The organism is Actinocatenispora sera, from assembly GCF_018324685.1.
Lineage (GTDB): Bacteria > Actinomycetota > Actinomycetes > Mycobacteriales > Micromonosporaceae > Actinocatenispora > Actinocatenispora sera.
Genome location: NZ_AP023354.1, coordinates 1,309,922 through 2,205,095 on the forward strand (window position 1 = coordinate 1,309,922; position 895,174 = coordinate 2,205,095).

Here is an 895,174-nt window from a genome sequence, read left to right on the forward strand (position 1 = left end):
GTTCGGCGTCTGGCTGACCACCGTGCCCTGTTTCTGGCTGGACGCGGTGTCGGGTTGCACCGTGATGTCGGTGAAGCCGGCGTTGCGCAGCTGCTGCTCCGCCTCGGACTGCATCTTGCCGACCACCGACGGCACCTTGACCTGGTTGCCCTTCGACAGGTGCACGCTGACCGTCGTGTTGACGGCCAGCTCGCTGCCCTTCGGCGGGTCGGTGTCGACCACCGTGCCCTTCGCGTTCGCGCTGTCCACCTCGGTGAACCGGGCCTTCAGGTGATGCAGCTCGAGCGTGCTCTTGGCGCCCTCCCGGGTGAACCCGGTCACGTCCGGCACCTTGACCGTCTGCGGGCCGCTGCCGATCGTCAACGTCACCTGGGTGCTGGTGGCGATCTTCTTGTCCGGCTGCGGTGTCGGCACCTCCTCGATCACCTTGCCCCGCTGCGCCTTCGTCGACTTCGCAGAGCGCTGCTCGACGTGCCGGAAGCCGGCGGTGTGCAGGGTCTTGATCGCGGTCGCGGTCGGTTTGCCCTTGACGTTCGGCAGCACCGCCTTCGCGCTGTGATCCGACTGCAGGTAGAGGCCGATGCCGACCGCGGCGACGCCGAGCACCACCAGCAGCGCCAGCGAGACGAGCACCCACACCGCGCGGCGGCGGCGGGCCGGGTCGGTCACCCGGGCGGCCGGCTGGGTACCGGTGTCCCCGCCGGCGCCCCCGGCCCCCAACACCTGGGTACGGGCCTCCGCCGGCGGCGGCGGGGTGGCCAGCACCGGCCGGCCGTTCGCCGCCCGCAGCATGTCGGCGCGCATCTCCGCGGCGCTCTGGTACCGGTTGGCGGGGTTCTTGGCGAGCGCCTTCAACACCACCGAGTCGACGTCCGGCGGGACGTCGGGGTTGCGCTGGCTCGGCGGCTTCGGCTCCTCCCGGACGTGCTGGTAGGCGACGCTGACCGGGCTGTCCCCGGTGAACGGCGGCTGCCCGGTGAGCAGCTCGAACAGCACGCAGCCGGTGGCGTACACGTCGGAGCGGGCGTCGACGGTCTCGCCGCGCGCCTGCTCCGGCGACAGGTACTGCGCGGTGCCGATGACGGCGCTGGTCTGGGTCATCGTGGTGGTGGTGCTGGCGACCGCGCGGGCGATGCCGAAGTCCATCACCTTGACCTGCCCGGCGTCGGTCAACATGATGTTGCCGGGCTTGATGTCGCGGTGGATGATGCCGTGCCGGTGGCTGAACTCCAGCGCCGAGCAGACGTCCGCGGTGATCTCCAGCGCGGACTTGGGCGGCAGCGGCCCCTCGGCGGTCAGCACCTCCTTGAGGGTCCGTCCGCTGACGAACTCCATCACGATGTACGGCAGCGCCTCGCCGTCGGCGCCCTTCTCCTCGCCGGTGTCGTACACCGCGACGATGGCGGGGTGGTTCAGCGACGCGGCGTTCTGCGCCTCGCGCCGGAAGCGGGCCTGGAAGGTGGCGTCCCGGGCCAGGTCGGTGCGCAGCATCTTGATCGCCACGTCCCGGCCCAGCCGCTGGTCGAGACCCTTGTGCACCTCGGCCATGCCGCCGTAGCCGATCAGCTCGCCGACGTCGTACCGGTGACCGAGCACCCGGTCCTCGTCGGTCACGGGGAGTCCTCCCCGATGCCGAACTGCCCTGCCGCGCCACCGGTGTGGCCGGACAGCGAGTCGTTGTCGCCGGTGCCGCCGCCGGCATCACTGCCGGTGGGGGACGGGTTGCCGTTCGGGGTGGTCGGCGCGGTCGACGGGGTACCGGTGTCGCCGGACGGCGAGGACGGGTCCATGCCCGGCATGTGGTCCTTGTCGCCACCGTCACCGTGGCCGTTCCCATTCCCGTTGCCGTTGCCGTTGCCGTTCCCGAAGCCGCCGGTGGACACGTAGACGAGGACGTTGTCGCCCTTGTGCAGCGGCGAGCCGTCGTTGCGCGCCGGCACGCAGCTGACCACCTGCCCGGCCGGTGGCTGGAACACGGGCTTGTCTTTCTTGATCGGGTTGAGCCCCTTGTTCGTCAGTTCCTGCTGGACCTCGTCCCACGACTTGTTCTGGCAGGAGTCGACGTCGAAGTCGACCGTGTCGTTCTGCGACGCCTTGGCGCTGGGCGAGTGGGTCGTACCGCCGTTGGCCCGGTTGTTGTCACTGCTTCCGCTGGTCAGCGCGTAGGCGATGGCGCCGATACCGCCGAGCACGACGACCACCGCGAGCACGATCGCAGCGATCTTCAGCCCACGCCCGTTGCCGCCGCGCTGCGGCGTGGCGCCGGCGTACTCGTCGTTGCGTTCGTACCCGGTGTTCATCGGCGGCCCGGACGGCACCGAGGCGGCGCCGCGCGAGTAACCGCCGGCACCGCTGGTCGGCGCGTACCCGCCGGGGCCGCTGGTCGGTGCGCCGGCCGGCAGCACCGAGGTGTGCTGCGGGCCGCCGGAGGCGGCCGCGCCGGCGCCGAACGACGCGGTCGGCGCGCCGGACGCGACCCGGCGGGCGGCCTGCGCCATCGCCGACGCGCTCGGCCAGCGGGCCCCGACGTCCTTCGCCATCGCCCGGTCGACCACCTCGCGCGCGCCCTGCGGTACGTCCGCGGGCAGCGGGGGTGGCACGTCGCGGATGTGCTTCATGGCGACCTGGATCGGGTTCTCGCCCTCGAACGGCCGACGCCCGGACAGGCACTGGTAGCCGACCACGCCCAGCGAGTACACGTCGGAGGCGGCGGTGATGTTGCCGTTGCCGGTGGCCTGCTCGGGCGACACGTACGACGCGGTACCGAGGATCGAGCCGGCGGTGGTGAGCTGGCCGGACATCGCCGACCGGGCGATGCCGAAGTCGGTCAGCACCAGCCGCCCGTCCGGCCGGACCAGCAGGTTGCCCGGCTTCACGTCCCGGTGCACGATGCCGTGCTCGTGCGCCGCCTGCAGCGCCTCACCGGCCTGGGCGAGCAGGTCCATCGTGCGGGCCGGGGTGAGCCGGCCGACCCGGGCCAGCGTGGTGGACAGCGCCTCGCCCTCGACGTACTCCATCACCAGGTAGGCGATCTGGCCGCCACCGTCGATGTCGGTCTCGCCGTAGTCGTACACCTTGACCACGCCGGGATGGTTGATCGTGGCCATCACCCGGGCCTCGGCGCGGAACCGTTCGACGAAGCCCGGCTCGGACAACAGCGCGGATTGCAGGATCTTCACCGCGATGACGCGGCCGAGGACGGTGTCCTCCGCCTTCCACACGTCGCCCATGCCGCCGCTGGCGATCCGCTCGGTCAGCCGGTAGCGACCGCCCAGTGTGCCCCCGGGCGTCAGCATGTGCTCGGTCCCTTCGTTCTCGCGCGCGCGGTCGTGGTCACTTGCCCAGCACCGCCTTCATGATGTCGCCGCCGATCTGGGTGGCGTCCCCGCTGCCGTTCTCACCGGCCGACTCTAGAAACACGCCCACGGCCACCTTCGGGTCGCCGTTGTCGCGCGCATAACCCATGAACCAGCCGTGCTCGGGCGCCCCGTTGCCGTGCTCGGCGGTACCTGTCTTGCCGCCGACCTCGATCCCGTCGATCTGTGCGTTTCGCCCTGTACCGGACGAGACGACCGCGTTCATCATCTCGCGCAACTTGCTCGCGGTGTCGGCGCTGACCGGCTGACCGTACTTGTGTTCCTGCGCAGTCCGCAACGCAGAGTAGTCGGTGCCCTGGATCTCCTGCACCAGGTAAGGCGTCATCTCGGTGCCGTCGTTGGCTACGGCGCCGGCGATCATCGCCTCCTGCAGCGGCGTCTCCGCCACGTTGAACTGCCCGATCGACGACTGCGCGATCTGCGAATCGCCCTTCGGGTCGCCGGTGACGCTCTTCGCGACCGGCATGCCCTGGTCCTGGCCGAGCATCGGAATCGTCATCGACTTGTTCAGCCCGAACTGCTCCGCCTTGTCGATCACCGTGTCCGCACCGAGTTTCACCCCGAGCCGGGCGAACCCGGTGTTGCACGAGTCACGCAGCGCGACGAGCATCGTCACCTGATCCTGCGGGCAGATGGACGGCACGTCGTTGTGGATCTCGTTGCCCCCGTCGGACGGCTGGTAGCTCGACCCGGCCGGGATGTTGGTGTCCGGATTGTAGCCGTTCTCCAGTGCGGCGGCCGACACGATCACCTTCATCGTGGAACCGGGCGGCCACGGGCCGCCGCCACCCAGCGCCCGGTTCGCCATCGGGCCGGAGCCGCTGCTCGGATCGTACGAGTTCCACGCCTTCTTGATCGTGTCGTCGTCGTGGCTGGCCAGCGGGTTCGGATCGAAGCTCGGCGAGGTGACCAGGGCGAGGATCTTCCCGGTCTTCGGGTCCATCGCGACCGCCGCGCCCTTGCGGCCCTTCAACGCGTTCCAGGCAGCGTCCTGCGCCTTCGCGTTGATCGTGAGCAGCACGTTCGCCCCGGCCGACTTCTTGCCGGTCACGGTGGCGGACAGTTTCTGCGTGAGCAGCGTGTCGTCGGTGCCGTTGAGCATCGAGTTCTCGAACCGCTCGATGCCGGTGCTGCCGTAGACCAGCGAGGTGTAGCCGGTGATCGGCGCGTACTCCTCGCCCTTCGGGTAGTACCGCTGGTAGCGCAGCACGCCGCCGGTGTCCTTGCTGTACGCGACGGGGTCGCGGCCGACCATGATCGCGCCGCGCGGCGTGTCGTACGCGTCCTTCAGGATGCGCGGGTTCGCCGGGTTCTCCGCCAGGCTGCGGGCCTGGAAGAACTGCACCCGGGTCAGGTTTCCCAGCAGCGCCAGGAACAGCACGAACACCACCAGCGCGGAGCGTCGCAAGGTACGGTTCACAGCTTGATCACCTCCGTCGCGACGCTGTGCAGCTGCGGCGGTGGATTGCCGCGGCCGCCACCGGTCACCTGCCCGGGCGCACGCGCGTCGTTCGAGATCCGGATCAGCATCGCGATCAGGATCCAGTTCGCCACCAGCGACGAACCGCCATAGGACAGGAACGGTGTGGTCAGACCGGTCAGCGGAATCAGATCGGTCACCCCACCCACGATGACGAACACCTGCAACGCCACGGAGAAGGCCAGGCCGCCGGCGAGGAGCTTGCCGAACGGGTCGCGGGCCATCGTGCCCGCCTTCACCCCGCGCAACACGATCAGCAGGTAGACCAGCAGCAGCGCGGTCAGCCCGAACATGCCGAGCTCCTCGCCGATGGTGGCGACGATGAAGTCACTGCGCGGCAGCGGTACCGAGGTCGGGTCGCCGGCGCCCGGCCCGGTGCCGAGCAGGCCACCGACCCCGAGGCTGATCAGCGACCGGGACAGCTGGTACGTGTTGCCCAGCGGGTCGGACATCGGGTCGAGCCAGAAGTTGACCCGGTCGTGGAAGTTGCGGAACGGCCCGAGCCAGGTGCCGAGCGAGTACGCCACCACCGCGCCGAAGCCGAACAGGATGGCACCGATGATCAGCCAGCTGCGCCGCTCGGTGGCGATGTAGAGCATCACCACGAAGGTGCCCAGGTAGAGCAGCGAGGACCCGAGGTCCTTCTCCACCACCAGGATCAGCACGCTGAGCACCCACACCACCAGCACCGGCCCCAGGTCACGGGGCCGCGGGAACTCGATCCCGAGCACCCGCTTGCTGGCCAGCGACAGCACCTCGCGCTTGCGCACCAGGTAGTAGGCGAAGAACACGAACAGCGCGAGTTTCGCGAACTCACCGGGCTGCACGCTCGCCACCCCGGGGATCGTGATCCACACCTTCGCGTTGTTGACCTCGCTGAACCTGCCGGGCAGCAGCGCCGGGATCGCCACCAGCACGATGCCCACCAGCCCCAGCGTGTACGCGTACCGGGACAGCGTGCGGTGGTCGCGCACCACGGCGAGCACGATGCAGAAGCAGACCACGGCCACCCCGGACCACAGCACCTGCTGGATGCCGAGGCCGTCGAACGGCCCGATGCTGGCGAACTTGCTGAAGCTGTCGTCGGTCTCGCTCGGCACGTCGACCCGGTGGATCACCACCACCCCGATGCCGTTGATCAGCATCGCCAGGGGCAGCAGCACGGGATCCGCGTACGGCGCGAAGATCCGGACCAGCACGTGTGCCAGCAGCCCCAGCATCAGCACCAGGAACGGCAGCACCAGGCTGTCCAGCCGGATCGTGTCGATCAGCGCGCCCTCGCTCGCCGCGGACAGCACCACCGTGATCACGAAGCCGAACAGCAACAGCAGCAGTTCGGTGTTCCGGCCGGTACGCGCGCGTCCACCCGCCGCGGCACCCGATGGTGCCGCGGCCGGATAGGCGAGGTTGGACGAGGTCACCGGTCTGCTACCGGCCGGGTCGGCAGGCGCCGGACGGCACCGGGGACGGGGTCGGCGACGGCGACGGCGACTTGCTCGCCGAGTGCGACGGCTTCGAGGACTTGGACGCGGCCGAGCCGGTCGGCGTCGGCGACCGGTGCTTGCTCGGCGTGGCACTCGGCGCCGGTGTCGGGGTCTCGCAGACCGGCAGCATGTTCGGGTTGGTGGTGCTGTCGTCGGTCAGCTCGCGCAGGGTGTTCAGCGCGCTGGTGCGGTTCGGGCTGTCGATGCCCTGCGCGACCCGGTTGCGCACCAGCTGGGTCAGCTCGCTGGTCTTCGTGTCGCTCTTGACGTCCACAGTGGACAGCTGCAGGCCGACGACCTTGCCGGGCACGCCGCGGAACACCGCCACGTAGCCGTCGTCGGTGGCGCCCACGAAGTACTGCGCCTGGGTGTAGCGCCACACGCCGAATCCGCCGCCCGCGAGCACCACCAGCACCGCGAGCACGATCAGGCTGTTGCGCACCGGGTGCCGGCGCCGCGCCTCGGTCTCGGTCGGCTCGGCCGGCTCCGGCGGGGTGGCCGGCCGCGGCGGCTGCTGCGCCAGCGCCGCCCGGGCCGCCGGGCTGTTCGGGTCGGCCACCGTGACGTTGCCGCGGTCCTGTGCGGCGGCGCCACCGACGATCGGCGACTGCTCCGGGAACACGCCCTCCACCACGTCGGCGATGATCACCGTGACGTTGTCCGGGCCGCCGGCCCGCAGCGCCAGCTGGATCAACCGGTCCACGCACTCCTGGGTGTCCGGGATGGACCGGATCGTCTCGCTGATCGTCTCGTCGCTGACGAAGCCGTGCAGGCCGTCGCTGCAGACCAGGAAGCGGTCGCCGGCGTGCGCCTCCCGTACCGAGAACTCCGGCTCGACGTCCTCGCCCTGCAGCGCGCGGGTGATCAGCGACCGCTGCGGGTGGTTCGTCGCCTCCTCCGGCGTGATGCGGCCCTCGTCGACCAGCATCTGCACGTACGAATCGTCCTTGGTGATCTGCGTGTACTGCCCGTCGCGCAGCAGGTAGCAGCGCGAGTCGCCGACGTGGATGAGGCCGAACCGGGTGCCGGAGAACAGCAACGCGGTCAGCGTCGTACCCATGCCCTCCATCTGCGGGTTGGCCGCCACCGTGGCGCGCAGCCGCTGGTTCGCCTCGGACACCGCGTTGCGCAGCACGTCGACCAGGTCGGAGCCCGGTACGTCGTCGTCCAGCGGGGCCAGGGTGCCGATCACGATGTTGCTGGCGACGTCACCGGCGGCCATGCCGCCCATACCGTCGGCGACCGCCAGCAGCCGCGGGCCGGCGAACACCGAGTCCTGGTTGCCGTCCCGGATCAGGCCGCGGTCGGAGTGCGCGGCGAAGCGGAGGGTAAGCGTCATGAGGCGGCCTCCGGAGCGAGCATCGCAGCGAGCGCCAGCGAGCGAGGCGCGCACCGCAGGAGGGCGCCGGGGAGCACTGTCATCAGGCGGCCTCCGGAGCGGGCATCGGCGGGCGGAGGGCGACGCGGGGAAACACAGTCACGAGGGGACCTCCGCGCGGACCGAGCTGCGGGAGACAGGTCACCGCAGCGCCGGAGACGCGTTCACCGGGGGGACGGAGTGGAACGGGACACCGGAAGGTCATAGTCACGGCCGTAGCTCAAGGGCGGTGCGACCGATCCTGATCGGCACACCGAGGGGGACAGGAGTTGGTCCGGAGACCTTAGCGCGATCCAGATACGTGCCGTTGGTCGAGCCAAGGTCTTCGACGAACCAGTCCCCGTTGCGCGCCACCAGCCGGGCATGCCGGGTGGACGCATAGTCGTCGGTCAACACCAGGGTGGAATTCTCCGCCCGGCCCATCGTGATCGGGTGATCTCCCAAGGTGATCTGGGTACCGGCCAGCGGACCCTCGGTGACCACGAGCAACCGGGGCCGTCCCGGCGTGGCGCGCGGCCGCGCCGGCGGCGGCGGCACCGACGCCGGCTGCGCCCCGCGCGGCGGAGCCGCCACCAGCCGGTTGCCGCGCGAGGACGACCACAGGTCCCGCCGCACCACCCCGACGACCGCGAAGACGAAGATCCACAACAGTGCCAGGAACCCGAACCGGGCAACGACCAGGACGATCTCCGGCATCAGCCGTCCACGTGGAACGTCAGCGACGTCGTACCGAACTGGATCACGTCACCGGGCCGCAGTGCCACGGCCGAGATGCGCTGCCCGTTCACCACCGTGCCGTTGGTCGAACCGAGGTCCGTCAACACCACCCGGGTGCCGTCGAAGTCGAGCCGGGCGTGCCGGCGCGAGATCCCGACGTCGGCCAGCCGCAGCTGCGCCTGCTCGCCCCGGCCGATGATCGTCGAGCCGATCGCCAGCGCGAACTGGCGGCCGTCGTTCGACACCATCCGGGCGTTCGGCGCGCCCTGGCCCATCGGCGGCGCCGGCGGGCCGGACGTCTGGTACGCCTCCGGGCCCGGACCGGGCGGCGGCGGAGCCTGCTGGTACTGCTGCTGGTCGTACCCCTGCTGCTGGGGCGGCTGCTCCGGCTGCTGGCCACCGGTGTAGACCTCGGCGGTCACCCGGAACATGCCGGTGTCGAGCCCCTCGCCGCGCTCGATCTCGACGATGACGTCGCCGTACACCGTCCAGCCCTGTTCGCCGATGAACTCGGCCTGGGTCTGGGCCAACTCCTGCGCCAGGGCCGCCGCATACGGCGCCAGGCGACTGTGGTCGTAGGGCGAGAGATCGATCACGTACCGGTTGGGGACCAACGTGCGCCCACCGGCGAGAATCGCCTTGTGCGCCTCGGCCTCACGCTGCATGGCACTGGCGATCTCCACCGGGTGGACGACCCCCCTGAAGACCTTGGCGAAGGTGCCCTCCACCAAGTTCTCCAACCGCTTCTCGAAGCGTTGCAGAACGCTCACCGGCTCCTCCTCGGCATCCGTGACCCCGATGGTATCGGGCGAGACCACTCCCGTCGGCAGGAGCGTTCCTCCTCGTGTTAGGCTTTCGCCGCTGTCTGAGCTTGCACCATGTAGCTCGGAGAGCGGACCCGGGGCCATCGGCATCCTGGTCCGGCGGGCACTGTAACCTATGTACCCGCGAACGCCCCCGGAAATCCATGTGGATCACGGGTGCGGCCACGGGGAAGTGGCGGAATGGCAGACGCGCACGGTTCAGGTCCGTGTGCCCGAAAGGGCGTGAGGGTTCAACTCCCTCCTTCCCCACCGGATGGCGTTGGCGGTCTGTGCTCGCAGGAAGCGCGAGCGCAGGCCGCCATCCTTATGCCAGCCCGGGGGGCCGAGCCCCCCGGACCCCCGCGTTGCGAGTTCCTCGGCGCCCAGCCCTGCCGGGCGTGGTCTTCGACCAGCGACCGGCTGGGCCGGCCCGCTTCGCGGGCGGGCACCGTGGTGCTGCTGGGCGTGGTCTTCGACCAGCGACCGGCTGGGCCGGCCCGCTTCGCGGGCGGGCACCTTTTTGGTCTTCAGGCGGTCTTGATCGTGCCGCCGTCGATCACGAAATCGGAGCCGATGATGTTGCCGGCCGCCTCGGAGGCGAGGAACGTGACCAGCGCCGCCACCTCCGCCGGTTCGGTGATCCGCGGTGAGGCCATCCCGAACTGCTGCGGAATCGCGGCCAGGAAGTCCTGGTGGGCGACCCCGTTGGCGGCGGCCAGCTTCGCGCCGAACCCGTGCTCGCCGCGCCACAGCGAGCTGCCGACGACACCCGGCGACACCGTGTTGGCCCGGATGCCGCGCGGCGCGTACTCCTCGCTCAGCCGCTTGCTGAACGCGGTGAGTGCCGCCTTGGCCTCGCCGTAGCCGACCGGACTGGTGGCCGGCAGCCGGGAGTTGATCGACGAGATGCTGACGATCGCGCCGCGCCGGTCGAGCAGGCTCGGCAGCGCCGCGCGGGTCGTCCACACCGCGCTGAACAGGTTGAGGTCGAACATCCGACGCCACTGCTCGTCGTCGATGTCGAGCACGCCGCCGAGGGTCATCCGGTCGGCGTCGCCGCCGCCGACGTTGTTGACCAGGATGTCGATCCCGCCAAGTTCGGCCAGCGCGGCGTCCACCACGGACGTCGCGCCCGCGCGGGTGGACAGGTCGACGGCGACGGTCGCCGCCGCGTACTTCTCCAGCTCCGGCGTGATCGTACGGGCGGCGCCCAGTACCCGGACGCCCTCGCTGGCGAGCGCCTCGACGACGGCGAGGCCGATGCCGCGGCTGGCGCCGGTGACCACGGCGGTCTTCCCGGTGAGTGCGAGTTCCATCGGGGGTTCCTTTCTTGACCTACAGGACAAAAATTGAGGCACACGCCGGCCCGACCAGGGAGGTACGAGAGAGGTCAGAGTCCGGCGAGGGCCGAGTCGATGATGCGATGCAGCATGGGTGCGTCGTTCGTCTTCGCCATGACCCGCAGGCCGACGATCGTGTTCATCAGGAACTCCGCGTACGCGCGGGGGTCGACGTCGGGGTCGACGTCGCCGTCCCGGCGGCCGCGGGCGATCCGGTCGGCGAGTGCGGTGATGGTGTGCTCCTGCATCCGTTGTACCGCGCGCTGGATCTCCGGGTCCTGCGCGGCCAGCTCGACCGACGTGTTCACGGCGAGGCAGCCGCGGCGCACCGGGCCGGCCAGGTCCGCCTCGATCAGCGATCGCAGGAAGCCGGCGATGGCCTCGCGGGTACCCACCGGCTTCGACAGGTGCTGCTCGGCGAACTCGACGCCGAGCATGTCGTAGCGGGTCAGCGCGCGATCGAACAGGTCACGCTTGCTGGTGAAGGCGTTGTAGAGGCTGCCCTTTCCGATCCCGGTCGCCGCCGCAAGTTGGGCCGGCGAGGTGTTGAAGTAACCGTTGGTCCAGAACGCGTCCATCGCACGATCGATCACCTCGTCGTCGTCGAACTTCCGCGGCCTGGCCATGCCACCACGCTAACAGTTCTAGACCTAGGGGTCAAAAACAGGGCCGAGGCGCGGGACGACGCTCAGGCCAGGCAGCACCCCGCGGTCAGGCCGGTAGACCGACCAGTCGCGCCGATGTCGTCCACAGCCGGTCGCCGCGCGCGGGATCGGTGGTGTGCGGGGCGGTCTCGACCGGCTTGCGATCCACGAAGAACCGGCCGGTCACGCCGGCCAGCTCCGGCGCGGTCGCCAGCCAGGCCGGGGTGTCGGCGCCGACCTCCGGGCCGGGCAGCGACGCCAGGTCGAGCTCGAACGTACGGGCGACGATCTCGCGCACCTCGGGCGCCTCACCGGCGAGGCCGGTACCGCCGATGATGCCGGGATGCGCGCCGTTGACCGTGACGCCGGTGCCGGCCAACCGGCGGGCCAGCGCGAACACGAACATCGCGTTCATGTTCTTGGTCCGCCCGTACGCGCGGAACGGGCGCAGGCCGATCGGCTCCCCGAGCCGCTCCGGGTGCTCGAAGAGCAGGTCGTCCAGGTCGACCGGGGACCGGGCGAGCGACACCGGGTCGGCGCCGACCACGACGAACCGGGCCCGGTCGACCGCGTCGGCCAGCAACCGCAGCAGCAGGTACGGGGCGAGGTGGTTGACGGTGAGCACCCGCGGCACGCCGCCGGTACGGCGGTCCAGCGGCGTCACGAGGGCCGCGTTGCTGATCACGGCGTCCGGCGGCGCGGTCGCCAGCAGCCGGTCGGCGAGCGCGCGGACCTGGTCGAGTTCGGCGAGGTCGGCGCGCTCCAGGGTCAGCTCCGCGTCGGGTACCGCGGCGGCGATCCGGTCGCGCGCGGCCCGCAGTCGCTCGTCGCTGCGCCCGACCAGGGTGACAGTGGCACCCTCGCTCGCGAGGCGGCGGGCGACGGCCTCGCCGATCCCGTTGGTGGCGCCGGTGACGACTGCTCGCATGGGGTTCCTCCTCAGGTTGACGACGTCAACCTAACCGCACGAGGTTGACAACGTCAACCAGGGATAGGGTGGCGACCGTGCCCCGGACGACCCGCGATCTGCTGCTCGACGCCGCCGAACAGCTGCTCGACGCCGGCGGCGTCGAGGCGGTGACATTGCGCGAGGTCGGCCACCGGTCCGGCGTCTCGCACAACGCGCCGTACAAGCACTTCCGCAACAAGGAGGCGCTGCTCGCCGCGATCGCCGCCCGCGAACTGCGCCGCCGCCGGGACCGGCTCACCACCGCCCTCGCCGGCACCGAGCCGCCCGAGCAGGTACTGCGCCGCTCACTGCAGCGCTACGCCGAATGGGCGCAGGAGTACCCGGCCCGGTTCAAGCTGATCTACGGGCGCTGGACCACGTCCTCCGACGAACTCGCCGAGGCCGCCCACGCCGCCTCCGCGCAGCTGCTCACTGCGGTACGCGCGGCGCAGGCCACCGGCGCGCTCCCGCCCGGCGACCCGGACCGGCTGCTCGCGCTGCTCCGCGCCCTCGCGCACGGTGCCGCGGACCTCGCCCTCGCCGGCCATCTCGCCCCCGACGGCAAGGGTCACGCCGACGCCCCCGGCCTCATCGACGACCTCCTCCACTACCTCCGCCCGGCCTGAGACCCGGCGTCCGTTCGGATCGGTTCGGCAGCGGTGCCCGCTCATCGGCCGAGGGTGCGTGATCCGCTCGGCTACCGCTGGACTCGTGCGTTGCCCAGCGCCGTTGCCAGCGCCTTCTCGTAGGTCTTCCGGGCCGCGCGATGGCTGGCCCGACCGGCCTCGGTGATGCTGGTGAAGACGCCGCGCCGGTCGGCCTCGCAGAGGTAGCGGGCGAGCAGCCCGGTCGATTCGAGGCGGGCGACGAGCCGACTGGTCGTGCTCTGCGGCAGCTCGACCGCCTCCGCCAACCGCTGCATCCGAGCGTGCCCGTGTTCGGCGAGGACCGCCATGATCGCGTACTCGGAGATGCCGATCCCGTGCTGTTCCCGCACTGCGGCCTCGACCGCCGCCTCGACCTTGGTGTGCAGCCGGTGCAGTTCGTTCCAGCGCTCGCTGACGGTCGCCATCGGTACTCCTCCCGGTTCTTGTCAAAACTACATCCATGCGGAAACATCTAGGCGGAACTTTTTCACTTGGATGAATTTGAGGAGGCGGCATGCGCGCGATCGGCTTCACGGTCAACGGTGGTGAACTCGTGGAGTTCGACCGGCCGATCCCCACGCCCGGGCCGGACGAGGTCGTCGTCCGGGTCTCGTACGCCGGGGTGAACTTCGCCGAGCTCCAGCACTGGCGCGGCGACTTCGGGCCGGCCGAGCCCGGGGGCGACGTACCCGGGTTGGAGGCGGCCGGCATCGTGGCCCGGGTCGGCTCCGAGGTCACGGGGATCGCAGCCGGTGCGGCGGTGACCGCCTACCTGCCCGGCTTCGGCGGGTACGCCGAGTACGTGGTCGCGCCGGCCGCCTTCACCTACCCGATCGGGAGCCTCGACCCCATCATCGCCGCCGCGGCGCCGACGGTCCTGACCACCGCGTACGGATTGCTCGCCGGGGTCGGCCGGGTCCGGCGGCACGACAGCGTCCTCATCCACTCCGCGGCCGGCGGGGTCGGGTCGGTCGCCGCGCAGCTGGCCCGCGAGCTCGGCGCCGACTTGGTCCTGGGCACCGTCGGTGCGCCGGACAAGGCGGTGTACGCCGGGCAGTTCGGCTACGACGAGGTGCTCCCGCGCGACGCGTTCGCCGACCGGGTACGGCAACTCACCGGGGGTCGCGGCGTCGATCTCGTACTGGACCCCGTGGGCGGGCCGGCCCGGGCGACGAGCCTGGACGTGCTCGCACCGCTCGGGCGGCTCGCGGCGTACGGGGATGCCGGCGGGTACCCCGACCTGACGCTGCCCGTCCAGCCGTTGTGGAAGGGCAACCGGTCGGTCGGTGGGTTCAACATCGGCGACCTGGCTCGCCGCGCCCCGCACCTGGTCACCGAGTTCGGCCGCGCGGCCCTCGACCTGCTGGCGGCCGGCCGGATCCACGTGGACGTCACCGAGGTACTGCCGCTCGCGGACGCGCGGCGGGCGCTGGACCGGCTGGCCGCTCGGGCCAGCCGCGGCAAGCTGGTGCTCTCGGTCTGAGCCGGCAGGTCGTCGGCTCCGCTCAGCCGGTGGTCGGCGAGCGCCGGCAGCATCGGGGCTTGAGGCCGGGCATGGTCGGGTCAGCAGGTGGGGTCGGTGGCGTCGTGCAGGGCGACGAGGAGGCGGGTGAGTTCGGCCCGGTCGGTCGGGGAGAGGGCGAGGAACAGGTCCTCGGCGGCCTGCCGGCGGGTGTCCCGCAGTTGCTGGAGCAGCTCGGTACCGGCGGGGGTGAGGACGACGAGCACCGAGCGCCGGTCGTCCGGGTCGGGGCTGCGGGCGACGAGGCCGAGCTCCTCCAACGCGTCCACGACCGCGGTGGCGGAGCGCGGCACGATGTCGAGCCGGGCGGCGAGCGCGACGATGCGCAGCGGGCGGTCGCTGTGTGAGATGACCCGCAGCGCGCGGGCCTGCGCCGGGGTCAGCCCGACCGGGGCGAGGTGCTCGGCGGACCGATGCCGGATCCGTTTGCCCAGCCGGAAGAACAGGTCGGCGAGCTGCGCGGTCGAACTGTCGGGCGTGGTCACCGTCGACTCCTGGTGCTGCTGCTCGGGTGTCGGTAGTTTGACATCCTCCCTGCCCTAGAGGGCGGAGATTCCCTCCACGCTGCGCATGGAACACGCGGCGCCCGGGTGGGTTACCGCTTCACGGCGCTGCGCCGGCACGGATGCCGGTCTTACCTGCGCTCCACGGTCGTTTGAGTTGTCCGCCTGCCCGGCGGCCAACACGTTGATTGCAGCGTTGATGTCCCGGTCGTGGACGGCGCCACACAGGCAGGTCCACGACCGCATGTGCAGCGGCTTGCGTTCGGATACGACACCACACGTTGAGCACATGCGGGTCGACGGGAACCACCGGCCTACCCGCCCGAAGGACCGCCCGTACCGGGCGGCCTTGTACTCCAGCATCGCCGTGAACTGCGCCCAGCCCGCGTCGTGCACCGACTTCGCGAGCCGGGTCCGGCTCAGACCGGCCACGCACAGGTCCTCGACGTACACCGCTTGGTTGTCACCGATGATCGTCGTGGACAGCTTGTGGTGGTGGTCTCGCCGCGCGTCTGCCACCTTGGCGTGCGCCTTGGCGACACGAACGACGGCCTTCTTCCGGTTGTTGCTGCCCTTGGCCTTGCGAGACAGAGCGCGCTGCACCTTGCGGAGTTTTCGTTCGGCACGGCGCAGGAACTTCGGGGATGCGATCTTCCGGCCGTCGGAGAGCACAGCGAAGTGGGTCAGGCCCAGGTCGATACCCACCTGAGACTCAACCGGCGGCAACGTCTCGTCGTCGGCTGTGGTCACCACCAACGACGCGAAGTACCGGCCGGCCGGGTCCTTGATGACCGCCACGCTCGACGGCGCCGACGGCAGCTTCCGCGACCAGCGCACCGCAAGGTCGCCGATCTTCGGCAGCCGCAGCCTGCCGTTGTCCAGCAACCGGAACCGGGAGTTCTTGGTGAACCGGATGGCCTGCCGGTGGTCCTTACGTGACCGGAACCGGGGCGGAGCCAGCTTGCGGCCGTTGCGGCGGCCGGTGACCGAGGCGAAGAAGTTGCGGAACGCTGCGTTGAGATCTGCGAGGGCCTGCTGCAACACCACTGCCGAGACGTCGCCCAGCCACGCCCGTTCGGGCGTGGCCTTGGCCTCGGTGATGATCCGCTTGGACAGCTCGGCGTCCGAGAGGTACGGCAGCCCAGCCTCGCGGGCCTGTTGCCGTGCGCGCAGCGCGTCGTTGTACACCACCCGCGCGCACCCGAAAGCCCGCGCCAGCGCGATCTGCTGGCCGGGCGTCGGGTAAACGCGGAACTGGTAACGGAGCTGCACGATCGATACTCTACCATATTGGTTTATGGCTGAACTTGAAGACATTCGCACTGGCAGACACTGCATTTTTGTCATGCACGTCCACTTGGTTTTCGTCACGAAGTTCCGGCACAAGGTGTTCACCGACCGGCACCTGACCCGGACCGAACAGATCATGCGGGACGTCTGCCATGACTTCGAGGCCGAGCTGGTCGAGTTCAACGGCGAGAACAACCACGTCCACCTGCTGGTCAACTACCCACCCAAAGTCGCCGTGGCCCGCCTGGTCAACTCCCTCAAGGGCGTGTCCTCTCGGCGGCTGCGGCAGGAGTTCCCCGACCTTGTGCGCCACTACTACCGGGCCAACAAGTTGTGGTCAGGCTCGTACTTCGCGGGCTCCGTTGCCGGGGCACCACTGAGCATCGTGCGTCAGTACATCGAACAGCAGAACCATCCCGGTTAAGGCACTGCCCGGGCCTTCACGGCCCTCCGGTGCGGGCACTCACCCCCGGCCTGAAGGCCGGAGCACTGGCCGCACTCCCGGTAGCGGCCGGAACATGATTGCGAGTCTACCTCTTTAAGAGCTAGTCTCGTGATGGCCCGAACGTCCGGCCGTGCTCCCAGCGCGCCGCTGGTCCCGGGCCGATCACGTTCGTCAACCCCTCGGAGCGCTCCTGCTGTGACCGATGATTCCCGTACCGAACGTCCCTCGCTGGCGCGGATCGCCCGGTTGTTCCGGCCGTACCGGCGCCGGCTCTTCGTGGTCCTTGCCCTGATCGTGGCCTCCGCCGGCCTGTCCACCGTGTCGCCGTTCCTGCTCCGGGCGGTGCTCGACGACGCCATCCCGCAGCGCGACGTGTGGCTGCTGACCTGGCTGGTCCTCGGCATGATCGGGGTACCGGTGGTCACCAGCGCCGCCGAGGTCTGGCAGTCCTGGCTGTCCAACACCGTCGGCCAGCGCGTCATGCACGACCTGCGTACCGGCGTGTACCGGCACCTGCAGCGGATGTCGCTGGCCTTCTTCACCCGCACCCGTACCGGCGAGGTGCAGTCCCGGCTGGCCAACGACATCGGCGGCGTGCAGAACGTGCTCACCTCGACGATCACCTCGACCGTCGGCAACGTCACGACCGTCATCGCCGCGGTCGTCGCAATGGTCGCCCTGGACTGGCGGCTCGCCGTACTGTCGCTCGCGCTGCTGCCGGTGTTCGTCTGGCTTTCTCGCCGGGTCGGCGCCGAACGCAAGGCGATCCGCCGGCGCAACCAGCAGCAGCTCGCCGCGATGTCCGCGCTGGTCGAGGAGTCGCTGTCGGTGTCGGGCATCCTGCTCGGCAAGACGCTGGGCCGCAGTTCGGTGCTCGCGGACCGATTCGCCGGCGAGTCGGACCGGCTGTCCGGGCTGCAGGTCGACGCGGTGATGGCCGGGCGCTGGCGGATGTCCGCGGTGTCGATCACCTACGCGGTGCTGCCCGCCGTCGTCTACTGGGTGGCCGGGCTGAGTCTCGCGCACGGCGGCACCCTGGTGTCCATCGGCACCCTGGTCGCCTTCACCACGCTGCAGACCCGGCTGTTCCGGCCACTGGTCTCGCTGCTCGGCGTCGGCGTCGAGGTGCAGACCTCGCTCGCCCTGTTCGGCCGCGTCTTCGAGTACCTCGACCTGCCGGTCGACCTGGCGCCCGGCCCGCGGTCGCTGCCGGCCGTGCGCGGCGAGGTGGCGCTCCGCGACGTCTCCTTCTCGTACGAGCCGGATGGCGGCGCGGCCGCGCTCACCGGCATCGACCTGACCGTACCGGCGGGGTCGACGCTGGCGGTGGTCGGCGCGACCGGCTCGGGCAAGACGACGCTCGGCTACCTCGTCGCCCGGCTGTACGACGTGACCGACGGTGCGGTGACCATCGACGGCGTCGATGTCCGCGAGCTGGACACCGCCTCGCTGACCGGCGCGGTCGGTGTGGTGTCCCAGGAGACGTACCTGTTCCACGCGTCGGTGGCGGAGAACCTGCGGTTCGCGAAGGCCGACGCCACCGACGCGGAGCTGGTCGCCGCCTGCCGAGCGGCCCGGATCCACGACCAGATCGCGGCGCTGCCGGACGGGTACGACACGGTCGTGGGCGAGCGCGGCTACCGGTTCTCCGGCGGGGAGAAGCAGCGCATCGCGATCGCCCGGATGCTGCTGCGCAACCCGCCGATCCTGATCCTGGACGAGGCGACGAGCGCGCTGGACACCCGCACCGAGCGGGACGTGCAGCGGGCGCTCGACACCCTGGCCCAGGGGCGTACCACGATCGCGATCGCGCACCGGCTGTCCACGATCCGGCACGCGGACCGGATCGTGGTGCTGGACGGCGGCCGGGTGGCCGAGTCCGGTACCCACGACGAGCTGATCGCCGCCGGCGACCGCTACGCCGCCCTGGCCGCCGCCTGACCGTCCACTGTGGATCCCTGCCGCGCCGGCGGCCGAAACCCACTGTGGAGCACGGCACGGCACGGGGGCACGGCGCCGGAGACGATCGCCGCCCGGCCGGGACAGGGTACGGAGCTGGGCGACGAGATGACCGTCACCCGCCGTGGCACGGGGCCGGGCGACGAGACGATCGCCGCCCGGCCCCGCAACGCCGCCCCCCGTTACGCGGCGCCGATGTCGCGGCGGCGCAGGCCGACCAGGCCGAGCGCGGTCAGCGCGATCGCCACCAGCGCCAGCACGATCAGCGGGGTCGCCGTCACCGTGCCGCCGAGCACGGTCGGTGTGTGCGTGAACGGCGAAACGTCCCGCACCCGCTGGTCGAGCTTGAGCAGGTCACCGAACTGGCCGATCGCGACGAACAGCCCGAGCAGCCCCCAGGCGGCCACCGACCAGCGCGGCAGCAGGCCGATCAGCGCGATCGTGATCCCGGCCAGGACCAGCGCGGCCGGCAGCTGCGCCAGGGCCGCGCCGAGCAGCCGGCCGATCTGGTGGCCGACGTCGTCCCCGCCCCGGCCGAGCCCGGCGAACAGGCCCATCAGCATCAGCAGCCAGGTACCGCCGAGCGTCGCGACGGTGATGTGGCTCGCCGCCCAGCGCAGCCGGGCCACCGGCGTGGCAAGTACCGGCTCGGCCCGGTACGCGGTCTCCTCGCTGCGCATCCGCAGCAGCGACTGGATCAGGTACACCGCCACCACCAGCGCGGCGAGCGCCATGCAGAACGACAGGTACGAGTCGACCAGCGCCTGCTGGCCGCCCAGCGCCCGGAGCATGTCCCGGACGCCCTTGCTCGCGGCGAAGTCGTCCAGCCCGTTGGAGACGCTGCCGAGGGCGCCACCGAGCACCGCGAACCCGACCGACCAGCCGAGCAAGGTACCGCGGTGCAGCCGCCATGCCAGCCCGAACGGACCGGACAGGATCCGGCTCGCCGCCGGCCGTCCCAGCCGCGCCGGCAGCAGCCCGGCACCGAGGTCGCGGCGACCGGCCAGCAGGTATCCGACGACCAGCAGGGCGAGCAGCGCGACCACCGGCGGCGCGAGCAGCCACCAGTGGGGCTGCGGCGCGAACGCGCGGAACCGGACCAGCCAGCCCATCGGCGACAGCCAGTCCAGCCAGGAGATCTGGCTGGTGGTGTCGCCGAGCGCGCGGAGCAGGAACGCGACCGCGAGCACTGCGGCGGCGATCCCGTTGGCAGCCCGGGAACTCTCCGTCAGCTGCGCGGTGAGCGCGGCGAGGCCGGTGAACACGAACCCGACCAGCGCGAGGGCCAGCGCGTAGCCGAACGAGGGCCCGGCGCCGACGCTGCCGGCCATCAGCCCCAGCCCGACCAGCGGGATCGACACCACGTTGGTCAGCAGCGCGACGAGCACGCCGGCGGTGAGCGCCGAGTACCGTCCCGCCACGCCGGCGCGGATCAGCTCCAGCCGGCCCGGCTCCTCGTCGCCGCGGGTGTGTCGGGTGACGACGAAGATGCTGAGCAGGCCGAGCAGCACCGTGCCCATCGTGTTCATCTTCCAGGTGGACAGGCCGCCGAGGGTGCCCACGTCCCAGGAGGGGCCGTACATGGCGACGGTCGCCGGAGTGGCGCCGGCGCTGCCGGCCAGCTGGTCGCGGGACGCGGCCGAACCGAACAGGTCCTTGACGCTGAGCGAGGACATGATGGTGAGCAGGAACAGCACGCCGAGCCAGATCGGCACCATCAGCCGGTCCCGCCGCAGCGCGAGCCGGACCAGGGTGCCGGTACCGACGAAGGAATGCTGCCCGCCGCCGGAGTCCGTGCGCGGTGCGGCGGCCGGCGTGCGCTCGGCGGTGTCGGTCCCGCCGCCGCGGGCCGGTGCGCGTCGGGTGCTGGTCATGCCGTCACCGCCGGCTCGTCCTGCTCGTAGTGGCGCAGGAACAGCTCCTCCAGGGTCGGCGGCTGGCTGGTGAGGCTGCGCACGCCGATCGCGGTGAGGTGCCGGAGCAGCTCGTCCAGCTTGACTGTGTCGACCTCGCAGGTCAGCCGGTTGCCCTCGGCGACCAGGTCGTACACCCCGGGCAGCGCGGCGACGCCGTCGACCGGCCCGGCGAGCTCGGCGGTGACCGAGGTACGGGTGAGGTGGCGCAGCTCGGCGAGCGTTCCGGTCTCCACGGTGCGGCCGGTGCGGATGATGCTGACCCGGTCGCAGAGCGCCTCGACCTCGGACAGGATGTGGCTGGAAAGCAGCACGGTCCGCCCGCTCTTGCGCTCGGCCTGGATGCAGTCGGCGAAGACCTGCTCCATCAGCGGGTCGAGACCGGAGGTCGGCTCGTCCAGGATCAGCAGTTCGCAGTCCGAGGCGAGCGCGGCGACCAGGGCGACCTTCTGCCGGTTGCCCTTCGAGTAGGTCCTGGCCTTCTTGCGCGGGTCGAGGTCGAACCGGTCGAGCAAATCCTTGCGCCGCACCGGATCGAGCCCGCCGCGCAGCCGGCCGAGCAGGTCGATGACCTCGCCGCCGGAGAGGGTGGGCCACAGGTTGACGTCGCCCGGCACGTACGCGAGGCGGCGGTGCAGCGTGGTGGCGTCGCGCCAGGGGTCGCCGTCGAGCAGGGTGACGGTGCCCGCGTCGGCGCGCAGCAGACCGAGCAGGACGCGGATCGTGGTCGACTTGCCCGCGCCGTTCGGACCGAGGAAGCCGTGCACCTCGCCGGTGGCGACGTGCAGATCGAGCCCGTCGAGGGCCCGGGTGCGGCCGAACTGCTTCACCAGTCCGGTCGCCGAGATGGCGTTGTCCATGCCATCGACGCTACACTGAATTCATAATTTTGTGAATGTAGTGAAGGGCATAAACTCGCAGTACGACGATTCGAGGTACGAGGAGGCGACGTGACCAGGGCCGACAGCGACGAGCAGGCTGTTACCGCGGTGGAGCGATACCGGGAACGGCTCGGCTCGGTGGTCGCCAGCCTCGGCGTGCCGCGGATGCCGGCCCGGGTGTTTGCCGCCCTGTTCGTGGCCGAGACCGGCCGGCTGACCGCGGCCGAGCTGGCGGAGACGCTGAAGGTCAGCCCCGCCGCGGTGTCCGGCGCGACCCGTTACCTGACCGACGTCGGGATGGCCTTCCGGGAACGCGAACCGGGCAGCCGCCGGGACCACTACACGGTCCGCGACGACATGTGGCAGCAGGCGATCTCCACCCGGGCGCCGATCATGAAGCACGTCGTGGAGGCGCTGCGGGACGGCGTGGCCGTGGTGGGCACGGACACGCACGCCGGCCGCCGGGCGATGGAGACCGTGAACTTCTTCCAGTTCCTGGAGAAGGAGATGACCGGCCTGATGAACCGGTGGGAGGCGCACCGCGCCACCCTGACCGGTTGATCAGCCGGTCGGCCAGGAGCGGTCCCGGATCTCGACCAGCCGGGTACGGGTGGCGTCGTCGCAGGCCGCCCCCGTGATGCCCGCGTCGAACGCCGCGCGGCCGGTCATCCCGAGCTTCTCCGCCAGCTCGTACTCCCGGCCCAGGTCGGTGTCGAACATCGCCGGGTCGTCGGTGTTGATCGTGCACTGCGCGCCGGCCGCGAGCAGCGTCGGCAGCGGATGCTCGGCCGGGTCGGCGACCACCCTGGTGCGCAGGTTGGAGGTCGGGCAGACGTCCAGCACGATGCCGGCGTCGACGATCTCGGCCAGCAACGCCGGGTCCTGCGCGGCGCCGATGCCGTGCCGGATCCGGTCCGGCCGCAGCAGGTCGAGCACCTCCCGCATCGACTCCGGGCCGGTGGTCTCGCCGCTGTGCGGCACGATCGCCAGGCCACCGTCGCGGGCGATGTCGAACGCCCGCACGTACGGCTGGACCGAGCGGCCGACCTCCATCCCGCCGACGCCGAACCCGACGATGCCGCGGTCGGCGTACCGCACCGACCAGCGCGCGCACTCCTCGGCGAGGTCCACCGGGCAGCCGTTGCGGTACAGGTCGGGGGTGAGCCGCACCTCGACGCCGTGCCGCTCGCGGGCGGCGACGATGCCGTCGCAGTACCCCTCGAACATGGTGGCCCAGTCGATGCCCTGCTGGACCCGCTCGGGCGGGGAGAAGATGCCCTCCACGTACACCGCGCCGTACCCGGCGGCCTCGGCGGCGTAGTCGACCACGATCTGCTCGAAGTCCGCCGCGCTGCGGAGGCAGTTCGTGGTCAGCTGCCAGACTCGGATGAAGTGGGCGAAATCGGTGAACTCGTACAGGCCGGCCAGGCCCTCGACGGTGTCCGCCGGCAGCGTCTCGCCGTTGCGGCGCGCGATGTCGAGCAGCGTGTGCGCCCGGATCGCACCTTCCAGGTGCACGTGCAGTTCGATCTTCGGATAGTTCGGCACCCTGCAGAAACTAACGCGTCGTCCGCCGTCGACGGTGCCGGCCGGGCCGCCGCCAGCGCTCCCGCCGATCGACGGGCCGGCCAGCCGAGCGGGTTCGCGCCGGCCAAGGCCCGGGTCGCCCCGGCGGTTGTGGAGTCGGTCACAGCAGCGCCCCGTTCCCCGACGTCCCGGCGCGCCCGCCGCGCGCCCGCCGGCCCGGCGGGGAGTGAGATTCGGCAATGCCGTGGGCGCCCGGTGATCTTCGTTGGACGATGGAAACCGTGACCCTGACCGACGAAGCGGCGAAGGAGGGGACCGAGCCGGTGGCCCGGCCCCGCTGGTGGCTCGCGCCGGCGAGGTGGTGGCGGGAGCTGCTGATCATCGGCATCGGGTTCGGTCTCTACACGTTCATCCAGCACCAGATCAACGTCTCGCCGGCGCCCGCGGTACGGCACGCGAACGCGTTCCTGGCCGCCGAGCGGTGGCTCGGCATCGACGTGGAGGCGCCGCTGAACGGCGCGCTCGCCGGTCACCCGACGCTCGCCACCGTGGCCAACGACTACTACGTGCTGCTGCACGAGGTGGTCACGCCGGCGGTGATCCTCTGGCTGTTCCTGCGCCGCCGGGCCGCGTACCCGTACGCCCGGTTCCTGTTGGCCGTGCCGACGCTGCTCGGCTTCGTCCTCTACTACGCCGTACCGGTCGCGCCGCCCCGGCTGGTGCCCGGCGCCGGGATCGTCGACACCATGGCGGTCTTCCCCGGCATCGGGGACTACTCCAGCGGCCCGATGGAGCACACCGCGGCGCAGTTCGCGGCGTTCCCCAGCCTGCACTTCGCCTGGGCGCTGTGGGCCGGTGCGATGGTGTTCTGGCTGGTCCGGCACCGGCTCGTGCGGGCCCTGGCGGTCTGCTACCCGGCCTGTACCGGCCTGGTGGTGCTCGCCACCGGCAACCACTTCGTGATCGACCTGGCCGGCGGTGCCGTGGTCACCGCCTGCGGCATCGGCCTGCTGCGGCTGCTGCGGCCGGTCAGCGAGACGGTCGTCCTGCGGTCCGCGCCCGAATCGAGCTCCTGACCCGGCGGCCGTCACCGCCCCGGGTACTCGTGGAGCAGGTCGACGAGCGCGCGCAGCGCCGGCCGGAACGCGTGGTCCGGCGGGGTGCCGTACCCGATCACCAGCTGCGGCGACCGCCGGCCGGACCGGCCGTAGTGCGCGGAGAGCCCCTCCAACCCGAGCGAACGCCGCCGCGCCGCGTTCACCACCGCCGACTCGCTCACCCCGGCCGGCAGCCCGACCAGCAGGTGCAGCCCGGCGGCGATGCCGGTGGCCGGCAGGCCGGCCGGCAGCGCGGCGACCAGCTCGTCCCGCCGGCGCCGGTAGGTGATCCGGCTGCGCCGCACGTGCCGGTCGTACCGGCCGGACCGGATCAGCTCCGCGAACGTCAGCTGTTCCAGGATCCCGGTGTGCCGGTCGGTGTGCCGGCGCTCCCGTACCAGCGGGGCGACCAGCTGGGGCGGCGCCGCGAGCCAGCCGAGCCGCAGCCCCGGCGCGAGCGTCTTGCTCGCGGTACCGACGTAGACGGTCGACGCCGGGGCCATGCCCTGTAGCGCGCCGAGCGGCTCCCGGTCGTACCGGTACTCGCCGTCGTAGTCGTCCTCGACCAGCAGCCCGCCGGTGCGGCGGGCCCAGTCGGCCAGCTGCGCCCGCCGTGCCGGCGCGAGCGCGACGCCGAGCGGGAACTGGTGCGCCGGCGTCACCACCACGGCGCCGACGTCCGCGGTGGCGAGCCGGTCCACCCGGATGCCGTCCGAGTCGACCGGTACCGGGACGGTACGCAGCCCGGCCGCCTCGGCGACCTCGCGGTACGCGGGCAGGTACGGGTCCTCCAGCGCGATCGCCCGCACCCCGCGGTCCCGCAGCACCGCGCAGACCAGCGCCAACCCGTGCGCGAACCCGGCGCAGACCATCACCGCGTCCGGCTCGGTCCGTACGTCCCGGACCCGGCCCAGGTAGCCGGCCAGCTCGGCGCGCAGGTCGGGGTGGCCGCGCGGGTCGCCCCAGCCGAGCGCGGCGTGGTCCGCGGTCGCCAGCGCGGTCCGGGCCGACGCGAGCCAGTCGCGGCGCGGAAACGCCGACAGATCGGGCAACCCGGGCCGCAGGTCGTACCGGACCGCCGGGCGCCACGGCCGCTCCAGCGGTACCGGCCGCCGGGCCGCGGTGGCCCGGGGCGCGACGACCGTACCGGCGCCGGGCCGGGCCAACAGGTAGCCCTCCGCGGCGAGCTGCCCGTACGCGGCGGTCACGGTGCCCCGGGACAGCCCGAGGTCGGCGGCGAGCGCCCGGCTCGCCGGCAGCCGGGTACCCGGTGCGAGCCGCCCGGCCCGTACCGCCTCGCGCAGCGCGTCGGTCAGCCCGGCCCGGCGCCGGCCGGGACCGAGGTCGAGGTGCAGGTCGACGCCGCCAATGGACCATGGTTCGGACATCGAATTGGACCCTATCCGCGGCCGTTCGCCGACCTAGGGTCGAGGCATGACAACGCGGACGAGCATGAGTGCGACGCACCCGGAGATGTACGAGACGCTGCGCCAGCTGCACCGGCGCAGCGAGGCGGCCGGCCTGGACCCGTTCCTGATGGAGCTGCTGAAGATCCGCTGCTCGCAGATCAACCACTGTGCGTTCTGCATCGACATGCACACCAAGGACGCCCGCGCGCTGGGCGAGACCGAGCAGCGCATCTACGCGCTGAACGCGTGGCGGGAGACCCCGTTCTTCACCGACCGGGAGCGGGCGGCGCTGGCGCTGGCCGAGTCGGTGACCGTGCTCACCGACGGCTTCGTCCCGGACGAGGTGTACGACGCGGCCGCCGCGGTGTTCGAGCCGGCCGAGCTGTCCGCGGTGGTGTGGGCGACGATCGTGATCAACGCGTTCAACCGGCTCGCCGTCACCGGCCGCACCACGCCCGGCTCGTACGTGTCGCAGCGCAAGCCGCTCGACCGGGCCACCGCATGACGGCGTCGGCGCTGGCCGACGCGGCCGCCACGTTCCGGGCGCTGCACCGTCCGGGGACCCCGGTCGTACTGCCGAACGCCTGGGACGCGAACAGCGCCCGGATCGTCGCCGAGCAGGGCTTCCCGGCGGTCGCGACCAGCAGCGTCGCGGTCGCCGAGTCGCTCGGCTATTCCGACGGCGGCGGCGCGCCGCCCGAGCTGATGTTCGCCGCGGCCGGCCGGATCGCCCGCGCCGTGGACCTGCCGGTCACCGTGGACGCCGAGAACGGGTACGGGCTGCCCGCCGCCGACCTGGTCGCGGCGCTGGTGTCCGCCGGCGCGGTCGGCGCGAACATCGAGGACTCGACCGGCGGCGTACTGTCCGATGTGGACACTCATGCGGCCCGGCTGGCGGGCGTCCGCGAGGCGGCGGTGGCGGCGGGCGTTCCGCTGGTGCTGAACGCCCGCGTCGACGTGTTCCTCCGCTCGCCCGGGCTGTCCGAGGCCGAGCGGGTCGACGCGGCGATCGCCCGCGCCAACCGGTACCTGGCGGCCGGCGCCGACTGCGTGTACCCGATCCTCTGCCCGCCGACGGCGGTCGCCCGGCTGGTGAACGGGATCGACGGCCCGGTCAACGTGCACTGGCGGCCGGACGGTCCGAGCCCGGCGGAGTTCGCCGCGCTGGGTGTGGCGCGCATCTCCGCCGGCGGTCTGCTGTGGCGGATGGCGATGGACGCGTACCGGAACGCAGTCGGCACGCTGTCGATGTGACACGGCGCCGCACGACGGGTCGCGGTCGGGTCACCGAACGCGACCCGCGTTTCGTACGGTGATCCGCTGGTTCCGGCGACGGCCGTCGCTGCGAGGCAACCCGATGCTGGCATTCAGGTTCTTGGCAGAATCGATCGATAATGTCATCGGCGCGGAGCACGCCGCCGAAGCCGGCGGTTGGCCCGGGGTCGATGTTGGGGGCGTTGCCCCGGGCCGCTGCTCCGTCCATTCGTCCGTTGTGGACAGTCCGGTCGACCCGCCGCGCTGGCGTACCGCCGTCGACGGGCCGCCGTTCGCCTCGGCGCCGGGTGTAGAGCAGCCCCAGCCGGTTCGGCGCCGGATGCAGGGCAGCCCCAGTCGGCTCAGCGCCGGCCCCAGCCGCTTCGGCGCCGGGTGCAGGGCAGCCCCAGTCGGCTCAGCGCCGGATGTAGGGCAGCCCCAGCCGGTTCGGCGCCGGATGCAGGGCAGCCCCAGTCGGCTCAGCGCCGGGTGTAGAGCAGCTCCAGCACCGCGCGGGCCGCTTCCAGCCAGCGATCCAGCCAGCCCTCGGGCAGCCGCGCGTCGCGAGCCGGCAGCTCCGCGAGCAACCCCTGTACCAGCGGATGGTCGGCCAGTTGCGGGTCGTCGATGGCCGCGACGGCCTCGGCGGCGGCCTGGTCGGCCGCGCGGTGCGCGGCCCCGTTGATCGGGACCGGCTGCCCGGTCACCTGGTTGCGGAAGTTGAAGCCGTCGGCGCCGTCGCGGCCGACGTTGTCCGGCACGAGATCCATGCGGACAGCCTGCCGAAGTCGCCGAGTGTCCGCCACGGCGGGGTCGGCGGACCGGTGGCCGTGCTCCGCCGTTCGGGATAGCATATTTGATATGGCGACGGAGGACGAGGAGGAGCTGCCGGTCTTTCCCGGCTTCCGGGGCATGGCGCAGCGCCGTCGCGGCCTGCTCGCCGAGTTGGTGGCGCAGCGGCGGGCGGCGGGGCTGTCCCAGGCCGAGGTCGCTGCCCGGATGGGTACCTCGCAGTCGGCGATCGCCCGCCTGGAGTCCGGTTCCGTCGACGCTCGACTGTCCACGTTGGAGCGTTACGCCGGTGCCGTGCACCGGCGGCTCGACCTGCGGCTGCGCGACGGCGGAGCGGAGCCCCGGTGAGCGAGCGGGTCAGCGCCGTGCCTCGTCGGGCTCGCGGCGACGGCGGAAGTTCGGCGGGTGAGCGTGCTGCGCCCCGCGCCTCGTCGGGTCGTGGCGACGGTGGAAGTTCGGCGGGGTGAGCGTGCTGCGCGCCGTACCTCGTCGGGCTTGCGGCGAAGGAGGAAGGGCGATGAATAACGGCGCGACGGCGCGATACGGCGGGATCCCCGACTGGCGCCCGCCCGGCGACCCGGGCGACGTGCCGGGCCGGCGACCGGGGATGCCCGATCGGCAGCCGGACCCGTCCCGGTTCGGCGCGCCGGACCGTCTCGCCGCCGGCGGCCCGGCGTCCTGGCTGGAACAGCGGATGTTCGAACAGCAGACGGTCTCCGTGTCCGGCCCGATCACCCCCGAGCTGACCTCGCGGGTCAGCGCCGCGCTGATGACGCTGGACGCGCTGGCCGGCCCGCGCGGCTCGATCACCATGCACGTGTCCAGCCCGGACGGTGAGCTCGCCGCCGCGTTCGGGCTGATCGACGTGCTGGAGCTGATGCAGACCCCGGTCCGGGCCGTCGCGCTCGGTACCGTCGGGGGAGCGGCGCTCGGCGTCTACGCCGCCGCCGGCGACCGCCTGGCGTACCCGCATGCCAGGTTCGTGCTGGCCGAGCCGCGGGTCGACGAGCTGGCCGGTACTGCCGAGGACGTCACCCGGGCGGCCGGCGCCCACCTCCGGCTGCTGGAGGACTTCGCTGTCCGGCTCGCCGACCGTACCGGTCACAGCCAGTCAGAGATCGAGAGCGCACTGTCAGATCGGCGGGATCTGTCGGCATCGGACGCCATCGATTTCGGGCTGGTGCACCGGCTGATCCCGGGCCGGCCCGAGTCGGCGCCCGGCGACGGACGATAATCGAACCATGCGGCTGTCCGCCCGAGTCGATTACGCGTTGCGCGCCGCTGCCGAGCTGGCCGCCGCGACCGAGTCGCCGGTCACCTCCGAGCAGCTGGCCCGCGCGCAGGAAATCCCCGGCAAGTTCCTGGAGCACATCCTCAACCAGCTGCGCCGGGCCGGTCTGGTGCGCAGCCAGCGCGGCCCGGTCGGCGGCTACTGGCTGGCCCGGCCGCCGGAGGAGATCTCGCTGGCCGACATCATCCGGGCGGTCGACGGCCCGCTGCTCGGCGTGCGCGGCGAGCGGCCGGAGCACGTCGACTACACCGGCGCGGCCCGGCCGTTGCAGGAGGTGTGGATCGCGCTGCGGGCGAGCGAACGGGCGATCCTGGAGTCCGTCACGCTCGGCCACGTGATCGACGGCCAGCTGCCGCCGGCCGTCCAGCAGCTCACCGAGGACGAGCGCGCCTGGATCACCGTCGGCCAGTCGCACTGACCCAACCCACCGCTCCACTCAGCCCTCCCGCGTTGATCAAGGGCTCCGTGTGTCGATCAAGGGCACGGTGCGTTGATCAAGGGCACGGTGCGTTGATCAAGGGATTCATCCGGGACGTCCAGCGTCGACGTGTCCGAATCCCTTGATCAACGCGGGAGGGGACGGGGGCGGGGCGGGGGTCAGCGGCGGGTGGGGCTGGCGTGGCGGCGGCGGTTGATGCCGGTCAGCACCAGGATGCCGAGCACGGCCAATCCGAGCTGCAGTACGTGCTTCTTCCAGTCGATGCCGGGCGTGTCGCGGAATCCGAACACCGCGGCGATGCCGGTACCGACGAACGCCGCGGCCACGCCGACCACGATGCTGGCCCACCAGGACACCGGCTGCCGGCCCGGAATAAGCAGCCGGGCGAGCACCCCGATGACCGCGCCGCCGATCACCGCCCACGCCACCGTCGTCAGCATCGCCCCTCCTGCCTCGCACGGTAGCGTGCCGGGCATGGCACCGGCCGTACGGGACCTCCGACCCGACACCGACCTCGACTGCCTGCACGAGATCATCCGCACCGTGCACCCCTACCTGGTACGCAGCCGGGCCGGGCTGGCGTGGCAGTTCGCGCACGCACCGGCACAACAGCGGTTCCGGGTGTTCGTCGCCGAGCTCGACGGGACGCCGGTCGGCCTGGTGCGGTCCGGCCTGGACTGGGAGACGTCGGTGCCCGGCCAGGGGTTCGCGCACGTCTCGGTGCTGCCCGCGTACCGCGGTCGCGGCGCCGGCACCGTGCTGCTCGGCGCCGCGGAGGACCACCTGCGCGGTCTCGGTGTCCGGGACGTGCATGCCTGGGGGTCGACCGACCCGGCGTCCGAACGGTTCGCCGACAAGCACGGCTACCAGCGCCGACGCCGTGCCCGGTACCAGCGGGCGGTGCTGTCGGTGGCGCGGCTGCCGGAGCCGGCGGTACCCGCCGGGGTGGAGCTGCGGCCGTGGTCGGACTTCGCGGCCGATCCGCGCCCGCTCTGGTCGGCCGACGCGGACGCGAGCCGGGACGAACCGGGTGACGTGCCGGTCGACGCCATGCCGTACGAGGGGTGGCTGGCGGCCGCCTGGGAGCTGCCGGACACCGACCGCGAGCTGAGCATGGCGGCGGTCGTGGACGGCACGGTCGCCGCGTTCACGCTGGCCCAGACCGACCCGCCGCGGTACTGGTCGGGCATGACCGGCACCCGCCGGGCGTGCCGCGGCCGGGGTCTCGGCACGCTGGTGAAGGTGGCGTCGCTGCGGCGCGCGGTAGAGCGCGGCCTGACCGAGGCGTACACCGGCAACGACGAGCAGAACGCGCCGATGCTCGCGATCAACGCCCGCCTCGGCTACCGCGAGCACGCCACCCAGTGGCGCTGCCTGCACCACCTGTGACCTCGCGCCGCGTCGCCAAGAGCTCGGCGCGTTGATCAAGGGCTAGTGCGTCGATCAAGGGCTCGCCCCGTCGATCAAGGGCTCGGCGCGTTGATCAAGGGCTTCGTGCGCGATGTTCAGCGACGATGTGTCCGGATCCCTTGATCAACCGGGTGATGTGTCCGGATCCCTTGATCAACCGGGCGTGGCGGGGGTGGCGGGCGTGGCGGGCGTGGCGGGGGTGGCGGGGGTGGGTCAGCCGATGGGCCAGGTGTGGACCGGGTCTCCGCCGCGCATGTGCTCGCAGTAGCGCTGCAGCATCGCCGCCAGCGCCTGGTGCCGGTCGAGCTGCCGGTCGTCCTCCAGCTTCGCGACCGTCTCCACCTGCCACTGCGCGCCGTTCAGGCCGGTACGGCAGCGGCCCTCGATGATGCCGAGCAGCCGGTCGCGCACCGCGGCGTCGACGCCGAACTCGTCGAGTCCCTGGTACGCCAGCGGAAGCAGGTGGTCCAGCACCAGCTCGGTGGCCGGCACCTCGCCCAGTGCCGGCCACAGCAGCCGGGACTCGATGCCGTACCGGGCGGCGGTGTGGAAGTTCTCCTCGGCCGAGGAGAACGTCATCTGCGTCCAGACAGGACGGTCCTGCTCGCACAGCTGCCGGACCACGCCGTAGAAGAACGCGGCGTTCGCCACCATGTCGGCCACGGTCGGGCCGGCCGGCAGTACCCGGTTCTCCACCCGCAGGTGCGGCCGGCCGTTCATGATGTCGTACACCGGCCGGTTCCACCGGTAGACGGTGCCGTTGTGCAGCCGCAGCTCGCCGAGCTTCGGTACGCCGCCGTCGGCGAGCACCTGCTTCGGGTCCTCGTCGTCGAGGATCGGCAGCAGCGGCGGGAAGTACCGCACGTTCTCCTCGAACAGGTCGAAGATCGACGTGATCCACCGCTCGCCGAACCAGACCCGGGGGCGTACCCCCTGGGCCTTCAGCTCGGCCGGCCGGGTGTCGGTGGCCTGCTCGAACAGTGCGATCCGGGTCTCGGCCCACAGCTCCCGGCCGAACAGGTACGGCGAGTTGGCGCCGAGCGCGCACTGGACGCCGGCGATCGCCTGCGCCGCGTTCCAGGTGGCGGCGAACGCGTCCGGCGAGACCTGCAGGTGGAACTGCAGGGCGGTACAGGCGGCTTCGAGCACGATGGAGTCGGTCATCGTGGACAACCGCTCCATGCCCCGGATGTCGATGCTCAGGTCTTCCCCGCGCGCCCGAATGATCTGCTGGTTGAGCTGGTGGTACCGGGCTCCGCCGGACAGCATCTCGGGGCCGGTGTGCTCCTCGCGCAGCGTCGGCAGGGTGCCGACCAGGCACAGGTGCGCGCCGATCCCGCTGGCGGACCGCTCGGCGCGGGCCAGCCGCCCGCTGATGTCGCGCCGGTAGTCGTCGAAGCCGTCGCCGGCCAGCAGCCGGGGGGCCACGTTCATCTCGAGATTGAACCGGCCCAGCTCCGCCTGCAGCATCGGATCGTCCACCCGGGCCAGCACGTCCGCGTTGCACATCGCGGGGTTCGCGTCGTCGTCGACCAGGCTGATCTCGACCTCCAGGCCGGTCAGCGGCTTGTCCGAGTCGAACGCGAAGTCGTTGAGCATCAACGCGAAGACGTCCAGACAGCTGCGCACCTTTTCCCGGTAGCGCGCTCGATCCTGGCGGGTGAACGTGTGCGCGTCGAGCTGCTTACCCATCGGTCCTCCCGCGTCACCCGATGTGGTGCGAGTCAACCGTAACCGGACCGTCACCGGCACGCTACAGCCGTTCGATCATGCCACTGCTGGGCCGTTCCGGCAGGTTGGCGCCGGCCGGCCCGAGCGGGCGGCATTACCGCAGGTACGGATGGTGGCCGGGCGGCTCGGCGGGGCCGGCGTGCGGCGCCCGTACTGTCGGGACGCGGACAGTTTCGCCCGTGCCGCGCCCCCGGCCGCCCCTGTCCGGAGGCAAGCGGTAAGTCACCGGCTGGTAAGCGGAGACCCATCGGCGCCGGGGCCGGCGAGTTCGGCGGACACGACGACGGCGCCGTCGCGGGGGAGCGGCGGGCGCCGTCGGTGTCGGATCGTGGGTCAGGAGGCGGCGACCGCTTCGCCCTCGATCTCGATCTTGACGTTCTTGCCGATCAGCACGCCGCCGCTCTCCAGCGTCGCGTTGTAGGTCAGGCCGAACGCCTCACGGTCGATCTCGGTGCTGGCGGTGAAGCCGAACACCTGGTGCCCGTACGGGCTGGTGGCCACGCCCTCGAGCTCGACCTTGAGCTCGACCGGCCGGGTGACGTCCTTGATGGTGAGCTCGCCGGCCAGGGTGAAGGTGTCGCCGCGGTGCCCGGTGATCCCGGTGCTGGTGAACGTCATCTCCGGGTACTTCTCCGCCTCGAAGAAGTCGCCGGTGCGCAGGTGGTCGTCGCGACCCTGCTGGCCGGTGCTGACGCTGGCGATCTTGATGGCGGCGGTGACCCCGGACTGCGCCGGGTCGTCGGCGACCGTGATGGTGGCGTCGAAGTCGTTGAAATGGCCGCGAACCTTGCTCACCATCATGTGCTTGACGACGAAGCCCACCCGGGTGTGCGCGACGTCCAGCGTGTAGGTGCCGGGCTGCGGGATGGTCGTGCCGTCCCACTCGCGGGTGGCCAGGGTGCTCTCGCTCATGTCCTCGTCCTCTCCAGGCGCTGCTGTGTACTTGCCTCAACAACAATCTACGCAGCAAATATTTCGTTCGTCAACTACTGCTAGTCTGGAGGCATGACGAAGGAGGTCTTCGCGGACCCGCGGATCACCGCGATGGGGCTGCTGAACGAGGTGCACGCCGGGCTGAACGAGAAGTTCCAGCCGCTGCTGGCGGCGCACAAGCTGTCGCTGGCCGAATTCGACGTGCTGATCCGCCTGGCCCGTTCGCCCCGATACCGGCTCCGGATGAGCGACCTGGCCGCGCAGACGATCCTGTCCACCAGCGGTGTCACCCGGGTCGTCGACCGGCTCGAACGCGACGGTCTGGTCACCCGGGAGGCCTGCCCGAGCGACCGGCGCGGGTTCTTCGCGGTGCTCACCGAGGCCGGGCAGACCCGGGTGGAGCAGATCCTGCCGGAGCACAACGCGCTGATCGAGACCTGGTTCACCGGCCTGCTCGACCCCGACCGGCTGGCCGCCCTGGAGGACACGCTGCGCACCGTGCGCGACGCGGTCCGGCCCAGCTCCACCGCCGGCGTCACCGGCGAGGTGGAACGCGTCTGCCTCGAGCGTCCCGGCCAGACGGAGCGCCCCGGCCAGACGGAGCGCCCCGGCCAGACGGAGCGCCCCGACCAGGTCGAGCGCCCCGACCGGTCGGAGCCGGTCGCCGCCAACGAGTGACGGCGCCGGGGCGCGTCCTGCGCCGTGGCGGAGGGCTCAGGCCGTCGTACGAAGGTCCGCGGCCGCCCGGGACCAGTGCCGGACGATGTCGCGCACCGACAGGATGCCGACGACGTCGTCGTGGTCGATGACGATCAGGTGCCGGAACCCGCCCCGGATCATCGCCTCGGCGGCATCGATGAGCGTCCACTCCGGGCCGGCGAACACCAGGTCACGGGTGTGGTGCGACTCGGCGGTCTCGACGTCGGGGTCGAGCCCGGCGCCGATCGCGCGCAGCACGTCGCGTTCGGTGAGGATGCCCGGCCCGTACGCGTCCGGGTCGATCACCACCGCCGCGCCGACGCCCCGCTGCGACATCAGTGCGGCGGCCTGGCGGAGGGTGTGGCCGGGACCGATGGACACCAGTACCGGGTTCATGGCCTCGCGTACCTGCATGGCATCTCACTCCATTCACCGCAGCGCGGACGATTGCTAGCGAAGCTGACATGCCGGGCGTTGTACCCGCGCCTTACCGGTATTGTCCCGCCCGTGGCGCAAGTCACAAGGGTTTCGACACGATCGGGGCCGACCTGCCCGTTCGGGCGAGCCCGGGCGGCGGGCGGAGGTCGCCGCGAGCCGGGCGGTACCGTCGCGGGATACCGCCGTGGGCCGGCACCGAGCCGAGGCCGGCAGCGCGGACCGAGATGTACGGATGGTCACTGATCGGCGGGGATATCCTCGCCCGAGTGATCGGTCAGTCGAAGGGAGCCGGGACGTGCCGCTCAATGTCGTCATCCTCGCCGCGGGAATGGGCACCCGGCTGGGGCGACCGCACCCCAAGCCGCTGACCAGGCTCGCCGACGGGCGCACGATCCAGCGCCAGCAGCTCGACCACCTGCGCGCCACCTTCGGCGACGACGCACACGTCACGATCGTGGTCGGGTTCAAGAAGGACCTGATCATGGAGGAGTCCGGCGACCGGGCGAACTTCGTCTACAACGAGTCGTACGACCAGACCAACACCTCCAAGAGCCTGCTCAAGGCGCTGCGGCTGTCCCCGCCCGGCGGGGTGCTGTGGATGAACGGCGACGTGGTGTTCGTGCCCGGCCTGCTCGACGAGCTGCGCCCGGCGATCGAGGCCGACCGCAGCTTCGTCGCGGTCAACACCGAGAGCGTGGCCGACGAGGAGGTCAAGTACACGCTGGACGCGGCCGGCTACATCGCCGAGCTGTCCAAGAAGGTGGTCGGCGGTCTCGGCGAGGCGGTCGGCATCAACTACATCTCCGCCGCGCACAAGGCGACGCTGATCGAACACCTCGACCTGGTCGACGACCAGGAGTACTTCGAGGGTGGCATCGAGGGCGCCATCCGCACCGCCGGGATGCAGGTGTCGGCAATCGACATCTCCGCGTACGGCTGCGTCGAGGTCGACTTCGAGCCCGACCTGACCAAGGCCAACGAGCTCGATTCGACCGAGCCCGGTGTCCGGGACTGAGACCCGGCTCGTGCCCGAGCCGGAGACCGGGCCCGCGGCGCCGCCTACCGCGGCCGACTTCCTCGCCGTCAACCGCGGCGGCGGGCTGTTCACCGAGACGTTCGACCAGCGGCTGGGTGCCGTCTTCGCGCTCACCGCGTACCGGCTCGGGCTGCCGCCGACCGCGCTGACCGCGGCCAACCTGGTGCTCGGGGTGGCCACCTCGGTCGCCGTCGTCCTCACCGCCGGTCCGGTCGCGGCCGGTCACCTGCCGGCCTGGCTCGTCGGCGTGCTCGCGTTCCTGATCTGGCACGTCGCGTACGCGCTGGACTGCGCCGACGGGCAGCTCGCCCGGGTCGCCGGGTCCGGCAGTGCGGCCGGTGCCCGGGTCGACGTGCTGGTCGACGTCGCGGTACAGATCTCGCTGGTCGCCGCGGTCGGCGCGGTCGCGGTGGCGCAGCGCCCGAGCACGCCGGTCTGGCTGGTCGCGGTGTTCGCGTCGTCCTGGATGGTCAACCTGGTCACCTCGGTGATGGCCAAGGAGGGCACCAACGAGAGCCTGGTGACCTCGTCCTCGCTGCCGGTGCGGATCGTCAAGCTGATCCGCGACTACGGCGCGATGCTGCTGCTGATCGGCCTGGTGCTGGCCGCCTGGCCGGCCGGGATGATCTGGGTGATGGTGCTGTTCGCGCTGGTCAACTGTCTGTTCCTGGCGGCGAGTATCGCGGCGGCGGGGCGGGCCAGCCTGCGGTGAGCGGGCTGCGTGGCCGCACCGTCGCCGGCCTGGCCGACCAGGCGCTCGTCGCGCTGACCACCGCCGGCACCGGCCTGCTCGGTACCAGCGTGCTGCCGGTGCACGAGGCCGGCCTGATGCTGTACGCGGTGGCCGTGCTGGTGTTCGTGCAGGGGCTCGGCCGGGCGTTCGTCGGCGACGTACTGCTCGCGCACGTACCCCGGTTCGCCGACGCCGGTGACCGGCGCCGCCAGTTCGCCAACGCGCACGCCACCAGCGCGACGCTCGGGCTGCTCGGCGTCGTCGTCCTGCTGGCCGGGTGGCTGCTCGGGCCGCAGCACTACGTCGCGGACCTGGTGTGGTGCGCGCCGTTCGTGCCGTCGATCCTGCTGCAGGACCTGGCCCGCTACACCTACCAAAGCCGGGGCCGGCAGTCCCAGGCGCTGATCATCGACGGCTGCTGGGTGGTCGTCCAGGGCGCCTGCGTCGCGGCACTGCTGCTCACCGGGCACGTCGGCGGCGGACCGCTGATCGCCTGCTGGGGGATCGGCGCCACGGTGGGCGCGCTGGTGTTCTACGCGCGTACCCGGATCAACCCGCTGGGCGGACGGCCGGCGCGCTGGCTGCACGACACCCGGCACCTGCTCGGCTGGTTCACCGGGACGGGCGTGCTCGCGCAGCTGACCACGCTGCTGATCGCCAGCCTGGTACAGGGGATCCTCAGCGCCACCGCCTACTCCGGGCTGCGGCTGGTGCAGATCGTGGTGCTGCAACCGGCGCAGAGCTTCGTCATGGCGCTCAACGGACTGCTGGTACCGCGGGCGTCCGCGTTCGCCGGTGCCGGGGACGCGACCGGGCTGCGCCGGCAGACCCGTACCGTGCTGGCGGTCAACGCGGCGATCGGTGCCTGCATCCTCGCTGTCGCCGTCCCGCTGGCGCACCCGCTGCTGTCGCTGTACCGGTCCGGGGCGTACCTGGCGGTCGCGGCGATCGCGCTGCCCATCGCGCTGCAGGCCTGCCTGTACCTGCTGCAGATCCCGTTCACGGTGGCGATGCGCGGCATGCATCGGGCCCGGATGCTGTTCACGCAGTACCTCGCCTACTCAATGGCGGCGCTCGGCGGGCTGGTACTCGGCGCCGTGCTCGGCGGGTTGCCCGGGGCGGCGTGGGGGCTGATGTCCGGCGCCGCGATCGGTACCGCCGTACAGGCCTCGCTGTACCGGGTCGCGGTGCGGAAGCTGGTCGCCCTCGCCGGAAAGCCCGGTGCCGTGACCGGCTGACCGGACACGGCGGAAGCCCCGCGTCGGCCGGGAACTCCGCGTCGGCCGGGAAAGTCGATCGCCCGCCGGGCGAGAATCCTGGGGGTGGGAATCGAGCAGGTGTTGCCGCGGGCGTCGGCGAGCAGCCAGGGTGTGGCCGCGGCCGGGGTGTCGGCGTTGCTGGACCGGCTGGCCACCGCCGGGGTGGAGTGCCACTCGCTGATGGTGGTGCGGCACGGGCACGTCGTCGCGGAGGGCTGGTGGACGCCGTACTCGCCGGAGCGGCCGCACCTGCTGTACTCGCTGACCAAGTCGTTCGGCTCGATCGCGGTGGGGCTGGCGATCGAGTCGGGCCGGCTGCGGCTGGACGACCGGATCGTCGACGTGCTGCCCGACCACGTACCGGAGTCGGTGTCGCCGCGGGCCGCCCGGCTCACGGTGCACCACCTGCTGTCGATGGCGACCGGGCACCGTTCCGACACGCTGGAGACCGCCTGGGCGCTGGAGCCGGACGACCTCGTCCGCGGGTTCCTGCGGCTGCCGCCGGACGAGCCGGCCGGCGTGTGGCACGCGTACGACAACACCACCACGTACGTGCTGACCCGGATGGTCGAGCGGGCCCTCGGCCGCACCGTGCCGGACCTGCTGGCGGAGCGGGTGTTCGGCCCGATGGGCGTGACCGGCGTGGACTGGGAACGGCTCCGCGGCGGCGCGACGTTCGGCTTCCACGGCCTGTACCTGCCCACCGAGGCGATCGCGGCGTTCGGCGAGCTGCTGCTAAGGGGCGGCCGGTGGCGCGGTCGCCAGCTGGTACCGGCGGAGTGGGTCGCGCTCGCCACCCGGCGCCACATCGAGACCCGCCAGTTCGCCGACGGGGCCCGGGAGGCGGACTGGCTGGTGGGCTACGGATACCAGTTCTGGCGGTCCCGGCACGGCTACCGCGGCGACGGTGCGATGGGCCAGCTCTGCCTGGTGGTACCGGAGTCCGATCTGGTGGTGGCGGTCACCGCGGCGACCTGGCGGACCCAGGTCATCCTCGACGCCGTGTGGGACTGCCTGCTGCCGGCACTGGACGCCGGCAGCAGGCTGACCCTCGAACCCGGTTCGACACCCGGCGCGGGCCCCGGCTCGGCGCCGGGTGCGCCGGCGGGTCGGTCCGGGCCCGCGCCGGTGGCTCGGGCGGAGGGCGAGCTGGCCGACCGGCTGGCGCGGCTCACGCTGCGGCCGGCGTCCGGTGAGCACCACCCCGACCGCCGTGCCGCCGGGGCGGTCGTGGCCGACGAGGGCACGCCCGGACTCGGCCCGGCGGGGTCGGTACTGCCGGCGGGGTCGTCGATCGGGGTCGAACCGCGGCCCGGTGGCTGGACGATGCGGATCGACGCCGGTACCGAGGCGTTCGAGGTACCGGTCGGGCACGGCGACTGGTGGTCGAGTGCGCCGCTGGGTCGCCCGGTCGCGGCCGCGGGCGGGTGGCAGGGTCCGCTCTTCGTGGCCGACCTGGTCGTGGTCACCAGCCCCAGCCGGGTCCGGATCACGGTAGGCCGGGCCGGTGCGACCGTCGCATGGAACCTGGTACCGCTGGTCGGGCCGCCGCTGCTGCCGCAGTTGCGGTCCCCGCTGGTCACCCGCACGGACCGGTCCGGCGTACCCGACCTGCCGGCTACCCGGTAGCGCCGGATCGTCGGACCCGGCCGGTACGGTCGGCGGCATGGACGAGGAGGAGCGCAGCTTCGCCGACCAGGCGGAGTGGGCCGACTGGCTCGCGGCCGAGCACGAGACCGCGACCGGGGTGTGGATCCGGTTCGCGAAGAAGGCGACCGGTCGCCCCACGGTGCGCTACGACGAGGCGCTGGAGGAGGCGCTGCGGGTCGGCTGGATCGACGGCCAGGTGCGCCGCATCGACGACGAGGCGTACCGGCAGCGCTGGACCCCGCGCGGTCCGCGCAGCAAGTGGTCCAAGCGCAACCGCGCCAAGGCCGAGGCGCTGATCGAGGCGGGCCGGATGCTGCCGGCCGGGCAGCGCGCGATCGACGCCGCTCGTGCGGACGGCAGGTGGGACGCGGCGTACGACGGGCCGGCCGGCGCGACGATCCCGCCGGACCTGGCCGCCGCGTTCGAGCAGCAGCCGGCGGCCGCCGAGTTCTTCGCCACCCTCGACAGCCAGAACCGCTACGCGGTGCTGCACCGCATCCAGGACGCCAAACGACCCGAGACGCGGGCCCGCCGGGTCGAGAAGTTCGTCGCGATGCTCGCCGCCGGCGAGAAGCTCCACCCCTGACGGTGTGGATGCGTCGGGGCACCACTATGAGTCCGCGACATCGCACCGGAGCGTCTATGGTCAATGTTCTGACCAGCATGGTGTAATATTGTGACCATGACGATCGCAGCCACTCCCGTGCCTCTGTCAGAAGCCAAGGCCCACCTGTCTGAACTCGCCCGCCGGGTGCGTCAGGAGCACGAGCGCATCACCTTGACTCGCAACGGTGAGCCCGAGGCGGTGTTGCTGTCGACCGACGATCTCGAAGGGTTGGAGATGACCCTGGAGATTCTGGGCAACGCGAACGCGGCTGCGCGGATCTCCGAGAGCCTGGCTGAACTCGGCCGTGGAGACGATGGAGTGGATCTGGAAACGGTGCGTGCCGACCTGGCTCGCCGCCGGGCGACCGGCGCGTGACCTCCAACGAGCCGTACCAGGTTCGCTTCCAGTCTGCCGCTCGCCGCGCGATCAGCCAGCGTCTCCCCGAATCCGTGGCGGCAGCCGTGCTGGAGTTCTGCGCCGGGACTCTGGCTGCCAACCCATATCGGGTCGGCAGATGCCTGTTCGGACCGTTGACCGGATGTCATGGCGCCCGACGGGGCACCTACCGGATCATCTATCGCATCGAGGAAAACACCCACACCGTGCACGTCTTGGACGTGGACCACCGGGCAGACATCTACCGGTCTTCCTGACCTGGTGCCGTCTCAGCCCTGCGGGGCGCGAGCCGCGGCGACCTCCTCGTACAGCTCGATCAGCCGGCGCAACAGCACGTCCGGGGCGAACGCCGTCTGGTAGCGGTGCCGGGCCGCCGGCCGCAGCGGTGCCGCCCGCAGCCGGGCCATCGCGAGCGCCTCGGCCAGCGCGGCCGGGTCCGGCTCGACCACCCAGCCGGGCGCCGGGTCGGCCGGCTCGTGCGCCGGGTCGAGCCCGAGCAGGTACGGCGTGCCGCCGACGTTGGTGCCGAGCACCGGGCGGCCGCTGGCCAGCGCCTCCAGGATCACCGTCGGCAGCGCATCCGCGTACGTGGAGGGCACCACGACGACGCTCGCCGCGCGGATCAGCCCCGGGACCACCTCGGCGTGGTCGACCAGGCCGAGGTACTCGACGTCGGCGCGGGCGGCGGCGGCCGCCTCGACCCGGCCGCGGAGCGGACCGTCGCCGGCGATCCGCAACGTACCGGCGTCGCCGTCGGCGTGCCGCTGCCACGCGTCCAGGAGCAGGTCGACGCCCTTCTCGGGGGTGAGCCGGCCGAAGAACAGGAAGCCGTCGCCGGTGCGGTCGTCGAGCGGGCCGGGGTCCGGGATGCCGTTCGGCTTGATCGCGATCTGCCCGTCGGTGATGCCGAACGTCTTCAGGTGGTCGGCCAGGTGCGGCGCGAGCGCGACGTACCGGTCGACGCTGCGCCAGGTGGGCCGGTGTACGGCCAGCGTGGTCGCCATCACCGCCGACTGCGCGGTGGACCCCCGGTAGCAGGCGTGCCGGATCGCCGGCGTGGGGAAGCGCTTGCCGAGGCAGTCGTGGCACGGATGCCCGTCCCGGAAGTACGTCGCCGCCGCGCACACGTGCCGGTAGTTGTGCACCGTCTGCACGACCGGGACCCCGTGCCGGTGCGCGGTACGGACCACCCACGGGGACAGCAACGGGTACGGGTTGTGCAGGTGCAGCACGTCCGGCCGCTCGCGCCGGATCAGCCCGGCCAGCTCGCGCTGCGCGCCCGCGTTGTAGATCGGCGAGAACGGCAGCAACGCCTTGCGGGTGGCGGGCAGCGCGCCGATGTCGTCGGAGTGGCGCAGCAGCGGCAGCACGGTCACGCCGGCGGCGGTGAGCTGCCGCGACTCCGACTCGACGATCTCGTTCTCCCCGGACGGCTGCGCCGAAGAGTAGAGGTTGTGCGCGATGACAACCTTCATGCCGGTTTTCCCCTGCCCGCTGGCCGATCGGTACGGGACGCCGCTTTGGGCGCCGCCGCCCCCGTTGACGCCGGCGACGACCCGCGTCCCACCTCGGCTCAGACCCTACCGGCCCGTTTTGCCCGACCGGTTGGACGGCGCCGCGTAGACCTGCTGAACTGGACGGATGCCGGAGTTGCCGGAGGTCGCGGCGTTGGCCGCCTACCTCACCGAGCGCGCGGGCGGTCACCGGGTCGAGAGGGCCGACCCGGTCGCGTTCAGCGCGCTGAAGACCTACGACCCGCCGCTGTCGGCGCTGGTCGGCAGGGAGCTGCTCGATGCCGGCCGGCACGGGAAGTTCCTGGACGTGCGGTTCGCCGGCGAGCCGGTGCTGCACCTGGTCGTGCACCTGTCTCGGGCCGGCTGGCTGCACTACCGCGACGCGCTGCCGGCCACCCCGCCGCGCCCCGGCAAGGGGCCGATCGCCCTGCGGGTACGGATCGACGACGGGTCCGGGTTCGACCTGACCGAGGCCGGCACGCAGAAGCGGCTCGCCGCCTACGTCGTGACCGACCCGCTGGAGGTACCGGGGGTCGCGCGGCTCGGGCCGGACGCGCTGGAGGTCTCCCCGGAGCGGTTCGCCGAACTGCTGGGCGCCACGCACCGTCAGATCAAGGGCGTGCTCACCGATCAGCAGACGATCGCCGGCGTGGGCAACGCGTACTCGGACGAGATCCTGCACGCGGCGAAGCTGTCCCCGTTCGCGCTGTCCGACCGGCTCGACGAGGCGGCGGTCGCCCGGCTGTACGAGGCGCTGCGCGGGGTGCTGACCGACGCACTGAAACGAGCGGTAGGGCAACGCTCCGCAACCTTGAAGGCGGAAAAGCGATCTGGAATGGCAGTACACGGCCGGGCCGGACTTCCCTGCCCGGTTTGCGGTGATACTGTCCGTGAGGTGTCGTTCAGCGGCACCAGCCTTCAGTACTGTCCGACGTGCCAGACCTCCGGTCGGCCGCTGGCCGACCGCCGGATGTCCAGGTTGTTGAAGTGATCCGGTGAGCGAGGGGCGGCAGCGCCGCATTCGCCCGACCCGCTTCGGCGGACCGGGTCGGTTGCGGGGCTCGGACGGGTCACGGGGAGTGCACAGCACCACGTGGCACACTGATGGCCCTGACGATCACGGTGCGCGGGGTGCGGGAGGGCACACAGAGGTGACCACGAGCCTCGAAAGGCCGGACACCACACCAGGCCGAGCCAAGACGGAGCCCGCGCCGGTACGAGCGGCGCGGAAGATGTCACCGAACGGGCACGACAACAACGGCATCACCCGATCCTTCTGGCTGCGCGACCGCAAGCGCCGCCCGAGCTGGGACCGGACGTACGCGTTCGTGCTCGCCGCGGTGGAGCTGGTGCTGACCTCGCTCGGCGGCCTCACCTCGATCATGACGACCGAGTACCCGTGGCACGGCTTCAGCGACGGCTTCAGCGGCGACTACCCGCTGGCGATGTTCATCTGGGGCATGGTGGTCCTGCCGCTCGGCTGGTCCATCACGTTCTGGGGCAGCCGAGCCTACGAGCGCCGGTACCTCGGCATCGGGACCGAGGAGTTCAAGCGGGTCTTCCGGGCCGGGCTGATCGTCGTCGCGATCGTGTCGTTCGTCGTGATGGCGTTCAAGACCGACCTGTCCCGGCTGGCGGTCGGCACCGCGCTGCTCACCGCGTTCGGCTACGTGCTGTTCGCCCGTGCCGTCGCGCGCATCGTGCTGTACGTGATCCGCCGCCGCGGCGGCGCCTCCCAGCAGCTGTTGCTGGTCGGCACGCTGCCGGAGGCGATGGAGGTGTACCGGGCGATCACCCGCAACCCCAACGCCGGGCTGGTGCCGACCGGCATCTTCCTCACCGAGGGCCGGGCCGGGGCGCGCGGCGTCGAGGCGCCGGTCCCGCTGTACGCGGGGCGCGACCTGATCGAGGTGGTCGGTGAGATCGGTGCCGACACCATCGCGATGTGCGGGACGGCCCGGCAGGAGGAGGGCGGCCTGCGCAAGCTGGCCTGGCAGCTGGAGGGCACCGGCATCGACCTGGTGGTGGCGCCGCAGCTGACCGACGTCGCCGGCCCGCGGGTGCACATCCGGCCGGTCGAGGGTCTGCCGCTGCTGCACGTGGAAGAGCCGACGATCTCCGGCATCGGCTGGGTGGCGAAGAACATGCTGGACCGGGTCGCCTCGGCGCTCGGTCTGCTGCTGCTGACCCCGCTGTTCGCCGCGATCGCGATCGCGATCAAGATCTCCGACCCCGGCCCGGTGTTCTTCCGGCAGCCGCGGATCGGCCGCGAGGGCAACCAGTTCCAGGTGTGGAAGTTCCGCACCATGTACTGCGACGCGGAGGAGCGGCTCGCGCTGCTCGCCGACCAGAACGAGACCGACGGGCTGCTGTTCAAGATCCGCAACGATCCGCGGGTCATCCCGATCGGCCGGTTCCTCCGCCGCACCTCGCTGGACGAGCTGCCGCAGCTGATCAACGTGCTGTTCGGGGAGATGTCGCTGGTCGGCCCGCGGCCGCTGCCGGCGGAGGACGGCGACTTCCTCGGCGACGTGCGCCGCCGGCTGCTGGTGCGGCCCGGCATCACCGGGCTGTGGCAGGTGTCCGGCCGCTCCGACCTGTCCTGGGACGACGCGGTCCGGCTCGACCTGTACTACGTGGACAACTGGTCGCTCACCTTCGACCTGCTGATCCTCTGGCGCACCCTCGGCGTCGTGCTCGCTCGCCGTGGCGCCTACTGACCCACGGGAGAGCTCGGCCGAGGCGTGACCCCGCGGGAGACTTCGGCCGGGGCCGAAGGGTCCGCGCCCTAGCGTCGCGGTATGACCGAAGCACCCACCGCCGCCCCGGCGGCCCTCGAACCGCGCGCGACGCACCTGACCATCGAGCCGAGCATCCTGTACTTCGGCACCCCGGTGGTGCTGCTGTCCACCGAGAACGCGGACGGCACCGCCAACCTGGCGCCGCTGTCCTCGGCCTGGGCGCTCGGCCGTACCGTCGTGCTCGGGCTCGGTGCGGCCGGGCAGAGCGCCACCAACCTGGCGCAGCGCCCGGACCTGGTGGTCAACCTGCCCGACCCGGCGCTGTGGCAGGCGGTGGAACGGCTCGCCCCGCTCACCGGCCGCGACCCGGTGCCGGCGCACAAGGCCGACCGGTTCCGGTACGAGCCGGCCAAGTTCGCCGCCGCCGGCCTGACCCCGGCGCCGGCCGACCTGGTCGGCCCGCCGCGGGTCGCCGAGTGCCCGCTGCAGCTGGAGGCCCGGGCGACGCGGGTACGGCCGGCCGCGGACGGGTCGTTCGTCGTGGTCGAGGCCGACGTGCTGCGGGTGCACGCCGCGCCCGACATCGTCGTACCGGGCACCGACCACGTCGACCCGGCCCGGTGGCAGCCGTTGATCTACAACTTCCGGCACTACTTCGGCCTCGGCGCCGAGCTCGGGCACACCTTCCGGTCCGAGACGCCGCGCTGACCTGCGGCGCCCCGGGCCGGACCGCGGCGGCGTCGCACCGGCGTACCGCCTCGGCGGTGCCGGCCGGCGGCGAGAATGGCGGCATGGACGAACCCGGTGCGCAGATCCATGCCGAGCATCCGTACGCGACGCCGGCCGGGCAGCGCGATCCGCTGCGCCGGTTCCGGGGCCGGCTGGCGACGCCGGTGACGCTGTGGACCACCGGCACCGGACGCGACCGGGCCGGGCTGACCGTCGCGTCCACGCTGGTCGTCGACGGCGACCCGGCGCGGGTGGTCGGCATGATCGACCCGGACAGCGACCTCGCCGAGGCGATCGAGGCGACCGGCCGGTTCACGGTGCAGCTGCTCGGCGACCGGCACCGGGTACTGGCGGACCGCTTCGGCGGCCTCGCCCCGGCGCCGGGCGGGCTGTTCGCGCAGCAGGACTGGACGGACACCGAGTGGGGGCCGGTGCTCTCCGCGGGCACCAGCTGGCTCGGCTGCCGGTACGACGGGGCGGCGGACGTCGGCTGGAGCCTCCGGATCGACGCGATCGTGCAGCAGGTGACGCTGGCCGACGACGAGCCGATCCTGGTGTACCGCCGGGGCCGGTACCTGACCGTCGGTACACCCTGAGGCGGTGCCGGCCCGGGCGGGAAGAGTAGGCGAGAATGCGGGGGTCCTCCGAACATCGACGGTTTCCGGGACTTTGGTCCCTGCGGTCGACCGCTGCCCCTGATTAGGTTCGATTGCGTGCCCCCGCCGGCTCCCCGCGGCCGGTCGCCGGCACGGATCCGACGCACCAACGGGGGGACGCCCGCCGCTGCCGCGACGAGTGTGGGTGTGCCGACAGGTCGCCGCCAGGGCGGTCGGGTGGTCCGGGGGGACCGAGCACGGTGGGTCCCGGCCGCTCGGCGGCGACCGCCGCCCGCAGATTCGCAGCAACCTTGGAGATAGCGCTTGCCTCCCGCGTGTCTTGCCTCGTCAGGGTCATGATCGCGAGCTGCGGCAGGTGCCCGATCTGTCGGTACTGTCGTCGTGGCGCCATTCGTACCGGGCCAACTGCCCTTACGCTGGGTCCATGGCTTCCACTCCCCCGAACGCGCGCGGCTCCGCCCGGGTCCGCTCCGGCCGGACACCCGGCCGCGAGGGGATGTCGCACGGCACCGTGCCGCGCAGTTACCTGGGCGGGCAGTCCCGCCCCGCCCGTGGCTCGGCCCGACCGCGCAGCGAGGGCGGTGGACCCGGCGGGCCGGGCGGCCCGCGCCGACCCGGCGGTGGTGGCGGCGGTGGCGGCGGCAACCAGTACCGCGGCAAGCGACGGCCGCGCTGGGGCCGGCGCATCCTGGTGATCGTGCTGGCGCTGGTGGTGCTGGCCGGGATCGGCACCGTCGGCGTCTGGGCGTACGCGAGCTCGCTGGACGACAAGCTGCACCGGACCGACGCGTTCGCCGGGCTGACCGGCGGCCGGCCGGCGAAGAAGGTCGACGGCGCGCAGAACATCCTGATGCTCGGCAGCGACATGCGCACCAGCTGGGAGAAGAGCGGCGAGAAGCCGCGCACCGACACGATCATGCTGCTGCACATCGACGCCGACCACGACCACGCCTATCTGGTGTCCATCCCGCGTGACACCTGGGTGTACGTGCCGGAGATGAAGGGCGCCGACGGCGGCGGCACCAACGCGAAGATCAACGCGGCGTTCGCCTGGGGCGGCACCCCGCTGATGGTCAAGACGGTGGAGGGATTCACCGGGGTCCGGATCGACCACGTCGCGATCATGAACTTCCAGGGCTTCCAGGACGTCACCGACGCGCTCGGTGGGGTCCGGATGTACGTGGAGCAGACCATCACGTCGATCCACCCGCCGCACCGCAAGTTCACCAAGGGCTGGCACACCTTCAACGGCGCTCAGGCGCTCGACTACTGCCGCCAGCGCTACCAGTTCCCGACCGGTGACTTCGCCCGGCAGAAGCACCAGCAGCAGTTCCTCAAGGCGCTGCTGAACAAGGCGGCGAGCAGCGGCACGCTGTCCAACCCGAAGAAGCTGAACGACTTCCTGCAGGCGGTCGTCAAGGTGATCCAGGTGGACAAGAGCTTCCAGCTGGTCGACGAGGCGGTGCAGTTCCGCAACCTGCGCAGCAACGACATCACGTTCATGACCAGCCCGAACGACGGCACCGGCACGATGGACGGGCAGAGCGTGGTGCTGTCCAACAAGCAGAAGGCGTCCTCGCTGTACGACGCGGTCACCAACGACACCGTCGCCAAGTGGTTGAAGGAAAACCCGCAGAAGAAGTAACAAGTCGCACTTTGGATACGCAGCGCATCGGCCTCGGCACACAATGACTCGTGCCGGGGCCGACTGCCGCCCCGGCGACGGGGAGGCGGACCGTGGCCGAGGCGCGGACCGGCCGGGGCGGTCGGCGCAGGTCGCCGCTGTGGGCCCGGCTGATGGTGTGGGTGGGCGTGGTGCTCGTGGTGCTGTCCGCCGGCACGATGGCGGCCGGCGCCGTGCTGGAGCACCGGTACGACAGCAGCGTGCACCGGGCGGACCTGATCGACGGATCGGCCGGCCACGAGGTGATCGACGGCGCGTTCGACTACCTGCTGCTGGGCTCCGACAAGCGGCCCACCGACTCCACCGGCGACCCGGGCCGGTCCGACACGATCATGATCGCGCACGTCACCGCCGACCACCGGCACGCGTACCTGATCTCCATCCCGCGCGACCTGTGGGTACCGATCGACGACTGCGGCCAGGGCACCGGGTGCGAGGCGAAGATCAACGCCGCGTACGACTTCGGCGGGCCGAAGCTGACCGCCCGTACGGTGGAGCAGCTCACCGGCGTGGGGCTGGACGGCATGGTCATCGTCAGCTTCCGGGGATTCGACAAGGTGGTCGACGCGCTCGGCGGGATCCGGCTGTGCGTGGACGAGCGCACCAGGTCGATCCACACGGGACGGTTGTTCACCGTCGGGTGCCACCACTTCACCGGTGCCGAGGCGCTCGACTACGTGCGGCAACGCGAGGACCTGCCGGACGGTGACTACGGCCGGCAGCGGCACCAGCAGCAGCTGATCAAGGCGGCCGCCGCGCAGGCGGAGCACGAGGGCCTGCTGTCCAACCCGGCGAAGCTGGACCGGGTGGTCCGGGCGATCGGCGACGACCTGACCGTCGACACCAACGGCGTCGCACTGCCCGACCTGGTCTTCTCGCTGCGCCGCGTCTCCGGCTCGGACATCACCATGCTGCGGCTGCCCGAGATCGACGGGTACTCCTCGGACGGGCAGGCGATCCAGCAGCTCGACGACACCGGACGCAGCCTGTTCACCGCGATCCGCGAGGACGACCTCGACACCTGGGCGGCGGCCCACCCCACCCTGGTCAACAAGAACGCCACCTGACGGCGCGGTATACGTTTCGGGAGACGACCTTCAGGAGGGCTCCCATCGTGTTCGCACCAGAAGTTCCCACCGTGCCGGCGGCCGACGTCCCCCGCGGCGCGTACCTGCTCGACGTTCGGGAGGACGACGAGTGGGCCGCCGGGCACGCCCCGGGTGCCCACCATCTGCCGATGCAGGACGTGCCCGCGCGGATGGGCGAGGTGCCGATGGACGACGACGTGTACGTGATCTGCCGGTCCGGCGGCCGCTCCGCCCAGGTCACCGCGTACCTGCTGGGCAACGGGTTCGACCAGGTCCGCAACGTGGACGGCGGGATGCGCGCCTGGGCCGCCGCGGATCGCCCGCTGGAGGCTGACGGCGGCGAGTCGCCGCGCATCATCTGACCCGCGGCCGCCGACGGCCCGTCTGCCCCGATCCGGTACACCAAACCGGCGTATTTGAGGTATGAGCGGCGAAGTCGCCGCCGCGCGGTTGCGTCCTGCCTGCCGGCCGGCAAGACTGCACCGCGATGGCCGTGGACTTCCCCGTACTGATCGCCGGCATGCTGCGTGCCACCGACGCCGGCCGGCACCCGAAGCCCGCGGTACGGGAGCTGCTCATCGCGCTGTCCGACGCGCTCGGTGCGGCCGGCGCCGCGTTCGCCGTCCCGGGCGAGGGCACCGCCCGGATCGTCGCGGTGAGCCCCGGCGCGGCCTGGTCGCTGGGCCGCACCATCAGCGCGGGCTCCGCTGCGGACCCGCCCGCGGTCGACACCGCCGGCGCGGTCACCGTCGCCGTACCCGACGCCGAGGGCCGCCCGGCCGGTCTGGTGCGCCTGTACCTGCATCCCGACCGGCGGCTCGACCGGGACGCGCAGGACGCGGTACGGCTGGTCGCCCGGGCGCTCGGCGCGGTCTGCCCGCCGGCGATCGACCCGCTGGTCGCCGCGCTCGCCGACGGCCTGGCCGTGGTCGCCGTGGACGGTACGGTCCGCAGCTGGAACCCTGCCGCGCAGGTGATCACCGGTCGCGCCGCGGCGCAGGCGGTCGGCCACCCCATCCCGTTCGCGGTGCCGCCACCGGGCCGGACCGCTGAACTCGACCTCCCCGACGGCCGGGTGCTGTCGGTGTCGTGTACCGCGCTCTCCGGCTCGGCCGACCATGTGGTGACGTTCCGGGACGTCACCGAGGCGCGGCGGCGGGAACGGGCGAAGGACCTGTTCGTCGCCACCACCAGCCACGAGCTGCGCACGCCGGTCACGGTGATCCGCGGGTACGTCGACACGCTGCACCGGCGGTGGGACCGGCTCGACGACGACACCCGCCGCGACCTGGTCCGGGCCATCCACGAGCGCGCCGACCGGCTGGCCGTACTGGTGGACCGGCTGCTGCTGGGGGGCGACGAGGAGCGGGTCGACGCGCTGCTCGAACCGCGTGAGTTCGACCTGCTCGCGGCGCTGTCCGAGGCGGTGGCGCGGTTGGGCCCGGAAGAGGCGGCGCGGCTGCGGCCGGCGCTGCCGGACCGCTTGCCCCCCGCGTACGGAGATCCGGACAGTGTACCCACCGTACTGACCGAACTGGTCCAGAACGCCCACAAATATTCCCCTGGCGGCGGATTGATAACGCTGACGGCAGGTGCGGACGACAACACAGTGTGGTTCGAAGTAGCCGACAGCGGCATCGGGGTACAGCCGGAGGACACCGGTCGCGTCTTCGACCGCTTCTGGCAGGCGGAACGGACCGACCGGCGCCGGTTCGGCGGCGTCGGCCTGGGGCTTTACCTGGTGCGGCGGATCGTGGAGGGCCAGCATGGCTGGGTGTCGTTACGGCGGCGTAATCCGGACGGAACGGTCGCTGAGGTACGGTTGCCTCGCGCAGGCGTGTGACGTGTGGGGAGAGGCGTGAACGTGACAGCTGGCGTTGGGGAGCGTGCTCGGCACACCTTCGTGCCGCACCACGCCCGCGGCGCGAGCCTCGCCCGCACCCACCTGCTGTCCGGCCTCCGGGCCGCCGGCGTCGACGCCGAGTTGGCCGGCGACGCCGTGATGGTGGTCTCCGAGCTGGTCGGCAACGCCGCCCGGCATGCCCGCGCGCTGCGCGACACGCTGATCGAGGTGTCCTGGTCGGTCCTGCCGGACCGGGTTCAGGTGGCGGTCATCGACGGCGGCTCGGCCGAGACGCCGACGCTGCGGTCGGCCGACTGGGATGCGGTCGACGGCCGCGGCCTGCAGATCGTGGCCGCCCTCGCGTCCCGCTGGGGCGTGCAGACCGAGGACGGTCGGCGCCGCGTCTGGGCCGAACTCGTGGCCGCCACCGACGCCGGCCGCCTCGCCATCTGACGACACCGACCCTTCCGGGTGGGCCGCCTGCCGGGGTCACCGGCCCCGGAGTGGCTTCTCGGGGAGCGACCGGTCGGTCGCGTACCGTATGCCGGTTGTGGGTGACCCGGCGTAACCGCCTAGGCTGGCGTGCCGTGAGCAAGCGTCGCCGAAACAGTGCCTCCCGCGCCGAGCGCCGGGAGAAGGTGCGCGACATCTTCGTCGCGCGTCCGTTCGAGGGTCTGGCCAGCGAGGCCGATTGGGTGGCGCTGCGGGAGCTGGTCCCCGCGGCGACCGCGCCGCTGCAACTGTCCGCCGAGTACGCCGCGAAATACCCGGACCGGCAGGTCGTCCTGGCCACCGTGCTGCCGATGGCCTGGCCGGCGATGGTCCGCGGCGATGGCACGATCCTCGTCGGGCTGCAGCGCCAGTTCCAGTCCGGCGACGTCAGCCGCGACATCGCCGCCTCCCTGCTCAGCGCGCTGGACACCGAGGTCGGCCAGACCGTCGGGGTACCGGCGCTGCCCGGCCCCGGCCCGCGGCTGCAGGACGTGCTGGTCGACGGACCGCTCGACGTGACGATCGAGACCGGATTCGAGTTCTGGATCGCCCCCGGCGCCGACGAGGACCCCACCGTCAAGGCCAGCCTCGACCAGGCCAACGAGTCCATCTACCCCACCGAACACCTCACCGCGGCGCCCGGCGCCTACTGGTGCCGGGTACCCGACAAGGCGCACGTGCGCTGGGTACTCGCCGAGGACGAGGACCCGGCGCTCGACGCGCTGGCCAAGCTCGCCGCTGCCGGCGCGCTGACCCTCGGCGACGGCACCCGGTTCGCCGGGATGTTCCGCGCCCACGGGCTGCTCGTACCGGTGTGGGACGTGCCCATCGACCGGCCCGGCGCCGACTGGGAGGAGCCGCTCGCCGCGGTACGCGACGGGTACCAGCGGCACCTGGACGCCGCCGAGCCGCTGACCGCGGAGGAACGGCGGTCGCGCCAGGGTCTGCTGGGGCGTCAGTTCACCCTGCGCTGAAAAGGGGGGTGGGGCACCTCTTTGCGCTGAGGTGCTCCCGAAGCGCCGGTGCCCGGCTCGCGCGCGTTGCTGGCGGCGTCCCCCTGTTCGCGCTGCGTGCGCTCGTGCTGGTGGTGTAAAGGCCACCTCTGTTCCTTCTTTCACCCCTCGTGGGGGAACCGTGGGGAGCGGGCTTCGCCCCTCCCCACACCCCTCCCCATCAAGGGGGCAGTCGCCCCTTGACAATCCCCCACCGGAAAACCAGTGATCAGGAAGGACGCCGCCTGGCCGCTTCGGAGCTACGGGGTGTCGGTGCGGCCTACCCATCGCCGCCGAGCCCGCCACGCCAAGCCAACCCGCTTGTGGGCCGCCAGGACACGAAGCGACGCGACGCGTTGCGAGGCGGGCGTTGCCGTGATGGACATGCCCGGCCGGTTCCCCGGTCTTCTTCGACGCACGCTTGGCGTCGATGGGCATCGTCACCGGGCCTGCCAAGGGGATGGCCAAGGGGAATCCCCTTGGCGGGGAAGGAGCGCGAGGAGGGGGCGAAGCCCTCTCCTCGCATTCCCCACGCGGGGTCAAAGCGTGAACAGAGGTGGCCTTTACCCCCGCACGCCGAGCGCGCAGCGGCGAACACGGGGCTCACTCCGCACGCCGAGCGCGCAGCGGCGAACACGGGGCTCACCCCGTACCCCGCACGCGTAGCGGGGTCGGAGGGGCGGCGACGAGCGGGCATCGGCGCGTCGGGGGTGTACCTCGGCGCGTAGAGGTGCTGGTGTGGGCTAGCGGGTGAGGAGCAGCTTGCCGAGGTGGGAGTTGGACTCCATGACGCGGTGGGCTTGGGCGGCGTCCGGGAGCGGGAACGTGTCGGCGATGACGGGGCGGACCGCGCCGGCGGTGACGAGCGGCCAGACGTGGGTACCGACCTCGCCGACGATGGCGGCCTTCTCGGGCAGCGGCCGGGCGCGCAGTCCGGTGACGGCGAGCGAGGCGTTGCGGGCCATCAGCAGGCCGAGGTCGAGCTCGGCGGTACGGCCGCCCTGGAAACCGATGACGACCAGCCGGCCGTTGCGGGCGAGCGCGGTGACGTTGCGGGTCAGGTACTTGGCGCCGATGTGGTCCAGGACGACGTCGGCGCCGTGTCCGCCGGTGGCGTCGGCCAGCGCGGCGACGAAGTCGGTCGTCGTGTAGTCGAACACCTCTTCGACGCCGAGGTCGCGCAACGCCTGGTGCTTGACGGTACGGGCGGTCGCGTACGGGATGGCGCCGAGGGCGCGGGCGAGCTGGATGGCGAAGGTACCGATGCCGCTGCCGCCGCCGTGCACGAGCAGCGTCTCGCCGGCGCTCAGGCGGCCGACCTGGACCAGGTTGGACCAGACGGTACAGGCGATCTCGGGTAGCCCGGCCGCGTCCCGCAGCGAGACTCCGGCCGGGACGGGCAGCACGGTGTCGGCGGAGACCGCGACGCGCTCGGCGTACCCGCCGCCGGGCAACAACGCGCACACCTCGTCGCCGAGCTGCCAGTCGGTCACGTCGGCGCCGACGGCGAAGATCCGGCCGGAGCACTCCAGGCCGAGATACTCGGGCGCGCCGGGCGGCGGCGGGTAGAGCCCACGCCGCTGTTGGATGTCGGCCCGGTTGACGCCGGCCGCGACCACCTCGATGACGACCTCGCCCGGCCCCGGGGTCGGGTCCGGCACCTCGGCCCAGTCGAGTACCTCGGGGCCGCCGTCCGCGTTCCTGATCACCGCATGCACGCCGCCACCGTACCGCCGCGGGGGTGGCCGGTCCGCGCGGAGTGCGGCCGGCGACGTTCTAAGCTCGGCGACCGTGGAGACCATCGAACGTCGGGACACGCCGCGCGGCGAGCTGGTGTTGCGCCGGGACGAGCAGACCGGCCGGTACGAGATCATCAGCAACGGCACGTTCCTGATGGACACCTCGGACGGCCGGTCCGAACGGCTGCTGGTGACCGAGGCGCTGGCGGCGAGGACCGCGCCGCGGCGGCTGTTGATCGGCGGCCTGGGGGTCGGGTTCTCGCTGGCGCAGGCGGTGGCGGACGGGCGGCTGACCGAGATCACCGTACTGGAGCGGGAACCGGTGGTGCTGGAGTGGCAGCGCACACACCTGTCCCGGTTCTCCGGCGACGCGTTGGCCGATCCGCGCGTCACCGTACTGGTGGCCGACCTGGTGCGGTGGTTGGCTGCCGATGCGCCGGCCGACCGGTACGACGCGATCTGCCTCGACATCGATAATGGTCCACAGTGGACGGTCGTGCCGGGAAACGCCGCGCTGTACGACGTGGCGGGCCTCACCGCTGCCCGGGCCGCGCTCGCGCCCGGCGGTACCCTCGCGGTGTGGAGTGCGGCGGCGGTACCGGCGTTCGAGGCGACACTCGGCGAGCTGTTCGACCAGGTACGGGTGCTGCCGGTCGAGGTGGCCCGCGGCGAACCGGACGTCGTCTACCTCGCCCACCGCGCCGCCTGACGGCATCACATCGACCATCACTGCATCGATGCCAGAATGCGGTCGAGTGTCCGGCGTCCCATCCGGCTCATCGCCGGGTTACTCACGACGTAGTACCAGACGGCACCCATCGCCTGTTGGAACGCCCACGCCTTGCCCCGCTCCCACTCCAGATCGTCACAGGCCAGCGCTCGCCGGAGCACGTCCCGCGGGCCTGACTGCAACAGGTGCCAGGCAGCGACCAGATCCAGCGCCGGGTCGGCCGCGGCGAAGCCGCCGGTGTCGAGTACGCCGCTGAGCCGGCCTTCCGCGACCAGCACGTTGCCAGGAATCAGGTCGCCATGGCTCATCACGTCGGCGCTGGTGCGTGGCAGCTCGCGAAAGTGGCTCCACAACTGGCGCAGCCGGGGCACGTCGAGCAGCTCCGTACTGTGCTCGAAGCACTCCGCCATCCAGTCGTCGTGGTGCGCGAGAATGCCGCCACGACCCTCGCCGCTGAACAGCCGCCCCCGCGTCTCGGCCCCCCGCAGGGACGCGATGAAGGCCGCAAGGTCCTCGGCAAAAGCGGCCGACCCGCTCGGGTCGGCATCTGTGGCGACCGTTCCCGGCAGCCAGGTCTGGACCGACCATGGCATGGGGTAGCCCGCTCCGGGCTCGCCCAGCGCGACGGGTTCCGGGGCGGGAAACCGAGACACGTGCGCCAGTTCCGCGCTCGCCCTCGCTTCCTGTTCCAGTACCGCCAGCGTCTCGGCAGGATCGGCCAGGCGCAGCGGGAATCGCGCAGAGAGGTCGGTCCCGATGCGGAAGATGGCGTTGACCGTCCCTGTCGATGCCAGGGGTCGGATCGTCTCGCCGCTCCAGCGCGGGAACTGTTGTCGGACCAGGGCCGCGACGATTTCGGTGGTCACGTCCAGTTGGTCAGCGTGCATGGTCACTTGCGCAGGCCCTTCCACCGGCTCGATTCGAAACGCCGGGAGCAGGCTAGGCCAACCGCGACGACAGCCGGTATGGATTTACGCTGGAGCTACGGCGACCCTCAGTCCGCCAGCAGGGACTGGCCCCAGTACTCGTGGTCGCCGACGCCGCCCGGGCACGCGTACAGCCCGGAGCCGACGTGCGTGATGTACTCGTTCAGCGCGTCGTGCGCGCTCAACTTCCGTTGCAGCGCAACGAACTGCGACCGCGGATCACGCTGGTAGCAGAGGAAGAACAGGCCCGCGTCGAGCTCGCCGGACGAGGCGATCATCCCGTCGGTGTAGTTGTACGCGCGGCGCAGGATCTGCACGCCGCCGTTGTTCTCCCGGGCGGCCAGCCGCATGTGCGCGCCGACCGGGATCGTGGGCGAGCCGTCCGGGTTCTTCGCCGCGAAGTTCGGCTTGTCGAACTCGCTGCCGCCGGTCAGTGGCGCCCCGGTGTACTTGTGCCGGCCGAAGACGTTCTGCTGGTCGGTGAGGAAGTCCCGGTCCCACGCCTCGATCCGCATCCGGATCTTGCGCGCCACCAGGTAGCTGCCGTCCCGCATCCACTTCTGGTCGGTGTCCGCGCCGACGAACACCCAGCGGTCCATCGTCTTGGCGTCGTGGATGTTGCGGGTGCCGTCCTTGAACCCGAACAGGTTGCGCGGTGTCTCCTGCTTCGCGCTGGTCGACGCGGCCCGCCCGAAACCGAGCTGCGACCAGCGCATGACCACGGTGCCGCGGCCCAGCCGGGCCAGGTTGCGGATCGCGTGGAATGCGACCATCGGGTCGTCCGAGCAGGCCTGGATGGCGACGTCGCCGTTGCTGTTCTCGGTGTCCAGGTTCTCTCCGGCGAACTTCGGCAGGTCGGCGAGCGCCGCCGGGCGCTTGGCCGCCAACCCGAACCGCTGGTCGAACAGCGACGGGCCGAACCCGATCGTCACGGTCAGGTTCGCCGGCTTGCTGCCGAACGCCTCGCCGGTGTCCGCCGGCGGTGCCGTGCCGAGCTTGTTCTCACCCGGTACCGGCTTGCCCTCGCACATCGCGCGGGCTGCCGCCGTCCAGGTTTTCAGCAACTCGCGCAGCGCGTCCCGGTTCTGCGCCGGGGTCCCGTCGACGGTCAGGTCGTACGCGGCGAACGCCAGCCGGTCCTGCTGGGCGGTGGCGATCCCGGCCTGCCGGGCGCCGCCGAACGCCACCATCGCCGGTGCTTCGGTCGGCGCGTCGGCGTCCGAACCGCACGCGGTCAGCGTGCCCGCCGCGGTACCGGCCACGGCCGCGGTGCCGAGCGTCAGCAGCCCGCGGCGCGAGGTACGAAACCGGTCCGTCATCGGCGATCCCTCCCCAGAACGTCCACTGTGGACGGTCAGCCCGTCACCTTCGCGGCGACCTGGGACAGCGGCTCGGCGAGCGCGTCCACCTGCTGCGTCAGCGTCCGGCGCTGCGCCTGCGTCACCGTCGAGTAGTCCACGTACTTCGTTCCGCTGTAGTCGCCCGCGAGCGGCTTCAGCGAGTCGAACACCTGCGCGTACGCCGAGTCGACCTTCTTGGCCAGCGCCGGGTCGATCTTGTCCAGCGCCGGCTTGAGCAGCTCGAACGCCTTCTGCCCGCCGGTCACGTTCGCCTCGAAGTCGGTCAGATCCGTGTGCGAGTACCGGTCCTCCTCGCCGGTGATCTTGCTGGACGCCACCTCGTTGAGCAGTTCGGTGGCGCCGTTGGCGAGCTGCGCCGGCTGGTACTTCGCGGTCGCCACCAGCTTCTTCAGCTTCGCGACGTCGGCGTCCAGCTTGTCCGCGACCGGCTTCATGCCCTTGGTGGACTTGTCCTGCCAGAGCGCCTTCTCGATCCGGTGGAAGCCGGTCCACTTGCTCGGGTCGGTCACGTCGTTGGCGCGCGCGTCCACGTCCGGGTCGAGGTTGCCGAAGCTCTCCGCGACCGGCTCGACCTCCTCGTAGTAGTACCGCGCCGACGCGTACAGCTGTTTCGCCCTGGCGATGTCGCCGGCCCGGACCGCGTCGGTGAACTTCTTCGTCGCCGGTACCAGCTTGTCGACCTCGGCGACCACGTAGTCGTGGTACCCGGTGGTCGCCGACGCGAGCGCCTTGCGTACCGCCGGGTCCTGGCTGGCGTCCGCCGCGGTGCCGGTGACCGTGAGGTTCCAGTGCTCGGTCTTCGCGTTCGGGCAGTAGATCTGGTACTTGCCGGCCTTGAGCTTGAGGGAGAACGTGCCGGACAGCCCCGGCGTCAGGTTCTCCTTCTCGCCGACGATCACCCCGTGCTGCAGCAGTTCCGCCTCGCTGACCTTGCTGGCGTTCTCGTTCTTCACCTGGAACGTCACCGCGCCGGCCTTGATCTTGGCCGGGGACGGCTTGCAGCCGCCGTCGGTCAGCGACACCTTGACCGTCGTCGCGCCCTTCGCGGCGGCGTCGTCGCCGCCCTTCTGGCAGCCGGTGGCGAGCAGGCCGACGGCGACCAGCCCGGCCGGTACGCCGACGCTCAGCGCGCGCAGCGATCGGGGTCGAGGCATGACGGGGTACTCCTTGGGATGTCGTGTTCGAGGGGCGTGTTGCTCAGGCCGCGTCGACGGGCGCCGGCGCCGGCTGGGTGGACTTCTTCGCGGCGGGTGCCTTCCGGCGCCGCGGCCAGGCGACGTAGCACAGCATCGGTACCGCGTACACCAGCCAGCCGATCGCCTCGATCACCGCCGGCCGAGCCTGCCAGCCCAGTACGCCGGTGAACAGCGACTCCAGCACGGTGCCGGGCCGTACCAGCCAGGTCAGGTCGACGGCCGTGGCCTGGCCGACGTTGAGCCAGCCGGCCTCGTGCGCGGTGTGCAGCGCGGTCATCACCAGCCCGGCGGCGACCAGTACCAGCACCAGCCCGGTGGCGGTGAAGAACCGCGCCATGTTGAGCTTCACGCCGCCGCGGTAGATGCCGTACCCGATGGCGAGGGCGATCAGGATGCCGAGCACCGCGCCGATCGTGCCGGTCGCCACGCTGGTGGAGTTCTGCAGTACCGAGACGAGGAAGACCGAGGTCTCGAACCCCTCGCGGAGCACGGCGAGGAACGCCATCGCGACCAGCGCGCCCGCCGACCCGCGGGCCAGGGCGTCCGACGCCGCGCCCTCGAGGTCGCGCTTCATGTACCGGGCGTGCTTGGACATCCAGAGGATCATGAAGGTGACCATGACGACCGCGAACAGGCCGATCACGGTCTCCATGCCCTCTTGGGCCTGTTGCGGGAGTTCCTGCGACAGGGTGACCAGCCCGACGCCGATCAGCAGGCAGAGCACGACCGCGGCGGCCACGCCGATCCACATCTGCCGTAGCGCGTCGCGCCGGCCGTTCCGGCCGAGGAACGCGGCGATGATGCCGACGATCAGCGCCGCCTCGAGCCCTTCGCGCAGACCGATCACCAGCGTCGGAATCACCGCTGTCGCGCCTCCTTGCGCCGACGTGTGTGGTTCGCCCGTCCGGTATCGACCGGCGGCGATGGGCGAGCACCGCCCGCTCAAACGAGGTCAGGCTAGCCTAACTATCTCGACAGTACAACGTGGGGGTGCTGTGACGGCGCACTCCGTGACCTGCGGCCGCTCGCGGTCCGCGCCGCGACGCTGCAAGACTCGTACCCAGGCGGGACGATCTGGGGGGTATGCATGGGCGGGCACGAGCCGGTCGCCGAGGTCTGGCGCGGTGACTTTCTGGAATCCGAACACCACGGCTCGGTGGTGGCGCTCGACGCCGACAACCGACCGGTACTTGCCGTCGGCGCGCCCGACGTCCCGGTCTACCCGCGCTCCTCGAACAAACCGATCCAGGCCACCGCGATGCTGCGCGCCGGCCTCGAGCTGGACGGCGAACTGCTCGCCCTGGCCAGCGCCAGCCACTCGGGCGAGCCGTACCACCTCGACGGCGTGCGGCGCATCCTCGCCGGCGCCGGCCTCACCCCCGACGACCTGCAGAACACGCTCGGGCTGCCGCTGTCGACCGAGGCGCTCGCCGCGCACTACGCCGCCGGCCGCGGCCCCGAGCGCATCACCATGAACTGCTCCGGCAAGCACGCCGCGATGCTCGCCACCTGCGCCACCGCCGGCTGGCCGACCGAGAACTACCTCGACCCGGGCCATCCGCTGCAACGTGCCGTCCGCCGCACGCTGGAGGACCTCGCCGGCGAGCCGGTCGCCGCGGTCGGTGTCGACGGCTGCGGCGCGCCGCTGTTCGCGGTGTCGCTGGCCGGGCTGGCCCGCGCGTTCGGCCGCATCGCCACCGCACACTCCGGTACCCCGGAGGGCCGGGTCGCCGCCGCCATGCGCGCGCACCCCGAGTACGTCGGCGGTACCGGGCGGGACGTCACCGAGCTGATGCGCCTCGTGCCGGGGTTGATCGCGAAGGACGGCGCCGAAGGCGTGTACGCCGCCGCGCTGCCGGACGGCCGCGCCGCCGCCCTCAAGATCGCGGACGGCGCCGGCCGCGCCCGCCCGCCGGTACTGGTCGCGGCGCTGCGCGCGCTCGGTGCCGACCTCACCGCCGTGGATGCCCTGCCGGCCGAGACCTCGCTGGCCGCCCCGCCGGTACTCGGCCACGGCGAGCCGGTCGGCGAGATCCGCCCGGCCCAAGCTCTGGCGCCGCGCAGCATCGCCCGGCCGTGACGGGCTGGCCGTTCGACGCCCGGCGGCTTGCCCGGCCGTGACGGGCTGAGCGTTCGGCACCGGCGGCTCGCCCCCGCCCGGTGGCGCACCCCGCCGGGCCCGACCAGGTCGATGCCTGACGGTTTGGCCAATCTGGGGAACTCTGGCAACCGATACCGGGCCATTCGGACACCTTCCTCTCCGTAGTGTTCACATTGCTCGACGTGGTTTGCGTCGTAGGGGAGAAGAGCATGCCGCGCGTGACCGGCCGATGATCCGACCGCTGACCAGACTTGTTCGTACCCGCGTCGCGATCCTGGGCTGCGTCCTGCTCACCGCGGCGCTGGCCGGGGTGGCGAGCCATCCGGCCGGTACCGCTGCGGCGCCGGCCCGCGCCACACCGGAGACGGTGCCCGGCTCACCCGGCAGCCCGCAGCCGCCGAGCCCGGTGTTCACCGAGAACTTCGAGAACCGCCAGTCGACGCTGCCCGTACGCCTGGCCGACTACACGGGCACGACCGGCATGACGTACACGGCCGACCCGCCCTGGCCCGTCAACTGCAACGGGTGGATCGCCGCGTTCGACGACCCGCCGGGCACCAACTCCGCGGTGGCGCCGCAGGTACGGGACTGCACGCCGCTGCCGGGCGAGCCCGGCTCCTCGGGCCAGACCGCGTGGAACCAGGTGCGCCAACTCTCCCGGGCGCTCGGCCAGCTGAACGGGTCCACCGACCCGAACGCCGACCACGCCGTCAGCGCGTACACCAACGGACCGGTGAACAACGGAAACCCCGGCGCCGACAAGGTCGAGTTCCACACCGAGCAGCCGATCCCGATCACCGCCCGCGGCCGGTTCCTGACGTTCTCCGTGAACGCCGCCGAAACCGGCTGCACCGCCAACCACAACCACGCCCTGCTCAACTACTTCCTCGTCGACGGCACCACGTCGATCCCGGTGAACGACCAGCCGATCGACCCGTGCACCAGGGGAACCCAGGTCTCGCCCGGCTACTTCGCCGGCACCTTCACCTGGGACGAGCCGTTGCTGTTCACCGGCGACGCGGTCGGCCTGAAGATGGTCAACGCGCAGGGCAGCGGGAACGGCAACGACCACGCCTTCGACGACATCCGGCTGCTCGACGTGACGCCACAGCTGGGCAAGTCCTTCACCCCCGACCGCACCGAGGTCGACGGCAGTTCGGTGCTGACGCTGACCATCACCAACACCGACGACCTGCTCGCCAAGGAGGGCTGGCCGTTCACCGACACGCTGCCCGCCGGGCTGACGCTCACCACCCCGGCGGACGCCAGGACCGACTGCGCCGCCGGTACGGTGCACGCGACCGACGGCGGGTCGAGCATCGGGATCACCGGCGGCGCGCTGTACCGGCGGGGTCGGTTGGTCCCGTCGGCCCGGGCCGGCGTCGGCGCGCCCGACGATCCCACCCCGGTCGGGCACTTCTTCGTCGCCTTCGACCAGCCGGCGCCCGCCGGCGAGCCCGGGTACGGCCCGTTCATCGTGGTCACCTCCGCGCACTCGGAGGCGATCTCGGACTGGGCGGGCTCCGGCGACGCGGTCGTCGGCATCCGCGGGCCGCTCGGCGAGGACGGCCGGATCGGTACCGCGGGAGCCAGGATCTCGCACGGCTGCATCCGCCTGCACGACCGGTCGTTGCGCCGGCTGAAGGGGGTACCGCCCGGCACCCCGATCGACGTGCTCCGCTGATCTCCGTACCGCCCAGGCGGGCCGGGTTCGGTGCCGCCGCTCGGGCCGCCCGCCCGGCCGGCCGGCCCCGCACGGGGCCCGGTGAGACGCCCCCTGGTACCGCACGGCATCGCCCGGCCATGACAAACTGGATCCGGCGCCGCCCGCGGCGCCTCGGAGGGCTCGCCTAGTGGCCGATGGCGGCGGTCTTGAAAACCGCTAGGGCGGTATCCCCGTCCTCGTGGGTTCGAATCCCACGCCCTCCGCTCATCGGGCAAAACGCCCCTCTAGCCCCGGGCCGGCGCCGGCCCGGGATCCGGGGCCGTCAGCGGGCGGGTACGGCGGTCGCCGGCGCGGCGAGGTGGCGGGTCGGGCGGCGAAGGTGCCAGGCGACGGCGGCCAGGGCGGCGATCGCCAGGCACAGCACGGTTTCCAGGGCGGCGCCACCGGTACCGATGGGCGGCATGATCGCGTCGCTGAAGTTCCACGCCGCGTGCAGCACGATCGCGGCCCAGACGCCGCCGCGCAGGTGCTCGGAGACGAACAGCGCCAGGTACGTGATCGGGTAGACCATCACGAAGAACAGCGCGCCCTGGATCGTGAACAGGCCCGTGCTGTGCTGACCGGTACCGACGAGGAGGAACAGCGGCAGGTGCCACAGTCCCCAGGCGGTGCCGAGCACCGCGACGGTGCTGCCGCGGCCGAGGCGATCGCGCAGCCGCGGCTGGGCGTACCCGCGCCAGCCGAACTCCTCCGACAGCGGCCCCGACACGAGCGTGTACGCCAGCGCACCGAGCGGACCGCCGACACCGGCCACGACGACTCCGGCGTGCCGGACGAGCTGCGGCACGTCGCCGCCGTGGAGGAGGAGGGCGGCGAGTACCGGTGCGGCGGCGCCGAGCAGCAGGGCCGCGATCGGCCACAGGCCGAGCCGGACGCCGGAGGGCCGGCGGCGCCTCCCACCGGCCAGCCACAACACCAGTGCGGCCAGCGAGGGACCGCTCGCCGCGAAACCGAACACCATTTGCGCGGGGCCGTGGTTGACATCCACCCGTAGCACCGCGAGCACCAGCCACGGCACCCACGACAGGCCCAGACACACCAGCGCGAACGGCAGCAGCCGCCGCAGACTCGTTCTCAGCACGGTCATCTCCCTCGTTCGGCGTACCAGGATCACTCTGGCGTCCGCGAGGGCAGGCGGCCATGGCGGTAGCCGGACGACCGCGGCGGGGCTAGCCGGACGAGCGGGGCGGGGCTAGCCGGACGAGCGGGGCGGGGGCTTCCCCCCGACGTCGAGCCGCCGCGCGACACTCGACGTCGACGGGTGCCGCGCGGTGGATCGGTTACTGGCCCGAGTCTGCGGTACCGATGTCGACGAGCCAGGCGATGCCGTAGCGGTCGACGCAGGCACCCATCTCGTCGCCCCAGGGCTGCTTCTCCAGCGGAACGGTGATGGTGCCGCCGGCCGACAGCGCCTCCCAGTACCGGCGCAGGTTGGCGGCGTCCGCGGCCGGGCCGCTGATGCTGATCGAGATGTTCTGCCCCGGCCGGTACTCCATGCCGGGCGGGGTGTCCGCGGCCATCAGGTGGAAGCCCGTCGGTGTCTCGAGCTGGCTGTGCATCACCTTGTCCGCGGCCGGGCCGGTGTCGCCCATGTCGCCGAACGTGCTCACGGTCAGGTCGCCGCCGAGCGCGCTCCGGTAGAACTCCATCGCTTCGCGGGCGTTGCCGTCGAAGCTGATGTACGGGTTGAGGTTCGAGGTCATCGCGAGATCTCCCTCGCTGTCGAGTGACGTGTGCGTGCGTGCGTGTGCCGGAGCCGGCACGCCGGCCGGCCCCGCTCCCGGGGCCGCGCGGGCCAGTGGCCCCGGCGCCGATCCTGCCAGTACGGTCCGGCACCGCGGGCCGGATCGAGCGATCGTCCGCACTATTGTCAGCCCATGTGGTTGACGGTGGTGGGTTGTTCCGGCTCGGCGCCGTCGGCCGATTCGGGGTGCTCGTGCTATCTGGTCGAGATGGACGGCTTCCGGCTGGTGCTGGACACCGGTTCCGGCTCGGCTGGCCCGTTGCAGCGCTACGTGGCGCCCGCGGACGTCGACCTGGTGGTGCTGTCGCACGCCCACTCGGATCACTGGGTCGACCTCACCCAGCTCTGGTACCTGCGGGAACGCTCCAGTGACCGGCCGCTGGAGGTGGTCGGGCCGAGCGACCTGCCCGAGTTCGTGTACGCCGAGGCCGAGACGATGCACGCCCGCCGCGCCACCGCCGAGCCGTTCTGTGCCGGCCCGCTGACGATCCGGCAGGCGGCGGTACCGCATGGCGAGTGCTGGGCGACCCGGGTCGGCGATGTGTTGTGCTACACCGCGGACAGCGAGCCGTGTACGGCGCTGGACGAGCTGGCGGACGGCTGCCGCGTGGTGCTGGCCGAGGCGAGCGGGTTCGACGCGGCCGGGCCGCTGCGTGGCCACCTGACCGCCGGTGACGCCGGCCGGCTCGCCCGGCGTTCCGGCGCCGAACTGTTGGTCCTCACCCACCTGCGGTCCTGGCAGGAGGCGCCGGCGCTGCTCGCCGAGGCCGCCGCGATCGCCGACTGCCCGGTCGTCCTAGCGGCCCCCGGCCTACGCGTAGCCCTCTGACCACCGCCCACGCCGTTGATCACCGCCGCCACCGTTGATCAGCGCCGCCACCGTTGATCAGCGCCGCCACCGTTGATCAGCGCCGCCACCGTTGATCAGCGCCGCCACCGTTGATCAAGGGATTCGTGCACATCGTCGGGGAACGACGTGACGCGATCCCTTGATCAACACCAACGGCCCTTGATCAACAACTTCGGCCCTTGATCAACGGACGGGTGGGGCAGCGGTCAGTGGTTGACCTTGAACCAGGGTTGGGTCCAGCCGAGGTAGGGCTTGCCCCACTTCTGCTTGATCTCCTTGATCGTGGTGGTGGTGTACGTGCCGTTGCCGTGGATGTCGTTGGAGACGAACTTGCCGCCACCGATCGAGATCATCACGTGCCCGGCGCCGCCGCCGAAGAACGCCAGCCCGCCGGCCGGGACCTTCGTCGACCCGGCGTGCTTGTACTTCTTGGGCACCTGGGTCCAGTGCACGTACGCGGTGGTGGAGCCGGACGCCGAGAAGCCGTACGCGAGGGCCACGATGTGGTCGCACCGCCGGTAGTAGCCGCTGTGGTACCTGGTGGTGCGGTGGTTCTTGGCCCAGGTGACCGCCTTGGCGCAGCCGCGCGGGTCACCGGTGCCCTTGGTCGAGCACTTCGTCGAGGTGGACGAGGAGCCGCACAGCTTGGCGACCCGGCCGTCCGAGCCGGTGTAGACGTAGGTGTCGCTGACGTAGCCGCCGGAGACCCTGTCCCACAGGTCGCTCGTGCCGTACCTGCCGGTGACCTTGTCGCCGTGGGTCTGGCAGCTGATGCTCACCGTGGCGCCGTTGCGCACCGAGCCGACGATCTTCGAGCTGGTGTGCGGCCCGGACCGGACGTTCAACGACTTGCCGCTGCTGGTGTGCACGGTCGCGGCCGACGCCTGCCCGGCGACGAGTACCGCCGCCAGCGCTGCCGCGCCGACCAGGCCGGCCCGGGTGACGAGTCGGCGCATCGACCGGGGGTGACTGGATCTGCTCATGGGTTCCTCCACATCGCAGCCGAAGCACGACGACCCGCCCGTACCGACCCAGGGTCGGAAGGGCGGGCCGTGTCGGCAGCGTAGGAGAAGGATCTGCCTGATTTCTCCAGTGTCGGCGGGGCAGTCGGGCCGGCCCGTCACGGCAGGGTCAGCCCGGCGTCACCGTCAGTCGAGCATCAGGTTGTAGTAGGCGCTGACGAGGCAGAGGGCGACCGCGGCCAGGGTCACCACGGTGTAGCCGATCCGTCCCGGCAGCCGCCACCAGCGACGTACCCAGGCGAGTACCGAACCGGTGAGCAGCAGGGCGGTGAACCCGAACGTGACGCGCAGCAGGACCGGTGCGGCGTGCAGCACGGCGGAGTCGTTCAGCGTGATGTGCTCGTTCAGGGCCGCCGCGTCGCTCATCACCATGGCGAACAGTGTCAGGAACGCGAACGCCGACACGGTGGCGCCCCAACCACCCCAGCGTGCCAGGTTCGCCAGCAGCCCGGCGCGGCGTTGCACGATCGCCGCGATCGGCCAGGCGACCAGCGCGTACGCCAGGATCAGGATCGCGGCGATGAGCAGCTCCAGGTGCAGCATCGGCGCCTGGTACCAGGCGAGCCGCTGGTAGGCGGCGCTCGGGCTCTCGGAGTCGAGCAGCACGTCGCCGTCGAAGGCCAACCGCGCGTCCCCGTCGCGTTCGGCGAAAAGCCCGTGCCCCAACGGAATCCAGTGCTGCTCGGACACCGCCGGGTTGTCCGACAGCCCGGTGGTGGTCAGCTCGTCGTCGTGCGCGGTGACGGTTACCGGCGACACCAGCTGGGTCACCTTGGTCAGGTCGTGGTGGTTGTAGCGGGTGGTGCGATAGCTGCCGGCGTAGCGGGACAGGTCGCCGTCGGCGTGCCGGGTCGGCGTCGCCGGGTGCCGGTCCGGGTGCAGTGCCTCGACGACCCGGTCGACCAGTTCGCGCCGCGCGTAGCCGCCGCTGTTGTCCACCCCGTCGCCGTTGTACGCGACGTAGATGCCGAGGTCGTCGTCCGGCAGCAGCGCGACGTAGTCGTGATAGCCGGGCACGTCGCCGTCCTTGGCGATCACCCGGGTGCCGTCGTGCGGGTGCTCCTCGTAGATCAGCCCCATCCCGGGCAGCCGCTTGTCCGGCGTGAACTGCCGGTGCAGCAACGGATTGCCCGGCCGCAGCTGCTCGATCAGGTAGCGGCCGAGGTCGGTCGGTACCGCGGTGACGTTCGGGCCGGCCGGGGTCAGCGGGCCGCGCTGCCCGCCGGTGGCGACGGTGCCGTCGCTGCGGTACCCGGTGGCGAGGTGCTCGGTGCCGTTGGTCAGGCTGGTGTGCCGCATCCCGAGCGGCGCCAGCACGTGCTCCTGCACGTACCGTTCGTACGACTCGCCGGACACCCGCTGCACGAGGTAGCCGGCGAGCGCGACGCCGTAGTTGTCGTACGAGGCAAGGGTTCCCGGCGGGCGCACCCGCGCCGGCTGGTGCTGGGCCAGCCACGGCCCGAGCTTCGGCACCGGCGTACCGGCCGGGGTCGCGACCCCGAGCACCTGATCCTCGAACCCGGAGGTGTGCGTCAGCAGGTTGCGCACCCGGACCGGCCGTCCCGGGTAGCTGTCCCGGATGCGGAAGTCGAGGTAGGTGTTGACGTCCGCGTCCAGGTCGAGCTTCCCGGCGTCGACCAGCTGCTGCACCGCGGTCGCGGTGAACAGCTTCGTCACCGAGCCCAGGTAGAAGCGGGTACGGGCCGGGTCGACCGGGGTGCGCCGGCCCGTGTCGGCCACGCCGTAGCCCTTCGCGTACACCTGCTTGCCGTCGGCGACGACGACCACGGCGGCGCCGGGGATGTGGTCCTTGGCCAGCTGTGCGGTGATCACCCGGTCGGCGGTGCGGGCGACGGTCGTCGTGGTGTCGTCGGCGCGCGCGGGCGTCGCGATGCACAGGCACGCGGCCACCGCCGCGACGGTACCGCCGAGCGCGGTCAAGATCGCCTTCATGCCACCGAACCTAGGGCCGCGGCCATTCCGGACACAGCCGGCGATCCCGTCACTGTCGGGTGGGGGCAACCCCACCCGACAAGGTACGGCCGGGTGGCCGGCGGGTGCTCAGCCGGCGGCGAGCAGTTCGATGGCGCCGCGGCAGCCCCACAGCGGGGCACCGTGGGCCTGGTTGCGCACCGAAACCACGACGGAGCCGATGGTGAACCGGAACCGGTCCGGCGTCACACGGTCGGCCGCCGGGCAGTCGAGGGCACCTCGACTGCGCAGCGAGATCTGCAGCCCGACGGGATACTCCGCGTTGCTCGCGGGGAGTACCGCCTCGGTCAACGGCAGGCTGGTCGGACCGTTCAGCGAGAGGGGTCGACCGCCAGCATCCAGCGCGGTCAGCGTGATGGTGCCGCCCAGCTTGCACGGCTGCGCCGCCTTGTCGTACACGGTGAGGCCGCCGATCAGGTCCGGACCGCCGTGTTGCGGCGGCTCCAGTGCGGAGAACGCGGCCGCGAGATCGCCGGTGGCGCAGCGCGCCGGGCCACCGGGCGTCGTGTGCGGCCCCCCGCTCGGGGATCCACCGGACGGCGAAGGATCGCCGGTACCCGGCGTCGCGGGGGTACCTGCCCGCGGCGTGGCGGCGGTACTCGACGGTGTCGTGGCCAGCGCGCCGGGTGGCGGTGCCGGTGCGCGGGTCGCGACGGCCAGCGCGCCGCCGAACGCCAGCACGACGACGGCCGCCGCCGAACCCACCGCGTACTGCCGGTGGCGGCGCCGCCGGACCCGGTCGGCGACCCGGCCGAACAGGTCCGGTGCGGGATCGGGCCGGCGAGCGATCTCGCGCAACGCCCGGGCCAGCTCCGGCTCACTCATCGGTACCCTCCCCGGCCAGCTCCCGGATCAGCCGGTTGGTCCGCAACCGGGAGAGGGCCTTCGACGACTGGCTCTTGACCGTGCCGACCGAGCAGCCCAAAAGCTCGGCCACCGCTGACTCCGGCAGATCCTCGTAGTAGCGCAGTACCAGCACCATCCGTTGCCGCGGCGGCAGCGTCGGCAGCAGCCGTTCCAGCGCCACCCGCAGCTCCGTGTCCTCGGTCGGCGCGGCCGACTCCGGTACCACGGCGTGCGGTTGCTCGTTGCGCCAGCGGCGGCGCCCGGCGGTGTGGCTGGCGTTGATGAGCACCCGGCGTACGTAGGGGTGCGGATCGCCGCTCGCGTTCACTCGCGCCCAGTGCGGCCACACCCGCGCCAGCGCGGTCTGTACCAGGTCCTCGGCGCGCTGCCAGTCACCGACGAGCAGTCGGGCCAGCCCCAGCAGGTGCTCCTGCCGCGCCGCGACGTAGTCCCGGAACCCGTCCGGTTCCTTGCGCATCGCACCTCCTCGGGATGCCGCTGCCCTACACCACCACCTGGCGGCGGCGCGGGGTTGCCTCCGTTCGCCGCGTTCTTCCGGACGGTGGCACGGCGTCATCGTCCCGGTGCCCGTCGTCAGCCTCGGCAAGCCCGACGCCGGTACCTCTTGTGCGGCGGGCGCATGCCTCCATAGGGTGCGAATCACCGGATACGCGGATGGGTCGGGAGACGGAGGCCGCGATGCTGGTGTTGATCGGTGTGCTGCTGGTGGTGGTCGGTTTCGCGTTACGGCTCAACCCGCTCGTGGTGGTGACGGTCGCCGGCATCGTGACCGGGCTGCTCGGCGGACTGTCGCCGATGGAGATTCTCAACGCGTTCGGCACCGGGTTCGCCGGCAGCCGCTCGGTGACCCTGTTCATCATCGTGCTGCCGGTGATCGGCCTGATCGAACGGTTCGGCCTGCAGGAACAGGCGCGCCGGCTGATCGCCAGGCTCGGCGTGCTGACCACCGGTCGGCTGCTCACCCTGTACCAGCTGATCCGGCAGGTCACGGCGGCGCTGGGGCTCAACTCGATCGGCGGTCCGGCGCAGGCGGTCCGGCCGCTGATCTACCCGATGGCGGAGGGAGCGGCGGCCCGCCGGTACGGTCGGTGCCGCCGACGATGGCCGAGAAGATCAAGGGGTACGCGGCGAGCGCCGACACCGTGGGCGTCTTCTTCGGCGAGGACATCTTCGTCGCGATCGGCTCGATCCTGCTCATCACCGGCTTCGTCGATTCCACGTACGGGCTGAAGCTCGACGCGCTGCACGTGGCGCTGTGGGCGATCCCGACGGCGATCTGCGCGTTCGTCATCCACGGTGCGCGGCTGCTGTGGCTGGACCGGCAGCTCGATCGGATGGCCCGTGACCTCGCGCCGAAGCGTGAAGCGGAGGTGCCGCAGCCGTGATCAAGGTCGAGTGGTTCTACTGGCTGTGCGGCATCATCTTCCTCGGCGTCGCCGCGCTGACCGCCGGCGACCGCAGCAACCCGAAGCGGTACGGCAGCGCCGCGTTCTGGGCGCTGCTCGGGCTCTCCTTCGGGTACGGCACGTTCGTGGTGCACAAGACGGCACCGGCCTGGCCGCTGGGCGTCGGCGTCCTGGTGATGGCCGCGCTGGTGGGCACCCGGCAGCTGTCCCGCGGTACCGCCGGCGGGCCGAACGACGCGCAGCGCAAGGCCGGCGCGGACCGGTTCGGCAGCCTGCTGTTCGTCCCTGCCCTGGTGATCCCGGCGGTCGCGGTGCTGTTCGCCGCGGTACTGGTGAAGGTCCGCATCGGTGCCACCCCGCTGCTGGAGACCGGTTCGGAGACGCTGATCGGGCTCGGCGTGGCGGCGATCGTCGCGGTCGCGGTGGGACTCGTGATGCTGCGGCCGACCGCCGCCGACGGCGGCGTGCTCGCCCCGATGCGGGAGGGTCGCCGGCTGCTGGAGGCGATCGGCTGGGCCGCGGTGCTGCCGCAGATGCTCGCCACGCTCGGCCAGCTGTTCACCGCCGCCGGCGTGGGTACCGCGGTCGGCAAGGTGACCAACCACGTGCTGCCGCACGGCTCGCTGATCGGCGGCGTCATCGTGTACTGCCTGGGCATGGCGCTGTTCACCATCATCATGGGCAACGCGTTCGCGGCGTTCCCGATCATGACCGCGGCGATCGGCTGGCCGATCCTGATCCAGCAGTTCCACGGCAACCCGGCCGCGGTGTTCGCGATCGGGATGCTCGCCGGTTTCTGCGGCACGCTGTGCACCCCGATGGCCGCGAACTTCAACCTGGTCCCGGCCGCCCTGCTGGAGATGCGCAGCAAGTACGGCCCGATCAAGGCGCAGATCCCGACCGCGATACCGCTGCTGCTCTGCAACATGGCGCTGATGTACGTGTTCGCCTTCGGGGTCGTCGGGTGAACCACCTTTTCTCGTGGCCCGGTGAGCACGGTGGAGGCGCGGCATGAGCGAGCGTGAACGAGCGAGTCACGGGTGGTGCGCGTGCGTGCGCCGTGTCGTGGCGGAGTGCCGTGGGGGTGCAGTGTGAGCGTGTTGGTGACCGGGTTCGAGCCGTTCGGTGGGGCGAGCACGAACCCGTCCTCGGCTGCGGTGTCCACGATGGACGGTGTGCACACGGTGGAGCTGCCGTGCACGTTCGGTGGCTCGATTCCCGCGCTGCGCGCCGCGATCGACCGGTACCAGCCGGAACTGGTGGTGTGCGCCGGCCTCGCCGGCGGCCGGGCCGGGCTGTCGGTGGAGCGGGTGGCGATCAACGTCGACGACGCACGCATCCCGAACAACGCCGGCACCCAACCGGTCGACGAGCCGGTCGTGCCGGACGGGCCCGCGGCGTACTTCTCGTCCCTGCCGATCAAGGCGTGCGTCGCCGCGCTGCGCGACGCCGGCATCCCGGCCGCGGTGTCGCAGACCGCCGGTACGTTCGTCTGCAACCACGTGTTCTACGGCCTCGCGCACCTGATCGCCACCGAGTTCCCGGCGGTGCGCGGCGGGTTCGTGCACGTCCCGTACGCACCGGAGCAGGTCACCGACGGCTCGGCACCGAGCATGTCGGTCCCCGACATCGCCCGCGGCCTGCGCATCGTGGTCGACACCGCACTGTCGTCCACTGTGGACATCGCGGTTTCCGGCGGGGCCGAGCAGTGAGCGACCGGTTGGCGGAGCTTGCCGGAACCCTCGCGGAGACCGCGATCCGCAACATCCGCACCGAGTTCCCGTACGCGAGCCAGCACGTCACGACCGGCCCGGACGACACCTGGCGGCCCCGGCGGCTGCATCCGGCGTTCGGTGGCGCGTACGACTGGCATTCCTGCGTGCACATGCACTGGCTGCTGATCCGGCTGCGCACCGACTATCCACAGTGGATCGAGGTGGGCGCGGTCGAGGCGGTGCTCGGCGAGACGCTGACCTCGGCGGCGATCCGGGTCGAGGCCGAGTACCTGCGCGCCCACCCGGAGTTCGAGCGGCCGTACGGGTGGGCCTGGGCGTCCGTGCTCGCCGCCGCCGCCGACCGCTGCCCGGCCGGGGCACGCTGGTCGGCCGCGCTCGCACCGCTGGCCGACGCGGTGCCGTCACTCGCCCTCGGCTGGCTCGACCGCACCCCGGAGCCGGTCCGGCACGGTACCCACGCCAACACCGCGTTCGCGCTGTCGCTGCTGCTCGACGCCGCACACGCCCGCGGCGACGAGACGCTGGCCGCCCGCATCCGCGACCGTGCGATGGACTGGTACCGCGGGGATCGCGACTACCCGATCGGCTGGGAACCGAGCGGCCAGGACTTCCTGTCCGCCGGCCTGTCCGAGGCCGACCTGATGCGCCGGGTCCTGCCCGCCGACGAGTTCCCGGCCTGGCTCACCGGCTTCCTCCCGCCGGCCGACGGGGGTCCGGGCCGATCGCCCGGGCTGCGACCGGTCGTGCCGCTCGACCCCGGCGACGGCCAGCAGTCCCACCTGTACGGGCTGGGGCTGTCCCGCGCCTGGCAGCTGCGGGCGATCGCCGCCGCGCTGCCGGCGAGCGACCCGCGGGTGGCGTCGTTTCGTACCGGCGCCGCGGCCGAGACGCAGCGCTGCCTCGGCGCGCTGACCCACGGCAGCTTCCTCACCGCGCACTGGCTCGCCAGCTTCGCCTTCCTCGCCCTCGCCGACGACCCGGGTACCGTGGGGTCGGACCAGGAGGGAACGCGATGAAGCTCAAGCTCGACCTGCACGACATCTTCAACCGCGGTCAGGACATCGATCGCGCCCTCAACGACATCATCCAGGAAGCCCTGACGAAGAAGGCCACCCTGGTCGAAATCATCCCCGGCAAGGGCTCCGGCCAGCTCAAGAAGCGGGTGTTGCGCTTCCTCGACCGCCGTGACATCAAGCCGCTCTACCACCGCGTCGAAAAGGACTCCCGCAACTTCGGCCGCCTCTTCGTCCACTTCCGCCACAAGTAGGGGCGCCGCCGGTCGTGGTCCCGCCGGGACCGGACGGGCCGTCACGCGGCGGGCAGCTGCAGGTGCAGCAGCACGATCGACGGGACGTCCATTGCCACCGTGGCGGCGTCGGGCACCTGGTCGAGGAGTTCCCAGCTCACCTCGGTCGGCATCGGCGGCCGTACCGCGGTCCGTTCGGGCCGGGGTGCATGCGGCTCGGCACAGTGCCGGAGCTGGAAGCCGAGCGGCAGCGCGGCCGTCAGGTACGCGCTCAGGGGCCGGTGGTACTCGACCAGGATCGAGCGCCGGCCGTCCGGACCCGCCGCGCGCGGCAGCGTGGGACGCAGGCACGACAGCACCTGGTGCGGGTCCGACACGACGAGGTGCCCGCCCGGCCGGAGTACCCGCGCGAACTCGGCGAACACCGCGGCGAGGTCCGGCGCGTGGCAGAGGGCCAGCGCGCACACCACCAGGTCGACAGAGTCGGCGTCGAGCGGGAGCGCTTCGAGCGGGCCCCTGCGCAGATCCAGCTCGGGCAGCTTGGCCTCCGCGACCGCGAGCATCCGCGCGTTGGCGTCGACTCCGATGACCCGGTGACCGAGCCCGGCGAGGTACCCGGCGTGCCGGCCGGTGCCGCAGGCCGCGTCGAGAGCGGTACCGACGGGCAACGCGGCCAGGATCTCGCGGACCAGCGGCTGTTCGAGCTCGATCATCGAGTTCGCTCCGTCGTAGTGCGCCGCCCACTCGTCGTACACCTCGGCGGTGTCGATGTTGCCCGGCACCGCGTCCAGGCCGGCGTTGTCGCGCAGCGTCGGATCGGCGAGCAGCGCGCGGATCTCGGCGATCCGCGCCTCGACGTACGCCCGGTCGCCGGTGCCGTCCCGCATCCCGCGCAGCAGCGCGGCACCTTCCACCCCGAGCAGGTACCCCAGCGGGCTCAGATAGGTCACCCGCGAAACCTAGTGACCCGGCCCCGCCCCAACAACCGGTTTGACCGCCCTACCTTTCTCGCCACGGTTCGGCGGGGGTGGGGCCGGCGGGGTGGAGGGGATTGCCTTGCTGGCGGCGGTGGATGTCGCTGGCCAGGGGTGGCAGGCCGATGCGGGACCGCTCCCGGTCGATGTCAGCCAGCGCGACGTGGTGGCGGAAGACCGGGCGACCGTCCTCGATGTGATAGTCCGTGGAGAGGACCGCGTACACCGGGGGGAGGCGGTCGGCCTGGCGGAGGCTGTCGACGGTGGCGGCGAGTTGCCGTGGGCGCGCGTCCCCGGCCCGTACCGCTCGGGCCAGCAGTGGCATGCAGGACCGGCAGAACGCCAGGTTTTCCGGGGTTCCGAGCGTGGGGACGCCGGAGCTGGCGTGTTGGAGTACCAGCCAGGCGGCATCCGCGCCGTCCTCGCCGGCGAGGCTCCGGCCCGGCCAGCCGTGGTCGGCGACGATCCGTCGCAGTCGCGCCGCGTTGGCGTGCACCACCTCGACCACGCGGCGCACCAGCGGTGGCGCCGATTCGATCGGCGACCACTCCAGCAGGCCGAACGGCCAGGGGGTCGCCGGTACGATGCCGGTCGCGGCGAAGCGTTCGCGGTGGTCGCCGGCCTGGGCGTAGAACGCCGTCACCGCAACGGTGTCCGCCTCGAACATCGCGGTCAGCTCGGCGCGCAACCCGTCGTCCATGCGGCTCCGTCCCGTCCTGGCGTCAGGTCTCGGTGTCGTCCTGGTCGGCCAGCTTGTCCATGATGGCAGCGAGACGGCGTCGGCGGGTGGCGGGCGTGCTGGCCTTGAGCAGCGGGAGGACCAGCAGGTAGCGGGCGGTCCGGTCGAGCGCGTCGAAGCGTGCCGACGCGGCGGGGTCGGCAGCGAGGGCCGCGGTGAGCTCGGTCGGCACCGGTGCCTCGCGCTGCGGGGCGTACGCGGCGTCCCAGCGTCCGTCGGCGCGGGCGGCCTCGATCGCGGCGAGCCCCGGCTCGCGCATCCGGCCGGATGCGATCAGCGCCTCGGCCCGCTCCACGTTCACCCGCGACCACGGGCTGGTGGGCCGCCGGCGCGAGTACCGCTGCAGGAACGAGTCGGCGTCGTGCGCCCGGCGCTGACCGTCGATCCAGCCGTAACACAGTGCCACCTCGGCGGCCTGGTCGATGGTGAGCAGCGGCGCGGCCGAGTTCTTGCGGCGGATCAGCAGCCAGGCACCGCTGGCCTCGGCGTGGTGCTCGGCCAGCCAGGACTCCCACGCCGCCGCCTCCGCGAAGCGCATCATCGCGCCGCGCTCCCGCCGGTGGTACGTGCTCGCCGCATGGTGCCTCCTCGACGACCGGTGCCCCAACGTACGGCGCGGTGGCGCTCGCCGCCCGGAGTCTGGCCGATGGGCCAGCGTGGATCGGCCGTTCGGGGGAGGGCGGGATGGTCGGGTTTCGATAGCTTCAGCCGCCGTGACGACCGAGATGTCCGCTGCGTGCCCGGACTGTGCCGCCCCGTTGGTGGCCGACGAGCGGTACCCGTCCTGGTGCCCGGGCTGCGGATGGGGCGTCGACCCGAACCCGCCGAAGCCACCGCGGGGCCGGGTGAACCGGTGGGTCCTGAGGGTCGGCGACCGGACCATGGCGTCGGTGCACGAACGGCTCTGTCGCACCGAGGTGGCCCGGCCGAGCCGGGATGCGGCCTGGGTCTTCACCTACGTACTGGCGGGCTGCGTGCACGCGGTCACCGTCGCCGTCGCGGTACTGGGGATCTGGCTCTGCCTCACCGGCCGGCTGGTGCTCGTCCCGCTCGGGCTGCTCGCGCTGGCGATCGTGGTGTTGTTGCGGCCACGGCTGGGCAAGATCGATCCGGAGGTCGAGCTGCTCGACCGCGACGAGGCGCCGCAGCTGTACGCGCTGTGCGACGCCGTGGCCGACGCTATCGGCGCCCGGCACATCGCGCAGATCGGCCTGGACCCGGACTTCAACGCGTACTACACCGTCGCCGGCATCCGGCAGCGCCCGACCATGGTCCTGGGTGCTCCACTGTGGACGGTGCTGGACCGACAGGGCCGGGTCGCGCTGCTCGGCCACGAACTCGGCCACGGGGCGAACGGCGACAACCGGCAGGGTGTGTTCGTCGGCGGCGCGCTTCGTGCGCTGGCCCGCTGGTACGAGCTGGTCCGGCCCGGGCGGGACAGCGTCTTCGCGGCCCGTGGCAACCCACTCGGGATGATCGCCGGACTGCTGCTGCTGATCCCGCAGGCGATCGTCGGCGGCGCCCTGTACTGCGTGATCGTGGCGTTCGCCCTGGTCTCCCTGCGGGTCGGCCAGCGGGCCGAGTACCTGGCCGACGCGATGGCCGTGCGCGCCGGGGGCCGGTCGGCGGCTCGGGCGCTGCTGGAGACCTTTCTGGTGACCGGCACCCTGCTGCGGGCCGGCCGGCTGGTGCCCCGGAACGCGCCGGCGGGCGAGTCGTACGCCGCGATCGTCGCGCACGCCGCGGAACTGCCGGCCACCGAGAAGGATCGACTGGTCCGCCAGGGCCGGATGCGTCAGCACCGGGTCGACTCCTCGCACCCGCCGACCGCGATGCGGCTGGACCATGTCGCCAGCCGGCCGGACGAGCCGGCCCGGGTGGTACTCGATGCCGGACAGGCTGCCGCCATCGACGCGGAGCTCGCCGCACCGCTGGCGCGGCTGGAACGGCAGTTCCGCGACCTCGTCCGCGAGTACCAGGTCTGAGCGTCCCGGCCGTCCTTCGGCCCGGGTCGGGGAGCGGGCCGGTGGCTCCTGGGCCCGCAGCGGGCCAGCAGTTCTTGGGTCCGGGTCGGTGAGCGGGCCGGCGGGTCAGGTCGTCGAGGGGTAGACGTAGATGTCGGTCCTGGCCTCGTCGACGTCCTCCGGCGGGCCGTACTTGACCCGGAGGGACTGGTCGGACCAGCCCGGCGGGAGCACCACGTCGAGGCCGAGATCGGTCATCGTCGAGCCGCCGACGATGCGTCCCTTGGCGTTGCGGAAGACCGCCGTCACGCCCGCCCGGGACAGCACCGTCCGGTACGACGAGTCGACCCGGAACGTGACGTACAGGGTGCCGCAGTCGTTCCGGAACGCGCCGATCTTGCCGCCGCCCCAGTACGGCACCTGCTCGCCCTTGTCCCGCCAGTCGGTCCGGATCCGGCCGGCGGCCAGGGTCGGCGGCGTGCCGGGCTCGACCCACCAGCGCGTCGTGCCGACCCGGATCCGTACCGCGGCGACGGCGGGGTCGTCGAGGTAGGTGACGCCGCCGACGCCGGTGCGCCGACCGGGCAGCACGGCGGGGACCGCGGCCCGCTCGTAGAAGTCCTCGACCTTGAGTTTCTTGCCGGCTCGGTCGAGGTAGGTGATCCGCAGCTCGACCGCGGCGGTGGCCTTCCCGCTGGTGTTCTCGATGATGGCGCCCCAGGTGACCTGGGGCTCGCCGGCCACGTCCCTGATGTTCTCGAAGCCGGTCTCGTCGATCTTCACCGTGCCGTGGTCCGGCGGCGTCGTCAGCGGGGCGTACCGGCTGCCGGCGTTCGACGGTGACGCGGACGGTGACGGTGACGCCGCCGCGGTCGGCAGCCGGTGGTTGGTCCCGCCCTTGATGGCGAGCAGGACGATCAGCACCAGGATGGCGACGACCAGCAGCACCGACACCAGGTGCCGGCGCAGCGGCGATCGTCGCACGCCAACCGGGTCGGGCGGCGCGGCTCCGGCGTCGGTCATCCCCACTCCTCGACTCGCGGTATCCGGGCAGGTTAGCGAGGCGGCGCAACCCGCCCCGGCGTTGACGTGACCTCGTACGATCTCCGGCACGGCGAGCCGCGACCCGGAGGTACCGAGCCATGGACAGCGCAGCGGACCCGCAGCGTCCGGCGGATCCGTCGCGCGTCGATCCGAAGGGTCCGGAGGATCCGGCGGGCGCGGATCCGGGGCCCGCGGCGGGTGACGAGGCGCTGCCTGGCGCGGGGATGCTGGACGTTCGATCGGCCGTGCGTCTCGTCGAGCAGGCGAACCCGGGGACGGTGCCGGCGAGTCGGCGTTCCCGGTGGGGGCGGATCGCCTGGTACTCGGTGGCGGGCGCGGTGATCGTGCTGCTGACCACGCTGCTGGTGTGGCCGCGCCAGCCGACCCGCGCCGAGCGGCGGGTGCGGGACTTCCTGACGGCGATCCAGCGCGGCGACGCGGCGGCGGCGCAGCGGATGGTGGACGAGCAGCCGGACACCCGGGAGACCGACCGCTCGTTCCTGCGGGCCGATGTGCTGCGGCAGCGCTGGCACGTCACGTCGGTACGGTCGGACGACGACGCCGACGAGCGCTCGTTCTCCGCGGTCGACGCGACGATCTCGGTGCCGGGCGGGCGTTCGGTCTCGTACCGGTTCGAGCTGACCCGGGAGACCAGCGACGATGCCTGGCGCTTGCAGGATCCGTACGTGTATCTGACGTTCGGCGCGTTCCCGGTGAGCTACGTCGCGATCAACGGGCATCGCGAGCAGTTGCCGCGGCCCAACGGCAACGTCAGCTACGGCGGGCGCTACGTGCTGTTCCCGGGCGTGTACCGGTTCTTCTCGTCGGGGTCGGGAGTCACCCACCCGGCGTCGTCGTACCCGTTGATGCCCGGGCGCTACACCGTGCGGCAGGCCGGCGACGTGCCGGTCGCCACGCCCAACACCCTTGTCCTGCCCCGGATGCGGCTGACCGGGGCGGCGCAGCGCGATGCCCAGCAGGCGGTGTACGACTACCTGGACGACTGCGTGCGGCGGGCGAAGGCGGTGACGCCGGGCTGCCCGTTCGGCGTCGAGTCCGTACCCGAGCCGGGCCGGACCGACCGCATCTTCTCCGGGCGCGAGATCGAGTCCGCACGCTGGAGGATGCAGCGCCGCCCGGAGATCACGATCGAGCCGGTCGGCGACGAGTTCCAGGTGGTGGATCGGCGACCCGGAAAGCTGACGCTGACCGTCACCGGTGCCGACGAGGACACCGGCTTCCACGCCACCACGTCGATCTCCTGCCCGACCCGGGACGGCGTGCTGCGGGTCGACGTCACCGGCACCGGCACGTTCCGCGTCTATCCGGAGGGCGGCCGGTACGGCGAGGAGCACGTCGACCGTTCCACGATCCGGTGGCGCACCTGCTGATCGCCGTGCCCCGGCCTGCTCGCCGGGGCACGGCGGGCGGCGTCAGGCCGGCGCCGGTGCGGTACGCGGCACCTGCGTGTCCGGGATCCCGACCGCGATGTTCGCCTGCTCCGGCGCGCGAGTGCAGAGACTGACGACGACCAGTACCAGCGTGTTGACGGCGACGGCGAACAGGCCGAGCGCGATCGACGAGACGCCCGACCACCAGGTCGACACCTGCGGGATGCCGACCAACGCGATGCCGACGATCGAGCCGGCCGCCGCGCCGTACGCGGTGACGCGACGCCAGAGCAGCGACAGGATGATGGCCGGCCCGATCTGCGCGATCCCGCTGTACGCGACGAGCAGCAGGCTGACGATCGTCGAGCTGGAGCCGAGGGTGAGGTACGCCGCGACCGCGACGCCCAGCACCGTGGCGAGCCGGCCGACGAGCAGCCGGTGCCGGTCGGACAGGTCCGCGGTCGGCCGGTAGATGTTGCGGGCCACCGTGGTACCCAGGGTCAGCAGCATCACCGTGGACGGCACCAGCGCGACGAGGATGCCGGTACCGGCGGCGATCCCGATGAACCACTGCGGGAAGTACCGGTAGATCACCGAGACCAGCGCGGTGTTGGAGTCGGTCAGGTGCGGCAGGGTCAGCAGGGCGGCGAACCCGATCACGAAGATGAAGAAGTACGACAGCGTGTAGATCGGTTGCAGCACGGCGTTGCGCCGGATCGCGCGGTCGCTCTTCGCCGACAGGTTGGCCTGGAAGGAATGCGGCCACATCCAGTAGCCGATGTTGGTCATCAGGATCGACGAGCAGAACCACCAGGGACTGTAGTGCGTGCCGGACTGCATCCCGGGCAGGTTGGCGTAGTGGGGATGCTGCTCGGCCATGTGCCGGAAGATGCCGCCGATGCCGCCGAGCCCGGTGAGGGTGCCGATGGTGACGAACACGGCCACCACGACGGCGACCACGAACACGTCCTTGACCATCGAGGCGAACGCCGACGAGCGCAGCCCGGCGGTGAACGTGAAGGTCAGCAGCAACAGCACGCCGACCAGTACCGCGAGCGGCTTGCCGATCGACCCGTGGAACATGACGGTGAGGATCGTCGCCAGCCCGGTCAGCTGCACCTGCACGTACGGGATGAGCGCGAGGACGCCGATCAGCGCGATGAGCCCGGCGAGCCACCGGCGGCCGAACCGGGCGCGGATGTAGTCCGCCTGCGACATCACGTTGTGGTCGCGACCGGCCCGCCAGACCTTCGGCAGCAGCCAGTACCCGAGCACGTAGCCGAGCGGTGCGTTGGCGAGGATGTAGAACCCGGGCGCACCGTACGCGTAGGCCCAGCCGGCGGCGCCGAGGAACGCGAACGTCGTGTAGATCTCGCCGGCGGACAGGAACCACAGCAGGATGCTGCCGAAGCTGCGGCCGCCGACGGCCCACTCGCTCATGGTGACCCGGCGGCGCCGGCGGGCCAGGTAGGTGGTGCCGCCGGTGGTGGCGGCGACGATGAACAGCGCGATTGCCAGGGCGACGGTCATCGTTGCACCGCCGTCGGGTCGTCGGCCGTCGCGGCGTCGAGGGCGTTGTCGAGCCGCCACACCACGAAGATGCTGCCGGCCGTCACGAGCACGCCGAGCAGCGCCCACCACAGCAGCAGCGGCACGTCGAGTGGGCTCGCGTGGACCAGGTTGACGGCCGGTACCGCCGCCACCGTCCACAGGTAGGGGATCACGAGTACCAGTCGATGGCGTCGTCTGGTCGGTGCGGACATGCTGGTCTCACCTCCATCCGGGATGCGTCGACCGTCCCCCGACCGTCGCAGGACGGCACGGCGGGGGGTACGGCCGGCGCGAGCGCTGCCGGGCGGTCCGCCCGGCGGGGTCACGCGTGACTCACATGGCCACGGTCTGGTTACGTACCAAGGAATCCAGCAGGTCGACGGCGAGCGGCAGCGCTGCCTCGTCGAGGTCGAAGGTGCCGGAGTGGTGCGGTGCCGGGCTGCTCGCGCCGATGCCGAAGTAGCCGGCGACGCCGCCACGATCCTGGACCCGGCGCATGAACGCGGTGGCGTCGTCGCTGCCGATCCCGGCGCCGGGTGCGCCGACGGTGACGCCGATCCGGTCCGCCGCCGCGCCGAGGGCGGCGGTGACCGCGGGATCGTTGCCGGCGGTCGTCACCGCGCCGATGAGCTCCACGTCCACGTCGAGCCCGTACGTGTCGGCCGCGCCGGCGAGCATCCGCCGGACCCGGCGTTCCAGCTCGGCGTTGACGTCGCCGTCGTCGGCCCGGGTCTCGAGCCGCAGCTCCGCCCGGTCCGGCACGATGTTGCTGACCGTACCGCCGTGCAGGGCCCCGACGTTGACCCGCGTCTGGTGGCCGGAGAACGACGGCATCGTGTGTACCGCAAGGGTTGCCGACGCGGCACCGAGCAGCGCGTGCCGGCCGTGCTCGGGTGCCATCGAGGCGTGCGCCGCGGCGCCGCGGAACACCGCCCGCAGCTTGGAGTTGGCCAGCAACCCGGCCACGTCGGTACAGATGGTGCCGGTCGGCAGGCCCATGCCCAGGTGCGGCGCCACGAACACGTCCACGTCGTCGACGACGCCGGCCGACACCATGGCCGCGCCGCCGCGCCCGCCCTCCTCGGCCGGCTGCAGGATCAGCCGGACCTCACCGGGGAAGTCGCGGTCGGTGAGCCGCTCGGCGAGCGCCAGCGCGACGGCCACGTGCCCGTCGTGCCCGCAGGCGTGCATCCGCCCGGTCCACCCGGACCGGAACCCGAGCCGGCTCGGTGCGTGGTCGTCGGCGTCGGATTCGTGCAGCGGCAACGCATCCATGTCCGCCCGGAACGCGATCACCGGCCCCGGGCGGGCGCCGCGCAGCCGGGCCACCACGCCGGTGAGCCCGCCGCGCAGCGCCGGCAGGTACCGGGGGTCGGCGCCGCTGTCCGCGGCCCGCTGGTACGCCGCGGCAAGCTCGGCGCCGTCGGGCACGCCGAGCCGGGCGTCGGCGTCCAACACTTCCGCGCCGGCCGCGACCTGCCAGCCGAGGTCGGCCAACCGGCCGGCGGCGCGGCTCGCGGTGCGGAACTCGGTGAAGCCGACCTCCGGATGCCGGTGCAGGTCCCGGCGCAGCGCGACCACGTCGGCGGGCTCGGTCGGTACCGGATCGGTCATGGTCGTGTCCTTCCCAGGGTGGGGCGCAACGAGGGCAGCAGGTCGGATCCGCGCCCGGTGAGGCGGTACCTGGCCGGTCGAGCGGCCGGTCGCGTTGTGACGCGGGCCGCATTGCCGGGATTCTGCTGGGCACCGGAAGGCCCGTCAACGACTCCGCCGCCGGCATGCACGATCCGCATGGGCCCTCGAAATCCGGCATTGGACCGCCGGTACCGGTTCTGCTGTACTCGGCCGGGGACCTGACCGGCCCCGGTTTCGCCGATGGGAGGCCACGGATGCAGCTCGCTCGATTCCCCCGGTACCGGCTGGGGCACCTGCCCACGCCGCTGGAGCCGATGCCACGGCTGACGGAGGTGTTGCGCGCCAAGGGTTCGACGGTGCCGCACCTGTGGATCAAGCGGGACGACTGCACCGGCCTCGCCACCGGCGGCAACAAGACCCGCAAGCTGGAGTACCTGCTCGCGGACGCGCTGGCGCAGGGCGCCGACACGCTGATCACGCAGGGCGCCACGCAGTCCAACCACGCCCGGCAGACCGCGGCCGCCGCGGCCCGCGCCGGTCTCGGCTGCGAGCTGCTGCTGGAGCGCCGGCAGGTACGCGACGACGACTACGAGGCGTCCGGCAACGTGCTGCTGGACACGATCCTCGGCGCCCGGATCGCCGACCGGCTGCCGGCCGGTACCGACATGGCCGCGGCGATGGAGTCGCTCGCCGACGAGCTGCGCGCGAAGGGCAAGCGGCCGTACGTGATCCCCGGCGGCGGGTCGAACCCGGTCGGCGCGCTCGGCTACGTGGGCTGCGCGCAGGAGCTGGCGACCGCCGACGTACCGATCGACTGGGTGGTGCACGCGACCGGCAGCGCCGGCACCCAGGCCGGCCTGCTCGCCGGGCTGCTCGCGATGCGCAGCGGCATCCAGGTGCTCGGCGTGAGCGTCCGGCAGCCGGCGGCGGTGCAGCGTCCGCTGGTGCACGATCTCGCCGTGCGCACCGCCGAGCTGATCGGCGCGCCCGGCGCGGTGGGCCTGGACGACGTGCAGGTCGACGACGGCTGGACCGGGCCCGGCTACGGGGTACCGACCGACGAGATGGTCGCGGCGCTGCGGCTGGTCGCCGAGACGGAGGGCATCCTGCTCGACCCGGTGTACTCGGGCAAGGGGTTCGCCGGGCTGCTCGGTGCGATCGAGGCCGGCCGGTTCGGCGCCGACGAGCACGTCGTGTTCGTGCACACCGGCGGTAGCGCCGGCCTGTTCGGCTACCGCAGCACGTTCGCCCCCCGGTAGCGGCTGCGCCGCGGGCGTCCCGGCCGATCCGGCGGCGTCGGCTCAGCCGGTCCGGTCCTGGTTCGCGGCGGCACGCTCCCAGACCTCGACGGCGTGGCTGCTGGCCCGCTGCCGCCGGTTGCGGCTGAGCCGGATCTCCAGCCCGGCGGTCCACTGCCCGTCGCCGACCGGAGTCATCCGCCCGGCGGCCACCTGCTCGGTGGTGAGCAGGCCGGGCAGCCAGCCGACCCCGAGACCGGCGGCCACCAGCGCCGCGAGTACCGAGGTGAGATCGCTCTGCGCGACCGGGCGCAGCCGGGGCCGCCGGCCGGCCAGGATCCGGTCGGTGACCCGGCCGAGGAACGAGCCGGCGCCGTGGCTGACGTACGGCACCTCCGGGCCACCGCCGTCCGAGCGCCGCTGCGGGTCCGGCAGCCGGTACGTGCCGGGCCGGGCGTACGGCGCGAGCCGGTCCCGCGCGACCAGTACCGATTCGACGTCGCTGTCGCCCAGCTCCAACGGGTGCAGCGGGTCGACGTAGGCGAGCAGCAGGTCGCACCCGCCGTGCACGAGCGTGTCGTACGCCTCGAGCGTGTTCGCCGCGAGCAGCAGGCAGGTCAGCTGCGGCGCGTCCGCGGTGATCGCCCGCCACCAGCCGGCGAAGTAGTGGGTGGCGAGGCTGTGGCTGACCGCCAGCCGGACCGGGTGCGCCGGCATCGTCTGCCGGCCGCGCATCTCGTCGTGCAGCGCGGACAGCCCGGCCACCACGTCGGCGGCACGGGCCCGCAGCACCCGGCCGCTCGGGGTCAGCGTGATCGGCAGGCTGCTCCGGTCGACCAGGTCGGTGCCGGCCCACTGCTCCAGTGCCCGGATCCGCCGGCTGAACGCCGGCTGGCTGATGTGCAGCGACTCGGCCGCCCGGGTGAAGCTGCCGTGCTCACCCAGCGCCACCAGGCTCTCCAGCCAGACCACGTCCATGCCGCGAGGGTACGCAGCCGGCCGGCGCCGTGCCCCGGACCGCGGATACCGGCCGGTCAGTCCCGCCGGGAGTACAGGTAGACCTCGGTCCTCGCCTCGACCGCGCCGGCCGGCGGCGGGTACCACATCCGGACGGTCTGCTCGGACCAACCCGCCGGCACCAGCACGTCGGTACCGAGCGTGTCGAGCGGGGCGCCGCCGACGATCCTGCCGTGCCCGTCCCGGTAGATCGCCGTGACGGCGGGATAGGACAGTACGGTGGGAAAGCCGGAGTCGACCCGGAACGTGAGGTAGAGGTTGCCGCGCCGGTTCGCCGCCGCGGTCGGATGCTTCCAGTACTCGGCCTGCCGTCCCTGGTCCCGCCAGTCCGTGGTGAGGTTGCTCGCCCGCAGCGCGTGGCGCTGCGAGGTCACCGTCCACAGCACGCTGTCCACGCTGACCCGGACCGTCGCGGACACCCTGTTCGACAGCTGCGCGACGCCACCGACGCCGGCCCGGCTGCCGGGCATGATCTCCGCCGCCTTCGCCGTGCGGAAGAACTTTCGGACCCTGACGGGCCCTCCGTCGCGGTCGCGGTACGTGATCTTCAGCAGGACGGCGGCGACCGCGCGGTGGCTGCTGTTCGACAGGACGACCCCCCAGCTCACCGCGGGGCCGCCGGACGGCGTCGTGATGTTCGTGAAGCCCGACTCGGCGATGCGCAGCGTCCCGCGATCCGGTGCCAACCGCCCGGTCGACACCGTCCCGGGGGCGCGCGTGGACGCCGAGGGGGATGCCGCGGCGGCCGGGGCGTCGCCGGCGCCGGCGTGCCGCGCCACCAGAATCCCGGCCAGCACCAGGATCACCACCAGCAACGATGCCGAGGCGACGTGCCAGCCCGGCGCGAGCCGCACACCGCCGACCGCCGGCTCACCGGTGCCGGCCGGCACGTCGTCCTCCGGCTCGGCCGCGCGGTCCGGCGTGTCGTGGGCCGGCTCGGGTGCGGCGTCGTGCATCGGCTGCTCCCCAGGCTCGTGATATTCGAGCACGCTAGCGTTGTCGCGCAACGGAGTCGCGATTGACCGTCCCCCGTACGATCTCCGCTACGTCGGTTCCCCCGAACCGGCGGCCCACCCCGGCCCCAGGGATGGCAGCCATGGAACGTGCAACGGACGATCCCCGCCGTCCGCACCCTTCGGCGGGCGTGCCCCCGGCCGAGCCGGTGCTCGACCCGCTCCAGGTCGAGGCCGCAGCCGACGTGCGCCACGGGGAGGCCGCAGCCGACGTGCCGGACGCCGAGACCGCAGCCGACGTGCCGGACGCCGAGACCGCAGCCGACGTGCCGGACGCCGAGACCGCAGCGGGCGCGCCGGCCGTCGAGACCGCAGCGGGCGCGCCGGCCGTCGAGTCCGAGCACGACCTGCCCCATGTCGAGCCCGAGGACGACGTGCCGTACGTCGAACCGGAGGACGACGTGCCGGGAGACGACGTGCCGGGAGACGACGTGCCGGGAGACGACGTGCCGGGAGACGACGCGCCGGGAGACGACGCGCCTGCGGCTGTACCGGGCGGTGCGCGGTTGCGGAGCGCCCGGCGGCGGACGATCGCCTGGTACGCGGTGGCCGGCGTGATCATCGTGCTGCTGGTCGGGGCCCTGGTGTGGCCGGGCGCGCCGGACCCGGCGGAGCGGCAGGTACGTGCGTTCCTCGCCGCGATCCAGCGCGGCGACGTGGCGGCGGCCGGCGCGCTGGCAGCGGACGAGCCCGACCCGTCCGCGGACGACTCGTTCCTGCGGGCGTCGGCGCCGCGGCAGCGGTGGCGGATCACCTCGGTGCGGGCGGTACCGGGTGCGACCGGGGCGGGGGAGACCGCGGTCGACGCGACGATCTCGACGGCCGCCGCCCGGACCGCCTCGTACCGGTTCACCGTGGTCCGGTCCGGCGCGGGCGGCTGGCGGCTGCGCGATCCGTACGTCTACCTGAGCTTCGGGACCTTCCCGTTGCCGTACGTCGACGTCGACGGGCACCGCAAGGCGCTGCCCGAGACGGCGGCGAGGGTGGCGCGGGCCGGCACGCTCGTGCTGTTTCCCGGCGTGCACCGGTTCTTCGCCTCGGCCCCGGACACCGTCACGGTGCCTCGCGCCGGGTACCCGCTGATGCCGGGGACGTACGTGCTGCGGCAACCGGACGCGCCGGGGCCCGACGGCACGCCGGTCACGCTGCCCCGGACGACCCTCACGGCCAGGGCGCAGCGGCAGGCGCAGCGCGAGGTCGACGCGTACCTGGACGCGTGCGCGAGGCATCGCGCGCTGGTCACCGCGGGCTGCCCGTTCGGCGCGCGGTCGGTGCCGGTACCGGGCCATCCCGGCCAGGTGTTCCGCGGGGCCGAGGTGACCTCCGTGGCGTGGGCGGTGGTACGGCATCCGGTGGTCGCGGTCCAGCCGGACGGCAACGAGTTCTCGGTCGCGGACCGGCGGCCGGGCCTGGTCAGGCTCACGGTCACCGGCACCGACCGGCAGACCGGTGTGCACGCGACGACGACGCTGACCTGTCCCACCCGCGACGGCGCGCTGCGGGTCGAGGTCACCGACTCCGGCGGCCTGCGCATCTACCCGGAGGGCGGCCGGCACCCCGGCGACGACCTGGACGACCAGGACTTCCGCTGGCCGACCTGCTGACGCGGGAGCATCGGCCCGGCAGGTGGTGCACCGCGACGGGTGGGCACGCCGTTCGACGGCTGCTACGCCACCCGCGCGGGATCTACCGGGTCGACGGGCCGCAGCGGGTGGTGAAGATCCACTCGATCCGGCATCGGTCGGAGGTCGATCGGTGCTTATTTGTCCACAGTGGACATACAAGTCCACTGTGGACCTTTTGATCAGCGGCGGCGACGGTGGCGTGGGAGCAGGTGAAGCAGCTCCAGCACCCGGTCGAGGTTGGATGCCTCGTACTGTTCGCCGTCCACCAGGACCGACCAGCCCCGGCCGTTGCGGATGGCCGAGGCGAGGATCCGCCCGTGTGCGTGCACCTGGACGGTCTGGCCGCTTGCTACGGCCAGTGTGGGCAACTCTGTCTGGGTCATGCGTTCCCCCTGATCATGACCGGACTTCGGGTGCGCAAACCCCCTGCGCATCCGGTGCCACGACGATGGTCCCGGCCCCCACCGGCATCCCCCCGGTTGCCCGCCGGGGACCGGGACCCGCACGTGACCTCGGCGGCCCGCCCATGAGTCGGTTCGGACCCCGCAGTCATCGGAGGTCCGAACCGAGCTCGTGAGGACACGTGGTCGGTGACGTCGTGTACCGCAGCAAGCGTGCCAGCCCGCTCGCGCCGGGCGAAAACGGTACGTCATCACAACGGTTGACAGCCTTCATCGCGGTATGTGAAGACCCGATCAATCCGGTGTGCGGACCGAAACCAGGGTGTAGAACTCATCAGTGTCGATACGACGTCGATCGATACGTCGATCGATACGAGGCGTCGGGCGGGGCCGCATTGCCCGCGCGTGTCCTCGAAGCTCCACCGGGAGCAGCAGGGTGGCTGGCGACGAAGACAACCCCTAGCATCCCTCGGATGAGCGGAAAACCCGAATGGCCCCGGGTCGGTACCTGCGTCGCACACCGTGGTGCCTGCGGCACCGCGCCGGAGAACACCATAGTCGCGTGCCGTACGGCCATCGAGCAGGGCGCCCGGACGATCGAGGTGGACGTGCAGCGCTGCGGCGACGGTGAGCTGGTCGTGATGCACGACAGCAAGCTGCGCCGCACCACCGACATCGCGCAGGTACTGCCGGACCGGGCGGACGCGACGATCAACGAGCTGACCGTGGCGGAGCTGCGCAAGCTCGACGCCGGCGCCTGGTTCGACGAGCGGTACCGCGGGGAGCCGGTACCGACGCTGGCCGAGCTGCTGGCCGCGATCGACGGGCGCAGCACGCTGTTCATCGAGCTGAAGGTGCCGGAGCGCAGCCCGGGTATCGAGGAGCAGCTGGCCGAGGAGCTGCGCCGCTGCCTCGGCGACCGGCTCGACGACATCCACCATCCACCGGTGGCGATCCAGGTGGTCGACGCGGACCGCCTGTGGCAGCTGCACGAACTGCTGCCGACCGTACCGATGTGCCTGATGAGCGGGCTGACCTACATGCTGGAGCTGGACCGGTTCGCCGACCTGGGTGACTGGGTCTCGGCGTACACGCCGCTGGGCCGGCTGCTGACCGCCGAGCATGTCACCGCCGCGCACGAGCACGGGATCCGGGTCCTGCCGTGGACGATCGACGCGCCCGAGGCGGTCGCCGCGATGCGCGATCTCGACGTCGACGCGGTGATCACCAACAACGTGCCGTTCGTGCAGCCGATCCTGTCCGGGCAGCCGAGCCGCCTGTCGCGCACACCGGTACGGATCGAGTCGGCCTCGGCCGCCGACGAGCGCACGGTGCTGCGGGCGGAGTCCCCGGTGGACCTGACCGGCTGGTCGCTGCGCAACCACCTGATGCGCCGGCAGCCGTTGCCGGCCCGCCGGCTCGCCGCCGGCGACACGCTGGAGGTCGCCTCGGCGAGCAAGAAGTTCCTGGACAACTACGGGGACACGGTCGGCCTGTACGACGCCGACGACATCGTCGTCGACCTGCACCTGTACCGCGAGCTGGCCGCGCCGGCGATGGTGTGAGCGGCTGTCGCCCTGGCCACCGGTACTGCGGTGACCAGGGCGGCGACGGTCAGGTGCTCGGCGCCGGGCGCCGGAGCGTGCCGACGACCGTGGCGGCCACCGCCAGCACGACGAGCGCGGCGGCGGACAGGAAGCCGTACCGGATGCCGGTCGACAGCGGGTCCACCTCGAGCTGGTGCGTCGCGACGGCCGACCAGGTGATGCTGCCCAGCAGCGCGAGGCCGACCGCGCCGCCCAGCTGCCGGGCACAGCTGTACACCCCGGACGCGATGCCGGCGTCCCGCTCGCCGACGCTGGCCAGCGCCTCGACGGTCATCGGTGGTGCGGCCACGCCGAACCCGGCGTAACACAGCGAGCTGGGCACCAGCAGGTCGGTCAGGTACCCGCCGGAACTGTCCATCAGGGACATCCAGGCGACGCCCGCCGCGGCGAGCGCCAGCCCGCCGAGGATCACCGGACGGGTACCGAAGCGACGCAGCAGCGGGCCGCTCGCCCGGGAACAGATCACCAGCAACGCGGTCATCGGCAGGAAGATCAGCGCGGTGTGCATCGTGCTGTAGTGCCAGCTGCGTTGCACGAACAGGGTGAGGAAGAACGCGATCCCCTCCATCGCCATGCTGAACAGCACGATCGCGGCGTAGTTGCCCAGCTTGGCCCGGCCGGCGAGCAGCCGCAGCGGCAGCAGCGGGCGCCGACTGCGCCACTCCACCAGGACGAACACGCCCAGCAGCAGCGCCCCGCCGCCGAGCGCCGGCAGTACCGAGGGGTCCGCCCAGTGCACGGTGCCCGACGAGTCGGCCGCGGCCCGGGTGAGGCCGAACACCAGGAGGGTCATGCCGAGGGTGCCGGTGACCGCGCCCGGCAGGTCGAAGCGGCCCGGCTTGCGGGCCGGCTCGGCCAGCAGCCGCGACGCCAGGGCGACGATGGCGATCCCGAACGGTACGTTGACCAGCATGATCCAGCGCCACGACGCGACGCTGGTGATCAGGCCGCCGGCCAGCAGGCCGATCCCGCCGCCGGCGGTGCCCAGCGCGGTGTAGATGCTGATCGCCCGGCCGCGTCCGGCACCCTCCGGGAACGTGGTCGCGAGCAGGGACAGCGTCGCCGGGCTGGCTGCCGCCGCGCCGGCGGCCTGGAGGGCGCGGGCGGCGACCAGCTGCCACGGCGACTGGGCGAGTCCCCCGGCGAGCGAGGCGACGGTGAACAGCCCGAGCCCGAGCACGAAGATGCGGCGCCGGCCGAAGACGTCCCCGCAGCGGCTGCCGAGCAGCAGCAACCCACCGAACACCAGGGCGTACGCGTTGACCACCCACTCCAGTCCCGGGCCGGAGAACCCCAGCCCGGTCTGGATCCGCGGCAGCGCCACCGTCACGACCATCGCGTCGAGCACGAACATCGTCTGGGCGGCGCAGATGATGGCCAGCGCGGCGCCCCGGGTACGCGAGCCCGCCGCGCGGCCGGCCTGCACGAAGCGGGTCATCGCGGCTCCGCGGCGAGCTCCAAGCGTCGATGCAGCGGCGTGCGCTGGATCTTGCCGACGGAGTTCTTCGGCAACTGCCACACGAACTGCACCCGGTCCGGCCAGAACTCCCGAGTCAGCCCGGCGCGGTCGAGGAAGTCGTGCAGCTCGGTGAGCGTCGGCGGGGTGCCGTCCGGGACGACGACGGCGCAGCACAGCTCGGTGCCCGGTACCGCCGGGTCGGGGTAGCCGATCAGCGCCAGCTCCTTGATCCCGGCATGCTTCGCGAGCAACCCCTCGACCAGCAGTACCGGTACCTTCAGCCCGTCGGCACGGATGATCAGGTCGCTGCGGCGGCCGACGATGCGGATGCCGTTGCGCCCGTCCGGGCGGGCGATGTCCCCGGTGTCGAACCAGTCGCCTTCCAGGCACGCCTCGTACACGTCGCGCTGGTTCAGGTAGCCGAGGCACTGCGAGGCGCCGCGAACCAGCAACCGGCCGGCCTCCTCGCCCTCCTCGGCGTCGATGCGGATGTCCATCCACGGGACCGGCCGGCCGTCGCTGTGGGTCGCCCAGTCGGCCGGATCGTCCGGCCGGGTCATGGTGACCGCGGCGTTCTCGGTCATGCCCCACAGCGCGTGCACCGGCACCTGGAACGTGTCGCGCACCGAGTCGATCAGGTCCGGTTGCAGCGGCGCCGAGCCGGAGACGATGCGCTGCAGCGAGCTGACGTCGCGGGGCCGCTCGTGCTGCGCGGCGATCATGTCGACCAGGAAGCCGGGCGCCATGTACGCCCAGGTGACGGAGTGCCGCTCGATCGTGTCCAGCAGCAACGGCACGTCGTAGGGCCGGTCGTAGATCATCAGCCAGGTGGCGTTGAGCTGCAACGGCATCAGCGCGCCGTAGGTCATGCCGGCCATGTGCAGGTGCGGGTGGGGCGTGACGATCACGTCGTCCGGGCCCAGCCCGTACGGCTCCGCACCGGCCCGGGTCGCCGCGTACAGCGTGTTGCTGGTGTGGGCGACCGCCTTCATCTGGCCGGACGTACCGGACGTGCTGACCAGCGCGGCGACCTCGTCCGGCCGCAGCGCGAGCGCCGGGTCCGGCGTCGGATGCGCGGTGTCGAGGAAGTACTCGGTGAAGTCGATCGCGTCGGCGGTGGAATCGGCGCCGATCACCACCAGGTGCCGTACCGTCTCCGGCGCCGCGGCGGCCACCCGGGCGGCGACGTCCATGTCGTCCATCCGGTCGATGCTGATGCACACCGGCGCCCGGGTGGCGGTCATGGTGAAGCGCAGATCGTGCTCCTCCAGCGCCGGGAACATCGCCGCGCTGACCGCGCCGATCCGGTTGCAGGCCAGGCACAGCGGGGTGATCTGCCAGACGTTCGGCAGGTACATGGCGACCACGTCGCCGCGACCGACTCCGAGCGCGGCGAGCGCGCCGGCGAATCGTTCGACCAGCTCGGCGAGCTTGCGGTAGGAGATGATCCGGGGCGCCGTGTCGCCCCGGTACGCGATGATCGCGGGATGGTCCGGCCGGGTGTCGACCGCCCGGGCCAGGTCGTCGAGGAACGTCTCGTCCCGCCACCAGCCGGCGGCCCGATACTCGGCGGCGCGCTCCTCGCTCGGCAGCCGCAACGACTCCGCTCCGTACATCATGATCGTGGTCCCCCAACGCTCGTCGGTCAGCCGATCGTGTCGATCTGTTTCTCGATCCAGTCGAAGACGCCCGCGTGGCCCTCGGCGGCGGGCCCGTCGCCGAAGATGGTGAGGAATCCGGGCACCGTGTTCACCTCGAGGATCCGGTAGCCGTCGGCGGTCGGCAGGATGTCCAGCCCGGCCCAGGTGAGGCCCTGGTGCCGGGTCGCGCGGACCGCCAGGTCGATCAGGTCGTCCGGCGCGTCGAACCGCTCCCAGCTCGCGCCCTCCAGCGTCTTGCACCGCCAGCTGCCCGCGGCCGGCAGCTTGAGCATGTTGATCGGCGTCACCTCGCCGCACACCGTGATCCGCAGCTCGCCGTACTGGGTGGGGTAGAAGGGCTGGCAGATCACGGTGCCGTAGCGCGACAGCTGACTGTCCACGATGGACCGGTCGGCGTCCAGGTCGGTGACCCGCTCGACGTCGATGCCGCGCAGCCCGTACGACGGTTTGAGGATGATGTCGTCCCAGTCGGCGAGCGCCGCGGCCACGTCCTCGACCGTGCTGACCGAGCGAAACGGTGGCACCGGGAAGCCACCCGCGGCGAGCCGCTGCGCCATCAGGAACTTGCTCTCCGCGCACAACCAGTCGTCCACCGGATCGAACAGCCGCGGACCGAGCACGTCGCCGATCATGGTGAGCCGTTCCGTCCGGTCCCGGAACACGCCGGCGGTGGCGGCCAGATCGTCCTGCCAGACGTCGCCGATCAGGTTCGCCCGGGAGATGACCGCGTCGTAGCTGTTCACGTCGATGCCGTTGGCCCACACCGTGGCCGGCCCGTCGTCGCGGCGGTACTCGACCTCTTCCAGGGTGAACCCGGACATCTCGTGCCCGCGCCGCTTCCCGAACTCGAGCAGGGCGAGCGCGTCCGCGTCGATGCCGGTGCGGTCCCACAGCAGGATGCCGATCTTCATGCTGCCCCCTCCGTCGTCGGCATGACCTCGATGGCCGGCGGCACCGTCTCCGGCGCCAGTACCAGCAGGGCGAAGTGCTGCGGCAGGTGTACGGCGAGGCCGACCCGGCCGCCGGCCTCGATCTCGGCCAGTTCGCCGTCGCGGCGCAGCGTGAGGGTGCCGCCGTCGCTGCCGTCCAGCAGCGTGACCCCGGCGCGGAAGTCGCCCAGCAGGATCTGGTCGGGCGCGATCATCCGGGTCCGGGTGATGCGCAGCCCGGCCGCGTCCACCGTGGGCAGGGCGCCCAGCCCGACCAGCCGCCAGTACGTGCGGGGATGCAGCACCAGCGCGTCGCAGGAACCGCCCTGGTCCTCGACGTCGGCGGCGGCGGCCATGATGCTGTCCAGCAGGTCGGCGCCGCCACGCAGCCGGCGCAGGCCGGGCAGCCGGAGCAGGCCGGTGATGGCGCCGTCGGCGCTGCCGTGCAGCAGGACGTCGTTCTCCACCGTGCACAGCCGCACGATCACCCGGTGGTCGACGAACCGGGCCAGCAGCGCCGGGTCGTGGCAGATCTGTGCCGGTACCGGTACCCGCACCCGTACCTCGGTGAGCGCCGCCTTGATCGCCCGGGGCAGCTGGTGCGCCTCGGGCGTCGCCGCGTACTCGGTGTCGCGGGTGACCTGGTGCGAGCCGCGCCGCTCCTCGACGAACGACACCGACTCGTCCGTGATGGTGGCCGACTTGAGCAGGTCTCGTACCGGCGGGCGGGGGCGGGTGGCGGCGAGTGGGAAGTGCCGCGCGATCGCTCCCCGTACCACGGCGGAGGCGGTGTCGCCCGCGGACCGGCAGGCCGCCACGGCCAGCTCCTCGCCCGGTGTGCGGCTGGTCAGCTCGGGATCGTCGACGAGGTAGCGCAACGTACCTCCATCAGGTTGTCGAGGACCGGATGCCTTGGGCGCCAAGGCAAGCCGAGCCGACGAGTACGGCGCGCAAGCGCGTGGCGCACCGCTCGGCGACTCGAATCGAGACCCTAAGCCACCGGCCGGAGCGGCCCGGAAAGACTGGGGAAATCCCTCGTATCCGGTGTGGCCGGGTATGCCCCGCGGACGCCGATCCGATTTCGTATGCGAGCCCGACCTGTCGAATCCGTACGCCCGGCGATCGCTGCGTGGTCGCTGGTGCGTCGATCCCGCGCGGGCGCCCGCAGGAGTGGTGCGGCACCGACGCCGGCCACCGGTCGTGAAGGGAGCCGCCGATGGTCGCCCACACCACGGACGTCACGCTGGCGATCGACGGCGGTGCCCCGATCCGTACGAGCCCCTGGCCGGCGTACGACAACGGTGACGCCTACGTGGCGGACGAGGACATCGCCGCCGCGGTGCAGGCGCTGCGCAGCCGCCGGTACTTCCGGTACGACTCGCGGCCGCACGAGGCGACCGAGGCCGGTGCGTTCGAGGCCGCCCTCTGCCGGTACTTCGGTGCCACCCACGCCCTCGGGTGCGCCAGCGGTACCACCGCGCTGGCGCTGGGCCTGCTGGCGCTGGACCTGCCGGCGGCCTCCGGCGTGATCTGCCCGGCGTTCACGTTCGCCGCCACCCCCAGCGCGATCCTGCTGGCCGGGCACCGACCGGTCCTGGTCGAGTGCGACGACGAGCTGCAGCTCGATCTCGCCGACCTGCGTCGCAAAATGGCGGCCGGGGCGCGCGCGATCGTGGTGGTGCACATGCGCGGGTTCGCCGCCGACATGCCCGCCATCACCGCGATCGCCGACGAGTTCGGGGTGCCGATCGTCGAGGACGCGGTCCCCGCGCTGGGGGTACGGCTCGCCGGCCGGCCGCTCGGCACCTGGGGCCGGGTCGGTGCGTTCTCCACCCAGTCGGACAAGGCGTTGAACACCGGCGAGGGCGGGTTCCTGCTGACCGACGACGCCACCGTCTACTCCCGGGCGCTGGTCTACTCCGGTGCGTACGAGTCGCGGATGGCCCGGCACTTCACCGATCCGCCGGGCCTGGACGACCTGTCCCTGCCGCTGTTCAGCTGGCGGATGGACGAGATCCGCGCCGCGCTGGCGCGGGCCCAGCTGGGCCGGCTGCCCGGCCGGCTGGAGGCGCACCGGCGCAACTACGACCGGGTCGCTGCCGCGCTCGGCGGCCGGCCGGACATCGCGGTACGGCAGCCGGTCGCGCCCGGTGCCTACCTCGGCGAGGCGCTCCTGCTGCGGCTGCCGGACGGACCGTCGGCCTGGTGGTTCGCCCGCGCGCTGCGCGCGGAGGGGATCGGTGTGCGCGCCTTCGGCGACCCGGACGACGTCAACGTGCGCGCGTTCTGGAACTGGCGGTTCCTGTTCCCGGACCCGGCCGTGACCCGGTCCGCGTACCCGGTGAGTACCGCCGCGGTGGCGCGCACCGTCGACATCCCGCTGTCGGCGAACCTGACCGAGGAGGACTGCGCGCAACTGGTCGACGCGGTCGACAAGGTCGCGGCGGCGCTGCCGGGCCGGCTCCCGTGAGCGGCCGGCCCGTCGTCGTCTACCTGACCGGGTGGTGTCGCAGCGGTACCACCCTGATCGGGAACCTGATCGGCGAGCTGCCCGGCGCGGTGCACGTCGGCGAGCTCCGGTACCTGTGGCGGCACGGCGTGCTGGGCGACGGCACCAACGACGTGTGCGGCTGCGGCACCCGGGTCGCCGACTGTCCACTGTGGTCTGTGGTGCTGCGCCGGTTGGGCGCCCCGGACGTCGTACCCGACCTGCTCGACCGGCAGCGGCGGCTGCTGCGCACCCGGCACGTCGCCGCGAGGCTGGCCGAGAGTTCGGCCACCGCCGCCGCCCGGCGCGACCTGGAACGGCTCTACGAAGCCATCGTGGCCGAGTCGGGCGCCCGGATCGTCGTCGACAGCGGCAAGTTCCCGGCCGAGGCGGCGACGCTGTGCGGCAGCGGCCGGGTCCGGCCGTACGTGCTGCACGTGCTGCGGGACCCGCGCGCGATCGCGGAGTCGTGGCGCCGGCCCAAGGCGTACATCCCGGCCATGCCGGCCTGGCGCAGCACCGCCTACTGGGTGGCGTTCCAGCAGGCGTCGGCGCGGGTCGGCCGCGCCTTCCCGGACCGGTACCGGCGGCTGCGGTACGAGGACTTCGCGGCCGCACCGGCCGACACGCTGGGCGCGGTGCTCGCCGACTGGGGACTCGCCGACGCGGCCCCGGTCGGCGCCGACGGCACCGCCGTACTGTCGCCCAACCACACCGTCACCGGCAACCCGGACCGGCTGCGTACCGGGCCGGTCACCATCCGGCCGGACGAGCGCTGGCGGGCCACCGCGCCGCGCGCCACCCGGTACGTCGCCGCCTCGATCGCCGCGCCCTGGCTGCACCGGTACGGCTACCGCCTGCGCGGCACCGCCTGACACCGCACGACGAGAGGAGTACGCGTGGATCTCGGCATCGCCGGACGGGTGGCGCTGGTCTCCGGCGCCACCAGCGGGCTGGGGCTGGCCGTCGCGACCGCGCTGGCCGCCGAGGGCGCCCGGGTCGCGATCAGCGGCCGGGACGAGCAGCGCCTTGCCGCCGCCGCCGATCGGGTCGCCGCTGCGGCCGGCCGGCCCGATCCGAGCGGACGGGTCCGTGCCGACCGGGTCGACCTGCGCGACCAGGACGCGGTACAGGGCTGGATCGACGCGGTGGCAACGGATCTCGGCGAGCCGGGGATCGTGGTGAGCAACGCCGGCGGTCCACCCGCCGGCCCGGTGACCGCGTTCGGCCTGGACGCCTACCGGGACGCCGTGGAACTGTGCCTGCTCGCGCACATCGGGTTCGTGCAGGCGGTGTTGCCGCGGCTGCGGGCCGCCGGCTGGGGCCGGATCCTGCTCGTCGCCTCCGAGACGATCCGCCAACCGCGTCCCCAGTACGGGCTGTCCAACACGGTGCGGCCCGGCCTCGTCGGCTACGCGAAGTCGCTGGTACCGGAGATCGGTCCGGACGGCGTCACGATCAACGTGCTCGCCCCCGGCTACCACCGCACCCCGGCGCTGACGCGCCAGTTCACCGATCCGGAGGCCGGGCTGGCGCGGATCGCCGCCGGCATCCCGGTCGGCCGCCTCGGCGACCCCGACGACTTCGCCGCCACCGCCGCCTTCCTCGCCAGCGACCGCGCCGGCTTCATCACCGGCAGTACCGTCCTCGTCGACGGCGGCGCCACCCAGGGTTGGTGACCGGCCCACCCGCCGGCGTTCGGACAGGCGAGCGGCCGCTTCGCCGGAACCGACCGGCGGGCGGGGCGGCGTGGTCGGAGCCGGCCCGGCGCCGGACCGGGTGCCTGCGTCCGGTCCTGGTCACGCCCAGGAGGCGACGATCTCGCGCCCCTGCGGGATGACGAGGTCGAGCAAGCCGGGGAAGCGGGCGTCGAGGTCGGCCCGCCGGAGCCGGTTCAGCCGCCTGGTCCCTTCGTCCCGCTGGTGGATCACTCCTGCCTCGCGCAGGGTTCTGAAGTGACCGCTCTGGGTGGATTTGCTGACCGGCAGCGCGAACGTCGTGCAGGCGAGCTCGCCATCGGGCTCCACCTCGGCGAGTCGCGCCACGATCGCCAGCCGGACGGGGTCGCTGAGCGCGGTCAGCACGGTGGTGAACTCCAGCTCGCCGACGGCCGGGTGCACGAGTCTGGTCGCGGTCCTACTCGCCATGCCCTCCACCGTACCCGAGCATGTTCGGGATAGGTGAACATCTGCTATGTTCGGCAACCATGAACATGAGATCGGAGTCCATGCCGTACGGCCCCGGCGGTGCCGGGGTCACTCGGCCGCCCCGTCCGGCGGCGCCGGTTGGTCGCAGCTCGCGAGCCGGCGCCAGGTGGCCGTTCCGGGCCATGGCGTACACGCTGCTCGTCATGCTCACCGGGACCAACCTGCCGACCCCGCTGTATCACACCTACCAGGCACGGTTCGGCTTCTCACCGTTCGTCGTCACCCTGATCTTCGCCAGCTACGTCGCCGTTCTCATCCCGTCCCTGCTGGTGGCCGGGCCGCTCGCAGACGCGATCGGGCGACGACGGATCCTGCTCCCCGCCCTGGCACTGGCGGGTCTGGGGTCGCTCGGGTTCGCGCTCGCCTCGGGTACCGGTTTCCTGTTCGCCGCCCGGATCGTGCAGGGCCTTGCCGTCGGCGCCTCGTCCGGGGCGGTGACCGCCGCACTCACCGAACTCGAACCCACCGGCAACCGTCGTAGGGCGGCGCTGGTCTCCACGGTGCTCTCGGTGGGCGGGCTGGGCCTCGGCCCGGTGCTGGCCGGACTCATCGCCGAGTGGTCACCGGCTCCCGACGTGGTGCCGTTCGTCGTCGAGATCGTGCTGCTGGCCGCCGCAGCCGTCGCGGTCGCCCGCATCCCGTCCGCGCCACCGGTGGCGCGGTGGCGGCCGCGCCGGCCCCGGATCCCGGCCGCGATGCGCGCGACGTTCGTGACCAGCGGGAGCGCCAACTTCCTCGCCTTCGCGGTGATCGGACTCTTCCTCACGCTCGTCCCGACCTACGTCGCCACGCTCACGGGGAGCAGGAACCTGCTCCTCGGCGGAGGCACCGCCGCCCTCATGCTGGCCAGCTCGGCTGCCGTCCAACTCGTCGCCTACCGGCGACCACCGCGCCAGCCGCAGCTCGCCGGGCTGCCGATCCTGGCCGTCGGGCTGGGGCTCCTGGTGCTGGTCGGAGTCGTCCCTTCCTTCGCGCTGCTGCTGGTCACGACCATCCTGTCCGGAGTCGGTCACGGACTGGTGTTCCTCGGCGGCCTGACCACGGTGAACGCCAACGCCCCGGCCGCCAACCGGGCCGAAGTGCTCTCCAGCTTCTACGTCGTTCTCTACGCCGGCGTCGGACTGCCCGTGCTCGGCGTGGGCGTCCTTGCCACCGCCACCGGCCTCACCACCGCCGTGAGCTGGTTCGCCGGAACCGTCTGCGTCCTGTCCGTACTCGTCCTCGTCGCGCTCCGCCGCGCCCACCGCAACGGCGCTGCCGTCCCGAGCGCATGACCCGCACCGTGCGGCGGCGGACCACCTCACCCGCCCGGTAGCTTCGGAGCGGTCCGGGCGTCGACCCGAACCAGCGGTCAGAGGAGCGCGGAGAGCTCGGCGCAGGTGTCGCCGGGGACGGTCTTCAGCCGCGCCACCGCGTCGACCAGCGGTACCAGCTCGACCTGCGTGCCACGCAGCGCCGACATCGTGCCGTACTTGCCGTTCCGGATCGCCTCCACGGCACGCCCGCCGAGCCGCGACGCCAGTACCCGGTCGTAGGCGGTGGGCGTGCCGCCGCGCTGCAGGTGCCCCAGCACGGTGGTGGTGACCTCGCGGTCGAGCCGCCGCCCGATCTCGGCCTGCAGCTGCCGCGCGATGCCGGCGAACCGGCGGTGCCCGAACTGGTCGATGTACCCCTCGTCGAACGGCATGGTGCCCGGCGCCGGCGTGGCGCCCTCCGCGGCGACGAGCACCGCGAAGTTGTCACCCTCGTCGAACCGGCGGCGCAGTCCCGCGCACACCTGCTCGATGTCGAACGGCGTCTCCGGCGTGAGTACCTGGTGGGCGCCGGCGGCGAGCGCCGAGTGCAGCGCGATCCAGCCGGTGTGCCGCCCCATCACCTCGACGACCATCACCCGCTGGTGCGACTCGGCGGTGGTGTGCAGCCGGTCGATCGCGTCGGTGGCGATCTCCACCGCGGTGTCGAAGCCGAACGTGACGTCCGTGCAGTCGATGTCGTTGTCGATCGTCTTCGGTACCCCGACCACCGGGATGTCGTGCGACGACAGCCAGTGCGCCGCCTGCAGCGTGCCCTCGCCGCCGACCGGGATCAGCGCGTCGATGCCGTTCGACGCCAGTACCGAGCGGATCGTGTCGATGCTGGCCCGCAGCGTGTCCGGGTTGACCCGGGACGAGCCGAGGATGGTGCCACCGCGGGCGAGGATGCCGCGCACCCGGGCCGGCTCCAGCTCGACGTGGTGGTCCTCCAGCACGCCGCGCCAGCCGTCCCGGAACCCGGTGACCTGCCACCCGTGGTCGCGCACCGCGCGCAGCACCACCGCCCGGATCACCGCGTTGAGGCCGGGGCAGTCGCCACCGCCGGTCAAGATACCGATACGCACCTGGTCGTCCCTTCGTCCGTCGCGACTGCCGGCGGTCACCGGCAGATGCCAGGACGGCACGGCGCTGTACCGGTCTCGTTCGCGAACCAGGGTAAGGGCTGGCCGGGCGGTGCTCGCAGTGTGCCTGCCCACGTTCCGCGGGGCGTCGAACGAACGTCGAGCGGTCCCGGCGCCGACCGGACGAACCGCGGTCCGGCCGGCGCCGTCGATCAAGATCTTCCGGTACGCACCGGCTCGGCCCGGTCCACCGGCACCGGGCGTGGCGCGCCGCCGGTCCGGCGGAGGACGGTGACGGCGAGCGCCAGCGCGACCAGGACGAACCCGCCAGCGACCACGAACGCCACCCGGTACCCGCCGGTCTGCGCCGCCGCCGCTCCGGCACCGGCGGCGACCAGCTGCCGGGTGTGCGCCGCCGCGACGGTGGACAGGATGGCGAGGCCGAGCGCACCGGCGACCTGCTGCACGGTGTTGAACAACCCGGACACCACGCCCGAATCGCTCGGATCGGCGCCGGACATCGCCAGCCCGGTCAGCGCCGGCATCGCGGTGGCGAACCCGGCGCCGAGCACCAGCAGCGCCGGCAGCAGCATCGGGTACCCGTCCTGGCTGGGTAGCCGGGTCAGGATCGCGAACCCGACCGCGATGGTGGCCAGCCCGGCGGCGAGCACCCGTACCGGGCCGAACCTGGCGATGAGCCGGGCCGAGACGCCGAGCGACACCACCGCGATCGTCAGCGAGGTGGGCAGCAGGGCGAGGCCGGTGTGCAGCGGGTCGTAGCCGAGCACCTCGCGCAGGTAGAGCGCGATCAGGAACTGGAACCCGAACATCCCGGCGATCGCCAGCAGCAGGGTCGCGTTGCCGCCGGCGACGGACCGTACCGCGAAGACCCGCAGCGGCAGCAGCGGCGTCGCCGCCCGAGCCTGTCGCAGCACGAACCCGGCGAGCAGCACGACGGCGGCGGCCCCGGTACCCAGCGTGTACGGCCAGGGCTGTTCGGTGGACCGGACGATGGTGTACACGCCGAGCATCAGCCCGGCGGTCACCAGCACCGCCCCGGCCGCGTCCGCACCGGCGCGCAGGCCGAGACCGCGCTCGGCCGGCAGTACCCGGGCGGCGAGGACCGCGGCGGCCAGCCCGATCGGCACGTTGACCAGGAAGATCCAGTGCCAGCCGACCGTCTGGGTGAGCACCCCGCCGGCGATGATGCCGATCGACGCGCCACCGGAGCCGACGAACGTGAACGCGCCGATCGCGCGGGCCCGCTCCCGCGGCTGCTCGTACAGCGTGACCAGCATGCCGAGGACCATCGCCGAGGCGAGCGCGCCACCGGCGCCCTGCACGAACCGGGCGGCGATCAGCATCACCTGGTTCACCGCCGCGGCGCACAGCGCGGACGCGGCGACGAACGCGACCAGCCCGGTCACGAACACCTGCTTGCGGCCGATCAGGTCGCCGAGCCGGCCGGCCAGCGGCAACAGCCCGCCGAACCCGATCAGGTACGCGTTCATCACCCAGGCGAGGTTCGCCGGCGCGAAGTCCAGCGCGCCGGAGATCGTCGGCAGGGCGACGTTCACGATGGTCCCGTCCAGGATGACCATCAGCTGTCCGGCGCACAGCACCACCAGGGCGAGCAGCCGGCCGCGGGAGGTGGATGGAGAGGTGGACATCGGCTTGCCTCCAATGGTGCACGACTTGTTACAGAGGCCATCATGTGTGACCATCGAGTCGTGCGGAAGGAGGCACATCCATGTCACGGAGTACCAGCGATGTACCAAGCCAGGTCGCGCAGTGCCCCACCTGCACGGTGCGTGAGGTACTAGACAGGGTCGGCGGCAAGTGGAGCATCGGCGTGCTGGTCGAGGCGGTCCGCGGGCCGGTGCGGTTCACCGAGCTGGAGCGCATCATCACCGGCATCAGCCGCCGGATGCTCACCCTGACGCTGCGCAACCTGGAGCGCGACGGGCTGCTCACCCGCACCGTGCACCCCACCGTGCCGCCGAAGGTCGAGTACGTGGCGACGCCGATGGCGCTGGAGCTGCACGACGCGCTGTTCACCCTGACCAGCTGGGCCGAACGGCACCGGGACGACATCGCCACCGCCCGCACCGTGTACGACGCGGCACACTGAGCTGCGACCCGCCCGGCCCCGCGCCGCGGCGCCCCGGCCGCCGCGCGCCGCCTGGGTTGCTGCGGCAGGCGGCGACGACGGGTTCGCGGCGGGCGGGGCGGTCTCCGGGCGGGGTGCGGTCAGTTCCGGGCGAACAGGGCGGTGTGGTCGGCAGCCCACTGCCGGAACGTGCGGGCGGGGCGGCCGAGGACCGTTGCGACGTCGTCGGTGACCGGATGCGGCGTGTGGTCGTACCGCGCGTAGCGGGCCATCAGCGCGGTGGCGAACTCGGCCGGCAGGCCCCGCGCCACCATCGCGGCGTGCGCGTCGTCCGGTGACAGTGCCACGTAGCGCAGCGGGCGGTCCAGCACCTCGCCGAGCTGGTCCAGGGTCTCCTCGAGCGACAACGACTCGGGCCCGGTCAGGACCAGCCGGCGGTCGGTCAGCTCGGGGTCGAGCAGCGCCCGCACCGCCACCTCGGCCAGGTCCCGGTCGTCCAGGTGGGCCTCCTGGAACGTCGGGTACCCGTACCGGACCGCGTCGCCGACCTGCAGCTGCGGCCCCCAGGCCAGCCGGGTGTTGTCGGCGAACGTGCAGGCCCGCAGGCTCACCCAGGGCACGCCGCTGCCGACCGCGGCGGCTTCGGCCTCCCGGTTCCGGTCGCCCTGGAGCCGGGACGGCTGGTACGCGGGGTCGTCGTCGACGTTGATCGCCGACAGCGCGACGATGCGCCGGGCACCGGCGTCGACCGCGCGGGCGACCTCCGCCGCGGCATCGTCGTGCACCGCCCGCCCGTTGACGAACAGCGCCGTCGCCCCCCGGTACGCGGCCGGGCCGGGTGCGGCGACCTCGACGCCGGGCGGCATCGTCGCGTCCGGGTTGCGCGTCACCGCACGCACCGGATTTCCTTGTGCGGCAAGGGCTTCGACCACCTGGCGGCCGATCAGTCCGGTCGCCCCGGTCACCACGATCATGTCAACCTCCGGCTCTCTCATTTGATACGAGAACCATAGCATCTACTTTGATACTCGTAATATATGAGTCTCGTAATTCACGGTCGATCGCCACCGGGCGGACGGGTCCGTACAATCCCTGGCCGGAGGAACACGGATGTCGAGGGGCCGATGAGCACAGCAGCAGCAGCGGGCGGCGGGCGGCGCCGGCTCGCCGGCACCATCAGGACCCGGCTGCGCGCGCTGAGCAGCCGGCTCGGCATGCTCAGCCAGGCCGTCGGCGGCCGGCTCGACCTGCGGGCCGTCGACCTGGAGTGCCTGGACCTCATCGACCGGTACGCGCCGCTGACCCCGACCGCGCTCGCCCGGCACGCCGGGGTCCATCCGGCGACGCTGACCGGCATCCTCAACCGGCTGGAGAGTGCCGGGTGGATCACCCGGGACCGCGACCCGGTCGACCGCCGCGCCGTCGTGCTGACCCCGGTACGCGAACGCAACGCCGAGATCCTCCGGCTGTACGGGCCGATGAACCGGTCGCTCGACCAGATCCTCGCCCGGTACACGCCGGAGCAGCTGGAACTGCTGGCCGACTTCCTCGACCGCGCCACCCGGGCCGCCACCGACGCCGCCGACACCGTCGCCGAGAACAGGTAACCGGTACCGTCGCCCGGTCGGCGGTGGGTCGGGTCGCGGCACGGCCGCCGCCTATCATCCGGTGGTGCCAGTACCGGTGATCTTCGATCTGTTCAACACGCTGCTGCACGGCGCCGACGAGGGCCGGGACCAGGTCGTGCGGGAGATGGCCACGGTGCTCGGGGTCGCGCCCGGCGCGCTGGTCGAGGCGTACCACGACAGCTGGCGGGACCGGCAGGTGCGGTGGAGCCTGACCGAGGCGGTGCGCGTCCTTGCTCGCGGGCTCGGCGCCGACCCGACCGACGCGCAGGTCACCGCCGCCGCCGAACTGCGCCGAACGTTCGCCGGCCGGGTGCTGAACGCCGTCCCCGCGCCGACTCTGGCAGTGCTCGACCGGCTCCGGGCCGACGGCCGGCAGCTCGCGCTGATCAGCAACGCCACCGCCGAGACGGCCGAGGCCTGGCCGGACAGCCCGCTGGCCGAACGGTTCGACACCGCCGTGTTCTCCTGCACGGTCCGGCTGGTCAAGCCGGACCCGGCGATCTACCGGCTGGCCGCCGACCGGCTCGGGGTCCGCCCGGCCGACTGCGTGTTCGTCGGCGACGGCGCGGACGGCGAACTGGCCGGCGCCGCCGGCGTCGGGATGACCGCGCTGCGCACCGCGCAGTTCGTGGACCGGGACCCGGCGTGGCCCGGTCGCACGCTGGCGCACCTCGACGAACTTCCCGGCGTGCTGCGCGACCACCGCCCGCCCGCCGGCGACCGCTGACCGGCGGTGAGCAGCCCGGCGAGCGCGAAGGCGCGCGGCCCGCCGTTCGTCACCTGCACGTACAGCACCGGTGCGGTGGCCGCCGCGAACGCGAGCAGCAGCAGCCACGGCGCGAGCCGAGCCCGGTCCAGCCGGTCCACCACGCCGTACCGGGTGAGCGCCGCGCCGACCAGGAACAGCCCCGGGATCAGCGAGAAGAACCCGGTGCCGACGAGCAGCCCGGCGGCGAGCACCGGCACCGCCAGCGCCGCCGTCAGCCAGCGCGGCGCGAACGACAGCGGCAGCAGTACGGCCAGCCCGACGACCGCGTAGACGGTGAGGATGTCGCCCTGCCACAGCAGCAGGTGGTGCGCCAGCCCGACGGCGAGCAGCACCAGCAGCCTGCGCAGCAGTACGACCCGGGGCCGGGCGACGCGCTGCCCGGCCGAGCGCAGCAGCAGCGCGAACCCGATCCCGAACAGCAGCGAGAAGATCGGAAAGAACCGCTGGTCGAACAGCAGGCCGGGCCACTGCGTCGAGGTACCGGTATCGTCCAGCACCCGCGCGCCGGCGTTGGCGATCGGCTGCACGTTGACGACGAGGATCCCGCACAGGGCGAACCCGCGCAGCACGTCGAGCGCCGAGACCCGGCCCGACGGCGCGGTCGGCGTGGTCGCCGTGCGTTCGGGTACGGAGCGTGATTCGGTAGCCATGCCGGCCATCGTCGGCGGGAACCCCGCGAGCCACATCGGTCCGAAGCACGGCCGGCGCGGGTGCGCGTCGTACTTCTGACCGGTTCGGCCGGGCGGCCGACTGCGTACCGTGATCGACGTGGCGGAACGGACGGGGGCCGGTGCGCTGCGGTGGGCGGGCCGGGTGGCGCTGGCCGGGCTGCTCGCCGCCGGGCTCGGCGTGCAGGCGGTGGCGATCGGCACCAGCTGGGGCGGCGGGTACTGGATCTTCGACGTCGCGGTCGGCGCGGTGGTCGGCGCGGCCGCGGTGTGCCGGCACCGCAACCGTACGGTCGCCGCCGCGGTCGGGCTCGCCGCGGCGGCGCTGGCGGTACCGGTGGCGCTGGTGGCCGGGCTGCCCCGGGAGCCGAGCCCGACGCTGGCGCTGGCGCTGGCGGTCCTGGTCGCCGCCGCGGTACGGGTGCTGCCGCCGCGCCGCGCGACGGCCGTGGCGGCGTGCGGACTCGTCCTGGCCGCGGGCAGCTGGTCGGCCGCGCTGCTCGTCGCCCCGGGTGGTACGAACCTGGTCCTGCTGGACGCGGTCGGGGTCCTCGCCGCGGTCGCCGGCGGGCTGTTGCTGCGGCTGCTCGACCTGCGCCGCCGTGCCGCCGCCGAGCAGGTACGCCGGGACGAGCGGCTGGCGCTGGCCCGCGAGCTGCACGAGGTGGTCGCGCACCACGTCACCGGCATCGTCCTGCAGACCCAGGCGGCCCGCCTGCTGGTCGGCGGCGCCGGGGCCGAGCGGGCTGGTGGCGACGGGACCGGGCTGGTCAGTGCTGCCGGTCCCGGGCAGACCACCGGTGCCGGGGCTGGTCTGACCAGCGGTGACGAGGCCCGGCTGGTTGGCGTGGACGGGGCGCGGCTGGACGAGGCGCTGGCCCGGATCGAGAGCGCCGGCGCCGACGCGCTCGCCGCGATGCGCCGGGTGCTCGGCCTGCTGCGCGACGGTGCGGGGGAGACCGACCCGATGCCGGTCGGCGCGGCGCAGCTGCGCGAGCTGGTGGAGCGGTTCGCCGTGCACGGCCCGGCGGTGCGGCTGGTGCTGCCGGACCCCGAACCGGCCTGGCCGGTGGAGGTGGCCAGCACCGTGCACCGGCTGGTACAGGAGGCGTTGACGAACGTGGCGCGGCACGCGGCGCAGCCCACCGAGGTGGTGGCGACGGTGACCGACGCCGGGCCGTACCTGACGGTCACGGTGACCGACGACGGCGCCGCGGTGCGGGCCCGGCGCCGGCCCGGCGGGTACGGGCTGCTCGGCATGCGGGAGCGGATCGAGGTGCTGGGCGGCACCCTGCAGGCGGGCCCGCGGCCGGACGCCGGCTGGTCGGTCGTCGCCACCCTGCCGGTACCGGTGGGTGAGCCGCGGTGAGCATCCGGGTGCTGCTGGCCGACGACCAGGCGCTGGTGCGCGGCGGGCTGCGGCTGATCCTGGACGCGCAGCCGGACATCGCCGTCGTCGCGGAGGCGGCCGACGGCGTCGAGGCGATCGAGGCGGCCCGCCGGCTGCGCCCGGACGTGTGCCTGGTCGACGTGCGGATGCCGCGGCTGGACGGCATCGAGGTGACCCGCGCGCTGGCCGGCCCCGGGGTGCCGGAGCCGCTGAAGGTGGTCGTGGTGACCACGTTCGACCTGGACGAGTACGTGTACGGGGCGCTGCGCGGCGGTGCGGTCGGCTTCGTGCTCAAGGACGCCGGCCCGGTGCTGCTCGCCGAGGCGGTACGCGCGGCGCACCGCGGGGACGCGCTGGTGTCACCGTCGATCACGCTGCGGCTGCTGCAACGGCTCGCGCCGGCGGCGCGTGGCACCGACCGGCCCGGCCGGCCGCTGTCCGACCGGGAGCGGGAGGTGGTCCGCGCGATCGCCCGGGGCCGGACGAACCGGGAGGTGGCGGCGGAGCTGTTCATCTCATTGAGCACGGTGAAGAGCCACGTGTCCGGCATCCAGACCAAGCTCGGGCTGCGCAACCGGGTGGAGATCGCCGCGTGGGCCTGGGAACACGGCCACGTCGACCCGTCCTGATCCGGCCGGGAGACACCGGCCGCGACGCGTGCCGATCCGGGACCAAGCCGGGAAGTAACCCGGCCCTGCCCCGGATCTCCCCGGTCGGTCAGCCGCAGTGCGACCAGCCGCTGGTCCAGGTCAGCAGGGCGTACGTGTCGCCGCTGACGTGGTAGGTCGCGTCGCCGCCCCACTTGATGCAGGTACCCGCCGCCGACCGGCGGACCGGGCCGGCGTAGGAGTTGTAGTACGACTCGTCGGAGGTCTGGGTGGAGCCCTCCGGCTGCACCCACGCACCGGTGATCGTGCCGAAGCTGGTGAGCTGGTACTTCTCGGTCACCACGCAGTCGGTGGATCCGTTGTAGGACAGGTAGATCACCGCGACGGTGCTGCCGTTGTGCGACAGCGTGTGCGAGTCGATGTTGTGGTAGTTGTCGCCGCACAACGCGCTGGCCGAGACGGCGAGCGCCGGGGACGGAGCCACCAGGGCGCCGAGGCCGACCGCCGCCACCGCCGCCGCGCCGCCGACGGCGAGCTTGCGGAGCGTCTTGTTCATGGTTACCCCTCACTGTGATCCGGTCCCGTCCGTTGCATGATTCAGCACGAGTTATCGATTGGTTTCGATTCGCTCGTGTCGTAATCGCCACACTGACTGGTTTCTCGCACAGATCGCGGCGTGTCGCTGCTGGCGAGTCGGACCGCCGCGATGGCGTACCCCACGACCGCTTGCCGGTGTTGAAAAGTGGGGCAAGATGTGCGGAGACGTTCGATCAAGGAGTACGCATGGCTGTACGGACGACGCGAGTCGGCGATGACCGGGTTGGCGGGGACAGGGTCGGCATCGACTACGACGACGAGGCGCGGGTGTGGCTGCTGCGCACCCCCGGCACCGCCTACGCGGTCGCCTGCCCACCCGAGGTCACGGTGCACCGCCAGCAGCTGCCCGACGTGCTGCTGCACGTGTACTGGGGCGCCCCGGTGACGCTCGCCGACGCGGTACAGATCGCCACGGTGCAGCGGTCCCGGTGGAGCCGGCGCGGGTTCGAGTCGCCGCTGGACGGCGCCGAGGAGTACCCGGTGGCCGGCGGGCTGCGGTTCGCCCGCCCGGCGCTCGCCGCCCGGTTCGCCGGCGACGTGCGGTCGGTGGAGTGGCGACTGACCGGCAGCAGCGCCACCCACGACGCCGGCGCGCACGAGCTGACGCTGGAGTTCGCCGACGCGTACTTCCCGCTCGCGGTCGCGGTGCACTACCGGATCCAGGCCGGTACCGACGTGATCGAGCGGTGGGTCACCGCGACCAACACCGGCAGCGCCGTGATCGAGCTGGACCGGGTCGACTCGGCCGCGTGGACGCTGCCCGAGTGGGACTCCTACCGGCTGTCGCACCTGATCGGCCGGTGGGGCGCGGAGACCCAGCTGCGCCGCCAGGAGCTGACCGAGGGCACCTTCACCACCGGCAGCCGGCGCGGCATCACCAGCCACCACGCGAACCCGTGGTTCGCGCTGGACGACGGTACCGCCACCGAGCAGGCCGGGTCCGTCTACAGTGGAGCGTTGGCCTGGTCCGGATCGTGGGAGTTCGCCGCGCAGCGGCTGGCGCAGGGCGGCATGCAGGTGCTGGGCGGTCTGGGCCACACCGACTTCGGCCCGTACCGGCTCGCGGCCGGCGAGTCGCTGGACACCCCGGTCTTCGCCGGACTGTACACATCGGACGGGTTCGGTGCGGCCAGCCGCGGCTGGCACGAGTACACCCTGCGGCACGTGCTCGCGAACGCCGACACCAACCGCCCGGTGCTGTACAACTCCTGGGAGGCAACGGGTTTCGACGTCAACGAACAGAACCAGATGGCGCTGGCGGCGAAGGCGGCGCGGATCGGCTGCGAGCTGTTCGTGATGGACGACGGCTGGTTCGGCGCCCGGGTGCACGACCACGCCGGGTTGGGTGACTGGCGGGTCAACCCGGACCGCTTCCCGAACGGGCTGACCCCGCTGATCGACGAGGTGCACCGGCTCGGGATGGACTTCGGCATCTGGGTCGAGCCGGAGATGGTCAACCCCGACTCGGACCTCTACCGCGAGCACCCGGACTGGGTCTACCACTTCCCGGAGCGCACCCGGCACCAGATGCGCAACCAGCTGGTGCTCAACCTGGCCCGGCCCGACGTCGCCGACTGGATGTTCACCCAGCTCGACAACCTGTTGTCGGACAACGACATCCGGTTCGTCAAGTGGGACATGAACCGGGTCTTCACCGAGCCCGGCTGGCCGTCCAACGCGGACAACCCGGCCCGGCTGTGGACCGACCACGTGCACAACCTCTACGGCGTACTCGACCGGCTGCGCGCCGCGCACCCGGACGTGGCGTTCGAGTCGTGCTCCGGCGGCGGTGGCCGGATCGACCTGGGCATCCTCGCCCGTACCGACCAGGTGTGGACCTCCGACAACACCGACGGGCCGGACCGGCTGATCATCCAGGACGGGTACAGCCAGCTCTACCCGGCCCGCGCGATGTCGTGCTGGGTGACCGACGTGCCGAACTTCCTCGACCCGCGCACCGTGCCGCTGCGCTACCGCTTCCACGCGGCGATGGCCGGCGTGCTCGGCGTCGGCGGCGACCTGTCCGAGTGGTCGGACGCCGAACTCGACGAGGCGGCAGAGCTGATCGCGCAGTACAAGAAGGTCCGCTCGATCGTCCAGCATGGACGGTTGTACCGGCTGCGGGCGCCGTCCGACGGGCTGTCCGCGGTGCAGTACGTGACCCGCGACCGGGCGCAGGCCGTCGTGCTGGCGTACCTCGGTGCGCAGCGGTTCGGGCAGCGCCCGCCGGTGCTGCGGCTGGCCGGCCTGGACCCGACCGCCCGGTACCGGGCCAGCGGCTTCGACGTCGAGTTCACCGGCGCGGCGCTGCACACGTTCGGCCTGCCGGTGCGGCTGCAGGGTGACTACGACTCCGTGCTGGTGCACCTGACCCGGATCGACGACTGAGCCCGATCGCGCTTGACCTGGAGCGCGGTCCAGCACCCAGACTTCCCTCTCGAGGCCGGCGGTCGTACTGCCCGGCCGTTCGTGGCGGCGTCGCGCAGCCGGCGCGCGGCGCCGCCCCCGCACCACGACAGCGAGAGGGAACCACGCCATGAAGTACCGCACCATCGGGACGGACCCGGCCACCAGCCGCGAGGTCAGCGTGCTCAGCCTCGGCGCCATGCTGATGGGCACCCAGACCGACGAGGAGACCTCGTTCGCCATCCTCGACCGCTACGTCGAGGCCGGCGGCACGTTCATCGACACCTCGGACAACTACGCGTTCTGGATCAACGGCACGCAGGGCGGCGAGAGCGAGGCGCTGCTCGGCCGGTGGCGCCGCAGCCGCGGCATCGGCAGCGAGATCGTCATCGCCACCAAGCTCGGCGCCCGGCCGCTCGCCGCCGGCACGCACTACCTGGACAACGGGGAGGGGCTGTCCGCGCGGGTGATCCGCGAATCGTCCGCGGCCAGCGCCGAGCGCCTCGGCGTCGACAAGATCGACCTGCTGTACGCGCACATCGAGGACCCGGCGACGCCGATCGAGGAGACCGTCGAGGGCTTCGGGGAACTGGTGAAGGACGGCACCGTCGGGCTGCTCGGGGCGAGCAACCACTGGTCCTGGCGGGTGGAACGGGCCCGGAACCTGGCCGCCGCGCGCGGGCTCGCCGGCTACGAGGTGCTGCAGTACCGGCACAGCTACCTGCGCCCGCGCACCGACGTACCGCACGATTTGTCCCACCACGGCCAGATCGGTACGGCCGGGGCGGACCTGCTCGGCTACGCGGACGAGAACCCGGGCCTGGCACTGGTGGCGTACACGCCGCTGCTGTCCGGCGGCTACACCCGCGCCGACAAGCCGTTCGGCGCCGAGTTCGACCATCCGGGTACGCCGCGCCGGCAGGAGGCGCTGCGGCAGGTCGCGGCCGAGACCGGCGCCACCGTCAACCAGGTGGTACTGGCCTGGCTGATCGGCGGTCGGCCGGCGGTGATCCCGCTGATCGGCGCGTCGTCGGTGACGCAGCTCGACGAGAGCCTCGCCGCCGCCGACCTCGACCTCACCGACGACCAGCGCGCCCTCCTGGACAGCGCGCACTGACGCGGCGGCCGCGTGACCCGTCGCTGCCACGATGCGTCACGCGGCCGCCAGCCCGGTCCGGGCCGGCGGCCGGTCTGGTACGGCCACGCCGGCGCCAGTGACCGGCGGTCCCGGGTGCGGGCCTCAGCCCAGTGCCGGCCCGGGTTCGCGGTCGTCACCCCAGGTCGGTACGGGCCTCGGCGAGGTGGCGGGCGATGCCGGCGGCGCCGGCGGCGGCACACAGCCGGTCGCCCTCGTCGAGCAGGGCCGCCGCACCCTCGCGGCGGCCCTCGGCATACGCCAGGTACGCCAGGCCGACCAGGTTGGCGGCCACCCCGGCGTCGAAGTGCAGCTCGCGCCGGAGCAGCGTGGACCGTTCCAGCAACTCGCGCGCCGCGGTCAGGTTGCCCTCCTGGTGGGCGGCGATGCCGAGGTGGCGCAGCAGGTACGACAGGGTGCGCCGATCGCCGGCGGCCTCGGCGAGTTCGACGCCCTGCTCGAACAGCGGCACCGCGGTCGCGCCGTCGCCGCGTACCACCTGGTGCACGCAGCCGACCCAGAACAGCGCCTCGGCCTCGCCGCGGGGGTCGCCCAGCGCCCGGTAGGTGGCGAGTGCCTGCTCGAACAGCGGCAGCTCGCGCGGGTCCTCGCTCGGATCGCTGTCGCGCCGGGCCAGGTACCCGGCGTGCCGGAGCCGCCCGCGGTGCAGCGCGGCGTCCGCGTCGAGTGCGTCCAGGCCCTGCTCGGCCGCCGGCAACCCGCTGCCGTCGCTCTGGAACACGGATCGCTCGTAGGCCTCGGCCGCCGCCGTCAGTCGTTCGTCGGTCACCATCGCTCCATCCTGCGCCCCCGAGATCGATCGCGGACTCCCGGTCAGGAGCCGGGCGTGATGAAGCCCGATTCGTACGCGAGGATGACCGCCTGGGTGCGGTCCCGCGCGCCGAGCTTGGCCAGCACGTTGCCGACGTGCGTCTTGACCGTCTCGACACCCAGGTAGAGCTCGGTGGCGATCTCCGCGTTCGACAGTCCGCGCGCCATCAGCCGGAGAACCTCGCCCTCCCGCCCGGTCAGCTTGGCGGCCGCCAGCCGGTCGCCGCCGCCGGTGTGTGCCGACCGCCCGGCGAGGGTACGGATCGCGGCCGGGAACAGCAGCGAATCGCCGCGCGCGACGGTCCGTACCGCCTGCACGATCTCGTCCGGCCGGGCCCGCTTGAGCAGGAAGCCGGCCGCACCGGCGCGCAGCGCCTCGTACACGTAGTCGTCGTTGGAGAACGTGGTGACCACCAGGATGCGGGGCGGGTCGTCGAACCGTTCGACCAGCGACCGGGTGGCCTGGATGCCGTCCACGTCGGGCATCCGGACGTCCATCAGCACCACGTCCGGCCGGGTCGAGCGGACCAGCGGCAGCACCTCGGCGCCGTCGGACGCCTCGCCGACCACCGTCAGGTCCGGTTCGGCGCCGAGCACCGCGGCCAGCCCGGCCCTTACCAGCGGCTCGTCGTCGGCGAGCAGGATCCGCACCGTCATGCCATTCTCCCGGTGTTCGTCACGAAGGGTGCCGTCCCTGCGGTAGTCGTCACGGGGCGTGCCCCAGCGGCAGCCGGACCGCGACCCGCCAGTCGCCGTCGGTCGGCGCGGCGGTCATCGTGCCGGACAGCAGCGCGACCCGTTCGGCGATGCCGGCGAGGCCGCGACCACCGGTCGGCCGGGTCGGGGCGTCCACTGTGGACAGTCTGTTGGTCAGCTCGAGCTCCAGCTCGTCCGCGGTCAGCCGCAACCGGAGGGTCACCGGCACCCGGCCGGCGTGCCGCAGCGCGTTGGTCAGGCATTCCTGCACGATCCGGTACGCCTCGCGCGACACCACCGCCGGTACCCCGGTGATGCGGTCCGGCACGCTCGCCCGTACCGGGACGCCGGTCGCCGCCGACGCCGACAGCAGCGCGGGCAGGTCGTCCAGGGTGCGCTGCGGCGCCCGCGGCGCGGACTCCTCGCGCAGCAGCCCGAGCACGTGGTCCAGGTCGGCGAGCGCGGCCCGACCGGTCTCCTCGATCGCGGCCAGCGCCCGCCGGGCGAACTCGGGGTCCGCATCGAGCACCCGCCCGGCCGCGCCGGCCTGCAACGTGGTCACCGTGAGCGCGTGCCCGACCGAGTCGTGCAGCTCCCGGGCCAGCCGGTTGCGCTCGGCCAGCCGGGCCGCGCTCGCCTCGACCTCGGCCAGCCGCTCGGCCGGGGACGGCCCGAGCAGCGGTGCCGCGATCCGCGCCATCGCCGCCCCCACCCCGGCCACGAGGTAGCCGAACACCAGCACCGTCGGTATCACGAGCACCAGCAGCCAGGCCGCCGACGCGCCGGTCGGCAACCCGGGCACCAGCGGGCGGGCGGCGAACGGTGCGGCCGCCAGGCTGATCACCCAGGACGCCGCAGCCAGCAGCGCGGCGCCGACCACCGCGCCGGCGACCAGGTGCAGCAGGAACCAGAGCGCGGCGCGCCAGCGGGCGTCGAAGTCGCGCGGTGCGGGCAGCGACTCGGGCAGCGCCACCTGCAGCAGGTTGCGGGCCGCGGCGCCCTCGACCACCCGTACCGAGGGGAGCAGCCCGAGCAGCGCCGGCGGCGCCACGGTGACGGCCAGAAACACCGGGGCGGCGAGCGGCAGCGGCAGCCGGCCCGCCGCGATCGCGCCGAGCACCACCGCGTCCAGCGACGCGAACGCGACCGCCAGCCCGCTGCCGAGCAGCAGGAACACCAGCCGCTGCCGGGTGCTGTGCGCGGTCAGCGGCCGTACCACCGGTGACCTGGTCGCTCGCATGCCGCCATTGTGCCGGTACCGGCCGAGCGGGCGCCCCGCTACGACGCGGGACCCACCTCCCCCGCCCGGGGGAGGGGTTCCGGCCGCCGCCGACCGGGTTGCGGCGCATGCTGGGGGAATGACGACAATCGCGGTACTGGGTACCGGAATCATGGGTCTGCCGATGGCGGCCAACTTGCTCGACGCGGGGTTCTCGGTCCGCGCCTGGAACCGGACGCCGGCCCGGGCCCGGCCGCTCGCCGACCGCGGCGCGGTCGTGGCCGCGACCCCGAGCGAGGCGGTGCTCGGCGCCGAGACCGTGCTCACGATGCTCTCCGACGGGCCCGCGGTCCGGGAGGTGATGCTCGGCCTCGGCGCGGAGCTGGGCGGTGGCCGGCTGTGGATCCAGGCCAGCACCGTCGGCACTGCGTACGCGGACGAGTTCGCCGGCCTGGCCGCGGCGCAGGGCCTGACGTACGTGGACTCGCCGGTGCTCGGTACCCGGCAGCCCGCCGAGCAGGGCGCGCTGGTCGTCCTGGCGTCCGGTCCGGACCAGGCGCGGGAGCGGTGCGCGCCGGTGTTCGACGCGATCGGGTCGCGCACCCTGTGGGTGGGGCCGGCCGGCGCCGGCAGCCGACTCAAGCTGGTGCTCAACTCGTGGCTGGAGACGCTGACCGTCGGTACCGCCGAGGCGCTGTCGCTCGCCGCCGCGCTCGGCCTCGACCCGCACCTGTTCCTGGACACGATCCGCGGTGGCGGCCTGGACGCCGGGTACGTGCAGGGCAAGGGCGCGGCGATGCTGGCCGGCGAGTTCCCGCCGAGTTTCCCGCTGTCGCTCGCGGTCAAGGACGCCCGGCTGGTCGGCGAGGCGGCCGCGGCGGCCGGACAGCCCGCGCCGCTCGCCGCCGCGGTACGCGCCCGGTACGAGCAGGCGCTCGCCGAGGGCCACGGCGCCGCCGACATGGCCGCCGTCTACCGCACGTACCGCAACTGACCGGCTCGGACCCGGATCAGTGGCTGCCGGCAGCAGTCGCGCGCGAGCCGGACGAACTCGTCGGTGGAGACGACCCGGCGACCCGGTTCCGCCCGCTGCTCCGCACCAGGACCCGGCCGGAGTCGTCGGCGGGCAGCTCGGCGACGGTGAAGAAGGCGGACCCGACGAACAACGCGTCGTGGGGGTCGGTCAGGTCGAACCCGTAGCGTATCGCTTGCGGCACCGGGGATCTCTCGGCCACGCGGAAGCCACCTGCCGATCGGGGACCGCTTCGGTCGAGTGAACGCAACGCGATCGTACGGCCGATCAGGTGTGGCCGGGCGGGAGCTGGGACGTCGGTCAGTCGGTGATCAGGTAGCGGGGGCCGGGGCCGTCGGTGGCGAGCATGTCGTGCGGGTTGCTCAGCTCGCACTTCTTCAGCGACAGGCAGCCGCAGCCGATGCAGCTGGCAAGCCGGTCCCGCAGCCGTTCCATCAGCTGGATCTGGTCGTCCAGCCGGCTGCGCCAGGCGCGGGACAGCCGGGCCCAGTCGCCGCGGGTCGGAGTACGGTTCTCCGGCAGCAGCGCAAGCGCGTCCCGGATCTCGTCCAGGCTCAGGCCGACCCGCTGGGCGATCCGGATGAACGCAACTCGGCGCAGCTCGCTGCGGGAGAACCGGCGCTGGTTGCCGCCGCTGCGGTCGGACTGCAGCAGGCCGAGCTTGTCGTAGTAGCGCAGCGCGGAGGCGGCGACGCCGCTGCGGGCGGCCAGTTCGCCGATGGTGAGGGTCTCGGGTAGCTCGCTCATCGTGCCAGTCTTCACATCCGGGTTGACTTAAACCTGACTTCAGGTTGCAGGCTACCGACATGACGACCGCAACGGAAGACCTCCTCGGGTACGAGGACCTGCCCGCGCTGTTGACCCGGATGACCGGTGACGAGAAGCACGAGCCGAGCGCGACCTCCACCCTGGACGTGCTGTGGGTGCTCTACGACCGGGTACTGCGGGTCGATCCGGACAACCTGCACGATCCGGCCCGCGACCGGTTCCTGCTCTCCAAGGGGCACGGACCGGCCGCGTACTACGCGGTACTGGCGGCGAAGGGGTTCTTCCCCACCGACCTGCTGGACGACTTCGGTTCGTACGACTCGCCGCTCGGGTACCACCCGGACCGGACCCGGCTGCCCGGCGTGGAGATCTCGTCCGGCTCGCTCGGCCACGGGCTGCCGCTCGGCGTCGGCGTCGCGCTCGGCCTCCGCGCCCAGGGCTTCCCCGATGCGCGGACCTACGTGCTGGTCGGTGATGCCGAGCTCGACGAGGGCAGCAACCACGAGGCGATCGCGTACGCCGGGGCGACCGGGCTGGCCAGCCTGACCGTCGTGGTGGTGGACAACCGGTCCGCGACGCATGGCTGGCCGGGCGGCATCGGCGCGCGCTTCGCCGCGCACGGCTGGTCCACGGCGACGGTGGACGGCCGCAACCACCGGGCGTTGGAGTCCGCCCTGACCACCCCGCTGCCCGGCCGTCCGCACGTCGTCGTGGCTACCGTCGAAGACAAGTACTGAGCCGTCGAGCACCGAGAGGACAGTCCACAATGGACATGCGAGAGACGTTCGTGGCCGGCACGACGGCGATCCTGGACGAGGACCCGCGTACCGCGCTGGTGCTCGCGGACATCTCGGCGGCGGCGTTCGAGCCGGTCCGCGAGCGGCACCCGGACCGGGTGCTCAACGTGGGTATCCGCGAGTCGCTGCTGGTCGGCGTCGCCGGCGGGCTGGCCCAGACCGGGCTGCGGCCGATCGCGCACAGCTACGCGCCGTTCCTGGTCGAGCGCGCGTTCGAGCAGATCAAGCTCGACTTCGGCAACCAGGACGGCCACGGCGTGCTGGTCAGCGTCGGCGCCTCGTACGACAACGCGCAGGCCGGCCGCAGCCACCACGCCCCCGGCGACGTCGCGCTGATCGACACGCTGCCCGGCTGGGAGGTCCGGGTACCGGGCCATCCGGACGAGGTCGACCCGCTGTTGCGGCACGCGGTCGGCGGCGACGGTTCGGTCTACCTGCGGCTGTCCACCCGCAGCAACGACGGCGCGCATGCCGGTACCGACGGCCGCCTGGTACCGCTGCGAACCGGTCACCGCGCCGTCGTCGTGGCGGTCGGGCCGATGTTGTCCGCGGTGCTCGCCGCCACGGTCGGCCTGGACGTGACCGTCGCGTACACCAACACGGTCCGGCCGTTCGACGCCGCCGGGCTGCGCGAGCTCGCCGGTGCCACGGGCGACACGGTGATCCTGGTCGAGCCGTACCTGGCCGGCACCTCGGCCCGGGTGGTCGACGACGCGCTGCTCGACCGTCCACATCGGACGCTCGGGCTCGGGGTGCGCCGGGTCGACCTGCACCGGTTCGGTACGCCGGCCGATCACGACGACGCGCACGGCCTCACCCCCGACGCCCTCCGCCACGCCATCGCCGGGTTCCTGCTGCCGCGGTGACGCGACGAGGGCGGCCGGGTGGCTGCGGGCGGACGCGGCACGTGCAGACCGGACGCCCGACCGGGCCGTCGGACCGCCCTGCCCTGCGAAGACCGAGCGCCCTGCTTGTGGCAAGACCGAGCGCCCTGCCCGGTGGCGGGACGGGGCCTCCTGCCCCGCGGTGCGGCGGGGCCTCCTGCCCTGCGGCGGGCCGGAGCGCCCTGCCCTACGGCGGGACGGAGCCTGCTGCCCTCCGATGAGACGGAGTGCCCTGCGCTGCGGTGGGACGGTGCGCCGAGCTCGGCCCACCGTCCACTGTGGTCAGAGGTGTCGCCGTCGGGCGAGGAACGTCGCCGCGAGCGCGACGCCGAGCAGCACGAGCGCGACGTTCACCCCGATCGCGACCCGGACGCCGGGCAGCACCGCCGGCCCGCCGGCCATCGCCGCGGTGGCGACCGCGGACAGCACCGGCGTACCCATCGTGATGCCGACCTGCTGTGCCATGGTGGCGAGGCCGGACGCCAGGCCCTGCTCGGCGGCGGGCAGGCCGGAGGTGGCGGTGACCATGAAGCCGACGATGACGACCATGTTGCCGATCCCGCCGACGAACGTGGCCGGCAGCAACAGCGCGAGCCAGCCGGGGTTCGCCCCGATCGCCAGCAGTGCACCGGTACCGGCCGCCTGCACCAGGCCGCCGAGCACCAGCGCGACCGTCGGCGAGGTGCGGGCGATCAGCCGGGGCGCCGCGATCCCGCCCAGCACCGTACCGACGCCGAGCACGCCGAAGGACAGCCCGGCGCCGAGCGTGGAGAACCCGAGCGTCTTCTGCAGGTACAGGGTGAGCAGGTAGACGAGCGAGGTCTCGGTGCCGAACGCGATCAGCCCGGCGATGTTGCCCCAGGCCACGGTGCGCCGGGTCAGGATGCGTACCGGTACCAGTGGTTCCGGTACCCGTCGTTCCACCAGGTAGAAGACGACGAGCAGGGCGGCGCCGGCGAGCAGCGGAACCAGCGCGGTCGGCCGGGCGAAGCCGTGCTCGCCGGCCTGGGTGAGCCCGTACACGATGCCGAGCAGGCCGACGGTGACGCTCAGCGCACCGGGCAGGTCGAGCCGCGGGCGTACCGGCGGTCGAGACTCGGCGATGACGGCCGGCGCGACGAGCAGTACCGCCACCGCGACGGGCACGTTGAGCAGGAACGACCAGCGCCAGGACAGCAGGTCGGTCAGTACGCCACCGAGGATGGCCCCGGTGGTGAAGCCGGCGGACATCAGCGCGCCGTTGAGGCCGAGCGCCTTCTGCCGTAACGGTCCGTCCGGGAACGACGTGGTCAGCAGGGCCAGACCGGCCGGAGTGACGGCGGCGGTGGCGAGACCCTGCGCGACCCGGGCCACGAGCAGCATGGTGGGGCTGGTGGCGAACCCGCCGAGCAGCGACGCGGCGGTGAGTACCGCGAGCCCGGCGAGGAAGATCCGCCTGCGGCCGACGAGGTCGCCGACCCGGCCGAGCAGCAGCGTGAACCCGGCCGCGGACAGCGCGAACGTGGTCGCGATCCACTGCAGCTCGGCGAGCCGGAAGCCCAGCCCGGCGCCGATGACGGGAAGCGCGACGTTGAGGATCGAGAAGTCGACCGCGAGCATGAACTGGGCGACGAGCAGGACGACCAGAGTGATCCGGAGCCGGCCGGTGATCCGGTTCGCGGGTGCGGCGACCGCGGTGCGAAGGGCGGGTGTGGACATGACGGTCCTTCCTTGACCGGCGGCGGACCGCAGTTAAATGGCACTATGGTTCCATTAGTGCCACACGGTAGCATCGGATCCCGGACTAATGAAACAGGAGTCCCGTTATGACTCGCGGCACACCCACACCCGGCACGGTCCGGCCCGGCGGTCGCACCGCCCGCGTCCGCGATGCGGTACTCGCGGCGGCCGGTGACGCGCTCGCCGAGTCCGGGTTCGCGGCGCTGGACCTGGCCGACGTGGCGCACCGGGCCGGTTGCGGCAAGACGACCGTCTACCGGCGCTGGGGCAGCACCTCGGCGCTCGCCGCGGATCTGCTGCGGGACATGGCCGACCAGTCGGTACCCCGGTCCGACCACGGCAGCCTGGCCGCCGACCTGCGGGCCAACGCCCGGCTCGTGGTCTCGACGCTCACCGATGCCCGGCAGGGCGCGCTGTTCACCGCGCTGATCGCCGCGGCGGCCGGCAACCCGGCCACGGCGGAGGCGCTGCACGGCTTCTACCGGCGCCGCATCGACGAGTGGGCCGGCTGCGTCGTCGCCGCGATCGACCGCGGCGAGGTGCCGGCCGGTACCGATCCGCGGGAGGTCGTCGCGGCGGTCTCGGCGCCGCTGTACTACCGGCTGCTCAACACCGGGGAGCCGCTGTCGGAGGCCGTCGCCGACCGCGCCGCCGCCGCGGTGACCGCCGCCGCGATCGCCGGCGCGTACCGCACCGACCCCCCACCGACCCACACCGCCTGACCACGGGCCTGCCGCAGTTGATCAAGGGATGGGGGCGCGACGTCCTGCAACGATGTGTCTGGATCCCTTGATCAACGCGCCGGTCCCTTGATCAACGCGGCGGTCCCTTGATCGACGGGGCGGGCGGTCGCCGGCACGCTGGCCGGGCCGGGCGACGGGCTTGATCGACGCGGCGGGGCTGAACGGTTCGGGCCGTCAGTCGACGAGCTCGCGGAGGATGCGGCCGAGCTTGCCGTTGCCGAGCAGGCCGCCGTGCCGGCTGAGCGGTGCGCTGCGCACCTTCATCTCGCCGAACGTCACGTTGCAGTGCAGCCGGATCGTCGGCGTGCCCTGCCGGCGCGGCACCGCGGCGAGGTTCGTGGTGCGCGAACCGAACAGCGAGCGCCCGTAGACCTCCACCTCGACGCCCTCCGGCACGGTGATCTTCACCTCGCCGCAGAACGTGCGTACCTCGATGTCGACGACGCCGTCGCGCACCACCTCGGCGTCCATCGTCGCCTCGCGCAGGTCGAGCTTGGTCGACCCGAACAGGGCGCGGACCCGGGTGTGCCGGGAGACCCGCCACCGCCCGTACTGCTTGTGCTCGCCGAAGACGGCGGAGATGACGGTCACCGGCTGGCTGGTGCCGACCGGCGGTGCGGCGGCCAGCCCGGCGGTGACCTCGGCGAGTTCCTCGCTGGTGTCGGCGGCCCAGGCGGCGCCGGCGCGGACGCCGAACTCCTCCAGGGTGAGCCGGCCCTCGCCGCAGGCACGCTGCAGCAGTTCGACGGCCGCCTCGCGGTCGGCGTCGGTCAGCGGTGGCGGCGGTACCGGCCGCAGGGGTTCGGGCTGCATGACGGCAGCGTACCAAGCGGAGACGTCATAGTGAAGTCATTGAGACGTCGCTCTTGCGGGGGCTGATGCCGGTCAGGCGGCGCGGATCGTGACCGGATGCCGGCCGAGCCGGAAGGCCGCCGCGATCCGACGCATCTGCCCCAGGTCCGATCCGTCCGACACCTGCAGCGGGCCGGAGACCGGCCCGGGTACCTCCGGCGCGGACAGCACCGCGCCGGCCATCACGATCGCCCACTGTTGCCCGGCGTACCGGCTGGTCGCGTCGCTGATCGCCCGCTGCCCGGCGGCACTGAACCGGACCGTCACCGACCAGCCGGTTTCCGGGTCGGTACCGGTGCGCACGCCGGTCACCTCGCGGCCGGACAGCACCGGCGGGCCCAGCCGGTACCGTTGCCCGGACCGGTCGCAGGCGGGCGGATCGCCGGGGGTGCAGCCGGGCGACGGGCTGGTGACGTCGAGCACCGGCCGCACCGACAGCTCGGTACGCACCGGCATCAGTGAACGCAGCCGGGGCAGCGCCGCGGCCCGCGCCGGCGGGACGGCGAGGACGATCCGGTCGCCGTGCACCTCGTACCGGGTGCCGGTGCCGGCGAGCAGGGCCAGCAGCCTGCCGGCGTCCACTCGGGTCGAGTCGTCGCCGCTGACGGTGAACGCGGCGGTGTGCCAGCTCGCCGGCCAGCCCCGATCGTCGTCCCGGGCCGCGTGGTAGAGCAGGTAGCCGGACAGTCCGGCACCACCCACGACCAGCAGCAGGCACACCACCAGGGCCACCACCAGGCCGACGTGGTGGCGCTCGGGGCAGGCTCGGCCCAGGGCGGCTCGGTCACCTCAGCCGTCCGGCTCCGGCACGGTGATCGTGGCCGGCGCCGGTACGCCGAACAGCAGGCCGACGACGTCGGAGACGGTGTGCGTGCCGTACGCGATGGTCGAGTGCGGCTGCACCTGGAACATGATCGCGATCGCGTACCGCTCGTCCGGGCCGGCGAAGCCGACCGAGTTGAGCACCCAGTGCTTGCCGTACGAGTCGGTCTCGAACGACCAGCCGTTCTTGTCGCCCGGACGCTGGTCGTGGCCGGCGGCCCAGACCCCCCACCGCTGGTTCGGCGCCACCCCGCGCATCGCGGACACCAGGTAGGCCCGGTCGTCCGGCGCGGTCTTCGTCAGCACGTAGCTCATCAGGTGCGACAGGTCCTCGGTGGTGCACTTGACGAAGCCCCAGTAGGTGCCGTCGGTGAACCCGGGCACGAAGTGCAGCCCGGACATCCCGAACACGTCCCGGAAGCGGGCCAGCTGGGCGTCCCCGCCGTACCGCTGCCAGAGCCGGTCCGACGCGTTCTCGTCGGAGAAGTTCAGCATGTTCGCCATGTCGGTACGGTCCGCGTCGCTCAGCGTGACCTCGCCGGCCCGCTGCCGCCGCAGGATGTCGGTGGCCATCGCCAGCTTGATCGTCGACGCGGTCCAGCCCGGGTGCGTCACCGGGCCGTGCTGCCAGCTCTTGCCGGTCTTGCGGTCGACGATCTGCACGCTCAGGTACGCGTTCGTCGCCGCGTGATCGTCCATGTACTTCCTGGCCGCCGCGTACCGCCGCTGCTGCACGCAATCCGCGTCGCACTTCTTGCTCGGCGCCGCCGACGGTGTGGGTGAACCGCTGGTACGGACCGGGGTTGGTGCGCTGCCGCCGGCGGTGCCGCCGCGCTTCGGCTCCGCGCCGCTGCCGTGCCGCCACCAGGCCACCCCGCCACCGGCGGCGAGCAGCACCAGGACGACCCCGGCGGACGCCAGAACCAGGCGCCGGCGACCCGAACGCCGGTACCGGTGACTGCCACCTCGCTGCCCACCCATGACGCTCGGACGCTACCGCATCAGGCCCCACCGGCCACCCGGCCGCCGGCGGGCCGCCGCGCGTTGCGCGGACAGGGCAGAATCCCTGCAAGCCCCCACCTGAGGAGGTGGCTACATGAGCGCACCGGCCCCGTACCCGTCCCCGGCCATGCCTCCGGCCACGAACCCGCCCGTACCGGTGCGACCCGCCCGTAGCGGACCGCCCGGCTGGGTCGGCCTGCTGCTCGCCCTGCCGATGGCGCTCGGCTGGCTGTACTGGCTCGTCGTCCCGACCGTACAGACCGTGATCCAGGCGTTCACCGGCAAGGCGCCGGGCATCGCCGCCAAATCGTTGCCCGGCAGCGCGACCGCGCACGGCGGGGACTTCGGCGATCCGCTTGGCACGGTCGGTAACACCCTGATCGAGGCGGCGCTGCCCACCCTGGTGATGCTGATCGTGGTGCCGCTGCTGTCCTTCGCCGCCGCCGAGGCGCCGACCGTACTGCGTCGTGTCGTCCGCGCGCTGCTCGCCGTGCTGGCCGCCGGCTTCGCCCCGGCCGTGGTCGTCCTGGCCTGGGCGCACCTGAGCTACCGCCCGGACGGCTTCGGACGCGGGCTGCTGCAGTCGGCGCCGAAGCTGGCCGTCCTGGTCACCCTGGCGACGATCGGCCTGATCGCCGGGATCGGGGTCAGCGTGCTGCTCGCCGCGCTGCGCCGGCGTGCCACCGACCGCCCGGGCCGTACCCTCGGCGGCGCCGTCGTGACCTGGGCGGTGCTCGTGCTCGGCACGTTCGCGATCGGGCTGCAGGCGATCAGCCTGACGATGATGCTCGCGCCCGGTCGAGCCACCACCTCGCTCGGCATCCGCGCGTTCCAGGACGCGTTCATGACGTTGCGGTTCGGCCAGGCCGCCGCCGACAGCACGATGCTGCTGATCCCGGTCGCGGTGCTCGGCCTGGCCGCCGGTCTGATCGTGATCCTGACCCGGCCCCGGCTCGAACTCGACCGGCCCGGCCCGGCCGCCGGCCCGCTGGCTCGGCCCAGCTCGGGCCGCGCCGTGGTGCTCGGCGTGCTCGCACTCGCCGGCGCCGTCGCGCTGCTCGCGGTCGAGGCGTACCCCCGGCTCGGCCTGCTCACCGAGCAGCACACCTCGTCCGGCCCCGCCTCGTCCGGCGGCACGCTCACCGGCGCGCTGCTGCCCGCGCTGCTCGCGACGCTCGTCCAGCTGCTCCTCGCGTACCCGGCGGGGATCGGGATCGGCGCGTTCCGGCCGCTCGGCCGGCACAGCCACTGGCTGCTGCTGCCGTTCATGCCGTGGCTGTTCGTGACGGTGACGCCGCTGCTGACCGTGTCGGTGCAGTCGGCGATGGCGGACGACCAGCTGAACACGTTCCTCGGCGCCATCCCGCCGATCCTGGTCAGCGTGCCGGCGCTGCTGGTGTTCACGCTGTTCGGCGCCGGTCACGGGTACCGCTGGCGCGCCGCCCAGGCGGCCCGCCGGCCGGCCGCCTTCCTGCGTACCGTGCTGGTGCCGTCGCTGCCGCTGCTCGGCGTCGTGGCCATGGCCACCTGGCTGTACCAGGCGCACGACTACCTCTGGCGCTACTCCGTCGTCACCGACATGAAGCACGCCGCCGCGGACGTGGCGGTGCTGCGGCAGCTGAACGCGTACAGCGTGGGCTGGCCGAGCCCGGGACAGCTGCTCGCGGCCGCGCCGCTGGCGATCCCGGCCCTGCTGGTCTTCGCCGTCGCCCAGATCTGGTACCTCGACCGGCTCGCGCTGCGGCTCGGTGACCCCGACCAGGAGCCCGGTGCCGTCGCCGCGGGCGGCCCGTGGCGCGGCGGGCCCGGCCCCGCCTTCGGTGACCCACCCGGCGGGGCGGCCGGCCCGGCCTTCGGCGGGCCCGACCAGGCCGGGCCACGGCTCGGTGGCCTTCCCCCGGCCGCCTTCCCGCCGGGCGCCCCGCAGCCGCCCCCGGGTGGTCCGCAGCCTGCCCCGGGCATGCCACCCGGTGCTCCGCGGGGCCCGGGGATGTCGCCCGGCCCGGGGGCGTCGCCCGGCACGCCACCGGGACCGGGTGCGTCGCCCGGCGGGCCGGGGATGCCGTCGGCTGGTCCGGGCGGTCGACCCGGCACCGGGGCTCCGTTTCCGGGCCAGCCCGGCCCGAGCCTCGGCGGCGCCCCGCCGGCCTTCCCGGCACGCCCCGGCGGACCTCCGGCGCCACCCGCGCCCGGCGGCCCCTCGGGCACCCCGCCGGCCGCACCGCCGGGAACGTCGACGCCGGATGGTTCGGCCGGAGTATCGCCGTGGGAACGCGGCGCAGGGGACGACACACGGTGAGCGACGGGGCGACTTCGGTGTGAAACGTGTGTTTCGGGGCGGTCGTGGTTCCGGTAGCGTTTCACCCTCCCATCGACCGCCGACGAAGAGTGAGGCGTCGTGCCCACGCCCCGTCCTGCCCGAATCCTCGGCGCCATCCTGCTGATCCCCGCCGCCGTCCTGCTCGTCGTCGGGTTGCTGGTGCCGTTCCTCCGACTGCTCGCGGTTGCGGCGGTCACCACCTCGACCGCCGGCGACTCCCGGTTCACCGGCTTCGCCGCGTTCCGTGACCTGCCCGGCCGGTACTGGCACAGCTACCTCGGCGCGATCGCGCTGATCGGGCTGCCGCTGCTGGTGTCCCTGCTCGTCGCGCCGGCCATGGCGTACGTGCTGCGCCGCGCGGTCACCCCGGCCCGGCTCGCGGCCCGGGCGATCGCCGCCGTCCTGCTCGCCGGGTGTGCGCCGCTGGTGATCACCGTCGGGTGGCCGGGGCTGCGGCACCGGGTGTTCGCCGGCCCGCCCGCGCTCGACCTGGCGGTACTGGCCGGCACCCTGCTCGCGGTGGCACTCGGGGTGGCGCTGCTCGCGACGCTCACCGCCGGTACCGGCCGGTCTCTCGCCGCGGTCGCCGGCGTGCTGGTGCTCGCTACGCTCGCGCTCGGCTGGCAGCTGATCACCGTGCCCGGCCAGGTCGGCTCGTCGGTCACCGGCGGTTCCGGGGGCCTGTGGACACCCGCGTACGCGGCGCGGTTCGCGCTGTCCGCCGGCGACGAGCAGTACGGGTCGCGTCGCGCCGCGATGGCCGTCGTGCTGCTCGTCGTGGTCGGCGCCTGCGGCCTGGCGGCCTGGCTCGGTGGGCTGTTGCTGCGGCCACGGCTGGTACTGGCGGCGCGCCGATCCGAGCCGCTGGCACCGCCCGCCCACCGGCGCGACGCGGTCCATCTCGCCGCGGGCGCGGCGCTCGCGGTCCTGGTGGTGGCGGCGCTGGCCGCGGTGCTGATCCCGATCCCGGCGGCGAGTGGTCGGCCCGACCCGTTCGTCCGATTGCTCGGTACCGCGCTGGCCGGGCCCGCGCTCGTCTCGCTGGGCGCCGTCGTGATCGCCGCCGCGGCCGGCATCGCGATCGGTGCGTTGCGGCCGGCCGGCCAGCACAGCTGGTGGCTGCTACTGCCGTTCGCGCCGGCCCTGTTCGTCACCATGGGGCCGCTGGAGGCGCTGGACCGGCAGTTCGATCCGGCGCCGGCCGGGCTGATCTGCGTACCGGCGGTGTTCGGGTTCGCGCTGCTCGCCGCCGGTCACCGGGACCGGTGGCTGCGCCGGCGCGGCACCGGCGACCGGTTCGCCTGGCGTGCCCTGCTCGCCCCGGCCGCGCCCTTCGCGGTACTCGCCTGGTTGGCCGCGCTGCTGGTCGAGACGGTCGATCCGGCCGGCGCCGGCACGATGCTCGACCGCCTCGGCGTGACCAGCTCCACCGCGGTGCTGCTCGTCGCGCCGCTCGCGGTGCTCGCCGCGGTCCTGCTGATCGTCCTGCAGCTCGGCTACCTGGACCGGCTGACTCTGGTCGTGGCGACCGACACCACCGACCCGACCGGTCCCGAAGCTGACGCGCCGGCCGCGTCGCCCGATGGCGCGGACTCCGTTGTCCCGCATGCGAAAGACGACAGCGGTACGGAGACCGCCGAGGCGGCGCCGGTGCGCCGGGGCCGCGGTCTGCGCCGGTCGCGGCGAGCGTCCGGCGCCACGCCGTCGCAGGACGCGGCCGGCGACCCGAACGGCGCCGACGCGCCGACGACCGCCGGTCCGGATCCGGTACCGGCGGGGGCGGCCGCCGCGTCGCCGGCCGCCGGGCAGGCGCCGGCCGACGACGAGATGAGCGAGTGGCTCGGCTCGCTGCGCGGCACGGACCCGAAGCGCGCGCAGTCGGTGGACGAGATGCCGGCGAAGCGCGCCGCGACCCCGCGCCAGCGACGGGCCGGTGCTGCATCCGGTACCTCGAAGCCGGCCGCGAAACGGACCGGCACCGCCCGGGCGGCCGGCTCCGCGAAGGCGGCCGGCGAGCCGGACGCCGCCGACTCCGCGAACGTGGCGGGCGAGCCGTCGGCCGGCTCCGCGCAGGCGGCCGGTACGCAGGCGGCAAGCACCGCGAACGCCGAGCGCTCGGCCGGAGCGGCGCCGGACGCCGACGTGCCGCCGCAGCCGGGCCGGCCGGCGGCGAGCGACGGGTCGGCGCGCGGGGAGGCGGGTGACGACGGGCAGGCCGGCGTCGGCGCCGCCCCGAAGGACGCCGGCACCGGCAACCACCGCGACGCGGGCACACCGGGTCGGGCCGCGAAGCGGGCGGCGGGCGCCGGCAAGCGGCGCAACGCGAAGAAGCCGCCGGCACCACGAGCGGCCGAGGAGTCCATTGTGGACAAAGCCGGCCCCGGGGACGCCTGACCGGCCCGGCACCGCGGACGAACGGCGCCGCGTGCCCGGCCGACCGACCCCGACACCCAGCTTCGGTCCGGTCACCTGCGTGCGACCCCACCTACGATGCGGTCGCACGTGCCTGCGACTGACTCCATCCCACGCCTTCGTCCCGGTCACCCGGTACGACTCGCCGTCGAGGCGGGCGCGGGTGGTCAGCGTGGCCCTGCGGTGTGGTTCCACGTGTTCGCGGGTCGCCCCACCTGCGGTGTGGCGCCGCGTGCTTGCGGGTCGCCCCACCTGCGTGTGGCGCGACGTGCGGGGTGTGCTGGTGCGGTCGGGCGGGTCGTCAGGCTGGGGTTTCGGTGCGGGAGGCGGGCCGGTCGTTGCCGGGGCGGGCCAGGCTGGTGAGCGCCGTCAGTACCCGGGGCCAGGCCGGCGCGGCCGGATCGACCACGGCGAAATGGTCCGCGCCGTCCAGCTCGATCAGCCGCAGCCCGTGCCGGCCGGCGTAGTCCCGGGTCAGCACGATCGGCACCCGGCCGTCGCTCGGTCCCTGCAGCAGCACCGTCGGTACCTCCGGGGCCGGCAGTGCTGCCGGATCGGCCGCGGCGTACCGGTCCGGATGCTTGCCTGGACCGCCGCCCATCAGCGCGCCGGCGGCACCGAGGTCGAGGCCGCGCCGGTACGTCTCGGCCAGGTCGCAGACCGGCGCCAGCCCCAGCACCCCGCGTACCGGCGGGGCGGTGTCCCGGCGGCCGGGCGCGCCGGGCGGCAAGCGGTGCCGCAGCGCCCCCCACAGCGCCAGGTGACCGCCGGCCGAGTGCCCCGCGTACACGGCCGGGCCCGGCTCGACACGGCCCGGCGCGGCGGCGGCGAGCAGCGCCGGCGTGGCGTCCAGCGCCGCGGCGACGTCGGTGAACGTGGCGGGCCAGCCGCCGCCGTCGCCGGTTCGCCGGTACTCCGGGCAGGCGACCGCATAGCCCCGCCTGGCGAAATCGGCGGCAAGCGACGCCAGGTAGCCGCGGTCGACGTCGTGCCGCCAGTACCCGCCGTGCAGCACGAGCACGAGTTGCCCGGCCCCGCGCGCCGGCAGCCAGCCGTCGACCACCTGGTCGGGCAGCTCCCCGTACCGCATCGTCACGTCCGGTTGCGGGCCGGGACGTGACAGTATGTCCCGTTGCTCGGCCATCGCCGCCCTCCCGGATCCGTACCGCCGGGTAGGTCATATCACGTCCCGGCTGCCAGGGATGTCTTCGTAGCGCCCACCCGGCTGCGCCGGGCCCGTTTGCCCGGCGCCGGGTCGCGAGCCCACCCACCCGGCGCCGGGTCGCGAGCCCACCCACCCGGCGCCGGGCCGCGAGCCCACGCACCCGGCGCCGGGTCGCGAGCCCACCCACCCGGCGCCGGGCCGCGAGCCCACGCACCCGGCGCCGGCCGCGGGCCACCCACCCGGCGCCTGGCCGCGAGCCCACCCACTCGGCGCCAGGTCGCGAGCCCACGCACCCGGAGCCTGGCCGCGAACCGCCCACCCCGGCGGCGGCGCAGCCGGTCGCGGCCCCTGGCAGGGAGCTGCACCCCGATCATGAAGACACCCGCCAGGGCCGGGTTCGCGGATGGCGCGGGTCGTGCGTCAGGATGGAGGCATGACCGAGACACCGCGCGAGCAGCAGCAGTCCGACCAGGCGGAGTCCCGCACCGTGCTGGTGGTGGGGCCGGACGGTCGGCCGGTCGGCGCCGTCGACGTCGACCCGGCCGAGGCGGACGCGGCGAAGGACCCGGCCAGCCAGATCGAGCAGCCGGCCAAGGTGATGCGGATCGGCAGCATGATCAAGCAACTGCTGGAGGAGGTCCGGGCCGCGCCGCTGGACGAGGCCGGCCGGCAGCGGCTCAAGGAGATCCACGCCCGGTCGATCGTCGAGCTGGAGGAGGGGCTGGCGCCCGAGCTGCGGGAGGAGCTCGACCGGCTGTCGCTGCCGTTCAACGACGACGCGACGCCGACCGAGCCGGAGCTGCGGATCGCGCAGGCGCAGCTGGTCGGCTGGTTGGAGGGGCTGTTCCACGGCATTCAGGCGGCGCTGATGGCGCAGCAGATGGCGGCCCGGATGCAGCTCGACCAGATCCGCGGCGGCCAGCGTCCGGCGCTGCCCGCCGGCCAGGCCGGCATGATGATGCCCGGCGTCCCCGGCGGCGAGCACCCCGAGCCCCCCAACCGCACCGGCCAGTACCTCTGACGCCCCGCCGCCGCACCCCCTCCGGCCGTTGATCAAGGGATTCGTGCATAGCGTCCAGCAACGACGCGTCCGAATCCCTTGATCAACTCTCCGAGCCCTTGATCAACTCGCCGCGAGGGTCGGTTCGCTGCGGAGAGCTGTTCGACGCCGAGGGTCGGGGGTCAGTCGATCGGGGCGGGCGCGAACAGCCGATCGAGGTAGTCGGCGAGGCCGTCCTCGTCGTTGCTCGCGGTGACGGCGTCGGCGGCCGCTCGTACCGCCGGTTCCGCGTTGGACATCGCCACGCTGTGCCCGACGAAACCGAACATCGGCAGGTCGTTGGGCATGTCACCGAACGCGACGATGTCCTCCGGCGCCACCCCGTACCGCCGGGCGACCCAGGCGAGGCCGGTGGCCTTGGTGACGCCGGCGGCGGAGATCTCGATCAGGCAGTCGTGCGAGGAGCGGGTCACCTCGGCGACGCCGTACAGGCTCGCCGCCATCTGCTCGGCCACCGCGTCGGGTGCGCCGTCGAGCCGGGCCAGCAGCTTGATCGCCGGCGCCGCGATCAGCTCGGCGAGCTCGCCGGGCCGGACCCGGGGGGAGACCTCCGCGACCGGGTAGTGCCGCTCGTGCCGAAGCCCGTCGTGGGTCTCCGCGGCGAACGCGATGTCCGGGTAGCTGTCCTGGAGCCGGCCGACGACGTCGGCGAGCAGCTCCGGCGCGAGCGGCCGGTGCTCGACGACCCGGTCGGCGGCGGCGTCGTAGATCACCGCGCCGTTGGAGCAGACGGTCAGCGCGGACGGGGTGCCGGTCTGCGCGATCACCTCGGCCAGCCAGCGGATCGGCCGCCCGGTCACCATCACGAACGGCACGCCGCGCTCGCCCAGCCGGCGCAGCGCGGCGAGGGTGCGCGCCCCCACGGTCCGGTCGGTACGCAGCAGGGTGCCGTCGAGGTCGCTCGCGACCAGTGCGGGAGGAGTCATCCCCTCCATCTTGCCGGTCGGCACGCCCGGCCGCCGCTCGCTGTGGCCACGGCCATAGCCGCCGGTCGATGTCCGGTGCGTCGCCGGAGATGTCAGTTGTAGTACTTCGGGTCGCAACCCACGGACTTCATCACCTTGTCCGGTACCCGCTGGCCCTTCGTCCAGTCCGGCTGCCCACCGCCCGGGCCGGGTTCGCAGATGCTGGTACCGAGCACGAGCTGGATCCACCTGCCGTTCTTGTACTGGAGTACCACCACGGCCGGGTCGGTCGCCTGGCCGCCGTTCTGCCCGAACACGTGGACGCCGGCGAACCCGCCGGCGCAGACGACGTCGCCGTGCACCGCGACGTTCGAGCCGTCCGTCGTACCGCCGCCGCCATTGGTGTCCGGTGACACCGACTGCTGCACCTGTTCGTTGGTCGGGCACGGATCCGACGGGCCGGGGCTCGGGGTCTTCGCACCGCCGGCGGCCCGGTTCGGGTCGGCGCTGGGGCTGTCGCCCGGGTCGGCGCTGGCGCCGAACTTCTCCCACGGTTGCAGGATCACCGCGGTCGCACCGGCGGCCAGCAGGAACGCCGCAGCGGCCACCGGCGGCAGCCAGCGTCGCCGCCGCCGTTCCGGTACGGCCGGCGCCGGCTCCGGCTGCGGCACGGTGATGCCCGGGTCGAGCCGGTCCATCGCCCGGGCGACCCGCGGGGACAGCGCCGGCGCACCGGGCGAGTGCAGCGCGCCCTCGGCGACCGCCGTCTCCGGCTGCTCCAGTACGGTCGGGGCCACGGTCAGCGCCCGGTGCAGCGCCTGCCCGACGAGCGGGATCCGGCTGGAGCCGCCGACCAGGAACACCCCCGCCAGCTCGGCCGCCCCCGTACCGGACCGGCCGATCGTCGCGGCGGTCTCGGCGACCGCGGCCTGCACCAGCGGCGCCGCCAGCGCCTCGAACTCGGCCCGGGTCAGGTGCGTCGCGGTCGGCAGGCCGGGTACGTGCACGCCGGCCTGGCTGGCCCGGGACAGGATCTCCTTCGCGGCCCGGACGTCCTGCCAGATCAGCGCCCGGTCGCGCAGGTCGGCGGGGGAGCGTGGAGTGGACAACCGGGCCCACTTGTCGGGTGCCTGCCGCTGGATCGGCCCGGCGAGGTGTCCGATGATCGCCGCGTCGATGTCGATGCCGCCGACCGTGTCCAGCCCGCCGGTGGCGGCGACGACCAGCCGGCCGCCGGCCGGCCGGACCACCGCGACGTCCAGCGTGCCGCCGCCGAAGTCGAACACCGCGAGCCCCTGCCCGGCGACCAGCCGGCTGCCGAGCACGGTCGTGAAGTAGCAGGCGGCCGCGATCGGCTCGGCGACCAGCCCGGACACCGGCAGGCCGGCGCGCCGCGCCGCCTCGGTGAGCACGCCCCGCCGCGCCGGGCCCCACGCCACCGGATGTGTCAGTACGGTCGGGGGCAGGACGCCGGCGACCCGCCGCGCCTCGTCCGCCACCCGGCGCAGCACCGCGGCGACCAGCTCGACCACCGGTACCTCGCGGTCGCCGAGCAACACCGTCCCGTCGTCGATCCGCCGCTTCGGGTGCGGCTCGAACCGGGCCGGGTCGTCCCGGGACAGGTGGGCGGCGTCCCGGCCGACGAGCAGGCTGCCGTCGGCCGCGGCGAACACCGCCGACGGCAGCAGCGGCGAGCCGTCGAACAGCAGCGTGCGGCTGCGCCCGCCGGCGTCGCGCAGCAGCGCCACGGTGTTGGAGCTGCCGAAGTCGATGGACAGTGCGAGCGGCTCGGCCACTCGGTCTCCTCGGGGGTGGGAGGGGCGGAGTTCATGATCGACTGCCCGCGCCGGGGTTGTCCACCGAGCGGGTCAGCCCACCGGGTTGGAGAGCGTACCGACGCCGTCCACGGTGATGTCCACGATGTCGCCCGACCGCAACGTGAACGCCAGTTCCGGCACCACGCAGGTACCGGTGAGCAGCACCGCGCCCTGCGGGAAGTCCAGCTCGGTGTACAGCCAGCCGGCGAGCTCGTCCAGGCCACGGTGCAGCTGCTTGGTGTTGGCGTCGCCGGCGAACACCTCGACGCCGTCGCGCCGGATGGTCAGGTGGATGCCGAGGTCACCGGCGTCGGGCAGGGCGGCGACGGGCACGATGCCGGGGCCGAGCGCGCACGAGCCGCGCCAGATCTTCGCCTGCGGCAGGTACAGCGGGTTCTGCCCCTCGATGCCGCGCGAGGTCAGGTCGTTGCCGACGGTGTACCCGACGAGCGCGCCGGCGTGGTCCAGCACCAGCGCCAGCTCCGGCTCGGGTACGTCGTTGCCGGAGTCGGCGCGCACCCGCACCGGCTGGTCCGGCCCGACCACCCGCCAGGCCGGCGCCTTGAAGAACAGCTCGGGCCGGTCCGCCTCGTACACCAGCTCGTACACGTCGGCCTGGCCGGACTCCTCGACCCGGGCCTGGCGGGATCGCTGGTAGGTGACGCCGGCGGCCCACACCTCGGTACGGCCGTCGACCGGCGGCAGGTAGGCGAGCTGGTCTGCCGGGTGGGTCGGGCCGGACGGGTCGGTGACCGCGGCGGCGAAGCCGTCGGCGCCGCGGGCGAGCAGGTCGGCGATCGTCACGCCGGGCAGCGTGGTGACCGTGTCCCCGTCCCCTACGCCGACCTCCGGCTGGCCGGACTGCGGGTTGCTGAACCGTACGACCTGCATCTGGTGCTCCCTCCGCGGCGCCCCGACGGTACGCGGGGTGCGCGCCGCCCGCCGTCATGGTCGCGGCGCCACCCTGCACGACGCAAGCCCAGAGATCCGATGATTCGTGCGCCGGGCTGGAGGTCACCGGGCCGGCGCGGGAATCTGGCCTGACGGGAGGGAACCCGACCCCGAACGGGCCGACCGCGGGTGCCGGTGGCCGCGGTGGCGCCGGCGGTCAGCCGTCGAGCAGGCGCTCCAGGTAGGTGGCGACGCCGTCCTCGTCGTCCGAGCCGGTCACCTCGTCCGCGATCGCCAGCACCTCGCGGTGCGCGCCGGCGACGGCGACGCCGTGCCCGGCCCACGCGAACATCGGCACGTCGTTCGGCATGTCACCGAACACCAGCACGTCGCCGGGGTCGATGCCGAGCGCCTCGGTGACGAACGCCAGGCCGGTCGCCTTCGTCGCGCCGTGCGGCGCCAGCTCGACCATCCCGCCGGACGAGGAGGCCTCGCACAGCTGCGGCGGGATCACCCGCCGGCAGACCGCGAGCAGATCGTCCAGGCTCATCGTCTCGGCCATCAGGAACGCCTTGACCAGCGGACCGTGCAGCGTCTCGGCCCGCGGCCGGGTCTCGGTCGGCTCCGGGTACGGCCAGGCGAAGCCCACGTCCGTCCACAGTGGAGAGTTGACCGCGGTGCCGGCCTCGACGGCCAGCTGCACCGGCCCGATCTCGGCCTCCACCAGCGCGACCGCCCGCGCGATCGACGCACCCGGCACCGTCATCGCATGCAGCAGCACCGGCAGCGGGCCGCCGATGTCGTAGATGTGCGCGCCCTGGGCGAGCACCAGGTAGTCGGCCGGGCCGAGATCGCGCATGGTCAGCTCGATCAGCCGGGGGCCCCGACCGGTCGCGCCCACCAGGACGACGCCGTTGGCACGCAGCCGCGCGAGCACCTCGTGCGACCGGTCGCTGACCGTACCGTCGGAGCGCACCAGGGTGCCGTCCATGTCGGTGGCGACCAGCTTCGGGAGTGAACTGCGCACACACACCTCTCACCGTGGCCCGGGCCGTCCCCGCCCCGGGCGATCAAGGATAGATCGCCCCCTGCGCCCCGCCCGGCGCATCGCCGACGTCGACCGTGGGCCAGGCGTCACGAAAGGGTTTCACCGGGCGGCATCAACGCGTGGCGAATCCCATGATCAACAGGGGTCAGGGGCGCACCGGGGTCAGCACGTCGCGACCGAGGTACGACTGGAGCGCCTTCGGCACCCGCACCGAACCGTCCGGTTGCTGGTGGTTCTCCAGGATCGCGACGAGCCACCGGGTCGTGGCCAGCGTGCCGTTCAGCGTCGCCGCGACCTGCGGCTTGCCGTCGTCACCCCGGTACCGGACGCCGAGCCGGCGGGCCTGGAACGTGGTGCAGTTCGACGTCGACGTCAGCTCGCGGTAACGCTGCTGGCTCGGCACCCAGCCCTCGATGTCGTACTTGCGGGCCGCGCTGCTGCCGAGGTCGCCCGCCGCGGTGTCGATCACCCGGTACGGCACCTCGATCTTGCCGAGCATCTCCTCCTGCCAGGCCAGCAGCCGCAGGTGCTCGTCGGCCGCCTGCTCGGGCCGGCAGTACGAGAACATCTCGATCTTGTCGAACTGGTGCACCCGGATGATGCCGCGGGTGTCCTTGCCGTAGCTGCCGGCCTCCCGCCGGTAGCAGGACGACCAGCCCGCGTACCGCTTCGGCTCGGCCAGATCGATGATCTCGTTGCTGTGGTACGCCGCGAGCGGCACCTCGCTGGTGCCCACCAGGTAGAGGTCGTCGGCCTCCAGCCGGTAGACCTCGCTGGCGTGCGCGCCGAGGAAACCGGTGCCCTCCATCGTCCCCGGTTTCACCAGCGACGGCGTGATCATCGGCGTCAGCCCGTACTCCACCGCCTGCGCCAGCGCGCACTGGAACAGCGCGAGCTGCAGCAACGCGCCGACCCCGCGCAGGAAGTAGAACCGGGCGCCGGACACCTTCGCGCCGCGCTCCATGTCGATCGCATCGAGCAGCTCGCCCAGCTCCAGGTGGTCGCGCACGGTCGGCAGGTCGGGCTTCTCGCCCACCTCCTTGAGCGTGACGAAGTCGTCCTCACCGCCGGCGGGCACACCGTCGACGACGATGTTGGGCACCGCGAGGTGCGCGGCGCGCAGCGCCTCGGCGGCCTCGGTGACCGCGCCGTCGGCCGCCTTGACCTCGGCCGCCAGCTCCTTCGTGCGCGCCAGCAGCTGCTGCTTCTCGTCACCCTGCGCCCGCGCGACCTGCTTGCCCAGGCCCTTCTGCTCGGCCCGGAGCTTCTCGAACCGGACCAGCGCGGCGCGGTGCTGCTCGTCGGCGCCGAGCAGGGCGTCGACGGACGACTCGGACTCGCCCCGAGCCCGCTGGCTCGCTCGCACCACGTCCGGATCGTCACGCAACAGTCGCAGGTCAATCACGCCGCGAGCCTACCTGGCAGGGTCCGCCGCGCTCGAGCCGATATGCGCCCGCGCCCCGGGACACCGCCGGTGCTGCGGCGCGCGTACCAGGTCGGGCGGGATCGCTGCTGAGGCATCGCGGTCCGTGTGGCCGATCGATGCCCGGCGGGAAGTTTGCGCGCTAGCGTCGGGGTGTCCGACTGATGCAGGGAGGTCATGGCATGCCGGTACGGAAGGCTTCTGCCGAGTGGCGGGGCGGGTTGCAGGACGGCGCGGGTCGCGTCGCGCTGGGCAGCGGTGCGTACGAGGGCGACTACTCGTACAAGTCGCGGTTCGGCGACGGTTCCGGCGGGACGAACCCGGAGGAGCTGATCGGCGCCGCGCACGCCGCGTGCTTCTCGATGGCGCTGTCGAACATGCTCGCCACCGACAACCACCCGCCCACCGCGGTGCAGACCACCGCCGAGGTGACCATCCGGCCCGAGGACGGCCAGCCGACGATCACCTCGATCGCGCTGCACACCGTCGGCACGGTGCCGGGGATCACCGCCGAGCAGTTCGCCGAGTACGCGGAGAAGGCCAAGGCCGGCTGCCCGGTCTCCCGCGCCCTCACCGGCACCACGATCACCCTGGACACCCAGTTCTCGTCCTGACCCGGTCACGGTGAACGAAGCCCGGCCGCCGCGCGGTCGGGCTTCGTGCCGCCTCGTCACCGCGCCGCCGCGGTCGGCCGGGCACCCACCGACGCTGGTGTGCCGCCCTGCCAGTACTCGTACGTGCCCTCGGGCCGGCGCAGCGTCGTCCCGCTACCGGCCGCCATCGACCCAGTCCAGCATGGACCGGCGGCCGCAACAAGGCACCGCGGGGCGCTTCGGACCAGCCGGCGCGCGACCCGCCCGTACCGGACCGGGCGGAGAATCGGGTGATGGCGGTGACGATGTCGCGGGAGCGGTTCGAGGAGCTGGTCGCCGACGCGCTGGACAGCGTGCCGGAGCAGCTGCTGAAGCTGCTGAGCAACGTGGTGATCCTGGTCGAGGACGACTCGCCGGACGGCCAGCGGCTCCTCGGCGTCTACGAGGGGTACGCGTTGACCGAGCGCGGCGCCGACTACGGCGCGGTGCTGCCGGACCGCATCACCATCTTCCGCAACCCGATCCTGTCGATCTGCGACACCGAGGCCCAGGTGGCGCACGAGGTCACGGTCACCGTGGTGCACGAGATCGCGCACCACTTCGGCATCGACGACGCGCGCCTGCACCAGCTCGGCTGGGGCTGACGACCGCGGGGACCCGAACCGCTGGGGTCGGCACGGTGCGGGCAGCATTCCGCCCGGACGGTACGTGTCGCGCCGTGGACCCGACAATCCACGCGTCGTGGGGCAGCGGCACTACGCTTGCCGCGTACGCACACACACGGGGCTCGGGGTGTTCGAATGGGAACGCTGCGCATCCACTTCACGATGGAGGATCTGGCGCGCACGCGGCTGGCCAGGGGCGCCGACCCGATGTGGGAGATCGTGCTGAGCCGGTTCCGGCTCCGGGAAGGCAGCGTGCTGCCGTTCCGGCCGTGGTTCCGGCAGGTGCAGACCCGGCGGGCAGGGTGGCAGGAGCACCGGCGGCAGTTGTCGCTGCTGTCCGCACTGCTGCCGACGGGCGTCTACTTTCCCGACTTCCTCACCCCGGCCGCCGGGCTCCACGGGCTCGACGCGGGGCTGGATGCGTTGCGGTCGACGCCGCGCCGGCGACTGTCCGGCGAGCTCGCGCAGATGTCGCGGACCGCGCCGGTGCCGGTGGCGATCCGGGGCCTGGCCGACGGCGACGCCGAGCTGCTCGGCGCGGTCGCCACGGCGTTCCGTCGCTGGGACGCCGAGCTGATCGCGCCGTACCGCCCGGTGCTCGACCGGGCCGTTGCCGCCGACCTTGCGGTACGGGCGCACGCCCTGGCCACCGGCGGTCTGGAGGCGCTGCTCGCCGGGTTGTCGCCGTTGGCGCGGTGGCGGCCGCCGGTGCTGGAGGTCGACTACCCGGAGACGCGCGATCTGGTGCTGGACGGTCGTGGCCTGACGCTGGTGCCGTCGTTCTTCTGCTTCCGCAAGATGATCTCGCTTGCCGACGCGTCGCTGTCGCCGACGCTGCTCTACCCGATCGACCGCGGCCTGCTGTGGGCGGAGACCGTCCGCCGCTCGTCCGGGTCGCTCGCGACGTTGCTGGGCGCGACCCGGGCCGAGCTGTTGCGGGTCGCCGAGGCCGGCGTGACGACGAGCCAGCTCGCGATCCGGTTGGGCATCGCGCCGTCGTCGGTCAGCCGGCACGCCGCCACGCTCGCCGCGGCGGGTCTGCTGGACCGGATCCGGCACGGCGCCGCCGTCTGGCACCTGCGTACCCCGTTGGGACAGGCGTTGCTCGACGGCGCCGCGGACCGGGACCCGGTCAGCGCGACCAGGGCGGAGTGACCGGCGCGCCCTGCACCGTGGCGGTGACCCCGGCGGACGTGCAGACCAGCGCCACCGCCGGCTCGTCGCCGCTGTTGCCGACGGCGAACTCCACCCCCGGCGGTACCAGCAGCGCGTCGCCCGGGCCGGCGGCGACCGCCGCGCCGTCGATGTGGCCGCTCAGCACGCCGGACCGAACGACGAACACCTCCTCCCGGTCGACGCTGTGCTGCTGCGGGTCGGAGTGCGGCGGCACCGTCAGGTACCAGATGGCGAGTTCGGTGCTGCCACGGCTGGGCACCGCCATCGGTCGGGCGCTGATGCCGTGTGCCTCGACGGTCGGTGCGTCGGCGTAGCTGAGTGCGGGCACGGGATGGCCTCCGTATAGTCAAGTTGCTTGTCCATCTAGAAGTAGTAAAGCAGCTTGACCATCGGAGCGCAAGGCAGGCTGGGGGCATGAACGAGGGCGGGAGCGTACGGATCATGGGTGCTGCGCGTTCGTGCGCGCGCCGCGGAGTGCGGCGATGAGCGGCCGCGGTGCGCTGGCGGTGCTGCTGGCCACGGCGTACCAGGTGACGATGGCCGGGTTGACCGAGCACCTGGCGTCGGCCGGGCACCCCGGCGTCCGGCCGGCGCACGGCTTCGTCTTCCTGTACCTGTCGAACCATCCGGCGGCCACCTCGGTCGAGCTCGGCACGTACCTGGGGGTCACCAAGCAGGCCGGCGGGCAGCTCGTCGACGAGCTGGTACGGCGGGGATACGTGACGCGCGAGCCGCACCCGAGCGACCGGCGGGCACGCGTCCTGCGGCTGACCGAGCGGGGCTGGGACTGCATCGAGCGGGTCGTCGCCTACTGGGACGGGGTGGAGCGGCGCTGGGCCACGTTGGTCGGCCCGGAGCAGCTGGACGCCGCCCGGACCGCACTCGCCGCGTACGTCGCGGACGCACCGGACGGCATCCGCCCGGCCTGGTGACCACGCACTGTCCACTGTGGACAACACCGTGGGTGACACTGTGGGCAGCCTCTGGACAGCAAGGCGCGCCGACCCGGACCAGTCGGGTCGGCGCGCCCTCTTCCCCGTGTGGTGACGCCTGCCGGCCGGTGGGAGACGGCTCCCACCGGCCGGGCAGTCGCTACTTCGTCTGCGCGGCCGCCTGGTAGAGCTGTGCCGGGGCAACCGCGCCGGCCAGCACCCGGCCGTCGTCGGTGATCAGCACCGAGAACAGCTTGGTCTCGACCAGCCGGCCCGAACCCCAGGAGCCGTGCACCTTCGGCAGCGAGTCGAGGAACTTCGTCGCCGCCGCCGACGCCTTCTTCTGCTCGGCGGTCTTACCGGCCGGCACCGTCGTGTCGACGCCCTTGGCGACCACCACCGAGGTCCAGCCGGTACCGACGATCTGCGGCTCGTCGCCCTTCTTGCCCTGCCGGTGGTCGCGGTCCTTCGGCGCCACCTTGCTGTGGTCCGAGCTGCCCGGCTTCGCCTCGGTCACCTTCGTGCCGGCCGGCGGGTTGAACCGGAACTCCGACGCGTCCGGCTTGGCGAACGACACCGAGGTGAACCCGGCCTCGAACGCCGGATCCGCCGAGCCGCGGGCGAAGATCTGCACCCGCAGCGGGATGTGCTTGTCGCCGTCGATCGCGATCCGGATCTGCTCCACCCGCGAGTCGTGCTGCTTCGGCGAGATGACCAGCTCGTACGCCTTGCGGCCGGCCACCTTGGCGGTGCCGTCGGTGCCGATGTTGGTGCTCGGCGCCAGCTGGGTGAGCAGCTGCGTCACGCCACCGGACAGCGAACTCGGGCCGGTCGACGGCAGCACCGACGGGGCCGCGGACGGCCGCTTCGCCGAGTCGGCGGACAGTGTGCGGTGCGTCGCCGACTTCTTCGCGCTGTCGTAGAGCCAGACGTCCTTGCCGTTGCGGATCGCGTCGCTCTCGTCGACCCCGGTGCCCTGCACCGAAAGCCGCGCGTGCTGCGGCCCGTCGTACCAGACCTTGGCGGTGTGGCTGCCGGTGACCATCGCGTTCAGGTCGGTGCCGTCCAGCTCGGGCAGCTTCGGCAGGCCCAGGTCCGACTTCTGCACGATCGTGCCGGACAGGCTGTCCACGCGGGCCTGCGCCACGTCCATCAGCAACTGCTGCGGGCTGCGCTCCGGCAGCCCGGACGACGCGTTGGCGACGAGCATCTTGCCCGCGCCCGCGGCGCCGATCACGGCGACCAGCGCGACCGCCGGAATCGCCCAGCGCACCGCCGGTCGTGCAAACACCGACATGCCTACCCCCTTCACCGGCCCTGGCGGACACGCCGTCCGCCCCGACCCTTCACGAACCGTCCGGTCGACCGTCCCCATGCCGACCGGTTCCCAGAATGCCCCGGACGCACTGTGAGCAACCTGAGCGGAGCTGAGCAGCTCTCAGCCACCATGCGCAACCATGGGTGTCCCACAGGTACGGGAGGCACGATGCGGCTGCTGGTGGTCGAGGACGAGGTACGGCTCGCCGCCGCGCTGGCGCGCGGGCTGTCCGCGGAGGGGTTCACCGTCGACGTGCAGCACGACGGGCCGGGTGGGCTCGACGCGGCCCGGCACGGCGACTACGACGCGGTGATCCTGGACATCATGTTGCCCGGCCTCAACGGGTACAAGATCATTCAGACCCTGCGGGCCGAACGGAACTGGGTGCCGGTGCTGATGCTGTCCGCCAAGGACGGCGAGTACGACCAGTCCGACGGGCTGGACGCCGGCGCCGACGACTACCTCACCAAGCCCTTCTCGTACGTCGTGCTGCTGGCCCGCATCCGCGCGCTGCTGCGCCGCGGGGTACGGGAGCGGCCGGCGGTGCTGTCCGCCGGTGACCTGACGCTGGACCCGGCGACCAAGGAGGTGTCCCGCGGCGGCACGCCGATCGAGCTGACCCCGCGCGAGTTCGCGCTGCTGGAGTACCTGATGCGTCGCGGCGAGGCGGTGGTGCCCAAGATCGAGCTGCTGGACCACGTCTGGGACGCCCCGGAGGACACCGACCCGAACGTGGTCGAGGTGTACGTCGGCTACCTGCGCCGCAAGATCGACACCCCGTTCGGCCGGTCGTCGCTGCGTACCGTCCGGGGTGCCGGCTACCGTCTGGTGGCCGACCAGTGACCGGCGCGCCGACTGCGGGGCGCCTCGGCCGGCGCGGTACGACGGCCGGACGATGAGCGGCGGAGGGCAGCGATGCGGTGGTGGTCCCGGCTCGGCCTGCGCGGCCGGCTGACCCTGATCGCGGTCGCGGGCCTCGCGATCGGGCTCACCCTGGGCGGCGCGCTGCTGGTCTTCGCGCTGCAGGCGACGCTGTCCCGGGCGCTGGACAACAGCGCGCGCGACAGCGGCCGCGAGGTCGCCGCGCTGGTCCGGGCGGGCAAGCTGCCGGACCCGATCCCGGCCGGCGAGCGGGTCGCCACCATCCAGGTGGTCGACCGGTCCGACCGCATCGTCGCCACCTCCGCCGGCGCCGACCGGCTGGTACCGGTGCTGCACGCCGACGAGATCGGGGCTGCGCGGGGCGGGCAGCGCTTCGACGTGCCGGGTGACCGGGCCGGGCTGGCCACCCCGCTGCGGGTGGTCGCGGTACCGGCCGGCGACGAGACGGTGCTGGTGGCCGTGTCGAGAAGCGAGCTGACGCAGAGCGTCGGGCTGGTCCGCAACGTGCTGCTGGTGGCGTTCCCGGCGCTGGTGGCGGTGCTGGGGCTGGTGGCGTGGCGGGCCGTCGGGTGGACGCTGCGCCCGGTGGAGGCGCTGCGCCGCGGCGCGGAGGAGATCGCCAACGCGGGGTCTCCCGCGAGCCGGCTGCCGGTGCCGGCCACCGGTGACGAGGTGGCGCGCCTGGCCACCACCCTGAACGGGATGCTGTCCCGGCTGACCGCGAGCCAGCAGCGGCAACGCGCGTTCGTCGCGGACGCCGCGCACGAGCTGCGCAGCCCGGTCGCGAGCATCCGTACCCAGCTCGAGGTCGCACAGCGGCTGGGCGACCGGGCCGACTGGCCGGACGTCGCGGGCGACCTGCTGGTCGACACCGAACGGCTGTCCCGGCTGACCGAGGACCTGCTGCTGCTCGCCCGGTCCGCCGACTCGGACGAGGCGGCCGCCCGGATGGCCCGGCGGGCCGAACGGGTCGACCTGGCCGCGCTGGTCACCGACGTCGCCGACCGGTACGAGACGGCCCGGGTCCCGGTCACCGCCCTCCTCGACGTGCCGGCGGAGGTGCACGGCGATCCGGCCGCGCTGGCCCGGGTGGTCGGCAACCTGTTCGACAACGCGGTACGCCACGCCGAGACCGAGGTGGTCGCGTCGGTGTCGGTGCAGGGCGACGAGGCGGTCGTGGTGGTCACCGACGACGGTCCGGGCATCCCGCCGGCCGACCGGGACCGGGTGTTCGACCGGTTCACCCGGCTCGACGACGGGCGGGCCCGGGACGAGGGCGGCTCCGGTCTCGGCCTGGCCATCGTCGCCGAGCTGGTCGCCGCGCATCACGGCGCCGTCACGCTGACCGCCGCGCACCACCGGGACCGCAACGTCGGCGGCACCGGCGGGCCGGGACTGCGCGCCGAGGTCCGCCTCCCGCTCCTCCCGGAAACCCCCTGACAGGCATTGCGCCGAGGTTCCGCCAGGCACCGACCGCCCGACCGAGCCCGCGACGCGTGCCTCGCGGATCCGGCGCATGTCTCCCGCGGCGCGGCCCGAGCGGCGGGCGGTCTCAGCGCCGGACGAACTCGGCGCGCCAGCGGCGGACCGGCGGGTCCTCGCTGGTGTCCGCGAGATCCTCGATCAGCGCCGGTCGCAGGCCGTCGACCGCGAACGCCTCGATCTCGGTACGGGTCAGCGGCCACGGCATCCGGCCGACCGGATCGTCGTCGTCCCGGGCCCGCGCGATCACCAGCAGCCGGCCGCCGGGCCGCAGCAGCTCGGCGAACCGGGCGGTGGCCCGGCGGCGGGCCGCGCCCTGCAGGGTCTGCACCGTGTACGCCTCGAAGACCAGGTCGAACGTGCCGAGCAGGTCGGCCGGCGGGTCGAGCAGGTCCGCCACCCGGTAGCGCACCGGCGAGCCGGCGAACCGTTCCCGGGCCGCCCGCACGGCGCTCGGTGCCACGTCGAACGCGACCGTGTCGTACCCGAGGGCGGCGAGATGTTCGGCGTCGTCGCCGAGGCCGCAGCCCACCACCAGCGCCCGGCCCTCGTGCCCGGAGTGTGCCGCGGACCAGTCGACCAGCAGCGGGTTGGGTTCCAGGTCGGCCCACGGCACGACCGCGGTGCCGGACTCGGCCGCCGCGTACAGCCGCTCGAACCAGCCGGTGTCGTCGCCGGCCGCGACCGCCTCGGCCGCCAGCTTCCGCGCGTACCCGCGCTGCCCATCGTCGGTCATGCCCGTCCCTCTCGCTCGTCTCGCCGGTCGCCCGCCCAGCACAGCACCCGCAGCGGCCGTTCGGAGTCCATCGTGTCGTCGGCTGCCGGCGCTTCGGAACGTGCCGCGCTCAGCCCGGCGGTACCGGTGTCCGGCGCTTCCAGGACCGCGCGCCCGGCGTTCGGCAGCTCCGGTACGTGCCGGGACAGCCCGGCCGCGAGCCGGGGCACGGCGACCGCGAACAGCGTGCCGTGCCCGACCAGTACCGCGGTGCCGCCGGCCGGCAGGTCCGCGAGCACGTCGAGAAGCACCGTACGCAGCCGGCGGACCAGGTCGGTGCCGTCCTCCCCGCCGGGCAGCCGCGGCGTCGGATCGTCCCGCCAGCGCGCGAACGTCGTCGCCACCAGCGCCGCGTCGGCCGGGTCGGTACTGCCGTGCAACGTCCCGATCAGCGCCTCGTGGCCGGCCGGATGCACCCGCACCGGCAGCCGGTACCGCGCGGCGATCGGCTCGGCGGTCCGCATCGCCCGCGCCATCGGCGACGACCACACCGTGTCCGGTGCGTACTCCGCCGGCCAGTCCGCGGCCAGCCGGACCACCTGCCGTTCGCCCAGCGGCGACAGCGGTACGCCGGGGATCGCGCAGGTCAGCGAGTGGTCCACGTTCGCGGTGCTCTGCCCGTGCCGCACCAGCACGATCCGCCGGCTCACCGCGCCCCACCGCCCCGCGGGAGGCTGATCAGGGCGCCTGGACGCAGGGACGGCGCTGTTCGCGGGTACGACACCATGATCAACGCGACTCCGGCGGGGTGGGGTGGCCGGCGCGGATCCGGGCCAGCCAGGACCGCGCCTCGGTGAAGTCGGCGTCGGACATGCCGGGCGGCGGCGGGACCGGCGGCTCGGCGCCGGCCCGCGGGTACGAGCCGAAGAAGCGCACGTCCCGGCAGATCCGGCGCAGCCCGGCCAGCGCCTCGCCCATCCGCGCGTCGGCGACGTGGCCGGTGCAGTCGAGCAGGAAGCAGTACCGGCCGAGTGCCTCGCCGGTCGGCCGGGACTCGATCCGGCTCAGGTTGACCCCGCGCACCGCCAGCTCGGTGAGCACCGCGAGCAGCGCACCGACCCGGTCGTGCGCGATGAACACGGCGATCGTGGTGACGTCGTTGCCGGTCGGTTCGGGTGCCGGCGCGGGCCGCTCCAGCAGCACGAACCGCGTCATCGCGTCGGCGTGGTCGGCCACCCCCTCGGCGAGCACGGTGAGCCCGTGCCGCCGCGCGGCCAGCGGCGTGGACAGCGCCCCGTCGTACTCGCCCTGGGCGCACAGGATCGCCGCGGTGGCGTTGGACAGCACGTCGGTGACGGTTGCGGCCGGTACGGTGTCGCGCAGCCAGCGTCGGCACTGGGCCGAGGCCTGCGGATGCGCCGCGACGGTACGCACGGCGTCCAGGCCGCGGCCGTCGCGGGTGGCGAACACGAACCGGATCGGCAGCACCACCTCGCGCCGGATCTGCAGCGGGCCGCCGGCGACCAGGTCGTCGACGGTCACCGGCACCGACCCGCCGACCGAGTTCTCCAGCGGTACCAGGGCCGCGTCGGCGTCACCGCCGCGTACCGCGTCGAGCGCCTCCGGCACGGTGCGCGCCGGCAGCAGGGTGGCGTCGGCGGTTTCCGGTAGGGTCCGCAGCGCCTCCTCGCTGAAGGTCCCCTCCGGCCCGAGGTAGCTGTACCGCGTCGACATGCGGCGAGCCTATGTCGCTGCCGGTGGCGGCCGGCGCCCGGTCCGAGAGGTGACGAAGGCCGCTAGCGTGGCAAACCAGGTCACCACCGCATGGCCAGTTTGTCGACTACAGTTCGTGATAGAATTCGCCATAAAGGCGTGACTACAGCCACAAATCCCGCCACGCTGAGTCACCTCACGTAACCGGGTCTTCTCAGTAAGTGCGGCAATACCTATCGTGGACAGATCCGCTCGGGTACGGGGCGGATCAAATGCGGAGGTTTGTTGTGCGCACTGACGGCTCACAGGCACCCTCGGACCTGATCCAAAGTGTGTCCCGTGCACTGCGGATTCTGGAGACCGTAGGGCGTTCCCAGCGTGGACTCACGGTCAAGCAGATCGCGCGACGGTGCGAACTCGGCCTGTCCACCACCTACCACCTCGTGCGCACCCTGACGTACGAGGGCTACCTGATCCGGTGCAACGACGGCACCTACCTCCCCGGGTTGGAGGTGGCGGACAGGTTTCGGGAATTGAGCGCGGCCGTCCGGCCGCCGACCGACACCGCGGTCGGGTTGCGCCGGGCCGCCGGGGCCACCGGGTTCAGCCACTACCTGGCCCGGTTCGTCGACGGCAAGGTGGCCATCACCGGCGTCGCCGAGGGCCCGCGGTCGCCGCACCTGGAGGACCTGATCGTCGGGTTCGACGACGCGGCGCACGCCACCGCGATCGGCAAGGCGCTGCTCGCCACCCTGGACGTGACCCATCGACGGCGCTACCTGTCGGTGGTCGGCATGCGGCCGTACACCCGGTCCACCGTGGTCGACCGGCAGCAGCTGGAGCACGACCTCGCCGGGCTGCGTCGGCGCGGCACCTTCGTCGAGCGCGGGCAGTACCGCGACAACGTGGCCTGCGCGGCCACCGTGATCAGCACCGGGTCGGCCGAGTCGCCGCACATGGTGCTGGGCTGCACGATGTCGCTGGAGGAGTTCCAGCGCAACGAGCCGACGGTGTTGAACCAACTCGCCACCGTCTCGCGCAGCATCGCCGCCGCCGTGGCCAACAACCCGACCCCGCCGCCGCTGCCGCTCTGACCCCAGCACACCTGTCGCCGGCTCGCCGCAGTGCAGGCCGGCTTTCGTCGTGTCCGGATCCGCGCTGAGGCTGGGAATCGCGATCTGCACCGTCGCACTCCCGGTCCGTCGCCACGCGGTGACGCCGCCGTAACTTTCGGTTCATCGGCTCCGCAGGACACCGACATCACGGGGAGGTGGACCGGTGAACGCGACCAGCACGGCACCGGCCGGTGTGGGAGTGGCCGAACGCGGCAGGCACAGCGCCACCGCGACGGTTGCGGGCGAGGCACCGCCGGGCGGTACCGAGGCGGCAGCGGTCGCGCCGGCCGTACCCGACGACGTGGTCGACGCGCTGCTCTGGCGAGACGCGCAGTACGTGCTGAACCGGCACCGGCCGGACGGCTCGCGCTGTGGCTACTGCGGCGAGCCGAGCCCGTGCACCGCGACCCGGCTGGCCACCAGAGCGGCCAGCGCGGCGCGTACGCCGGCCCGGCCGGCCGGGCGCAGCGCCCAGTGGCGGGTCGTCACCGGCGTCACGATCACCCCGCCGAACGGGCACTGACCTTCAACCGGCTCGGCGCCTTCCGACGGCGCCGGGCAGGCGGCTCCGCTCGGTTCCGCGCCGAGCGTCCGACCAGGAAGCCGTCCGGCTTCCGCCCCCGCGGATCGGCGGACCACCGGGGACGTCGTTCCCTGGCCGTACCGCGGGACGGGACGCACCGCACTGCACCGCACGGCCCGGCGGTGCGCGAGGCGGTGGTCCCCGACGATGGGCGGGGCGCGCTCGACGTTCCCCCGCGCTCCGGGTGCGACCCGCCCATCGATAACGGCCGTCCGGTCGGCCGCTCGACGAGCTCCAGCGATGAACCCGCTGTGACCGGTTTACTCCTTAAGGTTTCCATAATGTCGGAGTTATCAGCTTTCGGGATGAGGTATATGCACCGTTCGCGCTGAATACTGTTCGCATTCCTCCGCACGACCCCTACCGCAAGGAGGACAGGAATGCGAACCAAGCCCCTCGCCGGTGCCGCCGTCGCTGTTGGCGGCGCACTGGCTCTGGCGTTCAGCGCCGCACCGGCCAACGCGCAGACCGCGACGACCGACGGCTCGAACGTCACGCACAGCTGTGCCCGGCCCACGAAGGCGGGTGAGATGGCCTGCCTGGCGCTGGTGCGTACCGACGTCAAGCAGCCCCGGTCGATCGGCCGGCACGCCGACCCGTCCGGGCTCGGCCCGGCCGACCTGCAGTCCGCGTACAACCTTGCCGCCGACGGCGGCGAGGGCCAGACCGTGGCCATCGTCGACGCGTACGACGACCCGAACGCCGAGGCCGACCTGAACGCGTACCGGGCCCAGTACGGCCTGGGTGAAGCGGACTTCCAGAAGGTCAACCAGGACGGTGACGCCAGCCCGCTGCCCACGGCGGACTCCGGCTGGGCCACCGAGATCTCGCTCGACCTGGACATGGTGTCCGCGGTCGCGCCGAAGGCCAAGATCCTGCTGGTCGAGGCGAACAGCGCGAGCATGGACGACCTCGGCGCCTCGGTGAACACCGCCGTGGAGCTGGGCGCCACCGCGGTGTCCAACAGCTACGGCGGCGGCGAGGACGCGAGCGAGCAGCAGGCCGACGACCAGTACTTCAACCACCCGGGTGTGGCGATCACCGTCTCCTCCGGCGACTCCGGCTACGGCACCGAGTACCCGGCGGCGTCGCAGTACGTCACCGCGGTCGGCGGTACCTCGCTGACCAAGGACTCGTCCGACCGTGGCTGGTCGGAGAGCGCCTGGGACGGCGCCGGCTCCGGTGAGTCGCAGTACATCAGCAAGCCGTCCTGGGAGACGGACGCGACCGGGACCAGCAACCGCGCCATCGCGGACGTGTCCGCGGTCGCCGACCCCAACACCGGCCTCGCCGTGTACGACACGTACGAGCAGGACGGGTGGATGGTCGTCGGTGGCACCAGCGCCTCGTCGCCGATCATCGCCGGCGTGTACGCCGACGCCGGCTCGCCCGGGGACAACCCGGCGAGCGACCCGTGGTCGAACAGCGACAGCCTGAACGACGTCACCACCGGCAGCAACGGCAGCTGCGACATCCAGCAGCTGTGCAACGCCGGCGACGGCTGGGACGGCCCGACCGGCCTGGGCACCCCGAACGGCACCGACGCGTTCAAGGGCTGACCCGACCGGGCTCGACCCCGCATCGAGGCATGGCCACCAGCATCAGCTGGTGGCCATGCCGTCGTGCTGGACCACCCGGGCGGGTTACCGAGTGGTACTCCGTGCAAATCAGGTCATAACATGTGGTGCATGGCTGAGCTGGAATTACGGCACCTGCGTCTGGTCTGCGCCATCGCCGAGGAGCCCAGCCTGACCCGGGCGGCGGCCCGGCTCGGCGTCTCGCAACCGTCCCTGTCCGCCACCCTGCAGCGCATCGAGCGCCGGCTCGGCGGCCAGCTGTTCGAGCGCGAACGCACCGGCATGCGCGTCACCGAACTCGGGGCGTACCTGGTCTCCTCGGCCCGGGTGGTGCTCGCCGACATGGAGAGCCTGCTCGCGGGCGCCGACGCGCGCACCCGGGCACCGGCCGGCGCGCTGCGCATCGGCGCCTGCCCCGGCGCGATCGGGCCCAACCTGGCCCGCGGCATCACCGAGATCCTGCCCACCGACGATGTCACGCTGGAGGTCGCCGGGATCGGCCAGCTGGCACAGGATCTGGAGTCGCGCCGGCTCGACTTCGCCGTACTGGACGAGTGCGCCGGGGTGCCGCTGCCCACCAGCGACCGGCTGGACACCCGGTTGCTCGTCGCCGAACCGGTCTTCGTCGCCCTCTCCGAGGGCCACCCGCTGGCCGAACGACCGACCGTCGAACTCGCCGATCTGGCGCCGGAAGACTGGGCGATCGCCCCGATGCGGGACGGCAACGACCAGGTCGTGCTGTCCCGCGCGTGCGCGGTCGCCGGGTTCAGGCCGCGGATCCGGCACGAGGTGAACGAGCCCGCCACCTGCCGGGAACTGGTCGCCGCCGGCGGCGCCGTCGCGCTGGCCCAGCCGACCTCGCGGGACGGGTCCGGCATCGCCGTCCGGCCGCTCGCCGGCGACCCGATCATCCTGGAACGCTGGCTGGTCTGGCATCCGGCCGGCCCGCACGCCCAGCACGCCGCCGACGTGTACCGGTGCGCCGCCCGGGCGTACCTGTCCCAGCTGGACCGCAACCCCGACTACCGGCGCTGGTGGGACCGGCATCCGGAGGCACACCGCCAGCTGTCCGCCGCCATCGGCGAACCAGTCGTGCGGGTCGGCGCCTGAGGGTTCCGAGCCGCGCCGCGCCTCCGGTTCCTTTCCGGTTCGCGGCGCGCCTCCGGTGCGTTTCCGAGGCGCCGTGCATCCGGTTCGGTGCGGTCCCCGCGCGGCCGCGGGTCGTACGGTGGGCGGATGACGAGCTGGGATCCCGACCAGTACCTGCGGTTCGCCGACGAGCGCGCCCGCCCGTTCGGTGACCTGCTCGACCGGGTACCGGTGCGCGACCCGGCCGACGTCGTCGACCTGGGCTGCGGCCCCGGCACCATGACCGCGACGCTGGCCCGGCGGTACCCGGCCGCGCGCGTGCTGGGCATCGACTCGTCCGCGGAGATGATCGCCGCGGCGCACCCGCTGGGTACCGAGCGGCTCCGGTTCCGGCGCGAGGACATCGCGCAGTGGCAGCCGGAACCGGTCGACCTGATCGTCAGCAACGCGGCTCTGCAGTGGGTTCCGCGGCACACCGAACTGTTCGGCCGCTGGGTCGCCGCGGTACGGCCGGGCGGCGCGCTCGCGTTCCAGGTACCGGCCGGCGGCGGTGGCGCGGTGCGGCAGACGATCCGCGCCGTGGTGGAGCGCCCGGCGTGGCGGGACCGGCTCGCGGCGGTGGCCGAACGGCCCGGGCCGCGCACGGCGAGCCCGGTGCGCCACCCCGAGTCGTACCTGGACGAGCTGGCCCGGATGGGCTGCACCGTGGACGCCTGGGAAACCACGTACTACCACGTGCTGCACGGCGAGGATCCGGTGCTGGAGTGGTTCCGCGGCACCGGGCTGCGGCCGTACCTCGACGCGTTGGCCGACGATCCGGCGGCGCGGGCGGCGTTCGAGCACGAGGTCGCGGTGGCGCTGCGGGACGCGTTCCCGCCGCAGGACTACGGCACCGTGCTGCCCTTTCCGCGCATCTTCGTCGTCGCCCAACGCCCGTCCTGACCCGTCGGTCGGGCTGGCTGACCGCTGGTTCAGGGGGTGTGGGGCGGGCGGAGGAGTTCGGTGGCGGGCGGCAGCGTCGGCGGTTGGCGGCGGTGCCGGGGCGCGGCGGTCGACCTCGCCGCGAGCGGGCTGTACGGCGTCGCGCCGGTGCCGGCGAGCGCCCACCGGTTGCGCCCGGTGCGGACCAGCCGGTCGTCGGCGGACAGCTTCTGTACGGCGGTGCGCACGCTGCCGGCCGACCCGGCGGCGGCGAGCAGCTCGCCGGTGGTCAGCGGCGTCGCCGCGGCCTGCAGCGCGTCGATCGCGCGGTCCACGAAGGACCCCCGTACCCGTTCGTCACCCACTGTCGGCCTGTCGCCTCCCTGTCGTCTGCTGCCAACGGTACTGGCGGGACCGGCCGGGTACTGGCAAGATCGATGAACATCATCGGGTACCAGCAGATACGTCACGACTTCCGGTCGGACGGGGCGGGGCGGGCGGATGGTCTGATCGTGAATGCTGCAATACTAAGCGTAGTTGCGCTCGTTTGCCGCATCCGCACCCGAACGTCGGTACCTGTCTCGACGCACCCCGTCGGCACGGGTCCGGCGGGTGCGCTGGCACAATCGGGCGCAGCGCTCTTGATCTCCCGGGCTACGGAGTAGGGACCGTGTTACGCGAACTCGCAAGCGATCTCCCCGGATTCCGAGCTGCCCGATTTGCCCCAGGTCTCAACGTTGCGGTACTCGACTCGACCAACACCGCCGAGCCCACCGAACCGGGACCCCGGCACGTCGCGCCGGAAACCGTGCAGGACATCATCCCGGCTCGCCGCGGCCGGGCCAGCGTCGTCGGGTACACCCCGCTCGGCGAACAGTGGGCCCGCGACCGCGCCGCGGCCGCCGGCTCGACCGAGCCGGACACCGGCCGGCGCGGCATCGGCCGCAGCCGGTTCGCCGCCGCGCTCGACTTCGCCCTCGGCGGCAGCGGCAGCGTGCGCGCCGCCCCGGCCCGGCAGCAGCTCGCCGAGTCGTCCACCACGGTGCGGTTCACCGGCGCCGGCGAGACGGTGACGGCGACCCGCTCCGGCGCCAGCCCCGGCGAGCTGTCGGTGCACTCCAGCGGTACCGACGCCCCGCCCTGGGAGTTGCCGGTGGCGGACTGGCAGCAGTGGCTCGGCCAGACGCTGTTCGGGCTGACCGGCGCCGACGACGAACCGTCGTACCGGTCGCTGATGGCGTACTACCTGCGCGACGCCGACCACGGCGGGCTCAGCGACCCGATCCGGCACCACGCGAAGCAGCCGGCGGTCGAGTCGCTGCCGCCGCTGGCGCACCTGTTCGGGCTGGACCCGGCGCTGGTCGAGGCGGCCAAGACGTTGCAGGCCTCGCGCCGGCACCTGCGTTCCAGCCAGCGCGGCGACACCGACCTGCCCAACGGGCAGCGGCTCTCCGACGCGACCGCGAGCCGTGACCTCGCCAACCTGACCGCCGAGCTCGCCACCCTGGAACTGGAACGGGCCGAGGCCGCCGCCGACGCGAGCTGGCGGTCGACCCGCGCCGTCGCCGGCGGGCTGGCCACCGATCCGGTCGCCGCCACCGCCGCGCTGGACGCGAAGCTCGCCGCGCTGCGGGCCCGCCGGGCCGCGGTCGCCCGGTACGCGGACGCGCACGCCGAGCTGCAGCGGCAGGCGCTGGAACTGCGCGAGAGCGTCCGGTCCGACCTGCGCGGCCGGCACGACCGGCTGACCGCAGCGAGCAACCTGTTCACCCGGTACGCGTACGAGATGTTCGGGCCGTCCCGGCCGGCCGCGCTCACCGTCGCGGCGCGCGACCATGGGTACGCGTTCTATCCGGTGCTCGGCGGCGAGCCGGGTGCCGGGGTCGGCGCGATGACGCTGTTCTGCTTCGACCTGGCGATGGCGGTCACCGCGCACCGGGCCGGTACCGGCCCCGACTTCCTGCTGCACGACCGCGCGCTGTACGCGGACCTGCCGGTCGCCGACGCGGCCGCGGCGCTGGATCTCGCCGCCCGGGTCTGCGCGGTCGAGGACCTGCAGTACGTCGTGGTGTTGGACCAGCCGAAACTCGCCGAAGTCGGCCGCTACGACCCGGCCCTGTCGTACCACGAGTGCACCGTGGTGACCGACGGCTGACCCGGCCCGCAGTGTGACCGTGGCGCCCGACCGATGATCGTGGCGTCGCACCGCTGAGAAAGCGCTTTCCGCCCGAATCGCACCATGATCGAGGCAGTGCGGCGGGCGCGGCCGTGGAGCTGGCGCGGTGGCGCCGTAGGGTGGGCGACGTGGATCGGGACGAGGCACGGCGCCTGCTCGCCGCGGTGGCGAACGGGGCCACCGGAGTGGACGAGGCGATGCGACGCCTGGAAAGCGGTGTGTTGGGCGACGGCGGCGGCTACGCCGACCTGGGATTCGCCCGGATCGACACGCATCGAGCGCTGCGCACCGGCGACCCCGAGGTGGTGTATGCGGCGGGCAAGACGACCGAGCAGGTCGCGGCCATCGTCAAGCACCTCACCTCGGCCAACCCGAACCGGCCGATCCTGGTCACCCGGGCCGACGAGGCGGCCCGCGCCGCGGTACGGGCGGCCTGCCCGGACGGGCACCTGCTGGAGGACGCCACCGGCCGGTGCGTCGCCCTCGGCCCGCTGCCGGAGATCCCGCGCGGCCGCGTCGCCGTGGTCTGCGCCGGTACCTCCGACCTGCCGGTCGCCGCGGAGGCCACGTTCACCGCGCGGGTGTTCGGCGCCGCGGTCGAGCAGATCACCGATGTCGGCGTCGCCGGCATCCACCGCATCCTGGCCGCCCGGCCGGCGCTGGACCGGGCCGACGCGGTCGTCGTGGTGGCCGGCATGGACGGCGCACTGCCCTCCGTGGTCGGCGGCCTGACCGGCGTGCCGATCGTCGCGGTGCCGACCTCGGTCGGCTACGGTGCCGCGTTCGGCGGGCTCGCCGCGCTGCTCACCATGCTCAACTCGTGCGCCCCGGGCATCGCCGTGGTCAACATCGACAACGGCTTCGGCGCCGGTCTGTACGGCGCGCGCATCGCCCGGCAGAGCGGCTCGGGCACCGACTCCGGCACCCTCGGTACGGTCACGGAACTGCCCCGATGATCGGCTGGCTGGACTGCGCCAACGGCGCCAGCGGCGACATGTTCCTCGGTACCCTCGTCGACGCCGGGGTGCCGCTGGACCACCTGCAGGCGGCGGTGTCCGCGCTGCCGGTCGAGCCGATCCGGCTGACCGCCGAGCCGACCAGCCGGCACGCGATCGCCGCGACGAAGGTGCACGTCGAGGCGCCGGAGAGCCACCACCACCGGCACTGGTCGGACGTCCGGCAGATCCTCACCGGGGCGACGCTGCCGGCGGCGGTACGAGACACCGCCCTGGACGCGTTCGCCCGGCTCGCCGCGGCCGAGGCCGAGGTGCACGGCACCTCGCCCGAGGAGGTGCACTTCCACGAGGTCGGCGCGCTGGACGCGATCGCCGACATCGTCGGCACCTGCGCCGGCATCGACTGGCTGCGCGAGCAGCGCGGCCTGACCGAACTGTCCGCCGGGCCGCTCGCGCTCGGCTCCGGCCGGGCCCGCGGCGCGCACGGCGCGATCCCGATCCCCGGCCCCGCCGTACTCGGCATCGTTCGCGCCGCGTCGATCCCCGTCACCGGCGGCGACCTGCCGTACGAGGCGTGCACCCCGACCGGGGCGGCGCTGCTCGCCACGCACGTCGCGCAGTGGCGGTCGATGCCGCCGCTGCGGGTCACCGGTACCGGCGTCGGCGCCGGCGGGCGGGACCCGGCCGAGACCGCGAACGTGCTGCGCCTGATCCTCGGCGAAGCCGCCGCCGCGGGCCGCGCCGGAGTCCCCGGCGGTGTCGCCGACCCGGGCCGCGCCGAAGCCGCGGGTGATGGCGCCGACCCGGACGGTACCGACGTCGCCGGGCCCGGGAGCACCGAAGCCGACGCGCTGGTACTGGAGTGCAACGTCGACGACCTGGATCCGCGGCTGTGGCCCGCGGTACTGGCGAAGCTGCTCGCGGCCGGTGCCGCGGACGCGTGGCTGACCCCGATCCTGATGAAGAAGGGCCGCCCGGCGCACACCCTGTCGGTGCTGTGCCGCGCCGAGCACGCCGCCGCGCTGCGCGCCATCGTGTTCGCCGAGACCAGTTCGATCGGGCTGCGCGCGCACCCGGTGCGCAAGTTCCCGCTGGACCGGGCCGAGCGCGCGGTGCACGTGGCCGGCCAGCCGATCCGGGTGAAGGTGGCCAGCGACGACGGCAGCGTCGTCAACGTCTCGGTCGAGTACGCCGACGTCGCCGCCGCGGCCGCCGCGCTGTCGCTGCCGGCCAAGCAGATCCTCGCGCGGGCCACCGCCGCCGCGGCCGAGCTGTACCCGACCGGCGAAGCTCAGTAGTTCTTCCACTCCTCGCGTTCGAGGTCGATGATCCGCGGGTGGGTCAGCGTGGACGGGTCCTCGTGCCGGCGGGCCCGGTCGGCCGGGAACACGGTGGACGCGCGCAGCACCGCCGGGGTGAGGAACCTGGTCCTCGGTGCGTCCGGCGCGAGCGTCGGGGTCGGCGCGGTCCGCGCGCCGGCCAGCACGAACCCCCAGTCACCGAACGACGGCACGTCCACGTGGTACGGCGTGGTGTGCCAGCCCGCCGCGCGCACCCCGGCCTCGATGCACCAGTACGACCGGGGCGCGAAGTACGGTGAGCCGGCCTGCACCACGAGCCGCCCGCCGGGCCCGAGCACCCGGTGCAGCAGCGTGTAGAACTCGGTCGAGTAGAGCTTGGCGGTGGCGGTCGAGTCCGGGTCGGGCATGTCCACGATCACCGCGTCGTACCGGTCGCGCTGCGACTTCAGCCAGCTCATCGCGTCCTGGTTGACGATCCGGACCCGCGGATCGTCGAACGAGTGCCGGTTCAGCCGGCTCAGCCGCGGGTCGTGCCGGGCCAGCCGGATCATCTCCGGGTCCAGCTCCACCAGCGTCGCCTGCCGCACGTCCGGGTAGCGCAGCACCTCGCGCAGGGCCAGCCCGTCCCCGCCGCCGAGGATCAGCACCCGGTCGCGCCGCCCGGACAGCGCCGGATGCACCAGCGCCTCGTGGTAGCGGTACTCGTCGACCGAGCTGAACTGCAGGTCGCCGTCCAGGTAGAGCCGGACGTCGGGCTGCGACACCGACAACGACTGGGTGATCACGATCTCCTGGTAGTGGGAGCGTTCGGCGACGACGATCGGGTCGTCGTACAGCGCCTGCCGGGCGCTCACCTCGAACCGCCCGGCCAGGCCGTACGTGGTGGCGAGCAGCACCGCGACGAGCGCGGCGAGGACCGCCAGTACGGCCCGGGAGCGGCGCGGCAGGCTGCGCCGGAACACGCCGAGGACCAGCCCCAGGCCGGCCACCGCGTTCACCGCGCCGACCAGCAACGCGCCCCGGACCAGCCCGAACACCGGCAGCAGCAGGAACGGGAAGGCCAGCCCGCCGAGCAGCCCGCCCACGTAGTCGACGGCGAACAGGTCGGACACCGCCGAGCCGACCTCCTGCCGGCGGATCCGCTGCAGCAGCACCATCAGCAGCGGGATCTCCGCGCCGATCAGGCAGCCGACTCCGAACGCGATCGCCACCATCGCCGGCACGTACAGGTCGAGCCAGGCGTACGCCGCGTACAGTCCGAGCACCGACAGCCCACCGAGCAGCGCCAACGCCACCTCGACGCCGGCGAACGCGGCCGCGGCCCGGCGCTGCAGCGGCTTCGCCGCGAACGCACCGACGCCCATCGCGAACACCATCACCGCGAGCACGATCGACGCCTGCCCGATCGCGTCCCCGATCAGGTAGCTGCCGAGCGCGACCAGCGCCAGCTCGTACACCAGGCCGCAGGCCGCGCACAGGAACACCGCGAGCAGTACGGCGAAGCGCGCCAGCCGCCGGTGCCGCGGCCACCCGATCTCGCCACCGGTCTCGCCGGCCGTTGCTTCGCCGGGCGCTGTCTCGCCCGCCGCCGGGTCGGACCGGGCGGCGGCGGTCAGTTCGTCGGGTACCGCCATGTCAGGAGATCGCCGCGGCGGTGATCGCACCGACCGCCAGGTTGACCGCGGCGGTGACCCAGACCGCCGGGTGCGGTACCTCGTCGACCAGCAGCGCGCCGAGCCGGCCCGGGGTGGCCAGGTCGAGCAGGACGAACGCCACCGCCATCACCAGGATGCCGAGCACCCCGTACAGCGCGGTGGACAGCAGGCCGAGCAGCAGGCCGTCCTCGCTGGTCAGGATCGCCGTGGTGACGATGATCGCGACGGCCGCGAGGCCGGAGACGAGCACCAGTGCGGCGTTGCGGTTGCGCTGTTCCCAGACCTGCCGACGCAGGTTGCCGGGCGTGATCAGATCGACGAGCAGGTATCCGAGGGCGAGCAGGGCGATGCCGACACCGCCGTAGGCGAGGGCCGACAACAGGCCGCTGAGCATCTCTGTCACTGCGGATCCTTCCTACTGTGGCGGCTGCGGTGGCAGCGGATGGGGCGGCTGCGGTCCGGGCGGCGGGGGACGAAGCCACGGGTCGGCCGGCGGCGGTGGGACCGGCGGCCCGGATCGAGGGCGCGCCTGCGGTGGCCCGGATCGAGGATGCGGCGGTGCCGTGCCTGGTCCCGCCGCCGGTAGCGCGTCGTCGGTGTCGCGACGGCGCCGGACTCCCCACACCACCAGGCCGCCGGCGGCCAGCAGCAACACGATCGCCATGATCGCGAACGCCTTGTTCGCCCGCCACCGGTCGGACCCGGCCTCGGGCGGCACGCTGACGGTCGACGTCGGGTCGTCGGTCGCCGCCGGCAGCGGGTCGGCCGCGCCGCGCTCGGACAGCATCAGCGGCAGCGCCTCGAGTACCGCGATGGTCGAGCCGGCCGGGTCGTCGGTGAGCGTCTTGTCGGTCACGCCGACGTCGGTCAGCTCGTCGATGCTCGGCAGGTCGCCCAGGTCGCCGGAGCTGCGCAGGGTGGCCGTCTCGCTGTCCGCCAGCTCGCTCGACTCGGGCGTCCAGGTCACGTCCACGTCGAAGACCACCCAGCGCTGGCAGCCGGACTCGTCGACCGCCTTGCCGGCTCCCTCGTTGGAACCGACGCCGTGGTTGGCCGTCCCGGCGTTGTCCACGGACAGGTCCCAGCCGTAGCAGATGCCCTGCGCCGCGGTCGCCTTCGCCAGGTCGGTGGCCAGCGCGTCGGCGTCCGAGGCGAGCAGCAGCCCGTTGTCGGTACCGCTGTCGTCGGACGAGGCCGAGAACGACGAGACGAGGCCGGCCGAGCAGAACGCGACGATGCCCAGCATCACGAGCACGCCGAGGATCATGGGGCGCCGGCTGTCCTTCGGGTTTCCGGCGGCCGGTGGGTTCGGGCCGGGGCGGGCGGGGCCTGGCCGGGTCACTTCCCGCTCCCGGGCCCGCCGCCGCGGAACTTCTCCCCGCTGCCGCCGGGGATCGTCCAGTAGCCGCCGACGTGGTGGTAGTAGTGCCGGTAGCCGGAGCGGAAGCCGTCCACCCGGATCACCGAGCCGCGTCCCCGCGGCGTCACCGCGATCATCGTGTCGCTGTACCGCAGGTAGACGCCGGAGCCGTCCACGACCCGGCCGGCCGGGCGCCAGTGGTCCGCGATCGTGCCGGCGACCGCGGTCGGCGTTCCGGCGGCGGTGAACGCCCGGGCGGTACCCGAGTCGTACCGGACGGCCCGGGTGTAGTGGTCCGAGACGTAGCCGTGGGGTGAGCCGCCGACGAGGAACCAGCCGCCGACCGCGAGTCCGAGGGCGCCGGTCACGCCGGCGGCGGTGAACAGGTGCCAGGGTTTCACCGGGTTCGTGCTCCTTCCGGGGCGGGGATCGCCGTCGACGGACCGGACGGTCCGCCGACGGACACGGCGGGTCGGGCAATCCCGCGTGCCGGCTGCGGCTCGGCCGAGGGGTGCCCCGCACGACCCAGCACGGCCGAACGGGTGCACACCAGTTCGCCGGTCTGCGGGTAGCTGTGCCAGGTCTGCCAGCCGAGCCCGGTCGGCTCGGCGACGAGGATGGTCATCGCGTCGTCGAGACCGCCGAACTCGCAGACCAGTGCGTGCTCCGCGATCCGGTACCGGTCGCGCAGCTGCGCCGCGCGGCGGGCGAACCGCGCCGGCGCGAGCGTCTCGACGGCGCTGCGGAACCGGTATCCGGCCGTGCCCCAGGGCCGGTCGTGGCGGGTCGGCAGCGGGTCGGCCGCGCCGGCCAGGCAGGCCACCACCTCGGAGTGTTCCCGGCCGTCGATCCGCAGTACGGCCTGGTGCGAGGCGCCGAGCAGGCGCAGTTCGAGCGGGCCGACGGTGAGCACCTCGAGCGCGTCGAGCCGGGGCTGGTCGAGCGCGTAGCCCAGGTCGGCGGCGCGGGTGTCGACGAACGGGGTCGTGATGGTGGCGTGCATCAGCGAGCGGTGAACACGCGCACGTCCCGCCGGGCCAGTCGCTGGCCGCGGGCGAGTTCCCAGCCGCCGCTGCCGTACTTCTCGAAGCCGAGCAGCGCGTCGCCGTCGCCGGTGTAGTCGTGGTAGGCCATGGTGCCCGCGGTCGCCAGCCCGGTGCTGCCCTCGGACCGGTAGTCGGCGGTACCGGACTCGTCCGAGACGAACCGGGCGCCGTCCTGGTGCACCACCCGCGGCCCGGGGGTCAGTTCGCTGCCGTGCACCTGCGTCCACAGCGCGAGCAGCAGGTCGGGGTCCTCCTCGACGGACAGCCAGACCCTGGCCCCGTGCGCGTCGTCGAGCAGGTGCTCCGACCAGCGCGAACCGCCCTCGGTGAACCGCAACGTGCCGCGCACCGACCAGGTGGTACCGCGAATCTCGACCGTGTCGCCGGCGGTGAGCCGGCGCGGATCGCCGGTGAGCACGTCGGTCTCGGTGTCGGCGAACGGGTCGGTGACGATCGGGGGTGCCGCGACGGGTCGCCGGGAGCGCAGCCGCAGCAGCACGATCACGACGACGAGCAGCGCCGCGATCACCACCAGCAACGCGACGATCACCGTCGTCATCGTGAGGACCTCCGTGCCGCGTCGCGGGGGTGCTCGGCGGCACGGGCGTGTGGCCGTCGAGGCGACGTCGCAGACGGTAGCAACCACTCGCCAGCGTCCGCTCGTCCAGATCGGATCGCTGCCCGGCTTCCGCCGCAGGTCAGATCGGGTGGAAGAAGGTGAGCGAACCGATCAGGGTCGCGTCGTGATGCAGCGGTGTGGCGATCGCGTCGACGGTACGCACCTGCGACCCGTGCCGCAGCCGCAGCAGGCCGCGGGACAGTGCGTCGGTGGCGAGCGCGGCGAGCGGCGGCAGCTTCGTCAGCTCCCACTCGGCGAGGCGGTTGCCGGCGGCGGTGAAGTCGACCGGGTGCAGCAGCCCGTCGAGCAGGCCGCGGCCGACCATGGCCGCCGGCTCGGGCAGACCGAGCAGTTCGAGCGTGGCCGGTGCGCAGGCGGTGACCAGCCCGGCGGCGTTCAGCAGCAGGCACGGGTCGGTGGCGCCGGCGACGACGGCGATCCAGCCGCGCAGCACGGCCTCGGCCGAGCCTGGCTGCTCCGGCGTGCCGGGCACGGCCAGCCCGGCGTCGACCAGGGCGCGGGCGGTGGCCGGCAGGGGCGCGCCCGGTGTGGGCGCCGGGAACTGGGCGGCGACCAGCGGCGAGGTGGGGGTGCGCGGCGAGGAGCGGGGCTGCTCCTCGCTGAGCGACAGTTCGACGTGCACGGTTCCTCCCCAGCGCCGAGCGGACCGTGTGCTCATCGCGGCTAACAGTAAGCGAGGGGTACGACAGGACGGTATGACCCGTCCGTTTCCGGACAGATCAGGGGATTGGCGCCGAGTGGGCAGGGCTCGCCTCGACCGGCGGCCAGCGCCTGCCAACCCGCCACCTACCTCTTAGGCTCGGGGGCGTGACCAAGTCAACGACCGGGCACAGCGCGGTGCCCGACCGCACGCATCGAGTGGACACCGAGGTGGGGCGGCTGCGTACGGTGCTGCTGCACCGGCCCGGCCCGGAGCTCGCTCGGTTGACCCCGCGCAACAACGACTCGCTGCTGTTCGACGGGATTCCGTGGGTGGAGCGGGCCCGGGACGAGCACGACGCGTTCGCCGCGGCGCTGACCGGGCGCGGTGTCGAGGTGCTCTACCTGGCCGAGCTGCTCGCCGAGACGCTGACGGTGCCGGACGCGCGGGCCGAGCTGACCGAGGCGGTACTGGCCGATCACCGGCTCGGCGACACGCTGCGCCGCCGGGTGGCCGACTACCTGGCCGGGCAGACGCCGGAGGCGCTGGCCACGGTGCTGACCGCGGGCCTGGCGCACGAGGAGCTGCGTACCGGTGGCGGGTTGGTCTACGCGCTGATGGACCGGCACGAGTTCGTCATCGACCCGCTGCCGAACCTGCTGTTCACCCGCGACTCCAGCGCCTGGGTCGGCGACCACGTCGCGGTGACCAGCCTGACCATGCCGGCGCGGTCCCGGGAAACCACGATCACCCGCGCCATCTACCGGCATCATCCGCGCTTCGCCGGCACCCCGCTGCTGTACGAGCCGAGCCTGGAGCACGTCGAGGGCGGTGACGTGCTGCTGCTCGCGCCGGGGGTGATCGCGGTCGGCGTCGGCGAGCGGACCACGCCGGCAGGGGCGGAGCGGCTGGCCCGGCGCTGCTTCGACCGGGGCCTCGCGCACACCGTGCTGGCGGTACCGATCGCGCAGGACCGGGCGACGATGCACCTGGACACGGTCTGCACGATGGTCGACGTCGACGCGGTGGTGATGTACCCGAACGTGGCCGACCGGCTCGCCGCGTACACGGTGACCGAGGCCGGGCCGGGCGAGGTGGCGGTGGCCGGGCCGGAGCCGTTCCTGCCGGCGGCGGCGAAGGCGATGGGCATCGACACGCTGCGGCTGATCGACACCGGGCTGGATCCGGTGACCGCCGAGCGCGAGCAGTGGGACGACGGCAACAACACGCTGGCGATCGCGCCTCGGGTGTGCGTGGCGTACGAGCGGAACACCGAGACGAACGCCCGGCTCGAGGACTCGGGTGTCGAGGTCATCCGGATCGCCGGCTCGGAGCTGGGGTCCGGCCGCGGCGGCCCGCGGTGCATGTCGTGCCCCATCCACCGCGACCCTGTGGATAACTGACCCGAGCCTGTGGAAAACCCGGTGGACAGTCGCGGCCGCCTGTGGATAGCTGTGGGTAACCGGTGGAGGACGCCGCTGCCGACCGGACCGACAGGGTGTTCTCGGCCCTTTGCTCTGCTTCCTCAGAGGAAGCAGAGGCGCCGCGCATCAGCGGGTGCTTCCCATGAGGAAGCAGAGCCGCTCTGCTTCCTCATGGGAAGCGCGTCGGTCAGTCGGGCAGCCAGCAGCCGTGGAAGCCGGCCGGCACCCGGCGGGGCAGCAGCACCGCGCCGACCTCGGTGAGGTCGTGGGCGTCCAGGCAGCGCAGCTCGGAACCGTTCAGGGTGGACACGATCGACAGCAGCCAGCCCTCGTCCTCGCTGGCACCGTCGGCGGCGCGGACGAACTCCGCCTCGCCGGGCCGCCCCGCCACCTCGATCGCGCTGGCCGCGCCGGACACCGTGTCGTACTTGACGATCTCGCCACCGCCGACCGTGTACCGGTAGCGGCTCGGCCGGCCGACCAGCTCGTCGTTGATCGTCGGGAACTCGACCGACCGATCGTCCAGCTGCTGCTCGGACACGGTGCCCGCGGCCGGGTCGATCGTCCACCGGTGCAGGCTGGCGCCGGCCGCGGCGTCGCTCGCGACCACGCCGCCCGCCGCCCGGCTGGCCTCGGAGGGGCTGCCCCCGCCCGCGTGCGCGGCCTCGGTACCGGCGGTGGTGCCGCCGATGCCGGACCACTGCGCCAGGAACGAACCCGGCGTGTACCGCACGGCGTCGAGGACCACGTGGCCCGCGGCGTCCTCGTGCGCGTTGCCGACGTGGAAGACGTAGCACGGGTCGATCTCGATCCAGCGCACCGGCCCGCCGCCGAGCGGCATCACGCCGAGGCGCGCGCCGTACCCGTCGCTCCACTGGTACGGCATGCCGCGGCCGACCAGGCTCATGTCGAACACGACTGGAAGGTCGAGCCAGACCGCGTGGTGCTCGGTGATGGCGAAGTCGTGCATCATCGTCGGCCCGGGTACGTCGATGACCCGGGTGTCGAGCAGGTCGCCGGCGGCGGTGAGCCGGTGGTAGGTCAGGTACGGCGGGAGCGCGCCGTAGCCGAAGACGTGCAGGTCACCGGTGGCCGGGTCGAGCTTGGGGTGGGCGGTGAACGCGGTGGTCAGCCGCCCGCCGAAGTCCACCGGGCCGACCGTGTCCAGCTCCGGGGTCAGCTCGTACGGGAAGCCGGACTCCACGAGGGCGAGGATCTTGTCGGCGTGCCGGACCACGCTGGTGTTCGCCGGCACGGCGGTCCGGTCGAGGCCGCGCTCGGACACGAACGGCTTGCCGGCCAGGCTCGCGGTGCGCACCCAGCGGTTGCGGTACCACTCGGCGCGGCCGTTGCGCAGCCGCACACCGTGCACCATGCCGGCGCCGGCGAACCAGTGGCCGGGGTCCTGGCCGGGCAGCGGGTTCGGCCCGTTCCGGAAGTACCGGCCGGTCAGCTCGGGCGGCAGGGTGCCGCGGATCGGCAGGTCGACCGCGTCGATCTCGTCCGGGACGGGGGCGAGCAGGCCCTCCAGGTACGCGGTGTCGGTCATGGCCGCCTCCAATGATTCGCCATCGACATGTCAAAGCTAGAATATCCATCACTGACATGTCAATACTGGAATGATGATCCTTCCCCTGACCCCAGCGTGGTCGATCGGCAACCGGCCGGCCGCGAGTCCGCCCAGATGCCGTCCGTGCGGGCCGCCGAACTCGCGGCAGGGCGTGCGAGGACCGCTAGATCAGCGGCAGGGCGACGGTGAAGGTGCTGCCCGACCCCGGCGTGCTCACCGCGGTCAGGCTGCCTCCGTGGTCGGTCACCAGCTGCCGCGCGATGGTCAGCCCGAGGCCGCTGCGCCCACCGCCGCGGGCCGGGTCGGCCCGCCAGAACCGGTCGAACAGGTGCGGCAGGTCGGCCGGATCGATGCCGCTGCCGGTGTCCGTCACGTCGAGCCGGGCCCGGCCGTCACCGGCGGCGACGGCCAGCACGATGCGACCACCGGCCGGCGTCGCGGCCAGCGCGTTGCGGATCAGGTTGCCGACCGCCTGCCGCAGCCGCTCCGGGTCGCCGGACACCACGGCCGGCCCATGCCGCTCGACGGCGAGCGTCACGCCGGCCGCCTCGGCGTTCCCGGAATGCGCGGTACGGCACGCCGCCGCGACTTCGCCGAGATCGACCGGCTCCCGGTGGTAGCTCAACGCACCCGACTCGGCGAGCGCGAGTACCTGGAGGTCGTCGACGATGCGCTGTTGCAGTAGCGCCTCGTCGTGCAGCGAGGCGAACAGCTCCGGGCTGGGCGGCAGTACCCCGTCGGCCAGCGCCTCCAGGTAGCCGCGCAGGTTGGCCAGCGGCGTACGCAGCTCGTGCGCCACGTCCGCGATCTGCTGCCGCTGCCGCTCCTCGCTCGCCGCGAGCGATGCGGCCATCCGGTTGAAGGCGCGGCCGAGCTGGGCGATCTCGTCCCGCCCCGACACCGGTACCGGGCCGGCGCCGGCGCCGTCGCCGAGCTGCCGGGCGGCCGCCGTCAACGCCCGTACCGGTCGCAGCACGCGCCGGCTGAGCAGCACCGCGGCGGCCACGGCCGCGAGCGCCACGATGCCGGCGACCAGCACCGTCGGGCCGGCACCGATGGCCGGGTCCGTCTGCCCGCGGGCACCGACGTACACCCGCACCGAGTCGGGTGCGTACCTCCCGACGTGCGCGGCGAACCAGCGGTTCAGGCACGAGGCGAAGGAGGTCGTCGCGTCCCGCAGGCAGGCACGCAAGGCGCGCTTGAAGTCCTTGGCCTCGGCCGTCGACGGTGCCGCCCGGTCGGCGGAACTCCGGCAGCGATGCTCGGCCGCCGAGCCACCGCCGGTCGGGTGGTACTCCGGGACCCCGGCCGGCCCCGTCGTGGCCAGTACGGCGCCGCCGGCCGCCTGCACGCACCGCGCGTACCCCGACTCCCGCACGTAGCTGGTGAACGAGGACCAGACCGTGGTCAGGGTCTGCCCCTGGCCGGCCCGGTCGGCCAGCCGCAGTGTCGGCCGCGGGTCGGCGAGCGTGGCCGGCCCGACCACCGCCCGGGCGGGACGGCCGGCCAGCAGATCGGAGTCGGCGATCAGGTCACCGGACACGGTCTCCACCCGTACCCGCAGGCCGGTGCGCCGCGAGATGGCGGTCACCGTGGCGGACACCCCGGACCAGCCGGCGTGCTCCCGGCCGTACCGGCCGAGCTCGTCGGTGACGCGCAGCACGTCCCGGTTGGCGGCGGTGACCGAGTCGGTGAGCTGACCGGACGCCTGGTGCAGGGTCAGCCACGCGGTCGCCACCGTCGCGGTGACGGCGATCAGCAGCGTCAACGCGAGTACCCGGAACCGGAAACTCACCCGAACCCCGACTTCGGCCGTACCCCGGCCGGCCGGCTCACCGTGGCTCCCGCAGCCGGTAGCCCCGGCCGTACACGGTCTGCACGTACCTGGGCGCGGCCGGATCCGGTTCGATCTTGCGGCGCAGGTTCATCACGTGCGCGTCCACCGTACGGGCCAGCACGTGCTGGTCGAAGCCGAAGACCCGGTCGATGATCTGCGCCCGCGTCAGCACCCGTCCCGGCTCGGCTGCGAGCGCCCGCAGGATCGCGAACTCCTTGCCGGTCAACGACACCGGGCGGCCGGCGACCCGTACCTCGAAGCGGCCGGCGTCGATCGTCAGGTCGTCGACGACCAGCACGTCGTCGTCCGCCGCACCGCGGCCGGCCCGGCGCAGCAGGGCTCGTACCCGGGCAACCAGCTCCCGCGGGCTGTACGGCTTGGTCAGGTAGTCGTCGGCGCCGAGGTCGAGGCCGAGCAGCAGGTCGTTCTCGGTGCTGCGGGCGGTCACCAGCAGGATCGGCAGGTCCGACTCGGCGCGCAGGATCCGGCACACGTCCAGCCCGTCCACGACCGGCATCAGCACGTCGAGCACGACCAGGTCCGGCGCCTGCGCGCGGGCGCGTTCCAGCGCGGCCCGGCCGTCTGCCGCCACGGCCACCGCGTGCCCCTCGCGTTCCAGGTAGAGCCGGAGCAGGTTCGCCTGCTTCGGATCGTCCTCCGCCACCAGTATCCGAGCCGCCACACCGCACCTCCCGGCGACACAGTACGGGCGGCCCGGCCGTACGGGCAGGGGGCGCGGACGGCGGCACCGGTACCGAACGGGATCTTCAACGGTTCTTCATCGGTGTGCTCCTAGCGTCGCCGGCGTTGCGTACCCGAGTCGAGGAGATGCCGTGCGCAAGCACCTGATCTGGGTCGCGGCCGTCGCGACGTTGGCGTTGAGCGGCTGCGGCGGAAGCACCGGTCCCCAGGTGGCGTCAGCCGGCGGGAAACCGTCCGCGGCGAGCAAGAGCGACGAGCGCACCGCGTACGTGGACGGGGTCCGGGAGTGGGTGAAATGCCTGCGCAAGCACCACGTACAGGTGTCGGATCCGGATTCGAAGGGGAACGTCGAGTTCACCGGCGACAAGGCGAAGCTGAAGGCGGACCCTGCCTTCCGGGCCGCGCAGGAGGCGTGCAAGGACAAGGTGCCGCCGCTCCCGCCCGACCTGGAGGACCGGCCCACCCTGTCGCCGCAGGAGATCGCCAAGCGGCGGCAGTACGCGAGGTGCATGCGCTCGCACGGCGCGCCGGACTATCCGGATCCGGGCGCGGACGGCTACTTCCCGGACCCCGAGGGCAACCAGGACGGCGCCGGCCTGCGGCGCGCCACCAAGGCATGCGCGTCCATCCTGGGCCTCCAACCCGAACCCACCGGCAAGGCCAAGGGCTGATGCGTCGTCGCATCCGTACCGTCGCGATCGCGGCCGGAGCGGTCGCGGTGCTGGTCGTGGCGGGCGCGGCGGCGGTCGGGCTGGGCGGCCGGCACCCCGCGGCGACCGGCACCAGCCCGAAGTCGACCGGCACGGCCACGGTGGTGCGCCGCGACCTCGTCCGGTACGTCTCGGCGGACGGCGAGGTCGGCTACGGCGCCAGCGCCCCGGTGACGTGCAAGGCGGCCGGCACGATCACCTGGCTGCCGGCCACCGGTAAGACCGTCTCCCGCGGCGAGCAGCTCGTCCGGGTCGACGACCGTCCGGTGGTCCTGCTCTACGGGACCCTGCCGATGTACCGGGAGCTGAAGGACCGCACGGTCGGCAACGACGTGCGCCAGTTCGAGCAGAACCTCGCCGCGCTCGGGTACGGCGACTTCACCGTCGACGACACGTACTCGCCGTTGACCGCGGCGGCGGTCAAGCGCTGGCAGCACGATCTGGGCGTACCCGAGACCGGCACCGTGGCCGCGGCCGACGTCGTGATCCAACCCCACGCGGTACGCGTGGCGCGGCGCCTGGTGCGCCCCGGCGCCGCGAGCCCGGCCGACGTGGTCTCCGTCGGCGGCAGTACCAAGGTCGTCACCGCCTCGTTCGGTGAGGACGACGCGGACTGGGCGAAACACGGGGCGTCGGTCACCGTGACGCTGCCCGACGGCGGGGTCGTCGCGGGCACGGTGGCCTCGGCGAACCTCGGCGTCAGCGACAACGAGCCGGTGGTGCGCGTGACGGTACGGGTGGCCGAGGACCAGCGGCTCACCAACGCGGCGAAGGTGGTCGTGCGGCACGTGGCGCAGCGCCACCGCGGCGTGCTCGCGGTACCGGTCGACGCGCTGCTCGCCCTCGCCGAGGGCGGCTACGGCGTGGAGACGGTCGTGGCCGGGCACAGCCGGCTCGTCGCCGTGCACACCGGCATGGTCGCCGACGGGCTGATCGAGATCTCCGGCAACGGGATCCACGCCGGCACCACGGTACGGGTGCCGCGGTGACCGCGCCGGGCGTCGAGCTGGTGCGGCTCACCGGGGTGACGAAGACCTACCCGGGCCCGGTGACGGCGCTGGCCGGCGTCGATCTGACGATCCGCGCCGGCGAGTTCGTGGCGATCGTCGGACCGTCCGGGTCGGGCAAGTCGACGCTGCTGCAACTGCTCGGCACGCTCGACGAACCGACCTCCGGCACGGTACGGATCGCCGGACACGACATCGCCGCGCTGCCGGACCGGTCCCGTTCGGCGCTGCGGGCCGGCACGATCGGCTTCGTGTTCCAGCAGTTCCACCTCGCCGCCGGGGTCCCGGCCGACGAGAACGTCGCCGACGGCCTGCTGTACGCCGGGGTACCGCGGCGGCGCCGGCTGCAGGCGGCGCGGGAGGCGCTGGAGCGGGTCGGTCTCGGGCACCGGCTCGACCACCGGCCGAACGAACTGTCCGGTGGCGAACGGCAACGGGTCGCGATCGCGCGGGCGTTGCTCGGCTCGCCACCGCTGCTGCTGGCCGACGAACCGACCGGCAACCTGGACTCGGCCGCCGGCGAGACCGTGCTGGCGCTGCTCACCGACCTGCACGCGACCGGTACCACGGTCGTCATCATCACCCACGACCGGAGGATCGCGGCCCTGCCGCCGCGCCAGATCGCGGTCCGGGATGGCCGTGTCGTCGCCGACACCGAACAGGACGGGCATCGTGCACGGACATCGGAGCCGGCTCGGGGCCCGGTGCGGCCGGCGGAACCGGATCCGGGCCCGGCGCAGGCAGCGGACTGGGGTGGGCGTCGTGGGTGACCGGTCCGGAGCGCCGCGGCCGGCCCGCCTGTCCGTCACCGACGCGATCCGGTTGGGCGGTGCCGGTCTGCGGACGCGGCCGCTGCGGGTGATCCTGTCCGCCCTCGGGGTGGCCATCGGCATCGGGGCGATGATCGCCGTGGCCGGCATCTCCACGTCCAGCCGCGCGCAGCTCGACCAGCAGCTGGCCCGGCTCGGTACCAACCTGCTGACCGTGGTCCCGGCACAGACGCAGACGGGCGAACCGGCTCAGCTGCCGGTCGAGTCCACCCGGATGATCCGGCGGATCGGCCCGGTGACCGCGGTGTCCGCGACCGGGGAGCTGACCGCGCACGTCTACCGCAACGACCGGGTACCACCCGGCCAGACCGGCGGCATCGACGTGCTCGCGGCGAACGCCGCGCTGCCCGGCACGGTCTCCGCCCACCTCGCCGCCGGCTCCTGGTTCAACGCGGCCACGGCGCGCTACCCGGCCGTCGTCCTCGGCTCCGTCGCGGCCCGCCGGCTCGGCCTGCCCGGCCCCGGCGTACGGGTGTGGCTGGGCGATCGCTGGTTCGTCGTGGCCGGCGTGCTGCAACCGGTGGCGCTCGCGCCGGAGCTGGACAGCGCCGCGCTGGTCGGCTGGTCCGCGGCACGCACGTACCTGCACTTCGACCGCCACCCGACCCGCGTCTACGTGCGCGCGGTGGAGGAGCAGATCCCGGCCGTACGCGCGGTGCTCGCCAACACCGCCAACCCGCAGCGACCCGGTACCGTCTCGGTTTCCCGGCCGTCGGATGCGTTGCGCGCCAAGCAGGCCACCGACGCCACCCTCACCGCGTTGCTGCTCGGTCTCGGTGCGGTCGCGCTGCTGGTCGGTGGCGTCGGGGTGGCCAACACGATGATCATCTCGGTGCTGGAGCGCCGCGCCGAGATCGGCCTGCGCCGCGCGCTCGGCGCCACCCGCGGCCAGATCCGGCTGCAGTTCCTCACCGAGTCGCTGCTGCTGTCCGGGCTCGGCGGCGCGGGCGGCGCCGTCATCGGCATCCTCGGTACGGCCGGCTACGCGGCGAGCCGTGGCTGGCCGGTGGTGGTACCCGCCTGGGCATCGACCGGGGGCATCGCCGCCACCATGATCATCGGTACGCTCGCCGGCCTGTACCCGGCGGTCCGCGCCAGCCGCCTCGCCCCCGCCGCCGCGCTGTCGGTGCCATGACCGTCGACCCGTGGCCGGTGCTGGGGCGGCGGGGTGCACCGGCCGCGCCGGCCGACCCGTACGGGAACCGCACGGGCCGGCGTCCGACCCGGCGGCCGGGATCGGGCCCCGCCGCCCGGTCGGAACCGCTGGCTGTGGCGGTGTCCCGTGGGCTGGTCGGGACCGGTCTCGTCAGGCGGACGGGACCGGGGCGAAGTCGCCGGCGTGCCGGCGGGCGAAGTCGGCGAACGTCGTCGGCTCCACGCCGAAGGTGCGGTGCGTGCTCAGGTCGACGACCGCGTCCGGGGAGCCGCGCCGGCCGGCGTAGATCTCGTCCAGCAGGTCCAGCACCTCCGGCGGGAAGCCCTCGGCGGCGTGCAGCGCCCGCTTCTGCCCGGCGGTCACCGGCTCGTACCGGTACGGCCGGCCGGTCGCCGCGGTGAGCAGCTCGGCGACCTCGGTCATCGTCAGCGCCTCCGGGCCGGTCATGGCGTACGCCCGGCCCTCGATCCCGTCCGCGGCCATCACCGCCACCGCCACCCGGGCGATGTCCTCGATGTCCACCGGGGCCAGCCGGCTGTCCCCGATCGGCATCACGATCGCGCCCCGGCCCGCGTCGACGCCGGTGAGCGCACCCGGCAGGTACACCTGCATGAACTGGCTGGGCTGCAGGTGCGTCCAGGCCAGCCCGGAGTCCTCCAGGTACCGCTCGATCTCCAGGTGCCAACGGGTACCGCGGAACGCCTGCGGGTCGAACGTGGTGCCGGACTCCTTGCCGCTGAACTTGACGACGTGCCCGACCCCGGCCGCCTTCGCCGCGTCGATGAACCGGCACTGGGTACCGACCATGTCGTCGCGCGGCGACGAGATCATCAGCACCCGGTCGACCCCGTCCAGCGCGGCGCCGAGCGACTCGGGTACGCGCATGTCGCCGACCACGATCTCGATGCCGGGCAGGTTCCGCAGCCACGCCCCCTTGGCGGGATCCCGGACCAGAACCCGGATCGGTACGCCCTGGCGGGCGAACTCGCGGGCCACGATCGAACCGGCGACACCGGTGGCGCCTGTCGTCAGATGCATGTCTTCTCCTCGGTGCTGGCGAGATGGGGGAGACCGAACCGCGGGAACAGCAACGGATCGTGAACCATGTCGATCCGCGCGATCCCGTCCGGTCCGAGCGTGAGCAGTTGCAGGGCATGGGCGCGGGGAACGCCGCCGTGCCCCGCGACGTACAGGCCGAAGGCCGGCTGGCCGTTCGCCGTGGTCGGCAGCAACCGGCGACCGGGCCGGGTCAGCCGGCGGCGCAGGAACGCGGCGACCTGCTCCCGGCCGCGGAACCAGGTCGGGATCGGCGGCATCTCCAGTACCGCGTCCGCGGCGAGAATCCGCAGCAGCTCGTCGATGTCGGCGTTCTCGAACGCGACCGCGTACCGGTCGAGCAGGGTGCGACGCACCGGATCCGCCGGCTCGGTGAGGTCGTACCCGTCCGGTGCGGTACGGGCGAGTTGCCGGCGGGCGCGCTGCAGCGCGCTGTTGACGGCCGCCGTGCTGCTGTCCAGCAAATCGGCGGCCTCGTCGGCGTGGAACATCAACACGTCCCGCAGGATCAGTACGGCGCGCTGCCGGCCGGGCAGGTGCTGCAACGCGGCGACGAACGCGAGCCGGATGCCGTGGTGCGCCTCGGCCGCCGTCGCCGGGTCCAGCTCCGTCGCCGAAACAGGTTCCACCCAAGGGATCTCGACGTTGCGCGGATCGATGGTCCCGGCCGGATCGGCCGCCGGCCCGCCCAGCCCGGACGGCAGGGCACGACGCGCCCGGCCCTCGATCGCGCGCAGGCAGACCCGGGTGGCGATCCGGTACAGCCAGGTGCGCACCGACGCCCGGCCCTGGAACGCGTCGAAGGCCCGCCACGCCCGCAGGTAGGTTTCCTGCACCGCGTCGTCGGCGTCGTGCGGCGAGCCCAGCATCCGGTAGCAGTAGGCGAACAGCTCCCGCCGGTACCGCTCCGCCGCGTCCTCGAACGCGGTCACCGGCCGGCCTGTGCGGTGTCGAACACCACCGTGTCGGCGGCGATCCGGCCGCCCCGTACCGACACGTGGTCGACGGTGCGCACGGTGCCGAACGGGCCGGTGTGCAGGTCGTGGCAGACCACCGCGCTGTCCTCGTCGCCGTACGCGGCCACCACGTCGACTCCGGTGACCACCTCGGCGAACTCACCGATCGCCGCAGCGACCGCCGCCGCCCCGGCCAGCCGGGTACGCGGGCTCTCGAACACCACGTCGTCGTGCAGCAGCGCGGTCACCGTCGCGAGGTCGCGCCGGCCGAACGCCTCCACGAACGCCACCGCGACCGGCACCGCCGCGCCGGCCGGCCGGTACGTGCCGAGCAGCGTCGCCTTCCGCGGCTCCGGCTCGGCCGCCAACCGGGTACCCAGGTCGCGCTGGAACCGCCCGAACGCCTCGACGCCCGGCAACACCGGGTCTGTCGCGGTCGTCGCCACGTGCACGAACTCGGCGCCGTCCAGCTGCACCGCGGTGTACTCCAACCCCGGTGGCCGCTCCCGTCGTAGCTGCGCGAACACCGCCTCGACCAGGCGCCGGTTCTCGGCCGCCGCATCCTCGCGTGTCCGGTACCGCACCACAACCGTCTCGCTCATCCCGCGCTCCCTTTCGGTTCCGTACCCTCCACCGGTACAGATCCGCCGGCCCCCGGAAACTCATCGCCCGCGCAGCTGGACCGGAGCGGAGCGCCGCGGGAACCGGACGCGACACCGACTCGGCGTCGACCCGGACTGACCGCCCCGGATCAGCGCGAAGGAGCCCCTCACCGGCGGGCCAGCGCGGTCCGATCGATGCACGTGGGTCGGTGCACGTGAGTCGGTGCCGTCGGGTCGTGCGGGGTCGGTGCGGCAGGCAGGCGTGGACGGGGTGCGAGCGAGCCGGTCCGACCAGGGTGTGCGCGCGGGGTCGGGACGCCGACGGTACGGGCGGCAGCGGTGCGCGAGGCCGTGCGGATCAGTGTGGGCCAGTCAGTGCGTGCGGGTCAGTGCGGGCGGGTCAGTGCGTGCGGGTGAGGACGCTGACGCTACGGAGGTCGCGGTGCGCGGCGTGCACCTCGGCGATGTCGGCGAGCGCGTCGCGGCCGAGCGCCTGGTACGCGCCGACGAGCAGGGCGAGGCCACGGTCCCGGTACTCGTCCGCGTCGATCCAGTGCAGCTCACTGCCGACCGCGAGGGCGTACGCCGGCTGCCCGGCGGCCAGTTGCCGTTCGGCCTCGGCGATCAGGCTCGCCGCGTCCGGCCCGCCGGCCTGCAACGCCCGCAGCCGCTGGCCGGAGCTCTCCAGCCGCGGGTCGCCGGAATCGGTGGGCAGCACCGGAAACAGCGACACCGCGGTCGACTGCCGGGGTGACTGCGCCCAGCTCGGCAGGCCGTCGGCGGCCACCGCCTCCCGGTCGGCGGCGGCGAACCAGTCGAGCGCCGCCGCGAGCGGCCGCAACGCGCGAGCCTCCGGGCCGTCCGCGCCGTAGTCGGCGGCCACCGCGTCGATCCGGTGCCGGAGCTGGACGAGCAGCGTGGCCGCGCCGTTCGTCCAGGTCTCCGCCGAATCGCGGGCCCAGTTGAACACCACGAATGCGGGCAGCTGCGCCGGATCGTCGTACCACAGGCCGTAGTGCAGCCCGTCCGAGTCACCGCCGAGCACGGTGACGAACTCGGCCGGATCGCACCGGTAGCGGCCGTGCAACCGCTCGTCCAGCCCGCCGGCGCCGACCAGCGACAGCCCGTCCGGAGCGAGGTACTCGGTGAGGCCGAACGGGGCGACGCCGAGCTGGTTCAGCCCCTCCCGCTCGGCGTCGTCGGCGCTGTGCCAGAGCGCGGCGAACACCGCCAGGTGCCGTGGCACCCGCAGCCCGTACACCCGCCGGACCCGTTCCTCGAGCGCCGGGAACCGGGACCAGATCTCGGTCAGCGTCCGCGTGCGCCGTGCCTCGCCGTCCACCGCCGCATCGTAGGCTACGCCGGCCAGCTCGCTGGTTACCTTGTCGCACAACGGGTACGGCGCCGGTAGGCTCGGCGGTATGGTGGTCGACGACGTGGCGCTGAGCCGGGCGGTTTCGCACGCGTTGCGGCACGAGCCCTGGCGGTACGAGCTGGAACTCGACCGGGAGGGCTGGACCCCGGTCGATCAGCTGCTGCTGGCGCTGCGGGAGCGCGGCGGCGACTGGGCGGCGGTCGACCGCGCGGCCGTGCGGCGGATGATGGCAGCGGCCAGCAAGCAGCGCTTCGAGCTCGACGGTGACCGGATCCGCGCCCGGTACGGGCATTCGTTGGCCGGCCGGATCGAGCTGGTGCCGGGCCTGCCGCCGCCGCGGTTGTTCCACGGTACGGCCCCGGCCACGGTGCCGGTCATCCGGACGCAGGGGCTGCGCCCGATGGGCCGGCAGTACGTGCACCTGTCGGCCGACGTCGAGACCGCGCGCTCGGTGGGGCAGCGCAAGAGCGGCCGGCCGGTGCTGCTGACGGTCGATGCGGCCGCGGCGGCCGCCGCCGGGATCGTCTTCTATCGTGGCAACGACCGGGTCTGGCTGGCCGACGCGATCCCGCCCGATCACCTCGAACCGCTGGCCTGACGCCCGACGGGTCACCGGCGCGGTGGACGAGGGCGGCCGGCGGTCCGGCCGCGCACCGGTCGACCTGATGCCGCAGGTCATCGACCCGAGCTGATGCCGCCCCCGCCGGCCGGTGCCGCGAATCGGGTGGTCGGTCCGAGTCACGTGATCGGTGCAAGTCGTCGCGACAGGGCGGAAAGATCACAGCAGGTACCGGACCACGCACTATCTGAAGAATGGCAACCAGGGGGTTTCGTCCGCACGATGGGTGCCGGCACCATGACGTGGTCGACACCATCCCCCCGGTGCTCGAACTCGAAACCGCCCCGCTCGGCCTCCGCCGGCGGGGCGGTTTCATGCCCGGCCCGGACGCGCCGATCCCGATGGCTGGCGGGTTGCCGTCGCCCGGCCCGGACTCGCCGAGGTTCCCGATGGCTGGCGGGAAGCCGTCAGCTCCGCCCCGGACGCGTGTCGTCCCCGGCCCGGTGGAGTCAGTCGCCCTCGACGATGACGACGTCGCAGTCGATGTGATCGGTGCGCAGCGGCCGGATCCGTACGTACTCCGGCGACTCGTACCAGCCACGGGCGTGCTCCACGTCCGGGAACCGGATCACCACCGCATCGCCCGGCCAGCTGCCCTCCCGTACCTCCAGCGCGCCGCCGTGCACGAGGAAGGTGCCACCGAACGGATCGAGGGTGCCCTGGACGAGCTCCAGGTACTGCCCGACCTCCGGCGGCAGCGGGTCCGGCGGGCGAAGCTGCGCGATCACGTACCCGGCCATGGTGTGACTCCTGTCCCGGGCCGCCCGCACACACCGTCCGGGACCGCCCGTACTGGAAGCAATGAGACAGACACCACGCTAGCCGTCATGATCGTCGCCGGTCGGCGAACTGTCCGAAACACGCAGGTACCCGCCGTCGGGACGGGTCCCGCCCGACCGGTCCGATACTCGCTACGGCTGACGATCCGCGACGAAAGGCGGTCCGATGACGCGTGTGAGCCGCCTGGGGGCGGTCGTCGTCCTGCTCGCGGCACTCGCCGGCTGCGGTGGCCCGCAGCACCGGCCGACCACCGGCGACCTGATGTACCGGTACTTCCGGTCCACGCACGTACGACACGACCGGTACGCGGGGGTGACCGGCCCCGACCGGCTCGCCGAGTTCGCCGCCGAGGGTGGGCCGAAGGCGGTCGTGGCCAGCATGTTCAGCGTGTACGAGTGCATCGACGCCGACTACCTGGAGCAGCAGCGCGAGCAGGACCGGTACCGGACCTACGCGGGCGCCTGCCCGACCGCTACGGCCAAGCGGCGCGCCGAACGCTTCGCCGGGCGCGGCGGCACCGTGTACACCCGGCGGATCCTGATCCAGCACCACGACGGCAGCCTCGAGCTCGGCACCGTGTACGTGCCGAGGCGTCGCGACGGCGGCACCAGGCTGGTCGACCAGAACGGCGGCGAATATCGGACCCTGGACGACTTCCGGCAGCACAACGAGACGCTCCGGGGCGACGACTGGATCGTCACCCTGGAGCACATCACCTCGGTACCCGGCCACGGCCGGATCGTCACCGTCACCGGCCACGCCGCCCCCGACCGCCGGCCCTGGCTGTACGCGAGCATCGCCCTGGCACTGCTCGCCGCCGCCGGCGCGACCCTGCTCGTCGTACGCGCCGTGCGCCGCCGCCGCACGCCCGACCCGCTGCTCGATCAGTGGTCCGTCTGAGCCCCCGCCGTACCGCCCGGAGGGGCCCGAACCGGCCGTGTTAGAGTTACCGCCGGTTTCACCAACTGCGCCCGTAGCTCAACGGATAGAGCATCTGACTACGGATCAGAAGGTTGGGGGTTCGAATCCCTCCGGGCGCACCTTGTTTTTCATGCTCGTAAAGGCGTTTTTCATGCTCGTAAAGGCCGTGACCAGGGCCTTTACTTTTTTGCGAGCAACCTTCATGTTCGATGGTTATCGATACAGTGCCCGAGTCGTGCCCGAGCGGTGCCCGAGATAGGTCGAACCCAAGACCGTATTCCACGATGCGAAACTACCCTCTGTAACTGGAGGCAGATTACGCTATGCAACTGCCGTGGGTGGTGCCTGGGTTGTGCGAGGTCGAGGTCGCAGCTCGGACGGCCATGGCGCGCCCGGCTGTGCTCCACATGGTCTGACGGAGAGTCGTCTCGTGAGGTTCCTGGTTGCCGGTGCTCTACCCGTTGTCCGGCTGTCCCGCCGTGGCCCCGACATGATGGGCACCGCTAAGCCCGCTCACTTCGGACGCTAGCCGGCGGTGGGCTCGGTAACTGTGGCAGGTGTGTCGTGCTTGCCGAGCCGGAGGTGCTCGATGTGGTAGATGGCTTCGTCGAGCAGTTGGGCGACGTGGTTGTCGAACAGGGCGTAGACGATGCGTCGCCCCGATCGGGTGCTGGTGACCAGGCCCAGGGCGCGCAGCAGGCGCAGTTGGTGGGAGACGGCGGACTGCTCCATGCCGATGGTGTCGGCCAGCTCGCCGACCGGGCAGGGGCTCTGCCGTAGCCGGGGTGGTGAGCTCTCGTGCTCGTTTTCATGCGGTAGGCGATACGCGGAACAGCCGCGCGGGATGCCGGTTGGCGCGCAGGCAGCCAGCGCGTCCTGGGTCGTGACCGGCCCAGTCAAGTCACAACATCGATTCAGGTCGGCTCCTTGTCTGCTCCGGGGTGGGCCGCCTCGGCGTGGGCGGTTGGTGCCTCGTTCGGAAGACCGTTCCGGGCGAGCTGATCCCGCACATCGCGCGGCACGCCTATGCCGTGGCGGCGCAGATCGCCGACGAAGCGTGCGACGAGCGGGTCCGGTTCTGTGGACGTCACCGCCACCAGTTGCCTGACCCAGCGCGGGGAAAAGGATCGCACCGCTCCCGGGAAGCCGTGGCTGACCGCGCTCACGGGACACACGGCGATGCCCAGTCCGGCGGCCGCGAGCTGCGGTGCCGCCGCGGTCACCGACGTCCGCATCACCGTCTCCGGGTGGACTCCCACGCGGGCGAAGGACTGGTCGAGCCAGGCGCTGAGGCCATTGTCCGGTGCGAAGTGAACGAGCGGCACACCTTCGAGATCCTCAAGGCGGACCGCCGGCTGCCCGGCCAGCGGATGGTCGGCGGGTGTCGCCAACACGATCTCCTCCTCCGCGACGGCGGTGATCGTGAAGCGGCCGGCCGAGGGAGCGGTCACCACTGCCACGTCGACCTCGTCGGAGTCGACGAGGCCGAGCGCCTCGTCCATCGCCGTGGACTCGCGCAGCGTGATCGCGACCTCCGGATAGCGGCGGTGCCACTGACGAATGACGGCAGCGAGCAACGGCACCGTGAGGCTCTGCGCGCAGACCAGTCGCAGGATGCCCCCAGCCGCCTGACCCGCCGCACGCGCCGACCGAACCGCGGATGCGGCCGCGTCGATCGCACGTCTGGCATCGGCGACGGCAGCCCGCCCCGCTGAAGTGAGCTTTACCCCCCGGGGCTCGCGGCGAAGCAAAACCGTCCGGGTCTCGCGTTCCAATGAAGCGAGCTGATGAGAGACAGCGGGTTGCGACGAGTGCAGCAGCAGGGCGGCCTGCGTGATCGATCCGGAGTCCGCAACGGCGACAAGGCACTCCAGTGCCCGCAGAGAAGCCATCCATGGATCTTATCGAAGGCTTTCGAAGCATGAAGGTGATGGAGGGAAGCCATTCGAGCCCCTGGTTGCTGTCACCCACGAGACCTTCTCGCCAGGCCCGGCGAGGGGCTCGCATCGAGCGAAGGAGAGGCCATGGCACAGGTGTTCGTTACCGGTGGCTCCGGGTTCATCGGCCAGGTACTGGTGGGCCGGCTCCTCGGCGCGGGGCACTCGGTAGGTGTTCTGGTTCGAAGTGAGGCATCGGCCGCGAAGATCTCGGCGCTGGGCGCGAAGCCTGTGCGCGGCGAGTTGACCGAGCCGCTCACGTGGCGGAACGACGTGGTGGGCAGCGACGTGGTCTTCCACCTTGCCGCCGAGACGGACGTCACGGCTGATCGTGAACGCCATGAACTGGTGACCGTTCGCGGCACGCAGGCAGCCGTCGATGCTGCGCGCTACGCGCGGGTTCCACGTTTCGTCCACTGCGGTAGCGAAGCCGCCCTGCTGGCTGGCGCCCCGCTCGTGGACATCGACGAGACGGCGCCGCTGCGGCCCGACTCGGAAGCCGCCTACAGCGCCACGAAGGCCGTGGCCGAGAAGATCGTGCTCGACGCGAACGCCCCGGGCTTCGCCACCGTGTCGATTCGCCCGCGGTTCGTCTGGGGACCCGACAGCTTCCTCGTGGAGGGCCTGGCCGCGGCGGCGAAGGCGGGGCACTTCGCTTGGATCGAGGGAGGCCGGCACACAACCGACGTCACTTTCGTCGACAACGCCGTCGAGGGACTCGTGCTCGGATGGCAGCGCGGCCGACCAGGTCAGGCCTACTTTGTCACGGACCGGCATCGCGTCACTCTCCGTGAGTTCCTGGAGATCCAGTTCGAGATCTATGGTGTCGATGTCGCGATTCCCGACATGGACGCCGAGACCGCCGCCGGCCAGGTCCCCGTCCCCGCTCGATGGTTCCTCGGGCAGGAGTGCACCCTGCGCACGGACAAGGCCGTAACCGAACTCGGATACAAGCCCGTCGTCGAGCATGCCGCAGGCCTGGACGCTGTCAGGAACTCCGTGGCCGTCGGCCGCGTCTGACGCGCCCTCGACCTTCAACCGCCGCACACCACCGTTCTGGCCCGTCCTGGTACGGCAAGGTGCACAAGCAGCGACGTGGCGGAGCGACGCATAGGTCGAAGACCTCGTACATCGATGGCGAGGGAGATCGCGACGTCCCGCGGGACAGGAATACGTCGTCGGTTGGCGCACAACGGGTGACTGTTCCACTCGATTAAATTCCGGCGATGTGTATCCATCGCCGTGCGTTCATGACCGCCAGAGCGCGGTCCACCGTTTGGAGATCTTCATGTTTGAGGCGATAAATTGGCCGGAGGCCATGACTCCTAGTCGATCCCCCATCCACTTCACCAACGAGCTGGAGGTCGGAGCCTCTCCGGAAACGATATGGTCCCTGCTCGTGGACCCGCGCACCTGGCCCACGTTCTACCCGGGCGTCGGGGATGTTCAGATTCTTGACGGCCATGACTCGCTGCGCCTCGGAACTCGATTCGAAACCAACCTGGCCGGCCAGGACGTCTTCGCGTCCGTGCAGGAGTTCCAGCCCGTGTCGCGTATCGCCTGGGGCGGTTATCCCAAGGCGTCCGAAGCGTCCAGGGCTTACCACGCCTGGATCATCACCCCCACGCCAAAGGGGAGCCATCTCTGGACCGAAGAGACGATGCAGGGTCCGCTCTGGATCGAACTGGCGAAGCAGGACCCCGAGGTATTTTGGCGCACGCACGAGAACCTCCTCGCAGCACTCGCCAAGGTGGCGACCGAGCGTGAAAATCAGGCCGGTTGACTCGAAGTGCTCTCAGCGGAACCACCCAGAAAGGAAAGATGGCCGATGTACGACAAGGTGATATGGCCCGAACAGTACGACCCGAAGTCGTCTGCTCTCTACGCGCTCAATGACATCGACGTGAAGGCGCCACCTGAAGTGGTATGGAAGCTGCTCGTCGATGCCGAGAACTGGTCGAGCTATTTCCCTCCCGAAGACCGCGTCAAGATCCTTTCCGGCGGTTCGGAACTGGCTCTGGGGGCCAGGTTCAGCCGAGTGACGGTGGGATTTCCCATGAGTCTCCACGTGACGGAGTACGAGCCGTTCACCAGGCTTGCGTGGGAGACGACAGTCGACGGCGACGAAACGGGTTCGAGCGCATACCACGGCTGGGTCATCACGCCTACGGACGATGGCTGTCACGTACTGACCGAGGAAACGCAGCAGGGTCCCTTCTTCGTCGAGGAACTCGGGCGTAGGCATCCCGGTGCGCTGTACCGCTACCACCAGGACTGGGTCGAGCGGCTCGCCCGTGCCGCGGAGGCGGAAGTGGCAAAGCCCGCGGCCTGACCCGCCCGAATGCGTGAGCGTCGGCGAGGCATCCCACCACCCTTACGCCGCCGCATCGCCGGCGGCGTCAGGGCGTTCCGCAACGGCACACGGGATGGAGAAGGCTGCCGCAGCGGAGGGCGACAAGAGAGACCAACCTCGAGCGTGCCCGCTGGGCAGGGGTCACCGCGTATGGCGGTGAGGTGGTGTGCTAGCGGCTGGTTGGCGTGGTGGTGGCTGCGGCGATGGTGGCTAGAACGGTGAGGGCGCCGAGGGCGAGGAACACGGCGGGGTAGCCGCCGAGCAGGGTGGCCAGTGCGGCGCCGGCGGCGGGTGCGGTGGCGGCGGCGAGGGTGGTGGGGGCGGAGAGCAGGCCGTTGAGGCGGCCGTAGTGGCGGGTGCCCCAGCGGTCGGAGATGGCGGTGGCTTGCAGGAGGGTGAACACGCCGCGGGCGGTGCCGGCGAGGATGGCGCCGGCGATCAGCAGGGCCGCGGGTCCGGGGATCAGGCCAAGTAGCAGGGTGGTGGCTGCGGCGGCGGCGAGGATGGCGATGGTGCGGGTGCGCACGCTGCTGTGGGCGACGAGGCGTTGGTAGCCGAGGCGTCCGGCGACTTGGCCGAGTCCGCCGAGGCCCAGTGCCCAGGCGGCGAGGGTGGGGGTCAGGCCGCGGGCGGTCAACAGCGGGACTTGGTTGACCACGACGGCATAGACGGTGAACGCGGCGAGAGTCAGGACGGCGGTCAGGGTCAGGAAGGGTCGGCTGCGGGCGATGCGGGTTGGTGAGGTGTCGGCCGGTGCGGGCTGGTGGGGTTCATGGCTGGGTGGGGTTGGCCAGGGCAGGCGTAGCCCGAACAGGTGGGCGGGGATGGTGATCGCGGCCAGGGCGGCGGCGAGGGTGAGGTAGACGCCGCGCCAGCTGAGGTGGTCGGCGAGGGCGGCGGTCAGCGGCGCGAACACGGTGGAGGCCAGACCGCCGATGAGGGTGAGGGCGGTGAGGGCCTTGACCCGGTCGGGCCCGTACCAGCGGGTCAGCGCGGCGAATGCGGGCGGGTAGAGGGTGCCGGCCATGGCGGCGCCCACGGCGATCCAGGCGGCGAGGAACCAGCCGAGGGTGGGGGCGTAGGCGACGGCGGCGAGGGCGGGTGCGGCGATCACCGAGGCGGTGGTCATGATCGCGCGGGGGCCGTGTCGGTCCAGCAGGCGGCCCAGCGGGATGCCCAGGGCGGCGGCGACCAGTTGGCTGATCGACAGGCCGGCGGTGAGTGCGGGTAGTGGCCAGCCGGTGTCGTGGTGGATGTGTGGGGCAAGGACGGGGAAGGCGTAGTAGAGCACTCCCCAGCTGGTGATTTCGGTGCCGCACAGCACGATCAGCACCTGCCGTAGCCGCCGTGCGGTGAGTGCCGTGGCCGTCGAGGTGGTGGGTTCGGGCTGCGTCACGGGCTCCTGCCTTCGGTGGGATCGGCGGCGCGAACCGCCCGGCCTCGCCCCGTGCCGGGGCGGGGCCGGTAACGCCGGCGGGTCAGGGGCGCAGGGTCGGTAGCGCGATCAGTTCGGGTTCGCTGGTCGTGCAGCAGCCGCCGGTGGCGGTGGGGTCGTCGAACACACCGGAGCCGCCGCAGACTCCGGTGTCGGGCAGGGTCAGCTCGACGCGGTGGGCGGCGTCGTGGTCGCCGGCGAGGGCGGCGACGATGCTGCGGACCTGTTCGTAGCCGGTGAGAGCGAGGAAGGTGGGTGCGCGGCCGTAGGACTTCATTCCGGCCAGGTAGAAGTCGGGTTCGGGGTGGGCCAGTTCGGCCACGCCGTGGGGGTAGACGGTGCCGCAGGAGTGCACGTTGGGATCGATCAGCGGTGCCAGCGCGGTCGGTGCCTGCAGGGTGGGGTCGACGCCGAGGCGGATCTCGGACAGCAGCCGGTGGTCGGGGCGGAAGCCGGTGACCGCGACGATCTGGTCGACCTGCTCGATGCGGCGCCCGTCGTCGGCGACCACGGCCCATCGGCGGTCGCCAGCCGGGTCGAGGCGGTCGGTACGGAAGCCGGTGACGGTGGTGATGTGCCCGGCCTGTACGGCGGCTTGCGCGCGTTGGCCGAGCGCGCCGCGGGCGGCCAGCTCATCGGCTGCGCCGCCGCCGAACACTGCGCCGGTCTGGCCGCGGCGCAGCAGCCAGCTGATCCGGGTGCCGGGGGCTGTGGCGGCCAGTTCGGCCAGGCCGACCAGGGCGGTCAGGGCGGAGTGGCCGCTGCCGGCGACCGCGGTGTGGCGGCCGGCGTAGCGGGCGGCGACGGCCGGGTCGGTCAGGTCGGGGATGCGGTAGCTGATCGCTTCGGCGGCGTCGGTTTCGCCGGCGGCGGGCAGCCCGTCGGCGCCCAGCGGGTTCGGACTCTGCCAGGTGCCGGAGGCGTCGATGACCGCCCGCGCGAGTATCCGACCTTCGCGGCCACCCGCCTCGCGGGTGTGCACGACGAACGGGGTGGTGTCGCGGCCGGCGTCGACGACACGGTCGCGGCCCTGCCGTGACACCCCGATCACGCGGGTGCCGAACCGCACCGTGTCGCCCAGCGTGTCGGCCAGCGGCTGCAGGTACGCGTTGGCCCAGTCGGCCCCGGTCGGGTAGGCGTCACCGGCTGGCGCCTGCCAGCCGGTGGGTTGCAGCGCGCGGGCGGCGGCCGGGTCGACCAGCTGGCTCCACGGCGAGAACAGCCGGACGTGCCCCCAGCGGTGCACCGCGGCCCCGGCGCGCTCGCCGGCCTCCAGTACCAGGGCGGGCAGTCCGCGTTCGGTCAGGTGTGCGGCGGCGGCCAGCCCGATCGGGCCGGCGCCGATGACAACCACAGGTGACTCGATCACGAAATCCTCCTACTGTTTCGATGTTCATCAATACAAAAGGGTGGCGTTTTCCTTGTAGTGCAAGGCAATGCGGTCAGGTGATGGTCGGGCTGCGGCGCTCCAGCAGCAGCGTGTCGCGCCAGCGGTCGTGGTGGCGGGCGATGCGTTCGCGCACCCCGATGGTGCGAAAGCCGCAGGCGGCGTGCAGGGCGAGGCTGGCGGTGTTGTCCGGGAAGATCGACACCGCACTCACCGCCACCCACCCGACCACCTCGCCGGCGGCGAGCGCGACATGGCGGTGCTCGGGCAGATGGGTGGCGTCGAACCGGTCCCAGTCGGGGGCGGTGGTTTCGAAGCTGGCCTGCCCGGTGTCCAGGCCGGCCTGGTAGATGGCGAGGACCGGTTCGGCGTCGGCACCGACCATCGGCCGTACCGTCACCGCGCGCGCGTCGGTCAGCATCGGGGTTGCTGTGGGTTGGGGGCGGGCCGGCCCATCACCACGTCCGCGGCGGTGGGGAAGCACTCGATGCACGCCTCGTTGACCCGGTAGTGCCGCGAGGTGCCGACTGCCTCGACCAGCACGAACCGCACCCGGGCGAGCACGGCGAGATGCTGCGAGACCGTCGACTGTGCCACGCCGACCTCGGCCACGACGGCCCCGACGCTCATCGGCTCCCGACGTCGAGCCAGCAACTCCAGGATCTGGATGCGGGTCGGGTCGGACAGCGCCTTGAACCATCTCGCGTACTGCTCGGCGCTCGCCCGATCCAACAACCCGCCCACGGTGTCACTCTCACCATTCATCGTTAATCGACGATAGACGATGAAGGGGTCGGTGGCCAGCGTGTTCATCGGCGTGTCCGGTCCGCGAGAATCCGCACGGTGGCGGTGACCAGGCGGGTGGCGGCCAGCAGGGTGTCCGGTTCGACCCGGTCGGGGGTTTCGGCAGGGGTCTGGTAGCCGGGCATGCCCATGCCGACCCCGGCCGCGGGTAGCCCGGCGGCGGCGTAGCGGCGGTTGTCGGAGGCCATCGGCCCCGCCCGCAGCGCCGTCCCCACCGTGCGGCCGGCCGTATCGAGGGCGTCGAGCAGCTCGTCGGCGGCCCCGCCGGCCTCGATGGTGGCGGCCCCGTCGAGGTGGGCGGCGCCGTCGACGTTGAGCACCACCGTGCCCGAGGTCAGACCGCCGGCACGGGTGAGCTGGGTGGCGTGGTGGGCCGAGCCGAGCGCGCCGGCCTCCTCGGCGTCCAGCAGCGCGACCGCGAGCCCCACGCCGGCCGGCAGGCTGCCGGCGAGATGGCGGGCGGCTTCGAGGACGACGGCGACGCCGGAGGCGTTGTCGGCGGCGGCCGGTAGCCGCTGCTGCGGGTCGTCGCCGACCCCGTCGTAGTGCGCGGTCAGCAGGATCGACCGGCCGCCGGGCGGCGCCTCGCGCAGCACACCGTGCACGTTGGTGCCGGTCGTGGCCACCACCCGAACCGGGATGCGCCCGGTCATCGGGGCCGGGTCGTCGCCCGCGGTGGCCAGCGTCGCGTGCAAGACGGTGTGCAGGCTGACCACCGGCAGCGGGAGCGGTGTGGGGCCGGTGATCATCTTCGGCATCCAGCCCGCCTCGTCGACCCCACGCGGCACCAGGATCCCGATCGCCTTCTCGGCGGCGGCCCGCGCCACCGACGCGGCATCCAGCACGGGCAGCAGAATCCACCGGCCACGCCAGTGGCCGGCCTGCGCCGTGACCACCGGGCCGGCCGCCCCGTCAGGGAGCCCGGCCGAGGCCCCGTGCTCGGCCCAGTCACGCCGATGGGCCAGGGCTCGGCCCTGGTAGATGAGGGTGGGGGTGTCGGTCAACTCCCGCACCCCGGCGACCGGGAACGCCTCGACTCGCGTGGCCGCTCCCGCCGCGCGCAGCTGAGCGGCCAGCCACTGGCCCGCGGCCCGGCCGCCGGACGTGCCGACCCGGCGGCCGGTGAACCGGTCGCCGGCCAGCGCCGCCACCGTGTCCACCAGCCGCCGGGTCGCGCCCGCCTGCCGCGTCGCGGCGGGTGTGCTCATCCGCAGCACCCGGCCCCGGACTCGACCACGTTCTGCGTGGCCACCGGTGCGGTGGCCGCCGGCGTGCAGCAGCTGCCCGATGTCTGACTCGGCGCGGTCCCGCAGCAGCCGCCCGCCGCATCGCTGGTCGCTGCCGGGGCCGGGCCGCCGCAACACCCGCCACCCGCCGGCGGCGCGTACGCCTGCGCCGGATCGCCAATGAACCCACCCTGCGTTGCCGTGTCTGTCATGACCGTCTCCTCTCGTTGCTGCCTGGTCGCTGTTGTCTGCTTGGTCCCGACGGGGGTTGCTCTCGCGCTGCCTGCGGCCGGTGGGCCACGGCGGACTGCCGGCTACGGCCGACCCCACCGCAGACCCAGCGCCTGGTCACGAATCCGGTCGAGCCGGACCGCGGACCGACACTGCCCCGAGCAGGCGTTCCCGCAGCGCTCGCAGTAGGTCACCGACCGGCGGCGACCGAACAGTCGCACCATCACGACTCCTTGAATAGACGCTTGTCGAACCAGAAGCTTGCCTCGTTCTTCGATAACTGTCAAGATAGAAGAATGTCGAAGCAACTCCCGGTGTTGACCACCGACGCCGCCGGCTGCTGCGCGCCGCTGGCGCAGATGCCGCTGCCGGCCGAGCACGCCGCCCGGTTGGCCAAGGCGTACAAGGCGTTGGGTGATCCGGTGCGCCTGCAGTTGCTGTCGCTGATCGCCTCGCACCCGGGTGGTGAGGCGTGCGTGTGTGACATCACCGCGCCGTTCGAGTTGACCGGTCCGACGATCTCCCACCACCTCAAGGTGCTGCGCGAGGCCGGGCTGATCGCCGGCGAGCGGCGCGGCACCTGGGTGTACTACCGGCCGGTGCGTGAGGCCATCACCGAGCTGTCCACCTTGCTGGTGGTGCCCCAGGCCACCGCCACCGTCTCCTGACCGTCTGCGGGAGCACCATCGGCAGGTCGGCGCATGCGGTGGCTATCGGCGTGCCGGGCGGTGGAGTTGGCGTACGACGTGCGCGGCGTCGCGGCCCACGCCGCGCAGGGTGGCTGAGCAGAAGCTGCGCTGCCATTCCAGCCCGACATAACCCAGCCCGGCATGGGTGCTCGACACGCCGCCGTGGTGGCGGGGCAGCCTGTGTTTGTCGAGGGCGCCGAGGGCGGCCAGGTAGCCCACGGCGGGCCGGTACCCGGTGGCCAACAGCACGGTGTCGACGTGCTCGCGCTGGCCGTCAGCGAAGGTGAGGCTGCTCCCCGCGGCGCGCACGAACATCGGCCGCCGATCCGGGTTCCCGGCAGCGATCGCGGCGGCGTAGCTGCCGGTGTCGAATACCGGGGTCCCGGCGCCGCCGGTCAACAGCCGCCGCGCCCACCCGGCGGTGTCCAACCGGGTGGCCGTGAGCCAGAAGTGCATGTCGCGGCCGGCGACGCGCTGCGGCAGGAACCGGATCGGGTGCCGCGAGGCGATCGTCACCCGCGCGCCTTCGGCCAGCTCGATGGCGATCTGGATCGCGGAGTTGCCGGCACCGACCACCACCACCCGCTGCCCGGCAAACGGGCCCGGACCGCGGTAGTCCGCGGCGTGCAGCACCCGTCCGCCGAAGCCCTCCAGCGCGGGGATGCGCGGCCGGTACGGAGTGCCGAACCCGCCGCTGGCGGCGATCACCCGCCCCGCCGAGACCTCCAGCCCGCCGGCGGTACGCACCACGAACCCGCCAGCGGTCTGGGCGACCTGCTCGACCTGCTGGCCGTAGCGGATGTCGAGCTCCAGACGTTTCGCGTAGTCGCGCAGATAGTCGACCACCTCGTCGCGGCGCGGGTACCGATCCGGATCACCCGGGAACCCCACACCCGGCAGCGCGCTGAACCGCGCCGGGGAGAACAGGGTGAGGCTGTCGTAGAAGTGCGGCCAGGACCCGACCGGCTCGCTGCCCGCCTCCAACAGGACCGGTTCGCCGCCCGCGGCGCGCACCGCCCCCGCCGCCGCCAGACCCGCCTGGCCGGCACCCACGATCACCACCGACTGCCTCGTGTCGCTCTGCATGCCGCCATCATATCGTCATATCGTGAAATGACAAATTGTCGATATGAGGTTAGCGTGGGCCCGCGGGGAGGTGGCGGGATGGCAGACGAGCGGGCAGCAGATCAGACCGAGCAGGTAGCAGATCAGACCGAGCAGGCCTGTTGTGAACAGGGGCAACCGCAGCTGTCGGAGATGACCCACGACTTCCTCAAGGCGCTGGCCAGCCCGACCCGGCAGCAGATCATGCTGCTGTTCGCCCGCGGCGCCGAACTGTCGGTCGGAGAAGTCGCCGAGCGGGCCGGGATCGGCCAGTCGACCGCCTCCCAACAGCTCGCACTGCTGCGCCGCGGCGGCATCGTCACCGCCCGCCGCGACGGCAAGATCGTGCTCTACCGCGCCGACAAGACCCGCGCCGGGCAGGCCCTCGCCGACCTGCAGGCGTACCTCCGGTTCTGCTGCTGACGCCGCAGACCGCGGCTCAGGCGGCCAGGGCGGCGGTGAGCTGCGCGACGCAGGCCTTCGCGGTGCGGGCGGCGCCGATGATGGTGGCCGACGCGGTGCCGGTCCAGTCGCCGTAGCCGAGCAGGTGCAGCCGCGGCTCGTCGACCGAGCGGGTGCCGACCGTCGCCGGAACCCCCTGCACCGTGGACAGGCCGAGCGGGTCGAGGTGCCCCAGGTCGGGCCGAAACCCGGTACACCAGATGATCGTGTCGAAGCGGCCGAGGGTGTCGTCCGGCCACACGACGCCCTCGGGAACGAGCCTGGTGAACATCGGCCGCGCCACCAGGACCCCGCGCTCGCGGGCCGCCCGAACGCTGGGCACCATCACGATCTCGCCCAGCGCCGCGGCTCCGCGGTCGTCACCCCGGCCGGCGGCCACCGCGGCCTGCCGGCGACTGGCCACATCGAACAGCACCCGGCCGTCGACCTCGTCGGGCAACAACCGCGGTGGCCGCAGCGTGGCCCAACTGGTCTTCGCCACGGTGGAGACCTCGGCGAGGATCTGCGCCGCCGAGTTTCCGCCACCCACCACCAGCACCCGCTGCCCGGCGAACGGTTCCGGCCGCCGGTACGACACCGTGTGCAACTGCCGGCCGCCGAACCGGCCCGGATAGCGCGGCCAATAGGGGCGCCGCCAGGTCCCGGTCGCCGAGACCACCGCACCGGCCCGCCACCGCACCGGCCCGCCACCGCGCCGACCGGGACCGCACCTCCAGCCCGCCGGCGACGCGGCCGAACGCGGTGACCTCGACCGGCCGCACGATCGGCAGCGCGTAGCGCCGCTCGTAGTCGGCCAGATAGCCGCGAACGTGCGCGGCGGTGGGGAACGGCTCACCCGGCTGCGGCGGCATCCACCACCCGGGCAGCGGACTGTACCGGGCCGGGGAGAACAGCCGCAGCGACTCCCAGCCATGCCGCCACGCCCCACCCGCGCCGATCTGCGCGTCGAGGATCACGAACGACACCCCGGCCCGCCGCAGGAAGTACCCGGCCGCGAGCCCGGCCTGGCCGCCGCCGACCACCACGACATCGACCGCGCCACCCCGATCCAGGGCGGCGTCGGCTTCGGTCACCGGCCCCGACCCGCGGTCGGCTTCCCGTCGATCCACGGACAGGCCACCTCTCGTCCACCGGTTCGTCGTTTGACACGGCCGCACCGGCCGAGCTTAGATCAATCCATGTTGATATCAACCGAGCCTGATGTGATTCGGCTGCTGGCCGATCCCATCCGGGCCCGGATCGTGGACCTGCTGGCCGACGGCGCCCTGTGCACCTGCCACCTGGTCGACGACCTCGGCGCGAAACAGCCGCTGGTCTCCCACCACCTGCGCGCCCTGCGGGAAGCCGGCCTGGTCGAACGCGAACCACACGGCAAGTTCACCTACTACCGGCTGCGACCCGACATGCTGCGCGCGACGGCGACACGGCTCACCGACCTGGCCGACCGCGCCGCAGGCAACGCGGACGTCCGGCGGGAATGCTGATGGGCGCCACCGACACCGCCACACCCGCCGACCAGGCGGTCGTGGGCCGGCTGTCGCGCCTGGATCGGTTCCTGCCGCTCTGGATCCTGCTCGCGATGGCCGCCGGGCTCGGCCTGGGCCGGCTGATCCCCGGCCTCAACACCGCCCTCAACGCCGTACGGGTCGGCGACGTGTCCCTCCCGATCGCCGCCGGGCTGCTGATCATGATGTACCCGGTACTGGCCAAGGTCCGCTACGACCGGCTCGACACCGTCACCCGCGACCGCCGCCTGCTGATCCCCTCGCTGCTGCTCAACTGGATCGTCGGGCCGGCCGTGATGTTCGCGCTGGCCTGGCTTCTGCTGCCTGATCTGCCTGCCTACCGGACCGGGCTGATCATCGTCGGGCTGGCCCGCTGCATCGCCATGGTGATCATCTGGAACGACCTCGCCTGCGGCGACCGGGAAGCCGCCGCCGTCCTGGTCGCCCTCAACTCCGTGTTCCAGGTCATCGCGTTCGGACTGCTCGGCTGGTTCTACCTGACCGTCCTGCCCGGCTGGCTCGGCCTGCCCGCCACCGACCTGCACTTCTCTGTCTGGTCCATCGCCCGCTCCGTGCTGATCTTCCTCGGCATCCCGCTGATCGCCGGATACCTGACTCGCCGACTCGGTGAACGCGGCAAGGGACGCGACTGGTACGAGGGCCGGTTGCTGCCCAAGCTCGGACCGTTCGCGCTCTACGGGCTGCTGTTCACCATCGTCATCCTGTTCGCGCTGCAAGGCGACGCGATCACCCGCAGCCCCATCGACGTGGCCCGCATCGCGCTGCCGCTACTCAGCTACTTCGCCATCATGTGGGCCGGCTCGTTCGCCCTCGGCCGCGCTGTCGGCCTGCCGTACCAGCGGACCGCGACGCTGGCGTTCACCGCCGCCGGCAACAACTTCGAACTCGCCATCGCCGTGGCCATCGCGACCTTCGGCGTCACCTCCGGCCAAGCCCTCGCCGGTGTGGTCGGGCCGTTGATCGAAGTACCCGCCCTGGTCGCGCTGGTCTACGTGTCGCTGTGGCTACGCCGCCGACTCAACCCCGCCACCGCAACGCTCGCACCCTCGGGGAACTCGTCATGACCGACCAGCCCCACCACTGCGCCGACGCCGAAGACTGCCGACTGCTCGACACCGATGCCACGCCTGCGCCGCCGACCGTCTCGCCGGGATCTTCGGCCCGGAGACGATCCACCACTACCTGCAACGGTCCTACGCGATGCTGGACGCCGCTGCCCGCGTCCACCGCCACACCCCGGTCCTGGGCGTCCACTTCGCCACCGACCGGCTCGCCGCACTCGTGAATCCCATGGAGCCGTCGTGACCACCACGCCGGAAGTACTGTTCGTCTGCGTCCACAACGCCGGACGCTCCCAGATGGCCGCCGCCCTGCTGCACCATCACGCCGCCGGACGCGTCACCGTACGCTCCGCCGGCTCCGCACCCGCCGACACCATCAACCCCGCGGTCATCGAAGCCATGAACGAAATCGGGCTCGACCTCACCCAGGAATTCCCGAAACCCCTGACCACCGAAGCAGTCCACGCCGCCGACATCGTCATCACCATGGGCTGCGGCGACGCCTGCCCCGTCTTCCCCGGCAAGCGCTACCTCGACTGGAGCCTTCCCGACCCCGCCGGCAAAACCCTCGACCAGGTACGCCCCATCCGCGACCAGATCGACCACCGCGTCCAAGCCCTGCTGGCCGAACTGACCACCACCGGCAGGCACTAACTCTGCTCAAACACTTCGCCTGCGCCGCACCGTGATCAGCAGCATCGTCCTGCGCAACGCACGCCGTGCGGGCAGCCGTCGGCAGGCCGAGATCCGGGTCGTGGCCGGTTCCTGCCCACAAGATCAACTTCAAGCAGACCCTAGAGCCAGCCGCGTTTGGCGGCCTGTACCCCTGCGGCGAAGCGCGTGGTCACGCCGAGCCGGTCGAGGATCGCGGCGACGTTGCGCCGTACCGTGCGGATCGACACGTGCGTTCGGGCGGCGATCTCCTCGTCCTTGAGACTGGCCGCCAACAGCGTGAGCACATGCCGCTGGTACGGGGTCAGCCCGCCGGCGTGACTCGGTGCGCCGGGACGCGACGTGGCGCGGTCCCACAGGTTGCCGAACAGTTCGACGAGCGCCCCGACCACCGTCGAGGAGCGGAACAGGACGACACCGGCCGAGCCGCTCTCGTCCAGTGGTACCAGCGCGGTGCTGCGGTCGGCGATGAGCAGCTTCATCGGCAGGGTCGCGGCGAGCCGTACCTCACCTCCCGCCTGCCGGGTCCCGTCGAGGATCCAGGACAGTTCCGGGGTGTCGAAGTCGGCGGTGAATACCGTCTTCCACACCGCTGGCGGGCTCGCCACCACCGGCGACAGCCGCGGTTGGCAGCTGGATCCGGCTGCCGCGGTGGAGTCCAGCGACAGCAACTCGTGCCGGGCGCCACGCTGAACGCTGTCGACCAGGTCGATGACGGCCGCGGCGTTGGTGACCACCTCGACCTGCGGCCGGACGGCATGTCCGTCGATGCTCAGGGCGCTGCGCTGGAGCGTGATCAGGTCGTGAACGGTGTGCGCGGTGTGCTCCTGCCACGAGGAGATCCGCGTTGCCAGCTTGCCGAGCACCTCCTGCACGGCGGCTGCCGGCGCGACCGGGCGCAGCAGCGGTGGGTCGCCGTCCTGGACCCGCGCGAAGCCGGCGCGTACCAGTTCGAGGGCGTCGTGGTCGAGCGAGTCGATGGCGTCCGATGCCAGCGAGTGGTACTCCCCGGCGAGTAGCCGCTGGTAGAGATCGCCCGCCTGGCGGGAAAGCACCGAGTCCAGCATTCCTGCATCGTAAGGCCGCAGCCGTGGCCGGAACCTGCCACTGACCGGTTCTCTCCTTGAACGGGCTCGGCGAAGCCCGGACGCTGATTGATGGGCACTCGCGCGCTCCGTTCCGCGGCCCTGACCCCACCAGACAGGAGTACCTGCGTGGAACCGACGCCAGCCCCGCCCCGCGCCGCGGCCAACCATCTCGGCCGGGCAATCGTGGGCATCGTGCTGTTCTGGCCGCTCGGCATCCCCGCCGTGGCCAACGCCATCAAGGTCGACCCGTTGTCGGCATCCGGTGACCATGCGGGAGCAGCACGGGCTGCGGAGGCGGCGCGTGTCTGGTCACTCCGGGCCACCATCGTCGGCGTCGTCTGGTTGGCGCTGTCGGGGGTCTGCGTGCCGCTGGTCGCCTCGGCGATCGTCGACCCGGTGGACACCGCCGCGTGGGTCCGAGCGCATCTCTGAGGGCACGGCCCGGGCGGAGGACACGAGGCGGGAGCTGCCCGGTCGGGCGAGCGAAACACAGCTGCCGTGCGGGAAGCGCCAGTCGCAGCCGACCGTACGCGACCGCGGGATCGCCGGCGCCGACCGTGCCGCGCGACGCCATCAGGGACGGCGGATTTGCCCGGCCCGTCCGGCCTGGATGAGTCGCGCGAGTTCGACGTGTCGAAGGCTCCGGATCCGGCGCGTCAGCTGAGTTGTTTGAGCAGGGCATCGGTGAGCCGGCGCGCTACGCCGGCCGACAGCGGACCATCGTCGATGAGAAGTCGGTACCACAGCATGGCGAAGACCTGGTCCACGGCGAGGTCGACCGAGGTGTGGGCGGGCAGCTCACCGCGCTCGACACCGCGGCGAAGGATCGCGCTCAGCGCCTGGCGCCGATCCCGGCCGAAGGCGCGCAGGGTGCTGCGGCTCTGCCGGTCGTTCTGGGCTTGTGCCGCCAGGGCGCGCAGGAGCGGGGCGACCTCGTCGGATCCAGCGCCGAGGAAGGTGGCTGTGATGTACCTCCGCAGGTCCTTGTGCACGCTGCCCGTATCGGGTTGGGGCACGCGGGAGGCGCTCAGGTCGCTCAGCGCTTCGGCCAGGATGGCGTACTTCGACGGCCACCAACGGTAGATCGTTTGCTTTCCGACACCGGCGGAGGCGGCGATGGCACTGACGGTCACGTCTGTAGCCGCACGCTCGGTGAACAGGCGGAGGGTGGCACTCATGATGGCGCACCGGGCCTCTTCGCTGCGGCGTCGTCCCGTGTGAGGGCGTCGTTCGGCCATGTGACGAGCCTATCAGTTGTCGAGACTCAGAGTCTCGATAAGATTGCCGAGACTCGAAGTCTCGTCAAATGGAGAGCCACATGAGTTTCGAAGGGCAGCGCATCCTGGTGATGGGCGGCAGCTCAGGCATCGGCGCCGCTACGGCCCGGCGGTTCGCGCATCGGCATGCCACGGTGACGGTCACCGGGCGCGATCCGGAGAGGTTGCACGCGATCGAGTCCAGTACCGGTGCGCGAGCCGTCGCCGTGGATGCGACCGACAAGGCAGCTCTGGCCGGCTTCTTCGGCGAGGACACCACGTACGATCACCTCGTCCTGGCGCTCAGCGAAGCGGCCGGCGCCGGACCGATCTCCACCATGGACCTTGACGAGATCGCGGCCGGCTTCGCGGGGAAGTTCTGGCCACAGCTGCGTACGCTGCAAGCGGCCTTGCCAAGGCTGGCTGCCTCGGGGTCGGTCACCTTCATCACCGCGGTCAGCGCTCGGATCGCGATGCCGGGCACTGCGGGTCTTGCGGCGATCAACGGCGCGCTGGAGTCGATGATCCCGCCGCTGGCGGCCGAGCTGGCACCGTTGCGGATCAACGCGGTCTCGCCTGGAGTCATCGACACCCCCTGGTGGTCCTCGATGCCCGAGGACGCTCGGGCCGAGATGTTCCAGCGGTACGGGCGGGCCCTGCCTGCGGGCCGGGTCGGTACGGCCGACGAGGTTGCGCAGGCGGTGGAGTTCCTGGCCGGCAACGGCTACATGACCGGCTCGGTGATCGAGTGTGCGGGCGGGGCGCAGCTGGCGTCGCTCTGACGAACGCCCCATGTACCGCGATCCCGGTGGTGTGATGGTGGTGTGGAGCTTCAACAGATGCGCGCGTTCGTGACGGTCGTCGAAGAGGACGGTTCGTCGGCTCGCCCGTCACACCGGGAGCGGCCACCACTGCGACGGGCAGGACCTGGTGCTGCGGACGACGTCCTGGGAGGCGGAGTACGGGCCGCGCGGCGTGCGGGTCAACGCGGTGAGCCCAGGCCCGACCCGTACCGAGGGGACGGCCGTCATGGGCGACGGCCTGGACCAGCTCGCCGCCGCCGCACCGGCGGTCCGGCCGGCCTCCGCCGAGGAGATCGCCGAGGCGACCGCGTTCCTCGCCCCGGAGCGGTCCAGCACCTGGCATCCCAGGGCTGGGCCGATCAGGCTGGATGGTGTCCGGCACGGGGCTCGTCCGGAGCGAGGGGCAACTGGTAGGAGACCTCGGTGACCGGAGCCCCGTCGATGTTCTCGACGCGGATGCCCTCGGGCACGGGCGTCCAACCCAGCTTCCGGTAGAACCGCTGCGCACCATGGTTGTCGGCGAGCACCCAGAGCACGGCACGATCGCATCCCCAGGATCCCAGCACCTCCAGAGCGCGGTGGATCAGCAGCCGACCGATGCCCTGCCCCTGCGCCTGCGGGTGTACGTGGATGGCGAATATCTCGCCCCGAACGCCCGCCGCCTGGAGGAAGGCAAATCCTTGCGGGGTGCTCTCGGCGTCCGCCACGAGCAGCGTGTTCGGTCGTGGCGCCTGCGGCAGGTACTCCCGCCACCAGGCCGCCACCGAGGCCGGTGTCATGACGTCCAACACCTCGTCCGGGAGTATCCCTCGATACGTCGCCCGCCGAGTCGCGAGGTGAACGCTCGCGATCCCGGTGATGTCCTGGGGGACACCGGTCCGAATTCGCATGGACGCCATCTTGATCACCCCCGGCCGTATCCCGCAAGGCGGTGGTCCGGCGATGTCCTGAACCAGGCGAGCAGATGGTGCGTCGGGCGCGGCGCCTACCGGCTGAGGGTGCATCACGCGCGCTGACCGGTCGTCGGCCTGGTCGGCCCGTCGACCGCGTAACGCAACACCATGGTCTCGCCCTCCCTTCGAGAGGACAGCGTCCGCAGCCTGATCGGGGCGCCATCGCGGCGTTCGAAGAAGCGAACCCCCGCGCCGAGCAGGAACGGCGCGATGTGAACGATGATCTCGTCCACGAGCCCGGCCTCGATGCACTGCCGAGCCACGTTGGCGCCGAGGATGACTACATCCAAGCCACCCGCCGCATCCTTGGCACGCGCCACCGCCTCCTCGATCCCCGTGTCGAGGAACTGCCCCGTCACCCCCTTCACGACGGGAGGCTGTGCCGGCGGATCGTGACGCAGCACGAAGAACGGCCCGCGAAAGCTGCCTCCGTAGAAACCCGGCTGGTCGCGGTCCTCGACATCCTGAGTACGTCGGCCAACCAGCAGCGCTCCCGTCGATCGAACGACCTCGTCCGCGGTCTGGCCGGACCCGCCATCGACGTCGAAGACCCACCCCATGTCGTCGCCCGGACCGGCGATGAAGCCATCCAGGCTCAACGCGTGTGCCAGAGCAGCTTTCCCATCGTCACTCACCTTCCTGGCGGTACGCACGACCCTGTTGATCGGATCTTCCCCTGAACTCGTCCCGCCGTGCGTCGGCTGGCCCCTCAGGCAGGTCGCCACGCGCGCTTCGGTGTCCCTGATCTACGACCAGCGTCAGATCGCTGGCGAGTCTCTTCCGCTGGGTCTCCCGCAAGCGCCGCGCTCGCGAGATGCGCTCTGAGCGCTGCTGCTGGAGCTGACAAGGCGACGGTGGGGTGCGTGACGAGAAGGAGCTGGCGTGCAGCCCAGTCGTCACTGAGGGGCACGGTCGCGAGGTGATGAACATGCTGCCAACGTCGGACGGCCGCAATGGGCAGGACACCGACGCCGACACCGGCGGCGACCGTTTGGCAGACGGTTTCGACACTTGGCAGCCGGAGCCGGTAGTGGGGCCGCTGCCCCAGCGGCTGCGCATGGCCTTCGAGGTGTTCTTGGAGCGCGCTTCCCTCGCTGAGACCAATGAATGGCTGGTCAAGGCACTCCTCGAAGCGAATCCGTCTGCGGCGGGCGAAGCGGTGCTTCGGTGGTGTGACGAGTGCGAGCCGGTCGTCGCGAAGGGCAACGTGGCGGAGCTGGCCGACACTGACCGAACTGGCCACGATTCCGATCTCGGCGCGTCCTTCGGCCACGGCCTGCACGATGAGGTGGCTGGGGCGCTCCTCCAGATCGACGTCGATGGCCGGGTGGGCGACGAGGAACGTGACCAACTCTTCGGGCAGGGTCGTTGTGGCTGCTGCGGTGTTGGCCAGAAGACGGATGGTTGCAACCAACCCGGCGGCGTACTCGGTGAGGTCCCCGCGCATCCGGTCGATCTGGTGCAGCACGGAGTGGGCATGGCGCAGGAGCAGCAGGCCTGCCGGGGTGACCGTCACGCCGCGGCGACCGCGGGTCAACAGCGGCGTCCCGATCGCCCTTTCCATCTGCCGGATACGGGCGCTGGCGGACGGCAGTGCGAGGTGCACCTCGCGGCTGCCGTGAGTGATGCTGCCCGCCTCGACGACCTGGGCGAACAGCTCCAGGTCGAGGAGATCGAAGCCGAGCGTGCGGGCGGCTGGCCCAGTGGTCTCCATGGCTCCTGCCTTCGTCCCAGGCGAAGTCTAACTCGATCTATTCCGCATTGTGGGCCGATCGGAGCCGGGCGACGCTGGACGCATGTCCCGTAGCGCTGTCCCGGTCGTCTTTCGTTCACGACCACCTGGCGACCGGGGGACGGTGGCGCTGGTGGCCATCTGCCTCGGGTTTTTCGTCGTCCTTCTCGACGCCACGATCGTGAGTGTGTCGCTGCCGGCCATCGGCTCCTCGCTGAACGCATCGCTGTCCGGTCAGCAATGGATTCTGAATGCCTACACGCTCACGTTCGCGGCTTTCATGATCAATGCTGGCGCGCTGGGTGATCGGTGGGGGGCACGTCGGCTCTACCTCGCTGGACTGGCGGTCTTCACCGCGGCGACCGTCGTCTGCGCATTCGCCTCGACGGTGCCGACCATGATCGCCGCGCGTGCCGTGCAGGGGATCGGCGCAGCGGCACTCGTTCCCTGCTCGCTGGCCCTGATCGCGCACCGCTTTCCGGAGGGTCGGGCTCGCGCCCGCGCGTTGGGGGCGTGGGGCGCCATCTCCGGCGTCGGCCTGGCCGCGGGCCCGGCGATTGGCGGAATCCTCGTGGATTCGGTTGGTTGGCACGCAGTCTTTCTCGTCGCGGTGCCCGTAGGGGCGGCGTCCGGACTCATGGTCCTGGCCACGGTGAGCGAAGCTGCGAAACGGCCGCGGTCAAGGACCGACCCGTACGGGCAGATCCTGGCGGTGGCCGCCCTGGCGGCGATCACGATCGCGTTCACCACGACTTCGGCGCACGGCTGGGTCAGTTGGCAGCTTCTGACGTTCGGGCTGCCAGGCCTCGGACTGGCCGTAGGCTTCGTGATCGTCGAACGAGTCACCGACGAGGCGATGCTCCCGTTGCGCATGTTCAGGAGCGGGCGATTTTCGACCGCCACCGTCATCGGCACGCTGTTCAACTTCGGCCTGTACGGCACGCTGTTCTGCCTCGCGTTGTTCCTGGAGCGCACCCAGCACCGATCCGCGGCGGAGGCCGGTCTTGCCATCCTCTCACTCGCTGTCGTGGTGGTGGCCTGCACGATGCTCTCCGGACATCTGAATGCTCGCTTTGGCGCACGACTCCCGATGCTCATCGGGCTCTTGGCGGGCGCCGTTGGCGCGGCGCTCTTCGCAACGACCGACGCCCGCACTCCCTTCGGCTCGGTAGCCGTCTTCGCCGCGATCTTCGGGCTGATCGGCACGGCGATGCCGGCCATGACTGCGGTTGTCCTGGATGCGTCTCCACCCGGCCGAGCGGCACTGGGCTCGGCGGTGCTCAACACGGCACGACAGATCGGTGGTCTACTCGGCGTCGCGATCCTGGGCAGCGTTCTTGCGCCCCGTGGTGGGCTCCCGAGCCTCCACCTCCCCATGTCGATCGTGGCGGGCGGCTATCTGGCCGCTGGCGTGCTCGCAACGCGCGTTTCGAGCGGTGCGGCGAAGAGCACATCAGGAACAGCTGACCTCGAGCCGTCCGGTACGCGGTCGGCCACGCCAATGTGTGGCAGCAGGTTTCGGTGAGAACCCGTACCCGGGCTCTCGATCCGCCCGCGAGCATGGGCCGCTCGTCGGGGTTGAGCCCGAGCCTGGATCCACCACGTAGGTTGTTTCGAAGTGGAAAGGCATGCTCATGCTGATCTCGACGGCTGCGGCCGTTGCCATGACCCTGACCGCCCTCGCGATGGTGGTCACTCCTGGCCCCAACATGATGTACCTGGCGTCGCGCAGTATCAGTCAGGGGCGAATCGCCGGACTCACCTCGTTGGCCGGCACCGGTGTCGGGTTCGTGATCTACCTGGTCATGGCCAATGTCGGCCTCGCGGCGGTGTTCGTCGCGGTCCCTTTCCTGTTCATCGGGTTCAAGGCCGCCGGTGCGCTCTACTTGGCGTACCTGGCGTGGCGGGCACTCAAACCTGGTGGCCGAGGCATGTTCGAGACACGGCAACAAGGGTCTGTTTCGGAGCCCCGCGTGCTGGCTGCGGCGGCCCGGTTTGCCCGCTCGCGGCGTTGCCGGTCAGCCCGTGTGCAGGCCCGGCACACGAACTGCCCTTCGCCTTGCGAGCAGGCAACCGGGACTCGCCTCGGCCGGCCGGGGGCCCCGAAACAGACCCTGGCGCGGGATCCCGCCCGAAAGCTGTTCCGGATGGGGCTGATCACCAACCTGCTGAACCCCAAGGCCGCGATCATGTACCTCGCGTTGATCCCGCAGTTCATCGACCCACGTCTCGGCCATACCGCAGTGCAGGGAGTCACCCTCGGCAGTGTGCAGATCGGGGTGAGCCTGACGGTGAACGCCTTGATCGTCATCGCGGCCGGCGCGATCGCGGGATTCATCGAACGTCGGCCAACGTGGGCCGTGTGGCAGCGCCGGATCACCGGAACCGTGCTGGGGGCGGTCGCCGTTCTGCTCGCGCGCGAGATACCCGAGAAAGCGCATGTCTAGGGAGTCAGCGGGTGGCGTTGTCGGGCAGCAGGGTCTCGATGAGGTCGGCGGCGCGCGTGGTACCGCCCTCGGCGCGAGCGGCGGTCCGCAGCTGCCGGGATCGGCGGGCCCGGGCCGGGTCGGCGACCGGGTCGGTCAGCGCCGTGCGCAGGGTCTCGGCGGTGGCGTCCGCGGTGCCCATCCGGCGGGCGACGCCCAGTTCCACCAGCCGGTCGGGGTACCTGAACTGCTCGGCGCCCTGCGGTACGGCGATCATCGGTACGCCGGCGAGAAGCCCCTCGCCGCAGCCGCCCGTGCCGGCGTGGGTGACGAAGGCGTCCGCCTGGGCCAGGATCGACCGCTGCGGGCCCCCAGGGGTGCACCTCGCGTCGTCGACGGGGCAGTACGTGGCTGACGATGGGAACGCCGACCACCGCGATGTGGGCGCGGCGGGGCATGGTGATGACTCGTTTCCGGTGCGGTGCGGGCAATGCGGAGTCAGGGGTGCTCGATCTGGGCGGCGGCCGCCTCCAGATCGGCGACCGTGCCCGACATGATCGTGCGGAGATGGGTGGTGATCGACTCGACTGGCCAGTCCCACCAGGCGATGGCGAGCAGCCGGGCGATGTCGGCGTCGTCGTAGCGGGTACGGATCAGTCGGGCAGGGTTGCCGCCGACGATGCCGTAGTCGGGCACGTCGCTGGTGACCACGGCGCCTGCGGCGACGATGGCGCCGTGCCCGATGCGTACGCCGGGCAGGATCGTGGCGCCGTGGCCGAACCACACGTCGTTGCCGACGACGGTGTCGCCGCGGCCGGGCAGGTTGGTGATCAGGTCGAAGTGCTCCGCCCAGGAGCCACCCATGGTGGGGAACGGGAAGGTGGACGGGCCGTCCATCCGGTGATTGGCGCCGTTCATGACGAACCGGGTTCCGGTCGCCAGCGCGCAGTACTTGCCGATGACCAAGCGCTCCGGCCCGTAGTGGTAGAGCACGTTGCGGGTCTCGAACGCGGTCGGGTCGTCCGGGTCGTCGTAGTAGGAGAAGTCGCCGACCTCGATCAGCGGCGAGGTCACCAGCGGCTTGAGCAGGACCACACGCGGATGCTCCGGCATCGGGTGCAGCACGGTGGGGTCGGCGGGCACGGGCCGCATCACGGAGGCGGATCCTCTCGACTTGACTAGAGCGACAACTGTCGCGTTAAGATGCTCGCACACCCAGCCGCCCGAACCAACCGGATACCCACTGCCGATGGCCGACCTGCCCGCAACCGACCGCCGCCCCGGCGGGCGCACTGCCCGCGTCCGCGCCCGGGTGCTCGACGCCGTCCGTGCCGAGCTCGCCCGCGGCGGCCACGACGCGCTGACCGTGGAGGGCGTCGCGACCCGGGCCGGCGTGCATCGCGCCACGGTCTACCGGCGCTGGCGCGATGTCGGCGGCCTGATCGTCGATGTGATCGACGCCGCCGGCGAGATCGACTGGCAGCCGCCGGACACCGGATCGCTGCTCGGCGATCTGACCGAGCTCAACCGACAAATCCAGCAGTCCCTGGTCGAACGACCGTCGCTGGCGCTCGCACTGATGGCCGCCTCGTTCCACTCCGAGCAGGCCGCGCGCGCCCAGACACGGCTGTGGGCCGACCGGTACGCCCAGTCCGAGGTCCTGGTCGCCCGCGCCACCGGGCGCGGCGAGTTGCCCGCGGGTACCGACGCGCGGGCACTGCTGATCGCCGCCACGGCGCCGGTCTACCACGAGCTTGTCCTGCTGCGTACGGGGCCGGACCCGGCCGTCCCGGCCCGCGCCGCGCAGGCTGCGGTGCTCGCGGCCGCCGCAGGCGCCTTCGCCCACCCGGAACTGCCCGCGTGATCGCGAAATCCGGGCCGAACCACGGGTCGGGTTCTGCTCACCGGAAAGGCCTCGAACTGTCCCACCGGCGGCAGATCCGCCGCTCCACCAAGGAGTACCGATGACAAGCAGGTTCACCGAGTTGAACGTCGACTGCCACGACCCGGAGCGGCTGGCGGCCTTCTGGTGCGAGGTGCTGGGCTTCACCGTGCTCGACCGCAACGAGCGCATGGTCGAGATCGGCTCCTGGGAGCCGACCATCGAGGACATCCGGGCCCGCCAGATGCCACCCACCATGGTGTTCACCCGAGTACCCGAGGACAAGTCGGTGAAGAACCGGCTGCACCTCGACGTCAGCCCGATCGACGCCAGTACCGACAGCGAGGTCACCAGGTTGCTCGCGCTCGGCGCTGCCACCACCGATGTGGGCCAGGGACCCGACCGGAACTGGGTGGTCATGGCGGACCCCGAAGGCAACGAGTTCTGCGTCGTGCGCACCCTTGCCCCATCGGACTGACCGGTTCGGAGAGCGGAAAGGCCCGCCGGCGGGTGCCATTCGGCACTGGGGTTCGGCGGTCGGTGTGCGGGAACCTGGGGCGGTTCCACCGTCCCCGTCCGTAGCCCCCGGGTCGTGGGGAGGCATCCGGTGAAAACCACGATGCGGATTCTGGCCAGCCTGGCGGTCGTTGCGGTCGCCGAGACGGCGGCACTGACGGTGGGATCGGCTCCGCAGCGGGCGCTGGCGGCGAGTCCGGCGCCCGGATCGTTCACCGGACAAGGCTTCGACGCCTGTTCCGCCCCGTCCTCGACGGCGATGCAGGCGTGGGCCGCGTCGCCGTACCGCGCGGTCGGCGTCTACGTCGGTGGGATCAACCGGGCGTGCAGCCAGCCGAACCTGACCGCGGGATGGGTGGCCGAGCAGCAGGCGGCGGGCTGGCATCTGGTCCCGATCTACATGGGGTTGCAGGCGCCCTGCACGACGTCGAACAAGAAGTACCTGATCGATCCGGCGACCGCCGCGGCACAGGGCCGGGCAGCCGGTGACGACGCGGTCGCCGCGGCGACCGCATTGGGGCTGCCGCGGGGCAGCACGCTGTACGACGACATGGAGGCGTACCGCACTGGCGACAGCGCGTGCCGTACCGCGGTGCTGAACTTCGTCAGTGGCTTCGACACCCGGGTGCACGATCGCGGTTACCTCGCCGGGCTGTACGGCAGCATGGCGTCCACCGTCGCCGACCAGGTCGCCGCGTACTCGTCGACGAGCCTGGTTCGCCCGGATCATCTCGACTTCGCGCGGTGGGACGGCGTGGCTACCGTCTCCGACTCGGCGATCCCGTCGTCGTACTGGTCGCCGCACCGCCGGATCAAGCAGTACCGGGGTGGACATGATGAGACCTGGGGTGGCGTGACCATCAACATCGACAACGACTACCTCGACGTGGCGCCCCTCCCGGCCACCAAGGTCGGCGACTTCACCGGCAACGGCTGGTCGGACCTGCTCGGCCGCAACGGCTCGAACTCGACCCTGTACCTGTATCCCGGAAACGGAACCAACCTGGAAAGCCGCACGAGCCTCGGTGCCGGCTGGGGGCCGATGAACTCGATCAACCGGCTGGGCGATTTCACCGGCGACGGCCGGGAGGACGTGATCGCCCGGGACACGAACACCGGTTACCTGTGGCTGTATCCCGGTACCGGCACCGGCCTGGGTGCCCGGGTTCGGCTCGGCACCGGATGGAACGCGATGCGCGAGATCGCCGCGGTCGGCGACCTGACCGGCGATGGGCGGCCGGATCTCGCCGCGGTCCAGACCTCCTCCGGCTACCTCTACCTGTACCCCGGCCGCGGTACCAGCCTCGGCGCCCGCACGAGCCTCGGCGCCGGCTGGAACGCGATGAGTGAACTGACCGGTGTCGGCGACTTCAACCGGGACGGCCGGCCCGACCTGATCGCCCGCCTGTCGTCGAGCGGCGATCTGTACCTGTACCCGGGACGCAGCAGCGGTTTCGCGGCGCGGGCGCGGATCGGTACCGGCGGCTGGAACTCGATGCGCAGCCTGGACGGTATCGGTGACTTCAACCGGGACGGCTATCCGGACATGATGGCCATCCACTCCTCTTCCGGGTACCTGTACCTGTATCCGGGGCGTGGCACCGGTTTCGCGTCTCGGATACGACTCGGTACCGGCTGGGGGAGTCTCGGCCCGCTGTCCTGAGCGGGGCCGTCGGCCGATCTGGCCGGAGCGGATGACCCTCCCGAAACCGTGCGGCACAGGCGATCACGGACCAGCGCGGGTGGACGATGCGGCGGGACGGCAACTCGTGGTCGGCGGCTTCCTCGAACGCCCAGCCGATCGCGGGATCGCTGGCCGATCCGTCCACCCCCACCACGACCGGGCCGCCCGGCTGCCGGCGGCGCCACAACGGCCCAACCGGGCCGATCTTCCCGGCACAACTGGGCCCACTGGCCGTACGCGGCAGGGCCGGTCATCTCTACGGCACCAGCCTCGTCGCGGCGAGGATCGACGGTGTGGCAGGTCGCGGCCCCGGACCGGGACTGCGGCCGGATCCGGACTTCGCGCAGTTGCCATCAGGGGGCGACATGGAGACGCGGCACGGGAGCAATCGTGCGTGGGCATCGCTCGATCGGGCCCTGTACCGCCTCTGGCCGTCCCGAAGCCCGATGTGCCGAGGCTCGGATCGCATCGAGGCCGCCGTCCTGCGGGCCGCGTGCGTTGCGCTGCTCGCCGCGATCGGCGCCGGGATCATCCTGGGCGCGTACACGGCCGAAGGCGCGGAACGCACCGCTCGGCTGGCCCGCGCCCACACCCACCCGTACGACGTCGTCCTGCTGGAGGACGCGCCGGCAGCGACGCCGGTGTCCGGCCGGACGAGTACCGTCGGTGCCCAGGCCAGCGCCCGGGTTCGTTGGCACACACCGGCTGGCAGCCGGACGGGCACCGTGCGGGTCGACGCGGACACCCGGGCCGGAGCGCACGCGACCGTCTGGTTCGACGCGAACTGGCACCAGGTGCCCCGTCCGGAAACCCGGCTCGGCACGATCCTGGACGGCATCGGACCCGGACTGTCGGTACCCCTCGGTACGGCGGCCGTCGGCGCCCTGGTCGTCGTCGCGACCCGAGTCACGGTGAACCGGCGAAGGCTCCGAGACTGGGACCGCGAGTGGCAGCGCGTGGAACCCGTCTGGAGCCACCGGCCACGCCGTGACCATCGCGGCTGACCTCGCCGCGCCGCGTCCCGGCCGCCCCGACAGGCTCCTTGCTGCGTCCCAGATGCCTCGACAGGCTCGTTGCTGCGTCCCGGCCGCCTCGACGGCTCCTCGCCGCGATCGAGCGCCGGTGTAGGCACCGGCCGCCACCAACGCGGGCCAGTACCAGCGGCAACACCAGCGCCCGGGCCGACCTGTGCTCAGCCGCGGGTGTCGCCGCCCCGCCTGCGTCTGTCACCGCCACGACGCGGCGGCGTCAGCTCGATGGCGACGAGGACTGCCGGGATCCCGGCGCCTCGGCCGGCCGTTCACCGTCGGACGGCGTCGTCCGCGTCGTCGGCGCATCCATCCGCGCCGACGCCGAGGTACCGGTCTGGTTGGACATCGGCCACCGCTCGGCCGCCGCGTCCATCCCGCCAGGCTGCTGCTGAGCCTCACGCGAGCGCGAACCCACCGTAGCCAGCGACCAGATCACGAACACGTCCAGCGCGATGATCAGCAAGGACCAGAACGGGTAGTACGGGATGAAGAAGAAGTTGGCGATGGCAGACAGGCCCGCCAGGGCGATGCCGGCCCCCGGGCCCATGCCGAGCCGCTGAGGAACAGGAACGCTCCGGTCAGCATGGCAACGGCGCCGATGCACAGATGGATCCAACCCCAGGCCGTGGTGTCGATCTGGTAGAGGTAGTTGTTCGCGACGACGTAGAACCCGCTGCGGACAATTGCCTCGATGCCTTGGAATACCTGGAACATGCCCACGAGGAGCAACATCGTGGCAGCGAACATCGTGCCGCCCCATGCCCACGATCGCGCAGCGCTCGACTGGCTCATGGCGGTGTCTCCTTCCGGTTCGGTCGCGCCTGGATCGGCGGCGGCCCGCCGAACACGACACCAGCCGAGCGTCTCCCACCGCACGTCCACGGGCCTCACCCGGCGAGGGTGAACGACCGGTGTCGAGCCGCGCCGCGCGACTCAGATCCGGTACGGCGGGCGGCTGGCTTCTTCCCGAAGCGGTGCCGGCTGCTGGGCGGGCGACCCCAGCAGCTCGCGTACCCGGCCCTGCCGGATGGCTTCGCGCCGGTTGCCGACGCCCAGCTTCCGGTACAGGCTCTTCAGGTGTGTCTTGACGGTGTTCACGCTGATGTGCAGATCGGCCGCGATCTCGTCGTTGCTGCTCATCGTGGGCAAATATCGCAGCACGGTCAGTTCGCGTTCGGTCAACGGTTCGGCGGCCGGCGCACCGGTCGCCGCGGCGTGCTCGTCGATCAGCGTGCTGGCGAACGAGGCGTAGCTGCCGAGCACGCGTTGCTGCCTGCGGATCAGCGGCTCCAGCCGATGACCGGCGGCGCGGAACGGGTGGCTGAGCTGGTCCTCGAAGGCCAGGCCGAGCGCTCGATCGACCGCCTCGACGGCGACACCGTCCTGCCGGAGCGCCTCCGCGGCGAGCGCCGTGATGAGCGATTCCTCGACGGCCACGGCACGGCCACGATCGGCCGATCGGCGCAGCGGCGCAATGCGCTGCCGGGCACCGCCCGGTCGGTGCAGCGAAAGGTCGGCCCAGCCAAGCCAGATGCGGTCCCAGTCGCCTGGCTCACCGCGGGCGGGCAGCCGGTCGATGATCGCCGCCGGTGCACCGGCGGCGAGTTCTGCCTCGACCTCGGCTCCGGCCAGCCACTCGGTCAACAACCCGGGAAGGCCGCCGGCTCGCAGCTCGGCGATCACCCGCCGGGCCGTACCCTGGTCGCCGCTCTGCACCAGCAGCCGGGCCTCGGCGACCCGGACGGCGCAGCGTACGGGTTGGTCGGCGCCGGTTTCCGCGGCCGTGGCGGCCTGCGCCAGGTAGCGGGCGGCGACGAGCGGATGGTCCCGCTGGAGTTCGGTGAGCGCAAGGGCCAGGTACGCGCCCCCAACGTACGGTTCCAGTCCGGCGGCACGGCGTTGCGCATCGGCGGCGGTCGAGCGGGCCAGCTTCGTGCCGGCCCGCAGCTCGCCGCGGACGACCTCGGCGACGGCCCGGTGTGCGTCGGCACTGAGTTCGGTCAGATCGAGCCGGCACTCCCCGGCGGCAGTGGCGGCATCCTGCAAGGTCCGGTGCGCGGCGCTGACCGCACCCTGCCACAGCTGCGTACGCCCGATGCACCAGTGGGCCAGCGCCCGGTACTCGGCCATCGCCGGCATATCCGACGCAGCGCCCGGGCCGGTCAGGGTCAGGACCCGGCCCGCCGCCTTGCGGGCGGCGCGATTCTCGCCGAGCGATCCGGCCGCGATCGCGCCGAGTGCGGACAGCCCGATCTCGGCCGCCGGCCGTAGCCCGGCCGGCTCACCGGACAACATCGAGCGCGCCTGCCGCAGTCGCGTGCGGGCCCGCACGAAGTCGCGTCGGTACAGGGCGGTGACCGCGGCGCACGCCAGCGTCGTCACCGAGGGTGCCGTGTCGGCGGCGGCCGCGAGCGGCCGTACCTCCTCGGCGAGGATGGCGCCGTCGGCAGACATCAGCCGGGGCAGGGCCCGGGTGAAGAGGATCCGACCGACCTCGTGGTGATCGGCGGAGGCCACCGCGTGCCGCAGCGCCGGCAGGGGCGCCCCGTGCTGCGCGTACCAGTGGGCGGCCCGCCGATGTATCGCCGGCGCGGTGTCCGGTTCCTCCAGCTGCAGGCGGTGGTACAGGTACTCCCGGAGAAGTTCGTGGTGGTCGAACCATTCCCCCTGGCGATCCACGGGCCGGACCAGGCCGGTGCGCGCCGCCAGGTCCTCCAGCAGCCGCTGGCTGTCGAGCCGCCCGGACAGCGCGGTGGCGAGCGAGCCGCTGATCCGCTCGGCGACGCTCGTGTGCAGCAGGAACGATCGAACCGCTGGCGACAGCGGTGCCACCTCGTCGGCCAGGTAATCGGCGACCGGTGCCGCCGTGCCGGAGAACCGCGCAAGGCTCCGAGCCGGGTCGGCGGGATCCAGGGACATTGCGGCAAGGCGCAACCCGGCCGCCCAGCCGCCGGTACGCGCCAGGAGCCGATCGATCTGCTCGTCGTCGAGCGACAGGCCATGCGCCTGGAGGAGACGAACCGTCTCGGCACGGTCGAACCGGAGGTCCGCCGTGCTCATCTCGCCGAGCAGCCCGTCGAGCCGCAACCGCTGCAATCTCAGCCGGAGCGCACCTCGCCCCAGCAGAACGAGCCGGAGAGCCGGCGGAGGCTCCATCAGGAGCAGGTCGAGACAGTCCAGAACGAATCGATCCCGAATCCGGTGCACTCCGTCGAACACCAGTACCACTGGTTCCGACAGGTCGTAAAACAGCGCGAGAATGTCGTCCAAAGGCTGGTAGGGCCGATGTTCAGCGGTGCTCAACAGCCTCGGCCGGCCGTCGCCCAGCCGTACACCGGCCCGGTTGAACGCGGTGAGCAGATCGGACCAGAACGTCGCCAGATCGGTGCCCTGCTCCGGCAACGTGTACCAGGCGAGGGCACCCGGAACCCGCCCGGAGGCGGCCCATCCCGCCACGAGGACGGTCTTTCCCTCGCCGGTACCCGCGCTGACGAGTGTCGATCCGGCCGCGGTCAGTTCGGCCAGCCGGCCCTCTGGCCGAGGGCGGGCGATCCGGACCGACGGACCGCGCGGGACGGCCACTCGCGCGGCCAGCCTCGGCGTCACATCGACCGACTCCGGAGGCGGCAACGCGTCCTGCGCCGCGTGGTGGTACGCCACTGGCTGCGCGTTCACCCCACGTGTCACCCCAACCAGTGTCACCACCGGGAGCGCCGGGCGTGATCGAAAACGCGTCGCGGTACACCATCGGACCGGCCGCGCGGTGCGTCCGGCCGTCCCGCCATCAACCCATCGCCCACCGTTTCGCGACGATGGACCGACCCCGGGCCACCCGATAGGGGTCGGTCACCCGGTGCGGTAGGGACGCGGCAGGCGAAGTCGCCGGATGTCACCGCGAACCGGTGTGCGCGAGTGGTCCGCGGGTCGCCCGATCACCGTCGGAGTTCGCGCTGGCCGCTGGCGTCGACCTCGGTCACGAGCAGGCTCAGATCGAGGGCCTGGACGCTGTGGGTCAGAGCGCCCAACGACATCGCGTCGACGCCGGTCGCAGCAACCGCCATTGCGGTGTCTGCGGTGATCCGTCCCGATGCCTCGAGCTTCGTCCCCGGCCCCAGCTCGTCGCGCAGCGCAACCACCGCTCTCAACTCGCGGGGGGCCATGTTGTCCAGCAGCAGCCAGTCAGCGCCAGCCGCGAGCGCTTCGCGCGCCTCGTCGGCGGTACGGACCTCGATCTCCACCTCGACCGGACGCGACTCGGTCCGGCTACCCCGCCGTACCGCGCGAAGGGCAGCCGTCACGCCGCCCGCGACGGCCACATGGTTCTCCTTCAACAGCACCATCGTCGAGAGGTCCAGTCGATGCCCGTGAGCGCCGCCCGCCCGCACCGCGTACTTGTCCAGCGCGCGAAGTCCCGGCGCCGTCTTCCTGGTGTCCAGGACACGCACCGGCAGATCGGCGAGTTTCTCGACCAGCGCGCCGGCCATCGTTGCGATCCCCGACATGCGCTGGAGGAAGTTGAGTGCCACCCGTTCACCCGTGATGATGCTGGCGGCGGGACCGGACACCACCGCGACCACGTCACCGGGCTCGACGTGGTCTCCGTCGACGAAACCCGGCTCGACCACCACGGCTGGGTCCACCTGGCGGAAGACCTCGGTCAGGGCGGGTAGACCGGCGAGAATGCCAGGGTCTCGTGCGATGAGTTCGGCGCGCACCACCGCGCCCGCTGGCACGCTCCAGAGCGTGGTGATGTCGTCGCCTGCGGCGTCCTCGACCAGCGCATCGCCCACCGCGGTGACCGCGGCGGACTCTGGCCAACTGGGCCGTACTCGGGTCGTCTCGACCATCTCCACCCTCCCGCAATCACTTCTATTTTCGAACTGCTCTGAGTGTGCGGAGCCGGCGCTCCCCGTGCAATGAACTACCTCACGCCGCGGCATCGCGCCGATGCTGACGCACATCACAGGTCCGCGCCGGCGCGCTCGCTTCCGAATCCGAAGCACTGATGTTAGCGTTCGATGTGCACGTGATTTCGAAGCATTGATCTACTGTGGACGATCGAGCGTCCCGCACGGCAGCCGGTCGACCCGAACCGCTCCGTGCCGTCCCTCGCACTTGGCAGCAGATCCCAGGCCACCGGCAACAGTCTCGTTTCTGGACGGAGTCGTCATGCAAAGGTTGCTCGTCCTGTATCCCCCGCCCGCCGACCCGGACCACTTCCGCGACTACTACCTGTCCCACCACCTTCCGCTGGTCGAGGACTGGCCCGGTGTGCTTGCGTGGCGCTACAGCTTCGACGTGGCGACGACCACGGGAGAAGCCGCGTACTTCGCGGTCTTCGAAGCCGACTTCGCCGACGCGGCCGCCATGGCCGCGGCACGGGAGTCCCCGCACGGCCGGCGGCTGACCGCCGATGTCGCCAACTACGCCACCGGCGGTGTGATCGTCATCCACTATCCGGTGCCGGACGGCGCCAGCTGAGGGGCCGGTACGAGTCTGGGACGCGCTTGGTCGGCCGTTGCGGTCAGGTTCGGTCATCGGCCGTTTCCGGTTCGCCGAGTGTGGAGGGTGGGCCGATGTCCTGGCCGGGTGTCACGGTGGTCGACGCGTGCGTGCGGCGCGACGGCCGGGGCGGTAGCCCCACGGCCGTCACCGACGACGACCCGGCGGCGACCGACGCGGACCGGCGTGCGGTTGCTGCCGCGGCCGGCACCTCGCACGCGGCGCTCCTCGGCCCGGGGCGCACGCCGGACGGTGGCTGGCCGGTCCGGTTCTTCACCGCCACCGCCGAACTGTCCGGCTGCGGCCACGGCACCGTTGCCGCGCAGGCGGTCCGGTTGACCCGCACCGAGCTTCGCGAGCTGTACGACCGCCAACACACCGGCGGGCGCACGTTCGACACCGTCGCGATCCGCCGCCCCACCGGCATCGAGGTGTGGTTCGACCAGGGCCTCGTCGCGCTGCGTCACCCGGCACCGGACGAGCGCGCCGCGATCGTCGCCGCACTCGGGCTCGTCGCCGGTGACCTTCATCCGACCGACGCGCCACGGATCGCCGCGCCCGGCGCACCGCGCATGCTGGTACCGGTCCGCGACCGCCCGGCGCTGCTTCGAGTCCGCCCGCACCTCGACAGGTTGACAGCGGCGTGCACGCGGTACGGGCTCCTCGGCTGTTTCGTGTACGTACCGCCGGCGGGCGACCGACCGGGTGCGGCGCGGATGTTCGCGCCGGCGATCGGTGTCGACGAGGACGTCGCCAACGCCAACAGCACCGGCTGCCTCGCCGCCCACCTGCTCGACGCGACAGGGGCGCGGACGATCGCGATCGAGGTGGAGCAGGGTGACACCCTCGGTCGACCGGCCAGCGTGCTTGCTTCGGCCCGCCGTGTGCCCGCGGGCATCACGACCCGGGTCGGCGGGTTGGCGGTGGTCCGCGGGGGACGCTGAGGCGACGACTGGACCGATCTGCGTGGGGTGCATGGCACCGACTGCCGGTGGGACTCCTGCCATCAGGGTCGACGGACCGCCGAGTACCGAACCGGAGAAGCCCCGCACGTTCGGTCACTGCTCGAGCATGTCGGTGTAGCATCGGGCCGGCCAAGCCCGAGCAGATCGCCGCGGAGAAGTGTGAGCTACCCAGTCGTCATGCCTTTCGTACGCCCCGCGGGCATCGCCGAACCTTCCGCTGCGGCAACGGGGCCGAGTCGACCGTCGGCGCGGACAACCTCCGTTGAGCAGACCTCGTCCGGCTGGTACCGGGGGCGGGGTGCGCGCTGATGGCCATGTCTGGATCAGCCAACCGGGGCAACGAACGGGGACCACGTCCGGGCAGCCCGGTGCGAGGCTCCGCCACTGGCCGTCCGATGATGGCGGCGCTCGATCTGTTCGGGCGGCGCTGGGTGCTCCGTATCATCTGGGAGTTGAGAAACGGTCCGCTGGGCTTCCGCGCTCTGCAGAAGAACTGTGACGGTATGTCGTCGAGCGTGCTGGATCAGCGCCTTCGCGAACTGAACGACGCACGCATCGTCGAGCAGAGCGAGGACGGTCTGTACCTGCTGACGAAACTCGGCGATGACGTCTACCGCTCGCTGAAGCCGTTGATCGCCTGGTCGCATCGCTGGGCACGGGAGTTGTCCGACAGCCCCGGGGAATGAAGCGATTGCTGTGCCGGCTGGCGTGATGTCGCTGGATCGGCAGTGGGGCGATCGCATCTGGGTTAGTATCGGTATTGAACTGACTCGGACAGGGAGGGCTCGTGTTCCGCTTGATCGCCCGCCGCCAGTACCGGCGCGTCTGGCAGGCCATGAACGCCCACGACTACGACGCGATCATCCGGCGGTTCGCGCCGGACTTCCGCGTCACCTTCCACGGCGACACCAGCCTGGGCGGCACCCGTACCACCCGGGCGGCGATGGCGGCCTGGTTCGACCGGCTGTTCCGGCTGCTCCCCGACGCCGAGTTCGAGCTGCGCCAGCTGGCCGTCGACGGCCCACCGTGGAACACCCGCATCGCGGGGTTGTTCACACTCACCGCCACCACTCCGCTCGGTGAGCCCTACCGGAACGTGTTCGTGCAGTTCGTGCGGCTGCGGTTCGGTCGGATCTGCTGGTACGAGGTGCACGAGGACTCGCTCCGGTGGTCCCGGCTGTGCCAGCACCTGGGCTCGAACGGGGTGACCGAGGCGGTCGCCCCGCCCATCCTCGACGCCGTGAGCGCATAGCGATGCGACAGACGAGCTTCGCCGAGATGCACTGCTCGCTGGCCCGGTCCCTCGAGGTGGTCGGCGACTGGTGGACCCCGCTGATCCTGCGCGACGTGTACCTGGGCATCGACCGGTTCGCCGACCTCGCCGAGGATCTGGGCATCAGCCGCAACCTGCTCACCGAACGGCTCAACGGCCTGGTCGACGACGGTGTCCTGCGGCGAGAGCGGTACCGGCAGCGTCCGCCCCGCGACCGGTACGTGCTGACCGAGTCCGGCCGGCAGCTCATCCCGATCCTGGTGGCGCTGACGGCCTGGGGTGACCGCTGGCAGCCGCCCGACGGCGGCCCACCCATCCGGTTCGAGCACCGCGACCACGACGCCGTACCGGTCGTGGCGTGCGGGGCGTGCGGCGACGCGATTGTGGCGGACGAGCTGACCGCCCGACCGGGCCCGGGCGGCCGCGCGGCCCCCGGCACGATGGTGCTGGCCCGCCGCCTCGCCACGCCCTGATCGGCGCCCGGGCAGCGCGGCAGGACGACGGGGGCGGAAGCGTGGGGTGCCCGCCGGCGAGCCGTACCGCCAGTGGCACCTGCACCAATCGCCACCGGACCCGGTGGCGGCGCATCCTGGGCGCGCGGCTCGCCGGCGACCAGCAGGGCAGGATGGCGCAGGGCCAGCTCCCCGACCGGCGCCTGGTAACGCCGGTTCCGAGCCTGCGCGCGGCGACCACATTGGTTTCAATCGATACGGTTTCGAATGATCGATAGTTGTAGTGTGGGGGCATGGCTTCCGATGTTCCTGACCGCATCGTCGCTGGGCGTGCGACCGACCGTCGGGGCGATGAATCACCGTTCGCGCTCGGCTTGCTGCTGCGTCGGGCGCACTGGCGCGCGGCTGCGGTGATGGGGGAGGCGCTTCGGCCGCTCGGCATCGAGTTGCGGCACTTCGCGGTGCTGATCGTCCTGGTCAACCAGGGGCCCATGATGCAGCGGGATCTGGCGGCCGAGACGGGGTCGGACAAGGCGGGAATCATGCGGATCGTCGACGACCTGGAGCGCAAGGGGCTGGCCGTCCGTAAGGCCGTTCCGGGGGACCGTCGGGCTCGGGCGGTGCACGTCACACCGCAAGGGGTCGAACTTTTCGATGCGGCCCACGTGGCGGCGAAGCCGCTGGCCGAGCGGCTTGCCGCCGAGCTGGGGCCGGGTGAGTCCGAGCGTCTGGCGGATCTGCTGGCCCGGCTCGTCTATCCCGGTGGCGCCGAGGCGTAGGCGCGGCGAGGGTGCCGCGTACCGGGTTGGGGTGCGGCGCCCCTCGCGCGCGGGTGGTTAGGCGGCGAGGCGCTCGACGAGTTCCGCTGCCTTGGCGGTCGCGTCCTCGAAGGCGCGCGTTCGGGATGCCTCGTAGCGCGGGATCAGTTGCGACATGGCCGGGTTGCGCGGGGCCATGGTCAGCTCCGGGACGATGAAGTCGACGGCCAGCCCGAGCGCGCCCTTCAGTACGGCTTCCAGGTAGTTCTGCACGTACTCGAAGCCCTCCCGCGGGGTGCCCGGCGCGTAGGAGCCGCCGCGGCTTGCCACGACGACCGCTGGTGTGCCCTGAGCGGAGGGGTGCTCGCCCGTGGTGCGGCCAGCCAGGATCACGCTGTCCAGCCATGCCTTCAGGGTCGACGGGATCGAGAAGTTGTACATCGGTGCGCCGAGCAGGACCGTGTCCGCCCGCTCCAGCTCCTCGATGAGCTGTACCCGGGCGCTGAACGCGGCGGACTGCTCCGGGGTGCGATCGGAGGGGTCCGTGGCGCCGGCGGTCCATGCGGCGGCGGTGATGTGCGGGACGGGGGCCGCGGCGAGGTCGCGGTAGACCACCGTGCCGGCCGGATGCTTCTCCTGCCAGGTCCTGCGGAAGGCGGCCGTGATCGAACGGGACGCGGACGCCTCGCCGGGAAACACGGACGAGTCGATGTGCAGCAGCGTAGCCATGAGCTCTCCCAGGTGCCGTGCCCGCGGCGACGTGCCGGGGCGGCGGTTCATGCTCGACGATAGTCAAACACGATACAGTATCGAGTGATACTATCTCGGCTGAACGTAAGCTGTCGAGCAGAGGAAGATCCAGACGGTCATGGACGTTTACGAGGCGGTTGCCAGCCGGCGGGCGGTGCGCGGCTTCACCGATCGGCCGGTACCGAGGAAGGCGCTGGAACGGGTGCTGTCCGCCGCGTCCTGGTCGCCGTCCGGATCCAACATCCAGCCCTGGCATGCCTACGTGTTGACCGGCCGGCCGCTGGCCGAGGTCAAGAAGCGCGCCGGTGCCCGTCTGGCCGCAGGCGACCCGTGGGACGAACCGGAGTACGAGCAGTACCCGGCCGAGCTGAAGTCGCCCTACCACGAGCGCCGGTCCGCCTTCGGTGCGCAACGCTACGGAGCGCTCGGTATCGCGCGCGACGATCTGGCGGCGCGACAGCGGGCCTCGTCTGCGAACTGGGACTGCTTCGGCGCGCCGGCCGCTCTGTTCTGCTACATCGACCAGGACATGGGGGCACCCCAGTGGGCCGACGTCGGCATGTACCTGCAGACCGTCATGCTGCTGTTGCGTGCCGAAGGGTTGCACAGCTGCCCGCAGATGGCCTGGGCGAAGTTTCACCGCAGCGTCGCCGAGGTCCTGTCGCCCCCGGCGGGACTCCTGCTCTTCTGCGGCATGTCGATCGGCTTTCGGGACGCCACGATCGATCACGCCCGCACGCCCCGGGCGCCGCTCGACCAGACGGTCACGTTCGTCGACGGCCGCTGACCCCGCGGCTTCAGCCGATGCGGCCCCGGATTCCGCGACGGCCGGATGGATGTCCGCCCCGGCGCGCGGTCACTGCGAGACCGTCGCGACGATGACGAGGATGCCGATGACGAGCATCATCAACAACGCGATGCCGGCCGGGACGAGCCTGGACACCAGCGCGGCGGCCCGGCCGCTGCTCTGCACGGGGGCGAAGCCGATGGCGCCCGGCTGGGACCAGACGAACGACGCCACGTACGGGGAGGCGTAGTAGACGACCACCCGCTGTCCGGGGTGCGCGTCCAGGATCAGGTCGGCGGAGCCGAAGGCGCGCAACGGAGCCCGGGCCTGCACCCGCAGCCGGTGTCGGCCGGGCCGCACGGGCAGCTGGTTCCAGCCCCAGCTGAGCCGGATCGGCCACCCGTCCAGCACCGCCTCCGGTTGCACCAGCCCCATCGAGAAGTTGGGGTTCGAGGCGTTCACCGTCAACAGCGCGGTCGGGGGACTGGTCATGGCCCCATGGTCGCCTAACCGGGCAACAACCGGCGGGTGCGTCGCCTGGCTCGTCGCGCGCTTCGGCAAGGCCCGCGACGGACGACGTACCGCGGGAGATCGCTCGGTGGATGGCGATGCGGCGTGCCCGTCAGGGTGCGTTTCGGGCGGCGATGGCCTTCTGGATCCGGCCGAGCGTGCGCAGCGCCTTCTTCGCGGCGGCGCGGACCTGGCCGTCGAACACCGTGGCGCCGCGGTCGGTGGCCTGCAACCGTTCGAGTACCGGTACGGCACGGTCGTCGCCGGTCGAACCGAGCGCCACGGCCGCCCAGTACCGCTGGTCCGGGTCCGGGCTCGCGGCGGTGTCGAGCAGCCGGGGCAGCACGACGTCGGGCGGGAACAGCGCCAGCGCGCTGGCCAGGTAGCCGATGCGCGGGAAGCGGCGGTGGATGAACTCGTCCCACAGCCCGGCGAGTGCCGCGTCGCCGCCGATCGTGGCCAGCGCCTCGGCGCTGCGCGCGCGCATCCACTCGGCCGGGTCCCGTAGCAGCGGTACCAGGGCCGGCACGGTCGAGTCGTCGCCCAGCTCGCCGAGGGCGACGACCGCCTCCTCCCGGGCGATCCACTGATCGTGGTGCAGCATCTCCAGCAGGTCCGGGACCGCGGCGCGGAAGCCGAGGGCGGCGCAGCCCTTCGCCGCCCAGGCCTGGCAGTTGTACCGGGTGTCGGTCAGCGCGGCCAGCAGCGGCTCTTCGAGGCTGGCGTCGCCGAACGCGGCCGCCCGGTTCATCGCCCGGCAGAACAGCGAGCGGTGCGCGGAACCGTAGTCCCGGACGAACGCGCGCAGCGTTTCCGCCGCCGACTCGTCGCCGAGGTCGCCGGCCCGGTCGAGCAGTCGGGTCAGGCGCTCGGTGCGGGTGTCCAGGTCGCCGTCCGACAGGGAGCGCAGTGCAGCGGGATTCACCGCCCGACTGTACCCACCGGCCTTCGCCGCACCGCGGTGCCCGGCGTCGACGTTCCGAAGACCGGCCGTCGTGATCATCCTGGCCCTCTGGAGCGCGATCGCCGCGGAGCCGGTGAACTACGGGTCGCGCCAGCCCCGACGGAGCGGCACACGCCCCGGACCTCCGCCGGGTCTGGCACGTACGTACCTTGCTTGTTATGTAACCAGCTTGGTACATTGGCGCGATGGACGCGATCTTGCAGGCGCTGGCGGATCCCAGCAGGCGCACCGTGCTCCGGTCCCTGCGGGACGGTCCGGCAACCGTCACCGAGCTCGCCGCCCAGCTGCCGATCGCGCGTCCGGGCGTCTCGCGGCACCTGCGGGTGCTGCGGGAGGCGGGCCTGGTCGAGGTGGAGCAACGGGCCCAGTTCCGTCTGTACCGGTTGCGGCCCGAGCCGCTGGCCGAACTCGACGAATGGCTCGGCGACTACCGGGCCCTGTGGCAGCAGCGATTCGACGCCCTGCACACCGAGGTGGCGCGGGGAAGGAAACAACGGAGGGACGAAGGATGAGCAGGGACGGCCGGCCCGGCGTGATCGGGACGCTGCGGGCGCAGGACGGCAAGGGCGTCGTCCGGATGGAAGACCGGTTCGACACCGACATCGACGACCTGTGGTCGGCTCTCACCGAGCCGGCCCGCTTGGCGCGCTGGATCGCCGAGGTCGACGGCGACCCGCGACTCGGCGGTGTCGTTCGGGCCCGCTTCACCAGTACGTGGCAGGGCCGCGTTCGGGTCGACCGGTGCGAGCCGCCGGATCGCCTGCTGGTGACCATGATCGACGACGAGGACGGCGAGGACACCGTCGTCGAGGCCCAGTTGCGCCGCGACGGCGAGCAGACGCTGCTCGTCATCGAGGAACGCGGGCTCCCGCTGGACGTACTCGACGGGCACGGTGCCGGCTGGCAGGCGCACGTGGAGGATCTCGCCGCGCATCTCGCCCACCGGTCGCCGGCGCCGTGGCGTACCCGCTGGCTCGAGCTGACGCCGCACTACGAGGTCCTGGCCAAGGATCTCTGACCGAGCACACGGAGGATGCGATGGCACTGCCCCAGGTGGTGGATCGGGCCGAGTGGCTGGCGGCGCGTCGCGCGCTGTTGGCGCGGGAGAAGGAGCACACCCGCCAGGGCGACGCGCTGAACGCGGACCGGCGCCGGCTGCCGATGGTACGGGTGGAGAAGGACTACGTCTTCGAGGGGCCGTCGGGCCGGGTCGGGCTCGGTGCGCTGTTCGCCGGGCGCCGTCAGCTGGTCGTACGGCACGTGATGTTCGGTCCCGACTGGTCGGCGCCGTGTCCGGCCTGTTCGGCCGACATCCGCCAGCTGACCGGCGCGCTGTTCGACGATCTCGCCGCCCGGCAGACGACCTACGTGCTGGTTTCCCGCGCCCCGTACGAGAAGATCGCGTCGGCCCGGCGGGAGCGCGGCTGGGACGTGCCGTGGTTCTCGGCGTTCGGTAGCGACTTCAACTACGACCTCCAGGTGTCCATGGATGCCGCCCGCCCGCAGCCGGAGTACAACTACCGGCGCGAGCCGGAGCTGTTGGAGCCGGCGCCGGACCGCTCCGTCGAGCTGGCCGGGGTCAGCTGCTTCCTGCGTGCCGGCGACGACGTCTTCCACACCTACTCCACCTACGCGCGCGGGATGGACCACCTGGGCGGCACCTACCCGCTCCTCGACCTGACCGCGCTCGGCCGGCAGGAGGACTGGGAGCTGCCGCGGGACCGCAACGAGACGGTCACCGCGTGGGACCCGGAAACGTACTGGACGGTGCCCGCTGCCGACCGGAAGCCGATCGGCTGAACCCCGCGGCGCCGGTCAGTCGATGCGGTACTGCCAGCCGTGCGGCTGCCAGGTGAAGTCGGCGGCGACGAGCTCGCGGACGGTGCGGCCGGTGCTGGCGTGTTCCAACCCCCGGTAGGTCGCGAGGTGCCCGATCACGAGGACGCGCCGGTCGGACCACCGGGTCGGCAGATCGGCCAGAAACCGCACCACCCGGTCGATCGCCTGGGCGTGGCTCTCCCCGCCGGGATAGGGGCGGTCGCAGTGGTCGAGCCGGTCGGCCTTGACCTCGGCGGCCGGCGTGCCGTTGCGGGTACCGAAGTCGCACTCGCGCAGCCGCCAGTCGGCCAGGATCGGGATGTCGCTGTCGCCGAAGGCGATCCGCGCCGTGTCCGCTGCGCGACGCAGGTCGGAGGTGAACACCGCGGCGATGCCGTCGTCGCGCCGGCGCCGGCCCAGGTCGGCGGCGTTGCTGCGGCCGCGGTCGGACAGCCGTCCGGGCAGCCAGCCGGTGGCGATGCCCCGCTCGTTGTCCTCGGTCAACGCATGGGTCTCGAACACGATCTCGATGGGCATCAACCGAGGATATAAAGGAACTGTTATTAACAGTAAAGACTCTTTCCATAATTTTGTACGGCTTCCTGCCCCGCCGCACGGCTCGGTGGCGGCGCCGACCCGCGCGACCACCTCGCCTCACACTTTTCCGCCGTGCCTCGTCGTAGTACCGAGTCGGGCTGATCGGCACCGACGCGCAGCAGAGAGGACCACGTCATGGCCACCCAGTTGACGGCAGCGCGGCACGGCACCAGCACGTTCGTCCGGGTCTCCGTCGCGCTGCAGACCGCGGCGATCTTCTTCCAGGCGATCACCGCCGGGATCATGCTGGGCACGCACCACGGCGAGGTGCTGCACAGCGTCAACGCCCGGGTGATGTTCGGGGCGTCCATGCTGTACGTGCTGGCCGCGGTGCTCGGCTGGAAGCCGGGCGGCGGCTCGCCCCGCCCCATCTGGTACTCGGTGGGCTTCCTGGTGCTCGCCGGCCTCCAGGTGGTTCTGGGCATCAACCATGTGATGGAGGCGCACGTACCGCTGGGCATCCTGATGTTCGGCATGAGCATGGTGCTGCTGGCCCAGCAACTGTCCCGACCGCGCCGCTGAGCGCCCGGCACGCTACCGTGCTCCCGCTGATCCACCTGCGCTGCAACGACCCCGGCGCCGCAACGACACCGGCGCCGCAAGGTCACCGGCAGCGCAACGACACCGGTGCCGCGAGGTCACCGGTGCCGCAACGGCACCGACGGCGCGGGGACGTCGAGGGGAGCGGGTCCGATGGCCGAGGCGCGGCCGATGGCCGAGGTGGCGCGCACGATCGCGGCGACGGTGCTGAGCCGCGATCCGGGCCCGATGTCGGCCGTACCGAGCCTGTCCCACCACGTGTTCGCCGGCTCGGACGTGGTCGTGAAGGTCATCGAGGGCGGTCGCCATCGCCGGCTGGACCGGGAGGTCGGGCTGGTCGAGCGGCTTCCCACGGGGCTGACCGCGCCGCTGCTGGCCAGCGGCACCGAGCGGCTCGGTACCAGCGAGTTCCGGTACGCCTGCTACGCGCGGGTCGTCGGGACGGCGCCGGGCATGGGCCTGCCCGGGGTGACCGCGACCGCCGCGCGGTCGCTGGCCGAACAGGCGGTCGAACGGCTGCTGGTCCTGCACGCCTGGCAGCCGCCCGGGGTGGCCGACCGGATCCTGCGGGAACCGTTGGCGCACGATGGATTCGTCGACCGGGCGGGGTTGCTTGCCGCGGTCGGGGAGCTGGGGTCGGACGGCCGGCTGGCCCCGCCGGTACTGGACGGGTTGGCGGCGATCGCGGCGCAGGCGCCACCGCGGGCGCGCACCGGCGTACCCGTCCATGCGGACTGCCACTGGGACAACTGGCTCGCCCGGGACGGGCAGGTACTGGCGTTGCTCGACTTCGAGTGGGCCCGTTGGGGCGAGCCGCTCGACGACTGGTTCTTCCTGGCCGCGTTCAGCGGCCCGCACCTGCGTACGGTTCTCGACGTCGTCGCCGCCGCGACCGGTCTGACGCCGGACGAGCTGGCGGCCGGCTGCGAACTGCGGGAGGCCGCACACCTGGTGTCCGAACTCCGTACCGGCAACCCGCCGCCGCACCGGCTCCGCGAGCTCGACGCGCTCACCGTCGGCCGGCGCTGGTGGCGCTGAGCGCTGGTGGCGCTGAGCGCTGAGGCGCTGATGCGTTGATCAAGGGATCCGGGCAGGACAGGCCCGGACGATGTGGCCCGATCCCTTGATCAACGCCTTCGGGGCGCTTGTCCGGTACGGCGGGTGAGAAACCTCGGTCGGTTTCGGCGTGTCGCGTTGCCGTTCCGGACTTCGGTGTCATTGCGCTGGCACGCCCCGTCTATTCTGGTGGCGAGCAGGCGGCCGGAGCCGGGCCGAGGCCGATCCGTGATCGTCCTGCAGCCCACCCGCCCGTCGGGACCTGGTAGTTCATGAGGGACGTACCGGGTGGGGAGGCATGATGCGTGTGCGTCGGGTCGTGTGGGTCGGGTGGTTGGCCGTTGCCGTGCTGGCGGTGGCCGGGTGTACGTCGTCGGGTGGTCCACAGGTCCACGCGAAGCCGTCGCACTCACCCGCACCCGCCGCCGTGATCAGTACCAGCCTGACCGCGACGTCGGACGTCAGTCCGGCCGGGCTGGTGCAGGTGAAGGTGGCTGACGGCGCGCTGAAGTCGGTGACGCTGCGCAGCGCCAAGGGCGCCGACGTCGCCGGTGCGGTGGCCAAGGGCGGCGCGTCCTGGCAGGCCACCGGCAAGCTCAAGTACGACACGAAGTACACGCTGTCGGCCGTGGCGACCAACGCCGACGGCAAGAAGGTGCAGACGAGCAAGTCCTTCCGCACCGTCAAACCGTCCAACTTCACGCTGCCCTACCTGCAGCGGACCGGTGGGTACGCGTTGCAGAACGGCGCGACCTACGGCGTCGGCATCGTGCCGGTGGTGCACTTCGACGAGCCGATCGCCGACAAGGCGGCCGCGGAGAAGTCGCTCGTGGTGACGACGAGCCCGCACGTCGACGGTTCGTGGTACTGGGTGGACGACCAGAACGTGCACTGGCGGCCGGAGAGCTACTACGCGTCCGGCACGAAGGTGACCGTCGACGCCAAGGTCTACGGCGTTCGCGTCGGCAAGGGGCTGTACGGGCAGGCCGACCGCAAGGCCAGCTTCACCATCGGCGACAAGCGGGTGGCGATCGCCGACGACAAGACGCACCACGTGAAGGTCTACGAGAACGACAAGCTGGTCCGCGACATGCCCACCTCGATGGGCCAGGGCGGGTACGTGAAGGGCAAGAACGGCTCGATCTCGCTCTGGACGATGTCGGGCACCTACACCGTGCTGGACCACGGGAACCCGGTGACGATGTCGTCGGACAGCTACGGCCTGCCGGCCGACTCGCCGTACGGGTACGCCGCCGAGTCGGTCTACTACGCGACGAAGATCAGCACCGACGGCATCTACCTGCACGAGCTGGACACCACGGTGTGGGCGCAGGGCCATCAGGACGTGTCGCACGGCTGCCTGAACCTGAACCGCAAGAACGCGGTCTGGTACTACAACCACTCGCGGATCGGCGACGTGGTCCAGGTCGTGCACACCACCGGCCCGAAGATCGAGCTGTGGCAGAACGGCGACTGGTCGGTGCCGTGGTCGACCTGGCAGAAGCACAGCGCGCTGCACTGACCGGCGCCGCGGGTCCGCGCCGGGGGCATCGCCCGACGCGGACCGCGCGGCTCAGGCCGGGTCGGCGCGCACCGCGGTGGCGGCGAGCGTCACGTAGTCCATGGTGAAGCCGCCGCCGACCGTGTCGATGGCGGCGCCGACCGCGGCCAGGATCTCGGCCCGCTGCCCGGGTTGCAGCGGAGCGATGCCGCCGGTGGTCGGCAGCAGCGCGAGCCACTCGTCCCGGGTGTAGTCGCGCTGCCAGTCGAAGCGCCACTGCTCGACGTCACCGAACTCGCCCGACTCCCGCAGCGTGCCGGCGATCTTCGCGTACCCGGCCTGGTAGACCTCGATCGGGCGGCGCCCGGAACCCTGGGCGAACGGAGAGTCGGGCACGACCCGGCGGTACGCCTCGGCGAACGGCCCGGCGATCTCGGCGGGCGGCTCGAACACGTGCCCGAACAGCGCGAACCGGCCGCCGGGGCGCAACACCTCGGCCGCCTTGCGCAGTCCTTCGACCGGCTCGACCCAGTGCCAGGACTGGGCGGCGATCAGCAGGTCGAAGCTGCGGCCGCGGGGCTGCCAGTCCTCGAACGTCGCCACCTCGACCGGCAGGCCGTGCGCCCGGGCATGCTCGGCCATCCGGGCATCCGGCTCGACGCCGAGCACAGTGCCGCCGGCGGCCTGGAACTGGCGCCCGGCGATGCCGGTGCCGCAGCCGATGTCGAGCACCGCCGGTGTCGTGCGGTCGCCGATGATGCGCGCCACGAGCTCGGCCGGGTATTCGGGTCGGGCCCGGTCGTAGCCGGCCGGATCGGTGCCGAACGACTCGGCCATCCGGCGGGCCCGGTGCAGCTCCGGCGGCGGTGGTGTGGCTTTCTCTGGAGGTAGAATGGGCATGCGCCCACATTAATGGGCAAGCGCCCACTAGCGCAATCCGGGACACCTGCCGGTGGGGGCGCGCACCGAAGGAGCGGTACGAGAGGATCGGTGGATGCCAACCGGGGTGCACCTGCAGGACGCCCGGCAGCAGCTGTTCGACGCCGCGGAGCGGGTGCTGCTGCGGGCCGGGGCGAACGGGCTGACCAGCCGCGCCGTGACCGACGAGGCCGGCTGTGCCAAGGGGGTGCTGCACCGGTACTTCGCCGACTTCGACACGTTCCTCACCGCGCTCGTGCTCGACCGGGCGGCGGCACAGCTGGCACCGCGCGCCGCCGAGTTGCGGCAGGCCGCCGGTACCGGCGCGGTCGTCGACAACCTCACCACCGCGCTGACCGCGCTGTTCGGGCCGATCTGGGTGGCGCTCATCCCGCTCATCACGTTCCGGGACGAGCTGCGCGCCCGGCTGCGGGCCGCCCGGCCCGGCGGCGGGACCGCGATCCTGGGCGAGGTCACCGGTGCGGTCGGCGACTACCTGACGGCCGAGCGCGAACTCGGTCGGCTCGCCGCCGACGCCGACATCGCGTCGCTGACCCTCTCGCTGGTCGGCGGCGGACACCTGCTGTTCGCCGAACCCGGCCAGCCGGCGCCCGACGCCGTCGCGCGGTTCGTCACCTCGGTCCTCGCCGACGTGCTTCGCCGCCGCCCCCGCTGACCTCGCACACCGCAGTGCGCGGCGCCGCCCCGGCGGCCTCGCATGCCGCGTGCGCCGCCGTCCTCGCATGCCGCGTGCGCCGCCCGTCCCCGCTGGCCTCGCATGCTGCATCGTGCGGCGCGGCCCCCGCGACCGCCCAGACCGCAGCGTCCGCCGCCCCTGCTGGCTTCACCCGCCTGCGGCGGCATCGAAGGTCCACAGTGGATGGTGGTCAGATTGCTTGCCGGGCAGGGAAACCCGGTCCGCGACGTCGGCGCTGCAGGGTCGGCCAGGCGACGTCGTCGACGGCCAGGAACGGCTCCTCGGCGAGCGTCGCCGGGGTGACGCCGGTACACGACACCACCTCGCGGTGCAGGTGCGACTGGTCGGCGTAGCCAGCGTCCGCGGCGACCCGGGCCGGATCCCGCCCCGTCGCCAGGTGGTACGCGGCGTGGTCGAACCGGATCAGCGTCGCGGCACGCTTCGGCGGCAGGCCGAGCTGCGCGGCGAACCGGGACCACAGCCGCTTGCGGCTCCAGCCGACCTCGGCTGCCAGGGGGTCGATCCGGACCAGCCCGCGACCGGCGACGAGCCGGCGCCAGGCCCACGCCACCTCCGGGTCCGGGTACGAACCGGGCCGGCGCCGGCGCGCGAGCGCCTCCTCGACCAGCGCGAACCGGTCCGGCCACGAGGCCGCCGCGGCCAGCCGCTCGCGCAGCCGGGCGGCGTCGGCGCCCCAGAGGTCGTCCAGCGGTACGCCGATGCCGCTCAGGTCGCCGGCGGCCACGCCGAGGATCGAGCGGGCCAGTACCGGCGAGAGCCGTACCTGGACGCAGGTGACGTCCGCGCCGCGGGCCAGCGCGCCGCCGAGGCCGAACCCGGGCCCGGCGACCAGGCTGCCGCGCCGCTCCCGGCCGGCCGCGTCGGCCACGATCGGCTGGCCGGCGCCGAACTCCACCACCACCGTCACCGCGGGATGCGGGACGAGCCGTACCGGCGCGGCGAGATCCAGGACGTCGAACCCGGCCATGATCACGCCGGGCAGCCGACCGGGCCGGCCGGGGCTCACCACGTCCCACCCAGCCGTCACGTCGCGCCCGCGCCCGCCGGCCCGCATCAGCCCATGCTAGGCCGCGTCTCCCCGCATCGGCCGGCATCCGAGTCGACCGTCACTCCGGGCCGCCCCGGCCCCCGGCCCGCGGCCCTCGGCCTCCGGCCCGCGGCCCTCGGCCTCCGGCCCGCGGCTCCCGGCCTCCGGCCCGCGGCTCCCGGCCTCCGGCCTCCGGCCTCCGGCCCGCGGCCCGCGGCCCGCAACAGCTTGCGTCCGGTGCCGACCTGTGGCCCCAACCGGCCCGCATCCGGTGCCGGCCCGTGGCCCCGGCCAGCCCGGACACCGGTGTCGGCCTGGCCCCAGCCGGCCCGCTCCGGTGTCCGCCCGTACTCGGGGTGCCGTCGCGGGTGGTGGGAACATTCGTTCAATCCGTGCGGGCGACGGTGGGGCACCGTGGGGGCATGACGACGGAAGAGACCACGCTGTCGCGGGACGACGGCGACATCTTCGTACGGCAGGACGGCCCGCGGGACGCGCCGGTACTGCTGCTCATCCATGGCACCGCCGCGTCCGGCCGTACCTGGGACGCGCTGGTACCGCTGCTGACCGGTACCCACCGGGTCATCCGGGTCGACCTGCTCGGCTGCGGCCGGTCGGCCAAGCCGGTCGACGGCGACTACCGGACCCCGGCCCAGGCCGGCCGGGTCGCCGCGGTACTGGACCGGCTCGGTGTCGGGCGCGCCGTGGTGGTCGGCCACTCCAGCGGCGGCATCACCGCGACCGCGCTCGCCGAGCAGCGGCCCGACGTGGTGGCGGGGCTGGTACTGGTGGACACCGGGCCGAGCATGGCCGCCTTCACCGCGCCGGAGACCGCGGCGATCGGGCCGGCGCAGTGGCCGCCGACCGACGACCAGATCCGCCAGTTCGCGGCGACCGGCTTCGCCCGGCCGGACTTCGAGCTGCCGGCCGACATCCTGGCCGAGATGCGCGAGACGCCGTTCGAGGTGTTCGCCGCGCTGATGCAGGATCCCCGCTGGTACCTGGAGGAGAAGACGCTGCCGGACCGGCTCGCGGCGCTCGGCACGCCGCTGCTGGTGCTGTTCGGCGAGCAGGACCGCCGCTGGCGCCCGTCGTCGGCGAACGACTACCTCGTGGTACCGGGCGCCCGGGTGGAGATGCTGCCCGACGTGGGGCACACCCCGATCATCGAGGACCCCGCCCGCACCGCGGAACTGGTGCTGGACTTCGCCGCGAGCCACCCCGCGCCGCGGCTCACTCCCGGCTGAACGGGAGCTTGTCGGTGAGCCAGGCGAGGAACTCCGTCGGGTTGCGGCTCTGGATCCACAGTGGACCGGGGCCGGTGAAGTCGAACACGAACCCCTCGCCCGACTTCAGCGTCTGCACCAGCCCGCGGGTGACGGTACGGGTGGTGTAGGTCAGGCCGTCGCCGAAGGCGACGACGTGCCCGGAGTCGACGACGACCCGCTCCCCGGGCCCGAGTTCGATCCGGTCGAGCGCACCGTAGCAGGTGGCGAGGACCTGCCCGGTGCCCTCGGCCCGGATCAGGAAGCCGCCCTCGCTGCCGGCGAGGTTCTTGAACCCGCCCCACTTGGTGTCGATCTCGACGCCGTCGGACGAGCACAGCCAGCCGCCCCGGGTCAGGTTCACCGCGCCGACGACATCGATGGTGGTGACGTCGCCTGGCAGGTTGCCGGCCAGGTCGATCCAGCCGCCGCCGGGGCCGGCCGTGAACCGGGTGACGAACAGCGACTCGCCGCCGAGCACGCTGCGCCGCAGCCCCTTCAGCAGGCCGCCGCCGGTCTTCGCCTCGATGGCCACGTCCGGGGACATCGCCATCATGGCGCCGGATTCGGCTCGTACGCTCTCGCCGGCGGCCAGGGTCACCCGGGCGACGGCGAACGACGGATCGTGGCGGACATCGACCTGCATGCGTGGTCCCGGATGCGGCTCGGCGAACGGCGGACGACGTGCCGCCGGCGTCGATCGTCCACGCTGCACCGTGCGGTCACGGTAGCCACGCTAGCAACGGGTGCCGGGCCGGACGGCCGGATCGCCGAAACGGCAGCCGGTTCCGCTGCCTGATCGATCGGAAGGGCCTGACGGCCGGGAACGGCCCGGCGATCGGAAACGGCGATCGGAAACGGCCGGGCGATCGGAAACGGCCGGAGGCTGGGGAACGGCCGGGTGGCAGGGAACCGCGGGGCAGTCGAGCACGGCCGGGCGGTCAGGTACGGGTGGGCTCCCGCTCCGGTTGCCGGGCCGCGCGGTTCGCCGCTACGTGTCGCTGATCCACAGCTGCTGCACGCTGCTCGCGCCCCAGGTCGGCGGACAGCCGCGGCAGCGCCAGGAACAATGCGGTCAGATCCATCGCGACGAACGTCGTCGGCAGCATCGGTACCGGCAGGCTCAGCCCGACCGGTCGACTCGCATGGTGCGAAACCTCCTCGTTCGGGGGCTCTCGACGGGTGGCCGAGGCGGCGGCGCGATTCTTGACACGGGTACCGGCGAGAAATTCGTGGAAAGGTTCGGCGGGGATGTCAAGACGGGGGCGGCGGCTCCGACCTACCCTCGAACGCCCCGGCGCAGGGGCGCCGACCGAGGAGTACGACATGCAGTTCCTGATCTCGATGCACATCAACCCGGCCGTACTGGACGCGCTGACCGACGAGGAGAAGGAGGCGATCGGGACCGGGCACGCCGCGCTGTTGTCCGCGGTGAAGGAGTCCGGTGAGCTGATCACCACGCAGGCGCTGGTCGATCCGTCGCAGGCGGCGGTGGTCAAGGTTCGCAACGGGCAGCCGGTGGTGACCGACGGCCCCTTCCTGGAGGCGAAGGAGTTCCTGGGCGGCTTCTACCTGGTCGACTGCGAGAACAAGGAACGCGCGATCGAGCTGGCGGCGATGGTCCCGGACGCCGCGATCGAGGGGCTCGGGGTCGAGGTGCGCCAGGTGATGTTCGCCGACGGGCCACTGGAAGCATGACGACGCCGGTCGGGGACCTGCTGCGGACGCTGACGCCGCAGGTCCTCGGCACGCTGCTGCGCCGGTACGGGCGGTTCGACGGCTGCGAGGACGCGGTGCAGGAGGCGGTGCTCGCGGCCGCCGCGCAGTGGCCGGCCGCGGGGGTACCGGACAACCCGCGTGGCTGGTTGGTGACGGTGGCCTCGCGGCGGCTGATCGATCAGGTACGCAGCGACCACGCGCGCCGGCAACGCGAGGCGACGATCGCCGCCGAGCCGGCGCCGGACGACGTGCCGGACGCCGACGACACGCTGGTGTTGCTGTTCCTGTGCTGCCATCCGACGCTGACGCCGGCCTCGCAGACGGCGCTGACGCTGCGCGCGGTGGGCGGCCTGACCACGGCGGAGATCGCCCGCGCGTTCCTGGTGCCGGAGGCGACGATGGCGGCCCGGATCAGCCGGGCCAAGCAGCGGATCCGGACCGCGGGCAGCTCGTTCCGGCTGCCCGCGGACGCCGAGCTGGCCGAGCGGCTGCGGGTGGTGCTGCACGTGCTCTACCTGATCTTCAACGAGGGGTACACCGCCTCGTCCGGGTCCGACCTGGACCGGGCCGACCTGGCGTACGAGGCGATCCGGCTGACCCGGCTGGTGCACGCGCAGCTGCCGGACGACGACGAGGTGACCGGGCTGCTCGCGCTGATGCTGCTCACCCATGCCCGGCGCGCGGCGCGGACCACCGCCGCCGGCGACCTGGTACCGCTGGCCGAGCAGGACCGGTCGCGCTGGGACCGCGAGCTGGTCGAGGAGGGTACGGAGCTGGTCAAGGCGGCGCTGGCCGGGCCGGCGCTCGGCCCGTACCAGTTGCAGGCGGCGATCGCGGCGACGCACGCGGATGCGGCCACCGCCGCGCAGACCGACTGGCGGCAGGTGGCGGCGCTGTACCTGATCCTGAGCCGGATCGCGCCGAACCCGATGGTCACGCTGAACCGGGCGATCGCGGTCGCCGAGGTGGACGGTCCCGCCGCCGGCCTGGCGCTGCTGTCCATGCTGGAGGACGATGACCGGATGGCCGGGCATCACCGGTTGCTGTCGGTGCGGGCACATCTGCTGGAGCGCAGCGGTGACCGGGCCGGCGCGTACGACCACTACCGGCGGGCGGCGCGGGCCACCGCGAGCCTGGCCGAGCAGCGCTATCTGGAGTCGCGCGCGAGCCGGCTGCGACGGTATGCCGCGCCCGGAGCCGGGTGACGGCGACGGAACCGCTCGGGTGGCCGCGGCCCCGCATGCTATCTTCCTGAAATCATTCATCGTATGAACGATTCGAGATGAGAACGATGAAGCTCGGACCCCACCTGCACCGCCTCGGCAACGATCTCGTGGCGTGCTACCTCGTCGACACCGACGAGGGCATCACACTCGTCGACGCGGGCCTGCCCGGCCACTGGCACGACCTGCAGCGCGAACTCCAGTCGCTGGGCAAGTCGGTCGGCGACATCCGCGGACTCGTCCTCACCCACGGCGACTCCGACCACATCGGCTTCGCCGAACGGCTGCGCAGCGACCACGGCGTCCCGGTGTTCGTGCACGCCGCCGACGCCGTCCGGGCCCGTACCGGAAAGAAGCCCAAGGTCGCGACCGGCCCGATGCGGCTCGGCCCGACGCTCGGCTTCTTCGCCTACTCCCTCCGCAAGAACGGCCTGCGCGCCCGCTACGTCGGCGAGGTCACCGAGATCGCCGACGGCGACGTGCTGGACCTGCCCGGCAGCCCGGTCGTCGTGGGCATGCCGGGGCACTCGCCCGGCAGCGTGGCGGTGCACGTCCCGGTCGCCGACGCGGTCTTCGTCGGGGACGCCCTGACCACCCGGCACGTCCTGACCGGGCGGCGCGGCCCGCAGCCGGCGCCGTTCACCGACGACCCGGCCGAGGCGCTCGCCTCGCTCGACCGGATCGCCGGGCTGTCCGCCTCCTGGGTACTCCCGGGCCACGGCACCCCCTGGCACGCCTCGCCGGCCGAGGTCGCCGCGGCGGTACGGTCCGGGTCGGCCGGCTGACCGCCCGGACCGCGCGGTCAGTGGTTGAGGTAGGCCAGGACGGCACGGACCCGGCGGTGGCTGTCCGCGTCCGGCGGCAGGTCGAGCTTGGCCAGGATGTTCGTGATGTGCTTCTCCACCGACACCGCGGCGAGCGACAGCGCGGCGCAGATCGCCGAGTTCGACAGCCCCTCCGCGACCAGCGCCAACACCTCCCGCTCCCGTACGGTCAGGGCCGCCACGCCGCGGTCCCGGGTGTTGCGCGCGAACAGCTGCCGCACCACCTCCGGGTCCATCGCGGTACCGCCGGCGGCGACCCGGTCGATCGCGTCGAGGAAGTCGTCCAGCGAGGTGACCCGGTCCTTCAGCAGGTAGCCGACCGCGCCGTCGCCGTCGGCGAGCAGGTCGACGGCGTAGCTGCGCTCGACGTACTGGGACAGGATCAGCACCGGGGCGCCCGGGTGCTCGGCCCGGATCGCCAGCGCCGCGCGGAGCCCCTCGTCCCGGAACCCCGGCGGCAGCCGGACGTCCACGATGGACAGATCGGGCCGGTGTTCGGCCACCGCGCGCTCTAGGTCGGGGGCGTTGTCGACGGCGGCGAGCACCTCGTGCCCGGTGTCGGTGAGGATCCGGATCAGCCCGTCCCGCAACAGCAGCAGGTCTTCGGCGATCACGATGCGCATGGGAACTCCGCGGACACGACGGTCGGCCCCCCGGCCGGACTCTGCACCGAGAGTATGCCGTCCAGCGCCTCCACCCGGCGGCGCAGCCCGTCCAGCCCGGCGCCGGCCGGGTCGGCGCCGCCGCGCCCGTCGTCGCGTACCTGCACGGTGAGCCCGCCGCCCGCGGTACCGGCCAGGGTCACCTCACACCGCTGCGCGCCGGCGTGCTTCGCCGCGTTCGTCAGCGCCTCGGACACCACGAAGTACGCGGCCGCCTCCACCGCCGGCGGTACCGACGTGTCGTCGGGTACCCGCAGGTCGACCGGCAGCGGGCTGTCGGCGATGAGCGCGCCGAGTGCCGCGGACAGTCCACGGTCGGTGAGGATCGGCGGGTGCGCGCCGCGTACCAGGTGGCGCAGCTCGGCGAGGGCGCCGTCCAGCTGCCGCCGGGCGAGTTCCACGTCGGCCCGGACCGGGTCGTCGGGCCGGCCGCGCAGCTTGCGGTCGGCCAGCGCCAGGGTCATGCCGGCGGCCACGATGCGGGCCTGGGCGCCGTCGTGCAGGTCGCGCTCGATCCGGCGCAGCTCGGCGGCCTGCGCGTCGACCACCCGCGCCCGGGTGGTGGCGAGCCGGGCGGCCAGCGCGGTCAGCTGCTGCCGGTCGTCGGGCCGCAACAGCAGCCGGGCGAGGCCGGCCTGGCCGCGGGCCAGGGTGAGTACCCAGCGGGCGGCGAGCGGCGCGAGCGCCAGCCCGAGCACCGCCGCCGCGGCCCGGCCCGGCCAGGTGCCGACGATCGGGGCGACCAGCTCCGGCGCGTTGGGGTTCGGTACCGCCCACAGCCAGGCCGGCGCGGTCGCCAGGCCGACCGCCAGCAGGGTCGGCACGAGCGCCAGCAGCATGCTCGGCAGCGCCAGCGGGAACAGCGTCGCGAGCCAGCCGGCGTCGCGCCGGGTCGCCGGCTCCCGGAACACCGCGGCGGCCCGGACCCGGACCGGGCCGGCCACGGTGGGCTGGTAGGGCACCGCGACGGGGCGCCCCGAGTACCAGCCGAGCCGCCAGCGCTCGAACCGGGCCAGCGACCGGCTGACGACCGTGGCGCCGAGCAGCGCGCGCGGCGCCAGCTGGGTGGGCGCCAGCAGGAGCAGCAGGATCGACGAGACGAGCGTCCAGGCGAGCGCGAGGATCGCCACGGGCGCGCCGAGCGCCAGGTAGCCCAATGCCCGTCCGGTCCGACCGATCACGCCACCCAGCCTACGAACGCCGCGTGCCGCCGCCCGCCGCGCCCACCCGGCACCACCGGCCCGACCGGCCGGAATGCGGCCGGGCCGGGCCGGTCGGCGCGGCGGGTTCCCGCCGCCGGGAGGGCGCGGTGGGTTCCCGCGGCTGGCAGGGCGCGGTGGGTTCACGCGGCCGGTAGGGCGCGGCGGCGGACCAGCAGCCGGGTGGGGACGATGCCGGCCAGCAGGCCGAGCAGGCCGGTGCCGCCGATCACCGCGGCGTACCCGGCCGGGTCGACGACCAGGTGCCACCGCCCGTCCTGGGCCAGCCCGTACGCGCCGACGACCGCCGCGGTCACCAGGCAGCCGAGCAGCAGCCCGAGGCACACCGCGATGAGCGTCTCGCGTACCGCCAGGGTGTGTACCTGCCGGGCGGTCGCGCCGGCGAGCCGCAGGTCGGCGAACTCGCGCCGCCGCCCGAGCGCGGCGATCGCGAACGTGTTCGCCACCGAGATGGCGATGAACCCGAGCAGGATCACGGTGAGCGCGTCGAACGCGGCCTGCTGCGTCTCGATCCCGCGTACCGCGACGGTGCGCTGCGCGCCGGTGACCGTCAGCTGCGGGTACCGGTGCCGTACGGTCGCCGCGAGCCCGGCGCCGCCCCGCAGGTACAGCGCGCCGACCAGGCCGCGCGGGTCGTGCGCCGCGACCAGCTTCGCCGGCAGCACGACCTCGCCGAACCCGGCGACCCGCTGGTACACGGCGTCGATGCGCAGCGATGCGGTGCTCGCGTCCGGCAGCCAGATGCTGACCTGGTCGCCGACGTGCCAGCCCTGCCCGGCGGCGAGGTCGGCGCCGACCGCCATGCCGCTGCCGAGCCGGCCGGCGGTGACGCCGAGGTCCAGCGCCGGTGCGCCGGCCGCATAGAGCCCCTGCGCGGAGTGGTGTTCCGGCTTGCCGTGCTCGTTGGTCATGATGGTGCTGGGCAGGGTGGCCGCGACGCCGGTCGCGCCCGGCAGCCGGCCCAGCCGTTCCGCGACCGCCACCGGTACGCCGCTGCCGGCGCGCGGCGCGAGCTGCCAGTCCGCGGCGGACGACCGCTGCGCCTGCTGGTGCTCGGCCACCTGGCCGGTCAGCGTGCTGGTACCCAGCAGCGTCACGGTGATCGCCACCATCAGCGCGAGCGGCAGGGCGACCGCGGCGACCCGGCGCGCCTGGGTACGGGTGGTGGCGGCGGCGAGCCGCCCGGTGGCGCCGCCGCGGCCGAACACCGCGCCGAGCACGCCGCCCAGCAGCCGGGCGAGCAGCGGTCCGGCGGCCGCCACCGCGCACATCAGCAGCGCGGCGGCGACGAAACTCATCCCGATGCCCATGTTCGACCGCAGCGGCACGAACGCCAGCACCGCGGCGGCGCCGGCGGCGCTCACCGTCGCGACGACGCCCCGGAACGCGGTGCCGCCGGTCGGCGCGGTGACCGTCTCGCGCAGCGCCTCGGTCGGCGCGATCGTGGTGGCCCGGCGTGCCGCGAGAGCACCCGACAGCACGCTGATCGCGACCCCGGCGACGACCGCGGCGAGCAGCACGCCGGCGTTGGTCCGTACCGGGAACTGGGCCGGGACCACGCCGGCGTCCCGGAACCGCTGGGCGACGACGTCGGCGGCGAGCGCACCGCCGACCGCTCCCGGTATCCCGGCGAGCAGCCCGACCAGCGCGGTCTCGATGCCGAGTAGCCGGCGCAGCTGGGCCGGGGTGGCGCCGACGGTGCGCAGCAGCGCGAGCTCCCGCAGCCGCCGCCGGGCCACCAGTGAGATCGCGCCGACCAGGACGAACACCGCGGTGAAGCCGGTGACGCCGAGCATGATGCCGAACACCGAGACGGCGCCGACGTAGCTGGTGGTGGCGCCGGGCAGGTCGGCCGCGATCCGCTCGTCGCCGGTGAACACCGACAACCCGTCCGGTACCCGGTGGTCCAGCCGCCGGGCGAGCGTGCCGGCGGACACGCCCGGCGCGGCGAGCACGGCGACCGCCGTCGGCCCGGCGAGCCCGGACAGCGTCGCCACCGCGCCGTCGGCGACGAACACCGCGCCCTGGTTGGCCAGCGCGTCGGTGCCGGCCGGTGCCGCGATCCCGGTGACCCGCAGCCGGTGCGTACCGGTCTTCGTCGCCACCGTGACCCGGTCGCCCGGCCGCGCCCCGAACGACGCGTCCAGCACCGCGCCGCCGCGCGCCGGCGCCGTCCCGGCCCGCAGCCGGTACGGGGTGAGCGCCGCCGACGACCACCCGTGCGCGACGACCGCCGAGCCGTGCGGCCCGCGTACCGGGCGGCCGGCGACGGTCAGGTCGACCGGGAACGCGGTGTCGGCAACCGTACGGGCCACCCCGGCGGTGCCGGCCAGCCGCCGGGCCAGGCCGGCCGGCAGTACCGCGGCGCCGGTCAGCGGCTTGGTCTTCGACTTGACCTTCGTCTTGTCCTTCTTGTGCGTCACGGTGCGCAGCGTCACCGACCGCTGCTTCGCCACCACGGCGGTCGCCGCGGCGAACCGGTCCGGCCCGGGGCCGGCGGTCAGCGCCGAGAACATCAGCAGCCCGCTGACGGTCAGCAGCCCCACGGTGAGCAGCACCGCCAGCAGCGACCCGACGAACCCGCCGAGCCGGTGGCGCACCGAGGCGATCGCGAGTGTCCTCACCGGACACCCGCCGCGGTGGCGGTGAGCCGGGTCATCCGGGCGGTCACCTGCTCGACGTCGGGGGCGGCGAGTTCGCCGGCGAGCCGGCCGTCGGCGAGGAACACCACCCGGTCGGCCCAGGCGGCGGCGGCCGGGTCGTGCGTGACCATCACGACCGCCGCGCCAAACTCGTCGACCGACTGGCGCAGCAGCGCCAGCACCTCCCGGCCGGTACCGAGGTCGAGGGCGCCGGTCGGCTCGTCGCCGAAGATGACGTCGGGGCGGGCGGCGAGCGCGCGGGCCAGGGCGACCCGCTGCTGCTGGCCGCCGGACAGCTGGACCGGCCGGTGGTGCTCGCGGCCGACGAGCCCGACCCGGCTCAGCACCTCCCGGGCCCAGCGCCGGTCCGGCCGCCTGCCGGCGAGCCGCTGCGGCAGCATTACGTTCTGCCACACGGTGAGCGAGTCGATCAGGTTGAACGACTGGAAGACGAACCCGACGTGCGCCCGCCGGATCTTCGTCAGCCTCGGTTCCCGCACCGTGGCGATGTCGTTCCCGGCGAGCCGCACCCGCCCGGTGGTGGGCCGGTCCAGGCCGGCGGCGCAGTGCAGCAGGGTCGACTTCCCGGACCCGGACGGCCCCATCACCGCGGTGAACGTACCGGCGCCGAACGAGACGGTCACGTCCCGCAGCGCCTGCACCGCGGTTCCTCCGGGGTAGGTGCGGGACACCCCGGCCAGCTCCACCACGTCGGTGGTTCGTGTCGTTGCCTTGACCATGTTCCCAGCCTCGCCGGGCGGCGCCGCCGGCAACACATGGCGACCGTGGAACCTCGCGGTAGGGCCACCCCTACCGCGGCCGGGCGGTGCCCACAGAATGGCGTCGACGGTCCGGTTCGTACGGACTGCGACGGCGAGGGGAGTGGCGATGGACGCCGAGGAACGGATCGCGCGCGGATTGCTCTACACCGAGGACGATGCGGCGTTCCTGAGCGGTGGGCGGCGCGCCGACCTGCTGTTCGAGTACAACCGGACGCCGCCGGGTGCGGTCGAGGCGCGCACCCGGCTGCTTGGCCGGATCCTCGGCTCGGTCGGCCGCAACCCGGTGATCGCGTCGCCGCTGCACGCCGCGTACGGCAGCAACGTGCACATCGGGGACGACTTCTACGGCAACGTGAACCTGACGCTCGTGGACGACGTGGAGATCCGGATCGGCGACGGGGTGATGATCGCGCCGAGCTGCACGTTGACCACCACCGGGCATCCGGTGCATCCCGCGCTGCGGCACGACTACAACCGGTTCTCCGAGCCGATCGTGCTGGCGGACAGGGTGTGGCTGGGCAGCAACGTCGTGGTGCTGCCCGGCGTGACCATCGGGTACGGGGCGGTGATCGGTGCCGGCAGCGTGGTGTCGAAGGACGTACCGCCGATGGTGGTGGCGCTCGGTGTGCCGTGCCGACCGGTACGCGAGATCAGCGACGCCGACCTCGATCAGCGTCAGCCACCGCGCTGACGGCCGACCCCTCCACCGGCCGCCTGTCGTCCACAGTGGACCGTTCGACCGTGGCGGCGAGGCTGGTGGCGAGGGAGCGCAGCCGGTCGGTGACCTCCGGGCCGGCGATCAGGCAGGTGGGTGCGTCGAGTGAGACGACCATCGCGACATACTGCACGACCAGATCGAGCGAGTCGGCGCTCATCGACGCCAGGCAGCGGTTCGGGGCGAGCTCGGTGACCTGGCCGGGCGCCGACAGGCACATCCGGGTCCGGACGGTGTCCGCGGGCAGTGCCACCTCGACCCGGGCGGTGTAGCGGTAGCTGGCGCCGGCGAACGACCGGCCCAGGTAGGTCGCGGCGTCCGGCGCCGGCAGCGCCCGCGGGGCGAACCGGTGCCGGGTGCTGGCCGGCGACCGCACCCGGTCGAGCCGGAAGGTGCGCCAGTCGGCGCGCTCCGGGTCGTAGGCCACCAGGTACCAGTTGCCGCCCAGGGTGACCAGGTGGTGCGGTTCGACCCGGCGCCGGCCGGGCGGGCCGGACCGGCCGTGGTAGTCGAACGTGACGATCTCGGTGTCCCGGCACGCCGCAGCGAGCGTCGCCAGCACGCCCGGATCGGTACCGGCGGCCTGCCGGTGCGGCACCACCGCGACCGCGTCGGCGAGCCGGGCCAGCTGCGGCCGCAGCCGGGCCGGCAGTACCTGGGTCAGCTTGGCCAGCGCCCGCGCGCCGACCTCGTCGACCCCCGGTACCGCGGTGGAGAGGGCGAGCGCGATCGCGACCGCCTCGTCGTCGTCGAGCAGCAGCGGCGGCAGCGCCTGGCCGGACGCCAGCCGGTACCCGCCGGCGGTGCCGGTGCTTCCGACGACCGGGTAGTCGAGCTCGCGCAGCCGGTGGATGTCGCGGCGCAGGGTGCGTTCGGTGACGCCGAGCCGGTCGGCCAGCTCCCGTCCGGACCACTCCCGGCGCGCCTGCAGCAGCGACAGCAACCGCAGCATCCGGCCTGGCAGCTCGCGCCGCGGCGCCCGCCCGCCGGTGCCGGGTGGTCGGCGCTCGGTAATGCCGTCCGACGCGCTTTCGTTCATGTGACCAAGGTTGCCATACGTTCCGGACACGTTAAGACCGGAAGGGGACTTAGCGTGTCCGACATGATCGATGTGACGACACTGCGTGACGACGCCCACGGGCAGGTGCTGCTGCCCGGCGACGACGGTTTCGACGCCGCCCGGGGCGGATTCCAGCTGCTCGACCCGCACCGGCCCGACGCGGTACTGGCCGCGGCCGACGACCACGACGTCCACGTGGCGGTGGCGTTCGCCGCCGACCGCGGCGTGCCGCTCGCGGTACAGGCGACCGGGCACGGCCGCAACGCCGGCCTGGACGGCGGGCTGCTGCTGTCCACCGCCGCGCTGACCGGCGTGAGGGTCGACCCGGACGCCCGGACCGCCTGGGTGTCGGCGGGCGCCACCTGGCGGCAGGTCATCGACGCGACCGCCCCGTACGGGCTGGCGCCGGTGTCCGGCAGCTTCCCCGCGCTGGGCGCCGTGTCGTACACCCTCGGCGGCGGCATCGGCCTGCTGTCCCGCCGGTACGGGTTCGCCGCCGACCACGTGCAGCAACTCGACGTGGTCACCGCCGACGGGCAGCTCCGGCACGCGACCGCCGACACCGAGCCCGACCTGTACTGGGGGCTGCGCGGCGGGGGCGGCAACCTCGGCGTGGTGACCGGGATGCGCATCGGGCTGCTGCCGGTGGCGCGCGTCTACGGCGGCTCGCTCGCCTTCGACCTCGACAAGGACCCGGGCGTGCCGGCCGGCTGGTGGAGTTGGACGCGGAACCTGCCGGACGAGATGACCTCCGCGGTGAGCATGCTCCGCTATCCGGATCTCCCGATGGTCCCGGCCGGGCTGCGCGGCCGGAACATCGGCAAGCTGCAGCTGTGCTGGTGCGGGCCGGCCGACGAGGGGGAGCGGCTGATCGCGCCACTGCGCGAGCTCGGCGAGTGCGTGCAGGACAGCGTCGGCGAACTGCCGTACACCGAGTCCGGGGCGATCTTCGCCGAGCCGGAACGCCCGCACCAGTACCGGTCCAACCCGGTGCTGCTGCCCGCGCTCGACGCGGACCGGCTCGACACGCTGCGCGCCGAGACCGCCGCGGAGCCGGTGATGTGCATCGTCGGCATCCGGCACCTGGGCGGCGCGATGGCCCGCCCGCCGCAGGTGCCGAACGCGGTCGGCCACCGGGACGCCGAGTACCTGGTGTCGGTGCTGTCGCCGGTCGACTCGGACCCGGCGGCGGTGACGGCGGTGCACCGCCGGCTGATCGCGCCGTGGCAGCCCGACGCGGTCGGCCGGCCGCTCAACTTCAGCTTCGGGCCGCTCGCACCGGACCAGGTCCGGGCCGGTTTCGGGGACGCCGACGGTCGGCGACTGGCCGAGTTGCGGGCCCGGTTCGACCCGCAGCACGTGCTGCGCCCCAATCACCCCGTTTCGGCCGCCTGATCCCGGGCAGCCCTGCTGGCCGGCCGTCGTCCGCACGGTCCGCGCCGCACCAGCAGCGCCGGCCGGGCGGCGAGCAGCTACCGCTCGGGTGGGTCGGCCGGCCGCCCGGCCGGGTCGGCGACGGCCGCGGTGAACTGGGCGGCGACGGTGGCGGCGACCTCGCGCAGTTCCGGGCCGCCGACGATCCGGAACGGGAAGGGGGACGTCGCCAGCCATTCCCGGGCGTACATGTGCGGGTTGCTGGTGCTGCCGACCAGCACGCAGCCGTCGCCGGCCGGCTCCAGCCGCCCCATCGGCGGCCGTACCCAGGACGCCACCTTGGCCAGGGGCGCGTCGAACTCGACCCGGGTCTCGTACTCCCAGCCGACGCCGAGGTTCTCCTCCAGCGCGGCGACCGGGTCGAGGTCGGCGGGCGGCTCGAACCGGTACCGGGTCTGCTCGACCGCGCGGATCCGGTCGACCCGGTAGGTGCGCACGGCGTCCGCCCGGTGCGAGTGGCACAGCAGGTACCACTTCCCGAAGCGGACGACGACCGCCCACGGGTCCACGTCGGTCTCCCACTCGTTGCCCGACTCGCTCCGGTACCGCAGCCGGACCCGCTGCTGGCCGGCCGAGGCGGCGACGAGCGCACTGGTGGTGACCGGGTCGGGCCGGGCGGCGTGCCGGTCCGGCGTGGCGGCGGCGTGCGCGCGCAGGGCGGCGGCCTGCCGGCCGATCCGGTCCGGCAGCACCCGGATGACCTTGCTGAGCGCGGCGCCGATGCCGTCCTCGCCGGCGGCGGCCGCGGGGTGCCCGTCCAGTACCGCCATGACCAGGCCGAGCGCCTCCTCCTCGGTGAACACGACCGCGGGCAGCTGGGCGCCGCGGCCGAGCCGGTACCCGCCGTACGGACCGCGGGTGGATTCGACGGGGACGCCGGCCTCGCGCAGGATCCCGACATAGCGGCGCGCGGCGCGTTCGGTGACGCCGAGCCGGGACGCCAGCTCCTCTGCGGTCACACCGGGACGTTGGTGCAGGATCTCCAGCGCGAGCAGGGCGCGCGCCGTCGGACTCAGCTCGGACACCCGAGCAGGGTAGCCAGAACCGGCAGCTCTTCGTCCGGAATCCGTCCTACCGTGACGGCGAGCGGGTCGCACCACACCCATCACGCCACCTTCGGGAGGAATTCGATCATGGACATCGTGCTCGTGGCCGGTCTCTGGCTGGACGGCTCCGCCTGGGACGAGGTCGTACCGGCGATCGAGGCACTCGGCCACCGCCCGGTGCCGCTGACGCTGCCGGGCCAGGGCGACGGCCGCGCCGACGCCACGCTCGACGACCAGATCGGCGCGGTGCTGGCCGCGGTGGACGCGGCCGCGGCGCCGCCGCTGGTGGTCGGCCACTCCGCGGCCACCTCGCTGGCCTGGCTCGCCGCCGACGCCCGGCCGGAGCGGCTCGCCGGGGTGGCGCTGATCGGCGGCTTCCCGAACCCGGACGGCGAGAAGTACGCCGACTTCTTCGAGGTGCAGGACGGCGGGATGCCGTTCCCCGGCTGGGGCCCGTTCGAGGGCCCGGACTCGGCCGACCTGGACGAGCCGACCCGCCGCCGGTTCGAGGCCGCCGCAATGCCGGTCCCCGAGCAGGTCGCGCGCGGTGTGGTGCGGTTGACCGATGCTCGGCGGTACGACGTGCCCACCGTGCTGGTGTGCCCCGAGTTCAGCCCGGCCCAGGCGCGCGCGTGGATCGACGCCGGTGAGGTGCCCGAACTGGCCAAGGCGAAGCGGCTGGAACTGGTCGACATCGACTCCGGCCACTGGCCCATGTTCAGCAAGCCCGCCGAACTGGCCCGCCTCCTCGCCACCGCCGCGGACGAGCTGTGACGCCCTGAGCGGTCACGGCCCGCCACCTGGTCTGGGTGGCGGGCCGCGGCGGGTCAGCGTTGCGCCCCGGGTCGCCGGGTCACGGAGCCAGCGCCCCGGACCAGGCAACCTCGATGGTCAGACCGCCTGGCAGGTTCGGCTTCCGACGAAGACGTCGTCGACCTCCCACCACTTCGACCAGCTTCCGGTGTAGTGGAAGCGGAAGGCGACCGCGTGCTGGTGCACCGCCGCCGGCACCGGGACCACGACCATGGCGGTGCCGTGCGGGCCGTGCATGCCGGTACTGCTCCACACGGTGTGCCAGGTGGTTCCGCCGTCGACGGAGACGTCGACCGCTGCGGTGGAGTTGACGGCGGGGACGAGATCCGACGAGAACCGGATCGTCGGATTGTCCACTGTGGACATATCGGTGACGGGCCCGGTCAGTACGGTGTCCTGCACGTGCAGGGCGCCGCTGTGGTCGGAGTCGACGATCGCGAAGCCGCCCGTACCGCCCGTGGTGTTGGTGCGGTTGCCCGGATCGGTGAACTGCCAGCCGGGCTTCGCGGTGTACCCGGGGTAGTGCGGGTCGGTGTTGGCGACGCTCCAGCCCGACGGCGCCGACCGGCCCGAGAACGGCTGTGTCGTCCCGGATTCGACCGGCTGGTAGCCCGGTGCGGTGCAGGCGTCCTGGTCGATCAGGAGCGCCACGTCGAGGTCCACGTCGGCGGTGGTGACCGCGACCTTCTTCGTTTCGGCCAGGTAGCCGGGCACCGTCGCCTCGACCCGCAGCGTGTAGCTGGTGTCGGTCAGGACCCGCAGGGAGTAGTGCCCGGACGAGTCGGTGGTGGCGGTCACGGGATGGTCGGTACCGTCGTCGGCGGTGACCGTCGCGGCGAGCGCCCAGCCATGCCCGGAGCCATCGGTGACGGTACCGGCGATCGTGGCCGTGGCGTGCGCGGTGAGCGTCACGTCGAGGCTGGTGGTCGAACCGGCGGTCACCGTGACGGGCGTGCTCTGGGACAGGTACCCGTACTTGTCCACGGTGAGCTGGAACGACCCGGCGGGCAGTCCCAGCGTGTACCGGCCCTGGGCGTCGGTGGTGGTGCGCCGGCCGGCGACCGCGACGGAGGCGTCCGGTACCGGTGCGCCGCCGGAGGTGACGGTGCCGGCCACGGTGCCGGGCTGCCGGTAGGCGAACCCGGCCGTGCCGTTCGGCGTGCCCAGCCCGGTCGGCCCGTCGTAGCCGGCGGCGCCGGTGCACAGGTACGCCGGCGAGCAGTTGCCGTTGCTGCCGCCCACCGCGTCGTTGAGCGCGGTCGGGTCGGCGAGCTGATCGTCGTACGGGTACCGGGCCGGGTTGGTGCCGGCCTGCGGCGTGCCCGCCAGCGCGTACACCGAGGCGATGATCGGGGTCGCCGCGCTGGTGCCGCCGTACATCATCCAGCCGCCGTTGTAGACGGCGAGCGGGGTGTTCGGGTCGGAGACCGCGGACACGTCCGCCTCGGCCCGGTTCGCGCAGCCGGAATCGGCCTGCCATGCCGGTTTGGGCTCGTACGCCGAGCAGCCGCTCCCGGCGAGGCTCCAGGCCGACTCCGACCAGCCGCGGGCGGAGCCGTCCCGGAGCAGCGTGGTGCCGCCCACCGCGGTCACGTTCGGGGAGGCCGCCGGGTAGTACACGCCGTAGCCCCAGTCGCCGGTGGCGGCGGTGATCGCCACGCCCGGATGGTCGAAGTAGTGGTCGTAGCTCTGCTCATCCGAGCTCTCGCTGCCGGCCCAGCTGTTCGACACGTACTTCGCGCCGAGCGTCACGGCCTCGTCCACCGCCGTACCCAGGTTGTCCATCTCCGCATCGTCGGACTCGACGAGCAGGATGTGGCAGCTGGGGCAGACCGCCGAGACCATGTCGACGTCCAGGGCGATCTCGCCGGCCCAGTCGCTGGTCGGCGCCGGGTAGCTCGTCCCGCCGCGCTGGTCGACCTTGCGGAAGCAGCCGTTGGCGGTCGTGCAGGCGGGCAGCCCGTACTGGGCGCGGTAGGTGGCCAGGTCGGCCTCGGCGTTCGGTGAGTCGTACGCGTCGACGATCGCGACCGTTGCCGTGGTCGTCGCCGCCGGCAGGTCGTAGGCGGCGGTCAGGTCCGCCGGACCGTACCCGGCCGGGGCGGTGGCGTGCTGGATTCCCTTGGGCCGCACCACGTTCGTCCGTACCAGTGCCTGGCAGGAGGCGTAGCCGGGGCGGGGGTCCGAGCAGGCGTGCCGGACGCTCACCGGGGATGCGGCCGGTGGCGCGGCACTCGCGACCGCCGGGATGGCAAGGGCGCCGGCGACGAGCGCCAGTACCAGGATGCGGATTCTCATCATCACTTCCCTCCGCAGCTCAGGTGCGCGATCCGCAACTGGATGCGCCACTCGGGGTCGGTGTAGTTGGTGGTGACGCCACCGAGGACCCACACGTCGTCCGGGCCGGTGCCGCCGATGTCCATCGCCCAGGGGTAGGCGTTGTACTCCGCACTGCCGGGATAGGGCACCTGCGTCCAGCTGGAACCGTCGTAGTGCAGCAGCTGCATGCTGGTGTGCTCCGGCACCTGTTCGGTGGCCCACACGTCGGTCGGGGAGGCCGCGTAGACGCCGGTCAGCTTGGCGTTGCCGATGTCCGGCAGGTCATCGACCACTTTCCACGACGTACCGTCGAAGTGCTCGACGAGAGGCACGGCCGTGTCGCTGGTGCCGGCCATCGTCTGGTCGCCCACCGCCCAGATGTCGGTGGAGCTGCTGACGCTCAGCCCGAAAAACGCGGAGGGAGTCGACGCTGCGGGCACGTCGACCCTGGTCCAGCTCGTCCCGTCGTAGTGTTCGACCAACGGGGCCCACGGGCTGGACCCACCACCGGCGAACCCCGCTGCCCAGATGTCCCGGGCGGACACGGCCTGCACCTTCATGAGCTGCGCGCCGTCGGTGCTGGCGGCCGGGTTGGGCACGGTGTCCCACGCGGTGCCGTCCCAGTGCTCGACCAGCGCGCCGACCGCGCCGCCGTCCGACGTCCGCTGCGCGCCGACGGCCCACGCGTCCGTGGGGCTGACCGAGACGACGGCATTCGGCTGGGCAGACGTCTCGTTGGGGTCGGACGACGGTGCCAGCGGCACGGTCGTCCAACGGCCGTTCTGCCAGTGCGCCGCGGTCGGTTCCGGGATCCAGTTGTACGTGCCTGCGGTGGTCACGATGTAGCTGTTGCCGACGATCCAGCCGTCGGAGGCGGAGTCGAAGGACGCCCCTCCCACGTCCTCGAACGCCGGTGTCGGCTTCGGTACCGTCGGGGCGGTGGTCAGTGAACTGCCGTTCCACCGCGGCATCCAGGTCTCTTCCGGCACGGCGTTCTGCGACAGGTAGGACGGGAACCAGACGTTGCCCGCCGAGACCGGGGCGACCACGCCCTGGCCGTAATGGTCGCCGAGGTAGTCGTGGAAGGCCGGTGGCATCGCCGGCGCCTGCACGATCGACCAGCTCGGAGTGCATTGCCGGGTGGGATGTGCGGGTTGCGCCGCCGCCGGTCCGGCGACCGCGGTCACCGCGGCCGTGGCCAGCACCGTGGCCAGCACGGTCGTTCTGCGTCCTGTCAGTGTTCGCATCGATCCTCCTAGAACGCGCCGATGCCGTGGGGGCTGCCCAGTCCGGTCGGGCCGTCGTAGCCAGGCACCGCCTGGCACAGGTAGCCGCCGCCGCACGAGCCGTTGCTCCCGCCGACGACATCGAACAAGGCGCGGGAGTGTGAGTACGGGTAGGCGTTGGTGACCGTGGTGGCGTTGCCGGCGAGCGCGTACACGCCCGCCACGATCGGGGCCGCGACGCTGGTACCGCCGGCCGCGAGCCAGCCGGGCTCGTTGTCGGTGTCGTACACGGCAACCGGGGTGCTGGGGTCCGCCACGGCCGCGACGTCGGCGACGGTTCGCTTGTGGCACAGGCGATCCTTCTGCCACTTGGGCTTCGCGAGGTAGGCCGAGCAGCCGGAGCCGGCCCCCGCCCACGCGGTCTCGCCCCAGCCACGGGCGCTGCCGTCCTGGAACAGGGTGGTACCGCCGACCGCGGTCACGGTCGGGAACGCCGCCGGCACCTGGACGCCGAACCCGGTGTCGCCCGAGGACACCGTGATCGCGACGCCCGGATGGTCGTAGTGCGCCTGGTAGTCCTGCTCCCCGTTGCCCTCCGGGCCACCGTAGCTGTTCGACACGACCGTGGCACCGAGCGCCACCGCCTCGTCCACCGCCGCGCCGAGGTTGTCGAACGACGGGTCGTCGGCCTCGACGAGCAGGATGTGGCAGTTCGGGCACGCCGCCGACACCATGTCGAGGTCCAGCGACTCCTCGACCGCCCAACCGTCGTCCGGTGCCGGGTAGTCGGTGCCGCCGCGCTGGTCGACCTTGCGGAAGCAGGGGAAGTCGGCGTCGCACGCCGGCAGGTGGTTGGCCGCCCGGTAGACGGCCAGGTCGGCCTCGGCGGTCGGATCGTCGTACGCGTCGACGATCGCGACCGTCTGCCGCGCGCCCAGCAGCGCCGACGGCAGCTGGTACGCGGACTGGATGTCGGCCGCGGTGAACGGGTGCAGCGGCGCCGCGTCCGCGCGGGACAGCGCCGTGCCGTCCGCGGCGGTGTCCAGCAGTGCCAGGCAGGCCGCCCGGTGCTTTCCGGCCGCGGGGGTTGCGCAGGCGCGGTGGGTGGCGACGCCGGTGTCGGCGTCCCGCGCCGGCTGGGCGCTGGCGGGCAGTACCACCGCGAGGCCCAGCACGGCCGCCAGGGCCGCCACGAGCATGGCGGGTCTCGATCTGGTCATGGCTCCTCCTCCTAGCTCGCCAGCTGGTACGCGTGGATCACGGTCTGCCGCACGGTGTTGCCGGCGCCGTCGTGCGCGTCGACCCGCAGCGACACGTACCCGGGGCTGTCCGGGTGCTGTATCGCCAGGCTGAACTTCCCGCCGCCGTCGGCCTGCGCGCCCTTCGGGTCGCTCCAGGTCTTCCCGTCGTCGTACGAGACGGACACGGTGGCGCCGAGCCCGGTCGCGGCGGGCGCGCCCTGCTGGTGCTTGACCGAGAACGAGACGGTGAACGGCGTACCCGGGGCCGCCTGCGACTGGTGGTTCAGCGCGAGCTGGTAGTTGATGAACAGCAGAGGCAGGGCGGCGCAGCCGCGGTTGGCATCCGGCGCGCACTGCTCGCCGGCGGGCAGATCGGTGACAGCATCGGGTTTGGAAGTAAACGCCCAGTGCGTGTCGGTGGTCGCTGCCGGATCGCCGCTCCCCGTGCCGTTGCCGATGGTCCAGTCGAGCGTGTAGTTCGCCGGCTGATGAAGCATCGGCAGGGGTATCGAGTAGGGCTTGACGCTGCCGGTCGACAGGTGGTCCGAGGACCAGGCCAGCGTGCCGTTGCGGGTGAACCGGATCCTGGACGGGGCCAGGTATTCGGGCACCGGCGAGGAGTGCGTCGGGTCCGAGTCGCCGAACGCCAGGAACAGGGTTACGTTGTCGTCCTGCCGGCAGGCCGGACACATCGTCGTGTACGGCGAGACCGGCGTCGACGGACTGTCGCCGTTGAAGTCAAGGAGCGACTGGACCGTCTGCGCGACCGGTGACGGGACCAACGGCCCGACGTTCCAGCTCTGGTGGATGTGCCCGCCGTGCCGCGCGGTCAGGAAGGTGCTTTGTCGACTGAAATTGTCAGAGCTGTCGGCCCTGATTCGCCACCGGTCAACGTCGGGCGCCGAGGTGTACCAGAAGTCGGTGCGATCGCCGGTGGCCACGGCGATGTTGCGTTTCGCCGAGTAACCCCACGGCTCCGAGACGGTGAACTCCAGGTAACCGTCGGGCGCTGCGCCGGGCTGGCTGTACAGGTCGTCGTCCACGGTCGTCAGGTCGGTCGCACTCAGGGTGGTGTTCACCCCGGCCGGGACGGACCCGGCGTGCGGGAAGCTCAACAGGTACGACGGGCCGCTCTGCATCGCGCCGGACCAGGGCGAGTCCATCAGCTGGGTCACCGCATCGAAGTCGAACGAGCCCTCGGTCACCGTGCCGCTCTGCGCCGAGTACAGCGCGGACGGCCGGAACCCGGGGATCGGGTCGGGAGTGAGGCTCAGCAGCCCGAAGTAGGCGCCGCTGGCGGTCGCCGCGTCGCCGTGCACCCCGGTGCGGGTGACGCCGATCTCGTCCACCTGGGTGTCCGGCGTGGTCAGCGACGGGTCGAGCGCCGGCCGGTACGGTTTGGCGGGGCGGGCGTCCAGGTTGACCGTACGGTCCCGCGTCACCGAGACCTGCGGCTCGGCCACCAGAGCCCCGTCCCAGGTGCTGTTGTCGCCGGGCGTGAGCAGGTCCGCCACGACGCTGTAGGTCCCTTCGGGCACGCTGAAGCTGGCCGAGCCGTCGATCGCGGACAGGATCAGGGCGAGCGACGAGTCGTCCACGTTCTGGACGAGGACGACGCCCTGCGCCGCGGCGCCGTTGCGGTCGACCGCGTCGACGGTCAGCGTCTCGTACGCCAGCCCGCTGCCGGTCGGCGCGGCGACGGCCGGAGCGGCCGGCAACGCGGCGGTGCCCGCCTTGTGCGCGAGGCGGATCTTCTTGACCCCGGTCAGCTTCCCGGACTTGATCTTGGATCCGATCCGGTGGGCCGTCGCGCTCAGCGTCGAGGTACCCGCCGCCAGCGGCGCCGCGGTTCCGGTGGTCTGCACCGTCACCGGCACGCTGCCGCCGGTGCGGGCGAGGTAGCTGACGTCGAACAGTCGCACGTCCAGCGTCGAACCCAGGTACTGCACGGCCGCGGCCGGTACCGCGTAGGCGTCGCCGCCCCAGGTGAACCGCACCATCGGCGGCCCCGCATTCAGCGGTGTCACGGTCTGGCCGTCCACCCGTACCCGGTCACCGGTCACCAACGTGACCTCCGTCGGTGCGACGGGGGCGGGCGCCGCGGCCGGTGCGGCGGGCGGGTCGACCACGTGGATCGGCGCACCGGCGGGTGGTGCGGCGGTACCGCCGGTCGCGGACACCACCCCCGACACGGTGACGCCCACGGCCACGATCGCGGCCGCACTCGCCACGAGCAGTCGAGACAATCGCATTCGCTTCTCCTTCCGGGTCACAGCGGCTCGTACTCGTCGTCGGCCGGTTCGACGTCGTTCTGCCCGTCGGCGCTCTCGGCGTCGGGCTCCTCCGGCTCGGGATTCGGCGATGCGTCCATCGGTCCTCTCTGGCGAGAGCGGCTGCCAAACAGGGCCAGTCTGTGCGGGGAGGGTGGTGGCTAGCGATCAGGCAGACGCCTGAAACACGGCCGCTTCCAGGCGCGCGAAGGGCCACGGCCGGCTGGCTGAGAACGCGCGGCTGGCCGGGAACGGGGCCGCCGGCGGTGCCGGAGTGTCCGGTCGGTCCGCGGCGGTGACGCCGGCCGCGAGGGCGGAGTGTCCGGTCAGTCCGCGGCGGTGACGCCGGCCGCGAGGGCGGCGACGGCGAGGGAGGTACGGGTGGCGACCTTGAGCTTGCGCATCGCCGAGCCCAGCTGGGTACCCACCGTCTTCGGCGAGCGGTGCAGCGTGGCGGCGATCTCGCGGTTCGTCCGGCCGGCGATCACCAGGCGGACCACGTCCAGCTCGCGCGGCGAGAGCTGGTCGCCGTACCCTCGGGTGCCGCCGCGCCAGACCGCGGCCGGCGCCCCGTGCTCGCGCATGATCTGGGCGACCCGGTCGGCGTCGGTCGCCGCGCCCAGCTCGGTCAGTTCCCGCAGCACCGTGCCGAGCAGGGTCAGCGCCGCCTGCCGGTCGCCCGCCGCCAGCAGCCACCGCGCCTGCCGCTCGCCGGCCAGCAGCGCCTCGTACGGCCGGGGCAGTGCCCGCCAGGCCGCCGCGGCCTCGGCGAACAGGGCCGCCACCGCCGCCGGTGGCGCCGACCCGCCCGCGGCCAGGAACGCCCGGGACAGCGCCAGGCTCGCCCGCACCGTGGGTGCGGCCAGCCCGGCGGTGCCCGCCTCGTACTCGGCGACCAGGCGGGCGGCCGATTCACCGCGGTCCGCCGCGACCAGCGCGTCGACCCGGGCTGGTACCACGTCGATGGCCCACAGCCAGACCTGCTTGTGGGCGAGCAGGCGCACCGGCTCCTCGGTCACCCGCAGTGCGTCGGCGACCCGGCCGTCGGCCAGCCACCAGCGGGCGAGCATGCCGGCGGGTTCGCCCATGCCGTCCACGGCACCGCGCTCGCGCAACTCGTCGAGCACCGCCAGCAGCGCCGGCTCGGCGGCGGTTCGTGCGCCGGTCAGCCCCCGGGCCAGCGCGGCGACGAGCGCGCTCTCCAACCGCGCCACCGGCTGCTGGTCGTCGGCGTCCGCGAGGCCCGCCGCCAGCTCGGCCAGCCCGGACCAGCGTCCCTCGTACAGGTCGAGGTGCGCGCGGGTGGACCGGCCCACGTCGCCGAGCCGCTCGTACCGGTGCGCCTGCGCGAGCTCCACCACCTGGTCCAGGTGGCGGCGGGCATCCCGGTACCTGCCCCAGCGCATCTCGGAGTCGCCGACGTTGAGGCCGTGCAGCATGGTGACCTGGCGCTGCTCCAGCGTCTCGGTCGCATCCGGCACCCCCGCGGCGACCGTCCACCCCTCGTCGTCACCGAGCTGCAGCAGGCCGACCGCGCGCTGGGTGTCCATCCGGTACCGGTCCGCCGGCGGCAGCTGCCGGGTCGCCTCGGCGGCGCGGCGCAGCCAGTACAGGTGCGCGTCGCGCGGCCAGGAGGTCCCGCGGGCCCAGCCGAGCAGCAGCATCGCCTGCACCGACTGGGACGAGCCGAACGGCAGATCCGGTATCGCGGCCTTCAGCTCCGCCCGGCTGGCGTCGTGCTCGCCCATCATGTCGAGAATGACGCCCAGCGTGTACCGAACGCGGGCGGTGCCCGGCCGGTCCAGCGTGCCGGCGTCGATGGCGTGCCGCAGGATGCGGGTGAGGTCGGCGACCCGGGCACCGTCCAGTACCGCCAGCGGCAGCTGCTCCACCAGGTGCAGCACCGTGTCGGCGCCAAGGTCCGCGCCGGAGAGCAGCTCGAACAGCAACGCGACCGCGCCGGCGTCGTCCCCGGCCCGCAGCGCCGCCGCGGCGGCCAGCTCTGCGTACCGGCACCAGCGTGCGGTGTCGCCGGCGGCCCGGCAGTGCCGGGCCAGGGCGGCGGCCGGCGGTGGCGCCTGCCCCTCCAGGTACCGGCGGGCACGCGTGTGCAGGGCGCGCAGCTCGCCGGCCGGGATCGCCTCGTACACCGCGCGGGCGGCGAGCGCGTGCCGGAAGCCGATCAGCCCGGCGGCGTCGCCCTGCAACAGCCGGGAATCCAGCGCCGCCCACCAGTCCGTACCGTCCGCCGGCAGTCCGGCGGTCGCCAGCAGCGCGTCGGGCCGGCTCGGCTCGGCCAGTACCGCCGCCGCCCGCAGCACCGCGCGCGGGTCCGCAGCGAGCCGGCGTACGCGCTCCAGGACCGCGTCGCGGATGGTCGGCGGCACGTGGATGTCGTCGAGGCTGCGCCGCACCCACTCGCCGCGCCGGTGCACCAGGTCGGCCCGCTCCCGCAGCAGCCGTACCGACTCCTCGATGGCCAGCGGCACGCCGTCGGTGCGTTCGTGCAGGAAGGTGGCGAACGCCGCCGACACCTGCCCGTCGGCCAGCATCGAGGACACCAGCTCGGCGGTACCGGCGACGTCCAGCGGGCCGAGCGAGACGCGATGCACGGTACGGCCGGTCGGCGAGCGGGACGACAGCCGCGGCAGCAGCGAGCCGGCGGCCACGTCCTCCGGCCGGTAGGTCAGCAGCATGGCCATCGGCAGCTCCCGCTGTGCCGCCAGGAACAGCAGGAACTCCAGGGTCGCCTCGTCCGACCAGTGCACGTCCTCGGTGACCAGGACGTCCACCCGCAGCTTCGACAGCAGTTCGGCCAGCGCCCGGAACAGCCGGTGCCGCGCCGCGAGCTGGTCCTCCGCGGGTTCCAGTGCGGGCGGCAGGTCCGCGGCCCACTCCGGGAACAGCGGGCGCAGCGCACCCGCCAGCGGGCTCAGCCCCAGCCCGGCCACCTCGACCACCGCCTGCCGGACCGCGTCCACCACCGAACCCAGCGTGTACGGCTGGCGGTAGGGCGGCGCGCTGGCCACCAGCATCCGGTAGCTGCCGGTCTCCACGAGCGCCTGCACCAGCCGGCTCTTGCCGATCCCCGCCTCGCCCTCCAGCAGGACCAGCGCGGTCGGCGTACCGAGCGTCTCGGCCAGCACGGCCAGTTCACGGGCCCGGCCGACGAAGCGGGGTACGGGCGCGATCAGCTGGCCGTCCTCGCGACTGTCAGCCCGATCGACCATGCGTGTCCACCGCCACGAATCCGCCCGCGCACCTCGGCGTCCGTATTCTGCACCACCCGGCTACCGGCCTCAACGCATCGACGATGGCGACTGCCTGCCGCGATGGCCCGGAACCTGCGTTCCGCCCGCGGCGTGCGATCGCCGGACCGGGCACCGGTGCGGTGCAGCGCGAGCGCGGCGACGCGGCCGAGCCGCTGGTTCACGGTGGTCGGCCGGGTCTGCGCGAACGCCCATCCGGCTGACGACGCGGCTGCGCGCAACAACCCGTGCGGTGGCGGGCCGGGACTGTCCGGGGAAATCCGATCGTCCCGCACGGCCGGGCTGACTACCCTCCGGCCCATGCCGACCGAACTGCCGCAACCCGCCGCCGATGTCCGGGACACCGTGCAGGCCGTCATCGATCGTTTCGCCCTGATCCCCGACGACGGCTGGGAACGCCCGGCCGCCGACCTGGACTGGTCCTGCCGGGAGACCGCTGCGCACATCCTCGACGACCTCGGCGGTTACGCCATGCAGCTGTCCGGCGAGCGCGGCCACGGCGACTCGTACACGCCGCTGGTCGAGCCGATGCAGCCGCGGCCAGACGGGCCGCCGTTCATGTTCTGGCCCGAGGAGGACGGTGGCACCCGGGCGATCTGCGAGTGCCTGGACGCGGTCGGCGGGCTGCTCGTCGCGGTTGTCGCGACGGCCCCGGCGGACCGGATCGGCTGGCACCCGTACGGCAACCCCGACGCGACCGGGCTCGCCGCGATGGGGATCACCGAGACCGTGCTGCACGCGTGGGACATCCTGCGGACGCACGAGGTCGGCTACCGGCCCGACGAGGCGGTCGTCGGCCGGGTGCTCGACCGCATCTTCCCGGCCGTGACCCGTACCGACGACCCCTGGCACGACCTGCTCGCCGCCACCGGCCGTACCCCGGAAACCCGCGGTGTCAGCTGGCGGTGGGACTCCTCGGTGCGCAGCTGACCGCGACCGGCCCGGCGGCCTTCCGGCCACCGGCCGACCGGACCCTGCCGGCCGGGCCGCCGGCCGACCGGGCCCTGCCGGCCAACCAGGCCAGGACGGCGCAGCCGGCGAAGGCGGCGCCGAGGATGCTGGAGCCGCGCCAGCCGGCGCTCGCGTACGCGGTGGTGGTGGCCGCCGCGCCGAGCGCCGAGCCGAGCGAGTAGAAGATCATGTATCCGCCGACGACGGTGCTGGTGCGGTCCGGGTGGGCCGCGGTCAGCGCGTGCTGGTTGCCGACGTGGACGACCTGGACGGCGAAGTCGAGGGCCAGCACGCCGGCGCCGACCAGCCACAGCGACCATGACGCCTGGCCGAGGGCGAGCCAGGAGCCGGTGAGCAGGGCGAGCGCGCCGCCGGTGACGGGGCCGGCGAGGCCGCGGTCGGCCCAGCGCCCGGCCCGTGCGGCGCCGAGCGCGCCGGCCAGCCCGGCGATGCCGAACAGCCCGATCTGTGCCGTACCCAGCCGCCACGGGGGTGCGGCGAGCGGCAGCGCGAGGCCGCTCCACAGGGTGCCGAACGAGGCGAAGAGGAACAGCGCGACCAGCCCGCGCGTGACGAACAGCCGTTCCCGGAACAGCCCGCCGAGCGAGGCGAGCACCGCCCGGTACGAGGCGGGCTCGGCGCGCGGGTCCGCCGGCAGCAGTCGTCGGACCAGGTACGCCAGGGCGAGCAGCAGCGTGGCGAGCGCGAGGTAGACGCTGCGCCAGCCGGCCACCGCCGCGAGTGCGCCGGCGGCCACCCGGGCGCCGAGGATGCCGACGACGACGCCGGCGGTCACCGTACCGAGGGTGCGGCCGCGGTCGGCCGGGGTGGCCAGCGCGGCGGCGTACGCGACGGTCGTCTGGACGACGACCGCGAACAGCCCGGCGAGGCCCACCCCGGCGAGCAGCAGCCAGGCACGGGTGGCGACTGCCGCGACCGCCACGCCGGCGGCGGCCAGTACCAGCTGGGTCGTGATCAGCCGGCGCCGGTCGACCAGGTCCCCCAACGGAACCAGCAGCGCGAGCCCGGCCAGGTAGCCGAGCTGGCCGGCGGTGACGATCCAGCCCAGTTCGGCGTCCGGCACCCGCAGGTCGGCACCGATCTCGGCGAGTACCGGCTGGGCCGCGTACACGGTCGCGACGGCGCCGGCGCAGGTCGCTGCGAACAGCAGCCGGCGGCCGATGGTGAGCCCCATCCGCCCTCCCAAACAGTAGCAGTTTGCAACTGTTCGGAACGTACGGCAAGATGATTTCAATCAGCAACTCTTTGCGGAGGTGTGATGGCCCACCCAAAGGTCGGCGCCGCGGACCCGGCCTGGACCGACCCGACCTGCCCGGTCGCCCGCACCCTCGACCTGGTGGGCGACCGGTGGAGCCTGCTCGTCGTCCGCGACGCGATGGACGGTGCGCGCTCGTTCACCGACTTCCAGCAGCGCACCGGCATCGCCCGCAACATCCTCACCGACCGGCTGCGCCGGCTGACGGCCAACGGCGTGCTCGACCGGCGGCCGGCCCCGTCCGGGAAGCGGCCGGTCTACCTGCTCACCCCGGCCGGGCGCGACCTGTTCACCGTCGTCGTCGCGCTGCGGCAGTGGGGCGAGCGGCACGCGTTCGGCCCGGACGAGGCCCGTTCCGTCCTGGTCGACCAGCGCGATCGACCGATTCCCGAGCTGCGGCCCACCACCTCGCGCGGCACCGTCGCCGACCCCGACACCACGACCGTGCGCAGGCCCTGACGCGGCTCAGTTGCCGGCGCCCTCGGGGTACCAGCGGATGCCGCTCTGGCCGTCGAACCGGAGCGTGTCACCGATGATGTGCTTCGGGTAGGTCGGGTGCTGCACGAAGTAGCCGCCGATGCCCTGGATCGAGGTGGCGTCGCAGATCCCGTCGGTGTGAATGCAGAACCGGCGGACCGGGATCCCGTTGAAGTCGGTCGGCCCGGCGCCGGTCGAGGTGAACCCGAGCAGGCTGACCCCCTTCGGGAACAGGTGGCCCCAGATCCCGGTACCGGGCTGCATCGGGTCGGCGTAGAGCATGCCGTCGACCTGGCCGTGCGGGACGAACGAGCCGGCCGCGACGGCCTGTAGCACCTGGTCACCGATCTGGGCGCCCTGCGAGTACCCGGTGATCGTGATCCGCGCGCCGGGGTGCTGCGCGCGCAGCCGCTTCACCAGCGCCAGGGCCGCGGTGTGCCCCTGGTGCACGCTGGCCTCGTAGCTCGGCGCGGTGACCCCGCCGACCCACGGGCCGGCCGTCGCCGGGTAGCAGACCCCGACCGCCTTGCTGCCGGCCGGCAGCGTCGCGTTCGCCGCCCAGTAGCTGGACGTGCAGCCCTTCGACGCGGGCTGCGCCGCACCGGTACCGCCGATCTCGACGTAGTAGTGGTCGATCCCGCTGGCGTGCGCCGCGGTGGCGAAGACTCCGCCGGCGACGAGCATCGCCGCGGCGGCGCCCACCGAGGCCGCGAGTCGACGAAGCGCGCGTGGTTTCATGCCATCCCTCTTCCTGCGATCCGGTACGGCCGCGGCGAGCACCGTGGCAGCCCGACGCTAGGGGGCACCGATGACATCCCGCTGAAATCGTACAAAAGCCGGCAGCGGATCGGCCTTGCCGCAAAGTCCCCGCCCCCGAGCTACGTTTGTACTGGCGGGGATGGATACCCGCCTTTTCCGTGTCCTGCCGACGCGGACGCTCGTTCGACGACCGCCGTGATCAGTGCGACTTCACGGTGTCGGTGAACGCGCGGAACGCGGTCGGGTGGACCACCAGTGCCGGGCCGTCCGGGTCCTTGCTGTCCCGGATGGCAACGACGCCAGGCAGATTGCCCGCCACCTCGACGCATTGACCGCCGGAGTTACCGGATCGACTGCTCTTGCGCCACACGGCGCCACTCAGATCGGTCATGGGGCGTACTCCTTCGCTACCTTGATCATCATGTCTCGGCTGGCATCAGCGTCCAACGCCCGGTCGTAGATGTCCCGCCACATCTGCCGGTACGGCTTTCGTTGCGTTGCCTTGTCGAGGTACAAGCCGCCGGTTCGCGTCTCGTGGTAGATGACATCGGATATTGCTCGTTGCGGAAACCGCATGTATGTGAATCCGGCCATCATGGCCGCGTGCGCACCCGCCGAGAAGGGCAACAGTCGCACAGACACGTTTTCCCGTTGGCTGGCGTCGACGAGGTGGCGGAGTTGTTCGGCCATGATGGCGCCGCCGCCGACCGGTCGGCGAATCACGGCCTCGTTCAGGATGACGTGCAGGGTCGGTGCGTCGTCGTCATTCAGCCGCGCCTGGCGGGTGAGGCGCAGATCGACGTGTCGCTCGATCTCCTCGTCGTCACCGTCGGCCTCGGCCGTACGCATGATCTCGGCCGCGTAGTCGTGGGTCTGCAGCAGGCCGGTGACGAGTTCGGGCTCGTAGATGTCCATGCTCTCCGCGTAGGCCTCCATCCCCGCGAACAGCTCGAACCATTCCGGGATGACGTCTCCGTACGAGTGCCACCAGCCGGTCTTGGTCGTTTCGGTGGCCAGCGCGGTCAGCGCCTTGGTGAGACGCGCCGGGGCCCGATAAATCTGGCAGAGAATTTCGACGTCCGCGCGGCGGCTCGGCGACTTTCCCGTTTCCATCCGGTAGATCTTCGACCTGCTGAAACCGGTGCGCGCCTCGATCTGCGCGGTCTTCAGCCCGCTCTGTTCGCGGAGTTTTCCCAGCTCACGGCCCAGTCGCCAGCGCGGAACGGTCGACCCCGTATCGCTGTCGATCACTGCCTCGGCCTCCCTTCCCCGTGTCGCCGTGACACACCGGTCTGCACCGCTATGACACACGATGATGTGTCACGACGCAACACATTCTGTTTCTCCATCTAACCGATGTTCGCATACGAGTTCACATGACTCGTTGCATCAACAGCCATGATGCGGCAATACTGCTGTTTGCCGACGACGGACGGTGACGCGCCGATCCCGGTGCGCGTCGCTTCGTCGCAGGTGGCCCGCCGCCGTACCCGGTGGGTCGAGGAGAAGAGAGTGGGGGCGCGGTGCCTGCTTGCCGGCCGCACCGCGCCCCCGCCCCATCGAACCCTTGGAGAACCGATGGAGCTGCTGAAGACTATCGCGGGCGCGTGCCGGCGGCTGCGCACCCGCATCGACGGCTGGCGGGACGAGGTCGCCGACCGCCCGATCGACCCGGCCGGGTGGTGGCGATGAGCACCCTCGCGCTGTACCGGGTGGCCATCGAGGTCGTGTGCGCCCTCGACGCGGCGGGCATCGTTGCCCTCGCGACGTACCTGCTCGCCCCGATCGCCGTGCGGCACCGCCGGCCGCGCACCCGGCCCGCCGACCCGTACGCGGCGGCCACGGCGCTGGCCGACCGCATCCGCGCCGACCGTCTGCGGCGGGGCTCTCTTCGCCCCGACGGCCCCCCGGTCGACGCGCGTCGGGTGACTGGGCTACCGACCCGTGCGCGTCGGGTGACCGGGCTCGCGGTCGGCCGGGCCCGGGTTCCGTTGGCGGACAAGGCTGGTGCGTCATGGTCGTGATCCCCGGCGACCGGATCCTGATCGGGCAGCGTGCTCCCGTCGTCACCGTCGCCGAGGCGTATCTGCGGAACGAGCACCTGGTCGAGATCACCAGTACCAGCGGGCGGGTGTGGCGGGTCGATCCCGCGGTGGTGCGCCGCATCGAGGGCGGTGACCGGTCGTGACCGGATACCGGCCGCGGGTCGGTGACCTGATCGCGCTGCCGGCGTACGTGTCGGACCGGCCGTACCGGGTGCTTTCGGTGTCGGACAGCCGAACCCTGGGGTGGGTGCACCTCGGCGGCTACCTGATCCACGCCGATCTGACGCAGTGGCACTGCGACCAGGACGTTCCGCTCGACCAGCTGCGCAAGCTCCCCGACCCGATCTGGCCCGACCCGTAGCTAGCCCGCGCTGTGGCGGCCGGTGATGGCGTGGACGGTGGCGGCGGTGTCGGCGAGGTCGGCCAGTACGACGTCGGCACCCGCCGCGGCCAGCGCGTCGGCGCCGACCGATCCGGTTGCCACGGCGACGATCCGGGCGCCGGCGGCCCGGGCGGTGGCGACGTCGCGCAGGGTGTCACCGACGATCACGGTGTCCTCGGGGCGGTGCGGACGACCGAGCTGGCGTTCGACCCGGGCGAACGCGTGCGCCGGTAGGTCGGTGCGCTCGTACGCGTCGCCGCCGTAGGCGCCGAGCCGGAGGTCGAGGTGGTCGGTCAGCCCGAACGCGGCCAGCTTCAACACCGCGAGCGGGTACAGGTTGCCGGTCAGCACCGACTGGTGCACGCCGTGCAGCGCCCCGACCGCGGCCAGCGCCGCCGCAGCACCGGGTAGCGCCCGACCCTGCGTGGCGATGTCGCCCGCGTACGCGCGGAACTGCGTGACGAGGCGGTCGAGGAACCGGTCGAGCGTGCCGCCGGCCGGGTCGATGCCGTGCGCCTGCAACACCTCGGTCGCGGCCGCGAGCTCGGTACGCCCGTCGAACAGCCACGGCGCGCTCAGCGGGCGGCCGGCGATCTCCTGGAACGTCGCCGCGTACGCGTCCCGGCCGGCCGGGCCCGCATCCAGCAGCGTGTGGTCGATGTCCCACAGCACCAACATCGCATCACCTCGATCCTGCCCCGGAGGCCAGCACCCGAACCGCGGTTGGAGCTGGTACCGGTGGGGTGCGGTTCGTCGGCCACGCCGACCTCGTGTCGGATCGAGTCTGCCGTACCCGCGTACCGGCGGTGATCCGGGCCGGGCGACCCGACGGCGCGGCGCCGGCAAACGCCCGGCCCGCGCCGGCAGCGGGCGCCGGGACCGCGGTACGGCGGACATCCCGGAGCCGCGCTGTGGTGCGCCGGCCGGTCGCGCTGGTCAGTGGGTGGGACGGAACGCGACGGTCTGCTCGGCGGCGCTGTGGTGGGCGCCGACCGGGCTGCCGGTGTCGTTGGTCCAGGTACGCAGGGGAGTGGTCGCCGCCTGCCGGCCGGACATTCCCAGCACCAGCCCGCTGTACCGGTTGACGAGCCGGTACGTGCTGGGATCGGTGCGGTTGGGCACGATCCACCACTGCTGCCCGGTGCTCGGGCCGCCGGCGCCGACCGCGGTGACGGTCGGTTCGGTGCCCCAGGCCCGGCCGGCCTGGCTCGTCGCGTCCACGCCGAGCGCCCGCCCGGACGAGTCGATCACCTGGTACGAGCCGTCCCCGGCGGCGACGAACCGCCAGTCGGCGTGGGCGCTGCGGGTGTCCGCCGGCAGCGCGACCGTCCCGGTGCTCCGGCCCTCGGTGGCGAGCACCCGGCCGGTACCGCTGGCGATCCGGTAGCTCGTGCCGGCCCGTACCGGTGCCTGCGCCGGCGCGGTCGTGTCGATCGTGACGTTGGCGTACTCGCCGTCGGAGTGGTTGCAGGCGATCGAGCAGTACGACCGGAAGTCCCTGCCGACGATCGTGGTGCCGGTCAGCGTTGCGCTGTCGACGATCCAGCGGTACCAGGACTCGGAGGTGTAGTCGCCGGAGTCGCCGATCAGCCGCCACTTCTGCGTGCTCAGGTCGTCGGTGGCGTAGAACCGTTGCGGCTCCGGGCCGCTGGTGCGCTCCGGCTCGCCGATGTAGAGGCCGAGGTAGGCGTCGTAGACGATGTTCATCACGAACAGCTTCGACTTCGGCGGCAGCTTTCCGTCCGCCACCTGCTGGGTCGGGTTGCCGGTGTTGGCCGGGTCGTAGTCCCGGTCCGGCGGCGTGTAGCCGTTCGGGTTGTCCCCATCGACCGGCACCATGTTGCTTTCCCTGCCGCCGACGCCGGGCTGCGACCAGTGCCCGTCGTACCACTTTCGCCACGTGCCGGTGGCCATCTTGCCCGAGATCGGCGCCCGCGCAACGTGTTGCAGGTCGACGTCCGCGCCGCCGGCGCCCTTCTTCGGTACGACCCGGGAGCCGTAGTACAGGTAGAAGTAGCCGGAGGCGGGGTCGACGAACAGCCGCGGATCGCCGTCGCCGTAGTAGAAGGACTGGTTCGGGAACGCGGTCGTGTCACCGCGCTTCGTACTGTACGGGGAGGTGACCGCGTGGCCCTCGATGCTCCACGTCTTCCCGTGGTCGTGCGAGACCGTGTAGTCCAGCGCGTCGTAGTGCGAGAACGAGTACGCGCCGAACGGCTCCGGGGTGAACTCGTTGTGCACGATGCCGTACCAGTCGCCGGTGTCCGGGTCGACCCAGGTACCGACCAGGTCGCAGTAGTTCTTCTGCGCGTACCCGGAGCCGGCCGGTGCGTACGTCGACTCCGTGCCGGTCGGGCTGTTGTTGCAGCGCCAGGTGGTGTCGTTGTTGGCGTCGGCCGGGTTGTCCGGGTTCACCGCGTCGGACAGGCTGGCGTCCCGGCTCGCGTGGTCGAAGTCGGTACCGGTGTAGAACTCCCAGTACCGCGGGTCGTTGGCGCCGTAGAGCGCCGCCGACTGCTGGAAGTGGAACGTGCCGTCGCTGTCGATGAACGCGCTCGCCGGCGTGTCCGTCGGGTACCGGTAGACGCCGGTCGAACCGATCGTGACGGTGTACTGCGCGGGCTGGTCGGCCGCCGCGGGCGTGCCGAGGCCGGCGGCGACGGTCAGTGCGGCGGCGGCGACCGCCACCGGCGCCGCCAGCGCGCGTCGTCGGGTCTGTCGGGAGAGGGGCACGGTTGGCTCCTTCCGGCCAACGGGCTGTCGTCGCGCGGCCGACGGTGGCCGTACGGGGACAAGTCCCGATCCGTACGATTTATTTTCGCTAAGGTTATAACTAACTCGCCCAGGGTCAATACCCTGAGCCTTTGCTCTGCTTACTCATGGGAAGCAGCTCCGCTTCCTATCCGGAAGCAGAGCAAAGGACACCAACGACACACCGTGGAGGTGCCGTGCTCACGGCAGGCAGCGGTACGGGCAGCGGCGACGCCGCCGCCCGCGGTGCGATCCGGCGCAACAACGTCAGCGTGGTGCTGCGCCACCTGCGCCGCGGCGCCCGGTCCCGGACCGAGATCTCCCGCGACCTCGGCCTGCCCAACTCCACCGTGTCCAAGCTCGTCGGCGAGCTCGTCGAGCTCGGCCTGGTCACCGACGACGAGCGGCGCCGGGCCGGCGGCATCGGCCGGCCGCACCAGGCCGTCGCGCTGCGCACCGGCGCCCGCTGCGGGCTCGGCGTCGAGATCAGCGTCAACTACATCCGGGTCATCGCCCTCGACCTGCCCGGCGACGTGGTGCTCGACGACCGGGCACCGGTCGAGCAGGACCGGCGGGACCACCACGCCACCCTCGACCTCGCCGCCGATCTCGTCGCCGCCGCGCTCACCGCACTGCGCGCCACCGGTACCGCGGTCACCGGGGTCACCGTCGCCACGCCCGGCCACGTCGACCGGGACACCGGCGTCGTCCGGCTCGCCACCAACCTCGGCTGGTCCGGCGTACCGGTCGCCGCCGAGCTGGCCGACCGCCTCGGCCCGGACGCCCCGCCGGTACGGGTGGACAACGACGCCCGCCTCGGCACCGTCGCCGAGCACCGGGTGGCACACGTACCGAGCCTGCTGTACCTCACCGGCGAGGTCGGGGTCGCCGGCGGCATCGTCGTGGACGACACGCTGGTCCTCGGCGCCGCCCACGCCGCCGGCGAGCTCGGCCACATGCCGCTCGACCCGCGCGGCGCCGCCTGCCCGTGCGGCCAGCGCGGCTGCTTCGAGACGATGGTCGGCCTCGGCACCTTCCTGTCGTACGCGGCCGACGCCACCGACCCGCTCCGCGACCAGCACCGTGATCTGGAGGAGCGGCTCGCGCTCGGCACCGCGCGGGCGGCCGCCGGCGACGCCCGTACGATCCGGGCGATCGACCGGATCGCCGCCGACCTCGGTCTCGGGCTCGGGCTGCTGGTCAACGTGCTGGACCCCGCGGTGGTGGTGCTCGGCGGCTACTTCAGCCACCTCGGCGAGGCGCTGCTGTCCCGGGTCCGCGCCGAGGTCACCGGACGGGTACTCGCGCCGCACGCCGGTGGCTGCGACGTCCGGCTGTCCCGGCTCGGGTTCACCGCCGCCGCCCGCGGCGCCGCCGAGACCGTCCTGGACGACGTCTTCACCGATCCCGCCAGCTTCGCCGTCCCGATCCCCTGACCGCCGCGCCGCCGGTCAGGATCCGACGGACCCCTGCCGCTTGCCGTCGGTCCGGCCGGATGCGTGGTGCTGGTCCGGGGGCGAGGCCCCGGGCGTGCGCGAGCTTCCGCGCCCGGGTGCCGAGCCAGGAGGTCAGCGGGCGGAGAGCTGGCCGATCCGCAGCGGGTTGCCGAACGGATCGCGCAGGCCGAAGTCGGTGCCGTAGTCGCGCTCCACCGGCTCCTCGGTGATGTCCACGCCGCGCTCCCGCAGCGTCGCGTGCGTCTTCCGGACGTCCTCGGTGGTGAAGATCGTGACGCCCATGGCGCCCTTGGTGACCAGCTCCCGCAGCTGCGCCGCGGTGGCCTCGTCGTGCGCCGGCGGGCCGGGCTTGACCAGCAGCAGCTCGCGGTCGGGCTGGCCGGGCACGTTGACCGTCAGCCAGCGCATGAACCCGAGGTCGGCGTCGGTCTTCACCTCCAGGCCGAGCTTGCCGACGTAGAAGTCGAGCGCCTCGTCCTGGTCCAGCACGTAGATCTCCGAGATCGTCATCGCGTTGAGCATCGGAACCCTCCCGTAACGGTGTGTCGAGTTCTGCCGACGCTACCGACGATCCGCCCCGCGTACTTCTCCAAAACGACTCGGTCGCAGCCACGACCGGGCGAAGCAGCCCGGTACGTCGATCGGTGCCGACCGCCGGCGGTACGCGCTGGGCGGCTCGCCGGTGATCTCGCGGAAGGTGCGGCTGAACGTACCGAGGCTGGCGAAGCCGACCTCGAAGCAGACCTCGGTGATGCTGCGATCGGACTCCCGCAGCAGGAACATCGCCCGCTCGACCCGGCGCCGTTGCAGGTACCGGTGCGGCGTCTCGCCGAACACCGCGCGGAAGGTGCGGATGAAGTGCGGCGCCGAGACGTGCGCGATCCGGGCCAGCGTCGGGATGTCCAACGGTTCCGCGTAGTGCGCGTCCATCGCGTCCCGGGCCCGCAGCATCGCCAGGTTGCGCCGCTCGTTCTCCCGACTCACCACCCCATCACACCATCCCCGGCGGTGGGCGGGCGATCGTCGCGTCGGTGCGGCGGGTGGTCGTCGATGTTGCGGACGGTGGCGCGCTGCCCCAGGATCACGCGCCACCGCGAGGCGTGCCTACTGCTCGCCGTTGGCCTTGCGAACCTGGCTCGGCAGCGTGAACAGGTCGATCAGCAGGCCGATGCCCACCCAGCCGAGGGTGAAGATGTAGCTGACGCCGCGGCCGGTCTTGCCCAGGTAGAACTGGTGCACGCCGAGGAAGCCGAAGAAGAACCACAGCAGGTACGCGACGCCGACCGACTTGGTGCCGGCCGTCGCGGGGGCGGCCGAGGGGGTAGCCTGCGGCGTCTGCGTTGCCTGATCCATCGATGTATCCCTTCAGGGGTCGAATCGCCCGGCACCGCGCCGGGAGATGGCACAGGGTACACACAGCGTCAACACACACAACGTCCGCCGGAAGGCATCACAGAGTCATATCCCGGGCAGGTCTACGGACAGCACGACGATCCGCTCGCGCACGCCGGCTGTACCCGGAAGTACGCGTGGGCAGCCGACCCGGGTCGACTGCGAGCAGCGGTACCCGACATCCGGTGTTTTCGGCCGTTTGCCGGTGCCGGCACCCGCCCGCGCCGATCCTGGAGAGGTACCCGCGCTTTCGGGGAGGCGACGTGGACATGTTCGAGGCGGCCGACCTGAGCCGCCTGGCGGCGTTCGACGACGAGATCGGCGTGCTCTCGCTGTACGCCACGGTCGAACCGGGGTCGGCGGTAGGGCAGACCCGGATGCGCAGCACGCTCAGCGCGCTGCGCCGGGACCTCGCCGAGCACGCCGACCGGGACTGGGCCGCTCGCGCCGAGGCGAGGCTGGACGAGCTGGAACAGCCGATCGCCGATCTTCTCGATCCGACCGAGGCCGGACTCGGCCGGATGATGTTCGCGCAGCTCGGCGGCGACGCGCTGCAGACCGCCTGGATCCAGCGGCCCGTCGGCGACGTCGCCGTCGTCGAGTCGAACGCGTACCTGTGGCCGCTGCTCGCCGCGATCGAACCGGCCGCGCCGGCCGGCGTCGCCCGCGTCGGCCGGGACGGTGTGCGGCTGTTCGACTGCCGCTACGGTGTCGCCGAGGAGCTGAACTCCGTCTCGTTCAACCTGCCCGGCGCCACCACGTCCGGCGAGCCGCGCTCCGACGTGCCCACCCTGTCGCGCGCCGGCATCCACCCCGACCGGTACGCGCAGCGGGTCGAGGAACACCTCGCCAAGTACCTGCGGCATGCCGCCGGCACCGTCGGCGAGCACGCGCAGCAGCGCGGCTGGCAGACCCTGGTACTGGTGGGCGACCCGCGGCTGACCCGCATCCTCGCCGAAGCCCTGCCGCCAGACCGGGACCGGACCGAGCTCGACGCCGTCCTGGACCCGGACCTGACCCCGACCGAGGTGCTCGACTTCGTCACCCCCACGCTGACCGAGGCGCGCACCCGGCGCGAGGCGGCCGCGGTACAGCGGGTGGCCGACCTGGCCCGCGCCGGCGGCAACGGGGTGCTCGGGCTCGCCGACACGGTGTCGATGCTGCAGGACGGCCGGGTCGAACGGCTGCTGCTCGACGCGGCCGGCGGCTGGAGCCCCGAGGACGCCGTCGACGCCGGCGCCCCGCCCACCGCGGTACTGCTCGCCGGCGAGGGCACCGCGAGCGAACTTGCCGAGGGCATGGTCGAACTGGCGCTGTCCCGGGGCGGCGCCGTCACCCTGCTCGAGGGCGCTGCGGCCGCCGAGCTCGCCGACCGCGACGGCATCGCCGCCCTGCTCCGCTGGTGATCCCTGTCCCGGTGCGGTGAACGGGACTCTCGGCTGCTGAACGACCGGACCCGCGACGACCACCCGTCCGGCCGGCGGCTGGGCCACCGCCCCGACGCGGGCCAGGCGGCCTTGCCGCGCATCGTGACCAAGGCCGGGCGGCGGGTCAGGCGGCCGCACCGAACATCGCCACCAGGCCGGCGGGGGCGTCCGGTGCCAGGCAGAGGGCCATGCCCTGGGCGGAGCCGTCGGCCGCCTCGGCCGACCGCGGGAACATGCCCGCCTCGTACGCGGCCAGCGCCGCCTCGGCGTCGTCCCGGTGCGCGGCGAGCGCCTCGCCCAGCTCGGCGCCGTCCAGCATCGCGTTGTTCGCGCCCTCCCCGGCGAACGGCGACATCAGGTGCGCGGCGTCACCGAGCAGGGTCACGCCCGACACCCGGGACCAGCGGTGACCGGCGGGCAGCCCGTACAGCGGGCGGGGAACGAGCGGGCCGTCCGCCTCGGCGACCAGCGCCCGCAGGCCGTCGGACCAGTCGGTGAAGTGTGCCAGTACGGCGTCCTGCACGGCCGGACGGTCGGCGAAGTCGATGCCGTCGGCCCAACCCGCCGGTACCGGCAGCGCCGCGTAGACGTGCAGGCTGCCGTCGGTCTCCCGGTGTGCCAGCAGCCCCGTGCCGTCGCCGAGCGCGAACAGCGAACCGCGGCCGGCCATCGCGGCGGCGGCCGGATGACGCGTGTCCGCGTCGTGCAGGTCGATCTCGACGAACGTGACGCCGAGGTAGTCCGGCGTCGCCGCGGACAGCCGCGGCCGTACCTTCGACCACGCCCCGTCCGCGCCCACGACCAGGTCGGCGAGCACCGTCGACCCGTCGGCGAACACCACCTCGTGCCGACCGTCGTCCCGGCTTCGCACCGCGGACACCTTGGCGTTCCACCGGATCGACCCGGGCGGCAGCGAGTCGAGCAGCAGCTCGCGCAGCTGCCCGCGGTCGACCTCGGGACGACCGTTGCCTCCGCCGTCGGCGTGCCGCACGGTGCCGTGCCGGTCGCGGACGATGGTCGCGTCGCCGCCCGGCAACACGATCCGCCGGAACTCGTCGAGCAGGCCGGCGGCCCGCAGTGCGCGCTGCCCGGACTCCTCGTGGATGTCGAGCATGCCGCCCTGCGAGCGAGCACCCGGCCCGGGCTCCTGGTCGTACACGGTGGCGGCGATGCCGTGCACCGCGAGCACCCGGGCCAGCGTCAACCCGCCCAGCCCGCCGCCCACGATCGCGATCTCGCGCTGCCCGCCGCCGGTTTCCGTTGTGGCCATGACGATTCCTCCCTGTGATGTGCGTCGATCCGCGGGTCGATGCGTGCGCCGGCCGGTCATTCCGGCAGCGCAGTGTGTGCGATGCCGTGGATCAGGACGCGGAAACCCCAGCCGAGGCGGTCCTCCGCCGTGCCGGACAGCAGCGCCTGCCCCAGCGCCGCGAGCTGCGGGTACGTGTCGGCGGACGCGCCCTGCACGGCGCCGGTCAACGCGTCCCACTCCCGGTTCGCCTCGGCCGAGGCGTCCCGGTCGCTCTGCTCGGCGGCCGTCGCGGTACCGAACTGCAGCAGCACGTCCACGCCCCACGCGGCCTGCGGCCCCGGCACGCCACCCTCGGCGAGCAGCCCGAGCACCCTCTCCACCAGTCGCAGGTAGTGCGGCCCGCTCGGCCGGGCGGACAGCGCCGCGCGGGCCAGACTCGGCTGCGCGAACAGCAACGCGGTGTAGTCGGTGAGCAGCCCGACGAGCCGCTCGTCCCACCGGCCGGCGCGCACCGGAGCCAGCTCGCCCAGCAGCTCGTCCAGCACCGCGGCGTGCAGCTCGGCGGTGTTGCGCACGTACACGTAGAGCGAGGCGGGGCCGGTGTCGAGCTCCTGCGCCAGCCGCCGCATCGTCACCCGGGCCAACCCCTCGGCCCGCATCAGCCGTACCGCAGTCGCCACGATGCCGCCGCGTGTCAGTGCCGGCTTGGCCGGCCGCTCCCGCCTGCTCCGCGTTCCCTCATCCGCCATGCCTCCACGATAACGAACATGTTCGTTACGAACAAGTTCGTGGCGAACGTGTTCGTTCCCACGGCTCATCTGCCCGCAACTGTTCGGTGTCGCCCGGCTCGCGACGCTGAGCGGAACGTCCTGACCGGCGTCGTTCGGCGGGCGCGAGACTGTCATGCTGGGCCGGTGACGAAATCGCCGGTGACCGACGAGCCGGTCGACGCCGGGCCCGACCGGCGCACGCTGCGCGCCGAGGTACTGCTCGTACTGGCCGTCTCGCTCGGCCAGTCCGGGGTGTACGCGCTGGTGAACCTCATCGGCAAGCTCACCGCGAGCAAGGCGCTCGCCGACCAGAGCGCCACCCTCAACGCCTCCCAGGCGCCGGGACGGCCGTGGCTGGACCTCACGTACCAGCTGCTCGGCATCGCGTTCGCGGTCGTACCGGCACTGCTCGCGATGCACCTGCTCGGCCGCTCCGGCCGGCCCGCCAGCCGAACCCTCGGTCTCGACCTGCGCCGCCCGGTGTTCGACCTGAGCGCAGGCGCCGGCGTCGCGCTCGCCATCGGCATCCCCGGCCTCGGCCTGTACTTCGCCGCCCGCGCGCTCGGCCTCGCCGCCAATGTCGTACCGTCCGCGCTGCCGTCGGTGTGGTGGGCGATCCCGGTCCTGATCCTGTCGGCGATCCAGAACGCCGTGCTCGAAGAGGTCGTCGTGCTCGGCTACCTGATCACCCGGCTGCGCGAGCTCGGCTGGCGGCTGCCGGCCGTGGTGGTCACCAGCGCGCTGCTGCGCGGTTCGTACCACCTCTACCAGGGGTTCGGCGGCTTCGTCGGCAACGCGATCATGGGCGTGCTGTTCGCGCTGTTCTTCCTCCGGGTACGCCGGGTCGCCCCGCTCGTGGTCGCCCACAGCCTGCTCGACATCGGCGCCTTCGTCGGGTACGCCCTGCTCCACGGGCGCGTTTCCTGGCTCTGACCAGCGCCCGAACGGCCGGCGAACCACGACGCGCCGGATGCCCTTTGCCCGCTGCCGTCGCCGCCCTGTATTCTCGACCACCGACGGTCGGTACCCGGCCGTCCTGGGAGGCTTCGCCTAGTCTGGTCTATGGCGCCCGCCTGCTAAGCGGGTTTCGGGCTACAACCCGATCCGGGGTTCAAATCCCCGAGCCTCCGCCACTGAACAGCGAAAACGCCGCCCGAGCCCAGCACGGCTCCGGGCGGCGTTTCGCGCTTCAGGCAGCGTCCGGTCTCAGTTCCAGTCTCATTCGAGCCCTGTCCGATCCTGCCCGTCCCGTGCTGGTACCCCGTCGTGGCGAAGCCCCCGTACGTGAGTATTGACGGGACTTATGATTGGTCATAACGTAAGTGTGGTGATGGGTCGGATGATCGCGAGCACCACCGATCTGGGGCGGTGGAACGCCGAACGCGTGCTCGAGGTGCTGTACGACCGGCGGCCCTACAGCAACGCCGAACTCGTGCGGTCCACCGGGCTGTCCCGGTCGACGGTCGAACGTGCGGTGGACCTGCTGGTCGCGCAGGGCGTGGTGGCCAAGTCCGAGCCGGTGGCGCTGGTCAGCGGCCGCCCGGCAGCCCTGTACCGGCTGCGGCCGACGTTCGGCTACGTGCTGGCGCTGGACGTTGGCGCGCACACGGTGCGGGCCCGGCTCGACGACCTGGCGGGGCCGCAGGTCGAAGCCGGCACCTTCGTCGGAGTGGGCGCGCCACCCGAGCCGGTGAGCATCGATCCGGATGCGCCGGCCGAGGGGCGGCTGCGGGTTCTCACCGAGATCGCGGACCGGGCCCTGGAGATGGCCGGGGTGGCTCGGCCGGACGTGCGGGCGGTGACGGTCGGCACGCCTGGCATCGTGGACGCCGCCGGCGTGATCAAGTCCTGCCAGGTGATCCGGTCCGGCGACTGGGTCGGCGACCGGCTGCGGAACCTGGTCCGTGACCGGTTCCCCGGGGCGCGGGTGAGCGTGGACAACGACGCCAACCTGGCCGTACTGGGCGAGCAGCGGTTCGGGGTGGCTGGCGACGCCGAGGACGTGGTCGTGGTGCTGGCCGGCCGGCGCGTGGGTTTCGGCATCGTGCACAGCGGCGGGCTGCACCGCGGTGCGCACCACCAGGCCGGGGAGGCGGCCAACGTCGACGACTCCGGCTGGGGCCGGGCGAGCCGGTGGTTGTACGAGCACGACGGCGAGTTGGTCGGCATGTTCGCCGCGGCGGCGGCCGGGGAACCGGCGGCGGTGACGCGGGTGGCGCAGCTCGCCGATCTGTTGGGGCGGGCGATGGCCGAGATCGTGCACACGCTCGACCCCGAGCTGATCGTGCTGGGCGGGGCGGTGGCGCTGGCCGGGGCCACGATCCTGGATCCGCTGCGGGAGCGCTTCAAAGCCGCCTGCCAGGGCATGGAAACGCCGGAGCTGGCGCTGTCGGCCCTGGGACGGCAGGCCGTGCTGCTCGGTGCGGCCGAACACGGCCGGCGCGAGGTGTTCGCGCACCTGCTCGACGAGGCGCTGCCGCAGTTGCCGGCGGCGACGGCGAGGTGGCGGTGAGGCGGGCACGAGCCTGGTACGGGAGGAATGCCCGGGACCGATCGAGGTGGGTCACGAGGACGCCACCCAGGAGACCGAACGGTAGGGAAGCCGATGACCAGCAAGAGAACGACCAGCAACGACTCGCCGGACGAGCGGCGGCGGCCCGACGATCAGGAGCGCCGGATCGCCGAGGCGACGATCCGTGCGATGTCGGCGCCCTCGGTCGGTGCGACCGCGGTCCGGATGGCCGCGATCGTCTCGTCGCTGCGGTGAGGGCCCGGCGCGGTGCGGAGGCGCGGACGGGGCATCTCCCGGAACGGGGTGAGGTGCCGTCAGCTGATGCCGAGAACGGGTAGGCACTCCTCGACGCCGGCCAGTTCGATGTCGTCGCGGCGGCGCGGTTCCCAGGCTTCGCGGGTGAGTCGCCACTGCTGGATCCGTGCCGGCTCACCGCGGCGGGTGTCCCAGTCGGTACCGTTCGGTTCGTACCCGAGCGCGCGAGAAACCCGGTTGGATGCCTCGTTGTCGACGAACGCGTCGCTGCCGGCCTCGTGGGCGCCCAGCCCGGCGAAGGCCAGGTGCAGGATCGCCGCCCGCATCTCCTTGCCGAGGCCCTCTCCGCGGCGGCCGGGGGCCAGCCAGGAGAAGCTGGAGACCGTACCGAACCGGGTGAAGTTCGTGCTGGTGAGGTCCTGCATGCCGACCGGCTCACCGTCCACGAGCACGGCGAAGTACAGCCGCCACGAGTCCGGGCTGACCCGGCCGCGGCCGCGCCAGATGCTGCGCAGCCATTGCCATTCGCGTTCGGGACTGTCGGCGTAGAACGAGATCGGATCGTCGAACGGCAGCGGCTCGGTGTCGGCGATCCCGGCCCGTACCAGCGGTACCAGGCGTTCGAGCAACTCGTCGCAGGCGCCCGCCAGCGTCAGCCGCGGCGTGCGGATCTCGACGTTGAGCGGCGGATAGGTGTGGGCCACGTCCGGACGGTAACCGTCCCACCCGCCCCACGGCATCCGCTTTTGGTCACCCGCCCGGCCGCTGCTGCGGCGCCGAACCCGCGGCGGTACGACGTCCGGTCGAGCTTCGGGTCGGCATCGGGGCCCGGCGGGCGGGGCGCTGTCGGGGTCGAGCGTCTCGGCGTCGCGGCCCGCGCCGCCGCTCAGTCGGTGGTGAACTGCGACAGGTGTGCCTGGAGCTGTTGGCTCACGCGGTCGAGCAGGGCGTCCTTGGTGGGGCTGGAGTACGACATCGTCGGGTCGGGGTAGACGACGACGTCCAGGCGTTCGCCGGCGGCGGAGACCACGGACAGCCCGGCCGCCCGGCGTGCCGTGTTGATGCGTACGGTGGCCGGCTCCACCCGCGCGCCACGGCTGGGGAAGCTCTGCAGGCGCACCGGTTGGCGCAGCCCGACCTTCCACAGCGAGACGGCGTGCCGGTCGGCGGCGAGGACGAACCCGGCCGAGCTGCGCAGGCCGAGCGTCGGGCGGCACAGGAACGCGAGCCCGTCGCGGCGCAGATCGGCCAGCATTGTGCGCTGGTTGCGCACCATCCGGCGCCCGTACGCCACCAGCGCGAACACCAGCAGCGCGAGCAGCGCCAGCAGCACGATCAGGATCGGTAGCAGGCGCAGGAAGAGGTGCATGAAGGGACGGTAGACCCGACCGGCAAGTCTGCGGTGCCCCGCTGCGAGCGGCGAGCCGGCGGTGCGTCGCTTCGAGCGAGCCTGCGGTGCCCCGCTGCGACCGGGTGAGCCGGCGGTGTCCCGCTGCGAGCGGCGGGGCGGCGGTGGTCCGGCGACCGTCAGGGCAGGCGTTCGAGGAGCTGGGGCGACCGTCAGGGCAGGCGTTCGAGGAGCTGGATCGTCACCGTGTCGCCGGTGGTCTTGCCGATGGCCTGCTCGTGCCGTCGTGAGGGCAGACGACCGCGGGCACCGAAACTCACCGGTACGCGGGGCTGACGAGACGCAGATCCGGAAGTGCTGCGTCCGGAATCTGGTTTAGCGTCGGCGGCATGACTGAGACGAGCGAGTTGACCCCGCGCCCGTTCACCGCCACGCCCGGCGAGATCGAGGCGTTGCTCGGTGCGATGTACCGGAACCGGCGGACGTTCGCCTGGAAGACCGGCGGGCTGGACGCCGCCGCGATGCGGCGCACCCTCGGGCCGTCCACCCTCACCCTCGGTGGGCTGGTCAAGCACCTGGCCCTGGTGGAGGACCACTACTTCACCCACCTGCTGCTGGGCGAGGACTACCCGGCGGTCTGGGCGCCGATGGCCACGAACGGCGACTGGCCCTGGACCTCGGCCGCGGACGACTCGCCGGCGGAGCTGCGGGCGCTGTGGCTCGCGGCGGTGGCGCGCTCGGAGGCCGCGGTCGACCGGGTACTCGCCGAGCACGACCTGGACCACCGGCTCGCCCTGTCCGACGGCCCGGAGACGCTCAACCTGCGCCGGGTGCTCGTCGACCTGATCGAGGAGTACGCCCGGCACACCGGCCACGCCGACCTGATCCGAGAGTCCATCGACGGCCTCGTCGGCGAGGACGCCCCGTAGTAGCGACCCGTTCGCGCACGTGCTCGGTGATGCGGTCGGATGGTGGTATGTCCGGGACTGTTCGGCGAGCCGTTGGCGGTCGGTGACGGCCTCGATCTCGGGGACGGCTGGTGGTACCTCCCGTACGGCCGGGGTCAGCGGGGGCGTAGTCGAGGCGGGAGAACGGCCAGGCGGTGGTGAGCCAGTCGCTGACCACGCGGTACAGGTCGGCGTCGAGGTCGGCGTGGTCGGCCCGGACCCAGGAGGCGACGTCAACCGTGCCGGGTTCGGTACGCGAACCGTAGATGTAGACGCAGCCGATCACGTCGCCGTCCGGTACCGACAGCACGGTGTAGGTGAAGCCGACCCGGCGGGCGAAGTCGTCGGCGTGCCGGCGCAGGTCGCCGAGGTTCGCCTCCAGGGTCATGCCGTCGGCCGGCGGCCAGGAGCCTTGCTCGAAGCCGGGCGTGGCGCGGATGTGGTCGATGCTGCCGGTCCACGCGGCGTGGTCGGACGCGTTGTGTTGCGGCCCGAGCGGTTCGAGCCGGTACCGGTCGGTCGCCGGCGGCTGCGGGATGGGGAAGTCGTCCGGTACGAGCGGCTGTCTGTCGGTCACCGCGGCAGGCTAGCGCGCCCGGCGCACCGGTTTCCGGCGATTTTCGCGACCGCGATACACCGGGTAGGACCTGATCGCCGCGCGGATGAATGCCGCCGCGCCGGGCCCGATCCCGGCGCCGCACCGCGTCCCGGTTCGCTTCGCCGGAATCAACCCTCGGCGAGTCGACGCAGGGCGAGTTCGGTGAGCAGGTCGGCGCCGTCGTCGAGGACGTCGTCGGCGAACACCACGTCGCCGGCGTGGTTGCTCGCCGAGTCGGCGGGTGCCGTCCCGGCCGGCGCCGCCCCCAGCAGCACGAACGCGCCCGGTACCGCGTCGAGCAGGTACGCGAAGTCCTCGGAGGCGGCGAGCGGGTGCGGCATGGTGTGCGCCCGGTCCGGGCCGAACAGGTCCGTCGCGGTGTCGAGCGCGAGCTGCGTCGCGGCGGCGTCGTTGACGGTCGGCGGGTGTACCGGGACCGGCTCGACGGTGACGGTCAGGTCGTGCGCGGCGGCGATCCCCTGGTACAGCCGGGTCAGCCGGTCGAGCACGGTGCGGCGCGACTCGGCGGAGAACGAGCGGATCGACAGTTCCAGCTCGGCGGTCGCCGGGATCACGTTGCGCCGGGTACCGGCATGGATCGTGCCGACCGTGACGACGACCGGCTCGAACACGTCGAAGCCGCGGGCCACCAGCGCCTGCGTGGCGGTGACCATCTCGCACGCCGGCGGGATCGGGTCCCGGGTGCGGTGCGGGGTGGAGGCGTGGCCGCCGCGGCCGCGGACGGTGACCCGCATCCCGTCGGAGGCCGCCATGATCGGTCCGGGCCGGGTGGCGACCACCCCGTGCGGTACCACGTCGCCGAACACGTGCAGCGCGTAGCAGGCGACCGGCCGGCGACCGGCCGCGGTGAGCAGCCCTTCGGCGAGCATCGTGCGAGCGCCGCCGTGCCCCTCCTCGCCGGGCTGGAAGCAGAACAGCACGTCGCCGGCGAGCTCGTCGGCCCGTGCCGCCAGCCGGTGCGCCGCACCGACCAGCATCGCGGTGTGCAGGTCGTGCCCGCAGGCGTGCATCGATCCGTCCACAGTGGACTTGTAGGGCACGTCGGCGGTCTCGGTGACCGGCAGCGCGTCCAGGTCGGCACGCAGCAGCACCACCGGACCGCCGGTACGGGCGCCGCCGCGCAGGACCGCGACGACCGAGGACAGCTCGCGCCCGGTCCCGACCTCCACCGGCAGCCCGGCCAGCGCGTCGAGGACGACGCGCTGGGTGCGGGGCAGCCGCAGCCCGATCTCGGGATGCCGGTGCAGGTCGTGCCGGAGCCGCGTCAGGTTCATACTTCGAGCGGCTTCTTCGCCGTCTCGGCCAGGAACAGGTACACCACGAAGGACACCGCGCACAGCAGCGCGATGTAGTACGGGAAGAGCCCGGCGTTGCCCAGCGACTTGAACAGCGTGCCCACGTACGGCGCGGTCCCGCCGAACAGCGCCACCGCCAGCGAGTACGGGAAGCCGATGCCGCTGGCGCGGACCCGGGCCGGGAAGACCTCCGCGTTGATCGCCGCCGCGATCGAGGTGTACCCGGTCAGCAGGATCATGCCGACCAGCGTGATCGCCAGCATCACCCCGAACGAGTTCGTCAGCAGCATCAGCAGCGGCACGGTCAGGATCGCGAAGCCGGCGGAGAACACCAGCAGCATCGGCTTGCGGCCGATCCGGTCCGACAGCATCCCGCCGAGCGGCTGGATCAGCGCGAAGAACGCCAGCGCGATCGTGGACACGATCAGCGACTCGCCCTTGTCGAACCCGACGTTCTGCTGCGCGTAGGTCGGCAGGTACGCGGTCCACGAGTAGTACGCGATGGTGCCGCCGATGGTGATCCCGACGATCAGCAGCGACTGCTTCGGGTGCCGGACGATCGCTTCGTAGAAGCGCGGCCGGTCGGTCGCGGCGACCTGCTTGGTCTCCCGCACGCCGCGGCGCAGCCACAACCCGAACAGCGCGAGTACCGCGCCGAGCAGGAACGGGATCCGCCAGCCCCAGCCGGTCATGGCGTGCTCCGACAGCACGCCGACGAGCAGCGCGGACAGGCCGGACGCGATCAGCTGGCCGATGGTCGTCGACACGTACTGGAAGCTGGAGAACAGGCCGCGGCGGCGCGGCCCGGCCGACTCGACCAGGAACGTGGTGGACGCCGCGAACTCGCCGCCGATCGACAGCCCGGAGATCAGCCGGGCGAGGACGAGGATGATCGGCGCCAGCACCCCGACCTGGGCGTAGCTCGGCACGATGCCGACCAGCAGGCTGCCGAACCCCATCAGCAGGATCGTCACGGTCAGCGCGGTCCGCCGGCCGAACCGGTCGGCCACGCTACCGAGCAGCAACCCGCCGACCGGCCGCATGAAGAACCCGACCGCGAACACGGCGAACGTGCTCAGCGCCGAGGTGATCGGGTTGTTGCTGGGGAAGATCAACGGGCCGAACGTGGTGGCCAGGAACGTGTAGGTGTACCAGTCGTACCACTCGATCGCGTTGCCGACCGACGCTGCGGCGACCTGCCGCAGGCGACCGGTGAGCCCGAGTGACAACGTCGCGGTCTCGCTCACGACCGTTCCTCCTCAACCGGAACGGTCATGCGGCACACAACCGCACGATGCGTTCGATCTCGACCATTCATGGGGGTGCCTCGATTCGTGGGGGTCGCCCGATCATTGCCCCGGCTACCCGAAGTCGGTCGCCAGAACGCAGGATCGAGCGCTAGCCTCGCCTCCTGATGCAGGATCTCGCCGATGCCGACCTGGCTCTGATCCATGCGCTGCAGATCGCGCCGCGGGCGCCCTGGGCGCTGCTCGGGGCGGTGCTCGGGGCCGACCCGGTGACCGTCGCGCGGCGCTGGCAGCGACTGTCCGCCGCCGGTGAAGCCTGGATCACCGGGTACGGGTCGGCCGCGCTGATGCGCCGCACCAGCCTGGCGCTCGTCGCGGTGTCCTGCCTGCCCGGCCGGCTGCCCGAGATCACCGCGCAGATCCTGGACGACCCGCACGCCGTCACGGTGGAGCACACCACCGGCAGCTGCGACCTGCTTCTCACGGTGTGGACGACCGGGCTCGCCGACCTGTCCGACTACCTGGTCGGCCGGTTGTCCCGGCTGCCCGGCATCACCGCCACCCGCACCACCATGGTCACCGACGTGTACGCGGAGGGCTCCAGCTGGCGCGTCGGCGTGCTCGACGCCGCGGATCGGGACCGGCTTCGCCGGGCGGCGCTGACCCGGGCGAGCGGCCTGGGTGAGCTGCGTACCGTGGACCGGCCGCTCGCGCTCGCGCTGGGCCGGGACGGGCGGGTGCCGTACTCGGAGCTGGCCGTCGCGGCCGGCATCACCGCGGCGACCGCCCGCCGCCGGGTGGCCCGGATGCTCGACGACGGCGTGCTGACCATCCGGTGCGAGCTCGCGCGGTACGCGTCGCACCGGCCGGTGTCCGCCACGTTGTGGGCGAACGTACCGCCGGGGGAGCTCGCCGCCACGGCCGCGGCGATCGCGTCGCGCCCGGAGGTGCGGCTGTGTGCGGCGGTGGCCGGTACCCAGAACCTGATCGTCACGGTGTGGTTGTCGGCGCTGGCCGACCTGCAGCGGCTGGAGATCAGCCTGTCCGCCCGGTTCCCGGGGCTGTCGATCGCCGAGCGGGCGATCGTGCTGCGCCACCACAAGCTCATGGGCCGGGTACTCGACGAGGCTGGCCGCGCGGTCCGGGCCGTCGACATGGACATCTGGCATCCGCCCACCGGCCGCCCGCCGACCGTCGCCCGACCCTGACCGGCTCCCCGGCGCGGCCGTGCGGCGCAGAACAGGGCGGTGCGGTGGGCCCCGCGGCAACCGTTCTCGCACGCCGCCAGCATGGGCGCCGCAACCATGGACCGGACGCGCCGGCTGCGCCGCTCGCAGGACGGCGGAACCTGCCGGTCATCCCGGCCGGCGGCGGGAGGGGAGCAGCAGTACGGGCAGCAGGGCCAGCGCGGTGCCGCCGATGGTCCACCAGAACGTGGTGCCGAACGCCGCGGCGTGCCCCGCGGTACCGGGGTGACCGGCGGCGGCGTGCACCAGCACGGCGGCGAGCACGGCGGTACCGAAGGAGCCGCCGAGCTGCTGCACGATCCGGATGGCGCTGCTCGCGTGCGGCACCTCGGCGGGCCCGAGCCCGTCGAACGCGGTCGCCATCACCGCGATCGTCACGGAGGTCAGCCCGGCGCCGCGGACCACCAGGGCGGCGCCCAGCAGTACCGGGTTGGGGTGCGCGCCGGCCCGCGCGAACGGGACCGTACCGGCGACGGTGAGCGCGGCGCCGGCGAGGATGATCGGCCGCGGGCCGATCCGGTCGACGAGCCGGCCGGCGAGCCGCCGCGGCAGCAGCGAACCGATCCCCTGCGGCGCCAGCAGCAGCCCGGCCACCAGCGCCGACGCGCCGCGGATCTGCTGGTAGTACAGCGGCAGCAGCAGCATCGCGCCGAACATGGAGACGCCGGCGAGGAACATCAGCCCGGCCGCGCCGGCGAACGTGCGGTGCCGGAACAGCCGCAGGTCGATCGCCGGTTCCCGCCGGCCGCGCAGCGCGTACGCGAGGTAGCCGGCGAGCAGTGCGGTCCCGGCGACCAGCGGTACCAGCGTGCGCGGTGCGCCGAAGCCCTGCGTGCCGGCGGTGGACAGCCCGTACATCAGGGCGGCCAGCGCGGGGGACAGCAGGGCCAGCCCGGCGAGGTCCAGGTGCGTGCCGGGGCGTGCGGCGTCGTCGCGGGGCAGCGCGCGGGCCGCGAGCGCGATCGCGACCAGCACGATCGGTACGTTGACGAAGAAGACCCAGCGCCAGTTCAGGCCGGTGACGATCAGGCCGCCGAGCACCGGGCCGAGGATGGGTACGACGACGGCCGGGGTGCTGACGGTGGCCATCAGGGTGCCGAGCGGCCGGCCGCCGGCGGCGCGGACCAGCAGCGTGGTCAGCAGCGGCTGGATCAGCCCGCCGCCGAGCCCCTGGAACACCCGGAACGCGATCAGGCTGCTGACGTTCCAGGACAGGCCGGCGGCGATCGAACCGAGCAGGAACACTACGAGGGCGGCGAGCCACATCCGGCGGGCGCCGTACCGCGCGACGAGCCAGCCGGACAGCGGGATGGCGACGGCGAACGCGAGCAGGTAGCCGGCGACGATCCACTGCACGGTGGCGACCGGCGCGCCCAGTTCGCGGCCGATCCGGTCGAGGGCGACGTTGACGATCGTGGTGTCCAGCAGCGGCGCGATGCCGCCGACGATCAGTACCCAGGCGAGCCGGTGCAGCCGCCGGTCGTCGGCGACCTCCGTCGTCGTCATGCCGCCCACCTCCATAAGGAACGCACGTCTCTAATGTCGGACGATACATTCAAGGAACGGTCGTATCTAGGGGGTACCGGGGTGACGAGCGGATCACGCCGACGCGGCGCCGTGCTGGAGGACGCGATCCTCACCGCCGCCTGGGACGAGTTCGCCGAGGTCGGGTACGCGAACCTGACCATGGAGGGCGTCGCCGCCCGCGCCGGGACCGGCAAGGCGGTGATCTACCGGCGCTGGCCGAGTCGGGCGCAGCTGATGGTCGCCGCCATGCGCCGCCGGGTCGTCCCGCTCGCCGAGGACATCCCCGACACCGGCTCGCTGCGCGAGGACCTGCTCGTCGTGCTGCGCCGCGCCGCCGGCCGGTACCGGGAACTCGGGCACGACCTGATGCACGGGCTGATCGCCGAGTTCCCGCACGTGCAGAGCGAGATCTTCGAGGCGGAGCCGAGCTGGACGATGACCGTCCTGCGGCACGCCGCGGACCGCGGCGAGATCGACCTGTCCCGGATCACGCCGCGGATGGCGCGGCTGCCGATGGACCTGGTCCGGCACGAGATGGTGGTCACCCACGCCCCGGTGCCCGAATCGGCGCTGGTCGAGATCGTCGACGACCTCGTGCTCCCGCTGTTCACCCGCTGACGCCAGCCCGCAGGGCGCCGGCCGTACGGGCTGCCCGGGGGTGCGGGTGCGGCCCGCCGGCGTCCGGGACGGGTGGGTGCCAGGCCCGGCGTCGGCTCCGGAGCGCGCGACGGCGCCGGAACCGGGTGGGATGGCCCACGCGGGCATGACAGGACCGGGCGGCTAGGTTAGGCTCGCCTTATCTGTCGGCCCGGCCCGGGTCGGTCCGTGCGCTCGGGAGGATGAGTGGTCGCCGCACCCGCGCTGTCCGCCGCCGGCCTTGCGGTCGGGTACCCGCAGCGGTGCGTGCTGTCCGACGTCGGCCTGGGCCTGACCCCCGGCACCGTCACCGTGCTCGTCGGCCCGAACGGCTGCGGCAAGTCGACGCTGCTGCGCACGCTCGCCGGGCTGCAGCCGGCGCTGGCCGGTACGGTCCGGCTCGGCGCCGACGACCTGACCGCGCTGTCCCGCCGCGAGCTCGCCCGGCGGCTCGCGTTCCTGCCGCAGTCCCCGCTGGTACCGGCCGGGGTCGCGGTGCAGGACCTGGTCCGGCACGGCCGGTACGCGCATCGCGGCGCGCTGCGCCGGCACACCGCCGACGACCGAGCCGCCGTCGACTGGGCGCTGTCGGTCACGCACGCCGACGAGCTGGCCGACCGGCGCATCGACGAGCTGTCCGGCGGTGAGCGCCAGCGCGCCTGGCTGGCCACCGTACTGGCCCAGCAGGCCGGCGTGCTGCTGCTCGACGAGCCCACCACCTACCTCGACCTGCGGCACCAGCTGGAGGTGCTGGAGGTCGTCCGCGGCCTGGCCCGTGACCACGGCATCGCCTGCGGCCTGGTGCTGCACGACCTCGGCCAGGCCGCCGGATACGCCGACCACGCGGTGCTCGCCGCCGACGGTGGCGTGGTCGCCGCCGGTACCCCGGACGAGGTGTTCACCGCCGGCCACATCCGCCGCGCGTTCGAACTCGACGTCGCCGTCGTGCGCGACCCCGCGTCCGGCCACCTGGCCCTGTTCCCCCGCCTCGACCGCGGCACCGCGGACGCCACGGTGCCGGCCGAGGCGGTCGCCGGTTCGGCCTTCGACACCGACTGACCGCGACACCCATCCCGGACGATTCGACGAGGAGTGCCATGCCGACCACCTCCCACCTGCGTACGACCCGACGGACCCTCGTCGGCGCCATCGCGCTCGCGGCCGCCGGGCTGCTCGCCGCGTGCGGCGGCGGTACCGCCGGGGATGCCGCCGGTACCAACGGATCCGGGTCGAAGGCCGGCTCGATCACGGTGCACGACGTGACCGGTACGGTGACGCTGGCCAAGCCGGCGAAGCGGGTCGTGGCGCTGGAGTGGAGCTACGTGGAGGACCTGCTGACGCTCGGCGTCACGCCGGTCGGCGTGGGCGACGCCGGCACGTACGACCAGTGGGTCGGTGCGGGCAAGCGGCTGCCGAAGAGCGTCACCGACGTCGGGACCAGGGCGCAGCCGAGCCTGGAGAAGATCAAGGCGCTGGACCCCGACCTGATCGTGGTGGAGAAGAGCCGGGTCAGCGCGAACCTGGGGCAGCTCAAGGACATCGCGCCGGTCGTCGAGTTCGACGGGTACAGCCCGAACGACAAGCTGGTGCAGACCGCGAACACCAGCATGATCCAGCTCGGTACCGCGGTGGGCAGGGCGGACACGGCGAAGCAGGTCGTCGCGCAGTACCAGCAGAAGGTGGCTGCGGCCAAGAAGCAGCTCGCCGGCAAGGCGACGGACATCGCGCTGCTGCAGGGGTTCTCCGTCGACGGCCAGCCGAGCATCCGCGCCTACACCGCGCACTCCCAGGCGGTGCAGGTGCTGGAGTCGATCGGACTGACGAACGCCTGGCACGGCAAGGACTCCGACCCGTCCGGCTTCACCGCCACCGGCGTCGAGGGGCTGACCCAGGTGTCCGACGCGACCGTGCTCTACATCGCCCAGCCGTCGGACAACCCGTTCACCGGTGCGCTGGCGTCCAACGCCACCTGGAAGAACCTGGGCTTCGTCAAGCAGCACAAGCTGCACGGCATCGACCCCGGTACCTGGGTCTGGGGCGGCCCGAAGTCCAACGAGATGCTGATCGACCAGGCGCTGAGCGCGCTCGGCGCGGCGTGACCGCGGCGATCGCGACCCCGCCGGCGGTGCGCCGAGGAGTACCGTCGGCCGGCCGGTCCCGGATCGCGGTCGTCGCCGCGATCGGTGTCGTGCTGCTGGTGGCGCTCGCGATCGTCCACATCGGACAGGGCAGCGCCGGCATCGGGCTGCCCCGGCTGCTGTCGCTCGCCACCGGGCACAGCGACCCGGATGCCCTGGCCGTACTGCGTGGATCGCGGTTGCCGCGGCTGACCGCCGGCCTGGTGACCGGGCTGGCGCTGGGCCTGTCCGGGGCGCTGATCCAGGGCGCCACCCGCAACCCGCTGGCCGCACCGGACACCCTCGGCGTCAACGCCGGCGGGTACCTCGCCGTCTCGATCTGCACGCTGTCCGGCGTGCAGCTCGGCATCCTGCCGTCGGCGGCGGTGGCGTTCGCCGGCGGGCTGGTGGCGGCCGGGCTGGTGCAGCTGCTCACCGCCGGCGGGCCGGTCGCGCCCGGCCGGATGCTGCTCGCCGGTACCGCGGTCGCGATGGCCGGCAGCTCGGCGGCGACCGTGCTGCTGATCCTGCACGCGCAACGGGCCCAGGGACTCTTCTTCTGGGGCAACGGATCGCTGCTGGAGACCGGGCTGACCCGGCCGCTGCTGCTCGGCCTGATCGTGCTGCTCGCCGCCGCGGCCACGCCGCTGCTGGCCCGGCCGCTGGACCTGCTCGCGCTCGGCGACGACACCGCCGAGGCGCTGGGCCTGCGAGTGGGCCGGATCCGGCTGTCCGCGTTCGCGCTCGCGGTGGTGTTCTCCGCCGTGTCGGTGGCGCTGACCGGGCCGATCGGGTTCGTCGGGCTCGTCGCGCCGGTGGTCGTCCGGATGTTCGGGGTGCGCCGGCACGCCGCGCTGCTGCCGATCGCCGGCGTGTACGGCGCGGTCTTCGTGCTCGGCGCCGACGTGGTGGCCCGCGCGCTGCTCGCCGCGTCCGGCTCCGGCGCGTACGAGATCCCGGCCGGCGTGGTGACCGCGCTGGTCGGCGGGCCGATCTTCGTCTACCTGGCCCGCCGGGTACCGACCGGGGACGCGGACACCGGCGCCGCGGTGACCGTGTCGGCGCCGCGCAGCCGCCGCCGGTACGCGCTGATCGTGGCCGGCGGCGTCATCGCGCTGGCGCTGGCGGTACTGGCCGGGCTCGCGGTCGGCGACGTGCACCTGTCCGTCGGCAGGCTGCTCGCCGCGACGGTCGGCCAGTCCGATGCGCTGTCCAACGGGATCGTCGCGTTCCGCGCCCCGCGGATCCTCGCCGCCGCACTGGCCGGCGCCTGCCTGGCCGGTGCCGGCGTCGCGATCCAGTCGGTGGTGCGCAACCCGCTCGCCGAGCCGAGCCTGCTCGGCGTCACCGGCGGCTCCGCGATCGGCGCGGTCGCCCTGATCACCCTGGTACCGAGCGCGCCCCGGTGGGGCATCCCGGCCGCCGCGCTGGTCGGCGGGGTACTCGCGCTCGGCCTGGTGATGCTGCTCGCGACCCGCCGCCGCACCGGCGCGGCCGACCCGACCCGGGTGGTACTGGTCGGCATCGGACTGGCCGCCGCCACCGCGGCGCTGATCCAGGTGCTGTCGCTGCGCGCCCAGCTGCAGCTCGCCGCGGCTCTGACCTGGCTGGCCGGCTCCACCTACGCGCGCTCGGCGAGCGACCTGACCTGGTTCGTGCTGCCGGTACTGGCGCTCGCCGTGCTGATCGCCGCCGCCCGGGTGCTCGACCTGCTCGGCCTCGGCGACGACCTGCCCCGCGCGCTCGGGCTGCCCACCGGCCGGGCCCGGCTGGCCGTACTGCTCGGCGGCGCCGTGCTCGCCGCCGGCACCGCCGCGGTCGTCGGTACGGTCGGGTTCGTCGGCCTGATCGCCCCGCACCTGGCCCGGCGCCTGGTGGGTACCGCACACCGCCGGCTGCTGCCGGTCGCCGCGCTGCTCGGCGCGGTGCTGGTGGTCGCCGCGGACGCGCTGGGCCGGTACGTGCTGGCGCCGAACGAGATCCCGGTCGGCATCGTCACCGCGCTCGCCGGCGCGCCTTACCTGATCTGGCTCCTCCGCCGTCAGCGCCGCACCTCCTGACCGGGCCCGCTCGCTGACCGGGCCCGCTCGATCGAGGATCCTTGCTGCGCCGCGGTCGCCGGCGCGGCTGGAGCGGTCAGCGGGCCGCCGGAAGACGGACGGTGAGCGCGCGGTCGCGGCGTACCTCACAGGGATCCGGGCAGTGCCGGCCGACGGATGGGCTAGGCTAGCCTAAGTTTGCGACGGGGAGGAACGGTCGCGGAGCGGCGGGGGGAACGGGTGTCCGATCGGTGGGTGGCGCGGTGACGCTCGCGCTGACCGGCGCCCGCCTCGCGCCGCTCGCCCCCGTACTCGATGCGCTCGACACGGTCCGGGACGGTCGCGCGGAGTTCGGTATCGCGGACGACCTGCGGGCCGGCCCCGACTGGATACCGGCCGGCGCGCTCCTCGACGGCAGCGCGCTGCCCCGGCTGCTGTCCGTACCGATCACCCAGTGGGGCGCGAAGCCGCACGCCGCCGCCGCCCTCGCGTACAAGCAGTACACGTACTGGCTGGCGATGCCGGTGGTGCTGGGGTGGGCCACCGCGCGCCGGGTGCCGCTGCTGTCCGCCGACAACGTGGCGGTCCAGTTCCTCGACGACACCCCGTACTTCCGGCTCGGCATGCGGCGGCCCGCCGTCGCCGTGCTGGCCGACGATCCGGTCGCCGGCCTGCCCGGCACCGTCGTGGTCGACACCGCCGACGCACTGCTCGCACTACTGGCCGACACGCTGCGGGACCGCCACGTGGCGCCGCTGATCGAGGCCACCCGCCGGCACGTACGGATCGGCGCGCACACGCTGTGGGGGCAGCTCGCCGCGTCGGTCGGTTACGCGCTGGCCGCGGCCGAGCCGGTACTCGACGGGGCCGCCGCGGACGCGCAGGCGCTGCTGTCCGCGCTGCGGCTGACCGACCTGGCCGAGCTGTGCGACACCGGGGACTCGCTGCGGGTCCGGCGCAGCACCTGCTGCCTGGCGTTCGTCGTACCGAGCCTGGGCAACCGGCTGTGCCCCGACTGCTGCATCACCCGCTCGACGCCCTGACCCACCGTCTGGCGGCACGGGCCGCGTGACCAGCGCTGCGGGGTCAGGCGGGCTGGGGCACCGAGTGGGTCAGTTCGGCGATGCGGGCGGCGCTCTCGGCGTTGCGCGGGGTGTGCAGGACCAGGGCGACGTCGGGGCGGTCCGGTAGGTGCAGCATCCGGCCCTCGACCACCAGCTCGCCGACCCGCGGATGCAGCAGCGTCTTGACCGTCGGGTTCGGCGGCTGGACCTCCTGCCGGGACCACAGCTCGGCGAACTCGGTGCTGCGCTCGGCGAGGTCGGCCAGCACCGCGGTGTACCCGTCGTCCGGGCCGTGCAGCGTCATCTCGTGCCGGTAGTGCGCGAGGACCGTCGGCGCGACCCGCTCCCAGTGCCGGTACCGGGCCCGGTACAGCGCGTCGGTGAAGAAGTCGACCAGGCAGTTGCCGGCGATCGTGTGCTCCCAGCCGAACAGCGCCCGGGCGCTCGCGTTGGCAGCGACGAAGTTCCAGTACCGGTCGACCACGTGCGCCGGGTTCGGCAGCCAGCCGTCGAGCAACCGGGTGATGTCCGCACCGAGGGTCTGTTCGGCCGGCTCGGTCGGCAGCGGCGGGTTGAGCCCGGCCAGCACGTACAGGTGGCGGCGTTCCGGATCGGTGAGCCGCAGCACCCGGGCGACCGCGTCGAGCACCTGCCCGGACACGGTGATGTCGCGCCCCTGCTCGAGCCACTGGTACCAGGAGACGCCGACGCCGGCCAGCACCGCGACCTCCTCGCGCCGCAGCCCGGGGGTACGGCGGCGCGGGCCGGCGGGCAGCCCGGCGTCGGCGGGCGACACCGCGGCCCGGTGCGCCCGCAGGAACTCGCTCAGCTCGGTACGCCGGACGGTGGTGGTCATGGCACCAGCATAAGCAGGCTCTGGTGACAGGTTCGAAATCCGTCGAATGATTCTGGCCATGGCATCGACACTGACCACTCAGCCGGCCGCGACGGCGGCGCCGCGACTGTCCGCCCGCGCCCGGTTGGTACTGATCCTGCTGTGCGCGGCCCAGTTCGCGATCTCGATCGACTTCTCCATCCTCAACGTCGCGCTGCCCAGCCTCGGCCGTGACCTCGGTCTCGCCGAGGCGAACCTGCAGTGGGGGGTGACCGCGTTCGCGCTGCCGTCGGGCGGGTTCCTGCTGCTCGCCGGGCGGCTCGGCGACCTGGTCGGCCGGCGCCGGATGTTCCTCGTCGGGCTGTCGGTGTTCGCGGTCGCCTCGCTGGCCGCGACCCTCGCCGTCGACCCGGCGACGTTCCTCGCCGCCCGCGCCGTGCAGGGGCTCGGCGCCGCGGTCACCATCCCGACCGCGATGGCGCTGCTGACCACGACGTTCGCCGAGGGGCCGGCGCGCAACCGGGCGCTCGGCGTCTCCGGCATGGTGCTGTCGCTCGGGTTCACCCTCGGCATGCTGCTGGGCGGCGCGCTGACCTCGGCGCTCGGCTGGCGGTCCACCATGGCGCTGAACGTGGTGATGGCGCTGCCGGTACTGGTCGCCGCGCCGCTGCTGCTGACCGAGAGCCGGCGCACCGACCGGCCCCGACTGGACCTGCCCGGCGCGATCACCGTGACCGGCGGGCTGCTCGCGCTGATCTACGCGGTGTCCACCGCCGCCGAGACCTCCTGGACCCGCCCCGACGTACTGGTCACCCTGGTTGCCGCGGTCCTGCTGTTCGGCGCGTTCGTGCTGGTCGAGTCGCGGTCCGCCGAGCCGCTCGTGTCGCTCGCGGTACTGCGCCGGCGCACGGTCGCGGTCGGCAACCTGGGCGGGCTCGTCACGTTCGCCATGGCCAGCGCGCTGACCTTCCTGCTCACCCTGTACCTGCAGCAGATCCGGCAGCTGTCGCCGTTCGAGTCCGGGTTGGTGTTCGGGGTGACCGGGCTCGGCGCCGCGTCCGTGGGGCTGATCGCCTCCCGCCTGGTCGACCGGTACGGCAGCCGCACCGTCCTGATCGCCGGCCTCACCGTGCAGGGCGTCGCGACCGCGGTCCAGCTGGCGATCGGTGCGCACGGCGGTGTCTGGCTGGTCCTGGTGTTCTGCACCATCACGTTCGGCGGGCACATGGCGGCGGTCGTCTCCTACGGGATCACCGCGACGTCCGGGCTGTCCAACACCGAACAGGGGCTCGCCACCGGGCTGCTCACCACGGCGCAGCAGGTCGGCCTGACCGCGGGCATCCCGATCCTGTCCGCGCTGTACGCGGCGCACAGCGCCGGGCTACGCGCGGCCGGGGCGAGCCCGGTCGACGCGATGCTCGGCGGCATCCACCGCGGCATCCTGGTCGCCGCGCTCGTCGCCCTCGCCGCCGCCCTCGTGATCGCCGTACTGCTGCACCGCCGTACCAGCCGCTGACGGCCGGAAGCTCAGATCTTGATCACGGTGGCGCGCCGGCCGCACAAGGCGCCGATGTCCTCCGGATCGGAGGTGAGGATCGTGACCGGACCCGGCGCGGCGAGCGCGGTAGCACAGAGCATGGCGTCGATCGCGTACTTGTGGCCGTGCCAGCCGGCTTCCTTCAGCAGTGCGGCAGCGTGGTGTGCGACGGCCTCGTCGATCGGTTCGACAACGAGGCGAGACAGGGTCCAGTTCAGCTTCGCCAGGTCGATCTTGGGATGGATGACCTCCACCAGCGTTGCGGCCGAGGTCACGACGCGCAGGTCATCTTCGCGCGCCACGGTGAGCCAGCCGGTCAGGGTCCGGTCGCGCCGCACCGCCAGAGCCAGCCCTTGGCTGTCGAGGACCAGCGTTCCGGCCGGACGTGCGCCGGAGCGCCTCACGCCGCGCCGGCCGGGCTGGTGCCCTGTGCCCGCTGCGCGGCGTGCAGCTGCGCTCGGAGATCCCGCGTGTCCTTGTCGGTGATCGGGCCGTGCTCGGCCTCGGCGGCGACTATCAGCTCGTTCAGGTCGTCCCGTTCGATCTGCCGCGCCACGGCCGCGGAGACGTAAGCGGACAATCCGGCCGAGCCGCCGCGGGCCTTGGCCGCGGCCGCGATGTCTCGTGGCATCGTGATCGAGTACTTGCCGGTCGCCTCGCTCATGCCATGATCCTACCAGCTATCCTACCGGCTGGTCTTTCGTCAGAGCTGGTCTTTCATCAGATTCTGTGCTGGCGAACGTCACGAATCGGGGAGTCGATATCCGCACCCTCACGTACTACGTCGCCGTGACGCTCGACGGGTTCATCGCCGGCCCGGACGGCGCCGACCCGACCGGCCCGGGCGGATTCTGGCCGGTCACCGGGTCCGACATCGCCTACCTGGCGGCGAACTACCCGGAGACGCTGCCCGGCCCCGCCCGGCAGACGCTGTCGGTCACCGCCGAGGGCGAGCACTTCGACACCGTGCTGGAGGGCCGGCGCAGCTACCAGCTGGGGCTCGACGCGGGTCTGACCGATGCGTACCCGCACCTGCGGCACGTGGTGTTCTCCCGGACCCTGACCGGGAGCCCGGACCCCGGCGTCGATCTCGTCGGCACCGACCCGGTGGCGTACGTGCGGGAGCTGAAGCGCCAGCCCGGCAAGGGCATCTGGCTGATCGGCGGCGCCGAGCTCGCCGCCGCGCTGCGGCCCGAGATCGACCGCCTGATCATCAAGCGGGCGCCGATCACGATCGGTGCCGGCATCCCGCTGTTCGCCGGCCCGTTCGCGGTCGACACCTACCGCCCGGTGAACACCGACGTGCTCGACTCCGGCGTGGTCGTCGCCACCTACGAGCGCCGCGCCGGTACCAGCGGCGCCGAGCCGGGCGTCGCATCGGACGCCACCACCGGCCCGGCCATCGACCGCGAGTCCACGACACCCGAGCATCCGGACGCCGAACCGTCCGCCGGTCGCGGGTCCGCGACACCCCGGCATCCGGACGCCGACCGCCCGCCGTGATGGAGAAGTCCGGGATGCGCCGCCGCACCAGCGACGACCGGCTGCACCACTACGAGCTCGTGTCGCGTGACCGCCGCCGGGTCCGCCTAGTTCCGCTATGCAAAACTCTGTGTCGAAGATGTCGTCGGAGCGCGGGGTCAGTGCCTAGCGTGCAGGACAGGGAGGTGGGGTGCGGCGTGTTCGACGTGATTGTGCGGGGCGGGTGGATGCTCGACGGCACGGGCGCGGCGGCGTACCGGGCCGATGTCGCCGTCACCGGTGGCCGGATCGCCGCGCTCGGCCAGCTCGACCTCGCCGAGGCCGAACACAGCATCGACGCCGCCGGGCGGTACGTGACGCCCGGGTTCATCGACGCGCACGTGCACGGCGACGCGCTGGTGCGCGACCCGGCGGTGCAGCTCGCCGCGCTGCGTCAGGGCATCACCACGTTCGTGCTCGGCCAGGACGGGCTGTCGTTCGCGCCCGCCTCCCCGGGCACCCTGCGGTACGTGGCGCGCTACTTCGACGCGGTCAACGGGCCGCCGGCCGGGCTGGGCGACGGGCCGATCGGCGTTGCCGCGCTGCTCGCCGGCTACACCGACAGCACCGCGCTCAACACCGCCTACCTGGCGCCGCACGGCACCATCCGGTACGAGGTGCTCGGCCCGGCGCAGCGGCCGGCCGACGCCGCCGAGCTGGGCCGGATGCGCCGCCTGGTGGAGCGGGCCCTGGACGAGGGCGCCGTCGGGGTGTCCACCGGCCTGGAGTACAGCCCGGGGCGCTACGCGAACGCCGCCGAGCTGGCCGAGCTGTGCCGCCCGGTCGCTGCCCGCGGCCTGCCGTACGTGACGCACATGCGCGGGTACGAGGCGGACGCGCCGACCGGCATCGCCGAGGTGCGCGAGATCGCCCGGGACAGCGGCGTCGCGGTGCACGTCTCGCACTACCACGGGCCGGCGGCCAAGCTGATCGGGCTGGTCGACGACGTGCGCGGGGAGGGCATCGACCTCACCTTCGACAGCTACCCGTACCTGCGCGGCAGCACCATTCTGGCGATGGTGACGCTGCCCGACTGGCTGCCCACCGCCGACGTCGAGCACGCCGTCGAGCAGCTCGCCGACCCCGGCGTGCAGCGCCGGCTGGACACCGACTGGTTCGCGCACCGGGCCGAGGTGTGGCCGCGCATCACCCTGTCGTACGTGCCGTCCGACAAGTGGCGGTGGGCCGAGGGCCAGCCGCTGGTGGCCGTCGCCGAGCAGGCCGGCCTGACCCCCGCCGCGACCTGCCTGGAACTGTTGCGCGCCACCGAGTTGCGGGCCGGCTGCGTGTTCGGCCAGCCGCCGACCAACAGCGAGGAGTCGGTGCGCGCGCTGCTGAAGCACCCGGCCCAGATGGGCTCCTCGGACGGGATCTACGTCGGCTCGCATCCGCACCCGCGCGGGTGGGGTGCGTTCGCCCGGGTACTGGCCCGGCACGTGCGCGAGCTCGGCGACCTGTCCTGGCCGGACGCGGTGGTGCACCTGGCCGCGAACCCGGCCCGCCGGTTCGGCTTCGCCGGCCGCGGCCAGCTGCGGGTCGGCTACCACGCCGATCTGGCGGTGATCGATCCGGACCGGGTACGCGACGCGGCCAGCTACGAGGATCCGCGCCGGCCCGCGGTCGGGGTGGACGACGTGCTGGTGAACGGGCGACCGGTGCTGGCCGGCGGTGAGCTGACCGGCGCCCTCGCCGGCGTCCCGTTGCGGTCGCCACGATGATCGAGACCGTGGCCCGCAACCAGTCGTCCTCGCTGCGCCGGGCACTGACCATCCTGGCCTACGTGGAACGGGAGGTCGGCGGCGCCGGTGCGACGCTGACCGAGATCGCGGATGCGCTGTCGCTCAACAAGAGCACGGTGCTCCGGCTGGCCGAGCCGCTGATCGACGCCGAGCTGCTGGCCCGGGACACCGCGAGCGGCCGGTTCCGTCTCGGCCTCGGCGCGCTGCAGCTGGGCCAGGCCTACCTGTCCACACTGGACATCAGGACGGTGGCGGCGGCGCAGCTGCGCGCGCTGCAGCGCTCGTCCGGGCAGACCTGCCACCTGGTGGTCCCGGACGGGCTGGAGGCGGTCTACATCGACAAGGTGGAGAGCGAGGCCAACGTCCGGATGGCCTCCCGGGTCGGCCGCCGCGTCCCGCTGTACCGCACCGGGGTCGGCAAGGCGATGCTGGCGTTCGCCGGTGAGGCGCAACTGGCCGCGGTGCTCGATGCGGGCCTGGCCGCGGCCACCGCGTACACCATCACCGAGCCGGATGCGCTGCGCCGCGAGCTGGCCCGGGTCCGGCAGCGCGGGTACGCGATCGACGACCAGGAGAACGAGCCGGACGTGCGGTGCATCGCCGCGCCGCTGTTCGACCACGAGGACCGGGTGGTGGGCGCGGTCTCGGTGTCCGGGCTGGCGTCCCGGATGACCGCGGCGCAGCTGCGCCGGCTCGCGCCGGAGGTCGTGGCCGCCGCCCACCAGATCTCCGGCGCACTGGGTTCCCGTCGACAGGAGGCGTCGTGGCACTGAGGATTCCCGAGGAGAGCATCGACTGGCGGACGAAGGGGTTGTGGCTGCCGGGTGCCCGGCTGCCGGCGGCGGAGTTCGTCGCCGCCGGGTACGACATCTTCACCGGTCCGTTCAGCTGGCCGCTGCTGGTGCTCGACCGGGACGCGGTGGCGCACAACGTCGCCACCATGGCCGACTACACCGCGCGGCACGGGCTGGGGTTCGCACCGCACGGCAAGACCACGATGGCGCCGCGGCTGTTCGAGCAGCAGCTGGACGCCGGAGCCTGGGGCATCACGCTGGCCGCGGCGAGCCAGGTGCTCACCGCGCGTGGCTTCGGCGTACCGCGGATCTTCCTCGCCAACGAGCTGCTCGACCCGCTGGCGCTGCGGTGGGTGATTGCCGAACGCGAGCGTGACCCGGAGTTCGAGTTCCTGTTCTACGTCGACTCGGCCGCCGGGCTGGACGCGATCTCGGCCGCGCTGGCCGAAGTGACCGGGGACCGGCCGCTCGAGGTGGTGATCGAGCTCGGCCACGCGCACGGGCGTACCGGGGTGCGCACCGTCGCCGAGATCGTCGAGCTGGCGCGGGCGGCCGCCGAGGTGCCGCGGCTCGCGGTGGCGGGGGTCGCCGGGTACGAGGGTGGTCTTCCCACCGTGGCGGAAGCGCGCGGCTTCCTCGGCACGCTCCGCGAGGCGGCCGAGGCGCTGGTCGCGTTCGATCTGGTCCGCCCGGGCCCGGTGGTGGTGTCGGCCGGCGGCTCGGCGTACTTCGACGCGGTGACCGAGGTGCTCGCCGGCGACTGGCTCGCCAAACGCGAACTGCTGGTACTGCTGCGATCCGGCTCGTACATCACCCACGACGACGGCTTCTACCGGGAGATGACGCCGTTCAACCGGATCGGCGCCGAGGGATCGCTGATCCCGGCGCTGACGGTCTGGGCACAGGTCACCTCCACCCCGGAGCCGGGCCTGGCGCTGGTCGCGATGGGCAAGCGGGACGCCCCGTACGACGAGGGGTTGCCGGTGCCGAAGACGCTCCGGCGCGCGGACGGTGCGACCGAGTCGGCCGCGGGGTTCTCCGTGCTGCGGTTCAACGACCAGCACGCCTATCTGGACACCTCCGGCGGCCCTTCGCCGCGCCCCGGTGACCTGATCGCGTTCGGCATCTCGCACCCGTGTACCGCGTTCGACAAGTGGCGGGTGGTGCCGATGCTCGACGCCGACCACCGCGTGGTCGACCTGATCCACACCTATTTCTAGAGGCGCCAACGCGATCCAGCTGGCACCTCTCGGAAGGACACGACATGGACACCTCAACCCGCCGCGCGCCGAGCGCCGCGCTGATCGACACCGGCGTGGTCCCGATCCTGCGCGGCAAGCGCACCGGCGAGCACCTGCCGGCGGTGATCGATGCGCTGGTGGACAACGGCATCCGCTGCCTGGAGATCACCACGAACACGCCGGACGGGTTCGCCGCGGTGGCCGCGGCCCGGGCCCGGTACGGCACCGAGGTGGAGCTCGGCATGGGTACCGTGCTGACGCCCCAGCACGTCGACGCCGCCGAGCAGGCCGGTGCGACGTTCATCGTCTCCCCGCACACCGATCCGGCCCTCGCGGCGGAGGCGGTGGCCCGCGGGCTCGGCTACTACCCGGGTGCGTTCACCGCCACCGAGGTGCTGACCGCGTGGCGGCTCGGCGCGACCGCGGTGAAGATCTTTCCCGCCTCGGTCGCGGGTCCGCGCTATCTCAAGGAGTTGAGCGGCCCGATCGACGGCGTGGCGCTGATGCCGACCGGCGGCGTCACCCTCGACCTCGTACCGGAGTACCTGGCCGCCGGCGCGATCGCGGTCGGCATGGGCGGCCCGTTGCTGGGCGACGCGCTGGACGGCGGCTCGCTGACCGAGCTGGGCGCCCGGGCTCGCGCGGTGCTCGACGTCATCCGCGAGGCCCGGTCATGACGGTGCCCGCGTCGCGGTCGGCCGGGGCCGGGCCGGGGTCGCGGTGCCCGACAACGGTTCCGGCGCACCGGGGTTGCCCGTGAGCACCCCGGAGTACGCGACGGACCTGCCCGGCCCGATCGGCCGCACCGCCGCCGACGCGGCGGAGCTGGTGACGCTGGGCGAGACGATGGCCCTGCTGGCCGCACCGCGGGTCGGTCTGCTGCGGCACATGTCCAGTCTCGACCTGTCGGTCGCCGGCGCCGAATCGAACCTGGCGATCGGCGTGTCCCGGCTGGGGCGCCGGGCGGCCTGGCTGAGCCGGGTCGGCGACGACGAGTTCGGCCGGCTGGTCACCGCGACGATCCGGGCCGAGGGCGTCGCGGTGTACGCGGTGGTCGACGGCACCGCGCCGACCGGCCTGATGGTCAAGGAGCGCCGCACCGACACCGCGACCCGGGTGCAGTACTACCGGTCCGGCAGCGCCGCGTCCCGCCTGTCACCGTCCGATGTGGATGAGTCGCTGGTGCGCGGCGCGCGGGTGCTGCACGTCACCGGCATCACGCCGGCGCTGTCGGCGACCGCGCGCGACGCGGTGCACGCGGCGGTGGAGTCCGCCCGCGGTGCCGGGGTCGCGGTGTCGCTGGATCTCAACTACCGGGCCGCGCTGTGGGACGCCGCGGCGGCCGGCGCCGAGCTGCGTGAGCTGGTGGCCCGGGCCGACATCGTGTTCGCCACCGGGCCGGAGGCGCGGCTGGTGGTGTCGGGCGACGACGAGGCGACGCTGGCCGCGGAGCTGGAAAAGCTCGGGCCGCGGCAGGTGCTGGTCAAGCGCGGTTCCCGCGGCGTGGTCGGCCTGCTCGACGGCACCGCGTACGACCTGCCGGCCAAGCCGGTGCGGGCGGTCGACCCGGTCGGCGCGGGCGACGCGTTCGCCTCCGCGTACCTGACCGAGTGGATCGGTGGCGCGGCGCCGGCCGGGTGCCTGCACGCGGCGACCGTGGCCGGTGCGTTCGCGGTGACCGTGCCAGGCGACTGGGAGGGGCTGCCGAGCCGGGCCGAACTCGACCTGCTCGGCGCCGAGCCCGACGACGACGTGCAGCGCTAGCACGGCTGGGCTCGGCCCAGCGGAACGTTATCCGACAAGGAATGGAGCAGATCATGGCGGACAGGCAGGGGCTGCGCACCGACCAGGCGCCGGCGCCGGCGGGCGGCTACTCGCAGGGCGTGGCGATCGACGGGTTCGTCTACACGGCGGGGATGGGGCCGATCGACCCGGCCACCGGCAAGGCGGTCGGCGACGACGTCGCCACCCAGACCCGGCAGGTGATGAAGAACCTCGGCGCGGTGCTGGCACAGCGCGGCCTCGGCTTCGAGCACGTGGTGAAGGCGACCGTCCACCTGCAGGAGCTGCACCGCGACTTCGCCGAGTTCGACAAGGCGTACCGGGAGTTCTTCACCGCCGACCCGGCCCCGGTGCGTACCACCGTGGGATCGGACCTGAACAACATCCTGGTCGAGATCGACTTCGTCGCGCACGAGTGAGCGCTCCGGCCGGGCTGGGCCGCGGGCCGGCCCGGCCGTACGGCGGCCGCGGGCGTCACCGGCGGGTGGACTCGCGGGGGATCAGGTGCGGCGCGATCAGGTGCCGGGTGGTCGGCGCGTCCGGCTCGGCGGTGCGCCGCATCAGCACGTCGACGGCGGTGGTGCCCAGCTCGGTGGCCGGTAGCGCCACGCTGGACAGCGTCGGGGTGAGGTACCCCGCGTACGGATGGTCGCCGTAGCCGACGACCAGCACGTCGTCCGGCACCCGGAGCCCGTGCTCGGTGAGCGCGCGGATCAGCGCGAGGGCGAAGTAGTCGTTGCCGGTGACGAAGGCGTCCGGCAGGTCGGCCTCGGCGAGCAGCCGCTTGGCCAACCGGTACGCCTCCTCGGCCTGCCACGGCAGGGTCAGCGAGTCGCGCCGCCGGGTCGGTACGGACAGTACCCGGGCGCTGTCCGGATCGGCGGCGTGGTCGGCGATCGCGCGCAGGTAGCCGTCCCGGCGTTGCCGGACCGTGCTGATCGGCAGGTCCTCCTCCAGCGCCCAGACCACCCGGGCGCCGGCCTCGAGCACGTGCGCGGTCGACTGGTACGCGCCGTGCTCGTTGTCGATGCCGACGAAGTCGACGTTCATCCCGGGCAGTTCCCGGCTGACGAACACCAGGTCGATGCCGGCCCGGCGGAGCCGCTCCCAGTGGCCCGCCTCGGCCTGCACCGGTACGGCGAGGGCCGAGTCGACGCCGGCGTGCAGCAGCGACTCGGCCGCGACCCGTTCGGACTCCGGGCTCTCCTCGGTGGCCAGCAGCATCACCGTGTACCCGAGGGCCCGGCAGCGCAGCTCGACGCTGGAGATCAGCCCCGCGTACAGGGTGTTGGACGGGTTGGTGATGACCAGGCCGACGGTCCGGGTGGAGCCGAGCACCAGCGAGCGGGCCTGGTGGTTCGGCACGTACCCGAGCCGTTCGGCCTCGGCCATCACCTGCGCCCGGGTCGCCGGGCTGACGCTGTCCTTGCCGGTGAGCGCGCGCGAGACGGTGTTGACCGAGCAGCCGACCGCCTCGGCGATGTCGGACAGCCGGACCCGGCGCCGCATCGTGCCGGTCGGCCGGTGCACGGTCATCTGCGCTACTCCTTGGCGACGAGGTGGATCCGCAGTCGCGGGCCACGGCCGTCGGTGCCGGCGGCGTCCGCGGGGCGGGCCACGCCGCGCAGCCGGAGCCAGCCGCCGAACTCGCGGACCCGCCAGGTCACCATACCGACACCCGTGGTGTCCAGCTCGACCGCGGCCAGGTGCTCGGCGTCGATCCAGTTCAACCCGTCCGGGGACAGCTGGGTGGTCAGGGTGACGGTGCCCGGTATCGGGTCGATCACCTGCACGAAGAACCGGGCCTCCGCGGCCCAGGGCAGCTCGTACGGTTCGGTGGCGAACTCACCGGTGAACTCGGCGCCGCGTTCCAGCACGGCGGTCTGGGCATGACGCATGATCGCCTCACCAATCCACGGAAACGAGTACGGAGTCGAGATAGAGGAAGTTCCGGACACCGGAGTGGGTGCGCACGCTGAAGTAGAAGTTCAGCAGGTTCTCCAGCGAGTCGTACCGGTCGGCGTACACCGGGACCGGCACCTCGCGCAGGTCGAGGGTGGTGTCGTTGATCTGCAGCTCGACGTTGCGCCGGGCGTCGGTGTCGATCAGCCACCGCAGGTAGTGCCAGTTGACCTTGGTGGGGACCTCGTTGTAGCACATCGCCATCGGCTCGGAGGCGGGGTGCCAGTCGTCCGGGTTCGGCGCGGTGAAGTCGTCGCCGTAGGCGAGCTTCACCTTGCCCTCCAGGTGTTCCCGCGGCGTCGGTTCCGGTACTACCGGGTACACCCAGCGCTGGTCGAGCTTGTTGTCCACGGTGGTGTTCCGGTAGCGCATCACCGTGTGGTAGCGCAGCCCGCCGTCGCCGCAGATGTCGGTGGCCACGGTGAACGCGCCGAACTGCGCCTCGCTGGGGTGCAGGTTGCCGTCCCAGGTGACGCCGCCGAACGAGTTGTTCGCCGCGTCGGTGCCGAGCGTCGCCTCCGCCTTGTAGGTGAAGTGCGTCTCCAGCTGTACCAGGCCCTTGCGCGCCATGGTGAGTCGGCGGATGGCGACCGCAGTGTGCCCGACGTACGGCCGGGTGGCGAGCTTGAGCGCGTAGTCACCGGTGAGCGCGCCGTGCGTACCGGTGTCGAAGAACGTGCAGTTGGACACCTGCGGCGGACGGAAGTCGCGCATGTGATCGTCCACAGTGGACAGATCTCCGTTGCCGTCGTAGTTGCCGATCAGCTCGGTCCAGCCGTTCGTCCCGTGGTTGAAGTTGTCGTAGGTGAGGATCCGTGGCAGCGGATCGAACCGGGACAGGGCGGGGTCGGCGGCGAGCATGCCCCGCCGTACCTGTTCTCCGGTGCTCCCCAGGTGTGATGACAACGTTGGTCCTTCCTCCGACGGCCTGCGTGCCTCGACGCTAGGTGGCGGTGTGGTCGCGCGGCAACGGCGGTTGCACCGCTGGCAACGCCGGATCCGTTGCCGCGCAACAATTTTCAGTTGGTGAGTTTGGCGTGCACGAACGACTGGCGGCCGGCCGGGTCGATGGTCAGCCCGGTCACGTTCTTCCGGTACGCCAGGTCGACGGTGAAGTCGGCCGGGAAGATGCCGACCGCGTCGGACCAGATGATCTGCGCCGCCTGCTTGTACAGCGCGGTGCGCTCGGCCGGGTCCAGCGTGGCCTTCGCCTGAGCCAGCAGCGAGTCCAGCTTGTGGTTGCAGTAGCCCATCCGCTTGGCGTCGCAGGTGTAGAGCCGGCCCAGGGTGTAGTCGGCGTCACCGGTGGCGACCGTGTTGCCCTGCAGGTTCATGTCCCACTTGAGCTTGTTCAGGTCCTCCAGCCAGACCGAGCGCTCCTTCGGCAGCGGCTTGACCTTCACGCCGATCTTCGCCCAGTACGAGACGAACGCCTGGCCGAGCGAGTTCTGGTTGGTGTCGTCGGAGCTGGCCCACTGGATCGTGGTGGAGAACCCGTGTGGGTAACCCGCCTCCGCGAGCAGCTTCTTCGCCTTCGCCGGGTCGTACGGGTAGGGCGACAGCTGCGGTGCGCCGAACACCGGCTGCGGGATCGGCGCCTGCGCCAGCTTCGCCTGCTCGCCGTACAGGTCGCCGACGATCTGCTTGACGTCCACCGCGTACCACAGCGCCTGCCGGACCCGCTTGTCGGTGAACGGCTTCCGGGACGAGTTGAACCAGATGAACTCGTAGCTGTAGCCCGGCTTCGTGTCGTACGTGACGCCCGGCATCTTCTTCACCTGGTCGACCGAGTCGGCGCCGATGCCGTTCGTCACGTCCGCCTCCCCGGTGGACAGCGCGGTGATCCGGGCCGACTCCTCCGGGATGTTCAGGTACGTGATGGCCGGGATGGACGGCTTGGCCCCCAGTACTTCGCGTTGCGGGACAGCACCAGCTGCTTGTCCGGCGACCACTCCTTGACCGTGTAGGGCCCGGTGCCGATCGGCTTCTTCCAGTACGACTCGCTGCTCGCCTTGCCGGCCTCGGTGATCGGCAGCAGGCTCACGGTGGCGAGCATCGTGCCGAGCGGTTGGGCGGTGGTGATGGTGACGGTGTGCTCGTCGGTCGCGGTCACCGACTTCACCGGCTCCCACAGCGGTGCCAGCGAGCTGCCCGCCTTGATCAGCGCGTCCGCGGACGCCTTCACGTCGTCGGCGGTCAGCGCCTTGCCGTCGGAGAACTTCACCCCGGAGCGCAGGGTGAACGTCCAGGTGGTGTCGTTCGGCTGGCTCCACTTGGTGGCGAGCCGCGGCTGGTAGTCGTTGCCCGAGCGGGTCACGAGCGTCTCCAGCACGTGCTGCACCGGGCCCTGGACCGCGGCCTCGGCGGGGTACTGGTAGATGTTCAGCGACACCGGGAACGTGGCCGGTGCCACCCGGAGGCCCTTACCGGCGGCGTTCTTGGCCGATTCGGTTGCGCCGCAGCCGGTCGTGGCGAGCACGCCGGCGAGGGCGAGCACCCAAAGGGCGTGTTTCAGGATCCCGCGTGCCGGCTGCGGCGGCCCCGTTCGCCCGCTCGCGGCGTTGTCGGACAGCCCGTGTGCAAGCCCGGCACACGAACTGCCCTCCGCCTTGCGAGCAGACGAACGGGACTCGCCTCGCTCGGCCGGGGGTCCTGAAACATGCCCTGGCGTGCTGGTCATCGTGCGTCGTCTCACGGTTTCTCCTCAACTCGTGAAGCGGTACGTGCACTGGACGGGTTTGTGATCCGACGGCGCCACGCCGCCGGAGAAGTACTCGACGACCTCCGCGCCGGCCGCGCGCAGCGGGCCGCGGAAGAACTGCCAGTCGATCGTCTTCGCCGCCGCGTACGTGTCCGGCCAGTCCCGCGGCTTGTCCAGCGGCAGGGGATACACCGGATGGGTGGCCGGCGCGACCATGCCGAGCTGGCCGAACGGTTCGCGGTAGTCGCCGTCGTAGAACGTCCACAGTGGACGGGCGTAGTCGTTGGTGTCGGCGGTGAACAGCACGGCGGTCCGACCGGGCCCCGCGTCGCCGGTGGCCGACCCGCCCTGACCGGCGAGGCGGCGACCGGGCCCCGCGTCGCCGGTGGCCGACCCGCCCTGACCGGCGAGGCGGGCCAGCTCGGCGACGATGGCCCGGGACTGCTCGACCCGGGGGCTGCGGTCGTCGGCGATCTCGCGCGGGTGGCCGGGCCAGGTCAGGTGCGCGGTGGCGAACACCAGCTCGGTGCCGGCGGCGGGGCACGCCAGGCGTACCCAGAACAGCCGGGCGTGCTCCGACCAGATGCCGACGTCGGCGGCGCCGTGCTCGATCTCGTCGAACAGCCCGCGGCGCCACCACAGGTTGCTTCGGGTGGCCCAGCCCTCGAACCCGTCCCGTACCCGGTCGTGGTCGGCCAGGGCCGCGTCCACCGCGGCGCGCGAGTCGGGGTGCAGTTCCTGGGTGGCGAGCAGGTCGGGCGAGCGCCGGGTGAGCAGCTCGGTCAGCGGGTCGCGTCGCTCGTCGAACCGCCAGCCGCCCCACAGGTTGTAGGTCATCGCGGTGAACGTCACCGGGTGGCTCATGCGTCTCCCTCCGCCGCGTGCGGGTGCGCCGGCGCCGCGCTCGCGGGCGCGGCCGCCAGGTGGTCGTCGGTGCCGTACCGGACCAGCCGGCCGGCGGTGATGCCGCCGTCGCCGGCGTACAGCAGGACTTCGGTCAGCGAGCAGTTGCCCGGGTCGTCGAGCAGCCGGTGCCCGTCGGTGCCGAGGCCGAGCACCTCGGCCACCAGCGCCCGGATCGGCCCACCGTGGGTGAACGCGAGCACCCGCCGCTCGACGCCCGGCGGTACCTGCCCGGCCAGGTCGGCGAGCAGCGCGGCGACCCGGCGGCGCAGGTCGGCGAACCGTTCCCCGCCGCCGCGCGGGATGTCCTCGCCGGCCCGGATCCGCGCGATGTCGCCGGCCCACTCGCGTTCCACGTCGGTGAGCAGCAGGCCGGCCCACGCCCCGTTGTCGAGCTCCCGCAGCCGCGGCTCCGGTACCGGCTCGGCCGGGTACGGGCGTGCGGTCTCGACGACCCGCGGCAGGTCGCTGGCGAGGACCAGGTCGGGGGTCGGCAGGGTGGCGAGCCGGGCCGCGGTGCGCGCCGCCTGGCTGCGGCCGTGCTCGGTGAGTCCGGGGCCGCGCTGACCCTGGGCCCGGCGCTGCCGGTTCCACTGCGACTCGCCGTGCCGTACCAGGGTCAGCCGCAGCCGGCGGTCGCCACCGTCGACCGGGTCGTCCACTGCCCAACGGGTCATGCGCGCTCCTCGACGGTGACCGGACACGGGCGCCCGCCCGGGCCGCGCTGCGGCCGGTTCGCGGTGCCCGGATGTCGCTGACGCGGATCAGCGGACCCCGCCGGTAGCTGCGAGAACAAGGGCGTTTCGCGATGTGCAACGGGCCCCTTGACAGCCCCGTGCGGGATGGCTAGCTTGCCACCGTGAACGTTACCGGTAACGTTCACAGTCCCCCTATCGATCGGTTCCGCACCACCGTCACCCCCGGACGGAAGGCACACCGATGCAGTCGCTGTCTCGTGGGCTCGCGCTGCTGGGCGAGCTCGGTCGCCGCGGGCGACCCATGACCCTGACCGAACTGACCGCCGTCGCCGGCCTGCACAAGAGCACCGTGCACCGGATGCTCGCCGCGTTCATCGAGCACGGCCTGGTGCAGCGGGTGGACGACAACCGCTACACCGTCGGCGTCGGCCTGTACGAGCTCGCCGAGTCGGCCCGGCCCGCCCCGGCCACCGCGCGCTGGCCGCACATCCAGGCCGCGCTCGGCGCGCTCGCCCGGGCCGTACGCCGGCCGGTCGGGTTCGCGCTGCCCCGGTACGGCGGGCTCGTGCGGTCGCTGTCGGTGGACGCCCGCGGCGGCGCGATCACTCCACCCCGCGGTACCGCCGTGCTGGCCGACACCGAACTCGGCGCCGCGTACCTGGCCTTCCGACCCCGCGCCGAGGCCGAGCGGTGCGCCGCCCAGCACGGTACCGACGGGTACCGGCTGCTGCTGTCGCTGGGCCGCACCCGGGCGCGCGGCTATGCCGTCGGCGCGGCCGTCGCGGCACCGGTACTCGGCCCGGACGGGCTCGCGATCGCCGCGGTCGAGGTCGCCGTGGACGAGCACGACCAGGTGGCGCGGCAGCGGATCGGGGTCGCCGCCGTCGGCTGCGCCCGCCGCGTCGCCGGCCACCTGGCCGCGGCCGCCGAGCCGGCGCCGGCCCCGGCGGGCCGGCGCGTTGCCGGCCACCTGGCCCCCGAGTCGGCGCTGGGCCCGGGCGGCCCGCGGCCGAGCCGTACCCCGCCGGCCGGGTTGATGGCCCGGTCGGGGGCGAGCGCCTGATGCTCGGCTACCTGATCCGGCGCCTCGCCTACTCGATCTTCGTCCTGTGGGGCGCGGTCACCATCGTGTTCGTGGTGCTGCGCGTGGTACCGGGGGATCCGGCCCTGGTGATCCTGGGTTCCGACGCGACCCCGGCCGACGTCGCCCGGCTGCGGCACAGCATGGGGCTGGACCAGCCGTTGCTGGTGCAGTACGGGCACTACCTGCTCGACGTGGCACGGCTGCACTTCGGCGACTCGATCCGGCTCGGTGGCGACGCGATGGGGCAGATCCTGCTGCGGCTGCCGGCGACCGCCGAGCTCGCGCTCGCCGCGGTGGTGTTCGCGGTGACGGTCGGGATCGGTCTCGGCGTCGCCGCGGCGTCCCGGCCGAACTCCTGGATCGACCGGGTGATCTCGGTGTTCACCCTGGTCATCCAGTCGACCCCGACGTTCTGGGCCGGCCTCGTGTTGCTTTTGATCTTCGCCCGGCAGTTGCGGGTGCTGCCCAGCGAGGGCGCGCACTCCTGGCAGAACGTGATCCTGCCGGCGATCACGCTCGGCCTCGGCTTCCTCGCCATGGTCACCCGGCTGACCCGCTCCGGGCTGCTGGAGATCAGCCACGAGTCGTACCTGAACACGGTGCGCGCCAAGGGACTGTCCGAGCGGGTCGTCGTGTTCCCGCACGCCATCCGCAACGCGCTGATCCCGGTCGTCACCGTCATCGGGCTGTACCTGGGCAGCGTGCTCGGCGGCACCGTGGTGATCGAGACCGTGTTCGCCTGGCCCGGTGCCGGTCGGCTGATCGCCGACTCCATCGGGTACCGCGACTACAACGTGGTGCAGGCCGGCGTGATCCTGATCGCCGCCATCTTCGTCGTCGTCAACCTGCTCGTCGACCTGCTGTACGGGCTGATCGACCCCCGCGTGTCGGTAGGGAGCGTGCCCCGGTGACCGCCACGTCCGCGATGGCGGACACCATCGAGACCACCGCGTCGCCGGCCCGCCGCCGCGGTCGGACCGGCACCGTACGGATCGTCGGATCGCTTGCGGTGGTGGCGTTCTACGCGCTGTGCGCGGCGTTCGGGCCGATGCTGTTCCGGTTCGACCCGGTCGCCGTCGACACGAGGAACCGCCTGCTGGCGCCGATGTCGCACACCAGCGAGGGTCACCTGGTGCTGTTCGGTACCGACCAGATCGGCCAGGACCTGCTCGCCAAGATGATGCAGGGCGCGCGGGTGTCGATGACCATCGGCATCTCGGCGCTGCTGCTGTCCGGGCTGATCGGCCTAATCTTCGGGATCCTCGCCGGCTACTTCGGCGGCTGGCTCGACTCGATCCTGATGCGGCTGGCCGACATCCAGCTCGCGTTCCCCGGCATCCTGCTCGCGATCCTGATCGCCGCGGTGCTCGGGCCGAGCGTCGGCAACGTGATCGTGGTGCTGTCCATCTCCGGCTGGGTCACGTTCGCCCGGGTCACCCGCGGCCAGGCGCTCGCCACGAAGAACCGGGAGTACGTCGACGCCACCCGGGTGCTCGGCGCCCGCACCTGGCACATCGTGCGTACCTGCGTGCTGCCGTCCTGCCGCGCGCCGTTCCTGGTGATCGCGGCGCTGCACATCGGCGACGTGATCCTCGCCGAGGCGTCCCTGTCGTTCCTCGGCCTCGGCACCCCCGCCACCACGCCCAGCTGGGGTACCACCATCGCGAGCGGGCGCGACCTGCTCAGCACCGCGTGGTGGATCTCCGCCATCCCCGGCATCGCGCTGGCCCTGCTGGTCGTCGCGTTCGGGGTGCTCGGTGACGCGCTGCGGGACCGGTACGACCCGAAGCTGGCCGAGAGGTGAGCGGCATGGAACCGTTGCTGCGGGTGCGCGATCTGCGGGTCCGGTTCGCGACCCGGCACGGCACCGTGTCGGCGGTGGACGGCGTCTCGTTCGAGGTGTACCCCGGGGAGACGGTGGCGATCGTCGGCGAGTCCGGCAGCGGCAAGAGCGTCACGATGCAGGCGGTGATGGGGCTGCTGCCGCGCGGTGCGCAGGTGTCCGGCTCGATCACCTACCGCGGCACCGAGCTGGTCGGCCGGCCGCTGTCGGTGACCCGCGCGCTGTGCGGTGACGAGCTGGCGATGATCTTCCAGGATCCGTTGTCGTCGCTCAACCCGGTGTTCCGGGTCGGCCGGCAGATCACCGAGGCGCTGGTGCGGCGCCGCGGAATGGCCCGCGCCGCCGCGCGCGAGCGCGCGGTCGAGCTGATGACCCGGGTCGGCATCCCCGCGCCGGGGCTGCGGGTCGACGAGTACCCGCACCAGTTCTCCGGCGGGATGCGGCAGCGCGCGATGATCGCGATGGCGCTGGCGATGTCGCCGCGGCTGCTGATCGCCGACGAGCCGACCACCGCGCTGGACGTGACGGTACAGGCGCAGATCATGCGGCTGCTGGCGTCGCTGCGGGAGACCGACGGGATGGCGCTGGCGCTGATCACGCACGACCTCGGCGTGGTTGCCGACGCCGCCGACCGGGTCGTGCTGATGTACGCCGGCCGGGTGGTGGAGACCGGCCCGACCCGCGAGGTGTACGAGCACTGCCGGCACCCCTACACCGAGGGTTTGCTCGCCTCGGTGCCGGACGATGCCGACACCGACCGGCTGGTACCGATCCCCGGCCAGCCACCGAATCCCGCCTCGCTGCCCGGCGGCTGCGCGTTCCACCCCCGCTGCCGGTACGTGATCGAACGGTGCCGCACCGAGCTTCCCCTGCTGTCCGATGTGGACGGAAATCCGAGCGCCTGTCACCGCAGCGAGGAGGTCGGCGGATGAGCCCGGCAGCCGAACCGTCCGCCCCGTCGGCCGCCGTCCCGGCCCCGGCCACGTCGCCGTCCGCGGACGGTACCGCGGTGGCCGAGTCGCCGTTGCTGTCGGTGCGCGACCTGGTGACGAGCTTCCCGATCCGGTCCACCCTGCTGCGCCGGGAGGTCGGCCGGATCGAGGCGGTCGCCGGCGTCTCGTTCGACCTGCCGGCCGGGCGGACGCTCGGCATCGTCGGCGAGTCCGGCTCCGGCAAGTCGACCCTGGCCCGTACCGTGGTCGGCCTGGCCCGGGCGACCGCCGGATCGGTGACGTTCGACGGCACCGACCTGACCGCGGCACCACCGGCCGAGGTGCGGCGCCGGCGCCGGGACATCCAGATGATCTTCCAGGACCCGTACGCGTCGCTCAACCCGGGCCGCACCGTGCGGCAGCTGGTCACCGAGGCCTGGCAGATCCACCCCGACGTGGTACCGCGGGACCGGTGGGCGGCCGAGCTCGGCGAACTGCTGGAACGGGTCGGGCTCGACCCGGACCACGCCGACCGGTACCCGCACCAGTTCTCCGGCGGGCAGCGGCAGCGGATCGGCATCGCCCGGGCGATCGCGCTGCGGCCCCGCCTGGTGATCTGCGACGAACCGGTGTCCGCGCTGGACGTGTCGATCCAGGCCCAGGTACTGAACCTGCTGCGGGACCTGCAGCGCGACCTCGGCCTGACGTACCTGTTCATCTCGCACGACCTGTCCGTGGTACGGCACGTCGCGGACCGGGTCGCGGTGCTCTACCTCGGCCGGATCGTGGAGGAGGCGCCGACCGCGGAGATCTTCGCCGCGCCGACCCACCCGTACACGCAGGCGCTGCTGTCGGCGGTGCCGCGGCTGCGGCCGTGGCGGGAGGCCGGGCCGGAACCGATCGTGCTCGCCGGTGACATCCCGTCCCCGGCGAACCCGCCGTCCGGCTGCCGCTTCCGTACCCGCTGCCCGCGGGTCGCCGACGTGTGCGCGGCCGAGGCACCAGCCCTCACGATCCGCGGTAGCCACCCGGCCGCGTGCCACTTCGCCGGCTGACCGGCAACTGTCGGACCGGTACGGCAGACTCGGCGAGACACCCCGGCCGTGCGGGCCGGGCGGACGACGGGGAGCGACAATGGCAGTGGGACGACTGGGTGCGGTGGCCATCGACTGCGCCGAGCCCGAGGCGCTGGCCGAGTTCTGGGCGGCGATGCTCGGCGGCGAGGTGGCGTTCCGGTCGCCGCAGTTCTGCGCGGTCGGCGCCGGCGGCACCTGGCTCAGCACGGTTCGGGTCGACGACTACACCCCGCCGAGCTGGCCGGCGGGGGCCACGCCGAAACAGTTCCATCTCGACCTGGCGGTGACCGACCTGGACGCCGCCGAGGCGGAGGCGGTAGGGCTGGGCGCGTGCAAGGCCGACGAGCAGCCGGCGCCGGACCGGTGGCGGGTGTTCCTCGACCCGGCCGGCCACCCCTTCTGCCTCAGCACCCAGATCCCGAGCTGACCCGCGGCACCCGGATCCCAGACTGAGCCGCAGCGGCCGCCGGGCCGGGGTTCGAGGCGCATGATGGGCGAATGAGTGCTCGGGTGACGTTGCGACCGATGACCCAGGCGGAGTTCGACGCGTACCTCGACCGTACGGTGCGCGAATACGGGCAGGACAAGGTGCGCGCCGGCGAGTTCGCTCCGGAGCGTGCCGACGAGCAGGCCCGGGCCGAGTTCACGCTGCTGCTGCCGGAAGGCGCGCGCACCAACGGGATGCTGCTGTTCACCGCGTTCGACGGGGACGAGCGGGTCGGCATGCTGTGGCTGGCGCTGCCGTCCGCGCGCCGCCGCCAGGCCTGGGTGTACGAGCTGTGGGTCGCGCCGGCCGCCCGCTCCCGCGGGTACGGCCGGGCGATCATGCGGGCCGGCGAGCGGGAGCTGGCCGCCCGCGGGGTCACCGAGATCGGGCTCAACGTGTTCGGCGACAACACCACCGCGATCGGGCTGTACGAGAGCCTCGGGTACAAGGTGATCGCGCAGCAGATGGTCAAGCCTGTCGACGGCATCTGACCGTTGCGATTCGGCGACGGGGTGTGATGGTTTCCGCAGGGGCGCCACCTCGACCGGCGACGCTCGTTCTACTCACCGGGTCGGCAGTGTGGCCGGCCCGCCACAGACCTTGTTCCCCCGCCGCGAGGCGCCCCCGGCCACGACAGCGACCGGGGGCGCCTCTCTGTCCGCCCCCCGGCGCTGCCGACGCGCCGCTCTGTCCGCCCTGCGCTGCCGACGCGCCGCTCTGTCCGCCCTGCGCTGCCGACGCGCCGCTCTGTCCGCCCTGCGCTGCCGACGCGCCGCTCTGTCGCCCAGCGACGCCGTGCGTGCCGGCCCGCTGTGCCGGCCCGCCGTGCGTGCCGGCCCGCCGTGGCGGCTCGCCGTGCCGGCCGGTCCGGTCAGCGCACGGCGCGGTCGACGCCGTGTTCGCGGCGGCCGAGAAACTCCGGATCGGGCCGCACGACCATGCTGTAGATCGCCTTCACGTCGGCGAACTGCTCCCGGACCCAGTTGCGCGGGTACGCGTCCCAGCGGTGCTGGCCGGTGTCACCGACGCCGTCCGCGTCGATGCCGACCGACCGGCACAGCGCCGTCGCCCGCGGGATGTGGAAGTCCTGCGAGACGACGAGCGCCCTGCGCACGCCGAAGATCCGCTTCGCCCGCGCGCACGACTGGTACGAGTCGAAGCCGGCGTAGTCGGTCACGATCCGCTCCATCGGCACCCCGTGGTCGACCAGCCAGGCGCGCATCGCGTCGGGCTCGTCGTAGCGCCACCGCCGGTGGTCGCCCGTGACGAGCAGGGCGCGGACCTTTCCCGCCACGAACAGCTGGCGGGCCAGCTCCAGCCGGCCGGCCAGGAACGGTGACGGGGAGCCGTCCGGGTACACCTCGGCGCCGAACACCAGCGCCACCGGTGCGCGCGGCGCCGCCGCGGCCGAGTAGTACAGGTGGCCGTCCGCGCGCAGGCGCACCCAGCCGACCGAACCGCCGAGCAGCACGGCGACCAGCATCAGCCCGGCAAGACAGAGCGCGATCAGCCGCCGCGGCCGCAGCCAGCGACGGAGTGGAGCGGGCAGTCGCGACATCACGCCCTCACTATGCCCGGACCGGACAACGGCGCCCGCCCGCCGGGGATCTGCCGGCCGTGCCCACGGCCCGGCGCCGGTGGCGTGCGCGGCGCCGGTGGCGTGCGCGGCGCCGGCATGGTCGACATCACAGCCCATGAAGGCCGGCTGACCTGGGAGTACGCCGCCGGCAGCGACGTATGATCGAAACCGCACAGGGCCCGGGTCGAGCGACCCGACGGGCGCGCTGAGGGTGGGTTAGCGCGCCGATCGGATTCGTCGCATCGTCCTGAAGGGGAATCGAAGTGCCCGCCCTGGGTGCCTATCGTGCGCTGTTCGCTGCCACCGGCCCGCGGTTGCCGGTGTTGTCCTTCCTTGCCCGGCTGCCCAACGCGATGGGCCCGCTCGGCGTGCTCACCCTGCTGGTCGCCACCACCGGGTCGTACTCGGCGGCCGGCATCGCGACCGCCGCGCTCGGCGTGGGCGCCGCGTTCGGCGGTCCCGCGGTCGGTGCCCTCGCCGACCGGTACGGCCAGCGGCCGGTGGGGCTGGTCGCCGCGCTGGTGGACGCCGCCGGGTACGCGGGGCTCGTTGCGGCCGCCCTGCTGCACGGCCCGGCGTCGCTGGTGACCGCGCTCGCCACCGTCGCCGGCCTGGCCACCCCGCAGGTCGGGCCGTTCATGCGGGTCCGCTGGGTGCACCTGCTGCGCGCTCGCGGGAAGCTGGTGCCGACCGCGTTCTCGTACGAGGGCGCGGTCGACGAGACGTCGTTCGTCGCCGGCCCGGCGCTGGTCGGGTTGTGCGCGCTGATGTTCCCGCCGGCGGTCCCGCTGCTGATCGCGGCGGCGCTGCTGGTGGTGGCCGGGCTGGCGTTCGCGCTGCACCCGACCGCGCCGGCCCCGGTCGCGGTGTCGGGGTCCGCCGCGCCGCGGGCCCGGCTGCCGCGGCGGACGGTGCTGGGTCTGGTCCTCGCGATGGCCGCGCTGGGCGCGATCTTCGGCGGCACCCAGACCGGAGTCACCGCACTCGCCGGCTCGATCGGCCGGCCCGGCTCCGCCGGGCTGATCTATGCGGTACTGGGCGTCGGCAGCGCCACCGCCGGCCTCGCCACCGCCTGGCTGCCGGCCCGGTTCCGTTACCCCGCACGGTATCTGGTGTTCGCCGCGGCGCTCGCGGTCGCGGTCACCGCGCTGCTGACGATCTCCGGGCCAGCCGGTGCGATCGCCGCGATGGCCGTCCTCGGCCTGCTCGTCGCGCCCTACCTGATCACCGTGTACGCGCTGGCCGAACGGATCGCGCCGCCCGGCCGCACCGCGACGGTACTCACCCTGCTCGCCGCGGGCATCGTCGCCGGCGTCGCGCTCGGCGCCGGGCTCGCCGGTACCCTCGCCGACCGGTACGGGTTCCGCGGCGCCTTCGCCGTCCCGGTCGCCGCGGGCCTGATCGCGCTGCTGCTGGCGGCCACCGCGTACCGCCGCCTGGCCCGCACCTCGGCCGGCCTCGTCGCGCCAGGAGTTGCGGCCGGCGACTCGGCACCACGCCGCCCCGAGTCCCTGGTCGAGGCGTGAGCGGGCGATGACTCGGTGCTCGACGCGCCCGACACCCGACGAGCCGGGTGTCAGTCGTCGAGGGGGAGTTCCAGCGGGTCGAGCGGTCGCGGCGCCGCGGGGGCCGGGCTGGAGATGGTGTCGACCTTGGTCGGCGCGGTGAGCCGGCGGGCCGCCTCGGCCATGTGCCGCTCGACGACGGCAAGCAGTGCGGCTTCGTCCCGGGCCTCGACCGCGTCGATGATCTCGGCGTGCGAGTCGGGCATGTCGGCGCGGACCCGGAACTCGCGATCCAGCGAGTACGTGCACAGCCGGGTCTCGATCAGCAGGGTGGCGATGCTGGCGGACAGTCGGGGGCTGCCGGCCGCGTCGACCAGCGCCTGGTGGAACTCGATGTCGGTGTCGCCGACGGCGTGCGCGTCGCGTCGCTTGTTCGCCCGGACCATCCGCTGGTGGACCCTTCTCAGGGTGCGCACGGTGCGGTCGACCGCGTTGTCGCGCAACACGACCCGGCACGCCGCGCACTCGACGGCGGTACGGGCGAGGTAGACGTCGGCGACCGCGGCGGCGTCCATGCTGACCACGGCGAGGCCGCGGCGGCGGGTGGTGGTGAGCAGTCGCTCCTGCACCAGCCGCTGGGCCGCCTCGCGCAGCGGGCCACGGCTGACGCCGAGCTGTTCGGCCAGTTCGGCCTCGCCGAGGGGGGCACCGGCCGGCAGGGTGCCCTCGAAGATGGCCTGCCGCAGCCGGGCGGCAATCAGATCCACAGTGGACTCGCGAGGCACGGGGGTGATCTTCTGCGCGCGGGCCGACCGAAGCGGCGTTGCGGGGCGAATAGGGCGATGTGAAGAATTCGCCACTGCTACGCACCTCCCTGGTCTGGTCATGGCTGGCCGGCGACACGCCCGTGGATTACCGGAACCCTATTTGGGGTACCCACGCACCGCCAGGGGCGGCCCGGCCGGTTGGCCGTAGCTCACACGGCGGACCGATGCGCTCACCCGGCGAGACGGTACAACGCAGTTCGCCAACATGTTGCAGACTATCGACGATCCTAATGTCAACAAACATACGAGCGGTGCTAGCGTTCAGGCCCGAACTCCGGGCCGAGCTGGCCCGCCATGCCCGGACCTCGACGCGGCACCGAGTGGCCGCCGGGTCCGAAGCCTGAGGAGGTTGAGGTCCGTGACGGACAACAGTCGGTGGTCTCGTCGTACGCTCCTTCGCTCCGCCGCGGTCGGTGGCGGGCTGCTCACCGTGCCGGGCCTGCTGGCCGCGTGCTCGCGCACCCAGACCGGCACCGGTGAGTCGAAGGAGAGCACTCTCGACAAGATCAAGAAGCAGGGCTTCGTCACCATCGGTTTCGCGGGTGAGCAACCGTACGGGTTCAAGCAGGGCGACAATCTCGTCGGCGAGGCGCCGACGCTGCACAAGAAGATCTTCAGCGAGCTGGGCGTCAAGGACATGCGCGGCGTGCTGACCGACTTCAACTCGCTGATCCCGGGCATCAAGGCGAACCGGTTCGACGTGGTCAGCGCCGGTATGGCGATCACGCCGGAGCGGTGCAAGGAGGTCATCTTCTCCGAGCCCGAGTTCGTCGGCGCCACCGCGCTGCTGGTGAAGAAGGGCAACCCGAAGCACCTCACCGATCTCAAGGCGGTCGCCAAGGCCGGCGCCACCGTCGGAGTGCTGCAGGCCGCCGTCGAGAAGAGCTTCTCCACCGCGGCCGGGGTCAAGTCCGGCAACATCAAGGAGTTCGCGAAGCAGCAGGACGGGCTGGACGCGCTGGTGGCCGGTCGGATCGACGCGTTCGCGCTGACCGACATCTCACTGCGCTGGCTGGCGAACATCAACAAGGGCAAGCCGGTCGAGGTGACCCCGTCCTTCCAGCCGAAGCTGGACGGCAAGCCGCAGAGCAGCGCCGGCGGCGCCGTGTTCCGCACCGCCGACACCGAGTTGCGGGACGCGTTCAACAAGGAGCTGAAGAAGATCACCTCCGACCCGACCCAGTACACCTCGCTGATCGGCAAGTACGGCTTCACCAAGGTCAACGTGCCGCCGGCGACCCTGACCACCGCCTCGCTGTGCGAGGGCTGATCCGTCGGCCGGGATTGACGACCTGAGATGGGAATCTTCTTCAAACAGCTCGGCGAGTCCGCGGGCAACATCGGTTCCGCTGCCCTGATCACGGTCGAGGCCACGGTGCTCGGCGCCATCCTCGCGTTGGCGCTGGCCTTCATCCTCGGCCTGCTGGCCAGGTCGCGTCACCTCGTTGTCCGGGGCATCGCCCGGACCATCATCGAGTTCTTCCGCGGCACCTCGCTGTACGTGCAGCTGTTCTGGCTGTACTTCGCGCTTCCGGTGCTGGGCTTCCAGATCAGCAGCGCGCTGCTGTGCGCGGTGATCGCGTTCGGCCTCAACTTCGGCGCGTACGGCGCCGAGGTGGTGCGCGGCGCGATCAACGCGGTGCCGCAGGCGCAGTGGGAGGGTGCCACCGCGCTGAACATGTCCTCGTTCCAGCGGATGCGGCTGGTGATCCTGCCGCAGGCGTGGATCGGCATGATCCCACCGTTCAACAACCTGTTGATCCAGCTGTTGAAGTCGACCCCGTTGCTGTCGCTGATCACCGTGGCCGACCTGACCTTCGAGGGCCAGCAGCTGCGGGCGGCGACCGGGCAGACGGCCCTGTCCTATCTGTTCCTGCTCGTCGTCTACTTCATCCTGGCGTACATCTTCACGTTGTTGATGAACGCGTTGGAGTCGGTGGCGAAGGCGCGCCTGGGGCGCGGCGCCGGATTGCGCGGCCTGTTCCGCCTGCGTGAGGCGGATCCGACCGGTCAGAGCGTCGGTCTCGGAACGGGTGTGGGGAGAGCGATGTGAACCACACGATCTGGGACTGGAGTGTCGTCGAGGACGTCATTCCGCTGCTGCTCAAGGGTTTTGTGGTCACGTTGCTCGCCACCGTGGTCGGTTCGGTGATCGCGATCCTGCTCGGACTGCTGCTGGCGATGGCGCGCCGGGTGCCAGCCCGGTTCGTCCGGGTGCCGGTCCGCGCGTTCGTCGAGTTCGTCCGCAGCACCCCGCTGCTGGTGCAGCTGTTCACGGTGTACGTCCTGCTGCCGTCGCTGTCGCCGTTCGTGATCGGCGCGTCGGTGCTCGGCATCCACTACGCCACCTACATGTCGGAGGTGTACCGGGCCGGCATCGACGGCGTCCCGAAGGGACAGTGGGAGGCGGCGACGGCGCTGTCGATGGCGCGCGGCCGGACCTGGCAGGCGGTCATCCTGCCGCAGGCCGTCCGCAACGTCCTCCCGGCCCTGGGCAACTACATCATCTCGATGTTCAAGGACACCCCGTTCCTCGCGGTGATCACCGTGCACGAGATGGTCTTCGAGGCCCAGGAGTACGGCTCGGACCACTTCCGCTACCTGGAGGTCTTCACGTTGGCGGCGGCGATCTTCCTGATCGCGAGCTATCCCACGTCGCTGCTGGTACGAAGGTTGGAGAACCGCCTTGGCCACTGAACCCAACATCCCCGACCTGTCCGCGGTGGACAGTGCACCGAAGCTGCCCGAGGGCACGCCGATGGTGCTGTTCGACCAGGTGGTCAAGCAGTTCGGCAGCAACATCGTGCTCGACCACCTCGACTTCTCCGTCGCGCAGGGCGAGCGGGTCACGCTGATCGGCCCGTCCGGTTCCGGCAAGACCACCATCCTGCGGCTGCTGATGACGCTGGAGAAGGTCAACGGCGGCGTCGTGTACGTCGAGGGCGAGCCGCTGTCGCACATGAAGCGCGGCAACCAGCTCGTCCCGGCGAACGAGCGCTACCTGCGCACCGTCCGCAAGAAGATCGGCATGGTCTTCCAGCAGTTCAACCTGTTCCCGAACATGAAGGTGCTGGAGAACGTCACCGAGGCGCCGATACACGTGCTCGGGCTGTCGAAGGACGAGGCGGTCGAGCGGGCCAAGCAGCTGCTCGACCTGGTCGGCCTCGGCGACCGGGTCAACCAGCATCCGACCTCGCTGTCCGGCGGTCAGCAGCAGCGGGTGGCGATCGCCCGGGCGCTCGCCATGCAACCCGACGTGCTGTTGCTGGACGAGGTCACCTCGGCGCTCGACCCGGAACTCGTCGCCGACGTGCTCAACGTGCTGCGCGACATCGCCCAGACGACGACCATCACGATGCTGATCGTCACGCACGAGATGCAGTTCGCCCGGGACGTGTCCAACCGGATCCTGATGTTCGACAAGGGCCGCATCGTCGAGGAGGGCCCGCCGGACAAGATCTTCTCGAACCCGGAGAACGAGCGCACCCAGACGTTCCTGCGTGCCGTGCTCGAAGAGCGCTGACCGACCGGCGCCCCGTCCACAGTGGACGGGGCGCCGGCACGGGCTCACCTCGGTGCTGCGGGCCGGCCGGGCACCCAGGAACTGCGCGGCAGCCCGACGTGCATGGCCAGGTCACGCCAGGCCGCGTGCTGCACCACGACCGCCGGGTCACCGACCAGCTCGCCGCCGAGCGGGGCCCCGTCCGGGGTGAACCGCAGGCGCACCAGCCGGCAACTGTCGAACAGCCACCAGTCGCCGGCCTCGACCGGGAGCCCCACCGACAGCGCGCGGTCGTACGAGATCCAGCGGAACCGTTCGCCCGGCGCGATCTGCCCCGAGAGCAGCTGCCACCGCTCGTAGCCGCTCGGCGGCTCGTGCAGGACCCGCACCCGGCTGACCTGCCGGCCCTGGCCGATCATCGTGTTGATCTGTGCCGACCGTTCGTGGTCGCGGGGAACGAAGCTCAGGCGGTTCGGTTCGCCGGCGAGGAACTCGGCGACCAGCGCCCGTTCGTTCTCGATCCGGTAGGCAGGCAGCGTCTCGAACCGGAACGCGGTGTGCTCGAACCGGCGCCAGAGCCGGTCGACCTCGTCGACGCCGAGTCGCTCGCCCATGGCCGGGAGTCTACGTCGGCGCCGCCAGCACTCCGGCGACAGCGGCGCGGTTGCCGGGTCACCATTCGGCAAGGGAGTGGTCGGGGTGGCGCCAGACCGGGTTGCGCCAGCCGGGGTCGCGGCCGTCCGCGGCGCGGACGGCGGCCTCCTCGAGCGTCACGCCGAGGCCGGGCGTCTCGGTGCGCAGCGCGTACCCGTCGGTGAACCGGAACGGGGTCGGATCGGCGACGTAGTCGAGCAGGTCGTTGCTGGTGTTGTAGTGGATGCCCATGGACTGTTCCTGGATCAGGACGTTCGGCGTGGCGAAGTCGATCTGCAACGACGCGGCGAGCGCCACCGGCCCGAGCGGGCAGTGCGGGGCGAGCGGTACGTCGAAGGTCTCGGCGAGCGCGCCGATCCGGCGTACCTCGGAGATGCCGCCGGCGTGCGACAGGTCCGGCTGGGCGACGGCGATCCCGGCAGTGAGCGCGGGCAGGAAGTCGGTACGGGAGTAGAGCCGCTCACCGGTCGCGATCGGCACCGTCGAGCCGGTCAGCCGGGGCAGCTGGTGACCGTACTCGGGGGCAGCGGCTCCTCGACGAACAGCGGGTGCAGGTCGGCGATGGCGGCGATCGCGCGGGGTGCGGTGGGCCAGGCGACCCGGCCGTGGAAGTCGACGGCGACGTCCCGCTCGTCCCCGAGTACGGCGCGGGCGGCGCCGACCCGGTCGACCAGGCCGGCCAAGTCGGCAACCGTTGCGGCGCGGCCGATCCGGCCGAACCCGTTCATCTTGACCGCGGTGAAGCCGGCCGCGACGGCGGCGCCGACCGAGTCGGTGATCTCGGCCGGCTCGTCGCCGCCGACCCAGGTGTACATCCGTACGCGGTCCCGCACCGGGCCGCCGAGCAGCGCGTACACCGGTACCCCGTACGCCTGGCCGGCGATGTCCCACAGTGCCTGATCGATGCCGGCGACGGCGCTGGACAGGATCGGCCCGCCCCGGTAGAAGCCGCCCTTGGACAGCACCTGCCAGTGGTCCTCGATCCGTAGCGGGTCGGCGCCGATCAGGTGCTCGGCGGCGACCTCGACCGCGGTCCGGACCACCTCGGCGCGGCCCTCGACGACCGGCTCGCCCCAACCGACCAGCCCGTCGTCGGTCTCGATCCGGCAGAACAGCCAGCGCGGCGGTACCTGGAACGTCTCGATCCGTGCGATCCTCATCCGCGCTCCGCTTCCCGGGTCAGTGCCGCGGCGTGCTGGTTGGCCGCGGTGAGCAGTTCGTCCATGGCCATCTCGGCGCCGTCCGGGTCGCCGGCCCGGATCGCCTCGAGTACCGGTCGGTGGGTGGGAACCGGGTCGGGCGCGGATCCGCCGTGTACCAACCGGTCCCGCTCGGCGAGGGCGCGTTCCACCACGACCTCCAGCCGGCCGAGCAGCTCGTTGTGTGTGCAGGACAGCAGCGCCCGGTGGAACCGCAGGTCGGCCGCGACCGCGGCATCCGGATCGACGGCATCGTCCATGTCGGACAGTGCGGCGTCGAGCTCGGCCAGGTCGGCGTCGGTGCGCCGGGTCGCGGCGAGCCGCGCGGCCGGCGGCTCCAGCAGGGTACGTACCTCGGCCAGGTCGCCGAGGAACCGCGTCCAGGTCGCCGCCGGTGCGGCGAACTGCCAGCGCATCACGTCGCCGTCGAGCAGGTTCCACGCACTGCGCGGCCGCACGAACGTCCCGCGCTTCTGCCGGGCGCCGACGAGTCCCTTGGCGGACAGCACCTTCAGTGCCTCGCGCAGCGCGGTACGGGACACGTCGAGCTCGGCCTCCAGCGCCGGGATGTCGAGCGTGGCGCCCTCGGCGAGCCGGCCGGACAGGATCCGGTGCGCGATCAGCTCGACGGTCTGGCCGTGCAACCCGCGGCCCGGATACTCGGTCATGCCGACGCCTTCGTGATCGACCAGCCGCCGTCGACCGGGATCGCCGCACCGGTCACGTACGACGCGTCGGGGGAGGCGAGGAACGCGATGACCGCGGCGACCTCGGCGGGGTCGCCGAACCGCTTGACCGCGGTGGCCTCGACGCTTCGGGCCCGGTCGTCCTCGGCCACGCCGTCCCACGCGGCGGTCAGGATCGGGCCGGGCAGCACGCTGTTGACCCGCACCTGGGGACCGTACTCGACGGCGAGCTGGCGGCACAGCGCGGCCAGCCCGCCCTTGGCCGCCGCGTACGCGGGGTGGCCGGGCAGGCCGATCAGCGCGTGCACCGACGAGACGACGACGACCGCGCCGCGCCGCTCGCGCAGGTCCGGCAGGAAGGTGCGCACGGCCAGGTAGCTGCCGGTGAGGCAGACGGCGAGCTGCCGGTCCCAGCTGTCCCGGTCGGTCTCGTGCAGGGGCCGGGCCGGGTCGACGAACGCGTTGCTGACCAGCACCTCGACCGGCCCGTACCGGTGCGCGACGGCGGCGACGCGGTCCCAGTCGGCGTCGCTCGCCACGTCCGCGGGGACGAACGTCGCCTGCCCGCCGGCCGCCTCGATGTCCGCCGCGACCTGCGCGCCGAGGTCGTCGACGTCGGTCAGCACCACCCGGGCGCCGTCGGCGGCGAGCCGGCGCGCCGTTGCGGCGCCGATGCCGCGGGCGGCGCCGGTCACCACCGCGGTCCGGCCCCGGTCGCCGCCCGGCGCGGTCGTCTCTGCTGCCATGCGGCCCACCCTAGGATAATTCTTTTTTTATGAATACATCTTGACAGGCATGTCACACCTGGCGATGCTCGACCCATCCCGCGCCGGTTTGCACCGAAAGGGGCAAGGATGGGATCGCCACGCCCGATGACACGACGGTCGGTGCTCGCCGGCGGCGCCACCACGGCCCTGGCCGGCACCGGCCTGCTCGGCGGCTGCGGCACCGGCGTGGCGCCGCCACCGGGCCGGCCGGACCGCAAGCCGGGCGAGAAGGTGACGCTCAACTTCTGGTCCTGGGTGCCCGGCATCGCCGCGCCCGTCGACCTGTGGAACAAGCGCAACCCGGACGTGCAGGTACACCTGGACACCATCATCCCGGGCGGCAGCGGCGGGTACGCCAAGCTGCACGCCGCGGTGCACACCGGTGGCGCGCCGGACCTGGCGCAGATCGAGTACCACATCCTGCCGGCGTTCATGCTCGACGGCGGGCTGCTCGACCTCACCGGCTACGGGATCGGCAGGTACGAGCACCTGTTCGTGCCGTGGCAGTGGCGGCAGGGGGTGTTCGACGGTCGGGTCCGCACGGTGCCGCAGGCGTCCGGACCGATGGCGATGTTCTACCGCGCCGACCTGTTCGCCAAGTGGGGCATCGAGGTGCCGAAGACCTGGCCGCAGTACCGGGACGCCGCCGCGAAGGTACGCAAGGCAGACCCGGGCGCGTACATCATGGCGTTCCCGCCGGCGAACTCCGCCTACCAGACGGGCCTCGCGTGGCAGGCCGGCGCGCACTGGTTCACCGCGCGCGGGCAGAGCTGGCGGATCGACATGACCGATCCCGGCAGCACCCGGATGTGCGACTACTGGGACGAGCTGCTGCACGAGAAGCTGATCCTCGCCGAGCAGGACATGCAGTCCGGCTGGTTCGCGCAGCTGCAGCGCGGCCAGCTCGTCAGCTGGGTCGGGCCGCAGTGGGGTGACGCGCTGCTGACGGGCAACGCCGCCGGTACCGCCGGGAAGTGGCGGGTGGCGCTGATGCCGCAATGGGACTCCTCGCACCCGGCCGCGGCGAACTGGGGTGGTTCGTCGACCGCGGTGATGGCGAACTCGCGGTACCCGGAGGAGGCGATGCGGTTCGCGGTCTGGCTCAACACCGACCTGGACAGCGTCAACCTGCTCATCAAGGGCGGCTACGGCTGGCCGGCGCTGGACAACGCGTACCACCGCACGATCCTGGACCGACCGAACCCGTTCTTCGGCGGCCAGCGGTACAACGAGGTCTTCGCCGCGGCGGACAAGCAGATCGACGACAGCTGGCTGTGGCTGCCCACCACGGCATCGACGCTGGACCACCTGAACGCCTCGATCGCCGGCGCGGTCAACAGCCGCGGCAGGCTGATCGACGCGCTGCGCACCGCGCAGCGTCAGACCGTGGACGACCTGCGTGCCAAGGGGCTCAAGGCATCCGGCCCGAAAGAGGAGCGGTGATGGCGACCGGCAAGCGACGACGGCTCTCGCCGGGCATCGGGTTTCTCGCACCGTTCTGCCTGTTCTTCCTGCTGTTCTTCATCGTACCGATCGGCTACGCGCTGTATCAGAGCCTGTTCCGCACCGAGCGCACCGGGCTCTACGGCGAACTCGGCACCCACCAGGTGTTCGCCGGCTTCGGCAACTACACCACGGTGTTCGCCGAGGGCGCGTTCGTGCAGAGCGTGCTCCGGGTGCTCGGGTACGCGGTGGTGCAGGTGCCGGTGATGATCGTGCTGGCGACCGTGCTCGCGCTGCTGCTGGACGCGGCGTCCGCGCGCGGCGTGCGGTTCTTCCGCTCCGCCTTCTTCCTGCCGTACGGGGTGCCCGGGGTCATCGCCTCGATCCTGTGGGGTTTCCTGTACACGCCGGGGATCAGTCCGCTGGTGTCGATCGGCGGCCACCTCGGCCTCACCCTCGACTTCCTCGGCCCGACCACCGTGCTGTGGTCGATCGCGAACATCGTCACCTGGCAGTTCGCCGGCTACAACATGCTGGTGATCATCGCCCAGCTCAAGGCGGTACCGGGTGACCTGCTGGAGGCGTCCCGGATCGACGGGGCGAACGCTTGGCAGGCGATCTGGCACGTCAAGCTGCCGCTGATCCGGCCCGCGATCGTGCTCACCACCGTGTTCACCATCATCGGTTCGCTGCAGCTGTTCACCGAGCCGCTGGTGCTGCAACCGTTGACCGCCAACGTGACGAGCACCTACACGCCGAACATCGCCGCGTACGCGGACGCGTTTTCCAACAACAACTACAACTACGCCGCGGCGGAGGCGGTGTTGCTGGCGTTGATCGCCGCGATGCTGTCGTTCGGGTTCCTGCGGCTGGTCGGTGGCAGGAGGCGCGGATGACCGCCACGATGGAACGGCCGACCACGACCGTCCACACCAGACAGAAGCGGGGCCGGCTGTCCGCCGGGCCGCTGTCCACCCGGATCATCCTGACCGCGGTGCTCGGCCTGATCGCGATCTACTTCCTGGTCCCGGTCTACTGGCTGATCGTGTCGGCGACCAAGAACAGCACCGACCTGTTCGGCAGTTTCGGGCTCTGGTTCGCCCATCCGCAGCTGCTCACCAACCTCGGCGACCTGTTCTCCTTCGACAACCACATCTACCTGCGCTGGGGCCTGAACAGCATCGTGTACGCCGGGGGCGGCGCGCTGGTGGCGACCGCGCTCGCGGCAGGTGCCGGCTACGGCCTGGCCCGGTTCTCGTTCCGCGGCCGGGAAGCGGTGTTCAACACCGTGCTGGCCGGCGTGATGCTGCCGCAGACCGCGCTCGCGCTGCCGCTGTACCTGCTGTTCGCGCAGGCGCACCTGGCCAACTCGTACTGGGCGGTGCTGCTGCCGAGCTTCGTCAGCCCGTTCGGCGTCTACCTGTGCCGGATCTACGCCGACGCCGCGGTACCGCCGGGCCTGCTGGAGGCCGCCCGCATCGACGGCGCCAGCGAGTTCGCCATCTTCCGCCGGATCGTGCTGCGCATCATGTCGCCGGCGCTGGTGACCGTGTTCCTGTTCCAGTTCGTCGGAATCTGGAACAACTACTTCCTGCCACTGGTGATGCTCTCCGACACCAAGCTCTACCCGATCACGCTCGGGCTCACCTCCTGGCAGGGATTCGCGTCCCGGCAGCCGCTGCTGTACCAGCTGGAGGTCGGCGGCGCGCTGGTGTCGGTGATCCCGCTGATGATCATGATCGTGGTGCTGCAACGGTTCTGGCGATCCGGCCTGACCGAGGGAAGCGTCAAGGCATGACCGCTGACCTCGCGCGCGGGTCCGCTGTGGAGGTGGCATGAGCATCGACCGGATGGCCGCGGTACGGGCCAAGCTGGGCCGGATCGGCTACGGCGCCGACTACAACCCGGAGCACTGGCCGCGGGCGGTACGCGACGAGGACCTGAAGCTGATGGCCGACGCCGGCGTCTCGCTCGTCACCGCGGGCATCTTCTCCTGGGCCGAGGTCGAGCCGCGGGAAGGGGAGTACGACTTCGGCTACTTCGACCGGGTGCTGGACGGGCTGGCCGAGACCGGGGTGTCGGTGTGCCTGGCCACGATGACCGCGTCGCCGCCGCCGTGGCTGCCCCACCGGTACCCGGAGACGCTGCCGCGCACGGTGGACGGCACGGTCCTGTCGCCGGGCGGCCGGCAGCATTTCTGCCCGTCCAGCCCGGTGTACCGGGAGCACGCCGGCCGGCTGGTCGAGCAGCTCGCCACCCGGTACGCGGGCCATCCGGCGCTGGCCATCTGGCACGTCGGCAACGAGTTCGCCTGCCATGTACGGGCGTGCTACTGCGACGTGTCGGCGGCCGACTTCCGCCGCTGGCTGATCGAGAAGTACGGCGACATCGATGCCCTCAACGCCGCCTGGTCCACCACGTTCTGGGCCCAGCGGTACGCCGACTTCGGGCAGATCCTGCCGCCGCGGGTGGCGCCGACGTTCCCGAACCCGGCCCAGCAGATCGACTTCGCCCGGTTCTCCTCCGACGCGCAGCTCGACTGCTACCTGGCCGAGAAGGCGATCCTGCGCCGGCTCACCCCGGACGTACCGGTCATGACCAACTACGTCGGGCTGGTGCAGAAGGCGCTCGACTGGTACCGCTGGGCGCCGCACCAGGACGTCGCGGCGATCGACTCATACCCCGATCCGTACGATCCGCGGGCGCACGTGGCGGCGGCGCTCGGGTACGACCTGATCCGGTCGGTGCGGGGCGGCCAGCCGTGGCTGCTGATGGAACAGGCACCGTCCGCGGTGAACTGGCGGGAACGCAACGCGCCCAAGGCACCGGGCCTGATGCGGCTGTGGAGCTGGCAGGCGGTGGCGCAGGGCGCCGATGCGGTGGTGTTCTTCCAGTGGCGGCAGACCGCCGGCGGGGCGGAGAAGTTCCACTCCGCGATGGTCCCGCACGGCGGCACCAACACCCGCACCTACCGGGAGGTGCGGGCTCTGGGCCACGAGCTTGCCGCGGTACCGGAACTGCCCGGCACCACCGTGCACGCCGAGGTGGCGCTGCTGCACGACTGGAACTCCTGGTGGGGCCTGGAACTCGACTCGCACCCGTCCGGTGACCTGGACCTGCTGGACGCGCATCTGGCGCACTATGCGCCGCTGTTCGATGCGCACGTGCCGTGCGACGTGGTACCGCCGACGGCGGATCTGGCGGGCTACCGGCTCGTGGTGGTGCCCAACCTGTACCTGCTGGAACGGGACGCGGCGGCCCGGTTGGCGTCCTACGTGGAGGGTGGCGGCGCGCTGGTGGTGTCGTTCTTCACCGGCATCGTGGACGCGGACGACCGCGCCTACCTCGGCGGGTACCCGGCGCCGCTGCGGGGACTGCTCGGGCTGCGGATCGACGAGTTCTGGCCGCTGCCGAGCGGTGGCACCATCGGTCTGTCCGGCGCGCTGTCCACACCGGGCGGCCACGGCACGCTCTGGTCCGAGTGGATCGAGCCGGAGGGCGCCGAGGTGCTGGCCACCTTCGCCGGCGGCGAGCTCGCCGGCCGGCCGGCGATCACCCGGCACCGGCACGGCGCCGGCACCGCCTGGTACCTCGGTACCCGGCCGGATCCGGCCACGATGCGTGCCGTGCTGGACGCCGCGCGCGGCGCCGCCGGGGTCGAGCCGGTGCTGCCGAACCTGCCCGACGGGGTGCAGGCGGGGATCCGCGGCGATCACGTCGTGCTGCTCAACCACGGCATCGAACCGGCCGTCGTACCGCTCGCCACCCCGGCGCCGGACCTGCTCACGAACCCGTCGGTACCGCTGAGGGAGGTGCGGCTGGCCCCCCGGGGTGTCGCCGTCCTCCGCCGCTGAATCCCGCCTTGCGGCGCTGCGGCGCCGTGCCGCTGAGTCTGCGGTGAGCCGCCCGCAGTGCCGCCGAGCGGCCGGCCGGCCACCGCGGTGTCGCGGTCCGGTCGAGCTGGGCACGGCCGCTCAGCCGGTGACCTGCCGGCCGGCCCGGGCCGCCTCGATCGCGGCCAGGACCTCACCCAGCGGCCGGTTCAGCGACGCCTGCTGCAGCACCACCGGACTGCCGTACCTGCTGAGTTCGTCCCGGCCCTGCCGGCGCAGCCATGGCCGCATCGAACGGATCGTCGCCCCGGCATCGACGGGCACGATCAGCAGTACCGGCCGGCCGGGCGCACCGGGGGTGACACCGAGCCGCGCCGTGGCCACATCGGCCCAACCCAGCCGTACCCCCATCAGCGGCAGCCGGATGCCGTCGGGCTCGACGACCACCACCGGGATCCGGCAGATCGTGCTCAGCACCACCGGGTAGCCGAGCAGTACGACGAGCGCGGCCCCGAACACGAAGCCCAGGTACCGGACCGCGCCGGTGGCGACGGCGCCGAACCCGAGCAGGATCACCCCGGCCGCCAGCAGTGCGAGGTAGGCGGCGTTCGGACGTAGCTGGACCTTCAGTGGCATGGCGTCATCGTCGCGCAAGCGGCCCCGCGCCGCGATCCCGGCCCGGCGGTACGGCGGCGGGCGGATCCGCCGGCGGCGTCCGGCGGCGGCGTCCGGCGGCGTTCCGCGCGCTTCCGGCGGTCAGGGCCGCCGGGCGGTGCCGGAGCGGCGGGTGGTGATCGCCGCGACGACGAGGAGCGCCGCGAACCCGCTCATCACCACGGCGATGCGGTGCAGCCCGATCGCGGACGGGGGTTCCAGCACCAGCCCGATCAGCGCGGTGGACAGGATCGCCCCCACGTACCGGGCGGTCTGGAACAGGCCGGCCGCCATCCCCGTGCCGTCCGCCGGCGCCGCGGAGTAGAGCGCGGCCTGCAGTCCCATGTTGTTGAGGCCGTTCGGCAGCCCGAGCACGGCGGCCACGCCGAGGATGCCGACTGCCGGAGTGGCGTCGTGCAGCGTGAACACCAGCAGCGAACCGGCCAGCAGCCCGACCGAGCCGAGCAGCAGCGGCAGCCGCGGCCCGAACCGGCCGACCAGGCGTGCGGCGACCGGCGTCACCAGTACGCCGAGGGCGGCGATCGGCAGCATCAGCAGCCCGGCCTGCTCGGTCGAGTAGTGCCGGGACTCCTCCAGCCAGATCGGTAGGCCGTAGAACACCCCGTAGAACACCAGCTGGATGGCGGCCTGCTGGCCGAGCACGCCGGTCAGCGCGGGGCTGCGCGCGAAGCCGCGGACGTCCAGGAACGGCATCGGGGAGCGCAGCTCCCACCAGATCATTCCGACCGCGCAGACCGCGACCAGCGGCAGCAGTATCCACAGTGGATGGTGCGGCAGCGCGAGCAGGAATCCGAGCAGGCCCACCAGGGTGCCGCTGAACAGCAGGATGCCGAGCGGGTCGATCAGCCGGACCAACCCGGTGCGTGCGGTGCCGGCCGGCTCGTCGCGCGGCAACACCTTCAGCGCCAGGACCAGCGTTGTCAAGGTGAGCGGGACGTTCACCAGGAAAATGCCCTGCCAGCCGGCGAACGCCACCAGGAACCCGCCGAGTACCGGTCCGAAGCCGGCCGACGCGGAGTTGGCGACGGCGATGGTACCCAGCGCGCCGGCCGGCGGTGTCCCGGTGCCGGCGGCCCTCCGGATCAGCGCCAGGCCGGCCGGGAACGCCGCGGAGGTACCGATCGCCTGCAGCACCCGGCACGCCAGCACCAGGCCGAACCCGGGCGCGAACGGTGCCACCGCGCTGGCCGCGCACACCACCGCGAGCCCCACGCAGTACACCCGCCGGGGGCCGAACCGGTCGGCGAGGCGGCCCATCAGCGGCTGCCCGACGCACGCCGCCAGATAGAACCCGGACACCAGCCAGCTGGCGGTGCCGAACCCGACGCCGAACGCGTGCTGCAGGGAGACGAGCGCGACCGCGATCATCGACGAGTTCAGCGGGTTGAGCAGGGTGCCGAGCGCGATGACCGCCACGTACCGACGGGGCACCGCGACAGCCTTCACGATCGCCCAATCTAGTGTCGGAACGGTGAACCGGCGCCGGGGTGTGAGAAACCTCCACCTTCCGGTCGCCGCGGCGGCACCGCATCGGAGGTTCTGGCGGGATCTCCCCGAGGTCCGCAGACGAGGGGCGTGGGATGGCCGACAGCCCCTTCCGCCAAGGACCTCTAAGCTTGGGGGCATGCGGGTGACGGGTGTGAGCGAGCCGAGGCCGGGCAAGCCGAACGAGGATCTGCTGGCTCACCGCGGTGACGTCGTGGTGGTGCTGGACGGCTGCGGCGTGCCGGACAGCCTCGGCGGCGAGGTGCGGCGCGGTTGCCGGCACGGCGTGCCGTGGTACGTCCGTTCGCTCGCGGCGGAGCTCCTGGCACGGGCCGGCAATCCGGCCGAGACCCTGCCGGACGCGCTGGCCGGCGCGATCGAGACGGTCACCGCCGCGCACCGGGACGGATGCGATCTGTCCAATGTGGACACGCCGGCGTGCACGGTGACGATGCTGCGGCAGCGCGACGACGTGCTGGACCACCTGGTGCTGTCCGACTCGTCCGTGGTGTTCGACCGGCGCGGCGCCGGCCACGGCATCGAGGTGGTGTGCGACGAGCGGATCGCGGCGGTGCGACTGCCCGGCCCGCCGATCGCGCTGGACAGCCCGGCCCGCGCCGAACGCGACCGGGCCGGCAGCGCGGCCCGCTCGGCGCAGCTGAACCGACCGGGCGGGTTCTGGGTCGCCGCAACGGATCCGGCCGCCGCCCGGGAGGCATTGACCGGAACCACCCCGGTCACCGGCATCGACGGGGTGCTGCTCGCCACCGACGGCGCCACCCGGCTCGTCGAGTTCGGCGAGCTGAGCTGGCCCGCACTGCTCGATCTCGCCGCCGCCGACCCGGCCGAGCTGGTGCGCCGCACCCGAGCCGCCGAGGGCGCCGACCCCACCGCGATCCGGTTCCCGCGCGGCAAGCAGTACGACGACGCGACCGCCGCCTGGTGCACGTTCGACTGACCCGTGCCGGCAGGACCGGCGCGGCCGGCGACGGACCGGCCCAACTCCGCCGAGCCCGGCCGAACGGTCAGAACTCCTCGTGCACGTCCGGGTCGCCGCCCTGCCGGCCGCGCGCCAACCCGCTCAACGCCGCCATCTCCGCCCGATCCAGCTCGAAGCCGAACAGGTCCAGGTTCGCCGCCTGCCGCTGTGGCGACGACGACTTCGGGATCGGCACCGTACCCAGCTGCACGTGCCACCGCAGCACCACCTGCGCCGGCTCGACGCCGTGCCGGCGCGCAGCGGCCACCACCACCGGCTCCCGCAGCAGCGCGGCGGACCGGGCCAGCGGGCTCCACGACTCGGTCCGGATCCCGCGCACCGCATGCGCGGCGCGCAGCTGCTCCTGCGGGAAGTACGGGTGCAGCTCGATCTGGTTGACCGCCGGTGTCTCCCCGGTCTCCTCGATCAGCCGGTCCAGCTGCGCCACGGTGAAGTTGCTGACCCCGATCGACCGCACCAGGCCGTCGCTGCGCAGCGTCACCATCGCCCGCCACGACTGCACGTACCGGTCGATGCGCGGCAGCGGCCAGTGGATCAGGTACAGGTCGAGGAAGTCCAGGCCGAGCGCGAGCCGGGACGCCTCGAACGCCGCCAGCGTCTGCTGGTACCCGTGATCGCGGCCGCGCAGCTTCGTGGTCACGAACACGTCGGCGCGCGCCCGCCCCGCCGCCGCGATCCCGCGGCCCACCGCCTCCTCGTTGCCGTAGGCGGCGGCCGTGTCGATCAGCTGGTACCCCAGCCCCAACGCGTCCCGCACCGCCGTCGTCGCCTGCTCGTCCCGCATCGGGTACGTACCCAACCCGACCGCAGGCAGCTCCACGTCCGCACCGATCGCATACCCCGGCACTCGCCCCATCCCCCCACCCTAAGCCGCTATGGCACCTCTGTGCGCTGAGGTACACCCGAAGCGCCGGTGCCCGGCTGGCGCGCGCTCGCGCTGGCGGTCTCAACCCCACCCCTGTTCGCGCGCTCGCGCTGGCGGTGTCAACCCTTGTTCGCGCTGCGTGCGCTGCTGCGGTGTGAAGCGCTTCCCTGTTCGCCGCTGCGTGCGCTTTTGCTGTGGTGTAAAGGCCACCTCTGTTCCTTCTTTCACCCCTCGTGGGGGGAACGTGGGGAGCGGGCTTCGCCCCTCCCCACACCCCTCCCCGTCAAGGGGCAGTCGCCCCCTTGACAATCCCCCGTCGGAAAAACAGTGATCGGGTCCTGACGCCGCCTGGCCGTTTCGGAAGAACGGGGTGTCGGTGCGGCCTACCCATCGCCGCCAAGCCCGCCACGCCAACAACCAACCCCACCCGCCTGCGGGCCGCCGGGACGTGAAGCGAAGCGACGCGACGCGTTGCGAGGCGGGCGTTGCCGTGATGGGTAGGCCGGGCCGGTTCCCCGTTCTTCTTCGACGCACGCTTGGCGTCGATGGGCACCATCACCGGGATGGGTAAGGGGATGGCCAAGGGGAATCCCCTTGGCGGGGAAGGAGCGCGAGGAGGGGGCGAAGCCCTCTCCTCGCATTCCCCCACGCGGGGTTCAAGCGTGAACAGAGGTGGCCTTTACACCCGCACGCCGAGCGCGCCGCGGCAGAGGGAGCCTTCACCCCAGCACGCCGGAAGCGCAGGGTCGGACGGGGGTGGGCTTTACACCGCCAGCGCCGGACGCACGCCAGCCGTGCCCCGGCGCTTCGGGCCCACCTCAGCGTATAGAGGTGGTCAGAGGGCTCGGTGGTACTGGACGGGCCAGGCGGCGTGGGGTGCGTCCGGTGCGCGGAGAGCCCAGTACGGATCGCGGAGCATCGGGCGCCCGACGAAGACGGCGTCCGCGTCCCCGGCAACGAGTACCTCGGCGGCGGCGTCGGGCGTTTCGAGCAGCCCGACCGCGCCGACCGGTACGCCGGCCTGGCGCCGGATCTCGGCGGCGAGCGGCACCTGGTACTTGGGCCCGACCGGTACCGTCGCGTCGGCCGCGGTGCCGCCGGAGGAGACGTCGACCAGGTCGACGCCGCGGGCGGCGAGTTCCTTGGCGAACACCACGCTTTCGGCGAGCGTCCAGCCGCCTTCCACCCAGTCGGTGGCGGAGATCCGGACGAACAGCGGCCGGTCGGCGGGCCAGGCCCGGCGAACGGCGTCGACCACGGTCAGCGGCAGCCGCATCCGGCCGGCCAGGTCGCCGCCGAAGTGGTCGGTGCGCCGGTTGGCCAGCGGGCTGAGGAACTGGTGCAGCAGGTACCCGTGTGCGGCGTGCAGCTCGATCACGCCGAACCCGGCGTGCACGGCGAGTTGGGTGGCGCGAACGAAGTCTGCCACCAGCCGATCGATGTCCACAGTGGACATTGCTACCGGCGCGGGGGAGCCCTCGAACGCGATCGGCGACGGGCCGATGGTCGTCCAGCCGCCCTCCTGGTGCGGTACCCAGCCACGGCCGTGCCACGGTGCCCGGGTCGAGGCCTTGCGCCCGGCGTGCGCGAGCTGCACCCCCGGTACCGCGCCGGCGGCCGCCACCGCGGTCGTGATCGGCCGGTACGCCTCGGCGTGTTCGGGTGACCACAGGCCGGCGTCCAGGGGCGAGATGCGGCCGACCGGGCTCACCGCGGTCGCCTCGAACAGCACCAGCCCGGCGCCGCCGATCGCCCGGCTCGGATAGTGCGTGCGGTGCCAATCGGTCGGGAACCCGTCGTGCGACGAGTACTGGCACATCGGGGACAACCAGGCGCGGTTGCGGAACGTGGTGCCGCGCAGTGAGTACGGCCGCCACAGCACCGGCTCGACCCGCTCACCCACCGGTACCTCCGAATAGTTTCACAATCAACGAGCGAAACCTACTCGGATCCGCGGCGCCCGCAACAGGCCGGTGGGGTCCCGTGACGGTCGTCTCAACGCGGCCGCCCCACCCGGGTCGGGCGGGGCGGCGGCTTCGGGCCGGCCGCCGGCGGCGCGGACCGTCGGGTCCGCGCCGCGTTCCGGCCGAGGTCAGGGCAGCAGCCGGGTCGGAGTGGAGCGCCTGGCCGGGGCCGCCGGCGAGGCGCCGGTCAGCCGGGGCGCGGCGGTCGCGGCGCCGAGGTGGGTGGCGCCGGCGACCGGCAGCGCCAGGGTCGAGTGCGCCAGATCGACGGTGACCGTCGCGCCGGTACCGGACGGGGTGGTGTTCTCCTCGTCGGACAGCGAGAGGACCAGGCCGAGGCGGTGTCCGGCGGCGAGCAGCTGGTCCTGCGGCTGCAGGTGGATGGTGATCGAGTACCACCGGCCGGGGGTGACCGGCGTGTACCGGGTCAGCCCGGTGTGGTGCGCGGCATCGGTCCAGCCGCGGGACAGCACCCCGTAGTCGGTGGTCCGCACGATCTCGGCGGTGTCCAGGTAGCAGGCCGAGTCGTCCGCGGTGGACTCGCCCCAGCAGGACCGGGTGTCCAGGTTCTCGATCCCGCTCAGATCGTTGGCCAGGTAGTCGTCCCGGGCGGCGGTGCCGTAGTCGACCAGTTTCGCGGTCAGCTCGGTGTCCGGCTTGTCGGACCGGAACCGCAGCGTGACGGTCGGGGTACCGGACAGGTGGGTGGTGCCGGAGAACGCGGCGGACACGAACGCGGCCCGGTCGTCCCGCGCTGCGTTCGGGTCACCGACCGCCTGCGTCTCGGTCAGGTTCGGGTTGTCGGTCAGGGCGACCGTGCCGGACCCGCGACCGGCCCCGACGGTGCCGGCACCGCCGTCACCCGCACCGAGCCCGAGCCGTACCGGCCGGGCACCCGGCGCCGGGTAGTCGGCCTGCTGCTGCCACTGCTGCGGCGCCCGCTCGACCCGCACCCTCGGGCCGCCCATCACGCCGTTGTGGATGCCCTGCAGCCAGTAGTCGAACCAGCGGTGCAGCATCGTCATCCAGGCACCCCGGTCGATGTCGAACGGGTCGGTGTGCCCCTCCTGGTGCAGCCACAGCGTGCGCGGCACGTGGTGCGCAGCAAGCGCATGCCACCACCGGGAGAAGTTGCGGGCGAACACGTTCTGGTCGTTCAGGCCGTGCGCGATCAGCACGCTGGCCCGCACCTTGCTCGCGTCCCGGACGTAGTCGCGCGCCGCCCAGAAGTCGTTGTAGTCACCGGTCGCGTCGTCGCCGGCGGTGTTCAGGTCGGCCTGTACCGCGTCGCAGGTGCCGGCCGGCCGGCCGTTCACCGCGCTGGCCAGCCAGCCCGGGTAGTCGGTGGCGCGCGGCACCCCGTCCAGCCGCATGTAGTCGTACCAGCTGGAGATGCCGGAGACGGGCACGATGGTGGCCAGGCCGCGCACCCCGGTCGCGGCGACACCGTTGGCGAGGGTGCCGTCCCAGGACTTGCCGATCATGCCGACCCGGCCGGTGGTCCAGCCGGGTCGCGCCGTTCGCCCGTCCCGGTAGTGGGCCGTGCCGCGGCCGTCGAGCCAGTCGATGACCGCCTTGACACTGCCGATCTCGGCCGGCCCGCCGACGTCACCGCAGCCGGTGGACCGGTTGGTACCGACCAGGTCGACGGCGACGAACGCGTACCCGCGGGGCACGAAGTAGTTGTCGTAGGCGAGCGGCATCGACAGGATCGTGCCGTTCTGGTCGTACGTCTTCACCTGCGACTCGTTGCCCCGCCCGCAGCACGAGTAGTACGGCGAGGCTTCCATGATCACCGGCACCCGGGTCGCGGTGCGCGGCCGGACGATGTCCACCGCGATGGTGTCCGGCGTGCCGTCGTGGTCGCTGTCGAGGTGCGTGTCGACCTGCACGCTCTCCCGCACCGCGTCCGCGTAGGAGTAGGTGGGCACGGTCTGGCCACCGTGCACGTACGGCAGCGGGGGCGGTGCGGCGGCGGCCGGTGCGGTGAGCGCGCCGACCAGCGTCAGCAGCGCGGTGACCAGAGCGATCGCGAGCGTGGCGGCTCGGCGGGAACGACGGTTTTCCACGACATCTCCCCTCGACGGCGCGATCACACGGTATCGGGGTCGATGCCCCGAGGGAAGGACTGTGGAAAACCACCGCACCGAGCGGGGACTGCCGGGGTCGGATGGGGACAAATCTGTGGATAAGCGGGTGCGTTACCTGTGGACAACCGGCCGGGCTCTGTGGACAACTGTGGATAAGTCGTGCCGGCTGTGAACAGAGCCGCTGGTGCGCGCGAACCGTGGCTAGAGCACCGCGACGGCACGTACGGTTCAAGGAACCGTGGCGTGGGGAGGTGGCGCGTTGTCGGCCGTGCCGGAGTTGCAGCTACGGCAGATCGCCCGCTGGTGCGATCGGCGGGTGCCGAACCAGCTGCGCGACCAGGTGCGGGTCGAGTACCGCCTCCGCGGCCGCAGCATCACCATCGTCGAGTGCCGGCCGCCGTTCATGCCCGAACTCGGCCCCGACTGGACCGAGACCCGGGTCGCCCAGCTGCGCTACACCCCGCCCCCGCCGGACGGAGGCGAGTGGACCCTGCACTGGTCCGACAGCCACAACCGGTGGCACCCGGCCCCGGACGTGCCGGCCGCGTCCGGCCCCGGACCGCTGCTCACCACCATCGAGACCAATCCGCACGGCATCTTCTGGACCTGACCGCGCGTCGTTTCGGGCCGGCGCCGCGCACGCCGATACCGCCCCGCCGGCGCCGGGTCGGGCGGCGGGGCGCGGTGCGCACGACGACGAAGGGGCCCGCCGGTGTGGCGGGCCCCTTCGTCGTACGGAGCGGTCAGAGGCGGGCGAGCGCCTCGCGCAGCGGGTCGAGGCCGATCGAACCGAGGTCGAGCGCGGCGGCGTGGAACGCCTTCAGGTCGAAGTCGGCGCCCTTGCGCGCCTTGGCCTCCTCGCGGGCGGCGAGCCACATCCGCTCGCCCACCTTGTACGCCGGGGCCTGGCCCGGCCAGCCCAGGTAGCGCAGCAGCTCGAAGCGCAGGAACTCGTCCTCCATCCGGCAGTGCGCGCGCAGGAACTCCCAGCCCAGCTCCGGGGTCCACGTCTCGCCCTCGTGGAAGCCGGTACCGGCGGGGATCTTCAGCTGCAGGTGCATGCCGATGTCGATGATGACCCGGGTGGCCCGGAACGACTGCGCGTCCAGCATGCCCAGCCGGGCGCCCGGGTCGGACAGGAAGCCCAGGTCGTCCATCAGCCGCTCCGCGTACAGCGCCCAGCCCTCGCCGGAGCCGGACACCCAGCACAGCAGCCGCTGCCAGCGGTTCAGCAGCTCCGAGCGGTACACGGTCTGGCCGACCTGCAGGTGGTGGCCGGGCACGCCCTCGTGGTACACGGTCGTCACCTCGCGCCAGGTGGCGAAGTCCTCGACGCCGTTCGGCACCGCCCACCACATCCGGCCGGGACGGGCCCAGTCCTCGCTCGGCGGCGTGTAGTAGATCGCGCCGTCCGAGGTCGGCGCGATGCACGCCTCGATCGTGCGCACCGGGTCCGGGATGTCGAAGTGCACGCCGTCGACCGCCGCGATCGCCTCGTCGGCCTGCCGCTGCATCCACTCCCGGAACGCGTCCTTGCCGGCGATCCGGCGCTTCGGGTCGGCGTCCAGGGCCGCGGCCGCCTCGACGATCGAGCTGCTGCCGGGCACGATCTGGCCGGCCACCTTGCGCATCTCGGTCTCGATCCGGGCAAGCTCCTGCCAGCCCCACTCGTACGTCTCGGCCAGGTCGATGCTGGCGCCGAGGAAGTAGCGCGACGCCCGCTGGTACTTCTCCAGGCCGGCCGCGTCCGACTCGGCGGCGCGCGGCAGCAGGTCCCGGGTCACGAACGCGCCGAAACCGTCGACGGCCTGCCGGGCGCTCGCTGCGGCGGCGGCGAGGCGGGCACCCAGCGTGCCCTCGGCGCCGACCCGGGCGGCCAGGCCGCCGAAGAAGTCGTCCGTACCGGTCCATTCCTGGTACTGCTCGACGCACGCGGCGAGCTGCCGGCGGGACGCGACCCGGCCGGCGGCGGCGTCCGCGGACAGCGTCGTACGCAGCTGGTCGAGCGCCCGGGGCAGCTTCTCCAGCCGGGTCGCGACGTTGTTCGCCGCCTCCTCCCCGGCCAGCGGCATCAGGTCGAACGTCTGCCGCAGCCCGTGCACCGGGCTCGCGATCACGTTCATCTCGCGGTCCTCGCCGGCGTCGGCGATCTCGACCTCCAGGCCGAGCCGCTCCTGCATCGCCGCCTTGGCCGCGCGTTCCCGCTCGTCCGCCGGCTCGACGCCGGCCAGTTCGGCCAGCACCCGCCGGTTCAGCTCGGCCCGCGCCGCGTACCCGTCCGGGGTCAGGTCGGGCATTTCGTCGTCGTGGCCGACCACGCCGGCCTCGGTGGCACCGGCCGGATCAAGGGCGGCCCAGTCGTCCACGTACCGGTCGGCAATCTCGTCAATACGTCCCACGGCCCGGACAGTACGCGACCGGGCTGCTTCCGCACTCCCCGTTATGGCCTTCCGTTATGGCCGCTCGGCCGTACCGGAACCGGGTCGATGCCCGACCCGGACGTATGGCCGGGCGGCCGTGCCGGTGCCCGTGCTGGCGACCGACCGGCTCGCCGCGCTGCGCGCCGAGCACCCGGTCGGACGGCCCGGCAGCTGTTCGGCCGTACCCGGTACGGCCGGCTTGCGGGGCCGACCGCCGGCGGGGCCCGGCTGCGCCGGCGCCTCGGGCCGGGGGCGGATCGACGCCGACCGGCGGGTGGCTCAGCCGCGCCGGCGACCGGTCCACTCCAGCAGCCGTTCGACCGGCCAGGTGTCGACCACCCGGTCCGGGTCGATGCCGCAGGCCGCGGCGCGGGCACACCCGTACGGCAGCCAGTCGAGCTGGCCGGGCGCGTGCGCGTCGCTGTCGATGGAGAACAGGCAGCCGGCCTCGATCGCCAGTCGCAGCAACCGTTTCGGCGGGTCCAGCCGCTCCGGCCGGCAGTTGACCTCGATCGCCACGTCGGCCGCCGCCGCGGCGGCGAACACCCGTTCGGCGTCGAAGTCGCTCTCCGGCCGGTGCCGCTTGCCGGTCACCATCCGGCCGGTGCAGTGGCCGAGCACGTCCATCTGCCCCGAGCCGATCGCGGCGAGCATCCGGCCGGTGACCACGTCCCGGCTGCCGCGCAGTCCACTGTGGAGGCTCGCGACGACGACGTCCAGCTCGGCCAGCAGCGCCGGCTCCTGGTCCAGCGTGCCGTCCGCGTCGATGTCCACCTCGATGCCGGTCAGCAGCCGGAACGGCGCCACCGCCGGCGCCAGCGCGCGGATCTGGCCCAGCTGGGCCCGCAGGCGGTCCGCGGACAGGCCGTTCGCCACCGTCAACCGGGGCGAATGGTCGGTGATCGCGAGGTAGTCGTGGCCCAGGTCGATCGCCGCCGCCGCCATCTCGGCCAGCGGCGAACCGCCGTCCGACGCGTCGGTGTGGCTGTGCAGGTCACCGCGCAGCAGGGCCCGCAACGCAGCACCGTCCGCGTCGACGGACCGGCCGGCGGTGGCGAGCAACCGGCGCAGGTACACCGGCTCCTCGCCGCGCAACGACTCGACGATGCAGCGTTCGGTGACCGCGCCGATGCCCGGCAGCTCCCCGACGGTACCGGCGGCGACCCGCGCGTCGATCTCCCCGGCGTCGAGGTCCGCCACGGTGCCGGCGGCGCGCCGGAACGCGCGCACCCGGTACGTCGCCTCGCCGGCGCGCTCCAGGAGGAACGCGATGCGCCGCAGATCCGCCACCGGATCGCGCGCCCCCTCCGTACCCATCCGCCGATCCTACGGTCGTCCCGGCTCCGACGCCCCGCCGACGATCGAGGAGAGCGACGCGCACCGGGCGCCGCCGGGATCGTCGATCCCGGGCTGGCGCCGGTCGGGAGCGTCGTCTTGGCATGGCCCCCGGTCGGGAGCGTCGATCCCGGGCTGGCGCCGGTCGGGAGCGTCGTCTTGGCATGGCCCCCGGTCGGGAGCGTCGTCTCGGGCTGGCGCCGTCGGGAGCGTCGATCATGGAGTTGGGTACGCGAGTCGCGGCCAGGCACGCCGCCGCGACCCCTGATCGACGTGGGTGCCGGCCTCAGGTCCTTGGACTCGGTGGGGCGAGGGCTCGCCACGGTAGGAGGAGCGGCGGACGCCGGTACGGTGGCAGGATGCGGACGATCGACTGGGTGTCCGACGCGGACGGGCCGGCGATCGAGATCGTCGACCAGACCGCGCTGCCGGACACCACCCGGATGTTGCGGCTGCGGACCACCACCGAGGTGGTCGACGCGATCGCGCGCCTGGCGGTACGGGGAGCGCCGGCGCTCGGCGTCGCCGGCGCGCTCGGCGTGGCCCTCGCCGCCGCCCGCCACGCAACGAGCCCCGCGCCCGCTGCCCGCGACGCAGCCAACGCCGCTTCCGCCCGCGGCGCCGCGCCCGCTGCCCGCGACGCAGCCAACGCCGCGTTCGGTGACGCGGTCAGCGCGGCGTCGGCTGTCCGTGGCGCACACAGTGCCACGTCCGCTGGCCATGACGCACACAGCGCGGCGTCCGCTGTCGGCGACGCGCACAGCGCCGCGTCGGGTCGGGTCGGGGAGCGGTTGGCCGCCGACGTCGAGGCGCTGCGCCGGGCCCGGCCGACGGCGGTGAACCTGGCTCGCGGGGTGGACCGGGCCGCGGCCCGGATCCCGGCCGGACCGGACGCGGTGCTGGCCGAGGCGCTGGCCCTGCGGGACGAGGAGATCGCGAGTTCGCAGGCGATGGCCGCCCGGGGTGCCGACCTGGTGACCGAACTCGTCGGCCCGTCGGCACGGCTGCTGACGCACTGCAACACCGGCGGGCTCGCGACCGTCACCGGGGGTACCGCGCTGGCCGTCGTCACCGAGCTGCACCGGCGCGGGGTGCTGGCCGGGGTGATCGCGTCGGAGACCCGGCCGCTGTTGCAGGGCGCCCGGCTGACGGCCTGGGAACTGCGGGAGGCGAAGGTACCGTTCCGGGTCGCGGTCGACGGTGCCGGACCGTTCCTGATGGCGCGCGGCGAGGTCGACGCGGTGATCCTCGGCGCGGACCGGATCTGCGCCAACGGCGACGTGGTGAACAAGGTGGGCAGCTACGCGCATGCGCTCGGTGCCGCGCGCGCCGGCATCCCGTTCCTCGTGGTGGCGCCGGAGTCCACAGTGGACGAGGCGACCGCGACCGGCGCGGACGTACCGATCGAGGACCGGCCGGCCGGCGAGGTGTTGGCGTTCGCCGGGCACCGCACGACCCCGGACGGTGCCGAGGCGGCGAACCCCGCGTTCGACGTCACCCCGCACGACCTGATCACCGCGATCGTCACCGACCGCCGCATCATCCGCCCCAGCGTGCGCTGATCGAGGGGTGCGCCCACTTCCGCTGCCGATCCCGGAGCCGGGCGGCACGCCGGGCCCCTGATCGGGTGGCTCGGCGCGGGGGACGGCGGTGAGCTGTGATCCGGTGGCTCGGCGGGGGAGGACGGCGGTGAGCTGTGATCCGGTGGCTCAGCGGGGGAGGACGGCGGTGAGCTCGGTGCCGGTGATGTCGGTGAGCCAGCCGCCGGCGCGGCCGAGTGCCAGCAGGGCGTCCCGCTCGGGCGGTACCGGGACGGGCCGGCCCGCGGTGGGCGGCCAGTCGGCGCGTACCGCGTGGCCGGTGCCGAACCACGGTTCCAGCGCCGATGCCGACGCCGGCGGGTCGAGCGCGGCGCGCGCCGCGGTGAGGTCGGCGATCAGCCGGTCGAGGGCGGCGCGTACCGCGGGGGCGTTCGCGGCGCAGATGTCCGCCCACAGCGCGGGTGCGCTGGCCGCGACCCGGGTACCGTCCGCGAACGATCCGGCCGCCAGGCTGGCCGGTAGCGGCCCGGCAGCCTGCGCGGCGAGCGCGGTGGCGGCGAGGTGGGGCAGGTGGCTGACCCGGGCGACGGCGTCGTCGTGCTCGGCGGCGGTGGCCGGTACCACCCGGGCGCCGAGCGAGCGCGCGAACTCGGCGACGGCCAGCCAGTCGGCGAGCACGGTCGGCTCGTCCAGGCACAACACCCAGGGCCGGTCCTCGAACAGCGCGGCGTCGCCGGCGGCGAAGCCGGACAGCTCCCGGCCGGCCATCGGATGACCGGCGACGAACCGTACGCCGGCGGGCCGGGCCGCGGCGAGCGCGGGCTGCTTGACCGACGCCACGTCGGTGACGATCCCGGGGTGGCCGGCGAGGGGGCCGAGCACCGCGGGCAGCGCCGCCGGTGGTACGGCGAGCACGATCAGGTCCGCGCCGTCCGCCGCCGTGGCGGGCGAGTCGTCGATCCGCCAGCCGCCCGGGGCCGGATCGCCATCCTCCCGCCCCGAGGTGCCGGCCTCGCGGGCGGCGGCGCGGGTGGCCGGGTCGTGGTCGAAGCCGCGGCAGTCGTGACCGGCGCGGGCGGCGGCGCGCAGGATCGAGCCGCCGATCAGGCCGAGGCCGATCACCGTCACGGTCCGCCGCGTCACGCGCAACAGCGTGGCACAGCGGCGCGTCGCGCGAACCGCTGACCCCGAAGAGGGCAGATTGTGACCATACATTCACAATCTGTTGCTTCGGAGGGTTCATGCGAGCGTCGATCAGCCTCCTGACGAGGCGGCGTACGGCCGTCCGGCCGACCGGCACGCGCCGGAAGGCCAGCGGGCGCGTGGCGTTCGCCTCCCGGTTGCGTCCGGCGCGCCGGGCCGGCGTCCGCGGGGCCGGCGTGCGCGGAACCGGCGTGCGCGGAACCGGCGTGCGCGGAACCGGCGTGCGTGGGGCCGCGGCGGCCGTCGCCGCCGGGGTGACCTTGGTGCTCGCCGGTACCGCGCCGGCGGGCGCCGCGACCGCGACGGTGTCGGCGACCCCGCAGTCCGCCACGCCGGGGTTCGACGACCAGGTCCGGGCCGTCGCGTACAGCGGGGACACGATCTACCTCGGCGGCTCGTTCACCGTCGCGGTGGCGAACGGCAGGCGGGTCGCGCGCGGGTACGTGGCCGCGGTCGACGCCGCGACCGGCGCGCTGACCGGCTGGGCGCCGGCGGTGAACGGTCCGGTCACCGCCCTGGCGGTCAGCGGCGGCTCGGTCTACCTGGGCGGCTCGTTCACGACCGTCGGCGGCCGGGCGCACCGGCACCTGGCCAGGGTCGCCGCCGCCGGCAGCGGCGCGGTCGACGACACGTTCCGGCACAGCACCTCCACCGCGCCGAACGCGCTCACCGTCGCCCGCGGCCGGCTGTACGCGGGCGGTACGTTCCGCAGCGTGGACGGGGCCAGCCGCGCGCACGCGGCCGCCTTCGACCTGTCCGGCAACACCCTGGACGCCTCGTTCCGGCCCGACCTGGACGGCACCGTCCACAGCATCGCGGTGTCCGGCTCCCGCGTGTACCTGGGCGGTACGTTCGGCGCGGTCGACGGTGCCGGCGGGCACGCCCGGCTCGCCGCGGTCTCCGCCACGACCGGTGCGCTCGACACCGGCTTCGCCGGCCACGCCGGGTACGCCGTGCATCACGTCACGATCGCCGGCGACACCGTGTACGCGGCGATGGCCGGTCCCGGCGGCCGGCTCGCGTCGTACGACCGGTCCGGCCGGCTCCGCTGGACGCTGACCGCGGACGGCGACCTGTCCGACGTGACGGTGCTGGACGGGGTGGTCTACGCCGGCGGGCACTTCGATCACGCGTGCACCACCGCGCGGGTGGCGAACACCAACGGCGACTGCCTGGACGGCAACCAGCGCCGGCAGAAGCTGTTCGCCGCCGATTCGTCCGGGCGGCTGCTCGGCTGGGCGCCGCAGGCCAACTCGACGGTCGGGGTGATCGTGCTGGCCGCGTCGGCGTCCCGGCACTCGCTCGCGGTGGGCGGCGCGTTCACCACGTTCGGCGACACGCTGGCCAAGTCCCGATTCGCCCAGTTCGCCCGCTGACCGGCGCCGTCGTCGGGGCCGCCCGCCGTGCGGTACGGCCCCGGTACGCTTCGGTCTGGGAGGTCCGCACCGAGTGGCATCGGCGCCGACGATCCGTTCTGCACGGGGCTCCAAGGGAGGTGGGCATGGTCGAGCGCAGCCAGCGGCCGGACGGGTCGGACGACCCCGCCGGCTGGGCGCCACCGGACACGCCGCCCTCGTCGTACGGGGCGGGGCTCGCCGCCACCGACCGCCCGGCCGACGGCGCCGGCACCCACCCGGCGCCGGTCCCGGCCGGCCCGACGGGCTGGCCGGCGCGGCGGCCCTGGCCGGCCGCCGGACGCCCCGCGGGCGGCCTGCCGGCTCCCGCCGCCTACCCGACCGGGCACCGTCGCCCCGGCCCGCCGCCCGGCTGGGACGGCCCGGGGCCGGCGTGGCCGGCACCCGGCCCGCATGCCGGGAGGCCGGGGTGGCCGCGTCCCGGGGTGCCGTGGACGCCGGCGGCCATCCCCCCGCCCCGGCCGTACTATCGCGAACCGCACCCGATCCGGGCCCGCGCGGTGTGGGCCGGGATCGGTTCGACCGTCGTCTGGTTCGGCATGTTCGCCGCGATCAGCTGGTCCGCCCGGGCGTACGCGTGGAGCGCGCTCGGCGCCGCCGCGCTCGCCCTGCTGGCCGCCCTCGCGCTGCTGCGGTACGGCGACCGCGGTGTCGCGGTCGGTGTGGCCGCCACCGCCGGCTGCTGTCTCGGTATTGCCGGGATCGTGACGGTCGTCAGCGCTTTCACCGGGCACTGGCTGCTTTGGTGATTTCGCCGCGCTGTTCCGTTGCACCCTCTAGGGTCTGTTTCGGAGTCCCGCGTGCCGGCTGCGGCGGCCCCGTTTGCCCGCTCGCGGCGTTGTCGGACAGCCCGTGTGCAAGCCCGGCACACGAACTGCCCTCCGCCTTGCGAGCAGACAAACGGGACTCGCCTCGCTCGGCCGGGGGCTCCGAAACAGACCCTAAGGTCGCGGTTCTGGGGAGGTCCTGCGCGGGGGTGCCGGCTGGCAGGAACGTCGCGCCGGGCGCGGCGGCCTTTCCCGTGCGGACCTCGCGGACCGCTATTCGGAGGTGTCAGTGGAACGGCCGTGTCCGGCCGGCACCGCGACGGACGGTACCGGAACCAACCCGGCAGGTTGCCGGATGCGTACCCACCGTGTGGGGTCGACTGCAAAACCGCGCCCGGACTTGACGCTGGCCGCGCCGGCCCGGCACATTCGCGGCATGCCCCCATGAAGTTGCAGCGGCTCGACCCTGAGCGGCGACGCCGGCGACTGCAGCTGCTCGCCGAGCTGTCCGACGCGAAGGCACTGCGGGACCGGGTCGCCCCCCGCCGGGCCCAGGTCGACCGGCTGCGCGAACTGATCGCCACCCGCCGCCGCCGCGAGGCCGTCTAGGACCCCGCCGAGCGAGGCTCCTCCGGGCCGCGGACGTCGAACGGCCCCGAGTCTCGATTCCCGGGCCGGCCACCGTCGCCGGCCGTACCGCGTCCGTCGTTCGACCCGGACGCGGACGTTCTCGTACCCCGGGTCGCGAGCGGCGCCGGACCGCCGTGAAACAGAACCCGGCGCGGGGTCTGCGTTCCCCGCGCTTCGGTCTACGATTTCGCTGTGGCCGCACCGCCGGTCAGTGACCTGCCGTACATCCGACGGCCGGGCTGCTGACGGCCCGGGGCGCCCACACACAATCTCCGTGAGACGTCGGCTCGGTGTTCCGCCGGGCCGGGCGTCGATCATCTCCTACACGTGCCCCGGGGGGATCGTGTCGTACTTCGCTGTCGCGGCGGCTCGCGGACCACGCGACTGGGCTGTCTCCGAGTTGGATCTGGGTCGGCCGGCCGACCTGGCGGACGTGGAGGACGTCGCCGACCTGCTGCGCGACGTGGACGTCGACGCGTCCGTGTCGCTGCTGTTCGTCGAGGTCGACGACGAGTACCTGGCGGTGCTGCGCCTGGACGAGGGCGAGGACCTGCGGGTCTTCGGCTCGGATGCGGCGTTCGTGGACGAGTCGCCGCTCGGCGCCGTGCTGCTGGGTGACCAGGACCGGCACGACACGATCGAGCTGCCGGACGAGGACGACGACTACGAGGCGCCGGAGCAGCCGGCCGGCAACGCCGACGACATCGAGCCGGTCGGCGACTCCGACCTCCTCGCCGATCTGGGCATCTCCGGCCAGAAGCTGGTCGAGCTGTGCGCCGGTGAGGGCATGATGCCGAGCGACGTGACGACCGAGATCTGCGCGGTTCTCGGCTGCGCCGACGCGGTCGAGGAGCTGCGCTGAGCCTGCCGCCGGCCAGCCACCCCGAGCTGATGCGACGCGCGCTCGCGGTGGCGGCGGCCGCGCCGGCCGGCGACGTACCCATCGGTGCGGTCGTCGTCGACGCGGACGGGGTGGAGCTCGCCGCGGCGGCCAACGAGCGCGAGGCGGTCGGCGACCCGACCGCGCACGCCGAGGTGCTGGCGTTGCGCCGGGCCGCGGCGGCGGTCGGCGAGTGGCGGCTGACCGGCTGCACGCTCGCGGTGACGCTGGAGCCGTGCACGATGTGCGCGGGTGCGCTGGTCCTGGCCCGGATCGACACGCTGGTGTTCGGCGCCTGGGATCCGAAGGCCGGCGCGGTCGGCTCGCTGTGGGACGTGGTGCGTGACCGCCGGCTCAACCACCGCCCCGAGGTCTACCCCGAGGTGCTGGCGGACGAGTGCGGCGCCCTGATCCGTACCTTCTTCGGCCGCTGACCTGCGCTTCGGAGGATGGGACGCGGCGGGGGCGGTGCCGGGGCGGCCCGGGCCCGGCGGCACCATGGGTGCATGACCGACCGTGAGGTACGGGCCGTCGCGCCGCTGACCGCCCCGCCGGACGCCGAGGTGCCGGCACCCGGCTCGAAGAGCGTGACCAACCGGGCGCTGCTGTGCGCCGCGCTCGCCACCGGTACCAGCACGCTGACCGGTGCGCTGTTCGCCGACGACACCGCGGCCATGGTCGGCGCGCTACGCGATCTCGGCGTCGCGGTGGACACCGACGAGTCCGCCGCCCGGATGGTGGTGCACGGCGTCGGCGCCGCGATCGGCGACGGCACCGGTCGCGCGACCGTGGACGCCCGGCAGTCCGGTACCACCTCGCGGTTCGTGTTGCCGGCGGCGGCGCTGACCGCGACCCCGGTGGTGGTGGACGGGTCGGCGCAGCTGCGGGCCCGGCCGTTCGGTCCGCTGCTGGAGGCGCTGGTCGAGCTCGGTGCGTCGGTGCGACCGCTGGATCGCCCCGGGTACCTGCCGGTCGAGGTCGCCGGTCCGCTGACGGCGCGGGAGGTGACCATCCCGGGTCACCTGTCGAGCCAGTTCCTGTCCGGGCTGATGCTCGCCGCGCCGCTGCTGCCGGCCGGCCTCGCCGTACGGGTCGCGACGCCGCTGGTGTCCGTGCCGTACGTGCGGATGACGGGCCGGGTGATGGCCGCGTTCGGTGCGGGGGCGGACGTCACCGAGACGCTGGTGTCGGTGCCGGCGGGGGCGTACTCGGCGACCGAGTACCCGGTCGAGCCGGACGCGAGCGCCGCCTCGTACCTGTTCGCCGCGGCGGCGCTCACCGGCGGCCGGATCACGGTGCCCGGGTTCGGCGCCGACCCGCTGCAGGGTGACGTGGCGTTCGTCGACCTGCTGGCGAAGATGGGCGCGCAGGTGGAGCGGGGCGCGGACGAGATCACCGTGCGCGGCACCGGCACCCTGCACGGCATCGACGTCGACATGGCCGACATCTCCGACACCGCGCAGACGCTCGCCGCGGTCGCGGTGTACGCGGACTCGCCGACCCGGGTGCGTGGAATCGGCTTCATCCGGGGCAAGGAGACCGACCGGATCGCCGCCGTGGTCACCGAGCTGCGCCGGGCCGGCATCGACGCCACCGAGGACGAGGACGGCTTCACCATCCACCCCGGGCCGCCGCGGCCGACGACGTTCCAGACCTACGACGACCATCGGATGGCGATGAGCCTGGCCCTGCTGGGCCTGCGCAGCCCGGGCATCGAGATCGCCGACCCCGGCTGCGTCGCCAAGACGTTCCCCACCTACTTCGAGGTGCTCGACTCGCTCCGCTGACCGCGCTCCGCCGGTGGGCGGGCCGCGGTCAGGCCTCGGCGGTGACGGTGTCGAGGGCGATCTCGACCATCTGGGAGAACGAGCGCTCCCGGTCGGCGGCGGGCAGCGCCTCGCCGCGGACGATGTGGTCGGACACGGTCAGCAGCGCCAGCGCGCGCACGTCGAACTTGGCCGCGAGCGTGTACAGCGCCGCCGCCTCCATCTCCACCGCCAGCACGCCGTAGCCGGCGAGCCGCTCCGGCAGGTCCGGCCGGTCGGTGTAGAACACGTCCGCGGACAGCACCTGGCCGACCTTGACGTCGATGTCGCGCCCGGCCGCCGCGTCCACCGCGCCGCGCAGCAGCCCGAAGTCGGCCACCGGGGCATAGTCGATCATGCCGTCGAACCGCTGCCGGTTGATCGCCGAGTCGGTGCTCGCGCCGATCGCCGCGATCACGTCCCGCAGCTGCAGCGAGTCGGCCAGCGCACCGCAGCTGCCCACCCGTACCAGCGTCTTCGCGCCGTAGTCGTTGATCAGCTCGTGCGCGTAGATGGAGATCGACGGGATGCCCATCCCGGAGCCCTGCACCGACACCGGCACCCCCCGGTACGTGCCGGTGAAGCCGAACATGTTGCGCACGGTCGAATAGCAGGTCGCGTCGGTGAGGAAGGTCTCCGCGATCCACTTCGCCCGCAGCGGGTCGCCGGGCATCAGCACCCGCTCGGCGATCTGCCCGCGCTCCGCCCCGATGTGCGTACTCATGATCACTCCAGTTCCGCGCGGCGCCCCGGATGCAGAGACCGGCGCGCCGCCGTACCGGCCCGAAACGAGCAGTGAGACCAAAACTGGGACCACAGACAGAACGCCGGGTCTGCCTCTTCCGAGGCGCCCGGCGTTCTGCCTGTTCAGGCGCGGTGGTGGTGGGATTTGAACCCACGGAGGGCGTGAACCCTCACACGCTTTCGAGGCGTGCTCCTTAGGCCGCTCGGACACACCACCGCGAAGGACTGTACCGGATGGGCCCGAGCCGGCTTCAGTCCCCCGGTGCTCAGGCGGCTGCGGTGGTCGCGGCGCGCACGGCGTCGCCGAGGCGGGACAGGGCCTCGGCGAAGTCGGCCTCGGGCAGGTTGCCGAAGCCGAGCCGGAACACCCGGTCCGCCTCGCCGAAGGTGCCGCCCGGCTCGACCCGGGTGTCCAGTTCGGCCAGCCGCGCGTAGAACGCGGGTACCGCGCCGTCCGGGATCCGTTCCGGGGACAGCCGGACGCAGCACAGCGCGCCGCCGTCCGGCCGGACCAGGTCGACCGGCATGGTGTCCACCCAGCTCGACAGCGTCGCGAGGGTACGGGTGAGCAACGCGGCGCGCGGGGCGAGCAGTTCGCGCTGCCGGCGCAGTACGGCGGCGCCGAGCACCTCGTCGATCCGCGCACTGGACAGCGCGGTGACGAACTTCGCGTTCCGCAGCCGCTCGTACGGCTCGGGGTCGGTGCAGGTGAGCCAGCCGAGCCGCAGCCCCGGCGCGCCGTGCGCCTTCGACAGCGACGAGCAGGTGACCACCCGGGGCGACAGCGTCGCCGCGGACGGCGGGACGGGCGTGGCGCCGTAGGTGGAGGCGCGGTACGTCTCGTCGACCAGCACGATCGCGTCGGGTGCGGCGCGTTCGGTGACCGCGGCGAGCAGCGCCGCGAGCTCGTCGTCGGTGTAGCGGACGCCGGCCGGGTTCTGCGGCGAGGCGAGCGAGACCAGCCGGGTCGTGTCGGTGAGCCGGTCGGCGACGGCGTCGACCGGCAGCCGGTACCCGTCGTCGAACCGGCCGGACACCACGTCGACCTCGGCGCCGAGCCCGGCCGGCACCGTACTGGCCGGGGGGAAGCAGGGGCCGACGACGAGGACCCGGCCGGGGCTGCGGTCGAGGGCGAGCAGCGCCATCGCGCCGGCGGCACCGGTCGTCACCAGGACCTGCTCCGGGCGTACTCCGGTGTCGGCGGCGACGAGCGCCCGCAGGTCGGCGTCGCCAGGCGAGGTGCCGTAGCCGAGCGTCAGCGCGGCGAGTTCGGCCGGGTCGATGATCTCGTCGACCCGCAGCGCCGGGCAGGTGCTTTCGGCCAGGTCGTACCGGACCGAGACGTCGATGAGGTTCGACATCGTGCTGAGTGGGAACCGTGCCATGGCGCCGATCCTGGCGTGCGGGGCAGCGGCCGCCAAGGGCCAATCCACGCCCGCTGGCCCTCGCGCGGACCGCTCCGGCGTTGCGAACCGCCGGGCGGTCGACGCGGCCGGGGTGCGCGCGTCAGCGGGCGATGGGGACCTCGGGCAGGTCGGTCCAGAGCTGGCGCAGCTCGGCGTACGGGCGGTCGGGCAGGTCGCCGAGCACCGCGAGCAGCGCGGGCCGGGCCCCGGTGGAGCGGGCGGCGGTGAGCAGGTCGGCGCGGGTCGCCGCGCCGGCGGCGAACGCCGACTCGACGTGGTCGGCGATTTCGATCCGGGTGACCGTGGTGGCGTCGGTGGCGAGCGCAAGCGTCATCGGAACTCCGTACGTAGCAACGGATCCCGCCGTCGTGGCGACCGGCGGCGAGTGGGGAGTGCGGCGCGGGTCGGTGGCCGTACGCCTGGATCAACGACGCGCCGGCGGTGGTGGACGCGCGGGTTCGCCCGATCGGAGTTCCGGCGTGCCGCCAGTCACCACGATCTGGTCGCAGACAAGATCGGCGCATCGAGCCAGCGTCACGATCGCGGGACGGCAGCGCCGGCGCCACCCGGTGCAGCCTGCGGTACCTGTCGTGCCGCCACCCGGTGCACCCTGCGGTACCTGTCGTGCCCTGGCGTGGGGCGGCCCCGGTCCTGGCGAGGGGACCGGGGCCGCATGGTGCGGTGTGTGGCTGTGGCGCGGTGCGATGCCCCAGCGGCACCGCACCGCGCGTCTCGTGCCCCTGCCCGCGTGCCGGCGACCGCAGGTCGCCGCCGGGGCAGCGGCAACGGAACCATAGTCGGGCGGGAAAACCCTTGTGGGGCAATGGATTCCGCCGCATCGCAGCCGCGGGCACGGGTGACCGAGCGCTCCACCCAGGTCCTTCGTGGAGTCGCATCGCGATCATGCCGTCACCTATCCAGACGCACGAAGTGCCGGAAAAGTTGATCGATCTGGTGATTTCTTTTCGTCTCGTCTGCGTGCATATGAGCTGTCCCACATTTCCGCCGCCGCTCGCGGGCTCGGGCGTGTCGCCGAGCCCACGCCGATGTCGCGGTTGACGAGCGGCGCCCCGCCGTCGCATTCTCTATAAAACCGATCGAGTTAGAGGGTAAGCCGATGACCGCACGCCGCCGCCTGTTCGCCGTGACCGCCGCTGGACTGCTCGGGCTCAGCGGACTCGCCGGCTGCTCGCCCGGTTCCGGCTCCGCCACCGGCGGCACGACCACGTTGCGCCTGGGCTACTTCCCGAACGTCACGCACGCGGTACCGCTCGTCGGCATCGGCACCGGCCGGTACGCCAAGGCCCTCGGCTCCGGCACCACGCTCGAGCCCACCTCGTTCAACGCCGGTCCGGACGCGGTCACCGCGCTGCTCTCCGGCTCCATCGACGCCGCGTACGTCGGGCCCAACCCGACCGTCAACGCCTGGGCGCAGAGCCACGGCAGCGCCGTCGAGGTGATCGCGGGCGCCGCGTCCGGCGGCGCCGCGCTGGTGGTCGACAAGAAGATCACGAGCTGGTCGGACCTCAAGGGCGCCGACATCGCCACCCCGCAACTCGGCAACACCCAGGACGTCTCCGCGCGGTACTTCCTCGCCAAGCACGGGCTGTCGACCACCAAGTCCGGCGGCGGCGACGTGCACATCAAGCCGATGGCCAACGGCGACGCGGTCACCGCGTACAAGTCGGGGGCGATCGACGGTGCCTGGATCCCCGAGCCGTACGCGTCGCAGATCGCCGGCGCGGGCGGCCACGTACTGGTCGACGAGCGGTCCCTGTGGCCCGGCGGCACGTTCGTCGTCACCGATCTGCTGGTACGCAAGGACTTCGCCAAGGCGCACCCGGACGTGGTGACCCGGCTGCTGCGCGGCCAGGTGCAGACCGTCGACTACCTGAAGAAGCAGCCGGCCGCCGCGCAACGGGTGGTGTCCCAACAGATCGGCACGGTGTCCGGCAAGCCGCTCGACCTGGCGCTGGTCAGGCAGGCGTGGCCGAAGATCGAGTTCACCAACGACCCGCTCGCCACCACGCTGATCGCCGGCGCCAAGCACGCCGAGTCCGTCGACCTGCTCGACCCGGTCGACCTCGACGGCATCTACCAGCTCGATCCGCTGAACGAGGTGCTCAAGGCCGCCGGCGAACCCACCGTCTCGGCGGGCACGCCGTGACCGCCGCGGCCGGTACCCCGGCACCCGGCGGTGCGGTGACGGCGCCCGCGGTACGGATCGACGCGGTGAGCAAGGTGCACGGGCGCGGCGCCGGCGCGGTACTCGCGCTGGACGAGATCTCGCTCGACGTGGCGCCCGGCGAGTTCGTCTGCGTGGTGGGCGCCTCCGGCTGCGGCAAGTCGACCCTGCTGTCGCTGGTCGCCGGGCTGGACGCGCCGACCGCGGGCGAACTCACCGTGCCGGGCCGGCCGGTGCTGATGTTCCAGGAACCCGCGCTCTACCCGTGGCTGACCGTCGCCGGCAACGTCGAACTGCCGCTCCGGCTCGCCGGCGTGGGCCGCGCCGAACGCCGGGAACGCGCCCGCGACCTGCTCGCCTCGGTACACCTCGCGGAGTTCGCGCAGCGCCGGCCGCACCAGCTGTCCGGCGGGATGCGGCAGCGCGTCGCGCTCGCCCGCACCCTGGCGCTGGAGCGCCCGGTACTGCTGATGGACGAGCCGTTCGGCGCCCTCGATGCGATGACCCGCGACCTGCTGCACGACGAGCTGGAGGCGCTCTGGCAGCAGCGCCGGCCGGCCGTGCTGTTCGTGACCCACAACGTACGGGAGGCCGCCCGGCTCGGCGATCGCATCGTGCTGCTGTCCAGCCGCCCCGGCCGGGCCGTCTGGCAGACCACGGTCGACGCACCGCGACCGCGCCGGATGGACTCGCCGGAGACCGCCGCGGTCGCCGCCGAGGTGACCGCCCGGCTGCGCGCGGAGGTACGCCGCCATGGCCACTGACACCAACCACGACCCGGTCCGCTCGTCCGCGGTCCGCCCCGCTGCACCCACCGGTCGGGCGGCAACCCGCGGCGGGTCCGGGCGGGAGCTGGCCGGGCTGGACGCGCTGGAGCTGGCCGGTGGTGGCCGGGACCGGTGGTGGACCCGGATCGGGCGCGGCGCCTGGCCGAAACTGCTCGCGCTGGTACTCGTGCTGATCGGCTGGCAGCTGGTGGTCTGGTCCGGGTGGAAGCCGGACTACCTGCTGCCCGGTCCGGTCGCGGTGGCCCGCGGGCTCGCCGACATCGTTCCGACCGCCGACTTCGCGTCCGCGGTCGCCACCACGATGCGCCGCGCGGTGACCGGCTTCGCGTTCGCCGCGGTCGTCGGCTTCGTGCTGGGCATCCTGGTCGCCCGCATCCGGGTGCTGCGCGCCGCGATCGGCTCCATGATCACCGCGCTGCAGACCATGCCGTCGATCGCCTGGTTCCCGCTGGCGATCCTGCTGTACCAGCTGACCGAGGGGGCGATCGAGTTCGTCATCGTCCTCGGCGCCGCACCCGCCATCGCCAACGGCGTCATCGCCGGCGTCGACTACGTACCACCGGTGCTGGTACGGGTCGGGCGTAACCTCGGCGCTCGCGGCGTCGGCCTGTACCGGCACGTGATCGCGCCCGCCGCGCTGCCATCGGTACTGGCCGGGATGAAGCAGGGCTGGGCGTTCGCCTGGCACAGCCTGATGGCGGGGGAGCTGCTGGTGACCATCGCGAACCGGCCGGCGCTCGGCCAGCTGCTCGGCGTCTACCGGGACCAGTCCGACTCGCTGCACCTGATCGGCATCATGATCGTCATCCTGGCGATCGGCCTGCTGGTGGACGCCGGGTTCGGCGCCGCCAACAACGCGATCCGCCGCCGCCGCGGGATGACCTGACCGGTCGCCGCGCAGTTGGGCGCGTTCGGCGTGCGCGGACCGTTCGCTGCCGGTACGGTCGGCGTCGGACCGCCGGAGGGAGTCGGGCATGGAGAAGGCGTCACTCACCGCCCTGGCCCGCGAGCAGCTGGCCGCCGCGCTGCGGTCGGCCAACGGCCGCAGCGCGTCCACCGTGTACGGCGGGCACGAGCGGCGGCTGCGCCAGACGGTGATCGGGCTGGCCGCCGGCGAGGTGCTCAGCGACCACGACAACCCCGGCGAGGCGACCGTACTGGTGCTGTCCGGCCGGATCCGGCTCGCCGCCGACGAGGTGTCCTGGGACGGCGCGGAGGGCGACCTGATCAACGTTCCGCACGCCCGCCACAACGTCACCGCCCTGGAGGACTCCGCCATCCTCCTGACCGCCGTCCCCCTGCGCTGACCCCGCGGCCGCCCGCCACGTCGGTCGTGAGGTCACGGCGTGGCGCACGCGCGTTCGGTGTGCGCGCCGTGATCGACGACCGTGGTCGATTCAGGTGCGGCCGAGGACGTGGCGCAGGCAGGACTCCAGGTCGGGCTGACGGAACCGGTAGCCGGTGCGGGCCAGCACGTCGGGGTGCACGTTCTGGCTGGCCAGTACGGTCAGGTTGGCCCCCTCACCGCCGAACAGCAGCCGCGGCGCGAACGCCGGTACCGGCAGGACCGCCGGCCGGTGCAGCACGCCGGCGAGCGTCGCGGTGTAGGAGGCGTTCGTGACCGGCGCCGGCGCGACGCCGTTGACCGCGCCGGACACCTCGTCGTTGGTCAGCGCGTGGTGGAAGATCCCGACGATGTCGTCGATCGACACCCAGGACAGCCACTGGTCGCCCGGCCCGAGCCGGCCACCGGCGGCGGCCAGGAACTGCGGCAACTGGTAGTGGAGCATCCCGCCGGCCGGCGACTGCACGACACCGGTGCGCACCTGCACGACCCGCACGCCGGCCTCCCGCGCCGGCCCCGCCGCCGCCTCCCACTCCCGGACCAGGGTGGCCAGGAAGTCGGTGCCCGGGCCGGACTCCTCGTCGACCCGCTCCGCGCCGCGATCCGCCCCGTAGTACCCGATCGCCGAGCCGGACACGAACACCCGCGGCCCGGCCCCCTCCCGCCGCAGCGTGACGAGCGTCCGGGCGAGCAGGCCGGTACCGAGGATCCGGCTGCGGCGCACCGCGTCCTTGTGCGCGTGGGTGAACCGGCCGGCGATCGGCGCGCCGGCGAGGTTGACCACCGCGTCCGCCGACCGCAGCGCGGCCGGGTCGAGCGAGGCGCGTTCGGGGTCCCAGTACACCTCGTCGGGCACCCGCGGGGTGCGCCGGACGAGCCGGATCACCCGGTGCCCGCCGGTGGTCAGGAACGCGGCGAGCGCCTGCCCGATCAGCCCGGACGCGCCGGCCACCGCCACCGTCAGCGGCGGGCCGCCGGCCGCGGCGTGCGCGGCGAGATCGTCGGCCAGCTGCCGGTGCCGGTACGCGAACATCCGGCGCAGCCGCGCCTGCACCTGCCCGGCGGCCAGCTCACCGGCCGCCCCGAGCGGCAGCTGGTACGACACCTCGTCGCGCAGCCCGGTGCCGCCCTCTTCGGCGTCGAACACGTGCCGGTGCCGCCAGCTGTCGAACGGCCCGGAGATCTGCACGTCGGTGAACTCGTGCGGCGGCTCCAGCCCGGTGTGCCGGGCCACCCAGCGCGGTGCGATCGAAGCCGGCGCGCCGGCCAGCCGCAGGATCGCCTCGGCCCCCTCGGTCAGGTCCGGCGCCTCCTGCGCCACCGTGACCGGCTCCCATGGCGGTAGCAGCCGCCGGATCGCGCCCGGCCGGGTGTGCCAGTCGAACACCTCCCGCACCGGATGTGGCAGCGACGTCTCGGCCGTGAACCTGTGCACACCAACCTCCCACCGCGGACCTCCCAGTCTGCCCGCTCCGGCCCCGCCCGATCACCAACCCGCCAGGTTCGTCCCGCCGAACCCCGGTATCACCGCACTCGGGGACGTGCGTGCCCGCTGTGGCCGCCGCGCCCGGACGAGCATCGCCCGCGGACGGCGGCGCCCGGCTCGAACATCGGCCGGTGACGGCGGGGCTTGGTTCGATCATCGCTGGTGACGGCGGGGCTTGGTTCGATCATCGGCTGGGGACGGCGGGGCTCGGCACGAACACGCCCGGGGACGGCGGCGAGGTGCAGCCGCCGAGCGTGCCGCGTCGTCCGCCAGCCGCCCGCCACGCGCCGGTCACCAGGCGAGCCGGGCCAACTCGCGGGCGGCGACCGCGGCGCGGCGCCGGCGGGGTACCCGGGCGCGGCGGGCCAGTACGTCGAAGTCGGCGCGGGTCACCTCGTCGAGGATGCCCCGGTACAGCACGGCCGCGGCTCGGATGCCGGGGCGGGCGGACCGGCTGAGCAGCTCGATCCCGGGCATGGCCGCCTCGTACAGCTCGTGCGCGCGGGCGACCTCGAACGCGATCAGCGCCCGTACCGCCCGGTTCGCGGTCGGCGCGGCCAGCATCGGCCGGGTCACGCCGAACCGGGCCAGGTCCTCGCCCGGCAGGTACACCCGGCCGCGATCGGAGTCCTCGCGCACGTCCCGGATGAAGTTCGTCAGCTGGAACGCCACCCCGAGCCCGCGCGCCGCCTCGCGCGCGGCGGCAACCGGCACCCGCTCGGTACCCAGGATCGGCAGCATCATCGACCCGATCGCCGCCGCCGAGCCCGCCATGTACTCGCACAGGTCGGACCAGCGGGGTAGTCGGTCACCGTCAGATCCATCGCCATGCTGGCCAGGAACGTCCGGAAGTCGGCGACGTCCAGGTCGAACACCCGGATGGTGTGCAGCACCGCCGGCAGGATCGGGTCGGCCACCCGCTCGCCGGCCAGCCCCGCCTCGAACCGGGCGACGAACCCGCGCAGCGCCGCCTCCCGCGCCGCGACCGGGCCGCCGCAGTCCACCGCATCGTCCGCGTACCGGCTGAATCCGTAGAGCGCGTGCACGTGCCGCCGCTTCCAGGCCGGCAGCAGCATCGTGGCCAGGTAGTACGTCCGGCCGTGCCGCCGGTGCAGCGCCCGGCACCGCCGGTACGCGGCGTCCAGCGGCTCCCCGCCGCCGCCCGGCTCCGCCCAGCCCGCGACGCCCACCAGCTCCCGCCCGCCGCCCGGCTCCGCCCAGCTCGTGGGGTCCAGCGGCTCCCTGCCGTCCGGCTCTGCCGTGGCGCCCAGCGGCTCCCTGCCATCCGGCTTCGGCGTGCCGGTCGACCCGTCGTCTGGTTTCGGCGCGCCGGTTGACGCGTCGTGTGGTTTGGGCGTGCTGGTTGACGCGTCGTGTGGGTTCGGCGCGCCGTCTGGTTTCGGCGGGCCTGTCGACTCGCCGTCCGGCTCCAGCCCGCGCACAGACACGTCGTCCGGCCCCTCCCCGTCGATCCACGACGATTCTCACGCACCCGCCGGGTCGGTGTTGCGGCCCCCGCCCCGGTGTGAGCGGTACCGTCGCATCCGGTACCAGGCGTCGGGCCCGGCCCGGCGCGCCGCGCGATGCCGGGAGCGAGCATGCCGGAAAACCGGGAAGTACACCCTGTCGAACTGGTCGATGCGGCGGGCCGGGGGATCGGCACGTGCACCGTGGCCGAGGCGCACACCCTGCCCGGGCGGCATCACCGTGCCTACTCGGTACTGCTCGCCGGACCGGACGGGGTGCTGCTGCAGCGCCGCGCGGCCTCGAAGACCCGGTTCCCGCTGCGCTGGTCGAACACCTGCTGCGGCCACCCGGCGCCGAACGGCGACCTGGCCGCGTCGGCGGCGCAACGGCTCGCCGAGGAGATGGGCGTCACCGGGGTCGAGCTGCGCGAGGTCGGCGAGTTCGACTACCGGGCCGAGGACGCCGCGACCAACCGGGTCGAGGACGAACACGACCACGTCCTCGTCGGCTACGTCGACGGCGCGACCCCGGACCCCGATCCGGCCGAGGTGGGGCAGTGGCGCTGGGTGTCGCTGCCGGAGCTGCGGTCGGCCGTCGAGGCCGACCCCGACTCGTACACGCCGTGGCTGCCCGGCGTCCTCCGGCTCGCCGAACCCGCCGTCCTGAAGTCCTGACCCGGACACTCCTGAGGCGCCGCACACCCGAACCCGGACGTTCCGGCGGCGCCGCCGCACACTCGATGCCGGCCTCCAGAGGCGCCGCCGCACACCGGAAGCCGGGCTCCAGCGGCGCCGCCGCACACCCGAAGCCGTGCTCCTGAGGCGCCGTGCGCCTGGGCGGCGTACGGCTGAGGCGCGGAACACCTGAGGCGCCGACCACCCGGATACCGCCGTGCCGGCCGGCGTGCGTCGCGGCGCGGCTGACGCTGCGCGATTTCCCGGCCACACCGCGCATCCGGCGTGTCAGAACTCAAACACTCCGGCACGTCGATGCCGTGCCGAGCCGTTCTAACCTGACCCGGGGATGGCTAACCGGACGAGGTGGGGCAGATGCGGCATCGTTGGCGACTGGTGGTGGCGGCGCTGGGGCTGACGCTGCTGCCCGCGGGATGCGGGAGCGCGCCCGCACGGGCCGGGGGGCCGGGCGCCGCCCGGCCCCGATCACATTCGCCGTCGCCGACCGCGAGCCCGTCACCGAGCGTGCAGGCGCGGCTGGTCAGGTCGACCGCTCTGCCCGGCGGTGGCGACGGCCCCAGCGGTTCGCTGCGCACCACCGGAACCGCCGCGGTCGCGCTCACCTTCGACGACGGCCCCAGCCCGGTGTGGACGCCGAAGGTACTGGCGCTGCTGAAGCGCCACCACCTGCACGCGACGTTCTGCCTGATCGGCGAGCAGGTCAAGGAGTACCCGAAGCTGGTCGCCCGGATCATCGCCGGTGGCCACACCTTGTGCAACCACTCCTGGGACCACGACGAGTTCATGTCCCAGCGATCCACCAAGTACATCCGGTCCGAGCTGACCCGGACCGACCGGGCCATCCGCAAGGCGGCACCCGGGGCCACCGTGCGTTACTACCGGCAGCCCGGCGGGAACTGGTCGAAGCGCATCGTCCGGGTGTCCCACCAGCTCGGCATGGCGCCGCTCGGCTGGTCCGTCGACCCGTCCGACTGGAAGCGCCCGCCGACCAGCTCGATCATCGCGAACGTGAAATCGAACACCGGCCACGGATCGATCGTGCTGATGCACGACGGCGGCGGCGACCGCTCACACACGTACGCCGCGCTGCGCACGCTGCTGCCGTACCTTTCCCGCCGGTACGACCTGATTCGCCTCTAGGGGCTCCAGCCGGGCGACCGGGTCAAGGGCCCGGTGTGGTCCGGGTGGTCGGGCCGGTGGACCCGGAGGCCCGCGGGTGCCGGGGATCGGATTTGGACGGCGGGGCGGCGTCACGTATGCTTGCGTCGCTTCCAACGGCAGGCCGGCGGAGGTGCTGGGTCCGGTTGCACGGTGCCAAGATGGTTCTGCCATCATGGTTCAGCAACAGCCAAGCGCCCTCATCGTCTAGTGGCCCAGGACGCCGCCCTTTCAAGGCGGTAGCACGGGTTCGAATCCCGTTGGGGGCACGACCGGGTCTTCCGGACCAGGTCCCGTGGAGCAGTTGGAGTGCTCGCCGCCCTGTCAAGGCGGAGGTCGCGGGTTCAAGTCCCGTCGGGACCGCCGACTGGCCGGCGTGTGTTCGCGGAAAGCGCGAACACACGCCGGCTTTGTGTTTCCTGGGGGCGCAGCCCCCAGACCCCGCGCCGGAGGGGGCTTCGCCCCCCGGCACCCCCGAGCTCGTGTCGCCGTTCGCTGTCGGCTTGCCCGCGTGCTGTGCGCTCGGGCTCTCGTCTTGCGGTGCGTACGCGTGGGCCGGGGCTCTCGGTGGGTACGGGAACCGGGTGGGAGGCTCGCCGGGTGGGCGGGTACGATGTGGCGAGCATGCTGCGGTCAGGTAGCTCAGTTGGTACGAGCGTCCGCCTGAAAAGCGGAAGGTCGGCGGTTCGACCCCGCCCCTGACCACCACAGAGGACCAGGCATTTCGCCTGGTCCTTCTACTTTTTCGGCGATTATCGAACTCTCTTGCGACTGCCCGCGAGTGACCGTGATTCGCCTTGATCATCTGCCCCTTATCGCACGCGGATCGCACGCGGTCTGTCCATCCCGTCTGCCGTCGGCCCACCCTCTGGGGTAGCGGGGCTGTCCTGTCTGGTGAAGGTGGAGCGCCCAACTGGACGAACGACCTTCGCCAGACAGGACAGGTCTGCTACGGCTTCGCCTGGGTCGTCGGCGGGCGGGATGGACGCTCTCTCGGCAACCACGCATCGACCGGTACTCGCTGGCTCTCCCCGCCCATCCCGGAGCCTGAGCGCCCCGCAGGAGGCATGCTCTCGATCTGTGTGCGGCTCGGGCCGCGGTGCTCGGGCACGGCCAGGCGGTGAAGGCCGGAATGCTGCATACGGCTCGTCTCGTCCGGCGGACCGTGCCCGGCGGGTCTCGGGGGCAAGATGGCCCCGGGGTTGGGCCATCGCGGCAGCGCTCGCCCGGAACCACTGCGAACAGCGGCCACGCAGAGGCGAGCGTAAGGCCGTGCCCGACAGCTCGTCCTGGTCCTGGCGGTGCTTGTCGACGGCGGCGCCGGGTGCGGGCCGGCCTTCCGCCCGCCGAGGCCGCCAGGCCGTAGGCGGGCGGGCCTTCCCGGACCGTGCCCGGCGCCTGCGCCGCGTCAGCGGCGCCTTGATCCAGTAGAGACTAATTCGGCAGTGCAGCCCAGACGTTCGGGTGGTATCGGACAGGTGGAAAGGCCAGTATCCTGGTGAAGCCGAGCTGAGGAGGCGAGACCGTTGGCCGTACCACCACCACCACCGCCACCGCTTGGACAACCAAGTGACGGGGTTGTCACGATGCTCTCGTCCGATCAGTGGCGCGAGATGGCTGGTCGGGAACTTCGGGCGTTGAACCTGAGTTATGACGATCTTGTCTCGCAGCACGCAACCGGACACTTCAGTTCGACTGCGGCTCGGAAGCTTTGGTTCTTAATCGGTGGCACACTCTAAGCTGCAGACGAAGGCGCGCGATTTCGCAGCCGACGCTCAAGCGCTATTGAATCGGACAGTCTGCAATAATGTACGAGTGGCCGCCACGGCGGACAACGGTAGTGGATTCGTTGCGGTCGCTACTAACCTGAGTGGGCTGCGATCAACCCGCGTCGAAGTAATCTCGGGTTCACGCCAGTTCAATGTGTACTTGGAGCTCGAGTGTCAAGTACATCTCGAGTCAGGCACCGACTATCTTACGGTGAATAAGTCGACGTTTAGCGTCTACGCTGGCCCGGACGAAGATGACCCGGTGTTCCATTACGACTTTGAGCGTAACAAACAGGGTTACACCGAGGCCCACCTGCAGGTACTCGGAGAGAATGCCCCAATGACTCAGGTGATGCGGGAATTGTGTAGCAGAAAGCAGAAGCTACTCGGTGACTTGCATTTCCCGGTCGGCGGCCGACGATTTCGCCCATCGATCGAAGATCTTATAGAGTTTCTAATCGAGGAAGAATTGGCCAAGCCGAAGCTCGGTTGGCGAAACGTCCTCGATCGGAGCCGTGCCAAATTTCAGGAAATACAACTTCGCGCTGCCATTCGGCAAAACCCAGGCGTCGCACTTTCTGCTCTTGTTGACGATGGATATCACCTGTCGAAGTCTTAACTTGCTCCCGCACCACAAACCGTTTGATGTGTGCACGTCGGCGGTTGTGGACCTGCACGGTCATTTAGGTCGCACCGTGAGATTTTCCATGGAGCGCTAGCGGTAGTGGGCCTGGATCTGCCGAGCTATCGCGCCGTGCCGACCGCGCATGTACTGTGTGCATATCTACGGATGGCGACCATCGTGCATGCCGTGATTCGGTCTGGCTCGATGACGGGGGTGCCGAGTGACTGCTAAGCCGACGCAGATTGCCGCACGTCGGCAACTCGGAGAGGAACTTCGGCGACTGCGTATGTCCGTCTCACGAACGGGGCAGCAGGTGGCGGCGGCGCTGGGGTGGCATCAGTCGAAGGTGAGCCGGATCGAGGCGGGAAAGAACTTGATCCGGGTGGAGGACGTGGAGGCGCTGGTCGGGGTGCTCGACGCTCCGCCGGATGAGGCTCGGCGGTTGTTTGATCTGGCAGCGGTGAACGTTGGGGAGCCGGGGTCCTGGCGGAACTCGTCGCGGTCGGGACTGACTCGGCGGCAGCGAGACTTCATCGCGCTGGAGGCGTCTGCGGTCGGCATCCTGCACTATCAGCCCGTCTTGGTGCCTGGGTACATGCAGACGCCGGAGTACGCACGTCGGATCGCCGCGATGGCTGGCGCGTCGGATCTGGATCGGGCGGTGGAGCAGCGGCAGGCTCGTCGGGCGACGTTGGAGTCTGACTCGGCGCCGAGCTATCGGATCGTGCTGTTGGAGACGGCGCTTCGGTGGCGGCCGGTGCCGATGGAGGCGATGGCCGAGCAGCTCGACCAAGTGGTGAAGCTCGCGCGACGGTCCAATGTGGACCTACGGGTGGTGTCGTTCGACATCGAACAGGTGGCGTACGTGCAGCACCCGTTCATGGTGTTCGACTTCGCGGGCGAGATCCACCCGGAAGGACTGGTGGAGACCACCACGCAGGATCTCAAGGTGAAGGATGCGAACTCGCTGGGTTCGCTTCGTCACTACTTTGATCAACTGTCTTCCTCTGCGCTGGGCAAGGCTGATTCACTCGCGCTTGTCCGATCGGTTGCGGCCTCGTACCGAGACCGCGCATGAGTCCCTGGAGGCACATCGTGCTCAGCTCACCCGATTTCAGTTCGGCCCGCTGGCGCAAGGGTCCCGGTAGCGGCGACGGTAACTGCGTGGAGGTCGCGCAGGTCCCGGAGGCGGTCGGCGTTCGGGACAGCAAGGATCGGCAGGGTCCGGTCCTGGCGTTCGCTCCGGCAGCGTGGGAGAGCTTCCTGGGCGACGTCCAGTGCGGGACGTTCGACCTGTAGAACTCAGCGGGGCCGGTCTCGGCCGGCCCCGACCGAACGAGGGGATCATGACGGCGACCGAACAGGCCAAGGCTCAGCGCACCCGGACCCGGTTGGGTCGCGGGTTCCGCTTGGTGTGGTCCTCGGCGTCGGTGTCGAGCGTCGGGGACGGCGCGTTCACGGTGGCGGTTCCGCTGCTGGCGGCGTACCTGACCCGTGATCCGCTCGCGGTGTCGTTGGTGAGTGCGGCGGCGGCGGCGCCGTGGTTCCTCGTCGGGTTCTGGTCCGGCGCGATCGTTGACCGGCTCCCCCGGCGGGCCGTGATGATCACCGCGGATGTTGTGCGCGCTCTGTCGCTCGTCGCGCTCGTCGGCCTGGCCCTGCCGCATGTCGCCTCGCCGGTGGCACTGGCTGTCGTGGCGTTCCTGGTGGTGTCGGGCCAATGCTTCTTCGACGCGGCGGCGCAGGCGTTGTTGCCGCAGGTGGTCGGCCGGGACGGGGACACGCTGACCAAGGCCAACGGTCAGCTCTTCGCCGGGGAGACGGTCGGTAAGACTCTCGTCGGTCCGCCGCTGGGCGGCTACACGTTCGCACTGGCTCCCTGGGCGCCGTTCGCTGTCGACGCGGTGTCGTTCGCTGCGTCGGCCGGCTTCCTCGGCGGCGTACGGAAGACTCCGGCCCCGGAGGTCCCGGAGCGGCAGAACCTGCGGAACGCGGTGCGGGAGGGCTTCGCCTACCTGTTCCGGAGCCGCGAGCTCGTGCTGTTGTCGCTGTGCCTGATGGCCTTCAACGTCGGCTACAACCTGGCGTACGCGACGCTCGTGCTGTTCGCGAAGGACTCCCTCGGCGTCAGTGACTTCGGCTTCGGCCTGCTCATCGCTGCCTCCGCGATCGGCGCCGTGGTCGCGGGCTGGATCGCTTCTCCGCTCGTCCGATGGGTCGGTACCCGTGGGGCCGTTGTCGGCGCGGGCGTGGTCCAGGCGGCCGGGTGGGTGGTCATCGCGCTGACCGGGACACCGTGGCTCGCCTGGGCAGGGTTCGTACTGCTCGGCGCCGGCTCGACGCTCGTCACGGTCGCGGTGGTGTCAGCCCGCCAACAGGTCGTACCGAACCACCTGCTCGGTCGCGTCGTGTCGGCGTTCCGGCTGATCGGTAACGGCGTCGCCCCCTTGGGCTCCGTCGCCGGTGGGCTGATCGCGAGTGCGTCCGGCTTCCGCGCGCCGCTGCTGGTGGCTCCTGCGCTGCTGGTCCTGGCCATGGCAGCACTGGGCATTCTGCTCGCCCGAACCTCGAAGTAGCAGACTCCGAACTATCCGGAAGTTACCCACGAGTAGGCATTGCACCGTGCATATCTACGTCGCTAACATCGTGCATATCTACAGAACAAGTAGATCCAAGACGGCAAGGAACGCCGTAAGGCCCGATGCAGGGCACGAGTAGAGGAGTGGTTGTTGTGCTGGAGCGTGGTACGCGTTTCCCGACTCCGTTCGAGGTCGCCTTCCCGAAGGGTCTGCTGCAGAACGGTTCGGTGGTGCCGGACTACGAGTACAACCCGAACAAGAACGCGCCGAAGGTGCAGAAGCGCGACGAGGCGACTGGGCTTCTGCAGTGGAAGGCGAACGTGACCGACCCGTCGGAGACCAATGCGAAGCGGGCGTCGTTCGCGCTGCTGTTCACCGCTGCGGTGCAGCCGGTGCCGGAGACGCCCGAGCTGGCGGCGGGCACCGACATCCGGTTCATCGAGCTGGACGGTCTGACGGCGGAGCCGCGGGTGATGGGGCAGGGCGAGTTCAAGTACCTGGGCTACATCTTCCGCGCGGAGGGCTACCGGCCGGCGGTGGCTGGCGGGAAGTCGGCGTCTCGTTCGGACAAGGCGGCCTGATTCGTGACGTGGGCCGGGCTGCGGCATGTTCCCGGCTCGGCCTGCGTCGTCCAACGCGGTGGATGTGGAGGGAGTGGGCGGTGACCAGGAAGCATGAGGCGGCGGCGTTGGCGGCGCCGGGGATCGATGCGATCCGGGATGCGTACCTGACGGGTGGGTCGGATGCGCAGCGGGTGGCGGCGTTGATCGAGATTGCGGGTGCTGCGGCGGCGCTGGCCCGGACGGTGGCCCGGTTGCGGCATGTGGATCGGGCGGAGTTGTTCGAGCTGGTGTCGCGGCGCTCCGATGTGCTGCCGGTGCTGGGTCGCGGGCAGTGGCTGCCCACGATGACCTACCACGTCCCGGCTCCGGGCAAGCGGCGGGTTCGCCGTCGTAGCAACACATCCGCGACCGTTGCGCCGGTGCCGGCGGTGATTCAGCCGGAGCTGTTCGCGGATGGTGTGGCGTGAGCGGGGAGGACTCGTTTCGCGGGCGGCATGTGGCGTTGGTGTCGGCCGGGGTGTTCGACATCCCGTGCGCGTTCCGGCGGATCTCCACGGCGATCGCGGATCAGGACTACCCGCTGGCGCTGCGGGCGATCGAGGACGCACGGGCGGTGCTGGATGAGACGGCCCAGTTGGCGCGGCTGTCGATTCCGGAGGGCGCGTCCTCGGGTGGTGGCTGGTGATCCGGGGACCGGGGCGTCTGGGCCGGGCCGTGGCGGTGTCTCGCCGGGTGCGGTGGCAGGTGGGGCGCTCGGTGATGGGTTCGGTGCCGGTGCGGGTGTGGATGCGGGCGACGTACCGGAGCGGCAAGACGGTGGCGTCGATGCGGTACGGGCTGCCGCAGCGGGGCGTGGTGGCGGTGCGGCGGTCGGGTGGCCGGACGGGGTTCGCTCGGCGTCCGGCGGGTCGGTCGGGGATGGCTCGTCCGGCGGTGGGTCGGCCGGCTGGTCCGGTCGCTGGTGCTGGCCGGTCGGCTCGTCCGGCGGGTCAGCGGAGTGTTCGTCAACAGGTGAGGAGATCAGCAATGGCAGACGACGCGTTGCGGCAGGTCCGGACGGCGCTGCAGGGCAAGGTCGGTAACGGTGATGGCCTGGCGCTGGTGCGCTCCTGGATGTCGTCGGTGCGGTCGGCGGCCGATGAGGTGGCGTCGGTGCAACGGAAGTTGTCGGTGGCGGAGGACGAGTTCCTGGACCGACCGGTGGCGCAGTCCCGGGCGTGGCTGGATCGGCTGAACGACAACCTGGATCACTTGGCGCGCAAGCTGTCCGCAGGTCAGTAGGCGCCACGGCAGGTCACGGAAGGTAGGGCGAGGGCCGCCCGTCACGCACATCGCATGCGGGCGGCCTTCTTCATGCCCAAACACGGTCACGCACGGTTAGCGGAGGGGTTGGGGTCAATGGCTACGCGGTTGGTGATGTCGAGCCGTCGCCGGACGGTGGAGGTACGCCGTTCGCTGGTGGAGGCGCTGCCGTTTTGGGTGCGGTTGCCGGTGTGGTGCGGTGTCGGCGGCTACCGGCTGGTGAAGGCCGCTGTCCAGCACCCTCGCACGACTGCGGTGACGGCGACGCTGGGAACGGCGGGGGTGCTGGGTGGCCGGTGGGCGCTGGCCGGTGTGGTCCTGGCCCCGGTTGCGGCCGCGGTGGTGTGGCGCATCGCCTGGCCTGCCTCGTTCAAGCAGCGGGTGACTCCTCGTCTGCTGCGGTGGCAGCGCCGGTGGATCCGGTACGGGCGGCGCTGGAACGGCTGGATGATGCGGTGTCGGCTCGGGGTGTCCGACCGGGGCGGCGATGTGGTGGTGATCCCGCAGATTCGGCGGGTGGAGGTCACCCCGGCGGCGGATCGGCTGCTGATCGACGTTCCGGCTGGGTTGACGGTGGACGCGATCCGGCAGCGGTCCGCTGAGCTGGCCAACGCGGCGCGGGCGTTGGACTGCCGGGTGCGGTCGACGGGTTCGCCGGGCCTGGCGTGGGTGGAGTTCCAGCGTAAGGACGTGTTGGTGGCCACCATTCCGGCGCTGCCGATCCCGCGCGCGGCGGAGGGTGAGGATCTGGTGCCGCTGGATCTGGCGGCGGTGCCGGTCGGTACCCGCGAGGACGGGACGCCGTGGACGTTGCCGGTGCTGGGGCGGCATGTGCTGGTGGCGGGCCGGTCTCGTGCGGGGAAGGGCTCGGTGCTGTGGTCGGTGCTGCGCTACCTGGCGCCGGCGATCCGGTGCGGGCTGGTGAAGGTGTCGGGCATTGACCCGAAGGGTGGCATGGAACTGTCCATCGGCCGCCCGCTGTTCACCCGGTACGAGGCGGACCAGCTGGACGCCATGGTGGCTTTGCTGGAGGCTGAGGCCGACCACATGGACTGCGTCGCCTCGGAGCTGGCCGGCAACGTCCGCAAGTTCACGCCCTCGATGGAACACCCGCTGCACCTGGTGGTCGTCGACGAGCTGGCGACGCTGACCGCGTACGCGCCGATGGAGATCCGGCGCCGGGCCGAGAACGCCCTGGGGCGGCTGCTGACCAAGGGCGCGGCGGTCGGCTGGGCAGTGCTGGGCCTGGTGCAGGAGCCGTCGAAGGACATCATCCCGATGCGCGGGCTGTTCACCTACCGGCTCGCGCTGTGTCTGGACACGCCCTCGCAGGTCGACATGGTGTTGGGCGACGGGATGCGCGACCTCGGGGCGCTGGCCGATCAGATCTCGCTGTCGACACCGGGCATGGGCTACGCGCTCAGCGAGTTCGAGAAGGAACCCTTCCGCGTCCGGGCGGCCTACGTCGCCGATGACGAGATCCGGGCCATGGCCGGCGAGTACGCGCCGATCACCACCGACTCCAACGACATCGAAGACATCCCGGCTGCCCCCATGGCTGGCAACGGCGACGAGGGCCAGGCGGACAAGACCGAACCTGCTGACGCCCGGCCGGTCGAGCCGGTGGAGGTGGTCGAGCTGGAGGAGTGCCCGCCGGCTGATGTCACGCCGGTGGTGCCGGACTCGCTGTTAGCCAAGCTGCGCAACCTGCCTGCTGCGGGCGGCTCGGACGGGACGGAGGCGGCGTGATGAGTGCGGTACCGGCAGACAACGACGGGGCGCGGCTGTTCCGGATCAGGGTCCCCGGGTCGGAGAAGTCGACGGCGGTGACGGTGCGGATGACCGACGACTCGGCGTGGATCGCGATTGGTGCTCGGCATCGTCGGCTTCCGCTGACCGTGCCGGAGGCGTGGGCGCTGTTCAAAGCTCTGGCCGATGCGCTGGATACGGCCGGGGAGCCGCCGGCGTTCCTGTCCCGTCCCGTCAAGCGCGACACCAAGTAGAGGGGGTGACCTGTGATGGCTGAGGCAAGCAAGACGCAGCGGGTGGAGGATGTCGCCCGGCTCGGGATCATGGGCGCGATCGGCGTCATGGCCGGCGCGGCGTCGTTCACGCACATGCATGACTGGACGATGCAGGCGCTCCCGCACGGGACGGCCGACTGGTTCGGGTGGGCGAACGCGGTCGCCTCGGAGCTGATGCCCACGTGTGCGCTGTTGGAGATCCGCCGCAAGCGTCGGGCCGGCGGCTCGATCGGCTACCCGGTCGCGCTGCTGGTCGCTTCCGGGCTGCTGTCGCTGGGTGCGCAGGTCTCGCAGGCCGGTGACTCGCTGACCTCGAAGGGGCTGGCGGCGCTGCCGGCGGTGGCGTTCATGCTGCTGGTCAAGCTCGTGTTCTCCGGCCTGCCGAAGTCCACCAACGAGACGAAACCCGTTGTCCCGCAACAGGACTCGGTCGCTGTTCCGGATCACGCGAAGGTCGAGCATCCGACGGCTCCTGCCTCGTTGGCGCCTGCCGCTCCGGTTGCGGCTCGTCCGGTGTCGTCCACCGTCCCGGCTGCTCCGGTTGTGCCGGCTGCTCCGGTGGTCCCGTCGGGTCCGGTTGTGCCGGGCCGGGTCAACGGTCGTCCGGTGGTGATCGGCCAATGAGCACCGACCCGATGACACTGCCCGGTCTCGGGCAGGACGAGACTCCCCGCCCCGACTCGCGGGCGGCTCGGATGCTGCAGCCGATCGCGAAGGACGTTGCGGTCGAGCTGGCGAAGAAGTTCGGGGTGTGCGTCAAGCCGGTCTGGCTGCGCCGTACCAACACGGCGACCGGGGAAACCGAGCTGGTGCCGGTGCCCTGCGGGGCGACCTCGGCGGCGAAGTGTGAGCCGTGCGCGGAGGCGAACCGGCGGCTGCGGATGCAGCAGATCCGCGAGGGCTGGCACCTCACCGAAGAACCGGTCACCACCCCCGATGCCCCGACCGACGAACAGCGCGAGCTGGTGGAGTACCGGGCTGTCCTGGAGTTCGCCCGGACCTCCGTGGTCCTGGCGGCCGAGTGGGACCAGGTGCGCGAGCTGGACGCGGAGATCGACCGGGTGGATGAACAGATCACCGCGGCCGGTGTCCGCGGCTCGGTGCTGCCTGGCGGCCGCAAGGATGGGACCGATGGGCAGGAGTCGGCCCCGGCCCGGAAGCGCTCGACTCGTCGGCGGCAGGACGCACCGGATCTGCCTCGGCTGCCGGTGGCCAACCGGACCATTCCGCATCCGCACATCGGCACCGACGGGCGGGAGCACCGGGACTCGGTGTTCCTGACCCTGACTCTGGGCTCGTACGGGCCGATCCACTCCGCGTACCGGCGTCGCGGTCGAGTGCAGGTGTGTGAGTGCGGCGAGTTGCACAGCCAGCATGACCCCCGCGTCGGGACCCCGGTCGACCCCGACTCGTACGACTACCGGGCGGCGGCGCTGGACGCGATCCACTTCGCGAAGGTGCTCGACCGGTTCTGGCAGAACCTGCGCCGGGCCGTGGGCTGGAACGTGCAGTACGCGGGGTCGGTGGAGATGCAAAAGCGGCTGGCCCCTCACGGGCACTTCGCCGTCCGGGGCACACTGGCCCGCAAGCTGGTCAAGCAAGTCGCGGCGGCAACCTACCACCAGGTGTGGTGGCCCGCGCATGACCGGCTGGTGTACGACCCGGACGGGGCCGTGCCGGTGTGGGACCCGGACGCGAAGACCTACCGGGACCCGGAGACCTCGGCGGCGCTGCCGACCTGGGATGAGGCGCTGGACGCGCTCGATGAGGACCCGGACGCGGAGCCTGCGCACGTGGTGCGGCTCGGCAGCGTGCACCTGGCCGGGGTGCGGGGCGGCTCGGAGAGCGCTGAGAAGACCATCCGCTACATCACGAAGTACATCGCGAAGGACATCACCGACGCCGTGGCTCCGGGCTCGCGGGCGCAGGAAGACCATCTGGCCCGGCTCGCGGCGGAGCTGCAAACCCTGCCGTGTTCTCCGACGTGCGCGAACTGGCTGCTGTACGGGGTGCAGCCCAAGAACGCCAAGGCTACGGCGCGGCCGGGACGGTGCAAGGGCAAGGTGCATCAGCGGCGCACCCTCGGCTTCACCGGACGGCGGGTTCTGGTCTCCCGGCAGTGGTCGAACAAGACCCTGGCTGATCACCGGGCCGACCGGAAAGCCTGGGTCAAAGCTCTCCTCGCGCTTTCGGCAACCGGCGATGCGACGGCCGGCGAGCACGACCAGGCGCCCGGCGACCCGCCCCCGTTCGAGTACGAGTTGGCCTCCCGAGACGACCCGGACGTGCCTCCGCCGCATGTGCACTTCCTGCGCAAGATCGCCGAACGGCAAGCCTGGCGGGCACAACTCGACGAGGCGAAACAACAGGTACAGCAACAGCTTTCGGCAACGCAAACCACTGCGGCATAAGCGATCTGGGGAGGATCGAGTGTCCAGCGACGAAGTTCTGTTGAGCGTAGCGCAGGCAGCCGAACGCTTCGGCACAAGCGAGCGGTTCCCCCGCCGGCTGATTGCTGAGCGGCGAATCCGTTTTGTTCGGCTCGGCCGTCACGTCCGCATCCCCGCGGGCGCGGTGGACGAGTTCATCCAAGAGGGCACAGTCGAGCCGCTGTCGGTGCGGTGGCGTGCGGGGAAGGTGGCGTGATGGCGAAGAGGCGCCGTCGATTCGGCTACGTGCGGAAGCTGCCGTCCGGGCGGTTTCAGGCATCGTTCATCGCGCCGGACGGGTCTCGCCAGTACGCGCCGGAGACCTTCAAGAACCGGACGGAGGCAGACCGTTGGTTGTCCCTGGTGGAAGCGGACATCAGCCGTGGTGTCTGGCTGAATGAGGGGCTCGGCCGGGAGACATTCGGCAACTACGCAAGGGCTCACCTGCGGGACAACCCGAAGATCGGCCCCCGCTGGCGGGAGACGTGCCTCCGGAACCTCCGGCTGCACCTGGCCCCGCTTGAGGGGAGAATGTTGTCCGAGCTGACGACTCCCGTTGTCCGCGAGTGGTACGCGACGGCGATGCGGGGGAGCGGCGGGAAGACCTCGATCCGCCAGTCCTACCGGTTCCTGCGTGCAGTGCTCTACGCCGCGGTCCGCGATGGTGCGATCGCGAAGAATCCGTGCCAGGTTCCCGGCGCTGGCGTCGACCGGGCCAAGGAACGGCCGGTAGCGACTCCGGCGCAGGTTGCCGCGCTGGTGGAGGCGATCACTCCGCGGTACCGGGCTGCCGTGATGATCGCCGCGTGGCTCGGGCTGCGGCGTGGTGAGGTCTGCGGCATGCGGATCTCGGATGTCGACCTGGCGGCCGGCACGATCACGATCCGGAAGAACCGCGTCGAGCTGTTGGAGTCGGCGGAGGCTTTCGACGACGATCCGAAGACCGATGCGGGGAAGCGGACCGTGGTCGTCCCGCCGCACGTGCTGCCCTTCCTGATCGAGCACATGGAGCAGTGGGCCGGCAAGGATCGGGTCTTCGTCGGGCGTACCGGCCAGCCGATGCGTGGCGACGCGATCCGGCAGGCGTTCACCCGGGCTCGCGCGAAGGTCGGCATGGACAACTTCACCTTCCATGACATGCGCCACACCGGCTCGACGCTGGCTGCCTCGGCCGGCGCGACGCTCGCGGACCTGAAAAAGCGGCTCGGGCATGCGTCGTCGGCGGCTGCATTGAGGTACCTGCATGCGGTAGACGGCCGGGACCGGGAGATCGCTGCGGCGCTGACCGACCTTGCCGCGCACGGCGACTCGTCCAAACTGCCTCGCTCGATCGTGATCAAGAGCTGAGGCTTGTCGCACGCGGATCGCACGACGAACGTCCGCACGTGCTCTGACCTGCGGAAACATGTCCGCCTGAAAAGCGGAAGGTCGGCGGTTCGACCCCGCCCCTGACCACCACAGAGGACCAGGCATAACGCCTGGTCCTTTCGCTTTTCGGAGATCATCGAAGTCGCTCGTGAGTTCCGACGCTCGCGCGCCAGTGGCGCCGCGATCTGTAGAGAGCACGGCCGTCTCCGCCGGCGCGGCATGAGCGGGTGTTCAGGCGGGGCTTGTGTTCAGGAGGGACCTGAGGATCTTCGCCATCTCGTCGAGGCTGTCTTGCTGGCCGTCGAAGGCGGTCATGTGGTCGCGTCCAGCTTTGTCGCTGAACGCCATCCGCCAGGTGAACAGCGTTACTCCGTCATGTTCCCGCAGCTCCATCGTTTCGATCGCCTCAACGTCCGGCCAGCAGTTGAAGTGCCACGTCTCCACCGTTCGGACCGGCGGCTCGACCTCCAGGTATGTCCCGCTGAACGAGAACATCGTTCCGTCTCCGGTCACGAAGGAGGAGCGGTAGTTCCCCCCGACCCGCAGGTCGATCGAGCACTCCGTCATTCGGTCCGGGGGCGTTGCACCCCACTTCCTGACGTGTTCGGGCTTCGTCAACACGTCGAAGACGAGGGTGATGGGTGCGTCGAACTGTCGGGCGATGACGACCTCGAGCTCGTTCGGGAACGTGATGACTGCAGAGTCATGCCGATCAGGTGCCACGGTGGCCTCCGTGTCGTTGCAGCTCTTCGAGGTAGTCCTCGATCCGATTCAGCCGGTCGTTGATCGCCCGCTCGTACTTGCTCACCCAGTCGTGCAGGGGCTGGAGATGCTCCGGAGCCAGGCGGTAGAGGCGATGACGGCCCTCGGCCCGGGACCTGACGAGCCCCACCTCACCGAGCACCCGTAGATGCCTGGAGACCTGGGGCTGTGCGATCGAGACAGCGCGGATGATCTCCCCCACCGTCTTCTCCCCGGAGAGCAGCGCGTCGAGGATCGCGCGGCGGTGAGGGTCACCGACCGCGTTGAAGACATCCGAGGTCGTCGACGCGCGTGCCATTGCTCAAACATATCTCTATATGGACATATGTCAACGAGGCCCGGCCCCTTTTGACTTCTCGGATGCGGCGTGGTCTAGGACGCCTCGTCGGTCGGGGTCTCGTCGCGGTGCGGGTCGAGGCGGTGGATCGTCTGCTCGCTCCATGCTCGGAGGACCGATGCCTGCTCGGGTGACAGCGCGTCGAGAGCATGGCGGCGGATGTTGCTGCCGTGTACCGAGATGGCGCGCTGCGCCGCGCGTCGACCTTCGGCGGTCAACCCGATCCCCGCGCGGCGGCCATCGGCGCCAGAGCTGGTGCGCTGGACGAAGCCGCGCTTCTCCATGCGGGTCAGTTGGTGTGCGACGCGGCTCTTGTCCCAGTCGAGCGATGCGGAGAGTTCCCCGACCCGCAGCTCGCGCCCGGCGTGCCAGAGCGTCACCAGCACGCTGAACTCGGGCTTCGAGATGTCGCAGGCGCGCTGCAGGTCGCGCTCCAGCTCGCGGGTGAGCAGGCGCTGGGCCCGCATCCAGGCATCCCAGAACTCCCACTCCTCCGGACCCAGCGACCGCGTCTCCGTCATGCCGCCAGAATACCGTGACCAGCAGAGTTGTCACCTCAACTCTTTCTCCGTTAGAGTTGACGTATCAACTCTCGGAAGGAAGTCCATGCCACTCCGCATCGCGCTCATCCTCGGCAGCACCCGCCCCGGGCGCCGCGGCGACCAGATCGCCGCCTGGGCCCTGGAAGCCGCCCGCGCCCACGGTGGCGCCAGCTACGAACTGGTCGACCTCGCCGACCACGACCTCGGCAACCTCGACGAGCCCGGCAACCCGAACCTCCAGCAGTACCAGCATGAACACACCCGGGCCTGGGGCGCACTCGTCGACAGCTTCGACGGCTACGTGTTCCTCGTCCCCGAGTACAACCACTCCTACCCCGGCGCGCTGAAGAACGCCCTCGACCACGTGTACCGGGAGTGGAACGACAAGGCCGCCGGGATCATCAGCTACGGCGGCTGGGTTGCCGGGGCCCGCGCCGCCGAGGCGCTGCGGCTCGTCCTCGCCGAGCTTCAGGTGGCCACGGTCCGCGCCCAGCCGACCATCTCGACCCGCGCCTCGTTCGGCACCGGCGCCTTCGTCCCACCGGAGGGCCTCGACACCGCCGTGGACGGCATGCTCGACCAGCTGGTCGCCTGGTCCGGCGCGCTGCGCGGCGTCCGCCGGTCCAGGACGCCGGCGACCCCGGCCGCATGAGCTGCCGCACACCCGGCCGCGAGACGGTACGCGGCGAACCGACGGTCGCCGCATGGACGCAGCCAGACCAGATCCCGCGTGCTTACGCCAGCGGCTGATCGCCGACGAGCGAGGCGTGTGCGGTGAGCGCGACGGTCGCGTCGCCGAACCGGAGGGTCCACCAGCCCCCACGGTCGGGTCCGACCTCCGGCGCCGAAACCCTGGCTGACCGCGGTGGCGTAGCCCTCGGTCCGGGCGGTCCTGGCACAGACTTCGGTTTCGTGCCAGCGAAAGCGAGAGGATCCTCAGATCAGGACGCCCGAGGCACCGATCGGGGGCGGCCCAAGCTCGGCGCTGGCAAGGATCCGATCCACGGTTTGTTCCAGCGACCAGGTGGCCGGGACGATCTGCTCGATCACGAAGTCGAGCAGATCGCGTTCGTGGTACCAGTCGCGCATAGCGTCGACGCTGAACTCGGCCGCCTGCGGGCGACCTGCGTGCCGGCGAACGGTCTCCTCGAACGGGATGTCGAAGTAGCAGAACGACGATCGGCCGGCGTGGTCGCGATGCAGGCCGAACAACATGCCGCGATAGTGCGCGGCGTACAGGATGCCGTCGAGGACGACGTGGAAGCCGTGATCAAGGGCGTAGCGGATGGTCTGGTCGATCAGCCCGATGTTGATGCCGTTCGGGCGGTCGTGTTCGCGCAGCAGGATCCGGCGCAGCTGGTCCTGCTCCACCCAGGCGGTTCCGCGGCCCAACCGGTGGCGAAGCGCCAGTGCCGTCGTCGTCTTTCCCGATCCCGAGTTGCCCCGAAGTACGACGAGGCCGGTCTGCGTGGTCCCGGTGATCGACACCTCCGGAACCTATCCGGCGGAACAGCGGTCCGGCTCTTCGGGTTGCAGTCGGTACCTGGGTACGGGTTTACCGTCGAGGGATGGGGCGGACGGAGGACCAGGTCATGACGTCGTGGGTACCGGGTGCGTGCACGCTGCCGACGGTGGACCAGCCGTTGCGGCAGGCGGAGTTCGACGACGTGTTCGCCGAGTCCGGACGGTGCGTCGAGCGGACGGCCGACACCGCGGTACGGGTCGAGTTCGAGCCGGCCGCCGCCGTGGCGGCGCGGCTCGCCGACCTCGCGATGCGGGAGTGTTCCTGCTGCTCGTTCTTCGGCTTCACGCTGCGGATGTCGGATGGCCGGCTGCTCCTCGACGTCGAGGTACCGGCGGCGCACCTCCCGGTGCTGGACGCGCTCGCCGCGCGCGCCACCTCCGCGATCCCGGGCGCGCGAGCATGACCCGGGCGCCGCGATCCACTCCGCTGCCCGCCGACCGGCACACGCCGCGATCCCCGCAGCCGCGCGCCGACCAGGGCACGCCGCGTTCGGCGCCGCTGCCCGCCGACCGGCACGGGCCGCGATCCGCCTGGAGCGCAGGCGATCGGCCGACGCTGCGGTCCGGGGAGGTCGCCGCCGCGGCCGGGGTCAACCAGCAGACCCTGCGGTACTACGAGCGGCGCGGGCTGGTCGCCGCGCCGGCGCGCACGCTGGGCGGGCACCGGCAGTACCCGGTCGAGACGGTGCAGTTGCTGCGCACCATCAAGACCGCGCAACGCCTCGGTTTCACCCTCGAGGAGATCGCCGACCTGCTGGCGCTCGGGGCGCGGCAGGGTAGCCCGCATCGGCTCGCCGAGGCGAAGTTGGCCGAGATCGAGCGGCGGATCGCCGACCTGATGGCGATCCGCCACGCGCTGCGGGAGGCGGTCGAGGCCGGTTGCGACGACCTCGCCGTCTGCGCCGAGAACCCGCGCTGCCCCCTCCCGTACGAGCAGTGCACCTGACCGCCGCGCGGCGGTGCCGACCGATGCGGCGAAGCGGCAGAATGGGTCTGTTGACCGCACCTGCTCCCCGGGCGCGCAGTACGAAGGACCGGTCTTGCGCCCCGCCATGGCCGGCGGCTTAGGGTGGGGTGATGAAGCTTCTCCTGACCGACTCCGGAGTGAAGAACGCGAGCATGCGGGCGGCCCTGGTCGATCTTCTGGGTAAGCCCATCTCCGAGGCCAACGCCCTCTGCATCCCCACCGCTGGGTACGGCGGCCCGTACGGGGATCCGGGCGGGCCGTGGCGTTTCGTCAGCGGACGGTCCCCGAACCCCATGACCGACCTGGGGTGGAAGTCGGTGGGGTTGCTGGAGCTCACGGCGCTGCCCGGCATCGACAAGCAGCGCTGGGTCTCCTGGGTCCGCGAGGCGGACGTCCTGCTGGTGAACGGCGGCGACGCACTCTACCTGTGCCACTGGATGCGGGAGTCCGGGCTCGCCGACCTCTTCCCGTCGCTGACCGACACGGTCTACGTGGGCCTCAGCGCCGGGAGCATGGTGCTGACTCCCCGCATCGGGGAGGAGTTCGTCGGCTGGAAGCCACCGAGCGGGGACGACACGACGTTGGGAGTCGTCGATTTCTCCATCTTCCCGCATCTCGACAGCCCGGACTGTCCGGAGAACACGATGGACGAGGCCGAACGATGGGCGGCCAAGCTGGACGGTCCGGCCTACGTCATCGACGCTCAGACCGCCATCAAGGTGATCGACGGCGATGTCGAGGTCCTCTCGGAGGGACACTGGACGCTGCTCAACCCGCCGGCGAGCCCGCGCTGACCGGGATCCGTGGCCCCCTGCGGGAACGGTCGTCGCCGGCTGCGACGACCTCGCCACCTGCGCCACGGCACCCGACTGTCTCTCTCGTACGAGCCTCACCCGAGCCGTCATCATCGACGTGGCACTGCACCTGGACCAGGCGTTACCGCCGGACGGGCATCTGCCGCCGGTTCCGGTCACGGGATTGCTGCGGCACTAGACGAACGGGGGTGTGGGTTGCGGGGATCGTTGGTGAGTGACCGGTTGCGGCTCGACGAGGTCGTCGCGACGGATGCGGACCGGCTGTACGCGGCGTTGACCGATCCGGCGATGTCGGACGAGACGCGGAGCCCGTTCCGGTCCCTGGCGGGGACGACGCTGTGGGTCGGGCACCGGGTCGACGACCGGGACAGCCACGGGCTCTGCTCGTACCTGCTACGCGACCGGGATACCGGTGAGCTGGTCGGTGTCTGCGGGGTACGCCTCGGGCAGGCCGCCGCGGAACCCGAGCTCGGCTACCGGATCGCCGCGCGGTACCGGCGCCGCGGCCTGGCGACCGAGGCGGCGGCGGCGGTCGTCGACGAGTGCCGGAACGCCGGGCTGCGCCGGGTGTGGGCCAGCATCCGACCGGACAACATCGCGTCCCGGCGGGTGGTCGAACAACTCGGCATGCGCCTCGCTGCCACCGACCAGGACAACTCTGGCCCCCTCCACCGCTACACCGTCGAGCTCTGATCCACCTCGGAACGGCAAGACTGTCAGGGTGAACACGATCGAGGTGCCGGAGGTTCGGGACGCGGGGGCCGTGGCTCGGATGCATCTGCGGGCTTGGTACGAGACGTATGACCAGGATGGGTCGGGGGTGGACGCGGCGTGGATCGCGCAAAACCTCGGCCATCTCGGTACCGCGGCAGGGATCGACGGCTGGGCGGCGGAGATCGCGGTGGCGCGACGGGAACCCGAGCGGGTGTTCTGCCGCATCGTCCGGACCATCACCGAGGTCGGCGCCACCACCGACGGCGCCACCGCCATCGATGCCGTCACCGGCGCCGGTACTGTCCGGGCTGACGGCGATGCTGGGGGAGGCGCGCCCGTCGTCGGGTTCCTGTACGGGCGCCGTGCCGACACGGTGACGCTCGGCCCGATGTACCTGCTCGCCGAGGCGCAGGGCACCGGGGTCGCGGACCTGCTGATGGGGGAGTTCCTCGGGTGGGCCGGCGCGGCGCCGATCCGGCTGTGGGTGAGCGAGTTCAACACCCGGGCCGTCCGCTTCTACACCCGGTACGGCTTCGTCGCCACGGGCGAACGCGAGCTCTGGCGGGACCGCCTGCGCAACGTTCGCATGGTCCGCCCGGCCGGCGGATAGCAGCTGGTGCGGCGGATCGGGCGGGAGCCGGAGCTGTTCCGGGTCGTGCACAACAGGTACTACGGCGATCTGTACCGGTACGTGGCCGGGCGGCCTCCGCTCCGGATGCACGGCACTCGCCGGCCTGTCTCGACCGGTCAGGGATGTTCCGCCAGTCGGCTGCGGCGAGGGCTCGCTGGGCGATACCGCGGGCTGGTCAGGGATGCTCCGGCCAGTCGGCTGCGTGCAGGTGGACGGGGAGGCCGTGGGCGGTCGCGGTGCGTTCGAAGGGGAAGCCGATCTTGGTGGCGACGCGCTGTGAGGGCACGTTGTCGGGGCGGATGACGGCGACCAGCCGGGTCGCGCCGAGTATGTCGCGGGCGAAGTCGCGGCAGGCCGCCGCCGCCTCGGTGGCGAGGCCGCGGCCCTGCAACTCGGTGCGTACGTGGTAGCCGACCTCGAGCTCGGTGACCCCGTCCACCTGCTGCGGGGTCAGGCCACAGTCGCCGACGAACTCGCCGGTGCCGCGCAGCTCGACCGCCCACAGCCCGTACCCCTCGTCGCGGTACAGCCGCTGGTTCCAGTCGATCCAGCCGCGGGCCTCGTCGCGCGTCTTGGGCCGCGGGTAGTACCGCATCACGGCCGGGTCGCCGAGCAGCGCCGCCATGTCGTCGAGGTCGTCGCCGGTCATCGGCCGGAACGCGAGCCGTTCGGTGGGCGGCGGGGTACGAGCTTCGCGATCCATGACATCCTCCCGGCGTGGGCAAGCCCCGGCAGCGTAGCCGGCAGTTCCGCGTCCTTCACCCGGTTTCCGGATGCCGACCGGCGAAGTCCGTCTGCGAGCGGTCCAGCGCTCGGCTGACCCTCGGGTCGCGACCGGCGGGCGCCGCGATGTCGGCCCGCAGCCAGCGGACCAGTGGGCCGCTCGACCCCCCCAAAACGAGGCTGACCGGTCCGGCACGGCGGGATTCCCTGACACGGCCCAGGGTCTGTTTCGGAGCCCCACGGCCACGCCCGCGACGGGGATCCCGACCTGGTGCTGCACTTCGCCGTCTGCCGCGTCGCCGGCCGGGCGCTCGCCGTGGCGCCGCCGGCGGCCGACGTGTTCGCCCCCGTACCGGACGATCTCGTGCTGGCACAGCTCGCGGCCGAGTTGAGGTGGGCGGTGCGGCACGCGCCCGGCGAGTACGCGGTGCTCAACGCCTGCCGTGCCTGGCGGTTCGCCGCCGACGGCGCCCTGGTCTCCAAAGTGGACGGTGGCTGCTGGGCGGTGTCGCGGGTCGGTGCGGCCGACGGCGTGCTGATCGAGGCCGCGCTGGCGCGCCAGCGGTGCGAGTCGGCGGCGGCGCTCGATCCGGCCGCGGTGGCTGGCTTCGTCCGCCCCATCGGCGCGCGGCTGGCCGACCGCTGAATCCTCGCCGTTGCGCGGCCGGGGATGTGTTGCGGTGGCGACCCGGTGGGTGCCGCTGCCGAGCGCGCGGTTCGCCGGCCGGGAGCTGTACTGGCCGGGAGTTGTACGGGCGGAAGTTGTAGAAGCCAGAGCCGTGCCGGCCGGGAGGCGTGCGGGCGGAAGTTGTAGAAGCCGGAAGCTGTGCGAGGCGAGCCGTGCGGCACGGGGTCACTGCCAGGTTGCGGTGGCGGGGTCGGTGCCGTGGGCGGCGGCGTTGGCGCAGATCGCGTCGTACAGCCAGCCGGCGAGGCCCGGCGCGAACCGTTCGTAGTACTCGACGTAGCCGGCGTCGGTGGCCATCATCCGGCCCAGGCACACGTGCATCGAGTGGGTGCAGTCGAAGTAGGTCTCCATCATCGTGCGGTGCCGCTCGGCCAGGCCGTTCGCCTCGGCGGAGCCGGCCGCGACGCCGGACCGGCACGCGGCGGCGAGATCGATGGTCAGCTCCTCGATCGAGGCCGCCACCGCCCGCCAGTCGCCGGCGGTCAGCGCACCGGCCCGTTCCGCGTACTGCTGCCACTGCGGGGTGTCGCCCCACCGGGCTTCCGCTTCGTCGACCCGCTCGGGCTGCCAGTCCGTACCGAAGATCTCGACCTGTTCCTCGGCGCTCAACCGGATGCCGCGCCGGGTGGCGTCGAGCATCCGGTCGACCGCGCTGATCATCTCGTCGATCCGGGACCGCCGGGACAGCAACTCGTCGCGCTGCCGGCGCAGCTGGTCGCGCGGGTCGGTACCGGGATCGTCCAGGATCGAGCCGATCTCGGCGAGCGGGAAGCCAAGTTCGCGGTAGACCAGGACCCGGTGGATCCGGGCCACGTCGTCGGGCGAGTAGACGCGGTAGCCGCCAGGCGTGCGTCCGCTCGGCCGGACCAGGCCGATGGCATCCCAGTGATGCAGTGTTTTCACGCTGACGCCGACGAGCGCCGCTGCCGGCCCGACCGTGTACCCGCCCGTCCGTACCTGGGAACTCATCCGCCCAGTGTGGCGCGTCGCCGCGCCCAGCCGGTACGGCAGCGGAAAGCCGGCGTTGATCATGGGATCGGGACGGCCGTTCCTGGTACGACGTGACCGATTCCCTTGATCAACGCCAACGCTGGCACCGACGCTGACGCTGGGACCGACGCCGACGCCGGGCCGGGCGGGCATCATGGCTGGGGGAGGTCGAAGCCGCTGTCGCGCAGGTAGTCGGCCGCCGGGCTGGCCGGGTCCAGCGGGTGCGCGGCGGTGAACACCACCCGCTGCCGTTCCGGGGTGGCGACGGTCAGCTCGACGCAGTTCCACGGCATCTCCTCCGGGCCGCTGGTGCAGCCGGGCGCGAGTCGTTCGCAGCGGTCCCGGGTCGGCTCGATCTCGCCCAGTACGCAGGAGAAGCCGATCCGCGCGACGGAGGGCGTGGCGGCCGGCTCGCCCGGTACCAGCAGCACGTCCTGGAAGGCCCAGCGGCGCAGGTGCACCACCCCGCCGGGCACGGCGAACAGCTCGACGAAGCCGAGCCCGCGTACCCAGAAGTCGGTCGACGCGGCGAGATCGGCGGTCGGCACGCTCAGGTACGCGGGCATGCCGTAGATCTGGCGGCTGATCCCCGGTGGGACGGCGTCCTCGGCCGGCATCGGTACCGGGCTGAGGTAGTGCTGCTCGTCGGTGCGCTCGGACACCTTGTTCTCGGTCATGCCCCGATCGTCGAGCCTCCTGCGACGTCAGGGTCAAGCGCCGGACGAACGACGTCGCGCCGGACAAACCGCCCGGCCGAGGATCCGCGCCGCGAGGATCCGCGTTAGCGTGCCGCATGAGCAGCAGGACGACGGAGCCGGCGATCGATCCGGCGGCCGTGACGGTCGTACCGGCGAACGAGGCGAGCCGGGCCGATCTGCGCGCGGTGTTCGGTACGGCGGACTACGCGGGCCGCTGCAACTGCCAGCGGTTCACGGTGCGGGGCTGGCTCTGGACCGAGCTCACCGACGAGCAGCGGCGCGACCGGCTGTACCAGCAGACCCGGTGCGGTGAACCGGGTGCCGGGTCGACCAGCGGGCTGGTCGGCTACCTGGACGGCGAGCCGGTCGGCTGGGTGGCGGTGCAGCCCCGTACCGCCTATCCGAAGCTCGTCACCAGCCGCACCGTGTGGCGCGGCCGGGACGAGGACAAGCAGGACGACACCGTCTGGGCGGTCACCTGCTTCGTGGTACGCAAGGGGTTTCGCAAACGTGGCCTCACCTACCCGCTGGCCGCGGCCACGGTCGAGTACGCCCGCGGGCAGGGCGCCCGCGCGCTGGAGGGGTACCCGATGCGGACCGAGCCGGGCAAGGAGATCACCTGGGGTGAGCTGCACGTCGGCAGCGTCCAGGTGTTCGCCGAAGCGGGCTTCCGCGAGGTGAGCGCGCCGAGCCTGCGCCGGGTCGTGATGCGCGTCGACTTCCCCTGACGATGGATCTTCACACCGAAAGTGGTAGGGAGCACGGCGAAATCGCCGCGGGTAGGGGTGACAACGCGCTGCGTTTGATGCCTACTGGGGGTGAGCGTGGATTGCTCGACCCGAGGAGCTCGATTCAAGGAGCGGGGATGGCCAACACGATCCGCGACCTGGCCCACGAGGTGCGCACCAGCACCGACGGGGTGATGTCACTGGTCAATTCGCTCACCACGACCTCCGAGCAGCCGACCCCGACGACCTCGCCGGCGGCAGAGTCACCGGCGGACCGGACCATCCGTGCCCTGTGGGCACACCGGTTCTGGCGCCCGACCCGCCGCTGAGGCGCGCCGCGAGGTCCCCGACAGCGTTACTCGCAGCGCCACGCCGGCCGCACTGCCCGCCGGAACGCCTGGTACCCACGCCGGACGTCCTCTTGTGGGCAGGGACCCGCCGACCGGCCGGCGTGGCCCTTCCCCCGGTGCCACAATTCGCTTGTGGCACCGGCGTTGGCGTCCGTGCCACCGGGGAGGAGCGATGCGCAGTACCCACCGGTGGCGGGACGACGATCCGGGTGACGAGGACGACGCCGAGCCGATGCCGCTGATCGAGTTGACCGACGACCTCGACGACGAGGGCACCGTCGACCAGCTGACCGAGGACGAGTCGGAGCCGCGGTCTCGCCGGCGATCGCTGTCGCTGCCCCGGCGCTACCTGGCGGCCGGGGCGGCCGGGCTGCTCGCGATCGGCTTCGCCGGCGGCATGGTGGTGCAGCGCGCCAGCTCGCCGCCGCCCGACGACACGGCGGTCACCGCCAACACGACCGAGCTCGGGGTCCGCGCATCGAATTTCGACGTGCCGTCCGAGGACAGCTCGACCTGCCGCTACGGCTATGGCGACGGCTACGGCTCGGCCGGGCTGACGACGGTGTGCACCGGCACGCTCTACTCGATCCGGCACGCCGAGGACGGGTGGCAGCTGACGCTGGGCCTGGACCACGGCGTGACGATCGGCATCGAGGTGGACGACAGCACGTCGGTGGACGGCCTGTCGTCCGTGGGCGAGCTGGCCGTCGGCACCACGCTGGTGGTCAGCGGACATCCCGGCAAGGACGGCGCGATGCACGCCACCGCCATCACCTTCGGGTGACCGCAGCGGGTGGGGTCACAGGTGCTCGCCGGCGGCGCGCTCCCAGGCGGCGTTGACCTCGGCCTCGGCGTGCAGCCGGCCCTGCCAGCCGCGGATCTCGGTGTCCTTGCCGGGCTCCAGTGCCTTGTACACGTTGAAGAAGTGGCTGATCTCGTCGCGCAGGTGGCGCGGCAGGTCACCGATGTCCCGGATGTGGTCGTACCGGTCGTCGCCCGCCGGTACGCACATCACCTTGGCGTCCGGGCCGTGCTCGTCCCGCATCCAGAACACCGCGACCGGCCGTACCGCGATGACGCAGCCGGGGAAGGTCGGTTCGTCCAGCAGCAGCACCATCGCGTCGAGCGGGTCGTCGTCCTCGCCGAGCGAGTCCGGGACGAAGCCGTAGTCGGCGGGGTAGCGCGTCGCGGTGAACAGCGTCCGGTCGAGCCGGATGCGACCGGTCCTGTGGTCCATCTCGTACTTGTTCCGGGATCCCGCCGGGATCTCCACCACCATGTCGAATTCCATCCGCCGACCTCCTCGCGCACCATCATCACCCGGCGCGGGCGGTTCGGCGGCGAAACGGCGGTCGGACGGGCAGCCAGTTGTCCCGCCACCGTGGCTCGATGGCGGGACAGGTGCTGGTAGTCCGTGCGCCGGCGGCGCACGCATGACAGGATGCCGGGTCGCCGCGACGCCGCCGCAACCGGGGCGGGGGCGTACCGGTCAGGTGGTGGCCGGGGCCTTCTTGCGCAGCAGCGTCATGAACTCGCCGAACCAGGACGGGTGGTCCGGCCAGGCCCGCGCCGACACCATCTGCCCGTCGACCACCGCGGCGGCGTCCACGAACTCGGCGCCCGCGGCCTCGACGTCCGGCTTCAGCGCCGGGTAGGCGGCGGTACGGCGGCCCTCCAGTACCCCGGCGGCGGCCAGGCCCTGCGCGGCGTGGCACAGGTGCGCCACCGGCAGGTCGGCGGAGAAGAAGTGCCGGACGATGCGCTGGAAGTCCGGGTCGTTCCGGATGTACTCGGGTGCGCGACCACCCGGCACCACCATCGCCACGTAGTCGTTCGGTTCGACGTCGGCGAACGCCACGTTCGCCGGCCAGGTGTACCCGAGCTTCTCGGTGTACGTGTCGAAGCCGTCCACGAAGTCGTGCACGACGAACTGCAGCTTCTTCACCGCCGGCGCGGCGATGTCGACCTCGTACCCCTCCTCCTGGAGCCGCTGGTACGGGTACATCACCTCCAACGACTCGGCCGCGTCGCCGGTCAGGATGATCACCTTGGGCATCGTTGGCCTCCCTTCCCACCCCACTATCGAGCTCCGCACCCGATCCTGCCGCCGGAACCCCCGGATCGGTAGGTCCACCCGGCCGGTCGACACCCCGCGCCGAACGGCCCGGGGTCGACGCGCGCGGATCGGTCCGGGGCTGGTGCGCGGCGCCCGGCGGCGAGCTGCCCGGATCGGCCCGGTGCGGTGCCCGTTTGCGCGGTCCGGGCGATCCGACCCGCGGTACGGCGGTCGTTGGACCGGCCGCCCGATACGATCGGCAACCGTGTTCACGGTGATCGGCGAGGCCCTGGTGGATGTGGTGTGGCGGCCCGGGGCCGCCGAACCGGTCGAGCTCGTCGGCGGTTCGCCGGCGAACGTCGCCCTCGGGCTGGCCCGGCTGGGCGACCCGGCCGGCCTGATCACCCAGTACGGGCCGGACGAGCACGGCGCCCGGATCGTGGCCCGGCTCGGCGCCGCCGGCGTCGCGCTGGACCGCAGCGACGCGGGCGCGGCCCGTACCGCCACCGCGACGGCGCGGGTGGGTGCGGACGGCGCCGCGGCGTACGAGTTCGACCTGGCCTGGGCGCCGAAGGACCTGACGCCCTATCCCGGCTCGGTCGCGGTGCACGCCGGGTCGCTCGCCACCCTGGCGCCGGGCGACGCGGTACTGGCGGGCATGCTGGCCGGGGTGCGCGGCTCGACCGTCGTGTCGTACGACCCGAACGTGCGGCCGACGCTGCACGGCCCCGTCGAGCACGCGCGCGATCAGGTGGCCCGGTTCGTGGCGCTCGCGCACCTGGTCAAGGCGTCCGCCGACGACCTGGCCTGGCTGTACCCGGGTGAGCCGGTCGAGGCGGTCGCGGCCCGCTGGCTCGCCGCCGGGCCGAGCCTGGTCGTCGTGACGCTCGGCGCCGACGGCGGGTACCTTGCCACGGCCGGGTACCAGCTGCGGTGTGCGGCGCCGCCGGTCGACGTGGTGGACACCGTCGGCGCCGGCGATGCGTGCATGTCCGCGCTGCTGGACGGGCTGTACCGGGCCGGTGCACTGACGCTCGATGCGCTGCCGGCGCTGCCCGCGGACACCGCCCGGCAGGTCCTGCACCGGGCGCTGACCGCGGCCGCGATCACCTGCGGTCGCGCGGGCGCCGACCCGCCCACCGCCGCCGAACTCGCCGCCCGTCTCGCCGGCTGAGGTCAGCCGACCAGGCTACGGACGGAGCTGGTGAGGTCGGCGAGGGCGGACTTGGCGTCGGCGAACAGCATGCCGGTCGCCGGCGCGGTGTAGAGCTCGTTGTCGATCCCGGCGTACCCGTGGCCCATCGAGCGCTTGATCACGATGACGCTGCGGGCCGCGTCCACGTTGAGGATCGGCATCCCGGACACCGGGTTGCCGGGCCGGCGCGCGGCGGGGTTGGTCACGTCGTTCGCGCCGACGACCAGCGCCACGTCGGTCACCGCGAACTCGTCGTTGACCTCGTCCATCTCCTTGAGCATCGGGTACGGCACGTTCGCCTCGGCGAGCAGCACGTTCATGTGGCCGGGCATCCGGCCGGCCACCGGGTGGATCGCGTAGCAGACGTCGACGCCGCGCTCGGTGAGCAGGTCGGCCAGCGCGGACAGTTCGTGCTGCGCCTGCGCGGCGGCCAGGCCGTAGCCGGGGACCACGATCACCTTCCGCGCGTACGCCAGCTGGATGGCGGCGTCCTCGGCGGTGACCGACCGGACCGAGGTGTCGGCCGAGCCGACCGCCGCCGGCCCGCCGTCGCCGGTACCGAAGCCGCCGACGAGCACCGCGATCACCGACCGGTTCATCGCGTCGGCCATCAGCTTGGTCAGGATCGTGCCGGACGCGCCGACCAGCGCACCCGCGATGATCAGCGCCACCGAGTTCAGCACGAAACCGGCCATCGCCACCGCGGTACCGGTGAACGCGTTCAGCAGCGAGATCACCACCGGCATGTCGGCGCCGCCGATCGGCAGCACCATCGCCACCCCGAACGCGGCCGCGGCCACGATCACCACGACCAGTACCGGCACGTTCGGCGTGATCAGCACCCAGACGGCGCCGGCGACGACGATCGCGACCAGCCCGACGCTGACCGCGCGCCGGCCCGGGAACAGCACGGGATTGCCGGTGACCCAGCCCTGCAGCTTGCCGGCGGCGATCAGCGAACCGGTGAACGTGACGCCGCCGATCACCACGTCCAGCAGGGCGCTGACGGTGGTCTGGGCGCCGATCGCGGGCGAGAGCCGAACGTACTCGGTGACCGCGACGAGCGCCGCCGCGCCGCCGCCGACCGCGTTGAACAGGCTGACCAGCTGCGGCATCCCGGTCATCGGTACCCGCCGGGCCAGCAGCGCGCCGCCGGCCGCACCGACCGCCACCCCGGCGAGCAGGACCACCGGGCCGGTCATCGTCTCGGTGTTGCGGGCCAGCCGTACCGCGGTGATCACCAGCGCCAGCACCATTCCGGCCGCGGACAGCAGGTTGCCGCGGCGCGCGGTGGCCGGCGAGTTCATCAGGTGCAGGCCGAGCACGAACGCCACCGCCGCGGCCAGGTAGCCGAGCTGCTCCACCGCGCTCACGGTCGTTCCTCCCTCGTCGGAACGACGACGAGGCACGACACGCAGTGCCCGCTCATCGCGCCACCTCCGACCCGGTCGCACCGCGCGGCGCCGGCACTTTCTTGCCGGCCGCCTTCGGTGCCGAGTCGCCGCGGGCCGCCGGGCCGCGGCGGCCGTCCCGGGTCCGGAACATCTCCAGCATCCGGTCGGTGACCAGGTAGCCGCCGACCACGTTCGCGGTGGCGAACGCCGCGGCGATCGCGACCAGCGCGTACTCCAGGGGGGTGCGGGCCGAACCGGCGACGATCACCACGCCGAGCAGGATGATGCCGTGGATCGAGTTGGCGCCGGACATCAGCGGGGTGTGCAGGGTGGCCGGCACCTTGCTGATCACCTCGAACCCGACCAGCACGGCCAGCACGAACATCGTCACGTCGGTGAGCAGGCTGCCACTCATGCCGGTCCTCCGCTTCGCTCCGGCCGGGCCTTCGGCACGAGCGCACAGTGCCCGGGGTTCGCTCGCTCGCGCTCGCTCATGAGGCGGTCCTCTCGCCGGCGTGGGTGATCACGATGCCGGCCTGGATCTCGTCGTCGAGGTCGACGTGCACGGCGCCGTCGGACACCAGTACGGCCAGCACCGCGCTGACGTTCCGGGCGTACGCGGTGGACGCGGCCGGCGCCATGTCCGAGGCGAGGTGGCCGGCGCCGATCACCGTGACGCCGTTGTCGGTGCGGATCGTGGCGTCCGGGACGGACACCGCGACGTTCCCGCCGTACGGGCCGGCGGCGAGGTCGACGATGACCGAACCGGGCCGCATCGCCTTCACCGCTTCGGCGGTGACCAGCAGCGGTGGCGCCGCGCCCGGTACCTGCGCGGTCGTGATGACCACGTCGTGCCGGGCGATCTGCGCGGCCAGCCGCTCCTGCTGCACCCGCTGCTCGTCGTCGGACAGCGCCCGGGCGTACCCACCGGTGCCCTCGGCCGGGCCGACATCGGCCAGGGTGACGAACGTACCGCCGACCGACTCGACCTGCTCGCGGGTCTCCGGCCGCACGTCGTACGCGCGGACCTGGGCGCCGAGCCGGCGGGCGGTGCCGATGGCCTGCAGGCCGGCCACACCGGCACCGAGCACCAGCACCTCGGCCGGCCGTACCGTGCCGGCGGCGGTGACGAGCATCGGGAAGAACCGTGGGTACGCCGCGGCGGCGACCAGCACCGCGCGGTACCCGGCGACGTTCGCCTGGGAGGTCAGCGCGTCGGCGGCCTGGGCCCGGCTGAGCGTGCGCGGCAGCCGGTCCAGGCTGACCAGCGTGACGCCGGCGGCGGCGAGCCGGTCGATCAGCTCCGGGCAGGTGGCCGGGCGGTACAGCCCGATCAGAGTCTGTCCACTGTGGACTCTGTCGGGCAGGTCGTCGGGTGGTGGGCCGACGGACAGCAGCACGTCGGCCGTGCCGTACACCGTGTCGGGCTCGACCACCTGGGCGCCGGCCTGGGTGTAGTCCGCGTCGGCGAACAGCGCGGCCTCGCCCGCGCCGCTGGCCACCAGCACCTCGGCGGGCAGCCGCGCCAGCCGGGACACCACCTCCGGCACCATGGCCACCCGGCGCTCGCCGGCCGCCGTCTCCCGTACCACGCCGATGCGCACCCGCGCCTCCCGATCCGGGCCACGGGCGCGTTGACGCGGCGGGGCCCTCGGTACCGCTCCGGGGCTGCCGGGCAGGCTCGACGGGTCGCGTCGCCGCCGGCTCGACAGCCTCCTGCCGTCTTTGCGTGACGCTTGTCACGCTAGCGCGTCGCGGGTGGTCCGCGCCATGCCGGAACCTCACGATCGGGCGGTTCGGTCCAAGAGGTCCGTACGGAAGGGACCGCCGGCGCCCGCCTGCCGGATCTTCCGGTCGGCCGCTCGAAGCGAGCTTGTCCACCCCGGAAGAGTGCGCGCTGAACTGGTCGAACACGAAGTCGCGGTGGCGGGCCGGGTCGAACGGGTCGGTCCGGCCGGGTCGTCAGGACCGGTCGGCCCGAGGTTCGTCCACTATGGACATGCACGCCTGGATGAGCGCGCGGAGCTCCGCGCGCGGCGGGTCCGGTCGTACCGCGAGGTAGGTCGGCATCGCCGGGGCCGGCGGGGCGAGCGGCCGGAACACCACGCCGGGCGGGGCGATCTGGCCGGCCTGCGCCGCGTAGTACACCGTCCAGGAGGGTGTGCCGAAGCCGATCGCGGCCAGGGTGTCCTGGTCGGTGGTGAACTCCGGGCCGAGCGTCGGGGTGAACCCGGCCCGCCGGCAACTGTCCAGCACCAGGTCGTACAGCGGGGGATTGCGCTGCCGGCTGGCGAGGCGCAGCGGCAGGTCGGCGAGCGCCGCCAGCTCGATCCGGGACCGGACCGCGAGGTCGTGCCGGGCCGGCAGCGCCACCACCAGCGGGTCGTGCCAGACCGCCAGCAGCTCCAACGCGGCGTCCCGCTGCTCGCCGCGGACCAGCGTCGCGTCCAGCTCCCCGGAGCGCACCCGGCGCAGCCGGTCCGCGACCGGCGCGGTCACCAGGTCGAGCGTCGCGTCCGGGGCCAGCTCGCGGAACCGGGCCAGCAGCGTGTCCAGCCGGGCGCCGAGCCCGGTGCTGGTGCCCAGCCGGACCGTACCGTCACGCCGGCTGCGCAGGTCGTCGATCGCCGCCCGGGCCGCCTCGACGTCGGCGAGCACCCGCTCGGCGTGCGGCAGCAGCCGGTGCCCGGCCTCGGTGAGCCGGACCGTGCGGGTGCTGCGGTCGAACAGGTCGACGCCCAGCTCGCGCTCCAGCCGGCGCAGCTGCTGGCTGACCGCCGACTGCACGATGTTCAGCCGTTCCGCGGCGCGGCCGAAGTGCAGTTCCTCGGTCAGCGTCAGGAAGTACCGCAGCTGCCGCAGTTCCACGTCCACCCCGTTCGATCAGTTTTCGTGATCAGTGTAGTCGCAGGTCACGCGTTGATCGCCGGCGTCACCGGCGGTTGGCTGAGCTCATCGAAGGAGGAGGAGCCGAGATGCCACACCTGACCGTCGACGACACCACGATCTACTACGAGGACGCCGGAACCGGCGCACCGATCCTGTTCCTGCACGGCTGGGGCACCAGCGGCCGGGTGTGGGGCGCGCAGGTCCCCGAGTTCGCCGCCGACCACCGGGTGGTCGTACCGGACTGGCGCGGCTGCGGCCGGTCCGGCCGGCCCGCCACCGGCAACGACATCGCCGGCGTGGTAGGCGACCTGATCGAACTGATCGGCGCCCTCGGCCTGACCCGGCCGATCGTCGTCGGCTCGTCGATGGGCGGGGCGTTCGCCACCGAACTGGCGCTGCGCCGCCCCGACCTCGTCGGCGGCGTCGTCTCCGTCGACAGCCCCGGGTACTGGCCGGCCCAGGGCATGGACCTGCCCGCGATCATGTCCGCCATCCGGGGCGACCGCGCCGGCTTCATCGCGTCCTGGGTGCCCCACTGGTACGCCCCGGGCACGTCCCCGGCGCTGATCGACTGGACGGTGCGGCAGATCCTCGACTCCGGCACGTTCGCCGACGGCCAGTTCGCCCAGTTCAGCACCTACGATCCCCGGCCGGTACTGCCCGACCTGCAGGTACGGATCCACTACCTGCACGGGGAGCTGGACGCCGAGACACCGGTCGCGGTGGCGCGGGAGTGCGCCGCGTGTACGCCCGGGGCCACCGTCACGGTGATCCCCGGCGCCGGCCACCTGCCGCACCAGGAGCGCCCGGCCGAGTTCAACGCGGCGCTGCGCGTCGTGCTGGACCCGATGCTCGCCACCGTCTGACCGCCACCGGAACGGAGAACCGCGATGCCCCACGCCCCGATCATGATCGGCGGCCGGCCCGCCACCGTCGGCTACGACGTCACCGGTACCGGCCCGGGCCTGGTCCTGGTGCACGGCACCGGCGCCGACCGGCGCCAGTGGCAGCCGCTGATCGACCACCTCGCCGACCGGTTCACCATCGTGGCGCCGGACTACTCGGGCTCCGGCGACACCACCGATCACGGCGGCCCGGTCAGCCTCGCCGACCTGGCCGACGAGGTACTGGCCGCGGCCGACCACGCCGGGCTGGTCGACTTCCACCTGGCCGGCCACTCCCTCGGTGCGGTGGTGGCCACCCAGCTCGCCGCAACCCACCCGGACCGGGTCCGCTCGCTCGCCCTGCACGCCGGCTGGGTGCGCACCACCACCCGGATGGCGGTCGAGCTGCGGTACTGGCTCACCCTGTTGCGGCTCGACGCCGCGCACGGCAGCACGCTGTTCTGCGAGCTGCTGCTGCTCACCGCGCTCGGCCCGGGGTTCTGGCGGTCGGTGACGCCGTCGCAGTACGCGCTGCTGCTCGCCGAGTTCGCCGCCGGCCTGGCGCCGGGCACCGACCGGCAGACGCAGGTGGACCTGTCCGTCGACCTCACCGACCGGCTGGCCGCGATCACCGCGCCGACCCTGGTACTGGCCAGCGCGCACGACCAGATCATCCCGCCGGAGCAGCAGCAGGCGCTGCTCGCCGGGATCGCGGACGCCCGGTACGCCGAGATCGACGCCGGGCACGGCGCCCCGGCCGAGGACCCGGCCGGCTTCGTCGCCAAGCTCGCCGGCTTCCTGCTGGACCAGCACCCCGTCCCCGTCGCCTGACCGGCGACCGGTTTCCGGTCGGCGGTTCGACGCGGTTGCGCCGGACCCGCCGCGGTACGCGGTCAGCTCGAACCGCGCACCGCTCCGGCGGCGGACAGCGTGGCCCGGATGACCGTCGAACCGTGCTCCACGAACTCGGCGATCGGGCCGGCCAGGTCGGCCGGGATGACATCGGTGTGCCAGACGAACCGGGTCCTGCCGTCCGCCTCGGGTAGCGCCTGCATCCAGGCATGGTGATGGGACGGATGCAGGTTGCCGCCGACGACGGTGTACGCGACCCGGCGGCTCGTCGCGTCGAGGTCGACGAGTCGCTCGTGCACGATGGTCCCGTCGGCGAACGTGACGGTGCGGGTGTCGTCGTGCAACTGCGTGTCGACGACGAAGCCGGGCGCGAGCCGCCGATGCACCGCGCCGTAGTCGGCGAGGACGTCCCAGACGTCCTCGGGGCGGGCATCGACGACGAACTCCTGGTGGATGGCTGCCATGTGGTACTCCCTGATCAGGTGGCGGCGATGCAGAACGGGTGGCCCTCCGGGTCGGCGAGCACCGTCCACTGGTCGCCGCCGGGCTGGAACTCCGGCTTCGTGGCGCCGAGGGCGAGCAGTTCGGTGACCGCGGCGGCCACGTCGTCGACGGCGAAGTCCAGGTGCGCGTGCTTGCCGGCGTCCGGCCAGCCGGGCCCCCGGTAGCCGTCGACCCGCTGGAACGCGAGCTGCACCGGCCCGTCGCCCAGGTAGGCCGAATCGGCGTCGCTGTCGTTGATCCGCCATCCGGTCGCGTTCCGGTAGAACTCGGCCAACCCCTTCGGGTCGGCGCAGTCGAGGATGATGGCGGTGGGCGTTGCCTGGACTGGAATGGGTGACTCCCTCGGATGATCTCGTGCGTGTCCTCGTGACTCGCCGAGGACACGCCCCAGCATCCGGTCGACCGCCCGGCGCCGTCTTGAACATCCTTGCGGTGCACCGTTGTCGTACCCCCGGCGTACGGTTCGGCGCGTGCTGGCCACCGTGACCCTTGCCGCCCGGGCCGAGTTCGCCGTGACCGCGGTGACCTGCCGGGACGAGCAGGTGCACTGGACGCGGCCGGCGGCCCGGGGCGACCACCGACTGGTGCTGGTGCGGCACGGCCGGTTCCGCCGGGCGACCGACGGCGCCGCCGCCGATCTCGACCGCACCGTCGGCTACCTGGGCACGCCGCACGAGGAGGAGCGGTTCGCCCATCCGGCCGGCGATGACGCGTGCACCTCGGTGTCGTTCGCGGCCGGGCTGTGGGACGGCCGCGCCGCCGCCCGGTCGGTGTACGTCGACGCCCGGATCGAGCTGGCGCACCGCCGGCTGCTGGCGGCGGCGCGCGGCGGCGATGTCGACTACTCGCTGGTCGAGGAGCTGCTGGGCCTCGTCGCGGCCGCCGCCGGGCACCCGGAGCCGCGGCCGGGCGTGCGAGACCAGGCGCTGGTGGCAGCGGCCCGCACGGCGGTCCTCGACGACGCGCCGGGGGCGGCGCGGCTGTGCTCGCTGTCCGCCCTGCTGCGCGTCTCGCCGTACCGGCTGAGTCGGGTGTTCTCGGCCCGGATGGGCGTGTCGCTGACCCGGTACCGGAACCGGGTTCGGGTCGGTCGGGCGCTGGACCGGCTCGGCGCGGGCGAGTCCGACCTGGCCGGCCTCGCCGCCCGGCTCGGCTTCGCCGACCAGGCGCACCTGACCAGGACGGTGCGGGCGCAGCTGGGGCACACTCCGACCGCGCTGCGCCGGCTGCTCACGCCGCAGACCGGAACGGACGAGCGCGGAGGGCCGGTGCCGCGTCCGACCGGAGCGGACGAGCGGCGTCAGGCGCGGGGCGCGGCGGGCGCCTCGACCGCGTCCGGGACCGGGGCCGGCGGCGTCGCGCGCCGGGTGCGGTAGAGGATGCCGCCGACCGCCGCAGCGGCGAGGGCGGCCACGGCGCCGCCGACGACCAGGCCGACGCGCGGGCCGTAGGTCTCGGTGATCCAGCCGATCAGCGGGCCGCCGATCGGGGTGCCGCCGGTGAACACCAGCATGTACACGCCCATCACCCGGCCGCGCATCTCGGGTGCGGCGGCCAGCTGCACGGTGGTGTTCGCGGCGTTGTTGAACGTCATCCCGACCAGCCCGATCACCAGCAGCAGCGGCGCGAAGACGGCGAACCACGGGGCCAGCGCGGCGACGATCTCCAGCGCACCGAACCCGATCGCCGCGAACACCAGCAGCCGCAGCCGGGTGGTGGTGCGTCGGGCCGCGAGCAGCGCGCCGGCCAGCGAGCCGAGCGCCATCAGCGTGTTGAACAGCCCGTACGTGCCGGCACCGTGATGGAACACGTTCTTCGCGAACGCGGACAGCACGATCGCCCAGTTGTACCCGAACGTGCCGACGAAGCCGACCAGCACGATCGGCCAGATCAGCTCCTTGCGGCCGGCGATGTAGCGCAACCCCTCGCGCAGCTGGCCCTTGGCGCGGGCGATGCGCGGCGCCGGGAACAGCTCGTGCGGTCGCATCAGGACCAGCCCGGTGAGTACCCCGCCGAAGCTGAGCGCGTTGAGCCCGAACGCCCAGCCGGCGCCGACGGCATTGATCAGCACGCCGGCGACCGCCGGGCCGATCAGCCGGGCGGACTGGAAGATCGCCGAGTTGAGCGACACCGCGTTGCGCAGGTCCTTCTCGCCGACCATCTCGGTGACGAACGACTGCCGCGTCGGGTTGTCCACCACGGTGGCGAACCCGAGCAGCAGCGCGATCAGGTACACGTACCAGACCCGGACGGTGCCGGTGAGGGTGAGCACCGCGAGCGACGCGGCGAGCAGCCCCATCACCGACTGGGTGAAGATCAACGTGCGGCGCTTGGGGTAGCGGTCGGCGAGCACGCCGCCCCACAGCCCGAACAGCAGCATCGGCAGGAACTGCAGCGCGGTGGTGATGCCGACCGCGGTGGACGAGTTGGTGAGGCTCAGCACCAGCCAGTCCTGCGCGATGCGCTGCATCCAGGTACCGGTGTTGGAGACGATCTGGCCGGTCGCGAACAGCCGGTAGTTGCGGACGCGCAGCGAACGGAACGTGCCACCGGCCCACGTGCCGAACCCTGCGACCACTCCTGCTGCACCCACCTTCTGCGACAGGTTCCATTCTGGCGCAGAAGTCATTTACTTAGCTAACAAAACCAGTCTTGCTGTGGGCCAGCTCTCAGGTCTGTGGTGGGGCGGTGGCGTCGACGGCGATCTCGTACAGCCGCTCCAGCCGGACGGCCGACTCCGGGTCGGCCGGCGTGTACGTCGTCAGCAGCGTCTCGCTGCGCGGGCCGAACCAGAGGTTCGTGTACCGCAGCCGGACCAGCCCGACGTCGTCCGTCAGGTACTCCTTCGTCAGGTTCTCCGGTTCGCGCACGTCGTGCCGGTCCCACAGGTCGGCGAACAGCGGGGACTGGTGCCGCAGCGTGCGCAGCAGCTGCTTCCAGGCCGGTTCGGCGACGTGCCGGGCCATCGCGGCCCGGAACTGCGCCACCACCATCGGCGCCTTCTCCTCCCAGCCGACGATCCGGGCCTGGAACGACGGGTCGGTGAACAACAGCAGCGTGGTGTTGCGCTGCTCCACCGGGATTGCGGACAGCCCGCCCAACATCCGGTCGTACGTCCGGTTGTACGCCAGGAGGTCGGTGCGGGCGTTCTTCACGCACGCCGGGAACGGCTCCAGCTGGGTGAGCATCAGCTGGATCTCCGGCGACACCGCGGCGCAGTCCTTCGTCACCTCCGGCGCCGGCACGTTCGCCAGCCGGTACAGGTGGGCCCGCTCGTGCGGGTCGAGCCGCAGGGTGCGCGAGACCGCCTCCAGCACCTGGCCGGACGGTTGGATGTCGCGGCCCTGCTCCAGCCACGTGTACCAGGTGACCCCGACGCCGGCCAGCTGCGCGACCTCCTCCCGGCGCAGCCCCGGAGTGCGGCGGCGCCGGCCGGGCGGCAACCCCACCTGGGCCGGGACCAGACGCTCCCGCCGGGTACGCAGGAAATCGGACAGCTCGCGCCGGCGCACCGCGGCCGTGTCCCGGGTGCCCGTACCCAACAGCTCTCCCATGCTTCCACTGTGCCGCCCGCACCAGCCGGTTACCAGGTAGTGCTGGTACCCGGATAACCACGCACTGGTACCAGGTTGGGCGCCGGCGGAGCGTGGTGGGCATGACCAACACCCTCGCCATCCGGCCCACCCGGCACCGGTTGCGGCGCGCGGCACCCGGCGGACTGACCGCGGCTGGCCTGACGACCCTGCTGATCGGCGCCGCGCTGGCACCGATCGACTTCATGGTGGTCAACGTGGCGCTGCCCACCATCGACCGCGACCTGCACGTCTCCACCTCCACCCTGGAACTGATCGTCGCCGGGTACGGCATCAGCTACGCGCTGCTGCTCGTGCTCGGCGGCCGGCTCGGCGACGCGTTCGGTCGCCGCCGGCTGTTCCTCACCGGGCTCGCCGCGTTCACCCTCACCTCCCTGGTCTGCGGCCTCGCCCCGAACGTGCAGACGCTGATCGTCGCCCGGATCGCCCAGGGCGCCGCCGGCGCGCTGATGCTGCCGCAGGTGCTCGCCACCATCCAGGCCACCACCACCGGTACCCGGCGGGCCCGCGCGATCGGCCGGTTCGGCGCCACCTCCGGCATCGCCAGCCTGATCGGCCAGGTCGGCGGCGGCCTGCTGCTCGCGGCGAACGTCGCCGACACCGGCTGGCGGCCCATCTTCCTGATCAACGTGCCGATCGGGCTCACCGCACTGCTGCTCGCGGTGCGTACCGTGCCGGCGACCCGGTCCGACAGGCCGGCCCGCGCCGACCTCGCCGGTACCGTGCTGCTCGCGGTCACCATCGCCGCCCTGCTGGTACCGCTGACCGAGGGGCGGGCGCTCGGCTGGCCGGCCTGGCTGCTCGCGCTGTTCGCCGTGGTACCCGTCGCGGCCGTCGCCTTCTTCCTGGTGGAACGGCGGATCGAGCGGTCCGGCCGGCTGCCGCTGCTGCCGCCCTCGCTGCTCCGGCTGCCCGGCGTACGCGGTGGGCTGCTCGCCGCGGTCCCGTTCTTCGTCGGCTTCGGCGGCTTCATGTTCGTCTACGCCCTGGCCATGCAGCAGGGACTCGGCCTCGGCCCGCTCGGCGCCGGGCTCGCGATCAGCCCGCTCGCGGTCGCGTTCTTCGTCTTCTCGATGCTCAGCCCGCGGCTGATCGCCCGGTTCGGCCGGCGCGCGCTGCCGCTCGGCGTGGCCGTACAGGGACTCGGCATCGCGCTGATGATTCCGGTGGTGCTGTTCGGCTGGTCGCACCGGGCGCCGCTGCTGCTGATCGTGCCGCTGGTGGTCGCCGGCGCCGGGCAGGCGGTCGGCGCGATGTCGATCTTCCGGATCGTGCTCGCCGAGGTACCCGCCGATCGGGCCGGCGCCGGCAGCGGCATCCTCACCACCACCCAGCAGACCGCCATCGCCCTCGGTACGGCCCTGCTCGGCAGCCTGTACGCCACGGTCGCCGGCGGCGGCGCCGGCGCGGCGCACGGGATGGCCGCCGTACTGACCGCGCAGCTCGCCGCCTGCATCCTCATCGCCGCGCTCGGCCGCCGCCTCCCGCAACCCCGCTGACGCCTCCGCCGCGGGGGAATCAGCCGGCGTTGGCGGGGTGCCAGGCCTCGGCGTCGGTGAAGACCGCGGTGGCGTTCCGGTCGGGGGCGTACACGCCGAGATCGAGCCGGCCGGTGGTGATCCTGTCGTCTTCGACCGGACCGCCGAGCCGCTTCCCGTTCGCGTACACGGTGATCTTGTCGTCGATGGCCAGCACGCCGACCGTGACCGGGCGGCCGGTCGCGGAGGTGGACAGCGGCCAGCCGGGGTGCAGCGCGGTGCCGTCCGACGGGTCGGTGTCCGCGACCAGGTGCAACGTGATCGAGTCCGGGCACACCTCGACGAAGTAGCCGTGCAGGTCGCCGGTGCGCAGCCAGATCCCGGCGCAGCCGGCCCGCACCCGTACCGTGGCGGTCAGCGCGACGTTCCGGTAGTGGGTCTGCGCGCCGCCGCAGCTGAACATGCCCGTTGCGGTGGTGCGGGTGCGGGTGGCGGTCAGCTCGCCGCCGTCGAGCCGGCAGGAGCCGGACGTGCCGGGGTTGTCGTGCCAGCCGTTGCGCGCGTCGAGCGAGCGCACGGCCACCTGCCAGCCCGCCGGTACGAACCCGGGTCGCCCATCGCCTGCCGACGGCGCCGACGTGGGGCCGCCGGCACCACCGCCGTCGCCCGCCGCGGTGACGCGCTGGAAGCCGTACCAGGCGGCGAGCCCGCCGCCGGCCAGCAGCAGCACCAGAACCCCGGCCAGGACGGCCTGGCGGGTCCGGCCGCGCCTGCTCCGGTACGCCCGCCCGGCGGCACCGTTCGCCGACCGTCCGGTGGATCCCGGCGCGGTCGGTGTCCGCCGGGTCGCCGCCGACTTCGGTGTACCCGCCCGGTCACCGCCGGCCGAACCACGCCGCGGCGCCGAAACCGGAAGTTGCGCCACCGGCGACTGCGGCGACTGCGGCGCCACGGGGCGCGCCGACGCCTGCTGCACCGATACCTGCTGCGGCGACGCCGGCACCACGGAGCGCGCGGCCGGCTGCGACGTCACGGGATGCGCCGGTGCCGGCCGCGGCGCCACCGGGTTCGGTGCCGCGGGCTGGGCGGACGCGTGCGGCACGACGGGGTACCCCGCGGGCTGCGGCGCCGCGATCGGGCTCGGCTGTTGCGCTGCTGCGGGATACGGCGGCGGGGGGACAGGGGACTGCGGCGCCGCCGGGATCGGTTGCCCGGCCAGTGCCTGCCCAGCGGCCGGCGACGACACCGCGGCGCCGGCCGGGGACCAGTCCGCGGCGCCGGCCGGCGCCGGAACCGCGGGCCCGACCGGCGACGGAATCGCCGCGCCGGCCGGGGGCCAGGTCGCGGCGGCGGCCGGGGGCCGGACCATGGCGTTCCGCCCGACGCCCAGCTCGGCCGCGCTGCCCAACGCCGGCAGGATCCGGGTCGCGCTCGCGCCGTCCGACTCGGGGCTGCGCAGGCTGCCCTCGGCGACGACCAGTTCCGGCTGCTCGATCGCGGTCGAGGCGATGCCGAGCCGGCGGTGCAGCGTCGAGGCAGCGAGCGGGAGCCGGCTGCCGCCGCCGACCAGGAACACCCCGGCAACCTGCTTGGTGGTCAGCTTCGCCGCCCGGATCACGTCGGCGGTGGCGGTCACGGTCTGCTCGACCAGCGGCAGCGCCAACCGTTCCAGCTCGTCGCGGGTCAGGTGCGCGTCGACCTCCAGCACCGGGACGGCGAGCTGCGCGGACGAGGACCGGGACAGCTGCTCCTTGCAGGCGCGGACATCCGTCCACAGCTGCTCGCGGGCCCGTCGGTCGGCGGTGGCCGCCGGGGCGGAGAGCCGTTGCCAGCCGGCCGGATCGTCCGGCCCGTACCGGGTGCCGAGCCAGTCGACGACGGCCGCGTCGATGTCCAGCCCACCCAGCTCCAGCCCGTCCACCACGGCGGTGTCGAAGCCTCGTGTACCGCGCAGCACCGCGCTGGCGTCGAACGTGCCGGCGCCGAAGTCGTACACCACCACCGCCGAGCCGGCCGGGATCCGATGCCCCAGCACCTCGGTGAAGTAGCTGGCGGCGGCGACGGGCTCGGCCACCAGCCGGGGCCGGGGCAGCCCGGCGCGGTGCGCCGCCTGTACCAGCGCGTCCCGGCGCGGGCCGGCCCACGTCGCCGGATGGGTGAGGGTCAGCTCGCGCACCGCGGTGCCGTTGACCCGGGTCGCCTCGACCGCGACCCGGCGCAGCACGGCGGCGGTCAGGGCGATCGCGGTGATCTCCGTCCCGCCCAGCAGCACGGTGCCCTCGCCGATGTGCCGCTTGGGCGCGGGCTCGAACCGGGTCGGGTCGAGGCGGGCGGCGTGGATGGCGTCCCGGCCGGTGAGCAGCTGTCCGGAGGGCTCCAGGTAGACCGCGGAGGGCAGCAGCGGGGTGCCGTCGAACAGCAGCGGGCGCACCGAGCCGTCGGCGCGGCGCAGCACGCCAACCGTCGAGGAGGTGCCGAAGTCGATACCCAGCGCCGGACCGGAAGCCATGCACAGGAGTCTATGTACCGGGACAACTCGGCCCCGGTGGCGGGGACGAGCGATGTGGACGGCTCGGCCAGGCTGTGGGGACAAACGACGTGCCGGCCACCGGAGATCCGGTGGCCGGCACAGGGTCGTACGCCGGGGCGTCCCGAGGTGGCGACGCGCCCTGGAACCGGGTCGGTGCCGTCGGCGCCGCCCGGAACGTGGTCAGCGCTTGCGCGGGGTGCGCTTCGCGGCCGACTTGGTGGCGGTCTTGCGGGCGGTGGTCTTCTTCGCCGCCGTGGTCTTCGCCGCCGTGGTCTTCTTCGCCGCGCTGGCGGTGGTCTTCTTGGCCGCCGTGGTCTTCTTCGCGGTGGTCTTCTTCGCGGTGGTCTTGGCCGGCGCGGTCTTCTTCGCGGCCGCGGTGGTCTTCTTCGCCGCGGTGGTGGTCTTCTTCGCCGGGGTGGCCTTGGCGGTCTTGGCCGCGGTGGCCGCCTTCTTCGCGGTGGTCTTCTTGGCCGCGGCGATCTTCTTCTTGCCGGTCACCACGTCCTTGAAGCCCTGCCCGGCGCGGAACGCCGGCACCGAGGTCTTCTTCACCTTGACGGTCTCGCCGGTCCGCGGGTTGCGCGCGGTGCGCGCCGCGCGGGCCCGCTTCTCGAAGACACCGAAGCCGGCCAGCGAGATCTTGCCGCCCTTGGCGACGGTGCGCTGGATCTCGTCCAGCACGGCCTCCAGCGCCGTGGTGGCGGTCTTCTTGTCGCCGAGCCGGGCTGCCAGGGCCTCGATCAGCTCTGCCTTGTTCACAACAGTCTCCTCAAGTCTTCGCGCGGATGCGCTGTACTTTCGCGAGCAAGTATGCATGCCACTATCCCACTGACCAAACAGGACAGCGCGAATACCCGCCCGTTCCGCAGGATTCAGCCGTTCGGCGGGCGGTACGGGGTCCGAAAGGAGACCGCCGTGGAACGACAACTGGCGCTGCTGCGCGGTGTCAATCTCGGTGCACACAACCGAGTCGGCATGGCCGAGTTGCGTGCGATGTTGGCCGAGCTTGGCTATGCGCGAATCAGCACCCACCTGCAAAGCGGCAACGCGGTGTTTTCCGCGGCCACGCCCGCAGACCGTACCGCAGCGCGAATCCGGGCCGCGATCGAGTCCGAGTTCGACCTCGACGTACCGGTGTTGGTGCGCACGGCGACGCAGCTTCGGGCGGTGGTCGAGGCCGACCCGTTCGGCTCGCTGGCCACCGACGAGTCCCGCTATCTGGTGCAGTTCCTCGACGTCGAACCGGATCCGGACCGGCTCGCCGGGCTGGACGAACGCTCCTACGAGCCGGAACGGTACGAGCTGATCGGCCGCGAGCTGTACCTGTGGCTGCCCGGCGGGGTGCACAAGTCCCGGCTGGAACCGGCGTTGCGTCGCCTCGTCGGCGTCGGTACCGCGCGAAACTGGCGCACCCTGCGCCGGTTGCTGGAGCTGATCGAAACCTGAACGCCGGCATCGGCCGGGCTCAATTCGCGCCGGGGTTGGGCAGCGCACCGTATCGTGGGTCCATGCCCAGTCGACGGGAGATACTGGACGTTGCGGGGCGGGACGTCCCGATCACCAACCCGGACAAGGTCTTCTTCCCCTCGTCCGGCCGCACCAAACTCGATCTGGTGCGCTACTACCTTTCGGTGTCCGAGGGTGTGCTGCGCGCGGTCGGCGGCCGCCCGATGGCGCTCAAGCGGTACGTCAACGGGGTCGACGGGGAGGCGTTCTACCAGAAGCGCGCCCCGCAGAACCGGCCGCCGTGGGTCGAGACGGTGGAGCTGAAGTTCCCGTCCGGTCGCAGCGCGCACGAGATCGTGCTCACCGACGCCGCCCAGCTGGCCTGGGTGGTCAACCTCGGCTGCATCGACCTGCACCCGCATCCGGTGCGCGCCAGCGACCTCGATCACCCCGACGAGTTACGGGTCGACCTCGATCCGGTGCCCGGTGTCGGCTGGCCGGAGATCCGCCAGGTGGCGCTGCTGATCCAGGAGGTGCTCGCCGACGTCGGCCTCACCGGCTGGCCCAAGACGTCCGGCTCGCGCGGATTCCATGTGTACTGCCGGATCGAGCAGCGTTGGACCTTCACCGAGGTGCGCCGGGCCGCGGTGGCGCTGGCCCGGGAGGTGGAGCGGCGCGCGCCCGACCTCGCCACCAGCAAGTGGTGGAAGGAGGAGCGGCACGGCGTGTTCGTCGACTACAACCAGAACGCGAAGGACCGCACCACGGCCAGCGCCTGGTCTGTCCGGCCCACCCCGGACGCCCGGGTGTCCACCCCGCTGCGCTGGGACGAGGTGCCCGACTGCGACCCGGCCGCGTTCACCATCGACACCGTGCCCGACCGGTACGCGCAGCTCGGCGATCCGTGGCAGGACATCGACGCGTCCGCCGGCTCGCTGACCGGGCTGCTGGAGCTGGCCGAGCGGGACGCCGAGAACGGGCTGGGCGACGCGCCGTGGCCGCCGCACTTCGCCAAGCAGCGTGGCGAGCCCCGCCGGGTACAGCCGTCGAAGCGGCGGACCGACCCGGACCAGCCGGATGCCGGCGGGGACGGCGAGGCCGGCACCGTGCCGCCGCCGGCGCCGGGCAAGAGCAGCGGCCCGACCGGCCGGCGGCGCACCACCAAACCGCTGATCGAGATCGCCCGGGCGCGCACCAAGGACGAGGCGATGGCCGGGCTGGAGCGCTGGAAGCAGCGCCACCCGGGCGTCTGGCCGCACCTGGAACCGGCCGACGTGCTGGTCGACTCGATGCGCGGCCGCAGCAGCACCTGGACCCGGATCCGGCTCAATCTGCAGCACGTCCCGGCCGGCGAGCGCCCCGAGCAGGAGCCGCTGGAAGTCGACTACGACCCCTTCGGCTGAGCGGGCCGGACCGGACCGGCCGTGGCAACGACGGCGCCGTGCCCGGTGCCCGCCGGTCGGCCGGACCGGGCGTGTGGCGCGCCGCGGGCCACCGCTGGATCCCCGCCGACCGGCCAGCGGATCACCGTCGACCGGCCAGCAGATCGCCGTCGACCGGCCAGCGGATCGCCGTCGACCGGCCAATGCCGGATCGCCGTTGACCCGCAGGCGCCGGATCGCCGTCGCGGACGGCGAGGTCGGATTACCGCCAGCATTGGCGGTAGCGGGGTTTCTAGCGTTGCGGCATGACGCAGACGCTGACACCCGAACGGGCGACCGTACGCGCACCCGGCCTGGGCGCCGCGGCGCTCGGTGCGTCCACGCTCGCGGCCGCGGTGGCCACCGCGACGAGCTACGTCCTGCAACCCGAACTGGCCGACGTCGCGGCCGGGATCGGCTCGTCGGTGTCGACCGTCGGCATCCTCGCCGGCGTACCGATCGCCGGGTACCTGGCCGGATTGGTGCTGCTCGTGCCGCTGGCCGACCGGGTTCGCTCGAACCGGCTGGTTGCCGCGCAGCTGGCACTGCTCGCTGCCGGCCTCGCGGTGGCCGCCGCTGCGCCGAACCCGGTACTGCTCGGGCTCGGGCTGCTGATCGCGGGCGCCTGCGCGAGTACCGGCGCTCAGCTGAGCAGCCTGGCGGGCCGGTACTCCGTCGAGGCACGCCGGGGCCGCACCGTCGGTACGATCACGGCCGGCATCTCGGCCGGCATCGTGCTGGGCCGCATTCTCGGTGGTGCGCTGGCGGACCGGTTCGGCTGGCGGTGGATGCTGCTCGCCTTCGCCGCCGCGTGCGTGCTGCTGGGCCTCGCCGCGCTGCGCACCCTGCCGAACCGGCCGCTGCCGCCGACCCAGCCGTACGGCGCGGTCCTCGCGGCGCTGCCCCGGCTGGTGTGGCGGGATCGGGCGCTGCGGTTCGCGGCGCTGTCCGGCGCGCTGTGGTTCTCCGCGTTCAGCCTGATCTGGGTGGGGCTGTCGCTCGCGCTGGCCCGACCGCCGGTCTCGCTGCCGCCGCGCACCATCGGGCTCTACGCGCTGGCCGGGTTGCTCGGCATGGCTGCGACCCGGGTCGCCGGGCGGCTGGCGGACCGGTTCGGCTGGTCGCGGGTGGTGGTCTGCGGGCTGCTGCTCGCCGCCGCCTGCGCCGCGCTGATGGGCGTGAGCCTGACCCACCCGGTACCGCTGCTGGCGGCGCTGGCGCTGTTCGACGCGGGGCTGTTCTCCGCGCAGGTCGCGAACCAGTCCCGGGTGCTCGGCCTGGACCCGCGCCGGCCGGCGCAGCTCAACAGCGCGTACATGGCGGTGTACTTCGTGGGCGGCGCCACCGGTACCGCGGTCGGCGGGCTCGTCCTCGCGTGGGCGGGCTGGCCGGCTGTGGCGGCCCTCGCCGCCCTCGCCCTGGTGTCCGCGCTCGTCCTGGTGCGCCTCGGCGGTCGCCGACGCTGACCGGGTGCCGGCACCCGACGATGCGACCCCCGGCCGAGCCGGCCGAGGGTCGCACGACCCCGGCTGGGCCGGCCGAGGGTCGCGCGCTCGTGGGTACTGCCGGATCGCGGCGGGCTCTTCGAGGTAGAAGGCGCCGGCATCATGCTCGATGTACACCACCCAGAGGTCTTCCCCGGACGGGCAACCCAGGATCTCGCCGCCGACCTCATCCACGCCGACCCAACCACCCCCACCACCCCCACCACCCCCACCACCCCCGCCACCCCGGTTGATCAAGGGATCCGGACACATCGTCGCTGGACACCGCGCACGAAGCCCTTGATCGACGCGCGGAGCCCTTGATCAACACACCGGGCCCTTGATCGGCGCACCGAGCCCTTGATCAACGCGCGGAGCCCTTGATCGGCGCACGGAGCCCTTGATCGACGGGGCGAGGGAGGTGGACCGGGCACCGGTTCATGCGGCCGAATGTCTCACCGGCCGCTCGGCTTCCTCGGACCGCGGGTCGAAGCCGAACGCACGGCGACGGGCCAGTGGCAACGCCGGATGGTGGCAGAATCCCCGTATGCCCGATCTCGTCGTCCGGCGGTACGAGGAGTCCGACGCCGATGCGGTGCTCGCGCTGGCGCCGCGGCTCACCGAGGGCGTCCCGCCGTGGCGCGATCCGGCGGCTGTCGAGCGGGCGGTGCGTGGCTGGGTCGCCGACGCGATCGCCGGTACCGAACCGGTCTGGGTCGCGGCCCTCGACGGGCGGGTGGTCGGATTCGTGCACGCCGGCGAGCACCGGCACTTCACCGGCGAGCGGGATGGGTACGTGGGGGAGCTGGTGGTCGCCGCCGACGCCGCCCGGGCCGGTGTCGGGCGGGCGCTGATGGACGCCGCGCACCGGTGGGCGGCCGACCGTGGCCTGCGCCGGTTGACGCTGGAGACCGGCGCCGCCAACGCCACCGCCCGCGCCTTCTACCGCTCGCTCGGTTACGCCGAGGAGGACGTCCGGCTCAGCCGCCCGCTCGATTCCTGATCGCGCCGGGCCAGACCATCCCGCGCGGGTCCGCTCAGCCGCCCGCTCGACTCCTGACCGGCCCCGGGCCGGGCCGGACCATCCCGCGCGGGTCGGGCCGAGCTCCGCGACGGTGGGCGGTGGAAGAGGCGGCACAGGGCCACCAGGGTGGCAACGAACACCGGCAGCCACCACAGCCGGTGCACCACCCAGGATCCGGTCGGCCGGTCGAGCAGGCCGGGCAGTGGTCCCAGCGGTACCGCCGCGAACGTGACCAACAGCAGTGCGCTCTGGTGCCAGCAGTACACGGTCAGCGCGGCGCGGTTGAGCCCGGCGACCGGCGCCCACGCCGCCGGTCGGGCGAGCAGCCGGGCAAGCCACGGCCGTACCAGCAGGAACAGGCCGAGTTGGGCGGCGGCGAGGGCGAGGGCGAACAGCGACGGCGGGTCGAGGTTGGACCAGTGGTCGCCGGGCACGCCGACCGCGCTGGCCGGGTAGCCGAGCCGCAGCAACAGCGCGCCGCCGGCGACGCCGCCGGCGAGCAGCACCCCGCCGCCGCGCCGGGACAGCCGACCCTGCGCCAGCGCGATGCCGAACAGGTACGGGGCCGACCAGGCGATCGGCGTCGCGACCGGCGCCACCCAGGCCGGCAGGCCGCCGCCGCGCGCCGCGTCGACGGCCGCGACCGCGAGCACCGCGGGTAGCGCCGACCAGAGCCCCCAGCGGCACACCAGCCGGCGCAGCGGCGGCGCGGCCGCGGCGAGTACCAGGTAGACGACGAGGAACCAGAGCGGGTGCGTGACCAGCGACACGACCAGGTGGCGGGTGGTCGCCGGTGCACCGGCCAGGTCCAGTACCAGCAGTCCCGGCAGCCACACGGCGGCGAGCACCAGCACCGGCACCCCCAGCCGTACCACCGAGGGCCGGGCCAGCCATCGCAGCACGGCGCGACCGTCCGCACGGACGTTACCGTGGCCGGTGGCTTCCCGTGGTCGGGCGGCGGCGTAGCCGGCGGCGACGAAGAACAACCCCAGCGTCTCGAACAGCCAGCTGACCGGCGCCAATGCCGGCAACGTCGACAGTGGACTCGCGCCGTGCAGCGCGGCTGGCCGGTCGGGATCGGTGACGGTCGCGGACACCAGCCAGTGCCCGAGCACCACGCCGGTGATCGCCGCGGCCCGCAGCGCATCGACGGTACGGTCCCGCCCGCCCGGCGTGGCCTCGGTGACCCGTTCCGCCCAGAGCCGGTACCGCGACGGCGCTCGGCCGCGGAGCCGGGCGTCGACCGGTGCGGCGGTCATCGCAGCGCTCCGCGGGTGGCGATGGCGGCGAGGTTCGCCAGCGATGCGGTACCGGGGGCGAAGTAGTGGTCGTGGTCGGCAACGCCGCCGGTGCCGAACGCGCGCGCGCCGAACGCGGCGTCGGTCGGTGCCCGGCCGTGCCCGAGCCCGAAAACCCGCTCGCCCGGTACCCACCGGATCCAGTCGCCGGGGCAGCGGCCGGCCCAGACCCGGGCGGCGGTACCGAGGCGGGACACGTCGTCGACGCCCATGCCCGGACTGCCGACCACGACGAGGTCGGTGACCTGCGGCGGCAGCCGTCGCGCGGCCAGCCCGACGACCACCGACCCGTAGCTGTGGGCCAGCAGCGCGACCGTCGCGTGTGGACGGACCGCGGCCAGCCCGGCGACGAACCGGACCAGGGCGGCGGCGCCGGTGCGGGCCAGATCCTCGCGCGCCTCGCTCAGCGACACCCCCTTCGGCGTGGTGTACCCGAGCCACGCGATCACCGCGAACCCGGGCCGCCGAGCCGACCGGTACAGCTGATCGGCCTGGCGGGCCAGCGCGCGGTAACCGCGGCCACCGACCCCGGACCAGAAGTTCGCCGCGTCGACCCCGGCTCCCGGTACCAGCACCGCGATCCGGTCGGCGCGCGCCAGATCGCCGAACGCCTCCGCGGCCCGGCCGTCGCCGCGCGGGTCGAACAGCAGGTACCGGCCGGGCCGGTCGGCGAACCGCGGACCGGCCGCGCGCATCGCGACCCGGTTCGCCGCGTACCTCAGCGCGACCGGTGCCCCGTCCGAGGCGCCGACGACACCCGGGTACCGCAGCGCCAGCGCGCGGCGCGCCGCCGGCGGCTCGGTGGCGTAGAACCGGCGTACCGCTGCGGGGTCGGCCGTCACCGGATCGGGGAGCGCGCGCGGGTCGGCGCGCCACGCCGCGGTACCGATCGGGGCCGCCGGCCGGTTCGCCGCGGCCGGCGCCAGCACCGTCGCGGTCGTCGGCGACAGCGCGACCACGGCGGCCAGCACCCCGGTACGGATTCGGCGGCGCCCGAACAGCACGCCCAGTCCGGCTCCACCGGCCGTGCCCGTCCCGCGCCGGCCCGCGAGCGCGCGTACCCGGGTGCCGGTGGCCCGCAGGGCCGGCCGGATCGGCGTCGCGCGTCTCCGGGCGCCGGTGGCCCGCAGGACGGACCGGATCGGCGTCGCGCGTACCCGGGTGCCGATGGCCCGCAGGACGGACCGGATCGGCGTCGCGCGCATCACAGGTCCCGCCGGCGGACGGCGAGGGCGGCGACGAGGACGGCGGCGAGCGCCCAGCTCCCGTACACCAGGAACGATCCGAACGGCGTCGCCGGGTAGGGCATCAGGTGCTGCGAGTCGAGACCGCGCAGCGAACCCCAGGCGCCGTACGGCTGGGCGTGCAGGATCGTCGCGGTCAGGTGCCGGCGATCCTGCAGCAGGGCCGGGAACAGCAGCAGCGACGCGACGGTGGTCACGATCGTGGCGGCGGTGTGCCGGACCACCGCACCGATCGCCAACCCGGCCAGCCCGCACACCGGGGCGAGCAGTGCCGAGGCCACCACCCCGCGCAGTACCCCCGGATAGTCCAGCGTGATGTTGATCCCGCGGCCGGCGAGGATGGACTGCGACGCGGCGAACGACCCGCCGGCGACCAGCACCCCGAAGACCAGCAGCACCCCGGTCAGCACGGTGGCCTTGGCCAGCACCACCGAGCTGCGGGCCGGTACCGCCGCGAACGTGGTGCGCGCCAACCCGCTCGCGTAGTCGCTGGTGATGGCCAGCGCGCCGATCGTGCCGGTCGCGAGGATCGTCACCATCGCCGCGCCGGCCTGGAAGGCGTCGCCCACCGCCCAGTCCGGTACGAACGCGGCGCGGATGCCGGCGGGGTACGTCGGCCAGTTCCGGTAGTCGGAGAACGCCGCGTTGGCGTTCATCGCGATCACCACGACGGCGCTGAACAGCACACCCCACCGGGTCGAGCGCAGCGAGGTGAACTTGATCCGTTCGGCCGCGATCAGGTCGGTGAACCGGGCGGCCGGTTCGGCGTCGAGGCGCGGAGCGGCGGTGGTCGTCATCGGTTCTCTCCAGCCAGGTAGTCGACCGCGTCCGCGGTCTGTGCCAGGAACGCCTCCTCCAGCGAGGCGCTGCGGGTGGTCAGCTCGCGCAGCAGGATCCGGTGCTGGAAGGCGAGTTCGCCGACCTGCGCCGCGGTCAGCCCGGTGACGGTCAGCGTCCCGTCCGGTGCCGGTACGGTGCTGCCGCCGGCGACGTCGACCACCGCGGTCAGGGTGGCCGGATCCGGCGTGTCGACCGTGACCCGCAGCCCCTCGCCGCGGGACGCGAACTCGGCCAGCGACTCGTCGGCGACGAGCCGGCCGCGGCCGATCACGATCAGATGGTCGGCGGTGTGCTCCATCTCCCGCATCAGGTGGCTGGACACGAACACGGTGCGGCCCTCGGCAGCCAGCCGCCGGAACAGCCCCCGTACCCAGAGCACGCCCTCCGGGTCCAGCCCGTTGAGCGGCTCGTCGAACAGCAGGACCGGCGGGTCGCCGAGCAGCGCCGCGGCGATGCCGAGCCGCTGCCGCATGCCCAGCGAGTACCCGCCGATCCGGCGCCGGGCGGCCTCCTGCAGCCCGACCTCGGCCAGTACCTCGTCGATCCGCCGGCGCCGGATCCGGTTGCTCGCCGCGAGCGCGCGCAGGTGCGCGTACCCGCTGCGGCCGCCGTGCACGTCGGCCGCGTCGAGCAGCGCGCCGACGTGCCGCAGCCCGCGCGGCCGCTCGGCGAACGGCCGGCCGTCCACGGTGGCGGTACCGGCCGTCGGGGTGTGCAGGCCGAGGATGAGCCGCAGCGTGGTCGACTTGCCGGCGCCGTTCGGGCCGAGGAACCCGGTCACCTGCCCCGGCCGCACGGTGAACGTGAGCCGGTCCACCGCGGTGGCCTTCCCGTACCGTTTGGTCAGTTCGTTGACGTCGATCATGGGTACGACCCTGCCGGTTCGGGCGGGTTGCAGGCATCGGCCCGGGGGCGCCGCCGGGGTGGCCTGCGGGCGTACGCCCGCGGATCGATGGCCCGGGCCGGCATGCCCGTTAGGCTCGGCGCATGTCCAGCGCGAGTTTCGGAACCCCCGGCCGGGCCGGCCCGCCGGATTCCGAAGCCCGCCCCGGCCCCGCCGCCCGCCCGGCCCGCCGCCGGCGGTGGTCCACCGTCGCCGTCTGGGTCGGCGCGGTCGGCTCGCCGGTCCTGCTGGAGCTGGTGATGCTGGCGCGGCTGCCGGGCCCGGCCCGGTTCGTGTTCCCGATGCTCGCGATGCTGCTGCCCTGGCTGCTGCTGCGCCGCCACCCGTTCGCCGGCCTCGCCGCGCTGCTTGTCGGCCTGTTCATGCTCACCACGATCGACCCGGACCCGCCGGCCGCCGACCCGATGCTGCCCGGACTGCCCGGTCCATCGGCCCGGATCGACGACACCGGGTACTCCATGGGCAACCTGCTGGCGCTGCGGGAGCTGCACATCGCGGTGATGGTGCTCGCGATCGGCTGGGTCGCGGTGCACCGGCCGCGGCGCGTGTCGATCCCGTTCGCCGGGGTGGCGCTGGCCGTGCAGGTGTTCTTCCTGTTCGCGTACCCGGTGATCAACCTCGATTTCGGCACGATCGTCGTCGTCCTGCTCGCCGTGGTGGCCTGGGTGATCGGGCACTCGGTGCGGCAGCGCCGGCAGTTCACCGCGACGCAGCGGGAACAGCGCACCGCCCGGGCCGTACAGGCGGAGCGGCTGCGGATCGCCCGCGAGCTGCACGACATGGTGGCGCACAACGTGGGCGTGATCGCCATCCAGGCCGGCGTCGGCGCCCGGGTGATCGACAGCCAGCCCGCCGAGGCGCGCAACTCGCTCACCGCGATCGAGGCGACCAGCCGGGACACCCTGGCCGGGTTGCGCCGGATGCTCGGCTCGCTGCGCCAGTCCGATCCGGAGGCCGGTGCGGCGCCGCTCGGGCCGGCACCCGGCCTGGCCGAACTCGGTACCCTCGTCGACCGGGCCGCGCAGGCCGGTGTCCGGGTGACGCTGGCGCGCTCCGGCGACACCGAGCTGCCGCCGGACGTCGACCTCGCCGCGTACCGGATCGTGCAGGAGGCGCTGACGAACGTCATCCGGCACGCCGGTACCGACCGGTGCCGGATCGAGCTGTGCACCACGGACACGGAGGTACGCATCGTGGTCACCGACGACGGATCCGGCGGACCGGTCGGCACCGGGTACGGCATCGCCGGGATGCGGGAGCGGGTCGCGCTGCTGCACGGCGAGTTCGACGCCGGCCCGGCTGCTGCCGGCGGGTTCCGGGTCGCCGCGACGATCCCGGTGCCGGCATGACGATCCGGGTACTGCTGGCCGACGACCAGCCGCTGATCCGCTCCGGCCTGCGGGTACTGATCGCCGATGCGCCGGACCTCACGGTCGTCGGCGAGGCCGGTACCGGCGCCGAGGCGGTGCGGCTGACCGCCGAGACGGCGCCGGACGTGGTCGTGATGGACATCCGGATGCCCGACCTGGACGGGATCGAGGCGACCCGCCGGATCACCGCTGCCGCCGAACCGCCCCGGGTGCTGATGCTGACCACGTTCGACGAGGACGAGTACGTCTACGGCGCGCTGCGCGCCGGCGCGAGCGGCTTCCTGGTCAAGGACATGGCGCTGGAACAGATCCTGGCCGCGATCCGGGTGGTGGCCGCCGGGGACGCGCTGATCGCGCCGAGCGTCACCCGGCGGCTGATCGCCGACTTCGTGGACCGGCCGACTCCGGCCCGGCCCGTACCGGCGCTGGATGCGGTGACCGAGCGGGAACGCGAGGTGCTGACGCTGGTCGGGCGCGGACTGTCCAATGCCGAGATCGCCGGCCAGCTCTACATCAGCGCGGCCACCGCGAAGGCGCACGTGGCCCGGCTGTTGACCAAGCTGGACGCGCGGGACCGGGTGCAGCTGGTGATCATCGCCCACCGCACCGGACTGGTGTCCTAGACCTGCCCCTTGTGGACTGGCTCGGCTCGGTGCCAGTGCCGGAAGATTCCCGGTAGCGCGGCGAGGCAGCGCTCCAGCTCCTGTCCCATCAGTACCGGGTCGATGGCCGCGGCGTCGCACGAGCTGAGGGTCGCCACCCGCAGCGCGCCGTCGAACGTCGTGACCGCGAGCCGCGGCCGCGGGTCGTCGGCCATGTCGACGCCCTCGCGCTCGGCGAGCAGCTGCGCCAGCCGCTCGCCGCGGGCCACGGTCCGGCGCAGGTTCTCGGCCAGCAGCGCCGGCGTGCGGTTGACCAGATCGATGGTGCTGCCGAGGATCTGGCGGCGCTGCTCGCTTCCCGCGTCGTCGCCGGCGAAGCCAGCGATCATCTCGCGGGCGGCGCGTTGCAGCGCCGTCATCGGCGGCTCGTCGGCCGGGCGCCGCCGTACCCCGTCGGTGAACCCCTCCTGCATCTCCGCCAGCGGGGCGAGCGCCATCTCCTCCTTGCCGGCGAAGTACCGGAACAGGGTGCGTTGCGAGACGTCGGCCGCCGCGGCGATCTCGTCCGTGGTGGTGCCGTCGAAGCCCTGCTCGGTGAACAGCCGCTGGGCGGCCGCGATCAGTGCCGCGCGTGTCTGCTGCTTCTTGCGCTCACGCAGGCCCGCCTCGGTCATCCCCACCCACCTCCTCCTCGATGGTCGCCGGTGCTGCCCTGAGCGTCAGGGTCATGTGTCTCACATTGCCACTTGTCAGCGACTGACAATATGCTTCCCGCGGGGGTTGAGCCGCGTGGGGGAGCGCGGCTCGGGCGTCGGCAGCGCGGCGTGGCAAGCCCGTTCGATCGGGTGTCTTGGGGGACAGCTCGCCGCGCGCCGACTGCCCACCATCAATCGAGCTGGCGGGGGAGACCCACATGAGTACCACTGCGGCCGGTACGGCGATCGCGACCGCACGCAGTACCGGTCGCGGGGGCCCGTGGGCGACCCTGGTCGCCGTCGCCCTCGGCGTGATCATGGTCGCGCTGGACGGCACCATCGTCGCCATCGCCAACCCCGCGATCGGCAAGTCGCTGCACGCGTCCCTGTCCGACCTGCAGTGGATCACCAACGGCTACCTGCTCGCGCTGGCTGTCTTCCTGGTCACTGCCGGCAAGCTCGGCGACCGGTTCGGGCACAAGAGCATGTTCCTGGTCGGCGTGGTCGGCTTCGCCGCCAGTTCCGGCATCATCGGGCTCTCCGGCAGCATCGGCCTGATCATCGCGTTCCGGGTGCTGCAGGGCGTCTTCGGTGCGCTGCTGCAACCGGCGGCGCTCGGGCTGCTGCGCGAGGCGTTCCCGCGGGAGAGGCTGAACATCGCGATCGGCATCTGGGGCGCCGCGATCGGCCTGTCCACCGCGGCCGGCCCCATCGTCGGCGGTCTGCTCGTCGAGCACGTCAACTGGCAGTGGGTGTTCTTCGTGAACCTGCCGGTCGGCGCGCTCGCGCTGATCCTCGGCCTGCTCGTGCTGGGTCGCAACCACCGGGTCGACCGCGGCTCGCGGGCCGACATCCCCGGCATCGCGCTGCTGTCGGTGGCGATGTTCGCCCTGGTGTTCGGCGTGATCAAGGCATCCGACTTCGGTTGGGGCAACTGGCGCACGATCGGCCTGTTCGCCGGCGCGGCGGTCTTCGCGGTGCTGTTCATCCTGCGCGAACGGTCCGCCGCCGACCCGCTGCTGCCGCTCGGGCTGTTCCGGTCCCGGTCGCTGTCGATCGGCACCGTGCTGATGGTGCTGATGGCGTTCGCGATGTTCGGTTCGCTGTTCTTCGTCACCTTCTACCTGCAGCTGGTGCACGGCCTGTCGCCGGTCCAGTCCGGCGTCCGGCTGCTGCCGATGACCGCCGGCATGGTCGTCGGCTCGCCCATCGCCGGCGCCCTGATCGGACGGATCGGGCCGCGCGGCCCGATCGCCACCGGGATGGCCGCGGTCGCGATCGCGATGTTCGGCCTGTCCCGGCTGCCGATCGACGCCTCGGCCGGGCTCACCTCGCTGTGGTTCGTCATCCTCGGCCTCGGCCTGTCCGTGGTCATGGTCGGCGCCACCGAGGTGATCGTGGGCAACGCGCCGGTGCAGCTGTCCGGTGTCGCGTCCGGGGTCCAGCAGGCCGCCATGCAGGTCGGTGGCGCGCTCGGTACCGCGGTGCTCGGTGCGGTGATGACCGCGCGGGTCGGCAGCGTGCTCAACGGGCACTGGACCGACCAGCACCTGCCGGCGCTGACCCCGGCGCAGGTCGACGCGGCCAAGAGCGCCGTGGCCGGCGGGGTGGCACCGGTACCGCCGGGTACCAAGGAGGAGATCGCCGCGCTGATCACCAAGGCCAGCAACCTGTCGTTCCTGGACGGGATGCACCTGGCCTTCACCGTGGCGGCGGTGGTGGCGGTGGTCGCGGTCGGGCTGTCGCTGATGATCCGCCGCTCCCGCAACGAGTCCAGTGCGCCGGCCGTACCGCACGCCTAGCGGCTGCGGGTCGGCTCGGGGCCGCTGGGTGCTGGTGGTGTAAAGGCCACCTCTGTTCGCGCTTGGACCCCGCGTGGGGGAGCGCGAGGAGAGGGCTTCGCCCCCTCCTCGCGCTCCTTCCCCGCCAAGGGGATTCCCCTTGGCCATCCCCTTGGCAGGCCCGGTGATGGTGTCCATCGACGCGGAGTGTGCGTCGGAGAGGAACGGGATGTCGGCGCTGCTTTCTCGGCAGCGCGGCGTTCGCTTCGGGGAGCCTGCTTGTGCGCGATCGGGGTGCCGGCGCGGCATTTCAGCGGCGCGGTGTTGCTCCGGGAAGCCCGGTGGGGTCAGAGGCGGGTGGCGGTGGTGACGAGGGCGGCGACGGCGCGCGAGCGCGTTTGGGGCGGCCAGGCGATGAGCGTGGTGACCTCGGGGGCGTCCAGCACCGGTACCGCGACCAGGTCGTCGTGCAGCTGGCCGCGGACCGTCTCGGGCAGGACCGCCATCGTCCGGCCGAGCGCGATCAGCTGGAGCAGTTGGGTGTGGTCCCGGACCTGCGGGCCGGGACCGTCCGGGTAGCTGCCGTCGCGGGCCGGCCAGCGCGGCAGCGGCAGGTCGGGGAGCGCGGTGACGTCGGCCATCCGAAGCGAGGTCCTGGCGGTCAGCGGGTGTCCGGCCGGCAGCACCGCGACCTGCCCCTCGGTACGCAGCTGCTCGGTGTCCAGCCCGGTGATCTGGTCGTACGGCAGGTGCAGCAGGCCGACGTCGGCCTGCCCGGTGCGCAGGAACCGCTCCTGCTCGCCGGGGCGGCACAGCAGCACGTCGACGGCGACCGCGCCGGGCTCGGCGGCGTACGCGTCGAGCAGCTTCGGCAGCAGCTCGCCGGCGGCACCGGCCTTCGTGACCAGCACGATGCCGGCCGCACCGGGCGTGGCGTCCGCGGCTCGCCGGGTGCGGCGCTCGGCGGACTCGACCGCGTCCAGCGCCGCCCGACCCTCCCGCAGCAGCGTCGCACCGGCCTCGGTCAGCGTGACCGCGCGGCTGGAGCGCTCCAGCAGGGTCGCGCCGAGGCGGTGTTCGAGCTGCCGGATCGCCCGGGACAGCGGGGGTTGCGCGATACCGAGCCGCTCCGCCGCCCGGCCGAAGTGCAGTTCCTCGGCGACCGCGACGAAGTACCGCAGCTCCCGCGTCTCCATGCTCGCCACGGTATCCCGCGGCGAGCAGGATTGATACCCGCACGGTATTGCCGGGTACCCGATCGGTGTTGGAGCGCGGGCCGGCTCCGATCGACGATCGAGGCATGAGCGAGCGCAAGCGAGTGAAGCAAGAAAATCGCGTGATCCGGCACCCTCTGGGCGTTCCGGCGAAGGAGGGACGCGCATGAGCGGCTCGACGGTCGCGCTGATCACGGGCGCGAACAAGGGCATCGGGTACGAGATCGCCGCCGGCCTGGGCGCCCTCGGCTGGCGGGTCGGGGTCGGCGCGCGGGACGACCGGCGCCGCGAGGAGGCGGTCGCCAAGCTGCGGGCCGCCGGCGCCGACGCGTTCGGCGTGCCTCTCGACGTGACCGACGACGCGAGCGTGGCCGCCGCGGCCGAACTGATCGAGGCCGAGGCCGGCGGGCTCGACGTCCTCGTGAACAACGCCGCCATCACCGGCGGCATGCCGCAGACCCCGACCACGGTGGCCGCCGAGACGATCCGGGCCGTGGTGGAGACCAACGTGATCGGCGTGGTGCGGGTCACCAATGCGATGCTGCCGATGCTGCGCCGGTCCGCCTCGCCGCGGATCGTGAACATGAGCAGCAGCGTCGGGTCGCTGACGTTGCAGAACACGCCGGGCGCCTCGGTCGGCCCGATCTCCGGCGCGTACGCGGTGTCGAAGACGTTCCTGAACGCCATGACGACGCAGTACGTCAAGGAGCTGGCCGACACGAACATCCTGATCAACTCGGCCTGCCCGGGATTCACCGCGACCGACCTGAACGGGTTCCGCGGGGTGCGGACGCCGGAGCAGGGCGCGCAGATCGCGATCCGGCTGGCGACGCTGCCCGACGACGGGCCGAACGGGAGTTTCTTCGACGACAACGGCGTCGTTCCCTGGTGAGAGCCGCGCCGTTCGGGCCGGTTCGCCCGCGCTAGACGGCGGCGGGGACGGGGTGGTCGAGGGGTACGGGGCGGCGGCGCGGGCGGTGCGCAGGGCGGTGGACCACCAGGCGAGTTGGGTGAGCAGCTGGTGTGCGTACCCGGCGCTGGCGGGATCGGCGGGCTGCCCGTCCTCCCAGGCGGTGAAGTAGTTGGGGAAGGTCAGCCCGTCGTGGATCGTGACCGCGTGCAGTTCGGTCAGGACGTTCTCCAGGTGCAGTACCGCGTGCCGGCCGCCGGCGGCGCCGCCGTAGCTGACGAAGGCCACCGGCTTGGCGGTCCACTCGGTGAAGTGCCAGTCGATCAGCGCCTTCAGCGATGCCGGGTAGCTGTGGTTGTACTCCGGGGTGACGATCACGAACGCGTCGGCCGCGGCGAGCCGCTCGCTGACCGGCCGCAGCCCGTACGGGCGGGGATAGTCGGCGCCGGCCGCCTTCGGTGACACGGCGGGCAACGACAGCGGGAGATCCACGCCGGCCAGGTCGATCACGTCGACGTCGAACCCGCCGTGCTCCCGGGCCCGGTCGGCGAACCAGGAACCGACAACGGGGCCGAACCGGCCTTCCCGGACGCTGCCGATGATGACTGCAAGGGTGCTGTTCTCGTTCATGCCGTCGATGGTCGGCGCGGCGCGGCCGGACAACCAGACCGGGATCAGGCTGGCCCTCGCAGGGCCACGCTGCGTGGCTGCCGGCTCGGTACGCTGAGGTAATGGGCACGCCCTTGGGGGACTTCGTCCGGGCGAAGCGGGACACCATCCGCCCGACCGATCTCGGCCTGCCGGACCAGCCGCGCCGCCGGGCTCCGGGTCTGCGGCGCACCGAGCTCGCCACCCGGGCCGGCGTCAGCGTTGAATACCTGACCCGGATCGAGCAGGGTCGGGACCGCAACCCGTCGGTCGCGGTGCTCAACGCGATCGCGGACGGGTTGAGCCTGGACGCGGCCGAGCGGGCGCACCTGCGCTACCTCGCCAAGATCACCGGTGGCGCCTGTACCGCACACCAGCGGCCGGAGCCGCCGGCCCGCGAGGTACGCCCGACGGCGCTGACCACGATGCGGCTGCTGGAACCGGGCGTCGCACTGGTCACCAACCGGCTCGGCGACATCCTCGCGTACACCTCCGGGTTCGCTCTGCTGATGCGCGGCTCGGGCCTGCTCGACCGGCCGGAGCCGAACCTGACCCGGTACGTGTTCCTCGATCCGGCCGCGCGCACCGCGTTCCCCGACTGGGACCAGGTTGCCGACGAGCAGGCGTTCGACCTGTGGCTCGGCCCGTCCGCCGGTACGGCCGAGTGGTTCCGGGCCGAGCTGGCACCGGTCGCCGGGGTGGAGTTCACCCGGCGGGTGGGCCGGCAGCTGCCGCCGCCGTCGGTACCGCTGCGGGTCAACCATCCGTCCGGCGCGCAGTTGCGGTGGCACCGCGAGGTCCTGGAACTGTCCGGGTCCGAGGCCCAGCAGCTGGTGGTGCTGCTGCCGGCGGACGAGGCCACCGGCGAGGCGTTCGAGCGGCTGCGCGGCGACGACCCGGGTCACCTGCACGCCGTCTGACCGCCCGTTCCGGGCAGGTTCTCGCCGGCCGGTCAACGGCCGCGGGACCGGCGTGCCGACAGCACCGACTCCGCCACGACCAGGGCCCCGGGCGACGAGGACCGCGACGCCGACGACCCGCAGGCCGGCGTGCGTGCCGGACACGAACGCGGCGACGAACCGGGACGTCAGTACGGTGCCGATGACTGCGACGATGGCACCGGCGTCCGCGGTCGCGGTGGGCGTCGTGCGAGCATGGCCGGGGCGAGGAGGTACGGATGCGGACGGAGCCGATACCGGCGGGGCTGGCGGAGCACGCCCGGCGGTTCTACGCCGAGGGCCGTACGGCGGTCGTGCCGCGCCGGGCGGCGACGGTCGTGCTGCTGCGGGACGCGCCGGGTGGGCCGGAGGTCTTCCTGGTGCGCCGCCGAACGACGATGCCGTTCGCCTCCGGGATGTACGCGTTCCCCGGCGGCAGCGTCGATCCCCGGGACGGCGCCGAACCGGCCGGTTCCCCGTGGGTCGGGCCGGACCCGGAGTCCTGGGCGCGGATGCTGGGGCTGCCGGGCGAGGTACGGGCCGCCCGCGAGGTGGTCGCGGCCGCGGTGCGGGAGATGTTCGAGGAGACGGGCGTGCTGTTCGCCGGCGCCGGCGCCGACTCCCTCGTCGGTGACGTGCTGGCCGGAGCGGGCCCGACCCTGCGGCCGGGCTCGTCGGTCGGCGCGGGCTCACCCGCCAGCGCCGGGCCCGGTCCGGCGGCCGGCGCTGCGGCCGGTCCGGCGGCCGGCGTGGACGCGGGCCCGCTCGCCGGGGCGACCGGTTCGTTCGTGGGCGACGTCGACTGGTCGGCCGCCCGAGTGTCCCTTGTGGAGCGTCGGGTTTCCTTGTCGGAGCTGCTGACCGAGCGCCGGTTGTCGATGCGGGCCGATCTGCTGCACGCGTGGGCACGGTGGATCACGCCGGAGTTCGAGCCCAGGCGGTACGACACGTTCTTCTTCCTGGCCGAGCTGCCGGCGGGGCAGACCGCGCGCGAGGTCGGCGGCGAGGCCGACCGGATCGCCTGGGTACGGCCGGCGGACGCGCTGGCCGGCCGCGAGGCGGGTGAGCTGGGCATGCTGCCGCCGACCGTGGCGGTGCTGGAGTCGTTGTCCTCGTTCGAGCGGGTCGCGGCCGCGCTGGCCGCCACGGCGCCGTCGCTCGCGCCGGTACAGCCCCGGGTGGAGTGGCACGCGGACGGCGCGCGGCTGGTGTTGTAGTTCTCGGATCGACCCTCATTGATCTTTAAGTAGCCGTAGCCTCGCTCTGTGTAGCTGAAGATTTCACGGCATTCAGGGGAGATCGCCATGGACAGGGCAATGACGCAGAGCGCGCATGCCACTCGTCAATCGGCCGCTTCGCACGTCGTCGACCATTCGACGCGACCCGGTGCGACGGAGCCGATCGCGGACCAGGAGCCGGCGCGGCGACGATCCGGACGACGGTTGCTGCTGCTCGCCGGTACCGGCATGTTCCTGATCGGAGCGGCCTGGACGGTCGCGACGGTGCGGACCGGGCTCGCCGCGGCGTCGCGGCAGCGCAACCGGAAGAACCGCCGGCTGTTCCGTCGCCACTGACCGTTCTCGACGGCCCGGGCCGGGCGCTCCGAATCGGGCGTCCGGTCCGGGCCGTCGGCGTGTGTCGGGCTCCCGGTGCGGTGTGCCGCCCGGATCAGAGCGAGTCGATCCAGCGTTGCAGGCGCCGGCCCTCGACAGCCATCAGCTCGGGCTCCCGGAACGTGTTGGTCAGCACCGAGATCCCCTGGTACGCGGCGATCAGGGCGACCGCGAGCTCGCGGGCGTCGTCGCGGCCCATCGCGTCGAACTGGCGTTCGGCCCAGTCGACCAGGGCGCGCATGTGCGCGGCGATCTTCCGGTCCAGGCCGTCGGCCCGCTTGTCGAGCTCGGTGGCCAGGGTCCCGGTGGGGCAGCCGTACCGCGCGGCGAGCTCACGCTGGTCGACCCAGCCGCGAACCAGACCCTTCAGCCGGTCCGGTGGGGTCGGCAGCTCGTCGAGCGCGGCGAGGGTCGACCGCAACGCGTCGCCATGCGTACCGATCGCGGCTTCGACGAGGTCGTCCTTGGTCTTGAAGTAGTAGTAGACGTTGCCCACGGGCACGTCGGCGGCGCGCGCGATGTCGGCCAGCGTCGTCTTCTCGACCCCCTGCTCGTGCAGGACCCTGGCCGCCGCGTCGGTCAGTCGCTCCCGCTTGCCGCCGGACCGCCGCGTCACTGTTGAGTGAGTCACCTGACTAAGTCTAGACACGCCTCGGGCGTTCGGGTAGCGTCCGACAAGTAAGTCAGTCAGCTAACTAACTTGGAGAGTCATCGATGATCGTGGTCACGGGCGCAACCGGCAACGTCGGCGGTGAACTGGTGCGGACGCTCACGTCTGCCGGGGAGCGGGTGGTCGCGGTCTCGCGACACCCCGCGCCGCTTCCCGACGGCGTGCCGCACCACGTGGCGGACCTGGCCGATCCGGACAGCCTGCGGCCGGCGCTCGACGGCGCCGACGCCCTGTTCCTGCTCGTCGCCGGCGACGACCCGGAGGGAATCCTGAGCGCCGCCAAGGAATCCGGCGTCCGGCGCGTCACGCTCCTCTCCTCGCTCGGCGTCGGCACCCGGCCGGACGCGTACCGGCATGCGGAGTCGTTCGAGAACGCGGTGCGTGGATCCGGTCTGGACTGGACGATTCTGCGATCCGGCGGCCTGAACTCCAACGCGTACGCCTGGGCCGCCTCGATCCGCGCCGACCGCACCGCGGCCGCACCGTTCGGTGCCGTCGGCTTGCCCATGGTCGACCCGGCAGACGTCGCCGAGGTCGCCGCCGCGGCGCTGCGCGAGGAGGGCCACGGCGGCCGGACCTACGAGCTGACCGGGCCGTCGCTGGTCACCCCGCGCGATCGGGCCGTCGCCATCGGGGCGGCGCTCGGTACGCCGGTGCGTTTCGTCGAGCAGACCCGCGACGAGGCGCGGGCCCAGATGCTCGCGTTCATGCCCGAGCCGGTGGTCGAGGGCACGCTCGCCATCCTCGGCGAGCCGCTGCCGGCCGAGCAGCGGGTGAGCCCCGATGTCGAGCGGGTGCTCGGGCGGACCCCGCGACCGTTCACTGACTGGGCCGCCCGCATGGTGGGCGCCTTCCGGTGACGCCCGCCGTCGCCGCCTTCCTGGCGGACCCCACCCGCATCGCGGCAGCCGTGGGCCGCTACATCGCGCGCTACCGCACCCCGCCGCCCCACCCGCCCGGCCGGGTGGTACTCGAGATCGCGGTCGACCGCGTCAGGACACTCAACCTCTGAAGGACGGGGCATGCCCGACAACCAGACACTCGAATCGACCATGTACCACCGGGAGACCGGTACCGGCGCGCCGATCGTGTTCCTGCACGGCAACCCGACCTCGTCGTACCTGTGGCGCAACGTCCTGCCGGCCGTCGGCCCCGGGCGGCTGCTCGCGCCCGACCTGATCGGGATGGGCGAGTCCGGCAAGCCCGCGATCGACTACACGTTCGCCGACCATGCCCGCTATCTGGATGCCTGGTTCGACGCGGTCGGCCTCGACCAGGTCGTTCTCGTCGGGCACGACTGGGGTGGCGCGCTGGCCGCGGACTGGGCCGCCCGCCACCCCGGCCGGGTACGGGGGATCGCGTTCACCGAGGCGATTCTCAAGCCGATGAGCTGGGAGGAGTTCCCGGAGGCCGGCCGCGGTCTGTTCCGGGAGATCAAGACCGCCGGCCTCGGTGAGCAGATGATTCTGGCCGACTCGTACGTCGCGGGCGGTCTCGCGGCCATCTCGGCCCATCTCACCCCGGAGGATCTGGCCGTCTACCGCCGGCCGTACCCGACCGAGAAGAGCCGCCTCCCGCTGCTCCGCTGGCCGCGCTCGATGCCGTTGGGCGGTGACCCGGTCGATGTGGTCGAACGGGTCACCGAGTACGACGAGTGGCTGGCGGCCAGCCCGGACGTGCCCAAGCTGCTGGTGGCGTTCCGGCCCGACTACGGCACGATGACCGAGCCGGCGATGCTCGACTGGTACGCCCGGAACATCGCAGGCGTCGAGATCGAGCAGTACGAGGACCTGGCGGGCCACCACACGCCGGAGGACCAGCCCGCGGTGCTTGCCGCGGCGATCGCCCGCTGGCTCGACCGCCACCATCTTCGCTGAGCGGCCCCCACTGGCCTTGGGTTCCAGGGGTCGTCGCATGTTCGCCGGGCACCACGCCGCGCCGGAACGCGACGGGGCCGCGAGCACTGCTCGCGACCCCCGGATGCGGGACGGCTCAGTGGATCTGGCGGAGGATCCAGCGAGCCACGGTGTCGACCCGGGAGGTGGTCTCCGGGCCGGTGTGCGGGCAGTCCGGGCCGGTGCTCTCCACCCCGACCAGCCGCGGACCCCGCGCCGTCTCGGCGAAGTACGGCGCACCCGAGTCGTACGGGCAGGCCGACGTGTCGGCGGACGGCGCGGCGCCGGACACGTACACGTCGTGCTCGTCGACGCTGGTGACGGTGAAGTCGCCCATCTGCAGGTGCGTCTCCGGGGCGCCGTCGGCGGTGGTGGCACCCCAGCCGACGAGCCGGACCGGGTCGCCGGCGACCGGCGCCGTGCGGTTGAGCCGGAGCGGCTCGATGTCCCGTACCGGCGCGGACAGCTTCGCCAGCGCGATGTCGGTGTCCGGCGACTGCTTGACGTCCACCACGTCGAGCACGTGACCACCGTCGTCGGACAGGTCGGTGCGGCCGACGGTGGCGGTGGTCGACCCGTACTGCGGGGGGCCGCTGACCGGGTTGCGGTTCACGTCGTGGAAGCAGTGGCCGGCGGTGACGACCCAGCGCGGTGCGATGAGCGCGCCGGAGCAGGCGCTGTCGTACGTCCCGCCGTCGGGCTGCGGGATGTCGGTCATGGTGAACTTGACCGAGAACGGGTACGCGCCGTCCGGCGCCGAGGTGCCGTGCGCGATCTGCGGTGTCATCGTGCCGTCGGCGGTGGCCGGCTGGGCGGCGCCGGCGCGGCGCCGAGCGCGAGCAGGCCGAGCAGCCCGGCGGCGACGGTGGCCGTCCGGCGGGCGAGGGTGGTGGAACGCATCTGGCGAGAGTCCTCTCCGAACCCGGGCACGCGGGACATCGGCCGCGGCGCGGGTACTCACGGTCGGTGCACCCGACCACCTGGGATCGGGATGGCGGTGCCGGAGCGTGCGACCGGCGGTGAACCGGCACCGATCGGTGCACGTCGTGCAACACGGACGAACATACCAAGCCGGTGCGAGCGCGCCGGTCCCGGCGAGCGAACCGGACCGTGTGCAGTGCCGCGCGCACCGCACGGATACCACCATCCACAGTGGAGAGTGGCTCAGCCGCGGCGGGAGACGCGGCGCCAGATCAGGGCCATGCCGACACCCAGCAGCAGCAACCCGACGATCACGATGCCGATCTTGGCGAGCCGGTCGAACAGCAACTCGCGCAGGATCTCTTCGCTGCCGTCCTCGGCCAGCAGTCGCAGCGCGCTCACCGGCCTTCCTCCTTCGGCGGAACGCCGATGAGGCACCGGGGCCCGCGATGCCCGTGGCCCGCGCGTGCAGGCCCGCTCATCGACGGTCCCCGTCGCCGGACCGGTTGTTCCGGTCGGCGAGGTAGCGGCCCGCCGCCCGGTCGGTGAGGTAGCGGCCCGCCGCCCGGGCGGCGGTCGTGCCCAGCCCGACGCGCCGTCCGCGGGCGAGGTCGCGGGCGGCGTCGGCGACCGCCGGTGCCGCGTACCGGCGGGCGCGGTCGGCGTGCCGGCGAAGCGTGCCGTCGCGGCCGTGGCGCCTGAGCGCCACGGCGATGCCGAACAGCACGAGGGCGGCGAGCACCACCACTCCGACGATGATCCCGAACCGGATCAGCAGCAGGTTGAGCACCGTCTCCACGATTGCCTCCAGGGTTGTATCACAGTTGTGCTAAATACAACGTAGCACAGCTGTGATAGAAAGGAGCCATGCCGAGGAAGGTGGATGCCGCCGCGCGCCGCCGCGACGTGGTGGCCGCGCTGTTCCGGGTCGCCGAGCGCGACGGCCTGGCCCGCGTCTCGTTGCGTACGGTCGCCGACGAGGCGGGGCTCAACCTCGGCTCGCTCCGGCACTACTTCGCCAGCCAGCAGGAACTGATGCGGTTCGCGATGCAGGCGATGGTCGATCGGGTCGGCGACCGGCTGCAGGCACGCGTCGATCGGATCCGGGCGCTCGGCGACCTCCCCACCGCCGACCGGGTCGAGCAGGCCACCGACCTGCTCGCCGAACTGCTGCCGCTGGACGACGAGCGGCGCGCCGAGCTGACCGTCTTCCTCGACTTCACCGCGCACGCCCGCACCCATCCCGAGCTGCGCGACCTCGCGGTACGGGCGGCGACCGGATCCCGCTCGCTGGCCCGGCGGGTGGTCGCCCGCCTGGTCGACGACTCGACCCCCGCCGACGAGATCGATCTGCAGGCCGAGCGGCTGGCGTCCCTGGTGGACGGCCTGGGCGTGAACGCGATCCTCTACCCCGAGGTGCTGCCCCCGACCCGTGCCCGCGAGGTCCTGCGCGCACACCTGACCGCCCTGGCAACCTGACCGGTCGCCGGTTCCCCACGCGTCGATCGGTCTGGACGGGTACCCCGAGGGGACGTGAGCGAGCCGGGATCCAGAGGTCGCCTGGCAAGGCGGAGGAGGAACGCACTCCGCCCCGACGACAACGCCGCCAGGCGACGGCTGGGCCCGGCGCAGCGCCACCTACCCGAACCGGCCGGTGATGTAGTCCTCGGTCCGCTGCTCGCTCGGGTTCTGGAAGATCTTCGCGGTGTCGTCGAACTCGACCAGCCGGCCCGGGTCGCCGGTCGACTCGATGGAGAAGAAGGCGGTCCGGTCCGACACCCGGGCCGCCTGCTGCATGTTGTGCGTGACGATGACGACCGTGTAGCGGTCCTTCAACTCGCCGATCAGATCCTCGATCGCCAGGGTGGAGATCGGGTCCAGCGCCGAGCACGGCTCGTCCATCAGCAGCACCTGCGGCTCGACCGCGATCGCGCGGGCGATGCACAGCCGCTGCTGCTGGCCGCCGGACAGGCCGCCACCGGGCCGTTTCAGCCGGCCGGACACCTCGCCCCACAGGTGCGCGGCGCGCAGCGCGGACTCGGCCGCATCGTCCAGTGTGGACTTCTTGCGAACCCCGTTGAGCCGCAGCCCGGCGACCACGTTGTCGTAGATCGACATCGTCGGGAACGGGTTGGGGCGCTGGAACACCATGCCGATGGTGCGGCGGACGGCGGTCACGTCGACCCGCGGGTGGTAGATGTCCTCCGCGTCGATCATCAGCTTGCCCCGCACCTTCGCGCCCGGGGTGACCTCGTGCATCCGGTTGATCGAGCGCAGGAACGTCGACTTGCCGCAGCCGGACGGCCCGATCAGCGCCGTCACCGACTTCGGTTCGATCGTCATGGTGATCGAGTCGATCGCCTTGAACGACCCGTAGTACGCGGTCACGTCGACCGCTTCGACACGCTTGGCCATGCGCACAGTCACCTCTACCGGCCGATGGTGGAGCGGCGGGCCAGCAGCTTCGCCGCGATGGTCAGGATCGCGACGATCGCGATCAGGGTCAGCGCCGCGGTCCAGGCCCGGCCCGGCGCATACTGCGATGCCGCGCCGGCCTGCTCGTACACGAAGTAGGACAGCGACTCCTGGTTGCCCGAGAACGGGTTGACGTTGATCGCCGGGGTACCGCCCGCGACGAGCAGCACCGGGGCGGTTTCGCCTGCGGCGCGGGCGATCGAGAGCATCACGCCGGTGACGATGCCGGGCGCCGCGGTGGGCAGTACCACCCGCAGGATCGTCTTCCACTTCGGCACGCCCAGCGCGTACGAGCCCTCCCGCAGCGCCTGCGGTACCAGCCGGAGCATCTCCTCGGCGGAGCGCACGATCGTCGGCAGCATCAGTACGGTCAGCGCCAGCGCCGCGGCGAACCCGGAGTAGCCGGGCCGGCCGTGGTTGAACACCGGCGTGACGATCAGTACCCAGAAGGCCAGGACGAACAGGCCGGCCACGATGGACGGGATGCCGGTCATCACGTCGACGAAGAACCGGATCACGGTGGTCAGCCGACCCCGGCCGTACTCGACGAGGTAGATCGCCGCGGCCAGGCCGAGCGGGATCGCCAGTACCGCGGCGATGCCGACCTGCTCCAGGGTGCCGACGATCGCGTGGTACGCGCCGCCGCCGGGGTCCAGCGCGGTGATGTTGTTCATCGAGTGGTAGAAGAACTCCACGTCGATCCGGCCGGTGCCCTTGGCCAGCAGCGTCGCCACGACCGAGCCGAGCGGGATCAGCGCCAGGATGAACGCGCCGTAAACGGCGATCGTGGCGACCCGGTCGCGGGCCCGGCGGCCGCCCTCCACCGCCCCGGCGACGATCAGGGTGGCGAGCACGAACAGCACCGCCGCGACGACGACGGTCAACACCCAGCCGCCGGCGCCGGTACCGAGGATGCCGGCCGCGGACGCACCCAGCGCGGCGACGCCGAGCAGCGGCGGTACCGCCTTCGGCAACCGCCGGGCACGCAGCGAAGCTGACATCAGCGATCCGTTCCGCGACAAGGTGGTCATGACTGGCCCCCCACGAACTCGCGGCGCCGGAAGATGATCGCGCGCGCGGCGACGTTGACGATCAGGGTGATGGCGAACAGCAGCAGGCCGGAGGCGATCAGCGCGCCGCGACCGGTCGCGTTCGCCTCGCCGAAGCCGTTCGCGATGTTGGCGGCGATCGAGTTGCCGCCCACTCCGATCAGGTCGATCGACACGCCGAACGTGGCGCCCAGCGTCATCGCCAGCGCGATCGTCTCGCCGAGCGCGCGGCCCAGGCCGAGCATCACCGCCGCGACGATGCCGGGCCGGCCGTACGGCAGGACCGCGGTACGGATCATCTCCCAGCGCGTCGCGCCCAACGCCAGCGCGGCCTCCTCGTTCGCCCTGGGCGTCTGCACGAACACGTCCCGGCACAGCGCCGTGGTGATCGGCAGCACCATGATCGCCAGCACGATCGAGCCGAGCAGGATCGAGTTCCCGTACGGGCCGCCGCTGCCGAACAGCGGGACGAACCCGAGGTAGCGGTGCAGCCAGCCGGCCAGGTCGGTGACCGGCCCGGACAGGTAATCGCGGCCCCACAGGCCGAAGATGACGCTGGGTACCGCGGCCAGCAGGTCGATGACGAAGCCGAGCCCGGTGGCGATCCGGCGCGGTGCGTAGTGGGACAGGAACAGCGCGATGCCCAGCGCCACCGGAACCGCGATGATCAGCGCGATCGCGGCGCTCAGTACCGTGCCGTAGGCGAGTGCGGCGATGCCGAAGCGCGGGTGCGCCACGTCGTTCGGCAGCCACGTGGTGGAGGTGAAGAAGTGGGCCTGGTTCGCCCGTAGCGCCGGGATCGCCTGGGTGATCAGGAAAGCGGCGATCGCCACGATCACCACGAGCACCAGCACACCGGCTCCGGTACTGAACCACCGGAACAGCTTCTCCATCCGCCGGCCGGCGCGGGGAAGGGCGGCGCCACCGCCCAGTGTCGGTCCACCGTGGACGGTGGGTTCCGGCTCGACCTTCGTGGGCATCGGCGATTCGCTCATCTCGACCCGGTCCTCATCTGCCAGAGGTCCTCATCCGAAGAAACGACACCGATGTGGTGCCGGTCGGCGACCGGCACCACATCGCTGTCAGGCCAGGCCCTTGATGGCGCCCTGCACCTTGGTCTGCACCGGCTTCGGGAGCGGCGCGTAGCCCTGCTGGGTCAGCGCGGCCTGGCCGTCGTCGGACGAAACGTAGGTCAGGAACGACTTGAGCAGGTCGAGCTTGCCGGAGTCGTTGCCCTTGCTGCACGCGATCTCGTACGTGACCAGCACGATCGGGTACGCCCCGGCGACCTTGGTGTTGTAGTCGATGTCGAGCTTCAGGTTGTCGCCCTGGCCGACGACCTTGGCGCCCTCGACCGTCTTGCCGGCCGCCTCCGCGGTCAGCTCGGTGTACTGCCCGGCGCCGTTGTAGATCTTCGCGATGTCGAGGCTGTTGGTCGTCGCGTACGACCACTCGTCGTAGGCGATCGTGCCCGCGGTCTGCTTCACCTTCGCCGACACGCCGTCGGAGCCCTTGGCGCCCACCCCGCCCGGCGCCTTCCACTCCTTGGCGTGGCCGTACGTCCAGTCCGCGCCGGCGGTCTTCGACAGGTACGTGGTGAAGTTGTCCGAGGTGCCGGACGACTCGGAGCGGTGCACCGCCTGGATCGGCGTCGACGGCAGCGTCGCCTTCGGGTTGTCCGCCTTGATCGCCGGATCGTCCCAGGTCTTGACCTTGCCGGCGAAGATCTTCGCCAGCGTGGCCGGCTTGAACTGCAGGTCCTGCACGCCCTGGACGTGGTAGACCACGGCGATCGGGCCGGTCACCATCGGCAGGTCGAGCGCTTCACCGCCGGTGCAGCGCTTGTCCGCCGCCTTCTGCTCGGCACCGTCCGCGAGCGCCGAGTCGGAGCCGGCGAAGTCGGCGGTACCGGAGGTGAACGCCTGGATGCCGGCGCCCGAGCCGGTGCCGTCGTAGGTGATCTGCGCACCGGAGCACTTCGTCTGGTACGCCTTGATCCACTGGTCCATCGCGTTCTTCTGCGCCGTCGAACCCTGTGAGGTCAGCGAACCCTTGGCGCATTCGGTGCTCGGCGCCTTTGCGGTGCTCTTGCTGCCGCCGCCCGAGCCGGTGTTGTCCGAACCGCAGGCGGCCATCGCCAACGTGGCCGAGATGGCCAGCGCGGCGAGCGCGCCATGCCGCTGGAGCTTCACGCGAAGTTCCCTTCGTGCGTCTACGAGTCCCGGTCGCGGCTGCGGCCGGGGCCGCCGTACTGGCGGTCTGGCTCGGACGCTAGGAGCGCGAGGTTGCCGCCCTCCCGGGGCACGGTGAACGCGCCGTGAACAGCTCCCGCCGGCGCGGTGACATCACGCCGGGGTTGCGATGTACCCCACCTGAACGCACCCGCCTACCCACCCGTGCAGAGAGCGCTGTTCGCCCTCTTTCCCACCCCACTCCCTTTCGTCGCACTGGTCCCTCCGCCGCCGTGTCCGCGCTGCGCCGCTGTGGGCGACCGCGACCAGCCCACCAGCGGCAGTCACGACCTGACCAACCAGCCCCAACGGGCGCGACCAAGGCCTCGAAGTGGAGGAGCCGGCTTCGGCCGGCAGATCAGCCACGCCCTGATCCCGGCCGAAGCGACACCCACAGAAATCACCGATCACCAATCACCGGTGGTGGATCCGGGCTCAGTCCGCGAGCCGTGCGTGTGCGCGGGTGATGAGGGTGTTGAGCGTCCGCTCGGTGGCCGCGACGTCGTCCGGAGGGAGGTCGGTCCACAGCGGGCCGGTCAGCTCCGCGAGGTGTGCTCGCACGGTGGCGGCGAGGTCTCGCCCATCGCCGAACAGCCCTCCGTCCGTCTCACGCCTGGGTACTGGCGGCGTCCCGGGCCGAACCGGTCTTGGTGTCATTCCCTCGGACGGCCGTCACCAGCGCCTCGAGATCCATCCGGAGCCGCGAGACCAACTCCGGCGATGTGAGGTTCGCCCAGAGGAGCTCGACCGCGTCGCCGGCGCTCGCGGCCGCGGGCTGAGCCTTCTGGCCCTTGGCGGTCAGGAAGACCACCCGCTGGCGGGCGTCTTCGGGGTTGGATCCGCTGCGCACGAACCCGTCTCGCTCCAACTGGCCCACCATCTCCGCCATGCTCTGTTTGCGGATCGACACAAGCTCGGCGAGCCGCCCTACGGCGATACCGCGCTCCGGGATGAATGGCAGCGCCTTGGCGCGACCCCCGGCCAGATCGGCGAAACCGGAGCTACGCAACTCAGCCTCGACCGCTGCGGTATAGGCGTCGTGGAGCATCCGGAGCATCAGCGAGATGCGTGGGGAGTGCTTTCCTGAATCGCTGTTGACGGGCACCTGTCTAACCTCCGTGATCGTCAGGGCCCTGTCAATCTATCTCAGGGAGCTCCGAACGCCACAGATCGACATCCTCGATACCTATCTGCACTACGCGTCAACGGGGCCCGCCGCCGCTGTGACGTCTTGTTCGCCATGCTGCGCGACCGCAAGCCCTACCAGCCACGGCCGACAAACCCTGTAGGGACACCCGCTCGCGCTCCTTCCCCGGCAAGGGGCCGCTCCCTTGGCCATCCCCACCCGGCCCCGGCACCGATACCCATCGACGCCCAGTGATCGACGAAGAAGAACGGGGCCACGCCCGTTGCATCACGGCAACGCCCGCTTGGGACTGGCGATCCAGGCGCGGGTGCCGGTGAGTACGGCCGAGTGCACGGCTCGCGCCAGCCGGGCGCCCCACGGCGATCGTGGCCCACCGTAGGGCTCGGGCTCGCCGTCGACGGGGCAGTGGACGACGACCGCGTCGGAGGCGGTACCGGTGGCGCGGACGCCGGCCTCGTACAGCGCCTGGGCCTTCGCCTCGGTGGCGGTGACGACGGCGTTGACCAGCGCGGCGGGTGACAGCCGTACCGGCAGCGCGACGACGACGTTGATGGTGCCCGGCCGGTAGGGCTCCGGCGGCCGGTACTCGACGGTCTCGTACTCGGCGAAGACGGCCGGCCGGTCGCCGGCGGGTACCTCGCGGCGGAAGTGGCCGTCCGGCGCGGCGGCCCAGGCGGGGCTGGACAGCCCGACGGTGGCGGTCGCGTGCACACCGGAGTCGGCCGCGACGTGGTGGCGGGTGACGTCGACGGCGGTGAGCAGCCCGGCGCCGGTACCGGTGAGGCCGAGCCCGGCGCCGATCTCGGCGAGGTGCCGATCCGGGTCGGTCCGGTCGTAGCTCAGGGGTACGGTGGCGTTGATCAACCAGTCGCGGACCGTGAGGCCACCGCCCAGCGGCCCCGACGAGATACACGACCGAGGCGCCGAGAACTCCCACACAAGCAGCGGGATCGACCGGTTTCGTTCTGTTCGCGCGGTCAGCCTTGGATCCATAGCGACATCTTCACGTGCCGGCGCCGGCCGCGGGCACCGGCCCCGCGTGCGCACTGAACTGGTGATACGGCAAGATCGGTGGTAGGCGGGCCACGGGGCACAACCTCACGCCCGCCTTGACCAGGAAACTGACGGCTTATCGACGTTGTGCGGTACATCTGCGGCGTTGGTACGCCTAGACTCAACCGCGCAGCGCCGGCTGCGGGGTGGAGGTGCGCGATGGATGATGTGCTGGCCCGGGCGGGCCTGTTCCAGGGTGTCGACCCTGAGGCTGCCGAAGCGCTCGCGAAGGATCTCGACATCGTCGAGTTCCGCAAGGGCGACGTGGTCTTCACCGAGGGTGAGCCGGGCGACAGCCTGTACATCGTGCTCTCCGGCAAGGTGAAGCTCGGTCGCCGCGCCGCGGACGGGCGGCAGAACCTGATCGCGATCATGGGCCCCAGCGACATGGTCGGCGAGCTGTCGCTGTTCGACCCGGGCCCGCGCACCGCGACCGGGACCGCGGTCACCGACCTGCGGCTGGCCCGGCTGCGCAAGGCCGCGATGCGGCCGTGGCTGACCAACCGGCCGGAGATCGCCGAGCAGCTGCTGCGGGTGCTCGCCCGCCGGCTGCGCCGCACCAACGACTCGCTGGCCGACCTGATCTTCACCGACGTGCCCGGCCGGGTCGCGAAGAACCTGCTGCAGATGGCCGGCCGGTTCGGCACCCGGGACGGCGGCGTCCTGCGGGTCACCCACGACCTCACCCAGGAGGAGCTGGCGCAGCTCGTCGGTGCCTCCCGGGAGACCGTCAACAAGGCGCTCGCCGACTTCGCCTCGCGCGGCTGGCTGCGGCTGGACGGCAAGAGCGTGATCATCCTCGACCCGGAGCGGCTGGCCCGGCGCGCCCGCTGACCTGCGCACATCATCATCGCGAAACCGGCCCGGGGCCCGATCAGGGATCCCGGGCCGGTGCGTGTCCTCGGACCGCCGAAGCCGCGTCGTACGGCCGGCTCAGCCGACCGGTTCGGGGGGTGCGCTGACCCGGGCGTCGGCCAGGAGCTGCCCGAACTCCGCGGCGCTCGGTCGCCGGTCCGGATCGGTGGCGAGCGCCTGCCGTAGCACCGCGAGCAGCGCGTCCGGCACGTCGGGCAACCCGGGCACCGGCTGGTCGTACAGCTCCAGCAGGGTGGCGGTGGTGGGCACGCCGGGGCCGGGCAGCCGCGGCGGGTGGCCGCCGAGCAGCGCGTACAGGGTGGCGGCGAGCGAGTAGACGTCCCCGGACGGCAGCGCCACCGCGTCGGCGACCGACTCGGGCGCCGCGTACGCGGGGGTGAGCGGATCGAGCGCCTCGGTCCCGTCCCGCTGGTCCAGCAGTACGGCGAGGCCGAAGTCGGCGAGCACCGGCGTGCCGAACCGGGTGTGCAGGATGTTGCCCGGTTTGACGTCCCGGTGCAGCACACCGGCCGCGTGCGCGGCGGTGAGCGCGCTCGCGATGCGGATGCCGACGGACCGGACCTGGGCCGGGGACAGCGCGCCGACGTCGTCGGAGTACGACCCGTTGCACAGCTCCATCACCAGGTACGGGTGGCCGGCCGGGCTGACCGCGGCGTCGAACAGGTCGATCACGTGCGGGTGGCCGGAGACCCGGCCGGTGGCGTTCGCCTCGTCCCGGAACCGGCGCCGGTCGCGCTCGGTGTCCAGGGTACGGTTGTCGATCTTGACGGCGACCGGTCGACCCACGGACGCCTGCAGTGCCCGGTACACCGTGGCGGTGCTGCCGTGCGCGATCGGCACCAGCGCGGTGAGGCCCGGCCCGAGCGCCGGCGGTGCGGCAGGAGTCGCGGGATGCATCGACGTCACGTCTCCTCCCCGGACCGAACAAGTGCTCAGCCGAACGAGCCTACGGTCTCGGTCGCCGGTTTGCCGACCCACCAGGACGCATCTCGACAACAGACCGTCGATGCCGGCCGCCAACCCACGGTTTCGCCGCGGTCCCGCACGGACCTCGCACCGAACCCTAGCCGTGTCGCTCGTCACCCGTTGTCGTGAACCTGTCAGCCCGGCAGCTCGGCCAGCAGGCCGTCGACCCGGGCCCGGTCGGCGGTCTGCTCCGTCGCGTACGCGGCCTCCGCGGCCAGCTGGGCCTCGTGCCGGGCGCAGTCGGCGTTGCCGGCCGCGGCCAGGCAGCGAGCGAGCGCGGCGTGCGCCAGCACCCCGCTGCGCACGTCCTCGGCCGGCGAGTCGACCGCGGCCCGGGCCCGCTCGACCGCCTCGACGGTACGGCCGGCGCACAGCAGCGCGCTGGCATGGACGGCACCGGCCTGCCGCCGGGAGAGCAGCAACACCGGACGGTCGGGGTCGGCGTCGATCTCGTCCATCAGCCGCAGCGCGGCCGGCAGGTCGCCCTGCGCCCGGCGCGCCTCGGCCAGCAGCACCATCGGGCCCACCCGGGCCGAGTCGACCACGTCGTACGGCTCGACCAGGTCGAGGGTGGCCCGCGCGTCCCGCTCGGCCGCCACCGCATCGGACCGGTCCAGCTGGCAGAACCCGCGGATCGTCCGGGACATGCCGAGCAGCAGCGGGTGGCTGGTCTTCTCGCCGAACCGTTCCGCCTCGGTGAGCAGCTGGACCGCCTGGTCGATCCGGCCCGCGCCGCGCGCCACCATCGCCCGCGCCACCAGCGCGAGCCCGCGGCCCCAGTCGTCGCCCATCAGCTCGAAGTCCTGGTACGCGCGCTGCGCGATCCGCTCCGCCTCGGCCAACCGGCCCAGTTCGGCGGACGCGAACGCGGCGACGCTGCGCAACGTACCGACCGCCCAGGTGTCGCCGACCCGCTCGCCGAACGGCAGGAACGCGCGCGCCAGCTTGTCCGCCTCGGTCAGCCGGCCGGCCAGCATCCGGCCGAACGCGGTCGTCCCGCGCACCCAGGTGCGGCCGGTGTCGTCGTCCAGTTCGGCGAACAGCTTCGCCGCCCGGCCCAGCGCACCGTCCGCGCCGGCGAAGTCGCCCCGGCTGGTCGTCACCCAGGCGAGATGCTGCAGCGCCCAGGCCTGGTTGCGCTTGTCGCCGGCCTCCTGCGACACCTTGTACGCGTCGGAGATCTGCTCCTCGGCCTCGGCGAACCGGCCGGACAGGTAGTCGCTCATCGCCAGCTTGCACAGCGTGGCCGCCCGCTGCTGTGGCAGGTTGGCCGATCCGGCCGCCTGCAGCGCCGCCCGCCAGGACGCCCGCGCCTGCTCCCGGTTGCCCAGGGTGCGGTAGGCGTCCCCGGCGAGCAGCAGCGCGTCGATCCGGACCACGTCGCTGATCGCGCCGGCCGCGACCTGCTCCGCCTCCTCACGCGCGTCGTTGGCCCGGCCGAGCTGCAGCAGCGCCCGCGCGCGCACCAGCCGGTCGGCGACCGGCAGGCTGCCCCCGCCGGTACCGCCGGCGACCCGCGCGGCGCGGCCGGCGAGCTCGACGGTCCGGCCGGGCTCACCGTCCTCGAGGGCACGGCCGGCCATCCGGGACAGCGCCGCGGCGCCGAGCGGCGCCACCGATCGGGCGTCCGCGTCGTCGCGCAGGCCCACCTCGTCGGCCAGCAACACCGCCTTCTCGGCGTGCTCGGCGACGAACGCGTCGTCGCCCAGCGTCTCGCCGTCGGCCGGCGAGTACGTGCCCTCCGAGTGCACCCGCTGCGCCGCCCACCGGGCCAGCCGGGCGTGCCGGTCGGCGAGGTCGGCCTTGCCGATCCCGGCGTACGCGGCCTCGCGCATCAGCGGGGTCGTGAAGGTGAACTCGTCCCGCCCGGTGCGGCGCAGCATGTTGCGCGCGACCAGGTCGTCCATCGCCTTGTCCTCGTCCGCGTCGGACAGCTCCGGCTCCAGCGAGGACAGCGACGACACCGGGACCGTGTCGCCGACCACCGCGGCGTCACGCAGGACCGTCCGGGCGGTCGGGGACAGCGCGTCGATGCGGGCCGCGAGCACCGCGGCCAGGTCGCGGGACAGCAGCCGGCCGCCGAGCGAACCGGCCGCGAGCGACCAGCGCACCCGGCCGTCGTCCCCCGGCTCCTCGTCGTCCACCAGCCGGCCCCGCTCCATCAGCAGCGTCACCAGCTCGGCCAGGTAGAACGGGTTGCCCTGGGCGGTGGCGAGCAGCCGGCCCTCGTCGGCGGCGGACAGCGACCCGCCGGACAGGTACGCCCGGAGGAGCCGGCTCGCGTCCTCACCACGCAGCACCGGCAGCGGCGTCAGCTCCGCGTCCGGGATCCGGGACAGCAGCCCGGCGGTACGGGTCAGCTCCGGCCGGCCGAGCAGCAGCACCAGGACCGGCCCGGTCAGCCGGGAGATCATCGCGCCGAGCGCGGCGAGCGACTCGCTCGTCGCATCGTGCACGTCGTCGACGACCACCACCAGCGGTGACTCGGCGGCGAGCACGTTGAGCAGGTCGGCCACCGCGGCCGGGATCGCCTCACCGGCGTCCCCGCTGGTACCGGCGGGGCGCTCCATCCGGTTCGGCAGGTCGCCGTGCCCGAGCAGCGCGAGCAGCAGGTCGATCGGCAACCGCGGGGTGTCCCCGGGCTGCTTCGCGGCCAGCCGGTACAGCCGGGACTGGGCGGTGGAGCGGCTGGCGCCACGCGGGCTGCCGTCCTCCCGGGACAGCCCGGCGGCCTGCCGGACCAGGTCGGCCAGCGGTGCGAGCCGGCGCCGCTCGCCGTACGCCTCGCAGCGCACCGACAGCACCCGGGCGCCGTGCTCGGCCGCACGTCGCCCGGCCTCGGCCGCGAACCGGGACTTCCCGACGCCGGCCTCCGCGGTCATCACCAGGGTGCGCGGCTGGCCGCGGTCGATCACCTCGTTCAGCCGGCCGTCGAACCGGCCGGCCTCCGGCTCGCGGCCGATGAACGGCGCCTCGTCGCCGAGCCCGGACCGGGTGCCCGGCGCGTCCCGCAGCCCGAGCAGCTCGTACGTCTCGACCGGCTCGCGCTTTCCCTTGAGCCGCAACGGCGGCAGCCGTCGCCAGGCGGCCCGCTGCCGGGTCGCGTGGTAGGTGGTGGAGCCCGCGTACACGGTGCCGACCTGGGCGGCGTCCGCCAGCCGGGCGGCGGTGTTCACCGCGTCGCCGATCACCGTGTACTCGAGGTTGGCCTGCACGCCGGCGACCACCTGGCCGGTGTTGAGGCCGACCCGCAGCCCGAGCGGCACGCCGCCGCCCTGCTCCGCGTCGAGCACCCGGCGCACGGCGCGCTGCATCGCGAGCGCCGCCCGTACCGCCCGGTCCGGGTCGTCCTCGTGCGCCACCGGCGCGCCGAACACCGCCATGATGCCGTCGCCGGTCAGCTTGTCCACGTGCCCGCCGAACGTGGTCACGGCGCCGGCGAAGGCGGCCAGCACCCGGTCGGTCACCGAGCTGACCCGCTCCGGGTCCAGGTCCTCCGACCAGGCGGTGAAGTCGGACAGGTCGCCGAACAGGATGGTGACCACGCGCCGCTCGGTCGCCGGGGCGGCCGCCACGGTCGGCAGCCGGCTGCCGCAGTGATGGCAGTAGCGGGCGCCGGGTACGGCGACGGTTCCACACACCGGGCAGGTCACGTGGTGTCCAACGGCTCGAAGGAGGGATTGTGTTCCCGGTCACGGAGGTAGGCGAGCTGTGCACGCACCGTCAGCTCGGCGGCCGGTCGTACTTCGGGGGCGATGTCCGGATAGACCCGCGCCAGCACGGTGTCCACGCCGGTTGCCCCGTCCGCGAGCGCCGCGCGCACCTGGCCGAGCCGGACCCGCCGGTGCGCCAGGTAGAACTCCGCCGCCGCCGCGCAGTCGGCGAGCGCCGGCCCGTGCCCCGGCAGTACGGGCAGGCCGGCGCCGAGGTCGCGCAGCCGCGCCAGGCTCGCCAGGTACGCGCCGAGGTCGCCGTCCGGCCACATGACCACGGTGGTACCGGCGCCGAGCACGGTGTCGCCGGTCAGAATCACCCGCTCGTCGCCGCAGCTGACCAGGTAGCACGTCGAGTCGGTGGTGTGCCCCGGTGTCGGGACGATCTCGATCGTCAGCCCGGCCGCGCGCAGGACCTCGCCGTCGACGGTGCCGCGGGAAGGCTGGTGCAGGCGGGTGTCGGGGGCAAGCGCGCGCCACCGGTCGAGGCCCTCGACGTGGTCTGGGTGGTCGTGCGTGATCAGGGTCAGCCGGGGCCGCTCCCCGGCCAGCGCGGCCAGGTGCTCCTCGTCGGCGGGTCCCGGATCCACGACGACGCAGCCGTCCTGGCCGGGTGCGCCCAGCACCCAGGAGTTGGTCCCGGTGAGGGTCATCGGGCCGGGGTTGGGCGCCCGGAACAGCCGGACCCATCCGGGCAAGTCGACCAGTGGGGTCGTCGCCGAACCGGTCAACCGCACCCCCGCCCGGGGGCCGGCGAGCTGATCCTCCGGCTCCGCGCTGCCCACGGCAGAGATCGTACGGCGTGCGAGCCCGATCACCCAGCCGGCCGTCGGAGATCCGTCATCACCACCCGATGGTGGCCTTGGATTCTTTCCGGAATTCCGGAATCCGCTGACGAATCCTCGCCAGCCGGGCGGCCGCTGCGTTGATCATCGGCCGCCCGTCCGGCATCACCGCCGGTACCGGTCGGATCACCGTCTGGGCTGGTCAGGGCGCGATTCGGGCGATCACGTCGATCTCGACCGGGGAGCCCTTCGGCAGCTCGGCCACCCCGACCGCGCTGCGGGCGTGCTGGCCGGCCGGACCGAACACCGCACCGAACAGCTCGCTCGCGCCGTTGACGACCAGCGGCTGGTCGGTGAATCCCGGCGCCGAGGCGACGAACCCGGTCACCTTGACGATCTGCCGCACCCGCTCGAGGTCGACCACCGAGGCGAGCGCGGCGATGCAGTTCACCGCGCAGGTACGGGCCAGCGCGGCGGCGGCGTCCGTGGACACCTCGGCGCCGACCTTGCCGGTCGCCACCAACTCGCCGGCGATCACCGGCAGCTGACCCGACACGTACACCAGATCGCCGTCCACCAGCGCCGGTACGTACGCCGCCACCGGCGCCGCGACCTCGGGCACGGTGAGCCCGAGCTCGGTCAGCCGGTCCGCGACCGTCCCCATCAGGACTGCTCCACGGGCCGCTTGAGGTACGCCACGAGGCTCTCCGGGTTCGGCCCCGGGATCACCGCGACGAGCTCCCAGCCGTCCGAACCCCAGTTGTCCAGGATCTGCTTGGTGGCGTGCACCAACAGCGGCACCGTCTGGTATTCCCACTTCTGCATGGCGTCAGCTTAGGACGCGCTGCTCGGGGGCCTCGGCCGGCTCCGCGGATCCGGCCCGCCCCGCGCCGGGGCGCACCCGCCACCTCGCCCGCGGTACCAGCTGGGCGATCGCGAACGCGACCTCCACCAAGAGGAACGGCCACAGCACGGACGAGAACCCGTGCGCCAGCGCCCAGCCCTGCCAGAGCGCGAACAGCACCCGGGCGACCCCGTCGTACCCGCCGTAGCGGCGGCTCGGCCGGCGCAGCCGCAGCACCGACCAGACGACGACGATCGACCCCATCAGGTTCGCGTACAGCAGCTGGGCCGGTTCGAGGGCGGGCAGCGCGCCGAGGCCGAGCCGGTCGCCCAGCCCGGACAGCGCGGCGTGCACCAGCGCGTAGCTCCACGGCGTGGCGAAGCCGGCGGTGACGACCAGGTCGTAGCCGGCGCTCGCGCGCACGACGCGCCGGTACCGGCGCTCGGCCGGTGCGGTGACAGCGGACACGGGTACCTCCGGGAACTCGGGGCGCGGAACGGGGCCGACGCTAAGGGGCGGAGTACGGTCCAAGGTCAAGTCCGGCGGCAGGGGGAGCGGCGTGCTGATCGGGGAGGTGGCCCGCCGGGCCGGCGTCAGCAAGGACACCGTGCGGCTCTACGAGCGACTCGGGCTGGTGCGCGGCCGGCGGCTGCCCAACGGGTACCGGGACTTCCCGGCCGAGGCGGTGACCTGGCTGGGCTACGTGCGCACCGCGCAGGCGCTGGGCTTCACCCTGGCCGAGATCGCCCAGCAGGCGGACACCCTGAGCCCGGCGCCGGCGGATGCACCGGCGGTGTCGGATCTGGTCGCGGCGAAGGTCCGGCTGATCGACGCCCGGATGGCGGAGCTGGCCGCGCTGCGGGCCGAACTCGCCGGCCGGGTCGGTACCGACTGCCCGATGCGCCCGCTGCCCCGACCTGCCGGTCCGCCGGCCCGCTCCCCGCGCGCGCCTCGGCGGCCGATGCCGCCTTGCCCGACGGCTTAGGGTGACGGGCATGACCGCGCCGTACCCCGCCCCGACCCCGCCGGCGCCGCCCGGGCCGACCCGGACCAGGGCCGGCACCGTGACGGTGTTCGTGCTGATCGGCGTGGTGCTGATCTGCCTCGGCCTGGGTACCACCGGCTACCTGCTGGTCGTGAAGGTCGCTCCGGGGGCGAAACAGCCGACCGCGGCGGCGTCCGGGCTGCTCAACGCGATCTTCGTGCAACAGGACGAGAAGGCCGCCGAGCGGTACGTGTGCGCCAAGCAGCGGGACGCCAAGGCGGTGCAGCAGCTGCTCGACGAGGCCGCCCAGTACCAGCAGGCCGGCAGCAAGGTGACCTGGAGCGACCTGACCGAGACCGCCCGGCACGGGGACGAGGCGACGGTCACCGCCGAGTTGCACCTGCGGCGGACGGTGGCCGGGCAGGCCCGTACCGACGACCAGAAGTGGCGGTTCGGGGTGACCGACGAGCACGGCTGGCGGGTCTGCGCCATCCGCACCGGTCGATGAGCCGCCGCTGACGGGTACGCTCGGAGCGTGCCGCGACCAGCCGACAACGCCGGGCCGGCCGATCCGTCGGCTGAGCCCCGGGCCCGACTGTCGTCGGCCTGGCCCCGGGCCCGACTGTCGTCGGCCTGGCCCCGGGCCCGACTGCACGTCGTCACCGGCAAGGGCGGTACGGGCAAGACCACGGTCGCCGGGGCGCTCGCGCTGGCGCTCGCCGCGGACGGCCGCCGCACCCTGATCGTCGAGGTCGAGGGGCGCCAGGGCCTCGCCCAGCTGTTCGACACGCCCCCGCTGCCGTACGCGGAGCGTCGGGTCGCGGTCGCCCCCGGCGGCGGCGAGGTGCGCGCGCTCGCGGTGGACGCCGAGGAGGCGCTGCTCGACTACCTCGACATGTTCTACCGGCTGGGGACGGCCGGCCGGGCGCTGAAGCGGCTGGGCGCCATCGACTTCGCCACCACGATCGCCCCGGGCCTGCGCGACGTGCTGCTCACCGGCAAGGTCAAGGAGGCGGTCACCCGCACCGAGCAGGGCCGCCGGGCCCGCGGCCGGGTGTACGACGCGGTCGTGCTGGACGCCCCGCCCACCGGCCGGATCGCCCGGTTCCTCAACGTCACCGCGGAGACGGCGAAGCTCGCCAAGGTCGGCCCGATCAAGACCCAGAGCGAGGGCGTCGCGGCCATCCTGCGCTCGCCGCTGACCGCGGTGCACGTGGTCACGCTGCTGGAGGAGATGCCGGTCCAGGAGACCGCGGACGCCACGGCGGAGCTGGCCGAGCTGGGCATGTCGGTCGGCGCGATCATCGTGAACGAGACCCGCCCGGCGCTGCTCGACGGCGGCAAGGTCACCCAGGCGGAGCTGCGCCGTGGCCTGACCGCCGCCGGGCTGCCGGCGGACCGCGCCACCGTGGCCGGCCTGGCCGCCGAGGTGGCCGAGTACCGCGCCCGGCTCGACCTGGAGCACCGGCTGCGCGGGGAGCTGGACAAACTCGACCGGCTGATGCTGGAGCTGCCGCTGCTGCCCGAAGGCATCGACGTGTCCGCGCTGTACTCGCTGGCCGAGACGCTGACCAAGCAGGGGGTGGTGACCGCGTGACCGGTGTCGACGACGTGCTGTCCGGCCGGCCGGCCGTCTCGCCCACCCTCGACGTCGACGCGATCATCGGCGACCCGTCGGTCCGGATCGTGGTGTGCTGCGGCTCCGGCGGGGTCGGCAAGACGACGACCGCCGCCGCGCTCGGGCTGCGCGCTGCCGAGCAGGGGCGCCGCACCGTGGTCCTCACCATCGACCCGGCCCGCCGGCTGGCCCAGTCGATGGGGCTGACCGAGCTGGACAACACGCCCCGCGAGGTGGCCGGCGTCGACACCGGCAACGGCGGTGCGCTGTTCGCGATGATGCTGGACATGAAGCGCACCTTCGACGAGGTGGTGCTCGCGCACACCGACCCGGCGAAGGCCAAGGAGATCTTCGCGAACCCCTTCTACCAGGCCATGTCGTCGACCTTCGCCGGCACCCAGGAGTACATGGCGATGGAGAAGCTGGGGCAGCTGCGGGCCACCGACGAGTGGGACCTGATCGTGGTGGACACCCCGCCGTCGCGGTCCGCGCTGGACTTCCTGGACGCGCCGCAGCACCTGGCCAAGTTCCTGGACGGCCGGATGCTGCGGATGCTGCTGGTGCCGGCGCGCAACGGCGGCCGGTCGGTGCTGCGGCTGATGACCGCATCGTTCTCGCTGGTCGGCCGGGCGTTCATGAAGGTGCTCGGCACCGAGCTGGTCTCGGACGTGTCGACGTTCGTGTCCTCGCTCGACTCCACCTTCGGCGGGTTCCGCCAGCGCGCCGAGCGCACCTACCGGGTACTCCAGCACCGCGAGACGGCGTTTCTGCTGGTCGCGGCGCCGGAACCGGACGCGATCCGGGAGGCGACGTACTTCGCGGAGCGGCTGTCCGCAGACCGGATGCCGCTGTCCGGCCTGGTGCTCAACCGGGTGCACCAGGTGGCCGCCGGCCAGCTGTCCACCGACCGCAGCCTCGGTGCCGCGGAGTCGCTGGCCGCCGCGGGCGAGTCGGCGCAGACCGCCGCCGCGCTGCGGATCCACGCCGGGCTGCGCCGCCGGGTGGCCCGGGAACGCTCGGTCGCCGAACGGTTCGCGCTGGCCCACCCGCAGGTACCGCTGTCCGCGGTGCCGGCGCAACCGGCGGACGTGCACGACCTCGCCGGGTTGCGGGCGGTCGGCGCCGCCCTCGGTGACGCGCACTGACGGCCGCCAGCCGGCCACCCGCCCCGATGCCCGCGACCGACCTGCCGTGCAGGCAGCGGAAAGCGCCCGGCCCCGATGGGCCGGGCGCTTCTGCGTTGGACGTGTCGGACGCCGGGTGACAGCTCCGTGGCCCGTTCGTTTCCCCCCGTACGGGCCGATGATGTTCGCGTCCGGTACGACCTCCGGTTGTTCCCCCACCGCTCCGATCAGCGTCCGGGTCCCCCACCCGGTACGTCGATGCGGAACGGTCGTGTCAGCCGGCCAATGCCGCGGTGGCCGGCGTCCGCTGGTTCTTCAACGCCGTCTCGAAGACTGCCCGCCAGCTTCGGATCTGCGGGTGCCGACGCAGTAGCGCGCGCCGTTCCCGCTCCGTCATGCCGCCCCACACGCCGAACTCGATACGGTTGTCGAGCGCGTCTGCGAGGCACTCGAACCGGACCGGGCACGACCGACAAACTCGCTTGGCGATGTTCTGTTCCGCTCCCTGTACGAACAGTGCGTCCGGGTCCCCATCCCGGCACGCGGCACTTGTTGCCCATTCGGCGTTCAGCCCCATAACCCAAGACCCCCCTCTTGGTCCCCCTGCCGAGCCACCGTCGTGGCCCGCGCTGGTGTGGGTTGGAGCTGCCCCCGTGCGCAGACTAGATACTGATCGCCCCAACCACAACAGCACGTACGGGCTTCGTCGCTCTCAAGCGTGAGAGATCGACACACCCGTCGCCTCGTCATGATCCTCTGTAATCACTTGATTACGCAATGTCGTCAGGGGATTTTTCTCCGCGAATCTGGGGTCGCCCGCGATGGTGACCTTCGCTACGCTCCCGGGCCGGTACGCAACCAACCAACGCCGCGCGCCGTCTGGTGTTACGGGGGTGCGTGCCGCGATGCCCGACATCGCATCGGCCGCGCCCGCTGGGCCGACCGACCGGTGAACGGTCGGATCGGGCCCTCCTGGGCGCTCAACCGACCGCGGTTGGGCCAGTCGACGTCACGTACCCTGGGACGGTGATCCGGATGCGCGAACACTCCCTGCTGTCCAACGCCGCGTCATTGCTGATCTGTGGTCTGCTAGCTGGCGTTGTGGTGGCCGCCGCGGCATTTCCGGCGGTTGCCTTCGGCGGGCTCACCGCGAAGGCCGGCTCCGACTCGTTCGAGAACCTGCCGAGCGACCTCAAGATCGCGCCCTCCCAGCAGATCTCGTACCTGTACGCGAACGACGGCAAGACGCTGATCGCGCAGATGTACGACGAGAACCGCAAGGACGTGCCGCTCAGCCAGGTCTCCAAGAACATGCAGCGGGCGATCGTCGCGGCCGAGGACACCCGCTTCTACCACCACCACGGCGTCGACCTGAAGGGCGTCATGCGCGCCCTGGTCGCGAACGGGCAGAGCGGTGAGGTCCAGCAGGGCTCGTCCACGCTGACCATGCAGTACGTGCGGAACGTGCTCAAGAGCGACCCGAACCTGACGCCCGAGGAGCAGAAGGAGGCGCTCGCCGACACCCCGGCCCGCAAGCTCAAGGAGATGCGGTACGCGGTGGCGCTGGAGAAGAAGCTGACCAAGAAGCAGATCCTCGAGCGCTACCTCAACATCTCCTACTTCGGCCACGGCGCGTACGGGATCTACGCGGCGAGCAAGACCTACTTCTCCAAGCTGCCGAGCGAGCTGACGGTGTCCGAGGCGGCCATGATCGCCGGCCTGGTGCAGTCGCCCGACCAGTACGACCCGACGAAGGACATGAAGGACGCCACCGCGCGGCGCGACTACGTGCTCGGCGCGATGGCGAAGATGGGCTACATCGGCACCGATACCGCGCACAAGGACCAGAAGCAGAAGATCGAGCTGCACGTCAGCCAGGCCGAGAACGGCTGCAGCAGCGTCCCGGACAAGCACAACGACTGGGGCTTCTTCTGCGACTACGTGCAGAACTGGTGGTCGCATCAGAAGGCGTTCGGGGCCAACCCGGCCGAGCGGGTGAAGAACCTCAAGCAGGGCGGCTACAAGATCATCACCTCGCTGGACCCGAAGACCCAGCAGACCGCGATGGACCAGTCCACCAGCGTCTACGCCAAGAACAGCAACTTCGCGCTGCCGATCGCGGCCGTCGAGCCGGGCACCGGCCGGGTGCTCGCCCTCGCGGTCAACCGCAACTACAGCTACGCGAAGAACCCGAAGGGCCAGAACGGCTACCCGAACACGGTGAACCCGCTGATCACCGGCACCGGCGACTCGGTGCACGACGGCGGCTACCAGACCGGTTCGACGTACAAGATGTTCACCATGCTGGCGGCGCTGGCCGACGGCAAGCCGCTGGACACCGGCTACGTGGCACCGGTGCAGTTCAAGTCGCGCTACCCGACCGCGGCCGGTGACGGCGCCTGCTCGAACGGCAACGGCGGCTACGTCTACTGCGTCAAGAACGACAGCGACACCAGCTACTTCTCCGGGTACCGCAACATGTGGACCGGCTTCGGGCACTCCGTCAACACGTACTTCGTCTGGCTGGAGCAGGAGGTCGGACCGCAGAAGGCGGTCGCGATGGCCAAGAAGCTCGGGATCAAGTTCAAGGGCGACCCGAACCAGGGCTTCACCGAGAACCACGGAGCCAGCGACGCCTGGCTGTCCAACCACGCGGACGAGTGGGGTCCGTTCACCCTCGGCGTGACCAGCACGTACCCGCTGGAGCTGGCCAACGCGTACGCCACGATCGCCGCGGACGGGAAGTACTGCGCGCCGCTGCCGGTCATGAAGATCATCAACAACGAGGGCAAAGAGGTCTCGGCCGGCAAGCCCAACTGCCACCAGGCGATTCCCGCGGACATCGCCCGCGCCGCCACCGACGCCACCCGGTGCACCGTGAACCAGACCCCGTACTACGGGCAGTGCAGCGGCGGCACCGCCGGCGCCGTCGCCGGCTGGCTGGGCGACTGGCAGTTCGGTGGCAAGACCGGTTCGTCGCAGAACAACGCGACCGAGACGTTCGCCGGGATCACCACGGGGGTGGCCGCGGCGGGTACCGCGGTCGATCCCACCGACCAACGCAACTACGTCGGCGCCGTTGTCTCCAACCAGGTCGACCAGGCGGTCACCAAGACCATGCAGACGGCGCTGCGGCACAAGAAGCCGGTCGCATTCAAGAAGGAATCGAAGAAGATCGCCCTCGGCGACGACGGCTCCCTGACCCAGCCGCCGCCGACCAAGAAGAAGAAGGACGACCCGAAGCACCCCGGCGGTGACGATCACGGCGGGCGCGGGCATGGCGGCCACGGCGGGGGCACCTGGCCGTTCGGCGAGACGCCGCAGAGCTACGGCCCCACCGGCCGACGCTACTGACGACCGGGCCCGGGTGCCGACCATCGGCCGGTCCCCGGGCCGCCGGTCGGCCCGCCGTTCGTCGTACGTCCGGCCGCCGAGTCGCCGCTCGCCCGGCGTCCCGTTGCCGCCCGCTTGGCGTGCTCTGTCGTCGTTGTGCCGGCCGAAGGGGTGCCCGGCGATCAGCCGGCGAGCTGGCGCTTCACCTCGGCGGCGACCCGCTTGCCGTCGGCCCGGCCGGCCACCTTCGGCTGGATCCGCTTCATCGCCTGGCCCATCTGCCGCGGCTCGGTGAACCCGCCGTCGGCGAGTTCGGCGGCGACCAGCTCGGTCAGCTCGGCGTCGGACAGCTCCGCCGGCAGGTAGCGGGCCAGCACCTTCGCCTCGTCCCGCTCCCGCTGCGCCGACTCGGTACGGCCCGCGCCGTCGAACGCCTCCGCCGCCTCCCGGCGCTTCTTCGCCTCCTTCGTCAGCACCGCCATGACCTCGTCGTCGGACAGCTCGGTGGCCGTCGTCCCGGACGTCTCGGCCGTGCGTACCGCGGTGAGGGCCATCCGCAGCGTGTCCCGGGTCAACCCGTCCTTGGCTTTCATCGCCGCGGTCATGTCGGCGCGCAACCGTTCGCTCAGAGAACTCATCGGTCCATGATCCTCCCGACCGGGCGCGGGCCCGGTGCCGCGTCGGAGGGGTCCCGGGCCGGATCACTACAGTGACGGCATGCGGAGTCGGACCACGCTGCTGGCCGCCGGGGTGCTCACCGCCGGTGCGGCCACCCTCGCGTACGCCAGCCTGATCGAGCGCAACCGCTTCACCCTGCGCCGCTACGACGTGCCCGTGCTCGCGCCGGACGCCGAGCCGCTGCGCGTACTGCAGATCTCCGACCTGCACATGATGCCCGACCAGCGGCGCAAGCAGGACTGGACGGCCGGGCTCGCCGCGCTCGACCCCGACCTGGTGCTGCTCACCGGCGACAACATGGCCCACCCCGGCTCGCTGCCCGGCGTACTGCGGGCGCTGCAGCCGCTGCTGACCACCGCACCCGGCGCGTTCGTGTTCGGCTCGAACGACTACCAGGGCCCGATCCTGAAGAACCCGTTCACCTATTTCAACCCGAACCGGGTGTACCGGCAGGGCGTGCACCTGCCCGTCGAAGACCTGCGTGACGTGCTCGCCGCGCACGGCTGGGTCGACCTGAACAACGCCCGCAGCGTGCTCAAGGCCGGCGGGCGGACCGTCCAGCTCGTCGGCGTCGACGACCCGCACATCGAACGCGACGACTACGCCGCGGTCGCCGGCAGCGTCGACCGGGTCGCCGACGTACACATCGGGCTGACCCACTCGCCGGAGCCGCGGGTGCTCGACCCGATGACCGACGACGGTTTCGAGCTCATCGTCGCCGGCCACACCCACGGCGGCCAGGTCCGGATGCCCGGCTTCGGCGCCCTCGTCACCAACTGCGGCCTCGACCGCCGCCGCGCCCGCGGCCTGCACCGGTACGGCGCCGCCTGGCTGCACGTCTCCGCCGGTCTGGGCACCAGCCCGTACGCCCCGGTCCGGTTCGCCTGCCCACCGGAAGCGACCCTGCTCACCCTCGTACCCCGCTCCTGACCGCCGGCGCCCGCGGTCGGTCCGGGGCGGCGTACCCCGCGTTCGCGCCCACCCACGGCAGTCCGCTAGTATTGCGTCCGCACCACCGGGGTGTGGCGCAGCTTGGCAGCGCGCTTCGTTCGGGACGAAGAGGCCGTGGGTTCAAATCCCGCCACCCCGACCAGCCATCACGGCAGCTCAGAGCCCATCTTCGGATGGGCTCTCGGCGTCTCCGGGGCCAAACTTGGCTCCCCGGTCAGCAGAAAGTCGGCACACACCTCCGTGGACGGTCCGGCGACGCGTGCGTGGCCAGGCCCGGCGTGGTCACGGCTGGCCCGTGCCGCCATGATCCGCTGCACGTCGTTGATCGGAACGTCCGCCGGCACGAGCCCCGGTCAGGCCTGTTCGAAGTGGAAGGACTTGATGAAGCAGTCGCGCTGCTGGGCGACTGCGAACAGGATGCACTCCACGAGCGACTGTGCGGTGAGGGCGTTCGTGGCCTCCCGCGGCGTGGAGGTCCAGTCCGGCGAGAGTGGGTCGGAGTTGTCGAAGTCGGGTGGGTACAGCGAGATCACTCGCACCCCTTGGGGACGTAGCCGCCTGGAGAGGATCTCGGTGAACCCGGCCTGCGCGCTCTTGGCCGCGTAGAAGGCGTCGTGCGCGTCGGAGCGGTGATGCCCGGCGGTTCCGCAGGCGGAGACCATCGTCACCACATCCGGCTTGTCCGAGCTGAGTAGCAGCGGGAGGAAGTGCTTCACGGCCAGGATCGTGCCCGTGGCACCGGATGCGATCGTGTCGACGACATCGTCGTCGGACACCGACCGGAGATCCGGCCCGTCGAGGTAGCGCGAGCCGTTGTTGATGAGGATGTCCACCCGGTCGACGCGCTGGGCGACGCCCGATGCGAAATCCCGGATCGAGGCGGGATCCGTGAGGTCGCAAGCATAGGCGTGTACCCGTTGGTGGCCTCGGCCGCGGATCTCGTCACGGACCCGCTCGGCGGCGGCGAGGCTGCGCGCGGACAGCAGGACCTCGGCGCCGAGCTCCGCGAACCGGATGGCCAGAGTTCGCCCGAAGTCCCGGCCGGCAGCAGTGACGACGACGCGATGGTTGTCGAATCTCATGGCCTCGATCCTTGCGGACGAACCGGTCGGGTCAGGTGGCACAGTCCTCGTTGCCGATCATGGTGATGGCGAGGACCTTGCCGTCCGCGATGGCGAAGCGGTAGCGGGCTTGCGGGTTGCCGGGGACCGGGGCCAGCTTGGTGCCGTTGTAGGACTGGGCCAACTGCGGGTACGCGGCCCGCACCTGCGCGAGCGTCGCGCCGCCGGCGATGTCTTGCGGGGTGGGCACGGTGGCGGGCGGCGCGATCTCGACCACCCCGCGGTCCGGCGAGATCAGGACGAACGCGTCCTGGACGGTGCCGCCGACGAGCGGGTACTGGGCGCAGCGGTTGGCTTCCGGGGCGCGGGTGGCCGGCGCGGCCAGCATCCCGGTGGCGTTGGCCTGCCTCGTGGTCATGCCGAATCGCAGCGGTCCCAGCCCCGTCGGGCCGAGCACCAGTCCGGACGGGAGCCCGTCCGCCGGCGGTGCGCTCGTCGGGCTGGTGGACGCGCTCGCCGGCGGCGTGCTGCGCGCATCGGTGGTGTGCTGGGTGCTCGCGGCGACCGAACCGCAGGCTGTCATCGTCAGGAGCGGCAGGATGAGTAGACCAACCAACGCTTTTCGCCGCACGCGAGCCTCCGGGTCGCCGAGCGGGCGACCCCGCCGAGGAAGATCACTTTATCGCTGGCCGAGTACGAGATCCGTCCGGGAGCGGGACGGTCAGGTACCGAGCCGGCGGGTGTACGTGAGGGCTGCCTTGCCGTTGAGCTCGGTCTCGGTGCCCGGGGTGAACGCGTTGCGGGTCAGCACGGTGCGCGAGGCGGCGTTGGCGAGCGTGGTGCGGGCGCGCAGCGTGGTCAGGCCGTACTCGGTGGCGGCGCGGACGCACAGCTCGGCCACCGCGGCGGTGGCGAGGCCCCGGCCGGTGGCGTGCTCGGCCACCCGGTAGCCCAGTTCGGCCTCGCCGTCGGCGATGTCGACCAGGTTGAACCGCCCGAGCACCGAGCCGTCGTCGTTGACGAGCAGGTGGAACAGGCAGGCACCGGTGGCTTGTTCGGCGATCCGGTCGGCCAGCATCTCGTCGAACCGGGTGAAGAACTCGTCACCCCGGTCCGGGATGATCGCGGCGAAGAACGCGCGGTTCTCCCGTTCGAAGGCGAGCAGCGCCTTCGCATGGTCGGCGCGCAGCAGTTCCAGTGTGGGCATCGCGCGAACGTAACCGACGTGGCCACGGCACCGCCGCCGATTTAAGTCCTGGAAGAAGGCGTCCGACGTCTGCCGCCGGGACCCCCTCGATCCGGCCACCCTCGTAGCGTGGCGGTCGTGGACGACAGGGTGGGGACGGGTGCGCGGGTGGCGCGGTGGGCGGCGGAGGTCGTGTCGGGCGGGGTGGTGGAGCGCGGGTTCCAGGTGGGTACGGTGCCCGGGGTGGTGTGGCTGCCGGCGCGGCCGGCGGCGCCGGTTCCGTTGGTACTGCTGGGACACGGCGGGAGCGGGCACAAGCGGGCGCCGCGGCAGCTGCGGCTCGGTCGCTGGTTCGCCGGTACGGCGGGGATCGCCGCGGCCGCGATCGACGGCCCGTACCACGGGGACCGGGCCGTGCCGGCGTACCAGGAGCGGATCGCGGCGGCGGGGATCGAGCGCGTCGTCGACGGCATGGTCGGCGACTGGCGGGCGGCCCGGGACGTGCTGACCGCGCTGGACGAGATCGACGCCGTCCGGGTCGGCTACCTGGGCCTGTCGATGGGGACCCGGTTCGGCCTCCCGTTCGTGGCGGCCGCCGGCGACCTGCTCCGTTGTGCGGTGCTGGGCAAGTTCGGGCTGCGCCACCCGGACGAGCTGCCGGCCGGGATGGACATGGCGCCGCGACTCGCCGCGGATGCGGCCCGGGTACGCACGCCCGTGCTGTTCCACCTGCAGTGGGACGACGAGCTGTTCGGTCGCGCCGGCCAGTTCGAGCTGTTCGATCGGCTCGGCTCGGCGGACAAGCAACTGATCGCGTTCCCCGGCGGGCACGGTACGGCCGGCGAGGAGGCGATCGCCGCGTGGTGCGATTTCCTCGTCCGGCGGCTGACCGCGGTGCGGCCCGCGGGCGACGGCAGGTGAGGATGCCGCCGGGGCGCGCGGCGCCGGGCCGGCCCGGACGGCGGCGCGGTGGCGCGGTGGCGGCGGTGGCGTCAGGTCGTGATGCGGTAGAGGTTGGTGGCGCGTTCGGTGAAGCCGAGGCGGCGGTAGAGCCGGTTCGCCGCCTCCCGGGACGGCCGTGAGGTCAGATCGACGGTACGGGCGCCGGAGGTGCGGGCCAGCTCGACCGCCGCGGTGACCAGCGCCGCGCCGACCCCCTGGCCGCGGGCGGCGGAGTCCACGACGACGTCCTCGATCCAGGCCCGTACCCCGGTCGGGATGGGGAACGTGACGAGTGTCAGGGTGCCGAGGATCTCGCCGCCGGCGCGCGCGACGAGCAGCCGGTTCGCCGGATGGTCGGCGAGCGCCTGCAGTGCGTCGCCGTCCAGCGGTGCGGCCGAGCTGGACAGTTGCGGCAGCAGCCGGCGGAATGCCTCGGCGATGTCGCCGGAGACGGTACGGACCACCTCGATTTCGACACCCATGCCCGGCACTGTAGAGGTCGCGCCGCTCGACTGATGCGAGACGGCCAGGCATCGATCGATGCGGTTACACCCTTTGAGTGATCATGAATGTTCTGTCCGTGACCTACCGGCCGTTCCGCCGTTGGACTCCCCAGAACTCCAAGCAAGTTGCAGCGAGCGAGAACCGGTGCGTGTTGCCGGCTTTCCGCCCGCCTGACCGAGCAGGGAGGAACGATGTTGGACCGGATCCGACGCCGGCTGCTGTCCTGGCCGCACCGTGGCGGGAGCGCCGTTGCGTCGGTCGCCGACCCGTACGAGGGCGCCCAGCGCCTGGCTCAGCGCCACCAGGCGATCCGCCGCACCCTGGCCGAGATCCGCGCGGAGCGGGTGACGGGCCAGCACTGATAGCCGCTGCAGAGCCGTCGGGGCGTCGACCACGCCCCCCGGTGGCACCATGACGATGTTTCCCTGACGGCCGGCAGCTGCCGGCCGTCAGTCGTGTCGGCACCGCGTGTCCACCGTGGATGGTCCACTCAGGACGATCGCTGGCTGACACCGTTGACAGGAAGTGCAGAACGGACATGCCGTGACACCGCACCGGTGTCACGGCATGTCCGTGTGGTCCGCGGGGCCGCGCCGTACCCGCAGCCCCGCGTCAACGGCGGACCAGCAGGCCCGCCGCGTTCACCAGCACCGTGCGCTCGGTCCGGTGCCGCCGGTTGTGGTCGAGCTCCCATCCGGTCAGATAGAGCCAGCCCGCCCGGCCCGGCGACCGGCCCCTGCTGGCGTCCACACTGGACGGCTCGACCTTGACGACCTGCAACAGGATCGATTCGCGCGCGAACTGCGGCGAGGCGCGTCCGGTCAGGTGCACGACCTCACCGGCCGACGGAACCTGACCGGCCGGGAGTGTCTCGTAACGGGGGAGTGACTGCGATAGCAGAGTGTGTGCGGCGTTGGTCACCTCCGTCATCTTGCCGCTCGGGATGTGCAGGCGGGAGCCGACCACCCCCCGAACGGGTGTGTCCGGTTTCACTGGGTGGAGAGGATCGGACATCGAGCCCGGAATCGGCGCAACGGGCGCGCGCGTCCCTGGCAATGGCTACTCAACGTACACTCGATAGAGACGGAGAGAGATCATCGCGCCGGCCAGCGCTCTGCTCGGCGTTGCGGTACGACAGAAAGGCTCGGCCCCGGCACGTGAGCACCGACGGCATCGATCAGGGACGGCTCGTCGACGCGCTGGCGACCACGGTGACCATCGCGCCGTCGGTACCGGATGCCTGCCAGGCGGCGGTACGGGCGCTGGCCGAGCAACTGCCCGGCACCATCGCCGTACTGCTGGACCTGCGCGGCCGGCTGCGCTGCTTCGGCGCCGCCGGGGCCTGGCAGGTGTTCGACGGGGTGCCGTCCGACGCCGGCGTGATCGGCCGGGTCTTCCGCACCGGCAAGGCCGCCGAGGTCTGCGACGTGCGCGCCGACCCCGACTACATCCCGCTCGACCCGGACGTGCGTACCGAGGTCTGCACGCCGATCGTCGGCCCGCACGGCCCACCGTTCGGCGTCGTCAACATCGAGTCGGCCGAGAGCCCACCGCTCGAGCAGGTACGCGCCGCGCTGGAGCGGACGGCGCAGGTGCTCGGCGAGCGCATCGCCGGACTCGGCGGCCTGCCCGCCGAGAGCGCCGGGCAGCAGCTGCTGCGGCACGCCGTCGAACTGTCCGCCGCCGCCGACGAGCCCGCCGTCCTGCAACGCTGCCTCGCCGCGACGCAGGACATCTCGGGGCTGTCCTCGGCGGCGATCGCCGTCGGCACCGGCAGCGACACCCGGATCCAGGCGGCGCGCGGCCCGCTCGCCGGGCTGCTGGTGATGGCCGACCGGCCGGCGCTCGCACTGCTCGCCGCCCGTACCCGCCGGCACGGCTCCACCTACAGCCTCGGCGACCCGGAAAGCCTGGACGCCCGCGGGTTCGAGTCGCTCACCGAGGCCGGCATCCGGACCATGATCGCGGTACCGATCGGCGGCCGGCACGACGACGGCGGCGTGCTGCTCGCGGTCGACCACCGCGTCGACGTACCCGAGACCGTCACCGTCAGCCTGCTCGAACTGCTCGCCGCCCAGACCCTGGTCTGCCTGGAACGCGTCCGGCTGGTCGGCCAGCTGCGGCTGCGGGCCAGCTCCGACCCGCTCACCGGCCTCGGCCACCACGGCCGCTTCACCGAACGGCTCGCCCGCGCCCAACCCGCCCGAACCGCCGTACTGGCGCTCGACGTCGACCAGTTCAAGGCGGTCAACGACACGTACGGGCACCAGGAGGGCGACCGGCTCCTGGTCGAACTGGTCCGCGCGCTGCAGGCCACCCTGCGCGCCGAGGACGACCTGTACCGGATCGGCGGGGACGAGTTCGCCGCCGTCGTCGAGGTGACCCACGAGACCGAGGCACAGGCCGTCGCCGAACGGCTCGTCGCCGCGGCTCGTCGGGTCGGCCGTACGATCAGCGTCGGCGTCGCCCTGCGCGAGCCCGGCGAAACCGCCGAGAACACGCTGCGGCGGGCCGACGATGCGCTCTACGCCGTCAAGCGCTCCGGCCGGGACGGGGCCAAGCTCGCCGAGTCCGGCGCCGTGTCCCGGCCCCTGATGGTGCTGCCGCCCACGGTCACCGAACCCTAGCCCTGTACGTACCTCTATGCGCTGAGGTACACCCGAAGCGCCGGTGCCCGGCTCGCGTGCGCGCGATGTAAAGCCCACCCCCGTCGGCGCTGGCGCGCTGGTGCTGGCGGTGTAAAGCCCACCTCTGTTCCTTCTTTCACCCCTCGTGGGGGGACCGTGGGGAGCGGGCTTCGCCCCTCCCCACACCCCTCCCCGTCAAGGGGCAGTCGCCCCCTTGACAATCCCCCACCGGAAAACCAGAGACGAGATCCTGACCCCGCCTGGCCCGTTTCGGAACGACGGGGTGTCGGTGCGGCCTACCCATCGCCGCCGAGCCCGCCACGACAAACCAAACCCCCCACCCGTCTGTGGGCCGCCGGGACACGAAGCGACGCGTTGCGAGGCGGGCGTTGGCGTGATGGACATGCCGGGCCGGGCCCCGGTCTTCTTCGACGGGCACTGGGCGTCGAGGGGCATCGTCACCGGGATGGGTAAGGGGATGGCCAAGGGGAATCCCCTTGGCGGGGAAGGAGCGCGAGGAGGGGGCGAAGCCCTCTCCTCGCATTCCCCCACGCGGGGTCAAAGCGTGAACAGAGGTGGCCTTTACACCCGCACGCCGAGCGGCGCCGCGGCAGAGCGGGCGTTGGCGCCAGAAACCCGGGGGTCAGCGGGGGGAGGTGGTGATGCCGGTGGCGGTGGTCCAGATGATGAGCAGGGGGAGGGCGACGATGGCCGCCTGGGCGGGGAGGGGCAGGAGGAAGGCGTAGCCCACGGCGCAGACGGTCATGGAGACGGCGACGGCAGCGCCCAGCCAGGCGACCCAGCGGGGCAGGCCCCGGCCGGCAAGCGCGACGCCGATCGCGGCCATGACACCGAGCAGCGCCATCTTCACCCCGTCGACCCGGCTGATGGTGTCGAACAGGAGGCCGGCGGTGGCGGTGTTGCCGCGGGGCGCGTCCCAGAGGGTGAGGTGCAGGCCGAGCCCGCACATGACGAGGGAGAGCAGGGCGGCGACGAGGCCGGTACCGGCGAGGGCACGGCCGGTGCGGGAGCGGGCGCGCCGCGCGACGGCGACCGCGACGATCGCGATGCCGATCGCGGGCAGCCCCTCGGTCAGCAGGTACTGGGCGGTCTGCGCGACGGTGTGGCCGGACAGGTCGGCGATCACCTGGGTACCGGTGGCGTGCGGGTCGGTGGACACCGGCGACACGGACAGCCCGGCCACCCAGGACAGGGCGAAGCCGATGCCGGCGAGGGCGGGCACCGTGCCGAGGCTGCGATACCAGGGACGGGCGACGGGAAGGGCGCGGCTGCTCACGAGGACTCCTTGGTTAGTGTTGATAGCTTTAAAGCTAATAGCATTAGCCAAGAAGGGCAAGAGGGTTCAGCGGACGAGGCGGGCGGCCACCCGGCGCGCCAGGGCGGTCGCGTCGTCCGGCTGATCGGGCAGCGCACCCGCGTTGTACAGCGAGGTGAGTCCGTGCACCAGCGCCCAGCCGGCCAGGCCGGTGGTCGCGGCGTCCGCGTCGACGGTGGCGGCGCCGGAGTAGAGCAGGTCGGAGGCGCGGTTCTGGGCGGCGACGAGGTCGGGGTCGTCTCCGTGGTACAGGTCGGGGCGGAACATCACCTCGAAGTGGCCGCGGTGCCGGGTGCCGAACCGTACGTAGGCCACGCCACGCTCCAGGAAGTTCTCGCCGGCATCGGTCAACGCCTCGGCCAGTAGCCGGAAGCCGTCCGTCGCGAGCGCGGTGAGCAGGCCGGCCCGGTCACCGAAGTGGTGGGCCGGCGCGGCGTGTGAGACGCCGGCTCGTCGGGCCAGGTCGCGCAGGCTCAGGGTGGCGAGGCCGCCGGCCTCGATCGTCTCGACGGCGGCGGCGAGGATCGCCTCCCGCAACTGTCCGTGGTGGTACGCCATGCGGCCCACTCTAGCCGCGATCTAGCCATTGACAAGATGCGGTCCTCCGGGCAATCTAGCCAGTGACAAGATTTCAGGAGGGCCAGATGACCGCCATGACCGAACGACCCACGTCCGGCACCGAGCGACCCACGTCCGGTACCCCGCGAGCAACGTCCGGGTCCGTCGCGGCGGGGCGGCCGCCGCGCGCGCTCCGGTTCGTGCTGGGCAACATCACGCTCACCGCGCTCGTCGTCGGCGCCTTCGGTACCGCCGCGCTCGGCCTCGCCGTGCCGGCTCTCGACGGCTGGCGCACCCCGGTACGGGCGGGGCTGGCACTGCTGTTCCTCGTCGCGGCGTCCGGCCGGCTGGGCCCGCCGCGCGCCGCGCTGGTCGCGATGGTCCCGCCGCGGCTGCCCCGGCCGGCCCTGCTCGTCGGGCTGACCGGCGTACTGGAGGCGCTCGGTGCGGTCGGTCTGCTGGTGCCGTCGACCGACCGGCTCGCCGCGGCCTGCCTCGGCCTGCTGCTGCTCGCGGTGTTCCCGGCGAACGCGCACGCCGCCCGGCGCCGTGTCGGGCTGCACACCCCGCTGCTGCCCCGAACCCTCGAGCAGCTGCTCTACCTGGCCTGCTGCGTGGCCGTGGCGATCATCGGCTAGATTTTGGACTCGGTTTGTTTTTGCATCGAGTCTGATTTAGGCTTCGTGGCATGACCGGGCTCCGAGAGCGGAAGAAGGCGCAGACGCGCCACCGTATCACCGAGGCCGCGCTCCGGCTGTTCGCCGAGCGCGGCTTCGACGCCGTCACCATGACCGAGATCGCCGCCGCCGCCGACGTCTCCCGGGCCAGCCTGTTCGGCTACTTCCCGACCAAGGAGTCGCTGGTCGTCCAGGATGTCGGCGACGACGACCTGGCCGCGGTGGTCCGCGACCGCCCGGCCGGGCAGGACCCGGTCGCCGCGCTCCGCGGCCACTACCGGGTCGTCGCGGCCGAGGCGCCGACCGGTGCCGAGATCGAGGGCCTGCTCGCCCGCATCCGGGTGATCGTCGACAACCCGAAGCTCGGCGCCGCGGCGCACACCCTGCGCCACCGCCAGCGCGCCGCGCTGACCGCCGCTCTCGCCCCGGCGTACGGGGAGCGGGCCGCGGAGCTGGTCGCCGGGCAGATCGCCGCGGCAGCGCTGACGATCCAGGAGGCGTACTTCCGGCGGCTGGCCGACGGCGTCGCGCCGGGCGAGGCGGCGCGGGCCCTCGCCGCCGACGTCGAGCTCGCCTTCGACCTGCTCGCCCGTGGTACCCGCGCGCTCACCGACACCGACGCCCCGGTGCCGGGCGACGGACCGATCCGAGGAGGCGCGTGATGGACGGCCGGGGGATCAACTACGACACCGGGTTCCTGCCCGGGCTGGCCAGCCGTCCCGGGTACGACCGTGACGCGGTGCGGCGCGACATGGACACGATCGTCGATCGCCTGCACTGCGACACGGTGCGCATCTCCGGCGGTGACCTGGAACGGCTCGACGTCGCGGCCGAGGCGGCGGCCGAACGCGGCCTGCGGGTCTGGTACTGCCCGTTCCCGGTCGACCTGCCGCCGGAGCGGATGACGGAGCTGTTCGTCGACGGCGCGACCCGGGCCGAACGGCTGCGCCGGCGCGGCGCCGAGGTGGTGTACCTGACCGGCTGCGAGCTGAGCCTGTTCGCCACCGGCTTCCTGCCCGGCGACACCTACCGTGACCGGCTGGCCGCGATCGCCGCCGCCGACCTCGACTGGTGGCTGTCGCTCGGCCCGGTCACCGAGCGGGTCAACGAGTTCCTGGCGGCGACCGTCGCCCGGGTCCGGGCCGTCTTCGGGGGCGCGGTCAGCTACGCCTCCGGCCCGTGGGAGGCGGTCGACTGGGCGCCGTACGACCTCGTCGGGGTCGACGCCTACCGCGCCGCGCACAACGCCGAGAGCTACCGCGAGCTGCTCCAGGAGCAGTTCCGGCACGGCAAGCCGGTGGCGGTCACCGAGTTCGGCACCTGCCCGTACCGGGGCGCCGGGGATCGCGGCGGCACCGCCTGGCAGGTACCCGACGGCGCGGAGCGCGACGAGCAGGAACAGGTGCGGTACCTCACCGAGCTGCTGGACGTGTTCGAGGCGGCGGGCGTGCACACCGCGCTCTGGTTCACCTTCGCCGACTTCCTGCGCACCGGCGACGCCGACCTCGGCTCGTACGGCGTGGTCGGCGTCGGCCCCGACGGGGTGCGGACCCCGCGGGCGGTGTTCGCCGCGATGGCCGACCGCTACCGGCACTGACCGCCGCCGGGCGCCCGCGTCAGCCTGGCCCGCCGGCGGCACCGACCGCCGGCGGGCGCCCGCGTCAGCGAGGTCCGGCGCGACGTGGCTGCCGGGGGTCGTGCGTCAGTCTGGCTCGGCGTGACGCCGGCTGCCGGCGGGTACGTGCGTCAGTGTGGTTCGGCGGCGATCAGTTCGGCGATCTGGACGGTGTTGAGCGCGGCGCCCTTGCGCAGGTTGTCGCCGACCAGGAACAGGTCGAGCGCGCGCGGGTCGTCCAGCGCCCGGCGGACCCGGCCGGCCCAGGTCGGGTCGGTACCGACGGCGTCGGCCGGGGTCGGGAACTCGCCCTCGGCCGGGTCGTCCACCAGCACCACACCCGGCGCCTGTTTGATGATCTCCTGCGCGTCGTCGGCGGAGACCTCGGCGCCGAACACCGCGTGCACCGTGACCGAGTGCCCGGTCACCACCGGGACCCGGACGCAGGTGGCGGACACCTTCAGGTCGGGCAGGCCGAGGATCTTGCGGGACTCGTTGCGCAGCTTCAGCTCCTCCGACGACCAGCCGTGGTCGCGCAGCGAACCCGCCCACGGCACCACGTTCAGCGCCAGCGGCGCCGGGAACGGGCCGAGCTCGTCGCCGACGGTGCGCCGCACGTCGCCGGCCCGGGTCCCGACGGTACGGTCCCCGGACACCTTGGTGACCTGGTCGTGCAGCGTGTCGATGCCCGACTGGCCGGCGCCGGACGCGGCCTGGTAGGTGGAGATGATCAGCTCGCGCAGCCCGTACTCCCGGTGCAGTGCACCGATCGCCACGATCATCGCCAGCGTGGTGCAGTTCGGGTTCGCGACGATGTGCTTGCCGCGGTCCCGGATCCGCTCCGGGTTCACCTCCGGTACGACCAGCGGGACGTCCGCGTCGAGCCGGAACGCGGCGGAGTTGTCCACCACCGTCACGCCGTGCTCGACCGCGATCGGTACCCATTCGGCGGCGACGTCGTCGGGCACGTCGAACAGCGCCACGTCGACGCCGTCGAACGCCTCCGGGGCGAGTTCTCGTACCGTCAGCTGCTCGCCGCGGACCGGCAGGGTCCGGCCGGCCGACCGCGCGGAGGCGATCAGCCGGATCTCACCCCAGACGTTCTTGCGCGACGACAGCAGCTCGCACACCACCCGGCCCACCGCGCCGGTGGCGCCGACGACCGCCAGGCACGGCGCCGGCGCGGCGCCTCTCGCCGGCTCGTTCGAGGCCACCGCCGATCACCGACCGGTACCGGCGTAGACCACCGCTTCCTCGTCGCCGCCGAGGTCGAACGCCTCGTGCAGCGCGCGGACCGCCTCGTCCAGGTCGGTGTCGCGGCACACCACGGAGACCCGGATCTCCGAGGTGGAGATCATCTCGATGTTGACGCCGGCCTCGGACAGCGCCCGGAAGAACGTCGCGGCGACGCCCGGGTTGGACCGCATCCCGGCGCCGACCAGCGACACCTTGCCGATGTGGTCGTCGAACAGCAGGCCCTCGAAGCCGATCTCGCCCTGCGTCTTCTGCAGCGCGGTCATCGCGGCCGCGCCGTCGGTCTTCGGCAGCGTGAACGAGATGTCGGTGCGGCCGGTGGCCTTGGTCGACACGTTCTGCACGATCATGTCGATGTTGATCTCGGCGTCGGTGACGACCTGGAAGATCTTGGCCGCCCGGCCGGGCTCGTCCGGCACCGACAGGACGGTGATCTTGGCTTCGCTGCGGTCGTGCGCGACCCCTGAGATCAGTGCCTGTTCCACGGGAAGATCCTCCATCGAGCCGGCGACGATCGTGCCGGGCTTGGTCGAGTACGACGAGCGGACATGGATCGGCATGTTGAACCGGCGGGCGTATTCCACGGCGCGCAGGTGCAGCACCTTCGCCCCGGACGCGGCCAGCTCCAGCATCTCCTCGTACGTCACGGTATCGAGCTTGTGCGCGGTCGGCACGATGCGCGGGTCGGCGGTGAACACGCCGTCCACGTCGGTGTAGATCTCGCACTGGTCGGCGTGCATCGCGGCGGCCAGCGCCACCGCGGTGGTGTCCGAACCGCCCCGGCCGAGGGTGGTGATGTCCTTGGTGTCCTGCGCGATGCCCTGGAACCCGGCCAGGATCGCGACCGCACCCTCGTCGATCGCGCTCTGCAGCCGGCCCGGGGTCACGTCGATGATCCGCGCCTTGCCGTGCGACGAGGTGGTGATCACGCCGGCCTGGGAACCGGTGAACGAGCGCGCCTCGTACCCGAGGTTGTGGATCGCCATCGCGAGCAGCGCCATCGAGATGCGCTCGCCGGAGGTGAGCAGCATGTCCAGCTCGCGGCCGGGCGGCAGCGGGGACACCTGGTGGGCCAGGTCGAGGAGGTCGTCGGTGGTGTCGCCCATCGCGGAGACCACGACCGCCACGTCGTCGCCGGCTTTGCGGGCCGAGACGATGCGCTCGGCTACCCGCTTGATCCGCTCCGCGTCGGCGACCGATGAGCCGCCGTACTTCTGGACGACGAGTGTCACACCTACCCCTTCTGCGAGGGTGCCCGGATGGCCCTCAGGTCGATCTGGCGCTGCCAGGGTACCGGCCGGGCAGGTTGCGGCCACCCCACGTCCCAGCATGCGATGAATCGCTCACACGCGGTACGGCCGGTGCAGGTTCCGGAATTCCGTGCTCCGGGTGACCGGGGACGCGCCCTGCGTGGCCTCCCCAAGATCCGTGCGCCGGCCACCCACAATGACCGGGTGCGTACTCGGACCGCAGCACTGATGCCCGTACTGCTCGTCGCCGCATCGGCGGCGCTGACCGGTTGCGGCGGCGGGGCGAAGGCACCGGCACCGACCGGGTCGCCGACCCCGGCCGCGCACGACGAGGGCAGCCCGGCCGACCGGCTCGCCGGCCTGGTCGCGGCCGCCGCCGACAAGCGGTACGTGGCCCGCTACGAGTACTCGCCGGGTGGCCGGAAGACGACCTCGACGATCACCGTGACGCTGGCCACCAACGGTTCCTGGCGCTTCGACGTACCCGAGGGTGGGCTCGGCGGCGGCACCGACGTGGCGGTCGCCGGCAACGCCGCCGGGGTGTACCAGTGCGGGCTCGGCGACCCGAAGTCCTGCGCCCGGGTGGCCGGCAAGGGCGGTTCGGTGCCGGCGAAGTACGACCCGAAGATCGAGCGGCTCTGGCTGTCCTGGCTGGGGATCCTGGGCGACCGCAGCGAGGCGCTGTCGATCGACTCGGCGAAGAACCCGACCGGGGTGCCCGGCTCCTGCTTCTCGGTCGAGCCGACCGCGGCGTCGCTGTCCTCGCCGGTCCCGTCCGGCACGTACTGCCTGGCCGACGACGGTGTGGTCACCGGTGCCCGGTTGAGCATCGGCTCGCTGACGCTGGTCGGTTCGGCCGCCGCGGCGCCGAAGTCGGTCAGGCTGCCCGGCCCGGTGGCCGCCGGCGGTGCGGTCCCGACGACCTCCCCGTCCCCGTCTCGGACGCCCTCCGCCTCCGCGTCCGGTTCCGCCTCGGCCTCGCCGTCCGCAGCCCGCTGATCCCCGCCCGGCACCGCCGCTGCACCACCACTCGCACCGGCCAGCCGCTAGTACCGTGCCGTCCCACGCCGCGCCGGTAGCCCCACCGTCTCGCCGGTGGTCCCACCGTGCCGATCCTCTCCGTCTCGCCGGCAATACCGCGCCATCCCACCGTCTCACCAGCGCACCCAGGCGCCGGCCCGCGTCCAGCGGCCCGGCGCCGCTACGATGGGCCGCGGCAACGGGGCCGGCCGGCCCCGCACCGAACGCAGGGCCGAAGGAGATTTTGTGAGCGTCGCACTCGTGACCGGCTCGGCCGGCCTGATCGGTTCGGAGTCGGTACGGCACTTCGCCAAGCTGGGCCTGACCGTGGTCGGCATCGACAACGACATGCGCGGCTACTTCTTCGGCGCGGACGGCTCGACCGCCTGGCAGGTGGAGCAGCTGAAGTCCGAGCTGGGCGGCTCCTACGAGCACCACAGCATCGACATCCGGGACCGGGACGCGGTCGCGGCGCTGTTCACCCGGTACGGCAGGGACATCGCGGTGGTGATCCACACCGCGGCGCAGCCCAGCCACGACTGGGCCGCGAAGGAGCCGTTCACCGACTTCGACGTGAACGCGGTCGGCACCCTGAACCTGCTGGAGAACACCCGGCTGCACGCACCCGAGGCACCGTTCATCTTCACCTCCACCAACAAGGTGTACGGCGACACCCCGAACCGGCTGCCGCTGGTCGAGCAGGAGACGCGGTACGAGCTGGATCCCGCGCACACCTACTACGAGGGCATCCGCGAGGACATGTCCATCGACCACTCGCTGCACTCGATCTTCGGCGTCTCCAAGGTCGCCGCGGACGTGCTGGTGCAGGAGTACGGCCGCTACTTCGACCTGAAGACCGCGGCGTTCCGCGGCGGCACGTTGACCGGCCCGGCGCACTCCGCCGCCGAGCTGCACGGCTTCCTCGCCTACCTGATGCGCTGCAACATGGAGCGCCGCGTCTACACGATCTACGGGTACAAGGGAAAGATGGTGCGGGACGCGATCCACAGCAACGACGTGGTGACCGCGTTCGAGGCGTTCTTCCGCGCGCCGCGGGTCGGCGAGGTGTACAACCTGGGCGGCGGCCGGCAGTCCAACTGCTCGCACCTGGAAGCCTTCACGCTCGCCGAGGAGATCTCCGGCATCGAGATGCGGCACGTGTACGACGAGACCGCGCGTACCGGGGACCACCAGTGGTACGTCAGCGACATGGGCCGGTTCCGCGAGCACTACCCGGACTGGAAGCAGCAGTACGACGTGCCGGCGATCCTGCGCGAGATGTACGAGGCGAACGCCGAGCGTTGGACGCCGCAGGCGTGACGCGGCGGTACCGGTGAGGGGCGGCAGGTCGTGATCGATCGGGGCAAGGGCAACGTGCTCGGCGTCTGCGTGGACGCCATGGACTACGAGGCCGCGACCGACAAGGTGCTTGCCGCGGCGCGCGAGGCGCGGCCGCTGGCGCTGACCGCGCTCGCCGTGCACGGCGTGATGACCGGGGTGCAGGACAAGGCGCACGAGGCCCGGCTCAACTCGTTCGACGTGGTCACGCCGGACGGGCAGCCGGTGCGCTGGGCGCTGAACCTGCTGCACAAGGCGCAGCTGCCGGACCGCACGTACGGCCCGACGCTGACCCTCAAGGTGGTCGAGCGGTGCGCCGCCGAGGGGTTGCCGATCTACCTGTACGGGTCGACCCAGCCGGTGCTGGACAGGCTGTCCGCGGCGCTGACCACGCAGTTTCCCGGGCTCAAGATCGCCGGCGCGGAGCCGTCCAAGTTCCGCTCCGCGCAGCCGGGTGAGCCGGCCGAGATCGCCCGCCGGATCGCCGATTCCGGCGCCCGCGTCGTTCTGGTCGGGCTGGGCTGCCCGCGCCAGGAGGTGTTCGTGCACGCGATGCGGCCGCTGCTGTCGATGCCGCTGCTCGCGGTCGGCGCCGCGTTCGACTACCACGCCGGCGACCTGCGCAAGCCGCCGCCGTGGATGCAGCAGCGCGGGCTGGAATGGTTGTGGCGCTTGGGGTTGGAGCCGAAGCGGCTGTGGCGCCGCTACCTGATCCTCAACCCCGCCTACCTGGCCCGGCTCGGCGCCCAGGCCAGCCACCTCTGGCGGGCCTGCCCGGCCGAACCCACCACCACCCCCGCCGACACCTTCGCCGTCTGACCCGCCGGCTTTCTCAGCCCAGGCCGAACGCGGACACGCTCGCGGTTTCCCCAGCCGGGCTGTCGCGATCAGGCGGCCCACTGGGTACGGGCCAGGTCGAGCAGGGCGGTGAGGGCGGGGGTCGGGGAGCGGCGGGCGAGCCGGACCGCCTGGGTGTGCAGGACGGGTGCGTCCGCGTCCGGCTGCCAGGAGAGCGTGACGAGGTCGCCGCGGCGCAGCTCGCCGGCAACCGCGACGGCGGGCAGCATCGCCACGCCGAGGCCCGCGACCGCGCACTGCTTGACCGCCTCCAGGCTGACGAACTCGGCCAGTACCGGCGGGGCGACGCCGGCGGCGCGCAGCTGCCGGTCGAACACCTCCCGGTGCGCGCAGCCCTCCTCGACCTGGATCAACGGCTGGTCGGCGAGATCGGCCGGGGTCACCGAGGGCGCGCTGGCGAGCGCGTGGTCGGGGGCGGCGACCAGCAGCAGCGGCTCGGCCGCGAGCGGCTCCACGGCGAGCCCGGTGCCGGCGATCGGCTCCTCCAGCAGCAGCGCCGCATCCAGCCGGGCCGCGGACAGGTCGGCGAGCAGCTCGGTCCGCGACGCGGGCCGGAACACCACCCGCAGCCGCGGATGCCGGTCGGCGAGGGCGCGCAGCACGTGCGGCAGCCGGTACGCGCAGAGGGTTTCGGCGGCGCCGATCCGCAGGGTGCCGACGAGCTCGCCGTCGCCGGCCGAGAGGGCGCGCAGCTCGGCGCCGGCGTCGTCGGCGAGCCGGAGGATGCGGTCCGCGTACTCGACCAGCCGGCGACCGGCGTCGGTGATCACGATGCGCCGGCCGAGCCGCTCGAACAGCGGCGCGCCGACCTCGTGTTCCAGCGTCTTGATCTGCGCGGTGACGTTGGACTGCACGTACCCGAGGTCGGCGGCGGCGCGGGTGAAGCTGCCGGTGGCGGCGACCGCCCGGAAGGTGCGTAGCAGGCGAAGCTCCATGTATCAACAGTAGCGATGGGTCACATCAGCAACATTCGTTTGACGTGATGGATGCTGCGCCCTTAGACAGGAAGCGTGTCCGTCACCTGCGAGCCCGTCGCCGCCCCCACCCGGAGCGGCTTCCCGGCCCTGCTCGTCGCCACCGTCGGCGCCTTCGCCAACTACGCGGTACTGCTGCCGGTGGTCACCGCGTGGGCCGCGCGCGGCGGCGCCAGCCCGGCCGGCGCCGGCGCCACCACCAGTGTGTTCATGCTCACCACCGTGCTCACCCAGGCGCTGGTACCGCTGCTCGGCCGGCGCGTCGGCTACCACGCCACGTTCGCCGCCGGCGTGGCGGTCATGGTGCCGCCGACCATCGGGTACGCGCTGACCGACGCGATGGCGCCGCTGATCGCGGTGTCCGCGCTGCGCGGCATCGGGTTCGGTTTGCTCACCGTCTCCGGCAGCGCGCTGGTCGCCGAACTCGCGCCACCCGGGCGCCGCGGCCGGGCCAGCGGTGCGTACGGGCTGGCCGTCGCGCTGCCCAACGTCGCGCTGGTGCCGGTCGCCGTCGCCGGGGTCGACCTGGTCGGCTACCCGGCGCTGTTCGTCGCGAGCACCGTCGTGCCGCTCGCCGCCGGTGCGGCGATCCTCGCCATCCGCCGCACCCAGGCGCCGCCACCACCCGCCGACACCGGCCGGCCGCCGCTCGCCGCGATCGCCGGGCCGGTCGCGGTGATGCTGCCGATCGCCGTCGTTGCCACCGGCATCATCACGTTCGCGCCGCTGTCGGTACCGGCGGCCTCCGCCGCGGTGCTCGCCGTCTTCGGCGCCGCCGCGCTGGCCGCCCGGTGGGGCGCCGGGCAACTCGCCGACCGCGTGCCCGGAACCGCCACCGTGCGGGCGATCCTGCCGGTCGCGGTGGTCACCGCCGCGGCCGGGCTGGCGCTCGTCGGCCTCGGCGGGCACGTCGGTACCGGCCCGGGTACCGCGGCGGCCCTGCTCGGCGCGCTGCTGCTCGGCGCCGGGTTCGGCGCCGCCCAGAACCAGACCCTGGTCCTGCTGTTCGACCGGGCCGGCGCCGGCCGGCACGGCACCGCCAGCGCCGTCTGGAACATGTCGCTGGACGCCGGTACCGGCGTCGGGGGCATCCTGCTCGGCGGCCTCGCCACCCACGCCGGCTTCGCCGTCGCCTTCGTGCTCACCGCCGCGGCCCTGCTGGCCGGCTGCCTCCCGGTCGCCCTCCGCACCGCCGCCCGGTGACCGCCGTCAGGGTCGGCCCAGCCGCCCGGGGTTCGTCAGGGTCGGACGAGCGGGACGGTGGCTGCGTGCCGGGCCTGCGTGTCGGCGTCCCAGTCGCCGGTGCAGTAGACCGACAGGGCGCTGATCGCGCCGCCGGTGACCTCGGCCCGGGCCATCTCCCGGCAGTACCAGTCCTGGCCGTCGGCGGTCCAGCGTTCCTCCCACTCGACCACGAAACCGGTCGGGGTCGGGTCGACCCGGTGCCGCGGCACGGTACCGGGGGACGGGTGCAGCCGCCGCCGCAACGCGACGAGCGTGTCGGCCCCGTCGGCCTGCTGCCGCCACTGCGGGACGCTGAGGTCGAGGAACGCGTCCGGGGCGAACAGCCCGGCCGGTGCCTGTCCGGTCGCGAAGAACCGCAGCAGGGCGCCGGCCAGGTCGGTGCCCGCGACGGTCATGACGACGCCGCCCGGGACGCGGCCAGGTTCGCCTCGAGGACCCGCATCGTCGCGGCGAGGTCCGCCGTCGGCGTGAACTCGACGATCTCGGTGCCGGCGGTCAGCAGCGGCAGATGCCCCGGCGCGCCGTAGTACGCATCGCCCGCGCGGTAGGTCTCCTCGTGGTCGGGGTAGCGGAACACCAGGGAGCCGTGCAGCACCACACCCCAGTGCGGTGCCTGGCACCGGTCGTCCGGCAGCCCGTGGAACAGCGGTGCCGGGTCCATGTCCTGCTTCATCGTCTCGAAGCCGACCGTGTACGGGCCGAGTTCGACGTACCGGCCCTCGATGACCGGTTCGTCCACCGACACGGGCGCCTCGTTCTTGTTCGTGCGTGGCATTGGTCTGGCCTCCTCGGATCGGGTCGGGTCGAAGCCCGCGGATCGGGACCTCGCCGAAGCCCGGAGTGCTGTCACCCGAAGGGCGTGAGATCCGGTCGCACGGTGTCAGAACCGGCGGGTGACCTGCCAGCGCACCGGATGCTCCGGCTCGTACACGCAGAACGTCCCGGTGTGCACGGCGCCCCGCAGGTGCCGGCCGAGTGGTGGATGGGCGGCCTCGATGTGCCGGATCGCGTCGCGGATCCGGCCGGTGACCGCCGTCCTGGCCCGTTCGGTCGGCGACCCCGGACGTCGCCGGCGGCCGCCCAGCCCGTACGCGGTGGTGAGCTGCTCGACCAGCGCGTCGCGCTCGGCCCGCTGCCGGGCGGCGCGTTCCGGGTCGGCCGGGTCGGCGAGTTCCTCCTCCAGCTCGGCCAACCGCTGCCGGTACGCCCGGCGGGCGGTGGCGTCGAGCGCCTCGCCCAGGTCGCCCTCGACCCCGCCCGGTGCGTCGCCGGTCGCCGGGCGGCGGGTGTACGCGGTGGCCAGGTCGAGCGCGGCGACCGGCCGGCCGGGCCGGGCGAGCAGTGTCGCCAGGTCGCGCAGGCCCTTGGCGTCCCGCAGCCGCACCTGCCGCCCCTCGTACCCCAGGGTCCAGACCTCGCCGTCGGATCGGAACACCGGATCCGGCCCGGCACCTTCGGCCGCCAGCCCGAGTGCGCGGTACTGCCGGTCGGCGGCGGCGAGCCGGCCCCCGTCGCCGAGGGCCCGGCCGGCGTCCCGGCACACCTCGGCGGCCAGCAGCGTCGCGCCGACGTCCACGCAGGCCCGCTCGGCGGCGGCGAAGTGGGTCGCGGCACCGGCCCGGTCCCCGCGGGCGGCGGCGAGCAGGCCCAGGTGCCGATCGACCGGGCCACGCACCGCGGCGCCGATCCCCTCCACCACCCACATCCCCGCGTAGCCGGCGAGTGCCCGGTACGCCGGGTCGGCGACCGGGTGCGAACCGACCACGCCGACCGTCTCGGCGACCTGGGCCAGCATCGGCAACCACTCCGAGTCCCGGGGCGCGGACGGCAGCCGCGGCGCCACCGCGTCCAGCCGGGCGCGCGCCGCGTCGACCCGGCCGGTCTGCGCGAGGATCAGCGCCAGCGTCACGTACGGCCAGACCGTGCCGAACTGGTCCGGGTCCAGGCCGGCGCCGAGTTCGGCCACCCCGTCCCGGTCGCCGGTCGCCGCGAGCAGGCACCAGCGCTGGGTGCGGGTCAGGACGGCCGCGTTCCGGCTGCCGGCCCGGTCACCGAGCGCGCAGGCGTCCGCCAGCAGCGCGGCGCAGTCGGCGGTGCGGCCCTCCATCAGCGCCCGCATGCCACGCCACAGCGGCACGTACCACAGGTAGAGCGGTCGGCCGAGCCGTTCCGCCGTGGTGCGGAAGGCGAGCGCCTCGGCGTCGGCCGCGTCGACGTCCCCGCCCTCCAGGTACCCGACCAGGCGGAGCCGGCGGGCCAGCAGCTCCAGCGGCGGATCGCCGAGCTGTACCGCGAGTGCCAGCATCGCGGTCGCGTCGGCGATCCGGGCCACCCGGTGGTCCGGCCCGGCGTGCGCGTCGCACCGCGCCGACAGTGCGTACGCGCAGGCGCCGGCGTCGCCGCTCGCGCGGGCGTCCCGGACCGCCTCGGCGGCGAGCGCGGACCGTTCGGCGTCCCCGGCCAGTACCGACGAGGCGACCGACAGCCGCGCGGTCACCAGCGCGCGCAGCGGCGTTGCGGCGGGCAGCGCGGCGCGGGCCTCGGTGAGCAACTCCAGCTGCGTCCCGTCCAGCATCGTCACCTCGAACCCGGCCGTACCGGAGCCGAGACCGAGCGCCGCGGCTGCGAGCAGGTCGGGCCGGCGCAGCGCGCGGGCCCGCACCGCCGCGTCGAGGTACCCGGCCCGTGAGCCGTCCGGGTCACCCGCCGCGGCGCGGGCCTCGGCCCGGGCGAGCAGGATCGAGACCCGGTCCGTGTCGTCGCCGGACAGCGCCAGGGCCCGCTCGTACCAGCCCGTCGCGTCGGCGTATCCGAGGCGCCCGGCGGCGCGGTCGCCCGCCTGGCGGGCGAGTTCGGCGGCGCGCGCCCGGTACGCGGGGCCGGCACGCGCGAGGTGCCGCGCGGCCGCGGCGACGTCGGTACCGCGGTCGGCGAGCACCGTGCCGGCCCGGGCGTGCAGGACGGCCCGGTCGGCCGCGGGCACCCCGTCGTACACCGCATCGCGGACGATCTCGTGCGCGAACCCGACCGTGCCGTCGGCCGCCTCGGTGAGCAGCCCGGCGTCGAGCACGGCGCCGAGACCACCCCGGAATCCCTCGGCGGGCGCGACGGCGGCGAGCACGTCGGTACCGATCGGCGTGCCGAGCACCGCCGCGGCCGCGACCACCGGCCGCGCCGCCGGCGGCAGGGCCGCGACCCGGTCGTCGACCAGCGCCCGTACCGACATCGGCAGCGTGTCGGTGCGTGGCGCGCGCAGCAGCTCGGTGACGAACAGGGCGTTCCCGGCGGTACGGGCCAGCACGGCGGCGACGCGACCGTGGTCGTCGGCCGCCCCCGCGTACCGCAGCAGGGCCGCGATCGCGCCGCCGTCGAGCGGTTCGACCGGCACCGCGGTACCGGCGCGCAGCAGCCGGGCGCGCGCGGCCAGGTGCCCGTGCCAGTCGACGTCGGCCGGCCGCGCCGTCGCGATCACCAGTACCGGCAGCTCCGGGACCGTCAGCGCCAGCTCGGTGAGCAGCCGCAGCGACGGTTCGTCGGCGTCGGACACGTCGTCGAACACCAGCAGCAGCGGGCGCCGGGCGGCCCGCCGGCGTACCAGGGTGGTGACGTCCTCGGCGAGCTGGCGCCCGGCGGTGCCCGGATCGTCGTCCGCCGCCAGCACGAGGTCGGCACCGGAGCGCAGCGCCCGCAGGAACGCGCGGTCGACGCCGGCCGGTTCGGCGTCGTCGGCGGTCAGCGCGCGAACGGTCCGGGTCCACGGCCCGAGCGGTTCGGTACCGGTGCAGGAGACGACGACGGTGCGAAACGCGCGGGCGCCGCGCACGGCCTCCCGGGCGAGGCGGGTCTTCCCGGCGCCGGGCTCACCGGTGAGTACGACGAGACCGCCGTGCCCGGCCGCGGCCGCGTCCCGCGCGCGGTCCAGCCAGGCCCGCGCGGCATCCCGCCCCACCAGCGGAAACTCTCCGACCGGCATACCCCTCGATGGTGCCAGGAATCCGCAGCGCGCGGCTCGGTCGTCCGGTCGCCCGGCCAGGTACGCGCGGGCCGACCCGACCACCCGAGCGGCCGCAACGCCCAGCCCTGCCCCGAGGCGGAGACCCGGGCCCGAGGTCGCGAACGGGACGAATCGGTCGCGGGTCCACCCGGGAGTGCGCCGATCGTCGAGCACCGGGTCGGCGCCGGGTCAGACCTCGACGACGACCGCGATGCCCTGGCCCACCCCGATGCAGGCGGCGGCAACGCCGAGGCCGCCGCCCCGGCGGCGGACCTCGCGGCACACGTCCACCATGACCCGGGCCGCGGACGCCCCCAGCGGATGGCCCATCGCGATCGCACCACCGTTCGGATTGACCCGGTCCCGCGGAATGCCCGGCAGCTCGTGCAGGCAGCTCAGCACCATCGCGGCGAACGCCTCGTTCAGCTCCCAGGCCACGATGTCCGAAGTGGACAGTCCGGTCCGGTCCAGCACGCGCCGGATCGCGGCGACCGGCGCGGTGGAGTACCGGTTCGGTTCGACGCCGACGACGGCGGTCGCCACCAGCCGGCCGAGCGGCGTGACGCCCAGTTCCGCGGCCACCTCGGCGGTACCGACGAACGCGGCGAGCGCGCCGTCGTTGAGCGGCGAGGAGTTGCCGGCGGTGACCGGCCCGTCCGGGGTGAATGCCGGCTTCAGCTTCGCCAGCTTCGCCGCCGAGGTGTCGTCCCGGATGGACTCGTCCCGCCGTACCTGCTCGACCGGCAGCACGTAGTCGTCGTGCAGCCCGCGCTGCCAGGCCGCGGCGGCGAGCTGGTGGCTGCGCAGCGCCCACTCGTCCTGCTCGGCCCGGCCGATGCCGAGTTCGACGGCGACCTGCTCGGCGCAGGCGCCCAGCGACGCCGTCCAGGCGTCGGGGAACGCCGGGTTGACCATCCGCCAGCCGAGCCGGGTCGGGTGCAGCTGCATCGTCCGCGGCAGCGCCTCGTCCGGCGCCGGCAGCACGTACGGGGCGCGGCTCATGCTCTCGACCCCGCCGGCGACGACCAGCCGGGCGTCGCCGACCGCGACCGCGCGGCCGGCCTGCACGATCGCCTCGCCGCCGGAACCGCACAACCGGTTGACCGTACTGCCGGGCACGGTCACCGGCAGCCCGGCGAGCAGCGCCGCCATCCGGGCCACGTTGCGGTTGTCCTCGCCGGCGCCGTTCGCGTCGCCGAGGATCACGTCGTCGATGGTCGCCGGGTCGAGGCCGCGATGGCGGCGGACCAGCTCGGCGAGGGGCAGGGCGGCAAGATCGTCGGTCCGGATCCCGGACAGGCCGCCGCGGTAGCGCCCGAACGGGGTGCGTACCGCGTCGATGAGGTAGGCATCCACGCCGGCGAATCTACCGGCGCGGGCCGGGGCTGGCAGAGTGGGTGGATGCGGAAGATCAGGTGGGGCATCCTCGCCACCGGCGGGATCGCGGCGACGTTCACCGAGGACCTGCTGACGATGCCGGACGCCGAGGTGCTGGCGGTCGGCTCGCGCAGCGTCGAGGCGGCCCGGCGCTTCGCCGACCGGTACGACATCCCCCGCGCGTACGGCAGCTGGGCGGAGCTGGCCGCGGACGCCGACCTGGACGTCGTGTACGTGGCGACGCCGCACAGCGCGCACCACGCCGCCGCGGCGGCCTGCCTGGACGCCGGCCGGGCGGTACTGGTGGAGAAGCCGGCGGCGCTGTCCGCTCCGCAGGCGGAGGACCTGGTGGCACGGGCGCGCTCGGCCGGCGTGCTGTTCGTCGAGGCGATGTGGACGCGCACGCTGCCGGCGGTACGGGAGCTGACCGCGCGGATCGCCGCCGGCGACATCGGTACCCCGCGGGTGGTGTCCGCCGACTTCGGCCTGACCGGGCAGTTCGCGCCGACGCACCGGCTGCGGGACCCGGCGCTGGGCGGCGGCGCGCTGCTCGACCTCGGCGTCTACCCGGTGGCGTTCGCGCAGCTGGTGCTCGGCGAGCCGGCGACGGTGACGGCGACCGGTACCCGTACCGCCGAGGGGGTGGACGAGACGGTCGGGCTGCTGCTGAGCCACGACTCGGGCGCGGTCGCGACGCTGACCTGCTCGATCGTCGCGGACACCCCGCGGGTGGCGGCGGTGTCCGGTGACGCCGGCCGGATCGAGCTGGACCGCGGTTTCTTCGCTCCGCACGGCTTCCGGTTGTACCGGGGTGACCAGGTCGAACAGGTCGCCGCCGCACCGTCCGGGCGCGGGTACGTGCACGAGGCGGCCGAGGTGATGCGCTGCCTGCGGACCGGGGAGACGGAGAGCGCGCTGCTGCCGCTCGCCGACACCCTCGCGGTACTGCGCACCCTGGATGCCGCCCGCGCCCAGCTCGGCGTCCGCTACCCGGCGGAGTGAACGTCCGGGCACCGGCTCGGTGTGCGGGCGGCGGCCCGCTTCTGCGGCTCAACGCACCGGCTGGGTGCGCGAGCGGCGGCGTGCCCCTGCGGCTCAGCGCACCGGCTCGGCGCGCGGCGCGGCGGCCCGCCGCTGCGGCTCAGTGCACCACCAGGTAGCAGGCGTAGTACGTGATCAGCGAGAACAGCGCGGCGGCCGGCAGCGTGAGCACCCAGGCGGTGACGATGTTGCCGGCGACTCCCCAGCGGACCGCGGACAGCCGTTTCGTCGCGCCGACGCCCATGATCGCGGACGTGATCGTGTGCGTCGTGGAGATCGGCGCGCCGAAGCCGATCGCCGCGACGTACAGCACGCTGCTCGCGGTGATCTCGGCCGCGAAGCCCTGCGGCGGGTCGAGGTGGATGATCCGCCGGCCCAGGGTGCGGATCACCCGCCAGCCGCCGGAGAACGTGCCGGCGGCGATGACGATCGCAGTGAGGAAGAACACCCACAGCGGGATCTGGTAGTCGGTCTGCCGGCCACCGACGACGAGCGCGAGGACCACGATGCCCATCGTCTTCGCGGCGTCCTGCATGCCGTGCCCGAGCGACATCGCCGCCGCGGAGAACGGCTGGGCGTACCGGAAGCCCCGGTTCAGCTTGCCCGGCGGCTGGCGCCGGAAGATCCACATGATCCCGATCATCACGAAGTAGCCGAGAACCAGGCCGATCACCGGCGAGATGATCATCGGCACGATGACCTTCTCCAGGATGCCGCCCCACTTGACGCTGCCGTCGATGCCGAGCGTGATCGCCGCCAGGGTGGCGCCGACCTGCCCACCGATCAGCGAGTGCGACGACGACGCGGGCAGGCCGAAGTACCAGGTGATCAGGTTCCAGACGATGGCGCCGATCAGGCCGGCGAACACGACGACCAGGCTGGCCGAGTTCGACGGCAGGCTGACGATGCCCTCGCCGACGGTCGCGGCGACCTTGGCGCCCAGGAACGAGCCGACCACGTTGCCCAGCGCGGCCATGCCGAGCGCGACCCGGGGTCGCAGCGCGCGGGTCGACACGGAGGTCGCGATGGCGTTCGCGGCGTCGTGGAAACCGTTGGTGTAGTTGAAGATCATCGCCGTCACGATCACCACGATCGTGCCGAGCAGTGCGGTGTCCACCGGGTCAGGACTCCTTGGCCGCGATGGTCTCGACCGTGTTGGCGACGTGCTCGAACGCGTCGATCGCCTCTTCCAGGTCGTCCGCGACTTCCTTCATCTTCAGCACGTTGAGCGGCTCGTACTCGCCGGAGAACAGCCGCACGAGCAGCATCCGGTACTGGCGGTCGCCCTCGTTCTCCAGCCGGTTGACCTCGATCCAGTACGGTTCGAGGCCCTTCATGCCCTTGAGCTTCGGCATCGCCTCGGCGGTGAGCCGGGCCAGCTGGTTGAGCGTCTCGATCTGCTCGGCCATCTCCCGGGGCAGCGACGGGATCTCGGACAGCCCGTACAGGTAGACCAGGTTGCCGGCGGACTCCATCGCGTCCATCACGTCGTCCAGCCCGGACCCGAGCCGGTAGATGTCCTCCCGGTCGAACGGGGTGATGAACGTCGAGTTCACCTTGTTGTACAGCGCGTGGGTGACGTCGTCGTTGGCGTGTTCGACCTCCTGCAGGCCCTCCGAGATGGACTGGATCGTCTCGGCGCTGGCGACGACGGTCAGCCCGGTCAGCAGCTCGGCGCCGCGGACCAGGTTCTGGGCCGCCTGGTTGAAGAAGTCGTAGAAGGCGTCCTCGGACGGACGGAGCTTGAATCGCACGGCAACCTCGTCGCGATCGCGGATGGTGTCACGGCGGATGCCGCGAGCCGGAGCCCCTGCCACCGTCGTCGCGACGGCACGCTCCGGCGCCCGGCCGGTCCGATGCTAGGCATGCCCCGAGCTGGCAAAACACCCGCCCACCCCTGGTCGAGACCGGTTCAGTCGGCGTTCACCTCCCGTTCATGTACGTCCCGCAATGCCTATACGACACGCACTTTCGTCGACACGGAAAGTATTCGCGGCGTCCTCAATCGCATACTGCCGCACGAAACCCGTGCGGTCTCGACATTCCGCACACCGAACGAGAGTGGCCCGCGCCGGCGACACGGGGCCGAACACGGCGGCGCGGCGCGGGTTGTGCGACCCGCGCCGCGCCTGGCAACTCGGTTCCGTGTCCGCCGGAGCTGGCCCAGCCCCGGCGGTCGAGAGATCACCCGGAACAGGCTGTACTCGGCCTCGCTCGGTGCGATCTCTAACTCAGCATGACGCCGGAATCGGTGCCGGGCGAGCGGTTTTCCGCCACGCTGGGCGACCTGGCCGGGACCGGCGGCGACCCCGGCGGCGCGACCGCGGCGCCGGCCGGGGCCGGCGGGTCGGTGGCCGCACCGCCGTGGTGGCGGGTCACGAGGGTCAGTACCAGGATCCCGGCGACCGCGGCGAGCAGGCCGGACACCACCAGGGTGCGGTTGATGCCGACCGCGAACGCGCCGCGCAGGGCGTGCGCCGCGGCGTCCCGGGTGGTCGCCGGTACGTGCGCCAGCACCGCCTGGCCCTGGCCGGCGGCGAGCGCCGCCGCCGTGCCGGCCGGCGCCTCCGCCGGCAGCCCCGCGGCCAGCCCGCCGGAGAACACCGCGCCCAGTACGGCGATGCCGAGCGCCTGGCCGAGCTGGCGGAACGTGTTCAGAGCCCCGCCGGCCAGGCCGGCCCGGTGCCGCGGTACCGCGGCCATCACCGCGCTGGACAGCGTCGGCAGCGCGAGCCCCATCCCGACCCCGGCGACCAGCAGCCCCGGGATCAGCCGGGTACCTGCCGCGTCGGCGGTCAGCCGCGCCTCCAGCAGGTCACCGGCGGCGAGGACCAGCAGCCCGACGCCGACCGGCAGCTTCGGCGAGACGCCGTGCAGCAGCCGGCCGGCCAGCGCGGACACCACGAACCCGGCCGCGGACAGCGCCAGCCCGCCGACCAACCCGGCCCGTACCGGGCCATCGCCGAGCATCGACTGCAGCCACAGCGACGTGTACGGCAGGTACCCGAACGCCCCGGCCTGCAGCAGCAGCGCCGCGGCGAGCAGCGCGGTGACCGAGCGGTTCCGGAACAGCGACAGGTCCAGCATCGGTTGCCGCCGCCGCGACTCGACCACCAGGAACACCGCCAGCGACCCCGCCGCCAGCGCGAAGGGGACGAGCGTGCCGGCCGAGGTCCAGCCGTTGGCCGCGCCGCGGATCAGCGCGAACGTCACCGCGCCGGCCGCGACCGAGAAGCCGATCATGCCCGGTACGTCCAGCCGGCCGGCGTGCGGATTGCGCGACTCGGTGAGCAGCCGCGCCGACAGCGCCACCGCGACCACGCACACCGGCACGTTGACCAGGAAGATCGACTGCCAGTTCAGGTACTCGGTGAGCAGCCCGCCGGCGATCGGGCCGGCCGCCGCGGACGCGCCGGACACCGCACCCCAGACGCCGAACGCGATCCCGCGGTCCTTGCCGGCGTAGCTGGCGGTCAGCAGCGCCATCGAGGTGGCGAGCATCGCCGCGCCGCCGACGCCCTGCACCGCGCGCGCCGCGATCAGTACCGGCGCGTTCGGCGCCAGCGCGCTGGCCAGCGACGCCGCGGCGAACACCACCAGGCCGGCCAGGTAGCTGCGGCGCCGCCCGTACCGGTCGGCCAGCGACCCGACCGTCAGCAGCAACGCCGCCAGCACCAGCGCGTACCCGTCGATCACCCACTGCAGTTCGCCGAACGAGGCGTCCAGGTGCTCGCCCATCGTCGGCAGCGCGACCACCACGATCGTCACGTCGATCATCAGCATCAGGTTGCCCAGGCAGACCGCGAGCAACGGCCCCCACTTCCGCATGATCGTTCCTCCCCTTGCGGATTCGTCTCGGCGGCCAGCCTGCGCGGACGGCGGCGGGATTCCCAACCATGGCCGTACCGGTGGCGGAATCCGACACGAACTATGGTCGGACGATGGAATCCGTCGCGCTCGATCGACTCGACCGGCGGCTCGTGCACGCGTTGAAGGTGGACGGCCGCGCCTCGTTCGCCCGGATCGGCGCGGTGCTCGGGGTCTCCGACCAGACCGTCGCCCGGCGGTACGCACGGCTGCGGTCGTCCGGCGGGCTGCGCGTCGTCGGCGTCCCGGAGTGGTACGGGATGGAGCAGTGGTTCTTCCGGCTGCGCTCCACCCCGGACGCGGCGGCGCCGATTGCCGACGCGCTCGCCCGCCGCACCGACACGTACTGGGTGCATCTGGTCTCCGGCGGCAGCGAGGTGCTGTGCTCCACCCGGCCGGACACCCGGGCCAGCCGGGACGCGCTGCTGCTCGGCAAGCTGCCGCGCACCCCGCGGATCACCGACTTCACCGCGTACCAGCTGCTGCGCGGCTACGAACCGGACCCGACCCTGTTCGTGCACCGGCTCGGCGACGGGCTCGACCCGGCCGAGGTGGACGCGCTGCGGCAACCCGCGCCGACCGAACCGCCGCCGACGTCGCCGGACGACGCCGACCGCGCGATCCTCGCCGTGCTCGGCCGGGACGGTCGGGCCGGTCACGCCGAGCTGGCGCGGGCGGCCGGGTGTTCGGAGTCGACCGCCCGGCGCCGGCTCGACACGCTGCGCTCGACCGGCCAGGTCCGGTTCGACATCGACCTGGTCAACAACCTGATCGACGTCGACACCACCGCGATGCTCTTCCTGTCCGTGCTGCCCAGCGAGCTGTTCGCGGCCGCCGAGCAGCTGATCCGGCAGGCCCCGGTGAACTTCGCCGCCGCGGTCACCGGGCCGAACAACCTGATCGCAAGCGTCAGCTGCCCGAGCGCCCGCGCGCTCTTCGAGTACCTCGGCGGCCCGATCGGGCGGCTCCCCGGCGTCACCGGGTACGAAACCGCCCCGTCCGTCCGGGTGCTCAAACGCCACGGCCAACTGGATGCCGACCCCCGTCGTTGATCAAGGGATCGGTACACATCGTGCCTGGAGCCGGTGCGCCGATCCCTTGATCAACGCTGCGGGGGCGGGCAGTGCTCAACGTTGCGGGGTGGAGTGGTGGGCGGGAGCATCGAGGTCCGCGGCGAGATCGGCGAGTTCGCGCAGGTGGTCGGCGCCGACGTAGTCGACGCCGGCGGTCGCCAGCGCGCGCCAGAACCGCCGGCGTACCCCGGAACGCCAGCTCGGGCCGCCCCAGAACCGCAGCGCCCGGCCGTCCGCGTGCACCCGCTCGACCAGCTCCACCAGCCGGCGCCGCTCCCGGTCCGGGAACGGCCCGTTGCCGCGCCACCGGAACATGCGCGTCCAGCGCTCGCTGACCAGCGGTACCAGCTGCGGCGGCAACCGCTTGCCGGACACCTCGGCGAGCGTGCCGTCGCAGCCCAGCAGGCGATCGTGCTGCGCACCGACGAACTCGTGCGGCGTACCCGCACCGGTCACCACCACCGTGATCGGCCCACCGTGCAGGACATCGCCGGCGTACCGAGTGAACAGGCCCGGATACCGCCCCAGCTGCGCGGCGAGCAGCGTGCAGCACTCCACCGGCTCGTGCTTCGCCTCCACCAGCAGTTGCAGCCCGCGCGCCGCCCCCGGGTACACCGCGCCGAGCCGGCGCACCCGTTCGGCCAGCGGATCCAGGTACAGCCGGGTCAGGGTGCGGTGCGGTGACAGCTCCCGCCGGCCGTGCCCGACGAGCAGTTCACCGCGCACCGGCCACACGTCGACCTCGATACTCGCGTACCCGAAGTGCAGCGCGGCGAACAGCGGTCGCCGGTGCCGGTAGTCGTTGTGCGCGTGCCCGAACCGCAGGTACGGATAGTCCGGCTCGCAATCCGCCACCCGCGCTGCGGTACCCCGAAACATGGCTCCACGCTGGCACAACACGCCCGGATCCGGGGCCGGATCGGCACCCGCTCGGGTGCGGGGCGCAGAATCGGGAGATGGCCGACGAGTTCGAGCGTCACCGGGACCACCTCACCGGCGTTGCGTACCGCCTGCTCGGTGGCATCGCCGAGGCCGAGGACGCGGTGCAGGAGGCGTGGCTGCGCTGGCGCGACGTGGACCAGACCGCGATCGACGACCCGCGCGCCTGGCTGACCACCGTCACCGGGCGAATCTGCCTGGACGTGCTGCGCTCGGCGCGGGTGCGACGGGAGGCGTACGTCGGGTCCTGGTTACCGGAGCCGGTGGTGCGGCCGCTCGCCGACGTCGCCACGCTCGATCCGGGCGAGCGCGTGGCCCGCACCGACGAGGTGAGCATGGCGCTGCTCGCGCTGCTGGAGCGCCTCACCCCGGAGCAGCGGGTCGCGTTCGTCCTGCACGACGTGTTCGACGTGCCGTTCGACCAGATCGCCGACACGCTGGGCATCCGTACCGACGCGGCGCGGGCGCTCGCCTCCCGCGGGCGGCGCGCGGTGCGTGATTCCGGTGTGCCCCGGCACAACGCCGAACTGGCCGAGCAGCGCCGGGTCGTCGCCGCGTTCCTGCGCGCCTGCCAGCAGGGCGACCTGGCGGGGCTGCTCGCCGTGCTGGCGCCGGACGTCACCCTGGTCGGTGACGGCGGTGGCCTCGCCCCGTCGGTCCGGGAGCCGGTCAGCGGTGCGGAACGGGTCGGCCGGTTCCTGTTCAACCTCGGCCGGCGGGCCAACGATCCGGACGTGGTGCTGGTGCCGGTGCTGGTCAACGGCGACCTCGGCCTGTACGGCGCGGGCGAGCTCGGCGGCAACCACACCGCGGTGGTGATGGCGTTCGGCATCGCCGACGGCCGGATCACCGCGGTGTTCAACCAGCTCAACCCGGACAAGCTCGGCCACCTCCCGCCGCTGGAACCGAACTGACGCCGGTCAGCCCGTCGTTTCCCGCAGGGTGAGGGCGGCGGCCCGGGTCAGCCACGGGCGGAACTCGGTGGCGAACGGCTCGGCGCCGGCGGTGATCGCCTCGAACACCTCGTCGGCGGCCGCCTCGGCGGCGGCGATCACGTCGGCGGGGTAGCCGTAGCGCACCCGGTGCTCGGCGAACTCGTCCTCGTCCAGCCGCTCGATCCGGCCGTCTCGCCGGCGCACCACGTCGAGATCGAGGTCGACGGCGTGCAACTCGTCGCCGTGCCAGCTCGGCACTGTGGTCATGTCGGAGTAGATCTCGGTCGGGTGCGGCGCCGCGTTGAAGTTGGCCGTCCACCACTTCTCGCCGTCGGCGACCAGCAGCACCTGCGCCACCTCCCAGGTCAGCGCCGGCTCGGCGCCGCGTTGCAGCGCGGTGCCGGCCGGCGCGCCCAGCCAGGTGCCGAACCGGTCGGAGCCGAGCCGGACCGCGTCGAAATGCCAGTGCAACGACCCGTCGTACTTGAAATAGCGCACCTGCACCCAGTCATCCGCAACCATGCCGCGACCGTACCCGCCGGGTCGGACGGCCGGCGTTGGCCTGTGGACAGCGCCGGCCCCTGTGGACAACCCGGGGGTGGACCGGCGGGGTCGGGTAGCGTCGGGCGGCGTGACGAGCACCGTGCCACAGACCCGGAGACCGTCCGTCCTCGACCTGCTGGGCGCGGCGGTCGCCGCGGTGCCCGGCGGTGCGAGCCGGCCCGGTCAGGTGCGCATGGCCGAGGCGGTCGACGAGGCGATCAACAGCGGCGAGCACCTGCTCGTGCAGGCCGGCACCGGCACCGGCAAGTCGCTCGCCTACCTGGTCGGTGCGCTGCGCGAGCGCGGCCCGGTGGTGGTCTCCACCGCCACCCTCGCGTTGCAGGCGCAACTGATCGAGCACGACCTGCCGCGGCTGGCCGAGGCGGTGACCCCGCTGCTCGGCCGACCGCCGACGTTCGCGGTGCTCAAGGGCCGGCACCACTACGCCTGCCGGGCCCGGCTGGACGCCGGCGCCGAGGAGCCCGAGCCGGATCTGTTCGGCGAGTCCGGCGGCGGGTCGCAGTGGCTCGGCGCCGCCGGCCGGATCGGCAAGCAGGTGGTCCGGCTGCGCGAGTGGGCGGCCGACAGCGAGACCGGCGACCGGGACGAGCTCGATCCGGGCGTGGACGACATGGTCTGGCGCACGGTGTCCATGCCGGCGCGGGAATGCGTTGGCGCGCAACGCTGTCCGTTCGGCGACGAGTGCTTCGCCGAGGCGTCCCGGGTGCGTGCCCGGTCCGCCGACATCGTCGTCACCAACCACAGCCTGCTCGCCGTCGACATGATGTCCGGTCGGCACATCCTGCCGCCGCACGAGGTGCTGATCATCGACGAGGCGCACGAGCTGGCCGACCGGATGACCTCGGCGGCCCGCGCCGAGCTGTCCGCGGAGGCGATCGACCGGGCCACCCGGCGTGCCCGCACCCTGCTCGACGGCGGGGTGCTCGACCGGCTCACCGAGGCGTCCGACGCGCTGGCCCTCGCGCTCGCCGGCGCGCCGCCGGGCCGGCTGGTCGAGCTGCCGGCCGCGGTGCGCGACGCGGTGAGTCTGGTGCAGGCGGCCGGCCGCGCCGCGGTGAACGCGTTCGGCGACGTGCGCGCCGACGATCCCGACCCGGTGCACAAGCAGCAGGCGAAGTCGACGGTGCAGACCATCGCCGAGGTCGCCGAGCGGCTGCTCGACTGCTCGCCACAGGACGTGATCTGGGTGGAGGGAGTCACCCAGGAACATCCCGGGCTGCACGTGGCACCGCTGTCGGTCGCCGGGCTGCTGCGGTCGTTGCTCTACGCCGACCGGACGGTCGTGGCCACCTCGGCCACGCTCGCGCTGGGCGGCCGGTTCGACACCGTCGCCGCCGGCCTCGGGTTGCCTGCCGGCTACGGGCGCACCCCCGAGACGGGCGACGTCCGGCCCGACCCGCCGGCCGACGGCGCCGCCATCCCATCGCTGCGACCGACCAGATCGACCCAGCCGTTCCTGCTCGCCGGCGGCGAGCAGGACGGCGACGAGGAGCCGCCGGCCTGGCGCGCGCTGGACGTCGGTTCCCCGTTCGACTACGCCAAGCAGGGCATCCTCTACGTCGCGGCCCGGCTGCCCCGGCCGACCCAGTCCGGTCTGTCCGACCCGGCCGCGGACGAGCTGGTGCGGCTGGTCGAGGCGCTCGGCGGTCGCACCCTGGGGCTGTTCTCGTCCCGCCGGGCGGCCGACCGTGCCGCCGAGGTGGTGCGCGCCGCCACCGGCGTCGAGGTCTACCTGCAGGGCGACGAGGCGCTGCCGATCCTGGTCCGCAAGTTCCGGCAGGAGCAGTCGAGCTGCCTGTTCGGGGTGATGTCGCTGTGGCAGGGGGTGGACGTGCCGGGTGACTCCTGCCAGCTGGTGGTGATCGACCGGCTGCCGTTCCCGCGGCCGGACGAGCCGCTCTCGGCGGCCCGGAGCGCCGCCGTCGACGCGTCCGGCGGGTCCGGGTTCGCCGCGGTCAGCGTGCCGGCGGCGGCGGTCCGGCTGGCGCAGGGGGTGGGCCGGTTGGTGCGGGCCGACACCGACCGGGGCGTGGTCGCGGTGCTCGACTCGCGCCTGCACACCGCCCGGTCGTACGGCACGTTCCTGCGCAACTCGCTGCCGCCGTTCTGGTACACGACGAGTCCCGACGTCGTGCTCGGCGCGCTGCGACGACTCCGCGACACCGCGGCGACGTCCTGAGACGCGTGGCAGGCACCGAGACACCGCGGCGTCACGCCGAGGCGCGTGGCGGGTTTCGCGGCGTCGGGTTGGGCCGCGTGGCGGGTTCGACGGGGTGGGCGGAGACGCGAGACCGGCCCCGGCCCCGGCGGTGCCGGGGCCGGTCGTGGATCGTGCGGCTCAGCTCGTGCCGTTGAGCAGGTCCTCGAAGGCGGTGGCGGTCGCGAACGGGTCGGCTTCGGCGGCCGGTTCGCGCGCGGCGACCAACGCGGCGAGCTCCCGGCCGGCCCGCTCGATCCGTTTCGCCAGGCCGGTTTCCGCGTCGGCGCTGCCCCACTCCTCGGTCGCGGCGTAGACGCCGGTCGGCGCCACGACCGCGTGCAGGTAGCTGAACAGCGGACGCAGCGCGTGGTCGAGCACCAGCGAGTGCCGGGCCGTACCGCCGGTCGCGCCGATCAGCACCGGCCGGTCGGCGAGCGTGCCCTCGTCGAGTACGTCGAAGAACGACTTGAACAGCCCGCTGTACGAGGCGTTGAACGTCGGTGTCACCGCGATCACCGCGTCCGCGTTGGCGACCGTGGACAGCAGCGGCCGCAGCTTCGAGTTGGCGAAGCCGGTGACGAAGTTGTCCGCGATGTCGTGCGCGGCCTCGCGCAGCTCGACGGTCTCGACGTCGGCCTCGATGCCCAGCTCGGCCAGCCCGCGCACGGTCGCCTCGGTGAGCCGGTCGGTGAGCAACCGGGTCGACGACGGCGCGCCGAGCCCGGCGCTGATCGCGACGATGCTGCGTCGCCCGAGCGGCGTGGCCCCGGTCATCGTGTCTTCCTCCCTGTCGCGCGTCACTGGTCGATCGGCTGGCCGTTCGCGGCGAGCAGGCTCGCGTGTGTCGGCGCGTCCGGCACGTGCGCCGGCCGTACCGCGGCGAACTCCTTGCGCAGCACCGGAACGACCTCCTCGCCGAGCAGGTCGAGCTGCTCCAGCACGACCTTCTCCGGCAGCCCTGCGTGGTCCATCAGGAACAGCTGCCGCTGGTAGTCGCCCACGTAGTCCCGGAACCCGAGGGTAAGGTCGATGACCTGCTGCGGGCTGCCCACCGTGAGCGGCGTCTCGGCGGTGAACTCCTCCAGCGACGGCCCGTGCCCGTACACCGGGGCGTTGTCGAAGTACGGCCGGAACTCGCGCACCGCGTCCTGCGAGTTCTTGCGCATGAACACCTGCCCGCCGAGCCCGACGATGGCCTGGTCGGCGTCGCCGTGCCCGTAGTGCTCGAACCGCTTGCGGTAGAACTCGACCATCTTCCGGGTGTGCTCGGCCGGCCAGAAGATGTGGTTGGCGAAGAACCCGTCGCCGTAGTAGGCCGCCTGCTCGGCGATCTCCGGGCTACGGATCGACCCGTGCCAGACGAACGGCGGTACGCCGTCGAGCGGCCGCGGCGTGGCGGTGAAGCCGTGCAGCGGGGTGCGGTGCTTGCCCTCCCAGTCCACGACCTCCTCGGTCCACAACCGGTGCAGCAGGTGGTAGTTCTCGATCGCGAGGTCGATGCCGTCCCGGATGTCCTTGCCGAACCACGGGTACACCGGCCCGGTGTTGCCGCGGCCGAGCGTCAGGTCGACCCGGCCGTCGGCGAGGTGCTGCAGCATCGCGTAGTCCTCGGCGATCTTCACCGGGTCGTTGGTGGTGATCAGCGTGGTCGCGGTGGACAGGATCAGCCGGCTGGTGCGGGCCGCGACGTACCCCAGCATGGTGGTGGGTGACGACGGTACGAACGGCGGGTTGTGGTGCTCGCCGAACGCGGCGACGTCCAGGCCGACCTCTTCGGCCTTCTGCGCGATCCGGACCATGCTCTTGATCCGCTCGCCTTCGGTGGGCGTGCGGCCGGTCGTCGGGTCCGGTGTCACGTCCCCCACGGTGAAGATCCCGAACTGCATTGCCGCGCCACTCCTGTCAGTAGTTGACTTCGCAAATATATCTGCTTGAACGGCTGCCGGGCGCAGGTATTCCCGCGCGTGGCCGGGCGCCGTCGTGCTCGACCGGGCCAGTGCCCTGGATCACCCTGGCGTCCGAGCCAAAACTGTATCTAATATAAACAGCGTCTATGAGAAACAATTTGAGGAGCAGTCATGACACGACTGACGAGCAGGACGGCACTGGTCACCGGTGGGTCGCGAGGGATCGGGCGGGCGATCGCCGAGCGGCTCGCCGCGGACGGCGCCCTGGTGGCCGTGCACTACGGCAGCGACGACACCGCGGCCAAGGACGCCGTCGCCGCGATCGAGGCGGCCGGCGGGCAGGCGTTCGCCGTCCGGGCCACCTTCGGTACCGACGGTGCGATCGAGCAGCTCGCCGGCGCGGTGGCCGCCGAACTGCACCGGTGCACCGGCAGCGACCGGCTCGACATCCTGGTCAACAACGCCGCGGTCAGCGAGTCCGACGGCGGCATCGAGGCCGAGACGCCGGCCGCGTTCGACCGGCTCTTCGCGATCAACGTCCGGACGCCGTTCTTCCTGATCCAGCGGCTGCTGCGGCAGATGGGAGCGGGCGGCCGGATCGTCAACATCGGCTCCGCCGTCACCCGGATCGCGCTGCCCGGCGAACTCGGGTACGCGATGACCAAGGCGGCGCTCGCCACCCTGGGGCGCAACCTCGCCAACGAGGTGGGGCCGCGCGGCATCACCGTGAACACCGTGAACCCGGGACCGACCCGTACCGATCGGACCGCGTTCCTGTTCGACCAGCCGCAGGCGGCCGCCATGGTGTCCGCCGGGCAGGCGATCGAACGGATCGGCCTGCCGTCCGACATCGCCGCCGTGGTGGCGTTCCTGGCCGGCGACGACGCCGGCTGGATCACTGCGAACACCATCGACGCGACCGGCGGCAGCTACCTCGGCCCGAAGACGCTCGGCTGATGGACGACACCTCGACGCGGTTCGCCGTGCCGGCCGGGCGGCGCTGCCGACCGGAGATGCCGCGTCGAGGGGGCGGGCCGGGGTGTCAGGCGGAAGCGGCGTCGAGGGCGCCGCGGGCGAGGGTACGGGCGTCGTCGACGAGATGCTTCAGCGATGCCGGGGTCGGCCGGGCGACCGCGACCAGCTCGTCCAGCTCGGCCAGCCCGGCGCCGTCCAGCAGGGTCTTCTCGTTCGTGACCCACTCCCCGCGGGCGGCCAGGATCGCGTGCGCTGCCTGGCTCGCGGCCACCGTCACCAGCCCGGCGCAGGCCGCGAGCCGGCCGTGCCGGGCATGGTTCGCTCGGGCGTACTCGAAGACCCGCTCGGCGCTGCCCCACCAGACGGGTGGCGCCGACCGGCGCAGCGCCGCCGGGTAGTCCGGCCGGGGCAGCTCGCCCCGCAGTACCCGCGCGATCGCGAGCTCACCGACGACCAGGTAGCTGGGGATGCCGGCCAGGTGGAACAGCAGCGGTTCGATCCGGAACCGGCCGGCCTGCGCCTCGACCAGCTCGTGCTCCACCACGTTCAGGTCGCGGTAGTGCACGTCGACCGGCCGCCCGTCGATGCGCAGCCAGGCACCGCCGTTGAACACCCCGCCGCCCCAACCGCCCAGCGCGGACACCTCGCCCGGCCAGCCGATCGCCCGCAGCGCCTCCGGATCGAAGTCGCCGCGGTAGTAGATCGCCAGGTCCCAGTCGCTGTCGTGCCGGCAGGTGCCCTGCGCCCGCGAGCCACCGAGCGCCACCGCGGTGACACCGGGCAGCCCGGCCAGCGCGTCGGCCACGTCGTCCAGGAACGTCGCGTCGTCCATCGCCCACCCGCATCCATCGACCGCCACCCGTCCACGGTCTACCAGCGCCGCCCCCGCCCCGGTACCCGTTTCCCCGATGATGACCCCGCGCCCGCCCCGGCGCGCCGAGTGACCACCTGCGCCCGCCGGCCGGTGGGTACCGGCGCGGCCGGGGCGCGTGGGGTCAGCTGGCGAGATCGGTCGCCGGGTCCATGGCCCAGTGGTTGGTGCGCAGCGTCTGGCCGGCGTACTCGGTGTCGGTCGGGCCGAGCAGCCGGAACCCGACCGACCGGCAGACGCCGTTCGACGCGGCGTTGCCGACGCCGGGGAAGGCGTGCACCTTGCCCCACCGCCGCTCGTGCCGGGCCCGAGCGAGCAGCTGCCGCACCGCGCGCTTCGCGTACCCCCGACCCTGGTACTCGGGCAGCACCATCCAGCCGATCTCGCTGATAGGCGTGCCGGCCAGCTCGTGCGCCCAGATCACCACGCTGCCGGCGACCTCCGCCGGGTCGGCCGGGTCGGGCACGATCATCTGGATCCAGGACAGGTCGGCCTCCGCCTCGGCGACGTCGCGGCGGACCTTGTCCGGCATCCGGTCGGCCGGCTGCGGGCCGCCCAGCTCGGCCATCATCGCCGGGTCGCACCGCATCCGCACGTAGGCGTCCACGTCGTCCAGCCGTACGTTGCGAAGTTCCACCTCTCCCGTCTACCACCCACCCCCGACAACCCGCCGCCGATCACCCGGCCAGCCGCGATCCGGAGAGCCGGTACGTGTAGCGGGGGTACTGGGCATACATCGGAAAAACGTCGCGCACCACGCACCCTCGGCTCTCCCCGGGTCAGTCGGTGGGGGGTTGGTACGCGAGCTGGACGAGCTGGGCGCCGTCGCGGCGGCGGACCAGCCAGCCGCGACCCGGCGGGAGCGGCTCGGGGCGGCGGTTGCCGTACAGGATGCCCTCGTCGCGCGGGCCGGACAGCATCATCGCGGGCATGTTGAGCTCGCGCAGCGACTGGACGATCGGCTCGTACATGGCGCGGGACATCCCGCCGATGCGCCGGGTCAGGATCAGGTGCAGGCCGATGTCGCGGGACTGCGGGACGAGGTCGGCGAGGGCGCTCACCGGGTTGCCGCTGCCGGTGACGACCAGGTCGTAGTCGTCGATCAGCAGGTACAGTTCCGGGCCGCGCCACCAGGAGCGGGCGCGCAGTTGCTCGGCGGTGACGTCCGGGCCGGGCAGCCGCTTGCGCATCGCGTCGGCGACCGAGGCGAGCGCGTCCCGCAGCGCGTCCGACGACGGCGCGTACTCCAGCAGGTGCGACTCGGGTACCGCGCCGAGCAGGGTGCGGCGGTAGTCGCCGACGATGATCCGGGCCTGCTCCGGCCGGTACCGCCGGACGAGCTGGCCGGCGAGCATGCGCAGGAACGCGGTCTTGCCGGACTCGGTGTCGCCGACCAGCACCATGTGCGGTTCGGTGGTGAAGTCCAGCCGTACCGGGGCGAGGTCGGTCTCGGACAGCCCGATCGGGACGCCGGCCGGGTCGTCGGGTCGCGGCAGGTCGACCGCCTGGTACATCCGGGGTAGCAGCCGCACCTCGGGCGCCGGCGCGTGCTTCCACGCGGTGGCGACCGCATCGACCAGCCCGGACACGCCGCTGGCCAGGTCCTCGACGCTGTTGATGCCGTCGATCCGGGGTGCCGCGACGAGGAACTGCTTGCCGTCGGCGGCGAGCCCGCGGCCGGGGGAGCGCTCCGGTACCGAGGCGGCCAGCCGGCGGTCCACTTCGGACTCGGCCGGGTCGCCGAGCCGCAGCTCGTACCTGGTGCCGAGCAGATCGCGCAGGTTGAGCCGGATCTCGGCCCAGCGGGCGGCGGTGATCATCACGTGGATGCCGTAGCCGAGGCCGCGCGCGGCGAGGTCGGTGATCCGCTCCTCCAGCTCGGTGAACTCACTCCGCACGGTGCCCCAGCCGTCGACGACGAGCAGCACGTCGCCGAACCGCTCGTCCGGCAGCGTGCCGGCGGCGAGCCGGCGGCGGAACGTGGTCATCCCGTCGATGCCGGCCTCGGCGAACTGGGCCTCCCGCTCGGCCAGCAGCCCGGTCAGCTCCGCGACGGTACGGCGGAGCAGCTCCGGGTCGCGCCGGGTGGCGACCGAACCGACGTGCGGTAGCCCGCGCAGCGACGACAGCGCGCCGCCGCCGAGATCCAGGCAGTACACCTGGATCTCGCGTGGGGTGTGGGTGAGCGCGAGGCCGCCGATCAGGGCCCGGGCCAGCGTCGACTTGCCGGACTGCGGGCCGCCGACCACGACGGCGTGGCCGCCGGCGCCGGCGAGTTCGGCCCACAGCACGTCGCGGCGCTGCTCGTACGGCCGGTCCACGACGCCGAGCGGCACCTGCAGCGTGCCACGCGGTGCCCAGTCGGTCGGGGCCAGGCCGAGCTGCGGGTCGCTGGACAGCGGCGGCAGCAGTTCGGACAGCGCCGGCGGGTCGCCGAGCGGCGGCAGCCACACCTGGTGTGCCGGCCGGCCGTGCCCGCGCAGCCGGGACACCATCACGTCGAGCACCGTCGACTGGTCCTTGGCGGCCGGCAGCGGGGCGGGCCGTTCGGCTGGTGGCGGAGTCGGGCCGACCGGAAGCTCGGCCGGCGCGGTGAGGTCGATGCGGAACGCCGCGATGCTGCGCCCGGCCCGCTGCTGGGCCGAATCGCCGGACCCGACCTGCCGGTACGGGCCGGACACGTACGCGGCGCGGAACCGCAGCATGGTCGACGTGTCGGTCTTCAGGTAGCCGTGCCCGGGCGCGTTGGGCAGTTCGTGCGCGGCGGAGTTGCCCAGCACGATCCGGGACTCCATCGCGGAGAACGTGCGCAGGCCGATCCGGTAGGACAGGTGGGTGTCCAGGCCGCGCAGCTTGCCCTCCTCCAACCGTTGGGAGGCAAGGAGAAGATGGACGCCGAGGGAGCGGCCGAGCCGGCCGATCATCACGAACAGGTCGATGAAGTCCGGTTTGGCGGACAGCAGCTCGCTGAACTCGTCACAGATGATCATCAAGGCGGGCAACGGTTCCAGCGGTTCGCCGGCCCGCCGCGCCCGCTCGTAGTCGCGCTGGGAGACGTAGTTGCCGGCCGCCCGCAGCACCTCCTGGCGGCGCACCAGCTCGCCGGACAGCGCGTCCTTCATCCGGTCCACCAGCGGCAGCTCGTCGGACAGGTTGGTGATCACCGCGCTGGTGTGCGGCAACGCATCCAGCTTGGTGAACGTCGCGCCGCCCTTGAAGTCGACCAGGACGAAGTTCAGCTCCTCGGACGAATGGGTCGCCGCCAGCCCGAGTACCAGCGTGCGCAGCAGCTCGGACTTGCCCGAACCGGTGGCACCGATGATCAGGCCGTGCGGCCCCATGCCGCCCTGCGCCGCCTCCTTGACGTCCAGCTCGACCGGTGCGCCGTCCGGCCCGACCCCGATCGGGATGCGCAGCCGTTCGCGTTCCGGCCTGGTCCGCCAGCTCAGTGTCGGGTCGAGGGCCGCCGCGTCGCCCAGCCCCAGCAGATCGCTGAGCTCGAACGTGGTGGCGAGCGGCTCGTCCGACCCGCCGGACCCGCTCAGCCGGTACGGGGCGAGGCTTCGCGCGAACGCCGCCGCCTGCGTCTCGGTGAGCAGATCCGGGGTACCGAGGGTCTCGTGCTGCAGGCCGGCCAGATCGTCGTCGCTGGCCCGGTACGCGCTCTGCTCGCCGCGGAACAGCGTGACCGCCTGCGCCGACACGTCCAGTACGAGCAGCCAGTTGTCGGCGTCGCGCGGGATCTGGCCGGAGAGATCGAGCAGCGTGGCGCCCTGCACGCCGGCCCCGTACAGCTGGGCGTCCGCGCTGACCTCGCCGCCGTCCAGGACGACGAGCAGGTGCGGGCGTTCGCTGAGCGGCTCGGCGGTCTTCGAGTGCCGGGGCCGGTTGGCGATCTCCTCGCCGAGGATCTCCTCCAGCTCCCGCAGTGAACCGGCGACGAGCAGCGTGCCGCCGCCCGGTGTCTCCGCGTGCGGCAACCACTTGACCCAGTCCCACCGGGCCCGCCGGTCGGGGCTCGCCACCACGGCGACGCGGGCGTCCTCCGGGGCGTGGAACGCCGCGTACTGGCAGAGCATCGCCCGGACCAGCGCGAGCACGGTGGGATCGGCGCCGCGCAGGGTGATCCGGCTGAACGAGCGGATCGCGACGGCGACCGGCACGTTGAGCGAGTTGGTGTGCGCGGTGGTGAAGCGGCGCAGCGCGATCGCGCTGAGCGGCTCCAGATCCTCCACCGGCTTGGTCTCCGGCGTGCTGAGGTGCACCGACATGCGCTGGGTGCCGACCGCGACGCGCAGCGCGCCGAAGTCGGCGTCGGTCTGCCGGCGCTCCCACAGCCTTCCGCCGGCGACGACCGACCAGAGCGCATCCGGGGCGGGATGGGTCCAGATCAGCGACGCGCGCTGCTGGGCTGCGGCGCGACGGGCCCGGCGCCGCATCTGCGCCAGGTAGCGCAGGTAGTCGCGGCGCTCGGCGTCCAGTTGCGCGGTCTTGTCCTGGCCGAGGCCGGACATCGAGCCGAAGAACATGCCGAGCATCGACACCCCGAACAGGCCACCGGCCACATAGGACAGTGTGCCGCCGCGCCCGGTGTACAGCATCGCCATCGCGCCGGCGCCGGCGAGCATCGGCAGCAGCATCAGCAACTGTCCGATGCCGCGCGGTAACTGCTCGGGCACTTCCGGTGGTGCCTCCAGGGTCAGCTCGCCGGAGGGAAGGGTCGGGCCGTGCCGTCGGGCCGGCCGGGACACCACGATCGTGCTCGTCACGCGCGATACCTTCCCACTTCCTACAGCCTGGTGTGCACCGGGATACCCAGCGTTGGCCATCGTAGGTACTCTGCACTGCGCACGGAATGCCCTGCTGGCAACCGAAGGGACGGAAAGGTGACAGTAGCGACCGGTGCTGGGCTCACCCGCGTCACCGTGGTGGCGCCGAAGACGCGCGTCGATCTGTCCATCCCGGACGACCTGCCGCTCGCCGATCTGCTGCCCACCCTGCTGCGCTACGTGGGTGAGGACGTGGCCCGCGCCGGCGTGGTGCACGGCGGCTGGGCGCTCGCCCGGCTCGGCGGCGCGCCGCTCGCCACCGACCGCACCCCGGCCCAGCTCGCCATCAAGCACGGTGAGGAACTCCACTTCACCCCGCGCGAGCAGCTCGCGCCCGAGGTGGTGTTCGACGACGTGGTGGACGCGATCGCGGCCGGCGTCGACGGGCACAGCCGGCGCTGGTCGCCGACCACCACCCGGCGCTTCGGCCTCGGCGTGCTCGGCGGCGCCGCGCTGCTGGGGCCGCGCTGCTCGCGCTCGCCGCACCACCCGTCCCCGGCGGCGTGGCCGGTCTCGCCGTCGCCGCGCTGCTGCTGATGACCGCCACCGTACTGGCCCGCGCCGTCGGCGATGCCCGGGCCGGGCTGCTCGCCGCGACGCTCGCCGCCGGGTACGGGTTCGCCGGTGGGCTGCTGCTGCTCGCCCCCGCACCCGGCCGGTACGGTGCCGGCGCGCTGCTGCTCGGCGCCATGGTGACGTTGCTGTGCCTGGTGCTCGGCGCCATCGCGGTCGCGTACCAGGTGCCCGCGTTCGTCGGCGCCGGGCTCGCGGTGTTCGCGCTGTGCCTCGCCGCGTTCCCGGTGCTCGCGTTCGGCGTGCCGGCCGCGGCCGCGGCCTCGGTGCTGGCGGCGGTCGCGCTCGGTGCACTGCCGCTGCTGCCGATGTCGGCGTTCCGGTTGGCCCGGTTGCCGGTGCCGACGATCCCGGTGACCGTCGACGAGTTGAAGACCGACGCGGTCGAGGTGGCGGGCGCCGACGTGCTGGCGCGCACCGTCACCGCCGGCCACTACCTGACCGCCCTGCTCGCCGCCGCCTCCGCCGTACTGGTCGGCTGCGTGCCGGTGCTGGTGGCGGGCGGCGGGTGGGCCGGGCCGGCGCTGACGTTCGTGGCGAGCATCGTGCTGCTCTGCCGCTGCCGGGTGTTCCCGGTGCTGACGCAGCGGTTGCCGCTGCTGCTGGCCGGTCTGCTCGGCCTGGCGGTGCTGCTCGCCGGCGTGGTGCTGGTCGGTTCGTTCGGGCCCGTCGAGCCGTCCGCCGGGCTCCGGGTCACGGTGGCGGTGGCCGCGCTGCTGGTGATCGGCGCCGCCGGCGGCGGGTACGGGCTGGCCGCCGCCGGCCGCCGCGCCACCCCGGTCGGTGGCCGGGTGCTCGACATCATCGAGGTCGTCCTCGGCCTGTCGGTGGTGCCGCTGGTGCTCGCCGTCTGCGGCCTCTACACGGTCATCCGCGCCCTCAACGGCTGACGCCCGCCACCGTGAGCCGCGGATCACCGGGTCGGTGGGTCAGCGGGGTGGGGCGCCGAGGGCCGGCTGGTGACGCCGGGGCGGGGTGAGAATCTCGGTCTCCACCGCGGTCGGCGTGGGCCAGCAGAAGCGGACGCCGCCCGGCTCGACGATCGCCACCATGTCGTCGTACATCCGGCTCAGCAGGCCGAGCTGCTCGTCCGGGAGCCCGAACGCGGTACCGATCAGGTGCGCGTCGGCGGGCAGCAGCTTGCCGGTGAGGACCAGGTCCGCGCCGGACAGCAGCGCCGCGGACGGCCGGGTCGCGGTCGCCGCCACGGTCTGCCACGGCATCGGGGGCGGCGCCGTCGGCCCGGTCGGATCCACGGCGACGAGCACGGGCGCGGCCGGGTGCGCCGCCGGTACCGGCGCCGCCGCCGGCAGTACCCAGTGGTCCGCGCCGGTCGCCCAGCGGCCCAGCGACACCCAGTCCGGGGTACCGGCGGAGGCCCGGGCGCGGGCGCCGACGGCGAGGCAGCGCAGCAGTACCAGCCTGGTCGGCCAGATGGAACCGATCAGCAGGACCCGCCGCGGCCGGTCGCCGAACAGCGGTACGAGCACCGGTTGCCGGTCCGGGTCGCGGCCGAGCAGCAGCCCGCCGGCCGGTACCGCCGGGGCGAGCCGGTCGAGCGCCGCGACCGGCGCGGCGTGCACCGCCGTACCGGGCGACTCGGCGCCGGTGGGCGCGGTCGCGTACAGCGCGGTGTGCTGCTCGCCGTCGAGCCGGCGCAGCGTGACCCCGTGCAGGGTGGCCGCCTTTGCCAGCGACTCGGTGGCCGCGCCGAACGCGTCCGGCGGCGCCGCGATTCGCAGGTACCCGCGCAGCGGCAGCGCACCGTCGTCGGTCGTCCCGGTGCACGGCCCGAGGACCAGGGTCAGCGTGGTCCACGCGGTCGGTCCGGTGGCGAGCAGTGCATCCAGCCGTCCGGCCCGCGGCGGCCAGGCGGTGACCTGGTACGACGCCTGCCGGTAGCCGTCGACGTCGCAGCGGTCCCAGCCGGGCGCGATCCGCCGGCCCGGCATCGCCACCGGGGCGAGCCCGACCGAGGTGGTCAGGGCGGCGAGCAGCTCGTCCGCGCGCAGTGTGCGGTGCCGGGCGCCGGCCGCGGACAGCACCCGGTCGGCCCGGCGCAGCGCGGCGGCGAGCGCCCGCGACACCCCGGCGGTACCGCCACCGCGGCTGTCCGCCGCGGTCACCGCGTCCGCGGTGTCGAGTCGCAGGCACAGGTGGGTTGCCGCATCGCCGGGCGGTACCCGTCCGGCCAGCTTCGCCGAACCGTCCTGATAGGACATTGCCGCCGGCGCCCAGGCGGTCAGCCGCGGGGTCGGCGCGGCCCGGTAGCGGTAGCTGACGGTCAGCCGGGTCAGCCGGTCGTCCAGCAGCTCGGCCAGCGCCGACAGCGGGACCGCGGTACCGCGCAGCTCGATCACCGCGAACCAGCCGGCACCGTCGTACCCCAGCCCGTAGGTGGCGTCGCGCTCGGTCACGTCGGTGGCGGACAGCCGCGGTGCCAGCTCCCGCAACGCACCGCGGCGCGGATCGACACTGCCGCGCGCCCGACGCCGGGCCCGCCGGAAGCTCAGCCGCAACGGAATCTGCTGGTACCACCAGCGGCCCCGCCAGCGCCCCAGCAACAGCAGCGTGACCAGCACCGCGAGGGCGACGACGACCGGCAGCAGCAGCCCGCGGCCGATGACCGCGGCGATGGCGAACGCGGCGACCTCGACCGCGACCAGTTGCCCGACCGCCGGGCCGGGCAGCCGCCGCCGGCCGGCCGGCATCGCGCGCAGCGCCGGCAGTTCGGTACCGGCCGGGCCGCTGCGGCCGGCCAACCTGTCGTCCATGGTGGGGCGGGGTCCGGCGGCGCGCTGGCGCGGGGTGTCGCCGCCTGCCGTCCTGCCGGTGCTCATCGAGCCGTGATCCTCCGCTGTGACCGTACGGGTTGCTGCACGATAGCCCGCCGGGCAGCGGCTGCCCGGATCGCGCCCTGGCCCGAACATCCGTGACTCGCCGCTTGCGTTCGGTTGCGGCCGTCCGATACAACGCTCGTCGGTGCCTGTCGGCTTTCGCCGCACGTGCCACCGAAGGCCCCCGCCCGCCGGCGAGGCTCGGGCGGGCCTCATCGTATGTGCCGACGGGTCCGCGCACCGAGCGGGCACGCGGGTCGACTGGGAGGAGTGCGATGCGGTCGCGTCGCGAGCAGATCCGGGCGTACCGGTTCGTCACCCGGCGGATCGTCTCGGCACTGCTCGGTGGTGACCCGGAGACCGCCGACCCGCCGCTGCGCCGGGTCGGTCTCACCACGTTCGCCAGCGTCATGGTCGGTGCCCTGGTGCTCGCCGGCTTCGGCGTGTACGGGCTGGTCCGCCCGGGCGGCAACACGTCCTGGCGCAACGGTGACGTGCTCATCGTGGAGAAGGAGACGGGCACCAGGTTCGTCTACCGGTCGCGCCGGCTGCACCCGGTGTTGAACTACGCGTCCGCCCGGCTGGTACTGAAAGCGGCCGCGCCGACCACGATCACGGTGTCGGCGAGTTCGCTGGTCGGGGTGGCCCGGGGCCGGCCGGTCGGCATCGTCGATGCGCCGGATGCCTTGCCGTCGACCGATTCGTTGCACGCGCTGCCCTGGTCGGTCTGCTCGGCGAAGGCGGCCAGTGCCACCAGCGACGAGCCGCGGGTGACGGTCGCCGTGCACCGCGACTTCGGCGGTACCGACCTCGGCGACCTCGGCGTGATCGTGACCGCCGCCGGCGAGAAGCCCGCACTGCTCTGGCACGGCCACCGGTTCCGGATCCCGAACCGCGAATCGCTCGCGGCGTTGGGCTGGACCATTGCGCGGCAGGTGCAGGTCGCGCCCGCCTTCCTGAACGCGGTTCCGGCCGGCCCGGATCTGGTCGCGCCGACGATCGACAACCTCGGCGAGCCGGGCCCGACGGTGGGCGCGGGCTCCGACCCGATCGGCACCGTCTACCGGCTGACCAGCGCGGCCCGTTCCGACCAGTACTTCGTGTTGCTCGACGACGGGCTGGCGCAGGTGTCCGATCTGGTCGAGTTGCTGCTGCTGGGCAAGGAGAATCGCAGCTCGGCGGAGCAGCTGAGTCCGGCCGACTACAAGGACGCTCCCGCGTCGAAGCAGGACCTCTCGGTACCCGACCTGCCGGACAAGCAACCGGTGCTGGCCACCAAGGACAACGGCGAGGTGGCGGCGCTGTGTGCGTCGCGCGATGCGCACGGCCGCATCGGGATCCAGTGGTACGGGACGCCGCCGGCCGCGCTGACCCGGACCGATCCCAGCGCGGCGGGCGGCATCGACGACAAGGGCGGTCTCACCGCCGATGCGGTACTGGTGCCGGGCGGTGGCGGTGCGCTGGTGGCGCCGACCACGGCGTCGGGCGTGTCGACCGGGACGACTTACCTCGTCACCGACCAGGGCGTCCGGTACGCGGTGCCGGACGACAAGGCGCGCACCGCGCTCGGCTACGGCGACATGACCCCGGTGCGGCTGCCGGAGAACCTGATCGACCTGGTACCGGCCGGCCCGGTGCTGGACGTGGAGAAGGCGAGTCGGTACCCGTCGACGACGAGCGCCTCGCCGTCCCCGTCGCCGAGCCGGAAGTAACGGCGGAAGTTCTCGTGACAGTTTGCTTCCTGGGTGCAGCGGAGCGTTGCATCGACCCGATAACGTATGCACCCGGTCGGGTCGTCACCAGTCGCCCGATTCGCACCGCACCACCGTCTCGGAGGGATCGATGAGTCTTCACGTCGACACCACGTCGCTGCGGCAGAGCGTGCGCACGCTCGACGATCGGGTGTCCGATCTGGCCGAGGCGATCGGCGGCCTGAGTGACCTCGGTTCCCCGCCACTCGGCACCTTCCCGCACGCGCAGGACGTGATCGCCTGGCACGACCAGGCCAAGCAGCAGGTGCTCGACCGGTTGACCCAGCTGCAGAACGCGCTGGTCGCGTTGCGGGACGGCAACGCCAGCATCGCCCAGGCGTACGAGGCGGTCGAGCGCGGCACGCACCACGACGTCAACCAGCACACGGCCTGAGGGGCGCGGCGATGGATCACGTAGGCGACCACAGCTACCAGCAGTACAGCCACGAGCAGCTGCGGGCCATGCTCGACGCCGCCAAGCCGAAGGAGGTCGAGAACACCCACGTGGTGGCCTGGCACCGGGTGTCGCGCGCGCTGGCCGACCTGACCTCGGCGCTGGACGCGACGATCGACCGGGGCGACTGGTCCGGTCCGGCCGCGGACGAGTTCCACCGCCGGCTGTCCGCCACCAAGCGCTGCTCCAGCGACGCCGGTGACACCTCCGGCCGGCTGTCGCTCGGCCTGAACGCGGTGGCGCACCTGGTGGCGGACGCGCAGGCGCAGATGCCCGACGTGCCGACCAAGAACATCCTGAACGCGAACGCGGTCCAGCCGGACGGCACCGTCGGCGCGAGCCAGGGCTACCTGAACCAGATCCCGGTGCGCAAGCACGCGTCCGACGCGGCGCAGGTGGTGATGGCCTCGCTCGGCAGTCAGATGCAGGTGACCACGGAGTCGACGTTCCCGGCGCAGGTGGCACCGGCGCCGGCCGACCTGCCCGGCAGCGCCTCGACCAGTCAGGTGTCGCTGCGCCGGTCCGCGGGCGGCGCGAGCCCCTCGCCGGTGCCGCCGACCGGTCACGGCGACGTGAACGGTTCGACCACCACCGGTGGCCCGGCGTCGACCGTGCAGATCACCGCGCCGGACGTGCACGGCACCCAGCTCGCCGGGGCCGAGGTCAGCATGCCCGCCGGTGCCACCGGCGGCGCCGCCCCGGCCGGGCTGGCGCCCGGCGGTGTCGCCGCGGTGCCGGGCGCCGGTGCGGGCTCCCTGCCGGCAACGCCGGGGGTGGCCGTCGGTTCCGGCCTGGCCGCCGCCAACGGCGCCCCCGGCAACCGCCTCGCCCCCGGCGTCGCCGGGGAAGAGCCGTTGGCGGGCAGGGCCGGCAACCCGATGCTGGGGTCCTCTGCCGGCCGCCGGGTCGACGACCCGGAGGAGCACACCACCTGGCTGACCGAGGACGACATGGTCTGGCAGGCCCGCCAGGCCACCCCCGGCCTGATCGAGTAGCCCGCCCTCGGCGCCGGTCGCCTCGCGCCACCGTGCCAGCGCCGACTGGCTCGCCCCCGTGGTCGGCACCGTCGTTTCGCCACGGTGCTGGCCCCGACCGGCTCGAGTAGCCATGGTCGGGGCCGCACCGGGTCGACCCGGTGCGGCCCGGCCGGCCGAACCGGGTCAGCTCGCGTCGCTGTCGACCGGTGTGTCGGCGCCGCGGCTGGTGGGGCCGACCGCCGGGGAGCCGGCCACCGAGATCCGGTTGCGCCCCGCTGCCTTCGCCGCGTACAGCGCGGTGTCGGCGACCCGCAGCAGCGAGTCGAGGGTGTCCGCGTGATCCGGGTACACGGCGGCGCCGATGGAGACGGTCAGCCCGCGCACCGGCTCGGCGTCCGGTACCTCGATCCGGCTCGGCACCTGGAGCGTCGCGATCCGGCCGCGCAGCCGTTCGGCGACCGCAGCGGCCCGGTCCGCGTCGGTGTCCGGCAACGCGAGCACGAACTCCTCGCCGCCGAACCGGCCGGCGAGATCCTTGCCCCGCACCCCGGCGGCGAACGCGTCGCCGACCGCGCGCAGCACCTCGTCGCCGACCAGGTGGCCGTACGCGTCGTTGATCCGCTTGAAGTGGTCCAGGTCGGCGACCAGGATCGCCAGGCTGGTACCTCGGGCCTGGGCCACGGCGAGTTCGCCGGTGGCACGCTCGTGCCACCAGCCGGCGACCGACAGCCCGGTCTTGGTGTCCGTCCGGGCCTCGGCGGCGAGCTGGTCGACCAGCAGTACCCGTTGCAGCAGCACCACGCCCGGCAGCGCGAGCAGCATCGCCCACGGCTCGTACAGCGCGAGGATCGAGACCAGGCCGCCGAACGTGAGCGCCGCCGCGTCGATCGCCGCGGTGGTGCGGTCACCGAACGCCTCGACCCGGCTGGTGCCGGGGGACAGCAGCAGGATCAGCGCCCCGCACAGCGCCACGTCGACGATCTCGTACACCAGCGCCGCGGCGAGCACGCCGAGGGTGCTGGACAGGCCGCCGATGGCCGGCACGTCGCGCAGCCCGGACTCGGTGATCCGGTACACGGTGCCGGCGGCGAGCACCGCGAGCAACGTCATCGAGCAGCTGAACACCCAGGCGAACGGGCGGCACCGGCCGGCCCGGAACCGCCACCACGCGTACATCGCGACCGCGGCGACGACCGCGACACCGGCGGGCAGCAGCAGCGCCGCCGCGAGCGACCAGGCGCTCTGCAGATCCTTGTGCAGGGTTCCGGTGGAATGGCGGGCACGTTCCACCCGGCGGGCGCCCTCGATCGCGACGGCGGCGCAGATCAGCAGCGGCGCCAACACGATCTGCGGCCGGTCGAGCCGGAACGCGATGGCCGCGACGCCGAGGACCAGGGCGACCGCGTCCACGGTGAGTGCCATCGCGCGCGCCGGTGGCGGGGCGGACCAGATCGCCCAGCCGCGGATGCCGCGCTGCCGTACCTGCACCCGATTCGTCGCCGTGACGAACACACCCCTTCCACGCATCGTGGCGATGCGCAGTTCGATGGTTCCGGGTCCAGATCGTCGCACGCGAATGCCAGCACGTCATGCCCCTTACGGCGTGTGGCGCCGGATCGTTTGGAGTGCTCGTCGGCGGTATCGCCGCATCTCGCATCGTGCAAGCTGTTGTCGGCCGGATGCACGGTTCGCCACTCCCGGGCATTGCGCGAACTCCCGGTTGTTTGTCAGGCTGGGCTGGGGAGGCCGACGGGGCCGGGCACGCGGGGAGCTCGGCCGATGCCCGGTACGGATGTGCCCCGGGGCGCTGGTGGCCCCGGGGCCGGGACGAAGCGGGACCCAATGGCGGGTCCTAGAGTGGGATCGCGGCGACGGGTTGGGGGAACTCGGCCCCGGCTGACCGTCGCTCCCGACCGGTCGGCCTCCGATGACGGCTCGGGAGGTATGGCATGAGTGAAGGCCTGCAACGGCACCCGGAGCTGGACGACGGGCTACGGCCGCTGGATGCGACGACCCGGCTGGAGCGCACCACGTTGCCGGGCGAGGCCATGGCGACGGCGGACACCGACCGACCGCCGGCCGGTACCGCGCTGCTGGTCACGGTGCGCGGGCCGGGCCTCGGAAACCGGTACCCGGTGGACGGCCCGACGGTGACGATCGGCCGGCATCCCGAGTCCGACATCCGGTTGGAGGACGTGACGGTGTCGCGGCGGCACGCCCAGCTGCGCGTCGTGGACGGTTCGTACACGGTCGCCGACCTCGGCAGCCTCAACGGGACGTACGTGAACCAGGAACGGATCGAGTCGATCGCGCTGGAGGACGGCGACGAGATCCAGATCGGCAAGTTCCGGCTGATGCTGCGCGTCGGTCACTGACCGCCGGCCGCTGCGCACGACGGCGCCCCGCTCCCAGCGGGAACGGGGCGCCGGCCGTCGGCACGGTCAGCTGGCGAACGGGTTCGCCTCGTTGCTGGTGTAGTGCACCGTGTCGTAGTTGCCGTTGAAGTCCGAGTCGGTCGTCACCGTGTCCTCGGTACCGTTGTAGTTGACGTCCTTGGCGTCGTAGTCGTCGCTGCCGTCCAGGTTGCGGTCCAGCACGACCTCGTCGACCTTGCCGTCCTCGTTGTGGTCGTACGCCTTCTCGTCGAAGTGGCCGTCCTGGTTGGTGTCCTGGCCTGCCTCGTCGACGGTGCCGTCCTTGTTGTTGTCGGACACCTCGGTGTTCTGCCAGCCGTCACCGTTGGTGTCGCCGGTGTGCTGCTCGAAGTAGCCGTCGTGGTTGTTGTCGTACTCGGCGGCGTCGATGGTTCCGTTCGAGTCCTCGTCATGGCCGATGAAGTCGGCTTGACCGTCGCCGTTCATGTCGGCGTACACGTAGTGCCCACCGTGGCCGTCGGACTCGGTCCAGTGGTCGTCCCAGGTGCCGTTGCCGTCCACGTCGACCGAGGTGTCGTAGCCGTCGTCGCTCATGATGTCGTTCCCTCCCGGAGCATCCCCTGTGTTGCGCTCAGCTTATGGGCGGGGCCCGGGTCGACGTCTCCCCCATCCATGCCACGAACCCCGGGGCGAGTGGCCGGTGATGACCGCTTTGTGGCTTAACAACCGGATGTACGCTCACAGGAACCGGCCAGACAGCGCCCATTGAACTGCTAGAACGGGACTCGACCATGAGCGGATGGTGGACGACGTGTGTGCCGGCCCGGTGACGCCGTGAGCGAACCGGAGCGGCTGGCGGCCGAACGCATCCTGGTCGTCGAGGACGAACGCGACATCCGCGAGCTGCTCGCCCGCAGCCTCGGTTTCTCCGGATTCGAGATCGCGACCGCGGACACCGGCGCCGAGGCGGTCCGCGCGGCGGCGCGGTTCCGGCCGAACCTGATCGTGCTGGACGTGATGCTGCCCGACACGGACGGCTTCGACGTGCTCAAGCAACTCGGTACGGCGGGGCAGCGGCCGGCGGTGGTGTTCCTGACCGCCCGCGGCGAGACCGAGGACAAGCTGCGCGGCCTGGCGATGGGCGACGACTACCTGACCAAGCCGTTCAGCCTGGACGAGCTGGTCGCTCGGATCCGGGCGGTGCTGCGCCGGGCGTCGCCGGACGCGCCGGCCACCTCCCGGCTGGTCGTCGCCGACCTGGAACTGGACGAGGACAGCCACGAGGTGTGGCGCGACGGCACGGCGGTGCACCTGTCCGCCACCGAGTTCCGGCTGCTGCACTACCTGATGGTCAACGCCGGCCGGGTCGTGTCCAAGGCGCAGATCCGCAACCACGTCTGGCAGTACGACTACAGCGGCGAGACCAACGTCGTCGAGCTGTACGTGTCGTACGTGCGGCGCAAGGTGGACACCGTGCAGCCGAAGCTGATCCACACCCTGCGCGGCATCGGGTACGTGCTGCGGGCGCCCCGCGGGTGACCATGCCCGACCCGTCGGCGCCCGGGGCGCGATCGTCGGTCTTCGGCCGGCTGGACCGCCGGGTGCCGTTGTGGTTTCGGCTGGTGTGCGGCGTGCTGGTGCTGGTCGCGATCGCGCTCGGGGTCACCGGGTACGCCGGGACCACGTTGCTGCGCCGGCACCTCGTCGCGAAGACCGGCGACGAGCTGCGGCTCGCCGCGCCGCGGGCGGAGCGGGCGCTGGTCGCCGACGGTCGCGGCGTCTCGCCGTCCGAGCACGGCGTGCCGTCGGCGTTCGGTGCCTACCTGATCGGGCCGGACGGCCGGGTGCTGGAGCACAGCGACCCGGCGCTCACCGACGAGCGGCCGGAGCTGCCGGACCTGACCGGCGCTCGCCCGGTGCCGTTGCTGCGGCCGTTCTCGGTGCACGGCACCGGCCGGTCCCGGTGGTTGCTGCTGGTTCGCCCGGTGCAGCAACCGGCGGGCGGGCACGTCGTCGTGGCGGAGAGCCTGGCCGAGGTCGACGCGACGGTCCGGCAGCTGGCGTTGATCAACCTGAGTGCCGGCCTGGCCGTACTGGCGGCGCTCGCGGTGGCCTGCTTCTGGCTGGTGCGGCTGAGCCTGCACCCGGTGCGGTCCATCCAGACCACCGCGCAGCGCATCGCCGCCGGTGAGCTGTCGGTGCGGGTACCCGATCACGGCAACCGGACCGAGGTGGGCCGGCTCGCGACCGCGGTGAACGGGATGCTGGCCCGGATCGCGACGGCGCTGGCCGACCGGGCCGCGTCCGAGGCCGCGGCGCGCCGGTCCGAGGCGCAGATGCGCCGGTTCGCCGCGGACGCCTCGCACGAGCTGCGCACGCCGATCACCACGATCCGCGGCTACGCCGAGCTGTACCGGCAGCAGCGCGACCAGATGCCCGCCGAGGAGGCGGACCGGATCGTCGGTCGGATCGAGGACCAGGCCCGCCGGATGGGTGGCCTGGTCGACGACCTGCTGCTGCTCGCGCACCTGGACCAGCGGCGACCGCTCGCCACCGACCCGGTCGACCTGACCAGCCTCGCCGCCGACATCGTGCTGGACACGGACACGCTCAACCCGGACCATCCGGTCGAACTCGTCGCGCTGGGCCCCGACGGCCGGGCCGGTACGGGGACCGAGGAGCCCGGGCCGATCGAGGTGATCGGCGACGCGGAGCGGCTCCGCCAGGTGGTCGCGAACCTGGTCGGCAACGCGGTCAAGCACACCCCGGCGGGTACCTCGATCCGGGTCGGGGTGGGCCGCGGCAGCGGTGCCGAGGCCGGTACCGCGGTGCTGTCGGTGGCCGACGACGGGCCGGGGATGGCGCCGGAGCTGGCCGACCGCGCGTTCGAACGGTTCTTCCGGGCCGAGCCGGCGCGGGCCGCGTCCGGTGGCGGCGCCGGCCTCGGCCTCGCCATCGTCGGCGCCATCGTCGAGGCGCACCGCGGCACCGTCACCCTGGACACCGCTCCCGGCCAGGGGGTCGAGATCCGCCTGACCCTCCCGATCCGCCCGCCACCAACCCGTTGAGCAGGGCCGACGGCTTGCGGCAAGCGCTTCCTGCCCGCGCCGGCCGGTGACCGATCCGGCGGCGGCTCACTGGCCGGGGGAGACCAGGCCCGACTCGTAGGCGAAGACGATGGCCTGGGCGCGGTCGCGCAGGTCGAGCTTGGCGAGGATCCGGCCGACGTGCGTCTTGACCGTCTGCTCGGCGACCACCAGCGACTCGGCGATCTCGGTGTTCGACTGGCCGCGCGCGATCAGCCGCAGCACGTCGGTCTCCCGCGGGGTGAGCGCGTTGAGCGCGGCGGGAGTGGGCCGGTCGCCGCGCGGCCGGGCGGCGAAGTCGGCGATCAACCGGCGCGTCACGGACGGGGCGAGCAGCGCGTCCCCACCGGCGATCACCCGTACCGCCTGGATCAGGTCGGCGGCGGGGGCGTCCTTGAGCAGGAAGCCGGACGCACCGGCACGCAGCGCCTCGTACACGTAGTCGTCGAGGTCGAACGTGGTGAGCATCAGGATGCGCGGGACGTGCGCACCGGGCGCCGCGCCGGACAGGATCCGGCGGGTCGCCTCCAGCCCGTCCAGCTCCGGCATCCGGACGTCCATCAGCACCACGTCCGGGTCGAGCTCGCGGACCTTGCGGACCGCCTCGGCGCCGTCGGCCGCGTCGCCGACCACGACCAGGTCCGGCTGCGCGGCGAGCAGGGCGCCGAAGCCCTGCCGCACCATCGCCTGGTCGTCGACGATCATCACCTTCGTCGGCTGGTCCACGGATCCTCCATCGCCTTCGTCCGCCCCGGCGGGTCGGTCCCGATCCTGCCCTGTCCGGATCGCCCGCGGTCGGGGTGTCCCGTCCCTCGGCCGCCTCGCCGCCCTACGCGTCGCCGTGGCCCGGGTCGCAGGGCAGTACCGCGGCGACCCGGAAGCCGCCGTCCGGGGTGGCAGCGGCGGACAGGGTGCCGCCGAGCATCGTGGCTCGCTCCCGCATGCCGACCAGTCCGTGGCCCGGCTCGCCGGCGGCCGGCGGGCTGTCCGGCGCGGCGTTGACGACCTCGATCGACACCGCCTCCGACCGGTACTCCAGCCGTACCGTCACCGGGGCGCCCGGTGCGTGCCGCCGCGCGTTGGACAGCGCCTCCTGCACGATCCGGTACCCGGAGACGTCGACGGCGACCGGCACCGGCCGCGGCGTCCCGTCGGTGCGCAGGTCGACCTCGGCGCCGGCCCGGCGTACCTGGTCGAGCAGTGCCGGCAGCTCCGCCAGACCAGGCTGCGGGGAGCGTTCGGCCGGCTGTTCGGCGCGCAGCACGCCGAGCATCCGGCGCATCTCCACCAGCGCCTGCCGGGCCGCGGTACCGATCGAGGCGAACTCGTCGCCCGCCGTGCCGGGCAGCCCGGTCAGCCGGTACGGGGCGGTCTCGGCCTGCACCGCGATCAGCGACATGTGGTGCGCGACCACGTCGTGCAGTTCGCGGGCGATCCGGGCCCGCTCGATGAGGACCGCGCTGCGCTGCTGCTCGGCCTCGGTACGCCGGGTCTCCACGGCCAGTTGCCGGCGCGCCGCGACGAGACTGCCGATCGCACCGACCGCGAGTACCAGCAGGGTGCCGATCACCGTGGCGGCGATCGCGTTGTCCGCGTTGATCGGGTAGAGCAGCAGCCAGACCAGCACCATCGTGACGGCCCAGATCCAGCCGAGCACGACCCGGCTGTGGCGCAGCCCGACGGCGACGATCGTGGCGAGGTACAGGATGATCTGGAACGGCTGCGCCGGCCACGCCTGGCCGTGCCAGATCGGCAGCATCGCCAGGATGGTCACGACGGACAGCCGCCAGGCCAGCAGCGGCCAGCGCACCAGCAGCACGATCGGCAGCGCCAGCAGCAGCCCGACCACCGGCGCCAGCGGCGAGGAGGCGCCGAACTCCTGCCGTACCTCGTTGATCGTCAACAGCGAGAACAGCACGGTGAGCACGGCACCGACCAGCAGCGGCCAGGCCCGCGGTCGCCGCTGGCCGGGTACCCGGTCGCTGCCGATCAGCATCGTGACGAGCCCGATCAGCGGCGTCGCGACGACCATCGGGTACCGCCGGGAGATCCGTGCGGCGAGCCGCGCGGCAGGCCCGCCCGGTGCCCGACCGGCGGTGCGGCGGCCGCGGCTGCTCTTCCGGCCCGCGGCATCGCCCCTGTCGGGCGAGATGGGTTCGGCCGCCCGTGAGGTCGGGTCGGGCGTCCGTGATTCGGGGTCGGCCGCCCGGGAGGTCGGGCCGGGCGTCCGTGCTGCGGGGTCGGGCGTCCGGGAGGTCGGGTCGGGCGTCCGTGATTCGGGGTCGGGCGTCCGGGAGGCGGGGTCGTCGCCGGGTCGCCGGCCGGGGTCCCGGGACGGCGGGTCAGGCATCGCCGCCGGCGTCGGGGAGCGGGGCGGGATCGCCGGGCTCGACCCGGAAGCGGCGATGCTGCAGCGACGGCAGCCGGCGCCGTACCGCGGCGACCCGCTCGGGCTCGAGGACCGTGACGGCGATGCCGGCGGCCTCGGCGACACCCGCCACCGGTACCCCCATCGGGTCGACGACGACGCTGTTGCCGGCGCCGGTCGGGGCGCACTGGTCGGCGGCGAGCAGGTAGACGGTGTTCTCCACCGCGCGCGCCCGGGCCAGCAGCCGCCAGTGGTCCTCCTTCTGCGGGCCGGTCGCCCACTGCGCCGGTACCACCAGCGCCTGCACGCCGGCGTCGGCCAGTCGCCGGGCGAGTTCCGGGAACCGCAGGTCGTAGCAGGTCATCGCGCCGAACCGGAGCCCGTCGGCGTCGAACGTGCACAGCTGGTCCGGGTCGCCGGGCGCCACCCAGTCGGATTCGGCGTAGCCGAACGCGTCGAACAGGTGCACCTTGCGGTAGCTGGCGAGCAGATCGCCGTCCGGCCCGAACGCGAGCAACGTGTTGGACACCCGGCGCTCGCCCGGCAGCGTCTCGTTCATCCCGTACAGCACCCGGATCCGGTACCGCGCGGCGAGCTCGGCGACCTTCGTCGCGAACGGGCCGTCGACCGGTTCCGCCGAGTCGAGGATGCCGGCGTCGAGCGCCCGCGTCGCGTACATCGAGTACTCCGGGAACGCGACCAGCCCCGCCCCGGCCGCGGCGGCCTGCTCGGTCAGCGCGGCGAGCGCGGTGAGGTTCGCCTGTTTGTCGGTACCGGCGGAGAACTGGCCGACCGCAACGCACACCATGCCCCGACCCTAGCCGTTCCGCCGCGCCGGCAGGTCCGCCTGCGATGCCGCGCCGGCCGGTGGCTGCGCCGGCAGACCCGCCTGCGATGCGGCGCGGCGGTGCCTGCGTCGGGCCTGGCCATACCCGGGATCCGACCAGGGCGGTGCGCGCCCGGAACCGGGGTGACGGCGGGTCACGCGCACGGTAGTTTCGATCGCCGTGCGCATTCTCGTGTTGGGCGGTACCGCGTTCGTCGGCCGGGCGATCGTGACCGCGGTCCTGGCGGCCGGCCACGACGTGACGATCTTCTCCCGCGGTCGCACCGGTACCGACCTGTTTCCCGAGGTCACCCGGCTGGTCGGTGATCGCGATGCGGACGATTACGGCGCGCTGGCCGGCGCCGAGTGGGACGCCGTGGTGGACACGTCCGGGTACCACCCGCGCCACGTCGGCCGGGCCATGGACGCCCTCGGTGACCGGATCGGCCGGTACCTGTTCGTGTCCAGCCACGCCGTCTACACCTCGGACGGGGTGCGAGCCGGCAACGACGAGAGCACGCCGCGCCGGCCGGCCGAACGCAGCGGCACCGAGGAACTGACCAACGAGACGTACGGGCCGCTCAAGGTGGCCTGCGAGGACGACGTGGTGGCCCGGTACGGCGAGCGCGCCACGATCGTGCGCCCCGGCAAGGTGGCCGGCCCGTACGACAACCAGGGCACGTTCACCTACTGGGTGCGCCGCGCCGCCCGCGGCGGTGCGGTCGCGCTGCCGGCGGACCCGGCGCAGCCGGTGCAGGTGATCGACGTCCGCGACCTGGCGACGCTGGCGGTGCGGCTGATCGAGGCGCACCGGCCGGGTGCGTTCAACGCGGTCGGCCCGGACGAGCCGACCACGCTCGGCGGGCTGATCCACACCTGCGCCGCCGCGGCCGGCACCGAGGTGCGGATCGTACGGGTGCCGGACGAGCACGCGACCCGGATGTTTCCGCTGGTCAGGCCGTTCTGGCCGGGGCAGCAGCGCAGCTTCGCGGCGGCCCGGGCGGCGGGCCTGCCGGCCACCCCGCTGGCCACCACCGCGGTCGACACCCGCGCCGCCGACCGCGAACTCGGCGAGCCGCCGCTGTCCTGGGACCACGGCTTCGACCCGGCCACCGAGGCCGCGTTGATCGAGCGGTACGGCTGAGCGGCTGGTACGGCGGACGGCTCAGCCGAGCCCGGTGGCGCGCAGGGTGATGTTGATCCGGCCGGCCGGCAGCGCCGGATCCGGCGAGCTGCCCGGCTCGACCCGCACCACCCCGTGGTACGCGAGCCGCGATTCGCCGCCGAACACGAACACGTCGCCGGATGCCAGCGTCAGGTCGGTGTACGGCCGGGACCGGTTCTCGGTGTTGCCGAACCGGAACAGGCAGCTGTCGCCGAGGCTGAACGACACCACCGGCTCCCGTGCCTTCTCGTCGGAGTCCTGGTGCATGCCCATCCGGGCGTCCGCGTCGTAGAAGTTGATCAGCGCGGTGTCCGGCCGGTAGTCGTCGCTCGGCTGCCGGTACGACTCGGCCAGCGCGGCGCGGCCCCACTCGGCGAGCCAGTCCGGCAGCGGCGCCACCGGTTCGCCGTTCACGTCGTCGGCGGTCCGGCTGTACCGGTAGGGCTGCCAGTGCCAGCCGAGGCAGACGGTGCGGGCCGACATCCGGTGCCCGCCGGGCAGCAGCGTGTGCCGCGCCGGTACAGGCCCGGCCGCCCACCGCAGGCACGCGTCGGCGAGCCGGCGCTGCCGGTCGGCGTCCAGCCAGCCCGGCAGGTGCACGGCGCCCGGCCCGACCTCGCGCCGGCCCATCCCGAACAGCGGCAACGTCACCGGCCCATCCTCCCTCGTCCGGCCGTCGGTCAGGCGGCGTCGTGGAACACCAGGCCGAGGGTGTGCCGCCGGCCGGAACGGACCGCGGACACGCCGTGCCGTACCGGCGCGGCCGACCAGCCGCGGGCCGATGCGACCGGCCGGTCCCGGGTGGTGAAGACCAGCCCGTGGCCCTGCTCGATCAGCGTGGCGGTACCCCGGGACTGGGCCCGCGGTCGCTGCTCGACGAGCAGGAACTCGCCTCCGGTGTGGTCCACCCCGGGGTCGTTCAGGTTGATCACCACCTGCAGCGGGAAAACCTTGTCGCCGTACAGGTCTCGGTGCAGCGCGTTCCAGTCGCCGGCGTCGTAGCGCAGCAGGATCGGGGTCGGGCGCTGCTGCCCGGCGTCGTGGCAGATCGCGAGCCACTCGTCGAGGGTGTCCGGCCACTCCGCGTCCCGGCCGAGCCGGGCATACCAGTCCCGCGCGATGGGCAGAAGCCGCTGGTACAGCGAGTGCCGCAGCGCATCGACCGGCTCGGGGAACGGCGCCGCGAAGTACCGGTAGCGGCCCGAGCCGAACCGGTGCCGGGCCATGTCGATGGTTGCGCGGAAGTGCTCCGGCCGGTCGAACAGTGCGGCGAGCCGGCCGCACTCCGTCGGCGTGAGCAGCTGCGGCAGCGGTGCACACCCGTACTCGTCGAGCTCGCCGGCCACCGCGTCCCAGTCGGCGGCGGCCACCCGCCGGGCGTACCGATCGGCGGTCATGATCTCTCCCGGGGTAGGCGGTATCCGTGCGCGCCGGCGGCGCCGGCGCAGCGGCGCTCCGGGTGTCGCGGGAGCGCGATGCCTCCACCCTGCACCGGCCCACCGGCACCCTGCTGGCGAGAAACGGACCTCGCGTCCCGCGGACCGATGCGCCACCGGCGAGGCTGCGCCGCCCGGCTCCACCGGCACGGCGATGTCCCGTCACCAGGAGCGTCACCGTCTCCTCGCCCGGCGCCAGCGGTGCCGTCACTGGTATCCGGAGTTGCGGGCGCGGGGTCAGCGGCGCTTGCGGCGGCGTTTCCGGTTGGCCTGGCCGGCGGGGCGGCCGGGCGCGGCCGGCCGGTGCGGGGTGCGCCGCGCCGCGGTGCGCGCGGGCACCGGTAGCTGGATGCCGTACCGCAGGGACAGGAACCGTTGGGTGGCAAGCGTTGCGGTACCGGCGATGAGCATGCCAGCGAGGTTGACCCCGAGCTGGACCGCGGACTCGCGCACCTCGACCCAGTGGGCCAGGGGGATCGCCACCGCGATGTTGCCGGCGGCCGGCACCGTGGTGACCGAGATGAACACGCCGACCAGCGCCGACGACTTCGACGCGGTGATGGACAGGATGCCGGCGATGCCGGCGAGGACCGCGACGATGAACGACCACTTGTCCGGATGCACGATGAAGTCGGTGTTCGGCCGGTGCGACAGGTCGGCCGGCCCGATCCAGCCGAGCCACCGGCTGGCCGTCGCGCAGGCGGTGGTGATCGCGATCGCCACCAGGAAGCCGACCACCAGGGTGCGGACGGCCACCGCGATCCGCTGCAGGTCGGCACGGACCAGGCCGAAGCAGATCGCTGCGACCGCGCCGAACTCGGGGCCCAACACCATCGCGCCGACGATCAGGATCGGCTGGTCGAGCAGTGCGCCGATCGCGGCGATCTGGGTAGCGAGCGCCAGGAACGCGAGGAACGCCCAGCTCAGCCGCGCGTCGGCGGCGGTGCGGGCGTCGAGTTCGTCCCACAGCACCGCGTCGTCGTCGTACCCGGGGGCGGATTCCTCCGCGACGGTCGCGCCGACCGAGATGGACACGTCGATGGTCTCCACGGCGATCGATCCCGACTGGTCCACGCCGAGCTCGCGCAGCCGCTGGAGCATCGCGTCGGCGGCCTCCCGGGCCATGTCGAACTGGATCAGGTCACCGGCCGGTTCGCGCGCGGCGCCGGGCAGGACGACCAGGTTGGTCACCGCGATGCTGGCCCCGCACAGGTCGCTGACCTGCTCGGTCAGCCGCGGTGGTGCGATCACCCGGATGTGCAACATGTGAAGAATTGTGCCGGTGGCACGCCGGCGCCGTGCCGAGGTGTCCCATGTCACTCGCGCGGTATGCATGGCCTGGCCGCTCGGCTGGTATTGACAAGAGATGGGGCTGAGGCAACTGCCGGGACCGGTCGTGCAGGCACCGATGGCCGGCGGGGCGACCACGCCGGAGCTGGTCACCGCGGTCGGCAAGGCGGGTGGCCTGGGCATGCTCGCCGCCGGCTACCTGCCGACGGCCGGGCTGGCCGAGCAGATCGCCACGGTCCGCGACGTCGGTGTCCCGTTCGGGGTGAACCTGTTCGTCCCGACCCCGGACACGGCCGACCCGGACGCTGTCGATGCCTACCGGCGGCGGCTGGAGCCCGCCGCGGCCCGGCTGGGCACCGAGCTGGGTGTGCCGGGCTGGACCGACGACGAGTACGAGGCGAAGCTCGACCTGCTCGCCGCGGTCGGCGTGCCCGTGGTCACGTTCACCTTCGGCCTGCCGACCGAGCAGGACGTGATCGCGTTGCGCCGGGCCGGCACCGAGGTCGGGGTCACCGTGAACAGCCCGGCGGAGGCCGTCGCCGCCGATCGCGTCGGCGCGGATTTCGTTGTCGCGCAGGGCATCGAGGCCGGTGGGCATCGAGGTGGCTGGCTCGGCGGGGAGCAGTTCGGACTGCTCTCGCTGATCCGGCTGATTCGCTCCACTGTGGACATCAAGGTGATCGCGGCCGGCGGGATCGCCGACGCCGTAGGGGTTCGCGCCGCGCTGGCGGCCGGTGCACTCGCCGCCTACGCCGGTACCGCGTTCCTGCGCTGCCCGGAGGCCGGCACCCCGGAGCCGTACCGGGATGCGCTGGTGGCGCCGGAGTTCGCCGAGACGCGGCTGACCCGGGCTTACACCGGCCGGTGGGCACGCGGCCTGGCGAATCGCTTCATGGCCGAGCAGGAGCGGTACGCGCCGGAGGCGTACCCGCAGCTGCACGGGCTGACCCGACCGCTGCGCGCGGCGGCAACCGCGGCCGGCGACACCGACGTGATGGCGATGTGGGCCGGTCAGTCCCACGCGCTGGCGACCGACGAACCCGCCGCCAAGGTGCTGCACGCCCTCACTCCCTGAGAGATCTGCGGGCGAACGGTTCGTGCCGGCGCCGAGGGGCTCAGCGGTCCTCGAAGATCAGCGCCAGGCCGGCGGCGAAGATGGCGTCCGGGGTGAGCGAGAGTCGGCCGGCCTCGGTCATCGCCCGGGCCACGGTGGGGTAGCGCCGGGCGAATCCGGTCGTGGGTTCGGCGTCGGCCGAGTCCTGTTCCTCGATGACGTGGCCGAACGTGTAGTGCAGTGCCGTGTAGACGATCGCGGCCGCCTCCGGCAGCGGCCGGCCGCTCGCCTCGATCGCCCGCAGACCGTATTCGGGGATGCAGGCGAGGGTCGGGGTGTGCGGCGGCCGGGCGCCGGCCACGACGCGGGCGCCGTCGGGATAGGCGAGCATCGCACGACGCAGCCGATGGAGCAGCTCGACGTACCACCGCCGCCAGTCGCTGCCCGCCGGCATCGGCCGTGGCTCACCGAGTGTCTCCCGCAGCAGCGCGTCGGCCACGGCGTCGAGCAGCTCCCGCTTGTCGCGGAAGCGCCAGTAGATGGCGGGGGCCTTGACCTCGAGGCTCGCGCTGAGCTTGCGAAAGGTGACCCCCGCCAGCCCTTCCTCCTTCAGCAGTGCCAGGGCCGCCCTGACGATGGTGTCCGCGTCCATGCCCGCCACTCTATAACTGTGTTACATTGAGCTCAATGTAACGGCGTTATAGGGAGGGCGTCATGAACCAGCAGCTCGTGGACGGCATGTGGAGCTACCTCCGCGCCGGGCTCGACATGGACCTCGCCGCACTCGATCGGATCTACGACCCGGAGTTCGAGAACGTGCGCGTCGACCAGGCCGGGCAGACCGTCACCCTGACCAAGGAACACTTCATGGCCCGGTTCCGGGCGCTGCGCGAGCAGGGCGAGCGGATCGGCGAGTCCATCGACGACGTGACCTTCCCCGCCACCTCCGACCTCGGCGATCAGGCGGTGATCGTGATGCGCCGGGTCAAGGACGACGAGCCGGTGCTCTACACGTTCGTCTGGCGGATGCGAGACGGTCGCCCGACCACGATGCTGCGCGAGTTCACCTTCGACCGCGACATCAGCTACCTGCTGGCGATGATGTCGACGCGGTAGCGCCGCGCCGACGCGGCACGGCGAGCGCCAGCGACAAGCGTCAGCGATGTGCGCCAGCCGTTCCCCATCCCGACCGGCTCGATTCGGTGCTCGTCCTGCCCGGCGGTCAGCTGGTTGCCGTGGCGAGGGTGGTGGCGAGGTCGGCGGGGCGGCTCCACATCGGCCAGTGCCCGGTCGGCAGGTCGACCACGTCGAGCGCGCGCAGGGTGGCGGTTTCGGCCATCATCGGGTGGCCTTCCCGGGCCATCTTGAGCAGCACCTCGGACGGGTACGAGCAGGCCACGATCGTGGTGGGCACGTCGCGGCGGGCGTCGTTGTCCAGGTGCACCGGTTCGCGCAGTACCGCGCCCGGTTCGGGTACCGCGCGTTCCCGGAAGGTGCGCAGGGCGTCGTCGTCGAGCCCGTCCAGGCTGGCCTGCAGCTGGTCGAACGGCGGCAACGACAGCTCGGCGAGGTCCGCCGGTACGGACGGGTCGAAGCCGGCGCCGTCCGCGACCGGGCCGCTGTCGACGTAGATCACCCGCGCCACCGCGGTCGGATCCCGGTCCAGCAGTACCGAGGTGGGCAGGTTGGCGCCGCTGTGCGCGACGAGTACGACCGGGTCGGGCTGCTCGGCGACGACGCCGCGCAGGTACTCGGCCTGGTCGGTGACGGTCGCGGTGGCGCGCTGCGGGTCTGCGGGGTCGAGTCCGGGCAACGTCACCGGTACGGCCCGGTGGCCGGCGGCGCGCAGCCGGTCGGCGACCCCGTCCCAGGCCCAACCGCCCAGCCAGAACCCCGGTACGAGAACGAACGTGGAAGTCTGCATGCGTCCAGGTTCGCGCGCCGGGTGGACCACGGCATGTCACTGTTACCGTCACCATTTCTGCGATACTGGTGCGGTGAACCGGGTCGAGCGACTGCACGCCCTCACCGAGTCGCTGCGCCGGGCCGGCGCGGGGGGCCGGACGGCGGCGCAGCTCGCCGACGAGTTCGAGGTGACCACCCGGACGATCAAGCGCGATCTCGCCGCGCTGTCCGCCGCCGGCGTGCCGGTGTGGGGCCGCACCGGCCCCGGCGGTGGGTACGGGCTGGCCGAGCGGGCATCGCTGCCGCCGGTGAACTTCACCGCCGGGCAGGCGCTCGCGCTGACCGCCGCGGTGGCCGCGTCCGCGCAGGCGCCGTTCGCCGACTCGGCGCGGGCCGCGACCCGCAAGGTGCTCGACGTGCTCACTCCGGCCGACCGGGGGCGGGCTTCCGCGCTGTCCCAACGGATCTGGGTCGACGTCGGGCCGAGCGCGCCGCGCCGCGTGCTGTCCGTACTCGAGCAGGCGCTGCTCGACCAGGTCACCGTCAACATCGCGTACACCGACGCCGGCGGGCGGCGCACCCGGCGCGAGGTGGAGCCGATGATCTTCGCGTTCACGCACGGCCGTTGGCTTCTGGTCGCCTGGTGCCGGCTGCGCGACGACGTGCGCTGGTTCGACCTGTCCCGGATCGGCCGCGCCACCGCCACCCGCCGCCGCTGTGCCGGCCATCCGGTCAGCGCCATCGGTACCCCGCCCGAACAGGCTCACCCGGTCGGCGTCTGACGCGCCGACCGGTTGGGCCTGGCCACCAACCAGCGCCCGCTCGACCCGGCAGCGGGGCACGCTGCCGGCGGAGGACGCCGCCGGGCAGGTCACCTGGCGGGTGATTGCAGGTCACCGAGCCGAATTCTGCCCGTCGATGCGTTGACACCTGCCCGGACTCAGGGTTAGTTTCCCGCACATGGCTCGTACCTTGAAAACGGAGTTTCACCAGGCGAAACAAGCCGAGGAGCGAGACGGTGGCGTGACCCGCACGCTGTCTCGTGGGCTCGCCCTGCTGTCCGAGATACTCGACGCCGATGCCCCGCCGACGCTGACCGAACTGGCGTTGCAGACCGGGCTGTCCAAGGCCACCGTGTCGCGGCTGCTCGCGACGCTGGTCGAGGCGGGCTTCGCGGCGCAGACGCCGGGCGGCCAGACCTACTCCGCCGGGCCGTCCATCGCCCGCTGGCTGCGGACCAGCCCGCTGGAGGCGTTGCTGACCCAGCAGGCGACTCCGGTATTGAGCGAGCTGCGGGACCTGTCCGGTGAGACCTCGGTGCTGTGCGTACCGGTCTGGCCGGACCGGGTGTGCATCGCACGCAGCCTCTCCACCTCCCCCATCCGGGCGCAGAAGACGATCGGTGAGAACGGCCCGCTCACCCGCGGCTGCAGCGGCCGGGCGTTCCTCGCCTTCGCCACCGAACGGTATGTCGATGCCGCTCTGCAGGCCCGCCCGCTGGTCCGGATGACCGACACGTCCATCGTGGACGTCGACCGGTTCCTGGCCCGGCTGCGGGCCGAGCGCGAACTCGGCTACACGATGTCGACCGGCGGCACCTACCCGGACATGAACGGCATCGCGGTACCGATCTTCGCGGCCAGCTCGACGCTGCCGATCGCGGTGATCAACGTGAGCGGCCCGTCCGCCCGGTGGACGAAGCCGGCGATGGAGCGGTTCGCGCCCACGCTCAAGGAGCACGCCGCGCAGCTGACCGCGTACTTCACCTCGGAACGGCTGTCGTGATCAAGGCCGTTGCCGCGACCGGACAGCTGGGTACCGGGTTCAAGGCGGAGACGCTCGCACACGCCGCCGAGGGCGCCGACTTCATCGGGTGTGACGCGGGATCGTCCGACCCGGGGCCGTACTACCTGGGATCCGGGCAGACCCAGTCGTCCGACGCCGCGGTACGCCGCGACCTGGAGCTGATGATCGCCGCGGGGCTGCGACACGACATCCCGGTGCTGATCGGCTCGGCCGGCACCGCCGGGGCCGGCCCGCACCTGGCCCGGACGGTACGGATCGTGCGGGAACTCGCTGCCAAGCACGGCTGGCACTTCCCGCTGGCCACCGTCGACAGCGAGGTGTCCGCCGAGCGGGTCGTCCGGGCGTACCGGGAGGGCCGGCTGAGCCCGCTCGCCGGGGCGCCGGACATCGACGAGGAGTCGATCCGCGCCGCGGGGCACATCGTCGCGATGCAGGGCCCGGAGTGCTTCGCCGACGCCCTGGGCCGCGGCGCGCAGGTGGTCGTGGCCGGGCGTACCAGTGACACGGCGATCTTCGCGGCGTTGCCGATGCTGCGCGACATCCCGCCGGGGGTGGCGTTCCACGCGGCGAAGATCCTGGAGTGCGGTGCGGCGGCGGTGGTGGAGCGCAAGTACCCGGACTCGATGGTGGCGTTCCTGGACCCGGACGGGTTCACCGTCGAGCCGCCGAACCCGGACATGGTGTGCACCCCGCAGAGCGTCGCGTCGCACACGTTCTACGAGACCGCCGACCCGTTCCGCCTGGTGGAGCCGGGCGGCACGCTGGTCACCACCGACGCGGCGTACGCGCCGGTGTCGGACCGGGCCGTGCGGGTCACCGGAAGCACGTTCGAGCCGGCCGGCGACTACACCGTCAAGCTGGAGGCGGCGAGCCTGCTCGGGTACCGCACGGTGGTGTTCGCCGGTGTGCGGGATCCGTTGGTGGTACGCCAGATCGACCGGTTCGTGGCGACCACGAACGCGGTGATCACCGGCAAGGTCGCCGACAGCCTGGGCATCGCCGCGGACGACTACCGGATCCGCTGGAACGTGTACGGCCGGAACGGCACGCTCGGCCCGCTGGAGCCGGCGACCGAGGTGTCCGGGCACGAGGTGGCGCTTCTGATCGACATCGTCGCCGCCGACCAGCAGGCCGCGCAGGCGATCGGCTCGATCGCCTGGCACACCGCACTGCACCAGCCGATCCCCGAGTACAGCGGGCTGGTCAGCCACCTGGCGTTCCCGGTGTCCCCGCCGGCGATCAGCGCCGGGCCGGTCTACGGCTTCTCCCTCAACCACGTGCTGCATCTCGACGACCCGGCCGAGACGTACACCCTGACCGTCGAGAACGTCTGAGGCGACCATGACCGAGCTGCACCAACTTGCCAGGCTGATCCGCAGCAAGAACGCCGGCCCGTTCGAACTGACCATCGACGTGATGTTCGCCGACGAGGCGTCGTACCGGCGGGTCGTCGATGCGGGCGTGCTCGGCGCCGAACGGATCGCCGCACTCTACCGGGTCGATCCGGCGGACGTTCGGCTGTTCCGGGCCGACGTCGCGCTGGCCATCAAGGTCTCGCTGCCCCGGCCCACCCCGTCCGGCAGCCCGACCGACACCGACATCTTCGGCGGCCAGTTCCACAGTCCGATCGTCTGCCTGGAAGTTCCCTGAGTCGTACCCGCTTCGCCTGCCTTGCAACGGTTTCCTGTTCCGCGGTCAACAGAAGGACATCATCATGGACGGCACACCCACCGAGGCGAACCGGATCGACCGGGTCCGCGAGCTGCTCCCGGAGATCGCGCAGATCGGCGACGACACCCTGCGTGCCGCGGTCGAGCAGATCTGGGCGCAGGTGTGGAAGGAAAGCGACTGGGCCGATCTCGCCGAGATCCCGAAGAACCCGTCCGCACCGGCGGCGCCGCAGCGGGTACCGGACGCGTGGACGCTGATCACGCACAGCCGGGCCGTCGCCCAGCTCGCCGAAAGCAGCGCCGAGACGATCCTTACCCTGCACGGCATCCCGTACGACCGGGACGTGTTGCTGACGATCGCCCTGCTGCACGACGTGAGCAAGGTGGTCGAGTACGAGGGCACCCGGGACGCGATCGCGAAGAGCCGCACCGGCCGGTTGATCCAGCACGGCGTGTACGGCGCTTTCCTGATGTGGCAGCACAAGTTGCCGGTCGAGCTGGTACACGGGGTCATCGCGCACACGCCGTCGTCGCGCGGCGTGCCGCAGACGCACGAGGCGTTGATCGTGCGCTACACCGACTTCCTGGACACCGACTCGATGCTGCTGGACGCCGGAGAGGAGCTGTACCTGTCATGACGACGCTGGTGTCACCCGGTGCTCGTTACCGGGAACTGTTGCGGGGCAACGACATCCTGGTCCAGCCGTCGCTGGCCGACCCGCTGTCCGCCCGGATCGCCGCGGATCTCGGCTTCCGTGCGCTGAGCCTCGGCGGCTACGCGATGGGCGCGCACCGCGCGGTCACCGAGCCGCTGCTGTCGTTGACCGACGTCGCGGACATGGTGCGCCACGTCCGGGCGGTCACCACGCTGCCGCTGCTGGTCGACGCCGGCGCCGGCTGGGGCGAACCGATGCACGTGATGCACACGGTGCGCACCCTGGAGGCGGCCGGCGCGGCGGCCGTACACATCGAGGACCAGGTCTTCCCCAAGCGGGCCCACTACCACAAGGGCGTCGAGCACGTCGTCGGGCTCGACGAGCTGCTGCAGAAGGTGCGCGCGGCGCTCGCCGCCCGCACCGACCCCGACTTCGTGATCTGCGCCCGCACCGACGCGATGCGCACCGACGGGTACGACGAGGGCATCCGCCGGGCGCGCGCCTGCGCGGACGCCGGCGCCGACCTGGTCATGTTGTTCCCCAACAACGACGACGAGGCGGAGGCGGCGCCGCGCGACCTGCCCGGGGTACGGCTGGTCTACGTCAACAGCACGGGAAACGACCAGGGTCGGGGCGTCTACCCGGCCCGGCAGCTCCAGCAGTGGGGCTGGGCTGTCCTGTACGACTCGATCAGTGTCACGAACGCCGTCTACGCTGCCGTCCGGCAACTGCTCGGCACGCTCGCCGACACCGGTGAGGCCGGGTTCGACCGGGACACCGTCATCGGCATCCGCAAGAACGTGGAACGCACCATCGGTCTCGACGAGCTGTACGCCGTCGAGGCGAACACCGTCGAACGCTAGGCGATCGGCCGCCCACCGGCCTCGCACTCCGCGCCGTTCTCGACGGATCCCCTCCTGCGCACTCGACTTCACCAGAAGGCGATCACGGCCATGTCAGAAGCGAACCCAGCAGTACCCGTACCGTCCCCGCTGCCCCGGCAGGACCGGCGGCGGACCATCATCGCCGCGTCGGCCGGCAACTTCGTCGAGTGGTACGACGCCGGAATCTACGGCATCGTTGCCGTCGTCCTGGCGAGGAAGCTGTTCCCGTCCGACGTCGACCCGAGCATCGCGCTGCTCAACACCTACGCGGTGTTCGCCATCTCGTTCCTGCTCCGGCCGCTCGGCGGCATCGTGTTCGGGCACATCGCCGACAAGCTCAGCCGCCGCCGCGCCCTGTCGGTCACCATCATCATGACCTCCGTGGCGACCGGGCTGATCGGCCTGATTCCGGGTTACGGGACGATCGGCTGGTTCGCGCCCGCGCTGCTGTTGCTGCTGCGGCTGCTCCAGTCGATGGGTACCGGTGGCGAGTACTCCACCGCCATCAGCTTCGTCTACGAGCACGGTGAGCGGGGCCGCAAGGCGGTCGCGGTCGGCCGGCTCACCTCGCTGACCTTCGGCGGGTTCCTGATCGGTGCGCTGTTCTCCACCATCGTGTCGGCGGCGCTGCCGTCCGGCGCGTACGAGACGTTCGGCTGGCGGATCCTGTTCCTCATCGCGATCCCGATGGGGCTGGTCGGCTGGTACCTGCGCCGACGCACCGAGGAGGGACCGGAGTTCCAGGCGCTGCAACAGGTCCGGCGGGCCACCCGGGCCCGGGTGATGCCGCTGTTCGAGGCGGTCCGGCGGTACTGGCGACGGATCATCGTGTTCACCTTCTTCATGGGCAGCTGGTCGGTGTTCGCCACCCTGCTGACCAACTACCTGCCGACCTTCCTGCACGGCAACCCGTCGCTGTCGAACACCGAGGCCAACGCGGCGAACCTGTTGGCGAGCGTCATGGTGGTCGTGTTCGTCCTGCTGTTCAGCCCGGTGGCGGACCGGATCGGGCTGCGCCGGGCGATGATCGTCGCCTCGGTGGTGCTCGTCGTCGGCATCGTGCCCGGCTACGCGATCGCCGGCAGCGGCCTGGCCGGCGGGTTCCTCGGCGCCGCGATCCTCGGTACCTGCAAGGGCGTCCTCGCGGTGCCGGCGTTGCTCGCGATCAGCCAGATCTTCCCGGCCGGCATCCGGGTCACCGCGGGTGGCCTCTCCTACAACATCTCGGCCTCGGTACTGGGCGGCACCGCACCGGTGATCGCGGTGTGGCTGAACGGCGTCTCGCACAACTCGTTGCTGTTCTCGGCCTACCTGGTCTTCTACGGCATCCTGACGCTCGTCATCACGTTGGTCTGCGCCAAGCGCTGGATCGCCGAGTCGGCGGAGCACTCCGGTGACGCGGCCACGAACCCGAGCGCCGTGCTCTCGGTGGCCCGGATCGACCCGGCCACCGGCGAACTGGGTACCACCGAGCCAGCGTGACCTCGGTGGGCGGGGGCGGCGGCCCGGCCCGCCCTCGCCCGCGGATCAGTGCCGGCTCCGGTCAGCCGGTTCGGATTCGGGCCGGTTCCCGGTTGGGGCCGGTTCGGGTTCGGGCCGGCTCGCGGTCGGCCTGGCTCTTGGTCAGGCCGGTTCCGGGTTCGGGGTGGGCGCCGGTTCGGCGGTTGTCGCCGGGATCGGCAGGGCGGCGGTGACGCGGAAGCCGCGGTCGGGTAGCGGCCCGGCATCCAGGTGGCCGTCGAGCAGGGCCGCCCGCTCGCGCATCCCGACGATGCCGAACCCGTGCCCGGTTCCCGTACCGCGGCCGGGTTCGGCGCCGGGCCGGCCGTCGTCGACGACCTCGACGCACAGCTCGGTCGGCCGGTAGGCCAGGTCGATCCGGCAGGACCGGGCGGTCGAGTGCCGGATGACGTTCGTGACCGACTCCTGCACGATCCGGTACGCGGCGAGGTCCACGGCGGCGGGCATCGCCCGTACCGTGCCGGTCCGGCGCACGGAGACCTCGATGCCGGCCTCGGCGGCGCCCGCGACGAGCCGGTCGACCTCGGCGAGCCCCGGCGTACCGGCCGGTTCCGGCCCGGCGGGATCGGCCCGGCGCAGGGCGACGAGGGTACGGCGCAGCCCGGACAGCGCCTCCCGGCTGCTCGTCTCGATGACCCGCAGCGCCTCCTGCGCCGCGTCCGGCTGGGTGTGGATGACCCGGTTGCCGACGCCCGCCTGGATGGCGATGATGCCGACGCTGTGCGCGACCATGTCGTGCAGCTCGCGGGCGAGGCGCAGCCGTTCGGCGGTCATCGCGCGCTCGGCGGCCTGCGCCCGGGACGCGCTGGCGAGCTGCCGGCTCTTCCGGATCGACTGCCCGACCACCCAGGCGAACACCGCCGCGTACAGCACCGGCGCCTGGTACTCCGCGAGGTGCGGGCCGGGCCCGCGCGCCAGCGCGAACACGTCGTACCCGGCGGGGACGAGCACGCCGAGACCCAGCGCGATGAGCGCGGTGCGGCGCGACCGGGTCGCCGAGACGTAGCACAGCGCCACGTACACCGGGATCATCTCGCCGAACCCGACCCGCAGCCGATCGCCCGGCTGCACGCCCGGGATGAACTGCTGCCCGGCGAGCACACCGGCCGCGGCCACGGCGCCGGCGGCGAGCACCGCCAGCGCCGCCAGCGGGTACCGCCACAGCAGCGCCGCGGCGACCGCCACCGTGCCGGCCACCGCGGCGGGCCCGGCGTGCGCGTACCCACCGCCGGTACCGAGAGGTGGCGGCAGCGTGTTGACGGTGAGCAGAACCGTCAGCACGGCGGCGCCGATCCACATCAGTACCGGGCCCAGGTGGCGGTCGACCGGCACGGGAAACCGGGGAAGGGCGCGCATGCCGTGACGGTAGCCGCGTCGCGGCCGTGCAGCGTCGGCCCGTGGACGTACGCCCCGGGGCGCATGCACCCCGGCCCGCCAGCGGCGGGGCCGGTTGACCCTGCGTCGGCTGCCCCGGCGCTGGTCAGGTCTCGTCGACAGGGAGGACGAAGCTGCCGCGCCCCTGCACGGTGACGATCAGCCCCTCGTCGATCAAGATCCGGTACGACTTGCGCACGGTCAGGCGGTTGACGCCCGTTGCCTGCTGCACGAACGTCTCGGAGGGGAGCCGGTCGCCGGGGCCGAACTCGCCGGACGAGATGGCGTCTCGAACCAACTGGGCAATCTGCACGTAGACGGGCGTGAACGCACCCGGCTTGACCTTCGCCCAATCGACCATGATCGAAGGCTAGGCGCGAAACCCCGGTGCTTCTGATCATCCGTCGGGGTGTCCAGCGATAGCTGGGTCTAGCCCATAGTGTCCATGTGCGCTACTGTGCAGGGGTCGGAAATGAGGCGACCCCGCGGTGTCGGGCAAGGACAGCCGCGGGGTCTGACCGCTCACGAAGGGAGCGGCTGTGGGCCACGGTACGCATCCGATCGCCCGGTATTCGACCCCGCACGCGGGCGACCAGGTCTTCATCAGCCCGGCGGCCGGCGTGCACGGCCACGGCTGCTTCTGGGCGATGGTCGTCGAGGCGATCCCGGCGCTGGTCAAGGGCGCGATGTACCTGAAGGTCGTGCCGGTCGCCGAGATCGACGGCAACCCGACGGTACGGACCTTCTACGTGCGGCTCGCCGGCCTGCTGACCCGGTCGATGTCGTGACGACCTCGGCCGTGCTCGGCTGGGTTCTCTCGCTGTTCCTCGCGTTCGCCATCGGCGTGGTCGTCGGTCATCGGCAGCGCTGAACGAGGCTCGTAGTCGACCGGGTTTGACTCACTCAACGATTTACCCTTCAGTAAACATTACTGAAGAGTGAAACGTGGGGAGCGGTCATGCCGGAGTACGCGACAACGATCGAGATCGCCGCGCCGCCCAGCCGGGTGTGGCAGTGGTTCGCGAGCCAGCAGGCGCTGCGCCGGTGGCTGTCGCCCACGCTGGAGATCGACCTGCAGGTGGCCGGGCGGTACCGGATGCTCGGCGGCGACGGCGAGACCTGGATCAGCGGCCAGGTCCTCGAACTCGTACCCGAGGGCAAGCTCATCCTGTCCTGGCTGGAGGAGGGCGCCGGCTGGGTGCATCCCGGCCGGCTGGTGATCGAGCTGACCGCCACCGCGGGCGGCACCCGGGTCACGCTCACCCACGACGGCTTCGCCGGCATCGGTACGCCGACCTGGCGGCGCACCGCCGACACGTACCAGCGCGGCGTCGCCGAGCACCCCGTCCTCGACCACCTCGCCGCGGCCGTGGCCACCGGCGACGTGCCCACCGCCGTACCCGCCGATGCCTGACCGCGGGCACCCCACCGCCCACCCGCCGTCCCATCACGGCGCCGGCCCCGATCACGGCGCCGGCCCCGATCACGGCGCCGGCCCCGATCACGGCGCCGGCCCCGATCGCGGCGCCGGCCCCGATCACGGCGCCGGCCCCGATCACGGCGCCGGTCCTGGTCACGGCGCCGGCCCCGATCACGGCGCCGGCCCCGATCACGGCGCCGGTCCTGGTCACGGCGCCGGCCCCGATCGCGGCGCCGGCCCCGATCACGGCGCTGGGCCCGATCGCGGCGCCGGCCCCGATCATGGCGCTGGGCCCGATCATGGCGCTGGGCCTGGTCACGGCGCCGGTGCCGACCACCGTGCCGGTCTCGATCACAGCGCCAGGGCCGATCACGGCGCCGGGTCTGCCCGGCCGCCGGGCGACCACGGCAACGGGGCCGCCCGATCGGCGGGAGACCGGGGTGACGAGGCGTTTCGGGCGCTCGCCGATCCGACCCGGCGGCGGATGCTCGATTTGCTCGCCGAGCGCGGCACGCTGTCGGTCGGCGAGCTCGCTGCCGAGTTCCCCGACCTGGTGTTCTCGGGCATCTCGAAGCACCTGATGGCGCTGCGGGCCGCAGGCCTGGTCACCGCGACCAAACAGGGCCGCAAGCAGCTGTACCGGATCGACGAGGCTGGCTTCACCGCCGCCCTCGCCCCCTGGGTGGCCCGCTACCAGGCCTACTGGCCCACCGCCCTCGCCACCCTCCGCACCCTCGCCGAATCCCCCGAGAACCCCGCCCCGCCGCGTTGATCAAGGGATTGGTACACGTTGTCCCAGCATCGGCTGTCCCGATCCCTTGATCAACGTCGCAATCCCTTGATCGGCGTCGCAATCCCTTGATCAACGCGGCGAGCCCTTGATCAACGCGGCGAGCCCTTGATCGGCGTCGCGAGCCCTTGATCGACGTGCTGGTCCCTTGATCGACGCGATCTCTGGGCACAGCGGGGTCAGCGGCGTTGCTCGGCGGGGCACCACCAAGTGGTACGGCCGCCGATCGTGCCGCGCGTCATCGGCACGTGGTCTCGCGGGCAGCTGGCGCCGGCCCGGCGCAACCCGACGATGGTCAGTTCGTGTACGCCGCCGGCCCGGATGGAGGCGCGCAACGCGGCCCGGGTGGCCCGCAGCAGCCGTCGCCGGTCGTCGTCCGTGAGGTCGGCGACCGGGCGGCCCGGATGTACCCGGGCCTGCCACAGGATCTCGTCGGCGAGCAGGTTGCCGATCCCGGCGAGGCGGCGCTGGTCCAGCAGGCGGGCCTTGACCGGTGCCGCCGCGCCGGCCGCCAGCGCGGACCGGAACTGCGCCGGGGTGATCGTCTCCGCGTCCGGGCCCAGCCGGTCGACCGGCGGGTCCAGCCGTACCCGGCCCAGGCGGCGCGGATCGACCAGCAGCAGCCGGCCGCCGTCGGCGAACGCCAGGCCGAACCGGGCCCAGCGGTAGTCACCGGGCCGCCGGCCGCCTTCCCAGTGGTCGCCGCCGTCGACCTCGGCCCCGTCCGCGTCGACCACGACGATCTTGCCGGACATGCCGAGATGGATGCCCAGCGGTACCGACCGTGCCGCGGAGTCCGTCTCGCACCACATGCTCTTGCCGCGCCGGTGCGCCGCGACGAGGGTACGGCCGCGCAACGCCCGGCGGATCTCCCCGGGCGGATGCGGCCGGCACACGTACCGGTCGGAGTCGTCGACGTCGGTGATCCGGCGGCCGAGCCCGGCGCGTTCGATCACCGCCCGGGCGGCCTCCACCTCGGGGAGCTCCGGCATGCCCGCCCCCTCCGTGGGTTCCTGTACCAGCCGGGCCCCGTCGTTGATCGTGGCATCCGCCGTGGCCGGTGGTGGACATGGGGATTCACGGGCGGCCCGTCGGAGGCCAGCGCCACCCGTGGTGACTCAGTCGAAGACCTCGTCCAGCGACGCCGCGTTGACTGCCCGCGAGAGCCAACTGTTGAGCTGCTCAGGATCGGTGCACTCGGTGATACGGTGCTGGATCTCGTCGGGGACATCCCAACCGCGCGCCCTCAGCACTTCAAGCAGCGCATCGCTGCGGGCCTCGGCACGGGCCTCGGCACGGGCCTCGGCGCGGAGGCGGCGGGCGTAGTCGCTCTGGAACTCGAAGGTGTGGGTCGACATCTGCGCCTCCAGGTAGCGGCGTGCCGCTTCGGGCAGCGCCGCGAGCATGATTTCACTGTAACGGATGGCCAAGTCGCGATCGATCGTGTCGAGCGCGGCGTTCGCCGCGTCGAGCGCCTGGTGGCTGGCCGGGCCGGTGGCGTGCGCGAGACCGGCCAGCACCGCCACTTCCGGGGTGCCCACGCCAATGGGTATCTGGTTGGGCCCGGCGACCCGCGGTTGCAGCACCCAGCCGTCCTGGTTCAGTTCGATGGGTTCGCCGCACCAGGCGGCGGTGCGGGTGTCGGGGCAGACCACGAGCAGTGCGACGGGACATCGGAGTCTGGCCCGCAGGGTGGCCAGGTAGACCGGCCAGCTCCATCGTTTGGCCGGGTCCGGGCGCAGCTGGATCTCCACCACGACCGACAGGACCGGCCGATCGTTTCCGCAGAGCGTGACTACGGCGTCGGCGCGGTATTCGGTGTGCGGCAGATCGTTGGCCTCGGCGGCGTCGAGCCGGGCCTGGCGCCAGTCGGGCAGCTTGATGCGGAGCACGTCGCCGAGCAGCGTGGCGGCGAGCGACGGGTTCTCGTGAAATATCTCGATCAACGCTTCGTGCATGACGGAGGGCATGATCGTGACGTTACGACCACGGTACGACAAAAACCGTGCGCAGTGTGATCGTCCGTTCTACCCCGCCGCCGTAGCGGAACCCGCGGGGCGGCGACATGGCGCCGGTCAAGGCGAACGCGGTGCCGGATCCGTTTCCTACCATCGGGAAGACGACGCGGCGCCGACCCACACGCTGGGGTCGGCGCCGCGTTCGGGACGAGCGGGTACTACAGGTTGATCATGTGGCCGGACAGGCCGTGGACGGCCTCCTTGACGGCCTCGCTGAGCGTCGGGTGGGCGTGCACGTTGCGGGCCACCTCGTGCACGGTGAGGTCCCACTGCTGGGCCAGGGTCAGCTCGGGCAGCAGCTCGGTGACGTCCGGGCCGATCAGGTGCGCGCCGAGGATCTCGCCGTACTTCTGGTCGGAGAGGATCTTGACGAACCCGTTCGGGTCGGCCAGGCCCTGCGCCTTGCCGTTCGCGGTGAACGGGAACTTCGCGACCTTCACGTCGTAGCCGGCGTCTCGTGCCTGCTCCTCGGTGTAGCCGAAGCTCGCGATCTGCGGCTGGCAGAAGGTGGCGCGCGGGATCATCTTGAAGTCGACTTCCATCGTCTCCGCGTCGCCGATCGTCTCGGCCGCGATGATCCCCATCGCCTCGGCGGCGTGCGCGAGCATCAGCTTCGCGGTCACGTCACCGATCGCGTAGATGCCGGGGGTCGAGGTACGGCAGCGGCCGTCGACGTCGATCGCGCCCCGGTCGGTGAGCTTGACGCCGGTGTTCTCCAGCCCGTACCCCTCGACGCGCGGGGCGAAGCCGATCGCCTGCAGGACCTTGTCGGCCTCCAGCACCTGCTGCTGACCGTCCCGGGTCACGGTGACCTTCACCCCGGAGCCGGTGTCCTCGATGCCGTCCACCCGGGTCGAGGTGAGCACGTCGATGCCGAGTCGCTTGTACCGCTTCGCCAGCTCGGCGGACACCTCGGCGTCCTCCAGCGGTACCAGCCGGTCGAGGAACTCGACGATGGTGACCTTGACGCCGTAGTTGCTCAGCACGTAGGCGAACTCGACGCCGATCGCGCCGGCGCCGGCGATCACGATGCTCGACGGGAGCGTGTCGGTGAGGATCTGCTCCTCGTAGGTGACCACCCGGTCGGACAGTTCGGTACCGGGCAGCAGCTTGGTGTTGGTGCCGGCGGCGATGATGCAGTTGTCGAACGTCAGCGTCTCCGAGCCGCCGTCGTTCAGGGCCACCGTCATCGTGTGCGCGTCGACGAAGGTGCCCTTGCCCTGGACCTCGGTGATCTTGTTCTTCTTCATCAGGAAGTGGACGCCCTTGACCCGGCCGTCCGCGACCTTGCGGCTGCGCTGGAACGCGGCGCCGTAGTCGAAGGTGACCGTGCCGTCGACCTGGATCCCGAACGTCTTCTGCTCGGCGTTGAAGATGTGCGCCAGCTCCGCGTTGCGCAGCAGCGCCTTCGACGGGATGCAGCCGACGTTCAGGCAGACACCGCCCCAATACTTCGCCTCAACGACGGCGGTACGCAGGCCGAGCTGGGCGCTGCGCACGGCCGCGGTGTACCCGCCCGGGCCGGCGCCGAGGACCACGACATCAAAGTGTGTACTCACGAGGCGGATCATATTCCGCTACCGGGCGACCTGCCCGGGCACCGGTTTCGACGGTGACGCGGGGGCCAGCCGGAGCGACCCGGGTCACAACCCCGCGCCCAGCCCTGTTGATCATGCTGGTGGGCAGCGGGCGAGCGTGCAGCCGGCTACCCGACACCATGATCGACGTGGCCGCGGAGGGAGGCGTCGAGGAGTTCGATCGTGTGCGCCGTCGGGATCGGGGTGCCGGCCCGGCGCAGCGCGGCGGTGATCTGCAGCAGGCAGCCCGGGTTGCCGGCGACCAGCAGGTCGGCGCCGGTGGCCCGGATCCGCTCCGCCTTCCGGTCGCCGAGTTCGCGCGCCGGTTCCGGTTCGAGCAGGTTGTACACGCCGGCGGAGCCGCAGCACAGCTCGGCCTCGGCCGGCTCGACCAGGGTCAGCTCCGGGATCCCGCGCAGCAGCTGGCGCGGCGCGGACCTGATCTTCTGCGCGTGTGCCAGGTGGCACGCGTCGTGGTACGCGACGGTGCGGCGCACCGGATGCCGCGGCGCCACCGGCCCCAGCTCCACCAGCAGTTCGGTGACGTCCCGGGTACGGGCGGAGAGCCGCTCGGCCCGCCCGGCGTAGCGCGGATCGTCGGCGAGCAGCTCCACGTACTCCTTCATCGCCGAGCCGCAGCCGGCCGAGTCGGTGACCACGTAGTCGACGCCGGCCGCCTCGAACGCGTCGATGGTGGCGCGGGCGAACCGGGCCGCCTCGTCCCGCCGTCCGGTGTGCGCGGACAGCGCGCCGCAGCAGCCCTGCCGGTGCGGAACGAGCACCTCGCAGCCCTCCAGCGCGAGCACCCGCGCGGTGGCGGCGGACACCGAGCCGAAGAACGCGGACTGCACGCAGCCGGTCAGCAGCCCCACGGTCGCGCGGCGCCGGCCCCGGGCGCGTACCCGGGTGGGCAGCCGCGGGGCCCGCCGCGCCGGCGGCGCCAGCTCCTCCATGGTCGCCAGCGCCGGCGGCAGGTACCGCGCCAGCCGGTGACCGAGCCGGTCCGCGCCGGTGGCCCGGTACGCGGCGAGCGGGGCGCGCAGCAGCTTCAACCGGCGCGGGTACGGGAAGAGGCCGAAGACGAGGGCGCGCAGCAGCCGCTCGCCCCGGGTACGCGGGTGTCGCCGCTCGATCTGGGCGCGCGTGGCGTTCAGCAGCTCGTCGTACCGGACGCCGGACGGGCAGGCGGTCACGCAGGCCAGGCAGCCGAGGCAGGCGTCGAAGTGGCCGGCCATCGCGTCGGACAGCGGCTCGCCGGAGAGCCCCTGCTGGATCAGGTGGATGCGGCCGCGCGGCGAGTCCATCTCCTCGCCCCACAGCACGTAGGTCGGGCAGCTGGGCAGGCAGAAGCCGCAGTGCACGCAGTCGTCGGCGAGCGACCTCGACGGCGGATGGTCGGCGTCGAAGGCACCCAGCACGTCCGGTTCGCTGGTCACGATCTCAGATCCCTCCGACGAAACGGCCGGGAGCGAGCCGGCCGGCCGGGTCGAACTCCTGCTTGACCGCGCGCATCAGCCCGATGCCCTCGATCGGCCCCCACAGGTCGAGCTCCGGCCGGATCTTCGGCGGCGCGGCGAGCACCGTGCAGTGGCCGCCGTGGCTCATCGCGACGGTACGGGCGGCGTTGACGATCTCGACCGCGCGGTCCGGGTCGACGTCGCCGGGGATCGCGGCGTGCAGCACGCCGGCGGCCGGCGAGCAGAAGATCCGCATGCCGGTACCGCGGGCGGCGTCGCGCATCGAGTACACCGGGCCGAACAGCTGCCCGACCGGGGTGACCACCTGCAGCGCGACGTCGTCCGGGCCGAAAGGGTAGTGGCCCCACCAGTCCGGCGGTTCGGCGTCGGCGCGGGCGTCGCCGCCGAGCACCTGGACCGCCTTCTCCGCCCGCGCCGCCACCCCGTCGGCGGTGCCCTCGATCAGTAGCACCATCAGATCGGGGTGACCGGGTACCCGCGCCGTCCGCCGCAGGCTGTCCGGCTCCGGGCACTCGACCTCCATCGCGGCGGGCGCCAGCCGTTCCTGCTTGAGCCGTACCGACAGGTCGCGGACCTCGCCGGGGCTGCGCACCGGCCGGGACACGAACGCCCGCGCCGCCGGGACGGGGGTCAGCTTCACCGCGATCTCGGTGAGCACCCCGAGCGTCCCGTACGACCCGGTGAGCAGCCGGCCCAGGTCGTAGCCGGCGACGTTCTTCACCACCTTGCCGCCGGAGTGCGCGACCACCCCGTCGGCCCGCACCATCGTCAGCCCGATCACCTGGTCCCGCGCCGTACCGTGGCGCAGCCGCAGCGGTCCGGCCGCGCCGGTGGCGACCACGCCGCCGAGCGTCGCGCCGGGCAGCATCTCGTCCAGCGGCAGCCGCTGCCCGCGCTCGGCGAGCACCCGCGCCACCTCGGCGATCGGGGTACCGGCGCGGATCACCGCGATCAGGTCACCGGCGGCGTGCTCCACCACCCCGGTCAGCCGGGACGTGTCCAGGATCAGGTCGGCGACGGTCGGTGGCGCGCCCCAGTGCAGCTTCGTCCCACCGCCGCGCACCACCACGTGCAGCTCGTGCGCCGTGGCGGCACGCAGCACCCGGGACACCTCGCCGGTCGACGTCGGGTACGCCACGAAGCGCGGCTCGACGTCCACCACCCGGTCGGCGGGTTGCGCCGGGCGCGCCTCGCACACCGCGCGCAGGTCGTCCAGCACCGCCATCAGAACGCCTCCGCCAGGCCGGCCGCCTGCGCCGGATGCGGCGCCGTACCGCGGCGGGGCACCTCGCCGCACAGCCGTGGCGTGGGGAAGACCTTGCCCGGGTTGCAGCGCTGCGCCGGGTCGAACGCGCACCGCACCAGCTGCATGGTGTCCAGGTCGTCGGCGGTGAACATCTTCGGCAGGTGCTTGGCCTTGTCGACGCCGACGCCGTGCTCACCGGTGATCGAGCCGCCGTGGCCGATGCACAGGTCGAGGATCGCGCCGGACACCTCCTCGGCGGCGTCGCCCTGCCCCGGCACCGACTCGTCGTACAGCACCAGCGGGTGCAGGTTGCCGTCGCCGGCGTGGAACACGTTCGCCACCCGGATCCCGGTGCGCTCGGACAGCGCGGCGATGTCGGCCAGCACCTCCGGCAGCGCGGTACGCGGGATCACGCCGTCCTGCACGATGTAGTCCGGGCTGATCCGGCCGACCGCGGCGAACGCCGACTTGCGGCCCTTCCAGATCTCGCCCCGCTCGTACTCGTCGGCGGCGCGCCGCAGCTCGAACGCGCCGGACTGCTCGCACCGCGCGGTCACCGCGGCCAGTTCGGCGGCGACGTCGTCGGTCGGACCGTCCAGCTCGACGATCAGCACCGCGCCCGCGCCGTCCGGATAGCGGCAGTCGACGGCCTGCTCGGCTGCCTCGATCGACAGCGCGTCCATCATCTCGATCGCGGCCGGGGTGATGCCGGCAGCGATGATCGCGCTGACCGCCTCGCCCGCCGACGCCATGTCGGGAAACGCGGCGAGGATCGTTTCGACGCACTGCTGGGTCTGCACCAAGCGGACCACCACCTTCGTCGCGATGCCCAGGGTGCCCTCGGACCCGATGAACACCCCGAGCAGGTCGTAACCGGTGGACTGCCGGCACTTGCCGGCACCGAGCCACACCACGTCACCATCCGGGGTAACGATCTCCAAGCCGGTCACGTGGTGCGCGGTGAAGCCATATTTCAGACAGTGCGCACCGCCCGAGTTCTCTGCGACGTTGCCGCCGATGGAACAGATCTGCTGGCTTGACGGGTCTGGTGCGTAGTGGTAATGCGCGGGGGAGACCTCCCGGCTGATCGCCAGGTTGATGACGCCGGGCTCGACGATCGCGCACTCGGCGTCCAGGTCGACCTCCAGGATGCGGCGCATCCGGCTGGTCACGATCAACACGCCGTCGGAGCGAGGCAGCGCGCCGCCGGACAGTCCGGTACCGGAGCCGCGCGCCACGAACGGCAGGCCGGCGTCGCGGCAGGCGCGCACCGTCTCGGCGACCTGCTCGGTGGATTCCGGCAGCACGACCAGCCCGGGGCTGACCGCGTAGCGGGCCAGGCCGTCGCACTCGTAGGTGCGCAGTTCGGCGGGGTCGGTCAGCACCGCGTGCGGGCCGAGCGAAGCGGCGAGCCGTTCGGCCACTGCCGCGAGCCGGGCCGGCACTTCCATCCGCGCCTCCAGCGCTCACGCGCCGCCGGTTACCGGCGAGTCGCTCCTGGTACGGCCAAAACTACGGCGCCGGCACTGCCGGGTCAACAAACACCGACGTCGCGGCATGGCCGGTGCGGCCGGCGCGATCAGGGGCCGTTCGGCTCCGGCCGGACGCCGTGCCCGGTGCGGGCCACCGACGAGACCGCCTGCGCGATCGACGCACCGCCGCCGACCAGCTCCAACGTCAATCCTGCGGTGTCCGGCTCGTCCAGCAGTGCGGCCAGCACCCAGGCCACGTCGTCCCGGGTCACCTCGCCCGGCTCGACCTCCGGCGCCAGCCGCACCCGCCCGGTACCGGGGTCGTCGGTGAGCCGGCCCGGTCGCAGGATGGTCAGCGCCAGGTCCTGCCGGTGCCGCAACTCCTCCTCGGCCTCGCCCTTGGCCCTCTGGTACGCGGCGAACACCTCGTCGGTGCCCGGCCGCGGTGGTGCGCCGGCGCCCATCGACGAGACCAGCAGGTACCGCTGGACGCCCGCCAGCCGGGCCGCGTCGGCGAGCAGGATCGCGCCGTTGCGGTCCATCGTCTGCTTGCGTTCGGCGCCGCTGCCCGCGCCTGCGCCGGCGGCGAACACCACCGCGTCGGCGTGCCGGACCTGCTCGGCCACCTGTTCCGGAGTCGCCGACTCCAGATCCAGCACGACCGGATGTGCGCCCAGCTCACGAAGTTCGTCGGCCTGGTCCGGATTGCGGATCAGGCCGACCACGGCCTCGGAACGCGCAACCAGTTGGCGCGTCAGTCGGAGTGCGATCTTCCCGTGCCCACCAGCCACAACCACCCGCATGTCCCCACCGTATTACTGTCCGCACCTTGCGTGGTGCCGGCAAAACGAGTAATTAACGCAAATACGACGTGAGAGTTTTCATGTCACGGAACCTGCGCGCCGCAACGTGCCTGCATGCGGTGAGTCGCCGATGGCGGTATGCGGGTGACGACTGCGCACCGCGAGCTGGCGGCCCCGGTGCGTACGGGTCTGCCCAAACGGTGTCGATCCGTGTTACACAACCAAGCGTCCCGGCGAACCAACCACCCGAGAGACGCACCGAGGAGGCGAGTTGTGACCGATCCGAACGGTGGCGGCATCAACTCCGGAGACGATCCGGTGACCCACCGCCTGCCACTGCGCAACACCAGCACTCAGACCGCGTCCCGGCCGGGCACCGCCGACCCGTGGCGCACCGATGCGGACGAGGACAACCCGTTCGCCGGTACCGCGCTCGGCGGACTGCCGGAGCGCGGCAACACTCCGACCAACCCGTTCGGCAGCCCGGCGGCGGGCAGCCCGTCGTCGCTCGACCTCGACGACGACGAGCGGCGCAAGGCGCGTACCAGCTTTCCCATCACCATCGGCCTGATCTGCACCGTCGCCGGCGCGACCCTCGGCGTCACCGAGGTGCTGGCGCGGGTCGGCGCGGTCGTCGCCGCGTTCGGCATCCTGCTGTCGGTGATCGGCCTGATCAGCGCGCGGCGCGCGCACGTCGGCGGTCGGCTCGTGGCCGTACTGTCGATCCTGATCGGCCTGGCCGGCATCGGCATCGCGGTCGTCGACCACTTCGGCACCTTCACCTGGCTCAACGCAGACCTGCCGAAGCACCTGGCGAACAAGATCGGCGACTACGTCCCGTTCCTGTCCTGACTGTCCATAGTGGACACCTGCGGCGACGCCGCGGTGGGCTCGCCGGTACCGGCGGGCCCACCGGCGTCGCCGCTGCCGTACCGGGAGTCGGACGGTGCCCCCCAGCAGGCGCCGACCGCCCGCTTTGTTGCGGGCTCTAGGATCGCTCGGGTGATGCCACGGCTACCCGCAGCTTCGGACCGAACGGACCGTCGGCACCGGCCGGACCGCGGCGTCCGGCGCCGGGTGGGCGTGCCGTGGCGGCTGGCGGTCGCGGCGCTGACGATGGCGGCGCTGGGTGCCCCGGTGGCCGCGCCGACCGGCGCCGACGCCGCCCCACAGTGCTCGCACGGCGACAGCGACAACCTCGACTACCAGCCCTGGGCGGTCAAGCGCATCGCCGCCGACCGGGCCTGGCCGATCAGCCAGGGCAGCGGTGTCACCGTCGCGGTGCTCGACTCCGGCGTCAACGCGCAGCACCGGCAGCTCGCCGGCCGGGTCGAGGCAGGCACCGACCTGGTCCGCGGCAAGGGGACCGCCGACACCGACTGCGCCGGGCACGGTTCGATGGTCGCCGGCATCATCGCCGGCAAGCGCGTCGACGGCTCCGGCTTCTACGGCGTGGCACCGGAAGCCACCATCCTGCCGATCCGGATCGCCGAGGACCTCGGCACGTTCGAGCACGGGTCGCCGCGCATCGCCGCCGCGATCCGGTACGCGGTGGACCACGACGCGACGGTCATCAACATGTCCCTGACCACCGAGGACAGCCCGCAACTGCGGTCCGCGGTCGGGTACGCGCACGAGCACGGCGTGGTCATGGTGGCCGCCACCGGCAACCAGGCCGACGACAAGCCCAGGTATCCGGCCGCGTATCCGGACGTCATCGCGGTCGGCGGCATCGACTCGTCCGGTGGCCACGACAGCGAGTCGGTGACCGGCGACTGGGTCGACCTGGCCGCGCCGAGCACGGGCATCGTCGCGCCGGCCGGCATCGGCTCCGGCTACCTTTCCGAGAAGGGCACGAGTTTCGCGGCGCCGGTGGTGGCCGGCACCGCGGCGCTGATCCGCGCGTACCGGCCGGAGCTGACGCCGGACCAGGTGGCGACCCGGCTGGAGGCCACCGCCGACCACCCCGTCGACGGGCACAACGACGAGGTCGGCTACGGCGTGGTCAACCCGTACCGGGCGCTCACCGAGGTGCTCGGCGAGCCGAACGGCGCCGCGACCGCCGCCGGTGGGGCGCTGCCCGCCGCGGCGAGCCGTACCGGCGCCGCGGACCCGGTCCGGACCGCGGCGCTGTGGGCGGCGGTCGGGCTGCTCGCCGTGGTGATCGCGCTGCTGCTCCTTGCCGTCGTCGTACCGGCCGGCCGGCGTCGCGGCTGGCGCCCCGGGCTGCGCGGCCGGCTGCCCGGGCCACGGTCGACCCGGCGCCGGCCCCCCGATTACGACCCGACCGCGCCGCCGCCGATCGAACCGGAACCGCCAGCCACCACCGCCGTACGGCTACCCGGCAGCGACAGCAGCGCCACCTTCACCGTCGACGTCCACCTCAACTGACCGGCGCGCGGCATCCGGCGCCGCACCCGATCGGCGCGCGGTGTCAGAGGCCGCAGCTGACTGGATGCGGTGTCAGGGGGCCGTGGGTTCGTTGCGGAGGACGAGGACGGCGATGTCGTCGCGGGGCGGGTCGGCGGTGAACGACAGGACGGCGTCGGTCAGCTTGCCGGCGATCGTCGCCGCGGGCGCTCCCGCCAGGCCGCGCAGCTCGCGGCGCAACCGGTGGTGCCCGAACAGCGTGGTACCGCGGCGGCGTTCGGTCACCCCGTCGGTGAAGAACACCAGCGCATCGCCCGGCGCCAGCCGGAACTTCACCGGCGTCACCGTCACGTCGGGCAGCAGCCCGACCGCGGTCCCGCACTCGCCGACCTGTTCCGGGTTCGGCACCTCGCCGCCCTCGGGCCCGCCGCCGGGCCGCACCAAGAACGGCTTGTCGTGGCCGGACAGGCAGAGCTCGATCTCCAGCGCACCGTCCGCGGCGCGGGCCACCACGGCCATCGCGAGGGTGCAGTACCGGTTGCCGTCGTGCTGGTCGAGGAGGGTCTGGTTGAGCAGCTCGACGATCCGGCCGAGCGGCCGGCCGTCCCGGACCAGTACCCGGATCACGTCCCGGACCACGCCGGTCAGCGCGGCGGCCTGGGCACCCTTGCCGCAGACGTCGCCGATGCACATCAGCCACTGGTCGCTGCCCAGCTCCAGCACGTCGTAGAAGTCGCCGCCGACGTCGGTGCCGGTGCTCGCCGGCTCGTACTCGGCGGCGAACGTGACGCCGTCCGCGGTCGGCAGCGCCGACGGCAGCAGCGCCCGCTGGAACGCCTGCGAGACGTCGGCGCGTTCGGCGTGGATGCGTGCGTTCTCGATGGCGAGGGCGGCGCGGCGGGCGATGTCGGAGATGATCGTGACGTCGTCCGGCGCGTGCAGCCGGTCGGGCGGGCGGCCGACGGACAGGGTGCCGAGCACGCCGCCGCGCGCGATCAGCGGTACCGCGACGCCCTCGGCCGGCCGGGGCAGCGCGACGACGCCGTCGCCGTGTGCCGCCTCCGCCAGCCGGTCGGCGAGTTCCTCCTCGTCGCGGCCGGACAGCAGCCGGCGCAGCAGCGGCAGCGCGCCCTCGTCGGCGTGCGTGGACGCGGCGAGGCTCAGGTCGCCGAACTCGTCGAACACGTGCAGCGCGCACCACTCGCCGAGCCGCGGCACGACGAGCTGCGGAACCAGCGCGAGGGTCAGCTCCACGTCGAGCGACTGGGCCAGCAGCTCGCTCGCCTCGGCCAGGTAGGTCAGCCAGCTGCGCCGCGCCCGATCCATGTCGCGCAGGCGGTCGTTCTCGATCGCGATGGTCATCCGCTCCGCGGACAGCTGGGCCAGCGAGTGCCACGACTCGGTGAGCGGCGCGTCCGGCGCGGTGTGCAGCTCGATCCGGCCGGACAGTGGCCGTGGCAGCGGCAGCGGCACCGACTCGGACGGTGCGGACTCGGTGGTCTCGGGCTCGGCCTCCGGGGCGGCGATGCCGTCCGGCGCCTCCACCACCGGCAGCCCGGCGGTGCCCTGTCGGGCCACCATCCGCTGGCCGCGGCCGTCCGAGGCGTCCACGTACACCGCGCCGCCGGCCGCGCCGATCACCTCGCACAGCCGCAGCAGCAGCTCGGACAGCAGCTGCGGCAGGGTCAGCCGCTGCCGCAGGTCCTCCGGTACGTGGACGAGCCAGACCAGCGCGTCGGCCGGGCCGGTGGCGGCCGCCTCCGGCGACTCGGGCCGCGGCCGGGTGGGCTGCCCGTACCGGGTGCGGGCCGGTGGGCCGCCGCGCTCCAGCCGGAACCAGACACCCTTGCCGGTCGGGTCGTGGGTGGTGCCCCAGGAGGTGGCGAACTGGTCGACGAGCAGCAGGCCACGGCCGTGCTCGGCGGTCTCGTCCGGGGTGAGCAGGTTCGTCTCGATCGGCCCGCCGCGGTAGTCGGTGACCGTGACGGTGACGCCGCGCTCGTCCGCGGCGATGTCGACGTCGAGGTCGGTACCGGCGTGCACCACACCGTTGGTCGACAGCTCGGTGGTCAGCAGCAGCGCCTCGTCGAGCAGGTCGCTCTGGCCGGATTCGACGAGCACCTCGCGCACGGCGGCCCGGGCCGCCGCCGGTGACCGGTAGTCGGCGGGCAGCCGTAGCCGGCGATGCACCGCAGTGGTCACCCCACCTCCCGTTTCCCCGGTTCGTACCGGGAGTCGACACCGGCGCGCCGGCACCCGCAGTCACCGCACTTTCGGTGCGATGTAGGCATCTGCGGTGCATTGTCCGGCACCGGCGTCGCCGCGGCCCTGTCACACGATACCGAGCGCCGGCGGGAACCGGTGACCGTCGGCTGCCGGCCCGTTGCGGTTGTGGCAGACTGCAAATTCCTGGGCGAAGAATGTACCTGTTTGCTTTTGGTGCCCGAAAGGTCGGGCGGGTCGTGCGGTTGACTGGGCCAGAACCCTACCGCTGATCGTGTCGCTACGGCCTGTGCACGTAGCCACGTCCAGCCGTAGGGTTTCGTACGACGTGGCCGACGTCCGCGAGGAGCAGTGAGCGAGCAATGACGACGGTGGACAGGACGGACGCGCCGACCGGCGGTCCGGTCGAGGGTACGGCCGCCGAGGCGGTTCTGGTGGAGCTGGCGGAGGCGCTCAGCCGGTTCCGCCAGGGCGACTTCAACGTCCGGTTGACCCGCCGCAACGGGCTGGCCGGCGATGTCGCCGACCGGTTCAACGACGTGGTGGCCGTGCACCGGCGGTCGACCCGGGAGGTCCGCCGGATCTGCCGGGTGGTCGGCCGGGAGGGCCGGCTGGCCGAACGGCTCGACCAGGAGGCGCTGGAGGGCGGCTGGCAGGAGACCGCCGGCTCGATCAACGAGGTCATCGACGACCTCGTGCGGCCGAACCGCGAGTTCGCCCGGGTGATCGAGGCGGTCGCGGCCGGTGACCTGTCCCAGCGCTCGGAGCTGACCATCGACGACCGGCCGCTGAAGGGCGAGTTCTCCCGCATCGGGCAGAACGTCAACGCGATGGTCGACCAGCTCTCCACGTTCACCGCCGAGGTGACCCGGGTGGCCCGCGAGGTCGGTACCGAGGGGAAGCTCGGCGGCCAGGCGGACGTGCGGGGAGCGTCGGGTACCTGGCGGGACCTGACCGACTCGGTCAACCTGATGGCGTCGAACCTGACCAACCAGGTCCGGTCGATCTCCCAGGCGGCGACCGCCATCGCGCAGGGCGACCTGTCCCGCAAGATCACCGTCGGCGCCAAGGGCGAGGTCGCCGAGCTGGCCGACACGATCAACTCGCTGACCGACACGCTCCGGGTGTTCGCCGAGGAGGTGACCCGGGTGGCCCGCGAGGTCGGTACCGAGGGGAAGCTCGGCGGCCAGGCGGACGTGCGCGGCGCCTCCGGTACCTGGCGGGACCTGACCGACAACGTGAACTCGATGGCCGCCAACCTGACCGCGCAGGTGCGGAACATCGCGTCGGTGTCCACCGCGGTCGCCCGCGGCGACCTGTCGCAGAAGATCACCGTCAACGCGCAGGGCGAGATCCTGGAACTGAAGTCGACCGTGAACACGATGGTCGACCAGCTGTCGTCGTTCGCCGACGAGGTCACCCGGGTCGCCCGCGAGGTCGGTACGGAGGGGAAGCTGGGCGGTCAGGCCCGGGTCTCCGGCGTCTCCGGTACCTGGCGGCACCTGACCGACAACGTCAACTCGATGGCCGGCAACCTCACCTCGCAGGTCCGCAACATCGCCCAGGTGTCCACGGCCGTCGCGAAGGGCGACCTGTCGCAGAAGATCACCGTGGATGCGCAGGGCGAGATCCTGGAACTGAAGAACACGGTGAACACGATGGTCGACCAGCTGTCGTCGTTCGCCGACGAGGTCACCCGGGTCGCCCGCGAGGTCGGTACCGAGGGGAACCTGGGCGGCCAGGCCGACGTGCACGGCGTGTCGGGTACCTGGAAGGACCTGACCGACAACGTCAACTCGATGGCGTCCAACCTGACCTCGCAGGTCCGCAACATCGCGCAGGTGTCGACCGCGGTCGCCGACGGTGACCTGTCGCAGAAGATCACCGTGGATGCGCAGGGCGAGATCCTGCAGCTGAAGAACACGGTGAACACGATGGTGGACCAGCTGTCGTCGTTCGCCGACGAGGTCACCCGGGTGGCCCGCGAGGTCGGTACGGAGGGGAAGCTGGGCGGTCAGGCCCGGGTCTCGGGCGTGTCGGGTACCTGGCGGGACCTGACCGACAACGTGAACTCGATGGCCGGCAACCTGACGGCACAGGTGCGCAACATCGCGCAGGTGTCGACCGCGGTGGCCAAGGGTGACCTGTCGCAGAAGATCACGGTCGATGCGCAGGGCGAGATCCTGGAACTGAAGAACACGGTGAACACGATGGTCGACCAGCTGTCGTCGTTCGCCGACGAGGTGACGCGGGTGGCCCGCGAGGTCGGTACGGAAGGCAACCTGGGCGGCCAGGCGCGGGTCGCCGGCGTCTCCGGTACCTGGCAGGACCTGACCAACAACGTGAACTCGATGGCGTCGAACCTGACCTCCCAGGTCCGCAACATCGCCTCGGTCACCACCGCGGTCGCCAAGGGCGACCTGTCGCAGAAGATCACCGTGGATGCGCAGGGCGAGATCCTGCAGCTGAAGAACACGGTGAACACGATGGTGGACCAGCTGTCGTCGTTCGCCGACGAGGTCACCCGGGTCGCCCGCGAGGTTGGTACCGAGGGGAAGCTGGGCGGTCAGGCGCACGTCAAGGGCGTCTCCGGCACCTGGCAGGACCTGACCGAGAACGTCAACCAGCTGGCGTCGACGCTGACCACCCAGCTGCGCGCGATCGCCGAGGTGTCCACCGCAGTGACCCGCGGCGACCTGACCCGTACCGTCGCGGTCGCGGCGATGGGCGAGGTCGCGGAGCTGAAGGACAACATCAACCAGATGATCGTCACGCTCCGCGACACCACCAAGAAGAACGCCGAGCAGGACTGGATGAACTCCAATCTGGCCCGGGTCTCGGCGCTGCTGCAGGGTCAGCGGGACATCGGCGAGGTCTGCCGGATGATCATGAACGAGGTGACTCCGCTGGTCAACGCGCAGGTCGGCGCGTTCTTCATGTACGACCGGGAGGAGGCCGGGGTGCCCCGGCTGCGGCTGGTCTCCTCGTACGGCTACGTCTCGCCCGGCACCGAGGTGGTGTTCGCGCCGGGGGAGGGGCTGGTCGGCCAGGCGGTGCTGTCGCGCCGCACCATCCGCATCACCGGTACGCCGGAGGGCTACCTCACCGTGCGCTCCGGGCTCGGTACCGCGCCGCCGTCCGACGTGGTGGTGCTGCCGGTGATCTTCGAGGGCGAACCGCTGGGTGTCATCGAGTTCGCCTCGTTCGGTACGTTCTCCGGGCTGCACCTGACGTTCCTCGACCGGCTGGTCACCACGATCGCGATCGCGCTGAACACGATCCTGGCCAACCGGCGTACCGAGGAGCTGCTGACGCAGTCGCAGCGGCTGGCCCGGGAGATGCAGGACCAGTCGAACGAGCTGCAGCGCACCAACCTGGAACTGGAGGAGAAGGCGACCGCGCTCGCCGAGCAGAAGCAGAACATCGAGGTCAAGAACCGCGAGATCGAGATGGCGCGGTTGGGCCTGGAGGAGAAGGCGCAGCAGCTCGCGCGGGCCTCGCAGTACAAGTCGGAGTTCCTGGCGAACATGAGCCACGAGCTGCGGACCCCGCTGAACAGCCTGCTGCTGCTGGCGCGGATGCTCGCCGACAACCCGGAGCGCAACCTGTCGGACAAGCAGATCGACTTCGCCCGGACGATCCACAGCTCCGGCTCGGAACTGCTGGTGCTGATCAACGACATCCTCGACCTGTCCAAGGTGGAGGCCGGCCGGATGGACGTGCAGCCGGCCGAGGTCCCGGTCGACGAGATCACCGGGTACGTGCGGCAGGCGTTCCAGCCGCAGGTCAACGAGAAGAAGCTGCGGCTGTCGGTGTCGGTGGCCGACGGCGTGCCGGACCGGCTGATCACCGACGCCCAGCGGTTGCAGCAGATCCTGCGCAACCTGTTCTCCAACGCGGTGAAGTTCACCGAGCCGGGCGGCAAGGTGTCGCTGCGGGTCGAGCCGACGCCGGCCGACACCCGGTTCGGCGTCGCCTCGCTCGATGACGCCGAGCAGACCGTGTCGTTCGCGGTGTCCGACACCGGCATCGGCATCCCGGAGGACAAGCTGCAGCTCATCTTCGACGCGTTCCAGCAGGCAGACGGCACCACCAGCCGCAAGTACGGCGGGACCGGTCTCGGCCTGTCGATCAGCCGGGAGGCGGCGAAGCTGCTCGGTGGCATGATCACGGTGCGCAGCGAGCCGGGCGAGGGCAGCACGTTCACCCTGACCATCCCGGCGGTACTGCCGGCCGAGACCGCCGCGGCGCTGTCGTCCCGGCCGTCCGAGCCGTGGAAGCCGGTGTCGGTGCAGGAGGCGGCGAAGGCGCTGGTACCGATCGTGGCGCCGCCGGCGGAGCGGCATGCCGAGACCGAGGCCACCGCCGGTACCGACGCCGAACGGGGTGCGGCACCGGACCTGTCCGGCATCCGGGTGCTCATCGTCGACGACGACATCCGCAACGTGTACGCGCTGTCCAGCGCGCTCGAGATGCACGGGATGACGGTGCTGTACGCCGACAACGGCAGCGACGGGATCCAGAAGCTGGCCGACGAGGCACCGGTCGACATCGTGCTGATGGACGCGATGATGCCGGAGATGGACGGCTACGAGACGACGCAGCTGATCCGGCAGAAGCCCGAGTTCGCCGACCTGCCGATCGTGTTCCTGACCGCGAAGGCGATGCCGGGCGACCGGGACAAGAGCCTGGAGGCCGGCGCTTCGGACTACATCGCCAAGCCGGTCGATCTGGACGAGCTGCTCGACCTGATGGCGTCCTGGCTGCCCAACCGGGACGCGGCGGAATGACCCACCGGCCCGTTGGCGCCGCCGACGGGCAGGGCGAGAATGGTCACGGGGGAGACCGGCTCGGATCGGCCGTGCGATGGGGAAGGGAAACGCATACATGACAGCACCGCGACGCGCCCGGGTACTGATGGTCGACGACCGGCGGGAGAACCTGGTCGCGCTGGAGGCGATCCTGCAGGGGATGCCGGTCGATCCGATCGCTGTGGGCAGTGGCGAGGAGGCGCTGAAGCGGCTGCTCAGCGAGGACTTCGCGGTGATCCTGCTGGACGCGCAGATGCCCGGGATGGACGGCTTCGAGACGGCCGGCCACATCAAGCAGCGGGAGCGCACCCGGCACGTACCGATCATCTTCCTCACCGCGGTCGACCGGGACGCGCACCTCGCGTTCCGCGGCTACGCGGCCGGTGCGGTGGACTACATCACCAAGCCGTTCGACCCGTGGGTGTTGCGCGCCAAGGTTTCCGTCTTCGTCGAGCTGTGGCTGAAGAACCAGCAGCTGGCCGAGCAGACCGCGACCGCGAAGGCCCGCGAGGCCGAGCAGCGCTCGCTGGTGTCCATCATGGACAGAGCGGCGGACGTGCTGCGCGGCAACGACGGCTCGGCCGCGTCCGAGGCGCTCGCCATCCTCGGCGAGGCCGACGAGGTCCTCGACCGCTGACCGACCAGGTCCCGCGCCCCGGAGATTTCTCCGGGGCGGCTCCGGGTGCAACCCGGATCCGCCCCCAACGCCCGATCCGTAGCGTGAGGGTGACTTCGAGGCGGGGAGAAACGGTGCGGGTACGAAGCGGGTTGGTGGTGGCCGCGTTGCTGGTCGCGGGCGTGGCGCTGACCGGGTGCGACATGAACGTCGGGCTGTCCGGCGACAGCACGCACAGCGCCCGGTCGTTCGACCTGTCCGGCGACGCGGTGACGGTCCTGGTCGACAACGACGTGACGCTGGTGCGGGGCAGGGCCGGCACGGTGCAGGTGCAGCGCTGGCTCACCGGTAAGGCGCGGGACCGGGCCACCTGGCGGTTGCACGGCGACGAGCTCCGGGTGACCGCGCCGTGCGTCGGGGTCAACCTGAACTGCGAGGCGAAGTACCAGGTGGCGGTGCCGCCGGGGGTCAAGGTGTCGCTGTCGACGACGTACGGCGACGTCGTCGCGAACGGGCTCGGCAACGACCTCAACGTGGTGTCCGAGCACGGTGACCTGTCGTTGACGAAGCTGTCCGGCCGGATCCGCGCGTCCACCGACTACGGCAACGTGACGGCCCGCCGGCTGGGGTCGGGCGACGTGATGGCCGAAAGCGACAGCGGTGACATCTCGCTCGGCTTCGCCGACGCGCCGACGCGGGTGGCCGCGCGGTCCTCGTACGGCAACATCCTGCTGACGGTACCCGATTCGGCCTATCACGTGACAACCGGGACGAAATACGGCGAGGTCAACTCGCAGTTGACCGACAACGACAGTGCGAAACGGACCCTCGTCGCCACCACCGACAACGGCGACGTGACCATCAGTACCGGTGACGCACCGGGCGGTCCGTCCACGGACCCGGACGCCGGCGACCGGTCGGGGGACTGATCGCGGCCACATCCCGGCGCCGGCCGGTGCCGACCTCGCCGCACGCTAAGGTTCATCCGATGAGCGCTGGACGGGTACGGGTGCCGGTACGCACCCCGGACGCCGAGTTCGCCGCGGGCACGTACGGGCCGTCCGCGGCGCTCGGCGCGCGACTGATCTGCGCGGGCGTCGGCCTCGGCATCGTGTTGCTGCTGCTCGGCCTGTTCGTCAAGACCGGCCCGATGACCAGCGCCGGCACCGATGCCGACTGGCTCGTCTCGTCGGCGCGCAACGGCCTGTTCACCCCGGTCGCGAAGGCGTTCACGCTGGTCGCGACGCCGGAACTGTGGGCGGTGCTCGGCTTCGTCATCCCGATCGTGCTGCTGCTCGCCCGCCGCCGTGGGCAGGCGCTGCGGGTGTTCGGCGTGCTCATCGGTACCACCGGCGTCACCTACGTGGCGAAGGCGCTGATCGACGAGCACCGGCCGACCAGGAAGCTCTGGTTGGAGTCGGCCAGCAGCGGCAGCTTCCCGAGTGGCCACTCCGCCGCGGCATGGGCGATCGTGGTCACCGCCGTCATCCTGGTACCGCCGGCGGCGAAGCGCGGCGTCGCGATCGGTGGCGCGATCTTCGCCGTCTTCGTGATGGGTTCCCGGGTCTACCTCGGCGTGCACTACCCGGGGGACACCGTCGGCGGCGCGCTGGCGGCCGCCACCGCGGTCGTCTTCCTCGCCGGCCTGTCCCGGATGCCCCCGCTGCGGCGCTGGCTGCCGGCGCTGGACCGATCCGGCCGGGACGACCGACCGCCGTACCCGTCCCGGGTCGGCACCGGCCGCTGATCCGCGGTCCACACCACCCGGCACGCGCCGCGCACACCGCCCGGCCACCGCGGCCGTCGCGGGCTCACACCATCCGGCGGGGCCGCCGTCGCGGGTCCACACCGCCCCGGCCGAGGCTGCCGTCGCGGGGTCACACCATGCGGCAGGCGCCGCCGTCGAGCGCGAACCCGCTGCCCGGGCCGCTGTCGTGGGCGACGGTCGCGGTGAAGCCGATGCTGACCCCCTGGCTGGTCAGGTCGTCGTTCCACCCGGCGGACCGCACCGTGACGGTCGAACCGTCCTGGTCGAACCGGCCGTTCCACCCGCCGGTGATCCGCTGGCCGGCCGGCAGCCGGAACGTGAGCGTCCAGCCGTGCCGGCTCCGGTCGCTGCGCACCAGCACGGTCGCGGTGTACCCGGCGTCCTGCCGGCTCCGGTACGACCAGCCCACCGTGCAGTCGCCGGCGGTCGCGGCCTCGGAGGACGCCGACCGGTGCGCCGAGCCCGACGGGCGCGCCGAGGCGGCGCTGGTGCGGGTGCTCGGCCGCGCCGACGGCGACGGGCTGGCACTGACCGAACCGGTACCGCTGTGCGGGCTCGGTGTTGCCGCGCCGGTGCTGGCGGCGGTGACGGGCCGGGCGACGTCCGGCGCCGTCCGGTCGGTGTGCCGGTCCGCCGGCCAGACCGCCACCGACGCACCCACCGCGACTCCCAGCACCAGGACCACCGCCGCCACCAGCGCCGCGCGCCGGCCCAGCGGGCCGACCCGGCGGCGCTCCTCGACCGGCGGGGCGGCCGGTCCGGCCTCGCCGGCCGGTACCGGCATCGCGAGGGGGCTGCCGGCCGCCACACCGGTGACCGCGGCGGACGGCTGGTCGGCGGCTCGGGCGGCGAGCTCGTCCGCTGGCCGGTCGGCGGCCTCGGCCAGCGCGGTGAGCTCGACCGCGAGTTCCGCCGCGGTCGGCCGGTCCTTCGCACGCTTCGCCAGGCAGCGGCGACGCAGCCGGTCCACCGCGGTCGGCAGGCCGTCGATCGGCGGCAACGCCGCCGGCGGCCCGTACCAGTGCGCCTCGGTGGCGTCGGTGGTGGTGTCGCCGCCGAACGGGGTCTCGCCGGTCAGCAGCACGTGCAGCAACACGCCCAGCGAGTACACGTCGGAGGCTGGTTCGACGGGCAGCCCGGCCAGCCGCTCCGGCGACAGGTACGCGGGCGTGCCCAGGATGCTGTTCTCCCCGGGCGGGGCGTCCCGGTCGCCGATCGCCGCGGAGATGCCGAAGTCGACGACCTTCGCGCCGGTCTCGCCGAGCAACACGTTCGCCGCGGTGACGTCGCGGTGCACGATGCCCTGCGCATGCGCCGCCGCCAGCGCGTCCGCCACCTCGGCGGCCACCGTCACCGCCGCCGGCCAGGGCAGCGGACCGTCGTCCAGCCGGTCCGCCAGCGACCGGCCCGGCACGTACTCCATCACCACGAACGGCAGCACCCCGCCGTCCGGGCCGGTCGACTCGGCGCAGTCGAACACGTTGACGATGCGCGGGTGGGTCAGCCGGGCGACGGCCCGCGCCTCGGCCCGGATCCGGTCGGTGTCCGGCCCGGTGCCGGTCAGCAGCTTGATCGCGACCTGCCGCTCCAGCACCCGGTCGTACGCCTGCCACACCACGGACATCCCGCCGGCGCCGAGCCGCCGGCGCAACCGGTACCGGCCGTTCAGTACCGTGTCCGCCCGCACGCTGTGCACCTGCCCGAGTCTGCCGGAAGCGGCCCCGTTACCCGGTTCCCCGCACCCCCAAACCGGGAGTGTGTCGGGTCACACCGGGGCGCGTGCGGTTCAGTCGCCGGTCGGGGTGGCGACGACGACCGACAGGTCGTCGTCCGGCGCCGAACCGAGCGTCGCGGTGACGTGATCGACCAGCGCCACCGGGTCTCCCAGGTCGACGTGCTCACCGACGTGCAGCAGCGCCTCCAGGCCGCTCGCCAGCGTGCGGTCCCGCCGCACCACCAGGCCGTCGGTGTAGAGCAGCAGCCGCTCGCCGGGCGGCAGGTCGACCGCGGCCTGCTGGTAGGCGATGTCCGGCGCGGCGCCGACCGGCAGCCCGAGCGGACCCGTCAGCACGCTCGCGGTACCGTCCGGCGCGTACCGCAGCGGCGCCGCCTGGCCGGCCGCGGCCCACTGCATCCGGTGCTCGGCCGGCTGGTAGCGGGCCACCACCAGGGTGGCCAGCTGCCCGGCACCGAGCTCGCCGATCATCCGGTTCAGCGCGGACAGCAGCTCGCCCGGATCCATCCCGAGCACCGCATACGCCCGTACCGCGTTGCGCAGCCGGGCCGCCGCCACCGTCGCCGCCAAGCCGGAACCCGTGACGTCGCCGACCACCAGGTACGTCGAGGCGCCGGCCGGGCCGGAGCGCAGTGCGAACACGTCGTACCAGTCGCCGGCGACCCGGCCGGTCGCCTCGGACGAGCGGCACAGTCCGGACACCGCGATCCCGGGCGTCTCGGTCAGCTCCGGGTCGGTCGGCAGCAGCGCGTCCCGCATCGTCGCCGCCGCCTGCGACTCGGCCCGCAGCCGCTGCTTCTGCGCGGCCAGCGCCTCCTGCGCGCGGCGCAGCTGCGACTCGACCGCCCGCTCCTCGGTGACGTCCTGCGCCGTGCCGCGGATCGCCCACACGGCACCGTCGGAGTCGAACTCCGGCTCGCCGCTGAGCCGCAGCCGCCGCGCCGGCGCGTCCGCCAGCCGGTGCTCGACGGTGAACGCCCGGCCGGCGAGCAGGGCGCCGCGGATCGCCTCCTGCACCGCGTACCAGTCGTCGGCGTGCACGTACTCGCCGCTCTCGGACAGCGGCAGCGCGCCCTGCTCCTCGGTGCGGCCGAGCAGCCGGTACATCTCCGGTGACCAGCGGGCCGCGCCGGTGCGCAGGTCCCAGCGGAACGAGCCGAGCCGGCCGATCCGCTCGGCCTGCAGCAGCTGGTCGTGCAGCTCCTCCGCGGTCGACCGGCGCTGCCACAGGCACAGCACGCCGTCCCCGAGCCGGGTCGCGTCGATCCGCGCCACCAGCGACTCCTCGGTACCGTCCGCCGCCGCGTCGATCGTCACGTCGCCCAGCCGGGCCGGTTCGCCGTCCGCCAGCACCCGGGCGAACTCGCCGAGCAGCAGCCGGCTGCCGGTGTCCGGCAGCACCGCGAGCAGGGTGCGGTCCGTCGCGTCCGGCCCGGCCAGCGCGGTCAGCAGCGCCGCCGCGGCGGCGTTCGTGTACTCGAACCGGAAGTCGACGACCCGCCCCTCGTCGTCGCGCACCGGCCCGAGCAGCACCCCCGGCGTGGGTATCGCGTCCAGCACCGCGCGGGTCGGATCGGCCTCGGTGGCCGGCAGTTCGGCGGTCGTCAGCCGGCCCACCCGGCCGCCGATCGGCGTCGCCAGCGCCACCAGGTACCGGTGTGCCTGCGCGCTCAGCTCGGTCGGCTCCCGCCAGCCGACCGCCAACACCCCGACCACCTCGGTACCGGCGGACAGCGGTACGGCCAGCACCGAACGCAACGCCGCGTCGCCGGAGTCGGCGACCCACACCGTGTCGGACCGCTCGAACGCGGTACCGGCGGTGGCCGCGAGCGGCGCCGCGCCGTCGTTGCCGTACCCACCGACCGGTTGCAGCTGGTCTGCCGGGTCGCGCAGCAGGATCGACACGGCGGCCGGTGGCGGCCAGCCCACGGTGGCCTCGGCGACCGTCTCGGCCAGCTGCGGGTACTCCCGGGCGGTGGTGATGCGCGCGGACAGCAGCTGGTGCTGCGCCTGCAGCGCCTCGACCTCCGGCTGCCGGGCCCGCGGCTGTTCCGGTACCGGCCGGTCGGCGGCGCGGCGCCGGGCGTGCGCGAGGTACTGGTCGAGCTCGTCGTCCAGGAACGCGGCCGGCCGCTCGGTCTCCGGCGCCGGCGCGGTCGCACCGACCAGCGCCGCGGCCACCTCGGCGAGTTTGATGTTGGTGCGCTGGGAGAGCCGGACCAGGTGATCGAACGCCTCGTCCGGGCCGACCCCGAGCCGTTCCACCAGCATGCCCTTGGCCTGCTCGATGACCGCCCGGTTGCGCATCGCCCGGCGCATGCCGGCCAGCTCGTCCCGCAGCCGGGCCACGACCCCGGCCAGCGCCTCCTGCGGCTGCGCCGGGTCGGCGCCGGAATCGGGCACCGCGGCCGAACCGGCCGACGGCTCCTCACCGTCGCGTCCCGCCTGCGCAGGGGGTGTCTTCATGGCCTGCCACCCGGCTGCGCCGGGCCTGGTTGCTCGCTCGCGGCGTCGGCCCGAGCGCGGACGACACCGGCGTGCACCACCCGCACCTCCGCCCCGGGGGCGGACGAACGGATTCCGGCTCGCACGGGCGGAGCCATCGAGACACCCCCTGTCACGGTCGGCCGGCCTCCTGGGTACGACGGGTCGCGGTGGAGCGTACCGCCCGGCCCGCGCGGACGGTGGTCCGCACCGCGTCGCGGGTGGGAACGTCGGGCCACCCCCGAGTCGCTATGGTGAGCCCGAATCCGTCAAAACGGGAGGACGCTGTGCGCAGAACATCGGCACTCCGGGCGGGTGCCGTCGGCGCTCTGGTCGGTGGGCTGCTCGCCGCCGTCGCCCTGCCCGGTGTGGTGTCGGCCGCCCCCGACCTGAAAGCCGTCAACTGGTACCCGGACGCGATCCATCTCCCGCAGGCGCAGCAGATCAGTACCGGCGAGGGCGTCACGGTGGCGGTCCTGGACAGCGGCGTGAACCCGATCCCGGAGCTCTCCGGCCGGGTGGTGCCGGGCTTCGACCCGGGCGGCGGGGATGGCCGCCGCGACCGGGACGGCCACGGTACGAGCATGGCGGCGCTGATCGCCGGCACGGGCGACATGCCCGGTGTCGCGCCGCAGGCCAAGATCCTCCCGGTCTCTGCGATCAAGGGCGAGCAGGCCTCGTTGCTGCCCCCGAACACCATCACCCGGCTGGTGCACTACGCGATCGACCACGGCGCGCGGGTGGTCAACATGTCGTTCGGCGTGAACGACCAGGCCGATCCGGCCGACGCGCCCTGGAAGAGGCAGCTGATCGCGTACGCGACCGAGCACAGGGCGGTGCTCGTCGCCAGTACCGGCGACGACCCGGAGGCGCCGCTGGGCCGGCCGGCCGACGTACCCGGCGTGGTCGCGGTCTCCGGCCTCGGCCGGAACGGCTCGACCTGGGCCGGCTCCAGCACCGGCAAGGGCACCGTGCTGGCCGCGCCGGCCGAGAGGATCAGCTTCCCGACCGGCGTGCCCGGCAAGGAGTACGAGACGTCCAACGGCACCAGCGGCGCGAGCGCCCTGGTCTCCGGCATGCTCGCGCTGATCATGTCGAAGTACCCGGACATCTCCTCGGCCGGCGCGGTCAACCGGCTCATCGCCACCGCGCACGACCTCGGCGCCAAGGGCCGGGACCCGGTGTACGGGTTCGGTGCGGTCGACGCGGCCGCCGCGCTGGCCCCGCAGGTACCGAAGGCGGACGGCAACCCGCTCGCCGCCGGCGGCGTGGCCACGGTCAGCTCCGCGAGCGGTACGGACAACTCGGACAGCGGCCTGTCCACCGCGGTGCTGATCGCGGTGATCGTGGTCGCCGCGCTGCTGATCCTGGTGTTGATCGTGGTGATCGTGACGCTGCGGTCGCGCCGCCGCGGCGGCGGTGGCAACAACGGCGGTGGCGGCGGCGGTGGCGGCGGCCCGGGTGGTCCGCCCGGCGGACCGGGTGGCGGCCCGGTCGGGTACGGCGAGCCGCAGCAGGCACCGCCGCAGTGGCAGCACCCGGAGAGGGAGCCGGTACCGGCGGGGCAGTGGGGTCCGCCCCCACCCGGTCGCTGACGACTGACGGTCAGCCGCTCCGACGCGTGGTGAGCACCGGTTGTCGCCTGCCGTTTCGGTAGATGCAGCGCGCCCCGGACTCGCCTCGGTGCCCGGTGCGTCGTGCCGCCCCGGCCGTACGGGATGGGCGTACGCGCGAGGGTTGACGGTTTTGTGGCGTCCCTACGATAGGTTCCCGTCCGTACCGGCTGCGTGCACGCTGATGCTGATCGTGATGGTGTGCGGGCACGCGGCGGGTCTCCATCGGTGTGTCGGAAGCACGCCGGTGCGGCGACCACGGGTAGGCAGACGGGGAAGGGATGGCCAGCCATGGTGATGACGCAGGCACCACCGCGCGCCCACGGGGCCGTCCGGCTGGAGAACGCGAACGCCGGCGAGGTGACGTTCGCACCGCGCGGCGGCCGGCGCCGGTTCGGCGGCGTGCGCGTCGGCCAGTTCGTCCTGCTCGAGGTCGCTCTGGCCGCGCTGATCGTGGCAGCCAACCTGCATCCCGCCTCGTGGCTCGGCGGCGCCGCGGTGCTCGCCCTGGTGCTGGTGTTCGTGGCGTTCGGCCGGACCGGCGGGCACTGGTGGACCGACTGGCTGGTGTTGCGCCGGCGCTACCGGCGACGCAGGGGCGGCCGCGGCGCGAGTACCGACGACGCCCGGCTCGCCGCGCTGCGCCGGCTGGTGCCGGAGCTGTCCATCCGCACGATCGAGGACCGGGGCAACCGGATCGGCATCGGCCAGGACGAGTCCGGTTGGTTCGCGGTGGTCGCGGTCGCGCCGCGCACCGGGCTGCGCGGCGACCCGACCGAGGCGCTGCCGCTGGAGGCGATGGCCCGGGTGCTCGACGAGGGCGGCCTGCGCGTCTCGGTGCTGCAGATCGTCGTGCACACCATTCCCGGCCCGGCGGCGATGCTGGACGACACCGCGCCGGCGGCCCGCTCGTACCGGCAACTCGCCGCGAGCGACATGGGCGTCGAGCCGATCGACCAGCGGTGCTGGGTCGCGGTCCGGCTCGACCCGACCAGCGCGTCGCGGGCCACCGCCACCCGCGGTGGCGGCGTCGACGGGGTGCACCGGGCCCTGTCCACCGCGGTCGGCCGGCTCGGCAAGGCGATCGGTGGCGCCGGCCTGGAGTACGAGTTGCTCGACGCCGAGGGTGTCCGGGACGCGCTGGCGCAGTCGTGTGGCGTCACCGGGTACGTCGATCCCGGTTCGGTCGGGCAGATCGGCGAGGAGTGGTCCAGCTGGCGGGCCGGTGGGCTGGCGCACGCGTGCTTCTGGGTGCGCGACTGGCCGCGGCTGCGCGACATCAGCGGCGTGATCGGCCGCCTCGCCCGCACCCCCGCGGTGCTGACCAGCGTCGCGGTGACCATGTCGCCCAGCGACGACGGCATCGACTTCCGCACCCTGGTCCGCGTCGGCGCGCAGCCCGAACAGCTGACCGGCAACTGCCGGGCGCTGCAGCAGCTGGCGAACGTGTCCCGGGCCAAGCTGTTCCGGCTCAACGGAGAGCAGGCGCCGTCGGTGTACGCGACGGCGCCGAGCGGGGGTGGCGCCCAGTGAACGTCTACGGATCCCCGCGCCGGCCGGACGAGCCGGAACCGCCCCGCGGCCGGCACTCCCGCGACGACGACAGCGAGCCCGACCCGCAGCCGACCACGTACGGCACCCGGGGTGGCCACAGCCGCCCCGCCGAGCCGACCACCGGTCGGCCCGAACCGGAGGTGCTTGGTCGGCGAGAGCCGCCCGCGCCCGGTCGGCCGGAATTGCCGGCCACCGGTCGGCCGCCGGCCCCGCCCACCACGTACGGTCGGGCTGCGCCGGGCGAATCGCCGGCCGCTGGTCGGCCGCCGGCCCAGCCCGCCATGTACGCGCCGGGCGCGCCGGTCGACCAGCCCGGGCCGCCGCCGTCCGGTACAGCCGGCGAGGTCGACCGGGCCCGTCCAGGCACGACGTACGGGTCGGCCCGGCCGCCGCAACCGCAGCAACCGTCAGCCCGGTCCGAGCCGCCGCGGGCGCCCGGTGCCGCGACACCGCATCGACCCGGTCCCGCCACCGCGCCGGCCCCACCCGGTGCTCCGGCCGGACGGCGGGCCGGCGCACTGCGGCAGCAGATCCCGGGCGCGCCGCCGCAGTCGGCGCTCCCGGCTACCTCGTTTCCGGGCGCGTCACGCCGGTCCGTTCCCGATGCGCCGGCGCGGTGCGACACCCGCCCGGCACAGCCGGCCGACGCCCCGCTGCCTGCCGCCGGTGCGCCGCAGGGCAGGGCGGCGGCCACCGCGCGCCCGGCGTCGCCGCCTGCCGTCCCGGTGCCAGCTCCGCCCGGTTCCCCGGCGCGACCGTTACCGCCAGCTCCCGGCCAGCCGGCGAACACGGTGCCCGAGGCGAACGCGGTGCCCGAGGCGAACACGGTGCCCGAGGCGAACACGGTGGCCCGGGCGAACACGGTGGCGCGGGGAAACGGTGCACCGCAGGGAAACGGTGTGCCGCGAGCGAATACCGTTCCCCCAGGAGTGCGCCAGCCGAGCGCGGTGCCGCCAGGAGCCACCGCGCCGCAGCAGAGTGCGGTGTCGCAGGGCACCGCCGTGCCCCACGGGAATGCGGCGCCGCCCGGTGGTGCCGTGGTTCCCGGGAATGCGGCGCCGCCGGGTGGTGCCGTGGTTCCCGGGAATGCGGCGCCGTCCGGAATCTCCGTGGCACCCGGAACCGCCGCGCCGCCGAGAAGTGTTGCGGTCCGAGGAAACGCGTCATCGCCAGGGAACACAGCGCCGCGGGTGACCTCCGGGAACACCGTGCCCGGGCCGGGGGCGCAGCCGGTGAACACGGCGCCGCCGATGCCGCCCCGGAACGGGCCGGTCAGCGGCGCGCCAGGCAACGCCCCGGTCACCGGCGCGTCGAGCAACGCCCCGGTCGGCGCAGCCCCGGATTCCGCAGCCCCGGTGTCGGGTCCGTCGTGGCCCGGCCCGTCCGGGCCCACGCCGCCGAGGCCCACGCAGGCCGGGGCCAGGCAGGCTGGGGCTACGCAGGCTGGAGCCAGGCAGGCTGGGGCTACGCAGGCTGGAGCTACGCAGGCTGGAGCGCATCCCCTGTCCGGGCCGCCGGGGTCGGCGGTACCGGTCTCCGGCCCGCCGGTGAGTGGGGTGCCGGTGTCCGGCGGAGCGCTGGTACCGCTGGGCAACGATCGGGTGCGCCCGGCGCCGAACGGCCCGGCCGGGCCGCTCGGCGCCGGCGGCGGGCCCAAGATGAACCCGGTCTCGGGTGCGCCGGTGTCCGGTGCCTCGATGCCCGGCCTGGTCCGTCCCGGTCAGCAGCAGCCACCGCTCGGCGCCGGCACGATGTACGGCGAGGTCGAGCCGGCGCGGCCGCAACGCCAGGGGTACCGACCGCGCCGGCTCCGCCCGTTCCAGCGGTTGCGGGCCGGGATGCACGGGGTGTCGCGCGGTGCGCTGCAACAGATCGAGGTACCGGGGACCAGCAGCGGGCTGCTGCTCGGGCGGGACGGCAACAAGGCACCGGTGCTGGTGCGTATGTTCCGGGACGAGCCGACCCGACTGTCGCTGATCGGTGGGCTGTGGGCGGCCCGGGTGACGGTGTTCCGGGCGCTCGCGATGGGTGCCCGGGTGGTCGTGTTCACCAACCAGCCGAGTGAGTGGCAGGGCTTCGGTCGCTGGGCGACCGGCCGGGACGACCGGGTTGCGGTGATGTCGGGCGAGCGTGCGGTCACGGTCGGCGCGACCGCCACGTCGCCCGCCCTGATGCTGTACGACGTGGGCCTGCACGGCGCCCAGCAACCGCCGGCGCTCGGGCCCTGGCAGACCCAGCTCACGGTGCTGCGGCAGCTCACCGCGTACGGCTTCCCGTCGGTGCAGGCGTCGAACATGATCTTCCTGCAGCGGCTGGCGTCCGGCGAGGCGTCCGCGGCGGCGTCGGTGTTGCAACTGACCTCGGAGACGGTGAACCTGCTCCAGGTGATGCGGGACGACATGATGGCGGTGCTCGGTGGCCAGGCCGACCGGTACCTGTGGCTCAACCCGACCGACGTGGAGAGCCGGCAGTTCGGCGCCGCCCACCGCTGACCGCGCGCCGGCTGCCGTCGATGTGGCGCACCGGGTCGAGGTGACCCGGCGCGGGTCAGCCCTTGATCGAGCGGGTGAACGCGTAGGCGCCGCCGACCCACAGCATCAGCGGGCCGCGGCACCCTGAACCGGCGATGGGAGGGCAACGCGCTCCCCAGGTGCCGTCGACCCGCCGGCGCGGCCGTTGATGGGATGCCTGTGAGGAAGATGCCTGCTTGCGTTGACTCGATAGAACTGTCACGGAAAACGAGACCCGTCGTGTTCTGTCGGTCCTGCGCGCGATCTGGGCGGACTGACCAACACTCGCCGGTCGCGGACCATTGCGCACGTCCGATACGGTACTGCCTACGTTGGGTAGGCCGCCTACGCCGGTTTTGTGATCGGCGGTGTCGGTCGGGACACGGGGTCCTCCAATAGTTCGGGAGGTGGATCATGGGCAACGGGCCCATGCAGGTTGACCACGCGACGCTGCATACCGCAGCCAACGACGTCCGGTCGACCCGAGACGACATCCAGGGCGATCTGACCAAGCTGGAGACGCTCGTTCAGCAGGATCTGGCCAGCGCGTGGCAGGGTTCCGCCGCGGGCTCGTTCCAGCAGCTGATGCAGCGGTGGAGCGAAGACAGCAAGACGCTGCTCAGGGCGATGGACGACATCGCCGATCTGCTCGACAAGTCCGGCCGCCAGCACCAGCACAACGACGAGGAACAGCAGCAGATGCTGGACAAGATCCACTCGGCGCTGAACGGCTGACGGGGAAGGCTGACAACAATGTCGATGATCAAGGTTGATCCGCACGTCCTGCAGGAAGCCCACTCGCAGATGAAGCAGATCGCCCAGGGCATGGATCAGAAGCTGGACACACTTCGCTCCGGCCTGCAGCGGATGGAGTGGGAAGGTAGCGACCGCCAGGCCTACCAGGAGCACCAGCAGAAGTGGGACAAGGCAGTCACCGATCTGAACCAGGTGCTCAACCAGATCGGCGGCGCGGTCGGGATCGCGAGCGACAACTACGTCAGCACCGAGATGAGCAACTCCAAGCTGTGGGGCTGACGCTCGTTCGGTGATGCGGTGACGACAGGTAGGCGGGCCTTCGGTACGGCGAGGGCCCGCCTTTCGCTTGGAGCCGCTGCCTCTCTGGGGGCCAGTCAGGGATTTTGCGGGTGGCTGGTGATCCAGCATGCTGGGGCGGGTGCCGGCGTAGCCGGCGGGTGCACGCGTCGGTACCGGGTGAAACGGCACCTCATCGACCGGCGCCGATCTTGGCGACCTCTTGTAGGTTGGAGCCCGCGCAGGCGATGCCGGACGAGGAGGTGTGTGGTGCGGGACGGGTACTACGCGCGGTGGCGTGACCAGGAGTTCGACGCCAGCCCGGACGGTGACCGGGTCCGGCTCTACACCAAGGAACCGACCGCCGGTTTCGAGCAGATCGGCGCGCAACGTTACCTGCGGGTGGTGCCGCGCGGCGACGTGTCCGAGCTGGGCTACCTGACCGTCCGGTGCCGCTGGCGCGACCAGCCGTTCCAGATCGTCGGCGAGCACGGCTCCTGGTACCGGGTGGAATACCTCGGCGAGCTGCCGCCGCCGGATGGGCTGGACCTCGGCGAGTTCGACCGCGGCGTGCACCAGGCATGGGCCAAGCGTGACGAGGTCAGTGAGCTGAGTGAGCAGCGCACCTGACGGTGTCGCACCGTTGAGCCGGACCGGTACGTTGTCTGCTGGTCGATTCCGGGCAACGGCGACCGGGACCGGCCTCGACGCACTCGGCGCAGGCAGGCAGCTCGAGGACGGCAGGGAGGCGTGATGGCCGACGAATGGCAGCCGGCGAACGACGTCGAGCGGTCGCTGCTCGATGCCATGCAGCGTGGCGAGCAGGACCGCTACTTCGAGGTGCTCGGCGCCGCCGACCTGATCCTGCCGTTCGCCGCCGACGCCACCGGCGCCGCGCAGCCTGGCACCTGGGCGACCTGGGGGTACGAGGGGCGCACGTACATCCTCGCGTTCACCTCGCAGCCGGCGCTGGCGTCGATCATGGGCCGGCCGACCGACCAGTTCCGGACCGGCCGCCTGGCCGAGGTGTGCGCCTGGTGGCCGGACGAGTCCTGGTGGCTCGCTGTCGACTTCGGGCTGCCGATCGCCGGCTACCTGCCCGGCACGTTCGTCAGCCAGCTCACCGGTGTCCAGCTCGGCGCGCAACTCGCCGTCGGCGGCGCTTCCGCCGATCCCGCCGCCACGTACCGGCCGGGTGAGCAGGACGGCGCCGGCCAGCCGGATCCGTTGCAGACCCAGCAGACGCCGACGCCGCCGGCCGACCCGGGCCAGACGGTCGCCGTGGCACCGGCCGATCCGGGCCAGACGGTGGCCGCGGCGCCGGCCGACCCCGGTGACGGGGCGCAGCACGATGCCGCAGCCCAGCCGTCCTCCGGCCAGCCGTACCAGCAGCCGACCTCGGCGCAGCCGTACGAGCAGTCGGCTTCCGCGCAGCCGACCTCGGCGCAGCCGTACCAGCAGTCGGCTTCCGCGCAACCCACTTCGGCGCAGCCGTACCAGCAGGGCGCGGCACAGCCGTACCAGGCGGCGGGGGCCCAGCCGTACGAGCCGGGACGCGAGCAGGCCTACCCGCCGGCCGACGCGGCGGCGCAGTACCAGCAGCAGGCCGGGGCGGCCTCGCACGCCGGGGCGGCCGAGCAGCAGGCCCAGCCGCCGGCCGCGGGAGCGTCGCCGGGGACGGTGCCGGTGCTGTCGACCGGCGCCGCCGATGCGGCCGGATTCCAGCCCGCGAGCCCGCTGGAGCAGACGCTGCTGGACGCGTCCCGCACCGGCGACCGGAAGACGTTCATGGACGCGTTGCTCGGCGCGTACCTGCTGGTGCCGGTGCCGGAGGGCGCCGCGCCCGGGCCGACCGCGGTCACCGCCCCCGACTTTCCCTGGCCGAGCATCGAACGCAACGGCACCCCGCAAGTGCCGGTGTTCACCTCGCAGGAGCGGATGCGCGAGCGGGTCGGCGCCGCGCCGTACGCGGTGGTGCCGTTCGTGCTGATCGTCGAGCACTGGCCGCACCGCGAGTGGTACCTCGCGCTCAACCCGGACACCCCGGTGAGCGCCACCGTCGACGGTGACCAGATCGCCGAACTGGCCGAGTGGGCCCGCCGCACCCATCTCGCCGAGCGGCTCGGCGTGCTGCCACCACAACAATCCCAGCAGGCCGAGCAACCCCAGCAGGCAGAGCCGGGCCAGCAGGGCCAGGGCCAGCAGGCCGAGCAGCCCTATCAGCCCGAGCGGGGCCCGCTGGTACCCGCACAGTCGGCGCCGGTGTCGGCCCAGCCCGCGTCCGACCGGCCTGCCTCCGAACAACTCGCCGGGACGGCCGACGCATCGCCGTGGTCGGCCCCGGCCGACGCCGCGGCGCACGGGGAGGAACTGCCGGCGCGGCCCGACGGCGCCCAGGCACCGCACGGCGCCTCGCCCGCCGCAGACTCTGACGCGGCGCCCGGCGGTCACCATGCCGCCGACGAGCGCGCGTCCGAGCACGCCGCGGCGGGCGGGCATGACGGGTCCGAACGCGACGCGGAGACGCCTGCGACCGAGACCGGTCCGGGCCAGCCCGCGGCGACCGGCGACGATGCGGCGGACTCCGCCGGTACGGGAGCGGGAGACGAGGCGGTGAGCTCGGCCGTGACGGGGGACGGCGACGAGGCGCCGGGCTCCGCCGGTACCGGGGCCGGAGACGATGCCGTACCGGCCGAGGGCGCCGAGGACGTGCGCGGCACGGCCGCGGGTACCGTCGCCGACCTCGACGATGGCGCTCGCAGCGCGGCGGCCGAGGAGGGTCCGTCGCCTGTCGAGGCCGAGCAGGACTCCTCGCCCGACCTCGCCGAGACCGACGCAACCACGGACGAATCCGCGGTCGCCAGCGATGCCCCGCCTAGCGGTTCCGCGGTTGGCAGTGATGCCGCGGCCGGCGGGTCTGCGGTTGGCAGCGATGCCGTGGCCGGCGGGTCCGCGGTCGGCGGGTCCGCGGTCGGCAACGATGTCCCGACGACCCAGCCCGCGGTCGGCGACGACGCGCCGGCGAGCGGATCCGAGCGCGATGCCGATGCGGTGACCGGCGGTGCCGCGGTGACCGGCGAGTCGAGGACCGGTGCCGAGGCGTTGACCGGCGAGCCCGAGTCCGGCGACGACGCGGCCGCCGAAGGATTGGCTCCCGGCACGGTCGGGGCCGCAGCGGGCACCGACGGCGGCGCCGCGGTGGGAACCGCCACGCCCGCTGCCGCCGGGGCCGGCGCCGCGTCCCGCGATCCCGCAACGGGTGCCGCCGCCGACGCGCCGCCACAGGACGACGGCGAACCCGCGCCCGAGTGGCCGCCGGTACCGCCCGCCCTCGAGAACGAGCCGACGCCGACCGAACCGGTGCCGCCGCTGTCGTTCCCCGCGCTGCTGCAGAAGGTGCTACCCGACGCGCAGGTGCCGTTCTACCTGGAGCGGCACTTCGACCGGGTCGGTGGCTGGATCCATCCGGTCGCCGACGCCCCGGTCCGCGCCGGTGACCTGCGGGTCGCCACCGGTCTGTCCGCCGAGGTCGCCGCCGAGCCGGTACACGCGATCCGGTGGCACGTCGAGGCGGAGCAGCTGTTGCCGGTACTCGCGGCGGTGCGGTCGGCGGCCGATCCCGAGCTCGTGGAGTACCGCGTCCCGACCGCTCGGCTCCCGCACGGCGCCGAGCTGTACCGGATCGATCCGGACGGTGCGACCACCGTGCTGGCCGTCTTCAACGCCGACCACCATCGGTGGCATCCCCTGATCTGACCGCACCTCTTTGCGCTGAGGTGCCCCCGAAGCGCCGCTGCGCGGCTGGCGTGCGTCCGGCGCTGGCGGTGTAAAGCCCACCCTTGTCCGGCGCCGGTTGCAGCCGGCGGTGTGAACGCCCTCTGCCGCTGCGCGCTCGGCGTGTGGGTGTAAAGGCCACCTCTGTTCGCGCTTTGACCCCGCGTGGGGGAATGCGAGGAGAGGGCTTCGCCCCCTCCTCGCGCTCCTTCCCCGCCAAGGGGATTCCCCTTGGCCATCCCCTTACCCATCCCGGTGACGATGCCCCTCGACGCCCAGTGCCCGTCGAAGAAGACCGGGGAACCGGCCCGGCCTACCCATCACGCCAACGCCCGCCTCGCAACGCAACGCGACGCTTCGTCTCCTGGCGGGCCACAGGCGGATGGGGTTGGTTGTTGGCGTGGCGGGCTCGGCGGCGATGGGTAGGCCGCACCGACACCCCGTAGCTCCGAAACGGCCAGGCGGCGTCCCTCCTGATCACTGGTTTCCCGACGGGGGATTGTCAAGGGGGCGACTGCCCCCTTGATGGGGAGGGGTGTGGGGAGGGGCGAAGCCCGCTCCCCACGTTCCCCCCACGAGGGGTGAAAGAAGGAACAGAGGTGGGCTTTACACCACCAGCAGAAGCGCACGCAGCGCGAACAGGGTTTACACCCCGCGCGCACGCCAGCCGGGCACCGGCGCTTCGGGTCCACCTCAGCGCAAAGAGGTGAGTCCCTACTCTTTGATCCAGCGGAGTATCTCGGCGGTGACCACATCGGGGACCTCCTGCTGCAGGAGATGCCCGACGCCGTCGAGCAGGCGCCACTCGTACCGGGCGGCGACGTACCGGCCGGAGCCCTGCGCGGTGCGGGGCAGGACGCCGGTGTCCTCGCCGCCGTGCAGGTGCAGGGTGGGGCTGGTGATGGGCTGCTGCATCAGCTTGACGAAGCGCCGGCCGCTGGGGCGCAGCGCGCCGCGGAACACCCAGCGGTACGCCTCGAGCGCGCAGAACGCGGCTTGCGGGATCTGGATCGCCTGCCGGCAGTGCGCGAGGTAGTGGGCGAACTCGGCGCTGGTGCGCCACGGGCCGGCCCAGTCGGTCATCAGCTGTGCCGCGATCGCGGCGTCGTCCCTGGTCAGCACGTGCTCGTAGCGCGGCACCTGGAACTTCAGCAGGTGCCGGCTGGCGGACAGTTGGCCGCGCGGGTCGGAGAACAGCCCGGTGCGCAGCCGCAGCGGGTGTGCCGCGGCGCAGACGACCAGGCGGCGTACCCGCGGGGGTGGAAGGCGGCGGCCATCCAGGCGACGAGGCCGCCGAGGTCGTGGCCGACCAGGACCGCGTCGCGTTCCCCGAGCGCCCGGATCAACCCGTCGACGTCGGCGGACATGGTGTACCCGTCGTAGCCGCGGGGCGGCTTGTCGCTGGCGCCGTAGCCGCGCAGGTCGACGGCCACGGCGCGGTAGCCGGCGTCGGCGAGGGCGGTCAGCTGGTGCCGCCAGCCGTACCAGGTTTCCGGGAACCCGTGCAGGAACAGGACGAGCGGGCCGGTCCCGGCCTCGACGACGTGGAACCGGCTGCCGTTGGCGCCGACGAACCGGTGCGTCCACGGTCCGTCGACGAGCACGCAGCTCTCGTCCGGCCGGGGCGTCACGCTGTTCCCGCCGGCCCGGCCGGGGCACCGCTGCGGGACCGTCCAGACATGACTCCAGCGTAGGCGCCGGTACCCAACGCCAGCTGCCAGCCCCGCCAGCGCCCCTCGGACGGCCGGACGACGGCGTGGCGGTCGAGCGGACCTCGTGGCCGGTCAGGTGTGGCGGGCGCGCACTCGGCGGCGGAGCAGGACGGTGCCGAGCAGGGCGGCGATGACCGAGCCGACCAGCACGGCGGTCTTGAGCCGCTCGCCCTCGCCGCCGACGCCGAACGCGAGTTCGGCGATGAGCAGGCTGACGGTGAAGCCGCAGCCGGCGAGGACGCTGACCGCGGCGAGGTCGCGCCAGTGCATGGTGTCCGGCAGCCGGGCCAGCCGTACGCCGATCGCGAGCAGCGAGCCGCCGAACACGCCGACCGCCTTGCCGACCACCAGGCCGACGACGACCGCCCAGGCCAGCTGGTCGGTGAGCAGTGCGGGCAGCGCGCCGCCGGTCAACGGCACGCCGGCGGCGAAGAACGCGAAGATCGGTACGCACAGGCCGGCGCTGAGTGGCTGCAACCGGTGTTCGGCGTGCTCGGCGGGTGCGTACGGTTCGCCCGGGTCGCGGCGTACCCGGGTGGCGAGGCCGATCGCGACCCCGGCCAGCGTGGCGTGGATGCCGCTAGCGTGCAGCAGGCCCCAGGCCAGCACACCGAGCGCCAGGTACACCGGCCAGCCGCGGAACCGCAGCCGTTGCAGCAGCAGGTACCCGCCGATGCTGGCGGCCGCGCCGACCAGCGGCAGAACCGCCAGGTGCGCGGTGAACAGCACGGCGATGAGCAGGATCGCGCCGAGGTCGTCGACCACGGCGAGGGTGAGCAGGAAGACCCGTACCGAGGCGGGCAGGGTGCGGGCGGTCACCGCCAGCACGGCGAGGGCGAACGCGATGTCGGTGGCGACCGGTATCGCCCAGGCCTGGTCGATGCCGTCCGCGCCGCGCCCGACGAGCAGCGCGAGCAGTGCGGGCGCGACCATCCCGCCGAGCGCACCGAACACCGGCAGCATCGCGGTACGCGGGTTGCGCAGTTCGCCGACGACCAGCTCGCGCTTGAGCTCCAGCCCGGCGATCACGAAGAACAGGGTGAGCAGCCCGTCGGACGCCCATTCGCCGGTGGTCAGCGACAGGTGCAGCGCGCCGGGGCCGAACCGGGCGTCCCGGACGTGCTGGTACAGCTCGGCGGCGGGGCTGTTCGCGACGAGCAGCGCGGCGATGGCGGCGCCCAGCATCACGATGCCGCCGATGGTCTCGGTGCGCAGGTAGCCGGCGAGCGTGACCGCGGCGTCCGCGGTGCGGCGTTGTGCCCGGTGGCGGCGCTGGCGGATTCGCCGGGCGCGGTCGATCAACCGGGCGGTGACGGGCGGGCGCTCGGGCATCGGCTGGCTCCTGGTCCGGGTAGCACGACAACGTGTGCCGACCAGACTTCCCGGCGCTCCGCCGCCAACCCTACCTGGACGCCTCCCGCGCCCGGCCACACTTCGGCGGGCGCGGGGTGGCGTCACGTACGCAGGTAACTGAGCACCGCCATGACCCGGCGGTGGTCGGAGTCGGACGGGGCCAGCGCCAGCTTTCCGAAGATGTTGGAGATGTGCTTCTCCACCGCACCCTCGGTGACCACCAGCGCCCGGGCGATCGCGGTGTTGGTGCGCCCCTCGGCCATCAGCTGCAGCACGTCGCGCTCGCGCGGGGTCAGGGTGCGGATGGGGTCCTTGCGGGACACGAACAGCTGGGAGACCACCTCGGGGTCGAGCACCGTCCCGCCACCGGCGACCCGGACCAGCCCGTCGAGGAACTCGTCCACGTCCGCGACCCGGTCCTTGAGCAGGTAACCCACCGCGCCGACGCGGTCGGCGAGCAGGTCGTCGGCGTACGACACCTCGACGTACTGGGAGAGCACCAGGATCGGCGTGCCCGGCACGTTCTTGCGTGCCTGGATGGCGGCGCGCAGCCCCTCGTCGGTATGGCTGGGCGGCATCCGGACGTCGACGATCGACACGTCCGGGCGGTGCTCGGTGATCGCGTCGACCAGCGACGGCCCGTCGCCGACCGCCGCCACCACCTCGTGCCCGGCCTCGGTGACCAGCCGGACGATGCCCTCGCGCAGCAGCACCGAGTCGTCGGCGACTACGACGCGCATGGCAGTTCCGCGGTCAGTACGGTCGGGCCGCCGGCGGGGCTGTCCACGTGGAACCGGCCGTCCGCGGCGCGCACCCGGTCGGCCAGGCCGGACAGGCCGTGGCCCTTGGCGGTGTGCGCACCGCCCTTGCCGTTGTCGGAGATCGTCACGTACAACAGACTGCCATCCCCGGTCACCTTCACCTCGCACCACGTCGCGCCGCTGTGCTTGGCCACGTTCGTCAGTGCCTCGGCGACGAGGAAGTACGCGGTGTTCTCGGTGCTCTCCGGCAGCCGCTTGCTGTCCGGCAGCGACACCGACAGTTCGGTCGGTACGGTGCAGCGCCCGGTCACCGCGGCCAGCGCGGCGGCGAGGCCCCGGTCGGCGAGGATCGGCGGCGCGATGCCGCGAGACAGCGCGCGCAGTTCGTCCAGGGTTTCGCGGGTCTGCTGGATCGCCTCGGCGAGCAGCGGCTCGGCCCGCTCCGGGTCGGTGCGCATCCGGCGCTGCGCGAGGCTCAGGTCCATGGTGAGGCGCACCAGTCGCTGCTGCGGGCCATCGTGGATGTCGCGCTCCAGCCGGCGCAGCGCGGACGCCTCGGCCGAGCGGGCCGCCTCGCGGCTCTCGGTCAGTTCGTCGACCCGTTCCTGCAGCGCGTCGACGCGGTGGCGGGTGAGCAGGCCGCGGGCCAGGCCGGCGTTCATCAGCGTCATCCCGCGCACCACGAACGGCGCGCTGAGCAGGAACAGCAGCCCCACGCCGGTGTCGACTGCGACCACGTAGCCGTATTTGTGCGGCATGCCCAGCAGGTCGGAGATGCCGTTCAGGTAGGGCAGTACCGGGTACGCCCACAGGAAGCTGAGCGTGTATCCGATGGCGACCGCCCACCAGGTCACCGTCACCACGAACGCGGTCACGCCGGTGACGAACCGGGCGATCCCGAACACCAGGTCGCGCCAGCACTGCGGGTCGACCAGCGGTACCAGCTGTCGGCGCAGCCCGGTGTGCTTGGTGTGGTCCTTGCGGTACCGGGGGGCGGTGACCGGCGTCCGCAGCACGCTGGACAGCCGCCGCCGCTCCAGCCCGGCGAACGCCCGCGCCACGTGCATCCCGGCGAGCAGGACGAACGCGCCGCCGGCGCCGGCGAAGGTGCCCAGCCCGACGGAGAACAGCGTCAACAGCACGACGAAGCTCGCCACCGACAGCGGGAAGTCGGCGAGGCAGTAGCCGGTGTCGGCGAAGAACTGGGACACGGTCGTACGGCGTCGGTTCTCGGCCGTGCCGGGGGCAGCGGTGCTCACGAACCTTCCTCCTTCGTCGGAACGTTCGCGAGGCACCTACCCATGGTTCGCTCGCTGGCGCTCGCTCATGCCCTTGACGGTAGAGATTCGACGGCCGGATGCCCATCGGGTGGCCCGGCGAGCCTGCCCTGGGGCCAGCCCCACCGACCGTGGCCCACGCCACCCGGCACCGGTTGGGCGGTTTGGTGGCGTCCGTCGCAAACACGGTCGATCGCGGCGCCAAGATACGCCGCTCCGTGTGCGACCGGTGACGAATCGTCAAGATCGCGATTTGTGCGTGCGTTCACAAACGCATACGCTGGCGGGCAGCGGCGCGAGACCTATCACACCGTGACCGCGGTGCGTCAGCGGGTCCGCACGATCAGCTCGACGTGCCCGTCACCGTCGGCGCCGCTGCTTCACCCGCGACTGGCCCGGCCCGCGCCGTGCCGGTCGTACGCTGGGACGCCGAGGATCGCAACCGAGAGTCAGATGAGTCAGCAGCGCACCGACAGTTCAGCGAGCCCCGTGTTCCCGGACCTGCCCGAGGCCACCGTGGCCCGGCTGCCCGAATACCTCCGCGCCCTGCACGGCCTGGCGCAGGACGGGCACGACACGGTGTCCAGCGAGGGCCTGGCCACCGCCGCCGGGGTGAACTCGGCGAAACTGCGCAAGGACCTCTCCCACCTCGGGTCGTACGGGACTCGTGGCGTCGGCTACGACGTGGCGCTGCTGATCACCCAGATCGAGGCGGTGCTCGGGCTCACCAAGCACCGCAAGGTGGCCCTGGTCGGCATCGGTAACCTCGGTCACGCCCTCGCCGGGTACGGCGGGTTCGCCAGCCGCGGGTTCTCCGTTGCCGCGCTGTTCGACGCCGAGCGGTCCCAGATCGGCGAGCGGATCGGCACACTGGTGGTGCGCCACATCGACGAGCTGGCCGAGGTGGTGGCCGCGGAGGGCATCTCGATCGGCGTGATCGCCACCCCCGCGCGAGCCGCCCAGCAGGTGGCCGACCAGCTGGTCGGTGCCGGTGTGACCAGCATCCTGAACTTCGCACCCTGCGTACTCAACGTGCCGAGCGGGGTGGACGTGCGGAAGGTGGACCTGGCGGTGGAGATGCAGATCCTGTCGTTCCACGAGCACCGGAAGGCGCTGACGGCCCTGCCGGCCCCGGAGCAGCCCGCCGGGGAGGCGACCGGGTCGTGAACCTGCTCGTCGTCGGACTGTCGCACCGCACCGCACCGGTCGAGCTGCTGGAGAAGCTGTCCGTACCGGGCGGCGACCTGCCGGAGCTGCTGCACCGGCTGCTGGCCCGGCCGTACCTGGCCGAGGCCGTCGTGCTGTCCACCTGCAACCGGGTGGAGGTGTACGCGGCGGTGTCCGCGTTCCACGGTGCGCTGGCCGACATCGGCGCCGAGCTGGCCGACCGGGCCGGCTGCGACGTCGCCGCGCTCGCCAGCCACCTGTACGTGCACTACGACGACGAGGCGGTCCGGCACGCGTTCCGGGTCGCCGGCGGGCTGGACTCGATGGTCGTCGGCGAGGCGCAGATCCTCGGTCAGCTGCGCGACGCGTACGCGGTGGCCCGGGACGCCGAGGCGCCCGGCCGGCTGCTGCACGAGCTGCTCCAGCAGGCGCTGCGGGTCGGCAAGCGGGTGCACTCCGAGACTGGCATCGACCGGGCCGGGCAGAACGTGCTGACCGCGGCGCTGTCGCTCGGCACGCAGCGGGTCGCCGGTACCGCCGCCGAGGAGTGGCTGCCCGGCCGGCGCGCTCTGGTCGTCGGCGCCGGCGCGATGGGCGCCCTGTCCGCCGCGACCCTCTCCCGGTACGGCGTGGGAGAGCTGGTGATCGCCAACCGCGGCCTGGACCGGGCCCGCCGGCTCGCCGGTCACCACGGCGGCCGGCCGGTCGGCCTGACCGACCTGGCCGGCGAGGTCGCCGCGGCCGACCTGGTGGTGTCCGCGACCGCCTCCACCGGGCACGTGTTCGGCACCGAACTGGTCGCCGAGGCGACCCGGCTGCGCGGCGACGATCCGTTGCTGCTGCTGGATCTCGCGGTACCGCGAGACGTCGAGGCCGGGGTGGCCGAGCTGCCTGGCGCGGTCGTGGTGGACATCGAACAGCTCGGTTCGTCGTTGGACAGCGCGGACGACACGTCGGCTCCGGCCGGCGGTGCGCTGGCGTCGGACCTCGGCGGCGGGTCGGCGCGGCCGGCGGCCCCGGCCGCCAGCGCCGCGTCGTTCGCGGCGGAGGGCTCGGTGCCGGCGGCGGAACGCATCGTCGCCGACGAGTTGGACGCCTTCCTCGGCTTCCTGCGCAGTGCGAACGTGGCCCCCACGGTCGCCGCGCTGCGGGGCCGGGCGGACGACGTGGTCGCCGCCGAACTGCGCCGGCTGGCCCAGCGCCGGCCGGAGCTGACCGACGCGCAGCGTGCCGAAATGGCCCGCACCGTGCATCGGGTGGTACAACGCCTGTTGCACCAGCCGACGGTCCGGGTTCGACAGCTGGCCGCGGAGCCCGGTGGGGACCGGTACGCGGAGGTCCTGCGCGAGCTGTTCGACCTGGACGTGGCGGACGGCGTCGCGGCCGAGGCGATCCGGGTGGCGCCCACCGAGAGCAGGCCGATCAGCGGCACCGAGGTACGTGAGGACGGAGAGATCGGGTGACGGGCAGTTCAGCGGCCCGGCCGATACGGCTGGGCACCCGCGGCAGCGCGCTCGCGGTCGCGCAGTCGAGCCAGGTGGCGGAGGCGCTGCGGGCGGCCAGCGGCCGCCCGGTGGAGTTGGTCGAGGTGGTCACCACCGGCGACCGGTCCGCCGCGCCGGTGCAGCGGCTCGGCGTCGGGGTCTTCGTGTCCGCGTTGCGCGACGCGCTGCTCGGCCGTGAGATCGACGTCGCCGTCCACTCGTACAAGGACCTGCCGACCGAGCCGGCGACCGGCCTGGTGATCGCGGCGGTGCCGGAGCGCGCCGACCCGCGCGACGTGCTCGTCGCAGCCGGCGGCGTGGGCCTCGCGAAGCTGCCCGTCGGTGCCCGGATCGGTACCGGTGCGCCGCGCCGGATGGCCCAGCTCAACGCGCTCGGCGCCGGGCTGACCTGCGTACCGATCCGCGGCAACGTGGACACCCGGCTCCGCAAGGTGGAGTCCGGCGAACTGGATGCCGTGGTGGTCGCCGCGGCTGGCCTGCAGCGCCTCGGCCGGCTCACCGAGGTGACCGAGTTTCTCGACCCCGACGTGGTACTGCCCGCGCCGGCGCAGGGTGCGCTGGCGGTGGAGTGCCGGGTCACCGACGCCGAGCTGACCGCGACCGTGCGCGCGCTGGATCACCCGGCGACCCGCGCCGCGGTCCTCGCCGAGCGTGCCCTGCTCGCGACGCTGGAGGCGGGTTGCAGCGCCCCAGTGGGTGGGTACGCGACGGTGATGAACGGGGTCCTTTCCCTGCGCGGTGTCGTGGTGACGCTCGACGGCAGTACGTCGATCCGTCGCCTCGGTACCGGAACGCCCGCCGACGCCGAGTCGGTCGGCCGGCGGCTTGCCGCCGAGCTGCTCGACGCTGGCGCTGATTCCCTGTTGGAGAGTGCACGATGACCCGCGCGCGTAAGTCCGTCGGCCGCATCACCGTGGTGGGCGCCGGTCCCGGTGACCCGGGCCTGCTCACCCGGCGTGCGGCGGAGGCGGTGGCCGCAGCCGACCACGTGGTGTACGACCGGTCGGTGCCCGAAGTCCTGCTGTCCGCCGTGCTGCCCGAGGGGGCGGAGCGCAGCCCCGCGGAGGGCGCGCCCGGCGACATCGCCAAGGTGCTGCTGTCGGCGGCCCGGTCCGGGCTGTCCGCGGTCCGGCTGGTGGCCGGCGACCCGTACGGGCACGACTCGGTGGTGAAGGAGATCCAGGCGGTGTCGCGCAGCGCGGTGCCGTTCGAGGTGGTGCCGGGGATCAGCCACGCCTCCGCGGTCGCCTCGTACGCGGGGATGCCGCCCGGCCCGGTGCGTACCGAGGTGGACGCGGACGACGTGGTCAACCTCGACTTCGACGCGGTGGCGGCGGCGCTCGGTGGCGCCGGCGACCAGTCGTCGCTCGCCCTGACGGTGGACGCCGGCAGCCTCGCCCAGGTACGTGACGGCCTGCTCGCCGCGGGCGTGGACGGCGGCGTGCCGGTCGCGGTCACCGGCGACGGCACCGGCGAGACGCAGTACACCACGTCGTCCACTGTGGACAGTTTCGTGGAGGCGGCGCTGGGCTTCGGCGGCCCGGTGGTGCTGACCCTGGGCGGCGGCGTGCCGCAGCGCGACAAGCTCGGCTGGTGGGAGAACCGCCCGCTGTACGGCTGGAAGGTGCTGGTGCCGCGCACCAAGGAGCAGGCTGGCGCGATGTCCGCCCGGCTGCGGGTGTACGGCGCGATCCCGTCCGAGGTGCCCACCATCGCCGTGGAGCCGCCGCGTACCCCGGCGCAGATGGAACGCGCGATCAAGGGCCTGGTCGACGGCCGGTACGCGTGGATCGTGTTCACCTCGACCAACGCGGTGCGCGCGGTGTGGGAGAAGTTCGCCGAGCACGGGCTGGACGCCCGGCACTTCGGCGGCGTCAAGATCGCCTGCATCGGCGACGCGACCGCCGAGGCGGTCCGCGGGTTCGGCATCCAGCCCGAGCTGGTGCCGGGCGGTGAGCAGTCCTCCGACGGGCTGCTGGCCGAGTTCCCGCCGTTCGACGACGTGCTCGACCCGGTGGGCCGGGTGCTGCTGCCGCGCGCCGACATCGCCACCGAGACGCTCGCCGCCGGCCTGGTCGATCGCGGCTGGGAGGTCGACGACGTCACCGCGTACCGCACCGTGCGCGCGGCGCCGCCGCCGGCCGACATCCGCGACGCGATCAAGTCCGGCGGGTTCGACGCGGTGCTGTTCACCTCGTCCTCCACGGTGCGCAACCTGGTCGGCATCGCCGGCAAGCCGCACGCCCGTACGGTGGTCGCCTGCATCGGGCCGAAGACCGCCGAGACCGCGGTCGAGTTCGGGCTGCGGGTGGACGTGCAGCCGGAGCACGCGTCGATCACCGACGAGGTCGAGGCGCTCGCCGAGTATGCGGTCGAGCTGAAGGAGAAGCTCGCCCAGATGCCGCCCAAGCAGCGCCGCGGCTCCAAGGTGCAGGGCCCGAGCGCGCTGCGGTTCCGCTGACGGCGGCCCCGGTGGCGGCGTTCGCGCCGCCGGCGGGGTCTCGCCGCCCTCGATCTGCCGGCCCGAACCGCCGGCCTCGATGTGAGGAGAAGCCGATGTACCCGGACGTACGACCGCGCCGGTTGCGGACCACCCCGGCGATGCGCCGGTTGGTGGCCGAGACCGTGGTCCGGCCGGCCGACCTGATCCTGCCGCTGTTCGTACGGGAGGGGATCGCCGAGCCGAAGCCGGTGGCGTCGATGCCCGGCGTGCTGCAGCACACCCGCGACTCGCTGCGCAAGGTGGTCGTCGAGGCGGTGGAGGCCGGCGTCGGCGGCATCATGCTGTACGGCGTGCCGCTGACCCGCGACGAGGTCGGCTCCGCCGGTACCGACCCGGACGGCGTGCTCAACGTGGCGATCCGGGACGTGGCCGCCGAGGTCGGCGACGCCACCGTGGTGATGTCCGACCTGTGCCTGGACGAGTTCACCTCCCACGGCCACTGCGGCGTACTCGACGCGCAGGGCCGGGTGGACAACGACGCGACGCTCGCCCGGTACGCGGACATGGCGGTCCGCCAGGCCGAGGCCGGGGTGCACCTGGTCGGCACCAGCGGCATGATGGACGGCCAGGTCGGCGTCGTGCGCGAGGCGCTGGACGCGGCCGGCCACACCGACGTCGGCATCCTCGCGTACGCGGCGAAGTACGCGTCGGCGTTCTACGGCCCGTTCCGGGAGGCGGTGGAGTCCACCCTGCAGGGGGACCGCCGCGCCTACCAGCAGGATCCGGCGAACGGCCGGGAGGCGCTGCGCGAGGTCGCGCTCGACGTCGCCGAGGGCGCCGACCTGGTGATGGTCAAGCCGGCGCTGCCCTACCTGGACGTGGTCGCCGCGGTGCGCGCCGCCGTCGACGTGCCGGTGGCCGCCTACCAGGTGTCCGGCGAGTACGCGATGGCCGAGGCGGCGTTCGCGAACGGCTGGCTGGACCGGGAGCGCACCATCCTGGAGACGCTGACCTCGATCCGGCGGGCCGGTGCCCAGCAGATCCTCACGTACTGGGCGACCGAGGCGACCGCGCTGCTCCGAGCCGGCTACTGACCGCCGCGCGGTGTCAGCCGCAACGGCGGATCAGCAGGCCCGCGGTGCGGGCGTAGAACTCGCGTACCCGGGCGTCGCCGTCGACGTCGGCGAGCGGTACCACTCGCAGGTAGACGGCGCCCTTGACGAGTGCCTGGCTGGTCGACACGACCAGCGCCCACCAGGAGCCCTGGCCGTGGATCCCGGCGGCCGGTGAGATCCAGACCTGGTCGCCGGCGTGCGGGGTGCCGTAGTGAATCGCGGAATGGCTCATGGTCGATCACCTTCCGGGCGGGGGCTGACGCTGGTTCGACGGCCACACCCCGGGGTCATGACGGAACTGTCACGAACCAGACGCACCTCGTATTCCCGGCCGGGCCGTCGCGCTCTCGAGCGTGCGGTGGATCGGGACGGCTTGCGAAATCATTCACGGCGTGAATGATTTCGGCGCACTAGCATGCTCGCCATGACCGACGTCGACTACGCGCCCCTGCTTGGTACCTCGGCGTTCCGGCTCGGTGTCGTCGGCGCCGTGGTGACCGAGCGCTTCGCCACCGAGATCGCCGGGTACGACCTGAAGCCGAAGCACGTCGGCGTCCTCGCCCTGCTTGCCTCCGCTCCCGCCACCTCGCAGCTCGACCTCGCCCGGACGATGGGCGTCGCGCCGAGCCTCATCGTCCGCATCGCCGACCACCTGGAACGCATCGGCGCGGTCGAACGCGTCCGCGACCCCGCCGACCGCCGGCGCCAGGCGCTCCGGCTCACCCCGCACGGCACCGAGCTGCTGGCCGAATGCACCCGGCTGTCCGAGTCGATGGAGCACGACCTGCTCGCCGGGCTGAGCGCACCGGACCGCGCCGCCTTCCGTACCGCCCTCGCCCGGGTCGCCACGAACCTCGACCTCCCCAGCTGACCGCCCCGCCCCGCCCTCGGGCGACTTGGCCACGGTTCCAGTCATGATGGGCTGATCGCAGAACCCGGCGAACGGGGAGGCGGGATGCGATCGGTCGGTCATCGGGACGCGGTGAAGCTGCTCGCGCCGGAGCGAAGCCTGCTCGCCGGGCTCGACCGGGCGCTCGGGGACGCGCTGCTCGGCGCCACCCCTGGCCACCGGTGGGCTGGCCAGCCCGGTGCTCGGCCTGTTCGACGTGAGGGCGGAGGTGCTGAAGCTCGCCGGCCCGTTGCTCGGCCGGCTGTCCGAGCACCTCACCGGCGCCACCCGGTACGACCGCATCCAGCGCCTGCTCGCCGCGCACACCGTGCCCCGGTGCCGGCGGTGCCCCCTTGGTCGGCCGGCTGGCCGACCTGCTCCTCGGCCCGCGCAGCCACATCGGCCGAAACCCTGACGGGCCAGCTGGCGCGACCCGGCCGATCGGGGAACGCACGGGTCGGGTCGCAGCGCCGCGGCCCATGCTCGATGCGTACTGGGTGAGCCCGTCGAAGACCACTCCGAGTCCGATCCCTGACCCCGCGGACGGGTGGAGTTCCGTTGTGCGACAAGGGATCTGCCAGTCGCTACACCGTGGCTTCATAATGACGAAACCGATGCCGACCTTACCCCAACCACCTATTCGCGACCCTTTGCTCTGCTTCCTCATAGGAAGCAGACAGAACGGTGCGGGGGGACTGTAAGACGTTCGGTGTAACTCCCGATCATGGAAGTGACATCGATGACCGAGATGATGTCTGGTATGGACAACACCGACGATCCGACACGGGCGGCTGGCCTGGGCGGGCTGGATGAGCAGCTGATTGATCAGCTGGTCGATCGGGCCAAGGCCGGTGGGCTGCAGCTGACCGGGGAGGGCGGGCTGCTGGCGGCGCTGACCAAGCGGGTGCTGGAGTCGGCGTTGGAGGGCGAGATTACCGACCATCTGGGCTACCAGGCTCACGATCCGGCTGGTCGAGGTAGCGGCAACTCCCGCAACGGCGTCCGCAGCAAGACCGTGCTCACCGAGGTCGGTCCGGTCGAGCTGGATGTTCCTCGGGACCGCAATGGCAGTTTCGAGCCGAGGATCGTGGCGAAGCGACAGAAGCGGCTGTCCGGGGTCGATGAGATGGTGATCTCTCTGGCGGCCAAGGGATTGACTACCGGCGAGGTCCAGGCCCATCTGGCTGAGGTGTATGGGGCGCAGGTGTCACGCCAGACGATCTCCACGATCACCGACAAGGTGATCGAGGGCATGGTCGAGTGGCAGAACCGGCCGCTGGATGCAGTGTATCCGGTGGTGTTCATCGACGCTATCCACGTCAAGATCCGTGATGGTCAGGTTGCGAACCGGCCGATCTATGTGGCGCTGGCGGTCACCTGCGAGGGCAACCGTGACATCCTCGGGCTGTGGGCCGGTGACGGCGGTGAAGGCGCCAAGTACTGGCTGCATGTGCTCACTGAGCTGAAGAACCGGGGCGTGGCCGATGTGTTGATGATGGTCTGCGACGGGCTGTCCGGGCTACCGGAAGCGATCGCCAGTGTGTGGCCAGCCACGGTGACGCAGACCTGCGTGGTGCACCTGCTGCGCAACAGTTTCCGTTACGCCGGCCGGCAGCACTTCGACGCTATCGCCAAGGCGCTACGGCCGGTCTACACCGCGCCCACCGAGGCCGCCGCGGCCGAGCGGTTCGCCGAGTTCACCGAGGCGTGGGGCACCCGATACCCGGCCATCGTCCGGCTCTGGGAACGCGCCTGGGCCGAGTTCGTGCCGTTCCTGGCGTTCGACCCGGAGATCCGGCGGGTGGTCTGCTCGACCAACGCGATCGAGTCGGTCAACGCCCGGATCCGTCGCGCTGTGCGGGCCCGCGGGCACTTCCCCAACGAACAGGCCGCGCTCAAGTGTGTCTACATGGCGGTGATGAGCCTGGACCCGACCGGCATCGGACGCAAACGCTGGATGATGCGGTGGAAGCCCGCACTCAACGCGTTCGACATCGCCTTCGACGGCCGTCTGGCCGCCGGCAAGAAGTAACCCACCCAACCCTGAGATACACCGAACGTTTGACAGACCCGGTGCGGGCCGGACGTCGGCGCATCCGCACCGAGCGTCGCACCGACATTCCCTCGCTCTGCTCCCTGAGAGGAAGCAAAGCGGCTCTGCTTCCTCATAGGAAGCACCGTGCCAGCGCTTCCTATGAGGAAGCAAAGCAAAGGGCTGTGAACAGGGGTGGTGGCCGGGAAGGGCAGAGTTCCGTCGGGCGGCGAGTTCGGCTACTGCGGTGGTGAGGTGCGGTGCGGTAGCACGATTGGTGCGACGGAAGGACGACATCCACAGGGCTGTGCATAAGTGGAGCCGCGGTGACGAGGGGCGAGACGATCGACGTATGAGCGCCTGGGGCACGGAGAAGAGCCGGCAGTCGAAGGGTCATCCGGACGGCGTCGTGTGCTGGGCGACGGCCCGGCCCAGGCCGTCGGTGACTGCGTTCGTTGCGGGAATCGTGCGCCGCGTGCGTCGGCTTGGGCGGGCGAGTCAGCGTGAACTCGCGGACGTGGTCGGATTGAGTCCCTCGGTGATCGGTCGGATCGAGACCGGCTCGTACCGACTGAGCGTCGAGGTGTTCGATCGGATCCTCGCCACGGTGGGGCTGCACCTGAGCGTGCTGGACGATGAGGGTCGGCTGGTGCTGCCGATGCAGGTGTGGGACGACACCCGCGACGGTGCCGGACGACGCTACCCTGCCCATCTCGACACGATCCTGGATCCTGTCGCCGGAGAATGGTGGGGCGACATCTACGGGCTGGCGCGGCCGCCGGAGACGTTTCATAGGGACCCGCAGCGGCGGGAGGCGCAGCGGCGTCGCAGCCAGTGGGAGGTGCGGGTCGCGCAGTATCGGTTCGATCCGCCTCCTCCCGATCCCCTGCACGATCCCGGCTGGCAGCATCGCACGGCGTGGCGCCGAGGCGCCTGGGCGGATGCGCGGATCAGGCGGTGCGGCGGGATTCGATGACGGCGGAGACCGGGGCCTCGTAGTCGTACCAGCGGCGGTGCGGGCGGAAGCCGAGTTCGGCGTTGACCCGCAGCATCTGCTCGTCACCGACCGGCTGCCAGGTCTGCACCGTGGCGACCTGCCGTTCGGCCGTACGCAGCGCGAGCAGCAGCCGGGCCTTCATGGTCAGCCCGAGCCCGTAGCCACGATGCTCCGGCACCACGATCGTGTCGTACTGGTCGGCGCGGTCCGGGCGGTGGGCCGGGACGACGAGCTCGGTGAGGCCGGCGACCTCGCCGCTGGCGGTGTGGATGGCGACGGTGACGTAGGGCCGCAGCCCGCGGGCCCGCAGGGTACGCAGGCTGTCCCGGATCCGGTCGGCCTCGAAGCCGGCGTGCCATTCGACGTCGGCGACCGGGGTGTGCCGGGTGATCAGCTTGGCGTCGGCGTACGAGGCGAGCAGCGTTTCCGGTGGCCCGTCGGGGAAGTGCTCGATGTGGTAGCCGGCGCCGATCCGGCCGGACTTCTCCGTCACCGCATCCCAGTCTACTGTGGACAGTGAGAGCAGGCTGCTCTCCTCGACCACCGTCGGCCGGAACCCGTGCGCGGCGTAGAAGTCGACGGTCGGGGTGCCCTCGACGATCTCGGTGCTGATCAGCTCGCGGTCGTGCGCGGCGGCGTGCCGGGCCGCGGCCGCGAGCAGCTCGCCGCCGACGCCACGCCGGCGGTGGGACGGCTCGGTGAACAGTTCGATCACCGCGGTACCGGTCATGTCGTAGCCGAGCAGGTTCTCCCCGACGTACCCGATCAGCTCGCCGTGGTCCTCGGCCAGCCAGGCGGCGCGCCGTTCGTTCGGCATCGTGGCGGACAGGTAGTCGCGCAGCCGGTCGCGCCGCCACGGCGGTTCGCCGGGCACGTCGGCGGCGATGGCCGCGTTGTACACCCGCAGCCACGCGTCGATCTCCGCGTCCGACGCGGTGGCCGGCGCCCACTCTCTGATCCGCACCACTCCTGCCTACCCGATGGGGGAGTCCGTGCGCGAGTGTGTGCGGCGAGTTATTTTGCTGTCGGGGCGATCAGTCATTCGGACATACTACGTGAAATGTCCGTTGATGGGTCGGATCACAGCCGCCCGGACTCGATGATGCGCTGCAGGAACTGCCGGGTACGCGGCTGCTGCGGGTCGCCGAGCACCTCGGCCGGCGTGCCCTGCTCCAGGATCCGCCCCTCGGACAGGAAGCAGACCCGGTCGGCCACCTGCTTGGCGAACCCCATCTCGTGCGTGGCGAGCAGCATCGTCATGCCGTCCGACTTCAGGTCGCGCACCATCGTGAGGACCTCGCCGACCAGCTCGGGGTCGAGCGCCGAGGTCACCTCGTCGAGTAGCAGCAACCGCGGCGAGTTGACCAGTGCCCGGACGATCGCGACCCGCTGCTGCTGCCCGCCGGACAGCCGGTCGGGGTACTCCCTGGCCTTGTCGGCGAGCCCGACCCGGGACAGCCAGGCCATCGCCCGCTCCTCGGCCTGCGCGCGCACCACCCGGTGCACCCGGCGCGGCGCCAGCGTCACGTTGTCCAGCACGCTCAGGTGCGGGAACAGGTTGTACGACTGGAAGACCAGCCCGATGCGCTGCCGCACCCGGTCCGGGTTGATCCGCGGGTCGGTGATGTGCTCGCCGTCCAGGTGGATCGTGCCGTCGTCGACGTCCTCCAGCAGGTTGACGCACCGCAGCAGCGTCGACTTGCCCGAGCCGGACGCGCCGATCAGCACCACGACCTCGTGCTCGGCCACGTCCAGGTCGAACCCGGCGAGCACCTCGGTGGAACCGAACCGCTTCCGCACCCCGGCGCAGGACAGCACCGGCGCGTCGGCCCCGGCGGCAGCCTGGCCGGCCGGTTCGCGTCGTACGGTGCTCATGCGGCACCGTCCGCGCTCTGGCGGCGGGCGGAGCGCAGCGTCACCCAGTCGGTCACCGCGATCAGCGGGATCGCCATCAGCACGAACAGCGCGCCGGCGACGATGTACGGGGTGAAGTTGTAGTGCTCGGCGACGCCGATCTGCGCGGCCCGGATCGCGTCGATCGGCCCGGCCAGCGAGATCAGCCCTACGTCCTTCTGCATCGACACCACGTCGTTGAGCAGCGGTGGCGTGACCCGCCGGACCGCCTGCGGCAGCACCACGAACCGCATCGTCTGCCGGTACGACAGCCCCAGCGACCGGGCCGCCGCGCGCTGCGACGGGTGTACCGACTCGATGCCGGCCCGGAACACCTCGGCCATGTAGGCGCCGTAGGTGATCACCAGCGCGATCCCGCCCAGCACCACGACCGACGGGGTACCGGCGAGGCGCAGCCCGGGCACGCCGAGCGTCAGCACGTACAGCACGATGATCAGCGGCGCGCCGCGGAACGAGTACGTGTAGCCGATCGCGAGCGCCCGGAACGGGAAGAACACCGGCCCGCGCAGGGTGCGCAGCACCGCGATCAGCAGTCCGAGGATCAGCGCGCCGATCGTGCAGCACACCAGCAGCCGGATGTTGAGCCACAGCCCGACCAGGATGTCCGGCAACGTCTCGGCGGCGACCTTGGGGTCGAAGAACGACTCGCGGACCCGGTCGAAGCCCGGCGCACCGGTGATCGCGACGGTCAGGACCAGCCCGAGCGCCACCGTGGACCCGGCCGCGACCAGCACCGACTTCACCGTCTGCCGGCGCCGGTACGCGAGCCGGCCCAGCTGCACCTCGCTCGGTGCCGGTGCGGCGGCGGTACCGGTCATTTCAGCTCCGGCGCGCCCGCGGTGTCGGCCAGCCACTTCTTCTGCAGCGCGGCGAGCGTCCCGTCGGACTGCAGAGCATCCACCGCCTTCGACACGCAGGCGGTCAGCGGCGAGTCCTTGTCCAGCACGATGCCGAACTGCTCGGGCTTGCCGGACAGCTTCGGCAGCTGGCCGACGATCGTGCTGCCCTTGATCTCCGCGGTGACCGCGAACGCGGTGGGCAGGTCGACGACCAGGCCGTCGATCTGCCCGTTCTGCAGCGCCTTCTTGGCATCGTCGTTGTTGTTGAACACCTGCGGCTTGACGCTGGGCTTGACCGACTCGGTGATCGCCTGGTAGCTCGTGGTGCCGACCTGCGCGCCGAGCTTGGCGTTCTTCAGCGCGGCCACCGAGGTCGCCTTGGCGATCTTCGACGACGACAGCGCGACCACCGTCTGCCGCACGTCGTAGTACGGCGAGGAGAAGTCGACCGCCTTGCGCCGCTCCGGCGAGATGGAGAACTCGTTGATGTCCATGTCGTACTGCTTGGGGCCGGGGGCGATCGCGGTGTTGAACGACACCACGATCCACGTCACCTTGTCCTTGGCGTACCCGAGCTTGTCGGCGACCGCGTACGCGACGGCCGACTCGTAGCCCTTGCCGTTGGCCGGCTTGTTGTCGATGAACCACGGCGGGTACGCCGGCTTGTCGGTGGCGACGGTCAGCGTGCCCTTCGTCTTGGTGGCGAGCCCATCCGGCGTGCAGGACGCCGCCTTGGCCGAGGACTTCGACGAACCGGAGTCCGAACTCTGCGGTGCGCAGCCGGCGCCGACGGCGGCCAGCGTGACGGCACCGGCGACGGCAAGGGCCGCAGCCGGTACGCGGGATTCCGAAACGCGCCCTGGGACGCGGCGCGAGCGTGAAGACATGCCGGAAGCATAAGTGAGCTGCGCCGATGGCTGGTCCAGGCGGTGCTCGGTACCGCCAGGTGGGCGGATGCCCGAATGTTGCTCAGCCCTGCTGGCTGGCCACCCCGTAGGCGTCGGCCGCCGCGTAGACGTCCGAGGCGTACTTGTCGAGGTTGTTGTACGAGTGGATGGCCTGCCACCAGCCCGTGCCGGTCGACAGATCGTGGCCGTCCGCGCACAGGTAGCGGGCCGCGGACAGTGCCGCGTCGTTGATGTCCTGCGGGTCGGCAACGTCGTCGTCGTCCGCGTCGGTGCCCCACTTGGTCCAGGTACCGGGCAGGAACTGCATCGGGCCGACGGCCCGGTCGTACACCGTGTCGCTGTCCAGCGCGCCCTTGTCGGTGTCCTTGATCAGCTTGTCGCCGCGGGCGCCGTTCAGCGGCGGGCCGTAGATCGGCGGGACCGCCTTGCCGTCGGGGGTCAGCTGGGAGCTGCCGTGCGTGCCGTGGTTCGACTCGATCTTGCCGATGCCGGCCAGCGTGGTCCAGCTCAGGTGACAGCCCGGGGTGGCCTGCGCGGTGACCACCTGGGCGTACCCGTACGCCTGCAGGGCGACCTGCGAGATGCCGAGCCTGGTCAGGTTGTGCGCCCAGGACGACACGGTGGCCGGCCCGGAGGACGGGGCGGCGCTGCTGGACGGCGACGGGGTGTCGCTGGGCTGGCCGAGCGGTCCGCCGCCGGGCAGTCCACCGGCGGGGGCCGGGCTGGTCGACGTGGCGGGGCCGGCCACCTTCTTGGCCGGACCGTCGTGCGCGGTCAGCGTGGGCACGACGTAGCCGCCCACCGTGCCGACGGCGCCGATGACGGCGACCGCGGCGAGACCGGTCAGGCCGAGCCGTACCGCTGGCCGGCGCCAGCCGGACCAGCGGAGAATGTGCAGCGAGGGGAGTGCAAGCCGTACCACGACGTCGAGTATGTCGGGTCCTTCCGGCACGCTCAACCGGTACTGTCGATTGCTTGCCTCGGTCCGACCGGAAGGATGTGCCCGTCATGCCTCGGTACGAGTACCGCTGTCGCGCGTGCACGCGCACGTTCGAGCTGGACCGGCCGATGTCCGCCTCGGCCGATCCGGCGGTGTGTCCGCAGGGGCACACCGACACGGTGAAACTGCTGTCCACGGTCGCTTTGGGCGGTGTCGGCGGGCCGGCGCCGGCGGCCGGCGGCGGCTGCTGCGGTGGCGCCTGCGGCTGCGGCCACTGACGCCTCCGCGCCCCGCGGGCGACGGCGCGCGCGCCGCGTCGATCTCGACGGCCACACCCGACCCGGGTGTGGCTGTTTTGTTGTCTTGGGGAGCGATCAACCGTTAGGGCACGATGCCCGAAATCGGCGATTGACGGGGTAAGACGAATACATTAAGGTCCGAAAACTATAAGGAAAGTTTCCTAAAGATCGGCACCGAAGCTCCATCCCGGTTGCGACAGATCCGCGCGGCCACCCCCGCCGCGTGGCCGACTCCCCGAGGAGGATCTGTGCACAGACCGATCAGCAAGGCGCTCTGCGCCGCCGCGGTGGGCGTGCTGTTCGCCGGCACCGCCGCGGCCGCCGGAGACGCCGCACCCGCAGCAAGACAGGTGGCGCCGAGCGCCGCGCTGTCCACCAACTGGTACGCGGCCGCGCCGTACCTGATGCCGGCCGACAACAACCCGCCCGACCCGGCCGAGATCATGGACGCCACCGGGCAGAAGGCCTTCCAGCTCGCGTTCATCCTCTCCGACGGCGGCTGCAACCCGGCCTGGGACGGCACGACGCCCATCGGCTCGGCGCCGGCCATCACCACGGCGATCGACACCATCCGGGGCAAGGGCGGCGACGTGTCGGTCTCGGTCGGCGGCTACAACGGCACCAAGCTCGGCCAGGCCTGTTCGGACGTCGCTTCCACCGCGGCGGCGTACCAGAAGGTGATCGACGCGTACGGCCTGCACGCGATCGACTTCGACCTGGAGGAGCCGGAGTACGAGAACACCGCGGCGATCGCCCGCGAGCTCGGTGCCGCGAAGCAGCTCCAGTCGAACAACCCCGGCCTGTACGTGTCGGTCACGATGCCGGGCACCACCGCGGGCACCGGCTGGTTCGGCACCCAGCTGCTCGACCAGGCAAAGTCGATCGGCTTCACCCCGTCCAACTTCTCCATCATGCCGTTCGACAACGGCTTCGGCGGCGGCGGCGCGAGCCAGACCGCGGCGTTGGAGGCGTTCCACGGGCTGCTGGAGAGCCACCTCGGCTGGGCCTCCGACTTCGCCTACCAGCACGAGGGCGTGTCGAGCATGAACGGCCGGACCGACGCCGCCGAGTACTTCCGGCAGGCCGACTTCCAGACCGTGCTGAACTACGCGCTGTCGCACCAGCTCGGCCGGTACACGTACTGGTCGGCCAACCGGGACCGGGAGTGCGACCCGCCGGAGAACCAGAAGCTGTCCGGCGAGTGCTCCAGCGTGACGCAGCAGAAGTGGGAGTTCACCACCTACACCACCGCGTTCGCGAACCAGACCACGGTGGTCGACCCGCCGACCACCCCGCCCGGCGGTGGCGGTACCGACCCGGGCACCTGCGCCGCGGCGGCCTGGGACGCCTCCGCGGTGTACACCGCCGGCGACGAGGTGAGCTACGACGGCCACACCTGGACCGCCAAGTGGTGGACGCAGGGTGAGACGCCCGGCGCCGCCGAGTGGGGCCCCTGGCAGGACGACGGTGCCTGCGGCGGTGGCGGCGGTGGCGGCACGGCGCCGGCGGCGCCGACCGGGCTGACCGCGATCGCGACCGGGGCGACCACCGTGGCCCTGGCGTGGACCGCGCCGGCCGGCACGGTCGACAGCTACAACATCTACCAGGACGGTGGGAAGGTCTCCTCGGCGAGCGGTACGAGCGCCACCGTTTCCGGCCTGACCGCGCAGACCACGTACCAGTTCCAGGTCACCGCGGTGAACGCGGCCGGGGAGAGTCCGAAGACCGACGCGGTGTCGGTCACCACCCCGACCGGGGGCGGCGGTAGCGGCGACGGCGACACGTCCGGCTACATCAACGGATCGGGTGCCGGTGACAAGAACATCATCTACTTCGACCAGTGGTCGATCTACCAGAACGCCTACTACCTCAAGGATCTGGACCGGTATGCGGACGACATCGACGTCATCAACTACGACTTCGCGAACATCGACCCGAACAGCAAGACCTGCTTCGAGGCGACGAAGGCGTCGACCCCGGACCCGGGCGGCGAGTCCGACCCGAACGCCGGTGACGGTGCCGGCGACGCGTTCGCCGACTACCAGAAGTCGTTCGGCGCGGACATCAGCGTCGACGGCACGGCCGACACCTACAACCAGCCGATCGTCGGAAACTTCAACCAGCTGAAGGAGCTGAAGGCCCGGCACCCCAACCTGAAGGTCGTCATGTCCATCGGCGGCTGGACGTACTCCAAGTACTTCTCCGACGCGGCGGCGACCGCGGCGTCCCGGCAGAAGTTCGTCAGCTCCTGCATCGACATGTTCATCAAGGGCAACATTCCGGAAGCCGGCGGGTACGGCGGGCCGGGCACCGCGGCCGGGATCTTCGACGGCTTCGACATCGACTGGGAGTACCCGGCGTCGGACGCCGGCCACGTCGGCAACCACCACAGCCCGGACGACACCGCGAACTACACCGCGCTGCTCGCCGAGTTCCGGTCCCAGCTGGATGCGTTGGGCGGCCAGCACCACCTGCTCACCGCGGCGCTGCCGGGTGGCCAGGACAAGATCGACAAGGTCCAGACCGACAAGGTCGGCCAGTACCTGGACTACGGCAACGTGATGACCTACGACATGCACGGTGCCTGGGACGCGACCGGCCCGACCAACCTGCAGGACCCGCTGTTCCCGTCCGCCGACGACCCGTCACGCAGGTACCGGGCGGCACCCAGCAGTACGACTCGGACACGGTGCTGAAGGCCTACACGGTCGGTGATTCGATGTACTCCATTCCCGGCGGTTTCCCGGCCGACAAGCTCACGATCGGGATCCCGATGTACTACCGGGGCTGGACCGGGGTGCCGGCCGGCGCCAACCACGGCGAGTACGGCTCCGCCACCGGGCCCAGCGCGCCGCATCCGCTGTCCGGCAACGTACCCGGCGTGGCGCTGCAGAAGGAGATCTCCGGCACCGCGTACTACGACCCGGTGCGGATGGCCGGCTGGTACTACGACGGCACGACGTTCTACGCCGGCAGCACACCTCAGTCCATCGTGGACCACGTGGCGTACGCGAAGTGCAACGGCCTGGGCGGCATGATGATCTTCTCGGCGTACGACGAGACGGCGGCGAGCCAGCCGCTGCTGGAGAAGATCCTGGCCGAGTCCGGCAAGAGCAAGCCCGCCGACTGCTCGAAGTACGCCACCGACACCTGGGGCGTGTTCGGGCCGCCGTCGAGTTCGGCCACCACCAACTCGATCCAGGCATCGCCGGCGCACGGTGACGGTTCCGGCGCCGCGCCGTACGCGCCGCCGGCCGCGATCACCTCGCGCAAGCACTGACCCACGCTGCCCAACTCCCCCACGGCGTCCCGTCCCCGCCCCTACCGGGGGCGGGACGCCTCGGTGCAGGCCGACCGCCCCGGCAACGGCGAGCAGTCCGGCAACGGCGAGTAGCCCGGCGGCGGCGAGTAGCCCGGCGAGGACGAAATTCGCGATCTGCGGATGGTCGAGGCGCAGCGTTCCCTGTCACATAGGCTGGGACGACGTTCGGGTATGGCGCCGCCGCACCGGGGGCGCGAAACCGAGCAAGGAGCACGACATGCGATACCTGATGACCACCGGTCCGTCGGACACCGCGCCGGACAAGAAGCTGTTCGCCGAAATGGGCGAGTTCGTCCGGGAACTGACCGCTTCCGGGGTGCTGCTCGCCACCGGCGGGCTGGAGCCGGGCGGTACCCGGATCACGTCGAACGGCGCCGAGATCACCGTCACCGACGGCCCGTTCACCGAGGCCAAGGAGGCCATCGCCAGCTTCGCGCTGGTCGAGGTGCGCTCCAAGGAGGAGGCCATCGAGCTCGGCCGCCGGTTCCGCCGGATCGTGGGCGACGGCCAGAGCACGATCCAGCAGGTCTTCTCGGCATGAGGGCCCGCACGTAGGCGATGAGCGACGTCGAGGCCGCACTCGACGCGGTGTGGAAGCTGGAGTCGGCGCGGATCATCGCCGCGCTGACCCGGCTGGTGCACGACGTCGGGCTGGCCGAGGAACTGGCGCAGGACGCGCTCGTCGCCGCGCTCGAACGGTGGCGGGCCGACGGCGTACCCGACTCCCCGGCGGCCTGGCTGACCACGGTGGCGAAACGGCGGGCCGTCGACCACCTGCGCCGCTCCGCCCGTGCCGACCGGGCCACCGAACGCATCGGGTACCAGCAGCAGGCCGCGGCCGCCGAGGCCGAGCCGGACGACGTGCTGCGGCTGATGCTGCTCACCTGCCACCCGGTGCTGGCCCCGCCGTACCGGGTGGCGTTGACGTTGCGGCTGGTCGGCGGGCTGACCGTGGCCGAGATCGGGCGCGCGTTCCTCGTCGACGAACCCACCGTGGTACGCCGGATCGCGGCGGCCCGGCGGACCCTCGCCGAGGCGGGGGCGCGGTTCGCGCTGCCGGCCGCGGACGAGCTGGCCGACCGGATCGCCGCCGTCCTCGACGTGCTCTACCTGATCTTCAACGAGGGGTACACGGCCAGCGCCGGCGACGACCTGATCCGGCCCGGGCTCTGCCTGGAGGCGCTGCGGCTGGCCCGGCTGCTCGCCGCACTCGCACCGGGCACCGCCGAGGTGCACGGGCTGGTCGCGCTGCTGGAGATCCAGGCGTCCCGGTCCGCGGCGCGCACCGCCGCCGACGGCACCCCGGTACCGCTGGCCGAGCAGGACCGCGGCCGGTGGGATCCGCTGCTGATCCGGCGCGGGTTCGCCGCGCTGCTGCGCGCCCGGGACACCGGCGAGCCGCCCGGCCGGTACGTGCTGCAGGCCGCCATCGCCGCCTGCCACGCCCGGGCCCGGCGGGCGGAGGACACCGACTGGGCGGAGATCACCGCGCTGTACGACGCGCTGGTACGGCTGCTGCCGACGCCGGTGGTACGGCTCAACCGGGCCGTCGCTGTCGGCCTGGCGCGCGGACCGGCGGCCGGCCTCGCCGCGGTCGACGAGCTGGCCGGCGACCCGGCCCTGCGCGACTACCACCTGCTCCCCGGGGTACGGGCCGACCTGCTCGCCCGGCTCGACCGGCCCGCCGAGGCGCGCCGCGAGTACGACCGGGCGGCGGCGCTGGCCCGCACGGCCGCGGAACGGCGGTTCCTGCGCCGCCGGGCCGCCGAGCTGCCCGCCGCGCCGTCGACCGGCCGCACCCTGGACACCGCCGTGGCCGAGTTCCTCGGCAGCGACCGGCACCGCGCCGGCACGCTCCGCTCGTACCGGCAGACGCTGCGCCGGATCGTCCTCGACCTCGGCCCGAACACCCCGCTGGCCGAGATCACCGCCGACTCCGTGGCCCGGGTCTTCGCCGTCGCCTGGGGCACCGCCGCGGCCCGTACCTGGAACCGGCACCGGGCGGCGGTCCGGTCGTTCGGCGCCTGGGTCGGCCGCAGCGGCCTCGACGTCGGGCTGGACCGCCGGGCCGAGCCGGCGGAGCGTACCGAGCCGCTGCCGGCGGCCGACCTCGCCGCGCTCTGCGCCCGGCCCGACGTCGCGCTCCGGGAGCGCGCGCTGTGGCTGCTGCTGGCCGAGTCCGGCGCCCCGGTCGGCACGGTGCTCGGTCTCGACGTCGACGACCTCGACCTGCCGAACCGCCGCGCCCGGGGCGACCGCGGCTGGCTGACCTGGGGTACCGGCTCCGCGGCGGTGCTGCCCGAGCTGGTTGCCGGCCGGCGACGCGGGCCGCTGTTTCGCAGCGACCGCCGGCCCGCTCCGGCCCGCCGGCCGGCGGACGCCGACCTGTGCCCGGACACCGGCCGGCGGCGGCTGTCCTACGAACGCGCCGAGTACCTGTTCAAGCGCGCCAGCGGCGGCCGCACCCTGCGCCAGCTGCGTACCCGCGGCTGACCGTCGCGGCCGCGGCCGTATGGCCGAGTGTCGGCTGCGGCGGTATGGCCGAGTGTCGGCTGCGGCGGGGCCGGGCCGTCACTGCTCGCCGAGTCTGACCCTGATCTTCTGCTGGTTGCCGTCCCGGTCCACGGTCACCTCGACGGTGTCGCCCGGCTTGTGTTCGGCGAGGATCGCGGTCAGCTCCGCGACGTCGGTCACCTGGGTACCGCCGACCGCGGTGATCACGTCGCCGGCCTTGATGCCCGCCTTGTCCGCCGGGCCGTTCTTCTGCACCGACACGACCGCCGCGCCGGCCGGCTGGAAGTCCTGGTTCAGCACCGGCCGTACCGTCACGCCCAGCGCCGCGCGGCCCGACTTGCTGACCGAGCCCTGCTCGATGATCTGGTCGGCGATCCGGCTGACCGTGTTGCTGGACAGCGCGAAGCCGATGCCGGGGGCGGCGCCGCCCTCCTGCTGGTCCGTCGCCGCCAGCGTCGGCACCCCGACGACCTGCGAGTTCATGTCGACCAGGGCGCCGCCGCTGTTGCCCGGGTTGATCGCCGCCGAGGTCTGCACCATGTCGGTGATCGTGGTGGCGGGGCTGCCCTCGCTGCCGGGCTCCTGCACCGTACGGCCGACCGCCGAAACGATGCCGTTGGTCACCGAACCGGACAGTCCCAGCGGGCTGCCCATCGCCAGTACCTGCTGACCCACCCGCAGCTTGCCGGAGTCGCCGAACTTGGCCGCCGGTACCTTCAGGCCGCCGGATACCCTGATCACCGCGATGTCGCTCGGCGGGTAGCTCGCCACCAGCGTCGCCGACAGCGGCTTCCGGCTGGTCGCCGTGGTCACCTCGAACGTCTTCGCGGCGCCCACGACGTGCGCGTTCGTCACGATGTCGCCCTTGTCGTCGTAGACGACACCCGAGCCGAGGCCCTCGGACGTGTTGATCTGCACCACCGAGCGCAGCACGTTCGACACGACCTTCTCGTACGAGCTGCTCTGCTGGTCCTGGCCCGCCGCGGCGGTACTGCTCGGCGTGCCGGAACCGTCCTTCTTGCCACCGCCCGTGCAGCCGGCCAGTACCACCGCGGTCAGCAGTACCGGCAGCACCACCATCACCGATCGTTTCCCGTACATGACCTGTGGTTACCAGCCTGCGCGGTACAGCGTGGCCGTTTCGATGAACCGTCCCCAGGCCCGAGTGTGTTGATCAAGGCCCGAGTGTGTTGATCAAGGGATCGGTGCATCGAGTCCTGGGCGAACGTGTCCCGATCCCTTGATCAACGCGCGGGGTCCTTGATCAACGCGCGGGGTCCTTGATCAACGCGTGGGGTGCCATTCGGGGGCGCGGGCGGCCTCGGCGGCGATGGTGGTGTGCGAGCCGTGCCCGGTGTGTACGGTCGTCGAGCCCGGCAGGGTCAGCAGCCGGTCGGTGATCGAGGCGACGATCGTGTCGAAGTCCGAGTACGACCGGCCGGTCGCGCCCGGCCCGCCCTCGAACAGCGTGTCGCCGGTGAACACCGCCGACAGCGCCGGCGCGTGGAAGCAGCACGACCCGGGCGAGTGTCCCGGCGTGTGCAGTACCCGCAGGTCGACGCCGGCCACGGTGAGCGTCTCGCCGTCGGCCAGCTCGGCGTGCGGCGCCCGGTCCGGATGCACCAGATCCCACAGCACCCGGTCGTCGGGGTGCAGCAGCACCGGCGCGTCGACCAGCTCGGACAGTGCCAGCGCGGCGTCCACGTGATCGGAGTGTGCGTGCGTACAGGCGATCGCGACGACGTCCCGGCCGGCGACCAGCTCGGCGATCGCGGCCGCGTCGTGCGGCGCGTCGATCAGCAGGCACTCGTGCGCGTCGCCGACCAGCCAGACGTTGTTCTGCACGTCCCAACGGCCGCCGTCCAGCTCGAACACGCCGTCGGTGACGATCTGCTCGATCCTCGTCGTCATCGGCGCGCTCACAACACCACGACGCTGCGCAGCACCTCGCCGCGCTGCATTGCGCCGAACGCCGCCTCCACGTCGTCGATGCCGATCTTCTCGGACACGAACGACTCCAGCGGCAGCCGGCCCTGCCGGTACAGCTCGATCAGCATCGGAAAGTCGCGGTTCGGCAGGCAGTCGCCGTACCAGGAAGACTTGAGGGCGCCGCCGCGGCTGAACACGTCCAGCAGCGGCAGCTCCAGCGTCATCTCCGGGGTCGGCACCCCGACCAGCACCACGGTGCCGGCAAGATCCCGGGCGTAGAACGCCTGCCGGTACGTCTCCGGCCGGCCCACCGCCTCGATCGCCACGTCCACGCCGTTGCCGCCGGTCAGCGCCCTGATCTCGGCGACCGGGTCGGCGTTGCGGGAGTTCACCGTGTGGGTGGCGCCGAACGTACGCGCCCAGTCGAGCTTGCGGTCGTCCACGTCGACCGCCACCACCGTGGTCGCGCCGGCCAGCACCGCCCCGGCGATCGCCGCGTCCCCGACGCCGCCGCACCCGAACACCGCGACCGAGTCGCCCCGGCCGACCTGACCGGTGTTGATCGCCGCGCCCAGCCCGGCCATCACCCCGCAGCCGAGCAGGCCCGCCACCGTCGCCGGCGTCTGCGCGTCGACCTTCGTACACTGGCCGGCCGCCACCAGGGTGAGCTCGGCGAACGCGCCGATGCCCAGCGCCGCGGACAGCGGCGTGCCATCGGCGCGGGTCATCTTCTGCGTCGCGTTGCGGGTGTCGAAACACAGCCAGGGCCGGCCCCGCCGGCAGGCCCGGCACACGCCGCACACGGCGCGCCAGTTGAGGATCACGAAGTCGCCCGGCGCCACCTCGGTGACGTCCGGGCCGACCGCCTCGACCGTCCCGGCCGCCTCGTGCCCCAACAGGTAGGGAAACTCGTCCCCGATCCCGCCGTCGCGGTAGTGCAGGTCGGTGTGGCACACCCCGCAGGCGGCCACCCGTACCAGGGCCTCGCCCGGACCGGGATCGGGCACGGTGATCGTCTCGACGCTGACCGGTGTGTCCCGGGCGGTGGCCAGGACTGCGCGTACCTCGTGCGACATGACTGCGATCGTGGCCTGTCCGGCGGCGCGGCGCAACGACCCCCGCCGGTACCGCTCCGCCCCCGGTATCGCTCCGCCCCGGGCACCGCTCCGCCCCCGAAGCGCGCCGCGCGGTCGCTACGTGGTGGCGCGCGACGGCGCCGGAGGCGCGACTTCGCTGGCCAGGCGCACGCTCGCTCGTACCGACCACGCGCCGGCGCGGCCCGGCGGACTATTGCCCGGCAGGCCGTGAGAGGAGGATGGCCGGCCGGGAGCGGGTACGCAACTGCCGCCAGGGGCCCTCGTTGCGTACACCGAGCCGCCGTGAGATCAACTGTTGGGCAGGAGGTACCGCGCTTGCCGGTGAGCCGGGTACCGGTGACAGTGCCGGCGATCCTCGCGCCGCGGGCGCCGTACCTCCGTGGCGGATCCGGCGACGGCAGCGGTCGTCGCACGGGCCGCGACCAGCACGGCCATTGCCGAGCAGCGGAGAAGACGATGAGCCACGACAGCCTGCCCAGCGGTCTGGTCACCTTCCTGTTCACCGACATCGAAGGCTCCACCAGACTCGCGCACGCACTGGGACCCGGCTACCGGGTGGTACTCGGCGAGCATCGACGGCTGATGCGGCGCTGTCTCGGCGAGTACGGCGGAGCGGAGCTGCTCACCGAGGGCGACTCGTTCTTCGCCGCCTTCGCCGATGCGGCCGACGCGGTGCGCGCCTGCATCCGGGCCCAGCGCGCCCTCGCCGCCCACCCGTGGCCGGCGCCCGACCTGCGCCCCCGGGTACGCATGGGGCTGCACACCGGGCACGCTGTCGCCGCCGACGGTGAGTACGCCAGCCTCGAGGTGCACCGGGCCGCCCGCGTCGCCGCCGCGGCGGCCGGCGACCAGGTGCTGTGCACCGCCGCGACCGCGGCCCGGATCGTGGCCGCCACCACGGCCCGACCCGAACGCGCTACGACGCCTGCCGACGCCGCGATTTCGATGCGGCCCGGCGACGCGACCGCGACGCGGCTCGACGGCGTCGTGCTCACCGACCTCGGGCTGCACCGGCTGCGCGGTTTCGACGACCGGACCCGGCTGTACCAGATCGTCGCGCCGGGCCTGGCGCGCGACTTTCCCCGGCCCAAGACGGTGGACGGCCGGTGCCACAACCTGCCGGAGCCGCTGACCAGGTTCGTCGGGCGGGGCCGGGACCGGGCCGAACTGGCCGCGCTGGTCCGCCGGCACCGGCTCGTCACCGTCTGGGGTACCGGCGGCGTCGGCAAGACCCGGCTGGCCGTCGAGGTGGCCCGCGACCTGCTCCGGCCGGTACAGCCGGTGCCGCCGGACGGTGGGTCCGATCCGGCCACCGACCGGCTCGCCGACGGCGCCTGGCTGATCGACCTGGCCGGGCTCGGGGACGGGTCGAGGCGGGCCGGCGACCGGTCGGTGGCCGGGCTGCTGGCAGCGGCGTTGGGGCTTCGGCCCGGACCCGGTCAGCGGGCCGTCGACGTGCTGGTCGAACACCTCCAGCCGCGCCGCTGCCTGCTGCTGGTGGACACCTGCGAGGTGGCCCGCGGTGCGGCCCGGGGGCTGCTGGCCCGGCTGCTCGCCAGCTGCCCGCTGGTGCGGGTGCTCGCGACCGGCCGGACCCCGCTCGGGGTGCCCGGCGAGATGCTCTGGCATCTCGGCCCGCTCGGCCGGGTCGAGTCGACCGAACTGCTGGCCGACCGGCTCGGCGCCACCGCGGACGGCCGGCTTGGCAGCGCTGCGGACGGCCGGCTCGGCGCCACCGGGGACGGCCGGCTTGGCGGCGCTGGGGACGGCCGGCTCGGCGCGACCGGGGACGGCCGGGCCGGCATGCCCGGCGACGGTCGGGCCGGTGGTCTCGCCCGGCTGGCCGGGCAGCTCGCCGGGCTGCCCGCGGCGCTGGAACTGGCCGTTCCGCGGCTGCGGGCGCTGCCGGCCGCGGTGGTGGCCGACCTGCTGAGCGGCCCGGACGCCGACCCGGACGCCGTGCTGAGGGCGGGAACCCCGCCGGTGGACCTCGACTGGCCGATGGACCCGGACCAGCGGACGAGCCGGCCGCGGACCGGGGAGACTGCTGCGGAGCCGGCCCGGCAGGCCAGCCTGGATGCGAACCTCGCCTGGTCGTACCGGCTGCTGTCGCCGCCCGCGGCGCGGCTGTTGCGCTGGCTGGCGGCGTGGCCGGGCGCGCTGGACCTGGCCGCGGTGGAGTGGTTGACCGCGGACTGGCTGGATCGGGGTACGGCCTGCGTCGCGATCGCCGACCTGGTGGACGCGGCGCTGGTCGAGGTGGACCTGACCGCGACGAGTGCCACCTACCGGCTGCTCGACCCGGTGCGGTGGCCGGCGCGCCGGTTGGCGGTGGCGCACGGCGAAGCTGGCCGGGTCAGGGCGCGCCACCAGCTGTGGCAGCGGCAGATCGCCTGGGTGCCGACGCTGCAGCCGCTCGGCGAGCCGGTCGCCGGCTGAGTCCGGCGGGGCGCCGGCCGTGCGTCGGCTCTGCGCGCGGTGACGGTCGGGGCCGGTGACGGTCGGGCGGGTGGCGGTCGGGCCGGTGGCGGTCGAGGTCAGGTGTCGAGCAGGGTCGCCGGGTGGAGCGTCACCGGGAACGGGTGCTCGACGGTGAGCTGCTCGTCCCAGGTGACCGCGCCGACCTGCTCGTACCGCCCGTCGACCAGCTCCAGCACTCGGATCGTCGCCTTTTCCGCATCGACGATCCAATAGGCGGCGACGCCGGTGCGGGCGTACGTCTCCAGCTTGACGGTCAGGTCCTTGCGCTTGGTCGACGCCGACAGCACCTCGACCGCGAGCAGTGGCGGTCGCTGGATGGTCTTCTCCCCGACGTCGTCCTCCCGCACCACCAGCAGGTCGGGCTGCACCGAGGTGAACCGGTCGGGCTGGTAGTCGAGTGGTGCCATGAAGACCTTCAGGTCCGGCGGGCACGCGGTGTGCAGCAGCACGTGCAGCTCGCCCACGGTGTTCTGGTGAGCCGGGGCCGGCGCCGGGCTCACGACGAGCATCCCGTCGAACAGCTCGTACTGCAGGCCGTCGTCGGGGAGCTTGGCGAGGTCGTCGACCGTCCAGGGGCCGGTCGGCGGCAGCACCAGGCCCGCCGCCTTGAGGTCGCCCTCATCGCGCTGCACCGGCATGACCATGATGATGCTCCGTTTCGTCTCGGTGGGCAGGGGTCATACGGCGATGATGACCGCTTGGCCCGGCAACGCCCCGGTTGTCCACAGGTTGCGGCGCCGTTGTCCACAGGTACGGCGGGGCGGGTTGCGGCACCATCCGATGTGAGGTAGCGACCCGGTTCCGGGGGTCTCCGACAGCGCGTAGAAGCACCTGCCACAATGGCGGGGTTGTGACCTCAGCTGACTCGACGGCCGGCGCCGGCTACCCGAGCGACGCCCCCGTTTCCCAGGACCTGTTCGATCGCGCCCGCGCCGTGGTGCCGGGCGGGGTCAACTCACCCGTCCGCGCGTTCCAGGCGGTCGGCGGCACGCCCCGGTTCATGGTGCGCGGCTCCGGGCCGTACCTGTTCGACGCGGACGGCCGGCGCTACGTCGACCTGGTCTGCTCGTGGGGGCCGCTGATCCTCGGGCACGCGCACCCGAGCGTGATCGAGGCCGTGACGACCGCGGCGGCCGCCGGTACCAGCTTCGGTACCCCGACGCCGGGCGAGGTGACGCTCGCCGAGGAGATCGTCGCGCGGACCCCGGTCGAGCAGGTGCGGCTGGTCAACTCCGGTACCGAGGCGACGATGAGCGCGATCCGGCTGGCCCGGGGCGCGACCGGCCGGACCAAGGTCATCAAGTTCGCCGGCTGCTACCACGGGCACGTGGACGCGCTGCTCGCCGCGGCCGGCTCGGGCGTCGCCACGCTCGCCGAGGCGGCCGAGCGCAGCGGGTCCGCGGTGCCCGATTCGCCCGGGGTCAGGGGGGCGGAGACGGCGGACACGATCGTGCTGCCGTACAACGACGTCGCGGCGGTCGAGGCCGCGTTCGCGGCCAACCCGGACACCGTCGCGGCGGTGATCACCGAGGCCGCGGCCGGCAACATGGGTGTGGTCGCGCCGCGCGACGGCTTCAACGCCACGCTCGCCGAGCTGGCCCACCGGTACGGCGCGCTGCTGATCGTCGACGAGGTGATGACCGGGTTCCGGGCCGCCCGTGGCGGTTGGAGCGAGCTGGACCCGGCCGACGCCGACCTGTACACGTTCGGCAAGGTGATGGGCGGCGGGCTGCCGGCAGCGGCGTTCGGCGGCCGGCGCGAGATCATGGCCCAGCTCGCCCCGAACGGCCCGGTCTACCAGGCCGGCACCCTGTCCGGGAACCCGCTGGCCTGCGCCGCCGGCCTGGCCACCCTCCGCGGCTGCACCCCCGAGCTGTACGCGCAGCTCGACAGCACCGCGCACACCATCGCCGAGCTGGCCGACAAGGCGCTGACCGGGGCGGGCGTGCCGCACCGGGTGTCGTTCGCCGGGACGATGTTCTCGGTGTTCTTCACCGACGCCGAGGTGCGCGACTTCGCCGGCGCGAAGCGCCAGCACACCGCCGCCTACGCGGCGTTCTTCCACGCGATGCTCGACCGCGGCGTCTACCTGCCGCCGAGCGCGTTCGAGGTGTGGTTCGTCTCGGGCGCGCACGACGCCGCCGCGGTGGAGCAGATCGCCGCCGCCCTGCCGGACGCGGCCCGCGCCGCCGCCGCCCTGGACACTCTGTGACCCCCGATGTGCCCACCGAGCCGGAGCCGACGATGCCGCTGACCACCACCGTGCACCTGCTGCGGCACGGCGAGGTGCACAACCCGGAGAAGATCCTGTACGGGCGGCTGCCCGGCTACCGGCTGTCCGAGCGCGGCGAGCGGATGGCCGACGCCGCCGCCGCGGCGCTGGCCGACCGGGACGTGACCTATCTGGTGGCGAGCCCGCTGGAGCGGGCGCAGCAGACCGCGGCGCCGATCGCCGAGACGCTGCACCTGTCGATCGACACCGACCCGCGGCTGATCGAGTCGGGCAACTGGTTCGAGGGCAAGCGGTTCGGCGTCGGCGACGGCGCGCTGAAGAACCCGTCGGTGTGGCCGAAGCTGCGCAACCCGTTCCGCCCGTCCTGGGGCGAACCGTACGTCGAGATCGCCCGCCGGATGACGGCCGCGCTGCACGACGCGCGCGACCGGGCGGCCGGTCACGAGGCGGTGTGCGTCTCGCACCAGTCGCCGATCTGGCTGCTCCGCCGGTACGCGGAGGGGCGCAAGCTGTGGCACGACCCGCGCAAGCGGCAGTGCGGTCTGGCCAGCCTCACCTCGTTCCACTTCGAGGGTGACCGGCTGACCGGCATCTCCTACTCCGAGCCCGCCGCCGATCTGGTGGCGTCCTCGCCGGTCGCCGCCGAGCACGGGGCCTGAGCCGTGCGGGCACCGCGTCGACACAGCATCCGGCGACTGGGCGTCGTCGCGGCCGCGCTGGCGGCCTGCGCGCTGCTCGCCGCCGGCTGCTCGACTGGCAGCGGCGCGGTGAACCAGCAGAACGGCGGCGAGAACCGGTACCAAGCGGGCGACGGCAAGTCGCAGCAGTTCGACCCGGGCGACCGGGACAAGGCGCCGAGCGTCTCCGGCACCCTGCTGGACAGCGGCAAGACGCTGTCGCTCGCTTCGCTGCGCGGCCACGTCGTGGTGATCAACTACTGGGCGTCCTGGTGCAACCCGTGCGCGGCCGAGGCGCCCGACCTGGAGCAGGTGTACCAGGCGACGAAGGGGCAGGGCGTCCGGTTCGTCGGGGTGAACATCCGCGACCAGCGGGACGCCGCGAAGGCGTTCGTGCAGGGTCGTGGGATGACCTACCCCACCTACTTCGATCCGGCGGGCAAGGTCGCGCTGGCCTTCCGGGTGGTGCCGCCGAACACGATCCCGGCCACCATCATCGTGGACGCCCAGGGCCGGATCGCCGCCGTACAGCGGGGCGCGATCCTCGCCGACAAGCTTCGGCCGATGGTCGAGAAGGTCGCACGGGGCGACTAGATGGGTGCCAGCTTCGCGCACGTCGCCGCGTCCGGACCGCTGCTGCTGGCCCTGGCGGTGAGCCTGGTCGCCGGCATGGTCAGCTTCCTGTCGCCGTGCGTGCTGCCGCTGGTCCCCGGCTACGTCTCGTACGTCACCGGCCTGGCCGGCGCCGACCTGGACGCGGCGCTCGGTACCGATCCGCGCGGCCGGGTGGTGCCCGCGGCCGGCGGCGAGGCGGTCTCCGCTGCCGCGGGCGAGGTCGCCGCGGCCGGCGGCGTGGCGGTGACCACGCGCACCGCGGCCGCCAGCCGGGCCCGGGTCCGCGGCCGGATCCTCGCCGGCGGGCTGCTGTTCGTCGCCGGCTTCACCGTCGTGTTCGTCCTGTCCGGCGTGGTGGTGGCGAGCCTGGGCAGCGCGTTGCTGGATCACCGGGTCGCGGTCGAGCGGGTGATCGGCGCGCTGGTGATCGTGCTCGGGCTGGCGTTCCTCGGGGTGATCCCCGGCATGCAGCGCGAGGCTCGGATGCACCGGGTACCGGCGGCCGGGCTGGTCGGCGCGCCGGTGCTCGGCGCGGTCTTCGCGCTCGGCTGGACCCCGTGCGTCGGCCCGACCCTCGGTGCGGTGCTCAGTCTGGCCGCGGTGCAGGGCTCGGTCGGCCGCGGCGTGCTGCTCGCGGTCGCGTACTGCCTGGGGTTGGGCCTCCCGTTCCTGGCGTTCGGGCTCGGGTTCCGGCGGCTGTTGCAGGTCTTCGGGGTGATCCGGCGGCACAGCGCCTGGGTGACCCGGATCGGCGGCGTCCTGCTGATCCTGGTCGGCGTGGCGCTCGCGACCGGCGCCTGGGACGCCTTCACGATCTGGCTGCAGGTTGCGGTCGGCGCCGGAAAGGTGAGCGTGTAGATGGCCACGACCGAGGAAACCGAGGCGGTCACCGACCGCGCCGAGCAGGCGCGGGTCGGGGCGCGGAACCGCGCGCCGGAGCAGCTGGCGGAGGCCGGCCGCGAGGACGAGAACGCGCTGTCCAGCCGGCCGGCGGCCGACTCGGCGCGGCGGGTGGCCGGGCACGGCGTGCTCGCCACCGCGCGGCGCTGGTGGCGCCAGCTGACCAGCATGCGTACCGCCCTGCTGCTGCTGTTCCTGCTCGCGGTGGCGGCGGCGCCCGGCTCGCTGCTGCCGCAGTACAACCTCAACTCCGACAAGGTCGACACGTACTACCAGCAGCATCCGACGCTCGCGCCGATCCTGGACAAGGCCGGGCTGTTCGACGTGTTCTCGTCGCCCTGGTTCGCCGCGATCTACCTGCTGCTGTTCGTGTCGCTGGTCGGCTGCCTCACGCCGCGGATCCGGGTGCACGTCCGGGCCCTGCGGCGCACCCCGCCGGACGCGCCGCGGCAGCTGTCCCGGCTGCGCGTGCACCGCGAGTACGGCGTGGAGTCGGAGCCGGCGGAGGCGGCGAAGCTGGCGCAGAAGAAGCTGCGCGGGGCCCGGTTCCGGTCGGCGCTGCGCCGGCACGACGACGGCAGCGTGACGGTCAGCGCGGAGAAGGGGTTCCTGCGCGAGACCGGCAACCTGCTGTTCCACTTCTCGCTGGTGGCGGTGCTGGTCGGCGTCGCGTACGGGGCCGGCTACGGCTGGCACGGCGGCCGGCTGATCATGCAGGGCGCCGACAACGGGTTCTGCAACACCCTGCAGCAGTACGACGAGTACAGCCTCGGGTCGCGGATCAAGGGCAGCGACCTGCCCCCGTTCTGCCTGACGATGACCGGCTTCCACGCCAGCTTCCAGGCCAACGGCCAGCCGCTGCACTACTCCGCCGACATGACCTACGAGGTGCCGGGACAGGGCGGCTCGCACCGGTACAACCTGTCGGTGAACCACCCGCTGCGGATCAACGGTGCCTCGGTGTACCTGGTCGGCAACGGCTATTCGCCGGTCATCCGGTACACCGACCGGTACGGTCGGACGCAGACGACGACCGCACCGTTCATCCCGCAGGACGGCAACTTCACCAGCAACGGGGTGGCGCTGTTCCCGGACGCCAACGTCGATCCGAAGACCGGCAAGCGCAACGTCGACCTGCAGATGGCCTTCCAGGGCGTGTTCTTCCCGACCACGGCCAAGAAGGGCGGCCAGGCGTCGACGTACCCGGGGCTGCGTGATCCGGGGCTGATGCTGTTCGCCTACCGCGGCAACACCGGCACCGACGCGGGCATCCCGCACTCGGTGTACACGCTGGACCAGAGCCAGATCGACAACGGCCAGCTGAAGGAGGTCGGCAAGCCCCGGCTGCTGCGGCCGGGGCAGAGCTGGACGCTGGACGACGGGACGAAGGTCGAGTTCGTCGGGGTGAAGCGGTGGGCGACGTTGCAGATCCGGCGCGATCCGGCCTCCCGGATCATGCTGATCGCCGGCATCGCGATGCTCGCCGGCCTGCTCGGGTCGCTGTCCATCCGGCGCCGCCGGATCTGGTTCCGGTTCACCCCGGACGGGGCGGGCAGCGCGGTCAGCGCCGGCGGGCTGGCCCGCAACGAGTACTCGGGCTTCGCCGACGAGTTCGACCGGCTGGTGGGCGCCGCCGGCGGACCGTCCCGAACCCCACCCGCCGCCGACGCGGCGGAGGCACGGTCGGGCCCTGAAGGCGCGACGCAGGCACGGTCGAGCGCCGAAGGCGCGACGCAGGCACGAGGAAAGGACTGACGGTCGTGTACTCCTCGATCTCCGATGGCCTGATGGTGGCGGCGGTCCTCGGCTACATCGTGGCCATGGTCGGCTACGCCATCGAGTACGCCTTCGGGCGGCAGGGCGTGGTCGCCCGCATCGCCGCCCGCACGCCGCGGCAGGCGACGAAGGTACTCGTCGCCACCGACGGCACCGAGATCCCCGTGGTCGACGACGGCGAGGACGACGAGGCGGGGCACCGCCCGCCGGTGGACGCCGGCCGGGCCGCGATGATCGGCCGGATCGCGCTGGGCGTGCAGACGGTCGCGGCCGCCGCGCACGCCGCCTGCCTGGTCTTCCGTTCGCTCGCGGCGCACCGGGTGCCGTGGGGCAACATGTACGAGTACGTGCTCACCGCGTGCTTCATCGCCACGGTGGCCTGGCTGGTCGTCGCGTACAAGCGGTCGTCGGTGCGGCACCTGGGGCTGTTCGTGTCGCTGGTGGTGGCGATCCTGCTCTGCCTCGACGCCGCGAAGCTGTACGCCACGGCGGGGCCGCTGGTGCCGGCGCTCAACTCGTACTGGCTGATCATTCACGTCAGCGCGATGACGGTGGCGTCCGGGCTGTTCATGGTCGGGTTCGTGACCATGTCGCTGTACCTGATCCAGGAGCGCCGCGAGCATGCCCTCGCGGTGGAGGCCCGCGCCCGGCGGACCGACGGCGACGACTACGTGGAGCGGCCGCTGCGGTTCCCGCTGACGCTCGGCGAGCGGCTGCCGGCCGCGGAGAGCATCGAACGGCTCGGCTTCCGGCTGCACGCGCTCGCGTTCCCGATCTGGACGTTCGCCATCATGTGCGGCGCGATCTGGGCCGAGCACGCCTGGGGCACCTACTGGAACTGGGATCCCAAGGAGACCTGGTCGTTCATCGCCTGGGTGGTCTACGCGGCGTTCCTGCACGCCCGCGCCACCCCGAGCCTGCGCGGCCGCTGGTCCGGCTGGATCGCGATCGTCGGCTGGGCGGTCATGATGGTGAACCTGTTCGGAGTCAACTTCGTCGTCACCGGCCTGCACTCCTACGCCGGCGTCGGCTGATCCCGTACCACCGCGAAGGCCCGACGCTCGCCGAGCGCCGGGCCTTCGCCGTTCAGTCGAAGACCTCGTCCAGCGTCGGCGCTGTGACGGCACGCCGCACCCAGCGCTTGAGCTGGTCGATGTCCCGGCACCGGATGATGCGGAACCAGGTCTTGTCGGTAACCTCCCAGCCCCGTGCGTCGAGCACCTCGCCGAACGCCGTGGTGACACCATCGGCGCGGAGGCGGCGGGCGTAGTGGCTCTGATACTCGTACGTGCACTCGGACATGTGTGTCTCCCAGTGCTGACGTGCCCGCCTGGGCAGTGCCCTGAGCAGTAGCTCGGCGTAGTAGGCCGCGACATCGAGATCGGGTCGGTCGGACACGAAGGCCGTCACGCTCAGGCGAGTCGCAGGTCCGGGTACGGCGGTCGGCTCCTCGATCTCGTCGGGCGGTTCCTGCCGAGACGACGGGTCGCTCAGGTCGTTGGCGGGGTGGATGGTGAGGCCGTCGATGCGGGCGGTGCGCCAGGTCTCACCTTCGTGGCCGGGTTGACCGTGGTGGTCGGCGTCCCAGCCGAGGAGGCGGCAGCAGCCGGGTCGCTCCGGGTCCAGCTCGGCGGCAATCACCCGCCAGCGCCGGACCGGTTGGTCACCAGGGCGTAGCAGGGCCCGTTCGGTGATCCAGACGAGGTCACCGACGGCCGGCAGCCGGCCGGTCACCGCGGCCATGACGGTGCTCCGGTCGGTGCGGGGCGCCGGGCCAGCCGGAGCGCCTGCTGGTACGGGTCCGCCGGCCGCAGCGTCTGTCCGTGCGGGCTGGCGGGGCGCACCGTCGGACGGTACGGGCGGGATCGGCGCCCGGTTGCCCGCACGGTGTACCGCGCCCGCCAGCGGCGCAGCGCGCGGCCCAGCGCCTCGATGACGACCACCGCGACACCAGCCACGGCTGGCAGCGCGAGCAGCACGGCGAGGGCGGCCAGGGCCGCCGCGGTCAGCGGACTCACCGCCACCACCCGGCCGGGTCATAGTCGTTGCGGCGCAACCGTTCCACCGCAGCCCGGTAACGGTCGGCTACCGTTCGCAACGCACGGACGGTACGGTGAACGAACTCCATCACGGTTTCTCCAATCGGCTCGATGGGGTCCGGGCGTGGTGGATGCTTGCCGGCTCAACCGCGCCCAGTCGGGCCGGCCCTCTCCGGGTACGACGGAGAGGGACCGGCTACCGGCCGGACGTTTGCGACGGGGGAGTCACCGGGTCCGGCCGGGTCGAGTGTCGTCACGCTTCGCAGTGGAATCCCTCGCGCAACGTCACACCGACGAGCGGACATTAGCGTGCTCAGGATGCTTGTACAACGTTCTACGGTGTCCGTTGTCTGAAATTCTTTGTATCTAGTTTTGTCGTATGTTGCGTAACCCAGGGTCGGTGTTGCATGGTGTGACTCTTGGGTTCCGTATGCGACACCTCATCCCTGCGGAGGTTGCGATGACGGATGTCGGATCGGCGATTCCTCGGCGGCAGTTGGGCCGGCAGTTGCGTGCGCTGCGTGACGGTGCCGGCGTGACCGCCGATGAGCTGGCCGCCGAGCTCGGCTGGCACCGGTCCAAGGTGTGGCGGATCGAGACCGGCCAGTCCCCGGTGGTGCGCTCCGACGTGCTGTCCCTGACCCAGGTCCTCAAGGCGTCCAGCGAGATGCGCGAGGTGCTGCTCGCGCTGTCCGCCGAATCCCGCAACAAGGGCTGGTGGCACAGCCGCGGCGACGCCATCCCCGACTGGTTCGAGATGTACGTCAGCTTCGAGACGGCCGCCGACCGGATCCGGACGTATGCGTCCGACGCACTGCCCGGGCTGCTGCAGACCGCTGACTACGCGCGGGCCGTTTACCGGGCGGCCTCGGAGGACTCGGACGAGGAAGTCGAACGTCGGGTGCAACTGCGGATCGATCGGCAGTCACTGCTGACCCGAGAGTCGCCGAGCGCGCCCCGGTTCGACGTCATCATCAACGAATCGCTGCTGCGGTCGGCATTCGGTGGCGCGGCGGTGATGCGTCGCCAGCTGGCGCAGCTGATCCTGTGGACCGACTTGCCCAACGTGACGATCAGGGTGTTGCCGTTCGCCGCCGGTGCACACGCCGGAACCGAGGGGACGTTCGTTCTGCTGAGCTTCCCGGAAGCCTTCGCCGAGCCGGATCTCGTCTACGTCGAGGGCGCTACCGGAGCGCTCTACCTGGATAAACCGAAGGAACTGGCGCGCTATGGATTCATCATGCGCGACCTCACCACGCGTTCCCTCGACCCGGAGCGGTCCCGGGAATTCATCGAAGCGACGGCGAAGGAGTGGTAGCGGATGGAGCTGCGAGACGCGCGGTGGCGAAAGTCGAGCCGATCCGGCGGCAGCGGCGGCAACTGCGTCGAGGTGGCCGGGAATCTCACGGGTGTGGTGGCGGTACGCGACAGCAAGGACCCGTCCGGCCCCGCTCTGCTGGTGACCCCGACAGCCTGGTCCGCCTTTACCAGCACGCTCAAAGCTGACCGCTGACATGTGCGGCCCCGGTCGATGACCGGGGCCGCACATGGCGCCGTACCCGGTAGGCGGCCGGGGTGAGTTGTGAAGGCGCCCCGGTCTGGCTGACCGGAGCGCCGGAGTGGTGCGGTGCGTGGTCGGTGGGGACGCCCGTGTCCTCCTTGGCTCAGGATCTTCGCCGGCAACCGAAAGACATCGTGTGCCGGCACCGGTGTACCGCGGACGGCGGCGGGGCGAGGTTCCGCCGAAGACGCGCGCCGAGCCGCCCGCCGCATATCGGTCGTGCTGCCGGGCCGGCGCGACTACGGTCACCGTTCGTGGACGTGATCTTCCTGAACGGTGGCTCCAGCTCGGGGAAGTCGACCATCGCCCGGGCGGTGCAGGCGCTGTTGCCGGAGCCATGGTTGGCCTTCGGCGTGGACACGTTCGTCGCGGCGTTGCCGGAAACCGGCGGGGGCATCGAGTTCGGCCCGGACGGCGAGATCGTGGTGGGCCCCGAATTCCGCCGGTTGGAGGAGTTCTGGATGGCGGGCCTCGCCGCGATGGCGGCGGCCGGCGCGCACCTGATCGTCGACGAGGTACTGCTGTCCGGCGGCGCCGGGCAGGACCGGTGGCGCTCGGCGCTGGCCGGCCTCGATGTGCTGTGGGTGGGGGTACGGTGCGATCCCGTCGTCGCCGCGGCCCGGGAGGCGGCGCGCGGCGACCGGATCGGCGGGATGGCCGCCGACCAGGCTCGCCGGGTGCACGCGGGGATGGCCTACGACCTGGTCGTCGACACCACCGCCACGGACCCGGACGCGTGCGCTCGGCACGTCGTCGCCGCGCTGAAATCGGCCAGCTGAGCAGCATCGGATGACAGAGCGCATCGGCGGGCTGAGCGGCATCGGACGGCTGAGCGCATCGGACGACTGAGCGCATCGGCCGGCTGAGCACCCTCGCCTCGGCTGGTCCGGCACGGTTACTGCCGTGCCGCGTGCGCGCCCACCGCCAGCGCTCCTGCGCGGCCCGCCGCTGTTTCCGTGCGCTGGCCGCTGCGGGGAGCCGGGCGTGGCCGCGGGACCGCTGGTCAGAAATCGCGGGCGGTCTCGGTGGGGATCGCGGGATTCAGCCGGCGCAGGTGCACCCGGCGCGCCAGCCGGATCACCGGGCGGATCAGCATCTCGACGCTGCCGATGACGAACAGCCAGATCGCCAGGTGTTCGTGCGCGGGGTAGAAGAACAGCACGCTGCCGACGAGGAACCAGCCGCCGGTCAGGATGTCGTTGAGGATGCTGACCACCTCGTACCGCTGCCGGATGATCAGCTCTTCCCGGCCGATGTGCAGCACCAGCGGCGGCTTGCGGTCTCCGCTGGTGTCCGGGTTGGTCGACACGTTGGCTCCTCCTCGGTCAGCGGGCGGGATTCGGGGCGACGGCGGGCCAGGCGACGGTGAGCTCGCCGCGGCGCCAGCGGTCCGGCTCCCGCTCGATCGGCCAGCCGGCCGCCCGGGTCGCGGTCACCGCCGCCGCGAACCGCTGCCGTACCCCGAAATCGGCGTACGGCGCGGCATTCCGCCAGCTGTCGTCCAACGTGGACAGGAAGGCGTGTACCGGCTCGCCCGGCACGTTGCGGTGGATCAGCGCCTTCGGCAGCCGCTCCGCGAACGTCGCCGGACTGTCCAGAGTGGACAGTTTGGCGGCCAGGGTGAGGCCGGCCGGCCCGGCGTCGGTCAGTGTCACCCAGCAGGCCAGCCGGCCCAGCTCGTCGCAGGTACCGTCGATCGCGGCACCCCCGGCCGCGAGCCCGTGCCGCAGTGCCGTCCAGGCCGCCGGCACCTCGCCCTCCGCGTACTGGCGGAGCACGTTCAACGCGCGCACCAGCACCGGCCGCAGCCCGGCCAGCTCGAAACCGCCGCGCCGGAACTCGACCCGTGGCGGGTCGGCCGTCGGTGCCGCGGCGGAGACCCGGGCCGGGTCGATCTCCAGCCCGACCACCCGGACCGCCGGCGCCACGGTGCGCAGCCGGGCGGCGAGTTCCAGCGTGGTCACCGGGGACGCGCCGTACCCGAGGTCGACCACCAGCGGGTCGGCGGCGTCGCGCAACAGCCGGCCGTACCGGTGCGCGAGGTACCGGTCGACCCGGCGCAGCCGGTTCGGGTTGGTGGTGCCGCGGGTGATCGCCCCGAACGGCCGCCGCGCCGGCACGTCAGCCGCCCGGCAGCCCGGCGAGGCAGCTCGGGACCGGCCGTACCGGGGCCCGTGCACCCGGCATCATCAGCCGATCTTGCCCTTGATCACCTTGTGCTGGGCGGCCTGCGCGAGCGGGCGCACCACCAGGCGGTCGATGTTGACGTGCTGCGGCAGCTCGACCGACCAGCGCACGCACTCGGCGACGTCGTCGGCGGTCAGCGGTTCGGCGACCCCGTCGTACACCCGGGCGGCGCGGTCGGCGTCGCCGTGGAAGCGGGTCAGCGAGAACTCCTCGGTGGCCACCATGCCCGGCGCGATCTCGACCACCCGTACCGGCCGGCCGGCGAGTTCGAGCCGCAGCGTCTCGGCGACCGCCTGCTCGGCGTGCTTGGCCGCGGTGTAGCCGGCGCCGCCCTCGTACACCCCGTACGCGGCGGTGGAGGTGATCATGACGATGGTGCCGCGGTGGCTGGCGACCAGCTGCGGCAGCAGTGCGGCGGTCACCCGCTGGGTGCCGACCACGTTGACCCGCCACATGGTGTCCCAGTCGGCCAGGTCGGCGGACTCGACCGGTTCCAGCCCGTAGGCCCCGCCGGCGTTGTTGACCAGCACCCGCAGCTCGCCGGGCAGCTCCGACACCGTGTCGGCGAGCGCCGCCACCTGCGCCGCGTCGGTGATGTCGCAGGTCACCGCGGTGCCGTCGAGCTCGGCGGCCAGCGCGGTGATCCGGCCGGCCCGGCGTGCCGCCGCGACCACGTGGTACCCGGCGGCCGCCAGCTGCCGGGCGCTCGCCGCGCCGATCCCGCTGGACGCGCCGGTCACGACGGCCAGCGGACGGTTCGTGTCAGCCATGATCCCGATCCTGCCATGCGACATCCGTCACTGACGGGGCCGGGTAGTTCGGTGATTGTCGTATCACCAGGCAAAGATGGGTACGGGGGAGCGAAGGAGGACTGATGGTCTCGCGCGGCACCCCGAACATGCACCTGTGCGCCGGGCCGGGCCGGGCGGACGTGGACCGCCCGCACCGGATCGCCCTGCTGTCCATGCACACCTCACCGCTGCACCAACCGGGCACCGGAGACTCCGGTGGCATGAACGTGTACATCGTGCAGGCGGCGAAGCGGCTCGCCGCCCGGGGGATCGCGGTCGACATCTTCACCCGGGCCACCACGAGCAGCGAGCCGCCGGTCGCGCAGCTCACCGACGGGGTGCGGGTGCGGCACGTGCCGGCCGGGCCGTACGAGGGGCTGACCAAGACCGACCTGCCCGCCCAGCTGTGCGCGTTCACCGCCGGCATCCTGCGGGCCGAGGCCGCCCGCCCGGCGGGCTGGTACGACCTGGTGCACTCGCACTACTGGCTGTCCGGGCAGGCCGGCTACCTGGTCGCCGACCGCTGGGGGGTGCCGCTGGTGCACACCGCGCACACCCTGGGCCGGGTCAAGAACGCGCAGCTCGCCGACGGCGACCAGGCCGAGCCGGCGACCCGGATCATCGGCGAGGACCAGGTGGTCGCCGAATCCGACCGGATGGTCGCCAACACCGCCGCCGAGGCCGACGACCTGATCAAGCGGTACGGCGCGGCGCCGGACCGGGTGTCGGTCGTGCTGCCCGGCGTCGACCTGGAGTGCTTCACCCCGGGCGACCGGTTCACCGCGTCCGGCCCGGACACCACCGCCGACCTGCGCCGCCGGCACGACCTGCCCACCGATGCGTTGATCGTGCTGTTCGTCGGTCGGATCCAGCCGCTCAAGGCGCCGGACGTGCTGCTGCACGCGCTGGCCCGGCTGCGCGACCGGGAGGCCGCGCTGGGCCGGCCGGTGGTGGCCGTGATCGCCGGTGGGGCCAGCGGCAGCGCGACCGCGCGGCCCGACTACCTGCACGGGATGGCCGCCGAGCTGGGGGTCACCGACCGGGTCCGGTTCCTGCCGGCGCAGCCCGGCGCCCGGCTGGCCGAGCTGTACCGGTGCGCCGACCTGGTCTGCGTGCCGAGCCACAACGAGTCGTTCGGGCTGGTCGCGCTGGAGGCCCAGGCCTGCGGTACCCCGGTGGTCGCGGCCGCGGTCGGCGGCCTGACCACCGCGGTCCGGCACGGTGCGACCGGCGTACTGGTCGACGGGCACGAACCGGGGCGCTGGGCGACCGTGCTGGGCGACCTGCTCGCCGCGCCGGCCCGCCGGGCCGCGCTGGCGGTCGCCGGCGTCGAGCACGCCGGGCACTTCTCCTGGGACCGCACCGCGGACGGCCTGTTCGACGTCTACACCGACGCGATCGGCGAGAACCGCCGCCGCACCCGGGCCTGCGCCTGACCGCCAGGCCCGTACCGCCGGGCCCGCGCCCACCCGGCACCCCGGCGTGCTGTTATGGCGGGATGACGGACGCCGAGATCACCGAGCTGATCGAGCAGAGCCTGGCCGCCGCGGAGCTGGACTGGGAGCGTACCGGCGAGGCCAGCTACGCGGTGACGCTGCCGGGCACGCACAAGCTGAAGACCACCTGCAACCTGATCGTCGGCCAGCACACGCTGCGCATCGAGGCGTTCGTGATGCGGCAGCCGGACGAGAACCGCGAGCAGCTCTGGGCGTACCTGCTGCGCCGCAACGCCCGGATGTACGCGGTGTCGTTCGCCATCGACACCGTCGGCGACGTGTACCTGATGGGCCGGGTACCGCTGGCCGCGGTCACCGCCGACGAGCTGGACCGGCTGCTCGGTTCGGTGCTGACCTACGCGGACGAGAGCTTCGACGAGATGCTGGAGATCGGCTTCGGCTCGGCGATCCGGCGCGAATGGGAGTGGCGGGTCAAGCGCGGCGAGTCGCTCGCCAACCTGCGCGCCTTCGCGCACTTCGCCGACCCCACCCGGCAACGCTGACCGCCCGGCCGCCGCGGTACCGGCCTGCCGGGCGATGATCAACCGGGGCCAGGCGTCAGTCGGGGACCGGGTCGTGGTGGATCTGCGCCGGGGGGACCCGCAGGCGGGCCAGGACGCGGTCGAGGGCGTGCACCAGGCCCGGCGGGCCGGAGAGGTAGACCTCGTGCTCGTGCCACGGGCCGGTCGAGGACACCAGCTCCGGCAGCGCGCCGCGCGGCCCCGGGAAGTCCGGGTCGTCGGTCGCCACCGGCACCAGGGTGAGCGCCGGGTACCGCTCGGCCAGCTGCGCCAGGATCGGCAGGTTGTACAGCTCCTGGGTCTGCCGGGCGCCGAAGATCAGCCTGATGGGCCGGCCCGGCTGGGTGGTGAGCACCTGCTCGACGATGGCCCGGCACGGCGCGAGGCCGGTCCCGCCGGCGACGACCAGCAGCGGCCGCTCGCCGGTCGTCGCGATCACCGCCGAGCCCATCGGCGGGCCCAACCGCAGCGTCGAGCCGACCCCCATGTCGTGCACCAGCGCGGTCGACACCTGGCCGAGGTCGATCGCCCGGACGTGGAACTCCAGTACGCCGTCGGGGCGCGGCGCGGTGGCCATCGAGTACGGCCGCCACGCCCGCGGCACCGCCGGCACCTCGATCGTCGTGTACTGCCCGGCGCGGTAGCGGTAGGCCACGTCGGTGCGCACCTTCATCACCGCGATGTCCAGGTAGGGCCGGTGGTGCGCGACGATCGTGCCCTGCCAGTACGGCGGGTCGGTGGACGCCGCCCCGGCCGCCTGCATCACCGCCGCGGCGAAGTCGTACGCCCGCAGCCAGGCCTGCTCGTACTCCGGGCGCCAGCCGGCGCCGGCATGCTCGCGCAGCGCGCCGACCAGCGCCTGCCGCACCGCGTCGTAGTGCGCCGGGCGGATCCCGTACTTGCGGTGGTCGCGGCCGAGCTGCTCCAGCCGTTCGACCAGCCGGGGCAGGTCGGACAGCGCCTCGGCCAGCCCGATCAGCGCGTTGAACAGCCGGTCGCCGTCGGCCCGCAGCCCGGCCGGGAACAGCCCCCGCAGGTACGGCCGGCCCAGGAACAGCTGCGCGTAGAACGAGCGGACCACCTCGTCGGCGGACGAACCGATAGTCTCCAGGCTCGCCACCATCAGCGCCTGGTCGCCCTCCCGCGCCGGGTAGCCGGTGGGCCGGCGGGCGGCGATCGGCGCGGCGCTGCGCCCTTCCTCGCGCAGGGACCGACGCAGCTGCATGGCGTGGTGCAGCGCGAGCAGCTGCTCGTAGTCGGAGCTCGCGTCGGTCATGATGTCCTTCGGTGGCAGTTGTCCGAATCCGGATAGTGTCAGGAAACCGGCCGTGATGTAAGCCCGGACGGTTGGTGACGGTCGGCTCGGCGGGGGTTTTCGCCGGTCACTACATTGCTCCTCGTCGATGCCGTCCGCCAGTTCGGGTACCTGCCGGTAGCTTTCCAGATCCCGGTGGGGTTCGGCCGGTTGGCCGGATGCGACATACTGCGATCCGTCCCGATCCGGCAGCAGCGTGCGAAGGTGCCCATGTACTCGCAGACCAACCCCGTCCACCAGGAACGCTGGTTACCGGTGGAGGCGCTGGAACAGAACCCGCGGCTGCTCGACGACTATCCGCACCGGTACGTGTTCGTGGTGACGAACAGTGCGCACGAGATGACCGACCCGACCAGCCGCAGCCGGATGGTGGCCGCCCGGCTGTTCTGGGCGGTCGAGGCGCTGGAGGCGCAGGGTTGGGAGCCGGCGGCGTGGGACCTGGACGGGACCGCGGTCGGCGTGGTGATGCGCCGCGTCGGTGGCGGCGGCACCTCGTACCAGCTGGACAACGGCGGCCAGTGGAGCTGACCGGCCCGGCAAAGCCGACCCCCGGCAGCGCGAGCCGGTACGCGGAGACAGCCACCCAGTGGACCTGACCGGCCCCGATGCGCTCGCCGCGGTCCGGCGCGCAAAGATGGGACGGCGAGCGGTCGCGACGCGAGGGAGTGCGCATGAGTGTGGGCAAGCTTGTCCTGGTTCGCCACGGCGAGAGCGAATGGAACGCCAGGAACCTGTTCTCCGGCTGGGTCGACGTCGACCTGAACGACAAGGGCCGGGCCGAGGCCGCCCGCGCCGCCGAGCTGCTGCGTGAGCACGGGATCGCCCCCGACCTGGTGCACACGTCGGTGCTGCGCCGCGCCATCCGTACCGCCGAGATCGCGCTGCACGGGGTCGACCGGCACTGGATCCCGGTGCGCCGCTCCTGGCGGCTGAACGAGCGGCACTACGGCGCCCTGCAGGGCAAGAACAAGAAGGAAACGCTCGCCGAGTTCGGCGAGGAGCAGTTCATGATCTGGCGCCGGTCGTACGACACGCCGCCGCCACCGATCGCCGACGACGCCGAGTACTCGCAGGCCGGTGACCCGCGCTACGCGGCGCTGCCGCCGGAGCTGATGCCCCGCACCGAGTGCCTCTCCGACGTGCTGGAGCGGTTCCTGCCCTACTGGTACGACGCGATCGTGCCGGACCTGCGCACCGGCGCCACGGTGCTCGTCGCCGCGCACGGCAACTCGCTGCGCGCCCTGGTCAAGCACCTGGACCAGATCTCCGACGACGACATCGCCGCGCTCAACATCCCCACCGGCATCCCGCTGGCGTACGAGCTGGACGACGAGCTGCGCAAGGTCAAGTCGGAGTACCTCGACCCGGAGGCCGCCGCGGCCGGTGCCGCCGCGGTCGCCAACCAGGGCCGCTGACCCGCGCCCCGGCGTGGTCCACCTCCGGACCGCGCCGGCCGCTCGGCCGCCCGGACCGCGCCGGCCTCCCGTGGCGGCGCCGGCCGCTCGTACCCGAGGACGTCGAGCGCCGCGAAGACCGGCCGCCGGGTGGTCGCCGAGACGGGTGCGCCCCGGCGCGTTCGGCGAGCTGCCCGGGGTCCTCGCGATCCCGGCCGAGTGAGTTCGCCGGTGCTCAGGCGAGGGTGCGGGTGAAGAACTCGACGGCGGCGCCGGCGACGGCGGTACGGGCCGGCGCGCCCGCCTCGTTGTCGGCCAGGAACGCGTAGTGCTCGACGGCGTCACCGGCGCTCTGCGCGCTCGCCCCCGGGATCAGCGAGGCGTACCGCAGGGCGTGGTCGGGCGCGGGCGTCTGGTCGTCGGCGCCGGCCCACCAGATCGACACCGGCTCCTCGACGTGGCGCAGGCTGTCCGCATCGATCAGCGGCCCCATCCCCGGGCAGATCAGGAACCCGGCCCGGGCACGCGCGTCCCGGTAGTTGCGGCCGCAGTGCTCGACCCACTGGTCCCGATCGGACTCGGTGAGCCGGGACGTCAGCTCCTCGACGATGGTCGGGTACTCCGGATTCGGCGGCTGCGGCACCCGCAGGTGCACCAGGTCGCTGTAGCCGGCGCGGTCGATCCGGGCGCCGAGCAGGGCCGCCGCGGTGTACCCACCCGCCGAGTACCCGGCGACGCCGACCGGGCCGGTCTCCTCCCGCGCGGCCACCTCGGACAGCGCCACGGTCAGGTCCAGCGGCCGGTCCCACCAGCACGCGAACGCCTCCGCGACGTAGCCGGTCGGGTAGCTGTTGCCGTGGTGGTCCACGCCGACGGCGAGGAATCCGGCCGCGGACAGCGCCTCGGCCAGCCAGGACAGCGTCTCCGCGGCGCCGCCGCTGCCGTGCGAGAGCAGTACGGTGCCGCGTGGCGTACCGGTCGGACGCCACAGGTACGTGCGCACCGGCCGCGGCGCGTCGCCGTGCCAGGCCTGCCGTACCGGGTCGGTGAGGTCGAGGACGTCGGGCGTGGTGGCCGGGGGGATCGCCATGCGGCGGATCATACGGCCTGGCCCGGAGCCGATCGCCGGCCGTCAGCCGGCGTGCTCGCCGGTGACGAGGTAGATGACCTGGGTGGCGGCGTTGACGGCGTGGTCGGCGTACCGCTCGTAGTAGCGGCCGAGCAGCGCGGCGTCGACCGCCGCCGCCGCGCCGTGGCTCCAGCCGGCGGCGAACATGATGCCGAACATCCGGCGATGCAGCTCGTCGAGCTCGTCGTCGTCCCGGTCCAGCTGCGCGGCGAGTTCCGCGTCGTGGTCGGCGACCACGGCGCGCATCTTGCCCGCCATCCGTACCGCGGTGTCGGCCATCGAGGCGAACACGCCGGCGAGCTGGTCCACCACCGCCCGCTCCGGGTATCGGCGCAGGGCCGCGCGGGCCACGTGCCGGGCCAGGTTGCCCATCCGCTCCAGGTCGGCGCCGACCCGCGGCGCGGTGAGCAGGGTGCGCAGGTCGGCGGCGACCGGCGCCTGCAGCGCGACCAGCTCGTAGGTGCGCGCCTCGACCTGGTCGCGCCGGGCGATCAGGGTGGGGTGGTCGGCGAGCACCGACTCGGCGGCGGCGCGGTCGGCGCCGAGCAGCCCGGCGGTGGCATGGCGCATCGCGGTACCGACGTCCTCGGCCATCGCCGACAGCAGCTCGCCGACCAGCGCCAGCTGCACCTGATACTCGTCTCGCATGGTCCCCCCCCCTGGTGGTCGGTGCGGGTCCCGACGGTAGGCAGCCGGGGCGTACCGGCGGTGAACGGCGGTGAACGCCGCCTTCCTGGGGTGTGAACATTCCCCGAACCGCGCCTGGTTTGTGGTGGAATGCTCCTTCGTTGCGGTGCAGCCCGGCCTACGATCGCCCCGTGGACTGGGCAGCACTCGGCGTCGGAGGGCTCGCCGGGCTGCTGGTCGGCGGCCTGGGCATGCTCGCGGCCCTGCGCGGCCGGCATGATCGGACCCGTCGCGCCGAACCGGGGCAGACCCCGTCGATCCGGCCGGCAGCGCCGGACCGGGAGGCCGCCACCCCGCCGGCTCGGGCCGATCGTCGCGCGCACGCCGCGCTCGTCGAGCAGAGCGTCGCAGCGCTGCGGGTCGGCCTCGTCGTACTCGGCTGCGACGGCGAGGTGATCCTGACCAACCCGGCCGCCCGGCGGCTCGGACTGGTGCGCGTGCAGTCGACCGGGCTCACCCCGCACTCGGTACTGCGCACCCTCGGTTGCCGCATCACCCGGCCCGGCCAGCAGCGCGACGTCGATCTCGAACTCCACCGGCGCGACCTGCCCGGCGCCGCCACCGACGGCCCGGACCGGCTCGGTGTCCGGGTGCACCTGGTCGGGCTGGCCGGCGGGTACGTGGCGATGGAGGCCGAGGATGTCACCGAGGCGCACCGGGTCGCCCGGGTCCGCCGCGACTTCGTCGCGAACGTCAGCCACGAGCTGAAGACCCCGGTCGGTGCGCTGCAGCTGCTCGGCGAGGCGCTCGTCGACGCGCTCGACGACCCGGAGGCGTCCCGCCGGTTCGCCGAACGCATCGCGCACGAGTCGTCCCGGCTCGGCCGGCTGATCACCGAACTGCTCGAACTGTCCCGGCTGCAGGGCGCCGAACCGCTGCCCGACCCGGTACCGGTCGACGCCGACCGGCTGGTCGCCGAGGTGCTGGACCGGACCCGAACCACCGCCCAGGCCAAGCAGATCTCCGTGGTCGCCGAGGGCGAGCGCGGGCACACCGTGTACGGCAACGAGACGCAGCTCGCCACCGCGCTGGCGAACCTGGTCGAGAACGCCGTGGCGTACTCGCCGGAACGCACCATCGTCACGGTGCGGACCGGCCACCGGGCGGAAACCGTACTGCTGTCGGTGATCGACCAGGGGATCGGGATCGAGCCGCGCGACCTGGACCGCATCTTCGAGCGGTTCTACCGCGCGGACAAGGCACGCTCGCGGGCCACCGGGGGTACCGGGCTCGGGCTCGCGATCGTCAAGCACATCGCCACCAACCACGGCGGCCGGGTCGACGTCGCCAGCACCGTCGGGATCGGCTCGACGTTCACCCTGCGGCTACCCGGCCGCCCGCCGGCCGACATCGCGGTGGAGCACAACCCGGGTGAGATCGCCGAAGACATCGGACAAGTAGAGGTACAACCCGGCGCGCCCGCCCGGCGCGCGTGAGAGGACAGCCGTGACCCGCGTACTGGTCGTGGAGGACGAGGAGTCGTTCTCCGACGCCCTGTCGTACATGCTGCGCAAGGAGGGGTTCGAGGTCTCCGTCGCGGCCACCGGCACCGAGGCGCTCACCTCGTTCGAGCGCACCGGCGCCGACATCGTGCTGCTCGACCTGATGCTGCCGGAGATGTCCGGCAGCGAGGTGTGCCGCCAGATCCGGCAGCGGTCCAACGTACCGATCATCATGGTCACCGCGCGCGACGCGGAGATCGACAAGGTCGTCGGGCTGGAGATCGGCGCCGACGACTACGTGACCAAGCCGTACTCGCCGCGCGAGCTCGTCGCCCGCATCCGCGCCGTGCTGCGCCGCCGGTCCGAGCCTGCCGAGGCCGAGTCGCCGACGCTCGCCGCCGGCCCGGTACGGATGGACGTCGACCGGCACGTCGTCACCGTCGGCGGCGACGGGGTTTCGTTGCCGCTCAAGGAGTTCGAGCTGCTGGAGATGTTCCTGCGCAACGCCGGCCGGGTGCTGACCCGCGGCCAGCTGATCGACCGGATCTGGGGCGCCGACTACGTCGGCGACACCAAGACGCTGGACGTGCACGTGAAGCGGCTGCGCGGCAAGATCGAACCGGAGCCGTCCAGCCCGCGCCACATCGTCACGGTCCGCGGCCTAGGCTACAAATTCGAGTCTTAGGGTCGCTGCGCCGGCCCCAGGCTCGCTTCTGTGACCTCACATCACCGCGGAATCAAAACCAAGGCAAAACGGAGACGAGCTCGCATTCTGGCCAGGGTGGCCGACCGGGTTGTCGTATCGCTGGGGCGCGGTGCCGGCGATTGGCGTGGTGCGGTGCGGCCGCATAGTGTCTGTGGTGCCCCGGCGCCCCGTCACGGCGGTGTCGACGGCTGCGCAGCCGTCGGTGGCTGCCGGACGGCCGGCCCCTCGACGAGAAGGACGACTACCGACGAGGGGATTCACGGGTGCCCGCCTCAGACGACACGCTGGCCGACATCTACGCCGAGGTGCTGCGCCGCAACCCCGGTGAGACCGAGTTCCACCAGGCCGTGCACGACATGCTGGCGAGCCTCGGCCCGGTGGTGGCCAAGCACTCGAAGTACGTCGACGCGGCGGTGGTGCGCCGGATGTGCGAGCCGGAGCGGCAGATCATCTTCCGGGTGCCGTGGGTCGACGACGCCGGTGAGGTCCAGCTCAACCGCGGTTTCCGGGTCGAGTTCAACTCGGCGCTGGGGCCGTACAAGGGTGGGCTGCGCTTCCACCCGTCGGTCTACCTGGGCATCGTCAAGTTCCTCGGCTTCGAGCAGATCTTCAAGAACGCGCTCACCGGAATGCCGATCGGCGGCGGGAAGGGCGGCTCCGACTTCGATCCGAAGGGCCGCTCGGACGCCGAGGTGATGCGGTTCTGCCAGGCGTTCATGACCGAGCTCTACCGCCACCTCGGCCAGTACACCGACGTGCCCGCCGGTGACATCGGCGTCGGTGGGCGCGAGATCGGTTACCTGTTCGGCCAGTACAAGCGCATCACCAACCGGTACGAGTCCGGGGTGCTGACCGGCAAGGGGCTCAGCTGGGGCGGCTCCCAGGTACGCACCGAGGCGACCGGGTACGGCACCGTCTACTTCACCCGGGAGATCCTCGACGCCCGCGGTGACTCGTTCGACGGCAAGCGGGTGGTGGTGTCCGGGTCCGGCAACGTGGCGATCTACGCGATCGAGAAGGTCCACCAGCTCGGCGGAACCGTCGTCGCCTGCTCCGACTCCTCCGGCTACGTGGTGGACGAGAAGGGCATCGACCTGGACCTGCTCAAGGACGTCAAGAACGTCCGGCGGGCCCGGATCGCCGAGTACGCGGCCGCGCGCGGGGCCTCCGCGCACGTCAGCGACCGCGGCACGGTCTGGCAGGTGCCCTGCGACGTCGCGCTGCCGTGCGCGACGCAGAACGAGCTCGACGGGCCCGACGCGACCGCGCTGATCGAGCACGGCTGCCGCGTCGTGGCCGAGGGCGCGAACATGCCGTGCACGCCCGATGCGGTCCGCCGGTTCGCCGAGGCCGGGGTCGTGGTCGCGCCGGGCAAGGCGGCGAACGCGGGCGGGGTCGCCACCAGCGCGCTGGAGATGCAGCAGAACGCCTCGCGTGACTCGTGGAGCTTCGAGCACACCGAGGAGCGGCTCGCGGTCATCATGCGCAACATCCACGACCGCTGCCTGGAGACCGCCGACGAGTACGGCGCGCCGGGCAACTACCTCGCGGGCGCCAACATCACCGGCTTCATCCAGGTGGCCGACGCCATGCTCGCCCTCGGGGTCATCTGACCGGCGGGCCCGGCTACTTCTTCTTGCGCCGGGGCGCGGCGGCGGTGGCCGGGTGTTCGGCGACCAGGCCGCGCTTCGCGCGGGCGGCGCACAGCTCGGCGAGCCGCCCGTACGCCTCCTTGCCGATCAGCTCGGTCAGCTCCGGCTCGTACGACTGGTAGACGGCCTCGCCGCCGGTGTGCGCCTCCGGCGACGACGTGCACCACCAGTGCAGGTCGTGGCCGCCCTCGCCCCAGCCGCGCCGGTCGTACTCGCCGAGGGTGTCGACGAGGACCCGGGTGCCGTCCGGCCGGTCCTCCCACTCCTGCAGCCGCCGGATCGGCAGCTGCCAGCACACGTCGGGCTTGTACTCCAACGGATGCACGCCGTCGCGCAGCGCCTGGGCGTGCAGCGCGCAGCCGTACCCGCCGGCGAAACCGGGACGGTTGTGGAAGATGCAGGCGCCGTCGACGACCCGGGTCTTGCGGCCGTCGGCCTCGCCGTCGGTGCTGTCCACCTCGGTCCAGTTCTTGAACCCGGTGGTGTAGTGCTGCCAGGTCTGCGGGGTGAGCTTCTTGACCGCGGCGCGGACCCGCTTCTCGTCGTCGGCGTCGGTGAAGAAGGCGCCGTGCGAGCAGCAGCCGTTCTCCGCCAGCCCGGCGACGATCCCGTGGCAGCCGGCGCCGAAGATGCACTGCCAGCGCGACAGCAGCCAGGTCAGGTCGGCGCGCACCACGTGCTCGTCGTCGGTCGGGTCGGTGAACTCGATCCATTCCCGCGGAAAGTCGAGCGGGACCTCCCGGCTCCGCGGCTCGTCCGGGTCTTCCACCGTCACCTGCACCTGTACCCGTTTGGTCGCCACCCGACCAGCGTACGCAGCCGTGCGCGCGCCGGGCCGGAGTCCCCGGCACCGAACGCCGGAGTCCCTGCACCGAACGCCGGAGTCCCCGCACCGAACGTCGGTGCGCGGCCGCTCCGCACCGAACGCCGGTGCCCGCGGCTCCGCACCGACGGCCCTGTCGTACCCGTCCCGTACGGTGCCGGTATGGACGACCAGTTGAGCCCGTTGTTTCCGAACGGCCCGGGTGACTGACCGCCACCCTTGGAGGTCCGTACGGAAAGGGACTGTCGGCGCCCAGCGGATCTCGCTGGCCGTCCAACGCCCTTTCCGTGCGCACCTCCTATGCTTCCGTCGTGCGCCTCGGAGTGATCGACGTCGGGTCCAACACCGTGCATCTGCTGGTGCTGGACGCCCATCCGGGTGCCCACCCGTGGCCGGTGACCTCGCGGAAGTGGACGCTGCGGCTGGCCGAGCAGATCGGCCCGGACGGCACCCTCACCGCGGCGGGCGCCGATGCCCTCGTGGCCGCGGTACGCGAGGCGCACGCCGAGTCCGAACGGATCGGCGCCGACGACCTGCTCGCGTTCGCCACCTCCGCGGTGCGGGATGCGACGAACTCGGCGACGGTGCTCGACCGGGTCCGCGCCGAGGCCGGTGTCGACCTGCAGGTGCTGACCGGGGTGGACGAGGCGCGGCTGACCTTCTTCGCGGTCCGGCGCTGGTTCGGCTGGTCGGCCGGCACCCTGCTGGTGCTCGACATCGGCGGCGGTTCGCTGGAGGTGGCGTGCGGCATCGACGAGTCGCCCGACGTCGCCCTGTCGGTACCGCTGGGCGCGGGTCGGCTCACCCGGGAGTGGCTGTCCGCCGATCCGCCCTCCGCGGCCGAGCTGGCCGCGTTGACCGAGCACGTCGGTGGGCTGCTCGACGGCGTGGTCGCCGAGCTGGGCCCGGCCCGGCCGGACCGGGCGGTCGCCACCTCCAAGACGTTCCGCAGCCTGGCCCGGCTGGCCGGCGCGGCGCCGTCCGGGGCCGGCATCCGGGTGCCGCGCAGCCTCACCCGTACCGGCCTGCACCAGGTACTCGGGTTCGTGCGGCGGATTCCGTCCGCGAGCCTGGCCGAGCTGGACGGGGTGAGCCCGGCGCGGGCGCATCAGCTGCTGGCCGGCGGCGTGGTCGCCGAGCAGGCGCTGTGCCGGCTGAAGCTGTCCACCGTCGACCTGTGTCCGTGGGCGCTGCGGGAGGGCGTGATCCTGCGCCGGCTCGACTGGATCCGCGGCACCTGACCCGCCGTACGGGTGATTCCGCAGGTCAGCGGCGGTGGAGAGGCCGTGTCGGGTTCATCTACGGAGGGTGATGATGCCGCCGGCCGCGATGGCGATTACGCTGTACCGGTGACATCCGACGCAAAGCACAGTCGGCACCCGGTCCCGGTCCTGCTGTCCACCTCGGCGGTCTATCCGGAGCCGACGGCGGTGGCCTTCGAGCTGGCCGTGAAACTCGGGTACGACGGCGTCGAGGTCATGGTGTGGACCGATGCGGTGAGCCAGGACGTCGGTGCGCTCCGCGGCCTGGCCGAGCACTACAACGTCCCGATCGGCACCGTGCACGCGCCGTGTCTGCTGATGACCCAGCGCGTGTGGAGCCCGGATCCGTGGGAGCGGCTGCGCCGCGCCGCGGTGATGGCCGAGGAGCTGAACGCCGGCACCGTGGTGGTGCACCCGCCCTTCTTCTGGCAGCGGGAGTACGCCCGCACGTTCTCCGCCGGGCTGGACAAGCTGCGCGCCGCGCACCGCGGTGTGCGGTTCGCCGTGGAGAACATGTACTGGGTGAAGATGGCCGGCCGCCGGTTCGTGCCGTACTCGCCCGACTGGGACCCGACGGTGGTCGGCTACCACGACTACACCCTGGACATCTCGCACTGCGCGGCCGCCGGCGCCGACCCGCTGGCGCTGGCCGACCGGATGGGTTCGGCGCTCACCCATCTGCATCTCGGTGACGGCAACTCGCCGGGCCGGGACGCGCACCTGGTGCCGGGGCGCGGCACGATGCCGTGCGCCGACGTGCTGCGCAAGCTCGCCTCCGACGGCCACGTGCAGTCGGTCGGGGTCGAGATCGCCACCCGCAAAATGGACCGGGCCGGCCGTGAGGCGGCGCTGGCCGAGACGCTCGCGTTCGCCCGGACCCATCTGACTCTCCCCTCCACTGCCGACGTCTAGAGGCTTTCCCCCATGGCGGTTACCGGACGGGCCAGGCCGCGCCGCGACCTGGTGATGCAGGGCAGTCCAGCATGGCCGGAGATCTCGGCCGTGCTGTCCGACGGCGCGGTCTCGGTCGAGGTGTTACCGGTCGATCCGGCGGCCGGTGAGCGGTGCCTGCGCCGGATCGGCGCCACCGCGGACAGCTGGCTCGGCGCGATGGCCCTGCACACCGGCGGCGCGCTGGTCGACAACGGCTGGCTCCGGGTGTACGGCGGGGGCTGCCCGCAGCGCCGGATGCCCGACCTGGCGAGCGCCAACCCCGATCCGGAGGCGGCCGGTCATCTGCTTGTCGGCGCCGACGTGCTCGGCGGCCGGTACGTGATCCGGGGCCGCGACCCGGAACCCACCGAGTCCACTGTGGATAGTGTGGTGCTGCCCGGCCAGCCGGGCGAGATCTGTTACCTGGGGCCGGACACGCTGCGCTGGGAGCCGCTGTCCTGGGCGTACCGCGACTGGTTGTCGCTGCTGGTCGGCGGCGCGATCGTCGACTTCTACCACGATCTGCGCTGGCCGGGCTGGGAGGCGGAGGTGTCCGCGGTGCCGCCGGATCGGCTGCTGTCGCTCTACCCGCCGGTGTACACCAAGGAGGGCCGGGCGCGGCTCGCCGACTCCGAGCGCGAGGCCGTCGGCGCCGACGAGCTTTATGGCCTGCTCGACGAGCTCACCGCCGAACGCGCCGCCCGCGCCTGAGCTCCGCCCCGGCCGGGCAACGCCAACGTCGGGCCCGAACCGGAGGTGGGGTCAGCCGACCGCGGCGGCGCGCTTGCGGGCGCGGTGCGCGGCGACGTGCGAGCGGGTGGCGCAGCGCTCCGAGCAGAACCGCCGGCAGTTGTTCGACGAGGTGTCCAGGTAGACGTTGCCGCACTGCTCGTCGGCACAGACACCGAACCGGTCGCTGCCGTTCTCGCACAGCCAGACCGACAGCCCCCAGACCGCGCCGGCGATGTGCTCGGCGCTGGCGGTGGAGCCGCGGCCGGTGACGTGCACGTGCCAGGACTTGCCGTCATGGCCGGAGATGTGCGGCTGCACCGGATGGGCCACCAGCAGCGCGTTCAACTCGTCGACGGCCTCAGCGTCGCGGCCGCTGGCACCGAGCTCGAACACCCGCCGCAATCGCTTGCCGGCGCGACGCACGGCGACCAGATCGCGCTCGCCGGCTTCCTGTGCGGCCCGGGTGTCCGGGCCGAAGGCGACCGCCGGATCGACCGGGTCGTCGGCCGGGAGGTTCGCCAGTGTGACCGCCGTCTGCGCGTACGCGTCGAAGTCCACGAACCTACGTTAGACAAAATCGCGGTCCGTAACCAACCGGCGGGCCACCGTGGGGTCATTCCTCGTTCCCGATCGTGATGATCCCATCGGTCTGCGGGTAAAACGGCCAGCCGATCGCACCGCCGGCCAGCGCGGTGGCAGCAGGATCGGACAAAAGCACGGCAACAGCGGCCATGTCGCCGCAGGGGCCGGATCCTAGCCTCGATTCCGAACAACATCCCTGGACAACCGGGTGATCCGGGCCCGCGTCGGCCACCTTTCGCCGCCGCCGTGCCGGGCCGTCCGGCAGCGTCCGCATGCATGCGTACAGGAGAGTGGAGGTGTCGGCCATGCCAGGGTCCGCGGCAACGTCTCGCGTGCCGGGTGGTGCTCCGGCGCCGCCAGGTGCCGGGGCCGGCACGGGCCCGGTCGTACCGGCACGCCCGGTTCGGCCGGCGCGCCGCGCGGGGGGCGCACGGCGGCTGCGCGAAGCGGTCACCGCGTACGCGTTCCTCGGTCCGAGCCTGTTCGGGGTGCTGGCGTTCCTGCTGGCGCCGGTGGTGATCGTGGCGGTCGTCAGCCTGTTCCGGTGGAGCATGCTGGCGCCGCCGGAGTTCGTCGGGCTGGCGAACTACCGGCGGATGGCCGGGGACGGCACCGTGTGGCACTCGGTCGCGGTGACCGCGCTGTACGTGTTGATCGCGATCCCGACCCAGACGATCCTGGCGCTGCTGCTCGCGCTGCTGCTGAACACCAGGCTGCGCGGGATCCGGTTCCTGCGGGCGTTCTTCGTGATCCCGTGGATGGCGACGCCGGTGGTGATGGGCGAGGTCTGGAAGTGGATCTTCTCCACCCAGAACGGTGCGCTGGACGCCTTCCTCGGGCTGTTCGGGGTCGATCCGATCGCCTGGCTGTCGTCCGGTACCTGGGCGCTGCCCGCGGTGGCCGCGGTCGGCGTGTGGGGCGGGACCGGGTACACGATGCTGTTCTTCCTGGCCGGGCTGCAGGGCATCCCGGAGCACCTGTACGAGGCGTCCCGGCTGGACGGGGCCGGCCGGGTGCAGCAGTTCTTCGCGATCACCCTGCCGCTGCTGCGGCCGACCATGTTCTTCGTGCTGGTCACCAGCATCATCGGGTCGTTCCAGGTGTTCGACACGGTGTTCGCGATGACCAAGGGCGGGCCGGACGACGCGACCACGGTGCTCAACTTCAAGATCTACGCCACCGCGTTCCAGAACTTCGACGACGGGTACGCCTCGGCCCTGGCGATGCTGCTGTTCGGCCTGTTGTTGCTGCTGACGCTCGTCCAGGTGCTCTATTTCCGCAAGCGCACCACGTACGACTACAGCTAGGAGCGGCGACGATGAAGCGGGTGGCGGTGTATGCGGTGCTGGTGGTCGGCGCGTTCGTGTCGGTCTTCCCGTACCTGATGGTGGTGTTCACGTCGCTGAAGACCGCGCCGGAACTGAACTCGACGGCGCCGTGGCTGCCGGCGCTCCCGGGCACGCTGGACAACTTCGTCTCGCTGTTCGACGGTTCGATCGCGAACGTCTCGTTCGTCGCGTACCTGTGGCACACGGTGCTGCTCACCGTCGTACTGACGGTGGGGCAGCTGGTGTTCACCACGTTCGCCGCCTACGCCTTCGCCCGGATGCGGTTCCCCGGACGGCAACTGCTGTTCTGGGCCTACGTGGCGACGCTGATGGTGCCGAACGTGGTGACGATGATCCCGCTGTACCTGATCATGCGCCAGATCGGTTGGGTGGACACCTGGATGGGGCTGGTCGCGCCGTACGTTCTCGGCTCGCCGTACGGCATCTTCCTGATGCGGCAGTTCTTCCAGACGCTCCCGGCCGACCTGGAGGACGCGGCGCGCATCGACGGGGCGGGCACGATGTCGATCCTGCTGCGGGTGATCCTGCCGTTGAGCAAGCCGATCCTCGGCACCCTGACGATCCTGACCATCGTGTTCTCCTGGCACAACTTCCTCTGGCCGCTGATCATCAGCTCGTCGGACTCGACCCGGGTCGTGACGGTCGGGATCGCGTCGCTGCAAGGGAACCTGGGTGCCGACTACAACCTGATGATGGCCGGCAGCTTCGTCGCGCTGGTGCCGCTGATCGTGGTTTTCCTGCTGTTCCAACGTTCCATCGTGCGCTCGGTCGCCCTCACCGGCCTGAAGTGACCGCGCACCACCACACTTTCGTTCGTACGACCCGAGGAGACTGCACCATGCACGGATGGCAGAGGCGCTCGGTGCTCACCGCGATGACCGGCGGTGCCGCGGCGCTGGGACTGGTCGCCTGCGGCGGCGGCGCGAGCGGCGGCGGCAAGGGCAACGGCAAGGGCACGGTCGTGTTCCGCATCTGGGACGAGACCCAGCAGCCCGGCTACGAGAAGTCCGCGGCGGCCTTCCACCGGAAGCATCCCGACATCACCGTCAAGGTCGAGCAGCTGCCCTACCCGCAGTACTGGTCGAAGCTGACCACCGAGGTGGCCGCCGGCAAGGGGCCGGACATCTTCTGGAACACCGTCTCCTACTTTCCCGAGCTGGCCACCCAGGGCGTGCTGGTCGACCTGACCGACCTGATCAAGCAGGACTCGGTGGACATGTCGGCGTTCTACCCGCAGGTCGTCGACTCGTACCGGCACCAGGGAAAGCAGTACGGGATGCCGGCCGACTTCGGCGTGACGGGGATGGTGTACAACGCCGACCTGTTCCAGGCGGCCGGGCTGCCCCACCCGGGCCAGCTGACCTGGGCGCCGGACGGCTCCGGCACGCTGCTCGCGCTGGCGCGCAAGCTGACCGTGGACGAGAACGGCAGGCACCCGGACCAGGCCGGCTTCGACCCGAAGCACGTCAAGCAGTGGGGCTTCTGCGCCGAGAACCACAACCAGACGCAGTACCTGAACTGGATCCCGCAGAACGGCGGGACCTTCATGGACAAGCCGTTCGGGACGTTCACCTTCGACCAGCCGAAGGCGATCCAGGCGCTGCAGTGGCAGTCGGATCTGATCAACAAGTGGCACGTGGCGTTCCCGCCGTCGGCCGGCTCCGCGCTCGACCTGTTCAACCGCGGGCAGGTCGCGATGTACCCGTGCGTCAACGCGATCCTGCCGTTCATCGCGCCGAAGGTGAAGTTCACCGTCGGCGTCACCAACCTCCCGTCCGGGCCCGAGGGCGCGGCCAACAACGTCAACGGGCTCTCGTTCGCGCTGGCCAGGACCGGCCGGAACCAGAAGGCGGCCTGGGAGGTCGTCAAGTGGTTCGCGTCGGCCGAGTCGCAACACATCATGGGATCCGGCGGCTACGTCTGGCCGGCGCTGAAGTCCGAGGGGCAGTCCTACCTCGACTACTGGCAGGGCAAGGGGCAGGACTTCGGCCCGTTCCGGCAGGCGGCGACCGGGCCCACCACGTTGCTGCCGGAGACACCCGCCTGGAACGCCTGCGAGACCACTATCGACAACACCTTCCAGCCGATGTTCCAGGGCAGCAAGCCGGTCCCGGCCACCGCCCGCGGCCTCGTCAGCAAGCTCAACCAGCAGATCGCCACCAAGTAAAGGTAGTCGCGCATGCCGACCGACCCGGTGACCCTCACCACCGCGCCGCCCCCCGTGGACTCGCTCGACGTTCACGGGATGCGGCTGCACCTCGATGCCGATTCCGGCAAGCCGGAGGCGACGATCGTCACCGCCGCACCGGACGTACTGGAGGTTCGCGTCACCGCGCCGCCGGGCGCCGGGACGCTGGACATCGACTGGGACGTACCGGCCGACGATGCGACGGTGTACTGGCAGCCGGACTACGCGCAACGCCGGCACCTGCCGGCGGAGTGGGGGTCCCGGCGGTCGGTGAGCCTGCTGCGGTCCGCGCCGGTCGGTGCCCTGGTCGACGCCGCGGACCGCAACGTGGCGTGCTGGTCGCTGTCCGAGACCTCGCACCGGATCCAGGTGCGGCGCGAGGGAATCCGGGAGGAGTCGGCCCGGTTCCGTTGCACGGTGCGGATTTCCCTGTCCGGTACCGAGGATCCGGTGGTGCTGCGGGTCGACCGGCGCCGGTTGCCGTACTGGTCGGTGCTGGCCGACGTGGCGTCGTGGTGGGACGAACTGCTCCCGGAACCGCCGATGCCGGCGCCGCCGGCCGGTCGCGCGCCGACCTACTGCACCTGGTACTCGATGCATCAGGAGCTGACCGCGGATCGGATCGAACGGGCCGCCGAGGACGCTCGCGCGCTGGGGTTCGGTGCGCTGATCGTCGACGACGGCTGGCAGACCGACGACACCTCCCGCGGCTACTGGTACTGCGGTGACTGGGAGGTGGCGGCCGGCAAGATGGGCAGCCTGGCCGAGCACGTGGCGCGGGTGCGGTCGGCCGGCCTGAGCTACCTGCTGTGGCTGGCGCCGCCGCTGCTCGGCCGGCGTAGCCCGGCCCGAGCCCGGTTCGCCGACCGCACCCTGGGTTCGCTGTCCGCGCAGGACGCCGACATCCTCGACCCGCGCTACCCGGAGGTGCGGGCGCACCTGACCGACGTGTGCGCGCGCCTGCTGGACGGCACCGACGTGGACGGCTTCAAGCTCGACTTCCTGGACGCCTGGCTGGTCGCCGATCCGCCGCCGGCCGGGACCGGCACCGACGTACCGGACGTGGAGAGCGCGGTCGCGCGCTGGCTCACCGAGCTGCGGGCCGAGCTGACGAAGCGCCGGTCGACGGTGCTGCTGGAGTTCCGGCAGAACTACACCGGGCCGGCGATGCAGCGCTACGGCAACCTGTTCCGCGCCGCGGACTGCCCGATGGACATCGTCGACAACCGGACCCGGACACTCGACGTGCGCCTGCTGTTGCCCGGTCGTACCGTGCATTCGGACCCGATCCTGTGGAATCCCACCGGATCCGCGGTGTATGCCGCGGAGCAGTTGCTGTGCGCGCTGTTCAGCGTGCCGCAGGTGTCGGTGGAGCTGTCCGAGTTGCCGGCCGAGCATCGTCGGATGCTGTCGCACTGGCTGGGCTTCCACACCGCGCACTCGCAGACCCTGGTCGTCGGGGCGATCGAACCGTCCCGCCCGGACCTCGCGTACCCGGTGGTCCGGGCCCGGGGTGACGGCGAGACGATCGTCGCCGCCTACGCGAAGCTGCCGGTCACCGTTGACGACACCGACCCCCCGACGGTGATACTAGTCAACGCCACCGGCTCGGAGGGCCTGGTGGTCGACGTGGCGGCGGCGAACGGTGCGCGGGTGACCTCGGTGCGCGATCACTGCGGCGATCCGCTGCCGCTGCCGGCGACAGCGTTGTCGCCCGGCCTGACGAGACTCGCGGTACCCCGGGCCGGGTTGGTGGAGCTCGCGGTCGGCTGACGGTCGCGGCGGCACGGTGGCGCGCCCCGGCGACGGGGCGGGCGTACCGGTGGGAGGGAGCGGCGGTGTACACCGAGGTTCCGGCGCCGGATCTGTTGTGTGCCGGTCGGTTCGACGAGACGCCGGGGTTCACCGTGTACCGGGAGAACGGCGCCCGCAACTGGATGGTCAGCCTGACGGTCGCGAACCGCGGCGACTACTGGGCCGACGGCCGGCACGTGACGATCGAGACGGGCGACCTGGTGGTCATCGCACCGGGTGCGGTGCAGCACTACCGGGCGGCGCCGGACGGCCCGCCGTGGGGCTACTGGTGGGCGCACTTCCAGCCGCGGACGGCGTGGTTCTCGTGGCTGCGGCTGCCCGAGCTGGCGCCCGGGTTCAGCCTGACCCGGCTGGGCACCGGCGACCGGTTGCGCGAGGCCGTCGGGGCGTTCGAACGCGTGCACCGCAACGCGACGAAGGCGACGGTGCACGCGCCGGAGGGCCGGGTGGTGGAGACGCCGCGCAGCCGGACCGGCATCTTCGCCACCGAGCTGGCGCTGAACGCGATCGAGGAGATCCTGCTGCTCGCCGCGGTGGTGCACGAGCAGCGCCGGACGCAGATGCTGGACCCGCGGATCCAGCAGGTGCTGGACCGGATCGTCGCCGACCCGGCCCGTCCGGTCACGGTGGCCGAACTGGCCCGGGACGTCGCACTGTCCGCCTCCCGGCTGTCCCACCTGTTCCGCCGCGAGGTCGGCGACTCGATCGTGAACGTGGTGCTCGCGGTGCGGTTGCGCAAGGCCGCGTCGCTGTTGGAGTTCTCCGACCGCGCCGTCGGCCGGATCGCCGCGGACACCGGGTTCTGTTCTCCGTACTACTTCAGCCGGCAGTTCCACGCCCGGTACGGGCTGTCGCCCACGGCCTACCGCAGCCGGGTGCGCAGCCACCAACCGGTGTGACGCCACGGCGACGTGCCCGCAAGCTGGCGGCGACGGCGGCAGCATCGGGCAAAACCGTAGCGCGACACGCTATGGGGCTGCCCGCCGGGCGCTCGTAGGGTCGTGGCGTGTGCTGCCCCGGCACACCACCTCCCAGCCGGCCCCTCATTGTCCACTGTGGACTCATTGACGGCTCGTGGGGTGCCCCGGGACGACGGGAGAGCCATGCACGCCCCGATCAGTCGCCGTACGATCCTCGCCGCGGGCGGGGGCATCGCCGCCGCCACCGCCGTCGGCGGCACCGGACTCGCCACGGCTGCTGCGGCGGACCCGGCCAGTACCAACGGATACGTCGACGTCCAGCTGCTGAACATCACCGACCTGCACGGGTACCTCCAGCCGCCGGCGGACGGCAGCGGTGGCCTCATCACCGGTGCCGGCGGCGCCACGGTCCGGGTCGGCGGGGTCGCCTACCTCGCCAGTCACCTGAAGCGGATCAGGCGCAGCGATGCCAACTCGATCTTCTGCTCCGCCGGGGACAACTTCTCCGGCTGGCCGTACGAGGTCGACTCGCAGAACAACGAGCCCACCATCGAGGTCCTCAACAAGCTCGGGCTGCGCTTCTCCTCGGTCGGCAACCACGAGCTCGACAAGAGCACCGACTTCCTGCTGCACCACATGCAGGACGGGCACCGTTACCCGTACGACGAGCCGTTCGTCGACTTCGTCGACTCCACCGGCCGGCGCTTCCACGGCGCGGACTGGACGTTCCACACCGGAAACGTGGTGCACCGGGACGGCAACCGGCTCGTTGCCCCGGCGTACAACATCGAGTACGTGGACGCCGGGCGCGGCCGCCGGATCCCGATCGGCTTCATCCACCTGACCGTCGAAGGCTGCGTGGAAGGCCCCGGCTTCAACTGCTCGTACCAGCCGACACTCGCCACCACCGACCTGATCGCCGCGGCGAACCGGTCGGCCGCGGCGCTGAAACGCCGCGGCGTCAACGCGCTGATCGTGGTGATGCACGAGGGCGGGGTCGCCGGCAGCGACTACAACGCGGGTACCAACCCGACCGGGCCGGCGTTCGATCTCGCAGCGGTGGCCGACCCGGACATCGCCGCGATCGTCACCGGGCACTGGCACTGCCGGTTCAACATGATGGTGCCCGGACCGGACGGCGTGCCGCGGCCGGTCACCGAGGCCGGCTGCAACGGCCAGCTCGTCACCGAGGTCAACCTGAAGCTCGATCCGTCGTCCGGCCGGTTCGTCCGCGAGCTGACCAGCGCCACCAACCACGCGGTGACCCGGGACGTCCCGGCCGATCCGGAGGTACGGGACATCGTCGACTACTGGGTGGCCGCCGCGGATCGGCTGGCCGCCACCCCGATCGCCCGGCAGACCGGCGATCTGGTGCGCACCCCGAACGCCGACGGGGAGAGCACGCTCGGCAACTTCGTCGCCGACTTCATCCAGTGGGACGCCGAGCAGGACGGCCCGCGCGCCGCCGCCGAGTTCGCGTTCCTGCCGGTGCTGCCGCCGGTCGGGCGCAGCGCGCTGACCGGCGATCTGCCGTACGCCACGGAATCCAGCGAGGACGGCGTGATCTCCTACGGCGCGGCATGGCGGGCGTACGGGTTCGACTCGCCGATCGTCACGGTCACGATGACCGGCGATGCGTTCCGCCGCGGCCTGGAGCAGCAGTGGCAGACCCAGCCCGACGGTTCCGTGAAGTACGCGCCCGTCGCGGTCTCGCGCCAGGTCCGCTACCGCTACGACGTGACGAAGCCGGTCGGGCAGCGCATCGATCCGGCGACCGTGACGATCGACGGCGCGCCGCTCGACCCGGACCGCGGCTACCGGGTCGCGACCAACGCGTACACGGTGCTCGCCTACGACGGCTACCCGGCGTTCACCGAGTACACCGACGCGGTGCGGCACAGCCTCGACCACGAGGGCTTCATCCGGTACCTGCGGCTGCGCAAGGTGGTGTCGCCGCCGGCGCTGGGCCGTGCCCGGTCGGCGACCGGGGAGCACGCGCCGTCCGACACCCCGCCCACCGGGTCGGGGTCGGACGCCCGGCCCGAGCCACCCGGCGAGCCCAGCTCCCGCTGACCCACCCGGCGGTCCGGCCGGCGGCGCGCTCCGCCTGTGCCGGGCCGCTCGGCGGGGCGGGCGGTGAATCGGGCCGCCGGTGCGCCGGGCGGAGGTTCGGTTCGTGCCGGGCCGCTCGCGGGTCGGCGGTGACCGGCTCGTGTCGCGTGGGCGGGCAGGCGGCCTCGGGTCAGGCCGGCAGGCCCAGGTCGGCGAGGTCGATGCCGGCCGGACGCAGCAGCCAGTGGTGGCCGCCCAGTCCGGTCGGGTCGGTCACTTCGGCGGCGTGCGTGGCCGCCGCCAGCGCGCGCAGGTACCCGGCCGGGTCGGTCGCCGCGTCCGCGAGCGGCGGCCGGGCCCCGGTGACCCCGAGCGCGCGCAGCGCCTCGCGCTGGCGTACCAGCAGATCGCCCGGGGCGAGCAGGGAGTCCCAGGCCACGTGCGCGGTCAGGTCGGTCGACCCGTCCGGTACCGGCGGCACCTGCCGGCCGTCGCGGTAGCCGGTCAGCGTGCCCGGGTACGGCCGGGCGCCGGCATGGTGACCGTAGTCGACGGCGACCGCGACGCCCCGTACCAGCCGGGCGGTGGCGTCGGCCCACGCGTCGTCTCGTGGATGACCGATCTCGGCGCGCGCCCCCGGCCCGGCCAGCGGCCAGTGACGGTCGAGCCAGCCGGCGTCCCGGCCGGTCAGCGGCGGGCCGAGTGTCTCGGCGCCGGTCGCCGGGTCGACCAGGACGAGCCGCGGCACCCCGTCCGGCCCGGCCTCGGCCACGTCCACCGGTACGTTGTCGAGCCACTCGGTGGCCAGCAGCAGCCCGGTGACCTGTGCCGGTAGCTCGTGCCGCCAGTCGACCGGGGACGGCAGCAGCCGGGGACGCGGTGCGAGATCGACGCCGGTGTACCGGACCCGGCCGGCCAGTTCGGTGGGCGTACCCGCAGCGAGCGCGGTCAGCAGCTCGCCGCCACCGGCGCCCACGTCGACCACGTCCAGGCGCGCCGGTCGGCCGAGCGCCGCGTCCAGCCGTACCAGCAGGGCGCCGATCGCGCGGGCCATCGGCACCGTCTGCGCGCTGGTCCGGAAGTGCCCGGCCGGCCCGGCGCCGGTGGTGAAGAACCCCTGATCGCCGTACAGCGCCGTCTCCATCGCCGTCCGCCACCGCACCGGAGCGCCCGTGTCCGCCATCCCACCATCCTGCCGCCCGGCCCGCCGGCCGGCCCGCTCCGGCGCGGGCGGGCCGGCACGTACCGTGGCACTGGTGTTGGGGTGGATCCGGCGGGCCTTCCGGCTGCCGCTTCGGTCGGTGGCGTTCGACGCGTCCGCCGCGGCGATCGTGGCCGCCTTCTCCGGTTTCGTACTGTTCGCGAGCGAGTGGTGGAGCGGCCTGATCGGGTTCGGGATGGCCGTCACGCTGCTGCCGCGGCGGCGCTGGCCGGTCCCGGCGTTCGCGGTCATCTGCGTGCTCGGGCTGCTGCAGCTGATCCTCGCCGGCCGGATCCAGGCGTACGACATCGCCGTGCTGCTGGCGATGTACACGGTGGTGAAGTACGCGGACCGGATGGCCTGGGCGTGGCTCGCCGCGGCGACCGTCGTCGTCGGCTGCGCCGTCTTCGGCCTGATCGGCAACGGCACGCCGCCGGAGACCTGGTACCGGCGCGGCGCCACGCTGCTGATCTGGGCGATCCCGGTCTGGCTGACCGGTCTGGTGCTGCGCACCCGCCGCCTCTACGTGCGCAGCCTGGAGGAACGTGCCCGTACCGCCGAGCAGGAGCGCGACCAGCGGGCCCGGCTGGCCGTCTCCGACGAGCGCAGCCGCATCGCCCGGGAACTGCACGACGTGGTCGCGCACAGCCTCGCCGTGATGATCGCCCAGGCCGACGGTGCCTCGTACGCGCTCGCCGGCGATCCGGCCACCGCCCGGGACGCCGTGCGTACCGTCGCCGACACCGGCCGCGGCGCGCTCGCCGAGATGCGCCGGCTGGTCGCCGTGCTGCGCGACCGCGGTGCCGACGACCCGGCCGCCGACCGCCGGACCGAGCGGCTCAACGACCTGTCCGTCCTGCTCGACGGGTTCCAGCGGGCCGGGCTGCGGGTCGCGGTGACCACCTCGGGCCGGCCCCGGCCGCTGCCGCACGGCCTCGAACTCGCCGGGTACCGGATCGTGCAGGAGTCGCTGACCAACGTGCTCAAGCACGCCGGCGCCGGCACGGACACCACCGTGGAGATCCGGTACCGGTCGGAATCGGTCACCGTCACCGTGCTCGACGGCGGCTCGCTCGACTCGGCGGTACCGGACCCGGTGCCCGGCGGCCACGGCCTGCTCGGCATGCGCGAACGGGTCGGTGTCTACGGCGGTACGTTCTCCGCCGGCCCGCGCCGCGGCGCCCCGGGATGGCAGGTCACCGCCACCCTCCCGATCCCTGCCGACGCCAGCTCCCCGCCGGATCCCGAGCACGCGACCACACCACCGGCCCCGCGCGAGGCCTGCACCGAGGCAGATCCCGGCCCCGCCGCCTCGCTGTCGGGCCCGGGCGGTGCCGCCTCGCCGTCGGATTCTGGCGACCGCGCCACGCTGCCGGATCGCGCCGACCCCGCGGTACCGGACCTCGGCGCGCCGGCCGAGCCCGGCGCGCCCGGGGCCGCGCCGGGTGGCTCGATGGCCGGCGAACCGGCCCCGCACGGTACGGTCGGCGCACGGCCGGCGAGGGAAGGGCAGCAACTCCGATGACGATCCGGGTGGTGCTGGTCGACGACCAGGAGCTGGTCCGCGCCGGGTTCCGGATGGTGCTCGGCGCGCAGCCGGACATCGAGGTCGTCGGCGAGGCGGGCGACGGCGCGGCGGCACTGGCACTGCTCGACCGGGTGGCCGCGGACGTCGTGGTGATGGACCTGCGGATGCCGCTGCTGGACGGTGTCGAGGCCACTCGCCGGCTGCTCGCCGACTCGCGTCCGGACCGCCCCCGGGTGCTCGCCCTGACCACCTTCGACACCGACGAGGACGCGTTCGCCGCGCTGCACGCCGGCGCCAGCGGTTTCCTGCTGAAGAACGTGCCGCCGGAGGACCTGCTCACCGCGATCCGCGTCGTCGCGTCCGGTGACTCCGTCGTCGCGCCGCGGGTCACCCGCCGGCTGCTCGACCGGTTCGCCGGGGAACTGACCGCCCCGCCGCGGCCCGACACCCGCCTCGGCACCCTGACCGAGCGGGAACGCCAGGTGCTGCTGCTCGTCGCCGAGGGGCTCTCGAACGCCGAGATCGCCGAGCGGCTCGTGGTCGCCGAGGCGACCGTCAAGACGCACATCGGCCGGATCCTGACCAAGCTCGACCTGCGCGACCGCGTCCAGGCCGTCGTCTTCGCGTACGAGACCGGCCTGGTCCGCCCCGGCACCTGACCGCATCGTCGTCGGCGACGGCGCGGGCAGCGCGTGCGGGGTGCGGCGGCCGCCGCGCCGGGGCGACGACGGGGCGGGCGCGGTCAGCGCGCCGCGAGTATCGCGTCGAGCAGGGGTGCGGGGCCGGAACGGAAGACGTCGACGGCGGGCAGCCCGGTCTCGCCGGTGGCCGCGGCGATCGCGTCGGCCGCCTCGGACTCGGACAGGTGGCCGGTGTTCAGCGCGATCGCGACCACCCGGGCGGCGGGCCCGCCGCCCCAGGTGGCGGCCGCCTCGTTCATCGCCACCACCTGCGGCAGCGGCGGGATCGGCAGCGGCAGGTGGCCCAGGTCGCGGGCGCCGGCGATGTGGCAGAGCACCAGGGCGTCCGGTGCGGTGCCGTGCAGCAGGCCGAGGCTGACCCCGGAGTACCAGGGATGGTTGAGGGCGGCCTGCCCCTCCACGAAGACGAGGTCGTGCTCGGCGGTGGCCGCGCACACGTGCTGGTGCATCAGGGTCGGCAGGAAGTCGGCCACCACGTGATCGGCCGGTACGCCGTCGCCGGCGACCAGGATGCCAGTCTGTCCGGTCGCGACGAACCGGGAGGACAGGCCGCGGCGGGCGGCCTCGCGGTCGAGCTCGACCATCGTGGTCATCTTTCCCGCGTTGCAGTCGGAGCCGACGGCGAGCACGGTGTGGCTGCCGGGTCGGTGGGTGCTCCCCGCGGTACCGACCCGGACGTCCTGCTGCGGTGGCCGGCGCAGGTCCCAGATCTGCCGGCCGGCCCGGTCGGCGGCGGCGGACAGCTCCGGGTCGTCGCCGAGCTGGTGGTGCAGCCCGCAGACCACGTCGAGTTTCGCCTCCAGCGCGGCGAGGATGCGATCACGCAGGCCCGGCGGGAGCGTCGACTGCATCGGCGAGATGCCCACGACGAACGTGTCCGGCCCGTACCGCAGGGCCGCGTCCAGGTCGTCGACGACCGGGATCGCCGGCACCCGCGGATCCCCGGTACGGTCCCGGGCGGTCCGGCCGGAGTGCGCGCTGTCGATCACCGCCACCACGTCGTCCGACCGGTACCGCAGCGCGCCGAGCGCGAGCTTGGGGCCCGTGCCGTCGAAGACGCCCTCGGCGTCGATCACCATCCGCACCGCTGTGCCCCTTCCGTCACCGTCCCGCGCCGTCGGCCGGTGCTTCCCGCCCAACTGCGTCGGGCACACCTTAGAGCGTGTGCCACGCAGATGCACTCGGCCCAGGGGGCGAACCGCCGGAACCGCCGCAGAACGCCCAGCGCGATGAGAACTTACCCACAGGCCGGATTCTCGGGCCCGTGAACGATGCCACAAGCTGTGTCGGGCCCGCACCGGGGCGGGCAATACTTGCCGTGACCGGTACCTGTAGGAGGACTGGATCTTCGATGAACATGGCAATGACCGGCCGGCGGCCGGCGAGGGGTGCGGTGGTCACCGGGCGGAGGCGGCCGTGAGCCCGAGCGGGCCGAGTCCGCAGGACCGGCCGGGGCGGCTCTCGGTCGGGGTGATCGGCGCCGGCCGGGTGGGCTCGGTGCTGGCCGCGGCGCTGCGCCGGGCCGGCCATTCGGTGTCCGGCGCGACGGCCGTGTCGGCGGCGTCGGTGGCACGGGTCGAGCGGCTGCTCCCCGGTACCCCGATCCGGCCGGCCGACGAGGTGGCGGCGTCCGCCGACCTGCTGCTGCTCGGGGTGCCGGACGACGCGCTGCGCGGGCTGGTCGAGGGGCTGGCCGCGACCGACGCGTTCCGAGCCGGGCAGCTGATCGTGCACCCGAGCGGGGCGTACGGGATCGACGTGCTGGAGCCGGTTCTCGCGCACGGCGGCCTGCCGATGGCGCTGCATCCGGCGATGACGTTCACCGGCCGGCCCGAGGATCTGGAGCGGCTGTCCGACGTGTCGTTCGGGGTGACCGCGCCCGAACCGCTGCGGCCGGCGGCCGAGGTGCTCGTCCTGGAGATGGGCGGGGAGCCGCAGTGGGTGGCCGAGGAGCACCGACCGCTCTACCACGCCGCCCTGACGCACGGCGCGAACCACCTGGTGACGCTCGTGAACGAGGCGGTCGACCTGCTTCGCCAGGCCGGCGTGGTGCATCCGGAGCGGATGATCGCGCCGCTGCTGTCCGCCGCGCTGGACAACACGCTGCGGTTGGGCGACGCCGCGCTGACCGGCCCGGTGTCCCGCGGCGACGCCGGTACGGTGCGGCGGCACGTCGCGGCGGTCGGCGCGCAGGCGCCGGACTCGGTCGCCGCCTACCTGGCCCTGGCCCGGCGCACCGCCGACCGGGCGATCGCGGCCGGCCGGTTGCGGCCGACCGATGCGGAGGCGCTGCTCGGCGTGCTGGCCGAGCGTACGGATCGGACCGGATCATGATCGTGGTGCGGGACAAGGACACGCTGCACAAGGTCCGAAGTGGACTGTCCGGTGTGGTCGGGGTGGTGATGACGATGGGCGCGCTGCACGACGGGCACCGGGCGCTGATCGAGGCGGCCCGCGCGCAGTGCGACGCGGTGCTGGTGACGATCTTCGTCAACCCGCTGCAGTTCGGCCCGAACGAGGACCTGGACCGCTACCCGAGGCCGCTGGACGACGACCTCGCGCTGAGCGAGCAGGCCGGTGTCGACGTCGTCTTCGCGCCGAACGAGGCGGAGATGTACCCGAGCTGGCCGCCGGCGGTACGGGTCGATCCCGGTCCGCTGGGTCGCGAGCTGGAGGGTGCGAGCCGGCCCGGCTTCTTCGACGGGGTGCTGACCGTCGTGCTCAAGCTGCTGCACCTGACGGCGCCGCACGCGGTGTTCTTCGGCGAGAAGGACTACCAGCAGCTGGCGCTGGTCCGGCGGATGGTGCGCGACCTGGACGTGCGTACCGACGCCGCACCGGTACGGGTCGTCGGGGTGCCGACGATCCGGGAGCCGAGCGGGCTGGCCCGCTCCAGCCGCAACTCCTACCTGTCCGGGCCCGACCGGGATGCGGCGCTGGCGCTGTCCGCGGCGTTGCGGGCGGGCGCCGAGGCGGCGGTCGGCGGCCCGGTGGCGGCGCTCGCCGCGGCCCGGGTGGTGCTCGACGCGGCGCCGGTCGAGCTGGACTACCTGACGTTGACCGGCCCCGACCTGGGGCCGGCACCCGAGGTGGGCCCGGGGCGGCTGCTCGTCGCCGCCCGCGTCGGTACCACCCGGCTGATCGACAACCTGCACGTCGACTTGGGGCCTGACTCAGAATCCCGCGGGCCGGCTGCGGGTTCCAAGACGGGCCCTGGTGGCCACAAGCCGTCCACGGCGCAGGAGTAGGGGAGACCATGTTCCGAACGATGCTCAAGTCGAAGATCCACCGGGCCACGGTGACGCAGGCGGACCTGCACTACGTGGGCTCGGTGACGATCGACGCCGACCTGATGGCCGCGGCGGACCTGTTGGAGGGCGAGCAGGTCTCCATCGTGGACATCACCAACGGCGCCCGGCTGGAGACGTACGTGATTCCCGGTGCGCCGGGGTCCGGCGTGATCGGCATCAACGGCGCGGCGGCACACCTGGTGCACCCGGACGACCTGGTCATCATCATGTCGTACGCGGCGATGGACGAGACGCAGTCCCGGCAGTACCGCCCGCACGTGGTGCACGTCGACCGGGACAACCGGATCATCGAGCTGGGCAGCGATCCGGCCGCCGCACCGGCCGGCATCGCCGGCGATCCGGTGCCCGGCAACCTGGTCGCGGCGTCCACTGTGGACGCCCGGTGACCGCGCCGGCCGCGGCGGTGCGGCAGCTGACGGTGCCGCACCGGCTCGCCGCGAGCGACCCGGGCTGGACGGACGAGACCGACGTCTGCGTGATCGGTTCCGGTGTCGCCGGCCTGACCGCGGCGCTGCACGCCCGGCAGGCCGGGCTGCGGGTCACCGTGGTGACCAAGGAGCGCATCGACGACGGCTCGACCCGGTGGGCGCAGGGCGGGATCGCGGCGGTCCTGGACCCGCACGACACCCCCGCCGCGCACGCCGAGGACACCCACATCGCCGGCGTCGGGCTGTGCGATCCGGCCGCGGTGGACGTGCTGGTGACCGAGGGGCCGGCGCGGGTGCGCGAGCTGATCCGGTTCGGCGCCGAGTTCGACCGCAACGACGACGGATCGCTCGCGCTGACCCGGGAGGGTGGCCACCACGCGAACCGGATCGTGCACGCGGGTGGCGACGCCAGCGGTGCCGAGGTGCAGCGCGCGCTGCACGCCGCGGTACGCCGGGATCCGTGGATCAAGCTGGTGGAGCACGCGCTGGTGCTCGACCTGCTGACCGACCGCACCGGACGGGCGGCCGGGGTGACCCTGCACGTCCTGGACGAGGGCAGCTCGGACGGCGTCGGCGCGATCCTGGCCCGCGCGGTGGTGCTCGCCACCGGCGGCATGGGCCAGGTGTTCGCCGCCACCACGAACCCGGTGGTGTCCACAGGGGACGGTGTGGGCCTCGCCCTGCGCGCTGGCGCCGCGGTGACCGACCTGGAGTTCCTCCAGTTCCATCCGACCTCGCTGTACCTCGGCGGCCGGGACGAGCTGGCGCAGCAGCCGCTGGTGTCCGAGGCGCTGCGCGGTGAGGGCGGGTACCTGGTCGACGCGGCCGGCAACCGCTTCATGCTCGGCCGGCACGAGCTGGCCGAGCTGGCGCCGCGGGACGTGGTGGCGAAGAACATCGTCCGCACGATGCTCGCGCAGCAGGTCGAGCACGTGTTCCTGGATGCCCGGCACCTCGGCCGGGAGATGCTGGAGCGCCGGTTCCCGACGATCACCGCGCTCTGCCGCCAGGCCGGCATCGACCCGGTGACCGACCCGATCCCGGTGGCACCGGCGGCGCACTACGCGCCGGGCGGGGTGCGCACCGACCTGTCCGGCCGCACCAGCGTGCCCGGCCTGTACGCGTGCGGCGAGGTGGCGTGCACCGGCGTGCACGGCGCGAACCGGCTGGCCTCCAACTCGCTGCTGGAGGCGCTGGTGTTCTCCGCCCGGATCTGCGCCGATCTGGCCCGGGACCTGCCGCCACAGGCGGACCCGGTCGCGACCGAGGGCACCGCGTGGGCGGTCGACCCGTCGGTACGCGAGCGGCTGCAGAAGACGATGTCCCGGGGTGCCGGGGTGCTGCGCAGCGGCGATTCGCTGGCCGCGACCGCGGCCGAGGTGGCCGAGCTGGCCGAGGCCCGGGCGCCCGCGTCGGCACCGGCCTGGGAGGCGACGAACCTGGTGACGGTCGCGGGTACGTTGCTCGCCGCCGCGTCCAGCCGGCGGGAGACCCGGGGCTGCCACTGGCGGGAGGACTTCGCCGATGCCGATCCGGCGTGGCTGGGCCACCTGGTCGCCACGATCGGACCGGGCGGCCAGATCGCTCAGACCTTCGAGGAGTCGCGGTGACCACCGTCGTACTAGGACAGTCCATAGTGGACTACGTGGCCGCCGCCGGGCTGGATCCGGGCCTGGTGTCGGACACCGTGCGGCGAGCGCTGGCCGAGGATCTCGGCCCGGACGGGCTGGACGTGACCAGCGTGGCGACGATACCGGCCGAGCAGCTCGACGTGGCCGACATCATCGCGCGGGCGGACGGCGTGGTCGCCGGGCTGCCGGTCGCCGCGGCGGTGTTCGACCTCGCCTCGGGTGGCGCGACGAGCTTCCAGGCGCGGGTACCGGAGGGTGCGGCGGTGCGCCGCGGCGACGTGCTGGCCGAGGTGGCCGGTCCGGCCCGGGCGCTGCTGACCGCCGAACGCACCGCGCTCAACCTGCTCTGCCGGGCGAGCGGGGTGGCCACCCACACCCGGCGCTGGGCCGACGCGCTGGCCGGCACCGGCGCCACCGTCCTGGACACCCGCAAGACCACGCCCGGCCTGCGCTTCCTGGAGAAGTACGCGGTGCGCGCGGGCGGCGGTACGAACAAGCGGATGGGCCTGTACGACGTCGCGATGATCAAGGACAACCACGTGGTCGCCGCCGGCGGCATCACCGCGGCGTACCGGCGGGTGCGGGAGCGGTTCCCGGACGTGCCGGTGCAGGTCGAGGTGACCACGGTGGCCGAGGCGTTGGAGGCGGTCGGCGCCGGGGCCGACTTCCTGTTGTGCGACAACATGTCCACCGATCTGCTGCGCGAGGTGGTCGTCGCGGTCGACGGCCGGGCCGAGCTGGAGGCCACCGGCGGGCTGACCCTGGAGGTGGCCGCCGACTACGGCGCGACGGGCGTCGACTACCTGTCGGTCGGCGCGCTGACGCACTCGTCGCCGATCCTGGACATCGCGATGGACCTGCGACCCCGGGCGACCGACGCCGACACCGGGGGTCGCTGATGCTGCTCGCCATCGACGTCGGGAACACCAACACCGTGCTCGCCACGTTCGACGGGGAGATCCTGACCCGGTCGTGGCGGATCAAGACCGACAGCCGGCACACCGCGGACGAGCTGGCGCTGACGATCCGCGGGCTGCTGGACGGCGCGAAGATCACCGGCATCGCGGCCTGCTCGACCGTCCCGGCGGTACTGCACGAGCTGCGGCTGATGTTCGCCGGGTACTACCCGCAGGTGCCGGTGGTGGTGGTCGAGCCCGGCGTGCGCACCGGCGTGCAGCTGACCTACAACAACCCGCGCGAGGTCGGTACCGACCGGGTGATGAACACGCTCGCCGCGCACACCCTGTACGGCGGGCCGACGGTGGTGGTCGACTTCGGCACCTCGACCAGCTTCGACGTGGTGAGCGCGCGCGGCGAGTTCCTCGGCGGCGCGCTCGCCCCCGGCGTCGAGATCTCCGCGGACGCGCTCGCGGCGCGGGCCGCGCAGCTGGTCAAGGTGGAGCTGACCCGGCCGCCGCGGGCGGTCGGCAAGAACACCGTCGAGGCGCTGCAGTCCGGCATCCTGTACGGGTTCGCCGGCCAGGTGGACGGCATCGTCGGCCGGATCGCCGCCGAGGTCGGCGAGCTGCGCGCGGTGGTGGCGACCGGCGGGCTGGCGCCGCTGATCGTCGGCGAGTGCCGCACCGTCACCCACCACGAGCCGCACCTGACCCTGATCGGCCTGCGCCTGGTGCACGCGAAGAACGTCTGACGAGCCTCCGGCTGCTGCGTCCGACCTGCGGCGATGGAGACTGATCGGTACCCGATCGACGATCATGCATTGATTTCGGCGGTTTGTCGTCCTTACCATCCATCCGGACGTGTTCCACCAGTTGCGGACCCTCCGCCCTCACGGCGGGTCCCCACTCTGAAGGAGTCTGGATGGACGACACCACCACTCGCCCGCGCCGACTGGCGCTCGTACTGGCCGCCACCGGCGCACTCGTCGCCGGTGCCCTGGCCACCACCCCGGCCGCCGCCGCACCGGCCCACCCCGACACCGGTACCAGGACGATCGGAGCCCGGGGGTTCGGCTGCGCCACGGCGCAACCCGGCCGGATGTCCTGCCTCGGCAGGTTCGCACCGCGCCGGGTGCGCACCCGCGCCGGCCGGCCGGTCGCGCCGGCGACCACCGGCAGCCCCACCACCGTCGGGCTCACCCCGGCACAGCTGGTCGACGCGTACGGCCTGGGCAGCGCCAACGCCGCCGGCCGCACCGTGGCCATCGTCGACGCGTACGACGCGCCCACCGCCGAAGCGGACCTCGCCACCTACCGTGCCGCGTACGGGCTGCCGGCCTGCACGAGCGCGAACGGCTGCTTCCGCAAGGTGAACCAGGACGGCGCCGCGAGCCCGCTGCCGGCCGGCGACTACGGCTGGGCCGAGGAGATCTCGCTGGACCTCGACATGGTCTCCGCGGTCTGCCCGTCCTGCCACATCCTGCTGGTCGAGGCGAACTCGGCGGACATCGACTCGCTCGGCGCGGCCGAGGACACCGCGGCCACCGCGAGCGGCGTCGTCGCCGTCTCCAACAGCTGGGGCGGTGCCGAGGACGCCACCGAACTCGATGCGGACAGCCACTTCCAGCACCCCGGCGTGGCGATCACCGCCAGCTCCGGCGACTCCGGGTACGGGGTGTCCTGGCCTGCGGCCTCGCCGTACGTCACGGCGGTCGGCGGTACCAGCCTGAGCACCGCGAGCAACGCCCGCGGCTGGACCGAGACCGCCTGGTCCGGCGCCGGTTCCGGCTGCTCGACGCAGGAGGCGAAGCCGTCCTGGCAGCACGACAGCGGCTGCGCGAACCGCAGCGTCGCCGACGTGTCCGCGGTGGCCGACCCGAACACCGGCGTCGCCGTGTACGACACGTACAACAGCTGCGGCACCGGTTCGTGGTGCGATCTGCTGCTGGCGCTCGGGCTGGCGCAGGGCGCGGACGGCTGGGTGCAGGTCGGCGGCACCAGCGCCTCGTCGCCGATCATCGCGTCGGTGTTCGCGCTGGCCGGCAACACCGGCTCGATCGACCAGTCGTATCCGTACTCGCACGCGTCGGCGCTGCACGACGTGACGAGCGGCAACAACGGCAGCTGCGGTGGCAGCTACCTGTGCACCGCGGGGGCCGGCTACGACGGCCCGACCGGCCTCGGCACCCCGAACGGCACCGGCGCCTTCTGACGAACCCCGATCCACGTCGACCGATGGGCCGGACCGCGTCAGCGGCCCGGCCCGGCCGTCGCGGTGACCGTCGACCACAGGGCCGCGACGAGCGGCGTACGCAGGTGGTCGCGGCGCACGCACGGCCCGATCCGGAACGGCGCCAGCGGCGGCCGCGCCGGAACCTCGGTCAGCCGGTCGGCGAGCGCGCTGCTCGACAGCACCAGCCGAGGGACGACCCCGACGCCGCAGCCGAGCGCGACGAGCGCCAGCAGCGCCTCGTGGCTGTCCACGAAGGACACCCGGGTGGGCGGGCTGTCGCGCCGGCGCAACCAGCGGTCCGCCGCGGTGCGGGCGAGTCCGCTCCGCGGTAGAACCAGCGGGGTACCGGCGGTGATCCGGCGCGGTGCGGCCGGGCCGAGAGCCGTGACGAACACCAGCGGCGTCTCGGTCAGCGGCCGGCTGATCAGCGACGCCGGGATCCGGTCCGGCAGCGCGGCGACCGCGAGGTCCACCGACCCGTCGTCGACCCGGGCGATCGCCTCGGCCGCGGCGCCGGTGCGCAGCTCCAACTCGACCTGCGGGTGGGCGGCCCGGAACGGTGCCAGGAGGTCCGGCAGCAGCGTCTGGCAGGCGGTCACCGAGGCGAACAGGGTGACCCGGCCGGTCAGCTCGTCGCTGTCGCCGGCGGGCTCCCGGTACTCGTCCCACAGCCGCAACGCGTCCCGCGCGTAGCGCTGGAACCGGTGCCCCGCCGCGGTCAGCGCGACGCCGCGCGGGCCGCGGTCGAGCAGCCGTTCGCCGGCCTGTACCTCCAACCGCTGGATCACCCGGGTCAGCGTGGCGGGGCTGACGTGGCACTCCGCGGAGGTCCGGCCGAAGTTGAGCGTGTGCCCGAGATGCAGGTAGAGCCGCAGGTCACGATGGGCGTCCATGAAGGCGTTCCGGTTCCTGAAACGATCCGATGCGATAGTTGCGCTTGCTGCAAGCTATCCCGGCGACCTAGAACTGCGCCATGACCACGTTCACCTCCGACGTCTTCGACGTCGAGACGATCGAACTTGCCGGCACCACCGAGAGCATCGTCCGCGGCGGCCGGCACCTGTTCGGCCGGCTGCCGGCCGCGCTCGCCGGGGTACGCCGGATCGGGGTGCTCGGGTGGGGTCCGCAGGGTCGCGCCCAGGCGCTGAACCTGCGCGACTCGCTGGCCGGTACCGGGATCGGCGTCACGGTCGGAGTGTTCGTGGCCGCGATGGTCGCGCAGATCGACGTCCTCGCCGAACACGGGCATGCCTGGTCCGAGATCGTCAACGAGTCGGTCATCGAGGCGGTCGACTCGTTGCTGCCGTACATGCGGGCCCGCGACGTCTCCTACATGGTCGACAACTGCTCGATGACCGCCCGGCTCGGCGCGCGGAAATGGGGTCCGCGGTTCGCGGCGGCCCTCGATCAGCTCGCGTTCCCGGCCGCCGACGGCATCGAGCCGCTCGATCCCGCACCGCTCGCGGCGTTCGCCGATCATCCGGTGCACGGGGTACTCGCGCGGCTCGCCCCGCTCCGCCCGCCGGTCGACATCTCCGTCTGACCCGCCACCGCGCCACGCCCGCCCGGGCCCGCGGCGCGCGGTCAGGCGCGGGCCGCGCGGTCAGGCGCGGGCCGCGCGGTAGGCGGCGGCGTCTCGCTGGTACCGCTGGTGCTCGGCCCGGTGGTCCGGGATGTGGTCAGCGGCGCCGGCGAAGCGGGTCAGGCCCTCGTTCGCGGCCGCGGCAAGCGGTGCGGACCGCGCCCACATCCGCTTCTCGTACCCGGCGAGCGCGGCGTCGGCCGGCTGCGTCGCGATCGCGGTGGCCAGCTCGGCGGCGTCCAGCAGCGCGAGGTTCGCGCCCCAGCCGCCGAGCGGTGGCATCACGTGCGCCGCGTCGCCGACCAGCGTGACGCCGGGCCGGTGCGGCCAGGTGAGCCCCGCCGGCAGCGCGTGGATCGGCCGGTGCAGGTACCGGCCGTCGGTGTCGGTCAGCAGTGGCCGGAACCGCGCGCCCCAGCCGCCGTACGCGTCGAGCAGGTAGCGCCGGATCGCCGCGGCGTCGCTCGGGTCGAGCCCGGCCCGCCGGGGCCAGTCGGCCTCGATGCGCATGCTGAGGTAGCAGCGGATCTGGCCGCCGCTGTTGCGTTGCGCGACGATGGCCCGCCCGGCGCCGTCGTTCGCGAACAGGTGACCGGTGCCGACCAGTGCGGCGATCTCCGGGTGCCGCGCTTCCACGTCGTCGAACCGCACCTCGACGAACGACACCCCGGTGTACGCCGGGGCGGCGTCGCTGACCAGCGGCCGGACCCGGGACCAGGTGCCGTCGGCGCCGATCACGAGATCGGCCGCGGCGTGGCCACCGTCCGCGAAGCGCAGCCGGTACCCGCCGTCGACCGCGTCGACGCCGACCACCCGGTGTCCGAAGTGGACGGTACCGGCGGGCACGCTGCCGGCGAGCAAGCGGCGCAGCTGCCCGCGGTCGATCTCCGGGGCCGCGTCGTCGTCGGCGTCCGGGACGAACGCGGCGAGCTCGGTGCCGTGCTGGTCGACCCGCCGCTTCGCCTGGTCCTCGTACCGGGCGACGGCGGTGAACGCCTCCAGCAGGCCGGCGTCGGCGAGCGCGATCTGCCCGGTGTCGGCGTGCAAATCGAGGCTCCCACCGGCGTCTCGCGAGGTCAGCGACGTGTCGGCGTCGTAGACGGTCGCGGGGATGTCGTGGTTGTGCAGGACCCGGGCGCACATCAGGCCGGCCGGGCCGGCGCCGACGATCGCGATGCGGGGTGTGGTGTTCATGGCGCTCCTCCTTCGACGACGCGACCATCCTGACTGGTCGCTCGGTAAGTTGGACCGTAACTGAACGGGCGCTCGGTAAGCAACTACACTGGGACCCCGTGAGAGGAGGGTCATGACCGGACGCGAACGGCGCAGCGGCGCCGACACCCGCGCGCAGATCCAGCGGGTCGCGCGACAGCTGTTCACCGAGAAGGGCTACGAGGCGACCTCGACCCGCGACCTGACCGAGGCGCTCGGCCTGACCAAGTCGTCGCTCTACTACCACTTCCGCAACAAGGAGGAGATCCTCGCCAGCCTGGTCGAACAGCGCCGCCGCGACCTGGACGAGCTGATCGACTGGGTGCGCGACCAGCCGCGCGGGCCCGACCTGGCGCGCCGGACCGCGCTGCGCTGGCTCGCCGGTACCACCCCGGAACACCTCGCGACGATGCGACTCGCACACGCCAACCAGCCGGTCATGCGGCGGATCACCGGCCACGGCACCGACGTGGTCGGTGGGATCGACCGGCTGATCGACCTGCTCGCCGGCGAGCACACCGACCCGCAGGGCCGGATCCTGCTGCGGATGACGTTCGACACCGTCCGGGCGGCGCTGCTCGCCGCCCCGGCTGGCGTCGAACCGGCCGACGTGCTCGCCGCCGCCCGGCGCGCCACCCTCGCCCTCACCGCCGCGGTCGCCGACCCGCCGCCGGACACCGCCACCGACCCGCCGGACACCGCCGCCGACCCACGCGCGGACACCGCCGGCTGACGTCCCTCGCCGTCTACCCGGAGGCGGACAAACCGTCGGCTGACGCCCTCGCCGTCTACCCGCAAGCGGGCGCCGCCGGCCAGTCTGTGCTGCGCGGGCGGCGCCGCGGATCAGCGGCGGGCGGTGCGGAACGCGGACGTCAGGTACGGCATCGGGAAGCGGTCCCGGCCGCGCAGGTCGGGGTGCGTGGCGCACAGCTGCCGCACCTCCGACTCCAGCCGGTCCCGCTCCGCCGGCGCCGAGGTCAGGTAGTACGAGCGGGAGCGGATCAGCGCGACGAGCAGGTCGGGTGAGGACGGCACCTCGTGCCGGAAGTCGGCCCGCTGCATCGGCTCGAACAGCTCGTCCGGCAGCTCCGGCGGGACCACCGCCTCGCTGCCGACGATCTCGGTCAGCCGCGCGACCCAGTCGACCTCGTTGTCCCGGTGGTTCCAGATCGGCGCGAACACCCCGCCGGGCGCCAGCAACCGGGCGATCTCCGGGTGCGCCACCGCAGGATCGAACCAGTGGTACGACTGGGCCGCCACCACGGCGTCGACGCTGGCGTCCGGCAGCGGTACGGACTCGGCGGAGCCGGCGGGGGTCGCCACCCCGGGCAGTCGGGCGGCGAGCTTGGCGCGCATCCCGGGGTCGGGTTCGACCGCGAGCACGTCGTGCCCGGCGGCGACCAGCTGCCGGGTGAAGATGCCGGTTCCGGCGCCGAGGTCGACCACCTTCCGCGATGCCGGGCCGAGCATCCAGTCGATCGCCTCGGCCGGATAGGACGGGCGTACCTCGTCGTACAGATCGGCGGCGGGGCCGAAGGACAACCGGTGTCTGTCGCGCTTCTCGGGCTCCATGCCGGGCCACGCTACCGACGCGGTGCGACGGCGCCGAGCCGCCGCCGGGGATCGCCACCGTTTCCGCACGAGGCCTGCACACCGACCGCTCGCCGGCGGCGCCGGGGCGACTCGTTACGCTGAGCGTTGCGTGTCACCGACCCAGCGAACAGAGAGTTGCCGTGAGTACCGACGAGCCGCGCAACGCAGACGAGCAGGACGAGCTTCCCGAGCAGATGCGGGTCCGGCGGGAGAAGCGGGCCAAGATGCTCTCCGACGGCGTCGAGCCGTACCGGCTGGGTTTCCCCCGCACCGCGACCCTCGCCGAGGTGCGCGACAAGTACGGCGACCTGCCGCCGGACACCACGACCGGGGACACGGTCGCGGTCACCGGCCGGGTGATCTTCATCCGCAACACCGGCAAGCTGTGCTTCGCCACGCTGCGCGCCGGTGACGGTACCGAGCTGCAGGCGATGCTGTCCGCCGCCGAGGTGGGCAAGGAGTCGCTGGACGAGTGGAAGCGCCTGGTCGACCTGGGCGACCACGTCGGCATCGAGGGTGAGGTGATCACCAGCCGGCGCGGCGAGCTGTCGGTGTTCGCGAGCCGCTGGGAGATCACCTCGAAGGCGCTGCGGCCGCTGCCGGTGGCGCACAAGCCGATGTCGGAGGAGGCGCGGGTCCGGCAGCGCTACGTCGACCTCATCATGCGCCCGGAGGCCCGGCAGACGGTACGGACCCGGGCGAACGTGGTGCGCAGCCTGCGCGATACGTTGCACGAGCGGGGTTTCGTCGAGGTCGAGACGCCGATGCTGCAGCCGTTGCACGGTGGAGCGACCGCGCGACCGTTTGTCACCCATTCGAATGCGCTCGATATCGATCTGTATCTACGGATCGCGCCGGAGCTCTATCTCAAGCGCGCGGCGGTCGGTGGAATCGAGAAGGTCTTCGAGATCAACCGCAACTTCCGGAACGAAGGCGTCGACTCCTCGCACTCGCCGGAGTTCGCCATGCTGGAGTTCTATGAGGCTTATGGGAACTATGACACGGTGGCCGATCTGACCCAGGAGCTCGTGGTGCGCGCCGCCCTTGCGGTGCACGGCAGCACGATGGTCACCCATCAGGATGGCAGTCAGTTCGATCTCGGCGGGGAATGGCGCCGGATCAGCATGTACGGGGCGCTGTCCGACGCGCTCGGCGAAGAGGTGACACCGGCCACCGAGCACGCGAAGCTGGTGGCGTACGCGCAGGCGCACGAAATTGCGGTGGACCCGGCCTGGGGCGCCGGGAAGCTCGCCGAGGAGCTGTTCGACGAGTTGGTCGCCGACCGGCTCGTCGAACCGACGTTCGTGCGCGACTATCCGGTCGAGACGTCACCGTTGGTGCGACCGCACCGCAGCATCCCCGGGGTGGTCGAGAAGTGGGATCTGTACGTGCAGGGATTCGAGCTCGGCACCGGCTACTCGGAGCTGGTCGACCCGGTCGTCCAGCGGGAACGGTTGACCGCGCAGTCGCTGCTCGCGGCCGGCGGTGACGCCGAGGCGATGCAGCTGGACGAGGACTTCCTGCGCGCTCTCGAATACGGCATGCCGCCGACCGGCGGGGTCGGAATGGGGATTGACCGGCTGTTGATGGCGCTCACCGGTCTCGGCATCCGGGAAACCATCCTGTTCCCGCTTGTCCGCCCGGAGTAGTCGGCCGGTCACGGTACTGCCCGCCGAACCGGTCATCGTGTGCCGGTGCGGGGTAAAGCAGCATCGGCGGTGGCTCAATTATCTCTTGGTTTTTCCCCGCCCGGGTATTCGTCGGGCCGATGAGTTATTGTTTTCCCCGAGCTCGGCAATCGACCACCAGAAGGGATCGCGCTGTGGCGCAGAAGGTACAGGTCCTCCTCGTCGACGACCTGGACGGCGGGGAAGCCGCGGAGACCGTGAAGTTCGGTCTGGACGGTATGAACTACGAGATCGACCTTTCCGATTCCAATGCCCAGGGCCTGCGTGACGCGCTCGCGACGTACGTCGAGAAGGCGCGCAAGCTCGGTCGCGGTGGCGTGGCCCGCGGTGGCGCCGCGCCGCGAAATCGAGGCACCTCCTCGGCGGCCAGCGACCGCGAGCAGAATCGCGCCATCCGCGAGTGGGCAAAGCGTAAAGGCCTGGATATCTCCGATCGCGGACGCATTTCCGCCGACATCGTGGAGCGTTACCACGCGGAGGCGGGTCGCTGAGTCGACCCGACCGCAGCTGGGCCGCGGCCCGGACACCGACGGGTGTCCGGGCCGCGTGCTGTTCCGGCCGGGCCGCCGAGCCGGTGATCACCTGGTGTTCTGAGACGCATTCGAACGGTGATGTCGACCACCGTCGCGGGACGGCCGGGCGACCGTCCGGGCCGGCCGCGACCGGGTGAACGGGTCGCGCCGGGCAGGTTCCCGGCGCCGTCGACGACGCGCCGATTTCGCTCTTGGCGTACAGCCGTGGCGGGGTGGAACAGCCCGGCCCTGCGCCTGGTTGACTCAAAGGTCCTGCACACCGGCACAGTCACGGCCGACCGGCTGTGTCCCGTGGTTGGTTTGGCGGGGGGTTGGGCGCCCGCCGCCGTCAGGAGAAGGTCAGCCGCCAGCGATAGAGTGATGACACGGACACCAGCAGGTGCTCGTGGCTTGGCGGAGAACTCGGCAGCGGGTTCGCCGGCAAGGCTCACAACCGGGTGACCGAGGACCGCAACCGGGACACGAGCACGTGAGGAGCACGAAGGAATGTTCGAGAGGTTCACCGACCGCGCCCGTCGCGTTGTCGTCCTGGCCCAAGAAGAGGCCCGGATGCTCAACCACAACTACATCGGTACCGAGCACATCCTGCTCGGGCTCATCCACGAGGGTGAGGGCGTTGCGGCCAAGGCGCTGGAGAGCCTCGGCATCTCCCTCGAAGGCGTCCGCCAGCAGGTCGAGGAGATCATCGGCCAGGGCCAGCAGGCGCCGAGCGGGCACATCCCGTTCACCCCGCGCGCCAAGAAGGTGCTGGAGCTGTCGCTGCGCGAGGCGCTGCAGCTCGGCCACAACTACATCGGCACCGAGCACATCCTGCTCGGCCTGATCCGCGAGGGCGAGGGCGTCGCGGCCCAGGTGCTGGTCAAGCTGGGCGCCGACCTCAACCGGGTGCGGCAGCAGGTCATCCAGCTGCTGTCCGGCTACCAGGGCGGCAAGGAGGCCGCCGGTGCCGGCGCGACCGGTGAGGCCACCCCGTCCACCTCGCTGGTGCTCGACCAGTTCGGCCGCAACCTGACCCAGGCCGCCCGGGAGGCGAAGCTCGACCCGGTCATCGGCCGGGAGAAGGAAATCGAGCGGATCATGCAGGTCCTCTCCCGCCGCACCAAGAACAACCCGGTGCTGATCGGCGAGCCCGGCGTCGGCAAGACCGCCGTGGTCGAGGGCCTGGCCCAGAAGGTCGTCAAGGGCGAGGTGCCCGAGACCCTGAAGGACAAGCAGCTCTACACGCTCGACCTGGGCGCCCTGGTGGCCGGCTCGCGCTACCGCGGTGACTTCGAGGAGCGGCTGCGCAAGGTCCTGAAGGAGATCCGCTCCCGCGGCGACATCATCCTGTTCATCGACGAGATCCACACCCTGGTGGGTGCGGGTGCCGCCGAGGGCGCGATCGACGCCGCCAGCATCCTGAAGCCGATGCTGGCCCGCGGCGAGCTGCAGACCATCGGCGCGACCACGCTCGACGAGTACCGGAAGTACCTGGAGAAGGACGCGGCGCTGGAGCGCCGGTTCCAGCCGATCCAGGTGGACGAGCCGTCGCTGGCGCACACCATCGAGATGCTCAAGGGCCTGCGCGACAAGTACGAGGCGCACCACCGCATCTCGATCACCGACAAGGCGCTGGTGGCCGCGGCGACTCTCGCCGACCGGTACATCTCGGACCGCTACCTGCCGGACAAGGCGATCGACCTGATCGACGAGGCCGGCGCCCGGATGCGCATCCGCCGGATGACCGCGCCGCCGGACCTGCGCGAGTTCGACGAGAAGATCGCCCAGGTCCGCAAGGACAAGGAATCCGCGATCGACGCGCAGGACTTCGAGCGGGCCGCGCAGCTGCGCGACTCGGAGAAGCAGCTGCTGAACCAGAAGTCGCAGCGCGAGAAGGAGTGGAAGTCCGGCGACCTGGACGTGGTCAGCGAGGTCGACGACGAGCAGATCGCCGACGTGCTGGCCAACTGGACGGGCATCCCGGTCTACAAGCTCACCGAGGAGGAGACCTCCCGGCTGCTGCGGATGGAGGACGAGCTGCACAAGCGGGTCGTCGGCCAGGAGGACGCGGTCAAGTCGGTCTCGCAGGCGATCCGGCGCACCCGGTCCGGCCTGAAGGACCCGAAGCGGCCGTCCGGTTCGTTCATCTTCGCCGGCCCGTCCGGCGTCGGGAAGAGCGAGCTGTCCAAGGCGCTGGCCGAGTTCCTGTTCGGCTCGGAAGACTCGATCATCCAGCTGGACATGAGCGAGTTCCACGACCGGTACACGGTGTCCCGCCTGGTCGGCGCGCCTCCCGGCTACGTCGGGTACGACGAGGGCGGCCAGCTGACCGAGAAGGTGCGGCGCAAGCCGTTCTCGGTGGTGCTGTTCGACGAGATCGAGAAGGCACACCCGGACGTGTTCAACACGCTGCTGCAGATCCTGGAAGACGGTCGGCTGACCGACGGCCAGGGCCGCATCGTGGACTTCAAGAACACGGTGATCATCCTGACCACCAACCTGGGCACCAGGGACGTGGCCAAGGCGGTCTCGCTGGGCTTCTCCCAGTCGAACGACTCGGACAGCAACTACGAGCGGATGAAGCTGAAGGTCCAGGACGAGCTGAAGAAGCACTTCCGGCCGGAGTTCCTCAACCGGATCGACGACACGGTCGTGTTCCACCAGCTGTCCGAGGACAACATCCTGGAGATCGTGGACATCATGATCGCCCGGATCGAGACGCAGCTGCGCAACAAGGACATGGGCATGGAGCTCACCGACGGGGCCAAGCGGTTCCTGGCGAAGAAGGGCTTCGACCCGGTCCTGGGCGCTCGGCCGTTGCGCCGCACGATCCAGCGGGAGATCGAGGACGCGCTGTCCGAGCGCATCCTGTTCAACGAGATCACCCCGGGCCAGATCGTGGTGGTGGACGTCGAGGGCGACCCGGCCGACATCGACAAGTCGCACCTGGTCTTCCGCGGCACCACCAAGCCGGCCGAGGTGCCGGACGCGGTGCCCGCCGACCTGAGCACCGGCGACGCCGAATAGCAGCAGGCAACACCGCACTGGCCCCGGACCGCACGGTCCGGGGCCAGTGTCGTTTCGGGGTCGGCGTCCGGGCGTGGCCGGTGGTGCCGGCGTCCGGGTATGGCCGGTGGTGCCGGCGTCCGGGTATGGCCGGTGGTGCCGACGGAGGTCAGGCGGTGCCGGCGTGTCGCTGGTAGTGCCGGGCGACCCGGGCGCGGTTGCCGCAGGACGGCCGGCACCACTGCTGGCGGGGGCTGCTGCGGACGAAGTAGCGCACGCAACGCGGTGCCTGGCAGGCCCGGAGCTGATCGAGGTTCGGGCCGGACAGGAACTCGATGGCCGCGCGGGCAAGGCCGGCGGCCAGGCGGGACCGCTCGTCGTCCGGTTCGCCGCGCCAGGCGACGGTCGGCGCCGCCGCGTCCGGCCAGCCGAGTACCGGGTGTACGGGGACCGCGGCGGCGGCCAGGTTGAGCCGGTCCAGCGCCACAGGCGACGGCAGCAGCGCGTGCGCGTCCGCGCGGCTCGGCGGCTCGGGCCGTACGGCCTCGGCGAACAGGCTGCGCATCGCCAGCCGCACGGACACGACGGCGGCCCGGGTCGGCTCGTCGGCGGCACCGATGCCACCGAGGTACGAGCGGAGCGGCTCGGCCTCCGCCCGCAGCCAGGACGCCAGGCCGGGAACGTCGGCGAGGTCGTCGGCGACCCCGCCGGCCCCGTCGTGCCGGAGCGTGCCGGACAGGGCCAGGGACAGCCGGACCACCTGCTCGGACGACATCGATCTCGTCCCTTCCCGGTTGCGGAGTCGGACCGGCTCACTCTAGCGTGCCTAATGCTTGATCTGAATCAAGGCATTAGGAGGAGAGCCCGTGTTGCTCATCGCACACGTCAGTGACACCCACCTGGACAGCCATCCACGCTCCGCCGAGCGGACCGCCCGGGTGTTCGACTACCTGCACGAACTGCCGCGGCAGGTGGACGCGATCCTGGTCACCGGGGACATCGCCGACCACGGCGAGGTCGCCGAGTACGAGCTGGCGGCCAGGCTGTTCGACTCGCCGCTGCCGGTCCTCGTCTCCCCGGGCAACCACGACGTCCGGGCCGCGTACCGGAAGGGGCTGCTCGGCGACGACAGCGGCGCGACCGGGCCGATCAACGCGCGGCACGACGTCGCCGGCGCGGTGTTCCTGGTCGCCGACTCGTCGATCCCCGGCGAGGACGCCGGGCGGCTCGACGCGGAGACGCTGGACTGGCTCGCCACCGAACTCGACTCGATCCCGGCGGCCACGCCGACCTTCGTGGCGTTCCACCATCCGCCGGTCGTCCTGCACCATCCGGTCATCGATCCGACCCGGTTGCTGGACGCCGACCCGCTCGCCGCGCTGGTGGCCGCGCATCCGCAGGTCGTCGCGGTGCTGACCGGCCACTTCCACACCGCCGCCGCGAGTACGTTCGCCGGCCGGCCGCTGCGGATCGCGCCCGGCGTGGTGTCCACGCTGCGGATGCCGTGGGAGGGCGACGGACCGCTGGTCACACAGAGCCAGCCGCCGGGCGTCGCGTTCCACGTGTACGACGACGCCGGGCTGCTCACCACGCACTACCGGGTGGTGGTGTAGCCGCCGGTCAGGACGGCAGGGCGTAGCGGTCGCCGGGGAGGCGGTGCACCAGGCCGTCGTCGAGCAGGCCGGCCAGCGCCCGCTCGCGCTGGGTACCGTCCTGCCACACCGCGTCGAGCGCGGCGCGCGGCACCGGCGCGGTGGCCTCCCGCAGCACCGCCATCAGCAGGCCACGCACCTGCCGGTCGGTGCCGGCGAACTTCTGGACCTTGCGGGCCGGTCCGGTCGCCGCCGGGCGGCCGGCGCGCTGCCAGCCGCACTCGGCGTACACCGGGCAGTCCGCGCAGCGCGGGGCGCGGGCGGTGCAGATCAGCGCGCCGAGCTCCATGAACGCGATCGAGGCGCGGGCCGCATCGGCCGGGTCGGCCGGCAGCAGCTCCTCCACCGCGGCTAGGTCGGCCACCGTACGAGGCGGGCCGGCGTCGGCGAGCGCCGTCACGGCCCGGGCGACGAACCGGCGGACGTTGGTGTCCACCACCGGGTGCCGGTCGCCGTAGGCGAACACGGCGACCGCCCGCGCCGTGTACGAACCGATGCCGGGCAGCGCCAGCAGCGCCTCGACCTCCCGCGGCACCTCGCCGCCGTGCCGCTCCACCAGCGCCTTCGCGCACTCGTGCAGCCGCAGCGCGCGACGCGGGTAGCCCAGCCGGCCCCAGGCCCGGATCACCTCGGCCGCCGGCTCGACGGCCAGGTCCTGCGGGGTGGGCCAGCGGGCCAGCCACTCCCGCCACACCGGCAGTACCCGGTGCACCGGGGTCTGCTGCAGCATGATCTCGCTGACCAGCACCGCCCAGGCGGACACGTCCGGCGCCCGCCAGGGCAGCTCGCGGGCGTGTTCGGCGTACCAGTCGCCGACGAGCGCGGCCAACCGCCGCTGGAGTACCGAGCCGTCCATCGTCGCCCGATCCTGCCACACCGCCCCGGCAGACCCCGGTACCGCCGGGACGAGGCGCTCGGTGCCGAGCCGCGTTATGCGCGGTAGTTCTTGCCGATCGGGGTGCCGGGGATCGGCTGGGCGATCAACGCGACCGGGATGAACAGGCAGATCTGGCCGATCACCAGGGTGAGCGTCCACAGCGCCCGCTCGTCGTAGTGCGCGGCGGCCCGGGCGTACAGCTCGTCGTCGACCCGCCGGCCGGTCGGGTTCGGCACGAGTACCGCCTCCACCAGCTCCAACGCGACCCGCTCGGCGTCGGTGAAGTACGGTGCGTCCCGCCACGAGGCGACCGCGGTGATGCGCTCCTCCGGCTCCCCCGCCTTGCGCAGCAGGTCCGTCTGCCGCACCGTGTGGTAGGTGCTGCCGACGATCTGGCCGGCCCGCAGCTGTACCAGGCCGATCGTCGCCCGGGGCACGGCGCCGTTGCGGGCCGCCTTGGCCAGCGCGGTCGACACGGCGCCCAGCTCCGGGAAGTACCGGGCCGGGTCGGGCAGCCGGGAGGTGGCGGCGGCTGGTTCGGTGCTCGTGGTCATCTCGCGTGGTTCCTCTCGTCCGAACGGGCGTCGGTCGTCCCGATGCCTCGCCCCTTCGACGACGCGCGGCTGCCGAACGTGAGGCGGCCCGGCGCTGTGATGTGCCCGCCGGACGGTGGCGTCACGACCGGGCGTGCTGTTTCGTCGAACCGGTGGGGGAGTCGGGGTACGAGAGGGACGGTGGGTGGATGGACACGGGGTTTGTGGACGATCCGGGCCTGGCGGCGGTCGTCGGCGAGCGGCGCGCGCTGATGAACCTCGCGTACCGGCTGTTGGGCTCGCTCGCCGACGCCGAAGACGTCGTGCAGGAGACGTACCTGCGCTGGTACCGGCTGTCCGCGGAGCAGCGGGCGCAGATCGTGTCGCCGGGCGGCTGGTTGACCACGGTGGCCAGCCGGATCTGCCTCGACGTGCTCGGCTCGGCGCGCGCCCGGCGGGAGCGCTACGTCGGCGAGTGGATTCCCGAGCCGGTGCCGGGCGACGGGACGCCGCTCGGTGGCCCGGTGGCGGGCCCGCCCGACGATCCGGCCGACCGGGTCACCCTGGACGAGTCGATCACGATGGCGTTCCTGGTCGTCCTGGACTCGATGACGCCGGCCGAGCGGGTCGCGCTGATCCTGCACGACGTCTTCGGGTACCGGTTCGCCGACGTGGCGGGGATCGTCGGCCGCAGCGAGGCGGCGTGCCGGCAGCTGGCCACCTCGGCGCGGCGCCGGATCCGGGCGGCGCAGCCCGCGGCGGCGCCGGACGGCGCGGTGCGCCAGCGGGTGGTCCGGGACTTCCGCCGGGCCTGGGAGGCGCAGGACATCGACGCGCTGTTGGGCCTGCTCGATCCGGACGCCACCGTCGTGGTGGACGGCGGCGGGCTGGTGCATGCGGCCCTGCGTCCGATCCACGGTGGGGACCGGATCGTCCGGTACCTGCTGCGCTTCGTCGGCCCCGGTCCGCGCACGACGCTGCTGGAACGCACCGTGAACGGCCGGCCGGGCCTGGTGGCGCGGCGCGGCGACGACCTGGTCGTGGTGGCCGCGGTCGAGGTCACCGGCGACCGGATCAGCCGGATCTGGGCGGTACGTAACCCGGAGAAGCTCCGCGCCGACTGGGCGTAGAAACGTAACCTTCACCGCATATCCGCCGAAACCCGATCTGCGCCGATCGTGGCACGTCACGTTTCCGGCCGGCGTACCGTCGGATGGTCATGACACGAGTGTTGGTGACAGGCGGTACGGGTGTGCTCGGCCGGGCACTGGTCGAGCGGCTCAAGGAACGCGCCGAGGTACGGGTGCTCAGCCGGCGCGAGGGGCTGCCGACCGGTTCGGTCCGCGGCGACCTGGAGAGCGGCACCGGGCTGGCCCAGGCTCTCGACGGGGTGGACGCGATCGCGCACTGCGCGACCAGCGCCGACTACCGACATCCCGAGCGCGACGTGGCGCAGACCCGGCGGCTGCTCGCCGAGCGCGGCGAGCGGCCGCTGACCTACATCTCGATCGTCGGCGTGGACGAGATCCCGTTCGCCTACTACCGGGCCAAGCTCAACTCGGAACTGGCCATCGCGCAGTCCGGCGCGCCGTGGACGGTGCTGCGCGCCACCCAGTTCCACGACCTGGTGTTGCGCTTCCTGCGGCCGATCGCGCGCCCGCCGATCGCCCTGGTACCGAACCTGACGGTGCAGCCGGTCGACGTCGGCGACGTGGCCGACCGGATGGCCGACCTGGTGCTCGGTGAGCCGGCCGGGCGGGTGCCGGACATGGGCGGGCCGGAGGTGACCGCGCTGCCCGACCTGATGCGCACGTACCTGTCGGTCGCCGGACTGCAGCGGCGCGTGCTGCGGATGCCGGTACGGCTGCCGGGGCGCACCATGGCGGCGTTCCGGGGCGGCGCGCACCTGACGCCGGACCACCCCGACGGGCGCGTCACGTTCGCCGAGTACCTGGAGCGGTTGCGCCAGTCGGACGGCACCATCAGCAGCGCGTACTGACCGGTCCGGTGCCCGCACACCACGTGTGACGCGGGTGATCGGCGGCCGTCGATCCGGCGCGCCTACCGGCTTTCGCCGACGTCGTCGCTAACGTGTTCGAGCATGCGGATGACGGTTGGCCCGCTCCCACCCGCCGTCTACTGGCGACGGCGGGTGGTCGTGCTGGCCGGCGTGGCGCTGGTGGTCGTGCTCACCGTGTGGGCGTGCAGCCCGGGGGCGCCCAAGACGTCGTCCGGCCCGCACGCGGCCGGAGCGAAGCACTCGTCGCGCCCCGGGTCCGGCTCCGGAACGGCGACCGGCCCGGTGACCGGTGACCCGTCGCCCACTGGCAGCGCCTCGGCGAGCCCCACGCCGACCGCAGGCAGCGGCGACGGCGCGCCGGTCGACGCCTCCGCCGTACCACCGCCGGCCGACGACGACGAACCCGCCGGGCACTGCAGCGACGACGCGCTGACCGTCTCGGTACGGGTGGACCCGCGCACCATGCCGGCCGGTTCGACCCCGGCGCTGTACCTGACCATCGGGAACGGCTCGCGCAAGGCGTGCACCCGCGACATCGGCGCCGACCAGCAGGAGCTGTACGTCAAGCACGGCGACACGACGGTCTGGTCGTCGGACTACTGCGACGCCAACCACGGCTCCGACGTCCGCCGGTTCGACCCGGGCGTGCACGTCACGTACCGGTTGGTGTGGGACGGCCGCACGGCGAGCAAGGGCTGCAAGACGGCCCGGCACGCCCTGTCCCGCGGCTCCTACTCGCTGGACGGCCGGGTCGGCACCAAGCACGCCAAGCCCTTCCCGCTGACCGTCACCTGACCGCCTCACTCGGCCCAGTCGAGCTGCGGTTCCGCACAGCAAGGGGCCGTCAGACGTAGCGTTCCAGGATGGAGGCCTCGGCGAGGCGGGAGAGGCCCTCGCGGACGGTGCGGGCGCGGCTGTCGCCGACGCCGTCGACGGCCTGCAGGTCCTCCACGGTGGCGCCGAGCAGCCGCTGCAGCCCCCCGAAGTGGCCGACCAGCCGGTCGACCACCGGGGACGGCAGCCGCGGCACCTTCGCCAGCAGCCGGAACCCCAGCGGGCTGATCGCCGCCTCCAGCGCCTCGGTGGTCGCCGGGTAGCTGAGCGCCTTGGCGACCGCGGTCAGGTCCAGCAGCTCGGTCGCGGACAGCTCGTCGAGCTGCGCCAGCACCTCGTGCACCTCCGGCGGGATCCGCCCCGGCGGGAAGTAGTCGCGGATGACCAGGGCGCGGTCCTCGTCCACGCCGGCCATCAGCTCGTCGAGCTGCAGCGCCAGCAGCCGGCCGTCGGTGCCGAGCTCGATCACGTACCCCTCGATCTCGTCGGCGATCCGGCGCACCATCTCCAACCGCTGCACCACGGCCATCGCGTCCCGCACCGTGACCAGGTCCTCGATCTCCAGCGCGGACAGCGTGCCGGACACCTCGTCCAGTCGCGCCTTGTACCGCTCCAGGGTGGCGAGCGCCTGGTTCGCCCGGGACAGGATCGCCGCCGAGTCGTCCAGCACGTGCCGCTGCCCGGTCACGTACAGGCTGATGATGTGCATCGACTGGCTCACCGAGATCACCGGGTACCCGGTCTGCCGGGCCACCCGCTCCGCGGTGCGGTGCCGGGTGCCGGACTCCTCGGTCGGGATCGACGGATCGGGCATCAGGTGCACCGCGGCCTGCACGATGCGTGAGCAGTCGTTGGTGAGGATGACCGCGCCGTCCATCTTGCACAGCTCGCGCAGCCGGGTCGCGGAGAACTCGACGTCCAGCGGGAAACCCCCGGTGCACAGCACGTCGACGGCCCGGTCGTACCCGAGCACGATCAGCGCCCCGGTGTTGCCGCGCAGGATCCGCTCCAGGCCCTCCCGCAGTGCGGTGCCCGGCGCCATCAGCGCGAGCGTCGCGCGCAGCGGATCATCCCGGTCGATTGGCACCTCGCCGCTCCTTCGATCACCGCCGGAGAACCGGGGCCGCCCCGCCCCGGTCACGGGCCACCCCGCCCGGCACAGTGTAGGGAATCCGGGGCATGCCATCACCGCCCCGACGATCACTCGCTCACGCTTCGTGTCCGAAGCGATGTGCACGGCTCCGGTCGGCCGCGAGCAGGCGAAGGCAATGCCGTCGGTACCGGTATGAACCGGGCGGGGTCAGTCGCGCGATTCCCGAGTGGCGTCGGCCACCGCGCGCAGCGCCGCGCCCAGGTCGGGCACCTCGGTGACCGACAGCCCGGCCGGCGCGTCGACCCCGGTCGCGGCCGGCCCGCAGCCGACCGGCACCAGCGCCCGGGTGAAGCCCAGCCGGGCCGCCTCGGACAGCCGCCGCGGCACCGCCGAGACCGGCCGCACCTCGCCGGCGAGCCCGACCTCGCCGATCGCGACCAGGTCGGCCGGCAGCGGGAAGTCGCGGGACGCCGACGCCACCGCCAGACTCACCGCGAGGTCGGCCGACGGCTCGGTCACCCGCACCCCGCCGACCGTCGCGGCGAACACCTCCCGGTCGTGCAGCCGCACCTTGCAGCGGCGTTCCAGCACCGCGAGCGCCATCGCCACCCGGGCCGAGTCGAGCCCGGACACCGCGCGCCGCGGCGACGGCAGCACCGACGGCGCCACCAGCGCCTGCACCTCGGTGAGCAGCGGCCGGCGGCCCTCCACCGTCACCGTCACGCAGGTGCCCGGCACCGGGTCGGCATGCCGGGACAGGAACAGCCCGGACGGGTCGGCCAGGCCGCGGATGCCGCCGTCGTGCATCTCGAAGCAGCCGACCTCGTCTGCCGCACCGAACCGGTTCTTCACCGCGCGGACCAGCCGCAACGTCGAGTGCCGGTCGCCCTCGAAGTGCAGCACCACGTCGACCAGGTGCTCCAGCACCCGGGGCCCGGCGATCGCGCCGTCCTTCGTCACGTGGCCGACCAGCACGGTGGCGATGCCGCGCTCCTTGGCCACCGCGACCAGCGCCGCGGTGACCGCCCGGACCTGGGTCACCCCGCCGGCCGAACCGTCCACCTCCGGGGAGGCGATGGTCTGCACCGAGTCGAGGATGAGCAGGCCCGGCTTGACCGTGTCGATGTGGCCGAGCACGTTCGCCAGGTCGGTCTCGGTGGCGAGGAACAGGCTGTCGTGCACCGCACCGGTGCGCTCGGCCCGCAGCCGCACCTGCGCCGCCGACTCCTCGCCGCTGACCACCAGCGACGGGGTGGCCGCGGGCTGCGCCGGCGCGCTGGCACACCAGCGGTAGGCCACCTCCAGCAGCAGCGTCGACTTGCCGACGCCGGGCTCGCCGGCGAGCAGCACCACCGAACCCGGCACCAGGCCGCCACCGAGCACCCGGTCGAGCTCGCCGACGCCGGTCGGCCGGTGCGCCGCCTCCTCCAGATCGACCGTGCCGATCGGGCTGGCCGGCACGGACGGGGCGCGCGCGGCGAGTGCCGGCATGGCCGCCGGTGCGGCCGCGGCCGGCGCCGCCTCGACGACCGAGCCCCAGCTGCCGCAGTCGGGGCAGCGGCCCACCCATTTCGGCACCGCGAACCCGCACGCGTCGCAGTGGTACGCGGGGCGGACGGTGCGGACCGCCGCACCGCGTGAGGCGGAACCGGGTCGAGTGCCGGAGCTTCGGGAAGTCACGGCCGAAACGCTATGCCCCGGGTACGACAGTGCCGCGGCGCCGCGCCCGGCAGGCGCGATGCCGCGGCACTCGTACCGGTTCGGCTCAGCCCTCTTCGGGGTGCTCGACGCCCGCCGGGGAGCGCTCGGTGACCTTCTCCGGCGGTGCCATCGGCACGTCGATCTGGATGTCGCCGGCCTTCTGGAAGTGGAACACCAGGCGCACCGTCTGGCCCGGCCGCAGGTCCCGGCGCACCTTGTACAGCTCGAGGTATTTGCCCTGGTCCGGCAGGAGCGTCAGCAGGTCCTGGGACGCCACCTTGAGGTCGAACCGGTCCGGGCCGGGCGGCTGGTCGTTCGGCGTCGGCGAGGCGCTGCCGGACGGCGATGCGGTACCCGACGGGGACGCGCTGCCGGACGGCGACGCGGAGGCCGAGGCGGAGCTGTCGACGAAGACGACGGACTCGGCCGCGTTGGTGCTCACCGAGGTCAGCACGTCGTCGTCGGCTCCCGAGTTGGCGATCCGGGTCACCAGCGGGGCGTCCTGGCCCGCGGTGTACGTCGCGTCGCCGTCGCCGCGGAACAGCACGGTGAGGTCGCGCAGCGCGATGGTGCCGGAGTCGGACTGGGCGTTCGCGCCCTGCACGGCGGGCTGGATCTTCGCGGTCTCGGAGATCTGTCCGGCACCGCAGCCGGCGAGCACCGCGGCGGCACCCACCCCGGCAACCAGCGCGAGCGCGCCGCGTCGGGTGAACCGACGCAGCCGAGGCGATCGAGACGACACAACACTGCGGCTCACGGTGCCGATCCTCCTTGCTGCAATGCCCAGGTAGGCCATCGGACAGCCTAATGCCGGCCGTACCGGTACGTGCGGAGAGGTGCCGATCGGGGCGGGCGACCGGCTCGACGGGTCAGCCGGTGGCGGCGCCGGCGAGTACCAGCAGGGCGACGTCGACCAGGGCGACCACGAGCACCACCCGGAAGGTGGCGCGGGAGCCCGGCCGGCGTCCGGCGACGGCGCCGACCACGAGCGCGGCGAGCGCCACCGCGAACCCGGCCGGGCCGTACCAACCCCGTACGCCGTAGGCGAGCAGGCCGGAGGCGGCCAGCAGCAGCGCCGCGCCGACCCACCAGGCGGTCCGGGCGCCGAGCCGGTGCGGCAGTCCCGCGATGCCGGCGGCGCGGTCGGCCGCCAGGTCGGGCAGCGTGTTGAAGAAGTGCGCCCCGCCGCCGAGGGCGGCGCCCGCGGCGCACAGCCACCACGGCACCGCGACACCCGCGCCGAGCAGCACGAACGCCGGCAACAGGGCGAACGAGGCGAGGTAGGGCAGCACCGAGGCGGGCGTGGCCTTCAGCGGCCGGTCGTACAGCCAGGCGCAGCCGACCGCGGCGAGGTGCACCGCGCCGGCCAGCCACCCGGACAGCAGCGACAGCGGTACCGTCGCCGCCGCCGCGGCGACCGCCGACGCGCGCAGCGTGGCCGGCGTGACCAGCCCGGTCACCACCGGCTTGTCCCGGCGGCCGGCGGCGAGGTCGCGGGCCGCGTCCAGCCAGTCGTTCGCCCAGCCGACGGAGAGCTGGCCGGTGACCACCGCGGCGGCCACCGACGCCGTACCGGCGGCGCCGCGGCCGACCGCGACCGACAGCACGGTCGCCACCAGTGTGACCGCCGCCACAGGCTCCGGGTGGCAGCCGCGGACGAGCCCCAGCACGGTTCGCCGCACCCGCGCCGGACCGCCGCCGGTCGTCGCCGGCTCGTCCGGTCGCCGCACGCTCACCAGGCAAGACTCCGCATCCGCATACGGCCAGTCTGCCCGTCCTCGTCCGGTCCCCGCGCGTACCGCTGCGGCGTGGCACGCCGGGCTGGCACGCGGCGTACCCCGATGAACCACCCGAGCATCCCGTTCGTGTGACAGGGTCGGGAGGTGACCGCGATGGTGCGCACCGTCGATCGGGCGCCGGGCCGGCACCGGGGCCGCAACGAGCTGTCCCAGTACGAGCGGCTGCGGGACGAGTGGTGGCGCCCGGGCGGCGTGTTCGCCTCGCTGAGCTGGCTGGCCGAGGCGCGGGCCCGGCTGGTACCGCCGGCGCCCCGGCCCGGCGCGGTACTGGTCGACCTGGGCTGCGGCGGTGGGCTGCTCGCGCCGTGGCTGGCCGGTCGCGGGTACCGGCACGTCGGCGTCGACCCCGTCGCCACCTCGCTGCGGGTGGCCCGGGAACACGGGGTGACGCCGCTCGCCGGCGACGCGTACCGGGTGCCGCTCGCGTCCGGCTGCGCCGACGTGGTGGTGGCCGGTGAGCTGCTGGAACACGTGGCCGACCCGGCCCGGGTGATCGCCGAGGCGGCACGGCTGCTGCGGCCGGGCGGGCTGCTGGTCGGCGACACGATCAACGCGACGATGGTGGCCCGGCTGATCCTCGTCACGCTGGGTGAGCGGATACCGGGGGTCGTGCTGCCGCGTGGCCCGGGGGGCCGGCTGCGGTTCCGGCCGGTGATCGCGGCCGGCATCCACGACCCGGACCTGTTCGTACCGCCCGGGCTGCTGCGCACCGCGGCCCGCGCGCACGGGGTGGACCTGCAGGTACGCGGGCTGCGGCCGGGCGTACCCGGGCTGCTGCGGTTCGTCGCGACCGGGCGCGGGCCGGTGACCATGCGGGCCGGTGGTTCGTCGGCGCTGCTCTACCAGTTTCGCGGCCGGCGCCGCGGCCGGCCGCCGGGTGAGACACCGTGAGAAGCAGGCATCGGCGGCCCGACCGGCGCCAGAGGGAGGCGACGTGACCAGTACGCGTGAGGTGACCGAGGAGCAGCCGCTGACACCGGACCGGGCGGTGGCGGCGGCCGCCGCGCTGGTGCCGGACTTCGCCGCGCGGGCGGCCGGGTACGACGTGGACGGCGCGCTGCCGGCCGCGGACCTCGCCGCGCTGCGGGACGCCGGCCTGCTCGGGCTGATGGTGCCGCCGCGGCTGGGTGGTGCCGGCGCCGGGTTCGCCGACTACGCACGGGTGGCGATGGAGCTGGGCCGCGGCAACGGCGCGACCGCGCTGATCTACAACATGCACGCCTCGGTCACCGGCGCGCTGGCGCAGACCCCGGACGAGCTGGCCCGCGCGCTCGGCGCGACCGACGCGTACTTCGCCGCCCGGGACGCGATCCTGACCGCCACGGTGCGCGACGGCGCCCGCTACGCGGTGGCGATGAGCGAACCCCGGGCCGGCTCCCGGCTGTCCGAACTGACCAGCACCTACCGCGCGGACGGCAACGGGTTCGTCATCGACGGCCACAAGTGCTTCGTCTCCGGCGCCGAGGGCGCCGCCGGCTACCTGGTGGCGGCCCGCTCGTCGGCCGAGCCGGACAAGATCTCCCAGTTCCTGGTACCGGCCGGCGACGGCGTCCGGGTCGCGCCGAACTGGGACGTGCTCGGCATGCGCGCCACCGCGAGCCACGACCTGCACCTGTCGGTACGGGTACCGGCCGACGCCCTCCTCGGCGGCGTGGAGGGGCTGGCCCTCCTGGTCGCCCAGGTGATGCCGCAGTGGCTGGTGGCGAGCTACGCCGCGGTGTACGTCGGGGTCGCGCAGGCCGCCGTGGACGCCGCAGTGTCCTATGTGGAAGGTCGGAACCTGGCCACGCTCCCCGCGGTACGGGCCCGGATCGGCCGCGCCGAGGCCAGCGTCGCCGCGACCCGCCTCGCGGTACTCGAGGCCGCCCGCCGGGTCGACGACGATCCGGGCGCGCCGGAGACCAACCGCTGGGTGTGGCGGGCCAAGCTGCTTGCCGGGGACACCGCGGCGCGGGTGGCGAGCGATCTGCTGGAGGCGGCCGGCGCCGGCGCCTCCCGCCGCGGCCAGCCGCTGGAACGGCTGTACCGGGACGCCCGGTGCGGCGCGCTCCAGCCGGCGACCAGCGACGTGTGCGCGGACTGGCTCGGCGTCGCCGCCCTCGGCGGCGACCCGAACGCCGCCGGGACGGCCCCTCGATGGTGAGCCCGGACGCGGTGTCGACCCCGCGGGCGCCGAGCCGGACCGCGGCGACGCCGCTGGCCACGCTGGCGTCCGCGGCCGGGCGCGACGGCGGCGAGGGCGCGGCGGTCGTGCCGGTACTGGCCGGGCTGGCCGCGGCCTTCCCACCGGCGGTGGACCAGTCGACGCTGTGGACCGACTTCTTCGCCCAGCACTACCGGGACGTGCGCGGTGCCGGCCGGATCTTCGCGCACGCCGGCGTGCAGCGGCGCCATGCGGCCGTCAACCCGCTGGTCGAGGACATCTCCCCGGCCGGCACCGGTGACCGGATGCGGCGGTACCTGACCGAGGCGCTGCCGCTCGGCCGGTCGGCGGTGACCGCGGCGCTTGCCGACGCCGGCCTGTCGGTACACGATCCGGGCCTGCTCGCGGTGGTGTCGTGCACCGGCTACGTGACGCCGGGGGTGGACATCCGGCTCGCCGCGGACCTCGGCCTGCGCGACGACGTACAGCGGCTGCTGATCGGCCACATGGGCTGCTACGCGGCGCTGCCCGGCCTGGCCACGGTCGCCGACTTCGTCACCGTGCACCGCCGTCCCGCCGTCCTGCTGTGCGTCGAACTGACCTCGCTGCACCTGCAGCCGGCGACCCGGGACCTGTCCCAGGTGGTGGCGCACGCGCTGTTCTCCGACGCGGCGGTGGCCGCGGTGCTGCGGCCGGCCGAGGCGACCCAGCCGGTACCGGGGCTGGCGGTGGTGGACGTGGCCGCGGTCACCGACGTGACCACGTCCGACCAGATGACCTGGGACGTCACCGACCACGGCTTCCGGATGGGGCTGTCCGCCCGGGTTCCGGACACGCTGGCCGGGCAGCTGCCGGGCACGGTGGCGACGCTGCTGCGCCGGCACGGCCTGTCCGTCGCCGACGTGGCGCACTGGGCGGTACATCCGGGCGGTCCGCGCATCCTGGACGTGGTGCAGGAGCGGCTCGGGCTGTCCGACGCGGCGCTGGAGCCGTCCCGCGCGACGCTGCGGGAGCACGGCAACTGCTCGTCCGGCACCGTGCTCGCGGTGCTCCAGGAGCTGCCGGTACGCCTCGGCGAGCGCACCGTCGCCCTCGCGTTCGGCCCGGGCCTGACCCTGTATGCCGTGCTCTTGCGCGCCGTCTGACCGGCCGGCGTTGAGGCAGGGCCGGTCAGCCGGCGAGGGCGGGCACCCGTTCGGCGAAGTCGGTGGGGTCGACGGTGGTGGCCACGGTGGCGATCACCGCGCCGTGCTGGTCGACCAGCAGCGCCGTGGCGGTCCTGTCGGTGAGCTTCGTCCGGTGCTGGCCGGCGGCGACCGCCTCGGTGAGTTCGCCGCCGTGGTCGCGCACCGCGGTGACCCGGCTGCCGGCCGGGAGCGCCGGCAGCGTCGGCGGTGCGGTCGCGCCGACCACGAGCACCCGCACCTGGCTGCCGGCGGCCTTGGCGGTGCCGTCGATCAGGCTGCGGCAGGCGCAGTGCCGCAGCACCAGGACGACGGCCGGGTGCACGCCGCGCAGGGCGACCGACCGGCCCGCGGCGGTGGCGAGGGTGAGGTCGGGCAGCGGCGCACCGGTCTGCACGGCGGTGGCCTTGCTGCTCGGGGTGCCGCCGCCGCGCCGGCCCTGCGGGAACAGGGCGGCGAACAGGCTGGTGGTGGCGACCAGCACGGCCATGGTGAGCAGCACGAGCGGGAGCATCAGGTGGTGCATCCGCCGGCCGGGCCGCAGCCCGTGTCGATGCAGCAGCGCCTCGCGGCGCAGCTCGCGCCGCACCTTCGCGGCTTCGTGGTCGAGTTCGGCGGCGTCATCGGGAATGACGATGCGTCCCCACTCCGGCGGGAGGCCGGGCAGGCCGTCGGGATCCGGCGACCTGCGGCCGCCGTCGTCGTCACCAAGTTGACCGCTCACCGCTGCCTCCTCGGCCGCTTGCCTCCACTCTCTCTCACGTTGCCGGAGAGCACCAGGGATGGCGCCGGACCAGATCGGATCCGGGCTGCGCCGGTGGGTGTTTAGGGACGAAGCAGACACCTGACTTTTCGTGCCCATTAGATTACCTGTAGTCGCGATCGGCCGCCGTGTGCCGCGCGAATCGCCGTTTGTCAAGTCGAGTAGGCCTCCTCACACGCCGCTGACCAGCGGTTATGGCGGCATGCGGAGTCCCGGTCCGGGGCAACGGCGTGTTACCCTTAACACAGCGAAAGGGGTTTCGAACCTATGGCTTTCAGTGTCGGCGAGACCGTTGTTTACCCCCACCACGGGGCCGCACTCATCGAGGCAATCGAGACCCGGACCATCCGGGGCGAGGAAAAGCAGTACCTCGTGCTCAAGGTTGCGCAGGGCGATCTGACGGTGCGGGTTCCAGCTGAAAACGCCGAGATCGTCGGTGTCCGGGAAGTGGTTGGCGAAGAGGGCCTGAACAAGGTCTTCGATGTGCTGCGCGCTCCGCACACCGAGGAGCCGACCAACTGGTCGCGGCGGTACAAGGCAAATCTGGAGAAGCTGGCGTCCGGCAACCCGCTCAAGGTTGCCGAGGTCGTGCGGGACCTGTGGCGCCGGGAGCGGGAGCGTGGGCTGTCGGCTGGCGAGAAGCGGATGCTCGCCAAGGCCCGCGACATCCTGGTCGGTGAGGTGGCCCTCGCCGAGAAGAGCACCAAGGACGAGGCAGAGTCGTTGCTCGATCGGGTGCTGTCCGAGGCCTGAGCCAAGCACGACGCCATCCGCAGGAACGAGGACCGCGACGTGACCGCGTCGAGAGCAGGACGCGGCGACGTCGCGGTCCTCGTGCCTGCTGCGGGTCGGGGCGAGCGGCTGGGCCCCGGGCTGCCGAAGGCGCTGCGCGAGCTGGCCGGTTCGCCGCTGCTGGTGCACGCGGTGCGCCGGCTGGCGCAGGCCGACTGCGTCGGTCACGTCGTGGTCGCGGTGCCGGCCGGCGCGGTCGACTCGGTGTCCGCGCTGCTCACCCCGGTCCTCGCCGGGAGCGGGGTGGGCCTGGACCTGGTCGTCGGCGGCGCCGAGCGGCAGCAGTCGGTGGCGCTGGCGCTCGCCGCGGTGCCCGGCGGGTACCCGATCATCCTGGTGCACGACGCGGCCCGGGCGTTCGCGCCGCCGGAGCTGGTCGATCGGGTCGCCGCGGCGGTCCGGGCCGGCAGCGATGCGGTGATCCCGGTGCTGCCGGTCGTCGACACCATCAAGCAGGTCGACCCGGACGGCGCCGTCACCGGTACGGTCGACCGTTCGGTACTGCGCGCGGTGCAGACCCCGCAGGGCTTCCGGCGCACGGTGCTGGCCGCGGCGCACGCGGCCGACACCGATGGTGGCGCGACCGACGACGCCGGCCTGGTCGAGCGCCTCGGCGGCCGGGTGACCACGGTGCCCGGCGCCGAGTCCGCCTTCAAGATCACCAGGCCGTTCGACCTGCAGGTCGCCGCCCTCCTCGTCGACCCGTAGCCGCTCGCATCGCGACCGGTGCGGTCCGGGCGGAACGGACCGCCACGCGGTCCTGCGGCTCGCCAGCGGTCCGACGGCGCTCGCCGCGCGGTCGTGCGGCTCGACCGCGGTCCCTCGGCGCTCGCCGCGCGGTTCGCTAGGCTCGCGGCGTGATCATCCCGCTGGTCGGCGTCGGCACCGACATCCACGCGTACCAGGCCGATCGTGACTGCTGGGTCGCCGGACTGTACTGGCCGGGCCAGCCCGGTTTGGCCGGCCACTCGGACGGCGACGTGGCCGCGCACGCTGCCTGCGACGCGCTGCTGTCCGCGGCCGGGTTGGGCGATCTCGGCGCGAACTTCGGTACCGCCGAGCCGCAGTGGGCCGGCGCCGCCGGTACCGCGTTGCTGGCCGAGACGGCGCGCCGGGTCGGCGCCGCCGGGTACGCGGTGGGCAACATCGCGGTCCAGCTGATCGGGCGGTCGCCGAAGATCGGGCCGCGCCGGGGCGAGGCGCAGGACGCGTTGTCGGCGGCGTTGGGTGGGGCGCCGGTACGGGTGTCCGCGACGACCAGTGACGGGTTGGGGTTCACGGGGCGGGGCGAAGGCTTGGCGGCGATCGCCACGGCCCTGGTGTACCCGGCCTGACGAATCACCGCATCGGGCTCGGTACGGATGTCTGGACTCCGCATGGTTCGCCTCGGAGGGTCGGGGAATGGTGGGGCGACGGTGCGGGGTGATGGGGAGAGGCGAGTTGGAGGTCGGTGGGGGTGTCGGGTCGTTAGGCTCGGGGCGTGACGGGGGAGCCGGACGAGACGGGGCGGGACACCGCTGCCGAGGTGCGCACGTTCATCCAGCGCGCCGACCTGCTCGACGACCTGGGCCACTTCGCCGAGGCGGCCGAGGAACTGCGGGATGCGCTGCGGCTGGCGCCGGACAATCCGGAGGCGCTGGCGACGCTCGGCATGGTGGAGTTGCGGGCCGGGCGCGCGCAACAGGCGTTGCCGCCGGCTCGCGCCGCGCTCGCCGCCGATCCGGAACACCTGCTCGGCCAGGTGGTCTGCGGGTACGCGCTGGTCGCGCTGGAACGCAAGCAGGATGCGATCGAGGCCGCGGAACGGCTCGTGGAGGTCGAACCGGAGTCGTGGCTGCGGCAGTTGCACTTCGCGGCGATCGTCCGTCAGGTGCGCAACGGCCAGGCGAGCCTGGACGCGGCCTGGCAGGCGGTCCGGCTCGCGCCGGAGGAGCCGGAGACACATCTGGTGCTGTCCGCGGTCGCGGCCGATCTGGGGCTGGCCGACGTGGCCCGGCGGGCGCGCGCGGAGGCGCTCCGGTTGGATCCGCGGGCGGCGGACGTCGAGCAGCCGTCGGTGCTGCGGCTGCGCCCGTCCCGGAACGGCGGTAAGCCGGCGCCGGACGAACGTACCGAACCGGAGCCGGCGGCCGGCCGTGGCGTGCGCAGCGGGATGTCGCGGTTCCTCGCGATCGGCGCGCTGTACGCCTGGGGCGGCCCGCTGGTGGTGGCGTTGACCATGCTGGTCGGCGGTGGTGTGGCCCGGGTGGTGGCCGCCGCGGTCGGGTTGCTCGGGGTGCTGCTGTTCGGCGTGTTCCGGGTGCACCCGCCGGCCGGTACGCAGCCGGCGTTGCGGGTGCTGCCGTCGCTCGATCGTTGGCTCGCGGCGGGATGCTGGTGCGTACTGGCATGCCCGCCGATGCTGCTGGTGTTCGCCCTGGTGGCCTCGCCGTGGCCGCTGGGCGTGCTGATCCTGCTGGGCGCGTTCGCGTTCGCCGCGCTGGTGCTGCGTGCTGACGACCTGCACCGCGCCGGCCGTGGCCGGTGAGCGGCCCCGCCGGAGGGGCGGGGTGCCGGTGGCGGCGGGCCACCGGCACCGTGCCGGTCAGACCTTGCGGTTCCAGGTCCAGGCGTAGCCGGTGTCCTCGACGGACAGGCCGGGCTCGCACAGGTCGAGCGGGCGGAACGTGTCGACCATGACGGCGAGCTCGTCGAAGAACTCGACGCCGAGCGCGCGCTCCACGGCGCCCGGCTGGGGTCCGTGGGTGAAGCCGGACGGGTGCAGCGAGATCGAGCCCTGCTCGATGCCGGAGCCGCGCCGAGCCTCGTAGTTTCCGCCGGTGTAGAACATCATCTCGTCGGAGTCGACGTTGTGATGGTTGTACGGGATCGGGATCGCGAGCTCGTGGTAGTCGACCTTGCGTGGCACGAACGAGCACAGCACGAAGTTCGGTCCCTCGAAGGTCTGGTGCACCGGCGGCGGCTGGTGGATCCGGCCGGTGATCGGCTCGAAGTCGAAGATGGAGAACGCCCACGGATACAGGCAGCCGTCCCAGCCGACGGCGTCGAACGGGTGCTGCGCGTACACGAACTTCGTCCAGCCGCCGCGCTGCTGCACGATGACCTCGACCTCGGTCTCGTCGACCAGCAGCGGCTCGCTGGGGCCGCGCACGTCGCGCTCGCAGTACGGCGAGTGCTCGAGGAACTGGCCGCGGACCGAGAGGTACTTCTTCGGCGGGCCGATGTGGCCGGTGGACTCGACGGACAGCATCCGCAGCGGCTCGTCGCCGGTGGGCACCACGCGGTAGATCACCGACATCGGGATGATCACGTAGTCGCCGAGGCGCACGTCGAGCGCGCCGAACTGGGTCTCGACCGTCGCGGTACCGGCCTCGACGTAGAGGCACTCGTCGCCGATGGCGTTGCGATACAGCGGGCTCGGCCGGTCGGCGGTCACGTACGAGACGCGCACGTCGTCGTTGGCGACCAGGTGCTGCCGGCCGGTGATGGCGTCCGCGCCGGTGGTGTCGAGCTTGTGCGTCTGCAGGTGCCGCGGCTTGAGCGGGTGGTTCGGGGTGCGGGTGACGCGCGGCGCGTCGTACGCGTCGGCCGCGAGGATGGCGGTCGGCGGGTAGCGGTGGTAGAGCAGGGAGGAGTCGCTGGAGAACCCCTCCTGGCCCATCAGCTCCTCCTTGTAGAGGGAGCCGTCGGGCTGCCGGAACTGGGTGTGGCGCTTCGGTGGGATCTCGCCCACCCGCCGGTAGTACGGCATCGGCCCTCCCGGGTACGGGTGCCGCCGGGCGGTTCCCGCCGGCCGGCACCAACGATCGTTGTCACCAACAGTGCTCGTCCGATAATCGGACGCTATTGTCCTATACACGTAGCGTCGACTACGGTCAGCGGTATGTCAACCGAGTCGCCGATCCCGGCGCTGTTTCGTGCGCTCGTCGACGACGCCGCCCTCTTTCCGCCCGGCAATGCCCCCATGCCGGTCGCGGTGGCCGAACACCGGCACCACCGCACGGCACCGTACACCGATCTGGTCGGGCCGCTGTTGCTCCCGACGGCGCGGTGGAGCGAGCTGGTCGACTGCCTGGACGCGCCGAGCGGCGGCCCGGCCGGTATGGACGCGCCGAGCGGCGGCCCGGCCGGTCCGGAACGGCCGCGCGGGACCCGGCCGCCCCGGCTGGACATCGGCCTGATCGGGCCGATCGACACGATCGAGGCGGTGGTCCCGGACGTCCGGGTGGACCCGCGGGTGGTGCTGCGCCAGCTCGAATGCCCGGTCGGCGCCGAGCCGGGCGAGGTCGAGGACGTCGCCACCCGGCTCGCGGCGGCGGTCGACCAAGCGGTGCGCCGGTACGTCGAGCTGCCCCGCGGCCCGCACCTGCTCGCCGCGGTCGACGCGCTCGCTGCCGCCGGCCCCGGCACCGGGGCGAAGCTGCGTACCGGGGGGCTCACCGCAGAGGCGTTCCCGACCGAGGCGGAGCTTGCCGGCTTCCTCGACCGGTGCCGGGCGCGCGGGCTCGGGTTCAAGCTGACGGCGGGGCTCCACCACGCGGTACGGCACACCGCGGCGGCGACCGGCTTCGAACACCACGGCTACCTGAACGTCCTGGCGGCGGTGTGCCTCGGCGCGCTGCCCGACCCGCCGTTCGCCGGTACCGAGCAGGCGCTGGCCTGCCGCCAGGCCGGACCGCTGGCCGAGGTGGCCCGTGCGATGCTGCCGCGCGACGGCGAGTCGAGCCGGTCGCGTACCTGGTTCACCTCGTACGGTTCGTGCAGCGTGGCCGAGCCGCTGACCGACCTGGTGGAGCTCGGCCTGCTCGCCCGCGCCCTGCTCTCCCACCTGCCTGCGCCGAGAAAGGCTCACGCGTGACCAGTTGGATCGAGATCCCGGCGGCCTCGCCGTTCCCGGCGAACAACCTGCCGTACGGGATCGTCAGCAAGGACGGTGGCCGGCGGCACGTCGCGGTCGCGATCGGGGACCAGGTGCTGTCGCTCGCGGCGACCGCGAACACCGGTCTGTTGGACGACGCGCTGCGCGACGAGTTCGGCGTGGTGGACCGGGCCATCTTCGACGCACCGAGCCTGAACCCGTTCCTGGTCAAGGGGTTCGACGTCTGGCATGCGGTGCGCGTGCGGCTGCTGGAGTTGGTCGCCGACGGTTCGTACGAGCCGGCGCTGCGGTCCGCGCTGGTTGCGCGGAGCGACGTGACCGTGCACCTGCCGGTCGAGGTGGCCGACTACGTCGACTTCTACTCCTTCGAGGAGCACGCCGGGAACGTCGGCCGGCTGTTCCGGCCGAACCAGCCGCCGCTGCTGCCGAACTGGCACCGGCTGCCGGTCGGCTACCACGGGCGGGCCGGCACCATCGTGGTCTCCGGTACCGACATCGTGCGGCCGTCCGGGCAGCGGCTCGTCGACGGCGAACCCGAGTACGGGCCGAGCCTGCGGCTGGACATCGAGGCCGAGGTCGGCTTCGTGGTCGGCACCCCGAGCCCGCAGGGCTCCTCGGTGTCCACTGTGGACTTCGAGCGGACGGTGTTCGGCGCGGTCCTGGTGAACGACTGGTCGGCGCGCGACATCCAGGCATTCGAGTACGTGCCGCTCGGCCCGTTCCTCGGCAAGTCGTTCGCCACCAGCATCTCGCCCTGGGTGGTACCGCTGGAGGCGCTCGCCGCCGCCCGGGTGCCGGCGCCCGCGCAGGACCCGGTCCCGGCCGACTACCTGCTGCCGGCGGGCAACGCGTACGACCTGTCGCTCGCGGTCGACTGGAACGGCAGCACGGTGTCGCGCCCGCCGTTCGCCGGCATGTACTGGACCGCCGCGCAGCAGCTCGCCCACCTCACCGTCAACGGCGCCAGCGTGCGCACCGGCGACCTGTACGCCTCCGGCACGGTGTCCGGGCCGCGCCCCGGCGGCAGCGGCTGCTTCCTGGAACTGACCTGGGGCGGCGCCGAGCCGGTCACCCTGGACGACGGCAGCGAGCGGGTGTTTCTGGCCGACGGCGACACCATCACGATCACCGGCACCGCACCGGGCGCCGACGGTACGACGATCGGCTTCGGCGAGGTGACCGGCACCATCCTGCCGGCCCGCGGCTGAGACCGGGACCGGACAGCCACCCCATGCGTTGACCGTCCTTTGCTCTGCTTCCTCATGGGAAGCAGGGGTGCTTCCTCATGGGAAGCAGAGCAAAGGGGGCCGCAAGCGGGTAGTCGGGCCGCGATCATCGAACTGTCCGCGTTGCTCTGATCACGCCACGTATCCTGCGGCTCGGGGGTGGTCGGATGGGGAGGCACCGCGCCGCGGAACCGGACGAGCCGGTCGCCGTCGAGGTCCCGGGCGTGGGCTCCCGCTGGGTGGTCCTCGCGCTGCTGTCGGCGTCGCTGCTGATCATCGCGATGGACGCGACGATCCTCAACGTCGCGCTGCCGGCGCTGGTCGACGACCTGCGCGCGAACTCGGTCGAGCAGCTCTGGATCGTCGACGGGTACGCGCTGGCGCTGTCCGGGCTGCTGGTCACCGCCGGCGCGATGGGCGACCGCACCGGTCGCCGCCGGGTACTGCTGATCGGGTACGGCATCTTCGGTGTCGCCTCGATCGGCGCGGTGATCTCGACCAACCCGGCCGAGCTGATCGCGAGCCGGGTCGGCCTCGGCATCGGCGGTGCCGCGATCATGCCGGCGACGCTGTCGATGCTGCGCCAGGTGTTCACCGACGCGCGCGAGCGGACGTTCGCGTTCGGCGTCTGGTCGGCGGTGTTCGGCGCCGGGATGGCGCTGGGCCCGCTGCTCGGCGGCTGGCTGCTGGAGCACTTCAGCTGGCACGCGGTCTTCCTGATCAACGTGCCGATCGCGATGGCCGCGATGGTGCTCGGTCGCTGGTTGCTGCCCGACTACCACCGGCCGGTGCCGGCCCGGTGGGACTGGGCCGGCGTGGTGCTGTCCATCCTCGCCATCGTCGGCATCGCCAACGCGATCAAGCTCGCCGGCAGGAACGGCCTGCACGACCCGGTCGTCTGGGTCTCGCTGATCGTCGCCGTCGTCTGCGGGTACGCGTTCCTCCGCAACTCGCTGCGCCGCCGGCACCCGCTGCTGGACGTACGGCTGTTCGCCCGGCGCGGTTTCACCGGCGCCGTGGCGGCCATCGCACTGGCCATGTTCGGCCTCGTCGGGCTGCTGTTCCTGGCCAGCCAGTGGTTCCAGTACGCGCACGGCGACAGCCCGCTGGAAGCCGGTGTGCACCTGCTGCCGTTGCCGCTCGCGCTGATCGCCGGCACCCTCGGCGCGCCGGCGCTGATCGCCCGGTTCGCCCCGCGGTCCGTGCTGACGCTGGCGCTGCTGGTCGTGGCGGTGGGGATGGCGGTGCCGTGGTTCGCCGCCCGTGCCGGCGACCTGACGTACCCACCGGTCGGTGCGTTCCTGGCGCTGACCGGGCTCGGCGCCGGTGCCGCGTCGACGATCGCGTCGGTACTGCTGATGGCGTCGTCGCCGGCCGAGCAGGCCGGCAGCGCCGCCGCGGTGGACGAGGTCAGCTACGAGCTGGGCGGGGCGTTCGGAGTGGCCGCGCTCGGCAGCCTCGCGGTCCGGCTCTACCGCGCGCACCTGCCGGCGCTGCCGGCCGAGCACGCCGGACCGGCCGCCGAGTCGGTCGGCGACGCGGCGCAGATCTCCACCGACCTGGGGCACCCGCCCGGCACGGGCGGGCCGCTGGCCGGTGCGTTCAGCGCGTTCGGCCGCGCGTTCGTCGACACGGCGCTGGTCTCGGCGGTGGTCCTGCTGCTCGCGGCGCTGGTCAGCCTGGTGTTGATCCCGCGCGACCTGCGCCCGGGCGGCGAGGACCGGGCGGCGCGGGAGACCCGTACCGGCCCGCCGCGCCGACCGGAGATCGACCGGCGTTGATCGGACGGGGCGAGAAGTTTCGCGGCTCGGGGATGCGCCGTTAACCGATTTATTCGTACTATCCGGACATGAGACTACATGCCCTGATGCTCCGCCGAGCCCTGGTGACCACCGTCGCCGGGCTCGCCGGGGTCTTCGCCCTCGGTACCGGGGTCGCCCAGGCCCAACCGGCCCACCCGGTACCGGCCCGCCACGTCGCCGCGGCGTCCGTCGCCGCGCCGGCCGACATCTCCGACTGCACGCTGGGCAGCCTCCCGGCACAGGCCACCGACACGGTGGACCTGATCCACTCCGGTGGGCCGTTCCCCTACCCGGACAACGACGGGGTGGTGTTCGACAACCGGGAGGGCGTGCTGCCCGCCGAGTCGTCCGGCTACTACCACGAGTACACCGTCATCACGCCCGGCTCGCCGAACCGCGGCACCCGGCGGATCGTCACCGGCGGCTCGCCGCTGACCGACCCGGCGCACTACTACTACACCGGCGACCACTACGAGACGTTCTGCGAGATCACCGACGCGAACGGGGGCGGGGGAGGCGGCGTACCGGCGTGCACCGACCTGCCGTCGCAGGTGCAGGACACCATCGGGCTGGTCGAGGCCGGCGGCCCGTTCCAGTACGAGCAGGACGGCACCGTGTACCAGAACCGGGAGGGCGTGCTGCCCGCCGAATCGGCCGGCTACTACCACCTGTACGTGGTGCCCACCCCCGGCGACTCCGGCACCGGTGACCGCCGGCTGATCAGCGGATCCGGCGGCGAGTACTACTACACCGGCGACGACTACGGCAGCTTCTGCCAGGTCCAGTCCTAGGGTCTGGCTGGACCGGCACCACGGAGACCGCGGCGCACCTACTGGCGTCGCGAACCGCCAACCCGGGGCGGGCACCGACGGTGCCCGCCCCGGATCAGTCCAGGTCGCGCTGCCGGCGAACCGGGCCGACCGCCAGTACCAGCGGGGTGGCGAAGGTGAACGCACAGATCACGGCGAGCGCGTCGCGGTTGCCGACGGCGCTGGCGACCAGACCGGCGACCAGCGCGCCGAGCGGGATCGCGCCCCACGAGACGAACCGCACCGTCGCCATCACCCGGGACAGCAGCTCCGGCGGGGTGACGGTCTGCCGGTGCGTACGGGTGAGCACGCTCAGCACCACCACACCGGCGGCGAAGCCGGCGTTGCCGGCGGCGAACACCAGCAACCCCCAGCCGCTGCGGGCCAGCGGCATCAGCAGCGCGAGTACCGCGGCGACGGTGCCGGCCAGCAGCAACGCCCGGGCGGAGCCGAGCCGGCGGGCGATCCGCGGCGTCAGCGCGGCACCGACCAGGCTGCCCACCCCCTCGGTCGCCATCAGCACGCCGACCAGGCCGGGCGCCGCGCCGAGGGTACGGACCAGGAACACCGGGGTGAGGGTGAGCAGCGCGCCGCAGACGAAGTTGACCAGCGTCGCGGCGGCGACGCAGGAGCGCATCAGCCGGTGCCGGGCGACGTACCGGAGGCCGTCGGCGATCATCCGCAGCGGCGAACCGGTGGGCGCGTCGCCGGTACGGCGGGGGCGGGGCAGGCCGGCCAGCATGATCGCCGAGACCAGGTAGCTGACCACGTCGAACAGCAGGCTCGCGACCGCGCCGACCGCCTGCACCAGTACGCCACCGAGCGACGGGCCGGACAGCTGGGTCACCGCGTGGGTACCGGAGGTGAGGCTGTTGCGGCCGGTCAGCTGATCGGCCGGGACGATCGCGGGCAGCAGCGTCGAGTTGCCGACGAAGAACACCACGCTGGCCAGCCCGACGACGAGTGCGACCACCACCAGCTGCGGCAGGCGCAGCAAGCCGAGGGCGGCGGCAGCCGGGATGGACAGCAGCGCGAGCGCTCGTAGCAGGTCCATGGCCACCTGGGTTCCGCGCAGCGGCAGCCGGGCGACGAGCACGCCGGCCGGCAGCCCGATCAGCAGCCAGGACACGTACGAGGCGGCCGCGATCAGGCTGACCTGGAACGTCGTGGCGTTCAGGGTGGCGACCGCGAGCAGCGGCAGGGCCACCGCGGTGACCGCGTCGCCGACGTTGCTGATCGTCGACGCGGTCCAGTACCGCCAGAACGCGCCGGTCGCGGCGCGCCGGTCGAGCGTCGTCACGCGTATCCTCCGAGGCAGTCAGTTCCTAATGGGAACTGACTATAATGGCGAGGGCGGGACGGCGAAAGCAGGGGAGAGATGCGCTACACGGACCTGGCCGACGCCGACTGTTCGATCGCCCAGGCGCTCGGCGTCGTCGGCGACTGGTGGACGCTGCTGGTGGTGCGCGACGTGGCCGGCGGCCTGCACCGCTTCGACGCGCTGGCCGCCGAACTCGGCGTCAGCCGCAAGGTGCTGGCGCAGCGGCTCGCCACCCTGGTCGAGCACGGCGTGCTCGACCGCCGCCGCTACCAGGACCACCCGCCGCGGTACGAGTACCACCTGTCCGACGCCGGCCGCGGCCTGCTGCCGGTGCTGATCGCCCTGCAGGACTGGGGATCCCGGTACGTCAGCGGGGACGGCACGCTGCGCGCCACCGGCGTCGAGGGCTCCGCCGAGGTGCGCGCCGCCCGCGCCCTGGTCGGTACCCGGATCCCGCCGGTGCTGCTCGGCCGCGGCACCGGCGCCGTCGACCCGGTCGCCGACACCCCGCGTACCGTCCTGTTCTGCTTCCCCGGCGCGTACCGGCCGGGCGTGCAGGGCTACCCGCCGGGCTGGGGCGACATCCCCGGCGCGGCCGGCTGCACCCTGGAGTCCCGCACCTACCAGGCCCGGGCGGCCGACTTCGCCGCCGCGGGCGCGAGCGTACGGGGGATCAGCACGCAGCGGCCGGACCAGCTCGACGCGTTCGCCGAGCACGAGGGGATCCGGTTCCCGCTGCTGTCCGATGCCGACCTCGCGCTCACCGCCGCGCTGCGGCTGCCGACGTTCCGGGCCGCCGGCGTCGACCGGCTCAAGCGGCTGACCCTGGTGGTCGACGCCGACCGGGTGGTGCGCGCGGTGGACTACCCGATCACCGACCCGACCGGCTCGGTCGACGACGCGCTCCGCCTCGTCGACTCCGGCTGACCGCACCGCACCACGACGGCGGTACGACCGCCGGTCGTGGCGACCGCACCGGGCCGGCGGTGCTCAGCCGGTGGTGCCTCGGGCGGCGGCGAGGAACGCGTCGTTCTCCTCCGGCGTGCCGATCGTGACGCGGACCCCCTCCGGGAACGGGCGGACGATCACGCCGTGGCTCTCGCACTGCTTGCCGAAGCCGATCGGGTCGGCCACCGGCAGCCAGAAGAAGTTCGCCTGCGACGCCGGGGTGCCCGGGACCAGCGCGCGCAGCTGCGGCAGCAGCCGGTCCCGCTCGGCCAGGACCAGGTCGACCCGGCGGCGCATCTCGTCGGCCGCGTGCAGCGCCGCGATCGCGGCCGCCTGGGCGAGCATGTTCGTCGCGAACGGGGTGAGCACGGTGCGCAGCGTGTTCGCCACCTCCGGCGAGGCGACCAGCCAGCCGCAGCGCAGCCCGGCCAGCCCCCACGCCTTGGACATCGTCCGCAGCACCACCACGTTGGGCCGGTCGGCGAACTCGACCAGCCCGTCCGGCACCTCCTCGTCGGTGATGAACTCCCGGTACGCTTCGTCCAGCACCACCAGCACGTCGTCCGGCACCGCGTCCAGGAACCGGGTCAGCTCGGCCCGGTGCAGCGCCGTCCCGGTCGGGTTGTTCGGGTTGCACACCAGTACGAGCCGGGTCGCCGGGGTGATCGCGGCGAGCATCGCGTCCAGGTCGTGCCCGTGCCCGGCCGACGTGCTTCCTCCCGCGGAGGCCGTCGCTGGCAGCTTGTTCGGTACCTGCACCGAGCGGGCGCCGGCGCCGAGCACGACCAGCGGGTACGCCTCGAACGAGCGCCACGAGTAGACGATCTCGTCGCCCGGTTGGCAGGTCGACTTGCACAGCAGGTCCAGCAGCCCGACCGAGCCGCAGCCGGTGACGATCCGGTCCGGCGTCACCTCGTACCGCTGGGCCAACTCGTCGCGCAGCGCGATCACCGCGGCGTCCGGGTACCGATTGACCTCGGTCATCGCGGCGGTGATGGCCTCGGGGACGCCGGGCAGCGGGCCGTACGGCACCTCGTTGGAGGCGAGCTTGATCGCGGCCGGGATACCCAGCTCGCGGGCGAGGTCGGCCGGACTGCGGCCCGGCACGTACGGCGGGAGCGCGGCCAGGTCCGGTCGGGTCAGGGGACGACGATCGCTCTCACTCATGAGACGTCCTTCCGTCGTTGGCCGGCCCGTCCGCGGGCGGCGGCAGGTCGGCGGGCCGGGCCGACACCACGATGGTGCGGGCCGACTTGTCGTGGATGCACTGCGCGAGCGGCTTGTCCCAGGTGCACCAGAGCACGTCGATCAGCTGCACCGGGGCGCAGCACGGGAAGAACAGGTTCGGGATCGCCATCACCGCCCAGCGGCGGAACGACGATCCGAAGTCGGCCGGTGCGCCGTCCAGCCGGACCACCTTGATGCCCAGCAGCCGCTTGCCGAACGTCTGCCCGTTGCGCGCGGTACCGATCACCTCGTAGGCGAACCAGAGCACCAGCGAGATCGCGATCATCGCGTAGAGCAGGGTGGTCAGCTGCGGGTCGTTCGGCACCTCGGTCTGCGGGTTGACCATGGCCTCCCGCACGTACGGCATCAGTGCGGCGATGTACTTGTAGCCGAGCCAGGCGTTCGCCACGATGCTGAGCGCCCCGACGATGGCCACGTCGATCAGCCGGGCGCCGAGCCGGCGCTCCAGCGACGCCGACACGAAGCCGGCCGGCATCGTCGGCTTCGGCAGCGCCCGCAGCACGGCGCCGGGGCGCAGCAGCTCCGGCGGCACCTGCTGACCGGCACCGGTCGTGGCGGGATGCGGCACCTCGGCGCCGGTCCAACCCGGATGTACCTGCGGGGTCTCCGGGACGGGTGGCGGCGGTGGCGGTGGCTGGGGCGGGGTCGCCGGCGGCGTGGCGTCGGCCGGCAGCGGGTCGCCGAGCCACTGCTCGCCATCCCAGTAGCGCTGCGTCTCCGGCGCCGCCGGATCCTTGTACCACCCGGGGGAGATCGACTTAGCCATGCCGAGTCACCGCGGCACTCGAACCGGGGTGGGGACCGGACGCACGGTACCCGTGATTCGCGCGCTGACGATTCGCTCGCTGACGCTCGCTCATGCACCTTCCTCGACGACCACCGTGCCGACGCGGGCCCGCGAGACCGCTGCCGGTGGGCGCGACCACGCACGGTGGAGGGCCCGGCGAAAGCTGACAGAGCAAGGTTACGGGTAGCAGCAACCGGAACGACCGCCCCCGCCCCCGGGGCCCGGCCGTGGCACCGGCGCGGGCCGCGACGTCGTTGGCGCGGCCCGCGCCGGAAGAACGCGGCGCGCGGGCTACAGGTTGCCGCGGCGCTCCTGCTCGCGCTCGATCGCCTCGAACAGCGCCTTGAAGTTGCCCTTTCCGAAGCCCATCGAGCCGTGCCGCTCGATCAGCTCGAAGAACACCGTCGGCCGGTCCTGCAGCGGCGCGGTGAAGATCTGCAGCAGGTAGCCGTCCTCGTCCCGGTCGACCAGGATGCCGCGGTCCTGCAACTCGGAGATCGGCACCCGGACGGTGCCGATCCGGGCGCGCAGCTCGGCGTCGGAGTAGTACGAGTCCGGGGTCTTGAGGAACTCGACGCCGGCGGCGCGCATCGCGTCGAAGCTCGCGATGATGTCGTTCGTGGCGATCGCGATGTGCTGCGCGCCCGCCCCGCCGTAGAACTCGAGATATTCGTCGATCTGCGACTTGCGCTTGGACACGGCCGGCTCGTTGAGCGGGAACTTCACCTTCCGGGTGCCGGAGGCGACCACCTTGCTCATCAACGCGGAGTACTCGGTGGCGATGTCGTCGCCGATGAACTCCTGCATGTTGGTGAAGCCCATGACCTTCTTGTACCAGTCGACCCAGTAGTCCATCTTGCCCAGCTCGACGTTCCCGACGACGTGGTCGATGGCCTGGAAGAACCGCTTGGGCTGCAGCCCGGCGTCGATCAGCTGCTGCCGGTTCACCATCGGCTCGCGGGCGACGAACCCGGGCAGGAACGGCCCGTCGTACGCCGACCGGTCGATCAGCGTGTGCCGGGTCTCGCCGTACGTGGCGATCGCGGCGACGCGCACCGTGCCGTGCTCGTCGGTCAGGTCGTGCGGCTCGTCGAGCCCGACCGCACCCTGCGCGACCGCGTGCGCGTAGTTGGCGTCCACGTCCGGTACCTCGAGGGCCAGGTCGACGATGCCGTCACCGTGCTTGGCCCAGGACTCGCCCACCGCGGTACCCGCGTGCACCTCACCGGTGATCACGAACCGGGCCGAGCCGGACGTCAGCACGTACTCGGCCAGGTCGCGCTGGCCCTGCTCGGGGCCGCGGTAGGCGACCACGGTCATGCCCATCGCGGACGAGTAGTAGTGCGCCGCCTGCTTGGCGTTGCCGACATAGAACCGGACGTGGTCGAGCCCCTTGACCGGGAACGGGTCGGCGCTGATGTCGTGCTCGACCGCACCGATCAGGGTGGCCTCGTCGATCTGCTCGGCCGGACGGTCCATGGCGGTGGTCATGGTGCGCCTCCCAGGCTGTCGTACCGGTTGGATGCGGGCAGCATCGTGCAGCCGGCCACCGTTGGGCAATAGTGCGCGAGAATGCTGGTCAGGTTGCTCCACAAGCCGGTCACGGGCGGTGAGACAGTGCGCAACGTGTACAGCGAAACGGGACATTCACTGGACAGCCTGGATGTCCGGTTGCTGTCCCTGCTGACCGCGGAGCCCCGCATCGGCGTCCTGGAGTGCTCCCGCCGGCTCGGCGTCGCCCGCGGCACCGTGCAGGCCCGCCTCGACCGGCTGACCTCCCGCGGCGTGATCCGCGGGTACGGGCCGAGCATCGACCCGGTGGCCCTGGGCTACCCGGTGACCGGCTTCCTGACCCTGGAGATCCGGCAGGAGCGCGGGCATCGCGCGGTGGCCCGGCACCTCGGCTCGATCCCGGAGGTACTGGAGGCGCACACCATCACCGGCGCCGGCGACATGATGTGCCGGGTGGTGGCCCGCTCCAACGCCGACCTGCAGCGCGTCATCGACCTGATCCTCGGGTACGACGGGGTGGTGCGCTGCTCCACGATCATCGCCCTGGACGAGCAGATCCCCTACCGCGTCCTCCCCCTCGTCACCGAAGCCGCCACGAAATCGAGCTGATACCGCGCGGTATCACGCGGTACCATCGACTCATGGCGATGACGTTGCGACTCACCGACGAAGAGACCAAGCAGTTGCAGGATGCTGCCGAGCGGGAGCACCTCTCGATGCAGGAGGTTGCCCGGCGGGCGATCCGCGAGTACGTCTCCCGCCGCACGCAGACGCGCGACGCGGCGTTGGCACGGATCGTCTCCGAGGACGCGGAACTGCTCGACCGGCTCGCGCAGTGACCGACTACCTCGATCTCGCGGACCTGATCGCGGCCGCTCGCGCCTACCTCGGACGCGAACCCGAGGTGCGCGACTGGGGTCTGCTGGAGTCGGCGCTTGCCCGCCCCCGGGCCACTGTGTTCGGCGACGACGCGTACCCGCAGTTGCGCCAGAAGGCTGCGGCGTTGCTGCACTCGCTGGCGCGCAACCATGCGCTGATCGACGGAAACAAGCGACTCGCCTGGGTGTCCACCCGACTGTTCCTGATACTCAACGGCGCGGATGTCCGGGCGCCCAGCGTCGACGAGGGAGAGCGGCTCGTCGTGGCGATCGCGGCCGGTGAACTCGACGTCGAGAAGATCGCCGCGACGCTGTCGACCTGGGCGGTCCAGCCCGGCTGACCGAGGATTTCAACCTTTCCGTGCTCGTCAACCAAGGTTGACACCGTGGCCGTGTCAACGTAAGTTGACGGTATGGCTACTGGAGTGCAGCTGGCCGAGGCGGCTGGCAGCAAGGACCCGGCGATCGGCCTCCGGGCGGTACGAGCGCTGCGCGAGCTCGCCGAGCGCCTGGAGGCGCTGCAGGTGGCCGCGGCGCGCGAGGCGGGCTGGTCCTGGGAGTCGATCGCGGTGCTGCTCGGGGTCAGCAGGCAGGCCGTGCACAAGAAACACGCCAAGGGTCGAAAGGATCGCTGACGATGTTCGAACGGTTCACCAAGGGCGCCCGCGCGGCCGTGGTCATGGCGCAGGAGGAGGCGCGGGCGTTGCGGCACGACCACGTCGGTACCGAGCACGTGCTGCTCGGCATCCTCGCCATCGACCGGGGCCCGGCCGCCGCCGCGCTCACCTCGCTCGGGGTCGCGTTCGAGCCGGCCCGGGTGTACGTGGCGGGGCTGGGACACGAGCACGACAACGCGCTGGACGCCGACGCGCTCGCCACCGTCGGCATCGACCTGGCCGAGGTCAGGCGGGCCGCCGAGGAGTCGTTCGGGCCGGGCGCGCTGGACCGGCCGACGAAGCCGTTCCAGGCCGGGCACATCCCGTTCGATCCGGCCGCGAAGAAGACGCTGGAGCTCGCCCTGCGGGAGGCGGTGCACCGGAAGGACACCGAGATCAACGACGGGCACATCCTGCTCGGCGTGATCCGGGCGGAGCCGAACCCGGCGACCGCGACGCTCCGGGCACTCGGCGTCGAACCCGACGCGGTACGCGAGGCGGTCGAGCGGGAAATGCCGCACCGGGCAGCGTGATCCTGCCCCTGCTGCGGTGGGTTCCCGAGCCGGGGCCGACCGCGCGGTACCGTCGCCGGGTGGAACAACTCGACCGGGGCAACGCCGCCCGCGGCTGGGTGGCGGACGCGGTGCGCAGGGTCGCCGCGGACGCCAACCGCAGCGCCGACACGCATCTGCTCGCCTTCCCGCTGCCGTTCGACTGGGGCATCGACCTGTACCTCAAGGACGAGTCGGTGCATCCGACCGGCTCGCTGAAGCACCGGCTGGCCCGGTCGCTGTTCCTGTACGGGCTGTGCAACGGCTGGATCACCGAGGGCACCACGATCGTGGAGGCCTCGTCCGGTTCCACCGCGGTCAGCGAGGCGTACTTCGCCCGCATGCTCGGGCTGCCGTTCGTCGCGGTGATCCCGGCGACCACCAGCCCGGAGAAGATCGAACTGATCGAGTTCGCCGGCGGCCGGTGCCACCTGGTCGAGGACGCCTCCCGGGTGTACGACGAGGCGCGCACGCTGGCCGGCAAGCTCGGCGGCCACTTCATGGACCAGTTCACCTACGCCGAGCGGGCCACCGATTGGCGCGGCAACAACAACATCGCCGAGTCGATCTTCGAACAGCTGGCGCTGGAACGACACCCGATCCCGGAGTGGATCGTGGTCGGCGCCGGCACCGGCGGCACGTCCGCGACCATCGGCCGGTTCCTCCGGTACCGGCAGCACCCGACACGGCTCGCCGTGGTCGACGTGGAGAACTCGGCGTTCTACCAGGGCTGGGTCGACGACGACGCGGAGCACACGGTGTGCGCCGGCTCCCGGATCGAGGGCATCGGCCGGCCCCGGGTCGAACCGTCGTTCCTGCCCGGCGTGGTCGACCGGATGATGCGGGTGCCGGACGCGGCCTCGATCGCCGCGATGCGCGCGGCGGCCACGCTGCTCGGGCGGCGCGTCGGCGGCTCCACCGGTACCAACCTGTGCGGGGCGTTCGCGCTGATCGCCGAGCTGCGCGCGGCCGGCCGGACCGGCAGCGTGGTGACGCTGCTGTGCGACTCCGGCGACCGCTACGCCGGCACGTACTACGACGACGACTGGCTGGCCGCGCAGCACCTGGACCCGGCACCGTACCTCGCCACCGTGGAACGCTTCCTCGCCACCGGCCACTGGCGCGAACCCTGACCCACGCACCGCCCGCGCCACGGGGGCAACGCGACGTCACCCGATGATCGACGGTGTGCGGTCTCAGACGACCCGGTCGGCCAGGCCGGGGTAGTGGCGGACCAGCCCGTCCGGGTCGACCGTCAGCTCCGCGGCGAACGACCCGGACTGGTAGCGCACCTTGTCGTCGCCGATCGCCCGGTAGGTCTGCTCGCTCGGCAGTACGGTCAGCTCGGGCAGCAGCACCCAGGCCGCGGTGATCGTGTGCGGCACCGTGTCCGGCTCGTGCAGCAGCCCGAGCCGGCGCAGCGGCAGCATCGTGGTGAGTGGCGAGAACTGCAGGTCGACGTCGGTGGCCGGGGACAGCTCCTCCGGCAGCTCGGCGCCGGGCAGCGCCGCACCGGGCCGCCCGGCCCGGGCGAGCAGCTGGTCCAGCCGGCCCGACTCGTTCGCGGTGACCCGCCACCGACCGGCGGCGCGTTCCAGGCGCACCCGGCGCCGCCAACCGGCCCCTTCGGCCTCCACCTCGAGCATCCGGGTCGCCCACGTCTCGTCGGTGAGCAGCTGGAACTGGCACACGTACGGCACCGGGTCGGCGCTGATGATCGTGCCGCGGGCACGCAGCCCCTGGCTGTCGTCGTACAGCACGTGCTCGGTGCCGGTGGTGTCCAGCCGCCGCCACAGCGCCGACCTGCCCAGCGTCGCCATCTCGCCTCCCGTGTCAGCCACCTGCCGCGGTCGAGTCGCGGCACCCCGCCCGGGGCGACTCCCGACCAGCCTGCCACGGTGCCGGCCGGTTCGACGGTCCACCGCTCGGCGTGTGCGCGGGTCAGGCCAGGATGACCCAGAGCGCCACGCCGATCAGTACCAGGAACACCACGCCGATCAGCAGAACCAGCATGGTGCGCCGGGTGGAGGTCTGCTGGTTCAGGTCGCCGGTGGCATCCGGCGGCGCGTTGCGCGGTCCGAGGATGCTGCCGGCCAGCGACCCGGTCGTCTCCAGCGGGTTCAGCGCGGGATAGCCGGGTGCCGCCGCACCGGGCGCACCCGCGGTGGTCGGTGGGCCGCCGGCGGGAGACGCACCCGCGGTGGTCGGTGGGCCGCCGGTGGGAGGCGCACCCGCGGTGGTCGGTGGGCCGCCGGCGGATGTCGGGGCACCGGCCGGATTCGACGCACCCGTGGTGGTCGGTGGGCCGCCGGCGGGTCCTGCCGCACCGGGTGCACCCACGGTCGGTTGGCCGGCGGAGCCGGTGCCGACCGGGGGGCCGAACGTGCCGGGTGCGGAGCGGTCGATGCCGCCGGGGCGGGCGGCGGCGCGGTCCGCGTCGGTCCACGGCCGGGGCGGCGGATCGGTCGCGTACCGCGGCTCACGTGCGCGATCGGATCCCGGCCGGGCGGCGTCGCCCGGTCCGGCGGTCTGCTCGGGCCAAGCGGCGTACCCGGATGCGGCGGCGCCGTGCCCGGGCGCGGCACCGGTGTACGGGTCCGGGGCCGGCCCCGGCTGCTGCCGGTGCGCGGCACCGGCGGGCTGGTCGTACTGCTGCTCGTGCCGACCCGGGGCGGCGGACCGGTACTCGTTCCGGTCGGGTGCCTGCGGGCGGTGTGCATCGGCCGCGGTGCGGTCGTGCTCGGCGGCGAGTTGGGCAGCGAAGCGTTGCGCGGGTGGCAGGCTGCCGGGCGGAGCCTCGGCCCCGTCACCCAGGAACGCGGGATTCTGCTGTCGGGGTGGGGCGCCCGGACCCCCCGGGCCGCCCCCACCGGTACCGCCACCCTCGCCGCCGTCCCGCCGCGCCTGCTCGCCGCCGGCCCGGTCCGAGCCGCGCCACCACGAACCGGCGTCCGGCGCGGCGCCGCTCGGCTCCGGCGGCGCCGAGTTGGGGTAGCGCGGATCGGCAGCGCCGTACGTACCGGGCTGGCCGCCGGCCGGCGGCTGCCCGCCGTACTGGCCGGGCGGGTACGCCTGGTCCTGCGGCGCCGCCGTCCCGCCGTACTGCCGGTCGGGCTGCTGCCCACCGCCGTAGACCCCGCCGTACTGCTGGTCGCCGGGCTGCTGGCCTGCACCGTACTGCTGGTCGCCGGGCCGGCCGCCGTGCTGGTCGTCCGGCGCACGGTACTGGCCCGCCTGGCTCGGTGGCGCGCCCGCCTGGCTCGCCGACCGGTACGGGCCGCCGCCCTGCGGCGCGCCGTACTGGCCCTGCTCGTGCGGGTCCGGCGCCCGGTAACCGCCCTGGTCCTGCGGCGCGGCGGCGAATCCGCTTTGGTCCTGCGGTGCGGGCGCGCCGTACGTGCCGCCGCCCTGCGGCGCGGCACCGTAGGCACCCTGGTCCGGCGGTGCGGCACCGTACGTCCCGCCGCCCTGCGGTGCGGCACCGTAGGCACCTTGGTCCGGCGGCGCGGCACCGTAGGCACCTTGGTCCGGCGGCGCGGCACCGTAGGCACCCTGGTCCTGTGGTGCCGTGCCGTACGTCCCGCCGTCCTGCGGCGCGGCACCGTACGTTCCCGAGCCGGCGTTCGACGGCCCCGCTTCGTAGGACCCGGCGCCCTGCGGTGCGGCACCGTACGGGTCGGCGGCGGTCGGCCCGCCGTACCGGTCCTGCTGCGGATTCTGGGACGGCTCGGCGGGGTTGCGCTGCGCCGGTGCGCCGGCCGGACCGGCACCGTTCGGGTCGGCCGGTGGCCAGCCGGGCTGCGCCGGCTGGGAGCCGCCCGCGGCGGCAGGGTCGCCGGCACCGGCCACGCCGTGCTCCCACCAGCCGTTGGCCCGCTGCGCGTCGGCACCGCCCTCCGCCGGCGTCGCCGCGGCGGGCTGTGCGGGGTTCGGCTCGCCGCCGGTGCCACCGTCCAGCAGCGCGGCGAGTTCGTCGGCGCTGATCCGGTTCGCGGCCGGCACCGTGGCCCGGCCCCGGGCGGCGACGACCGGCGGCACGTCGTCGCCCGGCCAGGGCGCGGCGGCCGGCGGCCAGGCGGCCGGCGGGCCGTCGTCGGCCGGCCGCGGCTCGTCGTCGCGCGCGTGCCGGGCCGCGCCGTCGCCGTACTCGACCGGTTCCGGCCTTGCCTGCCCGTAGCCGGCCTGCTCCGGTCGCGCCTGCTGGTAGCTGGGCTGTTCCGGCCGGGCCTGCTCGTAGCCAGACCGCTCCGGCCGGGCCTGCTCGTCACCGGGCTGCGCGTGCTCATGCCCGGCCTGCGCCTGCCCGTACTCGGGCTGCGCCGGCTGCTGGTGCCCGGGCGGCGGGCTCTGCTGGTACCCGGGCTGCTCGGGTGCGGCCGGCTCGGACCGCTGCTCGTGGCCGGATGCAGCGGCGGCCGGTTCGGCCGACGGAGCCGGCTCCTGCCAGGCGTCGGCGAACGCCGCCCACGGCGACCCGCCGTCCGCCGCCGGCGCGGCCGCGTCCGCTGGCGCGTACCGGTCGACCGGTTCCTGGCCGGGTACCGCGAAGCCGCCCGATGCGGTGCCGGCCGCCTCGCCCGGCACGGGGTGCCCCGCGCCGCCGTCGGCTGGTGCGTACCGATCGACCGGTTCCTGGCCGGGCATCGCGAAGCCGCCGCCACCGTCGGCCGGCGCGAACCGGTCCCCGGGTGCCTGCTCGGGCGTGCCGCCATCCGGCGCCGGCGCCTGCTCGCGCGGCGCGTAGCGGTCGACGGGCTCCTGCCCGGGTACGGCGAAGCCGCCCGGACCGTCCGCGGGCGCGTAGCGGTCGACGGGCTCCTGCCCGGGTACGGCGAAGCCGCCCGGCTGCGCTCCCTGGTCGGCCGGCGCGTACTGCGCGCTCTGGTCGGCCGGTGCGTACCGGTCGGCCGGCTCCTGGCCCGGCACCGCGAAGCTGCCCGCGCCGTCGGCCGGCGCGTACCGGTCCACGGGTTCCTGGCCGGGTACCGCGAAGTTGCCCGATGCGGTGCCGGCCGCCTCGCCCGGCGCCGGGTGCCCCGCGCCGCCGTCGGCCGGTGCGTACCGGTCGACCGGTTCCTGGCCGGGCATCGCGAAGCCGTCGGCCGGTCGGTCGGCGGACGCGTGCTCGGCCGGGGCCGGCTGTCCCCGGTCGCCGAACCAGTCGCGCTGGTCGTCGGCGGACTGGGCCTGCTCGGCCGGCTGGCTGTGCTGCCCGGCGGCCGGCTGCTCCGGCGGCGTCGGGTCGGACCACGCTGCCGGCTGGTCGGCGTTCGGCTGGCTGTCGCCGGCGGGCGCGGCGGCGGCCCACGGGTCCGGCGGCAGCTCGTCCGAGTCGTAACCGCCGAGGTCGGCCGGGGAATCGGGGGTCTCGGCCGGCACCGGCGCCGGCTCGTCCGGGCCGGGCGCGGCGCCGCCGACCCACACCGGCCCGTCCACCGGTGGCGGGGGCGGCTGGTACGGCTCGGGCAGCGCGGCGGCCTCGTCCACCTGCGGCTCGCCCCAGCCGGGCGGCGGTTCCGGCGGCTCGCCGTCCGCGCCGGGCTGCTGTCCCGGCTGGTCGCCGGCGTGCCGGCCGGCCTCGCCGGGGTACCGATCGGCCGGCGCGGCGTCGCCCGGCTCGGGCTGACCGCCCCAGCTCGACGCGGCCGGCTCGGCGGCCGGCGGTTCGCCCCACGACGTGCCCGCGCCGGGCTGACCGCCGGGCTGGGCCGGCGGTTCGCCCCAGGCGTCGGCGGAGCCACCGGGCTGCGCCGGCGGTTCGCCCCACGCGTCGGCCGGGCCGCCGGACTGGGCTGGCGGTTCGCGCCACGCGTCGGTCGGGCCGCCGGACTGGGCAGGCGATTCGCCCCGGGCATCCGGCTGTTCGCCCCAGGCCGGGGCTGCGGGGGCCGGTGGCGCACCCCACGGCGTGGACTCCGGCGGGATCTCCCGGCCGGCGGGCTGCTGCGGGTCGCCCCAAGGGTTGCTGCCCGCCGCGGGCGGCTCGCCCCACGGACCGTTGCCCGTCGGTGCCTGCGACTCGCCCCACGGACCGTTGCCCGTCGGTGCCTGCGACTCGCCCCACGGACCGTTGCCCGTCGGTGCCGGCGGCTCGCCCCACGGCCCACCAGCGGGAGCGCCCGGCTGGCCGGCGGGCGGCCAGGACGGCGGTTGCGCCGAGCCGGCGGGCGCCCGGTACTGGCCGGCAGCCGGTGGCTGGTCGACCGGCGTGCCGCAGCGCGGGCAGATGCCCACGGCCGGTGGCACGCGCTCACCGCACGTCGAACACGTCCGGTCTTCCATCGAGCCCTCCCAAGGCTTCCGGCAAACGCTCCGTTTCACGGTGCCATATCGCCGCGATCAGGCCCACGCTGCGCATGGCCCGTCGAAGGGAACGTCACGCTGCCCGGTCACCATCGACCCGGCCCCGTGAGCCTACGAGGCATCGGCGGCGCTCATTTGACAGGGACCACCCAGTTTGCCCACATCATGGGACCCGGCCGACCTCCCGCACGGACCGTACCGGTCGGGTACCGGCATGCAGTGTCCGGTGCGTTCAACGGTGGGGTGATTCAGCAGGTCGGCGACGGGCTCGCGGACCCCGACGGGCTGGGGCTCGGGCTGGGGCTGGGCGAACCGGAGCCGGACGGCGAGGGACTCGCCGAACAGCTGGGCGACGGGGAGGTGCCGTCCCCGTCGCCACCGGACGGCGAGGTGGACGGCGACGTGGACCCCGACGGCGAGGTCGACGGGCCGCCGGGGGTCGCCCCGGTGGAGCCGGACGGCGACGGGCTCGGCGAGGTACCCGACGGGGACGGGCCGGGGGAGGCCGGCGGCTTGGGCTTGGTCGGCTTCTTCTTCACCGCCGGCACCACCCGGGTGGCGCCGTAGAAGCCGCCCAGCGACAGCGGCACGACCTGCACCGGGATACCGAACGTCGGCGCCTGCACGATCTTCCCGTGCCCGACGTACATCGCGACGTGGTAGATCGAGGTGGACACCCCGGGGGTGTTGCCGTAGAAGACGAGGTCACCGGGCAGCAGCTTGGACAGCGGCACCGGCGAGCCGGCGGTCGCCCGGTACTGCTGGTCGGCGATGCGGGGCAGCGCCACCCCGGCATGCTGGTACGAGTCGAGCACCAGGCCGGAGCAGTCGTAGGCGTTCGGCCCCTCGGCCCCCCACACGTACGGCTTGCCGACCTGGTGCACCGCGAACCTGACCGCGGCGAGCGCCTTCGCGTTGGCCTGCATCCCGTCGACCGCGCCACCGATGGTGCCCCGGTACTGCTGGGCGGCCTGCTGCTGTTGCTGCTGCAGGGTCGACAGCGAGGCGTTGTTCTGGTCCTGCAGCTTCTTCAGGTCGGCCTTGGCCTGATCGAGCTGCTTGCGCAGCGACGCGTACCGGTCCTTGTCGGTGCGCTGGTCCTTCAGCGCCTTCTGGTAGGCCGCGTCGGCCGCCGCGTACAGCTTCTTGGCCTGCCGGTACGACGCGCCGGCCGAGCTGCCCTGCACGGTGCCGGGCTCGGCCAGCCACGGCGCGAGCTTCGCGAGCTGGCGGTACTCCCGGGCGGACGGGTCGAGGTGCCGCGGGATCTTCGCCGCGCTGCGGTACGCCTTGCTGCCGTTGTCGCCGGCCCGGCCCTGGAAGTAGTTCATCTCCTCCCGGGCCACGTCGAGGTTGCGCTTCGCCGCGTCCACGTTCGACTGGGCGGTGTCGATCTGGTCCTGCGCCTGCTTGGCCTGCTCGGCGAGGGTCTGCACCTTGACCGTCTGGGTGGCGATGCGGCTGCTCAGCGGCCCGGTCGGGTCGGTACCCGCGGCGGGCCGGCCGGTGCTGCCGGGCGTGCTGCCGGTGCTGGGGGGGACCACCGGGCCGCCGGTCTGCGGGCTGGCGCCGGCGTCCGGTGGTGCGGCCGGCGCGCCGCTGGTGCCGCCGTCCACGGCGGAGGCGCCGGTGGCGTTCGGCGCGGCGGAGGCGGTGCTGGGGCCGGTCGCGGCAGCGGTGCCGCCGGCGAACAGGATGACCGCGGCCAGACCGGCGGCCGCCAACCACGGTCGCCGTCGCATCCTGCGGTCTGTCCGCCGTGCCGCTTTCCGCATGTCACCATCCCGCATCACGGTCGCCGGGCCCGATCGCCGCGGCCAAGCTGCGCGCCGCGGCCGCCGTTGTCGACTTCGACCGCAGACCCTGATGAACCTCGCCAAGGCGGTCACCACGGTACGGCACCCACCGCGAACCTTCCACCGATCACCGGTCACAAAAGCCTGTGAGCAGGAGGTGCCGTGCGGACGTCCGAGGGGGGTGCCCGATCCACCGCGACCGGGCTCGTAGGCTCGTCGGTACGAGTCGCAGACGGTGCCGGCGCAGGTCGGTGGCGGGGAGAGGAGTTGCGCCATGGCGGCGCCAGAACTGTCGGTACGCGCCGACATCGAGGCCAGGCTGGCCGCCGGTGCCCGGCTGACCGCCGAGGACGGGGTCGCACTGCTCGGCGGCGACGACCTGTCCTGGCTCGGCGGCCTCGCGCACGCCCGCCGCACGGCCACCGCCGGCGCGGTCACCAGCTTCCTGCCGGTCACCGATCCGGCCGCGACGCCGCACGTGCTGACCTGGCAGTACGCCTCGGGTCAGCCGGCCGCCGACCGGGTCGCCGAGCTGCTCGCGTTGCGGGACGAGCCGGCCCGGGTGTTCGCGCCGGTACGCGCCGCGGCCGGGCCGGACGGGCACCAGGTGTCGCCGGCGGAGATCCTCAAGCTGTTCGCGGTGTGCCGGCTGCTGTTCGACCAGACCGTCACGATCGGGTGCGACCTGGCCAGTCACCCGGAGTCGACGGCGCAGTTGCTGCTCGACTTCGGCGTCGCCGACCTGCTGGTCCCGGCCGACGGCTTCGACCCGCAGCACGTCGCCGAGCTGATCTGGGACGCCAACGGCACCCCGGTGCACCGCGCCCCCGATTTCACCACCGTCCACGACTACGGCCCGGCCACCCCACCGGCCGCCCGCCGCGCCCAGCCCCAGTCCGTCTTCACCTGACCCCCGACGCCGCCGAGCCCGTCCCGACGCTCCGAAGCGAGCCGGGCGGGGTCAGGATCTCGTCTCTGGTTCCCCGGTAGGGGGTTGTCAAGGGGGCGGCGCGCCCGAGCTGGGTTCCCCGCCCCCTGATCGGCAACGCGGATCAGTGGTGCAGGTTGGAGAACTCCTGGCGAACGATCCCACCCAGGATCGCGCACCAGGTCGTGGTGTCGGCGAGCCCGTTCGGCGGCAGCCCGTGCAGCCGCTGCATCTGGCGTACCGCCTGCCGGGTGGCGCCGTCGTAGGTGCCGTCGACGGTCACGTCGTAGCCCTTGTGCGCGAGGATGCTCTGCGCCGCCTTCACCGCGTCGCCGGTGGCGTGCGGCAGCAGCCGGGGTGCGAGCGCCTCCCAGGTCGGCTGGGTGACGGTACCGTCGCTGGCCACCTCGAAGCCGTGCTTGGCCTGGAAGTCCTGCACCGCGGCGAGCGTCGCGGCGTCGAACGCGGCGTTCGGCGTCACCGTGTCGTACCCGTTCGCGACGAGCAGGTACTGCAGGGTGGTCACGGTCGAGCCGGCGGACGAGGTGAAGATGTCCGGCCAGGTGCGGGCCGGCACGTCGGCCAGGCGTTCGCCGCAGGCGGCGGCGACCTCGCGGCGCAGCGTCGGGAACTCGCGGTAGAAGGCGATGCCGGGGCAGTCGGTGTTGTTCCAGTCCCAGTGGCCGAAGATGTTCCACGCGTGGATGCCGTACTGCTGGCAGATGGTGGTGCAGAGCCGGACGAGCGAGGCGAACTGCTTCACCGTCGGGGTCTCGGTGATGTAGGTGCCCTCGTTCTCGATGCCGATCGACTGGGTGTTCTCGCCGACGCAGTGCGCGCCCTGCACCTGCTGGGTGCCGAGTTCCAGCGACGGCAGCGACTCGTGCCGGCCCTCCAGCACGTACCCGCCGCGGCTGACGGTGAAGTGCTGGCCGGTGTCGGCCCAGCCGTTGTGGTCCATGTGCAGGTCCTGGCAGTCGCGCGCCAGCTGCTTGGCATGTTCCTCGGAGTAGTCGGTGACGTTCGGGAACGCCATGTGGTGCACCACGATCTTGCGGGTGGTGCCGTACCGGATGGTCAGGTCGCTGTCCGGGACGAACCGGGCGTCCCAGCCGGCGCAGTCGATGATCCACGGGATCTTGGTGGTGGGCGCCGCGGCGTCGGCGGCGGTGGCGCTGGAGTCGGCGAGCGCGGCGTCGGCGCCGGCGAGCAGTCCGAGGCCGGCGGCGCCGGCGACGGCCGCGCCACCGACGCCGGTACGGACGACGGTGCGGCGGCTGATGCCGTGCTGGGGTGGGGTCATGTGGGGTCCCTTCCGGCTATGGCAGAGATATGCGGGAAGTGGTGCCGACACCGGAGAATATTGTCAATCGGGGCCGCGGCGACCCCCGTGCGGACACCCACCCCCGAATCGTGACCTGCCGCCTCCCAGATCACCGCAGTTCGGACGGTCGGAACCGCTGCGCGGCGTTCCAGGCGGCCTGTTGCTCGCCGGCGCGGCGCCACAGGGTGGCCAGGTCGGCCGGCGGCAGCGGGGGCAGCCCGAACTCGTCGGCCAGGACCGCGGCGAACTCGTCCACGTCGGTCAGCTCGCGGGTGTCCCCGGCCGGCGCGAGGAACCCGTCGCCGAAGCCGACGTCGGCCAGCATCGGCCCGCGCTCGGTGCCGACCAGCAGGGCGAGATGGTTGCCCCAGGCGGATTCGCCGTCCCGGAGCCGGTTGACCGCGGCGCGAACGAGCCGGACCGAGAATCCCAGCTCGCGCAGCAGCAGCCCGAACGCGCCGTTCAGCTCGAAACAGAAACCGCCGTGGCGCTCCTCGACCACGCGGCGGAACAGCGCGTCGCGGGTCAGCGCCGGCACCCGCCCCAGCTGGATGCCGAGGTTCTCGTACGGCACCGTCGCGAGATGCGCGCGGTGCAGCGCCGCGAGGGTGTCGGAATCGGCCCGCACCGGGCCGGCATGCCCGATCCGCCGCAGGTACTCGGTTGCCTCGGTCACGGCGCGATCATGCCCGACCGGTACGACGGCCGACGGGGGTGCCGGGCGGCCCGCGTACCCTCGGTCAGGGGCTGGTGAGGTGCGGACCGTGCAGCAGGCCCGACAGCTGTCGGCGAGGGCAGGAGTGCGATGGAGCGGGCGAAGTTTCCGCGCCGCGATCCGGACGGCCGGGTGGCGCGGTTCGGCGACCTGATCGCCGCCGCGGTCGTCTGGCTGGTGGTGGCGTTCCTGGCGCTGACCGTCATCGACGTGCTCAGCTCGCTGGTGGGGGTCGGCGACGTGGGCTCGTCCCGCGGCTGGCTGATCGCGATCCTGGCGCTCTGGCTGTACGTCGAGGACTTCCGGGCCTGGCGCGGGGTGCGTTCCCGGCTCGGCATCATGCTGATCGCGCTGCTGCTCGCGATCCTGGTCGGCGGCGCCGCCGGGTACGGGCTGGCCTACCTGGCGTCGGGGCTGCCGGCGCTGGTCACCGGCTCGGTCGGGGCCGCGGTCGGCGTCCTGGTCTACGCGCCGATCTGGTTCTACGGCATTCGTTTCGTGGAGTGAGGGAGACACGACGGTGAGCCCTGCGGTGAAGTACACGCTCGGGCGGATCGGGTTGTTCGTCGTCATCGGTGCCGTGGTGTATCCGTTCGGGCTCAACCTGTTCGTCACGCTGATGATCGCGCTGGTCGTCTCGATGCCGCTGTCCTACTTCGCGCTGCGCAAGTGGCGGGAGCAGATGGCCGAGCGCATCGACGGCTCGGTGCAGCGGCGCAAGGAGGAGAAGCAGCGGCTGCGCGCCGCGCTCTCCGGCGACGACGAGAACGACGACAAGTAGGCCCGAACGCCGGCCGGCGCCAGCGTGATTGACCGTCGGCCCGCCGGTCGCCGCGTGGGGGAACGCGACGCCCGACGGGCCGGACGCTCGGGTGCGTACCCGAGAGGCCGGTGGCGGCGTCCGGGCGAGACGCCGCAGCCGGTGGCGGTTGCCGGTCAGCCCCAGTTGGGGTTGTGCCGGTCGGTGGGCTTCGGCCACGGCAGGTGCGAGGCCTTGTACAGGTAGGCGACGCCGCCGGAACCGCTGCCGGTGCCGCCGCTGGTCAGGTGGCGCTTGGTGCGCAGCCAGATCGTCTCGAACTGGTGCCGCTTGTACACGTGCCGCACCTTGCTGTCGTCCGCCGACGCCGGGTCGTTGACGATCACGTCGCCGTCGTCGGTGAAGCCGACGATCACCAGCAGGTGGCCGGAGGTGTTGTAGCCGGCGCCGTCGAGCTCGGTGGCGTAGAACGACACCGAGCAGACCACCGGGATGCCGCTCGCGACCAGCCGCTCCGCCTCGTTCAGCGAGCGGATCTGGGTGACGATGCAGTCCAGCCCGCCGTACGTCGCCGCGTACGCGGCGTTGAACGGCCAGTTCCCGCAGCCCTCGTACTGGTAGTCGTAGGTGTACCGGGCCGAGTAGTCGACCTGCGGATCGGCGTAGCTCGGGTCGACCCACGCCAGCTGCCGGGCGGTCGGGTCCTTGCCCCAGCGGTACAGGACCATCGTGGTCGAGGTCGGGCTGCACCAGGCCTCGCCGCCGTTGTCGTACTCCGGGTACTGGCCGGCGTGGATGTCCTGCGAGAACGTCGGGACGTCGATCTCCACGCCGTGCTTGAGGCCGAAGGTCGACACCGGCACGTCGAACCGGGCCGGGATGGTGGACGCGAACGCGCCCAGCCGGTACACCAGCGGGGTCGCGTGGCTGCCCTTCGGCCGATACAGCGTGAGCCGCAGCTGGTAGTCGGTGAGCAGCACGCCGTTCGCGGCGTCGTCCGAGTCGACCGCGAACGTGTCGGTGTACACGCCGGACCACTCGTCGCCCTGGCCGTCCAGCGAGGTACGGCGGATGTCGGCGTCGCTGTCGCCGGCCGTCCAGCGCCCCATCACGTACCACGGGGTCTTGTTGCCGGTGGTGTAGCTGCCCTGCATCTCGATCTGGATCCAGGTGCCTTCCGGGGTGTCGGCGTTCCACGACGCGACGAGCTCGGTGGCGCCGAAGTCGAGCTTGTACACCGGCGAGGTCCACGTCGCGTACTCGTACTCGCGGGTGGTGCTGGTGTGCGGGTCGGTGTAGCTGGTGGTGCCGACCGGACGTGCGATCACCACGCCGGGCCGGCGACCCGGCCACGCCACGGTGCCGTCGTTGTGGCCGCGGAGCCAGTCGGCGAACTTCGTGTGGGCGTGATAGTTGATCGGGACGTCGTCGGTGGCGGCGTTGCGGCTCGGCGCGGCAAGGGCGCTACCGGGCACGACCAGTGCACCGGTGACCGCGGCCGCGCCACCGAGCAGCGTGCGTCTGCTGACCGAGAGGGAACGTGTCATTGCAGCTCCATATGCGCAAAGGTTCCACGACGCCCGTCACTATTCTCCAGGTCGAGAACTTTCGCCAGGGCTTCGGTTGGATGGAAGATTTCTCGTTACCGGGCAAAGAGGGGCCGATCGTCCGGGTATGACCGCACGTGGCGCGCGCCACCTATGGGCTGCGCTGCCAGCAGTTCGCCCGATACGGTGACGCGATGCGCGGGGCACGCCGATCGGCACGGGCCGAAGAGACACCGCAGATCCGCCGCACCCTCCGCGACTTCGGCTGGACACCACCCGGCGAAACCGGTACGCCGACCGGCGGCACGCCGTCGCCCGGCCCCGGCCGGCACCGCACCCGACGCCACCGCGGCCGCCGCATCGCGGTACTGGTCGCCGTCACGCTCGCGATCGCCGTGCCCGCCGCCGGCGGGTACGGGTGGCACTGGGTGCACCAGCACCCGCACGGCGTCGTCGGCACCGCCTTCGGCGTCGACGATGGGCGCGGCGCGCCGGACCGCGCCAGCCGCGGCGGTGCCCGTACCACCCCGTCCGGGTCGCCGAGCGCGTCGACGTCCACGTCGCCGTCGGCGTCGGCCAGCCCGTCGAAGCGGGCGACGAAGTCCGCGAAACCGAGCCACTCGGCCTCGCACTCGACCCGGTCCAGCACGTCGCCCGAGTCGACCGGCACCAGCCTGGCCAGCCAGTACGAGCAGCAGGTGCTGATCGAGATCAACGCGGCGCGGAAGTCCGCCGGCTGCGGCGCCCTGCGGTACGACTCCCGGCTGGCCAAGGCGTCCCGCGCGCACAGCGAGGACATGGCCGCGCACAACTACTTCGACCACACCGCGCCCAACGGCAGCACCCCGTGGGACCGGGCCAAGGCCGCCGGCTACGACCAGCCGTCCGCGGAGAACATCGCCGCCGGCCAGCGCACCCCGCACGATGCGGTGCAGGCCTGGCTGCACAGCTCCGGCCACCGCGCCAACATCATGAACTGCGACTCGCACGCCACCGGCATCGGTTTCGCCCGCGGCGGCAGCTACGGCTACTACTGGACCGAGCTGTTCGGGTACGTGTGAGCCGCCGACGGCCGGCGCGACCCGGCTACCGGTCGCGGTGGGCGTGGGCGGCGCCGAGCACGAACGCCAGTACCAGACTGAACAGCCAACCCAGCGCGATCGGCACGCTCACGGCATCCGCCGCACCAGCAGCTCGGACAGCCGCGCGTAGAACGTGGTGACCTTGGCGTTGTCGGCGATCTCGTCGACCGGCACCACCCGCAGATAGACCGCCCCGTTGACCAGCGCCGGCATCCGCGACACCACCATGCCCCACCAACACCCGTGCCCGTGCACTCCGGCCGCCGGCGAGATGAACACCTGATCGCCCGCCCGGATATCGTCCGCGGACAACACGTATGTCGCAGTTGGTTTAGGCTTCGCCACAGCCGGTACCTCCAATACCGGTCAGGCTCTCGGGGCGCCGTGCCGGGCTCCCCGAGGGCCGCCTCATCTCATGTCCTCAGCATAGAGCAACTTGTATCTCCTGTCTACGTTGAGTACGCTAAAGCAGACAGGTATAACGTCTGACCTGCGCATACGCTTGTCGGCGTGGCGATCACCGTCGATATCAAGGACCCGACACCGGTCTATCGCCAGATCGCGGATCAGCTGGAGAAGATGATCCGGTCTGGACAGTTGAAGCCGGGGGAGAAGCTGCCGAGCGAGACGACCCTCGTGCAGGAGACCGGCGTGGCTCGGACGACCGTCCGGCATGCCCTGGAGGCATTGCGCGACAAGGAACTCATCATCACAGCGGCGGCGCGTGGCTCTTGGGTCAAGGAGTAGCGCTAACCGCTTTTGGCAAGCCACGTACGGCGGCCCGTTCGATGGTTACGTGTGTAGTATGTACGATTTACTAGCGTTCGGGAAATAGGCATTCTCCGTCCGCGGCGGAACAGGGCTATTATCTGAACATGACTGAGGGGTCGCCACTACCAACCGACCGTGAGCTGGTCTCGGTGGCGACGCAGGTCATCGAGCAGCGGCTGCCGTCGACCTGGGCGTTGTCGCTTGACGAGGCGCGGCAGCCAGCAGACCAGGGCGCCGACGCGATCCTGTCGCTGCGGTCGCCCGACGGTGCCGAGGTCGCCGTGATCGTCGAGGCGAAGGGCGTGGTCGAGCCGCGGGACGTTGCTGCGATGCGCGACCGGCTCAGCCGGCTGCTCTCTCGCTACCCGGGAAGCATTGGCCTGATCGTGTCCCGATACCTCTCGAACTCCACCCGCAAGCGTCTCGCCGAGGCCGGTCTGTCCTATGTGGATGCATCCGGGAACCTGCTGGTGCGTGCGGACGAGCCGGGCCTGTTTCTCTCGGATCGGGGCGCGGACCGGGATCCGTGGCGTGGTCCCGGGCGGCCTCGCGGAACCCTCGCCGGAGAGCCCGCGGCCAAGGTCGTCAGAGCGCTGGTCGATGCGACTGGGCCGTGGAAGATCCGCGACTTGGTGCGTGTTGCCGCCGTGTCGACCGGCTCCGCATATCGGGTGCTGGCATATCTGGAGTCTGAGGATCTGGCGCGGCGGGACGATGCCGGGTTGATCAGCGTCCCCGACTGGCCCACGCTGCTCCAACGCTGGAGTGCGGACTATCAGTTCCTGGGGACCAACTCGGTCGCCCGCTACATCGCTCCTCGCGGTCTGCCGACGCTACTCGACCAGATCCGTGGCGCGGGGGTGGAGGACTACGCGCTGACCGGCTCCGCGGCGGCCGCAGCGTGGCAGCCGTATGCGCCCGTCCGATCCGTCATGGTGTACGCCCGTGACCCCGACCGAGCTGCAGCCGCGTGGGGTGCCCGCGCCACCGATGCTGGCGCCAACGTTCTGATCGCGCGGCCGGCCTACCCGGTCGCGCTTGCCCGCACCGTGCAAGCTCTCGACGGGCTCACTGTGGCCGCTCCAGCCCAGGTGGCCGTCGACCTGATGACGGGGCCTGGTCGGGCACCCGCCGAGGCAGCCGAACTCCTGGATTGGATGAAACGCAATGAAAACGCCTGGCGATGAACGCGCCGACCTGCTGGTCCGTGCTCGGGCGGCCCTGTTGGATGCGCTCGACGCCCTTGCCGAGCAGCGCCATGCCGTCATCGTCATTGGGGCCCAAGCGGTCTATCTGAGAACCGGCGGCATCGAGGTTGCTCTCGCGGAAGCAACCAAGGACAGCGACGTCGCGCTCGATCCGCGGCTTCTCGCGGACATGCCCCGGGTGGAGGCTGCCATGCAAGACGCGGGCTTCCTACCGGCTTCGAACGGGCAGCCGGGGGCCTGGGTCAATCAGGATGGCATTCCGGTCGACCTCATGGTTCCGGAACAACTTGCCGGCCCCGGCGGACGGCAGGCCCGCGGCGCTCGGATTCCGCCGCATGACAAGCGAGCGACCCGACGAGCCCGGGGGCTGGAGGCGGTTCTGATCGACCACGACCAACTGGCGGTCCCCAGTCTCGATTCTGGCGATGGTCGTGTCGTCACCGTCAACGTTGCCGGCCCGGCCGCGCTGCTGGTCGCGAAGCTACACAAGATCGCAGAGCGGTCCGAAAGCCCAACCCGGCTCAACGACAAAGACGCCCATGACTCCTATCGGTTGCTCCGGGCAATCGGCACCTCGACTCTTCAGGAATCCTTCGAACGCTTGCGGGCCGACCAGTTGTGCGGCGAGGTCACTCGGCAAGCATTGGAACATCTCGATTCCCTGTTCGCGGCAGGCCCGGATGCACTCGGTTCAGCGATGGCCGGGCGGGCCGAAGAAGGTGTCGGCGAGCCCGAACAGGTTGCCGTCGCCGTGTCACTGCTGGCCGGTGATCTCCTGGCGAGTCTCCGCTGAACTGTTTCAGGTCACCGTGGGGAGTTGGTGGGACAGCCAGGTGGTGAGGGTGCGGACGTAGGTGGCGGTCAGGTGCGCGTCGTTGCGGTAGACGAGCACGTTGCCGATCACCGCCGGACAGGTACCGTCCCGGCACAGCATCGGCGCCACGTCGATCAGCCGCACGCCGGGCACCGCGTCGGCGGCTTCGGCGTTGACCGGTTCGAAGTCCAGCGCCGTGCTCTCCGAGAAGGCGCACTTGGTCAGGTCGCGCATCGACTTGGACACGCAGGAGGGGATGTCGTCCGGTGGCCGCGGGTTGTCGTGCATGACCACGACCTTGGCGCCGGTGTCGCGCAGCTCGTCCAGCGTCTTGACGTACCCGTCGCGCAGCGCGTCGGCGCTGGCGTCACCGGTGAGCCGGTGACCGTCCTCGATCACCGACTCGGTGGCGAGGTTGCCGGTCACGACCAGCGCCGGATGTTCGGCGCTGATTCGCTTCAGCGCGGCGTCCCGGAAGTCGTCACACTCGGAGTACTCCCGCTTGAACTGGTAGTTGTAGGTGCTGACCTGCGCGGGGGTGCAGGCCGCCTTGCCGAGCGCGATCAGCCGCCAGCCGCGGTGCTTGGCGATCTTGTCCATCGCCGCGAAGTACTGCAGCGCGTGCGAATCGCCGTACAGCACGACCGTGGTGTCGCCGTGCGGGTCGCCGTACACGCAGTCACCCGGGGTGCGGGTTTCCTTCTGCCGCACCAGGCAGTGGTCGTCCTGCGCCTGGCCGTCGTCCTGCACCGCCTTGTCCGGTACCGGGGCGAGCGCGCGGGCGGTGCGCTGCGGTCCGTCGCTGTGCTTCAGCGCCTTCGCGCCGATCGCGTGCTGCGGTGAGGCCAACGGCACCGTCGGCACCGCGACCAACGCACCGACCCCGACCAGCACGGACACCGCGGTGCAGGCGAGCCCGAGCGGCAGCGCGCGACGCGGCCGGGCGAGCGACCTGGCGTGCCGCAGCCGGTCCTCGACCAGGTGGTGGCTGATCGCGGCGGGGATGCCGGACAGCAGGACCACGACCGCGAGCTGGGACGACGGCAGATCGCCCAACCAGGCGGTGACCAGCGCGATCGCCGGCCAGTGCCAGAGGTACCAGGAGTAGGAGATGCGGCCGACGTAGCGCACCGGCGGCAGCGACAGCAGCCGTCCCGGCGCCGTGTCGACGACCGCCGTGCCGGCGGCGATGACCGCGACGGTACCGAGCACCGGTAGCAGCGCGGTGGTGCCGGGGAACGGGGTGTCGTCGCTGTACCCGACGATGGCGATCGCGATGGCGGCCAGGCCGAGCACCGCGGCCGGCGTGGCGAACCGCCGTACCCGGGCGAACGCGGCGGGCGGGACCAGCGCGAGCAGCCCGCCGGCGGCGAGTTCCCAACCGCGGGTCAGGGTGGAGAAGTACGCGGCGCCGGCGGCGTCGGCGACCTGCGCCACCGCGTAGGCGAACGAGGCGGCGGCGAGCGTCCCGAGCGCCACCACCAGTCGGGGCCGCAACGCGACGTGCCGGTACCGGCACCACAGCGCGACGGCGATGACCACGACCGGCCACACCAGGTAGAACTGTTCCTCGACGGCGAGCGACCAGAAGTGCTGCACCGGGCTCGCGTCCGCGCCGAGCGCGGAGTAGTCGACGGACTGGCCGGCCAGCCGCCAGTTGACGACGTACAGCCCGGCCGTGATCACGTCGACGAACACCGACTTGCCGCCCACCGGCGACAGCACCCACCAGGATGCCACGACCACGGCCACCAGTACCGGGACGGTCAGCGGCAGCAACCGCTTGGCACGCCGGGCATAGAACGACGCCGCCGACACCGTGCCGCGCCGTTCCGCCTCCCGTACCAGCATTCCGGTGATGAGGAAACCGGAGATGACGAAGAACACGTCGACGCCGACGTAGCCGCCGCCGAGCCGGGCGATGCCGGCGTGGTAGCCCAGTACGGCCAGCACGGCGACCGCGCGCAGACCCTCGACGTCCGGACGGAACCGGTGCGGTTGGGCCGGTTTCGGCGACGCCGCCGGCTCGCGGGCGGGCGCTGGCGCGGCGGCGGATCGGTCGTCGCTGATCGATGTCTGCTGGACGTCCATGCCTCTCCGGTATCAACGCGGGATGTGTGCCGACTGGGCACTGCCTGGCGACGCCTCGTGCAGTGCGAGATGCCACTCAGGTGCGCAGGACGCGCAGGAATCCGCGGGGGTACGGAGCGGAAAGCGAGGGAAACCGCATGGCTGCGGTCATACCCGCGGCGCCGCGTTCGCATGCCTCGGGCGCCAGCGGTATCGGTCACATCGGGCAGCGCGGACGGTCAGGCGTCATGCACGTACGCCGACGTGGCGCGCGCCGCAGGACCAGGCAGAACGCGCGCCGCACGACCAGGCAGACCACGGCGCGTGTCACCACGATGGGCGCCACCGGCCGCGACGGCCAGCAGGCACGGGTCGACCCGTGCCGCCACGCGGCGGCCCGGGTCGACCGAGAGTAGCCGGCGCCGACGGGTGGGCTACACCCGATGTGCGGTCACCGGAGGCGCGGTCAGCGGCCCACGGCGTACCCCTGGGCGCCGCGCGGGTTGGCGGCGGCACGCAGGAAGCCGGTACCGGGCCAGTCGGCGTCCCGGGCGACCGCGGACAGCCGGCCGAGCGACCACGGCGGCTGCGTCTCGACCTGGTGGCCGCGGCGGCGCAGCTCGGCGACCGTCGCCGGGTCCATCCGGTCCTCGACCAGCAGCACGTTGGGCCGGCTGCCGCGCGGGTAGAACGACGACGGGAAGTGCATCGAGTGGAACATCGGTGCGTCGATCGCCTCCTGCAGGTTCAGCCCACCGTGCACGAGCGAGAGGAAGAAGTTGACGCTCCACTGGTCCTGCTGGTCGCCGCCGGGCGTACCGAAGGCGAGCCACGGGCGCCCGTTGCGGGTCGCGAACGACGGCGACAGCGTGGTCCGCGGCCGCGCGCCGGGACGCAGCGTGCCCGGCAGGCCGTCCTGCAGCCAGAACATCTGCCCCCGGGTACCGAGGCAGAAGCCGAGCGACGGGATCGTCGGCGAGGACTGCAACCAGCCGCCGCTGGGTGTCGCCGACACCATGTTGCCCCAGCGGTCCACCACGTCCAGATGGCAGGTGTCGCCGTTGACCCGACCGTTCGCGCCGGTCTGCGCCTCGCCCGGTTCGGGCGCGTCGGCCGCCGGCATCGCCACGGTGGGTTCGCCGACACCGCCGACCACGCCGGACGCCGCGGTCGCGACGATCGGCTCCGGGTAGACCGGCAGACGCGGGGTGCGCCCGGCCGGGCTGCCCGGCCGCAGCTCGCCGTTGGCCGCGGGCCCGATCAGGCCGCGCCGCGCCGCGTTGTACTCCTTGCTCAGCAGTGCGGTGAGCGGCACGTCGGCGAACCGCGGGTCGCCGTACCAGGCTTCCCGGTCGGCGAACGCGAGCTTGGCCGACTCGGTCACCGTGTGCACGAACTCGGCCGGTGACGCCGCATCCAGGTCGAACCCGGACAGCAGCGCCAGCTGCTGCAGGAACACCGGCCCCTGGCCCCAGCTGTCGGTCTTGAACACGGTGTGGTCGCGGTAGTCGACGCTGGCCGGCTCCTCCACCGTGGCCCGCCAACCGGCCAGGTCGTCGCCGGTGAGCAGGCCGGAGTGCTCGTTGCCGGAGGTGTCGCGCCAGCCGCGGCCGGCGCAGAACTCGGAGACCGCCTCGGCCACGAACCCGGAGTACCAGGCGGACCGGGCCGCCTCGATCTCTCGCTCCCGCCCCGGGCCGTGCGCCTCCGCCTCGTCGACGACCCGCCGGTACGTGGCGGCCAGCACCGGGTTCGCGAACCGGCCGCCGGCGACCGGTACCGCACCGTCGGGCAGCCAGGTGGCGGCCGAGGTCGGCCAGTCGGCCCGGAACATCGGCGCGACGGTCTCGATCGTGTTCGCGATCCGCTCGATGACGGGGATGCCGTGCTCGGCGTAGAAGATCGCCGGCTCGAGCACGTCGCGCAGCCGCCAGGTGCCCCAGCGTTCCAGCATCAGTAGCCAACCGCCGAACGCGCCGGGCACCGTCGCCGGCAGCAGCCCGGTACCGGGCATCAGGTCGACGCCGAGGCCGCGAACCGCGTCGACGGTCGCCGCGGCCGGGGCCACGCCCTGCCCGCACACCACCGACACCTTCTGCTCGGCCTCCGGCCAGACCAGCGCCGGTACCTCGCCGCCGGGGCCGTTCAGGTGCGGTTCGACGACCTGCAGCACGAAGCCGGCGGTGACGGCGGCGTCGAACGCGTTGCCGCCGCGCTCCAGCACGCTCATCCCGGCGGCCGAAGCCAACCAGTGCGTGCTGGCCACCATGCCGTGATCGCCGGACAACTCGGGCCGGGTGGTGAACATCGATGTCCTCTCTACTGCGCGAGGGTCGGGACCGAGTCCTCGGTCACCAGGTGGCAGGCCACCGGGTGCTCGGGGGCGCGGACCGGCGTCAGGCTCGGCACCACGGTGGCGCACCGGTCGATCGCCACCGGGCAGCGGGTGTGGAACCGGCAGCCGGACGGCGGGGTCAACGGCGACGGTACGTCGCCGGACAGCACCACCCGGCGCCGGCCGCGCTGCGCCGCCGGATCCGGTACCGGTGCCGCGGACAGCAGCGCCTTCGTGTACGGATGCTGCGGGTCGGTGAAGATCTGCTCGCGCGGACCGGATTCGACCACGGTGCCCAGATACATCACCGCGATCCGGTCGGCGAGGAACTCGACCACCGACAGGTCGTGCGTGATGAACAGGCAGGAGAACCCCATGTCCCGCTGCAGGTCGGTGAGCAGGTTGAGCACCGAGGCCTGCACCGACACGTCCAGCGCGCTGACCGGCTCGTCCGCGACCACCAGCTTCGGCTCGCACACCAGCGCGCGGGCCAGACCGACCCGCTGGCGCTGACCGCCGGACAGCTCGTGCGGGTACCGGTGCCGCATCTGGGCGCGCAGCCCGACCCGCTCCAGCATCTCGCAGACCTTCTCGGTGGCCGCCCGGCCGGACGCGATCCCGTGCTGCCGCAACGGCTCCGCGACGATCTGGCCGATGGAGAACCGCGGGTTGAGCGACGAGTACGGGTCCTGGAAGACGATGTGCACGTCCCGGCGCAGCGGCCGCATGCCCCGGCGGGACAGGTGGGTGATGTCGGTACCGTCGAACACGATCCGGCCCGAGGTGGGTTCGGTCAGCCGCAGGATGCACTTGCCGACGGTGGACTTGCCGGAGCCGGACTCGCCGACCAGGCCCAGCACCTCGCCGGGGCCGATGGACAGCGAGACGCCGTCCACCGCGTGGACCGTCCGGCCGCGGCCGGACGGGTAGTGCTTGACCAGGTCGGTGACGGTGAGCAGGTCAGGCATCGACGGCCTCCACAGTGGACATTCCGGGATGGAAGCAGGCGGCGAGATGAGCGTCCGCCCCACCCTGGCGATCGAGCGTCGGGCGGGCGGCGGTGCAGTCGTCGACGGCGATCGGGCAGCGCGGCGCGAACGGGCACTCGTCCGGATCGGCGTACGGGGCGGGCACCATGCCGGGGATCTCCCGCAGCCGGCGCCGGTCCGTACCGTCCAGGCGGGCGGCGCTGGGCAGCGCGCCGAGCAGGCCGCGGGTGTAGGGGTGCAGCGGCCGGGCGAACAGCTCGGTCACGTTGGCCTGCTCGACGATGCGGCCCGCGTACATCACGGCGACCCGGTCGGCGATGTCCGCCACCACCCCGAGATCGTGCGTGATCAGTACGATCGCGGTACCGAGGCGGTCCCGCAGCGAGCGGAACACGTCGAGCACGCCGGCCTGGATCGTCACGTCCAGCGCGGTGGTCGGCTCGTCCGCGATCAGGATCCGCGGCTCGCAGGCGACCGCGATCGCGATCATCACCCGCTGCCGCATCCCGCCGGACAGCTGGTGCGGGTACTCCCGGAGCCGGCCGGCCGGGTCCGGGATGCCGACCAGTTCCAGCAGCTCGACGGCGCGGGCGCGGGCGGCGCGGCGGGACAGCTTCTCGTGCCGGTGCAGCACCTCGGTGATCTGGAAGCCGACCGTGAAGGACGGGTTGAGCGAGGTCATCGGCTCCTGGAACACCACCGAGACGTCCGAGCCGCGCAGCGCGCGCAGCTCCGATCCGCTCAGCCGCACCAGATCCCGGCCGTCCAGCCGTACCGAGCCGGTCACCTGCGCGGTGGGCGGCAGCAGCCGCGGTACCGACATCGCGGTCACCGACTTGCCCGAGCCCGACTCGCCGCACAGCGCCAGGATCTCGCCCGGCGCCAGGGTCAGCGAGACCCCCTTGACCGCCTGGACCAGCCCGTCCTCGGTGCCGAACGAGACGTGCAGGTCCTCCACCGCGAGCAGCGGTGCGGCACGTTCCTCATCAGTCATCGGGCGCTCCTGGGGTCGATCACGTCGCGAAGGCCGTCGCCGAGCAGGTTGAACCCGAGCGTGGTGACCGCGATCATCACGCCCGGCCACACCGCGAGCCACGGTGCCTGGGACAGGAACTGCTGTGCGGTGGTCAGCATGACGCCCCAGGACGGGGTCGGCGGCTGCACACCGAGGCCGAGGAACGACAGCGTCGCCTCGCCGATGATCGCGGCCGGAATCGCCACCGTCGCCTGCACGATCAGCGCGTTGGCGGCGTTCGGCAGCACGTACCGGAACAGGATCGTGGCGTCGTTCGCGCCGTCGGCGATCGCGCCGGCGACGAAGTCCTGCTCGCGTACCGACAGCACCTCGCCGCGGGTGATCCGGACGATCGCCGGGATCTGCGAGATGCCGAGCGCGAACACCACGTTGCGCAGCGACGGTCCGAGGATCGCCGCCAGGCCGACCGCGAACACCAGGAACGGGAAGGACAGCACGACGTCGACGGCGCGCATCACCACCGAGTCGAGGTAGCGCCGGTAGAACCCGGCGACCAGCCCGATCGGGATGCCGATCACCATCGCCAGCGCCGTGGACAGCACCCCGGCCTCGAGCGAAACCCTTGCGCCGGACGCGATCCGGGCCAGCTGGTCGCGGCCGAGATCGTCGGTACCGAGCAGGTGTGCGCCGGACGGCGCGCCGAGCACGTCGTCGAAGTGCACCGCGGTCGGGTCGCCGAACAGCGCCGGACCGAGCAGCGCCAGCAACACGAACAGTACGACGAGGATCAGCCCGGCCAGCGACATCGGCTTGCGGTAGAACCGGCGCCACATCCGCCGCCAGCGGTCCGACCGGCCGGCCACGGCGACCGCCGCGGGTGCCGGGGTGGTGAGCACGTCAGCCATTGGTCGCTCCCGCCAGCCGGATCCGCGGATTCAGCGCCGCATAGGCGACGTCGACGAGCAGGTTGACCACGATGTACCCGACGACGGTCACCAGCACGACCGCCTCGATCACCGGATAGTTACGGGTCAGCACCGCGTCGACGGTCAGCTTGCCGAAGCCGGGGATGACGAAGATCTGTTCGGTCACCACCGCGCCGGAGATCAGGCCGCCCAGTTGCAGGCCCAGTACGGTGACGACGGTGGTGAGGCTGTTGCGCAGCGCGTGCACGCCCACGACCCGCGGCCCGGACAGCCCCTTGGACCGCGCGGTACGCACGTAGTCGGCGGACAGCGCGCCGAGCATCGCCGACCGGGTCTGGCGCATCAACACCGCGGCGAAGCCGGTACCGAGCACCAGCGCCGGCAGGATCATCCGTTCCAGGTTCTGCGCCGGGTTCTCGGTGAACGGCACGTAGCCGGAGGCCGGCAGCCAGCGCAGCTTCACCGCGAACAGCAGGATCGCGAGCAGCCCCAGCCAGAAGTGCGGTACCGACAGCCCGAGCAGGCCGAAGCCGGTCGCGGTGTAGTCGGAGAACTTCCCCCGCCGGGCCGCCGCGATCGTGCCGAACAGCACGCCGACGACGATGGCCACGAGCATCGCGAGGATCGCAAGCTCCAGCGTCACCGGGATCCGGTTCGCCAGGATCTGGCTGACCGGCAGTTTGTCCTGTGTGGACGTACCGAGGTTGCCGGTGACCAGGTGCTTGAGATAGTCGAGGTACTGCACCGGCAACGACTTGTCCAGCCCGTACTCCGCCCGGATCGACTTGATCACCTGCGGTGTCGGGTTCTCGCCGGCCAGCACCACGGCCGGGTCACCGGGCAGCGCGCGGACGCCGAGGAACACCACGACGCTCGCGATCAGCACCACGATCACGGCCGCGCCGAGGCGGCGCAGCAGATACCAACCCATTGTCCTGCCACCTACTTCGCATAGCCCGCGGTCTCGAACCGCGGAATGCCGTCGGAGTAGTACCGGATGCCCGCCACGTTCGCCGAGGTGCCGAGGAAGTAGCGCTCGTGGTACAGGTAGATGATTCCGTTGAGCTCGTGCTGGCGCGCGATCACCGTGCTGTACAAGGCGCGTCGCTTCGCGGTGTCGGTGGTCGCGGCCGCGGCGTGCACGCCGTTGTCGATGACCGGATCGTGCAGCCCGCTGTAGTTGTTCGAGCCGCCGGAGGTGATCAGGTCGTTGATGTCACCGTCCGGGTCGACCCGGCCGGACCAGCCGACCTGGATGGTGTCGAACTTGCCCTCCCGGGCCTGGTTGAGCGTGGTGACGAACTCGCCCGGTACCACCTTGACGGCGAAGCCGGCCTCCTTGGCCATCGCCTGGATGACCTGTCCGAGCCGCTCGGAGACCGGATCGGCGGTCAGCGACAGCGTCACCGGAACCGGAGTCTTGACCCCCGACTGCTTGACCAGCCGGCGCGCCTTGGCCAGGTCACGCTTCGGGCAGGTCGCCTTCGGGTCGCGGTACGGGGAGTTCTTCGGCAGCGGTGAGCAGTCCGGGTCGTACAGGCCGTTGAAGACCACCCGGTTGATCACGTCCCGGTCCAGTGACAGGCCGAACGCCTGGCGCAGCTCGGGATGCTGGGCGAGCGGCGTGTCGACCTTGCCGGGTTTCTTGTCGGTGCCGTGCACGTTCGACGTGTTGATCGTGATGCCCTGGTAGCTGATGCCGCCGCCGGGCAGGATCTTCAGGCTCTTGTCCGCCGACAGGGTGCCGACGTCCGAGGTCGCCAGCCGCTCCGCGACCTGGATGTCACCGGACTGCAGGTTCGCCGACCGGACGTTCGCGTCGGTGACGATCTTGTAGATCAGCTTGTCCAGCTTCACCTTGGCCTTGCCGTAGTAGTACGGCGACTTCTTCAGCACGATCTGGCTGCCGGAGGTGCGGCTGACGAACGAGAACGGGCCGACGCACTGCGGGTGCGCGCCGAAGTTCTTGCCGTACTTGCGCAGCGCCGCCGGCGACATGATCATCCCGGCCCGGTCCGCCAGTTGCGCGGCGAGCGGGGCGAACGGGCGGCTCAGGTGCAGCCGTACCGTGTGGTCGTCGACCACGTCGACCGACTTGACGGCGCCGAGCTCGCTCTTGCGCGACGAGGTCGGCAGCGTCAGGTCACGCACCAGGGTGGTGCGCACCGCCTGCGCGTCCATGGTGGTGCCGTCGTTGAACTTCAGCCCTTGCCGCAGCGCGATCGTGGCGGTGCGGTCGTGGTCGGAGAGCTTGGGCAGTGCCGCGGCGAGCTGCGGGACGATCTTCAGGTTCTCGTCCACGTCGTAGAGCTTCTGGCACATGCTGGCGAACACCTCGCGGGCGACGAAGGTGTTCGCGGTGGTCGGGTCGAGCGCGTCGGGATCCTGGGACAGTGCGACGGTGAGCGTGCCGCCGTCGCGCACCGGTCGGGCGTCGAACGGCGCCGATCCGGTGAGTTGCCTGCCGACGCTGGTCTCGGTGCCCGAGCAGGCCGCCGCCGTCAACAGCAGCGGGACGACCGCCAGCGCGGCCATCAGCCGACGGGTACGCATGGGGGACTCCTCGAACCTCGGGGGTGTGCCGCGCCACTCAGTCGCCGCGCAACGGCTTCTGTATACAGGATCCAAGCGGAGCCACCAGGATCTTCCTACTATGTGAACCCTGTGGAAGCGCTTGGTGAGCGCGACGACACCCAGCGTTGAGCGAACGAGGGGTGTGGCGGGATCAGCTGGCCGGCTCGGACCGGGCGGCCACGGGCCGGGCGGCCACGGGATGGACGACCCCGGACTGCGCCGCCACGTGCGCCAGGTAGGAGTGGCGCGCCGCGGCCACGTGTGCGACCGAGAGCGACTGCGCGGACTCCTCGTCACCGGCCGCGATCGCCGCGTAGATCCGCTCGTGCTCGGTCAGCGACTCACCGGCCCGGGTGTACGCGGTCTGCAGGAACACCCACTGAGCGCGGCGCAGCAGCGGCCCCACCAGCTGGTGCAGGTGCTCGTTGCCGGAGGCGGCGGCCACCTCGGTGTGGAACCGGGTGTTCAGATCGGCGACCGCGCCGACCTGGTCGGCGTCGCGCTGATCGTCCAGCACGCTGCGCAGCCGGGCCAGCGCAGCCCCGTCCCGCCGCCGGGCCGCGAGCCGCGCGGCCAGCCCCTCCAGCGCCATCCGGATGTCGAACAGCTCCTCGGCGTGCGCCGGCCGCGGCCGGGCGACCGCAGCGCCGCGCCGCGGCGCCACCTCGACCAGCCCCTCGGTGGCGAGCACCCGGATCGCCTCGCGGACCGGGTTGCGGGACACGCCGAGGTCCTCCGCCAGCCGGTCCTCGACCAGCCGTTCCCCCGGGGGCAGCAACCCGGTCAGGATCCGCTGCCGGATCTCGTCGGTGACCAGATCGCGCAGCGGGAGGTGGGACGAACCCAGCGTGTGCTCGGACATGATCTGCATACGGTATGCAATCCGCGCCACGATTGCTCGCGCGGCCCGCTATCTGGACACCCGCAGCCGTCGCCCGTCACCAGGGCGCCATGGCGGGGAGCACGGTTTCAGGAGTGCGCTACCGTCTTGGCGGACCGTGTCGCAGCGAAGCCGGTGGGAACCCGGCGCTGTCCCGCAACTGTGATGACCGGCCCCGATCCCGGGGGCGGTACGAGCCAGGTCGCCTGCCGCACGGATCGCGTACTGCGCTTGCGAGGAACGGGCGCCCCGCAGACAGCTCCCCTGTCGGCGACAGCCGTTCTTCGACCGACAGGAGGTAGAGATGAGAGCTTCGTTGCGCCGGGTGGCCCCGGCGCTGGTGGCGCTGACCGCGACGACGGTCGTGCTGGCCGGTTGCGGTTCGTCCGGTTCCGGCGACAAGGGCACGTCCGGCGCCTCGGCCTCGGCCGGTGCCGGCTCGTTCCCGGTCACGGTCAAGGGCACCGCCGGCAGCGTCACCGTCGACGCGCGGCCGACCCACATCGTGTCGCTGTCCCCGACCACCACCGAGATGCTGTACTCGATCGGCGCCGGTGGCCAGGTCAAGGCCGTCGACGACCAGTCGGACTACCCGGCGAAGGCGCCCCGCACCAAGCTGTCCGGGTTCAAGCCGAACGTCGAGGCGATCGCCGGGTACGACCCGGACCTGGTGGTGCTGTCGTACAGCTCCGGTGACGTGGTGAAGAGCCTGCAGAAGCTGAAGATCCCGGTGTACGTGGCCGCCGCCGCGACCACGCTCGACGACAGCTACCGCGAGATCACCGACCTCGGCCGGCTGACCGGGCACACCGACGGCGCGGCGAGCACCGTGCGGAAGATGAAGTCCGGCATCGCCAAGGCCGAGCAGGGCCTGCCGAAGCCCGGCACGAAGCTCAGCTACTACTACGAGCTGGATCCGCAACTGCACACCGCGACCAGCAAGACGTTCGTCGGGTCGCTGCTGACCCCGCTCGGGCTGACCAACGTTGCGGACAAGGCGGACAAGGGCCACACCGGCTACCCGCAGCTGTCCAAGGAGTACCTGATCGAGGCGAACCCCGACCTGGTCTTCCTGGCCGACACCAAGTGCTGCGCGGCATCGGCCGCCGCCGTCGCCAAGCGGCCCGGTTGGAGCACGCTGACCGCGGTCAAGGACAAGCACGTGTACGGGCTGAACGACGACGTCGCGTCCCGCTGGGGCCCGCGCGTCGTGCAGCTGGTGCAGGCCGCCGCCAACGCCGTCCGGGCGGTACCGGCGACGTGACCAGCCGGCTGCGGCTGCGCTGGGTGGCCGTCGGGGTTGCCGCGGTGCTGGTGGCGCTGGTCGCCGGCCTCGCGTTCGGCCCGGTGTCGCTGTCGCCGGTCGACGTGGTCACCGATCTGGTGCACCACCTGACCGGCGGTGCGGTGCCGACCGGGCTGTCCGCTCGCGACGACGCCATCCTGACCCAGCTGCGGCTGCCCCGGGTCGTGCTCGGGCTGCTGGTCGGCGCGCTGCTCGCGCTGTCCGGCGGCTGCTACCAGGGGGTGTTCCGCAACCCGCTGGCCGACCCGTACCTGCTCGGCGTGGCGGCCGGGGCCGGCCTCGGCGCCACCACGGTCATCGTGCTGCGGCCGGGCTCGTCGGTGACCGCGCCGCTGCTGATCCCGCTCGCCGCGTTCGTCGGCGCGCTGGCCGCGGTCGCCGGTACCTACCTGCTCGGCGCGGCCGGCTCCCGGTTCCGGTCGACGGTGACGCTGATCCTCGCCGGGGTCGCGATCGCGGCGTTCTGCACCGCGATCCAGACCTACCTGTTGCAGGCGCACAGCGACACGATCCAGGAGGTGTACTCCTGGCTGCTCGGCCAGCTCACCACCTCCGGCTGGCACGAGGTGCTGATGCTGCTGCCGTACGCGGTGGTCACCTCGGTGGTGGTGCTGTCCCAGCGGCGCGCGCTGGACGTGCTCAGCGTCGGCGACGAGGAGGCGGCGAGCCTCGGCCTGCACCCGCAGCGGGTCCGGATGATCCTGGTACTCGCCGCGACGCTCGGTACCGCTGCCGCGGTGGCGGTGTCCGGCCTGATCGGCTTCGTCGGCATCATCGTGCCGCACGCGGTACGGCTGATCGCCGGGTCGAGCTACCGGATCATCCTGCCGCTGTCGCTGCTGTTCGGCGCCGCGTTCCTGGCGCTCGCCGACCTGCTCGCCCGTACCGTGCAGGCGCCGGCGGAGATCCCGATCGGCGTGGTGACGGCGTTCTTCGGTGCCCCGTTCTTCATCGTCGTGCTGCGCACCACCAGGCGGGTGGGCCCGTGACCACCGGCGAGGTGATGGTGTCCGCCCGCGGCGTGGGCGTCCGGATCGGTGCCGCGACGTTGCTGTCCGATGTGGACATCGACGTCGCCGCCGGCGAGTGGCTGACCATCATCGGGCCCAACGGGGCCGGCAAGTCCACCCTGCTGCGGGTGCTGGCCGGGCTGCTGCCGGCGACCGGCGAGGTACGGATCGGCGGCAGCCCGGTGACCGCGCTGCGCCGCCGCGAGCGGGCGCGGCAGATCGCCCTCGTCGCCCAGGACCCGGTGGTACCGCCGGGCATGTCGGTGTTCGACTACGCGATGCTCGGCCGCACCCCGTACATCCCGCCGCTGGCCGCCGAGAGCGCCGCCGACCTGGCCGCGGTGCGCGACGTGCTGGCCCGCCTCGACCTCACCGGGCTGACCGACCGCGAGCTGTCCACGCTGTCCGGCGGCGAGCGCCAGCGGGTCTTCCTGGCCCGCGCGCTCGCCCAGGGCGCCCGGCTGCTGCTGCTCGACGAACCGACCAGCGCGCTGGACATCGGCCACCAGCAGGACGTGCTGGAGCTCGTCGACGAACTGCGCGCCACCGGGCCGGCGGACGATCCGCTCACCGTCGTCGCCACCATGCACGACCTGTCCGTCGCCGGCGAGTACGCCGACCGCATCCTGCTGCTCGCCGGCGGGCGCCGGGTGGCGCTCGGCGCACCGGCCGAGGTGCTCACCGAGGATCTGCTCGCCACCCACTACCGGGCCCGGGTCCGGGTCGTCGACGGCGACCACGGCCCCCTGGTCGTCCCGGTCCGCCGCACGCCACGGAACCGAGGCGCGGCGGGCTGAGCTGCGGGTACGTGCGCGGCATCACGGCGGGCAGGCAAAACCGGGCGCTGGCACGAAACGTGGATTCGGACAGGCCGTTGCCGTCCCACCCTGGGGGATACCGGATGAACGATGAGCGAGGTGCACGATGACCGCCACGATGACCAACACCACGAACCGGACCCGTACCACGCGACTCGCGCCGGCGGTGCCGCACCAGCGTGGGGGCGGCGGCCGCACCGAGCCGAACCCGTACGTCTCGCGGCGGCGGATCGAGTTCTCCGCGGGCGGCTTCGTCTGGCGCTGAGCCGCCGCGTCACGTTTCGTTCCGCCGTCTCGTCCGAGGGGTGAAGCCTTCTTCGACGAAGGGACGAGGGGGAACGATGACAACTCAGGTGGCCGTTGTCGGTGCCGGTTACGCGGGGCTCGCGGCGGCGAGCCGGCTGGCCCGCCGTACCCATGGTCGGGACGTGCGGATCCAACTGATCAACGCCGGGCCCGACTTCGTGGAGCGCATCCGGCTGCACCAGGTCGCCGCCGGCACCGGTACCGCCCGGCACCCACTCCGGGAGCTGCTGTCCGGCACCGACGTGTCGGTACGGGTCGGCACCGTCGAGGCGATCGACCTCGCCGCCGGGACGCTGCGGATGTCCGACGGCGGTCCGGTCGGCTACGACACCCTGGTGTACGCCCTGGGCAGTCACACCCGCACCGATGTCGTGCCGGGTGTCGCCGAGCACGCGTACACGCTGGACGGGCCGGTCGCCGATCGGCTCGCCGCTCGGCTGCGCGAACTGGACGGCCGCACCGGCACCGTGGTGGTGTGCGGCGGCGGCCTCACCGGGATCGAGGCGGCGACCGAGATCGCCGAGGCGTACCCGCAGCTCGCCGTGACGTTGGTGACCCGCGGCCGGCTCGCGCACGACGTGTCCGCCCGGGCCGAGCGCTACATCCGCCGGTCCCTGGACACGCTCGGCGTGCGGGTGCGGGAGGACACGGCGGTCGCCGCGGTCGAGCCCGGCGCGGTGACGCTCGGCGACGGCGGCACGCTACCGGCCGATGTCGCCGTGTGGTGCGGATCGTTCGTCGCCTCGCGGATCGCCGCGGACGCCGGCCTCGGCACGACCGAACTCGGCCGGATCACGGTCGACTCGACCCTGCGCGCGCCCGGCCACCCCGAGGTGTACGCGATCGGCGACGCCGCCGCGATCACGATGCCGTGGGGGGTGCCGCGGATGTCCTGCCAGGCCGGCCTGCCGACCGGGCTGTACGTGGGTGACGCGGTCGCCGCGCAGCTGTCCGGGCGCACCCCGAGGCCGTACCAGTTCCGGTTCTGGGATCTGTGCATCAGCCTGGGGCGCCGCCGGGGCATCATGCAGGCGGTGCGCCCGAGTGACCGGTCCACCGAACTGTTGTTCTCCGGTCGGTCCGGCGCGGCGCTCAAGGACATGATCTGCCGCAGCGCCCTGTGGGGGGCGAGCCGGGGCAACGCATCCGCCCGGATGCTCTACCCGTTCGCGCACGCCGCCCGTACCCCGGCCGCGGCGCTGGCGGACGCCGCCGAGCTCTGCGCCTGACCTCCCGCGGCGGATCGCCGGGGTTGCCCACCGGACCGGCCGCCGTCGGCGCACGACGCCGTGCCGGAGCCCGGTGGGCCCCGGCACGGCGTCCGGCCGCGTCGAGGGCCCACCGGGGCGGCATCCGGCCCGCGCCTGCGATCGCGCGCGGTGGCCGGGTGCGGTGCCCGGTCAGCCGACGAGCTCGGCGGGCAGGTCGGCGGAGTGCAGCACCACCAGCCGGGACACCGCTCGGGTGAGCACCACGTACAGCCGGTGCAGTCCGCGCGGTTCGGCGGCCACGATGTCGGCCGGCTCCAGCACGATGACGTGGTCGTACTCCAGGCCCTTCGCCAGTGTCGCGGGCACCAGCACCACCCGCTCCGCCGCCGCCAGATCGTCCACTGTGGAGTGTGGAATCCCGGCGGCGGCGAGCGCGAGGCCGCATGCCTCGATCGCCGCATCGGGCGCGATCACGCCGATCGAGCCCTCCTCGGCGAGCGCGTCGCGCACCGCGCCGGGCAGCTCTTCATCCACTGTGGACATTCGGCGCAGCCGCAGCGAGCCGTCGGCGCGCAGCGAGGTCGCCGCCGGTACCGCCACGTCCAGCGCCGGCACCAACCGGTTCGCGAGGTCGAGCACCGCGCCCGGCACCCGGAAGCCGGTGGTCAGCGCGGTCACCTCGGCGTCCGGCTTGCCCAGGTGGGCAAGGGAATCCGGCCAGCGGCGGGCCGCCCACGGGGTGGTGCCCTGGGCCAGGTCGCCGAGCACCGTGATCGAGCCGTGCTCGCTGCGTCGCGCCACCGCCCGGCACTGCATCGGCGACAGGTCCTGCGCCTCGTCCACCACCACGTGCCCGTAGCTGCCGACCCGGTCGATCAGCCCGGCCGCCTCGTCGATCAGCACGTTGTCCGCGGCGGTCAGCTTCGCCGCCTTCGGCGCCCGGTCCAGCCGGGCCGTGCGCAGCGGTCGCGGCCAGGCGATCGCGTCCTGCTCGGCGTCGGTGAGGATGCCGTCCGCCGCGGCCGCGAGCAGCGCCCGGTCGCCGAGCAGCGCCACCACCAGTCCGATCGGGTCGACCGCCGGCCAGCAGGTGTCCAGGAACTCGCGAACCGGGGCCGACCTGCCGACCCGGCGCAGCCAGGTGTCGCCGGGCGACTCGCCGCGCGCCTCGGCCTGCCGGCGCAGCCCGCTCGCCACCCGGGCCCGCACCCGCTCCCGGCCCGTCGCGTACGGCAGGCCCTCCCGCCGGGCGTCGTCCACGATGCGGCGCAGCGCCTCCGCGGACAGCCGCCACCGGGCCGACCCGTCCGACACCGCCAGCGACTCGGTCGGCTTGACCAGCTGCCCGTACAGCGCGCGGCGCACCACCCGCGCCATCCGCACGTCGTGCTTGACCGCGGCCGCCGCCGGCGCATCGACGGCCCGGACCGGCGCGTGCGCCACCAGCGCATCCACCGCGTACTGGTCGACGCCGACCTCGCCGAGCGCCGGCAGCACCGCGGCGATGTAGCCGAGGAACGCCGCGTTCGGCCCGACCACCAGCACGCCGGAGCGGCGCAGCTGCTCGCGGTGGTGGTACAGCAGGAACGCGGCACGGTGCAGCCCGACCGCGGTCTTCCCGGTACCGGGTGCGCCCTGCACGCACAGCGAGGTGGCCAGCTCGGCCCGGACCAGATCGTCCTGCTCGGGTTGGATGGTGGAGACGATGTCGCGCATCGGGCCCACGCGCGGACGCTCGATCTCGCTGGTCAGGATGCGGCTCGCGGTGCCGAGTTCCTCACCTTCGGTCAGGTGCTCGTCCTCGAACCCGGTCAGCGCGCCGGCCGCGAACCCGTACCGCCGGCGGCGCGCCACGCCCATCGGCTGCCGCGCGCTGGCCTGGTAGTACGCCCGGGAGACCGGGGCGCGCCAGTCGATCACCAGCGGCTCGCCCGAGTCGTCCACCACGTGCCGGCGGCCGATGTGGAAGCTCGCCCCGGCGTTGTCGGCGTGCTCGGTGTCGACCACGTCGAGGTCCGGGTACCCGGCCGCGGCGGCTTCGGCGGCATGGTCGGCGTGGTCGAGCCGGCCGAAGAACAGCGGGGTGTCCGGATCGTCGGCCAGCTCGGCGATGCGCTGGGCCAGCGCCCGGCCGAGCGACTCGGCGGCGAACGGGTCGCCGCCGACCCCGTCGCCGGTGCGGTACAGCCCCTCGGCGCGCTCGCGCATCCGGCGCAGCGCGGCCCGGGAGGAGGTCAGGTGGTGCCGCTCGGCGGCAAGCTCCGCGTCGAGGGCAGGGTCGGTCTTCTGCACGGTCATGTCGCCTCACGTCACGTCGGCGGTGGTCCGGTCGGCGGCGGCGCACTGCTCGCCGCGATCCCTGGCGGAGGCCACCGAGCCGGGAGCCGGCTCGTCCTTCGCCGCCCGGCGCTCCGAGGCGTGTCCTGGGTCGGGGGAGGCGCTGGCGCCTCTCACCGCGACCCGGCGCGGGCGCCGCTGCTGTGCGCGGCGCGGTCGGTGCCGTTCAACGGGGCGCGCCACCACGGCGCGCGAATCCGAAAGCCTAGCGTGCCGGCGCCGGTCCGTCACCTGCCTTTTCGTCGCGCGTCACCCCGGCCGCCGTGCATCGCACCGCCGTTCGCGCCGCGAGCGCGGACGGCTCGGCCCCGCCGCGGCCGCCGGCGGTACGCGGCCCGTACCGGTTCGGTCGGTTCGACGCGCAATGATGGGACCGTGAGCGGTGACAGCGACGGCAACGACCCCACCAGCACCGGAACGATATCGGACAAACCGAACCTGACCGACCCGCGGGCGATCCGGGCGCTGGCGCACCCCGCCCGGTTGGCGATCCTGGAGTACCTGGGCGACCGTGAGTCGGCGACCGCCACCGAATGCGCCGACATCGTCGGCCTGTCGCCCAGCGCGACCAGCTACCACCTGCGCGAACTCGCCAAGTACGGCCTGGTCCAGGAGGCGCCCGGCACCGATCGCCGGGAACGCCGGTGGCGCTCCTCGGGCGGCTGGCGGGTCGGCGACGACGCCGGTACCGACCCGGCCGCGCGCGCCGCGACGCAGTTGCTCGCGCCGCTGGTCCTGGCCCGCGGGGACGAGCAGGCCAGGAGGTTCTTCGACGCGACCCCGCATGCCGACCCGGCGTGGTGGGACGCGGCCAACTTCAGCGAGTCGCGGATGCGGCTGACCCTGGACGAGCTCCGCGAGCTGACCGCCGCGTGCGTGGAGCTGGTCGAGTCGTTCGCCAAGCGGTACCCGCGCAAGGAGCGCGCCGGCCGCTCCGACACCCGGGACGTGCTGCTGGAGGTGCGCGCCTTCCCGCTGCCGACGCCGGACGAGCGGCCTACGGATACCTGATCCGCACGGTGTCGAGCGCCTCGCCCGGCGGGACGAACCACGGCGGGCCCTCGCGCAGCGCGGTGTCGATCCGCAGCCGGGTGAACGGGTGGATGTCCGGCAGCGCGTCCGGCTCGAACCATCGCACGTCGAGCGTCTCGTCCTCGTCGCGCCGGGCGTCGCCGCCGATCGCCCGGCAGCGGAACCAGACGTTGAGGTACTCGCACCTGTCGCCGTTCGGGTACTCGGCCGGGTGCATCGCCAGCCCGGCGAGTCGTTCGATCTCGGCGATCACCCCGGTCTCCTCCTCGATCTCGCGCAGCGCCGCGGCGGCCGGCTGCTCGCCGGGGTCGATCCCGCCGGCCGGCAGCGCCCAGGTGCCGGTGTCGCTGCGCTGTTCCAGCAGGATGCGGCCGGCGTCGTCGTGCACCACCGCCGCCGCGCTCGGCACCAGCAACAGGTCGTGCCCGACCACGGCGCGCAACCTGCCCAAGTACTCCGAAATCGCCATCCGGCGATCCTAGGAGCCGTCTCGGTCCCGGGCGCGGCCCGGTAGCGGAGAGCGCGCCGATGCCGTCGAACGATCCGCTGCGCCCCGGGCCGGTCTCACGCGGGCCGGTGTTCGGTGGGTACGGCGAGGTCGGCGGTGCGGTAGCAGGCGATGACGGCGGCGGGGCTGCCGTCGGCGGTCGCCGCGGCGACCCGGTCGAGCACCTCGTCGTAGTCGGCGCCGGTCTCGCCCGCGTACGAGGCGGCCATCCGGCCCCACTCGTCCCACGGCAGCATCTCGTACCCCGCGAGCGCGGCCAGGTCGCGGACCGCGTTGCCGCGGATCTCCGCCGGCCCCCAGTTGTCCGCGTACCCGGGCACGCCGAAGTGCTGCGCGTCGATCTCGCCCGCGCGGTACCGCTGCCACGCCTCGCCGCCGGTCAGGAACAGGCCGGGGGCGAGATCCTCGGGTGCCTCGGCGACGTCGGTACCGAGCACCTCGGGGTCGAGCCGGACGAAGCGGTCACCGTTCCAGTACTCGAGCAGCCAGTGGTCCAGGCCGCGGCCGGGCTGGAAGTAGGTAGCGAAGCCGCACCGGGCGCGGGCCGGGACCCCGGCGTGCCGGAGCAGGGCGGTGGCCAGTACGGCGAAGTGCCGGCAGGTGCCGACCACCCGCGCGGTGGCCGGCCGCGGTGCGGTGAGCGGCCGCGGGTCGAGCCCGGCGAGCACCCGGAGCAGGTCGGCGGCCGGCCGGATGTCCTTCTCCGCCAACCGGTCGTCCGCGACCCCGGCCCTGCTCGCGTCGGCCGGCTGGATCACCAGCCCGTGCGCCACCGCGCAGAGCGCGACCGGGTCGGCCGGCAGCCCGTCGAGCAGCGCGGCGGGCGCGGCCGCCAGCGTGGTGATCGGCCCTGCCTGCCGGTAGTGCGCCAGCTCGTCCATCGCCGCCTCCGTCGATCGTGCTCCCGCGGCGACGCTACCGAGCTGCCCTGACAGCCCCTGTCAGTCGGCAGCAACCCGTCCGCGCCGTGCCCTGCCGGCGCGGACGGGGTGCCGGCGGCGGACGGTGTTCGTGCCCTGCCGGCGGCGGACGGCGCTCGGCGACGGTCGGGCGCGGGTCAGTAGGTGACGGTGATGCGGTGGGCGGGGCCGTCGACGCGGGCCCGGCCGCCGATCGGGATAACCTGCTGCGGGTCGGTGTGCCCGAGATCGACGTCGAACACGATCATGGCGTCCGGCGCGTACTCGCCGAACGCGCGCAGCACCGCTTCGCGCTGCTCGGCTCGGTACCGGACGCGGCCGTCGGGGTCGAGCGGCTGTTCGAACGACCACGCCTTCGGCCGCCCCATCAGTACGGCCGGGAACTGCCGCAGCAGCCCGCGCTCGCCCATGCAGCGCAGGATCCGGTAGACCTCCTCGGCCCGGGGCATCTCCTCCGAGGTCTCCAGCATCAGCACGCTGCCGGCATAGCTGTCGGCCGGCTCGATCTCCCGGTTGGCCATCAGCAGCCAGGACAGGATCTCCAGGTTGCCGCCCCACACCGGGCCGTCGACCACCCGGTCGCCGCGGTGCCAGTACCAGCCGGTGGCCGGTTCGGTGGCCGGCTCCGACTCGAACGTGCGCGGGTCCTCCCACCGCGAGTTGACCTCGGTGAACGTGGTCGTCTCGGCCAGCTCGTACGGGCCGGTGTCGAACAGTGCGGCCCGCAGGCTGGCGGCGGTGAGCGGGTGCAGCGCGCCGGGCCGGCCGAGCTCGACCATCACCGAGCCGCCGTGGTAGCCGACGATGCCGAGGTTGCGCAGCAGGAGCAGCAGGTTGGTGTTGTCGCTGTAGCCGAAGAACGGCTTCGGGTTGGCCGCGAGCAGGTCCCGGTCCAGGTGCGACAGCACGGTGAGCTGGTCGTCGCCGCCGATGCTGGCGAACACCGCGGCGATCTCCGGGTCGGCGAACGCGGCGTGCAGGTCGGCGGCCCGTTCCTGCGGGCTCGACCCCATCTTCCGGCTCGCCGGGTACTCGACGACCCGCAGCCCGAAGTCGTCCCGGAGCCGCTGCAAGCCCAGCTCGTACGGGGCGGGGAACAGCCCGGGCAGCCCGGACGCGGGGGAGAGCACCGCGACGGCGTCGCCGGGGCGCGGTTTCGGAGGACTGACGCACTCGGACATGCCGGGACGGTAGCCGCCGGCCGGCCCGGTCCAGTACCGATTTCCAGCCAACGCCACCCCAGGGCTTGCGTGGATCGAGTATGAAGGATTATTTTCGAAATATGTCCTTCACGTCTTCGGAACGACGCGAGCTCGCCATCGTCGCCGGGTGCACCGCGGTCACCTTCGCCGGCGACTTCATGGCCGACACCTCCCTGGTGCTGACCCTCCAGGACAACGGCGCCGCCGGGTACGCGGTCGCCGCGCTGCTGGTCGCCGGCGTCGCCCCGGCCGTCCTGCTGGCCCCGCTCGCCGGACGCCTCGTCGACCGCTTCCGGAGCAGGACGCTGCTGGTCACGGTCGGCGCGGTCCAGGCGGTGCTGTGCGTCGCCCTCGCGTACGTACGGCAGCCCGCGCTGATCATCGGGCTGATGGCGGTGGTCGCGGGCGGTCTCGCGATCACCGGTCCGGCGCTCGGCGCGATCGTCCCGCGCGCCATCCACCGGGACCGCATCCCGCAGGCTCAGGCCGCCGTGCAGACCGTCCGCGGGATCGGCATCCTCGCCGGGCCGGCCATCGCCGGCATCCTGGTCGGCCGGTTCGGCCAGACGATCCCGCTGCTCATCGACGCCACCAGCTTCCTCGCGGTGATGGCCGCAGGGCTGCTGCTGCGCACCGCGCACGGCGGTGCACCGCTGCGCCGCGACGCAAGTACCGGCCGGGTGCGCGGCGGCCTGTCGCTGGTGCGGGCGGACCGCCTGCTGACCATCGCTCTCGTCCTGATCGCGGTCGGTATCACCGCCGTGTCCTGCGACAACGTCGGCGAGGTCTACCTGGTCCGGGAGACCCTGCACGGCAGCTCCAGCGCGTACGGGCTGCTCAGCGCGCTGTGGTCGGCGGCCGCGATCGCCGGCGGCTGGCTGCTCGGCAAGCGCGCCCCGGACGACCGCGGGGTGGTACGGCTGCTGCTCGTGCTGCTCGGCATCTTCGGGCTCGTCATGCTCGGCCTCGCGAGCGCCCCGACGGTGCCCTGGCTGATCCCCGTCTACGTGGTCGGCGGCCTCGCCAACGGCGGCCTCAACCTGGCCATCGGCGTACTGCTGGGTCGGCGGGTCCGGCCGGACGAGCGCGGCCGGGTCGGCGCCACCTTCAACGGCTTCATCAACAGCGGCACGCTGATCGGCTACGCCGCCGGCGGCGGGCTGCTCTCGCTGGTCAGCCCGCGCATCCTGTTCACCGGTAGCGGCCTGCTCTCCCTCGCGGTGATCGGCGTCCTGGCGGTACCGGTGCTGCGTGGCCTGCGCCGCGCCCCGGCGACCATCACCGGCGACGACGCCGTACCGACGGCCCCGCTGGCCGAACCCGCGGCGAGCTGATCAAGGTTCCGGCGAGCTGATCAAGGGCTCAGCGAGCTGATCATGGACCCGGCGACCTGATCAAGAGCCCGGCGAGATGATCAAGAGCTGAACGAACTGATCAAGGGCCCGGCGAGCTGATCACGGGCCCGGTGGGTCGGTCGAGGATCCGACGGGTCGGGCGAGGGACAGGTTCGGGTCGGGCGAGGGATGTCCGTCCCGCTCGGTTGATCGACGCCTCGTGGCCGGCGCGGGCACGGGGTGGCGGGTGGGAGACGGCGGTCACGCGGCTAGTGTTCGAGCGGTGAGCGTGCTGCGGCGGCCCCGGGTGGGGCACATCGAGTTCCTCAACTGCCTGCCCATCTACTGGGGGCTGATGCGCTCCGGCACGCTGGCCGACGTCGACCTGACGAAGGCGCCGCCGGACGTGCTGAACGACCAGCTGGTGGCCGGGGAGCTGGACATCGCACCGATCAGCCTGGTCGAGTTCCTGCGGCACGCCGACGACCTGCTGGTGCTCCGCGACATCGCGGTGACCAGCGACGGGCCGGTGCTGTCGGTCAACATCGTGCACAAGCGGCCGCTCGCCGAGCTGGACGGGCGCCGGGTCGCGCTCGGCTCCACCAGCCGCACCGGCGTCCTGCTGGCGCAGCTGCTGCTGGCGGAGCGGTACGGGGTGCGGCCGGAGTACGTGCGCGGCGCGCCGGACCTCGACGTACTGCTGGCCGACGCGGACGCCGCCGTGGTGATCGGCGACGTGGCGCTGCGCGCGATGTACGAGGGAGACCACGACGGGCTGACCGTCACCGATCTCGGCTCGGCCTGGAAGGACTGGACCGGGCTGCCGATGGTGTTCGCGGTGTGGGCGGCCCGGCGCGACTACGCCGCCGCCAACCCGGGCCTGGTCAAGGACGTGCACCAGGCGTTCCTGCGGTCCACCGCGCTGGCCCGGACGGAACTGGACGCGGTCGTCGACTCCGCGGTCCGCTGGGAACCGTTCGACAAGGCGATCCTGGCCCGCTACTACCAGGCGCTGGAGTTCGACCTGAGCGACCGGAAGGTGGCCGGGCTGCGGGAGTTCGCCCGCCGGGCCGCCGCTGCCGGGGCCGTGCCCGCGCTGCCCGCCGACGGCCCCACCTTCTTCGCCGACGCCTGACCCGCAGCTACTCCGACCGCTGCTCGCTGGGCGAAAGATCCCGGAGCGGCCGTCACGGCGTCGGCTCGGCACGCTGGGCGGCCCGGGCGGATGCGGTCGTGGTGATGCCGGTGAGGATCAGGGCGAGGCCGGTGTGGAAGGCGGCGTCTCGTTCGGCGCGCTGGGCCGGGGTCGGCGGGAAGTCGCTGCGCGCCTGTTCCTCGATGGTGAAGCCGTTGGCGTAGGCGAAGACCGTGTCGACGGCTGCCATCGCGCCGGCCTGGTCCAGCCCGGAACCGCGCACCATGGCGATCATCCGGTGCCAGCCCTGCTGCGCGGCCGCCTGGTCCGGCCGTACTCCGGTGGCGACCAGCCGGGCGCCGTCGCGGTGCCGTAGCAGCCGGTTCCGGTACTCCATCGCCCCGCTGCGGAGCATCTCGTCCCACCGGCCCGAGGCGGCCGGGGTCCCGTCGTCCATGGTCACCGCTTCGACCATCGCGGTGAGCAGCGCCCGCTTGCTCGGGAAGTGCCGGTAGAGGGCGCCCGGCTGGACGCCGAGCCGCTCGGCCAGCCGGCGCGTGGTGAGCGCGTCGAGTCCCACCTCGTCGAGCAGGTCGAGCGCTGCGTGCAGGACTTCGTCGCGTCGAGACACCCGGACAGTTTGCCAGCCGGGTACCCGCGTGGTTAGAGTGAACAATGTTCACGTGAACTTAGTTCACTCAGCGATGTGGAGGGTGTCATGCGGATCGTCGTGATCGGAGCCGGACTCGGTGGGCTCGCGCTGGCCCGGCGGCTGCGGCGGGAGGGATTCGACGTCGGGGTCGTCGAGCGCGACGCCAGCGCCGAGGCCCGCTTCCAGGGGTACCGGATCGGGCTGGAGCCGGACGGCCTCGCCGCGCTGCGGGGCTGCCTGACCGAGCGGCTGCTGCCGCTACTGGACGCGGTCGCCGGGGAGATGACGGGCGCCGGCCGCGCGGTCGACCCGCAGCTCAACCTGCTGGCCGAGCTGCCCCCGCGGTACGAGGGGCTGCTGTTCGACCGCGCCGTGCTGCGGCACCTGCTGCTTGCCGGGATCGAGGACATCGTCACCTTCGACCGCCACCTGACCGGCTACCGGGAGCATGCCGACGGCGTCGTCCTGACGTACGCGGACGGCAGCACCGAGACCGCCGACCTCGTCGTCGGTGCCGACGGCATGGGCTCCACCGTGCGCCGGCAGCTGCTGCCCGACGTCGAGGTGCGTGACCTCGGCCGGTACGGCGGGATCGGCCGCACGCCGCTGACCGAACGGTTCGCCGACCTGGTACCCGGCTGGAGCACCATGGTCTCCGCGCCGGACGTGCAGCTGATGCTCGGCAAGATGCCGTTCCGCCGGTCGCCGCGCGCGGCCGCCGCCGAACTCGCGCCGGAGGTCGCCCTGCCGGACACGCCGAGCTACCTGCGGTGGGTCATGCTGCTGCCGCCGGATCGGGCCGAGCTGGGCGCGCACCTCGCCGACGACCAGGACGGCGGACTCGCGGTACTCCGGTCCATCGCCGCCGGCTGGCACCCGGACCTGGTGGCGCTGCTCGCCGAGGCCGACCGGGCCAACAGCGGGGTCGGTCCGCTGCGGCTCGGCGATCCGGTCGAACCGTGGGAGACCGGCCGGGTCACGCTGCTCGGCGACGCCGGCCATCCGGTACCGCCCGGCGGTGCCGGCGCCGCGCTGGCGTTCCTGGACGCCGCCGACCTGACGAACGCGCTGGTCGCGGCGCGGGACGGCGGTACGACACGGACGGCCGCGCTCGCCGGGTACGAACAGCGGATGTGCGCCCGCGGCGCGGAGTCGCGGGCGCAGGCGCTCGCCGCCTTCCAGATGTTCGACGCCGCCCGCAGCGCGAGCTGAACGTCCCGGTTCGGTGGTCTCCGCACGTTTCGCGACTCCGCCTTTCGGCCGACTCTCAGCGCTGCCGACGCTGCCGACCGCCGAGTGCACGGTGGCAGTCGACGGCAAGCCCGACTGGCAGCATCACGAGCTTGGCGGACGCTCGTACTTCTGCGGGTTCGGCCCCGCGCTGCGGGCAGGGGAGACGACGTACCTGACGATCACGGTGAAGATCGAGAAATCCATGGTCGGCTCGGACGGGACGCTGTCGATCATGGCGGGCAACATTCCGGACCGGAACTCGAAGAACGACCGCGCGGCGATCACGTTGACGGTACTGAGCGGCAGCGCGGCGCCGTCGCACAGCGCCAGCGGCTCGGTCGGTACCGGTGGGCACGGCGGCGGTGACGCCGGCGGCTCGCTGCCGGTGACCGGTACCCGGCTCGGCCTGTACGGCGGGGCCGGCCTGCTGGTGCTGCTGGCCGGTGTCGGCCTGGTCGTGCTGGGTCGGCGGCGCCGGGCGAACATCTGAGCGAGCTCCCGGCCGGGTCGACCTGACGGGGTTTCGGCCGGGTCGACTTGACCGGGCTCTTGGCCGGGTCGACTTGACCGGGTTTCCGGCCGGGTCGGCCTGATTCGGCTCACGACCGGTTTGACCTGCGGATTCACGGTGGCCGCGGCGCCTGGCGTCGCGGCCACCGCCGTGCCCGGCGCGCCGGGCCGGCACGACGTGTTACAGATTCTTGCCGCGGTGACGGGATGCTGTAACACTGGGGGCATGGAGCGGCAGGAGGTGCCCGGTGCGTCCGGGCTGTTGTCCGAGGTGGCGGCGGCCGAAGCGGAGCTGCGCGCGACCGCCGAGCGAGACCACGGCGCGGCCGCGGCCGGCGACGAGCTGGCGGCGTACTTCGACGCGGTCGTCGGGGCGGAGGCGAAGATCGAGCCGCGCGACTGGATGCCCGAGGCGTACCGGAAGGGGCTGGTGCGGCAGATCGCCCAGCACGCGCACTCGGAGATCATCGGGATGCAGCCGGAGGGCAACTGGCTGACCCGGGCGCCGTCGCTGGCGCGCAAGGCGATCCTGCTGGCCAAGGTGCAGGACGAGGCGGGTCACGGCCTCTACCTCTACGCGGCGGCCGAGACGCTCGGGGTGTCTCGCGTGCAGCTGTTCGACAAGCTGCTGTCCGGGCGGCAGAAGTACAGCTCGATCTTCAACTACCCGACGCTGAGCTGGGCGGACGTGGGCGCGATCGGCTGGCTGGTGGACGGTGCGGCGATCGTCAACCAGGTGCCGCTGTGCCGCTGCTCGTACGGGCCGTACGCGCGGGCGATGATCCGGATCTGCAAGGAGGAGTCGTTCCACCAGCGGCAGGGGTTCGACCTGCTGTACACGCTGGCCCGCGGCACCGACGAGCAGCGCGCCATGGCGCAGGACGCGGTCGACCGCTGGTGGTACCCGTCGCTCGCGATGTTCGGGCCACCGGACGCCGACTCGACCCACTCGGCGCAGTCGATGGCCTGGAGGATCAAGCGGTTCAGCAACGACGAGCTACGGCAGAAGTTCGTCGACATGACCGCGCAGCAGGCCGGGGTCCTCGGGCTGAGCCTGCCGGACGAGGCGCTCGCGTACGACCAGGAGTCCGGGCACTGGCGGTACACCCAGCCCGACTTCGCCGAGCTGATGCGGGTCATCTCGGGCGACGGGCCGTGCAACCGGCAGCGGATCGAGCACCGCCGGCGGGCGCATGACGACGGCGCCTGGGTACGGGACTCGGCCGCGGCGTACGCGGCGAAGCAGCGCACGAGGAAGGCCGCGGCATGACCGTCGAGAACGGACAGTCCACAGTGGATAGTCAGGACTGGCCGCTGTGGGAGGTGTTCGTCCGCCCCCGGCGCGGGCTGGCCCACTCGCACGTGGGCAGCCTGCACGCCTCCGACGCGGAGCTCGCGGTGCGCAACGCGCGCGACCTGTACACCAGGCGGCAGGAGGGCGTGTCGATCTGGGTGGTGCCGGCGGCGGCGATCACCGCGTCCAGCCCGGACGAGAAGGACGCGTTCTTCGCCCCGGCCGGCGACAAGGTCTACCGGCACCCGACGTTCTATCCGGTACCGGAGGGGGTCGAGCACCTGTGAGATCCGACTACGTGCTGGCGCTGGCCGACGACGGCCTGATCGCCGCGCAGCGGCTCGCCGAGTGGACGTCCCGCGCACCGGAGCTGGAGGAGGACGTCGCGCTGGCGAACATCGCCCTGGACACCCTGGGCCAGGCGCGGCTGCTGTTGAGCCATGCCGGAGAGCTGGAGGGTGCCGGCCGGGACGAGGACGATCTCGCCTACCTCCGCGACGAGCAGGACTTCCGCAACTGCCAGCTGGTCGAGCTGGACAACGGTGACTTCGCGGTGACGATCGTGAAGTTGCTGTGCTTCGCGACCTACCAGCACGAGCTGTACGCGGCGCTGCGGCGCAGCACCGACGAGCGGCTCGCCGCGATCGCGGCGAAGGCGGTCACCGAGACCGAGTACCACGTCGACCACGCCCGGCTGTGGACGCTGCGGCTCGGCGACGGTACCCCCGAGGCGCACCGGCGGATGACTGACGCGCTCGCCCGGATCTGGCCCTACACGCACGAGCTGTTCGAGGCCGGCTGGATCGATCCGGAGCTGCTGGCCGAAGGGGTCGCGGTCGATCCGGCCACCCTGCGCGAGCCCTGGCTGTCCACAGTGGACAAAACCCTGGTCGAGGCGACGCTGGCGGTACCGGACGACGACTGGGCACCGAGCGGCGGCCGGCACGGGGTGCACACCGAGGTGATGGGCTACCTGCTCGCGGAGATGCAGTACCTGCACCGGGCGCACCCGGGTGCGACATGGTGACCGAGGCGGCGGCCCGGGCCGCGGTCGCCGCGGTCGCCGACCCGGAGCTGCCGGTGGTGACGATCGACGACCTGGGCATCCTGCGTACCGTGTCGGTCGAGGCCGACCGGGTCCGGGTCGCGATCACCCCGACGTACTCGGGCTGCCCGGCCATGGACGTGATCCGGTCCGACATCCGGTCCCGGCTCGCCGAGATCGGGGTGTCCGACGTGGAGGTCGAGACGCAGCTGGCGCCGCCGTGGACGACCGACGCCATCAGCCCGGCCGGCCGGGCGAAGCTCGACGCGGCCGGGATCGCGCCACCAGGCCCCCGCGGGCAGGCTCCCGTCGCGGTACGGCTGTCGGTGCGGTGCCCGCACTGCGCGTCCCCCGACACCGAGGAGCTGTCCCGCTACTCGTCGACCGCCTGCAAGGCGCTGTGGCGGTGCCGGGCCTGCGGCGAACCGTTCGACCGGATCAAGGAGCACTGATGGCGGTCACGCTGCGGCGGCCGACGCGCCGTCGCCCGGAGTTCCACAAGCTGGCCGTGGCCCGGCTCGAGCGGCTGACCGAGGACGCCTACCTGCTCGGGTTCACGGTACCGGCGGAACTTCGCGACACGTTCGCGTTCCGGCCCGGCCAGCACCTGACCGTGCGCCACCTGGTGGACGGCGACGACGCACGCCGGTCGTACTCGATCTGCTCCACGCCCGAGCGGCTCGCCACCGACGGCGAGCTGCAGGTGGGGGTGAAGCTGATCGCGGACGGGGTCTTCTCCCGGTACGTGTCCGAGGAACTCGCCGTCGGCGACCGGCTCGAGGTGCTCCCGCCGCTGGGCCACTTCACCACCGACCTCGCTCCGGAGCGGTCCCGGCACTACGCGGCGATCGTCGCCGGCAGCGGCGTGACACCCGTGCTGTCGCTGGTGTCGACGGCGCTGTCGGTGGAGCCGGAGAGCCGGTTCACCGTGCTGTACGGCAACCGGTTCGTGCGCTCGGTGATGTTCGTCGACGAGCTGGCCGACCTCAAGGACCGTTACCCCGACCGGCTGCAGCTGGTACACGTGCTGTCCCAGGAGCCGGGCGGCTCGGAGTTGCTCTCCGGACGGCTGGACCCGGACCGGATCGGCCGGCTGCTAGCCACGCTGGTCGATCCGTCCACAGTGGACGAGTGGTTCCTGTGCGGCCCCTACGGCATGGTGGTCGGCGCGCAGCGGGTGCTGGCGGAGGCCGGGGTCGACGAGCGCTCGGTGCACACCGAGCTGTTCCACGTCAGCGCCGAACCGCCCGCCACGCCGTCCGCCGCGCCGGTACCGGCGGGGGAGGCCCAGGTGACCATCACCCTGGACGGCCGGTCCAGCACGTTCGGGATGGCCTACGACGAGCGGATCCTGGACAAGGCCCTCGAGGTACGGGGTGAATTGCCGTACTCGTGTCGCGGTGGGGTCTGCTCCACCTGCCGGGCGAGGGTCACCGGTGGCGAGGTCCGGATGGCCCGCAACTTCGCCCTGGAACCCGACGAGCTGGCCGCCGGCTACGTGCTGACCTGCCAGTCCAGCCCGGCCACCGAGCACGTCGAGGTCGACTACGACGGTTGAGTAACCGCCTGCCGGGCACGGCGGGTACGGACCGGCCGGGTTTCGTATCTGACGAAACCCGGCCGGTCCTGTGTCACTCCGGTTCGCCGGGCTGGTAGAGCTCGCCGATCCGCGCCCGCTGCAGGCCGCGGTGGTAGGACGACAGCGTGCCCCGGACCTCCTCGGCCGACCGTTGCCGCCGCACCGGAGCCGGCGCGCGGGTGACGCTGCCGGGTACCAGTTGCGCCTGCGGATCCCGCCGGGGCAGACCGCCGGTGGTGCCGTGGCCGGCCAGGCGCGAGGAAGCCGCGGCGAGCCGCCACCCGTCGTCCGCCGGCGACTCCCAGCGACCGGTCGCCGAGGCGCGCGGCGGCGGTGCCTCGTCGCGGGACCCGTCCGGTACGCCGGACGCCTGCTCGGGCCGGGACGTCGAGGCGATCTGGAACCAGGCGGACCCGGCCGGACGCGACGGCGGCTCGGCCGCCGCTGCCGTGGCCGGGTGGGGCGGCAGCCCGATGGACGGCCGTGCCGGCGCCGCGGCCCGTACGGTCTGCGGCGTCTCGACCCGGCGCCGTGCCGACGTCGGGTCGGGCACCGACCGGTACCCGGGCGACTCCAGGATGTCCTGCGGGATGACCACCTCGGCCAGGGTGCCGGGCAGCGCCGAGCGCAGCTCGACGGTCGCGCCGATGTGCCTGGCCAACCGGCCCACCACGGCGAGACCCATGTTCCGGGACAGCGACGCGTCCACCGACGGCGGGTCGGCCAACCGCCGGTTCAGCTCGGTCAGCCGATCGGCGCGGATCCCGGCACCGGCGTCGGTGATCGTGACGTAGACCCGGTTGCCGATCCAGCACGCCTCGGCCGTGACGATGGTGTCCGGCGGCGAGAACGAGGTCGCGTTGTCCAGCAGCTCGGCGATGAGGTGGACCAGGTCGTTGACCGCGCGACCGGCGACGTCCACGCCCATGTCGACGACGCCGAGCTCGATCCGCGTGTACTGCTCCACCTGGGACTGCGCGGCGCGCAGCACGTCGCCCAGCGCCGCCGACTCGCGACGGGCCCGGCTCACGTCGACCCCGACCAGGACCAGCAGGTTCTCGTCGTTGCGCCGCATCTGGGTGGCCAGGTGGTCGAGGTGGAACAGCTGACCGAGCCGGTCCGGGTTCTGCTCGCCCTGCTCCATCTGGTCGATGCGCCGGATCAGCCGGTCGACCAGCAGCTGCGAACGGCGGGCGAGGTTGACGAACATCGTCGACACGCTGCTGCGCAGCGTGGCCTGCTCCGCCGCGATCCGGACCGTCTCCCGGTGCACGACGTTGAACGCCTCGGACACCTGGCCGATCTCGTCCTGGCTGGGTCTGGCCACCACGTCCTGGACGCCGGCGGCGAGGTCGTCGGCGGTGAGCGTGCCGAGCGTGCCCGGGTCGCGGAGCCGGGCCACCGTATCGGGCAGCTCCTGGTACGCCACGGACAGCGCACCGGCCTCCAACCGGTGCAGCGACCTGGCCATGGAACGCGCGGTCAGCAACGCGATCGCGATCGCCACCAACACCATCAGCGACACCGCCGCCGACTCGGCGACGAGCTGGCGGAGCAGGTCGTTCTCCTGCTGCTGGACGAGGGCGCGGAACTCTTCGCGGAGCCGGGTTTCGACCAGGCCGCTGAGCGCCACCCGGGTACCCATCGTCCTGGTCCACTGCGCGGTACCGACGTCGCCGGAGATCGTGCCGGTGCCGCCGGCGCTCGCCCGGCTCAGGTCACCCTCGTACCGCTGGGCGGCGATGATGTCGTTCTGGGTCTGCGCCGTGGTCAGGGCGTGCCGGTCGCCGGGCAGGGGCGTGTCGGTGTTCGCCCCGACCCCGCGGCCGGCGATCGTTCGCTCCATCGCGGTGACGTGGTCGCCGTCCACGGCGTCGCGGAACGCGCGCAGCGCCTCGGCCTGCCCCTCCAGGTTGGCCTGGAACGACTCGTGCTGGGCGGAGGTCACGTCGGAGCCACCGGCCAGCATGACGATCCCGACCTCCTGCTCCTGCGAGGTCATCTCGGTGTGCGAAGCCATCGCGCTGGCGCCACGGGCCAGGTTGGCCGCCTCGTCCGAACCGGCCACGTTGGCCAGCGTCTGCCGGTACGCCAGCAGGTCGGCGATCAGGCTGCGGTAGCTGAACACCGCGGTGGACAGCGGGATGATGTCGCGCTTCTCGATCGACCGGCGCAGCGGATCGAGCTCGTCGAGCTGGGTGTCGATGCGGCCCAGCAGATCGGTGAGGTTGCGCTCCGAGCTGTCCACCCCGGCGCGCGCCGCGCGGTACTCCCGCAGCTGCCTGTCGGCCTTGGCGATCTGCTCCCGGTACGCGCGAGCGGCGGCGCCCTGCTTCTGCTTCGGCGTGGTGAGCAGGGCCGCGGCCAGCGTCCGTTCGGTCTGCAGCTGGGTGGTCAACGCGGTGGCGTCGTCGGCGAGCCGGGCTTGCCGGATCGCCTGCCGGGCCTGCAGCACGTCCTGGCCGGTACCGACCAGCTGGACGGCGGCGACCCCGATCAGCGCGGTGATCGGCACGATCAGGATCAGCCCGAGCTTGGTCCGGATTCGTGCATCACGAAGGCGGGCCACCGGACCACGACGCCGGTCCGTGGTCGGTCGCTCGCTGGTGCTCTGCCGTTCTGTCACCGGCCACCCCTCGAGACGGACATACAACGCAGCCAACGATGAATGCTGTGATGCGGCGTCAACGCCGCAAGAGCGATGAACCGCTGGATTGCATCATGAATGTCTGGGCGAAAAAAGACCGCTGTCGATGTCTTCCGGGCGTTGCCCGCTGTTTCGTTACGAATCCGGTCGGTACATCGCGTCGATCTCCTCCCGGTAGCGGGCGTTCACGGTCTCGCGCCGGATCTTCAACGACGCGGTCAGCTCGCCGCCGGACACGGTCAGCTCGCCGTCCAGGATGCGGAACGCCCGGATCGACTCCGGCCGCGACACCGCCCGGTTGGCCTCGGTCACGGCCGCCTGGATCTCCGCCCGCAGCACCGGATCCCGGTCCAGCGGACCGTCGGCGCGGTTGCGCTCGCGCAGTACCGCCGGGTCCAGGGCGACCAGGCAGGACACGAACGGGCGGCGGTCGCCGACCACCACCGCCTGGCTGATCAGCGGGTGTGCCCGCAGCCGGCTCTCCAGCGTGGTGACGTCGACGTTCTTGCCGCCGGCGGTGATCACCAGATCCTTCTTGCGTCCGGTGATGGACAGGAACCCGTCGTCGTCCAGGACACCGATGTCGCCGGTGTGCAACCAGCCGTCCACCAGGGCGCCGGCCGTCGCCGCCGGGTTGCGGTGGTAGCCACCGAACACGCAGTCCCCGCGGACCAGCACCTCGCCGTCGGCGGCGATGCGCACCGAGACTCCGGGCAGCGGCCGGCCCACGGAACCCGGGCGGCTCGCGTCCGGGCCGTTGATGGTGGCCGGCCCGGCGACCTCGGTCAGCCCGTACCCCTCGTAGACGGCGATCCCGGCGGACCGGTAGAAGTGGCCGAGCTGCTCGTCGTGCGGGGCGCCGCCAACCACGATCGCGCCGCACCTTCCGCCGAGCGCCGCCACGGCGTCGCCACCCGGCGCCGCGTCCCGCAGCTTCTCCATGTACCGGGGGACCAGCGGCAGCACCGTCGGCCGCACCGCGGCGAGGCCGGCCGCGAGCTCGGCGGTACGGGGCAGGTGGGTGACGCGCACCTGGCGCAGCACCGCCGCGCACTGCATCGTGCGGGTGAAGATGTGGGCGAGCGGCAGGAACAGCACGATCGCACCGCCGGGCGCGAACACCGGGCCGAGCCGGTCCAGGAACCCGTCCAGGTTCGACAGGAAGTTGTCATGCGTGATCGCCACGCCCTTGGCCGGCCCGGTGGTCCCGCTGGTGTAGATGATCGTCGCGACCGACTCCGGCGGTACCTTCCGGCGCTGCGCGAACGCCTCGTCGTCGACGTCCGCCGCCCGCTCGGCGAGCCGGTCCAGCGCACCGCCGTCCAGCCGCAGCACGACGGGAGGCGGGCCGCCGATCGTCCGGGTCGCCGTCTCGACGACGCGGGCCTCGTCCGCGCCGCCGACGAGGCACCAGCCGGCGCCGGAGTCGCGCAGGATCCAGGCCACCTGCTCGACGCTCGCGGTGTCGTACACCGGAACGCTGACCGCGCCGATCGACCAGAGCGCGTAGTCGCAGACCGTCCACTCGTACCGGGTCGCGGACAGCAGGCCGACCCGGTCGCCGGCGCGGATGCCCGCGGCGATCAGGCCCTTGCCGACGGCGGTCACCCGGTCGGCGAACTCGGTCGCGGTCACCCGGCCGGGGCCGTCGGACGGCGCGAACGCGACCGCGCTCGGATGCTCGATGGCGTTGCGGTACACCGGATCGGCCATGCTGGACAGGCCGCTCGCCGCCGCCACCGCGGGCGTGTGGTACTCGCGCATCAGCCCGCACCCCGGCCCGGGTCGGTCCCCGCGGCCGCGCCGGGACGCCGCCCCACCGTGGTGTGCATCAGCCAGGCGGAGAGGACGAAGCCGGGATCGTCGAGCAGCCGGTGCAGCGTGGCCAGCTGCTCGCCGGTCATCCCGTCGGCCCGCAGCGTCGGCTCGATCTGGTACGCCAACGCCTGGTACAGGCCGCATCCGGCGCTGCCGCCGGGCCACGACCGGCCGAACACGACGGTCCGCTCGGGCGCCAGGCCCGCGGTGCGCATCGCCGCGTAGGCGTACCTGGTCCAGCCGAGATCCGCGCCGTTGCGCCGGCCGAGGCTCCGGATGATGTCGTTGAACAGCTCGAACGTCTCGGCATCGGCCGGATCCGGCACCGCGAGGACGGGGTCGCGCTCGCGGCAGTCGCAGTCCGACAGCACGATCAGCCCGCCCGGGCGAAGCGCGGAGACCAGCCGGGCCAGCACCTCGTGCCGGTTCGGCAGGTGCACGAACACCATCCGGGCGTGGATCAGGTCGTACTCGCCCGCCGGTACCGGGTCGCGGCCGACATCGTGCCGGAGCACCGTCAGGTTGTCGCGCTCGGTGAGGTACCGCGGATCGACGTCGGTGGCGGTGACGTGCCCCTCCGGGCCGACCCGGTCGGCCAGCCAGCCGGCGATCGAGCCCGCGCCGGCCCCGATGTCCAGGCACCGCCAGCCGCGGCCCACCCCGTACTCGGTGAGGACGGACGTGGTGTGGCCGTCGAACGCCTCGCTGAGCTGATCGAGCTGTCGTGCGCCGGCCGCGCCGGCGTTGTCGAAGCTGTATCCGGTAGGCATCTGGGCGGCTCCAGTCCGAACGTTCCCTTCGGGAAGTGGATACGCGTAGCTGCCGCCTCGTGCGCTATGCGGTGGATGCGCTCGGAGCCGGGATTTGCAATGTTTGACCAGCGGTACCCCGTCCGCAACCCTCGCCGGCGCCCGTTACCGCGCCGAGATCTCGTCCTCGCGGGCCGCCGTCGAAGATCTAGGGAGATCTCGGATCAGACAGGTCAGTCGGGCCGTGCAGACCGTCCGGCCGTCGTCGTCGGTGAGCACGATCCGGTACGTGGCCAGCGTGTCGCCGCGATGCACCGGGGTCGCCGTCCCGGTGATGGTGCCGCGCAGCGCGGGCCGGTGGTGCGTGGCGTTGATCTCGACCCCGACCGCGCGCCGCTGCGGGCCTGCATGCAGGGCCGCAGCCATGGTTCCGAGCGTCTCGGCGAGCACGCAGGACACGCCGCCGTGCAGCATCCCGTACGACTGCGTGTTGCCGGCTACGGGCATGCTGCCGACCACGCGTTCCGGGTCGGCCTGCCGGATCTCGATGCCGGTACGTTCGACGGCCGGGCCGAGCGGGCCGATGCCGGCGATGGCGTTCGGATCGAACGACTGCACGGGCGGTCCTCCATCGGTGTTTTCCCCTCGTGTTCGCCGCGCCGCGCGACGGAGTTTCGCCGGGGGTCTTTCGGGGACGACGTGGTGTAGGCAAAATAGGCGCTCGCCAGGAACCGTGCAAAAGCATCGTCTGGGATTCCCGGCGCAACCGCGGTTCGTATCTCGCAACCGGCATGAGAACGCACGGAAGGCGAAGAGCATGACAAGCAACGACAACACGACTGTGGTCCTGGTGCACGGCGCCTGGCACAGCCCGTGGTGCTGGAACCCGGTGGTCGCCGAGCTCGACCAGTACGGCATCCACAGCGTCACCGTCGACCTGCCGAGCTGTCGCACCGTCGACGGCGCGCCGGCGGGTGACATGCACGCCGACGCCGCCGAGATCCGCAACACCCTGGACCGGTACGAGGACGTGGTGCTGGTGGCGCACTCGTACGGGGGATTCCGGCGACCGAGGGCGCGGCCGGCCATCCGGCGGTGCGGCACCTGGTCTACGTCGCCGCCTACAACGCCGACGAGGGCGAGTCGCTCGGCGGCTACGCGGTACCGAACCCGGGGCCGGACGTGCTCAACCCGCCGGCGGACCTGACGATGGGCGAGAACGGCATGATGGGCGTGCGGACGGATCGCGCCGCGACGTTGTTCTACAACGGGATGCCGGCGGACGCGGCCGAGGCGGCGGTGGCGCAGCTGCGGCCGATGTCCGCCGCCGTGCTGTCCCAGACCCCGACCGCGGTCGCCTGGCGCGACATCCCGTCGACCTACGTGCTGACCGGCCAGGACAACGCGACGCCGACCGTGGTGCAGCGCGAGCTGTGCAAGCGGGCGGGTGCGGTGATCGAGCTCGGCGACTCCTGCCACTCGCCGATGCTGGCCGCGCCGAAGCGGGTCGCCGACATCATCGGCTCGGTGGTCGCCGCGCGGTAACTGTCCACAGTGGATCGACCGGGCCGGCCGCCGCGGCCGGCCCGGGGCAACGTCGTGCCTGTCGGAGGGAAACGTCTTGGGCGTCAGGAGAATGCTGGCCGGGCTCGCGATACCAGCTGTACTGCTGGTCCTGGCGGCCGCCTGCACCAGCGACGGCGGCAAGAGCGTGTCGGCCGCCCCGATCCGGATCGGCTTCATCGCCGACATGTCCGGGAACCAGAAGGGCATCGGCCGGTCCATGCGGGACGGCCTCGACCTGTACCTCAAGCTGCACGACGGGCGGCTCGGCGGGCGTCGGGTCCAGGTCGTGCAGCGCGACGCCGGCGACGACCCCACCAGTACCAAGGCGGCCAAGGCGGAGCAGAGCCTGCTGAACCAGCGGGATCTGCTCGCCATCACCGGCATCAGCGACGTGCGCACCGTGCTCGCCATGCAGAAGCCGGTCACCGAGCGCAAGCTGCCGCTGGTCAGCACGCTGGCCTGCACCGACCAGGTACCCGACCTCACCTACCTGTGGTGCGCTTCCAACCTCACCTCCGATCCGCCGGAGGCGCTCGGCGCGTACGTCGCCAAGCACGCGGGCGGGCGGGTCTACGTCCTCGGTACCGATCTCGGCCCCGCCAAGGGCGACACCACGCAGACGTTCGTCCGCACCTTCAAGGCCGCCGGCGGCAAGCTCGCCAACCCCGACGGGCAGCCCACCTACGCGCCGTACAGCGACAAGGCCAGCTACCGCTCCTACCTGACCGAGGCGCAACAGAACGGCGCCAAGGCCATCTACGTCTGGGCGACCGGGATGCAGGCGGTCCAGTTCGTCAAGGAGTACCAGAAGCTCGACCTGAAGTCGCAGGGCATCAAGGTGTACGCCTCGGGGCCGCTCACCTGCTGCGATCTGCTGCAGGTCGAGGGGTCCGCGGCGCTGGGCATCTACAGCTCGCTGGACTACACGCCGACGCTGGACAACGACGCGAACCGGGAGTTCGTGGTCGCCTACCAGCACGCGTACGGGACCGCGCCGAACGAGCCCGCGGCGTACGGCTACAGCGCGGCATCCATTCTCGACCAGGCGATCTCGTCGGTGACCGCGGACGGCACGACGCTGACCGGCAAGGCGGTGAACACCGCGATCGCCAACCTCGGCATCCAGAACGACCCGCGCGGAAGTTGGCAGTTCAGCAAGAAGCACGCGCCGGTGCAGAAGTTCTACCTGCGTCAGGTGCGGATGGACGGCTCCGTGCTGTCCAACGTCCTCGTCAACGAGCTACCCACGATCGGGGAGTGACGCCGCGATGTCCGGGCCGGGCAACCATCGCGACAGCAGGCTGGTGCGCGCGCTCGATCCGCTCGACGCCGACGAGACGTACCGCCGGCTGCCCGAGATGAACGCCGCCGCCGACGTGCCCGCGTTGGTCGGTGCGCTGCGCCGGCTGGCCGCCAACGCCGCGGCGGCGCCCGACGGCACACCGTACGAGTGCCGCGCGGCCATGCGCGATCTCGGCCTGCTGCTCGGTTCGATCAAGCGGCACGGCGTGGAGCCGGTGACGGCGGTACCGGAGGTCGAACCGGTGCTGCTACGCCTCGCCGCCCGCGGCGACGTGGTGCCGCGCGACACCGTGCATCACTACAGCGTCTGGAACCCGTACGGCGAGCGGCAGCGAAGCTACACCGGATCGTCGCAGGAGAGCGCGCTGATCGACTCGGTCCGGCTCAGCCTGCCCCGGCTGTCGCAGGCGGTCGAGCTGTGCGATCCGCTCGCCCGGGCCGAGCTGACCGATCCGGAGTTCCTCACCGCGATGGGCAGCTTCCGCGCCCACCTGGCCTCGCTGGACGAGGCGATCGAGCTGGTGAACGGCCGGGTGACGCCGGCGTTCTTCGCGAACGAGCTGCGGCCGTACTTCGACGAGGTGACCATCGACGGCCGGGTCTGGCGCGGCGGAGCCGGCGCCGGGCTGCCGATGCCGCTGCTGGACCTGGCGCTGTGGGCCGCCGACCACGATCCGGACGACGACGACTCCGCCGGCTACGCGGAGTTCTGGGCCGGCGGGGTCCCGTACGCCCTGCCGGAGTGGCGGCGCCGGTACGCCGAGCTGGCCGGGGGCCCGTCGCTCGTCGCGCGGGTGACCGCGGCCCTGGACGAGGCCGGCGACGGCCCGATGGACGACCGGCTGTGGGCCGCCGCCACCGCGGTCGAGCAGTCGCTGCGCGCGCTGCTGTCGTTTCGGGCCAAGCACTTCACCGTCGCCCGCCAGTCCTACCAGGAGGACGTCCGGCTGTTTTCGGTGGGCAGCAGCGGCGGCAGCGTGGAGCTACTGGCCAGCATCGTGCGACTCACCCGGGACAACGCCCGGGTGGTGCGGCCGCGGCGTAGCGCACGCTCCGATCCGGAGCGGCTGTCTCGTGCCTGACGCCGTCGTGGTCGGCGCCGGCTGTGCCGGAGCGCCGACGGCGATGCTGCTGGCGCGCGCCGGCTACCGGGTCACGTTGGTGGACCGGGCCCGCTTTCCCCGTGACACCCTGTCCACGCACTACCTGCAGCAGCCGGCGGTCGCGTTGCTGCGCGACTGGGGGCTGCTGGATGCCGTGCTCGGCACCCGCTGCCCGCCGATCGCACACCTGCGGTACCGCGCGGCCGACGTCGCCATCGACGGTCCGATGTGGACGTTCGACGGCATCGGCTACGCGCTCGGCCCGCGCCGGTACCTGCTCGACCAGCTGCTGGTGGACGCCGCCGTGGCCGCCGGGGTGGACTTCCGCGCCGGACAGCGGGTCACCGACCTGATCGTCGAGGGCGACCGCGTGGTCGGGGTACGGCTGCGCGCCGAGCGCGGCGGAACCGACCAGCTGCGGGCGCCGCTGGTGGTCGGCGCGGACGGGATGCGGTCGGTGGTGGCAGCCCGTACCGGTGCCGCGGTGCGCGTCACCGACCCGCCCCGGACCTGCGTCTACTACAGCTACTGGCCCGGCGTCTCGGACCGGTTCGAGATCCACGAGGCGCCCGGCAGCTGGATCGGCGTGGTGCCCAGCAACGACGGTCTGACCCTGGTCGCCGCGTACTTCCCGCAGTCCGCGTACCCGCAGGTACGGCTCGACGCCGGTGCCGCGTACCTGGCCGCGGTGCGCGACACGGCGCCGGACGTCCACGCCCGCATGCGGGCGGTCGATCGCGCCGAGCGCATCTACGGCACCGGTGCGCAGCTCAACTTCTTCCGGCAGCCGGCCGGGCCCGGCTGGGTACTGGTCGGCGATGCCGGCCATCACAAGGACTCGCTGACCGCGCGCGGCATCACCGATGCGTTCCACCAGGCCGCACTGCTCGCCGACAGCATCGGATCCGGCCTCGACCTGCACGATCCGGACCGGCTTCGCGCCGCGCTGCGGCGGTTCGAACGCGGCCGCGACGACCTGCTGGCCGACGAGTACCAGCACACCCTGAAGCTCGCCCGGTTGGCGCATTCGCCGCGGCGGCTGGCGTCGTTGCGGGCCGCGGCCGGGGATCCGGTGCAGGCCGCCGGCTTCTTCCGCTCGCTGTGCGGTCACCCGTTCCAGGAGCGGATGACTCCACCGTGACCGCGGAGCCGCCCGGTCAGACGGCGCGGCGGCGCCGCTGCTTCTCGGCGTAGGCCAGCGCCGACTCCCGGACCCAGGCGCCCTCGTCGTGGGTGCGCCGGCGACGCTCCATCCGTTGCCGGTTGCACGGGCCGTACCCCTGGAGCACGGCGGTGAGCGCGTCGAAGTCGGGCAGGGTGAAGTCCCAGTGGCCGCGCTCGGTGTCGAAGCGCAGTGCCTCGTCCGGCAGCGTCAGGCCGAGCGAGCCCACCTGCTCGGCGATCACGTCGACGAACTTCTGCCGTACCTCGTCGTTGGTCAGCCGCTTGATCTTCCACGCCATCGAGCGCGACGTGTTGCGCGACGCGCGGTCGGGCAGACCGAACAGCGCGAGCGCCCGGTACCACCAGCGATCGACGGCCTGCTGCGCCATCCGGTGCTGCGCCGGGGTGCCGCCGGACAGGGTGTGCAGGATCGAGTAACCCTGCCGCTGGTGGAACGACTCCTCCTTGCAGATCCGGACCATCGCCCGCGCGTACGGCCCGTACGAGCAGCGGCACAGCGGCACCTGGTTGGCGATCGCCGCACCGTCCAGCAACCAGCCGATCGCACCGATGTCCGCCCAACTGGCGGCCGGGAAGTTGAACACGACGCTGTAGTGCTGGCGACCGTCGTGCAGCTGGTCGAGCAGCTCGCCGCGGGTCACCCCGAGCGTCTCGGCCGCCGCGTACAGGTACATCGCGTGGCCGGCCTCGTCCTGCACCTTGGCCAGCAGCGCCGTCTTGCGCCGCAGGCTCGGCGCGCGGGTCAACCAGTTCGACTCCGGCTGCATACCCATCAGCTCAGAGTGCGCGTGCTGGCCGATCTGCCGGATCATCATCGACCGGTACGCGTCCGGCATCCAGTCGCGCGGCTCGATCTTCTGGTCGTCGGCGACCATGGCCTCGAAGTACCGCTGCAGGTCGGCCTCGTCCGCGCCGGCCTCGTCCCGGTCCGGCGCACCGATCAGCCGAAGCCGTTCGCCGCCCGCGTCGTGGGGACCCTGTGGCATGGTTTCTCTCCCCGGACGGCAATGCGGAAACAACGTGGCTGACGTGATGTTTGTAACCGAACCGCCCATCGGTGTCAACGAGCGGACAGGTACCTGCCACGGCGTTCGGTGGTCCCGCGGTGTCGAGGTCCGAAGTGGACGGTCGATCGCACCGGCACGCCAGCACGCCGGCACGCCGGCCCGGCGGCTCCCGGCCGCGGTGACGACGGCGCCCGGCCGTCCGGAAGGGCCGTCCCCCGTGGTGCGCTGCGTCGCTCGCCGGTCGGAGAGGTGTGCGAGGCTGCTGACGTGACGACGGAGAGGGTGGATCGGGTGAGTGGCGACGTCGTGGTGGTCGGCGGCGGGCTGGTCGGGCTGGCGGCGGCGTGGCGGATCGCCGGCCACGGCGGCCGGGTCACCGTGGTCGAGCGGGACGCGCCGGTCCGGTTCACCTCCCGCGCGGCGGCGGCGATGATCGCCCCGGTCGGGTACCGCGAGCCCGCCGACGACGCGTTCCTGCGGCTGCGGCTGGACGCGCAGCGGGAGTGGACGCCGTTCGCCGCCGAGCTGGTCGAGCAGACCGGGATCGACCCCGCGTACCGGCGGATCGGCTCACTGGTCGCGGCCACGGACAAGGACGGGCTGGCACGGGTGGTGGCGTTGCGCGAGTTCCATGCCGAGCTGGGGATCGAGTCGTCGCTGGTGGATGCGGCGGGTGCCGCGCGGCTCGAACCGGAGCTGCGCGGCGCGCTCGGCGGGTTGCAGGTGCCGGGGGAGGGTTGCGTCGACCCGGAGGCGGCCGGCCGGGCGCTGGTCGCCGGGATCCACGCCCGCGGCGGTACGGTCTGGTCCGGTGCGGGCGTCGCGGAACTGTGCGGTGACGCGACCCGGATCAGCGGGGTGCGGTTGGTCGACGGCTCGGTGCTCGCCGCCGACGTGGTACTGGTGGCCGCCGGCGCGGCGAGCTGCGCGCTACCGGGCGTGCCGGAGTCGGCGCGCTTCCCGCTCCGCGCGGTCAAGGGGCAGTCGGTGCTGGTCGCCGACCGGCCCGGAGATCCGCTGGTACGCACCGTGTTACGCGCCGGGATCAACGTCGTGCCGCGAGGCGACGGCCGGCTGATGATCGCGGGTACGGTGGAGGACGGCGCGGCGCCGGGGGACCGCAACACGGTGCTCGGCGCGTACCAGGTGCTGCAGCGGGCGATCGCGGCGGTGCCGGCGCTGGCCGGCTGCGACGTGGACACCTGGTGTGTCGGGCAGCGGCCGGTGGCGCCGGACGATGCGCCGGTGCTGGGGCCGAGCGGGGTTCCCGGCCTGTGGTGGTCGACCGGCCACTCGTACTACGGGATCCTGCTGTCGGCGTTGACCGGCCGGCTGGTGGCCGACGCGCTGGCCGGCGACGCCGCCGCCACCGTCCGGATCGGACAGTTCACTGTGGACAGGTTCGCCGCCGGGGCACCGCGCTACACCTCGCTGGACCACGACCGGCACGCCTAGGCTCGTCCGCGAAGCTCCGCGCGAGCGAGCGGCGTCGAGAACCCCCACACTGATGGTTTCCCGTTCGACCGGAGGACCGAGCCATGCCCGACCGACCAGAGATCGTCTGCATCTGCGGCTCCACCCGGTTCGTGGACGAGATGCGTGCGGCGAACCGCGATCTGACCTTCGCCGGTGTCATCGTCGTCGCGCCAGGCGTCTTCGTGCGCGCGGAGGACCACGGGGCGGACGAGTTGATCACCAGCGAGCAGAAGGCCGCGCTGGACGCCCTCCACCTGCGCAAGATCGACCTGGCGGACCGGGTTCTGGTCGTCAACCCCGGCGGCTACATCGGCGAGTCCACGAGCAGAGAGATCGCGTACGCCCGCGCCACCGGCACGCCGGTCTCGTTCACCGATCCCGTCTGACGCTCCGGGGGCGTGTCGAGTAGCGCTTCCGCGCGGCGACTCAACGGCGGGCGACGGTGACGATCTCCCGGCTGGTCGGGGTGATCGGGCCACGCTGCCAGTCGCCGTACTGCGCCTCCACGGTGAAGCCGGCGTCGGCCAGGAAGCCGTTGAGCGGCGCCACGTCGAGGAAGCGAAGCCGGGCCCGGTCGACGCGCAGTACGGTGCCGTCCGGGTCGGCGGTCGTCTCGACGAAGCTCACGACGCCGGCGTCGACGGACTCAACGTCGTGCCAGGTGCGCAGCGGTCGGTCGGCGGCGTCGACCACGTCGGCGGCATTGGCCGGGATCCAGTCGAGCCAGGCCCTGGCCTGCGGATGCCGGGTCTCGAAGACGAACCGGCCGCCCGGCGCCAGCGCGGCGTGGATCGCCTGCAGCGAGGCGCGGAGGTCCTCGTCGGTGACCAGCACCTGGAACGCGTGCCCGGTCATCACGGCGAGCTCGAACCCGCCCTCGGTACGGGTGTCGGACTCGGCGGCGGTCGCCTCGATCCAGTCGATGTCGGTGCGGCGCCGGGCGCGGTCGAGCGCGGCGCGGTCCGGGTCGAGGCCGACGAGCCGACCGCGGTGGCCGTGCTCGCGGGCGTAGGTGAGCATCGAGCCGGTGCCGCAGCCGACGTCGAGCACCGAACCGGCCGCCATGACCAGGTGGTGGTGGAACGCGTCCCCGCGGTACGTGTCCGGGTTCCAGGGGTTGAGCAGGTCGTAGAGGGCGGCGGCGTCCGCGTCGGAGTACACGCAGGCAGTGTCGAGGCCGGCCGCCGCGGCAGCAACCGCTTTCCCGCGGGTACCGAGGTCTCGCCATGCCCGCACCCTCGCGTTGATCAAGGGCCTCTCGCGTTGATCAAGGGATCGCGTCGCAACGCCCTGGCACGACGTGACCGGATCCCTTGATCAACGCCGCGCTGGGGGGCGTGGCGGGTTGCCGCCATCCCATTACGCTGAAGGGCCTGATGACCTGGTCGATCAACGGGGACGGCTCGAAGGGCTGGACCTTCGGCGACAACGTCAAGGCGCTGGAGGGGCGCTGACCCGATACGGCCGCCAGCGCTCGGGAGCGCTGACCCTATACGGCCGACACCTTCCGACCGCTGCTGACCTGGCGCGGCCGTGGCCGCTCGGCGGGACCGAACCGTCGAGCGGTCGCCTGCCGCCGGTGCGTCCGGCGCAGCGGCGGGCCGCCGCCCGGTCAGGACGTCGGTTTCGGCGGCAGCGGCGTGGCGTGCACCCGGAATCCGCCGTCCAGGACCGGCGCGAACGGTGCCGGTGCCAGGCAGGTACCGGCCGAGGGCTGGGTCGGGTTGCCCGCGCCGTCCGTGTCGAAGTTGACGATGTCCCAGGAGAAGCCCATCCGGTCCGGCGCCGGGCCGCGGCCGTCGGTGACGCTGAACCCGCGGCGGGTGCCGACCCAGTCGGCCACCTGCGGATCGGCGCGGGTGATCACCGCGGTGAGCGTGGCGGTACGGCCGCCGGTGACGAGGCAGTCGACCCGCCCCTCGGCGGTCACGGTGACGTTCTGGGCGGCCACGTGGTGGGAGATCCGTACCGTGCCGGTCGCGTCGGTCGGCAGGCCGCTCGGCAGCCCGGGCAGCGGCCGGCTGAACGGCTTCGCCGTTGCATCGAACCGGAACCGGATGGTGTCGTCGGGTGAGTACGCGTAGAAGACCCCGGCGGCGCCGGCCACGCTGGCCGGCCGCAGGTCGCCCGGCGACGCGTGGTGCCGGTCCGGGTGGGCGGGCGCGGCCGCCGCGCCGGCCGACACCAGACCCGCCGCCAGCACGGCGGCGATGGTCACGCCGATCGCGGTACGCGGCCGAGTTCCGTTGCGGTGCATGGAGACTCCCGAAGTTCTCGTGACGGGTGGGCCGTTCGAGCATGTCGGGGCGGCACCGGTTCGCACCTCCCGCTGCCGAGGGCGGTACCGGCTCCGGCCTCCCGCCGCGGAGGGCGTCACCGCTCCCTCGCGGGAGGGAACCACGCGGTGGCGTCGCCGGACCTTTCCGGCAGCCCGGCCGGCCCCGCGCGCGATCCGGGCCGGGTGTGGTGAGCTGGGCGGATGGCGAAGGTGGAAACGCTCGGGCTGGTGCTGCACCCCACCCGGGACGTGACGGCGGTGGTGTCGACGGTGCTCGCCTGGGCGGCCGAGCACGACGTCGCGGTACGGGTCGGTGTCGCGGACGCCGACCGGGCCGCCGGTGCGCGGGCGGTGCCGGACGACGAGCTCGCCGGCAGTGACGCGATCCTCAGCATCGGCGGCGACGGGACGATGCTCGGCGCGCTGCGGCTGGTCGCGGACGACCCCCGGCCGGTACTCGGGGTCAACATGGGCCGGCTGGGCTTCCTCGTCGAGATCGAACCGCCGGAGCTCGTCACCGCGCTGAACCGGCTCGCCACCAGCGACGTGACGCTGGAGCACCACAGTTGCCTGCGGATCACCGCCGGCGGGGACGGCTGCGTCGCCTTCAACGACCTGGCGCTGTCCCGGCGGCCCGGCGACGGCACGGTCAACGCGATCCTCACCATTGACGACCAGCAGTACGGGTACTTCCGGGCCGACGCGGTGATCATGGCCACGGCGACCGGCTCCACCGCGCACAGCTACTCGGCCGGCGGGCCGCTGCTGTCGCCGGCGACCGACGCGGTGGTGATCACCCCGGTCGCGCCGATGTCCGGGATCAGCCGCCCGCTCGTGCTCGGCGCCGGCGAGCGGGTCGAGTTCTCCCTGCTCTCCGACGTCGGTGGTGTCTCCGACGGCCTCCGCGGTGGGAAGAACGTCGGCGGTGGCTCCGACGGCCTTCGCGAAGGGAAGAACGTCGGCGGTCCTTCCGACGGCCTCCGCGAAGGGAAGAACGTCGGCCGGCCGGTGATCGAGGCCGATGGCCAGGTGCTCGGAGAGCTGGAGCCGGGCCGGACGGTACGGGCCGAGCTGCGCCGCGACGCCGGCCTGGTGGTGCGGCTCGACGTCCGCCGACACCGCCAGCGCAGCCAGGCGAAGCTGAGCCTGCTGGACCTGCCGCTGCTGCCCGACCAGCTGCGCGAGCTGCTGCCGCCGCAGGTCCGCGACCAGCTGGCCCGCCGCGAGTCCCCCTGACCGCTCCCGGGTACGGACGGGCGCCCGCCGCCGTGACCAACGCCTCGCGGACGGTACGGGTCCGCGGCCCCGCGTACCGCCCGGCCGGATCAGCGTGGCGGGGCGTGATCCGCGCCCCGGTGCCGGCCTTGCCGGTTCGGCGACGCGTACCCTCGGGGTCGTGACTGAGCACCGGGAGATCGACGAGATTCTGCAGCGTGCGGCGGACGGCGGGCGGATCACGCCCGAGGAGGCGCTGCTGCTGTACACCGACGCGCCGTTCCACGCGCTGGGCTCGGCGGCCGACACGGTGCGGCGCCGCCGCTACCCGGACGACATCGTCACGTACATCATCGAGCGCAACATCAACTACACCAACGTCTGCCTCACCGCGTGCAAGTTCTGCGCGTTCTACCGGGCGCCGAAGCACGCCGAGGGGTGGGTCCGCAGCCTCGACGACATCCTGGCCCGGTGCGCCGAGACGGTGGAGTTGGGCGGGACCCAGATCATGTTCCAGGGTGGGCACCACCCGGACTTCGGCGTGGAGTACTACGAGGAGCACTTCGCCGCGATCAAGAAGCACTTCCCGCAGCTGGTGATCCACTCGCTCGGGGCCAGCGAGATCGTGCACATGGCGAAGATCTCCGGGGTGTCCACCGAGGAGGCGCTGCGCCGCATCCACGCCGCTGGGCTCGACTCGCTCGCCGGCGCCGGCGCGGAGATCCTGCCGGCCCGGCCGCGGACGGCGATCGCGCCGCTGAAGGAGTCCGGCGAGCGCTGGCTGGAGGTCATGGAGCAGGCGCACCGGCAGGGCATCGAGTCGACCGTGACGATGCTGATGGGTACCGGGGAGACGAACGCCGAGCGGATCGAGCACCTGCGGATGATCCGGGAGGTACAGGACCGTACCGGTGGGTTCCGGTCGTTCATCCCGTACACGTACCAGCCGGAGAACAACCACCTGAAGGGCCGCACCCAGGCGACCAACCTGGAATACCTGCGGCTGCTGGCGGTGGCCCGGCTGTTCCTGGACAACGTGCCGCACCTGCAGTCGTCCTGGCTGACGACCGGCAAGGACGTCGGCCAGCTGTCGCTGCACATGGGCGTCGACGACCTCGGCTCGATCATGCTGGAGGAGAACGTCATCTCCTCCGCCGGCGCGCGGCACCGTTCCAACCTGCTGCAACTGGTGTGGATGATTCGCGACGCGGACCGGATCCCGGCGCAGCGCGACACGCTGTACCGCCACCTGCGGGTGCATCACACACCGGCGGACGACCCGACCGACGAGCGGGTGCACTCGCACGTCTCGTCGATCGCGCTGGACCCCGGCGAGCGCACCAGCCTGGACCTCGCCGACGCCACCTGAGCCACCGTCCACAGGCGTTGTCCACAGGTTGGGCCGCGTCCTTCCCAGATCACCGATCCGCCGCTAGGTTTCCTCCTGCCCGTGCTGTCTGCGCCCGGAGGTGGGAAGTCATGGCTGGTGGCTGGCGACGGCGTGAGGTCGTGTCCGGGCTTGCGGCGGCCCTGGCGGTGGCGGGATCCGGTGTCGTGGTGGCGTCCGGCGTCGCGCACGCCGCCGGCGGTCACGACCGGCAACTCTCGTACGACGCCGCGCTCTACCTGGTCGGCGCCCCCGACCACGGCGGTGCGCAGGAGTTCGACACCGACGCCGGTGAGCTGACCTCGGTCAGCGTGTTCCTGGTCAGCAACGCCTCGGTCGGCTCCGTCGACGTCTCGGTGCGCACCGCGGTGGACGACCCGGGCAGCGCCGTCGGTGCCGGCCACGTCGATCTCGCCGACCTCGGCGGCTCCGGGATGGGCTGGGTGCGGGTGCCGGTGTCCGCCACCGTCTCCGCCGGGCAGACCTACTACCTGGTCGTTTCGGTGTCCGGTGCGGACGACAAGGTCGTCTGGCAGGGCACCCGGTCCGCCGCCGGCGGCGCGCTGCCCAGCTGGAACTACGACCAGCCGTACTGGGGCGGCTGGCACCGGGAGACCGGCCGGCACCTGGCGTTCGGCGTGAACGACACGGTCGACTGCGCCGCCGACAACACCTGCTACCGGCACCTGCCCGCGAGCGAGCTGTCGGTCACCACCGCCGGCCTGCTCGGCAACGCCGACCACGTGGTCGCGCTCAGCCCGCTGGAGGCGGCCGGAGCGTCGTACGTGCCGGGCAGCTCGGTGCTGCGGTTGCCCGACGGGCGGCTGCGCTACCTGCCCACCGGCGCCACCGCGCCGATCACCGTGCCCGCGAACGATCCCGGTGCCGCCGCGGCGGTCCGGGAGAGCCGGGCCTGGCTCGCCGCCGGTACGGTGCCGGGCGGCACGCCGCAGCAGCGCGAGATGTCCGCCCGCGCGCTGCTGGACATGCGCCTGCTGACCCAGCGCAACGGCGCCGTCGCCGCCGCCTGGTACGGCGCCTGGACCTACTCCTGGCCGCGCGACTCCAGCTTCGTCGCCGCCGCGCTGATGCGCACCGGCCACCTCGCCGAGGCGTACCGGATCCTGGCCTTCGACGCCTCCACCCAGCGCGCCGACGGTACCTGGGAGGCGCGCACCACCCTGGACGGCGCCGGCCCGCCGGACGGCCGGCACTGGCAGCTGGACGCGAACGGCTGGGTGCCGTGGGCGGTCTGGCAGTGGCTGCGCGCCGGCGGCGACACCCAGCGCACGAAGGCGCTCTACCCGACCGTGCGCAAGGCCGCCGACTACGCCGCAGCCAGCCTCGACGCCTCCGGCCTGCCGCCGGCGAGCCCGGACTACTGGGAAATCGGTACCGACGCGCCCAACCTCGGCACCGCGGCACCGCTGCTCGCCGGGCTGCGCGCGGCGACCGACCTGGCCCGCCGGTTCGGCCAGGCCGACGACGCCCGCCGCTGGCAGCGTGCCGCCGACCGGCTGACCGACGGCATCGCCGCCACCTTCGGCCGTAACGGCTACCAGCGCACGATCACCGACGGCAGCGGCGCCGACTCGGCGGTCGCGTTCCTCGCCCCGCCGTTCTCGGTCGCGCCGGCCGGACTGGGCCCGGCGCTGCAGCACAGCTTCGACCTGCTGCGCCGGCCGAACGGCGGCGTCGTACCGGGGGAGTCGTGGACCGGCGCGACCACCTGGACGCCGGAGACGATGTTCTTCGCCCTGGCCTGGGCCAGCACCGGCGAGCGCGCCAGGGCCACGGAGCTGCTCGGCTGGCTGGCCGCCCACCGGACCAGCCTCGGCGCGTTCCCGGAGCAGCTGACCGCCGCCGGCTACCCGGCCTCGGTCGCCCCGCTCGCCTGGACCGACTCGCTCGCCGTGCTCACCCTGGCCCAGCTCGACGGCCACCGGATGCCCGTGCCGCCACACCGCTGACGCGCCGATCGGCGGCGCCGCCCGGCGCCCGGCGCGGCGGACCGCGCCCGGTGCCCGGGTCCGCAGCGCCGCCGAACCCGGGCGGTGCGCCACACCGGTCGTTCCGGGCGGTGGGCTAGGTTGGGCCGATGACCACCGGGACGGCGTCACGCCACGCACGGATCGGTGACCCGGTGCCGTTCTGAGCGCCGGCCGGGCCGGCACCGGCCCGCCGTTCGATCCGGGACCCCGCGTGGCCGCGCGGGCTCCGCCTCCGTCGTGTTGATCACGGGCTCACCATCAACCACGACAGGAGAACTTCTCATGCCCAGCACGATGCTGCAGATTCGCACCGACGACGGCGTGGCCGACGCGTTCGCCGCCGTCCCCGACCACGGCGGGCCGCACCCCGGGGTGCTGATGTACCCGGACGGTTTCGGCATCCGGCCGGTGGTGCGCGAGCTGGCCGGCGAGCTGGCCGGCCACGGGTACCACGTGCTCGTGCCCAACGTCCTCTACCGGCACGGCCCGACCCCGGTGATCGACCTTCCCGACCACATCGATGCGGACGCGCGGGTTCGGGTCATGGCGCAGCTGATGCCGTTGCTCGGTACGCACACCGCCGACCGCTCGCGCCGCGACGCCGCCGCCTACCTCGCGTTCCTCACCGCGCAGCCCGGGGTCGCCGCCGGTCCCGTCGCGGTCACCGGGTACTGCATCGGCGGCCTGCTGGCGATGCGGACCGCGGCGGCGCACCCGGACCGGGTGGCCGCGGTGGCCGCGTTCCACGGTCCGGTGGGCGCCGACGGTCCGGACCTGTTCGCGTCGCTCACCGCCCGGGTGCTGCTCGGCCACGCCGCGAGCGACCTGACCCCCGACACGCTCGGCGACCTCAACCGGGCGCTGGACGCCGCCGGCGTCGACTACGTCTCGGAGATCTACCCCGGTACCGTGCACGGCTTCACGATGTCGGACACCGACGCCTTCAGCGCCAGCGGGCTGCGGCGCCACTGGGACCGCCTGCTCCCGTTCCTGCACCGGACCCTGGGCAACGGCTGAAGCCGACCCGCGGGCCCGACGCTCGGATCTGGACATTCGCGGCCTGGCACGACAGTATCCCCTGGTATCGACGAAGTTCGCGTAGCGGGCGAAGGAGGACGGCCGTGGCTGGACGATTCGCGGTGCGGGCGGTGGCGGGGCTGGCGGTGCTCGCGGTCGCCGTCGTCGTCCCGGCGGTACCGGCGGCCGCGCAGGCCGCCGCCGGTGGGCAGGGGGCCGGCGCCCCGGCGGGGCAGCGCGGCCCGACGCGACTTGCCGTGCAGGCCGGGCCGGGTGCCGCGGCACGGCACTGGGTGACCGGGTGGTCGGCGAGTTCCACCACCGCGGCGCGCGACGCCAGCGGTTGCCCGGCGTTCAGCGGGCTGCACGACCAGACCGTCCGTACCGTCACCACCGTCTCGGCCGGCGGCAGCGAGGTACGCATCGACGTGACGAACCGGTTTGGCACGGTGCCGCTGCACGTCGGCCGGGCCACGGTGGCGGTGCGGGGCGAGGCCGCCGACGCGGTGCCCGGCACGATGCGTCAGCTCACCTTCCACGGCCACCGCGAGGCCACCATCCCCGCCGGCGCCAGCATGCGCAGCGACCCGGTCGACCTGGCGGTACCGGCGCTGCAGCAGCTCGCGGTCAGCGTGTACCTGCCGGACGCGACCGGGCCGGTCACCCAGCACCCGTGGGGCCGGTCGGGCGCCTACCTCGCCAGCGGCGATCGGGCCGGCGACCCGGCGGCCACCGGGTACCAGGTGTCGAGCTGCTCGATGTTCACCGACCGGGTCGAGCTCCGGGCGACCGGCCGGGCCGCCGGCCCCGCGGCGGGCGGCGCCATGGGTCCCGCGGCGGGCCGCGCCATGGGTCCCGCGGCGGGCGGCGCGATGGGGCCCGCGGCGAGCCGCGCCATGGGTACCGTGGTGACGCTGGGTGACTCGATCACCGACGGCACCACCTCGGTGCGCGGCACGATCTTCAGCTGGCCGGACGAGCTGGCGCGGCGGCTCGCCGGGCGACCCGGCCGGACGCTGTCCGTCGCGAACGCCGGGATCAGCGGCAACGAGGTCCTCGTCGACCGGATCCCGGTGCAGTACGGCGAGAGCGCGCTGCACCGGCTGGACCGGGACGTGTTCCGGGTGACCGGGGTGCGCACGATGATCCTGCTGGAGGGGATCAACGACATCGGCGCGGACAGCGCGACGGCGGCGCAGCTGATCGCCGCGGACCGGCAAATCGTCGCCGCCGCGCACGCCCGCGGCATCCGGGTCGTCGGCGCCACGCTGACCCCGTTCGCCGGCTCCACCACGAAGTTCGGCGGTGACTACGGCACCGCGTACGGGGATGCGCAGCGGCGGGCGCTCAACGACTGGATCCGTACCGGTGGTGCGTTCGACGCGGTGGTCGACTTCGACCGGGTGGTCGCGGACCCGGCCGACCCGAGCCGGATGCTGCCCGCCTACGACAGCGGTGACCACCTGCATCCCGGCACCGCCGGCTACCAGGCGATGGGCGACGCCATCGACCTCTCCGAGCTCACCTGAGCGGCACGTGAGCGGTACGGGGGCCGGTACGGGGTCCCGGATTGCGGCCTGACGCTGGACAGATCATGTTCAAAACGACATGATCCCTTGTTATCGATATCGGAAGATAACGAGAGGATCCCGTCGTGCTGCGAAGAACAGCGATCCGTACCCTGCTCGGAACCCTTGCCGTGGTTCCCGCCGTGCTGGCCCCGATCGCGGTGGCCGCGCCGGCGAACGCGGCGCCCCGACCACACTGGGTGGCGGCCTGGGAGGCGAGCTCGACCCAGGCGTCGACCGACGCGGCCGACTGCCCCGCCTACACCGGGCTGACCGACCAGACCGTGCGCAACGTGCTGACCGCCGCCACCGGCGGCGACCGGGTCCGGATCCGGCTGACCAACGTGTTCGGGACCACCCCGCTGCATGTCGGGCGCGCCTCCGTCGCGCTGCGCGGTACCGGCGCCGACACCGTGCCCGGCACCCTGCGCGGCGTCACCTTCCACGGGCGGCGCTCGGTGACGGTCCCGGCCGGCGCGCGGATGCTCAGCGACCCGGTCCGGCTGTCGGTACCTGCGCTGCACCAGCTGGCGGTCAGCGTCTACCTGCCGGACGCCACCGGGCCGGCCACTCAGCACCCGCGCGGCCTGCAGGACAGCTACCTCGCCGCCGGTGACCGCACGTCGGCCGGCGCGACCGGGTACGACACGAGCATCGACTGCTCGCTGTTCCTGGACGCCGTCGACGTGACCGCGGCGCACCAGGTCGCCGGTACGGTCGTCACGCTCGGCGACTCGATCACCGACGGCACCGCCTCCACCCGCAACACCGACAGCCGCTGGCCCAACGGCCTGGCCCGCCGGCTCGACGCGCGGCACGGCCGGACCCTGTCGGTCGCGAACGCCGGCATCAGCGGCAACGAGATCCTCGAAGACCGGATACCGGTGCGGTACGGGCCGAGCGCGCTGCACCGGCTGGACCGGGACGTGTTCGAGGTGGCCGGGGTGCGCGACGTGATCGTGCTGGAGGGCATCAACGACATCGGTGCGGCGAGCGCCACCGCCGAGCAGCTCATCGCCGGGGACGAGCAGCTGATCGCCCGGGCGCACGCGCACGGGGTGCGGATCATCGGTGCCACGCTCACCCCGTTCGGCGGCTCGAACGGGCGGTACGGCGGCGACTACGGCACCGCGTTCGGCGAGCGGCAGCGGCAGGTGCTCAACGACTGGATCCGGACCAGCGGCGCGTTCGACGCGGTGATCGACTTCGACCGGGCGACCGCCGATCCGAGCGACCCGAGCCGGCTGCTGCCGGCGTACGACAGCGGCGACCACCTGCACCCCGGCGACGCCGGGTACCAGGCGATGGCGAACGCGATCGACCTGTCCCTGCTCCGCTGAGGACCGTTTCCGGGCGTCGATCACCGGGCGGGGCTCCACACTGCCCCGTGATCGAACGCCCGGACACTCGATGTTCGACCGTCCGGGGCGGGTGGCGGAGCGGTCTGCAAGAGTGGTCACCGTGATCGAGTCTCCCGTGGGCCGGGCGGGCCTGGACAAGCAGCCGCACGAGGTGGCGGCGATGTTCGACGGCGTCGCCGACCGGTACGACCTGACCAACACCGTGATGACCTTCGGCCTGGACCGGTGGTGGCGGCAGGTGACCCGGCGGGCGCTGCGGCTCGGGCCGGGGGACAGATGCCTCGATCTGGCTGCCGGTACCGGGGTGTCGACCGTGGAGCTGTCCCGGTCGGGCGCGACGGTGGTGGCGGCGGACTTCTCGCAGGGCATGCTGCGGGCCGGCCGGCAGCGCGGTCGCGCGGTGCCGATGGTGGCCGGCGACGCGATGTCGCTGCCGTTCGCCGACCACAGCTTCGACGCGGTGACCATCTCGTACGGGCTGCGCAACGTCGCCGACATCGATGTGGCGCTGGCCGAGATGGCCCGGGTGACCCGGCCGGGCGGCCGGCTGGTGGTGGCGGAGTTCAGCCACCCCACGGTCGCTCCGTTCCGGTTGGTGTACGAGGAGTACCTGATGGCGGCGTTGCCCCGGGTCGCCCGCCGCGTCTCGTCCAATCCGGACGCGTACGTCTATCTCGCCGAGTCGATCCGGGACTGGCCGGGGCAGGCGGAGCTGGCGCGCCGGATCGGTACCGCGGGTTGGGGTCAGGTCGCGTGGCGCAACCTGTTGGACGGGATCGTGACGTTGCACCGCGCGGTCCGGCCGTAACGGGCTGGTATGCGACGGTCCGGCACCGCCGGCGGACCGTACCCGTGTGCGGGCCGGCGTCCCGGTGATGACATGGTGAGGGGGAACCGCAGGTCGTATCGACGCGGATGCTCGTCTGCGGTTCGTGGGGGAAAGGTGGCCACGGGCTGCTCCGGGGCGAAGTTAGGTAGGCCTAACCAGCTGTGCCCCCGCTGCCCGTCCTAGACTCGGCATCGGCGCTCGTGAAAGTCTTCACAAGCGGCCCGATCGCCCCCATCGATCGTTCGTTTGAGAGGTCATCGTGACCGACGCCGGCAGTGCCCGCCACGAGGCGGCACCGGCCGCGACCGCGGCCGACGCCGCTGCCGCGGCTGCAACCGTCGCCGAGGAGAAGCCGCTCGGCTCCGTCGAGGAGACCGGCGGCTCCGCCGACGTGATCGTCGTCGGTGCCGGCCCGGGCGGCTCGGCCGCCGCCTACTACCTGGCGCAGCACGGCCTCGACGTGCTCCAGCTGGAGAAGAGCGAGTTCCCGCGGGAGAAGGTCTGCGGCGACGGGATGACACCCCGCTCGGTCAAGCAGCTGATCAAGATGGGCGTCGACATCGACGCGCCGGGCTGGGTGCGCAACCGCGGCCTGCGGGTCATCGGCGGCGGCATCAAGCTGCAGCTCGACTGGCCGGACCTGGCCAGCTACCCCGAGTTCGGGCTGACCCGGACCCGGCTCGACTTCGACGAGATCCTGTCCGCCCGGGCGGTCGGTGCCGGCGTGCGGCTGCGCACCTCGACCACGGTGACCGGGCCGATCACCAACACCGCCGGCCGGGTCGTCGGCGTGACCGCGACGGTGGGCAAGGACAAGAAGCCGGTCGAGTTCCGCGCCCCGCTGGTGATCGCCGCGGACGGCGTGTCCGGCCGGTTCGCCCTGTCGCTGGGCATAGCGAAGCGCGACGACCGGCCGATCGGCGTCGCGGTCCGGCGCTACTACGACAGCCCGTCCCGCACCCACGACGACTACCTGGAGTCCTGGCTGGAGCTGCGGGACGGCCGGGACGCGAACCGCGACACCCTGCTGCCCGGGTACGGGTGGATCTTCGGTCTCGGTGACGGCCGGGTCAACGTCGGCCTCGGCGTGCTCAACTCGTCGGCCAGTTTCGGCCAGGCGAACTACCGAACCATGCTGACCGACTGGCTCGCCGGTACCCCGGACGAGTGGCAGCTCAACGACGAGCAGTACGCGATCGGGCCGGTGCGCGGCGCGGCACTGCCGATGGGGTTCAACCGGGTGCCGCACTACACCCGCGGCGTGATGCTGATCGGCGACACCGCCGGCATGGTCAACCCGTTCAACGGCGAGGGCATCGCGTACGCGATGGAGTCCGGCGAGCTGGCCGCCGACGTCGCCGCGCAGGCGCTGTCCGCGCGGTCCGGCCCGGCCCGCGAGCGGATGCTGCGGTGGTACCCGCGCGAGCTGTCCCACCGGTACGGCGGCTACTACCGGCTGGGCGGTTGGTTCGTGAAGCTGATCGGCAACCCGGACGTGATGAAGCTCTGCACCCGGCACGGCATGCCGCACCCGGTGCTGATGCGGTTCGTACTCAAACTGCTGGCAAATCTCACCGACCCTCGTGGGGGTGACGCGATGGACCGGATCATCAACACGCTGACCCGTGTCGCGCCCGCGGTGTAGGGGCCGGATCGCGGGCCCGGCGCACCCCCGATAGCAGGGCGGACGCCGACCCGCAATAGGGTGAGTCGGTTTTGAAGAGATCGCAATAGGTGTGCCGCAGCGGTGCGCCGGGAACTGGAGACAAGGCGATGTCGATCGCGCCGTACGTGCCGATTGCGGGGCTGTTCGTCCTCGGCGGCCTGTTCGCGCTCTTCTCCTGCACGATCGCGCCGTTCGTCGGCCCGAAGCGCTACAACCGGGCAAAGATGGAGGCGTACGAGTGCGGGATCGAGCCCGCTCCCGCGCCGACCGGCCGGTTCCCGGTCAAGTACTACATCACGGCGATGCTGTTCATCGTCTTCGACATCGAAATCATCTTCCTGTACCCGTGGGCCGTGTCGTACGACATGCTCGGCTTCTTCGGCTTCGTGGAGATGGTGCTGTTCATCGTCACGGTGTTCATCGCGTACGCCTACGTCTGGCGCCGCGGTGGGCTGGACTGGGACTGAGGGGGGCGTGACGACATGGGCCTAGAGGAAAACCTGCCCGGCATCCTGCTGGTTTCGGTCGAGAAGCTGGTGAACGTCGTACGCCGGTCGTCGATGTGGCCGGCGCAGTTCGGCCTGGCCTGCTGCGCGATCGAGATGATGACCACCGGCGCGGCACGCTACGACACCGGCCGCTGGGGCATGGAGGTGTTCCGCGCCTCGCCACGGCAGGCCGACCTGATGATCGTCGCCGGTCGGGTGAGTCAGAAGATGGCCCCGGTGCTGCGCCGCATCTACGACCAGATGGCCGACCCGAAGTGGGTGCTGTCGATGGGCGTCTGCGCGAGCTCCGGCGGCATGTTCAACAACTACGCGATCGTGCAGGGCGTCGATCACGTCGTACCGGTGGACATGTACCTGCCGGGCTGCCCGCCGCGGCCCGAGATGCTGCTCGACGCGATCCTCAAGCTGCACGAGAAGATCATGCACGAGCCGCTGGGCGAGAAGCGCCGGCTGGAGCTGGCGGAGAAGGCGCTCACCGAGCCGGCGCCGGCGGTCCGCCCGGGCACCATGCCGTCGAGCTACCGCTACAACAAGGCGAAGCGCCGGCAGTGGACCGCTGCCGCGGCCGAGGGCCGCGAGGAGCAGCTGCGGATCGAGAACTGGATGCACGAGAACGACGACAAGGCGCCGGTCGCGCGCGACCGGTGGAAGGGATAGTCGTGGCAGACGAGAAGCTTCCGCATCCTGCGGAGGACAAGCCGTCCGCCGACGCGAAGCCGGCCGGTGAGCGACTCCCGCAGGGCAAGGACGTTGTCGAGGGACCGGCCGACGAGAAGGTGTCCCCGGGCCACGCGGCGGCCGGCGAGCCGGATCCGTTGCCGGTCAAGCATCCGACCGACAGCATCGACCGGTTGCAGGCCACCGACGACCTGGACGAGATGGTCTCCGGCGGTGGCGCGCCGACCAGCAATCCGGTGCAGCACGGCATGTTCGGCGTGATCGGCTCGGGCGACACGTCCGGGATGGGCGGGCTGGTGCGCCGCCGCCCGACCGTGGCGCCGGCCGAGCGACCGTACGGGTCGTACTTCGACGAGACGGTCGATGCGCTGGTCGAGGCGTTCCCGCAGTTCGACGCGGCGGTCGAGATGGTGAGCGTGGACCGCGACGAGCTGACCATCCACATCCGGCGCGAGTTCATCGCGCAGGTCTGCCGGACCATGCGGGACGACCCCGCCCTGCGGTACGAGTTCTGCTCCGACGTGTCCGGCACCGACTACCTGGGTGAGGCGCGGCGGCTGCACGTCACGTACCACCTGCTGTCGATGACGTTCCGGCGCCGGGTGCGGCTCGAGGTCGCGGTCGGCGTCGACGACCCGCACGTGCCGTCGGTGACGAAGGTGTACCCGACCGCCGACTGGCAGGAGCGGGAAACCTACGACATGTACGGCGTGATCTTCGACGGCCACCCCAACCTGACCCGGATCCTGATGCCGGACGACTGGGAGGGCTACCCGCAGCGCAAGGACTACCCGCTGGGCGGGGTTCCGGTGGAGTACAAGGGCGCCGAGATCCCACCGCCGGACGAGCGGAGGCAGTACAAGTGACCGAGCATTCAACGTCGAGCCGGGCTTCGGCCAAGGACCCGTTCGCGGCGACCGCGCGGGACACCACCGAGGGCAAGGTTTACACCGTCACCGGCGGCGACTGGGACACCATCGTCGGCTCCGACGACCCGCTGCACCACGAGAAGCTGGTCATCAACATGGGCCCGCAGCACCCGTCCACGCACGGCGTGCTGCGGCTCGTGCTGGAGATGGAGGGGGAGACGGTCACCGACGTTCGTCCGGTGATCGGCTACCTGCACACCGGCATCGAGAAGAACATGGAGTACCGCACCTGGACGCAGGGCTCCACGTTCGTCACCCGCGCCGACTACCTGTCGCCGATCGCCAACGAGACGGTGTACTGCCTGGCGGTCGAGAGGCTGCTCGGGGTCGAGATCACCGAGCGGGCCCGGCTGATCCGGGTGCTGATGCTGGAGCTCAACCGGATCGCCTCGCACCTGGTCTGGTTCGCCACCACCGGCATGGAGCTCGGCGCCACCACGATGATGATCATCGGGTTCCGTGAGCGCGAGATGATCCTGGAGATCTTCGAGCTGATCACCGGGCTGCGGATGAACATGGCGTACGTGCGGCCCGGCGGTGTCGCGCAGGACGTCACGCAGGAAGCGATCGACGCGATCCGCGAGTTCCTTAAGGTGATGCCGCAGCGGCTCAAGCAGTACGAGAACCTGATGAACGGCCAGCCGGTGCTGCACGCCCGGACCAAGGGCGTCGCCTACCTGGACGTGTCGGGCTGCCTCGCGCTGGGCGTCACCGGCCCGGTGCTGCGCTCCGCCGGCCTGCCGTGGGACCTGCGCAAGACCATGCCCTACCTGGGCTACGACGAGTTCGACTTCGAGGTACCGACCGAGACCACCTGCGACGTGTACGGGCGCTGGATGGTCCGCTGGCACGAGTGCCAGGAATCGCTGAAGATCATCAAGCAGGTGCTGGACCGGCTCGAGCCGGGCCCGGTGATGGTCGAGGACAAGAAGATCGCGTGGCCGGCACAGCTCGCGATCGGTACCGACGGGATGGGCAACTCGCTGTCCCACGTCGCGAAGATCATGGGCCAGTCGATGGAGGCCCTGATCCACCACTTCAAGCTGGTCACCGAGGGTTTCCGGGTACCGGCCGGCCAGGTGTACACCTCGATCGAGTCGCCGCGCGGCGAGATCGGCTGCCACGCCGTGTCCGACGGCGGCACCCGGCCCTACCGGGTACACCTGCGCGAACCCAGCTTCGTGAACCTGCAGGCGCTGCCCGCGATCTCCGAGGGCGGCCTGCTCGCGGACGTGGTCGCCGGTGGCGCCTCTCTGGACCCGGTCATGGGTGGGGTTGATCGTTGATGTCGTACGAAGAGCTGGACACCGAGGAGAACCGGGGTCGCGCGGCCGAGATCAAGGCGCGCTTCCCGGAGGGGCGGGAGCGCTCCGCGCTGCTGCCGCTGCTGCACCTGGTGCAGTCGGTGGAAGGCAAGGTGACGCCGGACGGCATCCGATTCTGCGCCGAGCAGCTCGGCATCACCCGGGCGCAGGTCGGCGCGGTGGCCACCTTCTACACCATGTACAAGCGTGGCCGGACCGGCAACCACCTGGTCAGCGTCTGCACCAACACGCTGTGCGGGATGATGGGCGGCGACAAGACCTACCAGGCATTGTCGAAGCATCTCGGGGTCGGCCACGAGGAGACCACCGAGGACGGCACGATCACGCTGGAGCACGCCGAGTGCCTGGCCGCCTGCGACTACGCGCCGGTGCTGACCGTCGACTACGAGTTCTACAACAACGTCGACGAGGCCAAGGGGCTGGAGATCGTGCAGCGGCTGCAGGCCGGCGAGGTGCCGCACCCGGACCGGGGTGCGGAGCCGGCCGGGCTGTCCGGCATCGGCGAGCAGCTCGCCGGGTACGGCGACGGCCGGCCCGGTGCGGTGGCCGACAACGCGACCGGCGAGCCGACGCTGCGCGGCATCCGGCTGGCCGCCGACAACGACATCTCGGTGCCGGGCTTCGACCCGAACACGCCGATCCCGTCCAAGGAGGGCAAGTAAGGATGAGTCCCTCTCCTGAGGTGTTGCAGAAGCTCACCCCGGTGCTCACCAAGCGCTGGCTGTCGCCGGACGCGTGGCGGATCAACACGTACGAGAAGCTCGACGGCTACCTGGGCCTGAAGAAGGCGCTGAAGTCGCACCCGGACGACCTGATCGCGCTGGTGAAGGACTCCGGCCTGCGCGGCCGCGGCGGCGCCGGGTTCCCGACCGGGCTGAAGTGGTCGTTCATCCCGCAGAACGACGGCAAGCCGCACTACCTGGTGGTCAACGCCGACGAGGGCGAGCCGGGTACCTGCAAGGACCTGCCGATGATGATGAACGATCCGCACGCGCTGATCGAGGGCATCGTCATCACCTGCTACGCGATCCGCGCCGAGCGGGCGTACATCTACATCCGCGGCGAGGCGGTGCACGCCGCGCGGCGACTGCGGCACGCGGTCGCCGAGGCGTACGCGCGCGGCTACCTCGGCAAGAACATCCTGGGTACCGGCCTCAACGTGGAGCTGGTCGTGCACAGCGGCGCCGGCGCGTACATCTGCGGCGAGGAGACGGCGCTGCTGGACTCGCTGGAGGGCTTCCGGGGTCAGCCGCGGCTGAAGCCGCCGTTCCCGGCGACGCACGGGCTCTACTCGTCGCCGACCGTGGTGAACAACGTCGGCACGATCGCCTCGGTGCCGTACATCGTGCTCGGCGGCGTCGACTGGTGGCGGACGATGGGGACGGAGAAGTCGTCCGGTCCGATGATCTACTCGCTGTCCGGCCGGGTCGTCAACCCGGGTCAGTACGAGTGCACGATGGGCATCACGCTGCGCGAGCTGCTGGAGCTGTGCGGCGGGATGCAGCCCGGCCACGAGCTGAAGTTCTGGACCCCGGGCGGCTCGTCGACGCCGCTGTTCACCGCCGAGCACCTGGACGTCCCGCTGGACTTCGACTCGGTGGCTGCGCAGGGCTCGATGCTGGGCACCACGGCGACGCAGATCTTCTCCGACCAGGACTGCCCGGTCTACGCCACGTACCGGTGGATCGAGTTCTACGCGCACGAGTCGTGCGGCAAGTGCACCCCGTGCCGGGAGGGCAACTACTGGATGGTGCGCATTCTGCGCCGCATCCTGTCCGGCGCGGGCACCTACGACGACCTCGACACCCTGCTGGACGCCTGCGACAACCTGCTCGGCCGGTCGTTCTGCGCACTGGGCGACGGCGCCACCTCCCCGGTGACCTCGTCGATCAAGTACTTCAAGCAGGACTACCTGGACTACATCGAGGGGCGTAAGAAGCCGTTGCTCGACGCTCGCGAACTCGTGGGAGCGCACTGACATGACCGTCACGCAGCAGAAGGACGGCGCGATCGTCGAGACGGTCACGCTCACCATCGACGGCATCGAGACCACCGTGCCGAAGGGCACCCTGGTCATCCGGGCGGCCGAGCGGATGGGCATCGCGATCCCGCGGTTCTGCGACCACCCGCTGCTCGAACCGGCGGGCGCCTGCCGGCAGTGCCTGGTCGAGGTGGAGGGGCAGCGCAAGCCGATGACCTCCTGCACCACCACCTGCACCGACGGAATGGTGGTGAAGACGCAGCTGACCTCCCCGGTGGCCAAGAAGGCCCAGGCAGGCCAGATGGAGTTCCTGCTGATCAACCACCCGCTGGACTGCCCGATCTGCGACAAGGGCGGCGAATGCCCGCTGCAGAACCAGGCGATGAGCGCCGGCCGGCCCGACTCCCGGTTCGTCGAGGAGAAGCGCAAGTATCCGACCCCGCTCGCGATCTCCACCCAGGTGCTGCTGGACCGCGAGCGCTGCGTGCTGTGCCAGCGCTGCACCCGGTTCTCCGACGAGATCGCCGGCGACCCGTTCATCGACCTGATGGAGCGCGGTGCCGCCGAGCAGATCGGCGTCTTCTCCGACACGCCGTTCCTGGACGGCGACCACGCCGCGACGAACACCGCCGGTGACCCGTTCAACTCGTACTACTCGGGTAACACCATCCAGATCTGCCCGGTCGGCGCGCTGACCGGCTCCGACTACCGGTTCCACTCCCGGCCCTTCGACCTGGTGAGCACGCCGTCGATCAACGAGCACGACGCCGGCGGCGACGCGATCCGGGTCGACCACCGGCGCGGCAGCGTGATGCGCCGGCTGTCCGGCGAGGACAGCGCGGTCAACGAGGAGTGGATCAGCGACAAGACCCGGTTCGCCTTCCGGTACGCCAACGGCAGCGACCGGCTGGTCTACCCGCGGGTCCGCGACGAGGACGGCACGCTGCGCGAGACCAGCTGGTCGGAAGCGCTGACGGTCGCCGCCGAGGGGCTGGCCGCCGCCCGCGACAACGGCGGCGTCGGGGTGCTCACCGGCGGTCGGGTCACCGTCGAGGACGCCTACGCGTACGCGAAGTTCGCCCGGGTGGCGCTGCACACCAACGACGTGGACTTCCGGGTGCGGCCGCACTCGGCCGAGGAGACCGCGTTCCTGGCCGACTACGCGGCCGGAGTCAGCCCGAACAACGGCGGCGTGACGTACACCGACGTCGAGCAGGCGCCGGCGGTGCTGATGGTCGGCCTGGAGGCCGAGGAGGAGGCGCCGTCGCTGTTCCTGCGGCTGCGCAAGGGCAACCGCAAGCACGGCCTGCGACTGTTCTCGGTCCAGCCGTTCGCCAGCCCGGGCGTGACCAAGGCCAACGGCACGCTGCTGCCGGTTGTACCGGGCGGCGAGGCGGAGCTGCTGACCGCGCTGGCCGGCGACGCGATCGGGCCGTCCCCCGAGGCCGAGCAGGCCCGGTCCGCGGTGCGTACCGACGGGGCGATCATCCTGGTCGGTGAGCGGCTGGCGGCGGTGCCCGGCGGGCTGTCCGCGGCGGCACTGCTGGCCGACACCACCGGCGCCCGGCTGGCCTGGGTGCCGCGCCGGGCCGGTGACCGCGGCGCGGTCGACGCCGGCTGCCTGCCGACGCTGCTGCCGGGCGCGCGTCCGGTCTCGGATCTGAGCGGCCGGGTCCAGCTCGCCTCGTACTGGGGGGTCGACTCGCTGCCGTCCGCGCCGGGCCGCGACACCGCGGAGATGCTGGTCGCGGCGGCCACCGGGCAGCTGGCCGGGCTGGTCGTCGGCGGCGTGGACCCGGGCGACCTGCCCGACCCGGCCGCCGCCGAGCAGGCGATGGACGCGGTCGGCTTCCTGGTCTCGCTGGAACTGCGGGACGGCTGGGTGCCGCAGCACGCGAACGTGGTGCTGCCGGTCGCGCCGGTCGTCGAGAAGGCCGGCTCCTTCCTGAACTGGGAGGGCCGCCTGCGGATCTTCGACACCGTGCTGTCCACCGGCGCGATGGCCGACGCCCGGGTGCTGAACTCGATCGCCGACGAGATGGGCATCGCCCTCGGTACCGGGGACCCGCGCCGGATTCGGGCCGAGCTGGCCGGTCTGCCGGCACACGAGGTCCGGCCGACGCCGCCGAGCTACCCGGCCGCCGAGCTGCCGAAGCCCGGCGCCGGGCAGGCCGTGCTCGCCAGCTGGCACCACCTGCTCGACCTGGGCAGCCTGCAGGACAACGCGGAGTTCCTGGCCGGTACGGCCCGGCCCGCGGTGGTGCGGCTGTCCGCGGCGACCGCGGCGGAGATCGGTGCGCAGGACGGCGCGCAGGTCACCATCTCGACCGAGCGCGGCGCGATCACGCTGCCGCTGCGGATCAGCGCGATGCCCGACCGGGTGGTCTGGCTGCCGACGAACTCGGCGGGCAGCACCGTCCGCCGCACCCTCGGTACCGACGCCGGCGCGGTGGTCTCGATCCGTACCGACGGCGGCGCGCGGCATGCCGCCGACGGCGCTGGGCACGGCGACGGCGCAGGGCGCAGTACCGGCGACGGCGCAGGGCACGGAGCCCGGCACGCGCAGTCCACAGAGGAGGACCAGTGAACACCTCCGGCCTCGTACGGCTGGCCGAGGCGGGGCAGCCCGCTGGGTTCGGGCACGACGTCTGGTGGATCGTCCTGATCAAGGTCGTCGCCGCGTTCGTGCTGCTGTTGCTGCTGACCCTGTTCGCGGTCGTCTTCGAGCGCAAGGTGATCGGCGCGTTCCAGGTGCGCCCCGGGCCGAACCGGAAGGCGCGCGGCTTCGGCTGGCTGCAGTCGCTGTTCGACGGCCTGAAGCTGGCGCTCAAGGAAGAGATCATCCCGGCGCTGGCCGACAAGCCGGTCTACTTCATCGCGCCGGTGATCTCCGGCGCGGTCGCGTTCATCTCGTTCGCGGTGATCCCGATCGGCGCCCAGGTGAGCCTGTTCGGGCACACCACGATGCTGCAGGTCGGCGACGTGCCGGTGGCGGTACTGGTGGTGCTCGCCGCGTCGTCGATGGCGGTGTACGGCACGGTGCTCGCCGGCTGGGCCTCCGGCACCAGCTGGCCGCTGCTCGGCGGGATGCGCGCTGCGGCGCAGATGATCTCGTACGAGGTCGCGATGGGGCTGTCGATGGTCGCGGTGTTCATGACCGCGCACTCGATGTCCACCTCGGAGATCGTCAACGGCCAGCTCAAGACCTGGTACTTCATCCCGTTGCTGCCGAGCTTCATCATCTACTTCATCTCGGCGCTCGGTGAGGGCAACCGGACCCCGTTCGACCTGCCGGAAGGCGAGTCGGAGCTGACCGGTGGCTACCTCACCGAGTACTCGTCGTTCAAGTTCGCGATGTTCTACCTGGCCGAGTACATCGCGATGGTGACGATCTCGGCGCTGTGCGTGACGCTGTTCTTCGGCGGCTGGCGCGCACCGTGGCCGATCTCGCTGTGGGACGGCGCGAACTCCGGCTGGATCACCATCGTCTGGTTCCTGGCCAAGACGATCATCTTCATGGGCGTTCTGGTGTGGATCCGGGCGACGCTGCCCCGGGTGCGCTACGACCAGCTGATGGCGCTGGGCTGGAAGGTCCTGATGCCGGTCAACCTGGTGTGGATCCTGATCCTCGCCGGGCTGCGGCTCACCGCCCGCAACTACGACCAGACCCGCTGGCTGGTGCTGGCCGGGATCGTGGTCACCCTGCTGCTCCTGGTGCTGCTCTGGCCGGAGAAGGAAAAGGACGACAAGACGCAGGCCAAACGCAAGGTCGACACCGGCGTCGGCGGCTACCCGACGCCACCGGTCGACCTGGTCGTGCCGCCCAACCCGCACCTCAAGCGCATCGAGGCGCAGCGCGAGGCGGCCACGGTCGGGGCCCGCAGCGGTACCGGCGATGCGCCCGGCGGCGGTGACCCGGCCGGCACGTCCGGCACGGGTTCGGCCGGTACTGGTTCAGCCGCCTCCGGCGGCAAGGAGGAATGAGTCGTGTTCGAACCCATCAAGGGTTTCGGGGTCTCCCTCGCGAACATGTTCAAGCCGCATGTGACCGAGAAGTACCCGGAGAAGATGCGGCCGACGGCGCCCCGCTACCACGGCCGGCACATCCTGAACCGGCACCCGGACGGGCTGGAGAAGTGCGTCGGCTGCGAGCTGTGCGCGTGGGCCTGCCCGGCCGACGCGATCTACGTCGAGGGTGCCGACAACACCGACGAGGAGCGCTTCTCGCCCGGTGAGCGGTACGCCGGGACGTACCAGATCAACTACCTGCGCTGCATCTTCTGCGGCCTGTGCATCGAGGCCTGCCCGACCCGTTCGCTGACCATGAGCAACGAGTACGAGCTGGCCAACGACAGCCGGCAGGACCTGATCTTCACCAAGGAGCAGCTGCTGGCGCCGCTGCTGCCGGGCATGGAGCAGCCGCCGCACCCGCTGCGGCTGGGCGACGACGAGCAGGACTACTACGTCGGCGCGATGCAGAACCCGGGCGCCTCGGCCGGCGCCGAGTACTCGCCGCAGCAGCAGAGTGCCCGGCAGGCCGACGCGGCGAAGCAGACCGGCGGCAAGGGAGGTGCGGCATGAGTTCGCAACTGCTCGCCCACCCGCTCGCCACCCACCTGCTCGCGGTCGCCAGCCCGGGCGCCATGGGTACCGGCGAGAAGGTCTCGTTCTGGGTGCTCGGGATCATCGCGCTGGGTTGCGCGATCGGCATGGTCGCCGCGCGCAACGCGATGCACTCGGCGCTGTTCCTCGTGGTGACGATGTTCTGCCTGGGGATCTTCTACATCATCCAGGCCGGTCCGTTCATCGGCATGGCGCAGATCATCGTGTACACCGGCGCCATCATGATGCTGTTCCTGTTCGTGCTGATGCTGATCGGACGGGACGTCTCCGACTCGCTGATCGAGACGCTGCGCGGGCAGCGCACCGCCGGCATCCTGATCGGCCTGGGGCTGGCGCTGCTGCTCGGCACCGGCCTGGCCCGCGGCCTCGGCGCGGTCGACGCCCGCGGCCTGGAGGCCGCGAACGCCGAGCACGGCGGCAACGTGCCGGGCCTCGCCGCGCTGGTGTTCACCCGGTACGTGTTCGCGTTCGAGGTCACCTCGGCGCTGCTGATCACCGCCGCGGTCGGCGCCATGGTGCTGGCCCACGTCCAGCGCCGGGGCGAGAAGAAGACGCAGAAGGAACTGTCCCGGGAGCGGTTCGCCGAGGGCAGCTACCCGGCGCCGAAGACCGGCCCCGGCGTGTTCGCGCACAGCAACTCGGTGGCCACCCCGGCGATCCTGCCCGACGGTACGAAGTCGGCGCGCAGCATCTCGCCGCTGGTGCCGCCGCGCGAGCTGACCGCCGAGGACACGCGGCCCAAGGACACCCTCACCGGAGGCGACCAGTGACCCCGACCTACTACCTGGTGCTGTCCGCGGCGCTGTTCTGCATCGGCGCCGTCGGCGTGCTGATCCGGCGCAACGCCATCGTGGTGTTCATGTGCGTCGAGCTGATGCTGAACGCGGGCAACCTGTCGCTGGTCACGTTCGCCCGGATCAACGGCAGCCTGGACGGCCAGATCATGGCGTTCTTCGTGATGGTGGTGGCCGCCGCGGAGGTCGTGGTCGGGCTTGCGATCATCATGTCGATCTTCCGGACCAGGCGCTCCGCCTCCGTCGACGACGCCAACCTGCTGAAGTACTGAGGACATTTCGATGACTGAGCCGGCACTGGCTGAACAGGTGCACACCGTGCTTGCTGCGCCCTCGACGACGGAGCACGTCTCGAGCGTGGCGGCATCCGGTGCGCTGTCGAGCGTGTGGCTGCTGATCGCCATCCCGCTGGCGAGCGCCGTGGTGTTGCTGCTGACCGGACGCAAGTCCGACCGGTGGGGGCACATCCTCGGCTGCGCCAGCATCGGCGCCTCGTTCGTCCTCGCCGTCTGGTACTTCTTCGCGCTGCGGGGGATGGGACACAAGGCGGTCTCCGAGCACCTCGGCAGCTTCATCCAGGTCGGTGGCTACAAGGTCGACTGGGGCATCCTGTACGACCCGCTGTCCGCGACCTTCGCGCTGCTGATCACCGGCGTGGGCTTCCTGATCCACGTGTACGCGATCGGCTACATGAAGGAGGACCCGGGCCGGCGCCGCTTCTTCGGGTACTTCAACCTGTTCGCCGCGGCGATGCTGCTGCTGGTGCTCGGCAACAACTTCCTGATGACCTTCATCGGGTGGGAGGGCGTCGGCGTCGCGTCGTACCTGCTGATCTCCTGGTACCAGGACCGGCCCGCGTCGGCCACCGCCGGCAAGAAGGCGTTCCTGATGAACCGGGTCGGTGACGCCGCCTTCCTGGTCGCGATGTTCCTGATGTTCGGCTACCTCGGCAGCACCGACTTCACCACCGTGTTCAACGGGGTGGGTGCGCTGCCGCACGGCGTGACGCTCGCGATCGCGCTCTGCCTGCTCGGCGGTGCCTGCGGCAAGTCCGGCCAGTTCCCGCTGCAGGCCTGGCTGCCGGACGCGATGGAGGGCCCGACCCCGGTGTCGGCGCTGATCCACGCCGCGACCATGGTCACCGCCGGCGTCTACCTGATCGCCCGGGCGAACCCGATCTTCGACGCCACCACGATCGGTTCCACCATCGTGGTCGCGGTCGGCGCGTTCACCCTGCTGCTCGGGTGCATCATCGGTTGCGCGAAGGACGACATCAAGCGCGTCCTGGCGTACTCGACGGTCAGCCAGATCGGCTACATGTTCCTTGCCGTCGGCCTCGGCGGCGGCGCGTACGCGCTGGGCATCCTGCACCTGCTGGCACACGGCTTCTTCAAGGCCGGCCTGTTCCTCGGCGCCGGTTCGGTGATGCACGGGATGAAGGACCAGACCGACATGCGCCGCTTCGGTGGCCTGTGGAAGTACATGAAGGTCACCTGGGTCACCGTCGGCCTCGGCTTCCTGGCCATCATCGGCATCCCGCCGCTGTCCGGCTTCTTCTCCAAGGACCCGATCATCGAGGCGGCGTTCGCCCGCGGCGGCTGGCAGGGCTGGGTGTTCGGCCTGGCCGCGCTGCTCGGCGCCGGGCTGACCGCGTTCTACATGACCCGGTTGTTCGTGCTGACGTTCCACGGCAAGAAGCGGTGGACCGACGACATCGAGCACCCGCACGAGTCGCCCGCGGTCATGCAGGTACCGATGATCCTGCTCGCGGTCGGCTCGGTCGCGGCCGGCGGTCTGCTGGTGTACGGCGGGTTCACCGACTGGCTGGAGCCGGTGTTCGGCACCACCGAGGTGCCGGAGGCGGTGCACTACAGCAAGGCGCTGATGACCGGGATCAGCATCGTGGTGGTGCTGCTCGGCGTCGCGATCTCCTGGCTGCTGTTCCGCCGCGGTACCGCGGAGACCGAGCAGCCGGCCCGGACCGCGATCGTCCGCGCCGCCCGGGAGAACCTGTACGGGGACGTCCTCAACGAGACGCTCTTCGAACTGCCTGGCAAGCTGCTGACCCGTGCGGCGGTCTTCGTCGACGGCAAGGGCGTCGACGGCATCGTCACCGGCCTGGCCGCGATCGTGGGCGGCAGCTCCAGCCGGCTGCGCCGGCTCCAGACTGGCTTCGTCCGGTCGTACGCATTGACGATCCTCGGAGGTGCGCTCGTCGTGGTGGCAGCGCTGATGGCGGTGAAGCTCGGGTGAGCGACCGGAAGCGAACAACCCGTGTGACATCCGAGCGAAGCGAGGCGCGGTCGTGAACAACTTCCCGTTCCTGTCGGTGCTGACCGTGGCGCCGGCGGTGGGCGCGTTGGTGGTGGCGTTGCTGCCGCGCAGCAACCCGCGGCTGGCCAAGATCGTGGCCCTGGTCTGGTCGCTGGCGTTGCTGGCGATCACCGCGGTCATGTGCGTGGTGTTCAAGGCGAACGGCCCGCGGTTCCAGTTCCGCGAGTCGTACCCGTGGATCCCGGCCTGGGGCATCCGGCTCACCGTGCAGGCGGACGGCATCGCGCTGGTGATGCTGGGCCTGGTCGCGGTGCTGGTGCCGATCGTGATCGCGGCCAGCTGGCACGACGCCGACAAGACCAAGCGCTCGGTGAACAACTACTTCGCCCTGCTGCTCGCGCTGGACGCGACGATGGTCGGCGTGTTCGCCGCCGCGGACGTGTTCCTGTTCTACGCGTTCTTCGAGGTCATGCTGATCCCGATGTACTTCCTCATCGGGTCGTTCGGCGGCGCCCGGCGGCAGTACGCGGCGGTCAAGTTCTTCCTGTACTCGCTGTTCGGCGGGCTGTTCATGCTGGCCGCCGTGATCGGCCTGTGGGTCGTCGGCGGGCACACGCTGGACTGGAACACGCTGAGCCACATCAGCATGTCCACCAGTACCGGCCGCTGGCTGTTCCTCGGGTTCTTCCTGGCGTTCGCGATCAAGGCGCCGTTCTTCCCGTTCCACACCTGGCTGCCGGACGCCGGTGGTGCCGCCCCGGCGGGGGCCGCGGCGCTGCTGGTCGGCGTGCTGGACAAGGTCGGCACGTACGGGATCCTGCGGTTCTGCTTCTCGCTGTTCCCGGAGGCGACCCGGTTCTTCGCGCCGCTGGGGCTGGCGCTCGCGGTGGTCGGCATCATCTACGGCTCGCTGCTCGCGGTGGGCCAGAACGACCTGAAGCGGCTCGTCGCGTACACCTCGATCGCGCACTTCGGCTTCATCGGCATCGGGATCTTCGCGTTCACCAGCCAGGCCGGTACGGGCGCCGTGCTCTACATGCTCAACCACGGCCTGTCCACCGGTGCGCTGTTCCTGATCGTCGGGATGCTGGTGCAGCGGCGCGGCTCGGCCAACATCCGTGACTTCGGCGGCGCCGCCAAGCTGGTACCGGTACTCGCCGGCTGCTTCCTGGTCGTCGGGTTCTCGTCGCTGGCGCTGCCCGGCACCTCGCCGTTCGTCAGCGAGTTCCTGGTCCTGCTCGGCACGTTCAGCGTGCACAAGGCGCTGGCGATCGTGGCGACCTCGGGCGTGATCCTGGCCGCCGGCTACATCCTCTGGATGTACCAGCGGACCATGCAGGGCAACCTGAACCCGGAGCTGTCCACCTCGTCCGGCTTCAAGCACGACCTGACCGGCCGGGAGAAGTGGGTGGTGGCGCCGCTGATCGCGCTGATCTTCATCCTCGGCGTCTACCCGAAGCCGGTGATCGACGTGATCAGCCCGGCGGTCGCGGCAACCATGCACGACGTCGGCAAGAGCGACCCGGTGCCGGCGACCCGCGCCGTGGACAACGGGTCCGGCGGCTCTAGCGCGGTAGGAGACAACAAGTGAGCACCGGCGACGTGCTGGCGGCGCAGATCTCGGCGCCGGATATCAACTACGGTGCGATCGCGCCGCTGCTGATCGTGCTGGGTGTCGGCGCGCTCGGCATCCTCGCCGAGGCGGCCCTGCCGCGCGCCTACCGCTACCTGGTGCAGGTGCTGCTGACCCTCGCGGCACAGGTCGCGGCGCTGGTCATCGTGATCGTCGAGGGCGTCCGGCACTACGCGTCGAACCCGACGGTGACCGCCAACGACGCGCTCGCGGTGGACGGCCCGGCGCTGTTCCTGCAGGGGTCGATCCTGATCCTGGGCATCCTCGCCACGCTGCTGATCGCCGACCGGCGGCTCGAGCGCGGCGGCGCGTTCGTGGCCGAGGCCGCGGTCGTCGCCGGTACCGAGGCGGACGCCAAGCAGGCCCGGCAGCAGCCGAGCCAGACCGAGGTGTTCCCGCTGACGCTCTTCGCGCTCGGCGGCATGATGCTGTTCTGCTCGGCGAACGACCTGCTCACCATGTTCGTCGCGCTGGAGGTGCTGTCGCTCCCGCTGTACCTGGCGTGCGGGCTGGCCCGCCGGCGCCGGCTGCTGTCCCAGGAGGCGGCGGTCAAGTACTTCCTGCTCGGCGCGTTCGCCTCGGCCTTCTTCGTGTACGGCATGGCCATGCTCTACGGCTTCGCCGGCACCGTGCAGCTGCACGGCATCGCGACCGCCACGCTGTCGTCGAACAAGAGCGACCTGCTGCTGTTCGTCGGCCTCTCGATGCTCGCCGTCGGCCTGCTGTTCAAGGCCGCCGCGGTCCCGTTCCACGTGTGGACCCCGGACGTGTACCAGGGCGCCCCGACGCCGATCACCGCGCTGATGGCGTCCTGCACCAAGATCGCCGCGTTCGGCGGCATCCTGCGGGTGCTGTACGTGGCGTTCCTGGACAGCCGGTGGGACTGGCGCCCGGTGCTCGCGGTCATCGCCGTCGCGACGATGCTGATCGGCGCCGTGCTCGCGGTGACCCAGACCGACATCAAGCGGCTGCTGGCGTACTCGTCGATCGCGAACGCCGGATACGTGCTGACCGGCGTGCTGTCGATGCAGAAGTCCGGCATCACCAGCTCGCTGTTCTACCTGATCGCGTACGGGTTCACCGTGGTGGCGGCGTTCGGCCTGCTCACCCTGGTCCGGGACGCGGACGGGGAGGCGACCCACCTGTCCCGGTGGGCTGGGCTCGGCCGCAAGTCACCACTGCTCGCCGGGGTCTTCGCCTTCCTGATGCTCTCCTTCGCCGGCATCCCGCTGACCAGCGGTTTCACCACCAAGTTCGCGGTGTTCGGCGCGGCCCTGGACGGCGGCCAGACCGCCCTGGTGATCTTCGGTGTGATCTCCAGCGTGCTGCTCGCCTTCCCGTACCTGCGGGTCATCGTGCTGATGTACCTGCAGGAGCCGGCCGAGGACGCCCCCACCGTGGCGGTGCCGGGCGCGCTCACCGCGACCGCGCTGGCTCTCGGTACCGTCGCGACCCTGGTGTTCGGCCTCGCACCGAGCCTGGTGCTGCACGTGGCGCAGGGCGCGGCCACGTTCGTCGGTTGACCGGGCGGTCGCCGGTGCGCCGGTGACCGCTCGATCTGGGTGAGCGTCCGGGCCAGGCGGCTCGAAACGCGCACCCGGCGGCGCGGCGGCAGCCGCCCGCGGCCCGACCAGGCGCCCCGTCCCGGACGGGGCGCCTGTCGCGTATGTGTGCTGGACGGCTTCCGACGGGCTCCACCGTTCGGGCAGTGAGGTGGTGTGGCATCGTGGGTGCCGTGGCGAGGACGACGCAGGCAGACCGTGTGGTCGCCGGTACGGAGGCGACGATGGCCGCTGCCGGGCTGGACTTCGACGATGCGGAGCTGAGCTCCGCGTTGACCACCGGGCTGGGCGAGGTGGAGCAGGCGCTGCTGGCCGCGGTGTCCGGCGCCGACCCGTACGTCACGGAGATGGCCCGGCACCTCACCTACGCCGGCGGCAAGCGCACCCGGCCGCTGCTGGTGCTGCTCGGCGCCCACTTCGGCAAGCCGGACGTGCCCGAGGTGGTCCAGGCCGCCGTCGTCGTCGAGTTGACCCACCTGGCCACGCTCTACCACGACGACGTGATGGACGAGGCATCCGTGCGGCGCGGCGCGCAGAGCGCCAACGCCCGGTTCGGCAACAGCGTTGCCATCCTGACCGGCGACTACCTGTTCGCCCGCGCCTCCGACATCGTCTCCGAGCTGGGTCCCGAGGCCGTCCGGATCCAGGCCCGCACCTTCGCCCGGCTAGTGCACGGGCAGATCCGGGAGACGGCCGGCCCGCGCGGTGCCGACCCGGTGCGGCACTACCTGGACGTGCTGGCGGAGAAGACCGGCGCGCTGATCGCCACCTCGGCCCGGTTCGGCGCCATGTTCGGCGGCGCCGACCCGGCGATCGTGGCCGCGATCGCCGAGTTCGGCGAGACGTTCGGGATGGCGTTCCAGCTGTCCGACGACCTGCTCGACATCGCCTCGGACACCGACCAGTCCGGCAAGACCCCCGGTACCGACCTGCGCGAGGGCGTGCTGACCCTCCCGGTGCTGTACGCGCTGGGTTCCGACGACCCGGACAGCCGCCGCCTCGCCGAGATCGTCCAGGGCCCGGTCACCGACGACGACCTGCACGCCGAGGCCCTGACGCTGCTGCGCGACTCGGTCGGCATGGACCGCGCCCGCGCCACCGTCCGCGACTACGCCGACCGCGCCCGCGCCCAGCTGGACGTCCTGCCCGACGTGCCGGCCCGCGCCGCCCTCGACCACCTCTGCAGCAACGTGGCCGCCCGCACCCGCTGACCCCGCCTGCGCCGGGGTTCGTCGGCATGCGGTGCTGCGTGGAGAGCGCTTGCCGCCTTTCGCAGCTCTCCTGACCAACGCTGCGAGTCCATGACCGTCATGGTCAGCGCTGCCGGCTCATGTCAACGCGGCAGCTCGTGACCAACGCTGCGAGTCCATGACCGACGCTGCGGGCTCATGGTCAGCGCTGCCGGCTCATGTCAACGCGGCAGCTCGTCATTAACGCTACGGGTCTCGTGACCAGCGCTGCGGGCTCGTGGTCAACGCGGCGGGGCCGGGTTGAGCCAGATGCGGAGATCGGTGAGCGGGGTGCAGCCTGCGCGGACCGCAGCGGCGAGATCGTCGCCGTGCTCGTACCCGACGACGGGAAGCGGTTCGAAGATCTCGTACGCGGTGGCGACGGCGCCGCGCCAGACGCTTGCCGGGTCGCCGGTCGACGCGTACAGGTTGCTGATGCCGATGCTGCCCGCGCTGCGGTTGGCGACCGCGCCACCGGTCACCGTGTCGCCGTCGTAGCGGGCGAGCAGCGCGACGTCCGGGTCGGTGAGCAGCTCCGGCCGGAAGATCCCGGCGCCACCGCCCCACGCGGCGACCCAGGCGGTCAGCGCCTCGCCGTCGTCGATGCGACGCCACCCCGCCTCATCCGTTGGGCGCCACCCCGACCCGTGCCCGAGGCGCCGCCTCGGTTCGTCCGCCGGGCGCTGGGCCGGTTCGTCCACTCGGCGCCGTGCCGGTTCGTCCACCGTGCGCCGCATCGCCTCGTCCGCTGGGCGCTGGGCCGGTTCGTCCAGGCCGTCGGCGTCGGCACCAACCTCCCGGTACAGCCAGGTCGCCTCGATGATCGGCACGAAGCCGGCGGAGGACAGGTCGAGCGTGCCGAAACTGTCCTTGACCGAGCAGCCGGGCCCAACGTCGATGCCGGCCAACACCTCGTCCGCGGTGACCTGAGGGCGAAGCGTCACGGCGTCCGGATAGTACGGCGGGGTGCGCTCCGCGCAGCTCCACACCGCATCGGAGTCGTGGCTGAGCAGGCCGTGCGCGCGGCACATCGCCCGGCACCAGTCGGCGTTGTTGCGCGCCGCGAGCAGCGTTCTGTTCACCGCGCCATGCTCCCAGCCGCACAGCCTGAGCTCACCGCTATTTCCGGTTCGCGGGCAACAGGGTTGCCCGGCCCGGGTGGCGCGGCTTCGCCGGCCGTCGGGCCGCTCACCCGGTCGCGACCTGTCCCAGCCGGGCGCCGCCTGCGGCGCGGCCTGTCCCGGCCGGGCGTCGCCTGCGGCGCGGCCTGTCCCGGCCGGGCGTCGCCTGCGGCGCGGCCTGTCCCGGCCGGGCGTCGCCTGCGGCACGATCTGTCCGGCCGGGCGTCTGCGGCGCGACCTGTCCGGGTCGGGCGTTCGACCGCGGCGCATATTGTGCCGGCATGGACTGGAACCTGCGTTCCTGCGCCCGGCACGGGCACGTCACGTACGCGCCGGACGAGGTGGAGCTGCGCGATCGGCTGCACGCCACGACGCCGCAGGGCGAGGCGTGGCGGTGCCTGCGCTGTGGCACGTACGCGATCGGGGCGGCCGCCGGCGCCGGACCGGCCGACCACGCCCCGCTGATCCCGCGCGGTGGCGCGATCCGGGACCGGCTGATCATCCGGATCCTGGCGGTGGAACGGTTCGTCCGCGGGCTGCTGATCGCCGCGGCCGCCCTTGCCGTCTGGTGGTTCCGCGACTCGCAGGCCGACCTGAGCCGGGTGTTCGAGTCGGACCTGCCGCTGGTGCGGCCGCTCGCCGACAAGTTCGGGTACGACCTGACCGACTCGCCGATCGTCGACGAGATCCGGAAGAGCTTCACGCTCAGCCACACCGTGCTGATCGTCATCGCCGCCGCCCTGCTGGGGTACGCGCTGATCGAGCTCGTCGAGGGCGTCGGCCTGTGGCTGGTGAAGCGGTGGGCCGAGTACTTCACCGTGGTGGCGACGGCGGCGTTCCTGCCGCTGGAAATCTACGAACTGACCGAGAAGGTCACCTGGCTGCGGATCGGTGCACTGGCGTTCAACATCGCCGCGGTGATCTACCTGCTGGTCACCAAGCGGCTGTTCGGCCTGCGCGGCGGCGCCGGGGCCGCGCACGCCGCCCTCCTCGGCGACTCCCTCCTGGAAGTCGAACGCGCCACCGTCTGACCCGCCGATCCCGGCCCCGCGGCGTGCCGTCCCGCCGATCGTGGCCCGGCAACCGGTGGACCCGTGGCGTTGCGATCCACCGGCCCCGGGGGTGGTGGCGTTGGGGGTGCCGATCAGAATTCGGTGGCCTCGGCCGCCTGCGCCGTGACCGGGGTCAGGCGGCTGCGGCGGGCCTGGTGCACCAGATCGGCGGTGAAGACCGCCAGCGCGATCCACACCAGTACGAAGCCGACCAGCTCCGGCGTCGGCATCGGCTCGCCGTACAGGATCAGGCCGCAGCACAGTTGCATCGTGGGCGTCAGGTACTGCAGGACGCCGATCGCCGTGAGCGGCAGCCGGTTGGCCGCCGACGCGAACGACAGCAGCGGCACCATCGTGACCAGGCCGCCGCCCACCAGCAGCAGCGTGTGCCCGACCGAGATCGTGCCGAGCGTGCCCGTACCGGTCGCGGACAGGTAGCCGAGGTAACCGGCCGCTGGCAGCGCCAGTACCGCCGACTCGGCAAACAGGCCGTGCGCCGCCGGTAGCCGCAGCGTCTTCTTCGTCAGCCCGTACAGCCCGAACGACGCGGCCAGGGTCAGCGCGATCCACGGCGGCCGGCCGTAGTCGACGGTGATCACCACGACCGCGGCCAGCCCGAACACGATCGCCACCCACTGCAACCGGCGCAGCCGCTCGCGCAGGATCGCGACGCCGAGCAGGATGGACACCAGCGGATTGATGAAGTACCCGAGCGCGGTCTCGACCACGTGCCCCGAGTTGACGCCGTAGATGTACGTGCCCCAGTTGACCGCGATCAGCGCGGCCGCCGCGACCAGCTTCGCCACGGTACGCGGGCGGCGCAGCACCCCGGCGATCCACCGCCACTGCCGCAGGATCACCAACAGCAGTGCGCAGCAGACCGCCGACCACAGGATCCGGTTCGCCAGGATCTCGATCGCGCCGGCCGGCCGCAGCAGCTTCCAGTAGATCGGGAACAGCCCCCACAGCCCGTACGCGACCAGCCCGTACAGGTATCCGCGCCGTGTCTCGTCCACGCGCACACCGTAAGCACCGCAACGCTTCCCGGGCCCGACCCTGTGCCTGACCTCACCCGCCCCGTACCACCCCTCGGGACGAGCCGGCCTCAGGGTTTACGCCACCGGATCTCGTACTGCTCCGGCGGCTCCTGCTGCCCGCTCGTCTGGTCTGGGATCGACCGCGTGACACCCGGCGACGGCGGCGCCTGCCCGGTCGGCGGTACCGCCTGCGGCCGGCCAGGTGAGTTCAGGGCGCCGTTCGGTGCCTGGCCCGAGGGGGCCGCTGCGTTGGCCCGGATCGTCGACTGGTTCGGCCCCCGGGTCGCCTGAGCACCGGGCTGCCAGCCGCCGGCGGTGACCGCCTTGCGACGCCGAGAGCGGGCGGCGAGTCCAATGATCAGGACGATGATGATCGCCAGTACGGCGGCTCCCACCGCGATCCATATCCCGACGTGGCTGCCGCTGCTGGTACCGGTCGAGGTGGTTGCCGCGGCCGCCTTCGACGAGCTGCCGCCGGCGTCAGGGGCTTGGAGCTGCCCCAGCGGGTTGGTCTTCACCGGGTCGACGTGTGCCGTCAGCGCCTTGACCGGATCGACGATCCCGTACCCGTACTGCGGGTTCCGCCCCGGCGAGCCCTTGTGATCGGCGGTCTTGATCAGCCGGTTGATCACGTTGGCCGCATCCAACTTCGGATACTTAGCCCGCACCAACGCCGCCGCCCCCGCCACCAACGCCGTAGCGGCGCTAGTCCCGTCGACTGTCTGGTAGCCGCTGGTTGAGCGCGGACCGTGCTTCAAATCCTCGATTGTTCCGGTGTTGGTTGTAAGTATGTGCTCGGCGGGTGCTGCGAGAGCAATTTGCTTGGCTGCGATGGAACCTTTCCAGACGCCACCGTTCTGGCTGCTTCCGCCAACGGCGACGACGCCAGGAATGCTCGCTGGGCTGATAATTCCTTCGTTGTCCTGACCGCGGTTTCCCGCACCCGCCACGAGTACGACATCGTGCTGCTCTGCATACCGGACAGCTGTATGTAATCTGGCAACGGTGGATGGGTCGGCATGCTTCTCGTACGCTCCAAGCGACAGGTTGATGATCTTTGCGCCATGATCTACTGCGTAGCGAATTGCCGGCGTGATTCCCTCAAACAAGGTGTTGTCGGTAACGTGGTCGCCGCTGACGCACAGTGGCATGAGTTTGGCGCTTGAAGCAATGCCCAGTATGTGCCGTCCATCGGTGCCATTGCCTGCGATCAGCCCGGCCATCGCTGTGCCGTGCCCGTTCGGGTCCCACGTCGGTTCGATGTCCTGTGCACTGGCGAAGCACTTTCCGGCTACGACCTGCCCGCGCAGTGCTGGGCGGGTGTTGTCGATGCCGGAGTCGATGACTGCGACGGTGACGCCCTTGCCGGTGCTGATCTTCTGGGCTTGCTGGACATGCAACGCGTCGAGGTACCACTGGCCGTCTGGCGCGGCGGCGACCGGTGTGGCGCAGGCGAGAGCCAACATGCCGGCAGCGCCGAATGCAGTCAACGCGCGTCGCCAGAGCCGTGCCAAGGAGAGAGGGCTGTGTGCCAACACGTGCGCCACCCTATTCGATTAGGCCAGGGGTAGCCGGTTTCGCCCGGAAGATGTCTTCGTCGTCCTCGGTCAGCCAGGTCTGGCGTTCGTCGCGCTCGCGGTTGCCGCTATTACCGCCATGCGGCATCATCCCGACGCCGTTGCCCCCGGTCGCGGCCGTGGCACCCGGCCTACCTGCCGCTAACTTCGTTGCTGGGGTCGGAGCGGCGGGCCCCACCGAACCGGACGGTGACCGATCCCACCAGCCGTTCGCCGGCACCGAGGTGGCTGGAACGTCCGTGCCCCCAAACCCGCCGCCGGCGCCCACTGCGCCGAAGCTCCCGGCGCCGCCGGCGCCCCCCGTAGTCGACCACGACAACGGCAGCGGTGACCGGCTGCCGCCGGACAGGCTGCTACCCCCGACCGTGCCGGCGCCACCAGGATCGGCATCGCCAGCCAACCGAATTCCATCGGTAATGGACGACGGCGGCGATGAGATGGCCGAATACCGCGTTGCCGGCAAGGACGCATGCATCGCCCCAACACCCAAGCCGGCGCCGCCCACCGCGCCGAACGATCCGGCACCATAACTCAGATCAGAGCCATCTCCACCACCTGGCAAGTGATGACCACCTGGATCTTTTGCTTTTTCGTCGCCAACATCTTTGTCGATGAACTTTTTATAGGGTTTGGGTAGATTGCTGAGTACGTGGGCATAATCAGTTACCAGTTTTTCGTGGGCTTGGTTGGCGGTGTTCTGGTTTTCGCCGTACCAGTTTTCGATGGCTGCCTTGCGTACTAGCTCATCGTGATCGGAGTAGGCTTTGTCCTGGTCCTGTCTCCTACCGTAACCGCTGTCCTTGGCGTAGGTTCGTTCTGCGCTCGGGTTGGCATCCTCGTCGAGTGCCTTATGCAGGAAGGCGAAGTCCGCGTAGCCGCCTCGATAGTTTTGGTAGTCGTCATACAGCATGTAGCCGTCGATGGCCGCGTCATCGCCACCGGTGCCGTTCTCGCCCGGGAGGCTGTTGCCAGAGAAAATAGGGATCGGGATCGCGCGCGTCGCTTCCCTGATCGCTTCCCCGGTAGACTTCAGAACACTGGGCACGCCGTTGTAGTTATGGCTGAACCCCCGGATTTGCTGTTGCAATGTCCCCCAGTATCGATGGCAGGCATCCGCGGCCTCGCCCTTCCAGTTCTTGTCGAGGACAGTGTCCCAGACCTTGCCCAGTTGGTCGTGACAGCGCTCGATCGCGTCCACGTACTGCTTCCAAGGATCCGCCATCTCATTCAGCACGTCTGCACGAGCGGCGAGGGTGATCTGACGGATCGGGCGCTCCCATGGCAGGTCACCCTTGATGGGGCCGCCAGCGCCGTCGGTCGCGGCTGCTTCCATGGCGGACTCCTAAGCCTTCGTGCTACTGGTGGCGGTCAGGAGTTGCTGCATCATCTTCTTGGAGAGGGCGGAGTTCTTGCCTTCGTTCTGCTCGTACAGATCGGCCGCGGCATCCAACGCGCCGGACAGCCGGTGTAGCGCAGACGTGAGCGACTTCCCGTCCTTGAGCGCCGAGAGGTGTACGTCGTCGACATGCGACTGCAAGCGGTCGGCTTCGGTGAACCGGCCGAACGGGTTGAGCCAGTCGGACGTTGCGCCGGAGTGCTGCTGGCCGTCCTTTTCCGCGATCGACTTGTCGTAGTCCTCGCCGCGGATGCGTTTGCCGCGTTCAGCTGTGACCTTGTCGATGGTGTCCATCGAGTACTTCTTCATCCCGGCCTTGAACGTGGACCTGTCCTTGGCGAACTGCGTGGCGAGCTCCCGCACCTTCCGCGCGGCCTGCCTCAGATCCGCTGGGTAGACCTGTTGGACGCCGTCGCCCACTGGGAACCTCCCGAAAGCATCAGACCGAACCGGAAGGCAACGTATCGCACCCGTTCAACCACGCGCAGCCGCTGGTGTCGTGCGTCGGAGGTTCCCCGCTCAGGCGAGAGGGCCGCTCAGCGCCGCGGTGAAGGCGGCTCAGGCGGTGGTGCGCCGGTGAGTACGGGACCGGATGGATCCCTCGAGTCGCGCATTGCGATGGCCATCTCCGAGCCCGCCACCTCGACGCAGTTGCCTCCGGTGTTCGGCTGCTCTTACGCCAGGCCACCGGGACCGTTGCGACTTCGACGCAGTGACCGCCGTTGGTAGCCCGTGCCGCGCCCCGCGGTACCGCCCAGCCTTGGAGAACGCGGGCGGCGCCGAGACCGAGGCCACCCGCCTCTCCACGCGTGGATGTTGATCAAGGGATCGGAGGGTTGATCAAGGGATTGCAGCGTAGAGCAAGCGCTTTCCGCGTCGCAATCCCTTGATCAACGCCGGAGCCCCTTGATCAACGCCCGTGCCCCTTGATCAACGCCCGTGTCTCTTGATCAACGCCGACATCCCTTGATCGGCGCCGGCGCGCCCTTGATCGACTTGGGCGGGTGACGGGGGCTGGGGTTAGCTTGCTGGTCGGCGGGTGCGGAGGTAGGTGGCGGTGGGGTCGTCGGCGGGGTAGAAGGACTCGATGGCGAGTTCGGCGACGGTGACGTCGAGCGGGGTACCGAAGACCGCGGTGGTGGAGAAGAAGGACAGCTCGACGCCCTGGTACCGGTAGCGCAGCGGTACGACGACGCTCCCCGGCCCGGCCATGTCGATCTCCGGCTCCGGGTCGGCGCACGGGTAGCCGGCGAGTTCGCGGTACAGCTCGGCGAGGGCCACGTCCGCGGTGGCCTCGGCCTGGTGCCGGAGCCGGCCGAGCAGGTGGGCGCGCCACTGGCCGAGGTTCGCGATCCGTGGCGCCATCCCGTCGGGGTGCAGCGTGAGCCGCAGCGCGTTGGCGGGCGGTTCCAGCAGGTGCGCGGCAACATCCTCGGTGAAGAGGTCGATCGCCGGGTTCGCGTCGATCAGCGTCCAGGTGCGGTCGACGACGACGGCCGGGTACGGCTGGTGTCCGGCCAGCACCTGCCGCAGTGCCGCGCACACCGAACCGAGGTCGGGCGAGTCCAGGTCGTGCTCCGGGTACGCCGGTGCGTACCCGCCGGCGAGCAGCAGCGCGTTGCGCTCCCGCAGCGGTACGTCCAGGCGCTCGGCCAGCTTGAGGATCATCTGGCTGGTCGGCCGGGACCGGCCGGTCTCGACGTAGCTGAGGTGGCGGGTCGACACGTCGGCACCCAGCGACAGTTCCAGCTGGCTGAGCCGGCGCCGCTGCCGCCACTCGCGCAGCAGGCTGCCCACCGGCGCCGGCCGGTCCAGGACGTTCGTGGTCATGGTCGTCACGGTAAGCGAGAGGTCACCACACCCGCCATGACCACGGAGGCCATCGCCCGTCCCGAACCGGCGCAGCGGGTCAACCCCACCCCGGGGTCGGCACGTGGGTGGGGTCATCGCCCGTGTGGGGTCTCGTCGCGGCCGGCATGACCTCGGAGGTCATCGACGTCATGTCGCGGGCCGGCCACAGTGGTGTCAGCACCGAGCCGGATCCGCCGGCCGGCCCGATCCGAGGAGTACGACATGGCTTCCGTGACCGCCACCGACGGCACCCGCCTCGCCTACGAGGAGTACGGCGTGGGCGCGCCGATGGTGTTCATCGCCGGCTGGTCGCTGTCGGCCGACATGTGGGAGCACCAGGTGCCGCGGTTCGTTGCCGAGGGGTACCGCTGCGTCATGCTGGACCGCCGCGGCCACGCCCGGTCCGAGCGCCCGTCGGGCGGGTACGACCTGGACATGCTCAGCGACGACATCCACAGCCTGCTCACCGAGCTGGACCTGCGGGACGTGACGATCATCGGGCACTCGTTCGGTGGTGTCGAGGTGGCGCACTATCTCGCCCGGCACGGCTCGGAGCGGATCGCCCGGGCGGTGTTCCTGGCCGCCTGCCTGCCGTCGATGAAGCGCAGCGAGGCGAACCCGGAAGGCGTGCCGCCGGAGGCGATCGAGCTGACCATGGCGGAGTTGCGCGCCGACCGGCCGAAGTGGCTGGCCAAGAGCGCTCAGGCGTACTTCGCGACGCACCTGTTCAACGACGTGTCGCCGGCCCTGATCGACGACACGGTCCGGCAGTGCCTGAACGTGGCGCCGATGGCGGCGTTCACGCTGCAGGAGGCGAACCTGAATGCGGCGCACGAGGACACCCTGCCGGACATCGACGTCCCGGTACTGGTGCTGCACGGCGCCGCGGACGCCTCGGCGCCGGTGCACTTCACCGGTCGGCGCACCGCCGCGGCGATCCCCGGCTGCGTCTACCACGAGTACCCGACCGCCGGCCACGGCCTCTACGTCACGCATGCGGACGTCGTGAACACCGACATCCTCGACTTCGTCAAGGCGTCCTGACCGGGCGGCGGCAGCGGTTAGCGACCACGCGACGACCAAGGAGCACGATCATGACCGGCTACGCACTGGCTCGGCTGAACACACCAGGGAAGCTGCAGCCCGAGGTCTTCGAGTACCTGGAGCGCATTCAGGGCACGCTCGACCCGTACGGCGGGCGGTTCCTGATCCATGGCGGCAGGGTCGAGGTGAGGGAGGGCGGCTGGTCCGGGGACGTGATCCTGATTGGCTTCCCGACCGCGCAGCACGCCCGCGACTGGTACGACTCCCCGGCGTACCAGCAGATCAAGCACCTGCGCGGCGACCACATCGGCGGTGACGTCCTGATCATCGAGGGCGAACCGGCCGACCACGACTCCGCCGCCATGGCCGCCGCGCTACGCGCCGCCGCCCGGTCCTGACCCGACCGTGGTACGCCCGGCCGGTGTCGGCCGGGCGGCGTGCCGTGTGGTTCTCCGCAGCGGCTCTCGGTGGTGCTCCGCGGCGGGCCGGCGGTTTGCCGCAGTGACTACCGGTTCGCCGATTTCTAACGTCGTTTCGGTCGGACGAGATCGAGGGGACCATGACGACGAACACCACCACCAGGATGACCAGCGGATGGCCGATGCTCGCGATCGGCGGCGCGCTGTCGCTGTTCGCGCTGCACGCGACGGGGGACCTGGCCCCGGCCGCCTGGCTGTACGGGATCGCGCTGATCCGCTTCTGCCGCACCGTGCGGGCCGGGCGGGCGATCCTGGGCGTGGCCGCCGTGACCGCGCTGGACGCCGCCTGCTGGATGTACCAGGCCGACCTCGCTGCCTCGCCGGTCGTGCTGCTGGCGCTGGCGTTCGTGCCGCCGCTGACCGCGCCGTTCGTCGCCGACCGGCTGCTCACCCGCCGGTTGCCACCGCTCGCGGGCACCCTGGTGTACCCGGCGACGAAGGTGGCCTGCGAGTTCCTGGTCGCGTCGGTCACGCCGCTGGGCACGCTGTTCGGCGTGCTCGGCACCACCCAACATGCGAACCTGCCGCTGCTGCAACTCGCCAGCGTCACCGGGGTGTACGGGCTCAGCTTCGTCGTCGCCTGGGCGGCTCCGGTGGCGAACCTGCTGCTCGAATGGGGCGGACTGCGGCCGGTCGCGGCGTACTCGGCGGTACTGGCCGTGGTGTTCGGTGCCGGCGCGATGCGCCTCGCGTACGCCCCGGTCGACGGGCCCACCGTCCGCGTCGCCGGCGTCACCGCGTCGCGTGACTCGGTCGCCCGGCTCGGTGACCGGATCCGCCGGTACGACTCGGTGTCGGAGATGCTCGCCGAGGACGCCGCCACGATGCGCGCGGCGTTCGAACCGGTCAACGCCGATCTGCTGGCGGCGACGGCGCGCGAGGCGCGGGCCGGTGCGCGGATCGTGGTCCGGCCGGAGTCCGGCGCGCTGGCGGTCGACGCCGGGGCGGGTCCGCTGCTCGACCGGGCCCGCCGCGTCGCCGCCAGGTACCGGGTGTACGTGCAGGTCGGCCTCACCACCTACGTCGAGGCCGCCCCGCAGGTGCGCAACCAGACGGTGTTGATCACCCCGACCGGCGGCACGGCCTGGACGTACGACAAGAGCCACCCGGTGCCAGTGCTGGAGCCGTACCAGGCAGGTCCGGGGGTGTTGCCGGTCGCGGACACCGGGTACGGGCGGCTGTCCAGCCTGGTCTGCTACGACGCCGACTTCCCCGACCTGGCCCGGCAGGGCGGCCGGGGCGGCGTGGACATCATGCTGATCTCGGCGAACACCTGGGCGGGCATCAAGCGGTTGCACGCGGAGAATGCGATCTTCCGCGCCGTGGAGAACGGGTACACCATCGTCCGGCAGGCCAGCAGGGGCCAGTCGAACATCGTCGACCGGCAGGGACACACCCTTGCCCTGGACGACTACTTCGACGCCGATCGGCAGACGGTCGTCGCGTCCGTGCCCGTGTCCGGGGTCCGCACCGTGTACGGGACCGTCGGTGACGTGTTCGCCTGGCTCGCCGTTGCCGTCGCGCTGGGTCTGCCGGTGTTCGCCGTGGCGTGGCGGCGCCGGGCGGGCCGGGGACGGCACGCCACCGAAGCCGGCTCGGTCGCCGTCGCACACTGGTGAGCCCCGCCTCGGATGGTCGGGAACGCGGCCCCGGAAGAGGTCCGCACGATCACCCGGGTGGCCGTGCGGACGCGGGGTCAGTCGTTGTTCTTGCCTTCGAGGCGGTCCGGGATCAGGAGGCTGAGCAGGAAGCTGACGATGGCGACGATCAGCGCACCCCAGAATCCGGCCCAGAACCCGGAGACGTGGAAGGTGAGCCCCAGCTTGTCCGACAGGTAGCCGGCGAGCAGGAACAGCAGCGCGTTGACCACGAGGGAGATCAGGCCGAGGGTCAGGATGTACAGCCCGCAGCCGATCACCTTGATGATGGGCTTGAGCACCGCGTTGATGATCCCGAAGATCACCGCAACGGCCAGCAGGGAGCCGATCTTGTGCCAGGTCGACCCGGTCAGCGAGATGCCCGGCAGCAGCGTCGACACCCACAGCGCCACGGCGTTGATGATGATCCTGATCAGTATGCGCACGTCCTGATCGTCGCATGCCGCGACCAGTGTCGCCGGACAACCGTGTGGTGTCCGTCATACCGGGCCGCGGAATCCCGGCGCGGGCCGGGTCGTTGTGATGAGCGGTCGGTGTGGTTCGAGTCCCCGGGCCTCACCAATTGCCTTCGCGGAATACCGCACCTTCGGGTGGCTGGAGCCCCGTTGTGCCACTCGCCGAGAGGCGACCGCCATGCCGGCCACCCAGGCCGCCCCGGTCCGTCAGGACCGGGGCGGCCTCGTGCGTGTCGGGCTCGGCGCAATGTGGTTGTCGGCGACCGGTGGCGTTGGCACGATGAGCGAATGCTGGAGGTACGGGTACTGACCGGGGACGACTGGAAGCTGTGGCGCGAGGTCCGCCTCGCCGCCCTGTCCGAGGCGCCGTACGCGTACGGCTCCACCTACGCCGACTGGGTCGACGCGGACGAGCAGCAGTGGCGCGACCGGCTCGACGCCCCCGGCTTCCGCAACGTGCTGGTACTGCTCGACGGGTCACCGGCCGGCATCGCCACCGGCATCCCGAGCGACGAGCCCGGCGTCGCCGAGCTGATCTCGATGTACGTGTGTCCCGCCGCCCGCGGTCACGGCGTCGGTGACCGGCTGATCGACGAGGTCGCCGCGGCGGCCGCCGCGGCCGGCGCGCACACTCTGCGGCTCAACGTGACCCAGGGCAACGCGCACGCCGGGAACCTCTACGCGCGCAACGGTTTCCACGACGTCACCCCGAGCCCGGCGCCGGGCACCAACGGCGTCCAGTACGAACGCACGATGGCCCGCCGGCTCGACCGCGCCGCCCGCTCGACCCCGGCCTGACCACCCGCTCGAGTCCGGCCGGACCGGCCGCTCGACCGTGCTACCCGCCGCCTGCCCCAGGCCCGACTGGGCACTCCACTCGCGCGCCGGCCGCTCGACCGGGCGGCACGCGCCCGCGGGGCACGGACGGTTCAGCGGCTCGACTGGGCGCTCCGCTCGGGTGCCGGCGCTCGACCGGGCGGCATGCGCCGCCGGCGCGGTCGGCTCAGCTGGTTCGACCGGGTGCCGCTCGGGTGCCGCTCGGTCGACCGCGCGACACACGCCAACGGCGCGGTCGGCTCAGCCGGCCGGGTGCAGGGCGCGCAGGGCGGCGGAGACCAGCGTGGCGCGGCGCGCCGCCGGCAGCTGCGCGGTACCGAGGTCGGCGACGGCGGCGAGCGTGCCGTGCTTGGCCGCGGCGTACGCGGCGTGGGCCCGGAGCCGCGCGTCCGCGTCGCCCGGCGCCGGGACGAGCGCCGCGGTGAGCGCCTCGTTGATGTCCCGGGACCGGTCGAGCAACCGTTCGCGCTGCGCCGCCTGTACCGACGGGTCGCCGTCGAGCATGCCGGCCATCGCGAACAGCTCGGCGGTCAGGTCGACGACCCGGCCGAGCAGCTGCTCGTCGGTCAGCTGCGGCGCCTGCGCCACCAACTCGTCGAACCGCTGCGTCGGTGCGGCGAGCAGCGCCGCCAGGATCTCGTTCTTCGAGCGGAAGTGGTGGTAGAGCGCGGCCTTGCTGGTGCCGAGGTGGCCGGCGAGGTCGGCCACCGAGGTACCGGCGAAGCCGCGCTCGGTGAACAGCTCCAGCGCGGTGTCGAGGATGCGCTGCCGGGTTCGTGCCGCGTCCGCCATGCCGCCGAGCCTACTTGACGACCGTTCGGTAGGTGGAGCAGTGTAGGTGATCTACCGACCGTTCGGTAGGTCGACGGAGAGGTGAACGACATGGACCGGGACGAGATGATCAGGCTGGCCCACCGGATGTACGCAGCGGCGAACGACCGGAACCTGGCGGCGGTGGACGAGATCTTCGCCGCGGACTTCCGCGGGGTCGGCATCACCGGGCCCGACCAGGTGAAGAAGGCCTGGTCGGCGATGGCCGCCCGGTGCCCGGACTTCCACGTCGAGCTGGTGGACGTGCTGGTCGACGGCGACCGGATGGCACTGCGCGCCGCCGTGACCGGCGTCGAGCTCACCGCCGGTACGGACGGCTACCTGACCGAGTGGATCAGGGTGGCCGACGGCAGGATCGCCGACCTCTGGGGTGTCACCAACGCCGCCCTCCGCTGACCACCAGCCCGGGGCCGACCGCCGGCCGCTACCACGACCCTGACCGCCGGCGCGGCGCTGACCCGCTGGCCGCTGGCCGCTGGCACGACGTTGACCCCGGTGCGCCGGGCTCCGCGGCCCACGGTCGATCAAGGGCCGAAAGAGTTGATCAAGGGATCCAGTCGCAGGCTGAACGCGCACGAACCCCTTGATCAACGGCGTGACCGGCGGGTGCGGAAGGTCAGACGATGGCCCAGGTGTCGCCCGAGTAGAGCAGCGAGTCGAGCTCGTCGTCCAGGCTCTTGCCGGTACGGGCGTCGGCCAGCTGGCCGCGCACGATCTCGTCGTACGACGGGCGCGGCACGTCGCGCAGCACGCCCATGGGCGTGTGCAGCAGGTTCTCCCCGGGCAGCCGGGACAGTGCGAACGCGTACGACGGGTCGGGCTCGTGCGCGTCGTGCACCACGATGTCGGCCGGGTCGACGTCGGCGGTCTTCGCCACCGCGAGGCCGAAGCCGCGGCGCACCACGCAGTGCACGCCGTCCGGGCCGAACGTGATCGGCTGGCCGTGCTCGACCCGTACCACCGCCTCGTCCCGGGTCTCCGGGTTCTTCAGCACCTCGAACGCGTCGTCGTTGAAGATCGGGCAGTTCTGGTAGATCTCGATGAACGCGCTGCCCTGGTGCTCGGCCGCCGCGGTGAGCACCGAGGTGAGGTGCTTGCGGTCGGAGTCGAGGGTGCGGGCGACGAACGACGCCTCGGCGCCGAGCGCCAGCGACACCGGGTTGAACGGCGCGTCGGCCGAGCCGACCGGCGTCGACTTGGTGACCTTGCCGAGCTCCGAGGTGGGCGAGTACTGACCCTTGGTCAGGCCGTAGATCCGGTTGTTGAACAGCAGGATCTTGATGTTGACGTTGCGCCGCAGGGCGTGGATCAGGTGGTTGCCACCGATCGACAGCGCGTCGCCGTCGCCGGTGATCATCCACACCGACAGGTCGGGCCGGGTGGTGGCGAGGCCGCTCGCGATCGCCGGCGCGCGGCCGTGGATCGAGTGCATCCCGTAGGTGTTCATGTAGTACGGGAAGCGGGACGAGCAGCCGATGCCGGAGACCACGACGGTGTTCTCCTGCCTGATGCCGAGCGTCGGCAGGAAGCTCTGGAACGCGGCCAGGATCGCGTAGTCACCGCAGCCCGGGCACCAGCGCACCTCCTGGTCGCTCTTGAACTGCTTCATGGTCTGCTTGCCCTCGGCCTTGGGCACCAGGTCCAGGGCGTGGCGGCCGTTCGGGGACACGGGCTCAGACATTTTTCACGATCTCCTCAAGCGCCGACTCCAGCTCACCCGCGGTGAACGGCAGCCCGCGCACCTTGTTGTAGCCGATCACGTCGATCAGGAACCGGCCGCGCAGCAGCTGCGAGAGCTGGCCCAGGTTCATCTCCGGCACCACGACCTTGTCGTAGCTGCGCAGCAGCGCCTCGGTGTTGGCTGGCAACGGGTTCAGGTGCCGCAGGTGTGCCTGCGCGATGTGGTGGCCCTTGTCCCGGATGCGGCGCACCGCGGCGCCGATCGGCCCGTACGTGGAGCCCCAGCCCAGCACCAGCACCCGGGCCTCGCCGGACGGGTCGTCGGCGACCAGATCCGGGATGTCCCGGGCGATCGCGTCGACCTTCGCCTGCCGCAGCCGGACCATCGTGTCGTGGTTGGCCGGGTCGTACGAGATGTTGCCGGTGCCGTCGGCCTTCTCGATGCCGCCGATGCGGTGCTCTAGTCCCGGCGTGCCGGGGATCGCCCACGGCCGGGCGAGCGTCTCCGGATCCCGCAGGTACGGCCAGAACTCGGTACTGCCGTCCTCGTTCTCGTGGTTGTGCGCGGTGGCGAAGTCGACGGTGATCTCGGGCAGCTCGGCCACCTTCGGCAGCCGCCACGGCTCCGACCCGTTGGCCAGGTAGCCGTCGGACAGCAGCAGCACCGGTACCCGGTAGGTGACCGCGATGCGGGCCGCCTCGATCGCCGCGTAGAAGCAGTCGGACGGGGAACTCCCCGCGATGACCGCGGCCGGTGACTCGCCGTGCCGCCCGTACAGCGCCATGTTCAGGTCGGCCTGTTCGGTCTTGGTCGGCATCCCGGTGGACGGGCCGGCGCGCTGGATGTCGCAGATCACCAGCGGCAGCTCCTGCATCACCGCGAGCCCGATCGTCTCGCCCTTCAGCGCGACACCGGGACCGGAGGTCGAGGTGACGCCGAGCGCCCCGCCGTACGAGGCGCCGAGCGCGGCGCCGACCGCGGCGATCTCGTCCTCGGCCTGGAACGTCAGCACCCCGAACTTCTTGTGCTTGCTCAGCTCGTGCAGGACGTCGGAGGCGGGTGTGATCGGGTACGCGCCGAGGAACAGCGGCAGGCCGGCCCGCACGCTGGCGGCGATCAGGCCGTACGCGAGGGCGGTGTTGCCGGTGATGTTGCGGTAGGTGCCGGCCGGCAGCTTCGCCGGCTTCACCTCGTACTGCACGGCGAAGTCCTCGGTGGTCTCGCCGTAGTTCCAGCCGGCCTTCAGGGCCGTGACGTTCGCCTCGACCAGCTCGGGTCGGCTCGCGAACTTCTTCCGCAGAAACGCCTCGGTGCCCTCGACCGACCGGTTGTACATCCAGGACAGCAGGCCCAGCGCGAACATGTTCTTGGACCGCTCGGCGTCCTTCTTGGAGATGTCGAAGCTCTCCAGCGCCTTCACGGTGAGCGAGGTCAGCGGCACCTCGTGCACCGCGTACGCGTCGAGGGTGCCGTCCTCGATCGGGCTGACGTCGTAGCCGACCTTGGCCAGGTTGCGCTTGGTGAACTCGTCGGTGTTGACGATGATCTCCGCCGCCCGCGGCACGTCGGCCAGGTTGGCCTTGAGCGCGGCCGGGTTCATCGCCACCAGCACGTTCGGCGCGTCGCCGGGGGTGAGGATGTCGTAATCGGCGAAATGCAGCTGGAAGCTGGACACACCGGGCAGGGTGCCGGCGGGGGCGCGGATCTCGGCGGGAAAGTTGGGCAACGTGGAGAGGTCGTTGCCGAGCTGCGCGGACTCGGCGGTGAACCGGTCCCCGGTGAGCTGCATTCCGTCGCCGGAGTCGCCGGCGAACCGGATGACCACCCGATCCAGTTGTCGGACCTGCTTGGCCACGGGCGGATTACCTCCATCTCGGCCGGGCCGGGGATCCGTGTTTCGGTGGGAGGACGGCCCGTTCCTCTTCCTGAGACCCTCACGGTGCCTCTACCGCTGATGCTACGTCGGCGGGGTAAGGGTGTCCTATCGCGGTGGTCACGTACTGGATATCCCACTAACCCCGATGGGTGCGGCCGTACGTCAGCGAATCGTCATCTTCTCGGGCCGTCCGTCCGGCCCGGACAGCGCAATGCTGGAACCATGACGCATCGGTACCTGCGGGCCGCCGGCGCCGGGATCGCGGCCGCGGCGGCCGCGGTCGGCGTCTCCGAACTCGCCGCGGCGTTCGTCCGGCCCGAGTCGGCCCCGGTCGCGGCGATCGGCGCCGCCGCGATCCAGCTCACCCCGGCCGCGGTGAAGGACTTCGCGGTCGGCACGTTCGGCACCAACGACAAGACCGCGCTGCTGGTCGGCATCTACCTGGTGCTCGCGCTGGCCGCCGCCGGCGTCGGCGTGCTCGCCGGCCGGTACCGCCGGGTCGGCGCGCTGTGCGTCGCCGGGTTCGGCGTGCTCGGCGTCGCCGCCGCGGTGACCAGGCCGGACGCCGGGATGCTCGATCCGCTGCCGTCGGTGCTGGCCGGCGCGGTCGGCGTCGGTGTGCTGCTGGTGCTGCTGCGGCCGCCGTCGGAGCTGAGCCCGGCGGGGTACGAGAGGCGCCGGTTCCTGTGGCTCGCCGGCGGGTCGGTGGTCGCGGCGGCCGGTGTCGGGTACGGCGGGCGTGCGTTGCAGCACAGCCGGTTCGCGGCGGCGCGGTCCCGGGCGGACATGGCGATCCCGCGACCGGCGAGCCCGGCCCCGGCGGTACCGGCCGGCACCGAGCTGGACGTGCCGGGACTGTCGCCGTGGCGTACCAGCAACTCGTCGTTCTACCGGATCGACACCGCGCTGACGATCCCGCAGGTGACGGCGGACGACTGGACGCTGCGCATCCACGGCCGGGTCGCGCATCCGCTGACCCTGAGCTACCGGCAACTGCTGGACCGGCCGCTGCTCGAGCGGGACATCACGCTGTGCTGCGTGTCCAACCCGGTGGGCGGGCCGTACATCGGCAACGCGCGGTGGGTCGGCGTGCGGCTGGCCGACCTGCTGCGCGAGGTGGGCGTCGACGACGCGGCCGACCAGCTGGTGAGCCGCTCCGCCGACGGGATGACCATCGGTACCCCGACCAAGACCGTGCTGGACGGCCGGGACGCGATGCTCGCGGTGGCGATGAACGGCGAGCCGCTGCCGGTCAAACACGGCTTCCCGGTGCGGATGGTGGTGCCCGGCCTGTACGGGTACGTGTCGGCCTGCAAGTGGCTGGTCGACCTGGAGCTGACCACGTTCGCCGACTACGACGCCTACTGGGTGCCGCGCGGCTACTCGGCGCGGGCGCCGGTCAAGACCGAGTCGCGCATCGACACCCCGCGCGACGGGACGAGCAAGGCCGCCGGCCGGGTGCAGGTCGCCGGCGTCGCCTGGGCCCAGCACACCGGCATCGCGCGGGTCGAGGTGCAGGTCGACGATGGTGCCTGGCACGACGCGAGGCTCGGCGACGAGCCGACCGCAGACACCTGGCGGCAGTGGGTGTACGGGTGGGACGCGTCGCCGGGCACGCACGTGCTGCGGGTCCGCGCCACCGACCGGTCCGGCTACCGGCAGACCTCCGATGAGGTCGGCGAGGTGCCGAACGGCGCCACCGGCTGGCACCAGGTCACCGTCACCATCCACTGACCTTCGCGCCGGCTCCGGTGGTGCGCGCTTGGTCACAGAGGTGCCCTGGGCTCTTGCTTTCTCGATCTAATCCAAAGATCTTTAGATTATGAGCGATAGCGAGAACGCGCCGCGCCGCGGCTCCTGGGGGGAGCTGCTGGGCCGCCGGTACCGCGGGGTCACCGTGGTGCTCAGCGGCGGCGTCGCGCTGTACGCGGTGAACGTCTACCTGACCACCAGCCTGCTGCCCAGCGCCGTCGACGACATCGGCGGGATGAGCCTCTACGCCTGGGTGATGACCTCGTTCCTGGTCGCCTCGGTGTTCACCTCGATGCTGGTCAGCCGCACCGTGAACCGCCGCGGGCCGCGCGCGTCGTACTGGCTCGCGCTGGCCCTGTTCGGCGCCGGCAGCCTGGTCGCGGCCCTCGCACCGGTGATGGCGGTACTGCTGCTCGGCCGGGTGCTGCAGGGCCTCGCCGGCGGGCTGCTCGCCGGGCTCGGCTTCGCCGTCGTCCGGCAGGCGCTGCCGAGCCACCTGTGGCAGCGCTCGCTCGGGCTGATGTCGGCGATGTGGGGCGTCGGCAACGTCCTCGGCCCGATCCTGGGCGGCGTGTTCGCCCAGTTCGGCCAGTGGCGGCTGGCGTTCGTCCTGCTCGCGGTCGCGGCCGGCGGCGTGGCGCTGCTGGTGCGCCGGTCCATGCCGGCCACCACCGGTACCGGCACCGTCGGACCGCTCCCGCTGGCCGCGCTGATCCTGCTGAGCCTCGCCGCCGCCGCGGTCAGCGTCGCCTCGGTGGTACCCGGCCGGTACGCCGCCGGCGGCCTGATCGTCCTCGCGGTACTGCTGGTCGTGGCGTTCCTGCTGCGTGAGCGGTCGGCGCGAGCCACCGTGCTGCCGGACGTCACGTACCGGCGTGGCGGCTGGCTCAAGTGGCTGTACCTGGCGGTCGCGGTGCTCGCCGTCGGCTCCACCGTGGAGACGTTCCTCCCGCTGTTCGGGCAGCGGATCGGGTCGCTGTCGCCGCTGCTCGCCGGGCTGCTCGGGGCGTCGCTGTCGTGGGGCTGGAGCCTCGCCCAGATCCTCTCCAGCGGCCTGACCGGGGAACGCGTCGCGCGGCTGCAGCGGCTCGCCGGCCCGCTGGTGCTCGGCGCCGGCCTCGCCGGGTACGCGCTGCTGCAGGCCACCGACCCGGGGCCGGGACGCATCGTGGCGTGGTTCGTGGTGCTGCTGGTCGCCGGTACCGGGATCGGCATGGCGTTCGCGCACTGGGTGCCGGCCGCGATGCGGGTCAGCCCGGACACCGCGGAGGGCAGCAAGGCCGCCGCCGGCGTCAACACCACCCAGCTGATCGCCAACTCGTTCGGTTCCGCGCTCGCCGGCCTGCTCGTCGAGCTGGGCGGCCCCGGCGTGCTCGGCTCGGCCCGGCTGCTCACCGGTGGGTACGCTGCGCTGTGCCTGGTCGGCGTCGTGGTCACCGCTGTCGCCCTGCGAACTGCGAGGAGGACCCGTGAGCCCGCATCCCGCGAGCGACTCACCGCGGCCGCCTGAACCCGCCGGCGAGCCGGGCCGGCCGTGGCTCGACTCGGGGGTGTACGAGCAGCTCGCCCGGCTCGGCAAGGCGCTGTCCAACCCGGGCCGGATCCGGCTGCTCGACGTGCTGCTGCAGGGCGAGCACACCGTCGAGGAGCTCGCCGCCGCGGCCCAGTTGCCGGTCAAGAACACCTCCGCGCAGCTCCAGCAGCTGCGCGCCGCGCAGCTGGTCGCCACCCGCCGCGACGGGGTACGCATCCACTACCGGCTGGCGAGCCCGGCGGTCGTGGAGTTCGTCGGCCGGTTCGAGGCGTTCGCCGAACGCACCCTGGCCGACCTGCAGGTGGAGCTGCGTGCCCTGTGGTCACGACCCGGTGGCCTGGAACGGCTCACCGTCGACGAGCTGCGTGACCGGCTCACCAGCGGCGGCACCGTGCTGATCGACGTCCGGCCGGCCACCGAGTACGCCCGGGGGCACCTGCCCGGCGCGCTGTCGATGCCGCTGGCCACGTTGCGCGAGCACATCGACGAGCTGCCGGCCGACGCGGACGTCGTCGCGTACTGCGAAGGGCCGTACTGCTTCGCCTCCGCGCACGCGGTGGAGTACTTCGCCGATGCGGGCCGGTCGATCCGACGGGTGGACGGCGGCCTCGCCAGCTGGGTGCGTACCGGCGGTGAACTGGTCCGCGGCGACTGATCGGCCCACCCCGGAGGCCCAGCCCGGAGGGCGTCTGACCGGCCCAGCCCGGAGGGCGTCTGACCGGCCCAGCCCGGAGGGCGTCTGACCGGCCCAGCCCGGAGGGCGTCTGACCGGCCCAGCCCGGAGGGCGTCTGATCGGTCCTGCCCGAAGGTCAGTGCGTGCCGGGGATCTTGCTGGGCGCGCCGAGAAACCCCTGGATGAGGGCAAAGATGATGATTGCTACGATCGCCAGGATCGCGGCGATCATCTGCCGGCGGCGCACCCGCCGATGCTGCTCGTCGTCGCTCTTGCCGGTGCGGGGGCGCTCCGGCGCATCCGGTCGCCGCTCGTGGGTGCCGGCCGGCGCCTGGTCCGGTGCTCCGGTGTCGTCTGGCCTTCTGCTCATCATCAGCTCCGGTGCGCGGCTGGACTGCTCCTGGGCGGCCGGGGCGCGAGGGGTGCTGGGGCGGGCCACGTGCTGGTGCCGGCCCACGCCACCACGGCGGCGGGGGCCGCAAGGGCGGGGAACGAGGCCGTCAGCACCGGTCCATCGTGCCACCCGAGAGCGAACCGGCCCGGCGCGGAGTCGCCCGAAACGGTGATCTGGCCGTACCCTCTGTGGCGTGTCTGGCTATCTCGGCTCGTACCTGACGCTCGGGATCGTGCTGCTGCTCGCGGCCGTGCTGTTCGGTGCGGCGTTCGTGGTCAACCGGACGCTGCGGCCACACCGGCCGAACCCGGGCAAGCTCACCACGTACGAGTCGGGGGTCGACCCGGTCGGCGGCGACTGGGCGCAGGCCGAGATCCGCTACTACGTCTACGCCTACCTCTACGTGCTGTTCGCGGTGGAGAGCGTCTTCCTGTTCCCCTGGGCGGTGGTGTTCGCCCGACCGGGGTTCGGCCGCAGCACGCTGATCGAGATGGTGGTGTTCGTCGCGGTCCTGCTGCTCGGCCTGCTGTACGCGGCGCGCAAGGGCGTGCTGCGGTGGACCTGACCGGCGGCCCGGCCGGGCGCGATGCGGCACGGCGTGCCCGGGTGCGGCACGATGCGCCACGGCGTGCCCCGGCTGGGCGCGGCCCGGCCGGCTTGCCAGACTGGGGCCGAGGGGGTGCCCGATGAACGGACCTGTCGCGTTGCCGGAACCGCGGCCGCGGGAGCGGGGTGGGCTGCCGGCGGTGCTCGGCGCGCCGATCCGCTTCGTGCTCAACTGGGGCCGGCGGTACTCGCTCTGGGTCTTCAACTTCGGCCTGGCCTGCTGCGCGATCGAGTTCATCGCCGCCTCGATGGGCCGGCACGACTTCATCCGGCTGGGCGTCATCCCGTTCGCACACGGGCCGCGGCAGGCCGATCTGATGGTCGTCTCGGGCACCGTCACCGACAAGATGGCGCCGGCGATCAAGCGGCTGTACGACCAGATGGCCGAGCCGAAGTACGTCATCTCGTTCGGCGCGTGCAGCAATTCCGGCGGGCCGTACTGGGACTCGTACTCGGTCACCAAGGGCGTCGACCAGATCATCCCGGTCGACGTGTACGTGCCGGGCTGCCCGCCGCGGCCGGAGGCGCTGCTGCACGGCATCCTGCGGCTGCAGGACAAAATCGCCCGCGAGCAGGCCGGCCTCGGCGGGGTGCGCCGCGATGACCCGCTGGGTGCCGGTGCCCGCCGCGCCGGCGGTACCGACGCCGCGACGCTCACCGCCGGCCCGGTCCGCCCGAACTGACCCCTCGGGCACCGGCCCGCTCGCACTACGATCCGGGCATGGGTGGTGAAGGGGCCGAGACCGGCGCGACATTGGCCGAACGGTTCGGCGCGGGCGCGGCCGGTACCGACTCCGGCGGCGGCGCGTGGGCCCGGCCCACCGTGGACGTGCCGGCCGACCGCTGGGTGGCCGCGCTGTCGACCGCCCGGGACGATCTCGGCTACGACTTCTTCGACTGGCTGTCCGCGGTCGACGAGGGTGCCGACGGGTTCCGGATCGTCGCGCACCTGTGGTCGGTCGCCGACCGGCGCGGCCTGCTGCTGCGCACCCTGGTACCGGCCGGTGCACCGGTGCTGGACAGCGTCGTCGCGGTGTACCCGGGTGCCGGTTGGCACGAGCGGGAGACGCACGAGATGTTCGGTGTCGAGTTCACCGGCAACCCCGACCTCGCGCCGCTGCTGCTGCCCGACGGGTTCGCGGGGCACCCGCTGCGCAAGGACTTCGTCCTGGCCGCGCGGGTGGTGAAGGCGTGGCCCGGCGCGAAGGAGCCGGGCGGCGAGCACGGCAAGCGCGCGCCGATGCGGCCCCCGGGCGTACCGGCACCGGACGAATGGCCGGCACCCCCGCCCGCCGATCCCGAGCCGCCGGCCGAGCCAACACCGCCGGCCGAGCCCGAGCCGCCCGCCGGCGGCGCGCACTCGGCGGAGCGGCCGGATGCGGCGTCGCCGCCGAGCGGGGAGGGCGAGTAGATGCCGCTGTGGGCAGAGCTGGTGCTGCGCCTCGCCGGCGTGGTCGTGGCGTTCCTGGTGTTGCCGCTGGTCGTCGGGCAGATCGAGCACAAGGTGATGGCGCACATGCAGGGCCGGCTCGGCCCGATGTACGCGGGCGGGTTCCACGGCTGGGCGCAGCTCGTCGCCGACGGCGTCAAGTTCGTGCAGAAGGAAGAGGTGGTACCGGCCGCGGCCGACCGGCCGGTGTTCCGGGCGGCGCCGATCGTCGCGCTGCTGCCGTACCTGGTGGTCGTGCTGGTGCTGCCGCTCGGGCCGGGGCTGGTCGGCCAGGCGCTCGACATCGGGCTGTTCCTGGTGCTCGCGGTGGTCGGGGTCGGCGTGGTCGCGGTGCTGATGGCGGCCTGGGCCAGCGCGAACAAGTACAGCCTGCTCGGCGGGCTGCGGGCGGCGGCCCAGCTGCTCGCGTACGAGCTGCCCTTCGTGCTGGCCGCGGCGAGCGTCGCGATGGCGGCGGGCACGCTGTCGCTGGGCGGGATCGTCGAGGCGTGGCGGCCGTGGTGGCTGGCCTGGCAGCTGCCGGCGATGCTGGTGTTTCTCACCGCCGGGATCGCGGAGCTGCGCCGGCCGCCGTTCGACATGCCGGTCGCCGACTCCGAGCTCGTCTTCGGCTACATGACCGAGTACACCGGGCTGCGGTTCGCGCTGTTCCTGCTCGCCGAGTACGTGGGGATCGTGGTGGTCGCGGCGCTGACCACGGTGCTGTTCCTGGGCGGCTGGCGCGGGCCGTTCGACGCCCAGCTGGGGTGGCTGTGGACGCTGGTCAAGGTGCTGATCGTGGCGTTCGTGATCATCTGGGTCCGGGTCACGTTCCCGCGGCTGCGGGCCGACCAGCTGCAGCGGTTCTGCTGGCTGGTGCTGGTGCCCGTCGCGCTGGCCCAGCTCGTCCTCACCGTCGGCATCCGCCTCGCCCTGAACTGACCGGCCGCCGCAACGTCGGCGTGGCCGGTCTTTCGGCCGGAGGACGTGGCCGGTCGTTCGGGCGGAGGAAAAGGGCCGCGACCGGTCGGTCGCGGCCCTTCCTGCACCCCCCGCAGGACTCACCCCCGGTGGCACGGACCGGAGCGCAGAGACCGTAACACTCAGGGAAGGCGTAGCGGAACTTGACATCAGCAAATTGCACATAGCTGCACGGCCGTGCGCCGCCACCGAAAGTCGTGAGCTTATGTCCCGATCACGTCGTGATCGCACCCCTCTGTCATCGGCCGTACGGCCGGTACCTGGCGGGTTTCGACCTGGCTAATCTGCGCAATCGCGCCGTTCACGAACTATCCAGGAGATCCCCACCTTGACCGAGCCGGAGCGTCCGCAGCCGGCAGAGCCGTCTGCCCAGAACCCCACCGCCACCCCGCCCGCGTCCCCCACGGATGCGCCGCCACCGGTCTCGCCCGCGCCGCTCGGCCCGCCGCAGCCGCTCGGCGAACCGGTATCGTCCGCCCCCGGCGCGCCGCCGATGCCGGTCGGAGCGGCGGGACCGTACGGCCCGGGTGCACCGGAAACCGCCCTGGCAGCCGCGTCCGGGATGCCGCCGGTGCCGGAAGCGATGTCCGGGATGCCGCCCGTGCCGGGAGCGACGCCGCCGGTTGCCGGCGAGTCGGCCGGGACGGGGATGCCTTTCGGTCAGCCGGGTACGCCCGGAACGCCAACACCGGGTGACGCCGCGTCCGGCATCATGATCGGGCTGCCCGGCGACCCGCAGACCACGAACTGGCCGTACGGGTCGATGCCGGTACCGCCGGCGCCGCGCCGCCGCCGGCGCTGGCCCTGGGTCGCCGGCGCGGTCGCGCTGGTCCTGGTGCTCGGCGCGGTCGCCGTCCCGCTGTACCAGCGGCTCACCCGACCCACCCCCACCGAGCAGGTGCAGTCCGCGCTCGCCTCGCTGGAGCACGCGGCAGTGATCCGGTTGACCGGCGAGTCGGTGACCATGGACGGCATGCCTCAGCGCGTCACCCTGTCCCTGGCCGGGAAGCGCGCGTACGGGCAGGTCCGCGGCTCCGCCGGCAGCGCCGACGTGCTGGTCCGGCACGGAGTCACCTACCTGCGCGGCGACCGCGCCTGGTGGCGGGGCGCTGACGAGACGGCGGCGCTCTATCTGTCCGGGCACTGGACGGCGCAGACGTCCGGGCTGTCCCTCGACCCGACCAAGCTCACCCAGACCGGGCTGGCGAAGTACCTCGGCAAGGGGTTGCGCGCGAACGCCGACCCGGATGCGCATGCCAAACCGGCCGGCGCCGGATACCCGAGCGTCCTCGGCTCCACCGCGGTCACGCCGTACCGCCTGCCGAACGGTTCGGTGGTCTTCGTGACCGCCAACGCCCCGTACCGGCTCGCCGGCATCGACCGCGCCCCCGGCGCGGCGGACGGCGGCTACCTCGACCTGACCGTCGCCACGGCCGACAAGGACAGCTTCGCCTCGGGGTTCGCGAAGCTCGCCGCCGGCGTGCACGGCGACCCGAAGACGCCGGCGCACTACGACTACCACGACAAGCCGAAGCAGGGTACCTGCGATCCCTACTCCTGCACCGAGTCGGTACGGCTGGGGGCGGACGGCGGCGACACCAGCCGCAAGGGGCATGTCGTCGGGTTCTTCAGCTCCGACGAGGCCGGCAAACACATCGTCGGCACGTGCTCGGCGAAGCTGCCGAAGATGCAGCCGAACCACTTCGCCCGGGTCTCCTGCACCACGAGATCGCAGTCGTGGCGGCGTTGGACGGCAAGCGGAGCCAGCACGCACTACTGGGTCTGGATCCTACCGCTCGACCCGGGGTACGTCGGGGACCATCCGAACCAGGTCATCAACGTCTTCACCGCGGGCGTCGACGCCACGGACATGGACCCCGACGACATCGTCCTGGAGTCGGAGGATGCGCTCGGGGTGACCGACCATCTGATCGCCGCGGGCGCATGGAAGGGCCGGGCCGCGGTCGACGCGGTACACGCGATCTGCGACGCGGGCGCGTTGGGCGTGCTGGAGCCGCTGATCATGGCGGGGCAGGTGCAACTCGACCAGGACAGCTTCGGCGACTGGTTCAACGACGAGCACCTGTCGGCGGCGGTCGCGGCGAAGGAACATGCGGCGGCCGGGTCGACGAAGCTGGCGCTCGGATCGTGGCAGGACCCGGACGACCGGACCGTCAAGGCCGACCTGATCGACATCTCCGCGAAGACCACCGTCACCACCGGCCGGGTCACCACGACCCGGCGGACCCGCGGCGACATCGAGCAGGCCGCCGACCGGGCCCGCAAGGGGACGATGCCCGCCGGGTTCGGACGACAGTTGCGGATCGTGGCCGGCCCGGGCAGCGCCCTGTACTGGTCGTCGGCCTCCGGCGTGGCCGCCGCCCTGCGCGCGGCCGGCGTGACCCCGGCGATGCTGCACGGCATCCGCCACATCCGGGTCGTCACCGGATTCGGCACGGCCACTCTCACCCCGAACCAGCTGCGCAAGTAGGGATCGACCGTGTCGGAACGAGAATCGAACACCCCGCAGCCGGACGCCCCGGTGCCGTCCCCGGACACGGCCGCGGCGGCCCCACCGCCGGACGCTGCCGAGGTGGCGCCGTCCCCGGGCACCGCCGCGGCGGCGCCACCGCCGGAGGCTGCCGTGGCGGTGCCGTCGTGGGACGCTGCCGTGGTGCCGCCGCCGGTGGTTCCGGTCGTGGCGAAGCGGCGGCGGAGGTGGCCGCTGCTCGCCGTGATCGCGGGCGTCGTGGTGCTCGCCGTGGTCGGTACCGCGGTCGGGATTCCGTTGTACCGCAAGCTGACCGCGCCGCCGCCGACCGAGCGGGTGCTCGCCGCGGCCGCGGCGCTCGCCACCGCGCCGGCGATGAGCCTCCGCGGCAGCGTGTGGGGGGTCGAGGACGGCTCGTTCGAGACGTTCGACGCCCGGGTCGGTGCCGACACCACCACGGTGGGCACCATCTCGATCGGCGGCGGCAGGGCGGACTTCCTCGTCGGCCCGCGGCTGGTCCGGCTGCGCGGCGATCGACGGTCCCTGCTGGCCATCAAGCCGGACGTGGCCGAGTACGGGGTCGGCACGTGGCTGGAGCTGGAGCCCGCGACGCTGAACGTGGCGTTCTCGGAGCTGACGCCGCGCAACGTGGCCAACCGGATGCGGGACGGGCTGCGGGCGAACGGCACCGGCAAGTACGCCGCGGTACCGGCCGACGGGTTCCCGACCCGGTTGGGCCGTACCGAGGTCACCCCGTACCGGCTGCCCAGCGGCCGCGTCGCCTTCGTCACCGCCGACGCCCCGTACCGGCTGGCCGGCTTCACCGGGAAGTTCGGCCTCAGCGTCGAGGGCGAGCTGACCGCCGAGGTCTCGGTGCTGACCAGCAAGCAGTTCGCGACCGACTACGCCGCGCAGAACCGTGCGGCCGGCGAGGCGCCGACGGAGCCGGCCCATTACATGCTCAAGCCGGACAGCGAGAAGCAGGGTTCGTGCACCGAACGGTCCTGCGCGGAGTCGGCCGTCGTCGTCGCCGACGGTGGCGTCACCGGCGGGCCGGGCCACGTCATCGGCGTTTTCAGCAGCGACTCCGCCAACAAGCACGTCGTCGGTACCTGCACAGCGAAGCTGCCGAAGCTGAAGCCCAACGGATCCGCGCGGGTCTGGTGTACGACGACGTCGGCGAGCTGGCGCAAGTGGACCGCGCACGGCGGCAGCAAGCGGTACTGGTTCTGGATGGTCCCGCTGTCGCCGGGCTGGCAGGGCGATGACCTGCGCAGCGAGCTGCACCTGTTTCGTATCGGGGCGCTCAACGAGGACGTGGTGACCGGGTACGAGCTGTTCACTGCGGGACCGGCGGAGTTCTTCGGTGTGATGGACTCGCTGGTCGGGCAGGGTTGGTCGGCTGCCGCTGCCTGGCAGGCGACCACGAATCTCGCCGACTCCGGGGCGCTCGGGCTCGCGGCGCCGATGCTGCGCGCCGGTACGTTGACGGTCGATCCGAAGGCCGGCCCGGGCGCTCTGGAGGCCGGGAGCCTGCCGTTCTACCGGGAGGCGCGGCGCCGGTACGACGCGCACGGCGGCAAGCTCGCCGTGGGCGGCTACACCGACTCGTCCGGCAGGCACCACACCGGCCACCTGTACGACGTGACGCGGCGACGCGTGGTCACCGCGGTGCCGCTGACCGCCGACTCGATGCGCGGGCTGCGGAGCCAGTGGCCGGACGCGGTGGAACGGTGCCGCAACGCCAACGCACCCGAGGGGTTCGGCCGGGACCTCGTCCTGGTGGCCACGCCGCGCAGTCCGCTCTACTGGCTGGGCGGCGACGACGTGGCGCGCACGTTGCGTGCGGCGGGCGTCGCCGGCAAGGATCTCGCCGGCATCGCCACTCTCACCGTGGTGACCGGGACCGGCGCCATCGCGGTGCGCGCCGCCGACCTGGGCTGACCGGCTCCGGTGGGAGGCGCGGCGTGCGCCCCCCACCGAAGCGGGGTCAGGAGTGGCCGGAGATGGGCTTGGGGCGGTACGGCTCGGCCAGCGCGGCGAGCTCGTCGGCCGACAGCGTCAGTTCGGTTCCGGCGATCGCGTCGTCGAGGTGGTGCGGCTTGGTGGCGCCGACGATCGGCGCGGTCACCGCCGGCTGGTGCAGCAGCCAGGCGAGCGCCACCTGCGCCGCCGGTACGCCGTGCGCGTCGGCGACGTCCGCGACCCGGTCGGCGACGGCGAAGTCGGTCTCGTCGTAGTCGTAGAACCGCAGGTTGCCCGGGTCGGTGCGGGCCCGGACGGTGTGCTGGCCGTCCCGGCCGCGGTTGCCGGCGAGGAAGCCGCGGGCCAGCGGCGACCACGGCAGGATGCCGACGCCCTGGTCGGCGCAGAACGGGATCATCTCCCGCTCCTCCTCGCGGTAGATCAGGTTGTAGTGGTTCTGCATGGACACGAACCGGGTCCAGCCGTGCGCGTCCGCCGTGTACTGCGCCTTCGCGAACTGCCAGGCCCACATCGACGACGCCCCGATGTACCGGGCCTTGCCGGCGCGCACGACGTCGTGCAGCGCCGCCATCGTCTCCTCGATCGGGGTCTCCGGGTCGAACCGGTGGATCTGGTACAGATCGACGTAGTCGGTGCCCAGCCGGCGCAGTGAGGCGTCGATCGAGTCCATGACGTGCTTGCGGGACAGCCCCCGGTCGTACGGCCCGTCGCCCATCGGGTTGCACACCTTGGTGGCGAGCACGTAGTCCTCGCGGTGCTGGAAGAAGCGGCGCAGCAGGCGGCCGGTGATCTCCTCGCTGACCCCGACCGAGTAGACGTCGGCGGTGTCGTAGAAGGTGATGCCGGCCTCGGCGGCGCGGCGCACGAACGGCGCGGCGTCGGCCTCCGGCAGCACCCACTCGCGCCAGTTGACCGGATCGCCGTAGCTCATCATCCCCAGGCACAGCCGGGACACCTTCAACCCGCTGCCGCCCAGTCGTACGTACTCCACGGTGCGTCCTTCCCCCACGTGCACTGGCCACCACCAGCCTAGGGGTGTCCGGGAGCCGGCCGGCGGGCCGGTGCGGTGGCAGGATGGGTGGCATGGCGGGATCGGTACCGGGCAAGGGGCTCGCGAAGGGGCTGGCCACCACGCTCAAGACGATGGTGCGCCCGGCCGGGACCCAGCAGTACCCGGACGTGCAGCCGGAGCTGCCGCCCCGCTCGCGCGGCGTGATCGCGCTGCTGGCGGAGAACTGCACGTCGTGCATGCTGTGCGCGCGGGAGTGCCCCGACTGGTGCATCTACATCGACTCGCACAAGGAGACGGTGCAGGTGGAGGGCGCGGCGCGGGCCCGGCAGAAGAACGTGCTGGACCGGTTCGCGATCGACTTCTCGCTCTGCATGTACTGCGGGATCTGCGTCGAGGTGTGCCCGTTCGACGCGCTCTACTGGTCGCCCGAGTTCGAGTACGCCGAGTACGACATCCGCGACATGATGCACGAGTCGGACCGGCTCGGCGAGTGGATGACCACGGTACCGGCGCCGCCCGCGCACGATCCGAACGGCGAGCCGGCCAAGGAGGTCACCGCCGCCGAGCGCGGTGGCCGCGGCCGGGTCTCCCGCCCGCCCCGCTGAGTCGTCGCCGCGCCGGCGCGGGGAACCGCGGTCGCTTCGGGCCGCGCGGCGCGGGGAACCTCGGTCGCTTCGGGCCGCGCGGCGCGAACCGCGGTCACTTCAGCAGGAGCGCGGTGAGCTCGTCGGGGGCGGTGAGCATCGCGTCGTGGCCGGTGCCGATCTCGTCGACCGGCCAGCCGAACTCGTGCGCCCAGCTGCCGAACGGCATCCCGTTGTCGGGCACGCAGACGATCGCCCGGCACGGCAGCTCCTCGACCCGGCCGGTCAGCACCGTCGGCTCGGCGAACGTCCGGCGCGGCTGCGGTACCAGCTGCGGGGTCAGCCAGGCGACCTGCTCCGGGTCGTCCACGCCGACCATCGGTGGTGGCGGTACCGCGATCAGCCCGTCCGTGGTGTTCCGGTCGACCCAGCGGCGGAACGGCTCGGGCGCCAGGTCGTCCATGCTGGCGCCGTCCGGGCCGGCCCACGCGTCGACGAGGATCAGCCGCGCGATCCGCTCCGGTACCCGGTCCGCCGCCTGCCGCACGACGAGCCCCGCGTAGCTGTGCCCGACCAGTACCACCTCGGTCAGGTCCTCGGTGTTGAGCAGCCTGACCACATCGTCGGCGTGCGTACCGAGGCCGACGTCGGGCCGCGGCTCGCCGCCGTCCAGGCCGGTCAGGGTCGGGGTGAGGACCCGGTGGCCGGCGGCGCGCAGCCGGTCGGCGACGTGCGTCCAGCACCAGCCGCCGTGCCAGGCTCCCGCCACGAGTACGAACGTGGACATCGACCCTCCCAGAGTTCGACAGTCATCGAATCATACTCGCGGGGCGTGGACATGGGTCGCCTGGTTGTCGCGCCACGCGGGGCGACACGGCAGGATGGATCACCATGGGCGGGTGGGAACCGTGACGGTGGCGGACGTACTGCTGGTGGCGCTCGGCGTGGTGACGCTGGGCGCCGCCCTGCTGGTGGTCACCAGCCGGCACCTGGTGCGCGCCGGGCTGTGGCTGGTCGTCGCGCTCGGCGGGGTCGCCGGCTGTTACCTGGTGCTCACCGCCGAACTCGTCGCCTGGGTCCAGGTGCTGCTCTACGTCGGCGCCGTGGTGGTGCTGCTGCTGTTCGCGGTGATGCTGACCCGGGCGCCGATCGGACCCAGCCGGCAGCTCGACCGACCCCGGCTGCCCGCCGCGCTGGTCGGCGGCGGCGCCGGCGTCGGGCTCGCCGCGCTGCTGGTCGACGCGTACCGGTGGAGTCACGTCGAGCAGCCGCCGCCCGGCACGGCGGAGCGGATCGGTGCCGCGGTGTTCCGGCAGTGGGTGCTGCCGTTCGAGGTGGTGTCGGTGCTGCTGCTGGCCGCGCTGATCGGCGCGATCGTGCTGTCCACCCGAGCCGGGCGGGGCCGCTGATGCATCCGGTGATCCCGTACCTGATCGCGGCGTTGCTGTTCGGCGTCGGCTGCTACGGCGTGCTGGTGCGACGCAACGCGGTGCTGCTGCTGATGTCGCTGGAGCTGATGCTCAACGCGGTCAACCTGATCCTGGTCACCGCGGACACCAGCATCGTCGGCGTCCCCCGGTCCGGCCAGGTGTTCGCGCTGTTCGTGATCGTGCTGGCCACCGCCGAGGTGGGCGTCGGCCTGGCCGTGGTGCTGCGGTTCTTCCGGCTGCGCGGCAGCGTCGACACCGACCTGCTCGACACCCGCCGCACCGGTGACGGTGCCGGCGGCGCGGTGCGCGCCGAGCACACCGCGGGCGGTACCGCCGCCGACCCGGAGACCGCGGCCGTGACCGTCGCGGACACCGACACCGGTACCGGGGAGGTGCGGTGATGCTGACCACGGCGCTGGCGATCCTGCTGCCCGCGGTGCCGGGTGCGGCCGGCCTGGCCGGCCTGCTGGTACGGCCGGGCGCGCGCCGGGCCGCGGCGGCGCTGGGCATCACGGCGACCGCGGTGGCGCTGGCCGCCGCGACGGTGCTGCTCGCCACGACCCGCAGGGTGGCTGCCGGTACCACGCTGGCCGACCTGGTCGGGGTCACGGTGCGGGTCGGCGTCTCGGTCGACCCGGTGGCCAGCTCGGTGGCGGTCGCGGTCGGCGTGGTGGCGCTGCTGGTGCAGGTCTACTCGGTGGCCTACCTGCGCGGCGACGACCGGTACGGGCCGTACGCGGCGCAGGTGAGCCTGTTCACCGCGGCGATGCTCGACGTGGTCGTCGCCGGCGACCTGGTGCAGCTGCTGGTCGGCTGGGAGGTCATGGGCATCTGCTCGTACCTGCTGATCGGGCACGACCGCAGCCTGGCCACCGCGCCGGCCGCCGCGGTCAAGGCGTTCCTGGTCACCCGGGTCGGCGACGTCGGGTTCTGGATCGGGGTGATCCTGCTCGGCACCGGCGCCGGCAGCTTCCGGATCGACGACGTGATCACCGCCGCGGCCACCGGCGAGCTGTCGCACGCCCGGGTCACCGCCGCGGTACTGCTGCTGCTCGCCGGGGTGGCCGGCAAGAGCGCGCAGTTCCCGCTGCACAGCTGGCTGCCGGACGCGATGGCCGGCCCGACCCCGATCTCGGCGCTGATCCATGCCGCGACGATGGTCGCCGCCGGCATCTACGTGGTGACCCGGCTGTACCCGCTGTTCGTCACCTCGCGGCCGGCGCTGGTGGTGCTGGGCCTGATGGCGGCGGTGACGATGCTGCTCGGCGCGCTCGCCGCGACCGCCGCCGACGACATCAAGCGGGTGCTCGCCTGGTCGACCGTCAGCCAGCTCGCGTACATGGCGGGCGCGCTCGCCGTCGGCTCGGATCGGGCCGCGATCTTCCACCTGCTCACCCACGCCGCGTTCAAGGCGCTGCTGTTCCTCGCCGCCGGCTCGGTCATCCACGCGGTCGGCAGCAACCTGATGAGCCGGATGGGCGGGCTGCGCCGCGGCATGCCGGTCACGTTCGTCACGATGACGATCGGGCTGGCGGCGCTGGCCGGGGTGCCGCCGTTCGCCGGCTTCTGGAGCAAGGACTCGATCCTGTCCGCCGCCCAGCAGGCGACGAACGGCCTGGGCGCCGCACCGGCGCTGGTCGGCTGGCTGGTCCTGGTGTGCGGGCTGGCCACCGTCGCGATCACCGCCTGGTACGTGACGAGGTTGTGGCTGCGGACGTTCTTCGGCGCCCGGCGCGGCCCGGCCGGGCACGAACCCGCCCGGTCGATGTGGATTCCGTTGGTACTGCTGTCGATCCCGGCGACGCTGCTGGGGCTGATCGAGCTGGTTCCCAGCCGCACCCCGCGGGCCGACTTCGGCTGGTTCGCCTACACGCCGAGGAAGTACGCCGAGTACCTGCCGTCCGGGGTACCGGGCAGCCACCTGCTGCCGATCGGCCGGCAGGACCTCGACCCGGTCACCATGACCATCGGACTGGTCCTGGTCGCGCTCGGGGTGGTCGCGGCGATCCTGGCCTGGCGCCGGGACACCGCCGCCGACCCGGCCCGGGTACTCGGCCGCGCCGCGCCGCTGCTGCGGGCCGGGTTCCGGTTCGACGACGCGCAGCGCGCGCTGGTGGTCCGGCCGGTGCGGGCGCTGGCCACCACGGTGTGGCTGGGCGACGCCCGGGTGGTGGACGGCGCCGTCCGCGGGGTGGGGTCCGGCGCGCTCCGGCTCGGCCGCCGGCTGGCCCGGCTGCACACCGGCCTGCCCCGCTCGCTTGCCGCGGTACTGGCCGGCGCGGTGCTGCTCGCCCTCGTCGCCGTCCTCGTCGGAGGTGTCCGGTGACGAGCGCGTTGTTGGTGGTGGTGCTCGCGGTGCCGGCGTTCGGCGCGGTGCTCGCCGCGCTGCTGCCGGACCGCGCCGGCCGGCTGACCGGTACCGCCGCGGCGGCCGTGGCGTTCCTCGCCACGCTGCCGCTGGCCTGGCACTCCACCCCGGCCGGCCACCACGCGATCGCGCCGTGGCACCAGCTCGACGTCGCGTGGGCGCCGGCCCTGGACATCCGGTTCCACCTCGGGGTGGACGGCATCTCCTGGCCGCTGGTGCTGCTGACCACGCTGCTGACGCTGCTGTGCTGCGGCTACTCGCTCTGGCGTACGCCCGGCGCCGTCCCCGGCCGGTACCTCGTGGCGCTGCTGCTGGTCATCGAGGTCGGCATCGTCGGCGTGTTCGAGTCGCTGGACCTGGTGCTGTTCTTCGTGTTCTTCGAGGTCGTCCTGCTCCCCATGTACGCGGTGATCGCCGGCTGGGGCGGTCCCGGGCGCCGGGCCGCGGCGACGAAGTTCGTGCTGTACACGCTGTTCGGCTCGGTGCTGCTGCTGGTCGGGGTGTTCGTGATCGTGGCGAAGACCGGTACCGCCGACCTGGTCACGCTGTCCGACCGGGGCGGCGCCGGGCTGTCCGGCGGTACCCAGCTGCTCGCGTTCGTGCTGCTGGCGGTGGCGTTCGCGGTGAAGAGCCCGCTGTGGCCGCTGCACACCTGGCTGCCCGACGCGCACACCGAGGCGCCTACGGTCGGTTCGGTGATCCTCGCCGGCGTGCTGCTCAAGATGGGCACGTACGGGCTGCTGCGGGTCGCGGTCGGGGTGCTGCCGGACGGCGCGCGGGCCGCGTCCGGGCTGCTCGGCGTGCTGGCCACCGCGGCGATCCTGATCGGTGCGCTGGTCTGCCTGCGGCAGACCGAGCTCAAGCGGCTCATCGCCTACTCGTCGGTCGGGCACATGGGTTTCGTGGTGCTCGGCATCGCGACCCTCACCGGTACCGGGTTCCAGGCGGCGCTGATCGGCAACATCGCGCACGGGTTGCTGACCGGGCTGCTGTTCTTCCTGGTCGGCGCGATCAAGGACCGCACCGGTACCGGTGAGCTGGCCCGGCTCGGCGGCCTGCGCGAGGTGGCGCCGGCGCTCGCCGGGCTGCTCGGCTTCGCGGCGATCGGCTCGCTCGGACTGCCCGGCCTCGCCGGCTTCTGGGGCGAGTTCTTCACCGTCTACGCGGCGATCCGGCACGGCGGTCCACTGTGGATAGTGCTGGGTGTGTTCGCCGCGTTCGGTGGCGCCCTCGCCGCGGCGTACTTCCTGCGGCTGCTGCGCCGCGTCGCGCACGGCCCGGCGGCCCCGGCGATCGCCGCGCTGCGGCCCCGCGCGCTGGCCCGGCCGGAACTCGCCGCCTGGTCCCCGCTGGTACTGCTGGCCCTCGCGGTCGGCGTGGCCCCGGCGCTGGTGCTCGCCCTCTCCGCCCCGCCGGTTCGCGGCCTGATCGAGGTGATCGGTCGATGAGTGCGAGGGTGAACCGAGTCGCGCGGCTGGTGGCCGACCCTCGGCGGGCCGGTCGGCGTCGTGCCTCGTGCGTGGCGAGCGTTCCGCCGAAGGAGCAACGCCGATGAGCCTGGTGCAGTCGATCGATCAGGTGGCGCTGGCACCCGCGTACCTGGCCGCGCTGACCGCGGTGGCGGTGCTGATCACCGACCTGGTCGCGCCCGGCCGGCGGGTGCCGGCGCTGGTCGCCGCCGCGCTCGGCACCACCGCGACCGGCGTCGTCGCCGTACTGGTCGGGCTCGGTCCGGTGCGCGCCACGTTCTGCACCGCCGGCGGCACCCTGCCCGGCGGGGTGCCCGTCGGCCGGTCCTGCTCGTACGTGGCGGACCACGTCGGCGCCCTGGTCGCCGTGCTGTTCTGCGCGGTCACCCTGGTCGTGCTGGCGCTGTCCACACCGATGCTCGCGGCCCGGGTCGCGCCGAGCGGTGAGTACCTGTTCCTGCTGGCCGCGTCGCTCACCGGCGGCGTCGTGCTCGGCTACGCGCGCGACCTGATCACGCTGATCATCGCGGTCGAGACGCTCACCCTCCCGCTGTACGTGCTGATCGGTCTACGCCACCGGGCGTCCCGTGCCGCCGGCCGCGACGCGCCGACCGGAACCGCGCCGGCCGGAACCGCGCCGGCCGGAACCGCGCCGACCGGAACCGCGCCGGCCGGCACGGCACGCGACAGCGGGCCGGCCGCTGCGGGTAGCGCCTCGACCGGCCCGGCAGGCGACGGCGGGCCACCGGCGGGCGGGGTCGGCGCCGTTGCGGACGAGCCGCGGGGGCCGGCGGAGGCCGCGTCGGGTGCGTTGACGTTCTTCGTGATCTCGGTGGTGTCGACCACCGTCACGCTGCTCGGCGCCGCGCTGCTCTACGCGCTGACCGGCGCGGTGCACCTGGACCGGATCGCCGCGGCGCTGGCGCACCGGGACGAGCTGCACGGCGTACCGCTGACCTCGGCGGCGGTGCTGCTGGTGCTGGTGGGGCTCGCGTTCAAGCTGGCCGCGGTGCCGTTCCACGGCTGGGCACCGGTGAGCTACGACGGCGCGCCGCTGCCGGTCACCGCGTACCTGTCGACCGCCTCCAAGCTCGGCGGCGTCGTCGCCCTGCTGTACGTGACGGTGTTCGCGCTCGGCCCGTGGTTGTCGGTGGTCGGCCCGCTGCTCGCGGTGCTGGCGGTGGCGAGCATGACGGTGGGCAACCTGGCCGCACTGCGGCAGCGGCGGATGGTGCGGCTGCTCGCGTTCTCGTCGGTGGCGCAGGCCGGCTACCTGCTGGCGCCGCTCGGCGCGTTCGCCGCGGCGGCCGGCCGGGCCGGCGCGGCCCGGCACACGCTGACCGCGGCCACCCTCGGGTACACGATCTTCTACCTGCTGCTGGAGCTGGGCGCGTTCGGTGCGCTGATCGCGCTGCGCGGCGCGCGATCGGGCGGCGAGATCGACGAGTACCGGGGTGCCGGGCGGGCGCGGCCGCTGACCGCGGCGGCGCTGGCGTTCGCGCTGATCGGGCTCGCCGGGCTGCCCCCGAGCCTGGCCGGCCTGTTCGCCAAGATCACCGTGGTCCGGGCGGCGCTGACCGGCGGAAGCGCCTGGCTGGCCGTGCTGATCGCGTTGAACGCGGTGCTCGGCCTGGTCTACTACCTGCGCGTGGTGGTCGTCCTGTACCGCACCGGCGAGTACCGGCCGGTCCCGGTCCGGCCGCTGCTGGCCGGCGTGCTCGCCGTCGTCACCGCGGCCGCCGTGGTCGCCGGGTTCGCGCCGCAGCTGGTCCTGGACGCCGCCGCGCTGCTGCCCTGACCCCGGTACGCGCGCGTTCGACGGGCAGCGTTTTCCCAGCTCGGTATCAGAAACCCGGGGCATGCTGGAGTCGGCCCCGGAATCCCCACCGGGATGAAACGGCCTGGGCGCGGTGTTGAACCAAGCCCATCGCCATGCACAGGGAGTGATGACGGTGACCGTACATCGGCACCACAACGGGCTCCGCACCGCGCTGCTGCTCGGGCTGCTCACCGCACTGATCATCGGTATCGGCTACCTGATCGGCGGCAGTACCGGCCTGATCATCGCGGTGCTGATCTCGCTGGCCATGAACGCCGCGACGTACTTCTGGTCGGACAAGATCGCGCTGCGCTCGATGCAGGCCCAGCCGGTGTCCGAGGCCCAGGCGCCGTGGCTGTACGCCATGGTCCGCGAGCTGTCCACCGCGGCCAAGCAGCCGATGCCCCGGCTCTACATCAGCCCCACCGCGCAGCCGAACGCGTTCGCGACCGGGCGCAACCCGGCCAACGCCGCGGTCTGCGTGACCGACGGCATCACCCGCATCCTGACCCAGCGCGAGCTGCGCGCGGTGATCGGGCACGAGCTGTCCCACGTGTACAACCGGGACATCCTGATCTCCAGCGTCGCCGCGGCGCTCGGCGGCATCATCACCGCGCTGTCCTACCTGGTGTGGTTCATCCCGTTCGGCCGGTCGGAGGACGACGACGGCCCCGGCATCCTCGGCGTGCTGGCCATGCTGATCCTCGGCCCGATCGCGGCCACGCTGATCCAGCTGGGCATCAGCCGCAGCCGGGAGTACGAGGCGGACGCGGACGGCGCGCGCCTTTCCCAGGACCCGCTGGCGTTGGCCAGCGCGCTGCGCAAGATCGACGCCGGGGCGCAGCAGCTGCCGTTGCAGCCGACCAGTCAGCTGCAGTCCAGCGCGCACCTGATGATCGCGAACCCGTTGCGCGCGGCCGGCGTGGCGAAGCTGTTCTCCACCCACCCGCCGATGGCCGACCGGATCAAGCGGCTCGAGCAGCTGGCCGTCTCCGGTGACCAGTACCGCGCCGTCGACCGCTGACCGGCCACGGTGTCGACGCGCGAACCGGCCGCCCCACCGGGGCGGCCGGTTCCCTGTCCGAGCCGTCCCGGAGCCCGCGCGCGACCGGGAACCACGAGACGGCAGCGAGTGAAATACGGTGCGAAACATGATCTATCTGGTGCGGCACGCGCAGCCGGCGGTGCGCCGGAAGATCACGCCGGACCGGTGGGAGCTGACGGCGGACGGGCGATCGGCGGCGGCGCGGCTCGCCGGCCGTCTCCCGTGGGACCCGTACCTGGTGGCAAGCGACGAGCCGAAGGCGATCCAGACGCTGCAGTGCGCCTACCCGGGGCGCGCGGTCGACACCGACCCGCGCTTCGGTGAGGTACGCCGGGTCGAGCCGGTCGACGACGGCTACGCGCAGCGGCGCCGGTCGTACGTCTCCGGTACCCCGCTGCCGCGCTGGGAACTGGCGTCGGCGGTCGTGGCCCGGTTCGCCGCGGCGGTCACCGACCACCTGGCCCGGGCGGACGGGCGACCGCTCGTCATTGGTACCCACGGGATGGCGCTGACGGTGTGGCTGGCCGCCGCGCTGCCGACCGCGCTGTCCGGCGGGCCGGCCGAGTTCTGGGCCGCGCTGGCGCAGCCGGACGTGTTCGCCGTCGACCTCGCCACCACCACCGTCGCCCGCCAGCCGGGCTGACCTGCCGACACCAGGGAAAGGTCGACATGACCGAAGCGCAACTATCCACGATGGACGGATCGCGCGGCGAGATCGCCGTGTACCGCTGGCCGCACCCCACCGCCACCCACCGGGTACTGCTGGTGCACGGCTACGGCGAGCACCTCGGCCGGTACGACCACGTCGCCGCGGCACTGCACGCCCACGGCGCCGAGGTCGTGGGGCCGGACCACCTGGGCCACGGCCGCTCCGCCGGCGAGCGGGTGCTCGTCCCCTCGTTCGACGACGTCCTCGCCGACCTGCGCGCCGTCGCCGACCGGGCCGGCACCGACCTGCCGGTGGTGCTCGTCGGCCACTCGATGGGCGGCATGATCGCCGCCCGGTACGCGCAGCTGCACGGCGCCGGGCTGACCTCCGTCGTCCTGTCCGGGCCGGTACTCGGTAGCTGGGCGCCGGTCGCCCTGGCCGACGGCGAGATCCCGGACGAACCGCTCGACGTGTCGACGCTGTCCCGCGACCCGGCGGTCGGGGAACGGTACGCGGCCGACCCGCTGATCTGGCACGGCCCGTTCAAGCGGGAGACGCTGCGCGCCCTCGGCCGCTGCCTGGACGAGATCAACACCGGACCGCGGCTGACCCCACCGACGCTGTGGCTGCACGGCGCCGACGACCAGCTCGTACCGATCGGGCCCAGCCGCGCCGGCATCGACCGCATCCGCGGCGACCGGTTCGAGCAGATCGCCTACCCCGGCGCGCGCCACGAGATCTTCAACGAAACGACCAACACCGCCGTGCTCGCCGACGTCACCAGGTTCATCGCCGGTACGCTGCCCACCGGGTGACGCGGGAGGTGTGCCTGATGTCCGACGTGGATCGGATGTGTGCGGCCTGCGGCGCGCTGCCGGGGGCGGTCGAGACCTACCCGTTCGGCGACGGGGTCGCCGTGTTCAAGGTCGGCGGCAAGATGTTCGCGCTGGTACCGCTGAGCGGCGAGCCGGCGAGCGTCAGCCTCAAGTGCGACCCGGACTTCGCGCTGAGCCTGCGCGACCGGTACCCGGCGATCACCGCCGGGTACCACCTCAACAAGCGGCACTGGAACACGGTCGTACTGGACGGCTCGGTCCCCGACGACGAGATCCTCGAGCTCATCGACCACTCGTACGACCTGGTCGTCTCCGGCCTCCCCAAGGCCACCCGCGCCAACCTCACCCCCTGACACCGCACCGAGGCACGAGCGGCATCGTGCCGCCGGCAGTGTCAGCGGTAGTTGGTGAACTGCAGCGGGATGTCGAAGTCGGCGCCCTTGAGCAGCGCGATCACCGCCTGCAGGTCGTCCTTCTTCTTGCCGGTGACGCGCAGCTGGTCGCCCTGGATCTGCGCCTGCACGCCCTTCGGCCCCTCGTCCCGGATCAGCTTGCTGATCTTCTTGGCCTTGTCCTGCTCGATGCCCTGCACCAGCTTGGCGCTGATCTTGTACGTCTTGCCGGACTGCTGCGGATCGCCCGCGTCCAGCGCCTTCAGCGACACGCCGCGCTTGACCAGCTTGTCGCGGAACACGTCGAGTGCCGCCTTCACCCGGTCCTCGGTCTCGGCGACCAGCGAGATCGCCTCCTCGCCGGACCAGGTGATCTCGGCGCCGGTGCCGCGGAAGTCGAACCGCTGGCTGATCTCCTTGGCCGCCTGGTTCACCGCGTTGTCGACCTCCTGCCGGTCGACGTTGCTGACGATGTCGAAGCTCGGATTCGCCACGAACAGTGCTCCCGTACTGCGTCGATGTCTGTTGATCCACCACGCCGCGGACCTCCCGGCATCCCGCCGGCCGCCCGCGCGCCGCCTCGACGCTACCCGTTTGCGTACGGCCCCGGGTCTACCGCTATCCTTCTTCCGCACCCCGCGTTCCGCGCGAGGTGCCGTGCCCACGGCGGGTTGCCCGAGCGGCCAAAGGGAGCGGTCTGTAAAACCGCCGGCATTGCCTACACTGGTTCAAATCCAGTACCCGCCACACCAGGGTAAAGAGGCCCCTGGCCAGCAGAAATGCCGGCCAGGGGCCTCCTTCGTGTGTCCGGCTGTGTCCGGCGTTGACCGGCGGTCTACGGGTAGGCGCGGGGAATACGCGGGGGCGTTTTCGGGGCCGGACGCTCTCGCGCGGACACAGAAAACGCCCCCGGCCCCGCGCGTGGCGGGAGCGGGGGGCGGCATGGTCAGCCTTGCTCGTCCTGGTCCGTGTCTTCTTGTCCTAGTCCTTCCGCTCCTAGTCCTTCCGCGATGCGACGCCGGGCGATGCTCTCCTGCCCATGGATGCACTTGGCGTACGTGCGGAGCAGCACGGCGACGCTGTGCCCCGCCCACTCGGCCACCTGGGGCGCGGGCACACCGGAGTTCAGCCAGAGCGATACGGCGGCGTGTCGGAGGTCATACGGCCGGCGGGCGAGGGGCGATGTCGCTTCCGCGTCCGTCAGCGCTGCCCGCCGCGCGTCGCGCCACACCCGGCTGTACGTGTTGGTGGACACCGGCGAGCTGTACGGGCCGGCTATCGGTCGGCCGAAACGTCCGGTGCGCGTGACGAACAGCCGACCGTCCGGGCCGGTACCGAAGTCGGCCAGGTGCCGCCGGAGTGCGGCCACCAGGTCCGGACTGGCGGGCACGATGCGGGTGGCGTTCGCGGCGCGGTGCTTGAGGGCTCGGTCCTCCTTCGCTCCGTCGCCGTCGCCCCACGCGGTACCGACCTGCTGAGTCGAGCCGGTCAGCAGCAGCTCGCCCCACTGGTCGGCCGCATCCGCGGCAGGCAGGTTGCAGTTGCGTTGCCGCAGGTGGAGGACTTCGGCGGGACGGAGCGCGGCGTAGTACATGCACGCGAAGAACGCTTCGAGCTCAGGCGAGTTCTTCCGTACCGCAGCCAGCAGGCTCCGGGCTTGCTTCGGGTTGACGACCACGCGGCGGTCTACCTCCTCGGTGTTCTTCGGTGTCTTCCACTGGATGCGGTCAATCGGGTTGCCGCTGAGATAGCCGAGTTCGACGGCGTAGCGCAGCGCGTTGTAGAACACAGCACGTTTGCGGGCGATGGTGGTCGGTGCCGCCGGCTCGTTCTTACTCGTGACGGTGAGCGCGTCCAACGCCCGCCGAACGACCACGGGGTCCTGCAGATCGGCCAGGTCGATCGTGTTCGCGGCTGCCCACCGGGCCGGGCGTGATGTGGAGCGCTCGGGCTCAGCCGTACGGACGGCTTTGTTGAACGACCACGTGTAGAGCGTCGTGCGGAGCTGCTTGCGGTCGGGCATGCCGCGCGTGGTCGTGACCAGTGCCAGGGTCAGAGTCGTGAGAGCTTCCGCGATGCTCTTCCGGTGCCGCCCGGATGCGTGCGGCCACTTCATGTCGACGAACGCGCACGCGTGGTCGTACCACGTGCGCTTGTTGCGTTCACGTTGCAGTGATACGGGGAGTCCGCTGTCCGCGTCGAACGCTTCGCCATCGCGAATGGCGGCCATCAAAGACGACCGGAACGCGTCCGCCAGCTTGCGCGTCACGAAGGTGTCTTGCCGTTCCTTCCCGTCAACGACCCAGCGAACGGTGTAGGTGGTCTTTCGGGCGCCTCGGTTCGGGCGGATGCCCCAGATCTTGACGTTGAAAGTGGGGCGGGTCATGCAGCCTCCAAGGTTTCGAGCCAGGTTTCGAAGTCGGTGACGCGGATGCGCAGATCCCCGTTGGGCAGCTTGATCACGCGGGGGATGGCGCCTTTCGCGCGCCAGTCGTAGAACGTCGACCGGGCGATGCCGAGGGCATCGCACACGTCCTTGACGCTGAGGAACGGACGGCGGGTCTGTCGTGTTGGGCGGATGGGCGCGACCATCAGAGGTGCCTCTTTCTGGGAGAGGTACAGCCCCGGCGCGGGTGCTGGCAGGCTTGCCGCGCCGGGGCTGGCTGACAGGGGCGGTGATGCGGCCCGTTCAGCGGCCCGTAGCCGGCCGCACCTGAACGGACCCGAGCGAGATGCGTGCGCGGCGCGCGTGCCGCTGCGGCTACCTCAGAGGCCGCTGAGACGGCTGTTGAGCGCCTAACGGGGCCGGGGGTATGGCTCAGTAGCCCCGAACCGGGTCGTGGCGGGTGTTCTGGGCGGTGCCGGCCTGACCGGAGTCGCGATGACATTCCGACAATCGGTCACTGACGGTAGTCGCGGTCATGGGGTCTGCGCCGTTGTGGTGGGGGAAGCCGTACCAGCCGTACCAGCCGTAGCGTCGCTGGTCAGGGGCGGTACGGCTTGGAGGCTGGTACGGCTTAAGCCGTACCGCTGGTCAAGGCGTACCGGGTCTGACCTGGTCTGGGACGGCTGGTACGGCTGGTACGGCTCGGCCAGTTCCAGTGGTGGCCGTGCGTCGCCGTCGGCCGAATTCTGTGACGGTGTGTAGCGTTCCCACGCGTCGGTGAAGTCCGCGCGGGCGTAGCCTTTGGCCTGCCCGACCGGCGAGGGGAACCGCAGGGTGCGAGAGCGGATGTCGTACTCGCGCAGCAGGTCACCCAGCTTCATGCCGGTCAGGCCGGCGCCGGTCGGGCCGTAGGTTGCCCACGGCGCTTCCGGGTCGGACTTGAGCCGTTCCAACAGGGTCGTCGTGGGGATCTTGTCCAGCTCAGCGAACGCCGCCCGGCAGTCGGCCAACAGCCGGATCCGGTCCGACCCGCCGTTGGTGTCGTCGGCCTCCGCGGTCAGCGCCAGCGCCGCCGCGCGTGCCCGCACCGGCCATTCGCCACCCGCCAGATCCGCGACCGCGACGAGCGGTTCCCACGTGTCGGCAGCGCGATCCTCCAACGGCATCACCGGTTCTGCCGCCTCCAGCTCGGTCAGGTGGCCAGACAGCCAGTCGGCCAGCCGGACGCCGATCGCGTTGAGCCCTGGCCCGTCGCGCCGCACCCGGTAGGGGGCGACGGTTTCCCCGGGCGCCCGGCGGCGCATGCGCACCACTACGGCCCGGTCTTCGATGGTGTCGGGCATGGCGCCGATGCCGGCCAGCGCCGCCATGGCGAAGGTCGGGATGGTTTCGAGCGACCGGGTGGCGTTGTCCCAGCGGATCGCGGGCCGGTTGCGCTGGTGACCGGCGTTGAGCAGCCCGCGTAGATCCTCGTTCGAGTCGCCTGCCTTGGCGCCGAAGATCGTGTCGGCCTCATCGATCAGCAGCGTCGGCGGGTTGCCGGTGCCGATCGCCCGGTACACGGCGGCCGGGGAGGCGTTGACGGTCATCAGCGCGGCGTGGCAGGTGGCTTCCACCACGTCCAACAGCCGCGATTTGCCGCAGCGGCGTTCGGGTGCGCGGATCACCAGCCGTGGCGCGTGCGCCCACGCCGGTTGCGCGTGCGTGGCGGCGGTCCACAGCGCCACCGCGTCGACCGCTTCCGCACTCGGCAGCGACACGTAGCGCGTGATCGCGTCGTGCATCGCGTCCAGAATCGCCGCGCCGTCCGGCGGTCCGGTGCTGGAGTCGGTGGTCATGCGGGGACCCCTTCAGCGGTGAAGCCGCCCACGATGGCGGCGCGGATGTCCCGGTCGGTCTGCTGTGCCTGCCGGCCGGCGTCGGTGAGCGCAGCGACGGCCGTGGCAGTGTCCAGCGCGCCGGACGCGACGATGCGCGCCACGCCACGGGCCGCGCCGTACAGGGTCGTGCGGCGCCGTCCCTCCGGTGCCGTGGTGACCCGCCGCAGGTTCGCCGCCAGCAGCGCCGCCGGGGATGAGATGCCCCCGCCCCCCGACGGCGGCCGATCGGCGTCCGTCGGGCGGGGCGCGGTGATCTGCGGCGGCCGGGAGAGCGCCGGGGCGGTCACCACGTCGGCAAGGCGCGGGGGCATCTCATTGACCGGCCGCCCACCCACCGGCACGTACGGGCGGCGCGCGACCGGGTGTACCGACGGCGGCGCGACGACGTAGCCGCCGTCGGCCTTGATGTCGATTCCCGACCGGCCCGGCATCGGTCGGGACATGACCGTCCCGCCCGGGTGGGCGTAGTACAGGTGCCAGCCACCCGACCCGGTGGCCACGGTGTAGGTGGGCGCCATCAGCGCTCGGTCAACCCGCCCGCCGTGGTCGGGGTCGATGTCGACCACCACCAGCCCGGCCGGCACCCCGGTACGGATCGCGAGCAGCCCGCCCGGCACGGCGGCCAGCATCGCGGCGATGCGGGCCGGGTCGGTGGTCGCGGCGTAGAACCCGTGGCAGGTCAGGCACTCGCAGGCTTCCCGATCGTGCCCCGGGTCGGTTTTGGCCGACGGGCACGCCGGGCAGTTGGCGACCGGGCGTTTCGTGCGTCCCAGCACGAACACGGGCCAGTCACGGCCGGCAGCAGACAACGCGGCGTCAAGATGTGCGTTCATCAGGTGATCTCCCTTCGGACAGCGGATCAGCCGGCCAACGGCAGCGACGAGCCGCCCGCCGTCCCGCTGGCTGGGTGCGCCGGGGCGGCCGGGGCGGCAGCGGCAGCGATGGACAGCCGCAGGTAGAGGCGGAAGCGGCCGGGTTGTTCGAGCGGGTGCAGCTCGCCCAGGTGCGTGACGGTGCCGAGCCGGTGCAGCGCCGCCCACGCGGCGCGCAGCTCGTCTTTGCTGCCGTTGAGCCAGACTTCGACTCCGGTCAGCGCGGCCATGGCGACGTCCCTCCCCGCGGGTTAGCGGCTGGACTTGACGAGACGCCGGAGCCGGTTGGTGATCAGGACTCCGAGCCGGAACCGGCCGCCGGATCCTTTGCAGCGGCGGCAGTGCCGGTACGCGCGGCCGGACGGCGACGCGTGGCGGCCGGTGCCGCCGCAGCGCGGGCAGTTCCGAAACGGCCAGATCGCGCACGCGGCGAGGTAACCGAGGGTGATGACGGGCAGGATGCAGCAGGTGAAGCTAGCGAGGGTGCGGAGGGGGTGCACAACGGCTCCTCGGGCTGTTTTTGCACGTGATGGGCCGCAGGGCGCTAGTGGCTAGCGTCCTGGCCAGGGAATGTTTCAGGGGCTAGCGGGGCCGCTAGGTCTAGCGGCTGTGGCGGCTAGGTCTAGCGGCCCCGCTCGGCCGGCTACGGCTTGCCGGTCTGGTTACTCTCCGCATAGGCGGCTTCGATGTCGGCGCGGTGGATGCCCTTGCGGTTCGCGCCCTTGTTCGTGGTCGGGTCGGTGCCCCACACCTGCCGGGTCGGCACGGCCGACCGCCATGGCTTCAACGCCGCAGACAGCGCGTTGGCCCGGTCGGCCGGCTCCATGCCGGCCCACGGGTAGGCGTCGGGCCGCAGCTCGGCCAGCCGGGCCGCGACGGTTTCGCCCCACACCTTCGCCTCGGTCGCGGGGACCACGGCGAGGATGTCGGCGAGCAGGCTGTACGACGGTGCGGTGGTGACGTCGGTGTCGGCACCCAGCGCATGCCCGGTCAGCGTCCCGGCCTTGTCCTTCATCGCCCGTGCCCTCGCGACGATGATTTCGGCCGCCGGGCCGTCGATGTAGGCGGATCGCACGATCTGCGGGTCGTCACCTTCACCGGCGAGGTAGCCGATCCCCCGATCCCTACGGCTGAACATCGTGGCCCGGATGCCGTTGCGGTAGGCCGAGGTGCCGAGCACCATGTCGTTTTCGACCTGCCCCATGACCTTGAGGCAGAACCGCAGCGCGGCGTTAGAGCTGATGCCGGTCGGCAGCGACTTGGAGTCCGGCCGCTGGGTGGCAAACCACACGTTGACCCCGGTCGCCGGCCCACGCCGCACGAGGTCTTCGCAGATCTCGGTGAACTCCTTCCCGTGCTCAGGGTGTTCGAACCAGCGCTGGCACTCGTCCACGCCCAGCACGATCGGATGCAGCCCCAGCGACTTCTTCGACGCCAACTCGCCGGTGACCTTGTTCTCCGGGCACACATCACGGGGCAGGTCGCGGATCACCTTGGTCCGGCGCCGCATCTCCGCGCGCAGCTCGCGCATGTCGGCCAGGGCGTAGGCGATGTCGTCGTCATCGTCGCCGGCCCGGTACCGGTGCGCGACGGGCTCCAACGCCGAAAAGTCGCCCGTGCCCTTGAGATCGTAGGCGTGCAGCTCGGTCCGCGGGTCCAGGCACGCGGCGAGCAGCACCAGCCGCAGCGAGAACGTCTTACCCATCCGCGGGATCGCGCCCATGATCCCCGAGGCGAACATCAGCGTGACCTCAACCAGCCGGCCGCGCGCGTCGACGCCGAACGGCACCGGCTCGAACAGATCCACCACACCCGACTTCAGCAGCGGCCACGGCTTCGCCTTCGACCGCGACATGTCCTCATCGGCCACGAACAACACCAGCCGGCCCGGGTGCACTTCAGCGTTGCCCTCGGGCCACACACAGCCCAGCGGCCGGGACAGCGCTGCGGCAAGCTTCTCCCGCCGGTCCGCCACCTCCGAGACGGTCACGCCCGGCGGCAGATCCACCTCGGCCCGCCACCCAGCACCGGCTTCACGCTGGATCGGCGACGGGAAATCGATCGCCTTGGGGTTCTTGGCCAACGCCTGCGTGACGCCGGCGATGCCCAGCACCGACAGGGCGTGCGTGACCATGTCCGACGTGAGCTTCGGGGCGTGCCGCATGCTGGTCACGGTGTCCAACAGCGGCCGGTCGGCCGGTGCACCAACCGCGCCCATGATCGCGGTAGCCACCGCCACGGCCACGATCCGGGCCGAGGTCGGGGCCATCGCCCAGAACACCACCGCACCGGCCACACCGAGCACCACGGAGGCGGCCAGGATGATCGTGCGGGCACGCACCCGGTCGTCACGCTGCCGAGACAGCTTCAGGTACTCGTCGGCATCCTCACGCCGCACCGCGGCCAGGCGTACCGGGTGCCCCTCGGCATCCGATGCCCACCGGCCCGCGCCGCGGATCGTGCGGGCCACGCCGCGCGGGGCGCGCACGGCCAGCCGTCCGGCGTACTTCGGGCTCCGCAGCGCGTGGTAGCCGGTGACGTGGGCGTAGTGCTTCGCCACCCAGCGGGTCGCGGCCAGAAACTCAGCCTTGGACTTCGCCCACGCCGGAACGATCGGCCGCCGCTCAGCCGTGCGGAACATGTCGAGACTGACCACGTCCGACCGCTGCGCTTCCGGCGAGTCGACCCGCCGCGGCCGGTCGGGTCCGTCCAACACCGCGGTAGTCGTGTCCGGGTCTGCACCCGGGTTGTCCTGCGCATCGCCGGTCAAGTCGACCAACGCGGCATCCCAATCCCGCTCGGGGTCGTTGGGGGTTGTCATGATGGTGCTCCCTCTGCTGGGTCGTGGTATCCGGTGGGTGGGGGCCGGGACACGGCCGTGGTTCCTAGGCCGTCAGGCCGTGTCCCGGGCGGAACTATTCGGAGCGCACCAGGTGCGCCAGCGCCGCGCCCATGCCCAGTACCGCGACCGGGAGGCAGGCGACGAGCATGGTCACCGGCCACGGGGCGTGCGTGAAGTGCGCGGCGGACAGCAGGTGGTAGGTGACCTGCCCGGCGGCGCCGGTGATCAGCGACGCGATCGCGGACACCTTCGCGAACTTGCGGGCACGGGCCGGGATACCGACCGTCAGCCACACGTAGAGGGCGTAGGCGGCGTAGACCTCGACACCAATCGGCAGCGTGATCGCCGTGTTCAGCGTCAGCCGGTCCACGATGCCCGGCAGCGGGTGCACCACGCCGAAACCGGCCATGGCACCCAGCGACACCCACCCGGACCACACCGCCACCAGCGCCGGCAGCGTCAGCGCCATGACCGGCAGCACCGACACCTTCCGGTGCTCGCGTACCGGCTCGTCGGCCGGCACGGCCGGCTCGGTGGCCGGCTCCGGTGCTGTATCGGTGGCTACCTGCGGCGCCGCCTCGTCGCCATCGGCGGCCGGCGGGTCAGTCGGCGTCGGCTCCGGCGCGGTGTCGGCGCCGGTGTCGTCGGGCTCGGGGGCGGGCACGTCGGCGGTGCCGGGCTCGGTGGTGTCGGGCTCGTCGGCCGGGGCGTCCGGGGCCGGCTCGTCGCCGGTGCCGGTGCCGGTGCCGGGCACGATGTGTAGCTCCGGCCGCAGCAGCGCCGCGTGCACCTGGCGCGCCTTGGCCGACCCGATGTGCAGCAGCTTCGTCAGCTCGTTCTGCGAGGGAACCTCGCCGTCCCGGTCGGTGACGATCGCGCGGGCCTGCTCGATCAGCTCCGGCAGCGACCGGCGATACGCCGAACGCGGCTTCGGCCGGCGCTGCCGGCGCGGCTCGGTGGTGGCGGTACTCATCGTGTGCTCTCCTTACCGTCCAAACAGGACAGACGAATCGTTAAGACCAGATCCATGCGCCGATCGCATCCAGGCCCGACCGGATCGCATCCACCACGCTGTGCGCGGCATGCGCGACGTGACCGTCGGATCCGGCGATGACCACCCCCAGCAGCACGCCCACGATCACGGCGAGCGCGGCCCGTGTCTTCTTCCAGCCGAGCAGCACCGCTGCGGCCAGCAGCAACAGCCCGAAGATCGCCAAACTCATGCCGCGGTCCCTTCCGCTGGCCCGTACTCGCAGTCCAGGCAGCGCCCGAACCGGCCCGGGATGACGTAGTCCTTGATGTGCCCGCACTCGGGGCAGGTGCGCCGCGCGGTGTTCGCCTTGTCCAGCGCCGCTCTCTGGCGTGGGGTGGCGGTCCGCTTCGGCTTCGCGGTGGCGATCGCGTACAGCAGCGCGATCCGGTCGCGGCGATGCCCGCGCCACATGATCTGGGCGACCGGATCGTGTCCGCCGGGCCGCAGGTTGAGCGTGGCGAGCTGGCGGCGGGTGGCCAGCCCCGGCGGTGCCAGACCCCAACAGAACGTCGGGATGCCGTACCGGTCGCCGTCGGGATCGATGTAGCGGGCCCGGATCCGCGACGAGTCGGCCATCAGTGCCCCGTATCGGTGTCGGAGACCTTCCGGCACGGCGGGTCGTTCACCCACCAGCCATGCCGGTCGGCCTTGGCGTCGGGCACGCAGTGACAGGCGGGGACCTTCCCGACAATGCGCCGGTCGGTGTGGCTGCCGTCCGGGCACTGGTAGTGGCGTCCGCAGCCGGCCGACAACGCGGCTGTCGCGGCGAGCACGAGCACGGCGGTTGCGGTGCGACGGTTGGCCATCACGCCACCGCCCGTGTCCCGAACCGCCGCGCCACCGCCAGCCGCAGCCACGCGGCCAGCACGGCGCGTTCCGCGACGTGGTAGCGCTGCCAGTCCAGCTCCGTCGCCCGGCGGCGGCCGACGGTGATCAGCCGGATTTCCGCGTCGGTGAGCGTGACCTCGGCTTCGATGACCTCGTGCTCGTCTTCGATCGCGGCCAGGTCCGCCGCCGTCGGCTCCAGCTCGTCCCAGTCATTGTCCGAACCGCCATCCTCGTACGCCTCGTCGTTCATCAGGTGCTCTCGCTTTCGGTGATGCGCCAACCGGTGTCGACGCTCAGCGCCCGCCCACGGCTCGAACGTGGGTGCCTGCCAGCCGGGCGAGGGTGGCTACCGCAGGTGCCAGGGCAGACGCTTGCCCGCATCGGCCACGGCCTTGTTCGCCTTGAGGTAGTCGGACTCCTTGGCGTTCTTCGGCAGCCGGGCCAGGTTCTTCTTGGCCGCCTCGTACGCCTTGCGCGCCTCGTCGTGCTTGCTCATCGCGTGCGGGTCCTTTCTGCAGCGGCGCCGCAGGTCGGCGCCGTCGTGCCCGCCCACGGCTCGAACGTGGGTGCCTGCCTGCCGGGCGATGCGGGTCAGTGGCCGGTGGCGGCCATGACGATGGCGAACACGAGCGCCGCCACCAGGGCGAAGATGCCGAGTAGGTACGCGCCAGAACCGCGCATGATGTGCCTCCGTTGTCCGATGTAGACGGTCGTGCCCGCCCCGGGCTCGAACCGGGGTGCCTGCCGGCCGGGCGCCTGTCTGGTGAGCGGTCAGCCGTGCAAGCCGTGGCCGCTGGCGATCAACGCCGCGAGTTCACGGACGGCCTTGTCCTTGGCCGACTGCGACTTGCCGGACATCTGCCGGTTGACGATCTGGCGGGCGAGCTCGACATGCACCGTGGTCGGTGCCTTCGCGGCGGCCATCACAGACCCATCCGGCGCCGCTGAGCGGCGGGGATCTTCTTCAGGTCGGCCAGGCCGCGCTTGAAGTTGCCCTCTCCGAGGGTGGTGACGATGTCGCGGTACTGGCCCATCGACATGGACTCGGTACCGTGCTTGGCGTACTGGTTCCTGGCGCCGTTGATGGCGGCGCGGGCGGCGGCCTTGGCGATACGGGCGGCAAGGGATGCCATGATGGGGGTACCTCTTCCTGTATTGGGAGGGTGGTGGCCGGCCCAACCCCGTGCTTTCCAGGCCAAGGGGTTGGGCCGGTTCGTGCCCGCCCACGGCTCGAACGTGGGTGCCTGCCGGCCGGGCGGTGCGGGTCAGGACTTGCGAAGCTCGCGGTAGTGCTGCTGCTCGTCCCGCAGAGCCGCTTCGATCGCGCGGATCTCGCTTTCGGTCCCGCGGATGGCGTGCCTGTCGTTGCCGTTTACGGGCAGCTTGAGCAGCCGCAGGATGTTCTGTTCCTTCTTCAGGTCAGCACGCAGACGAGCCTGTACGGTCTCTGAGAAACGCAGGTACTTCGCCTTGTTCTTCTCGCGCTCCTCCCGCTCCGCCTTGCTGGGTCCAAACAGCCCCATCGCTGTACTCCTGTGGTGTCGATGCTTCGCCTTGTGCGAAGCGCCGTGCCCGCCCACGGCTCGAACGTGGGTGCCTGCCTGCCGGGCGGGTGGTCAGACCCATCGGCCTTCGGTCCAGACCCGCAGGACCGTTCCGTCCGGGCCGCAGATCGAGACGTTGGCATGCTTGTCGCGCTTGGTTTCGCGGTCGACGACCGGGATGGCCTTGAACCAGCCGTCACAGCCGATCGGGTCGCCGTGGTCGGCGTGGCCGACGGGGAAGCGGGCGACGGTACGGCCGTTGACCTTCACGCTGACCTTCTGTGCCACGGTGTTCCTCCGGTGTGCGGTGACGCCGCTGGTCGGCGTCTCGTGCCCGCCCCGGGCTCGAACCGGGGTGCCTGCCTGTCAGGTCGGGCGAACAACGGGTTAGGCGCACGCGGCGAGGATCAGCGCGGCCACCAGCAGGAACAGGTAGTGCGCGGACTGATCGAGCGCGTAGGCGCCGGTGCCCAGCGACGGGTTGTCGTCGTGGCCGGGCCGGGGTGCGCCCATCCGCACGAAGTGCTTGGACCCGGTGTGTTCGGCCAGCCAGAAAAGCGGCCAACGCCGGTCGATCAGCCAATGCGTGACGCCGGAAACGGCCAGCCCGGCGGCGGTACCGGCCGCCGGCAACGGCAGCCCGATGGCCAGGTGCAAGGCGGCGAGCAGGACGGCACAGGTGGCGGTGTAGGTGGCCACGTGCCAGGTACAGGCGATACGGCCGGGCCAGCCCGGCAACGCCTTACGGCACGCCTGCCGGTCGGTCTGAATCCAGTGGTCTGCCAGCTGGTGGGCGACGAACAACGCGGCGAACGCCGCGCCGAACACGGCCAGCGGGGATACGAGCATCACGACTCCTGACAACGGGAAACGTGGAAGAGAGGCGGCGCGGTGATCGCGCTCGTGCCCGTCCCGCGACTCGAACGCGGGTGCTGGCCTGCCAGGCCGGGCGATGGTGTGCGGCCCTCGGTTGGGCGGGCGGGCGGACAAGTCATGCGGCCGGAACACGTCAACGGCCGACACCCGCGCGCCACCCCTAGGCCGCGTGCATCCGGAGCAATCCGGCAGACGGATCTGCCTGCATCCGGGGATCCCCTGTCCAGTTGTGAAGCGACATGCGCACGGAAGGACAGAGGGCAACGCACGCCATGGCCAACCGGCCCGGAGACCGGCCCGGCATCGCTGCCTGTGACCCGCGTCTCGCGGTGTGCGTTGAAGCTAACAGTTGGTCTGAGACCGTGTCAACTGTTAGGTCAAGATCAGTTAGAAAGTTGGCTGTGACCTGCGCAAACATCTCGGATCAACTGTTAGATGCTCTGGTAGGGTGCTAGCTGTCCAGTACAGACGAAGGGCAGGGAGCACGATGACCACCCCTGGTCAGCCGCTCAGCAAGTCCGAGCCGCTCACCCAGCAGGTCGCGCGGAACATCCGCAACGCGATCGAGGCAGGCACGCTGCGACACGGGCAGATCCTTGCCTCTACCCGCGAATTAGCCCAGGAATGGGGCGTAAGTGTTTTCACGATCAATGAGGCGATGAAGACCCTCATTCAAGAGGGCATCGTGGTGAGCAAGTCGCGTTCAAAGCGGATGGTCAACCACCCCGACGGCGAGCCGGACCGCCGGGTCACGCCATCGTCCAAACCGCGTGTGGTCTTCGTCGGCGGCTATGCCGGGAGCGGAAAGTCGGAGTTCGGGAGGATCCTCGCGCGCGAGACCGGTTGGCCGATCCTGGACAAGGACACCTTGACTCGCCCGGTCGTAGAAATGGCGCTGGAAGCCCTCGGCCTGTCGCCACACGATCGAGAGTCCGGCAAGTACCTGAGCACTGTTCGGCCGCGCGAGTACGAAGCCCTGATCTCTGCGACCAACGAGAACGTTGATTGCGGATTGAGCGCGGTTGTAACGGCCCCATTCCTCCGTGAATTCAGCGACGATGCATGGCTAGAACGCACCGTTGCTGCCCTCGCGGATCGTGGCGCCGTCGTGACTTTCGTATGGATTCACTGTGACGAAGACACGATGCGCACCTACATCCGCCACCGCGGTGCCGCCCGAGACTCCGCAAAGATGGCCAACTGGTCCACGTACCTCGACGGGATTAACATCGACTTCCGGCCAGCCGTGGCGCACGTCGTAGTAGAGAACTCCGCCAGCAGTGCGCCGCTGAAGGTGCAAGCTGCCAAACTCATCGATAGCTTCATGGCTCAGCCCTGAGAAGCGGCCGGCCCGGTCCCGACGCGGAAACTCGGAGAATACCGGCTCGGTGGGCTAAGGTGTCACTATGTAATCGAATGCGCAGGTTATTTATAGCGAAGAGAACGGCGTTGTCGGCGCACGTAGACTCGACCGACAACGCCCGTCTCTGCCGCGGATGGCCGCCTCAGGTGTCGCTTTCTCTTCCTTCGTTTAAGAGTCGACTTCTTTCCTCCAGTACCCGGCGTGCATGCTCGCTCCGGCGCCTCCGAATCTGAGCGTCCCGAATCTGGGACTCCCTATGCGCTCGCATGACTGCGCCTTTTTGTGACGTCTTTGGCCGGGATGAAAGCGATGAATCCATAAAGTGTTCGTCAACGTCCGTTAGCTGATCATAAAGGGCACCGATTCGTTGCCTCAGCACAGACAAAGCTTCTTCATGGACGGCAATGTCGGCCAGCAAGACTGGACGGTCGTTCGAGTCGCCCAGGTCTGACTGCTCGTAAAGCAAATCTAGGTGCTTGCGCGTGTCTTCTTCCTCGGAGGAAGCTCGACGTATATCGAGGATGATCTCTGTGTGTCGCTTCTGCCAGTATTCCTTCTCTCCTCGTTTTATCAGTCGTTCGGGTGCCTCTTCCTCCACGCGTCGCGATTGCTCGATGGTATTCGAGTCGATGTGTACAGACAGCGCAGACTTGGCTGCTTCTAGAAACGCTGCGGCGTCTAGAATCATCAGCCGCACTCCCGCACGTTCCTTCAGCTCTTCTACGAGTTGCAAGTTTGGCCCGACCGAATGGGTCCTGCTCTTCCTCCACCAGTCATCTTTGCCGTCATCCGTAACGATCAGAACATCTTGTTTCCGTCGCGATGCCTCAGCTATGGTTTCTTCCCAGATCAAGTAGTCACCTGACCTATTTTCTTCCTTATCGGCATCTCGGTAACCAGGCGGAATGCTCTCCTTTGCCCTTTCGTCAAACTGGGCCTCAAGGACAGCTCTTTGTTCCGATGTTGGTTGGGCTCCAATATATCTGGCGAAGATTGGATTTAGTTCATCCAGAACGGAATCGCCTTCTAGTGACCCGACGACGGAGAACTCATACTTAGCCTGGTGCTCTGCGATTTGCTTGTGAATCTTGGCCAATGCGTGGTCTAAGCCAGCAGTTAGGTCATGTTTTTCCGCGGCCGTGAACTTGCACGTATTTGCGAAATGATTGAGCGTACCAAAGAGCTGCTCTTTGTGGGTGTTTAGCGCCTTCGAAAGCACGTCGTATTGCTTTACTTGCTGATCGATTATATCGATTCGCTTGTTGTGGAACTCAACAGCGACCTGAAACGGCATAAACAACCTGTCGCCGATGCGGTTGATTGCCCGGAATAGTTCAACTCTGGCCGAGGCGGTAAATTTGTACAGTAGCAGGAGAACGTTGGTGTCGAGGACCACCATGCCGTTTCGTAGGAAATCATTCCGCTCGTCTCGCGAGGGACGCAAGTACGGGCTGAAATCAGGATGAAAGTAACGCCTTTTCGTCATGTGGGCCTCCGAACGGGGTGAAGGCTACTAATCACAGCGTAACGGTTCTTCATCAGGCTCGCGAGTTCTAGGGACGATTACCCCATTTATTGAAAAATTCGATAAGGGGTGGGCATTTGTTCGTAGGTGACGTCGACCTGCCACGTACATCCCCAGTCGCGCAGTCCCATATCCGAACACACGTTCGGGCTGAAGGCGGCCGGCCTACCCCGCCTCTGCGGCCGAACCCGGCGCCTTGCGGGGCATTCGCGGGGGCGCGGAGGCTGCCCGGACTGTTTGTACTGGCCAGGGCGTTGTCTTCCTCGCTCTGTAAAACCGTCGGCTACGCCTACACTGGTTCGAATCCAGTACCCGCCACACCAGGGTCTCCAGGCCCCTGACCAGCAGAGATGCCGGTCAGGGGCCTTCCTCGTACGGTCCAGCGGTTCACGACCGTTCACGGCCGTTCGCGAGCGCTCAGGGGCAGGACAGGGGCAGTGATCTTGCGCCGCCCGGCCCGACAGCGCGGCGCCCGTGTGACTCCCGGCACGCCACCCCGGCCACGGTGACGGCCCACGGACAGTGACCACCGGCTCCGGTGGCAAGGCGGCCCCGGTCCTGGGCCGCCGCGGCAGCGATCGCCCGCAAGCACCGACCGCGGCAACCGCGCAGGGCGATCGTCGGCCTCGCGCCGAGGCGTCGTCCTGGTCCTGGCCGCCGTAGAGCGCTGATGGCGCCGGTGGGGCGGCGGCGTACCGGCCCGTAGGCGCCAGCCGAAGGGCCGGGCCTTACCGCCGCCCCACCGGCGCGCGCCGCGCTTGCGCGGCGCCTTGATCCAGTAGAGACCAATTCGGCAGCGCGTCTTCCTGGACGGCACGGAAACACGGCAGCTCGGCCTAGATGTCCGACAGCTATAGGCATCACGGCTCGGCCTGAGCGTTTGAAGCATTGGGATCTGCCAAGATCGACTGTGCGTATGAGATCCGTTCCTCGAGAGTAGGAGGATCTACAGTTCGCACCTCGGCATCCCTTATTGCAGGTGTGTTAGGTGAGAGATTTAGCGTGTCGCGAACCCTTTGTAGCCCCAGGAGATTGTCGACGCTAGAAAGCTCGAAGGAGCCAAGCATCTTCCAAGTCTCTTGGCCTGAGCTGACCGTCGCTGTGCCCACCATGAGGCCAAGAAAATCTTCTAGGTTCCATGTTGACTTCTCGAAGATGTCCCATAAGATTTCCTGAATATAGGATGGGCTGTTTGTGGCACCAAGCATGGAACAGAGATCCACCAGTCGCGCATCCTCGAGCTTGATCGAATGGGTGGATTCCATGCGAAGCTTCTGCTCGGCTAAGTTGGAAACAACAGGAATTGCAGCGTCTGTCCAGCCATGAAAGGAATCAGAAGGTTCACGTGTGGTAACGAACCGCACAATCTCGGTTGCTAGTATAAGGCCGGAGTTGGTCGCTCCTATGGCCTTCAGGGTATCAACGGCGGCCTCGACTTCTAATTTGTCAAGTAGTTCGATTGCCATGCTGCGAAACCATGAGTCTGGCCTTACGAAGGATTCGGGGTGCTGGCTCTTTATTTCAATGTAATTATGGCCAATCCACTCGATCCAAGGCACTGGCGAGAGCTCGCCCCGCCGACAGAACCGCTCTAGGCGTAAGCCGACTAGACCGGCGTCTGTTTGCAGTGCGTCGGTGACTGCCTGGATGGCAGTTCCCTCGCGCATATTCGCCATCTCGACTGCTGCGGATCGGATTACACTGTCGGGAAGATCTTGGGCTGGGACAGTCATTTGTGTGTATCGATCAAAGAACTGTCTGCTCGCCACGCCTCTGCGATCGATAGTGTCTTCCGCGTGAGAATATCCAAACGTGATATTGTCGCGCGCGGCACGAAGGTACGGAAACAGATCTGCTAGCAGATTTTGAATTGACTCCGGGTGACGAGGATGGGTGCGTCCAATGTTGTTAATCCATCGTGTCCAACGGTCTGAGTTGGTTTCCTTCTGGTGCTCGTATGAGAACGTTTCACCTAGAAGTTCCGAGCGGAGTCGTAGGACTAGGTCGAAGGCTGATCGTTCGAACGTCTTTAGAAAGACTATTCCCATAAAGTCAACAAAGTCAACTTCGTCGGCAACACCGACCCAGGATGCGTCAAGCTGAGTAAATAGCCGCTTAATGGCCCTTGGCTGGATCATGTATGGTTCAACCGTCTTGATCCACATTCGCGATAAGCGATGGCTTATGTCTTGCCGAAAATCTATGGAGTGTCTTGCTATTAATTGATCTAGGAGCCTGTTGAAGAGGCCAAGCTTTTGACTCTCGAGTAGGGGTGGTATGTCTATTCTAATCTGTACGATCTTCTCGAGATAATCCCTAGCTCGGCCAGGGTTATTACTAGCAAGATCCGTTCTTCCTAGAACGTCTTCGATTGTTTCCTCGTCATATGAAAGGAGGTAGTAGACGTTAGGTAACCGACCAGCGAGACGCACAAGTCGGAATGTGTGCAGTAGTTCTGCTGGTTCGAGTCGGTCCAGATCGTCCAAAATCACTAGAATCGGCTTATCTAATTCTCGCAACTCGCCCTCTGCTCGGGCTTTTGCTGCTTCTGGTGATTGATCTCCGCTAATTAGAGTTGCTGTCGCCTCGAGAGCACGGGAGACGTCCACACCTATCAATCCGCCCAGGCTCCCATAAGGTGCGAGTCGAGCCGCTAGCTTTCCGATAGATCCTCGAGTGTCTCCCCTCCTTAGATCCTCAGGTATGGCATGAGAGAGTTCAGAGAAGAAGCCGTTGGCGGCGGATTCATAGGAGTTATACATCCATGGGTTAAAGCTGGCTAAGTGCCATTTGTTGTCATTAGCTAGATGTTGTCTCAGCGAATTGAGCAGTGTAGTCTTGCCGCTACCCCACGGTCCGACGATGGCGGCGACCGCGCTCTCGCTTTGGCGCGTTATTGACCCTAGCGTTCGTGCTAGGGAATCCACTAAACGTTGCCGATCTAGATCATCGTCCATTAGTTCAGATAGGGGATCGTCGCCGTAAAGACCATCTTCGTTGAGTTTAGGATGATCGGCTGCGGGCTTGTTTGTATCCCTCTCGACCGGCGGACTGGATCTGGGCTCACGCATCACCTATCACCTGGTTTCGATCGGCAGTTGGTTAATTTTCTTCCGAGATGGCATTGTCCCACCCAACGGAAAGTAGGGTACGCTGCGACCGAGGTATTCACTGGTGCATGACCGGAGGTGGCCATGACGTCGGCGCAGAGGGCGCGGGTGGGGGCTGAGCTGCGCCGGATCCGGCTAGCCGAGGGCCTGTCCGGTGAGGACGTCGGGGCGGCGCTGGGGTGGTCGCAGTCGAAGGTGTCTCGGATCGAGACGGGGCGGTTCGGGGTGAGCATCCCGGATCTGTCGGCGCTGCTGAGCTACTACGGCGTGCCGGAAGAGGTCAAGGCGGAGCTGCTGTCGACGGCGGCGGATGACGCCGGGATCGACGGAGCGTGGATCGTCCGGGCTGGCGGTACGCCGCGGCGGCAGGGCGAGGTGCAGGCCGTCGAGACGCAGTTGAAGCGGTTCCGGCAGCATCACCCGTTGCTGGTGCCGGGTCAGTTGCAGTCGGAGGAGTACGCGCGGGAGAACGCCCGGTTGGGGGGCTGGCCTGACCCGGACGGCATCGCTCGGCGCCGGATGGTGCGGCAGGAGCTGCTGGAAGGCAAGGGCGCGCCGCACTATGAAGTCATCCTCGACGCGCGGGCGCTCTGGTACTGGCCCGGCGACCGGTCGGTGATGAAGGGCCAGATCGATCACCTCATCGAGCGGGCGGCGCTGTCGTCGGTGACTATGCGGGTGATCCCGTTCGGGGCGGACCGCTCGGCGGTGGCGATGGCGCCGTTCATCCTCTACGACTTCACGAAGCAGACGAGCCCGCCGGTGGTGTTCCTGGAGGCGCAGACCTCCGACACGTACCTGTCGGATCCGAAGGACGTGCAGACGTACTCGGAGCTGTTCGACAAGCTTGCGGCGGACGCACTTGATCATGCGGAGTCGATCAACTACGTTGCGTCGCTGGGTAAGGAAATCCAGTCCTATCGATCCCGAGGAGGATCACGTGGCAAGCGTGCCTGACTTCGGCAATGCCAAGTGGCGCAAGAGCAGTACCAGCGACTCCGGCGGCTGCGTCGAGGTCGCCTACGCGGACGGCTTCATCGGGGTACGCGATACGAAGGACCACGGCGCCGGCCCGGTCCTGACCTTCAACCGGCACGAGTGGACGGCGTTCCTCGAAGGCGTGGGCAACCGCGAGTTCACGTTGGACGAGCTGAGCAAGTAGATCGATGGCCACCGGTACCGACGAACGGCAGACCGTGCGTAAGCGCGGCCTGGCGCCGCTGCTCGCCTCCACGGGCGTCTCGGTCACCGGTGACGGCATCTTCGCCGCGGCGGCTCCGCTGCTCGCGGCATCGCTCACGCGCAACCCGGTCGCTGTCTCTGCGGTCTCCGCGGCCGGGTACGCGGCATGGTTCCTCGTCGGACTCCCGGCCGGCGCGCTGGTCGACCGGTGGCACCGACGAGCCGTGATGATCACCGCCGACCTGGCGCGCTTCGTCGTCCTGGGCGTCCTCGCGCTCCTGCTGGTCACCGGACATGCGACGGTCGGCCTGCTGATCGTGGCCGTCTTCCTCGTCGGGGTCGGCGCCTGCTTCTTCGAACCGGCCGCGCAGGCTGCGGTACCGGCGATCGTGGGACGGGACAAGTCGGCGCTGTCCCGCGCGAACGGCAAGGTGTGGGCACTCGACACGTTCGGCCGAACCCTTGCGGGGCCACCGATCGGCGCGGCGTTGTTCGCCGCTGTGGTGGCTCTGCCGTTCGGTCTGGACGCCGCGTCCTTCCTCGTCTCCGCCGTACTCCTGATCGGCCTTCCGGCCGGCCGCGCCAAGTCGGCGGCGACTGAGCCGATCCTGTCCGCGGTACGCAACGGAGTCCGCTACCTCGTCCACTCGGCCGAACTGCGGACGCTCTCGCTCGGGATGGCCGCGTACAACTTTGGCTACAACGTGGCGTTCGCGACGCTGGTGCTGTTCGCCGAAGACGTGCTTCACTTGGGCAACATCGGCTACGGTGCGCTCATCGCGACCGCCGCCGTCGGCGGTATCCTCGGCGGCTGGCTCGCGCCCCGCATCGGTCAACGCATGTCCGCCCGTCGCGTCTACGCGGTGGCGCTGCTCGTGCAGGGCGGTGCGTGGGCGCTGATGCTGTTCGGGAACCCGTGGGTCGCCGGCGTCGCCCTGGCCGTCGTCGGCATCGCATCCACCACGGTCAGCGTCGTAGGCGGCTCGGCGCGGCAACTGCTCACCCCCGACAACATGCTCGGCCGGGTCACCGCGGCGACCCGGCTGCTCGGCATCGGCTCCGCCGGCGTCGGCGCCATGGTCGGTGGCGCCATCGCGCACGCCGGAACGCTGCACACCCCCCTGATCGTCGCCCCGATCCTGCTCGCCGTGCTGTCGGTGGTGTTCGGGCTGCGATCCAGTACGACCTGACCGGAGGCGGCGATGGCCCGCGGCGACGCTCACATCGGTACTCGGGTCCGCTACTGGCGTGGTCGCCGTGGCCTGTCGCAGGTCGCGCTGGCTGGACTCGCCGGCATGAGCCAGGCATACCTGAGCCAGATCGAAACCGGCGCCCGTACCGTCGACTCCCGCGCCACGCTCGCCCGCCTCGCCGAGGCGCTACAGGTCACCACCGCCAGCCTCGAAGGCCAACCCGCCGACCCGCGCACGCCGGAGCACTCCAGCGCATCCGCGGCGATCCCGGCGGTACGCGCCGCGCTCGTCGCTGCCTCGCTGGGGGATGACGTCACGACCGGCCGCGGCATCGACGAGCTGGCCGCCGAGGTCGACCGCGCCGTACGTCTTCGCACCGAGGCGGACTACGCACGCCTCACGCCGCTCCTACCCGACCTGATCAGCGACCTGCACGCGGCGACGTGCTCCGCCGACGAACAGACTGCGCGGATGGCGCTGCGGCTGATGGTGTCCGCGCTGTACTGCTGCACGTTCACCGTGAAGTACCTCGGCTATCCGGACCTCGCGATGGCTGCCGCCGACCAGGCGCAGCGTGCCGCCGAACGGCTCGACGACCCGATGGTGCGCGGCATCGCCGACTTCGTACGCATCCAAAGTCTTCCCCCGGAGCTGGGCCGCCTGGCCCACCACCTGTCCGCCGATGCCGTCGACCGCCTGGCGGTGCTCGCCGACGACCCAACCGGCGGTCAGGTGTACGGCATGCTTCACCTCGTCTCCGCCCGCGTCTCCGCCGTCGACCGCCGCACCACCGACGTCGCTACCCACCTCGCCGAAGCCCGATCCGTCGCCACCCGACTCGGCGAAACCACCGATGGCGGCCCGGTCGCCCTCTGGTTCGGCCCGACCAACGTCTCCTTCTGGGAAACAGCAATCGCCGTCGAACTCAGCGAAGGCGCCCGAGTCCGTGAACTCGCCGCCGGTGTCACTCCCACCGCCGTACGTTCCGCTACCCGCCAGGCTTCCTGGTACGCCGACCTCGGCCGCGGTCTGGCCCAAACCCGCAGAGCAGATCAAGAGGCAGTCGCCTACCTGACCCGCTCGGAACGCCTTGCCCCCCAACGTATCCACCTCAACCCAACCGTTCGCGACTCCGTTGCCTTGCTCCTTCGTCGCGCTCGGCGCAAGCAACAAGTTGGTGACTTGCAGCGACTTGCCGATCTGGTTGGACTATCAACGGGGACCAATCGTCGTTAGCGAGAGCCAGGTTCCGACTTCCAACGAGGCGTTTACGCGCGATCTGTAAGATCCGCGTAGCGATCGGCTAGTTGAGTACATACCCTACTCTTTATCCATGTCTAAAAGAAATTTTGACAAGGCAGAGTTTCGGCGGTGGCTTATTGGCGGATCTGCAACGCTGCTATTTAGCGGTATTCTAATTTGTCTCCAGCGCGGCTCCGTTGGCCGTCTGATTCTCCTGCCATTCTTCTTTGCTGGGGTCGCGATGATATCGGTCTCGGCGGCATTATTTGACCCGGGTAGCCGCTTTAATAATAACGTGGTGGCTGGCGCCGTGTACGCGAGTCAAATCCTGTTCTTCTTTATCTCGTCAATGGTCGCTGTCTTCAGACCTGTCGATCCAAATGTTCGCGTCCTCGGATCGGCCGTCTTAGTGGGAACACTGCTGTTGCTAACTGCCACGATTCAGAAAATTCGTTCGGTGCGGTCATCGCATCTCTCGCAACTTGAGCGTCAAGAGCTCCTTCAGAAGCTGGAGGAACACTACAACGAGCTAAATGAAACATTAAGAGACTTCGCGGTCGAGACCGCTAGGAAGAATGAGGAGTGTCCGCCAGTGGGCAGTAATCCCGCGGACATAGTTGTTTGTGGGAATGCCCGTTCAAGGCGTACTTCACGTCTCGTCTTAGGCCTCACTGTTGGTGTGGCAGCCGCCGCTGTGGTAGGAGTTGGATTTGGGCTCCGCCAGATAGGAAAGGCGCAGGGGAATCAGAAATCTTGACTCTGATGTTGCTCCGACTATTCGGGAGGCTGAAACAGGGAAAGATTCCTTCTCTAGGCGGCGAAATGGAAGCCTCGACGTGCCGTGAACGCATGCTGTGTCAGTTTCCTGGAAGGCGCCCAGTCTAGGTCCAGGCCAAATCAAGCGTCGCGGTACTTCTATCACGCGGTTGAGCCGCGTATTGCCCACTGCTATATTCATCGGTGCATAGCGCCGTAGCGTGCTGGTAGCGGTCGTGGGAGGGCGGTTGGAACCTCCCGCGGTCGGTGTGCAGGGGCGGCGACGTTCGGTGCCTTGGCTGGCCGTACCCCAGTCAACTCCCTAGCCTGGGCGTCGCTGCCCCGCCAGACGCGAATGGAGGGGCAGCGTGGTGCGACACGGAACCCTGGCGCCGGAGGAGGAACCGCCGGACGGCGCGGATGTGCTGCTGTGGCGTAGCGCCCAGCGGATGCTGAGGACCCACCGACCTGATCCGGTCGACTCGACCAAGTGCGGATTCCCGGGGTGTCTGCGGCCGGAGCAGTACCCGTGCCCGGCGCGGCGCATCGCCGAGGCGGCGTTGACGTTGAGCATGTATGGGCACCGGATCACCCCGGCGTGGGGCCGGTGATGGGAACCGGCAGGGGAGGTGGTCGCCGTGGCGTGGCCGAGGCGGATTCTTCACGAGGCGCTGCGGTACGCGAAGTTCGGGTGGCCGGTGGCTCCCGGTGCACGGGCGCTCGGCCCGGCTCGACGCTGGCAGTGGTTGCTCAACCCGGACGCGCCAGTGCCGCCCGTGCGTTGCGAATGCGGACCGAACTGCTCGATGCCTGCGGCTCATCCGACCGGCCCGGGGGTGACATCGGCCGCCGAGATACGGGCGATATGGGATGTCGCCGAGCCGCCGAACATTGTGCTCGCTTGCGGGGTCGGCTTCGACGTGATCCGGGTCGGCGGCCAGGTGGCGGCAGAGACCGAGAAGATCCTTGCCGCCTGGCGGGTGGCGCCGGCCATCGCGCTGACGGCAACCGCGGTCGTCCAACGGCTGCTGTTCGTCGCGTCGGGGGAGCCGGTCGAACTGCCGGCGGGCGCGGACTACCTCGGCCGCGGCGACTGGGTGCCGGCTCCGCCGTCGTCTCGCGGTCCCGCCGGCGAGGATCGATGGTTCTGGTCGTACGAGACACGATGGCGGACGCTGCCCAGCGCTGCGGAGGTGGCGCCTGCGGTGTGGCTCGCCGATCGCGAAGTACGGAGGTTTCGTGATGGCCTCTTCCCTCGCGGATCGGGTTCGCTACGCGCGTGAGCGCAAGCCGGCGCCGGTCGCCGGCTCCTGGTGTTGGGATGCCCGGGACGAACCGAACACGGGCCTCGTCTGCTTCCCGGATCTCGACCAGCGGCTACCAGGCCATGTGGCGGCGGCGCTGGCCGCAGGGCACGGCATCGGTGTCGCGATCGGAGACGTCGACGGGCTGACGGAGTACGTCGAGGCGGCCAACCAGGCGGGTAGCTGGGGCCACCAGGCGGGCAACGAGCTGATGCGGCTCGCCGGGCTGATCGCGCGGGAGTGGTTCGCCGCGCGGGTCACGGACGGGTGCCTGTCGACGTTCGGCGGGGACGAGATCGTGTTGGTCGCCGAGTCCGATGACGCGGACCGGTTTCAGGGCCACGTGGACGAGTTGCGCGGGCTGCTGTGTGATCGGCTGGCGTGCACGGTGTCGTTCGCGGTCGGGTACCTCGATCCGGCGTCGTTCGGTCCCTGGCTATGCGCGACGCTGCTCGGGGGAGTGGACCGGGCGTTGTTCGAGCGGAAGGCCACTCGTCGGCGAGGCGGCGACGTACCGGCGGGGTTCCTGCTGCGCGCGCCGCTGGCGCTGGTGCCGGGGAGGTCCGGTGGCTGCTGAGGTCATCGCCGGCGCGATCCCGCGACCGGGGCAACTCGTCTACCTGGGGCGGGAGGCGTCGCCGGAGTTCACGGCCAACCCGTTCCGGCTGCTGCTGACCGCGCCGGTACAGGCGTCCAGCGTCGACCTGGCCGCCGGCCGCTCGGTCGACGATGCCGCCTGGCTGCTGCTGACGGGCTGGGAGCTGGACGAGCGGCAACGGCGTCGGCTCCTCCGTACCGTCTCGGCCCGCCGGATGGGCCTGATCATCGTCGTCGGACCCCGGTAGCCGAAATCTGCTGTACCGCCCGCCCCGTGTCTGACCAGGCACGGGGCGGCTTCGTGTGCCCGTCGGGCGAAAAAGGTGCCTTGCTTGGTTGCCGATCCTCTATGCACATGTGCATACTGGATCTCGTTATGCAGTAGTGCATAGCGCGGACATGATCGGTGCCGGGCACGTCCCGGCCGAGGCGGAGGTGCACAGAGTGGCTATCCCGATGGGCATCCGGGTGGAGATCCCGTCCGATGCGGCGTTTCCGAACGGCGCGCTGTTCCTCGGCGTGCAGGCGGAAACCGACTTCGACAAGCGCGGCCAGGGCGACGACCAGGCGCGCGACAAGCAGACCGGCCAGCGCGTCTGGGCGGTCACGGTGATGGACCTCGACCCGGAGGCGTCCCGGTTCGGCCGCAACGCGCAGGTCAAGGTCAAGGTGCTCGCCGACCAGCAGCCGGTGCCGCCGGCCGCGAGGATCCCCGGCTACCCGCCAGTGGTGGCGTTCGAGGGCTTGCAGTTCACGCCGTACGTCGACGACAAGAAGTGCCGCGCGCCCCGTGACGGCGGTGCGCACCGGTGCCGGGCGCAGCAGACGTACTCGTTTCGCGCCACCGGCATCTGCGAGCCGGCGCGCGTCGCGATGCCGGAACAGGTCGCCTGAGTCGTCCCCGATGAGGGGCGCGGGACGGCCGATGCTTGCCGGCTGACCGTCCCGCGCTTCTCCTGACCGCTTCACGTTTCAGGAGGAAACCAGCATGTCACGCCCCGATGTGGTGAGTTTGGCCTGCCCTGGGCTGGCCGAGGTGCGAGCCGCGTACTGTTCGTCGGCGTCGGACGCCGATCGGGTGGCCGCGCTCGTCGAGATCGCCGGTGCCGCTGCGGCGCTGGCCCGAACGATCTGCCGGTACCGGCACCTGGATCCTGTCCAGCTGGCGGAGCTGGTGTCGCGTCCGATCGACGTGCCTGCCGCGCTGGGCCGCGGAACGTGGTTGCCCACGATGGTCTTCAGCATCCCAACGAAGCCGGAACGAAACCCGTTGCGGCGCAAGACATCGAACAACACGCCGAGCGGCCGTGGTTCTACTTGTGCGGTTCAGTCGACGTTGTTCCCGGTCGTGCCGGCGTTTGCGAGCGCTGGGGGTGCCCGATGAACGGCCCCACGGACGACGGCTCTCGCGATGCGCTGCCCGGTGAGCTGTGCACGTGTGGTCGTCAGGCGACCGCGGTGTTCTCGACCAGGTTCGGCCTCGTTGGTTCGTGCGGCATCGCGGACGGCGGCAGCGACGTTGGCCCGTGCCCGTTCTGCTCGTCGCCCCGTAAGCACTTCGACGAGCTGGGATACCCCGAACGTTGCCCGGACTACCGGCTGCGTCCGGTGATGGGTGGTGGTCGGTGATGGCGGGGCGTCGTGAGCCGCAGTTGGTGCGGCTGCAGTCGTCGGTGTTCGCGCTGCCTCGGTGGGCGCTGCTGATCGGTCTCATCATCCGGTGCGTGTTCCGCGCTGTGCGGTTCGTGTTCCGGTACTGGCGGGTGACCGGACCGGCGTTCCTGCTCGCCTGGTTGGGCTTCAACGCCGGGTGGAAGACCGTGCCGATCCTGCTCGTCCTGGTGGCCGCCGCACTGTCTGGCTGGCGGGTCGGGCATCGCGAGTCGTTCGACCGCTGGGTCCGCTGGCCGTTCGCGTCGCGGTGGCGCCGGTGGTGGCTGTACCGGCGCGGTTGGGAACCGACGATGCGTGCGTGCGGGCTGTCGTTCGCACACGGGTCGGAGCAGTACTGGCCGCGCGTCCTCTCGGTCGCCTCGTCCGTCGCTGGTGATGTGGTGCGGCTGCGGATGCTGCGTGGGCAGACGCCGGAGCACTACACCGGCAAGTCGGCCGAGCTGGCGTACTCGTTCGGTACGCGGCTGTGCCGGGTGTTCTCCGGCCGGGTCAACGTCTCGCCGCGCGTGCACTCCGGGCGGCTCGGCGCCGTCGTGGCGTGGTGGGAGCGCCGCAAGTACGGCCGCGATCGTCCGACCGAGATGACGCTGGTGTTCGTCCGCGGTGACCTGCTCGCGTACGTGGTGCCTGCGATCGCAACGGATCGGATCGCCAGCGCGCCGGACCTGGCTCGACTGCCCGTCGGGCTCCGAGAGGACAACGCGCCGCTGCACCTGGTACTGGCGCAGACGCACGTCCTGATCGCGGGCGCCACCGGGGCCGGGAAGGGCTCGGTGATCTGGTCGATCCTGCGGGCGCTGGCCGGCGGGATCCGCAGTGGCCTCGTGCAGGTGTGGGCCATCGATCCGAAGGGTGGGATGGAGCTGGCGATGGGGCAGCGGATGTTTGCGCGCTTCGCGTACTCGTCGCTGACCGAGATGGCCGACGTCCTGGACCAGGCCGTCGACGTCATGCGCGAGCGGCAGACCCGGCTGGCCGGCGCCGTTCGCCAGCACACTCCGACTCCGCAGGACCCGACGATCGTCGTGCTCGTCGACGAGCTGGCGGCGCTGACCGCGTACCTCACTGACAAGGATCTCCGGGCGCGGATCGATTCGGCGTTGGCGATGCTGCTGTCGCAGGGTCGGGCGCTCGGTGTGCACGTGATCGCGGCGGTGCAGGACCCGCGCAAGGAGGTCGTCAAGTTCCGCGACCTGTTCCCGACCCGGGTGGGCCTGCGGATGACCGAGGATGAGCAGGTCGACATGGTGCTCGGCGCGGGCGCTCGGAAGCGGGGCGCGCTGGCTGACCAGATCCCGGCCAGCCTGCCCGGCGTCGGCTACATGGTGCTCGACCAGCGGCCCGAACCGGTCCGGGTGCGGTTCACCCACGTCACCGACGAGCACATCCGGGACATGAACGCGCGGTTCGCCTGCCCGAACCCGTACCGCTCGGGTCCCGTCGACCAGGAAGCGTCGACGAGCCGGCCGACGGTACCGGCGCAGGCTCCGGCCGGTCGACGCGTCGGCGTCATGCCCGCGGGGCTGCTGGACAAGCTGAGGGCCGAGCAGTGACCGCCGCCGACACGTGGGCCGCTCGGCTGTGGCGGCTGCGCGTTCCGGACGTCCGTACGAAGGGCACCGCGGTGACCGTTCGCCTTGACGCCAACGAGACCGATGCCCGGATCTGGCTCGCGGTCGGGTCCGGGCATCGCCGGATGCCGCTGACGCTCCCGGAGGCGTGGGCGGTCGTGAAGCTCCTCGCTGAGGCCGTCGACTTCACCGGCGATCCGCCACCGTTCGTCGCTCGCACCGTCACCCCGACAACCAAGTAAGGGACGCACATGCCTACGGGAGAGCAGGTGGAGAGCGTCGCGCGCGTCGGCATCCTGGCCGGTATCGGGGTGATGGCGGGCGCCGCGAGCTTCACGCACATGCACGACTGGACGATGGCCAACGCTCCGGCCGGCACCGGCGACTGGTTCGGCTGGGCGAACGCGATGGCCTCCGAGCTGACTCCGACCGTGGCGGTACTCGACATGCGCCGCCGGCGGCGAACCGGTGCCTCGGTGCGGTTCCCCGCCGTCGTACTGGTCGGGTTCCTCGGCCTGTCGATGGCGGCGCAGTTCGCGCGTGCGAAGCCGTCGGTGTCCGGGTGGCTGCTGGCGGTCGTACCGGCTGTCGCGTTCGCCGTACTGAGCAAGATGGTGCTGACTGGTGGCCCTGCGACGAAGCAGGAACCGGTGCAGGACAACGGAACGAGTGACCCGGCGTCCTCTGCATCGGTGGCTGCGTCGACCGGCGATGTCCCGGCACCTTCGCTTGTTCCGTCGACTTCGCTGCCGACTCCATCTGTTGGGCCGACCCGAATGGGCCCGCCGGCCCGGCCTACGGCTCCGCGCGTGGTGGTGCCGTCCCGACCGATCTCCCGTACGTCGCTCAACGGCAAGGAGGTACCGACCGCATGACCGCCCCGTCAACCGTTCCGGCCTCGCAGACGGTCGTCTTGCCTGGTCTCGGCCGGGAGGAGACTCCGCGGCCCGGATCTCGCGCGGCTCGGTTGTTGCAGCCGATCGCGAAGGACGTTGCCGCCGAGCTGGCGAAGAAGTTCGGGGTGTGCGTCAAACCGGTCTGGCTGCGCCGCACCAACACCGCCACCGGCGAAACCGAGCTGATCTCGGTACCCTGCGGGGCCACCTCGGCGGCCAAGTGTGAACCGTGCGCGGAAGCCAACCGTCGGCTGCGGATGCAGCAGATCCGCGAGGGCTGGCACCTGACCGACGAACCGGTCACGACCCCGGATGCTCCGACCGACGAGCAGCGGGAGCTGGTCGAGTACCGGGCCGTCCTGGAGTTCGCGCGCACGTCGGTGGTGATGGCGGCGGAGTGGGAGCAGGTCGCCGAGCTGGACGCGGAGATCGACCAGGTGGACGAGCAGATCACCGCGGCCGGCATCCGCGGCTCGGTCCTCCCCGGGGGCCGAAAGGACGGCACCGACGGGCAGGAGGCGGCTCCGGCGCGGAAGCGGTCGACCAAACGGCGGCAGGACGCACCCGACCTGCCTCGGCTGCCCGTGGCGAACCGCACAATCCCGCACCCGCACATCGGCACCGACGGCCGGGAGCACCGCGACTCGATGTTCCTGACGCTCACCCTCGGCTCGTACGGGCCGATCCACTCGGCGTACCACCGACGCGGACGCGTTCAGCCGTGCGAGTGCGGGGAGCTGCACGGCCAGCATGACCCGCGCCTCGGCACCCCGGTCGACCCCGACTCGTACGACTACCGGGCCGCGGCGCTGGACTGCATCCACTTCGCCAAGGTGCTCGACCGGTTCTGGCAGAACCTGCGCCGCGCCGTCGGCTGGAACGTGCAGTACGCCGGGTCAATCGAGATGCAGAAGCGGTTGGCTCCGCACGGGCACTTCGCGATTCGGGGTGCGCTGCCGCGCAAGCTGGTCCGGCAGGTGGCGGCGGCGACGTATCACCAGGTGTGGTGGCCCGCTCATGATCGGCTCGTGTACGACCCGGACGGCGCTCTGCCGACCTGGGACGCGACCGAGAAGACGTATCGCGACCCGGAAGCCGGGGCAGCGCTGCCGACCTGGGATGAGGCGCTGGACGCAATCGACGACGACCCGGACGCCGAACCGGCGCACGTGGCCCGGCTCGGCACGGTCAACGTCAAGGGCGTCCGCGGCGGCTCGGACAACGCCGAGAAAACGATCCGCTACATCACGAAGTACATCGCCAAAGACATCACCGACGCCGTGTCGCCGGACTCGCGGGCGCAGGAAGACCACATGGCGCGCCTGGCGGCCGAGCTGCAAACCCTGCCGTGCTCGCCGACCTGCCCGAACTGGCTGCTCTACGGCATCCAGCCGAAGAACGCGAAAGCGACCGCGCGGCCGGGGCGGTGCAAGGGCAAGGTGCATCAGCGGCGCACGCTCGGCTTCACCGGTCGGCGCGTCCTGGTCTCCCGGCAGTGGTCGAACAAGACCCTCGCCGACCACCGCGCCGACCGGAAGGCTTGGGTGAAGGCGCTCCTCGCCCTTTCGGCAACCGACGAGCAGGGCCAGGCGGACGACGCTGACGGCCCGGTACTCGACCGGTACGAGTACGCGTTGGCGTCCCGGGACGACCCCGACGTGCCGCCGGCGCACGTCCATTTCCTGCGCAAGATCGCCGAACGCCAGCAGTGGAAGGCGCAGCGCGATGCGGCCATGGAACGGCTGCGACTTCTTTCGGCAACTCCGAACCAAGCGGCATGAGACCTGGGGGAAACAGCGTGTTGATCAAGGATGAGTGGTTGAGCATCGGCCAGATTGCCGCGGAGCTGCGGGTCTCGCGGTCGACGGTCTACTACTGGCGCCAGACCGGTACGGGTCCTCGCGCGACCCGACTCCCGAACGGGGAGTTGCGCATTCGCCGCAGCGTTCTCGACGCCTGGCTCGCGGATCGGGAGGAGGCCGCGTGAACAGCTATGACGTCCAGATCTCCGACGTCTGGAAGCGCAAGGACTCCGGAGGCGTTCGGCGGTCGAGGCCGTACCGGCTGCGGTGGAAGGTCGGCGGCCAACCCTTCGAGCTGTACTACCGGACGAAGGCGCTCGCGAACTCCGACCGCGCCCGCCTGGTCCACGCGGCCAACGCGGGCGAGCCGTTCGACACCGAGACCGGCCGTCCGGTGACCGAAGCGCGCACGCTGAACATGCCGACCTGGTACGAGCACGCTCGCGACTACGTGGCGATGAAGTGGCCGCGCGCGGCTGCGAAGACCCGGCGCTCGATGGTGGAGGCGCTGGTGGTGATCACGCCGGTACTGACGAAGCAGGTGAAGGGCCGCCCGCCGGCCGCGGTGCTCCGCCGCGCGCTCTACCTCTACGGGCTCAACCCGCGGCGCTGGGATGAAGAGGTACCGGCGCCGGAGGCGAAGGCGCTCGACTGGCTGGCCCGGGCATCCCTGCCGCTCGACGCACTGGCCAACGCCGCGACGGCCCGGCGGGCTCTCGACGCGTGTGCGGTCCGGCTCGACGGGAAGGCCGCCGCCGCGACCACGGTCGCCCGGAAACGCGCCGTCTTCTACAACGCGCTCGGGTACGCAGTCGAGCGGGAACAGCTTTCGGCAAACCCGATCGACAAGATCGACTGGAAGGCACCGCAGGTCGCCTCGGCCGTCGACCGGCGCACCGTGGCCAACCCGGATCAGGTGGCGAAGATCCTCGACGGCGTGCGCTCGCTCGGGAAGCCGGGCCTGCGGCTGCTCGCGTTCTACGCCTGCATCTACTACACCGGCGCGCGTCCCTCCGAGGTCGCGTACCTGAAGCGGTCCGACTGCCGGCTTCCGGCAACCGGCTGGGGGAGGGTCACCTACGTCGAGACGCAACCGCGGGCCGGCGGGCACTGGACCGACGACGGCAGTCCGCGCGAGGTACGCGGACTCAAGCACCGACCCCGGAAGGAGACCCGCGAGGTACCGGCACCGCCGGAGCTGGTCGCGCTGCTCCGCGAGCACATCGATCGGGAAGGCGTCGCCGCCGACGGCCGGCTTTTCCGCAGCGCCCGGGGCAACCCGGTCTCGGACAGCGTGTACGACCGGCTGTGGAAGAAGGCCAGGAAGCAAGCGTTTACCGCGGAGCAGGTGGCCTCGCCGCTGGCCCGCCGTCCGTACGACCTGCGGCACGCGGCGGCGTCGCTCTGGCTCAACGCTGGTGTCTCGCCGACCCGCGTCGCCCGTCGGCTCGGGCACAGCGTCGAGGTGCTGCTTCGCGTGTACGCGAACTGCGTAGACGGTGACGAAGAGTTGATGAACCAGCGGATCGGCCAGGCGCTGACCGGCCGGGGCGTCACCGCGGCGCTCGATCAGGCGGCCGAGGGCATCGCGGAGGGCAGGAACCGGGCCGGGGGCACGGCAGGGGCAGACGACCTCGCCGAGGGTGCCTGACGATGCCGTTGATGCAGGTAGGCGGGAGTTTGACGGCCAAGATCACGCGTTGTCTGTAAAACCGTCGGCTACGCCTACACTGGTTCGAATCCAGTACCCGCCACACCAGGGCTTCCAGGCCCCCGGCCAGCGCAAACGCTGGCCGGGGGCCTTTCTCGTGTGTCCGGCCGTGTCCGGCGCCGACCGGCCGTCTACGGCTAGCCGCCCTGAATACGCCCCGAAATTCGTCCGGCGGATCCGACCGGCCCGCGAGCACGAAAAGGCCCCGGGGAACCGCCAGACGGCGACTCCCCGGGGCCTTTATCCCGTTCACGCAGGATCGTGCGTTACCAGGCAGCGTGCACGACACCGTCGCCGCGGCGGACCTGGACCATCCTTCCCGCACTACGCCAGGCGGGGCTGATCGCCCTGGGCGACAAGGGCTACCACGGCATCGGCCCGGAAGTGATCACCCCGTACAAGGGCAAGGGCAAACTGGAGCCGCAGAAGGACGCCAACCGGGCCCACACGCGGCTACGCGGACCTGGAGAACGCGCAAACGCGCAGCTCAAGACCTGGCGAATCCTACGCAAGCTGCGGTGCAGCCCCCATCGCGCGGGCCAGCTCGCCAGACCCATCCATGTCCTCCACAATCACGAACTCACCGCAGGATGAAAAAGGCTCAGTAAGTGGGCCCCGTCTGAACGCCTGGTAACCGTTGGAAGACGATTGGCCGAGGCATTTGGGTCCTGGATTTGTGCTGGCAGCGTCCGTCGCGTGCAGCCATGTGCTCGTCGGAGTGAACGACATAATTCCGCGCAGACACTATGCTCGCGCCGTGGTCTGGCCAGTTGATTGGGACGAGCGTGTTGAGGGGTCTGCGTGCACCATGTGCACGGCGGACCGGCCGGATGAGTCGGATGCAGGCCTAAGAGTCTTCGCTGGTGACTTCACCGATGCTTACCTGGCAAGGCGGGCACTGGTACGTGGCTACGTTGTGGTCGTGTGGCGCGGGCGGCACGTGGTGGAGCCGCATCACCTGACCGCCGATGAGGCTGTCGAGTACAACACGGACGTTCTGCACGTCGGACGGGGCGTCAAGGGCCACTTCCGCCCGTTGAAGATCAACTATCAGACGCTGGGCAACCGAATGCCCCACCTGCATACGCACGTCACGCCTCGCTATCGCGACGACCCGGCGCCCGGGGCGCCGCTTCCGGACGGCCCGAACCGGCCCGTGCCCGAGCGTCAATGGCGTGCGGATGCTCAGGCGCTGCGGCTGCGTCTGGGATTCAAGAACTCCTGAAGCTGGATCGGCCTACGGGGCTGCCGCATCGCTGTTGCAATATTCACCAGTGCATAGCGTCGTAGCGTGCTGGTAGCGCGGCGACGTTCGGTGCCTTGGCTGGCCGTACCCAATCAACTCCTTAGCCTGGGCGTCGCTGCCCAAAATGGAGGGGCGGCGTCGACTCGACCAGGTACGGCTCTGCGGATGCCCACGACCGGAGCAGTACCCGTGCCCGGCACGGCGTATCGCCGAGGCGTAGTTGACGTTGAGCCTGTATGGGCACCGGATCACCACGGCGTGGGGCCTGTGATGCGAACCGCGGCAGATGCTCGCAATCATCCGCTTGGTCCGGCGATGACCTTGGCCGTCGAGGTTCGGGACGGCATGGGGTCGCTGCCGACTCGCCGAGCATCGTGCTCGCGTGCGGGTCGGCTTCGACGTGATCCGGGCCGGCGGCCATCTGGCGGCCGGCCCGAGAAGATTCTTGCGGCCTGGCGGGTGGCGCCGGCCACCGCTCTGACGGCGACCGCGGTTGTGCAACGGCTGCTGTTCGTCGCGCGGGAGAACCGGTCGAGCTGCCGGCACTTCTGTATGGACGCCGGGCTCTATTCGGTCGCGGAGCCGGCCAGTGCATCGGCCGTGCGCTGTTCCCATTCGCCTGCGTTGTCGACGACGAAGCAGAACTCGTTTCCCTCGGGGTCGAGCATGACGACATACCCGTCCCCGCCGTCGTCGAGCCGTCGGCGTCCGGCCGTGTGGGCGCCGAGCGCGGTCGCACGAGCGATGGCTTCGACGGCATCCGGTACTTGGATGTCGAGATGCAGGCGGTTCTTCACCTGTTTCGGCTCCGGAACCTGTTGGAACGAGAGACGTAGAGGCTCGGCGGCGACCACGGCGAGGCGATCGCTGAGGACGCCCCGGCGACAGCGGAGCAGGTCGGCCCAGAACTGGGAGAGATCCGCTGGTCGGAGACAGTCGATCATGATCTCTTGGATGATCATTCGCATATCGGACACGTTAGTGCGTTACGTCTCCGACTTCGGACCGGACCGTGGGCTCCGGCGTCGAGCATTCGGCGCCATGCCACCGCCGAACGCCTGAACGCCAGCGCTGCAACGGCATGCCGGCGCAACGACATGAGCGCTGCAGCGGCATAGCGTGGACACGTCGTGGTCGGGCCGTTGAGACGGTGTATCGGGGCGGGCGATGTATCGTCGGCGCCGTGTTGGTGTGGGAGCGGCCGGAGCCGCCGGACCGACCGATCCCGGCGCCGCTGAGCCGGGAGCGGATCGTCCGGGCGGCGATCCGGCTGGCGGACGCGGACGGGCTGGCGGCGGTTTCGCTGCGCAAGGTGGCCGCGGCGCTGGAGGTCGGGCCGATGCGGCTGTACGGCTACCTCGACACCAAGGACGAGCTGCTCGATCTGATGGTCGACGAGATCTACGCGGAGATTCGGCCGGTCGGGGACGGGTGGCGCCAGGTGTTGCACTCCCTGGCCGGCGCCACCCGGCAGGCCGTTCACCGGCACGAGTGGCTCGCCGACCTGATCGGCGGCCGGCCCGCGCTCGGGCCGTACGCGCTGGCCAGGGGAGAGGCGGTGGTGGCCGCGATGGACGGCGTCGACGTCGACCTGGTGATGCCGGTGGTCGGCGCTGTCGACGCGTACGTGATCGGTGTGGTGCGGCGCGAGATCGCCGAGCGGCGCGCCGAACGGGCCAGTGGCATGGACCAGCGGGAGTGGCAGCGGGCGTACGGGCCCTATCTGGAGCGAACGTTCGCCACCGGTCGGTTCCCCGCCCTCGCCACCGTCGTCCGCGACGCCACCCACCTGGACGCCGACGAGACTTTCCGGTTGGGCCTCGATTTCCTGCTCGATGGCATCGAGGCGCACCTCGAGCGCTGACGCCCGGGCCGATCGCCGAGCGTCCAGCCCGGGCCGGTCGCCGAGTGCCCAGCCCGGGCCAGTCGCCGAGTGTCCAGCCCGAGCCGATCGCCGGCCGCCCACTCCGGGCCGGTTACGCGGGAGAGGGGTCAGCGGGGCCGAGGATGCAGAACTCGTGGCCTTCCGGGTCGGCGAGGACCCGCCAGGTGACCTCGCCCTGGCCCACGTCGGCGGGCGTCGCCCCGAGCGCTTCGACCCGGGCCACCTCCGCGGCGAACCCCGAAACGGGGCGCGGCACCAGGTCGAGGTGGGCGCGGTGCCACCGGCTCGGCAGGTGCGGCGTACGGGCGAGTTCCAGGTACGGGCCGATACCTTCGGCGGCGCGCAGCAGCGCGTGCTCGTCGGTCACGCCGTGCCGGGTCCAGCCCAGCACGTCGGTCCAGAATCGGGTCATGGCGCCGGGGTCGGTGCAGTCGACGACGATCGCGGCGATCGGTCCGGTGTCCCGGTAGTCCTCCCGCGGTTCCCGAACGCAGAACTGGTTGCCCTCCGGGTCGGCGAGTACCGGCCACGAGACGGCTGCCTCGACCGGGGTCGCGCCGAGGTCGCGCAGCCGCTCGACCAGCTCCGCCTGGTGCGCTGCGGAGGTGGTGGCGAGTTCGAGGTGCGTGCGGTACCGCACCGTTTCGGGGTCCGGTACGGCGATGAAGTCCAGGGAGCTCGTGGCGGCGGACGGCCAGTCGGTGCCGGCGGGCAACGCGCTGGCCGCGCCCGGCTCCTCGCTGGAGAACTCCCAGCCGAGGGCCGCCGCCCAGAACCGGCCCAGCGCTGCTTCGTCCCGCGCCTTGAGGTTCACCTGACCGAGTTGCAACGCCATGCCGCCGACCCTAGCCGCGGCCGGACGGGCGGCGTCGACCGAGTCGCAGCGGCGCTGGGCTCGCCGCTCAGCGCCGCCGTGGTGGGCTACGGCTTGGGGCCGTACAGGCGGGCGATCTTCTCCGAACCGGTCCAGCGGCTGTAGGTGGGTTCCTGCGGCCAGCCGTCGGGGGAGTCCTGCCATTCCTCCCGCCGCCCGTACGGGAGCAGGTCGATCAGCGGGAATGTGTGGGTCAGCTGCTCGGTACCGCGGCCGTTGGTGTGCCAGGTGCGGTAGACGGTGTCGCCGTCCCGGAGGAACACGTTGACCGCGAACCCGCCGCCGGGCGGGGCGTCGACGTCGGCGCCGAAGGAGCTGTTCGCGGTCGAGTACCAGGTCATCTTGTTGCCGACCCGCTTCTTGTACGCGAGTGCCGCACCGATCGGCCCCTGCGTGACGATGACGAACCGTGCGTCGTACTCCTCGAGGAACTCCAGCCGGGTGTACTGCGAGGTGAACCCGGTGCAGCCCGGGCACTGCCATTCCTCGTCCGGGAACCACATGTGGTTGTAGACGATCAGTTGCGACTTGCCGTCGAACACGTCGGCCAGCCGGACCGGCCCCTCCTCGCCCTCCAGGGTGTACTCCGGCAGCTCGACCATCGGCAGCCGGCGGCGCTGCGCGGCGATCGCGTCGAGCTCCCGGGTCGCCGACTTCTCCCGTACCCGCAGTGCGTCGAGCTCGCGGCGCCAGGCCTCGGCGTCGACGACCGGCGGTAGTGCAGTGGTGCCCATGGGGGCCTCCCGCGTGAGACGTCTGATGATCCGTACGGGTAGACGCACCGCACCCGCCCAACTCATCGGTGCCCTCGCACCCGTCTCGGCACGCATTCGCCGCAGCACGGCGGCGGTCCGGCCGTGGACCAGCGGTCCGGCCGGGGCCAGCGGCCGCCGGCGGCGGCCCCGTCGACCGGCTATCCGCGCCATCGGGCGAGGATCGCGGCCGCGTCGTACCTGACCCGATCCGGCTGGTTGAACCGCAGGAAGTCGCGGACCGCCCGATTGTCCGTCTGCTCGCCGAAGTCCTGCCCGGACACCAGATCGGGTGGTACCAGGTAGTGGTACCCGCGCTCGGCCGCACCGAGCACCGCGTACAGCACGCAGCAGACCAGCTCGACGCCGCAGATCACCAACCCGTCGATGTCGTACCGATCCAGAAGGTCGGTGAACTCGCAGCTCTGCCAGCAGTCGAACCGGTCCTTGACGACCACCGTCGCGCCCGGCACGGGGTCGAGGAACAGCTCCGCTCCCCAGGAGCCGGCCGCGCACAGCCCGTCCGCGCGCTCCCACCGTCGTTGGCGCGGCGTGAGCCGATCGAGGTCGAGTACCTGCCGCGTGTACACCACCCGGGCGCCCAGCTCACCGGCCCGGCGGGCGAAGGTGTCCGCCCGCCGGGCCGCCTGCGCGTTGCGGGTGTTGCCGGGTGGTCGACCCGTACTGGCGTCGGGATGGCAGAAGTCGTTCTGGAAGTCCACCAGTACCACCGCCACCCGCTGCGGCTCCAGCTCGAAGAACCCGTCCACCGGCCCCGACCCGTCCATCCACGTAGTGTCGCGACGGGGTGGCCCGGCCGCGACCGGAAACGGCGCGAGACCGGCCTCGCCGCGGCACGGGTTCGGAGACGGACCGTGGTGACGTACTTGCGGAACGAATATTCGCCCGGCTGAAACGTCTGTGCCTGGTTTTCGGAAGGAAAGTTTAGAGGGCCCCTCGACCGGTCGCCGTGCCCGACATCCTTCCCGACAAAACGGTTGTTAAGGCGACGATCTGTGCGTGGACTCGGGTCGAAGCGCGCCCATACCCCTTCTACTCGCACCCCGGTAGCGGCTAACATCAGCTGGAGGCTGCGCCAGCAGTCGCACTCCCCCGCCTCGTTTGACAGGAGACACCGCGATGCGTATGCATGTTGCCTCAGCGCACCGTACCGATTACGGCTGGAACATCCTCGGTCGCTGAATTCGTCACGGATTGCTTAACTCGGCTGGTGCTGGAGTGCGAGCCGGGAAGGTGAGCGGATGGGCTCACTGACGAGCATCTCGGGCCGCCGGGCGCTCTACTCGTGGGCGTTCACGGTCGGCCTCCTCGTCGCAGCATTTGGGCTCACCGTGGTCAACCCGAGGGTCCACGGTTTCACCGTGGGCCCTGTTGGGTTGTTCGTGGTGCTCGCCGGTGGCCTGCTGCTGAGTCAGGCCGCCAAGCTGCACATCGAGATCGGTCGGCAGAACATCACGGTGTCGCCGATCGAGATCCCGTTCCTGATCGCACTGTTCGTGCTGCCGCCCGTGGGCGTGCTGGTCGCGCGCCTGATCGCCGGGGTCATCGTGTACCTCTGGCTCAGCAAGGACAGCACCAAGTACGTCTTCAACGTCGCGCTCTTCGCCGCCAGTACCGCGGTGGCGAACCTGATCGTCGCCGCGTTCGGGCCGCTGCAGATCTCGCAGCCACGAAGTTGGCTCGTTGGCCTCGCTGCCGTCTTGGCGCTCGAGATCTTCGCGTACCTGTGCGTCGCCGCCGTCGTGGGCATCATGCAGGGCTCGGTGTCGCCGGGCGACCTGCTGCGTAACGCCTCGTCACTTCTGTTCGGTGAGGCCGCGGCCGTGATCGGCCTGATCATGTTGCTCGCCATCCAGGTGACGCTGTGGGCCCTGGTTCCCCTCGCCGCGTTGGCGCTGATCGTCGCGTACGGGTTCCGGATGTACGCGCGGTTCATCAGCGAACACCAGAAGCTCGACGAGATGTACGAGTTGACCCGGGCGGTGCGGCAGGCGGCATCCGAGGGCGAACTGGCGGACATCCTGCTCAGCCGGGTTCGCGGAATGCTACGGGCCGAGTACGCGACGCTCTGGCTGCCCGCCTCCGGCCGGTACCCGGAGGTGCTGCTGACCGCGAAGGAGGGCGTCCGCGGCCTGCTCGACCGGGCTCCGGCGCCGGCCGACCTGCGGCGCGAGGCGTTCGCCGAGGGCGGCACGGTCGTGGTCGGGCCGAAGCTCGGCGACGACGCGCGGCGCGCGCAGCTGCTGGACAGCCGGACCAAGGACGTCATCATCGTGCCGCTGCGATCCGGCAGCGCGACCGTCGGCACGGTCGAGTGCGTGAACCGGCTGGGCGATGTGCACCAGTTCGGCCCGGCGGACGTGAACCAGATGGAGGCGATCGCCTCGCAGACCGCCGCCGCGGTGGAGAACGCCCGGCTGGTGGAGCGGCTGCGGTTCGACGCGTACCACGACGCGCTGACCGGGCTGCCCAACCGGCACCGCATGATCACCGCGATCGAGGAAGCGGTGAAGGTACGCGCGCCGGGCGAGGTGGTCAGCGTCCTGGTCTTCGACGTGGACGGGCTGCGCGACGTGAACGACTCGCTCGGCCACGGCGCCGGCGACCAGCTGCTCGCCGAGGTCGGCAAGCGGCTGCAGTCGGCGGCGCCGGCCGGTTCGCTGGTGTCCCGGGTGGGCGGCGACGAGTTCGCGCTGCTGGTCCGGATGCTGGGGATCGACGACGCCGTCGCGCTGGCCCGTGAGCTGCGCACCGCGCTGCAGGAACCGATGCCGTTCGGCAACGCCCGGCTCGACGTGGACACCGCGGTCGGCCTGGCCATCCATCCCGATCACGGCAGCGAGCCGGAGGTGCTGCTGCAGCGCGCCGACCTCGCCAACCTGGCCGCCAAGGGCACCCAGGCCGCGGTCCAGGTGTTCAACCTCGGGCTGGAGTCGAGCAGCGTCCGCCGGCTCGGCCTGGCCGGCGACCTGCGTCGCGCGATCGACGCGGCCGAGCTGGAGGTGCACTTCCAGCCCAAGATCGCGATCGGGCGGCGCGAGCTGATCGGCGTGGAGTGCCTGGCCCGGTGGAAGCACGCGACGCACGGCTGGGTCTCGCCGAGCGACTTCGTCGCCGTCGCCGAGCACACCGGCCAGCTGGGCCGGCTGACCGACCTGGTGCTGCGCGAAGGGATGCGTCGCTGCCGGGAATGGGTCGACACGGGGCACCCGCTCACCGTCGCGGTCAACCTCTCGCCCCGCACGCTGGTCGACCCGGTGTTCCCCAGCTACCTGCAGGAACTGCTCACCGAGTACGACGTGCCGCCGGAGCTGCTGACACTGGAGATCACCGAGGACCGGAACTTCAGCGATACCGACCGGCCGCTGCCCACGCTGCGCCGGCTGCGGGACACCGGGGTCCGGCTGTCGGTCGACGACTTCGGCACCGGCTACTCGTCCCTGTCGTACCTGCGCCGGCTGCCGGTGCAGGAGGTCAAGATCGACCGGACGTTCGTGCAGGGGATGGCCACCGACGACGGCGACTACGCGATCGTCCGGGCGGTCGTCGACCTGGCCCGCCACTTCGGCCTCGAGGTGGTCGCCGAGGGGGTGGAGAGCGAGCTCGCGCTCAGCCAGCTGGAGGAGATGGGCTGCGACATCGGCCAGGGGTTCTACTTCTCCCGTCCGCTGTCGTACGAGCGGTTGGTGGCCTGGCTCGCGGCCCGCACCGAGCTGGCCGAGTCCGCCGGTGACAGCAGCCGCCGGCTGCGCGTGGTCACCTGACCCGGCCCTCCGGGCAGGCAGGGGATCCGATTTTGGGCCGCCGAACCCACCGTGTACCCTTACCCAGGCACCTCCCCGCAAGGGGATGCGCGCCCCTTTAGCTCAGTCGGCAGAGCGTCTCCATGGTAAGGAGAAGGTCTACGGTTCGATTCCGTAAAGGGGCTCGACATCCGGGTTTCCTGTGCCCGCCGAGAGCGCGGGCCGGGATGTCTCGCTGATGCCAGCCTGGGGGGCGACCCCCGGATCCCCGAATGTCAGGGGCTTCGCCCCCGAACCCCCGCCGGCCATGTTGCCGGCGAGCCGGGTTCGCGGCGGGCGCCTGGTCAGGCGGGCTCAAGGTTCGGCCCGACGCAGGTGATCGGCTTGCCTGGAGTCTGGTTTGCGGCGGTGTAGCTCAGTTGGCAGAGCAAGCGGCTCATAATCGCTGTGTCGCCGGTTCGAGTCCGGCCACCGCTACGAGACGTCGCCGATTTGGCGATGTATCTTTGTCCGGGCGCTTCCCTGAGCGCCTGACGACGGCCGTTCGTGGCCGTCGAGACAGCACCGACGAGAAAGGCACTCCGCCGTGGCCAAGGCGACCGATGTACGTCCGAAGATCACGATGGCGTGCGTGGAGTGCAAGGAGCGCAACTACATCACGCGCAAGAACCGCCGCAACGACCCGGACCGCATGGAGCTGAAGAAGTTCTGCCCGCGTTGCGGCAAGCACACCGCGCACCGCGAGACCCGCTGACCCGACGCCGCGCAGCCCAGCGGCTGCCGGCCGGCAGGTTCGCGCAACAGCACGTCACGACCGGCGCCCTCGGGCCGCCGGTCGTTTCGTGTCCGCCGCCACTTCGCTCGCGTGTTCCGGCCGGGTCGCCGGGACACCACATCCGACGGGGAGCAACGATGCCGCTGGACAGCTCGTTCGTGGGCCGCAGCTACCCGCCCACCCCGGCGTACGAGGTGGGGCGGGAGAAGATCCGCGAGTTCGCCGCGGCGCTGGGCGACGACAACCCGGCCTACCGGTACCGGGATGCCGCCCGGGCACTCGGCCACCCGGACGTGATCGCGCCGCCGACGTTCGCCATCGCGTTCACCTGGCCGGCGAGCCAGCAGCTGATCCACGACCCGGAACTGGGGCTCGACTTCGGCCGGGCCGTGCACGGAGACCAGAAGTTCACCTACCACCGGCCGATCCACGCCGGTGATCGCTTGCGCAGCACGGTGATCGTCGAGAACATCCGTGCGGTGGCCGGCAATGACATGATCACCACGCGGATCGAAGTGACCGACGAGGCCGGCGAGCCGGTCGTGACTACCTGGTCCATGCTCGTGGTCCGGGCTGCGGAGGTGTCGGGATGATCGCGTTCGACGAGGCCCCGGTCGGTACCGAGTTGCCGGTCCGAACGTTTCGGGTGACCCGTACCGATCTGGTGCGGTACGCCGGCGCGTCCGGCGACTTCAACCTGATCCACTGGAACGAGCGCACCGCCACCGCGGTCGGGCTGCCGGACGTCATCGCACACGGCATGTACACGATGGGGTTGGCCGGCCGGGCGGTCACCGACTGGCTGGGGGACCCCGGCGCGCTGGTCGACTTCGGGGTGCGGTTCAGCCGCCCGGTCGTGGTGCCGGACACCGACGACGGTACCGAGGTCCAGGTGGGCGGGGTGGTCAAGCGGGCCCTCGACGACCGCCAGGTGGTGATCGAGCTGACCGTCACCAGCGACGGCGTCAAGGTTCTCGGGCAGGCCCGGGCCACGGTCCGGCTGAGCTGACGAACGGGGCCGGCGAGCCGGCCGTGCGGCGCGGGTGGGGTGCCGGTTGGGAGATTGGGGTGGCAACCCGTACACTGGTCCGCCGGGGGTGCCGGTGCCTGCGGTGCGTGTCACCGAGCGTGCCAACACCCCCGCTGCGTGACGTGCCGCGACAGCGTCGGGTCACGAAGGGGCGTGGCGCAATTGGCAGCGCAGCGGTCTCCAAAACCGCAGGTTGCAGGTTCGAATCCTGTCGCCCCTGCGCCGAGTACGTCCCGGCCGGATCCGGTCGGGTGGGCAGGCGTGGCAGCGCGTTGGTCCGCCGTCGCGCTGTCCCGACAATCCGGCGCGGATCCCGTCACGGGGTTGGCTCGGGAGCACGAATAGGCCAGGATCGAATGGCCCAGGACGTGGCTGGGATCGTGTTGGCATAGGACCTGAGAGGGCTGAAGTGGCCGAGAGGAAGCGACGCGGGGGCGACGCCGACGGCGGATCCGCCGACGACGAGGTCCGCGACAGCCTCGATGAGGCCGCCGCCGAAGAGACCCTCGAAGACGACATCGCGGACGAGTCGGACTCCAACGACGAGGGTTCCGCGAGCGACGAGGGCACGGCGAGCTCCGGGGCCAAGCGGTCCACCCGAGCCAAGAGCGCCGCCGGCAAGCGGGACGGCAAGAGCTCCGGCACCACCGCGGTGCGCAGCAAGAGCTCGAAGGCCGGCTCCGGCAAGTCCGGTGACAAGAAGAACGACAAGTCGAAGAAGGACAAGACCGACGGACGGCCGCGTGGTCTGGGGCGGCTTACCCGGTTCGTTCGTGAGGTCGTCGCCGAGCTACGTAAGGTGATCTGGCCGACCCGCAAGGAGCTGGTCACCTACGCGGTCGTGGTGATCATCTTCGTTGCGGTGATCCTGGCGATCGTGGGGCTGCTCGACCTTGGGTTCTCCAAGGCGGCGCTGTGGGTCTTCGGCGGCGGTAAGAATAACCAGTAGACGAAGCCCGCGGGGCCTGAGCGCCGCGTTCGCATCTCGGGTTGGCCGGCAACGCGGGCCGGCCCGTGATCCACATTGGAAGTGAGCAAGCGTGTCTGAGTTCGACGAGACCGGCCGGCCGACCGACGAGCAGGAGTCCTCGCCGGCGGCTGAGGCTGCCGCCACGACCGGTGGCGCGGCCGGGGACGGCGCCGCCGAGCAGGCCGGTACCGGTGCCGTGGCCACCGCCGTCGAGCCGGCGGCCGAGCCGACCGCCTCCGACCCGGCCGATGCCGAGCAGTCGGCCGACGCCGAGCAGGCGACCGACACCGTGTCGACCGACACCGAGGCGCCGGCCGACACCGACCTGGCCGAGTCCGAGCAGGCCGCCGACGAGCCCGCCACCGAGGAAGAGGCCGCCGAGGTCGACCCGGTGACCGAGCTGCGGCAGGCGCTGCGGCACGCGCCCGGCTACTGGTACGTCGTGCACTCCTACGCCGGGTACGAGAACAAGGTCAAGACCAACCTGGAGAGTCGGATCCAGAGCCTGGACATGGAGGACTACATCTTCCAGGTCGAGGTGCCGACCCGGGAAGAGGTCGAGGTCAAGAACGGCAAGCGGCAGAACGTCCAGAGCAAGGTCTTCCCCGGCTACATCCTGGTCCGGATGGACCTGATCCCGGAGTCGTACTCCTGCGTGCGGAACACGCCGGGTGTGACCGGGTTCGTCGGCGCCACCGACCGGGCCGACAACCCGTCGCCGCTCACCCTCGACGAGGTCATCAAGTGGCTCGCGCCGGGGGTCAAGGAGGAGAAGGCCGAGGCCGCTGCCGGCGCCGGTGCCAAGCCCGAGATCAAGGTCGACTTCGAGGTCGGCGACTCGGTCACGGTCATCGACGGCGCGTTCGCCTCGCTGCCGGCCAGCATCTCGGAGATCAACGCCGACCAGCAGAAGCTCAAGGTGCTGGTGTCGATCTTCGGCCGGGAGACCCCGGTGGAGCTCAACTTCAACCAGGTCTCCAAGATCTAGCGACAACCGAAGACGTCCGGCGCCCGGGGGCAGGCCCGGGTGCCGGTGTGTGGAAAACAAACCAGCGCCGCCGAGGACACGTCCGTGGCCGAGGCGGCCCAGTCCCGGGCCGGCCGGCAGCCGGTGCGGGGCGTGTAGGAGAAAGCCCAGGGTCATGCCTCCCAAGAAGAAGCTCGTCACCACGTTCAAGCTCGAACTGCCCGGTGGCCAGGCGACGCCGGCTCCGCCGGTGGGTCCGGCGCTCGGTCAGCATGGCGTGAACATCATGGAGTTCTGCAAGGCGTACAACGCGCAGACCGAGTCGCAGCGGGGCGAGATCGTCCCCGCCGAGATCAGCGTGTACGAGGACCGCTCGTTCACGTTCGTTCTGAAGACCCCGCCGGCGGCCAAGCTGCTGCTGAAGGCGGCCGGGGTGGCCAAGGGCTCCGGTGAGCCGCACAAGGACAAGGTCGGTACGGTCAGCCAGGCCCAGGTCCGCGAGATCGCGGAGCGCAAGATGGCCGACCTGAACGCGAACGACCTCGACCAGGCGTCGAAGATCATCGCCGGTACCGCCCGTTCGATGGGCATCACGGTCCAGGACTGAGAGCCCACCACCCAGTACGACCGTGGGAGGGGCAGGCGCTGCCCCGCACCACGCACCACACCACTCGTGGAGGAACACCAATGGCGCAGCACGGCAAGCAGTACCGCAAGGCATCCGAGACGGTCGACGGCGACAACCTGTACAGCCCGCTCGACGCGATGCAGCTTGCGAAGGACACCTCGAAGACCAAGTTCGACGCCACCGTCGAGGTCGCGATGCGACTCGGCGTCGACCCGCGTAAGGCCGACCAGATGGTGCGCGGCACCGTCAACCTGCCGCACGGTACCGGTAAGACCGCCCGTGTGATCGTCTTCGCCACCGGCGACAAGGCCACCGAGGCCATCGCCGCCGGCGCCGACGAGGTCGGTTCGGACGAGCTGATCGCCCGCATCCAGGGCGGCTGGCTCGACTTCGACGCGGCGATCGCGACGCCCGACCAGATGGCCAAGGTCGGCCGGATCGCGCGGATCCTGGGCCCGCGCGGTCTGATGCCGAACCCGAAGACCGGCACCGTCACCATGGACGTGACGAAGGCGGTCGCGGACATCAAGGGCGGCAAGATCGCCTTCCGGGTCGACAAGCACTCGAACCTGCACCTGATCATCGGCAAGGCCAGCTTCGACCAGCGTCAGCTGGTGGAGAACTACGCGGCCGCGCTGGACGAGGTGCTGCGGGCGAAGCCCGCATCGGCCAAGGGCAAGTACCTGAAGAAGATCACCGTCTCCACCACGATGGGGCCGGGCATTCCGGTGGACACCAACCGGACCCGCAACCTCACCGAGGACGAGGTCGACGCCTGATCCTCAACGGTACTCGTGGGCGGGGCGTGCCGAGCTTTCGGCGCGCCCCGCTGCCGTGTCCGGCGCTGCACACCCGGCGCGCCCCGCTGCTGTTGTCCAGCGCGGCCCGGCCGGCCGGGTGTGGCGTCGCCTACTCCGGTTGGCCGGGGTGCGGCGGCGTCGAGTAAGCTGAACAGGCTTTACCGAAGACCGCTGGTCACCGCGCCGAGTGCGCGGTCGAAGGCTCCGCTCGCCGCGGACGGCCCGCGCAGGGAAGACGGACGCGATCCAACACCACAGGTCATCCAGGCTCCCGGATGACGTCGGTGCCGGTGATCCGATCTGGTGGGCGGCACGCGCCACGTGGCGTCGGCCGGAGCCGGAGACACGGACACCGAGCTGGTTCCTCGCCCCGTGCGCCCTGCGCCGGGGCGTTTTTCGTGCCTGCGGGTCTTCGACGAGACCGGCCCGAGCATGCACGAGAGGAGGGACATGGCGGACACACATGGCCGGACCAAGCCAGTACGCGAGGACAAGGCCGCTGCGGTCAACGAGATCGCGGACCGGTTCCGGGCCGCTTCGGCGACCGTGATCACCGAGTACCGCGGGCTGAGCGTTTCGCAGATCACCGAGCTGCGGCGCGCCCTGGGCGGGGACACGCACTACCGCGTCGCGAAGAACACGCTGGTGAAGATCGCGGCGACGGAGGCCGGCGTCGACGGTCTCGACGCACTGTTCGTCGGCCCGACGGCGGTCACGTTCGTCAACGGCGACGTGGTCGACGCGGCCAAGGGGCTGCGTAACTTCGCGAAGGACAACCCCGCGCTGGTCATCAAGGGCGGCGTCTTCGAGGGCAAGGCCCTCACCACGGACGACGTCAACAAGCTGGCCGACCTGGAGTCCCGCGAGGTGCTCCTCGCCAAGCTGGCTGGTGCCATGAAGGGCAACCTGTCGAAGGCCGCGAGCCTGTTCCAGGCTCCGCTGGCGCAGACGGCACGGCTCGCCCAGGCGCTGGCCGACAAGCAGTCCGGCAGCGAGGCTGCCTGACGGCCGTACGGCCGTCGCCATGTTCGAGGAACTCGCCGCGATTCGCTTGCGGCAGGCCTAAACCGCCGCGAGTGGTTCGCGACGACAGACATAACCGCGAGGTAGTCGCGGGGTAGGAAAGGAAACCGCCACCATGGCGAAGCTCAGCACCGAAGAGCTGCTCGACGCGTTCAAGGAAATGACGCTGATCGAGCTGTCCGAGTTCGTGAAGCAGTTCGAGGAGACCTTCGAGGTCACCGCGGCTGCTCCGGTCGCCGTCGCGGCCGCCGCCGGCCCGGCCGCTGCGGCCGAGGCCGCCGTCGAGCAGGACGAGTTCGACGTCATCCTCGACTCGGCCGGCGACAAGAAGATCCAGGTCATCAAGGAGGTGCGCGCGCTCACCAGCCTGGGCCTGAAGGAGGCCAAGGACGTGGTCGAGGGCGCCCCGAAGGCGATCCTGGAGAAGGTCACCAAGGAGGCCGCGGAGAAGGCCAAGGAGCAGCTCGAGGCTGCCGGCGGCAAGGTGACCCTGAAGTAAGGGCCCGCACCGCGGTTCCACAGCGGCGAGCACGCCGCGAGTTCGAAGGGCGGCCGTCCCCACGGGGGCGGCCGCCCTTTGCCGCCTCCGAGTACGGGTGCCGGCCGGGTGCGCTCCTCCGGAGCCGGCGCCGGCCACCGGGGGAGCGTGGGGCAGATGCGTGACGTGGCTCAGGTCACGTAACGTTGTGGGGCAAGCCGGGCACTCTCGTCACGCTCGATCTGTCCGAAAGCTACGGAGAGCTACGAAAGATCGCGACTGGTGCGCTAGGTCGAGAGAATCCTGACGTACGGCTCGACTTAGACGTTACTCGGAAGTTAACTTGTTCGCGTCACTACCGGCTCCGCGGCCTCCCGGGCACCGGCGGATCGCCGGGGCCGGGCCACATCGAGGCTGCGCCGGCCGTACCACGGCCGCAGCGGTGACCACGTCGGGAGGGAAGTACGCGTGGGCGTCGAGGTGCAGATCGACGGGCTGACGAAGTCCTTCGGTCGGCAGAACATCTGGGCGGACGTCAGCTTCACCCTGCCCGAGGGTGAGATCTCCGTGCTGCTCGGCCCCTCGGGTACCGGTAAGTCGGTGTTCCTGAAGACGCTCGTCGGGCTGTTGCGGCCGGATCGCGGGCACATCTGGATCGAGGGCAAGGACCTGCCCGAGCTGTCCGAGCGCGAGCTGTACGAGGTGCGCAAGCTGTTCGGCGTGCTGTTCCAGGACGGCGCGCTGTTCGGCTCGATGAACCTGTACGACAACGTCGCGTTCCCGCTGCGCGAGCACACCCGCAAGTCCGAGTCCGCGGTGCGCGACATCGTGATGGAGAAGCTCGACCTGGTCGGGCTCGCCGGCGACGAGCGGAAGCTGCCGGGCGAGATCTCCGGCGGGATGCGCAAGCGGGCCGGGCTGGCCCGGGCGCTGGTGCTGGAGCCGGAGATCATCCTGTTCGACGAGCCCGACTCGGGCCTCGACCCGGTGCGCACCACGCTGCTCAACCACCTGATCGTCGATCTCAACCAGCAGACCGGTGCGACGTTTCTGATCGTCACGCACGACATCAACACCGCGCGGACGGTGCCGGACAACATCGGCCTGATCTACCGCCGGCACCTGGCCATGTTCGGCCCGCGGGAGATGCTGCTGTCCAGTGAGGAGCCGGTGGTCCGGCAGTTCCTGAACGCGCAGCGGCACGGCCCGATCGGGATGGCCGAGGAGAAGGACGCGAGCGAGCTGGAGGCCGAGGCCGCGGCCGGCATCGAGCTGCCGATGCTGCCGCCGATCCCGCTGCAGATGCAGCCGACCGACGGCCGGCCGCGCTCCGCGGAGCGCATCCCGGGCGAGTGGTGCCGGGTCAACGGGGTGATCCCGCCGGTCGGTTCGTTCGCGCTGGACCAGCCGACGGTGCCCGCCCAGAGCGGCGTGAGCGAGTGGGCCGGGCCGGAGCACGTCGACCCGCACGCAGACACCGTCGTCATCGAACGGAGGGACGGCGGTGCCTGAGTGCAACACCGACGTCGGATCCGGGGGTGAGCGGTGAGCAACCCGGTCTCCGGCGCCCTGCGGCAGTCCGGTTCGTTCTTCGCGTACTGCCTGGACTGCCTGCTCGCGATCCCGCGCCGGCCGTTCCAGCTGCGCGAGATGATCCAGCAGGCCTGGTTCGTCTCCAGCGTGTCGATCCTGCCGACGGCGCTGGTGGCGATCCCGTTCGGTGCGGTGATCTCGCTCCAGCTCGGCACCCTGACCAGCCAGCTCGGCGCCCAGTCGTACACCGGAGCGGCGAGCGTGCTCGCGGTGGTCCGGGAGGCCGGGCCGATCGTGACGGCGCTGCTGATCGCCGGGGCGGGTGGTTCGGCGATCTGCGCGGATCTCGGCGCCCGGAAGATCCGGGAAGAGCTGGACGCGATGGAGGTGCTGGGCATCGACCCGGTGCAGCGGCTGGTGGTGCCCCGGATCATCGCCTGCATGATCGTCGCGCTGCTGCTCAACGGCCTGGTCAGCGTCGTCGGCGTGGCCGGTGGGTACTTCTTCAACGTGGTGCTGCAGGGCGGTACCCCGGGGGCCTACCTGGCGAGTTTCCAGGCGCTGGGGCAGATCCAGGACCTGATCGCCGGTGAGTTCAAGGCGGTGGTGTTCGGCGCGATGGCGGCGCTGATCGCCTGCTACAAGGGGATGACGGCGAAGGGCGGGCCGAAGGGCGTCGGCGACGCGGTCAACCAGAGCGTGGTCATCAGCTTCATGCTGCTGTTCGCGGTGAACTTCGTGATGACCTCGATCTACTTCCAGATCGTTCCGCAGAAGGGCACCTGATGGCGCCGCTGGGAGAGGGCCGTGCCGCAGGCGCGTGGTCCGGCATTGCCCGAAAGCCGCTGGGGTTCCTGGACGACCTCGGCGGCCAGATGTCGTTCTACCTGCGCGCGTTCGCGTGGGCACCGCGCACCGTCCGGCGGTACAAGCGGGAGGTGCTGCGGCTGCTGGCGGAGGTGTCGTTCGGTTCCGGCGCGCTCGCGGTCATCGGCGGCACCGTCGGGGTGATCGTCGCGATGACGTTCTTCACCGGGACGGAAGTCGGCCTGCAGGGGTACGAGGCGCTCAACCAGATCGGTTCGTCCGCGTTCACCGGCTTCATCTCCGCGTACTTCAACACCCGGGAGATCTCGCCGCTGGTGGCCGGGATCGCCCTGTCGGCGACGGTCGGCTGCGGTTTCACCGCGCAGCTGGGCGCGATGCGGATCAACGAGGAGGTGGACGCGCTCGAGGTGATGGGGCTGCCGTCGCTGCCGTTCCTCGTCACCACCCGGATGATCGCCGGCCTGATCGCGGTGATCCCGCTGTACGTGATCGGGCTGCTGGCGAGCTATCTCGCCACCCGCGAGATGGTCACGCTCTACTTCGGACAGTCGTCCGGCACCTACGACTACTACTTCCACCTGTTCCTACCGCCCGAGGATGTGCTGTGGTCGTTCGGCAAGGTGCTGGTGTTCAGCATCATCGTGGTGCTGATCCACTGCTACCACGGGTACAACGCGTCCGGCGGCCCGGCCGGCGTCGGGATGGCGGTGGGCCGCGCGGTGCGGTCCTCGCTGGTGGCGATCAACGTGGTCGACTTCTTCCTCAGCCTGGCGATCTGGGGCGCCACCACGACCGTACGGATATCCGGGTGAGGCGCCGGTGTCGGTGACCAGGGTTTCGGACGTGCTGCGGCGCCGGTTGCTCGGCGTCGGGTTCATCGTGCTCGTCGCGGCGCTGCTGGCCGCGGCGGTCGGCGCGTACCAGAAGGTGTTCACCCCGGCGGTGTGGGTGACCGTGGTCGCCGACCACACCGGGCTGCAGGTGGACCGGAACGCCGACGTGAAGCTGCGCGGCGTGGTCGTCGGCCAGGTGCGCGACATCTCGGCGAACGGGCAGCGGGCGAAGCTGCGGCTCGCGCTCGACCCCGGCTCGGTACCGCGGATCCCGTCGAACGTGACCGCCACGATGCTGCCGAAGACGCTGTTCGGCGAGAAGTACGTGTCGCTGGACGCGCCGGCCCGCCCGTCCGGTCGGCCGATCACCGCCGGTGCGGTGGTGCACCAGGACCGGTCGGCCCGGGCGGTCGAGCTGGAGCGGGTGCTCGATCGCGCGCTGCCGCTGCTCAAGGCGGTACCGCCGGAGAAGGTCTCGGCCACGCTGACCGCGCTGGCGGCGGCGCTGCGCGGGCGCGGCGATCAGCTCGGCGACACGCTCGTCACGCTCGACAAGTACCTGAAGACGTTGAACGCCAACATGCCGACGATCCAGTCGGACATCCGCAAGCTGTCCGACGTGCTCGACACCTACACCGGCGCGCTGCCGGACCTGATGGCGATCCTGCGCAACCTGACGGTGACCTCCTCGACGGTCGCCGAGCAGCGCGAGCAGCTGGCCGCCTTCTGGTCCGACACGACCGGGCTGGCCGACACCGCGACGCCGTTCCTGCAGCGGCACGAGGGCCGGCTGATCCAGCTCGGCCAGGTCAGCCGGCCGCTGCTGGACGTGCTCGCCGAGTACTCCCCGGAGTACCCGTGCCTGACCGCCGGCGCGGTGCGGCTGCAGCGCAACATCGAGGGCGCGTTCGACACCGGGCGGCTGCACATCACGCTGGAGATCACCAAGGACTCGGGCAAGTACGTCGCCGGCGACGAGCCGGCGAACCTGGCCGACACCGGGCCCAACTGCCGCGGCCTGCCGAACCCGGCGGTCCCGTACCCGGGCGGCACCGTCGCCGACGGCTACCAGCACGGCGCCTCGCATCCGGGTGGCGTGCTCACCGGCGGCGGCGACCCCGGTACCGCCGGGACCGGCCTGGGTGGCATCGGCGGCGGATCCGGCGTGGACATGGGTTATGCCGGTACGAGCGCCGAACAGTCGGTGGTCAACCCGCTGGTCGCGGCGGCCACCGGCCGCAACGTCACCGACCTGGGCGGCATCGACGACCTGCTCTGGGGCCCGCTGATGCGCGGATCGGTGGTGAGTGTGCAGTGAGTGAGCGTCAGCGAGCGAACCATGGGCATCGCGTGACTTGGTGCCTCATGAGTGTTCCGACGAAGGAGGAACGCTCATGAGTCTGCGTCAGCGAGCGAACCATGGGCATCGCGTGACTTGGTGCCTCATGAGTGTTCCGACGAAGGAGGAACGCTCATGAGCGGCAGGAGCAGTAGTCGGAGCGTGGCGCCGGCGCTGATCAAGCTGATCGTGTTCGCCGTGGTGACCATCCTGCTGACCGGGGTGCTCGCGACGACCCTCGGCTCGCTGGACTGGTTCGGCGGCACCCGCTACAACGCGAAGTTCACCGACGTGACCGGCCTGTTGAAGGGCGACGACGTGCGGATCGCCGGCGTCAAGGTGGGCCAGGTCAAGAGCATCTCGCTGGTGCACGGGAAGACCGCGCAGGTGTCGTTCACCGTGGACGACACGGTGACGCTGCCGAAGTCGGTACGGGCGAAGATCCGGTACCGGAACCTGATCGGCCAGCGCTACGTCGAGCTCACCGAGGGCACCGGCGACCCGGCGAAGCTGCCCGTCGGCAGCACCATCCCGCTGTCGCACACCGCACCGGCGCTCGACCTGACCGCGCTGTTCAACGGCTTCCAGCCACTGTTCGCCGGGCTGTCGCCGAAGGACGTCAACAAGTTCGCATACGAGATCATCCAGGTGCTGCAGGGCGAGGGCGGCACGGTGAACGACCTGCTGGCCCGGACCGCGTCGCTGACCAACACGCTGGCCGACCGGGACAAGGTGATCGGCCGGGTGATCGACAACCTGAACAAGGTGCTCGCCACCCTGAACGCGCGCGACGACAAGCTGTCCGACATCATCTCGTCGTTGCAGGACTTCGTCTCCGGGCTGTCCGCGGACCGCAAGAACATCGGCGACTCGATCCAGAACCTGGGCGAGCTCGCCGGTACCACCGCGGATCTGGTGAAGGACGGCCGACCCGCGCTCAAGGACGACATCAAGCAGCTGCGTTCGCTCGCGACGACGCTCAACGCCAACACCGGCGTGATCGAGGGGACGCTGGCCCGGCTGCCGGTGCGCACCGCGGCGCTGACCCGGACCGCGTCGTACGGGTCCTGGTTCAACTTCTACATGTGCAACTTCGACGGCACCGTGAACGTGCCGGGCATCGGCAACGTGAACCCGGCGACGGTGTCGGCGACGGCGGCCCGCTGTACCTCGCCCGGATCGAGCGGGGGTGGCAAGTGAAGCCGTTCCGGCAGCGCAACCACCTGGTCATCGGGATGGCCGGGATCGCCGTCGTCGTGCTCGGCGTGCTCACCGCGTTCAACGCCGACAAGCTGCCGGTGATCGGCGGCGGCGACAGCTACTCGGCGGAGTTCACCGACGCGAGCGGCCTGGCCACCGACAACGAGGTACGCATCGCCGGCGTCAAGGTCGGCAAGGTGACCGGGATCGACCTGACCCACCACGACGGCAAGCCCGCGGTACGGGTCGACTTCCGGGTCGACCGCGGCATCTCGTTCGGGACGAAGACCGAGGCGACGATCCGGATCAAGACGGTGCTGGGGCAGAAGTTCCTCGGCCTGGACCCGGCCGGACCGGGTGCCATGCAGCCCGGCCAGCAGATCCCGCGCTCCCGCACCTCGTCCCCGTTCGACGTGGTGCAGGCGGTGAACGGGCTGGCCGACACCGTCGACAAGATCGACACGAAGCAGCTGGCGAAGGCGTTCGACACGCTGTCCGCGACGCTCGAGGACACCGCGCCGAACGTGCAGGGTTCGATCCACGGCCTGTCCCGGCTGTCGCGAACCGTCGCCAGCCGCGACGACGCGCTGCGCCAGCTGCTGCGCCGGGCCCGCGGTGTCACCCAGGTGCTGGCCAACCGGGACAAGCAGTTCCAGCAGCTGTTGACCGACGGCAACAAGCTGCTCAAGGAGGTCAAGGCGCGCCGGGACGCGATCCACCAGCTGCTGGTGAGCACCGACGAGCTGGCCAAGCAGCTGTCCGGGCTGGTCACCGACAACCAGAAGCAGCTCAACCCGGCGCTCAAGCAACTGCGCCAGGTGGTGCAGGTGTTGCAGGACAACCGCGACAACCTGACCAAGAGCATCCAGAACATGGCGCCGTTCCTGAACGCGTTCACCAACGTGCTGGGCAACGGCCGGTGGTTCGATTCGTACATCGATGCGCTGCTCCAGCCGTACACGGTGGGCGCGCCGCCGGCCCGCCCGCAGGGCGGCGACCAGGCCGGCTCCGCGGCCACCCAGACCGGCAGCCAGCACGGCGACAGCGGCCAGAGCGGTGCGGCGAAGCCGAAGTCCACCCCGTCGGCCGGGGCGACGCCGCCCGGCGGTACCGCGTCACCGGCGCCCGGCGGCGCACTGTCACCGTCCACGACCGCGAGCCCGGGTAGGTGAGGGCGATGATGGTGCGCAGCCACCGGGACAGCCGTTCGCTGACCATCTTCCGCAGCCGGCTCGGCATCGGCCTGGCCGTCGCCGTGGTCGTGGTGCTCGGTACCGCGGTCGGGCTGGCGGTGTGGCGGATGGGCCCACCGCAGAAGACCCTGACCGCGTACTTCAGCCAGTCGGTCGGCATCTACGCCAACTCCGACGTGCGGGTGATGGGTGTCAAGATCGGCCACGTCACCGCGGTCCGGCCGCGCGGCAGGACGGTCGCGGTCAGCATGACCTACGACGCCGACTACAAGATCCCGGCGAAGGCCAAGGCGGTCATCGTGCCGCCGAGCATCGTCGGCGACCGGTACGTGCAGCTCACCCCCGGCTACGTCGGCGGCGCGGTGATGTCCACCGGCGCGGTGCTGCGCGGCGACCGGGCGGTCGTGCCGCTGGAGCTCGACGACGTGTACAAGGCGCTGAACAACCTCAGCGTCGCGGTCGGCCCGAACGGCGCGAACAAGAACGGATCGCTGAACAACCTGATCCGGACCGGCGCGAAGAACCTCAAGGGCAACGGCAAGGACCTCAACCAGACGCTGCGCGACCTCGCCGCCGCGCTGGACACCGTGTCCGACGGCCGGCAGGACCTGTTCGGCACGGTGGTCAACCTGCAGAAGTTCACCACCGCGCTGGCCGAGAGCGACGGCGCGGTCCGCGAGTTCAACAAGCAGCTGGCGGACGTCTCGGAGCAGCTGTCCGACGAGCGGGACGACCTGGCCGCGGCGCTGAAGGACCTCGGTACCGCGCTGAAGCAGGTCGCCACGTTCGTCAAGACCAACCGCAAGGAACTGACCGACAACGTCGACGCGCTGACCGACATCACCGGCGTGCTGGTCAAGCAGCAGAAGTCGATCATCGACGTCCTCGACCTGGCGCCGACCGCGCTGTCCAACCTGAACCTCGCGTACAACGCGCGCTCCGGCACCCTGGACACCCGCGACGACATCATCGGGCCGTACGACCCGGCGTCGTACGTGTGCTCGCTGGTCACCCACCTGGTGCCGGTCAAGCAGGTACCGGTCGCCTGCTTCGAGCTGGCCGCGTTCCTGGCCAGGGCCGGTTCGCCGCTGACCACCGAGCTCAAGCACCTGCTCAACCTGCTGCCGATTCCGGGCCTGAACCTCGGCGCGATCATCCAGCCGGACCCGGACGGGACCACCGGCGGTACCGACCGGGTCGGCCAGAAGCCGGTCGACGGCGAGACGACGCCGCAGGGCGACCAGTCCGGCAGCGTCGCGGCCGACCCGACCCTCGGCGGCATCCTCGGAGGTGGTGGGAAGTGAGGACCAGCATCCGCCGCCTGGTACCGGCGCTGCTCGGCCTGGTGCTCGTGGCCGGCTGCGGCTCGCAGGGGCTGTCCGGGGTGCAGCTGCCCGGTGGCGCCGGCGGCGGCGGCTACCGGTTGACGATCGAGTTCGGCAACGTGCTCGACCTGGTCCCGCAGGCGGCCGTGAAGAGCAACGACGTGACGGTCGGCAGCGTCCGATCGGTGACCCGCAAGGGCTGGCACGCGCAAGTCGAGGTCCAGGTCGACAAGGACGTCGAGCTGCCGGCGAACGCGGTCGCCTCGATCCGGCAGACCAGCCTGCTCGGCGAGAAGTTCGTCGACCTGGACGCGCCGGCCGACAAGCCGGCGACCGGCCGGCTGCGCGCCGGTGCCACCATCCCGCTGTCCCGGACCAGCCGCAACGTCGAGGCCGAGGAGGTCCTCGGCGCGATGTCGCTGCTGCTCAACGGCGGCAGCCTGGAGAAGTTGAAGACGATCAACGACGAGGTGGCCAAGGTCTTCGACGGCCGCGAACCCGACGTCCGGGACACGTTGAAGCAGCTGGACACGTTCGTCGGCGGGCTGGACGACCAGAAGAAGCAGATCGTGCGCGCGATCGACGCGCTGGACGCGTTCTCCAGCCAGGTCGCGAAGCAGAAGAACACGGTCGCGAAGGCGGTCGACGCGCTCGACCCCGGGCTGAAGGTGCTGGACGACCAGAAGAAGCAGCTGATCGACATGCTCGCCGCGGTCAAGAAGCTCGGCACCGTCGGTACCCGGGTGGTCAAGGAGAGCCGGCAGGACCTGCTGGCGAACCTGAAGTCGCTGCAGCCGACGCTGACCCAGCTGGTGAAGTCCGGCGACAACCTGCCGAAGTCGGTGGACCAGCTGCTGACCTACCCGTTCCCGCCGAACGTGGGTGGCGCGATCGTCGGTGACTACGTCAACCTGCACATCACCGTCGATCTCAACGTCACCGACATCCTGTCCAACCTGCTGACCAGCACCCCGGTGGGCGACCGGCAGGGCAAGGTCGCCGACCAGAACGGCTCGGTGCGGGACCCGAACGAGCCGGGGTCGAAGTCGACCACCGCCGAGCCGGGGCCGACCGACGACAAGGGTCGCAAGCTGCCGGCCGGCGAGTCGAATCCGCGGCAGGGCGACCTGCTCAGCATCCTGCTGGGAGGGCTGACCGGATGACACCGCGCAGCGTCAAGATCAAGGTGCTGGCCTTCGTACTGGTCAGCGTGCTCGGCGTCTGCTACGTCGCGGTCCGCTACGTCGGGGTCGGCGCCGCGCTGCTGGGCAACACGTACGAGCTGGCCGCCGACTTCACCAACGCCGGCGGCATCTTCACCAACGCCTCCGTCACCTACCGGGGCAGCCCGATCGGCAAGGTGACCTCGGTCGACCTGACCGCCAAGCAGGTACGGGTGACGATGCGCATCGACCGCGGGGTGCGGGTGCCACGCGACCTGCGCGCCGTGGTCACCGACCGGTCCGCCGTCGGCGAGCAGTACCTGGACCTGCGCCCGAACACCGCCGCCGGCCCGTACCTGGCGCCCGGCGACGTGATCCCGGCGAGCAGGACCGGGATCCCGCTGCCGACCGAGACGCTGCTGACCAACCTGGACAAGCTGGTCAGCTCGGTCGACACCAAGGATCTGCAGGTGGTGGTGACCGAACTCGGCAACGCCTTCCAGGGCAGCGAGGGGTCGCTGCAGCAGATCATCGACTCCAGCGACAAGATCCTCGCCACCGCCAACCAGGACCTGCCGCAGACCGTCAAGCTGCTGCAGGACGGCCAGACCGTGCTGACCACCCAGCAGGCCAGCGCGGCCGAGATCCGCCGCTGGGCCAAGGGCCTCGCCGACCTGACCCACACCCTGCGCACCTCCGACGCCGACCTGCGCAAGGTGATCGCGAACGCGCCACCCGCGGCGAAGCAGGTGTCCGGCCTGCTGCGCGACGTCGACCCGAACATCGGGATGCTACTGGGCAACCTGATCACCGTCGGCGGCATCGCCACCCGCCGGCTGCCGGGCATCAAGCAGATCCTGGTGGTGTACCCGCTGGACATCGCCGGCGGTTTCACCGTGACGCCGGGCGACGGTACCGCTCATTTCGGGCTGGTGCTCGACGTCGACGATCCGGCCCCCTGCCAGTACATTCGCACCGGCGTGAAGACGGCCTGCACCGATTCGGAGCGGGCCAGCGGCTCCGCGGTACGCGGCAGCCAGAACGCACCGCGGCCCACCGGCCCGGAAATCACCCCGGTACCCGAAGGGTCCGGTGCGCTGCCGCCCGGCAGCACGACGTCCGGTTCGACCAGCGGCGGCAGCACGGCCAAGCCCGGCGCCGATCTCGCCGGGTACGACCCGTCGACCGGGCTGGTGCTCGGACCGGACGGGCAGCCACTACAGTTCGGCGGCACCGGCGGCCAGTACCAGTTGGCCGGCGACCAGTCCTGGAAGCAGCTGCTGCTCACGGGGCTGGAACCGTGATCGGAACGGAGCGCAGCACACGATGAGCAAGGGCTCGACGTCGACGAAGTCGGCCAGCCGGGGCGCGCCGACCAGTTCGGCCGACCGGGGCCGGGCGAAGTCGGCCAACTCCGGATCGACGAAGCGCGGCTCGGCCAAGGGCAAGCCCGCGGACGAGACCAAGGCCGCAAAATCCGCGGAAGCGGAGGAGCGGGACGCGAACCCGCCCAGGCGCGGCTCGAAGCGCGGGCCGCAGGAGGCCACCAGCGCCGCCGCGGACGGCCGGCAGACGCCGTGGCAGCCGGTCACCGGGGCGTTCGGGCGGGCCTGGCGCTCGCTCGCCGCGACCCGGGTGGCGGTCGTGGTTCTCGCGCTGATCCTGGCCGGGGCGCTCGGCGCCGGTGGCTACGCCGGCTGGAAGCACTACCAGTACCGCCAGGACGAGCAGGCCCGTAACGCGGCCGTGTCGGCGGCGAAGACCACCGTCAGCAACTTCATGAGCATCAGCACCAGGACCGTCGATCATGACCTGAACCGGGTGCTGGCCGGCGCCACCGGCGACTTCAAGACCCAGTTCAAGAACGGTATGGGCCAGACGAAGACCGCGGTGGTGGAGAACAAGGTCACCGCGAAGGCGCACGTACTGTGGGCCGGCGTCGTCACCAGCAAGCGCCGCTCGGCGACCGTACTGGTGGCGATGGACGCCACCGTCAGGAACACGAACGCGCCCAAGGGCCGGCTCGCGCACTACCGGGTCAAGGTGACCATGGCCGAGCAGAACGGCAAGTGGCTGGTGTCGGAGCTCCAGTTCGTCTGATCAACCGCTGCACGCTACGGAGGAAGTCCCGCGATGGCCCGTTTCATCCCACGGACGCTGCGCGGCCAGATGCCGGCCAAGGACGGCACCCCGCGCCGCCCGGCCCGCCGCCGGTCCGGCGCCACCCGTAGCCAGCCGGCCCGCAGTACCGACGACCGGCGGTACGACGAGCCGCCGGTACCGGCCGACCCGCCGGCCGACCCGGCCGAGTCGTCGACCGACGAACGACGCACCGACGAGCCGTCGACCCTCGACGAGCCGTTCCACCTTCCCCCGATCGCCGTCGAGCGCACCGACACCGGCTCCGTCGAGTCGAAGTCCACCGGGTTCGCGGACGCCGAGACCGGCGGTGCCGAGTCGACCGGGGCCGACTCCGACGGCGACCCGTCCGGTCGGCGCGACGGCGCCCGCCGGCCGAGCCCGCGCCCCCGGCCGGGCCGCGCCACGACGTCCGGTACCGACGCGGCCGGGGACCGCCGACGCCGACCGTCTCCGCGGCCGAAGCCGTCCCGGGCGACCGACGACGCGGACCGGGCGAGCGACGACGCGGACCGGGCGAGCGATGACATGGACCGGGGGACCGACGGAGACGGTGCGGCACCGGCGAAGCCGGAGAAGGCGAGGCCGACCCGGCCTCCCGTGAAGGCGCCGGCACGGCCGAGTTCCGGCAGTCGCGGCGGGAAGAAGCCGAGCCGCGGCAAGCCAGGCAAATCGGGTCCGACCGGCAAGTCCGGTAAGGCGGCGCTGGCGCGCCGCCGCCGGGCCGAACGCTCGCTCAAGCGGACTCATCGGGCCATCGCGATCCTCGGTCTGCTCGCCGTGCTGGCGCTGGCCGCTGGCGGCAGTGCGTGGTGGATCCACCAGCGCGACGGCGCCGTCGACCAGGCCAGGGACCACGCGGTCTCGGCCGCCCAGGCGGCCGCACCGGCACTCCTCTCGTACGACTACCGGACGTTCGATGCGAGCGTGCGGCGGGCGAAGCCGTACCTCGGCGGGAGCTTCGCGAAGAAGTACGCCAAGACGACGGCGTCGCTGAAGCACTACGCGGTGAAGCAGAAGGCGATCCTGACCGCGCGGGTGTCCGCCACCAGCGTGGTGTCCGCCCGGTCCGACCAGGTCGTGCTGCTGCTCTACGTCGACCAGTACAAGCAGAACAGCACGATCACCGGCCAGAAGGTCGACCAGAACCGGGTGGTGCTGACCATGACGCCGATCGCCGGCAAGTGGAAAGTGACGAAGGTCACCGCCATCTGACGGCGCGTCCGGGTCCCGTCGGGGCGGGAGTCGTGGTTGCAGTCGGCTTTCGCCGCTCTACCGACGGTTGTCTGGTTCGGTGATTCGGGTTTCCGGGCATGTTGACCGCGTGCCAGCCCTTGACGACCCAGTGGTATCCAGGCACGCTGATCCCTAGCTGCCTCTGCATCGCGCGGAAGCCGGCCGAACGAGAGTTGGTGTTGTGCTCGGAGGTGTCTCCTCCAGGGCGCTGTTGGCGCCGGCCACGGCCTGGCCTGGACAGCGGTGGGCCGTTCGGCTACACTGCTAGTTTGCGCTGCCTTCCAACTTCGAGCTCGCCGAAATTGTCTGATTGACCCTGTCTTGGGATCCTATTTGGGCGGTTTTTGGGGAGTCGTTTGGGGTGCGCGCGAAACGGCCGTCGCTGACAGGTCCTCGGAAGGACGCATCTTGGCAGCTTCCCGCCCTGCGAAGACCCTGACCACGAGTGCATACGCTCCCCGCCGAGTCTCCTTCGGCAGGATCACCGAACACCTTGAGGTGCCCAACCTCCTTGCCATCCAGACCGAGTCGTTCGACTGGCTGGTGGGCAACGAGGCCTGGCGCGCTCGCAGTGCCGATGACTCCGCCGCTCGGAGTGGACTCGCGGAGATCCTGGAGGAGATCAGTCCCATCGAGGACTTCTCCGGCACTATGTCGCTTTCCTTCTCGAACCCTCGGTTCGACGAGGTGAAGGCGTCGATCGAAGAATGTAAGGAGAAGGACCTCACCTACTGCGCGCCGCTGTTCGTCACCGCGGAGTTCATCAACCACACGACTGGCGAGATCAAGAGCCAGACCGTGTTCATGGGTGACTTCCCGATGATGACGAGCAAGGGCACGTTCATCGTCAATGGCACCGAGCGTGTCGTCGTGTCCCAGTTGGTCCGCTCGCCGGGTGTCTACTTCGACAAGCAGCCCGACAAGACGTCCGACCGCGATGTCTCCAGCGTGAAGGTCATCCCGAGCCGGGGTGCCTGGCTGGAGTTCGACATCGACAAGCGCGACACCGCCGGTGTGCGCATCGACCGCAAGCGTCGTCAGGCCGTCACCGTCCTGCTCAAGGCCATCGGTTGGTCGAACGAGCAGATCCGGGAACGGTTCAGCTGGTCCGAGATCATGCTGGCCACCCTGGAGAAGGACCACATCGGCAGCCAGGACGAGGCGCTGCTGGACATCTACCGCAAGCTGCGGCCGGGTGAGCCGCCGACGCGGGAGAACGCGCAGACGCTGCTCGACAACCTCTTCTTCAACCCGAAGCGGTACGACCTGGCCAAGGTCGGTCGCTACAAGGTGGACAAGAAGCTGGAACTCGACACGCCCATCACCACCGGGGTGCTGACCGAGGACGACATCGTCTCCACGATCGAATACCTGTGCCGTCTGCACACCGGCGAGGACGGGTACGACCCGGACGACATCGACCACTTCGGCAACCGTCGGCTGCGCACCGTCGGCGAGCTCATCCAGAACCAGGTCCGTGTCGGCCTGTCCCGGATGGAGCGCGTCGTGCGGGAGCGCATGACCACGCAGGACGTCGAGGCGATCACGCCGCAGACCCTGATCAACATCCGGCCGGTGGTGGCCGCGATCAAGGAGTTCTTCGGCACCAGCCAGCTCTCCCAGTTCATGGACCAGGCCAACCCGCTCACGGGTCTGACCCACCGCCGGCGGCTGTCGGCGCTGGGCCCGGGCGGTCTGTCCCGGGACCGGGCGGGCATGGAGGTCCGTGACGTCCACCCGTCCCACTACGGCCGGATGTGCCCGATCGAGACGCCGGAAGGCCCGAACATCGGCCTGATCGGCGCGCTGGCCGCGTTCGCGCGGGTCAACGCGTTCGGCTTCATCGAGACGCCGTACCGGAAGGTGATCGAGGGCAAGGTCACCGACGAGGTGCAGTACCTGACCGCCGACGAGGAGGACAGGTACGTCATCGCGCAGGCCAACGCGCAGCTGACCGAGGACGGGTCGTTCGTCGAGGACACCGTGCTGGTCCGTCGTAAGGGCGGCGAGTTCGAGGCCGTCGCGCCGGGAGCCGTCGACTACATCGACGTCTCGCCGCGGCAGATGGTCTCCGTCGCCACCGCGATGATCCCGTTCCTGGAGCACGACGACGCGAACCGCGCCCTGATGGGTGCGAACATGCAGCGTCAGGCGGTGCCGCTGATCAAGGCGGAGTCGCCGTTCGTCGGTACCGGAATGGAATACCGCGCCGCGGTCGACGCCGGTGACGTCGTCGTCGCCGAGGAGCCCGGTGTCGTCGAGGACCTGTGTGCCGACTACGTGACGGTGCACCAGGACGACGGCCACCGCCGCACCTACCTGCTGCACAAGTTCCGCCGCTCCAACGCCGGTACCTGCATCAACCAGAGCCCGGTCGTGGACGAGGGACAGCGGGTCGAGGCGGGCCAGGTGATCGCCGACGGGCCGTGCACCGACGAAGGTGAGATGGCGCTCGGCAAGAACCTGCTGGTCGCGTTCATGCCGTGGGAGGGCTACAACTACGAGGACGCGATCATCCTCTCGCAGCGCATCGTGCAGGAGGACGTGCTCTCCTCGATCCACATCGAGGAGCACGAGGTCGACGCCCGCGACACCAAGCTGGGTCCGGAGGAGATCACCCGGGACATCCCGAACGTCTCCGAGGAGATGCTGGCCGACCTCGACGAGCGGGGCATCATCCGCATCGGCGCCGAGGTCCGGGACGGCGACATCCTGGTCGGCAAGGTCACCCCGAAGGGCGAGACCGAGCTGACCCCGGAGGAGCGGCTGCTGCGCGCGATCTTCGGTGAGAAGGCCCGGGAGGTCCGGGACACCTCGCTGAAGGTGCCGCACGGCGAGTCCGGCACGGTGATCGGTGTCCGCACGTTCAGCCGGGAGGACGGCGACGAGCTGTCCCCGGGCGTGAACGAGCTGGTCCGGGTGTACGTCGCCCAGAAGCGCAAGATCCAGGACGGCGACAAGCTCGCCGGACGCCACGGCAACAAGGGCGTCATCTCCAAGATCCTGCCGCTGGAGGACATGCCGTTCCTGGAGGACGGCACCCCGGTCGACATCGTGCTGAACCCGCTCGGCGTGCCGAGCCGGATGAACGTCGGACAGGTGCTGGAGACCCACCTCGGCTGGCTGGCCAAGAACGGCTGGAAGCTGAAGGTCGACGACACCCCGTGGAAGCAGTCGCTCGCCTCGATCGACGCCGACTCGTCCGAGCCGGACACGAACCTGGCCACGCCGGTGTTCGACGGCGCGCACGAGGAGGAGATCGCCGGCATGCTGGAGGCGTCGCTCCCGAACCGGGACGGCACCCAGCTGATCGGGCGTACCGGCAAGGCGAAGCTGTTCGACGGTCGCTCCGGCGAGCCGTTCCCGTCGCCGATCGCGGTCGGCTACATGTACATCATCAAGCTGAACCACCTGGTGGACGACAAGATCCACGCCCGCTCCACCGGCCCGTACTCGATGATCACCCAGCAGCCGCTGGGTGGTAAGGCGCAGTTCGGTGGCCAGCGGTTCGGCGAGATGGAGTGCTGGGCCATGCAGGCCTACGGCGCGGCCTACGCGCTGCAGGAACTGCTGACGATCAAGTCCGACGACGTGGTCGGCCGCGTCAAGGTGTACGAGGCGATCGTCAAGGGCGAGAACATCCCCGAACCGGGCATCCCGGAGTCGTTCAAGGTCCTGCTCAAGGAGCTGCAGTCGCTGTGCCTCAACGTCGAGGTGCTCTCCAGCGACGGCAGCACCCTGGAGATGAAGGACAGCGACGACGAGGTGTTCCGCGCCGCGGAGGAACTCGGTATCGACCTGTCCCGGCACGAGCCGAGCAGCGTCGAAGAGGTCTGAGTGGTTGTACCGGGGCGCTGCGGCGCCCCGGTACCCCGACGACAGCGGCCGATACCACCGGCCGGGCGGCGTGCACACCGTCCGGCCACAACCCAAAGGGGACTGACCACAAGTGCTCGACGTGAACTTCTTCGACGAGCTGCGGATCGGCCTGGCCAGCGCCGACGACATTCGGCAGTGGTCGCATGGCGAGGTCAAGAAGCCCGAGACGATCAACTACCGCACCCTGAAGCCGGAGAAGGACGGGCTCTTCTGCGAGAAGATCTTCGGCCCCACCCGCGACTGGGAGTGCTACTGCGGCAAGTACAAGCGCGTCCGGTTCAAGGGCATCATCTGTGAGCGCTGCGGCGTCGAGGTGACTCGCGCCAAGGTGCGTCGTGAGCGGATGGGCCACATCGAGCTGGCCGCGTCCGTCACGCACATCTGGTACTTCAAGGGCGTGCCGAGCCGGCTGGGCTACCTGCTGGACATCGCGCCGAAGGACCTCGAGAAGATCATCTACTTCGCCGCGTACGTGGTGACGCAGGTGGACACCGAGGCCCGGCACCGTGACCTGCCGACCATCGAGTCGGAGATCGGTGCGGAGAAGCGCCAGCTGGAGAACCGCCGCGACGCCGACGTGGACGCGCGCGCCAAGAAGCTCGAGACCGACCTGGCCGAGCTCGAGGCCGAGGGTGCCAAGAGCGACGTCCGGCGCAAGGTCAAGGAGTCCGGCGAGCGTGAGATGCGCCAGATCCGCGACCGCGCGCAGCGGGAGATCGACCGGCTCGACGAGGTCATGGAGACCTTCCGCAAGCTGGAGCCCAAGCAGCTGGTCCCGGACGAGCTGCTCTACCGCGAACTGCGGGACCGCTTCGGGGAGTACTTCGAGGGCGGCATGGGCGCCGAGGCGATCAAGGCGCTGCTGGAGAACCTCAACCTGGACGCCGAGTCCGAGAACCTGCGCGAGACCATCCGGTCCGGCAAGGGGCAGCGGAAGATCCGGGCGCTGAAGCGGCTGAAGGTCGTCGCGGCGTTCCAGACCACCCGCAACTCGCCGCTGGGCATGGTGCTCGACTGCGTCCCGGTGATCCCGCCGGACCTGCGCCCGATGGTGCAGCTGGACGGTGGCCGGTTCGCCACCTCCGACCTGAACGACCTGTACCGCCGCGTGATCAACCGGAACAACCGGCTCAAGCGGCTGATCGACCTCGGCGCGCCCGAGATCATCGTCAACAACGAGAAGCGGATGCTGCAGGAGGCCGTCGACGCGCTGTTCGACAACGGCCGCCGCGGGCGCCCGGTCACCGGTCCCGGTAACCGGCCGCTGAAGTCGCTGTCCGACATGCTCAAGGGCAAGCAGGGCCGGTTCCGGCAGAACCTGTTGGGCAAGCGCGTCGACTACTCCGGCCGTTCGGTCATCGTGGTCGGCCCGCGGCTCAAGCTGCACCAGTGCGGCCTGCCGCGGTACATGGCGCTGGAGCTGTTCAAGCCGTTCGTGATGAAGCGCCTGGTCGACCTGAACCACGCGCAGAACATCAAGTCGGCGAAGCGGATGGTCGAGCGTGGCCGCACCGCGGTGTGGGATGTCCTGGAAGAGGTCATCTCCGAGCACCCGGTGCTGCTGAACCGTGCCCCGACCCTGCACCGGCTCGGCATCCAGGCGTTCGAGCCGCAGCTGATCGAGGGCAAGGCGATCCAGCTGCACCCGCTGGTGTGCGCCGCGTTCAACGCCGACTTCGACGGCGACCAGATGGCGGTGCACGTACCGCTGTCGACCGAGGCGCAGGCCGAGGCCCGCATCCTGATGCTGTCCTCGAACAACATCCTGAAGCCCTCGGACGGCAAGCCGGTCACGATGCCGTCGCACGAGATGATCATCGGGCTGTACCACCTGACCCACCGCAGCGAGGGTGGCAAGGGCGAGGGCCGGGTGTTCGGTACGCCGGGCGAGGCGCAGATGGCGTTCGACGCCGGTGAGCTGGACCTGCAGGCGCCGGTCCGGATCCGGCTGACCGGGGTCAGCGCGGTGAACAACGGCGTCGGTGCCGAGGCATGGCAGGCGCCGGAGGGGTGGCAGCCGGGCGACCGGGTGCTGCTCGACACCACGCTGGGCCGGGTGCTGTTCAACGAGGCGCTGCCCGAGGACTACCCGTTCGTCAACTACGAGATCCGCAAGGGTCAGCTGTCGGCGATCATCAACGACCTGGCCGAGCGGGCTCCGAAGGTGCTGCTGGCGGCGACGCTGGACGCGCTGAAGGAGGCCGGCTACCACTGGGCCACCTGGTCGGGGCTGACGATCGGCATCGCCGACGTGGTCAACCCGCCGCACAAGAAGGCGATTCTGGAGCGGTACGAGTCGGACGCCGCGCAGGTGGACAAGCAGTACCAGCGTGGTCTGATGACCGCCGAGGAGCGCCGCGGCGAGCTGATCGAGATCTGGACCAAGGCGACCAACGAGGTCACCAAGGACATGGAGGACGCACTTCCGCAGGAGAACGCGCTGTGGAAGATGATCAACTCCGGTGCTCGCGGCAACATGCTGCAGCTCCGGCAGATCGCGGCCATCCGTGGCCTGGTGGCCAACCCGAAGGGTGAGATCATCCCGCGGCCGATCAAGTCGAGCTACCGCGAGGGTCTCTCCGTGCTGGAGTACTTCATCGCCACGCACGGCGCCCGGAAGGGTCTGGCCGACACCGCGCTGCGGACCGCCGACTCGGGTTACCTGACCCGACGGCTGGTCGACGTCTCGCAGGACGTGATCATCCGCGAGGACGACTGCGGTACCGAGCGGGCCGTGCCGATGACGGTCGCCACCGAGATCGACGGCAAGCTGGTCAAGGACGAGTACGTGGAGACCTCGGTCTTCGCGCGCTCGCTGGCCGAGGACGTCTACGGCACCGACGGCGAGCTGATCGCCACCCGGAACACCGATGTCGGTGGCCCGCTGGTGGACAAGCTGGTCGCCGGCGGCGTCAAGACCGTCCGGGTGCGGTCGGTGCTGACCTGCGAGTCGCGGCTCGGGGTCTGCGCGCAGTGCTACGGCCGTTCGCTGCCGACCGGTCAGCTGGTCGACATCGGCGAGGCGGTCGGCATCATCGCGGCCCAGTCCATCGGTGAGCCGGGTACGCAGCTGACCATGCGTACCTTCCACACCGGTGGCGTCGCGGGTGACGACATCACCCAGGGTCTGCCGCGTGTCACCGAGATCTTCGAGGCTCGGGTCCCGAAGGGCAAGGCTCCGATCGCGGAGAAGGCCGGCCGGGTCCGGATCGAGGAGGGGGAGAAGTCGCGCAAGATCATCATCGTGCCGGACGACGGCTCCGATGAGGTCGTGTACGACAAGATCCCGCGGCGTACCAGGCTGCGCAAGCAGGACGGCGAACACGCCGAGGTGGCGGAGAAGCTCACCGAGGGCACCGTGGACCCGCACGAGCTGCTGCGCATCACCAACCGCCGCAACGTGCAGCTGCACACGGTGCAGGAGGTCCAGCAGGTCTACCGGTCGCAGGGTGTGCACATCCACGACAAGCACATCGAGATCATCGTCCGGCAGATGCTGCGCCGGTACATCGTGATCGAGTCCGGTGACACGGAGTTCCTGCCCGGCTCGCCGGTCGAGTCGGCGACCTTCGACGCCGAGGTGCGTCGTCTGGTTGCCGAGGGTGGCCGGCCGGCGTCGGCACGTCCGGTGCTGATGGGCATCACGAAGGCGTCGCTCGCGACCGAATCGTGGCTGTCCGCGGCCTCCTTCCAGGAGACCACCCGGGTCCTCACCGAGGCCGCGATCGAGGCGCGCAGCGACTCGCTCATCGGCCTCAAGGAGAACGTCATCATCGGTAAGCTCATCCCGGCCGGTACCGGTATCTCCAAGTACCGCAACATCCGGGTCGAGCCGACCGAGGAGGCGAAGGCCCAGGTGTACTCGATGACCGGGTACGGCGACACCGACTACGGGTTCGGGCCGGCCAGCGGGCAGGCAGTGCCGCTGGACGACTACGACCTCGGCGGCTTCGGCCGCTGACGCAGCACCGGCGGCTTCGGCCGCCGGCGCAGGGCTGGCGGCTTCGGCCGCCGGCGCGAGGTCGGCGGTCTCGACCGTCGGCCACCGCAACGATCGCGGGCCGTCGGTACCTTCGGGTGCCGGCGGCCCGCGCCGTTTCTGCGCGTTCCGGTGCCTCCGGTGCCTCCGGTGGCGCGCCCGGCTGCTGGGAGCCGCTCAGGTTCGCCGGGTAGCGTTGGGCGCTACCGGTGCGGCCGGATTCACCCCGGCCGCCGAGACAGGGGGCTTCGGTTGATTCCAGCAGGTGGTCCGGCGCCGGTCGGCGCCGAGCGGACCGCCGCGCGCCGGCACCCGCAGGACCCCGATCCGACGAGGTCGACCAAGGCGCTCGCGGTCGTCTGGTTGGCGGCGATCGGGCTGCTGTTCTCGCCGGTGGTGGCGGGTGCCCTGCCGGCCGGGTTCGCGCTGCTGCTGGCCCGCAGCACCGAGGCGGAGATGCGTGCCTCGGGCGGCTTCCTCACCGGGGTGGCACCGCTGCGCGTCGGTACCCGGTTGGCCCGGCTGGCGCTGCTGGTGGCCGTCGCGGTGGTCGTGGTCGGGATCGTGTTCGCGATCTTCCAGCTCGGCGGCTCGGACGGTGGCTCCGGTGTCCGGTACGGCTCGGACGTGAACTGACTTCGTAGTGTTGCCGCGTCAGCATCGCTCCAGGAAGGACTCGCATGAGCGACCAGTCCGGGCACGGCGACCGCCCCGCCGCTCCGCCGGATCCCGGCTACCTGATCCCCTCCGACGCCGATCGCGGCGTCGAGGCGTCGAACGTGCCGCCGCGGCCGCCGGCCCCCGAGCCGCCGCCCGCCCCACCGGCCAGCGGGCCGGCCTTCACCCTGCCGTCGGCCGAGCCGGAGTCGCCGGTCAGCTCCCCGCCGCCACGGCATCTGGCGGCCGACGAGCCGGCGACCTCGCCCGGTGGGTACGGCGCCGGGGCGACCTCCGGTGCCGGGTCGTATGCGCAGTCCGGCCCGCCGGCGCCGGGTGACTACGCGCCGGACACGCAGGCCAGCGCCCCGGCCGCCTACGGCCAGCCGTCCGCCCCGGCGTACGGGCAGCCCGCGGCGCCCGGTTACCCGCGGCCTCCGGCCCCGCCGCAGTACGGGGCGCCGCAGCCACCCGGTTACCCACCGGTCGGTGGGTACGGCGCACCGCAACCACCGGCCGGTGGGTACGGCCCACCGCAACCGCCAGTCGGCTACGGCGCACCGCCGCCAGTCGGCTACGGGGCGCCGGCGCAGCCCGGGCTGCCGCCCGGTGGGTACGCGGTGCCGCCGCCCACCCCGCAGTACGGCGTGATGCTGCCGGCGAGCAAGCCGCCGAACTCCGGGCTGGCGGTCGGCGCGATGGTGGCCGGCATCGCCGGCTGTGCGATCGCGATCGGTGGCTTCTGCTCGTTGATCATCAGCATCCCGGCCATCCTGGCCGGTGTGGCCGGCCTGGTGATGGGGATCATGGCGCGAAAGACCCTGACCACCACGTCCGGCGCGACCGACCAGAGCGGCGCCGGGATGGCCCTGGCCGGCATCATCTGCGGTGCGGTCGGTGCCGGTCTCGGCCTCATCGGGCTGATCATCCAGGTGATCCTGCTGGTGGCGTACGCCACCTGACTCGGAGGCGCGAGCCAGATCACGAAGTTTCCGGGCCGGCGCCGGCGGCGTCCGCCCAACCGGTAGGCTGGGCAGTCACAACAGATGACGTCGGGCGTCGGCCCAGGCGCGTGGCCGAGATGGCACCCCCGTTTTGACCCTGGTCCGGATGGTGGGTACTCTTGGTCTTCGTGCCTGGGCACTGCCTGGGCTCGTCGCGTGTGCGTCCGTGGTTGGCGTGGTTGCCTCGCCGACCTGTCGGGGCTGATCGGGCCCGACCAACCGGCGCGCCACACCGCGACGTGCGACAAGAGTGTGTCAAGTGAATGTGCAGGGCACTGCGTCAAGCAATTGTGCAGTGCGTCGGTTCGCGAGCGGGCGACACGCCCGACCGCGGGGGTCGGTCCACCGGCCGCCGATCTGCGCATCCGTCGGCGGGGGCCATCGGTACCTGCCCGGCGCCCCGGACTCGACACGGGCTCACCAGGCACGACACCCCGGAAACGGCAACACGCACGACCTTGAAGACTGCACCACGGTCTTCAAGACCGCATGACCCTGAAGACTCCGATCACTTTCACGATTGGCCCGGCCAGCGATGGCCGAAGGGAGCGAAAGACCCGGTGCCCACGATCCAGCAGCTGGTCCGCAAGGGACGTCAGGCGAAGACCAGCAAGACCAAGACGCCGGCGCTGAACGGCAGCCCGCAGCGGCGCGGCGTGTGCACGCGTGTGTTCACGACCACGCCGAAGAAGCCGAACTCCGCCCTGCGGAAGGTGGCGCGCGTCAAGCTGTCCAGCGGCATCGAGGTGACCGCCTACATCCCGGGCGTCGGCCACAACCTGCAGGAGCACTCGATCGTGCTCGTGCGCGGTGGCCGCGTGAAGGACCTGCCGGGTGTTCGGTACAAGATCATCCGCGGGTCGCTCGACACCCAGGGCGTGCGCAACCGCAAGCAGGCGCGCAGTCGTTACGGCGCGAAGAGGGAGAAGAGCTGACATGCCGCGCAAGGGACCCGCGCCACGTCGTCCGCTGACCCCGGACCCGGTCTACAGCTCGGTGCTCGTCACCCAGCTGGTCAACAAGTTGCTCATCTCGGGCAAGCGTCAGCTGGCCGAGCGACTTGTCTACGGCGCGCTGGAAGGCGCCCGGGAGAAGTCCGGTACCGACCCGGTGGTCACGCTCAAGCGTGCGCTGGACAACGTCAAGCCCAGCCTGGAGGTCCGCAGCCGCCGAGTCGGTGGCGCGACCTACCAGGTGCCGGTCGAGGTGCGCCCGCAGCGCGCCACCACCCTGGGCCTGCGCTGGCTGATCCAGTACTCCCGCGCCCGGCGCGAGAAGACCATGACCGAGCGGCTGATGAACGAGCTGCTCGACGCCAGCAACGGGCTGGGTGCCGCGGTCAAGCGCCGCGAGGACACCCACAAGATGGCCGAGTCGAACCGCGCGTTCGCGCACTACCGCTGGTAGTGCTCCGCCCGGTCCGCGACACGTGGCGGCCGAACCGCAACGGAGGTAGCAGTGGCTAAAGCTGACGCCGCCCTGGCCCAGCTTCGCAACATCGGCATCATGGCCCACATCGATGCCGGCAAGACGACGACGACCGAGCGGATCCTCTTCTACACCGGCATCACGTACAAGATCGGTGAGGTCCACGAGGGCGCTGCCGTCATGGACTGGATGGAGCAGGAACAGGAACGTGGCATCACGATCACTTCGGCTGCGACGAAGTGTGAGTGGAAGGACCACACCATCCAGATCATCGACACGCCGGGCCACGTCGACTTCACCGTCGAGGTGGAGCGTTCGCTGCGCGTCCTCGACGGTTCGATCGCGGTCTACGACGGTGTCGCAGGTGTCGAGCCGCAGACCGAGAACGTCTGGCGGCAGGCGGACAAGTACCACGTCCCGCGGATGTGCTTCGTCAACAAGCTCGACCGCACCGGCGCGGACTTCTTCCGCTGCGTCGACATGATGGTCGACCGGCTCAACGCGACCCCGTTGGTGCTCCAGATTCCGATCGGTAACGAGGCCGACTTCATCGGCGTCGTCGACCTGATCCGGATGAAGGCGCTGACCTGGCGTGGCGAGACCCAGAAGGGCGAGGACTACGCGGTCGAGGACATCCCCGCCGAGCTGCAGGCGAAGGCCGAGGAGTACCGGGAGAAGCTCCTGGAGACCCTGGCCGACGTCGACGACTCGGTGATGGAGAAGTACCTCGAGGGCGAGGAGCTGTCCGAGGCCGCGATCAAGGCCGGCATCCGCCGTGCCACGATCGCCAACAAGGCGAACCCGGTGGTGTGCGGTTCGGCGTTCAAGAACAAGGGCGTGCAGCCCATGCTCGACGCCGTGATCGACTACCTGCCGAGCCCGCTGGACGTGCCCGCCATCCAGGGTGTCGCGACCGACGGTGAGACGCCGATCGAGCGCCACTCCGACGTGAACGAGCCGTTCGCCTCGCTGGCGTTCAAGGTGCAGACCGACAAGCACCTCGGCAAGCTCACCTACATCCGGATCTACTCGGGTTCGGTCGAGGTCGGTACCCAGGTGGTGAACTCCACCAAGGACAACCGCAAGGAGCGCATCGGCAAGATCTACCAGATGCACTCCAACAAGCGGGAGGAGCGGCCGTCGGCGCAGGCCGGCGACATCGTCGCGGTGCAGGGTCTCAAGCAGACCACCACCGGTGACACGCTCTGCGACCCGGCGAAGCCGGTGATCCTGGAGTCGATGACGTTCCCGGAGCCGGTCATCGACGTGGCGATCGAGCCGAAGTCGAAGGCCGACCAGGAGAAGCTGACCGTCGCCATCCAGCGGTTGGCCGAGGAGGACCCGACCTTCCGGGTGCACACCGACGAGGAGAGCGGCCAGACCGTCATCGGCGGCATGGGCGAGCTCCACCTGGACGTGCTGGTCGACCGCATGCGGCGGGAGTTCAACGTCGAGGCGAACATCGGCAAGCCTCAGGTCGCCTACCGCGAGACCGTCAAGAACAAGGTCGAGAACGTCACCTACCTGCACAAGAAGCAGACCGGTGGCTCCGGCCAGTTCGCGAAGGTCGTCGTGAACCTGGAGCCGCTGCCGCTGGACCCCGACTCCCCGACGTACGAGTTCGACAACAAGGTCACTGGTGGCCGGGTGCCGAAGGAGTACATCCCGTCGGTGGACGCCGGTGCCCAGGACGCCATGCAGTACGGCGTGCTGGCCGGGTACCCGCTGGTCGGCGTCAAGCTGACGCTGGTCGACGGTCAGTACCACGAGGTCGACTCGTCCGAGATGGCGTTCAAGATCGCCGGTTCGATGGTGCTGAAGGAGGCGGCACGGCGAGCGAACGCGGTGCTGCTGGAGCCGATGATGGCCGTCGAGGTCACCACGCCCGAGGAGAACATGGGCGACGTGATCGGCGACCTGAACTCGCGGCGTGGCACCATCCAGGCGATGGAGGAGCGCGGCGGTGCGCGGGTCGTTCGGGCCGCGGTGCCGCTGTCGGAGATGTTCGGCTACGTCAACGACCTGCGGTCGAAGACGCAGGGCCGGGCGAGCTACTCGATGCAGTTCGACTCGTACGCCGAGGTACCGAACAACGTCGCCAAGGAGATCATCGCCAAGGCGACCGGCGAGTGACGTGTGGCCGCCGAGCTCCGGCTCGGCGGCCCGCCCTCGCGAATCACATGAAATCGTCCGGCGGCCAGCGTCAGGTGCCCGTACCGGATAGGTAAGTAGCAAAGAACAGTCCACAGGAGGACACCAGTGGCGAAGGCGAAGTTCGAGCGGACCAAGCCGCACGTCAACATCGGCACCATCGGTCACATCGACCACGGCAAGACGACGCTGACCGCGGCCATCACGAAGGTCCTGCACGACAAGCACCCGGACCTCAACCCGTACACGCCGTTCGACGAGATCGACAACGCGCCTGAGGAGAAGCAGCGCGGTATCACGATCTCGATCTCGCACGTCGAGTACCAGACCGAGTCGCGGCACTACGCGCACGTCGACTGCCCCGGGCACGCCGACTACATCAAGAACATGATCACCGGTGCCGCCCAGATGGACGGCGCGATCCTGGTGGTCGCGGCGACCGACGGCCCGATGCCGCAGACTCGCGAGCACGTGCTGCTGGCCCGCCAGGTCGGCGTTCCGTACATCGTGGTCGCCCTGAACAAGGCGGACATGGTCGAGGACGAGGAGCTCATGGAGCTCGTCGAGCTCGAGGTGCGCGAGCTGCTGTCGACCCAGGAGTACCCGGGTGACGACCTGCCGGTCGTGAAGGTCTCCGCGCTGAAGGCGCTGGAGGGCGAGGAGCAGTGGGTGACGTCGGTCCAGGACCTCATGGAGGCCGTGGACACCTACATCCCTGAGCCGGAGCGCGACATCGACAAACCGTTCCTGATGCCGATCGAGGACGTCTTCACGATCACCGGCCGCGGCACCGTGGTCACCGGTCGCGCCGAGCGCGGCACGCTGAAGGTGAACGAGGAGGTCGAGATCGTCGGCATCCGCGAGAAGTCGACCAAGACCACCGTCACCAGCGTCGAGATGTTCCGCAAGATCCTCGACGAGGCGCGCGCCGGTGAGAACTGCGGTCTGCTGCTTCGTGGCATCAAGCGCGAGGACGTGGAGCGCGGCCAGGTCGTCGTGAAGCCCGGCACGATCACCCCGCACACCAACTTCGAGTGCCAGGTCTACATCCTGAGCAAGGACGAGGGTGGGCGGCACACGCCGTTCTTCAACAACTACCGGCCGCAGTTCTACTTCCGCACCACCGACGTGACCGGTGTGGTGACCCTCCCCGAGGGCACCGAGATGGTCATGCCCGGTGACAACACCTCGATGTCGGTGGAGCTGATCCAGCCCATCGCCATGGAGGAGGGGCTGAAGCTGGCCATCCGCGAGGGCGGTCGTACCGTCGGCGCCGGTCAGGTCACCAAGATCATCAAGTAACGGGTAAGCGGGGTGGCCGGCCACTCAGGTGGATCCGGTCACCCCGGTTTCCGTTCGCCGCACTCTGTACGGCATACTAGACAGGTTGCGTCCGCGGGGCGTCTGCTCGTGTGTTCGGCCGGCTGGGCCGGTCTACCGGGCGGGGTTTGCGCCGCACGGCGCGGGGCCAGCGAAATCGACCGGGTGTGACATCCGGGCGGGGCTGTGCCAGGCGTCGAGACCCGCGCACGGGTCACCGTCAGTTCGGTGAACTGCGGGCAGTGACGACGAGCAAGGTGGATCCTTCCGTTTCCGGGCGGATCCATGACCTTGAATCGGCGACACGCCCGACCGCGGGGGTCGGTCGAATCGGTTCTCCGATCGACTGAAGAAGGACCACAGGAGCCTCAGGTCGGGGACTCCGGGGCGCTCGGACAGATCGGTTGCTCCGCTTCCTGGCCAGGCAGCGGCACGAGAGAAGGAATCAGAAGCCACCATGGCGGGACAGAAGATCCGCATCCGGCTGAAGGCCTACGACCACGAGGTCGTCGACTCCTCGGCGCGAAAGATCGTCGAGACGGTGACGCGCACCGGGGCGCAGGTCGCTGGCCCGGTGCCGCTGCCCACGGAAATCAACCGTTTCTGCGTCATCCGCTCGCCGCACAAGTACAAGGACTCGCGCGAGCACTTCGAGATGCGTACGCACAAGCGGCTGATCGACATCATCGACCCGACTCCGAAGACCGTCGACTCGCTGATGCGGCTTGACCTGCCGGCCGGCGTCGACATCGAGATCAAGCTGTAGGGACCGAGACGATGGACAGGCAAGTCAAGGGAATCCTGGGCACCAAGCTCGGCATGACCCAGGTCTGGGACGAGTTCAACCGGGTCGTCCCGGTGACCGTGGTGCAGGCCGGACCGTGCGTCGTCACCCAGGTCCGTACCGAGGACAAGGACGGCTACTCGGCCGTGCAGCTGGCGTTCGGTTCGATCGACCCGCGCAAGGTGAACAAGCCGCGGGCCGGCCACTTCGCCAAGGCGGGCGTCACGCCGCGCCGGTACGTGGTGGAGATCCGCACCAGCGATGCCGCCGAGTACGAGCTGGGCGCCGAGGTCACGCTGAACGACTTCGGCGGCGTCGGCCTGGTCGACGTGACCGGCCGTACCAAGGGCAAGGGCTTCGCCGGTGTGATGAAGCGGCATGGCTTCCATGGCCTGAAGGCCTCGCACGGCGTCGAGCGCAAGCACCGTTCGCCGGGCTCGATCGGCGGCTGCGCCACTCCGGGTCGCGTCTTCAAGGGCGTGCGGATGGCCGGCCGGATGGGCTCCGACCGGTTCACCGCGCAGAACCTCTCGATCGTCGACGTCGACACGGAGAACAACCTCCTGCTGGTCAAGGGTGCGATCCCCGGCCCGACGAACGGGCTGGTGCTGATCCGCACGGCGGCCAAGCAGGCGCTGCGCAAGGGCGGTGTCAAGTGACTGAGGTGAAGGTACTGGACCGCGAGGGCAAGGACGCCGGCTCGGCCGAGCTGCCCGACGACATCTTCGACGTCCAGGCGAACATCCCGCTGATGCACCAGGTCGTGGTGGCTCAGCTGGCCGCGGCCCGGCAGGGCACGCACAAGGCCAAGACCCGCGGCGAGGTCTCCGGCGGCGGCAAGAAGCCGTACCGGCAGAAGGGCACCGGCCGGGCCCGCCAGGGTTCGACCCGGGCGCCGCAGTTCGCCGGCGGTGGCACCGTGCACGGCCCCGTACCGCGGGACTACTCGCAGCGCACCCCCAAGAAGATGAAGCGCGCGGCACTGCGCGGCGCGCTGTCCGACCGGGCGCGTGCCGAGCAGGTGTTCGTGGTCTCCTCGCTGGTCGAGGGGGACACCCCGAGCACGAAGAGCGCGCTGACCGCGCTGCGCCAGGTGACCAAGGCCGCCCGGGTGCTCGTCGCGGTGGCTCGCGAGGACGAGCTCACCTGGAAGAGCCTGCGCAACGCGCCCGAGGTGCACCTGCTCGCCGCCGACCAGCTCAACACGTACGACGTGCTGGTCAACGACGACGTGGTGTTCGTCGGCGACGCGCTCGACGAGTTCCTGGGCGTGCAGGGGCACGGTTCGGCCTCGGCGAGTGAGGAGGAGCAGGCATGAGCGGCGTGAGCTTCAACGACCCGCGCGACGTGATCGACAAGCCGGTCGTCTCGGAGAAGAGTTACGGCCTGCTGGACCAGAACAAGTACACGTTCCTGGTCCACCCGGACTCGAACAAGACGCAGATCAAGATCGCGATCCAGCAGATCTTCAACGTGAAGGTGCTGTCGGTCAACACGATCAACCGGCAGGGCAAGCGCAAGCGCACCCGGACCGGTTTCGGGAAGCGCAAGGACACCAAGCGGGCGATCGTGACCCTCGCTCCGGGCGACCGGATCGAGGCGTTCGGCGGCCCGGTTTCCTGACAGCGGCGCGCCGGTACCGAATCTGATGGACACCGGCCTTGAGGTAGAGAGAGAACGATGGGCATCCGCAAGTACAAGCCGACCACGCCGGGTCGTCGCGGCTCGTCCGTGGCCGACTTCGCGGAAATCACGCGAAGCACGCCGGAGAAGTCGCTGCTGCGTCCGCTGCACAACAAGGGCGGTCGCAACGCGCAGGGCAAGATCACCCAGCGTCGGCAGGGTGGTGGGCACAAGCGGCAGTACCGCCTGATCGACTTCCGTCGCAACGACAAGGACGGCATCCCGGCGAAGGTCGCGCACATCGAGTACGACCCGAACCGCACCGCCCGCATCGCGCTGCTGCACTTCGCCGACGGCACCAAGCGCTACATCCTGGCGCCGCGGAACCTCGGCCAGGGCGCGACCGTCGAGTCCGGCCCGGCCGCCGACATCCAGCCCGGCAACAACAAGCCGCTGCGCAACATCCCGGTCGGTACCACGGTGCACGCCGTGGAGCTGCGGCCCGGTGGTGGCGCGAAGCTGGGCCGGTCCGCCGGCGCCAGCATCCAGCTGCAGGCCAAGGAGGGCATGTACGCCACGCTGCGGCTGCCCTCCGGTGAGACCCGGATGGTCGACGTGCGCTGCCGCGCCACGATCGGCGAGGTGGGCAACGCCGAGCAGTCGAACATCAACTGGGGCAAGGCCGGCCGGATGCGCTGGAAGGGTCGGCGGCCGAAGGTTCGTGGTGTCGCGATGAACCCGGTTGACCACCCGCACGGCGGTGGTGAGGGCAAGACCTCCGGTGGTCGTAACCCGGTCAACCCGAACGGTAAGCCCGAAGGCCGGACCCGGCGTCAGGGCAAGGAGTCCGACCGGCTCATCGTTCGTCGTCGTTACGCCAACCGGAAGCGCTAGGAGTAGGGATGCCTCGCAGCCTCAAGAAGGGCCCCTTCGTCGACGACCACCTGATGAAGAAGGTGGAAGTCCAGAACGACAAGGGCACCAAGAACGTCATCAAGACCTGGTCTCGCCGGTCCACGATCACGCCCGAGATGCTCGGTCACACGATCGCGGTGCACAACGGCCGCAAGCACATCCCGGTGTTCATCACCGAGGCGATGGTCGGGCACAAGCTCGGCGAGTTCGCGCTGACCCGCACGTTCAAGGGTCACGAGAAGGACGACAGGAAGAGCCGGCGTCGCTGACCCCCGGGTCGCACTGCTTCACCAAAGACGCTGACGTACGAATCGATACGAGGAAACGAGCAAGGGGACAGCGATGCCAACTAAGGGCGACGCTACTGCGCCTCCCGGCGCGCGGGCGGTTGCGCGACACGTGCGCACCTCGCCGATGAAGGCGCGCCGTGTGGTCAACCTCGTTCGCGGGATGTCCGCGAAGGAGGCCCTCACGGTGCTCAAGTTCGCCCCCCAGGCAGCCAGCGAGCCGGTCTACAAGGTGGTTGCCTCCGCGATCGCCAACGCCGAGAACAACGAGCGGCTGGACCCGGATTCGTTGCTCATCAGCGAGGCGTACGTCGACGAGGGGCCGACACTGCGGCGCTTCCGTCCGCGTGCCCAGGGTCGGGCGTACCGGATCCGCAAGCGCACCTGCCACATCACGATCGTGGTGGAGAGCGTGCAGGCGGCACCGGCGGACCGGAAGGGCGCCAAGAAGGCGGCGGCGAAGAAGGCCGCGCCGGCGAAGAAGGCGGCCGAGCCGGCGGCGAGCGCCGAGGGCGAGGCTACGACGGCTGCGGCGGCAGAAGCCACGACGGCCGGCGAGAAGGAGAGCGCGGAGTAATGGGTCAGAAGGTCCACCCGCACGGGTTCCGGCTCGGTATCAGCACCGACTGGACCTCCCGGTGGTACGCGGACAAGCTGTACAAGGACTACGTCGCCGAGGATGTCAAGATCCGTCGGATGATCTCCGGTGGCCTGGAGCGGGCCGGTATCTCCCGGGTCGACATCGAGCGCACCCGGGACCGGGTCCGCGTCGACATCCACTCCGCGCGTCCCGGCATCGTGATCGGCCGCAAGGGCGCCGAGGCGGACCGCATCCGCGGTGAGCTGGAGAAGCTGACGAAGAAGCAGATCCAGCTCAACATCCTCGAGGTGAAGAACCCCGAGTCGGACGCCCAGCTCGTCGCGCAGGGCATCGCCGAGCAGCTGGCCCAGCGGGTCGCGTTCCGGCGGGCGATGCGCAAGGCGATCCAGTCGGCCATGCGCAACCCGCTGGTCAAGGGCATCCGGGTGCAGTGCGGCGGCCGCCTCGGCGGCGCCGAGATGTCGCGCTCGGAGTTCTACCGCGAGGGTCGTGTTCCGCTGCACACGCTGCGCGCCAACATCGACTACGGCTTCTTCGAGGCCCGGACCACCTTCGGCCGTATCGGCGTGAAGGTCTGGATCTACAAGGGCGAGGCCGTACCGGGTCGTGAGCAGCCGGAGGTTCCGTCCGGCCGTCCGCGCCGGGACCGCAACGACCGTCCGCGGCGCACCCGGTCGGGTTCGTCCGGCACGACCGCCGGCGGTACCGAGGCGGGTCGCGCGGCCGCGGCCGAGCGTCAGGGCGGTCGCCCGGCGCCCGAGCCGGCTGCATCTTCGACGGCCCCCGCGGCCGAGACGAGTCAGGAGGGCTGAGCAATGCTGATTCCGCGTAAGCCCCCGAAGGGCTTCCGGAAGCCGCATCACCCGACGCGCCGCGGCAAGTCCAAGGGCGGCACCCGGGTGGCGTTCGGCGAGTTCGGCATCCAGGCGCTGGAGCCGGCGTACGTGACCAACCGGCAGATCGAGGCCGCACGTATCGCCATGACCCGCCACATCAAGCGTGGCGGCAAGGTCTGGATCACCATCTTCCCGGACCAGGCGCTGACCAAGAAGCCGGCCGAGACCCGGATGGGTTCCGGTAAGGGTTCGCCCGAGTGGTGGGTCGCCAACGTGAAGCCCGGTCGGGTGATGTTCGAGCTGTCGTTCCCGAACGAAGCGGTCGCGCGTGAGGCGCTGACCCGCGCGATCCACAAGCTTCCGATGAAGTGCCGGATCGTGAAGCGCGAAGTGGGTGAGGTCTGATGGCGGCTGGTACGCCTTCTGGTGAGCTGCGCGAGCTCGGCGACGAGGAGCTCGCGACGAAGCTCGGCGAGGCCAAGGCGGAGCTGTTCAACCTCCGCGTGCAGGGTGCCACCGGGCAGCTGGACAACAACCGTCGGCTCCAGGTGGTACGCCGGGAGATCGCCCGGATCTACACGATCATGCGTGAGCGCGAGCTCGGCCTCAGCGCTGCGCCCAGCGAGGTTGCGTAAATGAGCGAGCGTCAGCGAGCGAATCGAAAGGCTTTGTGCGTCGCGAATGCGTTCGCCGAGCGAAGCGAGGTGTGCTCATGAGCGAGCAGACGACAGAGCAGCGTGGCCGCCGCAAGGTCCGTGAGGGCCTGGTGGTCAGCGACAAGATGGACAAGACCGTCGTGGTCGCCGTGGAGGACAGGGTCAAGCACCCCCTGTACGGCAAGGTCATGCGGCGGACCAACAAGCTCAAGGCGCACGACGAGCAGAACCAGTGCGGCGTCGGCGACCGGGTGCGTCTGATGGAGACGCGCCCGCAGTCGGCGACGAAGCGGTGGCGGGTCGTCGAGATCCTGGAGAAGGCCAAGTAAAGCGAGCCGCCGTGACCCGGAAACGGGCCGCGGCGGGACGTTCCGCCAGGCTTCGCGTCAGCGGAGGACCGGCAGACATCAGGAGTTGACGTGATTCAGCAGGAGTCGCGACTGCGCGTCGCCGACAACACGGGTGCCAGGCAGATTCTGTGCATCCGGGTGCTCGGCGGCTCCGGTCGGCGCTACGCGAGCATCGGCGACGTCATCGTGGCCACAGTCAAGGACGCGATCCCGGGCGCCGGTGTGAAGAAGGGCGACGTGGTCAAGGCCGTGGTCGTCCGTACCGCCAAGGAAAAGCGCCGGCCGGATGGCTCGTACATCCGCTTCGACGAGAACGCAGCGGTCCTGATCCGGGACGGCGGGGACCCTCGGGGCACCCGCATCTTCGGGCCGGTCGGCCGGGAGCTGCGCGACAAGAAGTTCATGAAGATCATCTCCCTGGCACCGGAGGTGTTGTAGGGCCATGAAGGTCAAGAAGGGCGACACGGTCCTCGTCATCGCCGGCAAGGACCGGGGCGCGAAGGGCAAGGTCATCGCGGCCTACCCGGAGCAGAACCGGGTTCTGGTCGAGGGCGTGAACCGCGTCAAGAAGCACACGAAGATCCAGACGTCCCAGCGCGGTTCCCAGAGTGGCGGCATCGTCACCCAGGAGGCGTCGATCCACGTCAGCAACGTGATGGTGATCGACGGCGACGGGAACCCGACCCGGGTGGGTTACCGCAAGGACGAGTCCGGGCGCAACGTGCGGATTTCCCGGCGCTCCGAGAAGGACCTGTGATGTCGACGGCAACTGATGAGAAGGTCACCCCGCGCCTGAAGACGCGGTACCGGGCGGAGATCGCGGGCGGGATGGTCGAGAAGTTCGGCTACGCCAACCCGATGACCGTCCCCGGTCTGGTGAAGATCGTCGTCAACATGGGTGTCGGCGACGCGGCCCGGGACGCCAAGCTGATCGATGGCGCGGTGCGTGACCTGACCGCGATCACCGGCCAGAAGCCGCTGGTACGGCGGGCGAAGAAGTCCATCGCGCAGTTCAAGCTGCGTGAGGGGATGCCGATCGGCGCGAAGGTGACCCTGCGCGGCGACCGGATGTGGGAGTTCCTGGACCGGCTGCTGTCGATCTCGCTCCCGCGCATCCGCGACTTCCGCGGCCTGTCGGCGAAGCAGTTCGACGGCCACGGCAACTACACGTTCGGTCTCACCGAGCAGTCGGTCTTCCACGAGATCGACCAGGACAAGATCGACCGTGTGCGCGGCATGGACATCACCGTGGTGACGTCCGCAACGACCGACGAGGAGGGCCGGCACCTGCTGCGGCTGCTGGGCTTCCCGTTCAAGGAGAACTGACATGGCCAAGAAGGCGCTAGTCATCAAGGCGGCGCGGAAGCCGAAGTTCTCCGCGCGTGCGTACACTCGCTGCCAGCGTTGCGGTCGCCCGCGGGCGGTCTACCGCAAGTTCGGGCTGTGCCGGGTGTGCATCCGTGAGATGGCGCACCGCGGCGAGCTTCCCGGTGTGTCCAAGGCGTCCTGGTAACAGCCGACGCTGGATAAGCAACGCCACAGGCCCGTGAGGCGGGAACCGGGGCGAGGAAGGCACCACATCACATGACGATGACCGATCCGATCGCAGACATGTTGACCCGTCTGCGTAACGGCAACCAGGCATACCACGATGTCGTGGCGATGCCCTACTCGAAGATCAAGGCGAACATCGCCGAGGTCCTCAAGCAGGAGGGCTACGTCACGGGCTGGTCCGTCGAGGAACCGGCCGAGGGTACCGTCGGCAAGAAGCTGAGCGTCGAGCTGAAGTTCGGCCAGAACCGGGAGCGCAGCCTCGCCGGTATCCGTCGGGTCTCCAAGCCGGGCCTGCGGGTGTATGCGAAGGCAGACGAGCTGCCCCGGGTGCTCGGCGGTCTGGGCGTCGCGATCATCTCGACGTCGCAGGGGCTGCTGACCGACAGGCAGGCTCGCAAGCGCGGCGTGGGCGGGGAAGTCCTCGCCTACGTCTGGTAAGGGAGTTGCTGAGCCATGTCTCGGATTGGACGTAAGCCGATCCCGGTCCCGGCCGGCGTGGACGTCAAGATCGACGGTGCCACGGTCGCGGTCAAGGGCCCGAAGGGCGAGCTGTCGCACACGCTCGCCGAACCGATCACCGCACGCCTCGAGGACGGCACCATCTACGTGGAGCGGCCGAACGACGAGCGTCGTTCGCGCGCCCTGCACGGGCTGTCCCGGACGCTGGTGAACAACCTGGTCGTCGGCGTGACGAGCGGGTACGAGAAGGTGCTGGAGATCCAGGGCACCGGTTACCGTGTCCAGGCCAAGGGCCAGGACCTGGAGTTCGCGCTCGGGTTCTCGCACCCGGTCGTGGTCCCGGCGCCGGCCGGCATCACGTTCAGCGTGCAGAAGCCGACCCAGCTGACGGTCTCGGGCATCGACAAGCAGCAGGTCGGTGAGATCGCGGCGAACATCCGCAAGATCCGGCCGCCGGAGCCGTACAAGGGCAAGGGTGTGCGGTACCAGGGCGAGAACGTTCGCCGCAAGGCTGGAAAGGCGGGTAAGTAATGGCTGCCACACTGGCCAACCGCAACTCGGCGAAGGGTGGTGCGGCGGCGCGCCGGATTTCCCGGAACCGTCGGCACTTCCGGGTGCGCAAGCGGGTCACCGGTACCGAGGCGCGTCCTCGGCTGGTCGTGACCCGTTCGCTGCGGCACATCTACGCGCAGGTCATCGACGACACCAGGGGCCACACGCTGGTCGCGGCGTCGACGCTCGATGGCACCCTGCGCGGCGCCGACGGCGACAAGAAGGACCAGGCCCGCAAGGTCGGCGAGCTGCTCGCCGAGCGGGCGAAGGGCGCGGGTGTGACCAAGGTGGTCTTCGACCGGGGCGGCAACGCCTACCACGGTCGGGTTGCCGCGCTTGCCGACGCCGCTCGGTCCGGTGGCTTGGAGTTCTAGGAAACCGACCAGCATCGGGCCCGACCGGCCCGGTGACGAGGGACTTAAGAAAGGTAGCGCCTGATGGCAGGTCCGCAGCGCCGTGGCGGATCCGGCGATAACCGCCGGGATCGCCGGGATGGCGGCCGTGGCGGCGCGGCCGCGGAGAAGACACCGCACCTCGAGCGGCTCGTCAAGATCAACCGCGTCGCGAAGGTCGTGCGAGGTGGCCGACGCTTCAGCTTCACCGCGCTGGTCGTGGTGGGTGACGGCGACGGTACCGTTGGTGTCGGATACGGAAAGGCCAAGGAGGTGCCCGCGGCGATCGCCAAGGGCGTCGAGGAGGCCAAGAAGCACTTCTTCAAGGTGCCGCGCATCGGTGCGACGATCACCCACCCGGTGATCGGCGAGGATGCGGCCGGCGTCGTGATGCTCAAGCCGGCCAGCGCCGGTACCGGTGTCATCGCGGGCGGCCCGGTGCGTGCCGTGCTGGAGTGCGCCGGTATCCACGACGTGCTGTCCAAGAGCCTCGGCTCGTCCAACCCGATCAACATCGTGCACGCCACCGTGGCAGCCCTGAAGAGCCTGGAGTCTCCGGAGCAGGTGGCCGCGCGCCGTGGCCTGCCGCTGGAGGACGTGGCTCCGACCGCGATGCTGCGGACCCGTGCGGGCCTGGCGAGCTGAACGGGAGACATGACATGGCACGCCTGAAGGTCACCCAGGTCCGGTCCGTGATCGGGTCGAAGCAGAACCAGCGCGAGACGCTGCGCAGCCTCGGCCTGAAGCGGATCAACGACGTGGTGGTCAAGGAGGACCGTCCGGAGATCCGGGGCATGGTCCGTACCGTGACCCACCTCGTGCAGGTTGAGGAGGTGGAGTAGCGATGGCGCTCAAGGTGCATCACCTGCGCCCGGCTCCGGGTGCGAAGACCGCCAAGGCGCGGGTCGGCCGCGGTGAGGGCTCGAAGGGCAAGACCGCCGGCCGCGGTACGAAGGGCACCAAGGCCCGGAAGAACGTGCCGGCGTACTTCGAGGGTGGGCAGATGCCCATCCACATGCGGCTGCCGAAGCTGAAGGGCTTCAAGAACCGGTTCAAGGTCACCTACCAGGTGGTCAACCTCGACCGGCTGGCCGCGCTGTTCCCGAACGGCGGCGAGATCGGCCCGGTCGAGCTGGCGAAGGCCGGCGCGGTGCGCGCCGGTGAGCCGGTGAAGGTGCTGGGTTCCGGCGATCTCGGTGGGGTCAAGCTCCAGGTTGCGGCGCACGCGTTCAGCGGCTCCGCCAAGGAGAAGATCACCGCCGCCGGTGGTTCGGTCACCGAGCTGTAAGTGAAGCAATTTGCCGCGCCGTTGTGAGCCCCAGCAGGGTGTTCACAACGGCGCGGTCTCATGTCGGTACGGAAGTGGCCGGCACGGATACCGCCGTAAACGCCCGTACTGTTAGAGTCGCCCCCGGACCCCGGCCATGCCGTGGGCGAAGGTCTCGACACGCACCGCCGCGTCGGCGGTCAGTCTGCGCAGGAGGAACAGTTGCTCTCCGCCTTTGTCAGTGCGTTCAGAACGCCTGACCTGCGCAAGAAACTGCTGTTCACGGTCTTCATCCTGGCCATCTTCCGGCTCGGGGCCGCGTTGCCGAGCCCGGGCGTGTCGTACACGAACGTGCAGACCTGTATCGGCATCGCGTCGAAGTCCGGTGGCACGCAGGACGTCTTCACCCTGCTGAACCTCTTCTCCGGTGGCGCGCTGTTCCAGTTGAGTGTGTTCGCGCTGGGCATCATGCCCTACATCACCGCGAGCATCATCCTGCAGCTGCTCACCGTGGTGATTCCGCGGTTGGAGCTGCTGAAGAAGGAAGGCCAGTCCGGCCAGGCGAAGATCACCCAGTACACGCGGTACCTGACGCTCGGGCTCGCGGTGCTGCAGGCGGCCGGCTACATCGCGCTGGCCGAGTCGGGCCAGCTGTTCGGCAACCAGTGCCCGGACCCCATCATCCCGACCGTCGGCCCGCTGCCGCACTGGCTGACGCTGGTGATGATCGTGACCACGATGACCGCCGGCACCGGCTGCATCATGTGGCTGGGTGAGCTGATCACCGACCGCGGTGTCGGCAACGGCATGTCGGTGCTGATCTTCACCAACATCGCGGCCCGGATGCCCGCCGAAGGCTGGACGATCCTGAAGAAGGGCACGCTGACCTTCGCGATCGTGCTCGGTATCGGTGTCGTGGTGATCGCCGCGGTGGTCTTCATCGAACAGGCGCAACGCCGGGTCCCGGTGCAGTACGCGAAGCGCATGATCGGCCGCCGGATGTTCGGCGGCACCTCGACCTACATCCCGTTGAAGGTCAACCAGGCCGGCGTCATCCCGGTGATCTTCGCGTCGTCGCTGCTCTACCTGCCGCAGTTGGTCACCCAGCTGGCGGGGTCGAACAGCACGAACCCGGTGGTCGTGTTCATCAACCGCTACATCACCCAGCAGGACAACTGGCTCCACATCCTGTTCTACTTCCTGCTGATCATCTTCTTCACGTACTTCTACGTCGCGATCACGTTCAACCCCACCGAGGTCGCGGACAACATGAAGAAGTACGGCGGGTTCGTGCCCGGCATTCGGCCCGGCCGGCCGACCGCCGAGTACCTCGACTACATCCTGAGCCGGATCACCCTGCCCGGTTCGCTCTACCTGGGCATCATCTCCGTCCTGCCGAACCTGTTCATCGGCCTGGTCGGCGGTAACGTCCAGAACTTCCCCTTCGGTGGTACGGCCGTGCTGATCATGGTTGGCGTCGGCCTGGAGACTGTGAAGCAGATCGAGTCGCAGCTGATGCAGCGCAACTACGAAGGGTTCCTCCGGTAGTGTCGCCGCGCAGCGGCAGCGATGTGCCGGCGAGCGGATCGGGGTGGCGGTATGAGCGGCCGGCCGGAGCGAAGCGGAGGGCGGCTATGAGCGAGCGTCAGCGAGCGAATCATGAGCATCGCGGCTTCGTGTCTCATGCCCGGCCGGAGCGAAGCGGAGGGCGGCTATGAGCGAGCGTCAGCGAGCGAATCATGAGCATCGCGGCTTCGTGTCTCATGCCCGGCCGGAGCGAAGCGGAGGGCGGGCATGAGGTTGGTGCTGGTGGGTCCGCCCGGGGCGGGCAAGGGGACCCAGGCGGAGTTCATCGCCTCGCACCTGTCGGTGCCGAAGATCTCCACCGGTGACATCCTGCGGGCCAACGTCGCCGAGGGCACCGAGCTGGGGCGTGAGGCCAAGGGCTACATGGACGCCGGCGAGCTGGTTCCGGACCAGGTCGTGATCAACATGGTGCGCGACCGGCTGGCCGAGCCGGACGCCGAGGACGGCTTCCTGCTGGACGGCTTCCCGCGCACCGTGCCGCAGGCGCAGGAGCTCGACAAGATGCTCGCCGACCTCGGTACCGGCCTCGACCTGGTGCTGGAGCTGGTGGTCGAGGAGGAAGAGGTGATCCGGCGGCTGTCCGGCCGGCGCACCTGCCGCGGCTGCGGCAAGATCTGGCACGTCGAGTTCGATCCGCCGGCGGTGGCCGGGGTCTGTGACCGGTGCGGCGCCGAGCTGTTCCAGCGCGACGACGACAAGCCGGAGACGATCGCCGAGCGCCTCCGGGTGTACGCGCGGGATACCCAGCCGCTGGTGGCCTACTACGGCGCCCAGGGCAAGCTGGTCGGTCTCGACGCGGTCGGGCCGGTCGAGGACGTGACCCAGCGCGCGTACGACGCTCTCGCGTCCTACGGCGGCTGACCGACCGTCCGCGGGCGGTGCCGGGCTCCGTCCGGTCGCCGCGGCGGTACGCACAATCCGTGAGGAACCACCTTGTTCGCCAAGCAGCAGATCCAGCTCAAGACGCCGGAACAGATTCGGATGATGCGGCGGGCCGGGCTGCTCGTCGCGGACACGCTGGCGAAGGTGCGGGCTGCGGTGGCGCCGGGGGTGTCCACCGCGGAACTGGACGAGCTGGCCGAGGAGAACATCCGGGCCAATGGCGGCATCCCGAACTTCAAGGGCTACTACGGCTATCCGGCGACGATCTGCGCATCGGTCAACGACCAGGTCGTGCACGCGATCCCGAGCCGCAAGCAGGTGCTGGCCGAAGGCGACATCATCTCGATCGACGCCGGCGCGATCATCGCCGGCTGGCACGGCGACTCGGCGATCACCGTACCGGTGGGTGAGGTCGACCCGGCGCTGCTGCGGATGATCGAGGTCGCCGAGGACGCGATGTGGGCGGGTATCGCCGCCGCCGGTACCGGCCGGAAGCTCACCGACATCTCCGCCGCGGTGGAGCGTTCGGTGCACGCCGGCGGGCCGTACGGGATCGTCGAGGGGTACGGCGGGCACGGCATCGGCACCGAGATGCACCAGGACCCGCACATCCTCAACTACGGCAAGCCGGGCCGGGGGCCGAAGCTCGTGACCGGGATGGCGCTGGCCATCGAGCCGATGATCACGATGGGCTCGCCCGACGTGGTGGAGCAGGACGACCAGTGGACGGTGGTGACCGTCGACGGCTCGCGCGCCGCGCACGTGGAGCACTCGATCGCGCTGTGCGGCGACGGCCTGTGGGTGCTGACGGCGGTCGACGGCGGCAAGGCGCGGCTCGGCTCGTTGGCATCGGCTCTGGTCGATTCGACCGAGTGAGGGCGGAGTTCGGCCGACTGAGAGGTCACTGAGCCGGCCAGCTGGCCGAGGTAAGCGCTTTCCCGAATTCTCCGCCGTACGATGGACGTGGTGGCTCTGCAGCGCGGGGAGGGGGCGGCCGTGGACCGGCAGGACATGCGGGTTTCCGATGCCGAGCGGCAGGAGGTTGCCGAGCGGCTGCGCACCGCGCTCGGCGAGGGCCGGCTGGAGCTCGACGAGTACGACCAGCGGGTGCAGTCGGCGTACCAGGCGAAGACCTATCGCGATCTGGTGCCGCTGACCGCGGACCTGCCCGACGTGCCGATGCCGATGCCGCCGGTGCAGGCGCGGGTGCGGGAGCAGCAACGGTCCGCCCATCCGAACCGGACGGTGGCGCTGCTGTCGGTGGTTTTCGTGTTCATCGGCCTGAGCGTGCTGCTCTCGGTGGCCAGCGGTGGGGTGTTGGTGCCGTTCTGGCCGCTGTTCATCTTCGGCTTCTGGGGCCTGGCCCGGTCCGGGCGGTACGGGCGGCATTGAGCGGTCGGCGTGGCGGCCCGCGGCGGGCTCGCCACGCGACCTCTGCCACCCCTGCTGGCAGGCGCCGGGGCGGCGGGCTAAGATATCCGGTGGCGCACAGCGCCCGTCCCTTTGTGTCCGGAATCCGAACGCCCTGTGATCTCGTCTCCTGCTGAGACGGATGGACAGCGTCCGGCCGGCCAGTCGGGGCGCGGCTGAGGGTGTTGTACGTCGACCATAGGATCCGACTCGTCACGGTTAGCGGAGGACATGCCGAAAAAGGACGGCGCCATCGAGATCGAGGGCCGTGTCGTCGAGCCCCTGCCGAACGCGATGTTCCGCGTGGAGCTCACCAACGGCCACCGAGTGTTGGCACACATCAGCGGCAAGATGCGGCAGCACTACATTCGCATCCTGCCGGAAGACCGAGTCGTCGTGGAGCTCTCTCCCTACGACCTGACTCGGGGTCGCATCGTCTACCGCTACAAGTAGCCCGCTCGTCGGGTCGCTTCGAGTGGCGAGGTTGCCGGGCCGTGGCCTGCATGCCTCGCCGTCTGCTCGCTGACGCGGATCCGCGTGTCCGTGATCGAACGCGTTCCCGCATACGCGGGGCGAGGATCGCAACAAGGAAGCCAACAACCGTGAAGGTAAAGCCGAGCGTCAAGAAGATCTGCAACAAGTGCCGGGTGATCCGTCGCCACGGCCGGGTCATGGTGATCTGCTCCGACCCGCGCCACAAGCAGCGTCAGGGCTGACCCAGCAGCACCCAGCGGATCGACAACGCTGACCACAGAAAGGCCCGTTCACAGTTCACCCCCGGCCCGGAGGCTGGGGCCCCGCTCATTGGGCGGGCGGGGACGGACGGGCGCAGACCTCCGGATGGACACGAGGAGCACGCCCAGCAATGGCACGTCTGGTTGGCGTCGACCTCCCCCGCGAAAAGCGGCTGGAGATCGCGCTCACGTACATCTACGGGGTGGGCCGGACCCGCGCGGCGGAGACGCTCGCGAAGACCGGTGTCAGCCCGGACAAGCGCGTCCGTGACCTCACCGACGAGGAGCTGGTTTCGCTCCGCGATTGGATCGAGGCCAACTACCAGGTAGAGGGCGACCTTCGCCGCGAGGTTGCTTCGGACATCAGGCGCAAGATCGAGATCGGTTGCTACCAGGGCATCCGGCACCGTCGCGGCCTGCCCGTCCGCGGGCAGCGGACCCGTACCAACGCGCGTGGACGCAAGGGTCCCAAGCGCACCGTCGCCGGCAAGAAGAAGCCCGGCAAGAAGTAGTAGCCACCTCGATTAGGAGAGACATACAGGTATGCCGCCCAAGGCGCGCGCCGGTGCCAAGAAGGTACGGCGCAAGGAGAAGAAGAACGTGGCCCACGGCCACGCCCACATCAAGAGCACGTTCAACAACACGATCGTGTCGATCACCGACCCCACCGGCGCGGTGATTTCGTGGGCGTCGTCCGGCCAGGTCGGTTTCAAGGGCTCCCGCAAGTCGACCCCGTTCGCGGCGCAGATGGCGGCCGAGGCCGCCGCCCGCCGTGCCATGGAGCACGGCATGCGCAAGGTCGACGTGTTCGTCAAGGGTCCCGGCTCCGGCCGGGAGACCGCGATCCGGTCGCTGCAGGGCGCCGGTCTCGAGGTCGGTTCGATCCAGGACGTCACGCCGCAGCCGCACAACGGATGCCGTCCGCCGAAGCGGCGTCGGGTCTGAGGGGGAGCAGAGAATCATGGCTCGTTACACAGGCGCGGACTGCCGCCGGTGCCGTCGCGAGAAGATGAAGCTGTACCTCAAGGGCAGCAAGTGCGAGGGCCCGAAGTGCCCGCTGGAGTCGCGTCCCTACCCGCCCGGTCAGCACGGCCGCGGTCGGCTCAAGGAGACCGAGTACCTGCTCCAGCTGCGTGAGAAGCAGAAGGCCAAGCGGGTCTACGGCGTGCTCGAGAAGCAGTTCGTCCGGTACTACGACGAGGCGAACCGGCAGAAGGGCAAGACCGGTGAGGCGCTGCTGCAGCTGCTGGAGATGCGGCTGGACAACGTGCTCTACCGGGCCGGCTACGCGAAGTCGCGCGACATGGCTCGCCAGCTGATCCGGCACGGTCACATCGTGGTGAACGGCCGCAAGGTCGACATCCCGTCGTACCAGGTCTCCGAGCACGACATCGTCGAGGTCCGGGAGAAGTCCCGCGAGCTGACGCCGTTCGTGGTCGCGCGGGCCGAGGCCGGCGAGAAGACCGTCCCGGCGTGGCTGGAGGCGATCCCCGGCCAGCTGAAGGTCCTGATCCACTCGACGCCGGCCCGGCAGGTCATCGACACGCCGGTGCAGGAGCAGCTCATCGTCGAGTACTACTCGAAGTAATACCCGCGGGATCGGGTCGCGGGCCGCTGCCCGCGGTTCGCGACCCGGCCGGGGCGCACATCCCGGAACCGCGGCGTGAAGTTTGCGGCGTCATATGGCGGGCGCCCGACTTAGAAGGAGATACACCGTGCTCATCACCCAGCGGCCGTCGCTGTCCGAGGAATCGATCGTCGAGAACCGTTCGCGGTTCACGATCGAGCCGTTGGAGCCCGGCTTCGGGTACACCCTCGGCAACTCGCTGCGGCGTACCCTGCTCAGCTCGATTCCCGGCGCGGCCGTCACCAGCATCAAGATCGACGGCGTGCTGCACGAGTTCACGACGATCCCCGGGGTCAAGGAGGACGTCGTCGACCTGGTGCTGAACATCAAGGAGCTGACCGTCAGCTCCGAGCACGACGAGCCGGTCACCATGTACCTGCGCAAGCAGGGCCCGGGCCCGGTCACCGCGGGCGACATCCAGCCGCCGGCCGGCGTCGAGGTGCACAACCCCGACCTGCACCTGGCCACCCTGAACGACAAGGGTCGGCTGGACATGGAGCTCGTCGTCGAGCGCGGCCGGGGGTACGTGACCGCGGCGCAGAACAAGCAGCAGGGCCAGGAGATCGGCCGGATCCCGGTCGACTCGATCTACTCGCCGGTGCTCAAGGTCAGCTACCGGGTCGAGGCCACTCGTGTCGAGCAGCGCACCGACTTCGACAAGCTGATCCTGGACGTCGAGACCAAGAACTCGATCTCGCCGCGCACCGCGCTGGCCTCCGCCGGTTCGACCCTGGTCGAGCTGTTCGGGCTGGCCCGGGAGCTGGACGAGGCGGCCGAGGGCATCGACATCGGCCCGTCGCCGCAGGATGCGCAGCTCGCTGCCGATCTGGCGCTGCCGATCGAGGAGCTGGACCTGACCGTCCGGTCGTACAACTGCCTCAAGCGCGAGGGCATCAACAGCGTCGGTGAGCTGCTGTCTCGCACCGAGGCCGACCTGCTGGACATCCGGAACTTCGGGCAGAAGTCCATCGACGAGGTCAAGATGAAGCTGGCCGGTATGGGGCTGGGCCTCAAGGACCAGGCTCCCGGGTTCGACCCCGCCAGCGTCGCGGAGAGCTTCGCCGAGCCGGACTACGACGGCAACGACTACCGCGAGACCGAGCAGCTCTGAGCTGCAGTTCCGAGCTGGAGTACTTCGCCGGCAAGGGGCACCCCCGAGCCGCACTGGAATAAGGAGCCTGAGAAATGCCCAAGCCGACCAGGGGTGCCCGCCTGGGTGGCAGCCCGGCCCACGAGCGGATGCTGCTGGCGAACCTGGCGACGTCGCTGTTCAAGCACGGCCGGATCACCACCACCGAGGCCAAGGCCAAGCGGGTCCGCCCGCTGGCTGAGCGGATGGTGACCTTCGCCAAGCGCGGCGATCTGCACGCGCGTCGCCGGGTTGCCACCGTCATCCGCGACAAGGACGTGGCGTACCAGCTGTTCGCCGAGATCGCGCCGCGGTTCACCGCCCGGCCGGGTGGCTACACCCGGATCGTGAAGGTGGGTCCGCGCAAGGGCGACAACGCGCCGATGGCCGTCATCGAGCTGGTCGAGGAGCTGGCCGAGCCGGCGACGCCGGCCCGCGCCTCCCGCCCGGCGAAGAAGCAGGACAACGCCGCCGCGCTGGCTCCGGAGGAGTCGACGCCGGCTCCGGCCGCGGAGGCCGACGAGCCGGCCGCGTCCGACGAGAGCAAGACCGAGGAGTAGGTCTCTCCTCGCAGTACGATGCCCGAGCCCGTCACCCCCGTGGTGGCGGGCTCGGTGCGTACCGGAAGCGAAGGTGGTGGCGGTGCGGCTGCGGCTGCGGGTGGCGTACGACGGGACCGGGTTCTCCGGCTGGGCGGTGCAGCCGGAGCGGCGCACTGTCGCGGGTGAGCTGGCCGCGGCGCTGGACCGCCTGTTCGACCCGGCGACCGGGCTGACCGTCGCCGGGCGGACCGACGCCGGCGTGCACGCCACCGGGCAGGTCTGTCACGTCGACGTACCGGACGAGCAGTGGCAGCGGGTGGCCACCGCTCGCGGCGCCGGCGAGCCGGACCCGGTGGTACTGGTACGGCGGCTTGCCGGAGTGCTGCCACCGGACGTGCGGGTGCCGAGCGTCGAGGTCGTCGACGACCGGTTCGACGCGCGGTTCTCCGCCTTCCGCCGGCACTACCGGTACCGGATCACCGACGACCCGGCCGGGCCGCCGCCGCTGCGCCGGTTCGACACGCTGGGCTGGCCGCGGCCGCTGTCGGCGGACGCGATGGCGGCCGCCGCGCCGGGCCTGCTCGGCGAGCACGACTTCGCCGCGTACTGCCGGCGCAAGCCGGACGCGACCACGATCCGCGAGCTGCAGCGGCTCGACGTGCGCCGGGACGGCGACGTCGTCACGGTCGCGGTGTCGGCGGACGCGTTCTGCCAGGCGATGGTGCGCAGCCTGGTCGGCGCGCTGCTGGCGGTCGGTGAGGGCCGGCGCCCGGTGGACTGGCCGGCCGGCCTGCTGACCCGTACCGAGCGCTCCAGCGAGGTCACCGTGGCGCCGGCGCACGGCCTGACCCTGGTCGGCGTCGACTACCCGACCGATCCGGCCGCCTGGGCCAGCCGGGACGCCGCCACCCGCCGTCGCCGCGACACCTAGCGCCGCGCGTGACTGCTGGACGGGCTCGCGGTTCAGGGCCGGGGCAGGGTGTAGAGCACGAAGTGCTCGCCATGGTGCCTGATCGGGCGCGGATCGCGCATGCCGAGCCGCTCCATCACCGCGCGGGACCGCAGGTTGTCCGGCTCGGTGAACGCGACGATCTCGTCGGCGCCCAGCTCGCCGAAGCCGACCTCCAGCCCGGCGCGGCCGATCTCGGTGGCGTAGCCGCGCCCCCAGTACCGGGCCCGGACGATCCAGCCGATCTCGAGCCGGCGGGCACCGTCGACGTGCTGGTAGGACAGCCCGCCGCGGCCGACCAGCTCGCCGCTGACCCGGTCGTACGCGATCCACTTGTGCACGCCGTCGCGCGCCCAGCCGGCGGCCATCTCGTCCGCGACGGCCTGTGCCTGGGGCAGCCGCAGCCGGCCGAGCCACCAGATGGCGACCGGCTCGTCGGCGTGCAGCCGCCACAGCTCGACCGCGTGCGCCGGTTCGATCGGCTCCAGCCGCAACCGCGGCGTGTCGTAGCGTCCCACCATCCGCCGACCGTAGCGCGCCGGGTACCGCCCGGAAACACGATATCCGACTGTCCACTGTGGATGGACTTGACGGCGGCCGGGCTGGCACAAAGAGAGGACCCGGCGGAGTAGCCATCCGCCGGGTCCAATGGGATTGCAACTGCTCTACCTGATTGAGCTACCGGCGCAACCGCCGAGGAGGACTCGAACCTCCAACCTGCTGCTCAAAACCCTCGCCGACTTTGCCGCGTCGACACGTTTAAGAGCCGGATCATCTTCACGACCCACGACTCTGCCATTGAGTCTACCGCCCGATGGGAAACCGTTGCGGTGCAACGGTTTCGTTGGCCGGGCGGGCCGGATTCGAACCGGCAACCTGGGTCTACGTCCTGACTCCCTCGATTCGACACTCGACGAAATGCTGAAACTGGAGCGATAGCGTGAACGTGAGTCGGTCTCCGGGACTGCCTCTGCCAGTTGGGCTACCCCGTCACGAGTGACGGGAGGAGGGCTCGAACCTCCACTGTGGACCCGGAGCCTGGAACGCGCAGGATCCCTGCCTGCGCGACCCTGGTTCAGGCTGAACATCAGTCTCAGTCTGCGCTCCTGTGGCGCGCGGCCAGCATAACCGGCGCCAGCAAGACGTTCGAGTGCATTCGTCGCGCGCGGGCGCGGGGCGCGCGGGCGTCAGCCGAACAGGTAGCCCAGCACGCGCTCGCCGACCTTGCGGTCCTCGACCTCGGTGCCGTTCGCGTCCTCGCGGGCGAACTTGACCGCCGCCTGCAGCTTCTCCACCCGGTCGATCAGCTCGTTGACCCGGCTGGCCGGCAGCGCACCGGAGAACTTCACGGTGCGCCAGTAGCCCACCGTCACGTCCTCGTGGTACACCTCGACCTGCGCCGGGTGCTTCTCGGTCGCCTCCGCCTTGACGTGGTTGCGCGGCACCTTCCGGGTCCGCAGCGTCTGCACCGGCTCGGTGGCGAAGCAGTCTGCGGACGAGTCGTAGTTCCACGACTCGGCCGCATCCAGCACCGGCAGCTTGCGCACGAACGTGTGCAGGTCGACCAGCTGCTTCTCCAGGAACAGCAGGTAGGTCACCGGCACCTCGGCGAGGATCGTCCGGCCGTCGACGACCACGTCGGCGCGGGCGACGCAGTTCGCCCAGTCCTTCGTCGCCGTCACGTCGAACAGCTTGGTGAGGATCCGGGTCGTCTCCC

The 895,174-nt window shown here is 72.2% G+C and carries 874 protein-coding genes, 15 tRNA genes, 19 pseudogenes and 1 riboswitch (2 of these 909 cut by a window edge); of the genes and pseudogenes, 531 read left to right on the plus strand and 377 right to left on the minus strand.

Annotation, left to right across the window (positions count from 1 at the left end; translation table 11 throughout):
* The 7 genes from pknB to Asera_RS06175 form a co-directional block, all read right to left on the minus strand.
* On the minus strand, positions 1-1,614 hold the 5' portion of the coding sequence (pknB, locus tag Asera_RS06145; protein WP_030445364.1) for a Stk1 family PASTA domain-containing Ser/Thr kinase. Its footprint begins 180 nt before the window's first position; the window shows 1,614 of its 1,794 coding nt (coding positions 1-1,614); its start codon is at positions 1,612-1,614; its stop codon lies beyond the left edge, outside the window.
* The gene (locus tag Asera_RS06150) at positions 1,611-3,296 is read right to left on the minus strand and encodes a serine/threonine-protein kinase (RefSeq protein WP_084131077.1); all 1,686 of its coding nucleotides are present in this window, start codon (positions 3,294-3,296) and stop codon (positions 1,611-1,613) included. Before Asera_RS06150 ends, pknB begins: the two co-directional genes overlap by 4 nt.
* 37 nt (positions 3,297-3,333) lie before the next feature.
* Entirely contained in the window at positions 3,334-4,797 is a 1,464-nt protein-coding gene (locus Asera_RS06155; protein WP_030445366.1) for a peptidoglycan D,D-transpeptidase FtsI family protein, read from the minus strand.
* Entirely contained in the window at positions 4,794-6,278 is a 1,485-nt protein-coding gene (locus Asera_RS06160; RefSeq protein ID WP_030445367.1) for an FtsW/RodA/SpoVE family cell cycle protein, read from the minus strand. Before Asera_RS06160 ends, Asera_RS06155 begins: the two co-directional genes overlap by 4 nt.
* 7 nt (positions 6,279-6,285) lie before the next feature.
* Positions 6,286-7,680, minus strand: coding sequence for a PP2C family protein-serine/threonine phosphatase (locus Asera_RS06165; protein WP_030445368.1), 1,395 nt, complete (start codon positions 7,678-7,680; stop codon positions 6,286-6,288).
* 246 nt (positions 7,681-7,926) lie between these two features.
* The gene (locus tag Asera_RS06170) at positions 7,927-8,415 is read right to left on the minus strand and encodes an FHA domain-containing protein FhaB/FipA (RefSeq protein WP_030445369.1); all 489 of its coding nucleotides are present in this window, start codon (positions 8,413-8,415) and stop codon (positions 7,927-7,929) included.
* On the minus strand, positions 8,415-9,206 hold the full coding sequence (locus Asera_RS06175; protein ID WP_030445370.1) for an FHA domain-containing protein: 792 nt from the start codon (positions 9,204-9,206) through the stop codon (positions 8,415-8,417). Before Asera_RS06175 ends, Asera_RS06170 begins: the two co-directional genes overlap by 1 nt.
* 220 nt (positions 9,207-9,426) lie before the next feature.
* On the opposite strand from Asera_RS06175, the gene Asera_RS06180 reads away from it, so the two are divergent.
* Positions 9,427-9,509 (plus strand) — tRNA-Leu (locus Asera_RS06180).
* Between the two features lie 257 nt (positions 9,510-9,766).
* On the opposite strand, the gene Asera_RS06185 is transcribed toward Asera_RS06180, so the two are convergent.
* The 3 genes from Asera_RS06185 to Asera_RS06195 form a co-directional block, all read right to left on the minus strand.
* Positions 9,767-10,555, minus strand: a complete 789-nt coding sequence (locus Asera_RS06185) for an SDR family oxidoreductase (RefSeq protein ID WP_030445371.1) — start codon at positions 10,553-10,555, stop codon at positions 9,767-9,769.
* Between the two features lie 74 nt (positions 10,556-10,629).
* Positions 10,630-11,205: a TetR/AcrR family transcriptional regulator gene (locus tag Asera_RS06190; protein ID WP_030445372.1), complete on the minus strand. Its 576-nt coding sequence runs from the start codon at positions 11,203-11,205 to the stop codon at positions 10,630-10,632.
* A gap of 85 nt (positions 11,206-11,290) precedes the next feature.
* A complete protein-coding gene (locus Asera_RS06195; protein WP_035295906.1) occupies positions 11,291-12,151 on the minus strand; it encodes an SDR family NAD(P)-dependent oxidoreductase in 861 nt (286 codons plus the stop codon).
* A 77-nt stretch (positions 12,152-12,228) separates the two neighbouring features.
* Here Asera_RS06195 and Asera_RS06200 point away from each other — a divergent pair, with 77 nt between their 5' ends.
* Complete coding sequence (locus Asera_RS06200; RefSeq protein ID WP_030445374.1) at positions 12,229-12,798, plus strand: TetR/AcrR family transcriptional regulator; 570 nt, start codon at positions 12,229-12,231, stop codon at positions 12,796-12,798.
* A gap of 71 nt (positions 12,799-12,869) precedes the next feature.
* Here Asera_RS06200 and Asera_RS06205 read toward each other — a convergent pair whose 3' ends face one another.
* The gene (locus tag Asera_RS06205; protein ID WP_051801995.1) at positions 12,870-13,244 is read right to left on the minus strand and encodes a MarR family winged helix-turn-helix transcriptional regulator; all 375 of its coding nucleotides are present in this window, start codon (positions 13,242-13,244) and stop codon (positions 12,870-12,872) included.
* Between the two features lie 89 nt (positions 13,245-13,333).
* Between Asera_RS06205 and Asera_RS06210 the strand changes: the two genes are divergently transcribed.
* Complete coding sequence (locus Asera_RS06210; protein ID WP_030445376.1) at positions 13,334-14,302, plus strand: quinone oxidoreductase family protein; 969 nt, start codon at positions 13,334-13,336, stop codon at positions 14,300-14,302.
* An 80-nt stretch (positions 14,303-14,382) separates the two neighbouring features.
* Here the strand turns inward: Asera_RS06210 and Asera_RS06215 are convergent, their stop codons facing one another.
* Entirely contained in the window at positions 14,383-14,826 is a 444-nt protein-coding gene (locus Asera_RS06215; protein WP_030445377.1) for a MarR family winged helix-turn-helix transcriptional regulator, read from the minus strand.
* Positions 14,827-14,880: 54 nt separating this feature from the next.
* On the minus strand, positions 14,881-16,116 hold the full coding sequence (locus Asera_RS06220) for an RNA-guided endonuclease InsQ/TnpB family protein (RefSeq protein WP_030445378.1): 1,236 nt from the start codon (positions 16,114-16,116) through the stop codon (positions 14,881-14,883).
* Positions 16,117-16,141: 25 nt separating this feature from the next.
* Here Asera_RS06220 and tnpA point away from each other — a divergent pair, with 25 nt between their 5' ends.
* Positions 16,142-16,558 (plus strand): IS200/IS605 family transposase, encoded by a 417-nt coding sequence (gene tnpA, locus Asera_RS06225; RefSeq protein WP_030445379.1) that lies wholly within the window; start codon positions 16,142-16,144, stop codon positions 16,556-16,558.
* Between the two features lie 132 nt (positions 16,559-16,690).
* Complete coding sequence (locus Asera_RS06230; protein WP_084131079.1) at positions 16,691-18,520, plus strand: ABC transporter ATP-binding protein; 1,830 nt, start codon at positions 16,691-16,693, stop codon at positions 18,518-18,520.
* A 200-nt stretch (positions 18,521-18,720) separates the two neighbouring features.
* Here Asera_RS06230 and Asera_RS06235 read toward each other — a convergent pair whose 3' ends face one another.
* Together Asera_RS06235 and Asera_RS06240 are read right to left on the minus strand one after the other, a co-directional pair.
* Entirely contained in the window at positions 18,721-20,412 is a 1,692-nt protein-coding gene (locus Asera_RS06235) for an ABC transporter permease (protein WP_030445381.1), read from the minus strand.
* A complete protein-coding gene (locus Asera_RS06240) occupies positions 20,409-21,311 on the minus strand; it encodes an ABC transporter ATP-binding protein (protein WP_030445382.1) in 903 nt (300 codons plus the stop codon). The genes Asera_RS06235 and Asera_RS06240 overlap by 4 nt, the downstream gene beginning before the upstream one ends.
* A gap of 90 nt (positions 21,312-21,401) precedes the next feature.
* On the opposite strand from Asera_RS06240, the gene Asera_RS06245 reads away from it, so the two are divergent.
* Entirely contained in the window at positions 21,402-21,893 is a 492-nt protein-coding gene (locus tag Asera_RS06245) for a GbsR/MarR family transcriptional regulator (protein ID WP_030445383.1), read from the plus strand.
* Here Asera_RS06245 and add read toward each other — a convergent pair whose 3' ends face one another.
* Positions 21,894-22,880: an adenosine deaminase gene (add, locus tag Asera_RS06250; RefSeq protein WP_030445384.1), complete on the minus strand. Its 987-nt coding sequence runs from the start codon at positions 22,878-22,880 to the stop codon at positions 21,894-21,896. It lies immediately after the preceding gene.
* Positions 22,881-23,131: 251 nt separating this feature from the next.
* Between add and Asera_RS06255 the strand changes: the two genes are divergently transcribed.
* Positions 23,132-23,935, plus strand: a complete 804-nt coding sequence (locus Asera_RS06255) for a phosphatase PAP2 family protein (RefSeq protein WP_051801997.1) — start codon at positions 23,132-23,134, stop codon at positions 23,933-23,935.
* An 11-nt stretch (positions 23,936-23,946) separates the two neighbouring features.
* Here the strand turns inward: Asera_RS06255 and pdxR are convergent, their stop codons facing one another.
* Complete coding sequence (gene pdxR, locus Asera_RS06260) at positions 23,947-25,344, minus strand: MocR-like pyridoxine biosynthesis transcription factor PdxR (RefSeq protein WP_030445386.1); 1,398 nt, start codon at positions 25,342-25,344, stop codon at positions 23,947-23,949.
* Between the two features lie 46 nt (positions 25,345-25,390).
* Between pdxR and Asera_RS06265 the strand changes: the two genes are divergently transcribed.
* On the plus strand, positions 25,391-25,870 hold the full coding sequence (locus Asera_RS06265; RefSeq protein ID WP_030445387.1) for a carboxymuconolactone decarboxylase family protein: 480 nt from the start codon (positions 25,391-25,393) through the stop codon (positions 25,868-25,870).
* Entirely contained in the window at positions 25,867-26,619 is a 753-nt protein-coding gene (locus Asera_RS06270) for an isocitrate lyase/PEP mutase family protein (RefSeq protein ID WP_035295910.1), read from the plus strand. The genes Asera_RS06265 and Asera_RS06270 overlap by 4 nt, the downstream gene beginning before the upstream one ends.
* A 479-nt stretch (positions 26,620-27,098) precedes the next feature.
* Here the strand turns inward: Asera_RS06270 and Asera_RS06275 are convergent, their stop codons facing one another.
* Positions 27,099-27,389, minus strand: coding sequence for a hypothetical protein (locus Asera_RS06275; RefSeq protein ID WP_035295916.1), 291 nt, complete (start codon positions 27,387-27,389; stop codon positions 27,099-27,101).
* Between the two features lie 91 nt (positions 27,390-27,480).
* On the opposite strand from Asera_RS06275, the gene Asera_RS06280 reads away from it, so the two are divergent.
* The 3 genes from Asera_RS06280 (at position 27,481) to Asera_RS06290 (ending at position 29,120) form a co-directional block, all read left to right on the plus strand.
* Positions 27,481-27,759 carry a helix-turn-helix domain-containing protein gene (locus Asera_RS06280; protein WP_030445389.1) on the plus strand — a complete coding sequence of 93 codons (279 nt, stop codon included), beginning with the start codon at positions 27,481-27,483 and terminating at the stop codon, positions 27,757-27,759.
* A 169-nt stretch (positions 27,760-27,928) separates the two neighbouring features.
* The gene (locus tag Asera_RS06285; protein WP_030445390.1) at positions 27,929-28,645 is read left to right on the plus strand and encodes an ATP-dependent Clp protease proteolytic subunit; all 717 of its coding nucleotides are present in this window, start codon (positions 27,929-27,931) and stop codon (positions 28,643-28,645) included.
* A 7-nt stretch (positions 28,646-28,652) separates the two neighbouring features.
* Positions 28,653-29,120 (plus strand): RrF2 family transcriptional regulator, encoded by a 468-nt coding sequence (locus Asera_RS06290; RefSeq protein WP_030445391.1) that lies wholly within the window; start codon positions 28,653-28,655, stop codon positions 29,118-29,120.
* Between the two features lie 179 nt (positions 29,121-29,299).
* Here the strand turns inward: Asera_RS06290 and Asera_RS06295 are convergent, their stop codons facing one another.
* Positions 29,300-29,581: a GlsB/YeaQ/YmgE family stress response membrane protein gene (locus tag Asera_RS06295; protein WP_030445392.1), complete on the minus strand. Its 282-nt coding sequence runs from the start codon at positions 29,579-29,581 to the stop codon at positions 29,300-29,302.
* 34 nt (positions 29,582-29,615) lie between these two features.
* Between Asera_RS06295 and Asera_RS06300 the strand changes: the two genes are divergently transcribed.
* The gene (locus Asera_RS06300; protein ID WP_030445393.1) at positions 29,616-30,530 is read left to right on the plus strand and encodes a GNAT family N-acetyltransferase; all 915 of its coding nucleotides are present in this window, start codon (positions 29,616-29,618) and stop codon (positions 30,528-30,530) included.
* A 234-nt stretch (positions 30,531-30,764) separates the two neighbouring features.
* On the opposite strand, the gene Asera_RS06305 is transcribed toward Asera_RS06300, so the two are convergent.
* Positions 30,765-32,243: a glutamate-cysteine ligase family protein gene (locus Asera_RS06305; protein WP_212804518.1), complete on the minus strand. Its 1,479-nt coding sequence runs from the start codon at positions 32,241-32,243 to the stop codon at positions 30,765-30,767.
* 372 nt (positions 32,244-32,615) lie between these two features.
* The gene (locus tag Asera_RS06310) at positions 32,616-33,194 is read right to left on the minus strand and encodes a YceI family protein (RefSeq protein ID WP_030445395.1); all 579 of its coding nucleotides are present in this window, start codon (positions 33,192-33,194) and stop codon (positions 32,616-32,618) included.
* Between the two features lie 93 nt (positions 33,195-33,287).
* Here Asera_RS06310 and Asera_RS06315 point away from each other — a divergent pair.
* Positions 33,288-33,758 (plus strand): annotated as a pseudogene (locus tag Asera_RS06315) (MarR family winged helix-turn-helix transcriptional regulator); the annotation flags it as partial.
* Positions 33,759-33,929: 171 nt separating this feature from the next.
* On the opposite strand, the gene Asera_RS06320 reads toward Asera_RS06315, so the two are convergent.
* Positions 33,930-34,328: a CBS domain-containing protein gene (locus Asera_RS06320; protein ID WP_030445397.1), complete on the minus strand. Its 399-nt coding sequence runs from the start codon at positions 34,326-34,328 to the stop codon at positions 33,930-33,932.
* A gap of 319 nt (positions 34,329-34,647) precedes the next feature.
* Here Asera_RS06320 and Asera_RS06325 point away from each other — a divergent pair, with 319 nt between their 5' ends.
* The 7 genes from Asera_RS06325 to Asera_RS06355 all read left to right on the plus strand — a co-directional run bounded on the left by Asera_RS06325 (position 34,648) and on the right by Asera_RS06355 (position 40,290).
* A complete protein-coding gene (locus Asera_RS06325) occupies positions 34,648-35,367 on the plus strand; it encodes a phosphocholine cytidylyltransferase family protein (RefSeq protein ID WP_157034719.1) in 720 nt (239 codons plus the stop codon).
* 10 nt (positions 35,368-35,377) lie between these two features.
* Positions 35,378-36,100 carry a CDP-alcohol phosphatidyltransferase family protein gene (locus Asera_RS06330; protein ID WP_030445399.1) on the plus strand — a complete coding sequence of 241 codons (723 nt, stop codon included), beginning with the start codon at positions 35,378-35,380 and terminating at the stop codon, positions 36,098-36,100.
* The gene (locus Asera_RS06335) at positions 36,097-37,359 is read left to right on the plus strand and encodes an MATE family efflux transporter (protein ID WP_030445400.1); all 1,263 of its coding nucleotides are present in this window, start codon (positions 36,097-36,099) and stop codon (positions 37,357-37,359) included. The genes Asera_RS06330 and Asera_RS06335 overlap by 4 nt, the downstream gene beginning before the upstream one ends.
* A gap of 84 nt (positions 37,360-37,443) precedes the next feature.
* The gene (locus tag Asera_RS06340; protein ID WP_244843759.1) at positions 37,444-39,009 is read left to right on the plus strand and encodes a serine hydrolase domain-containing protein; all 1,566 of its coding nucleotides are present in this window, start codon (positions 37,444-37,446) and stop codon (positions 39,007-39,009) included.
* Between the two features lie 37 nt (positions 39,010-39,046).
* Entirely contained in the window at positions 39,047-39,616 is a 570-nt protein-coding gene (locus tag Asera_RS06345; protein ID WP_030445402.1) for a YdeI/OmpD-associated family protein, read from the plus strand.
* A gap of 96 nt (positions 39,617-39,712) precedes the next feature.
* Positions 39,713-40,012 carry a type II toxin-antitoxin system Phd/YefM family antitoxin gene (locus Asera_RS06350; RefSeq protein ID WP_030445403.1) on the plus strand — a complete coding sequence of 100 codons (300 nt, stop codon included), beginning with the start codon at positions 39,713-39,715 and terminating at the stop codon, positions 40,010-40,012.
* On the plus strand, positions 40,009-40,290 hold the full coding sequence (locus tag Asera_RS06355; RefSeq protein ID WP_030445404.1) for a type II toxin-antitoxin system RelE family toxin: 282 nt from the start codon (positions 40,009-40,011) through the stop codon (positions 40,288-40,290). Before Asera_RS06350 ends, Asera_RS06355 begins: the two co-directional genes overlap by 4 nt.
* Positions 40,291-40,302: 12 nt before the next feature.
* Here the strand turns inward: Asera_RS06355 and Asera_RS06360 are convergent, their stop codons facing one another.
* A complete protein-coding gene (locus Asera_RS06360) occupies positions 40,303-41,508 on the minus strand; it encodes a glycosyltransferase family 4 protein (RefSeq protein ID WP_030445405.1) in 1,206 nt (401 codons plus the stop codon).
* Between the two features lie 166 nt (positions 41,509-41,674).
* On the opposite strand from Asera_RS06360, the gene Asera_RS06365 reads away from it, so the two are divergent.
* The 10 genes from Asera_RS06365 to Asera_RS06410 all read left to right on the plus strand — a co-directional run bounded on the left by Asera_RS06365 (position 41,675) and on the right by Asera_RS06410 (position 51,715).
* Positions 41,675-42,538 carry an Fpg/Nei family DNA glycosylase gene (locus Asera_RS06365; protein ID WP_030445406.1) on the plus strand — a complete coding sequence of 288 codons (864 nt, stop codon included), beginning with the start codon at positions 41,675-41,677 and terminating at the stop codon, positions 42,536-42,538.
* A gap of 241 nt (positions 42,539-42,779) precedes the next feature.
* Positions 42,780-44,267: a sugar transferase gene (locus Asera_RS06370; RefSeq protein ID WP_084131086.1), complete on the plus strand. Its 1,488-nt coding sequence runs from the start codon at positions 42,780-42,782 to the stop codon at positions 44,265-44,267.
* A gap of 81 nt (positions 44,268-44,348) precedes the next feature.
* Positions 44,349-44,996, plus strand: a complete 648-nt coding sequence (locus Asera_RS06375) for a flavin reductase family protein (protein WP_035295920.1) — start codon at positions 44,349-44,351, stop codon at positions 44,994-44,996.
* Between the two features lie 83 nt (positions 44,997-45,079).
* Positions 45,080-45,613, plus strand: coding sequence for a flavin reductase family protein (locus Asera_RS06380; protein WP_030445409.1), 534 nt, complete (start codon positions 45,080-45,082; stop codon positions 45,611-45,613).
* Between the two features lie 445 nt (positions 45,614-46,058).
* Positions 46,059-47,279: an LCP family protein gene (locus tag Asera_RS06385; RefSeq protein ID WP_030445410.1), complete on the plus strand. Its 1,221-nt coding sequence runs from the start codon at positions 46,059-46,061 to the stop codon at positions 47,277-47,279.
* A gap of 92 nt (positions 47,280-47,371) precedes the next feature.
* Positions 47,372-48,385: an LCP family protein gene (locus tag Asera_RS06390; protein WP_051802000.1), complete on the plus strand. Its 1,014-nt coding sequence runs from the start codon at positions 47,372-47,374 to the stop codon at positions 48,383-48,385.
* 47 nt (positions 48,386-48,432) lie between these two features.
* Positions 48,433-48,768: a rhodanese-like domain-containing protein gene (locus Asera_RS06395; RefSeq protein WP_030445412.1), complete on the plus strand. Its 336-nt coding sequence runs from the start codon at positions 48,433-48,435 to the stop codon at positions 48,766-48,768.
* Positions 48,769-48,893: 125 nt separating this feature from the next.
* Entirely contained in the window at positions 48,894-50,249 is a 1,356-nt protein-coding gene (locus Asera_RS06400) for a PAS domain-containing sensor histidine kinase (protein ID WP_030445413.1), read from the plus strand.
* A gap of 21 nt (positions 50,250-50,270) precedes the next feature.
* Positions 50,271-50,702: an ATP-binding protein gene (locus tag Asera_RS06405; protein ID WP_169745815.1), complete on the plus strand. Its 432-nt coding sequence runs from the start codon at positions 50,271-50,273 to the stop codon at positions 50,700-50,702.
* A 134-nt stretch (positions 50,703-50,836) separates the two neighbouring features.
* Positions 50,837-51,715, plus strand: coding sequence for a DUF5926 family protein (locus tag Asera_RS06410; RefSeq protein WP_030445415.1), 879 nt, complete (start codon positions 50,837-50,839; stop codon positions 51,713-51,715).
* Positions 51,716-52,476: 761 nt separating this feature from the next.
* Here the strand turns inward: Asera_RS06410 and Asera_RS06415 are convergent.
* Positions 52,477-53,451: an NAD(P)H-quinone oxidoreductase gene (locus Asera_RS06415; RefSeq protein ID WP_030445416.1), complete on the minus strand. Its 975-nt coding sequence runs from the start codon at positions 53,449-53,451 to the stop codon at positions 52,477-52,479.
* A gap of 73 nt (positions 53,452-53,524) precedes the next feature.
* On the opposite strand from Asera_RS06415, the gene Asera_RS06420 reads away from it, so the two are divergent.
* Complete coding sequence (locus Asera_RS06420) at positions 53,525-54,181, plus strand: spermidine synthase family protein (RefSeq protein ID WP_030445417.1); 657 nt, start codon at positions 53,525-53,527, stop codon at positions 54,179-54,181.
* A 17-nt stretch (positions 54,182-54,198) separates the two neighbouring features.
* On the opposite strand, the gene Asera_RS06425 is transcribed toward Asera_RS06420, so the two are convergent.
* The 4 genes from Asera_RS06425 to efeU all read right to left on the minus strand — a co-directional run bounded on the left by Asera_RS06425 (position 54,199) and on the right by efeU (position 58,547).
* Positions 54,199-55,068 carry an aminoglycoside phosphotransferase family protein gene (locus Asera_RS06425; protein ID WP_244843761.1) on the minus strand — a complete coding sequence of 290 codons (870 nt, stop codon included), beginning with the start codon at positions 55,066-55,068 and terminating at the stop codon, positions 54,199-54,201.
* A gap of 128 nt (positions 55,069-55,196) precedes the next feature.
* Positions 55,197-56,447: an iron uptake transporter deferrochelatase/peroxidase subunit gene (gene efeB / locus Asera_RS06430; protein WP_030445419.1), complete on the minus strand. Its 1,251-nt coding sequence runs from the start codon at positions 56,445-56,447 to the stop codon at positions 55,197-55,199.
* Between the two features lie 35 nt (positions 56,448-56,482).
* A complete protein-coding gene (gene efeO / locus Asera_RS06435) occupies positions 56,483-57,643 on the minus strand; it encodes an iron uptake system protein EfeO (RefSeq protein WP_030445420.1) in 1,161 nt (386 codons plus the stop codon).
* Positions 57,644-57,686: 43 nt separating this feature from the next.
* Positions 57,687-58,547: an iron uptake transporter permease EfeU gene (gene efeU, locus Asera_RS06440; RefSeq protein ID WP_030445421.1), complete on the minus strand. Its 861-nt coding sequence runs from the start codon at positions 58,545-58,547 to the stop codon at positions 57,687-57,689.
* Positions 58,548-58,772: 225 nt separating this feature from the next.
* Between efeU and Asera_RS06445 the strand changes: the two genes are divergently transcribed.
* From Asera_RS06445 to Asera_RS06455, 3 genes are all read left to right on the plus strand, one after another.
* Entirely contained in the window at positions 58,773-59,765 is a 993-nt protein-coding gene (locus Asera_RS06445; protein ID WP_035295922.1) for an asparaginase, read from the plus strand.
* 250 nt (positions 59,766-60,015) lie between these two features.
* Positions 60,016-61,470: a L,D-transpeptidase gene (locus Asera_RS06450; protein WP_051802002.1), complete on the plus strand. Its 1,455-nt coding sequence runs from the start codon at positions 60,016-60,018 to the stop codon at positions 61,468-61,470.
* A gap of 155 nt (positions 61,471-61,625) precedes the next feature.
* Positions 61,626-61,715: transfer RNA gene (locus Asera_RS06455), tRNA-Ser, on the plus strand.
* Between the two features lie 59 nt (positions 61,716-61,774).
* Here Asera_RS06455 and Asera_RS06460 read toward each other — a convergent pair.
* On the minus strand, positions 61,775-62,593 hold the full coding sequence (locus Asera_RS06460; RefSeq protein WP_157034721.1) for a CPBP family intramembrane glutamic endopeptidase: 819 nt from the start codon (positions 62,591-62,593) through the stop codon (positions 61,775-61,777).
* A gap of 199 nt (positions 62,594-62,792) precedes the next feature.
* Positions 62,793-63,215, minus strand: a complete 423-nt coding sequence (locus Asera_RS06465) for a VOC family protein (protein WP_030445425.1) — start codon at positions 63,213-63,215, stop codon at positions 62,793-62,795.
* Positions 63,216-63,389: 174 nt separating this feature from the next.
* Between Asera_RS06465 and Asera_RS06470 the strand changes: the two genes are divergently transcribed.
* Entirely contained in the window at positions 63,390-64,085 is a 696-nt protein-coding gene (locus Asera_RS06470) for an MBL fold metallo-hydrolase (RefSeq protein ID WP_211255520.1), read from the plus strand.
* 227 nt (positions 64,086-64,312) lie between these two features.
* Here the strand turns inward: Asera_RS06470 and Asera_RS06475 are convergent, their stop codons facing one another.
* The 4 genes from Asera_RS06475 to Asera_RS06490 form a co-directional block, all read right to left on the minus strand.
* Positions 64,313-65,089 carry an SH3 domain-containing protein gene (locus Asera_RS06475; RefSeq protein WP_211255521.1) on the minus strand — a complete coding sequence of 259 codons (777 nt, stop codon included), beginning with the start codon at positions 65,087-65,089 and terminating at the stop codon, positions 64,313-64,315.
* Positions 65,090-65,254: 165 nt separating this feature from the next.
* A complete protein-coding gene (locus Asera_RS06480; RefSeq protein ID WP_051802004.1) occupies positions 65,255-67,081 on the minus strand; it encodes a serine hydrolase domain-containing protein in 1,827 nt (608 codons plus the stop codon).
* A 108-nt stretch (positions 67,082-67,189) separates the two neighbouring features.
* The gene (locus Asera_RS06485) at positions 67,190-67,945 is read right to left on the minus strand and encodes a hypothetical protein (protein ID WP_030445429.1); all 756 of its coding nucleotides are present in this window, start codon (positions 67,943-67,945) and stop codon (positions 67,190-67,192) included.
* Positions 67,938-68,444 carry a SigE family RNA polymerase sigma factor gene (locus Asera_RS06490; RefSeq protein ID WP_030445430.1) on the minus strand — a complete coding sequence of 169 codons (507 nt, stop codon included), beginning with the start codon at positions 68,442-68,444 and terminating at the stop codon, positions 67,938-67,940. The genes Asera_RS06485 and Asera_RS06490 overlap by 8 nt, the downstream gene beginning before the upstream one ends.
* Before the next feature lie 221 nt (positions 68,445-68,665).
* Between Asera_RS06490 and Asera_RS06495 the strand changes: the two are divergent.
* From Asera_RS06495 to Asera_RS06520, 5 genes and pseudogenes are all read left to right on the plus strand, one after another.
* A pseudogene (locus tag Asera_RS06495) lies at positions 68,666-69,372 on the plus strand (DUF969 domain-containing protein).
* Complete coding sequence (locus Asera_RS06505; RefSeq protein WP_030445431.1) at positions 69,369-70,361, plus strand: DUF979 domain-containing protein; 993 nt, start codon at positions 69,369-69,371, stop codon at positions 70,359-70,361. Before Asera_RS06495 ends, Asera_RS06505 begins: the two are co-directional and overlap by 4 nt.
* A gap of 123 nt (positions 70,362-70,484) precedes the next feature.
* Positions 70,485-71,105: a pyroglutamyl-peptidase I gene (pcp, locus tag Asera_RS06510; RefSeq protein ID WP_035295928.1), complete on the plus strand. Its 621-nt coding sequence runs from the start codon at positions 70,485-70,487 to the stop codon at positions 71,103-71,105.
* A complete protein-coding gene (locus Asera_RS06515) occupies positions 71,102-72,145 on the plus strand; it encodes a DUF2891 domain-containing protein (protein WP_084131090.1) in 1,044 nt (347 codons plus the stop codon). Before pcp ends, Asera_RS06515 begins: the two co-directional genes overlap by 4 nt.
* Positions 72,142-72,396 carry a Smr/MutS family protein gene (locus Asera_RS06520; RefSeq protein ID WP_030445434.1) on the plus strand — a complete coding sequence of 85 codons (255 nt, stop codon included), beginning with the start codon at positions 72,142-72,144 and terminating at the stop codon, positions 72,394-72,396. The genes Asera_RS06515 and Asera_RS06520 overlap by 4 nt, the downstream gene beginning before the upstream one ends.
* A gap of 41 nt (positions 72,397-72,437) precedes the next feature.
* Here the strand turns inward: Asera_RS06520 and Asera_RS06525 are convergent, their stop codons facing one another.
* From Asera_RS06525 to Asera_RS06535, 3 genes are read right to left on the minus strand one after another with little or no spacing between them, the layout of a single operon-like run.
* The gene (locus tag Asera_RS06525; RefSeq protein ID WP_030445435.1) at positions 72,438-73,325 is read right to left on the minus strand and encodes a class I SAM-dependent methyltransferase; all 888 of its coding nucleotides are present in this window, start codon (positions 73,323-73,325) and stop codon (positions 72,438-72,440) included.
* Between the two features lie 49 nt (positions 73,326-73,374).
* Positions 73,375-74,049 carry a DUF6624 domain-containing protein gene (locus Asera_RS06530; protein WP_030445436.1) on the minus strand — a complete coding sequence of 225 codons (675 nt, stop codon included), beginning with the start codon at positions 74,047-74,049 and terminating at the stop codon, positions 73,375-73,377.
* Between the two features lie 22 nt (positions 74,050-74,071).
* A complete protein-coding gene (locus tag Asera_RS06535) occupies positions 74,072-74,629 on the minus strand; it encodes a YdeI/OmpD-associated family protein (protein WP_030445437.1) in 558 nt (185 codons plus the stop codon).
* A gap of 349 nt (positions 74,630-74,978) precedes the next feature.
* Between Asera_RS06535 and Asera_RS06540 the strand changes: the two genes are divergently transcribed.
* Positions 74,979-76,073 carry a M48 family metalloprotease gene (locus Asera_RS06540; protein ID WP_169745816.1) on the plus strand — a complete coding sequence of 365 codons (1,095 nt, stop codon included), beginning with the start codon at positions 74,979-74,981 and terminating at the stop codon, positions 76,071-76,073.
* A 105-nt stretch (positions 76,074-76,178) separates the two neighbouring features.
* On the opposite strand, the gene Asera_RS06545 is transcribed toward Asera_RS06540, so the two are convergent.
* On the minus strand, positions 76,179-77,075 hold the full coding sequence (locus tag Asera_RS06545; protein ID WP_030445439.1) for a hypothetical protein: 897 nt from the start codon (positions 77,073-77,075) through the stop codon (positions 76,179-76,181).
* 119 nt (positions 77,076-77,194) lie between these two features.
* On the opposite strand from Asera_RS06545, the gene Asera_RS06550 reads away from it, so the two are divergent.
* Entirely contained in the window at positions 77,195-78,487 is a 1,293-nt protein-coding gene (locus Asera_RS06550; protein WP_030445440.1) for a hypothetical protein, read from the plus strand.
* Positions 78,488-78,529: 42 nt separating this feature from the next.
* Here Asera_RS06550 and Asera_RS06555 read toward each other — a convergent pair whose 3' ends face one another.
* The 3 genes from Asera_RS06555 to Asera_RS06565 all read right to left on the minus strand — a co-directional run bounded on the left by Asera_RS06555 (position 78,530) and on the right by Asera_RS06565 (position 81,652).
* On the minus strand, positions 78,530-80,017 hold the full coding sequence (locus Asera_RS06555; RefSeq protein ID WP_051802006.1) for a sodium:solute symporter family protein: 1,488 nt from the start codon (positions 80,015-80,017) through the stop codon (positions 78,530-78,532).
* Complete coding sequence (locus tag Asera_RS06560) at positions 80,014-80,250, minus strand: DUF3311 domain-containing protein (RefSeq protein WP_084131092.1); 237 nt, start codon at positions 80,248-80,250, stop codon at positions 80,014-80,016. Before Asera_RS06560 ends, Asera_RS06555 begins: the two co-directional genes overlap by 4 nt.
* A 121-nt stretch (positions 80,251-80,371) precedes the next feature.
* Positions 80,372-81,652, minus strand: a complete 1,281-nt coding sequence (locus Asera_RS06565; RefSeq protein WP_030445443.1) for an amidohydrolase — start codon at positions 81,650-81,652, stop codon at positions 80,372-80,374.
* A 275-nt stretch (positions 81,653-81,927) separates the two neighbouring features.
* Between Asera_RS06565 and cuyA the strand changes: the two genes are divergently transcribed.
* The gene (cuyA, locus tag Asera_RS06570) at positions 81,928-82,932 is read left to right on the plus strand and encodes a D-cysteate sulfo-lyase (RefSeq protein WP_030445444.1); all 1,005 of its coding nucleotides are present in this window, start codon (positions 81,928-81,930) and stop codon (positions 82,930-82,932) included.
* Between the two features lie 42 nt (positions 82,933-82,974).
* Here cuyA and Asera_RS06575 read toward each other — a convergent pair whose 3' ends face one another.
* Positions 82,975-83,889, minus strand: a complete 915-nt coding sequence (locus Asera_RS06575; protein ID WP_030445445.1) for a LysR family transcriptional regulator — start codon at positions 83,887-83,889, stop codon at positions 82,975-82,977.
* A 56-nt stretch (positions 83,890-83,945) separates the two neighbouring features.
* A complete protein-coding gene (locus Asera_RS06580) occupies positions 83,946-84,884 on the minus strand; it encodes a hypothetical protein (protein WP_030445446.1) in 939 nt (312 codons plus the stop codon).
* A gap of 140 nt (positions 84,885-85,024) precedes the next feature.
* Here Asera_RS06580 and Asera_RS06585 point away from each other — a divergent pair, with 140 nt between their 5' ends.
* Entirely contained in the window at positions 85,025-86,545 is a 1,521-nt protein-coding gene (locus tag Asera_RS06585; protein ID WP_212804519.1) for a hypothetical protein, read from the plus strand.
* Positions 86,546-86,745: 200 nt separating this feature from the next.
* Here Asera_RS06585 and Asera_RS06590 read toward each other — a convergent pair whose 3' ends face one another.
* Positions 86,746-86,949 carry a hypothetical protein gene (locus Asera_RS06590; RefSeq protein ID WP_157034722.1) on the minus strand — a complete coding sequence of 68 codons (204 nt, stop codon included), beginning with the start codon at positions 86,947-86,949 and terminating at the stop codon, positions 86,746-86,748.
* A 491-nt stretch (positions 86,950-87,440) separates the two neighbouring features.
* Here Asera_RS06590 and Asera_RS06595 point away from each other — a divergent pair, with 491 nt between their 5' ends.
* A complete protein-coding gene (locus Asera_RS06595; protein ID WP_051802008.1) occupies positions 87,441-88,532 on the plus strand; it encodes a glycerophosphodiester phosphodiesterase family protein in 1,092 nt (363 codons plus the stop codon).
* A 49-nt stretch (positions 88,533-88,581) separates the two neighbouring features.
* Here the strand turns inward: Asera_RS06595 and Asera_RS06600 are convergent, their stop codons facing one another.
* The 4 genes from Asera_RS06600 to Asera_RS06615 are packed head-to-tail and all read right to left on the minus strand — an operon-like array spanning position 88,582 to position 93,501.
* Positions 88,582-90,012: an MFS transporter gene (locus tag Asera_RS06600; protein ID WP_035295931.1), complete on the minus strand. Its 1,431-nt coding sequence runs from the start codon at positions 90,010-90,012 to the stop codon at positions 88,582-88,584.
* Positions 90,009-91,652, minus strand: a complete 1,644-nt coding sequence (locus Asera_RS06605; protein WP_030445450.1) for an AMP-binding protein — start codon at positions 91,650-91,652, stop codon at positions 90,009-90,011. The genes Asera_RS06600 and Asera_RS06605 overlap by 4 nt, the downstream gene beginning before the upstream one ends.
* 26 nt (positions 91,653-91,678) lie before the next feature.
* Complete coding sequence (locus Asera_RS06610) at positions 91,679-92,605, minus strand: ATP-grasp domain-containing protein (protein ID WP_030445451.1); 927 nt, start codon at positions 92,603-92,605, stop codon at positions 91,679-91,681.
* Entirely contained in the window at positions 92,602-93,501 is a 900-nt protein-coding gene (locus tag Asera_RS06615) for a family 3 encapsulin nanocompartment shell protein (protein ID WP_051802009.1), read from the minus strand. The genes Asera_RS06610 and Asera_RS06615 overlap by 4 nt, the downstream gene beginning before the upstream one ends.
* A 338-nt stretch (positions 93,502-93,839) precedes the next feature.
* Between Asera_RS06615 and Asera_RS06620 the strand changes: the two genes are divergently transcribed.
* Genes Asera_RS06620 through Asera_RS06630 form a run of 3 tightly spaced genes read left to right on the plus strand, consistent with a single transcriptional unit; the run spans position 93,840 to position 96,790 of the window.
* Positions 93,840-95,093, plus strand: a complete 1,254-nt coding sequence (locus Asera_RS06620; RefSeq protein WP_030445453.1) for a DegT/DnrJ/EryC1/StrS family aminotransferase — start codon at positions 93,840-93,842, stop codon at positions 95,091-95,093.
* Positions 95,090-95,986: a sulfotransferase gene (locus tag Asera_RS06625; protein ID WP_035295934.1), complete on the plus strand. Its 897-nt coding sequence runs from the start codon at positions 95,090-95,092 to the stop codon at positions 95,984-95,986. The genes Asera_RS06620 and Asera_RS06625 overlap by 4 nt, the downstream gene beginning before the upstream one ends.
* Positions 95,987-96,010: 24 nt before the next feature.
* Positions 96,011-96,790, plus strand: coding sequence for an SDR family oxidoreductase (locus Asera_RS06630; RefSeq protein ID WP_030445455.1), 780 nt, complete (start codon positions 96,011-96,013; stop codon positions 96,788-96,790).
* Positions 96,791-96,910: 120 nt separating this feature from the next.
* Here the strand turns inward: Asera_RS06630 and Asera_RS06635 are convergent, their stop codons facing one another.
* Positions 96,911-97,258, minus strand: coding sequence for an ArsR/SmtB family transcription factor (locus tag Asera_RS06635; RefSeq protein WP_030445456.1), 348 nt, complete (start codon positions 97,256-97,258; stop codon positions 96,911-96,913).
* 182 nt (positions 97,259-97,440) lie between these two features.
* On the opposite strand from Asera_RS06635, the gene Asera_RS06640 reads away from it, so the two are divergent.
* On the plus strand, positions 97,441-98,592 hold the full coding sequence (locus tag Asera_RS06640) for an MFS transporter (protein WP_211255524.1): 1,152 nt from the start codon (positions 97,441-97,443) through the stop codon (positions 98,590-98,592).
* 77 nt (positions 98,593-98,669) lie between these two features.
* Here the strand turns inward: Asera_RS06640 and Asera_RS06645 are convergent, their stop codons facing one another.
* Positions 98,670-99,695 (minus strand): 6-phosphofructokinase, encoded by a 1,026-nt coding sequence (locus tag Asera_RS06645; protein ID WP_030445458.1) that lies wholly within the window; start codon positions 99,693-99,695, stop codon positions 98,670-98,672.
* Positions 99,696-99,904: 209 nt separating this feature from the next.
* On the minus strand, positions 99,905-101,362 hold the full coding sequence (locus Asera_RS06650) for an MFS transporter (protein WP_030445459.1): 1,458 nt from the start codon (positions 101,360-101,362) through the stop codon (positions 99,905-99,907).
* Between the two features lie 80 nt (positions 101,363-101,442).
* On the opposite strand from Asera_RS06650, the gene Asera_RS06655 reads away from it, so the two are divergent.
* Positions 101,443-101,823: a winged helix-turn-helix transcriptional regulator gene (locus Asera_RS06655; RefSeq protein ID WP_030445460.1), complete on the plus strand. Its 381-nt coding sequence runs from the start codon at positions 101,443-101,445 to the stop codon at positions 101,821-101,823.
* 119 nt (positions 101,824-101,942) lie between these two features.
* On the opposite strand, the gene Asera_RS06660 is transcribed toward Asera_RS06655, so the two are convergent.
* Positions 101,943-102,776 carry an NAD(P)H-binding protein gene (locus tag Asera_RS06660; RefSeq protein WP_030445461.1) on the minus strand — a complete coding sequence of 278 codons (834 nt, stop codon included), beginning with the start codon at positions 102,774-102,776 and terminating at the stop codon, positions 101,943-101,945.
* Between the two features lie 150 nt (positions 102,777-102,926).
* Between Asera_RS06660 and Asera_RS06665 the strand changes: the two genes are divergently transcribed.
* From Asera_RS06665 to Asera_RS06680, 4 genes are all read left to right on the plus strand, one after another.
* The gene (locus tag Asera_RS06665) at positions 102,927-103,409 is read left to right on the plus strand and encodes a MarR family transcriptional regulator (RefSeq protein WP_030445462.1); all 483 of its coding nucleotides are present in this window, start codon (positions 102,927-102,929) and stop codon (positions 103,407-103,409) included.
* Positions 103,410-103,473: 64 nt separating this feature from the next.
* Positions 103,474-104,157 carry an HAD family hydrolase gene (locus Asera_RS06670; protein ID WP_084131153.1) on the plus strand — a complete coding sequence of 228 codons (684 nt, stop codon included), beginning with the start codon at positions 103,474-103,476 and terminating at the stop codon, positions 104,155-104,157.
* Between the two features lie 810 nt (positions 104,158-104,967).
* The gene (locus Asera_RS06675) at positions 104,968-106,236 is read left to right on the plus strand and encodes a sensor histidine kinase (protein WP_244843764.1); all 1,269 of its coding nucleotides are present in this window, start codon (positions 104,968-104,970) and stop codon (positions 106,234-106,236) included.
* Entirely contained in the window at positions 106,233-106,886 is a 654-nt protein-coding gene (locus Asera_RS06680; RefSeq protein ID WP_030445466.1) for a response regulator, read from the plus strand. Before Asera_RS06675 ends, Asera_RS06680 begins: the two co-directional genes overlap by 4 nt.
* An 88-nt stretch (positions 106,887-106,974) precedes the next feature.
* Here Asera_RS06680 and Asera_RS06685 read toward each other — a convergent pair whose 3' ends face one another.
* Positions 106,975-107,421 carry a hypothetical protein gene (locus Asera_RS06685; RefSeq protein ID WP_051802013.1) on the minus strand — a complete coding sequence of 149 codons (447 nt, stop codon included), beginning with the start codon at positions 107,419-107,421 and terminating at the stop codon, positions 106,975-106,977.
* Between the two features lie 227 nt (positions 107,422-107,648).
* On the opposite strand from Asera_RS06685, the gene Asera_RS06690 reads away from it, so the two are divergent.
* Both Asera_RS06690 and Asera_RS06695 read left to right on the plus strand, forming a co-directional pair.
* The gene (locus Asera_RS06690; protein ID WP_051802014.1) at positions 107,649-109,850 is read left to right on the plus strand and encodes an alpha-galactosidase; all 2,202 of its coding nucleotides are present in this window, start codon (positions 107,649-107,651) and stop codon (positions 109,848-109,850) included.
* Positions 109,851-109,998: 148 nt separating this feature from the next.
* The gene (locus Asera_RS06695; RefSeq protein WP_030445469.1) at positions 109,999-110,985 is read left to right on the plus strand and encodes an aldo/keto reductase; all 987 of its coding nucleotides are present in this window, start codon (positions 109,999-110,001) and stop codon (positions 110,983-110,985) included.
* A gap of 154 nt (positions 110,986-111,139) precedes the next feature.
* Here the strand turns inward: Asera_RS06695 and Asera_RS06700 are convergent, their stop codons facing one another.
* Genes Asera_RS06700 through Asera_RS06710 form a run of 3 tightly spaced genes read right to left on the minus strand, consistent with a single transcriptional unit; the run spans position 111,140 to position 113,770 of the window.
* A complete protein-coding gene (locus tag Asera_RS06700; protein ID WP_030445470.1) occupies positions 111,140-111,796 on the minus strand; it encodes a hypothetical protein in 657 nt (218 codons plus the stop codon).
* Between the two features lie 41 nt (positions 111,797-111,837).
* On the minus strand, positions 111,838-112,491 hold the full coding sequence (locus tag Asera_RS06705; protein ID WP_030445471.1) for a response regulator transcription factor: 654 nt from the start codon (positions 112,489-112,491) through the stop codon (positions 111,838-111,840).
* 49 nt (positions 112,492-112,540) lie between these two features.
* Positions 112,541-113,770, minus strand: coding sequence for a sensor histidine kinase (locus Asera_RS06710; RefSeq protein ID WP_030445472.1), 1,230 nt, complete (start codon positions 113,768-113,770; stop codon positions 112,541-112,543).
* Between the two features lie 118 nt (positions 113,771-113,888).
* On the opposite strand from Asera_RS06710, the gene Asera_RS06715 reads away from it, so the two are divergent.
* Positions 113,889-114,743, plus strand: coding sequence for an NAD(P)-dependent oxidoreductase (locus tag Asera_RS06715; protein WP_030445473.1), 855 nt, complete (start codon positions 113,889-113,891; stop codon positions 114,741-114,743).
* A gap of 16 nt (positions 114,744-114,759) precedes the next feature.
* Here the strand turns inward: Asera_RS06715 and Asera_RS06720 are convergent, their stop codons facing one another.
* Together Asera_RS06720 and soxR are read right to left on the minus strand one after the other, a co-directional pair.
* Positions 114,760-114,966 (minus strand): hypothetical protein, encoded by a 207-nt coding sequence (locus Asera_RS06720; protein WP_030445474.1) that lies wholly within the window; start codon positions 114,964-114,966, stop codon positions 114,760-114,762.
* A gap of 116 nt (positions 114,967-115,082) precedes the next feature.
* Complete coding sequence (soxR, locus tag Asera_RS06725) at positions 115,083-115,529, minus strand: redox-sensitive transcriptional activator SoxR (RefSeq protein ID WP_030445475.1); 447 nt, start codon at positions 115,527-115,529, stop codon at positions 115,083-115,085.
* A gap of 59 nt (positions 115,530-115,588) precedes the next feature.
* Between soxR and Asera_RS06730 the strand changes: the two genes are divergently transcribed.
* Positions 115,589-116,287, plus strand: a complete 699-nt coding sequence (locus tag Asera_RS06730; protein ID WP_030445476.1) for a thiamine pyrophosphate-dependent enzyme — start codon at positions 115,589-115,591, stop codon at positions 116,285-116,287.
* 35 nt (positions 116,288-116,322) lie between these two features.
* Positions 116,323-117,213, plus strand: a complete 891-nt coding sequence (locus tag Asera_RS06735; protein ID WP_030445477.1) for a transketolase family protein — start codon at positions 116,323-116,325, stop codon at positions 117,211-117,213.
* Positions 117,214-117,513: 300 nt separating this feature from the next.
* On the opposite strand, the gene Asera_RS06740 is transcribed toward Asera_RS06735, so the two are convergent.
* Entirely contained in the window at positions 117,514-118,929 is a 1,416-nt protein-coding gene (locus Asera_RS06740; protein WP_030445478.1) for an MFS transporter, read from the minus strand.
* Positions 118,930-119,036: 107 nt separating this feature from the next.
* Here Asera_RS06740 and Asera_RS06745 point away from each other — a divergent pair, with 107 nt between their 5' ends.
* Entirely contained in the window at positions 119,037-119,672 is a 636-nt protein-coding gene (locus Asera_RS06745; RefSeq protein WP_030445479.1) for a TetR/AcrR family transcriptional regulator, read from the plus strand.
* A 195-nt stretch (positions 119,673-119,867) separates the two neighbouring features.
* Here Asera_RS06745 and Asera_RS06750 read toward each other — a convergent pair whose 3' ends face one another.
* The 3 genes from Asera_RS06750 to Asera_RS06760 all read right to left on the minus strand — a co-directional run bounded on the left by Asera_RS06750 (position 119,868) and on the right by Asera_RS06760 (position 122,348).
* Complete coding sequence (locus Asera_RS06750) at positions 119,868-120,506, minus strand: DUF1707 SHOCT-like domain-containing protein (protein ID WP_051802015.1); 639 nt, start codon at positions 120,504-120,506, stop codon at positions 119,868-119,870.
* 72 nt (positions 120,507-120,578) lie between these two features.
* Positions 120,579-121,280 (minus strand): SecDF P1 head subdomain-containing protein, encoded by a 702-nt coding sequence (locus Asera_RS06755; RefSeq protein WP_212804520.1) that lies wholly within the window; start codon positions 121,278-121,280, stop codon positions 120,579-120,581.
* Positions 121,281-121,334: 54 nt separating this feature from the next.
* Positions 121,335-122,348, minus strand: a complete 1,014-nt coding sequence (locus tag Asera_RS06760) for a serine hydrolase (RefSeq protein ID WP_051802016.1) — start codon at positions 122,346-122,348, stop codon at positions 121,335-121,337.
* Positions 122,349-122,463: 115 nt separating this feature from the next.
* Between Asera_RS06760 and Asera_RS06765 the strand changes: the two genes are divergently transcribed.
* Positions 122,464-124,668 carry a hypothetical protein gene (locus tag Asera_RS06765; RefSeq protein WP_157034723.1) on the plus strand — a complete coding sequence of 735 codons (2,205 nt, stop codon included), beginning with the start codon at positions 122,464-122,466 and terminating at the stop codon, positions 124,666-124,668.
* A gap of 99 nt (positions 124,669-124,767) precedes the next feature.
* On the plus strand, positions 124,768-127,083 hold the full coding sequence (locus Asera_RS06770) for a hypothetical protein (RefSeq protein WP_030445484.1): 2,316 nt from the start codon (positions 124,768-124,770) through the stop codon (positions 127,081-127,083).
* A 319-nt stretch (positions 127,084-127,402) separates the two neighbouring features.
* Here Asera_RS06770 and Asera_RS06775 read toward each other — a convergent pair whose 3' ends face one another.
* Positions 127,403-128,245 carry an alpha/beta hydrolase gene (locus Asera_RS06775; protein WP_030445485.1) on the minus strand — a complete coding sequence of 281 codons (843 nt, stop codon included), beginning with the start codon at positions 128,243-128,245 and terminating at the stop codon, positions 127,403-127,405.
* Between the two features lie 454 nt (positions 128,246-128,699).
* Between Asera_RS06775 and Asera_RS06780 the strand changes: the two genes are divergently transcribed.
* The gene (locus Asera_RS06780; RefSeq protein ID WP_030445486.1) at positions 128,700-129,287 is read left to right on the plus strand and encodes a bacterial proteasome activator family protein; all 588 of its coding nucleotides are present in this window, start codon (positions 128,700-128,702) and stop codon (positions 129,285-129,287) included.
* A gap of 161 nt (positions 129,288-129,448) precedes the next feature.
* Here Asera_RS06780 and Asera_RS06785 read toward each other — a convergent pair whose 3' ends face one another.
* The 5 genes from Asera_RS06785 to serS form a co-directional block, all read right to left on the minus strand.
* A complete protein-coding gene (locus Asera_RS06785) occupies positions 129,449-130,252 on the minus strand; it encodes a Cof-type HAD-IIB family hydrolase (RefSeq protein ID WP_342344411.1) in 804 nt (267 codons plus the stop codon).
* Positions 130,253-130,344: 92 nt separating this feature from the next.
* Positions 130,345-132,027 carry an Hsp70 family protein gene (locus Asera_RS06790; RefSeq protein WP_051802018.1) on the minus strand — a complete coding sequence of 561 codons (1,683 nt, stop codon included), beginning with the start codon at positions 132,025-132,027 and terminating at the stop codon, positions 130,345-130,347.
* Between the two features lie 72 nt (positions 132,028-132,099).
* A complete protein-coding gene (locus Asera_RS06795) occupies positions 132,100-132,939 on the minus strand; it encodes a fumarylacetoacetate hydrolase family protein (RefSeq protein WP_030445489.1) in 840 nt (279 codons plus the stop codon).
* 217 nt (positions 132,940-133,156) lie between these two features.
* Entirely contained in the window at positions 133,157-133,930 is a 774-nt protein-coding gene (locus Asera_RS06800) for an HAD family hydrolase (RefSeq protein ID WP_051802043.1), read from the minus strand.
* Between the two features lie 202 nt (positions 133,931-134,132).
* Positions 134,133-135,392, minus strand: coding sequence for a serine--tRNA ligase (gene serS, locus Asera_RS06805; protein WP_030445491.1), 1,260 nt, complete (start codon positions 135,390-135,392; stop codon positions 134,133-134,135).
* Between the two features lie 200 nt (positions 135,393-135,592).
* Between serS and Asera_RS06810 the strand changes: the two genes are divergently transcribed.
* From Asera_RS06810 to Asera_RS06820, 3 genes are all read left to right on the plus strand, one after another.
* Positions 135,593-136,024, plus strand: coding sequence for an OsmC family protein (locus Asera_RS06810; protein WP_030445492.1), 432 nt, complete (start codon positions 135,593-135,595; stop codon positions 136,022-136,024).
* 278 nt (positions 136,025-136,302) lie between these two features.
* Positions 136,303-136,647 carry a metallopeptidase family protein gene (locus Asera_RS06815; RefSeq protein WP_030445493.1) on the plus strand — a complete coding sequence of 115 codons (345 nt, stop codon included), beginning with the start codon at positions 136,303-136,305 and terminating at the stop codon, positions 136,645-136,647.
* A gap of 156 nt (positions 136,648-136,803) precedes the next feature.
* Positions 136,804-137,823: a helix-turn-helix domain-containing protein gene (locus Asera_RS06820; RefSeq protein ID WP_051802019.1), complete on the plus strand. Its 1,020-nt coding sequence runs from the start codon at positions 136,804-136,806 to the stop codon at positions 137,821-137,823.
* Here Asera_RS06820 and Asera_RS06825 read toward each other — a convergent pair.
* Positions 137,801-138,172: a cupin domain-containing protein gene (locus Asera_RS06825; protein WP_030445495.1), complete on the minus strand. Its 372-nt coding sequence runs from the start codon at positions 138,170-138,172 to the stop codon at positions 137,801-137,803. The genes Asera_RS06820 and Asera_RS06825 overlap by 23 nt on opposite strands.
* A gap of 154 nt (positions 138,173-138,326) precedes the next feature.
* Here Asera_RS06825 and Asera_RS06830 point away from each other — a divergent pair, with 154 nt between their 5' ends.
* The gene (locus Asera_RS06830; protein WP_030445496.1) at positions 138,327-138,776 is read left to right on the plus strand and encodes a MarR family winged helix-turn-helix transcriptional regulator; all 450 of its coding nucleotides are present in this window, start codon (positions 138,327-138,329) and stop codon (positions 138,774-138,776) included.
* A gap of 160 nt (positions 138,777-138,936) precedes the next feature.
* On the opposite strand, the gene Asera_RS06835 is transcribed toward Asera_RS06830, so the two are convergent.
* Positions 138,937-140,073, minus strand: a complete 1,137-nt coding sequence (locus Asera_RS06835; protein ID WP_030445497.1) for a LolA family protein — start codon at positions 140,071-140,073, stop codon at positions 138,937-138,939.
* Positions 140,074-140,262: 189 nt separating this feature from the next.
* On the opposite strand from Asera_RS06835, the gene Asera_RS06840 reads away from it, so the two are divergent.
* Both Asera_RS06840 and Asera_RS06845 read left to right on the plus strand, forming a co-directional pair.
* Complete coding sequence (locus Asera_RS06840; RefSeq protein WP_030445498.1) at positions 140,263-140,937, plus strand: response regulator transcription factor; 675 nt, start codon at positions 140,263-140,265, stop codon at positions 140,935-140,937.
* A gap of 72 nt (positions 140,938-141,009) precedes the next feature.
* Positions 141,010-142,416, plus strand: coding sequence for a sensor histidine kinase (locus Asera_RS06845; protein WP_035295944.1), 1,407 nt, complete (start codon positions 141,010-141,012; stop codon positions 142,414-142,416).
* Positions 142,417-142,528: 112 nt separating this feature from the next.
* Here the strand turns inward: Asera_RS06845 and Asera_RS06850 are convergent, their stop codons facing one another.
* The 3 genes from Asera_RS06850 to pheA form a co-directional block, all read right to left on the minus strand.
* Positions 142,529-143,194, minus strand: coding sequence for a class I SAM-dependent methyltransferase (locus Asera_RS06850; RefSeq protein WP_030445500.1), 666 nt, complete (start codon positions 143,192-143,194; stop codon positions 142,529-142,531).
* The gene (locus Asera_RS06855) at positions 143,191-143,883 is read right to left on the minus strand and encodes a histidine phosphatase family protein (RefSeq protein ID WP_051802020.1); all 693 of its coding nucleotides are present in this window, start codon (positions 143,881-143,883) and stop codon (positions 143,191-143,193) included. Before Asera_RS06855 ends, Asera_RS06850 begins: the two co-directional genes overlap by 4 nt.
* 79 nt (positions 143,884-143,962) lie before the next feature.
* The gene (pheA, locus tag Asera_RS06860) at positions 143,963-144,907 is read right to left on the minus strand and encodes a prephenate dehydratase (protein ID WP_030445502.1); all 945 of its coding nucleotides are present in this window, start codon (positions 144,905-144,907) and stop codon (positions 143,963-143,965) included.
* Between the two features lie 251 nt (positions 144,908-145,158).
* On the opposite strand from pheA, the gene Asera_RS06865 reads away from it, so the two are divergent.
* From Asera_RS06865 to Asera_RS06885, 5 genes are all read left to right on the plus strand, one after another.
* Entirely contained in the window at positions 145,159-145,980 is an 822-nt protein-coding gene (locus tag Asera_RS06865) for an IclR family transcriptional regulator (RefSeq protein ID WP_051802021.1), read from the plus strand.
* A 184-nt stretch (positions 145,981-146,164) separates the two neighbouring features.
* On the plus strand, positions 146,165-146,524 hold the full coding sequence (locus Asera_RS06870) for a hypothetical protein (RefSeq protein ID WP_035295947.1): 360 nt from the start codon (positions 146,165-146,167) through the stop codon (positions 146,522-146,524).
* A 440-nt stretch (positions 146,525-146,964) separates the two neighbouring features.
* The gene (locus Asera_RS06875; RefSeq protein ID WP_030445505.1) at positions 146,965-148,143 is read left to right on the plus strand and encodes a S53 family peptidase; all 1,179 of its coding nucleotides are present in this window, start codon (positions 146,965-146,967) and stop codon (positions 148,141-148,143) included.
* 129 nt (positions 148,144-148,272) lie between these two features.
* Complete coding sequence (locus Asera_RS06880; protein ID WP_030445506.1) at positions 148,273-149,271, plus strand: LysR family transcriptional regulator; 999 nt, start codon at positions 148,273-148,275, stop codon at positions 149,269-149,271.
* A 126-nt stretch (positions 149,272-149,397) separates the two neighbouring features.
* Positions 149,398-150,192, plus strand: coding sequence for a methyltransferase domain-containing protein (locus Asera_RS06885; RefSeq protein WP_030445507.1), 795 nt, complete (start codon positions 149,398-149,400; stop codon positions 150,190-150,192).
* 29 nt (positions 150,193-150,221) lie between these two features.
* Here the strand turns inward: Asera_RS06885 and Asera_RS06890 are convergent, their stop codons facing one another.
* Complete coding sequence (locus Asera_RS06890; protein WP_157034724.1) at positions 150,222-150,506, minus strand: hypothetical protein; 285 nt, start codon at positions 150,504-150,506, stop codon at positions 150,222-150,224.
* A gap of 473 nt (positions 150,507-150,979) precedes the next feature.
* Between Asera_RS06890 and Asera_RS06895 the strand changes: the two genes are divergently transcribed.
* The 3 genes from Asera_RS06895 (at position 150,980) to larC (ending at position 154,601) form a co-directional block, all read left to right on the plus strand.
* Entirely contained in the window at positions 150,980-152,326 is a 1,347-nt protein-coding gene (locus tag Asera_RS06895) for a DUF2326 domain-containing protein (RefSeq protein WP_030445509.1), read from the plus strand.
* 149 nt (positions 152,327-152,475) lie between these two features.
* The gene (gene larB, locus Asera_RS06900; protein ID WP_051802044.1) at positions 152,476-153,303 is read left to right on the plus strand and encodes a nickel pincer cofactor biosynthesis protein LarB; all 828 of its coding nucleotides are present in this window, start codon (positions 152,476-152,478) and stop codon (positions 153,301-153,303) included.
* Positions 153,300-154,601: a nickel pincer cofactor biosynthesis protein LarC gene (gene larC, locus Asera_RS06905; protein ID WP_035295951.1), complete on the plus strand. Its 1,302-nt coding sequence runs from the start codon at positions 153,300-153,302 to the stop codon at positions 154,599-154,601. The genes larB and larC overlap by 4 nt, the downstream gene beginning before the upstream one ends.
* Here the strand turns inward: larC and Asera_RS06910 are convergent.
* The 7 genes from Asera_RS06910 to Asera_RS06940 form a co-directional block, all read right to left on the minus strand.
* The gene (locus Asera_RS06910) at positions 154,595-156,238 is read right to left on the minus strand and encodes a polyamine aminopropyltransferase (protein WP_084131104.1); all 1,644 of its coding nucleotides are present in this window, start codon (positions 156,236-156,238) and stop codon (positions 154,595-154,597) included. The genes larC and Asera_RS06910 overlap by 7 nt on opposite strands.
* A gap of 1 nt (position 156,239) precedes the next feature.
* Complete coding sequence (locus Asera_RS06915) at positions 156,240-156,653, minus strand: DUF350 domain-containing protein (protein ID WP_030445513.1); 414 nt, start codon at positions 156,651-156,653, stop codon at positions 156,240-156,242.
* Positions 156,654-156,674: 21 nt separating this feature from the next.
* Positions 156,675-157,514 (minus strand): hypothetical protein, encoded by an 840-nt coding sequence (locus Asera_RS06920; RefSeq protein ID WP_157034726.1) that lies wholly within the window; start codon positions 157,512-157,514, stop codon positions 156,675-156,677.
* Positions 157,515-157,597: 83 nt separating this feature from the next.
* Positions 157,598-158,020, minus strand: a complete 423-nt coding sequence (locus Asera_RS06925) for a DUF4247 domain-containing protein (protein ID WP_030445515.1) — start codon at positions 158,018-158,020, stop codon at positions 157,598-157,600.
* Positions 158,017-158,622, minus strand: a complete 606-nt coding sequence (locus Asera_RS06930) for a DUF2617 family protein (protein WP_051802024.1) — start codon at positions 158,620-158,622, stop codon at positions 158,017-158,019. The genes Asera_RS06925 and Asera_RS06930 overlap by 4 nt, the downstream gene beginning before the upstream one ends.
* The gene (locus Asera_RS06935) at positions 158,622-159,224 is read right to left on the minus strand and encodes a DUF4178 domain-containing protein (RefSeq protein ID WP_051802025.1); all 603 of its coding nucleotides are present in this window, start codon (positions 159,222-159,224) and stop codon (positions 158,622-158,624) included. The genes Asera_RS06930 and Asera_RS06935 overlap by 1 nt, the downstream gene beginning before the upstream one ends.
* 139 nt (positions 159,225-159,363) lie before the next feature.
* Positions 159,364-159,963: a nitrogen regulation protein NR(II) gene (locus tag Asera_RS06940; protein ID WP_157034728.1), complete on the minus strand. Its 600-nt coding sequence runs from the start codon at positions 159,961-159,963 to the stop codon at positions 159,364-159,366.
* A 149-nt stretch (positions 159,964-160,112) separates the two neighbouring features.
* Between Asera_RS06940 and Asera_RS06945 the strand changes: the two genes are divergently transcribed.
* Positions 160,113-161,348, plus strand: a complete 1,236-nt coding sequence (locus Asera_RS06945; RefSeq protein ID WP_244843766.1) for an arginine deiminase — start codon at positions 160,113-160,115, stop codon at positions 161,346-161,348.
* Between the two features lie 208 nt (positions 161,349-161,556).
* On the opposite strand, the gene Asera_RS06950 is transcribed toward Asera_RS06945, so the two are convergent.
* The 3 genes from Asera_RS06950 to Asera_RS06960 all read right to left on the minus strand — a co-directional run bounded on the left by Asera_RS06950 (position 161,557) and on the right by Asera_RS06960 (position 165,458).
* Positions 161,557-162,918, minus strand: coding sequence for a carotenoid oxygenase family protein (locus Asera_RS06950; protein WP_030445520.1), 1,362 nt, complete (start codon positions 162,916-162,918; stop codon positions 161,557-161,559).
* A 184-nt stretch (positions 162,919-163,102) separates the two neighbouring features.
* Positions 163,103-164,734, minus strand: a complete 1,632-nt coding sequence (locus Asera_RS06955) for a sensor histidine kinase (RefSeq protein WP_030445521.1) — start codon at positions 164,732-164,734, stop codon at positions 163,103-163,105.
* Positions 164,735-164,771: 37 nt separating this feature from the next.
* Entirely contained in the window at positions 164,772-165,458 is a 687-nt protein-coding gene (locus tag Asera_RS06960) for a response regulator transcription factor (RefSeq protein ID WP_030445522.1), read from the minus strand.
* 151 nt (positions 165,459-165,609) lie between these two features.
* Between Asera_RS06960 and Asera_RS06965 the strand changes: the two genes are divergently transcribed.
* From Asera_RS06965 to Asera_RS06980, 4 genes are read left to right on the plus strand one after another with little or no spacing between them, the layout of a single operon-like run.
* The gene (locus Asera_RS06965; RefSeq protein ID WP_030445523.1) at positions 165,610-166,149 is read left to right on the plus strand and encodes a hypothetical protein; all 540 of its coding nucleotides are present in this window, start codon (positions 165,610-165,612) and stop codon (positions 166,147-166,149) included.
* Positions 166,149-167,177, plus strand: coding sequence for a peptidoglycan-binding protein (locus Asera_RS06970; RefSeq protein ID WP_030445524.1), 1,029 nt, complete (start codon positions 166,149-166,151; stop codon positions 167,175-167,177). Before Asera_RS06965 ends, Asera_RS06970 begins: the two co-directional genes overlap by 1 nt.
* A gap of 17 nt (positions 167,178-167,194) precedes the next feature.
* Complete coding sequence (locus tag Asera_RS06975) at positions 167,195-167,965, plus strand: ABC transporter ATP-binding protein (protein WP_084131158.1); 771 nt, start codon at positions 167,195-167,197, stop codon at positions 167,963-167,965.
* Positions 167,958-169,160: an ABC transporter permease gene (locus Asera_RS06980; RefSeq protein ID WP_051802045.1), complete on the plus strand. Its 1,203-nt coding sequence runs from the start codon at positions 167,958-167,960 to the stop codon at positions 169,158-169,160. Before Asera_RS06975 ends, Asera_RS06980 begins: the two co-directional genes overlap by 8 nt.
* A 171-nt stretch (positions 169,161-169,331) precedes the next feature.
* Here the strand turns inward: Asera_RS06980 and Asera_RS06985 are convergent, their stop codons facing one another.
* The 4 genes from Asera_RS06985 to Asera_RS07000 all read right to left on the minus strand — a co-directional run bounded on the left by Asera_RS06985 (position 169,332) and on the right by Asera_RS07000 (position 173,137).
* On the minus strand, positions 169,332-170,219 hold the full coding sequence (locus Asera_RS06985) for an NmrA family NAD(P)-binding protein (RefSeq protein ID WP_030445527.1): 888 nt from the start codon (positions 170,217-170,219) through the stop codon (positions 169,332-169,334).
* Complete coding sequence (locus Asera_RS06990) at positions 170,210-171,169, minus strand: sigma-70 family RNA polymerase sigma factor (RefSeq protein ID WP_030445528.1); 960 nt, start codon at positions 171,167-171,169, stop codon at positions 170,210-170,212. The genes Asera_RS06985 and Asera_RS06990 overlap by 10 nt, the downstream gene beginning before the upstream one ends.
* Positions 171,166-171,795 carry a nuclear transport factor 2 family protein gene (locus Asera_RS06995; protein ID WP_084131107.1) on the minus strand — a complete coding sequence of 210 codons (630 nt, stop codon included), beginning with the start codon at positions 171,793-171,795 and terminating at the stop codon, positions 171,166-171,168. Before Asera_RS06995 ends, Asera_RS06990 begins: the two co-directional genes overlap by 4 nt.
* 400 nt (positions 171,796-172,195) lie before the next feature.
* Positions 172,196-173,137: an ADP-ribosylation family protein gene (locus tag Asera_RS07000; protein ID WP_169745817.1), complete on the minus strand. Its 942-nt coding sequence runs from the start codon at positions 173,135-173,137 to the stop codon at positions 172,196-172,198.
* 79 nt (positions 173,138-173,216) lie between these two features.
* On the opposite strand from Asera_RS07000, the gene Asera_RS07005 reads away from it, so the two are divergent.
* Positions 173,217-173,768 (plus strand): RNA 2'-phosphotransferase, encoded by a 552-nt coding sequence (locus tag Asera_RS07005; RefSeq protein ID WP_030445531.1) that lies wholly within the window; start codon positions 173,217-173,219, stop codon positions 173,766-173,768.
* A 470-nt stretch (positions 173,769-174,238) separates the two neighbouring features.
* On the opposite strand, the gene Asera_RS07010 is transcribed toward Asera_RS07005, so the two are convergent.
* Positions 174,239-174,529 (minus strand): DUF1330 domain-containing protein, encoded by a 291-nt coding sequence (locus tag Asera_RS07010; protein ID WP_051802027.1) that lies wholly within the window; start codon positions 174,527-174,529, stop codon positions 174,239-174,241.
* Between the two features lie 214 nt (positions 174,530-174,743).
* Here Asera_RS07010 and Asera_RS07015 point away from each other — a divergent pair, with 214 nt between their 5' ends.
* Positions 174,744-175,469: a hypothetical protein gene (locus tag Asera_RS07015; protein ID WP_030445533.1), complete on the plus strand. Its 726-nt coding sequence runs from the start codon at positions 174,744-174,746 to the stop codon at positions 175,467-175,469.
* A 67-nt stretch (positions 175,470-175,536) separates the two neighbouring features.
* Positions 175,537-175,609, plus strand: a tRNA-Arg gene (locus Asera_RS07020).
* Positions 175,610-176,015: 406 nt separating this feature from the next.
* Here the strand turns inward: Asera_RS07020 and Asera_RS07025 are convergent.
* On the minus strand, positions 176,016-176,390 hold the full coding sequence (locus Asera_RS07025) for an ArsR/SmtB family transcription factor (RefSeq protein WP_212804521.1): 375 nt from the start codon (positions 176,388-176,390) through the stop codon (positions 176,016-176,018).
* Positions 176,391-176,404: 14 nt separating this feature from the next.
* Positions 176,405-177,382, minus strand: a complete 978-nt coding sequence (locus Asera_RS07030) for a LysR family transcriptional regulator (RefSeq protein WP_084132071.1) — start codon at positions 177,380-177,382, stop codon at positions 176,405-176,407.
* Positions 177,383-177,514: 132 nt separating this feature from the next.
* Between Asera_RS07030 and Asera_RS07035 the strand changes: the two genes are divergently transcribed.
* From Asera_RS07035 to Asera_RS07045, 3 genes are all read left to right on the plus strand, one after another.
* Positions 177,515-178,447: an NAD-dependent epimerase/dehydratase family protein gene (locus Asera_RS07035; RefSeq protein ID WP_030447600.1), complete on the plus strand. Its 933-nt coding sequence runs from the start codon at positions 177,515-177,517 to the stop codon at positions 178,445-178,447.
* Positions 178,448-178,745: 298 nt separating this feature from the next.
* Positions 178,746-179,210, plus strand: a complete 465-nt coding sequence (locus tag Asera_RS07040) for an SRPBCC domain-containing protein (protein ID WP_280529759.1) — start codon at positions 178,746-178,748, stop codon at positions 179,208-179,210.
* 45 nt (positions 179,211-179,255) lie between these two features.
* A complete protein-coding gene (locus Asera_RS07045) occupies positions 179,256-179,759 on the plus strand; it encodes an SRPBCC domain-containing protein (protein ID WP_030447602.1) in 504 nt (167 codons plus the stop codon).
* A gap of 190 nt (positions 179,760-179,949) precedes the next feature.
* Here the strand turns inward: Asera_RS07045 and Asera_RS07050 are convergent, their stop codons facing one another.
* The 5 genes from Asera_RS07050 to Asera_RS07070 form a co-directional block, all read right to left on the minus strand.
* Positions 179,950-181,176, minus strand: a complete 1,227-nt coding sequence (locus Asera_RS07050; protein WP_051802561.1) for an MFS transporter — start codon at positions 181,174-181,176, stop codon at positions 179,950-179,952.
* Between the two features lie 82 nt (positions 181,177-181,258).
* Complete coding sequence (locus Asera_RS07055) at positions 181,259-182,584, minus strand: NAD(P)-binding domain-containing protein (RefSeq protein WP_030447604.1); 1,326 nt, start codon at positions 182,582-182,584, stop codon at positions 181,259-181,261.
* A 73-nt stretch (positions 182,585-182,657) separates the two neighbouring features.
* Positions 182,658-183,023, minus strand: a complete 366-nt coding sequence (locus tag Asera_RS07060) for a GNAT family N-acetyltransferase (protein WP_030447605.1) — start codon at positions 183,021-183,023, stop codon at positions 182,658-182,660.
* The gene (locus Asera_RS07065) at positions 183,017-183,367 is read right to left on the minus strand and encodes an ArsR/SmtB family transcription factor (protein ID WP_030447606.1); all 351 of its coding nucleotides are present in this window, start codon (positions 183,365-183,367) and stop codon (positions 183,017-183,019) included. The genes Asera_RS07060 and Asera_RS07065 overlap by 7 nt, the downstream gene beginning before the upstream one ends.
* A gap of 44 nt (positions 183,368-183,411) precedes the next feature.
* A complete protein-coding gene (locus Asera_RS07070; protein WP_051802599.1) occupies positions 183,412-184,614 on the minus strand; it encodes a M28 family metallopeptidase in 1,203 nt (400 codons plus the stop codon).
* 545 nt (positions 184,615-185,159) lie between these two features.
* On the opposite strand from Asera_RS07070, the gene Asera_RS07075 reads away from it, so the two are divergent.
* Positions 185,160-185,531: an ArsR/SmtB family transcription factor gene (locus Asera_RS07075; RefSeq protein ID WP_030447608.1), complete on the plus strand. Its 372-nt coding sequence runs from the start codon at positions 185,160-185,162 to the stop codon at positions 185,529-185,531.
* A 42-nt stretch (positions 185,532-185,573) separates the two neighbouring features.
* On the opposite strand, the gene Asera_RS07080 is transcribed toward Asera_RS07075, so the two are convergent.
* Positions 185,574-186,638, minus strand: a complete 1,065-nt coding sequence (locus Asera_RS07080; RefSeq protein WP_030447609.1) for a flavin-containing monooxygenase — start codon at positions 186,636-186,638, stop codon at positions 185,574-185,576.
* Between the two features lie 78 nt (positions 186,639-186,716).
* On the opposite strand from Asera_RS07080, the gene Asera_RS07085 reads away from it, so the two are divergent.
* A complete protein-coding gene (locus Asera_RS07085) occupies positions 186,717-187,079 on the plus strand; it encodes an ArsR/SmtB family transcription factor (RefSeq protein ID WP_211255657.1) in 363 nt (120 codons plus the stop codon).
* 16 nt (positions 187,080-187,095) lie between these two features.
* Here the strand turns inward: Asera_RS07085 and Asera_RS07090 are convergent, their stop codons facing one another.
* Complete coding sequence (locus Asera_RS07090) at positions 187,096-187,797, minus strand: NAD(P)-binding domain-containing protein (protein ID WP_244843770.1); 702 nt, start codon at positions 187,795-187,797, stop codon at positions 187,096-187,098.
* A 286-nt stretch (positions 187,798-188,083) separates the two neighbouring features.
* A pseudogene (locus Asera_RS33865) lies at positions 188,084-188,275 on the minus strand (hypothetical protein); the annotation flags it as partial.
* Positions 188,276-188,296: 21 nt separating this feature from the next.
* Here Asera_RS33865 and Asera_RS07095 point away from each other — a divergent pair.
* The 4 genes from Asera_RS07095 to Asera_RS07105 are packed head-to-tail and all read left to right on the plus strand — an operon-like array spanning position 188,297 to position 190,359.
* Entirely contained in the window at positions 188,297-188,602 is a 306-nt protein-coding gene (locus tag Asera_RS07095; RefSeq protein WP_030447611.1) for an ArsR/SmtB family transcription factor, read from the plus strand.
* Entirely contained in the window at positions 188,602-189,708 is a 1,107-nt protein-coding gene (arsB, locus tag Asera_RS07100; RefSeq protein ID WP_030447612.1) for an ACR3 family arsenite efflux transporter, read from the plus strand. The genes Asera_RS07095 and arsB overlap by 1 nt, the downstream gene beginning before the upstream one ends.
* 34 nt (positions 189,709-189,742) lie before the next feature.
* Positions 189,743-189,949 (plus strand): hypothetical protein, encoded by a 207-nt coding sequence (locus tag Asera_RS33870; RefSeq protein ID WP_425305970.1) that lies wholly within the window; start codon positions 189,743-189,745, stop codon positions 189,947-189,949.
* A complete protein-coding gene (locus Asera_RS07105; RefSeq protein ID WP_030447613.1) occupies positions 189,946-190,359 on the plus strand; it encodes an arsenate reductase ArsC in 414 nt (137 codons plus the stop codon). The genes Asera_RS33870 and Asera_RS07105 overlap by 4 nt, the downstream gene beginning before the upstream one ends.
* A gap of 140 nt (positions 190,360-190,499) precedes the next feature.
* On the opposite strand, the gene Asera_RS07110 is transcribed toward Asera_RS07105, so the two are convergent.
* The gene (locus tag Asera_RS07110; protein ID WP_051802562.1) at positions 190,500-191,444 is read right to left on the minus strand and encodes a helix-turn-helix transcriptional regulator; all 945 of its coding nucleotides are present in this window, start codon (positions 191,442-191,444) and stop codon (positions 190,500-190,502) included.
* A gap of 147 nt (positions 191,445-191,591) precedes the next feature.
* Between Asera_RS07110 and Asera_RS07115 the strand changes: the two genes are divergently transcribed.
* Positions 191,592-191,897: a CD225/dispanin family protein gene (locus Asera_RS07115; protein ID WP_244843771.1), complete on the plus strand. Its 306-nt coding sequence runs from the start codon at positions 191,592-191,594 to the stop codon at positions 191,895-191,897.
* 224 nt (positions 191,898-192,121) lie between these two features.
* On the opposite strand, the gene Asera_RS07120 is transcribed toward Asera_RS07115, so the two are convergent.
* Positions 192,122-192,643: a TetR/AcrR family transcriptional regulator gene (locus Asera_RS07120; protein WP_212804522.1), complete on the minus strand. Its 522-nt coding sequence runs from the start codon at positions 192,641-192,643 to the stop codon at positions 192,122-192,124.
* Between the two features lie 140 nt (positions 192,644-192,783).
* Between Asera_RS07120 and Asera_RS07125 the strand changes: the two genes are divergently transcribed.
* Both Asera_RS07125 and Asera_RS07130 read left to right on the plus strand, forming a co-directional pair.
* Entirely contained in the window at positions 192,784-193,503 is a 720-nt protein-coding gene (locus tag Asera_RS07125; RefSeq protein ID WP_030447617.1) for an SDR family oxidoreductase, read from the plus strand.
* Between the two features lie 148 nt (positions 193,504-193,651).
* Complete coding sequence (locus Asera_RS07130) at positions 193,652-193,951, plus strand: SDR family oxidoreductase (protein ID WP_280529709.1); 300 nt, start codon at positions 193,652-193,654, stop codon at positions 193,949-193,951.
* On the opposite strand, the gene Asera_RS07135 is transcribed toward Asera_RS07130, so the two are convergent.
* The 3 genes from Asera_RS07135 to Asera_RS07145 form a co-directional block, all read right to left on the minus strand.
* A complete protein-coding gene (locus tag Asera_RS07135; RefSeq protein WP_169745871.1) occupies positions 193,884-194,414 on the minus strand; it encodes a GNAT family N-acetyltransferase in 531 nt (176 codons plus the stop codon). The two genes, Asera_RS07130 and Asera_RS07135, sit on opposite strands and share 68 nt — an antisense overlap.
* 113 nt (positions 194,415-194,527) lie before the next feature.
* Positions 194,528-195,112 (minus strand): dihydrofolate reductase family protein, encoded by a 585-nt coding sequence (locus Asera_RS07140; RefSeq protein ID WP_030447620.1) that lies wholly within the window; start codon positions 195,110-195,112, stop codon positions 194,528-194,530.
* Positions 195,113-195,186: 74 nt separating this feature from the next.
* Positions 195,187-196,191, minus strand: coding sequence for a LysR family transcriptional regulator (locus tag Asera_RS07145; protein ID WP_084132080.1), 1,005 nt, complete (start codon positions 196,189-196,191; stop codon positions 195,187-195,189).
* Between the two features lie 142 nt (positions 196,192-196,333).
* Between Asera_RS07145 and Asera_RS07150 the strand changes: the two genes are divergently transcribed.
* Positions 196,334-197,734 carry an MFS transporter gene (locus Asera_RS07150; RefSeq protein WP_051802564.1) on the plus strand — a complete coding sequence of 467 codons (1,401 nt, stop codon included), beginning with the start codon at positions 196,334-196,336 and terminating at the stop codon, positions 197,732-197,734.
* Between the two features lie 103 nt (positions 197,735-197,837).
* Positions 197,838-198,656 (plus strand): LysE family translocator, encoded by an 819-nt coding sequence (locus tag Asera_RS07155; RefSeq protein ID WP_084132084.1) that lies wholly within the window; start codon positions 197,838-197,840, stop codon positions 198,654-198,656.
* A gap of 4 nt (positions 198,657-198,660) precedes the next feature.
* On the opposite strand, the gene Asera_RS07160 is transcribed toward Asera_RS07155, so the two are convergent.
* Both Asera_RS07160 and Asera_RS07165 read right to left on the minus strand, forming a co-directional pair.
* Positions 198,661-199,236: a nucleotide disphospho-sugar-binding domain-containing protein gene (locus tag Asera_RS07160; protein WP_244843773.1), complete on the minus strand. Its 576-nt coding sequence runs from the start codon at positions 199,234-199,236 to the stop codon at positions 198,661-198,663.
* Positions 199,134-199,787, minus strand: coding sequence for a CatB-related O-acetyltransferase (locus tag Asera_RS07165; protein ID WP_030447624.1), 654 nt, complete (start codon positions 199,785-199,787; stop codon positions 199,134-199,136). The genes Asera_RS07160 and Asera_RS07165 overlap by 103 nt, the downstream gene beginning before the upstream one ends.
* Positions 199,788-199,947: 160 nt before the next feature.
* Between Asera_RS07165 and Asera_RS07170 the strand changes: the two genes are divergently transcribed.
* The 4 genes from Asera_RS07170 to Asera_RS07185 all read left to right on the plus strand — a co-directional run bounded on the left by Asera_RS07170 (position 199,948) and on the right by Asera_RS07185 (position 203,721).
* On the plus strand, positions 199,948-200,499 hold the full coding sequence (locus tag Asera_RS07170) for a TetR/AcrR family transcriptional regulator (protein WP_211255668.1): 552 nt from the start codon (positions 199,948-199,950) through the stop codon (positions 200,497-200,499).
* A gap of 100 nt (positions 200,500-200,599) precedes the next feature.
* Positions 200,600-200,995, plus strand: a complete 396-nt coding sequence (locus Asera_RS07175; protein WP_030447626.1) for a VOC family protein — start codon at positions 200,600-200,602, stop codon at positions 200,993-200,995.
* Positions 200,996-201,124: 129 nt separating this feature from the next.
* Positions 201,125-202,696: a glycoside hydrolase domain-containing protein gene (locus Asera_RS07180; protein ID WP_169745872.1), complete on the plus strand. Its 1,572-nt coding sequence runs from the start codon at positions 201,125-201,127 to the stop codon at positions 202,694-202,696.
* 467 nt (positions 202,697-203,163) lie between these two features.
* Entirely contained in the window at positions 203,164-203,721 is a 558-nt protein-coding gene (locus tag Asera_RS07185) for an Rv1733c family protein (protein WP_051802566.1), read from the plus strand.
* A 244-nt stretch (positions 203,722-203,965) separates the two neighbouring features.
* On the opposite strand, the pseudogene Asera_RS07190 reads toward Asera_RS07185, so the two are convergent.
* The 3 genes and pseudogenes from Asera_RS07190 to nadC (Asera_RS07200) all read right to left on the minus strand — a co-directional run bounded on the left by Asera_RS07190 (position 203,966) and on the right by nadC (Asera_RS07200) (position 208,595).
* Positions 203,966-204,540, minus strand: a pseudogene (locus Asera_RS07190) (DUF7144 family membrane protein).
* Positions 204,541-204,681: 141 nt separating this feature from the next.
* Positions 204,682-207,435 carry a winged helix-turn-helix domain-containing protein gene (locus tag Asera_RS07195; protein WP_157034961.1) on the minus strand — a complete coding sequence of 918 codons (2,754 nt, stop codon included), beginning with the start codon at positions 207,433-207,435 and terminating at the stop codon, positions 204,682-204,684.
* 245 nt (positions 207,436-207,680) lie between these two features.
* Positions 207,681-208,595, minus strand: a complete 915-nt coding sequence (nadC, locus tag Asera_RS07200) for a carboxylating nicotinate-nucleotide diphosphorylase (RefSeq protein ID WP_084132152.1) — start codon at positions 208,593-208,595, stop codon at positions 207,681-207,683.
* A 322-nt stretch (positions 208,596-208,917) separates the two neighbouring features.
* Between nadC (Asera_RS07200) and Asera_RS07205 the strand changes: the two genes are divergently transcribed.
* From Asera_RS07205 to Asera_RS07230, 6 genes are all read left to right on the plus strand, one after another.
* A complete protein-coding gene (locus tag Asera_RS07205; protein ID WP_030447632.1) occupies positions 208,918-209,229 on the plus strand; it encodes an EthD family reductase in 312 nt (103 codons plus the stop codon).
* A gap of 95 nt (positions 209,230-209,324) precedes the next feature.
* On the plus strand, positions 209,325-210,194 hold the full coding sequence (locus Asera_RS07210; RefSeq protein WP_030447633.1) for a PhzF family phenazine biosynthesis protein: 870 nt from the start codon (positions 209,325-209,327) through the stop codon (positions 210,192-210,194).
* A gap of 329 nt (positions 210,195-210,523) precedes the next feature.
* A complete protein-coding gene (locus Asera_RS07215; RefSeq protein ID WP_244843774.1) occupies positions 210,524-210,901 on the plus strand; it encodes a winged helix-turn-helix transcriptional regulator in 378 nt (125 codons plus the stop codon).
* A gap of 101 nt (positions 210,902-211,002) precedes the next feature.
* Positions 211,003-211,467 (plus strand): nuclear transport factor 2 family protein, encoded by a 465-nt coding sequence (locus Asera_RS07220; protein ID WP_030447635.1) that lies wholly within the window; start codon positions 211,003-211,005, stop codon positions 211,465-211,467.
* Between the two features lie 2 nt (positions 211,468-211,469).
* On the plus strand, positions 211,470-211,961 hold the full coding sequence (locus Asera_RS07225) for a winged helix-turn-helix transcriptional regulator (RefSeq protein WP_030447636.1): 492 nt from the start codon (positions 211,470-211,472) through the stop codon (positions 211,959-211,961).
* A 272-nt stretch (positions 211,962-212,233) separates the two neighbouring features.
* A complete protein-coding gene (locus tag Asera_RS07230; RefSeq protein ID WP_030447637.1) occupies positions 212,234-212,719 on the plus strand; it encodes a MarR family winged helix-turn-helix transcriptional regulator in 486 nt (161 codons plus the stop codon).
* Positions 212,720-212,776: 57 nt separating this feature from the next.
* Here the strand turns inward: Asera_RS07230 and Asera_RS07235 are convergent, their stop codons facing one another.
* The gene (locus Asera_RS07235; protein WP_030447638.1) at positions 212,777-213,427 is read right to left on the minus strand and encodes an FMN-dependent NADH-azoreductase; all 651 of its coding nucleotides are present in this window, start codon (positions 213,425-213,427) and stop codon (positions 212,777-212,779) included.
* A gap of 139 nt (positions 213,428-213,566) precedes the next feature.
* On the opposite strand from Asera_RS07235, the gene Asera_RS07240 reads away from it, so the two are divergent.
* Positions 213,567-214,235: a nitroreductase gene (locus Asera_RS07240; RefSeq protein WP_030447639.1), complete on the plus strand. Its 669-nt coding sequence runs from the start codon at positions 213,567-213,569 to the stop codon at positions 214,233-214,235.
* Positions 214,236-214,304: 69 nt separating this feature from the next.
* On the opposite strand, the gene Asera_RS07245 is transcribed toward Asera_RS07240, so the two are convergent.
* Positions 214,305-214,727, minus strand: coding sequence for a hypothetical protein (locus Asera_RS07245; protein WP_030447640.1), 423 nt, complete (start codon positions 214,725-214,727; stop codon positions 214,305-214,307).
* A gap of 130 nt (positions 214,728-214,857) precedes the next feature.
* The gene (locus Asera_RS07250; protein WP_169745873.1) at positions 214,858-215,670 is read right to left on the minus strand and encodes a HEAT repeat domain-containing protein; all 813 of its coding nucleotides are present in this window, start codon (positions 215,668-215,670) and stop codon (positions 214,858-214,860) included.
* A gap of 224 nt (positions 215,671-215,894) precedes the next feature.
* Here Asera_RS07250 and Asera_RS07255 point away from each other — a divergent pair, with 224 nt between their 5' ends.
* Genes Asera_RS07255 through Asera_RS07265 form a run of 3 tightly spaced genes read left to right on the plus strand, consistent with a single transcriptional unit; the run spans position 215,895 to position 217,509 of the window.
* Entirely contained in the window at positions 215,895-216,221 is a 327-nt protein-coding gene (locus tag Asera_RS07255) for an ArsR/SmtB family transcription factor (RefSeq protein WP_030447642.1), read from the plus strand.
* A complete protein-coding gene (locus tag Asera_RS07260; RefSeq protein ID WP_030447643.1) occupies positions 216,218-216,727 on the plus strand; it encodes an SRPBCC family protein in 510 nt (169 codons plus the stop codon). Before Asera_RS07255 ends, Asera_RS07260 begins: the two co-directional genes overlap by 4 nt.
* A gap of 20 nt (positions 216,728-216,747) precedes the next feature.
* Positions 216,748-217,509: a DUF899 domain-containing protein gene (locus Asera_RS07265; RefSeq protein ID WP_051802567.1), complete on the plus strand. Its 762-nt coding sequence runs from the start codon at positions 216,748-216,750 to the stop codon at positions 217,507-217,509.
* 15 nt (positions 217,510-217,524) lie between these two features.
* Here Asera_RS07265 and Asera_RS07270 read toward each other — a convergent pair whose 3' ends face one another.
* Positions 217,525-218,064: a histidine phosphatase family protein gene (locus tag Asera_RS07270; RefSeq protein ID WP_030447645.1), complete on the minus strand. Its 540-nt coding sequence runs from the start codon at positions 218,062-218,064 to the stop codon at positions 217,525-217,527.
* A 195-nt stretch (positions 218,065-218,259) separates the two neighbouring features.
* Here Asera_RS07270 and Asera_RS07275 point away from each other — a divergent pair, with 195 nt between their 5' ends.
* The 3 genes from Asera_RS07275 to Asera_RS07285 all read left to right on the plus strand — a co-directional run bounded on the left by Asera_RS07275 (position 218,260) and on the right by Asera_RS07285 (position 221,242).
* Positions 218,260-218,646, plus strand: coding sequence for a hypothetical protein (locus Asera_RS07275; RefSeq protein ID WP_030447646.1), 387 nt, complete (start codon positions 218,260-218,262; stop codon positions 218,644-218,646).
* A 171-nt stretch (positions 218,647-218,817) separates the two neighbouring features.
* A complete protein-coding gene (locus Asera_RS07280) occupies positions 218,818-219,702 on the plus strand; it encodes a phosphotransferase family protein (RefSeq protein ID WP_030447647.1) in 885 nt (294 codons plus the stop codon).
* Positions 219,703-220,147: 445 nt separating this feature from the next.
* A complete protein-coding gene (locus tag Asera_RS07285; RefSeq protein ID WP_211255661.1) occupies positions 220,148-221,242 on the plus strand; it encodes a L,D-transpeptidase in 1,095 nt (364 codons plus the stop codon).
* A gap of 51 nt (positions 221,243-221,293) precedes the next feature.
* On the opposite strand, the gene Asera_RS07290 is transcribed toward Asera_RS07285, so the two are convergent.
* Complete coding sequence (locus tag Asera_RS07290) at positions 221,294-222,121, minus strand: class I SAM-dependent methyltransferase (RefSeq protein ID WP_030447649.1); 828 nt, start codon at positions 222,119-222,121, stop codon at positions 221,294-221,296.
* Positions 222,122-222,215: 94 nt separating this feature from the next.
* Between Asera_RS07290 and Asera_RS07295 the strand changes: the two genes are divergently transcribed.
* Positions 222,216-222,815, plus strand: a complete 600-nt coding sequence (locus tag Asera_RS07295) for a TetR family transcriptional regulator (protein WP_030447650.1) — start codon at positions 222,216-222,218, stop codon at positions 222,813-222,815.
* Between the two features lie 211 nt (positions 222,816-223,026).
* On the opposite strand, the gene Asera_RS07300 is transcribed toward Asera_RS07295, so the two are convergent.
* Positions 223,027-223,911: a helix-turn-helix domain-containing protein gene (locus Asera_RS07300; RefSeq protein WP_030447651.1), complete on the minus strand. Its 885-nt coding sequence runs from the start codon at positions 223,909-223,911 to the stop codon at positions 223,027-223,029.
* Between the two features lie 395 nt (positions 223,912-224,306).
* Between Asera_RS07300 and Asera_RS07305 the strand changes: the two genes are divergently transcribed.
* Positions 224,307-225,131, plus strand: coding sequence for an alpha/beta fold hydrolase (locus Asera_RS07305; RefSeq protein WP_030447652.1), 825 nt, complete (start codon positions 224,307-224,309; stop codon positions 225,129-225,131).
* Here the strand turns inward: Asera_RS07305 and Asera_RS07310 are convergent.
* Together Asera_RS07310 and Asera_RS07315 are read right to left on the minus strand one after the other, a co-directional pair.
* Positions 225,118-225,795, minus strand: coding sequence for a TIGR00266 family protein (locus Asera_RS07310; protein WP_030447653.1), 678 nt, complete (start codon positions 225,793-225,795; stop codon positions 225,118-225,120). The two genes, Asera_RS07305 and Asera_RS07310, sit on opposite strands and share 14 nt — an antisense overlap.
* 295 nt (positions 225,796-226,090) lie before the next feature.
* Positions 226,091-226,234, minus strand: coding sequence for a hypothetical protein (locus tag Asera_RS07315; RefSeq protein WP_212804842.1), 144 nt, complete (start codon positions 226,232-226,234; stop codon positions 226,091-226,093).
* A 241-nt stretch (positions 226,235-226,475) separates the two neighbouring features.
* Here Asera_RS07315 and Asera_RS07320 point away from each other — a divergent pair, with 241 nt between their 5' ends.
* The 3 genes from Asera_RS07320 to Asera_RS07330 all read left to right on the plus strand — a co-directional run bounded on the left by Asera_RS07320 (position 226,476) and on the right by Asera_RS07330 (position 228,876).
* Complete coding sequence (locus Asera_RS07320; RefSeq protein WP_030447654.1) at positions 226,476-226,847, plus strand: YciI family protein; 372 nt, start codon at positions 226,476-226,478, stop codon at positions 226,845-226,847.
* Complete coding sequence (locus Asera_RS07325) at positions 226,844-228,073, plus strand: RNA polymerase sigma factor (RefSeq protein WP_030447655.1); 1,230 nt, start codon at positions 226,844-226,846, stop codon at positions 228,071-228,073. The genes Asera_RS07320 and Asera_RS07325 overlap by 4 nt, the downstream gene beginning before the upstream one ends.
* An 86-nt stretch (positions 228,074-228,159) precedes the next feature.
* Positions 228,160-228,876, plus strand: coding sequence for an MBL fold metallo-hydrolase (locus Asera_RS07330; protein ID WP_030447656.1), 717 nt, complete (start codon positions 228,160-228,162; stop codon positions 228,874-228,876).
* A 17-nt stretch (positions 228,877-228,893) separates the two neighbouring features.
* On the opposite strand, the gene Asera_RS07335 is transcribed toward Asera_RS07330, so the two are convergent.
* The 4 genes from Asera_RS07335 to Asera_RS07350 form a co-directional block, all read right to left on the minus strand.
* Entirely contained in the window at positions 228,894-229,538 is a 645-nt protein-coding gene (locus Asera_RS07335) for a response regulator transcription factor (RefSeq protein ID WP_030447657.1), read from the minus strand.
* Positions 229,526-230,758, minus strand: coding sequence for a sensor histidine kinase (locus Asera_RS07340; RefSeq protein WP_030447658.1), 1,233 nt, complete (start codon positions 230,756-230,758; stop codon positions 229,526-229,528). The genes Asera_RS07335 and Asera_RS07340 overlap by 13 nt, the downstream gene beginning before the upstream one ends.
* Positions 230,759-230,919: 161 nt before the next feature.
* The gene (locus Asera_RS07345) at positions 230,920-233,421 is read right to left on the minus strand and encodes an ABC transporter permease (RefSeq protein ID WP_030447659.1); all 2,502 of its coding nucleotides are present in this window, start codon (positions 233,419-233,421) and stop codon (positions 230,920-230,922) included.
* Positions 233,418-234,179, minus strand: a complete 762-nt coding sequence (locus tag Asera_RS07350) for an ABC transporter ATP-binding protein (RefSeq protein WP_030447660.1) — start codon at positions 234,177-234,179, stop codon at positions 233,418-233,420. Before Asera_RS07350 ends, Asera_RS07345 begins: the two co-directional genes overlap by 4 nt.
* 148 nt (positions 234,180-234,327) lie before the next feature.
* Between Asera_RS07350 and Asera_RS07355 the strand changes: the two genes are divergently transcribed.
* Entirely contained in the window at positions 234,328-234,912 is a 585-nt protein-coding gene (locus Asera_RS07355; protein ID WP_030447661.1) for a sugar O-acetyltransferase, read from the plus strand.
* On the opposite strand, the gene Asera_RS07360 is transcribed toward Asera_RS07355, so the two are convergent.
* The gene (locus Asera_RS07360) at positions 234,872-235,975 is read right to left on the minus strand and encodes a helix-turn-helix transcriptional regulator (RefSeq protein WP_084132088.1); all 1,104 of its coding nucleotides are present in this window, start codon (positions 235,973-235,975) and stop codon (positions 234,872-234,874) included. The two genes, Asera_RS07355 and Asera_RS07360, sit on opposite strands and share 41 nt — an antisense overlap.
* A 63-nt stretch (positions 235,976-236,038) precedes the next feature.
* On the opposite strand from Asera_RS07360, the gene Asera_RS07365 reads away from it, so the two are divergent.
* Entirely contained in the window at positions 236,039-237,391 is a 1,353-nt protein-coding gene (locus tag Asera_RS07365; RefSeq protein ID WP_051802568.1) for an FAD-binding oxidoreductase, read from the plus strand.
* Between the two features lie 77 nt (positions 237,392-237,468).
* On the opposite strand, the gene Asera_RS07370 is transcribed toward Asera_RS07365, so the two are convergent.
* Complete coding sequence (locus tag Asera_RS07370; protein WP_425305971.1) at positions 237,469-238,446, minus strand: helix-turn-helix transcriptional regulator; 978 nt, start codon at positions 238,444-238,446, stop codon at positions 237,469-237,471.
* Positions 238,447-238,563: 117 nt separating this feature from the next.
* Here Asera_RS07370 and Asera_RS07375 point away from each other — a divergent pair, with 117 nt between their 5' ends.
* Complete coding sequence (locus Asera_RS07375; protein WP_030447665.1) at positions 238,564-239,250, plus strand: alpha/beta fold hydrolase; 687 nt, start codon at positions 238,564-238,566, stop codon at positions 239,248-239,250.
* 117 nt (positions 239,251-239,367) lie between these two features.
* Here the strand turns inward: Asera_RS07375 and Asera_RS07380 are convergent, their stop codons facing one another.
* The 5 genes from Asera_RS07380 to Asera_RS07400 form a co-directional block, all read right to left on the minus strand.
* A complete protein-coding gene (locus Asera_RS07380) occupies positions 239,368-241,590 on the minus strand; it encodes a carboxypeptidase regulatory-like domain-containing protein (protein WP_030447666.1) in 2,223 nt (740 codons plus the stop codon).
* Positions 241,590-242,855: a beta propeller repeat protein gene (locus tag Asera_RS07385; protein WP_157034962.1), complete on the minus strand. Its 1,266-nt coding sequence runs from the start codon at positions 242,853-242,855 to the stop codon at positions 241,590-241,592. Before Asera_RS07385 ends, Asera_RS07380 begins: the two co-directional genes overlap by 1 nt.
* Before the next feature lie 8 nt (positions 242,856-242,863).
* Positions 242,864-244,054, minus strand: a complete 1,191-nt coding sequence (locus tag Asera_RS07390) for a S53 family peptidase (protein ID WP_030447668.1) — start codon at positions 244,052-244,054, stop codon at positions 242,864-242,866.
* Between the two features lie 11 nt (positions 244,055-244,065).
* Entirely contained in the window at positions 244,066-246,327 is a 2,262-nt protein-coding gene (locus Asera_RS07395; protein ID WP_157034963.1) for a hypothetical protein, read from the minus strand.
* Between the two features lie 344 nt (positions 246,328-246,671).
* Positions 246,672-249,575 carry an ATP-binding protein gene (locus Asera_RS07400; protein ID WP_030447670.1) on the minus strand — a complete coding sequence of 968 codons (2,904 nt, stop codon included), beginning with the start codon at positions 249,573-249,575 and terminating at the stop codon, positions 246,672-246,674.
* A gap of 2 nt (positions 249,576-249,577) precedes the next feature.
* On the opposite strand from Asera_RS07400, the gene Asera_RS07405 reads away from it, so the two are divergent.
* The gene (locus Asera_RS07405; protein WP_157034964.1) at positions 249,578-249,817 is read left to right on the plus strand and encodes a hypothetical protein; all 240 of its coding nucleotides are present in this window, start codon (positions 249,578-249,580) and stop codon (positions 249,815-249,817) included.
* 97 nt (positions 249,818-249,914) lie between these two features.
* A complete protein-coding gene (locus Asera_RS07410) occupies positions 249,915-250,544 on the plus strand; it encodes a maleylpyruvate isomerase N-terminal domain-containing protein (RefSeq protein ID WP_157034965.1) in 630 nt (209 codons plus the stop codon).
* Here the strand turns inward: Asera_RS07410 and Asera_RS07415 are convergent.
* A complete protein-coding gene (locus Asera_RS07415; RefSeq protein WP_084132092.1) occupies positions 250,510-251,760 on the minus strand; it encodes an MFS transporter in 1,251 nt (416 codons plus the stop codon). The two genes, Asera_RS07410 and Asera_RS07415, sit on opposite strands and share 35 nt — an antisense overlap.
* An 84-nt stretch (positions 251,761-251,844) precedes the next feature.
* Here Asera_RS07415 and Asera_RS07420 point away from each other — a divergent pair, with 84 nt between their 5' ends.
* Entirely contained in the window at positions 251,845-252,300 is a 456-nt protein-coding gene (locus Asera_RS07420) for a winged helix-turn-helix transcriptional regulator (protein WP_030447673.1), read from the plus strand.
* A gap of 6 nt (positions 252,301-252,306) precedes the next feature.
* Here the strand turns inward: Asera_RS07420 and Asera_RS07425 are convergent, their stop codons facing one another.
* The 3 genes from Asera_RS07425 to Asera_RS07435 all read right to left on the minus strand — a co-directional run bounded on the left by Asera_RS07425 (position 252,307) and on the right by Asera_RS07435 (position 254,328).
* On the minus strand, positions 252,307-253,056 hold the full coding sequence (locus Asera_RS07425; RefSeq protein ID WP_030447674.1) for a PE-PPE domain-containing protein: 750 nt from the start codon (positions 253,054-253,056) through the stop codon (positions 252,307-252,309).
* 220 nt (positions 253,057-253,276) lie between these two features.
* The gene (locus Asera_RS07430; protein ID WP_030447675.1) at positions 253,277-253,468 is read right to left on the minus strand and encodes a DUF397 domain-containing protein; all 192 of its coding nucleotides are present in this window, start codon (positions 253,466-253,468) and stop codon (positions 253,277-253,279) included.
* Positions 253,465-254,328, minus strand: a complete 864-nt coding sequence (locus tag Asera_RS07435; protein ID WP_030447676.1) for a helix-turn-helix domain-containing protein — start codon at positions 254,326-254,328, stop codon at positions 253,465-253,467. Before Asera_RS07435 ends, Asera_RS07430 begins: the two co-directional genes overlap by 4 nt.
* A 437-nt stretch (positions 254,329-254,765) precedes the next feature.
* Between Asera_RS07435 and Asera_RS07440 the strand changes: the two genes are divergently transcribed.
* The 3 genes from Asera_RS07440 to Asera_RS07450 are packed head-to-tail and all read left to right on the plus strand — an operon-like array spanning position 254,766 to position 255,483.
* Entirely contained in the window at positions 254,766-255,101 is a 336-nt protein-coding gene (locus Asera_RS07440; protein WP_157034966.1) for a hypothetical protein, read from the plus strand.
* Entirely contained in the window at positions 255,092-255,265 is a 174-nt protein-coding gene (locus Asera_RS07445; protein ID WP_157034967.1) for a hypothetical protein, read from the plus strand. Before Asera_RS07440 ends, Asera_RS07445 begins: the two co-directional genes overlap by 10 nt.
* Positions 255,262-255,483 carry a hypothetical protein gene (locus Asera_RS07450; RefSeq protein ID WP_030447678.1) on the plus strand — a complete coding sequence of 74 codons (222 nt, stop codon included), beginning with the start codon at positions 255,262-255,264 and terminating at the stop codon, positions 255,481-255,483. Before Asera_RS07445 ends, Asera_RS07450 begins: the two co-directional genes overlap by 4 nt.
* Here the strand turns inward: Asera_RS07450 and Asera_RS07455 are convergent, their stop codons facing one another.
* Positions 255,484-256,182, minus strand: a complete 699-nt coding sequence (locus Asera_RS07455) for an HAD family hydrolase (RefSeq protein WP_030447679.1) — start codon at positions 256,180-256,182, stop codon at positions 255,484-255,486. It lies immediately after the preceding gene.
* A gap of 258 nt (positions 256,183-256,440) precedes the next feature.
* Positions 256,441-258,237, minus strand: coding sequence for an RICIN domain-containing protein (locus Asera_RS07460; protein ID WP_244843775.1), 1,797 nt, complete (start codon positions 258,235-258,237; stop codon positions 256,441-256,443).
* A gap of 215 nt (positions 258,238-258,452) precedes the next feature.
* Here Asera_RS07460 and Asera_RS07465 point away from each other — a divergent pair, with 215 nt between their 5' ends.
* Positions 258,453-259,691 (plus strand): ROK family transcriptional regulator, encoded by a 1,239-nt coding sequence (locus Asera_RS07465; protein WP_030447681.1) that lies wholly within the window; start codon positions 258,453-258,455, stop codon positions 259,689-259,691.
* 132 nt (positions 259,692-259,823) lie between these two features.
* On the opposite strand, the gene Asera_RS07470 is transcribed toward Asera_RS07465, so the two are convergent.
* The 3 genes from Asera_RS07470 to Asera_RS07480 all read right to left on the minus strand — a co-directional run bounded on the left by Asera_RS07470 (position 259,824) and on the right by Asera_RS07480 (position 261,065).
* Positions 259,824-260,222 (minus strand): VOC family protein, encoded by a 399-nt coding sequence (locus Asera_RS07470; RefSeq protein ID WP_244843776.1) that lies wholly within the window; start codon positions 260,220-260,222, stop codon positions 259,824-259,826.
* Between the two features lie 51 nt (positions 260,223-260,273).
* On the minus strand, positions 260,274-260,696 hold the full coding sequence (locus Asera_RS07475; protein ID WP_030447683.1) for a helix-turn-helix domain-containing protein: 423 nt from the start codon (positions 260,694-260,696) through the stop codon (positions 260,274-260,276).
* Between the two features lie 120 nt (positions 260,697-260,816).
* On the minus strand, positions 260,817-261,065 hold the full coding sequence (locus Asera_RS07480) for a TM2 domain-containing protein (RefSeq protein ID WP_035297508.1): 249 nt from the start codon (positions 261,063-261,065) through the stop codon (positions 260,817-260,819).
* Between the two features lie 308 nt (positions 261,066-261,373).
* Between Asera_RS07480 and Asera_RS07485 the strand changes: the two genes are divergently transcribed.
* Positions 261,374-262,510 carry a VLRF1 family aeRF1-type release factor gene (locus tag Asera_RS07485; protein ID WP_244844157.1) on the plus strand — a complete coding sequence of 379 codons (1,137 nt, stop codon included), beginning with the start codon at positions 261,374-261,376 and terminating at the stop codon, positions 262,508-262,510.
* A 145-nt stretch (positions 262,511-262,655) separates the two neighbouring features.
* On the opposite strand, the gene Asera_RS07490 is transcribed toward Asera_RS07485, so the two are convergent.
* On the minus strand, positions 262,656-263,801 hold the full coding sequence (locus Asera_RS07490; protein WP_051802572.1) for an FAD-dependent oxidoreductase: 1,146 nt from the start codon (positions 263,799-263,801) through the stop codon (positions 262,656-262,658).
* A 56-nt stretch (positions 263,802-263,857) separates the two neighbouring features.
* Positions 263,858-264,532, minus strand: a complete 675-nt coding sequence (locus Asera_RS07495; protein ID WP_030447686.1) for a TetR/AcrR family transcriptional regulator — start codon at positions 264,530-264,532, stop codon at positions 263,858-263,860.
* A gap of 165 nt (positions 264,533-264,697) precedes the next feature.
* Here Asera_RS07495 and Asera_RS07500 point away from each other — a divergent pair, with 165 nt between their 5' ends.
* The 4 genes from Asera_RS07500 to Asera_RS07515 all read left to right on the plus strand — a co-directional run bounded on the left by Asera_RS07500 (position 264,698) and on the right by Asera_RS07515 (position 267,320).
* On the plus strand, positions 264,698-265,486 hold the full coding sequence (locus Asera_RS07500) for a CPBP family intramembrane glutamic endopeptidase (RefSeq protein WP_244843777.1): 789 nt from the start codon (positions 264,698-264,700) through the stop codon (positions 265,484-265,486).
* Between the two features lie 106 nt (positions 265,487-265,592).
* A tRNA-Ser gene (locus tag Asera_RS07505) sits at positions 265,593-265,686 on the plus strand.
* A 206-nt stretch (positions 265,687-265,892) separates the two neighbouring features.
* Positions 265,893-267,065, plus strand: coding sequence for an ROK family transcriptional regulator (locus Asera_RS07510; protein WP_169745874.1), 1,173 nt, complete (start codon positions 265,893-265,895; stop codon positions 267,063-267,065).
* 93 nt (positions 267,066-267,158) lie between these two features.
* Positions 267,159-267,320, plus strand: coding sequence for a hypothetical protein (locus tag Asera_RS07515; RefSeq protein ID WP_157034969.1), 162 nt, complete (start codon positions 267,159-267,161; stop codon positions 267,318-267,320).
* A gap of 59 nt (positions 267,321-267,379) precedes the next feature.
* On the opposite strand, the gene Asera_RS07520 is transcribed toward Asera_RS07515, so the two are convergent.
* Together Asera_RS07520 and Asera_RS07525 are read right to left on the minus strand one after the other, a co-directional pair.
* On the minus strand, positions 267,380-268,024 hold the full coding sequence (locus tag Asera_RS07520) for a GNAT family N-acetyltransferase (RefSeq protein ID WP_030447689.1): 645 nt from the start codon (positions 268,022-268,024) through the stop codon (positions 267,380-267,382).
* Between the two features lie 182 nt (positions 268,025-268,206).
* A complete protein-coding gene (locus tag Asera_RS07525; RefSeq protein WP_030447690.1) occupies positions 268,207-268,689 on the minus strand; it encodes a hypothetical protein in 483 nt (160 codons plus the stop codon).
* 368 nt (positions 268,690-269,057) lie between these two features.
* Between Asera_RS07525 and Asera_RS07530 the strand changes: the two genes are divergently transcribed.
* Positions 269,058-269,597, plus strand: coding sequence for a DinB family protein (locus tag Asera_RS07530; protein ID WP_030447691.1), 540 nt, complete (start codon positions 269,058-269,060; stop codon positions 269,595-269,597).
* A 145-nt stretch (positions 269,598-269,742) separates the two neighbouring features.
* Here Asera_RS07530 and Asera_RS33875 read toward each other — a convergent pair.
* The 3 genes and pseudogenes from Asera_RS33875 to Asera_RS07540 form a co-directional block, all read right to left on the minus strand.
* Positions 269,743-270,192 (minus strand): annotated as a pseudogene (locus Asera_RS33875) (GNAT family N-acetyltransferase); the annotation flags it as partial.
* A 149-nt stretch (positions 270,193-270,341) separates the two neighbouring features.
* Positions 270,342-271,508, minus strand: a complete 1,167-nt coding sequence (locus Asera_RS07535) for a M20 metallopeptidase family protein (protein WP_030447693.1) — start codon at positions 271,506-271,508, stop codon at positions 270,342-270,344.
* The gene (locus tag Asera_RS07540; protein WP_030447694.1) at positions 271,505-272,776 is read right to left on the minus strand and encodes an MFS transporter; all 1,272 of its coding nucleotides are present in this window, start codon (positions 272,774-272,776) and stop codon (positions 271,505-271,507) included. The genes Asera_RS07535 and Asera_RS07540 overlap by 4 nt, the downstream gene beginning before the upstream one ends.
* Positions 272,777-272,943: 167 nt before the next feature.
* Between Asera_RS07540 and Asera_RS07545 the strand changes: the two genes are divergently transcribed.
* Complete coding sequence (locus tag Asera_RS07545) at positions 272,944-273,984, plus strand: Lrp/AsnC family transcriptional regulator (RefSeq protein ID WP_035297510.1); 1,041 nt, start codon at positions 272,944-272,946, stop codon at positions 273,982-273,984.
* Positions 273,985-274,131: 147 nt separating this feature from the next.
* On the opposite strand, the gene Asera_RS07550 is transcribed toward Asera_RS07545, so the two are convergent.
* Positions 274,132-275,529, minus strand: coding sequence for an MDR family MFS transporter (locus Asera_RS07550; protein WP_030447696.1), 1,398 nt, complete (start codon positions 275,527-275,529; stop codon positions 274,132-274,134).
* 81 nt (positions 275,530-275,610) lie between these two features.
* On the opposite strand from Asera_RS07550, the gene Asera_RS07555 reads away from it, so the two are divergent.
* From Asera_RS07555 to Asera_RS07575, 5 genes are all read left to right on the plus strand, one after another.
* Entirely contained in the window at positions 275,611-276,168 is a 558-nt protein-coding gene (locus Asera_RS07555) for a TetR/AcrR family transcriptional regulator (RefSeq protein ID WP_030447697.1), read from the plus strand.
* 225 nt (positions 276,169-276,393) lie between these two features.
* Positions 276,394-277,245 (plus strand): ABC transporter ATP-binding protein, encoded by an 852-nt coding sequence (locus Asera_RS07560; RefSeq protein ID WP_084132104.1) that lies wholly within the window; start codon positions 276,394-276,396, stop codon positions 277,243-277,245.
* A 38-nt stretch (positions 277,246-277,283) separates the two neighbouring features.
* The gene (locus tag Asera_RS07565) at positions 277,284-278,285 is read left to right on the plus strand and encodes an ABC transporter substrate-binding protein (protein WP_030447699.1); all 1,002 of its coding nucleotides are present in this window, start codon (positions 277,284-277,286) and stop codon (positions 278,283-278,285) included.
* Positions 278,286-278,311: 26 nt separating this feature from the next.
* A complete protein-coding gene (locus Asera_RS07570; RefSeq protein ID WP_169745875.1) occupies positions 278,312-280,363 on the plus strand; it encodes an iron ABC transporter permease in 2,052 nt (683 codons plus the stop codon).
* A gap of 242 nt (positions 280,364-280,605) precedes the next feature.
* Complete coding sequence (locus Asera_RS07575; protein WP_157034970.1) at positions 280,606-281,385, plus strand: IucA/IucC family C-terminal-domain containing protein; 780 nt, start codon at positions 280,606-280,608, stop codon at positions 281,383-281,385.
* A gap of 43 nt (positions 281,386-281,428) precedes the next feature.
* Here Asera_RS07575 and Asera_RS07580 read toward each other — a convergent pair whose 3' ends face one another.
* Positions 281,429-282,262: a helix-turn-helix transcriptional regulator gene (locus Asera_RS07580; protein ID WP_030447702.1), complete on the minus strand. Its 834-nt coding sequence runs from the start codon at positions 282,260-282,262 to the stop codon at positions 281,429-281,431.
* 58 nt (positions 282,263-282,320) lie between these two features.
* On the opposite strand from Asera_RS07580, the gene Asera_RS07585 reads away from it, so the two are divergent.
* Positions 282,321-283,757, plus strand: a complete 1,437-nt coding sequence (locus Asera_RS07585) for an MFS transporter (RefSeq protein WP_035297514.1) — start codon at positions 282,321-282,323, stop codon at positions 283,755-283,757.
* An 11-nt stretch (positions 283,758-283,768) separates the two neighbouring features.
* Here Asera_RS07585 and Asera_RS07590 read toward each other — a convergent pair whose 3' ends face one another.
* Together Asera_RS07590 and Asera_RS07595 are read right to left on the minus strand one after the other, a co-directional pair.
* Positions 283,769-284,116, minus strand: a complete 348-nt coding sequence (locus tag Asera_RS07590; protein ID WP_211255663.1) for a PIN domain-containing protein — start codon at positions 284,114-284,116, stop codon at positions 283,769-283,771.
* 62 nt (positions 284,117-284,178) lie between these two features.
* Positions 284,179-284,442, minus strand: coding sequence for a hypothetical protein (locus Asera_RS07595; protein WP_030447705.1), 264 nt, complete (start codon positions 284,440-284,442; stop codon positions 284,179-284,181).
* Positions 284,443-284,507: 65 nt separating this feature from the next.
* Here Asera_RS07595 and Asera_RS07600 point away from each other — a divergent pair, with 65 nt between their 5' ends.
* The 7 genes from Asera_RS07600 to Asera_RS07630 all read left to right on the plus strand — a co-directional run bounded on the left by Asera_RS07600 (position 284,508) and on the right by Asera_RS07630 (position 291,274).
* Positions 284,508-285,281: a dihydrofolate reductase family protein gene (locus tag Asera_RS07600; protein WP_280529711.1), complete on the plus strand. Its 774-nt coding sequence runs from the start codon at positions 284,508-284,510 to the stop codon at positions 285,279-285,281.
* A gap of 176 nt (positions 285,282-285,457) precedes the next feature.
* Complete coding sequence (locus tag Asera_RS07605) at positions 285,458-287,017, plus strand: N-acyl-D-amino-acid deacylase family protein (protein WP_030447707.1); 1,560 nt, start codon at positions 285,458-285,460, stop codon at positions 287,015-287,017.
* Positions 287,014-287,811 (plus strand): IclR family transcriptional regulator, encoded by a 798-nt coding sequence (locus tag Asera_RS07610; RefSeq protein ID WP_030447708.1) that lies wholly within the window; start codon positions 287,014-287,016, stop codon positions 287,809-287,811. Before Asera_RS07605 ends, Asera_RS07610 begins: the two co-directional genes overlap by 4 nt.
* Positions 287,802-289,052 (plus strand): alanine racemase, encoded by a 1,251-nt coding sequence (locus tag Asera_RS07615; RefSeq protein ID WP_030447709.1) that lies wholly within the window; start codon positions 287,802-287,804, stop codon positions 289,050-289,052. The genes Asera_RS07610 and Asera_RS07615 overlap by 10 nt, the downstream gene beginning before the upstream one ends.
* A gap of 44 nt (positions 289,053-289,096) precedes the next feature.
* On the plus strand, positions 289,097-289,750 hold the full coding sequence (locus tag Asera_RS07620) for a bifunctional 4-hydroxy-2-oxoglutarate aldolase/2-dehydro-3-deoxy-phosphogluconate aldolase (protein ID WP_051802576.1): 654 nt from the start codon (positions 289,097-289,099) through the stop codon (positions 289,748-289,750).
* Positions 289,751-289,829: 79 nt separating this feature from the next.
* Positions 289,830-290,837: a sugar kinase gene (locus Asera_RS07625; protein ID WP_244843779.1), complete on the plus strand. Its 1,008-nt coding sequence runs from the start codon at positions 289,830-289,832 to the stop codon at positions 290,835-290,837.
* A gap of 53 nt (positions 290,838-290,890) precedes the next feature.
* Positions 290,891-291,274 carry a RidA family protein gene (locus Asera_RS07630; protein ID WP_030447712.1) on the plus strand — a complete coding sequence of 128 codons (384 nt, stop codon included), beginning with the start codon at positions 290,891-290,893 and terminating at the stop codon, positions 291,272-291,274.
* 55 nt (positions 291,275-291,329) lie between these two features.
* Here Asera_RS07630 and Asera_RS07635 read toward each other — a convergent pair whose 3' ends face one another.
* The 6 genes and pseudogenes from Asera_RS07635 to Asera_RS07665 form a co-directional block, all read right to left on the minus strand.
* Positions 291,330-292,391 (minus strand): LacI family DNA-binding transcriptional regulator, encoded by a 1,062-nt coding sequence (locus Asera_RS07635; RefSeq protein WP_051802577.1) that lies wholly within the window; start codon positions 292,389-292,391, stop codon positions 291,330-291,332.
* Positions 292,392-292,396: 5 nt separating this feature from the next.
* Positions 292,397-292,753 carry a hypothetical protein gene (locus tag Asera_RS07640; protein ID WP_030447714.1) on the minus strand — a complete coding sequence of 119 codons (357 nt, stop codon included), beginning with the start codon at positions 292,751-292,753 and terminating at the stop codon, positions 292,397-292,399.
* A 7-nt stretch (positions 292,754-292,760) separates the two neighbouring features.
* The gene (locus Asera_RS07645; protein ID WP_211255664.1) at positions 292,761-293,723 is read right to left on the minus strand and encodes a DUF6772 family protein; all 963 of its coding nucleotides are present in this window, start codon (positions 293,721-293,723) and stop codon (positions 292,761-292,763) included.
* Between the two features lie 113 nt (positions 293,724-293,836).
* Positions 293,837-295,497, minus strand: a pseudogene (locus Asera_RS33880) (ABC transporter substrate-binding protein).
* A gap of 24 nt (positions 295,498-295,521) precedes the next feature.
* Positions 295,522-296,382 (minus strand): endonuclease/exonuclease/phosphatase family protein, encoded by an 861-nt coding sequence (locus Asera_RS07660; protein WP_030447717.1) that lies wholly within the window; start codon positions 296,380-296,382, stop codon positions 295,522-295,524.
* Complete coding sequence (locus Asera_RS07665; protein WP_084132112.1) at positions 296,379-297,098, minus strand: histidine phosphatase family protein; 720 nt, start codon at positions 297,096-297,098, stop codon at positions 296,379-296,381. Before Asera_RS07665 ends, Asera_RS07660 begins: the two co-directional genes overlap by 4 nt.
* 262 nt (positions 297,099-297,360) lie before the next feature.
* On the opposite strand from Asera_RS07665, the gene Asera_RS07670 reads away from it, so the two are divergent.
* The 7 genes from Asera_RS07670 (at position 297,361) to Asera_RS07700 (ending at position 303,032) form a co-directional block, all read left to right on the plus strand.
* Positions 297,361-298,182, plus strand: coding sequence for a helix-turn-helix domain-containing protein (locus Asera_RS07670; RefSeq protein WP_030447719.1), 822 nt, complete (start codon positions 297,361-297,363; stop codon positions 298,180-298,182).
* Positions 298,182-299,114, plus strand: coding sequence for an ABC transporter permease (locus Asera_RS07675; protein WP_030447720.1), 933 nt, complete (start codon positions 298,182-298,184; stop codon positions 299,112-299,114). Before Asera_RS07670 ends, Asera_RS07675 begins: the two co-directional genes overlap by 1 nt.
* Positions 299,111-300,007, plus strand: a complete 897-nt coding sequence (locus Asera_RS07680; RefSeq protein WP_211255665.1) for an ABC transporter permease — start codon at positions 299,111-299,113, stop codon at positions 300,005-300,007. Before Asera_RS07675 ends, Asera_RS07680 begins: the two co-directional genes overlap by 4 nt.
* Before the next feature lie 5 nt (positions 300,008-300,012).
* The gene (locus Asera_RS07685) at positions 300,013-300,978 is read left to right on the plus strand and encodes an ABC transporter ATP-binding protein (RefSeq protein WP_030447722.1); all 966 of its coding nucleotides are present in this window, start codon (positions 300,013-300,015) and stop codon (positions 300,976-300,978) included.
* Positions 300,975-302,033, plus strand: a complete 1,059-nt coding sequence (locus Asera_RS07690) for an ABC transporter ATP-binding protein (protein ID WP_084132114.1) — start codon at positions 300,975-300,977, stop codon at positions 302,031-302,033. The genes Asera_RS07685 and Asera_RS07690 overlap by 4 nt, the downstream gene beginning before the upstream one ends.
* Positions 302,034-302,112: 79 nt before the next feature.
* Positions 302,113-302,481, plus strand: a complete 369-nt coding sequence (locus Asera_RS07695; protein WP_030447724.1) for a VOC family protein — start codon at positions 302,113-302,115, stop codon at positions 302,479-302,481.
* Between the two features lie 71 nt (positions 302,482-302,552).
* Entirely contained in the window at positions 302,553-303,032 is a 480-nt protein-coding gene (locus Asera_RS07700) for a GNAT family N-acetyltransferase (protein ID WP_030447725.1), read from the plus strand.
* A 380-nt stretch (positions 303,033-303,412) separates the two neighbouring features.
* Here Asera_RS07700 and Asera_RS07705 read toward each other — a convergent pair whose 3' ends face one another.
* Positions 303,413-304,099, minus strand: a complete 687-nt coding sequence (locus Asera_RS07705; protein ID WP_035297519.1) for a SanA/YdcF family protein — start codon at positions 304,097-304,099, stop codon at positions 303,413-303,415.
* A 284-nt stretch (positions 304,100-304,383) separates the two neighbouring features.
* On the opposite strand from Asera_RS07705, the gene Asera_RS07710 reads away from it, so the two are divergent.
* A complete protein-coding gene (locus Asera_RS07710; protein WP_051802581.1) occupies positions 304,384-305,646 on the plus strand; it encodes an MFS transporter in 1,263 nt (420 codons plus the stop codon).
* A gap of 50 nt (positions 305,647-305,696) precedes the next feature.
* On the opposite strand, the gene Asera_RS07715 is transcribed toward Asera_RS07710, so the two are convergent.
* Complete coding sequence (locus Asera_RS07715; protein WP_212804528.1) at positions 305,697-306,410, minus strand: GntR family transcriptional regulator; 714 nt, start codon at positions 306,408-306,410, stop codon at positions 305,697-305,699.
* A gap of 400 nt (positions 306,411-306,810) precedes the next feature.
* On the opposite strand from Asera_RS07715, the gene ehuB reads away from it, so the two are divergent.
* The 4 genes from ehuB to ehuA are packed head-to-tail and all read left to right on the plus strand — an operon-like array spanning position 306,811 to position 309,975.
* The gene (gene ehuB, locus Asera_RS07720) at positions 306,811-307,722 is read left to right on the plus strand and encodes an ectoine/hydroxyectoine ABC transporter substrate-binding protein EhuB (RefSeq protein ID WP_030447729.1); all 912 of its coding nucleotides are present in this window, start codon (positions 306,811-306,813) and stop codon (positions 307,720-307,722) included.
* 27 nt (positions 307,723-307,749) lie between these two features.
* The gene (ehuC, locus tag Asera_RS07725; protein WP_030447730.1) at positions 307,750-308,505 is read left to right on the plus strand and encodes an ectoine/hydroxyectoine ABC transporter permease subunit EhuC; all 756 of its coding nucleotides are present in this window, start codon (positions 307,750-307,752) and stop codon (positions 308,503-308,505) included.
* On the plus strand, positions 308,502-309,149 hold the full coding sequence (gene ehuD, locus Asera_RS07730; protein ID WP_030447731.1) for an ectoine/hydroxyectoine ABC transporter permease subunit EhuD: 648 nt from the start codon (positions 308,502-308,504) through the stop codon (positions 309,147-309,149). Before ehuC ends, ehuD begins: the two co-directional genes overlap by 4 nt.
* Entirely contained in the window at positions 309,139-309,975 is an 837-nt protein-coding gene (ehuA, locus tag Asera_RS07735) for an ectoine/hydroxyectoine ABC transporter ATP-binding protein EhuA (RefSeq protein WP_280529712.1), read from the plus strand. The genes ehuD and ehuA overlap by 11 nt, the downstream gene beginning before the upstream one ends.
* Positions 309,976-310,019: 44 nt before the next feature.
* Here the strand turns inward: ehuA and Asera_RS07740 are convergent, their stop codons facing one another.
* The 5 genes from Asera_RS07740 to Asera_RS07755 are packed head-to-tail and all read right to left on the minus strand — an operon-like array spanning position 310,020 to position 313,239.
* Positions 310,020-310,568, minus strand: coding sequence for a DUF6879 family protein (locus Asera_RS07740; RefSeq protein ID WP_051802583.1), 549 nt, complete (start codon positions 310,566-310,568; stop codon positions 310,020-310,022).
* A gap of 58 nt (positions 310,569-310,626) precedes the next feature.
* Positions 310,627-311,088 carry an enolase C-terminal domain-like protein gene (locus tag Asera_RS33540; RefSeq protein WP_280529713.1) on the minus strand — a complete coding sequence of 154 codons (462 nt, stop codon included), beginning with the start codon at positions 311,086-311,088 and terminating at the stop codon, positions 310,627-310,629.
* 11 nt (positions 311,089-311,099) lie between these two features.
* Positions 311,100-311,768 (minus strand): enolase C-terminal domain-like protein, encoded by a 669-nt coding sequence (locus Asera_RS33545; protein WP_280529714.1) that lies wholly within the window; start codon positions 311,766-311,768, stop codon positions 311,100-311,102.
* Positions 311,765-312,475: a FadR/GntR family transcriptional regulator gene (locus Asera_RS07750; protein WP_030447735.1), complete on the minus strand. Its 711-nt coding sequence runs from the start codon at positions 312,473-312,475 to the stop codon at positions 311,765-311,767. The genes Asera_RS33545 and Asera_RS07750 overlap by 4 nt, the downstream gene beginning before the upstream one ends.
* The gene (locus tag Asera_RS07755; RefSeq protein ID WP_030447736.1) at positions 312,472-313,239 is read right to left on the minus strand and encodes an SDR family NAD(P)-dependent oxidoreductase; all 768 of its coding nucleotides are present in this window, start codon (positions 313,237-313,239) and stop codon (positions 312,472-312,474) included. Before Asera_RS07755 ends, Asera_RS07750 begins: the two co-directional genes overlap by 4 nt.
* Positions 313,240-313,365: 126 nt before the next feature.
* Between Asera_RS07755 and Asera_RS07760 the strand changes: the two genes are divergently transcribed.
* From Asera_RS07760 to Asera_RS07775, 4 genes are read left to right on the plus strand one after another with little or no spacing between them, the layout of a single operon-like run.
* Entirely contained in the window at positions 313,366-314,703 is a 1,338-nt protein-coding gene (locus Asera_RS07760; RefSeq protein WP_035297522.1) for an ABC transporter substrate-binding protein, read from the plus strand.
* Complete coding sequence (locus tag Asera_RS07765) at positions 314,703-315,599, plus strand: carbohydrate ABC transporter permease (RefSeq protein WP_035297525.1); 897 nt, start codon at positions 314,703-314,705, stop codon at positions 315,597-315,599. Before Asera_RS07760 ends, Asera_RS07765 begins: the two co-directional genes overlap by 1 nt.
* A complete protein-coding gene (locus tag Asera_RS07770; RefSeq protein ID WP_084132120.1) occupies positions 315,596-316,501 on the plus strand; it encodes a carbohydrate ABC transporter permease in 906 nt (301 codons plus the stop codon). The genes Asera_RS07765 and Asera_RS07770 overlap by 4 nt, the downstream gene beginning before the upstream one ends.
* 37 nt (positions 316,502-316,538) lie before the next feature.
* The gene (locus Asera_RS07775) at positions 316,539-318,557 is read left to right on the plus strand and encodes a beta-galactosidase (protein WP_035297526.1); all 2,019 of its coding nucleotides are present in this window, start codon (positions 316,539-316,541) and stop codon (positions 318,555-318,557) included.
* Between the two features lie 120 nt (positions 318,558-318,677).
* Here Asera_RS07775 and Asera_RS07780 read toward each other — a convergent pair whose 3' ends face one another.
* Positions 318,678-319,172, minus strand: a complete 495-nt coding sequence (locus Asera_RS07780; RefSeq protein WP_030447741.1) for a hypothetical protein — start codon at positions 319,170-319,172, stop codon at positions 318,678-318,680.
* 120 nt (positions 319,173-319,292) lie between these two features.
* On the minus strand, positions 319,293-320,657 hold the full coding sequence (locus Asera_RS07785; protein ID WP_051802584.1) for an MFS transporter: 1,365 nt from the start codon (positions 320,655-320,657) through the stop codon (positions 319,293-319,295).
* A gap of 193 nt (positions 320,658-320,850) precedes the next feature.
* Between Asera_RS07785 and Asera_RS07790 the strand changes: the two genes are divergently transcribed.
* On the plus strand, positions 320,851-321,654 hold the full coding sequence (locus Asera_RS07790; RefSeq protein ID WP_051802585.1) for a protein phosphatase 2C domain-containing protein: 804 nt from the start codon (positions 320,851-320,853) through the stop codon (positions 321,652-321,654).
* Positions 321,655-321,721: 67 nt separating this feature from the next.
* Here the strand turns inward: Asera_RS07790 and Asera_RS07795 are convergent, their stop codons facing one another.
* From Asera_RS07795 to Asera_RS07805, 3 genes are all read right to left on the minus strand, one after another.
* A complete protein-coding gene (locus tag Asera_RS07795) occupies positions 321,722-322,552 on the minus strand; it encodes an aldo/keto reductase (protein WP_030447744.1) in 831 nt (276 codons plus the stop codon).
* 844 nt (positions 322,553-323,396) lie between these two features.
* Positions 323,397-324,464 carry an NADH:flavin oxidoreductase/NADH oxidase gene (locus Asera_RS07800; RefSeq protein WP_244843781.1) on the minus strand — a complete coding sequence of 356 codons (1,068 nt, stop codon included), beginning with the start codon at positions 324,462-324,464 and terminating at the stop codon, positions 323,397-323,399.
* Between the two features lie 189 nt (positions 324,465-324,653).
* Positions 324,654-326,594, minus strand: coding sequence for a Xaa-Pro dipeptidyl-peptidase (locus Asera_RS07805; protein WP_030447746.1), 1,941 nt, complete (start codon positions 326,592-326,594; stop codon positions 324,654-324,656).
* A 289-nt stretch (positions 326,595-326,883) separates the two neighbouring features.
* Between Asera_RS07805 and Asera_RS07810 the strand changes: the two genes are divergently transcribed.
* A complete protein-coding gene (locus Asera_RS07810; protein WP_244844159.1) occupies positions 326,884-327,225 on the plus strand; it encodes a DUF3024 domain-containing protein in 342 nt (113 codons plus the stop codon).
* A gap of 133 nt (positions 327,226-327,358) precedes the next feature.
* On the opposite strand, the gene Asera_RS07815 is transcribed toward Asera_RS07810, so the two are convergent.
* On the minus strand, positions 327,359-329,014 hold the full coding sequence (locus tag Asera_RS07815) for a DUF885 domain-containing protein (RefSeq protein WP_030447748.1): 1,656 nt from the start codon (positions 329,012-329,014) through the stop codon (positions 327,359-327,361).
* A gap of 300 nt (positions 329,015-329,314) precedes the next feature.
* Positions 329,315-330,352 (minus strand): PHP domain-containing protein, encoded by a 1,038-nt coding sequence (locus tag Asera_RS07820; RefSeq protein WP_030447749.1) that lies wholly within the window; start codon positions 330,350-330,352, stop codon positions 329,315-329,317.
* A 377-nt stretch (positions 330,353-330,729) separates the two neighbouring features.
* Here Asera_RS07820 and mtnA point away from each other — a divergent pair, with 377 nt between their 5' ends.
* Positions 330,730-331,932, plus strand: a complete 1,203-nt coding sequence (gene mtnA / locus Asera_RS07825; RefSeq protein WP_035297527.1) for an S-methyl-5-thioribose-1-phosphate isomerase — start codon at positions 330,730-330,732, stop codon at positions 331,930-331,932.
* A 147-nt stretch (positions 331,933-332,079) separates the two neighbouring features.
* Here mtnA and Asera_RS07830 read toward each other — a convergent pair whose 3' ends face one another.
* Positions 332,080-333,054: a prephenate dehydrogenase gene (locus Asera_RS07830; RefSeq protein WP_244843783.1), complete on the minus strand. Its 975-nt coding sequence runs from the start codon at positions 333,052-333,054 to the stop codon at positions 332,080-332,082.
* Between the two features lie 281 nt (positions 333,055-333,335).
* Between Asera_RS07830 and Asera_RS07835 the strand changes: the two genes are divergently transcribed.
* The 6 genes from Asera_RS07835 (at position 333,336) to aroA (ending at position 338,593) form a co-directional block, all read left to right on the plus strand.
* The gene (locus Asera_RS07835) at positions 333,336-334,490 is read left to right on the plus strand and encodes a PQQ-binding-like beta-propeller repeat protein (RefSeq protein ID WP_030447752.1); all 1,155 of its coding nucleotides are present in this window, start codon (positions 333,336-333,338) and stop codon (positions 334,488-334,490) included.
* A 125-nt stretch (positions 334,491-334,615) separates the two neighbouring features.
* A complete protein-coding gene (locus Asera_RS07840) occupies positions 334,616-335,278 on the plus strand; it encodes a hypothetical protein (RefSeq protein ID WP_035297528.1) in 663 nt (220 codons plus the stop codon).
* Positions 335,279-335,740: 462 nt separating this feature from the next.
* A complete protein-coding gene (locus Asera_RS07845; protein WP_212804530.1) occupies positions 335,741-335,905 on the plus strand; it encodes a hypothetical protein in 165 nt (54 codons plus the stop codon).
* A 364-nt stretch (positions 335,906-336,269) separates the two neighbouring features.
* The gene (locus Asera_RS07850; protein WP_030447754.1) at positions 336,270-336,788 is read left to right on the plus strand and encodes a tRNA adenosine deaminase-associated protein; all 519 of its coding nucleotides are present in this window, start codon (positions 336,270-336,272) and stop codon (positions 336,786-336,788) included.
* Positions 336,789-336,817: 29 nt separating this feature from the next.
* Positions 336,818-337,240 (plus strand): nucleoside deaminase, encoded by a 423-nt coding sequence (locus Asera_RS07855; RefSeq protein ID WP_030447755.1) that lies wholly within the window; start codon positions 336,818-336,820, stop codon positions 337,238-337,240.
* Between the two features lie 72 nt (positions 337,241-337,312).
* Complete coding sequence (aroA, locus tag Asera_RS07860) at positions 337,313-338,593, plus strand: 3-phosphoshikimate 1-carboxyvinyltransferase (RefSeq protein WP_030447756.1); 1,281 nt, start codon at positions 337,313-337,315, stop codon at positions 338,591-338,593.
* A 28-nt stretch (positions 338,594-338,621) separates the two neighbouring features.
* Here aroA and deoD read toward each other — a convergent pair whose 3' ends face one another.
* The 4 genes from deoD to Asera_RS07880 form a co-directional block, all read right to left on the minus strand.
* On the minus strand, positions 338,622-339,335 hold the full coding sequence (gene deoD / locus Asera_RS07865) for a purine-nucleoside phosphorylase (RefSeq protein ID WP_030447757.1): 714 nt from the start codon (positions 339,333-339,335) through the stop codon (positions 338,622-338,624).
* Between the two features lie 150 nt (positions 339,336-339,485).
* A tRNA-Ser gene (locus Asera_RS07870) sits at positions 339,486-339,572 on the minus strand.
* A gap of 49 nt (positions 339,573-339,621) precedes the next feature.
* The gene (locus tag Asera_RS07875; RefSeq protein ID WP_030447758.1) at positions 339,622-340,740 is read right to left on the minus strand and encodes a pyridoxal phosphate-dependent aminotransferase; all 1,119 of its coding nucleotides are present in this window, start codon (positions 340,738-340,740) and stop codon (positions 339,622-339,624) included.
* 121 nt (positions 340,741-340,861) lie between these two features.
* Entirely contained in the window at positions 340,862-341,095 is a 234-nt protein-coding gene (locus Asera_RS07880; protein ID WP_030447759.1) for a DUF2795 domain-containing protein, read from the minus strand.
* 783 nt (positions 341,096-341,878) lie between these two features.
* Here Asera_RS07880 and Asera_RS07885 point away from each other — a divergent pair.
* The 4 genes from Asera_RS07885 to Asera_RS07900 all read left to right on the plus strand — a co-directional run bounded on the left by Asera_RS07885 (position 341,879) and on the right by Asera_RS07900 (position 345,041).
* Entirely contained in the window at positions 341,879-342,928 is a 1,050-nt protein-coding gene (locus tag Asera_RS07885; RefSeq protein WP_030447760.1) for an ABC transporter substrate-binding protein, read from the plus strand.
* Positions 342,925-343,710, plus strand: a complete 786-nt coding sequence (locus Asera_RS07890) for an ABC transporter ATP-binding protein (protein WP_084132127.1) — start codon at positions 342,925-342,927, stop codon at positions 343,708-343,710. The genes Asera_RS07885 and Asera_RS07890 overlap by 4 nt, the downstream gene beginning before the upstream one ends.
* Complete coding sequence (locus tag Asera_RS07895) at positions 343,700-344,620, plus strand: ABC transporter permease (protein WP_030447762.1); 921 nt, start codon at positions 343,700-343,702, stop codon at positions 344,618-344,620. The genes Asera_RS07890 and Asera_RS07895 overlap by 11 nt, the downstream gene beginning before the upstream one ends.
* 88 nt (positions 344,621-344,708) lie before the next feature.
* Complete coding sequence (locus Asera_RS07900) at positions 344,709-345,041, plus strand: cupin domain-containing protein (protein WP_030447763.1); 333 nt, start codon at positions 344,709-344,711, stop codon at positions 345,039-345,041.
* A 90-nt stretch (positions 345,042-345,131) separates the two neighbouring features.
* On the opposite strand, the gene Asera_RS07905 is transcribed toward Asera_RS07900, so the two are convergent.
* Positions 345,132-346,514 (minus strand): TIGR01777 family oxidoreductase, encoded by a 1,383-nt coding sequence (locus tag Asera_RS07905; protein ID WP_051802587.1) that lies wholly within the window; start codon positions 346,512-346,514, stop codon positions 345,132-345,134.
* Between the two features lie 342 nt (positions 346,515-346,856).
* Positions 346,857-347,710 (minus strand): annotated as a pseudogene (locus Asera_RS07910) (phytoene/squalene synthase family protein).
* A gap of 453 nt (positions 347,711-348,163) precedes the next feature.
* Here Asera_RS07910 and idi point away from each other — a divergent pair.
* The 20 genes from idi (at position 348,164) to Asera_RS08010 (ending at position 362,634) form a co-directional block, all read left to right on the plus strand.
* Positions 348,164-348,706, plus strand: a complete 543-nt coding sequence (idi, locus tag Asera_RS07915; protein WP_030447766.1) for an isopentenyl-diphosphate Delta-isomerase — start codon at positions 348,164-348,166, stop codon at positions 348,704-348,706.
* A gap of 375 nt (positions 348,707-349,081) precedes the next feature.
* Positions 349,082-349,867, plus strand: coding sequence for a polysaccharide deacetylase family protein (locus Asera_RS07920; protein ID WP_030447767.1), 786 nt, complete (start codon positions 349,082-349,084; stop codon positions 349,865-349,867).
* A 214-nt stretch (positions 349,868-350,081) separates the two neighbouring features.
* Positions 350,082-350,154: transfer RNA gene (locus Asera_RS07925), tRNA-Glu, on the plus strand.
* Between the two features lie 20 nt (positions 350,155-350,174).
* A tRNA-Asp gene (locus Asera_RS07930) sits at positions 350,175-350,248 on the plus strand.
* 268 nt (positions 350,249-350,516) lie between these two features.
* A tRNA-Phe gene (locus Asera_RS07935) sits at positions 350,517-350,593 on the plus strand.
* A gap of 1,272 nt (positions 350,594-351,865) precedes the next feature.
* Positions 351,866-352,273, plus strand: a complete 408-nt coding sequence (locus Asera_RS07940) for a hypothetical protein (RefSeq protein WP_157034975.1) — start codon at positions 351,866-351,868, stop codon at positions 352,271-352,273.
* Positions 352,274-352,499: 226 nt separating this feature from the next.
* On the plus strand, positions 352,500-353,357 hold the full coding sequence (locus Asera_RS07945) for a helix-turn-helix domain-containing protein (protein WP_280529715.1): 858 nt from the start codon (positions 352,500-352,502) through the stop codon (positions 353,355-353,357).
* On the plus strand, positions 353,354-353,578 hold the full coding sequence (locus Asera_RS07950) for a DUF397 domain-containing protein (RefSeq protein ID WP_030447769.1): 225 nt from the start codon (positions 353,354-353,356) through the stop codon (positions 353,576-353,578). The genes Asera_RS07945 and Asera_RS07950 overlap by 4 nt, the downstream gene beginning before the upstream one ends.
* A gap of 47 nt (positions 353,579-353,625) precedes the next feature.
* Positions 353,626-354,855 (plus strand): MFS transporter, encoded by a 1,230-nt coding sequence (locus tag Asera_RS07955; protein ID WP_051802588.1) that lies wholly within the window; start codon positions 353,626-353,628, stop codon positions 354,853-354,855.
* Between the two features lie 155 nt (positions 354,856-355,010).
* Positions 355,011-355,439 (plus strand): hypothetical protein, encoded by a 429-nt coding sequence (locus Asera_RS07960; protein WP_212804532.1) that lies wholly within the window; start codon positions 355,011-355,013, stop codon positions 355,437-355,439.
* Between the two features lie 80 nt (positions 355,440-355,519).
* Complete coding sequence (locus tag Asera_RS07965; RefSeq protein ID WP_157034976.1) at positions 355,520-355,888, plus strand: hypothetical protein; 369 nt, start codon at positions 355,520-355,522, stop codon at positions 355,886-355,888.
* Positions 355,885-356,106, plus strand: a complete 222-nt coding sequence (locus tag Asera_RS07970) for a hypothetical protein (RefSeq protein WP_212804533.1) — start codon at positions 355,885-355,887, stop codon at positions 356,104-356,106. Before Asera_RS07965 ends, Asera_RS07970 begins: the two co-directional genes overlap by 4 nt.
* A gap of 341 nt (positions 356,107-356,447) precedes the next feature.
* The gene (locus tag Asera_RS07975) at positions 356,448-356,702 is read left to right on the plus strand and encodes a hypothetical protein (protein WP_030447773.1); all 255 of its coding nucleotides are present in this window, start codon (positions 356,448-356,450) and stop codon (positions 356,700-356,702) included.
* Positions 356,703-356,819: 117 nt separating this feature from the next.
* Positions 356,820-358,472 carry an FtsK/SpoIIIE domain-containing protein gene (locus tag Asera_RS07980; RefSeq protein ID WP_157034977.1) on the plus strand — a complete coding sequence of 551 codons (1,653 nt, stop codon included), beginning with the start codon at positions 356,820-356,822 and terminating at the stop codon, positions 358,470-358,472.
* Positions 358,472-358,726: a hypothetical protein gene (locus Asera_RS07985; RefSeq protein WP_051802590.1), complete on the plus strand. Its 255-nt coding sequence runs from the start codon at positions 358,472-358,474 to the stop codon at positions 358,724-358,726. The genes Asera_RS07980 and Asera_RS07985 overlap by 1 nt, the downstream gene beginning before the upstream one ends.
* Before the next feature lie 15 nt (positions 358,727-358,741).
* Complete coding sequence (locus tag Asera_RS07990) at positions 358,742-359,371, plus strand: DUF2637 domain-containing protein (protein ID WP_244843789.1); 630 nt, start codon at positions 358,742-358,744, stop codon at positions 359,369-359,371.
* On the plus strand, positions 359,368-361,158 hold the full coding sequence (locus tag Asera_RS07995; RefSeq protein ID WP_051802592.1) for a replication initiator: 1,791 nt from the start codon (positions 359,368-359,370) through the stop codon (positions 361,156-361,158). The genes Asera_RS07990 and Asera_RS07995 overlap by 4 nt, the downstream gene beginning before the upstream one ends.
* A 19-nt stretch (positions 361,159-361,177) precedes the next feature.
* Positions 361,178-361,393: an excisionase family DNA-binding protein gene (locus Asera_RS32980; protein ID WP_030447778.1), complete on the plus strand. Its 216-nt coding sequence runs from the start codon at positions 361,178-361,180 to the stop codon at positions 361,391-361,393.
* Positions 361,393-362,523, plus strand: a complete 1,131-nt coding sequence (locus Asera_RS08005) for a tyrosine-type recombinase/integrase (protein WP_030447779.1) — start codon at positions 361,393-361,395, stop codon at positions 362,521-362,523. Before Asera_RS32980 ends, Asera_RS08005 begins: the two co-directional genes overlap by 1 nt.
* 37 nt (positions 362,524-362,560) lie before the next feature.
* A tRNA-Phe gene (locus Asera_RS08010) sits at positions 362,561-362,634 on the plus strand.
* Positions 362,635-362,775: 141 nt separating this feature from the next.
* Here the strand turns inward: Asera_RS08010 and Asera_RS08015 are convergent.
* From Asera_RS08015 to Asera_RS08025, 3 genes are all read right to left on the minus strand, one after another.
* Positions 362,776-363,267: an SRPBCC domain-containing protein gene (locus tag Asera_RS08015; protein WP_051802593.1), complete on the minus strand. Its 492-nt coding sequence runs from the start codon at positions 363,265-363,267 to the stop codon at positions 362,776-362,778.
* Positions 363,257-363,604, minus strand: coding sequence for an ArsR/SmtB family transcription factor (locus tag Asera_RS08020; protein WP_030447781.1), 348 nt, complete (start codon positions 363,602-363,604; stop codon positions 363,257-363,259). The genes Asera_RS08015 and Asera_RS08020 overlap by 11 nt, the downstream gene beginning before the upstream one ends.
* Positions 363,605-363,678: 74 nt before the next feature.
* Positions 363,679-364,164 carry a MarR family winged helix-turn-helix transcriptional regulator gene (locus Asera_RS08025; protein ID WP_030447782.1) on the minus strand — a complete coding sequence of 162 codons (486 nt, stop codon included), beginning with the start codon at positions 364,162-364,164 and terminating at the stop codon, positions 363,679-363,681.
* Positions 364,165-364,249: 85 nt separating this feature from the next.
* On the opposite strand from Asera_RS08025, the gene Asera_RS08030 reads away from it, so the two are divergent.
* On the plus strand, positions 364,250-364,837 hold the full coding sequence (locus tag Asera_RS08030) for an NADPH-dependent FMN reductase (protein ID WP_030447783.1): 588 nt from the start codon (positions 364,250-364,252) through the stop codon (positions 364,835-364,837).
* Between the two features lie 284 nt (positions 364,838-365,121).
* Here the strand turns inward: Asera_RS08030 and Asera_RS08035 are convergent, their stop codons facing one another.
* Positions 365,122-365,673, minus strand: a complete 552-nt coding sequence (locus Asera_RS08035; protein ID WP_035297537.1) for a kinase — start codon at positions 365,671-365,673, stop codon at positions 365,122-365,124.
* Positions 365,674-365,753: 80 nt separating this feature from the next.
* Between Asera_RS08035 and Asera_RS08040 the strand changes: the two genes are divergently transcribed.
* From Asera_RS08040 to Asera_RS08060, 5 genes are all read left to right on the plus strand, one after another.
* On the plus strand, positions 365,754-366,113 hold the full coding sequence (locus Asera_RS08040) for a hypothetical protein (protein WP_244843791.1): 360 nt from the start codon (positions 365,754-365,756) through the stop codon (positions 366,111-366,113).
* Entirely contained in the window at positions 366,110-366,655 is a 546-nt protein-coding gene (locus Asera_RS08045) for a MerR family transcriptional regulator (protein ID WP_084132132.1), read from the plus strand. The genes Asera_RS08040 and Asera_RS08045 overlap by 4 nt, the downstream gene beginning before the upstream one ends.
* 131 nt (positions 366,656-366,786) lie before the next feature.
* Positions 366,787-367,470, plus strand: coding sequence for a Type 1 glutamine amidotransferase-like domain-containing protein (locus tag Asera_RS08050; protein ID WP_030447787.1), 684 nt, complete (start codon positions 366,787-366,789; stop codon positions 367,468-367,470).
* Positions 367,471-367,701: 231 nt separating this feature from the next.
* Positions 367,702-368,184 carry a GNAT family N-acetyltransferase gene (locus Asera_RS08055; RefSeq protein WP_051802594.1) on the plus strand — a complete coding sequence of 161 codons (483 nt, stop codon included), beginning with the start codon at positions 367,702-367,704 and terminating at the stop codon, positions 368,182-368,184.
* 28 nt (positions 368,185-368,212) lie between these two features.
* The gene (locus Asera_RS08060; RefSeq protein ID WP_051802595.1) at positions 368,213-368,815 is read left to right on the plus strand and encodes a GNAT family N-acetyltransferase; all 603 of its coding nucleotides are present in this window, start codon (positions 368,213-368,215) and stop codon (positions 368,813-368,815) included.
* A gap of 196 nt (positions 368,816-369,011) precedes the next feature.
* Here the strand turns inward: Asera_RS08060 and Asera_RS08065 are convergent, their stop codons facing one another.
* Positions 369,012-369,539 (minus strand): GNAT family N-acetyltransferase, encoded by a 528-nt coding sequence (locus Asera_RS08065; RefSeq protein WP_030447790.1) that lies wholly within the window; start codon positions 369,537-369,539, stop codon positions 369,012-369,014.
* Positions 369,540-369,830: 291 nt separating this feature from the next.
* On the opposite strand from Asera_RS08065, the gene Asera_RS08070 reads away from it, so the two are divergent.
* A complete protein-coding gene (locus Asera_RS08070; RefSeq protein WP_030447791.1) occupies positions 369,831-370,205 on the plus strand; it encodes an aminoglycoside adenylyltransferase domain-containing protein in 375 nt (124 codons plus the stop codon).
* 207 nt (positions 370,206-370,412) lie between these two features.
* Here Asera_RS08070 and Asera_RS08075 read toward each other — a convergent pair whose 3' ends face one another.
* Together Asera_RS08075 and Asera_RS08080 are read right to left on the minus strand one after the other, a co-directional pair.
* Positions 370,413-371,216, minus strand: a complete 804-nt coding sequence (locus Asera_RS08075; protein ID WP_030447792.1) for a MerR family transcriptional regulator — start codon at positions 371,214-371,216, stop codon at positions 370,413-370,415.
* Positions 371,217-371,389: 173 nt separating this feature from the next.
* The gene (locus Asera_RS08080; protein ID WP_030447793.1) at positions 371,390-371,914 is read right to left on the minus strand and encodes a VOC family protein; all 525 of its coding nucleotides are present in this window, start codon (positions 371,912-371,914) and stop codon (positions 371,390-371,392) included.
* Between the two features lie 116 nt (positions 371,915-372,030).
* On the opposite strand from Asera_RS08080, the gene Asera_RS08085 reads away from it, so the two are divergent.
* From Asera_RS08085 to Asera_RS08095, 3 genes are all read left to right on the plus strand, one after another.
* Positions 372,031-372,663, plus strand: a complete 633-nt coding sequence (locus Asera_RS08085; RefSeq protein WP_051802596.1) for a GNAT family N-acetyltransferase — start codon at positions 372,031-372,033, stop codon at positions 372,661-372,663.
* Between the two features lie 137 nt (positions 372,664-372,800).
* Entirely contained in the window at positions 372,801-372,992 is a 192-nt protein-coding gene (locus Asera_RS08090) for a hypothetical protein (protein WP_030447795.1), read from the plus strand.
* Positions 372,993-373,185: 193 nt separating this feature from the next.
* A complete protein-coding gene (locus Asera_RS08095; RefSeq protein ID WP_030447796.1) occupies positions 373,186-373,797 on the plus strand; it encodes a hypothetical protein in 612 nt (203 codons plus the stop codon).
* Positions 373,798-373,812: 15 nt separating this feature from the next.
* Here the strand turns inward: Asera_RS08095 and Asera_RS08100 are convergent, their stop codons facing one another.
* Together Asera_RS08100 and Asera_RS08105 are read right to left on the minus strand one after the other, a co-directional pair.
* Positions 373,813-374,304: an inorganic diphosphatase gene (locus Asera_RS08100; RefSeq protein WP_030447797.1), complete on the minus strand. Its 492-nt coding sequence runs from the start codon at positions 374,302-374,304 to the stop codon at positions 373,813-373,815.
* A gap of 198 nt (positions 374,305-374,502) precedes the next feature.
* Entirely contained in the window at positions 374,503-375,069 is a 567-nt protein-coding gene (locus tag Asera_RS08105) for a DJ-1/PfpI family protein (RefSeq protein WP_030447798.1), read from the minus strand.
* Between the two features lie 265 nt (positions 375,070-375,334).
* Here Asera_RS08105 and Asera_RS08110 point away from each other — a divergent pair, with 265 nt between their 5' ends.
* Positions 375,335-376,243, plus strand: coding sequence for a PfkB family carbohydrate kinase (locus tag Asera_RS08110; protein WP_035297540.1), 909 nt, complete (start codon positions 375,335-375,337; stop codon positions 376,241-376,243).
* Positions 376,244-376,245: 2 nt separating this feature from the next.
* Here the strand turns inward: Asera_RS08110 and Asera_RS08115 are convergent, their stop codons facing one another.
* The 4 genes from Asera_RS08115 to Asera_RS08130 all read right to left on the minus strand — a co-directional run bounded on the left by Asera_RS08115 (position 376,246) and on the right by Asera_RS08130 (position 380,526).
* The gene (locus Asera_RS08115) at positions 376,246-377,637 is read right to left on the minus strand and encodes an NAD(P)(+) transhydrogenase (Re/Si-specific) subunit beta (protein WP_030447800.1); all 1,392 of its coding nucleotides are present in this window, start codon (positions 377,635-377,637) and stop codon (positions 376,246-376,248) included.
* A 52-nt stretch (positions 377,638-377,689) separates the two neighbouring features.
* The gene (locus Asera_RS08120; RefSeq protein ID WP_030447801.1) at positions 377,690-378,073 is read right to left on the minus strand and encodes an NAD(P) transhydrogenase subunit alpha part 2; all 384 of its coding nucleotides are present in this window, start codon (positions 378,071-378,073) and stop codon (positions 377,690-377,692) included.
* A gap of 76 nt (positions 378,074-378,149) precedes the next feature.
* Positions 378,150-379,262, minus strand: coding sequence for a Re/Si-specific NAD(P)(+) transhydrogenase subunit alpha (locus Asera_RS08125; RefSeq protein WP_030447802.1), 1,113 nt, complete (start codon positions 379,260-379,262; stop codon positions 378,150-378,152).
* Between the two features lie 358 nt (positions 379,263-379,620).
* The gene (locus Asera_RS08130) at positions 379,621-380,526 is read right to left on the minus strand and encodes a LysR family transcriptional regulator (protein WP_035297610.1); all 906 of its coding nucleotides are present in this window, start codon (positions 380,524-380,526) and stop codon (positions 379,621-379,623) included.
* A 107-nt stretch (positions 380,527-380,633) separates the two neighbouring features.
* Between Asera_RS08130 and Asera_RS08135 the strand changes: the two genes are divergently transcribed.
* On the plus strand, positions 380,634-381,413 hold the full coding sequence (locus Asera_RS08135; protein WP_030447804.1) for an alpha/beta fold hydrolase: 780 nt from the start codon (positions 380,634-380,636) through the stop codon (positions 381,411-381,413).
* Between the two features lie 24 nt (positions 381,414-381,437).
* A complete protein-coding gene (locus Asera_RS08140; protein WP_030447805.1) occupies positions 381,438-382,262 on the plus strand; it encodes an alpha/beta fold hydrolase in 825 nt (274 codons plus the stop codon).
* 62 nt (positions 382,263-382,324) lie between these two features.
* Here Asera_RS08140 and Asera_RS08145 read toward each other — a convergent pair whose 3' ends face one another.
* Positions 382,325-382,747: an SRPBCC family protein gene (locus Asera_RS08145; protein WP_030447806.1), complete on the minus strand. Its 423-nt coding sequence runs from the start codon at positions 382,745-382,747 to the stop codon at positions 382,325-382,327.
* Positions 382,748-382,761: 14 nt separating this feature from the next.
* Positions 382,762-383,178, minus strand: a complete 417-nt coding sequence (locus Asera_RS08150; protein WP_425305972.1) for a VOC family protein — start codon at positions 383,176-383,178, stop codon at positions 382,762-382,764.
* Positions 383,179-383,257: 79 nt separating this feature from the next.
* On the opposite strand from Asera_RS08150, the gene Asera_RS08155 reads away from it, so the two are divergent.
* Positions 383,258-384,163, plus strand: a complete 906-nt coding sequence (locus tag Asera_RS08155) for a helix-turn-helix domain-containing protein (protein ID WP_157034981.1) — start codon at positions 383,258-383,260, stop codon at positions 384,161-384,163.
* Here Asera_RS08155 and Asera_RS08160 read toward each other — a convergent pair.
* Both Asera_RS08160 and Asera_RS08165 read right to left on the minus strand, forming a co-directional pair.
* Complete coding sequence (locus tag Asera_RS08160; RefSeq protein ID WP_084132140.1) at positions 384,088-385,416, minus strand: MFS transporter; 1,329 nt, start codon at positions 385,414-385,416, stop codon at positions 384,088-384,090. The two genes, Asera_RS08155 and Asera_RS08160, sit on opposite strands and share 76 nt — an antisense overlap.
* A 40-nt stretch (positions 385,417-385,456) precedes the next feature.
* Positions 385,457-386,341 carry a helix-turn-helix transcriptional regulator gene (locus Asera_RS08165; protein ID WP_051802597.1) on the minus strand — a complete coding sequence of 295 codons (885 nt, stop codon included), beginning with the start codon at positions 386,339-386,341 and terminating at the stop codon, positions 385,457-385,459.
* Between the two features lie 101 nt (positions 386,342-386,442).
* Here Asera_RS08165 and Asera_RS08170 point away from each other — a divergent pair, with 101 nt between their 5' ends.
* Positions 386,443-387,879 carry an MFS transporter gene (locus Asera_RS08170; protein ID WP_030447811.1) on the plus strand — a complete coding sequence of 479 codons (1,437 nt, stop codon included), beginning with the start codon at positions 386,443-386,445 and terminating at the stop codon, positions 387,877-387,879.
* 19 nt (positions 387,880-387,898) lie between these two features.
* Here Asera_RS08170 and Asera_RS08175 read toward each other — a convergent pair whose 3' ends face one another.
* Together Asera_RS08175 and Asera_RS08180 are read right to left on the minus strand one after the other, a co-directional pair.
* Positions 387,899-390,367: an Hsp70 family protein gene (locus Asera_RS08175; RefSeq protein WP_051802598.1), complete on the minus strand. Its 2,469-nt coding sequence runs from the start codon at positions 390,365-390,367 to the stop codon at positions 387,899-387,901.
* Positions 390,368-390,568: 201 nt separating this feature from the next.
* On the minus strand, positions 390,569-391,147 hold the full coding sequence (locus Asera_RS08180; RefSeq protein WP_030447813.1) for an HU family DNA-binding protein: 579 nt from the start codon (positions 391,145-391,147) through the stop codon (positions 390,569-390,571).
* A 156-nt stretch (positions 391,148-391,303) separates the two neighbouring features.
* On the opposite strand from Asera_RS08180, the gene Asera_RS08185 reads away from it, so the two are divergent.
* The 4 genes and pseudogenes from Asera_RS08185 to Asera_RS08200 all read left to right on the plus strand — a co-directional run bounded on the left by Asera_RS08185 (position 391,304) and on the right by Asera_RS08200 (position 395,742).
* The gene (locus Asera_RS08185) at positions 391,304-391,834 is read left to right on the plus strand and encodes a DUF1697 domain-containing protein (protein WP_030447814.1); all 531 of its coding nucleotides are present in this window, start codon (positions 391,304-391,306) and stop codon (positions 391,832-391,834) included.
* Positions 391,835-391,896: 62 nt separating this feature from the next.
* A pseudogene (ligD, locus tag Asera_RS08190) lies at positions 391,897-392,901 on the plus strand (non-homologous end-joining DNA ligase); the annotation flags it as partial.
* A 620-nt stretch (positions 392,902-393,521) separates the two neighbouring features.
* The gene (locus tag Asera_RS08195; protein WP_030447816.1) at positions 393,522-394,721 is read left to right on the plus strand and encodes an MFS transporter; all 1,200 of its coding nucleotides are present in this window, start codon (positions 393,522-393,524) and stop codon (positions 394,719-394,721) included.
* A gap of 565 nt (positions 394,722-395,286) precedes the next feature.
* Positions 395,287-395,742 (plus strand): GNAT family N-acetyltransferase, encoded by a 456-nt coding sequence (locus Asera_RS08200; protein WP_030449809.1) that lies wholly within the window; start codon positions 395,287-395,289, stop codon positions 395,740-395,742.
* On the opposite strand, the gene Asera_RS08205 is transcribed toward Asera_RS08200, so the two are convergent.
* Genes Asera_RS08205 through Asera_RS08220 form a run of 4 tightly spaced genes read right to left on the minus strand, consistent with a single transcriptional unit; the run spans position 395,697 to position 400,010 of the window.
* Positions 395,697-397,022 carry an acyltransferase family protein gene (locus tag Asera_RS08205; protein WP_051803080.1) on the minus strand — a complete coding sequence of 442 codons (1,326 nt, stop codon included), beginning with the start codon at positions 397,020-397,022 and terminating at the stop codon, positions 395,697-395,699. The two genes, Asera_RS08200 and Asera_RS08205, sit on opposite strands and share 46 nt — an antisense overlap.
* Positions 397,019-398,266 (minus strand): alpha/beta hydrolase, encoded by a 1,248-nt coding sequence (locus Asera_RS08210; RefSeq protein ID WP_084132895.1) that lies wholly within the window; start codon positions 398,264-398,266, stop codon positions 397,019-397,021. The genes Asera_RS08205 and Asera_RS08210 overlap by 4 nt, the downstream gene beginning before the upstream one ends.
* Entirely contained in the window at positions 398,266-399,102 is an 837-nt protein-coding gene (locus Asera_RS08215) for an ABC transporter permease (RefSeq protein WP_030449812.1), read from the minus strand. Before Asera_RS08215 ends, Asera_RS08210 begins: the two co-directional genes overlap by 1 nt.
* A complete protein-coding gene (locus tag Asera_RS08220) occupies positions 399,099-400,010 on the minus strand; it encodes an ABC transporter ATP-binding protein (RefSeq protein ID WP_030449813.1) in 912 nt (303 codons plus the stop codon). Before Asera_RS08220 ends, Asera_RS08215 begins: the two co-directional genes overlap by 4 nt.
* Before the next feature lie 122 nt (positions 400,011-400,132).
* Between Asera_RS08220 and Asera_RS08225 the strand changes: the two genes are divergently transcribed.
* Positions 400,133-401,398: a sensor histidine kinase gene (locus Asera_RS08225; RefSeq protein ID WP_084132897.1), complete on the plus strand. Its 1,266-nt coding sequence runs from the start codon at positions 400,133-400,135 to the stop codon at positions 401,396-401,398.
* Positions 401,395-402,042, plus strand: a complete 648-nt coding sequence (locus Asera_RS08230; RefSeq protein WP_030449815.1) for a response regulator — start codon at positions 401,395-401,397, stop codon at positions 402,040-402,042. Before Asera_RS08225 ends, Asera_RS08230 begins: the two co-directional genes overlap by 4 nt.
* Here the strand turns inward: Asera_RS08230 and Asera_RS08235 are convergent.
* A complete protein-coding gene (locus tag Asera_RS08235) occupies positions 402,039-402,695 on the minus strand; it encodes a TetR family transcriptional regulator (protein ID WP_051803081.1) in 657 nt (218 codons plus the stop codon). The genes Asera_RS08230 and Asera_RS08235 overlap by 4 nt on opposite strands.
* Positions 402,696-402,916: 221 nt before the next feature.
* Here Asera_RS08235 and Asera_RS08240 point away from each other — a divergent pair, with 221 nt between their 5' ends.
* Positions 402,917-404,518, plus strand: coding sequence for an MFS transporter (locus tag Asera_RS08240; protein ID WP_425305973.1), 1,602 nt, complete (start codon positions 402,917-402,919; stop codon positions 404,516-404,518).
* A gap of 326 nt (positions 404,519-404,844) precedes the next feature.
* On the opposite strand, the gene Asera_RS08245 is transcribed toward Asera_RS08240, so the two are convergent.
* On the minus strand, positions 404,845-405,693 hold the full coding sequence (locus Asera_RS08245) for a LysR family transcriptional regulator (RefSeq protein ID WP_212804534.1): 849 nt from the start codon (positions 405,691-405,693) through the stop codon (positions 404,845-404,847).
* A 184-nt stretch (positions 405,694-405,877) separates the two neighbouring features.
* On the opposite strand from Asera_RS08245, the gene Asera_RS08250 reads away from it, so the two are divergent.
* Entirely contained in the window at positions 405,878-406,603 is a 726-nt protein-coding gene (locus Asera_RS08250; protein WP_030449819.1) for an SDR family oxidoreductase, read from the plus strand.
* A gap of 252 nt (positions 406,604-406,855) precedes the next feature.
* Here Asera_RS08250 and Asera_RS08255 read toward each other — a convergent pair.
* Positions 406,856-407,251: pseudogene (locus Asera_RS08255) on the minus strand (NADPH-dependent FMN reductase); the annotation flags it as partial.
* Here Asera_RS08255 and Asera_RS33550 point away from each other — a divergent pair.
* The 4 genes from Asera_RS33550 (at position 407,220) to Asera_RS08270 (ending at position 409,781) form a co-directional block, all read left to right on the plus strand.
* Positions 407,220-407,348 carry a hypothetical protein gene (locus Asera_RS33550; RefSeq protein ID WP_280529717.1) on the plus strand — a complete coding sequence of 43 codons (129 nt, stop codon included), beginning with the start codon at positions 407,220-407,222 and terminating at the stop codon, positions 407,346-407,348. The pseudogene Asera_RS08255 and the gene Asera_RS33550 sit on opposite strands and share 32 nt — an antisense overlap.
* A gap of 4 nt (positions 407,349-407,352) precedes the next feature.
* The gene (locus Asera_RS08260) at positions 407,353-408,189 is read left to right on the plus strand and encodes a helix-turn-helix domain-containing protein (RefSeq protein WP_030449821.1); all 837 of its coding nucleotides are present in this window, start codon (positions 407,353-407,355) and stop codon (positions 408,187-408,189) included.
* Between the two features lie 257 nt (positions 408,190-408,446).
* Entirely contained in the window at positions 408,447-409,424 is a 978-nt protein-coding gene (locus Asera_RS08265; protein WP_035298803.1) for an NUDIX hydrolase, read from the plus strand.
* 87 nt (positions 409,425-409,511) lie between these two features.
* A complete protein-coding gene (locus Asera_RS08270; protein WP_157035218.1) occupies positions 409,512-409,781 on the plus strand; it encodes a hypothetical protein in 270 nt (89 codons plus the stop codon).
* Between the two features lie 94 nt (positions 409,782-409,875).
* Here the strand turns inward: Asera_RS08270 and Asera_RS08275 are convergent, their stop codons facing one another.
* Positions 409,876-410,451, minus strand: coding sequence for a TetR/AcrR family transcriptional regulator (locus Asera_RS08275; RefSeq protein ID WP_030449822.1), 576 nt, complete (start codon positions 410,449-410,451; stop codon positions 409,876-409,878).
* Between the two features lie 83 nt (positions 410,452-410,534).
* Between Asera_RS08275 and Asera_RS08280 the strand changes: the two genes are divergently transcribed.
* Genes Asera_RS08280 through Asera_RS08290 form a run of 3 tightly spaced genes read left to right on the plus strand, consistent with a single transcriptional unit; the run spans position 410,535 to position 412,367 of the window.
* Positions 410,535-411,350, plus strand: coding sequence for an SDR family oxidoreductase (locus Asera_RS08280; RefSeq protein WP_030449823.1), 816 nt, complete (start codon positions 410,535-410,537; stop codon positions 411,348-411,350).
* The gene (locus tag Asera_RS08285) at positions 411,347-411,502 is read left to right on the plus strand and encodes a pyridoxamine 5'-phosphate oxidase family protein (RefSeq protein WP_211255816.1); all 156 of its coding nucleotides are present in this window, start codon (positions 411,347-411,349) and stop codon (positions 411,500-411,502) included. Before Asera_RS08280 ends, Asera_RS08285 begins: the two co-directional genes overlap by 4 nt.
* A gap of 10 nt (positions 411,503-411,512) precedes the next feature.
* Positions 411,513-412,367 carry a haloalkane dehalogenase gene (locus Asera_RS08290; RefSeq protein ID WP_030449824.1) on the plus strand — a complete coding sequence of 285 codons (855 nt, stop codon included), beginning with the start codon at positions 411,513-411,515 and terminating at the stop codon, positions 412,365-412,367.
* 115 nt (positions 412,368-412,482) lie between these two features.
* On the opposite strand, the gene Asera_RS08295 is transcribed toward Asera_RS08290, so the two are convergent.
* From Asera_RS08295 to Asera_RS08305, 3 genes are all read right to left on the minus strand, one after another.
* Complete coding sequence (locus Asera_RS08295; protein WP_051803083.1) at positions 412,483-413,172, minus strand: S1 family peptidase; 690 nt, start codon at positions 413,170-413,172, stop codon at positions 412,483-412,485.
* Positions 413,173-413,549: 377 nt separating this feature from the next.
* Positions 413,550-413,708: a hypothetical protein gene (locus Asera_RS08300; protein ID WP_157035219.1), complete on the minus strand. Its 159-nt coding sequence runs from the start codon at positions 413,706-413,708 to the stop codon at positions 413,550-413,552.
* Between the two features lie 76 nt (positions 413,709-413,784).
* The gene (locus Asera_RS08305; RefSeq protein ID WP_030449826.1) at positions 413,785-414,105 is read right to left on the minus strand and encodes a hypothetical protein; all 321 of its coding nucleotides are present in this window, start codon (positions 414,103-414,105) and stop codon (positions 413,785-413,787) included.
* Between the two features lie 68 nt (positions 414,106-414,173).
* On the opposite strand from Asera_RS08305, the gene Asera_RS08310 reads away from it, so the two are divergent.
* Complete coding sequence (locus Asera_RS08310; RefSeq protein WP_030449827.1) at positions 414,174-414,785, plus strand: TetR/AcrR family transcriptional regulator; 612 nt, start codon at positions 414,174-414,176, stop codon at positions 414,783-414,785.
* A 159-nt stretch (positions 414,786-414,944) separates the two neighbouring features.
* On the opposite strand, the gene pstB is transcribed toward Asera_RS08310, so the two are convergent.
* The 6 genes from pstB to Asera_RS08340 form a co-directional block, all read right to left on the minus strand.
* Complete coding sequence (gene pstB, locus Asera_RS08315) at positions 414,945-415,721, minus strand: phosphate ABC transporter ATP-binding protein PstB (RefSeq protein WP_030449828.1); 777 nt, start codon at positions 415,719-415,721, stop codon at positions 414,945-414,947.
* Positions 415,722-415,735: 14 nt separating this feature from the next.
* Positions 415,736-416,782: a phosphate ABC transporter permease PstA gene (gene pstA / locus Asera_RS08320; RefSeq protein ID WP_244843796.1), complete on the minus strand. Its 1,047-nt coding sequence runs from the start codon at positions 416,780-416,782 to the stop codon at positions 415,736-415,738.
* Between the two features lie 26 nt (positions 416,783-416,808).
* Positions 416,809-417,825, minus strand: a complete 1,017-nt coding sequence (gene pstC / locus Asera_RS08325; RefSeq protein ID WP_084132901.1) for a phosphate ABC transporter permease subunit PstC — start codon at positions 417,823-417,825, stop codon at positions 416,809-416,811.
* 87 nt (positions 417,826-417,912) lie between these two features.
* Positions 417,913-419,022 (minus strand): phosphate ABC transporter substrate-binding protein PstS, encoded by a 1,110-nt coding sequence (pstS, locus tag Asera_RS08330; protein WP_030449831.1) that lies wholly within the window; start codon positions 419,020-419,022, stop codon positions 417,913-417,915.
* 646 nt (positions 419,023-419,668) lie between these two features.
* Complete coding sequence (locus Asera_RS08335) at positions 419,669-420,166, minus strand: MarR family winged helix-turn-helix transcriptional regulator (protein WP_157035220.1); 498 nt, start codon at positions 420,164-420,166, stop codon at positions 419,669-419,671.
* Positions 420,167-420,475: 309 nt separating this feature from the next.
* Complete coding sequence (locus Asera_RS08340) at positions 420,476-421,201, minus strand: adenosylcobinamide amidohydrolase (RefSeq protein ID WP_030449833.1); 726 nt, start codon at positions 421,199-421,201, stop codon at positions 420,476-420,478.
* A 219-nt stretch (positions 421,202-421,420) separates the two neighbouring features.
* Between Asera_RS08340 and Asera_RS08345 the strand changes: the two genes are divergently transcribed.
* Positions 421,421-422,095, plus strand: a complete 675-nt coding sequence (locus tag Asera_RS08345) for a Crp/Fnr family transcriptional regulator (RefSeq protein ID WP_030449834.1) — start codon at positions 421,421-421,423, stop codon at positions 422,093-422,095.
* A 99-nt stretch (positions 422,096-422,194) separates the two neighbouring features.
* On the opposite strand, the gene Asera_RS08350 is transcribed toward Asera_RS08345, so the two are convergent.
* The 6 genes from Asera_RS08350 to Asera_RS08375 form a co-directional block, all read right to left on the minus strand.
* Positions 422,195-423,034, minus strand: a complete 840-nt coding sequence (locus Asera_RS08350; RefSeq protein ID WP_212804535.1) for a serine/threonine-protein kinase — start codon at positions 423,032-423,034, stop codon at positions 422,195-422,197.
* 203 nt (positions 423,035-423,237) lie between these two features.
* The gene (locus Asera_RS08355; RefSeq protein WP_030449836.1) at positions 423,238-426,756 is read right to left on the minus strand and encodes an adenylate/guanylate cyclase domain-containing protein; all 3,519 of its coding nucleotides are present in this window, start codon (positions 426,754-426,756) and stop codon (positions 423,238-423,240) included.
* On the minus strand, positions 426,753-427,547 hold the full coding sequence (locus Asera_RS08360; RefSeq protein WP_051803092.1) for an MBL fold metallo-hydrolase: 795 nt from the start codon (positions 427,545-427,547) through the stop codon (positions 426,753-426,755). Before Asera_RS08360 ends, Asera_RS08355 begins: the two co-directional genes overlap by 4 nt.
* Before the next feature lie 256 nt (positions 427,548-427,803).
* Complete coding sequence (locus Asera_RS08365) at positions 427,804-428,268, minus strand: RidA family protein (RefSeq protein WP_211255817.1); 465 nt, start codon at positions 428,266-428,268, stop codon at positions 427,804-427,806.
* Complete coding sequence (sp36, locus tag Asera_RS08370; protein WP_157035221.1) at positions 428,265-428,426, minus strand: Sp36 family protein; 162 nt, start codon at positions 428,424-428,426, stop codon at positions 428,265-428,267. The genes Asera_RS08365 and sp36 overlap by 4 nt, the downstream gene beginning before the upstream one ends.
* 4 nt (positions 428,427-428,430) lie before the next feature.
* On the minus strand, positions 428,431-428,913 hold the full coding sequence (locus Asera_RS08375) for a hypothetical protein (protein WP_051803086.1): 483 nt from the start codon (positions 428,911-428,913) through the stop codon (positions 428,431-428,433).
* Between the two features lie 91 nt (positions 428,914-429,004).
* On the opposite strand from Asera_RS08375, the gene Asera_RS08380 reads away from it, so the two are divergent.
* From Asera_RS08380 to bagB, 4 genes are all read left to right on the plus strand, one after another.
* Entirely contained in the window at positions 429,005-429,430 is a 426-nt protein-coding gene (locus Asera_RS08380; RefSeq protein ID WP_051803087.1) for a MerR family transcriptional regulator, read from the plus strand.
* A gap of 10 nt (positions 429,431-429,440) precedes the next feature.
* Entirely contained in the window at positions 429,441-429,938 is a 498-nt protein-coding gene (locus Asera_RS08385; protein WP_030449841.1) for an Rv0361 family membrane protein, read from the plus strand.
* Positions 429,939-430,025: 87 nt separating this feature from the next.
* Entirely contained in the window at positions 430,026-431,027 is a 1,002-nt protein-coding gene (bagA, locus tag Asera_RS08390; RefSeq protein WP_030449842.1) for an ATPase BagA, read from the plus strand.
* Entirely contained in the window at positions 431,024-432,193 is a 1,170-nt protein-coding gene (gene bagB, locus Asera_RS08395; protein ID WP_244843798.1) for an ArsA family ATPase, read from the plus strand. The genes bagA and bagB overlap by 4 nt, the downstream gene beginning before the upstream one ends.
* A 253-nt stretch (positions 432,194-432,446) precedes the next feature.
* On the opposite strand, the gene Asera_RS08400 is transcribed toward bagB, so the two are convergent.
* Positions 432,447-432,749 carry a WhiB family transcriptional regulator gene (locus tag Asera_RS08400; protein ID WP_035298806.1) on the minus strand — a complete coding sequence of 101 codons (303 nt, stop codon included), beginning with the start codon at positions 432,747-432,749 and terminating at the stop codon, positions 432,447-432,449.
* Between the two features lie 458 nt (positions 432,750-433,207).
* Here Asera_RS08400 and Asera_RS08405 point away from each other — a divergent pair, with 458 nt between their 5' ends.
* Positions 433,208-435,526: a transglycosylase domain-containing protein gene (locus tag Asera_RS08405; RefSeq protein WP_084132903.1), complete on the plus strand. Its 2,319-nt coding sequence runs from the start codon at positions 433,208-433,210 to the stop codon at positions 435,524-435,526.
* A gap of 161 nt (positions 435,527-435,687) precedes the next feature.
* Here Asera_RS08405 and Asera_RS08410 read toward each other — a convergent pair whose 3' ends face one another.
* A complete protein-coding gene (locus Asera_RS08410) occupies positions 435,688-436,143 on the minus strand; it encodes a GatB/YqeY domain-containing protein (protein WP_030449845.1) in 456 nt (151 codons plus the stop codon).
* A gap of 79 nt (positions 436,144-436,222) precedes the next feature.
* Between Asera_RS08410 and Asera_RS08415 the strand changes: the two genes are divergently transcribed.
* Both Asera_RS08415 and Asera_RS08420 read left to right on the plus strand, forming a co-directional pair.
* Positions 436,223-437,113, plus strand: a complete 891-nt coding sequence (locus tag Asera_RS08415) for a metallophosphoesterase (RefSeq protein ID WP_030449846.1) — start codon at positions 436,223-436,225, stop codon at positions 437,111-437,113.
* 86 nt (positions 437,114-437,199) lie between these two features.
* A tRNA-Pro gene (locus Asera_RS08420) sits at positions 437,200-437,276 on the plus strand.
* Between the two features lie 211 nt (positions 437,277-437,487).
* On the opposite strand, the gene Asera_RS08425 is transcribed toward Asera_RS08420, so the two are convergent.
* The 3 genes from Asera_RS08425 to Asera_RS08435 all read right to left on the minus strand — a co-directional run bounded on the left by Asera_RS08425 (position 437,488) and on the right by Asera_RS08435 (position 439,402).
* Complete coding sequence (locus tag Asera_RS08425; RefSeq protein WP_030449847.1) at positions 437,488-438,216, minus strand: SDR family oxidoreductase; 729 nt, start codon at positions 438,214-438,216, stop codon at positions 437,488-437,490.
* Positions 438,217-438,247: 31 nt separating this feature from the next.
* Complete coding sequence (locus tag Asera_RS08430; protein ID WP_030449848.1) at positions 438,248-438,778, minus strand: hypothetical protein; 531 nt, start codon at positions 438,776-438,778, stop codon at positions 438,248-438,250.
* Positions 438,779-438,916: 138 nt separating this feature from the next.
* Complete coding sequence (locus tag Asera_RS08435; RefSeq protein WP_030449849.1) at positions 438,917-439,402, minus strand: GNAT family N-acetyltransferase; 486 nt, start codon at positions 439,400-439,402, stop codon at positions 438,917-438,919.
* A 117-nt stretch (positions 439,403-439,519) separates the two neighbouring features.
* On the opposite strand from Asera_RS08435, the gene Asera_RS08440 reads away from it, so the two are divergent.
* Complete coding sequence (locus Asera_RS08440) at positions 439,520-440,302, plus strand: dienelactone hydrolase family protein (RefSeq protein ID WP_157035222.1); 783 nt, start codon at positions 439,520-439,522, stop codon at positions 440,300-440,302.
* A 71-nt stretch (positions 440,303-440,373) separates the two neighbouring features.
* On the opposite strand, the gene Asera_RS08445 is transcribed toward Asera_RS08440, so the two are convergent.
* Complete coding sequence (locus Asera_RS08445) at positions 440,374-440,805, minus strand: GNAT family N-acetyltransferase (protein ID WP_030449851.1); 432 nt, start codon at positions 440,803-440,805, stop codon at positions 440,374-440,376.
* A gap of 213 nt (positions 440,806-441,018) precedes the next feature.
* Between Asera_RS08445 and Asera_RS08450 the strand changes: the two genes are divergently transcribed.
* The gene (locus tag Asera_RS08450) at positions 441,019-441,189 is read left to right on the plus strand and encodes a hypothetical protein (protein WP_157035223.1); all 171 of its coding nucleotides are present in this window, start codon (positions 441,019-441,021) and stop codon (positions 441,187-441,189) included.
* Positions 441,190-441,439: 250 nt separating this feature from the next.
* Here the strand turns inward: Asera_RS08450 and Asera_RS08455 are convergent, their stop codons facing one another.
* The gene (locus tag Asera_RS08455; RefSeq protein ID WP_157035224.1) at positions 441,440-441,748 is read right to left on the minus strand and encodes a hypothetical protein; all 309 of its coding nucleotides are present in this window, start codon (positions 441,746-441,748) and stop codon (positions 441,440-441,442) included.
* A 236-nt stretch (positions 441,749-441,984) separates the two neighbouring features.
* Between Asera_RS08455 and Asera_RS08460 the strand changes: the two genes are divergently transcribed.
* Positions 441,985-443,454 (plus strand): diguanylate cyclase domain-containing protein, encoded by a 1,470-nt coding sequence (locus Asera_RS08460; RefSeq protein ID WP_051803089.1) that lies wholly within the window; start codon positions 441,985-441,987, stop codon positions 443,452-443,454.
* A 643-nt stretch (positions 443,455-444,097) separates the two neighbouring features.
* Here Asera_RS08460 and Asera_RS08465 read toward each other — a convergent pair.
* Together Asera_RS08465 and Asera_RS08470 are read right to left on the minus strand one after the other, a co-directional pair.
* Positions 444,098-444,751: a hypothetical protein gene (locus tag Asera_RS08465; RefSeq protein WP_157035128.1), complete on the minus strand. Its 654-nt coding sequence runs from the start codon at positions 444,749-444,751 to the stop codon at positions 444,098-444,100.
* 66 nt (positions 444,752-444,817) lie between these two features.
* Complete coding sequence (locus Asera_RS08470) at positions 444,818-445,348, minus strand: TetR/AcrR family transcriptional regulator (RefSeq protein ID WP_030449073.1); 531 nt, start codon at positions 445,346-445,348, stop codon at positions 444,818-444,820.
* Positions 445,349-445,443: 95 nt separating this feature from the next.
* Between Asera_RS08470 and Asera_RS08475 the strand changes: the two genes are divergently transcribed.
* From Asera_RS08475 to Asera_RS08485, 3 genes are read left to right on the plus strand one after another with little or no spacing between them, the layout of a single operon-like run.
* A complete protein-coding gene (locus Asera_RS08475; protein WP_157035127.1) occupies positions 445,444-445,986 on the plus strand; it encodes a DoxX family protein in 543 nt (180 codons plus the stop codon).
* A gap of 50 nt (positions 445,987-446,036) precedes the next feature.
* Positions 446,037-446,687, plus strand: coding sequence for a TetR family transcriptional regulator (locus Asera_RS08480; protein ID WP_084132620.1), 651 nt, complete (start codon positions 446,037-446,039; stop codon positions 446,685-446,687).
* Positions 446,687-447,622, plus strand: a complete 936-nt coding sequence (locus Asera_RS08485; protein ID WP_030449070.1) for a glycoside hydrolase family 113 protein — start codon at positions 446,687-446,689, stop codon at positions 447,620-447,622. The genes Asera_RS08480 and Asera_RS08485 overlap by 1 nt, the downstream gene beginning before the upstream one ends.
* A 149-nt stretch (positions 447,623-447,771) precedes the next feature.
* On the opposite strand, the gene Asera_RS08490 is transcribed toward Asera_RS08485, so the two are convergent.
* Both Asera_RS08490 and Asera_RS08495 read right to left on the minus strand, forming a co-directional pair.
* Positions 447,772-448,854, minus strand: a complete 1,083-nt coding sequence (locus Asera_RS08490) for an aspartate-semialdehyde dehydrogenase (RefSeq protein ID WP_051802890.1) — start codon at positions 448,852-448,854, stop codon at positions 447,772-447,774.
* Between the two features lie 6 nt (positions 448,855-448,860).
* On the minus strand, positions 448,861-450,126 hold the full coding sequence (locus Asera_RS08495) for an aspartate kinase (RefSeq protein ID WP_030449068.1): 1,266 nt from the start codon (positions 450,124-450,126) through the stop codon (positions 448,861-448,863).
* A gap of 222 nt (positions 450,127-450,348) precedes the next feature.
* Here Asera_RS08495 and Asera_RS08500 point away from each other — a divergent pair, with 222 nt between their 5' ends.
* The 3 genes from Asera_RS08500 (at position 450,349) to Asera_RS08510 (ending at position 453,321) form a co-directional block, all read left to right on the plus strand.
* Positions 450,349-451,143, plus strand: coding sequence for a hypothetical protein (locus tag Asera_RS08500; RefSeq protein WP_157035126.1), 795 nt, complete (start codon positions 450,349-450,351; stop codon positions 451,141-451,143).
* 267 nt (positions 451,144-451,410) lie between these two features.
* Positions 451,411-452,484 (plus strand): NAD-dependent epimerase/dehydratase family protein, encoded by a 1,074-nt coding sequence (locus Asera_RS08505; RefSeq protein WP_030449066.1) that lies wholly within the window; start codon positions 451,411-451,413, stop codon positions 452,482-452,484.
* A 78-nt stretch (positions 452,485-452,562) separates the two neighbouring features.
* Positions 452,563-453,321, plus strand: a complete 759-nt coding sequence (locus Asera_RS08510) for a WecB/TagA/CpsF family glycosyltransferase (protein ID WP_051802893.1) — start codon at positions 452,563-452,565, stop codon at positions 453,319-453,321.
* Between the two features lie 68 nt (positions 453,322-453,389).
* On the opposite strand, the gene Asera_RS08515 is transcribed toward Asera_RS08510, so the two are convergent.
* On the minus strand, positions 453,390-454,295 hold the full coding sequence (locus tag Asera_RS08515; protein WP_030449064.1) for a LysR family transcriptional regulator: 906 nt from the start codon (positions 454,293-454,295) through the stop codon (positions 453,390-453,392).
* A 75-nt stretch (positions 454,296-454,370) separates the two neighbouring features.
* Between Asera_RS08515 and Asera_RS08520 the strand changes: the two genes are divergently transcribed.
* Positions 454,371-455,537, plus strand: a complete 1,167-nt coding sequence (locus Asera_RS08520; RefSeq protein WP_035298312.1) for an MFS transporter — start codon at positions 454,371-454,373, stop codon at positions 455,535-455,537.
* Between the two features lie 35 nt (positions 455,538-455,572).
* Here the strand turns inward: Asera_RS08520 and Asera_RS08525 are convergent, their stop codons facing one another.
* The 4 genes from Asera_RS08525 to Asera_RS08540 form a co-directional block, all read right to left on the minus strand.
* Entirely contained in the window at positions 455,573-455,974 is a 402-nt protein-coding gene (locus Asera_RS08525) for a hypothetical protein (RefSeq protein WP_030449062.1), read from the minus strand.
* Positions 455,971-456,354 (minus strand): cupin domain-containing protein, encoded by a 384-nt coding sequence (locus Asera_RS08530; RefSeq protein WP_030449061.1) that lies wholly within the window; start codon positions 456,352-456,354, stop codon positions 455,971-455,973. Before Asera_RS08530 ends, Asera_RS08525 begins: the two co-directional genes overlap by 4 nt.
* A 105-nt stretch (positions 456,355-456,459) precedes the next feature.
* Positions 456,460-459,552 carry an AAA family ATPase gene (locus tag Asera_RS08535; RefSeq protein ID WP_030449060.1) on the minus strand — a complete coding sequence of 1,031 codons (3,093 nt, stop codon included), beginning with the start codon at positions 459,550-459,552 and terminating at the stop codon, positions 456,460-456,462.
* A 210-nt stretch (positions 459,553-459,762) separates the two neighbouring features.
* Positions 459,763-460,929 (minus strand): thiolase family protein, encoded by a 1,167-nt coding sequence (locus Asera_RS08540; protein ID WP_030449059.1) that lies wholly within the window; start codon positions 460,927-460,929, stop codon positions 459,763-459,765.
* A 45-nt stretch (positions 460,930-460,974) separates the two neighbouring features.
* Here Asera_RS08540 and Asera_RS08545 point away from each other — a divergent pair, with 45 nt between their 5' ends.
* Positions 460,975-461,952 carry a Gfo/Idh/MocA family protein gene (locus Asera_RS08545; RefSeq protein WP_030449058.1) on the plus strand — a complete coding sequence of 326 codons (978 nt, stop codon included), beginning with the start codon at positions 460,975-460,977 and terminating at the stop codon, positions 461,950-461,952.
* A gap of 139 nt (positions 461,953-462,091) precedes the next feature.
* Here the strand turns inward: Asera_RS08545 and Asera_RS08550 are convergent, their stop codons facing one another.
* The 3 genes from Asera_RS08550 to Asera_RS08560 all read right to left on the minus strand — a co-directional run bounded on the left by Asera_RS08550 (position 462,092) and on the right by Asera_RS08560 (position 465,819).
* Positions 462,092-463,108 (minus strand): inorganic phosphate transporter, encoded by a 1,017-nt coding sequence (locus Asera_RS08550; protein ID WP_030449057.1) that lies wholly within the window; start codon positions 463,106-463,108, stop codon positions 462,092-462,094.
* A 4-nt stretch (positions 463,109-463,112) separates the two neighbouring features.
* Positions 463,113-463,745, minus strand: a complete 633-nt coding sequence (locus tag Asera_RS08555) for a DUF47 domain-containing protein (RefSeq protein WP_030449056.1) — start codon at positions 463,743-463,745, stop codon at positions 463,113-463,115.
* 472 nt (positions 463,746-464,217) lie between these two features.
* On the minus strand, positions 464,218-465,819 hold the full coding sequence (locus tag Asera_RS08560; RefSeq protein ID WP_051802888.1) for an MFS transporter: 1,602 nt from the start codon (positions 465,817-465,819) through the stop codon (positions 464,218-464,220).
* A 113-nt stretch (positions 465,820-465,932) separates the two neighbouring features.
* Here Asera_RS08560 and Asera_RS08565 point away from each other — a divergent pair, with 113 nt between their 5' ends.
* Positions 465,933-466,910, plus strand: a complete 978-nt coding sequence (locus tag Asera_RS08565) for an Lrp/AsnC family transcriptional regulator (protein ID WP_030449054.1) — start codon at positions 465,933-465,935, stop codon at positions 466,908-466,910.
* Between the two features lie 75 nt (positions 466,911-466,985).
* Here the strand turns inward: Asera_RS08565 and Asera_RS08570 are convergent, their stop codons facing one another.
* On the minus strand, positions 466,986-467,786 hold the full coding sequence (locus Asera_RS08570; RefSeq protein WP_157035125.1) for a PI-PLC domain-containing protein: 801 nt from the start codon (positions 467,784-467,786) through the stop codon (positions 466,986-466,988).
* Positions 467,787-467,887: 101 nt separating this feature from the next.
* Here Asera_RS08570 and sigJ (Asera_RS08575) point away from each other — a divergent pair, with 101 nt between their 5' ends.
* Positions 467,888-468,784: an RNA polymerase sigma factor SigJ gene (gene sigJ / locus Asera_RS08575; protein WP_030449052.1), complete on the plus strand. Its 897-nt coding sequence runs from the start codon at positions 467,888-467,890 to the stop codon at positions 468,782-468,784.
* Between the two features lie 6 nt (positions 468,785-468,790).
* On the opposite strand, the gene Asera_RS08580 is transcribed toward sigJ (Asera_RS08575), so the two are convergent.
* The gene (locus Asera_RS08580; RefSeq protein WP_035298310.1) at positions 468,791-469,327 is read right to left on the minus strand and encodes a DUF402 domain-containing protein; all 537 of its coding nucleotides are present in this window, start codon (positions 469,325-469,327) and stop codon (positions 468,791-468,793) included.
* A 214-nt stretch (positions 469,328-469,541) separates the two neighbouring features.
* On the opposite strand from Asera_RS08580, the gene Asera_RS08585 reads away from it, so the two are divergent.
* Positions 469,542-471,548: an ATP-dependent DNA helicase gene (locus Asera_RS08585; RefSeq protein ID WP_244844163.1), complete on the plus strand. Its 2,007-nt coding sequence runs from the start codon at positions 469,542-469,544 to the stop codon at positions 471,546-471,548.
* A gap of 159 nt (positions 471,549-471,707) precedes the next feature.
* Here the strand turns inward: Asera_RS08585 and Asera_RS08590 are convergent, their stop codons facing one another.
* Together Asera_RS08590 and Asera_RS08595 are read right to left on the minus strand one after the other, a co-directional pair.
* A complete protein-coding gene (locus tag Asera_RS08590; RefSeq protein WP_030449049.1) occupies positions 471,708-472,343 on the minus strand; it encodes an FMN reductase in 636 nt (211 codons plus the stop codon).
* A 23-nt stretch (positions 472,344-472,366) separates the two neighbouring features.
* The gene (locus tag Asera_RS08595; RefSeq protein ID WP_030449048.1) at positions 472,367-473,455 is read right to left on the minus strand and encodes an LLM class flavin-dependent oxidoreductase; all 1,089 of its coding nucleotides are present in this window, start codon (positions 473,453-473,455) and stop codon (positions 472,367-472,369) included.
* A gap of 192 nt (positions 473,456-473,647) precedes the next feature.
* Between Asera_RS08595 and Asera_RS08600 the strand changes: the two genes are divergently transcribed.
* Positions 473,648-474,433: an SDR family NAD(P)-dependent oxidoreductase gene (locus Asera_RS08600; RefSeq protein ID WP_030449047.1), complete on the plus strand. Its 786-nt coding sequence runs from the start codon at positions 473,648-473,650 to the stop codon at positions 474,431-474,433.
* A gap of 85 nt (positions 474,434-474,518) precedes the next feature.
* Here the strand turns inward: Asera_RS08600 and Asera_RS08605 are convergent, their stop codons facing one another.
* The 3 genes from Asera_RS08605 to Asera_RS08615 form a co-directional block, all read right to left on the minus strand.
* Complete coding sequence (locus Asera_RS08605) at positions 474,519-475,310, minus strand: nucleotidyltransferase domain-containing protein (RefSeq protein ID WP_030449046.1); 792 nt, start codon at positions 475,308-475,310, stop codon at positions 474,519-474,521.
* A gap of 136 nt (positions 475,311-475,446) precedes the next feature.
* Entirely contained in the window at positions 475,447-475,959 is a 513-nt protein-coding gene (locus tag Asera_RS08610) for a GNAT family N-acetyltransferase (RefSeq protein WP_030449045.1), read from the minus strand.
* 142 nt (positions 475,960-476,101) lie between these two features.
* A complete protein-coding gene (locus tag Asera_RS08615) occupies positions 476,102-480,091 on the minus strand; it encodes a type VII secretion protein EccC (protein ID WP_030449044.1) in 3,990 nt (1,329 codons plus the stop codon).
* A gap of 117 nt (positions 480,092-480,208) precedes the next feature.
* Here Asera_RS08615 and Asera_RS08620 point away from each other — a divergent pair, with 117 nt between their 5' ends.
* Both Asera_RS08620 and Asera_RS08625 read left to right on the plus strand, forming a co-directional pair.
* Positions 480,209-480,688 carry an EsaB/YukD family protein gene (locus tag Asera_RS08620; RefSeq protein ID WP_212804536.1) on the plus strand — a complete coding sequence of 160 codons (480 nt, stop codon included), beginning with the start codon at positions 480,209-480,211 and terminating at the stop codon, positions 480,686-480,688.
* The gene (locus Asera_RS08625) at positions 480,655-481,614 is read left to right on the plus strand and encodes a ubiquitin family protein (protein WP_212804537.1); all 960 of its coding nucleotides are present in this window, start codon (positions 480,655-480,657) and stop codon (positions 481,612-481,614) included. Before Asera_RS08620 ends, Asera_RS08625 begins: the two co-directional genes overlap by 34 nt.
* A 39-nt stretch (positions 481,615-481,653) precedes the next feature.
* Here Asera_RS08625 and Asera_RS08630 read toward each other — a convergent pair whose 3' ends face one another.
* Positions 481,654-483,564: a type VII secretion protein EccE gene (locus Asera_RS08630; protein ID WP_169745909.1), complete on the minus strand. Its 1,911-nt coding sequence runs from the start codon at positions 483,562-483,564 to the stop codon at positions 481,654-481,656.
* A gap of 272 nt (positions 483,565-483,836) precedes the next feature.
* On the opposite strand from Asera_RS08630, the gene eccB reads away from it, so the two are divergent.
* The 3 genes from eccB to Asera_RS08645 all read left to right on the plus strand — a co-directional run bounded on the left by eccB (position 483,837) and on the right by Asera_RS08645 (position 486,761).
* Positions 483,837-485,273: a type VII secretion protein EccB gene (eccB, locus tag Asera_RS08635; RefSeq protein WP_030449041.1), complete on the plus strand. Its 1,437-nt coding sequence runs from the start codon at positions 483,837-483,839 to the stop codon at positions 485,271-485,273.
* 130 nt (positions 485,274-485,403) lie between these two features.
* On the plus strand, positions 485,404-485,706 hold the full coding sequence (locus Asera_RS08640; protein ID WP_030449040.1) for a hypothetical protein: 303 nt from the start codon (positions 485,404-485,406) through the stop codon (positions 485,704-485,706).
* An 11-nt stretch (positions 485,707-485,717) separates the two neighbouring features.
* Positions 485,718-486,761: a hypothetical protein gene (locus tag Asera_RS08645; protein ID WP_030449039.1), complete on the plus strand. Its 1,044-nt coding sequence runs from the start codon at positions 485,718-485,720 to the stop codon at positions 486,759-486,761.
* A 165-nt stretch (positions 486,762-486,926) separates the two neighbouring features.
* On the opposite strand, the gene Asera_RS08650 is transcribed toward Asera_RS08645, so the two are convergent.
* Positions 486,927-488,270 (minus strand): GGDEF domain-containing protein, encoded by a 1,344-nt coding sequence (locus Asera_RS08650; protein WP_084132613.1) that lies wholly within the window; start codon positions 488,268-488,270, stop codon positions 486,927-486,929.
* A 422-nt stretch (positions 488,271-488,692) separates the two neighbouring features.
* Here Asera_RS08650 and Asera_RS08655 point away from each other — a divergent pair, with 422 nt between their 5' ends.
* Positions 488,693-489,118, plus strand: coding sequence for an FHA domain-containing protein (locus Asera_RS08655; RefSeq protein ID WP_051802884.1), 426 nt, complete (start codon positions 488,693-488,695; stop codon positions 489,116-489,118).
* A 66-nt stretch (positions 489,119-489,184) separates the two neighbouring features.
* Here the strand turns inward: Asera_RS08655 and Asera_RS08660 are convergent, their stop codons facing one another.
* Positions 489,185-489,712 (minus strand): hypothetical protein, encoded by a 528-nt coding sequence (locus tag Asera_RS08660; protein ID WP_051802883.1) that lies wholly within the window; start codon positions 489,710-489,712, stop codon positions 489,185-489,187.
* Positions 489,713-489,952: 240 nt separating this feature from the next.
* On the opposite strand from Asera_RS08660, the gene Asera_RS08665 reads away from it, so the two are divergent.
* Positions 489,953-490,657, plus strand: a complete 705-nt coding sequence (locus tag Asera_RS08665; RefSeq protein ID WP_030449035.1) for a response regulator transcription factor — start codon at positions 489,953-489,955, stop codon at positions 490,655-490,657.
* 62 nt (positions 490,658-490,719) lie between these two features.
* The gene (locus tag Asera_RS08670) at positions 490,720-492,186 is read left to right on the plus strand and encodes a HAMP domain-containing sensor histidine kinase (protein WP_211255765.1); all 1,467 of its coding nucleotides are present in this window, start codon (positions 490,720-490,722) and stop codon (positions 492,184-492,186) included.
* Positions 492,187-492,252: 66 nt separating this feature from the next.
* On the opposite strand, the gene Asera_RS08675 is transcribed toward Asera_RS08670, so the two are convergent.
* The 3 genes from Asera_RS08675 to Asera_RS08685 all read right to left on the minus strand — a co-directional run bounded on the left by Asera_RS08675 (position 492,253) and on the right by Asera_RS08685 (position 495,380).
* On the minus strand, positions 492,253-492,909 hold the full coding sequence (locus Asera_RS08675) for a response regulator (protein ID WP_030449033.1): 657 nt from the start codon (positions 492,907-492,909) through the stop codon (positions 492,253-492,255).
* Positions 492,910-493,033: 124 nt separating this feature from the next.
* A complete protein-coding gene (locus tag Asera_RS08680; RefSeq protein WP_051802880.1) occupies positions 493,034-494,236 on the minus strand; it encodes a sensor histidine kinase in 1,203 nt (400 codons plus the stop codon).
* Positions 494,237-494,546: 310 nt separating this feature from the next.
* Positions 494,547-495,380, minus strand: a complete 834-nt coding sequence (locus Asera_RS08685; RefSeq protein WP_030449031.1) for a carbon-nitrogen hydrolase family protein — start codon at positions 495,378-495,380, stop codon at positions 494,547-494,549.
* A gap of 199 nt (positions 495,381-495,579) precedes the next feature.
* Between Asera_RS08685 and Asera_RS08690 the strand changes: the two genes are divergently transcribed.
* Entirely contained in the window at positions 495,580-496,542 is a 963-nt protein-coding gene (locus tag Asera_RS08690) for an NAD-dependent epimerase/dehydratase family protein (protein WP_030449030.1), read from the plus strand.
* 21 nt (positions 496,543-496,563) lie between these two features.
* Here the strand turns inward: Asera_RS08690 and Asera_RS08695 are convergent, their stop codons facing one another.
* The 3 genes from Asera_RS08695 to Asera_RS08705 form a co-directional block, all read right to left on the minus strand.
* Positions 496,564-497,214 carry an alpha-ketoglutarate-dependent dioxygenase AlkB family protein gene (locus tag Asera_RS08695; protein ID WP_211255764.1) on the minus strand — a complete coding sequence of 217 codons (651 nt, stop codon included), beginning with the start codon at positions 497,212-497,214 and terminating at the stop codon, positions 496,564-496,566.
* 29 nt (positions 497,215-497,243) lie between these two features.
* On the minus strand, positions 497,244-497,960 hold the full coding sequence (locus tag Asera_RS08700) for a 2OG-Fe(II) oxygenase (protein ID WP_030449028.1): 717 nt from the start codon (positions 497,958-497,960) through the stop codon (positions 497,244-497,246).
* 276 nt (positions 497,961-498,236) lie between these two features.
* Positions 498,237-499,265 carry a DUF389 domain-containing protein gene (locus Asera_RS08705; RefSeq protein WP_084132610.1) on the minus strand — a complete coding sequence of 343 codons (1,029 nt, stop codon included), beginning with the start codon at positions 499,263-499,265 and terminating at the stop codon, positions 498,237-498,239.
* A gap of 100 nt (positions 499,266-499,365) precedes the next feature.
* Between Asera_RS08705 and Asera_RS08710 the strand changes: the two genes are divergently transcribed.
* Positions 499,366-500,364 (plus strand): nitronate monooxygenase, encoded by a 999-nt coding sequence (locus tag Asera_RS08710; protein ID WP_030449026.1) that lies wholly within the window; start codon positions 499,366-499,368, stop codon positions 500,362-500,364.
* A 40-nt stretch (positions 500,365-500,404) separates the two neighbouring features.
* On the opposite strand, the gene Asera_RS08715 is transcribed toward Asera_RS08710, so the two are convergent.
* On the minus strand, positions 500,405-500,995 hold the full coding sequence (locus tag Asera_RS08715) for a TetR/AcrR family transcriptional regulator C-terminal domain-containing protein (RefSeq protein ID WP_051802879.1): 591 nt from the start codon (positions 500,993-500,995) through the stop codon (positions 500,405-500,407).
* Positions 500,996-501,057: 62 nt separating this feature from the next.
* On the opposite strand from Asera_RS08715, the gene Asera_RS08720 reads away from it, so the two are divergent.
* Complete coding sequence (locus Asera_RS08720) at positions 501,058-501,459, plus strand: nuclear transport factor 2 family protein (RefSeq protein WP_030449024.1); 402 nt, start codon at positions 501,058-501,060, stop codon at positions 501,457-501,459.
* 106 nt (positions 501,460-501,565) lie between these two features.
* On the opposite strand, the gene Asera_RS08725 is transcribed toward Asera_RS08720, so the two are convergent.
* Entirely contained in the window at positions 501,566-502,267 is a 702-nt protein-coding gene (locus Asera_RS08725) for an alpha/beta fold hydrolase (protein ID WP_030449023.1), read from the minus strand.
* Positions 502,268-502,340: 73 nt separating this feature from the next.
* Here Asera_RS08725 and Asera_RS08730 point away from each other — a divergent pair, with 73 nt between their 5' ends.
* The 7 genes from Asera_RS08730 to Asera_RS08760 all read left to right on the plus strand — a co-directional run bounded on the left by Asera_RS08730 (position 502,341) and on the right by Asera_RS08760 (position 508,746).
* Positions 502,341-503,030 carry a helix-turn-helix transcriptional regulator gene (locus tag Asera_RS08730; RefSeq protein ID WP_030449022.1) on the plus strand — a complete coding sequence of 230 codons (690 nt, stop codon included), beginning with the start codon at positions 502,341-502,343 and terminating at the stop codon, positions 503,028-503,030.
* A gap of 178 nt (positions 503,031-503,208) precedes the next feature.
* Positions 503,209-504,033, plus strand: coding sequence for an IclR family transcriptional regulator (locus tag Asera_RS08735; RefSeq protein WP_084132608.1), 825 nt, complete (start codon positions 503,209-503,211; stop codon positions 504,031-504,033).
* Complete coding sequence (locus Asera_RS08740; RefSeq protein WP_030449020.1) at positions 504,030-505,388, plus strand: acyclic terpene utilization AtuA family protein; 1,359 nt, start codon at positions 504,030-504,032, stop codon at positions 505,386-505,388. Before Asera_RS08735 ends, Asera_RS08740 begins: the two co-directional genes overlap by 4 nt.
* A 7-nt stretch (positions 505,389-505,395) precedes the next feature.
* Entirely contained in the window at positions 505,396-505,704 is a 309-nt protein-coding gene (locus Asera_RS08745) for a DUF4387 domain-containing protein (protein WP_030449019.1), read from the plus strand.
* 64 nt (positions 505,705-505,768) lie between these two features.
* Entirely contained in the window at positions 505,769-506,362 is a 594-nt protein-coding gene (locus tag Asera_RS08750) for an HD domain-containing protein (protein ID WP_030449018.1), read from the plus strand.
* Positions 506,359-507,243, plus strand: coding sequence for an isocitrate lyase/PEP mutase family protein (locus Asera_RS08755; RefSeq protein WP_051802878.1), 885 nt, complete (start codon positions 506,359-506,361; stop codon positions 507,241-507,243). Before Asera_RS08750 ends, Asera_RS08755 begins: the two co-directional genes overlap by 4 nt.
* Before the next feature lie 90 nt (positions 507,244-507,333).
* A complete protein-coding gene (locus Asera_RS08760; RefSeq protein ID WP_051802877.1) occupies positions 507,334-508,746 on the plus strand; it encodes an MFS transporter in 1,413 nt (470 codons plus the stop codon).
* A gap of 141 nt (positions 508,747-508,887) precedes the next feature.
* Here the strand turns inward: Asera_RS08760 and Asera_RS08765 are convergent, their stop codons facing one another.
* On the minus strand, positions 508,888-510,141 hold the full coding sequence (locus Asera_RS08765) for a sensor histidine kinase (protein WP_084132605.1): 1,254 nt from the start codon (positions 510,139-510,141) through the stop codon (positions 508,888-508,890).
* Positions 510,142-510,265: 124 nt separating this feature from the next.
* A complete protein-coding gene (locus Asera_RS08770) occupies positions 510,266-510,520 on the minus strand; it encodes a GntR family transcriptional regulator (RefSeq protein ID WP_030449014.1) in 255 nt (84 codons plus the stop codon).
* Positions 510,521-510,698: 178 nt separating this feature from the next.
* Here Asera_RS08770 and Asera_RS08775 point away from each other — a divergent pair, with 178 nt between their 5' ends.
* Together Asera_RS08775 and Asera_RS32985 are read left to right on the plus strand one after the other, a co-directional pair.
* Complete coding sequence (locus Asera_RS08775; protein ID WP_030449013.1) at positions 510,699-510,947, plus strand: hypothetical protein; 249 nt, start codon at positions 510,699-510,701, stop codon at positions 510,945-510,947.
* 170 nt (positions 510,948-511,117) lie between these two features.
* On the plus strand, positions 511,118-511,573 hold the full coding sequence (locus tag Asera_RS32985) for an SRPBCC family protein (RefSeq protein WP_030449012.1): 456 nt from the start codon (positions 511,118-511,120) through the stop codon (positions 511,571-511,573).
* Between the two features lie 40 nt (positions 511,574-511,613).
* On the opposite strand, the pseudogene Asera_RS33885 reads toward Asera_RS32985, so the two are convergent.
* Positions 511,614-511,880: pseudogene (locus tag Asera_RS33885) on the minus strand (hypothetical protein); the annotation flags it as partial.
* Positions 511,881-512,036: 156 nt separating this feature from the next.
* On the opposite strand from Asera_RS33885, the pseudogene Asera_RS33890 reads away from it, so the two are divergent.
* Positions 512,037-512,351, plus strand: a pseudogene (locus tag Asera_RS33890) (ArsR/SmtB family transcription factor); the annotation flags it as partial.
* A gap of 197 nt (positions 512,352-512,548) precedes the next feature.
* Here the strand turns inward: Asera_RS33890 and Asera_RS08790 are convergent.
* From Asera_RS08790 to Asera_RS08820, 7 genes are all read right to left on the minus strand, one after another.
* Positions 512,549-513,361, minus strand: a complete 813-nt coding sequence (locus Asera_RS08790) for a DNA-formamidopyrimidine glycosylase family protein (protein WP_030449010.1) — start codon at positions 513,359-513,361, stop codon at positions 512,549-512,551.
* A 126-nt stretch (positions 513,362-513,487) separates the two neighbouring features.
* Entirely contained in the window at positions 513,488-514,339 is an 852-nt protein-coding gene (locus Asera_RS08795) for a hypothetical protein (protein WP_030449009.1), read from the minus strand.
* A gap of 206 nt (positions 514,340-514,545) precedes the next feature.
* A complete protein-coding gene (gene lpdA, locus Asera_RS08800) occupies positions 514,546-515,946 on the minus strand; it encodes a dihydrolipoyl dehydrogenase (protein WP_035298331.1) in 1,401 nt (466 codons plus the stop codon).
* 146 nt (positions 515,947-516,092) lie between these two features.
* The gene (locus Asera_RS08805; RefSeq protein WP_030449007.1) at positions 516,093-517,400 is read right to left on the minus strand and encodes a (Fe-S)-binding protein; all 1,308 of its coding nucleotides are present in this window, start codon (positions 517,398-517,400) and stop codon (positions 516,093-516,095) included.
* Between the two features lie 4 nt (positions 517,401-517,404).
* Positions 517,405-518,667: an FAD-binding oxidoreductase gene (locus Asera_RS08810; protein WP_030449006.1), complete on the minus strand. Its 1,263-nt coding sequence runs from the start codon at positions 518,665-518,667 to the stop codon at positions 517,405-517,407.
* Positions 518,667-520,139 carry an FAD-linked oxidase C-terminal domain-containing protein gene (locus Asera_RS08815; protein ID WP_030449005.1) on the minus strand — a complete coding sequence of 491 codons (1,473 nt, stop codon included), beginning with the start codon at positions 520,137-520,139 and terminating at the stop codon, positions 518,667-518,669. Before Asera_RS08815 ends, Asera_RS08810 begins: the two co-directional genes overlap by 1 nt.
* A gap of 128 nt (positions 520,140-520,267) precedes the next feature.
* Positions 520,268-520,963: an SDR family oxidoreductase gene (locus Asera_RS08820; RefSeq protein ID WP_051802873.1), complete on the minus strand. Its 696-nt coding sequence runs from the start codon at positions 520,961-520,963 to the stop codon at positions 520,268-520,270.
* Between the two features lie 273 nt (positions 520,964-521,236).
* Between Asera_RS08820 and Asera_RS08825 the strand changes: the two genes are divergently transcribed.
* Positions 521,237-521,815, plus strand: coding sequence for a hypothetical protein (locus Asera_RS08825; protein WP_030449003.1), 579 nt, complete (start codon positions 521,237-521,239; stop codon positions 521,813-521,815).
* Between the two features lie 231 nt (positions 521,816-522,046).
* Positions 522,047-523,354: a type VII secretion-associated serine protease mycosin gene (mycP, locus tag Asera_RS08830; RefSeq protein WP_244843801.1), complete on the plus strand. Its 1,308-nt coding sequence runs from the start codon at positions 522,047-522,049 to the stop codon at positions 523,352-523,354.
* Between the two features lie 72 nt (positions 523,355-523,426).
* Here the strand turns inward: mycP (Asera_RS08830) and Asera_RS08835 are convergent, their stop codons facing one another.
* Positions 523,427-525,535, minus strand: a complete 2,109-nt coding sequence (locus Asera_RS08835) for a SpoIIE family protein phosphatase (protein ID WP_030449001.1) — start codon at positions 525,533-525,535, stop codon at positions 523,427-523,429.
* Positions 525,536-525,918: 383 nt separating this feature from the next.
* Here Asera_RS08835 and Asera_RS08840 point away from each other — a divergent pair, with 383 nt between their 5' ends.
* From Asera_RS08840 to Asera_RS08855, 4 genes are all read left to right on the plus strand, one after another.
* Positions 525,919-530,346 (plus strand): HAMP domain-containing protein, encoded by a 4,428-nt coding sequence (locus tag Asera_RS08840; RefSeq protein WP_212804538.1) that lies wholly within the window; start codon positions 525,919-525,921, stop codon positions 530,344-530,346.
* 97 nt (positions 530,347-530,443) lie between these two features.
* Positions 530,444-531,004 carry a response regulator gene (locus Asera_RS08845; RefSeq protein WP_030449000.1) on the plus strand — a complete coding sequence of 187 codons (561 nt, stop codon included), beginning with the start codon at positions 530,444-530,446 and terminating at the stop codon, positions 531,002-531,004.
* Between the two features lie 113 nt (positions 531,005-531,117).
* Positions 531,118-531,912, plus strand: a complete 795-nt coding sequence (locus Asera_RS08850) for a DUF4097 family beta strand repeat-containing protein (RefSeq protein ID WP_157035123.1) — start codon at positions 531,118-531,120, stop codon at positions 531,910-531,912.
* Positions 531,913-531,971: 59 nt separating this feature from the next.
* On the plus strand, positions 531,972-532,730 hold the full coding sequence (locus tag Asera_RS08855) for a phosphatase PAP2 family protein (protein ID WP_084132599.1): 759 nt from the start codon (positions 531,972-531,974) through the stop codon (positions 532,728-532,730).
* A 130-nt stretch (positions 532,731-532,860) separates the two neighbouring features.
* Here the strand turns inward: Asera_RS08855 and Asera_RS08860 are convergent, their stop codons facing one another.
* On the minus strand, positions 532,861-534,447 hold the full coding sequence (locus Asera_RS08860) for a protein kinase domain-containing protein (RefSeq protein WP_051802872.1): 1,587 nt from the start codon (positions 534,445-534,447) through the stop codon (positions 532,861-532,863).
* Between the two features lie 90 nt (positions 534,448-534,537).
* Positions 534,538-536,952, minus strand: a complete 2,415-nt coding sequence (locus Asera_RS08865) for a SpoIIE family protein phosphatase (protein WP_084132597.1) — start codon at positions 536,950-536,952, stop codon at positions 534,538-534,540.
* 305 nt (positions 536,953-537,257) lie between these two features.
* Here Asera_RS08865 and Asera_RS08870 point away from each other — a divergent pair, with 305 nt between their 5' ends.
* The 7 genes from Asera_RS08870 (at position 537,258) to Asera_RS08900 (ending at position 547,435) form a co-directional block, all read left to right on the plus strand.
* Complete coding sequence (locus tag Asera_RS08870) at positions 537,258-538,565, plus strand: S8 family serine peptidase (protein ID WP_169745908.1); 1,308 nt, start codon at positions 537,258-537,260, stop codon at positions 538,563-538,565.
* Positions 538,566-538,874: 309 nt separating this feature from the next.
* Entirely contained in the window at positions 538,875-540,116 is a 1,242-nt protein-coding gene (gene eccE / locus Asera_RS08875) for a type VII secretion protein EccE (protein WP_030448994.1), read from the plus strand.
* A gap of 1,568 nt (positions 540,117-541,684) precedes the next feature.
* A complete protein-coding gene (locus tag Asera_RS08880; RefSeq protein WP_157035122.1) occupies positions 541,685-542,629 on the plus strand; it encodes a hypothetical protein in 945 nt (314 codons plus the stop codon).
* Positions 542,630-543,076: 447 nt separating this feature from the next.
* A complete protein-coding gene (locus Asera_RS08885; RefSeq protein WP_030448991.1) occupies positions 543,077-543,382 on the plus strand; it encodes a WXG100 family type VII secretion target in 306 nt (101 codons plus the stop codon).
* 18 nt (positions 543,383-543,400) lie between these two features.
* The gene (locus tag Asera_RS08890; RefSeq protein WP_030448990.1) at positions 543,401-543,682 is read left to right on the plus strand and encodes a WXG100 family type VII secretion target; all 282 of its coding nucleotides are present in this window, start codon (positions 543,401-543,403) and stop codon (positions 543,680-543,682) included.
* A 267-nt stretch (positions 543,683-543,949) separates the two neighbouring features.
* On the plus strand, positions 543,950-544,309 hold the full coding sequence (locus tag Asera_RS08895) for a hypothetical protein (protein ID WP_244843803.1): 360 nt from the start codon (positions 543,950-543,952) through the stop codon (positions 544,307-544,309).
* A 123-nt stretch (positions 544,310-544,432) separates the two neighbouring features.
* Positions 544,433-547,435, plus strand: a complete 3,003-nt coding sequence (locus tag Asera_RS08900) for an SseB family protein (RefSeq protein WP_035298304.1) — start codon at positions 544,433-544,435, stop codon at positions 547,433-547,435.
* A 732-nt stretch (positions 547,436-548,167) separates the two neighbouring features.
* On the opposite strand, the pseudogene Asera_RS08905 reads toward Asera_RS08900, so the two are convergent.
* From Asera_RS08905 to Asera_RS08920, 4 genes and pseudogenes are all read right to left on the minus strand, one after another.
* Positions 548,168-549,084 (minus strand): annotated as a pseudogene (locus Asera_RS08905) (alpha/beta fold hydrolase).
* A 153-nt stretch (positions 549,085-549,237) separates the two neighbouring features.
* Positions 549,238-550,497 (minus strand): Na+/H+ antiporter NhaA, encoded by a 1,260-nt coding sequence (nhaA, locus tag Asera_RS08910; RefSeq protein WP_157035246.1) that lies wholly within the window; start codon positions 550,495-550,497, stop codon positions 549,238-549,240.
* A gap of 122 nt (positions 550,498-550,619) precedes the next feature.
* Entirely contained in the window at positions 550,620-551,258 is a 639-nt protein-coding gene (locus Asera_RS08915) for a response regulator transcription factor (RefSeq protein ID WP_030449980.1), read from the minus strand.
* Positions 551,246-552,538 carry a sensor histidine kinase gene (locus Asera_RS08920; RefSeq protein WP_030449979.1) on the minus strand — a complete coding sequence of 431 codons (1,293 nt, stop codon included), beginning with the start codon at positions 552,536-552,538 and terminating at the stop codon, positions 551,246-551,248. Before Asera_RS08920 ends, Asera_RS08915 begins: the two co-directional genes overlap by 13 nt.
* Before the next feature lie 471 nt (positions 552,539-553,009).
* On the opposite strand from Asera_RS08920, the gene Asera_RS08925 reads away from it, so the two are divergent.
* The 5 genes from Asera_RS08925 (at position 553,010) to hemB (ending at position 558,765) form a co-directional block, all read left to right on the plus strand.
* On the plus strand, positions 553,010-553,723 hold the full coding sequence (locus tag Asera_RS08925; RefSeq protein WP_030449978.1) for a redox-sensing transcriptional repressor Rex: 714 nt from the start codon (positions 553,010-553,012) through the stop codon (positions 553,721-553,723).
* Positions 553,720-555,186: a glutamyl-tRNA reductase gene (gene hemA, locus Asera_RS08930; RefSeq protein WP_084132957.1), complete on the plus strand. Its 1,467-nt coding sequence runs from the start codon at positions 553,720-553,722 to the stop codon at positions 555,184-555,186. The genes Asera_RS08925 and hemA overlap by 4 nt, the downstream gene beginning before the upstream one ends.
* A complete protein-coding gene (gene hemC, locus Asera_RS08935) occupies positions 555,183-556,109 on the plus strand; it encodes a hydroxymethylbilane synthase (protein WP_030449976.1) in 927 nt (308 codons plus the stop codon). The genes hemA and hemC overlap by 4 nt, the downstream gene beginning before the upstream one ends.
* Complete coding sequence (locus Asera_RS08940) at positions 556,106-557,689, plus strand: bifunctional uroporphyrinogen-III C-methyltransferase/uroporphyrinogen-III synthase (RefSeq protein WP_030449975.1); 1,584 nt, start codon at positions 556,106-556,108, stop codon at positions 557,687-557,689. The genes hemC and Asera_RS08940 overlap by 4 nt, the downstream gene beginning before the upstream one ends.
* Before the next feature lie 95 nt (positions 557,690-557,784).
* Entirely contained in the window at positions 557,785-558,765 is a 981-nt protein-coding gene (hemB, locus tag Asera_RS08945) for a porphobilinogen synthase (RefSeq protein WP_030449974.1), read from the plus strand.
* Positions 558,766-558,778: 13 nt separating this feature from the next.
* Here hemB and Asera_RS08950 read toward each other — a convergent pair whose 3' ends face one another.
* Complete coding sequence (locus tag Asera_RS08950) at positions 558,779-559,018, minus strand: hypothetical protein (protein WP_030449973.1); 240 nt, start codon at positions 559,016-559,018, stop codon at positions 558,779-558,781.
* A gap of 192 nt (positions 559,019-559,210) precedes the next feature.
* On the opposite strand from Asera_RS08950, the gene Asera_RS08955 reads away from it, so the two are divergent.
* From Asera_RS08955 to Asera_RS08965, 4 genes are all read left to right on the plus strand, one after another.
* Positions 559,211-559,657 carry a MarR family winged helix-turn-helix transcriptional regulator gene (locus Asera_RS08955; protein WP_211255822.1) on the plus strand — a complete coding sequence of 149 codons (447 nt, stop codon included), beginning with the start codon at positions 559,211-559,213 and terminating at the stop codon, positions 559,655-559,657.
* A gap of 205 nt (positions 559,658-559,862) precedes the next feature.
* Positions 559,863-560,090, plus strand: a complete 228-nt coding sequence (locus tag Asera_RS33895; protein ID WP_425305974.1) for an NACHT N-terminal helical domain 7-containing protein — start codon at positions 559,863-559,865, stop codon at positions 560,088-560,090.
* Positions 560,091-560,435: 345 nt separating this feature from the next.
* Positions 560,436-561,707: an IS256 family transposase gene (locus Asera_RS08960; RefSeq protein ID WP_212804791.1), complete on the plus strand. Its 1,272-nt coding sequence runs from the start codon at positions 560,436-560,438 to the stop codon at positions 561,705-561,707.
* A gap of 352 nt (positions 561,708-562,059) precedes the next feature.
* Positions 562,060-562,683: a helix-turn-helix domain-containing protein gene (locus Asera_RS08965; RefSeq protein WP_084131612.1), complete on the plus strand. Its 624-nt coding sequence runs from the start codon at positions 562,060-562,062 to the stop codon at positions 562,681-562,683.
* On the opposite strand, the gene Asera_RS08970 is transcribed toward Asera_RS08965, so the two are convergent.
* The 5 genes from Asera_RS08970 to Asera_RS08990 form a co-directional block, all read right to left on the minus strand.
* Positions 562,658-563,668 (minus strand): GNAT family N-acetyltransferase, encoded by a 1,011-nt coding sequence (locus Asera_RS08970; protein ID WP_030446480.1) that lies wholly within the window; start codon positions 563,666-563,668, stop codon positions 562,658-562,660. The genes Asera_RS08965 and Asera_RS08970 overlap by 26 nt on opposite strands.
* Positions 563,669-563,784: 116 nt before the next feature.
* On the minus strand, positions 563,785-564,579 hold the full coding sequence (locus tag Asera_RS08975) for an amino acid ABC transporter ATP-binding protein (protein ID WP_051802285.1): 795 nt from the start codon (positions 564,577-564,579) through the stop codon (positions 563,785-563,787).
* Positions 564,576-565,436: an amino acid ABC transporter permease gene (locus Asera_RS08980; RefSeq protein ID WP_030446482.1), complete on the minus strand. Its 861-nt coding sequence runs from the start codon at positions 565,434-565,436 to the stop codon at positions 564,576-564,578. The genes Asera_RS08975 and Asera_RS08980 overlap by 4 nt, the downstream gene beginning before the upstream one ends.
* Positions 565,433-566,344, minus strand: a complete 912-nt coding sequence (locus Asera_RS08985; protein ID WP_030446483.1) for an ABC transporter substrate-binding protein — start codon at positions 566,342-566,344, stop codon at positions 565,433-565,435. Before Asera_RS08985 ends, Asera_RS08980 begins: the two co-directional genes overlap by 4 nt.
* 82 nt (positions 566,345-566,426) lie before the next feature.
* On the minus strand, positions 566,427-567,287 hold the full coding sequence (locus tag Asera_RS08990; RefSeq protein WP_157034827.1) for a lytic murein transglycosylase: 861 nt from the start codon (positions 567,285-567,287) through the stop codon (positions 566,427-566,429).
* An 86-nt stretch (positions 567,288-567,373) separates the two neighbouring features.
* On the opposite strand from Asera_RS08990, the gene Asera_RS08995 reads away from it, so the two are divergent.
* The 5 genes from Asera_RS08995 to Asera_RS33780 all read left to right on the plus strand — a co-directional run bounded on the left by Asera_RS08995 (position 567,374) and on the right by Asera_RS33780 (position 573,419).
* Entirely contained in the window at positions 567,374-567,583 is a 210-nt protein-coding gene (locus Asera_RS08995; protein WP_030446485.1) for an FmdB family zinc ribbon protein, read from the plus strand.
* Between the two features lie 269 nt (positions 567,584-567,852).
* Complete coding sequence (locus Asera_RS33560; protein ID WP_212804540.1) at positions 567,853-570,300, plus strand: glycosyl hydrolase family 18 protein; 2,448 nt, start codon at positions 567,853-567,855, stop codon at positions 570,298-570,300.
* A 23-nt stretch (positions 570,301-570,323) separates the two neighbouring features.
* The gene (locus Asera_RS33565) at positions 570,324-570,884 is read left to right on the plus strand and encodes a glycosyl hydrolase family 18 protein (RefSeq protein WP_212804541.1); all 561 of its coding nucleotides are present in this window, start codon (positions 570,324-570,326) and stop codon (positions 570,882-570,884) included.
* 259 nt (positions 570,885-571,143) lie between these two features.
* Entirely contained in the window at positions 571,144-571,467 is a 324-nt protein-coding gene (locus Asera_RS09010) for a YciI family protein (RefSeq protein ID WP_030446486.1), read from the plus strand.
* A gap of 17 nt (positions 571,468-571,484) precedes the next feature.
* Entirely contained in the window at positions 571,485-573,419 is a 1,935-nt protein-coding gene (locus Asera_RS33780) for a sigma-70 family RNA polymerase sigma factor (protein ID WP_030446487.1), read from the plus strand.
* A 78-nt stretch (positions 573,420-573,497) separates the two neighbouring features.
* On the opposite strand, the gene Asera_RS09020 is transcribed toward Asera_RS33780, so the two are convergent.
* From Asera_RS09020 to Asera_RS09030, 3 genes are all read right to left on the minus strand, one after another.
* Positions 573,498-574,541, minus strand: coding sequence for a S1C family serine protease (locus Asera_RS09020; RefSeq protein WP_030446488.1), 1,044 nt, complete (start codon positions 574,539-574,541; stop codon positions 573,498-573,500).
* A 183-nt stretch (positions 574,542-574,724) separates the two neighbouring features.
* On the minus strand, positions 574,725-575,351 hold the full coding sequence (locus Asera_RS09025; RefSeq protein WP_030446489.1) for an MBL fold metallo-hydrolase: 627 nt from the start codon (positions 575,349-575,351) through the stop codon (positions 574,725-574,727).
* 8 nt (positions 575,352-575,359) lie between these two features.
* On the minus strand, positions 575,360-576,445 hold the full coding sequence (locus Asera_RS09030) for an S-(hydroxymethyl)mycothiol dehydrogenase (RefSeq protein WP_030446490.1): 1,086 nt from the start codon (positions 576,443-576,445) through the stop codon (positions 575,360-575,362).
* Between the two features lie 477 nt (positions 576,446-576,922).
* On the opposite strand from Asera_RS09030, the pseudogene Asera_RS33900 reads away from it, so the two are divergent.
* Positions 576,923-577,831 (plus strand): annotated as a pseudogene (locus tag Asera_RS33900) (adenylate/guanylate cyclase domain-containing protein); the annotation flags it as partial.
* A 1,172-nt stretch (positions 577,832-579,003) separates the two neighbouring features.
* Here the strand turns inward: Asera_RS33900 and Asera_RS09040 are convergent.
* The gene (locus Asera_RS09040) at positions 579,004-579,591 is read right to left on the minus strand and encodes a Uma2 family endonuclease (protein WP_051802289.1); all 588 of its coding nucleotides are present in this window, start codon (positions 579,589-579,591) and stop codon (positions 579,004-579,006) included.
* Between the two features lie 206 nt (positions 579,592-579,797).
* Here Asera_RS09040 and hemL point away from each other — a divergent pair, with 206 nt between their 5' ends.
* Genes hemL through ccsB form a run of 6 tightly spaced genes read left to right on the plus strand, consistent with a single transcriptional unit; the run spans position 579,798 to position 586,182 of the window.
* The gene (gene hemL, locus Asera_RS09045) at positions 579,798-581,159 is read left to right on the plus strand and encodes a glutamate-1-semialdehyde 2,1-aminomutase (RefSeq protein ID WP_030446493.1); all 1,362 of its coding nucleotides are present in this window, start codon (positions 579,798-579,800) and stop codon (positions 581,157-581,159) included.
* Positions 581,160-581,191: 32 nt separating this feature from the next.
* Positions 581,192-581,839, plus strand: a complete 648-nt coding sequence (locus Asera_RS09050; protein ID WP_030446494.1) for a histidine phosphatase family protein — start codon at positions 581,192-581,194, stop codon at positions 581,837-581,839.
* A 3-nt stretch (positions 581,840-581,842) separates the two neighbouring features.
* Positions 581,843-582,451, plus strand: a complete 609-nt coding sequence (locus tag Asera_RS09055) for a TlpA family protein disulfide reductase (RefSeq protein WP_244843805.1) — start codon at positions 581,843-581,845, stop codon at positions 582,449-582,451.
* Positions 582,452-583,330: a cytochrome c biogenesis CcdA family protein gene (locus Asera_RS09060; protein ID WP_030446496.1), complete on the plus strand. Its 879-nt coding sequence runs from the start codon at positions 582,452-582,454 to the stop codon at positions 583,328-583,330.
* The gene (gene resB / locus Asera_RS09065) at positions 583,331-585,127 is read left to right on the plus strand and encodes a cytochrome c biogenesis protein ResB (protein WP_084131616.1); all 1,797 of its coding nucleotides are present in this window, start codon (positions 583,331-583,333) and stop codon (positions 585,125-585,127) included.
* 32 nt (positions 585,128-585,159) lie between these two features.
* Positions 585,160-586,182 carry a c-type cytochrome biogenesis protein CcsB gene (ccsB, locus tag Asera_RS09070; protein ID WP_030446498.1) on the plus strand — a complete coding sequence of 341 codons (1,023 nt, stop codon included), beginning with the start codon at positions 585,160-585,162 and terminating at the stop codon, positions 586,180-586,182.
* A 52-nt stretch (positions 586,183-586,234) separates the two neighbouring features.
* Here the strand turns inward: ccsB and Asera_RS09075 are convergent, their stop codons facing one another.
* On the minus strand, positions 586,235-586,891 hold the full coding sequence (locus tag Asera_RS09075; RefSeq protein ID WP_051802291.1) for a hypothetical protein: 657 nt from the start codon (positions 586,889-586,891) through the stop codon (positions 586,235-586,237).
* Positions 586,879-587,166 (minus strand): hypothetical protein, encoded by a 288-nt coding sequence (locus Asera_RS09080; protein WP_157034828.1) that lies wholly within the window; start codon positions 587,164-587,166, stop codon positions 586,879-586,881. The genes Asera_RS09075 and Asera_RS09080 overlap by 13 nt, the downstream gene beginning before the upstream one ends.
* A gap of 400 nt (positions 587,167-587,566) precedes the next feature.
* Here Asera_RS09080 and Asera_RS09085 point away from each other — a divergent pair, with 400 nt between their 5' ends.
* The 3 genes from Asera_RS09085 to Asera_RS09095 all read left to right on the plus strand — a co-directional run bounded on the left by Asera_RS09085 (position 587,567) and on the right by Asera_RS09095 (position 589,527).
* The gene (locus Asera_RS09085) at positions 587,567-588,505 is read left to right on the plus strand and encodes a helix-turn-helix domain-containing protein (protein ID WP_157034829.1); all 939 of its coding nucleotides are present in this window, start codon (positions 587,567-587,569) and stop codon (positions 588,503-588,505) included.
* Between the two features lie 3 nt (positions 588,506-588,508).
* Positions 588,509-588,700, plus strand: coding sequence for a DUF397 domain-containing protein (locus Asera_RS09090; protein WP_084131617.1), 192 nt, complete (start codon positions 588,509-588,511; stop codon positions 588,698-588,700).
* 302 nt (positions 588,701-589,002) lie between these two features.
* Positions 589,003-589,527 (plus strand): chloramphenicol phosphotransferase CPT family protein, encoded by a 525-nt coding sequence (locus tag Asera_RS09095; protein ID WP_211255591.1) that lies wholly within the window; start codon positions 589,003-589,005, stop codon positions 589,525-589,527.
* 224 nt (positions 589,528-589,751) lie between these two features.
* Here the strand turns inward: Asera_RS09095 and Asera_RS09100 are convergent, their stop codons facing one another.
* The 3 genes from Asera_RS09100 to Asera_RS09110 all read right to left on the minus strand — a co-directional run bounded on the left by Asera_RS09100 (position 589,752) and on the right by Asera_RS09110 (position 591,705).
* Positions 589,752-590,057, minus strand: coding sequence for a YrhK family protein (locus Asera_RS09100; protein ID WP_030446503.1), 306 nt, complete (start codon positions 590,055-590,057; stop codon positions 589,752-589,754).
* Between the two features lie 16 nt (positions 590,058-590,073).
* Positions 590,074-590,868 (minus strand): hypothetical protein, encoded by a 795-nt coding sequence (locus Asera_RS09105; protein WP_030446504.1) that lies wholly within the window; start codon positions 590,866-590,868, stop codon positions 590,074-590,076.
* A gap of 69 nt (positions 590,869-590,937) precedes the next feature.
* Entirely contained in the window at positions 590,938-591,705 is a 768-nt protein-coding gene (locus Asera_RS09110; protein ID WP_030446505.1) for an SDR family oxidoreductase, read from the minus strand.
* A gap of 128 nt (positions 591,706-591,833) precedes the next feature.
* Between Asera_RS09110 and mshA the strand changes: the two genes are divergently transcribed.
* Positions 591,834-593,162 (plus strand): D-inositol-3-phosphate glycosyltransferase, encoded by a 1,329-nt coding sequence (mshA, locus tag Asera_RS09115; RefSeq protein WP_051802351.1) that lies wholly within the window; start codon positions 591,834-591,836, stop codon positions 593,160-593,162.
* 62 nt (positions 593,163-593,224) lie between these two features.
* Positions 593,225-593,725 (plus strand): type III secretion system chaperone family protein, encoded by a 501-nt coding sequence (locus tag Asera_RS09120; protein ID WP_030446507.1) that lies wholly within the window; start codon positions 593,225-593,227, stop codon positions 593,723-593,725.
* 55 nt (positions 593,726-593,780) lie between these two features.
* Here Asera_RS09120 and Asera_RS09125 read toward each other — a convergent pair whose 3' ends face one another.
* Positions 593,781-595,019 (minus strand): globin domain-containing protein, encoded by a 1,239-nt coding sequence (locus tag Asera_RS09125; RefSeq protein WP_084131618.1) that lies wholly within the window; start codon positions 595,017-595,019, stop codon positions 593,781-593,783.
* Positions 595,020-595,262: 243 nt separating this feature from the next.
* Here Asera_RS09125 and Asera_RS09130 point away from each other — a divergent pair, with 243 nt between their 5' ends.
* A complete protein-coding gene (locus tag Asera_RS09130) occupies positions 595,263-595,586 on the plus strand; it encodes a hypothetical protein (RefSeq protein WP_157034830.1) in 324 nt (107 codons plus the stop codon).
* 143 nt (positions 595,587-595,729) lie between these two features.
* Positions 595,730-596,473, plus strand: coding sequence for a phosphoglyceromutase (locus Asera_RS09135; protein ID WP_030446510.1), 744 nt, complete (start codon positions 595,730-595,732; stop codon positions 596,471-596,473).
* 214 nt (positions 596,474-596,687) lie between these two features.
* On the opposite strand, the gene Asera_RS09140 is transcribed toward Asera_RS09135, so the two are convergent.
* Complete coding sequence (locus tag Asera_RS09140) at positions 596,688-597,542, minus strand: alpha/beta hydrolase family protein (RefSeq protein WP_035296886.1); 855 nt, start codon at positions 597,540-597,542, stop codon at positions 596,688-596,690.
* A gap of 42 nt (positions 597,543-597,584) precedes the next feature.
* Entirely contained in the window at positions 597,585-598,229 is a 645-nt protein-coding gene (gene phoU, locus Asera_RS09145; RefSeq protein WP_030446512.1) for a phosphate signaling complex protein PhoU, read from the minus strand.
* Between the two features lie 170 nt (positions 598,230-598,399).
* On the opposite strand from phoU, the gene Asera_RS09150 reads away from it, so the two are divergent.
* From Asera_RS09150 to gdhA, 3 genes are all read left to right on the plus strand, one after another.
* Entirely contained in the window at positions 598,400-599,704 is a 1,305-nt protein-coding gene (locus tag Asera_RS09150; RefSeq protein ID WP_051802293.1) for a sensor histidine kinase, read from the plus strand.
* 10 nt (positions 599,705-599,714) lie between these two features.
* Positions 599,715-600,395 (plus strand): response regulator transcription factor, encoded by a 681-nt coding sequence (locus tag Asera_RS09155; protein WP_030446514.1) that lies wholly within the window; start codon positions 599,715-599,717, stop codon positions 600,393-600,395.
* Between the two features lie 284 nt (positions 600,396-600,679).
* Positions 600,680-602,029, plus strand: coding sequence for an NADP-specific glutamate dehydrogenase (gene gdhA / locus Asera_RS09160; protein WP_030446515.1), 1,350 nt, complete (start codon positions 600,680-600,682; stop codon positions 602,027-602,029).
* 13 nt (positions 602,030-602,042) lie between these two features.
* On the opposite strand, the gene Asera_RS09165 is transcribed toward gdhA, so the two are convergent.
* Positions 602,043-602,843, minus strand: a complete 801-nt coding sequence (locus Asera_RS09165) for a DUF3109 family protein (RefSeq protein ID WP_030446516.1) — start codon at positions 602,841-602,843, stop codon at positions 602,043-602,045.
* A 359-nt stretch (positions 602,844-603,202) separates the two neighbouring features.
* Between Asera_RS09165 and Asera_RS09170 the strand changes: the two genes are divergently transcribed.
* The 3 genes from Asera_RS09170 to Asera_RS09180 all read left to right on the plus strand — a co-directional run bounded on the left by Asera_RS09170 (position 603,203) and on the right by Asera_RS09180 (position 605,797).
* Positions 603,203-604,132: a Ppx/GppA family phosphatase gene (locus Asera_RS09170; protein ID WP_030446517.1), complete on the plus strand. Its 930-nt coding sequence runs from the start codon at positions 603,203-603,205 to the stop codon at positions 604,130-604,132.
* Positions 604,133-604,240: 108 nt separating this feature from the next.
* The gene (locus tag Asera_RS09175) at positions 604,241-605,065 is read left to right on the plus strand and encodes a sugar phosphate isomerase/epimerase family protein (RefSeq protein WP_030446518.1); all 825 of its coding nucleotides are present in this window, start codon (positions 604,241-604,243) and stop codon (positions 605,063-605,065) included.
* Positions 605,066-605,077: 12 nt separating this feature from the next.
* A complete protein-coding gene (locus Asera_RS09180; RefSeq protein WP_084131619.1) occupies positions 605,078-605,797 on the plus strand; it encodes a DUF2625 family protein in 720 nt (239 codons plus the stop codon).
* A 51-nt stretch (positions 605,798-605,848) separates the two neighbouring features.
* Here Asera_RS09180 and Asera_RS09185 read toward each other — a convergent pair whose 3' ends face one another.
* Together Asera_RS09185 and Asera_RS09190 are read right to left on the minus strand one after the other, a co-directional pair.
* Positions 605,849-606,376: a CGNR zinc finger domain-containing protein gene (locus tag Asera_RS09185; protein WP_030446520.1), complete on the minus strand. Its 528-nt coding sequence runs from the start codon at positions 606,374-606,376 to the stop codon at positions 605,849-605,851.
* Positions 606,377-606,431: 55 nt separating this feature from the next.
* Positions 606,432-606,707, minus strand: a complete 276-nt coding sequence (locus Asera_RS09190) for a hypothetical protein (RefSeq protein WP_212804542.1) — start codon at positions 606,705-606,707, stop codon at positions 606,432-606,434.
* A gap of 181 nt (positions 606,708-606,888) precedes the next feature.
* On the opposite strand from Asera_RS09190, the gene Asera_RS09195 reads away from it, so the two are divergent.
* The 6 genes from Asera_RS09195 to Asera_RS09220 all read left to right on the plus strand — a co-directional run bounded on the left by Asera_RS09195 (position 606,889) and on the right by Asera_RS09220 (position 614,745).
* Complete coding sequence (locus tag Asera_RS09195) at positions 606,889-607,707, plus strand: carbohydrate ABC transporter permease (protein ID WP_244843808.1); 819 nt, start codon at positions 606,889-606,891, stop codon at positions 607,705-607,707.
* A gap of 11 nt (positions 607,708-607,718) precedes the next feature.
* Positions 607,719-608,540: a carbohydrate ABC transporter permease gene (locus Asera_RS09200; RefSeq protein ID WP_030446522.1), complete on the plus strand. Its 822-nt coding sequence runs from the start codon at positions 607,719-607,721 to the stop codon at positions 608,538-608,540.
* Between the two features lie 47 nt (positions 608,541-608,587).
* Entirely contained in the window at positions 608,588-609,916 is a 1,329-nt protein-coding gene (locus Asera_RS09205) for an ABC transporter substrate-binding protein (protein WP_051802295.1), read from the plus strand.
* 12 nt (positions 609,917-609,928) lie between these two features.
* A complete protein-coding gene (locus Asera_RS09210) occupies positions 609,929-611,710 on the plus strand; it encodes a glycoside hydrolase family 36 protein (RefSeq protein WP_051802296.1) in 1,782 nt (593 codons plus the stop codon).
* A 65-nt stretch (positions 611,711-611,775) separates the two neighbouring features.
* Positions 611,776-612,651, plus strand: coding sequence for a helix-turn-helix domain-containing protein (locus Asera_RS09215; protein WP_030446525.1), 876 nt, complete (start codon positions 611,776-611,778; stop codon positions 612,649-612,651).
* A 204-nt stretch (positions 612,652-612,855) separates the two neighbouring features.
* On the plus strand, positions 612,856-614,745 hold the full coding sequence (locus tag Asera_RS09220) for a bifunctional metallophosphatase/5'-nucleotidase (RefSeq protein WP_084131620.1): 1,890 nt from the start codon (positions 612,856-612,858) through the stop codon (positions 614,743-614,745).
* A 169-nt stretch (positions 614,746-614,914) separates the two neighbouring features.
* On the opposite strand, the gene Asera_RS09225 is transcribed toward Asera_RS09220, so the two are convergent.
* Positions 614,915-615,907, minus strand: coding sequence for an SAM-dependent methyltransferase (locus Asera_RS09225; protein WP_030446527.1), 993 nt, complete (start codon positions 615,905-615,907; stop codon positions 614,915-614,917).
* 73 nt (positions 615,908-615,980) lie between these two features.
* Here Asera_RS09225 and Asera_RS09230 point away from each other — a divergent pair, with 73 nt between their 5' ends.
* On the plus strand, positions 615,981-617,450 hold the full coding sequence (locus Asera_RS09230; protein WP_244843809.1) for a sensor histidine kinase: 1,470 nt from the start codon (positions 615,981-615,983) through the stop codon (positions 617,448-617,450).
* Positions 617,447-618,112, plus strand: a complete 666-nt coding sequence (locus tag Asera_RS09235; RefSeq protein ID WP_030446529.1) for a response regulator — start codon at positions 617,447-617,449, stop codon at positions 618,110-618,112. The genes Asera_RS09230 and Asera_RS09235 overlap by 4 nt, the downstream gene beginning before the upstream one ends.
* Before the next feature lie 83 nt (positions 618,113-618,195).
* On the opposite strand, the gene Asera_RS09240 is transcribed toward Asera_RS09235, so the two are convergent.
* A complete protein-coding gene (locus Asera_RS09240; protein WP_030446530.1) occupies positions 618,196-619,233 on the minus strand; it encodes an N-acetyltransferase DgcN family protein in 1,038 nt (345 codons plus the stop codon).
* 337 nt (positions 619,234-619,570) lie between these two features.
* On the opposite strand from Asera_RS09240, the gene Asera_RS09245 reads away from it, so the two are divergent.
* The 7 genes and pseudogenes from Asera_RS09245 to Asera_RS09275 all read left to right on the plus strand — a co-directional run bounded on the left by Asera_RS09245 (position 619,571) and on the right by Asera_RS09275 (position 626,635).
* The gene (locus tag Asera_RS09245; RefSeq protein ID WP_030446531.1) at positions 619,571-620,488 is read left to right on the plus strand and encodes a Rossmann-like and DUF2520 domain-containing protein; all 918 of its coding nucleotides are present in this window, start codon (positions 619,571-619,573) and stop codon (positions 620,486-620,488) included.
* A pseudogene (panC, locus tag Asera_RS09250) lies at positions 620,485-621,330 on the plus strand (pantoate--beta-alanine ligase); the annotation flags it as partial. The gene Asera_RS09245 and the pseudogene panC, both read left to right, overlap by 4 nt.
* 80 nt (positions 621,331-621,410) lie before the next feature.
* The gene (panD, locus tag Asera_RS09255) at positions 621,411-621,851 is read left to right on the plus strand and encodes an aspartate 1-decarboxylase (RefSeq protein WP_030446533.1); all 441 of its coding nucleotides are present in this window, start codon (positions 621,411-621,413) and stop codon (positions 621,849-621,851) included.
* Positions 621,848-623,503 carry an L-aspartate oxidase gene (locus Asera_RS09260; protein ID WP_084131622.1) on the plus strand — a complete coding sequence of 552 codons (1,656 nt, stop codon included), beginning with the start codon at positions 621,848-621,850 and terminating at the stop codon, positions 623,501-623,503. Before panD ends, Asera_RS09260 begins: the two co-directional genes overlap by 4 nt.
* 23 nt (positions 623,504-623,526) lie before the next feature.
* Positions 623,527-624,423, plus strand: coding sequence for a carboxylating nicotinate-nucleotide diphosphorylase (nadC, locus tag Asera_RS09265; protein WP_035296914.1), 897 nt, complete (start codon positions 623,527-623,529; stop codon positions 624,421-624,423).
* A complete protein-coding gene (locus Asera_RS09270) occupies positions 624,423-625,175 on the plus strand; it encodes a type III pantothenate kinase (protein ID WP_030446536.1) in 753 nt (250 codons plus the stop codon). The genes nadC (Asera_RS09265) and Asera_RS09270 overlap by 1 nt, the downstream gene beginning before the upstream one ends.
* Positions 625,176-625,345: 170 nt before the next feature.
* Positions 625,346-626,635, plus strand: coding sequence for a S53 family peptidase (locus tag Asera_RS09275; RefSeq protein ID WP_051802297.1), 1,290 nt, complete (start codon positions 625,346-625,348; stop codon positions 626,633-626,635).
* A 38-nt stretch (positions 626,636-626,673) separates the two neighbouring features.
* Here the strand turns inward: Asera_RS09275 and ilvY are convergent, their stop codons facing one another.
* Positions 626,674-627,549, minus strand: a complete 876-nt coding sequence (gene ilvY / locus Asera_RS09280) for an HTH-type transcriptional activator IlvY (protein ID WP_030446538.1) — start codon at positions 627,547-627,549, stop codon at positions 626,674-626,676.
* A gap of 80 nt (positions 627,550-627,629) precedes the next feature.
* Between ilvY and Asera_RS09285 the strand changes: the two genes are divergently transcribed.
* Positions 627,630-628,199 carry a hypothetical protein gene (locus Asera_RS09285; RefSeq protein WP_030446539.1) on the plus strand — a complete coding sequence of 190 codons (570 nt, stop codon included), beginning with the start codon at positions 627,630-627,632 and terminating at the stop codon, positions 628,197-628,199.
* A gap of 60 nt (positions 628,200-628,259) precedes the next feature.
* Here the strand turns inward: Asera_RS09285 and Asera_RS09290 are convergent, their stop codons facing one another.
* Positions 628,260-629,432, minus strand: a complete 1,173-nt coding sequence (locus Asera_RS09290; RefSeq protein ID WP_030446540.1) for an FAD-dependent oxidoreductase — start codon at positions 629,430-629,432, stop codon at positions 628,260-628,262.
* Between the two features lie 112 nt (positions 629,433-629,544).
* On the opposite strand from Asera_RS09290, the gene Asera_RS09295 reads away from it, so the two are divergent.
* Complete coding sequence (locus Asera_RS09295) at positions 629,545-630,183, plus strand: TetR/AcrR family transcriptional regulator (RefSeq protein ID WP_084131623.1); 639 nt, start codon at positions 629,545-629,547, stop codon at positions 630,181-630,183.
* A gap of 110 nt (positions 630,184-630,293) precedes the next feature.
* On the opposite strand, the gene Asera_RS09300 is transcribed toward Asera_RS09295, so the two are convergent.
* Entirely contained in the window at positions 630,294-631,022 is a 729-nt protein-coding gene (locus tag Asera_RS09300; RefSeq protein ID WP_030446542.1) for a class I SAM-dependent methyltransferase, read from the minus strand.
* Between the two features lie 215 nt (positions 631,023-631,237).
* On the opposite strand from Asera_RS09300, the gene lysS reads away from it, so the two are divergent.
* From lysS to Asera_RS09315, 3 genes are all read left to right on the plus strand, one after another.
* Complete coding sequence (gene lysS / locus Asera_RS09305) at positions 631,238-632,692, plus strand: lysine--tRNA ligase (protein WP_051802353.1); 1,455 nt, start codon at positions 631,238-631,240, stop codon at positions 632,690-632,692.
* A 173-nt stretch (positions 632,693-632,865) separates the two neighbouring features.
* Entirely contained in the window at positions 632,866-633,222 is a 357-nt protein-coding gene (locus tag Asera_RS09310) for a histone-like nucleoid-structuring protein Lsr2 (RefSeq protein WP_030446544.1), read from the plus strand.
* A 528-nt stretch (positions 633,223-633,750) separates the two neighbouring features.
* Positions 633,751-636,270 carry an ATP-dependent Clp protease ATP-binding subunit gene (locus Asera_RS09315; protein WP_030446545.1) on the plus strand — a complete coding sequence of 840 codons (2,520 nt, stop codon included), beginning with the start codon at positions 633,751-633,753 and terminating at the stop codon, positions 636,268-636,270.
* A gap of 148 nt (positions 636,271-636,418) precedes the next feature.
* Here Asera_RS09315 and Asera_RS09320 read toward each other — a convergent pair whose 3' ends face one another.
* The gene (locus Asera_RS09320; protein WP_030446546.1) at positions 636,419-637,024 is read right to left on the minus strand and encodes a CGNR zinc finger domain-containing protein; all 606 of its coding nucleotides are present in this window, start codon (positions 637,022-637,024) and stop codon (positions 636,419-636,421) included.
* A gap of 91 nt (positions 637,025-637,115) precedes the next feature.
* On the opposite strand from Asera_RS09320, the gene Asera_RS09325 reads away from it, so the two are divergent.
* A complete protein-coding gene (locus Asera_RS09325; RefSeq protein WP_030446547.1) occupies positions 637,116-637,862 on the plus strand; it encodes a metallophosphoesterase in 747 nt (248 codons plus the stop codon).
* Between the two features lie 7 nt (positions 637,863-637,869).
* Here Asera_RS09325 and Asera_RS09330 read toward each other — a convergent pair whose 3' ends face one another.
* Together Asera_RS09330 and Asera_RS09335 are read right to left on the minus strand one after the other, a co-directional pair.
* Positions 637,870-638,757, minus strand: coding sequence for an HhH-GPD family protein (locus Asera_RS09330; protein WP_051802354.1), 888 nt, complete (start codon positions 638,755-638,757; stop codon positions 637,870-637,872).
* Between the two features lie 74 nt (positions 638,758-638,831).
* Positions 638,832-639,332: a carboxymuconolactone decarboxylase family protein gene (locus tag Asera_RS09335; protein WP_030446549.1), complete on the minus strand. Its 501-nt coding sequence runs from the start codon at positions 639,330-639,332 to the stop codon at positions 638,832-638,834.
* 188 nt (positions 639,333-639,520) lie between these two features.
* On the opposite strand from Asera_RS09335, the gene sigJ (Asera_RS09340) reads away from it, so the two are divergent.
* The 3 genes from sigJ (Asera_RS09340) to Asera_RS09350 all read left to right on the plus strand — a co-directional run bounded on the left by sigJ (Asera_RS09340) (position 639,521) and on the right by Asera_RS09350 (position 642,126).
* Positions 639,521-640,441: an RNA polymerase sigma factor SigJ gene (gene sigJ, locus Asera_RS09340; RefSeq protein ID WP_030446550.1), complete on the plus strand. Its 921-nt coding sequence runs from the start codon at positions 639,521-639,523 to the stop codon at positions 640,439-640,441.
* 89 nt (positions 640,442-640,530) lie between these two features.
* Entirely contained in the window at positions 640,531-641,310 is a 780-nt protein-coding gene (locus Asera_RS09345) for an SDR family oxidoreductase (protein WP_030446551.1), read from the plus strand.
* Between the two features lie 102 nt (positions 641,311-641,412).
* Positions 641,413-642,126 carry a hypothetical protein gene (locus Asera_RS09350; protein ID WP_030446552.1) on the plus strand — a complete coding sequence of 238 codons (714 nt, stop codon included), beginning with the start codon at positions 641,413-641,415 and terminating at the stop codon, positions 642,124-642,126.
* 49 nt (positions 642,127-642,175) lie between these two features.
* On the opposite strand, the gene disA is transcribed toward Asera_RS09350, so the two are convergent.
* The 4 genes from disA to Asera_RS09370 all read right to left on the minus strand — a co-directional run bounded on the left by disA (position 642,176) and on the right by Asera_RS09370 (position 646,695).
* The gene (gene disA, locus Asera_RS09355) at positions 642,176-643,207 is read right to left on the minus strand and encodes a DNA integrity scanning diadenylate cyclase DisA (RefSeq protein WP_244844166.1); all 1,032 of its coding nucleotides are present in this window, start codon (positions 643,205-643,207) and stop codon (positions 642,176-642,178) included.
* 258 nt (positions 643,208-643,465) lie between these two features.
* Positions 643,466-644,938, minus strand: coding sequence for a DNA repair protein RadA (gene radA / locus Asera_RS09360; protein ID WP_030446554.1), 1,473 nt, complete (start codon positions 644,936-644,938; stop codon positions 643,466-643,468).
* A gap of 85 nt (positions 644,939-645,023) precedes the next feature.
* The gene (locus tag Asera_RS09365; RefSeq protein WP_157034832.1) at positions 645,024-645,716 is read right to left on the minus strand and encodes a copper chaperone PCu(A)C; all 693 of its coding nucleotides are present in this window, start codon (positions 645,714-645,716) and stop codon (positions 645,024-645,026) included.
* Positions 645,717-645,828: 112 nt separating this feature from the next.
* Positions 645,829-646,695, minus strand: a complete 867-nt coding sequence (locus Asera_RS09370) for a UbiA family prenyltransferase (protein ID WP_342344414.1) — start codon at positions 646,693-646,695, stop codon at positions 645,829-645,831.
* Between the two features lie 156 nt (positions 646,696-646,851).
* Between Asera_RS09370 and Asera_RS09375 the strand changes: the two genes are divergently transcribed.
* From Asera_RS09375 to Asera_RS09385, 3 genes are all read left to right on the plus strand, one after another.
* Entirely contained in the window at positions 646,852-647,649 is a 798-nt protein-coding gene (locus Asera_RS09375) for a methyltransferase domain-containing protein (RefSeq protein ID WP_030446557.1), read from the plus strand.
* 79 nt (positions 647,650-647,728) lie between these two features.
* Positions 647,729-648,901, plus strand: a complete 1,173-nt coding sequence (locus Asera_RS09380; RefSeq protein ID WP_030446558.1) for an acyl-CoA dehydrogenase family protein — start codon at positions 647,729-647,731, stop codon at positions 648,899-648,901.
* Entirely contained in the window at positions 648,895-650,046 is a 1,152-nt protein-coding gene (locus Asera_RS09385) for a type III polyketide synthase (RefSeq protein WP_084131625.1), read from the plus strand. The genes Asera_RS09380 and Asera_RS09385 overlap by 7 nt, the downstream gene beginning before the upstream one ends.
* A gap of 25 nt (positions 650,047-650,071) precedes the next feature.
* On the opposite strand, the gene Asera_RS09390 is transcribed toward Asera_RS09385, so the two are convergent.
* The gene (locus Asera_RS09390) at positions 650,072-650,809 is read right to left on the minus strand and encodes a hypothetical protein (protein ID WP_157034833.1); all 738 of its coding nucleotides are present in this window, start codon (positions 650,807-650,809) and stop codon (positions 650,072-650,074) included.
* A 306-nt stretch (positions 650,810-651,115) separates the two neighbouring features.
* On the opposite strand from Asera_RS09390, the gene Asera_RS09395 reads away from it, so the two are divergent.
* The 4 genes from Asera_RS09395 to Asera_RS09410 all read left to right on the plus strand — a co-directional run bounded on the left by Asera_RS09395 (position 651,116) and on the right by Asera_RS09410 (position 654,167).
* Positions 651,116-651,601: a CarD family transcriptional regulator gene (locus tag Asera_RS09395; protein ID WP_030446561.1), complete on the plus strand. Its 486-nt coding sequence runs from the start codon at positions 651,116-651,118 to the stop codon at positions 651,599-651,601.
* A gap of 39 nt (positions 651,602-651,640) precedes the next feature.
* Positions 651,641-652,348, plus strand: a complete 708-nt coding sequence (gene ispD, locus Asera_RS09400; protein ID WP_030446562.1) for a 2-C-methyl-D-erythritol 4-phosphate cytidylyltransferase — start codon at positions 651,641-651,643, stop codon at positions 652,346-652,348.
* Positions 652,349-652,497: 149 nt separating this feature from the next.
* On the plus strand, positions 652,498-652,974 hold the full coding sequence (gene ispF / locus Asera_RS09405; protein ID WP_030446563.1) for a 2-C-methyl-D-erythritol 2,4-cyclodiphosphate synthase: 477 nt from the start codon (positions 652,498-652,500) through the stop codon (positions 652,972-652,974).
* 146 nt (positions 652,975-653,120) lie between these two features.
* Complete coding sequence (locus Asera_RS09410; RefSeq protein ID WP_051802301.1) at positions 653,121-654,167, plus strand: tetratricopeptide repeat protein; 1,047 nt, start codon at positions 653,121-653,123, stop codon at positions 654,165-654,167.
* Positions 654,168-654,224: 57 nt separating this feature from the next.
* Here Asera_RS09410 and Asera_RS09415 read toward each other — a convergent pair whose 3' ends face one another.
* Complete coding sequence (locus Asera_RS09415; protein WP_030446565.1) at positions 654,225-655,391, minus strand: homogentisate 1,2-dioxygenase; 1,167 nt, start codon at positions 655,389-655,391, stop codon at positions 654,225-654,227.
* 132 nt (positions 655,392-655,523) lie between these two features.
* Here Asera_RS09415 and Asera_RS09420 point away from each other — a divergent pair, with 132 nt between their 5' ends.
* The 4 genes from Asera_RS09420 to Asera_RS09435 all read left to right on the plus strand — a co-directional run bounded on the left by Asera_RS09420 (position 655,524) and on the right by Asera_RS09435 (position 660,338).
* Positions 655,524-656,498, plus strand: coding sequence for a hypothetical protein (locus Asera_RS09420; protein ID WP_051802302.1), 975 nt, complete (start codon positions 655,524-655,526; stop codon positions 656,496-656,498).
* On the plus strand, positions 656,495-657,727 hold the full coding sequence (fahA, locus tag Asera_RS09425) for a fumarylacetoacetase (RefSeq protein ID WP_084131629.1): 1,233 nt from the start codon (positions 656,495-656,497) through the stop codon (positions 657,725-657,727). The genes Asera_RS09420 and fahA overlap by 4 nt, the downstream gene beginning before the upstream one ends.
* A gap of 185 nt (positions 657,728-657,912) precedes the next feature.
* Positions 657,913-659,526 (plus strand): MFS transporter, encoded by a 1,614-nt coding sequence (locus Asera_RS09430; RefSeq protein ID WP_084131631.1) that lies wholly within the window; start codon positions 657,913-657,915, stop codon positions 659,524-659,526.
* A gap of 68 nt (positions 659,527-659,594) precedes the next feature.
* The gene (locus Asera_RS09435) at positions 659,595-660,338 is read left to right on the plus strand and encodes a guanyl-specific ribonuclease (protein WP_211255594.1); all 744 of its coding nucleotides are present in this window, start codon (positions 659,595-659,597) and stop codon (positions 660,336-660,338) included.
* Between the two features lie 94 nt (positions 660,339-660,432).
* On the opposite strand, the gene Asera_RS09440 is transcribed toward Asera_RS09435, so the two are convergent.
* The gene (locus Asera_RS09440; protein WP_030446570.1) at positions 660,433-661,656 is read right to left on the minus strand and encodes an MFS transporter; all 1,224 of its coding nucleotides are present in this window, start codon (positions 661,654-661,656) and stop codon (positions 660,433-660,435) included.
* A gap of 78 nt (positions 661,657-661,734) precedes the next feature.
* On the opposite strand from Asera_RS09440, the gene Asera_RS09445 reads away from it, so the two are divergent.
* Positions 661,735-662,604, plus strand: a complete 870-nt coding sequence (locus Asera_RS09445) for a winged helix-turn-helix transcriptional regulator (RefSeq protein WP_030446571.1) — start codon at positions 661,735-661,737, stop codon at positions 662,602-662,604.
* 63 nt (positions 662,605-662,667) lie between these two features.
* Here the strand turns inward: Asera_RS09445 and hisC are convergent, their stop codons facing one another.
* The 3 genes from hisC to hppD all read right to left on the minus strand — a co-directional run bounded on the left by hisC (position 662,668) and on the right by hppD (position 666,151).
* The gene (gene hisC, locus Asera_RS09450; RefSeq protein WP_030446572.1) at positions 662,668-663,792 is read right to left on the minus strand and encodes a histidinol-phosphate transaminase; all 1,125 of its coding nucleotides are present in this window, start codon (positions 663,790-663,792) and stop codon (positions 662,668-662,670) included.
* On the minus strand, positions 663,785-664,639 hold the full coding sequence (locus Asera_RS09455) for an RDD family protein (RefSeq protein ID WP_051802304.1): 855 nt from the start codon (positions 664,637-664,639) through the stop codon (positions 663,785-663,787). The genes hisC and Asera_RS09455 overlap by 8 nt, the downstream gene beginning before the upstream one ends.
* A 312-nt stretch (positions 664,640-664,951) precedes the next feature.
* A complete protein-coding gene (hppD, locus tag Asera_RS09460; protein ID WP_030446574.1) occupies positions 664,952-666,151 on the minus strand; it encodes a 4-hydroxyphenylpyruvate dioxygenase in 1,200 nt (399 codons plus the stop codon).
* Between the two features lie 135 nt (positions 666,152-666,286).
* Here hppD and Asera_RS09465 point away from each other — a divergent pair, with 135 nt between their 5' ends.
* The 6 genes from Asera_RS09465 to cds1 all read left to right on the plus strand — a co-directional run bounded on the left by Asera_RS09465 (position 666,287) and on the right by cds1 (position 669,390).
* The gene (locus tag Asera_RS09465) at positions 666,287-666,781 is read left to right on the plus strand and encodes an Lrp/AsnC family transcriptional regulator (RefSeq protein WP_035296934.1); all 495 of its coding nucleotides are present in this window, start codon (positions 666,287-666,289) and stop codon (positions 666,779-666,781) included.
* A gap of 32 nt (positions 666,782-666,813) precedes the next feature.
* Positions 666,814-667,011 carry a ribbon-helix-helix protein, CopG family gene (locus tag Asera_RS09470; protein WP_035296820.1) on the plus strand — a complete coding sequence of 66 codons (198 nt, stop codon included), beginning with the start codon at positions 666,814-666,816 and terminating at the stop codon, positions 667,009-667,011.
* Entirely contained in the window at positions 667,008-667,391 is a 384-nt protein-coding gene (locus Asera_RS09475; RefSeq protein WP_030446576.1) for a type II toxin-antitoxin system death-on-curing family toxin, read from the plus strand. Before Asera_RS09470 ends, Asera_RS09475 begins: the two co-directional genes overlap by 4 nt.
* 72 nt (positions 667,392-667,463) lie before the next feature.
* Entirely contained in the window at positions 667,464-667,685 is a 222-nt protein-coding gene (locus Asera_RS09480) for a hypothetical protein (RefSeq protein WP_030446577.1), read from the plus strand.
* 2 nt (positions 667,686-667,687) lie between these two features.
* On the plus strand, positions 667,688-668,239 hold the full coding sequence (locus Asera_RS09485; RefSeq protein ID WP_030446578.1) for a Clp protease N-terminal domain-containing protein: 552 nt from the start codon (positions 667,688-667,690) through the stop codon (positions 668,237-668,239).
* Positions 668,240-668,298: 59 nt separating this feature from the next.
* Positions 668,299-669,390 (plus strand): L-cysteine desulfhydrase Cds1, encoded by a 1,092-nt coding sequence (gene cds1, locus Asera_RS09490; protein WP_030446579.1) that lies wholly within the window; start codon positions 668,299-668,301, stop codon positions 669,388-669,390.
* Positions 669,391-669,453: 63 nt separating this feature from the next.
* Here the strand turns inward: cds1 and Asera_RS09495 are convergent, their stop codons facing one another.
* The 3 genes from Asera_RS09495 to Asera_RS09505 all read right to left on the minus strand — a co-directional run bounded on the left by Asera_RS09495 (position 669,454) and on the right by Asera_RS09505 (position 676,302).
* Positions 669,454-670,098, minus strand: a complete 645-nt coding sequence (locus tag Asera_RS09495; protein ID WP_342344415.1) for a putative glycolipid-binding domain-containing protein — start codon at positions 670,096-670,098, stop codon at positions 669,454-669,456.
* A gap of 100 nt (positions 670,099-670,198) precedes the next feature.
* On the minus strand, positions 670,199-674,503 hold the full coding sequence (locus Asera_RS09500; RefSeq protein ID WP_157034835.1) for a hypothetical protein: 4,305 nt from the start codon (positions 674,501-674,503) through the stop codon (positions 670,199-670,201).
* Positions 674,504-674,808: 305 nt separating this feature from the next.
* Complete coding sequence (locus tag Asera_RS09505; RefSeq protein WP_157034836.1) at positions 674,809-676,302, minus strand: C40 family peptidase; 1,494 nt, start codon at positions 676,300-676,302, stop codon at positions 674,809-674,811.
* Between the two features lie 328 nt (positions 676,303-676,630).
* On the opposite strand from Asera_RS09505, the gene Asera_RS09510 reads away from it, so the two are divergent.
* Positions 676,631-677,266 (plus strand): hypothetical protein, encoded by a 636-nt coding sequence (locus tag Asera_RS09510; RefSeq protein ID WP_051802305.1) that lies wholly within the window; start codon positions 676,631-676,633, stop codon positions 677,264-677,266.
* Positions 677,267-677,408: 142 nt separating this feature from the next.
* On the opposite strand, the gene Asera_RS09515 is transcribed toward Asera_RS09510, so the two are convergent.
* Positions 677,409-678,587 carry a peptidoglycan recognition protein family protein gene (locus Asera_RS09515; RefSeq protein WP_030446584.1) on the minus strand — a complete coding sequence of 393 codons (1,179 nt, stop codon included), beginning with the start codon at positions 678,585-678,587 and terminating at the stop codon, positions 677,409-677,411.
* A 130-nt stretch (positions 678,588-678,717) separates the two neighbouring features.
* Complete coding sequence (locus Asera_RS09520) at positions 678,718-679,284, minus strand: arylamine N-acetyltransferase family protein (RefSeq protein WP_051802306.1); 567 nt, start codon at positions 679,282-679,284, stop codon at positions 678,718-678,720.
* 129 nt (positions 679,285-679,413) lie between these two features.
* On the opposite strand from Asera_RS09520, the gene Asera_RS09525 reads away from it, so the two are divergent.
* Together Asera_RS09525 and Asera_RS09530 are read left to right on the plus strand one after the other, a co-directional pair.
* Positions 679,414-679,830, plus strand: a complete 417-nt coding sequence (locus tag Asera_RS09525; RefSeq protein ID WP_030446586.1) for a hypothetical protein — start codon at positions 679,414-679,416, stop codon at positions 679,828-679,830.
* 13 nt (positions 679,831-679,843) lie between these two features.
* Positions 679,844-680,104 carry a DUF4229 domain-containing protein gene (locus tag Asera_RS09530; RefSeq protein WP_030446587.1) on the plus strand — a complete coding sequence of 87 codons (261 nt, stop codon included), beginning with the start codon at positions 679,844-679,846 and terminating at the stop codon, positions 680,102-680,104.
* Between the two features lie 155 nt (positions 680,105-680,259).
* On the opposite strand, the gene Asera_RS09535 is transcribed toward Asera_RS09530, so the two are convergent.
* Positions 680,260-681,630 (minus strand): C39 family peptidase, encoded by a 1,371-nt coding sequence (locus Asera_RS09535; protein WP_030446588.1) that lies wholly within the window; start codon positions 681,628-681,630, stop codon positions 680,260-680,262.
* 194 nt (positions 681,631-681,824) lie between these two features.
* On the opposite strand from Asera_RS09535, the gene Asera_RS09540 reads away from it, so the two are divergent.
* Positions 681,825-682,691 (plus strand): CAP domain-containing protein, encoded by an 867-nt coding sequence (locus tag Asera_RS09540; RefSeq protein ID WP_157034837.1) that lies wholly within the window; start codon positions 681,825-681,827, stop codon positions 682,689-682,691.
* A gap of 108 nt (positions 682,692-682,799) precedes the next feature.
* On the opposite strand, the gene Asera_RS09545 is transcribed toward Asera_RS09540, so the two are convergent.
* Complete coding sequence (locus Asera_RS09545; protein WP_212804543.1) at positions 682,800-683,024, minus strand: hypothetical protein; 225 nt, start codon at positions 683,022-683,024, stop codon at positions 682,800-682,802.
* A gap of 198 nt (positions 683,025-683,222) precedes the next feature.
* Between Asera_RS09545 and Asera_RS09550 the strand changes: the two genes are divergently transcribed.
* The 3 genes from Asera_RS09550 to Asera_RS09560 all read left to right on the plus strand — a co-directional run bounded on the left by Asera_RS09550 (position 683,223) and on the right by Asera_RS09560 (position 685,484).
* On the plus strand, positions 683,223-683,459 hold the full coding sequence (locus tag Asera_RS09550) for a GntR family transcriptional regulator (protein WP_051802308.1): 237 nt from the start codon (positions 683,223-683,225) through the stop codon (positions 683,457-683,459).
* A 173-nt stretch (positions 683,460-683,632) separates the two neighbouring features.
* On the plus strand, positions 683,633-684,670 hold the full coding sequence (locus Asera_RS09555) for a hypothetical protein (RefSeq protein WP_211255595.1): 1,038 nt from the start codon (positions 683,633-683,635) through the stop codon (positions 684,668-684,670).
* Entirely contained in the window at positions 684,651-685,484 is an 834-nt protein-coding gene (locus Asera_RS09560) for a GSU2403 family nucleotidyltransferase fold protein (protein ID WP_030446592.1), read from the plus strand. The genes Asera_RS09555 and Asera_RS09560 overlap by 20 nt, the downstream gene beginning before the upstream one ends.
* Positions 685,485-685,490: 6 nt before the next feature.
* Here the strand turns inward: Asera_RS09560 and Asera_RS09565 are convergent, their stop codons facing one another.
* The 8 genes from Asera_RS09565 to Asera_RS09600 all read right to left on the minus strand — a co-directional run bounded on the left by Asera_RS09565 (position 685,491) and on the right by Asera_RS09600 (position 696,237).
* Positions 685,491-687,596, minus strand: coding sequence for an acyltransferase family protein (locus Asera_RS09565; protein ID WP_030446593.1), 2,106 nt, complete (start codon positions 687,594-687,596; stop codon positions 685,491-685,493).
* 445 nt (positions 687,597-688,041) lie between these two features.
* Positions 688,042-689,883 (minus strand): gamma-glutamyltransferase family protein, encoded by a 1,842-nt coding sequence (locus Asera_RS09570; protein ID WP_030446594.1) that lies wholly within the window; start codon positions 689,881-689,883, stop codon positions 688,042-688,044.
* An 11-nt stretch (positions 689,884-689,894) separates the two neighbouring features.
* Positions 689,895-690,878, minus strand: a complete 984-nt coding sequence (locus Asera_RS09575; protein ID WP_030446595.1) for an ABC transporter ATP-binding protein — start codon at positions 690,876-690,878, stop codon at positions 689,895-689,897.
* Positions 690,871-691,893 carry an ABC transporter ATP-binding protein gene (locus Asera_RS09580; RefSeq protein WP_030446596.1) on the minus strand — a complete coding sequence of 341 codons (1,023 nt, stop codon included), beginning with the start codon at positions 691,891-691,893 and terminating at the stop codon, positions 690,871-690,873. Before Asera_RS09580 ends, Asera_RS09575 begins: the two co-directional genes overlap by 8 nt.
* Complete coding sequence (locus tag Asera_RS09585) at positions 691,890-692,780, minus strand: ABC transporter permease (RefSeq protein ID WP_030446597.1); 891 nt, start codon at positions 692,778-692,780, stop codon at positions 691,890-691,892. Before Asera_RS09585 ends, Asera_RS09580 begins: the two co-directional genes overlap by 4 nt.
* Positions 692,773-693,732 carry an ABC transporter permease gene (locus tag Asera_RS09590; RefSeq protein ID WP_030446598.1) on the minus strand — a complete coding sequence of 320 codons (960 nt, stop codon included), beginning with the start codon at positions 693,730-693,732 and terminating at the stop codon, positions 692,773-692,775. Before Asera_RS09590 ends, Asera_RS09585 begins: the two co-directional genes overlap by 8 nt.
* A gap of 11 nt (positions 693,733-693,743) precedes the next feature.
* Positions 693,744-695,354 carry an ABC transporter substrate-binding protein gene (locus Asera_RS09595; RefSeq protein WP_051802309.1) on the minus strand — a complete coding sequence of 537 codons (1,611 nt, stop codon included), beginning with the start codon at positions 695,352-695,354 and terminating at the stop codon, positions 693,744-693,746.
* A 172-nt stretch (positions 695,355-695,526) separates the two neighbouring features.
* Positions 695,527-696,237 carry a GntR family transcriptional regulator gene (locus Asera_RS09600; RefSeq protein WP_169745844.1) on the minus strand — a complete coding sequence of 237 codons (711 nt, stop codon included), beginning with the start codon at positions 696,235-696,237 and terminating at the stop codon, positions 695,527-695,529.
* Between the two features lie 99 nt (positions 696,238-696,336).
* Positions 696,337-696,483: riboswitch (cobalamin riboswitch) on the plus strand.
* A gap of 76 nt (positions 696,484-696,559) precedes the next feature.
* Between Asera_RS09600 and Asera_RS09605 the strand changes: the two genes are divergently transcribed.
* From Asera_RS09605 to Asera_RS09625, 5 genes are all read left to right on the plus strand, one after another.
* Positions 696,560-697,519 (plus strand): ABC transporter substrate-binding protein, encoded by a 960-nt coding sequence (locus Asera_RS09605; RefSeq protein WP_030446601.1) that lies wholly within the window; start codon positions 696,560-696,562, stop codon positions 697,517-697,519.
* A complete protein-coding gene (locus Asera_RS09610; RefSeq protein WP_425305975.1) occupies positions 697,450-698,550 on the plus strand; it encodes a FecCD family ABC transporter permease in 1,101 nt (366 codons plus the stop codon). Before Asera_RS09605 ends, Asera_RS09610 begins: the two co-directional genes overlap by 70 nt.
* A gap of 14 nt (positions 698,551-698,564) precedes the next feature.
* Positions 698,565-699,368 (plus strand): ABC transporter ATP-binding protein, encoded by an 804-nt coding sequence (locus Asera_RS09615; RefSeq protein WP_030446603.1) that lies wholly within the window; start codon positions 698,565-698,567, stop codon positions 699,366-699,368.
* A gap of 127 nt (positions 699,369-699,495) precedes the next feature.
* Positions 699,496-699,654, plus strand: a complete 159-nt coding sequence (locus Asera_RS09620) for a hypothetical protein (RefSeq protein ID WP_157034839.1) — start codon at positions 699,496-699,498, stop codon at positions 699,652-699,654.
* 76 nt (positions 699,655-699,730) lie between these two features.
* Positions 699,731-700,924 carry an NAD(P)/FAD-dependent oxidoreductase gene (locus Asera_RS09625; protein ID WP_084131637.1) on the plus strand — a complete coding sequence of 398 codons (1,194 nt, stop codon included), beginning with the start codon at positions 699,731-699,733 and terminating at the stop codon, positions 700,922-700,924.
* A gap of 171 nt (positions 700,925-701,095) precedes the next feature.
* On the opposite strand, the gene Asera_RS09630 is transcribed toward Asera_RS09625, so the two are convergent.
* Positions 701,096-703,204: a HelD family protein gene (locus tag Asera_RS09630; RefSeq protein ID WP_030446605.1), complete on the minus strand. Its 2,109-nt coding sequence runs from the start codon at positions 703,202-703,204 to the stop codon at positions 701,096-701,098.
* A gap of 414 nt (positions 703,205-703,618) precedes the next feature.
* On the opposite strand from Asera_RS09630, the gene Asera_RS09635 reads away from it, so the two are divergent.
* Positions 703,619-704,254, plus strand: coding sequence for an ArsR/SmtB family transcription factor (locus tag Asera_RS09635; RefSeq protein WP_051802312.1), 636 nt, complete (start codon positions 703,619-703,621; stop codon positions 704,252-704,254).
* Here Asera_RS09635 and Asera_RS09640 read toward each other — a convergent pair.
* The 3 genes from Asera_RS09640 to Asera_RS09650 form a co-directional block, all read right to left on the minus strand.
* Positions 704,241-704,744, minus strand: a complete 504-nt coding sequence (locus Asera_RS09640) for an NUDIX hydrolase (RefSeq protein ID WP_030446607.1) — start codon at positions 704,742-704,744, stop codon at positions 704,241-704,243. The two genes, Asera_RS09635 and Asera_RS09640, sit on opposite strands and share 14 nt — an antisense overlap.
* Before the next feature lie 95 nt (positions 704,745-704,839).
* Entirely contained in the window at positions 704,840-705,664 is an 825-nt protein-coding gene (locus tag Asera_RS09645; protein ID WP_030446608.1) for a transglutaminase-like domain-containing protein, read from the minus strand.
* Positions 705,665-705,840: 176 nt separating this feature from the next.
* A complete protein-coding gene (locus tag Asera_RS09650) occupies positions 705,841-706,884 on the minus strand; it encodes a S66 family peptidase (protein ID WP_030446609.1) in 1,044 nt (347 codons plus the stop codon).
* Positions 706,885-706,985: 101 nt separating this feature from the next.
* On the opposite strand from Asera_RS09650, the gene Asera_RS09655 reads away from it, so the two are divergent.
* Both Asera_RS09655 and Asera_RS09660 read left to right on the plus strand, forming a co-directional pair.
* Positions 706,986-708,239, plus strand: a complete 1,254-nt coding sequence (locus tag Asera_RS09655; protein WP_051802313.1) for an MFS transporter — start codon at positions 706,986-706,988, stop codon at positions 708,237-708,239.
* Between the two features lie 283 nt (positions 708,240-708,522).
* Entirely contained in the window at positions 708,523-709,374 is an 852-nt protein-coding gene (locus tag Asera_RS09660) for a menaquinone biosynthetic enzyme MqnA/MqnD family protein (RefSeq protein ID WP_030446611.1), read from the plus strand.
* Between the two features lie 52 nt (positions 709,375-709,426).
* Here the strand turns inward: Asera_RS09660 and Asera_RS09665 are convergent, their stop codons facing one another.
* Positions 709,427-710,005, minus strand: coding sequence for a TetR family transcriptional regulator (locus Asera_RS09665; protein ID WP_030446612.1), 579 nt, complete (start codon positions 710,003-710,005; stop codon positions 709,427-709,429).
* 87 nt (positions 710,006-710,092) lie between these two features.
* Here Asera_RS09665 and Asera_RS09670 point away from each other — a divergent pair, with 87 nt between their 5' ends.
* The 7 genes from Asera_RS09670 (at position 710,093) to paaE (ending at position 715,666) form a co-directional block, all read left to right on the plus strand.
* The gene (locus tag Asera_RS09670; protein WP_030446613.1) at positions 710,093-711,238 is read left to right on the plus strand and encodes an FAD-dependent monooxygenase; all 1,146 of its coding nucleotides are present in this window, start codon (positions 710,093-710,095) and stop codon (positions 711,236-711,238) included.
* Between the two features lie 91 nt (positions 711,239-711,329).
* On the plus strand, positions 711,330-711,749 hold the full coding sequence (locus Asera_RS09675; RefSeq protein ID WP_030446614.1) for an LPXTG cell wall anchor domain-containing protein: 420 nt from the start codon (positions 711,330-711,332) through the stop codon (positions 711,747-711,749).
* A 246-nt stretch (positions 711,750-711,995) separates the two neighbouring features.
* Positions 711,996-713,039, plus strand: coding sequence for a 1,2-phenylacetyl-CoA epoxidase subunit PaaA (paaA, locus tag Asera_RS09680; protein ID WP_030446615.1), 1,044 nt, complete (start codon positions 711,996-711,998; stop codon positions 713,037-713,039).
* Entirely contained in the window at positions 713,036-713,350 is a 315-nt protein-coding gene (gene paaB / locus Asera_RS09685; protein WP_051802315.1) for a 1,2-phenylacetyl-CoA epoxidase subunit PaaB, read from the plus strand. Before paaA (Asera_RS09680) ends, paaB begins: the two co-directional genes overlap by 4 nt.
* Positions 713,347-714,090: a 1,2-phenylacetyl-CoA epoxidase subunit PaaC gene (gene paaC, locus Asera_RS09690; RefSeq protein ID WP_030446617.1), complete on the plus strand. Its 744-nt coding sequence runs from the start codon at positions 713,347-713,349 to the stop codon at positions 714,088-714,090. The genes paaB and paaC overlap by 4 nt, the downstream gene beginning before the upstream one ends.
* Positions 714,084-714,560: a 1,2-phenylacetyl-CoA epoxidase subunit PaaD gene (paaD, locus tag Asera_RS09695; RefSeq protein WP_030446618.1), complete on the plus strand. Its 477-nt coding sequence runs from the start codon at positions 714,084-714,086 to the stop codon at positions 714,558-714,560. Before paaC ends, paaD begins: the two co-directional genes overlap by 7 nt.
* Positions 714,560-715,666, plus strand: a complete 1,107-nt coding sequence (paaE, locus tag Asera_RS09700; RefSeq protein WP_030446619.1) for a 1,2-phenylacetyl-CoA epoxidase subunit PaaE — start codon at positions 714,560-714,562, stop codon at positions 715,664-715,666. Before paaD ends, paaE begins: the two co-directional genes overlap by 1 nt.
* A 73-nt stretch (positions 715,667-715,739) precedes the next feature.
* Here the strand turns inward: paaE and Asera_RS09705 are convergent, their stop codons facing one another.
* From Asera_RS09705 to Asera_RS09720, 4 genes are all read right to left on the minus strand, one after another.
* On the minus strand, positions 715,740-718,256 hold the full coding sequence (locus Asera_RS09705; RefSeq protein WP_051802316.1) for a sensor histidine kinase: 2,517 nt from the start codon (positions 718,254-718,256) through the stop codon (positions 715,740-715,742).
* Between the two features lie 213 nt (positions 718,257-718,469).
* Complete coding sequence (locus Asera_RS09710) at positions 718,470-720,098, minus strand: AMP-dependent synthetase/ligase (RefSeq protein ID WP_051802317.1); 1,629 nt, start codon at positions 720,096-720,098, stop codon at positions 718,470-718,472.
* Positions 720,098-720,922 (minus strand): class I SAM-dependent methyltransferase, encoded by an 825-nt coding sequence (locus Asera_RS09715; protein ID WP_051802318.1) that lies wholly within the window; start codon positions 720,920-720,922, stop codon positions 720,098-720,100. The genes Asera_RS09710 and Asera_RS09715 overlap by 1 nt, the downstream gene beginning before the upstream one ends.
* Before the next feature lie 144 nt (positions 720,923-721,066).
* Entirely contained in the window at positions 721,067-721,519 is a 453-nt protein-coding gene (locus tag Asera_RS09720; protein ID WP_244843810.1) for a PaaI family thioesterase, read from the minus strand.
* Positions 721,520-721,718: 199 nt separating this feature from the next.
* On the opposite strand from Asera_RS09720, the pseudogene Asera_RS33010 reads away from it, so the two are divergent.
* From Asera_RS33010 to Asera_RS09745, 4 genes and pseudogenes are all read left to right on the plus strand, one after another.
* A pseudogene (locus Asera_RS33010) lies at positions 721,719-722,446 on the plus strand (alpha/beta hydrolase).
* Between the two features lie 76 nt (positions 722,447-722,522).
* Positions 722,523-723,728 (plus strand): ABC transporter substrate-binding protein, encoded by a 1,206-nt coding sequence (locus Asera_RS09735; protein ID WP_157034841.1) that lies wholly within the window; start codon positions 722,523-722,525, stop codon positions 723,726-723,728.
* A gap of 7 nt (positions 723,729-723,735) precedes the next feature.
* Positions 723,736-724,851 carry a monodechloroaminopyrrolnitrin synthase PrnB family protein gene (locus Asera_RS09740; RefSeq protein WP_051802320.1) on the plus strand — a complete coding sequence of 372 codons (1,116 nt, stop codon included), beginning with the start codon at positions 723,736-723,738 and terminating at the stop codon, positions 724,849-724,851.
* Positions 724,844-726,013: an NAD(P)/FAD-dependent oxidoreductase gene (locus Asera_RS09745; RefSeq protein ID WP_030446627.1), complete on the plus strand. Its 1,170-nt coding sequence runs from the start codon at positions 724,844-724,846 to the stop codon at positions 726,011-726,013. Before Asera_RS09740 ends, Asera_RS09745 begins: the two co-directional genes overlap by 8 nt.
* Positions 726,014-726,029: 16 nt before the next feature.
* Here Asera_RS09745 and paaA (Asera_RS09750) read toward each other — a convergent pair whose 3' ends face one another.
* On the minus strand, positions 726,030-727,043 hold the full coding sequence (gene paaA / locus Asera_RS09750) for a 1,2-phenylacetyl-CoA epoxidase subunit PaaA (protein ID WP_084131648.1): 1,014 nt from the start codon (positions 727,041-727,043) through the stop codon (positions 726,030-726,032).
* A gap of 312 nt (positions 727,044-727,355) precedes the next feature.
* On the opposite strand from paaA (Asera_RS09750), the gene Asera_RS09755 reads away from it, so the two are divergent.
* Together Asera_RS09755 and Asera_RS09760 are read left to right on the plus strand one after the other, a co-directional pair.
* On the plus strand, positions 727,356-728,519 hold the full coding sequence (locus Asera_RS09755) for an NAD(P)/FAD-dependent oxidoreductase (protein WP_051802321.1): 1,164 nt from the start codon (positions 727,356-727,358) through the stop codon (positions 728,517-728,519).
* Between the two features lie 83 nt (positions 728,520-728,602).
* On the plus strand, positions 728,603-728,926 hold the full coding sequence (locus Asera_RS09760; RefSeq protein ID WP_030446630.1) for a hypothetical protein: 324 nt from the start codon (positions 728,603-728,605) through the stop codon (positions 728,924-728,926).
* A 40-nt stretch (positions 728,927-728,966) separates the two neighbouring features.
* On the opposite strand, the gene Asera_RS09765 is transcribed toward Asera_RS09760, so the two are convergent.
* A complete protein-coding gene (locus tag Asera_RS09765) occupies positions 728,967-729,701 on the minus strand; it encodes a methyltransferase domain-containing protein (RefSeq protein WP_030446631.1) in 735 nt (244 codons plus the stop codon).
* Positions 729,702-729,853: 152 nt separating this feature from the next.
* On the opposite strand from Asera_RS09765, the gene Asera_RS09770 reads away from it, so the two are divergent.
* Positions 729,854-729,994 (plus strand): hypothetical protein, encoded by a 141-nt coding sequence (locus Asera_RS09770; RefSeq protein WP_157034842.1) that lies wholly within the window; start codon positions 729,854-729,856, stop codon positions 729,992-729,994.
* Positions 729,995-730,152: 158 nt separating this feature from the next.
* Here the strand turns inward: Asera_RS09770 and Asera_RS09775 are convergent, their stop codons facing one another.
* A complete protein-coding gene (locus Asera_RS09775) occupies positions 730,153-730,797 on the minus strand; it encodes a hypothetical protein (protein ID WP_030446632.1) in 645 nt (214 codons plus the stop codon).
* Between the two features lie 222 nt (positions 730,798-731,019).
* Here Asera_RS09775 and Asera_RS33785 point away from each other — a divergent pair, with 222 nt between their 5' ends.
* The 23 genes and pseudogenes from Asera_RS33785 (at position 731,020) to Asera_RS09895 (ending at position 759,371) form a co-directional block, all read left to right on the plus strand.
* On the plus strand, positions 731,020-732,054 hold the full coding sequence (locus Asera_RS33785) for an NAD(+)/NADH kinase (RefSeq protein ID WP_030446633.1): 1,035 nt from the start codon (positions 731,020-731,022) through the stop codon (positions 732,052-732,054).
* A gap of 160 nt (positions 732,055-732,214) precedes the next feature.
* Entirely contained in the window at positions 732,215-733,402 is a 1,188-nt protein-coding gene (gene mqnC / locus Asera_RS09790; RefSeq protein ID WP_030446634.1) for a cyclic dehypoxanthinyl futalosine synthase, read from the plus strand.
* Between the two features lie 110 nt (positions 733,403-733,512).
* Positions 733,513-735,390 (plus strand): glycoside hydrolase family 15 protein, encoded by a 1,878-nt coding sequence (locus Asera_RS09795; RefSeq protein WP_157034843.1) that lies wholly within the window; start codon positions 733,513-733,515, stop codon positions 735,388-735,390.
* Positions 735,391-735,693: 303 nt separating this feature from the next.
* The gene (locus tag Asera_RS09800) at positions 735,694-736,428 is read left to right on the plus strand and encodes a dienelactone hydrolase family protein (protein ID WP_030446636.1); all 735 of its coding nucleotides are present in this window, start codon (positions 735,694-735,696) and stop codon (positions 736,426-736,428) included.
* A 104-nt stretch (positions 736,429-736,532) separates the two neighbouring features.
* Positions 736,533-737,957, plus strand: coding sequence for an SGNH/GDSL hydrolase family protein (locus Asera_RS09805; protein ID WP_157034844.1), 1,425 nt, complete (start codon positions 736,533-736,535; stop codon positions 737,955-737,957).
* A gap of 125 nt (positions 737,958-738,082) precedes the next feature.
* A complete protein-coding gene (locus Asera_RS09810; protein WP_051802323.1) occupies positions 738,083-739,336 on the plus strand; it encodes an SGNH/GDSL hydrolase family protein in 1,254 nt (417 codons plus the stop codon).
* Between the two features lie 121 nt (positions 739,337-739,457).
* Positions 739,458-740,165, plus strand: a complete 708-nt coding sequence (locus Asera_RS09815; protein ID WP_425305940.1) for a demethylmenaquinone methyltransferase — start codon at positions 739,458-739,460, stop codon at positions 740,163-740,165.
* 412 nt (positions 740,166-740,577) lie between these two features.
* Positions 740,578-741,831, plus strand: coding sequence for a geranylgeranyl reductase family protein (locus tag Asera_RS09820; protein WP_030446640.1), 1,254 nt, complete (start codon positions 740,578-740,580; stop codon positions 741,829-741,831).
* A 128-nt stretch (positions 741,832-741,959) separates the two neighbouring features.
* Entirely contained in the window at positions 741,960-742,319 is a 360-nt protein-coding gene (locus Asera_RS09825; RefSeq protein WP_030446641.1) for an NADH-quinone oxidoreductase subunit A, read from the plus strand.
* Between the two features lie 15 nt (positions 742,320-742,334).
* A complete protein-coding gene (locus tag Asera_RS09830) occupies positions 742,335-743,018 on the plus strand; it encodes a NuoB/complex I 20 kDa subunit family protein (protein WP_030446642.1) in 684 nt (227 codons plus the stop codon).
* A 221-nt stretch (positions 743,019-743,239) separates the two neighbouring features.
* Entirely contained in the window at positions 743,240-743,905 is a 666-nt protein-coding gene (locus Asera_RS09835) for an NADH-quinone oxidoreductase subunit C (protein WP_084131709.1), read from the plus strand.
* Positions 743,902-745,254, plus strand: a complete 1,353-nt coding sequence (locus tag Asera_RS09840; protein WP_030446644.1) for an NADH-quinone oxidoreductase subunit D — start codon at positions 743,902-743,904, stop codon at positions 745,252-745,254. Before Asera_RS09835 ends, Asera_RS09840 begins: the two co-directional genes overlap by 4 nt.
* A pseudogene (gene nuoE, locus Asera_RS09845) lies at positions 745,254-745,943 on the plus strand (NADH-quinone oxidoreductase subunit NuoE); the annotation flags it as partial. The gene Asera_RS09840 and the pseudogene nuoE, both read left to right, overlap by 1 nt.
* A 14-nt stretch (positions 745,944-745,957) precedes the next feature.
* Positions 745,958-747,271: an NADH-quinone oxidoreductase subunit NuoF gene (gene nuoF / locus Asera_RS09850; protein WP_030446646.1), complete on the plus strand. Its 1,314-nt coding sequence runs from the start codon at positions 745,958-745,960 to the stop codon at positions 747,269-747,271.
* Between the two features lies 1 nt (position 747,272).
* The gene (locus tag Asera_RS09855) at positions 747,273-749,861 is read left to right on the plus strand and encodes an NADH-quinone oxidoreductase subunit G (protein WP_084131653.1); all 2,589 of its coding nucleotides are present in this window, start codon (positions 747,273-747,275) and stop codon (positions 749,859-749,861) included.
* Positions 749,858-751,258, plus strand: coding sequence for an NADH-quinone oxidoreductase subunit NuoH (gene nuoH / locus Asera_RS09860; protein ID WP_084131655.1), 1,401 nt, complete (start codon positions 749,858-749,860; stop codon positions 751,256-751,258). Before Asera_RS09855 ends, nuoH begins: the two co-directional genes overlap by 4 nt.
* Positions 751,259-751,261: 3 nt before the next feature.
* The gene (nuoI, locus tag Asera_RS09865; protein WP_030446649.1) at positions 751,262-751,855 is read left to right on the plus strand and encodes an NADH-quinone oxidoreductase subunit NuoI; all 594 of its coding nucleotides are present in this window, start codon (positions 751,262-751,264) and stop codon (positions 751,853-751,855) included.
* Complete coding sequence (locus Asera_RS09870) at positions 751,852-752,667, plus strand: NADH-quinone oxidoreductase subunit J (protein WP_051802325.1); 816 nt, start codon at positions 751,852-751,854, stop codon at positions 752,665-752,667. Before nuoI ends, Asera_RS09870 begins: the two co-directional genes overlap by 4 nt.
* Entirely contained in the window at positions 752,664-752,963 is a 300-nt protein-coding gene (gene nuoK / locus Asera_RS09875; protein WP_030446651.1) for an NADH-quinone oxidoreductase subunit NuoK, read from the plus strand. Before Asera_RS09870 ends, nuoK (Asera_RS09875) begins: the two co-directional genes overlap by 4 nt.
* Before the next feature lie 10 nt (positions 752,964-752,973).
* Positions 752,974-754,944 (plus strand): NADH-quinone oxidoreductase subunit L, encoded by a 1,971-nt coding sequence (gene nuoL / locus Asera_RS09880; RefSeq protein ID WP_051802326.1) that lies wholly within the window; start codon positions 752,974-752,976, stop codon positions 754,942-754,944.
* A 52-nt stretch (positions 754,945-754,996) separates the two neighbouring features.
* Positions 754,997-756,556, plus strand: a complete 1,560-nt coding sequence (locus Asera_RS09885; RefSeq protein WP_030446653.1) for an NADH-quinone oxidoreductase subunit M — start codon at positions 754,997-754,999, stop codon at positions 756,554-756,556.
* Positions 756,553-758,121 carry an NADH-quinone oxidoreductase subunit NuoN gene (nuoN, locus tag Asera_RS09890; protein WP_244843812.1) on the plus strand — a complete coding sequence of 523 codons (1,569 nt, stop codon included), beginning with the start codon at positions 756,553-756,555 and terminating at the stop codon, positions 758,119-758,121. Before Asera_RS09885 ends, nuoN begins: the two co-directional genes overlap by 4 nt.
* 263 nt (positions 758,122-758,384) lie before the next feature.
* Positions 758,385-759,371 (plus strand): polyprenyl synthetase family protein, encoded by a 987-nt coding sequence (locus tag Asera_RS09895; RefSeq protein WP_051802357.1) that lies wholly within the window; start codon positions 758,385-758,387, stop codon positions 759,369-759,371.
* 260 nt (positions 759,372-759,631) lie between these two features.
* On the opposite strand, the gene Asera_RS09900 is transcribed toward Asera_RS09895, so the two are convergent.
* Positions 759,632-760,471, minus strand: a complete 840-nt coding sequence (locus Asera_RS09900; RefSeq protein ID WP_035296833.1) for a hypothetical protein — start codon at positions 760,469-760,471, stop codon at positions 759,632-759,634.
* A gap of 320 nt (positions 760,472-760,791) precedes the next feature.
* Between Asera_RS09900 and Asera_RS09905 the strand changes: the two genes are divergently transcribed.
* Positions 760,792-761,541 (plus strand): DUF2127 domain-containing protein, encoded by a 750-nt coding sequence (locus Asera_RS09905; RefSeq protein WP_030446656.1) that lies wholly within the window; start codon positions 760,792-760,794, stop codon positions 761,539-761,541.
* 113 nt (positions 761,542-761,654) lie between these two features.
* On the opposite strand, the gene rarD is transcribed toward Asera_RS09905, so the two are convergent.
* The 6 genes and pseudogenes from rarD to Asera_RS09935 form a co-directional block, all read right to left on the minus strand.
* Positions 761,655-762,578: an EamA family transporter RarD gene (gene rarD / locus Asera_RS09910; protein WP_030446657.1), complete on the minus strand. Its 924-nt coding sequence runs from the start codon at positions 762,576-762,578 to the stop codon at positions 761,655-761,657.
* Positions 762,579-762,667: 89 nt separating this feature from the next.
* The gene (mycP, locus tag Asera_RS09915) at positions 762,668-764,137 is read right to left on the minus strand and encodes a type VII secretion-associated serine protease mycosin (protein WP_157034845.1); all 1,470 of its coding nucleotides are present in this window, start codon (positions 764,135-764,137) and stop codon (positions 762,668-762,670) included.
* A 10-nt stretch (positions 764,138-764,147) separates the two neighbouring features.
* On the minus strand, positions 764,148-765,509 hold the full coding sequence (locus Asera_RS09920) for a WXG100 family type VII secretion target (RefSeq protein ID WP_157034846.1): 1,362 nt from the start codon (positions 765,507-765,509) through the stop codon (positions 764,148-764,150).
* Between the two features lie 9 nt (positions 765,510-765,518).
* The gene (locus Asera_RS09925; protein WP_030446659.1) at positions 765,519-765,992 is read right to left on the minus strand and encodes a hypothetical protein; all 474 of its coding nucleotides are present in this window, start codon (positions 765,990-765,992) and stop codon (positions 765,519-765,521) included.
* Between the two features lie 116 nt (positions 765,993-766,108).
* A pseudogene (locus tag Asera_RS09930) lies at positions 766,109-766,260 on the minus strand (DUF397 domain-containing protein).
* 332 nt (positions 766,261-766,592) lie between these two features.
* On the minus strand, positions 766,593-767,402 hold the full coding sequence (locus Asera_RS09935) for a helix-turn-helix domain-containing protein (protein WP_030446660.1): 810 nt from the start codon (positions 767,400-767,402) through the stop codon (positions 766,593-766,595).
* 243 nt (positions 767,403-767,645) lie between these two features.
* Between Asera_RS09935 and Asera_RS09940 the strand changes: the two genes are divergently transcribed.
* From Asera_RS09940 to Asera_RS09950, 3 genes are all read left to right on the plus strand, one after another.
* A complete protein-coding gene (locus Asera_RS09940; RefSeq protein ID WP_030446661.1) occupies positions 767,646-768,467 on the plus strand; it encodes an alpha/beta fold hydrolase in 822 nt (273 codons plus the stop codon).
* Positions 768,468-768,517: 50 nt separating this feature from the next.
* A complete protein-coding gene (locus Asera_RS09945) occupies positions 768,518-768,865 on the plus strand; it encodes a DUF1330 domain-containing protein (RefSeq protein ID WP_030446662.1) in 348 nt (115 codons plus the stop codon).
* A 161-nt stretch (positions 768,866-769,026) separates the two neighbouring features.
* Complete coding sequence (locus tag Asera_RS09950; RefSeq protein WP_211255596.1) at positions 769,027-770,565, plus strand: nitrilase-related carbon-nitrogen hydrolase; 1,539 nt, start codon at positions 769,027-769,029, stop codon at positions 770,563-770,565.
* Positions 770,566-770,642: 77 nt separating this feature from the next.
* Here Asera_RS09950 and Asera_RS09955 read toward each other — a convergent pair whose 3' ends face one another.
* Positions 770,643-771,029, minus strand: a complete 387-nt coding sequence (locus Asera_RS09955) for a phage holin family protein (protein ID WP_030446664.1) — start codon at positions 771,027-771,029, stop codon at positions 770,643-770,645.
* Between the two features lie 318 nt (positions 771,030-771,347).
* Here Asera_RS09955 and Asera_RS09960 point away from each other — a divergent pair, with 318 nt between their 5' ends.
* Positions 771,348-771,857 (plus strand): GNAT family N-acetyltransferase, encoded by a 510-nt coding sequence (locus tag Asera_RS09960; protein WP_030446665.1) that lies wholly within the window; start codon positions 771,348-771,350, stop codon positions 771,855-771,857.
* A gap of 279 nt (positions 771,858-772,136) precedes the next feature.
* Here Asera_RS09960 and Asera_RS09965 read toward each other — a convergent pair whose 3' ends face one another.
* Positions 772,137-772,688: a TetR/AcrR family transcriptional regulator gene (locus Asera_RS09965; protein WP_030446666.1), complete on the minus strand. Its 552-nt coding sequence runs from the start codon at positions 772,686-772,688 to the stop codon at positions 772,137-772,139.
* A 90-nt stretch (positions 772,689-772,778) separates the two neighbouring features.
* Between Asera_RS09965 and Asera_RS09970 the strand changes: the two genes are divergently transcribed.
* Positions 772,779-773,123 (plus strand): nuclear transport factor 2 family protein, encoded by a 345-nt coding sequence (locus Asera_RS09970; RefSeq protein ID WP_157034847.1) that lies wholly within the window; start codon positions 772,779-772,781, stop codon positions 773,121-773,123.
* Positions 773,124-773,343: 220 nt separating this feature from the next.
* On the opposite strand, the gene Asera_RS09975 is transcribed toward Asera_RS09970, so the two are convergent.
* Positions 773,344-774,336 (minus strand): 2-oxoacid:ferredoxin oxidoreductase subunit beta, encoded by a 993-nt coding sequence (locus Asera_RS09975; RefSeq protein ID WP_244844169.1) that lies wholly within the window; start codon positions 774,334-774,336, stop codon positions 773,344-773,346.
* A gap of 64 nt (positions 774,337-774,400) precedes the next feature.
* Entirely contained in the window at positions 774,401-776,263 is a 1,863-nt protein-coding gene (locus tag Asera_RS09980; RefSeq protein WP_030446669.1) for a 2-oxoacid:acceptor oxidoreductase subunit alpha, read from the minus strand.
* A 243-nt stretch (positions 776,264-776,506) separates the two neighbouring features.
* Between Asera_RS09980 and Asera_RS09985 the strand changes: the two genes are divergently transcribed.
* From Asera_RS09985 to Asera_RS09995, 3 genes are all read left to right on the plus strand, one after another.
* Positions 776,507-778,018, plus strand: a complete 1,512-nt coding sequence (locus tag Asera_RS09985; RefSeq protein WP_211255597.1) for a molybdopterin-dependent oxidoreductase — start codon at positions 776,507-776,509, stop codon at positions 778,016-778,018.
* A gap of 88 nt (positions 778,019-778,106) precedes the next feature.
* On the plus strand, positions 778,107-779,546 hold the full coding sequence (locus Asera_RS09990; protein WP_051802328.1) for an MFS transporter: 1,440 nt from the start codon (positions 778,107-778,109) through the stop codon (positions 779,544-779,546).
* Positions 779,506-780,225, plus strand: coding sequence for an ArsR/SmtB family transcription factor (locus Asera_RS09995; protein ID WP_084131662.1), 720 nt, complete (start codon positions 779,506-779,508; stop codon positions 780,223-780,225). Before Asera_RS09990 ends, Asera_RS09995 begins: the two co-directional genes overlap by 41 nt.
* Before the next feature lie 155 nt (positions 780,226-780,380).
* On the opposite strand, the gene Asera_RS10000 is transcribed toward Asera_RS09995, so the two are convergent.
* Positions 780,381-780,701, minus strand: coding sequence for a hypothetical protein (locus Asera_RS10000; protein WP_030446673.1), 321 nt, complete (start codon positions 780,699-780,701; stop codon positions 780,381-780,383).
* Between the two features lie 130 nt (positions 780,702-780,831).
* Between Asera_RS10000 and Asera_RS10005 the strand changes: the two genes are divergently transcribed.
* From Asera_RS10005 to Asera_RS10030, 6 genes are all read left to right on the plus strand, one after another.
* Positions 780,832-781,203 carry an NADH-quinone oxidoreductase subunit A gene (locus tag Asera_RS10005; RefSeq protein WP_030446674.1) on the plus strand — a complete coding sequence of 124 codons (372 nt, stop codon included), beginning with the start codon at positions 780,832-780,834 and terminating at the stop codon, positions 781,201-781,203.
* A gap of 121 nt (positions 781,204-781,324) precedes the next feature.
* On the plus strand, positions 781,325-781,927 hold the full coding sequence (locus tag Asera_RS10010; RefSeq protein WP_051802329.1) for an NADH-quinone oxidoreductase subunit B: 603 nt from the start codon (positions 781,325-781,327) through the stop codon (positions 781,925-781,927).
* Positions 781,928-781,965: 38 nt separating this feature from the next.
* Positions 781,966-782,655: an NADH-quinone oxidoreductase subunit C gene (locus Asera_RS10015; RefSeq protein ID WP_084131664.1), complete on the plus strand. Its 690-nt coding sequence runs from the start codon at positions 781,966-781,968 to the stop codon at positions 782,653-782,655.
* Positions 782,656-783,615: a complex I subunit 1/NuoH family protein gene (locus Asera_RS10020; RefSeq protein ID WP_030446677.1), complete on the plus strand. Its 960-nt coding sequence runs from the start codon at positions 782,656-782,658 to the stop codon at positions 783,613-783,615.
* A gap of 751 nt (positions 783,616-784,366) precedes the next feature.
* Positions 784,367-786,145: a hypothetical protein gene (locus tag Asera_RS10025; RefSeq protein ID WP_030446678.1), complete on the plus strand. Its 1,779-nt coding sequence runs from the start codon at positions 784,367-784,369 to the stop codon at positions 786,143-786,145.
* A 9-nt stretch (positions 786,146-786,154) separates the two neighbouring features.
* Positions 786,155-788,089: a hypothetical protein gene (locus Asera_RS10030; protein ID WP_157034848.1), complete on the plus strand. Its 1,935-nt coding sequence runs from the start codon at positions 786,155-786,157 to the stop codon at positions 788,087-788,089.
* Between the two features lie 46 nt (positions 788,090-788,135).
* On the opposite strand, the gene Asera_RS10035 is transcribed toward Asera_RS10030, so the two are convergent.
* A complete protein-coding gene (locus tag Asera_RS10035) occupies positions 788,136-789,065 on the minus strand; it encodes an aldo/keto reductase (RefSeq protein WP_425305976.1) in 930 nt (309 codons plus the stop codon).
* Positions 789,066-789,205: 140 nt separating this feature from the next.
* Here Asera_RS10035 and Asera_RS10040 point away from each other — a divergent pair.
* A pseudogene (locus Asera_RS10040) lies at positions 789,206-789,762 on the plus strand (NuoI/complex I 23 kDa subunit family protein); the annotation flags it as partial.
* A gap of 80 nt (positions 789,763-789,842) precedes the next feature.
* On the opposite strand, the gene Asera_RS10045 reads toward Asera_RS10040, so the two are convergent.
* Positions 789,843-790,514, minus strand: coding sequence for an alpha/beta fold hydrolase (locus Asera_RS10045; RefSeq protein WP_030446682.1), 672 nt, complete (start codon positions 790,512-790,514; stop codon positions 789,843-789,845).
* Between the two features lie 121 nt (positions 790,515-790,635).
* On the opposite strand from Asera_RS10045, the gene Asera_RS10050 reads away from it, so the two are divergent.
* The 9 genes from Asera_RS10050 to Asera_RS10090 all read left to right on the plus strand — a co-directional run bounded on the left by Asera_RS10050 (position 790,636) and on the right by Asera_RS10090 (position 799,696).
* On the plus strand, positions 790,636-791,136 hold the full coding sequence (locus Asera_RS10050; protein WP_084131711.1) for an NADH-quinone oxidoreductase subunit J family protein: 501 nt from the start codon (positions 790,636-790,638) through the stop codon (positions 791,134-791,136).
* The gene (gene nuoK / locus Asera_RS10055) at positions 791,136-791,558 is read left to right on the plus strand and encodes an NADH-quinone oxidoreductase subunit NuoK (RefSeq protein WP_084131669.1); all 423 of its coding nucleotides are present in this window, start codon (positions 791,136-791,138) and stop codon (positions 791,556-791,558) included. The genes Asera_RS10050 and nuoK (Asera_RS10055) overlap by 1 nt, the downstream gene beginning before the upstream one ends.
* Positions 791,558-793,483 (plus strand): NADH-quinone oxidoreductase subunit 5 family protein, encoded by a 1,926-nt coding sequence (locus Asera_RS10060; RefSeq protein ID WP_030446685.1) that lies wholly within the window; start codon positions 791,558-791,560, stop codon positions 793,481-793,483. Before nuoK (Asera_RS10055) ends, Asera_RS10060 begins: the two co-directional genes overlap by 1 nt.
* Positions 793,480-794,973: a complex I subunit 4 family protein gene (locus Asera_RS10065; RefSeq protein WP_030446686.1), complete on the plus strand. Its 1,494-nt coding sequence runs from the start codon at positions 793,480-793,482 to the stop codon at positions 794,971-794,973. Before Asera_RS10060 ends, Asera_RS10065 begins: the two co-directional genes overlap by 4 nt.
* Positions 794,974-795,076: 103 nt before the next feature.
* A complete protein-coding gene (locus Asera_RS33020) occupies positions 795,077-796,792 on the plus strand; it encodes an NADH-quinone oxidoreductase subunit N (protein WP_030446687.1) in 1,716 nt (571 codons plus the stop codon).
* A gap of 154 nt (positions 796,793-796,946) precedes the next feature.
* Complete coding sequence (gene htpX / locus Asera_RS10075; RefSeq protein ID WP_244843814.1) at positions 796,947-797,837, plus strand: zinc metalloprotease HtpX; 891 nt, start codon at positions 796,947-796,949, stop codon at positions 797,835-797,837.
* Positions 797,838-797,964: 127 nt separating this feature from the next.
* On the plus strand, positions 797,965-798,501 hold the full coding sequence (locus tag Asera_RS10080; protein ID WP_030446689.1) for a histidine phosphatase family protein: 537 nt from the start codon (positions 797,965-797,967) through the stop codon (positions 798,499-798,501).
* 26 nt (positions 798,502-798,527) lie between these two features.
* On the plus strand, positions 798,528-799,322 hold the full coding sequence (locus Asera_RS10085; protein WP_030446690.1) for an alpha/beta hydrolase: 795 nt from the start codon (positions 798,528-798,530) through the stop codon (positions 799,320-799,322).
* Between the two features lie 17 nt (positions 799,323-799,339).
* Complete coding sequence (locus Asera_RS10090; protein ID WP_030446691.1) at positions 799,340-799,696, plus strand: MmcQ/YjbR family DNA-binding protein; 357 nt, start codon at positions 799,340-799,342, stop codon at positions 799,694-799,696.
* 41 nt (positions 799,697-799,737) lie between these two features.
* Here the strand turns inward: Asera_RS10090 and Asera_RS10095 are convergent, their stop codons facing one another.
* Positions 799,738-800,229: a YajQ family cyclic di-GMP-binding protein gene (locus Asera_RS10095; protein ID WP_030446692.1), complete on the minus strand. Its 492-nt coding sequence runs from the start codon at positions 800,227-800,229 to the stop codon at positions 799,738-799,740.
* A gap of 171 nt (positions 800,230-800,400) precedes the next feature.
* On the opposite strand from Asera_RS10095, the gene Asera_RS10100 reads away from it, so the two are divergent.
* Positions 800,401-800,482: transfer RNA gene (locus Asera_RS10100), tRNA-Tyr, on the plus strand.
* Between the two features lie 199 nt (positions 800,483-800,681).
* Here Asera_RS10100 and Asera_RS10105 read toward each other — a convergent pair.
* From Asera_RS10105 to Asera_RS10185, 17 genes are all read right to left on the minus strand, one after another.
* Complete coding sequence (locus tag Asera_RS10105; RefSeq protein ID WP_030446693.1) at positions 800,682-802,121, minus strand: tyrosine-type recombinase/integrase; 1,440 nt, start codon at positions 802,119-802,121, stop codon at positions 800,682-800,684.
* Positions 802,118-802,327 (minus strand): helix-turn-helix transcriptional regulator, encoded by a 210-nt coding sequence (locus Asera_RS10110; RefSeq protein WP_035296838.1) that lies wholly within the window; start codon positions 802,325-802,327, stop codon positions 802,118-802,120. The genes Asera_RS10105 and Asera_RS10110 overlap by 4 nt, the downstream gene beginning before the upstream one ends.
* Before the next feature lie 327 nt (positions 802,328-802,654).
* Positions 802,655-803,959 (minus strand): DUF3631 domain-containing protein, encoded by a 1,305-nt coding sequence (locus Asera_RS10115; protein ID WP_030446695.1) that lies wholly within the window; start codon positions 803,957-803,959, stop codon positions 802,655-802,657.
* On the minus strand, positions 803,956-804,834 hold the full coding sequence (locus tag Asera_RS10120; protein ID WP_030446696.1) for a bifunctional DNA primase/polymerase: 879 nt from the start codon (positions 804,832-804,834) through the stop codon (positions 803,956-803,958). The genes Asera_RS10115 and Asera_RS10120 overlap by 4 nt, the downstream gene beginning before the upstream one ends.
* 26 nt (positions 804,835-804,860) lie before the next feature.
* A complete protein-coding gene (locus Asera_RS10125; protein WP_051802331.1) occupies positions 804,861-805,103 on the minus strand; it encodes a hypothetical protein in 243 nt (80 codons plus the stop codon).
* 413 nt (positions 805,104-805,516) lie between these two features.
* The gene (locus tag Asera_RS10130) at positions 805,517-807,694 is read right to left on the minus strand and encodes an FtsK/SpoIIIE domain-containing protein (protein ID WP_035296841.1); all 2,178 of its coding nucleotides are present in this window, start codon (positions 807,692-807,694) and stop codon (positions 805,517-805,519) included.
* Positions 807,695-807,788: 94 nt separating this feature from the next.
* Positions 807,789-808,688: a hypothetical protein gene (locus Asera_RS10135; protein WP_051802332.1), complete on the minus strand. Its 900-nt coding sequence runs from the start codon at positions 808,686-808,688 to the stop codon at positions 807,789-807,791.
* Positions 808,689-808,728: 40 nt separating this feature from the next.
* Positions 808,729-808,938, minus strand: a complete 210-nt coding sequence (locus Asera_RS10140; RefSeq protein WP_157034849.1) for a hypothetical protein — start codon at positions 808,936-808,938, stop codon at positions 808,729-808,731.
* A complete protein-coding gene (locus Asera_RS10145) occupies positions 808,935-809,324 on the minus strand; it encodes an RRQRL motif-containing zinc-binding protein (protein WP_030446702.1) in 390 nt (129 codons plus the stop codon). The genes Asera_RS10140 and Asera_RS10145 overlap by 4 nt, the downstream gene beginning before the upstream one ends.
* On the minus strand, positions 809,324-809,554 hold the full coding sequence (locus Asera_RS10150; protein WP_030446703.1) for a hypothetical protein: 231 nt from the start codon (positions 809,552-809,554) through the stop codon (positions 809,324-809,326). The genes Asera_RS10145 and Asera_RS10150 overlap by 1 nt, the downstream gene beginning before the upstream one ends.
* Positions 809,554-809,826, minus strand: coding sequence for a DUF6284 family protein (locus tag Asera_RS10155; protein ID WP_035296844.1), 273 nt, complete (start codon positions 809,824-809,826; stop codon positions 809,554-809,556). The genes Asera_RS10150 and Asera_RS10155 overlap by 1 nt, the downstream gene beginning before the upstream one ends.
* A gap of 96 nt (positions 809,827-809,922) precedes the next feature.
* Complete coding sequence (locus Asera_RS10160; protein WP_157034850.1) at positions 809,923-810,072, minus strand: hypothetical protein; 150 nt, start codon at positions 810,070-810,072, stop codon at positions 809,923-809,925.
* 275 nt (positions 810,073-810,347) lie between these two features.
* Positions 810,348-810,500, minus strand: a complete 153-nt coding sequence (locus tag Asera_RS10165; protein ID WP_157034851.1) for a hypothetical protein — start codon at positions 810,498-810,500, stop codon at positions 810,348-810,350.
* Positions 810,500-810,709, minus strand: a complete 210-nt coding sequence (locus tag Asera_RS10170; protein ID WP_030446705.1) for a hypothetical protein — start codon at positions 810,707-810,709, stop codon at positions 810,500-810,502. The genes Asera_RS10165 and Asera_RS10170 overlap by 1 nt, the downstream gene beginning before the upstream one ends.
* 132 nt (positions 810,710-810,841) lie before the next feature.
* On the minus strand, positions 810,842-811,099 hold the full coding sequence (locus Asera_RS10175) for a hypothetical protein (RefSeq protein WP_030446706.1): 258 nt from the start codon (positions 811,097-811,099) through the stop codon (positions 810,842-810,844).
* 93 nt (positions 811,100-811,192) lie between these two features.
* A complete protein-coding gene (locus Asera_RS10180; RefSeq protein WP_030446707.1) occupies positions 811,193-811,408 on the minus strand; it encodes a hypothetical protein in 216 nt (71 codons plus the stop codon).
* Positions 811,409-811,507: 99 nt separating this feature from the next.
* Complete coding sequence (locus Asera_RS10185; protein WP_030446708.1) at positions 811,508-811,969, minus strand: DUF3307 domain-containing protein; 462 nt, start codon at positions 811,967-811,969, stop codon at positions 811,508-811,510.
* Positions 811,970-812,483: 514 nt separating this feature from the next.
* Between Asera_RS10185 and Asera_RS10190 the strand changes: the two genes are divergently transcribed.
* Complete coding sequence (locus tag Asera_RS10190) at positions 812,484-813,335, plus strand: GntR family transcriptional regulator (RefSeq protein WP_030446709.1); 852 nt, start codon at positions 812,484-812,486, stop codon at positions 813,333-813,335.
* A gap of 166 nt (positions 813,336-813,501) precedes the next feature.
* Here Asera_RS10190 and Asera_RS10195 read toward each other — a convergent pair whose 3' ends face one another.
* Positions 813,502-814,845 (minus strand): PIN domain-containing protein, encoded by a 1,344-nt coding sequence (locus tag Asera_RS10195; RefSeq protein ID WP_157034852.1) that lies wholly within the window; start codon positions 814,843-814,845, stop codon positions 813,502-813,504.
* An 899-nt stretch (positions 814,846-815,744) separates the two neighbouring features.
* On the minus strand, positions 815,745-817,955 hold the full coding sequence (locus Asera_RS10200; RefSeq protein WP_084131718.1) for a KAP family P-loop NTPase fold protein: 2,211 nt from the start codon (positions 817,953-817,955) through the stop codon (positions 815,745-815,747).
* A gap of 123 nt (positions 817,956-818,078) precedes the next feature.
* On the opposite strand from Asera_RS10200, the gene Asera_RS10205 reads away from it, so the two are divergent.
* The 21 genes and pseudogenes from Asera_RS10205 to Asera_RS10305 all read left to right on the plus strand — a co-directional run bounded on the left by Asera_RS10205 (position 818,079) and on the right by Asera_RS10305 (position 833,147).
* A complete protein-coding gene (locus tag Asera_RS10205) occupies positions 818,079-818,951 on the plus strand; it encodes a helix-turn-helix domain-containing protein (protein ID WP_157034853.1) in 873 nt (290 codons plus the stop codon).
* Entirely contained in the window at positions 818,935-819,156 is a 222-nt protein-coding gene (locus tag Asera_RS10210; RefSeq protein WP_239157191.1) for a DUF397 domain-containing protein, read from the plus strand. The genes Asera_RS10205 and Asera_RS10210 overlap by 17 nt, the downstream gene beginning before the upstream one ends.
* A gap of 4 nt (positions 819,157-819,160) precedes the next feature.
* Entirely contained in the window at positions 819,161-820,366 is a 1,206-nt protein-coding gene (locus Asera_RS10215; RefSeq protein ID WP_051802334.1) for an MFS transporter, read from the plus strand.
* A gap of 12 nt (positions 820,367-820,378) precedes the next feature.
* A complete protein-coding gene (locus Asera_RS10220) occupies positions 820,379-821,605 on the plus strand; it encodes a helix-turn-helix domain-containing protein (protein WP_035296846.1) in 1,227 nt (408 codons plus the stop codon).
* A gap of 97 nt (positions 821,606-821,702) precedes the next feature.
* Positions 821,703-822,368, plus strand: a complete 666-nt coding sequence (locus tag Asera_RS10225; protein WP_157034854.1) for a hypothetical protein — start codon at positions 821,703-821,705, stop codon at positions 822,366-822,368.
* 367 nt (positions 822,369-822,735) lie between these two features.
* Positions 822,736-822,978, plus strand: coding sequence for a hypothetical protein (locus Asera_RS10230; RefSeq protein ID WP_157034855.1), 243 nt, complete (start codon positions 822,736-822,738; stop codon positions 822,976-822,978).
* A 27-nt stretch (positions 822,979-823,005) separates the two neighbouring features.
* Entirely contained in the window at positions 823,006-823,650 is a 645-nt protein-coding gene (locus Asera_RS10235; protein WP_212804546.1) for a bifunctional DNA primase/polymerase, read from the plus strand.
* Positions 823,610-824,248, plus strand: a complete 639-nt coding sequence (locus Asera_RS10240; RefSeq protein WP_157034856.1) for a nucleotidyl cyclase domain-containing protein — start codon at positions 823,610-823,612, stop codon at positions 824,246-824,248. Before Asera_RS10235 ends, Asera_RS10240 begins: the two co-directional genes overlap by 41 nt.
* Positions 824,238-824,516, plus strand: a complete 279-nt coding sequence (locus Asera_RS10245) for a hypothetical protein (RefSeq protein ID WP_030446716.1) — start codon at positions 824,238-824,240, stop codon at positions 824,514-824,516. Before Asera_RS10240 ends, Asera_RS10245 begins: the two co-directional genes overlap by 11 nt.
* Before the next feature lie 196 nt (positions 824,517-824,712).
* Positions 824,713-825,162 carry a hypothetical protein gene (locus Asera_RS10250; RefSeq protein WP_244843816.1) on the plus strand — a complete coding sequence of 150 codons (450 nt, stop codon included), beginning with the start codon at positions 824,713-824,715 and terminating at the stop codon, positions 825,160-825,162.
* A gap of 94 nt (positions 825,163-825,256) precedes the next feature.
* Positions 825,257-825,652 (plus strand): hypothetical protein, encoded by a 396-nt coding sequence (locus Asera_RS10255; RefSeq protein WP_157034857.1) that lies wholly within the window; start codon positions 825,257-825,259, stop codon positions 825,650-825,652.
* Entirely contained in the window at positions 825,649-825,897 is a 249-nt protein-coding gene (locus tag Asera_RS10260; RefSeq protein WP_157034858.1) for a hypothetical protein, read from the plus strand. The genes Asera_RS10255 and Asera_RS10260 overlap by 4 nt, the downstream gene beginning before the upstream one ends.
* A complete protein-coding gene (locus tag Asera_RS10265) occupies positions 825,897-827,495 on the plus strand; it encodes an FtsK/SpoIIIE domain-containing protein (RefSeq protein WP_084131674.1) in 1,599 nt (532 codons plus the stop codon). The genes Asera_RS10260 and Asera_RS10265 overlap by 1 nt, the downstream gene beginning before the upstream one ends.
* A 71-nt stretch (positions 827,496-827,566) precedes the next feature.
* Positions 827,567-827,755: a hypothetical protein gene (locus tag Asera_RS10270; protein WP_244843817.1), complete on the plus strand. Its 189-nt coding sequence runs from the start codon at positions 827,567-827,569 to the stop codon at positions 827,753-827,755.
* Between the two features lie 9 nt (positions 827,756-827,764).
* Positions 827,765-828,388, plus strand: a complete 624-nt coding sequence (locus Asera_RS10275; protein WP_157034859.1) for a DUF2637 domain-containing protein — start codon at positions 827,765-827,767, stop codon at positions 828,386-828,388.
* A gap of 92 nt (positions 828,389-828,480) precedes the next feature.
* Entirely contained in the window at positions 828,481-830,190 is a 1,710-nt protein-coding gene (locus Asera_RS10280) for a replication initiator (RefSeq protein ID WP_244843818.1), read from the plus strand.
* Between the two features lie 17 nt (positions 830,191-830,207).
* On the plus strand, positions 830,208-830,396 hold the full coding sequence (locus Asera_RS10285) for a helix-turn-helix transcriptional regulator (protein WP_338028161.1): 189 nt from the start codon (positions 830,208-830,210) through the stop codon (positions 830,394-830,396).
* A complete protein-coding gene (locus Asera_RS10290; protein ID WP_084131676.1) occupies positions 830,393-831,862 on the plus strand; it encodes a tyrosine-type recombinase/integrase in 1,470 nt (489 codons plus the stop codon). Before Asera_RS10285 ends, Asera_RS10290 begins: the two co-directional genes overlap by 4 nt.
* 20 nt (positions 831,863-831,882) lie before the next feature.
* Positions 831,883-831,965: transfer RNA gene (locus tag Asera_RS10295), tRNA-Tyr, on the plus strand.
* A 223-nt stretch (positions 831,966-832,188) separates the two neighbouring features.
* Positions 832,189-832,516 (plus strand): annotated as a pseudogene (locus tag Asera_RS10300) (transposase family protein); the annotation flags it as partial.
* Between the two features lie 163 nt (positions 832,517-832,679).
* Complete coding sequence (locus Asera_RS10305) at positions 832,680-833,147, plus strand: HIT family protein (protein WP_084131677.1); 468 nt, start codon at positions 832,680-832,682, stop codon at positions 833,145-833,147.
* A gap of 587 nt (positions 833,148-833,734) precedes the next feature.
* Here the strand turns inward: Asera_RS10305 and Asera_RS10310 are convergent.
* A complete protein-coding gene (locus tag Asera_RS10310) occupies positions 833,735-834,130 on the minus strand; it encodes a VOC family protein (RefSeq protein ID WP_051802338.1) in 396 nt (131 codons plus the stop codon).
* A 221-nt stretch (positions 834,131-834,351) separates the two neighbouring features.
* Between Asera_RS10310 and Asera_RS10315 the strand changes: the two genes are divergently transcribed.
* Positions 834,352-835,032: a TetR/AcrR family transcriptional regulator gene (locus Asera_RS10315; protein WP_030446727.1), complete on the plus strand. Its 681-nt coding sequence runs from the start codon at positions 834,352-834,354 to the stop codon at positions 835,030-835,032.
* A gap of 112 nt (positions 835,033-835,144) precedes the next feature.
* On the opposite strand, the gene Asera_RS10320 is transcribed toward Asera_RS10315, so the two are convergent.
* From Asera_RS10320 to Asera_RS10330, 3 genes are all read right to left on the minus strand, one after another.
* On the minus strand, positions 835,145-835,888 hold the full coding sequence (locus tag Asera_RS10320) for a VOC family protein (protein ID WP_030446728.1): 744 nt from the start codon (positions 835,886-835,888) through the stop codon (positions 835,145-835,147).
* A gap of 86 nt (positions 835,889-835,974) precedes the next feature.
* The gene (locus Asera_RS10325) at positions 835,975-836,661 is read right to left on the minus strand and encodes a DUF899 domain-containing protein (RefSeq protein WP_030446729.1); all 687 of its coding nucleotides are present in this window, start codon (positions 836,659-836,661) and stop codon (positions 835,975-835,977) included.
* A 179-nt stretch (positions 836,662-836,840) separates the two neighbouring features.
* On the minus strand, positions 836,841-837,467 hold the full coding sequence (locus tag Asera_RS10330; protein WP_030446730.1) for a cysteine hydrolase family protein: 627 nt from the start codon (positions 837,465-837,467) through the stop codon (positions 836,841-836,843).
* Between the two features lie 474 nt (positions 837,468-837,941).
* Between Asera_RS10330 and Asera_RS10335 the strand changes: the two genes are divergently transcribed.
* The 65 genes from Asera_RS10335 to truA all read left to right on the plus strand — a co-directional run bounded on the left by Asera_RS10335 (position 837,942) and on the right by truA (position 893,439).
* Positions 837,942-840,464, plus strand: coding sequence for a putative bifunctional diguanylate cyclase/phosphodiesterase (locus tag Asera_RS10335; RefSeq protein ID WP_084131679.1), 2,523 nt, complete (start codon positions 837,942-837,944; stop codon positions 840,462-840,464).
* A gap of 91 nt (positions 840,465-840,555) precedes the next feature.
* A tRNA-Thr gene (locus Asera_RS10340) sits at positions 840,556-840,628 on the plus strand.
* A gap of 219 nt (positions 840,629-840,847) precedes the next feature.
* Positions 840,848-840,920 (plus strand) — tRNA-Met (locus Asera_RS10345).
* A 109-nt stretch (positions 840,921-841,029) separates the two neighbouring features.
* Positions 841,030-841,197: a 50S ribosomal protein L33 gene (gene rpmG, locus Asera_RS10350; protein ID WP_030446732.1), complete on the plus strand. Its 168-nt coding sequence runs from the start codon at positions 841,030-841,032 to the stop codon at positions 841,195-841,197.
* A gap of 158 nt (positions 841,198-841,355) precedes the next feature.
* Positions 841,356-841,811 carry a MaoC family dehydratase N-terminal domain-containing protein gene (locus Asera_RS10355; RefSeq protein ID WP_030446733.1) on the plus strand — a complete coding sequence of 152 codons (456 nt, stop codon included), beginning with the start codon at positions 841,356-841,358 and terminating at the stop codon, positions 841,809-841,811.
* A complete protein-coding gene (locus Asera_RS10360; RefSeq protein WP_030446734.1) occupies positions 841,808-842,227 on the plus strand; it encodes a MaoC family dehydratase in 420 nt (139 codons plus the stop codon). Before Asera_RS10355 ends, Asera_RS10360 begins: the two co-directional genes overlap by 4 nt.
* 168 nt (positions 842,228-842,395) lie before the next feature.
* Positions 842,396-842,468, plus strand: a tRNA-Trp gene (locus tag Asera_RS10365).
* A gap of 189 nt (positions 842,469-842,657) precedes the next feature.
* Positions 842,658-843,197 carry a preprotein translocase subunit SecE gene (secE, locus tag Asera_RS33905; protein WP_030446735.1) on the plus strand — a complete coding sequence of 180 codons (540 nt, stop codon included), beginning with the start codon at positions 842,658-842,660 and terminating at the stop codon, positions 843,195-843,197.
* Between the two features lie 310 nt (positions 843,198-843,507).
* Complete coding sequence (gene nusG / locus Asera_RS10375) at positions 843,508-844,206, plus strand: transcription termination/antitermination protein NusG (RefSeq protein WP_157034870.1); 699 nt, start codon at positions 843,508-843,510, stop codon at positions 844,204-844,206.
* A gap of 154 nt (positions 844,207-844,360) precedes the next feature.
* On the plus strand, positions 844,361-844,792 hold the full coding sequence (gene rplK, locus Asera_RS10380) for a 50S ribosomal protein L11 (RefSeq protein ID WP_030446737.1): 432 nt from the start codon (positions 844,361-844,363) through the stop codon (positions 844,790-844,792).
* Between the two features lie 80 nt (positions 844,793-844,872).
* The gene (gene rplA / locus Asera_RS10385; protein ID WP_030446738.1) at positions 844,873-845,592 is read left to right on the plus strand and encodes a 50S ribosomal protein L1; all 720 of its coding nucleotides are present in this window, start codon (positions 844,873-844,875) and stop codon (positions 845,590-845,592) included.
* A gap of 471 nt (positions 845,593-846,063) precedes the next feature.
* On the plus strand, positions 846,064-846,618 hold the full coding sequence (rplJ, locus tag Asera_RS10390; protein ID WP_030446739.1) for a 50S ribosomal protein L10: 555 nt from the start codon (positions 846,064-846,066) through the stop codon (positions 846,616-846,618).
* 133 nt (positions 846,619-846,751) lie between these two features.
* A complete protein-coding gene (rplL, locus tag Asera_RS10395) occupies positions 846,752-847,135 on the plus strand; it encodes a 50S ribosomal protein L7/L12 (RefSeq protein ID WP_030446740.1) in 384 nt (127 codons plus the stop codon).
* Between the two features lie 447 nt (positions 847,136-847,582).
* Complete coding sequence (locus Asera_RS10400) at positions 847,583-848,626, plus strand: ABC transporter ATP-binding protein (protein WP_051802339.1); 1,044 nt, start codon at positions 847,583-847,585, stop codon at positions 848,624-848,626.
* A 33-nt stretch (positions 848,627-848,659) separates the two neighbouring features.
* Positions 848,660-849,433, plus strand: a complete 774-nt coding sequence (locus tag Asera_RS10405; RefSeq protein WP_030446742.1) for an MlaE family ABC transporter permease — start codon at positions 848,660-848,662, stop codon at positions 849,431-849,433.
* Positions 849,433-850,287, plus strand: coding sequence for an MlaE family ABC transporter permease (locus Asera_RS10410; protein WP_030446743.1), 855 nt, complete (start codon positions 849,433-849,435; stop codon positions 850,285-850,287). Before Asera_RS10405 ends, Asera_RS10410 begins: the two co-directional genes overlap by 1 nt.
* 13 nt (positions 850,288-850,300) lie before the next feature.
* The gene (locus tag Asera_RS10415; protein ID WP_212804548.1) at positions 850,301-851,626 is read left to right on the plus strand and encodes an MCE family protein; all 1,326 of its coding nucleotides are present in this window, start codon (positions 850,301-850,303) and stop codon (positions 851,624-851,626) included.
* Positions 851,627-851,782: 156 nt separating this feature from the next.
* Positions 851,783-852,847 carry an MCE family protein gene (locus tag Asera_RS10420; RefSeq protein ID WP_030446745.1) on the plus strand — a complete coding sequence of 355 codons (1,065 nt, stop codon included), beginning with the start codon at positions 851,783-851,785 and terminating at the stop codon, positions 852,845-852,847.
* On the plus strand, positions 852,844-854,019 hold the full coding sequence (locus Asera_RS10425; protein WP_084131681.1) for an MCE family protein: 1,176 nt from the start codon (positions 852,844-852,846) through the stop codon (positions 854,017-854,019). The genes Asera_RS10420 and Asera_RS10425 overlap by 4 nt, the downstream gene beginning before the upstream one ends.
* A gap of 5 nt (positions 854,020-854,024) precedes the next feature.
* The gene (locus Asera_RS10430) at positions 854,025-855,344 is read left to right on the plus strand and encodes an MCE family protein (RefSeq protein ID WP_051802340.1); all 1,320 of its coding nucleotides are present in this window, start codon (positions 854,025-854,027) and stop codon (positions 855,342-855,344) included.
* Positions 855,341-856,528, plus strand: coding sequence for an MCE family protein (locus Asera_RS10435; RefSeq protein WP_051802341.1), 1,188 nt, complete (start codon positions 855,341-855,343; stop codon positions 856,526-856,528). Before Asera_RS10430 ends, Asera_RS10435 begins: the two co-directional genes overlap by 4 nt.
* Positions 856,525-857,832, plus strand: coding sequence for an MCE family protein (locus Asera_RS10440; protein WP_030446749.1), 1,308 nt, complete (start codon positions 856,525-856,527; stop codon positions 857,830-857,832). Before Asera_RS10435 ends, Asera_RS10440 begins: the two co-directional genes overlap by 4 nt.
* Before the next feature lie 22 nt (positions 857,833-857,854).
* Entirely contained in the window at positions 857,855-858,628 is a 774-nt protein-coding gene (locus Asera_RS10445; protein ID WP_051802342.1) for a hypothetical protein, read from the plus strand.
* Between the two features lie 33 nt (positions 858,629-858,661).
* Positions 858,662-859,882, plus strand: coding sequence for a hypothetical protein (locus Asera_RS10450; RefSeq protein ID WP_051802343.1), 1,221 nt, complete (start codon positions 858,662-858,664; stop codon positions 859,880-859,882).
* A 429-nt stretch (positions 859,883-860,311) separates the two neighbouring features.
* A complete protein-coding gene (gene rpoB, locus Asera_RS10455; RefSeq protein ID WP_030446752.1) occupies positions 860,312-863,740 on the plus strand; it encodes a DNA-directed RNA polymerase subunit beta in 3,429 nt (1,142 codons plus the stop codon).
* 112 nt (positions 863,741-863,852) lie between these two features.
* A complete protein-coding gene (locus Asera_RS10460) occupies positions 863,853-867,743 on the plus strand; it encodes a DNA-directed RNA polymerase subunit beta' (protein WP_030446753.1) in 3,891 nt (1,296 codons plus the stop codon).
* 270 nt (positions 867,744-868,013) lie between these two features.
* Positions 868,014-868,397 carry a hypothetical protein gene (locus Asera_RS10465; RefSeq protein ID WP_244843819.1) on the plus strand — a complete coding sequence of 128 codons (384 nt, stop codon included), beginning with the start codon at positions 868,014-868,016 and terminating at the stop codon, positions 868,395-868,397.
* Positions 868,398-868,441: 44 nt separating this feature from the next.
* Positions 868,442-869,380 carry a DUF4190 domain-containing protein gene (locus Asera_RS10470; protein ID WP_030446755.1) on the plus strand — a complete coding sequence of 313 codons (939 nt, stop codon included), beginning with the start codon at positions 868,442-868,444 and terminating at the stop codon, positions 869,378-869,380.
* Positions 869,381-869,982: 602 nt separating this feature from the next.
* The gene (gene rpsL, locus Asera_RS10475) at positions 869,983-870,357 is read left to right on the plus strand and encodes a 30S ribosomal protein S12 (RefSeq protein WP_030446756.1); all 375 of its coding nucleotides are present in this window, start codon (positions 869,983-869,985) and stop codon (positions 870,355-870,357) included.
* 1 nt (position 870,358) lies between these two features.
* A complete protein-coding gene (rpsG, locus tag Asera_RS10480) occupies positions 870,359-870,829 on the plus strand; it encodes a 30S ribosomal protein S7 (protein WP_030446757.1) in 471 nt (156 codons plus the stop codon).
* A gap of 51 nt (positions 870,830-870,880) precedes the next feature.
* Positions 870,881-872,983, plus strand: a complete 2,103-nt coding sequence (fusA, locus tag Asera_RS10485) for an elongation factor G (protein ID WP_030446758.1) — start codon at positions 870,881-870,883, stop codon at positions 872,981-872,983.
* Between the two features lie 126 nt (positions 872,984-873,109).
* Positions 873,110-874,303, plus strand: a complete 1,194-nt coding sequence (gene tuf, locus Asera_RS10490) for an elongation factor Tu (protein WP_030446759.1) — start codon at positions 873,110-873,112, stop codon at positions 874,301-874,303.
* Positions 874,304-874,778: 475 nt separating this feature from the next.
* A complete protein-coding gene (gene rpsJ, locus Asera_RS10495; RefSeq protein WP_007073037.1) occupies positions 874,779-875,087 on the plus strand; it encodes a 30S ribosomal protein S10 in 309 nt (102 codons plus the stop codon).
* A gap of 11 nt (positions 875,088-875,098) precedes the next feature.
* Positions 875,099-875,764 (plus strand): 50S ribosomal protein L3, encoded by a 666-nt coding sequence (gene rplC, locus Asera_RS10500; RefSeq protein ID WP_030446760.1) that lies wholly within the window; start codon positions 875,099-875,101, stop codon positions 875,762-875,764.
* Positions 875,761-876,423 (plus strand): 50S ribosomal protein L4, encoded by a 663-nt coding sequence (gene rplD / locus Asera_RS10505; protein ID WP_030446761.1) that lies wholly within the window; start codon positions 875,761-875,763, stop codon positions 876,421-876,423. Before rplC ends, rplD begins: the two co-directional genes overlap by 4 nt.
* The gene (gene rplW / locus Asera_RS10510) at positions 876,420-876,728 is read left to right on the plus strand and encodes a 50S ribosomal protein L23 (RefSeq protein WP_030446762.1); all 309 of its coding nucleotides are present in this window, start codon (positions 876,420-876,422) and stop codon (positions 876,726-876,728) included. Before rplD ends, rplW begins: the two co-directional genes overlap by 4 nt.
* Before the next feature lie 57 nt (positions 876,729-876,785).
* On the plus strand, positions 876,786-877,622 hold the full coding sequence (gene rplB, locus Asera_RS10515; protein ID WP_030446763.1) for a 50S ribosomal protein L2: 837 nt from the start codon (positions 876,786-876,788) through the stop codon (positions 877,620-877,622).
* A gap of 8 nt (positions 877,623-877,630) precedes the next feature.
* Complete coding sequence (gene rpsS / locus Asera_RS10520) at positions 877,631-877,912, plus strand: 30S ribosomal protein S19 (RefSeq protein WP_030446764.1); 282 nt, start codon at positions 877,631-877,633, stop codon at positions 877,910-877,912.
* 73 nt (positions 877,913-877,985) lie between these two features.
* Positions 877,986-878,507, plus strand: a complete 522-nt coding sequence (gene rplV / locus Asera_RS10525; protein WP_030446765.1) for a 50S ribosomal protein L22 — start codon at positions 877,986-877,988, stop codon at positions 878,505-878,507.
* Positions 878,507-879,343 (plus strand): 30S ribosomal protein S3, encoded by an 837-nt coding sequence (gene rpsC / locus Asera_RS10530; RefSeq protein WP_030446766.1) that lies wholly within the window; start codon positions 878,507-878,509, stop codon positions 879,341-879,343. Before rplV ends, rpsC begins: the two co-directional genes overlap by 1 nt.
* Before the next feature lie 3 nt (positions 879,344-879,346).
* Positions 879,347-879,772, plus strand: a complete 426-nt coding sequence (rplP, locus tag Asera_RS10535) for a 50S ribosomal protein L16 (protein ID WP_030446767.1) — start codon at positions 879,347-879,349, stop codon at positions 879,770-879,772.
* Positions 879,772-880,002, plus strand: a complete 231-nt coding sequence (gene rpmC / locus Asera_RS10540) for a 50S ribosomal protein L29 (RefSeq protein WP_030446768.1) — start codon at positions 879,772-879,774, stop codon at positions 880,000-880,002. Before rplP ends, rpmC begins: the two co-directional genes overlap by 1 nt.
* 77 nt (positions 880,003-880,079) lie before the next feature.
* On the plus strand, positions 880,080-880,352 hold the full coding sequence (gene rpsQ / locus Asera_RS10545) for a 30S ribosomal protein S17 (RefSeq protein ID WP_030446769.1): 273 nt from the start codon (positions 880,080-880,082) through the stop codon (positions 880,350-880,352).
* A gap of 90 nt (positions 880,353-880,442) precedes the next feature.
* Entirely contained in the window at positions 880,443-880,811 is a 369-nt protein-coding gene (rplN, locus tag Asera_RS10550; protein ID WP_030446770.1) for a 50S ribosomal protein L14, read from the plus strand.
* Positions 880,812-880,815: 4 nt separating this feature from the next.
* Positions 880,816-881,130, plus strand: a complete 315-nt coding sequence (gene rplX, locus Asera_RS10555; protein ID WP_030446771.1) for a 50S ribosomal protein L24 — start codon at positions 880,816-880,818, stop codon at positions 881,128-881,130.
* Entirely contained in the window at positions 881,130-881,699 is a 570-nt protein-coding gene (rplE, locus tag Asera_RS10560; RefSeq protein WP_030446772.1) for a 50S ribosomal protein L5, read from the plus strand. Before rplX ends, rplE begins: the two co-directional genes overlap by 1 nt.
* A gap of 1 nt (position 881,700) precedes the next feature.
* Complete coding sequence (locus tag Asera_RS10565; protein ID WP_030446773.1) at positions 881,701-881,886, plus strand: type Z 30S ribosomal protein S14; 186 nt, start codon at positions 881,701-881,703, stop codon at positions 881,884-881,886.
* A gap of 71 nt (positions 881,887-881,957) precedes the next feature.
* Positions 881,958-882,365, plus strand: coding sequence for a 30S ribosomal protein S8 (rpsH, locus tag Asera_RS10570; protein WP_030446774.1), 408 nt, complete (start codon positions 881,958-881,960; stop codon positions 882,363-882,365).
* Positions 882,366-882,380: 15 nt separating this feature from the next.
* Positions 882,381-882,917 carry a 50S ribosomal protein L6 gene (gene rplF / locus Asera_RS10575; RefSeq protein WP_030446775.1) on the plus strand — a complete coding sequence of 179 codons (537 nt, stop codon included), beginning with the start codon at positions 882,381-882,383 and terminating at the stop codon, positions 882,915-882,917.
* A complete protein-coding gene (rplR, locus tag Asera_RS10580) occupies positions 882,917-883,312 on the plus strand; it encodes a 50S ribosomal protein L18 (RefSeq protein WP_030446776.1) in 396 nt (131 codons plus the stop codon). The genes rplF and rplR overlap by 1 nt, the downstream gene beginning before the upstream one ends.
* A gap of 63 nt (positions 883,313-883,375) precedes the next feature.
* The gene (gene rpsE / locus Asera_RS10585; protein ID WP_030446777.1) at positions 883,376-883,975 is read left to right on the plus strand and encodes a 30S ribosomal protein S5; all 600 of its coding nucleotides are present in this window, start codon (positions 883,376-883,378) and stop codon (positions 883,973-883,975) included.
* A gap of 14 nt (positions 883,976-883,989) precedes the next feature.
* The gene (rpmD, locus tag Asera_RS10590; protein WP_030446778.1) at positions 883,990-884,172 is read left to right on the plus strand and encodes a 50S ribosomal protein L30; all 183 of its coding nucleotides are present in this window, start codon (positions 883,990-883,992) and stop codon (positions 884,170-884,172) included.
* 2 nt (positions 884,173-884,174) lie between these two features.
* Positions 884,175-884,618, plus strand: coding sequence for a 50S ribosomal protein L15 (rplO, locus tag Asera_RS10595; RefSeq protein ID WP_030446779.1), 444 nt, complete (start codon positions 884,175-884,177; stop codon positions 884,616-884,618).
* Between the two features lie 141 nt (positions 884,619-884,759).
* A complete protein-coding gene (gene secY / locus Asera_RS10600; RefSeq protein WP_425305941.1) occupies positions 884,760-886,145 on the plus strand; it encodes a preprotein translocase subunit SecY in 1,386 nt (461 codons plus the stop codon).
* 246 nt (positions 886,146-886,391) lie between these two features.
* The gene (locus Asera_RS10605; RefSeq protein WP_212804550.1) at positions 886,392-887,045 is read left to right on the plus strand and encodes an adenylate kinase; all 654 of its coding nucleotides are present in this window, start codon (positions 886,392-886,394) and stop codon (positions 887,043-887,045) included.
* A gap of 72 nt (positions 887,046-887,117) precedes the next feature.
* Entirely contained in the window at positions 887,118-887,942 is an 825-nt protein-coding gene (map, locus tag Asera_RS10610; RefSeq protein WP_030446782.1) for a type I methionyl aminopeptidase, read from the plus strand.
* A gap of 90 nt (positions 887,943-888,032) precedes the next feature.
* Complete coding sequence (locus Asera_RS10615; RefSeq protein ID WP_244843820.1) at positions 888,033-888,458, plus strand: DUF1707 SHOCT-like domain-containing protein; 426 nt, start codon at positions 888,033-888,035, stop codon at positions 888,456-888,458.
* A 249-nt stretch (positions 888,459-888,707) separates the two neighbouring features.
* A complete protein-coding gene (infA, locus tag Asera_RS10620) occupies positions 888,708-888,929 on the plus strand; it encodes a translation initiation factor IF-1 (RefSeq protein WP_030446784.1) in 222 nt (73 codons plus the stop codon).
* Between the two features lie 149 nt (positions 888,930-889,078).
* On the plus strand, positions 889,079-889,192 hold the full coding sequence (gene rpmJ, locus Asera_RS10625) for a 50S ribosomal protein L36 (protein WP_021596712.1): 114 nt from the start codon (positions 889,079-889,081) through the stop codon (positions 889,190-889,192).
* A gap of 149 nt (positions 889,193-889,341) precedes the next feature.
* Positions 889,342-889,722, plus strand: a complete 381-nt coding sequence (gene rpsM / locus Asera_RS10630; RefSeq protein ID WP_030446785.1) for a 30S ribosomal protein S13 — start codon at positions 889,342-889,344, stop codon at positions 889,720-889,722.
* A gap of 31 nt (positions 889,723-889,753) precedes the next feature.
* A complete protein-coding gene (gene rpsK / locus Asera_RS10635) occupies positions 889,754-890,155 on the plus strand; it encodes a 30S ribosomal protein S11 (protein ID WP_030446786.1) in 402 nt (133 codons plus the stop codon).
* 16 nt (positions 890,156-890,171) lie between these two features.
* On the plus strand, positions 890,172-890,798 hold the full coding sequence (gene rpsD, locus Asera_RS10640; protein WP_030446787.1) for a 30S ribosomal protein S4: 627 nt from the start codon (positions 890,172-890,174) through the stop codon (positions 890,796-890,798).
* 127 nt (positions 890,799-890,925) lie between these two features.
* Positions 890,926-891,948 carry a DNA-directed RNA polymerase subunit alpha gene (locus tag Asera_RS10645; RefSeq protein ID WP_030446788.1) on the plus strand — a complete coding sequence of 341 codons (1,023 nt, stop codon included), beginning with the start codon at positions 890,926-890,928 and terminating at the stop codon, positions 891,946-891,948.
* Between the two features lie 74 nt (positions 891,949-892,022).
* Positions 892,023-892,526 (plus strand): 50S ribosomal protein L17, encoded by a 504-nt coding sequence (rplQ, locus tag Asera_RS10650; protein WP_030446789.1) that lies wholly within the window; start codon positions 892,023-892,025, stop codon positions 892,524-892,526.
* Between the two features lie 73 nt (positions 892,527-892,599).
* Positions 892,600-893,439: a tRNA pseudouridine(38-40) synthase TruA gene (gene truA / locus Asera_RS10655; RefSeq protein WP_030446790.1), complete on the plus strand. Its 840-nt coding sequence runs from the start codon at positions 892,600-892,602 to the stop codon at positions 893,437-893,439.
* Positions 893,440-893,471: 32 nt separating this feature from the next.
* On the opposite strand, the gene Asera_RS10660 is transcribed toward truA, so the two are convergent.
* Together Asera_RS10660 and Asera_RS10665 are read right to left on the minus strand one after the other, a co-directional pair.
* On the minus strand, positions 893,472-893,978 hold the full coding sequence (locus Asera_RS10660; RefSeq protein WP_035296859.1) for a GNAT family N-acetyltransferase: 507 nt from the start codon (positions 893,976-893,978) through the stop codon (positions 893,472-893,474).
* A 666-nt stretch (positions 893,979-894,644) separates the two neighbouring features.
* A protein-coding gene (locus tag Asera_RS10665; RefSeq protein WP_030446792.1) for a DUF7873 family protein crosses the window boundary here: on the minus strand, positions 894,645-895,174 show its 3' portion. 202 nt of this gene lie beyond the right edge of the window; the window shows 530 of its 732 coding nt (coding positions 203-732); its start codon lies beyond the right edge, outside the window; it ends in the stop codon at positions 894,645-894,647.

Excerpts from the sequence above, each read along its gene's own strand:
- Asera_RS06150 (WP_084131077.1), bottom strand. The coding sequence starts at position 3,296 with ATGCTGACGCCCGGGGGCACACTGGGCGGTCGCTACCGGCTGACCGAG.
- Asera_RS06165 (WP_030445368.1), bottom strand. The coding sequence starts at position 7,680 with ATGACGCTTACCCTCCGCTTCGCCGCGCACTCCGACCGCGGCCTGATC.
- Asera_RS06170 (WP_030445369.1), bottom strand. The coding sequence starts at position 8,415 with ATGCCGGAGATCGTCCTGGTCGTTGCCCGGTTCGGGTTCCTGGCACTG.
- Asera_RS06185 (WP_030445371.1), bottom strand. The coding sequence starts at position 10,555 with ATGGAACTCGCACTCACCGGGAAGACCGCCGTGGTCACCGGCGCCAGC.
- Asera_RS06190 (WP_030445372.1), bottom strand. The coding sequence starts at position 11,205 with ATGGCCAGGCCGCGGAAGTTCGACGACGACGAGGTGATCGATCGTGCG.
- Asera_RS06195 (WP_035295906.1), bottom strand. The coding sequence starts at position 12,151 with ATGCGAGCAGTCGTCACCGGCGCCACCAACGGGATCGGCGAGGCCGTC.
- Asera_RS06205 (WP_051801995.1), bottom strand. The coding sequence starts at position 13,244 with ATGGCGACCGTCAGCGAGCGCTGGAACGAACTGCACCGGCTGCACACC.
- Asera_RS06210 (WP_030445376.1), top strand. The coding sequence starts at position 13,334 with ATGCGCGCGATCGGCTTCACGGTCAACGGTGGTGAACTCGTGGAGTTC.
- tnpA (WP_030445379.1), top strand. The coding sequence starts at position 16,142 with ATGGCTGAACTTGAAGACATTCGCACTGGCAGACACTGCATTTTTGTC.
- Asera_RS06230 (WP_084131079.1), top strand. The coding sequence starts at position 16,691 with ATGGCCCGAACGTCCGGCCGTGCTCCCAGCGCGCCGCTGGTCCCGGGC.
- Asera_RS06235 (WP_030445381.1), bottom strand. The coding sequence starts at position 20,412 with ATGACCAGCACCCGACGCGCACCGGCCCGCGGCGGCGGGACCGACACC.
- Asera_RS06240 (WP_030445382.1), bottom strand. The coding sequence starts at position 21,311 with ATGGACAACGCCATCTCGGCGACCGGACTGGTGAAGCAGTTCGGCCGC.
- Asera_RS06255 (WP_051801997.1), top strand. The coding sequence starts at position 23,132 with ATGGAAACCGTGACCCTGACCGACGAAGCGGCGAAGGAGGGGACCGAG.
- pdxR (WP_030445386.1), bottom strand. The coding sequence starts at position 25,344 with ATGTCCGAACCATGGTCCATTGGCGGCGTCGACCTGCACCTCGACCTC.
- Asera_RS06265 (WP_030445387.1), top strand. The coding sequence starts at position 25,391 with ATGACAACGCGGACGAGCATGAGTGCGACGCACCCGGAGATGTACGAG.
- Asera_RS06270 (WP_035295910.1), top strand. The coding sequence starts at position 25,867 with ATGACGGCGTCGGCGCTGGCCGACGCGGCCGCCACGTTCCGGGCGCTG.
- Asera_RS06275 (WP_035295916.1), bottom strand. The coding sequence starts at position 27,389 with ATGGATCTCGTGCCGGACAACGTCGGCCGCGACGGCGCCGACGGCTTC.
- Asera_RS06280 (WP_030445389.1), top strand. The coding sequence starts at position 27,481 with ATGGCGACGGAGGACGAGGAGGAGCTGCCGGTCTTTCCCGGCTTCCGG.
- Asera_RS06285 (WP_030445390.1), top strand. The coding sequence starts at position 27,929 with ATGAATAACGGCGCGACGGCGCGATACGGCGGGATCCCCGACTGGCGC.
- Asera_RS06290 (WP_030445391.1), top strand. The coding sequence starts at position 28,653 with ATGCGGCTGTCCGCCCGAGTCGATTACGCGTTGCGCGCCGCTGCCGAG.
- Asera_RS06295 (WP_030445392.1), bottom strand. The coding sequence starts at position 29,581 with ATGCTGACGACGGTGGCGTGGGCGGTGATCGGCGGCGCGGTCATCGGG.
- Asera_RS06300 (WP_030445393.1), top strand. The coding sequence starts at position 29,616 with ATGGCACCGGCCGTACGGGACCTCCGACCCGACACCGACCTCGACTGC.
- Asera_RS06305 (WP_212804518.1), bottom strand. The coding sequence starts at position 32,243 with ATGGGTAAGCAGCTCGACGCGCACACGTTCACCCGCCAGGATCGAGCG.
- Asera_RS06310 (WP_030445395.1), bottom strand. The coding sequence starts at position 33,194 with ATGAGCGAGAGCACCCTGGCCACCCGCGAGTGGGACGGCACGACCATC.
- Asera_RS06320 (WP_030445397.1), bottom strand. The coding sequence starts at position 34,328 with ATGCAGGTACGCGAGGCCATGAACCCGGTACTGGTGTCCATCGGTCCC.
- Asera_RS06345 (WP_030445402.1), top strand. The coding sequence starts at position 39,047 with ATGGACGAGGAGGAGCGCAGCTTCGCCGACCAGGCGGAGTGGGCCGAC.
- Asera_RS06350 (WP_030445403.1), top strand. The coding sequence starts at position 39,713 with ATGACGATCGCAGCCACTCCCGTGCCTCTGTCAGAAGCCAAGGCCCAC.
- Asera_RS06360 (WP_030445405.1), bottom strand. The coding sequence starts at position 41,508 with ATGAAGGTTGTCATCGCGCACAACCTCTACTCTTCGGCGCAGCCGTCC.
- Asera_RS06365 (WP_030445406.1), top strand. The coding sequence starts at position 41,675 with ATGCCGGAGTTGCCGGAGGTCGCGGCGTTGGCCGCCTACCTCACCGAG.
- Asera_RS06370 (WP_084131086.1), top strand. The coding sequence starts at position 42,780 with ATGTCACCGAACGGGCACGACAACAACGGCATCACCCGATCCTTCTGG.
- Asera_RS06375 (WP_035295920.1), top strand. The coding sequence starts at position 44,349 with ATGACCGAAGCACCCACCGCCGCCCCGGCGGCCCTCGAACCGCGCGCG.
- Asera_RS06380 (WP_030445409.1), top strand. The coding sequence starts at position 45,080 with ATGGACGAACCCGGTGCGCAGATCCATGCCGAGCATCCGTACGCGACG.
- Asera_RS06385 (WP_030445410.1), top strand. The coding sequence starts at position 46,059 with ATGGCTTCCACTCCCCCGAACGCGCGCGGCTCCGCCCGGGTCCGCTCC.
- Asera_RS06400 (WP_030445413.1), top strand. The coding sequence starts at position 48,894 with ATGGCCGTGGACTTCCCCGTACTGATCGCCGGCATGCTGCGTGCCACC.
- efeB (WP_030445419.1), bottom strand. The coding sequence starts at position 56,447 with ATGACGGACCGGTTTCGTACCTCGCGCCGCGGGCTGCTGACGCTCGGC.
- efeO (WP_030445420.1), bottom strand. The coding sequence starts at position 57,643 with ATGCCTCGACCCCGATCGCTGCGCGCGCTGAGCGTCGGCGTACCGGCC.
- Asera_RS06445 (WP_035295922.1), top strand. The coding sequence starts at position 58,773 with ATGGGCGGGCACGAGCCGGTCGCCGAGGTCTGGCGCGGTGACTTTCTG.
- Asera_RS06450 (WP_051802002.1), top strand. The coding sequence starts at position 60,016 with ATGATCCGACCGCTGACCAGACTTGTTCGTACCCGCGTCGCGATCCTG.
- Asera_RS06465 (WP_030445425.1), bottom strand. The coding sequence starts at position 63,215 with ATGACCTCGAACCTCAACCCGTACATCAGCTTCGACGGCAACGCCCGC.
- Asera_RS06470 (WP_211255520.1), top strand. The coding sequence starts at position 63,390 with ATGTGGTTGACGGTGGTGGGTTGTTCCGGCTCGGCGCCGTCGGCCGAT.
- Asera_RS06475 (WP_211255521.1), bottom strand. The coding sequence starts at position 65,089 with ATGAGCAGATCCAGTCACCCCCGGTCGATGCGCCGACTCGTCACCCGG.
- Asera_RS06480 (WP_051802004.1), bottom strand. The coding sequence starts at position 67,081 with ATGAAGGCGATCTTGACCGCGCTCGGCGGTACCGTCGCGGCGGTGGCC.
- Asera_RS06485 (WP_030445429.1), bottom strand. The coding sequence starts at position 67,945 with ATGAGTGAGCCGGAGCTGGCCCGGGCGTTGCGCGAGATCGCTCGCCGG.
- Asera_RS06490 (WP_030445430.1), bottom strand. The coding sequence starts at position 68,444 with ATGCGCAAGGAACCGGACGGGTTCCGGGACTACGTCGCGGCGCGGCAG.
- Asera_RS06520 (WP_030445434.1), top strand. The coding sequence starts at position 72,142 with ATGAAGCTCAAGCTCGACCTGCACGACATCTTCAACCGCGGTCAGGAC.
- Asera_RS06530 (WP_030445436.1), bottom strand. The coding sequence starts at position 74,049 with ATGGACGACGGGTTGCGCGCCGAGCTGACCGCGATGTTCGAGGCGGAC.
- Asera_RS06535 (WP_030445437.1), bottom strand. The coding sequence starts at position 74,629 with ATGATGCGCTTCGCGGAGGCGGCGGCGTGGGAGTCCTGGCTGGCCGAG.
- Asera_RS06545 (WP_030445439.1), bottom strand. The coding sequence starts at position 77,075 with ATGACCGACGCCGGAGCCGCGCCGCCCGACCCGGTTGGCGTGCGACGA.
- Asera_RS06550 (WP_030445440.1), top strand. The coding sequence starts at position 77,195 with ATGGACAGCGCAGCGGACCCGCAGCGTCCGGCGGATCCGTCGCGCGTC.
- Asera_RS06555 (WP_051802006.1), bottom strand. The coding sequence starts at position 80,017 with ATGACCGTCGCCCTGGCAATCGCGCTGTTCATCGTCGCCGCCACCACC.
- Asera_RS06560 (WP_084131092.1), bottom strand. The coding sequence starts at position 80,250 with ATGTCCGCACCGACCAGACGACGCCATCGACTGGTACTCGTGATCCCC.
- Asera_RS06565 (WP_030445443.1), bottom strand. The coding sequence starts at position 81,652 with ATGACCGATCCGGTACCGACCGAGCCCGCCGACGTGGTCGCGCTGCGC.
- cuyA (WP_030445444.1), top strand. The coding sequence starts at position 81,928 with ATGCAGCTCGCTCGATTCCCCCGGTACCGGCTGGGGCACCTGCCCACG.
- Asera_RS06575 (WP_030445445.1), bottom strand. The coding sequence starts at position 83,889 with ATGGACGTGGTCTGGCTGGAGAGCCTGGTGGCGCTGGGTGAGCACGGC.
- Asera_RS06580 (WP_030445446.1), bottom strand. The coding sequence starts at position 84,884 with ATGCACGACGCCGCACCCGAGCCGGCCCACGACACGCCGGACCGCGCG.
- Asera_RS06585 (WP_212804519.1), top strand. The coding sequence starts at position 85,025 with ATGGAACGTGCAACGGACGATCCCCGCCGTCCGCACCCTTCGGCGGGC.
- Asera_RS06590 (WP_157034722.1), bottom strand. The coding sequence starts at position 86,949 with ATGACCCAGACAGAGTTGCCCACACTGGCCGTAGCAAGCGGCCAGACC.
- Asera_RS06595 (WP_051802008.1), top strand. The coding sequence starts at position 87,441 with ATGAGCGGAAAACCCGAATGGCCCCGGGTCGGTACCTGCGTCGCACAC.
- Asera_RS06600 (WP_035295931.1), bottom strand. The coding sequence starts at position 90,012 with ATGACCCGCTTCGTGCAGGCCGGCCGCGCGGCGGGCTCGCGTACCCGG.
- Asera_RS06605 (WP_030445450.1), bottom strand. The coding sequence starts at position 91,652 with ATGATGTACGGAGCGGAGTCGTTGCGGCTGCCGAGCGAGGAGCGCGCC.
- Asera_RS06610 (WP_030445451.1), bottom strand. The coding sequence starts at position 92,605 with ATGAAGATCGGCATCCTGCTGTGGGACCGCACCGGCATCGACGCGGAC.
- Asera_RS06620 (WP_030445453.1), top strand. The coding sequence starts at position 93,840 with ATGGTCGCCCACACCACGGACGTCACGCTGGCGATCGACGGCGGTGCC.
- Asera_RS06635 (WP_030445456.1), bottom strand. The coding sequence starts at position 97,258 with ATGGCGAGTAGGACCGCGACCAGACTCGTGCACCCGGCCGTCGGCGAG.
- Asera_RS06640 (WP_211255524.1), top strand. The coding sequence starts at position 97,441 with ATGGCGTACACGCTGCTCGTCATGCTCACCGGGACCAACCTGCCGACC.
- Asera_RS06650 (WP_030445459.1), bottom strand. The coding sequence starts at position 101,362 with ATGTCCACCTCTCCATCCACCTCCCGCGGCCGGCTGCTCGCCCTGGTG.
- Asera_RS06655 (WP_030445460.1), top strand. The coding sequence starts at position 101,443 with ATGTCACGGAGTACCAGCGATGTACCAAGCCAGGTCGCGCAGTGCCCC.
- Asera_RS06660 (WP_030445461.1), bottom strand. The coding sequence starts at position 102,776 with ATGATCGTGGTGACCGGGGCGACCGGACTGATCGGCCGCCAGGTGGTC.
- Asera_RS06665 (WP_030445462.1), top strand. The coding sequence starts at position 102,927 with ATGAGCACAGCAGCAGCAGCGGGCGGCGGGCGGCGCCGGCTCGCCGGC.
- Asera_RS06685 (WP_051802013.1), bottom strand. The coding sequence starts at position 107,421 with ATGAACAAGACGCTCCGCAAGCTCGCCGTCGGCGGCGCGGCGGCGGTG.
- Asera_RS06690 (WP_051802014.1), top strand. The coding sequence starts at position 107,649 with ATGGCTGTACGGACGACGCGAGTCGGCGATGACCGGGTTGGCGGGGAC.
- Asera_RS06695 (WP_030445469.1), top strand. The coding sequence starts at position 109,999 with ATGAAGTACCGCACCATCGGGACGGACCCGGCCACCAGCCGCGAGGTC.
- Asera_RS06700 (WP_030445470.1), bottom strand. The coding sequence starts at position 111,796 with ATGGTGACCGACGAACGACTGACGGCGGCGGCCGAGGCCTACGAGCGA.
- Asera_RS06705 (WP_030445471.1), bottom strand. The coding sequence starts at position 112,491 with ATGACGGTGCGGATCCTGCTCGCCGACGACGAGCCGCTGGTAAGGGCC.
- Asera_RS06710 (WP_030445472.1), bottom strand. The coding sequence starts at position 113,770 with ATGCGAGCGACCAGGTCACCGGTGGTACGGCCGCTGACCGCGCACAGC.
- Asera_RS06715 (WP_030445473.1), top strand. The coding sequence starts at position 113,889 with ATGACGACAATCGCGGTACTGGGTACCGGAATCATGGGTCTGCCGATG.
- soxR (WP_030445475.1), bottom strand. The coding sequence starts at position 115,529 with ATGAGCGAGCTACCCGAGACCCTCACCATCGGCGAACTGGCCGCCCGC.
- Asera_RS06730 (WP_030445476.1), top strand. The coding sequence starts at position 115,589 with ATGACGACCGCAACGGAAGACCTCCTCGGGTACGAGGACCTGCCCGCG.
- Asera_RS06735 (WP_030445477.1), top strand. The coding sequence starts at position 116,323 with ATGCGAGAGACGTTCGTGGCCGGCACGACGGCGATCCTGGACGAGGAC.
- Asera_RS06740 (WP_030445478.1), bottom strand. The coding sequence starts at position 118,929 with ATGTCCACACCCGCCCTTCGCACCGCGGTCGCCGCACCCGCGAACCGG.
- Asera_RS06745 (WP_030445479.1), top strand. The coding sequence starts at position 119,037 with ATGACTCGCGGCACACCCACACCCGGCACGGTCCGGCCCGGCGGTCGC.
- Asera_RS06750 (WP_051802015.1), bottom strand. The coding sequence starts at position 120,506 with ATGCAGCCCGAACCCCTGCGGCCGGTACCGCCGCCACCGCTGACCGAC.
- Asera_RS06760 (WP_051802016.1), bottom strand. The coding sequence starts at position 122,348 with ATGGGTGGGCAGCGAGGTGGCAGTCACCGGTACCGGCGTTCGGGTCGC.
- Asera_RS06765 (WP_157034723.1), top strand. The coding sequence starts at position 122,464 with ATGAGCGCACCGGCCCCGTACCCGTCCCCGGCCATGCCTCCGGCCACG.
- Asera_RS06775 (WP_030445485.1), bottom strand. The coding sequence starts at position 128,245 with ATGGCCGAGCAACGGGACATACTGTCACGTCCCGGCCCGCAACCGGAC.
- Asera_RS06780 (WP_030445486.1), top strand. The coding sequence starts at position 128,700 with ATGACCGAGACACCGCGCGAGCAGCAGCAGTCCGACCAGGCGGAGTCC.
- Asera_RS06785 (WP_342344411.1), bottom strand. The coding sequence starts at position 130,252 with ATGACTCCTCCCGCACTGGTCGCGAGCGACCTCGACGGCACCCTGCTG.
- Asera_RS06795 (WP_030445489.1), bottom strand. The coding sequence starts at position 132,939 with ATGCAGGTCGTACGGTTCAGCAACCCGCAGTCCGGCCAGCCGGAGGTC.
- Asera_RS06800 (WP_051802043.1), bottom strand. The coding sequence starts at position 133,930 with ATGGACGGCACCCTGGTGCGCTCCGACGGTACGGTCAGCGACCGGTCG.
- Asera_RS06810 (WP_030445492.1), top strand. The coding sequence starts at position 135,593 with ATGCCGGTACGGAAGGCTTCTGCCGAGTGGCGGGGCGGGTTGCAGGAC.
- Asera_RS06820 (WP_051802019.1), top strand. The coding sequence starts at position 136,804 with ATGGGAACGCTGCGCATCCACTTCACGATGGAGGATCTGGCGCGCACG.
- Asera_RS06830 (WP_030445496.1), top strand. The coding sequence starts at position 138,327 with ATGAGCGGCCGCGGTGCGCTGGCGGTGCTGCTGGCCACGGCGTACCAG.
- Asera_RS06835 (WP_030445497.1), bottom strand. The coding sequence starts at position 140,073 with ATGTCGGTGTTTGCACGACCGGCGGTGCGCTGGGCGATTCCGGCGGTC.
- Asera_RS06840 (WP_030445498.1), top strand. The coding sequence starts at position 140,263 with ATGCGGCTGCTGGTGGTCGAGGACGAGGTACGGCTCGCCGCCGCGCTG.
- Asera_RS06845 (WP_035295944.1), top strand. The coding sequence starts at position 141,010 with ATGCGGTGGTGGTCCCGGCTCGGCCTGCGCGGCCGGCTGACCCTGATC.
- Asera_RS06850 (WP_030445500.1), bottom strand. The coding sequence starts at position 143,194 with ATGACCGACGATGGGCAGCGCGGGTACGCGCGGAAGCTGGCGGCCGAG.
- pheA (WP_030445502.1), bottom strand. The coding sequence starts at position 144,907 with ATGTCGACGCGGTACAGCTACCTCGGGCCGGAGGGGACCTTCAGCGAG.
- Asera_RS06865 (WP_051802021.1), top strand. The coding sequence starts at position 145,159 with ATGCGGAGGTTTGTTGTGCGCACTGACGGCTCACAGGCACCCTCGGAC.
- Asera_RS06875 (WP_030445505.1), top strand. The coding sequence starts at position 146,965 with ATGCGAACCAAGCCCCTCGCCGGTGCCGCCGTCGCTGTTGGCGGCGCA.
- Asera_RS06880 (WP_030445506.1), top strand. The coding sequence starts at position 148,273 with ATGGCTGAGCTGGAATTACGGCACCTGCGTCTGGTCTGCGCCATCGCC.
- Asera_RS06885 (WP_030445507.1), top strand. The coding sequence starts at position 149,398 with ATGACGAGCTGGGATCCCGACCAGTACCTGCGGTTCGCCGACGAGCGC.
- larC (WP_035295951.1), top strand. The coding sequence starts at position 153,300 with ATGATCGGCTGGCTGGACTGCGCCAACGGCGCCAGCGGCGACATGTTC.
- Asera_RS06910 (WP_084131104.1), bottom strand. The coding sequence starts at position 156,238 with ATGGCGGTACCCGACGAACTGACCGCCGCCGCCCGGTCCGACCCGGCG.
- Asera_RS06915 (WP_030445513.1), bottom strand. The coding sequence starts at position 156,653 with ATGCTCAGCGGCCTGTTGTCGGCCCTCGCCTACGGCGGTGTCGGCATC.
- Asera_RS06930 (WP_051802024.1), bottom strand. The coding sequence starts at position 158,622 with ATGCACGCCACCATCACGACCCCGTTCGTCGACACCCGCGCCGCCGAC.
- Asera_RS06935 (WP_051802025.1), bottom strand. The coding sequence starts at position 159,224 with ATGACGACGGTGATCGTCGCGTTGCTGGTGGTGATCGCGGCGCTGCTC.
- Asera_RS06940 (WP_157034728.1), bottom strand. The coding sequence starts at position 159,963 with ATGAGCACACGGTCCGCTCGGCGCTGGGGAGGAACCGTGCACGTCGAA.
- Asera_RS06950 (WP_030445520.1), bottom strand. The coding sequence starts at position 162,918 with ATGACCGACACCGCGTACCTGGAGGGCCTGCTCGCCCCCGTCCCGGAC.
- Asera_RS06970 (WP_030445524.1), top strand. The coding sequence starts at position 166,149 with ATGCGTCGTCGCATCCGTACCGTCGCGATCGCGGCCGGAGCGGTCGCG.
- Asera_RS06985 (WP_030445527.1), bottom strand. The coding sequence starts at position 170,219 with ATGCATCTGACGACAGGCGCCACCGGTGTCGCCGGTTCGATCGTGGCC.
- Asera_RS06995 (WP_084131107.1), bottom strand. The coding sequence starts at position 171,795 with ATGAGCGAGACGGTTGTGGTGCGGTACCGGACACGCGAGGATGCGGCG.
- Asera_RS07005 (WP_030445531.1), top strand. The coding sequence starts at position 173,217 with ATGGTGGTCGACGACGTGGCGCTGAGCCGGGCGGTTTCGCACGCGTTG.
- Asera_RS07010 (WP_051802027.1), bottom strand. The coding sequence starts at position 174,529 with ATGGCCGGGTACGTGATCGCGCAGCTTCGCCCGCCGGACCCGCTGCCG.
- Asera_RS07030 (WP_084132071.1), bottom strand. The coding sequence starts at position 177,382 with ATGGCTTCTCTGCGGGCACTGGAGTGCCTTGTCGCCGTTGCGGACTCC.
- Asera_RS07035 (WP_030447600.1), top strand. The coding sequence starts at position 177,515 with ATGGCACAGGTGTTCGTTACCGGTGGCTCCGGGTTCATCGGCCAGGTA.
- Asera_RS07040 (WP_280529759.1), top strand. The coding sequence starts at position 178,746 with ATGACTCCTAGTCGATCCCCCATCCACTTCACCAACGAGCTGGAGGTC.
- Asera_RS07045 (WP_030447602.1), top strand. The coding sequence starts at position 179,256 with ATGTACGACAAGGTGATATGGCCCGAACAGTACGACCCGAAGTCGTCT.
- Asera_RS07060 (WP_030447605.1), bottom strand. The coding sequence starts at position 183,023 with ATGCTGACCGACGCGCGCGCGGTGACGGTACGGCCGATGGTCGGTGCC.
- Asera_RS07065 (WP_030447606.1), bottom strand. The coding sequence starts at position 183,367 with ATGAATGGTGAGAGTGACACCGTGGGCGGGTTGTTGGATCGGGCGAGC.
- Asera_RS07070 (WP_051802599.1), bottom strand. The coding sequence starts at position 184,614 with ATGAGCACACCCGCCGCGACGCGGCAGGCGGGCGCGACCCGGCGGCTG.
- Asera_RS07075 (WP_030447608.1), top strand. The coding sequence starts at position 185,160 with ATGTCGAAGCAACTCCCGGTGTTGACCACCGACGCCGCCGGCTGCTGC.
- Asera_RS07080 (WP_030447609.1), bottom strand. The coding sequence starts at position 186,638 with ATGCAGAGCGACACGAGGCAGTCGGTGGTGATCGTGGGTGCCGGCCAG.
- Asera_RS07085 (WP_211255657.1), top strand. The coding sequence starts at position 186,717 with ATGGCAGACGAGCGGGCAGCAGATCAGACCGAGCAGGTAGCAGATCAG.
- Asera_RS07095 (WP_030447611.1), top strand. The coding sequence starts at position 188,297 with ATGTTGATATCAACCGAGCCTGATGTGATTCGGCTGCTGGCCGATCCC.
- arsB (WP_030447612.1), top strand. The coding sequence starts at position 188,602 with ATGGGCGCCACCGACACCGCCACACCCGCCGACCAGGCGGTCGTGGGC.
- Asera_RS07110 (WP_051802562.1), bottom strand. The coding sequence starts at position 191,444 with ATGCTGGACTCGGTGCTTTCCCGCCAGGCGGGCGATCTCTACCAGCGG.
- Asera_RS07120 (WP_212804522.1), bottom strand. The coding sequence starts at position 192,643 with ATGAGTGCCACCCTCCGCCTGTTCACCGAGCGTGCGGCTACAGACGTG.
- Asera_RS07125 (WP_030447617.1), top strand. The coding sequence starts at position 192,784 with ATGAGTTTCGAAGGGCAGCGCATCCTGGTGATGGGCGGCAGCTCAGGC.
- Asera_RS07135 (WP_169745871.1), bottom strand. The coding sequence starts at position 194,414 with ATGCGAATTCGGACCGGTGTCCCCCAGGACATCACCGGGATCGCGAGC.
- Asera_RS07145 (WP_084132080.1), bottom strand. The coding sequence starts at position 196,191 with ATGGAGACCACTGGGCCAGCCGCCCGCACGCTCGGCTTCGATCTCCTC.
- Asera_RS07155 (WP_084132084.1), top strand. The coding sequence starts at position 197,838 with ATGCTCATGCTGATCTCGACGGCTGCGGCCGTTGCCATGACCCTGACC.
- Asera_RS07165 (WP_030447624.1), bottom strand. The coding sequence starts at position 199,787 with ATGCGGCCCGTGCCCGCCGACCCCACCGTGCTGCACCCGATGCCGGAG.
- Asera_RS07175 (WP_030447626.1), top strand. The coding sequence starts at position 200,600 with ATGACAAGCAGGTTCACCGAGTTGAACGTCGACTGCCACGACCCGGAG.
- Asera_RS07185 (WP_051802566.1), top strand. The coding sequence starts at position 203,164 with ATGTGCCGAGGCTCGGATCGCATCGAGGCCGCCGTCCTGCGGGCCGCG.
- nadC (WP_084132152.1), bottom strand. The coding sequence starts at position 208,595 with ATGGTCGAGACGACCCGAGTACGGCCCAGTTGGCCAGAGTCCGCCGCG.
- Asera_RS07205 (WP_030447632.1), top strand. The coding sequence starts at position 208,918 with ATGCAAAGGTTGCTCGTCCTGTATCCCCCGCCCGCCGACCCGGACCAC.
- Asera_RS07210 (WP_030447633.1), top strand. The coding sequence starts at position 209,325 with ATGTCCTGGCCGGGTGTCACGGTGGTCGACGCGTGCGTGCGGCGCGAC.
- Asera_RS07215 (WP_244843774.1), top strand. The coding sequence starts at position 210,524 with ATGGCCATGTCTGGATCAGCCAACCGGGGCAACGAACGGGGACCACGT.
- Asera_RS07225 (WP_030447636.1), top strand. The coding sequence starts at position 211,470 with ATGCGACAGACGAGCTTCGCCGAGATGCACTGCTCGCTGGCCCGGTCC.
- Asera_RS07230 (WP_030447637.1), top strand. The coding sequence starts at position 212,234 with ATGGCTTCCGATGTTCCTGACCGCATCGTCGCTGGGCGTGCGACCGAC.
- Asera_RS07235 (WP_030447638.1), bottom strand. The coding sequence starts at position 213,427 with ATGGCTACGCTGCTGCACATCGACTCGTCCGTGTTTCCCGGCGAGGCG.
- Asera_RS07240 (WP_030447639.1), top strand. The coding sequence starts at position 213,567 with ATGGACGTTTACGAGGCGGTTGCCAGCCGGCGGGCGGTGCGCGGCTTC.
- Asera_RS07245 (WP_030447640.1), bottom strand. The coding sequence starts at position 214,727 with ATGACCAGTCCCCCGACCGCGCTGTTGACGGTGAACGCCTCGAACCCC.
- Asera_RS07255 (WP_030447642.1), top strand. The coding sequence starts at position 215,895 with ATGGACGCGATCTTGCAGGCGCTGGCGGATCCCAGCAGGCGCACCGTG.
- Asera_RS07260 (WP_030447643.1), top strand. The coding sequence starts at position 216,218 with ATGAGCAGGGACGGCCGGCCCGGCGTGATCGGGACGCTGCGGGCGCAG.
- Asera_RS07265 (WP_051802567.1), top strand. The coding sequence starts at position 216,748 with ATGGCACTGCCCCAGGTGGTGGATCGGGCCGAGTGGCTGGCGGCGCGT.
- Asera_RS07270 (WP_030447645.1), bottom strand. The coding sequence starts at position 218,064 with ATGCCCATCGAGATCGTGTTCGAGACCCATGCGTTGACCGAGGACAAC.
- Asera_RS07275 (WP_030447646.1), top strand. The coding sequence starts at position 218,260 with ATGGCCACCCAGTTGACGGCAGCGCGGCACGGCACCAGCACGTTCGTC.
- Asera_RS07280 (WP_030447647.1), top strand. The coding sequence starts at position 218,818 with ATGGCCGAGGCGCGGCCGATGGCCGAGGTGGCGCGCACGATCGCGGCG.
- Asera_RS07290 (WP_030447649.1), bottom strand. The coding sequence starts at position 222,121 with ATGCCCATTCTACCTCCAGAGAAAGCCACACCACCGCCGCCGGAGCTG.
- Asera_RS07295 (WP_030447650.1), top strand. The coding sequence starts at position 222,216 with ATGCCAACCGGGGTGCACCTGCAGGACGCCCGGCAGCAGCTGTTCGAC.
- Asera_RS07300 (WP_030447651.1), bottom strand. The coding sequence starts at position 223,911 with ATGCGGGCCGGCGGGCGCGGGCGCGACGTGACGGCTGGGTGGGACGTG.
- Asera_RS07305 (WP_030447652.1), top strand. The coding sequence starts at position 224,307 with ATGACGACGGAAGAGACCACGCTGTCGCGGGACGACGGCGACATCTTC.
- Asera_RS07310 (WP_030447653.1), bottom strand. The coding sequence starts at position 225,795 with ATGCAGGTCGATGTCCGCCACGATCCGTCGTTCGCCGTCGCCCGGGTG.
- Asera_RS07315 (WP_212804842.1), bottom strand. The coding sequence starts at position 226,234 with ATGGATCTGACCGCATTGTTCCTGGCGCTGCCGCGGCTGTCCGCCGAC.
- Asera_RS07320 (WP_030447654.1), top strand. The coding sequence starts at position 226,476 with ATGCAGTTCCTGATCTCGATGCACATCAACCCGGCCGTACTGGACGCG.
- Asera_RS07325 (WP_030447655.1), top strand. The coding sequence starts at position 226,844 with ATGACGACGCCGGTCGGGGACCTGCTGCGGACGCTGACGCCGCAGGTC.
- Asera_RS07330 (WP_030447656.1), top strand. The coding sequence starts at position 228,160 with ATGAAGCTCGGACCCCACCTGCACCGCCTCGGCAACGATCTCGTGGCG.
- Asera_RS07335 (WP_030447657.1), bottom strand. The coding sequence starts at position 229,538 with ATGCGCATCGTGATCGCCGAAGACCTGCTGCTGTTGCGGGACGGGCTG.
- Asera_RS07350 (WP_030447660.1), bottom strand. The coding sequence starts at position 234,179 with ATGGTCAAGGCAACGACACGAACCACCGACGTGGTGGAGCTGGCCGGG.
- Asera_RS07355 (WP_030447661.1), top strand. The coding sequence starts at position 234,328 with ATGGACGCCGAGGAACGGATCGCGCGCGGATTGCTCTACACCGAGGAC.
- Asera_RS07360 (WP_084132088.1), bottom strand. The coding sequence starts at position 235,975 with ATGAACGAAAGCGCGTCGGACGGCATTACCGAGCGCCGACCACCCGGC.
- Asera_RS07365 (WP_051802568.1), top strand. The coding sequence starts at position 236,039 with ATGATCGATGTGACGACACTGCGTGACGACGCCCACGGGCAGGTGCTG.
- Asera_RS07375 (WP_030447665.1), top strand. The coding sequence starts at position 238,564 with ATGGACATCGTGCTCGTGGCCGGTCTCTGGCTGGACGGCTCCGCCTGG.
- Asera_RS07380 (WP_030447666.1), bottom strand. The coding sequence starts at position 241,590 with ATGATGAGAATCCGCATCCTGGTACTGGCGCTCGTCGCCGGCGCCCTT.
- Asera_RS07385 (WP_157034962.1), bottom strand. The coding sequence starts at position 242,855 with ATGCGAACACTGACAGGACGCAGAACGACCGTGCTGGCCACGGTGCTG.
- Asera_RS07390 (WP_030447668.1), bottom strand. The coding sequence starts at position 244,054 with ATGACCAGATCGAGACCCGCCATGCTCGTGGCGGCCCTGGCGGCCGTG.
- Asera_RS07395 (WP_157034963.1), bottom strand. The coding sequence starts at position 246,327 with ATGCGATTGTCTCGACTGCTCGTGGCGAGTGCGGCCGCGATCGTGGCC.
- Asera_RS07400 (WP_030447670.1), bottom strand. The coding sequence starts at position 249,575 with ATGGTCGATCGGGCTGACAGTCGCGAGGACGGCCAGCTGATCGCGCCC.
- Asera_RS07410 (WP_157034965.1), top strand. The coding sequence starts at position 249,915 with ATGCCGACCGAACTGCCGCAACCCGCCGCCGATGTCCGGGACACCGTG.
- Asera_RS07415 (WP_084132092.1), bottom strand. The coding sequence starts at position 251,760 with ATGGGGCTCACCATCGGCCGCCGGCTGCTGTTCGCAGCGACCTGCGCC.
- Asera_RS07420 (WP_030447673.1), top strand. The coding sequence starts at position 251,845 with ATGGCCCACCCAAAGGTCGGCGCCGCGGACCCGGCCTGGACCGACCCG.
- Asera_RS07425 (WP_030447674.1), bottom strand. The coding sequence starts at position 253,056 with ATGAAACCACGCGCGCTTCGTCGACTCGCGGCCTCGGTGGGCGCCGCC.
- Asera_RS07430 (WP_030447675.1), bottom strand. The coding sequence starts at position 253,468 with ATGACCGATCTGAGTGGCGCCGTGTGGCGCAAGAGCAGTCGATCCGGT.
- Asera_RS07440 (WP_157034966.1), top strand. The coding sequence starts at position 254,766 with ATGAGCACCCTCGCGCTGTACCGGGTGGCCATCGAGGTCGTGTGCGCC.
- Asera_RS07445 (WP_157034967.1), top strand. The coding sequence starts at position 255,092 with ATGGTCGTGATCCCCGGCGACCGGATCCTGATCGGGCAGCGTGCTCCC.
- Asera_RS07455 (WP_030447679.1), bottom strand. The coding sequence starts at position 256,182 with ATGTTGGTGCTGTGGGACATCGACCACACGCTGCTGGATGCGGGCCCG.
- Asera_RS07470 (WP_244843776.1), bottom strand. The coding sequence starts at position 260,222 with ATGACGATCTCGGAGATCTACGTGCTGGACCAGGACGAGGCGCTCGAC.
- Asera_RS07480 (WP_035297508.1), bottom strand. The coding sequence starts at position 261,065 with ATGGATCAGGCAACGCAGACGCCGCAGGCTACCCCCTCGGCCGCCCCC.
- Asera_RS07485 (WP_244844157.1), top strand. The coding sequence starts at position 261,374 with ATGTTCGAGGCGGCCGACCTGAGCCGCCTGGCGGCGTTCGACGACGAG.
- Asera_RS07490 (WP_051802572.1), bottom strand. The coding sequence starts at position 263,801 with ATGGCCACAACGGAAACCGGCGGCGGGCAGCGCGAGATCGCGATCGTG.
- Asera_RS07495 (WP_030447686.1), bottom strand. The coding sequence starts at position 264,532 with ATGGCGGATGAGGGAACGCGGAGCAGGCGGGAGCGGCCGGCCAAGCCG.
- Asera_RS07510 (WP_169745874.1), top strand. The coding sequence starts at position 265,893 with ATGATCGCGAGCACCACCGATCTGGGGCGGTGGAACGCCGAACGCGTG.
- Asera_RS07515 (WP_157034969.1), top strand. The coding sequence starts at position 267,159 with ATGACCAGCAAGAGAACGACCAGCAACGACTCGCCGGACGAGCGGCGG.
- Asera_RS07525 (WP_030447690.1), bottom strand. The coding sequence starts at position 268,689 with ATGCACCTCTTCCTGCGCCTGCTACCGATCCTGATCGTGCTGCTGGCG.
- Asera_RS07530 (WP_030447691.1), top strand. The coding sequence starts at position 269,058 with ATGACTGAGACGAGCGAGTTGACCCCGCGCCCGTTCACCGCCACGCCC.
- Asera_RS07535 (WP_030447693.1), bottom strand. The coding sequence starts at position 271,508 with ATGAACCTGACGCGGCTCCGGCACGACCTGCACCGGCATCCCGAGATC.
- Asera_RS07545 (WP_035297510.1), top strand. The coding sequence starts at position 272,944 with ATGCAGGATCTCGCCGATGCCGACCTGGCTCTGATCCATGCGCTGCAG.
- Asera_RS07550 (WP_030447696.1), bottom strand. The coding sequence starts at position 275,529 with ATGACGACGACGGAGGTCGCCGACGACCGGCGGCTGCACCGGCTCGCC.
- Asera_RS07565 (WP_030447699.1), top strand. The coding sequence starts at position 277,284 with ATGCCGACCACCTCCCACCTGCGTACGACCCGACGGACCCTCGTCGGC.
- Asera_RS07580 (WP_030447702.1), bottom strand. The coding sequence starts at position 282,262 with ATGACCACCACCGTCCGGCGTACCGAGCTGAGCGAGTTCCTGCGGGCG.
- Asera_RS07585 (WP_035297514.1), top strand. The coding sequence starts at position 282,321 with ATGGCATCGACACTGACCACTCAGCCGGCCGCGACGGCGGCGCCGCGA.
- Asera_RS07595 (WP_030447705.1), bottom strand. The coding sequence starts at position 284,442 with ATGAGCGAGGCGACCGGCAAGTACTCGATCACGATGCCACGAGACATC.
- Asera_RS07610 (WP_030447708.1), top strand. The coding sequence starts at position 287,014 with ATGATCGAGACCGTGGCCCGCAACCAGTCGTCCTCGCTGCGCCGGGCA.
- Asera_RS07620 (WP_051802576.1), top strand. The coding sequence starts at position 289,097 with ATGGACACCTCAACCCGCCGCGCGCCGAGCGCCGCGCTGATCGACACC.
- Asera_RS07630 (WP_030447712.1), top strand. The coding sequence starts at position 290,891 with ATGGCGGACAGGCAGGGGCTGCGCACCGACCAGGCGCCGGCGCCGGCG.
- Asera_RS07635 (WP_051802577.1), bottom strand. The coding sequence starts at position 292,391 with ATGACCGTGCACCGGCCGACCGGCACGATGCGGCGCCGGGTCCGGCTG.
- Asera_RS07640 (WP_030447714.1), bottom strand. The coding sequence starts at position 292,753 with ATGCGTCATGCCCAGACCGCCGTGCTGGAACGCGGCGCCGAGTTCACC.
- Asera_RS07660 (WP_030447717.1), bottom strand. The coding sequence starts at position 296,382 with ATGAGCCACCCGGTGACGTTCACCGCGATGACCTACAACCTGTGGGGC.
- Asera_RS07665 (WP_084132112.1), bottom strand. The coding sequence starts at position 297,098 with ATGACCCGTTGGGCAGTGGACGACCCGGTCGACGGTGGCGACCGCCGG.
- Asera_RS07670 (WP_030447719.1), top strand. The coding sequence starts at position 297,361 with ATGCAGTCGCTGTCTCGTGGGCTCGCGCTGCTGGGCGAGCTCGGTCGC.
- Asera_RS07675 (WP_030447720.1), top strand. The coding sequence starts at position 298,182 with ATGCTCGGCTACCTGATCCGGCGCCTCGCCTACTCGATCTTCGTCCTG.
- Asera_RS07685 (WP_030447722.1), top strand. The coding sequence starts at position 300,013 with ATGGAACCGTTGCTGCGGGTGCGCGATCTGCGGGTCCGGTTCGCGACC.
- Asera_RS07690 (WP_084132114.1), top strand. The coding sequence starts at position 300,975 with ATGAGCCCGGCAGCCGAACCGTCCGCCCCGTCGGCCGCCGTCCCGGCC.
- Asera_RS07695 (WP_030447724.1), top strand. The coding sequence starts at position 302,113 with ATGGCAGTGGGACGACTGGGTGCGGTGGCCATCGACTGCGCCGAGCCC.
- Asera_RS07700 (WP_030447725.1), top strand. The coding sequence starts at position 302,553 with ATGAGTGCTCGGGTGACGTTGCGACCGATGACCCAGGCGGAGTTCGAC.
- Asera_RS07705 (WP_035297519.1), bottom strand. The coding sequence starts at position 304,099 with ATGTCGCGACTGCCCGCTCCACTCCGTCGCTGGCTGCGGCCGCGGCGG.
- ehuC (WP_030447730.1), top strand. The coding sequence starts at position 307,750 with ATGGGAATCTTCTTCAAACAGCTCGGCGAGTCCGCGGGCAACATCGGT.
- Asera_RS07740 (WP_051802583.1), bottom strand. The coding sequence starts at position 310,568 with ATGGGCGAGCGACTCGGCGTCGACGAGGTCGACCGGCTCTGGCGCCGG.
- Asera_RS33545 (WP_280529714.1), bottom strand. The coding sequence starts at position 311,768 with ATGAGGATCGCACGGATCGAGACGTTCCAGGTACCGCCGCGCTGGCTG.
- Asera_RS07750 (WP_030447735.1), bottom strand. The coding sequence starts at position 312,475 with ATGACCGAGTATCCGGGCCGCGGGTTGCACGGCCAGACCGTCGAGCTG.
- Asera_RS07755 (WP_030447736.1), bottom strand. The coding sequence starts at position 313,239 with ATGGCAGCAGAGACGACCGCGCCGGGCGGCGACCGGGGCCGGACCGCG.
- Asera_RS07760 (WP_035297522.1), top strand. The coding sequence starts at position 313,366 with ATGACACGACGGTCGGTGCTCGCCGGCGGCGCCACCACGGCCCTGGCC.
- Asera_RS07765 (WP_035297525.1), top strand. The coding sequence starts at position 314,703 with ATGGCGACCGGCAAGCGACGACGGCTCTCGCCGGGCATCGGGTTTCTC.
- Asera_RS07770 (WP_084132120.1), top strand. The coding sequence starts at position 315,596 with ATGACCGCCACGATGGAACGGCCGACCACGACCGTCCACACCAGACAG.
- Asera_RS07775 (WP_035297526.1), top strand. The coding sequence starts at position 316,539 with ATGAGCATCGACCGGATGGCCGCGGTACGGGCCAAGCTGGGCCGGATC.
- Asera_RS07780 (WP_030447741.1), bottom strand. The coding sequence starts at position 319,172 with ATGCCACTGAAGGTCCAGCTACGTCCGAACGCCGCCTACCTCGCACTG.
- Asera_RS07795 (WP_030447744.1), bottom strand. The coding sequence starts at position 322,552 with ATGGGGCGAGTGCCGGGGTATGCGATCGGTGCGGACGTGGAGCTGCCT.
- Asera_RS07820 (WP_030447749.1), bottom strand. The coding sequence starts at position 330,352 with ATGGGTACGGAGGGGGCGCGCGATCCGGTGGCGGATCTGCGGCGCATC.
- mtnA (WP_035297527.1), top strand. The coding sequence starts at position 330,730 with ATGCGGACGATCGACTGGGTGTCCGACGCGGACGGGCCGGCGATCGAG.
- Asera_RS07840 (WP_035297528.1), top strand. The coding sequence starts at position 334,616 with ATGGTCGAGCGCAGCCAGCGGCCGGACGGGTCGGACGACCCCGCCGGC.
- Asera_RS07845 (WP_212804530.1), top strand. The coding sequence starts at position 335,741 with ATGAAGTTGCAGCGGCTCGACCCTGAGCGGCGACGCCGGCGACTGCAG.
- Asera_RS07855 (WP_030447755.1), top strand. The coding sequence starts at position 336,818 with ATGCGACGCGCGCTCGCGGTGGCGGCGGCCGCGCCGGCCGGCGACGTA.
- aroA (WP_030447756.1), top strand. The coding sequence starts at position 337,313 with ATGACCGACCGTGAGGTACGGGCCGTCGCGCCGCTGACCGCCCCGCCG.
- deoD (WP_030447757.1), bottom strand. The coding sequence starts at position 339,335 with ATGAGTACGCACATCGGGGCGGAGCGCGGGCAGATCGCCGAGCGGGTG.
- Asera_RS07875 (WP_030447758.1), bottom strand. The coding sequence starts at position 340,740 with ATGGCACGGTTCCCACTCAGCACGATGTCGAACCTCATCGACGTCTCG.
- Asera_RS07880 (WP_030447759.1), bottom strand. The coding sequence starts at position 341,095 with ATGACGCTTGCGCTCGCCACCGACGCCACCACGGTCACCCGGATCGAA.
- Asera_RS07885 (WP_030447760.1), top strand. The coding sequence starts at position 341,879 with ATGACCGCACGCCGCCGCCTGTTCGCCGTGACCGCCGCTGGACTGCTC.
- Asera_RS07895 (WP_030447762.1), top strand. The coding sequence starts at position 343,700 with ATGGCCACTGACACCAACCACGACCCGGTCCGCTCGTCCGCGGTCCGC.
- Asera_RS07900 (WP_030447763.1), top strand. The coding sequence starts at position 344,709 with ATGGAGAAGGCGTCACTCACCGCCCTGGCCCGCGAGCAGCTGGCCGCC.
- idi (WP_030447766.1), top strand. The coding sequence starts at position 348,164 with ATGCCGGAAAACCGGGAAGTACACCCTGTCGAACTGGTCGATGCGGCG.
- Asera_RS07920 (WP_030447767.1), top strand. The coding sequence starts at position 349,082 with ATGCGGCATCGTTGGCGACTGGTGGTGGCGGCGCTGGGGCTGACGCTG.
- Asera_RS07950 (WP_030447769.1), top strand. The coding sequence starts at position 353,354 with ATGAGTCCCTGGAGGCACATCGTGCTCAGCTCACCCGATTTCAGTTCG.
- Asera_RS07955 (WP_051802588.1), top strand. The coding sequence starts at position 353,626 with ATGACGGCGACCGAACAGGCCAAGGCTCAGCGCACCCGGACCCGGTTG.
- Asera_RS07975 (WP_030447773.1), top strand. The coding sequence starts at position 356,448 with ATGGCAGACGACGCGTTGCGGCAGGTCCGGACGGCGCTGCAGGGCAAG.
- Asera_RS07980 (WP_157034977.1), top strand. The coding sequence starts at position 356,820 with ATGGCTACGCGGTTGGTGATGTCGAGCCGTCGCCGGACGGTGGAGGTA.
- Asera_RS07985 (WP_051802590.1), top strand. The coding sequence starts at position 358,472 with ATGAGTGCGGTACCGGCAGACAACGACGGGGCGCGGCTGTTCCGGATC.
- Asera_RS07990 (WP_244843789.1), top strand. The coding sequence starts at position 358,742 with ATGGCTGAGGCAAGCAAGACGCAGCGGGTGGAGGATGTCGCCCGGCTC.
- Asera_RS07995 (WP_051802592.1), top strand. The coding sequence starts at position 359,368 with ATGAGCACCGACCCGATGACACTGCCCGGTCTCGGGCAGGACGAGACT.
- Asera_RS08005 (WP_030447779.1), top strand. The coding sequence starts at position 361,393 with ATGGCGAAGAGGCGCCGTCGATTCGGCTACGTGCGGAAGCTGCCGTCC.
- Asera_RS08020 (WP_030447781.1), bottom strand. The coding sequence starts at position 363,604 with ATGGCACGCGCGTCGACGACCTCGGATGTCTTCAACGCGGTCGGTGAC.
- Asera_RS08025 (WP_030447782.1), bottom strand. The coding sequence starts at position 364,164 with ATGACGGAGACGCGGTCGCTGGGTCCGGAGGAGTGGGAGTTCTGGGAT.
- Asera_RS08030 (WP_030447783.1), top strand. The coding sequence starts at position 364,250 with ATGCCACTCCGCATCGCGCTCATCCTCGGCAGCACCCGCCCCGGGCGC.
- Asera_RS08040 (WP_244843791.1), top strand. The coding sequence starts at position 365,754 with ATGGGGCGGACGGAGGACCAGGTCATGACGTCGTGGGTACCGGGTGCG.
- Asera_RS08045 (WP_084132132.1), top strand. The coding sequence starts at position 366,110 with ATGACCCGGGCGCCGCGATCCACTCCGCTGCCCGCCGACCGGCACACG.
- Asera_RS08050 (WP_030447787.1), top strand. The coding sequence starts at position 366,787 with ATGAAGCTTCTCCTGACCGACTCCGGAGTGAAGAACGCGAGCATGCGG.
- Asera_RS08065 (WP_030447790.1), bottom strand. The coding sequence starts at position 369,539 with ATGGATCGCGAAGCTCGTACCCCGCCGCCCACCGAACGGCTCGCGTTC.
- Asera_RS08075 (WP_030447792.1), bottom strand. The coding sequence starts at position 371,216 with ATGAGTTCCCAGGTACGGACGGGCGGGTACACGGTCGGGCCGGCAGCG.
- Asera_RS08080 (WP_030447793.1), bottom strand. The coding sequence starts at position 371,914 with ATGACCGAGAACAAGGTGTCCGAGCGCACCGACGAGCAGCACTACCTC.
- Asera_RS08085 (WP_051802596.1), top strand. The coding sequence starts at position 372,031 with ATGAGCAGCAGGACGACGGAGCCGGCGATCGATCCGGCGGCCGTGACG.
- Asera_RS08090 (WP_030447795.1), top strand. The coding sequence starts at position 372,801 with ATGGCCAACACGATCCGCGACCTGGCCCACGAGGTGCGCACCAGCACC.
- Asera_RS08095 (WP_030447796.1), top strand. The coding sequence starts at position 373,186 with ATGCGCAGTACCCACCGGTGGCGGGACGACGATCCGGGTGACGAGGAC.
- Asera_RS08100 (WP_030447797.1), bottom strand. The coding sequence starts at position 374,304 with ATGGAATTCGACATGGTGGTGGAGATCCCGGCGGGATCCCGGAACAAG.
- Asera_RS08105 (WP_030447798.1), bottom strand. The coding sequence starts at position 375,069 with ATGCCCAAGGTGATCATCCTGACCGGCGACGCGGCCGAGTCGTTGGAG.
- Asera_RS08120 (WP_030447801.1), bottom strand. The coding sequence starts at position 378,073 with ATGAGTGGCAGCCTGCTCACCGACGTGACGATGTTCGTGCTGGCCGTG.
- Asera_RS08135 (WP_030447804.1), top strand. The coding sequence starts at position 380,634 with ATGCCACACCTGACCGTCGACGACACCACGATCTACTACGAGGACGCC.
- Asera_RS08140 (WP_030447805.1), top strand. The coding sequence starts at position 381,438 with ATGCCCCACGCCCCGATCATGATCGGCGGCCGGCCCGCCACCGTCGGC.
- Asera_RS08145 (WP_030447806.1), bottom strand. The coding sequence starts at position 382,747 with ATGGCAGCCATCCACCAGGAGTTCGTCGTCGATGCCCGCCCCGAGGAC.
- Asera_RS08160 (WP_084132140.1), bottom strand. The coding sequence starts at position 385,416 with ATGACTTCTGCGCCAGAATGGAACCTGTCGCAGAAGGTGGGTGCAGCA.
- Asera_RS08165 (WP_051802597.1), bottom strand. The coding sequence starts at position 386,341 with ATGGGAGAGCTGTTGGGTACGGGCACCCGGGACACGGCCGCGGTGCGC.
- Asera_RS08170 (WP_030447811.1), top strand. The coding sequence starts at position 386,443 with ATGACCAACACCCTCGCCATCCGGCCCACCCGGCACCGGTTGCGGCGC.
- Asera_RS08175 (WP_051802598.1), bottom strand. The coding sequence starts at position 390,367 with ATGGCTTCCGGTCCGGCGCTGGGTATCGACTTCGGCACCTCCTCGACG.
- Asera_RS08195 (WP_030447816.1), top strand. The coding sequence starts at position 393,522 with ATGACGCAGACGCTGACACCCGAACGGGCGACCGTACGCGCACCCGGC.
- Asera_RS08200 (WP_030449809.1), top strand. The coding sequence starts at position 395,287 with ATGCCCGATCTCGTCGTCCGGCGGTACGAGGAGTCCGACGCCGATGCG.
- Asera_RS08205 (WP_051803080.1), bottom strand. The coding sequence starts at position 397,022 with ATGACCGCCGCACCGGTCGACGCCCGGCTCCGCGGCCGAGCGCCGTCG.
- Asera_RS08210 (WP_084132895.1), bottom strand. The coding sequence starts at position 398,266 with ATGCGCGCGACGCCGATCCGGTCCGTCCTGCGGGCCATCGGCACCCGG.
- Asera_RS08215 (WP_030449812.1), bottom strand. The coding sequence starts at position 399,102 with ATGACGACCACCGCCGCTCCGCGCCTCGACGCCGAACCGGCCGCCCGG.
- Asera_RS08220 (WP_030449813.1), bottom strand. The coding sequence starts at position 400,010 with ATGATCGACGTCAACGAACTGACCAAACGGTACGGGAAGGCCACCGCG.
- Asera_RS08225 (WP_084132897.1), top strand. The coding sequence starts at position 400,133 with ATGTCCAGCGCGAGTTTCGGAACCCCCGGCCGGGCCGGCCCGCCGGAT.
- Asera_RS08230 (WP_030449815.1), top strand. The coding sequence starts at position 401,395 with ATGACGATCCGGGTACTGCTGGCCGACGACCAGCCGCTGATCCGCTCC.
- Asera_RS08235 (WP_051803081.1), bottom strand. The coding sequence starts at position 402,695 with ATGACCGAGGCGGGCCTGCGTGAGCGCAAGAAGCAGCAGACACGCGCG.
- Asera_RS08245 (WP_212804534.1), bottom strand. The coding sequence starts at position 405,693 with ATGGAGACGCGGGAGCTGCGGTACTTCGTCGCGGTCGCCGAGGAACTG.
- Asera_RS08250 (WP_030449819.1), top strand. The coding sequence starts at position 405,878 with ATGAGCGGCTCGACGGTCGCGCTGATCACGGGCGCGAACAAGGGCATC.
- Asera_RS33550 (WP_280529717.1), top strand. The coding sequence starts at position 407,220 with ATGATGACTGCAAGGGTGCTGTTCTCGTTCATGCCGTCGATGGTCGGC.
- Asera_RS08260 (WP_030449821.1), top strand. The coding sequence starts at position 407,353 with ATGGGCACGCCCTTGGGGGACTTCGTCCGGGCGAAGCGGGACACCATC.
- Asera_RS08265 (WP_035298803.1), top strand. The coding sequence starts at position 408,447 with ATGCGGACGGAGCCGATACCGGCGGGGCTGGCGGAGCACGCCCGGCGG.
- Asera_RS08270 (WP_157035218.1), top strand. The coding sequence starts at position 409,512 with ATGGACAGGGCAATGACGCAGAGCGCGCATGCCACTCGTCAATCGGCC.
- Asera_RS08280 (WP_030449823.1), top strand. The coding sequence starts at position 410,535 with ATGATCGTGGTCACGGGCGCAACCGGCAACGTCGGCGGTGAACTGGTG.
- Asera_RS08290 (WP_030449824.1), top strand. The coding sequence starts at position 411,513 with ATGCCCGACAACCAGACACTCGAATCGACCATGTACCACCGGGAGACC.
- Asera_RS08295 (WP_051803083.1), bottom strand. The coding sequence starts at position 413,172 with ATGACACCGCAGATCGCGCACGGCACCTCGGCGCCGGACGGCGCGTAC.
- Asera_RS08310 (WP_030449827.1), top strand. The coding sequence starts at position 414,174 with ATGCCGAGGAAGGTGGATGCCGCCGCGCGCCGCCGCGACGTGGTGGCC.
- pstB (WP_030449828.1), bottom strand. The coding sequence starts at position 415,721 with ATGGCCAAGCGTGTCGAAGCGGTCGACGTGACCGCGTACTACGGGTCG.
- pstA (WP_244843796.1), bottom strand. The coding sequence starts at position 416,782 with ATGTCAGCTTCGCTGCGTGCCCGGCGGTTGCCGAAGGCGGTACCGCCG.
- pstC (WP_084132901.1), bottom strand. The coding sequence starts at position 417,825 with ATGAGCGAATCGCCGATGCCCACGAAGGTCGAGCCGGAACCCACCGTC.
- Asera_RS08340 (WP_030449833.1), bottom strand. The coding sequence starts at position 421,201 with ATGGATCCAAGGCTGACCGCGCGAACAGAACGAAACCGGTCGATCCCG.
- Asera_RS08345 (WP_030449834.1), top strand. The coding sequence starts at position 421,421 with ATGGATGATGTGCTGGCCCGGGCGGGCCTGTTCCAGGGTGTCGACCCT.
- Asera_RS08350 (WP_212804535.1), bottom strand. The coding sequence starts at position 423,034 with ATGCATCCCGCGACTCCTGCCGCACCGCCGGCGCTCGGGCCGGGCCTC.
- sp36 (WP_157035221.1), bottom strand. The coding sequence starts at position 428,426 with ATGCAGAAGTGGGAATACCAGACGGTGCCGCTGTTGGTGCACGCCACC.
- Asera_RS08385 (WP_030449841.1), top strand. The coding sequence starts at position 429,441 with ATGACCGCGCCGTACCCCGCCCCGACCCCGCCGGCGCCGCCCGGGCCG.
- Asera_RS08400 (WP_035298806.1), bottom strand. The coding sequence starts at position 432,749 with ATGGGGCTGAACGCCGAATGGGCAACAAGTGCCGCGTGCCGGGATGGG.
- Asera_RS08405 (WP_084132903.1), top strand. The coding sequence starts at position 433,208 with ATGCGCGAACACTCCCTGCTGTCCAACGCCGCGTCATTGCTGATCTGT.
- Asera_RS08410 (WP_030449845.1), bottom strand. The coding sequence starts at position 436,143 with ATGAGTTCTCTGAGCGAACGGTTGCGCGCCGACATGACCGCGGCGATG.
- Asera_RS08415 (WP_030449846.1), top strand. The coding sequence starts at position 436,223 with ATGCGGAGTCGGACCACGCTGCTGGCCGCCGGGGTGCTCACCGCCGGT.
- Asera_RS08425 (WP_030449847.1), bottom strand. The coding sequence starts at position 438,216 with ATGAGATTCGACAACCATCGCGTCGTCGTCACTGCTGCCGGCCGGGAC.
- Asera_RS08430 (WP_030449848.1), bottom strand. The coding sequence starts at position 438,778 with ATGACAGCCTGCGGTTCGGTCGCCGCGAGCACCCAGCACACCACCGAT.
- Asera_RS08435 (WP_030449849.1), bottom strand. The coding sequence starts at position 439,402 with ATGCCCACACTGGAACTGCTGCGCGCCGACCATGCGAAGGCGCTGCTC.
- Asera_RS08445 (WP_030449851.1), bottom strand. The coding sequence starts at position 440,805 with ATGGGTGTCGAAATCGAGGTGGTCCGTACCGTCTCCGGCGACATCGCC.
- Asera_RS08450 (WP_157035223.1), top strand. The coding sequence starts at position 441,019 with ATGTTGGACCGGATCCGACGCCGGCTGCTGTCCTGGCCGCACCGTGGC.
- Asera_RS08470 (WP_030449073.1), bottom strand. The coding sequence starts at position 445,348 with ATGGCGTACCACCACGGACAGTTGCGGGAGGCGATCCTCGCCGCCGCC.
- Asera_RS08475 (WP_157035127.1), top strand. The coding sequence starts at position 445,444 with ATGACCGAACGACCCACGTCCGGCACCGAGCGACCCACGTCCGGTACC.
- Asera_RS08480 (WP_084132620.1), top strand. The coding sequence starts at position 446,037 with ATGACCGGGCTCCGAGAGCGGAAGAAGGCGCAGACGCGCCACCGTATC.
- Asera_RS08485 (WP_030449070.1), top strand. The coding sequence starts at position 446,687 with ATGGACGGCCGGGGGATCAACTACGACACCGGGTTCCTGCCCGGGCTG.
- Asera_RS08510 (WP_051802893.1), top strand. The coding sequence starts at position 452,563 with ATGGACTACGAGGCCGCGACCGACAAGGTGCTTGCCGCGGCGCGCGAG.
- Asera_RS08515 (WP_030449064.1), bottom strand. The coding sequence starts at position 454,295 with ATGGAGCTTCGCCTGCTACGCACCTTCCGGGCGGTCGCCGCCACCGGC.
- Asera_RS08525 (WP_030449062.1), bottom strand. The coding sequence starts at position 455,974 with ATGACCGTCGCGGGCACCGACCTGGCCGGCGCCCTGCTGCGGTTCTTC.
- Asera_RS08530 (WP_030449061.1), bottom strand. The coding sequence starts at position 456,354 with ATGCCACGCACGAACAAGAACGAGGCGCCCGTGTCGGTGGACGAACCG.
- Asera_RS08535 (WP_030449060.1), bottom strand. The coding sequence starts at position 459,552 with ATGCCGGTCGGAGAGTTTCCGCTGGTGGGGCGGGATGCCGCGCGGGCC.
- Asera_RS08545 (WP_030449058.1), top strand. The coding sequence starts at position 460,975 with ATGCGGAAGATCAGGTGGGGCATCCTCGCCACCGGCGGGATCGCGGCG.
- Asera_RS08560 (WP_051802888.1), bottom strand. The coding sequence starts at position 465,819 with ATGCGGAAGTGGGGGCCGTTGCTCGCGGTCTGCCTGGGCAACCTGATG.
- Asera_RS08565 (WP_030449054.1), top strand. The coding sequence starts at position 465,933 with ATGGAATCCGTCGCGCTCGATCGACTCGACCGGCGGCTCGTGCACGCG.
- sigJ (WP_030449052.1), top strand. The coding sequence starts at position 467,888 with ATGGCCGACGAGTTCGAGCGTCACCGGGACCACCTCACCGGCGTTGCG.
- Asera_RS08580 (WP_035298310.1), bottom strand. The coding sequence starts at position 469,327 with ATGGTTGCGGATGACTGGGTGCAGGTGCGCTATTTCAAGTACGACGGG.
- Asera_RS08585 (WP_244844163.1), top strand. The coding sequence starts at position 469,542 with ATGGCCGAGGCGGTCGACGAGGCGATCAACAGCGGCGAGCACCTGCTC.
- Asera_RS08590 (WP_030449049.1), bottom strand. The coding sequence starts at position 472,343 with ATGACCGGGGCCACGCCGCTCGGGCGACGCAGCATCGTCGCGATCAGC.
- Asera_RS08595 (WP_030449048.1), bottom strand. The coding sequence starts at position 473,455 with ATGCAGTTCGGGATCTTCACCGTGGGGGACGTGACACCGGACCCGACG.
- Asera_RS08600 (WP_030449047.1), top strand. The coding sequence starts at position 473,648 with ATGACACGACTGACGAGCAGGACGGCACTGGTCACCGGTGGGTCGCGA.
- Asera_RS08630 (WP_169745909.1), bottom strand. The coding sequence starts at position 483,564 with ATGAGCACCGGCAGGACGGCAGGCGGCGACACCCCGCGCCAGCGCGCC.
- eccB (WP_030449041.1), top strand. The coding sequence starts at position 483,837 with ATGCGGTCGCGTCGCGAGCAGATCCGGGCGTACCGGTTCGTCACCCGG.
- Asera_RS08640 (WP_030449040.1), top strand. The coding sequence starts at position 485,404 with ATGAGTCTTCACGTCGACACCACGTCGCTGCGGCAGAGCGTGCGCACG.
- Asera_RS08645 (WP_030449039.1), top strand. The coding sequence starts at position 485,718 with ATGGATCACGTAGGCGACCACAGCTACCAGCAGTACAGCCACGAGCAG.
- Asera_RS08650 (WP_084132613.1), bottom strand. The coding sequence starts at position 488,270 with ATGCGTGGAAGGGGTGTGTTCGTCACGGCGACGAATCGGGTGCAGGTA.
- Asera_RS08655 (WP_051802884.1), top strand. The coding sequence starts at position 488,693 with ATGAGTGAAGGCCTGCAACGGCACCCGGAGCTGGACGACGGGCTACGG.
- Asera_RS08660 (WP_051802883.1), bottom strand. The coding sequence starts at position 489,712 with ATGAGCGACGACGGCTACGACACCTCGGTCGACGTGGACGGCAACGGC.
- Asera_RS08675 (WP_030449033.1), bottom strand. The coding sequence starts at position 492,909 with ATGATCGTCGACGACCAGGCGATGGTGCGGCAGGGCTTCGGCGCCCTG.
- Asera_RS08680 (WP_051802880.1), bottom strand. The coding sequence starts at position 494,236 with ATGGTCGTCGCGACGCCGCTGATCGGGCTCGTCACGATGCTGATCGGC.
- Asera_RS08685 (WP_030449031.1), bottom strand. The coding sequence starts at position 495,380 with ATGGTGTGCGTTGCGGTCGGCCAGTTCTCCGCCGGTACCGACAAACAG.
- Asera_RS08700 (WP_030449028.1), bottom strand. The coding sequence starts at position 497,960 with ATGACCGCCGATCGGTACGCCCGGCGGGTGGCCGCCGCCGACTGGGAC.
- Asera_RS08705 (WP_084132610.1), bottom strand. The coding sequence starts at position 499,265 with ATGTTGCACATCCGGGTGATCGCACCACCGCGGCTGACCGAGCAGGTC.
- Asera_RS08710 (WP_030449026.1), top strand. The coding sequence starts at position 499,366 with ATGGGGCTGAGGCAACTGCCGGGACCGGTCGTGCAGGCACCGATGGCC.
- Asera_RS08715 (WP_051802879.1), bottom strand. The coding sequence starts at position 500,995 with ATGGACGCGGACACCATCGTCAGGGCGGCCCTGGCACTGCTGAAGGAG.
- Asera_RS08720 (WP_030449024.1), top strand. The coding sequence starts at position 501,058 with ATGAACCAGCAGCTCGTGGACGGCATGTGGAGCTACCTCCGCGCCGGG.
- Asera_RS08725 (WP_030449023.1), bottom strand. The coding sequence starts at position 502,267 with ATGCAGACTTCCACGTTCGTTCTCGTACCGGGGTTCTGGCTGGGCGGT.
- Asera_RS08735 (WP_084132608.1), top strand. The coding sequence starts at position 503,209 with ATGGCTCGTACCTTGAAAACGGAGTTTCACCAGGCGAAACAAGCCGAG.
- Asera_RS08745 (WP_030449019.1), top strand. The coding sequence starts at position 505,396 with ATGACCGAGCTGCACCAACTTGCCAGGCTGATCCGCAGCAAGAACGCC.
- Asera_RS08750 (WP_030449018.1), top strand. The coding sequence starts at position 505,769 with ATGGACGGCACACCCACCGAGGCGAACCGGATCGACCGGGTCCGCGAG.
- Asera_RS08755 (WP_051802878.1), top strand. The coding sequence starts at position 506,359 with ATGACGACGCTGGTGTCACCCGGTGCTCGTTACCGGGAACTGTTGCGG.
- Asera_RS08760 (WP_051802877.1), top strand. The coding sequence starts at position 507,334 with ATGTCAGAAGCGAACCCAGCAGTACCCGTACCGTCCCCGCTGCCCCGG.
- Asera_RS08765 (WP_084132605.1), bottom strand. The coding sequence starts at position 510,141 with ATGCGCGCCCTTCCCCGGTTTCCCGTGCCGGTCGACCGCCACCTGGGC.
- Asera_RS08770 (WP_030449014.1), bottom strand. The coding sequence starts at position 510,520 with ATGGTCGATTGGGCGAAGGTCAAGCCGGGTGCGTTCACGCCCGTCTAC.
- Asera_RS32985 (WP_030449012.1), top strand. The coding sequence starts at position 511,118 with ATGCCGGAGTACGCGACAACGATCGAGATCGCCGCGCCGCCCAGCCGG.
- Asera_RS08790 (WP_030449010.1), bottom strand. The coding sequence starts at position 513,361 with ATGCCGGAGCTCCCCGAGGTGGAGGCCGCCCGGGCGGTGATCGAACGC.
- Asera_RS08795 (WP_030449009.1), bottom strand. The coding sequence starts at position 514,339 with ATGCCCTCCGTCATGCACGAAGCGTTGATCGAGATATTTCACGAGAAC.
- Asera_RS08810 (WP_030449006.1), bottom strand. The coding sequence starts at position 518,667 with ATGGCGGTGCTGGACGACCTGCGCGCGGTGTGCGAGGCGCGCCCGGCG.
- Asera_RS08815 (WP_030449005.1), bottom strand. The coding sequence starts at position 520,139 with ATGGAAGTGCCGGCCCGGCTCGCGGCAGTGGCCGAACGGCTCGCCGCT.
- Asera_RS08820 (WP_051802873.1), bottom strand. The coding sequence starts at position 520,963 with ATGCGGGTGGTTGTGGCTGGTGGGCACGGGAAGATCGCACTCCGACTG.
- Asera_RS08840 (WP_212804538.1), top strand. The coding sequence starts at position 525,919 with ATGACGACGGTGGACAGGACGGACGCGCCGACCGGCGGTCCGGTCGAG.
- Asera_RS08845 (WP_030449000.1), top strand. The coding sequence starts at position 530,444 with ATGACAGCACCGCGACGCGCCCGGGTACTGATGGTCGACGACCGGCGG.
- Asera_RS08855 (WP_084132599.1), top strand. The coding sequence starts at position 531,972 with ATGAGCGCTGGACGGGTACGGGTGCCGGTACGCACCCCGGACGCCGAG.
- Asera_RS08865 (WP_084132597.1), bottom strand. The coding sequence starts at position 536,952 with ATGAAGACACCCCCTGCGCAGGCGGGACGCGACGGTGAGGAGCCGTCG.
- eccE (WP_030448994.1), top strand. The coding sequence starts at position 538,875 with ATGGTGATGACGCAGGCACCACCGCGCGCCCACGGGGCCGTCCGGCTG.
- Asera_RS08885 (WP_030448991.1), top strand. The coding sequence starts at position 543,077 with ATGCAGGTTGACCACGCGACGCTGCATACCGCAGCCAACGACGTCCGG.
- Asera_RS08890 (WP_030448990.1), top strand. The coding sequence starts at position 543,401 with ATGTCGATGATCAAGGTTGATCCGCACGTCCTGCAGGAAGCCCACTCG.
- Asera_RS08900 (WP_035298304.1), top strand. The coding sequence starts at position 544,433 with ATGGCCGACGAATGGCAGCCGGCGAACGACGTCGAGCGGTCGCTGCTC.
- nhaA (WP_157035246.1), bottom strand. The coding sequence starts at position 550,497 with ATGCCCGAGCGCCCGCCCGTCACCGCCCGGTTGATCGACCGCGCCCGG.
- Asera_RS08915 (WP_030449980.1), bottom strand. The coding sequence starts at position 551,258 with ATGCGCGTCGTAGTCGCCGACGACTCGGTGCTGCTGCGCGAGGGCATC.
- Asera_RS08925 (WP_030449978.1), top strand. The coding sequence starts at position 553,010 with ATGAGTCAGCAGCGCACCGACAGTTCAGCGAGCCCCGTGTTCCCGGAC.
- Asera_RS08940 (WP_030449975.1), top strand. The coding sequence starts at position 556,106 with ATGACCCGCGCGCGTAAGTCCGTCGGCCGCATCACCGTGGTGGGCGCC.
- hemB (WP_030449974.1), top strand. The coding sequence starts at position 557,785 with ATGTACCCGGACGTACGACCGCGCCGGTTGCGGACCACCCCGGCGATG.
- Asera_RS08950 (WP_030449973.1), bottom strand. The coding sequence starts at position 559,018 with ATGAGCCATTCCGCGATTCACTACGGCACCCCGCACGCCGGCGACCAG.
- Asera_RS08955 (WP_211255822.1), top strand. The coding sequence starts at position 559,211 with ATGACCGACGTCGACTACGCGCCCCTGCTTGGTACCTCGGCGTTCCGG.
- Asera_RS08960 (WP_212804791.1), top strand. The coding sequence starts at position 560,436 with ATGGACAACACCGACGATCCGACACGGGCGGCTGGCCTGGGCGGGCTG.
- Asera_RS08965 (WP_084131612.1), top strand. The coding sequence starts at position 562,060 with ATGAGCGCCTGGGGCACGGAGAAGAGCCGGCAGTCGAAGGGTCATCCG.
- Asera_RS08975 (WP_051802285.1), bottom strand. The coding sequence starts at position 564,579 with ATGAGCACCGTACGACGCGAACCGGCCGGCCAGGCTGCCGCCGGGGCC.
- Asera_RS08980 (WP_030446482.1), bottom strand. The coding sequence starts at position 565,436 with ATGACCGGTACCGCCGCCGCACCGGCACCGAGCGAGGTGCAGCTGGGC.
- Asera_RS08985 (WP_030446483.1), bottom strand. The coding sequence starts at position 566,344 with ATGTCTTCACGCTCGCGCCGCGTCCCAGGGCGCGTTTCGGAATCCCGC.
- Asera_RS08995 (WP_030446485.1), top strand. The coding sequence starts at position 567,374 with ATGCCTCGGTACGAGTACCGCTGTCGCGCGTGCACGCGCACGTTCGAG.
- Asera_RS33565 (WP_212804541.1), top strand. The coding sequence starts at position 570,324 with ATGTACTCCATTCCCGGCGGTTTCCCGGCCGACAAGCTCACGATCGGG.
- Asera_RS09010 (WP_030446486.1), top strand. The coding sequence starts at position 571,144 with ATGCGATACCTGATGACCACCGGTCCGTCGGACACCGCGCCGGACAAG.
- Asera_RS33780 (WP_030446487.1), top strand. The coding sequence starts at position 571,485 with ATGAGCGACGTCGAGGCCGCACTCGACGCGGTGTGGAAGCTGGAGTCG.
- Asera_RS09020 (WP_030446488.1), bottom strand. The coding sequence starts at position 574,541 with ATGTACGGGAAACGATCGGTGATGGTGGTGCTGCCGGTACTGCTGACC.
- Asera_RS09025 (WP_030446489.1), bottom strand. The coding sequence starts at position 575,351 with ATGACGACGAGGATCGAGCAGATCGTCACCGACGGCGTGTTCGAGCTG.
- Asera_RS09030 (WP_030446490.1), bottom strand. The coding sequence starts at position 576,445 with ATGTCGCACGAGGTACGCGCAGTCCTGGCCACCGCCCGGGACACACCG.
- Asera_RS09040 (WP_051802289.1), bottom strand. The coding sequence starts at position 579,591 with ATGGTCATGCCGGTGCAGCGCGATGAGGGCGACCTCAAGGCGGCGGGC.
- Asera_RS09050 (WP_030446494.1), top strand. The coding sequence starts at position 581,192 with ATGCCGCTGACCACCACCGTGCACCTGCTGCGGCACGGCGAGGTGCAC.
- Asera_RS09060 (WP_030446496.1), top strand. The coding sequence starts at position 582,452 with ATGGGTGCCAGCTTCGCGCACGTCGCCGCGTCCGGACCGCTGCTGCTG.
- resB (WP_084131616.1), top strand. The coding sequence starts at position 583,331 with ATGGCCACGACCGAGGAAACCGAGGCGGTCACCGACCGCGCCGAGCAG.
- ccsB (WP_030446498.1), top strand. The coding sequence starts at position 585,160 with ATGGTGGCGGCGGTCCTCGGCTACATCGTGGCCATGGTCGGCTACGCC.
- Asera_RS09075 (WP_051802291.1), bottom strand. The coding sequence starts at position 586,891 with ATGGCCGCGGTGACCGGCCGGCTGCCGGCCGTCGGTGACCTCGTCTGG.
- Asera_RS09085 (WP_157034829.1), top strand. The coding sequence starts at position 587,567 with ATGTTGCGTAACCCAGGGTCGGTGTTGCATGGTGTGACTCTTGGGTTC.
- Asera_RS09090 (WP_084131617.1), top strand. The coding sequence starts at position 588,509 with ATGGAGCTGCGAGACGCGCGGTGGCGAAAGTCGAGCCGATCCGGCGGC.
- Asera_RS09110 (WP_030446505.1), bottom strand. The coding sequence starts at position 591,705 with ATGGCTGACACGAACCGTCCGCTGGCCGTCGTGACCGGCGCGTCCAGC.
- mshA (WP_051802351.1), top strand. The coding sequence starts at position 591,834 with ATGCACCTGTGCGCCGGGCCGGGCCGGGCGGACGTGGACCGCCCGCAC.
- Asera_RS09120 (WP_030446507.1), top strand. The coding sequence starts at position 593,225 with ATGACGGACGCCGAGATCACCGAGCTGATCGAGCAGAGCCTGGCCGCC.
- Asera_RS09125 (WP_084131618.1), bottom strand. The coding sequence starts at position 595,019 with ATGACCGACGCGAGCTCCGACTACGAGCAGCTGCTCGCGCTGCACCAC.
- Asera_RS09135 (WP_030446510.1), top strand. The coding sequence starts at position 595,730 with ATGAGTGTGGGCAAGCTTGTCCTGGTTCGCCACGGCGAGAGCGAATGG.
- Asera_RS09140 (WP_035296886.1), bottom strand. The coding sequence starts at position 597,542 with ATGGCGATCCCCCCGGCCACCACGCCCGACGTCCTCGACCTCACCGAC.
- phoU (WP_030446512.1), bottom strand. The coding sequence starts at position 598,229 with ATGCGAGACGAGTATCAGGTGCAGCTGGCGCTGGTCGGCGAGCTGCTG.
- Asera_RS09180 (WP_084131619.1), top strand. The coding sequence starts at position 605,078 with ATGGCGGTTACCGGACGGGCCAGGCCGCGCCGCGACCTGGTGATGCAG.
- Asera_RS09190 (WP_212804542.1), bottom strand. The coding sequence starts at position 606,707 with ATGGCCGACACCTCCACTCTCCTGTACGCATGCATGCGGACGCTGCCG.
- Asera_RS09200 (WP_030446522.1), top strand. The coding sequence starts at position 607,719 with ATGAAGCGGGTGGCGGTGTATGCGGTGCTGGTGGTCGGCGCGTTCGTG.
- Asera_RS09205 (WP_051802295.1), top strand. The coding sequence starts at position 608,588 with ATGCACGGATGGCAGAGGCGCTCGGTGCTCACCGCGATGACCGGCGGT.
- Asera_RS09210 (WP_051802296.1), top strand. The coding sequence starts at position 609,929 with ATGCCGACCGACCCGGTGACCCTCACCACCGCGCCGCCCCCCGTGGAC.
- Asera_RS09220 (WP_084131620.1), top strand. The coding sequence starts at position 612,856 with ATGCACGCCCCGATCAGTCGCCGTACGATCCTCGCCGCGGGCGGGGGC.
- Asera_RS09225 (WP_030446527.1), bottom strand. The coding sequence starts at position 615,907 with ATGGCGGACACGGGCGCTCCGGTGCGGTGGCGGACGGCGATGGAGACG.
- Asera_RS09235 (WP_030446529.1), top strand. The coding sequence starts at position 617,447 with ATGACGATCCGGGTGGTGCTGGTCGACGACCAGGAGCTGGTCCGCGCC.
- Asera_RS09240 (WP_030446530.1), bottom strand. The coding sequence starts at position 619,233 with ATGGTGATCGACGCCGAGGGCGTCTTCGACGGCACGGGCCCCAAGCTC.
- panD (WP_030446533.1), top strand. The coding sequence starts at position 621,411 with ATGTTCCGAACGATGCTCAAGTCGAAGATCCACCGGGCCACGGTGACG.
- Asera_RS09270 (WP_030446536.1), top strand. The coding sequence starts at position 624,423 with ATGCTGCTCGCCATCGACGTCGGGAACACCAACACCGTGCTCGCCACG.
- Asera_RS09275 (WP_051802297.1), top strand. The coding sequence starts at position 625,346 with ATGGACGACACCACCACTCGCCCGCGCCGACTGGCGCTCGTACTGGCC.
- ilvY (WP_030446538.1), bottom strand. The coding sequence starts at position 627,549 with ATGGACGCCCATCGTGACCTGCGGCTCTACCTGCATCTCGGGCACACG.
- Asera_RS09285 (WP_030446539.1), top strand. The coding sequence starts at position 627,630 with ATGACCACGTTCACCTCCGACGTCTTCGACGTCGAGACGATCGAACTT.
- Asera_RS09290 (WP_030446540.1), bottom strand. The coding sequence starts at position 629,432 with ATGAACACCACACCCCGCATCGCGATCGTCGGCGCCGGCCCGGCCGGC.
- Asera_RS09295 (WP_084131623.1), top strand. The coding sequence starts at position 629,545 with ATGACCGGACGCGAACGGCGCAGCGGCGCCGACACCCGCGCGCAGATC.
- Asera_RS09300 (WP_030446542.1), bottom strand. The coding sequence starts at position 631,022 with ATGGAGCCCGAGAAGCGCGACAGACACCGGTTGTCCTTCGGCCCCGCC.
- lysS (WP_051802353.1), top strand. The coding sequence starts at position 631,238 with ATGCGGGTCCGGCGGGAGAAGCGGGCCAAGATGCTCTCCGACGGCGTC.
- Asera_RS09315 (WP_030446545.1), top strand. The coding sequence starts at position 633,751 with ATGTTCGAGAGGTTCACCGACCGCGCCCGTCGCGTTGTCGTCCTGGCC.
- Asera_RS09320 (WP_030446546.1), bottom strand. The coding sequence starts at position 637,024 with ATGTCGTCCGAGCAGGTGGTCCGGCTGTCCCTGGCCCTGTCCGGCACG.
- Asera_RS09330 (WP_051802354.1), bottom strand. The coding sequence starts at position 638,757 with ATGGACGGCTCGGTACTCCAGCGGCGGTTGGCCGCGCTCGTCGGCGAC.
- Asera_RS09335 (WP_030446549.1), bottom strand. The coding sequence starts at position 639,332 with ATGACCACGAGCACCGAACCAGCCGCCGCCACCTCCCGGCTGCCCGAC.
- sigJ (WP_030446550.1), top strand. The coding sequence starts at position 639,521 with ATGGACACGGGGTTTGTGGACGATCCGGGCCTGGCGGCGGTCGTCGGC.
- Asera_RS09345 (WP_030446551.1), top strand. The coding sequence starts at position 640,531 with ATGACACGAGTGTTGGTGACAGGCGGTACGGGTGTGCTCGGCCGGGCA.
- Asera_RS09350 (WP_030446552.1), top strand. The coding sequence starts at position 641,413 with ATGCGGATGACGGTTGGCCCGCTCCCACCCGCCGTCTACTGGCGACGG.
- disA (WP_244844166.1), bottom strand. The coding sequence starts at position 643,207 with ATGGCGCCGGGCACCGCACTGCGGGAGGGCCTGGAGCGGATCCTGCGC.
- Asera_RS09375 (WP_030446557.1), top strand. The coding sequence starts at position 646,852 with ATGGTGCGCACCGTCGATCGGGCGCCGGGCCGGCACCGGGGCCGCAAC.
- Asera_RS09385 (WP_084131625.1), top strand. The coding sequence starts at position 648,895 with ATGGTGAGCCCGGACGCGGTGTCGACCCCGCGGGCGCCGAGCCGGACC.
- Asera_RS09395 (WP_030446561.1), top strand. The coding sequence starts at position 651,116 with ATGGCTTTCAGTGTCGGCGAGACCGTTGTTTACCCCCACCACGGGGCC.
- Asera_RS09415 (WP_030446565.1), bottom strand. The coding sequence starts at position 655,391 with ATGCCGTACTACCGGCGGGTGGGCGAGATCCCACCGAAGCGCCACACC.
- Asera_RS09420 (WP_051802302.1), top strand. The coding sequence starts at position 655,524 with ATGTCAACCGAGTCGCCGATCCCGGCGCTGTTTCGTGCGCTCGTCGAC.
- Asera_RS09430 (WP_084131631.1), top strand. The coding sequence starts at position 657,913 with ATGGGGAGGCACCGCGCCGCGGAACCGGACGAGCCGGTCGCCGTCGAG.
- Asera_RS09435 (WP_211255594.1), top strand. The coding sequence starts at position 659,595 with ATGAGACTACATGCCCTGATGCTCCGCCGAGCCCTGGTGACCACCGTC.
- Asera_RS09445 (WP_030446571.1), top strand. The coding sequence starts at position 661,735 with ATGCGCTACACGGACCTGGCCGACGCCGACTGTTCGATCGCCCAGGCG.
- hisC (WP_030446572.1), bottom strand. The coding sequence starts at position 663,792 with ATGAGTGAGAGCGATCGTCGTCCCCTGACCCGACCGGACCTGGCCGCG.
- Asera_RS09455 (WP_051802304.1), bottom strand. The coding sequence starts at position 664,639 with ATGGCTAAGTCGATCTCCCCCGGGTGGTACAAGGATCCGGCGGCGCCG.
- hppD (WP_030446574.1), bottom strand. The coding sequence starts at position 666,151 with ATGACCACCGCCATGGACCGTCCGGCCGAGCAGATCGACGAGGCCACC.
- Asera_RS09470 (WP_035296820.1), top strand. The coding sequence starts at position 666,814 with ATGGCGATGACGTTGCGACTCACCGACGAAGAGACCAAGCAGTTGCAG.
- Asera_RS09480 (WP_030446577.1), top strand. The coding sequence starts at position 667,464 with ATGGCTACTGGAGTGCAGCTGGCCGAGGCGGCTGGCAGCAAGGACCCG.
- Asera_RS09485 (WP_030446578.1), top strand. The coding sequence starts at position 667,688 with ATGTTCGAACGGTTCACCAAGGGCGCCCGCGCGGCCGTGGTCATGGCG.
- Asera_RS09505 (WP_157034836.1), bottom strand. The coding sequence starts at position 676,302 with ATGCGACGGCGACCGTGGTTGGCGGCCGCCGGTCTGGCCGCGGTCATC.
- Asera_RS09510 (WP_051802305.1), top strand. The coding sequence starts at position 676,631 with ATGGCGGCGCCAGAACTGTCGGTACGCGCCGACATCGAGGCCAGGCTG.
- Asera_RS09515 (WP_030446584.1), bottom strand. The coding sequence starts at position 678,587 with ATGACCCCACCCCAGCACGGCATCAGCCGCCGCACCGTCGTCCGTACC.
- Asera_RS09525 (WP_030446586.1), top strand. The coding sequence starts at position 679,414 with ATGGAGCGGGCGAAGTTTCCGCGCCGCGATCCGGACGGCCGGGTGGCG.
- Asera_RS09535 (WP_030446588.1), bottom strand. The coding sequence starts at position 681,630 with ATGACACGTTCCCTCTCGGTCAGCAGACGCACGCTGCTCGGTGGCGCG.
- Asera_RS09540 (WP_157034837.1), top strand. The coding sequence starts at position 681,825 with ATGCGCGGGGCACGCCGATCGGCACGGGCCGAAGAGACACCGCAGATC.
- Asera_RS09560 (WP_030446592.1), top strand. The coding sequence starts at position 684,651 with ATGAAAACGCCTGGCGATGAACGCGCCGACCTGCTGGTCCGTGCTCGG.
- Asera_RS09565 (WP_030446593.1), bottom strand. The coding sequence starts at position 687,596 with ATGGACGTCCAGCAGACATCGATCAGCGACGACCGATCCGCCGCCGCG.
- Asera_RS09570 (WP_030446594.1), bottom strand. The coding sequence starts at position 689,883 with ATGTTCACCACCCGGCCCGAGTTGTCCGGCGATCACGGCATGGTGGCC.
- Asera_RS09575 (WP_030446595.1), bottom strand. The coding sequence starts at position 690,878 with ATGCCTGACCTGCTCACCGTCACCGACCTGGTCAAGCACTACCCGTCC.
- Asera_RS09580 (WP_030446596.1), bottom strand. The coding sequence starts at position 691,893 with ATGACTGATGAGGAACGTGCCGCACCGCTGCTCGCGGTGGAGGACCTG.
- Asera_RS09585 (WP_030446597.1), bottom strand. The coding sequence starts at position 692,780 with ATGGCTGACGTGCTCACCACCCCGGCACCCGCGGCGGTCGCCGTGGCC.
- Asera_RS09590 (WP_030446598.1), bottom strand. The coding sequence starts at position 693,732 with ATGGGTTGGTATCTGCTGCGCCGCCTCGGCGCGGCCGTGATCGTGGTG.
- Asera_RS09595 (WP_051802309.1), bottom strand. The coding sequence starts at position 695,354 with ATGCGTACCCGTCGGCTGATGGCCGCGCTGGCGGTCGTCCCGCTGCTG.
- Asera_RS09600 (WP_169745844.1), bottom strand. The coding sequence starts at position 696,237 with ATGTCCGAGCACACGCTGGGTTCGTCCCACCTCCCGCTGCGCGATCTG.
- Asera_RS09605 (WP_030446601.1), top strand. The coding sequence starts at position 696,560 with ATGAGAGCTTCGTTGCGCCGGGTGGCCCCGGCGCTGGTGGCGCTGACC.
- Asera_RS09615 (WP_030446603.1), top strand. The coding sequence starts at position 698,565 with ATGGTGTCCGCCCGCGGCGTGGGCGTCCGGATCGGTGCCGCGACGTTG.
- Asera_RS09620 (WP_157034839.1), top strand. The coding sequence starts at position 699,496 with ATGACCGCCACGATGACCAACACCACGAACCGGACCCGTACCACGCGA.
- Asera_RS09625 (WP_084131637.1), top strand. The coding sequence starts at position 699,731 with ATGACAACTCAGGTGGCCGTTGTCGGTGCCGGTTACGCGGGGCTCGCG.
- Asera_RS09630 (WP_030446605.1), bottom strand. The coding sequence starts at position 703,204 with ATGACCGTGCAGAAGACCGACCCTGCCCTCGACGCGGAGCTTGCCGCC.
- Asera_RS09640 (WP_030446607.1), bottom strand. The coding sequence starts at position 704,744 with ATGGCGATTTCGGAGTACTTGGGCAGGTTGCGCGCCGTGGTCGGGCAC.
- Asera_RS09645 (WP_030446608.1), bottom strand. The coding sequence starts at position 705,664 with ATGGACGAGCTGGCGCACTACCGGCAGGCAGGGCCGATCACCACGCTG.
- Asera_RS09650 (WP_030446609.1), bottom strand. The coding sequence starts at position 706,884 with ATGTCCGAGTGCGTCAGTCCTCCGAAACCGCGCCCCGGCGACGCCGTC.
- Asera_RS09655 (WP_051802313.1), top strand. The coding sequence starts at position 706,986 with ATGTCCTTCACGTCTTCGGAACGACGCGAGCTCGCCATCGTCGCCGGG.
- Asera_RS09670 (WP_030446613.1), top strand. The coding sequence starts at position 710,093 with ATGCGGATCGTCGTGATCGGAGCCGGACTCGGTGGGCTCGCGCTGGCC.
- paaA (WP_030446615.1), top strand. The coding sequence starts at position 711,996 with ATGGAGCGGCAGGAGGTGCCCGGTGCGTCCGGGCTGTTGTCCGAGGTG.
- paaB (WP_051802315.1), top strand. The coding sequence starts at position 713,036 with ATGACCGTCGAGAACGGACAGTCCACAGTGGATAGTCAGGACTGGCCG.
- paaD (WP_030446618.1), top strand. The coding sequence starts at position 714,084 with ATGGTGACCGAGGCGGCGGCCCGGGCCGCGGTCGCCGCGGTCGCCGAC.
- paaE (WP_030446619.1), top strand. The coding sequence starts at position 714,560 with ATGGCGGTCACGCTGCGGCGGCCGACGCGCCGTCGCCCGGAGTTCCAC.
- Asera_RS09710 (WP_051802317.1), bottom strand. The coding sequence starts at position 720,098 with ATGCGCGAGTACCACACGCCCGCGGTGGCGGCGGCGAGCGGCCTGTCC.
- Asera_RS09715 (WP_051802318.1), bottom strand. The coding sequence starts at position 720,922 with ATGCCTACCGGATACAGCTTCGACAACGCCGGCGCGGCCGGCGCACGA.
- Asera_RS09740 (WP_051802320.1), top strand. The coding sequence starts at position 723,736 with ATGTCCGGGCCGGGCAACCATCGCGACAGCAGGCTGGTGCGCGCGCTC.
- paaA (WP_084131648.1), bottom strand. The coding sequence starts at position 727,043 with ATGCCACAGGGTCCCCACGACGCGGGCGGCGAACGGCTTCGGCTGATC.
- Asera_RS09760 (WP_030446630.1), top strand. The coding sequence starts at position 728,603 with ATGCCCGACCGACCAGAGATCGTCTGCATCTGCGGCTCCACCCGGTTC.
- Asera_RS09775 (WP_030446632.1), bottom strand. The coding sequence starts at position 730,797 with ATGCACCGCAACGGAACTCGGCCGCGTACCGCGATCGGCGTGACCATC.
- Asera_RS33785 (WP_030446633.1), top strand. The coding sequence starts at position 731,020 with ATGGCGAAGGTGGAAACGCTCGGGCTGGTGCTGCACCCCACCCGGGAC.
- Asera_RS09795 (WP_157034843.1), top strand. The coding sequence starts at position 733,513 with ATGGCTGGTGGCTGGCGACGGCGTGAGGTCGTGTCCGGGCTTGCGGCG.
- Asera_RS09800 (WP_030446636.1), top strand. The coding sequence starts at position 735,694 with ATGCCCAGCACGATGCTGCAGATTCGCACCGACGACGGCGTGGCCGAC.
- Asera_RS09825 (WP_030446641.1), top strand. The coding sequence starts at position 741,960 with ATGTCGATCGCGCCGTACGTGCCGATTGCGGGGCTGTTCGTCCTCGGC.
- Asera_RS09830 (WP_030446642.1), top strand. The coding sequence starts at position 742,335 with ATGGGCCTAGAGGAAAACCTGCCCGGCATCCTGCTGGTTTCGGTCGAG.
- Asera_RS09835 (WP_084131709.1), top strand. The coding sequence starts at position 743,240 with ATGGTCTCCGGCGGTGGCGCGCCGACCAGCAATCCGGTGCAGCACGGC.
- nuoF (WP_030446646.1), top strand. The coding sequence starts at position 745,958 with ATGAGTCCCTCTCCTGAGGTGTTGCAGAAGCTCACCCCGGTGCTCACC.
- Asera_RS09855 (WP_084131653.1), top strand. The coding sequence starts at position 747,273 with ATGACCGTCACGCAGCAGAAGGACGGCGCGATCGTCGAGACGGTCACG.
- Asera_RS09870 (WP_051802325.1), top strand. The coding sequence starts at position 751,852 with ATGAGTTCGCAACTGCTCGCCCACCCGCTCGCCACCCACCTGCTCGCG.
- nuoL (WP_051802326.1), top strand. The coding sequence starts at position 752,974 with ATGACTGAGCCGGCACTGGCTGAACAGGTGCACACCGTGCTTGCTGCG.
- Asera_RS09895 (WP_051802357.1), top strand. The coding sequence starts at position 758,385 with ATGGCCGCTGCCGGGCTGGACTTCGACGATGCGGAGCTGAGCTCCGCG.
- Asera_RS09905 (WP_030446656.1), top strand. The coding sequence starts at position 760,792 with ATGGACTGGAACCTGCGTTCCTGCGCCCGGCACGGGCACGTCACGTAC.
- Asera_RS09920 (WP_157034846.1), bottom strand. The coding sequence starts at position 765,509 with ATGGAAGCAGCCGCGACCGACGGCGCTGGCGGCCCCATCAAGGGTGAC.
- Asera_RS09935 (WP_030446660.1), bottom strand. The coding sequence starts at position 767,402 with ATGACCACGAACGTCCTGGACCGGCCGGCGCCGGTGGGCAGCCTGCTG.
- Asera_RS09940 (WP_030446661.1), top strand. The coding sequence starts at position 767,646 with ATGGCTTCCGTGACCGCCACCGACGGCACCCGCCTCGCCTACGAGGAG.
- Asera_RS09945 (WP_030446662.1), top strand. The coding sequence starts at position 768,518 with ATGACCGGCTACGCACTGGCTCGGCTGAACACACCAGGGAAGCTGCAG.
- Asera_RS09950 (WP_211255596.1), top strand. The coding sequence starts at position 769,027 with ATGACGACGAACACCACCACCAGGATGACCAGCGGATGGCCGATGCTC.
- Asera_RS09960 (WP_030446665.1), top strand. The coding sequence starts at position 771,348 with ATGCTGGAGGTACGGGTACTGACCGGGGACGACTGGAAGCTGTGGCGC.
- Asera_RS09965 (WP_030446666.1), bottom strand. The coding sequence starts at position 772,688 with ATGGCGGACGCGGCACGAACCCGGCAGCGCATCCTCGACACCGCGCTG.
- Asera_RS09970 (WP_157034847.1), top strand. The coding sequence starts at position 772,779 with ATGGACCGGGACGAGATGATCAGGCTGGCCCACCGGATGTACGCAGCG.
- Asera_RS09975 (WP_244844169.1), bottom strand. The coding sequence starts at position 774,336 with ATGAAGCAGTTCAAGAGCGACCAGGAGGTGCGCTGGTGCCCGGGCTGC.
- Asera_RS09985 (WP_211255597.1), top strand. The coding sequence starts at position 776,507 with ATGACGCATCGGTACCTGCGGGCCGCCGGCGCCGGGATCGCGGCCGCG.
- Asera_RS09990 (WP_051802328.1), top strand. The coding sequence starts at position 778,107 with ATGAGCGATAGCGAGAACGCGCCGCGCCGCGGCTCCTGGGGGGAGCTG.
- Asera_RS10010 (WP_051802329.1), top strand. The coding sequence starts at position 781,325 with ATGAACGGACCTGTCGCGTTGCCGGAACCGCGGCCGCGGGAGCGGGGT.
- Asera_RS10015 (WP_084131664.1), top strand. The coding sequence starts at position 781,966 with ATGGGTGGTGAAGGGGCCGAGACCGGCGCGACATTGGCCGAACGGTTC.
- Asera_RS10020 (WP_030446677.1), top strand. The coding sequence starts at position 782,656 with ATGCCGCTGTGGGCAGAGCTGGTGCTGCGCCTCGCCGGCGTGGTCGTG.
- Asera_RS10025 (WP_030446678.1), top strand. The coding sequence starts at position 784,367 with ATGATCGGGCTGCCCGGCGACCCGCAGACCACGAACTGGCCGTACGGG.
- Asera_RS10035 (WP_425305976.1), bottom strand. The coding sequence starts at position 789,065 with ATGATGAGCTACGGCGATCCGGTCAACTGGCGCGAGTGGGTGCTGCCG.
- Asera_RS10045 (WP_030446682.1), bottom strand. The coding sequence starts at position 790,514 with ATGTCCACGTTCGTACTCGTGGCGGGAGCCTGGCACGGCGGCTGGTGC.
- nuoK (WP_084131669.1), top strand. The coding sequence starts at position 791,136 with ATGCATCCGGTGATCCCGTACCTGATCGCGGCGTTGCTGTTCGGCGTC.
- Asera_RS10060 (WP_030446685.1), top strand. The coding sequence starts at position 791,558 with ATGCTGACCACGGCGCTGGCGATCCTGCTGCCCGCGGTGCCGGGTGCG.
- Asera_RS33020 (WP_030446687.1), top strand. The coding sequence starts at position 795,077 with ATGAGCCTGGTGCAGTCGATCGATCAGGTGGCGCTGGCACCCGCGTAC.
- Asera_RS10080 (WP_030446689.1), top strand. The coding sequence starts at position 797,965 with ATGATCTATCTGGTGCGGCACGCGCAGCCGGCGGTGCGCCGGAAGATC.
- Asera_RS10085 (WP_030446690.1), top strand. The coding sequence starts at position 798,528 with ATGACCGAAGCGCAACTATCCACGATGGACGGATCGCGCGGCGAGATC.
- Asera_RS10090 (WP_030446691.1), top strand. The coding sequence starts at position 799,340 with ATGTCCGACGTGGATCGGATGTGTGCGGCCTGCGGCGCGCTGCCGGGG.
- Asera_RS10105 (WP_030446693.1), bottom strand. The coding sequence starts at position 802,121 with ATGACCCGCCCCACTTTCAACGTCAAGATCTGGGGCATCCGCCCGAAC.
- Asera_RS10110 (WP_035296838.1), bottom strand. The coding sequence starts at position 802,327 with ATGGTCGCGCCCATCCGCCCAACACGACAGACCCGCCGTCCGTTCCTC.
- Asera_RS10115 (WP_030446695.1), bottom strand. The coding sequence starts at position 803,959 with ATGACCACCGACTCCAGCACCGGACCGCCGGACGGCGCGGCGATTCTG.
- Asera_RS10120 (WP_030446696.1), bottom strand. The coding sequence starts at position 804,834 with ATGAACGCACATCTTGACGCCGCGTTGTCTGCTGCCGGCCGTGACTGG.
- Asera_RS10125 (WP_051802331.1), bottom strand. The coding sequence starts at position 805,103 with ATGGCCGCGCTGACCGGAGTCGAAGTCTGGCTCAACGGCAGCAAAGAC.
- Asera_RS10130 (WP_035296841.1), bottom strand. The coding sequence starts at position 807,694 with ATGACAACCCCCAACGACCCCGAGCGGGATTGGGATGCCGCGTTGGTC.
- Asera_RS10135 (WP_051802332.1), bottom strand. The coding sequence starts at position 808,688 with ATGAGTACCGCCACCACCGAGCCGCGCCGGCAGCGCCGGCCGAAGCCG.
- Asera_RS10140 (WP_157034849.1), bottom strand. The coding sequence starts at position 808,938 with ATGAGTTTGGCGATCTTCGGGCTGTTGCTGCTGGCCGCAGCGGTGCTG.
- Asera_RS10145 (WP_030446702.1), bottom strand. The coding sequence starts at position 809,324 with ATGGCCGACTCGTCGCGGATCCGGGCCCGCTACATCGATCCCGACGGC.
- Asera_RS10150 (WP_030446703.1), bottom strand. The coding sequence starts at position 809,554 with ATGGCCAACCGTCGCACCGCAACCGCCGTGCTCGTGCTCGCCGCGACA.
- Asera_RS10155 (WP_035296844.1), bottom strand. The coding sequence starts at position 809,826 with ATGAACGACGAGGCGTACGAGGATGGCGGTTCGGACAATGACTGGGAC.
- Asera_RS10160 (WP_157034850.1), bottom strand. The coding sequence starts at position 810,072 with ATGAGCAAGCACGACGAGGCGCGCAAGGCGTACGAGGCGGCCAAGAAG.
- Asera_RS10165 (WP_157034851.1), bottom strand. The coding sequence starts at position 810,500 with ATGGCCGCCGCGAAGGCACCGACCACGGTGCATGTCGAGCTCGCCCGC.
- Asera_RS10170 (WP_030446705.1), bottom strand. The coding sequence starts at position 810,709 with ATGGCATCCCTTGCCGCCCGTATCGCCAAGGCCGCCGCCCGCGCCGCC.
- Asera_RS10175 (WP_030446706.1), bottom strand. The coding sequence starts at position 811,099 with ATGGGGCTGTTTGGACCCAGCAAGGCGGAGCGGGAGGAGCGCGAGAAG.
- Asera_RS10185 (WP_030446708.1), bottom strand. The coding sequence starts at position 811,969 with ATGCTCGTATCCCCGCTGGCCGTGTTCGGCGCGGCGTTCGCCGCGTTG.
- Asera_RS10190 (WP_030446709.1), top strand. The coding sequence starts at position 812,484 with ATGACCACCCCTGGTCAGCCGCTCAGCAAGTCCGAGCCGCTCACCCAG.
- Asera_RS10195 (WP_157034852.1), bottom strand. The coding sequence starts at position 814,845 with ATGACGAAAAGGCGTTACTTTCATCCTGATTTCAGCCCGTACTTGCGT.
- Asera_RS10200 (WP_084131718.1), bottom strand. The coding sequence starts at position 817,955 with ATGCGTGAGCCCAGATCCAGTCCGCCGGTCGAGAGGGATACAAACAAG.
- Asera_RS10205 (WP_157034853.1), top strand. The coding sequence starts at position 818,079 with ATGACGTCGGCGCAGAGGGCGCGGGTGGGGGCTGAGCTGCGCCGGATC.
- Asera_RS10215 (WP_051802334.1), top strand. The coding sequence starts at position 819,161 with ATGGCCACCGGTACCGACGAACGGCAGACCGTGCGTAAGCGCGGCCTG.
- Asera_RS10220 (WP_035296846.1), top strand. The coding sequence starts at position 820,379 with ATGGCCCGCGGCGACGCTCACATCGGTACTCGGGTCCGCTACTGGCGT.
- Asera_RS10225 (WP_157034854.1), top strand. The coding sequence starts at position 821,703 with ATGTCTAAAAGAAATTTTGACAAGGCAGAGTTTCGGCGGTGGCTTATT.
- Asera_RS10240 (WP_157034856.1), top strand. The coding sequence starts at position 823,610 with ATGGCCTCTTCCCTCGCGGATCGGGTTCGCTACGCGCGTGAGCGCAAG.
- Asera_RS10255 (WP_157034857.1), top strand. The coding sequence starts at position 825,257 with ATGTCACGCCCCGATGTGGTGAGTTTGGCCTGCCCTGGGCTGGCCGAG.
- Asera_RS10260 (WP_157034858.1), top strand. The coding sequence starts at position 825,649 with ATGAACGGCCCCACGGACGACGGCTCTCGCGATGCGCTGCCCGGTGAG.
- Asera_RS10265 (WP_084131674.1), top strand. The coding sequence starts at position 825,897 with ATGGCGGGGCGTCGTGAGCCGCAGTTGGTGCGGCTGCAGTCGTCGGTG.
- Asera_RS10275 (WP_157034859.1), top strand. The coding sequence starts at position 827,765 with ATGCCTACGGGAGAGCAGGTGGAGAGCGTCGCGCGCGTCGGCATCCTG.
- Asera_RS10310 (WP_051802338.1), bottom strand. The coding sequence starts at position 834,130 with ATGATCATCCAAGAGATCATGATCGACTGTCTCCGACCAGCGGATCTC.
- Asera_RS10320 (WP_030446728.1), bottom strand. The coding sequence starts at position 835,888 with ATGGCGTTGCAACTCGGTCAGGTGAACCTCAAGGCGCGGGACGAAGCA.
- Asera_RS10325 (WP_030446729.1), bottom strand. The coding sequence starts at position 836,661 with ATGGGCACCACTGCACTACCGCCGGTCGTCGACGCCGAGGCCTGGCGC.
- Asera_RS10330 (WP_030446730.1), bottom strand. The coding sequence starts at position 837,467 with ATGGACGGGTCGGGGCCGGTGGACGGGTTCTTCGAGCTGGAGCCGCAG.
- Asera_RS10335 (WP_084131679.1), top strand. The coding sequence starts at position 837,942 with ATGGGCTCACTGACGAGCATCTCGGGCCGCCGGGCGCTCTACTCGTGG.
- Asera_RS10355 (WP_030446733.1), top strand. The coding sequence starts at position 841,356 with ATGCCGCTGGACAGCTCGTTCGTGGGCCGCAGCTACCCGCCCACCCCG.
- Asera_RS10360 (WP_030446734.1), top strand. The coding sequence starts at position 841,808 with ATGATCGCGTTCGACGAGGCCCCGGTCGGTACCGAGTTGCCGGTCCGA.
- rplK (WP_030446737.1), top strand. The coding sequence starts at position 844,361 with ATGCCTCCCAAGAAGAAGCTCGTCACCACGTTCAAGCTCGAACTGCCC.
- rplA (WP_030446738.1), top strand. The coding sequence starts at position 844,873 with ATGGCGCAGCACGGCAAGCAGTACCGCAAGGCATCCGAGACGGTCGAC.
- rplJ (WP_030446739.1), top strand. The coding sequence starts at position 846,064 with ATGGCGGACACACATGGCCGGACCAAGCCAGTACGCGAGGACAAGGCC.
- rplL (WP_030446740.1), top strand. The coding sequence starts at position 846,752 with ATGGCGAAGCTCAGCACCGAAGAGCTGCTCGACGCGTTCAAGGAAATG.
- Asera_RS10410 (WP_030446743.1), top strand. The coding sequence starts at position 849,433 with ATGGCGCCGCTGGGAGAGGGCCGTGCCGCAGGCGCGTGGTCCGGCATT.
- Asera_RS10420 (WP_030446745.1), top strand. The coding sequence starts at position 851,783 with ATGAGCGGCAGGAGCAGTAGTCGGAGCGTGGCGCCGGCGCTGATCAAG.
- Asera_RS10430 (WP_051802340.1), top strand. The coding sequence starts at position 854,025 with ATGATGGTGCGCAGCCACCGGGACAGCCGTTCGCTGACCATCTTCCGC.
- Asera_RS10440 (WP_030446749.1), top strand. The coding sequence starts at position 856,525 with ATGACACCGCGCAGCGTCAAGATCAAGGTGCTGGCCTTCGTACTGGTC.
- Asera_RS10445 (WP_051802342.1), top strand. The coding sequence starts at position 857,855 with ATGAGCAAGGGCTCGACGTCGACGAAGTCGGCCAGCCGGGGCGCGCCG.
- Asera_RS10450 (WP_051802343.1), top strand. The coding sequence starts at position 858,662 with ATGGCCCGTTTCATCCCACGGACGCTGCGCGGCCAGATGCCGGCCAAG.
- Asera_RS10470 (WP_030446755.1), top strand. The coding sequence starts at position 868,442 with ATGAGCGACCAGTCCGGGCACGGCGACCGCCCCGCCGCTCCGCCGGAT.
- rpsG (WP_030446757.1), top strand. The coding sequence starts at position 870,359 with ATGCCGCGCAAGGGACCCGCGCCACGTCGTCCGCTGACCCCGGACCCG.
- rpsJ (WP_007073037.1), top strand. The coding sequence starts at position 874,779 with ATGGCGGGACAGAAGATCCGCATCCGGCTGAAGGCCTACGACCACGAG.
- rplC (WP_030446760.1), top strand. The coding sequence starts at position 875,099 with ATGGACAGGCAAGTCAAGGGAATCCTGGGCACCAAGCTCGGCATGACC.
- rplW (WP_030446762.1), top strand. The coding sequence starts at position 876,420 with ATGAGCGGCGTGAGCTTCAACGACCCGCGCGACGTGATCGACAAGCCG.
- rplB (WP_030446763.1), top strand. The coding sequence starts at position 876,786 with ATGGGCATCCGCAAGTACAAGCCGACCACGCCGGGTCGTCGCGGCTCG.
- rpsS (WP_030446764.1), top strand. The coding sequence starts at position 877,631 with ATGCCTCGCAGCCTCAAGAAGGGCCCCTTCGTCGACGACCACCTGATG.
- rplV (WP_030446765.1), top strand. The coding sequence starts at position 877,986 with ATGCCAACTAAGGGCGACGCTACTGCGCCTCCCGGCGCGCGGGCGGTT.
- rpsC (WP_030446766.1), top strand. The coding sequence starts at position 878,507 with ATGGGTCAGAAGGTCCACCCGCACGGGTTCCGGCTCGGTATCAGCACC.
- rplP (WP_030446767.1), top strand. The coding sequence starts at position 879,347 with ATGCTGATTCCGCGTAAGCCCCCGAAGGGCTTCCGGAAGCCGCATCAC.
- rpmC (WP_030446768.1), top strand. The coding sequence starts at position 879,772 with ATGGCGGCTGGTACGCCTTCTGGTGAGCTGCGCGAGCTCGGCGACGAG.
- rpsQ (WP_030446769.1), top strand. The coding sequence starts at position 880,080 with ATGAGCGAGCAGACGACAGAGCAGCGTGGCCGCCGCAAGGTCCGTGAG.
- rplX (WP_030446771.1), top strand. The coding sequence starts at position 880,816 with ATGAAGGTCAAGAAGGGCGACACGGTCCTCGTCATCGCCGGCAAGGAC.
- rplE (WP_030446772.1), top strand. The coding sequence starts at position 881,130 with ATGTCGACGGCAACTGATGAGAAGGTCACCCCGCGCCTGAAGACGCGG.
- Asera_RS10565 (WP_030446773.1), top strand. The coding sequence starts at position 881,701 with ATGGCCAAGAAGGCGCTAGTCATCAAGGCGGCGCGGAAGCCGAAGTTC.
- rpsH (WP_030446774.1), top strand. The coding sequence starts at position 881,958 with ATGACGATGACCGATCCGATCGCAGACATGTTGACCCGTCTGCGTAAC.
- rplF (WP_030446775.1), top strand. The coding sequence starts at position 882,381 with ATGTCTCGGATTGGACGTAAGCCGATCCCGGTCCCGGCCGGCGTGGAC.
- rplR (WP_030446776.1), top strand. The coding sequence starts at position 882,917 with ATGGCTGCCACACTGGCCAACCGCAACTCGGCGAAGGGTGGTGCGGCG.
- rpsE (WP_030446777.1), top strand. The coding sequence starts at position 883,376 with ATGGCAGGTCCGCAGCGCCGTGGCGGATCCGGCGATAACCGCCGGGAT.
- rpmD (WP_030446778.1), top strand. The coding sequence starts at position 883,990 with ATGGCACGCCTGAAGGTCACCCAGGTCCGGTCCGTGATCGGGTCGAAG.
- rplO (WP_030446779.1), top strand. The coding sequence starts at position 884,175 with ATGGCGCTCAAGGTGCATCACCTGCGCCCGGCTCCGGGTGCGAAGACC.
- Asera_RS10605 (WP_212804550.1), top strand. The coding sequence starts at position 886,392 with ATGAGGTTGGTGCTGGTGGGTCCGCCCGGGGCGGGCAAGGGGACCCAG.
- infA (WP_030446784.1), top strand. The coding sequence starts at position 888,708 with ATGCCGAAAAAGGACGGCGCCATCGAGATCGAGGGCCGTGTCGTCGAG.
- rpsM (WP_030446785.1), top strand. The coding sequence starts at position 889,342 with ATGGCACGTCTGGTTGGCGTCGACCTCCCCCGCGAAAAGCGGCTGGAG.
- rpsK (WP_030446786.1), top strand. The coding sequence starts at position 889,754 with ATGCCGCCCAAGGCGCGCGCCGGTGCCAAGAAGGTACGGCGCAAGGAG.
- rpsD (WP_030446787.1), top strand. The coding sequence starts at position 890,172 with ATGGCTCGTTACACAGGCGCGGACTGCCGCCGGTGCCGTCGCGAGAAG.
- rplQ (WP_030446789.1), top strand. The coding sequence starts at position 892,023 with ATGCCCAAGCCGACCAGGGGTGCCCGCCTGGGTGGCAGCCCGGCCCAC.
- Asera_RS10660 (WP_035296859.1), bottom strand. The coding sequence starts at position 893,978 with ATGGTGGGACGCTACGACACGCCGCGGTTGCGGCTGGAGCCGATCGAA.